Here is a 919,811-nt window from a genome sequence, read left to right as displayed (position 1 = left end):
GAGCTTCTTGATGTCCACATGTACCAACTCGCCCGGCGCGGACCGTTCGTAGCGGCGGATCACCCGTCCGGTGGCCCGGTCGAGATGAGCGAGACGGGACAGCTTGTAGCGGGCCAGGACCCGGTGCACGGTGGACGGGTTCAATCGCAGCAGGTAGGCGATGCGGGCCGGTCCCCAGCGGCGCAGGCCACGGACCTTGATGATCCGCCGCTCGGTGCGGGTCGGGGTCCGGCTCGGGCTGTGATGCGGTCTGGACGAGCGGTCGCTCATGCCCGCCGCGCCGAGTTTCCGGTAGCGGTCCGCCCATCGCTGGGCCGTGGTCGGTGAGACCTGGAAACGTTCGGCGGCCCTGCGCAGGGTCCAGCCGTCCTCGACCACGCAGAGGGCCAGACGCAGACGGCCGGTCTCGGTCAGGGGTGCATTACGGTGGGGCACGAGGGCCTTTCTCTTGGTGTAGACGTCGCAATCCACACCCCACCGGAAGGGCCCTCACCTGTTCAAGATCCCTCAGCCGAGACCTGGCTCACCCGTCCACAACCTCCCAAGACAGAACAACTAGGGCTGGTCTAAGTGGGCGGTTCGTGAGCCTATGAGTGGTTCTGGTGTCACCTGATGGTGTGGGCGAAGCCGGAACGTTCCGGTCCGGTGTCGGTGGCCTGCTGAAATCGGTGGGTGAGTGAACGCAAGCCGTACCGGAGCGACTTGTCCGACGAGCAGTGGGCGTTGATCGAGCCGGTGCTCACGGCCTGGAAGAACCGGCACCGTTCCGTCAGCGGCCACCAGGGCCGCTATCCGATGCGGGAGATCGTGAACTCGATCCTCTACCAGTCCCGGACCGGCTGTCAGTGGGCCCTGTTGCCGAACGACCTGCCGCCGAAGAGCGCGACGTACTACTACTTCGCCGCCTGGCGGGACGACGGCACCGACCAGCAGATCCATGAACTCCTGCGCTGCCAGGTGCGGGAGAGGAACCGGCGATTAGAGGACCCGACCCTGGTGATCCTGGACACCCAGAGTGTCCGGGCGGCCGCCGGGGTCCCTTCGGTCACGACAGGCAAAGACGCCGCGAAACGGGTGCCGGGCCGCAAGCGGGGCCTGGCCGTGGATGTCCTGGGCCTGGTCATCGCCGTCACCGTGCTGGCCGCGAGTGTCCACGACAACGCCGCCGGCGTCGCTCTGCTCGACCAGGTCGCCGTCGCGGCCGGCGGCTCGGTCAGCAAGGCCCTGGTCGACCAGGGCTTCAAGAACCAGGTCGTCACGCACGGGGCCGGACTCGGCATCGACGTCGAGATCGTCCGGCGCAACCCTGAGGAGCGGGGATTCGTTCCGCAGCCCAACCGGTGGCGGGTGGAGCAGACGTTCGGGACCCTGATACTGCACCGGCGCCTGGTCCGCGACTACGAACACCGCCCGGCCTCCTCCACCTCCCGCGTCTACTGGGCCATGACCCACGTCATGGCCCGTCGGCTCACCGACGCGAACACGCTCACCTGGCGCGATCCGCAGGTGGCCGGCGCGTGAACCTCAACCCCCTCCTCCAGGCACTCGACCTTCAGGAGGACGCCGCCCGGGCTCTCGCCGACGATCTCCGCACCCAGACGACACCCTGCAGACCCAACTCCGTGAGGCCGAACTGCGTCTGGAACACCTCGCCATCACCCGCACCACCGTCACCAGCCTTGCCGACCGAATCCCGGCCCAGACGGTCGACCCGGCAGGAGGTCTGGAGCTGCCCGAGCATCCGGACTACCCGCGCATCCTCGCCGTCTTCAACGACACCACAGCAACAGCAGCTTGAACACCACAACGGTGAACGCTTGGTAGAAGTCTTGGCCGTAGCCGGATGCTCTCAGTTACAGCCACCGGTCCACCAGCACGCGGACTCCGAATCCACCTCGCCCCGATCCGTGCAGGCCATACGGCTCGCAAGTCGCTCGGCTCATAGTCCGCGTGGCTCACTCCTTCTCCTCCGTCGCACCCCCGTGCAGGCGATCCCAAGTGGTGGCGGCTCCGCGAAGATCTTCTACATCCGGCTTGACGTATCACCGCTTGGTCGCCTTTACGTTCGTATGTCCGGCCCATCGCGCGAGGATGTGGTCCGGGACACCGTTGTCGGCCAGGAAGGTGAAGCACGACGAGCGTGCGTCGTAGAGCCTGACGCGACGGAGCCCGAGAAGCTCCATAAGCCTGTACGCGCGTCGGCGAAGTTGCTTGATCGTGAAGGCGTCGCCCGCCTCGTGCGCCAGCACGTAGCCCGACACTGTTGCGGCGGGCCGACGATGGCCTGTCAACTGGTCGGGCGCAAAGAGAGGTTGTAGTAGCGGATCTCCTCGTACTCCTCGAGCCCCTCGCTGCTGCCCTCGCGTCCGAGGCCGGACTGCTTGATGCCGCCGAACGGTGCGGCCGCGTTCGAGGGGACGCCCTGGTTGATGCCGACCAGGCCGGTGGCCAGTTGGTCGGCCACGTTGAAGGCGCGGTCGAGGTTCTCGGTGAAGACGTAGCCCGCCAGGCCGTGTTCGGTGTCATTGGCGCGGGCGATGGCCTCGTCCTGGTGGGAGAAGCGCTGGATGGCTGCGACGGGCCCGAAGATCTCGGTGCGGGCGAGGTCGGCGTCGGCCGGTACGTGGTCCAGGAGTGTCGGCTCGAAGAACGTGCCGGGGTGGCTGGGAGCGGAGCCGCCGGTGAGCAGGTGTGCGCCGCGGCGGGTGGCGTCCTCGACCAGGCCGGTGAGTCTGGTCACGGCGTTGTGGTCGATCACCGGGCCGAGCCCCACGCCGGGGGCGAGTCCGTTGCCGATTTGCAAGGCGGCCAGCCGGTCGGTGAGGGCGTCGACGAAGGCGTCGGCGATTCCGTCCTGGACGAGGATGCGGTTGGCGGCGATGCAGGACTGGCCGCCGTTGCGCATCTTGGCGGCGAACGCCCCGTCGACTGCCCGTTCCAGATCGGCGTCGTCGAAGACCAGCAGCGGGGCGTTTCCGCCCAGTTCCATGGAGCTCTTCAGCACGTTGTCGGCCGCGACGCGCAGGAGGACCTTGCCGACCCTGGTGGAACCGGTGAAGGACACCTTGCGCACCCGTGGATCGGCCAGCACGGCGGTGCTGAAGGCGGGGGCCTCGGTGGTGGTGACGACCTGCACCAGGTCTGCGGGGACACCGGCTGCGATGGCGAGTTGGACCGCGAAGATCGTGGTCAGGGGGGTGTTGGGCGCGGGTTTGATGACGACGGGGCAGCCGGCGGCCAGCGCCGGGGCGATTTTGCGGGTGGCCATGGCGAGCGGGAAGTTCCACGGGGTGATCAGGACCGACAGCCCCACCGGTGCGCGCCGGGTGAACAGACGGGCCCCGCCGGCCGGAGCGTCGCGGAAGTTTCCGGCCGGGCGTACTGCTTCCTCGGCGTACCAGCGGACGAAGTCCGCGCCGTAGGTGACTTCGCCGCGGGCCTCGGCGAGCGGCTTGCCCATCTCGCGGGTGATGAGCAGGGCGATCATCTCGGCGTTGCTGAGAATCAGGTCGTACCAGGTGCGCAGGATGTCGGCGCGGTGCCGGGTGGTGGTGGCGGCCCAGGAGCGGCCGGCCTCGTCGGCGCGGGCTACGGCGACGAGGGCCTGCTGGACGTCGAAGTCGGGGACCTGGGCGATCGTCTGGCCGGTGGCCGGATCGTGGACGTCGAAGGTGCGGTTCACACCCGGCACGGCGAGATCGAGGTTGGCCAGGACCTTCTCGGAGTCGGCCAGGGCGGTGAGATCGACGTCGGGGAAAGTGCGCATGGTGGTCACTTGGCTTCCTGGGCGGAGAGGACGGTGTCGATGGCGGCCACGAGCTGCCGGATCTCGTCGTCGGTGGTGATGAACGGCGGGCTGATCTGAACGGTGTTGCCGCGCAGCGGTCGGGTGATGAAACCGTGTTCGACCAGTTCGTCGGTGACCGCTTCGGCGCTGATGTCGTCCGTGAGCGTGATGCCGCCCAGGAAACCCGCCACCCGCGTCTCCACCACCGCTGTTCGGGCCGTGAGGCCGTTCAGTTCGCGGGCCAGCAGCTGCTCCAGTTCGGTCACTCGGGGCAGCAGCTTGTCCTCGTCGAGGAGGTCGAGGTTGCGCAGGGCGACGGCGCAGGCGGTCGCGTGCCCGGCGTAGGTGGCGCCGTGGCGGAAGACGGGGGTGTCGGAGGAGTCACGGTAGAACGGCTGCCAGATGTGGGGCGCGACGAGGACGCCGCCCAGCGGGGCGTATCCGGACGTGACGCCCTTGGCGAAGGTGATCAGGTCGGGCCGCATGCAGTACCGCTCGGAGGCGAACATGTGGCCCGTGCGTCCGAACCCGGTGATGACCTCGTCGACGATCAGGAGAATGTCGTTCTCCCGGCAGATGCGCTGCACCCCCTCCAGATAGCCGGGGGCGGGCGGGTTGACCCCGCCGGTGCCCTGGATGGGCTCGGCCACGATCGCCGCGATGTTCTCCGGGCCGATGGCGCGCACCGTGCGCTCGACCGCCTCGATGTCGTGGGTCGAGACGCGCGCGGTCTCGGGCACCAGGGACTCGGTGCCGTAGTCGGCGCGGTTGAAGTCGAGGCCGGCGATGCTGGTGCCGTAAGCGTGCAAGCCGTGGTAGGCGAACTCGCGGCTGAGTATCGCCGTCTTGCCGGTGCGTCCCTCGCGCTGCCAGTGGCGGCGGGCGAGCTTGCAGGCGACGTCGATGGCATCGGAGCCGCCGCTGTTGAGGATGACCTTGGGGTCGTCGATGGGCGAGAGCCGGGCCAGGCGCTCAGCGAGTTCGACGGCTCGGTCGTTCAGGTAGCGGCCGAAGATGTGGTACGTCTCCAGGCGCCGCATCTGCTCGTAGGCGGCCTCCGCGAGTTCAGGGCGGGCGTGGCCGACGTTCGCGTGCCACAGACCGGCGGTGCCGTCGAACAGACGGCGGCCGTCCGTGGTGAAGACGTGGCTTCCTTCGGCTCGGTCGACGGTCAGCTGGCGTCCCAGGACGGACGGGAGGTGGGCCTGGGCGCTCCAGAGGGCGGGACCGGTCAGGACGGGCGGGTTCTCGTGGGACATGACTTTCCCCTGGGGTGTGCGGGTTATTGGGCGGTGTAGCCACCGTCGACGGGAAGGGTGATGCCGGTGATGTAGCCGGCGTTGGGCGAGGCCAGGAACGCGATGGCGTGTGCGACGTCCTGCGGGGTGGCCGGCCGGCCGAGCGGAATACTGTCCGCCACTCGGCGGGCCGCGGCTTCCGGGTTCTTGTGGGAGCTGAGCCAGGCCTCGTAGAGCGGGGTGCGGGTCATGCCGGGCGCTACGGCGTTGACGCGGATGCCGTACGGCGCGAGTTCCACCGCGGCCGCTGCCGTCAGGGCCTTCATCGCGCCTTTGCTGGCGCTGTAGACGCCCATCGTGGGGACGCCGACCGTGGCCAGCCGGGAGGTGACATTGACGATGCTGCCGCCCGACTGCCGCATGGCGCGCCCTGCCGCCTGCAGGACGGCGATCGCGGCGAAGGTGTTGATCTCGAAGGTGTCGCGAATCTCGGCGGCCGGGACGTTCAGCAGTTCCCCGGTGTGGTCGGCTGCCGCGTTGTTCACCACCACGTCCACCCTGCCGAACCGGTCGACGGCGTGTTCCAGGAGGCGGTCGGGTTCGCCGTCCCTGGTGAGATCGGCCGGGACGAAGCAGGCGTTGCCCCGGCCGAGTTCACGCGCCAGGGCCTCACCTCGTTCGCCGCAACGACCGCTGAGGAGCACGGCGTGTCCGTCATGGTGGAGGCGCCGGGCGGCTTCGGCGCCTATGCCGGAGGTGCCGCCCGTGACGAGAGCCACCCGGGACGGCGTCGGTACCTGGCTCGTCATCGACGTGCGGCGGCCCTCTGCACGTACCGCACCACCACGTACGTGGCGAGTATGACGGCCAGGCTGAGGACGCTGAGGTAGAGCTGCGAGCGGGCATCCGGAACCAGCAGCATGGAGCCCACCACGACCAGGATGCCCGCCAGGGTGATCCAGCTCAGATACGGATAGCCCCACATACGGAGCTTGAGCCGCTCGGGAGCCTCGCGCTCCAGCCGACGCCGCATGCGCAGCTGTGATCCGGCGATGATCGCGTAGACGAACAGCCCCACGGCCCCAGCGGAGTTGATGATGAAATCGAAGACGGTGTCCGGGGCGACGTAGCTCATGACGACGGTGACATAACCGGCGGACGTGCAGGCCAGAATCGCCTTCCAGGGCGTTCCCTTCCTGTTGCGGTCGGCGACCCATCTCGGCGCCCAGTTGTGGCGCTGGAGTGCGAACAACATCCTCGAGGCCGTGTACAGGCCGGAGTTGAGGACCGACAGCACGGAGGTGAGGACGACGACGCTGATGACCGTGCTCGCCGCGGGAATGCCCATCTTGCCGAAGGCGGCCGCATACGGACTGGTCTGGGTCGGGATCTGCTCCCACGGGGTGATCATCACCAGCAGGGTCACCGAACCGACGTAGAAGATGATCACACGCCAGACCGTCGAGGAGGTCGCCTTGACCACCGACTTCACCGGGTCAGCGGATTCCGCCGCGGCGATGGTCACGATCTCCGTGCCGACGTAGGCGAAGATCACCATCACGATGCCGTGCAGGATCGCCGACAGGCCGTGGGGGGCGAAGCCGCCGTGGGTGACGTTGCCGACCGACAGCGTCGACCCCGGCCAGACTCCCAGGGCGAAGAGGGTGCCGGCGAGGAGGAAGACGACGATCGTGACGATCTTGACCGAAGCCAGCCAGAACTCGGTCTCGCCGAACGAGCGGGTGGACACGAGGTTCGAGGCGGTGAGCAGGGTCATCAGGACCAGGGAGAAGACCCACTGGGGTACGTCCGGGATCCACAGCATGAGCAGTTTGGCGCCGGCCACCGCCTCGAACGCCACGACGCCCACCCAGAAGTACCAGTACAGCCAGCCGATGGTGTAGCCGGCCCAGCCGCCGAGCGAGGCGCGGGCGTATTCCATGAACGACCCGAGGGTGGGGGAGGCGGTGGCCATCTCCCCCAGCATCCGCATCACGAGGATGACCAGGAGGCCGCCGAGGGCGTAGGAGAGGATGCTCGCCGGACCCGCGGTGTGGATGACCGCTCCACTGCCGACGAAGAGGCTCGCGCCGACGATGCCGCCGAGGGCGATCATTCGGACGTGCCGTTGTCTGAGCGGTCCTGGCGCGTCCGTCTGGAGGCGCTCTGTGGTGACTTCGGGGGTTGTCTGCACTGGTGTGAGCCTTTCTGCGGCGTCGTTGCCGGGGTCGCGCATGCGACAACGGGGGCCGTGTGCGCGCCAGGCGGTCTGCAGGTCGGAAGGGGACGTGGAGCGCCTGGCATCGCGGTGGCTGGGCGGAGGGGCAGGACCTGCGGCGTCGGGCGACAGAGCGGAGACGCTGCCCCAGGGGAAAGTCGAGCTGCGCGACCGTCGGTGTGGAACTGTAGAACAGTTCTACTGTTGAGCGCTAGGGGTCCAACTCGGTACGCTGACGCCATGACGGCACTCGACGGGTTGGTGGCCCGCAGGACGACGACCGCACAACAGATCGCGGACGGCCTTTCGCAGCGGATTCTCGCGGGGGCCTTCCGCCCCGGTGAACGCCTGCGCGAGAGTGCGATCGCGACCGAACTCGGCATCGCGCGCAACACGGTTCGCGAGGCGGTCCGTCTGCTCGAGCACGGCGGCCTGGTCCGGTTCGAGGTGAACCGCGGGGCCGTGATCATCTCTCCGACACACGAGACGGTCGCAGAGCTCTACACCGCCCGTCGGCACTTGGAGACGGCCGCACTGACGGCGCCCCTCTCCGCCGAGCAACTCGCGGTCGTGGAGGAGGCCTACTCCCGCCTCGAGACGGTGACCGCCTCACACGAGCGTGCTGACATCGTGGCCGCGGACCTGGCCTTTCACGCGGCAATCGTGGCAGCCCTCGGCAGTAGCCGCATCGACGCGTTCCATGCGGGACTGACCCGGGAACTGCGCTTCTACCTCATGGCCTTGTCCGCCCACGAGCGGGAGTACGAGAACCCGCGCAAGGTGGTCAGCGAGCACGAGCCGCTCATGGAAGCGATCCGGGCAGGCGACGCCAGGCGCGCACAGCGCGAGGCAAGCCATCACATCGAGACGAACGCCGAAAGGGTGCAGCGCATCCTGGCTGCCCACAACGACGGTTGACGCTCGCACCCGGCGCACGACGAAGACCGAACCGTCCTGCAGGGAAACGCTTCCGCATCGCGAACGCGTCGGTGAAATGGAAACGGTTTTCATATACGCTTCCGTCGAAGCCCCGTGATCACCACCGTCGGAAGACAAGAACGCGAACCATGAGAAAGCCCCGCCGCCGGCTGATAGCCGGCCTGCTCCTCGCTCCCCTTCTCACCGGCTGTTTCGCCTCCAACCAAGACGACTCGTCGTCCTCCGGCTCATCGGGCTCCGGGGAGGGAGCCCGGCTGCGCATGGCGCTGGCCTTCGCACCGACCGAGCACTACTCCCCTTACGGCCAGGACGCGTTCATCATGTCCCGGCTGGACGTCTCGGAAGGGCTGACCAAGCTGGACGCCAACGGCACCGCGATCCCCTCGCTCGCCGAGTCGTGGAGCAGCGACAAGGGCGACAGGAGCTGGGTTTTCACGCTGCGGCACGCCACGTTCCAGGACGGCACGGAGGTCACCGCCGAGGCCGTCGCCTCCGCCCTCGCTCACGCTGCCCGGGCCGAGCCGGCGCCCACCGCTCTGACCGGCGTGAAACTGACCGCCCGGGCCGAGGGCGAGAACCGGGTGCGGGTCGGCACCGGCGCGGCCGACCCGGTGCTGCCGCTGCGGCTGTCGAACCCGAGCCTGGCGATCTTCTCCCCGAAGGCGTACGAGAAGAACGGCACCGTGAACCCGGTCGGTACCGCAACCGGCCCCTTCGAGATCACGAAGATCACCGGCGACACGGCAGCAACCCTGAGCCGCTTCGACGACTACTGGGACGGCCGCGCCCAGGCCCCGGGCATCGATGTCCAGTTCATCGCCGACGGCGCCGCCCGCGCCAACGCCCTGCGCACCGGCCAGATGGACATCGCCCAGGCGATCCCCGTCTCGCAGATCGCCTCCCTGGACAAGGACACCGTCCACGACACGGACACGGCACGCGACACCAGCCTGTATCTGAACACCAAGTCCGGCCCCTTCACCGAACCGGGACTGCGGGCCGCGGCGCGCGAAGCCATCGGCACCGCCGTCATCGCCAAGCAGGTGTACGAGGGATACGCCGAACCCGCCCAGGGCCTGTTCGGCCCTGCCCTGCCCTGGACGTCCGGCAAGCGCGTCGCGCCCACCGGACGGACGAAGGCCACCAACCCCGACGGCAAGAGCATCACCATCGCCACCTACTCCACCCGGCCCGAGCTGCCCGAGGTCGCACAGGTGCTGCAACAGGACCTGGAAAAGGCCGGGTTCAAGGTGAAGCTGGTGGTGCGCAGTGACTCGCAGGTCGAAAGCGACATGCTGGCCGGGAAGTACGACGCCGCCGTGACCTCCCGCAACATGATGCTCGACACCGGCGACCCCGTCTCCGTCCTGGCCAGCGACTTCACCTGCCGCGGCACGTACAACCTGTCGCAGCTGTGCGACAGGAACGTCGACCGGCTCGTCGCCGCCGCCCAGGCAGAGCCCGACACCGGCAGACGACAGGACGCCGCCATGAAGGCCGAGGCGGCGATCCTCGGCACCGACGCGGTGATCCCCCTCGTCCACGTCAAGGCCGTCCTGGGCATCGCCAAGTCGGTGCAGGGCGCGCTGTTCGGCTGGGACGAGCGCCAGTACGTGGGAACAGGAACCCGGCGCTGAACCGCCCCTCCGGCCGCCCCGGTGGCCCCTCCGTTCTGCCTGCCGCCCTGCGCGCTCTCGCGCGGGGCGGCGGCCCCACGCTGCTGTGGCGGGCCGCGCTCACTGCCGCGCTGCTCTGCGGCATCGGCCTGCTGCCATGGCTGTCGCGAACCGACCCCGCGCTGACCGTACTCAAGGCCCGCTCCGCCGACCGCGATCCCACCCCAGAGGCACTGCGGGCCGTTCGGGACCAACTCGGCCTGAACGATGGTCCGTTGCCGCTGCTCGGGCACTGGCTGGGCGGGCTGCTGCATGGCGATGGGGGCCGCTCCTGGGTCTCCGGCAGCCAGGTGCTGCCCTCCGTCACGCAGGCCCTCGGCGTTTCCCTGATGCTGATGGCCGGGGCGGTCGCGGTCGCCATGTGCACGGCCGCCGCGGTGTCCGGCCGCACTCTGTGGCCGGGCTCCATGCGCCGTCTTGGCACCAGGCGTCCGGCCGGCACCGGATCGGCGGTGCTGGCCGCGCTGCCGGAGTTCCTCGTCGCCTCCGTACTCGCCTCGGTCATCGGCGTACAGCTGGGCTGGCTGCCCGCCCTCGGCTGGTACGGCCCGCAGTGGATGGTCCTGCCCTCCCTCGCCCTCGGTCTGCCGGCCGGGGCGGTCCTCGGGCGGCTCCTGGACGACCTGTTGCCCGGCGCGTTCGCCGAGCCGTGGGCGCTGGCCGCCGCTGCCCGCGGCCTCCCGCCCTCGTCCGTGGCCCGCAAGGCGCTGCGTCGCTGCGTGCCCGGGCTGCTGCCCAACCTGGGACTGTTCGTGGTGAGCCTGACCGGCGGAGCCGTCGCCGTGGAGCAGATCTTCGACATCCCCGGTCTGGGTCAACTCACCCTGCGCGCCGCCCTCGCCCAGGACCTGCCTGTTCTGCAGACCGGAACGCTCGCTCTGGTCCTGCTCGCCGCAGTCGTCAGTGCCCTGGCGCGGCTCGCCGCCCGGCTGCTCATCGGGCCCGGGCTGCGCGACGGCGCACTGCATTCCCTGCATCCGCCCGCACCGCCGGCGCGCAGCATCCTTCCCCTGCTGTACGGGGCACTGCTGGCCGCCGTCATCGGCCTCGGCCTGCCACGCGACCCGCTCGCGCTGAACCCGGCCGCCCGGCTCCAACCCCCCTCACGCGCACATGCGTTCGGCACGGACGCGCTCGGCCGGGACATCCTGGCCCGCGTCGCCCACGGTGCGCTCACCACTCTCGGCATCGCCCTGGCCGTCAGCGCCGCCGCCCTCGTCACCGGCGTCCTGCTGGGCCTGCTCCCCCGCCTTTCCGGACCCGTGTCAGACACCATCAACGCCATTCCACCCGTCCTGGCCGGACTCCTCGTCACCGGTCTCGCGGGCAGCGGCCCATGGACCCCGGCCATCGCCGTTGCCATCGGCGCCTGGACCCCCCTGGCCACCCACACCTCCGCCCTCCTCCAGCAGGAACGCGCCACCACTCACCTCACCGCCACCCGCGCCCTCGGCGCCACGGAGTGGCACCTGCTCACCCGGGAGTTGCTCCCACCCGTCCTGCCGCCCGTCGTCCGCCACGCCCTGCTCCGACTGCCCGGCATCGCCCTGCACCTGACCGCGCTCAGCTTCCTCGGCCTCGGTGCCCAGCCTCCCTCCCCCGAATGGGGCCTGCTGCTCGCCGAGAACCAGCCGTATGCCGAACGCGCCCCCTGGGCCGTCCTCGCCCCGGCCGCCGTCCTGGCCCTGCTCGGCGCGCTCGCGGTCACCGCGGCCGGTGGAGTACGCATCCCCCGGCCGAGGCGGCGGGCATCGTCCCACCCGAAAGCGCCCACGGACCGTCCCCGAGGGACGGCGCAAACGGTGCCGGAGCCACTTCGTACGCCCGTACTCACACCACCCAGCAAGTGATGGACACCTCCATGACCGATCTCATCTCCCGCATCTTCCTGACCCGCCGAACCGTCCGGCCCGCGAAGCCTTCCCGCGAGCGGATCTGGAAGCACCTGTCACCGCTCCTGCGGCTGTTTTCCTCACCCTCGGCCAGATGCTGGTCGTCCCCGCCGCCCGCGCCTGGGTGCCCGACCTCGCCGAGGACGGCCGCATCGGCCTCTACACCGGCGCGTTGTCCTCCGTGTCCGGCCTGATCGTCCTCATCGGCAGCTCGGCCACCGGCTCCCTGCTCGACCTGGGCCTCCCGGCCGCCATGCCGTGGCTTCTCCTCGCCGCCGTACCGGCACTTGCGGTGGGCCTGCTGCCGCGCCGCGGTCCTGCTTCGCCCTGAGGGCCCCGATGGGCTTGTCGGCGGTGAGGTGGACGATTCGACATGGGCCACAGCAGATCGGCATGCATCGTGGCCGTTGTGACATGGAGCAGGTGACAGGCGGAGAAGCGAGGCTCTGAGCAGCCGCACCGTGAAGGCGGCGGACTGTGAAGGAGCGATCTCATGGGCCGATACGATCTCGCCCTCATCGGCTTCGGCGGCGTCAATCGCGCGCTTGCCGAGCTCATATCCCACAGCGGGGAGCGCCTAGCGGAGGAGCTGGGCTTCGCCCTGCGAGTGGTGGCGATCACCGATCTGCGGGCCGGTTCCCTGGTGGACACCGACGGCATCGATCTGACGCCGCTGCTGGCCACCGAGCCAGGGGAGCTGAGCTTCGCGGGCCTGTCGGGCGGCAGCGCTGATCCGAACAACGAATGGGTGATCCGCGAGGTCCCGGCCGACATCGTGGTGGAGGCGACGTTCACCAACCCGACCGACGGCGAGCCCGCCCTCTCGCATGTGCGCTGGGCCCTGGAATCGGGCAAGCACGTGTGCACCACCAACAAGGGACCGGTCGCACTCGCCGGCCGCGCACTGAAGCAGCTGGCCGCCGAGCGTGGTGTCAGCTTCGAGTTCGAGGGCTCGGTGCTCAGCGGCACCCCCGTCCTGCGCACCGCCGAGCGCATGTTCGGCGGCCTTCAGATCACCGGCGTCCAGGGCATCATGAACGGCACCTCGAACTACATCCTGGGCCGCCTCGAAGAGGGCATCGAGCTGTCGGCGGCCATCACGGAAGCCCAGGACCTCGGATACGCCGAAGCCGATCCCACCGCGGACATCGAGGGCCACGACGTCCGGCTCAAGGTCATGATCCTGGCCAACGAGGTCCTGGGCGCCGACCTGCGCCGCGAAGACGTCTTCTGCGAGGGCATCACCGCGATCACCCCCCACGAGGTGCGGGACGCCGCCTCCAAGGGGCTGCGCTGGAAGCTGGTCGGCTCCGCCACCCGCCACGAGGACGGCAGCGTCGATGCCCGCGTCGCCCCCCTCGCCCTGCCCGCCCAGCACCCGCTCGCCGGGATCTCCGGCCCGGCCAACGCGGTCGCCTTCCACACCGACCTCCTAGGCACCGTCACGGTCTCCGGTCCGGGTGCCGGCCGCATCGAGACCGCCTACGCCCTGCTGTCGGACATCATCGCCATCCACCAGCGCCACGCGGACGACGACACCGCCCCCACGCGCCCCGTTCTCCAGGAGACCCACCGTGTCTGACACCGTCGTGCCGCCCGGCGTCGAACTCGGCACCGACACGGCGCCCGTGCACAACCCCTACACCGGCGAGGTCATCGCCTCGGTCCCCACCGTCGACGCAGACGCCGTCGGCGGCATCCTGCAGCAGGCCAGGTGCGGGCGCCGCACCGCGGCCGCGCTGTCCCGCGCCTCCCGGGCTGCGGTCCTGGAACGCGCCGCCCGCCTGATCGAGCGGCGCGCCGAGTCCTTCGCCCAGCTGATCGTCAGCGAGGCCGGCAAGACCATCACCCAGGCCCGCAAGGAAGTCGGCCGCGCGGTCAACACCCTGTCCCTGTCCGCGGCCGAGGCACGGCGCAACGCCGGCGAGGTCATCCCCTTCGACTCCCATGAGGGCTCGGAGAAACGGCAGGGCTGGTTCACCCGCGAGCCGCTGGGCATCATCGCCGCCATCACCCCGTTCAACGACCCCCTCAACCTGGTCGCCCACAAACTCGGCCCGGCCGTCGCCGGCGGCAACGCGGTCATCCTCAAACCGTCCGCCCTGACGCCGCTGTCCGCGCTGCGGCTGGTCGACACCCTCATCGAGGCCGGCCTGCCCGAGGAGATCGTCACTGTCGTCAACGGCAATGCCGACGTCGCCGCCGCGATCGTGGCCGCCCCCGACGTGCGCATGGTGTCCTTCACCGGCGGATTCGCCACCGGCGAGGCCATCTCCCGTACGGCCGGCCTGAAGAAGCTCGCCATGGACCTGGGCGGCAACGCCCCGGTCATCGTCATGGACGACGCCGACCTGGACGAGGCCGTCGCCTCCTGCGTCTCCGGCGCGTTCTGGGCCGCTGGCCAGAACTGCATCGGCACCCAGCGGATCCTCATCGCCCGCGAGGTCTACGAGCGCTTCCGCGACGCCTTCGTCGCCCGCACCAGAATGCTGCGCGTCGGCGACCCGCTCGACGAGCGCACCGACATCGGCCCCATGATCACCCAGCAGGCCGCGGCCGCCACCCGGGCCAAGGTCGACACGGCGGTGGCCGAGGGCGCGGAGCTGCTGTGCGGCAACGACGCCACCGGCGCCCTGTACGCGCCGACCGTCCTGGAAGACGTCCCGGCGATCTGCTCGATCTGGCAGGAGGAGGTGTTCGCCCCGGTCGTCGTGCTGCAGCCGTTCACTTCCTTCGAGGACGCCATCGAGCAGGCCAACGCCATCGACTACAGCCTCCACGCGGGCATCTTCACCTCGCGCCTGGACCGCGCCCTGAACGCGGCCCGGCTGCTGGAAGCCGGCGGAGTCATGATCAACGACTCGTCCGACTACCGCTTCGACGCCATGCCGTTCGGCGGATTCAAGTACGGCAGCATGGGCCGCGAAGGCGTGCGCTTCGCCTTCGAGGAGATGACCCAGCCCAAGGTCGTCTGCGTCAACCACATCACTGACGTGGTCCAATGACCGCCTTCCGTACCGAGCACGAAACCCTGGGCGCTGACGGCAGCACCGGCCGAGACCCCACTGGGACATCCACACCGCCGGGCGCTGGCCGTCCATCGAAGACCGATCCCACCACCACGCGTTCCGGGTGGATTTACGGACGAGGAGGTGTGGCGGCGCACGGCGCCCGCCGTCCACGCTGACCAGGAGCTGGGGCTGCGGGGCCTGCCGGAGAGCGCCGTCGCAAAGATTCTCCACGGTCTACGGGCCCCACACTGCCTCGGGCATCAAGACGTGGGACCACTTCCCACGGCCGTTGTGCGACCGGCGGCGGCAGATGCAGGCGCCGACTTTGGAGATGCTGCACGAGCCGGAGGCTTTCGAGACGCTCGTACGCGGAAGCTCCACACGCGGCGTGGTCCGGAGGATGCTGACGTGGCTGGGCGGGTTCGGCGCGACCTCGGATTCGAACGCGAGGCGGTGAAGCACTGGGCATACGACAACCTGCCGCGCCGGGAGGCAAGCGGCCGGGCGGCGCAGTGCAGCCGTACGTAAGGGCCATGAACCCGCTGTCGGAGAGCCTGCGTCTCCGGGCATGGCCCCCACTTCGGAGACGGTTCGCCCCAAGAGGACGGCTTCCCTCCTCCCTGGCACACCGACAACCAGCACACATCGCCCGTGGGCCGCCCCTGCATCGGGAATCACCCGGTTCGTGGTGGCCACGAAGGCGTGGCAGGCCCCGACCAGGTCGAGGAATTCGGCCGTCTGCTCGAAGTGCCGGATGACCGGGGCGAGTTCGCTGGTCCGCTCGAACTCCTCACGGGCCCGACGGCCCTGCTCGACCTGGGCATGGTTGACCGACTGACGCACCCGGTCGTCATGAGACAGGTCGAGTGCGGCTGAGCTCACTCAGCAATTCCCGTTTCCAGTCCTCCGAATCACCGCAAAACGGCGTCGCTTCACGGGTGGACAGTTCAGCAGCTGACAGACGGTCGTTGCGGGACATCAAGAGATGAGTCCCGCAACGACCGTCAGCCGAATGGTGATGCCGAGGTTACTGCGCCGAGGCGGCGGAAGTGGATGGGCTACCTGGTCTTGAACCGGTCCGGACGCACGAAGTCCAGGCCTTCGACGGTCTGTTTGCCGAGCGCCTCGTGTGCGGCGATGTGGCCGTAGCCGGTCGCCATTTTGAAGCCCTTCCCGGAGAACCCGGTGGCGCAGTAGATCCTGCTGTTTTCATCCAACCACCCGACGAGGGGATGCTTGTCCTCGGTGAAGAGGTCGGGGAAGGCGTCGGAGCGCACGATGGTGGGGGTCAGGCCGGGAAAGAATTCGGTGACGGTCTCGGTGACCTTTTCGGTTTCTTCCCGGGTGAGTTCCCTTGGCACGGAGTCCGGGTCGGGGGTTGTCCTTACGCGCCCGGACATTGGTGCGTCCACCGAAGCCTTGACCGTCACGCCGTCGACAGCGGGGGCGCCGTACAGGGAGCGATCGTCGTAGAGCCGGCTGAAGACAGGGAAGTTCTCCGGCGAGAACTGTGTGCCGTCCTGGGCGATGAACCAGGTCAGGACGATCCGATGGGTTTCCGTGACGGCCTTGAGGTGGTCGGGCATGAGCCTTCGGGACCAGCCGCCCGAGGCGACGATGACCTTCTCGAACGTCCAGCTTCTGTCGCCCGAGGCGACAACCACACCGTGTTCGGTTTCAGTGATGCTGTCGACCGGTGTGTTCCTAAGAACGGTGGCGCCGTTGGCCTGAGCCGCGGCGACGGCGGCGCTGACGGCGCGGTCGGTGCGCAGGACGCCGGCGCGAGGGTCGTAGACGGCGCAGTCGTCGGGGCGGAGGTTGTGCTGGGGGTAGCGTTCCGCCAACTCCTCCCGGCTGAGGACGTAGTGCTCGGCTCCGTTGATGCGCGTTGTCTCGAGGAGGTTGTTGATGAAGCTGCCTTTCGCCGTCCCGATGGACAGGCCCCCGGTACGCATGAGGATTTCCTGCCCGGTTTCCGCTTCGAGTTCGGCCCACAGACCGCGGGAGCGTTCCAGGATGGGGTAGTAGTCGGGCTTCCCGAAGTAGACCATGCGGAACAGTCGGGTGTCCCCGCCCACGGCACTGCGGCCGTGGGCGGGAGTGGCGGCCTCAAAGCCCACTACCGAGTCGGACAGCCGGGAGGCCTGCCACAGGGCCATGCTTCCGATGCTGCCCAAGCCGATGACTGCGAGTTTTGCGTCCATGAAAGCAGTTTCCTTCGTTTACTCGTGAAGTCCGGCGAGTCTGCTGCCGAATGTGGCCAGGAGTGAGGTCTTACTGGAATTCCTCCGCTCCTCCCACTGGTCGGCAATACCGAAGAGCCGGTACATGGCGTGCACGCCCAGCCAACGGATCGGCTCCGGTTCCCATTTCCGTGCCCGGTAGCCGACCCAGGGAAGGCTGGTCCGTTCGGTGTCCTTCTCGAAGGCGAGCTCCACGAGAGTTCTGCCGCCGACGTAGGCCGACGTGACGCCGTGTCCTGCGTAGCCGGTGGACGATCCGATCCCGGAGGCCGGGTCCCAGTGCACGCTGCCGTTCCAGTCACGCGTGACGCCCAGAACTCCCGACCAGGCGTGGTCCACCTCGAAGGGGATGTTCGGGAAGAAGGTACTGAGCTTGTGCGAGATCAGGTCGATGGTGGACTGGGCGGTCGCACCGGCTCCCCCGGTGCCGGACCCGAAGCGGTAGGGGACACCGCGGCCCCCCATGGCGATACGGCCGTCCGACGTCCGCTGGGCGTAGATGAACGTGTGCGCGGAGTCGTTGAGGCACTGGGGACCGTCCCAGCCGATCTCCTGCCACGCCTCCTCCGACAGGGGCTTGGTCACGATCATCGAGGAATTGACCGGGATCAGGGACCGGCTGCCCAGCAGCTGTCCCGAATAGCCTTCGGTGCAGACGAACGTCTTGGCCGCGGTGACGCGTCCGTTGGTCAGGGTGAGGGTTTTGCCCTCGACACTGTCCACTCGGCTGCCCTCGTAGATCCTGACCCCCATGGATGTCAGGGTGGCGGCGAGGCCGTAGACGAGTTTCGCGGGGTGGATCCGCGCGCAGTGCTTGTAGAAGAGCCCGCCGTGGACGGTGGAGATGTTGATCCGGCTTTGGAACTCCTCCCGGTCGAGCATCTGGATATCGTCTTCGGTCAGCCCGTACTTCAGGTCGGCATCACGTCTGGTGACAAGCCGTCCCAGCCCCGCCCGAGTGTGGGCGGCGACGAGCGCGCCGCCCTTGTGCTGATCGGCGTTGATGCCTTCGGCCTGGAGGATGTCCAGGACGGAGTCGACGCCGGCGACGAATTCCTGCTGCAGTGCCCGGCTCGCTTCCAGCCCTCCCCCGGCGCGGGCGAAGGTGGCACGGTTTCCCGGGGGCATGGCCGAGAGCCAGCCACCGTTGCGTCCTGAAGCGCCGTAGCCAACCTGCTCGGCCTCGAAGACGGCTACGGAGAGCGACGGTTCGAGCTTCTTGGCGAAGTACGCCGCCCAAAGGCCGGTGTAGCCGCCGCCGACAATGGCCACGTCGACGGAGTCCTGGCCGGTGAAGCGAGGGAACGACGGCCTCTCGTCAGCCAGTTGGGCCATCCAGAAGCCGAGCTCTCCGTTTCGGGTTGGTGCGGGAAGGGCGTTCATGTGTGTCCTTCTTCTGTGCCTGGGAACCGTGTGGGCCGGTGCTGGGAGGCGGTGTAGGCGCCGTCGACGGGGAGAGTTGCCCCGGTGGTGTACGAGGACTCAGACGATCCGAGGAAGAGGACGGGGTCGGCGATCTCCTCGGGGGTGGCGAAGCGTTCGAGCGGGATGTGCCCCTCACGCCGGCGGCGTGTGGCCTCGGGGTCGGACCTGCGCTGGAGCGGAGTCGCGGTGAGGCCCGGGGCGACCACGTGGACCCGGATGCTCCGGGGAGCCCATTCGATCGCCGCGCCCCTGGCGAGCATGATGAGGCCGCCGTCCGCGGCGGAGCACAGGACTTCCTTCGGGCTTGCCGACCATGCTGCCCATGATTGTTTCGCCGCTACACAGCGGTGCAGATCATCTGGATCTCGACCGGACTGTTGAGGGGTAGCCCGGCGACACCGATCGCGGTGCGGGCGTGCCGTCCGTTCTCGCCCAGCACCTCGATGAGCAGTTCACTGGCCGCGTTGGCGACCTGCGACTGCTCACCGAAGTCCGGCGTACTGGCCACGAAGACCAGCATCTGCACGATCCGCACCCGGTCCAGATCGCCCACCGCCTGCACGGCGGCGGCGAGGCAGTTGAGCGCGGCATGACGCGCGAGCTCCCGCGCCGTCTCCAGCTCCACGTCCCGGCCGACGACACCCTGACCCAGCAGCTCGCCGTCCTTGAAAGGAAGTTGGCCGGAGATGTGGATGCTGGAGCCCACCGTCCGGTGGTGCACGAAGTACGCGTTGCCGGCGAGGACGGGTAGCTTCAGTCCGAGGGTTCGGAGCCTTTCTGAAGCCGAGTCGCCCTTGACGCTTTGAGGCAGGGGCAGGCTCATGCCGCTAACGCCTTGCTGCGGATCATTTTCTCAGTTCTCCGCTCGGGCGTCAGGGGCGCGGCAGCCCGAAGAGGACCGGGAGGTCGGCGATGTCGGTGATCCGCTCGTAGCCGAGCCAGTGCTCGTCGTGCTCCCAGCCGCGGTCCATGTACACCTTGTTCTTGATGCCCATGATGGCCGCGGGGCGGTGGTCGTACATCGGGCTCGCGGAGACGTGGACGATCTCGTCGGGTGTCACGCCGAGCTTGTCGAACATGTACTCGAACGCGCGGAGTCGCGGCTTGTAGACGCCCATCTCCTCGGCGCTGATGACGTCTGCGAACGGGGCCTTGAGGTTCTCCGCGAGGCGCACGGCGTGCGCGGTGTCACTGTTGGTGATGATGACCAGCGGGACGTGTTCGGCCAGGCGGTTCAGCGCCTCGGTGACACCGGGGTACGGGCCCCAGGTGGGGATGCGCTCGTACACCGCCTGCGCCTCGTCCTCGCGGTACTCCAAACCGACCTTGCGCAATGCGCGTTCCATGGAACGCGCGACGACCTGGCGGAACGGCTGGTACGCGCCCGTGCACTCGTCGATCCGGTACGCCTTGCAGATCCGCAGGTACTCGTCGGCGACCTCGGCCGGCAGCCGGTCGCCCAGGACCTCGCGCATCGCGTCGTTGATGCTGAACTTGATCAGCGTGCCGTTCATGTCGAACGTCACGAACTTGGGCTTGACATCGAATCCCATGAGTCCTCCTAGTTCTTCAGCGGAGCAGCCTGAGGTGCTCTGGTCGATTGTCGACCATCTTAGGTCGATTGTCGACCAGCTGGCATCGACTGTCAACCAACTTCATGGCCGGCCTGCGCTCCCTCGGACAGTTCTCCACCCCTGCTCCTCGGTGCTCCTCTCGTCGTGGCCATGAGCGAGGAGACTCGCTGGTGATCGTGACAAACTCCAACGAGCCCATGTCAAACACCTCGTGGAGAACCTCCAGGCCCCGTTCGAGGTCGTGATCACCGCTGAGGAGATGGGCGTCCACAAGCCCCGGCTGCGCGCCTTCGAACAGTCGATGTCGAGCAGGCGGCGAGGATCGGAAACATCACCGATCTGCCAGGTGCTCGGCGTCCCACGCAAGACCTGGTGCGACCGGATGAAGAAGGCCGAACAGTCGGCGGCCGGAGGCGCGGAGGCGCTGCGTCGCACATCCTCTGCACCGCCGAGCCAGGGACCGCCGCGCTCCCCTCGCTCATCGCCGCGCAGACCGGGCAGGTCACCGAATCGCGGCCGGTCGGCTCTGCTGGACACGTCACAGCAGGCCGCTTGGTCCGGTTCCGCCCCCACCACGGCGCCTGCACCCCACTCAGGTCCCCAAGTGCCCGCGCCGCCGGACTGGCATTCGGCCTGACAACCAAACGGCACCACCCAAGACAGCCTGTCACCACGACCCTGAGCCGGCAGGGGCACGGCTGTGAATTCAGGGGGCTCCGTGCGCAGATGGCCAACTTGACGTGTAGAGGCAAAACCGGCGGAGGTATAGTCGACAAACGACCAAGTGGTCGACAATGAGCAAGGGAGGGCGACGGGGTGGACCACAAGTTCGAGTGGCAGGAGCAGCGGACGACGACGCCGGACGGCGTCTACCGCACACTGCGTGCCGCCATTCTCGATGGGACCGTACCTCCCGGTGGACAGCTGCGCGAGGCGCACATCGCCAAGGATCTCGGGATCAGCCGGTCCCCGCTCCGCGAGGCGCTGACCAAGCTGGAGGAGGAAGGACTCGTCGTAAAGATCCCCTACCGCGGGGCGTTCGTCGTAGAGGTGAGCGCTCGCGAGGTCGCCGAGATCGACTCGGTCCGGCTACGTGTCGAACCGTACGCCGCCGAGCTCTCGGCCGAAGCGCTGCGCGGTCCTGAGCGGCAGCGATTGCTGCAAACCGTCGAGGATCTCCGCCGGGCTATGGAGGAGAACGACATCCCGGCCAGCATCGACGCGCACCTTCGCTTCCACGGGCTCTTCTACGACCTGTCGGAGCACGGCGTCCTGCAGAGTCTTTGGAACGGCTGGGAGACCAAGCTGCGCCTCCACCTCAGCGTCGATCACCGCACCTACAGCGACAACCCGCATCAATTGGTCGTCGAGCACGAGAGGTTGGCGGCGGTTGCCCTGGAAGGCGACACCGACGCGTTCCGCCAGGAACTGGCTGCCCATTTCCCCATGGGGCTGCGAGCCCAGACGGGAGATTCAGGGGACGGAAAGCCCGGCGTGTATGAGGCCATGCCGCCTGCGTAAAGCGTCCAAGCCCGCTCGCCACGGTGACGTCGTAGGCCGATGCCGGGAAGTCAAAAATCGCTGGTTCAGGTGAAGCCGCGGCGGCCGAGCTGCTGGCGCGTGCCTGAGCCGGGTTCGGTCGGCCGGAGGCGGTGGTCGGCGATGCCCGGTGCGCCACCCACGCTATGGAGGACCAGCTCGGCGCGCTCGGCCTGGTCCTCAACGCCCTCCTGCTGCGGACCACGAAGTACATCGACGCCGCCGTTGCCCAGCTGAAGGGCGAGGGCCATGAGCTGCGCGAGGAGGACATCGCGCGACTGTCCCCCGCCCAAGCACCGCAAGCTGAACCTGCTTGGCCGCTGCAGCTTCACCGCCTGCGTCCCGGCCGCCGACGCCCTGCGGCCACTGCGGGACCCGGACGCGGGCGAACTCGACGACGGTAACGACGGCTATGCCGCATGAGCCACGGGCGGCACCACCGATCCAACCGGGCGGCGGAGGCCGTGTGATAGCTGTCTTCTGTTCCTCGACGTGTGCCAACGGACACGGTCGCGGTTGGCGCAACTCAGCGGTCGCGGCCCTGGATCCGTGCGGCGGCACGGTGCAACTCGGCAAGGACGGTGCGGACAGCCTTTCGGGCGGTGCGCTCGGGCCGGTGGAGGACGTCGATGTCGCGTCGAGCATGTACTCCGCCGAGCGGCTTGAGGACGACGTCGGGGTGCGGCCGAGCGGTCCAACGGGGCAGCAGCGCGAGCCCGCCGCCGGCGGCGACGGCCTCGGCGACCACCGCGAATTCGTTGATGCGGTGGACGATGTCGAGCCGACTGTTCGCGACGCTCGCGATGGCTTCGATGATGGACATCAGCGGGAAGCCGTCGTGCACCGTGATCCACGGCTGATCCGCCACGTCCCGCGGCGTAAGCAGCGGCTTGGACGCCAGCACATGGCCAGGCGGCAGGGCGACGTCGATGGGCTCGCTCAGCAACGTGGTGGAGGTCACTGTGCGTGGCCACGGAGGACCGTGATCGAAACGGTGGGCGAGCACGAGATCGTAGTGACAGGTAAGGGCCGGGACGCGGTCCTGGGCGACGTCCTCGTCCGTGAGCGCCAGGCGGGGTTGTCCGGGGTCGGCGTGGCTGCGCAGCAGGATCGGGAAGAACGCGGACGCCGCGCTGTGGAATGCGGCCAGCGAGACGGTGCCGTCAGGCTTCTCGGCGAAGTCGGTGACGGTGTGCCGGGCTTGGGCCAGGGCTGTCTCGACCTTGATGGCAGCGGCCGCCAGAGCCTGCCCGGCGTCGGTCAGTACCAATCGGCGTCCAGCGCGTTCGGTGAGCGGTAGGGGAATTGCGCGCTGCAGCAGCCGCAGCTGCTGCGAGATCGCGGAAGGCGTCACGTGTAGCGCTTCGGCGACCGCGCTGACGCTGCCGAGGTCTCCCAGTTCGCGCAGGATCCGCAGCTGCCGTTCATCCATATGGAAAGTGTAGCGCTGCTACATCTTGGATTTAGACGTTGCTTGTGGCCTTCAATATGCCTGCGAGGCAGTGTGGGCGCATGCATGTCGCCCGCCGCACCGACGCGGTGCTCCCTCCGGGTCGCGCCGGTCTGGGGTTCCAGCTGTCAGTGGACATCACCGTCGTCTTCGCCTCCCCCGTCAGCATCTGAGCCAAGGAGCCTCACCCATGAGCACCAGCACCGACGTCATCCCCTCCAATCGGTCCTTCATCAGCGACAACATTGCGGGCGCCTCGCCCGAAATAGCGCAGGCCGTCGCCGCGGCGGCGGCCGGGTATGCCCTGTCCTACGGCGACGACCTCTTCACCGGCAGCGTCCGCCACAGGTTGAGCGAGATCTTCGAACGTGACGTCGAGGTCTTCCCGGTCTCCACCGGAACCGCCGCGAACTGCCTGGGCCTGGCCGCCCTGACCCCACCCTGGGGCAGCGTGCTGTGCCACCCGAACAGTCACATCAACATCGACGAGTGCGGTGCGCCGGAGTTCTTCACAGGCGGCGCCAAACTCGTCACGGTTCCCGGCGACGACAGCAAGGTCGACCCCGACGCGCTCCGCGAGGCGGTGCGCCACAAGGCCGGTGACGTTCACAGTGTGCAGCCGTCCGTGGTGAGCATCAGCCAGGCCACGGAGAGCGGCAGCGTCTACACCCTCGACGAGATCCGCCGTCTGGCCGTCATCGCCAAGGACGCAGGACTGCGCGTCCACATGGACGGCGCCCGCTTCGCCAACGCCCTGGATCACCTCGGCGTCACCCCGGCCGAGATGACCTGGGAGGCCGGCATCGACGTGCTGTCCTTCGGGGCTACCAAGAACGGCGCGATGACCGCGGACGCCATCGTCTCTTTCGATCCGGCATTGGCCACCGAACTCACCTTCCGTGCCAAGCGTGCCGGCCAGCTCGCCTCCAAGATGCGCTTTCACACAGTCCAGCTCGACGCCTACCTCACCGACGGTCTGTGGCTGCGTAACGCCCGCCAGGCCAACACGATGGCCGCCCGGCTCGGCGACGGTCTCAAGGCCATCCCCGGCACCGAACTCCTCAGCAGCCCGCAGGCCAACATCCTCTTCTGCCGCCTGCCCCAGCAGACAACCAAAGGGCTTCTCGCGGAGGGCTACACCTTCTACCACGACCGCTGGGCGCCGGGCATCGTCCGCCTCGTCACCTCCTTCTCTCACAACCCCGAAGACATCGACCAGCTCCTGAACGCGGTCCGCCGCCACACCCGCTGACCACCAGCCGGAGCCGGCCAGGCGGCTTGCTCAGCGCGCGACGGCCGCGGCTCCGGCCCGCGTCCGCGGGAACCTTTGCCGTGTTGGACGTTGAGCTTGCCGAAGCGGCGCAGCGCCCACCTGACGTCGTCCAGGTCGAGCATCCGTGCCTCGTTGATCCGCGGGCCCACATCCGCCGACAGCCGGGCCACCGCATGATTGCGGGCGGCCGGGCCGAATTTGCGGCAGGTCACCAGCTCCTCACGCCACCCGGCGAACAGCGCCTCGATCTCCGCTTCACGGGGCGGGATCCGCAGCTGCGGTTCCACCGGGGCCCGCGGCCGGTTCATCTCGTCCAGCGGGCATTCGACCACACGGCCGGTGAGGCTGTGCAGCTCGACCTTGTGCCGCAGCTCAAGGAACTGGAAGAACACCGCCAGCGCACCCGTCCGACCGGTCGCCGCCCGCGCGGCGCCCAGGCCCACGCCGACTTCGCCGCCCTCACGGCACGGCGTCGACCCGTCGCTTCCCGCGGCGTCGGGTCCAGCCGCACATGGTGTTCCGAGGCCGGATTCGAGGTTGAAGTTTCGTATTGACAGTCCTCGACGGGCAGCCATATGGTCGACAAACGACAATAGGCTGGCGATTTTAGGCCACCATACGGCGCTATGTCGCCGCTGTTACTCGCGAGGAGAACCGAGTACAGATGATCAGGATTCATGCGATGCAGGTTCTCGTAACCAACCGCGTTGGTACGTGCCCAGCTCCGTCCGAGGAGGTGGCTTGATGAGCCAGTCCATGGCTTCGGCAGCGAACACCGACTCGGCTCCCGATCGGCTCCGGGCCCTGGGTCTGGCCCTTCCCGAGCTCCGTGACAACCCGTACTACGTGCACCACCGGACGGTGGACTCCAGTATCCACATCTCGGGCCAACTGCCTTACAGGGAGGGTTGGTTGCTGGGTCAAGGTGTTGTCGGCCGCGACGTGGAGCTGGAGACGGCGCGGGAGCTCGCGCGTCATGCCGCGCTCAACTGCCTCGCCGCCGCCGTGCAGGCGGTGGGCGATCTGGACCGGGTCCGGGTCGTGCAGATGCTGGTCTTCGTGGCCAGCACGCCGGACTTCGGTCAGCAGTCGAACGTCGCCAACGCGGCCAGTGAACTGCTCATCGAGGTACTGGGCGAGAACGGACGGCACGCCCGCACCGCGATCGGTGTCGCCGGGCTACCCCTCAACAGTCCGGTCGAGATCCAGATGGTCTGCACCGCTGTGTAGGGCGGGCCCGACGGCGGTGTACCCAAGTGCGCGAGATATCGCGCGCCGCGCGCGTTCGGCATCCAGGGGCGTCAGCACCCGCGCCCCCGATCATTCCAGGCAGAACCACAAGGAGAGCAGTGTGAACCGGTTGCAACGAGCGCTCGACGCTCTGGTCGAGCGGATCGACACCCCCGCGCCGATCGTGCTGGTCGACGTCATGCAGGGCAACATCGATCGCATCCAGGGCTTCGCCGACCAGCACAACCTCAAGGTCAGGCCACACGTCAAGACGCACAAGTGCGTGGAGATCGGGCGACGCCAGATCGAGGCCGGCGCGGTCGGGATCACTGCGGGAAACGTCGGTGAGGCCGAGGTCTTCGCCGCGGCCGGGTTCGACGACATCTTCCTCGCCTACCCGATCTGGGCCGCGGGATCGAAGAAGCCCCGGATCCGCAAGCTCGCCGAGTCGGCCCGGCTGCGGGTCGGCGTCGACAACGTCGCGGCGATCGAGGCCCTCGCCGACGCGATGGGAGATGAACCGGACCGCCTGCAGGTCGTGATCGAAATCGACTGCGGCGCCCGTCGTTCCGGGGCACCGCCCGAGTTCGCGGGCGACCTCGCGCTCGCCGCCCGCAAGCGCGGTCTGGTGCCGGTGGGCGTCTTCACCTATCCCGGTCACGGCTGCACCGGTCGGGACGCCCGCCGGAGCGCCGCGCAGGACCAGGAGGCCGCGCTCACCACCGCGGTACGCAGCCTCGAAGGTGTCGGGATCGCCGCAGAGGTGGTCAGCGCCGGCTCCACTCCCACCCTCGAGTTCTCCACGAGCGGCATGATCACCGAGATCCGTCCCGGCGAGTACGTCTTCGGCGATCTGAACAACGCCCGGCTGGGCTCCTGCACGGAGGACCAGATCGCGCTGTTCGTCGCCGGCACCGTGGTCAGCGACTGGGTCCCCGACCAGGTCATCGTCGATGTGGGCAACAAGGCCCTCAGCAAAGAAGGAAGCCCCGAGATCGGCTACGGCGGCATCGCCGGCACGAAGGCGGTCCTGTCCAAGGTCAACGAGTACCACGGGTTCCTCCCGTTGCCGGACGGCGACTTCCGTCCCGGCGTCGGCACCGTCGTCCCCGTGGTGCCGAACCACGTGTGCCCGGTCGTCCTCGGTTTCGAGGAACTGATCGTCACCGACAGTACGGGCACGTCGCTGGAGCGGTGGCCGGTCGACGCCCGCGGATTCCTCAACTGACCGGCGCCGGCGACGGGACCCTCGTACCCGACCCGCGACCCCACCGACATCCCCCGTAAAGGAGTGCCTGACATGAGACTCGACAACGTCACGGCCCTGGTGACAGGCGCCAGCAGTGGCATAGGGCAGGCGGTGAGTTCCCACTTCCGCCGGGAGGGCGGGCGGCTGCTGCTCACCGGCCGCAGGGAGCGGCTCGACAGCGCCGAGCCCGACGACCTGTACGTTCCCGGAGACCTCAACGACGAGGCGTTCGTCGAGAGCCTGGCCAAGCAGGCCGCCGAGTCCTTCGGCACCGTCGACGTCGTTGTCCTCAACCACGGTTTGCAGGCTGTCAGTCCGCTCACCGAGATGGCCTGCGACGACGCGAAGAATGTGCTCGAGAGCAACCTGCTCAGCGCGTTCCTGGTGATGAAGCACTTCGCGCCGCTGATGCCCGAGACAGGGGGATCGTTCGTCTGCGTCAGTTCACGGCTGGGCATGGTCGGCATGGCCGGGCAGGTCTTGTATTCCGCTGCCAAGGGAGGCCTCATCATGCTGGCCAAGGGCGCGGCGATCGAATGGGCCCCGCGCAACATCCGTGTCAACGTCGTCGCTCCGGGTCTGACCGCCACCCCGATCATCGAAGCGGCGTTCCAGCGCAGGCCCGACCCCGAGGCCTACCGCCGCGAGCGCGAGAGCTCGATCCCGCTCCAACGCCTCGCCACCCCCGAAGAGGTCGCCGACGCGGTGCTTTTCTTCGCATCATCGGAGTCGTCGTACGTGACCGGATCGGTGCTGACCGTCGACGGCGGGTACACCGCTTTCTGAACACCCTGCTGGGCATCACCACCAGCATTGGACTGAACGGCCTGTTCTCCGTCCCGCCTTCTACCTCCGGCGACCGCCGATTGCGGCATGACCGAACGACCACGAGTCGAGCGGATGCCCCGATCGCCGCACTCGAACTGCACCACCCACAGTGCGTCCGTGCCGAGCACCGCACCCTCGCCGCCCCAGCCACCTGGACGCCACCGCAACGCGTCGTGCTGAAGACCTTCGCCACCCTGATGGTCACCGCCTGCGACGGCTCCAGCTTCCCCACCGCCGCTCACCTGACCTTCCAGTCGGCGTCGCCCCGACAACAAGGACGTCGGGGACTTCGGTCCGCCGCCCTGCACGATCCCGCCTCCGGCACCTGCGAGGCAAAGTCCCCGCACAGAGCGTCCCACATGTCCCTGGATATCCGTCAGCGCGCTTTCCTCTCGATAAGGAGCACATCCATGCGTGTCAGCAGATTCTTGAGCGTTCCGATTGTCACGACGGCTTTGGCCCTCTCGCTTGCTGCGTGTGGGGCGGGTGGCACCGCGCAGAGTGTGGGGGCGAGGAGTACGGCGCAGGGCGGGGGTTCGGGCTCGTCGGGTGAGCACACCGATGACATCTCGGTGGGTGTGAAGCCGGATGCGGCGGCGGTGAAGCTGCTGCCCGCGGCGGTGAAGGCCAGGGGCACGCTCTCGGTGCCCATGGACCTGACCAGCCCGCCCACCACGTTCATGGCGTCGGACAACAAGACCCCGATCGGGTTCAACCCGGACTTCTCCCGGCTGATCGCCGCCAAGCTCGGCCTGAAGCTGCAGATCAACAACGTCAAGTTCGACACCATCATCACCGGCCTGCAGGCCGACCGGTACGACTTCACCGCCTCCACCATGGGCGCCACCAGGGAGCGGCTGAAGGTGCTCGACATGGTCGACTACTTCAAGGCCGGCACCGGGGTGTCCGTCCCCTACGGGAATCCGCAGAAGCTGACCACCCACACGCTGTGCGGGCACCGTGTCGCTGTGCAGTCCGGCAGTACCGCGGAGCTGCAGTGGCTGCCCCTGCTGTCCAAGCAGGACTGTACGGGCAAGGGCAAGCCGGCCATCAAGGCGGTGACCCTGCCCAGCCTGAACGACGCTCTCACCCAGCTGGTGTCCAAGCGGATCGACGCGGTGATGAACGACTTCACCGGGCTGCAGTGGGCCGCCACACAGCAGCCCAAGACGTTCGAGGTCCTCAAGCCCCTGGTGGCGACCAAGACCGTGGCCGTCGCGCTGAAGAAGGACTCGGCGCTGACTCCCGCGGTGAAGGCCGCCATCCAGTCGATCATCGACAGCCCCCAGTACGCGAAGGCGCTGGGCCGCTGGGGTTTCAACGACCTCGGGATCAAGACCGCGGCCATGGCCGTCCCGCAGGACTGACATGTCGACGGAAATGATCGATACGAAGACCAGGAGCCGACCGGTGTCACAACTACTGGCCGAGGAAAAGAGGCGGATCACGCCGAAACGTCCGCGCGACTACGTCGCCTGGGCCGTCGCGATCGCGATCGTCGCCGGCCTGGTGTGGACCGCGGTGACGAACGAGAACTATCGCTGGCCGGTGGTGTTCAGCTACTTCACCACCCAGACCATCCTCAACGGCCTGCTGATCACACTCCTCCTCACCGTGGTCAGCATGGCGCTGGCCACCGTGCTCGGGCTGCTGCTGGCCGTGATGCGCATGTCGCACCAGCGGCCCATTTCGGGGCTGGCCCAGCTCTACATCACCTTCTTCCGCGGCACCCCGGTCCTCGTGCAGTTGATCTTCTGGTTCAACATCGCGGCGCTCTACCCGCACCTGTCCATCGGTATCCCGTTCACGCACATCTCCACGCCGGTGAACGTGAACGCGATCATGACCCCGCTGACCGCGGCCGTCGTGGGCCTCACCCTGAACCAGGCCGCCTACATGTCCGAGATCATCCGCGGCGGGTTCGCCTCGGTCAGCCGCGGACAGCACGAGGCCGCGGAGTCCCTGGGCATGTCGGGCTTCACCAAGCTCCGGCATGTGATCATCCCGCAGACCATGCCCGCGATCATCCCGGCCACCGGCAACCAGGTGATCGGGATGCTCAAGGAGACCTCCCTGGTCAGCGTGCTCGGCGTCGCCGACCTGCTGCAGAGCGCACAGGCCATCTACGCCCGCACCTACCAGACCATCCCGCTGCTGATCGTGGCCAGCTGCTGGTACCTGATCATGACGCTGGTACTGAGCGTGCCGCAGTCCATGATCGAGCGCCGATTCTCCCGCTCGACCAGGACGCGGCTGATCCCGGCCGCCACCGCGGCCGAGCCCGGGACCGGCCAGCCGGCGCCCGTTGCCACCACGAGGGAGTCCCTGCTGTGAACCCGGACGGAACGATCGTCGCACGCAAACTGTGCAAGAGCTTCGGACGTCACCAGGTCCTGCATGACATCGACCTGACCGTCGCGGCCGGGGAGATCTCCTGCATCATCGGCCCCAGCGGATCCGGTAAATCGACCCTGCTGCGGTGTGTGAACGGCCTGGAGACCGTCGACCGCGGTGTCCTGAAGGTCAACGGGGAGGACTTCGGCTACGTCGAGAAGGGCGACGCCTACCACGCCGTCCGCCCCAAGCACCTGGCCGAACAGCGCGCCCGCATCGGCATGGTGTTCCAGCAGTTCAACCTGTTCCCCAACATGACCGCCGAGAGCAACGTCATGGCCGGACCGGTCCTGGTGCAGAAGAAGAACCGCACCGCCTGCCGGGAACGGGCGCAAGAACTGCTGGCCAGGGTCGGCCTCAAGGGATGCGGCCACAAGTACCCCGCCCAGCTCTCCGGCGGCCAGCAGCAACGCGTGGCCATCGCCCGCGCGCTGGCCATGGAACCCACCATCATGCTGTTCGACGAACCCACCAGCGCCCTGGACCCCGAACGCGTCGGCGAAGTACTCGAAGTCATGCGCGACCTCGCCGGCAACGGCATGACCATGCTCCTCGTCACCCACGAGATGGGCTTCGCCCGCGAGGTCGCCGACGAAGTGCTGTTCATGGACGACGGCATCGCCGTCGAACGCGGCGACGCCCGCGAACTACTGGCCAACCCACGCGAGAAACGCACCCAGGCCTTCCTCGAAAGAGTGCTCTAGACGCCCACACAGACACACGGCAACGATTCATCGGCCATGGCCTGGCGGAGCGGCGGAGGGCCACCCGCAGCCCAGCAGCCCGGCACGGAGTGGATCGGCGAGAACAACACGCTCGTCAAGCTCCTGACCTCGCTCGGCAACGGACGCCAAGACGCCCTGTTCTCCGTCGAAAACACCGTCGGGGTCGCCCCCGGAGGCGACCCCATATCACCACCCGACACCCAGTTCTCCCGTGGCAAACCTTTGATCAGCGAAAGGGTCATGCGCATGACTGACATGCTCACCGCTCCTTCATGGCAGTCGGCCGTCCTGGAGTCCGTCCCCCGTGGCTTCCTCGCCCACGACTGGCAACCCGCCACCGGCGGCCGCACCTTCGAGGTGCGCAACCCCTCTACCGAAGAAGTCATAGCCACCGTCGCCGACTGCGGCCCACAGGACGCGTTGAGTGCACTGGACGCGGCGGCCGCGGCCGCCGACCAGTGGGCTCTCACCAGCCCGCGGGACCGCGCGAGTGTCCTGCACCGGCTCACCGACTCCATGATCGAACACCGTGAACGTCTGGCCCGGACCATCACACTGGAGATCGGCAAGACGATCACAGAGGCCCGGGGCGAGGTCGATTACGCCGCAGCCTATTTCCGCTGGTACGCCGAGGAGGCGGTCCGCCCGCACGCGCGCAGCACCCCCTCCCCCGACGGAAGGAGTCACATCGTCACCGTCGCCGAACCGGTCGGGCCCTGCCTGTTGATCACTCCGTGGAACGTGCCGCTGGCCATGGCCGCCCGCAAGGTCGCCGCCGCCCTGGCCGCCGGTTGCACCGCCGTGCTCAAACCGGCCGCGCTCACCCCGTTGTCGTCCCTGGCTCTGGGCGAGGTGGCTCGTGAGGCCGGCACACCGGAAGGCGTCCTGACCGTGATCACCAGCAGCGACGCGGCAGCGGTCACCACCGCACTACTGTCCGACCCTCGGCTGCGCAAGCTGTCGTTCACCGGGTCCACCCCGGTCGGCAGGCTGCTGCTTCAGCAGAGCGGTGCGCGGGTGCTGCGCACCTCGATGGAGCTGGGCGGCAACGCGCCGTTCCTGGTCTTCGACGACGCCGACCTCGACCTCGCGGTTCACGAAGCGATGATCGCGAAGATGCGGCTGGGCGGCCAGTCCTGTGTGGGCGCCAACCGGTTCCTGGTCCAGGGGGGAATCGCCGACGCGTTCGCCGCGGCGATGGCCGAACGGATGGCCGCTGTCCGAGTGGGCCCCCCGGACCGGGAGGACACCGGGCTTGGTCCACTGGCCGACCGCCGGGCGGTGGACAAGGTCCGCCACCTCGTCGAGGACGCCGTGGCCCGTGGTGCCGTTGTCATCGCCGAGGCGGACATCCCGAGCGGGCCGGGCTACTACACCGCCCCGACCGTGCTGGACCACGTCCCCGCCGACGCCGCGATCATGCACGAGGAAGTCTTCGGACCCGTCGCCGCCATCCACCGGTTCTCCACCGAGGCCGAGGCCATAGCGGCGGCCAACAACACCGAGCACGGCCTCGCGGCGTACCTGATGACCTCCCACATCGACCGCGCCCGCAGGGTCGCCGCCCGTCTGCAGGCCGGAATGGTCGGCATCAACCGCGGTCTGGTCTCCGACGTCGCGGCACCCTTCGGCGGGATCAAGCAGTCCGGCCTGGGCCGCGAGGGCGGGCCCGAAGGCCTCCACGAGTACCAGCAGCTCAAGTACCTGTCCATGCCCGGCTTCCACACCTGAGCAAGCCGGACCCAAGCGCAGAGCTCGCCCGCGTCCTGGCCTGGCAGCGCGGGCAAGGGCATCGAAGCTGGGCACCGTCTCGGGTGTGATGCAGCCACGACAGCCCGGTGGGGAGCCTCGGTTCTTCCCCACCGAGCTGACACCCCTTGTCGGCGTACACGCGAACGTGCACAGCCACGCCCGGCGTCCAGAGGCTCGACACAGGCTTGCGCTGCCGCCTCTGGTCCCGGGCCGGGCAGATCCTGAGCCTGATCAGCAACCACCACGGACCATGCTCCGCAGGAATCCATGGCACCCGCGATCCGCGTGCCGTGGGGGCTGCCATCTCCACCGACTTTATGAAGGAGACGGTCGACCATGGACGCCATCGACGAGGAGATCATCGCCGAGCTGACTCGCAACGGCCGCATCTCGCACTCCGACCTGGCCGGCAAGGTGCTGCTGTCCCGCAATGCGGTGCGTCAGCGCATCGAACGGCTGGAGCGCCAGGGCCACATCGCCGGGTACACCATCGTGCGCGCCGGCGACGACACCGGCAATGTCGTCTCGGCGCTGGTCCTCGTCCACCGCCGTGACCGCATGCGCGGCGGCGACGTCCTGGCCGCGCTCAAACGCATCCCCGAGGTCGTCATCTGCGAGATCCTCAGCGGCGACTTCGACATCATGGTGCGCCTGGAGGCGGCCTCGCTGGAACGCGTGCGAGTCATCTGGGAGGACATCGCCCAGATGCCCGGCGTACGGGACACGGTCACCGCGCTCGCCCTGTCCAGTGTCGTCAACCGCCCGCGAGGAGTGCGGAGTTCAACGGCACCGAGGTGAGCGCCAAGGCCCTTGCCCCGTCCGGCAGCCCGCGCTGTGCCATCAGGTCCACCACGTCCGCCCCGGTGGCCAGTGCCGCCTCTGTCACGGTCCAGGCCGTCGCCGCACAGCCGGTGTGGGAGGTCAGGGCGGTCACCGAGCCCACCGGCTGTGAGGCCGCCGCCGATGACCACCAGGTCCGCCTGCTCGGGCAGGGGCTTGCCGGTCCGGTCGGGGAAGGCAGGACCTGTGTCGAGTCAGTAGGGGATCTGCTTCACGACGTACGTCCTCGGATCTTCCTGGTCGTCCAGGGGTGTGTTGTCCGGGTCCCGGCTTCAGCAGCCGAGCAGGGCCGGAAGGCCGGACAGGTCGGGCAGCTCGTCGAAGGGCTGGTAGTCGGCGCTGCCGCGGGCGCCGATGGAGCCGTTGTGACCGTAGCGGTTGATCCATACGCGGCGAGCGAGGCCGAGGTCGCGGGTGGGGATGAGGTCGTACTCCCAGCCCTGGGCGACGTGGATGACCTGGGCGGGGTCGATGCCCATGGCCTGGAAGGCGTACTCGAAGGTCTGCCGGGACGGCTTGTACGCCTTGGCCTGCTGGGCGGTGATGACATGGTCGAACTCGACGCCGATGTTGGCCAGGTTCTGGGCGATGAGGTCGTCGTCCGTGTTGGAGATGATGGCGATCTCGTACCGGGACTTCAGCGCCTGCAGGGCGGCCGGGACCTCGGGGTGGGGGCCGAAGGTGGGCACGGCCGCGACCAGGGCCTCGCCGTCGGAGTGCCGGTACTCCAGGCCGTGCAGACGCATGGCTATCTCCAGGCTGGAGGGCAGCACCTCGTGGAAGGGGCGGTATGCCTCCAGGACGGCGTGGAACCGCATGATGCGGAAGTCGTCGAGGAACTCGTCGACGTTCAGTCGGTCCAGGTCCAGCCGGTCGGCCAGGACCTTCAGGGTGGTGGGGCCGAGCTGGAAGTCGACCAGGGTGCCGTAGGCATCGAAGGTGACGATCTGACGCATAGTGTTCAACCTTTTTCCGGACATATGGGACACCCTGTTCACCGGGAGTCACGATCTCGTCGAGTGCGGCCAGGTCGCCGCATCGGGGGTTCAGGAGGCTGCCGAGGCGTTGGGGCGGCGACCTGTTTAGGGGGCATGGGAGCTGAGGGGGTGCCCGAGGGGCCGCCGCTGGAGGACGAGCCCCCGGACAGGCCGGGGACGGCGAATGCTGATCAGGTAGTCGGCGGCAGCGTCACCACCGCTCCGATGCGGTGAGCCTCTCTCCGGCTCGAGGTGATGCGTCAGTGAAGCACCGCGGAGAATCCGGCAACAAGGGACGTGAGGCCGCGAGATCGACCGCGTATTTTGTGCCTGTGCACAATGTCCTGTCAGGGATCCGATGCAGTTCCGCCCGAACCGGATGGGCCTCTGAGAGGCACCCCGAGCGGCTCCGGCGCGAACTGCGGCCGCTTGGCGCTGCTGCCCGGCGGCGTGACCGGGCTGTCGGCCGCCCAGGCTGCCGTCCTCATGAAGGGCATGTGGCCTCTGACCGCCACGCTTTGGCTCCAGCTCTCTCGGTCGCGGCCCCGGCCGGTTGCCTCGACCCGTCCAGCGATCGGTGGATCAGGACATCGTCGCCCGGAAGCGGGCGCCCGCGTCCGTCTCCAGCCAAGCCAGGGCGAGGACCAGCCGGGCGGCGTCGTTCGGTCGGGACAGCTTCAGCCCGGTCGCCTCTTCCGCAGCCTGCAGGCGATTGCCCACCGTGTTCCGGTGACGGTAGGTGCGTGCGGCCACCTCGGCGACCGAGCCCAGGTCGAGGTACCAACGCAGGGTCTCGACGATGCTGTCGCGGTCGCGCAGCTCGAGCAGTGGGCGCAGCACGCCGGTGGCCATCGCGCCGGTGAGCTCCTCCTGCGCCGACATGATCGCCCCGATCCAGTGGCCCTCCACGTGCCGCACTCCGGGCTGCGCGGAGCTGCGGATCGCGGCACGTGCGAACCGGATGCCCCGCGCCGTCAGCGCCAGCCCGGGGACTTCCGCGACGCCGCAGCGCCACGGGGCGAACGGCCGGAGCATGGCAAGCATGGCCTCTTCGTCGCACCGTCCGTGACCGATGATGCCGAGGAGCTCGTCGCCCATCCATCCGAAGTGACGTACCAGGCCGCCCCGACGCAGCGCATCGTCGACCTGGGACACAGCCGGGTCCCCGGTAGGAACGGATTCGACCACGACCACGGTCAGGGCGACGTTCTCGGAGAAGCCCAGCAACGTCGAGGCCTCGGCGACGGTGGAGGGATCCTGCTCCCCTTCCAGGACCAGGCGGCTGAAGGCGCGGTTGCGCACCTCCGTACGACGGCTCGCCAGGTCGCGCTCGGTGCGGCGGTAGGCGTCGACGACCTCGACGCTGTTGGCGTCCGTCGCCTCCCAGACGCGGATCAACCCGTCGAGGAAGTCGGGATCGGCGCTGATGCCACGCGCTCGCCCCTCTGCGAGCACGGCCTCCCACAGGGTCCTGAGGTCCAGCTGGAAGGAGTGCATCAGAGCGGTCAGGGGAAACGCCTGCTCCGCTCGCTCGCGTCCCACGTCCTCGGTGGCGCGCGAGACCGTCCGGGGCACGGGACCGCCGGCCAGCCGGGTCAGGGCGAGCTCGAGGGTTCGTCGCATCCCCTCCCGTTTCTGGACCGGGTCCCAGTCCCCCGACGCATAGGCGGGCTCCTCGGCTTCCAGTTGTTCGAGAGCACGAGAGGTCAGTTCGTCCAGCCGTTCCTCGAGGAGCCGGCGCGCGATCGCCTGCACGGCGTCGTGGCGGGCCCCGCCCTGACGGCGTCCCGGGCCGCTCATGAGGACCGCCTCTCCCGACGACAGCCGTCACCGGACGGATCCTGGGCCGTCTGCGGGTAATGCCGCTGGCATGCCGGTGGGGCTCCCTGGCAGTAATTGTGCACAGGCACAAAATACGGGGTCGATGTCGCGGCCTCGCGTCCCTTGTTGCCGGATTCTCCGCGGTGTTTCACTGACGCATCACCTCGGGCTGGAGAGAACTCGCGACATGACCACGCACTTGGAGCAGCTATGGCACTTCCGTAAGCACCTGATCCCCGGTCCGTCACCTTGACCAGGCGCTGCTGAGGGGCGCCGCGTTCCTCAGCTCAGTGTCAGCCTTCCGCTACGGAGCCCACCAGGAGGCGATGGCCAAGGCGGCCGAGCCAACCGGTTCGCCAGGCAGAGCGGGATCGAGATCACCCAGGACTCCCCCGGAGACGTCGCCGAGCTCAAGGCGCGAGGGTCGAGGACCATGAGGACACCGATGGAGCCCACCGAGGCGCTGCGCGGGGTGCTCGCCTCCAACGTCACCTGGGACGCCATGACCACCGCCGCGTGATCTGATGACCGGTCTCGATGAGCGCTCCGCCTGTGACGGACGGCCCGCCTCGGACCTGATCGCCGACCCGGTGTGGGAGAGCGTCCTGGCCCGGGCCCCCGCGGCCGTCGGAGTGGGGCATCGAGGGGAAGTACCAGACGGGGAGTCCGCCCTGGACCTGTTGGTCGTCGACTTGGCCGAGGTCTGCGCAGCCCGTGAAGCGATCGAGACACAGCCGCGGCAGCCCTGCCCGCCTCCTCCCAGGAACCGCATCGATCGGACCGTCCGGGAGCCGGCTATCAGCGTCGGGCAAGGGTCCGACACGGGTGGCGGCGGGGGGCCGGCCACGACCTGAGCGTCGTGGCGCAGGCCCGCGGTGAGTGATGAGCGACCTGACGACGAGAGAGAGAACGCACCGATGACCTCAGCGACCACCACCGGCCAGGACGGAACGACCATCCCCGGTCACACCGGCCAACTGCCGGGCTCGCTCCTCGATCACGTGCTGCGGCAGTCCTACGGACTCGAGGGATACGTCCAGCACCCACTGGGAGGAGAGATCGACCAGAACGTCCGGATCACCGGCGATGACGGCATGCGTTACTTCGTACGGGTCACCCGCGCGGAGCCGCACTCGGCCGACGTCCTCTGGCAGAACTCGCTCCTCCAGCATCTCGCCGCCACCGTTCCCGACCTTCCGGTGCCACGACTGGTCCCGACACGCGAGGGGAAGTGCCTCGCCGACGTCGTCCACGAGGGCCGAACGCACGTGGTCCGCGTGATGAGCTGGATCGGGGGCCGGGTCCTGGCGGAACTCGACGACCACCCCGCGGCGCTTCTGCGTCAGTTGGGAGAAGCAGCCGGGCGGCTGAGCCTCGGACTCTCCAGCATGGAGCCACCGGTGGGCTTGGAACCGCATGACTGGGACATGCGCCGGGCCGCTGAGATCGTCGAGGCGTCGCTGCACGCTGTACAGGACGCGGACCGGCGGGAGTCGGTGCGCACGATCATGGGCTGGTACGACGAGCTCCTGCCGACATTGGACCGACTGCCGCGGAGCGTCGTACACCAGGATCTCAATGACGCCAACGTTCTGGCCGACGCCGACGAGGACGGGGTGCTGCGGATCTCAGGCATCGTCGACCTGGGCGACTCGCTCTACAGTGTGCGCGCGGCAGAGGTGGCGATCGCGGCGGGCTACGCCATGGTCCGCAAGGCCGACCCGCTCGCTGCGGCGGCCGAAGTCGTGGCCGGCTTCCACTCGGTGCTCCCCCTCACGGCAGAGGAACTGGCGGCTGTCTATCCGTTGGCAACCGCCCGGCTGTGCATGAACGCCGTGACGTGGACGCGCCGGGTCGCCGAGAGCGACACGCCATACGGGCAGACCCGCATGCAACACACCTGGCCGGCCATCGCGCAGGTGGCCGAGATCTGCCCCGACGTCGCCGAGGCGATGTTCCGGGCCGCGTGTGGGCTCCCCCGGACGCGGGAGCAGCGGAGTTTGGAAGAGGTCCTGGCAGAGGCGGCCCGAGACGGTTCCCCGTACGCACCGGCCCCGCAACTGCTCGACCTGCGACCGGCAAGTGACCTCTACGACGAAGTCGACTGGCGCGACGCGAGGGCGGTGCGCGCGAGCATCGACAACGTCCTCGACGGACGACGGCGACGGGGCTACGTGCCCCACCTCAGCGCATCGCTGCTTCTGGGGGGCCGGCGCCGCCCGGGAGCCGACGAGCCGGCGACGGTTCAGGTCGGCGGCTTGCTGATCGTGGCCGATGCCGAGGAGGTTTCCAGCCCGCTGTCCGGTGTCGTCGAAGCCCGCGGTGGCGCCGGGATGCCGTTGGTGCTGCGACATGCGGTCGAGGGGCTGGAGTTCTGGACGTGCTGGTGGGGACTCGACGACTCGCCGCCCGTTGCGGCGACAGTCCCGGCCGGGGCGCCGTTGGGACGCGCCGGCGCGAGCGAGGAGACGGACCCACTCGGGCCCTGCGTCCAGGTGCAGGTCCACCGCACCGCGCGGATGGCCACGTGGCCGCCGCCTCGTGTCGTGCCGCCTTCGGAACGGCAGGTGTGGAGCCACCTGTCACCCGACCCCGCCCGGCTCCTCGGGTTCACCGAGTCCTCGTCCGCGGTCCCCACCATTGACGACGTCGTCTCGGTGCGCCGTCGCCACATCGCTCGCTCCCAGCGCAACTACTACCGCAACCCGATGAACCTTGTGCGTGGGCGGGACGTGTGGTTCCACGACGAGGACGGCCTGGCCTATCTGGACTCGCTGAACAACGTCACCCACGTCGGCCATGCCGAGCCACGCGTGACGGCCGCCGCCACCCGACAGATGCGCAAGCTCAACACCAACAGCCGTTTCGTCTACCCGCAGATCGCCAGTTACGTACAGAAGCTGGTAGCCACCCTGCCCGACCCGCTCGAGGTCGTCTTCCTCGTGTGCACCGGCAGCGAGGCAAACGACCTGGCGCTGCGGATCGCCCGCCAGGTGACAGGTCGTCAGCACATCGTCAACATCGACGGCGCGTACCACGGGAACACCGGCGTGGTGACCGGGATCAGCCCGAACCGTTACAAGGGTCCCGGCGGCGCCGGTGCACCCCCGACCACCCACGAGGTCGTCATCCCGGACCGCTACCGCGGCACCTACGGGTACGACGACACGGACGCCGGAGTCAAGTACGCGCGCGACGCCGCGGCTGTCATCGAGCGGATCGCGGCCGACGGCCGACCCCCGGCCGCCTTCATCGCCGAGTCCCTGATGGGATCGGGCGGGAACATCGTGTTCCCCGAGGGCTACCTCGATGGCGTGTTCACCGCTGCCAGGCGGGCGGGCGCCCTGTGCATCTCCGACGAGGTCCAGGTCGGCGTCGGACGACTCGGGCCCTGGTGGGGGTTCGAGCTCCAGGGGGTGGTCCCGGACATCGTCACGATGGGCAAGCCGCTCGGGAACGGGCATCCCCTCGCGGCGGTGGTCACGACTCGGGAGATCGCCGACGCGTTCGACACGGGCATGAAGTACTTCAACACCTTCGGCGGCAACCCGGTCTCCTGCGCGATCGGCGAGGCCGTGCTCGACATCGTCGAGCAGGATGGGCTGAGGGAGAACGCCGTGAGCGTGGGCGGGTACTTCGCCCAGTCCCTGCGCGAGCTCCAGCAGCGCCAACCGCTCATCGGTGACGTGCGGGCGGAAGGGCTCTACCTCGGCGTCGAACTGGTCCGCAACCGCACCACCAAGGCGCCGGCCACTGAGCAGGCCTTCATGGTCACCGAGCTCATGAAGGAGCGAGGCGTCATCGTGTTCCCCAACGGCGTGCACGACAACGTACTGAAGATCAAACCGCCCATGACCTTCCGCCGCGAGCACGTGGATCTCTACGTCGACGCGCTGGACGAGGTCCTGACCCTGCCCGAACTGCGCTCGGCCCTTCAGCCCTGAGACGGGCAACCGTCTATTGAGGCAGTGAACGAGAGTGGCTCGCGAAAGCGAGAAGTGCCCCGCGGGCCGGCCTCTCCGGCCAGGACTTCAAGGTCTCACCTGCCATGGGCGGTGTCGCCGCGGGCCTCGCCCTTCAGGGCGGCAGGTGGTGGCGCCCATGTTCTTGATGCGGGTGTGAAGCTTGGCGAGGGTCTCGGGGTCGACACCGATGTCTTTGAATCCGATGTGGGTGATGCCGAGGTCCTCGATGGTGTCGAGGACCTCGAAGCAGTCGGTGACGGTGCGGTCGTCGCACAGGCGCTCGCATCAGCCGGAGCCGACGCCTTCACCATCAAATCCGCCGCTTTCGACGGCTCCCTGCAACCCCACGCCGGCACCCTCCGATCCCAACTGGCCCCCGTATTGGGTCTGTAGCAAGAGCCGCCCCCGCGAACCCAGAAGGAAGCGGCGCGAAACGCCCCGTAAGTGCGGGAGTGGTCACCGCTTCGCCGTCCGGGATGAAGCGGCATCCTCCGGTGCATGAGGACCGAGCAAGGTCGCGGGCGGGAAGAGGTCGAGTCACACGGCCGTCCGCTGGACCTCTTGACTCCCCCCTAAGCCACTGCCATCCTCTGTGCCAGATACCAGCACGATATTCCACACTGTGGCACGACGACGTAAGGATCCGAGAGGTCATGGATCCCCGACCTCGGGGCGAATGAGAGCGTCAGGCCCAAAGGGTGCATCTCCTCCCAGTCACCATCAAGCCTCCTCCCGTCGAAGGCCCAGCATGCGCCTCGGCGATACGAAGGGAAAGTTCCGTGTCAGCTGCCAGGAAGCGCGTCGCGGTGGTCGGCGTCGGAACGATGGGCAGTCAGGCCGCCTGGCGGCTGGCGGCCCGCGGCGCCGAGGTCGTCGGCTACGACCGCTTCGCCCCCGGCCACGACCGCAGCGCCGCAGGCGGCGAGACCCGGGTCTTCCGCAGCGTGCAGACCCACGACAGCCGCTATGTGCCACTCGTCCGGCATGCCGACGCCCTCTGGAAGCAGTTGCAGGAGGAGACCGGGCGGGAACTGCGCCGGCTGACCGGAGCCCTGGTCATGGGGCCGGCCGACGACCCCGAGATGCGTACCGTCATGGACGGCATCGCCGAGCACGGCCTCGACCACGAGGTGATCGACGCCGAGGCGATGACGAAGCGTTTCCCGCAGTTCCGCGTCGACGACGGCGACCTGGTGATCCTCGATTCCCACGCGGGCTTCATCCGCCCCGAGCTGACGGTCCAGACCGCGGCCCGGCGCGCCGAGGAGCTGGGGGCCCACATCCGCCGCTACACCCCCGTGCGGGAAGTAATTCCCGTCGCCGGCGGAGGTGTGGAGATCCGCACTGACACCGAGACGGAGCACTTCGACGCCGCGGTCGTCACCCCCGGCCCGTGGGTGGGCGACCTGCTGCCTGACCTGCCGTGGGACGTGAGCGTCTACCGCGCGATCAGCGCCTGGTTCCTGCCCCACGAGGACCACCCGGCAGACGCCGAGCGTCCCGCCTTCATCCGCTGCGGCGACACCCCCTTCTACGGCATCCCCTCCCCGGACGGCCTGTCCGTCAAGCTCGGCCTGCCCCAGCCCCACCACAAGCCCGTGGACGACCCGAACCGCCTGGACCGGACCGTCGCACCGGAGGAACTGGAGGCCTTCACCACGGTGGTGCGGCGCCACCTGCCCGGCCTGAACCCCGACCCGGTGCGCCTGTCCGTCTTCATGGAGGGCTACACCAGCAGTACCCGGCCGCTGGTCGGCCACCTGCCGGGCTGCGACGACATCGTCCTGCTGGCCGGTTTCTCCGGTCAGGGCTTCAAGCTCTCGCCCGCGATGGGTGACATCGCCGCGGACCTCGCCCTCCAGGGCCGCACCTCCCAGCCGATCGACTTCATCACCACCAACGGCCGCACCGCGGCCTGAGCCCGAACGAGGAAAGACATGACCCTGGCCATCGGCCCGCTGCGCTGATCGCCATGCCCCACTTCCATGAGGCAGGAACTCGACCTGATGGTCATCTGGGTGACTCACCATCAGGTAGACGCGCACTGGTCATGTCCGACCGCGTCGCGGTCATGCACAATGGGCTGATCGAGCGGTTCGACACCCCCGGGAGCTGTTCGAGCGGCCGAAGACTCCCATCGTGGCGGACTTCCTGGGCGCGGCCACCTTCCTGCTGGCCGCATCGAACAGCACACCGACAAGCACACCGGCATCTGCCTCGACAACAGCCTGCTGAAGGCGCGCCGCCACGACCTCGCTTCCGGCGCCCAGGTCAAGTTCGCCGTCCAGCCGGGTCGACTCCGCGCCTGTGCCGCCGGCGGCGGCTTCGATACCAGCACGGTCCAGACCGTCACCGACGTCTGTGCCCTGGCCTGCGCGGCGCACGCAGCTTCGGGTGATCTCGCCGAAGTGAGCCAGACACCGAAAGCCGGGAAGACAGCCTTCCAAAGCGTCGGCCCGGGCCGAGCCGGAACGCGCCGGAGACTCTTCCCTTGCGGAATAGCAGGGGGCTGGGCGGTTGACGTGGCCGTGCTGCCTCATGATCTGCGGCCCCCGCTTGCCGTGAGGGTTGCAACCTCGGCTGATTCACGAAGGGGACGGTTTGCTGTGGACACCATTGACGTGAAGATCATCGCCGAGCTGACCAGCAACGGCCGCATCTCGCACTCCGAGCTGGCCGGCAAGGTGCTGCTGTCCCGCAATGCGGTGCGCCAGCGCATCGAACGGCTGGAGCGCCAGGGCCATATCGCCGGGTACACCATCGTCCGCGCCGGCGACGACACCGGCGATGTCGTCTCGGCGCTGGTCCTCGTCCACCGCCAGGACCGCATGCGCGGCGGCGACGTCCTGGCCGCGCTCAAACGCATCCCCGAGGTCGTCATCTGCGAGGTCCTCAGCGGCGACTTCGACATCATGGTGCGCCTGGAGGCGGCCTCGCTGGAACGCGTGCGAGTCATCTGGGAGGACATCGCCCAGATGCCCGGCGTACGGGACACGGTCACCGCGCTCACCCTGTCCAGCATCGTCAACCGCCCGCGACGAGGTCAGGGGCCGGCGGCAGCGGGGTGAGCTGATCGGTGGGGTCTTCCCCGTTCGAACAATCCGTCCTGGGCCACTGCGTCCGCCACGTTCGTCCCGTCGCGAGGGCCTCCTTCGCAATCCGGGCGGCGGCCGTTCCCCTGGCCAGCTGCATCGGGCACTCCCTGCCGTCACAGGGTTGCCACACCCGTCCGCGATGAGTAAGTTTCAGGCTGGAACTGAAACAAAAAGATAGCTGCCGCTGAAGCAGCCGCGACGAGATGCAAGCTACGAAAGGAAGGGGACCTGCTGATGACTTCCACGCCGAGTCGAGCATTGGCCAACTACCCCAATAGGTTCGACCCCGCAGCGCTCGGTGAACTGCCTGAGCGGTTGCAGTCCACCGTCAAGCGGCGAAACGACGTGCTGGGCCCTGGATACGCGCTGAACTACCGGGAGCCGGTCGAGTTCGTCTCCGGTCGAGGCGCTCACCTGTTCGACCGGGACGGCAACGACTACCTTGACGCCTACAACAACGTGCCATGCGTCGGCCACGCACACCCGCACGTTGTCGAGGCTGTCTCCCGCCAAATGGCGGCGGTCAACACCAACACGCGCTATGTGCAGGAATCACTCGTCGACTACGCCGAGCGCCTTCTTGCGACCATGCCCGAAGCGCTCTCGAGGGTGAGCTTCGCGTGCAGCGGCTCGGAGGCGAACGACCTGGCCATGCGCGTGGCTCGCTTCCACACGGGTGGCGAGGGAATCGTAGTGACTCGCTGGGCTTACCACGGTCTCACTCGCGAAGTTGCGAGCTTCTCGCCGACGCTCGGCGCGGGGTCACCGCTGGGGCCGAATGTGCGGCTCATCGATGCTCCTGATCCGCGGCTCGTCCCGCCGGGCTCATCGCTTCCCGAGTACATGCGAAGCCAGGTGCGAGGCGCGATCAACGACCTCGAACGCCACGGCTACAGGCTTGCGGCGCTGATCACCGACTGTGCGCACTCCAGCGATGGCCTCTTCACCGATCCTGTCGGTTACCTGCGCGACATGGTCGAGGAGGTGCACGCCGCGGGCGGCGTGTACATCGCCGACGAGGTCCAGTCGGGATTCGCTCGGCTCGGAGAGTCGATGTGGGGGTTCAGCCGCCATGGGGTGCTTCCGGACATCGTCACGATGGGCAAGCCCATGGGCAACGGCATGCCGATCTCCGGCGTGGTGTTCAGGCCCGAGGTGTGCGACGAGTTCGGACAGAACGTCCGTTACTTCAACACCTTTGCGGGCAGTTCGATGGCGGTTGCCGCCGGTGCCGCGGTTCTGGACGTCTTCGAAGCGGAGAACGTGCAGCAGCGAGCTCTCGACAGCGGCCGGGCCCTTCGAGCCGGCCTTGAGGAGATCACTCGCGAGTCTCCCCACGTCGCGGAGGTCCGCGGCAGTGGTCTGTACGTGGGCATCGAACTCGTGAAGGACCGGGAGTCGCTGGAGCCCGATCGTGTCCGCGCTGACCACTTCATCAACGACATGCGCGAGCGCCGCGTCCTCATCAGCGGCAGCGGGGAAGCGGTCAACGTGCTCAAGATCCGACCGCCGCTGGCCTTCGACTCGGCCGACGTGACGCGATTCCTCGAAACCTTCGCGGAGATCGCCGAGATGCGCCTGTAGCAGGCCGAAAGCCGAAGGGACCGAATGGTGAACACCTCGCCCCCCGCACGTATCGCCCAGCAGTTGTTCGAGGAGAGCGGCCTGGCATCGTCCCACGAGCCCATCGAGACGAATGTGGTGGACGCCCTCCTCGCCCGGCACTACCGGCTGAGCGGACATCTCGAGCGCCTGGCAACCGAGAAGGACGACACGTTCCGGCTGCGGACCGGCACGGCCGACCATCTCGTCAAGGTTTCCCCGCCCGACGAGGCGGTAGCCGTCGTAGCTTTGCAAACGGCCGTGATGCGACACCTCGAAACCGAGGCTCCCCATCTCCCCGTACAGCGGGTCACGAAGACCACCGAGGCCAGCGACAACATACCGATCGAGACGAAGGACGGCCGGGTGCGGGTCCTGCGCGTCTTCGACTTCGTCGAAGGTGCCGTCCTGGCACGGACGAACCCCGATCCCCACCAGCTTGCCAAGGCCGGGCAGATGCTCGGCCGAGTGGATCTGGCTCTGCGGTCATTCACGCATCCAGCGGACGAGCGGCGCCTTGTCTGGGACCTTCGACACTTCGACCAGCTGCGGGAGCTCATCGAGTACACGCCCAGCGCCGCGCACCGGCGGCTGGCACAAGAGGTGTTCCGCCGTTTCCACGAGGCCATCGTCCCGAGGCTGGGTGATCTCGAGACGCAAGTGATCCATGGTGACTACAGCCCCTACAACGTCCTGGTGGATCCGCGGACAGACAGCTTCGTCACCGGAGTAATCGACTTCGGCGACACCATGCGCAGTGCTTTGATCTTCGATCCTGCTGTGTCTCTCGCGAACCTTCTCGGCCGGACACCGCAGGACCCCTGGCGTGAGGCATGCAGCTTCGTCGCGGGATACGAGCAGGCCCGGCCGATCAAGGACACCGAACTCCCGCTCCTGCCTGTCGCCGCGCTGGCACGCCTCACACTTCGCGCGCTGGTCACCCATTGGCGCGCGGAACGAGTGCCGGAGCGTCGCGACTACCTGCTTGAGCACGCCGGAGACGACTGGGTCAACGTGGAACGGGCCATGGCCGTCGCCCTGGAGGAGGTCGTGGCCCGCTTGCTCGGCGCCCGCGATGACACGCCCTGAGCGGTCGCCCCGGCAGCACCGACTACCAGCCCTACGACGAGCTGCCCGACCTGTCGGGCCTGCCGAAGCTCCTCGGCTGCTGACCCAGGCCGACACAGGACGGAGAACACAGAGCCGAGCGCTGCCAACCCGCCTCCAGCAGGAGACGGCCACGAGGTTCTCGCCTGAGAGGAGCAGGCGGATTTCAACAGAAGCGCAGGCGAGTAAAGGATCAGCGTCTTCGCCGACACCCCCGGGGAGTCGGCAAGTCCGGTAGAGACCGCAGGTTCGAGCTGCGTGTGGTCTCGCTAGGGTCATGAGGTGAGCAGCATCAACCCCACACCACGCGACTACAACAAGGCAAGTGTCCTTGACGTGGCTCTCTCCCATGCGCCGTTGACCCGGAACAAGCTCATCGAGCTCACGGGGTTGAGCAAGGCGACGGTGTCGCGGGCCGTCGAGGAACTGCGCATCGACGGGTTCGTCGTGGACCGGGGAGTCGACGCCGTCGCCGGGCGTGGCCGTCCGTCGACGTACCTTGATGTGCCCGAGGCGGCCGGACACGTCGTGGGCGTCGGCTTCGGCGCCGTGACCACCGGCGTGCTGGTCACCGACCTACGCGGCCGTGAGGTCGGACACGTGACCGTTCCGACGGTCGAGCACCACGACGTCCCCGCTGCCGGCCGATGGCTGGTCGACCTGATCGCGCAGACCAGCGCATCCGCGCGAGGGCCACTGCGCCAGGTCGTCGTGGCACTGCCCGCCCATGTCCGCGACGGAGCCGAGGTCTTCCGGCCTGCCGATCCGATGAAGCTCTTCTCCGGCAGAGACCTCCACCGAACCGTTGAAAAGCTCGTCGATGCTCCAGTGACCTTCGACAGTGACGCGAACGCGTCCTTGCTCCAGGTACTCACGGACGACGCGAGCATCCGTAACGCTGCCCTGTTCAGCGTCAGCAGCACCCTGAGTTTCGCCACCTGCAGGGACCAGGAACTGGCTCGGGGACGTACTCCTGCGTTCGGCGACATCGGTTCCCTCTCCTCGCGCATCAACGACCGCACCCTCAACGGGCTGCTGAGCACCGCAGGGCTTGTGAAGCTCGCTCGTGAACACGGACTGGACATCGAACGCGTCGAGGACCTGTGGCTGACACCGCAGGACCATCGAGGCCGTGCGGAGATACTCAAGGCGTTCACGACGGCGGTCACGACCGCAGTGAGCATCGTCGCCGTGACACTCGATCCCGAGTCCGTCTACTTCGTCGGCCGGTTGCGCCCGTTGGTGGAGGAGGTGCTCCCCGAGGTACGCAAGCGACTCGCACAGAACTTGCCGGCCGTCCCCCGGATCACGACCGTCTCCCAGGTTCTGGGACTCTCGGTGGCACGCGGCGCGGTGCACGCCTGCCTGGCCATGACCCACAACCGCCTACGGCACGCGCTGCTCAAGGCACGCAGTCAGGGACCGCGGCAGGAGCAAGCTGCGCCGGCATTCTGATCCGGACCGAGAGAATGAGGAACGAGAGCGCCGTCGCAACAAGTGGACCGGTCGGCCGGACGGGCCCCCACGCCGGTTGGCGACCTTCAGCCATGCCTGCTGCTGGGTGTCGAAGGCGTCCGGTCCACTGAAGTGCCGTCCGGGCAGGAACGACGTCTCCAGGTAGCCGTTCGCCAGACAGGGAACTGTATGCCACACCCCGGGCGATCTGCAGCGGCGGGTGTGGCAGGTGGGTGGCAGCAGATAGGCGCGGCAAAGCTCTGCGGGATTACGCTACTTCTTCCATATGGCGTCTATAGTGCGATGTTATTTCCTGGTAGACGCGCATAAGGGCCCAGAGGGAAGATCCCCCACGGTGGTGCCGCACCGCGAGTGTGACCGGAGTGACACATGGAAGCACTTTCCGTCACCGATCATCACGCCCGCAGTCGAAGTTTCGGCTACCTCAGATCAGGCTCGAACATGTCAACCGCCCTCTCGTCACGCGGCCTCGGCAGGCCGGAAGCGCGGGGGACGCCGGCTTGGTCAACGATGACGGAGACATTCGCCGCATTCCCGCGAACGAGCACCACGCCACCCCCGCACGCAGCCGCACAGGAGGCAGACGGTGACAGACGTCCGAGTCGACCGCAGGGCGTTCCTGCGTGGAGTCGGCGGAATTGCGGCAGGCGTCGCCGCGACCTCGCTCACCGCGTGCGAGACCCGCGCCGACCGGAATGCCTCCAGGACCAAGAACCCCAAGCTGCTCGTCGTCCGCGACAGCGGCGGCTCTTACGGCGAGGCGAACCGGAAGGCCATCTACGACCCGTTCACGAAAGAGACCGGCATCCAGATCAATGTGGTGAACATCCTGCACGCGCAGATGCTCACCCAGATGAAGGAGGGTCGCCCGCAGTTCGACGCCATGGACATCGACATGGTTCTGTTGAGGTACTTCCAACAGGAGGGCGCTTCCGAGGAGCTGGACTACGACCGGCTGAAGAACGCCGGGAATGCGGGTATCGCCAAGTCCCTGCTCGCCTCCCACGGTGTCGGCAAGAACTACTGGGCCAGCGTCTTGGCGTATCGCACTGACGCCTTCGGGGGGAAGACGCCCGAGACCTGGGCGGATTTCTGGGACACCAGGGCATTCCCGGGCAGCCGCGCGCTGCAGAGTTCGATGGATTATCCGGAGCTGGAGTTCGCCCTCATCGCCGACGGCGTACCACTCGACAAGCTGTACCCCCTCGACGTGGACCGTGCCTTCAAAGCCCTGAACCAGATCAAGGGCTCTGTGCGAACGTTCTGGGACAGCGGCGCTGTGCCGGGTGAACTGCTGGAGCGCAAGGAGGTCGTTGCCTCCAGCGTCTGGAACGGCCGCCTCGGTGATCTGATCAAGCGCGGCGTCCCCCTCGCGTACGTGTGGAACGGCGCCCGCAGGCAGACCAGCGGCTACGGAATACCCAAAGACGCCGCCAATCCCGACGCGGCCTACCGGCTCATCGATTTCGCCCTGCGGCCCCAGGTGCAGGCCGACTTCGCCCGGATCTACCCCTCGGGCCCTGTTGTGCCGGCCGCCTACGGACATCTCTCCGAAGCCACCGCCAGGAACCTGCCGAGCACCCCCGGGCACCTGCTGTCCAGCTTCGACCTCGACATCGAGTGGTGGCTCAAGAACCGAGGCTCCGTGACGAAGCGCTGGCAGGAGTGGGTGCGCGCCTGAACTCGACGCGCGTTCAGAGCTCTGAGCCATGGGGCCTGGCGGCGTCTTCGCCGGCCACGGGAACTGGCTGATGTCGGCGGTCAGCGGGCCCAGGAGCAGCACCGCGCGGGGCACCCCGAGCGGACACATGGCAGGAGCCGGGCGGTCAAGATCGACCGCTCCTTGTCCCAAAATCTTATGCCCGGATGTGGCTGTGTGAGATAAAGAGGTATGACCAGGCGTTTTGGTCGTTTCCCGGCTTCCCGGTCCCACAGACGCAGCGGCTTGCGTCGCCGTTCGGCGGATGCCCCTCAGCAGCACGAGGGGTCCAGAGGCCGACGTTCGGGGCCGCGCTTCAGCTCGCCCAAGGTACGCAGCGTCGCGGGTCAGGTCTTCCTGCTACAGCTGGTCATCATGGTGCTCTTCGCCGCAGCCGCCGGAGTGGCACTCGTGGTGCAGGCCCGCGACTCGACCATGCAGGAGGCCCGGCGTCTGACGTTCGGAGTCGCCGAGGGCTTCGCCCACGCCCCGGGAACACTGGCCGCCATGAAGTCCAAGAACCCCAGTGCGCTGCTGCAGCCACGGGCGGAGGAAGCCCGGAAGAAGGCTGGTGTCGACTATGTCGTCGCCTTCGATCCCCAGGGCTTCCGCTGGACCCATCCCGACCCGAAGCTGATCGGGAAGCAGATCTTCGCCCTCCGCGAGGGCCAGACCGTCGACAGACCCTTCACCCAGACCTTCGAGGGCAGTCTCGGCCTCTCCGTGGACTCGACGATCCCCGTCTACGACACCGGCGGGAAGACCGTCGTGGGGTTCGTGTCGGTCGGGATCACGGTGGACACCGTGAACCATGTGGTGCGGGAGCAGTTTCCGAAGCTGCTCGGATTCGCCGGTGGCGCGCTGGCGGTCGCCGCGGGTGGGACGGCCTTGGTCTCCTGGCGGTTGCGGCGGCAGACCCGCGGCCTGGATCCGTCCGAGATGACCCGTATGTACGAGCACCATGACGCGGTGCTGCACGCGGTGCGGGAAGGAGTCCTGATCATCGGAGGTGATGGGCGCCTGCTGCTGGCCAACGACGAGGCGCGGCGACTGCTGGATCTGCCCGCGGATGCCGAGCAACGCCGCGTCACCGATCTTGGCCTGGAGGCCGGCACCGCCGAACTGCTGGTTTCGGGCCGGACAGCCACCGACGAGGTCCACCTGACCGGCGACCATCTGTTGGCGGTCAACATACGGCCGGTCGACCACCACGGCAGCGGGCAGGGCAGCGTGGCCACGCTGCGCGACACCACGGAGCTGCGGGCATTGGCGGGCCGGGCAGAGGTGGCCAGGGAGCGGCTGCGCCTGTTGTACGAGGCAGGAGTGCGGATCGGCACCACGCTGGATGTGGTGCGCACCGCCCAGGAACTGGCCGAGGTGGCGGTCCCCCGATTCGCCGACGTCGTCACCGTCGACCTGCAGAGTCCGGTCCTGGAGGGTGATGAGCCAACCGGTCCGAACCTCGAGATGCGCCGCACGGCGGTTCACAGCGTCAAGGGGGCCTGGCCCCTGTTCCCGGTGGGCGAGCTGATCCACTTCGTGCCCAGCAACCCCCTGGCCCTGAGCGTCCAGCGCGGCCACCCAATCCTCGATGCCGACCTGACTGCCTCCCACGGCTGGCGAGCCCAGGACCCCGAACGCGCCCGGCGCATCCTGGATTCCGGCCTCCACTCCTTGATCACCGTGCCGCTCCAGGCACGCGGCGTGGTGCTGGGCATGGTCAACTTCTGGCGGGCGGAGCAGGACGCCTTCGAGGAGGAGGACCGGGCCTTCGCCGAGGAGCTCGCCGCCCGGGCCGCCGTGGCCATCGACAACGCCCGCCGCTACACCCGCGAGCACGCCCTGGCCGTAACCCTGCAGCGCAGCCTGTTGCCTCGCTCCGTGCCCGAGCAGTCCGCCGTCGAGGTCGCCCACCGCTATCTGCCCGCCCGGGCCGGCGTGGGCGGTGACTGGTTCGACGTCATCCCGCTGCCCGGTGCCCGGGTCGCGCTCGTGGTCGGCGACGTGGTCGGCCACGGCCTGCACGCCGCGGCCACCATGGGCCGGCTGCGCACCGCGGTGCGCACCTTCTCCTCCCTCGATCTGTCTCCCGACGAGCTGATCAGGCACCTGGACGAGCTGGTCGCCCGGGACGACAGCGAGGGGAACGACAGCGAAGGAATCACGGGGGCGACCTGTCTGTACGCCGTCTACGACCCGGTGGCAGGGCTGTGCTCGCTGGCCAGGTCCGGGCACCCGGGACCGGCCCTGGTCCACCCGGACGGCACGGTTGACCAGTTGCAGGTGCCGGTCTCCCCGCCGCTGGGGCTGGGCGGCGGCCTGCCCTTCGAGAGCGCCGAGTTCACGCTGCCCGAGGGCTCCCAGCTGGTTCTTTACACCGACGGTCTCATCGAGGACCGGAACCGGGACATCGACACCGGCCTCGACATGCTGCGCGACGCCCTGCAGGGCCCCGGCCGGACCCCGGAGGAGACCTGTCAGGCCGTCCTCGACGCCCTGCTGCCTGCCCGCCCGAGCGACGACATCGCCCTGCTCGTCGCTCGGTCCCGCCTGCTGGATCCTTCCCAGGTCGCCGACTGGGACGTCCCGGGTGAACCCGCCGCCGTCGCCGGGATCCGAGCCCAGGTCGCCCGCCGGTTGGGAGAGTGGGGACTGGAGGAGCTCGCCTTCGCCACCGAACTCGTGATCAGCGAGCTGGTGACCAATGCCATCCGCTACGGTACCGAGCCGAGGCGGCTGCGGATTCTGCGGGACGGCCCCAGCCTGATCTGTGAGGTCGCCGACGGAAGCAGCACCTCACCGCACCTGCGCCGGGCGGCCGACACCGACGAGGGCGGGCGGGGTTTGTTCCTCGTGGCCCAGTTCACGCAGCGATGGGGCACCCGTTACGTGCCTCGCGGCAAAGTGATCTGGACCGAGCAGTCACTCGACAGCTCGGCGACCGAGCCTGCCGCGGACATGGCCGACGCTCTGCTGGACCAATGGAACGACGCGGACTGGTGACGGCTGTGGCCATCGGGCGGTCCGCACCTCAGGCCAGGGCCCGGCCGCTGCCGGCGAAGGCCTCCGGACGGAGCAGGTCGGCGAGGGTCTCGGCGGGCAACAGGCCCTTCTCCAGGACGAGTTCGGCAACGCCCCGGCCGGTGGCGAGGGCCTCCTTGGCGATGTCGGTGGCGGCCGTGTACCCGATGTGCGGGTTGAGGGCGGTGACCAGGCCGATGGAGTTCTCCACGCTCGCGCGCAGCGCCTCGGTGTTGGCGGTGATGCCGTCCACGCACCGCTCGGCGAGCGTCAGGCAGGCGCTGCGCAGATGCGTGACGGACTCCGACAGGGAGTGCAGGATGATCGGCTCGAAGGCGTTGAGCTGGAGCTGTCCTGCCTCGGCGGCCATGGTGATGGTGACGTCGTTGCCGATCACCTCGAAGGCGACCTGGTTGACGACCTCGGGGATCACCGGGTTGACCTTGCCGGGCATGATGCTCGAACCGGCCTGTACCGGCGGCAGGTTGATCTCGCCCAGACCCGCACGCGGCCCGGAAGACAGCAGCCGCAGGTCGTTGCAGCTCTTGGAGAGCTTGACGGCGATCCGCTTGAGCACCCCGGACATCTGCACGAACGCGCCGCAGTCCTGGGTGGCTTCGACCAGGTTGGCGGCGGTGACCAGCGGCAGCCCGGTGATGTCGGCGAGGTGGCGGCGGGCCGACTCGGCGTATCCGGCGGGGGCGTTGAGCCCGGTGCCGATGGCCGTGGCACCCAGGTTGATCTCATGGATCAACTCCACCGCCTCGGCAAGACGGCAGCGGTCCTCGTCAATCATGACGGCGAATGCGGAGAACTCCTGACCGAGCGTCATGGGCACCGCGTCCTGGAGCTGTGTGCGGCCCATCTTGAGCACGGCGCGGAACTCGACGGCCTTTGCGGCGAAGGCGTCCTGCAGGACGGCCATCGCCTTGAGCAGCCCGCGCACCGCGAAGACGGTCGCGACCTTCACGGCGGTCGGATACACGTCGTTCGTCGACTGACCGAGGTTCACGTCCTCGTTGGGGTGCAGGTACTGGTACTGACCCTTGCTGTGGCCCAGCAGCTCCAACGCCCGGTTCGCCACGACTTCGTTGGCGTTCATGTTGGTCGACGTCCCGGCACCGCCCTGAATGACATCGACGACGAACTGCTCGTGCAGCTTGCCAGAGCGAATCTCACGACACGCGGCGACAATCGCGGCGGCCTTGTTCGCCTCAAGCCGGGCGAGCTCCTCGTTGGCAAGGGCAGCGGCCTCCTTGACGGCGGCCAGAGCGTCGATCAGGTGCGGATAGGCGGAGATCGGCTTCCCTGTGATCGGGAAGTTCTCCGTGGCACGCAGGGTGTGGACACCCCAGTACGCATCGGCGGGGACGTCCCGATCGCCCAGAAGATCATGCTCAATGCGGGTGGCGGCGGTCATGGGGCTGGGGCCCTCTCTCGGGAGGCATGGTGGAGGGCCTTCCGCGCCGCTGCGCGGAAGGCCCCCGCGGTGTCACCGGTGTCGGTACCTGCTCAGAGCAGGCGATCCTTCGCCTTGTAGTAGGCGCCGCCGAACGGCAGGAACCAAGGCGTGCCGTTGTAGAACGGAACGGGCACCTTCGGGAAACCGAAGCCGCGCATCGGGTTCGCCTCGGGCTTGCCGTCCATCATCTCGGCGACCGCGCGGCCCATGTACGTGGCCATCTGGACGCCGTGACCGCAGTAACCCATGGAGTAGTACAGGCCGTTGACGTCACCCGCGTGCGGGATGCGGTCCCAGGAGAAGCCGACCATGCCGCCCCACACGTAGTCGATCCGTGTCCCGGCCAGCTGCGGGAAGATCTCCGTCATCTCCCGCTTGAGGATGTCGCCGCTCTTGACATCGGAGGCCGGGTTGGAGGGGGCGAAGCGGGCCCGGCCGCCGAAGGCGAGACGGTTGTCCGGGGTGAGACGGATGTAGTTGCCGACGTTCTTGTGGGCGACCAGCAGGCGGCCGTTCGGGATGAGCTCCTTGGCGCGTGCCTCCCCCAGCGGCTCGGTGACGATGATGAAGCTGCCGACGTTGATCAGCCGCTTGCGGAACCACGGCATCGACTTGTCGGTGTAGGCGTCCGTCGCCGCCATGACCTGCTTGGCACGGATGGTGCCGTGCATGGTCTCCACCGAGAAGCCGCCGCCAGGGAGGCGGGTGAGGCCGGTGGCGGCGTTGCGCTCGTGGATCTCGGCACCGGCACGCTCGGCGGCGTCCGCCAGGCCGACGACGAACTTGCCCACGTGCAGGGCTGCGCCGAGCGGGTCGAGCAGGGCGCCGTGGTAATGGTCCGAGCCCAGCTCGGCGCGCAGCTCGCTCTTGCTCAGGACGACCGTCTCGTGGCCGAAGTTCTCGGCCAGGTCGCGCTGCTTGGCCTGCAGGCCCTCGAAGTGCTGGGGCTTGCAGGCCAAGCCGAGGCGCCCGGCACGGTGGAAGTCGCAGTCGATCTTCTCCTTGACCGCAATCTCCTCGACGACGTCCACAGCGTCGCGGAACGCGTCGTAGAGCTCGCGGGCCCGCTCCTGCCCGTAGCGCTGGCGGGCCTGGGCCGGGCTGATGGTGATGCCGGGGTTGCAGTGGCTGCCGTTGCGCCCGGAGGCGCCCGAACCGACCTGGTCCTTCTCGACGAGGACGACCCGGGCACCCTTGCGGGCGGCGTGGTAAGCGGTGGACAGGCCGGTGAGGCCGCCGCCGATCACCACCACATCCGCCTCGTCGGGCAGGTCCTTCCCGGAACGGTCGGGCAGGGCGGGGGCTGTGTCCATCCAGTAGGGGATCTGCTTCATGGCGTGCGTCCTCTGTCTTCTCGGTCTGTTTTGCCGGTGTGCCGTTGGTCAGCAGCCGAGGAGCTTCGGCAGGCCCGACAGGTCGGTCAGCTCGTCGTACGGCTGGTAGTCGGAGCTGCCCAGGCGGCCGTAGCGGTTGATCCACACGCGGCGCTTCAGGCCGAGGTCGCGGGTCGGGATGTGGTCGTACTCCCAGCCCTGGGCGACGTGGATGACCTGCGCGGGTTCGACGCCCATGGTCTGGAAGGCGTACTCGAAGGTCTGGCGGTCCGGCTTGTAGGCGCCGGCCTGCTGGGCGGTGATGACGTAGTCGAACTCGACGCCGATGTTCTCCACGTTCCGCGCGATCAGGTTGTCGTCCGTGTTGGAGATGATCGCAATCTCGTACTTGGTCTTCAGAGCGCGCAGCGCGTCCGGGACCTCCGGCCAGGGACCGAAGGTGGGGACGGCCTCGACGAGGGCGTCACCGTCGGACTCGCGGTACTCCAGGCCGTGCAGGCGCATGGCGTTGCGCAGGCTGGAGTGCAGGATCTCGTGGTAAGGGCGGTAGGCCTCCAGTACGGCCTGGAAACGCATGACACGGAAGTCGTCGAGGAACTCGTCGACGTTCAGGTTGTCCAGGTCGAGCCGGTCTTCGAGGACCTTCAGGGTCGTCGGGGCCAGCTCGAAGTTGATCAGGGTCGCGTAGGCGTCGAAGGTGACGATCTCTCGCATGGTGTCCAGCCTTGGTCTCTCGCGGTTTGCAGAAGGGGGTGGCTTCAGACGACGCGTTCGCCGGGGGCGACGATCGCGTCCAGCTCGGCCAGGTCGGCCGGGCTCGGTAGCCAGTCGGCCGCCGCCGCGTTGGCGGCGACCTGTTCGGGGGTCATGGCTCCGCAGATGACGGAGCCGACGGCGGGCAGGGCCGCCAGTGCGCCGACCGCGACCCAGAGGAGGGTCAGGCCGCGGTCGGCGCCGTATCGGGTGAGCGCCTCGACCTTGTCGAGGGCCGCGTCGGTGAGCCAGCCCTGCCGCCAGGACAGTCGGCTGCCGGGCGGGGGCTCCTCGCCGCGCCGGTACTTTCCGCTGAGCAGGCCGTTGGCCAGCGGGTAGTACGGCAGCAGACCTACGCCGTGGCGCAGGCAGGACGGGATCAGGTCCTGCTCCACGCCGCGGTCGAGCAGGTGGTAGCGGTTCTGGGTGGACACGAACGCGTCCGTGAGCTGCTCGGCCGGGAGGTTGGAGCAGCCGATGTACCGGATCTTGCCCTCGTCGACCAGCTCCTGGAGCGCGGCGAGCGTCTCCTCCAGCGGCGTGACGCCGTCCGGCTCGTGGTACTGGTACAGGTCGATCCGGTCGGTGCCGAGCCGGCTGAGCGACGCCTCCACCGCGTACCGGATGTAGGCGCGGGATCCGCGCGGGCCGTACAGGTCGGCGTCCCGGCTCATCTCCATGCCGAACTTGGTGGCCAGCACCACGTGGTCACGGCTGCCTTTGAGCGCGGCACCGAGGAGCCGTTCGCCGTCGCCGCGGGAGCCGCCCCGTTCGCCGGACCCGCCGTACATGTCGGCGGTGTCGAACAGGGTGATCCCCTCGTCGAGCGCGGCGTGGACGACGGCCTTCGTGCCGTCCTCGTCGAGGCGGGCGCCGAAGTTGTTGCCGCCCACGCCGACCACCGAGACGGTCGGGCCGCGCTCTCCGAGCGAGCGGTATCTCATGACCGGTTCCCGAATCCGATGCAGACGTTCTTGGTCTGCAGGTAGCTGGCCAGGCCCTCGAGACCCTTCTCCCGGCCCCAGCCGCTGTGCTTGTAGCCGCCGAAGGGGAGCTCGACGCCGGTGCCGACGCCGGTGGCGTTGACGTAGACCTGGCCGGCCCGGATGCCCTCGGCCATCCGCATCGCCTTGTCGATGTCACGGGTCCACACGTACGAGGCCAGGCCGTACGGGCTGTCGTTGGCGATCTCCAGTGCCTCGTCCGCGTCGTCGAACTCGATGACCGTGACGACGGGGCCGAAGATCTCCTCGCGGGCGCAACGGGCTTGGTTGTCCAGTCCGGTGAGAACGGTGGGCTGGACGTAGTAGCCGTCGGCCAGTTCGGGATCGGCGGGCGCGCCTCCGCCGGCCCGTGCCACGGCGCCTTCCTCGCGGGCCAGTTCCAGGTAGCCGAGGACCCGGTCCCGTTGCCGTGCGGCGACGAGGGGGCCGACGTCCGGGTCGCTGAGACCGGGGCCGATGCTGAGGGAGGCGGCGTGTGCGACGAGCTTGTCCAGGAACTCCTCGGCGCCGCGCTGGAGCAGCAGCCGGGTGCCGGCGGAGCAGGTCTGCCCGGCGTTGCCGAACGCGGAGCCGGCGACGGCTCCGAGCGCCGCGTCGAAGTCCGCGTCGGCGAAGACGACGACCGGGGACTTGCCGCCCAGTTCCGTGACCGAGGGGACCACGTTGGCGGCGGCCGCCTGGGCGACCTTGATGCCGGTCGGCACCGAGCCGGTGAAGGTGACCTGGTCGATGTCCGGGTGGCCGGCGAGGGCCGCGCCGGTCTCGCCGTCGCCGGGTACGACGTTCAGCACGCCCGGCGGGAGACCGCACTCCAGGGCGATCCTGCCGATCTCCAGCGGGGTGAGCGGCGCCTCGGGGGACGGCTTGAGGACCACCGTGCAGCCGGCGGCCAGCGCCGGGGCGGAGCCCCTCGCGGTGTTCTGGAGGGGGTAGTTGAACGGGATGATGTGGCCGGAGACGCCGATCGGCTCGCGGACGGTGTAGTCGAGCAGGCCGGGGCCGAGGGGGATCGTCGAGCCGCCGAGCTTGTCGGCGACGCCCGCGTAGAACTCGAAGTAGCGGGCGGCCGCTTCGACGTCCGCCTTCGCCTGGCGCAGCGGCTTGCCGACGTCCTGGCTCTCCAGGCGGGCCAGCCGTTCGCCCTGGTAGCGGATGGCCTCAGCGATCCGGTACAGGATGCGCCCCCGGTCCGCGGCGCGCATCCCGGCCCACTCGGGAGCGGTGAAGGCCGCGCGCGCGGCGGCCACCGCCCGGTCCACGTCCGCCTTGCCGGCCAGCGCCACCTGGGCGATGGCCGTGTCGTTCGACGGATCGAGGACGGTGAAGGAGCGTCCGTCGGCGGCGGGGACCTGCTTGCCGTCGATCAGCAGCTCGGTCAGCTGCACTTCGTCGCTCACGGCTGGATCTCCCCCAGCACCTCGCCGAAGATGACGACCTCGTCGCCCGGGCGGACCGTGCGGATCCGGCGGACCCAGAGCACGATGCCGTCCTGCGGCGCGGTGACCTCTTCGAGTGTGGTGCCGTAGTGGTCGGTGATGGTGGCGATCAGGTCGCCTTCCTTGCAGGTCTCCCCCGGCTCGGCGCGGGCCACGAAGAAGCCGCCGGAGGCGGAGCGGGCGAAGGTGCCGGAGACCGTCGTGTAATTGTCCCGCAGCTCCGCCGTGCCGTCGGTGATGCCGAGGCTGCGCAGGATGTTGCGGATCGAGTTCATGTGGTGCTCGACGTTGGCCTCGCGGTAGGTGGCGCCGCCGCACTCGATGGTGATGGCGGGCTTGCCGGCCTCGAGGACGGGGTGGCGGACCGTGCCGCCCCACTTGCCGCCCTTCCACACCAGCTCGTGCCCGGCGGCCAGGGCCAGGTCCGTCGCCAGGTCCTCGTAACCACCCTGGAGGATGACGAGGGGGGCGATCTCACCGTAGGCGCCGCCGGTGTGCAGGTCGACCACGGCGTCGACGGCCGGCACGACCTGCTCGACGAAGGTGGCGGCCAGGCGCTGCGAGTACGAGCCCTCGGCATCGCCGGGGAAGATCCGGTTGAGGTTGAGGTGGTCGATGCCGCTGGCGCGGGCGGCCGCCTCGAAGGCGGGGGTGTTCAGGCAGGGGATGCCGACGACGGTGCCGCGCAGCGTGGCCGGGTCGAGCTCGGCCAGAGCGCGCCGGATGGCCTCCTGGCCGTCGTACTCGTCGCCGTGCACGCCCGCGTCCACACACAGGACGGGGCCGTCCTGGACGCCATTGACGACGATGAGCGGAATGCCGAGCGCCACACCGTAGCTGCTGGTGCCGACGGGGATGAGGCCGTGGGCACGCTCGCCGGGGGCGACGGTCAGCGGACCGATGGAATACATGGGGATCCTTTCAAACGTGGATCGAATGCGGGCCAGGACGCCCGCGATGATCGCGGCGATACGCTCGAGGACAGCGCGGTCGCTGATCGGCGGCGGCGCGATCTGGACCGGCAGTGAGGTCAGGAGCTTGACCAGCGTGTTGTTCTCGCCGATCCACTCCGTGCCGGGCTGCTGGGCTGCGGGTGGCCCTCCGCCGCTCCGCCAGGCCATGGCCGATGAATCGTTGCCGTGTGTCTGTGTGGGCGTCTAGAGCACTCTTTCGAGGAAGGCCTGGGTGCGTTTCTCGCGTGGGTTGGCCAGTAGTTCGCGTGCGTCGCCGCGTTCGACGGCGATGCCGTCGTCCATGAACAGCACTTCGTCGGCGACCTCGCGGGCGAAGCCCATCTCGTGGGTGACGAGGAGCATGGTCATGCCGTTGCCGGCGAGGTCGCGCATGACTTCGAGTACTTCGCCGACGCGTTCGGGGTCCAGGGCGCTGGTGGGTTCGTCGAACAGCATGATGGTGGGTTCCATGGCCAGCGCGCGGGCGATGGCCACGCGTTGCTGCTGGCCGCCGGAGAGCTGGGCGGGGTACTTGTGGCCGCATCCCTTGAGGCCGACCCTGGCCAGCAGTTCTTGCGCCCGTTCCCGGCAGGCGGTGCGGTTCTTCTTCTGCACCAGGACCGGTCCGGCCATGACGTTGCTCTCGGCGGTCATGTTGGGGAACAGGTTGAACTGCTGGAACACCATGCCGATGCGGGCGCGCTGTTCGGCCAGGTGCTTGGGGCGGACGGCGTGGTAGGCGTCGCCCTTCTCGATGTAGCCGAAGTCCTCCCCGTTGACCTTCAGGACACCGCGGTCGACGGTCTCCAGGCCGTTCACACACCGCAGCAGGGTCGATTTACCGGATCCGCTGGGGCCGATGATGCAGGAGATCTCCCCGGCCGCGACGGTCAGGTCGATGTCATGCAGGACCTGGTGACGTCCGAAGCTCTTGCACAGTTTGCGTGCGACGATCGTTCCGTCCGGGTTCACAGCAGGGACTCCCTCGTGGTGGCAACGGGCGCCGGCTGGCCGGTCCCGGGCTCGCCCGCGGTGGCGGCGCCGGTCAGGCGTGCCCGGGTGGAGCGGGAGAACCGGCGCTCGATCATGGACTGCGGCACGCTCAGTACCAGCGTCATGATCAGGTACCAGCAGCTGGCCACGATCAGCAGCGGGATGGTCTGGTAGGTGCGGGCGTAGATGGCCTGTGCGCTCTGCAGCAGGTCGGCGACGCCGAGCACGCTGACCAGGGAGGTCTCCTTGAGCATGCCGATCACCTGGTTGCCGGTGGCCGGGATGATCGCGGGCATGGTCTGCGGGATGATCACATGCCGGAGCTTGGTGAAGCCCGACATGCCCAGGGACTCCGCGGCCTCGTGCTGTCCGCGGCTGACCGAGGCGAACCCGCCGCGGATGATCTCGGACATGTAGGCGGCCTGGTTCAGGGTGAGGCCCACGATGGCCGCGGTCAGCGGGGTCATGATCGCGTTCACGTTCACCGGCGTGGAGATGTGCGTGAACGGGATACCGATGGACAGGTGCGGGTAGAGCGCCGCGATGTTGAACCAGAAGATCAACTGCACGAGGACCGGGGTGCCGCGGAAGAAGGTGATGTAGAGCTGGGCCAGCCCGGCCACGGGCCTTTGGTGCGACATGCGCATCACGGCCAGCAGCAGCCCGAGCACGGTGGCCAGCGCCATGCTGACCACGGTGAGAAGGAGTGTGACCAGCAGGCCGTTGAGGATGGTCTGGGTGGTGAAGTAGCTGAACACCACCGGCCAGCGATAGTTCTCGTTCGTCACCGCGGTCCACACCAGGCCGGCGACGATCGCGATCGCGACGGCCCAGGCGACGTAGTCGCGCGGACGTTTCGGCGTGATCCGCCTCTTTTCCTCGGCCAGTAGTTGTGACACCGATGGGCTCCTGGTCGTCGTCTCGATCATTTCCGTCGACATGTCAGTCCTGCGGGACGGCCATGGCCGCGGTCTTGATCCCGAGGTCGTGGAAACCCCAGCGGCCCAGCGCCTTCGCGTACTGGGGGCTGTCGATGATCGACTGGATGGCGGCCTTCACCGCGGGAGTCAGCGCCGAGTCCTTCTTCAGCGCGACGGCCACGGTCTTGGTCGCCACCAGGGGCTTGAGGACCTCGAACGTCTTGGGCTGCTGTGTGGCGGCCCACTGCAGCCCGGTGAAGTCGTTCATCACCGCGTCGATCCGCTTGGACACCAGCTGGGTGAGAGCGTCGTTCAGGCTGGGCAGGGTCACCGCCTTGATGGCCGGCTTGCCCTTGCCCGTACAGTCCTGCTTGGACAGCAGGGGCAGCCACTGCAGCTCCGCGGTACTGCCGGACTGCACAGCGACACGGTGCCCGCACAGCGTGTGGGTGGTCAGCTTCTGCGGATTCCCGTAGGGGACGGACACCCCGGTGCCGGCCTTGAAGTAGTCGACCATGTCGAGCACCTTCAGCCGCTCCCTGGTGGCGCCCATGGTGGAGGCGGTGAAGTCGTACCGGTCGGCCTGCAGGCCGGTGATGATGGTGTCGAACTTGACGTTGTTGATCTGCAGCTTCAGGCCGAGCTTGGCGGCGATCAGCCGGGAGAAGTCCGGGTTGAACCCGATCGGGGTCTTGTTGTCCGACGCCATGAACGTGGTGGGCGGGCTGGTCAGGTCCATGGGCACCGAGAGCGTGCCCCTGGCCTTCACCGCCGCGGGCAGCAGCTTCACCGCCGCCGCATCCGGCTTCACACCCACCGAGATGTCATCGGTGTGCTCACCCGACGAGCCCGAACCCCCGCCCTGCGCCGTGCTCTTCGCCCCCACACTCTGCGCGGTGCCACCCGCCCCACACGCAGCAAGCGAGAGGGCCAAAGCCGTCGTGACAATCGGAACGCTCAAGAATCTGCTGACACGCATGGATGTGCTCCTTATCGAGAGGAAAGCGCGCTGGGAGCCGCTCAAATCGGGGACCAGCTCAGTGGGATGGGGGGTGGTCTGTGGGCGGGCTTGAGGCCCGTCAGTGGTGGGGGGTGGCGATGGCGGCGAGGTGCGTGCCGGGGCGGACGGTGAGTCCGTTCATGTGGTAGATGATCGTTCCGGTGGAGACGGAGGCGATCTTGTGCTCGGTGCCGTCGATCGGGTCGATGATGCGGCCGATGGTCTGTCCCTCGGTCACCTCGTCGCCGGTGACCGCGTCCGGATACCACAGACCGGTGACCTGGGACTCGACGTCGCCCGTCCAGATCCAGTCGCGTGGCTGCTCGGTCACCGCTGCGAGGTGCTGCGGCGCCTCGATGACGCCGAGGTGGTGCAGGAGCCGGTGCAGGGCGTCGAGGAGTCTGCGCACGGTGGCGGGGTCCCGGTCGCCGAGCTTTCCGGTCTCGACGAGGATCGCGGGGACACCCTGCCGGTTCGCCGCGGCGTGACTGTTGCCGCCGTCCGGGCTGGTGCCGAAGATGACCCGCTCGTATCCGACCGCGTGGGCCATTGCCCTGTTCTTCGCGTCCAGTTCGTCGTCGCCGGTCAGGCGGTAGCCGACGAAGTCGAGCAGGTGCTGGTCGATGCCGCCGCTGTGCAGGTCCACGTAGGCGTCGGCACCGTCGATCAGGTGCTCGAACAGCCAGGCCGCCATCCGGTCGGTGGGGCCGCCGTCCTTGTCGCCGGGGAAGACGCGGTTGATGTTGACGCCGTCCAGCGGGGAGATGTTGAGCCTGCCCCCGTAGACGGCCGGGGGGTTGGCCACGGGGCAGATCACCAGCTGGCCGGCGACATCGTGCGGTTCCAGCAGCCCGGCCAGGCGGGTGGCGGCGTCGACGGGGATGAACTCGCCGCCGTGGACGCCACCGGTGATCACGACCCTGGGGCCCGGGCGGGAGCCGTTGACGAGGATCAGGGGAACCTCCGCCGTCGTGGTGCCGAGATCGGCGGACAGGCTCCCGCGGGTCTTCTGGCCGGGCTCAGCCCTCAGCGGGCCGATGGTCAGGCTCATGGCTTTCCTCGTTCGCGCTCAGGCCGCGGTGCGGCCGTTGGTGGTGATGAAGTCGATCGGCTGGGAGGTGCGGCCCTGAAGGCCGAGGTCCGCGGCGATGCCGCCCACGGCGGGAAGGAGCCGACGGAGAGGGTGGCGTCCTGCATGGTCATGCCTCCGTACGGCCGACGGTGGAGAGGAAGTCGATGGGCTGGGGCGAGGCGCCGTCCAGCGCGAGGTCCGCGGCGATGTCGCCGAAGGCGGGCGAAAGCTTGAAGCCGTGACCGGAGAAACCGGCGAGCAGGATGACGTTCTCGGCGCCGGGCAGCGGGCCGACCAGTGGGCGGCTGCTCTCGGTGTAGCCCTCCATGTAGACGGAGAGGCGGGTGGGGTCCGGGTGCAGGTCGGGCAGGTAACGCCCGATCAGCTCGGAGAAGACCTCCAGCTCGTCCGGCCGCACGGTGCGGTCCAGCTGGTTGGGGTCGTCGGCGAGCCGGTGCAGTGCGCGGGACAGTCCGAGCTTGACGGAGATGCCGTCCGGGGAGGGCAGGCCGTAGCAGTGGGTGGGTGCCGTGCGGATGAACGCCGGGCGCTCCTCGCCGAACCAGGCGTCGGGGGCGGTGGGCACGTACCAGGCGCTGACGAGGCGGCGGACTTCCACCTCCCACGGCAGGTCGGGCAGCAGGTCGTTGACCCAGGGGCCGGGCGTGACGACGGCGGTGTCGAAGCGCTCGCTGCCGGAGTCGGTGCGGATCTCCACGCCGCCCGCGACGGGGACGATCTCGCGGACCGTGGTGTAGCGGTGGATCACGGCGCCCAGCTGCTCGGCGCGGCGGGCGGCGGTCTGGATGGTCAGTTCCGGGCGGATGAACCCGGCGCGGCGGTCGAGTACGGCCGCGTCGCCGTCCTCGATGCGGTACTGCGGGAAGCGCTTGGCGAGCGTCTCGGCGTCGAGCACCTCGTGGTCGAGGTCGTGCTCGGCGATGGACTCGAGGACGGTGGCCATCTGCTGGTGGTCGGCCGGCCCCATGAGCAGGCACCCGGTCAGGCGCCGCAGCTCGCGGCCGGTCTCCTGCTGGAGCTGCTCCCAGAGGGCGTCGGCGTGCTTGAGGAGTGGAACGTAGCGGGAGTCCTCGAAGTGGGCGCTGCGGAAGATCCGGGTCTCGCCGCCGGCGGCGCTGCGGTCGTGGCCGGGGGCGTAGCGGTCGTATCCGACGACCTCGGCGCCGCGGGCCGCCAGCCGCCAGGCGGCCTGGCTGCCCATCGTTCCGACGCCGACCACGGCGACGCGCTTCCTGGCAGCTGACACAGAACTTTCCTTTCGTATCGCCGAGGCGCATGCTGGGCCTTCGACGTGACGCTGTTCGATTCGAGATGGTTTGGGCGGGAGCCAGGCCCTCTTCGTGGACCTGCGGCTCGCAACCGCCGCGTCTCGCAGTCCGGCTCACTTCGGGGGGATCCCTTGGCGAGCCGTGCCACATTGTGGAATGCTGTGCTAGAATCTGGCACGAGAATGGCAGTGGCTCAGAGGGGAGTCAAGAGGGTGTCCAGCAGAAATTTCGAGGATTAACGGGGGGAAACCGTATGGAAATGAAGAGCGTCACCAGGTCGCTGCGCGTCCTGGAGGCGGTCGCCCGGCATCAGCCCGTGACCGTAGGGGAGTTGACGAAGATCTTCGGGCTGCCGAAGTCCACCGTGCAGCGCACCCTGGTCACGCTGGCGGAGGCCGGCTGGCTGCGCGCCAACCGCAAGGACACCACCCGCTGGGAGATCGGCGCCCGCGTCCTGGCCGTACGACCCGCCGCGCTTCAGGGCTCCAGCCTGTTCGCCGCCGCACGTGAACCCATGGTTCGCCTTCGGGACGCGGTGAACGAGACCATCCACCTGTCGGTGCCGGACGCGCTGCAGTGCATGGTCGTGGTGGACCGCGTCGACTGCGACCACGCCGTACGCACCTTCCACACGATCGGCGACACCTCGCCCCTGCACGCCACCGCCGTCGGACGTGCCATCCTCGCCCACCTTCCCAAGCGGGACGTCGACGACCTCATCGCGGCAGGCCTGGAGCGATTCAGCGACACGACCCCCGCCGATCCCGACGAGCTGCGAGCCGAGCTGGACCGGATCCGCACCGACGGCTACGCGATCAACCGCAACCAGTACCGGCCGGGCGTCTGCGCCGTCGCCGCTGCCGTGCTCGACGAGGACGGCACGCCGCTGGCCGCCGTGGCCGTCTCCATGCCCGAGGCACGGTACGACAGCGAACGTGCGCCCAAGTGGGGCCGCCTCATCGCCGACACAGCCGTGGAGATCTCCCAGCGCCGCCTGGGCGCCTGAACGGCAGACGGCGGCCCGCAAGCCGTCGGCCGAGGGCCGGCTCGCACGCTGACGCGTATGAGCCGGCCCTCAGTCTTGTGTCACCGCAGCCACCGCCCTGCACCCGGCCGGGGGAAGGCCGGGCACAGGGCGGCCGCACCACGCGGCACGGCAGGGGCGGTCAGAGCCCTACCGCTGTCCATCGCCGCGGGGAATCGGGACCCCCGGCACACCTCAAGACCGGTCCGTTTGATCGAGCGGCGTGCCGTATTGTGGAACGCTATGCTAGAATCTGGCACGATCATGACGGTGGCTCCATGCTGGAGTCAAGAGGTGAGAACCAGGAATCCACAGGTCTGAGGGGGCATCGAATGGAAATGAAGAGCGTCACCAGGTCGCTGCGGGTTCTGGAGGCGGTCGCCCGGCATCAGCCCGTGACCGTCGGTGAGTTGACGAAGCTCTTCGGGCTGCCGAAGTCCACCGTGCAGCGCACCCTGATCACCCTCAACGAGGCCGGCTGGCTGCGCGCGAACCGCAAGGACACCACACGCTGGGAGATCGGCGCCCGCGTCCTGGCCGTACGACCCGCCGCCCTTCAGGGCTCCAGCCTGTTCGCCGCCGCACGTGAACCCATGATCCGGCTCCGCGACGCGCTGAACGAGACCATCCACCTGTCGGTGCCGGACGCCCTGCAAGGCATGGTCGTCGTCGACCGCGTCGACTGCGACCACGCCGTACGCACCTTCCACGCCATCGGCGACACCTCGCCCCTGCACGCCACCGCCGCCGGGAACGCCGTCCTCGCCCATCTGGGGAAGTCCGAGATAGAAGAGGTCGCCGCGGGGACGCTGGAGGGTTACGGCGAAGAGACCATCACCGACCCGGGGCAACTGCGCGCGGAGCTCCATCGCGTCAGAGAGCGTGGCTACGCCGTCAACCACAACCAGTACCTGCAGGGTGTCTGCGCGATCGCGGCACCCGTGCTCGACGGTGAGGGCACACCGCTGGCCGCCGTGGCCGTCTCCCTGCCCGACTCCCGCTTCGAGCCCGACCGGCTGCCCGAGCTGGGTCGGCTGGTCGCCGAGACGGCGGCGGAGATCACCGCCCGGGCACCTGGCCTGACGCCTGTCCCGGCTCCGGGTCCTCACCCGGGCTGACGGCCGCGTTCCCACCCGGACCGAACCGGCCCCCTCCCTGCGGGGGGCGGGTGTCGCGTCGGGATCACTTCACGATCACGTAGATCTTGCGCACGGTTTCGACGGTCTTCCAGACCCCGACGAAGCCCGGCTTCATGACGAAGCTGTCGCCTGTCTTGTAGACCACCGGCTCGCCACCTTCCGGCGTGAGTTCGACGATGCCGGCGAGGATGTGGCAGAACTCGAAGGTCTCGCCCTTGATCGAGCGCGTCTCGCCGGGCGTCGCTTCCCAGACTCCCGTATGGATCATCTCCCCGCGGGCGACGTCCTGGGGCCAGGTCATGAACGCCGGGTCGCCGGACATCAGGCGTTCCGGGAGCGGGCCGGACTGTTGCGGTGCGAAGGAGGGATTGCTGTCGATGGTCTTCAGGAACGGCATGTTTTCCTTTTTTCCTTTCCTAAGCTCGAGGAATTGGCAGCCGCGGCCCCGGGTTCGTCCAGGGTCACGGGCCGTCTCCCGTGCCCGGCGGCGTGGAGGACCGGGCACGGGTGAGGCCCGTCACGGTGCGTGCTGCGGCGCGGTCAGGGCATGACCGCCGTCAGCTCACGGGCACCGCGAGGTACTGGTACTCCAGGAACTCGTCGAGGCCCACCCGGCCGCCCTCGCGGCCCAGCCCGGACTGCTTGACCCCGCCGAAGGGTGCGGCCGGGTTGGACACGAGACCCGTGTTCAACCCCACCATGCCCACCTCCAGCCGCTCGCTCACCCGCAGCGCACGGTCGAGTCCCTCGGTGAAGACGTAGCCGACCAGGCCCCAGGGGGTGTCGTTGGCCCGGCGGACCACCTCGTCCTCGTCGTCGAAGGTGAGGATCGCGGCGACCGGGCCGAAGATCTCCGTGTCCATCAGGCGACTGGTGGGGTTCACACCCGCCAGCACGGTCGGAGGGTAGAAGCAGCCGGGGCCTTCGGGCGCACGGCCGCCGACGAGCACCCGGGCGCCGCGCTCGACCGCGTCGGCCACCAGTTCCTCCACCTTGCCGCGCCCCCTCCTGTCGATCAGCGGGCCGACGTCGACGCCGTCCCGGGTGCCCGGACCGACGACCAGCGCGCCCATGCGCTCGGCTAGGCGCCGCCCGAACTCCTCGGCCACCGAGCTGTGCACGAAGAAGCGGTTGGCGGCCGTGCACGCCTCTCCCATGTTGCGCATCTTGGCGACCATCGCGCCGTCCACGGCCTTGTTCAGGTCGGCGTCCTCGAAGACGATGAACGGCGCGTTGCCGCCCAGTTCCATCGACGTCCGGACCACGGCCTCCGCGCTCTGGGCGAGAAGCAGCTGCCCGACGGCCGTGGAGCCGGTGAAGGACAGCTTGCGGATCCGCCCGCCGCGCAGGAGCGGTTCGCACACCTCCCCCGCACGAGAGGTGGTGACGACGTTCAGTACGCCGTCCGGCAGCCCGGCCTCCTTGAGGATCGCGGCGAGCGCCAGGCTGGACAGCGGGGTCTGCGGGGCCGGCTTGAGCACCATCGTGCAGCCGGCCGCGATGGCCGGGCCGATCTTGCGGGTGCCCATGGCCAGGGGGAAGTTCCACGGGGTGATCAGCAGGCAGGGGCCGACCGGGCGGCGGGAGAGCAGCATGCGGTTGCGGCCGTCCGGCAATGTGGCGAGGCCGCCGTCGATGCGGACGGCCTCCTCGGAGAACCAGCGGAAGAACTCGGCCGCGTACGCCACCTCTCCCCTGGCCTCGGCCAACGGCTTGCCCATCTCGGACGTCATCACGTGGGCGAGCTCGTCGGTGCGCTCGATGATGATCTCGTAGGCGCGGCGCAGGATCTCGCTGCGCGCCCGGGGTGCCGTACGGGCCCACTCCGTCTGCGCCTGCGCGGCCGCTTCCTCGGCAAGTTTGGCGTCCTTGGAGCCGGCGTCGGCGACATGGCAGAGGATCTCGCCGGTCGCCGGGTCGTCGACGGGCATGGTGGCGCCGTCCGCGGCGTCCACCCAGGCGCCGCCGATGAACAACTGCGTGGGTGTGTCGGTCATGAGGTCTCTCCTGGTTGTCCGGGTCGGTCGGCGGCGGGGTCGAGCAGTTCCGCGAGGTGCAGGGCGCGGATGCCCCGGTCCCCGGCGAGGTGGTCGATCTGGGTGGCGCAGCTGAAGCCGTCGGCGACGACGACTGCCGGTGTATGCGGGTCGACGTCGTCGAGACGCCGCCTCAGGGCGAGGTCGGCTACGGCCATCGAGGTGTCGTAGTGCTGTTCCTCGAAGCCGAAGTTGCCGGCGAGTCCGCAGCAGCCCTCGGCCTCGTCGACCTTCCGTACGCCGAGGCGGCCGAGCAGGTCGCGGGGGTGGCGGCCCTTGAAGGTGGCGTACTCGTGGCAGTGGGTCTGCAGGACGACGGTGTCCGGCAGCTCCGGAGGCGCCCAGCCGGGTGTGGCGAGGTCGGTCAGGGCGCCGGTGAGGGTGTGGACGCGGGCCGCTACGCGGCGGGCGGCGTCGGTGCCGAGGAGTTCGGGCACGTCACGCTTGAGGGCCGCGGCGCAGCTGGGTTCGGCCACGACGATGGGCCGGTCGTCGCCGCTGTCCAGGCGGTCGACCGTGCGGGCCATGATGCGGCGCGCGAGCGACAGTTGGCCGGTGCTCACCCAGGTCAGGCCGCAGCACAGGTCGTCCTGTGCCGTGCAGGGGATGCCGGCGTCGGCGAGTACGCGGCTCGCGGCCCCGGCCACCTCGGGGCGGAAGGCGCGGGTGAAGCTGTCGACGAACAGCAGGGCCTTCGCCGGTTCGCCGGTCCTCGCCGTGCGCAGGGCCCGGCGCAGCGCGCGCCGGGAGGCGAAGGCCGGGATCCGGCGCTTCGTGGTCACGCCACCGAGGCGGGCGAGCAGCTTCCCGACGGGTCCGCGCAGCAGCGCGTTCACCGGGCGGGCCGCGTATCCGACGAGCCTGGACGTCAGGGGCAGCCAGCCCAGGGAGTAGTGGGAGCGGGGTCTGACTCTGCCCTTGTAGTGCTGGTGCAGGAACTCCGCCTTGTACGTGGCCATGTCGACGCCGACCGGGCAGTCGCTGGAGCAGGCCTTGCAGGACAGGCACAGGTCGAGGGCGTCACGGACCTCCGTGGAGCGCCAGCCGTCCTGGACGGTTCCGCCGCGCACCATCTCCTGGAGCAGACGGGCCCGGCCTCGCGTCGAGTCGTTCTCCTCCCCCGTGGCCCGGTAGCTGGGACACATCACGCCGCCGGCGTCGCTGCGGCAGCGGCCGACTCCGACGCAGCGGCGTACCGCTCCCGCGAAGCCGTCCTCGTCGTGCGGGAAGGAGAACAGGGTCTCGACGGGCACCACGTCCGCAGGTGTGTGCAGCGCGAGGTTGGCGTCGAGGCGGGCCGGGGCCACGATGACGCCCGGGTTGAGCAGCCCCTCGGGGTCGAAGATCTTCTTGAAGGCGGCGAACGCCCGGATCAGCCGGTGGCTGTACATCACCTCCAGCAGCTCCCCGCGCGCCCGCCCGTCGCCGTGCTCGCCCGACAGGCTTCCACCGTGCTCGACGACGAGGGCGGCCGCCTCCGTCAGGAATCGGCGGGTGGCGGCCCGACCCGTGTCCGTGGCGAGGTCGAAGTCGATGCGTACGTGGACGCAGCCCGCGCCGAAGTGCCCGTACAGCACGCCGGTCAGGCCGTGCGCGGCCAGCAGCTTGCGGAAGTCGCGCAGGTAGGTGGCCAGGTCCTCGGGCGCGACCGCCGCGTCCTCCCAGCCCGGCCAGGACTCCGAGCCGTCGACGAGCCGGGCGGCGAGCCCTGCCCCGTCCTCGCGGACCCGCCACAGCGAGCGCCGCTCGGCCGGACTGTGCACGACCCGGCCGCCGGTCATCCGGCCCCGGGCCTTGAGCACGTCCAGCAGTTCGGCGGCGCGGGCGTCGACGGCCGCCTGGTCGTCGCCGTCCACCTCGACGTACAGCCAGGCACGGCCCTCGGGGAGACCGGTGACGGAGTCCGGACCGCGCCGGGCCCGCATGGTGGCGACGATCGCCTCGTCCATGCCCTCCACTGCGGTGGGATTCCAGCGCAGGATCTCCGGCACGTCCTCGGCGGCGTCGACCACGTCGTCGTAGCCGAGGGTGAGGAGGGTGGAAGCCTGTGCGGTCGCCACCAGGCGGACCGTCGCCGCGGTGACGACCGCACAGGAGCCCTCGGTGCCCACCAGTGCGCGGGCCATGTCGAAGCCGTGCTCGGGCAGCAGGTGGTGCAGCTGGTAGCCGGAGACCTGGCGCGGTACACGGCCCAGCTCGGTGCGGATCGCCGCCAGGTTCCCGTCGACGAGGCGTCGTACGTCCGCTTCGAGGCGGGCGACGCGCTCGACCGCGTCCGTGTCGTCCGGGTCGGCCGCGCGCAGGCCGGTCCGGTCGGCGACGGCCCGCACGCCGTCGGCCGTCACGATCTCCAGCGCCTCGATGTGGCCGCTCGTGCGCCCGTGCCGCACCGACCGGTTCCCGCACGCGTCGTTGCCGATCATGCCGCCGAGGGTGCAGCGGCTGTGCGAGGAGGGGTCGGGGCCGAAGGTGAGCCCGTGCAGGGCGGTCGCACCGCGCAGCGCGTCCAGGATCACTCCGGCCTCGACGCGCGCGGTGAGGGCCACCGGGTCGATGTCCAGGATCCGGTTCAGGTACCGGGAGAAGTCCAGGACGACGCCGGGCCCGACCGCGTTGCCGGCCATGCTGGTGCCGCCGCCGCGCGCAGTGACCGGAACCTGTGCCTCGCGGCAGGCCCGCAGCACCGCGACCACGTCATCGGCGCTGCGGGGGAAGACCACGGCCCGCGGCGGGACCCGGTAGTTGGAGGCGTCGTACGCGTAGAGGCCGGTGGGGCCCGCGCCGGTCTCCACTCGCAGGCCGGGAGCGGTCGCGGCGAGCCGCGCGACCAGTGGCTCCAGGGCCGTGGTGGTGTCCGTCATCGCCCTGCCGCTCCCGATGTGCCGGCCTCGACCGCGGTCGCCCACGCCTGCAGACCCTCGTCCACCGCCGTCTCGTCGATCACGAGCGCGGGGATCATCCGTACGACCTGGTTCCAGGCCCCGCACAGCAGCAGGAGCAGGCCCTCGTCGACGGCGGCACGCTGCACGCGGGCGGCGGTCTCCGGGTCGGGGCTGCCGTCCTCGGTGACGAACTCGCTGGCCAGCATGAGCCCGAGGCCGCGCACGTCCCCGATGCCCGGCGTCCGGTCGGCCACCGCCTCAAGGCCCTGGCGCAGCCGCTTGCCCATCGCCTCGGCGTTCTCCACGAGCTTCTCGTCGCGTACGACGTCGAGGGTGGCGCAGGCCGCGGCGCAGGCGACGGCGTTGGCGCCGTAGGTGCCGCCCTGCGAGCCGGGCCACGCCTTGGTCATCAGTTCCTCGGAGGCCGCGATGCCGGACAGCGGGAAGCCGCTGGCCAGGCCCTTGGCGGTGACGAGGATGTCGGGAGTGACGCCGAAGTGGTCGTGGCCCCAGAAGCGGCCGGTGCGGCCGACGCCCGTCTGCACCTCGTCGAGGATCAGCAGGAACCCGTGCCGGTCGGCCCGCTCCCGAAGCCCCTCCAGGAAGGCGCGGGTCGCGGGTATGTAGCCGCCCTCGCCGAGGACCGGTTCGACGATGACCGCCGCCGTGTCGGCGGGCGAGGAGACCGTCTGGAGCGTGTAGTCGAGTTCCTGGAGGGCGAAACGGGTCGCGGTCTCCTCGTCCCAGCCATACCGGTATGCCGACGGGAACGGAGTGACGACGACTCCGCTCATCAGCGGGGAGAACCCGGAGCGGAAGCGGGTGCCGGAGGTGGTCATGGAGGCGGCGGCTACGGTGCGGCCGTGGAAGCCGCCGTGGCAGACGATCACGTTCGGGCGGCCGGTGGCCTGCCGGGCCAGCCGCAGCGCGGACTCGACGGCCTCGCTCCCGGAGTTGGTGAAGAACAGACTGTCGAGCCCTTCCGGCAGGACCTCGCCGAGCTTCTCGACCAGTCGACGCAGCGGCTGGTGCATGACCGTCGTGTACTGGCCGTGGATCAGCGAGCCCACCTGCTCCTGCGCCGCCGCCACGACCCTGGGGTGGCAGTGGCCGGTGCTGGTGACACCGATGCCGGCGGTGAAGTCGAGATAGCGGCGGCCGTCCTGGTCGAAGAGGTGGACGCCCTCGCCCCTGGCCGCCACGACGGGCGTGGCCTGGCGAAGGTGCGGCGACAGTGCGGTCATGGTCGTCTCCCGGCCTCGGTGTTCGCTCTGCTGCGGTCTCCCGAGCATCTCGGTGGACCAGGGCCACGCCAACGCGCGATCTGTCCGGCCGGGACGCGACATCCGGACGTTGTGTCAGCCTCATCGGGGGCACGCTGGGTACCGCTCACTCACGGTCCGCTCCTGCGCAGGTCAGAGACGCTTGTCACAGTGGCCGGGCGCTCCCCCCGGGCTCCGGGCCGAGTGCGAACTGGAACCCCTGGAGAGACCGTGAGCGACAACCAGCCGGCCGGCCAGGGGCCCACCCGTCCGCTCACCGTGGCCGACGTCCTCGCACTTCCCTCAACCATCTGGTCGACGACCCCGTGGAAACGGTCCGCACCTCCCTGCCGTATGCCTGTCCACGACCTGCCGGAGCAGAACGCAGCCGGTCGGCCGCGCCCTCGGGCAGGAGGGTGCGGCCGACCGGGGTCGTGCAGCGCGCGGGTGCTGCCGGCCGGACCGGGCCGGAGTCCGCGGCCGGTCACCTCCCCGCCCGGCGTTCGCGGACGCAGTGGCGGGGAGGCGCCGTCGTACTCATTTCAGGGGGGTCTCAGCCCACGGTGTACGTGTACGGGATGCCGATCAGTTCGGACCCCAGGACGTTCGAGAAGGCCGTGTCCGCGTCGACGTAGACCGTTCCGTGGACGACCGTGCCGACGGGCGCGGTCGGGGTCAGGGTCAGATTCATCGTCGCGGTCTTCCCCGCGGCGACGGTGACGGGGTTCCAGTCCGCGTCGGGGTCCCAGAACGCGCCGGTGGAGGCCTTCGCCGCCGGGTCGAACGACTGGGTCGTGGCGGTGAGGGTGACCTTCGCGGTGCCGGTGCCGGCGGGCTTGTCCGTGAAGGGCCCCGGATCGGCCACGTCGGTGCTCCACTGCCCCGAGGCCAGCTGGCCGGCGACGGCGGTGGCGGCCGTGGTGTCACCGGTACCGGCCTGCCCGACGACCATGGGAGAGCCGGCCCAGGGATACATCATCAGGTCGACCGGGCGGTCGGCGGCGGCCGTGGCGACCAGCCCGGTGGTGTGGGTGGGCACGGACCAGGTCGGGCCGTTCTGGTTGATCTGCGCGGTCCCCGACTTGTCCTTGCCGAACTGCCAGACGGCGATGTCGCTCGTGGTGTCGAGCCTCGGGTCGAGGAAGTACCGCCGCTCGGCGGGGCCGGAGTTGGGCACCCGCACCGGGACGGTGAGCGTGCTGCCGCGCTTGAGGACGCGGGACTGTTCGACGAGGCGACCAAGGCCGCATTCGAGTCCCTCATCCCGCGCGGAGAGATGGGGCGCCCCGAAGAAATCGCCACCGTCGCCCTCTTCCTCGCCTCCGACGACTCCAGCTACGTCAACGGCCTGGAACTGGTCACCGACGGCGGCACCACCGCCATCTGAACCACACACCAGGAATGCCGCGGGCACACCCCGCAACAACCCAGTCGCCACAACGAACTGATCTCGAACGCGGACATCCGCAACACGCCGAAGTGTTGCGTGGGCGCAAATGCGCGTGCTGACGAGCCGCAGGCGCCGGGAAAGGCGCGGCAGCTGGCCCAGCAACGTCGCGGCCGACGCCCTGCGCCTGACCCGGCACGAACGAAACAGAGCGACACCTCGAGAACAGGAAGAGACCCGCCGGACCCTCGGCTGGGAACCCGCTCAGCCCGGCCTGCTCGCCGATTTGGACAACGGCCATTACTTCTCCGCCGGCTGACGGCAGGGACCCGAATCGCAACGGGTCCGGCAAATGACAAGGGTTCGGCTCTTCTTTCCGTCGAGCCCTCAATCACACCGTCGGCGCGCCGGTGCGAGCCGCGACTCTTGCCCCGGTCGGCATCGGGGACAAGATCGCGAGACGACGCACCCTGTCCCCGACCGAGACGGTGTGAGGACGCCCAGGTCACTGATTCGGAATAGCACATTCCGAATTGAAACCTACACGCGGGCCAGGCAGACGCCGCGAGGGAGGGCCGTGCTCCGAACGCACGTCAGGCGGGTGAACATCAGACGATGGTCTGTCCCACCACCGCAGGGCCGGGAATAACGCCAAAAGTGGACGGCGGTCGGCAAGGGCTGCCTCCGTGAGCGTCGAGGGCAGGAAGTGGCGATCATCGGCACCTGGAATCTGGGGAACCTCTACCGGCCGGGCTGCCCCTTCGGCCACGAGGACGCGTACGCGGCGAAGTTCAAGGCCCTGGCCGGCACGATCGCCCCACTCGACCCCGGCACCCCGCGTTCACTGGGCAGGCATGCCCGGCACAGGGAGCCGGGACCCGGCCCTTCCACGACAAGCAGCCCGTGCGGCCGAACCTTGCCGGCCCCTGACCAGGACGGGCCCGAAACCGGTCAGCCGAGGCGCGACTGCTGCTCCGCCACCGCCGCGGGCAACTTCCCGCATCCGATCTTTCCGGCGGACACGACCACCCCCGGCCGTGCCGCTCCCACCGCGTTCGGAGGATGAACCGTGCCGTTGAACAAATACGGTGTGCTGGCCGCCCGCGCTGTCGACCGGCGCCGGGAGGGGTCCAGTGACACCCCGCACTACCAGATCCACCTCACCGACGACGCCGGTACCCACTACCGTGCCGCGGTCAACGTCGAGTCCCAGCAGGCCCCCTCGGAGCTGCTGTACCTGTCCGACGACAACTTCCGCCACCCTCTGACGGAGCTGCTCCCACCGGCCGGCAGCGGATGGACCGCCCTGCCGTCGCAGCCGGGCACCGCAAGCGTCGACTTCATCCGCGGCAACCTCTTCGATCCCGCCTCGATGCGGACGCTCCCGCCCGATCTTGAGGGCGCCGACAACGATCTGGCCGACCTGCTCGACCACTACGTGCAGCGGGTCATCGCCGATTCCACCGCCGCCGTCTACGCCTTCGGGCAGCGATGGGGCCCCGAGAAGGCCGGGGCCGACAAGGTGTTCGGGTTCCGGCCCGGCAACGGCGTTCACGACATCCACATGAACCAGGGCAACAGCGGGCGCTTCAGCTCCGACAACGGGGCCTGGCAGGACGGCGCTCTGCTCCTGCACCTGCCCGCCGAAAACCGCTGGGTCGCCGTCTTCCTGGCCTTCCAGTCCCAGGCCTGGCACACCGACGACACCACCGGTCAGCCCATCGACTCTGCACCGCCACGCCCCAGCAGCCGTGAGGAACCGCTGCGGATCATGGCCGCGCTGGTCAATCCCGTTGGCCCGACGCCCAAGGCCGAGACCGTCACCGTACTCAACGCCTCCCCCGCCCCGGTCAACCTCCAGGGATGGCACCTCGCCGACCAGAACCAGCAGACCCTCCCTCTCCCCGTCGGCCCACTCGCGCCCGGCACCACCCTCACCATCCCAGCCGAGAACGGATTCCACCTCGGCAACCGAGGTGGCACCATCACCCTCATCGACCCCGACGGCCTCAAGGTCCACGGCGTCTCCTACACCGCACAACAAGCCCAACGCGAGGGCCGAACCGTCACCTTCTGACACCAGCAACCCGCACACCACCTGCGCCATGTGGTACCCAGTGAGGGGCCGAGGATCAGGACCGGGGCGTCTTCTGGCCCGTCATAGCGGTATCGGATGGCGTTCATCGGTGTCTCACTCACCCGCCCGACCCTCTGTCACGACAGCCCCTATGAGCGGGGAGCGGGCCGTGGCTGTTTGACCAGGTGGAAGACCTCGCGGGCCGCACAGCGTTTGAGGCAACGGATGATTCCTCGTCGGGTCTTGCCCTCCTTGATGCGGCGCTCGTAGTAGTCCTGAGTGCGTGGGTAGACCCGCAGGCGGGTGAACACGATGCGGTGGAGCACGGCGTTGGCCTGCCGGTCGCCGCTGCGGTCGAGGCGACGGAACTGCCGGCGTCCCGAGGAACGCTCCACGGGACCGACCCCGCACAAAAGCGGCGAAGGACGCGCTGTACGCGCTTCCTGACAGTGTGGCCCGGGCTGGGCACGGGGAACACGCTGGCGGCGATGCTGCTGGTGCAGCTCGGGTGGTGGCGGTGACGGGGCTGCTGAATCTGCGGCCGCCCCGAGTGGTCGGCTGAGACGCGGGTGCTCGGCCGAGAGCTGAGCGGGGCAGGCCGCGCCCGGTACGGCAGCAGGGCCCGGACCACGTGTCGCGGTCCGGGCCCTGCTCCGTGCGGTGCCGCCCTGCGGCGGCGGTGCGTCAGCTCTGTGCGGTGTCGTCGCCCGTCTGCCCGGCGCCCTCGGCCGTGCCTGCCTTCTCGCGCATCTTGCGCACCAGCTCCGCCTTCTGGTCGGCGGCACCCTGGCGGTCGAGGTTGCGGTGCGGACCGTTGTTCTGCCGTTCGGCGCGGGACAGCTTCTTGCGCTGGCCGCCGCCCATGCCCACGGGGTTGTTGATGTTCTTGCTCACGGTCACGGGTTCTCCCGGTAATGATGTGAAGTGATCTACGGATTAATCGGTGGGGGGACGGGCACGGCGCCGTCGAAGGACGTCAGCAGGGGCCCATCACGCTCTCACTCGTAAATCGGCGTCTGGAAGAACATGACAAAGACGTTACCCGGTTCCGTCGGCCCCGCACACCAATCGTTTCGCCGCCCCGGCGTCGGCCGGGGTGTCGGCGAGCGCCCGGGGCCAGCCGTTTCCTTGCGGGAATCTCAGCACCGCCAGCACCCGCCGGAGGTCGCCGCCCGCCCGGGGCAGCTCCAGATGGGCGTTACTGGGCCGCCGCGGGTGTTGTCAGTGGTCGCGAGCACACCGACGGCATGAGAGATCATCTCACCTGCGCCCGCCGTTACGGCCGGCCTCGCTGCGGAACGTCTGCGCAGCGAGGCGTCGTTCGCGCGCTGTGCGCGGTCGGCCCACCCGAGTGCGACCGACGATTTCCGTGACACAGCTGGGAAGATCGGCTCCCGGTGGCGGGCCCGCCCCGCCGGAAGGATCGCCGTCATCGTGCTGGCGGTGCTGCGCTGCGACCAGCGGCCCGGCGATCCGGCCGGCGGGAACAGGGTGCACCGCACCACCGTGAGCCGGTGGGTGCGCGAGGTCGTCGGCCTGCTGGCTGCCCGCGCCCCGCGCCTGGACCGCGCGTTGAAGGACATCGCCCGAAAGGGCGGCGGCGTGGTTCTGCTGGACGGCTCCCTCATTCGCACCCGCCGACGCACCGGAGCGGACAACCGGCCGAACCACTCGGGCAAACACAAATGCCATGGCCTGCTCGTGATCGCGCTCACCGACGACCGCGGCCGACCGGTACGGATCTCTGCGGTGCGGCCCGGACGCACGTCGGAGATCACAAGCCCCGAGCACATCCGCGCCACCTGGAGTGGGACGGCGAGCGTCGAGGACGCCGCTGCTGACACGGTTTTCCCTAAAGGGAGTCGGCTCACGCGGACCTCGAGTTCCCGGCCGCAGCCGAAATTCCGAAGCATGGGAAGCACTACCGGCGCACTGCACCATGCATGTCATCGCTGTGCCCCCATACCGGCCACGCCGTGTACTTCCCCGGGGACAGGATGGGTACGCCCTGGGTACCCTCCACACGGTATGCAGGGACCGTGAAGCTAGAAATCCTGGAGATTTTATGACCCCGGAGATAGACGACGCCTTCGCCGCCATCAGGAGTGAGCACGGGCCGGATTCGATCGTCCGGGTCGAGCAGATGCTGGCAGCGGGAAAGGGGGATCGCCATCCGTTGCAGAAGGGGGCCAAGTGGATCTTACCGGGGATTTCTCAGCAGCCCTGGCACGATCCGTACGGCCACTCCGAGTTGGCACCGGTGGTGCACGCCTTCGAAGCGAACCACGGCACGATCAAGAAGGAGTTGGAGACCGCCTGGGCCGCCCGGCGGAACGCATTCTCCGATTACGAGCACTACCTCACGCGCCAGTCGGACTGGCAAGCGCTTTATCTCTTCCGCCAGGGCGGCCTGGTGAACGAGTCGGCCGACACGGTACCGACCGCATTCCAGGTACTGAAGGAGGAGGCGGTCGACACCGGGAAGCTCTGCCCCCTGCTGGAGTGCCACTTCTCGACCCTGCTTCCCGGCGCGGCGATCGCTCCCCACTGCGACCTGTGGAACTTCAGCATCAACCTGCACCTGGCAGTCGACATCCCCGAGGAGTGCGGCATCACGGTCGCCGACGAGACGCGCTCGTGGGAGGAGGGCAAGTGCCTGCTCTTCGACTACTCCTTCGAGCACGAGGCGTGGAACCGCGGGACGCGTCCGCGCACATGCCTGCTCGTCGACCTGTGGCACCCGGAGACCACGGCCCCCGAACGGAAAGCGCTCGTCGCGGCCATCACCGAGATCCGGAAGCTGATGGGCGAAGGGTGACACGAGGAGGGGCGCGGTGGCCGCTCTTGCTCGTCACGACTGCGGAGGCGCCGTCACCGCGTCCACTGTCACCTGGCCGGACCTGCGGAACCACAGATCGAAGCGAACCTTGTCCCCGACCTTCAGCTTCGGTGGGTCCAGGACCATCACGTCGACACCGTACGGGGTCATGTTCACGCGGCTTCGGGCCGGGATCTTGAGGGAGCCGAGCGGCTCCATCCGTCCCGCTCTGTCCTCGGTGACCCGCTGGCCCAGCATGGTGACCCCGAGTTCCGGCGAGGAGACAGACGTCAACACGTCGCCGGCGGCGCCGGTGTTGCTGATGTCGAAGAAGGCGGCCGTGTTTTCGGAGTTGGGTGGCACGAAGATGCGAGCGTTGCTGACGCTTATCCTTGCCGGCGGTTCACCGGCCGCACCCGTTGTCGTGTAGGCCGTCAGGAGCATCAAGGCCGTGACACACGTGACCACGGGCACCAGAGCGGCGCTCAGCGCGCCGCCGGCCCGGGGGCGCCAGGATGGCGAGGAGCGTTCAGCCGAATTGGTGGACGACGCGGAGCTCATCGGATCTCCTCCAGGGACGAGGCGGTGTTGCTGTCTGCCGTGGACGGTGTCGGACCGCCCCTGTCAGGGGAGGCAGAGGCAGAGCGGTAGTCGTGCCCGGTGGGCGAATAGGCCCGCAGTCGAAGGCTGTTGGCCACCACAAGAACGGAGCTCGCGGACATCGCCACGGCGGCGAACATCGGGTTGAGCCAGCCGGTGGCGGCCAGGGGAACGGTGACGACGTTGTAGCCGAAGGCCCAGGCAAGGTTGGCGCGGATGGTGCTCAGGGTCCGACGCGTGAGCAGCACAGCCGCGACCACCGCCTGCATGTCCTCGCGTACGAGGGTGATGTCGGCGGCGCCGATCGCCGCGTCGGTGCCGCCGCCCATGGCGATGCCCAGGTCGGCGGAGGCCAGGGCGGCGGCGTCGTTGACTCCGTCGCCGATGACCGCCACACGGCACCCCTCATCCTGCAGCTTCACGACGATGTCGGTCTTGCCCTCCGGGGTGACCCCGGCGTGCACCTCGTCGATGCCGACCTGCTCGGCCACGGCCTGCGCGGCGGCCGGGCCGTCGCCGGTCACCAGGATGGGCTCGATGCCCAGCTTGCGCAGGTGTCGTACGGCGGAGTAGCTGGAGGGCCGCAGTGTGTCGCCGACCGCGAGGACGCCGACCGGGTGACCGTCCCGCTCGACGACCACGCCTGTGCGAGCGGCGGCGTGGGAGTCGTCCAGAGCCTGCTGAAGCGCGCCCGGGAGCGGGATATCAGGGCGCGGGCGGCCTACGACGACCTCATGGCCGTCGACCCGGCCGTGGACGCCTAGTCCGGGAACGGCACGGAAGTCGGCCACCTGCGGCAGCCGGCCGCCGTCCGCGGCCTGGCGGGCAGCGGCGGCGATGGCTCGGCCGATGGGGTGCTCGGAGCCGTATTCGACCGCCCCGGCCAGTCGGAGGATTGCGCTCGCGTCTTCCCCGGCCACCACCGTCGTCGCGGTGAGGGTCATGCGTCCGGTGGTAAGGGTGCCGGTCTTGTCGAAGACCACGGTGTCGATGTGCCGCAGCCGCTCGAGCGCTTCCGGCCCCCGGAGCAGGACGCCGAGTTGGGCGCCTCGGCCGGTGGCTGCCATGAAGGCGGTCGGGGTGGCCAGGCCGAGGGCGCAGGGGCACGCGACGACGAGGACGGCGACCGCCGCGGTCACGGCGGCCGAGGCATCTGCCCCGGCGCCGAGCCAGAACCCCAGGACAGTGCACGCCACGGTCACGATCGCGGGTACGAAGACCCCAGCGACGGCGTCGGCCAGCCGCTGGATGCGTGCCTTGCCTGCCTGTGCGTCGGTCACCAGCCTGGTGATCCGGGCGAGTTGTGTGTCGGCGCCGACCGCCGTGGCACGAACCATCAGCAGTCCACCGGCGTTGACGGCACCGCCCACCACGTCCGTTTCCGGCCCGACCTCCACCGGGACGCTCTCGCCGGTCACCAGTGACAGGTCCAGGGCGGAGCTGCCGTCGGTGACCACGCCGTCCGTGGCGACCTTCTCACCCGGTCGTACCAGGAACTCCTGGCCGACCCGGAGTTCGGAGACCGGAACCCGCCGCCCCTGGTCGCCCTCGCGCAACTCGACGTCCTTGGCGCCGAGTTCGGCGAGCGCGCGCAGAGCCGATCCTGTGCCCTGCTTGGCGCGTTCCTCCAGGTAGCGGCCGGCCAGCACGAACAGCGGGACGCTCACGGCCGCTTCCAGGTACAGGTGCGCGCTTCCGCTGCCCGCCTCGGGCACCAGGCTGAACGGCATGCGCATGCCCGGCTGGCCCGCACCTCCGAAGTACAGGGCGTAGGTGGACCAGGCGAACGAGGCGAGCACGCCGAGGGAGACCAGGGTGTCCATGGTCGCCGTGGCGTGCCGTAGCCCCTTCAGGGCCCGCTCGTGGAACGGCCACGCGCTCCAGCCCACCACCGGAACGGCCAGGTTGAGGCACAGCCACTGCCAGTAGGTGAACTGCAGGGACGGCACCATGGAGAGCAGGAGCACGGGCAGCGACAGCAACGCCGTGATCAGCAGCCGGGCCCTGTCACTGATGCCCGCACCGGCCTTCCGTTGCTCGCGGGTCGCGTCCGCGCGCTGCTCTTCGGCGGGTGGCGGCGGGAGTTCAGCCGTGTAGCCGGCACTCTCCACCACGGAGATCAGCTGCTGGGCGGTCACCGAGGCGGGATGGGAGACGCGGGCCCGCCCGGTGGCCAGGTTGACGGTTGCCGTCACGCCCTCGACGCGGCCCAGTTTCTTCTCGACCCGGCCCACGCACGCGGCGCACGTCATGCCACCGACCAGCAGATCGGTGGTCGCCGCGGACTCGTTGGCCCTCTCACGGTGGTCGGCGGTGGTCATCGACTCACCCGCACCTGGCGGTCGACCGGACCGAGACCATGCATCCCGGGCATGCCCGGCTCCTGCGACTCCTCGGAGGCCGGCACCGTGCGGTGCATGCCCGGGGCCACCGGGCCTGCCATGCGTCCCACGGCGTGGGAAACCGCCGTCAATGAGACGAGCAGGACGACGAACCCCAACAAGGCCGGCGGAACGAAAAGGCCGCGCTTCGACTTCTCCATGCGTACATACGGTAGGGGGGTACCCGATTAATGGCCCGACTCTGGCGTGTGACAAAAAACCTTGCCGCCGCCGGGAACTAGACGCCTCCCCCATCCGACCCCCTATTAATGGGGGTTTCTCCGCCCTTTCGAAATATCGCACCCGGATCGGCCAAGAACGATACCGAAGGCCGAGTCAAGTCAATTATGAAGGTGCTGAAATCAGCCATCCCTGGCGCGCCCGGATTCGACCGAGAAGGCTGGAACTAGCGGACACCGCCAGCCGACTTGCCGAATAGGGAACCCACCCCTCCGCCATCAACGCACACGCCGGCCGCACGCCTCGTCCTCTAAATCTGCAAGCTCACCTGGCATGTTCCATCGCGACCCCAGGAGCGACCGTCTCAGATGTTCGACCTTCAACGAAGAAGTGAACGATTCTCACAACCGACTCGCAAGCCAGTCCGAAATTGGGAGGAGAGTGCTTGTGGCTGGCGGAGGAAGTGAGCCACGATCCGAGGGTGAGCCGCCGTCCTGTTTCAGGGGACGGATTCTTAGGGGGAATCGTTCCGCAATGCCTGCAGTGAATTCGCCATCTGCTCCGTCGCACCAGCGCCTCGGGTTGCCGCTACTTGTCCTGGCCGCCGCGCAACTGGTCATCTCGCTCGACTACAACATCGTGTACGTCGCCCTCCCCAGCATCGGCAGCGCGCTCGGCTTCTCGGGACAGGACCTGCAGTGGGTGGTCAGCGCCTACGTCGTGACGACCGGTGGGTTCCTGCTCCTCGGCGGCCGGGCCACGGATCTGCTGGGACGGCGCAGGGTCTTCGTCGTCGCCGCCCTGCTGTACGCGGTCTCCTCGCTGGTGGGCGGTCTGTCGGAAGCGGGGGGCGTGCTGGTCGCGGTGCGCGCGGTGCAGGGCATCGGTGGTTCGCTGCTGTTCCCCGCCGCCCTCTCACTCATCAACACCCTTTACGAGGAAGGCCCCAGCCGTAACCGGGCGCTGGCCACGTGGGGCGCCGCCGGGGCGGGCGGGCTGTGCTTCGGATCGCTGCTGGGCGGGGTGCTCGTCGACGCCTTCGGCTGGCCGGCGGTGTTTCTCGTCAACGTGCCGCTGGCCGGGGCCATCGCGCTAGCCGGAACGATCCTCTTCCCCGCGGACGGTCCACCGCCGCGGCAGCGGGACTTCGACCTCCCGGGCGCGCTGACCGCCACCGCGGGCATCACGCTGCTCGTCTTCGTCCTCATCCATGCACCGGAGGCCGGCTGGAGCAGCCGCGGCGTCCTCATATGCACGGCCCTCTCGGTGATCTCGCTGTCCCTGTTCGTCCTCGTCGAGACCCGCAGCCACGCCCCACTGACGCCAGGGCACCTGTTCCGCCACCGCAGCCTGCTGGGCGCCATGGTGCTGACCGCACTGTTCAGCGCCACGTTCAGCTCGCTGCCGTACTTCCTGACCCTGTACTTCCAGACGGTGCACGGCTACAGCGCCATGGCCACGGGAGCCGCCTTCCTCGTACCGGCCGTCGTCGTCGCCGTCGGAACGAAGGTCGGCGAGAGGGCCGTTGCCGCGCTGGGCGTGCACTCCATGCTGCTGGGCGGCATGGCGGCCGGCGCCGTCGGCGCCCTGCTCCTCGCCCTCGCATTCAGTGCCGACGGCTCCTATGCCCGCCTGCTGCCCGGGATCGTGCTGCTCAGCCTGGGACAAGGTGCCACCTGGACGGGCATGTGGATCGCGGCCTCCACCGGCATCCCAGCCCAGGACCAGGGCATCGCGTCGGGCCTGGCCTCCACCACCCTGCAGGTCGGCAGCGCCGTGGGCCTGGCCGTCCTGGTGGCTGTCGCCGGCACCGGCAGCCACGAACTGACGGCCGCCGGCCTGCTCGACGGAGTCCGTGCTGCCGCATACGTCATCGCAGCCGGAATCTGTCTCGGCGCCGTGGCCCTGCTGCCCTTTCGAAGGCGCGCGGACGTCTGAGCACGCCCGTCCTCCTACGACCGTTCCGTACCCGCCACCCCAGACATCCCCTCACTCATGCCAGGAGACCTAGGAGCCCTTGTGTCCAGCACCCTTGACCGACCGCTCAGCATGTCTGCACCTCCAACCCCACTGCACGATCGTGCTGCCGTCCTGTGCGGGCTGGCAGGCTGGCTCCCGCCGCGTGTCGTGACCAACGAGGAACTCGCCGGGCGGCTCGACACCAGCGACACCTGGATCCGCGCTCGCACCGGAATCGGCCGACGCCACTTCGCCGAACCCGGCCAGGCCACCTCCGACCTGGCCGTGGAGGCAGGCCGGCGGGCCCTGCGATCCGCGGGCATGGAAGACGTGGATGCCGTCGTCGTCGCCACGACGACTCCGGACCGCTCGTGCCCCGCCACGGCCCCTCTCGTGGCCGACCGTCTCGGTCTGACCGGGAAAGCGGCCTTCGACGTCAGCGCCGTCTGCACCGGGTTCGTCTACGGACTGGCCTCGGCCGCAGGTCTCATCGCGGCTGGAGTGGCCGAACGCGTACTGCTGATCGGCTCGGACACCTACTCCACGATCGTCGATCCGGACGACCGGACCAACGCGATCATCTTCGGCGACGGTGCCGGAGCCGTCGTCCTGCGCGCCGGCCACGCCGACGAACCCGGCGCCGTCGGCCACTTCGACCTCGGCAGCGACGGCGCCGGCGAGGAACTGATCATGGTTGCCGCCGGCGGTTCACGGCAGCGCTCGGCCTCCGGTCCAATCGCCCCGCAGGACCACCACTTCGCCATGCGCGGCAAGGAGGTCTACCGTCACGCGGTCACCCGCATGACGGCCTCCGCCCGGGCCACGCTCACGCTGGCCGACCGCAAGGTCGACGACATCGACCGCGTCGTCCCCCACCAGGCCAACCTGCGCATCCTTCGCTCGGTGGCGGAGGACCTCGGACTGCCCCCGGAACGGCTGGTTACCAACGTCGAGTCCGTGGGCAACACCGGCGCCGCATCGATCCCGCTCGCCCTGGCCGATGCGGCTGCCCAGCACACCATCCACGCGGGCGAACGCGTGCTGCTCACCGCGTTCGGCGGTGGGCTCACCTGGGGGTCCTGCCTCCTGACGTGGCCCGCTCTCGCCCGGACCGATCACCCGCACGACACAGGAGGAACGCAGGAGCCATGAGCACCACCTACGACCAACTGGTCGAGATCGTCACGAAACTGCACGACGCGCCGCGCGACCGGATCAGTCCGGACGTCACCTTCGCCCAGCTGGACGTCGACTCTCTGACGATGGTCGAGATCAGCATGCGCATCGAGCGCGAACTCGGAATCCACATCGACGACAACGAACTCGAGGAAGACCTCACCCTCGGCGCGACCACCAAGCTCATCGACTCGAAGCTCGCCCAGTAGCCACCGTCGCCGCCACTACCACAACCTCTACCGAGAGCGGGGATCATGCAGATCAAGGACGTCACGGGCAAGGAAATCGGCGCCACGGTCGAAGGGTTCGACCACGCCGCTGCTTCCGCGGAGGACATCGACGCCATCAAGGCGGCCGTCTACACGAAGAAGATCGTCGTCCTGAAGAACCAGAACCTGGCGCCCCGTCAGTTCCTGGAGCTTGGCAAGCTGTTCGGCCGTCCCGAGACCTACTACGAGCCGATGTACAAGCACCCCGAGGTCGAGGAGATATTCGTCTCCTCCAACGTGCCCGAGGACGGCAAGCAGATAGGCGTGCCGAAGACGGGGAAGTTCTGGCACGCCGACTACCAGTTCATGCCGGATCCGTTCGGCCTGACGTTCATCTACCCGCAGGTCATCCCGGAGAAGAACCGGGGGACCTACTTCATCGACATGGGCAAGGCGTACGAGCAGCTTCCCGAGGATCTCAAGAAGGAAGTGGCGGGCACCTTCTCCCAGCACTCGGTGCGCAAGTACTTCAAGATCCGGCCCTCGGACGTCTACCGGCCGATCTCGGAGATCATCGAGGAGGTCGACACCAAGACCCCGCCGGTGGTCAAGCCCAGTGTCTTCGTCCACCCCATGACCGGCGAGACCGTCCTCTACATCAGCGAGGGCTTCACCATCGGCATGGAGGACGAGGACGGCAAGCCGCTGGAGACCGACCTGCTCCACCGCCTCTTCGAGGCCACCGGCCAGCTCGACGACTCCTTCGACCACCCCAACATCCACCTGCAGACCTTCGAGAAGGACGACCTCCTGGTCTGGGACAACCGCAGCCTGATCCACCGCGCCCGGCACACCACCACCCCGGAGCCGACCGTCTCCTTCCGGGTGACCGTGCACGACGCGCGCAAGCTCTACGACGAGGTCGCGTGAGATGCGAACGTCCGTACAGCACAAGCCGCCCGCGCAGGACTACGGCAACGACGACGAACTGCTGCCCCAGGTCCTGAGGCCGTACAAGGCGCACTGCAAGTACCTGCGGTCCGCGGTGGTGAGCACCCGGTCCAGCCTCGTGTCCGCGCGCTGCGATCTGGCCATCCCGGAGTCCTGCTACATCGACGACACCGGCCATCTCAACGCCGTCGAAGTCAACATCAGCTACAACCAGATGATGTATTACACCGTCGCCAAGGCGGTGAAAGAGGGACTGCTGGAGGAGTTCGCCGGCTGGACGCTGGACGACTACTGGCGCCATCAGCTGCCGGACATCCTGATCGCCCGCTTCAGCGGCAGCTTCCGGCGTCCCATCAACGCGCGTTCCTTCTCCGGAGAGATCGAGTTCCTGTCCGTGGAGCGGCGCTCGCCGGGCGGCGAACCGCTGCTTGTCGCCGAGACCGCCTACCGGTACTGGGACGACACCGGCGGCCGGTGCGACGGCAACGTGAAACTCGCCTTCGTCAACGCCCCGTAGACACGCGGCAGCCGCACCTCGGCGTGCCGCCGCCGCGTTCGGTGGCGGCGGCACGCCCTCCGGCAGACCGAGAGCAGAACGAGAGGCAGGCCCGCCCATGGCCGAACCGTCCGCGCCCGGGACACCCGGCGAAATGCTGCACCACCCTGAGCTCAAGACCCTCGTCGACACGGCACGCTTCCACGCCGCACACAGCCCGCAGGTCACCGCCGTCACCTGCGAGAACCGCGACCTCACCTACGCACAGCTGCACGGTGAGAGCAACCGCATCGCCCACGCCATCCGCGAGGCCGGTGCCGCTCCCGGCGCCCGTGTCGCCTACCTGGGCAAGGAATCCGAGCACTACTACGAGATCCTCTTCGGATGCGCCAAGAGCGAGACCGTTCTGGTGCCCATCAACTGGCGGCTGACCGCCCCGGAGGTCAGCCACATCCTCCAGGACTCCGGCAGCGAACTGCTCTTCCTGGAGGACGAGTTCGCGCCCGTCCTCGACCGGCTGCCGACCGCCCCGCCGAAGACGGTCGTCCGGCTGGGCACGGGAGACGGCTTCGCCGCCTGGAAGGCGGACCACCCGGACACCGAACCGGCCTCCTCCCCCACCCCCGACACACCGGTCGCCCAGCTCTACACCAGCGGAACCACCGGCCTGCCCAAGGGAGTTGTCCTCGCCCACCGGAGCTTCTTCGCCATCCGCAACGCCCTGGCGAGCGAGCAACTCGACTGGATCGACTGGCGAGTCGGCGACGTCGCCCTGGTCGGCATCCCCGGCTTCCACGTCGGCGGCCTGTGGTGGGCCACCCAGAACTTCAACGCCGGCGTCACCGTGGTCGCGATGCGCGCATTCGCCCCCCGGGATGCGATCGACCTCATCCGCGACAGGGGCATCACCACCGCCTGCGTGGTCCCCGCCATGCTGCGCATGATGCTGGCCGAACCCGGCGTGAAGCCGGACGACTTCACCACCCTCCGCAAGATCGTCTACGGCGGCTCGCCGATCTCCGAGGCCCTCCTCGAAGAGAGCCTGGCCATGTTCGGCAGCGAGTTCGCCCAGATCTACGGCCTGACCGAGACCGGCAACACCGCCGTATGCCTGCCGCCCGCCGACCACGTCCCCGGCCACCCCCGGATGAAGGCCGCGGGGCACCCGTATCCGGGGGTCGGCAGCAAGGTCATCGACGGGGACGGCAAGGAACTGCCGACGGGTGCCGTCGGTGAGATCTGTCTGGCCACGCCGGCCCACATGGTCGAGTACTGGGCTCTGCCCGACAAGAGCGCCGAGACCCTCGTCGACGGCTGGATCCACACCGGCGACGCCGGATACGTCGACGAGGACGGCTACCTCTTCATCCAGGACCGCATCAAGGACGCGATCCTCGTCGCAGGCGAGAACGTCTACCCCGCCGAGATCGAGAACGTCCTGGAGCGTCACCCAGGGGTGGTCGAGGCGGTGATCGTGGGCGCCCCCGACGAGCGGTGGGGCGAGAAGGTCCACGCCTTCGTCGTGCCCGTGGCCGGGCAGGAACCCTCCCCACGGGACCTGCACCGGTTCCTCGTCGACCGCCTGGCCGCGTTCAAGCTGCCCGCGGCCTACGAGTTCATCGAGCACGTCCCGCGCAACCCCAGCGGCAAGATCCTCCGCCGTGAACTGCGCGACCGCTTCTGGAGCGACGCCGACCGCAAGGTCAACTGACCGGCACCCGCCACCCCGTGCGGCTATCAAGAGAGAACACCATGCCTGAGCCCCTGACGCCGGCCGCCTTCCGCGCGGATCTGGCGGAGTTCCTGCACCAGCAACCGGACGAAGTCGACCTGGACGAAAACCCCCTGGACGCCGGCCTGGACTCGCTGCGCATCACCACCCTCGCCGAGCGCTGGCGGGGCGCCGGTGCGGAGGTGAGCTTCGTCGAGCTCGCCGAGCGCACCTCTTTCGGCGAGTGGTGGCAGCTGCTGTCCGAACGCCAGGCGGGAGCGTCCCATGCCGACGCCTGACCCGCGCGCCGAGCGCCACCCGCTCCTTGCCGCCCAGGAGGGCATCTGGACCGGTCACCACCTCGATCCCGACAGCCCTGCCTACAACACCGCCGAATACGTGCACATCCACGGCTCGGTGGACCCGACGGCATTCGAGAAGGCGCTGCGCCACGCCGTGGCGGAGGCCGAGGCTCTGAACGTCCGCTTCGTCACCGACGAGACGGGCCGGCCCTGGCAGGTGAGCGTCCCCGGCATCGAGTGGGAACCGCACCTCGCCGACCTGACCAGCGCAGCCGACCCGCAGCAGGCCGCCCTCGCATGGATGGCCCAGGACCTGGCCCGCCCCCTCGACCTGGAACGCGACCCGGTGTTCGGCCATGCCCTGCTGCGTACGGCTCCCGACGAGTTCCTCTGGTATCACCGCGTCCACCACATCGCGCTCGACGGATTCGGCCTGTCCCTGGTCGCGCGCCGCGTGGCGCAGGTGTACACGGCCCTGGTGGAGGACGCCCCGTTGGGCGAGAGCGGCTTCGGCACCCTGGAGTCGGTCCGGCAGGAGGAGGCCGCCTACCGCGCCTCGGAGCGTTTCACCAAGAACCGCTCCTACTGGACGGAGCGTTTCGCGGACCGCCCGGCGGTCCCCAGTCTCGCCGCCGAACTGGCGCTTCCCGCCCGCACCTTCCTGCGCCGCGTCGTCGACCTGGATCCCGACGAGACAAAGCGGCTGCGCGCCGTCGCCGACGACTTGTCGGTGACGTGGTCCGATCTCCTGCTCGCCGTCACCGCCGCCTACATCCACCGGGTCAGCGGCGCCCCCGAGGTCGTGCTGAGCCTTCCGGCCATGGGCCGCCTCGGATCGGTGTCCCTGCGTGTGCCCTGCATGGTGCGCAACATCCTTCCCCTCCGCCTCGCGGTGGACGAGCAGGACGGCCTGCGGGACCTGGCCACCAGGGTGGCCGCGGAGCTCCGGGCCGGCCGGCCGCACCAGAGGTACCGCTACGAAGAGCTGCGGCGGGACCTGAAGTTGGTCGGCGGCAAGCGACGGCTGTCAGGGCCGGGCGTGAACATCATGCCCTTCGAGTACGACCTCCGGTTCGCAGGCCATCGCAGCACGGTCCACAACGTCTCCGCGGGGCCCGTCGACGACCTCGCGGTCAACGTGTACGACCGGGCCGAGGGCTCGGGGCTGCGAATCGCCGTCGACGCCAATCCGGAGCTGTACGACGAGACGGACCTGGCCACGCACCAGCAGGGGCTATGGGCACTGCTGCGCGAGGCCCTCGCGGCACCGGACCGTGCGATCGGCCGACGCCCGTGCACCGTCCTGGACGGCGGACCGCTGCCCGGCCCGGCCCGGCCGGTGCTGAGCCTCATCGCCGACCATGCCGCCCGGCGCGGTGGCGCCACCGCGGTCGAGTACGACGGACGGAGCATCACCTACGCGGAGTTGTTCGGCTCCGCGCGACAGCTGGCGCGACGCCTCGCCGCCCGGGGCGTCGGTCCCGGCGCGGTCGTTGCCGTCGCCCTGCCGCGCGGCATCGACGCCGTCACCGCCATCCTCGGCGTCCTGCTCTCGGGCGCTGCCTACTGCCCGCTCGACCCCGACGCCCCCGGAACGAGGACGCAAGCGCTCCTGGACAGCGCCCGGCCCTCGCTCATCCTCACCCACAGCGCATACGCCGCCCGCTTCGAAGCTCGGCCCGCCCTCCTGCTCGACGGCCCCGGCGAGGGCGCCGAGGCATCGCTCGCCCCGTCGGGAACGGCGGCCGATCCGGCCTACCTCATCCACACCTCGGGCTCCACCGGCCGGCCCAAGGGCGTGGAGATCAGCCACGGCGCGCTGGCCACCTTCGTCGCAGGTGCCGCACACCGCTACGACGTGCGCCGCGAGGACCGCGTCCTGCAGTTCGCGCCCCTGCACTTCGACGCCAGCGTCGAGGAGGTTTTCCTCACCCTGTGCGCGGGCGCCACCCTCGTCATACGCACCCGCGAGATGACCGAGTCGGTGCCCCAGTTCCTGCGCGCGGTCGGCCGGCTGCGGATCAGCGTGCTGGATCTGCCCACGGCCTACTGGCACGAACTGGCGTACACGGTCTCCACCGGTACGACTCCGCTGCCCGACGGGGTGCGGACCGTCATCATCGGAGGAGAGGCAGCCCTGCCTGAACGGGTCGACCGCTGGCGGAGCGCTGTCGGCACATCAGTACGGCTGTTCAACACGTACGGCCCGACCGAGGCGACGGTCGTGGCCACGGTCGCCGCACTCCACAAAGCCTCTGCGGATCCGGGCGACGTACCGATCGGGGTCCCGCTGCCCGGCATGCGAGCGGCGATCGTCGGCGGCGAGCTATACCTCCTCGGCGACGCCCTGGCCCTGGGCTATCGCGGTGCGGACGAGCCAGACGACGCCCGGTTCGCAGCGCTCCCCCAACTACCCGGCAGTCCAAGGGCCTTCCGCACGGGCGACTTGGTGCGCCTCGGCGACGACGGACAACTGCGGTTCCTCGGACGGGCGGACGACGAATTCAAGATCAGCGGACATCGCGTCCATCCCTCCGAGGTCGAAGCCGCCCTCCTCGCCCAGCCGAGCGTCCGGGAAGCCGCTGTCGTCGGGCAGGTGTCGCCGGACGGGACAAGGCGGTTGGCCGCCTACGTCGTCGCGGAGGATCCCCAGCCCACCGCCGCTGAGGTGCGTGAGGGGCTGCGGAAGGTCCTGCCGGCGGCGATGGTTCCGTCAGCCGTGGAGTTCACCGACCGGCTGCCCCGCACGAGCACGGGGAAGATCGACAGGAACGCCCTCAGCACGGTCGTGGAAGAGCAGGCTGTCCCGGTGGAGGAAGTGGGCGGCCTGGAAGCGACCATCGTCCGTATCTGGGCCCAGATCCTGGGCGTTGAGCGAATGACCCCGGAGGACGACTTCTTCGACCTCGGCGCCCAGTCGCTCCAGGCGATCCAGGTTGCCAACCGGCTCGGCGTGGAGCTGGAGCGGGAGGTCCGTGTCGCCTGGCTCTTCGAGCATCCGACGGCCGCCGACCTCGCACACCGCCTGGAGCGCCGCGAGGGCGCCCCGGCTGCCGCGTCCGCGTTGCCCGAGGCCGTCCTGGCCGACTCTGTCCTGGACGACGACATCCGGCCCGGCGCCTCGCCCCGCGTGACCGGAACACCACGCACCATTCTGCTCACGGGTGCGACCGGCTTCGTCGGCCCGCATCTGCTCGCCGAGCTGCTCAGTGCCACCGACGCCGAGATCGTCTGCCCGGTCCGGGCCGCGACCCCCGCCGAGGCCGCCGACCGCATCCGTCAGGCCCTGGCCGCTCAGGAGATCCCGCTGCCGGCGGGCGCCGAACGGATCACCGCCGTCCCCGCCGACCTCAGCCGCCCGGACCTGGGGCTCGGTGCCGCCCGGCTCGCCGAACTGGCCGAGACCTGCGACGCCGTCCTCCACAACGCGGCGACGGTCAGCATCATGCGCGACTACGGCAGCCTGCGCGCCGCCAACACCGAATCCACCCGCCGGCTGCTGCGGATGGCCTCCGCACGCTCGATCCCGGTCCACCTGGTGTCGACGCTGTCCGTCGCCCCGCCCCGCAGCCGGAGTCCGGAGGTGCCCGAGACGTTCTTCCCGCCGCACCTGGGGCTGGGCAGCGGCTACCAGCAGTCCAAGTGGGCGTCCGAACGCCTCCTGGAACAGGCCGCCGAACGCGGTCTCCCCGTCACCCTGCACCGCCTGGGCCGCGTGACGGGAGCCCCGGACACCGGCCAGGTGAACCGGCGGGACTTCCTGTGGAGCGTCCTGGCCTCCGGCATCCCGGCCGGCATCGTGCCCGACCTGTTCGACGCCGAGGTGTGGACCCCGGCGGACTACGTCGCCCGCGCCGTAGTCCGGCTGTCCCTGACCGCCGCACCCGGCACGGTCTTCAACCACGCCCCCGTCGCCCCCGTACGGCTGGCCGACGTGTACGACTGGGTGCAGGAGTACGGGTACGCCGTCAAGCAGATCCCGCTGACGCAGTGGCGCCGGGAACTGCCCCGCTCCGCCGACGTGGCGGCGACGACCGGAGCATTCTTCGACTCACTCGCCGCCGACGAAGATGCCGAGCCGAAGCTCGCGCTGGGCCGCGTCCGAGCGGACCACGTTCTGCGCGGGCTCGAAGGCACCGGGATCTCCTGCCCGCAGGCCGATCGAGCACTGGTGTTCCGATATCTGGACCACTGTGTCAAAAACGGGATCCTGCCACCCCCCGCAGGGCGGAACGTCTGACTTCTTGGGAACTCAGGCCCACCCCGCACCGACTACTTGAGCGGAGTCCTTTCCCGTCCCAAGGAGATCGTGTGCAGACGAAACGGCCCGCTGCCGTGGCCCTGGCCGGCGCCCTGTGTCTGGCCGCCACGGCATGCGGGGCCTCGTCGTCCCCGACGGCCAAGGCCGCCGCGGACGCGAGCGCCCCCGGATATCCGGTCACCCTCAAGAACTGCGGACAGACCACCACGTTCACCAAGGCCCCCAGCCGGGTGGTCGCCATGAACGGTGCCTCCGTCGCCGAGGTCTCCTCGCTACTGGCGCTGGGGCTCGGTGACCGCATCGTGGCGAACGAGCAGTCCTACGGCCGCTCCGAGGTCCCGGGCCGGGCCGCGGCCATCAAGAAGCTGCCCACCGGCAACATCGAGCTCAACGACGCCTACGACATCCCCCGCGAGGCGATGCTGGGCCTGAGCCCGGACCTCGTGCTGTCCACCACGTCGTACGGCTTCGACGCCAAGAACGGCTTCGCGACCCGTGACGACCTCAAGGCGGTCGGCGCCAACTCCTATGTGTCCCCGCAGGGTTGTGACCAGGACACCTCCCACATGACCATCGGCGACAGCTATCAACTGCTGCGCGATCTGGGGAAGATCTTCAACGTCAGCGGTCGCGCCGAGAAGCTCATCACCGAGTCACGCAAGCGGATCGGCGACGTGTCGGCCAAGGTGAAGGGCGAGAAGAAGCCCAACGTCATGGTGGTCTTCTCCAACATGAGCATGGGCGGCAACGACTTCAGCTCCATCGCGGCCCACGGCATCTGGAACGACATCCTCACCAAAGCCGGAGGCAGCAACGCCTTCTCCTCCACTTCCAAGACCGCCTTCGCCGACCTGAGCAAGGAGAAGGTCGCCGCCGAGCAGGTGGATGCCCTCGTGGTGATCAGCTACAACGACCCGAACCCCGAGGCGTACGCCCGCAAACTGCTCAAGGAGTTCCCCCAGTGGCCGGCCGCGAAGAACAAGCGCTCCCTCGTGCTGTCCGACTCGATCTACCTCGGGCCCAGCAACGACCTGGCCGTGGAGAAGATCGCCAAGGTACTGCACCCGGGCGCCTTCTGACTCCATCGGGCCGACGCAAGCGGCTCAACCCCGTCCTGGCCCTGGTGGTGCTGCTGGCCGTGCTCGTGGGCGCCATGATCGTGGCGATCAGCATCGGGGCGGTGACCGTACCGGTGGGTGAGGTGTGGCGGATCATCTGGCGCCATCTGACCGGCGGCGGGACCGTCACGGACCCGGCCATGGACCAGATCGTCTGGAACTTCCGCACCCCGCGGGTCGTGCTGGCCGCGCTGGTCGGCGCCGGCCTGGCCGTCGCCGGTGTGGTCCTGCAAGCGGTCGTCGCCAACCCGCTCGCCGACCCATACGTGCTGGGCGTCTCGTCCGGTGCATCGCTCGGGGCCGTGCTCGTCATCACGCTCACCAGCGGCGCGCTCGGCGGGCTCGGCGTGTCCTCGGCCGCCTTCCTCGGAGCCGCCGCAGCGGCCGCTCTGGTCTTCCTCCTCGGTCAGAAACAAGGACGCCTCGCACCCACCCGCCTGGTCCTCTCCGGAGTGGCCGTGGGCTACTTGTTCCTCGCGGCCACCAGCTACCTGCAACTGCGGGCCACCCCGACCGAACTGCGCACGGTGATGTTCTGGATGCTGGGCAGCGTCGCCGGCGCGCAGTGGGGGCAACTTCCCGTCGTGACCACCGTCGTCCTCACCACCACGGTGGTCCTGACCCTCTTCGGCCGTCGGCTCAACGCGCTGCTCGTCGGCGACGAGTCGGCCACCGCTCTCGGCGTCGACGTACACCGGCTGCGCGCCGTCCTGCTGGCGCTGTCCTCCCTGGTGACCGGCACGGTCATAGCCGTGGCCGGCGGGATCGGCTTCGTCGGCCTGATGATCCCCCACCTGGTGCGTCTCACGACCGGCGCCGACCATCGCAGGCTGCTGCCCCAGGCCGCCCTGGTCGGCGCCGTCTACCTGGTCGTCGTCGACCTGCTCTCCCGCACCGTCAACCGCCCCAACGAACTGCCCCTGGGCATCCTCACCGCCCTGTTCGGGGCACCCTTCTTCCTGTGGCTGCTGCGCCGCAACAAGAGCCTGGACACCGTATGAAGCTCACCGTCGAACAGATCCACGTCGAACTCGGCCACCGCCCGATCCTCCACGACGTGCACCTGGAGGCCCAGCCCGGCGACGTAGTCGGCCTCATCGGCCCCAACGGCAGCGGCAAGTCCACACTGCTGCGGACCGTCTACCGCTCCCTGCGCCCCCACCGCGGCGTGGTGCGGGTGGACGGCGACGACGTATGGGGACTGACCGCACGCAGCGCCGCCCGCCGCACCGCCGCCGTCCTCCAGGACGCCAGCAGCAGCCCGACCGGCATGTGCGTCACCGAGGTCGTCGCCCTCGGCCGCACCCCGCACCACGGACTCATCGGCCGCGACAGCACCGAGGACCACGAGGCCGTGGACGAGGCTCTCGACCTGTGCGGAATCCGGCACATGGCCGAACGCGATGTCACCAGCCTGTCCGGCGGCGAACGCCAACGCGTGCTGCTCGCGCGCGCACTCGCTCAGCAACCCCGGCTCCTCGTCCTCGACGAACTCACCAACCACCTCGACATCCGCGCCCGCTTCGAAGTCCTCGACCTCATCCGGGCGACCGGCATCACGACCCTCGCCGTCCTGCACGACCTCGACCTGGCCGCCCGCCTGTGCGACCACCTGGTAGCACTCCACTCGGGCCACGTGGTGGCCGCGGGCCCGGTCCTGGACGTGCTGACGCCCGATCTCCTGCGCGAGGTGTTCGGCGTCGCCGCCACGGCCGACCGCCACGCCGACGGCGTCGTACGCATCACCTACGGAGCCCAGCCCCTCGCCCTGGAGCGGCTGTCGGAGGCAAAAGTCAGCTGACGGGCCGGTCGTACTGCGTCCCCCGGCGGACCTCGGTCGCCGCCTCGGCGCTGTCGAGCCGCTCCACCAGGTGGAAGGCCATGTCGAGGCCGGCGGACACGCCCGCGCTGGTGACGATGTCGCCGTCGTCCACATACCGGTCGGAGGCACGGACGTCGATCGTGCCGTCGATGCCCGCCAGTTTCCCGGCGAAGTCACGGTGCGTGGTCGCGGGGCGGCCCTTCAGCAGCCCGGCCGCCGCCAGCACGAGCGAACCGGTGCACACGCTCGCCAGCAGCACCTCTTGATCGTGCAGTTCCCTGAGCCAGTCATGGTGTGCGCTGTCGTTCGTGAGTACACGCGTGCCGTCACCGCCCGGGTGGATCAGCACGTCCAGCGCGGGAGCCGTGGCAAGGTCGTGGTCCACGCCCAGGCGAAGGCCCTTGGCGCAGCGCACCCACCCTGCCTCCCGGCCGACCGTGACCAGGCGGACGGGAGCCGTGGCGACGTGCGCGGCCCAGAAACCGAGAACCTCCCACGGGCCGACGACATCGAGTTCCTCGGCGTCCTCGAACACGAAGACACCGACGGTCAGCGAAGACCCCATGCCGACGAACTCACCAACTCTCCCTGCGGGCTGACTGGTTCGCGGCCCACCTTGTCACGAGAACCGGCGCCGGTACTCGAGAGGCGCGACCTGAAGCACCCGAAGGAATGACGTGCGCATCGTGGCCTCGGTGCCGAATCCGGTCTCGCGCGCGATCAGTTCGGCGCTCTGCGAGGTCTCGATCAGCAGGCGGGAGGCGACGGCCACCCGGGCGCGCTCCACGTACTCCCGTGCCGTCATGCCGGTCTCGGCGCGGAACCGGCGGCTGAGATGGCGCTCGGACAGGCCGGCGTGAAGGGACAGCGATCGCAGGGTCCAGTCCGCCCCGGGATCGGCGTGAACCTGCCGCTGCAACTGGCGCAGGGCGAGGCTCCGCGCCTGGCGGACCGGCGAGTCAGCGAACTGGGCCTGTCCGCCGGGCTTCCTGAGATGGGTCACGAGGAACTGGGCTATCTCCTGTGCGGCATCACGCCCAAGGTCCTCCTCGACCAAGGACAGCGCCATCTCAATGGCGGAAGTGCCGCCTCCCGCGGTTGTCACATGGCCGTCCTTCACCACCGTGTCGCGGGAGTCCACCGTGATGTCCGGGAAACGGCGGGCGAGTTCATCGGACATGGCCCAGTCCGTGGTGATCCTGCGGCCGTCAAGAACGCCCGCCTCCGTGATCAGGAAGGCACCTGTGCCCACCGACACGATCCGCTGAGCCCGGTCGGCCAGAGCGCCGAGAGCCCGGGCGGCCTCCGCTTCGAGCGCCGGAATCGCGTCCGCATTCGGCACGATCAATGTGCCGACATCACCGATACCCGCGACTCCGCAGTGCGGCATCACCGTCAGGCCACTCGACGTGCGGACCGCGGCACCGTCGTACGAGGCCGTCCGGACGTCGTACCGGAGGCTCGTCGAGATCATCTCGTTGGCGCATGAGAAGACGTCTGCCGGGCCTGAGAACCCAAGGCTCTGGACCTCATCGAAGAGAAAGATCACTACGGAGTGACGCTCTTTCAAGAGCCTGTCCTCTCGGTGAATTGGGGGTCCGAGGGGAGGCTCGGTGCCTCCCCTCCAGGGCACGCACCGAGCCTCCCGATCAGGCCGCAGCGGCTGCCAGGACGGCTACCGCCGAGTGGGACGGCCGGATGGCCGGCAGCGGGTCACCGTTTTCTGTACAGGGCTGTTCCGGCTCGGCGAGCAGTTCCAGAAGCGTCGCGCGGGCCCGGGCCACACGGGAACGGATCGTCCCGACCGGGCAGTCGGCGACTTCAGCCGCTTCCGCGTACGACAGGCCGACCAACTGGGTGAGGATGAACGCCTCACGACGCTCGTCCGGCAGCGTGGCCAGCAGGTCGAGGAGGGCGATGCCCTCCTCGAACCCCGGCACGTCGACCGACTGGGTCTGTTCGACAGCCTGCCGCCAGTCATGACGATCGGCCAGACGGGGCCGTGCGGCGGCACGCCGGAAATCATCGATCACAGCCCGACGCGCGATCGACAGCAGCCAGGCCCGAGCTGAGGAACGTCCCTCGAACCGGTGCAGGCTGCCCAGCGCCCGTATGAACGTCTCCTGGGTCAGGTCGTCCGCCGACTGCGGGTCCGCGCTCAAGTGGGCGACGTAGCGCAGCACGTCGCAGTGCAGGGCCCGGATGAACCGCTCGACGGCATCCGCATCGCCGCCTCGGGCCTCCAACGCCCATCCGGTGATCAGTTGGTCGACTTCTTCGGTCTTGTCGTGCTTCTTACGTTTCTTGAGGGACCCACGTAATGCGGGCAGGGCAGGAGCAAGCACCTTGTGTCCTTCGCGAATCACGCATGGAAGGGCGGCACGAGAACACGCCGGTTCCAGCAACAAGGGGACGGCGACCGTGCGCGGGCACGACCGTGAACCGAGGCGAGGTGTCGACGACACCGAACGCGGCCTCGGGAAACTGCTGTTCTAGATGACAGCGGTTCTCGTGGGAGGTCCCCGAGTAGTGATCGCGTGAACGACATGAAGACGGTACGGCGCCCAGCGCGAACGCCTCCGTCGCACCAGACGGCGCGGGCGACGCGGCAGCGCGGGCAGGGTGAGCACCAGCCGCAAGGGTGCGGCCAGCCACCCGCCCACGGCGCGCAGCAGACGGTACGCGACACGCTCGCCATACCCCAGCCACAGGCCGCACAGCACGGCGGCCACCAGGTGAGCCCCGGACATGCCGAGCGACGGTACGCCGCTCACCAGCCAGTGCCACAGGCCGCCCTCACCTGCGCCCGTGTGAACCAAGTGGCTCAAACCCATGGGCATCTCCATGGACATGGAGTGCGCGTGCATGCCACTCATGTCCATGGAGCCCATGTCCATGGAACTCATGTCGTGCCCCATGGAGCCCATCGGCATCGCGCCCATTCCACCGCCGGCCGAGCCTGAGGCGGTCGGCGCCACCGCGGACTGCGCGAGCGAGAATCCCCAGTGGAGCGCTGTCTGGGCCCCGACCACGAGCGTCACGATCAGCGTCAGCCCGCGTTCCCGGCCGGCACATACGCAGCCGGCACCGCCCGTTGACACGAACCCGGCCAGCAGTGCCCACCAGGGCACAGCGCAGCCCGACATCATGATGTGCCCCACGGCAGCGAGCAGCACGCACACGGCCGCGAACACTGCGGCCCGTACCGTACGCGCACACCACCCGGCATCCATGACAGGCTCATCCTTGCACCCGAACCGCGGTCGTTACGGATCAGTACGCAAATTCACCGGGTGCCCCACTCAAAGAGACCGGTGTGATTCAGCACTTGGCCAAGCCGGGGAACTCAACGCGCCTTCGAGCCGACCCCCTGAGAGGGATTGCATCTCCTGGGTGCTTCCGCCATGGCCACGGCACGTGCGAATGGCCGAGGTCCCGAGGCGCTGCTCGTCCAGATACACGGCAACCGAAGAGCCTACGGAAAACCACCGCTACGGAGTCAGCACGACGAGACTCCGGTGACGAAGCCCCGAACGGGCTTTCACAGTGCAAAGGACGGGAGCGGCCTTGGCCGGAATGCGGTGCGCCGCCGTATAGGCCGGAACTGGCTCGCGACCTGCGAACGTGACCCCCCAAGGGGCAGCCAAGGCTGCTTCGATGTAGTCAACCGCGCCGTGACCTGATCCTGGTGGCGGGCATGCTCTCTGGGATGGTCGGCCCGGAGATCCAGCCCGCTGCCTGGTCGCGAAAGCGAGGGTCGGGCCCGCCGGAGTCGATGGCGAGGATTCCGCTTGCACCGCCGAAGGACGCTGGTCACCGCACACCTGACAGCGGAGGCGAGACACCAGGACATCTACGACGAACTGCGGTCCTGTTACGCCGCCGAGCTGGCCGGGACCGAGGCGAACCTGCCCGAGGTCGGCTCCTACGTCGACTTCTGTCGCCTGGACCGCGAGCACGTCGCCAGGATTGACGCCGGGTCGCCCGAGGTCGCCCGCTGGGCCGACTTCCTGCACAAGGGCCCGCCCGCCGATCCGGTGGATCTGGGCACGGAGCCGCTGGCCCTGTGCCAACACCGGTTCGGCGCGCAGGACACCTACCGGGCGCCGACCGTCGGGCACACCCGGGACGCCAGGGCGTCCACCACCCGATGTGCCCTCCCGCTGCCTGCGCACGGCGACCAGCTCGGCGGTCTCCCGCTCGCGCCGGGTCAACGTGTCGGCCCGTGGGCCGGTTCTGCCGGTGTGTAAACCGCGGGGCGGCGGTCCCGCAGCGGCACGAAGCGGACGGGAAGGCCCGGCGGGGCCTGGGCGGCGGCGGACAGGCTGGGCTCGGGGACGACGCCGATGACAGGGTATCCGCCGGTGGTGGGGGAGTCGGCGAGGAAGAGCACGGGCCTGCCGTCGGGCGGTACCTGGACGGCGCCGAGCACCATGCCCTCGCTGGGGAGTTCGCCGTCCACCGCTCGTTCCAGGGCGGGTCCGTTCATCCGCAGGGCGATGCGGTTGCTGTTGGGGGACACGGAGAAGCGGCTCGCCGCGAGGGTGCGCACGGCGGCGGCGGTGAACCAGTCGTCGCGCGGGCCGAACAGCACCGGGAGCACCAGTTCACGCGGGGGCCCGTCCCACAGGGCCAGGTGGTGGTGGGGTGGGCCGACGCCCGCCGGTTCGCCCAGGGGCAGGACGTCGCCGTCCTTGAGGGGGGCGGGGCCCAGCCCGGACAGCAGGTCGGTGGAGCGGCTGCCGAGGACCGGGGTTACGGCGATGCCTCCGCTCAGGGCGAGATAGCCGCGCAGCCCGAAGGTGGCGGTGCCCACGTCGAGCACCGCACCGGCCGGCAGGTGGACGGGGCTGCCCCATGCCGCCGGCCGGCCGTCGACGCGTACCGGGGCGGGTGCCCCGGTGACGGCCACGGTCACCGGCCGGGTGGCGCGTACGGCCACGCCGGTCAAGGTGGTCTCCAGGGTGGCGGCGTCGGCGGGGTTGCCCACCAGCCGGTTCGCCAGCCGGTGGGCCGGCTGGTCCAGGGCGCCCGAGCGGGGTACGCCGAGCGCCGCGTGCCCGAACCGTCCCTGGTCCTGGACGGTGGTCAGCGCCCCGGCTCGCACCACGTCCACCTTGCCGTCACTCATGCGGTCACCTCCTCTGAGACAGGCACGTAACGCACCCGGGTGCCCGGCACGAGCAGGGCCGCCGGCTGCCGGTCCAGGTCCCACAGCGTCACCGACGTCCTGCCGATCAACTGCCACCCGCCCGGCGAGCTCCGGGGGTAGATGCCGGTGTAATGGCCGGCCAGGGCCACCGACCCGGCCGGCACCGAGGTGCGCGGCTCTGCCCGGCGGGGCACGCCGTAGGGCTCGCCCAGTCCCGTCATGTACGCGAATCCCGGGGCGAAACCGGAGAACGCCACCCGGTGTTCGGTGCCGCTGTGCACACGTACCACCTCGTCCTCGCTCATGCCCCAGAGCTCGGCCACCGCGCCCAGGTCGGCCCCGTCGTACCGCACGGGAATCTCCACCAGCTCGCCGCTGTCCGTCGCCGACGGGGGTGCGGACCAGCGGAGCAACTCCGCCTGGAAGCGGGGGACATCGCGCACGCCGTACAGCAGCACGGTCTTCTCCCCCGGCACGATCTCCCGCACCGGCGCGAGGGCGCCCGCACCGATGCGGCGCAGCAGTTCGGCATGCCATGCCTGCGCCTCGTCCGGTCCGTCCAGATCGACGAGCAGCGAGTCCTGCCCGACCGGCAGCAGCCTCATACGAACGCCTCCAGCCTGACTCCCGCGTCCCGCAGTGCCGTGCGCACCTGGAGCGCGAGGTCGACCGCCCCTGGGGTGTCACCATGCAGGCACAGGGACCTCGCTCGGATCCGTACCGGCTCACCGGTGAGCGCGGTGGTGTGGCCGTCGCGGGCCAGCGCGACCGCCTGCCGGACGACCTGAACGAAGTCACTGATCACGGCGCCGGGTGTGCCGCGCGGCACCAGGGTTCCCGTTGCGGTGTAGGCGCGGTCCGCGAAGGCTTCGCAGACCACGGCCAGCCCTTCTTCGGCGGCCGCTCGGTGCATGGCCGAGTCGGGCAGGCACAGCACGGTCAGTCGGGAGTCGGCGTGCCTGGTGCCCTTCGCGACGGCGGCGGCCTGTTCGGGGTCGGAGACCACCCGGTTGTAGAGCGCTCCGTGCGGCTTGACGTAGGCGACGTCTCCCCCGGCGGCGCGGGCGAACACCTGGAGGGCACCGATCTGGTAGGTGACCTCGTCGGCCAGTTCGTCGGCGGGAACGTCCATGGCACGGCGCCCGAATCCGGCCAGATCCCGGTAGGAGACCTGGGCCCCGATCCGCACCCCCCGCTCGACGGCCGCGTCACAGACCCGGCGCATGATGCCGGGATCGCCCGCGTGGAAGCCGCAGGCGACATTCGCGCTGGTCACCAGCTCCAACATGGCCTCGTCGTCGGTGAGGGCCCACCGGCCGTAGCCCTCCGCGAGATCCGCGTTGAGATCGATCACGACGTCTGTCATACCTGGTGCCTGTTCTCCTTGCGGCCGCACATGTTCCGTGCTCATCACCTGAGTTCGCTCTGTCCGCTTCATCCGACGCGGTAGTCGGTGTCCCGCGCATCCGTGATCAGCATGTATCCGGGAGCGTGGGTGATGGCGAAGGGAGGCCGCGATGCCATCAGGGCGGCCTGCGGGGTGACGCCGCACGCCCAGAAGACCGGAACGTCGCCGGGTTCGGCCTCCACCGGATCTCCGAAGTCGGGGCGGTTGAGGTCGTCGATGCCCAGGGCCGCGGGGTCTCCGGTGTGTACCGGACCGCCGTGAACCGCGGGCATCCGCTCACTGACGCGGATCGCCGTGTCCACCAGGTCGGCCGGGACCTGCCGCATCGACACGACCATGGGGCCGTGCAGCCGCCCCGCGGGCCGGCATGCGCGGGCGCTCCGGTACATCGCGACGTTGCGTCCCTGGTCGACGTGACGCAGTGGTACGCCCGCCTCGTGCAGGGCGGTCTCGAAGGTGAAGCTGCATCCGATCAGGAAGGTGACCAGGTCCTCGCGCCAGTGACCGACGACGTCCGCCGGCTCGTCGATCAGCCGGCCGTGCTCCCAGACGCGGTAGCGCGGCACGTCGGTCCGCAGATCGGCGTCCGGGGCGAGTGTGGTGGACCAGGAGCCGGGGTCCGTGACGTCGAGTACCGGACATGGCTTGGGGTTGCGCTGGCAGAACAGCAGCACGTCGTAGGCCCAGTCGGCGGGCACCGTGATCAGGTTGGCCTGGGTGAAGCCCCCGCACCACCCGGTGGTGGGCCGACTCATGCCGTTTCGGAACAGCTCCCGGGCCTGGGCGGGGCTCAGGGTTGCGGGATGAGCGACGGTTGCCACCGGCGGATCCTTTCGACGAGGGGAAGCGGAGGACGGGTCAGGCGACCCCCACTGCAGACTAGAGTATTGTTGAACAATCCGACAAGAGTCGTGTTGTTTCATCCCTGAGTTTTCGGTTGACTGGCCCCGGAGCACCATGACGGGGAGGACCGAGAATATGGCTGCCGAACTGGACCCGGCCGTGCTTGTGGGGGATCGCGTACTGCTGGGGCGCTCCAGTACCGCCGAGCGGGTCGCCGACATCCTGCGCACCCGCATCTCGGAGGGCCACCTCGCGCCGGGCAGCAAGCTCTCCGAAGACACCATCGGCAAAGCGCTCGGGATCTCGCGAAACACCCTTCGAGAGGCGTTCCGCCTGCTCACGCACGAAAAGCTGCTGGTCCACGAGCTCAACCGCGGGGTCTTCGTCCGGATGCTCACCGTCCAGGACGTCGTCGACATCTACCAGGTGCGTCGGCTCATCGAATGTGCGGTGGTCCGCCACCTGGGCGCCCCGCCCTACGATCTGGCGGGTGCCGAGGCCGCGATCGCCGAGGCGGAACAAGCCGCCGAGGAAGGCGACTGGCTCCGGGTCGGAACCGCCAACACCCACTTCCATGAGGCGGTGGTGGCCCTCGGCAAGAGCGTCCGCCTGAACGAACTGATGCGTGGCGTGCTGGCGGAACTGCGCCTCGCCTTCCACGCGATGGGCGGTCTGCACGGGTTCCACGGGCCCTACCTGGCGCGCAACCGGGACATCCTCGCCGCTCTCAGGGCCGGCGCCACCGTGAAGGCGGAGCTCCTGCTCGCCGACTACCTCAACGACGCCGAGCAGGAACTCGTCCGGACACACTCCGGACTGGGCACGGCCGAAGGGGACCGGGACCAGGCCGGGTAACGCTGCAGCAGGCACCTACGACATGGGCCACCGCAGCCGCGCGCGGGCCACGTCGAACGGGTAGACCAGGCGGTAGCTCCCCTTCTGGACCTGCTCCACGACGCCTCGGGCACCGATGTTCTGATGGTTGTCGTCGAACCTCACCCCATCCCACGGCATGATCGTGTCCCGCCCCGGGACGTCGAGGTTCACCAAGGCGGAACGGATGTCCGCGGGGGTGAGGGATGCCGCCTCGTCGACCGCCTGGGCCAGGGTCATCACCGCGGTGAACGCGCGCGCGGCGTCGTCGTTCATGGGGCGGTGGTACGTCGTCCGGTAGAGGTCGGCGACGGCCCGGGCCGCGGGATTGTGCGCGGCCAGGTCCGCGGACCAGGCGAACCGACTGCACACCCCTTCCGCGTCGCCTCCCTCCTTCTTGACGAAGTCCGCGTCGGCATAGCCCGCTCCGAAGGCCATGAGAGCCGGCGGCTCATACGACGCGGCGTGGAAGTCGTCGCTCAGTGCGAGCGCCTGCGGCGTGTACAGGAGGGTCAGCACGACATCGGGAGCCGAGGCCTTCACCTCTTCCACCGCCCCCGAAAGGCCGGTGGACTCGGCGTCGACCCCGACATCGGCCACGACATCGCCGTCGATCTGGGAGGCGAAGCGCTTGATCATGGACAGTCCGTCGTTGCCGTACTGGTCGTCCATGTGGACGACAGCGATGCGCCGTACGGCCGTGCCTTCGCTCTGGCGCTCCTTGAGCAGCGAGAACACCACCCGGCCATAGCTCAGGTCGGAGGGGCCCGTGCGGAAGAACCAGTCCAGGCCCCGCTCGGTCAGCGACGCCGCCGAGGATCCGCCGTTGACAAAGGGGACCTTCAACTCCTCGGCCCGCGCACTGGCCGCTTGGGTGACCGCCGATTCGTACCCGCCGGCCACGGCCACCGCGCCCTGGTCGCTCACCAGTCGCTGCACCTGTCCGGCGCCGGTCGTTCCGGAGGCGGCGGTGTCGGCGGTCAGCAGCCTGATCCTCGGGTGGTCAGCCCGAGGAAGCCCCTCTCCCGGGCCGAGTGGCAGCGGGACGGATGTCAGGTCCTCGTTGACGATCTTCACCGCCAGTTCGGCGCCTCGCCGGGTGTCGGCGCCCACGGTGGCCGAGGGGCCGGACAGCGGGGCCAGGAACCCGATGGGCACGGTGGCCGGGGTTCTTGCCACGGGGTCCCCTGTGCAGGCGGAGGTGAGCAGCAGAGCCGAACAGAGGACGGCGACCGTGCTGACAGCGGGTCTCGGCATCACGCTTGTCCTTCTGCAGTGAACGGTACGGATGGCGGTGTGTGGTGGGCGTCGGTGTGCAGTCCGTCGGAGAAGCGGCGGTGGACCAGCCAGTCCTGTGCCGAGCCGAACGCGGGCTCCCCAGGTGAGGACTGCGACGGGAGGGCTTGCCCAGGGGCCTTGGCCGCTGTCTGCCGGAACTCGTCGGCTGCAGGATGCTCAAGCCTGGCCAGCAGGTGACCGGGCACCCGCACCAGAGCCGTGGTCCCCTGCCGGGGTGAGGGGACGAGGGCGACCGAGACGCCGTGTTTGGACGCGAGGCGGCTGACCACGAACAGGCCCATGCTCTGGCCTGCCTCGGGATCGAAGGCGCGTACCGAGGCCAGCCGATGGTTGGTGGCCGCCCTGTCCCGAGCGGTCATCCCCACCCCCTCGTCCACGATGGAGATCACCAGGTCGGCGGCACGGTCGTGAGGCACGCCGCACGCCACGGTGACGGCGGAGTGGGGGCCGGAGAAGTGCGTGGCGTTCTCCATCAGCTCCGCGAGGAGGTGCACCAGGTCGGTCACGGCGTCACCCGCGATGTCCGCCTCGACAGCGGGGCGGCAGACGACCCGGGTGTACTGCTCCACCTCGGCGCTGGCGGCGAGCAGGACCTCCGACAGCGGCATGGGGCGGTCCCATCCGCGTCCGGCGTCCGAACCCGCGAGCACCAGCAGGCTCTCGTCGGTACGCAGCATCTGCGTGGCCAGGTGGTCCAGCCGGAACAGCCGCCCCAGGCGCTCGGGGTCCCGCTCGTCCTGTTCGAGGTCCCCGATCTCGGTGAGGAGCTTGCCCACCAGACGCTGATTGCGTCGGGAGAGGTGCACGAACATCCCGTTGATGTGGGAGCGGAGCGCGGCCTGGTCGGTGGCCAGCCGTACGGCCGCGTTCTGCACGGCGTCGAACGCCTCGGCCACCTCGCCGATCTCGTCCTCGGACACCACCGGGGTGGGTGTGGCCCGGAAGTCGCCCAGGTCGTCGGCGTCCGCCTGCCGCAGCCGTTCGAGCGCCTCGGGCAGACGGTGGTGGGCGACGTCGAGTGCGGAGGCCCGCAGTGTCCTCAGAGGACGGGTCATCGACCGGACCACCGCGGTGACCAGACATCCGGTCGCCAGGAACATGGCCAGCATGCCTGCCGCACCCCACCACGCGACCCACCGCCGTGAGGTGCGCGACGCGTCGCTGACGGTGATCAGTTCGTCCAGGATCCGGGACTCGACCGTGCGCATGAGTTCGATCTTGTGCCCGGAGGCCTTCTCCCACCGGGCCGGCTCGATGCTGATCCGGCGGGCCTGGGCCTGCTCGGTGGCCCGCTCCTGGATGGCCTGGGCGGCACTGACCGAGGTCCCCTTGACGGAGTCGGCGTACAGGGTGCGCTGCGACTGGCTCGTCGTGGCAAGGAAGTCGTCCACGGATTCCTGCTGACGAGCGACCGCGCCGGCGTAGTCCGGGAACTGGCCGACGAGGAATGTCCCGTTGGTCAGCACGGCGTTCAGCTCCGCCCGGACCCGGCTGGTGTTCTCCACGGCGACGGACAGGGCGTTGAGGGCCCGCGCCCGTTGCGCGGACGCGCCACCACCGTTGTGCTCGCCGAGGACCGGGCCGAGGTCCATCAGTCTGCTGAGCATGACCGTGTAGCCGGAAACGATCGCGCCCTGGGTCAGCCCGGCCCGGTCCACCGCAGTACGCAGCTCGCCCAGGGTGCGCAACTCCTCCGACGCCCTGCGCAACGCCGTCCGCAGTCGCGGATCACCGGAGGTGTCGAGGGCGCCCGCCGCCCCGCGGTAGGCGACGGCGGCGGTGTCGGCCGCGGCGCGCCGCTCGCCGAGGCCGCCGTGCGAGCCCTCGCGCCGTCCGGCGACGAACGCGGCCGTGGCGTCACGCTCGTCCTGAAGAGCGTGGACGAGACCGAGGGCCGGGCGCTGGAGACGGGCCAGTGCGGCGAACCGCCCGTAGTCGCCGGCATCGCCGATGGTCCGGGAAAGGCTCACGGTCGCGAGGAAGCAGGCGAGGAGACCGGGGACCAGGACGACGGCTGTGAGTTTGTTGCGTACTCGCCAGTTCTTGGGCCGGGCGAGGTGGCGCACTGCTTGTGGATCGGGCCGGCGCCGGGGACGAGGTCTCGTGCGGCGGGTCCCGCCGGCTCTCGGGGACAAGGGATGAAGCCTCTCCTGTGCGCGGCGGCGCCCCGGGGCACGGGTCATCGGACCTGTGGCCCCGGGGCGCCGCGCAAGACGATGCGCACCTGTGGCGGGGCGCCTCAGGTGAGTTCGGTGCCGCGGGTCTCCGGCAGTCCCAGGAGGGCGACCAGAGCGATGGCGTAGCCGATGACGCCGTAGATCAGGGCGCCGCCGACGCCCGCGCTGCCCGCGGTGAAGCCGACCGCGGTGGGGAAGAAGGCGCCGAGGGCGCGGCCGACGTTGTACGTGAAGCTCTGGCCGGTGCCACGGACCGCGCCCGGGTACAACTCGGCCAGGAAGGCACCGAACCCGGAGAAGATGGCGGAGGCGCAGAAGCCCAGGGGGAAGCCGAGGAACAGCAGCGTGGTGTTGGCACCCTGCGGGATGTTGATGTAGGCCAGCAGCAGGCCGGCGCTGAGTACCGCGAAGAGGGCGAAGGTCTTCTTGCGTCCGAGCGCGTCGGTGATGTAGCCGGCGGCGAGGTAGCCCAGGAAGGCGCCGGTGATGAGCATGAAGAGGTAGCTGCCGGTGCCGACCACGGTGAGGCCGCGCTCGACCTTGAGGTACGTGGGCAGCCAGGTGGCGATGGTGTAGTAGCCGCCCTGCACCCCGGTGGCGAGAATCGTCGCGAAGAGCGTCTTGCGGGCGAGGTTGCCCTTGAAGATCGACGACAGCGGAACCCGCGCCTCCTTGCTCGCCAGCCGCTCGGTCACCTCGGGGGCGTCCTTGATGTTGCGGCGCACGTACACCAGCAGCAGCGCGGGCAGGGCGCCCGTCCAGAACATCACCCGCCAGCTGATGGAGGGGTCGAGGTTGTCCATCACGATCGTCGACACGATCACGGCGAGGCCCCAGCCGACCGCCCAGGAACTCTGGATGAACGCCAGCACCTTGCCTCGGTAGCGGGACTTGGCGTACTCGGCCACCAGCACGGCCCCGGCCGCCCACTCACCGCCGAACCCGAGGCCCTGGAAAGCCCGGGACACCAGCAGCATCGGGTAGTTGACGGCGAAGCCGCACAGCACGGTGAAGAAGGCGTAGGTGCCCACCGTGATCATGAGCGTCTTCACTCGGCCGACCCGGTCCATCAGCAGGCCCGCCAGAATGCCGCCGAGCGCGGACACCAGCAGCGTGACCGTGGTCAGCAGGCCCGTCTGCGCCGTGGTGAGGCTGAAGTAGGCCGCCATCGCCACCATGCTGAGCGGGAGCACCTGGAAGTCGTAGGCGTCGAGGGCGTACCCGCCGAACGCTCCCTTGAAGGCGCGGCGCCCCTGCGGGGAGAACGACCGGTACCAGGCGAATCGGCCGGTCGCGTCCTCCGCGACGGCTGGGGAACTGGTGGGCGTGGTTGTCATGGAGACCTCACGGGAGGAGGGAAGGGGAGTGGAGGCGGCTGGTGATGGGTCGGTCCATCCCCTGTCTCCAGCCTCTACGGGAAACCGGGCCATGCAGCGGGCCGGTGTCGGCGTGGGGAACAACCTAGAGATTGTTCAACGATCCCTCAAGGGGAAAGTGGTCGTTTTCTGCGTGCAGTTTTAATTCGGGCGTGTCGACCGAGTCGACCAGGGCGCGACCGGACATGTCGACCCACACCACGAAGCCGTGCGGCAGGCGCCAGGCGCCCCACCGCGAGGCCAGCGCCTCGACCAGTGGCAGACCGCGGCCCCCGCAGCTCAGGTCGCCTTCGTGTGCGGGCGCGATGGGAGTGCCACCCCAGCCGTGCCCGTGGTCGCCGACCTCGAGGCGCACCACATCGGTGGCGCCGTCGCCCGTTACGTACCGCAGCGCGTGCCAGACGGGGCCCACCCCATGGCAGACCGCGTTCGTGACGAGCTCGGAGACGATCAGGGTCGCGTCATCGACCACCTGGGGCAAGCCCCAGGTGGTCAGCTGCGCCGCGACCTGCCGACGGGCCGATCGGGTGGATTCGGCGACCGCCGGAAGGAGCCATCTCGCACGATCCGTGGCGACCAATGTCGTCCGGGATGCAGGGGAGGGAGTCATCTTTACCCCACGAGGAGTAGGTGCGACCCAGCCGCCCGGAAACGGTGGGTGGCCGAGCGGTGATCCGCCCGCGAGGAGCTCCGGAGCGGAGGAGTGGAACCGGAGGAAATCGGCCGGACCGGGCCGGGGAGGTAACCCAAGCCGCGTCGTGGCCTCCGGCGACCCGCTCCACGAAGAGGATTGTTCAACAATCCTCATAAATTGATACCCTCACCTGTGAATCCCGTCAATCCCCTGGCCGAAAGAAGTCGGCCGCGACACCGCCGGGGGCAGTGGGGGAGCGGGCGCGTGATCGATGCCCAGCTATTGAAGGATTGTTCAACAATCTCTAGGCTCTCAGGGCACTCTCAAGGAGAGGAACATCCGAATGACCGTTGAGGACACCGAAGTCAGCAGTGCCCGCGAGCGGGTCGAGCTGCTGCTCGACGAAGGCTCCTTCGCCGAGTTGGACGCCGTGGCACGCCGCCGCCCCGACGGCGTCGTCACCGGCTATGGCACGGTCGACGGCCGTCCGGTCGCCGTCTTCTCGCAGGACGCCGCCGCTTTCGGTGCCGTCCTCGACGAGTTCTCCGGCGCGAAGATCACCAAGGTGATGGACCTCGCCCTGAAGACCGGATGCCCGCTCATCTCGATCCATGGCTCCGAAGCGGGCGCAGGCGCAGTGGGCGTCCGGGGAGAGATCTTCCGCCGCACCGTACTCGCCTCCGGAGTCGTCCCCCAGATCGCCCTGGTCGTGGGGCGCGCGGGCGGCGCGGTGCACTCCGCGGCCGCCAGCGACTTCATGGTGACGAACGACCAGGCGTCGTACATGTTCGTGACCGGGCCCGACGCCGTCGAGGCCGCCACCGGCGAGCGTGTCGGCCCGGAAGAGCTCGGCGGTGCCAGGACCCTCAGCACCGTGTCCGGCATCGCACACCACCTGGCGCACGACCAGACGGACGCCTTCGGGTACGTCAGGGCGCTGCTGTCCTACCTCCCCTCCAACAACCTGGAGGATCCACCGGCCGATCTCGAGAGCCGTACGGACGACATCGAGGCGGAACTACGGCCGAAGCTGAACTCGATCGTTCCCGACACGGTCAACGAGCCGTACGACATGCTCCAGGTCGTCGAAAGCGCCCTGGACGACGACGAGTTCCTGGAGACGCAGCCCCTCTTCGCCCCCAACATCGTCACCGGCTTCGGCCGCGTCGAAGGGCACCCCGTCGGCATCGTGGCCAACCAGCCCCTGCGTCACGGCGGTTGCCTCGACATCGACGCCTGCGAGAAGGCCGCCCGCTTCATCCGCACCTGCGACGCCTTCAACCTGCCGGTCCTGACCTTCGTCGATGTCCCCGGCTTCCGGCCGGGCGCCGACCAGGAGTTGAACGGAATCGTTCGGCGCAGCGCCAAGCTGGCCTACGCCTATGCCGAAGCCACCGTGCCGCTGATCACCGTCATCACCCGCAAGGCCTACGGCGGCGCCTACGACGTCATGGGCTCCAGACATCTCGGTGCCGACCTCAACCTCGCCTGGCCCACGGCCCGCATCGCGGTGCCCGGACCACCGCTCGCGCCCGGAGACACCGTCCTCGACCCCGACTCGGCGTGCGAGCAGGGCTGCGTGGACGCCTTGATCATCCCGTCCGAGACCAGGCAGCACATCATCCGAGGTCTGCGCGCCCTGGGTACCAAGCGCGAGACGCAGCCCGGCAGGAAGCACGGCAACGTCCCCCTCTAGGGCCCTCTGGAAGGTCCCCGGGTCGGTGCGTCCGGTCCCGGCGCCACTTCTGTCTCCGCCCACCGCGAGGCGACCTCCATCTCCGCTCATACACCCCCATATCCCCTGCAAGGAGCCCACCATGTCCCAGCCCCTCGTCACGGTTCTGCGCGGACGACCCACCGTCGAAGAACTGGCCGCCGTCATCGCGGTGTTCCAGGCCCGGGCCGCAGCCGCACCACTCCCCGTCGAACCGCTCGCCAGGCCCAGGCCGTCCGCCTGGAATGACCGAGCCTCAGCCATCGAGAAGCAGCGCCTGCCCAGAATGTTCCGGTACGCGTGACGCGGCGCATGCCGGCCGTGAGACGGCTCTCGACCGTGCGCCGGCTGAGGTGGTGGGCCGGTGAGCCGGTGAGCCGGTGAGCGTGGGGAACAGGGCTTCGGCGTAGTCGCGTTACGTCCGGTTTGTGATCACCCGAGGCCGATGCGGGCCGTAGCCGCCCTTCCTGGGAAGGGCGGCCGTGCTGCAGCGCGACGCGGGGCACGACTGGGATCGCAGGACGCACCGCCTGTCCGTACCGGCGGCCGGCCTGCCGACCGCGGTCTCCGAACGGTGGGCCGCCGACCGCCCCCGCGGCCGCACGGATCCGGAACGGCGCACCAGCCCGGGTACACCGTGCCCTGCGGCTACTGCGGCGATGCGTCGTCCCACTCGTCCCACTCGTCCCACTCGTCCAGGAGGCTGGACCCCGACGCGTCACCGGCCATGGCGGCCTCACCGCCGTCGAGGGCCTGCTCGGTCCAGATCACCTTGCCGTTCTGGGTGTAGCGGGTGCCCCAGCGCTGTGCGAACTGGGTGACGAGGAACAGGCCGCGTCCACCCTCGTCGGTGGCCTTTGCCCGGCGCAGATGAGGGGAGGTGCTGGAGCCGTCGGCGACCTCGCAGACCACGGTGCGGTCCTTGAGGAGACGTACGGTGATGGGCTCTTTTCCGTAGCGGATGGCGTTGGTGACGAGTTCGCTGAGGATCAGCTCGGTGGTGAAGGAGATCTCCTCCAGCCCCCAGTCGGCCAGCTGCCGGGAGGCCCCGCTGCGGACGGGGGCCACGGCGGCGGGGTCGGCGGGAATGTCCCACGTGGCGACCTGCCCGGGGGCGAGGACGCGGGTACGGGCCATCAGCAGGGCGATGTCGTCGCCCGGGTCGGCGGGCACCAGCGCGTCCAGTACCGCCTGGCAGGTGTCCTCCATGGTCCGGTCGGACGGGCTGGTGAGGGCTCTGCCCAGCAGTTCGAGGCCCTCACCGACGTCGCGGTGGCGGTCTATGACGAGTCCGTCGGTGTAGAGGGCGAGCCGGCTGCCCTCGGGGAGTTCGAGTTCGACGGTCTCGATGGGCAGTCCCCCGAGTCCCAGCGGCAGGCCCGCGGGCATTTCGGGGAACTCCACGGGGCTGCCGGGGCGGACCAGGGCGGGCCCCGGATGTCCGGCTCGGGCCATGGTGCAACGACCGGAGACCGGGTCGTAGACGGCGTACAGGCAGGTGGCACCCGTGGCTCCCTCGCCACCGTCCCGGGCCGCCTGGTCCTGGTCCATTCTGCCGACCAGCTCGTCCAGACGCGTCAGGAGTTCGTCGGGGGCCAGGTCGAGGGCGGAGAAGTTGTGCACCGCCGTACGCAGTCGGCCCATGGTGGCCGCGGCGTGCAGCCCGTGCCCGACCACGTCGCCGACCACGAGGGCGACCCGGGTGCCGGGCAGCGGGATGACGTCGAACCAGTCGCCGCCCACTCCGGCCTGGGCCGGCAGGTACCGGTAGGCCACCTCCACGGCGCTCTGCTCGGGCAGGTCGCCGGGCAGCAGGCTGCGCTGCAGGGTGACGGCCATGGCGTGTTCCCTTGTGTAGCGGCGGGCGTTGTCGACGCACACCGCGGAACGGACGGCCAGTTCCTCGGCGAAGGACAGGTCCTCCTCCCCGAAGAGCTCGGACGGGTCCATGCGCCAGAAGTCGATCGCTCCCAGCACCACGCCGCGGGCCCGCAACGGCACCGCGATCAGGGAGCGGATGCCGTAGTCGAGGATCCTTCGGGTGTGTTCCGGGTCCTGGGCCCTCCATCCGGGCGCGGTGCGCAGGTCGGCTTCCAGGACCGCCCGGCCGCTGTGCATTCCCACGGCCATCGGCGTCGAGGGGGCGAACCTGACCAGCTTGCCCACGGGGTAGAGCGGCGGGTCCTCCCGGATGCCGCGGATGGCCGTGCGGCGCATCTCGCTGCTCGGCCCGGCCGGCTCCTCACCGTGCAGAACGGGATCCAGCAGCTCGACGGTGACGAAGTCCGCGAACCGAGGGACCGCCACCTCGGCCAGTTCCTCGGCGGTGCGCACCACGTCCAATGTGGTGCCGATCCGCACCCCGGCGCTGTACAGCAGCTCCAGCCGCGCCCGGGCTTTCTCGGCCCGGCCGGCCAGCGCGTGCAGCTCGGTGGTGTCCCGCAGTGTCGCCACGTTCCCCACCGGGCCGCCGTCACGGTCCGTGGGCCGGACGTTGACCGCCAGGAGCCGGTCGCCGGTCAGGTGCACCTCGTCGGTGGCCACCCGGGCCGAGGCCAGCAGCTTCACGGTGCTCGGTGCGAGGCCCAGGTCGGCCACGGGGCGTCCCTCCGCGTCGTCGGGGAGCCCCAGGAGCCGCCGCGCCTCGTCATTGGCGAGCAGCAGCCGTCCGTCACCCCCGACGATCACCACGCCCTCGCGCACGGAGTGCAGCACCGCGTCGTGGTGCTCGTACATGCGGGTCATCTCGGCGGCGCCCAGGCCGTGCGTCTGCCGTCGCAGTCGTCGGCTCACCAGGACGGCGCTTCCCGACGCGAGGACGAGTGCACCGGCCGCGGAGCCCAGCAGCAGCGGCAGCTGGGCTCCGGCGGTGTTGTTCACGCTGCGCACCGTGATGCCGGCCGACGATATGCCGGCGAGTGAACCGTCCGGCCTGGTGATGGGGACGGAGGCGTTCACCGTGCGGCCGGTGACCGTGTCGATGGTCCTGATGAGGGGCCGCCCTGCACGTGCCAGGTCGATGGTGTCCTGGTAGGGGCCGACGATGTGTTTCCCGATCATGTCGGGGTCGGGATGGGTGTACCGGATCCCGGCCGTGTTCCACAGCACGACGTAGTCGAGGCCGGTGCGCTTGCGGACCGCCTCGGCGCGCGGCTGCAGTGCCGCCGTCGGATCCCGGCTGTCCATGGCCTCGATGATGTCCGGCGACTGTGCGACAGACTCGGCCACGGCGAGGGTTCGGGCGCGAGCCTCCCTCGTGCTGTCGCTCCGGGCCTGCAGGACGAGAGCCGCCACCGCGGCGGCGACGAGAAGGACCGCGAGCACGAGTTGCAGGAGGAAGACCTGGCCCGCGACGCTGCGTATGCCCAGCAGAGAGCGGTGCCTTCGGCCGTTCGACGAAGGCGTGGCGTAAGGCGTGGCGTCCGTCGTTCGATGGCGGCCTTCACGTGGGGTACGCGCCCTGCCGGAAAATACACCCATACCACAATTTCTACTCCTGTTGCCACGATCAGCGATCCGCCGAACGCGCGGTCCCTCCCCACGCCCTTCCCCAGGCGCAGGGCTTCGGCGTAGTCGCGTGACGCCCGGTTCGTGGTGAACCGCCGGCTCAGCAGTGTTTCCGGAGCTTCGACGCCTCACCGTTCGAAACCGCCGCGGCCCCGGTCCGGAGCAGAGTCGCCAAACGCGTGAGCCGGGGGCGATCTCGGAGGCCACCTCGCCACCTGGGGATGCCCACCTTGAGCACCCCATCCGTCCGACCGGCCCGGGTCGGCCGGATACAGTGCGCGCGACGGCAGCCTGGTTGCTCAAGGAGGGGAAGCGTGACCGACACCAGCGAAACCCGATCCGCCGACAGCGCAGCGCACGCGACTCAGCAGAGCCGACTGCACCGCCTGATGCGCTACCTCCCCTTGATCGCCCCCGTCCTGCTGTGGACCGTGCCCTGCTGGCTGCTGCTGCACACCGGCCAGCACTGGCCGCTCCCCGTCACGCTTGCCGGCACCGCCCTGTTCGCCCTCGGCCTGATCGGCATGCCGCTCGCGATGGTGCGAGGCCACGGCCGACGCCAGCAGGACTGGGCGGCGATCATCGGGGACACCCTGCTGGGCACCATCTGGGTCCTGTTCACCTGGTCCGTCGTGCTCGGCGTCCTGCTGCGGCTGGCTCTGACCGTGACCGGCGTGGGCGACGGCCAGGACCGGGCCCGGATCGTCACCTGGGCGGTCCTCGGCACGGCCGCCGTGCTGCTCGCCTGGGGGTACGCCGAGGCCCGCCGGGTACCACGGGTACGCCGCCTGGACGTGCAACTGCCGCGCCTGGGGGCCGGGTTGGACGGCACGCGCGTCGTCCTCATCACCGACACCCACTACGGCCCGCTCGACCGCGCCCGCTGGTCGGCACGGGTCTGCGAGACGGTCAACACACTGAAGGCCGACCTGGTCTGCCACACCGGAGACATCGCGGACGGCACGGCAGAACGCCGCCGCGCCCAGGCCGCCCCACTCGCTACCGTGCAGGCCACCCGGGCCCGGGTCTACGTCACCGGCAACCACGAGTACTACAGCGAGGCCCAGGGCTGGGTCGACCTGATGGACGAACTGGGCTGGGAGCCGCTGCGCAACCGCCATCTGCTGCTCGAACGCGGTGGCGACACCCTCGTGGTCGCCGGCGTGGACGACGTCACCGCCGAGTCCTCCGGCCTCGCGGGCCACGGCGCCCACCTCGCCGGAGCCCTGCACGGCGCCGACCCCGACCACCCCGTCCTGCTCCTGGCCCACCAGCCCAAGTTCGTCGACCGGGCGGCAGCCGGCGGCGTCGACCTCCAGCTCTCCGGCCACACCCACGGCGGCCAGATCTGGCCCTTCCACCACCTGGTCCGCATCGACCAGCCCGCCCTCGCCGGCCTCAGCCACCACGGCACCCGCACCCTCCTCTACACCAGCCGTGGCACCGGCTTCTGGGGTCCGCCCTTCCGCGTCTTCGCCCCCAGCGAGATCACCCTGCTCGTACTCCGCTCCCCACATCGGCCCCCACGCCGTAGCGCCGGGCGGGCCGGAGGTTCCGCCTGGCGATGTCGCAGTGCGCCGGTACCCCGAAGAAGGGCTGAGCATCCTGCAACGCCCTGCGCGTCACCAGCGGCACCACCGCCCTCCAGGAAGAGCAGGCGCCGAAGAGGGACATCGCCCCATACCGTCCGGCCCAACGCCGCCGCGGACTCCCCCACCCGCTACGCCCCAGCGACCTGCAGTCGGCCCACGATCTGACCTCCGCCGCCTCCACCGGCGGCTCCGCCAGGACCATCGCCGTCTTCGACGCCTACGACGCCCCGAACGCCCAGTCGGACCATGCCTCCATCGTGTGTGGCGCGAGGCGAGGCGTACGCGATTTCGATGGCCCTGGGAGTGCCGGAGGCGAGGAAGTCGCCAGGAGAGGCCCGCCGGCGCAGACGATCTCACTCCCCCCGCAGGGCAAAGACGACGGCACACACGGAGCGCGCGGCGTCCAGCGGCTCCTGCATGCCGGCCACCATGCAGGCGCAGCCGAGCCGGTGCCCCGCCAACCGGCACACCGCGTCATTCCGAAGGAATGCGAAACTCGAATTCGGGACGGTCCCACGGCACGGCGGGCGGGTTCGCGAGCGCGGTCCCGGTCCGCACCGCACCGACGCGGTGGTAGAAGTCCTCGGCGGGAAGATGCGACACGACCTTGACGCGGTCGAGCCCGGCGGCACGGGCCTCGGACTGCATGTGCGCGACGAGCAGCCGTCCGATACCACGTCCTTGCGCTTCGTCGGCGACGAACAGCAGGTCGAGTTCCGGTGGAGCGAGGACCAGCGAGTAGAACCCGAGGACCCGGCCTCCATGCTCGTAGTCGCCGACGGCTACGAAGGCGCGGTGGGCCTCGATGTAATCAGGACCGACCCGGTAGCCCGCCACTGCGGATGCGTACTTACCCTCGTAGGCGCCTGAGCCACGCACGAGCCGCGTGAGCCGTTTGGCATCCCGCGCGGCTGCCCTCCGTATCGTGATCGGCTGGCTGATCGTGGAAGTGCGTGAACTCATCGGGAGAGTATTTCGCACGGGGAAGTGCCTTCCTGCGGCGGGTCGGCTGCTCGAGCAGGCGTTCCCGCACCGCTCCCGGGAAAAGCAGAAACGGCCGTGCGGACGGCGGGCCGAAGAGAGGCCCGACACCGCCTCGCCGGGTCGGGCAGTCGGGCGGTTCGGCCTCGACGGAGACCCTTTGGCCCGGATCACCCGTACCCTTCATGGTGTCCACGGCGTCACATAGCGGGCGCCGAATCTCTGGAGGCAACACCTCGTGCTCATTGCTCAGCGTCCGTCCCTGACCGAAGAGGTCGTCGACGAGTTCCGCTCCCGGTTCGTGATCGAGCCGCTGGAGCCGGGCTTCGGCTACACCCTCGGCAACTCCCTGCGTCGCACGCTCCTCTCCTCGATCCCGGGTGCGGCGGTCACGTCCGTCCGTATCGACGGTGTCCTGCACGAGTTCACCACCGTGCCGGGCGTCAAGGAGGACGTCACCGACCTGATCCTCAACATCAAGCAGCTCGTCGTCAGCAGTGAGCAGGACGAGCCGGTCGTGATGTACCTGCGCAAGCAGGGCCCGGGTCTGGTCACCGCCGCCGACATCGCGCCCCCGGCCGGTGTCGAGGTGCACAACCCCGATCTGGTCCTCGCCACGCTCAACGGCAAGGGCAAGCTGGAGATGGAGCTGACGGTCGAGCGTGGCCGCGGTTATGTCTCCGCCGTGCAGAACAAGCAGGTGGGCCAGGAGATCGGCCGTATCCCGGTCGACTCCATCTACAGCCCCGTGCTGAAGGTCACGTACAAGGTCGAGGCGACCCGTGTCGAGCAGCGCACCGACTTCGACAAGCTGATCGTCGACGTCGAGACCAAGCAGGCGATGCGTCCGCGTGACGCCATGGCGTCGGCCGGTAAGACCCTGGTCGAGCTGTTCGGTCTCGCCCGCGAGCTGAACATCGACGCCGAGGGCATCGACATGGGCCCGTCCCCCACGGACGCCGCCCTCGCCGCCGACCTGGTACTGCCGATCGAGGAGCTGGAGCTCACCGTTCGGTCGTACAACTGCCTCAAGCGTGAGGGCGTCCACTCGGTGGGTGAGCTCGTGGCTCGTTCCGAGGCCGACCTCATGGACATCCGCAACTTCGGTGCGAAGTCCATCGACGAGGTCAAGGCGAAGCTGGCCGGCATGGGCCTGGGCCTCAAGGACAGTCCGCCCGGATTCGACCCGACCGCCGCCGCCGACGCCTTCGGCGCGGACAACGACGCGGACTCGGGTTTCGTGGAGACCGAGCAATACTGATCGCTGCGCTGCGCCGGCCATAGAGCCGCTTCGCGTGCGGGGACACGAGAACCTCCACGCGGTTCCCTGCCCTGGGCGACCTCGGCCGGGCCGGCGCCAACGCACACCCAGGTGGGTCGTCACTCTTCCCCCCAGAGACGCCGGCCCTGATGTGGTTATTCCGAGGGTTGGGGCGCACCCCGAGATGCCTGGGCGGACTTGGCCGTCGCCCGGACGCCGAAGTGGACGTACCGGCTGCCGTCGGTGAGGGCGTTGAACACGACGGGCATCCAGGCGTCCTGCTCGTTGCGGCGGCCGGCGAACACCTCTTCGCCGGCGTGTGCGAGACGGGGGTCAGGTGCCGGACCAGCGGGTCGAGGGTGCCCGCCGGGCCGTCCGCGCCCTCGACTGCGGCCGTGAAGCTGACCGCAGACCGGATCATCGACGCGGGGATGGCGGTGTTCGCGCAGACCGGCTACCACGGGTTCTCCGTGCGTCAGGTCGCGGACCGGCTCGACGTGCACGCCGGCAGCCTCTACTACCACGTGCCCAGCAAGGCCGCGCTGCTCCAGCTGATGGCCGACCGGGTGGTCCGGCAGGCGTACGAGGCCGGCACCGCCGCCCTGGCCGGCCTGCCCGCGCGGGCAGGCCGGCCGCCGCGGGTCACAGCCCAGGCGGTCGCCCTGCGGCAGAGCATCCGGCAGGACCCCGGCGGGCGATCATGCTCGCCCCGCAGCCCGAAGCCCCTCAGCCCCGGCGCGCTCTCGCTGATGGATCGGCTGCTCGCCACGCTCGCCGAGGCGTCGGGCTTTGCCGGGGTCTGGTGACGTCCGGTCCGGGTCAGGCGCGGAGGGTGACCCCGAACCGGGTTCGCATCCGCCGCATCTCCCACAGCGACACGGCGGTCACCGACAGCGGTCCGCCGAGCATGGAGCAGTACTGGACGACCGGCGGGCCCTCCGGCAGACCGTCGCCGATCACGTTGAAGATCGCGAACACCCACACCAGCGCCATGGTGATCACGGGCGGCAGCATCGGATGGACCTGGGCGGTGTTGAAGGCGCTGCGGGCCGAGTACAGCGACGCCAGGATGAAGAAGGGGATGCCCCACACGATCACAGCCGCCGCCGCGATGAGGAGCACATACTCGATCACGGTCGGTCGCTCGTCGGTCCCGATCCGAGACGCCGGGAACAGGATCACGCCCATGGCGACGATCGAAAGCACGTACCATCCGACCGCCTTGAGCGGAGCGCGCAGTCGGGAGCGCATGTACGGCCGCAGGTGCGAGGGCGCGTAGTAGATGAATCCGAGGATGACCAGAGGCCCGGCGACCAGCAGCAGGACCGGGGCGACGATCATCTGGGCGGCGCTGCCGTACGCCGCGTCCGACCAGCGGTCCGGCTTCACGTTGTAGACGAAGACCAGGGCCACCGTGGCGGCGGCGCCGAGGACCGTGCGAGCCAGCTGGACGCGGTCCACGGTACGGTCCTCGATCCGGCCGTCGCCCTCCTGCACGAACAGCTTGGTGGCGACGCGGTGCGCCGAGCGCAGGATGGCGGCGACGAGCCAGAACGGCGAGACGTAGCGCAGGCAGCCGCCGCTGCGCCGGGCGGGAACGCGGGGCGTGGGCTGCGGGCCGTAGGGGTACGGATGCGGGTTCGGGTAGGGCGGCTGGTTGGGGTTCGGGTACGGCGGCTGGTTCGGGTACGGTCCCGGCTGCGGTGGCGGAGGGCCGTAGGGGCCGCCCTGCGGTGGTCCGTACGGTCCGCCGCCCCAGCCCTGACCTCCCGGTCCGTTGCCGCCAGGCTGCCCGGGGCCGGAACCCGGACCCCATCCCCCCGTAGCCATGCCTCTCCCACCGTTCATTTTCGGCCGGTTGCTGTGTCGTGCGGTGACCTCGCGGCATTGTAGTGGCTCATCGGGCGGCCTACGCCACAGTGAATATCAGCCGTGCCGCGGAACGTGAGCCCCCGTCAGCCGCCGTCCGGCGAGGCGCCGAGGCCGGTGAGCGCGCCGACCGGGTCGAGGTCGGGGGTGCCGCGGGGCCACCAGTCGTCGTGGCCCGGTTCCGACTCGTAGGCGTACCACAGGCCGTCGCGGCCCAGACGGAGTTGGACGTGGCCGCGGGGGTGGGTGAGGTGGTTGCGCCAGGGGCGGAAGGCGGGGAGGTCGGCGGCGAGGAGGAGGGGGCGGGCGCGGTCGAAACGTCCGGCCGGCGGGTCCCAGGCGTCCTCCAGGACGGCGAGACCTTCCGGACCGCCCTGCCGCCAGGCGGCGACCGCGCGGGCCAGCTCGGCGGGAGTGCGGTCGGCGGCGGACGCGAGCGAGGCGTAGAGGGCGCGGGTACCGGCGGTGAGTCCGGAGCCGGGGCGGGCGGCGGCCAGTCGGACCGCGTCCTGCCACAGCGTCAGTTCCGCCACCGGGTCGTGGCCCGTGCTGAGCAGGGCATGGGCGCGGGCTGCGGCGTCGGTCGCCAGCTGGTCCAACGCGAACGGGTCGGGCCCGCCCGGGGCCGCCGGGTAGACCGGGGGCTGCTCGGGGTGCGCCGGGGCGGGCAACGGCAGTGGGAGCGGCGGGAGTTGGCGGGGCGCGAGAGCTTCGGTGGCGCGCACTCCGGGGAGCGGGGCGGGTTCCTGCTCCTGTGCGGCACGGGCCGCGCGGGCGGCGCTCAGCCGGGAGAGGGCGTCGAGCAGGTCGCGCTCACCGCGGCCGCGCAACAGAAGGAGTACGAAGGGGTCGGCGTCGAGCAGGCGTGCCGTCTGGTAGCAGAGGGCGGCGGCGTGTTTGCAGGGGTGGCCGCGGTCGGGGCAGCTGCAGTGGGGGTCGAGGTCGCGCGGGCCCGGCAGCAACGGCACTCCGCAGTCGGCCAGGGACTGCGGCAGCTCCTTGTCGAGCAACGCGGCGATGTGCCCCGGGCGCTCAACGGCGGCGTCCAGGAACAGTGCCCAGTCCGCGTCGTCCAGGGTGGGCAGCCGCACCTGTACGCGGTACGGACGCGGGCGACTGCCCTGCACATACGCGAGCACGAGTCCGGGTGTCACCGTGATGGCGTCCACATTGCCCTGCTCGGCGTAACTCCGCCCACGCGCAAGCCTCTTGGCGTCCAGCGCGCCTTCCTCCAACGCCGTGACCCACGCATTGCCCCACCACGTCTCCGCGAAGCGGGCGTCGGCCGGGGAGAGCGAGGCGCGGGACGGGAACGCGGGGAACGTACGACGCAACTCGCCATCACGGGAAGGGGCGGCCATGGAGAGGGCGCGGCGGGCGGCAGGGTCGGACTCTGCGGGTGTCTGTGCCACTGCCTGTGCCATTGCTTGTGCTGTGCGTGCTGCGCCGGGCCGATGGGCTTCGGCAGGGGGTTCGGTGGGCCCTGCCGACCCTGGACGGTCACCGGGCGCGGATGACACCTCGGAGTCCGAACTCGCCCTCCCCGCACCCTCGTTGTCGTCGTACGCAGCTCCCGGCCCGGTCGCCGACGCAGGCATACGGAAGGCGTCGGCGAGCAACTCCCGCAGCTCACGCGCCTGTACGCCGGCAGCGCGGCGGGACTCATCGCCGTGAGCCCTGTCTCCCGCCGGACGCCGCTGCCGCCGCCCCGCCTCGGCCGCGGCACGTTCGGCGTCCCGAGCCTGACGCGACCGCGCCCGCGCGGCGCGCAACGCCTCACGCGCGACATCACCGGGCCGCCCACCCTGAGCGTCGACTTCCCCACCCCGAGTCCCCACCCCGGCCCCCGACCCCGTGTCCGTCACCTCCGGCCCCGCGACGGGCAGGGCGGAACTCGGCGCTTCGGTGGGCGCGTTCGGCGGGGTAGAGCTTTGCGCATCGGCAGGCGAATTCGACGGGTCAGAACCAGACGCATCAGCGAGCGAGTTCGGCGGCAGCATGGCCGCAGGCTCCTCGCCGGGCCGGGCCTGCGGCGCGGGCGACGAAGCCTCAGCGGGCCGGTCCGGCAAAGCGGACGTCGGCGCCTCATGCGGCAAGGCCGGCGGAGCGGGCGTAGAAGCACCAGCCGGCCGGTTCGACGGAGCAGACGTCTGCGCCTCATTCCGCAAGCCCGACGGAGCAGGCGTCTCCGCAAGACCAGGACGGTTCGGCGGAACAGAACGCGACGCCTCACCCGACGCGGCGAGCAGGTCAGGCCTCGACGGCTGACCGGAGCGGTGCTGCACGGCAGAACTCGGCGCGGTGCGAGGCAAGTTCGGCCGAGTAGGTGTCGATGCCTCATCAGGCGACTCCGGCGAGGCGGAACGCGCTGCATCACCGGTCGTGTCGATCAGGGAAGACCCCGGCCGAGCGCCCGGGCGGTCCATGTCCGCTGCCACGTCGGCGACGCCGCCCGACGCGTCCCTCGGCACTGTGTCATCAGAGTCCGCGGCACCCACGCCCCGCCTTTCGGCGATCGCCCGGCGCAGCGCCGCCCGTGCGGCATCAGCGGGGCGCGCCCCACCACCCTCGCGCGTCTCGGGCGCTTCGGGGGCGTGCTCCAACGCGGGAGTCCTCTCCGCCTGCGGCCACCGCTCCGGCGTCTGCGGCCACCGCTCCGGATCTCGCATCGGCACCGCCCCACGTCGCGCGCTCCGCTCCTCCGCAGACCCCTGCCCTTGACTCCTGCCCGTCACCGATTCCTGCCGTGCACTCCTCGTCGGCTCCCCCTCCGCACCACTCCCGACCGTCGACACCTCCCCTGCACCACTCCCGACCGTCGACACCTCCCCTGCACCACTCCCGACCGTCGGCTCCCCCTCCGCACCGCTCCCGACCGTCGGCTCCCCCCGTGCACCACTCCCCGCCACCAACCCTCGACCGGCGTCCGACTCCCGCCCGGACTCCAGCGTGGGACCCCGCCCCGGATCCCGCCCCGCCCCGCGACCTCCGCGCCTCTCGACCCCGCCCCCTTCCCCCCGCTCCCTCGCCTCCCGCTCCCGTGCCTCCCTCAGGGCTCGGCGGGCTTCGTCGGCGGGGCCCGGCGTCATGTCGGCCTCCGGAGGGATACGAGGTCGGAGAGCTCGCGGTCGGTCAGTTCCGTGAGGGCCGACTCGCCGGAGCCGAGGATGGCGTCGGCCAGGGCGCGCTTGGCCTCCAGCATTTCGGCGATGCGGTCCTCGACCGTCCCCTCGGTGATCAGGCGGTGGACCTGGACGGGCTGGGTCTGGCCGATGCGGTAGGCACGGTCGGTGGCCTGTTCCTCGACGGCCGGGTTCCACCAGCGGTCGAAGTGGATGACGTGGCCTGCGCGGGTGAGGTTCAGACCGGTGCCGGCGGCCTTCAGGGACAGCACCAGGACCGGGGTCGAGCCGCTCTGGAAGCGGTCCACCATGCGTTCGCGCTCCAGGACCGGCGTGCCGCCGTGCAGCAGCTCCACCGGGACGGCGCGGGAGGCCAGGTGCGCGGTGATCAGGCGGGCCATCCCGACGTACTGAGTGAACACGAGTGCCGAGCCGTCCTCCGCCAGCAGCGTGTCCAGCAGCTCGTCGAGAAGGGCGAGTTTGCCGGAGCGGGTGAGGAGCCTCTCACCCTGGGGCGCCTCTTCCTTGAGGTACAGCGCGGGGTGGTCGCAGATCTGCTTCAGCGCGCCCAGGAGCTTGAGCACCAGGCCCCGGCGCGCGATGCCCTCCGAGGTCTCGATGGCCAGCAGGGACTCCCGTACCACCGCCTCGTACAGCGCGGCCTGTTCACGGGTGAGCGGTACCGGGTGGTCCGTCTCCGTCTTGGGCGGCAGCTCGGGGACGATACCGGGGTCGGACTTCTTGCGGCGCAGGAGGAAGGGACGGACCAGGCGGGCCAGGCGGGTGACCGCCTCCTCGTCCTCACCGTTCTCCACGGCACGCGCGTGGCGGGCGCGGAAGGACTTCAGTGGGCCGAGGAGTCCCGGTGTCGTCCAGTCGAGCAGGGCCCAGAGTTCGGAGAGGTTGTTCTCCACCGGAGTGCCGGTGAGGGCCACGCGTGCCGGGGACGGGATCGTGCGCAGGGCCTTCGCCGTTGCCGAGTACGGGTTCTTCACGTGCTGTGCCTCGTCCGCGACGACCATGCCCCACGGCTGCTCGGCCAGTCGCGGTGCAGTGGTCCGCATCGTGCCGTAGGTGGTGAGGACGAAGCCGTCGGTCACCTCCTCCAGGGTGCGGTCCGGGCCGTGGAAGCGACGGACGGGGACGCCGGGTGCGAACCGGGTGATCTCCCGCTGCCAGTTGCCGAGCAGGGAGGCCGGGCAGACGACCAGGGTGGGCTCGCTGCGGGCCCTTTTCAGGTGCAGCGCGATGACCGTGATCGTCTTGCCGAGACCCATGTCGTCCGCGAGGCAACCGCCCAGGCCGAGGGAGGTCATGAGGTCCAGCCAGGCGAGGCCCCGGAGTTGGTAGTCGCGGAGGGTGGCGCGAAGGCCGGCCGGGGGCTCGGCTGGGCGGACCCCGGTCGTGAGGCGGTCGCGCAGGGCGGCCAGCGCGCCGACCGGTACCGCCTCGACCGTTTCGCCGTCGACCTCCGCGCTGCCGCTGAGAGCCACCGAGAGTGCGTCGACCGGGTCGAGAAGGCCCAGTTCGCGCTTGCGTGCCTTGCGGACCAGGGCCGGGTCGACCAGGATCCAACGGTCCCTCAGGCGCACCACCGGACGATGGGCCTCGGCCAGCGCGTCCATCTCGGCTTCACTGAGCGGGTCGCCGCCGAGCGCCAACTGCCAGCGGAACTGGAGGAGTTCCTCGCCCTCGAAGAAGCCGGTGCCGTCGGTCGCGGAGCCCGGCGCGGGGCGTACCACCGCGGCCGCGCTCAGGTCCTGGGCCAGGTCACGGGGCCAGTGCACGGCGACCCCGGCCGCCGCGAGCCGTGTCGCCGCGACGCCGAGCAGGTCGCCCAACTCCTCGTCGTACAACGCCAGGACGTCTGGTACGTCCTGCTCGGAGAGCCGGTCCAGGGGCGGCCAGATGCGTGCGGCGCGCCGCACCGCGAGGGCCGCGTCCACGCGCGCGCGTGGGCCGAACGCGGCGTCGGCCTCGCCCGCCCACAGGGCCGCCGCGTCGGCGATGAGGGTGGGGTCGGCGAGGCTGTGCACCTGGACGATCGCGGCGCCCGCGGTGCGCACGCCCTCGTCCCGGTCGAACAGCTCGTGGGCCGACAGGTCGAGGCGGAGCGAGATGCGCACGCCCGCGTCCATGCCGGCGGCGACCTCGGCGGCCCAGTCGTGCGCGTCGGGCAGGAGCTGCGGGCGGCGGTCGGCGAAGGGCCTGCCGGAGGCGTGCGGTGCGGCAGGGGTGCGGGGGAGGGTGTCCGCGACCGCGTCGAGGAAGGAGCGCATCAGCGCTTCCGGCTCGGGCAGCCGCAGCGGGCCCGGTCCGGGCAGCGGGACCGCATGGCCCTCGTACGGCAGGGCCGCGGCGACGGCCCGGATGTGCGCGATGTCGTCCGGGTCCAGGGGGCCGGCCCGCCAGGCGTCGTGGCCGGTGGCCGTCAGACCGGGCAGCAGGCGCCCCCTCGCGGTGAGGCGCAACGCGTGCAGGGCGGCAGCGCCCCAGCAGGCGGTGGCGGGGTGGGCCGCCGGGTCGCGCCGGGCGCGGACGAGGTGGGGCAGTGCCGCGCCGACGGGGACGGAGAGCGCGGGGGCGGTCCTGCGCCGTACTCCCGCGCCATGCGGTCGTACGACCGTGAGCTCGGTGTCCCCGGCGGTCAGTGGGCCGCCCTCCGGGTCCCAGAAGGCGATCCGCCCCTCCCGCGGCAGCGGGGCGGGCAGGAAGACAGCCGCGAGCCGGACGGGCACGGACTCCCCCGCGACCGGCTCCCGCTCCCCCGCTCGCCCGGCCACCGCAGCCGTGTCACTCATACGACCTGTCACCTCCCGCCCCGTGTGTCGGATCAGACGTCTTCGACTCTACGGGCGGGGTCTGACAATCGGCTCCGGCGGACGCCGAAGCCCGCCGCGTCACGGAACCGTACGGGAGACGACGTAGAAGAACGGGTTGTTCCTGTTACCCAGGCTCATCATGACGTACTGAGTGGGCTTGGGTGCCTTCTGCTTGTGGACCAGGCCGTACCAGGGGCCCGGGCTGGTGAAGTCCCAGCCGGTGATCTTCTGGTCGCGCGCGCTGATGGTGATGTCGTCCCGCTTCAGATCGGCGCGGGTGACGCCCATGTCGTGGAGGAAGACGTCGAGGTTCCACAGGGGGGTCTGGAACTGGACGTAGAGACGGCTGGTCTTCCAGTTGTTCGTCTCGTAGCTGGCGACCTTGCCCGACGGGTGCGGCATCGGCACCTGGTAGAGGCGGCGCTGCACCTTCGACGGCCAGCCCTTGGTCAGACCGGTCGCCGCGTACTTGGCCTCCTTGTCCTTGCCGCTGTCCCGGCTCTGGTTGGCGGAGATCACCAGATAGCCGGCCGGGACCCCGATGAGCAGCACGATGATGATCAGGGTGAGGGCCCTGCGGCGGATCTTGTGACGGCGGTCCTCCGGCGGCCGGGGCGGCTGGCCCGGGGAGGAGGCCTGGCGCGGCAGCGAGGGAGGAGTCATGCAGTGTCCTGGGTGGAACGACGGGTTTCCGCGTACCGCTCGTAGCGCTCGTACCGCTCGACCCGGCGGCGCTTGGCGCGGCGGAAGCGGCGGGCGACCAGGCGGGCGAGGTCGGCGGCGCCGACCATACCGGCCTCGGGGCCGAGCTGGGCGCGGGCGATACGGGCCTCGGGGCGGTAGCCGCGGCCGGTGAGCTGGCGCTTGAAGGCGTCGCGTGCGGGGCCGATCAGCAGGTCGTCGGCGGCCGAGACACCGCCTCCGATGACGAAGCAGGACGGGTCCAGGGCGGCCGCGAGGTTGGCGATGCCGACGCCGAGCCACTGGCCGATGTCCTGCAGCAGCTCGATGCACATCGCGTCGCCCTCGCGGGCCAGCTCGGTGATCATCGGGCCGGTGATGTCGGCGATGTTCCCCTTGACGTGCTCGATGATCCCGTACGCCACCGGGGAGTCGGCGGCGGCCAGCTCCTTGGCCTCCCGCACCAGCGCGTTCCCGGAGCTGTACTGCTCCCAGCAGCCGCGGTTGCCGCACGGGCAGCGGTGGCCGCCGGGCACGACCTGCATATGACCGAACTCGCCCGCGACGCCGTACTTGCCCCGCTTGACCTGGCCGTCCTCCAGGATCGCGCCGCCGATGCCGGTTCCCAGCGTGATCATGACCAGGTGGTCCTCGCCACGGCCGGCACCGAAGCGCCACTCGGCCCAGGCAGCGGAGTTGGCGTCGTTGTCGACCAGGACGGGCACGGCGAGCCGGCCGGCGAGGCGGTCGCGGAGCGGCTCGTTGCGCCAGGACAGGTGGGGCGCGAACAGGATGCGGTTGCGGTCGGCGTCGACCCAGCCGGCCGCGCCGATGCCGACCGCGTGCACGTCGTGCCGGTCGGAGAGGTCCAGGACCAGTTCGACGATGGTGTCCTCGACGACCTTGGGACTCTTGGACTTGTCCGGGGTCTCCGCGCGCAGCTTCTCCAGGATGTTGCCGTCGGCGTCGACGACGCCCGCCATCACCTTGGTGCCGCCGATGTCGATGCCGACCGTCGGCACGCGCGGCGCGGTCAGGTGCGAGCGCCGCTCCCGGGTGCCGACGGTACGGAGCGCGGGGGCGCGCCTGGAGCCTATGGGGGCGCTGAAGTTGCCGTAGGTGCTCATCAAGGCCCGATTCTGCCGCACGCTCACGCTGTGTGCCGAGCCGGGGAGCAAAGGGGGTGCGCGAAGCGTGCCGGATGCGGGGTGTCCCGGGCTGGTCGCGCCCGCGCGGCGGAGGCGCTTGTCGATGCGGCCGCGCGCCCCTCGGGGTGCGTCCGGTACCTGCCGATCTCAATGTCCTGACATTGCGACCAACCGAGCCTCGTGAAGCCCGCTCTCCGAGCGTGGCCTCATGGCTGTTCCCTCATGGCCGTGCTCTCACGACCGTACGAGCAGCTGGAACTCGAAGGAGTAGCGCGACGGCCGGTAGGTGTGGGTGCCGTACTCGACCGCGCGGCCGGTGTCGTCGAAGGTGACGCGCTGCATGGTGAGCAGCGGGGCGCCCTCGGATTCGGCCAGTCGCTCGGCCTCGGCGGCGGTCGCCGCACGGGCGCCGATGGTCTGCCGGGCGCTGTGCAGCGTGATCCCGACAGCGCGCATCATGCGGTACAGGCCGGTGGCCTCCAGCTGCCCGGTGTCCAGGTCGAGCAGGCCGGGCGGAATGAAGTTGCACAGGTGGGCCATCGGCTCACCGTGCGCGAGCCGCAGCCGCTCCACCCGGTGCACGTCGCTGCCCTCGGCCAGGTTGAGAGCGGCCGCGACCTCGGCGGTCGCCGGGACGACCGTGTTGACGAGCACCCTGGTCGCGGGGCGCTGGCCGGCCGCCTCCAGGTCGTCGTAGAGGCTGCTGAGTTCCAGCGGACGCTTGACCTGGCTGTGCACGACCTGCGTGCCGACGCCCCGGCGGCGCACCAGGAGGCCCTTGTCGACGAGGGACTGGATGGCCTGGCGGACGGTGGGGCGGGACAGGCCGAGCCGCGCGGCCAGCTCGATCTCGTTGCCCAGCAGGCTGCCGGGTGTGAGCGCTCCGTGCTCGATCGCCGCCTCCAGCTGCTGGGACAGCTGGAAGTACAGCGGCACGGGAGAGCTCCGGTCCACGCTGAGCTCGAGCGACACGGTCGGGTCCACTTCTGGTTTCGGCACGGGCCGAGCGTAGCTCCACGAGTTGTTGACGGGAAGTCGTGTAGTTCGATTGTCCGGACATATGCATTGACAGCGTGCACACTGAACCCTCACTTTGATTCCATGCGCATCGGGGTCATCGGTACGGGGCGGATCGGCACCATTCATGCGAACACGCTCAGCCGCAATCGCGAGGTGGGGTCCCTGATCCTCACCGACGTGGATCCGGCGCGGGCCCAGGGCCTCGCCCACCGTCTCGGGGAGACGGCGGCTCCGGGGGTGGACGAGATCTTCAAGTGGGGCGTGGACGCCGTGGTGATCACCACGGCCACATCGGCCCACGCCGAACTGATCGGTCGGGCAGCGCGCTCGGGCCTCCCGGTGTTCTGCGAGAAGCCCATCGCCCTCGACCTGCCCGGCACGCTGCACGCCATCGGCGAGGTCGAGGCGGCAGGGACGATTCTGCAGATGGGGTTCCAGCGCCGCTTCGACACGGGCTACACCGGCGCGCGGGACGCGGTGCTCTCGGGCCGGCTCGGTCGGCTGCACACCGTACGGGCGCTCTCGTCCGACCAGGCCCCTCCCCCGCCCGGGTGGCTCCGGCTGTCCGGCGGGCTGTACCGGGACACACTGATCCACGACTTCGACATCCTGCGCTGGGTGACGGGGCACGAGATCGTCGACGTGTACGCGGCCGGATCCGACGCCGGGCCGCCGATGTTCCGGGAGGCCGGCGACGTGGACACGGGCGCCGCGGTGCTCACGCTCGACGACGGCACCCTCGCCACGGCCACGGCGACGCGGTTGAACGGCGCCGGCTACGACGTGCGCATGGAGCTGGCCGGGGAGCTCGACCAGATCGTCGTCGGCCTGGACGACCGTACGCCGATCGCGTCGACGGAGCCGACCGGACCGCCGGCCGCCGACAAGCCGTGGTCGGGTTTCCTGGAGCGCTTCGGGCCCGCCTACGAGGCCGAACTGGCCGCGTTCGTCGAGGTCGTGCTCGGGCAGCGGGCCAACCCCTGCGACGGGCGCGAGGCCTTGCAGGCACTGCGGATCGCCGAGGCCTGCGAACTCTCCAGACGGGACCGCAGAATGGTGGCCCTCGCCGAGATCCCGGGCCGGGTGGAGTCGGCGTTCAGGTGAGCAGGCGTGTCGGGGGCGCGGCGGTGTCCGTGGTCCTGGACGACGGACACTGGATGCATCTCAGCTTGTGACGACGCGTCGGTGCCGGGCCGCGCCTGCCGGCGTCCTTGGTCTGCCGCTGGTCGGCGAGCGCCGTGCGCGTCTCCTCGCAGCCGACGACGTGCCAGGTCCCGTGGTGCTGGTCGGGCACGGGCAGTGGCACCCGGTGCACCGGGCCGCGCTCACGCAGTCGCGGGTACACGGGATGCGGGTCCGTGCGGACAGCGGAACCTGTCGCCGAACTCCCTCAGGTCGATCGCTTCCGCCCTGCTCGCCCCGTCGTGCCCCGTCGTGCCCCGTCCTGCTACGCCCCCCGTAAGGATCTTCTCCCCGTGCACCGACAACGCACGGCGGGCGCCGCTAGTGTCCGTCGCCGTCCGGTTCCTCCAGCAGTCCCGCGTCGTACGCCAACAAGGCGATCTGGACACGGTTGTTGAGGTCGAGCTTGGCCAGGATCCGGGACACATGGGTCTTGACGGTGGCGACGCTCATGAACAGCACTGCGGCGATCTCCGCGTTGGACAGACCGCGGCCGACCGCCACGGCGACCTCCCGTTCGCGGTCGTTGAGGGCGCCGATGCGCACGCGCGCGTGCGTGCGCCGGGTGTCGGCGCCGCTGCCGACGGCGTGCTCCATCAACTGCCGTGTGACGGTGGGCGACAGCACGGGGTCGCCGACCGCGACCCGGCGCACCGCGTCGACGATCTCGGCGGGCGGGGTGTCCTTGAGGACGAATCCGGCGGCACCCGCGCGCAGGGCGCGCAGCACCTGTTCGTCGGCGTGGAAGGTGGTGAGGACGACGACCTGCGGGGCGTCCTTGCGGCCGCGCAGCCGTTCGGTGGCCGTGAGGCCGTCCACCGACGGCATCCGGATGTCCATGAGGACCACGTCCGGGCGGGTGCGATCGACGAGCGCCTCGACCTCGGAGCCGTCGGCGGCCTCGCCGACGATCTCGATGTCGTCGGCGCCGCCCATCATCAGGGACAGGCCGGCCCGTACCAGGGGGTCGTCGTCGACGAGGAGCAGTCTGATCGCAGTCATGGGCCATACGTAATCATGGTGAGCGCGTCCCTCGCGCCCGGGTCCCGTCATCCCCAGGGCAGCCGGGCCCGGACCCGGAACCCTCCGTCGTGCTCCGCCCCGTGCACCAGCCGGCCGCCGGCCAGCGTGGCCCGTTCCGTCAGGCCGATCAGGCCCTGCCCGGAGCCTGGCACGGAGGGGACCTCGCCCTCCGGGGCGGGATTGCGGACCTCGACGACGAGGTCGTCGCCCGGGGCACCTGTGACGCTGACCGTGACCTCCGTGCCGGGGGCGTGTTTGCGGGCGTTGGTCAGGGCTTCCTGGGCGATGCGGTAGGCGGTGCGGCCGACGGAGGCGGGGACGGCCGCGGGGTCGGTGACGCGGCTGGCGAGGGTGACCTTCATGCCGGCCTCCCGGCACTCGGCGACCAGTGCGTCCAGTGCGGCGAGCGTGGGCTGGGGGCGGCCCGCGTCGTCGGGCTCACCCGCGCGCAGGACGCCGATGATCTCCCGCAGGTCCTGGAGGGCCTCGTGCGCGCTCTCCCGGATGACGCCGGCCGCCCGCGCGATCTCCTCCTGCGGCGCGTCGGGCCGGAACTCCAGGGCGCCCGCGTGCACGCTCAGCAGCGTCAGCCGGTGTGCGAGCACGTCGTGCATCTCCCGGGCGATGGCCTCACGGGCCAGCCGCTGCGCCTGCTCGGCACGCAGCTGCGCCTCCGTCTCGGCACGGCGGGCGCGGTCGCGCAGGCTCAGCATGAGCTGGCGCTTGGACCGTACGAACATGCCCCAGCCGATGACCGTGAGGGTCAGCAGCTCCGTGAACGCGACGGCTCCGGCGTACGGCAGATCGGGGTCCGGGCGCACCCAGAACATCAGCGGGACCAGAGCGAGGGACGCACCGCCGACGCAGGCGACGTAGCGGAAGGGCCGGTGCACGGCGAGGGTGAAGAGGGCGAGGATGCCGGCGCCGCCCGCCGTGTTCGACACCAGGCCCACGAGGAGCATCGCGACGGCCAGCCCGAGCGGCCAGCGACGGCGCAGCCACACCGCCGCGCAGGACAGCGCACCTAGCAACTGGTCGATGACGGCGAGGGCGTGCGGCGTGTTGCCGTCGTGGCTGAGGGTGTCCGCGACCGTCAGACCGAGGGCGACGGCGAACAGGAAGCAGGTGAAGTCGACCACCCAGTCACGCGCGGTGCGCCGGGGACGCCCGGACCGACCGGACCGACCGGCGTAGGGGTCGAGTTCGTGGAGCACGGCCGACGGGAACAGCCATCTGCGCCCGATGATCCCCACTGCGGCCGAGGCCGGCCTGTCGTCACTCACGGTTGACAAATCTACGCAGTGCGGACCGCCGGCACCCCGTCGCCGGGAGGATCCCCGACCAAAGTCGCACCACCGGAGACTTTTGGCGCACCCGGCCCGCGGCGCGGGGAACTTCGGTCGGGCAGGGCTCGCCCCGCGGCCGATGTGTGTGGGGGGTCCGCGGGGCGAGGCTCGTGCCATGAAGCAGTTGCTGGAGGTCATCGGATTCATCGCCCTGCTGCAGGGCGTGCTGGGCCTGCTGCACGAGTTCACCCACTGGCATGTGGGCCTCGTGCAACGGCTCGGCATCCTCGACGGCTACGGGGTCTACGCAAGCGTCGCCCTGGTGGTGCTGGCGTTCGCGCTGTTCGCCGCCGCGGAGAGCCGGAAGTCCGGATGAGGTCGGACCGGACCTCCGGCTGGTCGCACCGTTCCTCGTGCCGAGCGGGGGAAGTCGCTCAGCAGTCGACATCGATCAGCAGTCGACGTCGATCAACGGTTGACGTCGATCAACGGTTGACGTCGATCAGCAGCCGAAGTCGACCAGGTCGAACGTGGCGTAGTGGTCGGAGGTGTAGTAGTCCTCCTGGGTCTCCTCGCCGGTGACGATGCGGCGGGCTCCGCGCGTGGGCGAGCCGGGCGTCTTGACCGTGTACTCGTGGTAGTACCCGGAGGACTGGCTGGGCAGGACGCCTTCACGGTTCGTGAAGACGACACCGTCCTGCGAGTACGGGTAGGGCCCGCCCTGCGCGATCAGGTCGAGGGTGTCGTGCGCCTGGGAGGGCAGGGCGCCGTAGCAGATGCTGCCGACGGACGCGGCGGCGGCGTCCGCCGTGGTGGCGGAGACGGTGCCGCCCACGAGGAGGGCGGACAGGAGTGCGGCTGCGGCACTGATGCGAGTGGTACGTGGGGGGAAGTTCATGACTTCATGATGACGCGCGTAGACAGTGGCATGTCAATGACAACAACGGAGATTTTCCCGTCACGTCGGATGAGTTTTCCGCGAGTTAACGTGGGGGCGCGTGACCACACACGGCCCCCACAACGGGCGCGGTCAGGCGTTCTCCGGTTCCGCGTACGAGCCGTAGTCCGGGCGCCCCGCCCAGTCGTACGACTGGATGGAGACACCCGCGGCGGTGACGCGTCCGCCGGCGTGACGGAACTTGGTCGGTACGGCGCCCTCGGCGAAGAGGCGAAGGCCGGAGCCGAGCACCACCGGGAACGTGAGCAGGTGGAGGGTGTCGACCAGGTCGAGCGCCAGCAGGGACTGGACGAGGGCGCCGCTGCCGTGCACCTGGAGCTCGCCGTCGGTGCGCTCCTTGAGGGCGGTGACCTCCTTGCCCAGATCGCCGCTGATCACGGTGGTGCCGGCCCACTGCGGGTCGGAGAGGGTGGACGAGGGGACGTACTTCGGCAGCGTGTTCAGCTGGGAGGCGATCCGGTCGGCGGGGTCGGTCGCCTTCGGCCAGAACGAGGCGAAGATGTCGTACGTACGGCGGCCGAGGAGGAACGCGCCGGGACGGTCGAAGACCTCGGTGACGAACCGGCCGAAGTCGTCGTCGCCGAACGGGAAACTCCAGCCGCCGTGCTCGAAGCCGTCGCGGGTGTCCTCCTCGGGTCCGCCGGGTGCCTGGTATACGCCGTCGAGGGTGACGAAGATGGTGGAGACGAGCTTGCCCATGGCGGGTGCCTGCTTCCTGGAGTGGGGTCTGTTGTCATCACCTCAGACCCCACCGGCACCCGCAACTCATCGGTCGGTCATGCGGTGCCTCACCCGGCGTTGGTGGAGAAGAGGCCGCCCGTCGGTCCTTGCTTGTCGCCGCCCTGGGCCTTCTTCAGGGCGTTCGCGAGGCTCTCGATGGTGAGGGACTGCAGAATCACCCGGCCGTTGCCCTCCAGCGTGGCCAGGGAGAGGCCCTCGCCGCCGAAGACGGCGTTCATGAGCCCCTGGCGGTTGAGGCCGCCGACGCGCTGGACGCCGTACTGGATGCCCTCCTCGAAGGCGACGACGCAGCCCGTGTCGACCTCGATGCGGCCGCCGAAGTCGGCCGGGTTGAGATCGATGAAGTTGCCCGCGCCCGCGATGATCACCGTGCCGTGCCCGGTGAACTTCTCCAGGACGAAGCCCTCGCCGCCGCTCATGCCGGTGCGGCCGCCCTGGAAGGCGATGCCGAAGTCGACGGTGGACTCGGCGGCCACGAAGGCGTCCTTCTCGGCGAACCACGCGCGCGTGCCGTCGAGTTCGAGAGCGCGCATCTCGCCGGGGAGAACGCCCGCGAAACCGACCGTGCCCTCGCCGCCCTGGGCGCTGAAGTACTGGAACGCCATCGACTCGCCGGCGAGCATGCGCTGGCCGGCCTGCATGGCGGTGCCCATGGCCTGGCGCAGCATGCCGCCCATGCCGCCGCCTCCGCCCTGGGCCTGGCCACCGCCGCCCGACGGACCGGACAGGCGGGTGTCCATGGTCACGTTCGTCGTCTTGAACAGGAACTTGCCCGCCTCGCAGTACACGGTCTGCCCGGGGCGCAGGCTGACGACCGCCATCTGCATGGCGTTGCCGACGATCTCTTGCTGAAGTGTCACGTGGGGAGAACGCAGGAGGCGGAGAAAAGAGTTCCGGCCACGCGATCCGGTCACTGGTGCCCCGGCAGGCAACGCTTGCCCGTCAAGGAGCGGCGTCCGGTGCGTGCTCTGGGGGCCCCCGGCCGGAGGCTGAGGGAGTGCCGGGTGCGGGCCCTCGTATGGGATGGAGGTACTTGGGTCCGTGCTCGGTGCGGCGAGTGGGACACCTCCCACGCACGTGAGGCAGCGGGGCGCGTGCCGGGCGTCGCGACGGGGCGAACGTTGTCCGGGCACCAGCTGGACCTCGGCGTCCGTTCGCCGCCAGCGGCGCGCCGGGTTCGGCGCTGGGATGGACCCATGACAACGCATCGCACAACCCTGCACGGCAGGACGGCCCTGGTCACCGGTGGCAGCCGTGGTATCGGCGCGGCCACCGCGCTGCGGCTCGCCCGGGAGGGCGCGGACGTGGCCCTCACCTACGTGAACGGCAAGGAGGCGGCCGAGGAGGTCGTACGACGGATCGAGGCGCTGGGACGGCGGGCGGTGGCCCTGCGCGCGGACTCCGCGGACGCGGAGGAGGCCGGGGGCGCGGTGGAGCGTACGGCGCAGGCGCTGGGCGGGCTCGACGTGCTGGTGAACAACGCGGGGGTGGGAGTGCTGGGGCCGGTGGAGGGCCTCTCGCTCGCCGACGTCGACCGGGTGCTGGCGGTGAACGTGCGCGGTGTGTTCCTGACCTCGCAGGCGGCGGCGACGCGGATGCCGCCCGGCGGGCGGATCGTGACCATCGGCACGTGTATGACGCAGCGGGTGCCGGGGCCGGGCGGGACGCTGTACGCGACGAGCAAGGCGGCGCTGATCGGGCTGACGAAGGCGCTCGCGCGGGAGTTGGGCGGGCGGGGGATCACGGCGAACATCGTGCATCCCGGGCCGATCGACACGGACATGAACCCGGCGGGTGGGCCGTATGCGGCGGATCAGGCTGCGATGACCGCGCTGGGGCGGTTCGGGACGGCGGAGGAGGTTGCGGCGATGGTGGTGCATCTGGCGGGGGCCGAGTACGTCACGGGGCGGAGTTCGCCGTGGACGGTGGGTTCGCGGCGTGACGCCGGCGGGGGTTCCCGCCCCCGCCGCTCCCGCCTCCTCTACCCGTCCGTCCCGTCCCTGGGGGCTGCCGCCCTCTGACCCCCTCTTCGGCCTGAACGGCCTCGTCCTCGAACGCCGGACGGGCTGAGATGTCAGCCGCCCAGCTCCTGGTGCCGGGCCGCCAGCCCCGTCGCGCCCTGCGTCGTCAAGGAACCGAACAGCCGCAGTCGGGAGATGCCGCCGTCGGGGTAGATGTCCACGTGCGCGTGGGTGCCGACGGCCGGGGCCGGGAGGACGAAGCGGTGGTTGGTGTCGGGCTGGAGGCGGGTACGGGGGAGGATCTCCGTCCACTCGCCGCTCTCGCCGTCCCGCAGCGACACGGACGCCCAGCCCGCGCTGTTGCCCTTCAGGTACGCCGTGTCGATCTCGATGGCGCGGATCAGCGACTGGGCGGTGAGGCGGTAGCGGATCCAGTCGTTGCCCTGGTCGCGGCGGCGGCGGGTCTCCCAGCCGTCGTCCATCTTGCGCGAGCGGCCCGGCTGGATGGTGTTCGTGGCCGGGGAGTAGAAGAGGTTGGAGGCGTCCTCGACCTGGCCGCCGTTCTCCAGGGCCACGACGTCGAACGTACCCAGCGTCTCCAGCCAGTCGGGGTCCGGGACGACCTCGCCGTGCACGCGCAGGCGCGCGATGCCGCCGTCGGGGTGCTGGCAGACGCGCAGGTGGGTGAAGCGCTGCTCGACCGATACGGCGAAGCCGTTGGCCGCATGGCCGCCGACCGGGGTGCGCGGGACCAGGGTCGTCCACTTCACGTCGTCCCCGAGGAGATCCTCCGGCGACGGGGAACCCGGCACCGACGTGCCCTCGACCGACACGGCCTGCGGGTAGTTGCCGCGGAAGTGGGCCGTGTCGACCACGATCCCGCGGACCACGCCGGGGGCACCGAGGCGGACCAGCGCCCAGTCGTGGTCCTCGGCCGTCGGCCACGGGTGGTCGGCCGAGGCGCCACGGCGGCGCCGCGTCTCCCAGCCGTCCATGATCTTGCCCTTGTGCCCGAAGTGCTCGGGGTCGAAGTGGGCCGGCTCGGGCACCAGCAGGTTCTCGCGCTGGGCGAAGAACTCGTCGTTGGCGGCGATGACACCGGCGCCGAGCTGTCGGTCGGCGAGGTTGGCGTACTGGGTGAAGGGGAAGTCGGCGGTGCGGTAGTCCGCGTACGGGTCACCGCCTCCGAAGGGGTTCGCGTCTCCGGTGAAACGAGTCAGTCCTGATTGCTGCTGCGCCGTCACGAGGTATGTGCCTTTCGGGAGTTGACCGCTGCGGTACGGGAGGGAGTCAGGGGGTGCGGGTGAGGAGCCGGCCCCTGGGTTCGGTGAACTCTCCGCCCGCCACGATGCGTTCGCCGCGCAGCCAGGTCGACTTCACCACGCCGTACAGGGTCTTGCCTGCGTAGGCCGTGACGCGGTTTCTGTGCTGGAGGGCCGCCGGGTCCACGGTGAACGTCTCGTCGGGCGCGAGGACCGCGAAGTCGGCGTCACGGCCCGCCTCGATGGCACCCTTGCGAGTGTCCAGGCCGACGAGTTCCGCCGTGCGCGAGGACATCCAGCGGACCACGTCCTCCAGGCCGTGGCCGCGCCTGCGGGCCTCGGTCCACACCGCGGCAAGGCTCAGCTGGAGGCCCGAGATACCGCCCCAGGCGGTGGCGAAGTCGTCCGTCTTGAGGTCCGCCGTGGAGGGCGAGTGGTCGGTGACCACGCAGTCGATGGTGCCGTCCGCCAGCGCCCGCCACAGCAGGTCCTGGTTCGCTGCCTCCCGGATGGGCGGGCAGCACTTGAACTCGCTTGCGCCGTCCGGGACTTCCTCGGCGGTGAGAGTGAGGTAGTGCGGGCAGGTCTCGACGGTGACGCGGACACCCTCCGCCTTGGCTCCCGCGATCAGCGGGAGCGCGTCGGAGGAGGACAGGTGCAGGACGTGCACGCGGGCGTCGAGTCGCTTCGCCCGGGCGATCAGCTGGGCGATCGCCGAGTCCTCGGCGTCACGCGGACGGGAGGCCAGGAAGTCGGCGTACTTCGGGCCGCCGTGCTGCGGGGCCGCGTCCAGGTGGTGCGGGTCCTCGGCGTGCACGATCAGCAGGCCGCCGAAGGAGGCGATCTCGGCCAGGGACTGGGCGAGCCGGTCCTGGTCCAGGTGCGGGAACTCGTCCACGCCCGACGGCGACAGGAACGCCTTGAAGCCGAAGACACCGGACTCGTGCAGCGGGCGGAGGTCCTTGACGTTGTCGGGCAGCGCGCCGCCCCAGAAGCCGACGTCGATGTGCGCCTTCCCGGCGGCGACCTCCTGCTTGGTGCGGAGGTTGTCGACCGTCGTCGTGGGCGGGAGGGAGTTGAGGGGCATGTCGACGAGGGTGGTGATACCGCCGGCGGCGGCGGCGCGCGTGGCGGTCCAGAAGCCCTCCCACTCGGTGCGGCCGGGGTCGTTGACGTGCACGTGCGTGTCGACCAGGCCGGGCAGCAGGACGTCGTCGCCGAAGTCCTCCAGGCGGGCACCGGCGGGCATCGCGGCGTCGTACGGAAGTACGGCCGTGATCCTGCCGGCCGCGACCGCGACCGCGGCGGGACGCGTCCCCTCGGGCGTGATGACGCGCGTGGAGCGCAGCACCAGTTCTACGTCGGACACCCGGACCCCTCTCAGCCGCCGCGGAGCACTGCCGTCGCGTTTACTTCCGCGTAACGGAATTCAACTTTCTGTTGAAGGAGTCTTCACTCCCGCTTCCATGCCGTCAAGGGCACACTTCTCCACAGTGCACCGCCTGCGCCCACCCTGGACGTTTCCACAAGACGGAATTAGAATTCCATCAAGCAGAATGTAGTGACGCACAAGCAGGGAGTCAACCGACTGCCGGGTAGGCTTCAGCCCTTCCCGCCAGCCCCGAAAGGAACGCGCCGTGCCGACGTCCAGCGCCAGCACCACCGACTCCGCCAAATCCAACGGCGGCGGGGTCCAGTCCCTCGAGCGCGCCTTCGATCTGCTCGAGCGGATGGCCGATGCGAGTGGCGAGGTCGGGCTGAGCGAACTCTCCGCGAGCAGCGGCCTGCCGCTGCCCACCATCCACCGCCTGATGCGCACCCTCGTGGCCTGCGGATACGTCCGCCAGCAGGCCAACCGCCGGTATGCGCTCGGCCCGCGGCTGATCCGCCTCGGCGAGTCCGCCGCCCGACTGCTGGGCACCTGGGCGCGCCCCTATCTGGCCCGCCTGGTCGAGGAGACCGGGGAGACGGCCAACATGGCGCTGCTCGACGGCGACGAGATCGTGTACGTCGCCCAGGTGCCGTCCAAGCACTCGATGCGCATGTTCACCGAGGTCGGCCGCCGCGTCCTGCCGCACTCCACGGGCGTCGGCAAGGCGCTGCTCGCCAACACCCCGGACGACGAGGTGCGCGCCCTGCTCTCCCGCACCGGCATGCCCGCCGCGACGGAGAAGACGATCACCACTCCGGAGGGCTTCCTGGCAGCCCTCGCGGACGTACGCCGGGCCGGCTACGCGATCGACGACAACGAGCAGGAGATCGGCGTCCGCTGCCTGGCGGTCTCGGTGCCCGACTCCCCCACCGCCGCCGCCATTTCGATCTCCGGACCCGCGGGCCGGGTCACAGAGGCAGCGACGGACAAGATCGTGCCCGTGCTGCAGCAGGTGGCGTCGGAGCTGTCGGAGGCACTGGCGAGCTCGGGACCGGCGACCTAGCCGGACCGCCCGGACCGCCTACTCCTTCCGGGGCGCGGTGCGCACCGGAAGGTGGGAGCGATTCGACGCCGCCTGCGCCCCGTGCGAGGACATGCACAGCGGCCGCCACCGACTGGCCGTCGAGGTCGGAGCACGTCCGGTCCGGTCACCCTTCAGCGGCGCGGCGGCTGCGCGAACAGGTCCACCGCGTCGCGTACGTCCGACAGCCCCCGGGCCAAGGCGCTCACGGAGCCGATCGCACCGGCGACCAGCAGCAACGACCGGCGCAGACGCGGGATTTCGGGGGCGCCGTATATCGTCATCGCGGCGAGCGCGGCGAGTTCGTCCTCGGCGATGCCACGGTCGGGGAACTCGGCCGGGTACGCGGCGAGTTCGCGGCGCAACCGGGACACCGCGGTCCGCAGTTCCGCCACCCTCGGGTCCTCGTCGCTGCCGGTCACTGGCCTCTGCCCCAAGCTCCGCAACACAGCTCTCCCCCAGGCACGTCCTTGTGCGCTGTCACTCCGCGATCGCGCAAAGCGCCCCCGTGGCGGTGGTCGGGCGCCGGGGGACGCGGGTCAGTAAACGCCACCCGATACCGCGCGCGCCACCGTGCGGACCGAAATTCAGCCCCCGGAAACCGGGCACTCGCCCAGGCGTCAGGTAAGCAGGACGCATGACGGATGACGAACAGCAGGTGGCCGGGCTGGTTCTCGCCGCGGGAGGCGGACGGCGGCTCGGCGGGCGGCCCAAGGCGCTGCTTCAGCACCGCGGACGGCCGCTCGTCGAGCATGCCGTCGGCGTGCTGCGCGCGGCCGGCCGCACCCGCGTCCACGTGGTGCTGGGGGCGGGGGCCGAAGCCGTACGGGAGCGGGCGGAACTGGAGGGGTGTGTGCTCGTGGACAACCCGGAGTGGGAGCGGGGCATGGGGACCTCGTTGCGGGCCGGGCTGGACTCGCTCGCCGGGACGGGGGCCGCGGCCGCCGTGGTCTGCCTCGTCGACCAGCCGGGTATCGGGCCGGAGGCGGTCGGTCGGGTGCTGGCCGCACACCGGGACGAGACCTCACTGGTGTCGGCCGCCTACGACGGCGTACGGGGCCATCCCGTCCTCTTCGGCCGCGCCCACTGGGCGGGTATCGCCGAGACCGCGACCGGGGACCGCGGGGCCCGCGCCTACCTCAAGGCGCACGGGTCCGCGATCACGCTCGTCGAGTGCGGGGACGTGGCGCAGCCGTACGACATCGACACGGCGGCCGACCTCCTCCACCTTGAGTGAACGGGGTGGCACCGAGCGCCACCTTCCCTCGACCCGGAGAATCTCGATATCAACAAACCATTGAAGTTCCACGATGAGGAAACTAGTATCCACTGTTCAGAAGCGCCCTACCGCTCTACGGGCTCTTCTCGCCGTACCCGGTTCGACTGGCACCCGATGCCACCGCTGAAGGAAGTGACCGCTCATGTCCGCACCAGCGCCGTCCCCGCTGGCCATCGTCGACGCCGAGCCCCTGCCGCGGCAGGAGGAGGTCCTCACCGAGCCGGCCCTCGCCTTCGTGGCCGAGCTGCACCGGCGGTTCACGCCCCGGCGTGACGAGCTCCTCGCCCGCCGAGCGGAGCGCCGCGCCGAGATCGCCCGCACCTCCACGCTCGACTTCCTCCCCGAGACGGCCGCGATCCGCGCGGACGACTCCTGGAAGGTGGCCCCCTCCCCCGCGGCCCTGAACGACCGCCGGGTCGAGATCACCGGCCCCACCGACCGCAAGATGACCATCAACGCCCTCAACTCGGGCGCCAAGGTGTGGCTCGCGGACTTCGAGGACGCCTCGGCGCCGACCTGGGAGAACGTCGTCCTCGGTCAGGTCAACCTGGCCGACGCCTATACCCGGAACATCGACTTCACGGACGAGAGGTCCGGCAAGTCGTACGCCCTGCGCCTCGACGGCGAACTCGCCACCGTCGTCATGCGCCCGCGCGGCTGGCACCTGGGCGAGCGGCATCTGGTCGACGAGAACGGCACCCAGGTCCCGGGCGCCCTCGTCGACTTCGGCCTGTACTTCTTCCACAACGCCCAGCGCCTGCTCGACCTGGGCAAGGGCCCGTACTTCTATCTGCCGAAGACGGAGTCCCACCTCGAAGCGCGCCTGTGGAACGACGTGTTCGTCTTCGCCCAGGAGTACGTCGGCATCCCGCAGGGCACCATCCGCGCGACCGTCCTGATCGAGACGATCACGGCCGCGTACGAGATGGAGGAGATCCTCTACGAACTCCGCGACCACGCCTCGGGGTTGAACGCGGGCCGCTGGGACTACCTGTTCTCCATCGTCAAGAACTTCCGTGACGGCGGCGCCAGGTTCGTCCTGCCGGACCGCAATCTGGTCACGATGACGGCCCCGTTCATGCGGGCGTACACCGAGCTCCTCGTCCGCACCTGCCACAAGCGCGGCGCGCACGCGATCGGCGGCATGGCGGCGTTCATCCCCTCGCGCCGGGACGCCGAGGTGAACAAGGTGGCCTTCGAGAAGGTCCGCGCCGACAAGGACCGCGAGGCCGGCGACGGCTTCGACGGCTCCTGGGTCGCCCACCCCGACCTGGTCCCGATCGCCATGGAGTCCTTCGACAAGGTCCTCGGTGACCGGCCGAACCAGAAGGACCGCCTGCGCGAGGACGTCCACGTCGAGGCCGCCGACCTGATCGCGATCGACTCCCTGGACGCCAAGCCGACGTACAACGGCCTGGTCAACGCCGTCCAGGTGGGCATCCGTTACATCGAGGCCTGGCTGCGCGGCCTGGGCGCGGTCGCCATCTTCAACCTCATGGAGGACGCGGCCACCGCCGAGATCTCCCGCTCGCAGATCTGGCAGTGGATCAACGCGGGCGTCGAGTTCGAGCACGCGGGAAGCACAGTGACGGCCACCCCGGAGCTGGCCCGCGAGATCGCCGCCGAGGAGCTCGACACGATCCGCAAGGAAATCGGCGAGGAGGCCTTCGCGGCCGGCCACTGGCAGCAGGCCCACGACCTGCTGCTGACGGTCTCCCTCGACGACGACTACGCGGACTTCCTGACGCTGCCCGCGTACCAGCAGCTCAGGGGCTGACCCTTCAGGAAGCAGGCTTGTCCGAGTGGCCCAGGGGTTTGTCCGGGGCCACTCGGTCGCGTACGGCCCGCTTCACGGCCGTCGGCTCGGGGAAGCCCTGTTCGCGGCGGTCCCAGACCACCTCGTCGTCGACCCGGACGACGAAGACGCCACCCGTGCCGGGCTTGAGCGACAGCTCGGTCAGCTCCGTCTCGAAGGTGGTGAGCAGCTCCTGCGCCAGCCAGGCCGCGCGGGGCAGCCAGCGGCACTGGGTGCAGTACTCGATCTGTACCACCTGTCCAACGCGGTTCATCCGAGGTGCACCGACCAATCCTGTTCAGCCGCCGGTTCGCCGTGCAGGTCGGGGACCCGCTTCAGCCACTTCGGGCGGCCCTGCTCCGTCCTCGCCGCGCGCACGGCCTCCTCGGCGGCGAGTTCCTCCCGGGTGGGGAAGTCGGTGGGAAGCCAGGCCGCGGAGGCCTCCACGCGCGCGTGGAGATAGTCCACGTACGCGGAGCGGACGTCGTCCGGGGTCGCGAAGCCCTCCTCGCCGGCCAGCCAGGTGTCGGGCACCTCCGCCGCGATGTCCCGCAGCAGCTCGCGCGTCACCTTCGGCGCCAGCTCGGCGTCGGCCGCTCTCACGTCGGGGGCGTAGTGGCCGAGGGCGTGACGCCGGAAGTCGTACCGCTTGGCGGGATCCGCGCCGTCCCAGCGGTGGTGGAAGACGAGCGCGGCCCCGTGGTCGATCAGCCACAGGCGTGGCGGCACGGTGCCGAGTGTGGGCCAGACCATGAGGTTCGAGCTGTGGACGGTGCGGTCCACGTTCACCGTCAGCGCGTCGAGCCAGACGATCCGGCCCGCCTCCAGCGCATCGACCGGGAAGCTCTTCGCCAGTTCCGGGGTGAAGTCCTTCGCGCCCGGCAGGAAGTCCATGCCGAGGTTGACTCCCGCGCTGGCGCTGTGGAGTTCCCGCACCTCCTGGTGGGGCTCGCTGTCGGCGATCGCCGGGTCGAAGTGGACGAGGACCAGCTCGGGGAAGCGCAGTCCGAGGGCGCGGGCCAGCTCGCCGACGACCACCTCGGCGACCAGCGCCTTGCGGCCCTGGGCGGAGCCGGTGAACTTCACGACGTAGGTCCCCAGGTCGTCGGCCTCTACGATGCCGGGGACGGAACCACCTGACCTCAAGGGTGCGATGTAGCTGGTGGCGGTAACCTCTCTCAACATCTTCCAAGGCCCCGCAGCTCATTTGCCTTACATTCCACGACACGCTCCAACGCGGTCCAACTCAGGGAAATCTCCCCGATCAGCCCTGGGGAGAATCTGGGGAGTTTCGGCCGGCATCCTCATCTCCCTGTCTCCCCAGCAGTCCGTCAATGGCGGTGTGGCCCTTGCTTCCGGCCTCCGGCATGAAGTGAGCATAGTAACCAAGCGGGATAGCCGGGGAGGCGTGCCCGAGCCATCGCGCCAGGGTCACCACGGACTCCCCCGCCTCCAGCATGATCGAGACGTAGGTGTGTCGCAGCACGTGGAAGCCGTCCTTCGGCGCCGCCTCCCACTGCCAGTCCTTCGCACCCTTGGCGCGTGGCGGAATGATGCCGGCCTTGGCCAGCGCCGGTTTCCAGGTGTAGGCATTCCACGTGTTCACCGCCACGGCATTGCCGAACCGGGTGGTGAGCAGGAGGGAGAACTTCCTGCGCTGCTTGTCCGCCTCCGGCTTCCCCCACGGAAGCTCCACCTCCACCGGCGGGAACTCTTCGACGTGACGCTTCAGCTCCTCGGCCACCGAGGAGGGCATGTCGACGCTGCGTGTCTTCGCCCCCTTCGGTAGCGCGAAGTACAACCTCCCCTTGATCGCCTGAACCTGGCGACGAACGTGGAGGACGCTGCGGGCGTAGTCGATGTCTTCCGGGCTCAGTCCGAAGACCTCACCCTGACGAAGTCCGCACCCGAGTCCGACTACGACGGATATCCGGTGCCGAGGGCTGATCACATCCCGGACTCGGAGTGCCCTCTCCAGCGGCCACGCTTCGTGTCGCTCCTTCGGCGCCTTCAGCCACCGGACGGACTTCGCGTGCATGGGGTTGCTGGGGAGCCGCTTGTCGTCGACGGCCGCCTCCAGAATGCTGGACAGCTCGGACAGGATGCCGCGCCGGTAGTCGACGGAGGAGACTGTCGCCTCCAACGTGGAGATGTACGTGCGGAGTTCTGCCGCCGTGATGTTCCTGAGCGGGAGTTCACCCAGATGCGGAACGATGTGAAGGCGCGCTCGCCGCTCCTGGTTGTCCTGGGTCTTGGGAACGGGGCCGATGGTGTGTCGTGGGCCAAGGGAAGGGCACCTTGAAACCGGCTAGTTCACCGCTGATCGCCGGCTCCTCCTCTGGCGCAGTCGATCAGATCTCGTGCACTGGGTGCATATCCAAGGAGGCTTATTGCACACGGGGTGGGCCCTCCCATGGTTCTGGGCATCGAGTGCTGCTACAGCGAGGCCCGTGCAGGGTTCGTCCGGGATTGGCCGCCAAGGGCGGCTCACGGCACAGGCACCCCAGCCATGGTCCGGAAGTATTTCCAACTCCCGGGTACGGAACCGGCCGAAGCGTCGTGTCGCACGATGAGCATGACGTTGCGCATGACCGCCCCCAGGATGCGCCCAGACCACCGCACAATGATCACGACTCACGGCGACCTTCTCGCACGTCACGAGGCCGGGCCCGATCTCCAGGACGCGTCGATGGACCCGTCGGCACCCCTGGAAGGCAGCGCCCTACGTCGGGTGGCTACCGCGCCGGCAGGTACCGCCCGATGACCACGGATATCCGCGTCTTCCGCGGCAAGGACCTGCCGGAGCACACCGAGGCCCTGCACTCCGTCTACGTGGAAGCGTTCTGCTCTCCGCCCTGGGACGAGGGCGAGGAGAAGGGCTGTCGAGTTCGTGGGCCGTCTGCCGGTGAACGTACGCAGACCCGGCTTCACCGCCGCCCTCGCCTTCGAGGGCTCGGAGGTCATGAGGTTCGCGACCGCGTGGACCCCCCTCTCTCCCTTCCCCACGGACCGCTGCTATCCGCAGGCGGCTGCCGGACTGGGCACCGAACGCGCCGTGGAGTGGCTGACGGGGCCCGGGAGATCGACGAACTGGCCGTGCGCCCCGACGCCAGGGGAACGGGCCTCGCCGGCGATCTGCTCGCGGCGGTCACGGAGGAGCCCCCGAGGGCCGTTGCTGGCTGCTGACCTCCGTCCGGTCTCCCCGGGCGATGTCCTTCTACCGCCGCCAGGGCTGGGCGCAGGTGACCCACCCCTCCCCCGACGGCAAGGGCATCGCCGTCTTCCCGGGCCCGCGCCACCCGGCCCGCACGCTGGCTGCGCTCCCCGTCTGAGCACGCGCGAGCCTCCGCATCGGCCGAGGCGGAGACACTCAGCCCTGCGGCCGACTTGGCGCTACGGCAGGCAGCCCGTCCGCAGTCGCCGTGAGCACGGACAGCAGCCGGGCGAGTTCTCCCTGGTCGTCCACGGCATCGAGGAGCCGGGCCTGGTCGGCCTGGACGCGGCGGGCGGCGCGGTCGTGGAGGATGCGACCCCGGGCGGTCAGGTACAGCAGAACGCGGCGACGGTCATCAGGATCGGGGCGACGGTAGACCAGGTTGCCGGCGACCATGCGGTCCACGAGCTTGGTCAGACTGGGCGCCGGCATGAGGACATGCCCGGCAATCCCGGTCATCGGATGGCCCCGACCGTCGACGACGGCCGACAGGACACGCCACTCCTCCACCGAGCAACCCTCCTCCGCCAGCACCCCCACCAAACGCTGCACCAGGCGTCGCTCGGCATGGCTGAGCAGGTGGGCGAGGTCCGGCGAGGAGGGTTCGGACGGCATTGCCGGTGTCCTTCCACTAGGTCTACTGTTCGGGCAGATTACGAGCCTCCGCGAGGGCGCCGGGGCCCGGACCGGGATCCGCGCGCCCGATGCCCTCACGGAGGTGGTCTGTGCAGCCGGTGCCGCCCAGAGGGAACGGTGAAGCGAGCACCGCGCTGGTCGTGGCCCTGGTCGTGCCGTTGCAAGGGCCGGCGGGAGTCTTCGGCCCTTCGTGCGAGCTGGCTGCGCAACTGGCCATGGAAGAGCTCAACGCCGCGGGCGGTGTGCTGGACCGGGAGGTCCGGCTCGTCACGGTGGACGGCGGGGGACCGCCCGAGCAGGTGGCCGCCGAGGTCGAGGCCCTGGTGTCGCTGCGCGCCGTCGACGGAGTGCTGGGCTGGCACACCTCGGCGGTGCGCCAGGCACTGCTGCCGCGGATCGCCGGCCGTGTGCCCTACGTCTACACCGCCCAGTACGAGGGCGGCGAGCGCACCCCCGGAATCTTCCTGACCGGCGAGACCGACGCCGCTCAACTGCTCCCGGCGATGCGGCTGCTGGCCGAGGCCACCGGCGCGCGGCGCTGGTGCACGGTGGGCAACGACTATGTGTGGCCGCGCGTGACCGCCCGTACCGCGCGCCGGTATGCCCGGGCCTGTGGCGGCCTGGTGCGGGACGAGGTCTTCGTGCCGCTGGGGACGCACGACTTCGCGCCGGTGCTGCGCCGGATCGAGCGGAGCGAGGCCGACGCGGTGCTGATGCTGCTGATCGGGGACGACGCTGCCCGCTTCAACCGGGCTTTCGCCGCATACGGCCTGCACCAGCGGTGTCTGCGCCTGAGCACCCACATGGACGAGAACATCCTGCTGGCCACCGGCGCCGAGGCCACCGACGGGCTGTGGGCGACGGCCGGGTACTTCGAGACCCTCGCGACCGCCGAGAGCCTGGACTTCAGCGCCCGTTACGCGGCCCGGTTCGGGGTGCACGCACCCGTCGTGGGGAGTCTGGGCGAGTCGTGCTTCGAAGGGGTACGGCTGCTGGCGGCACTGGCCGAGCGCGCACGGTCGCTGGAGGTGCGGGCGATGTGCGCGGTGGGAGACGCGGTGTCCTACGAGGGGCCGCGGGGCGTGCTGCGGCTGGACGGCAACCATCTCGCCCAACGGCTGTATCTGGCCCGGGCGGACGCCTTCGACTTCCACATCGTCGCCCAACTCTGACCCCCCGCCCTTCAGTTGGCGCCGGTCAGCACACCCAGCAAGTTGCTGTTCTGCGAGGCCGTTGACAATACCCTGCCACGGAAATACTTTCTATGGGAAGTATCAAGCGAGGCAGGTGCAGGCATGTCGCCATCCACGACCGCGCCGCACTGGGCACCCGCTATCCCGCATCCCCACCGGGAGGCGCGAGACGGGCACCGACGAAGCCGTCGTCAGAACGTACGCAATCACGGAATTCCCCTGTCTGCCTAAACAGCCCCCGCTCGCCCGACCCTTCGGCAGGGAATTACTGCCGGAGTCCGCGTGGCCCACTCAACCGCAGCCCCGGACTGCAACAAAGCGACCAGCTCAGGGGCATACCAGGACACCCGGAACGGCCTTCTTCAATTCTCGCCGTCCTATTTTCTACGCGCGTCACATAAAGGCCCGTTAAAGACCTTGCTTTTAAAGGACGCGAAACGCTCAAGAAACACTGGGACCTGACTCTTCCGTGAAAACACCCGGGGTCATCCGGGTTGTGGCCCTGCGTGCGGAAGAGGGAAGCGTCGTGACGGAGATCGTCGACAAGGAAGCGCCACCGGCGAGTGCGGGCGGCCGGACGTACAACAACTGGGCGCAGAACGACACGTTGGAGGACTACTCGCTGCGCTACGCGCCGAAGTCCTTCCGCCGCTGGACGCCCTATGTGGTGGCCACGACGGCGCTGGGCGGCATCGCGTATCTCGCGGACTTCGCCATCGGCGGCTCCATCGCCATCTCCAACGGTTTCTCCAGCGCGATGGTGGCCATCCTCGCGGCGGCGGTGGTCATCTTCCTGACCGGCATCCCGATCTCGTACTACTCGGCGAAGTACTCCATCGACATGGACCTGCTGACCCGGGGTGCCGGCTTCGGCTATCTCGGCTCGACCCTCACCTCGGTGATCTACGCCAGCTTCACCTTCATCTTCTTCGCCCTCGAGGGCTCGATCATGGCGCAGGCCCTGGAGCTGGGGCTGCACATCCCGCTCGCCGTCGGGTACTTGATCTGTTCGCTGATCATCCTGCCGCTGGTGATCTACGGCATGACGGCGCTGTCCAAGATGCAGGTGTGGACGCAGCCGGTCTGGCTGGTGCTGATGGTCGCGCCGTTCGTGTCCATCGCCATCCAGGAGCCGCGCAAGTTCTCGCAGTTCACGCACTTCGCCGGCAACTCTCCCACCGGCTCCAGCATCAGCATGCTCGGCATCGGCGCGGGCGCGGGCGTGGCGCTGTCACTGATCGCGCAGATCGGTGAGCAGGTCGACTACCTGCGCTTCATGCCCGACAAGACGCCGGAGAACTCGAAGAAGTGGTGGGGCGCCGTGCTCAGCGCGGGACCGGGCTGGGTGGTGCTCGGTGCGGCCAAGCAGATCGGCGGGGCCTTCCTCGCCTTCTACATCGCCGGCAGCGTCGGGCTGAGCAAGGCCAACGAGCCCATCCAGCAGTACGTGCACGGCTTCAAGACCTTCGCCGCGCCCGTCGCACTGGGCCTGGCCACGTTCTTCGTGATCCTCTCCCAGATAAAGATCAACTCGACGAACGCGTACTCGGGTTCACTGTCCTGGTCGAACTTCTTCTCCCGGCTGACCCACCGGCACCCCGGCCGCGTGGTCTACATCTTCCTCAACGTCGGCATCGCCCTGGCCCTGATGGAGGGCGGCGTCTTCGGCTTCCTCAACACGGTGCTGGGCTTCTACTCCAACGTGGCCATCGCCTGGATCGGCGCGGTCGTCGCCGACCTCGTCATCAACAAGCCGCTGAAGCTCAGCCCCTCGTACATCGAGTTCAAGCGGGCCCACCTGTACAACTTCAACCCGGTCGGCTTCGGCTCGATGCTCATCGCCTCGGCCGTCTCCATCGCCGCGTACTTCAACGCCTTCGGCGACTACGGCAAGGCGTACTCCCCGTTCATCGCCCTGTTCCTGGCCATGGTGCTCTCGCCGCTCTTCGCGGTGCTGACCAAGGGCAAGTACTACATCGCCCGCGTCGACGACCTGGCGGAACCGCTGCTCGGCAGCGACGGCCTGCCGTCGGCGGTCACCCTCACCTGCACCGTGTGCACCACCGACTTCGAGCGGCCCGACGTGGCCAACTGCTCCTTCCACTCCGGGGCGATCTGCTCCCTGTGCTGCAGCCTGGAGAAGGACTGCCACGACTCCTGCAAGAGCGGTGCCGGCGCCGGGCCGGTCGCCCTCGCCATGCCCACCGTCCGATCCGTGGACTGACCACCCACCCTCATGCGTGTTCGTACGCGGCTCCGGCCCGCGCCCTTCGGCACGGGCCGGAGCCGATATCGTCAGGCGTCACTGCCAGTTCTACTCCTACTGGGATGTGGACAACGGGCAGGGAAGCTGCGCCCGTTGTCCGGACCCCAGGGCTCGCTCTGCTGCTGTCGAGCCTGAACTGTCAGGAAAGGGCCGTCTGGCCGTTATCGCCCGCGCGCTGATGCTGTAGGTGTCCCAAGCGGGCGTCACCGCCGCAGCTCTACACCAGGTCACGGCCGTGCCCCTGTGCCACCCGAGGTGCACCTCCGCTCAGCTCGCGCGCACCGCCCGGTGTGATCGCTTCCATACCCAGGCTCATGGAACTCATACAGGTGCTGCCCCGACTCCTGTTGTGGCCGTACGCCAGGTCGGTTTCTCACCTGGTGCGCACGGCCCTGCATCTGTTCGTCGGCGCCCTGCGGCGCCCTGGAGTTGGGTGGTCCGGTGATTGCCGCGAGCGGGCTTCGTTGGGTACTGAGTCTGATGTTCGCCGTGTCTGTCGTGTACGGGGTGTGGAGGACGGTGTCGCCCCGGACCGGCATCGCGGAACGGGTGGATCACGCCCTGCACGCGGCCATGGCGGTGCTGATGATCGCGATGGCCTGGCCGCGGGGTATGGACCTGCCGGCCGTTCCGCAGGTCGTGCTGTTCTGCGTCGGCGCCGTGTGGTTCGTCGCCGCCGCTCCGTTCCGTGCGCAAGACGGAACCCGTGGTCGGGCCGTGTTCGCCTCCCTCCCGCACGTGGTGATGATGGCCGCCATGGCGTGGATGGTGGCGGCGATGGCCTCCTCCGGGAGGACGTCCGGCGGCACCGGCTCGGACGGGGCGCATGACATGGCCGGAATGGACATGTCGGGTGGTTCGGGGCTCGCCTCCACGAGGCTGACCGGGGCGGGCCCCGTCGCCACGGCGATCCTGCTCGCGATCGTCCTCGGCGGGCTCGGGCTCGTCTGGTTGACCCGTGCGCTGGACCGGGCACGGAACAGGCACGCAGAGGAGCGGCGGCCGGAGGACGGCTGCGTGGCTCAGGCGGCACCCTCCGGTGCCCTGGCCCCCGCGTGTCATGCCGCGATGGCGCTGGGGATGGCGGTCATGCTCGCCCTGTTCGCCTAAAGGTGACCGGCTCGCGGGTGACGCGGTTCCGCCCGAACCGGGGCTCGCCCCGCCCCGCTCTCAGACACCGTGCCGCAGAAGCCTGTCGGTCCGCTGTTGTCCGGGGCCCGGCATGGGGAGGTAACCGTCGGGCCATCCATGGCCGGACGCGGCGGGCGGGACAGCGGCAGGGAAACAGGGGTGGGATTCCGTGGCCGAAGCACTCGGCAGGCAGGGGACCGTCACGGACGGGGCGTGGCCCTGGGAGCGGCCGGTCGTTCATGCACGCAGATGGACAGCTGTAGGCCAACGCCTGATCAAGGTGTGGTCTCTGTCCGTGCTGACCACGGTGGTGCTCGGCGCGGGATACGCCTGGTTGGGCTCCTTCGTCGGAGGCATGCCGGGGGCTCTGGTCGGTGCCGTCGCGGGGTTGGTGACTAGCGGGGGGCTGCACATCGCGGCGAACCGGGCAGTCTCGGGCCCGCGCGGACACCGTCCCGTTCCCGGGCCCAGGGGTCCTGGCGCGTACTGACACAAGCCCGTTGCGAAGCCCTCACGCTCGGCCGTCGAGGCCGGGGACCGTCTGACGGCCGAGCGCGGAACACGTGTTTCAGGCCGCGGCGGTCTCGGCGACCTCGTACCCCGCCTCCACGATCGCCGCCCGCAGTCGTGCGTCGCCCAGGTCCGCGCCACTGACGGCGACCGATCCCGCCGTGACGTCGACGTTCACGTCGGTGACGCCGGGGACCTGGGAGACCTCTTCGGTGATGCTCGCGGCGCAGTGCTCACAGGTCATGCCGGTGACGAGGTACTGCTTCTGTGCCATGGCCCAACTCCTGGGTGCTGGTGAGGCTTTCATGTGCCTCTTGATACGAATGCACCAGTTCACGCGTTCATCCGGTGCCGTCCACCACTGAGTCGGGGTGCCGACTCGGCGAGTTCCCGGCTGTGGCGACTGCCACTCTCCCGGAGCAATACATATAGGGAGCGGGACGCGGAGGTCCCCGCCCCGGCCCGTGCGCTGTCAGCCCGCTGTCGTGCCGCGATGACGGCACCCGGGCCACGATGGAATTCGCCTTCCCGAGCGTGGCCCGGTCTGTGCCTGCCGACCGCCACGTCGCCATGCCCCGCCCGGTGCGGGCGGCGGCCGGCGGGCTCAGAGAGTCCGTCGCCGAGGCCCGGACTCCCGCCCGGAGTACGGGAGTCCGGACGCAAGGTCACTCGCCGATGCCCCCTTCCAGGGTTCTGCGGCGTCTCAGCGCGCGGGCGGCGAGGAATCCCCCGCCCGCCACCGCGGCGAACGCCCCCGCGAGAGCGGCGGTCGCGGTGGTACGGCTCATGCCCGCAACGGTGTCCGAGCCTCTCGTCTCTGGGGCCGGCAGGCTCAGGTCCGCGCAGGCCGCCGGGGTGCTGGCGGGTTTGGCGCCGTCGGCGGCCTCGAACTGGTAGGCGTTGGACTGGGCGTCCCCGTCTCCCGCGGTGAGGGGGTAGATGAGGGTGATGACGCCCTTGGGCAGCGGGGACACTGCGGCACAGGCCGTGGTGGTGTCGGTGACGACCGGCCGTCCGACCGGGATGTCGTTGCCGTCCGGCCCGACCACCCTGATCTCCGGTGCGATTCCGGTGGTCAGGTTGTCGAACGTCAGCCTGACTACCTTGGTCCCGGCTGCGACCGTGGCTCCGGGTGCCGGTGCGGCGTTCTTGAGAGCGGTGTGGGCCTGTGCGGGTGCGCCGCCGAGGAGCAGCAGCGCACCCGCGCACGCGACGGGTGCGGCCGACGCCGTCAGAAGTCGAAGTCGGCGCATGCGATCCGGTTGTCCTGTGCCTCGTGGGGGTGGACGACGATGGCGACCGCGTCCTTGCCGGTCTTGCGGGAGTTGGTCACCGTGGTCATGCCCATACCGGACTTGTCGGCGGTGAACATCAGGTGGATCTCGTTCGGGGGCATGGTCGGGCCGCCCTTGTCGAACTGGAAGTGGCTCCCGCCGTTGTCCGCTGAGCAGTGCTGGGCGTGCAGATGGGCCATGTAGACGTGCCCCGCTTTTGAGGCCGGTCAGGGAGACGGTGACGGTGGTGCCCTTGGTGCCCTGGGCGAGCCAGGCCGTGCCCTTGACGTCGTTCATGCCAGGCGGGCGGGTGTCGAGCATCTTGAAGGTGCCCTTCACCACCTTCGCTCCGGGCAACTTGTAGGCGGGGGTGGCTGAGGGGTCCCCCATCGCCTTGTCGGACATGCCCTGCATGCCGTGGGCGGAGGACGAGGCGGAGGCTCCGCTGTGGGCGGATGCATGGCCGGCCGAGTCTCCTCCGCAGCCGGTGAGCAGGACCGTCAGGGTGGTCGTGAGGAGGGCGCCGAAGGCCAACCGGGATGTTCGGCGCGCAGGTTGAGGCGCCCGGGACCTGCTCGCTCTTCGGCAGTAGCACGACTTGCCCTATATTAGTCGGTCGCACCGGTCGCGTAGTTCCCGCCCCAGCCACGGCTCATCGCCCGCTACGAACGCGACCCCGGGCCGCAGAACTCTGCATGGCCACGAGCGACCGCTCCCGGACGCCCAGCAAGGACCCGGCAGCGAGCCCGGCTCGAACCCGGCGGCCTGCGTACCGCCGGGGACCCACTCCTCACCTGGGCACGAGCGCTACCACCGCGCCCTGCCCGGGGAAGCCACTCCTCCGCAGGGTGTTCCCGCTCCTCGCCGACGCGGACACGCGGCCCGACAGTGGAACACGCGTCGAGTGTCAGCCGCCCTCGGCGAGACGGGCGGCCCACTTCTGCTCCACCTTGGCCAGGCGCCAGTACGCCAGCGCCGCCGCCCACACGACCAGGAACAGGCCGACGATGATGTAACCGACGTTGTCCAGGTCCAGGCCGGCGATCCAGCCGGTCACCGCGTCGCGCAGATCGAGCTTCTCGTGCAGCACCCCGACCAGTTCGATCGTGCCGACGAAGAAGGCCACCGCGATGGACAGGCCGGTGATGGTGAGGTTGTAGAACACCTTGCGCACCGGGTTGGAGAACGCCCACTGGTAGGCGAAGTTCATGAAGGTGCCGTCGAGCGTGTCGAACAGGCTCATGCCCGCCGCGAAGAGGAGGGGCAGGCACAGGATCGCGTACCACGGCAGCCCGGCGGCTGCGCCGTTGCCGGCCAGGGCGAGAAGCAGGACCTCGGTCGTGGTGTCGAAACCGATCCCGAACAGGAAGCCGAGAGGGAACATCTGGCCGGGTCGACGGATGGACTTGGTGAGACGGCCCAGGAGGCGGTTCATGAAGCCGCGCGAGTCCAGGTGCGCCTCCAGCTCCGTCTCGTCGTAGCGTCCGGCCCGCATCGCCCTGAAGACGCGCACGATGCCGAACAGCGCGGCGAGGTTGAGGGCGGCGATGAGGTACAGGAAGCTGCCGGAGACCGTGGTGCCCACGGTGCCGAGCACCTGGTGGGTCCGGGAGTTGTCGTTCATCAGGGTGCCGGCGAGCTGCGTGCCTCCGGCGACCAGCGCGGCCATGACGACCACCACGCTGGAATGCCCGAGCGCGAACCAGAAGCCGACCGACACCGGCCGCTTGCCGTCGGCCATCAGCTTGCGCGTGGTGTTGTCGATCGCGGCGATGTGATCGGCGTCGAACGCGTGCCGCATGCCCAGCGTGTACGCGGTCACCCCGAGGCCGATCCCGAACGCCTTGGAACCGACCTCGTAGTGCCCCGGCACGACGAGAAGGAACAGGATGCCGAACGCCACGACGTGCAGCGCGGCGATCACCGCCAGCAGTCCGGCGGTACGGACGGTGTCCTCGCGCCGCCAGCGAAATTGGGCAGGCCCGGTGGGCAGGGTCATACGGTCACGCTCCAGCACCTCGTGGATCATTTCGTGAAGTGCCGTGGCCGGTCTCCTGGCTTACGGGTGCGCGCGTGTCCGTCCCGGCCTTCCCGTTCGCCGGGCGGCGAACAGTGACCATGCACGACTGGGACGGAAACTCCCCGATCACAGTGGCGAGGGCCGCGCCGGCCTGAATCCCCCGATTGGCGAAGGACTGTCACCGGTCTTCCCGAACACCACGGCCCGCCCACCGTACTGGCGACCACTCACGCCTGCATAGCTGCGCATTAACGCAGGTATTCAAGATCACATCGGCTACCTGCGAGGATGCCCTCATGCATCTCGTCCCCGCCGAACGCGCCGACCGTCGCACCATCGACGGGCACCGTGTCTGCGACGCCATTGCCGCCATCGGTGAGCCCGACCACGTCCGCGCCTGGGCTGAGCGGTTCTCCCTGCTCGCCGACCCCGGACGCCTCGCTCTCCTGATAGCTCTGCGTCAGACGGGCCCTCTCGCCGTCTCGGACCTCGCGATCGCGACCGGCATGAACGACCCCGCCGTCTCCCAGGCCCTGCGGCTCCTGCGCGCCGCCGGCATCGTCGCTGGCGAGAAAAACGGGCGGGTGGTCCGCTACCGGATCGTCGACCCGATCGCCGCCGACCTGCTGAAACACTGCATGGCCGAGGGCGGCTAAGCCTCGACGGCCTTCCGGCTGGCCCGCTGTCATCGGATCCCGCCCAGGCCATGCGCCCGGAACGGGGCCACCTCAGAGGGCTCGCGGGCCGCCTGCGGAGGTGCCTGAACGGCCCGGGCCGGGGTTGCCAGGCCACTCCAGGTGGACCCTTTCGACGTCGTATCGGCGGGTCGCCATTCCGGCCGCCTCCTCCTCCACCTGTCTTCGAGCTCCGTCTCTCCGACTCATGTAGCGACGAGGCCCCACGTAACACCGCCCCTGCGCATCGGTAAGCCTCCCCAAAGCCTCACCGGCATCCAGGAGTTGTGCCATGGCCCAGAAGCAGTACAGCGTCATCGGAATGAGCTGCGAGCACTGCGCTGCAACCATCAGGGAAGAGGTCTCCGAGGTGCTGGGGGTGAGCGAGGTCGTGGTCGAAGTCGGCCGCAAACCGGGCACCGTGCACGGCGTGGATCTCGACCACGGGCGGCTGCGGGAGGCGATCGTTTAGACGGGCGTCGGCGACTCGGTCGCCGCCCGAGTACTCGAAGAGGCCGGGCTGGACACCGTGATCCGTCACCGACTGCATGGGCGCCAAGACCCCCTTCTCCACCGCCCCGAATGAGGTGCTGCCGAGAGTGTCGGGACGGACCGCCCCAACACCCCGGTAGGAAGCGGCTTAGACCACCGCCAGCTCGGCGGGCTCCTCCGCTTCCTCCAGCAGGTCCATCAGGCTGGCCCTGGCACGGGCCACGCGGGAGCGGACCGTGCCGATCGGGCAGTCGCTGACCTCGGCGGCCTCCGCGTAGGGCAGGCCGACCATCTGCGTGAGGATGAACGCCTCGCGGCGCTCCTCGGGGAGTGCCGCCAGGAGGTCCAGCAGCGCGACGCCGTCGTCGAAGCCGGGCAGGTCGCACGGCTGGGACAGCTCGACGGCCAACTGCCAGTCCGGCACGTCGGACAGGCGCGGGCGAGCGGCGACGTACCGGTAGCTGTCGATGACGGCCCGGCGGGCGATGGACAGCAGCCACGTGCGCGCCGAGGAGCGGCCCTCGAAGCGGTGCAGGCTGCCGAGCGCGCGCAGGAACGTGTCCTGGGCGAGGTCGTCCACAGCCTGTGGGTCGGCGCACAGATGGGCGACGTAGCGCTGGACGTCCCGCTGCAGGGCGCGCACGAACTGCTCGACCGCGTCGGCGTCGCCGCTCCGGGCGGCGAGTGCGCAGGCCGTGATCGACTCGTCGAGGGCTGCCGTTTTGTCACCTTTACCGCTTTGGGTGCGCGAGGTGGGCAGTGCGGAGGTAATCACCTGGTGTCCTTCTCGGGATCCTTGATCCGGGCCGGGGCGCACGAGGGCGCGGGCGGTCCGGTGAGTGGGGAGACGGCCTACGGCACGAGCGCTACGGCGCTGGTGCGGTCGTACGGCCGTGGCCCGAGGCGCGCATGGGCAGCCTCGGGAAGCCGGCTGTCGTCAGGCGACAGCCGTCCCCACGGGAGGGCCCCGAGAGGTGATCGCGTGGACGAGCAGGAGGAGACGCGGCGCCGGGCCCGAGGGGCGGCGCCGCAGGTGCGGGCGCGGGCGCTCCGGGGTGGCTGGCAGGGCCAGCAGCAGCCGTAGCGGTACGGCCAGCCATCCGGCAACGGCCCGCAGGATGCGGAAGGCGGCCTTCTCGCCGTACGCCAGCCACAGCCCGCACAGCAGCGCGGCGAGCAGGTGGGCGGCGAGCATGCCCGACGACGAACCGCCGGACGCCGCGTGACCCATGTGATCCATGTGGGCCATGTCCATCGAGTCCATGGAGCCCATGTGCATCGACCCCATATCCATGGAGCCCATGCCGCTCATGTCCATGGAGGCCGACGCCCCGGACGCCTCGGTGGTCCACTGCGCGAAAGAGAACGCCTCGTGCAGTGCAGCCTGGGCGGCGACCACGGCCGCCACGATCAACGGCAGCCCACGCTCCCGCCCCGCCAGACACCAGCCCACGCCACCGGTGACAGCCGCCCCGGCGGCCAGCGCCCAGGCGGGCACGTCGCTCCCGGACATCAGGATGTGGCCCAGGGCGGCGAGCAGCACACAGACGGCCGCGAACACCGCGGCCCTTAGCGTGCGAGAACACCACCCTGCTGTCATGGCGCCTCATCCTTGCATCCGGGCGTCGCTCGTCAGGTGGGGGTACGGATATCCACAGGTACCCCCACTCAATCCGCAGCGTGTGATCCAGGCCACTGAAATGGGCGGGAACTCAGCGGGACTTCGGCCCGACGTTTCCTTGACCGTGGGCGTGTGCGGGAGTCGGTGGGTGCTCCGTGTGGAGGGTCGCGCGCGGCCACAGCGTCAGAGCGAACAGCACCAGTGGAGGACCGGTGCCGGGGTCGGTGGCGTGGCCGGTGAGGAGTCCGCCGAGGTCCCGGCCGAGGAGGCCGGTGGCGACCGCCAGCGCAATGCCGGCCGTCGTACTCCACCGTCGCCGCGGGTCCGGGCAGGCCCATGTTTGCCATGCCCAGCGTGTCCACCAAGAAGCCCCGGGTGAACATGGAGGCTGGAACTGCAGCGCCCCGTCCACCAGCCACAGCGCTCCCAGCGCGATCTCCACTCCGCGCCGTGTCACCCCCAGCGTGCTGCTCGGATGCCGGAGGGCAAAGTCCTGGATCTGCCGGTGGTCGACGGTCATGAGCCGGTACCTCCGATCGCTCATCCCACCCATGTATACGAGCGGGAAGCGCCGGATATTCACTTTTGTGGGGTTTGTATGGACCCGCTGATCACGAGGCCCGACCGCTCGGGCGGATCACCACCGCAATCGTCCTGATCGGCTTGTTGTGCTCGAAGTGCAGCGTGAACGACACGAGGTCACCCGCCCGCCACCCCGCCTTGGGCTGCAGAGTCACGTCCAGGCCCTGCGGCGACATGGACAGCTCACCGCCCGCCCGGATGGCAACCGAAGTCACGCTCTCCCGGGTGGCAGCCGCGCTCCCGGCCATGCGATGACGGGTGAGTTCGGCCCCGCCCGGGGCCGCGGGCGTCGTCACGCCGACCAGCCGATCGTCCGCGCCGCCCAGATTCATCACGTCGAAGAAGGCCGCGGTCTCCGTGCTGTTCCCATACGGCAGGAACACCCGCCCGTTCGACACGGCGATCCGGGCCGGGCTGCCCGCCTTCCCGGCCGTCACCCATGTCGTCAGGCCCCCGAGAGCGAGGCTGAACGCGGCGACGGGCGCGATGGCGGCGAGCAGGCTGTCGGTGAGACGGCGTCGAGTCGGCCGCCAGAGGTTCTGAGGGTTCATCGGGTACGCCTCCGGGCGGGCGAGGGCTGCCAGCCGCGCAGCCGCAGGCTGTTGCAGACCACCAGCACCGAACTGGCCGACATCGCAGCCGCGGCCACCATCGGATTCATCAGGCCGACCATGGCCAGCGGCACGGTGACGACGTTGTAGCCGAACGCCCACACGAGGTTGGCGCGGATCGTGCCCAACGTGCGCCGGGCTAGGCGGACCGCGTCCGCGAGCGCCTCGATGTCCCCGCGTACGAGGGTGACGTCGGCTGCCCCGATGCCCACGTCCGTGCCGGTGCCCATGGCGATCCCGAGGTCGGCGCCGGCCAGGGCGGCGGCGTCGTTCACGCCGTCGCCGATGACCGCGACCCGGTACCCCTCCACCTGCAGATCCCGTACGAGGTCGGCCTTGTCCTCGGGGGTGCAGCGGGCGTGCATCTCTTCGATGCCCAGGGCCTTCGCGACAGCCTGGGCGGGCGCCTCCCTGTCACCGGTGGCGAGTATCGGACGTACACCGAGTCGCCGCAGCCGGTCCACGGCCCGGTAACTGCCCGGTCGTACGACATCCCCGACCTCGATGAGGGCCTCGGCATTGCCGTCCACGTACACCAGCACCGGGGTATGGGCCGCGGCTTCTGCCACCGACAGTCCGGCAGGCAACTCGTCTTCCGGAGCGAGTACTTCGACGAGGTGCTCGTCGACCCGGCCCTGCACACCCCGCCCCGGCAGCGCGCTGAACTCGCCCACCCCGGGAAGCTGTTGATCCAGCTCCCGCCGGGCGTACGCGGTGATGGCCCGCCCCAACGGATGCTCCGAGCCCTGCTCCACGGCTCCCGCCAGCCGCAGTACGGCCTCCCGGCCGAGACCGTCCGGTACAACGGTGACCCGGGCGACACTCATATGCCCGGAGGTGAGCGTGCCGGTCTTGTCCAGCACCACGGCGTCGAGGTCCTGGAGCCCCTCCAACGCCTGCGGACCCGTGACGAGCACGCCCAGTTGGGCGCCGCGCCCGGTCGCGGCCATCAGCGCGGTCGGCGTCGCGAGCCCGAGGGCGCACGGGCAGGCCACTACCAGCACGGCCACGCACGCCGTGATCGCCGCCTGCGGATCGGCACCCGCGCCGAGCCAGAACCCGAGCGCCGTGACGGCCAGCGCCAGCACGACGGGCACGAAGACTCCGGCCACCGTGTCCGCCAGCCGCTGCGCCCGCGCCTTTCCCGCCTGAGCCTCGGTCACCAGTCGGGTGATCCGCGCGAGCTGGGTGTCGGCGCCGACCGCGGTGGCCCGCACCAGCAGCAGTCCACCGGCGTTGACGGCCCCGCCGACCACGGCAGAGCCGGGGCCGACCTCGACGGGTTCGCTCTCTCCGGTGACAAGAGCCAGATCGACCGCCGAACTCCCCTCCATCACCTCACCGTCGGTGGCGACCCGCTCCCCCGGGCGCACAACGAAGACCTGCCTGACCCCCAACTCCTCAATAGGTACGAGCCGTTCGATGCCGCCCTCCCGTACGGCGACTTCCTTGGCGGCGAGTTGGGCGAGCGACCGCAGCGCCGCCCCGGTCCCACGCCGGGCCCGCGCCTCCAGGAACCGGCCGGCCAGCACGAACAGCGGTACGCCGACGGCCGCTTCGAGGTAGATGTGCGCGACACCGTCGGAGGCGGAGGGCACCAGACTGAACGGCATCCGCATGCCGGGATCCCCTGCGCCACCGAGGACCAGCGCGTACGCGGACCAGGAGAAGGAGGCGACCACCCCGAGGGAGACCAGGGTGTCCATGGTGGCCGCCGAGTGCCGCAACCCCCGTACCGCCCGCGCATGGAAGGGCCAGGCGCCCCACACGGCGACAGGCGCGGTGAGCACGAAGCAGAGCCACTGCCAGTTGCGGAACTGCAAGGCGGGCACCATCGACAGCACGAGCACCGGCAGCGCGAGCAAGGCGGTGATCAGCAGCCGGTCGCGTTCCTGCCGAGCGCCCTCGGCCTCGCCGCCGTCCTCCGGTGGCCGTTTCTTGGGTGGCTCGGGCAGCGCGGCGGTGTAGCCGGCCTTCTCCACGGTCTCGGCGAGTTCCTGCGGGCTGATCTCCGCCGGATGGCTCACCCGGGCCCGCCCGGTGGCGAGATTGACGGTCGCCGTGACGCCGTCCAGCTTGCCGAGCTTCTTCTCGACACGTCTCACACAGGCCGCGCAGGTCATTCCGCCGACGGTCAGGTCGGTGGTCACCAAGGCGGTCACGGATTCCGCGCCCATCAGCGGCCTCCCTCGTGCGACCCGCCCATGTCCATGTCGCCCATGTCGGTGCCGCCGCCCCCACCGCCGCCGACGGTGCCCGTTCTGCTGCCGTGCATGCCGGGCGCCACCGGACCGGCGGCGGCACCGACGGCGTACGACGTCCTGACGCATGTCGTCGCGGACCGTGACGCCGGTGGTCGGGGCCTGGTCGCGCCACCAGTCCTGCACGATGTCCCGGACCGAGGCGGCCTGCGGCGCTCTACTCAGGGCTTGCCGTACGGCGTCCGCCGCGTTTCGCCGGACCACGCTCGCGGCGTCGGGTCCAGGGTCGGCGGCCATGCGGCGCAGGAGCGAGCCGGGCCCGATGCGCGTGTCGTCGAGAACGTATCGACTTCGGCTCCGTGTCGGCTTTCGTGCTGGAGTGCGGCAACTCCGACGGTCTGTCCGTGAAACTCACCGGCAGCCTCAGCCTGAAGCTGGAGAACGTCCAGGCGCACGTCGAGGTCCGCAATGCTGAAGGGGCCGCCGTCGGGGGCGGACCGACGGAACGCCAGCCTGTCTGGACCGAGTCTCTCTCAGCGCGACCCGGCCGAGATGAAGGTGACCCCGTCCTCGGTGAACAGAGCAACCCCTTCGCCCGGGCAGGGCAGCACATGGCGGATGCGTGCGCCGGCGTCATAGCTCTCGTGGTCCTTGTACAGGACGGGAGCGAGTTCCTGCGGCTCCGGGCGCGTGATCCGGCCGCTGAGCTCGTCGGGCCGTTCCTGCGTGGTCTCTTCCTCCCACTCCAGGGAGAATCCCGTCAGCAGGCTGCCACTGACGGCGTAGAAGCGTCCGGGCTCGGAGTCCTCCGCGGCGACCACCTGGTCCACCCGGCGGTCCAGCTGGAACACGCTTCCCGCGATACGGGGCGATCGTGGTCGGCGCCACCAGCGGCGCCGTACAGGCTCGGGGTCGGTCGCGGCGGTCGGCAGGAGGTGGACTTCCAGCGCGGTGCCGGGTGTGGGATAGGTCCGTTCTCGCGCGCGAAGGGCCGTCATGTGGCCGTCGGCGTTGATAACGGCGTCCGAGTCACGTAGCGCATTGGGGATCGCGTACCAACTGCCGTCCGCCTCTGGTGGGAGCAGGTGGATCGGCGTGGCCTCCGACCGGTCCGTCGAGACCATCCGCCATGCCCGGCCACTGCCCAGCCTGCGGCTGTCCGCGGGCGGGATACAGAGGTAGGGGCCGCGGCCGGCGAAGGCGTACAGGGATTCCGGCTCTGCCCCTTCGGGACAACTCACCGGGGTGAACGTGTCGGAGGCTGTGTCCCACAGCAGGTCGGGTCCCTCGTCGACCGTGAGGTACAGCAGGTCCGCTGCCCCCAGGGCGTGCACGCCGGCGACTTGTCCGGGATGCCCGATCGACATGCGGCGTACGGTTGTGGGCTGTTCGGGGTCCCAGAGCAGCACGGACGGGCTGCCCTGATACAGGTCCATGGCCAGCTTGTTGTGGAAGGCGAGGACCACGAGACGTCTTTGGATCACGGCCCAGTCGATGGCCGTCACCTCGTCGGGCGAGACGGGGATGTTCCAGGGCCGGGCAAGTCGGGCGCCGGAGCGCGCGTCGATCAGGGTCGCCGTCCGCTTGTGGTTCAGGTGCCCCTTGTACGGGGTGGTCACGAGGAGGACGGGCCGTCCTCGGTGTGTTCCCGACCGGCCTGGGACGCCCATCAGCGGCTCGGGGATTTCGGGTTCTTTGGGGTACGCCCTCCGCGTGCCCAGCACACGGTTGATGTCGTCTGTAGTCATTTGGAAGGGAAACAGGTCTGGAGCGTAGGGGGCCGCTTTGCGCAGGCGTAGTCGCTTTTTCTCAATGCCCAGCGTGTGGGGTTCGCCGTGCACGGTGAGTTCCACGGCGCCGGGGCGCAGTTGGCAGGGCGGGCCGAGCCGGGTGCCGGTGTGCGGGTCCCGCTCGTAACGTTCCCGCCCGGAGGAAAGGAAGAGCCGTCGGCGGCCGTCGAACTCTTCCGTCCATGCGGACTCGTAAATCGGGTATCTCTCCCAGCGGTTGCGACGCGTCTTTCGGTAGTCCGGGTTCGTGTCCAGGACCTCGCCCGTGAGGGGGTCCCACAGGTCAATCGCGAATTCGTCGTCGGTCATGGTGTCCCGCAACCGGAAGCCCGCCATGGCCTGCTCCTGCGGGCGGTCCTCGCGGTCGAGCAGGACGAGGGAGGCGAGTCCGCCGGCCACCTCCCAGGCAGAGAGGGTGGTCCCGTCGCCCAGTGCCCTGCACTGGACGCGCCCGTACGACAGACATACCACTGCGGGCTCTCCCCGCACCGTGGTGAGGGCCAGGCCGTTCAGCGGCAGTGCGTCGATGTGTTCGGGTGTGTGCAGGGGCTGTGGTGAGTCGGCGTCGAGGTCGAAGCAGTACAGGCGATCGGTCCATGTCGCGACCACTGCGACGGTGCTGTCGCCGATACGGCCGAGGGCGCAGTGCCGTGCAGACTTCTGTGCGCCGTGATCCTCCTCCTGGTCGAAGAGGAGATCGGGAGACAGGTGCTCGCCGTCATCCATCGACCAGCGCCTCAATCGGTCACCGGTGCGGTAGACGAGGAGTGCTTTCCCGCTGGTGTTGGTCACCGAGCCGAGGAGGTGGCCGGCCTCTGCCCGGCCCGCCGGCACAAGGTCGCCGATGGGGGACCGTGATTCCAGATCGAACACCTGGAGGAAGTCCTGGTGGTGCCGGCTGCCGAGCACGACGCAGACGGGCTGCCCGAGCCACGAGAGTGCGATCACATCACGGGGGCCGCCTTCGAAACCGGTGGGCAGTTCGTCGTCGAGGATGAGTCTGCGACGGCTCCAGCGGGTGGCGCGGCGCGGTGGGCAGCAGCAATCGTTAAGCCGGTCCGCGAGCGTATCGGCGCCGCTGCGGCGGGCCGCGGCCTGAAGGATCTGTGCCCGGACCGTGGCCGGGGTGTTGCGGGGCAGTGCCGTCGTGGCCCGCAGCGCCTGCGCGGTGCGCGGGACGTCCGTGTGGTTGACCGCGGCCAGCAGGGCAGTCTGGTCGCTGTGCAGGAGGAGCCCGGGGTCATCCAGCAGCGTGTGCAGGGTCTGCGTCGACCGCGCGTGGGTGGTGAGGTGGTCGAGGGCGTAGCGGGGCGCTGCGTGCCAGTCGCGTGTCGCGCCGTTCCAGGGCACCGCACCGATCAGCGCTTGGGCGATCGCCTCGTGGGCGGCCTCCGCGTCGTGCCCCTTCGCCAGCCAGTCGGCTAGGGCGGTGTGGGAGAGACGGAAGGTCGTGTCCCCCGCCGCGTCGTTCACCGTGGTGGGCACGAGGTAGTCGCCCACGAGACGGAGCAACTCCGTTATGTCGTGGGCCGTGTAGCGGCGTCCGCTCAGAGCGGACGCCGCCTGCGGCCACACGTGGGCGGACGACAGACCGGCGCCACGGGCGAAGGCGAGCGGCCGCAGAAGACCCTCCACCCAGGACAGCCGGTCGCCAAGCCGCTCGGCCGCCTCCGCCCTCAGCGCACCGTGGATGCCGTCCTCGGCCAGCCGGCGCCATTCCTCGGTGCCGGGAAGAGCGGTGGAGGGCCGCCGTGCCAGCGCCCTGGCGAGCAGACCGGCCAGCAGGAAGGAAGGCTCGCCCCGATCGGCCACCTGTCCGACGGCCGCGGCGAGCAGGTGCGGCGGAGCGTCGCGCCACACGCTGTCCGGGACGGTATCGGTCAGGTCCTGGCGGACGACGTGCTCCAGTGCCTTCCGGTCCGCGTAGCCCGGGCTGTCCAGGTCGATCGTCGTGAGGTCGGGACGTTCCAGCAGCGGCAGACGGTGCGATCGTGTGCCGATGAGCAGCCGCACCCGGGGCACGTCGGTCTCGATCAGGGGCACGAGTAACGTCCGGCACAACTGCTCGGGCCGGTCCGCCTCGTCCAGTGCGTCGAGCAGTACGACCGGCGCGGCTGCCTCGGCCGGTGCGGGTGCGGGTGCCGTCAGGATGTCGGCGACAGTCTCGGCGTCCACTCCGCAGACGGCGCCCAGTACGCGCGTGACCCTGGCCCGGTCCATCGCGGCCAGGGACAGGTGTGCCGTCAGGACGGGCCCGCCACCCCGTGATGGCGTCGTGCACGTGTGTGGAACGGTCTGCCGTCCGTACTCGTCGTGGGCGAGTGCCGTCTGCCGCAGCAGGGCGGACTTCCCCGAGCCCATTCCGCCCGTGACCACCAAGGCCGTTGCCGTGGCCGTGCCCGGAGCCGGGTGGAGCCATTCCTCGATGCCGCGGATGGCCTCTTCCCGCCCGAAGAAGGCCCCGTGCGGGCCCCCCTGCCGCAGGGTGGTGGCAGCCGGCTGCAGGTATTCCTCGGACAGTTGCCGCAGTTCGTCGGCCGGGGCCGGAGCCTGCGGAGCGGGCGACGCCTCGCTCTGGCCATGTGACCGCCCGTGGTCCGTCAGCGTGCTGAGGCTCGGCGCTCGCCCGCCGTCCGCCTCCAAGTGGCGCACGAACTCGGCGTCCTGGGTGAAGGCGTGCGCCGGTACCGCATGCAGGCGCCGGTCGTCGAAGTGCGCGTCGTCCGTGACGACGACCCCGACCAGGCAGTTCTCGCAGAAGACGGCGGCACCCGACACGCCGGCCCAGTTGCGTCGCTTCTGACGCGGACGCGGAGCGGCGCTCTGGTCCAGGACGAGACCGCTAGCGAGCCCCTGGCCGAAGGCGGGGAGTCGACCGGTGAGGTGCTCGACGCGCGCTACCTCGTCGTCGTAGCGGGCGAAGCTCGGAAAGCCCAGGGCCTGGTAGTCGAGGACTCCCGCGACGGGACGCCCCCAGAGCACCTCGCCCGGCACGTCGACCGGCCAGTCGAGTCGGATCAGCGCGACATCGTGTGCGGTTCCGGACCAGCACAGCTGGCCGGACCGGTGCTGCCGGTCTCCGTAGCCGGGGTGTCCGATGACAACGTCGATGCGCTGGCGTGGCTGCCGGCCTTCAGTGGCGGTGACGACATGCAGAGCGGTGAGCACAAGCCGCGGAGTGAGGACGTAGCCGGAGCCGCTGGCCTGGACGCACTCGGCATCCCCTGCCCGCACGGCGGCCAGGCGGCCCGGATCCACGGCTAGTCCGCCCGTCCCTGCCGGTCCTGCTCCCCATGTGCGGCGGCGCCTGGTTCCCACCGCTCCTTCCTGGTCTCCCGCACCTGTGCGTTGCGACCGCCGAATGCTTCGTCGCGGACCTTCAGCTTGAGCGTGAGTTTGTGGGTGCGGCTGCTGCCGCGTTCCGCGCCGAGATCCGCGCTCAACACGCCGAACGCCAGCTTCACCCCTGGCCTGATGTCCGAACGCAGCTCCAGCAGGAGTTCGAGGGTGGCCTCCTCGATCTCGAACCGCAGCCGTCGCCGCGCACCGGCCTCCTGCGCCGCGTCCAACTCGGCCCGCAGCGTCTCGAGCGCCTCCGCCAGACCACCCGGCTCTCCCTCAGGAGGCTGCCAGATCCCGTCGTCCGAGACCTCTGTGTCGCCCCGGTCGTCTCCGTACGCTTGTCGACGTTCGGCCTCGTACACGGGTCCCCCCTCACACCGCGCGGCAGCAGCCGTCAGCGGGCTCCTTGGCCAGTGTGCGCCAGCCGGACCCGTTCGTGCAGCGGAACGCATCCGTCCTGTTCAGCCCGCCCACGAGAGACGTGGCGCCGCGTGGATACGAGCAGCATTGGCACGCGATCAGGTCCATGCATTCCACGCGGATTCCACGTCGGCGTGCAGGACGAAGCAGGGCTCGGCCGATAACAGGAGTCGGAGACCGGCAGCAGCGCCGACGACGTGGAGGCGGACGTGCGGAGCAAAGTCAATCAGGGAACGGAGGTTCTCCGCCGTGATCCCTTCCTCGCAGCGCAGCCCCTTCACGTTGGGGAAGATCTGTTCAAGATCCTCTCCGGCCCACGTCGCGAGCTGCCGACGCAGCCGGAGCCCGGTCGAGAGTGCTGCGGTCTTGTCCGCTCCAGTCATGTGGTCCGCGCTGCGCATGATGTCGTCGAGCTTCTGGCAGGCACGCGCGGCTGCCCCATGGGAGGGCACTTGAGGCCGGCCCGCGCTTGTGTCGACTATCAGCCCGGTGAGGACCACCGTCAGGGCCAGTGCGCCGGCTGCGGCGAGGACGGCCCGCTGTCCGCGGGAGACCGGCGCGAAACCGGTGAAGATCCGGGTCGGCGTTCTCGCTGCCGTGTCCAACAGGAGCGGACCGCGGCGGCGGTTCCGGCTCCGACGACCGCGACCGCGGCGCCTGCCACCACCGTCCGCAGCAGGCTGTCGCGTATGGCGAAGGGGCGAGGTTGAATCGACAAGGCCCGGGGGCGAGTGCGAGCGCGTCCCAACATCCGCCCGCGACGGCCAACCCGAGGAACACCGCCGTCAAGAGGCACCCGGTCACGAACGCAGCCATCAGTCCGAAGAGGACCGCGGGACGGCCGTGCGCGTGGTGCAGTCGTGCGGTGACGAACGTTGCCACTACCCCTTGCAGCAGCACGGCCGCGATGACCAGCCAAAGCTCGAACACTCCGGCGTAGCCGGGGCTGCCGCGGAGCTCTTCGGGTACACGGAAGTGGATCGACAGGCGGGTACGAGCGTGAAACAGCTGAAAGGCCATTCGTCGTACTGCTCAGCGCCCCGCAAGGGCCCATCGCGGCAGGTCAGGGAGCCACCAAGTCTCTTTGACAACTGACCCGGTGGGAGCTGGATCCGTGCATCGCCCCGCCTCAACGGCAGTTACTCAGTGTGCCCAGGGCAGCGGCGGTTCCGCTATCACCGCTGCCCGCGACGACGACACTCCTTGGGGAGAATCTGGGGAGTATTCGCGCTGCTGGGGAGCGCATGGGGAGGATCGAGCGCATAACACCGCCCGCCCGTGAAAGACGCTGAAAGATTCATCACCGCAGGTCAGTTACGGGAGTAACCGTAACACCGCAGGTCAGCACCCCTGGGTGGACAACTTCACGACGTACGTCCCCAGGTCGTCGGCCTCGACGACTCCGGGGACGGAGCCGCCGGAGCGCAGGGGTTCGATGTAGCGGGTTGCGAGGACCTCTCTCAGCATTTCTTCAGGTCACCCACTCCCCAGCGGTCCGTCAAGGACCGTCCGCCCTTTGCTTCCGGCCTCCGACATGAAGTGAGCATAGTAACCGAGGGTGATCGCGGGCGAAGGCCTGCGGCATGAACAGCAGCAGCGCGAGCGCGGTACTGATCACGACCGCGCTGCCCGAGGAACCCCATCTGCTACTGCCGGTGCTCGCCTACGGGTGTTGCAGAGGACGGCCGCCAACCGGGTCTTCGCCGGACTCGTCCCGCGTCCCCCACAGTGTTCCAGCGGGTCACACTGAGCGGTGGCGGCCGCACGTCACCTGCGCCTGGTGGCGGTCTCGGAGGGTTCGGCGCCCGAGGCCCGCACCGAGGTGTGGCCCGGCTTGTGGTGGTGCCGGGGCACGACGTCCTGAGGGAAGGTCAGCTGCTGGTTCATCCACTTCAGGGTGGCCGGCATCTCCCGTACCCAGGTCGGGAAGTTGTGACTGCCTTGGTCCGGCAGGATCGACACGACGCGCATCGGTGCCTTGACGGCCTTGATGAAGGCCAGTGTCTGCGGGTACCCCTTCTCGCCGTGCTTGCTGTCGGCGACCAGGACGGAGACCTGGGGAACGGGAAGGTGCTTGAGCCGCCACATCAGGTCGTGCCCGTTGACCCTGTTGACCCGGCCCAGCCCGCTGCCGAACAGGTTGCCGGTCGTGGCGTCGTCCTTGATCTTGTAGTCGGGCGAGAGGGCGCCGGCCGTTGTGTACACGTGCGGGTTGCGCATCGTCAGCTGCAGGGCGCAGGTGGCGCCGGAGGAGTAGCCCATGACGCCCCAGGAGCTGGCGTCGTGGCCCACCCGGTAGGTGGACTTCAGGGCGTCCGGGAGGTCCTTGGCCAGGAAGGTCTCGGTCTGCGGTCCACCCGGGACGTCCACGCACTCGGTGTCGCGCGGCGGGGCGATCGTCGGCCGGATCATCACCATGATGGTCGGCTGCATCTGGCCGCTCTTCTGCAGCTCCCCGGCGGTCTGTGACACCCGCAGGTGCTGCGCGAGGTTGAAGATGCTGCCGGGGTAGCCGCTGAGCGCGACGATCACCGGGAAACGCTGCCTGTGGTACGCCTTCTGGAAGTACTGCGGCGGCAGGTAGACGAAGGCCGGGTCGACGACGCCCGTTCGGCGGCCGACGACCTTCACGGACTCGACCCGCCCGTTCACCGCTGCGGGGCCGGAGGGCAGTCCGCTGACCCGGCTCAACTGCTGATCGCCGCCAGGCTGCACCAACGCCCCTTTGGCGGAGACGTCGGTCACCGCCCCGTCCCCGTCGTGGGCGGACGCCTGCGTCACACCGACGGGAGCGGTGTCGACGTTGCCGAAGAGCTCGCTCCACGATCCGAAGAACTGGTACGACGAGTTCATCCAGCACCCCAGGGCCGCGATGATCGTCACCTGGGTCATTCCAACGGCCACCAGCCGTCCGAGCACCTGCCACAGACCCTGTCTGGCGAGCCGCGGCCACAGCCAGACCAACAGCGCCACACAGACGGCGGCCAGGGCCGCCATCACGTCCACGGTCGTCTCGCTGGTCAAACCCATGCCACTCAGTCCCCGGTTTCCTTGCCCGTGGTGTTTCTGTCACCCAGGAGGAGGGCTATATACCCTTCCGCGTTCCCCAAAGGGCGCTAAAGGGATAAAGACCCGGGTCCGGTCCCCGGGCCCTTCCGTGTTTCCACGAAAGGGCCCCGCCACAAACCCCAGGCCTGTGCGGCTGTCAGTCGCCGCGGAGAGTCCTGCGGTAGGCGACGCAGTCCTCATACGCCGGGAGCAGGCCCTGGGCCTCCGCGTCGGCGAGCGTCGGCGCCTGCTCGTCCTTCGGGGACAGCAGGGGCTCGATGCCGGCCGGCCACTCGATGGCGAGGTCCGGGTCCAGCGGGTGGATGCCGTGCTCGCGTTCAGGGGCGTAGCCCTCGGAGCAGAGGTAGACCACCGTCGCGTCGTCCGTCAGGGCGAGGAAGGCGTGGCCGAGGCCCTCGGACAGGTAGACGGCATGGTGGGTCCGGTCGTCGAGCCGGACCGCCTCCCACTGCTTGTACGTCGGTGAGCCGACACGGATGTCGACAACGACGTCGAGGACCGCCCCGCGCACACACTTGACGTACTTGGCCTGGCTCGGCGGAACGTCGGCGAAGTGGATGCCGCGCAGGGTCCCCCGCTTGGAAACGGAGCAGTTGGCCTGTGCCAGGTTGAGGTCCTGGCCGGTCGCCTCGCGGAACCCGGGGCCGCGGAACCACTCGTGGAAGCTGCCGCGGTCGTCTGGGAAGACCTTGGGCTCCAGCACCCAAGCGCCCTCAATGCCAAGTGGTCGCACGTGTTGATCCTTGATCGCGTGGTGGGGTTACTTCTTCAGGGCCCGACGGAGCCTGCGCGCCGCCCGGCGCAAGAACGTCGACTCTACGAGGCGGGAGACGCGGCTCCGCCACCCAGGACCCTTCGCCGGGGCAGCGAGGCGTTTGACCACGGCACCACCACGTGCGGAGACATCGAGCGCCCAAGGCAGGGCAACCGGCTTGCCGGCCCCGGTCGAGGGCAGGATCAGCCCCGGCCGCCACTGGCCGTCCCCCAGATCACCGAGCGGAAGGCCGGCGCTCAGCTCGGCCTGGCCGGTCCCGCGGGCGGTCAGCGTGGCGGGGAGGTCGACCGAACGGCTGGTCGCGACGTTCGTGAGTCTCAGACCTGCCTTGCACTCGCCCTGGACGTGGAACGGCAGGGCAACGGTGAGGGAGTCAGGGTCCGTTGTCACACCGACGTCGGCCGGGGTGAGACCGGCGAACTCGTACGAGATCTTGTTGGTCTTCTGGTCGACGTCGAGCGAGAGGTTGCCGTGCGGGTCGGTCCAGTACGGCAGGACCAAGTGAGCCGGGGAGCCGACGACGGCGGCGCCGGGCCCGCGCCCGGCCCCCTCGCCGCGCACGGAACCGAGACGGAGCCCCTTGCTCCAACCGCATGAGCTGATGCGGATGTGGACGTCCCAGATGCCCGCTTCCAATCCGGCGCCGTTCGCCGCCGACAGCGGGTCGAAGTGCGAGGTGGCGCGCAGCACCTGCCGGAAGTGTCCCTCCCGGCCCTCCACGGCGACTCTCTCCCGCGTGAACTCGACAGGCTGGAAGAACTCCGCGGCCGTCGCGCGTTCACGCACGACGAGGTCCACCCTGGACTTGGCCAGCGGGGCGGAGATGTTCACGTCCAGCAGCGCGATGGCGTCCAGGCTGGTCTCGGGCAACGACGGAACGAGCAGGTCCTTCTCGCCGTCGGCACGGAAGGTGATGGGCACACCGGCCGACGTGTACTCGGCGGTGAAACCGATCGTCAGCCTGCCGTTCTCCCAGCCGAGGTTCTCCAGGACGCCGGAGGGCTTGATCCCCGACTCCCACTTGGCGAACTCCTCGACGTCGGCGAGCCGGTCGGCCGCGATCAGGCCGGCGACGATCTGGTGGGCGGGCTGCAGACCGGCCGCGACACCGGGTCCGAAGCGTTCGACGACCACCTTGTGCATCTCGTCGAACAGCTCCCGGCGGTAGTCGGCGGGCAGCTTGAGCAGACGCTGCCCGCGCATGCGCTCGACCATCTCGTTGCGCAGCCAGCGGCGGAAGAGCTGGTCGCGCAGCGGGCCGGGCTCGGTGAGCTTCTCGACGACGTCGAGGGCCTCGCGGAGGTTCTTGAAGTATCCGACCGGGTCGAAGCGTTGGAAGCCGGCGTTGGAGGCGTCCTCGCGCTTGACGTGGTAATAGCACAGGTAGTCGCTGAGAACGGCGACGTTCTCGGCCCGCAGGTACGCCTCGGTGACGAAGACGTGGTCCTCCAGGCGGCGGCGCCCCTCCATGTAGCGGAGGTTGTGCTCGTCCAGGAACGCCTTGCGGAACATCTTGTGCGGGGTGAGGCTGTCGATCAGCGGGGCGTTCTCGACGTTCGCGTGCGGGCGGTTCCTGCGGAACAGCTCCCGCGGGACCGGGCGGCCCTTTCCGGCCATCTTGCCCACGATCACGTCGGCGTTGTTCTCCACGCCGTAGTTGTACATACGTTCGAGGGCTTCGTCGCCCAGCCAGTCGTCGTTGTCCACGAACTGGATGAACTCACCCTTGGCGGCGGCAACGCCGACGTTGCGCGGCTTGCCCGACCACCCGGACCCCTCCTGGTGAATGACACGCATGTGGGGGTGCTCGGCAGCGAGCCGGTCCAGACGCTCGGGCGTCCCGTCGGTGGAGCCGTCGTTGACGAAGATCGCTTCGTACTCGTCGTCCGGCACGCTCTGACGCAGAAGAGAGGCGATGCAGTCCTCGATGTATGTGCCCGGGTTGTAGACCGGGATCACCACGCTCACCTTGATCGGCACGAGTCTTCTTCCACCTCCGCTGCTTTCCGTTACCGAGTGACGTCGTGGCGGCCGCCTCGGACGTCTCGACCTGCACGGGCTCACGGGCATGGCCGCAACCCGCCGTGGGCCATGCCAATGCGCCCGTGCCGTTCCGGCGGGACGCGATCGCCAGCACTGCCGTACAGGCAACTCAACCTACTACATCTTGTAGAGTGACCTTGCCCACTCCGCCCGCCGAGGAATGAACCCCCCGGGCGGCGGACCCCTCTATACCGGCAAGCCGGTTGGTCGCGATCCGACCGGCGACGACCCGCCGATCACGCAGCGGGGGTCAGGCTCGGCGAGCGTCTCGCCGACGTCGAGGGCCCCATGCGGTCGGCCAACCATCCTCACAGTACATGTCATATCAAATCAGAATCTTACATACAAAAGATCACAAAGCATCCGCAATAATTCGGCGAACTATGACAGAGCGAACGGAGTGGTTCCTTGACGGGGCCTAACATGCCGCGAATGAAGGCTCTTGTTCTCTCCGGTGGCTCGGGCACTCGCCTGCGTCCGATAACCCATACATCGGCCAAGCAGCTGGTGCCCGTTGCCAACAAGCCCGTGCTGTTCTACGGACTGGAGGCCATCGCCGATGCCGGCATCACGGAGGTCGGGATCATCGTCGGTGACACCGCCGAAGAGATCCGGGAAGCCGTGGGTGACGGCTCGAAGCTCGGCATCAACGTCACCTACATCCCCCAGGACCAGCCGCTCGGCCTGGCCCACGCCGTGCTCATCGCCCGCGAGTTCCTCGGCGACGACGACTTCGTGATGTACCTCGGCGACAACTTCATCGTCGGCGGCATCACCGGCCTCGTCGACGAATTCCGTGCCGAACGCCCCGACGCTCAGATCCTGTTGACCCGGGTCCCCAACCCGACGTCCTTCGGTGTCGCCGAGCTCGACGAGAGCGGCCGCGTCAAGAGCCTGGAGGAGAAGCCGAAACAGCCCAGGAGCGACCTCGCGCTGGTGGGTGTGTATCTCTTCACCCCCGCGATCCACGAGGCCGTCCGCAGCATCGAGCCCTCGTGGCGCGGCGAGCTGGAGATCACCCACGCCATCCAGTGGCTGATCGACCAGCGCAAGGACGTCCGCTCGACGACGATCTCCGGCTACTGGAAGGACACCGGGAACGTCGCCGACATGCTGGAGGTCAACCGCTCCGTCCTGGAAACGCTCGAGCCCGCCATCGAGGGCACCGTCGACGATTCGAGCGAGATCGTCGGCCGCGTGCGGATCGACGTCGGCGCCGAGGTCCGCGGATCGCGCATCGTCGGTCCCGCCGTCATCGGCCCCGGCTCGGTGATCAGCGACTCGTACATCGGCCCCTTCACCTCCATATCCGAGGACTGCCGGATCGACGACAGCGAGGTCGAGTACTCCATCGTCCTGCGCGACTCCTCCATCACCGGTGTACGGCGTGTCGAGACCTCGCTCATCGGCCGCAACGTCGAGGTCACCCCCTCGCCCCGCAATCCCGCAGCCCACCGGCTGGTCCTCGGCGACCACAGCAAGGTACAGATCTCCTCATGACAACCAGAATCCTGGTGACCGGCGGTGCCGGTTTCATCGGCTCCCACTACGTCCGCACGCTGCTCGGCCCGCACGGCCCGGGTGATGTGGCGATCACCGTCCTGGACAAGCTCACCTACGCCGGCAACCCGGCCAACCTCGACCAGGTACGCGACCACCCCGGATTCGCGTTCGTCCAGGGCGACATCTGCGACCCCGAGCTGGTCGGGAAGCTGATGGCCGAACACGACCAGGTGGTGCACTTCGCCGCCGAGTCGCATGTGGACCGCTCCATCGACGGCGGCGCCGAGTTCGTCCGTACGAATGTGGTCGGCACTCACACCCTGATCGACGCCGCGCACCGGACCGGGATCAAGACCTTCGTGCACATCTCCACCGACGAGGTCTACGGCTCCATCGACGAGGGTTCCTGGCCGGAGACCCACCCGCTGCAGCCCAACTCGCCCTATTCCTCGGCCAAGGCGTCCAGTGACCTGATCGCCCTGTCCTACCACCGCACCCACGGCCTCGACGTGCGGGTGACCCGCTGCTCCAACAACTACGGGCACCACCACTTCCCCGAGAAGGTCATCCCGCTGTTCATCACCAACCTGCTGGACGGCAGGAAGGTCCCGCTCTACGGCGACGGCGGCAACATCCGCGACTGGCTGCACATCGACGACCACGTCCAGGGCATCGACCTGGTGCGCACCCAGGGCCGTCCCGGCGAGGTCTACAACATCGGCGGCGGCACCGAGCTGTCCAACAGGGAACTCACCGGGCTGTTGTTGGAGGCCTGCGGCGCGGACTGGGACACCAGCGTCGAATACGTCGCCGACCGCAAGGGCCACGACCGCCGCTACTCCGTGGACTGCACCAAGATCCGCACGGAACTGGGCTACGAACCCCGCAAGGACTTCGCCACCGGCCTCGCGGAGACCGTCACCTGGTACCGCGAGAACCGCGACTGGTGGGAGCCCCTGAAGGAGCGTGCCGCACTGTGACATCCACCTGGCTGATCACCGGTGCGGGCGGAATGCTCGGCAAGGACCTCCTGGCCCGTCTTGCGGCCGACGGCGAACACGGCGTCGGCCTGACCCGAGGAGACCTCGACATCACGGACCCGGAGGCGGTGTCCGGGGCCGTCGCGGAGCACCAGCCCGATGTGGTGGTCAACTGCGCCGCCTGGACGGCCGTCGACGACGCGGAGACCCAGGAGACCGAGGCTCTGCGGATCAATGGCGACGGCGCCCGGAACCTGGCGGCAGCCTGCGCCAGGACCGGCACCAAGCTGCTCCAGGTCTCCACGGACTACGTCTTCGCGGGCGACGGCACCGCTCCGTACGCCGAGGACGCACCGACGGCTCCACGGAGCGCCTACGGCCGCACCAAACGGGCGGGTGAACAGGCGGTGCTCACCGCACTCCCCGAGTCGGGCTACGTGGTGCGCACGGCATGGCTGTACGGCGCGGGCGGCGGCAACTTCGTCCGTACGATGATCAAGCTGGAGAGCGTCAAGGACACCCTCGACGTGGTCGACGACCAGCGCGGCCAGCCCACCTGGACCGTCGACCTCGCCGACCGGCTCGTCCGCCTCGGGCAGTCCGCGCTGAACGGTGCCGCCCCGGCCGGGATCTACCACGGCACCAGCGGCGGCGAGACCACCTGGTTCGGCCTCACCCGGGAAATCTTCCGGCTGCTCGGCGCGGACCCCGAGCGGGTCCGCCCGACCACCAGCGCCGCCTACGTCCGTCCGGCCCCCCGACCGGCCTACAGCGTCCTCGGCCACGACCGCTGGGCAGCCGCCGGGGTCGAGCCGATCCGCGACTGGCGCGAGGCCCTGCAGGAAGCGTTTCCGGCACTGCTGGCGGCCGAGCGGCCGTAACCCCGCGCACGAAGTCCCCCGTAACCCCCGAAACGAGCGAGGTCGGCCGGCCCCGTCGCCGGTTTCAGCGGCGGGTGCACCGGCCGTCGCTGCCGCCGCGCGGTCGTACTCGGCTGCCGGCGGTGACCAGGAGGGGGATGCGGACGCTGGTCGCGACGGCTCACGGCCCGTCGTCGTCGCGCCCGGCGTTCTGCTCGCCCAGCAGGCGGTGCAGCAACTGCTCGTCCTCCTCCGACAGTTCGGACACGAAGCGGGACAGCACGGCCTCCCGGTCCGAGCCGCGCTCCAGCAGGCTGTGCATCCGTACGGCGGTCTCGGTCGCCTCGTCCCGGACGGGTGCGAAGGCGTTTCCGCGGCCGACGGGGTGGCGCAGGAGCATGCCCTTGTCGTGCAGACGGGACAGAATCGTCAGCACCGTCGTGTAGGCGAGGTCTCCGGACAGCCGTTCCTGGACCTGCCGTGCGGTCAGCGGCTCGTCCGCGGCCCACAGGGCGGCCAGGACGGCGCTCTCCAGCTCCCCGCGGGCCCTCCTGCCGGTCGCCCCGCCGCTTTCGTCGCTCTTCCGGTCGCGCACCCTTCAAATCCTTCCCACTCGATCTCTCAGCCTACCGGCCGGCTACTACGACCTGTAGAAGACGGCTTGCCCGGGGCCGGGGCCGGCCAGAGGGTTGGGCAGGGGCAGGTAGCGGGCGTCGGCGCCGTCCGCGCCGGTCCAGCGCAGCAGCAGGTTCGTCTTGCCGGGGAGGGTCGGTGAGGTGAGCAGGCCGGTGATCTCGGGGAGGCCGTGGCGGGCGAGTTCCCGGCGGGCCGCCGGCCAGGGGTCCAGGCCGGGGTGGCGTTCGGCCAGGGCACCGGCGATCTCGGTGAGGTGGTTGACGACCAGGCAGTAGACGAGCCGCTCCCAGCCGGCGGCCCGGGACACCTCCGGCACCAGCTTCACGCCCTCGGCGTCCCGGAACAGCGCCTGCACGGGCATGCCGCCGGCGTCGACGGCGACCAGCGTGTTCTGCAGATGCGCTTCGAGTACGACGCCACGGCGGTCGAAGACGCTCAGCGCGGGCGGTACGACCGCCCTGAGGTACGCCTCCCACCAGGCGGCCGGGTCTGCGGTGCTCTCCAGCGGGCTGCCCTCGAACCCCTCCACCAGACCGGCGGCGAGCAGCGGGGTCGCGCCGGGCAGCAGCCGGCCGCGCAGTCCGTCGCGGACGAGGACGGCGAGCTCCTCGAACGCGAAGTCGGCCGTGCGGTAGCCGCGGTCGCTCAGCCAGGCGGCCCGGCCGCTCGACGCCGCGAACGCCGCGGCCACCTCCCTATCCGTCCTGCCGAGTTTCAGCAGGTCGTGGCGCCACAGTCGGCGGATGTCGTTGGTGATGCGGACATCGAGGCTGAACTTCAGGAACAGGTCGCGCTCGGGGGCGTACAGCGTGCGGATCGCGGCCGTGGGCCAGGTGTCGAAGGCGGTCGTGCCGAGCCGGACGAGACGGCCGTCGGCGAAGGCCTCCGTGAGGTCGAGCAGGTCGAGCTGCCAGGGGTGCGCGGGCAGCACGCGATAGCCGGGCGGGACCTCGCCCAGGGTGTCAAGGGCCGAGGTGTCACCCTCCTCGACGACCGTGTCCGCGCGCACTCCGAGCAGCACCAGCGGGAAGCGGGCGTGTGCCTCGGGGGCGTACGGCAGCCAGCCGGCCACCGGACCGCCGCCGCGTGCCTTGGGGGCGGGGTGGTAGGGGTGGCCGGTGATGAGGGACTGCTCGGAGCGCCGGTACGGGTCCTCGGGGACCGCCGCCCGGGCGCGGGCGGCGAGGAGCGCGGCCACCGCGTCGCGGCTGTCGATCATCTCGGCGGGCAGCTCGTGGTTGGACAGGCCCGTGTGGCGGCGCAGCTCCTCGGCGACGAGCTTGACGAGTTCGGTGTGGCCGATGGGGTGCCAGTGACCCGCCGTGTACACCTCGGGCGCTCCCGGCCGCCGTTCGCCGCGCACCCGCAGCAGGCGGTCGACGCCGGGCAGCCGGTAGGTACGGTGGGTGCCGGGCTGCGCGACGGGCTCCGCGACCTCGCGCAGCAGGCAGTTGAGGAGCGGCGCGGCCGCGTACGCGTCGGCGTCGCCGCCTGCGGGCGGGGGCATGAGGTCCACGCGATCCACTCGTTCCCTGAGGTCCGTTCGGGCGGAGGCGATCAGTATGTATGCCGTCACCCCGGTTCGTGACGCCCCACTCGTACCCGAGGAGTCCGCCCGTGCACCGTCCCCACCCCGCAGAGGCCGAGGTCGCCGAGGAGCTGGCCGCCGTGCGTCCGGCCCTGCTGACACGGTACGCGGCCGAGCTGCCGGGCGCCCGCGCCGCGGTGCTGACCCGGCTGTGGCGGGCGCTCGCCCATGAGCCGCTGCCGTGGATCACGGACCGGGACCAAGGCCGTGAGGGGCTGACGCTGCGCCTGGGGGACGGCCGCAGACTGCACGGGCCGGCCCCGGATCCGTACGCCACCGCCGCGTACGTGACCGTCGTACGCCTCGACGGTGTGGCGTACGAGCATCCGGCGCGGCTGATGACGGACCTCGCCGTGCCGCACTGCGTGGACTTCGCGGCCGAACTGGGGCACAGCGTGGCCTCGTTGGCGCTGTCCCGGGCCGGGCAGGAGGATCGCACGGACGAATGGCCCGCGTGCGACCGGGAGTGGGAGCAGCGGGTGGTCGACGGGCATCCGTACCACCCGGGCTGCCGTTCCCGGCCCGGGTTCTCGGTGGCCGAGCAGTTCGCCTACGCGCCCGAGCACCGGCCGCTGGTCGCGTTGGGGATGCTGCCGGTCCGGGCGGAGGAGTGCCTGGTGACCGGGGTGTGGCCGGACGACATGCGGGACGGGGGGCGGCTGTTGCTGCCGGTGCATCCGTGGCAGGCGGTGCACGTGCTCAAGCGGACCTGCGACGAGGTGCTCACCGCGCACCCGTTGATGTCCCTGCGCACGCTCGCGGTGCCCGGCGGGCCGCACGTCAAGACCGCGCTGAGCGCCCGGCTGACGTCCTCGGTGCGGGACATCTCGGTCTACTCGATCTCGCTGTCGGCGACGTTGTCGGCTTTCGCGGATTCACTGGCGGCCCGTGCGGACGGACTGCTGCACGTCACACGGACGTTGGCGGCGGCCGCGGCCGACTCGCCCGATCTCGCCGCCGTGTTGCGGGAGTCGCCGCAGACGTACGCCTCGACGGATCGTGGCGAGCGGGTGGTGCCGGTGGCCGCGCTCGCCACCACCGCGCTGCCCGAGTCCCCTGCCTGGCTCGCCGACTTCACCCGCCTCACCCTCACCGTCGGCCTGCGCATGCTGGAGCTGGGCGTGGCCCTGGAGGCGCACGGCCAGAACCTCCTGGTCGTGCTCTCGGCGACGGGTGCCCCCCTGCGCCTGGTCTACCGCGACCTCGCCGACATCCGCGTGAGCCCGGCGAGGCTGGCCCGGCACGGCGTCCCGGTCCCGGATCTGTCCGGCCGGATCGTCACGGACGACGTGCCGGCGCTGCGGCGCAAGCTGTTCGGCTCGCTGGTGGCGGGCGCCCTCGCGGGGACGGCGGGTTCGGCGCGGGCCCTGCGCGGGGCGCTGGAGCAGGCCGTACGGGATCTGCCGCGTACCCCCGACCTGGTCGCGCTGCTGGAGGAGCCGCTGCCCGCGAAGGCGCTGACGCTGATGCGGATGTCGCCGGGGGCGCCCGGCGACCAGTGGGCCGGGCTGCCCAACCCCCTGCGGTGGAAGGGCCGCTGACGCTCGTTTTGGAGCCTGGCGCATCTGATCAATAGGATCCGCCGATGATCAGAACACAACGGCTGGCGGCGGGAGTGTGCGCCCTGCTCGCCGCCCTGGCGGCCGGGGTCGCCCTCCCGGCCGCGGCGAGTGCCGGTGAACCCACGGGCGAGGCCGCGTCGAAGGTGGACCTCGTCCTCGATGTCAGTGGTTCCATGCGGACCCGGGACATCGACGGCGGCACCCGGATGGCCGCCGCGAAGCAGGCCTTCAACGAGGTTCTCGACGCGACACCCGAGGAGGTCCGGCTCGGCATCCGCACGCTGGGCGCCGACTACGCGGGCAACGACCAGAAGACGGGCTGCAAGGACACCGCGCAGCTCTATCCGGTCAGTACGCTGGACCGCACCGAGGCGAAGACGGCGGTGGCGACCCTCTCGCCCACCGGCTGGACCCCGATCGGCCCGGCCCTGCTGAAGGCGGCCGACGACCTGGCCGGCGGTGCCGGCTCCAAGCGGATCGTGCTGATCAGCGACGGCGAGGACACCTGCGCCCCGCTCGACCCGTGCGAGGTGGCCCGCGAGATCGCCGCCAAGGGCATCGGGATGACGATCGACACGCTCGGCCTGGTCCCGAACACGAAGATGCGCAAGCAGCTCAGCTGCATCGCGGAGGCGACCGGCGGCACGTACACCTCGGTCGAGCACGCCGACGAACTCACCGACAAGGTCAACCAGTTGGTGGACCGGGCGGCCGACCCGGTGGTGACGCCGGTCGCCACCGAGGGTGCCGCGCAGTGCGCGGACGCGCCGACGCTGAAGTCCGGTCTGTACACCGACCGCGAGGAGTTCGGGCAGCAGCGCTTCTACCGCGTGGATGTGAACCCCGGCCAGGAGCTGCGGGCCTCGGTGAGCGTGGCGGCGGACCGGGCGGTGAACCCGGACTACGGCGTGCTGCTCAGGGCGGTCACCGTGCACGGCCGTGAGATCGTCCGCGGCGAGGCGGCGGGCAACGGCCGTACGGATGTGGTCTCCACGGGTCTGCGCTACCCGAGGGCGGAGAGCGACGACGACGAGGCGCCGGCCGAGACGGTCTGCCTCCAGGTCACCCACTCCTTCTCGGCGGCCTCCGGTGTGAAGACCACGCCGGGCCTGCCGCTCGAGCTGACCGTCGACGTCGTGGACGGCCCCTCGCACTCGGGCGACGTGGCCTCCTTCGGCCTCGGTCGCGGCTGGTGGCTGCTCGGCGTGCTGGTGCTGGTCGGCTTCCTCGCGGGTCTGGTCTGGGGCTGGGTGTCGCGCTGGCGGGTCGCGGTCTGGAGGACCAACTGATGCGGATCACACGTGTGTTGAGCGCCACGGCGCTGCTGTTCGGGCTGGCCGTCTCGCCGGCCGTCGCCGACTCCTCCCCGTCGCCGAGCGCGTCGGGCGACAGCTCGGCGCCGGCCACCGCGGGCACGTCGTTCCGCACGGCGGCCGAGATCGACCAGGGACAGCGGGCGACGACGAGCGCGTCCACGGGCGACTACCTGTACTGGTCGTTCCCGGCGGACGCCGGACAGCGCCCGACCGTCAAGGCGACGGTGAAGCTGCCGGGTTCGCACGCGGCCCAGACCTGGCAGGTCGACGTGTACGACGGCCTGCGCCGCCGCCAGGCCTGCCAGTACGGGGCGCAGACACGCACCTCGGCCGAGGGCTCCACCTCGGTCGAGCTGGCCTGCACCCTGCGCACGGTGCGCGCCTGGTCGGAGTCATGGGCCAACGACCCGCTGCCGGGCACGTACTACCTCCGGCTGACGGCGGTGAACCTGGCGACGGCCGACCTCGGTCAGCCGATCGGCGCCTCGGTCCGGGTCGACTCCCGGGACATCGGCGGCTCGGCGGCCGTGGACGGCTCACTGGCGAAGCCGCTGGTGCCGGGGATCGCGGTGACGTCCGGCTCCGGGGACAGCGACGGGGGTTCGGCGAAGGCCGCCGTGCTGTCCGGCATCGAGCCCGAGGACGGCTGGGCGTCCGGCTGGTGGTCCGACCGGTGGGTGTGGACGGCGATCGGCGGTGTGCTGGCCGCGCTCGCCGGTGTCGGAGGGTATGCGCTGACGCGGGGCTCGGGTCGTCCTTCGCGGGTGACTCCGGGAGCCTGACGGCATGCCGAAGGCCCGCCGCTCCTCGGTGCGGCGGGCCTTTGCTCTGCCCTGTCATGCCTCCCGGAGCGCCTTGGCGAGCGTGCCGTCGCCGGTCACCGTGACCCGCCCGTCCCGCACCGCGTCGGTCAGGCTCAACTCCCCGCGGCTGACGGCCGAGCACGTCCCGGCATCCAGGACAAGTCGCGCGTCGGGCTCCGCGGGAGCGGGACCGTCCCCGTACACGGGGCCGTCCGCGGCACCGGCGTACAGATGGAAGTCCCCCTCCTCCAGCCGCACTTCGACGAGCCCCTCGCTGTCCGGGACTTCCTCCAGCGAGCGCAGCAGCGGCAGCGCGAACCAGTGGGCCCGCAGGGCGTCCGTGGCTCGCCGCTCACCCAGCTCGACCTCGCCCCACCGGCTCAGCGCCTGCAGCACGGGCAGCAACTCGCGTCCCCGTGCGGTCAGTTCGTAGACGTACGCCGCGCCGGGCGGCGGCAGCCGGCGCCTGCTCGTGAGGCCGTCCCGCTCCATGTCCTTCAGCCGTGAGGCGAGTACGTCCGTGCTCACGCCGGGCAGGTCCGCGTGCAGGTCCGTGTAGCGGCGGGGACCGGCCAGCAGCTCCCGGACGATCAGCAGGGTCCAGCGGTCGCCGACGAGGTCGAGGGCGCGGGCGGCGGAGCAGTACTGGTCGTAGCTTCGGCGTCGTGACATGCGACGCAGTCTAGACAAGTTGTTGGACTTTCCAAGCAGCTACTTGGTAAAACCAAGCAACACACGAAACCGGAGGGGCGAGCGCGCATGGAGTTCCGGCAGTCGAACAAGCTCAGCGAGGTCTGTTACGAGATCCGCGGCCCGGTGATCGAGCACGCCAACGCGCTGGAGGAGGCGGGCCACAGCGTGCTGCGCCTCAACACCGGCAACCCCGCGCTGTTCGGCTTCGAGGCGCCGGAGGAGATCCTCCAGGACATGATCCGGATGCTCCCGCAGGCGCACGGCTACACGGACTCGCGCGGCATCCTCTCGGCCCGCCGGGCCGTCGCCCAGCGCTACCAGACCCTCGGCCTGGAGGTGGACGTCGACGACGTCTTCCTCGGCAACGGCATCTCCGAGCTGATCTCGATGGCCGTACAGGCCTTGGTGGAGGACGGCGACGAGATCCTGATCCCGGCCCCCGACTTCCCGCTCTGGACGGCGGTGACAACACTCGCCGGGGGCAAGGCGGTTCACTACCTGTGCGACGAACAGGCCGAGTGGTACCCGGACCTGGACGACATGGCGTCGAAGATCACGGACCGCACGAAGGCCGTGGTCATCATCAACCCGAACAACCCCACCGGCGCGGTCTACCCGAAGGAGATCATCGAGGGCATCCTCGACCTCGCCCGCCGGCACGGCCTGATGGTCTTCGCCGACGAGATCTACGACCAGATCCTGTACGACGACGCCGTGCACCACTCGGCCGCAGCACTCGCCCCCGACCTGGTCGTCCTCACCTTCTGCGGCCTGTCGAAGACGTACCGGGTGGCCGGCTTCCGCTCCGGCTGGCTGGTCGTCACCGGCCCGAAGCAGCACGCGCGCAACTACCTGGAGGGCCTGACCATGCTGGCCTCCATGCGACTGTGCGCCAACGCGCCCGCCCAGTACGCCATCCAGGCCGCGCTCGGTGGCCGCCAGTCGATCCACGAACTGACCGCCCCGGGCGGGCGGCTGCACGAACAGCGCAACGTGGCCTGGGAGAAGCTCAACGAGATCCCCGGGGTGTCGTGCGTGAAGCCGAAGGGCTCGCTGTACGCGTTCCCGCGCATCGACCCCAAGGTGCACCGGATCCACGACGACGAGAAGTTCGTCCTGGACCTGCTGCTGCGGGAGAAGATCCAGGTGGTCCAGGGCACGGGCTTCAACTGGCCCGCTCCCGACCACTTCCGCATCCTCACCCTCCCCCACGCGGACGACCTGGAGGCGGCGATCGGGCGGATCGGGCGGTTCCTGGGCGGATACCGGCAGTAGCGCGGCCGACTGACCGGGCCTCCAGTGCGCCTGGAGCGGGGCCGGGCAGCGTGGGCGGCAGTCGCGCCGCCCGAGTCGGGCGGCCGTTGTCACTGAGGGGAGACGCCGTGTCCCAGGCGGTCCAGAAAACGTACGCGCAGGTCTCCGGGGAGGTCTACGCCGAGGTCCGGACGTTCTACGCATGGCAGATGCGCCGGGTCGACGCGCTGGACATCGAGGGGTTCGCCGCGACCTTCACCGAGGACGGGGAGGTCGTGCACGCGGGAGGCGCCGTGCAGCGCGGGCGGGCGGAGATGCTCGCCGGGATGCGGGCGGCGCTGCCCCGCTACCGCGACATCGCCGTACGCCACTGGTTCGACCACGTGCTCATCGAGGCCGACCCGGCCGACGAGAACACCCTGCACGTCTCGTACTACTCGCTGGTCACCCAGACCGACCGCGAGGGCAAGGTCGTCTTCGAGCCCACCTTCACGGTGGAGGACGAGCTGGTGCGCCGTGAGGGCGTGCTGTTCACCAGGCGGCGGGTGATCCACCGCGATCAGCCGGTACCGGCGTAGAGACGGAAGACGCGGGGACAGAGGGCAAAGGAGCCGCGCCGGACGGGGGCTGTGATGGCCTCCGTCCGGCGCGTCAGCTCTGCACGCGACCGGCGTGGATCGTCAAGCGTGGCACTGCGGCAGGCCGCCCTGGTACGCCACCATCTCCTTGAACGACTCCACCACGTCGAGCCGGTCCCCCGGTGGCAGTCCCCGCTGTTCCGCGTAGGCCCTGTGCAGATTGCCCACGAGGCGTTCCGCGTCGACGAGCGTCGCGAACCCGCCCAGGTCAGCGCGTTCGGCCGCCTGGAGGGGGGTCAGGCCGTCGCGGAGACCGTGCACCGCCAGACGGTGGACCAGACGCAGGTACGCCTCCGTGAAGTCCAGCAGCTCCGGGCCGCCGACCGGGCCGTGGCCGGGGACCACCGTGCGGGGGTGCAGCGCGCGCAGCCACTTCAGGGCCTTCAGGGAGCCCGTGATCGAGCCCATCAGGACGTACGGTGTCACGCCGGACCACACCACGTCGCCCGCGAACAGGACCGACCGGTCCGGGAGCCAGACGACCACGTCGTTCGCGGTGTGCGCGGGGCCGATGTGGTGCAGTTCGGCCCGTACCCCGCTGCCCGGGTGCAGCGTCAGCGTGTCCTGGAAGGTGACCGTCGGCAGGGTCAGCGGGGTCTCTCCCCACTGCACCTGCGGCCACAGGCCCCGCAGATGCAGGCCCGCCTCCGCGCTGTCCGCCCGGGTGCCCTCATGGGCGACGATCTGCGCGCGGGGCGCGAACTGCCCGTTGCCGAAGGTGTGGTCGCCGTGGAAGTGCGTGTTGACCACCAGGTCCACCCCGCCGGGAGCGGCCCTTACGACCTCCTCGCGCAGGCGCCTCGTCCGGGCCTCCGTCGCCGCCGTGTCGACCAGGACCGCTGCCTGCCCGCCGACGATCAGTCCGGCGTTGTTCACGCACCATCCGCCTCCGGGCTGTACGTAGGCGTACACCCCGTCCGCCACCTCGTCGAGCGTCGGCGCCGTGAGGGCGGGCGCGCTCATGCCGCCCTGCCCGCGCCCACCTGCGCGTAGGCGCCGCGGTGGAAGAGGAGGGGCTGTGCCTCGCCGGGCCGGTCGTGCAGGGCCACGACCCGGCCCACGAGCAGGACGTGGTCGCCGGCCTCGTGCTGGTCGTGCAGCTCGCACTCGAAGTACGCCTCGGCCGAGGGGATCACGGCATGGCCGAGTGTCCCCTGGACCGCGCCGACCCGCAGCATCGCGGCCCGGCCGGCCGGGCGGTCGGGGCGGCAGAACTCCTGGGCCAGGTCGCGCTGTTGCTCGCTGAGCACGTTCACGGCGAAGCCCCCTCCGCGCACGATCCTCGGGCGCATCCGGCCGTCCGACTTGACCGAGACGAGCAGCAGCATGGGGTCGAGGGACACCGAGGTCAGGCTGTTGAGCGTCATGACGATGGTGTCGTCGCCGCTGCCCTGCGTGAGCAGGGTGACCCCGGTGGGGAAGCGGCCCATCGCGGCCCGGAAGGCGGCGAGTTCGGTTGCGGGTTCGGCGAGCAGCGTGCCACCGGTGTCGGCCATCGTGGGGCTCCGTCTCTCGTAACGGGATCAGCGGCGTGGATCAGGCATGGATCACGCTTGTGGCGGCGACGGATTCAGCCGGGGAACCAGCCGGAGGGTCGCCGGGAGGGTCAGTAGTTGCCCAGACCCCCGCAGACGTTGAGTGCCTGGGCCGTTATGGAGGCCGCCGTGTCCGAGGCCAGGTAGCCGACCAGGCCGGCCACCTCCTCGGGGGTGGAGTAACGGCCCAGCGGGATCTTCGCGTTGAACTTCTCCTGGATGTCCTGCTCGCTGACGCCGTAGTGGCCGGCGTAGCCCTCGCGGACCCGCTGCGCCATCGGGGTCTCGACGTATCCGGGGCACACCGCGTTGACGGTGATGCCGGTCCTCGCCAGTTCCTTGCCGACGGCCTTCGTGAAGCCGACGACGCCGTGCTTGGACGCCGAGTAGGGAGCGGCCAGTTCGACGCCCTGCTTGCCGCCGGTGGAGGCGATGTTGATGACGCGGCCCCAGTCGCCGTCCCGCATCCGCCCGGTGCTCAGCACCTCGCGGGTGACCCGGAACGTGCCGTTCAGATTGGTGTCGATCACATCGAGCCACAGGTCGTCCGACAGTTCGGCGGTGACTCCGCCACCGCCCCGGCCCGCGTTGTTGACGAGGATGTCGATCCGCCCGTACACGGCCACCGCCGCCTCGACGGCGGTCCTCACCTGCTCCGGCGAGGTGACGTCGCATACCGCGCCGGAGACCTCCAGGCCCTCCTCGCGCAGCCGCTTCACCACCGTGCGGACGCTCTCCTCACCACGCGCCACACCGAACACCGCCGCGCCCTGCCTGGCCAGCAGTTCGGTCACGGCGAGACCGATCCCGCTGGTCGCGCCCGTGACGAAGGCAACCCGTCGTCCCGCTTCTGTCATCGTGCTCTCCCAAGAGGTCGTGGGGCCCGGTCGGGACGACGGTGGACGCGGGGCCTAGGACGCCGCTCGCCTCTGGCCGGAGCGCCCCGAAGGAGGCGCGGGGCCGGATCGGTCTGCGGGCCGGATCGGTGTGCGGCTCCGCCGTGTGGGCGCGGTCGGCCACCGCGGCGCCCATGGCCGCAGCCCCGAGACGACGCGGCGCGGCACCCCCTATCGCGGCCCTACCGGCGGTCCGGCGCATATCGAGCCCCGCACGTCAGCGTGAGCGGACCTGTGCAGACGCCTGACGAGGAGGGCCCGTGCCCGAGCAGACGCAGAGCATCCCCGACGTACGGAAGTCGGTGACCGTCGCGGCGAGTCCCGAGGACTGCTTCCGGGTGTTCACCGAGCAGCCCGGCCAGTGGTGGCCGCCGTCGCATGTGCTGGTGAAGAAGGAGCGGGCCGGGCTCGCCTTCGAACCCGGTGTGGGCGGCCGCTACTACGAGTGGGACGTGGAGGGCACCGAGATCGCCTGGGGGCGCGTCCTGGAGTGGGAGCCGGGCCGAAGGCTCGTCATGACCTGGCGGATCGACGGCCACTGGCAGTCCATACCGGACGACGAGCGGGCCAGCGAGATCGAGCTCGACATCGAACCGGTCGACGCCAGGACGACCAGGGTGTCGCTCGCGCACGTCAAGCTCCACCGGCACGGTGAGGGCGCCGAGGGGATCTTCCGCGCCCTGGACGGCCCCAGCCCCGGGGAGACCCTGGAGCGGTTCGCCCAGGCCGTCGCGCGCGGCGTCTGACACGCACCTCGACCGATCACCCACCGACCCACCGCAGGAGGTCACAGGCATGGGCAACGATCCCGACAACGCAACAGGGCTGCTTCCCGCCGCCGAGAAGCTGCGCCTGCTCGCGGCCGAGCACGCCCCCGAGGCGGACCGGCAGCGCGCGCTCGCCCCGGCGGTGGTCGAGGCACTGGCCGAGGCCGGCTTCGCCCGGCACTTCGTGGCTGCCCGATGGGGCGGCGGCGAGGGCTCGTTCGGCGAGCTGACCCGCGCCGTCCTCACCGTCGGCGAGGGCTGCGCGGCCACCGCGTGGTGCGCCTCGCTGGCCGCGTACTCGGCGCGGTTCGCGGCGCATCTACCCGCGGAGGGTCACCGGGCGCTGTGGGGCGAGAGCCCGGACACGGTCATCGCCACGGGGCTGATGCCGGCCGGGCGGGCGCGGGCGGCCGACGGTGGCTGGCGGGTGACGGGCCGCTGGAGCTACGTCAGCGGCATCGACTTCGCCGGCTGGGCGCTGGTCTGCGCCGCGGTGCCGGCGCCCGGCGGTGCGGGGCCGGGCGAGCTGCGGTTCTTCGCGCTGCCGCGGGACACGTTCGCCGTCGAGCGGTCCTGGGACAGCGTCGGCATGCGGGCCACCGGCAGCCACACCGTCGTCGTGGAGGACGCCCTCGTACCGCGGCATCTGTCGTTCGCCCGCAGCGACATGCTCAGCGGGCGCAACGCGACGTCCGAACTGCCCGCCCACAACGTGCCGTTCCAGGCCGTCGGCGGGCTGACCTTCATCGCGCCCGTGGTGGGCGCGGCCGCCGGCGCCCTGGAGGCGGCGGCCGGGCTGCTGACGGGCCGCAAGCGCACCGTCACGTCGGAGACGAAGCTGGTCCGGGCGTCCGGGCGGGTCGACGCGGCCCGGCACTTCGTCGAGCAGAACGCGGCCGTCCTGGACACGAGGTCATTCACGCCCGAGCTGATGGCACGCAGCGAGCGCAACGCCACCTTCTCGGCCGAACTCCTCCAGGAGGCACTGGAGTTGCTCGTCCGCGCCACGGGCACCGGCGGCCTCGGGGAGGCGCACGCCCTGCAGCGGACCTGGCGGGACGTCACCTCGGCCACCAGCCATGTCGCCCTGCAGTACGACACCGCCGCGCGCAAGAACTACTCCACGGTGCTGCTCGGCGCGCCCGACGCCTGACGCCTGACGTCATGGCTCCTGACGGCACGGTGCCGGAGGCGGGCCGCCCCTCCCCCGGCTCACCGACCGGCTCCTGTGTTCCCCAACTGGCTCCAGTTGCATCCGACTTGATCTCCATCACCGGTTCGTACGGTGTTGGAGACCTTGGCGGCTACAGCGGAGGAGTCATGGTGACTGCCCTTCAGGAAACCGATGTGTACCCCCTGCCCGGTTCGTCGTACCGGGCCCCGGCACCGCGCTACACGGAGTTGCGCAGGACCCGGCCGGTGGTCAAGGTGCGCACCACGGGCGGGGTGGATGCCTGGCTGGTGACCCGCTACCAGGACGTGCGGGAGCTGTCCGCCGATCCCCGGCTGAGCCGGGCCATGGCCTGCGGTGAGGGCGCGCCCCGGATCGGCGGCACCATGCACACCACCCCGGAGATGATCATCTCGCTCGACTCGCCCGAGCACTCCAGGCTGCGCAAGCTGGTTGCGGGGGCCTTCACGATGCGCCGGATCGAGCGGATGCGGGACAACGTGCAGAAGGTCTGCGACGAACTGCTGGACGGCATCAAGCCCCGTGGCGGCACGGCGGATCTGGTGCAGGAGTTCGCCGTGCCGCTGCCGCTGACCGTCATCGGCGAACTGCTCGGCGTGCCGTCCGAGGATCTGCGTACCTTCGAGAAGTGGGCGCGCGCCTTCGCCACCGTCGACGAGCGGGCCGGCGGCAAGGAGTCGCTCGACGGGCTCGCCAAGCTCAGCGAGTACATCGTCGGCCTGATCGCCGAGAAGCGGGCCAACCCCGCCGACGACATGCTCTCCGAGCTGATCGCCGCCCGCGACAACGACGACCGGCTGAGCGAGCAGGAGCTGGTCACCTTCGGCTTCACCCTCATCGGCGCGGGCTTCGACACCACCGCCAACCAGCTCGCCAACTCCGTGCTCGCGCTCCTCGTGGACGCCCGCGACCAGTGGCAGTGGCTGCGCGAGGACCACTCCCGGATCCCCGTGGCGGTCGAGGAACTCCTGCGGCACGTCAACCTGTTCGCCACCGACACCTCCGGCTTCCCACGGATCGCCGCCGAGGACATCGAGGTCGGCGGCGTGACCATCCGCAAGGGCGACGCGGTGCTGCTGGCGCTGGCCTCCGCCAACCGGGACGAGAACGTCTTCACCGATCCGGACCGGCTCGACCTCGCCCGCGAGCACAACCCGCACATCTCCTTCGGGCACGGTCTGCACTACTGCCTGGGCAAGCACCTGGGCCGCATGGAGCTGGTGATCGCCATCGAGGGACTGCTGACCCGCTTCCCCGACCTGCGCCTGGCCGTACCGGAGTCCGAACTGCCGTGGCACGTCGGCGAGATCAACCACACGCTGACCAGCCTTCCGGTGGTCTGGGGCGACTGAGCCCCCGCCCGGCCTCCTGGCCACGGGCCTGAACACGAGAGCCGGTCCCGGACCCCCTGGGGGTGCCGGGACCGGCTCTTTGCGGTACGTGGCTCAACTCGCGGCGGCGTCCTGGTCCTTGACCGGTCCCATCACCGCGAACCGCGCGCCCTGGTCGTCGGCGACGAGGGCGGAGCGCCCGAACGGGCTGTCCGCGGGCTCCCGGCCCACGCTGCCGCCGAGTTCGAGCACCTTCGCCACCGTCTCGTCGGTGTCGGCCACCGAGAAGTAGACGAGCGCGTGCGCCGGGACCTCGGGGGGCATGAACTCGCCCATCTGCAGCCGCCCCGCGACGGGCTGCGGGTTGTCCGGCTGGAACCACAGCTTGAAGTCGAAGGGGCCCTCCGAGATCTGCTGGCCGGTGAAGCCGAACACGCTCTCGTAGAACGGGTCGACGTCGGCCTTGTCGCGGGTGTAGATCTCCGGCCAGAAGAACGTGCCGGGCGCCCCCTGCAGTTCGAAACCGGCGCGCGTGCCCGGCTGCCAGGCGCCGAAGTGGGCCCCGCCCGGGTCGGCGGCCACCAGCATGGTGCCGGCGTCGCCGATCGCGGTCGGCTCCAGTACGACCTTGCCGCCGGCCTCTCCGATGCGGCGGGCCAGCGCCTGCGCGTCGGGCGTGGCGAAGTACAGGTTCCAGGCGGCCGGGGCACCGCCCTGCGTCGGGGCGACGGCCGCCACGTTCCTGCCGTCCTTGAGCGCCGGCGCGTAGAAGCCGAAGCGCTCCTCGCCGGTCTCGAAGTCCCAGCCCAGGAGCGCACCGTAGAAGCGCTTCGCGGCGTCGGGGTCAGGGACGCTGACATCGGCCCAGCAAGGGGATCCTGCGGTGAATGCGGTCATTTCTGCCTCACTTCGTTGCTCCGTGATACTCAGCGGGGGGAGGGCATGGTCGTGACGGAACGCTAGGGGCGGCGACTTGAGCGCCGGACGAGGCAGGCCCGCGTCCGACTCGCGCGGGAGCGGGACGCGGGCCTGGTGTGCCGGCCTCGGCGGCACGGGGTCACCCGGTGGCGTCGGACACCCGGACGGCCGTGCTGCTGACCGCTATCGGGCCCTGTGTGGTGCCGTCCTCCCGGGTGGTGAAGGCGTAGGCGTGGGAGCTGAAGCGGGTGCCGTGCCGGGTGAGGTGCCCCATGTGCTCGGCCTGTACCGCGCCGAGGTAGGCGCCGTCCGCGCGGCCGGCGTGGTTGATGTAGAACGCGATGTCGCCGTCGGGCTCCTCGTTCCAGAACCCGTGGGCCGTATAGGCGGGCACGCCGTCGCCGTCCTTCGGGCCCTCGGCCGACAGCCGGTGGTCCGGGGTGAAGACGAAGCGCGGGGTGGTGACCGCGGCACCGCCGTCGGGTGTGGTGACGGAGACCGTGAGGTCCCAGGTGCCCGCCAGCGTGGCGTTGTTGCGGGCGACCGCCCCGCTGGGCGCCGCCGACAGGGTCAGCGTCCCGGCGATCGCGGCCGACAGGACGAGCGAGACCGCGAGGGTACGGGGACGGAAGCGGCGGATACGGCGGTCACGCGTGGGTGCGACCGTGGTGGTGTCGGGCATGCGGGGAGGTCCTCTCTGGGGCCGGTGGTGGCTCTGGTGCGGATGCTGGTGCTGGTGCCTGTATTGGTGTCCTGCTTGCGGTCACGCCGGGGTCGGGACGGGTGAACTCGGCTTCGTGGCATAGGACTTGAAGTCGAAGCCGGCGGCGCGTGCCTCGGCCGGAGAGGGGCCGGTGTCCGACGACAGGAGGCGTCGTGCGATGCCGTGGTCGGCGGGCCTGCCCACCGACTCGACGCCGGTCAGCCGGCCCTCGCGGAAACAGAGCACGGAGAAACGGGCCCCGTCGGGATCGCCGACGGTGACCGTCTCGTCGTGCCCCGCGGTCAGTCCGGCCATCTGCAGCCGCAACGCGTACTGCTCGGACCAGAACCAGGGGACCGCGGTGTACGGGGCGGACTCGCCGCAGATCGCGGCGGCCACGCACCGGGCCTGGTCGGACGCGTTCTGCACCGATTCCAGGCGGATGTGGCGCCCCAGGCGGGTGCTGGGGAATCGGGCGCAGTCGCCGATCGCGTACACGGACCGGTCATCGGTCCGCAGCCACCGGTCGACGACGACGCCGTCACCGACGAGGAGCCCTGCCTCGGCGGCGAGCTGGGTGTTGGGCAGGGCGCCGACGCCCACGACCACGAGGTCCGCGGGCAGCCGCCGCCCGTCGCGCAGCCGCACCACGGCGACCTCGCCCGCGGCCGTCCCGTGCAGGGCGGTGACCTCCTGGCCGAGCAGCAGCCGGACGCCCTGCTGCGCATGCCGTTCCGCGAGCCACTGCGACATCTGCGGGGTGAGGGCACGGGCGAGGACGCGCCGCTGCGCCTCGACCACGGTGACGTCGTGGCCCAGGACGCGGGCGGTGGAGGCGAGTTCGAGTCCGACGAAGCCGGCGCCGAGCACGACGATCTGGCGGGGCGGTCCGTCCAGGGCGGTGCGCAGGGCCTCGGCGTCGGCGAGCGTGCGCAGCGTCAGCACACCTGAGAGGTCCATACCGGGCACCGGAAGGGTTCGGGGCCGGGAGCCGGTGGCGAGGACCAGCTTGTCGTATCCGAGCGTGCTGCCCGAGGCCAGCCGGACGCGCTGCCGCTCCACCTCGATGTGCTGCGCGCGGTCGCCGGACACGAGGGCGATGTCGTGTGCCTCGAAGAACGACTCGGTGCGCAGGGTCAGTTCGCCGCGGGCGACGGCGCCGGTCAGAAAGCCCTTGGACAGCGGTGGCCGCTGGTACGGGAGCACCGGCTCCTCGCCGACCAGAGTGACCGGTCCGCCGTACCCCTTGGCGCGCAGTGCCGCCACCGTGTCCAGACCGCCCTGTCCGGCGCCGATGACGACGACTCCCCGGGCGGCCATCAGCTCTGCGCCTCGGGCAGCCGCACCACGAGCCCGTCGATCTCCTCGGTGACCGGCAACTGGCAGCTGAGCCGGCTGCTCTCCCGGCGGGGGCAGGCCGTGCCGTACAGGACGTCGTCCTCCACGGAGTCCATCGGCGGCAGCGGCACGGTGCTGTCCTCGTCGACGTAGACATGGCAGGTGCCGCACTGGGCGGAGCCGCCGCACTGCGCCTCGATGCCGTCGATGTTGTGGAGCTTCGCGCCGCGCATGACCGTGTTGGGTGCCTGGACGTCGACGACGGCGGCGGTGCCGTTGGGATGCAGGTAGGTGATCTTGGCCATGGCGCTCTCCTCGGGGAATGTCGTCCGGCCCTGCAGCGGTTCGGAAGGCGACTGTGGGCATCCGCTCTCGAAGCGCCCTTGAGCGCTCCTCAGGCCGGCAGCCGCGGCCGCCCGGCTCGACCGGGTCGCGATCGGGGGGCGATCGGGGGTCGACCGTGCCGGAGCAGCGTGCCCGCATGACCGCTTCGACCGTGCAGACCGCCGCCGCGCCCGCCGGGGCCGGGCAGCGGCTCGGAATCGTCCTCGCCGCCTGCTGCCTGGGCCAGTTCATGAACGTGCTCGACGCCTCGGTGGTCAATGTGGCGCTGCCCGTGATCGCCGAGGAACTGCGTCTGGACCGGCACCATCTGCAACTGGTCAACAACGCGTACACCGTCGTCGTCTGCGGCTTCCTGCTGCTCGGCGGCCGGCTGGCCGACCTGTTCGGGCAGCGCCGCGTCTTCCTGGCCGGGGTCGGTCTGTTCACGCTCGCCAGTGCCGTCGGCGGGGCGGCCCACAGCCCCGCGACGCTGATCCTGGCCCGCGCCTTCCAGGGGCTCGGCGCCGCCGTCATGGCACCGGCCACGCTGACCGTGCTCGGCACCACGTTCACCCGGCCCGAGGCGCGGGCGAGGGCCTTCGGCTGGTGGAGCGGGGTGTCGGGGGCGGCGGGAGCGGTCGGTGTGCTGGCCGGCGGGGCGATCACCGAGTGGCTGTCGTGGCGCTGGACGCTGCTGGTCAACGTGCCCATCGGGATGGCGCTGTTCGTGACCGTCTGCTGTGCGGTGCCTCGCGGACCGCACCGCGGCGGGCCGCGCCCCGGTCTGGATCTGCCCGGCGCCGTCGCGGTCACACTCGGTCTGATGGCGGTGGTCTGCGCGGTCGCCGAGGCGCACACCTACGGCTGGGTGTCACCGGTGGTGCTCGTCCCCCTCGTCGGCGGGGTGGCGCTGCTCGCGCTGTTCGTACTGATCCAGGCAAGGTTCGCGGCACATCCTCTGGTGCCGCTCGGTGTCTTCCGCATCCGCTCGGTGGCCGCCGCCAACCTGGTCGCCTTCTTCGGTGTCGCCGCCCTGTTCAGCACCTTCTACTTCTTCACGCTGCTGCTGCAGAACGTGCTCGGCTACAGCCCCGTACGCACCGGCCTGAGTTATCTGCCGCTGTCGGCGGGCATCGCGCTCGGCGGCTGGGGCGTCTCCTCGCTCGTCCCGCGCATCGGACCGCGGCCGGTGCTGATGACCGGTCTGTCGCTGTCCTGCCTGGGCCTGCTGTGGCTGGCCCGGGCGGACGCACACGCCACCTACGCCGCGGATCTGCTCGGCCCGGCACTGCTGCTCGGCTTCGGCATGGGCGCGGTGCTCAACGCGACGACGAACGCCGCCACCGCCGCCCTGCCCGTCCACCAGGCGGGCCTCGGCTCCGGGCTGCTCAACGCCACGCGCCAACTCGGCAGCGCCCTGGGCCTGGTGACGCTGGCGGCTCTCTCGGCGCACCGCATCGACGAGGCGTCCGGCCCCGGCCCGTCGGACTCCGTCCAGGCGCTCGCCTCCGGCTACGGCCTCGCCCTGACCGGGGCGGCCGCGTTCACGGCCGCGGGGCTGCTGGCGGCGCTCGCGGTGCCCAAAGCGTCCGGTCAGGGCAGGGTCCAGGTCTCCTCAAGGCGATGAGGGGACGCTGAACCTCCTGACCAGAACGGAGGTTCGCGGTGCTCACCGACTTCTACGACCAGCGACCGCAGTGGTCGCCGGACCCCGACGACGAGCTGCTCGAACACGCCACGATCCAGGTGCCGCGGGACTACGCAGAGCCGGGCGGTGAACGGATCGAGATCGCCCTCAGCCGCCGCCGCGCGACAGCGACCAGGCGGCGCCGCGGCATCCTCCTCGGCGTCAACGGAGGCCCCGGCGGCGACTGGGGCGCCGGCCGGGGGCTGCCGGACAGGTTCGCCGGCACGCCCCTGCACGAGGTGTACGACCTGATCGGGTTCGATCCGCGCGGCACCGGCGCGTCCACCAACCTCCTCGCCGAAGTGACCGTGCCCAGGGCGCCGTTCGACTCACGCCCGCCCGACGAGCTGTTCCCGCAGTTCGCCGAGGACATGCGGCTGCGCGAGGAGGCCTGTGCGCGCGCCGGCGGCGAGCTGCGCCGCCACATCAGCACCGCCAACACGGCCCGCGACATGGACGTGATCCGCGGCGTGCTCGGCGAGCAGCGGCTGACCTTCGTCGGATACGCGTACGGGGCGTACGTCGGGGCCGTGTACGGCACCCTGTTTCCCGCCCACCTCGATCGCAGCGTCCTGGACTCGTGCGTCCACCCCGACTGGAGCTGGCGCGAGCAGTTCCTGTGGCAGGGCGACGCCGTGCGGCACAACGTCGAGCGGTGGGCCGAGTGGACGGCCGCCCGCCGGCTGCACTTCGGGCTGGGGGACACACCGGAGCTGGTGTTCGCCGCGGTGGAGGACGTCGTCGTACGCCTCGACGGCCTCGGGCAGGGGCCGTTCCTGCGCACCCTGTTCGACGGCGCCGTCGGAAACCGGGCGGCCGACCGCGGCCAGTGGGCCGAACTGGGCTCACTCGTCGGCGAGTTGGGCAAGGCCGCCGGTGCGGGCGACGCCGAGGCCTGCCGGCGGCTGCTGCAGGAGCAGGGCACCTGGCGCCCCGACGACAGCGAGGGCGGCCTGCGCGTGGGCGTCCTGGAGGCCATCACGCTGGAGCACGAGTGGCCCGCCGAACCCGAGGTCTACTACCAGGACATGCGTGAGTTCCGGGAGCGCTTCCCGTACGGCTACGGGGTGCTGCGCGCGCAGCCCTGGGTGGGCGCCTTCCGGGCCTTCGAGCCCGCCGAGCCGCCGGTCGTGCCGGTGCGCGCCGGCTACCCGGTGGGACTGGTGGTGCAGGCCGACGGCGACCCGATGGACCACTACGACGGCGGGGTGGCGATGGCGGAGCGCCTCGGTCACCATCTGCTCACCGTCGAGGACTCCGGTGAGCACGAGGTGTACGTGCTCGGCGGCAACCCGCACGTCGACGCCGTCGTCCACCGCTACCTGGTGGACGGCGAGCTCCCGGCCCCACGCGCCACCTGCCCCGGCCGCACCCCGCGCCCGGACGTCGCGGCCGACCCGAACTGACGCTGCCGGGAGCGGAGTTCACGGACGAGGGGCCCGGTACCGAATACGGTACCGGGCCCCTTCCTCGTCGTACGGGAGAACCGCACGGACGCCGCTCACGTCACCATGTGACGGGCAGCTCCCACAGGCCGTAGATGACGGCGCCCTCCTTGCGCGGGATCTCCAGGAACGGCTTGGCCAGCCGGAGCGTCGGGATGCGCTGGAACAGCTTGCTCCACACGATCTCCAGCTCCAGCCTGGCCAGGTCCGCGCCGATGCAGTGGTGCACGCCGTGCCCGAAGCCCAGGTGCTTGCGGCTGCCGCGGGTGATGTCGAGCTTCTGCGGTTCGGGGAAGACCTCCGGGTCGCGGTTGGCGGCGAGCCCCAGGCACAGGATGCCGTCGCCCTTGCGGATGACCTGGCCGCCGATCTCGATGTCCGCCAGGGCGACGCGTGGCACGGCCGTGTCGCCGATGGTCGCGTAGCGCACCAGCTCCTCGACGGCCGGCTTCACCAACGACGGGTCGTCCAGGAGGAGCCGGAGCTGGTCGGGGTTCTCCAGGAGGCAGGCCGTGCCGAGCGAGATCTGGCTGGCGGTGGTCTCGTGGCCGCCGTTCATCAGCAGCCGCACCATGTTGAACAGGTCGCGGTCGGTGTACTCCTCGCCGGACGCCTCGTAGTCGGCCATGGCCCGGCTCAGCAGGTCCTCGCCCGGCTCGCGCCGCTTGAGCTGGATCAGGTCGCTGACATACGCGTTGACCTCGACGATCGCGGCCTGCCGCTCCTCGGTGGAGCTGTGCCCGCCGAGCAGCGCCGTGCCGTGCTTGATGAAGAAGTCGTGCTGGTCCTGCGGGATGCCCAGCAGTTCGCAGATCACCGTCATGGGGACGGCGAGGGAGAACACCCGGTGGAAGTCCGCCGGCGGCTGCAGGGCGAGAAGCTTGTCGATGTGTTCGTCGACGATCTCCTCGATACGCGGCCGCAGCCGCTGCACCTGACGGTTGGTGAACGTCAGCGCCGCCCTGCGCCGCGTGGAGCTGTGCTCCTTGCCGTCGTAGCCGATGAACGACGTCTCCGTGCGGTACTCGGGCGGGGCGATGAAGTAGAACGGGAAGTTGTCGTGCTTGCGGGAGGCGCTGACCCGCGGGTCGGTGAGCAGCTCACGGATGGTCTGATAGCCCGTCACCGTCCATATGCGCAGACCCGATCCCGTCAGGGTGACCTGTGAGACGTCCTTGTCGGCCATCTCCGTGTATGCGGCGGGCGGGCTGAACGGGCAGCTGCGCGGGTACGGGAAGGTCCTGGCCTCGGCCGGCGCGTCCGCCTCGGTGGCACTGGTGGTCACGGTGGGTCCTTTCGTGAGCAGGAGTGGAGAGGTGCTGACATGCCCGTGCCTAGCGGGCGGTGATGTCCAGACCGCCGTCGACCGTGATGATCTGGCCGGTGACCAGCGCGTTCGCGGGGTCCGCGAGACGGGTGATCCACTGCGCGACGTCCTCGGGCTCACCGATCCGGCCCAGCGGGACGGTGGCGGCGACGCCCGCGAAGAGGCCCTCGACCTGCTCCGGGCCGAGGCCGTTGGCCGCGTAGGCCTCGGTGCGTACGAAGCCGGGGGCGACGGCGTTGACACGGATACCGCGCGGGGCCAGTTCGGCCGCCCAGCTCCGGGTGAAGCTGTGCACGGCCGCCTTGCTCGCCGAGTAGACGGAGCTGTCCGGTCCGGGGGTGTGCCCGCCGCGGCTGGAGACCAGGACGATGCTGCCGGACGAGCGCAGCAGGGGCAGCAGATGTGCGGTGAGCAGCAGCGGGCCGAGGACGTTGGTGTCGACGACGTCCCGGGCGACGGTCGTGTCGAGCGCCGTCAGCGGGCTGAAGCGGAAGATCCCCGCGTTGTGCACGAGGACGTCCAGGGCTCCACCCCGCTCCCCCACCGCGTCGGCGACGGCCTGGGCGCCCGACTCGGTGGTCACGTCGGCGCCCACCGGCACGATCGCGCCGTGCAGGGCGGCGACCTCGGCGAGCCGCTCCTTGCGGCGGCCGGTGACGATCACGGTGCGTGCGCCGAGCTCCGCGAACGACAGGGCGGCGGCCCGGCCGATGCCGGTGCCGCCTCCCGTGACGACGACGGTGTGCTCCGCAAAGGGCTTCTCCGGCATGGCGGTTCCCTCTCTGGTTCGGTCCGAGGGCGCCAGTACAGCGGGTGCGTCTTGGGCGATGGTCGAGTCCGGGGCGAGCAGGGGCCCGGCCGTTGGCCGCAGGACGCGGACTCCGAACGCGGGCTCCGGACGCGAAGTCCAGGCGCGAAGACCGGGCGCGGACCCCGGACAGGACCCCGGGCGCGGACCCGAACGCGAAGTCCGGACGCGGACCCGCACGCAGACCTCGGACGGGAAAGCCCGGACGCGGACTCCAGATACGAAGCCCGGAGGCAGACCTCGGACGCGAAGCCCGGACGCAGACCTCGGGCAGGGACCCCGGGCAGGAAGTCCGGACGCGGACCCCGCACGCAGACCCCGGACGCGGACTCCGGATGCGAAGCCCGAAGGCAGAGCCCGGGCGCGGACTCCGAACGCGAACCCCGGACGCAGAGCCCGGACGGAGACCTCGGACGCGAAGCGCGAACGCCGACACCGGACGCGAAGCCGGACGCAGGCCCCGGGTGCGAACCCGGGCGCGGAGCCACCGGACGCGAAGCCCGGACGCAGAGCCCGGACGCACAGCCCGGACGCGAAGCGCGACGCGGACACCGGACGCGAAGCCGGACGCGAAGCCCGGACGCAGGCCCCGGGTGCGAACCCGGGCGCGGAGCCACCGGACGCGGTCGTCGGTGGGGGTGGGGCTCAGGTCCAGTGGATGTGTGGAGCGTCCGAGTTCGGGGCTGCGAAGGCGAGGAGGGCGCGGCCTTCGCGTTCCACCGCCGTGCGCTGTCGGGCCGGCAGTGGGGGTCCCAGTGGCTCGACGACCAGGTCGCCGTCCTCGATCCGCCACACGGCCCGTACGAAGCCGTCCACCAGCACCGTCGACTTGATCAGCCCGTTGCGGGTGAAGACCTGGCGCCGCTGTTCCTCGGTGAGGATGCGGGTCCGGTCGGCGTGTGCGAGCAGGATGTTGTCGAACTCCGGCAGGAACCGCACGGGCGCCGGCGTCCTGGGATCGGGCAGCGGGGCGCCCGGGACGTCGTAGAGTTCCACCCCGTTCTCGTCGTGGAACATCCTCAGGCCGGGCCGCAGCCGCTTGACGACCGCGCCGATCCGGGTGAGTCCGGACCACGCCTGGATGTCCTTGACGGTGGCCGGTCCGAAGGCCGCCAGATAGCGCTCGACCAGGGCGTCCGGTGCGGTCTCCGGGGCCGGTGGGCGGCCCAGCCATGACTCGGCCGTACCGTGCACGGCCTGACCGCCGACGCCCCACAGCCCGCGCGGCGGCAGTTGCACCAGCGGCACGCGGTTGCGCACCACGTTGGCCAGCGCGAACGGCTCGTGCTGCGGCCAGCGTTCGCCGAGCAGCGCGCCGAGGCCGCCCACGGTGAGCGGCTCGGCCTCGCACAGCTTGCGTCCGTAGGCGCTGACCTCGTCCAGGTCGAGACCGCCGAGCCGGCGGCCGAAGGCGCCGGTCAGCTGCCGGTCCAGCGCGCCCTGCAGCACGGGCCGCAGGGTCAGGCAGTCGGGTGCGGTGACCAGGTGCAGGGTGCCGCGCATCAGGACGAGCCGCACGGCCTCGCGCCCCCGGATCAGACCCGCGAGGTCCTCGGCGGCGAAACCGGCCAGCCGGGTCCACAGGCCGATGTAGGGCGGGTCGGGCGCCTGCGCCTGCATGCCGACCAGGTGTTCCAGGGCGGCGGAGGCGGACACGGGCTGCCGCTCCAGGAGCAACTGCCGTGCCAGCAAAGCCCTGTTGAGCGCACGTCGGTCCAGTACGGTCGTCATCCCGCCTCCGCCTTTCCCCCTGTGCCCGGCACACCCGGTTCAGTGCGTCTCACAGGCTCTCGACTCAGGACAGCTTCACCACGACCGTGCCGCTGTACTTGCGTTCCAGCAGCGCCACGAAGGTCTCCGGCAGGGCGGCCACTCCGCCCTCGACGACCGTGTGCGGGAAGACGATCCTCCCCTCGCGCAGCCAGGCGCCGAACCGGTCGTTCCACTCGTCGATCTGGTCGGGCGTGTGGAGCGTCGCGAAGCCGCGCAGGGTCAGCGACTTGGTGATGGCCGACATCAGAGCGAGCCGGGGGCGGCCGCCGTCGTCCGAGCCGTGCTGCCCGGACAGCGCGCCGCACAGTGCGAACCTCGCGCCCGGGGCCGCGACCTGGACCGCCGCCTCGAACTGCTCGCCGCCGACGTTGTCGAAGACCACGTTCACCCCGTCGGGGGCAAGCTCGGCCAACTGCTCGGCCACCGGGCCCTCGTGGTGGTCGAAGGCGGCGTCGAAGCCCAGTTCGTCCACCAGGAAGTCGATCTTCTCCTTGGAGCCGGTGCTGCCGATGACCCGTGCGGCGCCCTTCAACCTGGCGATCTGTCCGGCCAGGGCGCCGACGCCGTTGGTGGCCCCGGACACGAACACCACGTCGCCCTCGGCGATCCGCGCGGTGCCGACCATGCCGTGCCAGGCGGTCGGGCCCTGGGACAGGAAGTACTCGGGCCCCGGCAGCAGTGAGCGGTCCCGCGGGAAGAACTCGTGGGCGGTGCCGACGGCGTACTCGCGCCATCCGTTGAAGTGCTCGACGAGGTCACCGACCGCGTGCAGCGGGCTGGCCGACCTGACCACCGTGCCCACGGTGCGGCCCCACATGGCCACACCCGGCTGGAACACCGGGATCGGCAGTTCGGTGTCCGGGTTCATCTGGTCGCGGGCGACGGAGCCCAGTGTCATCCAGTCGTTGCGGACCACGACGTAGCCCTCGGCCGGCTCGCCGAGCGGCGTCTCGCCGGGCTCGAAGTGGTCCAGGGTGACGGGACCCTGCGGGTACGAGGCGAGCCGGATCTCGCGGCTGGTCGTGGGGAGTTGCTCGGTGGTCATGAGTGCTCCTGGGGGTGCAGGTGGACGGGAAGGGCCAGCAGGTTGTGGTTCACGTCGCCCAGCCGCCAGCACAGCTCCTGCTCCGGTACGGCGAGCCGGGCGCCGGGAAAGCGGCGGGTCAACTCCTCGACGGCCACGGCGAGTTCGAGCCTGGCCAACGGCGCCCCGAGGCAACGGTGGATGCCGTGCCCGAACGCCAGATGCCCGGGCCCCGTGCGCCGCAGGTCGACCTGGTCGGGGCGCTCGAAGACGGCCGCGTCCCGGTTGCCCGAGGGGAAGGCGAGAAAGACCGCGTCCCCGGCGGGGACGGTGACGCCGCCGATGACGACGTCCGCGGTGGCGATCCTCGGCAGGCCCGACGTGTCGTCCCCGTTCAGATTGACCGTACGCAGCAGTTCCTCGACGGCCGCCGGGATCTCCTGCGGACATTCGCCCAGGCGCCGCCAGGCCTCGGGGTGGTCGGCCAGCAGCGCGAGCGTGAAGTTGGCGAGCTGTCCGGCGGAGGAGTCGAACCCGGCGCCGAGGAGGGTGAAGCCGAGGCCCACGAGCTCGTCGAAGGTGATGCGGTCCGCGGGTCCGTCGTGGCCGGCCGCGCCCCCTGTGGCCGTGATGAGTGCGGAGAGGACGTCGTCGCCGGGCGACTGCTGTTTGGCGGCCACCAGGCCCGCGATGTACGCGCCCAGCATCTCCCCGCCCTCGGCGCTGTGTTCGGCGGGTGCCGAGACGTCGGCGAACTGCCGTACCCAGTCGTGGAATTGGGGCCGGTCCTGTTCGGGGATGCCGAGCAGTTCGCCGATCACGGCCATCGCGAGCGGCGCCGCGAAGGAGGCGACCAGGTCCACGGGGCCGCCGGTCGAGGCGGCCTCCTTCTCCGTCGAGTCGAGCAGGCCGCCGGCCAGCTCGCGCACCCGCGGCCGCATCGCCTCGATCCGCTCCCCCGAGAACGCCTGCTCGGCCAGGGCCCGCAGCCGGGTGTGGTCCGGCGGGTCGAGCGAGATGATCATTCCGGGTGGCGCCTGGAAAAGCCCGCTGAACCGGGGCGCCTCGGGGGCATGGGCGGCGGCCCTGCTGAGCCCGGGGTCGTCGAGCGCGGCCTTGATGTCCGCGTACCGGGTGACCAGCCAGGCGTGGCCCCCGCCCCGCCACGCCACCCGGACGACCGGCCGCTCCCCCCGCAGGCGGGCGAACAGCGGCGCGGGACCGCGGTAGCTCGACCCGGGGAAGGGGAAGGGCGGCAGGTCCTCTACGCGGTGTGTGTCAGGCACGATGGTGGCTCCTCGGTCGGGCGGCCTGTCGCCGCGCTGCGGCACTGCGGGCGCTGCCGCGCTTCCAGCGGGATGTCAGCGCAACGCACGGAAAAAGGACCGCAGTTCGTCCACGAGCAGCCCGGGCTGCTCCAACGCCGGAAAGTGCCCCCCACTGGTGTGGTCGGTCCAGCGCCGCAGATCCGTGAAGCGCGCCTCGCACCAGGCGCGCGGCATCCGGGCGTCCTTCGGGAACACGGCGAGCGCGGCCGGCACGGACACGGGCGCGAGGGCCATCTTGTTGTGGCTCTCCCAGTAGATGCGCGCCGAGGAGGCACCGGTGCCGCACAGCCATGCCAGCGTCACACAGTCCAGCAGCCGCTCGCGCGGGATCACCTTCTCCAGGTCGCCGTCGTGGTCGGTCCAGGCCCAGTACTTCTCGGCCATCCAGGCCAGTTGGGCGACGGGCGAGTCGGTGAGCCCGTACCCGAGGGTCTGCGGCCGGGTCGCCTGGATCACCGAGTAGCCGCCCTCGTTCTGCTGGAACTCCTTGAGCGCGGCGAGACCCGCCACGTCCCGTTCGTCCAGGGGGACTTGTTCCTGCGGGGGCCTGGCGAACGGCATGGCCAGATGGATGCCCACCAGATGCGCGCCGTCCGTCTCGCCGAGCACGCCGGTGAGGAACGAGCCCCAGTCGACGCCGTGGGCCGCGTAGCGGTCGTAGCCGAGGCGGGCCATCAGCTCCGCCCAGGCCGCGGCCGTCCGCTCCACCGTCCAGCCGGTGGTGGCGGGCTTGTCGCTGAAGGCGAAGCCGGGCAGTGACGGGCAGACCACGTGGAAGGCGTCGGCCGGGTTCTCGGGGTGCGTCAACGGACGTACCAGATCGAGGAACTCGACGACCGAGCCGGGCCAGCCGTGGCTGACGAGCAGCGGCAGGGCGTTGGAGTGGGGGGAGGACGCATGCAGGAAGTGCACGCCCAGGCCGTCGATCTCGGTGCGGAACTGCGGAAGCTCGTTGAGCCGCGCCTCGGTGGCCCGCCAGTCGTAGCCGGTCCGCCAGTGCTCGGCCAGCTCCTTCAGATACGCCAGCGGCACCCCCTGGGACCAGTCGTCAACGGTCTGGGCCTCGGGCCAGCGGGTCCGGGCCAGGCGGTCCTTGAGATCGGCGAGATCCGCCTCGTCGAATGCCACACGGAACGGCGTGACGCCCCTGCTCATCGCTGGTCCTCCCGGATCGCGTACGTCCTAGGTGTCCCGCGGAGATTAGGAGCGCGGCCTCGAACACGACTGGAGGATGCACCGACCGTTGGGTTCGAGTGCGGCGCGAGTGTGCCTGTGCCCGGGTTCCAGGACCGGCTTGCAGCGTGCCGCCGACGACGAAGGAGCCGCAGATGGCGACAGGCACAGGACCGCTGCACGGCCTGCGGGTCGTGGAGCTGGCGGCGATCGGGCCCGCCCCGTTCGCCTGCATGATCTTCGCTGACCTGGGGGCCGATGTGGTGCGGATCGACCGGGCCGACGGCGCCCGCTCGTTCGCGGACTGGCACGGCGAACTCGACCGTGGGCGGCGCTCCATGGAACTGGACCTCAAGGACCCGGGTGACGTGGACTGGCTGCTGCGGCAGCTGGAGCAGTCGGACGTTCTGGTGGAGGGGTTCAGACCGGGCGTGGCGGAGCGGCTCGGCATCGGCCCGGACGTCTGCCTCGGACGCAACCCCCGCCTGGTGTACGGCCGGATGACCGGCTGGGGCCAGGAGGGGCCGCTGGCCATGACCCCGGGCCATGACATCAACTACCTCGCGCTCACAGGGGCGTTGCACGCCATCGGTGAGGCCGGCGGCCCCCCGGTGCCGCCGGTCAACCTGCTCGGCGACTTCGCGGGCGGCGCGATGTTCCTGGTGGCCGGGGTGCTGGCGGCGCTGTTCGAGCGGCAGGCCTCCGGCCGGGGTCAGATCGTGGACGCCGCGATCGTGGACGGGGCCGGCGCGATGCTCGGCATGCTGACCTCGATGGCCCGAAGCGGCCAGTGGCGGCACGAGCGCGGGGTCAACCTCCTGGACGGGGGCGCGCCCTTCTACACCTGCTACGCCTGCGCGGACGGCGGTCATGTCGCCGTCGGCGCACTGGAGGAGCGTTTCTACCGGGCTCTGCTCGACGGCCTGGAGCTCGATCCCGAGCGGTTGCCCGACCGCAGCGATCCCGTCAACTGGCCTTCCCTGCGCCGGGTGTTCGCCCATCGCATCCGCACCCGGAGCCGGGACGAATGGGCCCGTCGCTTCGAGGAAACGGAGGCGTGTGTGACGCCGGTCCTCAGTGTCGCGGAAGCGGCGGCGCACCCCCACCACCAGGCCAGAGGAAGCGGGCCCGCGGCGCCGGCGCCGCGCTTCAGCAGGACTCAAGCGGAACTCCACTGACTGCCGTCATCCTGCGGGGTGGGCGACGGGTTTACCCACCAACACCCGGCCCCTCCCCACGAGTTCATCCCCCGCACAGCCCCAGTGAGGCTCTCGCAGGCCCCGCAAGGCCCCGGCAATTCCAACCCCCCAAGTATTGAAAGAGGCCACATCATGGCTATTTCCTCCGAACAGGCTCCGTCCGTCGAGACGGAGGTGGACAGCAGGAAGACGGGCGCGGATCCGACGGCGGGGGACAGGCCGCTGGATCCCAAGCGCTGGGCGGCGCTGCTGGTGCTGCTCGTCTCCGCCTTCCTGGATCTGCTGGACGGCACCATCGCCAACGTGTCGGCACCCTCCATGCAGCGGGATCTCGGCGCCGGGTACTCGGCCATCCAGTGGGTTCTGGTGGGCTACCAGCTCGCCTTCGCCCTGACCCTGATCCTCGGGGGGCGGCTCGGTGACATCCACGGCCGCAAGAAGGTGTTCCTCGTCGGCGTGGCCGGGTTCACCCTCTCCTCGCTCGCGGCCGGTCTCTCCCAGGAGCCCTGGCAGCTGGTGCTCGCGCGGGTGATCCAGGGCGCCTCGTCCGGCGTCATGGTGCCGCAGGTGCTGTCGATCATCCATGTCACCTTCTCCGACAAGGAACGCGGCACCGCCTTCGCCCTGCACGGCCTGGTCGGCGGCCTCGCCGCGACGCTCGGCCTGGCACTGGGCGGTCTGCTGGTCCAGTGGAACCTGTTCGGCCTCGACTGGCGCCTGGTGTTCCTGGTCAACGTGCCGTTCGGGCTGGTCGGGCTGGTGTACGGCGCCAAGGTCATCACCGAGTCGAAGGCGCCGCAGGCGCTCAAGCTGGACATCCGCGGCGCGGTGCTGCTGACCATCGGCTTCGTGATGCTGGTCTTCCCGCTGCTGCAGGGCCGCGAGCTGGGCTGGCCTGCATGGGGCTACGTCTCCATGGCCGCGTCGTTGCTCGTGCTGGCCGGCTTCGTCGCCTGGCAGCGCGCAAGGACCCGCCGTGACGGGTCGCCCCTGGTCGAGCTGGGTCTCTTCCGCACCCGCAGCTACTCGGCCGGCCTCGCCGTGAACCTGATCTTCTACGCGGGGATGGGCATGTTCACCATCGGGTGGACGCTCTACATGCAGGTCGGCCAGGGCTGGTCCCCGATGCGGGCCGGTCTCACCAGCCTCCCGTTCTGCGTCGGCGCGTTCCTCACCGCCACCTCGTCCGTGATGATCCTGGTGCCCAAGTTCGGCCGCAAGGCGATGCAGATCGGTGCCCTGGTGCTGATGGCCGGTCTGGGCTCGTACGTCTACGTGGCGGGCAAGTACGGCAGCGACGTCACCTCCTGGAAGATCGCGATCCCGCTGTTCCTGGTCGGCCTGGGCTTCGGCACCGTGGCCACCCCGCTGCCGCTGATCGTCACCTCCGACGTGCCGCACGAGCACGCCGGTTCGGCCTCCGGCGTGGTCAACACCAACACCCAGCTCGGCTTCGCCATCGGCGGCGCCCTGGTCAGCGTGGTCTTCTTCGGCGGCATGGTCGGCAACACCACCGCCAATGTCGACGCCCAACTGCCGCAGCTTCGCCAGGAGTTGGTGGCCAGCGCCCAGGTGACCCCGGGCGCGGCGGACCGGATCGCCACGGCCTACCGCACCTGCGCCGTGGACCGGGCGAAGGAGAAGGACGCCTCCGTCGTGCCGGCGAGCTGCACCGCCGAGCCGCTGCAGGACCCGAAGACCGCCGCGGTCCTCGCCACGTACGGCAAGGACCAGGTCGGTGACTCCTTCGCCGACAGCTTCCAGACCCTGCTCACCACGTTCATCGGGATCGCCGCCGCGGTGTTCCTCCTGATGTTCGCCCTTCCCAAGCGCCTCCGCCAGGAGGACCCGGCGCAGGAGCCGGAACCCACCCCGTCCTCCTGAATCCCGCACCCCTGTAGGGCCGGACGGCACACCAGCCGCCCGGCCCTACAGGCATGCCAGACGGCAGCGCCTTCAGGGTCACGGGGAACCGCGCGTCTCTTGGGGGCACGGGGAACTGCGCGACCAGCCCCCCACGAGCCCGCACCCGCCGGACAACCCGTCGGGGCACCCCGCAACGCGTTCAAGCCCCACTCCGGCCCCCATCAAGCCAACGCCCCGACCCTTGGCACAAGCCGCGCAGCGAACTGCGCAGGCCGACAGGAAGGAGGGGCGATGGCGGACCAGAGCTTCCAGCTCTACGACACGACCCTGCGCGACGGAACCCAGATGGAGGGCCTCGCGCTCACCGTCGACGACAAGCTCGCCCTTGCGCGCAGCCTGGACGCCCTCGGCGTGGGATTCATCGAGGGAGGCTGGCCCGGCGCGATTCCGAAGGACACCGAGTTCTTCCGCAGGGCACGCACCGAACTCGACCTCAGGGCCGCCCTTCTGACGGCCTTCGGCGCCACCCGCAGGCCCGACGTCCCCGTGTCGCAGGACCCGCAGGTGCGGGCGCTGCTCGCGGCGGAGACACCCGTGGTGACGCTCGTCGCCAAGAGCCACACCGCGCACGTGGACCGGGCCCTGCGCACCACGCTCGCCGAGAACCTCGCCATGATCCGGTCCACCGTGCGGCATCTGGTGCTGGCCGGACGCCGCGTCTTCCTGGATGCCGAGCACTATTTCGACGGCCACGTCGCCAACCGCGAGTACGCCCTTGAGGTGGTGCGCACCGCCGCGGAGGCCGGCGCCGAGACGGTGGTGCTGTGCGACACCAACGGCGGTTCGCTGCCCGAGGAGGTGAAGGCCGTCGTCGCCGACACCATCGCCATGACGGGCGCGACCATCGGCATCCACTGCCACGACGACACCGGCTGCGCGGTCGCCAACACCATGGCGGCCGTCGACGCGGGCGCCGTGCACGCCCAGGGCACCGCGCACGGCTACGGCGAACGCTGCGGCAACGCCAACCTGTTCACCGTCATGGCGAACCTCGTCCTCAAGCGAGGCCGCGAGGTGATCCCCCTGGAGCGCCTGGCGGACCTGGCGTCCACCGGGCGGGCCGTGGCCGAGGTGACCGGCATCCCCGAGACCCCGGCGGCGCCGTACGTCGGCGCGGCGGCCTTCACTCACAAGGCGGGGCTGCACGCCTCGGCCCTGCGCGTGGACCCGGGCCTGTACCAGCACATCGACCCGGGCCGGGTCGGCAACGCCATGCGCGTCCTGGTCTCCGACATGGGCGGCCGCTCCTCGGTCGAGCTGAAGGCGCGCGAACTGGGCTACGACGTCAGCGCCGGCTCCGAGGCGGTGGGCCGGGTCGCGGCCCGGGTCAAGGAACTGGAGAGCCGCGGCTACAGCTTCGAGTCCGCCGACGCCTCCTTCGCCCTGCTGCTGCGTGCGGAACTGCTGGAGCAGGACGCGCGGCCGCCGTTCGGCGTCGAGGGGTGGCAGGTGGCCCTGGACGGGGAGAGCGGCGGCGCGCGGGCCTCGCTGCGGCTGCGTGTCGAGGGAACCTCGCGCACCGCCACCGGCCTGGGCAGGGAGCCCGTGCACGCCCTGGACGCCGCCGTGCACCAGGCACTCGACCCGGTCTTCCCCGAGCTGACCGGGCTGCGCCTTGTGGAGCACCGGGTCAGGGAACTCGGCGCCGACGAGCCGGACGGACCGCCGTCCACACGGGTCCTGTTGTCGTTCGGGTGCGGGGAACGGCACTGGGGCACCGTCGCCGTGGACCGGCACGCGACGGCGGCCGCCCTGGGGGCGCTGCTCGACGCCGTCCACTACGTCCTGTCCGACCGTCCGGGCCGGCGGCACGGCGCCGAGGCCCTGGTGGCCGCACCGGCCGGCTGACCCTCTCGAACCCTCTGGAGCGGCTGTGCGCGTGGAAGACATCCACCTGCGGGCGACGTCCGTACGTCTCCCCTCCCGCCTACGCATCGACAACGCCGTGGCCGCGGGCGACTGCCCGTCGGGCCTCGCCACCGCCACCGGCGCCGTGTCGGTGTCGTACTCGCCGGACGAGTCCGCCGCCGAGATGGCGGCGCACGCCGCCAGGACCGCGCTGACCCGCGCGGGCAGTGTCCCCGCCGACGTGGATCTGCTGTTGCACGCCGACACCTACCACCAGGGCCAGGACCTGTGGCCCGTGGGCTCGTTCATCCAGCGAGAAGCCCTCGGCAACAACTGCCCGGCGCTGGAGATCCGGCAGATGTCCAACGGGGGCCTCGCCGCCCTGGACCTCGCCACCGCCTATCTCACGGCCGGCCACGGACACGGCGACGCGCTGCTCACCTGCGCCGACCGCTTCTGCCCGCCGGGCATCGACCGCTGGCAGACCGATCCCGGCACGCCCTACGCCGACGGCGCCTCCGCCCTCGTGCTCTCCCGGCGGGGCGGCTTCGCCCGGCTGGTCTCCCTCGCGCTGCACGCCGATCCGTCGCTGGAGCCCCTGCACCGCGGCGACGAGCCCTTCACGCCGGCGCCGTTCGGCAGCCGGATGCCGGTGGACTTCGAGGAGGCCAAGCGGGCCTTCGTCGGCCGGGTGGGCATGTCGTACGCCATCACCCGGGCGCACAACGGGCAGCAGACCGTGCTCAAGCAGGCCCTCGCCGACGCCGGGATGGAGCTCGGCGACGCACGCTGGGTGGTACTCCCGCACTTCGGGCGCCGTCGGTTGCAGTCCATCTACTACAAGCCATTCGGCATCGAACCGGCCCGTACCACCTGGGAGTTCAGCCGGACCGTCGGCCATCTCGGCGCGGGCGACCAGTTCGCGAGCCTCGATCACCTGGTGGTGTCCGGCAAGGCGGAACCCGGCGACCGCTGCGTACTGATCAGTGTCGGAGCGGGCTACAGCTGGGGCTGCGCCGTCGTCGAGATCACCGAACGGCCCGGCTGGGCCTGACCCCGGCCCCGGCCCGGCCCGGCCCCCGATGTGATCCAGCCGCTCTCCACCCGCCGTCGAGGTGGGCTCAAGGCACCTGTGCCAATCTGCTGATCGCCGTCCTGGACGGCACGACCGAAGGAAGGACCGCCGTGGCGACGACCGTTACGAGCGACATACCGGACTCCGCCCCCGTCACCGGCACTCACGTCACCGAGCACTCCGTGACCGTGGCGGCCCCGCCGGACGCCGTCTACGCGCTGGTGGCCGATGTCACGGCCTGGCCCCAGGTGTTCGGGCCCACCGTGCATGTCGAGGTGCTCGAAGAGAGCCGGGCCGCACGGGAAGGGACCGGCACCGGCGAGCAGCTGCTGCGCATCTGGGCGATCGCCAACGAGCAGGTGCGCACCTGGACTTCGCGCCGCACGCTCGATCCGCGGGCCCGGGTCGTCACCTTCCGCCAGGTGGTGTCGGCGGCCCCCGTGGCCTCGATGGGCGGCACCTGGCGCATCGAGGCCCTGGAGGACGGCACGACGCGGGTGGTGCTCCTGCACGACTACCGTGCGGTCGGCGACGATCCGGAGGCCGCGAAACTGATCGAGCGCGCCGTCGACCGCAACAGCGTCGCCGAACTCGCCGCCCTGAAGAACGCGGCGGAACTCGGCGAAGCGGCCGCGGAACTCCGCTTCACCTTCAGCGACTCGGTGACGGTCGCCGGGGCGGCCGGCGACGTGTACGCCTTCCTGGACCGTGCCGATCTCTGGCCGGAGCGGCTCCCGCACGTGGCGCGGCTCGCCCTGACCGAGGACGAACCCGGTATCCAGCACATGGACATGGACACCCGCAGCCCGGACGGCTCCCTGCACAACACCACCTCGGTCCGGGTGTGCTTCGAGGACCGTGGGGAGATCGTGTACAAGCAGCTGCGAGTTCCGGTGGCGATGCGGGTGCACACGGGACGCTGGACCATCGAACCGTCCGGTGACGGCGAGACCCTCACCGTCACCTCCTGGCACACTGTGGTGCTCGACCCGGAGGGGGTGCGCAGCGCGCTGGGTCCCGAGGCCACGCTCGCCGAGGCCAGGGCCCTGGTCCGCAAGGCCCTGGGCACCAACAGCTCCACCACGTTGCGCCACGCCAAGCAATTCGCGGAGGAAGTGCATGCCCGGACGTGAACTCTCGGGCCCCGTCACGGTCATCAACCGCTTCGAGGTCAAGGGTGACACCGACAGGTTCGAGCGGCTGTTTCGTGAACACTCCCAGTTCCTGCGCCGCCGCAGCGACTTCGACTTCCTGGTGACCCTGCGCCTGGCCGAACGGCCGCACGTGTACGTCCATCTGGGGCACTGGCGCACCCTGCGCGCCTTCCTCGACACCGTGCACGACGACACCTTCCTGGTGCACGTCGAGCGTCTGGAACCCCTCGTGGAAACGGAGGTCGACCAGGCCGTGAGCGTGTCCCGGGTGCTGAGGGACAACGCTGTCGTCGGCACGGAGAGCGTGGCCCTGCTGCACGCCCGGGTCGGCGGGGACTGGCGCGCCTTCGAGCGGCGGTTCGCCGGTCTCACCGACGCCCTCGCCGAGGGGGGCGGCTTCGGCGGCAGCGACCTGCTGCGCTCACTGCTGCGCCCCACCCACTACACGGGCGTGCTGTGGTGGCGGGACCCCGAGTCCCTGGACCGGGCGCTGGGCAGCGCACCGGCCCTGGCGGCCCGGCACGAACTGGGCCTGGGCGCCGAGGTCGTCGTCGAGCGGACCCGGCATGTGGCCTACGAGCGCGTGATCGACTGAGACGACCGCTCCGGGCCCTGCCCGAGCGAGAACCGAGCCGAGGACCTCTGGTCCTCGGCTCGGTCGCGTTCGGGGCGCGAGGGCCGCTCAAGGTGTGGCATGCACGCTGTTTCCATGACCGACGAGACGCACATCACCGTGGTGCGCGGCCGGCCGGACGCTGCCGAACTGGCCGCCGTCACCGCCGTGTTGCTCGCCCTCGCGCACCGCGGTCCGGAACCGGAGACGGAAACGAAGGCAGCGTACGCGGACTGGACCGTCAAGAACGCGAGCCATCGCTCGCCGCCCTGGCCGGGGAGATGACCGCGGGACCAGGACCACATGTCACCGACACACGACACCGGAATCCGACAGCAGAACCCGACAGCGGAATCCGACAGCGAAAGGGGAGGGCGTTGACCGGCCATCGGACATTCACCGACATCGTGCGCGGCAGGGTCGCCGAGTCACCCGACCGTGAGGCGCTGATCCTCCTCACCGAGTGGGACGGAGCACTGCGGCCCGAGACTCTCTCCTACGCCGAGCTCGACCGGGCGGCGCGCATCGTGGCCGTCCGGATCGGGCGTCACGCGGCACCCGGCGAGCGCGTACTGATCCTGCACACCTCGCGCAAGCTGTTCGGCATCGCCTTCCTGGCCTGCCTGTACGCGGGCGTGATCGCGGTGCCCGCCGCGCCGCCCGGGGACCTTGGCCGGCACGACGAGCGCATCGCGGGCATCGTCAAGGACGCCGCCGCCGGCTGTGTGCTGACCTCGCTCGCCGAGGCCCCCGACGTCACCCAGCTCATGGCACGCACCGGACACGGGTACATCACCTGCGTCCCCACCGACGCCGACGTCATGGACGTCACCGTCGCGGACGACGGCGAACCGTGGCAGCCGCCGCGGCAGGAGCCCGACGACGTGGCGTTCCTGCAGTACACCTCGGGCTCGACGCGCGAGCCGCGCGGGGTGATCGTGACGCACCGCGCCCTGCTCGCCAACCACCGCGCGATCCACGAGGCGCTCGGCACCGTACCGGGCGCCAGGATCGGCGGCTGGCTGCCGCTGCACCACGACATGGGCCTGGTCGGGCAGTTGCTGCACGCCCTGTGGCTCGGCGGCACCGCCGTCCTGCTCTCCCCCATCGCCTTCGTCAAGCGCCCGGCCCACTGGCTGGAGACCATCTCGCGCTACGGCCTCACCGTCAGCGGCGCCCCCGACTTCGCGTACGACCTGTGCGTGCGCCGTGTCAACGACAGCCAGCTCGCCGGCCTCGACCTGTCCGGCTGGCAGGTCGCCGTCAGCGGCGGCGAACCCGTGAACGCCGCCACCCTGCGGGCCTTTCGTGAACGCTTCGCCCCGGCGGGACTGCGCCCCGAGGCGCTCGTGCCCTGCTACGGCCTGGCCGAGGCGACACTGCTGGTCTCCGGCGACCGCGCCGCCCGGGGGTTCGACACCCTCAAGCTGCCCGCCCCGCCGGATGCCGTGGGGGCGGTGGCCGAGGTCGTGTCCTGCGGCCGGGCCACCGGTGCCGAGGTGCGGATCGTCGATCCGGACACCCAGGTACCGCTCGACGACGGCCTGGTCGGGGAGATCTGGGTGCGCGGCGAGACGGTCTCCCGCGGCTACTGGGCGAGGCCCAGGGAGAGCGCCGACACCTTCGGCGGACGGATCAAGGACGGCGAGGGCGGCTATCTGCGCACCGGGGACCTCGGCACCCTCGTCGACGGGCGGCTCTGTGTGACCGGCCGGATCAAGGACATGATCGTGGTGGCGGGCCGCAACCTCTACCCGCAGGACCTGGAGCGCACGGTGCGTGAGGTCAGCGCCCTGTTCGGCTCCGGCACGGCGTTCGGGGTGCCCGGCGAGCGCGAACGCGTCGTCGTCGTACAGGAGTTGCGGGCGCGCAGCCGCTACGGCGTCGATCTGGCCGAACTCACCACCAGCGTCCAGCGACGGCTCCACGACCAGTACGACGTGGCCGCCGGCGGAGTGCTGCTGGTACGCCCCGGCACGGTCCGCCGCACCACCAGCGGCAAGCTCGAACGCGCCGCCATGCGCCGCATGTTCCTCAACGGCGAACTCACCCCCCTGCACCAGTGGGTCGACCCGGAGGTCGCACAACTCGTACAGCGCACCACGCCCCGAAGGGAACGCCGATGAGCGCCTTGTCCGATGGGGCGACGGTGCCTGCAGCGCCCCAAGGAGGCGCGGGGCTGTCTCGATACGCGGCTCCGCCGCGGGGCGCGACCGGCCACGGCGAACCCGCAGACGCCCGGCGACCCATCGCGGCACCCCCCGCGGAGCGCACCCGCATCGACGCCCTGGAATCCGCCTTCGGCCCCCTCGACGACCCCGAAAACCCCCTGGGCGGCGCGGCTCTCCTCGCCGCCGACGCCGCAGGCGAACAGGTTCCCGGCGCCGAACGGGTCCTGGACGCGTTCGCCCTCAACTCCGAGTTCGTACCGGAGGAACTCGGCGGCCGACTACGGCGCATGGACGTCCTCGGCCGCCTGCTGCGCCCGCTGTTCCGCCGGGACGCCTCCGTCGCCTTCGGCCACGGCCTCAGCTGCTTCTTCGCCGCCGTACCGGTATGGACCGCGGGCACCGCTGAGCAGCAGCGCTTCGTCGCCGGGCTGCTGCTGGGCGGCGACCGGGTCGCCGTCGCACGGCACGAGGTGGCGCACGGCAACGACTTCGTCCGCGACGAGCTGACCGCCCGTCCCGTCGCCGGGGGCCTGTGCGTGAACGGCAGCAAGACGGCGATCGCCAACGCGGCGCGCTCCCGGGGCCTGGTGGTCTTCGCCCGTACGTCGGACGCCCCGGGCGGGGGCCGCAGCCACTCGGTGCTGGTGCTCGACCGCGCCGCCCTGCCCGCCGACCGGATCACCGACCTCGAACGGCACTCCACCACCGGTATGCGCAGCGCCGAGTTCGGCGGGCTGGCGTTCACCGACTGCACGGTGCCCGGCAGCGCCGTGGTCGGCGGGGTCGGCGACGGCTACGAACTGTCGCTGCGGTCCTCCCTGATGATCCGCGGCCTCATCCCGTCGATCGTGCTGGCGGGCGTGGACACCGCGCTGCGGACCGTGGCCGTCTTCGCCACCCGGCCCCGGGACGACGGCCGTTCGTCTCTCGACGTACGGCATGTGCGCGACGTGCTGACGGGGGCCTTCCTCGATCTGCTGCTCATCGACTGCCTCGCCCTGGTCGCCACCCGGTCGCTGCATCTGCTGCCGCGGCAGATGAGCGTGTACGCGGCGTCGGCCGCCTATCTGGCGCCGCGGCTGGCCGCCGAGACGATGGACGAGATGTCGGCGGTGCTCGGCGAGGAGAGCTTCGCGGTGAGCGGGGCGTACGGCATGTTCCAGAAGCAGCTGCGGGACCTTCCCGTCACCTCGCTGGGCCACGCCGGCAGCGCGGGCCGGCAGGTCAGCATCCTGCCGCAGCTGCCGCACTTCGCCCGGCACAGCTGGTTCGCCGAACAGGAGGCGCCCGCCGCGCTGTTCAGGCCCCATGAGGATCTGCCGCCGCTCGATCTGCCGCGTCTGTCCCTGCTCGGCGACAGCGACCCGCTGGCCGCGACGCTGATCGCGTGCACCGAGTGGCTGGAGTCGGCCGACGTCTCCGTCCCGGGACGCGAGGACTGGCCCCTGCTGCGCTCGCTGGCGCGGGCCGTCACCGGTGAACTGGCGGATCTGGCCAGGGCGTTCGCCGAGGTCGACCCCGGCGACCGCGGGGCGCTGGGCAGCCCGCGCAACTTCGCGCTGGCCGACCGCTACACCATGGTCCTGGCGGCGGCCTGCTGTCTGGGGGTCTGGCGTGAACAGGCGCTGGCCGGCACCGACACGTTCCTGGCCGATCCGGCCTGGCCGTCCGCGGTGCTCCACCGCCTGGGCCGCCGCCTCGGCCTGTCCCTGCCCGACTCGGTCGCCACCTGCGAACAGCGGGTGCTCGCTGAGGCCCTGGACCGCCTGCACGACCGCCGAAGCTACGACCTGTACGGCTCCGCACTCGCCCGAGCGACCCCGGGGAAGTCCGGGCACGCCCCCACGCCGCCCGGCACGCTGTCCCACCGCACCGGCCAAGTGCCCGAGTAGCGCCGCCACGAGGACCCGCTTCCCGCCGGCGGAGGTATCCACCCGCGCCCGAGATGGAGCACCGACCATGCCCGAACCACAGCACGACGACGCGCACGACGACTCGTTCGACGTGGCCCACCGCGAATGGCTCACGGAGCGGCTCACCCACTATCTCGGTGTGCCGGTGGACGAGAGCGTGCCCTTCCACGAGTACGGACTCGACTCGGTGGCCACCCTCAGCCTGTACGGCGACATCGAGGAGGAGTTCGGTCCGCTGATCGATCCCACCGACATCGCGGCCTACCCCACGGTGCGCGAGCTGGCCCGGCACATGGCGCACCGCGACCCGCGTCCGGCGGGCGGCGGCCTGGTCAGGGCGGCTTTCGCGTTCACCGGTCAGGGTTCCCAGCACCCGGGTATGACCTCCGGGCTCTACCGGGACTGCACCGGCTACCGTGCCCATCTCGCCGAGGCCGCCGCCGAGTTGCTGCCCTACACCGGGACCTCCGTGGTGGAGCTGATCCTCGGCAACGACCCGCGCATCCACCAGACCGCGTTCACCCAGCCCGCGCTGTTCGCCGTCGAGTACGCCCTCGCGCAGACCCTGCGGGACGAGGGCGTGACCCCGGTCGCCGTACTCGGCCATGGCATCGGGGAGTTCGCGGCGGCCGCCGTCGCGGGCGCCCTGTCGCTGCCCGACGCCGCCCGACTGGTCGCGCTGCGCGGCGCCTTCATGCAGTACCTCCCCTCCGGCGGCGGCATGATGGCCACCTGCGCCGCCCCGTTCGAGGCGGCCGAACTGGTCGCCGCCGAGCCGGGCGTCGGCATCGGCGCCATCAACGCCGCCAAGGCCACCGTGCTCTCCGGGGACCGCGCGGGACTCGAACGCATCCAGGAGCAGCTGGAGGGCCGGGGCATCGCCTGCCGCCATCTGACGGTGACCCACCCCTTCCACTCGCCTCTGATGGCGCCCATGGTGCCGAGGTTCGACGCGGTCGCCCACCGGGTGGCCGGCGGTCCGGCCCGGGTGCCGTTCTACTCCACCGTGTACGGCAGGCTGACCACCGAGCCGCTGTACGGGCCGTACTGGAGCGAGCAGATCACCTCCCCCGTCCGCTTCGCCGACGCCGCCCGGGCGATGCTCGCGCAGCAGACCCCGACCCATGTGGTGGAGATCGGCCCCCGGGTGGTCCTCACCCCGTTCCTGCGCCGGATGGGCGGCAATGACGGGCCGACCTGCCTGGCGGTGTGCCGGGGTCCGGAGAGCGACGCGGTGGACCTGGCCGGGGTGATCTCCGCGCTCGACGCCGGACCGCTGGCGGCGGCGCTGGCCGGGGCGTGAACCCGGTGACACCGATCAGCCGTCCGATCGAGGCGCCGGGACCTGACGGTCCCTGGGGGCGGGTGCGCGACGAACTCGTGCGCAGCGGCAGCGTCCTGGTGTACGGCAGGATGCCCGGCTGGCAGCCGGACGCCGACGCGGAACAGCTGCGCGCCCTCCTCGGCCGTGACTGGATCCGCTACGAGAAACTCGGCAGGGCCGGGATGCGGGAGCGCTTCCTCGCCTCCCGGCTCTTCGTGCGCTACACCGCCGCGGCGGCCCTGCGCACCCAGCCGCAGCTGGTGGACCTGGCGTATCAGCCGGGTGGGCGCCCCTATGTGCGCGGCCTGGACCAGATCGACCTCAGTCTGAGCCACACGGACGAGACGATGGTCGTCGGCGTCACCCGCAGGGGCCGGATCGGGGTCGACGTGGAGCGCGCCGACCGCCGTCTGGCACACACCGGCTCCGAGGCACAGGCCTGCACCCCGTTCGAGAAGAGGCACCTCGACCGGTGCGGCGAGGGCTCCCGCAACGAGACGATGGTGCGGCTGTGGACGCTCAAGGAGGCCTACAGCAAGGCACTCGGGCAGGGCCTCAGGTTCCGTTTCACCGAGTTCGGCTTCGCGCTGCACGGGTCGTCGGGCGCCCGTCTGGTCCGTCCCGACGGCACGGCCACCGAGGACGACGGATGGACGTTCGGCACCTTCGACGTGGGCGGCCGCCATGTGGTGAGCGTTGCGGTGCACGACACCGGGTTCGGGGAGCTGGCGGACGTCTCGGTGGGTACGACGCTGGACGAGGGCCTGCTGGACGCACTGCTGGGGGCCGGACCCGGCCGGGCCGGCTCAGGGAATCCAGCCGGCCTCCTCGGCGATGCGGATGGCGTCGACGCGGTTGCGGGCGCCGAGCTTGCCGACGATCGAGGTGAGGTAGTTGCGGACGGTTCCCTTGGTCAGATACAGGCATCCGGCGATCTCGGCGGCGTCGGCTCCCCGGGCCGCGAGCCGTAGCACCTCCATCTCCCGGCGGGAGAGCGGATTGTCGGGGTAGTCCCAGGCCGTCAGGGCGAGCTGGGGGTCCACGACACGTCCGCCCATCGCCACCGAGCGTACGGCGGAGGCGAGTTGGTCGGGCGGGGAGTCCTTCAGGAGGAAGCCCGACACATGGGCCGACATGGCGCGGCGCAGGGTGCCGGGCTTGCCCAGGCTGGTGAGGATGAGGGAGCGGCAACTGGGGAGCTGTTCGTGCAGTTCGGCGGCGGCCGTCAGACCGTCCATCCCCGGCAGGTCGACGTCGATCACCGCGACGTCGGGCCGGACCTTGAGTGCCGTGCTGACGATCGTGTCGCCCCGTTCCACGGAGGCGATGACCCGCAGATCGGGCTCCAGTTGCAGCAGCGCGACCAGCGCGCCGCGAATCATGTGCACATCCTCGGCGAGAAGGATGTTGATGGACAGCACCTGTTACCTCCCCCAGGTAGCGGTGTCTCGTCTGATCAGGGCCTGATCAGGCCGCGGCTCTCTCGGTGCCGGGCGCGGCGGCGACCGTGGTGGTGCCGGCCTCCCCCTGATGCGGTTGGAGCGGTGCCCGTGCGTCGAGGCGGAACAGACCGTCCTCGTCGACGCCGGCCGTCAGTTCTCCGCCGATCTCGGTGAGCCGGGTCCGGAGGTTGCCCAGACCGCTCCCACCACAGGAACGCGCGTCGGGCTTCCCCCCGTCGGTGACCCCGTCGTTGACCAACGTGAGCAGAACCGTTTCCGTCCCGCTGGTGGCCCTGATCGTACATACCTCGGCCTTGCTGTGGCGGAGGATGTTGGTGACTCCTTCCCGCAGGGCTGTCGCGAGCACCGTGTCGACCACCGGGTGCAGCCGCTCGACGCGCATGTCGACCTCGACGCGGACCTCGGCCGACACCAGGACCTTCGCCGCCGACTCCGCCTCGTCGCACAGCGACATGTCCCGGTAGCCGCGGGAGACGAGCCGGACGTCGGCGAGTGCCTGGCGGGCGACGAGGAGCAGGGACGTGGTCTCCTCGGCGGCCTGCTCCGGGCGGACGGGGATCAGCCGGCTGACGAGCTCGCCCTTGAGCGTGACGGTGGACAGGCTGTACCCGAGCAGGTCGTGCAGATCCCGTGCGAAGCGCAGCCGTTCCTGGGTCACGGCCATGCGAGCCAACCGCTCGCGGGTGTCGTGCAGTTCGCGGACGAGGTCGGTCAGCCGGGTCAGGCCGTAGATGACGAGGCCCGCCAGCGTGACGGAGATGAGCACATAGCCGCTGTAGAGGACGCCCGAGCCCTTCAGCAACGGATAGAGCGGAGCGGCCGCCACGACGGCCCCGAACACCGGCCAGGCCACGGGGTTGGGCAGGGTGAGCAGGATGGTCGCGGCGAGCGGCCCCTGCATGCTGCCCCAGTCGAGTCCGAACCAGGCAGCGGGCAGATACGTCAGGACGGCCTGCACACCCAGGGTGACGAGCCGCCGCCGCAGTGGCCATGCGCGTGCGGCGGGCAGAGCGAGGGCGAACTGCACCCCAAACTCGAGCAGGACGACGCCGATGCAGACCGTCATCCTGGCGGCGTTCACCCCGCCCGTGTGGAGCACGTTGAGGATGACGATGAAGCAGTAACAGGTCAGCACGAGCAGGACGATGGTGCGGGCGAGGCGGGGGGCCATGGCCAGGTGGATCGCTGCCGGCGGGGAACTCTCGGCGCCCTCGGTACTTTCCGTTCCACGGAAAGCGTCCGGCATCGTGACCTCCTACCCCCGGGGACATGGCGAAACGCATGGTAGGGCTCACCGCGGGATCGGGCCACCGATGGCTGTAATCAGCCGGATTCACACGAACAAAGGAATGGGGTTGAGGTCGCGGTGACCCGTCGCGTGCGGTTTGCGACCGAGGGTCACGGGAACCTCGTAGAGCCGTCCGGGGGCGAACCTGGCCCAGAAGTGACGCATCCCGGGGACGATCACCTTGACCACGGGAAGCCGCACGTCAGGCCGAGTCTGATCGAGGACGAGCAGTTCCATGCCATGGCCGCGTACCAGGTCCTGGGCCACCGTGAGGTCGCTGAGCAGGTCGTTTCGCGGTTCGCACACGTAACGTGCCGGTGTACGGGGCGACTCGGCAGGGTCCGGGACGAGATATGGCTGATTCCGGGTGGTCGCCAGGGACCACCAGGTGGCCAGCTCCGGGTGGAGGGAGGCGAATTCACCGTCCGCCCGTGTGTCCACGTCCGGTGGCGGGAGCAGCTGGGCCATCTCGGTCACCGCGCGACGCAGTGCCGTACGCGGGTCGAAGTGGGCGCCGAAGCCGAAGCAGATCTGCTGCGCCGTCCCGTCGTTGCGGCAGGAGACGGCCGCCATGGCGGGGATGCCGAAGTCCGCGGTCAGGTCCAGCACCCACAGGTCACGGCGCAGCCTGCCGTACGCGGCGCGTACCTGACCGAGCCAGGGTTCGTCGAAGGCGTCCAGGTCGACGCCGGGCAGCCGGCTGCGGTTGTACCACCACAGGGCGACCGCGTCGCGCTCGACCACCTCCAGGAACCCCTGGAGCGCCGCGTCCTCCAGGCTGCTGCCGGCCGCGTTGCCGTTGGAGTCCGCCCACGGGGCGGACGGCCGTCGGCCCGGGGCGGGGCCGAAGTAGAGCATCGAGGTGGGCAGTAGCCGGTGGGTGCCGGCGGTCATCGACCACACGGGGGTCCACTCCGTGGGCGCGTGCGGATCGAAAGGCGGCGGAACCTGCTGGAAGGCGGCGGCCGAGCGGTTCCAGCGCTCCCGCTCCGCGAACTGCCGGTCGGCGTACAGCTGGCAGGAGTTGGGGTGCAGCGCGCTGTCGCCGAGCCCTGCGAGTGTGTCGACCACGACGGGCTCGTCCCCGTGCCGGGTCGCGCTGTAGCGCTCGACCGCCTCGCACAGCGCGCCGGCCTCGGCCTCGGCCGGCGTGGTGCCCTTGCCGCCGCTGTGGCTGCGCAGCCCGTGCCGCAGCCCGGCGAGCGAGTCGGCGCGCAGGGCGTGATTGCGCCCGGACACATAGCGGTTGAGGCCGTCGGGGGTGCCGGAGGCCGGCCGTACCTCGGGCACCACACCGGTGAGCGGATCGACGAGATGCCGGTAGCGGGAGAGCACGGCGTCGGGCGACAGGGCCCTGTGGCCGCCGCCGGCCGTGGCCGTTTTCGGACGGGAGGCGAAGGTCACCGGGCGCCGCACGCTCGCCGCCACCAGACCGGGATCGCCGCACTCGGGGCACTGGGGGCGCCGGATCACCGGGTGGTGGTGGGTGCGCAGGGTGCGGGTGTCCAGAGTGCACAGGGCGCTCTGCTCGGCATGGCGCATCCCGGCGACCCACTTCATCGCCTCCAGGACGGCGCTCTGCAGTCCCAGCGCCCGTACGGACGCCAGGTAGGCGCGCGGCAGCGGCACCGGGCCCGGCAGTCCGAGCACCCGCTGCACCGGCGCCTGCGTGGCGCGGTGTCCGCGCAGCCGGTGTGCCAGGCAGGACCAGCAGGCCCGCTCGGGGGTGCCGAACACCGGGCCCACCCAGGCCTCGACGCCACACGGCCTGGCGAGCAGCCAGGGCCGGCCCGCGGCCCGGTGCCGTGCGTCCACGTCGGCCAGTGCCGGGTCGAGGTAGTCGTCGCACACGACCAGCGTGAACGCCGCGGACGTCTCCTCGTCGGCCAGGGTCAGGCCGGAGGCGCGGCACTCCTGGTGGACGGGGCCGGGGTCCGTCCGGCCCAGCACGAGGATGTGCACCGGAGTGCTGCCCAGCGCCGCCTGGGCGCCCGCACCGCTCAGGCCCGCGAGTTCCCAGTAGGCCTCCGCGGCGGCATCCGTCGACGGGGCGCGGTAGCCGATGAGTTCGGCCGCCGCGAGCGCGGCGATCGTCCGGCCCGCCGCCGGCGCGTCGACCACGCCGGCGGCCGCCAGGAAGACGGCCTCCAGGGTCCGGGTCCCGTCGAGCAGCGGGGCGAGGGCCTCGACGTGCGGGCCGTGCAGCGCGGTCGTACCGCGCTCCGACAGCAGATACACGGCCTCTCCACCGACGACCTCGACGCGCAGGTGGGGCTTGAACCCCACCTGCCGTGCCGCGGAGGGCATGGAGGATCCGCTCATGCGGCGGGAGTCCCCGAGCCGGCGACGGCGTGCTCCTGCCCGGTGAACCAGCTGTCGTAGCTGATGGACGTGTCCGGCCGGTCCAGGTCCTCCAGCACGAACGTTTCCCCTACGGCTGCCGCCAGGTACACCGGCTCCGCCGCCGCGACCCCGAACTCCGCGAGGACCGACACCGGGTCGGCGAGGTAGCGCGCGGCCAGTTCCGGTTCGAGTCCCGCACGGGCCGTGAGGAGTGCGATGCGGTGGTCCTGCGAGGTCGCATGGGCCCGACGGGCCGGGGCGGGCATGATCAACGTGCTCATGGAACCCTCCAGAGTCCTGAGTGTGTTGAGAGGCGCTGCGAATCGGGAATTCGTTCGGCGTATCCCGCGACACCGAATTCTGGAGGGCGCTCTTCGAAGGCGCACAGTGCCGGGCTCACCATCGCGCCATGACATTTTCATAGGCCTCTTCATGAGTCGCGCACTGTGGCTGGAACGCGGCTCCTGCCAGGCTCTTGGCATGCTCGGGAGGCAACGACCGCGGCCCGCGGCCGACGGCACCGCCCAGGCGACACGGGGGCGGGCACCGCCCGTGCGAGACGGGAGAGTGATCACATGGACATCAGGATACTGGGGCGACTCACGGCCGAACTGAACGGAGTGTCGGTCGTACCGACCGCCGCGAAACCGCGGCAGATTCTCGCCCTGCTCGCCCTGCAGACCGGACGCGTCGTCACCGTGCCGACGCTGATGGAGGAGATCTGGGGCGAGGACATACCGCGCAGCGCCGCCACCACCCTGCAGACGTACATCCTGCAGCTGCGGCGCAAGATCGCGGCCGCCCTGGAGGGCGACGCGACCCGCCGGCCCAAGGACATCCTCGTCACCCAGCACGGGGGCTACCTCCTTGAGGTGCAGCCGGGACAGATCGACGTACAGGAATTCGAGCAGCTGTGTGCCTCCGGGCGCGACGCTCACGAGGCGGGCGACCACCGCACCGCCGCCGAACTCCTGCGCAGGGCCCTGGCGTTGTGGCAGGGGCCCGCCCTGGTGGACGTACGCCTGGGCAGTGTGCTCGAACTGGAGTCCCTGCGGCTCGAGGAGGACCGGATGGCGGCCCTGGAGCGGCGCATCGAGGCCGACCTGTATCTCGGCCGGCACGCGGAGATCGTGCCCGAACTGCGCGTGCTGGTGGCCAGGCACCCCATGCACGAGAACTTCTGTGCCCATCTGATGACCGCGCTGCACCGCTCCAACAACGCGTGGCGGGCCCTGGAGGCCTACCAGCGGCTGCGTGGTTCGCTCGTCGAGGAGCTCGGCATCGAACCGTCGTCCCGGCTGCGGCGGCTGCACCAGTCGATCCTCGCCGCGGACCCCGAGCTGGACCTGGAGGTGCACCGCCAGGTGCCCTCCTCCGCCGCCGGCTGACCCGGAACCCGGTCGGGCCCGGCGGTGTCTCGACCCACGTTCGAGCCGCCGGCCCTACGTTCGGCCGATGACGATCCTCGACGACCTCACGGTCTCCTCAGCCGCCCCTGACCTGCGACGAGCCGCCGCGGAACTGCGCCGTACCAAAGAGGAGGCGGGCCGCGGCCCCGATCCCGAGGCCACCCGGCGACAGCACGCGAAGAACAAGCTCACCGCTCACGAACGGCTGGCGGTCCTCTTCGACGAGGGCACCTTCACCGAGATCGAACCGCTGCGCAGGCACCGCGCCACCGGATTCGGCCTGGAGGACAGGAAGCCGCACGGCGACGGCGTGGTCATCGGCTGGGGCCTGGTCCACGGCCGCACCGTGTTCGCCTACGCCCACGACTTCAGGGTGTTCGCGGGAGCGCTCGGTGAGGCCCACGCCGCCAAGGTGCACAAGGTGATGGACCTCGCGCAGGCGGCCGGAGCGCCGCTGGTGTCGCTCAACGACGGCGCCGGTGCCCGCATCCAGGAAGGCGTCACCGCGCTCGCCGGCTACGGCGGGATCTTCTGCCGCAACGTGGCGGCCTCCGGGGTCATCCCGCAGATCAGCGTGATGCTCGGCCCGTGTGCCGGGGGCGCCGCCTACTCGCCCGCGCTCACCGACTTCGTGTTCATGGTGCGCGAGACCGCCCAGATGTTCATCACCGGGCCCGACGTGGTCCAGGCGGTCACCGGCGAGAGGATCACGCACAACGGCCTGGGCGGCGCCGAGCCGCACTCGACGGTCTCCGGTGTCTGCCACTTCGCGTACGACGACGAGACCGAGTGCCTTGAGGACGTACGGTTCCTGGTCTCCCTGCTGCCGTCCAACAACCGGGAGTTGCCGCCCGCGGCGCCGTCCGGCGACCCCGCCGACCGGCGCACGGAGGCCCTGTGCGACCTCGTGCCGGCCGAGCCGGGGCGCTCGTACGACATCCGCGCCGTCATCGGGGAAGTCGTCGACGACGGCGAGTACTTCGAGGTCCACGAGGCGTGGGCACGCAACGTGGTGTGCGCGCTCGCCCGGCTCGACGGGCACCCCGTGGGCATCGTCGCCAACCAGCCCGCCGTGCTCGCCGGCGTGCTCGACATCCACGCCAGCGAGAAGGCCGCCCGCTTCGTCTCCACCTGCGACGCGTTCAACATCCCGCTGGTCACCCTGGTCGACGTACCGGGCTTCCTGCCGGGCGTCGACCAGGAGCACAACGGGATCATCCGGCACGGGGCGAAGCTGCTGTACGCCTACTGCAACGCCACCGTGCCCCGGATCTCCGTGGTGCTGCGCAAGGCGTACGGCGGCGCCTACATCGTCATGGACTCCCGCTCCATCGGCTGCGACCTGTCCTTCGCCTGGCCGACCAACGAGATCGCCGTGATGGGCGCAGAGGGCGCCGCGAACGTCATCTTCCGCCGCGAGATCAACGCGGCCGACGACCCCGAAGCGGTGCGGGCGCAGCGCATCAAGGAGTACCGCACCGAGCTGATGCACCCCTACTACGCCGCCGAACGCGGCCTGGTGGACGACGTCATCGAGCCGGCCGAGACCCGCTCCGTGCTGATCCGCTCACTGGCGATGCTGCGCGGAAAAAAGGCCGAAATACCTGCTCGCAAGCATGGCAACGTCCCCACCTGAGCGGCCATCGCCGCAGGTCCACGCGGACCCGAGCGGCCGTCGAGGACCTGCACGTTCCATGGGCTCACCGGCTTACCGGATACGGCGGCCTGTCACAAGCGGGCGGCCGTCCGGGCCGGTCGGCCGGGGCGAGAACTCAACCCAGCGCGCCCCGGCCACCGAAACACCCCAGTGCTCCGGACGAAGGGATCGACAGTGGCCCGCACAGTTCCATCCGGCAGGGAGTGCGCGAAGCACTCCGCCCCGTCGAAGGCGAGGTAGATGATGCGTCGAGTTGCCATCACCGGACTGGGCGCCGTGGCCCCTGGCGGGATCGGCGTCAAGGAGTACTGGGACCTGCTCACCGCGGGCCGTACCGCCACGCGCACCATCTCCTTCTACGACCCCTCCCAGTTCCGCTCCCGGGTCGCCGCCGAGTGCGACTTCGACCCGCTGGCCGCCGGGCTCTCGCAGCAGGAGACCCGACGCCTCGACCGGGCCGCCCAGTTCGCGGTGGTCTCCACCCGTGAGGCGCTCGCCGACAGCGGCCTGGACGCCTCGGCCCTCGACCCGGGCCGGATCGGCACCTCCCTGGGCAGCGCGGTCGGCTGCACCACCAGCCTGGAACGCGAGTACGCGGTGGTCAGCGACGGCGGCCGCAAGTGGCTCGTCGACCACGAGTACGCGGTCCCCGAGCTGTACCGGCACTTCGTACCCAGCTCGATGGCCGCCGAAGTGGGCCGGGCGGCGGGGGCGGAGGGACCCGCGGCCGTCGTCTCCACCGGCTGCACCTCGGGCCTGGACTCGCTCGGCCACGCGGTGGAGCTGATCCGCGAGGGCACCTGCGACGTGATGATCGCCGGCGCGACCGAGGCCCCGATCTCCCCGATCACCTCCGCCTGCTTCGACGCCATCCACGCCACCACCCCGCGCAACGACACCCCGGAGAGCGCCTGCCGGCCCTTCGACCGGACCCGCAGCGGTCTGGTGCTCGGTGAGGGTGCGGCCGTGCTGGTCCTGGAGGAGCTGGAGAGCGCGCGGCGCCGGGGCGCGCACATCTACGCCGAGATCGCGGGCTTCGCCCAGCGCTGCAACGCGTTCCACATGACCGGGCTGAAGCCGGACGGCCGGGAGATGTCGGAGGCCATCGACGCCGCCCTCACCGAGGCCCGGCTGGATCCGACCACGATCGGCTACATCAACGCGCACGGCTCGGGCACCAAGATGAACGACCGCCACGAGACGGGTGCGTTCAAGCGCAGCCTCGGGGAGCACGCGTACCGGACCCCGGTCAGCTCCATCAAGTCGATGATCGGGCACTCGCTCGGCGCGATCGGCTCCCTGGAGATCGCCGCCTGTGCCCTCGCCATGGAACACGGAGTGCTGCCGCCCACCGCGAACCTGCACGAACCGGATCCCGAACTCGACCTCGACTACATCCCGTTGACCGCCCGGGAGAAGAAGCCGGACGTCGTTCTCAGCGTGGGCAGCGGCTTCGGCGGCTTCCAGAGCGCGATGGTCCTCGCGCGACCGGAGAGGAGCATCGCATGACCACGTCCACCGTGGTGACCGGACTCGGCGTCGTCGCGCCCAACGGCCTGGGCACCGAGGACTACTGGAAGGCGACACTGGCCGGCGAGTCGGGCATCGGCCCGGTCACCCGCTTCGACGCCTCGCGATATCCGGCCCGGCTGGCCGGCGAGGTGCCGGGGTTCGTCGCCGAGGAGCACATCCCCAGCCGGCTCATGCCGCAGACCGACCACATGACCCGGCTGGCCCTGGCCGCCGCGGAATGGGCCCTGGAGGACGCCGGCCTCGACACCGGCGAACTGCCCGAGTACGGCATGGGCGTGGTCACCTCGGCGTCCGGCGGCGCCGTCGAGTTCGGCCAGCGCGAGCTGCAGAACCTGTGGAGCAAGGGCAAGGAGCACGTCAGCGCGTACCAGTCCTTCGCCTGGTTCTACGCCGTCAACACCGGCCAGATCTCCATCCGGCACAAGCTGCGCGGCCCGAGCGGCGTGCTGCTCACGGAACAGGCAGGCGGCATCGACGCGATCGGGCAGGCCCGCCGCCATGTCCGCCGTGGATTCCAGGCGGTGGTCTCCGGAGGCGTCGACGCGGGCATCTGCCCCTGGGGCTGGGTGCCGCAGCTCGCCTCCGGCCTGATGAGCACCGTGCCGGACCCGGCCCGCGCCTTCCTGCCCTTCTCGACCGAGGCGAGCGGATACGTGCCGGGCGAGGGCGGGGCGATCCTGGTCGCCGAGGACCTGGCGGCCGCCCGCGAGCGCGGCGCCGCCCATGTCTACGGTGAGATCGCCGGGTACGCCGCCACCCTCGACCCGGCTCCCGGTTCGGGCCGCCCGCCGGGCCTGGCCAGGGCCGCCCGCACCGCCGTCGCCGACGCGGGGCTCACCCCCGCCGACATCGACGTCGTCTTCGCCGACGCGGCCGGCGTCCCGGAGCTGGACCGGGCCGAGGCCGAGGCCCTGGTGACCGTGTTCGGTCCGCGCGCCGTGCCGGTGACCGCCCCCAAGTCGATGACCGGGCGGCTGCTCGCCGGCGGCGCCGCCCTCGACGCGGCCACCGCCCTGCTCGCCCTGCGCGACGGGGTGATCCCGCCCACCGCCCACGTCGTCGAGGCCGCCGCGGACTACGCGATCGACCTGGTCACCGGGGCTCCCCGGGAGGCGGACCTGCGCAGCGCCCTGGTGCTCGCGCGGGGCCACGGCGGCTTCAACGCGGCGCTCGTCGTACGCCGCACCGCGTGACCACCACCGTGTCACCACCACCGTGTGACCACCCCTGTGTGGCCACCACTCCCGCCACCTGAGTCAGGCACCACTCACATCACCCAACGGAGGACCCACCGTGACCACCACCACGACCACCACCGTCACCCTGGCCGACCTGACCCGGATGCTGCGCGAGAGTGCCGGCGAGGAGGAGGGCATCGACCTGGACGGCGACGTCCTCGACACCCCCTTCCTTGAGCTGGGCTACGACTCGCTCGCTCTGCTGCAGGTCATCGGCGAGATACAGCGCACGTACGGCATCAGCGTCCCCGACGACGCGATCGTCGACGCCGAGACGCCGCGCGCGCTGCTCGAGCTCATCAACTCCGGCCAGGGCACCGCGGCCTGAGCCGGCCGGCGGGCCGCCCCGACTTCCGGATCCCCCGCCGCGGGGGCGGCCCGCCCTCTCCTCCCGGCCCACCGGCCCCCTTCCCTGCCCCACTGGTCCCCCCACTCCCCCTGGTTCCTACGGGACCTGGCCCCACCGGCCGCGGCTCGCGGCCCACGAGGAGGTATCCATGCCGCTGACAGCTGACAGCGCGGTGATCCGGAGGCTGATGGTCTGTCCGGGGCCCGCCGGAGAGGACAGGGCGCCCGTGCCGGCGTCGGCCGCCGCGGTCTCCGCGGTGCTGCGCGCCTTCGGCCGCGCTCCGCGTGACCTGCCCGTACGGACGGTCGTGTACGTCGGTGCGCACGCCCCGGACCCGGGGCTCGCCCCTCAGCACGAAGGATTCGCGGTGCGGACGGCCTCGGCACCGGGCCGCGCCCTGCGCCTCGCGCACGAGGAACTCCAGAGCGGCGTCGCGGACTTCGCGCTCGTTGCCGGATTCGACGAGCCCGAGCCCGGGACCATCACCGTGTACGCGCTCAGGCGGGCCGCGGAGGCCGTGGCCGACGGCGACACCGTCATCGGCGTCCTCGATCTCGCCGCCCCGGCGGGCCCCGACGCGTCACCGCCGCTGAAGGCCCTGCGGCACGGTCACCGCGCCACCGACCCGGCACACCACCGGCTGCTGCTGTGGTCGGGACGGGACGAGCGGGACGAACAGCGGGTGCGCGGCGAGCTGCTGCCGCTGCTCTCGGGCCTGCACCACGAGGGGTTCCCGGCGCTGCCCACCATGGTGCCGTGCGGCTCCGCACCCGGACCGGTGCGCGGCGCCGTCGTCACGGTCGCCGCGCTGTCAGCCTCCGCGGTGCACAAGGCAAAGCCCGTCACCGTACGCACACCCAGGTCCGTCGCCCTGCTCTTCCCGGGACAGGGCTCGCAGCACCACGCCATGGCAGCCGGCCTGTACGGGCGGGAGCCGGTGTTCACCGCCGCCTTCGACGCGGCCCTGTCCCACATGGGCGACGAAGGCCCGCGGATCCGCGCGGACTGGCTCACCCGGGGCCGCCCCCTGATCCCCGTCGACGACGTACGCCGGGCCCAGCCGCTGCTCTTCGCGGTCGACTACGCCCTCGGCCGCATGGTGATCGGCTGGGGGGTGCGTCCCACCGCGGTGCTGGGCCACAGCGCGGGTGAACTCGTCGCCGCGACCATCGCCGGTGCCGTCGCCCTGCCCGATGCCGTTGCGATGGTCCTCGAACGTGTCCGCCAGGCCGTGAAGATCCCGGCGGGCGGCATGCTCGCGGTCGCCGCGGACGAACGGCGGCTGCGCCCCTACCTCCGCGACGACGTGTCGATCGCCGCGGTGAACGCCAACCAGCAGACGATGCTGGCGGGTTCCGCCGAGCCGCTCGCCGAGATCGCCGAGCGGCTGCGGGCCGACGGTCTGACCGTCGTCACCGTGCCGGCCACCAGCCCCTTCCACTCCCCCGCCATGGCCCCCGCGTCCGAGGCCGTGGAAGCCGCGTACCGCGACATTCCGCTGCGGCAGCCGACGCTGCCGCTCTACTCCGGATACACGGGGGAACTGCTGGGCCCCGACGAGGCGCTCAGCCCGCGCTTCTGGGCCCGCCAGATCACGGACACGGTGTATTTCAAGCAGGCTCTGGAGTCGCTGCTCGCCGCCGACGACATGCTGCTGATCGAGGCGGGCCCGCGGCAGACGCTCACCGCCTTCGCCCGCCGGCACCGAGCGGTCCGGCTGGGCGCCAGCGCCGCGATACCGCTGCTCCCGGGCCGCCCGGGCACGGCGGAGGCCGACCGTCAGTCGGTGCTCACCGCGGCGGCCAGGCTGTGGACCGAGGGACACGTCCCCGACCTGGTCGCGCTGTCCGGCCTGTGGACGTGGACCGGCTCCGCGGACGCCGGCCGGGAGGAGACACCCGCCGTCTCCACCCCGCGTCTGGCGGCCGCGGGGACCTCATGAAAGGCCGCCAGCGATGAGGAGGACGAGGACGGTGCGCGTGCTGAGGGCGATCTACGGTGCGCTGGTCGCGGCGGGACGCATGTATGTGTGCATACCGGCGGCCGACCTGATTGCCCCGCCCGCGGACGTGCCACCCTGGCACCCGGAACGCCTGCGCCCCGACGTGCCGCTGACGGAGTGCGAACGCGCGCTGGAGCAACAGCTCGCGCCGGGGCGGCAGGTGGCCTGAGCGGGCGATGCGTCGTGGCCGGGGCGCGTGAGTGCGCCGGATCGGAGCCGTGTCCTCGTAGCCTCTGACGCATGAGTGACCTGTTTCTCGTGCGGCACGGTGAGACCGAGTGGTCGCGGTCCGGTCGGCACACGGGCTGGAGCGACATCCCGCTGACCGACCGCGGCCGCCAGGAGGCGCGGCAGCTGGTGCCGATGATCCGCTCGCACCGGATCGGGGCCGCGTTCGTCAGTCCGTTGCAGCGGGCCCGCGAGACGGCGGAACTGATCGGGCTGCGCGAGGTGCGGCTCGACCCGGATCTGCGGGAGTGGGACTACGGCGGCTACGAGGGCATCACGACCCCGGAGATCCAGCGCACCCGCCCTGACTGGTTCCTGTTCCGGGACGGGGTCGAGCCCGGGCCGCCGGACCACCCCGGGGAGACGCCCGAGCAGGTCGGGGAACGTGCGGACCGCATGCTCGCCAAGGTCGACGCGGCGTTCGCCGACACCGAGGGCAGCGTGGTGCTCGTGGCGCACGGTCATTTCCTGCGGGTGCTGACGGCCCGGTGGCTGGGGCTGCCGCCGTCGGGCGGGGCGCTGTTCCAGCTGGCGACGGGGACGGTGTGCCGGCTGGGCACCGAGCACGGCAGGCCGGTCATCGCGGGCTGGAACCTGCGGCCCGGCGCCTGAGGCCGGGGCACGGCTCGCCGGCACCGGCGGCGTTGGGCTTCTTGACCAAGCTCCTATCAGGTCCTGTTCCGCCCGGCCGGAGCCATGAGAACAGGTCCCGGCAGCCGGACAGCTCAGCACGAAGACAGCCCAGCAGGGCGTCAGTCAGACCCCGAGCCACGGCCACCGTCACCTGAGTATCAGCATCGATGTCAGACCCGCGTCGTAGCCTTTCCAGCAGGTGGGACCACGGGCACGAGGGCGGAAGGAGCATGCCGTGACACGACCGCCGACCGCCGCCCAACGGCGTGTGATCGATGCCGCCGATCCTGTCAGCGGGCGGCTGAGGGGTACGCGGACGCAGCTGGCGGCGCTGGTGAAGTGGGGGTTCGCCTTCCGGCATCCGCGGCCGCCGCACGACCACTTCCTGACGCCGGCCGGGCACCGGATACGGGAGGCAGCCGAGCCGGGGCCGCCGCCCGAGCCCGAACCGCCGGCCGGCGGCGGTGTGTTCGCCGCGCGCGTCGGTGGTGAACAGGCGCCGCCGGACACCGGTCCCGCCCGCGTGCGCGAGGTGCGCAGCGCCTGGCAGGGGCTGTTGGAGCTGCGCCGTATGACCAATCCTGACGGCGCCACGGACCGGCCGTGCGGCTGGGAGCGCACTCATCTGGTGCAGGCCGCGGCGCTTGCCCTGGAGGCGGCCGGCCACCGTCCGGCCGGCCCGGATCCGGCGGGCTACCGGGTGCGCGGGACACCGCAGCCCGAGGCGGTCGCCGTGCACGAGCCCGACCCCGATGCGCTGCGGGCCTGCGCGGCCACGCTGCGGGACGCGGGATGGCAGGTCGGCGAGCACACCGAGCCGAGGACGAGAGCGCGCTTTCTGCTGGCATCTCCACGGCGGGCATGACAACCATGCCAAGATCGACGGACCAGGCATCGAATGCGAGTCCGAACGATCGAGTACGAGAAGGGGACGCAGTGAGCGAACCGTTTTCCGTTCCGGTGACCGTCCGCGGGTACGAGACGGACGTCCAGGGCCACCTCAACCAGAGCGTGTACCTCAACTACGCGGAGCACGCCCGCTGGTCGTTCCTGCGGGCCGCCGGGATCAGCCAGGCGGGGCTCATCGGCAGGGGCATCGGCCCGGTGGCCCTGGAGACCACCATCCGCTACCGGCGCGAGCTGATCGCGGGCGACGAGGTCGAGGTGACGTGCGGTTTCATCTGGGGCCAGGGCAAGACGTTCCGCATGGAGCAGACGATCCGCAAGACGGACGGCACGGTGGCGGCCGAGATCACGGCAGTCGGCGGCCTGCTGGACCTCAAGGAGCGGCGGCTGGTCCCCGAACCGCACAAGTACTTCGCGGAGTTGGCGACGGAGCCGAGCCTGTTCGGTTTCTGACCGCTCGCCCGTTCACGGCGCTGCGGGCTCGGCCGCCCCGCCGTCATGCCCCGCCGTCATGCCCCGGCGAACACACCCTTGTGGTCCTCGGCCCATGCCCGATAGGTCCGCGGCGGCCGCCCCAGCACCGTCCGGGCGTCCTCGGTGACGACGTCGTTGCCGCCCTCGTGGATGAACCGGGCCGTGACCATGAGGCCGTCCGCGTAGGCCTCGCTCAGGCCGGCGGCGAGCAGCTGGACGCGGCGCTCCTGAGGTGACAGGTCGCGCAGCGGTACCGGTCGGCCGAGGATCTCGCCGAGGACGGCGGCCTGTTCGCGGGCGCTGAGGGTCTCGGGCCCGGTCAGGGTGTACGTGTGTCCCGCGTGCCGTCGGTCGAGCAGCGCGGCCACGGCCACCTCGGACACGTCCCGCGGGTCGACGACGCCTTGTCGTCCGTCACCCATCATGTTGGGCGCGGGGGTGTGCTCCCGGACGGCCTGCGCCCAGGTCAGCGTGTTGGAGGCGAAGGCGGAGGGACGCAGGACCGTCCAGTCGAGGCCGCTCGCGCGGACCGCCTCCTCGCCGTGCAGGTGCCAGGTTCCGAAGACGCCGAGCCGGGGGTCGCCGGTGCCGATCGCGGACAGCTTCACGATGCGCCGTACGCCCGCCGCCCGCGCCGCCTCGACCAGGCCGCGGTCGTACTCGCCGTCGTCCGGCCCGAACACGCCCACGAGGAAAGCGGCGTCCGCTCCGGCCATCGCCGCCTCGACCGACGCCCGGTCGCGGTGGTGGCCACGCACGCTCTCCACGCCCGACGGCACCTGGGCGCCCGCCGGGTCCCGGCTCAGGGCGCGGACCTTCTCGCCGTTCGCCGCGAGCTGTCGTACGACGTCACTGCCGATGGTGCCCGTGGCACCCATCACGAGGATCATGTGCACCACGGTGGGCGTCTCGGGCGCGGATCTCTTGGAAATTCCGGCACGGTCGGCATGCCCGCGGACCCCGGTGGAGTGCTTACCGTGGAGGGGTGACGAACCCCGTGTCCCGCGAGATCCTGCCGACGCCCGAGGTACTGCGCCCGTGGATCGCGGGTGTCGCGTCCGTGTCCGTCGGCGATGTGCCGACGGAGCCGTTCGTGCATCTTCCGGAGGCCGCCGCCAAGGTGGTCGTCCGCACGGGGGAGGACGGCAGCCGCAGCACCCTGGTCGTCGGCCCGCGGGCCCGTGCCTCCTATCACCGCGGCAAACGCCGGGCGTCCTGCGTGGAGTTGCGGCTCGCGCCGGGCACCGTCCGGCCGCTGCTCGGCATCCCGGCCGTCGACCTCCTCGGCCGGGCGGTGCGCCTGGCCGACCTGCCCGGCCCGGGCGCCCGTCGACTCGCCGCCGAGCTGCGGCGGCTGGAGCCCGAGGAGGCCCTGGCCCATCTCGCGGACGTGCTGCCCGAGCGCCTCGCCGCCGCCACCGACCGTTCGCGCACCGAGTTGCTGCGTGCCGGTGTCGACGCGATGTCGGTGCGGAGGGGACACATGCCCGGTGCGGTGGGCGCGGTGGCCCGCGAACTGGCCGTCAGCGAGCGGCAGTTGCGCAACCTGTTCGCCGAGGGGGTCGGCCTGTCCCCCAAGCACTACGCCCGGATCGACCGGGTGCGCTCGGTACTCGACCACGCCGCCACGCAGCCCTGGGCCGAACTCGCCGCCACCACCGGCTACTACGACCAGTCCCACATGACGACCGACTTCCGCACCCTGATGGGCGTGCCGCCCCGGTCGTACTTCACCGGCCGCCTCCCGCAGGCCACGCCCTGCCAGGCGATCCGCCGGAGCTGAAACCGGATGCGGTCGACCCGGCCGACCTGCGATGCTCCGTCCTCATGGCCGCACGACGCATCAGACCCAGCCGCTACGTCTCCGTCGACATCGAGGCGGACGGGCCCATCCCGGGGCCGTACTCGATGCTGAGCCTCGGCGCCGCGGTCGCCGGCACCCAGACCGTCGACGGATTCACCGCGGCCGACCCCGAGCGGCACACCTTCTACCGTGAACTCCGCCCGATCAGTGAGGAGTTCGTTGCCGAAGCGCTCGCGGTCAGCGGGCTCGACCGGGAGCGGCTGCGGGCCGAGGGCGCGGAACCGGCCGTGGCGCTGGGCGAGTTCACCGACTGGATCGGCGAGGTGTGCGCCGGGGCGCAGCCGGTGATGTGCGGCTACCCGGCCTCGTACGACTGGACGTTCCTGTACTGGTACCTGATCCGTTTCACCGGGGCGAGTCCGTTCGGGCACTCGGGCTGCCTGGACATGAAGACGCTCTACGCGACGAAGGCGGGGCTGCCGCTCAGGGCGGTCGCCAAGGGCACGATGCCGCGCCATCTGCTGTCGCGGCGGCGGCACACGCACCACGCCCTGGACGACGCGGTCGAGCAGGCCGAGCTGCTCGCCAACCTCATGAACTGGCCGGGTCCTCACGGGTCGGCACCGGTACCTGGTTGAAGCCGTAGTACAGGGCGAGGAGGCCGTGGGCGGCCAGGGTGAGCGGTGCGGAGACGAAGGCGAGGCCGACCGTGAGGGGGTAGGCCAGGGAGCCCAGGGCGAAACGGGCGCGGGTGGCCCTCGCCGCCAGGACGTCGACGCGGGCGTCGAAGAGATGGCCGGTGCGGGTCAGATGCCACCACAGGGCCTGGAAGGTGAGCGCCATCAGGACCATGACCAGGCTGTAGACGGCCGCCGCCACATGCGAGGCCGCGTCCTCGCGCAGATACTCCGCGAGCATCGCGGTCGGCCAGGGCACCGCGGCCACCACCATCAGGACCAGCAGGTTCAGGAACATCAGCGTGCGGTCGACACGGGCGACGTAGCTGAAGAGCTGGTGGTGGTTGATCCACATGATGCCGATGACCAGAAAGCTCACCACATAGGCGGCGTACGAGGGCCACTGCGCGCCGAGCGCGTGCCACAGGCCGCCGTGCTCGCCCACCTCCGGAACCTTGATCTCCAGGATGAGCAGCGTGATGGCGATGGCGAACACGCCGTCGCTGAAGGCCTCGACCCGCCCCGACTCGTTCATGACACTCTCCCCCGTGTTCCCCGTCGGCTCACAGTATCCGCCGGCCCCCGCCCCCTCACGGGCGATGACACCCGGCCCACGGTGACGTGAGCCGGGTCGAGGTGGACGGGGACGGTGAGGAAGGTGAGGTCGGTGGCGGACAGGCCGATGGCGGCCCCGACGATCAGCGGCGGGGCGACGACTCCCGCGTACATGGCGGCCACGTGCTGCAGCCCGGTGGTCGCCATATTGAGGGCGGGGAGTTTCTCGTCGACGGGATGGGTCTCGTCGAGCGGGTGGGTAACGGACACGGCGGCTCCTCCGGGCGGGTGACACGTCGGCTCTGACGCGGGTTTCATGGAGGTGGTGCGTGTGGTCGTGCGGGACCCGGACGGGCCGTTCCCGGGGAGGAGAACGGTGACCGTTCCGGGGTGCGCACATCCGTGCGCGCCCCGGAGACGGCCGCCATGGACCCTGCTCGGGTCCACGGCTACCGACCGGGAGCCGTCCCTCCCGGCCGGAGACCAAGTGCCGCTGCGGCGAAGGGCGTTACCGCGCGGCGAGCTGCGCCAGACGTCGCGCCTCGTGCCGTGTGGAGCGGGCGACGGCGTCCTCGTCGACGTGCAGCAGACGGCTCGTCTCGACGATCTGGCGTCCGTTCACGAAGGACGCGGTGACCGGGGCGGCCGCGCCGAAGACCAGCGCGGTGACCGGGTCGGCGATGGAGGCGTGGGCGAGGGTGTCCAGCTTCCACAGCACCAGGTCGGCCAGCTTGCCCGGCTCCAGGGAGCCGATCTCGGCGGAGCGGCCCAGGACCTGGGCACCGCCGTAGGTGCCGAGGCGCAGCGCCTGGCGGGCGTTGAGGGCCGCTTCCCGGTGCGCGCCGAGGCGGTTGATGAGCAGGGCGTTGCGCAGTTCGGTGTGCAGTTCGCCGGACTCGTTGGAGGCGGTGCCGTCGACACCGAGGCCGACCGGGACGCCGGCGGCCAGCATGTCGGGGACCCGTGCGATCCCCGCCGCCAGCCGGGCGTTGGAGGACGGGCAGTGGGCGACCCCCGTCCTCGTACGGGCGAAGGCGGCGATGTCGGAGTCGTTCATGTGGACGCAGTGCGCCATCCACACGTCCTCGCCGAGCCAGCCGGTGGACTCGAAGTAGTCGGTCGGGCCCATGCCGAACAGTTCCTTGCAGAACTGCTCCTCCTCGACGGTCTCCGAGCCGTGGGTGTGCAGGCGCACACCGAGGCGGCGGGCCAACTCGGCGCCTTCACGCATGAGTTCGGTGGAGACGGAGAACGGCGAGCAGGGGGCCACGGCCACCCGGGTCATCGCGTCGAAGGAGGGGTCGTGGTGCTCGTCGACGGTGGCCTCGGTAGCGGCGAGGGCGCCTTCGAGGGTCTCGACGGCGAAGTCCGGGGGCAGGCCGCCGTCCTTCTCGCTGCGGTCCATGGACCCGCGGGCGAGGGTGAAGCGGACGCCCATCTCGCGGGCGGCGCGGATGATCGCGCCGGACAGGTCGCCGGAGTCCTTCGGGAAGACGTAGTGGTGGTCCATCGCGGTCGTGACCCCACCGCGGGCCATCATGCCCAGCGAGCCCTGTGCCGCCGCGTAGACCATCGGCTCGTCGATGCGCGCCCAGGTCGGGTACAGCGCGACGAGCCAGTCGAAGAGGTTGTGGTCGGTGGCCAGGCCCCGGGTGATCCACTGGTAGAAGTGGTGGTGGGTGTTGACCAGGCCGGGGGTCACCAGATGGCCGGAGGCGTCGATGCGGCGTACGACGTTGTCCAGGCCCTCGGGGGCCGTGCCCGCGCCGAGCGACTCGATGCGGTTGCCGGCGATGACGACGTACCCGCTCGCGTACTCGGTGTCGTCGGCGTCGACCGTCGCGATCGAACAGTTCTCGATGACGATGCGCTGGGCTGCTGCCATGATGTCGTCCTTTTCGCTCAATGGACTTTGTGGGGAGGGCACGGCAGGACCCCGGGAGTTTTGAGTGCCTCGGCCGGGGAGGCGGGCTCCCCGGCCGAGGGTGCCGCGGAAGGGATGGTCAGAGGTTGGTGAGGTCCACCGGGATCTTCGGCTCGCAACCGTCCCGCAGGACGGTCCCCTCGATCAGGCCGTAGGGGCGGTCGGCGGCGAAGTACACCTCGTTCTCGTTCTTCAGCCCGAAGGGCTGCAGGTCGACGAGGAAGTGGTGCTTGTTCGGCAGCGAGAAGCGGACCTCGTCGATCTCGCTGCGGTTGTCGATGATCCGCGAACCCATCTGGTACAGCGTCTGCTGCAGCGAGAGGGAGTACGTCTCGGCGAAGGCCTGGAGCATGTGCTTCCTGGTCTGCTCGTAGGACTTCTCCCAGTGGGGCATCTTCTGCTCGTCGTCGGTCCAGTTGAACCGCCAGCGGGCCGAGACCGACGTGGCCAGGATGCGGTCGTACGCCTCCTGCAGCGTCGTGTACTTGTCCTTGACGTAGCCCCAGAACTCGGAGTTGGTCGAGTTCATCACCGTCAGGTCCTTGAGTCCGGAGACGACCTCCCACGACGTGCCGTCGTAGGTGATCTGCGTCAGCCGGGTCTCCTGGCCCTTCTTGACGAACGAGTGCTTGACCTCGTCCGCGCCGATGAACCGGGAGTTGGCGTCGGAGGCCTCGATCCGCTCCCAGGTGTACTCCTCGATGCGGATCCGGGCCGTCCTGATCGGCTCCTGCGAGGTGACGAAGTGGCGGGCGAGGTGGATGCCGAACTGCTCGGCCGACTCGATGCCGTGCTCCTTGGCGAACGCGAACACCGTGTTCTTGGTGGTGTCGGTCGGCAGCACGTGGGCGTTGGAGCCGGAGTAGTGGACGTCGTCCATGTCGCCGGAGAGCGCGACCGAGACGTTGAGGTCCTTGATGTGGTGGGTGGCGCCGTCCCGCGTGATCTTCACGACTCGGTTCTCGGCCTTGCCGTACTGGTTCTGTCCCAGGATCACAGGGCGGGCCGGGCGGGGGTTGTCTGCCATGTCTGCTAGCTCCCTCGGTAAACGGAGTAGCCGAACGGGTTGAGCAGCAGCGGTACGTGGTAGTGCTCGCCGGGCTTGACGGCGAAGGTGATCGCTACCTCTGGGAAAAACGCACCGCTGTCCCGGTTCGCGGGGGCGTCCTGCTGCGCATCGGCTTGCTTGTTCTCGAACTTCAGGAAATACGCCTCGACCGCGAAGTCGAGCCGTACGTGTGTGGTCCCCTCCGGCAGGCCCGGAAGGTCCTTGCACCGGCCGTCGGCATCCGTGGCGGAGCCGCCCAGCGCCTGCCAGTCCGCCTCGCGCCCCGCACGGGCCGCGAGCCGGACGGCGACGCCCCCGGCGGGGCGGCCGATGCTGGTGTCCAGGATGTGCGTGGACACCGAGGCGGTGGTGCTGGTGCTCATGGTGCGTCAGTCCTCTTCAGTCGTCTTCGACGAGCAGGGCGAGCCGGATACGGTTGATCTTGCCCAGCTCGGTGCGGACGATCTCCCGCTCCTGCTCCGGCGAGTTCCCGATCCGCTCCTTGACCGCGTCCCGCATCTGCTCGCCGGTCCGGCCGGTGGCGCAGATGAGGAAGACATGGCCGAACCTGTCCTGGTACGCCAGGTTCAGTTCGAGCATCTCCGACCTGAGTTCCTCGGACGCGCCGGCCATGCCGCGCTGCTCCCGCGCCGAGGTGGGATCCCCCGGCTTGGGGCGGCCGATCGGCGGATGCCCGGCCATCGCCTCCGCCAGGTCCGCACCGGTCAGCTCGGCCATGGCGGCGTCACTGGCGGTGAAGAGGTCCTCGGCGGTGGCGTACGGACGGGCGGCGAGCAGCCGCCGCGCCCAGGTGGTGGAGGCACACGCCTCGTGGAGGGCGGCGATGGCCGCATGATCCTCCAGTGCGTTGAACCGGGCCAGGCCCGGGGGCGTGGAAGTCGAAGTCACGGAAGCCTCCGTGGCCGCGAAGGGCGGCCTTCGTGCTGAACGGGCTGCGGACAGCTAACGCCTTCCGGCAACGCGCCGTCAACACTTTGTTGAAAATTCGGGGTGCCAAGCCCTGAGCGGAGGACCTGGAGGCGGGCCCCGGAGGCGCTCAGCCTTCCTTGTCGCGGTTCAGGTAGTTGTAGACCGTGAAACGGCTGACGCCGAGCGCGCCCGCGACGGTCTCCACGCCATGCCGTACGGAGAAGGCGCCGCGCGCCTCGAGTATCCGTACGACCTCCTGCTTGGCCTTGCGGTCCAGCTCGGCCAGGGGCTTGCCCTGCTTGCGCTCCATCGCGGCCAGGATGTGATCCAGGGAGTCCGCGAGCTGGGGCAGGCGTACGGCGACCGCGTCGGCGCCCTCCCAGGTGAGCACGACGTCGTCGGGGCCGGCCTCGTCGGGCGGGAGCATCTCGCCGCCCATGGCGTCGACCAGTGGCTTCACGGCCGTGATGAACGGCTCGTCCCCGGTGCCGGTCACTCGTCGCCCTCCCCGTCAGCGTCGACGACGTTCACCTGCAGCGAGACCCGGGTGGCACCGGCCTCCAGCGTCTTGCGGAGCAGGGCGTCCACGGCGGTGAGAACGGCGTCGGCGCCACCCTCCGCCGTGTTGCCGAACGGGCCGACGTCCACCGCGTCGAGCTCGGCCGCCTCGATGACCTGGCGGGCGACCACCGCATGCGCGGGCGCCTCGTCCAGGTCGAAGGGCTCGGTCGTGAACTCCACTCGCAATCGCACTGTGCCCCCAGGGTATCGGCTCTGACCTGCGCGTTCTCTCAGTCCTACGGCTGAGAGGGCACATCCGGGTCACATGCGCCCGTCAGAGCACCGAACGGTCGGTCCACCGCCGCCCTGGTCCGTTCCTCCGGCTCAGGAGAGAGATGGCTGTAGATGTTCGGGGCTTCGCAGCGTTGGTGTGCCCCAGTCGCTTCGTCATGACCTTAACCGACTCTCCTGCGGCGATCAGTAGAGATGCGCAGGCATACCGCAGGGCGGTTCGACACCCGCACGAGCTGTCCGCGCCGCGAAGGCGCACACCTCGGCGAGCCACCGGCCGCGAGTGACGGACGTCCCTGGTCGGCGGACCTCACCGTGCCCGGTATCCGTCATTCATTCGGCGTCGGCGACGACTGACCCGACCCGCTCGGCCAGCGTCGGATCACGGCGCACCAGCACCGTCGCGTAGCCGACGGAACCGAGCAGGGCCGCCAGGGCGACGTACGGGAACCAGTTGTACGGGGCGGGTTGTCCGGGCTTCGCGAGGTAGTAGAGCGGGACCAGGATCGCCAGGGCGCCGATCGCGGGCAGCAGCAGGTGCCGTACGGTCCGGAACTCCTGTGGGCGGTATCGGCGGTAGTACAGGGGCAGGGCGATGTTGGAGGCGAGGTAGACCAGCAGGATCAGGATGGCGCCGAGACTGGAGGACTCGGTGAAGAAGACCACGGGGTTCATCGGGCCGCCGTCGGCGCCGAGGAGGTGCCCGAGGCCCCAGCCTCCGATGATCAGCAGCGCGGTGACGGTGAAGGTGACGATCGCGTTGTTGGGCGTGCGTCGGGTGGGGTGGACGTAGCCGAAGAAGGACGGGAGGAGGCCCTCGCGTCCGGCGTTGAAGATCAGCCGGGCCTGGGAGTTGATGCCCGCGATCAGTACACCGAGGGTGGAGGTGAGGCCGCCCACGTAGGCGAGGAACGCCAGCGCTCCGAGGGTGTCGTGGGCGACGTCGATGAAGGGGATGGGGGAGTCGCCGAGCCGCTGCAGGTCGTAGTCGAAGCCGGTCACGGTGGCGTAGGAGAAGAGGATGTAGCTCACGGTCATGATCGCCACGGAGGAGAACACGGCGCGGCCGACGTTGCGTCGCGGATTCTCCGTCTCCTCGGCCAGTGCCGCCGAGTTCTCCCAGCCGACGAACAGGTACACCGCGAGCGGGAAGCCGGCCGCGAGGCCGCTGAGTCCGTGGGTGATGTGGCCGGGCAGGAACGGGGCCGCGGAGAGGCTGCCGCGGTGTTCGACGATCGCAGCGACGGAGACCACGACGAGGACCAGCATCTCCACGCCGAAGAAGTAGCCGGCCCACTTGGTGGAGACCACGACCCCGCGCAGCATCAGCACCACGGCCAGGCCGGTGAGCAGCAGCGTCCAGATGATCCACGGCAGGTCGACGCCGGTGTAGTGGTGCAGGGTGATCTGCACGAAGCCGCCCGAGATCGCGATGACGGAGGCCATCGCGATGATGTAGCCCAGGCCCGCCAGCAGTGCGGTGGTCACGGCGCTGACCGGCCCGAAGGTCTTGCCGACGAAGGTGATGAAGCTGCCCGCCGACGGGTGTGCCCGGGAGAACTCGGCGAGGGTGTTGCCCAGCAGGGCGACGGCGACGCCCGCGGCGGCGATGGTCAGCGGGGACGCGATGCCCGCGGTGGTGGCGAGGAAGGCGAAGCCGAAGAAGAAGCTCATCGCAGGGCCGACGTTGGCCATGGTGGCGGCGGCGATGTCCGCCATGCCGAGCACACCGCCCCGCAGACGCTGGGGTGCGCCGGTGGCGAGGCCCGGCGTCGGCGGCGGGCCGACGGCTCCGGGATCGGACATGGCAGCTCCTTCGGGGACAGTGACGGTGCGAGAGTCGCGACGAGAGATGCCGGGCGTCAGATCGGGCGGGCTTGGTGATGTTCCTTCACAGCCTGTACGGCCGGGCCCATCGCGCCGCGGCCGAGTTCGGTGAGCAGGTCGGCGTGGCAGCGGTTCCGGGCGCGCAGGGCCGCGGGTGCCGGAGTGGGCAGCAGCAGACACAGCCGACCGATCAGGTCGGCGGCGAGTTCGCGGATGCCGGGACCACCGAGCGCCTCGGCGAGGTCGAGGTGGAAGCGGGTCTCCAGCTCGGCCAGCCGGGCCGGGTCCTCGGCCCGGTCCATCTCGTCGACGAGCTCCTGCAGCCCTTCGTACCGACCGGCAGCTGCCTCGTCCGCGCTCTGCGCCACGAGACCGCACTCCAACAGCAGGTGGAAGGCGTCCAGCGAAGCGGCTTCGTCGGCGTCGTGCATCGTCAGGGCGACCGTGTCCCAGTCCAGTGCGACGAAGGTTCCGCCCGTCCTGCCTCGTCGGCGGTCGAGCAAGCCGTCCTGGCACATGCCCTCCAGCGCGCGGCGCACGGTGATCTCACCAAGTCCCAGCTCTTCGGCGAGGACGCCGGCGTCCGCCAGCCGGTCTCCCGGCGACACGGACTTCAGACGCACATGCAGCGCGATCCGTGAGCGGACGAGTTCCGATCCCGTCTGGCCTCTGCCGGGCAGGACACGGGCGTCCTGTACTCCGGCGACCGACACCGGCCGCGTCGTGCCCGGCTGACTGTAGGGTCCGAACTTGCCTGCTGCGTTTACCACGACGCCACCCTAACGGCCTGCCGAGTGGGGTCACTCGCGCCCGCGGCAGAGTCGATGGGGGTTCTGGCAACGACGTCGGGGTGTTGCGCACGAGGGGCTCCCACAGGCACCGGGACACAGGGGACGAAGTGCGGTAGCCGCAGCACAGGAGGCGGTTCCGCGATGCCCGAAAAAATAGAGCATGATGAACGGTTAAACAAGCCCGGAGCCCTGGACGGTCCCGGGCGGCCGCCCGCCCTGCAGGATGCGTGGGCACACAACGAGAAGGCGCGGGGCCCCGCGGACATCACGGAAAAGATGACCGGCGGACACCTCTTGTTTTTTCTGATCGTGGGGATCTATTTTTCTGTTCGTCACCCGTGGCTGCTCCTGCAGTCACAGGTCACGAGGCCACGGCCCACCATGCCCACACGGCAACAGTGATCGCATCCCGCGACGCGTCCAGATTTCCGCACCCGTCCCCTCTCGGTGGAATCGGCGCGCTCAACCCCCGCCCAGCCCACCGACGCATGCCCTCGTCCGCACTCCCTCAATGGATGTCGAGATGACCATACGCCCCCCTCTTTCCGCCACAACTCCGCAGACCAGCCCCGAAAGCACCACCGAGCCCGGCCTGACGGCCGGGCTCAAGAACCGCCATCTGTCGATGATCGCCATCGGCGGGGTCATCGGCGCCGGCCTGTTCGTCGGCTCCGGCTCCGGCATCGCCGCCGCAGGCCCCGGCATCCTCGTCTCGTACGCCCTCGTCGGCATCCTCGTCGTCCTGGTGATGCGGATGCTGGGCGAGATGGCCGCGGCCAACCCCACCTCGGGCTCGTTCTCCGCGTACGCCGACCGGGCGCTGGGCCGCTGGGCCGGGTTCACGATCGGCTGGCTGTACTGGTTCTTCTGGGTCGTGGTGCTCGCGGTCGAGGCGACCGCGGGTGGCAGGATCCTGGCCGGCTGGATACCGGCGGTCCCGCAGTGGGGCTGGGCACTGATCGTCATGGTCGTCCTCACCGCCACCAACCTGGCCTCGGTCAGCTCCTACGGCGAGTTCGAGTTCTGGTTCGCCGGCATCAAGGTCGTCGCCATCGCCGCGTTCATCGTGGTGGGCGGCCTCGCGATCTTCGGTCTGCTGCCCGGCTCCGACCACCCCGCGTCCGGCTTCTCCAACCTGACCGGCCACGGCGGCTTCCTGCCGCACGGGCCGGGAGCGATCCTCACCGGCGTGCTGATGGTGGTCTTCTCCTTCATGGGCAGCGAGATCGTCACCCTCGCCGCCGGCGAGACCGCCGACCCGCGGGGCGCCGTCACCAAGGCCACCAACAGCGTGATCTGGCGTATCGCCGTGTTCTACCTGGGCTCGATCCTGATCGTTGTCTCGCTGCTGCGCTGGGACGACCCGGCCATCCTCAAGGACGGCTCCTACGTCGCCGCCCTGAGCTCCATCGGCATCCCGCACGCGAGCCAGATCATGAACGCCATCGTGCTGACGTCCGTGCTGTCGTGCCTCAACTCCGGCCTCTACACCGCGTCCCGCATGGCCTTCTCCCTCGGCCGCCGCAACGACGCTCCGTCTGCCTTCGGACACACCACGAACCGCGGTGTGCCGCGGCCGGCCATCCTGGCCTCGGTGGTCTTCGGCTTCGTCGCGGTCGCCTTCAACTACCTCTGGCCCGACACCATCTTCCAGTTCCTCCTCAACGCCTCCGGCGCCATCGCCCTGTTCGTCTGGCTGGTGATCTGCTTCTCCCAGCTGCGGATGCGCAAGATCATCCAGCGCGAGGCGCCCGAGAAGCTCGTCGTCAGGATGTGGCTCTACCCCTACCTCACCTGGGCCACCATCGCCCTGATCACCTTCGTCCTCGGCTACATGCTGACCGACACCGCCGACGGCGGCGGCCGCGACCAGGTGGTCCTGTCCACCCTGTTGGCCCTCGGCGTGGTGGCCGTCGCACTCGTCCGCCAACGACTCCGCCGCAGGAGCGACGCCCTCACCTCGTCGTAGTCACCGGACCTCGCCGGGCGGCGGCCTCCCCCTCAGGCCGGCGGCAGTGGCGCCTCTCCCCTCGCGCCACCGGCGCCCTGCCACCTCCGGCCCAGGGCGCCGGTGTCACCACGACCGGTTGAATCCGGGACTGCCACCGCGATCGCCGCGATCAGGCAGGCCCGGTCCCTTCTCGTTGCTCCAGCCCATCCCCGCGCCTGAGCCGGTCGACGGTGGCGGGCGGCGACGGCTCCCTCGCTTCGCAGCCGTCGACGACGTTCCCGATCCGGCTCGTTGACCGGCGGCGCTCGCGGAGGAGCCGCCAGGACTCCCCCGGCGGCCGTCGACGATGCCGTGCTCGCGAGCGGCCCGTGTTCGCACAAGTCAGTGCCGTGGAGCGGGACTTCACTCTCCATCGCGCGCGCTCGGCCCCACGCGCTGCTCGGCTCTTCGGGCAGGCCTCGCGGTCACGGCCCGGCCTGCCTGCCGTTGCGCAGGAAGCCGCGCAGCCGACGCTCCGGCCACGTGTTGATCACGTCGTCCGCGGTGAGCCAGCCGCGCTGCGCGGTGCCGATGCCGTACCGCATGTTGGCCAGGTGGGGTACGGCGTGGGCGTCGCTGTCGACGGCGAACTTCACGCCGTACCGCCGGGCCCGCAGGATGTCCTCGTCGCGCAGGTCGAGGCGGTCCGGGTGAGCGTTGATCTCCAGGGCCGTGCCGGTGCGGGCGCAGGCGGCGAAGATCGCGTCCAGGTCGGCGTCGATGCCCGGCCGCTTGCCGATGACTCGGGTGGTGGGGTGGCCGATGAGGTCGACGTACGGGTTCTCGCAGGCCCGGACGATCCGGCGGGTCAGCTCCTCGCGCCCCTGGTGGAAGTGCGAGTGCACGGAGGCCACGCACAGGTCGAAGCCGGCGAGGAACGCGGCGGGCCAGTCCACCTCGCCGTCCGGGCCGATGTTCAGCTCGGCCCCGTGCAGCAACCGCAGACCGCCGCGGCGGCCCCGGGTGGGGTACGTGCCGTCGAGTTCGCGCACCCGCTCGCGCTGGGCCAGCATCCGCTCGTCGGTCATGCGCTGCATGGCCATGTCCGGACCGTGGTCGGTGATCGCGTAGTAGGCGTAGCCGCGCGCGGCGGCGGCCTCCGCCATCTCCTCCAGCGGGGCGAGCCCGTCGGTGAGGTCGGTGTGGGTGTGCAGATCGCCGCGGAGGTCCGCCTCCGTCACCAGGTCGGGCAGTTCGCCCCGCAGCCCGGCCTCGATCTCGCCGCGGTCCTCACGGAGTGGGGGCGGGATCCAGGGCAGGCCGAGCCGGGCGTACACCTCCTCCTCGGTCTCGGAGACGATCTTCTTGCCGCTCTCCACGTCGAAGAGTCCGTACTCGGAGAGCTTGAGCTTGTGGTGCACGGCCAGCTCGCGGGTGCGGATGTTGTGGCCTTTGGAGCCGGTGAAATACTGCAGTGCCGCGCCCCAGGAGTCCGGCGGCACCACACGCAGGTCGACGTTGAGGCCCCTGCTGGTGCGCACGGACGTCTTCTTCTCGCCGGTCCCGATCACCTCGGTGACGTAGGGCAGCTCGGTGAACGCCCGCATGATCGGCGCCGACTTCTTCGCGGCGGCGAGGATGTCGATGTCGCCGATCGTCTCGCGGACCCGGCGCAGCGACCCGGCGTACGCACACCGCAGGCAGCCCTTGACCTCGGACAGCGCGCTCACGATGTCGTCGGCGAGTTCCCTCGCGACGTCGAGCTGGACGCGCCCGCCCGCGGACTGCAGGAGTTCGATGCCGTGGAGGATGTTCTCCTCGGTCTTCGGTCCGAAGCCCCTGAGGTCGCGCAGCCGCTCCTCGTGGATGGCGTCGGCGAGTTCGTCGACCGAGGAGACGCCGAGCTCCTCGTACACCACCATCGCCTTCTTCGGGCCGAGCGTGGGGATGGCCGTGAGGCGCCGGACTCCGGCGGGGATCTTCGCGCGCAGTTCCTCGACGGCCGGGACGCTGCCGTCGTCGAAGTACTCGAGGACCTTCTGGGCGATCGACTTCCCGACGTTCGGGATCTGCTGGAGGCCCTTGAGGTCGAGCGTGGAGACGTCGGCATGGTGGCCGCCGACCGACCGGGCAGCCTTCTCGTAGACGCGTGCCTTGAACGCGTCCCCTCCGGTGATCGAGATCAGGTCCGCGTACTCCTGCAACAGCGCGGCGACCTCGTCGTTGGACCGGGCCACACCTTCAGGGTAGGGCCTGCCCGGCGGCTCGGGCCGACTACGGGGAACGCCTGACGGCCGCCCCGAGCGGGGTCTGGTGCGTGCAGTTGCGGGGCGGAGGAGGGAGTCGACGCAATGGGGGTCCACTCACGCCCTTGAGGCAGTGGGGGAGCGCGTGCCAGGGCCCGCAACGTCGGCCTGATCCGCCGGACAGGCCCTGAGCGCAGCGACGGACGTGCCGCCCGGCCCCGTAGAGCAGTCGAGAGCAGCTCACAGTCACAGGGAGGGGAACAAGACATGGCAGGGCAGAGGGGCAGACGCGTCAGGGGTACGGCGGTCGCGGCGGCGGCGATGGCCGCGCTCACGGCGTCGCAGGCACCGGGGGCGGCCGAGGCGCAGGCATCCGTGCCGGCCCGGGAGACCGCGGAGCACGGGACGAGCGTGTCCGGTGGCACTCCGTACCGCACCGATCTCCCGCCGCTCACGCGCAGGCACAAGGGTGCGGACGCGGGACCGGGCACGGCATCGGTGGCCGGCGGCGCGGTGCCCGCCACCGTCTTCGCCGCCTACCGGGACGCCGAGGCGGAACTCGCCCGCACCGCACCCGGCTGCGGACTGCGCTGGCAACTGCTGGCCGCGATCGGCCAGGTGGAGTCGGGACAGGCGGGCGGCGGCCGGGTGACCTCGGACGGTACGACGCCGACGCCGATCCTGGGTCCGCGGCTGGACGGCGGCGCCTTCGCCGTCGTAGGGGACACGGACGGTGGTGCGTACGACGGGGACGGGGTGTACGACCGGGCGGTGGGGCCGATGCAGTTCATCCCGTCGACGTGGGCGCGGTGGGGTGCGGACGGGAACGGCGACGGGCGGGCCGACCCCGACAACGTGTTCGACGCGGCGCTCGCCGCGGGGCGGTACCTGTGTGCGGGCGGGCGTGACCTGTCCGAGGCCTCCGGGCTGGACGCGGCGATCCTCGGCTACAACCACTCGGCGGCGTATCTGCGGACGGTGCGGGCCTGGTACGCGTACCTCCTGGAGGGGCACCGGGTGGTGCCGGACGGTCACGGCTCCGGCTCCGGCACTGCGGAGGCGACCGCGCGGCCCTCGAAGCGCCCGAAGTCCGCTCATCCGAAATCCGCGCCGAAGCCGACGCCGAAGCCTCGTCCCAGCGCCTCCCCGTCCCCCGCGCCGGCCTCTGCGACGCCCTCCAACTCCCCTTCGGCGTCCGGGACATCGTCGGAACCCGTCGCGCCCGTACCCACCCCGAGCATCGACCTTCCCGTCGGTGACGTCCTCCCCAGCACCGGCCTCTGACCAGTAACGGCGCGGACTCGATGGCTTCCTCCCTCTCCACAACCGCGGCTACCCGGCGGTAATGTCGCCACCCGCCGGTCCGGGACCAGGGCCTGTCCGGCGGGTGAGCGCGAAGGGGCCCTCATGGCGACGGAGATGCCTGCGGATATGGAAGCCGCCGACGAGCGCTGGCAGCGCATGTGGAGCCACCGCGAGCAGCTGCTCAAGGTGGCCCGGCGCAGGTCGATGAGCCAGGAGGACGCCGAGGACGCCGTGCACGAGGCGATGCTGCGTGCGGCGGAACGGCCCGATCTGGACGACGCGCGGCTCGGTGCGTGGCTGACGACGGTGACCATGCGGCTGTGTGTCGACCGGTACCGCCAGGTCAACCGCGAGACCGAGGTCCGCGTCAGCCCGACGCTGATCGCGCCCGGTCCGGTGCCGGTGGAGGAGGCGGTGTGCGACCGGGCGGAGGCGAAGTGGCTGGCGGTGCGCAGCGGTGAGCTGCCCGCCCGGCAGGCTGAGGCACTGTGGCTGAAGTCCGAGGACCTGGACGTCGGCCAGGTCGCCGTGAAGATGGGGCTCAGCTACCGCACGGTCGAGTCGCTGCTGGCCCGGGCCCGGCGGACCCTGCGCAACTCACTGGCCGCGACGCTCGGCTTCGCCCTGTTCCTGCTGGGCCGGGGGCGCCTCAAGGCCGGCGGCAAGGCACAGGCCGTGGCGGTCGCGTCGACGGCGGCGACACTGGCGGTGGCGGGCCTGGTGCTGCCGTACGCGCTGGACGGGGGCGGCGGCGCGACGGCGCCGCGTCCGTCGGTGGCTCCCGGCCCGGGAGCCCTGCGGACCGACGCCACCGGCACGGCCCGCACCGGGCGGTCACCCGGCCCCTCCGCCACGACGGCCACTCACCGGACGGCCGGCCCGTCCGGCGACGGATCGCGGGCCGTACCGCTGTCCGTGCCGCCCCTGCCGGAGGTGTCGGCGCCTGCGGTGCCGCAGGTGCCCGGGGTACCCAAGGTCTCCGGGGTTCCCGCGCTGCCGAAGGTGACGGACCTGCCCGACGTGCCTTCGGCGCCGGCCGACTCGGCTGTCCCCTCCCCGCCATCCGCCTCCCTCCCGACTCCGACCCTGAGCGTGCTCCCGTCGGTCCCGTAGACCGGGCCCGAGCCGGTCCTGGACCGGCACGAACCGATCCGGCGGCCCCCCGAGCCGATCCCGCGGGCCTTCCCGAGCCGACTCGCGTGGACCCGCCCGAAAGCAATTCGCCTCGCGGGCGCTCCCACAGGCCGCCCCGGCCCTCCCACGAATGCCGAGAAGCTCCCCCGAGCCACCAGCGGGGACAGACGGCTCCTGAGGCCGCCGGGACGGGTGACCCGAGCGCTCCCCCTCCCACCCCCGAAAAAATTTCCCTTTTCCCGCGACGGACGCCCCGTCCCTCCCCGTAGAGCAGATGTCGGAGCTGTTTCACGGGCCGAAGGGTGCAACGGATGGGTGTCGAGATCTGTGTGGAAGGGCTGACCAAGTCCTTCGGACACCAGGTCATCTGGCAGGACGTCTCGCTGACGCTGCCCGCCGGGGAGGTCTCGGTCCTGCTCGGCCCCTCCGGCACGGGCAAGTCGGTGTTCCTCAAGACGCTCGTGGGGCTGCTGAAGCCGGACCGCGGAAGCGTGAGGATCGCGGGGCGGGACATCACACGGCTGCGCGAGCACGAGCTGTACGAGGTGCGAAAGCTCTTCGGTGTGCTGTTCCAGGACGGCGCGCTGTTCGGCTCGATGAATCTCTACGACAACATCGCGTTCCCGCTGCGCGAGCACACCCGTAAGTCCGAGAGCGAGATCCGGCGCATCGTGCTGGACAAGATGGACATGGTCGGGTTGATCGGCTCGGAGCCGAAACTCCCCGGTGAGATCTCCGGCGGGATGCGGAAGCGGGCCGGGCTGGCCCGGGCCCTCGTCCTCGATCCCGAGATCATCCTCTTCGACGAGCCCGACTCCGGGCTCGATCCCGTCCGCGTCGCCTATCTCAACCAGCTCATCGTCGACCTCAACGCCCAGATCGACGCGACCTTCCTGATCGTCACCCACGACATCGCCTCGGCGCGCCAGGTGCCGGACAACATCGGGCTGTTGTTCCGGCGCGAACTGGTGATGTTCGGACCGCGCGAGGAGCTGCTGACCAGTGACGAGCCGGTCGTGCGGCAGTTCCTGAACGGGCGCATGCAGGGCCCGATCGGCATGGCGGAGGAGAAGGACGCCGCCCAGGTCGAGCAGGAGCTGGCCGCGCTCGGCGGCACCGGCACCCGGCAGACTCCCGGCAATCAGGCTCTGACTCCCCGCCTGCTGCCGGGCCCAGGCATCCTCCGGCCGCCCCGCTGGGACGCGATCGCCGAGCGCGAGGCGGAGCTGCGTCGCCGGAAGGCGGTGGCGGACGTATGAGAGTGTCGCCGACCGGAGCGCTGCGGCAGTCCGGGAACCTGTTCGCGATGGCGCTGGACGTCGTCCGGACGATGCCCCGACGGCCGTTCCAGGCACGGGAGTTCATCCAGCAGGCCTGGTTCATCGCGAGCGTCACCATCCTGCCGACCGCACTGGTCTCCATCCCCTTCGGGGCGGTCATCGCGCTGCAGATCGGCAGCCTCACCCGGCAGCTCGGCGCCCAGTCCTTCTCCGGGGCAGCGTCCGTGCTGGCGGTGCTGCGCGAGGCCTCGCCGATCGTCACCGCACTGCTGATCGCGGGCGCGGGCGGCACGGCGATCTGCGCGGACCTGGGGGCACGGAAGATCCGCGAGGAGATCGACGCGATGCAGGTGCTGGGCATCGATCCGATCCACCGGCTCGTCGTGCCGCGCGTACTCGCGTCCATGGTCGTGGCGGTGCTGCTCAACGGCCTGGTGTCGGTGGTGGGCGTGGCCGGCGGCTACTTCTTCAACGTCGTTCTGCAGAACGGCACTCCGGGCGCCTATCTCGCCTCCTTCACCACCCTCGCCCAGCTCTCCGACCTGTGGGCGGCCGAGATCAAGGCACTCGTCTTCGGGGCGATCGCGGCGATCGTCGCCTCGTACAAGGGACTTACGGCGAAGGGCGGTCCCAAGGGCGTGGGCGACGCCGTGAACCAGTCGGTGGTGATCACCTTCATGTTGCTGTTCGTGACGAACTTCGTGATGACCGCGGTGTACTTCCAGGTCGTCCCGCAGAGGGGCTGAGGCATGGCACTCCTGAAGAGTCTGGAGGGGCTGGGCAGCCAACTCTCCTTCTACGGCCGCTCGTTGGCCTGGACCGGCCGCACCGTGCGCCGCTACAAGAAGGAGATCCTGCGGCTGCTCGCCGAGGTGAGCTTCGGCCGCGGCGCCCTCGCGGTGGTGGGCGGCACGGTCGGCGTGATCGCCTTCCTGTCCTTCTTCACCGGCACGGAGGTGGGACTGCAGGGCTACGCCGCCCTCAACCAGCTCGGCACCTCCAACTTCGTGGCCTTCCTGTCGGCGTACTTCAACACCCGCGAGATCGCACCCCTGGTGGCCGGACTCGCGCTCTCCGCGACCGTCGGCGCAGGCTTCACCGCCCAGCTCGGCGCCATGCGGATCAGCGAGGAGACCGATGCCCTGGAGGTCATGGGCGTGCCCTCGCTGCCGTTCCTGGTGACCACCCGGATGATCGCCGGGTTCGTCGCCGTGATCCCGCTGTACGTCATCGGGCTACTGTCCTCGTACCTCGCCGCCCGGACCATCACCACCGGCTACTACGGGCAGTCGGCCGGCACCTACGACCACTACTTCCAGCAGTACCTGCCACCGGTCGACGTGCTGTGGTCCTTCGGGAAGGTGCTCGTCTTCGCCGTCCTGATCATCCTCGTGCACTGCTTCTACGGCTACTACGCGAGCGGCGGCCCGGCGGGCGTCGGCGTCGCGGTGGGCCGCGCCGTGCGCACCTCGATCGTGGCGATCAACGTCCTCGACTTCTTCCTGTCGCTCGCGATCTGGGGCGCCAACACGACCGTACGGATTGCGGGGTGAACCGTATGAGGGTGCTGAGACTGCGGTTGTACGGGCTGGTGTTCATCGCCGTGCTCGCGGTGCTGCTGTCGTTGTCCGTCGCCGTGTACCGGCAGGTGTTCACCCCGGCCGTGCGGATCACGCTGGAGGCCGACCGCCTCGGCAACCAGCTCGACCCGCGCGCCGACGTCAAGCTGCGCGGACTGCTGGTCGGCGAGGTGCGCTCGGTGCACGCCGACGGGACGAAGGCGACCCTCGACATCGCGCTCAAGCCCCAGTACGTCGCCGGCATCCCCTCCGACGTGCGGGCACGCCTGCTGCCCAAGACGCTGTTCGGCGAGAGGTACGTCGACCTGGTCGCGCCCGCCCACTCCACCGCCCGGCCCCTCCGCGCCGGCGACGTCATCCCCCAGGACCGCACCCGCGTGGGCATCGAGATGCAGCAGCTGATGAACGACCTGCTGCCGCTGCTGCGGACCGTGCAGCCCGGCAAGCTCAACGCCACGCTCTCCGCCTTCGCCAACGCCCTCGAAGGGCGCGGCGACCGGATCGGCGACAACCTCACCCGCGTGGAGGACTACCTGCACCGCCTCAATCCCCATCTGCCGTCCCTCACCGAGGACTTCGCCCGTCTGGCCGATGTCGCGGAGGTGTACGGCGACGCGGCGCCGGACCTGATGGAGGTCCTGCGCAACACCGTCACCACCAGCCGCACCCTGGTCGAGCAGCGGGACCGGCTCGCGTCCGCGCTCACCACGACGGCGACGGCCGCGGACACCGCCGACGACTTCCTCGGCGCGAACGGCGACCGGCTGATCACCCTCGGCCGGGTCTCCCGCCCGACGCTGGAGCTCTTCGCCCGCTACTCCCCCGAGTACCCCTGCCTCCTGTCCGGCCTGGTCCACGAGGAACAGGCCTCCGACCAGGCCTTCCGGGGCGGCAGGATGCACATCACGCTCGAGGTCGTACGGCAGCGGGGGGCGTACCGACCCGGCGAGGAGCCGCGTTACGGCGACCGTTCGGGCCCCGACTGCCGTGATCTGCCGAACCCTTCGGTCCCGGCTCCCGGCGTCCATCTCAACGACGGCTCCCAGAAGGGCGGTTCGTCCGGACCGCTCGGCGTGTCCGCCACCCGGTCCGAGCAGCGGGCCGTGGGCTCGCTGGTGTCGCCGGTGCTGGGCGTGCCGGCCGACGAGGTGCCGCCGGTCGTGACGCTGCTGTTCGGGCCGATGGCACGCGGGACGGCGGTGAGCGTCGCATGAAGACGTCGGCAGCCCGGCAGACCGCGGCCCCCCTCGTCAAGTTCAGCCTCTTCGCCCTGGTGACGGTGGTGGCGACGGCCCTGCTCGCCGCCACCATCGTCAACCTCTCCTCCACCCCCGAGCACACGTACCGTGCCGTCTTCAGCGATGTCACCGGCCTGGAGAAGGGCGACGACATCCGGGTCGCCGGAGTGCGGGTCGGCGAGGTCGAGGGCATCCGGATCAAGGACCGGACGCTGGCGGAGGTCAGCTTCAGCGCGAGCGCGGACCGGCCGCTGCTCACCAGCACGCACGCCGTCATCCGCTACCGGAACCTGGTCGGGCAGCGCTACGTCGCCCTCACCGAGGGCGCGGGCGACGGCACCCGGCTGAGGCCCGGCGCCACCATCCCGCTGCGGCGCACCCAGCCCGCCCTCGACCTCAACGCCCTGCTGAACGGCTTCAAACCGCTGTTCGCCGCGCTCAGCCCGCAGGACGTCAACCAGCTCGCCACCGAGATCATCAGGACGCTGCAGGGCGAGGGCGGCACGGTCAACAGCCTGCTGGCGCACACGGCTTCGCTCACCACGACGCTGGCGGGCCGCGACAAGCTGATCGGGTCGGTGATCGACAACCTCAACACCGTGCTGGCGACGCTCGACAAGCGCGGCGCCCGCTTCTCCGGGCTGCTCAAGCAGCTGCGCAGGGTGATCTCCGGTCTGTCCGCCGACCGCAAGCCCATCGGCGAGTCGCTGACGAACATCGGCGACCTGACGGACGCCACCTCGGGGCTGCTGACGGATGCGCGGCCGCCGCTGAAGGACGACATCGCCCGGCTGACCGACCTCACCGGGACGCTGAACGACAACGAGAAGACCGTGGAGGGCGTCCTGAAGCGGCTGCCGAACAAGCTCAACGCACTGACGGGGACCGCGTCCTACGGCTCGTGGTTCAACTTCTACCTCTGCGACTTCGACGGCCGGATCGTGCTGCCGAAGACGAAGCAGGTGCTGAGCCCCGACATGCACGTGGCGAGGGCGAGGTGCGGCTCATGACCCGCGTCTCCCGGAAGAACCGCCCGGAACCCCTGGTCAAGGTCCGTATCGACCCACCGAGGCTGCCGCGGATACGGCTGCCGAAGATACGGCTGCTCCCCCACCGGCCACCGCGCCCGCGAAAGCCGCAGCCGCTGGTGAAGGTCCGCATCGACCCACCGAAGCTGCCGCGGATACGGCTGCCGAAGATACGGCTGCTCCCCCACCGGCCACCGCGCCCGCGAAAGCCGCAGCCGCTCGTGAAGGTCCGCATCGACCCGCCCCGCATCAGGCTCCCGCGGATCGGGCGCCCGCGTCTCGCCCCGTTCCGCGAGCGCAACCCCGTCGTCATCGGCGCCGTGGGCCTCACCGTCCTCGCGCTGCTGACGGTGGCCGCGTTCAACGCCGACAGCCTGCCCTTCATCGGGGGCGGAAAGACGTACAGTGCGGCCTTCTCCGAGGCGGGCGGTCTCAAGCCGGGCGACGAGGTGCGGATCGCCGGGGTGAAGGTGGGCAAGGTCGAGGACGTCGACCTGGACGGCGACCATGTCAAGGTCACCTTCAAGGTCAAGGGCGATCCGGCGTTCGGCACCGGGACCGGCGCGTCGATCCGGGTGAAGACGATCCTCGGCGCGAAGTATCTGGCGCTGCAGCCAAAGGGGACGGGCCAGTTGAAGCCGGGCAGCGAGATCCCGCTGCGGCGCACGGTGGCGGCGTACGACGTCGTGCAGGCCTTCAGCGACCTCACCACCACCTCGGAGAAGGTCGACACCGAGCGGCTGGCAAAGGCCCTGGACACCATCTCCACCACCTTCCAGGACTCGCCCGCCGACGTGCGCGCGTCCATCAGGGGCCTGTCGCGGATCTCCCGCACGGTGGCCTCGCGCGACAAGGCCCTCGGCGAACTCCTCGACCACGCCAACGGCACGACCGGCGTACTCGCCGACCGCTCCGAGGACTTCACCGCCCTGATCAAGGACGGCGACAAGCTGTTCAAGGAGATCGGCAAACGCCGGACGGCGATCCACAGACTGCTGAAGACCTCCGCCGCGCTCGGCATCGAGCTGTCCGGTCTGGTCGACGACAACAACAAGGAGATCGGGCCCGCGCTGAAGGGCCTGGAGCGTGTGGTGCAGATGCTCGAACGCAACCAGTCCAGTCTCGACCGGAGCGTGCGGCTGCTCGCGCCCTACGTCCGGCTCTTCACCAACACCCTCGGCGACGGCCGCTGGTTCGACTCCTACGTCCAGAACCTCGTCGCCGCTCCGGTGACACCGCGGACGGGAGGCGACCGGTGAAGCGCCCAAAGAGCCGCCTGACCAGGCGGGTGGCCATGCTCACCGCACTGGCCCTGGTGGCCGCCCTCACCTACGTGCTGTGGCCGCGCCCAGGGAAGGTCCACGTCACCGCGTACTTCCCGCGCACCGTCGGCATCTACCCCGGCTCGGACGTCCGCGTGCTCGGCGTACGGATCGGCGAGGTCGGGAGGATCACGCCCGAGGGCGACCGGGTGCGCGTCGAGTTCGAGTACGACGCGGGGCGCAAGGTGCCCGCCGAGGCCAAGGCCGCGATCATCAACTCCTCGGTGGTCAGCGACCGTTACCTGCAACTGCTGCCGGTGTACCGAAAGGGCCCGGTCATGCGCAGCGGTGCCGTCATCCCCGAGAAGCGCACCGCCGTGCCCGTCGAGCTGGACCGCATCTTCGACAGCCTGCACACCACGGCGGACGCGCTCGGCCCCAAGGGCGCCAACAAGGACGGCTCCCTGTCGCGGCTGCTCGGGGTGAGCGCCGACAACCTGGGCGGCCAGGGCGAGAACCTCAACCGGACGGTCCAGGACCTCTCGCAGGCGGTCACCACGCTGTCCGGCGGCCGTACGGACCTGTTCGGCACGGTGCGCAACCTGCAGGTGTTCACGGCGGCGCTCGCGGCCGACGACAAGAGCGTGCGGTCGTTCGACACCAGCCTCGCCAAGGTCGCGCAGCAGCTGTCGGGCGAGCGGAAGGACCTCGCGGCGGCACTCGCGAACCTCGCCACGGCCCTCGGCGACGTGTCCTCCTTCGTGAAGCACAACAAGAAGGCGCTGACCTCGGACGTGCGGGGCCTGAGCAAGGTGACCAAGGTGCTCGTCACCCAACGGGCCGCGCTGGACGAGCTGTTGGCGGTGGCCCCCACGGGTCTGTCGAACCTCAACAACGCCTACAACCCGTCCTCCGGCACCCTCGACACCCGCAACAACGCCCGGCAGGCGCAGGATCCGGCCTCTCTCCTGTGCTCCCTGCTCAGAACGGCGGGCGACGAAGGCGGCAAGAACCCCGACTGCAAGGAGCTGAAGAAACTGTTCGACTCCCTGCCCGAAGTGCCCACGCAGGGCACCGCGGTGACGGGCACGACCGACAGAACGCTCGGCGGGATCCTGGGGGCGAGCGCATGAGCGTGCGGAGAAAGGCCGGGACGGTGGCCTGGGCGGCGGTCGGTTCGCTGCTGATGTCCGGCTGCGAGTTCAACGGCTGGTACGACGTCCCACTGCCCGGTGGCGCGGCCGCGGACGGTCACGCGTACCACGTCACCGTCGAGTTCCGCGACGTCCTCGATCTCGTGCCGCAGTCGGCGGTGAAGGTCGACGACGTCACCGTGGGCGCGGTCGAGAAGGTGCGGCTGGACGGCTGGCACGCACGCGTACGGCTGCGGGTCGCCGACTCGGTGAAGCTGCCCGGCAACGCGGTCGCCGAGCTGCGGCAGACCAGCCTGCTCGGCGAGAAGTACGTGGCGCTCGCCGCCCCGGCCGGCACCACCCCCGTGGGCCGGCTGCGCGACGGCGACCGCATCCCGCTGTCCCGCAGCGGCCGCAACCCGGAGGTCGAGGAGGTGCTGTCCGCACTGTCCGCCCTGCTCAACGGCGGCGGCGTGGCCCAGCTCAAGACGATCACCGTGGAGCTGAACAAGGCCCTGGACGGCCGGGAGAACCGTGTCCGGTCGCTGCTGAAGGAGCTGAACACGTTCGTCGGTGGGCTGGACGAGCAGAAGGCGGACATCGTCCGCGCCATCAAGGCCGTCGACCGGCTCGCGGGGCGGCTCGGCAAGGAGAAGAAGACCATCGCCGACGCCGTCGACACGATGCCGCCCGCGCTGAAGGTGCTGGCGGGCCAGCGGCGCAATCTGACGAAGATGCTCACCTCCCTGTCGAAGCTCGGCAGGACGGGCACGAAGGTGGTCGAGGCCTCGCACGACGACACGGTCGCCAACCTCGTAAAGCTCCGGCCGATCCTGCAGCAGCTGAACAAGGCGGGCAGCGATCTGCCCAACTCCCTCGAAATGCTGACCACTTACCCGTTCCCGCGCAATGCCACGGAGGCCGTCAAGGGCGACTACGTCAACCTGCACCTCACCGCGGACCTCGATCTGGCGGACCTCTACGGCAACGTGGCGGGCGGCAACTCCGGCGGGGGCAAGGGCGGTTCGCCGACACCGAGCACCCCCGGCGTACCGGATCTGCCGGATCCACCGGACCTGCCGAGCGTGCCGACGCCTACTCCGCTGCCGAGCACACCGGGGCTGCCGTCGTCGCCGTCGGCCCCCTCGGGCGGCGGGCCGCTCTGCCCGCCGGTGTGCACGAGCAGCTACACCACGAACGCGAAGCCGCCCGAGGGGATCGACCTCGCGCTCGCCGAGCTGATGCTGAAGGGGGTCCAGCCGTGATCACCCGTACCGTCAAGGCGCAGTTGCTCGCCTTCGCCACCGTCACCGCCGTCGGGGTGTCGTACGTCGGCGCCGAGTACACGGGCCTGGTGGACGACGTCCTGGACCGCGGCTACACGGTGCGGGCCGACTTCGCCGACTCCGGGGGTGTCTTCCCGGGCGCCGAGGTCACCTACCGCGGGGTGCCGGTGGGGCGCGTCGGCAAGCTGGGGCTGACCGGCGACGGCGGAGTGTCGGTCGCCCTCGACATCGAGGACGGCGCGCCGCGCATCCCCGCGGACACCCTTGCCGTGGTCGCGAACCGTTCGGCGGTGGGCGAGCAGTACGTCGATCTGCAGCCGCGGACCTCCCACGGCCCGTACCTCCTCGACGGCAGCGCGATCCCGCGCGGCAGCACGCGCGTGCCGCTGCCCACGACCGAGCTCGTCCTCAGTCTCGACCGGCTGGTGAACTCCGTCGGCAAGGACGATCTGCGGATTACGGTCGACGAGTTGGGCAAGGCCTTCGACGGCACGGGACCGGACCTGAGCCGGCTGGTGGACTCCGGCAACGCGCTCGTCGAGTCGGCGTCCGACTCGCTGCCCCAGACGATCTCGCTGATCGAGGACTCCCGGAAGGTCCTCAAGACACAGGCCGACCAGGGCTCGTCCATCAAGTCGTTCGCACACGATCTGGCCTTGCTCACCAAGCAGTTGAAGTCGAGCGACGGCGACCTGCGCAAGCTGATCGGCAACTCCACGCCGGCCGCGCAGGAGGTCAACTCCCTGCTGAAGTCGACCGGTCCGCAGCTTTCGGTCCTCCTCGCCAACCTGATCAGCGGAGGCCAGGTCACCCTGGCCCACCTGCCCGGCGTGGAGCAGGCGCTCGTCACCTTCCCGGCGCTGGTCTCGGGCAGCTACACGGTCGTCCCGGGCGACGGGACGTTCCACTTCGGCCTGGTGGTGAACGCCGACGACCCGCCTGCCTGCACCCAGGGGTACGGCACGACCTGGCGCGATCCCTCGGACACCGGCAGGCGCGCGGCGAACACCGACGCGCGCTGCACCGCCCCGCGCGGCGGCAAGACCTCGGTACGGGGTGCGCAGAACGCCCCCGGCGCACGCTCCGCTTCGGGCGGCGCGAACCAGGCGGCGTATGTCACGCCGTACGACCCGGAGACCGGCACCGCGACCGGCCCGGACGGAAGGCCCGTCGAGATCGGCTCGACAGGCGGCCAGCAGACGGTGTTCGGAAAGGAGTCGTGGCAATGGCTGCTCGTTGGACCGATGGCCTGAACGGGAGGGCGCTCACGGTCGGACTCGTCGTGGCGACCGTCCTCACCACCGCGGCAGCGCTCTGGCTGAGCCTCCGCGTCTACGACGACCACGAGAGGGAGACGAGGCGCCAGGACGTCCTGTCCGCCGCCCGCCAGTCCGCGCTGAACTTCACCTCGCTCGACTACCGGCACTACGACCGGGACAGCACGAACGTCCTCAAGGGCGCCACCGGCGACTTCAAGAAGCAGTTCAGTGCGCAGACGCAAGACCTGACCAAGCTGGTCGCCGAGAACAGGTCCGTGTCCGAGGGGCAGGTCCTCGACGCCGGCATCGTCCGGTCAACCACTCGCTCAGCCCGCGTCCTGGTGGTCGCCGACAGCAAGGTGACCAACTCCGCCGTGCCCAAGGGGGAGGCGCGCACCTATCGGCTGCAGCTCGACCTGGTGTACCGGGGCGGGCGCTGGCTCACCTCCGACGTCGAGTTCGTGGGCTGACCCGCCCCACCAGTGAGGAGTACGACCATGGCGAACCCGACCGTACGCAGCCGCGCGATGAACGCGGCCGCCCGAGCGGCGGCCAGGCGCACCCAACGGGTGGAGCCCCTGACTCCGGAGCCGTCGCCCCGGGGCCCCGAGGAAGAGAGCCTTGAAGAAGCGGGCCTTGAGGAAGAGGCGCTCGAGGAAGAGCCCCGTGAGGAAGAGGCCCCAGCACCTGCGTCCCGACGGTGGCTGCCCATCGCTGTGGTCGGCGCTCTGCTGGCCGTGGGCCTGGTCGCGGCGTCGGTGCTCGGGTGGCAGTACGCGCAGGAGCGGCGCACGGAGAGCGCCCGGGCGCAGGCGCTCACGGCCGCGCGGACTGCGGCGCCGGTCGTGCTGTCGTACGACTACCGGCATCTGGACCGCGACTTCGCGCGGGCGCGTACGCACCTGACCGGGCACTTCCGCGACGAGTACGGGAAGACGACGGCGAGTGTGGTCGGGCCGACGGCGGAGAAGTACCACGGGGTGGTGAAGGCGACGGTCGCCGCTGCCTCCGTCGCGTCGGCGTCACCGGAGAAGGTCACGGTCCTGCTCTTCGTCAACCAGGTCACGCAGAGCACCCAGGTCTCGGGCTCCCGGCTGGACCTGAACCGGGTGCGGATGACGATGAACCACACGTCCGACGGCTGGCAGGTGAGCGCCGTGGACGCACTCTGATCAGCCTCTTCGACACGCCCCCGCGCATCCGGCGCGGGGGCGTTTTTTTGTGCCGACGGCCTTGACAGCTCTCCCCCGCCCCAGGCAGTCTTCCATTAAGCAGAAACGACTTTCCGGATTATGGAATATACGGAAGCACTGAGACGCCACAGAAGGGAGCGCCGACCCAGATGCCGGGTTTTGATTCGGGCACAGCCGCAGACCAGCGCTTCAACGTCAACCTGTCGATCCTCTTCACGGAACTCCCGCTCCTGGAGCGCCCCGCGGCCGCCGCCGCGGCGGGCTTCACCGCGGTCGAGCTGTGGTGGCCCTGGGTCGACTCCCCCACCCCCGAGCAGTCCGAGCTCGACGCCCTGAAGAAGGCGATCGAGGACGCGGGCGTCCAGCTCACGGGCCTGAACTTCTACGCGGGGCAGCTGCCCGGCCCGGACCGCGGCGCCCTGTCGATCCCCGGCGAGGAGTCGGACAGGTTCCGCGCCAACATCGACGTGGCCGCCGACTTCGCCCAGGCCCTGGGCTGCACGGCGCTCAACGCGCTGTACGGCAACCGCGTCGAGGGCGTGGACCCGGCCGACCAGGAAGCACTGGCCCTGGAGAACCTCACCCTCGCGGCCCGGGCCGCGGACCGGATCGGCGCGATTCTCCTCGTCGAGGCGCTGAACAAGCCCGAGTCGCCGCTGTACCCGCTGGTGTCGGCACCGGCCGCGGTCGGAATCGTCGACAAGGTGAACGACGCGACGGGGCTGGGCAACGCGCGCTTCCTGATGGACCTCTACCACCTGTCCATGAACGGTGAGGACCTGCCGTCGGTGATCGAGCGGTACGCGGCGAAGACCGGCCACGTGCAGATCGCCGACAACCCGGGACGCGGAACGCCGGGCACGGGGACGCTGCCGCTGGAGGACCTGTTGGACCAGCTGAGGAAGGCGGGTTACGACGGCTGGGTCGGCCTGGAGTACAAGCCGGGCGACCGTCCGAGCGCCGAGGCCTTCGAGTGGCTGCCGTTCGCGGCCCGCGCCGCGCGCTGACGTTGCCGTCCCCGAGGGCCGCCGCCCCCGGACTCCGCTTCGGCCTGAACGGCCCCGCCCTCAAACGCCGGACGGGCCGGATCGCACCGACCGGCACCAATTCGCAGACGCAGCACAGCAGTCAGAGAGGCACCCCCATCATGAGCATCCACCCCAAGATCGCCTGGATCGGCCTCGGCATCATGGGCTCCCCCATGTCCGAGAACCTGATCAAGGCGGGTCACGACGTCACCGGCTTCACCCTGGAGCAGGACAAGCTGGACCGCCTCGCCGCCGCCGGCGGCACCGTGGCCGGGTCCATCGCCGAGGCCGTGAGGAACGCCGACGTGATCGTGACGATGGTGCCGGCATCGCCTCAGGTCGAGGCGATCGCGTACGGCCCCGACGGCATCCTGGAGAACGCGCGCTCCGGCGCGCTGCTGATCGACATGTCCTCGATCACCCCGCAGACCTCCGTCGACCTGGCGAAGGCGGCCGAGGGCAAGGGCATCCGCGTCCTGGACGCCCCCGTGTCCGGCGGTGAGGCCGGCGCCGTCGAGGCCGTACTGTCGATCATGGTCGGCGGCGAGCAGGCCGACTTCGACCTCGCGAAGCCGATCCTCGAGGCTCTCGGCAAGACCATCGTGCTGTGCGGTCCGCACGGCTCGGGCCAGACCGTGAAGGCCGCCAACCAGCTGATCGTCGCCGTGAACATCCAGGCGTGCGCCGAGGCCGTGGTCTTCCTGGAGAAGTCGGGCGTGGACCTGAAGGCCGCCCTGGACGTACTCAACGGCGGCCTCGCGGGCTCGACCGTGCTGACGCGCAAGAAGGACAACTTCCTCGGCCGCGACTTCAAGCCGGGCTTCCGGATCGACCTGCACCACAAGGACATGGGCATCGTCACGGACGCCGCCCGCAATGTCGGCGCCGCCCTGCCGGTCGGTGCCGTGGTCGCCCAGCTGGTCGCCGGCCTGCGAGCGCAGGGCGACGGCGGCCTGGACCACTCGGCGCTGCTGCGGGCCGTCGAGCGCCTCTCCGGCGCCCAGGTCTGATCCAGGCGCCACAAAGCTTCCGGGCGGCGCCGCCGCTGACATCTGTCCTGTCGCGCCCAGGCGGTGGCGTCGCCCGGAAACCACTTCAACAAACTGTTGACGCTCGGCACGTTCCGAATCTAGGCTCCACAAAGCGGAAATAGTTTTCCGCTGACACCCGCACGGAAGGTCCACGATGTCGAAGCGCGTGCTCACGGCGAGAACTCTCACCACGGAGTCCGGCGCCCCGGTCGCCGACAACCAGAACTCAGCCTCCGCCGGCATCGGCGGCCCGCTCCTCCTCCAGGACCAGCACCTCCTGGAGAAGCTGGCGCGCTTCAACCGCGAGCGCATCCCGGAGCGTGTGGTGCACGCCCGTGGTTCCGGCGCCTACGGCTACTTCGAGGTGACGGACGACGTCGCCGGGTTCACCCACGCCGACTTCCTGAGCGCCGTGGGCAAGCGCACCGAGGTATTCCTGCGCTTCTCGACCGTGGCCGACTCGCTCGGCGGCGCGGACGCCGTCCGTGACCCGCGCGGCTTCGCGGTCAAGTTCTATACGGAAGAGGGCAATTACGACCTCGTCGGGAACAACACCCCGGTGTTCTTCATCAAGGACCCGCTCAAGTTCCCGGACTTCATCCACTCGCAGAAGCGCGACCCCTTCACGGGCCGCCAGGAGCCGGACAACGTCTGGGACTTCTGGGCGCACGCCCCCGAGGCCACGCACCAGGTGACCTGGCTGATGGGCGACCGCGGCATCCCGGCGTCGTACCGCCACATGAACGGCTACGGCTCGCACACCTACCAGTGGACGAACGCCGACGGCGAGGCCTTCTTCGTCAAGTACCACTTCAAGACGAACCAGGGCGTCCGCAGCCTGTCCTCGGAGCAGGCCGCCGAGATCGTGGGCAAGGACGCGAACTCCCACCAGACGGACCTGCTGCAGGCGATCGAGCGGGGCGTGAACCCGTCCTGGACGCTCTACGTGCAGGTCATGCCCGCGGCGGAGGCGGCCGACTACCGCTTCAACCCCTTCGACCTCACCAAGGTGTGGCCGCACCGGGACTTCCCGCTCCAGCGCGTCGGCCGGCTGGTCCTCGACCGCAACCCGGACAACGTCTTCGCCGAGGTCGAGCAGGCCGCGTTCTCCCCGAACAACTTCGTCCCGGGCATCGGCCCGTCGCCGGACAAGATGCTCCAGGGCCGCCTCTTCGCCTACGCGGACGCCCACCGCTACCGCCTGGGCGTCAACCACACACAGCTGGCCGTGAACGCGCCCAGGGCGACCGTCGCGAACAACTACGGCCGCGACGGCCTGATGGCGACCAACTCCCAGGGACGCGCGGCGAAGAACTACGAGCCGAACTCGTACGACGGCCCGGTGGAGACCGGCCGCCCCCTGGCGGCCCCGCTGGCGCTGACCGGCCACTCGGGCACCCACGAGGCGCCCCTGCACACCAAGGACGACGACTTCTTCCAGGCGGGCGAGCTGTACCGCCTGATGTCCGCCGAGGAGAGGTCCCGTCTGATCGCCAACATCGCCGGCGGCCTCTCCCAGGTCTCCCGCGACGACGTGATCGAGAAGAACCTGGCCCACTTCCACGCCGCCGACCCGGAGTACGGCAGGCGTGTGGAGGAGGCGGTCCGCGCCCTGCGCGAGGACTGAGCCTCGACTCAAGCCGCCCGTAACGGCGTTGGACCCGGATGAGGGGTGGTCCGGCGGCGTTCGGGCAGGACCGGGACCGCGGCGGCGTGCGAGCCAGTGCGGTGGTGAAGGTTCCGAGGCGCCCTTCTCGACCTGAGGGAAGGACGCCACCGGTTCCCCTCGCATCCGCCGCGGTCCCAGCCGCACAGACTCCGTCCGGCGGCGCGAACGTCCTGTCGCGCCCAGCCTCGCGCCGCCGGACGGCCACAACCCACCGGGGCGTCAGGCGCCGGATGCGGACGGTCCCGCATCCGGCGCCTTTCGTGTTCTCGGAGTACGGAGCTTCCGGGGTGCGGAGCGGCACCTTCCGCAGGAGCCTGAAGACATGGCACATCCAACCGAGCATCCGCACATCGTGGTGCACTCGCCGGCCCTGGACGGGTCCCGGCGGGTCACGGAGGGCGCCGAGACGCTGGGGATCGCCACGCACGTGGACGACGTGGGCGAGATCCTGCGGCTGGCCGATCTCTACGTCACCGACGTCGAGGACAGCGACCTCATCGAGTGGCAGGGCGGCGGCCCTGACGACTGGCCGGGCCTGTCGGAACATCACGCGGAGCAGAACGAGGAGCAGCACGAGGAGGCGTGAGAACACGCGTACTGCCCGGGACGTAGGACGCCTGCGCACACCTCAAATCCACCTCTGAACATGGTTCAGGAGGCTTCAACCGCTCCCGCGCGCGGGCACATTCATCTCACGCGGGGCCCGCCGACACGGGGGCGGCGGGCCTCGCCCGAGGACGGCGGTCCGAAGACGGCACAAGGGCGGCCCGACCTTCCGGTCGGGCCGCCCTCGTGGTGTGTGCCGGGTCAGACCTTCAGCGGCCTGATCGAGGTCGGGGCGTGCCCCGGCTCGGTGGCGATCTCCTCGAACTCGACGACGTTGCCGATGTCGTTCGTCTTCGACATCGCGATGTTCGTGACCCGTTCCAGGATCGCCTCGACGACGACCGGGACCTGGTGCTCTGCGGCGAGCTTCTTGGCCTGTTCGAGGGCCGCGCCGAGCTCGGCGGGATCGGTCACGCGGATCGCCTTGCAGCCGAGGCCCTCGACGACCTTGACGTGGTCGACGCCGTAGACGCCCAGCTCCGGGGAGTTGATGTTCTCGAACTCCAGGTTGACCTGGAAGTTGATGTCCAGGCCGATCTGCGCCTGGCGGATCAGGCCCAGGTAGGCGTTGTTCACCAGGACGTGCACGTACGGGATCCTGTGCTGCGCCCCGACCGCCAGCTCCTCGATCATGAACTGGAAGTCGTAGTCGCCGGAGAGGGCGACGACCTGCGCCTCGGGGTCGGCCTTGGCGACGCCCAGGGCGGCCGGGATGGTCCAGCCGAGGGGGCCGGCCTGGCCGCAGTTGATCCAGTGGCGCGGCTTGAAGACGTGCAGCATCTGGGCGCCGGCGATCTGCGAGAGGCCGATCGTCGAGACGTACCGGGTCTCGGGGCCGAAGGCCTTGTTCATCTCCTCGTAGACGCGCTGCGGCTTGATCGGGATGTCGTCGAAGTGCGTACGGCGCTGGAGAGTCGCCTTCCTCTCCTGTGCCGAGGCGGCCCACGCGGAGCGGTCGGGCAGCTTGCCCGCCGCCTTCAACTCCCGCGCCACCTCGACGAACAGCTCCAGCGCCGCCCTGGCGTCCGACGCGATGCCGTAGTCGGGGGCGAAGATCTTGCCGATCTGGGTGGGCTCGATGTCGACGTGGACGAACGTGCGGCCGGCCGTGTAGACGTCCAGCTTGCCGGTGTGGCGGTTGGCCCAGCGGTTGCCGATGCCGAGGACGAAGTCGGACTCCAGGAAGGTCGCGTTGCCGTAGCGGTGCGAGGTCTGCAGGCCGACCATGCCGGCGTTCAGCTCGTGGTCGTCGGGCAGGACGCCCCAGCCCATGAGGGTCGGGACGACCGGGGTTCCGGTCAACTCGGCGAATGCGACGAGGAGTTCGGCCGCGTCGGCGTTGATGACACCGCCACCGGCGACGATCAGCGGCCGCTCGGACTGGTTGAGCAGGCCGATCGCCTTCTCGATCTGCGCGCGGGTCGCGGCCGGCTTGTAGACCGGGAGGGGCTCGTACGTCTCCGGGTCGAACTCGATCTCGGTGAGCTGGACGTCGATCGGCAGGTCGATCAGGACCGGGCCGGGGCGGCCGGAGCGCATGAGATGGAAGGCCTGCTGGAAGGCGCCGGGGACCTGGGCGGCCTCCAGCACCGTGAGCGCCATCTTCGTGACCGGCTTGGCGATCGAGGCGATGTCCACGGCCTGGAAGTCCTCTTTGTGGATCACGGCGGTCGGGGCCTGGCCCGTGATGCACAGGATCGGGATGGAGTCGCCGATGGCGGAGTACAGCCCGGTGATCATGTCGGTGCCGGCCGGCCCGGAGGTGCCGATGCACACACCGATGTTGCCCGGGTGGGTCCTCGTGTACCCCTCGGCCATGTGCGAGGCACCCTCGACATGGCGGGCGAGGGTGTGGTGGACGCCGCCGGACGCCTTGAGCGCCGCGTAGAAGGGGTTGATCGCCGCGCCGGGCACACCGAACGCGTTGGTGACGCCCTCGCGCTTGAGGATCTCAACTGCCGCGCGGGCAGCGGTCATACGTGCCATCGAGTTCTCCTGCTTCGGCTGTCGGATTCGCACTCCCGTCGCGCCCCGCGGTGAGCTCTTCCGTGTCGACTTCCTGTAACCTCTAATTTCCGCATAGCGGAAATACTTTTCTACTATCTGGAAGCAATGTAAGTGCGCGGGGGAAGGCCGTCAAGGGACGGGCAAGCCGGGGGCCGCCTGGCGGACGAGGTGAGTCATGACCAGGACCGTCTCGGTGCGCTGTCCGGCCTGCGGGCGCGAGCACCTCTGCGCGGCGCCGTCGTGTCCCTGCGGTGCGGGGCGCCGGTCACGCCACCATCCCCCCGGCACGGGACGTCGACGGCCGTCACCCCTCAGGCATGGGCGGAGGGCTGGGTCACCCCGCGGTGCCGCTCTTACGGCCGCGGCAACCAGTGGCCGCGGCCGGAGCTGGGCTGCTCGTGCGGAAGGGTGCTGCGGATCGCCGTCGCCGGGCCGACCTCCGCGGACGGGGCGGGCACGGAGGTCGCCGCCCCCACCCGCGCCATCCGTCGCCGTCCCTTCCAGCCGGTCACCATCCGCACCGCCCGGGACGCGGTGACGGCGGCCGCCGTATGTCTGCGCCGGCTCGGCTACCCGGACATCCGCCGGGCCGACCGGCGACCCCCGTCCGGCGTCGGCACCGCCGCCCGCGTCCCGCTCGCACAGGTCGACCCGACCGAGCGCCCGGGCCTCCCGGCGGGACGTCGATACAGCCTCGCGCCCCCAAGGAGGCGGACTACTGGTGTCCGGCGTATTTCTCTCGCAGCTCGATCTTCCGTACCTTCCCGGACACCGTCATCGGGAAGGAGTCGAGGATCTGGAGTCTGCTCGGCACCTTGTAGTGGGCCAGTCGCCCCTCGCAGAAGGCGCGCACGTCCTCCAGGGTCGGCGGGTCGGACGGGTCGTGCGGGATGACGCAGGCGAGGACCTCCTCGCCGTAGCGTTCGTGCGGTACGCCCACGACCTGGACGTCCCTGATCCCCGGGTGGCCGTAGAGGAACTCCTCGATCTCGCGCGGGTAGATGTTCTCGCCACCTCGGATGATCATGTCCTTGATGCGGCCGACGATCTCGACGTACCCGTCCTCGCGCATCACCGCCAGGTCCCCGGTGTGCATCCAGCGGCCGGGGTCGACGGACTCGGCGGTCTTCTCGGGCTCGTTCCAGTAGCCGAGCATCACGCTGTAGCCGCGGGTGCACAGCTCGCCCGCGGTGCCGCGAGGTTGGGTCACTCCGGTGGCGGGGTCGACGATCTTGACCTCGATGTGCGGCAGGACGCGTCCCACCGTGCCGGTGCGGTGCTCCAGGTCGTCGTCCCTGCGGGTCTGGAGCGAGACAGGGGACGTCTCGGTCATGCCATAGCAGATGGAGACCTCCTCCATGTGCATCTCGGCGACCACCCGTTTCATCACCTCGACCGGGCAGGGCGAGCCCGCCATGATGCCGGTGCGCAGGGAGGTGAGGTCGTAGCTCGCGAAGCCGGCGAGGTTCAGCTCCGCGATGAACATCGTCGGGACGCCGTACAGGGAGGTGCAGCGCTCCCGCTGGACGGCCTCCAGGGTGGCCTTCGGCTCGAAGGAGGGGGCCGGGATGACCATGCAGGCCCCGTGCGAGGTGGCCGCCAGGTTGCCCATCACCATGCCGAAGCAGTGGTAGAAGGGCACCGGGATGCAGATCCGGTCCTGCTCGGTGTAGGCGACCGCCTCACCCACGAAATACCCGTTGTTGAGGATGTTGTGGTGGGAGAGGGTGGCCCCCTTGGGGAAGCCCGTCGTGCCCGACGTGTACTGGATGTTGATGGGGTCGTCGCAGGAGAGTTCCTCGTACGGGGCGTCGGGGCCCGCTCGCCCGAGCAGCGCCTCCCAGCTCGGGTCCCCGATGTGGACCGTCTCCCGCAACTGCGGGCACCTGCCCCGCACCTGCTCGACCATCGCCCGGTAGTCGCTCGCCTTGTGGCGGAGCGAGGCGAACAGCAGGGAGACCCCCGCCTGTCTGAGGACGTACTCGACCTCGTGAGTGCGGTACGCCGGGTTGATGTTCACCATGATCGCGCCGATCCGGGCGGTGGCGTACTGGACGAGCACCCACTCCGGGCAGTTGACCGCCCAGATACCCACCCGGTCGCCCTTCGCGACCCCGCTCGCGACCAGCGCCCGCGCCAACTCCCCGACGTCCGCTGCGAATTGGGCGTAGGTCCAGCGGCGTCCGGACGGTACGTCGACGAGCGCCTCGCGGTCCGGCCAGGCCGCGACCGCCCGGTCCAGGTTGGCGCCGATCGTGTCACCGAGCAGGCTCGTGCCGCTCGTACCGTGTGCGTACGACGAGGGAGACGATTCCGAGGTCACCGGAAGTCCTCCTCGCGGTACTCGTCCGCCGAACCCGCAGCCGTGGCCTCGCGCAGCTCGATCCGGCGGATCTTGCCCGAGACGGTCTTCGGCAGCGGCGCGAACTCCAGACGACGGATGCGCTTGTACGGGGCGAGGACCTCTCGGGAGTGCTCGAACAGCACCTTCGCGGTGTCGGGACCCGGCTGCCAGCCCTCGACGAGGACGACGTACGCCTTGGGCACGGCCAGGCGCAGCTCGTCCGGGGCCGGCACCACGGCGGCCTCGGCGACCGCCTCGTGCTCCAGCAGCGCGCTCTCCAGCTCGAAGGGACTGATCTTGTAGTCGGAGGCCTTGAACACGTCGTCGGAGCGGCCGACGTAGGTGATGTAGCCGTCGGCGTCCCGCGAACCGATGTCGCCGGTGCGGTAGTAGCCGCCGGCCATCGCCTCCGCCGTACGGTCCGGGTCGCCGTGGTAGCCGGTCATCAGGCCGACGGGCTGCCCCGACAGGTCGAGGGCGATCTCCCCCTCGGCGGCACCCGGCGCGCCCGTCACCGGGTCCAGCAGCTCGACCCGGTACCCGGGGCTCGGCCGCCCCATCGAGCCGGTCTTGAGCCGCTGCCCCGGGCTGTTGGCGACCTGCACGGCCGTCTCGGTCTGCCCGAAGCCGTCCCGGATGGTGACGCCCCAGGCGCGCCGGACCTGCTCGATGACCTCGGGGTTCAGGGGCTCGCCGGCGGCCACGACCTCGCGCGGCGGGGTGCGCAGTTCGGTCAGGTCGGCCTGGATGAGCATGCGCCAGACGGTCGGCGGGGCGCAGAAGGTGGTGACACCGGCGCGCTCCATCTCCGCCATCAGGCGGCTCGCGTCGAAGCGCGTGTAGTTGTGGATGAAGACGGTCGCCTCGGCGTTCCACGGCGCGAACAGGTTGGACCAGGCGTGCTTGGCCCAGCCGGGCGAGGAGATGTTCAAGTGCACGTCGCCGGGGGTCAGGCCGATCCAGTACAGGGTCGACAGATGGCCGATCGGGTACGAGGTGTGGGTGTGCTCGACCAGCTTGGGGCGGGCGGTGGTGCCCGAGGTGAAGTACAGCATCAGCGGGTCGTCGGCGAGGGTGGGACCGTCCGGGAGGAACTCGGCCGGGGCGACGTACGCGTCCTCGTACGGCTCCCAGCCCTCCTCGGGCAGTCCGCCGACGGCGATGCGGGTGAAGGCGCCGGGGACGTCGTCGAACTTGGCGGTGTCCTCGGCGCGCACGATCACGTGCCTGACCCGGCCCCGCTCGACGCGGTCGCGCAGGTCGGCGGGGCCGAGCAGCGGGGTGGCCGGGATGACGACGGCGCGCAGCTTCATCGCCGCGAGGGCCGTCTCCCACAGCTCGGTCTGGTTGCCGAGCATGACGAGGATCCGGTCCTCGGCGGCGACGCCCCGCTCGCGCAGCCAGGTGGCCACCCGGTCCGAACGCTCGGACATCTCGGCGAAGGAGACACGGGCCTCGGTGCCGTCCTCCTCGACGATGTGCAGGGCGGTCCGGTCGTTGCCGTCGGCGATGACGTCGAACCAGTCGAGCGCCCAGTTGAAGTGCTCGGGCCGGGGCCAGCTGAAGCCCTCGTACGCCCTCGCGTAGTCCTCGCGGTGCTCCAGCAGGAAGTCCCGCGCGCTCCGGAAAGCCTCCGTCGCCGTCGTCATCTGTGTCCTCCTCATCACCGGACCATTGCCGGGCGGCTCTCTGCCATCGTGTAATCCGTGATGCAGGTCTCACTACCCCCGAACGGGGGTGTGCGCCGCAGGAAAGGGCAAGCAGGTGACAGCAGACGCGGCCGGGGCGGTCGAGATACGCAACGCGCTGGTACGGCTGCGGCGCACGACCGGGCTGCCGGTCGCCTTCGGCGGGCTGGTGGAGCCGGGACGGCAGCATGTGCGTATCAGCGAGCTGAGCGGCAACGCGACCTCCGCGCTGAGCGGCCTCCCGGTGACGTCCGGCAACGGCCTGGGCGGCCGGGCGGTCGCGCGCGCCCGGCCGTGCTCCGTGACGGACTACTCCTCGTCCCGGCAGATCAGCCACGAGTACGACATCCCGGTCGCCCTGGAGGGGCTGCGTTCGATACTGGCGGTTCCGGTGGTCGTACGACGCCGGGTGCGGGGTGTGCTGTACGGCGCGCTGCGCACCGCCCAGCCGCTCGGCGACCGCACGCTGGACGCGGCGATGGAGGCGGCGCGGGACGTGGAGCAGGCGCTGGCCGTCGGGGACGAGGCGCGGAGCCTGGCGGCGGCCGTGCGTGCCGAGCCCGGCGGGGATCCCTCGACGGGCGCCGACTGGGAGCAGGTACGGGAGGCGCATGCGGCGCTTCGGGCGCTGGCCCCGCGGATCGCCGACCCCGCGCTGCGGGCGCAGCTGCTCGGCGTGTGCGGGCTGCTGACCCCGAAGGCGCAGGCCGACGGGGTCGGCTTGGCCCCCCGTGAGCTGGATGTACTGGCCTGTGTGGCCGCGGGAGCGACGAACGCGGTGGCCGCTCAGCGGCTCGGGGTCCGGGCCGAGACGGTCAAGGGCTATCTGCGGTCGGCGATGCGGAAGCTCGGGGCCCACACGCGCGGGGAGGCGGTGGTCGCGGCTCGCCGGGCGGGACTGTTGCCATAGCACCGAGGTGTCCGCTTCGGTGGGGGCCCGCGCTGTCGGCGTTGTATTCATACGTAGGCGGCTTGAATTTCCCCGTGCCGTACCGTTGTTATATCCCTCACGACGCGTCCGCCCGAAATTCAAAGAGAGCTTGCCTAGAATTTGGCCCGGACACGACACTCGGAGGGGAGCGGTGACCGTGCGACGGGACTTCAAGGAGCCTGCCAGACGCCGCCCCGACCTGCTCATCGGCCGGGCGGAGCTGCTGAGCGCGGCGCGTGAGCAACTCGCCCGCGGCGGCAGTGTGCTGCTCCACGGCCCCGCCGGAATAGGAAAGTCGACCGCTCTGCGGGCATTGGCATCCGAATACGGGACAGCTGCGCACACGGTGTTGCGCTGCTCGGCGACCGAGTCCGAATCCCATCTTCCGTTCCTGGCCCTCGCCGACCTGCTGGGCCTGGTCGTGGACGAGGTGTCCGACAAGCTGCCCGCCGCCCAGCGCACGGCACTGGAGTCGGCACTCACCGGGCGCGGCGAGTCCACGCTCCAGCGCGACGGACTCGCCCTGCGGCTCGCCGTCCTGTCGGCGCTGCGCGCACTCGCCGCCGAGGCGCCCGTCCTCGTCGTGGCGGACGACCTGCAGTGGCTGGACCCGGCGAGCGCGGAACTCCTCGGCTTCGCCGCCCGCCGCCTCGGCGACACCCGGGTGCAACTGCTGTGCGCGGTGCGCACGGAGGGTCAGGAGTACGACCGTCACCTGAGCGCGTCACCGCCCGACACCCTCGCCGTGCGGCTCGGCGCGCTCTCCCGCACCCAGGTGTCCACGCTGCTCGACCACCGCGGATTCACCGGTCTGCCGCGTTCCACGGTCCGGGAGATCCACCGCACCAGCGGCGGCAACCCGCTCTTCGCGCTCGAACTGGGCCGCGCGCTGGCCGAGAACCCGACCCCGCCGAGGCCGGGCGAGCCGCTGCCGGTACCCACCTCGTTGCGCGCCCTCGTCCTGAACCGCCTCGGGATGCTCTCCGACGAGGCCCGCCGCACCCTCCTGGTGGCCAGCGCGGGTGCCCGCCCCACGCTGGCCCTGCTGCGCGAGGCCGGCCGGGACAACGCCGAGGCGGAGACCGCCCAGGCGGCCGAGCTCGGGCTGCTGGCCACCGAGCCGGAGGGTCCCGCCGTACGGTTCGCCCATCCGCTGATCTCGGCCGCGCTGTACGCGGAGGCGCCCGCGCAGGAGCGGCGGGCCGCGCACGCCGCGCTGTCCACGGCGGCCTCCGACCCGATCGAGCGCGCCCGCCACCTCGCCCTCGCGACCACCGGCACCGACCCGGAGGCCGCGGCCCGCCTCGCCGAGGCCGCCGCCCTGGCCCGGGACCGCGGGGCCCCGTCGGTGGCCGCGTCGCTCGGGCTGCTGGCCTCCCGGCACACCCCCGCCGACGGCGAACCGGGCCCGGACGAGCGCCGGCTGCAGGCGGCCGAGGACGCGATCACCGCCGGCGAGGTGGACCTCGCCCGGGACATCGCCCGCGAGGTACTGACCTGGGCCACCACGCCCGCGGACCGGGTGCGGGCCTGGATGGTGGTGATCGAGGCGGCCGGGCAGGCCCTCGGCGACGTCGACACCGTCTACCCGCAGGCGCTGGCCGACGCCGGCGACGATCCGCGGCTGCTCGCCCTGGTCCACTACCAGCTGGCCTGGCGCAGCCTCGTCGTGGACGGCGACTTCGCGGAGGGCCGGCAGGAGGCCGCGCACGCGGCGGAGCTGGCCGCCCGCGGCGGTGACCGCCGCACCGAACTCCTCTCCCTGGCGTTCCAGGCGCAGACCGAGACCCTGATGGGCCATCCGGACGCCCCCGCGACCATCAAACGTGCCCTGAGGGAGCCTCAGGACCCACAGGTGGCGTGCCACCACAACGGCCCGGGCGCGACCCGCTACCGCTGGCTGATCATGAGCGACCAGCTGCCCGAGGCCCGCAGCACCGTCAACGCGCTGCTGCGCGAGGTGCGCCGGCGCGGCATGGTCGAGAGCGAGGTGCACTTCGTGCGTCTGCTCGCCGAGACCGAACTGCGCTCCGGGCACTGCGGCCGCGCCCTCGACCTGGCCCGCGAGAGCATGCGGCTGGCCCGCGACTCCGGGATCGGCGAGATGCCCTCCGCCGTGCTCGCCTCGATCGCGGAGGCCTCCGGCGGGGACGTGGAACGGGCCCTCACGCTGGGGCGGGAGGCGGTGGAACTGGCCGAGCAGGCAGGCGACCAGATGTACATCTCCCGCGGACTGACCGCACTCGGGCACGCCCAGCTGGTCGCCGGGGACGCCGAGGGGGCGGTCCACTCGCTGCGCCGGGTGCGGGAGCTGGAGCACGGGCTCGGCATCACCGACCCGGCGCGCGGCCGCTGGCACGGCGACCTCGCCGAGGCCCTCGTCCGGATCGGTGCGCTGGACGAGGCACGGCAACTCCTCGACGTGGCCCGCGAACAGGCGCTGCGCCTGGGCCGCGAGAGCGTGCTGGCGGTCCTGGACCGGGCCGAGGCGCTGATGCGGGCCGCGCGCGGGGAGCACGAGGCCGCCCTCGCCCAGCTGACGTCGGTACAGGACCGGCTGGCCAAGCTGGGGTACGCGCTGGAGGAGGCACGCGCCGCGTTCGCGCTGGCGTCGCTGCGCACCGGCCGGCCGGGACCGGCGTCGTACGACGAGGCGGCCCGGCTGTTCAGGCGCTGCCGGGCGATGCCCTGGGTGCATCAGGTGGAGGCGGCCGCCGTGGCGAGGCCGGTGGAACCGATCACCCCCCCTGCCCCGTCAGAGGCCCTGGAAGGGCTCGCCGCGATGGAACGTCAGGTCGCCGCACTCGTCATGGAGGGCGCGACCAACCGGGAGATCGCCGGGCGTCTGTTCATCAGTGTGAAGACGGTCGAGGCGACCCTGACCCGGGTCTACCGCAAGTTGGGGATCCGCTCGCGCGTGGATATCGTCCGTTTGGCGGCGCAGCGGCGCGCGAAGTGACGGCGTGCCAGGTTAACTGAACCCGACCGAGGGTTTTCCCTCACCCAACCCCCTAGGGGGTTCCCTCATTGGGAGCCGGGGGTTCCGGGTCCTAGCGTGAGGGGCGTGCCGCTCGCCCGGGCATACGGGGGTCGGTCCCGCGACCCCCGTGCACACCCCCCACACCCGCGCGACCCCCCACCGGCAACCCCCACTGAGGAGACTCATGTTCGGGCTAACCCGTGTCAGAAAGACCGCCGCAGTAGTCACGTCGGCCGCCGCAACGGCCGCCACCGCACTGCTCGGCGCGCCTTTCGCGGCTGCCGCGCCCCAACCCATCGTGGGCGGCACGACCACCACCACGACGACCTACCCCTTCGTCATGCAGATCACGGACGCCTCGCAGAACCAGTTCTGCGGCGGCACCCTCGTCTCGGCCACCAAGGTGGTCACGGCCGCCCACTGCATGGCCGGCGAGAGCACCGGCAGCGTCCTGGTCGTCGGCGGCCGCACCTATCTGAACGGCACGAACGGCACCGTCAGCAAGGTCAGCAAGATCTGGGTCAACCCGGACTACACGGATGCCACCAACGGCGACGACGTGGCCGTCCTGACGCTGTCGACGGCGATGCCGTACACGAAGGCGTCGTACGTCTCGTCCGCGGACACCTCGGTGTACGCGGCCGGCGCCACCGCCCGCATCCTCGGATGGGGCACCACCTCGGAGAACGGCAGCTCCTCCAACCAGCTGCGGACCGCGAGCGTACCGATCGTGGCCGACTCCAGCTGCAAGAGCTCCTACGGTTCGGACTTCATCCAGACCGACATGGTTTGCGCCGGATACTCATCCGGCGGCACAGACACCTGCCAGGGCGACAGCGGCGGTCCCCTGCTCATCGGGGGCGTCCTGGCAGGGATCACTTCTTGGGGCGAGGGCTGCGCGGAGGCGGGTTACCCGGGTGTGTACACCCGGCTGACCGCCTTCTCCGACCTGGTGACCGCGCAGATCACCTCGTGACCCGGAAGACCTCCTGAGTACCCCTCAGGTGAGAGACAAGGGGGCGTTGCGGGCTACCACGAGCAGCCCGCAGCGCCCCCTTTCCATGCGCGCTACTTGTCGGCCGTGAGCTTCCCGGCCGCTCCCCAGCTGTCCGTCGGCACCTCGTGGATCCACACCTGCACGGTCTCGGCCGGGATCCTGTACGCGTCGACGAAGGCGTCCGTGACCCGCTTGACGAGGTCCCGCTTGAGTTCGGTGTCGCGGGGGCCCTGCTGGATGGTGACGATCGGCATGACTGAACTCCCTTGATTACGTTGCCTCTTCGGCTCCGATTCGGTGGGTCCAGTCCATCGCGTCGGCCAGTCCCGACCAAGAGGCAGACCGCGACCGAAGCGATCAGTTCTCGTGATCGCCGCAGGCCAGCAGGAGGGTGTCCAGGTGTGGTGGCGGTCGCGATCGGCATCGGCTCGCTGGTCGAGCGGTCGGTGACGGTCTACCTGGTGGTCAAGCTGGCCGGCGCCGCCTATCTGGTCCATCTGGGCGTACAGGCCTTCCGGCACCGCAGGGAACTGAAGGCGGCGATCCGGACGGGGCCGACGGGACCGGCCCGCGGCGATCTGCGCACGGTGCTCGACGGCGCGCTCGTCGGGGTGACCAACCCCAAGGGCGTGGTCTTCTTCGCCGCCGTGCTCCCCCAGTTCGTGGACCACACGGCGGGCCGCGTCCCCCTGCAGATGCTGGTGCTCGGCCTGATACCCATCTCGATCGGCCTGGTCACGGACACCCTGTGGGGCCTCACGGCCTCGGCCGCCCGCACCTGGTTCGCGAGCTCCGACCGCCGGCTGTCGATGATCGGCGGCACGGGCGGCTTCGCGATGATCGGGCTGGGCCTGACGGTGGCGGTGACGGGCCGGACCGACTGAGTGCCACGGGACCACGGTCCCGAACGCGCTAGGCGATCACGGTGCCGAAGCGGATGTCGTACGACGTCTGCGGGTGCATGACGGCGAGCATCCGCTGTCCCTCTTCCACGACGTCCGCCCGCTGGGCCTGGGTGAGCCCGCCGAAGGGCTCGACGACGAGCGCGCTCTCCTCCAGCCTCCACACCCCCGCGAGGAAGCCGTCGACCAGGAGCGTGCAGTGGACCATGTTGCCCACCCAGCTGCGGCCCCGGTACTCGGGCGGTACGACCCGGGTGCGGTCGGAGTGGGAGAGGAGCAGGTTGTCGAACTCGGGGAGGAAGCGGGGCGGGGCCGGGGTGTCCGCGTCGGGACGCGGTGCGTCCGGCAGGTCGAAGAGTTCGACGCCGCTCTCGTCCCGGAAGGTGACCAGCTGCGGGCGGAGCCGCTCGAAGGCGTCACGCAGACGGGTCAGACCGGCCCAGGTCTGCATGTCCTTGACGGAGGCGGGACCGAAGGCGGCGAGGTAACGCAGGACGGTCTCATCGGGAGCGGGCGCCGGTTCGGCGGGGCGGCCCAGCCAGTGCTCGGCGGTCGTGAGGGCGACCTGGCCGCTCTTTCCCCACAGCCCGCGCGGGGTGATCTGGACGAGCGGGAGCTTGCAACGGGCGGCGATACCGAGGGACTGGGGATCGGCATCGGGCCACTCGGCGAGGAGGGCCTCACGCAGCTGCTTCATGGTGCGCGGCTCGGCGTCGACCAGTTCCCGTGCCAGCGCGGCGAGCCGGTCGAGGTCCACACCGGCAAGTCCCGCGCGGAAGTTGGTCAGTTCACGGTCGCGGGCCGCCTGGACGAGCGGGCGCAGGGTGAGGCAGTCGTCGGCGGTGTGGGTGTGGATGGTCGAGCGCATGGTGACGATCCGGACGACCTCGCGATCCGCCATCAGCCCGGACAACTCCTCGGGCGCGAAGCCGTCGAGGCGGGCGGCGAGCGCGTAGTACGGAGGTTTGACGTTCTGCGCCTGCAGACCCAGCAGATGCCCTACGGCGGCCTCGGCGGACAGCGGCGAGCGGCGCAGCAGGAGCTGCCGGTCGAGGGTCGCCCGGTTGAGGGCGCGGGTGCCGAGCACGGGAGCCGTCGCTGTCGTCTTCGTCATGTCCCGCACGCTATCCGGGCTTGCGGACAACGCCTGTCCGCAACTCTCACCGAATCCCGGTCGCGCGGACCACCCCGGCGTCGTTTGCCCCGTATATCCTGCCCGGGATCACGCCGAAAACGCCGGTCACGCCGGTCACGCCGGTCACGCCGGTCACGCCGGTCACGCCGGTCACAGGTTCGACCCCGGGAGGCAGCCGCATGTCCGAGCGACGTGCCCGTCCGGACTCCAAGAACGCGCGGAAATCCGCCTGGCGCCGCGCGCTGACCCCAGCGCAGCCTCCGGCACCGGAAACCCTGCCGTCCGCCGGCCCGCCACCCCTGGAGCCGGCGGAGGTCGCCAGTGTCGTCCAGGCGGCGCTGTACCGGGACGGCGTCCGCGTCTCCGCCCCGCACACCCTCGCCGAGACCTTCCGTGAACTGCGCGACCAGCCGTCCGGCATGGCATGGATCGGCCTGGCCCGTCCCACCGAGGCCGAACTGCTGTCCCTGGCCGCCGAGTTCGACCTGCACCCACTGGCGGTCGAGGACGCGATGGAGGCCCACCAGCGTCCGAAACTGGAGCGCTACGGCGACACGCTGTTCGTCGTCCTGCGAGCGGCCCGCTACCTGGACGCCCCGGAGGAGGTCGACTTCGGCGAGCTGCACGTGTTCGTGGGGCCGGACTTCGTCATCACGGTCCGCCACGGCGCCGCCCCCGACCTCTCCGCGGTCCGCCACCGCATGGAGGAGACGCCCGAGCTGCTGAAGCTGGGCCCGGAGGCGGTCCTCTACGCCATTCTCGACGCGGTCGTCGACGGTTACGCGCCGGTCGTCTCCGGCGTCCAGAACGACATCGACGAGATCGAGACCGAGGTGTTCCGCGGCGACCCGGAGGTCTCCCGACGCATCTACGAACTCTCCCGCGAAATGGTCGAGTTCCAGCGCGCCACCCGCCCCCTCGTCGGCATGCTGCACGGCCTGATCGCCGGCTTCTCCAAGTACGGCACGGACGAGGAACTCCAGCGCTACCTGCGGGACGTCGCCGACCACGTCACCCACACCAGCGAACGCGTCGACGGCTTCCGCCAGGCCCTGACCGACATCCTCACGGTGAACGCGACCCTCGTCACCCAGCAGCAGAACGCCGAGATGCGCGCACTGGCGGAGGCGGGGTTCGAGCAGAACGAGGAGATCAAGCGCATCTCGTCCTGGGCGGCCATCCTGTTCGCCCCCACGCTGGTCGGAACGATCTACGGCATGAACTTCACGCACATGCCGGAGTTGCACTGGGTATTCGGATACCCCTTCGCGATCTTGCTGATGGCGGCTGTATGTACCAGTTTGTACGCCATCTTCAAGCGGCGGGACTGGCTCTGAGGTCCTGCCTGCGCGACCCCCGAAAGAGCCAGGCCAGAGCCCTTCCGGGGGTTTGTGAAAGCCAGCACCCGTAGGCCCGGAGAGGCGAAGCCTCTCTGCACGGCTGCGGCTCACCCAGGACCTGCTGAATAGCGGACCGTACGCGTCCTGAGCTCGTTCCAGCATGCGTCCTCGATGCTCGGCTCCCCTGTGTCCATCTGACCGAGGGAGCCGGCACCGGGATGGCGGGGGTGGTTGCTCAGTGGTCGGAGTAGCTGAAGTCGCCCATGGTCCAGGCGCTGACGTCGGCGATGGCCACGCGGTACATTCCGCCTGTCTCGGGGATCCCGATGGCGCCCTGCAGGATCCGGGCGACATGGAAGTGCAGATGGGTGGGCGGTTCGTCGTTCTTCGTGGGGGTGTTGAAGACGCCGGAGAACTCGCCCAGGCGGGCGGAGTCTGTCAGCACGTCCGACACCCTCTGCCTCCACACTGCTTCGGGAGCCAGTCGACCGGTGATGACGGCACCACCGGTGACAACGGTCAGGGACATCTGGTTGCTCTGCCCCGACTCGACCAGGGCGGCGACGGAAACGAGCAGCTCGTCAGGCTTGGACATGAGGCAGATTATATTGACCGGCCGCCCAGTCGAGTCCGGGCGAGTAGGAGAGGTGTCTCGCGCGACACCGCTGAGGCTGAATCCATACCTGTCACCCCGGGCGTGGCGAGTACCGCGAGAGCGAGTCGCTCAGCGGATCGCAGGATGACGATGTACGGGAGAGTGCCAACCCGGTTGCCGCTCTCGTGAAGCGTGCGTCCGACCTCGCCGAACCGATCAAGCCGAGGCTGCGAGGCCGGCTGCACGCCGGCATGGTCCCCGCCTCACCTGCTGTGGATCGTGTGAGCAGGTGCCCTGGCCGGAATCGCGTTCCGCGTCCTGCGGGTCGGAGCTCCGCGCCGGCTGTACACCCCGTGCTACCTGGCCCTGGGACGGGGCACCGGTGCGCTACCTGCCCGGCTTCCTGCACAACGGCGGAGCGGCGGTGCTCGTCCCGCTGGTGGCCGGCGGTCTCCTCTACAGCGCGGGCGGAGTCGTCCACGCCCTCAAGTGCCCCGACCCCTCCCCGCGGTGGTTCGGCTTTCACGAGGTGTTCCACGCCCTGACCGTGGCTGCCTCCACGGCGCACTACCGTGCCGTCTCCCTGGCCGTCTACTGACCCCGGCGCTTCACAAAACCTATCCCCGCCGGAGTAGACATTGGCTGGCCGCCTGGTTATGGTTTCTCTCGTAGCCGAGATCAGAAGGGCCCGGCAGACACGAACTGCCGGGCAGCAGTACACGTAAGAGCAGTCGGCAGGACGGTGCGGTGGTGGAGCTCCGAAGCCAGAGTTGTCGCAGGTCGGCGACGGGGCTGACGGCCGGACCGGGTGGCCCGCAGTGATCAGGGGCCGCCACGGCAGGACAGCAGTTGCAGTACCTGTAAATGCAGTTCGCAGGACTCAGCAGTGCAGGCATGTGAGTGACACCTCGGTGAAGGCGTCGGCTGCGGACGCGCGCACCGGGAAGTTCGGCAGTGGGGTTCCAAGCCAGAGCAGTGGTCGCAGGACGGGCGACGGGGCTGGCTGCCGAAGAGTGACGCTTGCACAGGTCACCGCAGCAGTACCAGCAGTTGGTTGATCCAAGAGGGAAGAACGGAGGAGCGAGGCGCCATCAGGATCGCCCGGGCGGAATGACGGAGCCCGGGTACCGCAGGACATCGATAGTGAGGTGGTCTCCGGTCGAGCAACCGCGATCCCCGCGAAACCTCCGCCAATCTGGCCGGGTTCACGGAAACAGAAGGCCGGCGCAGTATCAGGGCCGGCAGATGGTGTAGCAGTTCCTTCGGGGCCCTGGCGCCAACAGCGCCAGGGCCCCTCCACGCGTTCCATGAAAGAGGTGCAATGACAGCAGACGATTCCTTCAGCCGCCTGGAAGACGACGACTACCCCGCCTACACGATGGGCCGGGCCGCCGAACTCCTCGGCACCACACAGAATTTCCTCCGCGCGATCGGCGAAGCCCGCCTGATCACCCCGCTGCGCTCCCCGGGCGGCCACCGCCGCTACTCCCGCTACCAACTGCGCATCGCCGCCCGCGCCCGCGAGCTCGTCGACCAGGGCACACCGATCGACGCGGCATGCCGCATCATCATCCTCGAGGACCAGCTCGAAGAAGCCCAGCGGCTGAACGCCGCATACCGCCGAGAGGCCGGGGCGACAGACCCGACAGCCGCAGCCTGAAACGGTTCGGACAGGCAATTTCGGGCTCCCGGCCCGGCCTTGTCCCTGCACTGGTCCTGGCGCACGAGCGGGCGCTGGGACCGAGGCCCGTGGGCCGTCATGAGAGAAGACGGCCCTTGCCAAGGTGATCGGCGATCTCGAGGAAATCCGGACCGGCGGTTCCGGACTCGACGCTGTCACCCACCACGTCCCCGACTTCGCCTCCATGATCTGCGACCTGCGGGGCGATCACAGGAAGAAGCCGCCCTGCCCGGCTGTTGATGAGGGCATCGCCAAGCGGTGGCATTCCCTGAGGGAGAGCTCTGATGTCGTCTTCGAAGCCGGTCGTGCCCGTCACCGGCACACGGTTGCCGATCTGCAGTACCTGCGGTGTTCAATACGCCGCGCCGCGCGATGATTGCCCGATTTGCATGGACGAACGGCAGTACGTCGGCTGGGAGGGCCAGCAGTGGACCTCGTTGGGCGAGTTGCGCGCCAGTGGGCGGCGCGGCCGATTCGACGAAGAAGGCCCCCGCGTGATCGGCGTCGGCACACAGCCGTCGGTGGCCGTCGGGCAGCGTGCGCTACTGATCCGCTCACCGTCCGGCAACGTGCTGTGGGACTGCGTGGGCTACCTCGACGACGATCTGGCCGCCGAGATCGAGAAGCTGGGCGGGATCAGCGCGATCGCCGTCAGCCACCCGCACTTCTACGGCGCGATGACCGAGTGGGGCCGGGCCTTCGATGCCCCGGTGTACATCCACGCCGCGGACCGCGACTGGGTCGGGCGGCCCGACCCGGTGATCGAGTACTGGACCGGCGACACCCACCGGATCGCGCCTGGCATGACGCTGATCAACGCGGGGACGCACTTCGCAGGCGGCACCGTGCTGCACTGGGCCGACGACCCCGAGGGAGGCGGCGCGCTGTTCAGCGGCGACATCTTCATGGTGGTGATGGACCGCCGCTGGGTCAGCTTCATGTACAGCATCCCCAACTTCATCCCGGAGCGTCCGAGCACCATCCGCCGCGCCCTTGAACTGGTCGAACCGTTCGCCTTCGAACGCATCTACGGCGCGTTCTGGGGACGCGTGGTCACCGCCGACGGGGCCGCTGCGGTGCGCCGTTCCGCAGACCGGTACCTGCGCTTCGCACTGGACGACGGCTTGTAAGGGGCCCCCATCCCGGCCTTCGCCCACTGCGCGTCTGCTCAGGTTCGCTGCGGAGCGTGCCGCTGACGAAGCAGCCGCGGCCGCAGTCGTTGACCGCCGCCTGCTCGCCCGAGCCGTCGCACGGGCCGCTCTCGCCGCCCATGACACGAATCCCGCCCGACCTGGCCTCGCGCCGGCGGCACAACGGCCCCCTGCCACGGCGCGTCACCTCCTGCTGACGCCGCCCGGCCGGACCTCACGCGCCGGCCCCGGCCTTGCCCTCCTCCTGGCCGCCTGCGTGATTCTCTCCGCCGATACCACGGCTGCCGGACCCAGGGTCTGGCACCACGAGATCGAGGTTGCTCAGGGTGAAGAGGCCCGCTGACCGGTTCGGCACATCCCGTACCGGGGTCCACCGCCACAACCCGGCGTCCTGGGGACCGCGTCTCGCTCAGCGAGCAGGAGCTGATGTTCGGCCGTCGCAAGGACAAGGCCGAGCAGCTGCGCGGACGGTATCGACCACGCCTTCGGCTGGGTCGACGACATGCCCAGCTTGATGCACGCCGCCGACGTCCTCGTGCAGAACGCCGGCGGGCTCACCTCGCTGGAGGCGTTCGCCTCGGGCCTGCCTGTCGCCAAGCCCTACCGCTGTACGTCCCGGCGGGAGACGGCCAGGTAACCCACGAAGCAGACGATGGCCGCCGTCCAGGCGAGGGTGACCGGTCCGAGTCCGAGACCCAGCCCGCCCCGGGCGTGTCCGAGCGCCATCCAGTCGGCGAGTGAGGCGCCGAGGGGGCGGGTGATGACGTAGGCGGTCCAGAAGGCGGTCACGGCGTTCAGGGCGGCGAATCGGTGGGCGCACGCGGGCACGCAGATCGCGACGGCGAAGAGGACGACCGATCCGAAGTAGCCGAAGCCGACGGTGGCGGTGAGGTCGCCGGCGGCGGTGCCGAGGGCGAAGGTGGCGAGGACGGCCGCCCAGTAGAAGGTCTCGCGGCGACGGGTGCGGATGCCGTGGATGGAGAGGGTGCGCTCGACGGCGTACCACAGGGCGAAGACGGCGATCAGTACGGCGAGAAAGAGCGGCGTGGAGACCAGGTAGGGCACGCCGAGTCCGACGTGCAGGACGTCGGCTGCCATGGTGCCGAAGACGCTGACCATGACGACGGCCGTCCAGTACACCCAGGCGATGTACCGGCGGACGGTGAACTGCACGGCCAGGGACGCCGCCAGGGCGAGGCCGCCGAGCGCCACCGCCGGCACCGGGCCGAGCAGCCGGGCCAGGAAGTCCGAGGCGGTCTCGCCCATCCCGGTGGTGAGCACCTTGATGATCCAGAAGTAGGCGGTCACTTCCGGCACCTTGTTCGCCAGGGTGCGAAGGGGCGCGAGGGGACGGTCGTCGAGGAGGTGCTCGGTGGTCATGGACCGCACGATGGCACGGTGAACTCCCGTTGCCACAGATGCCTTTGCCATTGTTTTGGGCGTTCTGGTGCATGACTTTCAACATCGCGCGACGAACCTGACCGCAACCTGAACACCGCGACGAATTTCCTGGTCAGGGCTGGTGCGTTGGTGATAGTCGGGTGCGTTCCTCAAGAGGGAACCGCCGGGATGTGGGCGCTGGTGATCGTCATCGGGGTGCCGGTGACAGCGATGAGGTAGATCCCGGGACCGTGGCCGCCGGGAAGGGCGCGGAAGCCGCTTGCGGGTTCCACCCGGTAGTCGGCGGAGGCGTGCGGGGCCAGGACAGCGGGGCCGGAGGCGATGGTCCACCAGTTGGAGGCGCCCTGGCCGGTACGGCTGGCGAAGTGCGGGGTGAGCGCCGTACCGGTGGTGTTGACGGCCCGCACGTCGATGGCGGTGACACCCACGCGCGCGTGCTGCGTGGCGAAGTGCGGCGAGAGGCTCAGGCGCAGGGGCGGCGGGCTCGCCGCGGCGATCGCGACGCACACCAGGGCAGGAGCGAGCAGTGCGGCGGCCAGCGCCCTCTTCGTACGGTCGCCGGTGACGTGGGGAAGGCGCGGCTGCCAGGCGGTGGCGAACGCGGTGGCCGGGACGGTGGCGGCGGCCGCGAGCCACAGCGGGGTCATCATCAGGAAGTAGCCGTCCTGGGAGCGGGTGGCGAGGTAGAACGCGGTCCACGGCAGGACGGTGAGGGCGGGGCCGAGCCGCCGGACGAACAGCAGGGTGGCGGCGAGCAGGCCGAGCAGGCCGAGCAGGAGCAGTTGACTGCCGTAGGCGTAGTAGTCGAGGCGGCTGCTGCCGTCGGTGAAGTAGTAGGAGATGCCCATCAGGCCCTGGCCGTGCAGGATCGCCTTCTGGTCGAGCGGCAGCAGCACGCCTTGCAGCCAGGTGGAGAAGCCCTCGACCATGAAGTACGCGTTGGCCGCGGCCCAGGTGAGAGCCGCGGTGGTGGCATAGCGGGCGGTCACCGTCAGAGCCCGCCGCGGGCCGAGTTCCCCGCGCCTGACGGCGTACAGGCCGATCAGCAGGAACGGAGCAAGGAACCAGGCGAGTTGCTGGGCCGCGCAGGCGGCGCCCAGGCACGCCGCCCGCAGCACTCCCCCGGAGCCGAGTCGGCCGCCTTCACCCGTGGCGGGCCAGCGGACGACCACAGGGACGAGCAGGGCGAGAGCCGTGATCGCCGGGTAGCCGGCGTAGGCGTAGTGCGGCAGGAAACCGAAGCCGAGACAGACCGCGGTGGCAGCTGACCTCCAGGGTGCCGGCAGCAGGAACCACAGCAGGACCGAGGAGGCGAGGAGCGCGACCGTGGTGACCAGGGTGGCGGCCGCCGTCGAGTGGACGACGGCGTGCACCGGGGCCGCGAGCAGCGCGGTCAGCGGCGGGTAGCCGTAGGTGTAGTCGGCACCGCCGGACATGGTCTTGGTGATCCCGACGCGCGAAGTGTCGAACAGCCACGGCCACGCGAGGACCGGCCGTGCCAGAGCCTTCGCGTGAAGACCCTGGAGACGTGTCCGGCGCCCGGCGACTGGTCCTTCCCCAGCAACCACGCGGCGATCGCGGCCGCCGCTGCCGTGGCACTGCTGTTCGTCTCGCGTCGGCTGGGGGCGGTCGCGGCCGTGGCGGCACTGGCGATGGCGGTCTCCCGGGTGTGGGTCGGCGTGCACTATCCGCACGACGTCGTGGCCGGCGTGCTGGTGGGTGGACTCGTCGCGCTGGTGTCGATGCTGACGCTGAGGCGGTGGTCGCGATCGGTGGGCCGGTGGATCGGCTCCAGCCGCCTGCGCCCGCTGCTGACCGCCTCATGAACGGCGCGACGCAGCCGGCCTGGCGGGCACCATGGGTCTGGGCGCCTACGTGGCATTCGGCACCCTCACCATGGTGGTGATCGGCCGGGATGGCGCTCCGCTGTGGGCGGACGACGGATTCCTGGCCTGGTCGCTCGGCCATCGTCCGGACGTCGCCGAGGTGCTGGCCCGAGGGGTGACCGATACCGGCAGCGGCGCCGTCCCTTATGCCCTCGCGGCGTTGGCCGGCATGGTGGCAGGGCGAACCATGCGACAACGGCACGACGGCGCGGGCCTGGGGCTGCCGCTCGCGCGGCGCCTGGCCCGCACCGTCGGCGGCGAGGTCTCCCACGACCCCGGATACACCTCAGGAGGGCGCTTCCTGGTCGACCTGCCGACGGGCTGACCGGACTCAGTCAGCCCGCTGGGCGACTGCCTCCCGCTCCGATGTGACCGGGGCGGCGGTCCGGCGCTGCTGGAGCTGCGCGTAGGCCATCAGGCCGACCAGAACGGCCAGCAGCACGGCCGAGGAACCCGCGGTTCCGAGGTTCAGACCGCCCTTGGCGACCGGCTTGGTCAGGAAGTCACCCGTCGTGGCACCCAGGGGGCGGGTGAGGACGAAGGCGATCCAGAACAGCAGCACGTTCGGCACCACCGGCACCTTCATCAGGGCGACGAGGACGGCGAGCGCGGCCGTGACGAGCAGCGCGCCGCCGGCGTAACCGAGGCCGGAGCTGTCGGAGAGGAAGTCACCCATGGAGGTGCCGAGGGTGTTGGAGACGAGGATCGCCGACCAGAACAGGGCCTCACCGCGGAAGGTGACGATGTCGCGGATCTGGAAGGTCATCCCGGCCGCCTTCCAGACGGCGAAGATGACCAGCAGGATCGAGATGAGGATCGCAGCGCCGGTCGGATAGCCCATACCGAGGCCCTGCGGGCCCCAGCCCAGCGAAGTGGCGCCGCCCGAGAGGTACTTGGCGCTCGCGTCACGGTTCATGAAGTCGGACATCGTGGTGCCGGCCATGCTGGTCGACAGGATGACCGTCCAGTAGAAGAACGGGTTGTAGTGGCTGGACCTGAGCTGGACGACCAGGGTCACCACGAAGAGGAGGAACAGGACGACCGTGGTGAGGAAGTAGCCGAGCTTGAGAGTCTGCGCGAAGAGGTCGCCGGCTGTCTCGCCGAGGGTGGTGGCGGCGATCTTCATGATCCAGAATGCCAGCGTCACTTCTGGGAGTTTCTTCATCACCGACTTGGTCGTGCTCGCGACGTCCACGTCGGTGAGGAGTTCCGGTTGCTCCAAGGTGGGGGGCTCCTGTTCGGGAGTACGGCAGGGCGCCCGCCCCGTGAGGGGGACGAGCGCCCTGTGAGAAGAGGCGACCGTGAGGGCAGTCACCGGAGTCGACCTTGACAGCGTCAGCCTGAACGCATCCTGAACGCCCGCAACTTGCCTGCTCAGACCGCGTGCCGGGGGGTGCGCTGCGGCTGCGCCACGTCCTTGCGGGTCACCGACAGATACACGACCAGGCCAAGGATGACCGTGAGGAACAGGGCGCTGGTGACGACGGTGCCCAGGCCCAGGCCGCCGTCTCCGCTGGGCTGGGAGAGGTAGTCGCCGATGGACGCGCCGAGCGGACGGGTGAGGACGTAGGCGATCCAGAAGCTCCACACCGCGTCCAGGCCGAGCTTGAAGTGGGCGAGGGCGACCGCCGCGATGGCCAGGCCGAACAGGACCGCGGAGAGCCAGTAACCGAGGGCCATGCGCTCGGAGACCAGGTCACCGGCCGCGGTGCCGAGGGCGAAGGTGAACAGGACGGCGAGCCAGTAGTAGGACTCGCGGCTGGTGGTGTCGATGTGATGGATGGACAGGGTCCGCTCGCGCCGGTACCAGACCACGAAGACGACCGCGAGGATGACCGCGAAGACGGTGGTGCTGGTCTCCAGCGGTACGCCCATGTTGTCGGTGAGGTTGTCGCTGATCAGCGTGCCCACGACGCTGATCAGGGCGACCGCGAGCCAGTACACACCCGCGCGGTAGGCGGTGGTGCGGAACTGCACGACCAGGACGACCGCCAGCAGGGCGCTCATCAGGACCGACACACCGGTCAGGCCGAGACCGGCCTTCTCGTTGAGCAGGTCTGCCGCGGTCTCGCCGACCGTCGTGCACAGCACCTTGATGATCCAGAAGTAGGCGGTGACTTCGGGCACCTTGTTCCAGCCGAGTCGGCGACCGGACGGTGCCACCTGGGTGTCGCCCTCCGAGGGAGCGGGGCTCTGTGAGGTCTCGTATGTCATGAGGCCCGACCGTGCCACGGGAAACCTGAACGCATCCTGACTGCCGTGCGGCATCGGCTGCCCCATCCGCCTCACTCGCGCACCATGAGTGCCATGACGACTCATGATCACGGCTCCTGCATAGCGGCGTTCCACCCCGTCCCGTCCGCCGCCATGGAAGAAGGCCGCCTTGAGCCGTCCCACTGTCTCCCAACCGCCCTCTGACCGGGTGACGGCCTGGCTGCGCCCTCGGCTCGGCCGGGCCGTCGTGCTGTCCTACGCCGCCGCTCTCCTCCTGCCCGGCCCCGGTCTGTGGCTGCGCCGCGACCACACCGTGCCGCTGGGCACCGCCACCGGCCTGCCCCTGAGCACCGCCCCGCTGCTGCTGTCCCTGGTGCTCTTCTCCGCCGGGCTTCAGGTACCCGTCCGCGAACTGGGCCGACTGCTCCGCAAGCCGACCGCCCTGCTGGCCGGGCTGGTCCTGCACCTCGTGATCCCGCTCCTGGTCATCCCCGTCGTCGCGTTCGGACTGCACCGCACCCCCGACAGCGACGGTGGCAGCGGGCTGATCACCGCGATGATCCTGATCGTGGCGATGCCCGTCGCCGCCGGAGCCACCGTCTGGACCGGCAAGGGCGACGGCGACCAACCCACCATGGTGGGACTCGTCCTGGCCTCCACACTCCTCAGCCCGCTCACCATCCCGCTGGTCATCACCACCTTGGTGCCGCTCCTCGACGGCGGCTACGCGGACACACTCGCAACGACCGGCCATACAGCCCACGGCGGCTTCGCTCTCGTCACCGTGGTCCTCCCCTGTGCAGTCGGCATCCTTTTCCGACTCGCGCTGCCGACGGCGTGGCTCAGGTGGGCCCTGTGCATGATCGTGCCCGTCGCGCTGCTCGGATCGCTCGTCCTGACCTACATCAACGCCAGTGGCGCCCTGGGCTCCTTCCTCGCGCATCCGCGCCCGCTGCTGTTCGGCGCGGCACTCGTCGTGGCGGCGCTCGTCTGCCTGCTGTCCTTCGTGCTGGGCCGGACCGCCGCTCGGCTCCTGCGCCTGGATGCCCCCGCCTCCTCCTCGCTGACGCTCGCCTGCGGGATGAACAACAGCAGCGCGAGCGCAGTTCTGATCACCACCACGCTGCCCGACAAACCGCACCTGCTCCTGCCGGTGCTCGCCTACGGGCTGCTGCAGAAGACAGCCGCGAGCCGGGTCGTGCGGACAGCGGGTCGTCGGCGCCCGCCCTGCCCCGCATCACCGTGAACACCGCTCCCGGCGACGGCAGCAGCATGAACGCGGTGGAAGGACACGCGCCAAGGCGTAGAGCCCGCCCAGGAGTACGGCGAAGCCACAACCGTGGCGATGGCCGAGGTCGAAACGGCGTCCTACCGCCACGTGCCGTCGGCTCGACCGGCTTGGGAAACGAAAGTGCCCGCTCAGTGCGCGACGCGGTAGAGGTGCTCGGGACGGCCGGTGGCCCCGTAGCGAAGTTCGAGACGGACCATGCCCTCCTTGACCAGGTAGGACAGATAACGCTGAGCCGTGGCGCGGGAGACCCCGGTGCGTTCGGCGGCCTCCGTGGCCGACAGAGCGTTGTGCGCGGTGCGCAGGGTCTGGTGCAGCAAGGCAAGCGTCGGCGCGGAGTGGCCCTTCGCGGGGACGCGGGGGACGGCCGGCGGCCGCGCGGCGCTGAACAGCGCGTCCACGTCAGCCTGGTCGGTGTCGAGGGCTGTGCCCAGGGCGTCCATGCGGTGCTGGAGCTCCCGGTAAGCGGTGAGCCGCTCGGCGAGGTCGGGCGCGCCGAAGGGCTTGACCAGGTACCCGACGGCGCCGAGCTTCATCGCGATCCGCACCGAGGTGATGTCCCGGTCAGCGGTGATCATGATGGCGTCGGGGCGGTCGCCGCCCTCGTCGCCGCTGAGCCGGCGTAGCACGTCCAGTCCGCTGCCGTCCGGCAGGAAGATGTCGAGCAGCAGCAGGTCGGGGTGGAGGGCGCGCACCGCGGCCAGCGCCTCGGCCACGGTGCGCGCCTGGCCGACCACCTCGAAGCCCCGGACGCGGGACATCCAACATCTGGACCACGATCCAGGAGGCGCTCGCCGGCTTCGCTCTCGGGGCCGTCACCGGAGTGGTCTTCGGCGTCGCGCTCGGCCAGAGCCGCTTCCTCGCCGACGTGCTCGGCCCCTACATCAAGATGGTCAACGCGATCCCGCGCATCGTCCTCGGCTCGATCTTCATCGTCGCGTTCGGCATCGGTGTGCTGCCGAAGATCCTGCTCGCCGCCGTGCTGGTGTTCTTCATCGTCTTCTTCAACGCCTTCCAGGGCGTCCGCGAGGTCGACCGCAACATCCTCGCCAACACCAAGGTCCTCGGCGCCTCGCAGCTGCAGATCATCCGGCATGTCACCGTGCCCTCCGCACTCACCTGGATCATCGCCAGCCTGCACAGCGCCTTCGGCTTCGCCATCGTCGGCGCGCTGGTGGGCGAGGTGCTCGGCGCGCAGAGCGGCCTCGGCCTGGTCATCAAGACCGCGCAGAACAACTTCGACCCCAACGGCGTGTTCGCCACGATGCTCGTCATCTCGGTCATCGTGCTCGGCGCCGAGTGGCTGATCGGCAAGCTCGAGCACCGGCTGCTGTCCTGGCGCCCGCCGGCTCCGTCCGAGGCCGCCAACACCATCTGACACCCCCGCACTCCCCCTTCCTCATCCCAACACCCTCTGCAAAGGACTGTGATCAGCCATGTCCAGACGACCCGCCGCCGCCGTCGCCGCGTCCGTCCTCACCGTTCTCGCCCTCGGCGCCACCAGCGCCTGTTCCGGCAACTCCTCCGCCTCGACCGGCGGTTCGGGCTCCACGCCGACGGTCAAGCTCATGGCCGGCGGCCTCGACAAGCAGATCTACCTGCCGTACCAACTCGCCCAGCAGCTCGGCTACTACAAGAAGTACGGCGTCGACATCCAGCTGAGCACCGAGCAGGACGGTGGCGTCGGCGCTGAGGAAGCCATGGCCTCGGGCCAGGTGGACATGGCGGGCGCCTGGTACAACCACACGATCGAGTTCCAGGCGAAGGGCAAGGCGGTCGAGGACGTCGTCCAGCTCTCCGGCGCGCCGGGCGAGCGCGAGATGTGCACCAAGAAGTCGGGCGTCCACTCGGCCGCCGACTTCAAGGGAAAGACCCTCGGCGTCACCGACCTCGGTTCCGGCACCGACACCCTCACCCAGTTCCTGGCCGCCAAGAAGGGCATAAAGACCGGCGACTACCACCGGATCGGGGTCGGCGCGGGCTCCACCGCCATCGCCGCGCTGCAGAACGGCAAGGTCGACTGCGTGATGACGACGCAGCCGACGGTGGCCGCGATCCAGAAGAAGGGCGTCGGTACCTCCGCGGTCGATCTGGCCACCACGGACGGCGCCACGGCGGCGATGGGCGGCGCCTATCCCGCCGCCGGTGTGCTCGCCCGCACCGACTGGGTGAACTCGCACAAGGACACGGTCCAGAAGGTCGTCGACGCGCTGGTCGCCACCATGCACTGGATCAACACCCACAGCGCGGCCGACATCGCGAACAAGCTGCCGGCGTCGTACGTCTCGAACCAGCTGGTGACCAAGGCCGACTACATCTCGGCCCTGACCGAGGACAAGGGTCAGTTCCTCCCGGACGGCCTCATGCCGTCCGGCGGTCCGAAGACCTCCTTGGCGACGGAGAAGCTGGTCGGCAACGTGAAGTCGTCGGTGGACCTCAGCAAGACGTTCACCAATGACTTCGCCATCCAGGCCAACAAGACCGAAGGCTTCAAGACCACCACGACCCCGGCGGGACCGACCGGCTGAACCCCCGCCCGGCACGGGGCCGCCCAGGTGACCTTCACCGGGGCGGCCCCGCACACCCGCTGGACTCGCAATCCTCGTAAGCCGGAAGCCGACCCAGCGCCTCGGCACCGCCACCGGCGACCTGACCGGCTTCTGCTTCGACGTCGGATTCGTGGGCTCCGGGCTGCTCTTCGGCGCAGCGATCCTCGTACCGTGCGTGCTACACCGCTTCGCCTGGCTCAACGCCGTCGCCGCGTTCCGGGCCTCGTACCTGCGCACCCGCCCTCTCGGCGCCTCGCCGACCGACCGGCTCGGCATGGACATGCCCTTCAGCGTCGGCGTCGGTCTCACCACCACCGCACCCCTCGCCGCCGCGGTGTGCGCCACGCTCCTCGGCTGCCTCGGCCGGTCCAATCCGCGAGCCGACCGCTGCACTCCGGCGCTGGGCACCGCCGGACCGCGCTGACGCGGTGGGCAGACTTACGGTGATGAGGGCCCCGCCCGACGGGTGGTTGGCGAGGCTCACCTGGCCGCCGTGGGCCGCGGCGATCGTCCCGACGATGGCGAGGCCGAGCCCGCCGGAACCCCCGTCGGGGCGCGGGTTCGGCGGCGGCCCGGCGAGCACGTCGGGCGGGAAGCCGCGGCCTTGGTCGTGCACGCACAAGTGCACCACGCCGTCCGCGTGTTCGGCGCCGAGGGTGATGCGGCCCGGTCCGGAGGGGCCGCAGTGGCGCAGGGCGTTGTCGAGGAGGTTGTACAGGACTTGGCGCAGCCGTACCGGATCGAGGTTGGCGGTCGCCTGTCGGCTGCCGGCACATTCCACGGTGACCGTCGAGCCGTCGGCACTCGCGCGGGCGCGGAACGCCTCGGCCGCGTCGGTGAGCAGCCGCGGCAGGGACACCGGTTCGCGGCGCAGCGGGAGCCGGCCCTGTCGAGTGCGGGCGAGGACAAGGAGATCCTCGGCGAGCCCGACGAGGCGGTCGGTCTCGGCGGCGGCGGAGCGTATGGCGGCTTCGAGTTCGGTGCGGTCGCGCGGGCGCGCCGTGGCCAGTTCGAGCTGGGCCCGCAGGAGGGCCAGCGGGGTGCGCAGTTCGTGTCCGGCGGTGTCGATGAAGCGGTGCTCGCGTTCCAGCGCCTCCTGGAGGCGCGCGAGCATGGCGTTGAGGGTGTGCGCGAGACGCGCCAGTTCGTCCCCGGTCGGCGGGACGGTAAGGCGCCGTTCGGGCTCGGCCTCGGAGATGGCGGCGGCCTCCCGGCGGATGCGCTCCACCGGTCGCAGGGCCGCGCCGGCGAGCAGCCAGCCCGCGTACGAGGACGCCGCCAGGGCGAGCGGGCCGCCGATGAGCAGCAGGAGCAGCAGCCGGTCCAGCGCCTCCGCGCGGTCGCCGAGCGGTGCGCCGACGACGAGGACTGCGGGCTGTGCGACCGTCCCCGGCAGGCGAACGGGCAGGGCGAGCAGCCGGGCGGGGTCCTCGATGCCCACGACATGACGGCTGAGGAAGACCGGCTTGGTGACGGTGCGTGTGGTGCCCGGCGGCAGCATGGGCGCGGCCGCGACGGCCGGGGTCGTCTCGACGACGTCACCGTACGGCGTGAGGATCTGGCCGAACGACTCGTCGGGGTCGATGAGTCCACGGCCCGCGTCCAGCGGGGCCCGTTCGCTCTGGGCCGGCGAGCTGACGGTGGCCGCGGCCCGTGCGCGCAGGTCGAGGTCGACGGCGCGGGTCAGCTCGGTACCCATCCGGGTGTAGAGGAAGGCGCCCAGCGCGGTCAGCACCACCGCCATCGCCAGACAGAAGGCGAGCGTGAGGCGGAGCCGGACGGGGAGCCTAGCCAACGGGCCGCGCATGATCCGCGTGCTCCCTGCGGTCGTCTCTCAGCCAGTAGCCGGCGCCCCGGGAGGTGCGCAGTGACTGTCGTCCGAAAGGACGGTCGATCTTCTGTCGGAGGTAGCCGACGTACACCTCCACGACGTTCGAGTCCGCGTCGAAGGTGAAGTCCCATACGTGCTCGATGAGTTCGGCCTTGGACAGCACCTGGCCGGGCCGCCGCATCAGGCACTCCAGCAGCGCGAACTCCTTGGCCGTCAACGTGACCGGAGTTCCGCCGCGGGCCACGGAGCGGGTCGCCGGATCGAGGGTGAGGTCGCCGACGCTGAGCACGGCGGGCCGTTCACGGGCGCCCCGGCGCATCAGCGCACGCAACCGGGACTGCAGTTCGGCCAGCGCGAAGGGCTTGACGAGGTAGTCGTCCGCGCCCAGGTCCAGTCCGCGCACCCGATCCTCGACGGCGTCCCGCGCGGTCAGCAGCAGGACGGGCGCCCACCGGCCGGCGGCACGGATCTCACGTAGCACGCCGAAACCGTCGGTGCCCGGCAGCATCACATCCAGGACGATCACGTCGTATTCGGTCTCCCCGGCGTACCAGAGGCCGTCCTCGCCGGTGGCGGCCACGTCGACCGCGAAGCCGTTCTCCGCCAGACAGCGCCGCAGCAGCTCCGCCATGGGCGCTTCGTCCTCGACCACGAGAATCCGCATGGCGCCTCCTCGCCCGGGCCCTGCTTGTGTCCAGCGTAGTGGGGGTGGCTAAGGGGACGCTGAGTCCATCCGAGCGGGCCCCTCGGGAACTCGTGGGGACCGTTTCAGGGTCCCCTCAGGAACTCGTGGGGACCGTTTCAGGGTCCCCTCAGCCACTCGCGAGCAGGCTCGAAGCCACAGTTCGACGAGGGAGTCCCGATGATCGGCAAAGGCACGGCACGCAGAGCACTGGTCCTCACCGTCGCCGCCGGCTGCACGGCCACGGTCGTACTGACGGCCTGTTCGTCGAGTTCGGGGAGTTCGAACCACCGGTCCGCGGCGCCCGCGACGACCGGCCCGGTTCCCCGCAGCTTCTCGGCGACCGTCGACAACCCGTGGTTCCCGCTGCCGCCCGGCCGGACGCTGGTCTACAGCGGCATCAAGGACGGCGCCGAGTCCACGGAGTACCTCACCGCCACCCGCGAGACCGAGAAGATCACCGGCATCCCCTGCCGTGTCGTCGAGGACCGCCTCTACACCGGCCGCACCCTCCACGAGGCCACCCGCGACTACTACGCCCAGGACGGCGCCGGAAACGTCTGGTACTTCGGCGAGGACACCGCCGAACTCGATGCCCACGGCAACATGCTCTCCACCGAGGGCACCTGGCGCGCCGGCCGTGACGGCGCCCGCCCGGGCATCTTCCTGCCCGCCCACCCCGTACCCGGCGCCGCCGGACAGCAGGAGTACCACCCCGGCCAGGCCGAGGACCGCTTCCGGGTCCTGGACCTGACCTCCCGTGTGTCCGTCCCGTACAAGACCTTCACCGGAGCCCTGCGCACGAAGGAATGGACGCCGCTGGAGCCCGGGGTCGTGGACAACAAGTACTACGTCAAGGGCATCGGCACGGTGAAGGAGGTCACGGTCAAGGGCGGACCCTTCGAGGAGAACGTGTTGACCGCTGTCAGGGGCTAGTGCCGGACCGGGCCGGGCACGGGCGGGTCGTTGAGGTCTACGGCTGGTTCTGGCGGCACGACGTGCGCGGATCTGCGTGACCACTCCGGCCACGACCGCCGGCGGCCACCGCACCGGCCGGCTGCCGGCCGCCCTGGCGGGCATCGCGCTCGCCGTCGCGCTCGGGCGAGTCGACGACATCTCGAGGCGATTCACAGCGCGGAGCGACGGGCCAGCAGACCCAGCACCAGGAGGCCGGGGGCCATGGGCAGAAAGCCGGTCAGCAGGCGGTAGCCGATGACCGCCGACATCGCCGACTGCCCCGGTGCTCCGGCGGCCGTGAGCGCCAGAGCGAGCGCGGCGTCCAGCGACCCCAGTCCACCGGGCGTGGGAAGCAGCACCGCCGCCCCGCTGGCGACGAGATACGCCATCACCACCTGGCTCGTGGGCAGCGCGAGACCGAGCGCGTGGACCACGGCGACGACCACGCCCGCGTGCAGCAACGCGAACGCGACCGAGCCGCCCCACAGCGCGCAAGCCCGCGCTCCGGACCGATGTACCTCCCGTACGTCGGTCATGGCCCGCCCCGCCGCCCGCCTGAGTCGGCCGCTGGCCACGACCGCCAGCACGAGCGCTGCCACCGCCACCGGCGCCAGGACCAGCGCATGCGGGACCCGCGCCGACAGCGGGACAGCGCCCGGCGAGGCCACCAGCAGAGCCACGCCCAGCGCGCATCGGACGATTCCGCCGACGGCCGCCTTCACGGCCAGCGCGGTCGCCGAGCGCCTGGTGGACAAGCCACAGCGCGTCAGGAACCGCAGATTGACCAAGCTCGCCCCGGCCCCCGCGGGCAGGAGGTGGTTGGCGGCGGACGCCGCGAACTGCGCGGCCACCAGCCGTCCCCGCGGCAGCCGCTCGATGACCGCCCCCTGCTGGGCCACAGCCGCGCACACCCACGTGGCGACCGTTGCGCAGCAGGCGAGCAGCAGCCATTCCCCGTCGGCGGCGGCCAGTTGGTGGGTCCCGCTGTCGAGCGTGGCCCGGTGCACGGCGAGCATGCCGCCCGCGGCGATCAGCACCGCCAGAGTGATCCCCAACCGGAGACAGGGGCGCCTGGCCGCGGTCACGGGCGCGCAGTCGGACACGGCCACCAGAGTCACCGCCCCTGCCGGACGAAGGGAGCGACATGGGCGTGGAGAACGCCGGCCCTCTCCACGGGCCAGGTGCGCGCGTAGGCGGGCGGACTGTCTCCCGGAAGGACGAGGACCGCGACGGCTGTCCGGTGGGCGGCCCGGATCAGTGCGGGCGCCGTGGTGCTGGTGTCGTGGCCCGCGGTCTGTGCCGAGCCGCAACCGGTGTAGAAGGCGATCGGCACGGCCTCGTAGCCGCTGAGCAGGCACGGCGGCCGTACGCCGAGCGCGTGGAGGGCGGACGCGGTGCGGGACCAGTCGTCACGGTTGGCGACGGAACTGTGCACGGTGCGTTCCAGGACGACGTACTGCACGGCCAGATGGCATGCCAGGCCGGCCGCCACCAGGCTCACGGCGAGGGTCCGCGCGGTCCCCCGAGCCTGGGCACCGACCAGGTGAGCGAGGCCGTGGGCGACGGGGAGGGCGAGCAGGGCGTAGGCGGGCAGCAGGAAGCGGGGGGCCGCGTAGCCGATGAGGAACAGGTAGGGGACGGCGGCCGTGACCGCGCAGGCCGACGGGAGCAGGACGGGCAGGGCGCGCCGGGCGCGGACGGCGGCGACCGCGCCGAGCGCGGCGAGGACCGGCAGCGCGAACCACCACAGGGTCACCACCGGGTTGGCGGCCGGTCCGGTGCAGGGGCGGCAGAGGGTGCGCCCGCCGAGACTGCGCAGCTGGTCGACCACCGCCAGGTGCCAGCCGAGGCCGCCCTGGACGCGGGAGGCGTCGGAGAGACGTTGCGCGAGGCCGCCGTAGCTCAGGTACGCCTCGATCACCCACTCACCGGCGCCGGCCAGGAGTCCGGCGACCAGCACGGCGAGGAGGCGGGGTCGGCGCAGGGCGAGGGCGAGCAGGGGCAGCACCACGTACACGGCGTCCATCGGGCGCATCCACGCCATCAGCACCGCGCCCGCGAACACGCCCCACCAGGCTGCCCGGTCACCCGCGTTCGCCCGGACACGAACGAAACAGCCCACGCAGGCCAGCGCTCCTACGGCGACCCAGTAGTTGGGCATGGCCTGCGGGCCGTAGAACACCGTCACCCACAAGGAGGCGAACAGGGCACCCGCGAGGGCCAGGACGCGCGGCATGACGTGAGCTCGCCAGACGCGCAGGGCCAAGTAGAGGGCCAGACCGGAGAGGACCGCCAGGTAGACCCGCAGAAGAGCGGTGGAGTCGGACCACGACGCGATCGGCGCGACGAGGAGAGAGATGCCGCTGGCACGGGGCGCGCTGAAGAAGGCGGCGGGAACGTGGCCGCTGACCTGGCTGACGTAGACCGTCTCGTCCCAGCCGAGGCCGAGATCCGGTCGTACGAGGACGAGCTGGGCAAGCGTGAAAGCCCCTGCGACGGCCGCGAGCCAAGGTTCGCCCCACCGGCCCCGAGGCCAGGCGGTCCGCGGTGGGAAGCCGGCGCGAGGGGTACTGGTCATCGTGACGTTCGAGCCGTCGGCCATCGTGCACCTCTCGTCGTCACGCGCCCCGGGATCACCTTCTCCTACATCTCGTAGGAGGGCATCTCACCGTACGGTTCGTCGGTTAGAGGCGGGTGAGAAGACGCCTCCCTCACCTCTCCAAGGTGAGGGATTGCCAGGCAGCGGCCCACACGAGAGGCCCGAACGGCGCAGCGCCGACGAGCCGGAGCGGCCTCCGGCGTCCGCTCACCTCGCACCGGGATGGGCGAGTTCGAGGTCGCAGGCGAAGATCACGGCCTGGATGCGGTCACGGGCGCCGATCTTTACGCGGTGCCACGCGGCGCCACGCGGTGCCACGCGGTGCCACGCGGTGCCATTCCATGCCCTCCAAAGCAGGCCCACCCACTTGGCACCACAATGACCCAGGCGAACCACAGTCCATTCCTGCAGTTCAGAGCTGTCGTCCATAAGCCCACCCCACACGGCACGCCACCCGGACTTGCCTTGGTGCCATGATGGTGCCACTATGGCGTCATGGATCTCACCCCGTATGTCGACACCCTCCGCCGTGAACTCGCGGTGGCCGCCGAAGCCGGCGGGGACGATGCCCGCGAGCTGGCCGAGCGGCTCACCGCTCCCCTCGAGTCGGCGACCCGACTGACCATGCTCAACGTCCTCTCGGCCGCGATGGACGAGATCACCCGTGAACTCGCCCCCGGCTCGGTCGACGTACGGCTTCGCGGGCTCGACCCCGAGTTCGTGGTGACACGGCCGCCCACCTACGGCGGCGCCACGGAGCCTGCCGCCCCCATCGAACCGCTCAGGGCGCAGATGCCCGCCGACGGCGACGAAGGCGGCACCGCCCGTATCAATCTGCGGCTGCCGGCCCACCTCAAGGCGCGCGCCGAGGAGGCCGCGAACCGTGAGGGCCTGTCGGTCAACGCGTGGCTGGTGCGGGCCCTGTCGGCCGCGGTCGACGGTGGCGCGCGGCCGCGTACGGCAGACAAGACCCACACGGTCGGACAGAGCTTCACCGGCTGGGTGCGCTGACAGCGCCCGCACCACTCCACTTCACTTCACCCACACCACGTCCCACCAGCGGGGACGGCCTGAAGACCCAAGAGGACGGGACAGCCATGCCTTCTTTCGACACCCCCGAACCGATCTCGGTCACCGCCCAGGTGCCCGCCGGTTCCATCCGGTTCACCGCGAGCGACCGCCTCGACACGGTCGTAGAGGTACGGCCCCGCGACCCGAAGCGGGACAAGGACGTGCGGACCGCCGAACAGGCCGAGGTCACGTACGCGAGCGGCGTCCTGACCGTCAGGACGCTGCCCAGGCGCCGCAGTCTCGTCGGACCCAACGGCCTCGTCGACGTGACGGTCGACCTGCCCACGGGCTCACGCGTCGACGTGGTCGGCTCCCTCGGCTCCTGGACCCAGGTACTCGGCGAGGGCCGCCTCGGCGAGGTCCAGGCGAAGATCTCGACCGGCGACGTCCGCCTCGACACCACCGGCTCGCTGAAGCTGACCCTGTCGCACGGCCCGATCACCGTGGGCCGGGTCGAGGGCCCGGCCGAGATCACCAGCAGCACCGGCAACATCCGCGTCGGCCTCGTGGACGGCCCCGCCGTCCTGAAGAACTCGCACGGCACCACGACCGTCGGCGCCGTGACCGGCGAACTGCGCGTGAGCGGCGCCAACGGCGGCATCGACATCGCGCGCGCCGAGGCGTCGGTCACCGGCACGACGACCAACGGCTCCCTTCGCATCGCCGAAGTCGCCCGTGGCGAGGTCCAGTTGGAGACCTCCAACGGCCCCATCGAGATCGGCATCCGCGAGGGCACCGCCGCCTGGCTCGACGTCAGCTCGAACCGCGGGCAGGTACGCAACACGCTCGCCGCGTCCGAGGCCCCGGAGCAGACCGAGGACACCGTCAAGGTCCGCGCGCGGTCCAACTGGGGCACCATCGACGTCCTCCGCGCCAAGGCCTGAGCGCGACATCACCAACTCGCCCCGCCTCCCGCCCACTTCAGCCTTCTTCACTCTTCTTCGCTCTCCTTCAGCCTCTTCCACCTCTTCCGCCTCGCCGCCTTCTAACGGAGGGCCCCATGCCTTCATCTGTCATGCCCACATCCAGCCGGGGCGACGGTCGTCCGGCACCGGCCGCCGTCTCCGCCGTCGGTCTGCGCAAGTCGTACGGCGACAAGGTCGTGCTCGACGGCATCGACCTGCGCGTCCCGGCCGGGTCGGTGTTCGCGCTGCTCGGACCGAACGGCGCCGGCAAGACCACCGCCGTGAACATCCTGTCCACGCTCATCGCCGCCGACGGGGGGCAGGCCCAGGTCGCGGGCCACGACGTCGCCACGGCACCGGACGGGGTGCGTGCCGCGATCGGTGTCACCGGCCAGTTCTCCGCCGTCGACGGTCTGATCACCGGTGAGGAGAACATGCTCCTCATGGCGGACCTGCACCACCTCTCCCGCGGTGAGAGGCGGCGCACCGCCGCCGAACTGCTGGAGCGCTTCGACCTGGTCGACGCGGCGAAGAAGCCCGCCGCCACCTACTCCGGCGGCATGAAGCGCCGCCTGGACATCGCCATGACGCTGGTCGGCAACCCGCGGATCATCTTCCTCGACGAGCCCACCACCGGCCTCGACCCGCGCGCCCGGCACACCATGTGGCAGATCATCCGCGAACTGGTCTCCGACGGCGTCACCGTCTTCCTCACCACCCAGTACCTGGACGAGGCCGACGAACTCGCCGACCGCATCGCCGTACTCAACGACGGCCGGATCGCCGCCGAGGGCAGCGCCGAGGAACTCAAGCGCCTCATCCCCGGCGGCCACGTCCGGCTCCGCTTCACCGACCCGGCCGCATACCAGCGCGCCGCCTCCGCGCTGGGCGAGACCGCCCTCCCCCACTCCCGGCTTCGCGCGAGCGGGGGGACCCCCACCGACGAATCCCTCGCCCTGCAGATCCCGAGCGACGGCAGCCAGCGCGAACTGCGCGCCATCCTCGACCGGCTGGACGCCGCCGGCATCGAGGCCGACGAGCTGACCGTCCACACACCCGACCTCGACGACGTCTTCTTCGCCCTGACCGGCGGCGCCGCCGTCCCCGACCAGCCCAAGGAGAACGCCCGATGAGCTCCCTCCCCCTCGCCCTGCGCGACTCCACCACCATGCTGCGCCGCAACCTCCTGCACGCCCGGCGCTATCCGTCCCTCACCCTGAACCTGCTCCTCACCCCGGTCATGCTGCTGCTCCTCTTCGTCTACATCTTCGGCGACACGATGAGCGCCGGCATCGGGCACGGTGGTGCGGGCCGTTCCGAGTACCTCGCGTATCTCGTCCCGGGCATCCTGATGCTGACCATCGGCAGCACCACGATCGGCAGCGCGGTGTCCGTCTCCACCGACATGACCGAGGGCATCATCGCCCGCTTCCGCACGATGGCGATCCACCGCGGTTCGGTGCTCATCGGGCACGTCGTCGGCAGTGTGCTGCAGTGCGTGATGAGCGTGGTCCTCGTCGGGGCCGTGGCGGTGGCGATCGGGTTCCGGTCCACGAATGCCACCGTCCTGGACTGGATCCTGGCGCTCGGGCTGCTGGCGCTCGTCTCCCTGGCGCTCACCTGGCTCGCGGTCGGCATGGGCCTGGTCAGCCCGAACGCCGAGGCCGCCAGCAACAACGCGATGCCGCTGATCCTGCTGCCACTCCTGTCCAGCGCCTTCGTGCCGGTCGACGCGATGCCGGGCTGGTTCCGGCCGATCGCCGAGTACCAGCCGTTCACCCCGGCCATCGAGACGCTGCGCGGGCTCCTGCTCGGCACCGAGATCGGCCACAACGGATGGCTGGCCGTGCTCTGGTGCGTGGGACTGGCCGTACTCGGCTACCTCTGGTCCCAGTCACTGTTCCACCGCGACCCGAAGTAGGGGCCGCAGCGCGCCGCGGTGCACACGGTCCGATCGAGGGACATTGCGTGTGTCACCGGGGCGCGTGGGGACGTGGGACGCCAGGGTGGCCGCCATGAAGAAGATGATGCGCCTGTTCGCGATGTCCACCGTCCTGACCTGCCTGCTCGGCGCCGCCTCCGCCGGACCGAAGGAGGGGGAGCAGTACTTCCGGCTCAAGCACCCGGTCACCGGTGTGGCCGCCCGCCAGATGGCGGAGGTGTTCTGGTACGACTGCCCGGACTCCTACGAGTTCGAGAAGCCGCTGGAGGACTGGGCGGCGCGGCAGAGCCCCCCGGTGAAGGTGGTGCGGATCCCCGCGGCCTGGACGGACCAGCCGGACCAGCTCTCGTACGCCCGCCTCTTCTACACACTGGACAGGCTCGGCCTCGCGGAGCGGGAGGCGCTTGCGGTCTTCCGCGCCGTTCGGGACCAGCACAAGGACCTCACCACCGAGGAGAACGTCCTGGCATGGGCGGCCAGGGAGGGGCTCAACGTGAGGTCGGTACGGAACGCCTACAGGTCCGAGCAGGTCGACGCCGCCGTCCAGGCGGCACCTGCGCTCCGTGAGCGCTACCAGGTGGTCGAGGAGCCCACCGTGGTCGTGGGCGGGCGTTTCCGCACGTCGCCGATCCAGGTCGGCAGCGCCGCCGACACGGTCGCGGTGATGGACCACCTGTACCGCACCGCGGCGCGCCGCTGAGCCGTCGGCGGCGGTGGCGGACGGCGTCGGGGTGGGCGCCAGGGCGGGCCGCGGTAGCGGCCACGTCAGCCGGTGAGGGAGGCCGGCAAGTGCTCAGCGGTAGCTGAGCAGTCGGCGTCGGTCGCCGGTGAAGTGGGCGTGGTCGTTGAAGGTGAGCAGGCTGGTCCCGGAGCCGCCCACGACGAGGGTGGTGACGGAGGCGTTGACGACGACGCGGTTGAGGGCGACCACCGAGGCGGGCGGCAGGGCGAGCAGGGAGCCGCAGAGCGCGGCCAGGACGCCGCCCGAGGTGGTGACGACCGCGTCGCGGCCCTTGCCGAGGGCTCCGGACAATGCGCCGAGCGCCGCGGTCGCGCCGCTCGCGAACGCCGGCCAGCCGACAGGGCCCGTCTCGGCGGTGTCCTCGATCCACGTCCCGAGGGCGCGGTCGAGGACTCCCTGCACGGCGCGGGAGTCCGCTCGGCCGTCCGGGCGGGGGTGCGGGTAGCGGGACATCAGGGCGATGTGGTCGTACTCGTTCCAGCGCGGGTCCTCGATCGAGGGCTTCTCGAAACCGCCTGATTCGGCCAGGAGTCGGGCGGTGTCGCGTTGGCGGGTGAGGGTGCCGGAGGCGAGCAGCGGGTCACGCAGGCCGCGGCGGGCCAGCTCCGCGCCGACGGCGCCGGCCTGTTCGCGGCCGAGGTCCGACAGGGCGTCGTAGTCCTCCGCACCGAAGGAGGCCTGGCCGTGGCGGACGAGGCAGATGAGCGGCATACGGTGGTTCCTGCTTCCCGGCTTCTCGGCGATCGATGCGGCGGGTCGCCGTACGGCGACCCGCCGATCAAGGTATGCGAGGTCTGGCCGGAGAAGTACGCCGGGACGCAAGGCACCGTACGGGTGGGCGAGTGCGGCAGATGCCGCAGGTGCGGCAGGTGGCTTTCGGTTGCGGTCGGAACACCACCGACCCGCCTTCGCGGGCCGCCTGCTCGGCGGTGTACGAGACGCCGTGCACCTTGAGCCCGTCCGCGTTCCTCAGAGGGATCTCCCCGCCGTGGTCGCCGAGTTGTGCAGCACCGGTGAGGGGGACGAGCAGGCAGGCGCCGCCGACGAGAGGGCCGGGCGGGACCGCGGAGGCCTGTCCCGGCCGGTCCATGACAGAGCGGCTCGGCGGGCCGCTCCTGGGAGAGGACGTTGCGGGCGGCGCGGTAGTTCGTGCCGCCGTCGTCCGCGAGGTGGACATGGTGGTGCGGCGTTCCCGCGGCGCCCTCACGCCGGATGTCCACCGCGCGTGCGATCAGTACGCCGTGGGCCTTGAGCGGCATGGCGACCAACTTCCCCCCGGGGCAGGCGGATTACCCACCCTTGGGGGGAGTGTTGGAGGACAGTGGTAAATGTCTCTCCCTGTCCTGCGCAATCCGCGGCCGCCGTCCTGTCTACGCCTTCTGGCGCGCGTACCGCTGGGCCAAGTGCGTGACGCGCGGGCGAACAGCCCTCTGAGCAGCCCGGATTGCTTACGATCCGTTACGTGGTCAACTTCCTCCTCGAACGCACGGCACCGCTTCCCCTCCACGAGGCGTGGCGCCGCCTCACGGAGTGGCCCCGCCATGGGGAGGTCGTCCCGCTGACCCGCGTCACGGTGGTCACGCCACCGCCGACGCAGGTGGGCACGGTCGTCGTGGCACGCTCGGGGCTGGGGCCGTTCGCCTTCGACGACCGTATGGAGGTCACGGTGTGGCGGCCGCCGACGGACACCGAGGCGGGCCTGTGCCGGCTGGAGAAGCGGGGGCGGGTGGTGCGGGGCTGGGCCGAGATCGAGGTGGGGCCCGGGCCCGGCGGACGAAGCCGGGTGGTCTGGCGGGAGGAGTTGGGGGTGCGGCTGCTGCCGGGAGCCTTCGACCCGGTCCTCGCGGGCGCTGCGCGGTCCGTGTTCGGGCGGGCGGCGAACCGCCTCCTCAGGATGCCGTGACGGCCGCCGGACGCGACCGGTGGGAGGAGCACTGGGCGGCGGGCAACGCCTTTCACCGCGCCGACACCCACGAGATACGGCTGCCCGCCGAGGCGGTACGCCTGCGCCCCGGAGCCGAGGCCCTGGACGACGGCTGCGATCCGGGCCCCTGCGCCGCCGCACCGGCCGGCCCGGGTGACCGCACGTTCGCCGTCGACCGGGCCGATGCGGCGGTGACGGCGACGCGGGACCGCCGCGCCGACCTCGAACCGCGGTTGCGGACCCGCCTCCTGACCATGGATCGCCGCCGAGCGCTCCACCGAAGCACGCGACCGGATGGCCGGATGGCCGATCCGCGTCGGGAGGGGCGGAGTGACGGCCTAGGCTGATGGGCTGATGGGCCGAACAGTCCGTAACGGTCCGTCCGGGCAAGGAAATCGGGAAACGGGACGGGGAAGGTGCCGGCGCATGTCGCTGAGCCAGGGGGAAGCCGGGTCCATAGGTGGCTACACGCTGATCGACCGGCTCGGCAGCGGCGGAATGGGCGTCGTCCATCTGGCGCTCTCGGCGTCGGGGCGGCAGGTCGCCATCAAGGTCGTCCATGCGCAGTACGCGCTGGACGAGGAGTTCCGGGCCCGTTTCCGGCAGGAGGTCGCGGCGGCACGGCGGGTGAGCGGTGCGTTCACCGCCCCGGTGGTGGACGCCGATCCGGACGCCGAACAGCCGTGGATGGCGACGCTGTACGTGCCCGGCCGCACGCTCTCCGACATCGTTGCCAAGGAAGGCCCGTTGACCGGGCGCGCGCTGCGCACGCTGGCGCTGGGCCTGGTGGAGGCGCTGCGGGACATCCACCGGGCCGGAGTGGTGCACCGGGACCTGAAGCCGAGCAACGTCCTGATGGCCGAGGACGGCCCGCGCGTCATCGACTTCGGCATCTCGCGCGCCGCCGACAACGAGGACCTCACGGTGACCGGCCGGCTGATCGGAACGCCGCCCTTCATGTCGCCGGAGCAGTTCGCCGCGCCGCGTGACGTCACCGCCGCGTCGGATGTGTTCTCGCTGGGCTCGGTGCTGGTGTACGCGGCCACCGGGAACCGTCCTTTCGACGGCGGCAGCCCGTACTTGACGGGCTATCAGGTCATGCACGAGCAGCCGCATCTGGACGGCGTCGCGGACCCGCTGCGTTCCATCGCCGAGCGGTGCCTGGCCAAGGATCCGGCCGACCGGCCCCAACTGGCCGAACTGCACGGCGTGTTGCAGCAGTTGCCGACGGGAGGCGCGCCCACCCTGTCGGACTTGGGGAGCACGGGCCCCACCGTGCCGGACTTCGCGCACTCCCCCTCGGCGCGGGGAACCGCCGGACCGCGCGACGGCACGATCGGGGCCGGGGCAACGGCCGCCGGTGGCGCGCGTAGCCTGCGGCGGGTCCTCGTGGCCCTCGGCACGGCGGTGGCCGTCACCGCGATCGGCCTGACGACGGCACACATCGTGTCGAACGGCAGGGCGACCGACGGCCGGGCAGCGGCCGACGGCGCGGCGAGCGGGGCCGCCGCTCCCGCCGCGGGACTGCCGGCCGGCTGGAAGCCCTGGCGGGCGAGCCTGGTCACCGGGAAGAAGGGCAATCCCCTCGACTACGAGGAGTCCGGTTGCGTGCCGGGCGACTCCACCGCCGTGTACTGCGCCGGCACCGGCTTCAGCGTGACCAGATTCGACGCCGCGTCGGGTCGGGTCGACTGGCGCCGGGGCACCAGCCCGGAGACCTCGCTCCCCGTCGGCGTCCGGGGCGGGCGCGTCTACACCTACCGCAAGCCGGACTCGACGGCGACGTACATCACCCGGCGCCTGGTCGCCCTGGATGCGAAGACCGGCACCGAGCTGTGGGCCCGCCCGGTCAGCGAGGACGAACCGGCCGCCCTGTTCAGCCGGGGCATCGTCGCGATGGACGAGAACAAGACCGCTTTCGTCGCCTACGACAGTGCGGGCCGCCAACTGTGGAAGGCACCGGCGAAGTCGTCAGCCGGGGACGCCTGCGCGGTGACCGTGCTGAACGGCGCCGTACGGACTGTGCACGCCCGTGGACGATCCCGGCAAGGGCGGCGTCGGCCTGCTGCGGCTCGGCCCGGCCGACGGCACGACCCACGAGGTCGCCACGCTGCCCACGGGCGCCCGGCCGATGGGCGTCGTCGACGGCCAACTGGTGTTCCTGACCCCCAAGTTGGACAAGAGCCAGTTCGCCGCCAACGGTGAGGACCAGCCGTACACGGCCCTGGACCTGGTGGATCCGCGCACCGGAGCCGTCAAGCGCGTCCCGCTGCCTGGCACACCGCGCGGCACGGTCACGCTGCTGGCCGGCGTCCTGTACTTCGACCGTCCTGGCGGTACGGTCACCGCGGTACGTGGTTCGGACGGCAAGCGGCTGTGGCAGCGGGCGACCGAGATCGAGAACCTGTCGGCGCCGGTCCGGTCGAAGACGTTCGACTCGCTGTACTTCGCCAACCGGTACGGCCGCCTGCTGGCCCTGAACCCCGCCACCGGCGCGGTCCGCTGGCGCACGGCCGCGATCAGGGATCCCGGGGAGTCGGCGGAGCAGACCACGCCGTACGTGCTGCAGGTCAAGGACGCGATCGTGGCCGTCGCGGGCGGCACGGTGTTCTCCGTACGACCGGACCGGCCGACCGTGACGGCGAAGTGACCGGCGGGCTCAGGCCCGTGCTGTCAGGCCACCGACCCGATCCGTGCGGCCGGCATTGACGTCGCGTCGTGGTGGATCGGCGTGTGCGCACCGGTGAGGGCGATTCCGCTGCCGCCGCGGCGGTCGGCGACGATCTCCGAGGCGATCGACAGGGCCGTCTCCTCCGGCGTACGAGCGCCGAGGTCCAGCCCGATCGGGGAGCGCAGGCGCGCCAACTCCAGTTCGGTGACGCCGACTTCGCGCAGGCGTTCGTTGCGGTCCAGGTGGGTGCGGCGGGAGCCCATCGCGCCGACGTAGGCGACGGGCAGGCGCAGGGCCAGCTGCAGAAGCGGCACGTCGAACTTGGCGTCGTGGGTGAGCACGCACAGGACGGTGCGGGCGTCCACGGACGTCCGCTCCAGGTACGTGTGGGGCCACTCGACGACGATCTCGTCGGCCTCCGGGAAGCGCGTGCGGGTCGCGAAGACGGGACGGGCGTCGCACACCGTCACGTGGTAGTTGAGGAACTTGCCGATGCGCACCAGTGCCGACGCGAAGTCGATCGCGCCGAACACGATCATGCGGGGCGGGGGCACGGACGATTCCACCAGCACCGTGAGCGGGGCACCGCAGCGTGAGCCCTGTTCGCCGATCTCGACGGTGCCGGTGCGTCCGGCGTCCAGGAAGGCGCCCGCCTCCCCCGCCACCGTGCGGTCCAGTTCCGGGTGGGCGCCGAAGCCGCCCTCGCGGGAGCCGTCGGGGCGGACCACGAGTGCCCGGCCCAGGAGTGCGGCCGGGCCCGACACGATCCGCGCCACCGCCGCCGCCTCCCCGCGGGCGGCGGCGGCCAGAGCGGACGCGACGGCCGGACGGGCGGGGTCGGCGGCCCGTACCGGCGTGACGAGGATGTCGATGACGCCGCCGCAGGTCAGGCCGACGGCGAAGGCGTCCTCGTCGCTGTACCCGAAGCGCTCAAGGACGGTTTCGCCGTCATCGAGCGCCTGCCGGCACAGGTCGTACACGGCGCCCTCCACACAGCCCCCGGAGACCGAGCCGATCGCCGTGCCGTCGGCGTCCACCGCGAGGGCGGCGCCGGGCCGGCGAGGGGCGCTGCCGCCGACGGCCACCACGGTGGCCACGGCGAAGTCACGTCCCTGCCCGACCCACCGGTTCAGCTCCTCGGCGATGTCCAGCATCTCTCGGTCTCCTTAACAGCGTGTGTGCGCGGGGCGGTTGTGCGCGCGGTCAGTGCACGCCCATCCAACTCTCGATCGGGTTGAGGGCGAAGTAGATCAGGAAGACCAGCGTCAGGCCCCACATGAAGGCGCCGATCTCCCGCGCCTTGCTCTGTGCGATCTTGATGGCGACGTAGGAGATGACTCCGGCCGCGACGCCCGCCGTGATGGAGTACGTGAACGGCATGATCACGACGGTCAGGAAGACCGGGATCGCGGTGGCGCGGTCGGCCCAGTCCACATGGCGGGCGTTCATCATCATCATGGCGCCGATCACCACCAGGGCCGCGGCCGCGACCTCGCCGGGGACGATCGCCGTCAGCGGGGTGAAGAACAGACAGGCCGCGAAGAACAGGCCGGTGATGACGGAGGAGAGGCCCGTGCGGGCTCCCTCACCGACGCCCGTCGCGGACTCGACGAACACGGTCTGCCCGGAGGCGCCCGCGACGCCGCCGATCGCGCCGCCCGCGCCGTCGATGAACAGCGCCTTGGACAGGCCAGGCATCCGGCCCTGCCCGTCGGCCAGCCCCGCCTCGGTACCGACGCCGATGATGGTGGCCATGGCGTCGAAGAATCCGGCGAGCACGAGCGTGAACACGATCATGCCGACCGTCATCGCGCCGACGCCGCCCCAGCCACCGAACTCCACTTTTCCGAAGATCGAGAAGTCCGGCATGGAGACCGCGCTGCCGTGCAGCTCGGGGGCGCCGCTCGCCCACTGCCTGGGGTCGATGACGTCAAGTGCGTTGAGGACCACGGCGAGTACGGTGCCGCCGACGATGCCGATCAGGATCGCGCCGGGGACGCCGCGCGCCTGGAGCATGAAGATCGCGAGGAGGGTGGCCGCGAAGAGCAGCACCGGCCAGCCGGACAGCTCACCGGTCGCGCCGAGGGTGACCGGGGTCGCCTTGCCCTGGTGCACGAAGCCCGCCTTCACCAGGCCGATCAGGGCGATGAACAGGCCGATGCCCATGGTGATCGCGTGCTTGAGCGCGAGCGGGATCGCGTTCATGATCATCTCCCGCAGGCCGGTAACGACCAGCAGCATGATGACGACGCCGTACATGACGCACATGCCCATGGCCTGCGGCCAGGTCATCTGCGGGGCGACCTGCGAGGACAGGACGCCTGAGACGGAGAGGCCGGCGGCGAGCGCCAGCGGCACCTTGCCGACGAACCCCATCAGCAGCGTGGTGAAGGCCGCCGCGAACGCGGTCGCGGTGATGAGGGCCTTCTGGCTGAGCATGTCCCCGGCCGCGTCCTTGCCGGACAGGATCAGGGGGTTGAGCAGGAGGATGTACGCCATCGCCATGAAGGTGGTGACGCCGCCGCGCACCTCGCGCGCGACGGAGGATCCTCGCTGGGATATGTGAAAGTACCGGTCGAGCCAGGACCTGGCGGCCGGGATACGGGTTCCTTCACCCGCATCGTCGGCGGTGGTGCTCGGCTCGAGTGACTGCTGGGTCATGTGGGCCTACTCCCAAGGTTCACAGGGGCACCCGCGCCTGCATTCGGCGATATGCGGGATGTGGGAAGGTGCTGTGGCCGCACGACCCGGGGGACGGCCCGAGGCGAACGATCTGAAGTACTCCGGGCGGCGCGGAGTGTGTGACGTTCCGTGCGCCGCCCGGAGGTCTGTCACACGGTGCCGGTGAGGTGTTCCGGACGTACCGGTGTGCGGTTGAGCTCCAGCCCGGTCGCGTTCCGGATCGCCGCGAGGACGGCCGGTGTCGAGGACAGGGTGGGTGCCTCGCCGATGCCGCGCAGCCCATACGGGGCGTGGTCGTCGGCGAGTTCGAGCACATCGACGGGGATGGTCGGCGTGTCGAGAATCGTGGGGATCAGGTAGTCCGTGAAGGAGGGGTTCCTGACCTTCGCCGTCTTCGGGTCGACGATGATCTCCTCCATCACCGCGACGCCCAGGCCCTGGGTCGTACCGCCCTGGATCTGGCCGACGACGGACAGCGGGTTGAGCGCCTTGCCGACGTCCTGGGCGCAGGCCAGCTCGACGACCTTCACCAGGCCGAGCTCGGTGTCGACCTCGACGACGGCGCGGTGCGCGGCGAAGGAGTACTGCACATGGCCGTTGCCCTGGCCGGTGCGCAGGTCGAAGGCCTCGGTCGGGCGGTGGCGCCACTCGGCCTCGACCTCGACCGCCTCGCCTTCGAGCACGTCCACCAGGTCCGCGAGGACCTCGCCGCCGTCGGTGACGACCTTGCCGCCCTCCAGGAGCAGCTCGGCGGTGGCCCAGGCGGGGTGGTAGGTGCCGAACTTGCGGCGCCCGAGCTCCAGGACCTTCTCCCGGACCAACTCGCAGGAGTTCTTGACGGCGCCACCGGTGACGTATGTCTGGCGGGAGGCCGAGGTGGAGCCGGCGGAGCCGACCTGCGTGTCCGCCGGCTGGATCGTCACTTGTGCGACGCCCAGCTCGGTGCGGGCGATCTGCGCGTGGACGGTGACGCCGCCCTGGCCGACCTCCGCCATGGCCGTGTGGACGGTCGCGACGGGCTCGCCGCCCACGACCTCCATCCGGACCTTGGCGGTGGAGTAGTCGTCGAAGCCCTCGGAGAAGCCGACGTTCTTGATGCCGACCGCGTAGCCGATGCCCCGGACGACGCCTTCGCCGTGCGTGGTGTTGGACAGGCCGCCGGGCAGCTGCCGTACGTCCGCGCCCTCGCTGCTCTCCCACTGGCGCTCCGGCGGCAGCGGCATCGCCTGGACGCGGCGCAGGAGTTCGGCGACCGGGGCCGGGGAGTCGACGCTCTGGCCGGTCGGCAGGAGCGTGCCCTGCTCCATCGCGTTGAGCTGCCGGAACGCGACCCGGTCCATGCCCACCTCGTCGGCGAGCTTGTCCATCTGGGCCTCGTAGGCGAAGCACGCCTGGACCGCGCCGAAGCCGCGCATGGCGCCGCAGGGCGGGTTGTTGGTGTAGAGCGCGATGGCCTCGATGTCGACGTCGTCGACCACGTAGGGGCCGACACTCAGCGAGGAGGCGTTGCCGACGACCGCCGGGGAGGCCGACGCGTAGGCGCCGCCGTCCAGGACGATCCGCGCCTTCAGGTGCGTGAGCTTGCCGTCCTTGGTGGCGCCGTGCTCGTAGTAGAGCTTCGCGGGGTGGCGGTGGACGTGCCCGAAGAAGGACTCGAAGCGGTTGTAGACGATCTTCACGGGCTTGCCGGTGCGCAGGGCGAGCAGGCAGGCGTGGATCTGCATCGACAGGTCCTCGCGGCCGCCGAACGCGCCGCCGACGCCGGACAGCGTCATCCGCACCTTGTCCTCGGGCAGGCCCAGGACGGGGGCGATCTGGCGCAGGTCGGAATGCAGCCACTGGGTGGCGATGTAGAGGTCGACGCCGCCGTCCTCGGCGGGCACCGCGAGACCGGACTCGGGGCCGAGGAAGGCCTGGTCCTGCATGCCGAAGGTGTACTCGCCCCTGACCACGAAGTCGGCCCTCTTGGCGGCCTCTTCGGCGTTGCCGCGCACGATCGGCTGGCGGTGGACGATGTTCGGGTGCGGGACGTGTCCGCTGTGGTGGTCGTCGCGGCCCTCGTGGATGAGGATCGCGTCCGGCGCGGTCGCGGATGCCTCGTCGGTGACGACCGGGAGTTCGCGGTAGTCGACCTTGATCTTGGCGGCGGCGCGGCGCGCGGTCTCCGGGTGGTCGGCGGCGACGATGGCGACCGGCTCACCATGGTGGCGTACCTTGCCGTGCGCGAGAACGGGTGTGTCCTGGATCTCCAGGCCGTAGTTCTTCACCTCGGTCGGCAGGTCGTCGTACGTCATGACGGCGTAGACGCCCGGGGTCTTCAGTGCCTCGCTGGTGTCGATGGACACGATCTCCGCGTGGGCGACGGTCGACCTGAGGATCTGGCCCCAGAGCATGTCCTCGTGCCACATGTCCGACGAGTACGCGAACTCGCCGGTGACCTTGAGGGTGCCGTCCGGGCGGAGCGTGGACTCGCCGATGCCGCCCTTTGTCTTCGAACCCTGGGTGACCTTGGTGGGAGTGCCGAGGGGAGCGCCGTTGGTGGGCATCGTCAGACCGCCTCTCCCTGCCGGGCGGCCGCCAGGCGGACCGCGTCCATGATCTTCTCGTAGCCCGTGCAGCGGCACAGGTTGCCCGACAGGGCCTCGCGGATGTCCCCGTCGGTCGGGTTCGGGTTGCGTTCGAGCATCTCGTCGGCGGCGACCAGCAGACCCGGCGTGCAGAAGCCGCACTGGACGGCGCCGGCGTCGATGAACGCCTGCTGGATCGGGGACAGTTCGGTTCCCTCACCGGTCTGCGAGTCCTGGCCCTCGGCCGCCCACTGCCGGGCGTCCTGAAGGGACGTGCCGCACGCGCCGGAGGCGCAACCGCCGTGCTCCTCGCGCTGCTTGGCGAACTCCGCGAGCCCCTCGACGGTGACGACCTCACGGCCCTCGGCCTGACCGGCCGCGACCAGGCACGAACACACCGGCACGCCGTCCAGGCGGACCGTGCAGGAACCGCACTCGCCCTGCTCGCAGGCGTTCTTGGAACCGGGCAGCCCGAGGCGCTCACGCAGCACGTACAGCAGGGACTCGCCCTCCCACACGTCGTCGGCTTCCTGCGGGCGTCCGTTGACAGTGAAGTTGACGCGCATCAGGCGACACTCCCCTTCTGATGGGTGGGGCCGTCAGCGCCGCGATATGACTCCCAGGTCCAGGTCAGCGTGCGGCGGGCCATGACGCCGACCGCGTGGCGCCGGTAGCTCGCGGTGCCCCGGACGTCGTCGATCGGATTGCAGGCGCCGGAGCACAGCTGGGCGAACTGCTTGGCGACCGACGGGGTGATGATCTTTCGGTTGTCCCAGAAGCCGCCCTCTTCGAGCGCCGCGTCAAGGAACTCCTCCGCCGCCTTCGCCCGGACCGGGGTGGGCGCCGCGGAGCCGATGCCGGTGCGGACCGTGCGGGTCTCGGGGTGCAGGGCGAGACCGAAGGCGCACACGGCGATGACCATGGCGTTGCGGGTGCCGACCTTCGAGTACTGCTGCGGGCCGTCGGCCTTCTTGATGAGCACGCCCCTGATGAGTTCGTCGGCGGCGAGCGCGTTGCGCTTCACGCCGGTGTAGAACTCGTCGATGGGGATACGGCGGCTGCCGCGCACCGACCCGACCTCGACCTCGGCGCCGGCCGCGAGAAGCGCGGGGTGGGCGTCGCCGGCCGGGGAGGCGGTGCCGAGGTTGCCGCCGACGCCGCCGCGGTTGCGGATCTGCGGGGAGGCGACCGTGTGCGAGGCGAGAGCGAGACCCGGCAGCTCGGCGCGCAGGTTCTCCATGATCTTCGAGTACGGGACGGAGGCACCCAGCCACACGCTGTCCTCGCCGACCTCCCACTCGTAGAGGTCGCCGATGCGGTTCAGGTCGAGCAGGTACTCGGGCCGACGGTGGTCGAAGTTGATCTCGACCATCACATCGGTGCCGCCCGCAATGGGCACAGCGGTGGGGTGCTCAGCCTTGGCGGCGAGCGCCTCCTCCCAGCTGGCGGGGCGAAGGAAGTCCATGACCGGCTCTCTTCTTCGTCTCGTGGGTCGTACGGATCGAGCCAGATCCGGTGCGGTGAGCCCGGCTCGTTCATGTGCTGTTTACGCGGGGTGGAGCCAGTACACAGCGCCGTACTCCACCGGGGTCAGTCACGGAAACCATGAAGGAGTTGGCTGGCCAGGGCGGGCATCTTGTAGATTCGTATGAACGGAGGTCATCAGCAACCTCCCTGTCTTCCTGTAGAAACGCAGGAAACAGCCCGGCAGTCGAAGAATGCGGCTCCCGCACCCTGCGCCGGGCACCTCCCGGCGTCCACCCTCACGATTCATCGTAGATTTCGAGACAAAGATCGGCGGCGACGAGATGCGGCTGCGCGCACTGCTGGACACCGACGCGCTGGGCCTGCGGCTGCTCGGCGGCGAGGACGAGCTGGACCGCACCGTGCGCGGTGTGATGACCACCGACCTCCGCGATCCCAGCCGCTACCTGTCGGGCGGGGAACTGGTCCTCACGGGCCTCGCCTGGCGCCGTGACGCCGCCGACTCGGAGCCGTTCGTACGGATCCTGGCGCAGGCCGGAGTGGCCGCGCTGGCCGCCGGTGAGGCGGAGCTCGGGGACATCCCGGACGACCTGGTGACGGCCTGCGTCCGGCACCGGCTGCCACTGTTCGCGGTGCACGAGTCGGTGGCGTTCGCGACGATCACCGAGCATGTCGTCCGGCAGGTCAGCGGCGAGCGCGCGGGCGACCTCGCGGCGGTCGTCGACCGGCACCGCCGGATGATGACCTCGGGCCCGGCGGGCGGCGGCCCGGACGTGGTCCTCGACCTGCTCGGCTCCGATCTGGACCTGCGGGCCTGGGTGCTCTCCCCCACCGGGCGGATGATCGCGGGCACGAAGGTCGCCGGGCCCGGCCTGCCCGCCGACGCCTGCGCCGAGCTGGCCGCCGAGCACCTCGCCGCCACCCGCACGGGCCGCCGCGGACCGCACCGGGTGACGCTCGGCCCGAGCACGTACAGCCTCTTCCCGATCCGCAGCAGCGGCCGCGCCGCGCAGGCTTCCCGGGACGTGCGCGAGACGGTGCTGTCCGACTGGCTGCTCGCCGTCGAGGCGGACGCCGGGGACTGGCCCGCGGAGCGGCTCGACCTGCTCCAGGGCGTCACCCAGCTGATCTCTGTCGAGCGGGACCGCCGGGACGCGGCGCGCACGGTGCGCAGGCGGCTGGCGCAGGAGGTACTGGAACTGGTGCAGACGGGCGCGGCGCCCGCCGAGATCGCCGCCCGGCTGCGGGTGGCCGCGCCGGTGCTGCTGCCCGGCCTGGGGGCCGCCCCGCACTGGCAGGTGGTCGTCGCCCGCGTGGCCTGGGAGGGCGCCGGGATCGAGAGCGGTCCGGTGGCCCAGTCGCTCCTGGAGGAGATCCTCGTCGACCCGCTCGCCACGGGTCCCGAGCCCTCCGACCGTATCGCCGTGGCCCACACGGGCGACGAGGCCATCGCGCTCGTACCGCTGCCGGCCGTCTCCGCCGAGCACGACGGCTCGGAGTCCGGGATCCTCGCCGACGCGCTCCTGGAGTCCGTACGGGACCCGCTGTCCGCCGGACTCGACGACGACGGGCAGCTCACGCTCGGCGTCAGCGCTGCCGTGCACTCGGCGGAGGGGCTGCGCGGGGCGCTGGAGGAGGCCCGGCACGCGCGGCGGGTGGCGGCGGCCCGGCCCGGGCGGGTGTGTGCGGCGGGCCACCAGGAACTGGCCTCGCACGTCCTCCTGCTGCCGTTCGTGCCGGACGACGTGCGGCGGGCGTTCACGGCGAGGCTGCTCGACCCGCTGCGCGACTACGACCTCCGCCACCGCGCCGAGCTGATCCCGACCCTGGAGGCGTTCCTCGACTGCGACGGCTCCTGGACGCGCTGCGCGACCCGGCTGCACCTGCATGTCAACACGCTGCGCTATCGGGTCGGGCGGATCGAGCAGTTGACGAGCCGTGACCTCTCGCGCCTGGAGGACAAGCTGGATTTCTTCCTGGCATTGCGCATGAGCTGAGGTCATCCGGGGACGGAACAGGAGTGGCACCAAGTGCCGTCGCTGTCCCACGACTTTGTGAAATCCTTCACCCACCCCCTTGGCCGGGCGCCGCGATTCGTGCTGAGATGCCGCCACCACTCAACAGCTCGATGGCGTGCTGGGCCTGTTCCTCGGACCGGGTCGGCGGCAGGGCGCGGTGCCTTGCGACGCCGGGCTGATCCGAAGGACAGGACCTTGGGGAGGGCAACGTGGCGCATACCGCCATGTCTGGTACCGGAACGACCGCAGGTGACGATCCCCTCCAGACCGCGGTATGGCGGCTGCGCTCGCGCGCCTGCTGGGCCGACGCGGCGGCGCTGCTGGAACCGGTCTCCGCCGATTACGCGCTGCAGCGGGCAGCGCTGCTGGTGGAGCGCTGCCTGTACACCGAGCAGGGGTGGGAGGAGGCCGAGGACGCGCTGCGTACGGCGGAGGCCCTCGCGCACACCGACGACGAGCGGGGGGCGGCCGCTTGTGAACGGGGGCAACTTGCGTACGCGGCGACGCTGCACTCGGTGCGCGACCGGGCCGACGAGGCGCGGGCCGCGCTGGGGCGGGCGGCGGCGCTGATCGCGCCGGGGGCGGCGGGGCGGGCGGTGCTGGACTTCCGGCGGGGGCTGATCGCGGAGAACCTCGCGCGTTCGCCGCAGGCCGCCCGGGCGGCGTACCGCAGGGCGCACGCCGGGGCCACGGCGCACTCCGATCCGCTGCTGTTGTCGTTCACCTGGCGGCATCTCGCCGGACTCGCCCTGCGCGAGGGGGAGCTGGCGGAGGCGCGGCACGGATTCGCCGAATCACTGCGGATCCGGGAGGAGTTGGGCTACCTGGTGGGGACGGCGCCTGCGCTCGCTTCGCTGGCCGACGCGGAGGCCGAGCCGGAGGCGTCGCGGCTGCGGGAGGAGGCCCGGCGGCTGTTCCGGCTGCTGGGGGGTGTGCCCACCTGGCTGGCACGGCAGTTGACCCCACCTGCAGCCGGCGCGGCCACCGCCTGAGCCGTCAGTGCCTCGGCAGGCACCGTTTGCCCGTCAGGGAGCGGCATCCGGTGCGCGCTCTCGCCCGGGCCGGGTGCGGGCCCTTGTACCGGGCGGACTCGGGCCTGTGCCCGGTGCGGCGACTGGGGGCACCGGACTCCGCTCCTGGTGGCAGTGGGGGCGCGTGCGGGCGTCGCGACGGGCGACGGCTGCCTGTCCGGGCACGGGCGACTAACCCCTCTGTATCTGCGCCAGCAGGTGCTGGATCGAGCCCAGTACGGACTCGCGGAGTGCGGTGTCACGGGCGAGGACGACGACCACGACGACCACGAACAGGAACGAGACGAGGCCGCCGCCCCGGCTCCGCCGGTACGCGGTGGGGGCCGGCGGGGGCGGCGGGCGGTGGCCGTGCCGCGAGGCGTGCTGTACGGCCCGCTGATGGTCGCGCATGGCGTGCTGATGAGCCTGCTGCTGGGCTTGCTGCTGGGCCTGTTGTGCCGCCTGCTGTGCGGAGAAGGACGGGTCGGGCATCGCTGTCACCTCCGTGGCCGGCACTCTCCGTGCCGTACGGGGGGCCACGCGGGCCGGACGGGCCGGGGTTCCCGACATCCCGAACCGTCACCGGGAGCCGACGCTTCCGTGACCGCCCTCACGCGCTCAGGACGCCCCCGCGAAGTGCTCCCCCACCAGCCGTCGTACGACGTCCAGGTCCCGTTCCGTCAACGCGTCCAGCAGGGCCGCGTGTTCGGCCGCGTCGGCCAGGAGGTCGGCGCGGGCCCGGGAGGGCGGGCCGCCGACGAGGGGCCACTGGGCGCGGCGGTGGAGGTCGTCGGCGATCTTGACGAGCTGTTGGTTGCCGGACAGGGCGAAGACCGCGCGGTGGAAGGCACGGTCGGACTCCGCGTACGTCGCGGCGCAGCCGGAGGTGGCGGCGCGGAGGGTCGCCTCGGCCAGGGGGCGCAGCCCGGCCCAGCGTTCGGCGGGGACCGTGCGGGCCAGTCGCAGCATCACGGGGATCTCGATCAGCGCGCGGATCTCGGCCAGCTCGGCCAGCTCCCGGGTCCCCCGCTCGATCACCCGGAACCCGCGATTGGGCACGACCTCGACGGCGCCCTCCAGGGCGAGCTGCTGCATCGCCTCCCGGACCGGTGTCGCGGAGACCCCGAACCGCTCGCCCAGCGCCGGCGCCGAGTACACCTCGCCAGGCGTCAGCTGGCTCGTGACCAGGGCGGTGCGCAGCGCGTCGAGGATCTGCCCGCGCACCGAGGCCCGCTGGACCGGGCGAGGGCGCGGGATCGGCTGTTCGCTGTGGGTGTGCTCGCCACGGGTGGCTCCTGAGGCGAGGGCCCGCTCGCGGTCCACGTCCTGCGCACCGGGCTGCGGCGGCACCCGCGGCGTCCCTGTGAGAACCTCCGGAATCCCCGTGCCGGCGGAGCCCTGGGCGCTCTGCTTCACAGGTCCTCCTGAGGACGTGTCGGTACTTGGGGTCATTACGGCTGGTTGTTACTCGTCCGTCAAGAACCTTAGGCGCAGTTCTCGACAGTTCAAATCCCACCGATCACAAATAAGGTTAGGCTTGCCTATAAAGTTGCCATGCACCCGTCGAGGATCGGCGGTCCCCACGCGCCCGTGCCCCGCGCGGCACTCACGGACACCTCCGCCCGTCCTACCGGGACCTTCCCAGGGCCGGCCATCACGGAGACGGACGCTCACGAGCAGGCGCCGACCGGCGGCGAAGGGGGCGGCGCCGCCCCGTCGACGGAGGGTGGGGCCGACCTGGAGGCGTTCCTCACCTGGGGCGACGCACAGGTACAGCGCGACTACGGACTGCGCGCACGGCCGGACGTCGTGGTGAGCTTCGTCCGCACCGGTACGCCTGACCCGTCCGCCCGCCGATCACCGCGCCCCGGTTCCTGCTCCGCCGGGCGCCCCGCCTCCCCGTGACGCACATCTCGTACGACCGCTCCCCCCGGGCTCTCCATAGGCCGCATGCCCGTGCGAGCAGAGGTGCGGGCCACGGTGGCCGAACACCTCGAACCCGTCTCGCCGGATTCGGGCCGCGCATGCGGCGGCGCGGGCGCGCCCCGTGGGGCGAGGTGCGGCGGGCGACACACGAACCGGAGGCGCTGCCGCCGGACGCCACCAAGCCGTACGCCGGGTCCGCGGCCCTCCGGGAGCCGACCGGACCGGACGGGGAGTCGCTGCCCGCCCGCGACCGGGTGGACTGCTGCATGTTCTACTCGGTGCACCTCGCGGACACCTGCGCCACCCGCCCGCGCACCGACTCGGACCGGCCACCAAGCCGCCGGCCGCCGCAGCGAGTTGAGGGACCCTCAGGCGCACCGTCCGTCGGCCGTCCCGTAAGATCCCCCCGAAGAGATCACCCGCTCGGTTACAGGCGTTTCACAACTTCCTCACTTGCCGCAGGAACTTTCCGTGGAACCACCCGTACGGGTAGTCTTATTCGAACTCAACTCCCGCCCCTCACGCGGCAGTTCGAGCAGAACGCCGCCCTGGGCATTCCCTTGCACTTCCTTGGCGGCCTCTTGCCCCGAAACCCCCTGAGGGCCGGTGGGATTGGGCCACTATGGCGGGCGTTACGCCCTATCCCAATGCAAGGGACCCCAGATGAGACTGACCGACATATCGCTGAACTGGTTGCTTCCGGGCGCCGTACTGCTCCTGGGCATGCTGGCGGCGGTGGCGGTGCTCGCGCGCAGCAAGCGGTCCAGCGGGGAGCACGCGAAGGACGACACGTGGGAGCGCAGCGAGGAGCGCCGTAGGCGCAAGGAGGCTGTTTACGGCACCGCCTCCTATGTTCTGCTGTTCTGCTGTGCGGCGGTCGCCGCCGCCCTCTCCTTCCACGGCCTGGTCGGCTTCGGTGAGCAGAACCTCGGCCTCACCAACGGCTGGGAATACCTGGTGCCCTTCGGCCTCGACGGCGCGGCCATGTTCTGCTCCGTGCTCGCGGTGCGCGAGGCCAGCCACGGTGACGCGGCCCTCGGCTCCCGGATACTGGTGTGGACGTTCGCGGGCGCCGCGGCCTGGTTCAACTGGGTGCACGCGCCCAGGGGCCTCGGCCACGACGGCGCGCCGCAGTTCTTCTCCGGCATGTCCCTGTCTGCGGCCGTCCTCTTCGACCGCGCGCTGAAGCAGACCCGCCGGGCCGCGCTGCGCGAGCAGGGTCTCGTGCCGCGTCCGCTGCCGCAGATCCGTATCGTCCGCTGGCTCCGCGCTCCTCGCGAGACCTACAGGGCCTGGTCGCTGATGCTGCTGGAGAACGTACGCAGCCTGGACGAGGCGGTCGACGAGGTCCGCGAGGACAAGCGGCAGAAGGACGCGAACCGGCTGCGTCGGCGCGAGCACGACCGCCTGGAACGCGCTCAGCTCAAGGCCATCAGCCGGGGCCACCGCGGATTCACCGGCCGAGGCGGCGGACGCCAGGTGGAGCCCCAGGCCCTGGAGCGGGCTTCCGCCGCGGTCTCAGCGGAGCCTGCCATATCGACCCCGGAACCGCTGCCCGTACGCTCTCGCCCGTCCTTGCAGCCCGTCCGCAAGGGCGGTTCTGACCCGGTCACCGTGGACCTCACCGCGGAGGACGACACCATGGCCCTGCCGCGCCTCGACTCCCTGGAGCGCAAGCTCAAGGACCTCGAGCAGCAGTTCGGCTAGATACGGCCGTCATGGGAAGGGGGCGTGGTCCACGGACCACGCCCCCTTCCCGTTGCCCGCTCATGCCGCTCCGGCGTCGAGTTCGAACCAGACGACCTTTCCCACCCCGTGCGCCCGTACCCCCCACGCGTCCGCGAGGGACTGCACCAGGACCAGGCCCCTTCCGTGCGTGCCGTCGTCGGTGTTCGACGCCCTCAGCCTGGGTCTGCGCGCCACGAAGTCCCTTACCTCCACCCTGAGTCCGCGGGGCCCGACGGTGGCCGTCAGCACCGCGTCGTGGTCGGTGTGAATGATTGCGTTGGTGACGAGTTCGCTGGTGAGCAGCTCCGCTGTCTCCGACCGACCTGGCCTGCCCCACTGCCTGAGCAGCTCGCGCAGTGCCCTGCGTGCCTCGGGCACCGCCTTCAGGTCCGCCCGGCCCAGTCTCCGCCGTATCTGCCGTATCTGGGACGGCTGCGCGTGGTCCCTGCCGCCGTCGGCCCTGTCCTGCGCCGCTTTCGCCGAGTAGGTCCCCATCGCCATGGGACCGCCCCCTTGCGCCTGCCTCTTCATGACCCCCGCCCGCGTGCCGATGTCGGCCCCCTCCTTGTCGAACACGTTCACGGGATCCATGCCCCACGGGACACGTGCCAGTCATGTCTCCTCGTCAACGACCATGTGTTCGGCCACGGATGCAGGGGTTTTGGCCGGGTAGAGAGACCCTTTGGACAGAGGTGCCAGAGCCGTCCTAGCGCCGAGGGAGCCGCCGTGCACGACGACCGAACCCTGGTGGAGGCGCGCCTGGAGCGCGCCATGGGACAGTTCGTACGGCCCGCCCAGTACGCGGAGCGTGTGCCACTGGTCGTGTCCGTGTGGCATGTTCCCGGCGAACCGGTGCCGGTGGACCAGGCGCTGCAGGCCGTATACGAGGACTTCGCCACCGGAACGGCGTGGGGAAAGCCCTGGTCGACGAGTTGGTTCCGCCTGACGGGCCGGGTGCCCGAGGAGTGGGCCGGCCGCCGGGTCGAGGCGGTGATCGACCCCGGGTTCACCGGCGACGGGCCCGGATTCCAGGCCGAGGGACTGCTCTACGACGCCGCGGGCGTGCCCCTGAAGGGCGTTCACCCGCGCAACCGCCACCTGCCCGTCGCCTCCCCGGCAAGCGGAGGCGAACCGGTGCATCTGCTTCTGGAGGCGGCCGCCAATCCGGCCGTACTGCACGGCTTCGAACCCACGCACCTGGGCGACGTCCTGACCGCCGGGGATCGGACCGTCTACCGATTCCGCTCTGCCGACCTCGCCGTACTCGACGAAGCCGTGTGGCAGTTGGTCCTCGACGTCGAGGTGCTCTCGGAGCTGATGCACGAGCTGCCCATGGACCGGCCCCGGCGGCACGAGATCCTGCGGGCGCTGGAGGACATGCTCGACACCCTCGACCTGCACGACGTGTCCGGGACGGCACCGGCGGCCCGCGCCACGCTGGCGGACGTCCTGTCCAGGCCCGCCTCGGCGAGCGCCCACCGGATCTCCGCGACCGGGCACGCGCACATCGACTCGGCCTGGCTGTGGCCGCTGCGCGAGACGGTCCGCAAGGCCTCGCGCACCTTCGCCAACGTCACGGCGCTCGCCGCCGACTACCCCGAGCTGGTGTTCTCCTGCTCGCAGGCCCAGCAGTACGCCTGGGTGAAGGAGCATCAGCCGCACATCTGGGAGCGGATCAAGAAGGCGGTGCGGGAAGGCAATTGGGCGCCCGTCGGCTCGATGTGGGTGGAGTCCGACGCCAACATGCCCGGCGGTGAGGCGCTGGCCCGGCAGATCGTGCACGGAAAGCGGTTCTTCGCCGAAGAACTCGGCGTGGAGACGGAGGAGATCTGGCTGCCGGACTCCTTCGGCTACACCGCCGCCTTCCCGCAGCTCGCGAAACTGGCCGGAATCCGCTGGTTCCTCACCCAGAAACTCAGCTGGAACCAGTCCAACAGGATGCCCCACCACACCTTCTGGTGGGAGGGCATCGACGGCACCCGCGTCTTCACCCACTTCCCGCCCGTCGACACCTACAACTCCCAGCTCCACGGCCGTGAACTCGCCCACGCGGAACGCAACTTCGCCGACAAGGGGCGGGCGACGCGATCGCTGGTGCCGTTCGGGTGGGGTGACGGCGGTGGCGGCCCGACCCGCGAAATGGACGTCGAGTCCGTGGAGTTGGTGGAGTCCGGACCGCTGCGGGCGGTGGTGCGGGTGACGCGGTCGTTCGGGACGTCACGGATCACGCAGGAGATCCGCCTCGCGGCCGGGGCCCGGCGCCTCGACGTCGTCACGGACGTCGACTGGCAGGAGTCCGAGAAGGTGCTGAAGGCCGCCTTCCCGATCGATGTGCACGCCGAACGCTCCACGGCGGAGATCCAGTTCGGGCACGTCCACCGCCCGACGCACGCCAACACGTCCTGGGACGCGGCCCGTTTCGAGATCTGCGCGCACCGCTGGCTGAGGGTCGCGGAGGAGGGCTACGGCGTGGCGGTCCTCGGCGACTCGACGTACGGCCACGACGTGACCCGTACCCCGCACGAGGACGGCCTCGGCACGACCGTACGTCTGACGCTGCTGCGCGCCCCGCACAGCCCTGACCCGGAGACGGACCTGGGCACGCACCGCTTCACCTACGCGCTGCTGCCGGGCGCGGATGTCGGGGGCGCGGTCGCCGAGGGGCTCGCGCTGAACCTGCCGCTGCGGGTGGCCGGAGCGCCGGTCGTCCAGCCTCTGGTCCAGGTCGACGACCCCGCCGTGACCGTCGAGTCGGTCAAGCTTGCGGAGGACCGCGGCGGGGACGTGGTGGTACGGCTCTACGAGTCCCGGGGCGGGCGGGCGCGGGCCACGCTGGCTCCCGCGTTCCCGGTGGGCCGCGTCGAGGTGACGGACCTGCTGGAACGGCCGCAGCACGAAAGCGACTTGCACTTCGAGCTGCGGCCGTTCCAGATCCTCACGGTGCGGCTGCGGCCGGCGTAGCGGCCGCAGCCCGCCCTACTTCCCGCCGATGCCCTTCTCCCCGATGTGGAAGATCTTGCGGGTGTCTCGGGTGATGTCGACGACGACCTTGGTGGTGCTGTTCTTGCTCCAGGTGAGGGTGACCACGGCCTCCGTGTACTTCTTCGTGCTGCCGTCGTCGGTGACCTTCCAGGAGAGCGGGACGTTCTGCGCGCGCAGGACGCCGTCCGCGTGCTCCCTCTCCTCCCAGGCCTTCAGCTCCTTCTGGAAGCCGGTGGTGAGGTAGTGGCTGCGCAGGGCCTCGCCGAGGTTGCCGCTGTCCTCGTCGGTCACCGCGTCGATGTAGGCGCCGTAGAAGTCGGCGATGCGGGTGACGTTGTCGGACGGCGTGCCGCTGACGCTGCGCGGTGCGCCGGCGGAGGCCTGGGCGGTGGCGCCGAGGCCGAGGGCGACGGCGAGGACGCCGGCGGTCAGGACGGTGCGGGTCTTGCTGTTCATGGTGTTTCCCCGTTTTCGTGTAGTGCCGAGTTCGGTCGATGCAGGGCCGCCCGCCCGACCCCCGTGCGGGAGGGCGGCCCCGGTGGTGCTGTTTGGTGGTGCGGTCAGTGGAGTTTGTTCACGGCCGTGGTGGTCGTCTTCTTGAAGGCCTTCACCGGGGCGTCGGCGAAGTCGCCCATCTGGCCCCAGTCGACGACGGTGACCGTGCGCCCGTCGCGGCCGGCCGAGAGCAGGCGGATGTCGGTCGCGCCCCAGGAGGTCCCGGTGTGCAGGCCGTAGACGTGGGCGCCCTCCTCGACGGAGAGCTTTCCGTAGTCCTTCACCGTGGCCTCGGTCTCCGGGTCGGCTCCCTCGATCCGCTCCGGGCAGGACCTGATGTCCTTGTCCAGCGCCGAGACCAGCCGGGCGGCGGCACGGGTGTCGGGCAGCACGACGGTGATCTGGCGGGCGCCCGTGTCGAGGTCGGTCCGGAAGTCGCGGTGCCAGGCCCACTCGTGTCCCGGCAGCGCTCGCAGGCAGGTGTCCTGGTCCGTGGCCTCCGGTACGCCCACGGTGACCTTGTCCGCCGTCCAGGACGAGGAGGGGTGCGGCGGCAGGTCGGCCGCCGCGAGGAAGCCGGGCGCCTTCGGTGCCGCGGCCGCCGGTCCGGCGAGTCCTACGGCCAGACCCGTGACGGCGAGTGCGACGAGCGCGCCTGCTCTGGTGCGCTTGGGCATGGATGTCCCCCGTGGATGAGTGCATGGGTGTCGGATGTCGCAGCGACGGCGGATGGTCGGTCCGGCCCTGGTCGGTGCGACACCAAGAGCATCGGCCGTCACGGGAGCCCGGCGCAACGCCCGACGCCCTTTCGGCGACGGTGGAACCATCCCAGCCCATCTGACGTGCAGGTATAGGGAGTGCCTGGGATGCGGAAACTTACGTGAGGACGGGAGAACGGTGTCGACTCAGGACGACGTCGAACAGTTCGCGGCGCTGCTGCGCCGGCTGAAGGACCGCACGGACCGGAGCTACGGCTCCCTGGCCCGGCGCGTCAACATGAACACCTCGACCCTCCACCGCTACTGCGCGGGCGAAGCCGTACCGCAGGACTTCGCGCCCGTGGAGCGGCTCGCGGCCTTCTGCGAGGCGACGCCGGAGGAACGGCTCGAACTGCACCGGCTGTGGCTGCTCGCTGTGGCGGCACGACAGCGGGTGCGTACGGCGGCCGCGGCGGGCGAGGAGCCGGTGGACCAGGCACCGGCTGTCGTCGAGGAGAGGGCGGACCGGACGTCCGTTCCCGTCGAGGGGCCGGTGGACCAGGCACCGGCTCCCGTCGAGGAGGCCGTCGTGCCGGAGGTCGTGGAAGGGCCCCGGCCCTCCCCCGCCGTCCGCCCCTGGTACCGCCGCCGACGGGTCCTGGCGTCCACCGCCGCCACCTGTGCGCTGCTCGCGACCCTCGGCACTCTGTCCGCGCTGTCGACGGACCGCTCCTCGGACACGGCCGCCCCGCGCTCCTCCTCCGGCCCAGGGACGACCGCTCTCCCATCGCCCCACAGCTCGTCGAAGACGAAGACGTCCGCGAGTTCCTCCCCCAGCGCGTCGGGCGGCTCGTCCGCACCCGGCACGAAAAACAGGGCCGCCGGCTCGTCCGCCCCGAACGCCGACCCCACCGGCGCCGGAAAGCCGGCCGCCGGCCTGCCCCTCACATGGAGCACCGACTCGCAGATCTGGGACGGGGGCTGCGCACACGACTACGTCATCGGCAAGGAGCCGGACCAGGTGCCCCCGCCGCCGGTGCCGCAGGACGCCGCGGGCTGGGCGGCGACGCAGGGGGCGGTGCACGGGCGGCAGACGATGGTGCAGATCTCGGTGCAGGGGAAGTCGTCCACGGCCGTGGTCCTGGAGGCCCTCCGGGTCCGCGTCGTCAGCCGCGGCACCTCGCTCAAGGGCACCACGTACGACATGGCGCAGGGCTGCGGCGGCGGCCTCGGCCCGCGCTACTTCGACGTGAACCTCGACATCAACCGCCCCATCGCCCGCGCGGTCTCCGGCGCCGACGACAGGGGAAACCCCGCCCCCGCCGTGAAGTTCCCCTACCGCGTCTCCGCCCAGGACCCGGAGGTCCTGCTCACCACCGCGACGACCGAGATGTACGACTGTGCGTGGTACCTGGAACTCGACTGGTCCTCCCAGGGCCGCACCGGCACGGTCCGCATCGACGACCACGGTCGTCCGTTCCGCACGAGCAGCATCAAGGGCCTGCCACGCTACTGGTACGGCACGAACGGCCACGGCGTGCGCCAGTGGGTGCCCGCCGAGGTACCGGACGGCGCCTAGGTGTATTGATCACGACCGTTAACAACGCTCGTGATCAATACACCTAGGGCCGAGGCACGTTACGGATGTTGGAACGGGCCATCTGCACCATGCGACCGACGCCTCCGTCCAGGACGATCTTCGAGGCGGACAGGGCGAAGCCGGTCACCATCTCGGCGCTGATCTTCGGCGGGATGGACAGGGCGTTGGGGTCGGTGACGATGTCGACGAGGGCCGGGCCCTTGTGCTTGAAGGCGGTCTTCAGGGCACCGGCGAGGTCCTTGGGCTTCTCGACGCGCACGCCGTGGGCGCCGCAGGCACGGGCGACCGCGGCGAAGTCGGGGTTCTTGTTCGTGGTGCCGTACGAGGGAAGGCCCGCCACCAGCATCTCCAACTCCACCATTCCCAGCGAGGAGTTGTTGAAGAGGACGACCTTCACGGGGAGGTCGTACTGCACCAGGGTCAGGAAGTCGCCCATCAGCATGGAGAACCCGCCGTCCCCGGACATCGACACGACCTGCCGCCCGCGGTCGGTGAACTGGGCGCCGATCGCCATGGGCAGCGCGTTCGCCATCGAGCCGTGGGAGAAGGAACCGATGACGCGGCGGCGGCCGTTGGGTGAGATGTAGCGGGCGGCCCAGACATTGCACATCCCGGTGTCGACGGTGAACACCGTGTCGTCGTCGGCGAGTTCGTCGAGCACGGAGGCCACGTACTCGGGGTGGATGGGCACGTGCTTGTCCACCTTGCGCGTGTAGGCCTTGACCACCCCCTCCAGCGCGTCGGCGTGCTTCTTCAGCATCTTGTCGAGGAAGTGCCGGTTCTGCTTCTCCCGCACCCGCGGGATCAGACAGCGCAGCGTCTCCCGTACGTCGCCCCACACGGCCAGATCCAGCTTGGAGCGGCGGCCCAGACGCTCGGGCCTGACATCGACCTGCGCGATCTTGACGTCGTCCGGGAGGAAGGCGTTGTACGGGAAGTCGGTGCCGAGCAGGATCAGCAGGTCGCACTCGTGGGTGGCTTCGTAGGCGGCGCCGTAGCCGAGCAGGCCGCTCATGCCGACGTCGTACGGGTTGTCGTACTGGATCCATTCCTTGCCCCGCAGCGCGTGGCCGATCGGCGACTTGATCTTCCCGGCGAACTCCATGACCTCGGCGTGCGCGCCCGCCGTGCCGCTGCCGCAGAACAGGGTGATCCTGCCGGCCTTGTCGATCATCTCGACGAGGCGGTCGATCTCGGCGTCGCCGGGACGGACGGTGGGCCGGGAGGTGACGAGGGCGGTCTCGGCGGCCTTGTCCGGGGCGGGCTGGTCGGCGATGTCGCCCGGGAGCGAGACCACGCTCACCCCGCTCTGCCCGACGGCGTGCTGGATGGCCGTCTGGAGCAGCCTCGGCATCTGCTTCGGGTTGGAGATCAGTTCGCTGTAATGACTGCACTCGCGGAACAGCTGGTCGGGGTGGGTCTCCTGGAAGTAGCCGAGGCCGATCTCGCTGGAGGGGATGTGCGAGGCGAGGGCGAGGACGGGCGCCATGGAGCGGTGGGCGTCGTACAGGCCGTTGATGAGGTGCAGGTTGCCGGGCCCGCAGGAACCGGCGCAGGCGGTCAGCTTCCCGGTGATCTGGGCCTCGGCGCCGGCTGCGAAGGCGGCGGTCTCCTCGTGGCGTACGTGCACCCAGTCGATCGCGGCGTTGCGGCGGACGGCGTCCACGACCGGGTTGAGACTGTCGCCGACGACGCCGTAGAGGCGTTTCACTCCGGCGCGCACAAGGATGTCGACGAACTGCTCGGCGATGTTCTGCTTGGCCATGGCGGTCTCATGCCCTTCGGTCTCCGTGGATCCCTCTGGGTCCATGCATTCACAGCGGGGGCCCTCACGCCTCCCAAACGGCGGCAGCCGTACGGTCGTCCGCGTACCCCTTGACCCGGACCTGGGTGTCCGCGAGGAACGCGGCCAGGCCCGGTGGGGTGGGTCCGGTCCACCGGGTCGTGAGATACCGGCACAGGTCGGGTTCGCCGCGCAACGGCTCGGCGAGGCCGCCGCTGCACATCAGGAGCGTGTCGCCCGTGTGGGCTACGGAGGCCCGGAACCGGAAGGGTTCGCGGGGCGGCTCGGGGGCGGGGTCGTACGGGCTGGGAGGTGTCGTTATGCCCAGGTCCATGGTGAGGCGGTCGCCCTCGGGCGTCTCGGCAGGTAGCGAGCCGAAGCCGACGACCGCGTCACCGACGGCGTCGGTGACGCGCGGCTCGATGTCCTGCCAGTCGCCATCGCGCAGCCGGAACAGCCCGCCGGTGCCGACGCCGAAGAAGACGCGGGTACGGCACTCCGGGTCGGCGGGCAGGAGCAGGCAGCGCAGGGTGGCGGAGTACTCCTCCGGGTCGATGCCCTGCTCGGCGGCGCTGGCGCGGAGCTTGCCGAGGCTGCGGTCGGTGAGGCGGTGCAGGCCTGACTTGAGGTCGCCGCGCCTGGCCGCCCTTATGTCCTCGGCGAGCCGGGCATGACTGCGGCCGATGGCCCGGCCGATCCAGTGACAGGCCTCGGCCGCGGCGCGGTGCGCTCCGGGCGTGGCCCGGGCGCCGGTGGCCATCGCGACCAGGATCAACGCCTGTTCACCGGTGCCGAAGCGGGCGGTGAGGAGGGAGTCGCGGCGCGGTTCACCCCGGTACCGGGCGGAGTCCCCTCGCACGGAGACGGCACGCAGGGTGCAGGCACCGTAGCGGGCCCCGTCGAGCACGGTGTCCGCCACGAGGTCGTCGAGGTCGTCCGGATCGGCGGGCGGCAGCGCGGTGGGTTCGGCGTCATAGGTCGGCGGCCCCGAACCGACGTAGTCGACCGACGCAGGGGGCAAGGTGGGGATATCGACGTGGGTGGCGGTGCGACGGTCTTGGGGGGCCGGGAGGTCATGGGGAACGGGTGGCGGGGCGTCGAGCAGGTCGGAGGCGAAAGCCTCGCCGGGAGCCGAGGTCCGGAGCCCGTCGGGTGCGAGGGCCTGCGTGATCGGATCCGCCACGGCCGGTGTCGGGGGGTGGGGTTCGTTCATCCGCGTGTCGCGGGCGCCGTCCGCCAGGGCCGGGGCTTGCCCGGGGCCGCGATCGGCCGACGCGGTCTGGGGCGTGTCGGGGGGCGTCCGGGAGGCGGGCACCGTCGTCGCGGGGGTCTCCGTGGAGCCGCGGTCCGCAGGCGTCTGCTCGCTGCCGTCCTCGTATGGCCACGCCTCAGGTCCCGCCGGGAATGTCTCCGGTCCGCCCGGGCTGTCGGGCGGCGGCTCCCAAGGCGCGCGTCGCCGGGTGAGTCCGGAACCGAGCGAGGACTCTGCCGGTTCGGCACCACCGGGGCGCTGCGCGGGGACTCCCGATCCCGCGGCGGTCACCCCCTCGTCCACGGCCTCCGCCCCGGAATCGGCCCCGCCGCCCACCGCTCCCGCCACCGACGCGAACCGGTCGTCCAGGCTGTCGGGCGCGGGCGCGGGGCCCGTGTCCTCGGTGGAGTCGTCGTACAGCTGTCCCCACCAGTCGTCCTCGTGACCGGTGGAACTTCCCCCCTGCTGGCTCATGCCCCTAATTGTCCACCGCATGGGCCGTATGAAAACGGGGCATCAGGAAAAACCGCCACGGCATCCCCGCCCAGGACGGCGCGTCGGGTGAGTCCTCGAACTGCGGTGCGCAGCAAAGTCGCCGGGCGGATCCACCCCCACGGGAGAGCCGCCCGGCGACACCGGAGTGCCCCGGGCCCGAATCCCCTTCGCGCCGGCGGTGCATCGACGGCACGTTTCGGGCCCGGATCACGTTCTCGGTGACCGGATCACGCCAAGGAGCCGGTCGGACCGGAGCCGAGTGTGACCCATGTCCCTGGAGATCAGCTGTGCGTCGCCGTCGTACCCTGCGCCGCACACAGTCGCTGATCAACACGGTCGTGGCGACATGGCGACACCTTGGCAGAGTGCCGGGTGCCACGGCGATGATGTTGCGAGGCGGGTTTGCGCCGTGGCTGTTTTCCGCCACCGTACGCAGGCATCGCGGGGTTGGTTCTTCGGAGAAGGGCGGCGGCTGATGCTGTCAGTGCTGGGGCTGGACGAGACGCACGAGTCGGCGTACCGGGCGCTGGTGCCCGTGGGCGCGGCCGACGTGCCGGATCTCGCGCGGCGGCCCGCGCTCGGCGAGCACGACACGGAACGTGCGCCGCGGCGACTGGAGCGGCGCGGGCTCGCCGCCCAGTCCTCGGCCCGGCCGGGACGCTGGGTGGCCGCGCCGCCCGGGGTGGCGCTGGGCGCGCTGCTCACCCAGCAGCGGCACGAACTGGAGAAGGCGGAGCCGGCGGCCGCGCTGCTCGCGGAGGAGTACCGGGCGGTGGCGGCCGAACCCGCCGTGCGCGACCTGGGCCTGCGGACCGTGCAGCGGCGGGTGAAGCGACTGGCGGAGCTGACCGGGGTGACGACCCGGCTGCGGCTGGGCTGGCACGCGTACGAACGGGGCTGGGTGGCCCGGGAACGGGACCGGATGAGCACTGACTGACCTGCGGCTTCTCCGCCCGTCCGGCACTCTGGTCAGATGGGAGTGTCGGACCTCCTGCTGGTCGCGCTGGTCCTCCTGTTCGGCCTGTGCGGAGTGCTGGTGCCCGGGGTGCCGGGATCGTGGCTCGTGTGGGCCGCGGTCCTGTGGTGGGCGCTGAAGGATCCGCAGGCGGTGTCCTGGTGGGTCCTGGTGGGTGCGACGGTCGCGCTGTTCCTCTCCCAGGTGGTGCGCTGGGCGCTGCCGCCGAGACGGCTGCGCGAGAGCGGCGCGACCCCCCGCATGGGGGTGTACGCGGGGGCGGGGGCGTTCCTGGGCTTCTTCCTGATACCCGTGCTCGGCGCGATCCCCGGCTTCATGGGCGGCATCTACCTCAGCGAACGCCTCCGCCTGGGCCGGCACGGCGAGGCGATGGCCGCACTGCGCACCGCGATGCGCTCGGGCGGCTCCAGCGTGCTGGCGGAGCTGTTCACCTGTCTGCTGATCGCGGGGGCGTGGCTGGGCGCGGTGATCTGGGGCTGAGTGCCGGGGCCCGCCGGCCGATACCCGGAGCCGTGCCGGCCGGTATCCAGAGTCCCGCCGGCCTGTCTCCGCAGTCCCTCCAGCCTGTGTCCGGTGTCCCGACGCGACGGGCGTGGGCCCGCGGCATTAGGGCGAGGAACCGATGTGCCGGGTGGGCGGGCGTGTTTGGGTGACTGCCATGACCGAATTCAGCGAGGCCGAGCGTGCGTATCTGACGTCGCAGCGGCTGGGGCGGCTGGCCACCGTCGACCCGCACGGGCAGCCGCAGGCCAACCCGGTCGGCTTCTTTCCCCAGGAGGACGGCACGATCCTGGTCGGCGGGTACGACCTGGGCGCCACCAAGAAGTGGCGCAACCTCCGGCAGAACCCCAAGGTCGCCCTGGTCGTCGACGACATCGCGAGCCTTCACCCGTGGAAGGTGCGCGGTGTCGACATCCGCGGCGAGGCCGAACTCCTCACCGGCCCGCACGAGTTGGGCGCACACTTCAGCGAGGAGCTGATCCGCATCCATCCGAGGCGGATCCACAGCTGGGGCCTGGAGGACTAGCTGCAGAACTAAAGGGATCCCTCCAGCGTCAGCAGCCGCACCTTTCGCTCAAGGCCGCCCGCGTACCCCGTGAGGGCCCCGTCCGCGCCGATCACGCGATGGCACGGCCGGACGATGAGCAACGGGTTGGCTCCGATCGCGCCGCCGACGGCCCGCACGGCGGCACGGGAAGCGCCGATACGGGCGGCGATCTCGCCGTACGTCGTGGTCGCCCCGTAGGGAACCGAGTCCAGGGCCGCCCACACCTTCTCCCGGAACTCACTGCCCGCCGTGCTGAACTCCAGCCGGAAGTCCTTGAGTTCACCGGCGAAGTAGGCGCAGAGCTGTTCCTCGGCCGTCCGGAACGGGCCGGGGTCGTGCCGCCAGTCCTCCTGCACCGTGCGGCCGTTCTTCTGCCCGGGCACGGAGAGGGAGGTCAGGGCGCCGGTGGGGTCGGCGGTGAGGAGCAGAGGTCCGACCGGGCTGTCGACGTGGGTCCAGAGGATGTTCATGAGTCAGTCCAACTCTCCTGCGGCACGCAGGTGTTGCAGGGCGTACGAGCGCCAGGGGCGCCAGCTGTCGGGAACCTCCGGGCCGGGCGGGGCGACGTCGGGGTCGCCGAGAGCCCGGGTGCGGATGACGGCGACCATGTCGGCGTCCAGGCCGGGCAGGGCGAGCAGTGCGGCCGCGGCGTCGTCGCGGTCGGCGCCCGGGTCGAGACGTACGGCGCCGTCGGCGAGGGCGGCGGTGAGCGCGCCGAGGGTGCCGTCCGGTTCGGCCTCCGCGAGGACGGCGGGCTCGGGGAAGAGGTGGGTGAGGCTGCCGCAGGGGGCGTCGAGCGCCTTGCCGTACCGCCGCACGAGCCTCTCGGCCTCCGCCGGGCCTGTCAGTGCCCGCACCGCCAGTTCGTCGGGATCGGCGGCTCCCGGGGAGCGCAGCCCCGGCCGGGCGGCGACCAGCGGAGCGAGCCGTTCGTCGCCGCCGAGCCGCTCGTCGACGGCGTACGGATCGGCGTCGAGGTCGAAGAGCCGCCTCAGCCGCCCCACGCCGGTGGTCAGGTCGCGGGGGTCGGTGAGGTGCAGCCGGGCTTCGAGCCAGCCGCCCGGGTGGGCACCGGAGGCGGACTTCGCCGTGCCGGTGCGCTCGTCGACGGCGACGATGCCGGTGCCGTGCGGAAGGCGGAGGGTGCGGCGGTACGTGCGCCGCCCGCGTTCCCCGCTCACCTCCTCCACACCGGACACGGCCTCGTCCGCCAGCAGGTCGAAGACGGCGTCGGCCTGGTACGGGCCCCGGTGGGCGAGCCGCAGGGGGATCCCCGCGGTGGGGGTGGCCGCACGCCGGCCAGCCCTGCCGCTCTTGGGCGCGGTGGCCCGCAGCTCGCTCGGTGTGGACGCGTACACGTCCCGGATGGTGTCGTTGAACTGCCGCACGCTGGCGAAACCGGACGCGAACGCGATCTCCGTGATCGGCAGCTCCGTCGTCTGCACCAGCACGCGCGCGGTGTGCGCGCGCTGGGCCCGGGCGAGCGCGACCGGTCCTGCGCCTAGTTCGGTGGTGAGCTGCCGCTGCACCTGCCGGGCGCTGTACCCGAGCCGCGCGGCGAGTCCCGCCACGCCTTCCCGGTCGACGACCCCGTCCCCGATCAGCCGCATGGCGCGCCCCACGGCGTCGGCACGCACGTTCCAGTCGGCCGACCCCGGCACGGCGTCCGGCCGGCACCGCCGACAGGCCCGGAATCCCGAGCCCTGCGCGGCGGCGGCCGTCGCGAAGAACCGCACATTGCGCCGCTTCGGCGTCACCGCCGGGCAACTGGGGCGACAGTAGATCCCCGTGGTCTCGACAGCGAAGAAGAACTCCCCGTCGAACCGGGCATCCCGGCTCCGCACGGCTTCATACCTGCTGTCTTCGTCCCTCACGCCTCCCAGTCTCCACCCCGCCACCACACCGAGCTGGCGGAATTCGGACACGAAGCTCCCCAGCCCGGGCCGATTCGTTTCAGCCCAGGCTGATTCATTTCAGCCCGTCCGGCGTTTGAGGACACACCACCGCCACCCGAAGACACAGCACCGGCCGGCGCATTTCAGCCCGTCCGGCGTTTGAGGACGAGGCCGTTCAGGCCGAAGGGGGGCTGGGGGCGCGGCCCCCAGAGGACGGCGCCCCCAAACACCGGCTCAGCGCCAAGACACCGGCTCAGTGCCAACGCCGCCGCTTCAGATCCATCGCCGCCCGCCCCTCGGCCCCCTTCCGCTTCCACTCCCGCCGAACCTCCGCCCGAAGGCGCGCGTCGGTCTTGGCCACGATCCACTGGTTCTCCCGCATGAGCTTGCGGTAGCTCTCCAGTCGCCGGTGCGGCAGCTCCCCGCACTCGACGGCCCCCAGCACCGCGCACCCCGGCTCCGCTTCGTGCGCGCAGTCGTGGAAGCGGCACTTCCCGGCCAGTTCCTCGATCTCGGAGAAGACCTGTCCGACGCCGACCTCGGCGTCCCACAGGCCCACGCCCCTCAGCCCCGGCGTGTCGATGAGGACACCCCCGCCGGGCAGGGCGAGCAGGTTGCGCGTGGTCGTCGTATGGCGTCCCTTGCCGTCGATGTCGCGCGTGGCCTGCACGTCCATCACCTCGGCGCCGAGGAGCGCGTTCGCGAGGGTGGACTTGCCCGCGCCGGACTGCCCGAGCAGCACGGCGGTGCCGCCGGAGACGAGGGACACGAGGGCGTCGAGCCCGTCGCCGTCCTGGGCACTGACCGTCAGCACGGTCACGCCCGGCGCCGACAGCTCGACGTCCTGGACGAGATGCGAGCGCGTCGCCGCGTCCGGCACCAGGTCGGCCTTGGTCAGCACGACCAGCGGCTGTGCGCCCGACTCCCAGGCCAGCGCCAGGAATCGTTCGATGCGGCCGAGGTCGAGTTCGGCGGCGAGGGACACGGCGACGATCGCGTGGTCGACGTTCGCGGCGAGGATCTGCCCCTCGGACCGCTTGGAGGAGGTGGAGCGTACGAAGGCGGTACGGCGCGGCAGTAGGGAACGCACGTACAGCGGGTCGCTGCCTTCGGGGTCGACAGCGACCCAGTCGCCCGTGCACACGACCTTCATCGGGTCACGCGGGACGACAAACTCGGTGTCGGCACGGACGGTGCCGACCGAGGTGATGACGTCGCACAGACCACGGTCGACCCGGACGACGCGGCCGGGCAGGAGACCGTGCTCGGCGTAGGGAGCGAACTCGGCTTCCCATCCCTCGTCCCAGCCGTACGGGGTGAGAGGGTGCGAGGAAGCCGAAGAAGCCGAAAGAGAAGAGAGATTCAAGGGAAGCCCTTCACAGGGGCAGCCCCGGCCGCACGCGCTCGCCAGCGCAGACGATGCAGGAAGGCTCAGCCGGAGGCCACAGGGGTGGGGTGGATGAACTTCTGGATCTGGGCAGCACCCAGCGCAACGACAGTCATCACGGTCCTCACCTCCTGTTCTTGCGAGCACTCACGCGCACTCAACGGCTTGCACACAAGCTACGGGACAGGGGTGCCGCGATGCCAACCCTTTTTCCTGCGGCACCCACCTGATCAACGGCTCTGCAGCCACCGGATGAACCACCCGGCCAACCCGGTGCCCAACGCGGTGCCGGCGCCACGCAACACGAACCTGCCAAAGGACAGCCGGACTCGACGGGCCAGTCGACGCACCCGATCGGAAACCCGGTGGGAGATCGTCAACTTCCTCGCACACCTTCGCAGACCGCTGGACCTGGCTCGTCATCGCCGCCCACACCCAACTCCGGCTCCTCCGCGCTGCTGCTGCGGACCTCCGGCGTCCCTGGGAGAAGCCCGCCGAGCCCGGCCGCCTCACCCCGGCCCGAGTCCGGCGAGGGTTTCGGAACCTCCGCCCGCACTTGGCATGCCCGGCCCGTGCCCCGGGGCGTCAACGTATCGGGCAGAGGCGTTGGATCGTCCGGCGGCGTCCTGCTTCTCGGAGTGCGCGAGGACGAGGACGCCGTCGATGTCCACGATCACCTGCCCGCCCGCGTGCGGCGCCGCGTCACCGGCCAACCGCCATACATGTTCACGTACTTCAGCCCGGGCAGGGCGCAACGCGGCCAAGACCCGCTGCCCACCCGACGCCGGCTTGCTGACCAGCCGCGAGACCGTCGGGTCGGAGGCCGCCGGCCCGAACCCGGTCGGCACGGCCCGCAACATGCCCACATCGGCCAGGCAGTCCCCACCCGGCGCGCCACCGCGAGCGCGGCGTCCAGCAGGATCTTGCCCAGGTCGTCACCTGGACAGTGCCTCCGGCTGGTGCGGGAACAAAGACCTCGACAATCCTCATTCCCGCTGGTCAGAGGAGCCTTCTGCTTACGCGATCACCAGTCGGACAACCCCCTTCGTGAAAGCATGAGGCTAGAAGCGAGCGTGCGCTGCGGGAGAGGGACCGCATGACTGCTCGTTCCTTCGTTGCGCTTCATGGAAGGTCAGCCGAGCCGGGCTGCGACGTCGGCCCCTTGCCGTACGAAGACGGGGATGCGTTCCAGTGGGGCCTGCGCGTCGAGCGTCGTTCCGCCCTCCACGACGTCTCCGGTGACCGGGTCGAGCCAGCGGGCGCCGGACGGCAGATACACCCGGCGGACCCGGGCGCCCGCCTCATAGACGGGTGCCACCAACACGTCGGGGCCGAGCAAGAACTGGTCGTCCACCTCCCAGGCGCGCTCGTCCTCGGGGAAGTCGAAGAACAGAGGGCGCATCGGCGGGGCGCCGGTGCGGTGGGCGTCCTCGGACAGCCGCCGCAGGTAGGGGCGCAGGCGCTCGCGCAGCAACAGGTGGTCGCGGAGGATGCCGTACGCCTCCTCCCCGTACGACCAGACCTCGTTCGGCCCCCCGGTCATGTCCGTGGAGAAGGTGGGGTGGTTGGGCTTCCTGTCCCCGTGCAGCCGCATGACGGGGCTGAAGGTGCCGTACTGGAACCACCGGATCAGCAGTTCGCGGTACGCGGGGTCGTCCGGGTTGCCGCCGAAGAAGCCGCCGATGTCGGTGTTCCACCAGGGAATGCCGCTCATCGCGACGTTCAGGCCGGCCCTGATCTGGCGTGCGAGGGAGTCGAAGGTGGTGGGGATGTCGCCGGACCACAGCAGGGCCCCGTACCGCTGGCTGCCCGCCCAGGCGGAGCGGATCAGCGACAGCGGCCGGTCCTCGCCCGCCGCGCGCAGGCCGTCGGCGACCGCGCGGGCGTGCAGCAGGGGGTAGAGGTTCGCGGCCGCGGCGGCCGGCCCGGCGGCGTAGACGGCGCGGTCGGAGTGATCGCGCGGCAGGTCGGGCTCGCAGGCGTCCAGCCAGAAGCACGCCACACCCCTCGAACGGTAGTTGTCGTTCAGCCGCTGCCACAGCGCGGCGCGTGCTCCGGGGTGGGTGGCGTCGTAGTACGCCATCGGGCGTATCAGCGCATCTCCGCCGTACCGGGACGGCCACGGGAAGGTGAGCAGGCGGCCGTCGGTGTCCCGTACGAGGTGTCCGGCCGAGCGCAGTTCGTCGTACGTGTCACTGCCGGGCTCGACGGTGGGCCACACCGAGACGGCGAGTTTCACCCCGAGGTCCGTCAGCTCGTTGACCATGGCGGCGGGGTCGGGCCACTCGCTCTCCTCGAATCGCCAGTCGCCCATCCTGGACCAGTGGAAGAAGTCGCAGACGATGACGGACAGCGGCAGTCCCCGCTGCTTGTACTCCCGTGCCACCGCCAGGAGTTCGTCCTGGGTGCGGTAGCGCAACTTCGACTGCCAGAATCCGGACGCCCACTCGGGCAGGAGGGGCGGGCGTCCGGTGGCCTGCGTGTAGGCGTCCAGGATCTGGGCCGGGGTGTCGCCGGCGGTGATCCAGTAGTCGACGCGCCCGGCGTCGGCGGACCACCGGGTGGTGTCGGCACCCAGTTCGACACGGCCCGTGGCGGGGTTGTTCCACAGCAGTCCGTAGCCGCGCGAGGAGTGCAGAAAGGGGATGGCCGCCACGGTGTTGGCCTGGACGAGGTCGATCACACAGCCTTTCTGGTCCAGACGCCCGTGCAGATGCTGCCCCAGACCGTGCAGCCGTTCACCGTCGTAGGCTTCGAAGGACTGTTCCGTCCGGCCGCCCGCTGCATGGACGCGAGAGCCGGCGTGATGCGCGTACGGGCTCCTCTCGGCGAGGAGTTCGCGGCCCGAGACGGCGTGACAGAACCTCAACCGGCCGTCCGCCGAGGCCTCGACAGCCAGGCGGCCGTTGACCAGGCGGGCACAGCCGTCCTCCGATACGGACAGTTCGGCGTGCGGGCAGGGCGCGGGGTTCTCCAGCGCACCGGGGGCGGCGGGGTCGATGGTCCCGGACGAGGCCCGCACCCGGACGGCGTCCGGTCCCCAGGGCTCGATGCGGAGGATCTCTGCGGCGGTGTGCCGCTCCAGACCGCCCGCGACAATGCTGTAGGACAAGGTGTTTCCTCTGTTCTTCTCAAGTGGCGGGTGAGTACGGCCGGTCGCCGATCACCGACGCCGTCTGCGCTTTTCACAGCAAGAGCAACGACCCGGATCCAAGGCCGGCTATCCCAGCGCCCGGAGCCGGGCGACGGAGTCGGCGAGCATTCGGCGGCAGAATGGAGATCGCCCGCTTGCCGCTGGGCACGTAGCTGACCGTGCTGGGCGAGACGCCCGCGGCCTTGGCCACCTCGGCCGGTGTCACCCTGCCGGTGGTTCCCTCTTTCGTTCTGTCGCTGACGTGCCGTCAGCCCTTGATGGCGCCGGTGAGCACACCGGTCTTGAAGTGCTTCTGCATGAACGGGTAGACGAGCAGGATGGGGACCAGCGTCAGCACCACCACGGCCATCTGCAGGGACAACGGTGCGCTCTGCTGGTGCAGCGACCCGAACCCGGAGTTGGTGGTGCCGGGGATGGACTGGCCGTAGCTGACGTACTGGAGCAGCACGTACTGCAGCGGCCACTTGGCGCTCTCCGTCGGCATGTAGAGCATGACGTTGAAGAAGGAGTTCCAGTAGCCGACCGCGTAGAACAGGGCGATCACCGCGGTGACCGCGCGCGAGGTGGGCAGTACCACCGACCACAGGGTGCGCCACTGGCTGCACCCGTCCATGCGGGCCGCGTCGATGAGGTCGGCCGCCGTGCCGGAGTAGAAGGCGCGCAGCACCAGGATGTTGAAGACGGAGACCGCGCCGGGCAGGATCAGCGCCCAGTACTGGCCGTAGCCGCCGAGGCCGGTGACGAGCAGGTAGGTGGGGATCAGTCCGCCGCTGACGAACATGGTGACGATCAGCACCATGAGGATGGTGCGGTGTCCGAACGAGCGCGAGCGGGAGAGGCCGTAGGCGCAGAGCACCGAGACGACCATCGACAGGAGGGTGCCGACCGCGGTGATCACCAGGCTCACCAGCACGGCCCTGGTGACCGGGCCGTCCCCGAGCACCGCACGGTAGGCGTCCAGAGTGAGGCCGTCGGGGACCAGTACCAGGCCACCCGCGCGGTTGATCGCCCCGCTGGTGGAGAAGCTGGTCAGCACCACGATCCAGAGCGGCACCAGTACGACGGCGAGGACCAGGAGCAGCACGCCGCCCTTGAGGGTCTGTCCGGCGGCGCCGGGCTTCTCGTCCCACGCAGGGCGGCCCTTGTTGCGGTCGGGCCGAAGGGCGGGCCGGTTCTGAGTGTGCGTCAGCGTCTGGCTCATTTCCGGTACAACCCGTCCTCACCGAAGGCGTGCGCGATCCTGTTGGCGCCCCAGATCAGCAGCAGCGAGATCACGCTCTTGAACAGCCCGGCGGCGGCGCCGTAGCTGTAGTTGTTGGTGGTGATGCCGTAGTAGAAGGAGAAGGTGTCCAGCACGTCCGCCGTGTCGTGGCCGACGGCGTTGCGCTGGATCAGGAACTGCTCGAAGCCGACGGTGAGCGCGTTGCCCAGCCGCAGCACCAGCATCAGCACGATGACGCCGCGCATGCCGGGCAGGGTGATGTGCCACATCCGGCGCCACCGGCCCGCGCCGTCGACCGCGGCGGCCTCGTAGAGGTTCTGGTCGATGGCGGCCAGCGCCGCGAGGAACACGATGATGCCCCAGCCGGCCTCCTTCCACACCGCCTGCGAGGTGACCAGCAGCGCGAAGGTGTTCGGGTCGGTCATCACGTCCCAGGTCACCAGGTTGTGCTGGGCGAGGAAGTGGTTGAGCACCCCAGCGCCCCCGAGCATCTGCTGGAAGATGGTGATGGCCAGCACCCAGGAGAAGAAGTGCGGCAGGTAGACGACCGACTGGATGAAGTTCCGCAGCCGCTCGCTCATCACCGAGTTGAGCACCAGGGCCAGCGCGATCGGGATCGGGAAGAACAGCACCAGTTGCACGAAGCTCAGCCAGAGGGTGTTGCGCAGCGCTCCCCAGAACAGCGGGTCGTTGAACAGCGTCCGGAACTGGTCGAGCCCGGCCCAGTCGCTGTGGAGCACGCCGACCAGCGGGTCGTAGTACTCGAACGCGGTGATCAGGCCGAACAGCGGCGCGTAGTTGAAGACCAGCAGCAGCGCGACAGCCGGCAGGGTCATCAGGATCAACGACCTGTCCCGGCGCAGGTGCAGCCGCCAGGTCAGTCCGCCCTCCTGGGCCCGCCCGGGCCGCGTCCTCGGCCGGGCGCGGCCGTTGGCGTCCGGCTCCGTGTCGGCCGCCGGTTCGGTGCCGCCGGAGCTGCCTCCGCCGGCCTTCTTCGTCTTGGTGGTGAACGTGCCGGCCACCGTTCCTCCTCGCTCCGCGGCGGGCCGAGCGGCCCGCCGCCTGACGTCGTCTGCTACTGGCCGGTGCCGTACTTGTCCAGGACTTCGGTCTGGTACCAGTTCTTCAACTGGTTGCCGCCGCTGGACTTCCAGGAGGACACGGCGGCCTGGACGTCGGAGACCTTCTTCAGGCCGTGGGTGACCTCGGTGATGGTGTCCACGACCGACTTCGCGGCAGCCGCGGTGGCGTACCGCTGCGGCACGGTGATGTTCATGCCGTAGAACACCGGCTTGTAGACGTGCGGGGCGGTGCGGGCGAACCAGGACGTGTAGTCCTTGGTCACCTGGTCGGCGCCGGGGTTGCTGATCACCTGCGGGGGCGAGGCGAGGAAGTTGTAGGTGGTGGGCTGGGCGTACTTCTTGCCCTCGTCCGTGTAGCTGGGCATCCCGTTCACCATCGTGTGGTGGACGCCCTCGGCGCCGTACGTGATCATCGTGTACTCGGTCGAACCGTAGGGCGCCGCAAGGTAGTTGGCGACGGCCAGCAGCTCCTCGATCTGGTCCGGGGAGAGCCTGGCGTTGAGGTAGCTGATGACGCTGGAGGCGGCGCCGAGGAAGATCTGCGGGTTGGACTTCCCGTCGGCGGCGATGACGTTGAACGCCCCGCGCCGGTAGTTCTTGTTCGCGGCGGTGCCGGACTGGCGGTCCGACAGGGTCCAGGCGCCGGTGCCGCCGCCCTGGATCAGTTCCTTGCCCGCGTAGAAGCGGGTGGCACTGGCGTCGGCGTTGCCGGCCAAGGCGTCGGGGTGCACATAGCCGGACTTGGCGAGCTTGTAGTGCCAGTCGAGTGCCTCCAGGAACTCGGGCAACTCGTAAGCGTGGACCAGCTTCCCGCCCTTGACCGTCCACCCGGGCGGGAGCCCCCAGGAGAGGGACAGGTAGGTCCACACGTCGCCGAACGCCCACACGCCGGCCTTGGCGCTGGTCAGTTCCTTGCCCAGGCTCATGTAGTCGTCGGCGGACTTGACCTGGTCGGCGGTGATGCCCTTCGACTCCAGGATGTCGGCCCGGTAGAAGACGTGGCCGGCCAGCGGCATACCGCTGGCGCTGCACGGGATGCCGTAGAGCTTGTCCTCCCAGGCTCCGACCTGCCAGGCGAAGGTGGGGAGGGCGGCCAGGTTCGGATACTTCTTGATCTTGTCCCCCGCCAGGTACGGCGTAAGGTCCGCCAGCTGGGTACCAGCCAGCCCCCCCATGTTGAACGCCGCGTTCCACCAGGTGGGCAGCTGGATCCAGTCCGGCAGCTTCTTCGACGCGGTCATCGTCGGGACGATGGTGTCGTAGCTGACGCCGTTGGCCGGCTTGATGGTGAGGTTCACGCCCAGCGCCTTGTTGACGGCCTGGTAGAACGAGTTGTTGGCCGGCGGGATGGTCCCCCAGAGCGGGGTGACGGCGGTGTAGCTGCCGCCCTTGCCCGGGGTGCCGGACACCGTCGAGATCTGCTTGGCCGGGTAGGTGAGGAAGGCCGGGTCGGTGAACGCGCCTGCCGCGCCCCGCACCGAGGGGATGTCGGGCTTGACGGCCTGTCCCGGCACGTAGTCCGGCAGCGCGGCCCTCAGGCCGCTCTTCGAGTTGGTCCCGCCCTTGCTGCGGGAGGAGCCGCCGCCGCAGGCGGACAGTAGGGGTGACAGGGCAGTAGCCCCGGCGACGGCGACTGCGCCGTTCACGAAGGCTCTGCGGTTCATTGCGATGCTCATGGTGGGCGGCCCTTCGCCGGTGACGATCCGTATCGAGCGACGTGCGGGTGTGCGGCGGTGTGGAGGGGACGGTGCGAACGGCACCATCGACATGCAGGCAACCGGCAGGTTGTCGTCGCGTCCCTGCGGAGCGTCGAAGCGCTTGAATGATGCCGAGAGGTTAGGAGTGGCTTCACGCACGATGCAAGAGGTGCGGCGGAAAATCTCACCCGCAACATGAACAGGGTTTTCTTGGAAACTTTCTCTTGACAGTCCTTTGGGCGCATGCCAGCGTCGAAGCGCTTCAACACGCCATCCTCACCACCGCCCTCGGACCACCGGAGCCGGCCATCTGGCCCTTCCGTCCTGGGCGTTCCACCCTGCCTCACACACACCTGCAAGGGACTTCCACCTGTGAGCACCGCTGCCGTCACGCTGCCCTTCCGCGATCCGGGGCTCCCACTCGCCGAGCGCGTCGAGGACCTGCTCTCCCGGCTGACCCTCGAGGAGCGGATCGCGATGCTGCACCAGTACTCGCCCGCGATCCCGCGTCTCGGGGTCGCCGAGTTCCGCACCGGCACCGAGACCCTGCACGGCGTGTCCTGGCTGGGCGAGGCCACCACCTTCCCGCAGGCCGTGGGCCTGGGCGCGACCTGGGACGAGAACCTGGTCCGCGAGGTGGCGGCGGCGATCTCCGTCGAGCAGCGGGCCTTCCACCACCACCGGCCGCCCGTCAGCGGCACCGGCCGCAACAGCCTGCAGGGCTGGGCGCCGGTGGTGAACCTGCTGCGCGACCCGCGCTGGGGCCGCAACGAGGAGGGCTACTCCGAGGACCCGCTGCTGTCCGCCCGGCTGGGGACGGCGTTCTGCCGGGGCATGACCGGCGACCACCCGACGTACCTGCGCACGGCCCCGGTGCTCAAGCACTTCCTCGCCTACAACAACGAGGACGACCGCTGCACCACCTCCTCGGCGATTCGGCCCCGGGTGCTGCACGAGTACGACCTGGCCGCCTTCCGCTTGGCCATCGCCACCGGCGCGGCGACCGGCGTCATGGCCGCCTACAACCTCGTCAACGGCCGCCCCTGCCACGTCAGCCCCCTGCTCGAGCAGGAGCTGCGCCGCTGGGCCGAGCCCACCGGTCACGAGCTGTTCGTCGTCAGCGACGCCGAAGCCCCTTCCAACCTGGTCGACCCGGAGCACTACTTCGACGACCACGCCGCCTCCCACGCCGCCGCGCTCAAGGCCGGCATCGACTCCTTCACCGACCACGGCGAGGACAGCCCCGTCACCATCGGCCGGATCACCGCCGCCCTCGAGCGCGGCCTGCTGACCCAGGACGACATCGACCGGGCGGTGCGCCGCCAGCTGTCGATCCGCTTCCGCCTCGGCGAGTTCGACCCCGACCTCGACCCCTACGCCGGGATCGGCTGGGACGTCGTCAACTCCCCCGCACACCAGGCCCTGGCGCTGCGCGCCGCCACCGAACAGGTGGTACTGCTCAAGAACACCGGGCTACTGCCGCTGGCCCCGGAGCGGCGGATCGCGGTGGTCGGGCCGCTGGCCTGCACCCTGTTCGAGGACTGGTACAGCGGCACCCACCCCTACCGCGTCACCGTCTCCGACGGCCTCGGCATCGAAGGGGTAGAGGGCGTGGACCGGATCGTGCTGCGCACCACCGACGGGCAAGCGGTCACCGCCGTGGGCGAGGACGGCCTGCTGGTGCTCGGCCAGGCCCAGGACACGGACGCCGCCGCCCAGTTCGACCTGTTCGACTGGGACCTGGGCGTGCTCACCCTCCGCTCCGCCGCCACCGGCCGGTACGCCTCCCTGCGCGCGGCCGACCAGCGCGTCACCGCCCACCGCGACCAGCCCGGCGACTGGTTCGTCCACGAGACCTTCCACCTCGAACCCGCCACCGACGGCACCGAGGTGCTGCGCAACCAGCTCACCGGCCGCTACGCCCAGGCCGACCCCGCCACCGGCGAGCTGACCATGACCGCCGACACCCCCGAGCAGGCCCTGCGGTTCACCCGCACCACCGTCCGCGACGGCATCATCTCAGCCGTCGCCGCCGCCCAAGCCGCGGACGTGACCATCGTCGTGCTCGGCAACGACCCTCACATCAACGGCCGCGAGACCCAGGACCGCGCCGGGCTGCGGCTTCCCCCGCAGCAGGACCGGCTGCTGCGCGAAGTCGCCGCCGTCCAACCCGACACCGTTCTCGTCGTCATGTCCAGCTATCCCTACGCGGTGAACTGGGCCGACCGGCACCTGCCCGCCATCGTCTGGACCTCCCACGCCGGCCAGGAGACCGGCCGCGCGCTCGCCGCCGTCCTGCGCGGCGACACCGACGCCACCGGCCGCCTCCCCCAGACCTGGTACCGCAGCGACGACGAACTCCCCGCACCCCTCGACTACGACATCATCAAGGCCGGCTGGACCTACCAGTACCACCAGCCCGTACCCCTCTACCCCTTCGGCCACGGCCTGTCCTACACCACCTTCGACTACGGCGAACCCAAGCTCGGCCACACCGAGTTGGACGCGGACGGGGAGGTCACCGCCACCCTCACCGTGACCAACACCGGCACCCGCCCCGGCACCGATACCGTCCAGCTCTACACCCGCCACCTCGACGCCCGTTACCACGCGCCCCAGCTCCGCCTCGCCGCCTACCGCAAAGTCCGCCTCGCGGCAGGCGAGACCACCGAGCTCGAGTTCACCCTGCCCGCCGCCGACGCCCTCGCCCACTGGGACGTGGCCACCAGCGCCTTCACCGTCCACCCCGGCCGCTACGAACTGATCACCGCCCGCTCGGCAAGCCGGCCGGTCCGCAGTGCCACCCTCACCGTCACCGGCCCCGCACCGGAGCCTCGCCGCGTCCTCGAAGTCCCGCTCCACGCAGCCGACTTCGACGACTACGAGAACATCACCCTCGTCGACGCCACCCCCACCCACGGCGACGCCGTCACCCCCACCGCCGAGCACGGCGAACTCCTCTTCCGCGACGTCGACCTCACCGGCGCCGGCTCCGTCGCCCTCCGGGTCTCCCGCACCGCCGCCGGCACCGCCCAGCTCCAACTCCGGACCGGCGACCGCCTGCTGACCACCGTCACGGTCCCCTCCACCGGCGACCGCCACACCTGGACCACCGTCCTCGCCGACCTCACCGGACACCAACCCACCGGTGTCCACGACCTCCGCGTCATCCTCACCGGCGAACAACGCCTCACCACCCTCACCTTCACCCCCTGAGAGCCAACGGCGGCCGTACCTCCGTGAGGGGAGGCACGGCCGTCGTCCCCAACGCCCTCCCTTCCGTTTCCCTACCGAGGACCTGCCCTATGCCGACGCCCCAGCCGTCCACCGTCGCGACGAACCCGGTGATCCCGGGCTTCCATCCCGACCCGAGCATCTGCCGGGTCGGCGAGGACTACTACCTCGCCTGCTCCAGCTTCGAGTACTTCCCCGGCGTGCCGATCTTCCACAGCCGCGACCTGGTGAACTGGACGCAGATCGGTAACGTCCTCGACCGGCCGAGCCAGCTGCGGCTGCCCGTGGAGACGTCCTCGTCCGGAGGCATCTACGCGCCGACCCTGCGCCATCACGACGGGCGCTTCTGGCTCATAGTCACCAACGTCTCCGGCGGCGGGAACCTGGTGGTCACCGCGACCGATCCGGCCGGCCCCTGGTCCGAGCCCGTTCACGCGCCCGGCGTGCCCGGCATCGACCCCGACCTGGCCTGGGACGAGGAGGGCAACTGCTGGTGCACCGTCGCGGGCGTCGGGCAGGTGCCGTTCAACCCGTACACCGGCGAGACCCTGGGCGAGCCGTACCGCGTGTGGTCCGGTACGCCCGGCGCCGCCGCGCCCGAGGCGCCGCACCTGTACCGGATCGGCGAGTACTGGTACCTGATGATCGCCGAGGGCGGCACAGAGCGCGGCCACGCCGTCTCCATCGCCCGTGGCCCCTCTCCTCGGGGGCCCTTCGAGCCGTGCCCCGCGAATCCGATCCTGACCCACCGCAGCACGACCAAGCCCGTGCAGAACACCGGGCACGCCGACCTGGTCCAGGCGCCGGACGGGAGTTGGTGGATGGTGCTGCTGGGCGTCAGGCCTCAGGGCGGCACCCCGGGCTGGCACGTGCTGGGACGTGAGACCTTCCTTGCGTCGGTCACCTGGGAGGACGGCTGGCCCGTGATCGGCGAGATCGGCCTCGAACTCGCGGAACTTCCCTGGCAGGTGTCGCCGCCTCAGCCGCTGCCCGAGCGGGACGACTTCGATGCCGCCGAGCTCCGGCCCTGCTGGATCTCGCTGCGGGACCGCCCGGCGGAACTGGTCGGCACCAAGGAGCGCGACGGCTGGCTGACCCTGCGCGCCCGCGGCAGCTCCCTCGACGAGCCGGACGTCGTCTTCGTCGGCCGCCGCCAGCAGCACCTCGCCTTCGAGGCGCGCACGCTGATCGACCCCGGTACGGGCACCGGCGGCCTGGCCATGCGGCTGGACGAGCGCCACCACTACGCGATCGAGGCCGACGCCGACGGGCGGGTCCGGGTGATCGCCCGGATCGGCCCGGTCCGGTCCGTCGTCGCCGAACGCGCGCTCCCCGCAGGCCCGTTGGTCCTGTCCGTGCGTACCGGCCCGGCCCCCGAGCCGCACGACGCGCGCAGGGGCCCGGACTCGCTCGTCTTCGCGGTCGGAACGGCGGACGGCACGACGAGCGACCTGGCGTCCGTGGACGGCCGCTACCTGTCGACCGAGGTCGCCGGCGGCTTCACCGGCCGCGTGATCGGCCTGTACGCCACCGCGGGCACGGTCTGCTTCGACTGGTTCGACTACGAGCCTCTCCCGCTCCCCTGAGTACGCGTCAGGGGCCTCCTCGCCCCACCACCCATTTCATCCGAAGGGACGAACCGTGAACGACGCACAGCAGAAGGGCACACCGCGCGCCGCCCGCCCACACAACCGCCGCCTGCACCGGACGGCCGGGCTCCTGGCGGCCGTGGTCACCGCCGGCAGTCTCACCTGCGGCACCGCCGTCGCCTCACCGGCCGGCCAGGCGCCGGCAGCAGCGCACCACACCCCCCGTAGCGCGATGGCCGCCGTGGCCCAGATGCAGCCCAGCTGGAACCTCGGCAACACCTTCGACGCGATCCCCGACGAGACCTCGTGGGGCAACCCGCTCACCACCAAGGCCACGTTCGACGGTCTCCGCGCCCAGGGCTTCCGCAGCGTCCGGATTCCCGTCACCTGGTACCCCCACCAGTCCGACACCGCCCCGTACACCATCGACCCCGTGTGGATGAAGCGGGTCAAGCAGGTGGTCGACTGGGCGTTGGAGGACGGCCTCTACGTCGAGATCAACGTCCACCACGACTCGTGGAAGTGGATCGCCAACATGTCCACCGACCACGACAACGTGATGGCGCGGTTCAAATCGACCTGGCAGCAGATCGCCACCACCTTCAAGGACGAGCCGCGCAAGCTGCTCATGGAGAGCATCAACGAGCCGCAGTTCTCCAACGCGACCGACGCCCAGAAGACCCAGTACCTGCGGGAACTCAACACCTCTTTCCACGACGTCGTGCGCAACTCCGGGGGCGGGAACAAGGACCGCCTGCTCGTCCTGCCCTCGGAGGAGACCAACAACGCCCAGCACTGGCTCGACGACCTGTCCACGACGATGAGCTCGCTGCACGACCCCAACCTGGTCGCCACCGTGCACTACTACAGCTGGTACCCGTTCAGCGTGAACATCGCCAACGGGACCGCCTACGACGCAACGGCCCAGAAGGACCTGACCGACGGCTTCGCCCGGGTGCACGACACCTTCGTGGCCAAGGGCATCCCCGTCTATCTCGGCGAGTACGGCCTGCTCACCTCGCCGTACTCCGGCGTGGTCGAACGCGGCGAGATGCTGAAGTACTTCGAGCACGTCAACTACGAGGCGCGCATCAACGGCATGACCTCCGCCGTCTGGGACGCCGCCAACGACTTCCTGAACCGCTCCACCATGAAGTGGCAGGTCCCCGAGATGAAGGCCCTGATCCAGAGCTCCTGGCGGACCCGCTCGGGCACCGCCTCCACCGACAACATCTTCCTGCCGAAGTCCGGTCCCATCGCGGCGCAGACCATCACGCTCAACCGCAACGGCCTCTCGTTCACCGGCCTCTGGCAGGGCGACCGCCCGCTGATCCCGTTCGTCGACTACACCCTCAACGGCGACCGGCTGACGCTGACCGCCGACGCCCTCACCCGGCTCGCCGGCGACCGTGCTGCCGGCGTCGACGCCACCCTCGAGGCCCGGTACTCCGACGGCGTCCCGTGGAAACTCTTCGTGCGCTCGTACGACAAGCCGGTGATGACCGACGCCACCGGAACCGAGGACGGACTCACCATACCCACCCAGTTCAACGGTGACCTGATGGCCAACGTCGAGTCCACCTACGCCGACGGCACCGCCGCCGGCCCGGCTTCCTGGACCACCTTCCAGTCGTTCGACAACTACCGCCCCGACTACGGCAACAACACCACCACCGTCAAGGCCGACTTCCTCAAGACGGTCAAGGACGGCGCCCCGGTGACGCTCACCTTCCACTTCTGGAGCGGCGCCACCGTCACCTACCACGTCACCCGTTCCGGCTCGACCGTGACCGGCACCGCCACCTGAGCCAGGACCAGCCGGCACCGCGAACCGCCCCGGTGCGGAGCCTCCTCCCCGGACCTCCGCACCGGAGCACCCAGGTCAACCCCCGTGCGACCGGCCGGTGTTCGGCCGGCCGCACCGCCCCGGCCGGAGGACCGCCGTGACCACGCTTCCGCCCCGCGTGCTGTTCGCGGCCGCCTACTACCCCGAGTACCACCGGATGGACCGCATCGAAGCCGACCTCGACCTGATGGCCGAGGCCGGCTTCACGGTGGTCCGCGTCGGCGAGTCGGTCTGGTCCACCTGGGAGCCTACGAGCGGCCGCTTCGACCTGGAGTGGCTGCAGCCGGTCCTCGACTCCGCACACGCCCGCGGCATCGCGGTGGTGCTGGGCACCCCGACCTATGCCGTCCCCCGTGGCCGGCCCGGCTCCACCCCGAGATCGCCGCGGAGGACGCCATCGGCCGCCGTGCCCCGCGGGGCGCCCGCCAGGAGATGGACATCACCCACCCCGCCTTCCGCTTCCACGCGGAGCGCGTGGTCCGCCGCATCCTCGCCCGCCACGCCGACCACCCGGCCGTGATCGGCTTCCAGGCCGACAACGAACCCGGCTGCCGGCTGCCGCACAACCACGGCGTCTTCCAGCGCTTCGTCGACGACCTGCGGGCCCGCTACGGGGACGTGGAGACGCTCAACCGGGAGTGGGGCCTGGTCCACTGGTGGCACCGGCTGACCACCTGGGCCGACCTGTGGACCCCGGAGGGCAACGCGCAGCCGCAGTACGACGTGGCCTGGCGCGCTTTCCAGGCCCGGCAGACCACCGAGTTCATCACCTGGCAGGCCGAACTGCCGCTCCGGGCCGTGCCGGAGAGCCCGTTGCAGCTTCCGGCGGGGGCCCGGGCGGCCCGCTGGGTGGATGCCCTGGTCACCGACGGCGCCGAGGTGCTGGGCAGGAAAATTTCTTGGTTGTTTCCAAGTAATTTCTGCGGCAACGAACCGTTTGGCCATGAGCACGTCAATTCTTTCCTCTGACTCCGAGCCTCCCCGGCGGCTGGCTGCGCACCGGGCGCTCCCGCCCCTTCAGGAAATTTTCGTTCATACGTCTGCGAGGAGTGACCCCCGCCGGGCCGCCGACGGACGCGCCTGGCAGTTCCTGCTCAACCACCGGCGCGACGCGGTGCCGCTGCCCGACCCCGGCCACGACCTGCTGACCGGCACCGGCGTCAGCGAACTGCCGCCCGGCGGCTGCGCCGTACTCCGAAGGTTCTGAACTCCCCTGCCTCCCTTGACCGTTCCTCCGGAAAGGAATCCCCATGACCGAGGAATCCCCCACCATCCGCTGGGGCCACGACGCCCTCCACCTGGAGATCGGCACCGACCCGGACGGCCCGCCACGGCTGCGCCGGTTCGGCGTCCCCGGGCAACTGCCGGCGGAACCGCCCGCGGCGGCGCCCCTGCCGCTCGTCGAAGCCACCACCACCAACCACGGCCACCACTGGTCCGGACACCGGGTGATCGACACCGTCATCGGCGCCGACCTGCGCTACCGCGGGCACACCGCAGCCCGGGACGGCGCCTGGCACCGGCTGACCGTCCAGCTCCATGACCCGGCCGGCGGACTGGCCGCGGAGGTGGTCCTCAGCTCCCCCGACGGCGTCCCGGCGCTGCGCAGCCAGGTTGTGATCCGCAACGAGAGCACCCAGAGCCTGCGCCTGGAGTCCGTCACCTCCCTCGTGCTGGGCGGCCTCACCGCGGATGCGGACCTCGAGGCGGCCGACCTGCTGTGGGCGGAGAACGACTGGCTCGCCGAGTACCGCTGGCAGCGCCGGCCGATGCGGCTCAGCTCACCGGTCCTCAGCGGCCGCGTCCACTACCGGTACGGCAAGGGCGGCTTCGCCGTCGCCGGGCAGGGCACGTGGTCCAGCTGCGACCGGCTGCCGATGGGCGGGCTGACCGACCGCCGGACCGGCCGGACGTGGGTGTGGCAGATCGAGCACAACGGCGGGGGCTGGCACTGGGAGTGCGGCGAGCACGACGACTCCGCATACCTGGCCCTGTCCGGACCGAGTGCCGGACGGCACGGCTGGTCCCGGCTGCTGGAGCCCGGCGCCTCGTTCGAGACCGTCCCGGTCGCGATCGCCTTCGGCGTCGAAGGACCCGACGAGGCCTTCGCGGCGCTCACCCGGTACCGGCGCGCCGTCCGCCGACCGCACCCCGACCACCGGCGCCTGCCCGTCATCTTCAACGACTACATGAACTGCCTGATGGGCGACCCGACCACGGCCAAACTACTCCCCCACATCGACGCGGCCGCCGCGGCGGGTGCCGAGTACTTCGTCATCGACGCCGGCTGGTACGACGACAACGAGGGCGACTGGTGGACCGGCGTCGGCGCCTGGGAGCCCTCGTCCTCCCGCTTCCCCGGGGAGCGCGGCATCCACGAGGTGCTGGACCGCATCCGGCAGCTCGGGATGGTCCCCGGCCTCTGGCTCGAACCCGAAGTCGTCGGCGTGACCAGCCCGTTGGCCCACTCGCTGCCGGCGGAGGCGTTCTTCCGCCGCGACGGCGTCCGGGTCGTCGAGAGCGGCCGCTACCACCTGGACCTGCGCCACCCGGCCGCACGCGACCACCTCGACCGGGTGGTGGACCGCCTGGTCGGCGAACTCGGCATCGGCTACGTCAAGTTGGACCACAACATCGACCCCGGGCCGGGCACCAGCGGGAACCCGGGCGAGGCTGCCGCCGACGGCCTGCTCGGCCACAACCGCGCCCACCTGGACTGGCTGGACGGCGTCCTGGACCGCCACCCCGACCTGGTCCTGGAGAACTGCGCCTCCGGCGGCATGCGCACCGACTACGCGCTGCTGTCCCGGCTCCAGCTCCAGTCCACCAGCGACCAGCAGAACCTCACGCTCTACGCGCCGATCGCGGCCTCCGCGCCCACCGCGGTCACCCCCGAACAGGGCGCCGTCTGGGCCTACCCGCAGCCGGAGGACACCCTCGACGAGGTCGCCTTCACCATGGCCAACGCCCTGCTCGGGCGGATCCACCTCTCCGGGCGGCTCCCGGAACTGTCGCCCGCCGCACAGGACTTGGTCGCCGAGGCGGTGGCCGCGCACAAGGCCCTGCGCGCCGACCTGGCCACCGCGCTGCCCACCTGGCCGCTCGGACTCCCTGCCTGGGACGACCCGTGGATCGCCCTCGCCCTGCACACCCCGGCCACCACCTACCTCACTGTCTGGCGCCGCCCGGGCGGGAAGGACACGACCGTGCTCCCGCTGCCGCAGTTCCGTGACGCCGCCGTACGCGCGGAGGTGCTGTACCCCTCCACCAGTCAGGCACGCTCCCACTGGAACCAGGAGAGCGCCGCCCTGAAGCTGACCCTCCCCGCCGCACCGTCCGCCGTCGTGCTCCGGCTCGTCCCGGAAACCGGCGGGCAGGAGGCCGCGGGACCGGCGACGCCGATCGGGTGAAGCCTGATGAGGGGCTCCGCCCCGGGCCGGGGATGCCAGAATGACCCCAGCAAGGCACGCTCGCACGTCGCAGCCGTCCCTCCCGTACCAGGAGGCGGGTCCCGGGTGGAGCCATGGTCGAGGAAGGGCGAACGTGACGGACAACGGATCGGGCGAGCCGACGGCGGACGAGCAGAGCTCTCCTGACGACAAGCCGGGTTCCGTCACCATCGCCTACATCGCGGAGTCCGCCGGCGTCTCGATCCCCACCGTCTCCAAGGTGCTCAACGGTCGCTCGGGAGTCTCCGACCAGACCCGGACCCGCGTCGAAGAACTGATCAACCGTTACGGCTACCGGAAGTCGGTGGCCACCCGCGCCAAGGTGGTGGAGCTGGTCTTCCGGGAGCTGGAGAGCCTGTGGGCGGTGGAGATCATCCGCGGCGTGGAGCGGGTGGCGCGCAGGAACCGCGTCGGCGTCATGGTCTCCGAGCTCGCGCTCCACGACAGCCAGCCCATGTCCATCGACGACACTGTCAGGCGCCGTCCCAACTGCGTGCTGTCCGTGTCCCAGCTCTCGCAGAAGGAACGCGAGCAACTGGAGGCGAAGGGCATCCCGTTCGTCGTCATCCACCCGATCGACGACCTGCCGGACGACGTGCCCTTCGTCGGCGCCACCAACTTCCGCGGCGGCCACACCGCCGTCCGGCACCTGCTCGGCCTGGGACACCGGCGCATCGCCATGATGAGCGGCCCGGACCACCCGTACTGCCTGGCCCGCAAGGCCGGATACCTCGCCGCACTGGCCGAGGCCGGCGTCCCCGCCGAGCCCGACCTGCTGGTGCAGACCCGGCCCACCCGGGAGGAGGGGCACGCGGCCGCCCGCGACCTGCTGTCCCGCGACGACCGGCCCACCGCCGTGTTCACCGCGAACGACCTCCAGGCCGTGGGCGTCTACCAGGCCGCCCGCGAGCTGGGCCTGTCCATCCCGGCGGACCTGAGCGTCGTCGGCTTCGACGACCTGCCCATCGCGGCCTGGGTGGAACCGCCGCTGACGACCGTGCATCAGCCGCTGACCGAAATGGCCGTGGCCGCGACCGAGTTGGCTCTCGCGCTCGGCCGCGGCGAGGAGGTGGGCCAGGTCGGCCTCGAGATCGCCACCACCCTCACTGTCCGGGCCAGCACCGCCCCGCCGAAGGCTCGCCCGGCGCGGGCAGCCCGCAAGGAGCCCAAGTAGCACGGGGGAACCGCTGTTCACGGTGCGCCGCCGAGCAGTGCCGCCGACGGCGGCGGCAGTCGCTCAGGACGCCGGCGGGGCGGTGCTGTCCCGGACCACCAGTGACGTGGCGATGTCGAGCCTGGTCTGCGGCACGTCCTCGCCGCTGCCGAGACCGAGGGCGAGTTCCGCGGCCGCCCTGGCCATGGCCGTCAGCGGCTGGCGCACGGTCGTCAACGGCGGGTCCATCCACGCTGCGACGGGAAGGTCGTCGAAACTCGCCACACTCAGGTCCCGGGGGATCGACAGGCCGAGTTCCCGGGCGGCCTGATAGAGCCCGATGGCCTGCATGTCGCTGGCGGTGAACACGGCAGTGGGCCGGTCCGGACGGGACAGCAGCTCACGTGCCGCCGCGTATCCCTTCTCACGGGTCAGCTCGGTGCGAAGGAACAGATCCGGCTCCCGCCCGAGGCCCGCCTCCTGAAGCGCGGAGGTGTACCCGGCCACCCGGGCGACGCAGAACGAGTGGTCGGGCCCGCTGATCATGCCGATGCGCCGATGTCCCAGGTCTGCCAGATGCCCGACCGCGGCCCGTGCCCCCTTCCAATGCGTCGCGCTCACGAACGGCACGTCCTCGGCAAGCTCCTCGGCCGGGTCGAACACGACGAAGGGGATTCCCTGGGCCCGCAGTTGCTCCCGCTGGCCCTCCCGCAGGAACGTGATCGACAGCACATCCTGCCCGCGCTGCCCCCCGCTGTCATCGAGGTACACCGCGGTCGCCCGGTCGAAACCGAGCTCCGAGAACACCACCCCGACGCGGTTCTCCCTGGCGACGCGTTCCACACCGCGGAGGATCTCCGCCCCCCACATGTGCACCAGCTCCGGGAACAGGATCTCCACGATGTCGCCCTGGTCGCCCCCAGCCGAAGGCTCGCGGTGAGCGTGCTGTCTGATCAGCTCCCCGAACCGTCTCCGGCTGCGGTCCCAGGTCCGGGAACCGTCCTCGAGCACCGAGAGCGCGAGCACCGGCACGCCGTCCATGGGCTCGGGTATGTAGGCGATGGTCGGCCACGGCGGATCCACGAGGCGCGAGCGCTCGTGACCGACCCGGGCACCTGCGGATTGAATATACGTCACAGCAGCAATTCCTCTTCGCCGTGGCCTGGCCGCCCCCGTCCAGCCAAGAAGCCTGTGCAGGAGCACTGGGACACAGGCTATTCACCAAGTCCTCCGTGCAACAGCTCCCCAGCCAAAGCGCTCCGCCCGGACACACGCAGGGGGCGGGCCCGGCTCTGCCTCGGCGGTTCCGCGGGCGGGGGGACGAAAGTCGTCGTCCCCGCCGCCGGCGCCATTCGTCCCCAGGACCGGGCGGTGTCCGCGCGACTCTTCCGCTCGGTCGACCCGGATCACGCGCCCGGGCAGCAATCCTTCGGTGTCGTACGGTCCATGCGCTCTTGGCACACGGCGGCCGTCTGCCGCCGTGCGAACCGATGCCGCAGCGGCCCACCGCGGCGGCAGCGCGTCAACCGGCTTTCGTGCAGGCGTGCCCGTTCAGCGTGAAGTCGTACGGCGGCGCGTTCTTGCCGCTCCAGGAGGCGAGGAAGCCGAAGGAGAGGGTGCCGTCGGCGGGGACGGACCTGTTGTAGTCGGCGGCGGTGGCGGTGACGCGGAAGCCGTTCTGGGCGAAGCTCGCGTCCCACATCTGGTTGACCTGCTGGCCGTCCCGGAAGGACCAGGCGACCCGCCAGGAGTCGAGGGCGTCGGTGGTGGTGACGGAGACGGTGGCCTGGAAGCCGTCGGGCCACTGGTTGACCAGGTCGTAGGCGACCTTGCAGGTGGCGGGTTCGCTCTTGTCGGGTGCAGGGCGGCCGGTGGCCGAGGCCGAGGAGGTGCCCTGGGGTTCGGGGTCGGGGTTCTTGCGGTCGCCGGACTTGGTCGCGGTGGCGGACGGCGTCGGGGAGCCGGTCGGCGACGGGGTGACGGAGGGCAGGGACGGGCGGGGTGCCGCCACGGGTGAGCTGTCGGTGGGGATGTCGCCGGTCGCGGCGTCGCCGGTGCTGCCGAACGGCATCATCGACACGGCCAGCGCGAGCAGCGACACGAGCACGGCGGCGACCAGGAGGCCGTTGCGCACGGCGCGCGCACGGTTCGCGGCAGGCTTCGGCTCGCTCTGCCCGTCGGTGAGCTCGGGGCGTCCCGCGCCGAGGCGCACCTCGGCCGCGCGCCGCCGGCGTTCCAGGTAGGCGAGGCCGCCCCAGCCGATCACCCCGCCGGACAGGGCTGCGGGCAGTCCGCCGCCCTGCGGACGCAGACAGGTGGCGGCCTCCGCGCAGTCCACGCAGGTGGCGAGGTGCCGCGAGAGGTCCTGGGGGATGTCGGCGGCGGGCGACCTGGTGATCGCGTCGAGGAGGCGCGCATAGCTGCGGCACTGCGCGTCCATCGGGGTGTCGAGGTGGTTGCGGTGGCAGCGGTCCCTGAACAGGCCCCGCACCTGGGCGAGTTCCTCGCCCACGAGAGCCGGGTCGAGGCCGAGGCGTCGGGCCACCACGGGCCGCGGCAGCGCCTCCACCTCGGCCAGCCACAGCAGTTCCGCGTCCGGTTCCTGCAGATCGCGCAGGCCGCGCAGGGCGAGCGGGCGACGCAGCGGAAGTCCGGTGTAGCGCGCGGCCTTGTCCGAGTTGAGCCACAGGCGCAGGTCGGGGTCGAGGTCGTGGCCCTGTCCGCAGGCCTCCCACGCCGCCGCCGTGGTGCGTACGGCGGTCAACAGCAGCGGGATGACGGGGAGTCGGGGCGAGCGGCGGCCGTTGTTCCGGTCGCCCGCGGTCTCGGCGGCGCGGACCTCACGCACACCGAGCGTGAACGCCTCCGTGGCGAGCTGTGTGGCCGCGGCGGCGCCGGCGGTGCACAGGTCGGCGTAGGAAAGCACCGCGTCCCAGCACTCGGAGAACAGCACTGCCTCGGCGGCGTTCTTCGGGGTCGGCAGGTCGGGCATGAGTCTCCTGCATCCACAAACGAGGTCAACTCGGCTTATTGGCAACGGAGTTGCGGGGAACCTCGCGCAGGGCCCGACCCTTTCACGTGTTTCACACAACTGACAAGCGCCCTTTTCAAATCCGGTGACCGGCGGTCGCCGGACGGCGACCGCCGGTGGGCGCCGTCCTACCGGTCGGAGTGCACGACACCCTCGACCCGCCCATGCCCGTCGAGAGCCTCGGCCCTGCGCTGCTGCACCCACTCCTCGTTGCTACGAGAGTTATACGGAAGGAACGCCACGACGTATCGATTCCCGCCGAGATTTAACAGACATTCATCGGCTCGCGGCGGCACCTCGTCGGGCGCGGCGGCGGGAGTCACACCTTCGTCGGCTCCTCGGCGGAGGGCTCCTGCGCGGGAAGGCTGTCCATGAAGGAGCTGACGGAGAACACCGCGCGGCCGGGTCCGGGGGGACCGTAGCCGGGCGGGGAGGAGAGGCCGAAGTCGTCCATCGTCCGGCGATAGGCCTGGAGCAGACGGATGTGGTACTCCAGCGGAGCGCCCGCCGGGTTGGCCTTGCCGAGCGGGGTCGTGGGCTCGGGGCACCAGGTGGTGAAGCGGGGCGTGATGCCGTGCGACATGAAGAAGCGCAGGCCCTCGGTGGTCGACTCGATGGCCTCGTCGACCGTCGTGAAGCCGAAGGGCTCGGCCATCTCCACGCCCGCCACGAAGTTGGGGATGACGTTGCGGGCGCCGAAGATCTCCGCCGAGTCGAGGATCCGCTTGTGCCACTCGTCGCGGCCGACGTAGCGCTCCTTGCCCGGGCAGTACATCTTGAAGAGGTACTCGTCCCACACCTCGTAGTTGGGGTGGTAGATCTGCACGCCGTAGTCCTTGAACCGCTGCACGTCGTCGCGCGGCAGCGCCTGGGCGACGACCTTGCCGATCCAGCGGCCCGGGAAGCGCTCCTCGATGGCCTTGGCGTAGTGGCCGTAGAAGTCGGCCTCGTCCCGCCCGGAGACGGTCTTGGTGATCGCGCCGCCGGTCAGCGTGTAGGCGGTGGACGTCTTCGCCGTGTCGTAGCGGTTGATGATCTCCAGCGCCTCCAGGACCTCCTCCACGTCCTTGACACCCGTGTACGGCCGCCCGGCCGCCTTGTGCTGGCGCCAGTTGTGGTTGATGTCGCAGTACTGGCACTCCTCCTTGGCGCCGAAGTACTGGCAGACCCGGAAGACGGTGAGGTAGATGAGGTAGCCCCACTGGATGGTCGGGGCGACCTCCATGACGGACTTCCCGTTGGAGAGGGTGTGCCGGTAGTACTCGGGCATGGGCGGCACGCCGACGTCCGAGATGCGCTTCCCGTCGAGGTAGAGGCCGAGCACGCCGTGCTCGTCCGCGGCGACGCGGTAGGGCGACGTCGGGTTCACGCGCACGGAGACGACGGTCCGGCGCAGGTCGTACGGGCCGCCGGTGAGGATGATCTCCTCCGGGGGCCGCCTGAGCGCGGCCTCACCGAGCTCCGGCAGGGTGCCGTGGTCGAAGGAGAAGATGAAGTACGACTTCGGCTTGACCTCGCCGGACTCGTTGTCGCTGAGCGCGGACGGGTCGAAGGCCACCCCGCCGCGCAGCAGGTCCTCCTTGAAAACGGCTTCCCGCGGTACGTGCGGGAACCGCTCCATCAGATCCTCGACCAGTGCGGTACGGCTGCCCATCCGATCTCTCCTCCCGGCTCAGGCGTTCGACTCCTCACGGTATGCCTTCGCCCGGGTGTCAGCCGTGCCGGGTCCCCCCGCGGCGCGCGATGTGTCCCGGTACGGGAATGCCGGGCGGGAGCAGCGGGTCGGGTACGGGGGCACCCCAGGCCGAGGTCAGGGGCAGGCTGCCGGCCCAGACGCCGAGCGCCGCGTCGTCGCTGTCGCCGTCGTCGGGTGGACCGGTGCGGATCTTGACCGATGCTTCTTCGAGGGAGAGGGCGAGGAGGGTGGTGGCGGCGAGTTCCTTGCGGTTCGGCCGGCGCGCGTACTGCCACTGGCCCGGTGCCGCCTGCTCGGTGAGGCACCGCAGGCCTTCCCGCTTCCCCTCGGGGTCGGTGACCTTGCGGGCCTCGCCATGGATCATCGCGCTGCGGTAGTTCACGCCGTGCTCGAAGACCGAGCGGGCCAGAACCAGGCCGTCGACGTGCGTGACGGTGACGCACACCGGGGTACCGCCCGCGAGGCTGCGGCTGGCCACGGAGCCGTGCAGATAAAGCTGTCGCTGGCCGCGCCCGTAGACCGTCGGCACGACCAGGGGCCGCCCCTCGACCACCACTCCCAGAGGCAGACGAACCCCGCATCGAGGATCGCGTCCAGATCCGCCCGCTCCAGGCGCCCCTGCTCGCGCAGACGGCGGTGCCGGGTCAGCTCGGTCCGGGGAAGGGCGGCGGGCAGCGGTTCAGGGAGCATGGGCCCGCAGACTACTGATATCGCAGCGAAGTAGCCAGAGAGTTACGTGATCAGCATCGCCTGCACTCCATGACAACGAAATCCGCAGACAAGTAACCGCGTTCGGCGCTGGACAATTGCGCATGAGGTTCGCAGAAACCGTGTGGAAAACGCTCTCTGCCGTGGTGGCGCCAAATGAGAGGGTCGACGTACACGCACTCCAAGACGAGGGACGGCAGGAATGACGGAGACGGTCACCAACTGGGCCGGCAACATCACCTACGCGGCCAAGGAACTGCAGCGCCCGCACTCGATCGACGCGCTCAGGACTCTGGTGGGCGCGAACGCGAAGGTGCGCGTGCTGGGCAGCGGGCATTCCTTCAACGAGATCGCCGAGCCGGGCAGCGAGGGCGTCCTGCTCTCGGTCGCCGGGCTGACACCGGTGATCGACGTGGACACGACGGCCCGTACGGTACGGGTCTCGGGCGGGGTCCGGTACGCGGAGCTGGCCCGCGTGGTGGACGCCCACGGGCTCGCGCTGCCCAACATGGCGTCCCTGCCGCACATTTCCGTCGCGGGGTCGGTCGCGACCGGCACCCATGGCTCCGGGGTCGCCAACGGCTCGCTCGCGTCGGCGGTGCGGGAGGTGGAGCTGGTCACGGCGGACGGGGCGATGGTGACGATCGGGCGCGACGACGAGCGCTTCGAAGGAGCCGTGACCTCGCTGGGCGCCCTGGGTGTCGTCACCGCCCTCACCCTCGACGTTGAGCCCGCCTATCAGGTCGAGCAGCATCTGTTCACCGAACTCCCGCTCGCCGGCCTGGACTTCGGAACGCTGGAGACGATCATGGCGTCGGCGTACAGCGTGAGCCTGTTCACCGACTGGCGGGCGCCCGGCTTCCGGCAGGTGTGGCTCAAGCGGCGCTCCGACCAGTCACTGCCCGACTTCCCGTGGGCCGCGCCGGCGGCGGAGAAACTGCATCCGGTGCCGGGCATGCCGGCGGTCAACTGCACCGAGCAGTTCGGGGCGCCGGGGCCCTGGCACGAGCGACTGCCGCACTTCCGCGCCGAGTTCGTCCCGAGCAGCGGTGCCGAGCTGCAGTCCGAGTACCTGCTGCCCAGACCGCACGCCCTCGACGCGCTGCAGGCGCTCGACGCGATCCGTACGACGGTCGCGCCCGTGCTGCAGATCTGCGAGGTACGGACCGTGGCCGCCGACGCACAGTGGCTGAGCCCGGCGTACGGGCGGGACACCGTGGCACTGCACTTCACCTGGATCGAGGACACGGAGGCGGTGCTGCCGGTGGTGCGGCGGGTGGAGGAGGCACTCGACGCCTTCGACGCGCGGCCCCACTGGGGGAAGGTGTTCACCACGCCGGCGCCGGTGCTGCGGGGCCGGTATCCGCGGCTGGGCGACTTCCGGGCGCTGGTGCGGGAGCTGGACCCGGCGGGAAAGTTCACCAACGCGTTCGTGCGGGACGTACTGGACGGCTGATCGCCCACTGACCGCCCACCGGCCACCAGCCATCGCCGATTGATCTCCGCCAACGCCTTCGTGCAGGCCGCGCGGCGCGGTCCACCGGACCCGGACTTTATAAAACCCCTTTCCTAACCCCTTGTAGAAAGGCAGCGGAGCCCATAGATTTGCGCCGCGCCGGAGCCGACGTGCCCCGGTCCGCACGTTCGGCAGCGAGGGGAGCTCGATGAAGCGCGGCACATCATCACGTGACATCCGCACCGCGAACCGCTACGAGGTGCTGCGCCAGATCATCGCCCAGTCTCCCACCTCTCGGCAGGAGCTGGCGGCCGCAACCGGGCTGAGCCTCGCCACGGTCGCCACGCTGGTCGGCGAGCTCCTCGATCTGCGGATGATCACGGAAGTCGGGTTCGAGGACTCGGCGGGCGGCCGCCCCCGGGGCCTCGTGGCCGTCAACGCGTCGGGGGGCGCGTTGATCGGCGTGGACATCGCGGAGACGTACGTCCATGTCGAGCTGTTCGACCTCGCGCTGAACGTGCTCGCCCGCGCCGACGAGGACATGCGCCCCGGCGAGAGCCTCCCCGAACAGGTGGTCAGCCATGTCGCCGCCGCCGTCGGCTCGGTGGTCGCGCAGGCCGGGATCGAGGGCGCGCGGGTGCTCGGCGTCGGCGTGAGCGTGCCCGGGCAGGTGGACCGCGCGACCGGCGTCTCGGAGTACGCGCCGAACTGGGACTGGCACGACGTGCCGCTGCTCGACCTGCTCACCGAGTACATCGCCTACCCCCTGTACCTGGACAACCCGCTGCGCGCCTCCGCGGTGGCCGAGCTGTGGTTCGGGGCCGCGCGCGGGCGCGGGGACGCGGTGGTGGTCAACCTCGGAACCGGTGTGGGCGCCGGACTGGTACTGGGCGGCGGGCTGCACCGGGGCGTGAGCAACAGCGCCGGCGAGTGGGGCCACACCACGATCGTCCTGGACGGAAGGCTGTGCCACTGCGGCAAGCACGGATGTGTGGAGGCCTACGTCGGCGCGTCCGGAATCATGCTGAACCTGCGGGAGCTCAGCCCCGACAGCCCGCTGCTGCACCCGGAGGACCAGACGGCCACCGTCGCCGCGCTGGCCCAGGGGCTGCGCGACAACGACCCGGTGGCGCTGAAGGTGGTCCGGGACACCGTCAAGTACCTCGGCGCCGGCATCGCCGACCTGGTCAACCTGTTCAACCCCGAGGTGGTCGTGCTCAGCAGCTGGGTCGCGTCCGCCCTCGGCGAGCCCCTGGTCACGGAGGTGCGCGAGGCCGTCGCCCGGCACGCGCTGCCGCGGCCCATGGCCGCCACCGAGATCGTCCTCTCCCCCATCCCCACCGACCCGGTGTGCCTGGGCGCGGCCACGTTCGCGCTCGAAGGGGCACTGCAGTCCGTGGGGCAGAGGGCCGGCAAGCGCACCACCCCCGCCAGGAGCCGTACCGCACCACCTTCATGACGACGGAAGGGATGCTCGTGACTCACCCCCACCGCAGTAGATCGGTCCTGCTGACAGCCGCAGCCGCACTGGCCGTCACCGGACCCCTCATATCCGCCCCGCCCTCCGCGGCCGCCACCCCCACGGCGGCCGAGGTCTCCCCGCACGCCGCCCAGACCATCGACGACATCGGTGCGTCGGGCGCCTGGTGGGTCAACGACCTGCAGCACTTCAAGCCCGCGGTCCAGGCCCGCGTGGCGCAGCTGCTGTTCTCGAAGCAGGGCCTGGACCTCAGCTCCTACCGCTACAACATCGGCGGGGGCGGCACCGCGGTCACCACCCCCGCCCGCGCCGCCCAGGACTTCCTGAACTCCGACGGCACCTACGACTGGAGCAAGGACAAGGGCGGCCGGACGTTCCTCAAGTACGCCGCGAAGTCCGGCGTCGAGGACCTCATCGGCTTCGTCAACAGCGCGCCCGCCCGGTGGACGACCAACGGCCAGAGCTGCGGCGGCCAGTTGAAGGCGGCGAACGAGTCGGACTACGCCACGTACGTGGCGGACGTGACCGACCACCTCGCCCGGCAGGGCGCGAGTTTCGACTACATCAGCCCGTTCAACGAGCCGGACAACGACTTCGGCGACTGCGGCCAGGAGGGCATGAAGGTCGCGCCCGACCAGCGCGACGACATCGTGCGGGCGCTCGGCGCCGAGCAGCGGTCCCGGCACCAGAAGACGTCGATCATCGCCGACGAGTCCAGCCAGACGACGCAGTTCGTGTCCGAGGTCCCGCAGTGGGTCTCGCAGCCGGGCACGGCGCAGTACGTGTCCGCGCTCGCCCACCACACGTACAACAACCCGAACGACGGGCAGCTGGGCAACGTCTACGAGACGGCACGGACGGTCGGCAAGCGGTCCTGGGCCAGCGAGATCTGCTGCTTCGGCAAGGGCTCGACGGGCTGGAACCAGGAGTACGACCCGAGCATCGACAACGCCCTGCTGACGTCGCGGATCATCTACAAGGACTTCGCGAGCTCGCACGACTCGGCGTTCCAGTGGTGGGTGGCCCTGGCCAGCGGCTACGGCACCTCCCCCACCGAGAAGAACGACGTGGGCTGGAACGACGGCCTGATCTACTACGACCCCGACTACGCGACGAACGGCAACCAGAAGCTGTACTTCACCAAGCGGTACTACGCGCTCGGGCAGTACAGCAAGTTCGTCCGGCCGGGCTCGGTCGCGCACAACGTGACCGGGGCACCGGACGGGGTCGAGGTGTCGTCGTACGACCGGGACGGCAAGTGGGTGGTGGTGGTCAACAACCACAACTCCACTGATACGCCGCTGAGTCTGCACTTCAACAGCAGGTCGCCGGTACGGGCCTCGCAGGCCGTGCGGACGTCGGCCACCGAGGACTGGGCCAGGGTGGACAGCCCGTCGGTACGCGCGGGAACGGCCACGACGACCCTCGCGGCCCGCTCCATCACGACGTACGTCTTCGACCAGAAAGGCCACGGGAGTTCGGCGGTCACGGGCGCACTGCAGGGCAAGCAGTCCGGGAAGTGCCTGACCGCCAACGCCTCGGGGGCCGCGATCGGCACCTGCACGAACGGCGACGGGCAGTCCTGGTCGTACGACGCCAAGGGCGCTCTGAAGGGCGCGAACGGCTATCTGACGGCGGGGAGTTCGGGGCTGACGACGGCCGCGAAGTACACCGGCGAGGCCGGCCAGCGCTGGCTGCTCAACGCCAACGGCCAGATCCTCAGCGAGGCGTCCGGCAAGTGCCTGGACGTCAGCGGACAGGCGACCACCGACGGCAGCAGGGTGATCCTCTACAGCTGCACCGGCGGGACCAACGAGGTCTGGAGCAGGCAGTGACACCGTAGCCGCAGAGGACTCCCGGGAATCCCGCTGTCCGAGGGCCGCCGGCCACCCCTGACCCGGCGGCCCTCCAAACCCCTTGCACATCCCCCTGTTCGGCATCCCGAACCGGGCGCAACGCTTCGAGCAGACTTCGTCCAACCCCTTGCCGAAGGCTTAGCCGAAGGTTAACGTCCCCGCACCGCAACGCATTTTGAGCCACCCCGGCGCTGAAGCCGTGGAGCCGCAGCCTCAGTCGCAGCCGGAATCGAGACAAGGACGTCAGCATGTCGGCAATGAGCAACAACAACTGGTCCCGCCGGTCAATCTTCCGGGCTGCCGCAGGCATGGCCGCCGCCGGCAGCCTTGCCGCGTGCGGGAGCAACAACGGTCGTGGCGGGAGCGGGGGTTCGGGCCCGCAGCTCACCCAGTACTTCCACGCCTACGGCGAGGCCGGGACGGAGCAGGCCCTCAAGCGGTACGCGGCCGCGTACAAGAAGGCCAACGTCAACACCAACTGGATCACCGGCAACAACTTCGAGTCCGCGCTCTTCGCGGCCCTGCTCACCAGCAAGGCACCCGACGTCTTCGAGTTCCACCCGCAGCTTCAGCTCGTCAAGAGCGGCCAGGTGGCGGACCTGACCGACCTCATCGACCCGGTCAAGGACGACTTCAACCCGAACGACATCACGTCCCACACGGTCGACGGGAAGATCTACGGGATACGGATGATCGACGACCCGCAGTTCTTCTACTACCGCAAGTCAATGCTGGAGAAGGCCAAGGTCGACGTCCCGACCACGCTCGACGAACTGGTCGAGGCCGCCGCCAAGCTCACGACCAGCAAGGTCAAGGGCGTCTTCCTCGGCAACGACTTCAGCGCGATCCAGAACCCCATCATCTGGTCCGCCGGCGCCGACACCATCAACGAGAAGAACGAGATCGCCTATCACACGGACGGCGTCGTCGAAGGCCTCAAGAAGCTTCGCACGCTGTTCACCAGCGGCAACGTGCTCCTGGACGCGCCGACCGACTTCTGGGACCCGTCCTCGCTCAACCAGGGCCTGTGCGCCATGCAGTGGGGCGGCATGTGGTCCATGCCGGTTATGCAGAAGGCGCTCGGCGACGACCTCGGCATCTTCCCGTTCCCGAAGATCGGCAGCGCGGGCAAGCTGTCCGTCTACAACGGCGGCTGGTCGGTCTTCGTCAACGCCAAGAGCAAGAACGTCGACGCGGCCAAGGAATATGTCAAGTGGCTGTGGATCGACCAGAAGAAGTACCAGGAGGACTGGGCCACCTCGTACGGATTCCACATCCCGCCGCGCACCTCGATCGCCAACTCGGCCACCAAGCTCAAGTCGGGCCTGCCGGCCGAGGGCGTGAAGCTCTTCACCGACTACGGCCACTTCGACAACATCGCCTACGACCAGACCATGCAGAACGCGTTCGCCGAGGTGATCGCGTCCTCCGTCCGTAAGAACGGCAACCCCGAGGCGGCACTCGACACCTGCGACAAGAAGGTCAACGTCGAACTCAAGAAGCTGTTCGGATAGGCCGCCGGGAAGACCACGACATGTCGACCACCACCACGCGCGGGGTCGCCCAGCCCGCCCCGGCCAAGGTCTCCAAGACCCGGCCGCGGCGGGGCCTGCGGGGCAACCCGACCGTCAACTTCTGGCTCTTCACCGGGCCCTTCCTCATCGGCCTGGCGATCTTCGTCTTCGTGCCGATCGTCTGGAGCGTCTGGCTCAGCTTCTTCGACGCCCGCTACACCGTCACGCCGAGCCACTTCATTGGTTTCGACAACTACAAGCAGATCCTGACCAACAGCCAATTCCCCGGCTCGCTGGTGACGTTCACCGTGTTCGCCGCGTTCATCGTGCCGACCACCTGGGCCCTGTCACTGGGGTTGGCGCTGCTGGTCAACCGGCTGCGGTTCATGCGGGCGTTCTTCCGCTCGGTGTTCTTCCTGCCGACCGCCGTCTCGTACGTGGCCGCTGCCCTGATCTGGAAGATGTCCATCTTCAGCGGCGTCCGCTTCGGCCTCGCGAACACGGTCATCGGTTGGTTCGGCGCCGACACCGTCGCATGGATGTCCAACCCCACTCCGCCCTGGTACTGGCTGGTCATCGTGACCCTGCGCCTGTGGATCCAGTCGGGCTTCTACATGATCCTGTTCCTGGCGGCGCTCCAGAACATCCCGGCCGAGCTGTACGAGGCCGCTGCCATCGACGGTGCGAAGAAGGGCTGGCAGACCTTCCGGTACATCACACTGCCGCAGCTGCGCGCCACCTCGACCGCGGTCATCCTGCTGCTCCTCATCGCCGCGTACCAGGCGTTCGACGAGTTCTTCAACATCATCGGGCAGAAGGCGACCTGGGCTCAGACACCGCTCATGGTGCTGTACAAATCGGCCCTCGGCACCAGCCAGGACTACGGCGCCGGCAGCGCGGGCGCGGTCATCCTGTCGCTGCTCATCTGCGCCGTCACCCTGATCCAGGGCAAGTTCATGGGCTTCGGCAGGGGAGATGAGGCCAAGTGACCACCACCGCACCTCAGGTCGGCAAGCAGCGTAAGAAGGACCGGGGCGCCTTCGGCAACACGGGGCTGTACATCGCCGTCGGCGTCGCCGCGCTGCTGTTCCTGATCCCGTTCTACCTGATCCTCCGCAACTCCCTCTCCACGGACCTGGAGATCACGGGCGAGAACTGGAAGCTGCTGCCCTCCTTCCAATGGGGCAACATCTCCGAGCTGTTCGACGACCCCACGGTCGACTTCGGCCGCTCCATGATCAACTCGCTGGTCGTCGCCGTCCTGACCACGTTCGGCACCCTCCTGGTCTGCTCCCTGGCCGGCTACGGCCTGGCCCGCATCCCGTACAAGCACGCCGACAAGGTCTTCTACGGCGTCCTGGCGACCCTGATGGTCCCGACCGCCGTCACCTTCGTGCCGAGCTTCGTGCTGGTCTCGTCCCTCGGCTGGGTGGACACCTACCGCGGTCTGATCATTCCGGGCCTGTTCAGTGGTTTCACCTGCTTCCTGTTCCGGCAGTACTTCCTGGGGTTCCCGAAGGAGCTGGAGGAGGCTGCGCGCGTGGACGGGCTGGGCTACTGGGGCGCGTACTGGCGGATCGTCGTACCCAACTCGCTGAACTTCTTCGCGGCGATCGCCACGATCACGTTCATCAGCGCCTGGAACTCCTTCCTGTGGCCGCTGGTCATCGGCCAGGACCCGAGCTCCTGGACCGTCCAGATCGCGCTCTCCTCCTTCATGACCAACCAGACCGTCAACTTCCATCTGATCTTCATGGCCACCGCCATTTCCATCCTGCCCCTGGTGTTCGTGTTCCTCTTCCTCCAGCGCTGGCTGGTCCAGGGGATCGCGCAGACCGGTATCAAGGGCTGACCCTGCTCATCACGACCTGGAGACCGATGTCTTTCCGCGCGACCACGGCCACCGACTACGTCGAGGACGTCTCACCGGGCAGCGGAGCCCTCCCGCCCCGCGCCTGGTACGCGTCCTCCGACGCCACGTCACTCTCACTGAACGGCAGTTGGCGCCTGCGCGTCTCACCGACCGCCGACGCCGAGGACGACTCGTTCGCCGAGCCGGGATTCGACGCAGGGGACTGGGCCGAGGTCGCGGTCCCCGGCCACTGGGTCCTGCAGGGCGACGGCGCGTTCGGTCTGCCCGCCTACACCAACCACCTCTACCCCTTCCCGGTGGACCCGCCGCACGTCCCGACGGAGAACCCGACCGGCGACCACCTGCACGTCTTCGACCTGCCCACGGACTGGCCCGCCGACGGTGGCTCCGTCCTGCGCTTCGACGGTGTCGAGTCCTGCGCCCGCCTCTGGCTGAACGGCACGGACATCGGCGAGTTCAAGGGCTCCCGGCTGCCGCACGAGTTCGCGGTCGGCCATCTGCTGAAGCCGAGCGGGAACGTGCTCGCCGTCCGCGTGCACCAGTGGTCGGCCGGCTCCTACCTGGAGGACCAGGACCAGTGGTGGCTGCCCGGCATCTTCCGTGATGTGGCACTGCTGCACCGCCCGGCCGGCAGCGTCCTCGACTTCTTCGTGCACGCCGCCTACGACCACGTCACGGGCGAGGGCACCCTGCGCGTCGACTCCGACGTCGACGGCCGGGTGTCCGTGCCCGCCCTGGACATCGATGTCGCAACGGGCGAGCCGGTGACGGTGCCCGTCCAGGCGTGGACCGCCGAGACGCCGAAGCTGTACGACGGCGAGCTGGTCACCGAGGGCGAGCGCGTGCCGCTGCGCATCGGTTTCCGCACCGTCGTCCTCGAGGACGGCCTCATCAAGGTCAACGGCAGGCCGCTCCTCTTCAAGGGCGTCAACCGCCATGAGTGGCACCCCGACAAGGGCCGCGCCCTCGACCTGGAGACCATGCGCGAGGACGTGCTGCTGATGAAGCGGCACAACCTCAACGCCGTGCGCACCTCGCACTACCCGCCGCACCCGGCCTTCCTCGACCTGTGCGACGAGTACGGCCTGTGGGTCATCGACGAGTGCGACCTGGAGACCCACGGCTTCACCGAGCAGGCCTGGCGCGACAACCCCGTCGACGACGACCGCTGGACCCCGGCCCTGATCGACCGCGCCGCGCGCATGGTGGAGCGGGACAAGAACCACCCGTCGGTGGTCATCTGGTCGCTGGGCAACGAGGCCGGCACCGGCCGCGGTCTGACCGCGATGGCCGAGTGGATCCACGGCCGCGACGGCTCGCGCCTCGTGCACTACGAGGGCGACATCGACTGCCGTGACACGGACATGTACTCGCGGATGTACGCCTCGCACGCCGAGGTCGAGGCGATCGGCCGCGAGCTGGACGGCGGCACCCACAAGCGGCGCCAACTGCCCTTCATCCTCTGCGAGTACGCGCACGCCATGGGCAACGGCCCTGGTGGACTCAGTGACTACCAGCGGCTGTTCGAGACGTACGACCGTCTCCAGGGTGCCTTCGTCTGGGAGTGGATCGACCACGGCGTCACCCATCCCGAGCTGGGCTTCGCCTACGGCGGCGACTTCGGCGAGGAACTGCACGACGGCAACTTCGTCTGCGACGGGCTGGTCTTCCCCGACCGGCGGCCCTCCCCCGGCCTGGTCGAGTACAAGAAGGTCATCGAGCCGGTCCGTATCGAGGGCGACGGTTCGGACAGCACCGTACGCGTGACCAACAAGTACGACTTCGCCGACCTGTCGGCCCTCGCCTTCGAGTGGTCGTACCAGGTGGACGGCGAGACGGTCGAGGCGGGCACGCTGTCGGTGCCGGAGCTCGCACCCGGCGAGTCGGCCGACGTGAAGCTGCCGGAGCCGCCCTCCCAGACACCGGCCGGCGCCGAGACGCAGTGGACGGTGCGGGCGCTGCTGGCCGCGGACACCGCCTGGGGTCCGAAGGGCCATGAGGTGGCGTGGGGTCAGGTCCCGGTCCTGACACGGCTGTTGGCCTCCGTCGCCGCGACCGACGGGCCTGTGGCGGGCAACGGCGTGATCACGCTCGGCCCCGCTTCCTTCGACGCCCGCACCGGCGCGCTGAAGACCATCGGCGATGTCGAGGTGAGCGGTCTGCGCCTGGACGTGTGGCGGGCGACCACGGACAACGACGAGGGCGCGGACTGGCAGACGGACGTCCGCTTCTCGATGCTGTGGCGCAAATACGGCCTGCACCGCATGCGGCACCGGCTGGACTCCGTCGAGGTCGGCGACGACGCGTTGACCGTACGGACGCGGGTGGCGCCGGCCGCCTGGGAGTTCGGGCTCGCCACGGTGTACCGGTGGACGTCCGACGGCAGCCGGCTGCGGCTGACCGTGTCCGTGGGGCCCGAGGGCGAGTGGACCGTGCCGCTGCCGCGGCTCGGCGTCCGCTTCGGGCTCTCCCGGGCCGACGCCGTGAAGTGGTTCGGCGGCGGCCCCGGTGAGGGGTACCCGGACACCAAGGCGGCCTCCAGGGTGGGCCGTTGGGAGTCCAGGGTGGACGGGCTGCAGACGCCGTACGTGCGTCCGCAGGAGAACGGCGCGCGTGCCGACGTCCGCTGGGCGGAGATCGGCGGGCTGCGTGTCGAGGGCGACCCGGAGTTCTTCTTCAGCGCCCGCCGCTGGACGACCGAGCAACTGGACGCGGCCACCCACCTGACCGACCTCACACCGGGTGACACCGTCTGGGTCAACCTCGACCACGGCCTGCACGGCATCGGCACGGGCTCCTGCGGCCCGGGCGTGCTGCCGCAGTACCACCTGCGGGCCGAGCCGGCCGAGTTCTCCTTCGTCTTCTCGGAGATCAATTGACCGACACGGACACGCGGTCCGTCGCGGCCGGCCGGCTCTTCAGCCGGCCGGCCGCGGTCGCGTCCTGCGTCGGCTTCGTCCTCATCGGCATGCTCCAGGCGCTCTACGGCCCTGCGGTCCCGGGCCTGCGCGTGGAATTCGGCCTGTCCCCGCCGGGCGCCGGTCTCGGCCTGAGCCTGCACTTCACAGGTGGCGTCGTAGGCGTCCTCGCCTTCAACGCGATCCACTCCCGGATCAGCAACAGGGCCCTGCTGGCGGCGAGTTACGGGCTGATGGCAGCCGGCGCCGCGGGCTTTGCGCTCGCCCCCGACTGGCCCCTCGCGCTCTGCGCCGCGTTCCTCGGCGGCCTCGGCTTCGGCGGCATCGACTACGGCCTCAACCAGCTGTTCGCCGTCGGCTTCGGTGACCGCTCCACCGCCATGCTGAACGTGCTGAACGCCCACTTCGGCATAGGCGCGGTGCTCGGACCGGCGATCGTGGCGTGGCTGGGCCCTGACGGGTACGGGTACGCCTTCGGCGCGTGTGCGCTGCTGGCCGCGCTCCTGGTCGGCTTCGGCTCAAGTGGCGTACACACGAAGGTGGTTGCAGCGGCTGCAACCACCACCGAACGCCCGCTGGGCCTCCCCCGCATCCTCGTCGGCTTCCTCGCCCTGTACATCCTCAACGTCGGCGTCGAGGCGGGTGTCGGCGGCTGGGAGCCCACCCATCTGGAGACCGTCGGCTACAGCGCGGCCGTGGCCGCCTCGGCGACCTCCGTGTACTGGCTGATGATGACGGCAGGCCGTTTCCTCGTCGTACCGATCACCCTCAGGTACTCCCCCGAGCGGATCCTGACGATCTGCGCGGCCGGCATGACCGTCTGCCTGCTGGTGGCACGTGTAAAAGAAGTGGCGCCGGTGGCCTACGCGGGTGTTGGCTTGTTCATCGCGCCGGTCTTTCCGACCGGACTGCCCTGGCTGAACAGGGCACTTCCCCAGGCGAAGCGCGCCGGTGCCTGGGTCATCGCCGCGTCGATGATCGGCGGAGTGGCGGCTCCCCCGCTGCTGGGGGCGGGCATCGAGGCCTCGGGCATCCACGCCGTCCCCTGGCTGCTGACCGCGCTCTCCGCCGCGTCGCTCGCGGCGACCGTCTGGCTGATCCAACTCACCCGGAGGTTCATCGAGTGATCGGCAGTATCGAGGTCCGCTCCCTCTCCCGCTCCTTCCACACCACCGTGCGCCGCCCGGGTTTCGCCGGCGCGCTCAGATCACTCGTCAACCCGGAGCGGGCCGTCAAGCACGCCGTCTCCGACATCAGTTTCGATGTGGCACCGGGCGAGCTCCTCGCCCTGCTGGGCCCGAACGGTGCCGGCAAGTCCACCACCATCAAGGTGCTCACCGGCATCCTCACTCCCACCTCCGGCGAGGCCCGGGTCGCGGGCGTGGTGCCGTACGAGGAGCGGGAGCGCAACGCCCGCAACATCGGCGCCGTGTTCGGACAGCGCACCCAGCTGTGGTGGGACCTGCCGGTGAAGGAGTCGTTCGCGATCCTGCGGGACATCTACGAGGTGCCGAAGGCCGAACACGCGGCCCGGCTACGGGAGTTCGACGACATCCTCGAACTGTCCGCCTTCTGGGACACCCGGGTGCGCCATCTCTCCCTCGGCCAGCGGGTGCGCTGCGACATGGCCGCCGCGCTGCTGCACGACCCGCCGGTGGTCTTCCTCGACGAGCCGACCATCGGCATGGACGTGGTGGTCAAGGAACAGGTCCGTGAGTTCCTGCGGCACCAGGTGGAGGAGCGCGGCAGGACGGTGCTGCTGACCACGCACGACATGACGGAGGTCGAGCGGCTCGCCGAGCGGGTCGTGCTGATCAACCACGGTCGGCTGGTCCTGGACGGCACGCTCGACGAGATCCGCCGCAGGTTCGGCTCGACCTGGCAGGTGCGGGCGACGCTCGCCGACGGGCACACCGACGTCGTACCGCCGCCGGGCATCGCGGTGCTGCGACAGGAAGGCCCGCAGGTCGTGTTCGGGCCGGACGGGCCCGACGCTCCGACCGTCCACCAGGCGCTCAAGGCCGTCATCGAGCGGTTCGAGGTGACGGGCATCTCCATCGACGAGGCGGACCTGGAGGACGTGATGCGGGCGGCGTACGTCCACGCCGGTCCCGCCGTGGAAGAGGTCTGAGGTGGCCGTCCTGCACGCCTGGCGCGCCGCCCGCGTCACCCCCCTCGGCGAGCTGCACGCCCCGCCCCGGATGACGGCCGTGCTGGTCCGGCTGACCGTCCAGGTGGTGCTGGTCGCGTCGCTGTGGAGCGGCCTGTACGAGCACACCACCGTCACGGCCGGGATGAGCCGCGAGCAGGCCATCACGTACGCCGTGCTGGCCGTACTCGCCTCCCGGCTGCGGGAGTTGGACCAGTACGCGGGCAGGGACACGGTCATCCAGCACATGCACTTCGGCACCATCGTCTACTGGTACCTGCGCCCGCTGCCGCCTGCCCGCTACCACGCCCTGCGCGCCCTCGGCGAGCAGGTCTACGGGGCCGCGTGGGCGCTCGCCGGTTACGCGGTGTGTCTCGCGGCCGGGGTCGTGGAGCCGCCCGGATCGGCAGCCTTGGCAGGAGTGTTCTTGCTCAGCCTGCTGCTCGGGCAACTGGTCCTGTACCACGTCATGCTCCTGCTGGACCAGATGTGTTTCTGGACGGTGCGCAACACCGCGGCGATGCTCATCCTGATCTTCGCGCAGAACCTGATGTCCGGGGTCTACGCCCCGCTGTGGTTCTTCCCCGGGTGGTTCCGGACCCTGAGCACCTTCCTGCCCTTCCAGGCGACGCTCAACGTGCCGCTGTCGCTGTACGTGGGCCGCATCCACCTGTCCGACGCCGGGCTGCAGTTGGCGATCCAGGCCGGCTGGGTCGTGCTGCTCCACCTGTTCACCCGGTTCCTGTGGCGGCGGGCCGCCCGCCGTGTCATCTCCCAGGGAGGCTGAGACCCATGAACGCCGTCCGGATCGCCTGGCGCGTCACGCGTCTCAACTTCCGTTCCCAGCTGGAGTACCGCACCGAGTTCCTGCTGATGGTCGCGATCGGCGCGATCTGGCAGGTGTCGGTGATCGTGTTCGCGACCGTGCTGCTGTCCCGGTTCGCCGGGATGGGCGGCTGGGACAGCTCCGACGTGCTGCTCATCCCCGCGACGCGGATGCTCGCGCACGGACTGTTCGTCCTGGTCCTGGGACGGATGCACGGCACCGGCCGGTTCATCCAGGAGGGACGGATCGACATCTACCTGCTGCGTCCCATGCCGGTCCACCGCCAGGTGCAGCTGCAGTACTTCCCCACCAACGCGATCGGCGACCTGACGGTGGCCGTGGGCCTGATGGTCGGCGCCCTGTCCCGCAGCCACCTCGACTGGAGCGCGGGGCGGGTCACGTATCTGGTCGTCTGCCTCATCGGCGGCATGCTCCTGGAGGCCGCCCTGTTCACGGCGGTGGCCTGCGCGTCCCTGCGCTTCCCGGCCGCCGACTACTGGGGCCGCTGGCTGGAGGAACTGCTCGGCACCTTCGGCAGCTACCCGCTCAACGTCCTGCCCAGGGCGGTCGGCGGCCTCCTCACCTTCGGCCTCCCGCTCGCGTTCGTCGCCTACTTCCCTGCCGCGGTACTCACCGGTCACGGTCACAGCACCGGGGTTCCCTACTGGTTGGCGGCGGCCTCCCCGCTGCTCGGGGTGATCGCGTATCTGGGAGCTCGGCTGCTGTGGCGCTGGAGCCTGAACCACTACACGGGGGTGAACGGATGACGGTCACGGCGGTCACGTCCACCGACTTACGCGCACGTCTCGCGGTAGGCCTGGTGTTCATCGTCCTCGGTGGCACGCAGGGCGGTTGGATGGCCCGGATCCCGGCGATCCGGGACCAGGTGGGCGTGGACACGGCCCGGTGGGGGCTGCTGAGCAGCTCGTCGGCGGCGGGTGATGTCGTCGCGATCGTCCTGATCACGCTGTTGATCGGCCGGGTGAGTACGCGTCTGCTGGCCCTCGCCAGCGCCACGGTCGTCCTGCTCAACGCACCGGTGCTGGCCGGGGCTTCGTCCGTGCCGGCCCTGGTGCTGGGCCTGACCACCTGGGGCGTGGGGGCGACCTTCCTGGCCACGCCCGTGAACGCACTCGCCGTCGCGGTCGAGCGCGCCCACGGCCGCCCACTGATGTCCGGCTTCCACGCCTGCTACAGCGTGGGCGTGCTGGCGGGCGGTGTCATGGGCACCCTCGCCGCGGCCACGGACGTCACTCCGGGCATCCAGATGGCGATCAGCAGCGGCGTCCTGGGGACGCTGCTGCTGATCCTGGGCGCCCGGCTCCCCCGCGACGCACCGACCCACAAGGAGCGACACCGCCCGCTCAAGCACCGGTTCACTCCCCAGCTCGTCCTGCTGGCCGGCATCGCGTTCCTGGGATCCTTCGCCGAAGGAGCGGCCTCCCAGTGGAGTTCGGTCTACACGGCCGACTACCTGGACGAGGGCTCGGCATTGGGTGCGGCGACGTACACCTCCTTTACGGTGGCGATCCTCGCCGGTCGCCTGGTCGGCGACCGGTTCGTGGCCCGCCTGGGCCGGCGAGCCTTCCTGCGTCTCTCGCTGCTGACGTCGGCGCTGGGGGTGGCGGTCGTCGTCGTTCGCCCCGCCGTGTGGCTTGCGCTCGCCGGTTTCGTCGTCGTGGGCCTGGGCGTCGCCTGCGTCCTGCCCTCGGTGATCGCCCTGGCCGGCCGCCAACCGGGCGTCCCGGCCGGCGAGGGGGTCTCGGTCATCACCATCGGCCAGTGGCCGGGATTCCTGCTGGCGAGCCCGGCGGTGGGCCTGCTGGCCGGGGCGACGAGCCTGCGGGTGGCGCTGGCGGCTCTGATCGTGGCGGGGCTGGTGGCCGCGGTGCTGGCCGGGCGGGTGGTGGTCCCCGGAACGGGCTGACCTGCCGTCGGCGCCAGGGACTTTGTGTGGGGGCGGCTCCGAACGGCACACAGCGGGCCGCCCGTACATGCCGGTGAGCGGGTCGGCCGGTCAGTCTGTAGGCCGGTCAGCCTGCCGGCCGAGGCGCCCCGACCCCCGTATCGGCGTGAACAGCGCCGCCATCGCGATCAGTACGCAGCAGCCACCCGCCGCAAGCGCCACCGGGGCCGTGCCGCTGTGTTCCGCCGCCCAGGTGAGGACGGCCGCGCCGACGGGGGCCGCGGAGTAGTGGAGGGTCCAGAAGGCCGAGGTCACGCGGCCCAGCAGGGGTTCCGGAGTCACCTCCTGGCGCAGTGACATGGAACAGGTGCCCGCGATGCCGCCGCAGGCCAGGAAGGCCGCGCTCAGAACGGCGACCACCGGCACGTCCCGCGCCCATCCCAGCCCGGCGAACGCCACCCCGCACAGCGCGACCCCACTCATCCAGGTCCACCCGAAGCCGAGCCGGCGGCGGATCCGCGCGACCAGCAGTGAGCCGGCGATGGTGCCGAGCGCGCCGCACGCCATGACCGTGCCGACCGTGCCGTCGTCGTGGCCGAGGTCGTGCTTGAGGTGGTAGATGACCAGGTCGGTCAGGCCCAGGGTGAGAAAGCTGTAGACGAAGAGAAGGGCGGTGAGGGAGCGGAGGACCCGGTGGCCGTAGAGGAAGGAGATCCCGGTGCGCAGGTCCCGCCACAGGCCGGTCCGCTGCGGTGAGCGCTCGTCCGCGGGGCGGGCGCGGAAGCGTACGAGGAGGAGGCAGGCCGCCGAGACGCCGAAGCTCCCCGCGTCGACGCCGACGGCGGCGGCCGGGCCCGCCCATGCCGCCGTCAACCCCGCGCACATCGGACCGAGTACGCCCGCCGCGGCAGCGGTCGCGCCCAGGCGCCCGTTGGCCTCCGTCAGTTGCTCCGTGCCGACCAGACTTCGCACGACGGTCACATAGGCGACGGCGAAGAGCATGCCGACGGCCTCGCACAGCGGGAGCACGACGTACAGCAGCCAGATCCTCGGGCCGAAGAGCCACACCAGCGGAATCAGCCCGTACAGCACCATCCGTACGAGGTCGCAGGTGATCAGCAGCCTGCGTCGGTCGACCCGGTCGACCAGCACTCCGGCGAAGACCCCCGCCGCCACCGCCGCGGCGCCGCCCACCGCGGTCAGCAGACCCATGCGCGCCACCGAGCCCGTGGCCTGGAGGACCAGCAGGGGCAGCGCGATCAGGGCGAAGGAGTCACCGAGGACGGAGAGGGTCTGGGCAGCCCAGAAGATGCCGAAGTCCCTTTGTCTCCAAAGGACTTGGCTCACGGTGGGGGTGGCGGTGTCGTGTGTGCGGCTGCCGTCCTTCTTCGCTTCGTACGACGACACCGGCCCCCCTGGAATCCCCAATCCCGGCAACCCTATGCCCCACGCCGACGGCTGGCGATCGAGATACCGACGCACCCGCACCGGCACCCGCGTCCACACCTCCGTCGCCGATCTCGCCCTTCACTGTTCCCCCGAAAGCCCTTTCCGGTCACACTGGTCGACACCGAACCTGAGCATCATTCAGGTTCTCGTCGCTCGACCTCCTCCACTCCCTACCGGAGACACCCCCACCATGAGACGACTGATCGGCACCTTCGCGGCCGCCACACTGGCCCTCTCGGGCCTGGCCGCCACCGGCGCGACGCCCGCCTCCGCGGCGGCGGCTGCGACCACAGGCTCCTTCAACGTGCTCACGTACAACGTCGCCGGCCTCCCCGAAGGCCTCAGCTCCAGCCACCCGGCGACCAACACCCCGCTGATCTCACCGCGGTTGGCGCCCTACGACATCGTGAACGTCCAGGAGGACTTCAACTACCACGCGGCGCTGTACGCGGGCGACAACCACCCGTACCGCACGGCGACGAGCGGCGGCGCGGCCGTGGGCGACGGCCTCAACACCCTTTCGAACTTCCCGCTCGACGACTTCGAGCGGGTCAAGTGGAACAAGTGCACGGGCACCAACTGCCTGACCCCGAAGGGCTTCACGCTCGCCCGGGTGCGGCTGGCCGAGGGCGTCTTCCTCGACCTCTACAACGCGCACCCCAACGCGGACGACTCCGACGACGCGCTCGCCGCCCGCCGCGCCAACATCCAGCAGCTCTCGGACTTCATCCGGGCGAACTCGGCGGGCAACGCGGTGCTCGTCATGAGTGACACGAACACCCGCTACACCCGCAGCGCCGACAACATCCGCACCCTGGTGAACGACAACGGTCTGACGGACGCCTGGGTGAAGCTGGTCAAGGGCGGCACGGCACCGACGCAGGGCGCTGACCCCCTGCTCTGCCCCACGTCGGCCCCGTCGAACGACTGCGAGGTCGTCGACAAGGTCCTCTACCGCAGCAGCAGGCTGCTCTCCCTGGACGCGACCCACTACAACGACGAGTGGGCCAAGTTCCTGGACTCCAAGGGCGGCAACCTCTCCGACCACTTCCCGCACACGGTCGACTTCTCGTACACCGTGAACTCCTCCCTGAGGGCGAGCGACTTCTACGGCGGCCCGCACGGCACGGCCTTCAACGACGCGGACGACCTGCCGGCCACCGTCGCCCCGCGCACCCTCACCCTGCGCGGCGACGCCCGCCTGGACTCGCTGTCCCTGACCCACGACGGCGGCACGGCCCTGACCCACGGCGGCACGGGCGGCACGGCGACCTCCCTTACGCTGGCCTCGGGCGAGCACCTCACCTCGGTGAAACTGACGGAGGGTCAGAAGGGCGGCCGGACGCGGATCTTCTCGGCGGCGTTCGCCACGGACAAGGGGCGGACCCTGACGTCCGGTACGGCGACCTCGGACACCGTGACCTTCACCGCACCGTCGGGTTGGCAGATCGTGGGCTTCACCGGGCGAGCCGGCGACGAGATCGACAAACTCGGAGTGCTGTACGCCCCGATCAGCTGAGGCACCCGCACAAGCCATCCGCACAGAGGCACCAGCACAGACGCACCTGAACAGACGGACCGGAACAGAGGGACCTCCGCCCAAGGGTCTTGTACGTCGAGGCCGGCCGGAGGTCCCTTCCCCGTCAGTCGACTGCGGGCAGACCGACCAGCCCCGCGGTCCGCATGACGCGGTCGACGGTCTCGGCCAGGGCGCTGTCGGCATCGATCACGGTCTCGACGCCGCCCGGCAGCAGATCGAGCGGCCGATACCAGGAGCGCAGTTCCGCCTCCCCGACTTCACTCGTCGGCGGCTTGGTGGCATGGCGGGCGAAGGTCTCCTCCAGCGGGACGTCCAGGTAGTAGCCGGACGTCACCCCACGATGGTCGGCACGCAGGCGCGCGAGCATGTCGCCGTAGTGGTCGGCGTAGAGAATGCCCTCGACCACGACGTGGTAGCCGGCGTCGAGGGCGTACCGCGCGACGGTGTCGATCAGACCGATGTTCGCCGCTCCGGGCCGGTCTCGTTCCCGCAGGACGAGGCGGCGCAGGTTGTCCTGGCCGACCAGCGCCAGCCCTCTCCCGAACCGGTCACGGATGCCGGCCGCGACCGACGACTTTCCCGAGGCGCTGTTTCCGCGCAGGACGACCAGCCTGGTCTCTTCGGTGCCCACCATCACCCGGTCACGTTATCGGCCGTCCACGACTTCCTGCATGAGCTAGGGTTATACCTAGATCCCCTAGGTTTGTGGTCTGTCGTCGGAAGGTCGCCCTCATGGTCAGAGCCGGTCTCACCCCAGACCTCATCACCGCGGCGGCCGCCGACCTCGCGGACGAGGTGGGCTTCGAGAACGTCACGCTCTCCGCCCTGGCCCGCGGCTTCGGGGTCAAGGACGCGAGTCTGTACTCGCATGTCAAGAACCTGCAGGATCTGCGCACCCGCATGGCGCTCCTCGCCGGTGCCGAGATGATCGACCGGATCGCCGCCGCGGTGGCGGGGCGGGCGGGCAAGCAGGCGCTCGCCGCGTTCGCCGGCGCCTACCGGGAGTTCGCGCTGGCGCGGCCGGGGCGGTATGCCGCGACCCAGATCCGCATCGACCAGTCCCTGGTCGTCGACTCCCCCGTTTTTCGGCGCACCGCGGAGATCACCTACGGCATGCTCCGCGCCTACGGCCTCGAAGAACCCGACCTCACCGACGCCGTACGCCTGCTGCGCAGCACCTTCCACGGCTACTGCGCCCTGGAGGCCACCGGCGGCTTCGGCGCCCCGCGGGACGTGCGCACGTCCTGGGACAAGGCCGTCGACGCCCTGCACGTGACACTCGAACACTGGCCCCGCGAGGAGAGGAACAGCGATGACTGAACCGCACTACGACGTCAGCGGCAAGGGGCCCGTACTCCTCGTCGTCCCCGGTGGTGCCGGTCATCCCATGGGGTTCGACAGGATGACCGAGGCGCTCGTCGACCGGTTCACCGTCGTGACCTACGACCCCCTCGGGCTCGCACACGGGCGGCTCGGCGAACCCGTCGGCGACCAGCGGGTGGAGGAGTGGAGCGACGGGGCCCGTCTGGTGCTGGACGAGGTCCTCCCCCAGGGCGAGTCCGCGTACGCCCTCGGGACCAGTTCCGGCGGTATCGCCGTCCTCGATCTGCTCACCCGGCACCCGGGGCGGCTGCTGCACGTCGTCGCGCACGAGCCGCCGTGCGTGGGCGTGCTGCCGGACGGGACTCGTCAGCAGGCCATGTTCCGCGAGGTGTACGACACTTATCGCGCCGCCGGTCTGCGGGCCGGCGGGGCACGGCTGGGCGCCGGGCTGGCCGGGCGGGAGCCGGAGCAGTGCACCGAGCCCCAACCCCTCTCCCGTGAGCAGGAGTTGGCGAGCCCCATGGCCCTGTTCCTCGCCCACGTCCTGCGCCAGTTCACCTCGTACGCGCCCGACCTCACCTCACTGACGGGCTCCTCCGCCCGTCTCACCCTGGCCGCCGGCTCCGACTCCCGCGGCCAACTCCTCGACCGCACCGCGCGGTTCCTCGCCGAGCGGACCGGCGGCCGCTTCGTCGAGTTCCCCGGCGGGCACGTCGGCGTGGCCGAGCATCCCGTGGCATTCGCCGAGCTGCTTGCTCGGACACTGCTTCCGGCCGACGGCTCACATGCCCCGTTGACCACTTAGACTGGAATCTTCGCGGAAGTCACGTGCCGCCTCGGGGGAGGGAGCGCCGCCTTGTCTCAACAGCAGCTGGGCCGCGGTCCCTTGAGGTCCGACGGCGAGCCGCCGGTGCCGCCCGGCGGGGCGAGCGAGACCGCACGGTTCGTCGGCTGGCTGGGCAGCCTCGGCTGTGCGGCAGCCGGGTACGCGGTGTTCCAGTTCCTGTTCGGGGTACTGCCCGGCTCGATCGGCTCAGAGGCCGCCAAATATCTGGTCGCCGGGGTCAGCGGGGTCGGCACGGGCGTGGCCACCTGGCTGGCGGCGGCACTGGTCCGGGCCCGGGCGGGGGCGGCCGTTCCCGCCACCCGAACGGCCGTCGTCGTGGCGCGGACCGAAGCCGGTCCGCTCCCGCGGATCTTCGCCGCCGCGTACGCCACGCTCACCGAGAAGGTGACCGTGGTCGACGACCCCGCCGGCGGCCGCCTCACCGGCTGGTCGCACTCCCTCGGTGAGAGCGGCCCGTCCCGGCCCACGTCCGTCGGTACCGCGTACGGCCTGCACATCATGCTCGACCTCGGTGCACCCGAGGGGCGGCTGCGCACCGGGGATCTCGTGGAGACACTCTGGCGGCTGCGGCTGCCCGGCGGGGGCTGGTCCGCCCGGTCCCAGGCCGCGGAGGCGCGGCCCGAGGTCACGGCTCTGGTGCTGGGCGCGCTGGCCCGGGCCGGGGCGTCCGGCGAGCGGCTGGCGGAGGAGGTGGGCCGGTGCACGGCCGGCTTCACCCACGAACTCGACCGCGCCGGGCGGGAGTCCACCCACGTCGTGACGACGGTGCTGCGCGGGCTGCTGCGCGCCGCGCCCGACTCCGCCGTACTGCCCGTGCTGCGCGAGGCCCTGGCCGACGGTGCGATCAGCGACCCCCGCCGTGAGCATCTGCGCTGCTGGGGTTACCGGCTCGGCCGGCCGTACGGGCTGCCCTCCCCCCTGCACACGGCACAGGCGGTGGTGGCCCTGGACCGGGCCGCCCTGGTGCTGGGCGAGGACGAGGACGAGGCGGTGCGCGCCGCCCGGGAGGACGGTGTCCGCTGGCTGCTGGCCTGCGCGGATGCACCCCACCACCGATGCCAGGACCTGCGGAACCTCCGCGAGGAGGTGCGCCGCCCGCGCACCGACGACCCCTCGCGCCATGAGGTGCTGAACGTACGGCACTTCACCGCGTCCTGGATGATCCGCGCCCTGATGACCCCCGGTGCCAGGGAGGTCGCGGTGCAGGACGGGCTGGAGGAGGCGTGGCGGGAGCGGCTGGACGGGGCCGCCGCCGCGGTGTGGGCCGGGCAGACCGACGGGATCTGGTCCTGGGGGCGGCCCGACAGCAGTGAGCTGCGGCAACCCATGTGGATGACCTATCAAGGGCTTTCGGCGCTGCGGGCGCATGCCGTATGGATGTATCGACCGGAGGAATGAACCGGGTGGCACGAACCGCGAAGCGCGAACCGGGAGGACTGATCCGGGCAAGACGTACGGGGTAGGACGCGGTAGGTCGACTCGGATGGCGGAGCCCGGACTTGGAGGACGTGTGCATGGGCGGTCGGCAGGTTCTGGCGGCGCGGCGGCTGCTGACCGGGACGCTCGACGGTGATCTGCCCGAGCACGAACTGGTCGCCGCGGCCCTTTTCGTCGTCGCCGAACTCGGCGCCCCGGAACGGCTGTTGGAGCTGGTCTCCGAACTGGCCTCCGGTGAGGGCGATCCGGAGGGGTGCGCCCGGCTCTCGTACCGGCACGTCCTCGGCTTCGACAAGCTGCTGCTGATCGACGGCGGCCCGCGGCACATGCTGCGTGCCCACCTGTGGCACCCGGGCGCGGGCGCGGTCGGCAAGGAGGACATCCACAACCACCGTTCCCCACTGGCCTCCCATGTCGTGCGCGGGCGGCTCGCCATGGAGTTGTACGACGTCGACGGTGGTGGTGGTGTCTCGGCCGCCCGGTACGAGGAGTCGTTGAAGGAGGGCTCTGCGGACTGGCTGCTGGAGCCGACCGGTCCGGCGCGGCTGCGGCTGACGCATGTGGGGCAGTACGCGGCGGGAAGCGCGTACGCCCTGCCGGCGCACACCCTGCACCGCGCCTGGTGCGACACGGACGTGCCCGCGGTGACCTTGTTCCTGGAGACGGGGAGCGGACGCCGGGCCCACACCGACGTGTTCACGCCCGCGGGCCCGCATCCCGGGGCGGTGGCGAAGGTGCCGCTGGACGTGGACGACTACCTGGGAGCGCTGGGCGGGCTCGCCGAGCTGCTCAGGAGTTCGTGAAGGCCTGGTCCACGATGTCGAGGTTGTAGTCGTCGATGTCGACCGTGGTCAGCTCGGTGCGGGGCAGCCAGATGTGGGCCTGGTCGGCCTTCGGCAGGGTGATCGCCCGGCTCAGCGGACGGACCAGGAAGTTCTCCTGCCAGTTCTTGACCTCGTGGCCGCGGTACTCGCTGACGAAGGAGGACTCGCCGATCTTGCGGACGACTTCGCCGAGGAGCCCGGTCTCCTCCTTCAGCTCACGCAGCGCGCCGTCCCGGGCGCTCTCGTCCGGTTCGAGCTTGCCGCAGGGAACGCCCCACACCCGGGGCAGGAACTTCTCCGTCTCACTGCGCCGGACCAGCAGCACCCGGCCCTCGTCGTCCATCACGACGGCAGCCGCCAGTCGCTTGTCGCCGGGGATGTCCATGTCCATGGTTCCTCGGTCCCTCGCCGGAGATGAGTCCAAAGGGTCTGATACCCACGAAAGCCTCCACCGTACCAAGCGCTCACCACCGGGCGCTGTGAGCCGGATCGCTCCCGTGACCCAACGTCTGGACGTCCGCATACGACGGCGCCGTGCCCTGCGGTGCCCGACCGGCCCGGATGTCCGCCACCGTCTCCAGTGCCGCCCCCAGAGCCCTCCGGTACAGCAGTGACCCGAGACTCACCCGTCGTACGCCGAGATCGGTGAGGTGCGGCACGGTGGGGCCGGTGGGCGAGTAGAGGATGTTGAGGGGGAAGTCGCCCAAGTGCCGTACCAGGGCGTCGATTTCACCGGGGTCGGTCAGCCCGGGCACGAACACGCCGTCGGCGCCCGCCTGCCGGTAGGCGTCGAGGCGGCTCCGTGTGCCCTCGCCGTCGCCCAGCCAGTACGTGTCGGTACGGGCGTTCACGAAGAGGTCGGGTGCCGCGGTCTTCACGGCGGCGATCTTCGCGGCATGGCGCTCGACAGGTCCGAGGGCGTCCTCCAGGTTGATGCCGACGGCGCCGACGGCCGCCAGCTCACGGGCGAACTCCCCCACTTCGCCGGGGTCTTCGCTGAATCCGCCCTCCGCGTCGACGGAGAGGAAGAAGGGTTCCGTGCCCAGGGTGAGGGCGAGCCGGAGGGTGTCGTCGCGGGTCGCCGACGTACCGTCGCGCAGGCCGGCTGCCGCGGCGACGCCCAGGCTCGTCGTCCCGACGGCACCAAAGCCCTGAGCGGCCAGAGCCATGGCCGAGGCGTGGTCCCAGGCGTTGGGCAGGAACAACGGCTCTGCGGCGTGGTGAAGGTCGGCGAACCCGCTCATGAGAGGTCACCGACCGAGTCGGCGTAGTACGTCGCCCCTTTGAGGTGCAGGGCCAGTCCACGGAAGCTCCGGCCCTGCCCGGGCGAGCGGTCGAACTGTTCGTCGGTGAGGGCGTCGAGACGGTTCGCCCAGATGCGGGCGAGCCGCACGAGGCGGCTGCGGGCCTCGTCCAGGTCCTCCCGGGTGAACGGGGCGAGGTCCGCCCCGGTCGTCACCGTGGACGCGTGCCACCGATCCGGCTGCGGCTTCTCGCCGGCCAGCCGGGCCTCCAGCTCGGCGAGGTGATCGGCGAGATGGTCGGCGACACGGCGGATCGCCTTGTGCGGGGTGTGGACGCGGTCGTCGGCATGGGCGGGTTCGCCGTCCCAGTTCGTCCCGGTGGCGGCCAGTGCGAGGACGTGGTCGACCATGCCGGCGACGGCCTGGGCGGGTGTCTCCTGCGAGCTTTCGGTCATACCGGAACGCTAGAGCCGCATTGCTTCGGCGCCGGCCGAAGCATGCACACCCCTCCCGGGAGTCACGGGTGACCTCGCCGTCTCCACGAACGGCGCTCCGGCCTGGGCGTACTCCGTGACGGACAGCGCGTCATCCCCGGTCCGTCGGGACGATCTCCACTCCGGAGCCGCCCCACCGGACCCGCACCCCGGTTCCGTCGCTCCAGCGCACGGACAACTCCCTTTCCCCGTCGGCCCGTACGCTCACCGTCTCCGCCAGCGGCACCGGCTCCGGCTCCCCGGTCAGCCGCGCCAGCGCGACGAAGAACGTGTCCCCCTCACCGGTGACACCCGTGAGCGCCTCGGAAAGGCCTACGGCCGGCAGGAGTTCGGCCCGCACGCCGTCCCTCCCCCGCCCTCGGATCCGCTCGCGCAGGGGGACCCCCGTCGCCCACCCCGTCACCCGTACCGGCGTCCCGGGCTCCGCGCCCGCCACCAGATGGGCCCGCACCTCCACGGCCCCGCGTGCGAGCACGACACTGGTCACCCGCGCTCCCCCGCCCGCCGTGTGCCGGGACGCCACCCAGCCCTCGCCGACGCCCAGCGGTTCGATGTCCGTACGGCTCGGATCGTCGCCGACGATCACGCTGTTGTCGTACGACGAGGAGGGCTCCGTCACCGTCGAGTAGGCGAGGCGCGTGTAGTACGGGTCGTAGCGGACGTCCTCGCTGCCGTGGTTGTGGAGGCGGACGACGCCGTCCGAACTCGTGGACTGCAGAAGCCAGTTGGGGGCCGAGATCGCCGTGAGCGCGTCCGAGCGCTCCGCCGGGCCCGGCTCCTCGGCGGCCGTCCACACCGGGTGGTCCGGCGGCAGGAGCAGGCCGAGGAAGCCCTTGCTCGCCCAGTACGGGGAGGCGGGGCCCGAATAACCTTGCAGCACCGCGGAGTCGGGGCCGTGCCAGCCGAGCGTCAGCAGGCCGCGGGAGTCCACCGCGCCTCGCTCCAGGAAGTACTTCAGCGCCCCGGAGGCCAGCCTGCGGGTCTCCCCCGGCGGCAGCGGCGTGCGTCCGGTCAGCGCACCCAGCCACAGCGGGACGGTCGTCGCGAACCGGTAGGTGAGGCTGCGGCCCTGGTGCATGGGGGCTCCGTCGCCGCCGAACAGGCGGGCGTAGTCCTCCAGGTGCCGGGAGAGCCGGCCGCCGTAGAGGTCCAGCAGCCGGGAGTCGTCCGCCAGCCACGCGTGCAGCACCGGATAGAGGTGCATGGCCCAGCCGTTGTAGTAGTCGAACTTGCGGCCGTCGCCGTCGGTGTACCAGCCCTCGCCGACGTACCACTCCTCGATACGCTCCAGGCCGCGGTCGACCGCCTTACGGGACGCCTCGGGCTCGTGGCCGATCTCCTGGAGGAAGCCGCCCACGGTGACCGGGAACAACTCCCAGTTGCAGGGCCAGGCTTCGGCGGTCAGCGCGCCGTCGAGCCAGGCGACCGCCCGCTGTTGTACGCCGTCGTCCAGCCGGTCCCACAGCAGCGGGCGCGTCAGCCGCAGCGCGAGGGCGATCGAGGCCGCCTCGACGAGCGGCTGGCTGCGGTCCTCGATCCGCGGCCAGACGCCCGCGACCCCGGCCGCGAGCCCCTCGGCGTACCGCTGCAGCACGGTCTCGTCCCGGCGGAAGGCCGCGGCGAGCAGCGTACGGGCGTAGCCCTCCAGACCGTCGGAGAGCCGGCCCGACCAGCTCGTGCGGTCGCCGGGCAGGTGGTACAGCGCGCCGCCCTCGGCCGCATACGGCTCGACCGCGGCGAGCAGGGCGTCGGCGGCGGCCTCCCAGTGGGCCCGGGTGCAACCGGTGCGCGGGCTGAGGGCGCGGTCGTCGGGGGGCAGGTGCATCGGCTCTCTTTCACGACGTGCGACTTCAGGACGTACGCCTTCACGCTGTGCGACTTCACGACGTACGGGTTCACGACGTACGTGTCACGACGTGCGGCGACGGACGTGACGAAGGGTGGGACCTGGGGCGCCCCGGTTCCGGTCGGGACGCCCCAGGGGTTCATCCCACCCGCACCAGGCCCTTCGGCACCAGATGCTGGGCGACGAGTGCGTCGCGGACAAGTCCCGCGTACACCGTGGCACCGTGGACGGAGGTGTGGGTGTTGTCCTTTTTCTCGTTGTAGAGATAGATCGCCTTGGAGCCCTCCACGCCCAGGGACTCCACGAGCGCCTTCGTCTTCGCCGTCAGGTCGATCAACGGCACGTGCCGCGCCGCCGCGACCGAGCGGATGACAGCAGGATGGTCCACACCGAGGCTGTTGACCAGCAGTGCGGTGCCGTTGTTCAGGGTTCCGTCGGGGTTGAACCAGCGCCGCACGACGGGAGTCACCAGCACCGGCCGACCACCCTTCTCCCGTATACCCGCCACCAGTGTCTCCACATTGGCGCGATACGTCGCCTCGTCGGTGGTCTTGTCATTGTGCGCGAGCTGGACCAGGACCAGATCGCCGGGGCGGATCAACGGCTGGACCGTGGCCCAGAGCTGCGGGTTCTGCAGATAGGTCACCGTACTCTCCCCCGAGTCCCCATAGTTGGCGACGGAAACACCCCTGCGGAGGTATTGCGGCAACTGCTGGCCCCAGCCGGAGTACGGGTCGCCGGGTTGGTCGCAGACCGTGGAGTCGCCGACCAGGAAGATCCGGCGGGCGGGACGGGCGGGCGTGACGCGGATGTCCGCGAGCGCCGGGGCCAAGCCGCCGACCACGAGATCCAGGCCGGGAGTTCCGGCCGGGCCCGTCGGCTCACCCTCCGGCGTGCGGACGTTCACGGTGAAGCCGCGGGCGACCCGGGTGCCGGCCGCTGCGGGGGTTGCCAACTGCTGGCAGCGGAAGGTTGTTGAGTGTGCGTAACCATGAGGGAGTGGTGGCGTTATCAGCATATGAACCTGACGGAGTGGGCGCGGGCGCAGGGGGTGAACCCGCATACGGCATATCGCTGGTTTCATGAGGGCGCCTTGCCGGTGCCCGCGCGCCGGGTGGGGCCGCGCACGATCCTGGTGAACATCGAAGCGAACACCTCACCCTCGGTGACCGGTGGTGTAGGTCTGTATGCCCGCGTCTCCTCGCACGATCGGAAGCCGGACCTGGAGCGGCAGACCGCTCGCCTGTCGGCATGGGCGGCGGAGGCGGGACAGAAGGTTGTGCGGATCGAGTCCGAGATCGCCTCGGGTATGAACGGCTGCCGCGCGAAGGTGAAGCGGCTGCCGGCCGATCCGGCGGTGACCACGGTCGTGGTCGAGCACAAGGACCGCCTCGGGCGGATGAACGTGGAGCTGATCGAGGCCGCCCTGTCCGCGACCGGCCGCCGACTCGTCGTCCTCGATGACGGCGAAGTCGAAGACGACCTGGTCCGGGACATGGTGGAGGTACTGACGTCGTTCTGCGCCCGCCTGTACGGCCGTCGGTCGGCGAAGAACCGGGCGAGGAAGGCTCTCGAAGCGGCGGCCGGCGATGAGTGAGGCGAAGAAGCAGCTCCGCACCATCGACGCACCGTTCGTCGCGCCCGGGCCGTCCGGGGTGGCGATACGCGACCGCCTCAAGCACCTCACCGACGTGGACGACAAGGTGTTGCGGCTGGTCGGTGAACACCTCGGACGCCTCGCCTCGCTGGACCTCAAGAACCGCTGCGCCGACGGCCTGGACCACGACAGCGACACGTGGGCCGCCCGCAAGCAGGGCCTGACGGCCGACTCCTCGTCCCGGTGGGCCGGTTCGATCACGAAGGCCACTCACGATCAGTGGGCGCTGTCCCGCCGCTGTCAGCTCGCCCACATCCAAGGGCTTGAGGCCGGTGTGCGGACGCTGATGCACCGACTGGCGCAGCCGGTCGGGGAGAAAGGCACCAAGCGGGCACCCGGCGGATACCGCAGTCGGGGCGAGTGGTGCCACAAGTCCCGCCGTCTGGCGACCCTGGAACACCGCCTCGATGTCGCCCGCGTGGAGCGTGAGGCCGGTGTCGTGCACGTCGTGCGCGGCGGCCGGCGCCTGCTGGGCAACCGCAACAACCTCCAGGATGCGCAGCTCAGCGAGGCCCAGTGGCGCCGGCGCTGGGAAGCCGAACGCTGGTTCCTCGCTGCTGACGGCGAGTCCGGCAAGCGGTACGGGAACGAGACGATCCGCGTCACCCCCGATGGCGAGGTCTCCATCAAGCTGCCCGCACCACTGGCCCATCTGGCCAACGGCAAGTTCGGCCGGTACGTCCTCTCCTGCAGGGTCCAGTTCCAGCACCGGGGCGCGCAGTGGCGCGACCGCGTCGAAGCCAACCGTGCTGTCGCCTACCGCATCCACCTCGATGTGGAGCGCGGGCGCTGGTACATCACCGCCTCGTGGACGAAGCCCGTGGTGAAGACGGTCCCGTTGGAGACAGCCCGCGCCCAGGGCATGGTCGGCGTCGATACGAACGCTGACCACTTCGCCGCCTACCGGCTCGACCGCAACGGCAACCCGGTCGGCGACCCGAAGCGGTTCTTCTACGACCTGTCCGGCACCGCCGACCACCGCGACGCGCAGATCCGGCACGCCATCAGCCGGCTGCTGCACTGGGCCAACCGGTGCGGCGTCAAGGCGATCGGTATCGAGAACCTGGACTTCACCGCCGAGAAGACCCGCGAGAAGCACGGCCGCAAGAAGCGGTTCCGGCAGCTCATCTCCGGCATCCCGACAGGCAAGCTCAAGGCCCGTCTGGTGTCCATGGCCGCCGAGCACGGCCTGTCGATCGTCGCGGTCGACCCGGCGTACACGTCGATGTGGGGCGACCAGCATTGGCGTAAGCCCCTGGCCGGCAAGACTCGCAAGATGTCCCGGCACGACGCCGCGAGCGTCGCGATCGGGCGACGCGCCCTCGGGCACCCGATCCGGCGACGGACGGCACCGCCCCCGCAGCACCAGAGCGATGCTGTGGGGCATCGGACCGCCCAGGCCGGACCAGGCGCACGAGGGCATGAGGGAACCCGCCCACCCGTCACGGAGCGTGCACACGATGCACGCAGCCGGACGGGGACACAGCGAACGCGGGAGACCAGCGCATCCAACACCGTTCGGGATGCGCGCAGTTCCAGGAGCTGGCAGCAAATGTCACTCCTGAACACTGTTTAGGAACGGTTTCGGGGAGCAGGGAGCGCCGGGTCTCGCCGCTGACGGCGGTGCTCGATGCCTCTTCGCCGCCGAGCAGGACCCGCACGTCGTACGTGCCGGGCGGGACGTGGAAGTGGCAGGCGGTGGCGGTGCAGTTCTCCAGGCCGAGGGGTCGTCGTCCCTCGTGCGCCTGGGCCGGCACCGCGGTCAGGCCGGCGCTCAGTGTGAGCGCCGCCAGCACGGCGAGGTTGAAACGTCTCATTCGCGAATCCCTCCGAGGCGGCGACCGGACGACAAGGCCTGGCGGCAGGGACCGTACCGGCTGATGGAAGCGCTTTCTAGACCTTGGGCCGATTTCACAAGATTGCCAATCCCGGGCGCGCGAAAGCCCTTTCGCGAAATCGATTCAACTGTCACTCTCTCAACCACTCGCACCACCCCCGCACGGTTTTCGAAGGAGGCACCCCCATGTCCGAACCCGCGAACAGACCGGTCGGCCGCCGCACCTTCGTCCTCGGTTCCGCTGCCGCCGCAGGGACGGCCGCGACGGCCCTGGCCGGGCCGCTCGCCGGCTACGCGGCCGCCGCGGGCTTCGGCTGGCGCGACGACGGCTCGAACTACGTCGTCGACACCGGCGCCGGCCTGCTCTTCAAGGTCAGCAAGACCAACGGCGACCTGACCTCGCTGGTCTACAAAGGCACGGAGTACCAGGGCTACGGCGGCAAGAACTCGCACATCGAATCCGGCCTCGGCGCCTCCACGGTGACCGTCAGGCAGTCCGGTTCGACGATCCTGGTCTCCGTCGCCCACGGCACGCTCAAGCACTACTACGCGGCCCGCAGCGGCGAGAACAACGTCTACCTGTGGACCAACAAGGCCGACACCTCGGTCAGCGCGACCCGCTACATCGTGCGCGTCAGGGCGGGCCGGTTCCTCAACGACCAGCCCGACTCGTACACGTACGCGCCCACCACCATCGAAGCCTCGGACGTGTTCCGGAAGTCCGACGGGCAGACCCGCTCGAAGCACTACTCGAAGCTGCGGGTCGGCGACTACGACTACATCGGCTGGAGCACGGGGAGCGTCGGGCTCTACATGGTCCGCTCCAACCACGAGAAGGCCTCCGGCGGCCCCTTCTACCGCTCCCTGCTGCGCCACCAGAGCGCCGACGGCGGCGGCCTGTACGAGATCCTGTACTACGGCGAGAACCAGACGGAGGCCCAGCGCTTCGGCCTCCAGGGCCCCTACGTCATCGCCTTCACGGACGGCGGCGCGCCCTCCTCGTCCCTGTTCCACGCGAACCTCACGACCTCCTGGGCGGACTCGCTCGGCATCTCCGGGTATGTCGCGGCGAGCGGTCGCGGCAAGGTCGCGGGGGTCGGGATCACCGGGCGCAACACGGCGTTCCCGTACACCGTCGGCCTCGCCAACGCGGCCGCGCAGTACTGGGGTTCGGCCCGTTCCTCGGACGGCTACTTCTCCATTCCGGGCGTCCTGCCGGGGACGTACACCCTCACCGTCTTCAAGGGTGAACTCGCCGTCCACACAAGCTCGGTGACAGTCACCGCGGGCGCCACGACCGCGCTCAACACCCTCGCGATCCCCTCCTCCAACGACCCCGGCAACGCGAGCGCGATCTGGCGGATCGGTGACTGGAACGGCTCGCCGAGCGGGTTCAAGAACGCGGACCTGATGACGTACGCGCATCCGTCCGACAGCCGGGCCGCGTCCTGGACCGGCAACGTCGTGATCGGCAGCGGCTCCGAGACCTCGGCCTTCCCCTGCTATCTGTGGAAGGACGTCAACAGCGGCATCATCGTCTACTTCAGGCTGACGGCCGCCCAGGCCGCCGCCGCGCACACCCTGCGCATCGGTGTGACGACGGCCTACGCGAACGGCCGCCCGCAGGTCGTCGTCAACGACAACTGGACCTCCGCCGTCCCCTCGCCGCCCTCCCAGCCGAGCACCCGGTCGCTGACCGTGGGCTCGTACCGGGGCAACAACCACACGTTCACCTACAGCGTGCCGGCGTCCGCCTGGCTGACGGACACCGGCGCCTACAACACGTTGAAGATCCATGTGGCGAGCGGTTCGGGGTCGACGTCCTTCCTCAGCGCGGGCACGTCGATCGACGCGATCGACCTACTGACCTGAGCCCGTCTCCTGACGCAACATCATGTTCCGCGCGTCCACTGCTGGTTGGTGCCTCCGTTGCAGGTGTACGGGATGATCGCGGCGGAGTTGGCGGTGGACGCGCCGGACACGTCCAGGCACTCGCCGCTCGCGCGGGACTCGCTGTGGTCGGTGCCGTCCTCCCCGTGCGTCCACATCACGAACTTGCCGGTGGACGCGTTGTGCATGATCACGCACGTCTCATCTACGCACTCTCCTTCGCGGGCTCGGCGACCGTGTCGGCCACGGGGATGCCGAAGTCGGGGGTGCCGTCCCGGTTCCACCCCAGCTTCTGGACACGGGTGTGGCGGTTGGGGTCGTTCAGGGGGTCGCCGGTGATCTCCTTGTACTGGCGGGCGTGGTAGACGAGGACGTCACTGCGGCCGTCCTCGGCGACCGTGAAGCAGTTGTGGCCGGGGCCGTACTGCTTGGTGGTGTCGTTGCCGGTGAAGACGGGGTTCGGCGACTTGGACCAGTTCGCCGGGTTCAGCAGGTCGGCGTTCGCGTCGGCGGTCAGCAGGCCCATGCAGTAGTGGTAGTCGGTGGCGCTGGCCGAGTAGGAGAGGAACAGGCGGCCGTTGCGGGCGAGGACCGCGGGGCCCTCGTTGACCTTGTAGCCGACGCACTCCCAGTCGAACTCCGGGGTGGAGAGCCGGACCTGAGGGCCCGTCAGGGTCCACGGGTTCAGCATCTTCGACAGGAAGAGGCCCGTGTTGTTGTCCTGGCCCGGCTCGTGCTGAGCCCAGACCAGATAGCGGGTGCCCCGGTGGGTGAAGGTGGTGGCGTCGAGGGAGAAGGTCTCCCAGGCCGTCTTGACCTGCCCCCTCTCCACCCAGGTCCCCTCGAAGGGATTCCGGTTGGCGTTCTCCAGGACCCAGATGCGGATGTCCCACACGCTCTCGGCAGGCGCGGAGGCGAAGTAGATGTACCACTTGCCGCCGATGCGGTGGATCTCCGGCGCCCAGATGTGCGCGCCCATGACACCGGTGGCGTGCTTGGTCCAGATGACGGACTCGGCGGCCGTCGCGAGGCCGTTCAGGGTGGCGGCGCGGCGCAGGATGATGCGGTCGTACTCGGGGGCCGTGGCCGTGAAGTAGTAGTGGCCGTCGGAGTGACGGTGGATGTAGGGGTCGGCGCGCTGCCGTACGAGCGGGTTCACGAACGGGGCCGCCTTCCGGTACGGCGCGGCCGCGGCCGCGGTGGGCGTGGTCGCCAGGGCGCCCGCGGCCACGGCGGCTCCCTTCAGCACCAGGCGACGGCTGGGGACGGGGAGACCTGGGGGCAGGGGAGCCTGGGGCAGGTCGTCGGTGCGGCTCATAGGGCTGCCTCCCGGGGGACGTTCGAGATAGCGAACACCATCTGTTATTACGAACGTCGAAAAGGTAAGTGTGTGGAACGAGTAGGTCAACGGGTCTGACGCGACTTGGCACCACTTGAACGCGACTCGCAGAGAGCGCTTTCGACAATTCTCGTTCGATCGCCGACTTTCTGTTATCGGCGCCCCTCCGGCTCCGTCTCCTGTGACGTGCGCAGCCATACCCACAAGACAGCAGCCGCCGCCGGAGCCTTCACGGCGGTCGCCGCCCTGCTGACCACCGCTCCCCCCGCGGCGGCGGCCGGTGCCCGAGATGTCACCGCCGCCGTACTCGCCGACCAGGACGTGACGCTCACCGGCGACACCGTGGTCACCGTGCCGTCCGGGACGACGACGTACGACGGGGTGTTCCGCGGCGAGGGCACGCTCACCGTGCGCGGCGGCGGAACGCTGGTCCTCACCAAGGACAGCGACTTCACCCTGCCGAGGTCCCGTCAGCGGCAGTCCGTGAAGATCCAGGGCGGCAACCACCCTTACGTCACCACGGCCGACGCCGACCCACCCGCGATCACCGTCGAGCGGGGCGCGACCCTGCAGTACGGCCACGGCGGGACGACCGGGCTGATCGGGCACTTCCCGTACAACACCCCGGGGTTCCGGCTCAACCAGGACAACATCCGGGTCGACGGCACGCTGCGGCTGTCGCTGACGAGCGCCTACAACCTGGGCACGATCAGCGGCTCGGGCCTGATCACACAGCCCCGCTTCCTCTGGGGCAGCTGGGCCCTGTCGGGCACCCACTCCTTCTCGGGGGTGATCGACAACGGCACGCAGCTCAACGCCGGCGCGCCGGAGTTCGCCACATCTCTGCCGAACATGCGCAAGGTCCTCAACCAGGGCACCTGGACCGTGGACACGCCTCTCGGTCAGACCGTCACCATGGGCATGGACTTCTACCAGCGCGAGTACGGCAGTGACATCAACATCCAGTCCCGGCCCGGCAGCAAGGTGGTCCTGACCGGCCAGTACAGCTGGTCGAACCAGGGCGGCGACACCAATCCCTCACTCAGCGACCCGTCCCTGAACTGGACTCCCGCGCGCAAGAACGTCAACAAGCGCGGCACCAACATCAAGGGCGCGAACGTCCAGTGGGGCGACGGCACGACCAACAAGATCTTCATGCCGGGCACGGCACAGACCGTTTACATCAACTTGCTCGCGGCGCGCTCCCGTTCGCTGCTCACGTTCGACTACGGCGGGCCGGTGACGCTGGGCGCTCCCATCGGCGGCGGCAGGTTCCACGACACGCTGTCCGCGCCCGGCGCCGGGGACATCGTCATCAAGGGGACGCGGGGCAACGACGTGACCTTCGCCGCCGTCCAGTACTACAACGGATCGACGACGGTCGAGAAGGGCGCGGTACTACGGCTGGGCAGCGGCAGGTCGGGCGGGGACGGCGGGCTCTACACCAAGGGTGACCTGTACAAGGTGGTCGACAACGGCTCGCTGGTGCTGAACAACACGGGCAAGGCCCTGGCCCTGTCCCGCATCGGCGGCAGCGGATCGCTGACGCAGACCGGGACCGCCACGGCGACCCTGACGGGAAGCGGGGTGACGTACACCGGCACGACGACGGTCAAGAAGGGCACCCTGGCGCTGCGCTCCGGCGCGACCCTCGCCCGCAGCAAGGCGATCAGACTCAGCTCGACGGGCTCGCGGCTCGACGCCGGGCCGTCCGGACTGCGCGTGGCCACCACGCTGAGCGGCAAGGGCACCGTGAAGGGGGCGGTGACCAACGACGGCGTGGTCGCGGGCGGGCTCACCGTCTCCGGCGCCTACACGCAGAGCGCCAAGGGTGCGCTGGTCCTGGCAGACCGGCCGTTGAAGGTGGGCGGAGCGGTCCGGCTGGCCGGAGACCTCGACTTCTCGGCCGCCGGGAGCAAGCCCGCGCGCCGTATCACCGTCCTGGAGCACGGCGGCAGGTCGAAGACCACCGGCACGTTCAAGGGGCTGAAGGAGGGCGCACGTCTGAAGCTCGCCGACACGGTCTACCGCATCAGCTACAAGGGCGGCGACGGAAACGACGTGGTCCTCAAGGCGACGACCGCCAGCCCCTCCCCGGACGCCCGCCCGGACACGGCCGGCTCAGGCGCGGCGGCGGCCGCCGGCCCCCGTACCGCCAACACCGCCGGCAGCGGCATGGGTTGGTGGCCGTACGTGCTGGCGGTGGGACTGCTCATCGGGCTCGTGATCCCGGCGGCCAAGCGCAGGCGCGGCGGTCGACCCAGGGGCGGACGGCACGCGGCGAACGGCTGAGCCCGCGCCCCCGGCCCTCAGACGGCGGGCCCGGACGCCTCCTCGGCCGCCTCGCGGCGCCGGCCCTGCAGCCACACGTACACCGGAATGCCCGCGAAGAGGAACAGCACTCCCTGGTAGACGGCCGCGTAACCGGCGCCCGCGATCAGCCAGAAGGAGAAGGCGAAGGAGAGCGCGGCGACGGTCAGGTCGCGGGCCAGGCCCGCGGGGCGGACGCGCTCGCGGGTGCCCCGGGCGAGCCAGTACAGCTGGGCGGCGGCCGACAGGAGGTAGGGGACGCAGCCGGTGAACGTCGTGATCAGCACGAGGACGCGGAAGGTGGTGTCGGGGCCCGCCGTGTAGTTCAGGGCGATGAGGAGCGTGCCGAGGACCACGACGGCCCAGACCCCGAATCCGGGCACCCCGCCCTTGCCGACCTTGGCGAACGGCTTCGGGAAGAGGCCGTCTCGGGCGGCGGCGTACGGCATCTGCGCGGCCATCAGGATCCAGCCGTTGAGGCAGCCGGTGATCGAGGCGACGGCGACCAGGGCGATCGCGATGCCGCCCCAGGAGCCGCCCGTGATCGCGTTGACCGCGTCGGCGAAGGGCGCGCCGGAGTGCACCAGCTTGTCGTGCGGGACGAGGCCGAAGACGGCGACGATGCCGAGGATGTAGACGAGGGCGGACGCGACGGTCCCGAGGACGCTCGCGCGGCCCACGTTGCGTTCCGGATCCTCGACCTCGCCCGCGCTGACCGCGGCCGACTCGACGCCGAGGAAGCTGTAGAGGAGGAGCGCGGCCGCGGCGGCGACCGCGCCGGGCGTGCTCTGGCCGGAGGCGTTGAACGGCCCGAAGTTGTCCGCGTCGACGAAGAAGAGCCCGATCGTGGCGACGAGCAGCAGCGGCACGAACTTCAGGACCGTGGAGACGACCTGGACCGTACCGACCCAGCGCGTCCCGGCGAAGTTCGCGGCGGCCGGCAGCCACAGCGCGGCCAGGGCGACGAGGCCTTCGAGGGCGTGGTTGCCGTGCAGCGGGATCAGGACGTCGACATAGCCGACGACCGCGACGGCGAGCGCGGCGATGCTGACCCAGCACATCGTCCAGTACGACCAGGCCGACAGGAAGCCGGCGAAGGGTCCGAACGCGTCGCGCGGGTAGACGTACAGACCGCCGGTGACGGGGCTGCGCCGGGCGAGCTTGCCGAAGAGCAGGGCGAGCAGCACGGCGGCGACCGACAGCACGACGAAGGCGAGCAGGCTGACCGTGCCGTACGGGGCGACGGCGGCCGGCAGCGCGAAGATGCCGCCGCCGATGATGTTGCCCATGACGAGGGCGGTGGCGGCGGCCAGGCCGAAGGAGCGGCGGCGCGGGGCGGCGGCGGCCGGATCGGCTTCGCCCACCGGGGATCGGGAGGGCTCGGTGGGCTCCGTGGGTCCGGTGGCTTCGGCGGGGCTGGGGGCGGTCATGACGGTTCCCGGGAGACGAGGAGGCGGGGAGGCGGGGAAGGGGAGGGGCGTGATCGTAACCCGGCATTCCACATGGTGGGCAATCTGTTCATGAAGTGGACACATGCGATGTGGCGTCCGGCGCCGGCTCGACTACCGTCGATCGCATGACCAGCGACACCGCCCTTGCCGAAGCCCTCGCCGCCCAGGCCGTCGTCCTCGACGGCGGCATGTCCAACCAACTCGAGTCCGCCGGGCACGACCTGAGCGACGAGCTGTGGTCGGCACGCCTGCTCGCCGAGCGGCCCGAGGCGATCATCGAGGCGCACCTCGCCTACTTCGAGGCCGGCGCGGACGTGGCGATCACCTCCAGTTACCAGGCCACGTTCGAAGGATTCGCCAAGAGGGGGATCGGGCAGGAGAGGACGGCCGAACTCCTCGGCCTGAGCGTGGAGTTGGCGCGGGAGGCGGCGCGACAGGCGCACGCGAAGGGGGTCGCCCGGCCGCTGTGGGTGGCGGCCTCCGTCGGCCCGTACGGGGCGATGCTCGCCGACGGTTCCGAGTACCGGGGGCGGTACGGCCTGACCGTCGACGAGCTGGAGCACTTCCACCGGCCCCGACTGGAGGTGCTGGCCGCGGCCGGGCCCGACGTGCTGGCACTGGAGACCATCCCCGACGCCGACGAGGCACGGGCGCTGCTGCGGGCGGTGCGCGGGCTCGGGGTGGCCGCGTGGCTCTCGTACTCGGTCGACGGTGGCCGGACGCGTGCCGGCCAGCCCCTGGAGGAGGCCTTCGCCCTCGCCGCCGACGCGGACGAGGTGATCGCGGTCGGCGTCAACTGCTGTGCGCCCGAGGACGTGGACGGCGCTGTCGAGACGGCCGCGCGCGTCACCGGCAAGCCGGTGGTCGTCTATCCCAACAGTGGCGAGACCTGGGATGCCGCGGCGCGCGCCTGGACGGGGAGCTCGTCCTTCACCGCGGAACAGGTCTCGGGCTGGCGGGAGTCGGGGGCCCGGCTCATCGGGGGGTGCTGCCGGGTGGGACCGGTGGCCGTCACGGGGATCGCCGGGGTGCTGAACGGCAACGGCTGAACGGCATCGACTGAGCGGCATCGGCTGAACCGCGTCGGTCGAGCGGCTCACCCTCTCGTCGCAAGGCTTCCGACGGCCCGTTTCCGAACGTTGGCGACCGGCATTCCCGGGCCCCTCACCTGCACTGTCGCACACCCGCCACGACCTGCCGACTCGGTGTATACACGCCGCGTATACACAACGTGTAGAGTGCGGGTCATGTCCATCGGTCACACCCTTCTGGGGCTTCTGGAGTCCGGCCCGCGACACGGTTACGACCTGAAGCGGGCCTTCGACGAGACGTTCGGTCACGACCGGCCGCTGCACTACGGCCAGGTCTACGCGACGATGTCCCGACTGCTGAAGAACGGTCTCGTCGAGGTCGACGGGATCGAGGCGGGCGGCGGTCCCGAGCGCAAGCGCTACGCGATCACCGACGCCGGCATCACCGACATGCAGCGGTGGCTGGCGACCCCGGAGAAGCCGGAGGAATACCTCCAGTCGACCCTCTACACCAAGGTCGTCCTCGCCCTGCTCACCCGGCGCGACGCCGCCGGGATCCTCGACACCCAGCGCTCCGAGCATCTGCGCAGCATGCGGATCCTCACCGACCGCAAGCGCAAGGGCGACCTGGCGGATCAACTGATCTGCGACCACGCCCTGTTCCACCTGGAAGCCGACGTGCGCTGGCTTGAGCTGACCGCCGCACGACTCGACAGACTCCGTGAGGCCGTGACCCGATGACGACTTCTCCCCCGGTTCCCTGCTCATCGCGCACGACCTGCGCAAGGCGTACGGCCCGACCCACGCGCTGGACGGCGCCGAGTTCTCCGTCCACCCCGGCGAGGTCGTCGCCATCATGGGCCCCTCCGGGTCCGGCAAGTCCACGCTGCTGCACTGCCTCGCGGGGATCGTGCCGCCCGACTCCGGGTCGATCCCGCCTCGACGGTGTCGCGGGCGCTCGGCGGCGTGTACCAGGTGAGCGCGGAGACCCGTGCGCGGGTGATGCGGGCGGTGCGCGAGATGCACTACGTCGCCGACGCGCGCGCCCAGGCGGTCGCCGCTGTCGGCACGCCCACTCTCGCCTCTGTCCTGAAGGACATCACGGGGCCGTCGTTCGCGCTCATGGCGTACGGCGTGGAGCGCGAGGCGACCCGGCTCGGCCATCTGTGCCTGGTGTGCGGCACGGAGGGGGACGTGCGGCGCGAACCGGCCGGGTCACTGCCGGCGGACGGAGCCGGGCAGGCGGAGCCGTCGTACGACCGACCGCAGTTCCGCGGTTCGCGCGGGTGAGCCGTCGGCAGGATCCGACGCGGGTGCGGGTTCCGGAGTCCTGAGGGCGTCGGCCGCCCACAGGGCCAGCTCGGCATCGCGCGGGCCGTGGGCGGTGCGCGGCTCGCCCGCATCGAAGATCCGCACCGGGTGCGTCTCGTCCCAGCGCTCCCAGCCGGGGTCGCCGTCGGATGCGAACCGCACCCAGGCCCGGTGCATCGTGTCGGCCAGATCGTGCGGGGCCCCCTCGCCCGCCAGCTTGCGGGACTCGGGCACATCTTCCGAGTCGAAGACGAAACCCAGCTCCAGGGCGTGGCAGGCGCCGAGGTCGGGGAGTCCGGAGGGCCAGGCGAACTCGTAGACGTAGGAGGAGCCGGGGCGGGCGTCCGCCAGCCGGTGCAGCGGGACGCGCAGCAGGTGGTCGGTGACCATCTGGCCGACGATCTCGGCGGTGTGGGCCCGCGGGTGCAGGGTGCGGTAGCCGCGGGGCACCTCGGTGCCGCAGTGGCAGCGGGCCATGGCGCCGGCGAGGGCGACCGCGCCCAGCCGGTCGACGCGTTCCAGGAGGCCGCCGGGTACGAGCCAGAGGCGGTACTCCTCGCTGGTCCAGCCCATCATCAGGTCGACGCCCCGCGCCATGTCCCCGTCGACGAGTGCCTCGAGCGGGTCGCGCGGCACGAGGTCGTTGTCGACGACGATGCCGAAGGAGGGGCCGCCGAGCACCGGGCTGCTGAGCTTGCCGACCTCGGACTGGGTGTGCAGCAGCAGATCGCGGTCGACCTCGGCGAAGGCCGCGGCCGTGGCGGGGATCTTCAGCCGCGTCGCCATGCGGCGCACCATCCGCCGCACCTTGTCACGCTCGGACGCCTCGGGCGGCCCGCTCTGCAGGACCGCCCGCCGTACCAGCCCCTGTGCCTGCGGGGCGGCCAGCAGGGCGCCGGTGCTGATCGCCCCCGCGGACTGGCCGGCCAGGGTGATCCGGTCCGGGTCGCCGCCGAAGGCCGCGATCGACTCGTGGACCCACTGCACGGCGGCGAGCTGGTCGCGCAGGCCGGCGTTGGCGGGGGCGTCCGGGAACAGTCCGTAGCCCTCCACTCCCAGCCGGTAGTTCACCGAGACGAGGACGACTCCGTCCCGGGCGAAGGTCCGCCCGTCGTACACCGGCACAGCGGAGGATCCCCTGGTCAGGGCGCCGCCATGCAGCCACACCAGCACCGGGAGCCGGGCACCGGGGCCCGGCTCGGGAGTCCATACGTTCAGATTCAGGCAGTCGTCACCGGGGACGACGGGGTCGGACAGGTACTTCTCGAAGGCCTCCGAGTACGGGGGCTTCGGCGGCGTCGGCCCGAACGCGCCCGCGTCGCGCACGCCGTCCCAGGGCTGGGGAGGCACCGGAGGCCGGAACCGGCGCGGGCCGAAGGGGGGCGCGGCGTACGGGATGCCCCGGAACACCGCGATCCCGTGCTCGTACCGGCCGCGTACGGCTCCGTACGGCGTGCTCACCACGGGGTCTGCCCGGATTGCTGCCGTCATACGACCACCAGCCTCCTCACCGCGCTACTGCACCATGAACAACAGAGCACCACAGGTCGTCCCGGTATTCCGGTGCAGAGCGCGATTTGGCGGCTACTTGGGGTACGTGGCTACGTTGCGTACACGGTTACGTGCACGGTTACTTCGCGTACATCAGGGTGCCGAAGCCGAGCTGGTCGAAGCCGCCGCTGGTGGAGCCGTAGTCACCTCCTCCGCCTTCGGGGGCGACGTGGTCGTACATGGCCGAGATGTACTTGTCGTCGAGGTACAGGCGCCGGTTGTAGTGGAAGTGGAGCATGGCCCACACCGGGCGTACCTGGCCGCGGGAGCCGGAACTGATCACCGTCTGGGACGACCGGGCGCAGTTCTGCCCGGTGCCCCAGGTGTAGGTGGTGTAGGGCACGCTTTGGCCCAGGTTGTACTTGGCGACGTACTGGGCGCCCTTCATGAAGCGACGGCTGTCGTACGAGTACAGGTCGTCGCCCTGGTTCCAGGCCATCTCGCAGATCGCGCCCATCTGGCCCATGCCCATGATGGTGTGCCCCTGGTCGCGGCCGGACTCCTGCCACTGGCCGAGACCGTAGCGGCCGGAGTCGGTGTAGAGGAACGGCACCGCGTGCGCGATGGAGCCGTTGCCGGCGCCGGACTTGAAGTAGGTGACGGCCTGGTTGTACTTGGCCGCGTTGTCGGTGAGGATCCCGATGGCCATGATCGAGGCCATGTTGCACAGGTCCCAGTTGGCCCAGTAGTTGGTGATGCAGGCGCCGTTGTGGTTGGTCAGGAAGCTGTTGTTGAGCGGGTAGAAGACGTTGACCATCATCTTCTGGAAGGCGGCGAGGTCGAACCCGGCGTGGCCACGCATGAGTTCGGCGGCCTGGCAGAACTCCCAGCCGTAGATGCCGGCGGCGAGGAACCGGTCGGCGTTGCCGGTGAGGGTGGTCAGCTTGGACGACCAGGCGTTGAGGATCCTGACTGCGGTGTCGCCGTTGGCGGCCGTACCGCCCACGGCCCAGCGCAGGGCGTTCTGGTAGGCGGCGGCGATGTCGTTGTAGAGGATGCCGTAGTTCTGGCCCGTGCCGCCGCGGATGATGGTGGCCTGCGGGTTGGGCGTCCAGGTGGACTGCGAGTGGGAGTTGGCGGTCAGCTTCTTCCAGCCGGACAGCCAGGGGTCGGTTCCCGCCGCGACCCTGACCTTGGCTCGGTTGATGTCGCCGGCGTTGTGGATCATGCCGGGGTGGGTGAAGGCCGCCGGGGCCGCACCGGCGGTGGTTGCCGCAAGCACGGCTGCGGAGCCCCCGAGAGCGAGCGCGGCGGTGAGCCCGCCGGCGGTCTTGAGCAGACCGCGGCGGCTCAACTCGTCCGGCTCAGGGGCATGTTGCTGAGAAACGCGGTGGGGGGACGTGTGGCTCATGATGTGCGACTCCAACCCGTGGGGGGGATCAGTCGAGGGTGATGCTCACCCCCGCGAACTGCGCAGTGCCGAGGGCCAGGGGGTTGCGGGAGCAGACCACCAGACCCACGTGGTAGGGGGCGTCACCGAAGCCGGGGATCTCGCCCGAGGCGAGAGCCGTCCAGGTGGCGCCGTCATCGGTGGAGACGGCCGCGGTGAAGGCAGTCCCGTTGCGCTTCAGCCGCAGCAGCAGGGGCAGTTGGACGGTCGCGGTGCCGGAGAAGGCGGAGGCACCCGCGACGGTCTTGCGCAGCATCAGCTGCGCGCTGGTCCCGCCGGTCACGATCGCACCGGCGGCCTGGTCGAACGGTGACAGCGACTTGGCCATCAGCAGGCCCACCCGGTCCGCCGTGGCTCCGTCCCGGGAGACAAGGCGGGCGGTGACCTCGCAGTCACCGGTGACGGGCCGGCGTACGAACTGCCCTGTCATTGCCTGGTTGTTGACCGTCAGGTCGACGCCCGCCCCGCGGACGGTGAAGGTCCCGTCGCCGTACGAGGTGCTGCCGGGCGTACGGATCGCGACCACGCCGAGCGTCCCGTAGGCGCGGTCGTCGAGGATCACGTCGCCGAGGTCGCCATGGGTCCAGGGGGTGGGCGGGGGTGTGCCGACGGTGAGGGTGAGGGTGCCGGTCGCGTCGCCCGCCGCGTTGCCCGCGCCGGTCGTGACGGTGAACTCACCGGCCTTGTGGGGTGTTCCGGAGATCAGGCCGGTGCGCCTGTCGACGCGCAGGCCGTCGGGGAGCCCTTCTGCGGCGAACCTCACGGGCTCGTGCGAGGCACGCAGGAGGTGGCGGAACGGAACGCCCTCGTTCGCGAACGCCGTTGCGGACGACGTGAGGTGGGGCGCCGAGGGGGTGGGCATCCGTGCGGTCGCGGACTCCGAGAGGGGGCCGCGGCCGCCGGAGCCGGTCGCCGCGACGACGTAGTGGTACGTCGTGCCGGGGGTGCCGGTGGCGTCCGCGTACCGGATGCGGGTGCCGAAGCCCACGGCGCCTATGCAGGTCGCGAGGGTGTGGTACGGGCCGTCGGCGTCCGTGGCGCGCAGCACCTTGAAGCGGGCCGAGGGGTCCGGGTCGGTCCAGGCCAGCTCGACGGCGTCGGCGCCGCTGGTCGCGGTGAGGCCGCCGGCCTTGCCGGCCGGGCGCGGCGTCGACCAGATGTCCCGTGAGGCCGAGGTCACGGTGACGTTGTCGAAGGCGCCGGTGCCGGTCTCGGCGTACTCCTCGTCGACGCCGAGGCAGGAGGTGAGGACGAGACCGGCATAGGCGGTGCGCCCCAACCCGACGTCCGTGGAGCCGACTTCGGTCCAGCGGATGCCGTCCGGGGAGATGGCGCCGATGCAGCGGCGGCCCGTGCGCGTCACCCGCACCCAGTACGGCGCCCGCAGCCGGTAGCCGTCGCCCGCGCCCTCGACGTACGGGGCCTCCAGCGGGGTCGCGGACTCCGGGAGGGTGCCGAGGCTGGAGATCGGGAAGGCGGCGTTGGTGGTGATGGCGTCCTGCTGCGAGGGCGGTACGGGTGTGCTGCCGGTGCCGGAGACGTCCGCCCCGTCCGAGGGCCGCACGCTCCACACACCGCTCCAGGTGTGCAGCGGCAGCCCCTGGATCAGCATGGCGGCGTGCGCGGCCTCGGCGTCGAGGGAGGCTCGGAGGGTGACGCCGATCCTGGAGTACTGGGAGCTGAGCGGCCACACGATCCGCGCGGTGACCGTGCCGTCGCCGCTCAGCGGCACATGCACCAGTCGGCAGGTGTCCGAGGTGCCGCTCGCCTCCAGGACGAAGCGCTCGCCGTCGAAGGCGGCCGAACCGGGGATCTTCACATCGCCGAGGTCGCGGGTGGACCAGGGCTCCGGGAGGCCGGCCGTGGCCGCGACGACACTTGAATCCCCGCTGCTGCCTTGGGAGTTGGCGGCGACGACCATGTAGTAGTACGTCCGCCCCCGATGCGCGCCGCCGTCGCTGTAGGCCGGCTTGTCGACTCCCCTGGCGATCTCCTCGTACGGCCCCTCGGGGTGCGCGGCCCGGCGGACGGTGTAGCTGCTCGCCCAGGTGGACGGCAGCCAGCTCACGGTGACGGCCCTGTCGGTGCCGACGGCGGTGACGCCCGCCGGAGCGGCCGGCACGGTCGACGCCGGGGCTGTCGCGCCGGCGTAGGTGAAGGTGCCCCAGCCGGGCAGGTCGTCGTTGCTGCCCTCGACGAGGCGGGCGCCGCCGGTGCCGCGGAAGACGGCGGCCTTCGTGTTCGGGGCGTCGAGGCCGCGGACGCCGGCGTAGTGGGCGTAGGCCATCTCGTAGACCGGCGGCAGGGCACCGCGAGCGACGGCGGAGACGTGGGTCTTGATGTACTTGCCGGTGCGGTCGAGGGCGGGGGTGAAGGGGACGTCGCCGCCGAGGTTGTAGCGGGCGGTGTACTCGAAGTTGGCGAGGATGCGGTTCTCGTCGTGGCCCCACAGGTCGATGCCCTGGTTCCAGGCGACCTGGGCGATGTCACCGGTCAGGCCGACGGCGAGCTGTTCGTGGCCCTGGTCGCGGCCTGCCTCCTGGCCCTGACCGGCGGCGGTGACGATGCGGTGCGGGATGCTGCCGTTGCCCGCGCCGGCCGCGGCGAAGCGCAGGGCGTCCTCGAAGAGCACGGGTTCCTCGCAGAACACGCCGATGGCCAGAATGGCCTGAATGGCCGTCAGATCCCAGTTCCCGTTGGCGTAGAGCATGTAGCCGGACACGGCCGGATACCAGACGTCGAGAAGGGACCGCTCGCAGCGGGCGATGTCCGAGTCCGTCCAGCCGTCGTAGTCGCTGTGGCGCAGCAGTTCGGCCGCGTTGACGAACTTGAAGGCCTGCAGCCCCGCGCCGAGAGGGCCGTCCGCACCGGTGATCGCCGTCAGCGAGTGCGACCAGGCGTTGAGGATGTCGCGGGCCTTGTCCGCGTGGGCCCTCTCGCCCGTGACCGACCACATGAGGGCGTTCTGGTAGGCGGCGGCCGAGTCCGCGACGGCCTGGTTCTGGAAGTTGCTCGGGCCACGGCCCCAACTGGTGATCTGGCCGGTGTTCTGCACGGCGTACGAGGACGAGGAGCGGGCGTGGGCCGCGAATGCCAGGTACCCGTCGTGGACAGGGGACTGCTTGGCGGCGACCGCTGCCTTCATACGGGCGAGGTCGGCCGCTGTGTGCAGGAGCCCGGGGTGGGCGAAGGCCCGGTGACCGGTGTGGTTCTGTTCGGCGGCCTGCGCGGCGCCGGGCACGAGCAGACCGCTCGCACCGGAGGCCATCAGCAGGGCGGCCGTGCCGCCGAGGAAGCACCGGCGGCTGGGTGCGGGGATCGTCATGACGCTGCGGCCGCCTCTGCCTCGGCGGACGTGAGGAACTTCAGGTTCGTGACGTGCTCGTTGTAGAACCACTGGACCGCGTCGGTGGTGTAGTACCAGGCCGGCTTCTTCATCGAGTCGGCGACGACCACACCGTTGATCACCAGGTTCTCGAAGGTGACTCTGTCGATGGGGCGGTCGGCGTCGTAACCGAGGAACAGCGCCGGCTCGGCGTGGGTGCCCGTGTAGCTGAGGTTCTTGACGTAGACGTCCTGGATGCCGCGCCCGACGGAGGTGTTGTACTTCGGGTTGAACATCACCTTCATGTAGATGACCTGGCCCCAGCGGAAGTCCTCGATACGGACGTCCTCGATACGGACGTTCCTGATGAGGTTGGAGTCGCCGGGGTTGAGGGCGATGCAGCCCTGGTAGTTCATCTGGGGCTCGCGGTGGTCGAGGACGTCGATGTTCTTGATGAGCAGGTTCTCGAGCGTCTCGGGTGCGTCGGTGTTGCCATGCGTGCCGATGTTGACCGGGTGGGCGACATCCGCCCAGAGCAAGCAGTTCTGGATGGTGATGTTCCTGGTGTCGCCGTAGTAGTCCCAGCGGTGGCAGTAGATGGCGAAGCAGTCGTCGGAGGTGCGCATGAAGCAGCCGTCGAAGGTGATCCCGGTCGAGGAGAAGACGTCGAAACCGTCTCCGTTGCCCTTCGAGCTGAACGCACGCGCCTTCCTGACGTGCACGTTCTCGCTCATGCCGAACGTGCCGGCGTAGCCGTTCGGGTTCATGATGATGACGTTCTCGACGCGGATGTTCTTGCTGCCCTCGCAGAGGATCGCGCCGGGGCCCCCGTGGATCACGCCGTGCCCCTTCAGCGCGGCCTTCTCCACGTTCTTGAAGAACACCTGCGCCTGGAGGACCGCGCCGCCCGCGAGATAGACGGTCTTGCCGCTGGGGACGGTGAGGACGTTGCCGGTGACGGTGTGCACGCCGGGGCCGAAGTAGATGACGTCCGGGTCGTCGGCGGTGCACGGGTGGTGGTCGACATGGTTGGTGATGACGTGCAGACAGTCGAAGATCTCGTCATTGATCTGGACGACCACGTCCTTCGGCTCGTCCAGCGTGAACACCAGGGTGTCACCGCCGAGTTCGGGCTTGATGCCCAACGCGTCCGGTCTCACCCGGGCCTTGGTGGTACCGCCCTTGAGGTACGTCACCTCGACTTCGGCGGAGCCCTGGAAGTCGAAGTACACCATCGAGGAGTTGTAGATCCTGGCGGAGCCGGTGTCGGCGTTGATCTCCGCCAGCTGCGGCCGGTAGATGTCGAGGGTCTGCCAGTCGCCGCCGGGCGCGGGGCGCACCCGGACCTTGAAGCTGGTGGTGGTCGGCATGGCGGACGGGCGGGGATAGGTGACCAGCATCGGCGCGGATCCGGCCGTGTCCGCGTGAGCCGCGGTGGCCGTCGGACCGCCCGCCAGGCCGGTGGTGGCCACGGTGGCACCGGCCGCCTGCAGAGCGGCACGGCGTGACAGGGGCGTGTTCATGAACTACCCACTCTCTTCGTCGAGATGGATGACGGGAACCGGGCACACGACGGGCGTATACGGCATGCGAATGTTTCGGGAAACGGTTGCTACGCGGCGCAGGGAGCGTCCGCCGGAGAGCGCGGCACGTCAAGAGGAATGGCGAGTTTTCGAAAACTGGTCGCACTGGACCCAGGAGGCCCAAGTGGCTCCGGTGCTGGTCAGGAGGGCAACCGGTTGTCAAGGTCGGATTCAGGGCGCGACCCCCACCGGGAAACCGCAGTAACCGATTTCGGCTCGGAACGGAACCACGGTCCGCCACCCTCATCGCGGGCCGTCCTCACGCCTCTCACTCCACGGATTGACCGCCGCTTCTCAACAGATCTACGGTAGAAGGCGCTTTCTGAAAATGTTTCCTGGCAGGTGCGTCACCCCTGTGCCACACCTGCGCCACACCCGTGTCGTCCACCAGCTGTCCACCAGTCATCCATCTGTCGTCCAGCGTGTCAGGAGAGCCATGCCCCACCCCCAGCCGCCGAGGGCCGTGTTCGCGATGGATCCGGTACACCTTCCGCTGCTCTTCCCTCCGCCGCTCATGGCCCGGCTGAGGCAGGCGTCCGACCTCGACCCCTCCTTCGTCGTACGGGACTTCGCCGATCCGGCGGCCGCTCAGACGCTCGCCCGGGCCGAGGTACTGATCACCGGGTGGGGCTGCCCCGCCCTCGACACCGGCGTCCTGGCGGCCGCACCCCGCCTGCGCACCGTCCTGCACGCCGCGGGCTCGGTCCGTTCACTGGTGGGCGAGGCCCTGTGGGAGCGTGGGATCACGGTCTCCAGCGCGGTGACGGGCAACGCCCTGCCGGTCGCGGAGTACACCCTCGCCATGATCCTGCTCGCCGGAAAGGACACCTTCGCCCACCGCGAGCGCTTCCGCGTCACCCACACCTACCCGACCGACGCCGAGACCGCGCACACGGGCAACGTCGGCCGCCGGATCGGTGTCATCGGTGCCTCACGTGTGGGCCGTCGGCTGCTCGAACTGCTCCGGCCGTTCGACTTCACGGTCCTGCTCCACGACCCCTACGTCGGCACCACCGAGGCGGCCGCCCTCGGAGCCGAACTCCTGCCGCTGGACGACCTGTTGCGGCACAGCGACATCGTGTCGCTACACGCGCCCGACATCCCCGAGACCTACCGCATGCTCGACGCCGGCCGACTCGCGCTGATCCGGGACGGCGGCGTTCTGATCAACACCTCGCGCGGCGCCCTGATCGACCCGGACGCGCTCACCGACGAGCTGGTGGCCGGCCGGCTGCACGCGATTCTCGACGTCACCGAACCCGAGCCGCTGCCCGCCGGTTCCCCGCTCTACCGCCTGCCGAACGTCATCCTCACCCCGCACATCGCGGGCTCACTCGGCAACGAGCTGGAACGCCTCGGCCGTATCGTCGTGGAGGAACTGGAACGCCTCGTCGCGGGCCTGCCTCCGGCCCACGAGGTACGGCACTCGGACCTGGCGCGTGTGGCATGAGGGCCGGCACCCGCAGCCCGGCCGCGACGCGGACACCGACGCCGGGCCCCCCGTCGACGGCCACCGGACGTCCCTGGACGTCGACGACAGCCGCCTGTCCCTCACCGGTCAAGGGCACCGCCCATCTCCCGCCGACGACGAGCGCCATCCATCCCTCGCCGTCGACAAGTGCCACTCGACCCCTCGCCGACGGGCGTCGTCCGGCCCGCGCTCAGGCATGCCCCCGTTCCCGGCCCCGCCGGACGGCCCCTGCCGTGCTCAGCCACCCCACCTCTCCCCCGCCCGGCCACACCACCCCCCACAGACGCAGCCCCTCCCCCCGGAGAAACAATGGGATACGGTTTCCGCACCGGCTGGGGGCGTGGCTTCTGGCCGACCGGCAAGGGGGCCGGTTCCGGTTCCCGGGTTGTTCGGCGAGAGGCATCGTCTCCGGCCGTAGGGCAAGCGACCGCACCCCCATTCGGCCGGTGGGGAATTCGTGAGGGTGAAGGAGCCGCGGTGAGTCAGCGCAAGGCGTCCGGGGACGCCGGACGGGCCACCATCCGCGACGTGGCGGAGCGTGCAGGGGTCTCCGTCGCGAGCGTGTCGCGCGTGCTGTCCGGCAACTACCCGGTGTCGGAGGACCTGCGCCGCCGGGTGATGAAGGTCGTGGGGGACCTGGACTACGTCACCAACGCCCACGCCCGCTCCCTCGCGGGCGGTGGTACACCGACGGTCGCCATCCTCATCAACAACATCACCGGCTCCGCGTTCGCCCACGTGGCCAAAGGAGTCGAAGGCGCGGCGACACTGCGCGGCTGGCTCTCCCTGGTCGGCACCACCGGCGACGACCCGGAACGGGAACTCGCGCTGGTCAACCTCATGCGCCAGCAGGGCGTGGCCGCGGTGGTACTGCTCGGCGGTGCCTACGACTACGACGAGTACCAGCTGCGGATGGCCCGCTTCGCCCGTTCCCTCGACGCGGCCGGCTCCCATCTCGTCCTGGTGGGCCGACCGCCCCTGGAGGGCGACGTCCCGGCCACGACGGTCGACTACGACAACGAGGGCGGCGCCTACGCGATGGCCAGCCATCTGCTGTCGGCCGGCCACCGCAGGGTCCTGGTGCTGCCGGGCCATGCCGAACTCACCACTGCGCAGGGCCGGTTGAGAGGCGCCGAGCGGGCCTTCGAGGCCTATGGCGTGCCCTTCGACTCGGGCATGGTGCGGCACGGTCCCTACGACGACGAGCACGGGTACAGCGCCGTCGAGGCGGCCCTGCACGAGACGCCGGACTTCACAGCGGTACTCGCGGGCACGGACGTGGTCGCCGCCGGCGCCATGCAGGCCCTGCGCGCGGCCGGACTGCGGGTGCCGGAGGACGTGTCGATCGTCGGCTACGACGACATCCCGCTCGCCTCCCAGCTCACACCCCAGCTGACCACCGTGCACGTGCCGTACGAGGAGATGGGCCGGGTGGCCCTGCGCGCGGTGGCCGACCGGCGCGAGGGCGGCTCGGGCCGCCGCAAGGGCAGCGACGGCGACCACCTCGTCCTGGGCACCCATGTCGTCGTCCGCAACTCCGTGCAGCCGCCGTCCAGACACTGAGGCACCGTCCAGACTCTGACGCACCGTCCGGACTCTGACGCACCATCCAGGCAACCGACGCACCTTCCAGTCACGCACGCACCTTCCAGGCAAGGCGCTCACGCACCGTCCAGGCGCCGCACGCACCGCAGAACATCACCGGGGAATGCGATCGTTTCGTAACCGGTTACCGTCTCCTACCAGCGGTTTTCCCCACCTGGCGCAATAAACTCCCGCACGCCTCTTGCTAGGTCGGGACCTGTCGGCCTACCTTCACGGCAACCGCTTTCTACAGCTTCCGCCTGGCTGACGCTCCCTCAACCGCGAGTGACTGGATTCCCGGCCGCCGTTCCCGGCCCGCACCGAGCCGCCGTCCACTCGTTCCCAGCCGCCCAACTTCCGAAGGAACACGGTCAGATGAACTTCACCAGCCCCCGGAGAAGGTTCGCCCACGCCGCTGTCGCGGGACTCGCGCTCACTGGTCTGCTCTCCGCCTGCGGCGGATCGGACTCCGGGGACGGCGCCAAGTCGTCGGGCCCGGTCACCCTCCCCTTCTGGGGCTGGGCCAACGGCCAGGATGCCGTCGTCAAGGCGTTCAACGCCTCGCACAAGGACGTCAAGCTCAAGTACACCAAGGTCACCGACCAGCTGACCATGCAGAAGCAGTTGACCAACGCGGTCAAGGCGGGCAACGCGCCCTGCCTGGTGCAGAACACAGCCGAGTACGTGACGAGCTGGGTCTCGCAGGGCGCGCTCGCCGACATCACGCAGTACGTGGGATCGAACAAGGACAAGTTCAACGCGGGCGCCTGGGCGAGCGCGCAGGTGCAGGGCAAGCTCTACGGTGTCCCGACCAGCTCCGCGCCCAACTTCACGATCTACCGCACCGACATCTTCGACAAGTACGGCATCAAACCCCCCAGCACCTGGGACGACGTCATCGCCGCGGGCAAGGTCCTGAAGAAGCACGGCATCAAGATCACCAACTACGCCGGCGAGGACCCGAGCACCCTGGAGGTGCTCGCCATGCAGGCCGGGGCGCACTGGTACGCGATCGACGGCAACTCCTGGAAGGTGGACTTCCAGGACGCGGGCACGCTGAAGGCCGCGAAGGTGATCCAGGAGATCATCGACAACGACCTGAACTCCAAGCTGTCCTTCGCCGACTACGCGGCCGTGCAGCGCAACTACGACGACGGCGGCACGGCGACCCGGCAGATCTCCACCTGGCAGATGGCCAGCATGGTGCAGAACTTCACCAAGTCCTTCGGCCAGTGGGCACTTTCGCCGTGGCCGATGTTCCAGGGCGAGGCGGCCAGGACGCCGGCCGGTACCAACCTGACCGGCAGCGTGACGCTGGTGACCAAGCAGTGCGAGAACCAGAAGCAGGCCGCCGAGGCAGCCCTGTGGATGTCCACCGACACCGGTGCGGTCAAGACGATGGCGAGCCCGACGACCGGCAACGGCGTGATGCCGGCGCTGGCCGACAGCAACGCGTACGTCGGTGCGGCGACCTCCGAAAAGCTGCTCGGCAAGAACTACGGGCCCGGCCAGAAGGTGGTCACCGACAGCCTGGACACCATCACCACGGACTGGACCTTCGGGCCGAACTGGACCGCGATGTTCACCGAGATGCAGGCGGGCTGGGCCAAGGTCGTCGACAAGCAGGAGAAGGTCACCGATCTGCTGGCGCACATGCAGGCGTGGACGGTCAAGGACCTGAAGTCCCGCGGCATCAGCGTCAAGGGCTAGAGGCTGAGGGCACCCACTGATGACTCGCTCACTGCGCTGGAAGGGTGCCGCCTTCACGGTGCCCTTCCAGCTCGGCTTCGTCTTCCTCTATCTGCTCCCCATCGGCTACGCGGTCTACCAGTCGCTGTACCGGGAGCAGCAGTCCGGCCTCGGGCTCGGCGGCTCGACGCAGACCTTCGCCGGGCTGGACAACTACCAACAGGGCCTGACCGACTCGGCATTCATGGGTTCCGTGCTGCGGGTGGTGCTGTTCGCCTGCGTGCAGATCCCCGTGATGCTGCTCGTCAGCCTCGTGCTGGCGCTGTTCCTGGACACGTTGACCTCGAAGGTCGCCGGCCGGTTCCGGCTCCTCCTGCTGGTGCCGTACATGATCCCCGGCGTGGTCGCCGCGATCGTGTGGATCAACCTGTACAGCCCGGACGTCGGTCCGCTGACCTCACTGGGCAGGGACCTCGGCCTCGGCTGGAACTTCTTCGCGCCGTCGATGGTGTGGCCGTCCATCGGCAACCTGCTCACCTGGCACGGCGTCGGCTACAACATGGTGATCATCTACTCGGCGCTGCAGGGCGTTCCGCGCGAGCTGTTCGAGGCCGCGCGGCTGGACGGCGCCTCCGAGCGCCGGATCGCGCTCAGCATCAAGGTCCCTTATGTGCGGGGGGCGTTGGTGCTCACCGGGATGCTCTCCATCATCCAGATGCTGCAGATCTTCAACGAGCCCGCGCTGTTCAGGAACATCACCCCGCAGACGGTCAGCGACAACTTCGCCCCTATCATGATCATCTACAACCAGGCGTTCAACGCCGGCAACTACCACTACGCCGCGACCCTTTCGGTCCTCCTCGCCCTCATCCTCGGCGTCGCCTCCTTCGTCTTCTACCGGCTGACTTCAAAGGAGGCGGACTGATGCTGACCAAGGACAACGGCACCAGGCAGGCACCCGCCACGGTGCGCCGTGTCAACCGCCCTGATCCCGCGGCCCGTTCGCGCGGCGGCCAGCGCTTCCTGCTCGTCGGCCTGACGCTGGCCTGCGTCTACAGCCTGTTCCCCGTGTGGTGGCTGATCACGGCCGCCACCAAGGACCGCGTCGGCCTGTACCAGAGCAACGGCCTGTGGTTCTCCGGCTGGCACCTGTGGCACAACATGCACCAGGTGTTCACCTACGAGCACGGCATCTTCCTGCGCTGGACGGCCAACTCGTTCCTGTACGCCGGTGTCGGCTCCCTCGGTGGCACGCTGCTCGCCCTCGCGACGGGCTACGGCCTCGCGCGCTTCGAGTTCCCGGGCCGCAACCTGGTGTTCGCGTGCGTGGTCGGCTCGTTCCTGGTCCCGATCGCCCTGCTCACCTTGCCGCTGTATCTGCTGTTCTCGAAGATCGGGATCGTCGACACCCCCTGGGCGATGCTGATCCCCTGTCTGATCAACCCGTTCAGCGTCTACCTCGCCAAGGTCTACACCGAGGCCACGATCCCGTACGAGCTGCTGGAGGCGGCCCGGATCGACGGCGCCGGTGAACTGCGCATCTTCTTCAGCATCGTGCTGCGGATGATGACGACGGGCGGTGCCACGGTGTTCCTGCTCGCCTTCGTCAACACCTGGAACGCCTTCTTCCTCCCCCTGACGGTGCTGCGAGGCGAGGAGAACTGGACCCTCAACCTGGGTCTGTACAACTGGTCCGGCAAACGCCTCGAATCCGGCGTCGACCTCACCGGCCTGGTGCTGACCGGCGCGCTGCTTTCCATCGTGCCGATGGCGATCATGATGGTGGCGATGCGGCGCTACTGGCGCACCGGCGTCACGCTGGGAGCCCTCAAGTGACCTTGCTGCACAACCCTGTTGTCCGTGGCTTCGCCCCCGACCCCTCGCTGGTCCTGGTCGGCGACTGGTACTACGTGGCGACCAGTTCCTTCGAGTGGTTCCCGACCGTCCCGATCCACCGTTCGCGGGATCTGGCCCACTGGGAGTACGCGGGCCATGTGCGCGGCGCCGTCCCCGGGGACTCGCTGGCCGGGGTGCCGGACTCGGGCGGCGTCTGGGCGCCGTCGCTGAGCTGGGACGGTGCACGGTTCTGGGTGGTGTACTCGGTCGTACGGTCGGTCGGGACACCGTATTTCGACACGGACACGTACATCAGTACGTCCGATGAGGTGAGCGGGACGTGGACGCCGCCGCGCCGGGTGGCGAGCCACGGCTTCGATCCCGCGCTCTTCCACCACGAGGGGCGGCTGTGGCTGCTCAATCTCCAGAACGACCACCGACCGGGCGGACGCCGGTTCGCCGGAATCGTCATGACCGAGCTGGACCGGGAGACGCTGAGCCCGGTCGGTGGCACCCACTTGCTGCTGCAGCACGAACGGCTCATCGAGGGGCCGAAGTTGCTGTGGCGGGAGGGCTGGTACCACCTGGTGCTGGCCGAGGGCGGCACCGGCTTCGAGCACGGGGTACGGGTCGCGCGCAGTCGTGAACTCACCGGCCCCTACGAGCTCGACGACCGGCCCCTGCTGACGTCGCGGGACGACCCGTCGCTGCCGTTGCAGAAGGCCGGGCACGGGGAGCTGGTGCAGACTCCGGGCGGGGACTGGGTGTTGAGCCACCTGACAGCCCGGCCGGTGCGGACGCCGGACGGCCCGCGCTGCACGTTGGGCCGGGAGACGGCGATCCAGGCGGTGGTGTGGGACGAGGGGGGCCGGCCGAGGTTGCGGCACGGGGGTGCGCATCCGGCGGTCGAGGTCGACGTACCCACTCGCCCCGAGCCGCTGCCTCTCCAACGCGCCGCGGCCGACGACCCGTTGGGCTGGCCGTGGAGCACCCTGCGCGCGGCCCCGGATCCGTCCTGGGCCGACGTCACGAGCCGTCCGGGCCGGATCCGGCTGCGCGGCCGGCACGGGCCCGAGTCGCGATGGGCGCACAGTCTGCTGGCCCAGCGGATCACCGAGCACCGGGCGGAGGCGGAGGTCACCGTCGAGGCACGACCCGGCACCTTCACCCAGGCCGCGGGTCTGGTGCTCCGGTACAACGCGGAGGCCTATCTGAGCCTGGACCTGACCTGGGCGGAGCCCGGGAGCGAAGGGCAGCACGGACAGCAGTGGCGGGGCGGCGGCCGTACGGTGCTCCGGCTCGTGGAGCGCGACGAGACGGACACGCGCACGGTGGCCGTCGTGGACGTCGACGCCCAGGTCCCGGTGACGCTGGGCGTAAGGGTCGACGGCGCCGAGGCGCGGTTCTGGTACGTGCGGGACGGGGTGCGTACGCCGGTCGGGGAGCCGTTGGACTTCGGCAAGCTCTCCGACGACCACGGGTCCAAGCTGCGTTTCACCGGGTCGATGGCCGGCATCCACGCGGTGGACCTGGTGGACGCGGCGTTCACGGCCGACTTCAGCGGCTTCCGCCTCGTGTGCTGGTAGCCGTCGCCTCCGGCACGGTCCGGTGCCCGCGTCCGCCGTAAGCCATTCGCCGTTCGCCCAACGCCCAGGGCCCACGTTCGAAGTTTCGAAAGCCTGAAACCGTGCAGACCTGCGAAGCCCGGCCTCTTCCCGAGGTGATCCGGTGAACCTAATCTAGGAAGCGATCTAGGAAGCGCTTACTGTTTCCGCCGCTGCTCGAAACTTTCATGGCCCTCGGGCGGGCCGGAGAGGTGGTTCCCGATGGTCCGCACGGGGAGTGCGAGCGTGCCCGCCGGGCCGACGCTGGCGGTCGTGGCCCGCGAGGCGGGAGTGTCCGTGCCGACCGCCTCCAAAGTGGTCAACGGCCGGGAGGACGTGGCACCGGAGACGCGCCGCCGCGTCACCGAGGCCCTGGACCGGCTCGGCTACGTGCGCAGGCCCCGGTTCGACGCGGCGAAGGTGCCGGGGCTGGTCGACCTGGTGGTGCACTCGCTGGAGAGTTCCTGGTCGGGGGCGGTGCTGCAGGGAGTGGAGGCGGCGGCGCACGACGTGGGTCTTGAGGTGGTCGTCTCGGCCGGGCTCACCCGCACCCGTGGCGGGCGCCCGGAGCGCGGCTGGCTGGACAAGCTCATCGCGCGCGGCTCGTCCGGGGTGCTGTTCAACCTGGCCGAGCTGTCGGTGTCGCAGTACGCCTGGCTGGACCAGCACCGCATCCCGTACGTCCTGATCGACCCGATCCTCGAACCGCCGCCGGGTGTGGTGTCGGTCGGCGCGGCGAACTGGCAGGGCGGGGTCACCGCGACCGAGCACCTGCTCTCCCTCGGTCACGAACGCATCGCCGTCATCGCCGGCCACCAGCGCAAGATGTGCAGCAGCGCCCGGGTCGCCGGGTACCGCTCGGCGCTGGCGTCGGCGGGAGTCCGCCACCGCCCGGAGTACGTCCGGCACGCCGGTTTCGACGAGACCCTCGCGCACCGCCGCACGCTCGACCTGCTCGATCTGAGCGAGCCGCCGACCGCTGTCTTCGTCTGCTCGGACCACATGGCGCTGGGCGTGTACCGGGCGCTGGCCGAGCGGGGCCTGCGGGTGCCGGACGACATCAGCGTGGTCGGCTTCGACGATCTGCCCGAGTCCCGCTGGATCTCCCCCGCCCTCACCACGATCCGCCAGCCGCTCGCGGAGATGGCGGCGTCGGCCCTGCATCTGCTGGTCCGCATGATGCAGGGGGACCGCCCGGAGAGCACGCGTACGGAGCTGTCGACGCGGCTGGTGGAACGGGCGAGCACGGGGCGCCGCGCGGGATGAACCGTCTGTCGTCCGCGGCACGGCTCGCCCGCCCATGCCGCGTGACGACTGCCGCACGGACGTTCCATGACGGTCCCGGGGGTGCGTAGCCTCGGCTGAGATGAACGCCATTCCCGCACACCTGGACCATCTCGTCCTCGCGACCCCCGAACTGGCCGCGACGGTCGCCGACTTCGCACGGCGTACCGGTGTGACGCCCGTGCCCGGCGGTGCGCATGTCGGATTCGGCACCCGCAACCACCTGGTGGCGCTGGGCGGTGCCGGCTATCTGGAGATCATCGGCCCCGACCCGGAGCAGTCCGAGCCGGACGGTCCGCGCCCCTTCGACGTCGACGGTCTGGTCTCTGCGCGGACCGTCACCTGGGCGATCAGCCCGCCCGACCTGGACGCGGCGGTCGCGGCCGCACGGGCCCGGGGGTACGACCCGGGCCCCGTACGCCCGATGAGCCGCCGCAGGCCGGACGGCACCCTGCTGGAGTGGCGGCTGACCGACGGGGACACCGCCCACCCCTCCGGTCTGGTCCCGTTCCTCATCGACTGGGGTTCCTCGGCCCATCCGACGGCGACGGACCTGCCCGTCACTCCCCTGCTCCGTCTCTCCGCCACCGCCCCGGACCCCGACGCGATACGCCCGCTGCTGTCCGCCGTCGGCGCCGAACTCGCCGTGGCGGAGGGGCCGGTGGGTCTGTCGTTCACGGTGGACACTCCTCGCGGGCCGGTGACCTTCGAGTGAGCAGGTGACCTTCGAGTTCGCCGTACCCGAAGGCCCTGAGCCGCGCCCGACTTCCCTGAGCCGTGTCCGATTCCTTCAAGACCGGCCGCCGGGGTGCCGCCTACGGTGACGGCATGACTCCGCAATTCGCCGTGATCGGCCTGGTCGCCTCCGACCTGGCCGCGTCTGTCGCCTTCTACCGCCGCCTCGGGCTCGTCTTCCCCGAGGGCTCCGAGGACCAGCCTCATGTCGAGGCCGAACTGCCCGGCGGGCTGACCCTGGCCCTGGACACCGAGGCCACCGTCCGCTCCTTCCACCCCGCATGGCAGCCGCCGGCCGGGGGCGGCCGGACCGCGCTCGCCTTCAGGTGCGAGACGCCCGCCGCGGTCGACGCCGTCTACGAGGACCTCGTGGGCGCCGGATACCACGGCGAGCTCAAGCCGTGGGACGCCTTCTGGGGCATGCGGTACGCCGTCGTGCACGACCCGGACGGCAACGGCGTCGACCTCTTCGCGCAGCTACCCTCGGCCGAGTAGCTGCCCGAGCGGTATGCCCGCCAACTGCCGGACGTCCCGCGCCAGATGGGCCTGGTCGGCGAACCCGGCCCGGGCCGCCGTCTCGGCGTACGGCACGCCCTGCCTGACCAGCCCCAGCGCCCGCTGCAGCCGCAGCACTCGGGCCAGCGTCTTGGGGCCGTAGCCGAAGGCGGTCAGGGAGCGGCGGTGCAACTGCCGGGCGCCGAGGCCGAGTTCGTCGGCGGTGGCCGCGACCGGGCGGCCCTCGTCGAGGGCTGTCACGAGGTGCCGTAGTCGCGGGTCGGGGGGCGCTGTGTCCGCGGCCAGCCGCAGCGCCAGCTCCTCCAGTCCGCTCGCCGGTTCGGCGGCCGAGTCGACCCGCGCGGCGAACCGGCGGACCTCAGCGGCCGGCCGGAGTTCGGCCAGCTCGACCCGCCGGTCGCGCAGTTCGTGCGCGGGCACTCCGAGGAGGGCGGGCGCGGTGCCGGGATACAAACGAACGCCCGCCCACACGCCCGGGGCGCCCTCGGTGACGAACGCACGCGTGTCGGGCCCGGCGACGAGCAGCCGGCCGTCGTGCCAGAGCAGGTCCATGCACCCGTCGGGCAGCACCCGCCCGGCACCGGCCTGGGACGGGGTGTTGGTCCACACGACGGCCCCGGCCAGCCGGGACGCCCGCTCCCTGTACACGTACGAAAGGCTACGCCGCGCGCGTGCGGTGCTCCTGCGGGCTGACCCCGTACACCCTTTTGAAGGCGCTGGACAGGGCGAACGCGCTGCCGTGGCCGACCTGGCGGGCGATCGCCTCCAGGGTGTCGCCGGTGTCGCGCAGACGGTCGGCGGCCAGGGCGAGACGCCAGCCCGTCAGGTACGTCATCGGCGGCTCCCCCACCAGTTCGGTGAAGCGGCGGGCGAGGGCCGCACGGGACACCCCGGCCTTGGTGGCGGGGGAGGCCACCGTCCAGGGATGCGCGGGGTCGTCCTGGAGCAGGCGCAGCACGCGGCCCACGACCGGGTCCGCCGGCGCCCGGTACCACGCGGGTGCCTCTGCCTCGGGGCGGGAGAACCAGGCCCGCAGCGCGGCGATGACCAGCAGGTCGAGGAGTCGGTCGAGGACCACCTCCTGGCCCGGTTCGTCCCGCACCATCTCGTCCATGGGGAACGGGGTGAGCGGGCTGTCCCACACCTCGGAGGTCAGGGTCAGCAGCGGCGGCAGCGCGTCCAGCAGGCGACCCGGAGCCGGGTGGCGCGGGCGGCGGGGCTCACGGTGCGGGCCGCGTCCCGTGCCCGGGGCTTCGGCACTCCGGCCGGGGCAACCCCCAGAGCACGCACCGGACCCCGCTCCTTGACGGGCAGACGTCGCCTGCCGGGGCACCGGCCAGGTGTATTGCCCGCTTCAGGAGTCCTCGGGCTTGTGCGGGGGGTGGGTGCTCTTCACATGGGTGCGCAGCCGGGACGTCACGTCCTCCGGCGGCAGGAAGCGGGACCAGCGCTCCGGGAACTCGGAGGGCATGTCGGGGTCGTCGGGGTCGTCGGGCTCGTGGCCGGCGGCGGCGCGGGCCACGTGCTCGGCCAGCTGCACCTCGCGCAGCCGCTCGTTCGCGGCGCGGGCCGCGGCGGTCGCGGCGGCCGGCCAGACCCGGTCGATCGCGGCGTTGACCGCGGCCCCGACGAGGACGGCGAACGCGGACACACCGATCCACAGCAGCACGGCGACGGGCGCGGCCAGTGAGCCGTAGATGGTCGGGCCCTCGACCGTGCTGGTCAGGTAGATGCGCAGCAGGAAGCTTCCGAGCACCCACATCCCCAGAGCGACCAGGGCGCCGGGCACGTCCTCGATCCACGGGGAGCGGACGGGGACGGAGACGTGGTACAGCGTGGTCAGGAAGACGATCGACAGGACGATGACGACCGGCCAGTAGAGGACCTGTACGACGGTCGTCGACCACGGCACCACGTTCACCACGGCGTCCGGCCCGGCCACCATCAGCGGCAGCGCGATCGAGCCGATCAGCAGCGCCACGATGAACAGCACGAAGGACACCAGGCGGGTCTTCACGATGCCCCGGACGCCGTCGAGGCCGTACATCACCGTGATGGTGTCGATGAAGACGTTCACGGCGCGGGAGCCCGACCACAGGGCGAACAGGAAGCCGATGGAGATGACGTCGGGCCGGCCGCCCTTCATCACGTCGTGCAGGATCGGCTGGGCGATCTCCGAGACTCCCTTGTCGGACAGGACGGTCCGGGACGCCTCCAGGAGGTTGTTCTCCAGGCTGGCGATGGTGTCGGCGCCGGTCCAGTCGTCGACGTAGCCGAGCAGGCCGATCATGCTGAGCAGCAGCGGCGGCACGGACAGCAGGGTGAAGAACGCCGCCTCGGCCGCGAGGCCCAGGATGCGGTACTCCATGCACGAGTTGACGGTGTCCTTGAGCAGCAGCCAGGCGGTCCTGCGCTTGGAGACGTTCCGGTAGAGGGCACGCGCCCGGTGGAGACGCCCGGACGGGCTCTGCGAGGGTTCACTTGCTGGCTGCACGACCTAAAGGTATCCGCCGGGACCGGGTGCACTCATCCCCCCGCTCCCTAGCCCCTCGAAGCTCCGGAGCGGAAACCGAGCGGCAACAGACCAGTAACCATCGATGATTCCCACCCATTTTCCTGTCATGTCCGCGTTGGTCGGAATGTTCTGCAGCACGACCGGAGCCGGCGCCTGCGCCGGCACCACCGGTTCGGCGATTTCCCCGGTCATGCACATGAACGCCCTTTCAGCAGGCGTGATCAATGAAATCCGGAGCGGCTGGAACGCGCCAATGGCCGAAACGCCCTTGAACCGTTCATGAAGTCTCCGAAAGAATTCGCATTGCATTCGTTGTGCATGCTGAGAACGACTCGGAAGCACACGGCACGGGGGACATCGAGGGCCCGGGGGAAGGCCCGATCCAGCCGCGTTACCCGTGATCCGCAGGGGATCCATGCGGATCGCGCCGTGCTGCTCTGCGCCAATTCCACGCGGCCACTTCACCCACTTCAGCCACTTCAGCCACATTCCCAACTCGCGCTGACTCGCGTACCAATTCCATGGGATTCCGCCCCGCCATGAACAGCCGACTTACTTCCAGCGTATTTCTCTCGAGGGATTTTTCATGCCAGCTCCGCACCCGTTGACGCACACGCCGTCACAGGCCCACCGAGGCGGCGCGGGCCGGTCTGCGCCGCGCATCGCGGGGGTGGACGCGGCCCGCGGGCTGGCGCTGATCGGGATGTTCTCCGTGCATGTGTACGGCGCCTTCGCGGCGGACGGCTCGCCGACCCCGGCGTGGATGTTCGCGGGAGGCCGGTCGGCGGCGACCTTCGCACTGATGGCGGGGGTGGGGCTGGCGTTCACGACGGGTGGGCGGCGCCCGGCCGTCGGGCGCGGCGCCTACGTGGCGGTCGCCACCCGGGCGCTGCTCATCGGGCTCGCGGGGCTGCTGCTCGGCTACGCCTCGCGCGCCGCCGACCTGGACGTGGACGTGATCCTGACGTTCTACGCCCTGCTGTTCCTGTGCGCCCTCCCCCTGCTGCGCCTGCACCCGCGCACCCTCACAGGCCTCTCGCTGACGCTCGCCGTCGTGGGTCCCGTCGTCCTGCACCTGGTGCGCGGCGCGCTGCCCGCGCCGGCCTTCGACGGCGACCCGACGCTCACCGACATGGTCACCGACCCGCTCGGACTGCTCGGCGACCTGCTCGTGCACGGCAACTACCCGGTGCTGGCGTGGACGGCCTACCTGTGTGCCGGTCTCGCCGTCGGACGCCTGGACCTGACGTCGAAGCGGGTCGCGACCCGGCTGCTGACGGGCGGGCTCGCGCTGGCGGCGGGCGCCTGGCTCGCCGCCACGCTCGTGCTGCAGTGGTTCGGCGGGCTGTGGCACCTGTGGCGGGCCGAGTTCTCGGACACGCCCTGGCGCGAGGCCCGCAGCGAGGTCCTGTGGGACACCTCCGACGGTTCGACCTGGTGGTCTCTGATCTCCCGCGCACCCCACTCCACCTCGCCCTTCGACATGCTGCAGACCCTGGGCTCGGCGGCCGCCCTGCTCGGCGCGGCCCTGCTGCTGACCAGGCTCCCGCTCGCCCGGAAGACGCTCGCACCCCTCTCGGCCGCGGGCAGCATGCCGCTCACCCTCTACTGCGCGCACGTCCTGTTCCTCGCGACGGGCGCCCTGAGCGATGCCCCCGACCTGCTCTACGCCCTGCAGGTGGCCGGCGCGCTGCTCTTCGCCGTCGTCTGGCGCCGGGCGGTGGGCCGGGGACCGCTGGAGACCGTGGTCGCGGCCGGGGCCCGGCACGCGCGCCGGGCGGCCGAATGCCACGAGCCCGTAACTGCCCGGCCGCCGACGGAACCGGGCGACACGAAAAACCCGTAAACGTGTAAAACCTGCAAAAACCGTAAGGAGTGGCCGTGGTGGGAAAAATCGACACCGTCACCGAAAACGTCCTCGCCGAGGTGCTGGCCGGTGTCGTACGCAAGGAGCACATACCCGTCGACAGCCACTTCTTCGACGATCTCGGCGCCAACTCCCTGGTCATGGCGCACTTCTGCGCCCGGGTCAGGAAGCACTCGGACCTGCCGTCGGTGTCGATGAAGGACGTCTACGGCAACCCGACGATCCGCAGCCTGGCGGCGGCCCTCGACACGGCCCCGGCCCCGGCCCCCGCGCCGGTGCGGGTCGAACCGCCCGCCCCGCCCGGCAGCACCCCGCGCCATCTCCTGTGCGGAACGCTCCAGTTCCTGGCCTTCGCCGTCTACTGCGTGCTCGCCGGGATCGTCATGGGCCGTGGCTACGAGTGGATCTCCGCCGTGAACGGGGTCGTCGACATCTATCTGCGGTCGCTGGTCTTCGGCGCCGCGGTGTTCGCGGGCGCCTGCGTTGTCCCGGTCGTCGCCAAGTGGCTGCTGGTCGGCCGCTGGAAGGAGACCGAGTTCCCGGTCTGGAGCCTTGCCTACGTCCGCTTCTGGACCGTCAAGGCGCTGCTGCACGCCAGCCCGCTGATCCTGTTCACCGGCAGCCCGCTGTACGTGCTGTACCTGCGGGCTCTCGGCGCACGGATCGGCAAGGGCGTCACGATCCTGTCCCACTCGGTGCCGGCCTGCCCGGACCTGCTGACGGTCGGTGCGGGCACGGTGATCCGCAAGGACTCCTTCGTCCTGTGCTACCAGGCGCGGGCAGGCCGCATCCGGACGGGCCGTGTGACGCTCGGCCGGGACGCGTACGTCGGTGAGAAGTCCGTCGTCGACATCGGTACGACGATGGGTGACGGCGCCCAGCTCGGCCACTCCTCCGCCCTGTACGACGGCGCGTCGGTCCCGGCGGGCGAGCGCTGGCACGGCTCCCCCGCCCAGCGCACGGACGTCGACTACGTCCGCGTGCCCCCGGCCCGCACCTCCACCCTGCGCCGGGCCCTGTACGGTCTCGGCGGACTGCTGCAGATGCTGGTCGTCTACGTCCCCGTCACGGTCGGCGGAACCTACCTGCTGCTGACGGTGGTTCCCGCCCTCGACGTCCTGCTCGACCCGACCTCCCAGGACCTGGACTCGGCCGCGTTCTACGGCGAGGCGCTGGGCTTCTCCCTGGCCGCCTACGTCGGCTTCCTGATCCTCGGCTTCGCCGCCGTGTCCCTGCTGCCGCGCCTGCTGAGCCCGCTGCTGCGCCCGGACCGGGTGTACCCGCTGCACGGCTTCCACTACTCGGTGCAGCGCGCGATCGCCCGCATGACCAACATCAAGTTCTTCAAGTGGCTGTGCGGCGACAGCTCGTACATCGTCCACTACCTGAAGTCCATCGGCTACGACCTCTCACACGTCGAGCAGACCGGCTCCAACTTCGGCACGGAGGTCCAGCACGAGACGCCGTACCTGGTCACCGTGGGCGGCGGCACGATGGTCGCCGACGGGCTGTCGATCGTGAACGCCGACTTCTCCGGTACGTCCTTCCGCGTCTCGCGCGCGACGATCGGCCCGCACAACTTCCTCGGCAACAACATCGCCTACCCCAGCGGCGGCCGCACCGGCGACAACTGCCTGCTGGCGACCAAGGTGATGGTCCCGCTGGACGGCGAAATCCGCGAGGGCGTAGGCCTGCTGGGCTCGCCCGCCTTCGAGATCCCGCGCTCGGTGGAGCGCGACAGCCGCTTCGACCACCTTCGCGAGGGCGACGAACTGCACCGCCGCCTGGCCGCGAAGAACCGCTACAACCTCCGCTCGATGGGGCTGTTCCTGTTCCTGCGCTGGCTGCACTGGTTCGCGCTCAGCGTGATCGGCTTCGCCGCCTTCGACCTGTACGGCGCCCACGGCACCGTCGGCGGTCTCCTGATCGGCGCGTCCCTGATCGTGGGCCTCGTGTTCAGCACCGGCTACTACGTGCTGGTGGAGCGGCTGATCACCCGCTTCCGGCCGCTGCAGCCGCGGCTGGTCTCGATCTACGACCCGCACTTCTGGTGGGTGGAGCGCCTGTGGAAGGTGCCCGACAACCACCTCGTGGTGTTCAACGGGACGCCGTTCAAGAGCTTCGTATGGCGTCTCCTGGGCGTCCGGATGGGCCGTCGGGTCTTCGACGACGGCTGCTACATCACCGACCGCACGCTGGCCTCGATCGGCGACGACTGCACGCTCGCCGCGCACACCAAGGTGCAGGCCCACTCGCAGGAGGACGGCACCTTCAAGTCCGACCACATCACGATCGGCGCCGGCTGCACGCTCGGCACCGGAGCACTCGTGCACTACGGCGTGTCGATGGGCGACGGCGCCGTCCTCGCGCCCGACTCCTTCCTGATGAAGGGCGAGGAGATGCCACCGCGTTCCCACTGGGGCGGGAACCCGGCGGTCGCGCCGCGGCACGGATGACACGAACAGACAGGAAAACAGGGGGAACGAACGATGGAAACAATCCCGCGATGGACTCTCGACCCGCATCCGGGCGTCGCGGAGTACGAAGTCCCGCTGCCGGAGGGCCTGTCGGGCACGCCGTCCGCGCTGGCGGCCGCACATCTCAGGGTGCTCGCCGCGCTGTCCGGGGAACAGGTGACCGAGGGGCCCGACGACGGCGCCCTGCACGTCGCCCTCACGGACCGCACGCTGCGGCTGCGCTACCGCACCGACGTCCTGGACGCCGCGGCCGCCGCCCGCATCGCCGGCTACCACCTCGCCGCGCTCGCCGACCCCGAGCGGCCGAGCCTGCTGTCCGAGGAGGAACTCCGGTTCCAGCTGGACGAGTTGGCGGGCCCTGAGCGGGAACTGCCGGACCGGCGGGTGCACGAGCTGTTCGAGCAACGGGTGAGCCTCCACCCGGACGCGGTGGCCGCCGTCCAGGACGACCGGCAGTGGACGTACCGGGAGCTCAACTCCCGCGCCAACCGCATCGGCCGGGCACTGCTCGCCCGCGGGCTGCGACGCGAGGACGTCGTCGCGGTGGTCATGGAGCGGAACCTGGACTGGCTGGCGTCCGTGCTCGCCGTCCTCAAGGCGGGCGGCGTGTATCTGCCGGTCGAGCCGCACTTCCCGGCGGACCGCATCGCGACCACCCTCGCCCGCGCCGGCTGCGGCCTCGTCCTCACCGAGCACGGCAGTGCCGGCCACCTCGACGAGAGCGCCCGCACCCTGTTCGTGGACGCCGCCTACGCCGAGGACCACTTGGACGACGACCTCGACGTGCCCGTCACCGCGGACCAACTCGCCTACATCTACTTCACCTCCGGCTCCACCGGCGAGCCCAAGGGCGCGATGTGCGAGCACGCGGGCTTCGTCAACCACGTCCTCGCCAAGATCGGCGACCTGGGCATCGGCGCCGGGCGGACGGTCGCGCAGACCGCTCCGCAGTGCTTCGACATCTCCCTGTGGCAGCTGGTCTGCGCGCTCCTCGTCGGCGGACGGACGCTGCTGGTCGGGCAGGAGACGATCCTGGACGTGCCGCGGTTCGTCGACACGATCGTGCGGGGCCGGGTGAACGTGCTGCAGATCGTGCCGTCGTATCTGGAGGCCGTGCTCGCCGAGTTGGAGCAGCGCCCGCGCGAACTGCCCGACCTGCGCTGTGTGTCGGTCACCGGGGAGGCGGTCAGGAAGGAGCTGGTGCAGCGCTGGTTCGACGCCATGCCCGGCATCCGGCTCGTCAACGCGTACGGCCTGACGGAGACGTCCGACGACACCAACCACGAGGTCATGGTGCGGGTGCCGGACCAGGAGCGGGTGCCGCTCGGGCCGCCCATCGCGAATGTGCGGGTGTACGTCGTCGACGAGGCCCTGACGCCCGTACCCCTGGGGGCGCCCGGCGAGATCGTCTTCTCCGGGGTGTGTGTCGGACGGGGGTACGTCAACGACCCCGAGCGCACGGAGGCGGCCTTCGTCGCCGACCCGCACCGGCCCGGCGAGCGCCTGTACCGCAGCGGTGACCACGGGCGCTGGCTGCCCGACGGGAAGCTGGAGTTCCTCGGCCGCCGGGACAGCCAGGTGAAGATCCGCGGCTTCCGCGTGGAGATCGGCGAGATCGAGAACGCGCTGCTGCGGGTGCCCGGCGTGCGGGACGGCGCCGTGGTCGTCGTACGGGGTGCGCAGCTGGTGGCGTTCTGCACCGGTGCCGAGCCGGTGGGCGCCGACGAGGTGCGCAACAAGCTGGCCGCCTCGCTGCCGCCGTACATGGTTCCCGCGCTCGTGCTCTGGCGGGAGCGGCTGCCGCTGACCGCCAACGGCAAGACCGACCGCAAGACGCTGACCGCGCTCGCGGAGGAGCTCGACTCCGACGGCTCCGGTGCGCCGGACACGCCCGCCGAGCGGCGGATGGCCGCCGCCTGGGCCGAGGTGCTCGGCATCCCGGCCGGCCGGATCGGCCGCCTGGACCACTTCTTCGACCGCGGCGGCACCTCGCTGTCCGCCGTGCGGCTCGCGATCGCCCTGAACCGGGCGATCACCCTCAAGGACGTCACCCGCCACCCTGTTCTCGCCGATCTGGCGGGGCTGCTCGACCAGCGCCACTGAAAGGAACCTGTGCAATGACGCACGCGTCCCCGACCTTCCTGCCCGACATCGAACAGTCTCCGGGCCGCCCGCCGCTGCTGCAGGCCACGTCCGAAGGTGACCCGGCGAGTTGGGTCGCCGAGCACCGAGGCGAGCTGCGTGCCGCGGTCGCCGAGCACGGCAGCCTCCTGGTCCGTGGACTGGGACTCGACGAGCCCACCGCCGCGGAGGCCGTGTTCCGCCACCTCGCGGGCGGCCGCCTGATGGCCGACCGGGAGCCCTTCGCACCCCGCCGCTCCTACGCCGAGGGCGTGTACTCCTCCTCCAAGTGGCCGAACAACCAGCAGATGTGCATGCACCACGAGCTGAGCTACGCCCTTCAGTTCCCGGGCCTGCTGCTCTTCGCCTGCCTGGTGGCACCGGAGGCGGGCGGCGCGACCGCGGTCGCCGACGGGCCGACGGTCCTCGACGCGCTGCCCGCGGAGCTGGTCGAGCGGTTCGAGCGGGAGGGCTGGCTGCTGACCCGGACGTACAACGACGAGATCGGGGCGTCGGTCGCCGAGGCCTTCGGCACCGACGACCGGACCGCCGTGGAGCGCTACTGCCGGGCGAACGCCATCGAGTTCGCCTGGCAGGACGACGGCTCGCTGCGCACCCTGCAGCACCGCAGCGCCGTCCTGCGCCACCCGGAAAGCGGCCGGCGCTGCTGGTTCAACCAGATCGCCTTCCTCAACGAGTGGACGATGGACCCGGAGGTGCGCGAGTACCTGGTGGACGTCTACGGATCCGACGGCCTGCCCTTCAACACCCGCTTCGGGGGCGGCGATCCGCTCGACGAGGACGTCGTACGGGCGATCAACGAGGTCTACGAGGCCCACACCCTGCGCGAGCCGTGGCACTCGGGTGACCTGCTGCTCGTCGACAACCTCCGCACCTCGCACAGCAGGGAGCCCTTCGACGGGCCGCGCGAGGTGCTGGCCGCGCTCGGCGACCCGGTCCGGCTGACGGACTGCGCGCCGACCATCGAAGTGAGGACCGCATGACCACCACCGACAGTGCCGCCGCCCAGAGCGCCCTGGGCGCACCGCCGTTCGCCGTGATCTCCGGCGAGCAGGTGCAGCAGGTGCTGCACGGCCGGGAGCCGGAGATCGCCGAGCTGGTGGAGGCCGTGTACCGGCTGCACGGGGCGGGCGACTCGGTGAATCCGCCGTCGTACTTCCTGCGCTTCCCGGACCGTCCTTCATCGAGGATCATCGCGCTGCCCGCCTCGCTCGGCGGGGCGCTGCGGGTGGACGGACTGAAGTGGATCTCCAGTTTCCCGGAGAACACCAGGTCCGGACTCCCGCGAGCATCGGCGGTCCTGATCCTCAACGACCCGGACACGGGCTATCCGTTCGCGTGCCTGGAGAGCTCGGTCATCAGCGCCGCGCGCACGGCGTCCTCGGCGGCACTGGCCGCCGACCGGCTGAGCCGGACCCGCGGGCGCCCGGCGCGGGTCGGCTTCATCGGCACCGGCCTGATCGCCCGCTACATCCACACCCATCTCGCCGCCACGGGCTGGGAGTTCGAGGAGACGGGGGTGCACGACCTGTCGCCCGACAGCGCGGCCGGGTTCCGCGGCTACCTGGAACGCTCCGGCGCCAAGGGACACGTCACGCTGCACGGCGACACCGAATCCCTGATCCGCTCCAGCGACCTGCTGGTCTTCGCCACGGTCGCCTCCGCACCGCACGTCCACGACCCGTCGTGGTTCGCGCACCACCCACTCGTACTGCATGTGTCGCTGCGCGACCTGGACCCGGGGATCCTGCTCGCGTCGGCCAACTACGTCGACGACGTCGAGCACTGCCTGAAGGCGGAGACCTCGCCGCACCTGGCCGAACAGCTCACGGGGAGCCGGGAGTTCCTCGACGGCACACTGAACGACGTACTGACCGGGCGGGCGACCGTTCCGGGTGACCGGACGGTGGTGTTCTCGCCGTTCGGACTGGGGGTGCTCGACCTCGCGGTCGGCAAGTTCGTCCACGACGAAGTGGCCCGCAGGGGCGGGCTGCACGTCGTCGACGGGTTCTTCCACGAGCTGCGCCGGCACGGCTGACCGGCCCGTGGCGCATGAGAAGGGGGCATCATGCCCGTCATTTCTGATCCGGTTCAGTTCAACGAGCAGGAGCTCTACGTCGACCTTCGGGCGGCACTGGGGCTACCTCTGTACCTGAAGTGCGAGGGCTTCAACTTCGCCGGCTCGATCAAGCTCAAGGCGGCGACCGAGATGGTCAACGCGGCCGAGCGCGAGGGTCTGCTGCGGCCGGGCTCGGTCCTGGTCGAGTCCTCGTCCGGGAACCTGGGCGTGGCACTGAGCGTGATCGCGGCGAGCCGCGGCTACCGGTTCCTGTGCGTGACCGACGCACGCTGCAACCGGCCGACGATCCGCCTGATGGAGTCGCTCGGCACCCACGTCCACGTCATCGAGGAACCGGACCCGCGCGGCGGCTTCCTCGGCGCGCGGATGGCGTACGTGAACGCGCTGTGCGCGTCGGACGACCGATACGTGTGGCTCAACCAATACCAGAACCAGGGCAACTGGAGGGCACACTTCCGGACCACCGCCCCGGAGATCGCCCGCCGCTTCCCGAACCTGGACGTCCTGTTCGTCGGGGCCGGCACGACCGGGACCCTGATGGGCTGCGCCCGCTGGTTCTGGCAGTGGCGGCGCCGGGTGCTCATCGTCGCCATCGACACCGTCGGCTCGGTGAGCTTCGGCGGGGCGCCGGGGCGCCGGATGGTCCCGGGGCTCGGCATGAGCGTGCCGCCGGCGCTCCTGGACGAGTCGTACGTGGACCACCTGGTCCGCGTCGAGGAGACCGACGCCATCCTCGCCTGCCGCCGGCTGGCCGCCCGGGGCTTCATGTTCGGCGGCTCGACGGGGACGGTGATCAGCGGCGCCGGGCAGTGGCTGGCCGAACACGGCCGGCAGGGCCTCACCTCGGTGGCCATCGCCCCGGACCTCGGCGAACGCTATCTGGACACCGTCTACCGCGAGGGCTGGCCGGCCGACGCGATCGAGGCGGAGGTGGCGCCGGCTGCCGTGGCCCGCCTGGCCTGACACCCGCCAGGGGGCTCGGCCCCCTGGACCGTCCCGGCAGGTGTGCCGTGTCCAAGGTGTGACCGGCGCCCCGCCCCGGGGTACTTTCGCGACATGGCGCGAAGCACGCACACCGTGACCAACCAACCCCCACCTCTGGTCGGCTACGACGTCTTCACCTCCGACCACGTCCTGACCTCCGCCGTGGAACGGCACCTCGCCCCGGCCCTGCACGACGAGGTGCTCGGCGATCTGTCCGCGCTCGGCCGGGCCTCCGGGTCGGCCCAGGTGCAGGAGTGGGGGATTCAGGCCAACGAGAACCCGCCCCGGCTGCGCACGCACGACCGCCATGGCCATCGTGTCGACGAGGTCGAGTTCCATCCCGCCTGGCACCGGCTGCTCGGCAAGGGCGTCGCGGCCGGGCTGACCTCGGCCTGGGGCCGGCCCGGCGGGCATGTCCGCAGAGCCGCCGCCTTCCTGGTGTGGACCCAGGTCGACGCCGGAAACCTCTGTCCCCAGTCGATGACCCACGCGGCCGTCCCCGCGCTCCGCACGGACCCGGAGCTGGCCGCCGAGTGGGAGCCACGGCTGACGTCCACGGTCTACGACCGCGAGCTGCGGCCCGCCCACCTCAAGGCCGGGGCCCTGTTCGGGATGGGCATGACGGAGAAGCAGGGCGGCAGCGACGTACGCGCCAACACGACGGCTGCCCGGCCGCTCGCCCAGGACGGGACATACGAACTCACCGGGCACAAGTGGTTCTGCTCGGCTCCGATGTCCGACGGGTTCCTGGTGCTCGCGCAGGCTCCGGACGGGCTCACCTGCTTCCTCGTACCGCGCGTTCTGGAGGACGGTGCCCGCAACGACTTCCGGCTCCAGCGTCTCAAGGACAAGCTGGGCAACCGCTCCAACGCCTCCGCCGAGGTCGAGTTCGACGGCACCTGGGCGCGCCGGGTCGGCGAGGAGGGCCGCGGGGTGCGGACCATCATCGACATGGTGGCGGCGACCCGGCTGGACTGCGTGCTGGGCTCCGCGGGCCTCATGCGACAGGCGGTCGCGCAGGCCGTGCACCACTGCACCCACCGGGAGGCCTTCGGCGCGAAGCTGGTCGAGAAGCCGCTGATGCGCAATGTCCTGGCCGACCTGGCAGTGGAGTCCGAGGCGGCGACCACCCTCGCGCTGCGGCTCGCCGCCGCCTACGACGACGGCGGCGAGCAGGAGCGGGCGCTGCTGCGGATCGCGGTGCCGGCCGCCAAGTACTGGGTGACCAAGCGGTGCGCCGCGGTGACGGTCGAGGCGGCCGAGTGCCTGGGCGGAAACGGGTACGTGGAGGAGTCGGGGCTGCCCCGGCTGGTGCGCGAGGCTCCGCTGAACTCGATCTGGGAGGGCGCCGGGAACATCCAGGCGCTCGACGTGCTGCGCGTGCTGCAGCGGGAGCCGGAGGCTCTCCATGCCTACCTCCAGGAGGTCGGCAGGGCGCGCGGCGCCGACCACCGGCTGGACGGTGCGATCAAGAACCTGCTGACGGAGCTGGCCGATCTGGAGGGTGTCGAGGGGCGGGCCCGGCGGCTGACGGAGCGGCTGGCACTGGTGCTCCAGGGATCGCTGCTCGTCCGGTTCGCACCCCCGGAGGTCGCCGACGCCTTCTGCGCCTCCCGCCTGGCCGGCGACACCGGCGCAACCTTCGGCACGCTCCCCCACACCCTCGCCCACCCCGCAATCGTGACCCGAGCCCGCCCGGCCTAGGCTCGAGACCTCCCGGCCCAGGACGCGCTGAACTGTGCCCCTCAGGGGCGCGAGGAACTGCGCGACAAGCCCCCACCCACCCGCAGCCGCCACCACACAACACGCGGCACCCCCACCGCGAACACAACCAACCCGCAGAAGGCGACCCCGCCCCGCCCTACCAGGGGCGCGAGGAACTGCGCGACACACCACAACCCACCCGCAGCCGCCGCCCCACAACACGCGGCACCCCCACCGCGAACACGACCAACCCGCCGAAGGCGACCCCAGCCACCCCAGGGGCGCGAGGAACTGCGCGACAAGCCCCCACCCACCCGCAGCCGCCGACGCACGTCAAGCCGCACCCCCACCGCGAACCCGGCCGAACCACCGGAGGTAGCCGCGGGGGTGGTGCTGCGCCGACACGGCACCACCCCCGCCGCACTGGCCCGTTCGAGGCCGCGAACGCCGCTCGGGACGGCGCTGCTCAATATTCAAACAACCTGGGACCGTTCACCAGGGTTGCAAGGGGTTGCAACTTGCTGCTGTCTGTGGCCGGAGTATGCCCGTCCGTCAGCAACGAACGGCAGTATGAGACGGACAGTACGGACGACTCCGAACTCCGTGGCCGCGAGGCGACGGGAAACCGGTTCCCGAGCCCTTCTCCCGGGAGGACCAGTGGCGCACCCGCCGACGGACGTGAGGCAGCTCGTCGTGGGCGACTCGGCGCGCGCGGCGCGGGTGCTCAGCGAGGTCCGTGCCGCCAGGCTCTCCGGGCAGCGCACGCCCGTGGCGCCGCGCCCGGTGATCGAGCAGTCCTGGGGCCGCATGCTGCGCAGCGGTATCGACCCCGACCGCGACCGGCGGTCCGGCCTGCTCTCCGCCGACGAGGTGCGCCGGCGCCGGCAGACCACGGTGCTGCGGCACGTCCTGCCGGTGCTGCGGGAGGGACTGCTGTCGGTCGCGGACGTCGCCCACCACATCATGGTGGTCACGGACGAGGACGCCCGGGTGCTCTGGCGCGAGGGCAGCACGGCCGTGCTGCGCAAGGCGGACGGGCTCGGCTTCGAACTCGGCGCGGACTGGCGGGAGGACGTCGTCGGCACCAACGGCATCGGCACCCCGGCCGTCGTCCGCCGGCCCGTGCAGGTCTTCGCCTCCGAGCACTTCGTGCGCTCACAGACCTCCTGGACCTGTACCGGCGCGCCCATCACCGACCCGCGTGACGGCCGGCTGATCGGAGTCGTAGACGTGAGCGGGCCGCTGGAGACGATGCATCCGGCCACGCTGTCCTGGGTCGACTCGGTGGCCAAGCTCGCCGAGGCCCGGCTGCGCGAGCTGCACCTGGGCTCGCTGGAGCGGCTGCGCGCGGTGGCCGCACCGGTGCTGGCCCAGGTGGGCGGCCGGGCCCTGGCGGTGGACCGGGACGGCTGGACCGCGGCGGTCACCGGGATCCCGTACACGAACCGGATCGCCCTGCCCAAGTCCCTGTCGGCGGGCCGCCGGTGGCTGCCGACGCTCGGTCTGTGCTCGGTGGATCCGCTGGCCGAGGGCTGGCTGATCCGGGCCTCCGACGAGCCGGTTCCGCGCAGTGCCACCCGTGTGGTGCTGGATCTGACGCAGCCGCGCCGCTGGTCGGTGACGGTGTCCGGGTGCGCGGGCTCCTGGAGCCACGAACTGAGCCCCCGGCACGCCGAGTTGCTCTATCTCCTCGCCCTGCACCGCGGCGGGCGCAGTGCGGCGGGCCTGGCCGAGGAGGTGTTCGGCGACCCGGCCCGCAGGGTGACGGTGCGCGCCGAGATGTCCCGAGTACGCCGCTATCTCGGGGGGTTGCTGGAGCACCGGCCGTACCGCTTCGCCGAGGACGCGGAGGTGGAGCTGCTGCTGCCGGCCGACCCGTGCGATCTGCTGCCGCAGTCGACGGCGCCTACGGTGATCAACGTTCGGGAACCCGTCGAACTGCCCTGAGCGCCTCCCGTACGCATCGGTGCGTGTCCGGAATATGGCGCCGAGTGACGCCGCGGCCGCATCTTCCGCATATTTGCGGGGTCTTCGTCCCGGGCCGCGCCCTACTGCCGTAGCATCCCTCTACGGGCCACCCCACCTGCTCCTTTGGTCAACGCACGGACCAATAACCGCAGTTGGCCCGCCTCGGGAGGACGTATGAAGCAACGTGGCCGACACCGCAGGCAGAAGCGAGGCCGCGCGCTGCGCGCCTTCCTGGCCGGCACCGCCCTCGCACTCACCGCCGCCGCCACCATGATCAGCGCCTCGCAGGCCACGGTCGGTGACAAGCCGGGGGGCCTGAAGACGCTCACCTCGTCCGACCGGGCTGCCGCGGGGCTGCGCCTGAAGGAGCGTGCGGTGCCGCAGAGCACGCTCGACAGGCTCTCCTCCTCGATGGGCCGGCCCGTCGGCGTGAGCACCGTCCTCGACGATGCCGACCACTCCCTGCGCACCGGCGCCGACTGCCCGTCCACCGAGCGTGCGGCGCTGCCCGTCGCACCGGCGGCCACGCGCGCGTACTGCTGGGACACCGCCGACACCCGCGGCTGGCGGGCCGGCGCGGTCACCACTTCCGGGGACGCGGACGACGACGGCCTCTGGGGCGAGCACCGGGTGATCCTCTCCGGGTGGACGCACCGTACCGGCCGTACGGCCCGACCCGGCGCCGCCCGGGTCGCCGTCGTCGACGCGAGCGATCCGGGCCGCCTCACCTACACCTGGGCGGCACTCGTCGTCCCGGTCGACGGCGGCCGCGACTACCGCGGCCTGGCCTCCGCCGTCTCCGGCATGGTCTGGTACCAGGGCAAGCTGCTGGTCACCGCCGCCGACGGCCTGTACGTGTACGACATGCACCGCATCCAGCGGGCCACCGTCGACAGCGGCCGGGTCGGCAGGGTGCGGGGCGGCTGGGCGGCGTACGACTCGAAGTACGTCCTGCCGGCCGTCGGCTCGTACCGGCTCGCAGGCGGGGGCGCGCGTCCGGCGGCGATCTCCCTGGACCGCAGCACCGCGCCCGACAGCCTGGTCGCGAGCGCGCGCGTGGCCTCGGACGGCGGACGGCACACGCGCCTGTGGCGCTACGCGTTCAGCGGCGACCCGGCCCGGGCCGGCCTGCTGGACACCGACATCGCGGGCCGGGCGGTCGCCACCGAGGCGTACGAGACGAAGACGGCCCAGGTCGCCGGCGTCCTGTCGTACCGCTCGCAGTGGTACCTGGCCCGCGCGGCGGACACCCCGGACGGCCACGGCACGCTCTGGCGGCAGAACGCGCGCGCCGCGAAGGCCACCGAGTGCGGCTCGGACGAGTCGAACCACTGCTGGACCGGACAGGCCGGATCCCTGTCCTACTCGGAGGAGACCGGCGAGGTCTGGTCCCAGTCGGGGCGGATGCTGTACGCGCTGCCGCTGAGCTCGATCGACAGGTCCCTGCGATAGTCGAGCCCCTGGGCCGGGACGGTAGACACGCCTCTGGGACAGTCGAGAGGCCTGGGGGACTGTGGGTCAGGTCTCTGGGGCTGTGGGTCGGCCGCCGGGGACTGTGGGACAGATCGCAATCGACAGACCTCGGGGACGGATGATTCCCTGACGGCATGACCAACATCCCCGTGACCACCTGGTCCCTGGAGCAGACCGCCCCGACCGACCTGCTTCCGGCCGCCGCGCCGGAGGGCGACGTACGGGTCGTCCGCTCCGAGGTCCCCTCCCCCGAGTTCAGCCGCTTCCTGTACGCGTCCGTGGGCGGCGACCTCCGCTGGATCGACCGGCTGGGCTGGACGCACGCGCGGTGGCGGGAGCACCTGGACCGGCCCGGGGTGGAGACGTGGGTCGCCTACGAGCGGGGCACGCCCGCGGGATACGTGGAGCTGGAGCCGCAGGACGACGGGGCCGTGGAGATCGTCTACTTCGGGCTGATCCCGGCCTTCCGGGGCCGGGGGATCGGCGGGCATCTGCTGTCGTACGGCGCCGCCCGCGCCTGGGACCTCGCCGAGCGCCGGCCGGAACTGGCGCAGACGAAGCGGGTCTGGCTGCATACGTGCAGCCTGGACGCGGAGCACGCCATGGACAACTATCTGCGCCGGGGGTTCAAGCTGTTCGACACCGAGGTCGAGGAGCGGCCCCAGGTGGCCGCGCCCGGCCCGTGGCCCGGGGCATACCGCGACTGACCTGCACCGACAAGACCGTCCGTGGCCGATGTGATCGACGACACTCTTGTCTCACCTTTCGAGACTAAGGTGTCCGGATCGTGGACGAAGCTGGACTGTGTCCAGATTGCCATGACACGCTTTCGTCATGTCTGGAACTGGAATTGCCTTGGTGAGTCGGCGGCACGTCGACCTCGGCCGCATGTCCAGCGCCATCTGTCCGGCGAGCTGAGAGCACAGCACGCCCGATATCTCCTGACACTCCGTCTCATCCCGCGCAACGACGCGCACGCACACCCATGCGCCCGTACGCGCAGGTCAGAGCCGCTTTCCCGCCTGTCCCGAAGGACGTAGAACCATGGCCGCCACCCCACAGAAGCCTGCCGCCGCGCCTGTCCGCCGCAAGGTGAGCCGTCACCGTGGTGAGGGTCAGTGGGCGATGGGGCACCACACCCCGCTCAACGGGAACGAGCAGTTCAAGAAGGATGACGACGGTCTCAACGTGCGGACACGCATTGAGACGATCTACTCCAAGCGGGGCTTCGACTCGATCGACCCCAACGACCTGCGCGGCCGGATGCGCTGGTGGGGCCTGTACACCCAGCGCAAGCCCGGGATCGACGGCGGCAAGACCGCGATCCTGGAGCCGGAGGAGCTGGACGACAAGTACTTCATGCTGCGGGTGCGCATCGACGGCGGCCGGCTCACCACCCAGCAGCTGCGGGTGATCGGCGAGATCTCGCAGGAGTTCGCGCGCGGCAGCGCGGACATCACCGACCGGCAGAACATCCAGCTGCACTGGATCCGCATCGAGGACGTGCCGGAGATCTGGAACCGGCTGGAGGCCGTCGGGCTGTCCACCACCGAGGCCTGCGGCGACTGCCCGCGCGTCGTCATCGGCTCGCCGGTCGCCGGGATCGCCGAGGACGAGATCATCGACGGCACCTGGGCGATCGACGAGATCCACGAGCGCTACATCGGCAGCAAGGAATTCTCCAACCTGCCCCGCAAGTTCAAGACGGCGATCTCCGGCTCCCCGCTGCTGGACGTGGTCCACGAGATCAACGACGTCGCGTTCGTCGGCGTCGAGCACCCCGAGCACGGCCCCGGCTTCGACCTGTGGGTCGGCGGCGGCCTGTCCACCAACCCCAAGATCGGCGTCCGGCTCGGCGCCTGGGTGCCGCTGGCGGAGGTCCCGGAGGCCTGGGCGGGTGTGGTCGGCATCTTCCGCGACTACGGCTACCGGCGCCTTCGTACGAGGGCCCGTCTGAAGTTCCTCGTCGCCGACTGGGGTGTGGAGAAGTTCCGCCAGGTCCTGGAGGACGAGTACCTCAAGCGGAAGCTGGTCGACGGTCCCGCGCCCGCCGAGCCCACGCACCGCTGGCGCGACCACGTCGGCGTGCACCGGCAGCAGGACGGCCGCTTCTACGTCGGTTTCGCCCCGCGCGTCGGCCGCGTGGACGGCGCCACGCTGACGAAGATCGCCGAGCTGGCCGAGGCGCACGGCTCGGGCCGGGTCCGGACCACCGTCGAGCAGAAGATGATCGTGCTCGACGTCGAGGAGGCCCAGGTCGAGCCGCTGGTCGAGGCGTTGGAGGCGCTGGACCTGACCGCCAAGCCGTCCCCGTTCCGGCGCGGCACCATGGCCTGCACCGGCATCGAGTACTGCAAGCTCGCCATCGTCGAGACCAAGCAGCGCGGTTCCGCCCTGATCGACGAACTCGAGCGCCGCATCCCGGACTTCGACGAGCCGATCACCATCAACCTCAACGGCTGCCCGAACGCCTGCGCCCGTATCCAGGTCGCGGACATCGGTCTCAAGGGCCAGTTGCTCCTCAACGACCAGGGCGAGCAGGTCGAGGGCTACCAGGTGCACCTGGGCGGCGCGCTCGGCCTCCAGGCCGGGTTCGGCCGCAAGGTCCGTGGTCTGAAGGTCACTTCGGACGAGCTGCCCGACTACATCGAGCGCGTCCTCAAGCGCTTCGAGACCGAGCGCGAGGAGGGCGAGCGGTTCGCCGCCTGGGCCTCGCGCGCCTCCGAGGAGGCCCTCTCATGAGCGAGCGGGCCGCCCCCTTCTACTGCCCCTACTGCGGCGACGAGGACCTCCGACCCAGCGAAGCCCTTGAGGGCAGCCATGGCGCGTGGGAATGCGCGGCCTGCAACCGGGCCTTCCAGCTGAAGTTCCTCGGGCTGCTCGCCCGGGGCCTTCAGCACTCCGAAGCAGGGGGAGAAGAGATATGACCGCGGTGCAGGAAGAACGCGCGACGGGGGATCTCAAGGCGCTCGCCGAGCAGGCGGGCCGCGACCTGGAGGACGCCTCCGCGCTGGAGATCCTCCAGTGGGCCGCCGAGAACTTCGGCAAGCGCTTCTGCGTGACCTCGTCCATGGAGGACGCGGTGGTCGCCCACCTCGCCTCCCGCGCGTTGCCCGGCGTTGACGTGGTGTTCCTCGACACCGGTTATCACTTTCCCGAGACGATCGGCACGCGGGACGCGGTGGAGGCGGTGATGGACGTCAACGTCATCACGCTCACCCCGCGTCAGTCGGTCGCCGAGCAGGACGCGGAGTACGGCCCCAGGCTGCACGACCGCGACCCCGACCTGTGCTGCAAGCTGCGCAAGGTCCAGCCGTTGGAGCAGGGCCTGAAGAACTACGTGGCCTGGGCGACCGGTCTGCGCCGCGACGAGTCCCCCACCCGGGCGAACACCCCGGTCGTCGGCTGGGACGAGAAGCGGCAGAAGGTCAAGATCTCCCCGATCGCCCGCTGGACCCAGGACGACGTGGACGCCTACGTCGCCGAACACGGCGTACTGACCAACCCGTTGCTGATGGACGGCTACGCCTCCGTCGGCTGTGCCCCCTGCACCCGCCGCGTCCTGGAGGGCGAGGACGCACGCGCCGGCCGCTGGGCGGGCAACGCCAAGACCGAGTGCGGGCTGCACGGATGACGACCATCGCCGAGAACACCGAGGAGTTGCACGTGACGACCGGAGCCACCGTCTGGCTCACGGGTCTGCCGAGCGCCGGCAAGACCACCATCGCGTACGAGCTGGCCGGCCGGCTGCGCGAGGAGGGCCACCTCGTCGAGGTGCTCGACGGCGACGAGATCCGCGAGTTCATCTCGGCGGGCCTCGGCTTCAGCCGCGAGGACCGGCACACGAACGTGCAGCGCATCGGCTTCCTCGCCGAACTGCTCGCCCGCAACGGCGTCAAGGCGCTCGTCCCGGTGATCGCGCCCTACACGGACAGCCGCGAGGCCGTCCGCAAGCGCCACCAGGAGGGCGGGGCGGCGTACATCGAGGTGCACGTGGCGACTCCGGTCGAGGTGTGCTCCGTACGGGATGTGAAGGGTCTGTACGCCAAGCAGGCGGCGGGCGAGCTGAGCGGGCTCACCGGGGTCGACGACCCCTACGAGGAGCCCGAGACGCCCGATCTGCGCATCGAGTCGCAGCACCAGAGCGTCCAGGAGTCCGCGGCAGCGGTCCACGCGCTGCTCACCGAGAGGGGACTGGCATGACGACGACCGTCGCCGAGGCCGAGGAGGGTACGGGCGCCCCGTACGCCCTCTCGCACCTGGACGCGCTGGAGTCCGAGGCGGTGCACATCTTCCGTGAGGTGGCGGGCGAGTTCGAGCGGCCGGTGATCCTGTTCTCCGGTGGCAAGGACTCCATCGTCATGCTTCACCTGGCGCTGAAGGCCTTCGCCCCCGCGGCGGTCCCCTTCACGCTGCTGCACGTGGACACCGGGCACAACTTCCCCGAGGTCCTGGAGTACCGGGACCGTGCGGTCGCCCAGCACGGTCTGCGCCTCCATGTGGCCTCCGTACAGGACTACATCGACCGGGGTGTACTCAAGGAGCGTCCGGACGGCACCCGCAACCCGCTGCAGACGCTGCCGCTGACCGAGAAGATCCAGGCCGAGAAGTTCGACGCGGTCTTCGGCGGCGGGCGACGCGACGAGGAGAAGGCCCGGGCCAAGGAGCGGGTGTTCTCCCTGCGCGACGAGTTCTCGCAGTGGGACCCGCGCCGTCAGCGCCCCGAGCTGTGGAACCTGTACAACGGCCGGCACGCCCCCGGCGAGCACGTCCGCGTGTTCCCGCTCAGCAACTGGACCGAGCTGGACGTCTGGCAGTACATCGCCCGCGAGGGCATCGAACTGCCGCAGATCTACTTCGCGCACGAGCGTGAGGTGTTCGCCCGCAACGGCATGTGGCTGACGGCCGGGGAGTGGGGCGGGCCGAAGGACACGGAGACCGTCGAGAAGCGGCAGGTGCGTTACCGCACGGTCGGCGACATGTCCTGCACCGGCGCCGTCGACTCCGAGGCCGTGACGCTGGAGCAGGTCATCACCGAGATCGCCGCGTCCCGGCTGACCGAGCGCGGCGCCACCCGCGCCGACGACAAGATGTCCGAGGCCGCGATGGAAGACCGCAAGCGCGAGGGGTACTTCTAAGCATGACCACGATCACGACCGAGGAACTCTCGGCCACGACCCTGCTGCGGTTCGCGACGGCGGGCTCCGTCGACGACGGCAAGTCCACCCTGGTGGGCCGGCTGCTGCACGACTCCAAGTCGGTCCTCACCGACCAGCTGGAAGCCGTCGAGCACGCCTCCCGCAACCGCGGCCAGGAGGCCCCCGACCTCGCGCTGCTCACCGACGGCCTGCGCGCCGAGCGCGAGCAGGGCATCACGATCGACGTGGCGTACCGCTACTTCGCCACGGCCAAGCGCCGGTTCATCCTCGCGGACACCCCCGGCCACGTGCAGTACACCCGCAACATGGTGACGGGTGCCTCCACGGCCGAGCTGACGGTGATCCTGGTCGACGCCCGCAACGGCGTCGTCGAGCAGACGCGTCGCCACGCCGCGATCGCGGCCCTGCTGCGAGTGCCCCACGTGGTGCTGGCGGTCAACAAGATGGACCTGGTCGACTACCAGGAGCCCGTGTTCGCCGCGATCGCCGAGGAGTTCACGGCGTACGCGCTGGAGCTGGGCGTCCCGGAGATCACGGCCATCCCGATCTCCGCGCTGGCCGGCGACAACGTGGTGGAGCCGTCCGCCACCATGGACTGGTACGGCGGCCCGACCTTCCTGGAGCACCTGGAGACGGTCCCGGTCACGCACGACCTGAGCCACTGCCACGCCCGGCTTCCCGTGCAGTACGTGATCCGCCCGCAGACCGCCGAGCACCCGGACTACCGGGGTTACGCCGGCCAGATCGCGGCAGGTTCCTTCCACGTGGGCGAGGCGGTGACCGTGCTCCCGTCGGGCCGCGCCTCCCGTGTCCTGGGCATCGACCTGCTCGGCGAGCCGGTCGACGTCGCCTGGACCACCCAGTCGGTGACCCTCCTGCTGGAGGACGACATCGACATCTCGCGCGGCGACCTGATCGTGCCCAGCAAGGACGCCCCGGCGACCACGCAGGACATCGAGGCGACCGTCTGCCACGTCGCCGACCAGGCGCTCACCGTCGGCCACCGGGTGCTGCTCAAGCACGGCACCCGCACGGTCAAGGCGATCGTCAAGGACATCCCGTCCCGGCTCACCCTCGACGACCTGTCCCTGCACCCGCACCCGGGACAGCTCGTCGCCAACGACATCGGCCGCGTGAAGATCCGCACCGCGGAGCCGCTGCCCGTCGACTCCTACTCCGACTCCCGCCGCACGGGCTCGTTCATCCTGATCGACCCGAACGACGGCACCACGCTCACCGCGGGCATGGTCGGCGAGTCGTTCGCGTCCCCCGAGCCGGTCAAGGACGAGTCCGACGACGACGGTTGGGACTTCTGACATGAACTCCCCGGACATCTACTCCACGTTCGCGAAGGAGGGCGGCCGCGTCGGCAGCGGTGCGCTCGGCAGCGGGCAGGGCGGAGTGGCGCGATGTGTGCGCTGACGTACGCGCACTGCCTGCGCGCCCTCACCCCCCACCGCCGTAGACGAAAACCTGCCGACCTCCCGGCCACGACCTGAGAGACCGTGACCGCCGGGCCAACGAGGGGAAAACCTCCCGTGCCTGTCAACCGCTCAGTCTTCCTTCGCCGCGGCATCGCCGTGGTTGCCGCACTCCCGCTTCTCACGCTCGCCGCTTGCAGTTACGGCTCCAAGTCCACGGCCGACAACGCCAAGGAGAAGGTCGCCGCCGGATCGTCGAAGATCGACGGGCTCGGCTCCGTCAAGATCGGCTACTTCGGCAACCTGACCCACGGCACCGCGCTCGTCGCCCGTCAGCAGGGCTTGTTCCAGAAGGAACTGGGTGCCACCAAGGCGGACTACCAGATCTTCAACGCCGGCCCCTCGGAGATCGAGGCCCTCAACTCGAAGTCCATCGACATCGGTTGGATCGGCCCGTCCCCGGCGATCAACGGCTACGTCAAGTCGGGCGGCAAGGGCCTGAAGATCATCGGTGGTTCGGCGTCCGGCGGCGTGAAGCTGGTCGTCAACCCGAAGAAGATCAAGTCCCTGAAGGACGTCAAGGGCAAGAAGATCGCGACCCCGCAGCTCGGCAACACCCAGGACGTCGCGTTCCTCAACTGGATCGCCGACCAGGGCTGGAAGGTCGACGCGAACACCGGCAAGGGCGACGTGTCGGTGGTCCGCACCGACAACAAGATCACCCCGGACGCCTACAAGTCCGGTGCCATCGATGGTGCCTGGGTGCCGGAGCCGACCGCGTCCAAGCTGGTCGCGGCGGGCGGCAAGGTGCTGCTCGACGAAGCTTCGCTGTGGCCGGACAAGAAGTTCGTGATCACCAACATCGTCGTGCGGCAGGACTTCCTCAAGGAGCACCCGAAGGCGGTCGAGGCCGTACTGAAGGCCTCCGTCGAGGCCAACAAGTGGATCAACGCCAACCCTGACGAGGCGAAGGCCACGGCGAACAAGCGGCTGGAGGCCGACTCCGGCAAGGCGCTGCCGGCGAACGTCCTCGACCCTGCGTGGAAGTCGATCCAGTTCACCGACGACCCGCTGGCCTCCACCCTCAACACCGAGGCGGCGCACGCGGTCAAGGCCGGTCTGCTGGAGAAGCCGAGCCTGAAGGGCATCTACGACCTCACGCTCCTCAACACGGTCCTCAAGGCCGAGGGCGCGAGCACGGTCGACGACGCAGGCCTCGGCACCAGCTGATTTCCGACCCGAGTTCCCAGGAGGTGACGACCATGGCCACGACCACGACGCTCGCCAAGGCCGAGGAATCGGTGGAGTACGCCGCTCGCCTTGAGCACGTCTCGAAGTCCTTCGCAGGACCGGGCGGGCAGCAGCTCGTCCTGGACGACATCAGCCTCGATGTCGCGCCCGGCGAGTTCGTCACTCTCCTGGGGGCCTCGGGCTGCGGCAAGTCCACATTGCTGAACCTGGTGGCGGGACTGGACAAGCCGACCGCGGGCTCCATCGCGACGGACGGCCGCCCGGCCCTGATGTTCCAGGAGCACGCGCTCTTCCCGTGGCTGACCGCGGGCAAGAACATCGAACTCGCCCTCAAATTCAGCGGAGTTCCGAAGAACGACCGGCGCGCCAAGGCCGAGGAGCTGCTCGCACTCGTCCGGCTGAAGGGCGCGCACGGCAAGCGCGTCCACGAGCTGTCGGGCGGTATGCGCCAGCGCGTGGCGCTGGCCCGCGCGCTCGCTCAGGAGAGCAACCTGCTGCTGATGGACGAGCCGTTCGCGGCCCTCGACGCCATCACGCGGGACGTGCTGCATGACGAGCTGACGCGAATCTGGGCGGAGACGGGCGTGTCCGTCCTCTTCGTCACCCACAACGTGCGCGAGGCCGTCCGGCTCGCGCAGCGGGTGATCCTGCTGTCGTCCCGTCCGGGGCGGATCGCGCGCGAATGGACGGTCGACATCCCGCAGCCGCGTCGCATCGAGGATGCGCCCGTGGCCGAACTGTCCCTTGAGATCACCGATGTACTGCGTGGGGAGATCCGCCGTCATGGCCAGCACTGAGACAACGCCGGCGCAGGACGCCGGGAGCGTCGAGGCCGGCCTCGACGCTCTGGAGACCAGGGCCACCGGCCGTACGCCCTTCAGCCAGACCTTCAAGACCAAGATCCTGCCGCCCATCATCGCCATCGCCGTGGTGCTGGTGGCTTGGTTCCTCCTCTACCCGGTCGTCGACAACCCGTCGAAGCTGCCCTCCCCCGCCGATGTGTGGGGCGAGGTCGAGGACCAGTGGCTCAAGGGAACCTTGCTCGACTACATCTGGGGCAGCGTCTCCCGCGGTCTGCTCGGCTTCCTGCTCGCGCTGGCCATCGGTACGCCGCTGGGCCTTGTGGTGGCGCGGGTGAAGTTCGTGCGGGCGGCGATCGGCCCGATCCTCTCCGGTCTGCAGTCGCTTCCTTCGGTCGCCTGGGTCGCGCCCGCAGTGATATGGCTGGGCCTGGACAACTCGGTGATGTTCACGGTGATCCTGCTCGGCGCCGTTCCTTCGATCGCCAACGGCCTGGTGTCGGGCGTCGACCAGGTACCCCCGCTGTTCCTGCGCGCGGGCCGCACCCTGGGCGCGACGGGACTGCGCGGCACGTGGCACATCGTGATGCCGGCGGCGCTGCCCGGCTATGTGGCCGGTCTGAAGCAGGGGTGGGCGTTCTCCTGGCGTTCGCTGATGGCCGCCGAGATCATCGCCCAGTCACCGGACATGGGTATGGGTCTGGGCCAGCTGCTGGAAGTGGGCCGTACGAACAGCAGCATGGCGACGGTCTTCCTCGCCATCCTGCTCATCCTCTTCGTCGGCATAGCGATCGACCTGCTGATCTTCAGCCCGCTGGAGCGGTGGGTGCTGCGCAGCCGCGGTCTGCTGGTGAAGAGCTGAGTCCCATGCGCCATTCGAAGCCGGTCCGCCCCGTCCTTGTCGTGATCGCCCACGGCAGCCGCGACCCGCGGCACGCCGCGACGGTGCACGCCCTCGTACGCCGGGTGCGCTCGCTGCGCCCGGACGTACGGGTGGAGACCGGCTTCCTGGACTTCAACATCCCGTCCGTGCACGGGGTGTTGGAGTCCCTGGCGGCAGAGGGCGTACGGGATGTCGTAGCCCTGCCTCTCCTCCTCACCCGCGCGTTCCACGCGAAGGCGGACATCCCGGCGGTCCTGCGGGACGCACCGCCGCAGCTCCGTATCAGCCAGGCGGAGGTGCTCGGCCCCTCTCCCCTGCTTCTCTCCGCCCTCGAACGGCGTTTGTACGAGGCGGGGTTGACGCCCGCCGACAAGTCCTCGACCGGGGTCGTCCTGGCCTCGGCGGGGTCCACCGACCCGGAGGCGATCGCAGTGCTCGCAGAAATCGCGCGGGAGTGGCGGCACACCGGTTGGTGCGCCGTGCGACCTGCGTTCGCCTCCGCATCCCTTCCCCGGACCGAGGACGCGGTACGGGAACTCCGGGCGCTCGGCTGCGAGCGGGTGGCCGTCGCCCCGTACGTCCTTGCCCCCGGCTTCCTGCCGGACCGCATTGCGCGGGGCGCTGCGGAGGCGGACGTACTCGCCGATGTGCTCGGCCCGGCGCCGGAGGTGGCGCGGGTGCTCCTGGAGCGGTACGAGGCGGCACGTGTGCCGCGACTGGCGGCTGTCGGCGCCTGACCGAGCAGGACCGGTCTGCACCGTCCGGCCCGTCCGGTCTATCTGGTTCGCCCGGTCCGTCCGTTGTTCGAGGACCAGGGCGTGCCGTCCCGCCGTGCGCTGGGCACGGCGGGACGGGGAGTGGCGGGAGCAGGTCGCTCTCAGGACCTGGTCGTCGCGTTGACCGTCGCCGTCGGTCCGGTGCCGGCCGCCGTCACCGCCGCGACGGAAACCGTGTACGAGGTTCCGGGCTTCAGCCCTCCGATCACCCGGAACATGCCCTTGGCCGAGGGCTGGGTGACCAGGACGTCCCTGCCGGTGACGTCGATCGGGTCACGGCCGTCGGAGACGGTCACCCGGTAGCCGGTGACCCTCGCGTCCCCGGTCGCGGTGGGCGGGGTCCAGGACAGGGTGGCGGCCGTCGACGCCGTGCGCAGCTTGGGGGCGGTGGGTGCGCCCGGCAGGGTGCTCGTCGTCGTCGGTGTCAGTGGCAGCGAGGCGAGGGACGGGGCGCTGCTGCCGTGGGCGTTGTTCGCGCTCACCGTTACGGTGAACGGCCGGTCACCCGAAGGCAGTTGGCCGATCCGCACCAGCGCCGTCCGCTTGAAGTCGGCAGCGGACACGCTCTGTTGGCCGGCCTGCTTGCCCGTGGCGGCGTCGTACGCCCGTGCCGTGTACGAGGTCACCGGCGAACCCCCGTCCGCGAAGGTCGGGTTGAAGGTGACGTACAGCGCGTCCGTGCCCGCCGTGCTGGTGCCGACGCGGGAGGGCGCCTCGGGGACGGAGGGCGCTTGGACGCGGCGGTCGAGCAACCCCCGGTAGGCGGGCTCCAGTCCGGCGTCGTCGAGGATCTCCGACGGTACGTCGGACGGAGCGGCCATGATCTTGTTACCGGTTGTCACCAGCCCCCTGTTGTCGCCGTCGGCCGTACCCTCCTCCCACCAGTTGTCCTTGACGAGGGTGGGGTCGTTGTTGCCGAGGGCGTCGCGGTAGTCGGTGTGGCGGGAGGCGACGTTGGCGTAGGAAGCGTTGTAGAGGACGTTTCCCTCGATGGTCTCGTAGGTGCAGCCGTTGTCGGTGTAGACGCTCTTGCCGAGGCCCCACTGGTCGTGGATGACGTTTCCGGCGACTTTCTCGCCGTCGGTCATGGACGTCCCCGTCAACCCCTGGGTGTAGATGCCGCCGCCGTCGTCGAGCATCTGCATGTAGTCGACGATCAGGTTGTCGCGGACGGTGTTGTCGTGGCTCGGGTTCGGGGTCGCCGAGTCGCCGATCTTGTCCGGCCAGCCGCCCCAGCCCATCGAGATCGCGGAGTAGCCGACGTGGTCGATCTGGTTGTGGGCGATGGTGTTGTGCTGGGTGTAGCCGTTGAGGACGGCGACTCCGCCGTGGTACTCGCGGGGCAGGGCATAGAGGTGGTTGTTCGTCACCTGGACCCCGGAGGCGGCGGGTTGGCCGTCCACTCCCCCGATCTCCAGGCCGTTGCCGGAGATGTCGGTGAAGATGGTGCCGCTCACCGACGAGTCCTTGCTCCCTGCGCCCAACTCCAGCCCGGAGGCGCCGAGGTGGGCGAAGACGTCGTCGGCGAACTCGATGCGCTGCCCGTACGCGAAGGAGACGTTGCCGGGCATCTTCGTCCAGGACGCGAAGGGGCAGGTGCCGCCGTCGACGTAATGGCACAGGCCCTGCGTGGCCCAGCCCTTGTCGCCGGTGATGGTGTAGCCGGCCTGGATCTCGGAGAAGCCCTCGGGCCGGGAGGGCGTCAGCCAGGTCGCGTAGCTGAACCGGATGCCGCGGAAGGCGATGTCATGCAGGGGCGCGGACGCCGTGCCCCTGCCGTCCACCAGCTTCTCTGCCGCGGCGGCCTCGACGTCGGCGCGGTCGAGGTCCTCGCCCTTGCGGGGCAGGTAGTAGACCTTGTGGGCGGCCTTGTCGAGGTACCACTCGCCGGGCTGGTCGAGGAGTTCGTAGGCGTTCTCGATGTACGAGGCCTTGCCGTTGTTGGTCAGATGCCCCGGGCCGACCATGCTCACCGTGCGCCCGGGGATGTCGGGGAACTCCACCCGCTTGTTGGAGTTGTCCCAGCACGGCTGGACCATCGTGATCGTGGCGCCCTCGGCGGAGGCGATACGACAGCGCGGCTCGGTCCACTGGCCGAGGCCGTTGCGCTCGATGTTCCACAGGGCCTCGCCGCTGGTATAGACGAACTCGGCGTCCGAGGGGTGCTTCCAGTGGGCGACGGTGTCCGAGGAAGCGGTGTAGCCGGTCGCCGTCTGCGTCAGCTGGACGGGCACGGCTCCGCGGGCGCGCTGGGCGCGACTTCCGTCGACGTACAACTGCCGTGTGTCGGTGAGGCCTTGGGGTGCGGGTGCGGACCACAGCCCCTTGCGGCCGGGGACCTGGCGCCAGCCGACGACCTGGCGGCCGCCGCTGACGACCGTGCCATCGGCACCCTGCCAGATCACCCGGTGGCCGTTCGTGCCGGAGTCGCGGGCGTCGAGGGCGAGCGGGCCCGACTGGCGGTAGGTGCCGGCGGCGAGGTGGACCGTGAGGTCGGACTTCAGGCCGGCGGCGCGGGCGCGGACCAGGTCGCGGGCGCGCTGCAGGGTGCGGACGGGATGTCGTGCGCTGCCGTCGGCGTGGTCGTTGCCGGCCGGTGAGACGTAGAGGTCGGAGGTCGCGGCCTCGGCGGGGGCCGCGAGGCCCGGGACCCCGAGGGCCAGTACGGCGGTGACAAGGGTGACGAGGGCGGCTCTTCGGTGCGTGGGCATATACCCCTCCCGTGGGATCAGCCGGATCAGCCTGTACCCAACGTCGGGAAAGGTAGGAGCATTTAGATGCCCCAGTCAATGAACGGGACAGGATTGGACGCACCGGTCTCGCGATCTGACTAGATTCATCGGATCAGTCGAAGCGGAGCGACCCCGTACGCGTGCGCTTCAGCTCGAAGAGGTCCGGGTCCGTGGCCAACACCCGGAAGCTGTCGAAGAGTTCGGCCGCACGGCCGCCTCGCGGGATCGCCCGCAGCACCGGCCCGAACCACACCGTTCCGTCGATGTGAAGGGTCGGCGTCCCCACATAGCCGCCCGACTCCGGCTCGACGCCGGCCTCGTGGCTGCGACGGACGGCCTCGTCGTACGCCGGGTCGTGGGCGGCGGCCGCGAGGTCGGCGTCAAGGCCCAGCTCGGCGAGGGAGTCGGCGATCACGGCATCGAAGTCGTCGGTCTTGCGCTCGTGGATGCGCGTGCCGAACGCGGTGTACAGGTCACGCAGGACCTTCTCCCCGTGCCGTTCGGCGGCGGCCACCGCGACCCGTACCGGACCGATCGACTTGTCGACCAACTCCCGGTACCAGACGGGGAGTTCGTTGCCGAGGTTGTGCAGATAAAGGCTCATGGCATGGAAGCGGAGGTCGAGCGGACGCTCGCGCTCGACCTCCAGCAGCCAACGCGAGGTGATCCAGGCGAAGGGACAGGCGGCGTCGAACCAGAAGTCGACGCGGGTGGGAGAGGCGGGAGAGGCGGGAGAGGTGGGAGAGGTGCTCGTCGTCATGTCTCGACGGTAGTCACCGATTGGTTCAGTTTCCTGAACCAATCGGGAAGTGTTTCTATGGCCCAATCAGGCACATCGGGCACATCAGGCCGGTGCGAGCTTCGGGTCCCGTCCGCTCGAAGCCAGTGCGCGGTCGAAGAGGGACGCGTGGTCCGGCACGGGCACCTGGTCGGCGAAGCCGTCGTACTGGCGGTAGAGGTCGCCGTGCTTCTCCACCACGTCGAGGAGGAAGCGGGCCGTTTCGTCGGAGACGCGGAACCGCTGGCCGGTGGCGGTGGCGACGTCCCAGCCGTGCACCGCCATCTCCTTGATGACCATCGAGGCGATCTCGGCGGCGGGCATCTTCGCCATGCCGAGGTCGACCTCGCCCTCCCACACCACCGGGTCGGACCAGGCCGCCACGGCGCGGTCCAGCTGGGCGGCGTAGGCGGCGGGCCAGTCGGGATCGGCGGTGAAGTCGTGGGAGGTCAGCTCGTCGGGGAGCTGCTTGCGCAGGGCGCGGTGCTCCAGGCCGTGGGAGGTGTAGAGCACCCAGTGGTTGACCAGGGCGCGGACGTCCCAGTCGGGGCAGTGGGTGGCGTCGCCGAGCCGGTCCGCCGGGACGCCGCGAGCGACACGCGCCGCCTCGGCGGCACACTCGGTCATGTACGTGTGCAGGTGCTTGGGGTCGTCGTACGTCATGCACCCCACGCTAGGGAGCGGCGGCTCAGGACTCTTGAACAAACGCGACAGCCTCGTCGGCCCGGCGGACCAGTTCCTCGATCGGCATCGACCCCGCCGCGCGGCGTTCGCGCGCGAAGGTGTTGGCGAGCTTCTGGAGCAGGTCACTGAGCGGGGTCGGAGCGCCGTGCAACCGGCCCAGCAGGGCGATCTCACCGTTGAGGTAGTCGGCCTCGACGGTGCCCGTGCCCCGGCTCAGGGACTGCCAGGTGGAGCCGCCGCCGCGCGGGGCACCCTCCAGAGGGACCAGGTCGACCTTGTGGCCGCGCAGCGCCTGCTGCTCCTCGATGCTCGCGTACGGGATCCCGGCGGCGTCGAGCACGGCCTCGCCCTCGGCCCGTACCCGCGCGCGCAGGGAGACCCGGCTCTCCTGGCCCTCGTCCTCCCCCGCCAGCGCCTGGACGGTGTTGGTCAGATTGGTCAGCAGCTTGGCGTACTGCCAGCGCAACACGTCCGGCACGACCGGCGCCTCGAAGAACCTCGTCTTCTCCAGGTCGGCGGCGACCGACCGCGCGGTCCCGTCGGTACCGTGCGGATACCGCCCCAGGTGCAGGATGCCGCTGAGCGGGGCACCGCCCGCGGAGACGACGCCCGGTTCGAGGAACGTCGCCGGCAGCCAGACGCAGACGCCGTACACATGCCGGAAGACACGCAGAGCGAGCCGCTGGCCCTCCACGCCGTTCTGCGCGCAGAACAGGGGCAACCGCTCGGCCGCGGTGCCGCCACCCTCGACCGGCGCCACGCCCCAGGTCTGCAGCGCGCTGACGGTGTCCTGTGTCTTCACGGCGAGGACGAGCACGTCATCGGCCCTCAACTCGCCCAGCTCGTCCGGTCCTTCGACGGCCGGGAGCCGGTATGTGTACTCGCCGTCCGGCACCCGCAGCCGCAGCCCGTCCGCCCGCAGCGCCGCGTGATGTGCGCCTCGCGCGACCAGCACGACCTCCTGCCCCGCCCCTGCCAGACGGCCGCCGATCACACCGCCGACGGCACCTGCTCCCATGATGATGTAGCGCATGGGAGGAGCCTCGCACAGTCGTGTGTACCTGCCATGAAGGGCCCTGTCGCAGGGTCACTCGCGGGTGAGCTCGACCAGCTTCACGACGGTGTTCCAGTTGCGGGTGGTCGCGATCACGCCCTTGTTGATACGGGGCTTCGCGAGGTGCTCGGCGAGCTTGGAGCGGCCGAGGCCCTCGGGGGCGTAGAGGTACAGCTCCCGGTCGCCGAGCCGGAACTCCTCGGGGAGGTAGGCCTCCCGGTCGATCTCCGCGAAGCGCTGCGCGTCGACGGGCGCGGAGAAGTAGGTGACGTGGAGCTGCTTGGCCTCCAGCCCGGCGGCCGGGAAGGGGCAGGCGTCCGCCACCGCCTTCAGGTAGGCGTGGTCGCGGACGATCACGTCGACGGGGAAGCCGAAGTGCTTCTCGATCGCCTGCGCGAGCTCCGCGGCCAGGGACTCCTCGTCGCCGTGGCCGGTGGCGAAGACGGCCTGGCCGCTCTGCAGGTGGGTGCGCACGCCGTCGTGGCCGAGGCCTTCCATCAGCTGTCGCAGCTCGGCCATCGGGAGCTTTTTCCTGCCGCCCACGTTGATCCCGCGCAGCAGCGCCGCATACGTCGTCGTCATCCGCACACCATAAGGCGGCACACCATAAGGCGGCCGTCGTGCCCCGTGGGGGTGGGCACGAGGGCCGCCGTCCGCGCGGGGCGGACTGCGCGAAACTCTCGCCCAACGACGGGGCCCGGAGCAACAGCTTCACGTACCTGTGACATGTTCATCAAGGTTTCGTAATGACAAAGAGGAGCGATGCCGACGGACCGGACACCGGACCGCCACCCTGATCACTACCTTCGAGTAGCCCGAATAGATGTAAGGGGCCTTAGTCCTCCCCAGCGGTGAGACGTCCGAGTCCGAGGGGATGAGTCCGGGCCGCGGCACCTCACCGGACAGCACGACGAGATGGGCTTATGCCGGCCATACCTTCGAAAGGAAAGGTGGCGGCAGGGGGCTGTCACCGTGCTCAAGGGGGCAAGCCCATCATGGGGAACGGAGATTCGCGGGTGCGGGGCATAGCCGCCCGGGCCGGCGGCTGGAGCGCCCGGCACCGATGGGCTGCCGTCGGTATCTGGGTGTTGTTCGTCGTCCTGGCGATGGGGCTCGGTTCGGCCGCCGGCCGCGTCGAGCTCAAGGACAGCGACCAGCTCAAGGGCGAGACACGCACCGCCGCAAAGATCGTCGACGACGCCGGGATCAACGAGCCGGCCAGTGAGTCGGTCCTGATCCAGGCGAAGGGCGGCGGGCTGAAGGCCACGGACGCCGAGTTCAAGGCCGCCGTCGGCGCGGTCGTCAAGGCCGTCGACGGGACCGGCAAGGTCACGGACGTGCGTTCGCCGTACACCGCGCAGACGATCTCCAAGGACGGGCGCAGCGCGCTGGTGCAGTTCGACATGCGCGGCGACGCCGAGACCGCGGGCGACCGTGTGGAGCCCGTGCAGAAGGCCGTCGAGGGGGTGCAGAAGAGTCACACGACGCTGCGGATCGAGGAGATCGGCGGCGCCAGCATGCAGAAGACGGTCGACGACGCGTTCGGGGACGACTTCCAGCAGGCCGAACTCTCCGCGGTACCGGTGGCCCTCGGCATTCTGCTCATCGCCTTCGGGGCGCTCGTGGCCGCGCTGCTGCCGGTGGCGCTGGCGCTCACCGCGATCATGGCGACGATGGGCCTGATGGGCATCGTCAGCCACATCCAGCCGATGACCGACACCGCCAACTCCGTGATGCTGCTGGTCGGTCTGGCCGTCGGCGTCGACTACTGCCTGTTCTATCTGCGCCGTGAGCGCGAGGAGCGGGCGGCCGGTCGCGACGCGCAGACGGCTCTCAAGGTCGCCGCCGCGACCAGTGGCCGCGCGATCATCGTCTCGGGTATCACGGTGTGCGTGGCGATGGCGGGCATGCTGTTCACCGGTCTCGCCACGTTCGAGGGGATGGGCCTGGCCTCGCTGATGGTCGTCGCGGTCGCCATGGTCGGGTCGGTGACGGTGCTGCCCGCCCTGCTGTCGCTGCTGGGCGAGCGGGTCGAGAAGGGGCGGATCCCGTTCCTGCGCAAGGCCATGGAGCGCCGGGCCGCCCGCACGGGCGGGGAGAGCCGGTTCTGGACCGCGGTCCTGCGCGGCGTGCTCGCCAAGCCCCTCGTCTCGGTCGTTGTCGCGGCGGGTGTGCTGCTGGCGATCGCGGCTCCCGCGGTCGGCATGAAGACCCAGAACCTCACGCTGGACCAGGAGTTCGGCGACCGGCTGCCGATCGTGCAGACGTACAACCGCGTCAACGACGCCTTCCCGGGCGGTTCCGAGCCGGCCGAGGTGGTCGTCAAGGCCAAGGACATCAACGCCCCCGAGGTGAAGAGCGCCCTCGCCGACTTCAAGGAGCGGGCGATCAGTTCGGGCGCCTCGCGTGGTCCGGTCGAGATCAAACTGCACGACGCCCAGAACATCGCCTACGTGTACGTCCCCCTGGTCGGCGGCTCCGACCTGGACAAGGCGGGCGCCAGCCTGGAGAAACTGCGCGACGACGTACGGCCCGCGACGCTCGGCAAGGTCGACGGCGTCCAGGCACCGATCACCGGTCAGGTCGCCGGCTCGCACGACTTCAACGCACAGCTCGGCGGTGCTGTCGTGCCGGTCTTCGCGTTCGTGGTGCTCTTCGCCTTCCTGCTGATGCTGCTGTCGTTCCGCTCGCTGACGGTCGCGATCACCTCGATCGTGCTCAACCTGCTGTCGGTGGGCGCCGCCTACGGCATCCTCGTCGCCGTCTTCCAGCACGGCTGGGGCGCCTCGCTGGTGGGCGCGGAGGGCGTCGGCGCGATCATCACCTGGCTGCCGCTGTTCCTGTTCGTGATCCTGTTCGGACTGTCGATGGACTACCACGTGTTCGTGGTCTCGCGGATCCGTGAGGCGCGGCTGCGCGGCCGTACGACGAGGGACGCGATCCAGCACGGCGTGGTCACCACGGCCGGTGTCGTCACCAGCGCCGCGGTCATCATGGTCGCCGTGTTCGCGATCTTCGGCACGCTGTCCATGCAGTCCATGAAGCAGATGGGTGTGGGCCTGGCGGCCGCGGTGCTCATCGACGCGACGATCATCCGGGGCGTGCTGCTCCCGGCGGTCATGGCGCTGCTGGGCGAGCGCAACTGGTACCTGCCGAAGTGGCTGCACCGGCTGCCGGACCTGACGCACGACGAGTCGCCGGAGGCCGTCGCGCCCTCGGTGCCGGACGAGGGTGAGCGCGTGAGGGTCTGATCCCTCCTCAAGGCTGAGGGCCCGTTGGTCTCCGGGGGAGTCAACGGGCCCTCACTCGTCCTCACTCGTCCTCAGTCGTCCTCAGTCGCTCTCACTCGCCCTCACCGCGCGGGCAGTTCGGCCTCGATCAGGTCGACCGCCCTGCAGGTGCCGCCCTCCTGGGCCATCTCGGCCCGGATCTCCTTGAGCCGGAGGGTCACTTCGGGGTCGTCGACCAGGGCGAGGGCGGCGGCACGCAGGGTCTCGGCGTCCGCCTCCGCCGTGGGGACGTGGCGGGCCACTCCGAGTGCCTGCAGCATGTCCGCGTTGCCGAACTGGTCGACGGCCTGTGGTACGGCGATCATCGGCGTCGAGGTCGCCAGCCCCTCCTGGCTGCCGCCCGCCCCGGCGTGCGTGACGAACAGGTCGGCCTCCTTGAGGATCGCCAACTGCGGTACCCAGGAACGCACTTCGACGTTCGCCGGTACGTCACCGAGCTCGGCGGGGTCCCGCTGCCCGCCGATCTGCAGCACGAGATGCCAGCCCGGGAGATCGCCGAGGGCCCGCACGCACTCCCGGTAGAAGCCCGGCTGGTTGGTGAAGGTCGACCCGAGCGACACCAGCACCACCTTCGCCGCACCCTCCGGCCGCCGCCACTCCCCCTCCACCGACCGGTCGCCCTGGCAGGCGCCGACGAAGGTGTACACGCTCTCGTCGACCCGGTCGGCGTTGGGCTGCAACGCCCTGGGGATCAGGACGAGCGAACGGTCGGGCCGGCCCATGAAGGAATCGGGGTGCAGGGTGATCCCGTTCTCCTCCAGCCAGGCCCGGAAGCGGGAGTAGTACGCCTGACCGCGCTCGGTGCTCTTCGGCTCGGCCCACATGGGCTCGGCGACCTCCTCCTCGTAGCCCTCCCAGGCGACGAGGTTCGGCGACAGTGAGATCGCGGGCACGCCCCAGCGGTGGGCGAGGACACGGCCGGGGTACGCCGTGATGTCGTGCAGGACGAGATCCGGCACGTCGCCCTCGTACGCCCGGCTCAGCTGGGGCAGGGCCTGGATGGCGTCGCCGAGGAAGAGCTCGACGTGGTCGAGCAGCTCACTGCCCCAGGCCGCCGGGTCGGCGCCCGGCCCCGGCAGGGTGGAGTTCCAGAGCTTCGGCTCGGCACCGGTCTCGGCGACCTTCTCCGCGAAGACCGGCGGGATCGCGTACGTGACCCGGTGCCCGCGGGCGACGAGCTCGCGGACCACCTCCAGACTGGGGTTCACATGGCCGTGGGCGGCCACGGAGAACATGGCGATGTGGGCGGGGCGGGTCTTGGGGGCTCGGCTCGTCATGTGATCGACGGTAGGCGAGACGAACCGTCTCGTACAACTTGTATTTTGTGCCACCTTCCGACTCGTCCGGCCGGCGCCTCGTGCGCGACGAGGCCGGGACGAGGGCGGCGGTTCACCGCTGGTACCGCGCCAGCACCAGGTTGCCGTCCTTCACGAGGCGTCTGCGCAGTTCGCCCAGGCGGATGGCCCCGCTGTAGTACTCCTGGAGGGCGGGGGTCGCCACCTTGTCCTTCCACTCGGGGTAGCCGCGCACGGACTGCGCGGGTGCCGAGCGGAGATGGCCGGCGAGGGCGGTACCGGTGGCCCAGCCGTCCTTGGCCGTGTACAGGGCAGGGTCCTTGAGGGCCTGGGTGCCGGTCGGCAGCATCCAGTCGCCCAGCGCCAGCCGCACCATGTTCCTCGGCCGCAGCAGGAAGTCGACGAACTCGGCGGCCTCCTTCTTGTGCGGGCTGTCCTCGGCGATGGACAGGGTCTGCGGGCTGACACCCTGGGTGAGCCCGTCGGCGCCGGCCGGGGCGGGCAGCACCTGCCAGTCGAAGCCCTTGGGTGCCTGCTGCACGATCTGCTGGCGGTAGGAGAAGCCGAGCGGGACCATCGCATACCTGCCGCCGAAGAAGCCGGGCAGGGTGTCCGAGCCGCCGCTGCCCAGAGTGGTGGGCGAGGCACTGTGATCGGTGTCCGCCTGGTCGTGGATCGTGCGGGGCACCACCCGGTCGGCCGCTTCGAAGCGGATGGTCACCCTGCCGTCGGCGCCCCGGTGGAACAGCTCGCCGCCCGCCGACAGCGAGAGGTTGAGCGTGGCGGAGACGGGCTCCTTGAGCGGCCAGGCCACGCCGTACTTCCCCTTGCCGCTGAGCTGCCGGGTGACGCTCCTGAACTCCGCCCAGCTCCAGGGGTGTTCGGGAGCGGGGATCCGTACGCCTGACCCCTTCAGCCATTTCCTGTTGGCGACGATCACCCGCGGCTCCTGAAGGAAGGGCACGCCGTAGACTCCGTCCCCGAAGGTCCCCGTCTCCCAACTCCGTTGCGGAATGTCGGACTTGAGTCGGGTGGACAGTAGTCCTCGCAGGTCGGCGAGGTAGCCGCCGTAGGCGAAGTCCGCGAGGTCGTCGGAGGCGTCGTGGATGATGTCGGGTGCCTCACCGCCCTCGAAGGAGGTGAGGAGCTGGTCGTGGACGCTGTCCCAACTCCCCTGGACGTACGCGACCCTGACGTCCGGATGGCTCGCGTTCCACTCCTTCACCAGCTCCTTGTTGGCCTCGACCGACTCCTGCTGCCAGGCCAGTGACTGGAAGCGGAGGGTGACCCGGCCGTCCGCGGTGTCGCTGCCGTCGCCCGTGCATCCCGCCAACAGGGCCAGCACGAGGGCGAGGAGGCCGGTCATTCTGCCGCGCATCAGTTCTTCACCGCCCCGGTGAGCATGCCGCCCGTGATCCGCCGCTGGATGAGGGCGAACACGACGAGGGAGGGCAGCGTCGCGAGGAACGCGGCCGCCGCGAGCGGGCCGAGGTCGGCGACGCCCTCCGCGCCGATGAAGTGGGTGAGCACCACCGGAAGGGTCTGTTTCTCGGGGGTCTTCAGCAGGACGAGTGCGAAGAAGAACTCGTTCCACGCGGTGACGAAGGCGAACAGTCCCGTCGCCGCGATCCCCGGCGCGAGCAGCGGCGCCACCACCGACACCAGTGTCCGCAGCCGCCCGGCCCCGTCGACGGCGGCCGCCTCCTCGATCTCGGTCGGCACCGCGCGGACGTATCCGGCCAGCATCCACAGCGCGAAGGGCAGTGCCCACACCACGTACACCAGCGTCAGACCCGCCAGCGAGTTGATCAGCCGCAGGTTCTTCAGTACGAGGAACAGCGGGATGATCACCAGGACCAGCGGGAACGCCTGGCTGACCACCACCCAGCCGGTGGCGGCCCGGGTGAGCGCGGAGCGCCGGCGGGCCATGACATAGGCGAGCGGGGTCGCGATCGCCACCGCGATGGCTGCCGCCCCGACCGCGGCGAGCAGGGAGTTGAGCGCGGCGTGCAGCAGGGGCTGCTCGTCGAAGGCCTGGCGGAAGTTGCCGAGGGTGGGGTGCCGGGGGATCCAGGTGGGGTGCAGAGCGCCCAGTTCGCGGGGCGACTTGAAGGCGGTGGAGAGCAGCCAGAGGAGAGGGAAGGCGAGGAAGACGAGATACGCGAGCAGGGCCGCGTACTGGCCGGCCCTCAGGCCGGTGCGGATGCCGGTCCGGGCCCTCATCCCTCGTCACCTCCCCTGAGCCGGCCCACGAGGAAGAGGGCGAGCAGCACCGAGATGACCGCGACCATCACACATCCCATCGCCACCGCGTACCCGAACTGCCCGTAGCGGAAGGCCTCTTCGTAGGCGAACAGCATGGGCAGGCGGGTGCGGCCGCCGGGGCCGCCACTGGTCAGTACATAGACCAGGGCGAAGGAGTTGAGGTTCCAGATCAGGTTGAGCGCGGTGATGGCGAGGGCGACCGGCCTGAGGGCGGGCCAGGTGACCGTGCGGAAGCGGCGCCAGGCACCCGCCCCGTCGACGGCGGCCGCCTCGTGGAGTTCGCGCGGGGTGTTCTGCAGTCCGGCGAGCAGCGCGACCGTGGTCTGCGGCATGCCCGCCCAGACGCCGACGACGATCACCGCGGGCAGGGCGGTCCCGAGACCGCTGAGCCAGTCGCGGCCGTCGCCGAGGCCGAGGTCGTGCAGGGTTTCGTTGAGAACGCCCGCATCCGGGTTGTAGACCAGCCGCCACATGATGCCCACGACGATTTCGGGCATCGCCCACGGGACAATCGCGAGGGCGCGGGCCGGCCCTCTCAGCCGCAGGTCCTCGTTGAGCAGCAGCGCGAGACCAAGTGCCAGCAGGAACTGCGGGACGGTCACACCGACCGCCCACACCAGCCCGATCCGGAACGACTCCCAGAACAGCGTGTCGTGCAGCAGGTCCTGGAAGTTGAGGCCGCCGACCCACTGCGTGGGCCGGGTCCGGCCGGACTGGGAGTCGGTGAAGGCCAGCAGGATGCCGTAGAGCAGGGGGCCGACGCTCAGTACGAGGATGGGGATCAGGGCGGGAAGGACGAGGAACCAGGCGCCGTGCCCGTCGGCGGGCCGACGTCCTCCGCTGCTCGGGGTGCGTCGCACCGCCCGCCCCTGCGCAGTCACCAGTGTCACGGACTCAGCCCCTTCGCGCTGCTCGGGTGGGCCCCGTCATGCTCGTGAAGGCGCTGTACGCCGTCAAGGCACCGCACACAGGGCCGGACCTGTGCGGATGCGAGACTGACCCACGGATGGCGCGATTCCGACGCCGTCCGCGACAGACCTGGGACGACACAGCAGGCGTACGACGACACGGCAGCCGTACGACGACAGGGGAGGCGGACGATGGACGAGGCGACGGCGCGGGACGCACTGGCCGCGGCGGGAGTGCTGCCCGTCCCGGCACGCGACGCGCGGCTCCTCGCGCTGGGTGAGAACGCGGTGTTCGCCGCCGGTGACCTGGTGGTCAAGGTGGGCCGCGACGCCGAACTCCTCGGCCGGGCGCGCCGGGAACTGGACATCGCCGAGTGGCTCGCCGAGGCGGGCGTGCCGGCGGTGCGGGCGGCCGAGCCGAAGCCGCTGCTGGTCGAGGGGCACCCCGTGACCGTGTGGCACCGGCTGCCCGATGCCGTACGGGCCGCGGAACCGCGGGATTTGGCCGAACTGCTGCGGGTGGTCCACGCTCTGCCGTCACCCTCCTTCGATGTGCCGCCCCGTGAGCTGCTGGGCGGTGTGGAACGCTGGCTGCGCCTCGCGGGCGACGCGATCGACCCCGCGGACGCGGCGTATCTGCGGGACCGGCGGGACGGCTTCGCTTCGGCCGCCGCCGCGCTCACCCCGCATCTTCCGCCCGGCCCCATCCACGGGGACGCGCTGCCCCGCAATGTGCACGTCGGCCCGGACGGTCCGGTCCTGGTCGATCTGGAGACCTTCTCCGCCGACCTGCGTGAGCATGACCTGGTCGTCATGGCCCTCTCCCGCGACCGCTACGGCCTGCCGGCCGACGCCTACGACTCCTTCACCGAGTCCTACGGCTGGGACGTGCGCGAGTGGGAGGGCTGCTCGGTGCTGCGCGGCGCCCGCGAGACGGCCAGCTGCGCCTGGGTCTCCCAGCACGCACCGACCAACCCCAAGGCCCTGGTCGAGTTCGAACGCCGGGTGGCGTCACTGCGGGACGGGGACGAGTCGGTGCGCTGGTATCCGTTCTGAACGAACCTCGTGGAGAGGGGGTTCAGACCGTCTCGTCCGCCGGCTCCCGCAGGGGCCAGGTGCCGTCGACCACCGCTGTCGCGTCCCCCTTGCCGCGCAGGAAGCTCTGGAAGTCCGCCGCCCACTCGGCATACCACGCAATCTGGCGGCGGTGCAGTTCCGCCGGACCGAGGGCTGCGATCTTGGGGTGGCGGGCGGCTATCGCGCCGGCCAGACAGGCCGCGGCGAGGGCGTCGGCCGAGGCGTTGTGCGCGGCGTCGAGCGGTACGCCGTACTCCGTGCAGACCGCTTCGAGGTTGCGCTTGCCGCGGCGGTAGCGGTCGACCCAGCGGTCGATGGTGTACGGGTCGATGACCGGGGCGGGGTCGAGGCCGCCCAGCCGCTCGCGGAGGGACGGCAGGCCGTGCCTGCGCAGTTCCGCGGAGAGCAGGCTCAGGTCGAAGGCGGCGTTGTAGGCGACCACCGGGACGCCCGTCTTCCAGTAGCCGGCCAGGACGTCCGCGATGGCGTCCGCCACCTGGTCGGCGGGGCGGCCGTCCGCCGCCGCCCGCTCGTTACTGATCCCGTGGACCGCGACCGCGTCGGCCGGGATCTCCACGCCCGGATCCGCCAGCCACTCACGGCGCCCCAGGGGCTGCCCGCCCCTGACCTCGATCACGGCCCCCGTGACGATGCGCGCCTCGCGCGGATCGGTCCCGGTCGTCTCCAGGTCGAAGCCGATCAGCAGCTCCTGGTGCCAGCCCATGGGCTGCCCCCCTTCTTGGTGGTGCTTTCCCCCAGTGGTCTCCACCTTCCCATGTGCCACTGACAATCCGAGGACCGCATTCCGCTTGCGGCCACGGGCGGTTCAGGACACGGGCCGCGAATCCACCCAAGTCGTTTCGAACTCCTCGCGATAGGTCGGGAAGAGCCCGCTGTCATCCACATCGTCCGATTTGACCACTCGGTTGCCGTTGCGCAGCACCAGCACCGGCGCCTCCATGCCGCGCGAACGCCGCAGATAGGACTGCACGACGGCGATGCCGTCCGAGCCGTCGCCGTCGACGAGGTAGGCCGTGCAGCGCGGGGTCTCGTCGTAGACCTGGATCTCGAAGGCACCCGGGTCGCGCAGCCGGGACCGCACCCGGCGCATGTGCAGGATGTTCATCTCGACGGCCCGGCTCAACTCCCCGCGCTTCATGCCGAGTTCGCGCTCGCGCCGCTTGACGGCGCTGGAGGCCGGGTTGAGGAACAGGAGCCGGACCCGGCAGCCGGCCTCGGCGAGGCGCAGCAGCCGTCGCCCGGAGAAGTTCTGCACGAGCAGGTTGAGGCCGATGCCGACGGCGTCGAGGCGGCGGGCGCCGCCGAACATGTCCTCGGCCGGGAACTGGCGCAACAGCCGCACCCGGTCGGGATGCACGGCGACCACGTCCGCGTACCGGTCGCCGACCAGGTCCTCCACCGCGTCCACGGGCAGCCGGCGTGCCGACGGCACGTCCCCGGCCGCGCCGAGGATGTCCAGCAGCTTCGCCGAGGCCCGCTCGGCCTGGTTCAGGACCGCCTCGGACAGGGCGCGGTTGCGGGAGACGACGTTGCGGGTGACCTCGAGCTCGTCCAGGGCGAGTTCGACGTCGCGGCGGTCGTCGATGTACGGCTCGAAGCACGGCCAGTGCTGCACCATCAGCTCGCGCAGCTGCGGCAGGGTGAGGAAGCTGAGGACGTTGTCGTCGGCCGGGTCGAGCAAGTAGCCCTTGCGGCGGCTGACTTCGCGTACCGCGACCGCGCGCTGCACCCATTCCTGGCCGGCCGGCCCGGCTGCGGCGACCACCCAGTCGTCGCCGTGGACGGGTTCGTAGACGGGCCGCAGAACGGCGGCCACGACCGCGCGCAGCCGCTGTTCGACGAGGTTCAGCCAGATGTAGGCCCGGCCGGCTCGCTGAGCGCGCGTACGCACCTCGCGCCAGGCGTCGGTGTCCCAGTCCAGCTCCGGCCCGATGGAACTCGTCGCCATGGGCCTGGCCAGGGACACCGTGCCGGGCGGGACGTCTGCGGAGTCCCCCTCGTGACCCTCGTCACCAGGGGGCAACTCCAGCCCTCCCGACCCCACCCGCGCACCGCCTTCCGCTCCCCCGAGCACTACCCCGTGTCAACGATCAAGGAAGGGTACTCCGGGAGCGGTCGACGGTGCAGCCGGATGGACAGTGTCGTTTCTCAACTACGCGGCTCCCAGTGGCCGTTCTGGGACGCGAGGGCGTCGGGAGTGAGCGGATTCATAGCGGTGACGTCCCTCGGGGCGATGGAGAAGCCCTGCCAGTGGATCGGCATGGGCTGCTGGTCCTCGTCCCGCGCTATGTGGTGGAAGCCCACGTTCATCCAGACGATCGGGTGGGTGAGTGTCTGGCCGTTCACCCACTTGTCGACGGATTTGCCCGCCGCGGCAGGGCAGTTGCCGGTGTTGTTGGTGGCGAACTGCTCGCACTTGTTGTACTCGGTGAAGTACAGGTCGTGCCTGGTGAAGCTGCGGCCCGGGTACTTGGTGGTGGTGCCGGGGACGATCTCGTACGAGCGCGCGTGCCCGTCCTTGTTCTTGCCGGTCGCGCTGACCATCCGCCACCAGCGGTAGGCCTTGTAGTCGCCGCCGAGTTCCTTGGCGACCTTGGTGCGGGTGGTCTTGGCGGACGGGGCCTCCTGGCCGCGGGCCGGCGCGCTGACCTTCGAGTCGTACTGCTCGACCTTCGTCTTGGAGGAGCCGTCGAGGCCGAAGTCCAGCCGCCAGAAGACGTTGTGGGTGTGGCTGGTGGCGGAGGCGGTGGCGCCCTTGCCGATGGGCCAGCCGCGGCCGTCGCCCGCGTCGTAGTCCTCGAAGGAGAGGCTGCCGGTGGCGCCGACGTTCATGTTGATCGTGCCGTCGTCCTGGAAACGCCACTCGGTCATGTACTCGTACCAGCCGACCTGGTTGACCGTGTAGACGAGCAGGTCCTTGCCCTGCTGCTGGTAGACCTTGTTCGCGCTGTCGCCCTGCATGCGGTAGGCGTGGCCGCGGGCGCGGGTGGTGGTGCACAGGCCCTTGACGTCGGCCTGCGACGGGTCCCAGGAGTCCGGCACCTTGACGGTCTTGATGGTGCCGCCGGGGCACTCGCCGGGCGCCAGGTTCATCAGGCCCTGGGCGAAGCCGAAGCCGGTGAGGTCGTCGTACTCGACGCTGCCGTCGTCGTAGGGCACGTCGATCTGGGCGAGCCGGGCACTGTTGAGCACCTTGATCGGCGTGGTCTCGCCCTTGGGCTGGTAGGACACGTTGTCGAGGACGAGTCCGGCCTTGCTGTCGTAGCGCCAGCACATCCGCCAGGTCGTGCCGCTGGACAGCTTCTGCTCGATCTTGTAGGCGGCGCTGCAGTCGGCGGCGGGGGCTGCGGCGGCCTTCGGCTGGGCGGCGGCCGGCCCGGCACCGGTGACCGCGCCGGCGGCCAGCGCGGCCACGGACAGGCCGACGGCCGTCCGGGTGCGGGCACGGCTCATTCTGATCACGCGCATGAAGAAGTGACTCCCTTACAGGAGGAGCAGGTGGGAAAAGTGAGCGGAGGCGGGCTCAGCGTCGGGCGAGCTTGGCGACCTTGCCCGCACTGAGGTCGACGATCAGCGACCTGGCATCGATCCACGGCCCGTTGACGACCTTCGGAAACAGCCGCACGCACCGGTGCTCACCGCACTTGTCCAGGACGGCGGGCTGGGCGCCCGGCGTGGCCCGGTACACGGCGCCGTTGAGCAGCAGCTGGTCCGGCGTGGTGAGCTCCTTGCCGGTGGCGTCCTTGTAGTCCGCCTTGAGTCCGGCGCCGAGCGGGTCGGCGATCAGGAGCTTGGCGGCCTCGGCGTTCTCGGCGCGGCTCAGCGGCGGCTGGACGCCGTGCTGCGTGCCGCTCTCCTCGACCTTTCCGGTGTCCAGGTTGACCGTCTTGGTGACGAGGGTGTCGTTCTTGTAGTCGTAGAACGTCACGTCGGCGCGACGGGGCGCGCTCGGGTCGTCCACCTCGTCGTTCTCCGGGTCGGCGATGTCGACCGTGAGCCGCTGCGGCCCGCGCTCGCCCTCGACGTTCTCGGCGGAGTTGAGCAGCTGACGGCTGGCGGCGATCTGCTCGGCCCGCTTGGTCTCGTCGGCGGTGAGCGGGTCGTTGCCCTTGCCCTTGTCGCCCTCGGCGGGCGCCTGCTCGACCACACCTGCCGGGACCGCGCCGTCCTGCCCCTGTCCCGCTTCCTGCGCCGCCCGAGTGCCTGCGCTGCCGCCCCCCGACTCGTCGGCCCCCGCCGTCCCCGGCAGGGTGATGCCGACCATCACGGCGGTCCCGGCCACCGCGATGGCCGCTCCGGCCACCACCTTGCCCAGATGGCGGTGCACTATCTTGCGCACATTTCCCCCCACTCCCCCTTCATCCGGGAGTACGTGTCTGCCCCACTGGTTCGGCATACCGCGTATGCCTGGTCGATCGGTAAGAGGGACGTAAGTCATAGGTGGTTCCATCACTTTCGGGGACACTCGACGCGAAGGCGCCTCCGACGGCGCGCCCCACCTGAAAGAGTCGTGTCCATGCAGGTCTGGCCTGGCGAGGCGTATCCGCTCGGTGCCACGTACGACGGCGCCGGCACCAATTTCGCGGTCTTCTCGGAGACCGCGGACCGAGTAGAGCTGTGTCTGCTGCACGACGACGGCTCGGAGACGGCGGTGGAACTGCGCGAGAGCGACGCTTTCGTGCGGCACGCGTACGTGCCCGGCATCATGCCGGGACAGCGTTACGGCTTCCGCGTGCACGGCCCGTACGCCCCCGAGCGTGGCATGCGCTGCAACTCGGCGAAGCTGCTGCTCGACCCCTACGCGCGCGCGATCAGCGGTTCCATCCGCTGGGGCGAGGAGGTGTACGGCTACCACTTCGACGCGCCCGACGAGCGCAACGACCTGGACTCGGCCCCGCACACGATGACATCGGTCGTGGTCAACCCCTACTTCGACTGGGGCGACGACCGGCGGCCCCGGCGCGGCTACCACGAGACGGTGATCTACGAGGCCCATGTGAAAGGCCTCACCATGCAGCACCCGGGGCTGCCGGAGGAGCTGCGCGGCACCTACGCGGCGCTGGCGCACCCGGTGATCATCGAGCATCTGGTGGAGCTGGGCGTGACCACGCTGGAGCTGATGCCGGTCCACCAGTTCGTGAACGACCACCGGCTGGTCGACATGGGCCTGAACAACTACTGGGGCTACAACACGATCGGTTTCTTCGCCCCGCACAACGCGTACGCGTCCTGGGGCGACCGCGGCCAGCAGGTCCTGGAGTTCAAGTCGGCGATCAAGGCGCTGCACGAGGCCGGTATCGAGGTCATCCTGGACGTGGTCTACAACCACACGGCCGAGGGCAACCACCTGGGCCCGACGCTCTCCTTCAAGGGCATCGACAACCCGCAGTACTACCGGCTCACCGACGACCCTCGCTACTACATGGACACCACGGGCACCGGGAACTCCCTGCTGATGCGGTCCCCGCACGTCCTGCAGCTGATCATGGACTCGCTGCGCTACTGGGTCACCGAGATGCATGTCGACGGTTTCCGCTTCGACCTGGCGGCCACGCTGGCCAGGCAGTTCCACGAGGTGGACCGGCTGTCGTCGTTCTTCGACCTGGTGCAGCAGGACCCGGTGGTCTCCCAGGTGAAGCTGATCGCCGAGCCGTGGGACGTCGGCGAGGGCGGCTACCAGGTGGGCAATTTCCCGCCGCTGTGGACCGAGTGGAACGGCAAGTACCGCGACACCGTGCGGGACATGTGGCGGGGTGAGCAGCGCGCGCTCGCCGAGTTCGCGTCCCGGCTGACGGGCTCGTCGGACCTCTACCAGGACGACGGCCGCCGCCCGCTGGCCTCGATCAACTTCGTGACCTGCCACGACGGTTTCACCCTGCACGACCTGGTTGCCTACAACAACAAGCGCAACCGCGCCAACGGCGAGGACAACCGGGACGGCGAGAGCCACAACCGGTCCTGGAACTGCGGGGCGGAGGGCGAGACCGACGATCCCGAGGTGCTGGGGCTGCGGGCACGCCAGATGCGGAACTTCATCGCCACGCTGATGCTGTCCCAGGGCGTGCCGATGATCAGCCACGGCGACGAGTTCGCCCGCACCCAGAACGGCAACAACAACGCCTACTGCCAGGACAACGAGCTGGCCTGGGTGAAGTGGCCGGCCTCCGACGCGGAGAAGGACGCGGCCGGCAGCGAGCTGCTGGAGTTCGCGCGCGCGATGGTGTGGCTGCGCAAGGACCATCCGGTCTTCCGCAGGCGCCGCTTCTTCCACGGGCGCCCCGTGGAGGGCACCCACGACGAGCTGTCGGACATCGCCTGGTTCACCCCGGAGGGCAAGGAGATGACCCAGCGTGACTGGGACACGGCACCGGCCTCTGCCCTGACGGTGTTCCTGAACGGGAACGCGATCTCCGAGCCGGGCACGCGCGGCGAGCGGATCGGCGACGACTCGTTCCTGCTGATGTTCAACGCCTCGCCCGAGACGCTGGACTTCGTGGTGCCGGTCAACCACGGCCGCCAGTGGCAGGTCGTCGTCGACACCGCCCGCACGGACGGAGCACAGCCGGACACGGGCCCGAAGGTACGCGCCGGTGACCGGCTGACCCTGGTGGACCGTAGCCTGACGGTGCTGCAGCGGCCGACGTAGTGCCTGCCCGGCGCCGGTCCACGCCGCTGTGACGGGCCGCCGATCGGGCACGCGCGCGTGGAGGGCCGTTTCGGTGGGCCCGGGGTACGAGGCCGGGCACGCCGTCGCCGCGATCCCGGAGGCGAGTGGGTGGCCGGGCCGACCAGCGCCGGTCCCAGGGCGAAGGAGATCTCGCCGAGGGGGCTGTCGAAGGAGATGGCCGCGCCGACCGTGGGCTCGGGGGCTCCTGGCCGGCGGGCCGGCGCCACCGGACGGGCACGGCCCAAGGGGCCGATCAGCGGTACGGTCGCGCCTGCCGACGGCCCCAGGAGCGCGAGCGGCGCGGTGGGCAGTTCGGCGAGCGCGCCGGCGACCAGCGCGGCGATCGCGATGCCGTCGGCGAGGGAGAAGAGGAGCACGACCGTCCGCCGGCCGTGCCGGTCGGCGGGCCGCAGCTCACCTGTCCGAGGGCGGGCACCCCGCCGGTGAGCCCCCGCGGCCGTCGGCGAGACGCTGGTGCGGGCGACGGGCGGCACAGTCCCGAACCGGATCGTGGCGGTCGCCGGCAGCGGCCCGGTCGGTGCGATGACGTCCTCGTCCGTGCGCCCCATGCCCCGGGCGGCCGCTGATCCCCATCGCTCGACGCCTGCCACGCGCGCGTGCACTCGTGGAGGGGTCGATGTCACGAAGGGCGGCAGGACGGGTACGTAGGTTTGCATGACACCTGAGCGAGTCGACCCCGTGGTGCCCACGGCCACCTACCGGCTGCAGCTGCAGCCCGCGTTCCCGTTCGCAGCCGCGGCCGCGGCCGTGCCGTACCTTGCCTCGCTCGGCGTCTCGCATCTGCATCTGTCGCCGGTGCTGGAGGCCGTGCCCGGCTCCCTGCACGGCTACGACGTCGTGGACCACGCGCGCGTACGCGAGGAACTGGGCGGCGAGGAGGAACTGCGCGCGCTGGCGCACACCGCGCGGGAGCACGGTCTGGGCCTGGTGGTGGACATCGTGCCGAACCACATGGCGATGGCGCCGCGCCACAACCACGCCCTGTGGGAGGTGCTGCGGGAGGGCCCGAAGTCGCCGTACGCACGCTGGTTCGACGTCGACTGGGAGGCGCAGGGCGGCCAGGTGCTGCTGCCGGTGCTCGGGGGCCCGCTCGGCTCGGTGATCGACGAGCTCAGCGTCGACGGTGACGTGCTGCGCTACTACGACCATGTGTTCCCGTTGCGCGAGGGCACCAGGGAGCTGCCGCTGCCGCAGCTCCTTGACGCGCAGTGGTACCGCCCGGTGTGGTGGCGGCTGGCCCGCACGGAGCTCAACTACCGGCGTTTCTTCAGCATCTCGGAGCTGATCGGGGTGCGGGTCGAGGACCCGGAGGTGTTCGAGGCGACACACGCGACGGTGCTTCGGCTGCTGCACGAGGGCGTGGTCGACGGGCTGCGCGTCGACCATCCCGACGGGCTCGCCGACCCGGACGCGTACCTGAGGCGGCTGCACGAGGCGACGGGCGGCCGCTGGACGGTCGTGGAGAAGATCCTGTCGGACGGCGAGCCCCTGCCGGCCTCGTGGCCCGTCGCGGGCACCACCGGCTACGACGCCCTGCGGCACATCGACGGGCTCTTCACCGATCCGGCGGGATTCGGTGAACTCCTCGGCCAGTACCGGAGGTTCGCGGCCCCGCAGACCGACCGGGGCGGCGACTGGGCGGCGACGGTACGGCGGGCAGCGTACAAGGTGCTCACGCACGAGCTGGCCACCGAGGTCGACCGGCTGACCCGGGTGGCGAGCAGACTGTGCGCCGCCTCGCCGGACCCCGCGCTGCGCGACCGTGCTCCCTGGGCACTGCGCACGGCGCTGCAGGAGCTGCTGGTCCGCCTGGACGTCTACCGGCCCTACGCCTCCGCGGACGCCGCCTCCGTGGTCACCGAGGAGGCCGCGGCCGAGGCCCGGCTCGCCTTCGTCGTAACGGAGGAGGCCGGTGCGGTGGACGTGGTGCGCGACCTGGTGCTGGGGCGGGCCGGTGACGGGCCCGACCTCGAGGAGTTCCGCGCCCGGTTCGCGCAGACCGCGTCGGCCCTGCGCGCCAAGTCCGTGGAGGACACGGCGTTCTACCGTCATGTGCCGCTGCTGTCGGCGACCGAGGTGGGCGGCAACCCGGGGAGCCCGGCGGTGTCGCCGGAGGACTTTCACGCCTACTGCGCGCGCGTGCAGCGCGACTGGCCGGCGACCGGGACCGTGGTGTCGACGCACGACACCAAGCGCAGCGCCGACGTACGGGCGGCGCTGGCCGTGCTCACCGAGTGCCCGCAGCGCTGGGCGGACGTACTGGCGGAAGTGACGCGCGCGGGAGAGGGCGTGCCGGACGCACAGCTGGCGTGGGCGGCCTGGCAGACGGTGTTCGGTCTCGGTGCCGGAGCCGAGGAACGCGTGCAGCAGGCCCTGTTGAAGCATGTCCGCGAGGCGGGTCTGTTCACGAGCTGGACGGAGCAGGAGCCCGCCTACGAGAAGGCGGTGGCGGCGTTCGTCGCGGCGGGTCCGTGCGGGGCGCCGGGCGAGCACATGGTCGCCATGAGGAGTGCGCTGGAGGCGCACATCCGGGCGAACGTGCTGGGCACCGCCCTGGTCCACCTGACGATGCCGGGGGTGCCGGACGTCTACCAGGGCACCGAGGGCGAGTACCTGGCGCTGGTGGACCCGGACAACCGGCGGCCGGTGCGGTTCCCGCCCGAGGACCCCGGCGACAAGGACGCGGTGACCGCGGCGGCGCTCCGGCTTCGCGCGCGGCGGCCCGGCGCCTTCGGGGACGCGGCGACGTACGCGCCGCTGACCCCCGAGGGACCGGCGGCCGCCCACTGTGCGGCGTTCGTACGGTCCGGGGAGGTCGTCACGGCGGTGACACGGCTGTCGCTGCGGCTGGCGGAGGCGGGCGGCTGGCGGGACACGCGCCTTCCGCTGCCGCCCGGGCGCTGGTCCGATGTGCTGTCTCCGGAGCGGGAGTTCACGGGGCACGCGCGCGTGGAGGACCTTTTCGAACCACTGCCGGTGGTGCTGCTGGAGCGGGTGGACGCGGACTAGTGCCGCGTCAGTCAAGGTCTGCCCGTAAAGGGGCGGCGTCCGGTGCATGCTCTCGGCGTGCGGGCCGGGAGTCCTCGTACTGGACGTACTTGGGCTTTCGGCCGGTGCGGCGAAGGGGGTCCCCGCGTGTGCCGGGCGGAGCCGGTTCGAGGGCGGGGGCGCGTGCCGGGCGTCGCGACGGGGCGAACCTTGGCTGAGGCGGCACCAGCCCTGGACCGGCCCGCCCTGAAGGCGGTGACCGGGGTCATCGACGAGCTGCGCCCCTACCTCCAGGTGTCCCTGCACGGCACGGATCTGGGCGGCAGCTGGGTCCAGTTGACGAAGGACGTACCCGGTCTCGCGGAGCCGTTCGCCAAGTCCGCGGCGCAGCTGCACATCCCGGTGGAGACGGGTGCCTCGGACGCCGCAGGCTGGGCCGCGTCCGGGCCCGGAGTGCATGTGATGCCCTCCCCCGGCGCGGGCGCCGCGTACCCGAGCCTGCCCGACGACGCCCGTCACAGCACCTGGTACGCCACTCACCACTACGGCGGTCTGACGGCGGTGGTCGAGGTGCCGATGTGGGCGAGCGACCTGGTGGACGACCCTGCTCCGCATCCCGCGCCGGCCGCGGCGATACGACGGCTGGCCCGCCGGCTGCTGCGGGACGCGCTGGAGGTGGAGCGGGTGCTCGCCGAGGCGCTGCCGCGTCTGGAGGGCGTCGACGGGCCGCTGCTGCGGGCCGCCAGGTGGGCGCTGGAACTGGTACCGGGCCTGGCCTCGGACTGGATCCACACGCCTCCCGCCGACGACACGATGGCGTACGTCGGCAGTGTGGACGCGTTCGGCCGCCGCCTGCCGCTGCGGGCGGCGGCCATGCTGCTACGGGTATTGCGGGAGAGCGACGACCGCGCGGCACCGGGTCTGGAGCGGCTCGTGGCCACCTGGAGCGACTCCTTCGCGCAGCGGTTCCGCGCACGCTGGGTGCCTCTGGAGCACCAGGTCGAGCACCAGTCCCGTACGGTCGTCACGGCCGCACTGTGTGCGCGCGACCGGACGGCGTGACGACGTGACGACGTGATCCCGGCGATCAGCCGTCCAGTGCGAAGACCGATCCCGTCCGCGCGCCCATGAAGCACGTGCTGGAGTAGGTCTGGGTGTAGTCGATCTGCCGGCCGCTCCATTCCCCGCGCGCGTGGACGGTCACCGGCGCGTAGATCATCGAGCAGTAGCGGTCCTTCGCCGGGATCCGGGAGATGTCGCCGTCGGCCGCCGCCAGTTCACTGCACGCCTCGGCGGCTCGTGTGTGGCCCTCGGGCGGGTCGCACATCAGCAGGGTGCCGTGGCTGGGGCCGGAGCGGGCGTCGCCCTTGGTGACCGTGAGGTAGAGCCAGTCGCCCGGCGGGAAGTGCCGGGCCGCCGCCTGGACGGGGGCCGCTCCGGCGACGAGGAGGGCGGCTGCCAGCAGACCGCCTCGTACCGTTTTCGCTGTGGTGCTGATCGTCATTCCTGATGCATCGGCACGACGGCCTGGGTACCCCAGTCCGGCTCACCCGAACGGGAGAGCGCGGGCGCGTACCGCCCGGCCAGCTCGAACGCGGCGAGCACCACGCGCGACTGGTACTCCACCTGGCGCGCGACCGGTATCCAGCGCGCCCCGATGCCGTCGCGGTAGTCGGCGCACCACTCCTCGATGCGGCGATCCAGATCCGGCAGTACTCCCGCCGGGTCGCGGCCGGCGCCGGTCACGAGCTGGTGCAGCAGCCCCGCGGTCCGCAGCGCAAGCCGCCGCCCGGCGATGCGCAGGGCGGCCAGATGGGCGGTGCTGAGCGGCGGGAGCGGGCGCGCCCCGTCGGCGACGTCGGGGTCCCACGCGTCGGCGAGCCCGGGGCAGACCAGTAAATAGTCGTCCACCGGGGCGAGCAGTGCGGCCGTGTCCGGCGTACGCGCGAGGTGGGGCCTGAGTCGCGCGAGGAGTACCTCGAGGAGCCGGGAGTCGTGGCGCAGCGTGTGGCTGACCGTGCGCAGCACCGCGGTGGCGTCGGCGGGCGGGGAGCCGTCCTCCACGGCCGCCACACCCCACATGGGTGCCTCGACGACCGCCGTCACCGTGCCGTGCCGGTGCGGGTGGAACCAGGTCGACTCGACGGCGGCCTCCGTGATGGCCGCTGCCAGATCGCCGATGCGGGGCGGCGGGATGCGGTAGACGGCGGGGCCCAGGTTCGGCCAGTACAGGGTGTCGTACGGGCCGAGTTCGCGCGGGATGCCCAGGCGGGCGGCGGTGTGGGTGACTCGTCCCGCGAGGCCCGGCAGGTCGCGGGTGAGTTCGACGAAGCCGCCGCCGACGTCGACGCCGTGCAGCGAGCACTGCAGGAAGGGCCGCAGCTCGTCCTGGAGGTCGAGCAGGGTGCGGGTCTCCGGCAGCGCGGCGCCCGCCGCGCCGTCGGGCAGCCATTCGGGCTGTTCCAGGAAGCCGGGCCGGAAGAAGTTCCGGAAGTAGCGGCCGAGGGTGTACGGGCCCTGCAGCCAGCCCTCGTTGCGGCGCAGGCCGTCCGGGTCGAGGGAGAGCAGCAGGTTCCAGGTGGCGTCGGCGCCCTCGGTGAACCGCGGGTCGGCGAGGGCGCGTTCGGCGAGGCGCAGCACGGTGGCGCCGCCGACGGGTTCGTTGGCGTGCGGTCCGGCGACGACGAGAGCCTGGCGGCTGCCGTGACCGACGGAAAGCAGCCACATCGGGGTGCCCGCGCGGGAGGTGCCGACGCGGCGCAGACGAGCGTCCGCGGGACGGCGGGCGACGAGCGCTGCCGCCCGCGCGCCGAGCTCGTCGACAGTCGGGTAGCGAAGGAGTGGCGGCAGGACGCACCTCCACAATGTGGCGCCGTCGCTTCACCTGATGTACATGGCGTACGCACAGTCAGTCACGACTTGAGGGGTACGTCAACACCACGGAAGGGAAAGCGATTTGGGCCATCACAGCACGTCAACGCCGTGTCATGCTCAGGCCAAAGCTAAGGCGTGACTGAGTCGGCCTTCAGTCGACGGCGAGCCGGAACGACATCCGGCCGAAGCCGACCTGATCGCCCTCGCGCACGACGGCGGCGCCGATGACCCGCCGCCCGTTCACCGTGGTGCCGTTGGTCGAGCCGAGGTCGCGCAGCACCCACATGCCGCCCTGGCGGCTGAGTTCGGCGTGCACGCGGGACACGGTTTCATGGGTGAGGCGCAGTCCGTTGGCCGGATCACGTCCGATGCGCAGCGGGTAGCCGCCCGCGGGGTGCGGCAGCAGCAGCTTGGGCAGGCGCTCGGCCTGCCAGGCCCTGCGCAGCCGTACCGTGAAGCCGGAGACCGCCTCCACGGTGCCGAACACCAGGCGCGAGAAGCGGCTCTCCTGGGGGAGGTCGGCGGTGAGGACGGCGAGTTCGTCCGAGCGGCGGGCGGCGAGGGCCAGCTCCATACGGCGGATGAACGTGTCGTGCGACAGCCTTCCCATGGCGACGCCGTCACGCAGCACCTGCAGCGCCTTGTCGCGCTCCGCGTCGGAAAGCCGCGCGGGGTACGTGTTGAACTCGAAAGACGACGTCACGTTCGTGATTGTCGGTCAGCCGACTGCGGGTGTCCAGAAAACGAGAAAACGCCCGCCACGCGCGCGTACCTGACGACACCAGCCGCAAAAGGGAGGATTCAAAAGCGGATTGATCTCGTTTGAAGCACCATGGTCGGGCTACATCACGGTGAGCAGACGAAGGGGACCGTCCGTGCAGTTCGAGGTGTGGGCACCGCAGGCCGGCCGTGTGACGCTACGGTGCGACGGCGCCACGCGCGCGTTGGAGCACCATCCGGAACGGAAGGGCTGGTGGCGAGGAGAGGCCGAGGCGCGGGACGGCTCGCGGTACGGGTTCGCGGTGGACGACGGTCCCGTGCTGCCCGACCCGCGTTCGCGCAGACAGCCGGACGGACCGGACGGGCTGAGCGCCGTCGTCGACCACGGGCGGTACGCCTGGCGCACCGAGTGGGCCGGACGCCCGCTGCCCGGCGCGGTCCTCTACGAGCTCCACGTGGGCACGTACACCCAGGAGGGCACCCTGGACGCGGCCGCGGAGCGGCTGGGGCACCTGGTCGAACTGGGCGTCACGCACGTCGAGTTGATGCCGCTGTGCCCCTTCCCCGGGCGGCACGGCTGGGGCTACGAGGGGGTCTCGCTGTGGGCGGTGCACGAACCCTACGGCGGCCCCGAGGCGCTGAAACGCTTCGTCGACCGGGCGCACGAACTGGGCCTGGGCGTCGTCCTGGACGTCGTACACAACCACCTCGGTCCCTCGGGCAACTACCTGCCGGCGTTCGGCCCCTATTTCACGGACACGCACCACACACCGTGGGGGTCCGCGGTCAATCTCGACGCTCCCGGTTCGGACGAGGTCCGGGCCTATCTGGTGGGCAGCACTCTGGCCTGGCTGCGTGACTACCGGTTCGACGGGCTGCGCCTGGACGCGGTGCACGCGCTGGCGGACACGCGCGCGTGCCACTTCCTGGAGGAGCTGTCCACGGCCGTGGACGCCCTCGCCGCCGAGCTGGGCCGGCCGCTGTTCCTGATCGCCGAGTCCGACCTGAACGACCCGCGCCTGATCACCGCCCGCGCGGAGGGCGGCCTCGGTCTGCACGCACAGTGGAACGACGACTTCCACCACGCCCTGCACACCGCGCTGACCGGCGAGTCCCAGGGCTACTACGGCGACTTCGCGCGCGCTCCTTTCGCCGCGCTCGCCAAGACACTCGGCGGCGGCTACTTCCACGACGACACGTACTCCAGCTTCCGCGGCCGCCACCACGGGCGCCCCCTGGACCGTACCCGGGTGGCCGCTCACCGGCTCCTCGGGTACAGCCAGACGCACGACCAGGTGGGCAATCGCGCGCAGGGAGACCGGCTTGCGGCGATCCTCTCCCCCGGCCTGCTCGCCTGCGCGGCCACGCTCACCCTCACCGCGCCCTTCACACCGATGCTGTTCATGGGCGAGGAGTGGGCGGCCGGCACCCCCTGGCAGTTCTTCACCGACCACACCGATCCGGAGCTCGCCGAGGCCGTACGGCGGGGCAGGCGGCGGGAGTTCGCGGAGCACGGCTGGGCGGAGGAGGACGTACCGGATCCGCAGGACCCCGCGACCCGCGACCGCTCCTGCCTCGACTGGACGGAGCCCGGCAACGAGCCTCACGCGCGCGTGCTGGACTGGTACCGCAGGCTCATCGCGCTCCGTCACGAGCAGGCCGACCTGACCGATCCCGACCTCGCCGACACCAAGGTGGCGTACGACGAGCGGGAACGCTGGCTCGCCTTTCGCCGCGGGGACGTCCGGGTGGTGGTGAACCTCGCCAAGGCACCGGCGGCCATCCCGCTGGGCACCCGTCCCGCGCGCGTGCTGGCCGCCTGGGAACCGACGGACGCGCCGGACGCGGACGGCGTGCTGCACGTGCCCGGGGAGTCGTGCGCGGTGCTGCTGCAGGCCTGAACGGACAGCCTCTAGAGCTCCCCGTCCGCGTCCCCGTCCTCGTCCCGGAACTCCGTCACCCGCTCCAGCAGGATCGCCTCCCAGGCGCGTCGCAGCTGGGTCCGCAGCAGCGGCAGGGTGCTGTCGCCGCCGCTCAGGCGCTCGGCGAGGCGGATCACCGTGTCGCACCGGGCCAGCCACAGGCCACGCAGACAGGGGCGGGCGCCGTAGCCGGCCAGTGTGGCGGCGCGGACGGCGGCCGGGGAGCCGACGGCGATCGCCAGGCCCGCGATGTCCTCGGCCGGGTCGCCGACGGCCGCGCCGGTCCAGTCGAGAATGCCCCGTACCCGGCCCTCGGCACTGACCACGAGGTGCTCGCCCCTGAGGTCGTGGTGGACGAGGACGGCGGTGCCGGGCTGGGCGGCGAGCTGGACGGCGGCCGAGGCGCTGAGCTGGTGGAGGCGGCCGGGGTCGAACTCGTCGGCCGCGGCGAGGCGCACGGCGGACTTCTCGGCGGCCCTGCGCAGGGCCTCCAGGGAGCGCGGGGCGGTGCGCGGGACGCCCAGGGTCTCGGCCTGCCGGGCGGGCACCTCGCGCAGCCCGGTGAGCAGCCCCGCGAGGTCGGCCTCCCCGACGGCGGACACGTCGTACTCCTCGCCCGAGCCACCGGGCACCACCGTGTCGAGCGTGTACGTCAGCCCGGGCGCCCACTCCCCGTGCGCCACGCTCACCGGCACCGCCACCGGCAGATGCGGGCGCACGACATCGCGCAGGCGCAGTTCGCGGCGCTGGCGGAGGGCGGTCTCGCGGTCGGGGGCGAGGCGCAGCACATGGCGGGTGCCGACCCACCAGGTGGAGTGCTCACCGCCCTCGGCGACGGGCCGCACCTCGGGTCCGGCGGCGCCGCCCGCGCCGCCCTTGAGCAGGGAGCTGACCAGCCGGCGGACGGTGTCCGCGGTGGGTGTCGGTGCCTGGGTCATGGTCGCGCCGTTGTCACTCGAGGGTGGACGGGGGCTCCTGAGGTGGCTCAGTCCACTATGACCATCTCGCGGTCGGTGTTGTTGAGGCGGCGGCCGCCGTCCTCGGTGACCGTCACGATGTCCTCGATGCGCACCCCGAAACGGCCGGGCAGATACACGCCGGGCTCCACGGAGAAGCACATGCCGGGCACAAGGGGCTGCCGTTCGCCCTCGATCATGTACGGCGGCTCGTGCGTGGTGACGCCGATGCCGTGCCCGGTGCGGTGGATGAAGTACTCGCCATACCCGGCGTCGGCGATGACCGCACGGGCCGCACGGTCGACGTCCTGGCAGGCGGCACCGGGCCGCACCGCCCGGAAGCCCGCCTCCTGGGCCTCGCGCACCAGGTCGTGGATCCGCCGTTCCTCGTCGGTGGGTTCGCCGACGTGGACCGTGCGGGAGGTGTCGGAGCCGTAGCCGTCCTTGAGGCCGCCGAAGTCGAGGACGACCATGTCGCCGTGCTCGATGACCCGCTCGCCCACCTCGTGGTGCGGATTGGCGCCGTTCGGACCGGAGGCGACGATGGTGAAGTCGACCTGCGAGTGACCGAACTGCCGCAGCAGCTCGGCGAGGTCGGCGCCGACCTCGGACTCCAGGCGGCCGGCGAAGGGAACCTTCCTGATCTCCTCGAACGTCGCGTCCGCGGCCGCGCCCGCCGCCGCCATCAGATCCAGTTCCGCCGCGTCCTTGACGGCGCGCAGCATCGGCAGGGCCTCGGAGAGGGCCGCGTAGGCGGTGCCGGGCAGCGCGCGCTGCAGGCCGAGCAGGTGCATCGCCCAGGCGTTGTCACTGACGCCGAAGCGGCCAGTGCTGTCGAGCAGGGCGGCGGTCGCGGCGTAGGGGTCCTTGCCGTCCGTCCAGTCGCGCAGGTTCAGGGCGGACGCGCCGACCGCCTTCGCGGCGTCCGGGGCCTCCAGTGTGGGGACGACCAGGACGGGGGCCCGTCCCTGTGCGAGAACCAGCAGGGTGAGCCGTTCGGTGGCCGCGGTGGGGGCGTATCCGGTGAGCCACACCAGGTCCGGCCCCGGTGCCACCAGGAGCCCGGCGAGACCGGCGTCGGCGGCGGCATCCGCGGCGCGGTCCATGCGGGCCCGGTAGTCGTCGGCGGTGAAGGGCGCGCTCGTGCTGCCGGTCATCCGGGCCTCCCGGGACGAGTGTAGGAACCACAAGGGACTACGGGCAGCATCCTGCCCGCACACAGAGGGCCGCGCGACCGGTCTGCGGATCTTTCGGGCGCTTCCCCGGCCACGACGTCAGCTTTCCAGGGCGAGACGGACACCGAGGAGCAGCAGCACGCCCCCGGAGACCTGCTCCAGGCGGCGGCGCACCCCGGCGCGGGACAGGACGGCTTTCATCCGGCCGACGAACCACACGTACAGGCCGTAGTAGCCGACCTCGTAGACCGCCCAGAGCGCGGCGAGCCCCACCATCGTCGGCAGGTGGGGGGCGCCCTCGGGGACGAACTGCGGCAGGAAGGACATGGCGAAGATCGCCGCCTTGGGGTTGGCGAGGTTGAGCAGCAGCCCGCCGCGGTAGGCGGCCCAAGCGCTCTTCTCCTCGCCCTCCCAGCCTCCCGCGGCCTCGCCGGTGCGCCGCGCCTGCCGCAGCGCCTGAATGCCGAAGCCCACCAGGACGACCGCGCCGACGATCCGCATCGCGTCGTACGCCGCTTCGGAGGCCGCCAGCAGCGCGGTCAGGCCGAACGCTGCGACGACGCCCCAGATGAAGACGCCCGTCTCGTTGCCGAGCACGGTGAGAAAGCCTGAGCGTCTGCTGCGCAGCGACTGCTTGATGATCAGCACGGTGCTGGGGCCGGGCGAGGCGGCGATCAGGGTGCAGGCGCCGAGAAAGGCGGGGAGGGTGCTCAGCATGAGGGTCATCGTGGTCGGTGCCGCGGCGCCGGGCCACTGTTTTTCCCGGCCCGATCAGCCCTTCTCCCACCCGGCTCTCCCGCCCCCGGTCGACGGAGGCCTCCGGCTGGTCATGTGACGATTCCCGGTACGGCGGTCAACTGCTGGTAGCCGCCGCTTCGATGACGCACGGTCAGGGCGAGCGCGGAACCGGGGCGGGCGTGTGCGACGGCGTGGGCGAGGTCTGCGGCCGAGTCGACACGGGTCCTGCCGAACGCGAGGATCACGTCACCGCGGACCAGGCCCGCCGTGTAGCCCGGGCCGGGGACGTGGACGCCGACGACCAGCGCTCCCGCCTTCTCCGCGTCGACGGCTTCCAGGCCCAGGGTCGCGGCGGCCGGGGCCTGCGGCGGGGACGCGGGTGAGGCCGGGGCCGATGCGCTGAGGTGGGACGGAACAGAGGACTGCGGCGGTGCCTGGCGCTGCAGGTCGGCGAGTTTGCTCAGGCCGATGACCGTGGCGCCGACCGTGCCGAGGCCGACCCCGGACAGCACCAGGACCGCCCCGACGAACAGGCCGAACACCAGGGCCCTGAGCCGTCGGCCGCGCCGCCGCGCGGCGTGCGGGCGCCGGGCGGCGGTGCCGGGCTTGCCGCCACCGCCGGGTTCCCGGCCGGGCATCGGCTTGGGACGCAACGCAGTCTGTTCCATGGATCGCCTCCGACTGGAGTGCTACCCGGGGCTTCGGCGCGCGACGAGCCACGAACGAGTGAGACTGACCCGTGGTCAGGGGTGGTCGGGAACGGAGGGTCTCAGGACGCACCCGGGCCTGCCTCGCCCTTCCGGCCGGAGCGCTGTACGGCGACGGCTCGCGCCCGCACCCGATGGTCCGGGCACCGGCGCGAGCCGCGGTGGCACACATGGCATACGCGGATAGTCAGACCATGTGGCCTGTGGGCACCGACGGTGGCTGGTCCGGCAGGAAGGTGTGGGTGCGGCGAGCCAGGTAGTCGGGCTTGTAACGGTCCACCTTCCGGTGCCAGTTGAGGATGCCCGCCATCCAGTTCTGCAGGTCCTTCACATAGCCTGCCATGACCTCGCGGGCCTCGTCCGAGAGGCCGAAGTCGTCGTAGACGATGGGCAGTTCGTGCGCGGCGACGTGCTCGAACTGCTGCATGCGCCGGGTCATCAGGTCATGGATGACGGAGAGTGCGGTCGGGTAGTCGATGCCGAAGAAGTTCTGTACGACGAGGACGGCGTTGTGGATCTCGCCCTCGTACTCGATCTCCTTCTGGTACGAGAAGACGTCGTTGACCAGGCATGCGTAGTCCGCGGCCGCGTTCTCCAGGGAGCGCAGGGGGCCGCTGCGGTAGACCTCGGGCGGTACGGCGGGGCCGTGGCCCATCCGGCACATGCTCATGGTGAGGTCGGAGCCGAACGTGGCGCGGCGCATCTCCAGGTAGTCGACCGGGTCGGGGATGCGGTTCTGCAGCTGGTTGGAGAGCTCCCACACCCAGCTCTCGGTCATCACGTCCACCGTGGCCTTGAGCGTGCGCCGTTGGTCCGGGGTCATCTCCGCGGTCGTGCGTACCCACAGGTCGATCAGGCCGCGTTCCATGCCGTTGACCGGGACGAGGGCCTCCTGACCGTCGACCGGCATGCAGTCGGACAGGCGCTGTGTGGTCAGCCGGGCGGCGGCCAGGTCACGGCGGTGGCCGAAGACGAGCGGGTAGTAGTCGTCCCCGTACGTGCCCCAGGCGAGCCACTGCGAGCTGAGGTCCAGGGCTTTTGGCGTCGCGTCGGGATCGAGGCCCGCCGCGCAGAGCGGGAGGTCGCAGGAGGCCAGCTTGTCCTCGTCCCAGACGCCCTCCTGGAGGATGCCCGTCGCGTGCGCCCAGTCGGTGAGCCGGTGCCGGGCGCCCTCCAAATGCGGGCTCAGTTCCACCTCGTAGGGCATGTGGAAGTCGGGCAGCAGGGACGGGCCGACCTTCTGGAACGGCACGTGCGTGTGCGCGCGCAGGCGCTCGGCGCCGGCCGCCGCGAGCAGGGCGCCGACGTCCGCGGCGGAGGTGCCGGGGCCGGTCAGGCCGTGCCACGGATTCGTGGACCGCGCGCGGGCGTTCATGTAGCGGCTGGAGCGCATGTGCCACTCGTGGCCGCCGGACTGCCAGTCCTGCAGGCCCTGTGTGTACTTGGCGACGGCGGTGACCTCGGGCGGGGCGAGGCCCGTCTCCAGTGCCACTGCGGGCACTTCGGTGAGCGCGGTGTGCTCGAACTGGTGGAGCCGGGAGGTGAGGACGTCGTTGACGGTTTCGGCGGCCTCCTGCGTGGTGCAGCCGAAGAACGTCTCCAGAACCAGCACGCCGTTGCTGAGCTCGCCCTCGTCCTCCACCTCGCGCTGGTAGGAGAACAGGTCGTTGCGCAGATGGACCGCGTCGGAGAACGTCTCCATCAGCACGCGCAGAGGCCTCGACCGGGCGACGGATGCCGGTACTTCGGCCGTCGCGTACTCCACCAGCCCGGCCGACCAGGGTGCACCGCCCACCTTGCGGCGCATCTCGATGTACTCGACGGGGTTGGCGATCCGCCCCTCGTTGATGTTGGACAGCTCCCACAGCGACTCGTTGAGGAGGTGCTCGGTGGCGACGGCGAAGCGGTGGCGCCAGTCCGCGGACATCGACGGCACCGTGCGCGTCCACAGGTCGGCGAGGCCGGCCTCCACCGGGTTCTGCGGCTCGGGCATCGGAGTCGACAGGTCCATGGGCATGAACAACGGGAGCCGGTCGAGGTAGGCCTTGCCGCCGACGCGGTCCTGGGTGCGCTTGAAGGTCTCCAGGAAGTGGTCGTCGAAGAAGAAGACCCACACGTACCAGTCGGTGATCAGGGAGAGGGCGGGGCCGTCGCACTCGGGGTGGGTGTAGGCGCAGAGCAGTCCGTAGTCGTGCGCTTCGAGGTCTGCCTGCTCCCAGATCCCGGAGCCCTCCAGCATGCCCAACCCGCGTGCCCACTCGGTCGAATGGGCACGCGCCTCGTCCACATGTGGGTTCAGCCGCGCGGGGTACGGCATGTAGAAGTGCGGGAGTTCGAAGGGCTGCTGCGTCATGGCCGGGCCCTACCCGTGGCTCTCCGGGCCCATCCGCGGGGCCGGACATGATCACACCATCGCGTGAATCAGGAGTGATTCCGGGAGTTCCGACGGACTCTGGTGACGTCCACCTCTACCACCTCCGGGTGCGCGGGTGCCCTGACCGGAGGCTGTGGCAGTACTGGCAAGTAGGGGTGAAGGCAGGACCGTTCAGGTGGCGGACGGCGATCCGTCGGGCCTAGGCTCGGGCGCCACATGGAAGCCGACCGGCCGTAGCGGCCCGGGGGAGGCAGGCCGTCATGACTGAGACACCGCTGCGCGCGGAACTGCTGCTCACCCACGACGTGTCCGCGGAGCTGGAGCGGGAACTGACCGCGGGATTCGCCGAGTTGGGGGCGCCCGCGCTCCGCGTCCGGCGGACGATCGGTCATCGCGGCCCGGCCGAACTCCAGTGGCTGGTCCTGGCGTCGCTGCCCCTGCAGGCCTTCCTCAGCGGGCTGGGCGGCGAGGCGGTGAAAGACGGCTACCGGGCACTGAAAGGCCTCGTGGGGCGCCTGGCCGGGCGCGATGATGCCGCGCCGGTCCAGGCGCCGCGTCCGCTGGTGCTGCACGACGAGCGGACCAGGCTGCGGATCGTCCTGGAGGCGGATCTACCGCAGGGCGCGTACGAGCAGTTGGCGGCACTCGATCTGAGCCGATTCACCGTCGGGCCCCTCCACTACGACCGTGGGCTCAGCAGGTGGCGGTCCGAGCTGGACGAGGCGGCGGGCTGAGCCGCGGCGACGACTCAACGAGGAGGTGACGCATGCCGTGATCACGGTCCCGGCGCACTTCGGTGACGCACAGCGGGCCGCGACCCGGGAGGCGGCGCAGATCGCCGGGGTCACCGTCAAGAAGGTCATCGACGAGCCGACGGCCGCCGCGATCGCCTTCGGCATGGACAAGCGGGACGGCGAGCGCAGCCGCATCCTCGTCTACGACCTGGGCGGGGGCACCTTCGACATCTCGGTCCTGGACTCGACCAAGGGGCGTGACGGGACAGCCCAGTTCGCCGTGCGGAAGTTCTCGGGCGACGACTGGCTCGGCGGCGACGACTTCGACCTGGCGGTCGTGGAGCGGATCGCGGAATGGGTCAAGCAGGACCGGCAACTTGGCACGGGGCGCACAGAAGCGGACGGCGCCCCTCATCCCCCGGCGCCCGGTGTGCCGTCCCGCTCGGCGCTCCCCGCGGAACCGAGCCGACCTGCCGCGCTCCCCCTGCACGCCCCTCCACTCCACAGGGATGCTCTCAGCCCCCAAGAGCGCGCTCCCTTGCCGGAGTCCCGGCCGCCACGTCACGGTGGCTTCATGAACGTGCGCGAGGCATGTCATCAACGGACTCAAGTCGCTGCCGATACGGCTGACGTGAGGCTCGGGGGCGGACGCGGGCGCTCACCCGCGGACCTGGATGAGGGCGTGTGTGCCGCCCGTCCGCCACCGCTGCTCCTCGGCCGCCACGAGCGCGGCCTCCGTGCCGGGGTCCAGGCCGGTGATGACGTCGGACTTCAGGGTGCGCAGGGCGGCGACCGGCCCGGGGAAGCGGGCGGTCACCTCGCCGAAGGGTGTCGCCGGAGGCCAGAGCCGGTCGCCCACCAGACGGCGGTAGTTGAGGTCGCCCTTCACGATGGTCACGGTGGCCGTCGCGAGTTCCGCGCGAAGGTCGTCGGGCATGTCCGCGAACGGCAGCGGTGCGGCGGAGAAAGGGTGGGCGCGGACCATGAGGCGGCCGTCGGTCATCGCCGACCACAGGATGCGGCCGTACTCGACGGCGGCACCCTGGGCGCCGGTCAGCCTGCGCAGCGCGTCGAGGACGTCGGCCGTCGTCGCGTCGGAGACGTAGTACGGGTACGGCTTGACGTGCAGCACCGCACGCCCGACGCGCCCGCGTTCCAGGAGGTGGGCGACGAGGAGCAGATCGGGGATGAGCTCGCGGCCCGCGTTGTCGGCGATCAGGCACAGCGTGCCCGCGCCGGAGGGCGGGAGCAGCGACCAGAGTGTCTCGCTGTCGTCGGCGACCAGGCCCGGGGCGGTGTCCACGGCGCCGGTTTCGGTGCCGGCGGCCGCGGAGAGACGGAAGCCGAGGTCGGCCCGGTTGCCCCACAGGGAGCCGTGCAGCAGGGCCCGGTCCTGGTCCTCGGCGGACAGGGCGTCGAGCGCGGCCAGCTCCTCGTCCGTCTCCTGGGAGTCGAGCTCGGCCAGCTTGAAGGGGCGGAACGGATCGATGCCCTGCCAGGGGCCGGTGCCGAAGTAGCCGACAGCGCCGAGGAGTTGGCGGTAGAAGTAGCTCTCCGACCAGAGCCAGGGAATGTCGTACCAGGAGCGGCCGACGTACTCCGCGCTGCCCCACGACTCCCAGCGGGCCCGGTCGTGCGCCCCGGCGGGGAGCGGTTCGACGACGCCCTCTGTACAGCTCGCGAGGAGCGCGTCGAGTGCGCGGTGCTGTGCGGGGCCGTACGGGAAGGCCTCCCGTACCTGCCGGATGATCGCGGGATGCCGCTCGGCGAGCACGCTGTGCGGGAACGAACCCGGCTCGTTGCCGAGGATCAGGGGCGCGGGCGGGGTGTCGGGCATGCGCCTCACCCTAGGGCCTGCACCCGCACGGGCTCCGGCGCCACCTCAGATCGCCCTGATCTCCTGCTCCAGCCGGGCGGCGAGGCTCAGATAGCGGGCGCGGCGGGGCACCGGGACCAGGCCGCGGATCATGACGTGCCACATCTCGGCCAGCCTGCGGGGCTGGCGGGCGACGGGTTCGAGGGAGCGGCCCACGACGCGGGTGCCGACGAAGAAGCTGACGAGGGAGTGCGCGACGGCTTCGACGTCGACGTCCGGGTGGACGTCGGCCTCCTTGATGGCGCCGAGGAGTCTGCGGGTGGCCATGTCCCGCCACTCGGTGAACGGGTGCTTCAGCGGCGGCCGCACCGCGACGCCCCCGGTGGCGAGCCGGAGCCCGGCCCGCGGGATCGGGCCCTCGACGGACAGCCGGGCGATGCCGAAGGTGATGCGTATCAGGCTTTCGAGCGAGGAGTAGCCCCGGCCGTCCAGGTCCTTCGTCACCTCGTGCCAGGCCCTGGACTGCAACTCCATGATCGCGTGGGCCAGGTCCTCCTTCGCCGCGAAGTGGAAGTACAGGGCGCCCTTGGTGACTTGGGCGTGTTCGACGATGTCGCTGAGGCTGGTCGACTCGTAGCCGTGACGGTCGAACAGGTCGGCTGCGGCTGTGATGATCGTCGCGCGGGTCTGCTCGGCGCGTAACTGCCTCGCCATCGACTGAACACTCCTGGGGCTGGAAAGAACGGGTCGTGCTGTTTGTTTTTTACTCCCCGTGAACGATATCTCACCGTGCGGCGGCGTCGACGACGCACTCGAAGACCGTCGACTCGCCCTGTCTTCCCCGGACCTCCAGGCCCGTCCCGTGCCCCTCGGTCACCTCGATCCAGGTGGGTCTGTCCAGCTCGGCGTACTGATGGAAGGTCGCGTGGAAGGACGCGGACCCGGTCGGGTCGGCCGTGCGGGCGCGGGCGGCCTGGCGGGCCGCCTCCAGGAGGAGCATGCCGGGCACGTGGTCGAGTGGATGGTCGAAGAAAACGGGATGGGCGGTATCTACCCGCAGCTGCCGGCGGCCGTGGCGGTCGGGCGGGGCGAGCACGACGTCCGCGGGCAGGGCGCGGCCCACGGCGCCGGCGGGCAGGGCCGACGGAAGCGGCAGTGCCCAGACGGTCGCCGCGGTGCGGCCGCCGCGGATTCTGCGGTAGACGGACTCGCTGGTCCAGCTGACGGCGATGTGCGCGCTCGCGACGCGCTCGCCGCCCAGGCGTACGACGGTGTCGTAGCGGAGCGCGGTGGGGCGCCCCGCGCGGTGGCGGACGTCGAAGACCGTGACGTCGAGGACGGGTTCGGCGGGTGCGGCACCGACGGCGAGATGCTCGGGACAGGTGCTGAGGCGCAGTTCCTTGAGGACGAAGCAGTGGTCGAGCGGGGCGTCGTAGGCGGCGTGCGCGAGGAGTGCCCCGCACTGTCGGACGGTCTCCGCGACGAGCAGCGGCTCGTACGCGGACCGGTCCGGCGACACGTGTAACTGGTGTGCCCGGGGCCACTGCGCGAGAAGCCTGAACCGGTCGGCTCCGGTCCGCTTCCAGTCGGTGAGAAACGTTTCCGCGAGGGCCGCCCGGTGAACAAGCTGACAGGGCACGGTGGCCGTCAGGATCGGTTGAGGCATGTTGCTCCCTCGGTCCCCCGAAAGCGGATGACAGACCAGCCGGAGAGGTGCCGTGGCCGGTGACCGTCAGAGTACGAGGCGACCGGTTGGTTTTCAATGAGACGTCGGTGGCCTCGTGGGGCGTCCGGCGCAGGTGAACGGACGGCGGGCCGCCCCGCACCTCGTCCGCACGGTCCGCACCTTCCGGGACGGGGCGGCGGTCGAGTGGGAGCAGGGACGGTGGTGAACAGGCCGGACCGTTTTTCCGTACTCCCCGGAAGCCCACCGTTCCGCGCCGGCCGAGGAGACGTTCCGGATGCCCCGGATGACCGCACACCGCACCGCCCTGACGGCCGCCCTCGTGACCCCGTTCCTGCTGCCCCTGTGGGCGGCCGGCCCCGCGCAGGCGCACGGCGCACCCACCGATCCCGTCAGCCGGGTCTACGCCTGCTCACCCGACGGCGGCGGCAACGCGCGGTCGGCGGCCTGCAGGGCGGCCGTCGCGGCGAACGGCGCCCCCTTCACCCTGTGGGACAACCTACGGGTGCCGGACGTGGCCGGCCGGGACCGGCAGGTCATCCCGGACGGAAAGCTGTGCAGCGGCGGGCTGAGCGCCTACAAGGGGCTCGACCTGGCCCGCGCCGACTGGCCGTCGACGACGCTGAAGCCGGGCGCGACTCTGACGATGAAATACGCGTCGACGATCCCGCACACCGGCACGTTCAAGCTCTACCTCACCAAGCCCGGCTACGACCCCAGGAAGTCGCTGACCTGGTCCGAACTGCCGGAGCAGCCGTTCGCGGCAGTCAAGGACCCGGCGCTGACGAACGGCGCGTACCGCATCACCGCGAAGCTGCCCTCCGACCGGACCGGGCGCCACGTGCTCTACACGATCTGGCAGAACAGCAGCACGACGGACACCTATTACTCGTGCTCGGACGTGGTGTTCAAGGCGGCCGGGAGCGGCACGGGCGGCGGCTCCGAGGCGGCGGCCTCCACGGGCGGCGGGAGGAAGAGCGCGGGCGGCAGCCCTTCGGCGACGCCCGAGCCCCGAACGACTCCGTCCTGGAGCACCGAGGCCGCGGCGAGCCCGCAGAGGAACACCTCCGCCCCCGACAGCACCCCGGTGGCCTCGGTCTCCACCGACGACTCGGGGCCCTCCGCGCCCATGCTGGCGGGCGGCGCCGCTGCGGTGTTGGTGCTCACCGGCGGCGCCGCCCTGGCGCTGCGTCTACGTCGACGCTGAACTGCCTTTGCGCTGACGTCAGTTGACGTAGACAGCCGCGCCGTTGTCCATCACCGGGGCGTACTTGGCGGTGAAGTAGCCGTTGCTGAAGCAGAGCGACGAGCCGGACGTCTTGGTGAAGTGCTGGCTGGTGAAGTTGATGCTGTTGTCGTCGTTGTTCGCCGTGCCGGTCAGGCCGGGGGCCTGGTAGACGCAGGTGATGCTGCCCAGCAGGGTGGTCAGCTTGACCGTGGTCTGGATGGTGGAGCCGCTGGCCGGCGCCACGGTGATGGCACCGTCTGAGGCCACGGTGGTGGTGTACGGCAGGTTGTCGACCGAGATGCTCTTGACGCCGAGCACGCCGACGACGTTGCTGGTGCAGCTGCTGCTGTCGAAGGTCTGCCCGCTGACCGTCTCGGTGGCCGTGCCCGGCGCGGCGGGGTTGTCGGCGACGGTCGCGGTGAACGTCGACGAGGTGCACTTGACGCCGCTGGTGCCGGTCGCGCTGGAGTAGAGGGTGGCGCTGGTGCCGCCGGCCAGCGGCGCGGTGAGGACGTCGCCGACCGCGGCGGCGGTGCCGCCGGCCGAACCGGTGGTGAGGACCGCGGTGTCGGCGGCCGAGGCGGGCAGGGCCGCGGGGATGGAGAGGGCGGCGACAGCGCCGACGAGGGTGATGAGGGTGCGAGTACGCATGGGGGGTCTCTCTTTTCTGGGATGCGGGGGCCGAAAGTGGCATGGAAGGACGCGAGTCCGCGTCCGCCGTTGCCGGTCCGTGGCGCCTTCTCCGTACGCGACGGGCCGGCAACGGCAACCGGCCGGTGAGCGGCCGAAGACCCGTGGGGAGGGCCGTCGGCCGAGACCGGGCGGGGAGAGGCGGTCCGCACGGACCAGGGGGGAAGTGCCCGTGCGAGACCGTCGGGGGCGTGAGGGCGTGGGGGCGTGGGGGATTCCGGGAACGCGGGCCAATGCCGCGCGGCCGGATCCGGCGCCACGGATCCTGGGGGAAGCCAGGGCAAGTTGTAGACCTGAGGGTCAGTCAACGTCAAGGCGCGATAAGGGAGTTGACGAACATTCAAGGGTGAGACGGGTACCCCTACCGCCCACGAAGGCACAGGTGGGGCACAACCGACACTCTTTTTCCACAACTCTCTTGACCCTTAAATGTAACCACGGGTAACTTCCTCGTCGGCTACTGCGGAGTACGAGAAAGCCCTTGCGTCCGCCGGGAGTTGCGAGGGGTCGTGCGCCGTAGTCCGCTGTCCGCGCCAGGACAACGTGCCGCTGACGCCCAACCCCGCAATGACTATGCATGGGAGCAGAAATGGCCTCGTCCTCGGACGTCACCTCGTCCGCCGACCACACCCCGGGGAATCCCGAAAGCGGTTCCGCACCCGAGCCCGCGAGACGCGGGCGGGTCCGGCTGCGGCGCGCCGCCGTGATGGCCGTGCCGGCCGTCACGGTCGCCGCCGGCCTCGCGATCATGACCGCCGAGGGCGCGCTGGGCGTGCAGTTCTCGATCTCCGGCATGCCGTTCACGGTCACCGCCAAGTCGCTCGACGGCACCGGATTCGAGCAGTTCGGCGACCTCGACAGCATGATCCCGGACAGCCCGAACGCGGGCGACACCGGTGGGCAGGTGCTGATCGTCACCTCCGCCATCAAGAACGCGACGCTGGACAGCCTGTGCCAGAGCGTCGACCTGGGCGGCACGAACCTGCTCATCAAGGCGGGCAGCGGCTCTTCGAAGGTCAAGGCGAGCAACCTGACCACCGACTCGACCGAGCTGTCGGGCGACGCGTCCTTCAACAACATCGAGATCGGCAACGACGCCAGCACGCTCACCAAGGCCGGGGTCAAGGGCAAGGCGGGTGTCTTCAGCCAGCAGGCCGACACCGTGCACATCGACAACCTGCGGCAGACCAACTACGCGACCACAGCCGCCGTGTTCAAGCTTCCGGGCCTGAAACTCAGCTTCAGCGACTCGGGTTGCTGATGTCGGGCTCCCCGAAACAAGGCGTGCGGCCCGCTTTCCGTCAGTGGCGGGCCCGCCGTCCGTTCCTGGGCGGGCTGCTGCTCGCCCTGGGCGGGGCGGAGATCCTGCTCACCGAGAAGGCCTCGCTGAAGGTCATCATGCACATCGGCATGCAGGGCCTGGCCGGCTATCTGCTGCCCACCGTCATGCTGCTGTGCGGCCTGCTGATCCTCTTCAGCCCGGCCCAACGCCTGTTCTACTCGATCATCGGTGTCCTGTGCTCCCTGGGCAGCTGGCTCACCTCGAACCTCGGCGGCTTCTTCATCGGCCTGCTCCTGGGAGTCGTCGGCAGCTGCCTCGCGTTCGGCTGGCTGCCGGACCAGGAGCCGCGCCGCGGCCGACGGCAACGGCGCAAGGAAGCGCGGACGGCGAAGAACGTACCGGAAGCGGTACAGCTGTAGCGGCGCCGGTCCGGGCCACACCGAGGAACTGAAGAACGTGTCCGTGCCGGACGACCTGGACCGCGCGCTGATCCACGCGCTGCACATCGACGGCCGCGCCCTTCAGCAGGATCGCCGCCAACCGGTCCGCAGACCGCCGCGAGACCCATGACGGGCCCGATGCTGCCGAGCGCCCTGGACATCTCGGGTCCGGCGAACATCGCCTTGATCAGACCGATGGTCTGGGGAATGATCACGGTCGCCGCCGCGCCCCGCACCACCCGGAAGGCGATCAGCACTCCCACCGACGGCGCGGCGGCACACGCGGCGGACGCGAGCATGAATCCCGTGACGCCGAGGACGAACAGTCTCTTGCGGCCGGCGATGTCCAGGAGCTGGCAGCAAATGTCACTCCTGGACACTGTTTAGGAACGGTTCCTCTCCACCGTCGTCGACACACATCGGCCGGCCCCCGGAGCGGGGCGCCGGCCGCATCGTTTCCACGGCTCAGCGTGGAAGCGGCGGGCGAGGGCCCTCCAGCCACGGCTCCGAGAGGGCGGATTCCTTCCGTCGACGCCGCTCTCGATGGCGATTTCCCACGCGCCGGCCAACGCCTGGCGGTGACGGCTGCTGCTCAGGTGGTTTGCGTGGCCCCCGAGCTGACGAGGCTGGATGCATCATCACGATGCGGCACCGACAACTCACTCAAGGTTGCTGATCACTTGACTACCGGCGGTCACACGCGATTGGCTCCGGCCAGCGAGATTTTCCCGGACGCTGTACGACGTACCGGACGTCGTTCGGGACCGCTCTCTCGCCGTTCCTCTTGCTCGGCCGCACAGCGAGGTACCGCACCCTCATGAACACTTCTCCCCCACCTCCCCTCCCCCGCAGATGCGCGCGCGTCTGCGCCCTGGCCGCGCTCGTCTGCCTGCTCGCGGCCGGCTGCTCCGGATCCGGTGTCGGCGACTCCACCGCGGACACCGTCGGCAAGGCGGGCGGCGGCCGTCTCAAGGTCGCCCTGGTCACGCACGCCTCGGACGGCGACACCTTCTGGAACCTGGTGCGCAAGGGCGCCGAGGCGGCCGCCGCGAAGGACGGCATCGACCTGACGTATGCCAACGACCCCGACTCGGCTGGGCAGGCCGAGCTGGTGCGGGACGCGGTCCGGCAGAAGGTCGACGGCATCGCGCTGACCCTCGCCAAGCCGCAGGCGATGAAGGGCCCGGTGGCCGCGGCCAAGGCGGCGGACATACCCGTGGCCGGCCTCAACTCGGGCATCGACTCCTGGCAGTCCGAGGGGGTCCTGGAGTTCTTCGGCGAGGACGAGAGCCTGGCAGGACGGGCGGTCGGCGACAAGCTGGACGGCCTCGAGGCCCGGCACGCGCTGTGCGTCATCCACGAACGCGGCAACGTTGCCCTGGAGGCCCGCTGCGCCGGTGTGAAGAAGACCTTCGACGGCACCACCGAGAACCTCTACGTCGAGGGCACCGACGCGAACGCGACCGGGGCCGCGATCACCGCCAGACTGCGGCAGGACCCGACGATCGACGAAGTGGTCACGCTGGGCGCCCCGTTCGCGCTGACCGCGGTGAAGTCGGTGAAGCAGTCCGGCAGCAGGGCCCGGGTCGCCACCTTCGACCTGAACCAGGACCTGGTGAAAGCGGTCGAGAGCGGCGACGTGCAGTTCGCGGTCGACCAGCAGCCGTATCTGCAGGGCTATCTCGCGGTGGACGGGCTGTGGCTGTACCGGACCAACGGCAACGTCAGCGGCGGCGGTGTGTCCCCCGTGCTCACCGGCCCGGCGTTCGTGACCAGGACGAACGTGGCCTCCGTGGCCCGGTTCGCGGCAGGCGGCACGCGCTGATCCGCACACCGCACGACAGTTCGTACACCAACGTCTCGAAAGATTCGGAGACCTGCGGCTTGTGCGGCCACTTGCACGGATAGCATCCTGTGCACCCCTTCTCTCCCCCGCTCCCGGCCACCCCCGGTGTTCTCCCCTTTCCCCCGCTGATCGCCTAGGACCACGATGCCTGAACGGACAGGTGCCCGGCGCCGTCTCGGCTCCATACGTCTCTCCCTGATCCTGCTGGCGCTGGTGCCCAGCGTCACCCTCGCCGCCATGTGGGGCATCACGACCAAGCAGATGTTCGACGAGGGGCTACGGCTGCGCGCGCAGACCCAGCTGAGCCGGTCGACCGGCGCCATGGGCACCGAAGCGACGCTCGCGCTGCAGCGGGAGCGCACCCTGTCGGCGGCCTGGCTGGCCGACCCGCACGGCTCCCGGGCCGCGCTGGAGGCACAGCGCAACGAGACCGACAAGGCGGTCGCGAAGCTGGTCGGACAGTCCGACGCGATCAACAAGGCACCCGAGCGCGTCTCGGACCGGATGTACTCGGTCCTCGGTTCGGTGGGCAGCCTGGAGTACTACCGGGGCCAGGTGGACGACCCCACCGGCATCACCGCCGCGCAGGCGCTGGAACAGTACAGCTCGATCATCGACGACCAGATCCACGCCTTCCAGGAGCTCTCCCAGGTCGATGACGGGGACCTCACCTCGCAGGCCGGGCCGCTGGTCGCCCTGGAGTACGCGGCGGAGCTGGTCTCCCAGGAGGACGCGCAGCTCACCATGGCCTGGCCGTCCGGGCATCTGAGCGAGACGGAGTGGAGCACGTTCGCGGAGCTGGTCGCCTCCCGGCGCTGGCTCGTCCAGGACCAGATCGTCCCGGCGCTGAGCGGCGGTGCCAAGACACAGACCGAGCGGATTCTGCAGAGCCCCGAGTGGCAGACCCTGCAGGACATCGAGGACCAGGTGCGCGCGGCCCGGCCCTCCGCCACCGACGGGAAGGTCGCGCTGCCCGACGCGCGGCGGCGCACGGCGTGGGCCACCGCGTTCGACAAGGTCGGCGACCAGTACGCGCGGCTGATCGACAACCAGACGTCCGGCCTGCTCGACCACAGCGCCGACAAGGCCGGCAACCTGCTGCTCACCGCCGCCTCGCTCAGCGCGGGCGGGCTGATCGCCCTGCTGCTGTGCGTGGGCATGTCCTGGCGGATCACCCGCTCCCTGTCCCGGCGGCTGCGCGGCCTGAGGGAGGCCACCCTGAGCCTGGCCGAGGAACGGCTGCCGGACGTCGTGGCCCGCCTCGACCGGGGCGAGACGGTCGACGCGGACCTCGCGGCCCCGCCGCTGGACTACGGCAGTGACGAACTCGGCCAGGTGGCACGGGCGTTCAACAAGGCGCAGCGCACGGCGGTGCACACCGCGGTCGAACTCGCCGACACGCGGCGCGGTTTCCAGAAGGTCATTCTCGGCATCGCCCGGCAGAGCCAGAACCTGATCAACCTGCAGCTCACCAAGCTCGACGCGCTGGAGCGCCGGCACTCCGACCCGGACGTCCTCAGCGGCCTGTACGAACTGGACTCCACGGCCAGCCAGTTGCGCCGCTACGAGGAGAACCTGGTCATCATCAGCGGCGAGCAGCCCAGGCGCAGCTGGCGGGAGCCGGTCGCGCTGGTCGACATCCTGCGCAGCGCCGTCGGCGAGGTCGCCGAGTACCAGCGGGTCGAGGTGCACACCGACGAGGACGTGTGTCTGGCCCCGCCCGCGGTGGCCGACGTGATCCACCTGCTCGCCGAGCTGATCGACAACGCGACCGTGTTCTCGCCCGTGCCGGCCCCCGTCGCGGTGCGCGCCGCACTGGTGGCCAAGGGCCTGGCCGTGGAGGTCGAGGACCGCGGTCTCGGCATGTTGGAGGAGGACTACGCCTCCTTCAACGCCCAGTTGGCGGTGGAGCCGCAGTTCGACGTGGTGGCGCTGGCCGACGACCTCAGGCTCGGCATGTTCGTGATCGCCCGCCTCGCCACCCGGCACGGCATCGCGGTCACCCTGCGCCCGTCGCCGTACGGCGGAACGACGGCGATCGTACTGCTCCCGCACGAGATCGTCGTACGGGAGTCGCCGGCAACCGGCGGCTCCTCCGCTCCGGCGGAGCCGGCCACCGGGGAGAAGCCCGCGGAGCCCGTGCGGGAGCCGGACCCAGCAGCGCCCGCCCGCACCGTCCCCACACCCACACCCACACCCACACCCACACCCACACCCACCCTCCCGTCCTCCGCCCGGCGCGAAGGTGTCACCCCGCTCCCGCGCCGCGTGCCCCAGACCAGTCTGGCCGCCGAGCTGCGCGAGGAACCCGCCGGTGACGAACACGACGGCCACGCCGAGGAGTTCACCGCGGAGCGGGCCGCTGCCTCGCTCGCCGGTTTCCAGCGGGGCACGCTCCGGGCGCGCGACGACGACGCAGACAAGCACTACGACGAGTGCGACCAGTACGACCAGTACGACCAGGAGGACGCATCCGTGTCTCGGGAACCGGATGCGCGCCTCCCCACCGAAGGCACCACCTCCGCCGCTCTGAACTGCGCCAGAGCAGGGGGACCCCCGTCCTCGACACCGCCCGCCGACCGCTGACGAAGGAACACCGCCATGACACGCCCCATCCCCGCCACCCATACCCAGCTCGACCAGTTGCTGACCGGACTCGTGGAGCGGGTCGCCGAGGTGAACCACGCCGTCGTGCTCTCGGAGGACGGGCTGGTCGTCAGCAGGTCCACCGGGTTCCTGCGCGACGACGCCGAGCGGCTGGCGGCCACCGCGTCGGGGCTGATGAGCCTGAGCAAGGGCGCCAGCATGGACTTCCGCGGCGGCCCGGTGCGCCAGGCGCTGATCGAGATGGCGCACGGCTATCTGATACTGACCTCGGCCGGCCCGGGCGCCCACCTTGTCGTCCTCACCAGCCAGGGCGCGGACGTGGGCGTGGTGGCGTACCAGATGAACATGCTGGTGAAGAAGATCGGCGAGCACCTCAGCGCGGCGCCGCGGGCGGGCCTCGGCCCGACCGCCGAATCCGGCGCGTGAGGTGAGCTCGGGCGACACGGCAGGCCGCCTTGTACGACTGTTCGCGCTGACCGGCGGACGGACCCGGCCCAGCCGTGCCGACTTCACACTCATCACGACGGTGACCGCGGTGGACCCGCCGCCGACCTTGGCCACCCGGCCGCAGCCCGAGCACCAGCGCATCCTGCGCCGCTGCGCCGAGCCGATCGCCGTCGCGGAACTCGCCGCGCTGCTGGACCTGCCGGTGAGCGTGGTGGTGATCATGCTCTGCGATCTCCTGGAGACGGGTCGCATCACCGCCCGCGCTCCGCACCCCGTCTCCTGCCATCCGGATCCGGACCTGCTGCAGAAAGTGAGGGACGGCCTTGGCCGGCTCTGACGCCATCACCCGGGCGGCGCCCGACACGGTGAAGATACTGATCGCCGGGGGCTTCGGCGTCGGCAAGACCACCATGGTCGGCTCGGTCAGCGAGATCGCCCCGCTGCGCACGGAGGAACGCCTGACCGCGGCCGGCCTGGGTGTCGACGACCTCGACGGCATCGAGGAGAAGCAGGCCACCACCGTGGCCCTGGACTTCGGCCGCATCACCATCAGCCGCGACCTGATCCTCTATCTCTTCGGCACCCCCGGCCAGCAGCGCTTCTGGTTCATGTGGAACGACCTCGCCCTGGGCGCGCTGGGCGCGGTCGTCCTCGTCGACGTACGCCGCCCGGACACCAGCTTCGCCGCCATCGACTTCTTCGAACGCCGGGGCATCCCCTTCGTCGTCGGCGTCAACGGCTTCCACGGCGAGCATCCCTACCCGCCCGACGAGATCCGCGAGGCCCTCGCCCTCCCGGACCACGTCCAGGTCCTGCTGTGCGACGCCCGCAAGCGGGAGTCGTCGCGGGACGTACTGATCGCGCTGATCGACCAGTTGATCGCAGCCCAACAGGGCTGAACCAGTTCCGCATACCGGGCAGGACCACGACGGGGCGGGTGCCCCCTCGTGTGGAGGGGGCACCCGCGCCGGTGTGCCGGAGATCGTCCCGGGGACGTCGGATCAGCCGAGGCCCGCCGTCTTCAGCCAGGCCTTGGCGACGTCCAGCGGGTCCTTGTTCTCGAGCTGCACCTGGGAGTCCAGGTCGAGCAGGGACTTGGTGTCGAGCTTGGCCGCGACCGCGTTCAGTGCGGCGACGCCGTCCGAGGACAGGCCGCTCTTGTAGACCAGCGGCTGCACGTTCTCGAAGCCGAAGAGGTTCTTCGGGTCCTGGAGGACGACGTGCTTCTCCTTGACGATGGTCGGGTCGGTGGTGAAGAGGTCCGCGGCCTGCACCGTGTTCTTCTTCAGCGCCGCCTGGGTCAGCGGACCGCCCGCGTCCAGCGGTTTGAAGCTCTCGAAGTCCAGGCCGTACACCGACTTCAGGCCCACCAGGCCCTGCTGCCGGGTCTGGAACTCCGGCGAGGCACCTATGGTCAGGTCCTTCGCGATGTCCTTGAGGTCCGCGATGCTGGACTGGGACGTCAGCTTGTACTTGTCGGCGGTGGCCTTGTTGACCGTGACCGAGTCCTTGTCCTGCGCGGACGCGGGGTCGAGGAGCGTCAGCTTGGAGTCCAGCTTGGCCTCGATCGCGGCCGTCGTGGCCTCGACCGTCTTCGGCGTCGCCTTGGGGTCGAGGTAGGCCAGCAGCGCGCCGTTGTACTCGGGCAGCACGGTGATGGAGCCGTTCTTCAGCAGCCCGTACGTCGTCTCGCGGCTGCCGATGTTCGGCTTGTAAGTGACCTTGACTCCCTTGGCCTTCAGGGCCTCGCCGTAGATGTCGGCGATCAGGATGCTCTCGGCGAAGTTGTTCGAGCCGACGACCACGGTCTTGCCGTCGGACTTGCCTCCCTGGAGCGGGTCGGAGGACTTGTTGCCGTCGGAGGAGCCACATCCCGCCAGCAGGGCCGTGGTTGCGACGAGCGCGACGGCCGCCGCGGAATAGCTCCTGATGGACCTGGGGCGTGGGGCTTTGGAAGTCACGATTCCCGTTCCGGACTCTGGGGACAGATGAGAAGCAATCTCTGGCACTGATCCAATCCAGCGCGTTCTTATTCAGTCAAGAGCAGCCGGGTCACCAATTGGCCTCAATGCGTGATCAGTTATGAATGCAGTGTGAACAGAAGGGAATGGATCCGGAGTCGCTTTGTAACGGATTCTTGACGCAGGGCGACGTGCTTGATCGTTCAATGAGGCGGTAGTCTCACCGCAGTTGGCGTCGGCCACGGCGGTATACGGGGACCGCTCGGTGCCATCCTGCACCAATTTCAGCGATCAGAATCGGTCATCCGCGTGGTCACGCGCGATGAGACCCCCCATGGAGGAGGCCCGGTGTCCACGACCGAGGTGGACGCGCCGGCCCGGCCGGCCCCGTCGCCACTCAGGGGTGGCATACGAGGCTTCGCCGACCGGTGGCCCTTCCGGCGCAAGTTGAACCTCCTGGTCGGCATACCCCTGGCCGTCGTCGCCACGCTGCTCTCCTATCTCATCGCCGACCAGGTGGGCCAGGCGCGGGACGCGGCGTCCGCGGCGGACACGGTGCGCAACAGCGAGCAAGTGGTGTCGCTGGTCAACGAGGTGGAGCGCGAGCACCAACTGGCGGTCCTGCTCTCCGTGCGCTACGAGGCCGGAGGCCGCGGCGCCAGGTCCACCCTGTCCGCCTACCGCAAGGCGCAGAACGCGGTCGACGCGCGGATCGTGAAGGTGCGCGACTCCTTCGGCGACGCGCTGCCGGACGGCGAGGCGCAGGCGCTGAAGGAGGTCGAGGGCCTCACCAGCCTGCGCGAGACGGTCGAGCAGGGCTATCTGCCCGCGAGCAACATCGACCCCGCCTACGACAACGCCACCAGGACCGTGATCGACGGTCTCGGCCTGGACCGCGACGCCGAGCTGGCCGCCACCTTCACCGGCAACCTGCTGGACTCACTGCTGCGGGCCGACGCCGCGCACGGCTCCTTCGAGACCGGCGTGTTCTCCGCGACGACCGGCGACACCAACGCGCTGATCGAGTTCACCACCGCCGTGGGCGCGCACCAGCTCTACATCAGCCAGGCCGAGCGCTTCGCCCGCTTCGGCACCGCGCAGCAGGCCGACGAGCTCGCCGACATCGAGCACACCAGCTCCCAGCGGGCCATCACCGAGGCCTACGCCGAGCTCCAGGTCGCTCCCAGCACCCTCCAGGCGAGCACGCCGGCGGAGATCAAGGCCGCGTTCGAGAAGGCCCTGAACGACTACCCCGCCTATCCGCAGCAGGCGGAGAGCCGGCTGAAGATCACCTCGACGCTCATCGACCAGATCGCCGACGATGCCGACAGCGCGTCGACGAGCGCCTGGTGGCGCGCGGGCCTGCTGCTGGCCGCCGCCCTGCTCGGGTTCGTCCTCTGGCTCGCCTTCTCGGTACTGGTGCGCCGCTCGGTGGTGCGGCCGGTGCAGGCGCTCACCGGCGCCGCCCGGGAGGTCGCCGACGTGGCGGGGCGCGAGCTGGCGCGGGTGGCCGACGACGACGCCGAGGACGACAGCGCGCCGATGCTGCGCGAGATGCCGGTCACCGCGCGCGACGAGATCGGCGAGCTGGCCGAGGTGATCAACCGGGTGCAGACCACCGCGGTCGCCCTGCTGGAGCGGCAGGTGCTCAGCCGCCGCAACGTCGCCGAGATGTTCGGCAACGTCGGCCGCCGCGTCAGCAACCTGACGACCCGTCAACTCGCGTTGATCGACGCGGTGGAGCGCGGCGAGACCGACCCCGCCCTGCTGGAGCGCCTCTACTCCATCGACCACATCGCCGTCCGTCTGCGCCGCAACGCCGACAGTCTGATGCTGCTCGCCGGCATCCGCGAGACGGTCCTCGACTCGGGCCCGACGGCGCTCACCAACGTCGTACGCGCCGCGCTCGGCCAGATCGAGGGCTTCCAGCGGGTACGGCTGCACGCCCGCACCGAGGTCATGGTGGAGCCCGACATCATCGGCGACCTGACGCTGATGATGGCCGAACTCCTGGAGAACGCCGTGTCGTTCTCGCCCGAGGACAGCCCGGTCGAGGTGTACGTGCGCGACACCTCGGGCGCGGACACGACGCATGCCGGGGGCGCGTCCATCGTGATCTCCGACCACGGCCTGGGCATGAGCCCCGATCGGCTCGCCCAGGAGAACGCGCGGCTGATCCGCCGCGAGCGGCTGGACGTGGTGCCGACGAAGGTGCTCGGCCTGTTCGTGGTCGGCAGCCTCGCGCGCCGCTGGGACGTCGCCGTCGAACTGTCCCGCACGCCGGGCGGCGGGATGACGGCGGAGGTGACGGTGCCGTCGTCGCTGCTGCTGGCGATGAGCCCGATGGTCGTCTCCGCCGGTCCTGCGGTCGGGAAGCGCCCCGAACTGTCCGGCCCGGCGGGTCCCGCGGGAGGTGCGGACGGTTCGGCCGGCTTCGCGCTCTCGGCGGGCGCGTACGGCAACCCCGCCGATGCCGCCGGTTCCACCTGGCGCAAGGCCGCGAGTTGGGGTGCCGGCGCCGACCGGTCCGGTGCTGCACCGATGACCGGCGCCGTCTCCGGGCCCCGGCCGTCCGCCACCGGCGAGGAGGACACCGGGTTGCCGCACGACACCGGCCTCGACGGCCGACCCGGCCCGCTCCCGCGCCGGGTGCCCCGCCGGGAGACCGCCACGGACACACCACCCGCGAGCCCGTCCACGACCACGGACGCGACAGCCCCCGTCGCGACGACGGGCCCGGCGCCGACACCCGCCGTTGGCACCGCGGGCCAGGCCCCGGAAACCCGCGGTGCCGTCGCGGGCCCGACGCCGACCATCCCCGGCAGCACGGCGGGCCCGACCCCGACAACCCCCGGCACCGTCACAGGCCAGCCCCCGGGAACCCCCGGTTCCATCGCGCGCCACACCCCGACAACAGCCGATGCCGCCGCGGGCCCGACCCCGAGAACCTCCGGCACCGTCACAGGCCAGGCCCCGGAAACTCCCGGTTCTTTCGCGCGCCCGACCCCGACGCCCCCCGGCACAATCACCCACTCGACCCCGGAAACCGGCGCTGTCGTAGGTGCCGGCTTCGGTGGGGTGTCCGGGGCCGGGGCGGCGAGTCCCTTCGTGCCGCAGGCCCGTGCCGAAGCGGCCGAGGGGGTGAGTCACCGTCGGTCCGACGATTCAACCCCCGCCGGGCAGGGCGGGCTTGCCGAACCGGTATCGTCTTCCCAGGTCCGGCCAGGTGTGACAACGCCGTCCGCCCAGGCCGGGACCGGCCTGACGCCCCCCGGCGACGGCTCCTCCCGCCCCCTGCGCCGCCGCGTGCGCGGTGCCACGCTCCGTACGACCGTCGACACCGGCCAGCAGGCGGCACGGCAGGCCCCGCGGCTCGCCGACGCGGCTGCCGTGCGGGACGCGCTGGACGAGTTCGAAGCGGCCGTGGAGCGGGCGCACCGGGACAGCGGCGCCCGCCACCGGCCCGCGGCCAACGACCCGCATGACCAGAACCACCTCCCGGAAGGAGCCGAGCAGTGAGCACGTCGACAGATGCCACTCCCCCCAGGGGAGCCACCACGCCGGCCGAACTGCAGGCCGCAGCAGCCGACTTCAACTGGCTGCTCAACCGTTTCGCCACCGAGACCGCCGGCGTCGTAGACGCCATCGCGGTCTCCTCGGACGGGCTGCTCATCGCCGTGGCGGAACTGCACGAGCGCGCCCACTCGGAGCGCCTCGCCGCGATCGTCTCCGGCATCACCAGCCTCGCCGCCGGAGCATCCGGCAACTACGGCCTCGGCGGGCTCAACAAGGTCATCATCGACCTTGAGGGCGGTCATGTCATCGTCTCCGCGATCGGCAGCGGCGCCGTCCTCGGCGTGGTCGCCGACAAGGAGGCGAAGCTGGGCAACATCGCCTACGAGATGACGCTGTTCGCCAACCGGGCCGGCAGCGCGCTCAACCCCCAGCTCGTGCTCCAGCTCAAGAACAGCGTCGGCGCGGCGTCGGCACGCTGACCGGTCGCTGCTGTCAGGGCCCGGTCGAGGAGGAAGACGTAACCCATGGCGGACGGCACCCCACCTCCGGTCCCGGTCCCGGACCCGGTCGGCCCCGCCCCCGCCGTACGGCCCTTCCTGGTCACCGCCGGCCGGGTGGCACCGACGGCGTCCGGCCGGCCGGTGCCGGTCGAGACCCAGGTGGTGGCCACCGCCGAGGGTCTCGCCGTGCTCGACGGGCTCGCCTTCGAGCAGCACGACATCGTCGCCGCCTGCCGGCAGCCGCAGTCCATCGCGGAACTCGCGGCCCGGCTGCGGCTCCACCTCAACGTCGTACGGGTCCTCGCCGAGGACCTGCGGGCCACCGGACATCTGGCGGTGCACGTGCCCGATGCCGGCGTCACGCACGACGCCTCCGTCCTGCGCAGGGTGATCGAGGCCCTGCGCGCCATCCCCGACTCCCAAGGGGTACCGCGTGACTCCGACTGAACCGGCCGGCGCCTCGCCCACGCGCGAACTGACGCGCGCGGGAGGGACCCCCACGGCCGCCCCGGTGGCCGTCGTACCACCGCCGCTGCCGGTGAAAATGGTGATCGCGGGCGGTTTCGGCGTGGGCAAGACCACCACCGTCGGCTCGATCTCCGAGATCGAGCCGCTGACCACCGAAGCCGCCATCACGGAGGTCGCGGCGGGCGTGGACGACCTCAGCCACACCCCGCGGAAGATCACGACGACCGTGGCGATGGACTTCGGCTGCATCACCATCGACCCGACGCTGAAGCTGTACCTGTTCGGCACGCCCGGCCAGGAGCGGTTCGGGTTCATGTGGGACGACATCGTGGAGGGCGCGGTCGGCGGCCTCGTCATCGTGGACACACGCCGCCTCGACGACTGCTATGCCGCCGTCGACTACTTCGAGCACCGGCAGATCCCGTTCGCCGTCGCCGTCAACGCCTTCGACGGGAAGGTCGAGCACGCCCTCGACGAGGTCCGCTGGGCGCTCGACGTCGCCGAGCGCGTCCCGCTGATCGTGTTCGACGCCCGGGAGCGCGGCTCGGTGCGGGACGCCCTGCTCGTCGTGCTGGAACTGGCTCTGGCCCGCACGGAGAGCTGAGGCCGGCCGGTGTGCGAGCGGGCCCGGGGCGGATGGAGGATCCGCCCCGGGCCCGCGGCCTTTGGAGGGGTCAGTTGCCCCGGCGTACCCCCGGCGACACGGTGAACCGCGCCACCGCCCAGAAGAAGCCGAGCGTCACCAGGGCGAGGACGGCCACCAGGGTCGCACCGCCCACCACCTTCTCGTAGTTGCGCTGGTAGAGGCCGTCGACGATGTACCGGCCGAGCCCGCCGAGCGAGACGTACGCGGCGATGGTGGCCGTCGAGACGATCTGGATGGCCGCCGAGCGCAGGCCGCTGAGGATCAGCGGGAGCGCGACCGGCAGTTCGACCTGGAACAGGACCCTCGACTCGGCCATGCCCATGCCCCGGGCCGCGTCCACCGGGGACGGGTCGACGGTGCGCACCGCCTCGTAGGTGGTGACGAGGATCGGCGGGACGGCGAGGACGACCAGCGGGATCATCACCGGGGTCAGGCCGAGCCCGAGCAGCACGAACATCAGCACCAGCAGGCCGAAACTGGGCAGGGCGCGCCCCGCGGTGGCGACGAAGGCCACGGTGTTGCCGCCACGTCCGGTGTGGCCCGTGAGCAGGCCGACCGGCAGGCCGATGGCGGCGGCGATGGCGAGTGCGATCAGCGAGTACTGGACGTGCTCGCGCAGCCGGGTGGGGATGCCGTCGTAGCCGTGCCAGTGGGCGTTCTCGCTGAAGAAGGCGTTGATGAAGTGGAGTACGTTCATCGGACTGCGTCCTCCAGTGCGGCGGCGGCCGGTGCGGGCCGGGCCTCGGGCTCGTCGACAGGGCGGGCCTTGCGGCTGCCGCGCGGCATCCAGGGCGTCACCAGCACCCGGACGAGGACCAGCAGGGCGTCCGCGAGGATCGCGAGGACGGCCGAGCCGATCACCGAGAGCCAGACCAGGCGTGGCTGGTGGTAGATCATGCCGTCGTTGAGGAGGTTGCCGAGTCCGCCCTGGTTGCCGATCAGCATGCCGACGCTGACGAGGGAGATGCTGGAGACGGTCGCGACCCGGAGACCGGCGATGATCGCGGGTGCCGCGATCGGCAACTGGACCTGGAAGTACCGGCGTACGGGGCCGAGGCCCATGGCGGTCGCGGCGTCGAGCGTCTCCTGCGGCACGGACCGGACACCGTCGACGATCGCCGGGACGAACACCACGAGGCTGTAGACGCCCAGCGGGATCATCACGGTCAGCTCGCTCTGGCCGGTGTAGTCGATGAGGACGACGAAGAAGGCCAGCGAGGGGACGGCGTACAGGATCGTCGTCACCCACAGCACCGGCGGGTACAGCCAGCGCAGCCGTACGCACAACTGGGCGATGGGCAGCGCCACCAGAAGCCCGCACACGACCGGGACCAGGGCCAGGCGCAGATGCAGCGCGACCAGGCCCCAGTACGTGTTCTGCAGGTCGCTCGGAATGTGGAAGAAGCCGCCGTTCATCCGGCGACCCTCTCGTCGCTGCGGCCCTGGGCGTGGGCGGTGCGGATCGCCTCGCCGATGGTCTGCTGCGAGACGACGCCGGCGACCCGGCCGTCGTCGCCCACCGCGACGGCCCACCCGGTGGGCGAGAGCACGGCGCAGTCGAGGGCGGCGCGCAGCGACTCCTTGCCGTGCCGGAAGGGCCGTCCGAAGGGCAGGAGCCGCGCGGGGTCGACGGCGCCCGAGGTCAGCGCCGCCGGTTCGCTCCAGCCGAGCGGCTTGCCGGCCACGTCGGTGACGAGCAGGTAGGGCACGTCGTTCGCGCTGCGTTCGGCGATCTGCTCGGCGGTGGCGTCGACGGCCACGATCGGGGTGGTGAGCAGGCCGAGGCCCGCGGAGGAGAAGAAGGAGAGCCGCCGGATGCCGCGGTCCGCGCCGAGGAAGTCCTCCACGAAGTCGTCTGCGGGGTCGGACAGCAGCTCGGCGGGCGGCGCGAACTGGGCGAGGTGACCGCCGGTGCGCATCACGGCGACCATCGTGCCGATCTTCACCGCCTCGTCGATGTCATGCGTGACGAAGACGATGGTCTTGCCCAACTCGTCCTGTATTCGCAGGAGTTCGTCCTGCAGCCCCTTGCGCACCACGGGGTCGACGGCGGAGAACGGCTCGTCCATCAACAGGACCGGCGGATCCGCGGCGAGCGCCCGGGCCACGCCGACGCGCTGCTGTTGACCGCCGGAGAGCTGGTACGGGTACCGCTTGGCGAGCGCGCCGTCGAGCCCGACCCGCTCCATCAGCTCCCGCGCCCTCGACCGCGCCTTGTCCTTGTTCCAGCCGAGCAGCCGGGGCACGGTCGCGATGTTGTCGATGATCGTGCGGTGCTGGAAGAGACCGGCGTTCTGGATGACGTAACCCATCGACCGGCGCAGCGTGTTGACCGGCTGCTGGGTGATGTCCTTGCCGTCGATGGTGATCGTGCCCTCGCTCGGCTCGATCATCCTGTTGATCATGCGCAGCGTCGTCGTCTTGCCGCAGCCCGACGGACCGACGAAGACGGTGATCGAGCGGTCGGGTATCTCCAACGAGAGGTTGTCGACCGCGACCGTACCGTCGGGGTACCGCTTGGTGACTGAATCTATCCGTATCAAAACGCCGAATACCCTTCGGGTGGCAGAGGCCGACCGCACTGTGGCCTCGGTCGCGGGCCGTAGGAGGCAGAGTCTAAACCGCCGAAGTTTCAGGGCCACGAACGGAGCCCGGCTGAATTCGTTCGTCTCCGGACCGTGGCCGGCCTGTGAGTTCCCCCCACCGGGGCATGCGCGGGTTCCACCCGTCGCGCCCGCTGAAACCGCCGTGAAGCCGCCCTGAATCCGGCCCCCGGCACGCTCTGCGACATGAACCCGACGACACCGGCCATCGAAGCCACCGGCCTGACCAAGGCGTACGGCGACAAGGTCGTCCTCGACGGCATCGACCTCAAGGTCCCGCGAGGCACGGTCTTCTCGCTGCTCGGCCCGAACGGCGCCGGCAAGACCACCACCGTCCGGATCCTCTCCACCCTGATCCGCGCCGACGGCGGCACCGCCCGTGTCACCGGGCACGACGTGGCCGCCGAGCCGCAGTCCGTGCGCGCCGCGATCGGGGTCACCGGCCAGTTCTCCGCCGTCGACAACCTGATCACCGGCGAGGAGAACATGGCGCTGATGGCGGACCTGCACCATCTGGACCGGCGTGAGGGCCGGCGCGTCACCGGCGAACTCCTGGAACGCTTCGACCTCGTGGACGCGGCGAAGAAGCCCGCCTCCGCCTACTCCGGCGGCATGCGCCGGCGCCTGGACCTCGCGATGACCCTGGTCGGCTCCCCCGAGGTGATCTTCCTCGACGAGCCGACGACCGGCCTCGACGATGGCGATCTCCCGGGCGTCGATCCTGGTCGGCCATGTGGTCGGCAGCGTCATCCGGACGGCCATCACCCTGGCCCTGGTGACCGCCGTGGCCCTCGCCATCGGCTTCCGCCCCGACGCGAGCCCCGTGGAGTGGCTGGCGGCCTGCGCGCTGCTCGCTCTCTTCGTCCTCGCGCTGACCTGGCTGTCGGTCGCCCTGGGGCTGATCAGCAAGACGCCCGAGGGTGCCAGCAACGCCCCGCTGCCGATCTCGTTCCTGCTGCCCTTCGTCAGCAGCACCTTCGTGCCGGTCGACTCGATGCCGTCCTGGATCCGCTGGTTCGCCGCGTACCAGCCGTTCACCACGGTCATCGAGACCGTGCGCGGGCTGCTGACCGGCACGGGGATCGGGCACAACGGCTGGATGGCGGTGGCGTGGTGCGTGGTGATCGCGGTCCTCGGATTCGTCTGGTCACTGCGCCTGTTCGACCGCGACACCCACTGAACACCCCCACCTGAACACCCCTGCCTGACCTGCCTGACCTGCCTGACCTGCCTGAACATCCCGACCGGAAAAGGGAAGTCGCCATGACAGTCATCCGCCTCACCCCCGAACTCGTCGAGAACCCCACCGGCGCCTACGCCGACCTTCGCTCCCGCCCCGGCCTCGGCCACGTCGTCCTGCCCGGCCTGGACACCCCCGTACGCCTGGTCACCCGGCACGAGGAGGTGAAGGCAGCGCTCACCGAACCGCGCCTGATCCGGGACCGTTCGACCATCGCGGACTCCGAAATGCCGGACCCCCAGGCGGAGTTGCTGACCTCGGGCCTGGAGGGCATCCCCGAGGAGTACGTCCGGTACCTCTCCGGCCACCTGGCCCTCTTCGACGGCGACGAGCACACCCGCCGCCGCTCCCCGCTCACCCGTGTCTTCACCGCCCGCCGGGTGGCCGCGCTCCGCCCCTTCGTGGAGAAGACCGCGCGAGAGCTGATCGAGGCCCTCGCCGAACGCGAACAGGCCGATCTGCTCGGCGAGTTCGCCTATCCGCTGTCCACAGCGGTCATCTGCGCCCTCGTCGGCGTGGACGCGGGGGACCAGGACAAGGTGTGCGGGTGGATCCGGGACTTCGCGTACGGCGACGGCAGCGGTGTCCTCGAAGGGCTCGGCGGTGTCGTCGGGTACACGAAGGACCTGGTCGCCCGGCGCCGTGCCGAGCCCGCGGACGACCTGGTGTCTGCGCTCCTGGCGGACGGCGGCATGACCGACGACGAGATCGTCTCCGTCTTCTTCCTGCTGATCAACACCGGCATCACCCCGCCCGCCCTGTTCCTGGCCCACGCCGTGCTCGCCCTGCTGGACCGCCCCGACCAGCTGGAGAAGCTGCGCGCCGAGCCCGAGCTGCTCGGCCGGGCGGTCCCCGAACTCCTCCGCCACGTCACGCTGGTGCGCATGGGCGCCACGCTGTACGCCACCGAGGACTTCGTGTTCGCCGGCACCCGGCTGAAGACGGGCGAGGCGGTGACGGTGGCGCTGTTCGGCGCGGACCACGACCCGGACACCTACGTAGCCCCAGAACACCTCGACGTGACAAGGGAGTTCGGGCGGGGCGACGGCCACCTGGCCTTCGGGCACGGCCCGCACTACTGCATCGGCGCCGCGCTCGGCCGACTGGTGACGGGCGTCGTCCTCGAGGAGCTTCTCGTACGTCCGTCAGTGGCACCGGAGTTGGCGGTGGACCGCGCCGACGTGCCGTTCGGGCACTGGCCCGGCGACGGCTTCCACCTGCTGAGCCTGCCCGTCAGGCTGTGACCCGCAGCAGGCGGAGGGCAGCCTCCCGCAGCCCCACCGCGTCCAGGGCGGCGTACGTGGACACCGCGTCCTCGTAGGCCGCCCTGTCGGCGTTCCCGGCGTCCTCGCGGGCGCGGGCCGAGGACATCGTGGGCTGGAAGTTGCGCAGGGCACGGAAGCGTTCGGCGAGGGCGGTGAGATGGGCCCCGCGAGCGCCGTCGCCGTCGGCCAGGGCGACCGTGCCCAGGGCCAGCAGCAGCGCGCCGCACACCGGGAAGTCGACGGTCACGTAGTGCGGTGGGCGGGTGAGCAGGGCGGTGAGCCGGGCGGGCAGCGCGGCGGCGAGCGGCGCGACGAGGTCGGTGCGGCCGTGCCGGGCGTGCGCGGTCAGGGCGACCGACTGCAGCTCCAGCACCCAGCCCTCCATGACGAGTTCGTCGCCGAAGACCGGACGCGCGGTGCACTCGAGCCGGTCCAGGGCCCGGCGCCACAGCCCGAGCCCCGTCTCGACGTCGCCGCGCGCGAGGGCGATCTCGGCGCGGGCGCCCAGGTCGGGGGTGAAGGCGTCGGAGGCGCTGCCCTCCGGCTGGTTCCGCAGGGCCTGGGCCAGCCAGTGCTCGGCGGCGTCGAGGTCTCCGATCTGCAGGTTGGCGAGCATCAGACCCCACCGCATGCCGATCGTGTCGCTCCACTCACCGAGACTCTCCAAGGCGTCCAGTGCGCGCTCCATGTGCGTCAGGGCCTCGCCCCCGCGCTCGGTCTGCAGGCACAGTTCGGCGAGGCGGGAGGCGGGCCAGATCCGCAGCAGCGGAATGTCCTCGTCGCCGAGCGCCTCGACCATGCGGCGGGCGGCGCCGAGGGCGAGGTCCGGCCGGTGCCCGCTCTCCCCCACATAGCCGGCGACGCAGTTGGCGACGCCCGCGAGCAACTGCTGTTCGCTGTCGCACAGTTCGGCCAGCGCGTCGTGGTCCGCGAGCACGCGCGGGAAGGCGCACAGCACCGCCGCCATGGCCCGCACCAGCGTGTCCGGCTGCGCGGGAGGCAGCCGGCGCAGGGTGACCAGGGTGCGATCGGCGCCCGGCCCCGCGCCCAGGAACAGGTGGGCGCTCAGCAGGGCGGCGGCGGTGCGGGTCGGCTCGACGTACTCGGGGCCGGGCCGGTAGTGCGACAGGGGCCGGGCGGTGTCCTCGGTGAGGGCGATCATGCGCGGGTAGTTGGTCTCCGTGGTCCACAGGGCGCCGAGTACGGCGGTGACCGTGGCGACGGTGTCGAGGTCCTCGCGGGCGAGCGCCGGCCGCAGCGCGTGGAGGAGGTTGTCCTGCTCGGCGCGGATCAGCTGCCAGGACGCGAAGGGGTCGGTGCCGAAGGGTGCGTCGTGGTGAGTGGCGCCGAACTCCCTTGCCCAGCCCAGGAACCGTTCGGTGACGTCCGCTTCCTCACCGGCCCGTTCCCGGTGGGCGGCGGCGAATTCGCGCACCGTCTCCAGCATGCGGAAGCGGGTGCCGTACGGAGTGTCGGTCACCTTCAGCAGGGACTGGTCGACGAGATCCTCAAGGACCTGCAACGCGTCGAAGCCGCCGACGAGTTGCTCGGCCGCGTCGGCGGTGAAGCCGTCCGGGAAGACGGACAGGGCACGCAAGGCGGACTGCCCCTCCTCGTCGAGGAGGTTCCAGCTCCAGTCGACCACGGCGTGCAGGGTGCGGTGGCGCCGGGGCGCGTCCCGGGGGCCGCCGCGCAGCACCGCGAACCGGTCCTCCAGACGGCGGGCTATCTCGGCGACCGACATCACCCGTACCCGGGCGGCGGCGAGTTCGGTGGCGAGCGGCAGACCGTCGAGGCGGCGGCACAGGGCGGCCACGGTGTCGGCGGGCAGGGCGGCGTCGGGGCGGGCGGCGCGGGCGCGGTGCTCGAACAGCTCGACGGTGGTGGCGAGATCGAGTTCGGGCAGCGGGTAGACGGTCTCCGAGGAGAGGCCCAGCGGGGCGCGGCTGGTGGTGAGGACACGCAGGTCCCTCGTCCGCGACACGAGTGCCTGTACGAGGTCGGCGACGCCCTGGACGACCTGCTCGCAGTTGTCGAGGACCAGCAGCGCGGGCCCGGCGCCGAGCGCGCCCACGATGCCGGCGACCGCGTCGCCGCCTCCCGCGCCGGGTCGCAGGGTCTCGCCGGCGCCCAGCGCCGAGGCGACCTCGGCGGCGACGTCGGCGTCCTGGCGGACGCCCGCGAGCGGCACCAGGTGCACGACGCGCTGCTCGGCGTCGCGGGCGACGGCGCTCGCGAGGCGGGTCTTGCCGAGTCCGCCGGGGCCGACGACCGAGGTGACGCGGGCGCTGTGCAGCAGCCGGGTCACGGCGTCGACGTCGGCGTCCCGGCCGAGCAGGGGGTTGGGCTCGTGCGGGACCCCGCGCCGGACGACCGGTGCCTCGCCGCGGAGCAGTTCCTGGTGGAGTTCCTGGAGGGCGGGGCCGGGGTCGGTGCCGAGTGCGTCGCGCAGGCGGCGGCGATGGGTGTCGTACGTGGTGAGTGCGGCGGACGGGCCGGCGGTGGCCGCCTGGCAGCGCATCAGCTCCAGGAGGAGTTCCTCGTCGTGGGGCTGTACGTCGGCCAGTTCGAGGAGGGGGCCCGCGGCCTCCTCGCGGCGGCCGGTGCGGGCGAGGGCGAGGGCACGGGAGCGGGACAGCACATGGCGGGTGACGGCTCGCTCGGCGCGCAGCCCGGCGACGGGATCGCCGAAGGGGGCAGCTTCGCCGGCGGTGGCGCCGTCCCACAGCGCGAGTCCCTCCTCGGCCTCGGCGAGGGCGCCCGCGTGGTCCCCGGTGCGGGTCTTCTCGGCGGCCGCGGCGGCGAACAGCAGGACGGCACCGGCGTCGACCTGGTCCTCACGCAGGGCGAGCCGGTAACCGGTCGGGGTGCTGGCGATGATCTCGGCGCCCAGCTGCTTACGGGCCCGCGACACCAGGATCTGCAGGGCCTTGGCGGGGTTGGCCGGCTGCTCGTCCGGCCACAGCCCGTCGACCAGCCGCCCGGCAGCGCGCCCTGCCCGCAACTCCCCCGCCAGCAGGGCGAGCAGGCCGCGCAGCCGGGGCGCGGTGATCTCCTGCCCCCGGTGGGAGACGGACGTCAGCAGGGTCAACTCGATGGTCACCGCGCCAGGTTAGGCGAGATCGGCTGCGGTTCGGCAGCGCCCCACAGGGAGCGCGGGGGCCCGCCGCGACGGGGGTTGTCCCCCCGCTCGAACGAAGTCGAGCGGGGGGAGTCAGGCAGCCCTCGCAGACCCCCCGGCCACCGGAAACCCCTCCGTGCGCAGCACTTGCCCTCCGCCGTCCACCGCGAACACCTCGCAGCCCGGCAGTGTGGCGGCCCACTCGATGCCCTTCACGCCCATCGCGAAGGCCGCCGTCGCGACCGAGTCCGCCTCCGTCAGGGTGGCGGCCACGACGGTCAGGCTGAGCAGCGCGGTCGCCGGGAGGCCGGTGCGGCCGTCGATGATGTGGTCGCCGCGTTCGTAGCAGGCGGAGGTCGCCACCGCCCCGTCGGTGAGTTCGAGGACGGTGCACAGCTTGTCGGCGTGTTCGGGGTGCCGTACGCCGACCCGCCAGGGTCCGCCGGCGGCGACCACGTCACCGCCGGCGTTCAGTACGAACCTCTTCGCGCCTGCCGCCTTCAGCAGCTCCGCCGCCCGCTGCACCGACCAGCCCTTGACCACCGCGCAGGGGTCGAGGCGGCGGCCGGGCAGCCGTACGTCGAAGGCGCCGCCCGTCGCGATCCGGTAGTGCTCGCACAGGTCGAGGACCTCGACGAGGTCGTCGCTGAGCTCGTGCGACCCCAGCTCGCCCCGGTCGTAGCGGGACACCTCGCTGTCCGGCTTGAACGGGCTGAAGCGGGCGTCGACCTCGCGCAGCCACGCGAAGACCGCGTCGCCGGCCGACTCCGGAACGTGCTCGTCGTCGACCCTGAGCGAGACAGGGAAGCTCATGACGTGTTCGACGCGGTGCATCGGATCACTCCTCCGAGTCGATCGCCGCCTGGAGGGACTTCTTGTAGGCGTCGCTGATGACGGTCGCGCCGGGCACCGTGTCGATGTCCGCGCTCTGCGCCTCCAGCGTCTCCGCGACCAGCTTCGCCACCACGGCCGTCGCCTGCGGATGGTTCGGCTGCTGCAGCATCTTCACGGCGGTGATCTCGTAGTCGTCGAAGGTCACCTGGACCTGCACAGGGCCCTCGGAGGTGTGCACCGTCGGGCCGGACACGGACTGCCCCGAGTCGTCGGAGGAGGCGGACCCCGAAGAGGACGCGGACCCCGAAGAGGACGCGGAGCCCGAAGAGGACGCGGAGCCCGAAGAGGACGGCGACTTCGAGCTCGCACGGTGCGAGTCGATCACCGCCTGGAGGGACTTCTTGTAGGCGTTGCTGGTGATCGTCGCACCGGACACCGTGTCGATGTCCGCGCTCTGCGCCTTCAGCGTCTCCGCGACCAGCTTCGGCACCGCGGCCGTCGTCTGCGGATGGTTCGGCTGCTGCAGCATCCTCACGGCGGTGATCCTGTCGCCGTCGAAGGTGACCTGGACCTGCACGGGGCCCTTTTCCGTCTTGAGCGTCGGGCCCTTGACGCCGGTGCCTGAGGAGGAACCCGAGGACGAGGAGGCGGAGGGCGTGGTTACGGGAGTCGACGGCACGTAGCGCCAGACGGGGACGAGGCCCGCGATGCTCAGGACGACGACAGGTATGGCTCGCTTCACGATGTCTCTCTCATCCCGCCAGGCTGAAACGCTCGAAGTGGATCTGCTGCTTGGGCACGCCCAGTTCACCGAGGGTCCGCAGCACCGCGTTCATCATCGGCGGCGGCCCGCACAGGAAGACGTCCCGGTCGCCGATGTCCGGCACGAGCCGGCTCAGCTCGCTCGGCGCCAGCTTGTCGGGGACCGACGGGCCGGTGACCAGGTGCAGCTCGGCGCCCTTGGCGAGGGCGAGGTCGCGCAGTTCGTCGTGGAGGACGGCGTCGCGGTCGGAGGAGACCCGGTAGATGACGACCGCGTGGCCCTCCAGGTCCTCCAGCAGGGCGCGGATGGGGGTCACGCCCACGCCGCCCGCGATGAGCACCGACTCTGACTTCGTCCGGTGCAGCGCGGTGAAGGCGCCGTAGGGACCCTCGGCGAACACGCGGGTGCCGACCTTCATGTGCCGCAGGGCGGCGCTGCCCTCGCCGGCCGCCTTGGCGGTGAGGCGCAGGGTGCGTCCGTCGGGGGCGGCGGAGAGGGAGAAGGGGTTCGCCTGCCACCAGCGGTCCCGGGTGAGGAACCGCCACAGGAAGAACTGGCCGGCCTGCGCGGGCAGCCTGTCGAGGTCGCGGCCCGTGATGTGGACCGAGACGACGTTGTCGGACTCGGGGACGATGGCCGAGACCCGGAACTGGTGGCGGGTGTTGCGCCACAGCGGCAGCACGAACCGGCCCACGACGACCGCTCCGAGGGCCACGCCCCACACCCCGTACCAGTACGCCTTCGCGGTGGCCGACGAGGTGAAGGTCGTACCGACCGCGACCTGGTGCGTGAAGGCGAGCAGCACGGCGACGTAGGTGTAGAGGTGGATGAAGTGCCAGGTCTCGTAGGCGAGGCGGCGGCGAGCGTAGCGGGCCGAGACGGCGCCGACGACGAGGATGATGCCGAACGCGACGATCGCGCGGAGCACGCCCTCGGTGGTCTCGGCCAGGTCGACCAGCTCGGTGACCGGGCCGACGCCGGCCCCGTCCGCGTACCCGAAGGTGATGAAGACGACGTGCGCGAGCAGCGTCCACAGCAGGGCGAAACCGGTCCAGCGGTGCCAGGAGGTCAGCCGGTCCATGCCGATGCGGCGGTCGAGCCAGGGCAGCCGGGCGACCAGCACCAGCTGGAAGGCCATGACGAGGGCGCCGTACAGGCCGGCGAGGCGGCCCATGACGATCAGCGCGTTGGAGGCGAAGCCCGCCTGGGCGAAGAAGTAGGCGACCACGGCCGCGTTGGCGGCGAGCACGGCGTAAAGGCCGGTGCGGGCCACCACCCTGGGGCGTATCGCCGTGGGGGGCGCAGGGGGTGATTGGACGGTCGTCACGGACGGCAGCTCCTTGATCGGGTCCTGGGTAACCTGAGCTTGGCGGGCGGGAGCTGTCGAGAACCTGTCGGACTACTTACAAGTCCTTATCGATGTGGCCCGCTGTGAGCCCCCGGCCCGGCCGCGCCGGCCGCGTGACGCACTATGAGCGGGTGGAAAAAGTACGACTCCTCGTCGTGGACGACGACCCGCCCATCGCCGATCTCGTCGCGACCGTCGCCCGCTACGAGGGCTGGCACGCGGCCACCGCGAACTCCGGTGAGGAGGCGCTCAGGCTGGCCGGTGAGTTCAACCCGGACATCGTGGTGCTCGACCTGATGCTGCCCGACCTGGACGGCTTCGGCGTGCTCGACCGGCTGCGGCGCTCCGGGACGATGGTGCCGGTGGTGTTCCTGACCGCGCGGGACGGCGTCGCCGACCGGGTGGCGGGGCTGACCCGGGGCGGCGACGACTACCTCGTCAAGCCGTTCGCGGTGGAGGAGCTGATGGCGCGGCTGCGGACGGTGCTGCGGCGCAGCGCCGGGCCGTCCTTCCAGCGGTCGGTGCTGCGGGTGGCGGACCTGACGATGGACGAGGACACCCGCGAGGTGCGGCGCGGCGACAAGCTGCTCACGCTCACCCCCACCGAGTACGAGGTGCTGCGCTTCCTGATGCGCAAGTCGCCGACCGTGATGACCAAGGCGCAGATCCTCGACCATGTGTGGGAGTACGGCTTCGGGGGCCGCTCGAACGTCGTCGAGCTGGTCGTCAGCCGGCTGCGCCGCAAGCTCGACGACACGGGCGAGCCGCTGATCCAGACGGTACGGGGCTTCGGGTACGTCGTCCGGCAGGCCGCCGAGTGACCGGCCGGCTCCTGCGGTCGTACCGGCGGCTGCGCCTCGGCACCCGGCTGGCGCTGGGTCTCGGAGTGCTCGCCCTGGGGGTGTTCGCGGTCGTCGGCACGGCTCTGACGACCTATATGCGCGACTATCTGTCGCACCAGCTCGACGACCAGCTGGGGCTCGCCCAGGTCGCCCAGTCCAAGAACGTCGCGGAGACCGGCACTCTCCAGGGCAAGAAGTACTGGGGCTGGTACTACGCCGTGTACGACGTGTCGGGCGGCGCCGCCGTGCTCCGCAAGCCCGAGGACAGCAGCGACCTCCCGAAGGACATCGCTCCCCTGACGTCCCTGGCCAGGGCGCAGGCGTCCGCGGACACCGAGATCGTGCGTACCGCGAACCTCACCGGCGACGGCAACTACCGGCTGCGCGCCTGCGAGGTCAAGCCCGGTGTGGTGCTGGTCAGCGGGGCGCCGATGATCGACATCGACGACACGGTACGCCGGCTGATCACGGTGCAGGTGATCGCCTTCGGGCTCGCGCTGCTGGCGCTGGTGGTGTTCGGCCGGCGGCTGCTGCGCCGGGGCCTGAACCCGCTGAGCGACATGGCGTCCACCGCCCACGGCATCACCTCGCACAACCTGACCGAGTCGGCGGCCCGGCTGCCGCTGCGCGCCGACAAGCGGGGCGGCGGCCCGGAGATCGAGGAGCTGCGCATGGCGTTCAACACGATGCTGGAGCACATCGACGACTCCCTCGCCGTGCGCGCGCAGGCCGAGCAGCGGCTGCGGCGGTTCGTGGCGGACGCCTCGCACGAACTCCGTACACCCCTGATGTCCGTACGGGGCTACGCGGACCTCTTCCAGTACGCCGCCGCCAACGCCCCCGAGGAACGCGACAGGCACCTGGCCCGGTTGCGCGCCGAGGCCGCCCGGATGGGCGTGCTCCTGGACGACCTGCTGCTGCTCGCCCGGCTGGACGCGGCGGAGGTGGAGGCCCCGCTGCGGGTGCAGGACGCGGATCTGGTGGAGCTGGTCGGCGAAGCGGCCGCCGCGTTCCGGGCGAGCCATCCGGACCGCCCGCTGACGGTGACGTCCGCCCCGGCCGCGCTGGAACTCCGCGTGGACCCGCATCGCGTCCGGCAGGTCCTGGACAACCTGCTCACCAACGCGGCCGTGCACACTCCGGCCGGAACGCGGGTGTCGATGACGGTCGCGCTGGAGCGGGACACGGCCGTGGTGCGCGTCGAGGACGCCGGGCCCGGCATCCCGCCCGCCGACCGGGAACGGGTCTTCGACCGCTTCTACCGCGTCGACAAGACCCGCAGCCGCGACCGCGGCGGCAGCGGCCTCGGCCTCGCGGTCGCCGGCTCCCTGATCGGCGCCCACGGCGGCACGATCGAGCTGAGCAGTGAGCCGGGATCGACGGTGTTCACGGTGACGCTGCCGCTGCGGGGCGGGGCCCGGGAGAGCTGACGACGCCTGCGGGCTGCCGGGAAGGTCTTACGGACCGGTGACGTGCCGGGCGCGCTGTCTCGTTCCGCCGGTTCCCGGCCCTAGCGTGAACGCATGCGTGTACTGGTCACCGGCGGTGCCGGGTTCATCGGGTCCCAGATCGTGACGGCACTGGCGGCCCGCGGGCACGAGCCCGTCGTCTACGACGTCCGCGCCGATCCGGCATCGGACGTACGCGACCCCGTCTCCGTCCGCGGCGCGCTGTCCGGTGTGGACGCCGTGTGCCACCAGGCGGCGATGGTCGGCCTGGGCGCGGGCTTCGCGGACGCGGCGGAGTACGTGTCGCGCAACGACCTCGGCACCGCCGTGCTGCTCACCGCCATGGCCGGGGCCGGCGTGAGGCGGCTCGTGCTGGCCGGGTCCATGGTGGTGTACGGGGAGGGCCGCTACAGCTGCGCCCGGCACGGGGTCGTACGGCCGGGGCCGCGGGCCGTGGCCGACCTTGACGCGGGCCGGTTCGAACCGCTGTGCCCCGTGTGCGGCGCGGACCTGTCCCCCGGCCTGGTCGCGGAGGACGCCCCGGTCGACCCGCGCAACGTGTACGCGTCGACCAAGCTCGCCCAGGAGCACCTGGCGGCGGCGTGGGCCCGCGCCACGGACGGCTTCGCCGTCTCGCTGCGCTATCACAACGTGTACGGGCCGGGCATGCCCCGCGACACCCCGTACGCCGGCGTCGCCTCCTTCTTCCGCTCGGCGCTGGCCCGCGGCGAGTCCCCGCGGGTTTTCGAGGACGGGCGCCAGCGGCGGGACTTCGTGCATGTACGGGACGTGGCGGCGGCCAACGTGGCGGCGCTGGAGGCGAGTTCGCGCGAGGGCGAGCTCACCACGTACAACACCGGCAGCGGCGAGCCGCACACGGTCGGCGAGATGGCCCACGCGCTGGCGGCGGCGTACGGCGGTCCGGAACCGGTCGTCACCGGCGAGTACCGCCTGGGCGACGTGCGGCACATCACGGCGGACTCGGCGCGGCTGCGGGCGGAGCTCGGGTGGAAGCCGGAGGTGGGCTTCGACGCGGGCATGCGGGAGTTCGCGCAGGCCGGCATGCGAGGGGCGTAGGCCCCCACCTGACCGGTGGTGCTGCCCGCATTCACGAAGCGGCAGCGGGCAGCACCACCTCGAAACGACACCCCCCGGGAACGTTGCGCACCGTGGCCGTGCCCTGGTGGGCCTCCACGATGCCGCGGACGATGGCGAGGCCAAGTCCCGCCCCAGCAGGCGGAGTTCGGGCATGTGTACCCCGCCAACCGGTATCGAAGACGCGAGGCAGATCCTCCTCCGGAATGCCTCCGCAGCCGTCCGTGACGGACACCACGACACCTTCGGGCGAGCGCTCGGCGGCCACCGCGACCGTGCCGTCCGCCGGGGTCCGCCGGATCGCGTTGACCAGCAGATTGCCCAGCACCCGGCTCATCTCCTTGCCGTCCACCTCCACCGGCAACGGCTCGACCCGGTAGCCGACCAGCCGTACGCCGTTCTCGCGCGCCAGCGGGTCGGCGCCCGCCAGCGCGTCGCCGACGAGGTCGTACAGGGAGATCCGGCTCGGGCTCAGCGCCAGCGTTCCCGCGTGGATACGGGAGAGCTCGAAGAGGTCGCCGACCATGCCGTTGAGGCGCTCCACCTCCGTGCGGATCTGCCTGAGGTAGCGGTCGGGGTCGGCGGCGACGCCGTCCTCCAGGGCCTCCGACATCGCGCGCAGGCCGGCCAGCGGAGTGCGCAGGTCGTGGGAGATCCAGGCGACGAGCTCACGGCGGGAGGCCTCCAGGGCGCGTTCGCGCTGCCTGGACTCGGCGAGTTTGGCACTGGTGGCCTCCAACTCGCGGCTCAGGGCGGAGAGTTCGGCGGTCGCGGGGCCGTCGGGTGAGGTGAAGTCGCCGCCCTCGCCGAAGGAGCGGGCGGCGAGGGTGAGGGCACGGCTGCGGGCGGTGACCCAGCGGCCCAGGAGCAGCGCGGTGGCCAGGGAGACCACGGCGGCCATCGCGACGACGGTCGTGACGACCTTCAGGTCGTGCCCGGACAGGAACATGGCCTGCGCGACCGCGAGGGTGCCCGCGAGCATCGCGCAGACGGCGACGGCGGCGACCACGCCGAGGTGCAGGGCGAGCGAGCGGCGCCGGATCAGCAGCAGCACACCGGCGCCGAGCAGCCCGGCCGCGGCGGCGCCGAGGAAGGCGAACAGGGCGATGAGGACGTTGTCGCGCATGGCCGTCACGCCTCCGCTCGGGAGCCGTGTTCGGAGCCGCCTTCGAAGCCGTGTTCCGAGCCGCCGCCGGAGCCGCCTTCGGAGCCGTCGAAGCGGTAGCCGACGCCCCACACGGTCTGGATGAGACGGGGTCTGCCCGGGTCGTCCTCGACCTTGCCCCGCAGCCGGCGCACATGGACGGTGACGGTCGACAGGTCGCCGAAGTCCCAGCCCCACACCTCGCGCATCAGGTCCTCGCGGCTGAAGACACGGCCGGGATGGCGCAGGAAGAAGGCGAGGAGGTCGAACTCCCGGATGGTGAGCGCGAGTTCGGATCCCCCTTTGAGGGCGCGGCGGGCCGTCGGATCCACCGAGAGGCCGGCGACGCCGAGGACCTTCGCCGGCTGGGCCGGGCGGGTGCGGCGTAGTACGGACTCGACGCGCAGGACCAGTTCGCGCGGGCTGAACGGCTTGGTGACGTAGTCGTCGGCGCCGACCTCCAGGCCGAGGATGCGGTCGTCCTCGTCGCCGCGCGCGGTGAGCATGATGACCGGCACGGGCCCGCGTCCCCGTATCCGCCGGCACACCTCCAGGCCGTCCATGCCGGGCAGCATCAGGTCCAGGACGACGAGGTCCGGCCAGTGCGCCGCGGCCCGGGCGAGCGCCTCGGGCCCGTCACCCGCCCGGTCGACGACGTATCCGGCCCGGTCGAGGTATCCGGTGACGACCTCGGCGACGGTGGGGTCGTCGTCGACGACGAGCACCCGGGCCCCGGTCTGTCCGTACTGCTGATGGTCCATGGAGCAAGCCTCGCACCGCGCACGCGCGAGCGCCGCCGTCGGCCCCTGACGTCCGTGTTTCGTAAGAAGCCAGTGTCCGGTTTGCCCATTTCGCGCTCGTAGGGTGAGAGCCGTGACGACCCCTTCCGACGAATCTGACGAAGACGTATCCGAGGTGCGGGAACCGGTCGCGGCGTCCGTGGACGTCGTGCTCCCCTGTCTCGACGAGGCCGAGGCCCTCCCCCGGGTGCTGGCACGCATCCCGGCCGGCTGGCGCGCGCTCGTCGTGGACAACGGCTCCACCGACGGCTCGGCGGACATCGCCCGCGCCCTCGGCGCGAGCGTGGTGCACGAGGAGCGGCGCGGCTTCGGTGCCGCCTGCCATGCCGGCCTGACCGCGGCCACGGCGGACATCGTCTGCTTCTGCGACTGCGACGCCTCGCTCGACCCGGCCGACCTGGTGCCCTTCGTGCGCCGGATCGCCGCCGGTGAGGCGGACCTGGTGCTCGGCCGCCGCCGCCCGCGGTCCCGCGGTGCCTGGCCGCCGCACGCCCGCGCCGGCAACCTCGCCGTGACCCGCCTCCTGCGCCGCCGCTCCGGCCTGCGCCTGCGCGACCTCGGCCCCCTGCGCGCCGCCCGCCGCGAGCCCCTGCTCGCCCTCGGCCTCTCGGACCGGCGCAGCGGCTATCCCCTGCAAATGGTCGTCCGCGCGGCCGACGCGGGCTGGCGCATCGCCGAGTACGACGTGCCGTACCGGCCGCGCGCGGGCGCCTCCAAGGTGACCGGCACCTGGCGCGGGACGTGGCAGGCGGTGCGGGACATGAGCCGGGTGCTGGCCGAGCCGCCCGTGGATCTGCCGGTGCGGGAAGGAGCCCGCCCATGACCACGCTCCTGGTCATCGCGAAGGAGCCCGTGCCCGGGAGGGTGAAGACCCGGCTGACACCGCCGTTCAGCCCGCGAGAGGCGGCCGCGCTCGCCGAGGCGGCTCTCGCGGACACCCTGGACGTCGTGGCGCGGACCCCCGCACACCGCCGTGTGCTGGTCCTTGAGGGCGCTCCGGGCCCCTGGCTGCCGTCCGGCTTCGAGGTCGTACGGCAGTGCCCGGGCGGGCTCGACGAACGGCTGGCCGCCGCCTTCGCGAGCTGCGTCGGCCCGTCCCTCCTCATCGGCATGGACACCCCGCAGGTGACTCCCGACCTCCTCACCGTCGACTTCGCCGACTGCGACGCCTGGTTCGGCCCCGCGCAGGACGGCGGCTTCTGGGCTCTCGGGCTGGCCGAGCCCGACCCTTCGCTCCTGCTCGGCGTCCCGATGTCCACGCCCCACACGGGCGCCGTCCAACGGGCCCGCCTCGCGGGCCTGCGGGTACGGGACCTGCCCTGCCTGCGCGACGTGGACACCGCACAGGACGCCGAACTCGTCGCCGGTGCCGCACCGTCAGGACGCTTCGCAGCGACCCTGGCACAGCTCACGACGGCGGCCCGGTGAGCGGCGCGAGGCGTGGTGCGTCGGAGGTGACGACGTTGATCGGCCGGCAGCCGGGCGCCGGCACCTTCACATCCGTCGGCGCCGACACCCTCACCGACGACGGCACCTGGTCCGCGGACCCCTACGCCCATGCCCTGCGCACCGGCCGGGGCCCGCTGTTCCTGCGGCGCGCCGACGGGTGGTTGCTGCTCCTGGAGGTCGAGCGTTGGTGCTCCGAGGCCGACGCGGTGGACCTGGAAGTGGTACGGCGCTGCGAGGGCGCGGTGCTGGACGTCGGCTGCGGGCCGGGCCGCCTGGTCGCGGCACTCGGCGCGCGCGGTTGGCCGGTGCTCGGCATCGACGTGAGTGAGGAGGCCGTCGCGCGCACGATCGGGCTGGGCGGGCAGGCACTGCGGCGCTCCGTCTTCGAGGCGCTGCCCGCCGAGGGCCGCTGGGGCACCGCGCTCCTGCTCGACGGCAACCTCGGCATCGGCGGCGACCCGCGCGCCCTGCTCGCCAGGATGGCCCAACTCCTGTCCTCCGGCGGCCTGTTGATCGTGGAGACGGTTCCCGGGCCGGACATCGACGAGCGGGTCCGGGTGCGTGTCACCGATGCGCGAGGGGCCGTCGGCAGCCCCTTCCCCTGGGCCAGGCTCGGCACGCCCGCCCTGTTGCGGCACGCGCGCCGTGCGGGCTGGCGCGCCGTCGATCAGTGGACCACCGGCGGCCGCTGCTTCGTCGCCCTACGCAACCGCACCACCAACAACAGCGCCGAACCACCGAAAAGCACAGCCGACACCAACAGCCAACGGGCGAGGAAACCATCGGCGGGCAGACCCGCCACGGACACCTAGCACGCCGTCACCCGGACCAGGCCCAGCACGCCCGCCCCGCCGCGGCACACACACCGCGCGGGCCGGCGCGCCGTCGATCAGTGGACCACCGGCGGCCGCTGCTTCGTCGCCCTACGCAACCGCACCACCAACAACAGCGCCGAACCACCGAAAAGCACAGCCGACACCAACAGCCAACGGGCGAGGAAACCATCGGCGGGCAGACCCGTCACGGACACCTAGCACGCCGTCACCCGGACCAGGCCCAGCACGCCCGCCCCGCCGCGGCACACACACCGCGCGGGCCGGCGCGCCGTCGATCAGTGGACCACCGGCGGCCGCTGCTTCGTCGCCCTACGCAACCGCACCACCAACAACAGCGCCGAACCACCGAAAAGCACAGCCGACACCAACAGCCAACGGGCGAGGAAACCATCGGCGGGCAGACCCGTCACGGACACCTAGCACGCCGTCACCCGGACCAGGCCCAGCACGCCCGCCCCGCCGCGGCACACACACCGCGCGGGCCGGCGCGCCGTCGATCAGTGGACCACCGGCGGCCGCTGCTTCGTCGCCCTACGCAACCGCACCACCAACAACAGCGCCGAACCACCGAAAAGCACAGCCGACACCAACAGCCAACGGGCGAGGAACCCGTCGGCGGGCAGGCCCGTCGCGGACACGTAGCGCGTCGTCACCTGCCCGCTGATCAGCGGGAACCAGACCAGGAGGAGCAGCAGCGACAGCGCGGCCGGCACGCGGACGTACCCCACCCACCTGCGCCGCGGGCCGGCCGCCTTCACCAGTGCGCGGTCCGCCGCCGCGTACAGCGGCAGCAGCACCAGGTCGTGGATCAGCGCCGCCCCCACGAACCACAGGGCCACCTCGAACCAGTCCCCCGCGAGCAGTCGCACTCCCGCGTATCCGGCGAGCGCGAACGAGCAGGCGAGCAGCAGTAGTTGGAGCGGGCTGCCGACAGGTGGCAGGAAGCCGGGGCGCCTCATCACAGGTCTCCGAAGGTCAGTGCGGCCACCCACTTGGTGTTGAGCACGCCGGGTGCCGCGGGCACGATGATCCGCGCGGGGTGACCGTGGTCGGGCGTCAGGTCCTCGCCGTTGACGAACAGGGCGAGCAGGGAGAGCGGGTCGGCGACCTGGTTGGCGCGCAGGGCGGCCCGGCGGAAGGCGCCGTGCCGTTGCAGCGACTCCACGAACACGTCGGGCGGGTCCCCGTCGTGGCCGACGAGGGCCGCGAGGTCCCGCAGCCGTACGCCGCGCCACCACTGGTCGGAGGTCGACCACCCCTCGACGCAGGCGATGGGCAACGCCGAGCTGTGCAAGGGGAGTCGGAGAAGTTCGGCGCGGCTGAGCCGGACGGTTCCGGAGCGTCCCGTCACCACCAGGCGCCAGGCCTCCTCGCTCCTGTCGGCGGCGGTGATGCCGGCGTATGCGGCGGTCTTGTTGATCTGGAAGCCGCCGGGGCCGCTGCCGGGATCGGCGCCGCCGTGCGGGGCCAGCACGGCGGTCCGGCGCAGCCCGTCGAAGTCCTGCCCGGCCGTCGTGGCCAACAGCAGCAGCGAGCCGCCCCCGACCAGCCCGAGGGCGCCCCGCCGGGAGACGGTGGGCGGGTCGGGGTCCGGGGAGACCAACTCGCTCCGTTCCTCGTGCAGTTGACGCACGTTGCGCCAAGCCGTCGGCATCTTCAGCACGGCGTGCGCGAGGAACGCGGCGAAGAAGACCCAGGCGCCGTAGAAGTGCAGCGGGTAGAAGGAGCCGGGGAAGACGTAGTCGAGCTGGACGTTCAGCACGCCGGTGACGAACTCGAACAGGCCGCCGCCGACCAGCAGCAGCAGTGAGATCCGCTCCAGGGCGTGGGCGAGGGAACGGGCGGGCGGCAACGTGAACAGCTTGGGCACGACCGACCACAGCTTGGCCAGCAGGACGGGGATCAACGTGATCCCGAGGGTGACATGGGTGCCCTGGGTGAGCCGGTACAGCCAGTGCGGGTCGGTCGGCCAGGAGAACAGGTAGAAGCCGAGGACGCCCTTGTCCGGGGTCTTGTCGTTCACCGGCGACAGGTCCGGGTTGTAGGCGGCGTACGACAGCAGTCCCGTCACGAACAGCACGGTGATCCCACCGAGCAGGACGATGCCGAGCACCGACGTGAACCAGGGGCCACGCAGCGGGCTGCGCCAGAAGGAGGGCGAGAAGGGGGACGAGAAAGGGGGCCGTCGCATGCTCCGACGGTAAGTCCGGACCGCCCCGCGAACGGGTCTGCGAACCATGACGAAACTCTGACGTCCGCGCATGTCAGCCGTCCGGGGCAGCCTGCCCCGCCTAGCGTTTCGGCGTGACCAGTGAGCCCCTCCGCGAGCCCCTTTGCGAGCCCCAATGCACGCCTCTGCGCGAGACCCTTCGTGACCTGTACGCGGCCGTCGCCGCCGCCCTGCTCGTCGCGACGGCCGTAGTCGTCGGCTCCGGCATCGAGCACCGCGACGGCACACTGCGGGTCGCCTGGCCCCCGCTGCTGGCGACCTGGGAGCCGCACGTCGGTCCCGGCACCCCGGCCGCGCTCGCCGTCGCGGCCGCCGTGGTCGCGTACGGCCCCGCCGTCGCGGCCCGTCTGTCCTGGCGCCCGCTGCTCCTCGCCACCTGGGGGGCGGCGGCGGCCTGGACGTGGTCCCTCGCCCTGGTCGACGGCTGGTACCGGGGCATCGCCGAGCAGCTGACGACCAGGAGCGAGTACCTCCCCGTCGTCGACCGCTTCCACGACATCGCCGCCGCCCTGCGGGACTTCAACCAGCACATCCTGATCGACTCCCCCGCCAACTGGCCCGCGCACGTAGCCGGCCATCCCCCGGGTGCCACCCTCACCTTCGTCCTCCTCGACAGGGCCGGGCTGGGCGGCGGTGGCTGGGCGGGCGCCTTCGTCATCACGGTCGGCACGACCGCGACGGCCGCGGTCCTCATCGCCGTACGGGCACTCGCCGACGAGAGGCTCGCCCGGCGCGCGGCCCCCTTCCTCGTCCTGGCCCCGGCGGCGGTGTGGGTGGGGACCTCCGCCGACGGCTACTTCGCGGCGGTCGCCGCCTGGTCGGTCGCTTTCCTCGCCCTGGCGGTGACGGGCCGCCGGCCCCGCCGCACGGCGCTCGCCTCGGGCCTCCTCCTCGGCCTGACCGCCTACCTCTCCTACGGCCTCACCCTCTTCGCCCTGATCGCCGCCGCGGTCCTCCTCCTGGGTTCCCGGCGCGCCCGCCCGCTCCCCTTCCTGCTCGCCGGGCTCGCCGTCGTGCCGGTCGTGTTCACCACGCTGGGCTTCGACTGGTGGGAGGCGTACCGGCTGCTCGTCACCCGCTACCGCCAGGGGGCGGGCGGGGTGCGGCCGTACGGCTACTGGGTGTGGGCGAACCTTGCCTGCACGGTGTTCATCGTCGGCCCGGCGACGGCCGCGGGACTGCGCCGCACGGGGGTGGCTCTCACGCGTCGCGCCCCGGCGCCCGCCCTCCGCCTCGCCGTCCTCGTGGCCGCCGCGCTGCTCGCCCTTCTCGTCGCCGACGTGTCCGGCATGAGCAAGGCGGAGACGGAGCGCATCTGGCTGCCGTTCGCGATGTGGCTGCTGCCCAGCTGCGCCTTTCTGACGGGGGCGCGCGGCTGGCTGGCAGCACAGGCAGCCCTTGCCCTCCTCGTCAACCACCTGCTGCTGACGGGCTGGTGACCGAGCGGCGCCCCAAAGGGGCGCGGGGCCGTAGCGACATGCGGCTCCGCCGCGTGGGCGCGACCAGCCCCCACCGGCCCGCGGATTCATCACCCTGCTTTGGGCGGAGCGTCACGGCAGCGGCTGTTCCGCCCAGATGACCTTGCCGTAGGGCGTGTACCGCGTGCCCCAGCGCTCCGTGAGCTGGGCGACCAGGAACAGGCCACGACCGCCCTCGTCCTCCGTGCGGGCGCGGCGCAGGCGGGGCGAGGTGCTGCTGCCGTCGGAGACCTCGCAGATGAGGGCGCGGTCCCGCATCAGGCGCAGTTGCACGGGTCCGGTGGCGTGGCGGATGGCGTTGGTGACGAGTTCGCTGGCGACCAGTTCGGTGGTGAAGGCGAGGTCGTCGAGCTTCCAGGCGTGCAGCTGCCCGGTGACCGCGGTGCGGGCGCGGGAGACGACCGCCGGATCGCTGGGCAGGTCCCACTGGGCGACCCGGTCCGGGCCGAGGACATGGGTGCGGGCGACGAGCAGGGCCACGTCGTCGCTCGGCCGGGACGGCAGCAGCGCGTCGAGCACCGCCTCGCAGGTGTCCTCAGGGGCCCGGCCGGCGACGGCCAGGACGGTACGGAGCCGGTCCAGGCCGGAGTCGATGTCGCGCAGCCGGTCCTCGACCAACCCGTCGGTGTAGAGCACCAGTTGGCTGCCCTCGGCCAGTTCCAGCTCGACGGTCTCGAAGGGCATGCCGCCCAGGCCCAGGGGCTGACCGGCGGGCAGGTCGACGAACTCGACGGTGCCGTCCGGCGCGACGACCGCGGGCAGGGGGTGCCCGGCGCGGGTGAGGGAGCAGCGCCGGGACACCGGATCGTAGACGGCGTAGAGGCAGGTCGCTCCGACTATGCCGGAGTCGGCCTGGGCGCTCTCCACCTCCCAGCCCTCACCCCGGTCGAGGCGCCCGACCAGGTCGTCGAGGTGGGCGAGGAGGTCGTCCGGGGGCAGGTCGAGGGCACAGAAGTTGTGTACGGCGGTGCGCAGCCGGCCCATGGTCGCGGCGGCGTGCAGGCCGTGCCCGACGACGTCGCCGACGACCAGCGCCACCCGGGCGCCGGACAGCGGGATGACGTCGAACCAGTCGCCGCCGACGCCGGCCTGCGCGGGCAGATAGCGGTAGGCGACCTCGACGGCGCTCTGCTCGGGACGGCCCTTCGGCAGCAGGCTGCGCTGCAGGGCGAGTGCGGTGTTGTGCTCGCGGGTGTAGCGGCGGGCGTTGTCGATGCAGGTCGCCGCGCGAAGGACGAGTTCCTGGGCGAGGGAGAGGTCGTCGTCCTCGAAGGGGGCGGGATTCTCGGAGCGGTAGAAGCTGACCACGCCGAGCGTGGTGCCGCGCGCCCGCAGCGGCACGGTGATCAGGGAGTGGACGCCCGCCGCGAGCACCCGTGTCAGTCGCGGGTCCTGTGCGAGCCAGCCGTCCGCCTCGCTCAGGGCGGGTTCCATGATGGACTGCCCGGTCTCCAGGCAGCGGGCCTGCGGCGTGGAGGGGACGTACTCGACGGTGTCGCCGACGTCGTACAGATGGTGGGGCTGCTTGCGTACGGCGTGGATGGCGACCCGGCGCAGCGCACTCCGCCCGCCGAGTGCCTCCGGCTCCTCGCCGCGCAGCACCGCGTCGGGCAGGTCGACGGCGGCGAAGTCCGCGAACCGCGGAACGGTCACCTCGGCCAGCTCCTCCGCCGTGCGTGCCACGTCGAGGGTGGTGCCGATCCGGATGCCCGCCTCGTGCAGCAACTCCAGTCGCCTGCGCGCGAGTACGACCAGCCGCCCGACACCGGGCTCACCGACGAGCAGCAGCCGGCTCTCGGCCCCGTCGAGGACGTCCCCGACGGTTTCGGCGTGCGATGCCAGTGGAGGGGGAGGCATGGGGACCATGGTTCGTACGACGATGGGGGGCGGAGTCGGCGGGGCGGGCGCCGTCGGCGCGTCCCGGACCGATCCGGTCGGCACGGGTGCGGCGGCCCTCGGCCCGGTCCCGGTACTGGAGCCCACCGCCGAGGGCGCACCCGCTGCGGCGACCGGCCCTGTGCCCGGCGGCGAAGTCGGCAGTCCGAGGCCGCTCAGCCGCGGTCCGCCCAGGATGCGCGCCTCCACCGCGACGCCGGCCTCCCCCGCCGCGCCCATGACCTGACGCCGCAGCAGCGTGGCGACTCGGCCGCCGGACAGCGGCACCTCGTCGAGGGTGCGGTCCGGCGAGGCGATGAGTTCCTCGGCCCGTTCCCGCAGCAGGGCCAGGTCGATCCGGCCGAGGCCGTCGCCGTCGTGCCCGCTGCCGTGGCCCTGCGCCGGCCGGCCCGGCGACCGTGGCGTACCGCCCGCGTCGGGGCCGGCCCGACGGTAGGCGGCCAGGAGTGCCCGTTCCCGTTCCGTGGCCTGGTCGAGGAGCCTGCCCTCGATGTCCCGGGCGGCCGTGCGGACCAGTCGCAGCATCGCGGGGTCGCCGTGATCGCGCAGGCAGGTGAGGTCGAGGACGGCCTCGATGCACCCGCTCAGCGGGTCCCGCACGGGCGAGCCCGCGCAGGCGAACGGTTGCAGGCAGTCGGCGAAGTGCTCACGGCCGACGACGTAGACGGGGACGCGTGCGGCGAGCGCGGTGCCCACGCCGTTGGTGCCGGCCACCGGTTCGGAGGCGTCGAATCCCGGGGCGAAGTTGACCTGGTCGAGTCGGTTCTGCAGCGCCGGGTCGCCGCCGAGACGCTGGATCATGCGGCCCCGCGCGTCGCACAGCGCGATCGCCGTGCCCATGTCGGCCAGGGAGGCGGCGAGTTTGTCCAGGACCGGGTCGGCGGCTCGCTGGAACCGTTCGTCCAGGGTCAGGCCCGCTTCGTAGGGGAGCAGCAGATGGTGCGGCTGGAGCCCGACGGAACGGCAGCGCTTCCAGGACTCGAGCACCGGGCCACGGACGTCCGCCTCGACTCGCGCACCGGCCAGAAACCGTTCGTGGGCATCGACCAATCCGCCGATGTCGTCCCAGGCGACGGACAACGAGATCACTTCCCTCACCTGGAGCAGGCCCGGTCGCGGGCCGCCGTTCGGCCCGCCCGGGCGGTGTTCTCCAGGCTTTTTCACCCTAGACCCGCTGTGACCCACACCACAACATCGAACACATGTCGGGCGGCGTCGGGTCCGCCACGGCACTGAGCCGCGTCCGCCACGGCACTCAGCTGGCGGTGCGGCGAATCCTTCCGGCGTACCGCTTCTCCAGCTCCAGGTTGCCCTCGAACCCACCGGGGACGTTCGCCGAGACATAGACGGGCGGGCGGTCACCGGAGTCGAGGAGCAGTCTCGACGCCTCGGCGACCGCCATCTGGACCAGCATCACCCCGGTGAGCGTGGACAGGGCGCACACGGAGCCGCCGCCGGGAAGCTCCAGCAGCGCGTCCCCGCGCGGCGCCCGGTTGTCGAGGACGACGTCGGCGAGGTCGGCGAGTTTCCTGCCGCTCGGGTGCCCGGCGGGGACGGCCCGGGTGTGGGTGAGGGAGGTGATGGCGAGGACGCGGTGGCCGTGTTCCTTGGCGTGCAGCGCCATCTCGACGATCACGTTGTTCACGCCGGAGTTGGAGATGATCACGAACAGGTCCTGCGGGCTCGGGCCCGCGAGGTGGTAGAGCCGCTCGGCCACGCCTTCGCTGCGCTCCAGGAGCGGGTCGTCGAGGACGCCCGGGTCGTCGCCGCCGTAGAGGACGAGGTCGGCCATGCTGAGGCGGTTGGTGGGGACCAGGCCGCCCGCGCGACCGGCGAGTTCGAGGACGATGGCCTGGGAGTGGCCGGTTCCGAAGGCCTGGATCACGCCGTCCGCGCGGATGCAGTCGGCGATCAGCCCTGCGGCGCCCGCCACCTCCTCGCGCGCGGACTTGGCGATGTGCTGGAGGACGGTCAGGCTCTCCCGCGCGAAGCCCTCGGCGCTCACAGACTCGACGGACACGCGACACTCCCCACTGGTGGATTGAACCACCCCATCCGGCATCACAGCTGAATCAATAAATCACATGGTTCATGCGGCGAGCAATGCGCGAACGTGGCCCGCTTTGTGGTCCTGGTATTCAATCCGCACCCCTAAGGGTGGCTGATACCTTCTCTTCATGCCCTCGACGGACGTCACCACACTGATCCGCACCGAGCTCCCCCGGCTGGCCGGATCCCTCCGGAAGGTCGGCGAGCTGATCCTGGAGGATCCGGCCGCCGTCACCCATTGCTCGGCCGCCGAGCTCGGCCGCCGCACCGGCACCTCACAGGCGACGGTGACCCGTTTCTGCCGCGCCATCGGGCTCGACTCCTACCAGCATCTGCTGATCGAGCTGGCGCAGGAGCGCGGCCGCGGCGAGGTCTCCGAGTGGGGCTCCACCGAGATCGACACCGACATCTCGCCCGACGACAGCCTGGAGCGGGTCGTGCAGGTCGTCGGCGTCGCCGACCTGCGGGCGATCCAGCAGACCATCGACCGCATCGACCTGGACGCGGTCGAGCGCGCGGCCCAGGCCCTGGCCCGCGCGCGGCGCATCGACGTGTACGGCGTCGGGGGCAGCGGCGCGGTGGCCCAGGAGACCGAGACCCGGCTGTTCCGCATCGGCTGCTCGGTCCGCGGCTGGACCGAGGTGCACGGCGCGGCCACCTCCGCGGCCCTGCTCACCCCGGCGGACGTGGCCATCGGCATCTCGCACTCCGGCGCGACCCGCGAGACGCTCGAACCGTTCGAAATGGCCAAGGAGCGGGGCGCCACGACGATCGCCCTCACCACGGACCCGCGTTCGCCGCTCGCCCGGGCCGCCGACATCCGGCTGATCTCGGCCACTTCGGAGACCAGCTTCCGCACCGGCAGCATCGGCGGCCGGCACTCGGTCCTGATGCTCGTCGACTGCCTCTACGTCCGGGTCGCCCAGCTCTCCTACCAGCGCGCGAGCGCCTCCCTGGCCCTGACCGACCACATCACCCCGCAGCATGCGGTGAAGTCGCGCCGGGCCAGGTGAAAGCAGCTCCGAACAAGACGTCGCTGCATGGATGAACCACCGAGAAAACGTGAAGGTGGTTGTTTGAACCATCCCGGCGATGCCAGGATGGGGCTCCGCCGAGCATCCTCGTAGGAGACCCATGCGCGTCACCTCTGCCGAGTCGACCGAGCTCTTCGTGGGGACGACCGAGCATCCGCGCCAGGTGATGGCCGTCGAACTGAGCCACACCCCGGGCCGCACGGTCCGCCTCACCGTCGACGGCCCGGGCGTCTTGGGCACGGCGGTCGCGACCACGGGCGACGACGGCACGCTCCGCGCCGAGATACCCGCGGCCGGCGACCTCGCCCCCGGCGAGGGCACCCACGTCACGATCACCGCCGAGGACGCCGAGGACCCCGCGCACACCGCGCGGCTCACGGCCCCCTTCACCGCCGCCGAGCCCGGCTGGACCATGTTCATGGTCAGCCACTTCCACTACGACCCCGTCTGGTGGAACACGCAGGCCGCCTACACCGAGACCTGGGACGTCGCCGACGACCCGGCCACCACCGGTCTGCCGGCCCGCACCTTCGACTCGCGCGGCCAGTCCGGGATGAGCCTGGTGCGCGCCCACTGCGACCTGGCCCGGCGCGACCCGGCCTACACCTTCGTGCTGGCCGAGGTCGACTACCTCAAGCCGTACTGGGACTCCTTCCCGGAGGAACGCGCCTTCCTGCGCGAGCTGATCCGCACCGGCCGCGTCGAGATCATGGGCGGCACCTACAACGAGCCCAACACCAACCTCACCGGCGCCGAGGCGACCGTACGCAACGCGCTGTACGGCGACGGTTTCCAGCGCGGGATCATGGGCTCGTCGCCGGAGACGGCCTGGCAGCTGGACGCGTTCGGGCACGATCCGCAGTTCCCGGGGCTGATGGCGGACGCCGGGGTCACCTCCAGCTCGTGGGCGCGCGGCCCGTTCCACCAGTGGGGGCCCACGCTGTCGGTGTTCGGGGAGCAGCCGCGCGACCCCGGGCGGATACAGTTCCCGGCGGAGTTCAGCTGGATCGCCCCGTCGGGACGCGGGCTGCTGACGGCCTACATGGTCAACCACTACGGCGCGGGGTGGGCCATCGACAACGCGCCCACCCTCCCCGAGGCGGAGGCGGCCGCGCTCAAGCTGTTCCGGGGTCTGAAGAACGTCGCGCTCACGCGCAACGTGCTGCTGCCGGTCGGCGGGGATTACGCGCCGCCGTGCCGCTGGGTGATGGGCATCCACCGGGACTGGAACGAGCGGTACGTCTGGCCACGGTTCGTCAGCGGCATCCCGCGCGACTTCTTCGCCGCCGTCCGCGCCCAGCTCGACGCCGAGGGCCGCAAGGCCTCCCCGCAGACACGGGACATGAACCCGGTCTACACGGGCAAGGACGTCTCCTACGTCGACACCAAGCAGGCCCAGCGGTACGGCGAGACGCTGCTCGCCGACGCGGAGGCCTGGGCCACGCTCGCCTCCCTCGTCACCGGGCACCCCTATCCGGACGCGGCACTCGACAAGGCCTGGCGGCAGCTGATCTACGGCGCCCATCACGACGCCATCACGGGCTCCGAGTCCGACCAGGTCTACATCGACCTGATGACCGGCTGGCGCGAGCTGCACGACCTCGCCCAGGCCGTGCACGCCGACGCGACGCAGGCCCTCGCCGACCGTGTCACGCCCGGCACCGGCACCGACCTGGTGGTCTTCAACTCCGCGACCTGGCAGCGGCGGGACGTGCTGACGATCGACGACCCGGGACTCGTGCCCCCCGGTCTCCCCGCCGTTCGTGAGGACGGCCAACTCCATGTCGTCGTACCGGAGTTGCCCGGCATGGGATACACGACGCTCCCCCTCTCCGAGGGCTCCGCACCCGAGTGGGCACCCGGCGGGGGCGCGACCGTCCGCAACGAGTTCTACGAGGTGACGGTCGACCCCGCGCGCGGCGGCGGCGTCAGCAGCCTGCGCGCGCTCGCCGAGGGCGGCCGGGAGCTGCTGCGCGCCGGGGACATCGGCAACGAACTGGTCGTGCAGGAGGAGTACGCGCGGCACCCGCGGTTCGGCGAGGGCCCCTGGCACCTCACCCCGACCGGCACCACCGCCGCCCGGAGCCGTGATGTGCGGGCGGACGTCGAGGTCGAGCACTCCCCCGCCGGCTCGCGCATCACCGTCCGGGCCGATCTCGGGCTGTTCCGGTACACCCAGCGTCTGACCCTCTGGACCGGTGTGCCGCGCCTCGACGTGACCACCACCATCGACGGCTTCGACGGCGCGGACCGGCTGATCCGGGTCCGCTGGCCCTCCGATGTGCAGGGCGGACTGCCGGTGCACGAGGTGGCGGACGCGGTGATCGGCCGCGGGTTCGGGTTCGTCGACGTGGACAGCGAGCAGTTCCCCTGGACGCTGGACAACCCGGCCAACACCTGGTTCGGGCTCGGGTCGACGGCACGGGTCGAACTGCGGGACGACACAGGCACGTTGCTCGGCCACCGCTCGATCGGTGTCGCCGAGCTCGTGTACGCCTCCTGGGACGAGGCCGGTGAGCTGGGCACCCCCCTCGCGGCGGCCCTCGTACGCGCCGGAGTCACGGCGACCTCGACGATCGCCGGCGGTCCGCGCTACGGCGACCTGGAGGTCGACTCCAACCTGCCCGACATCCGGATCGCCGTCGGCGGCCCGGACCGCAACTCCGTGGTCGCCGAGGCACTCGGCTGGGACCCGGCAGCCGGACGTGAACTGCGGCGCCGGCTCGCCGAGGGCGGCGTGGCGGCCGTCTGGGTCGCTCCGCGTGCCGGGCTGCGCGAGGAGTGGGTGCCCGGGGCCGACCTGCGCGACCTCGAACGGCTGCCGCTGCTGGTGGTGGCGGGCACCGACGCCGAGGGTGACGCAAAGGCGGTCGACGCGCTGATCGCCGACCTGGACGACGCGACCGTCACGGCCACGGCGGCGGGCGGCGGAGAGGCGCTGCCGCCGGGCGATGCCTGGGACGGGCGCGGCTTCGCCGTCCTCAACCGTGGCACGCCCGGCTGTGTCGTCACCTCCTCGGGTGACCTCTACATGTCGCTGATGCGCTCCTGCACGGGCTGGCCGTCCGGTATCTGGGTCGACCCGCCCCGCCGCACGGCCCCCGACGGTTCGGCGTTCCAGCTCCAACGCTGGTCCCACACCTTCGAGTACGCGGTGGTCGGCGGCGAGGGCGACTGGCGTCAGCAGCAACTGCCGCGCGTGGGCCATGAGTTCAACCATCCCCTGACCGCGCGGATACGGGGCGCCGCGCATCCGCTGACCGCGCGGATACGGGGCGCCGCGCGCACGGGCGATCTGCCGAGGGAGCTGGCCCTGCTGAGCGTCGAACCCGCGGGTGACGTCCTGCTCGACGCCCTCAAGCCGGCCGGTTCGCCGCTCGCGCGGGCAAGCGTGGCGCCCGCCGATCCCGGGCGCGGGGTCGTCGTACGGATGCACGAGGTGAACGGGCGTCCGGTGCGGGCGCGGGTGCGCGGCCCGAAGGAGTGGGTGCGGGGCGCCCGGGCGGACGTCCTGGAGACACCCGGGGAAGCACTGGCACCCGACGGGCAGGGAGCACTCGGCGTGGGTCTGACGGGCTTCGAGGTGGCGACCGTGCTGGCCACGCCACCCGAGGGCGCCAGACTCCCGTACGGCCCCGAAGTCGCCGCCCACGAGCCCGCCCAGCCGATCCACACCCGCTACTGGCTGCACAACTCCGGCCCGGCGCCGCGCGGCAACATGCCGGTCGCGGTGTATGTCTCGCCGACCACGCTGACCGCTTCCGGCGGTCCTGTCACCGCGACGGTCCGGATCGCCTCGGAGCTGACCGACGCCCCCGTCTCCGGCACCGTGAGCGTCGACGTCCCGCCCGGCTGGTCCGCCGAGCCCGCCGAACTGCCGTACGCACTCGGCCCGAACGGGTTCACGCTCACCGAGGTCACGGTGACGCCTTTGCCCGACGCCCCGCCCGGCCGGCACTGGCTGGCGGCGCGGCTGTCGTACGAGGGGCAGACGTACGAGGATGTGGTGGCGTTGGAGGTGCCGGGCACCGCTCCTGGTCCGACTCTGGTCGTCGATCTGGGTGTTGAGCAGGTCACCGTTGGCCGGGGCGAGCGGGCCCAGGTCCCGGTGACCCTGCACAACCGCACCCGCGGCCCGGTCAACGGCACCCTGTGGGCCGTGTCCTCCTGGGGCACGTGGGCAGGTGTCGGCCCCGGCTGCCAGGGGTTCACGGTGGCTGCCGGGGAGCAACTGGACCGCTGGATCGACGTGGACGGCGGCGCGATGCCGCCGGGCTCGTACTGGCTGATGGCAAAGGTCGCCTGCCATGGCCGGGTCGCCTACACGAAGGCGATCGCACTGGAGGTGACGCCATGACGGAACACGCGGCCGTCGTACGGGGTGAAGCGGTCCCGAAAGAGCGCGTGGACGCCTTCCTGGAGACCGTCACGCCCTCAAGGGGCGCGGGGCCGTATCGAGATGCGGCTCCGCCGCGGAGCGCGAGCAGCCACAACGGCGCGGCGGACGCCCGACGGCACAACGCGGCACCACCGCCGGCGCTCTCGGTCCAGGCCGAGCGGCAGCGCAGGCGCTGGGCCACCCAGGTGGTGGTCGCCGACGAACTCGCCCGACGAGCCTGCCAGGAACGGGGGTTGGAGCCACCGGCGGAAGTGTCACCGACCCGCGTGCTCGCCATCGCCGGCACCGACGTCGCCGACCTCGGCAGCATCGTCGCCGCGACCCTCGCCCACTCGGCGGCCGCCCGCCTGCTGCTGGCCGAGCTGGAGCGGCAACAGGACGTCCCCGAGGCCGCCCTACGGGACTACTACGAGCGCAACCGGGACCGGTACCTGACCCCGGACGCGCTACGGCGCGGCGTGGACCCGTTCGGAAGGACGGCACCCGCGGACTTCCTGCCGTACCAACAGGCCCGCGAGGGCATCGCACACGAGCTCGGCCGGGCGGCCGGCCACCGCGCCTTCTTCGACTGGTTCGACCAGGCACGCGCCGATGTGGTGTACGCCGCCGGACATGAGCACCCCGGCGATCCGTCGCACCCTGACCACGAACACCGCCACTGATCACGGGCGGAACCTAAACGCAACACGGCAACCCATTGACCTCCGATGAATTCTGGTCCACATTTTCATCAATCGGAGTCGAAGTTGGTTGATTGAACCAGCCTCTCGGCTGGTCCCAGGAGGGTGGACATGCGCGCTGGAAGACTGACCGCATCCGTGGCGGGAATCATCACACTGACGCTGACGGCGGCCGGCTGCGGCCTGTCCGGCGCATCCGGTGGCGGGGACTCCACCGCCGGAGGCTGCAAGGTCGACAAGGGCAACGTAGGCTCCGGCAGGCTGACGGGTGACATCAAGGGCCAGATCACTTTCCAGACGACCAATCTGAAGAAGGACTTCGGTGATTTCTTCAACGGAGTGATCGACGACTTCGAGAAGGCCCACCCCGGCGCCAAGGTCAAGTGGATCGACGATCCCGGCGACAACACGTTCACCCAGCGCACCGTCGCCGACGCCCAGGCCTGCACGCTGCCGGACGTCATCAACGTGAACGCCGAGACGGCCACCGCCCTCACCAAGGCGGGCTACCTGCTCAACGTGGGCGCCAAGGACCCCGACGTGGCCAAGCCGTTCGTCCCGGCCTTCTGGAAGTCCAGCACCTTCAAGGACGCCTCGGGCTCGGCGATCCACACCACGCTCCCCTGGTACACCGGCGGCGTCCTGCTGACGTACAACACCGAGCTGCTGAAGAAGGCCGGGGTCGACCCCGCGAAGCCGCCGACGACCCTGTTCGGGCTCTTCGCGGACTACGAGAAGATCGCCAAGGCGGCCAAGGGCAAGTACTACGCGACGATGGCCAACCCGGTCTGGCGGATCCCGGCCGACTTCGACCAGATGAACATCAGGACGCTGTCCGCCGACGGCAGGTCCGCGGTCTTCGCCGACGATCCGCGGACCACGCAGTGGGTCGCGTGGATGGCGAAGCTGTACAAGGAAGGGGCCATGCCGAAGGACTCGCTGTCCTCCAGCAACGACCCCTCCACGCTGTACAGCCAGGGCAAGGTCGCCTACGGCTCGACGAACCCGAGCTTCGTGCGCTTCGTGAAGCAGAACAGCCCGTCCGTCTACGCCAGGACGGGCGTCGGCCAGCAGCCCTTCGACGCGCTCGGCCACACCACGGCCGCCCCGCAGTACATATCGGTCGCCGCGACCAGCAAGCACGCCCCGGTGGCCCTGTCGTTCGCGGAGTTCCTCACCAACGCCGAGAACCAGACGGCCTGGTGCAAGGACCCGAACGTGGTGATCTTCCCGACGACCACGTCCTCGCTGAACGACCCGTTCTTCCAGAAGACCACCGGCAGCGACCCCTTCTCCCAGGCCCGCAAGCTCGTCGCCGAGCAACTGAAGACCACCACCGCCTACCAGACCAACCTCTCCCCGGCCGTGCAGAACGCGATCGTGGCCCAGGTGCAGCTGGCCATGCAGGGCAAGAAGAGCCCCGAACAGGCCGTCAAGGATGCCCAGTCCAAGGCCGACGAGCTGCTGAAGCAGGCGGGCTGACCGTGGCGACACAGACCGTGAAGCCGGTGTCCGTGCCCGGTGCGGAGCGCACAGCCGCCGCGCCGGGCACGGCCCCGTCCCGCGCCCGCCGCGTGGTCCGGGCGCTGCTGCCGGGCCCCGCGCCGGGCGCCAACGGCGCGGCGCTGTACCGCCGTTGGTGGCTGCCCTGGCTGTGGACCGCGCCCGCGATCGTCTGCGCGGTGGTCTTCGGCGTCTTCCCGTTCCTCAACACCGTCCTGCTGTCGTTCACCAACGCCAAGCCGCTCGGCGGCGCCGCGAGCTTCGTCGGGCTGGACAACTACAGCCGGATGCTGGGCGACTCCGACTTCTGGCTGGCGACCCGCAACAGCGTTCTGTACGCGGTGATCGTCGTACCGCTGATGGTGCTGCTGCCGCTGATGCTGGCCGTCCTGGTGGAGAAGAACCTGCCCGGCATCGGCTTCTTCCGCTCGGCCTTCTACACGCCCGTCCTCGCCTCCAGCGTGGTCGTCGGCCTGAGCTGGCAGTGGCTGCTCGCCGACGACGGACTCGTCAACACCTGGTTGCAGAGAGCCCACTTGATCAGGTCCGCCGTCCCGTTCCTCTCCGACTCCTGGCTCATCCTCTTCTCCGCGATGGGCCTGACGCTGTGGAAGGGGCTCGGCTGGTACATGATCTTCTATCTGGCCGCGCTGGGGAACGTGCCCAGGGAGCTGCACGAGGCGGCCTCCATGGACGGCGCGGGTAGCGTCCGCCGCTTCTGGCACATCACCATGCCGGGCGTACGGCAGGCCATGATGCTCGTCGGCACGCTCACCGGCATCGGCTCCCTCAGGGTGTTCACGGAGATCTACATGCTGGGCAGCTCGACCGGAGGCCCCGGCGGCGCCGACCGCACCCTGCCCTTCTACATCCGGGACGTCGGCCTGGACCCGCTGACCGGCAACGCGGGTTACGGCTCGGCGGTCAGCGTGGCGCTGTTCGTGCTGACCCTCGGACTGACCCTGCTGGCGCAGCGCCTGACCAAGGAGGACGAGGCATGACGACCGCAGTGGACAAGCCCCGGCGCCTGGTGCCGCGCTGGCGGGACCACGGCCGTCCCCGCGAACTCGTCGTCCGCTACCTGCTGTTGCTCTTCGTGCTCGGGATCACGGTCGGCCCGCTGGTCTGGCAGCTCCTGGCCTCGCTGAAGAGCACGAGCGAGGACGTCTTCGGCGCGAACGCCTCGCTGCTTCCCCACCATCCGACCCTGCGGGCCTACCGGCAGGTCTTCGACCAGGTGCCGGTGGCCACGTACATCAGGAACAGCGCGCTCGTGGTCGTGCTGTCGATCGCCAGTCAGCTGGTGTTCTCCACCACGGCCGGCTACATGCTCTCCAAGCCCGGCTGGAAGGGCCGCAAGGCGGTCTGGGTCGTGCTGGTCGCCTCGATGATGTTCCCCTTCGAGTCGATCATGGTGTCGCTGTTCCTGAGCATCCGCGACCTGGGCCTTGTGGACAACCTGGTGGGCGTGTGGCTGCCCGGGTTCGTGGGCGCCATCAACGTCCTGCTGATGCGCGGCGCGTTCCTCGCGGTGCCGCGCGAGATCGAGGACTCGGCGATGCTCGACGGGGCGGGCGAGTGGCAGCGCTTCCGCCACCTCTACCTGCCGTCGGCGTGGGGCGCGATCCTGGTCGTCACGATCAACACCTTCATCAGCGCCTGGGACGACTTCCTCTGGCCGCTGATCGTGCTGCGCTCCGAGGACCACATGACGCTGACGCTGGGTCTCTCCCGGCTGCAGAGCTCGTCGTTCGGCTACGACCAGCGGGTGGTCATGGCCGGCTCGGTGATCTCCGTCATCCCGGTCCTGGTGCTGTTCGTGATCACCCAGCGGTGGTTCTACAAGGGTGTCTCCTCGGGAGCCGTCAAGCTCTGACGTGCAGCACCGCGGGTACGGCGGTGAGCGCCGCCCGCGAGGACTCGGCCACCCGGATCTCCGCGGTCCTGGTCCCGGCGAGCCGGTCCCTGTCCAGGGGCAGGGTGACCGTACGGCACTCGCCGGGTGCCAGGTCGACACCCTCGAACGCGCACAGTTCGAGAGTGCGCGGCCAGGTGGACGTGATCAGACGCCGCAGATAGACCTGCACGACCGAACGCCCGTGCCGCCGACCGGTGTTGGTGACGTCGACCGTCACGGTGTGCCCGTCCGTGCCGGGCGGGCCGTAGGCGAAGGTCGTGTACGACAGCCCGTGCCCGAAGGAGTGCTGCGGCTCGGCGTCCTCGTCCGCATAGCCGCCGTACTCGATGTCCTTGTGGTTGTAGTGGACGGGGAGTTGGGCCGCAGAGCGGGGCACGGACAGCGGCAGCCGGCCGCGCGGATCCGCGTGCCCGAGCAGTACCCCGGCGATCGCGTCGCCGCCCCACGGGCCCGGATACCAGGCGGTGAGCAGGGCGGCCGCGGTCTCGGGCACGACATGCGGGCGGCCCTGGACCAGGACGACCACCGTCGGCGTGCCCGTCGCGACGACGGCGTCCAGCAGGACGTACTGGGCCCTGCCCAGCCGCAGCCCGGCGAGGTCGACGCCTTCCCCGCAGGTCATCTCGGAAACGGCGGTGAGCGCGGCCCCGTTGGCGGCGAAGTCCGTCTCGGGGCTGCGGGCGCTGCTGCCGCCCAGCACCAGCACGGCGACGTCGGAGGCGGCGGCAGTGGCGACCGCCTCCGGGATGCCGGAGAGATCGCCGCCGGTGAGGGCGCAGCCACGGGCGTGCCGGATGTCGGTGCCGGGCGGGGCGAGCGTGCGCAGCCCGTCGAGGACGCTGCTGCCGGTGCGTTGAGGAGCCGTGTAGTCGCCCGACTGGTGGGCGGGCGTGGCGGCTTGCGGACCCAGGACGGCGATACGGGAGACGGTCGCCGGGATCGGCAGGGCGCCGCCGTTGTTGTGCAGGAGGGTGACCGAGGCGCGGGCCAGGGCGGTGCTCAACGCCCGGCCCTGCTCGGGAGAGGGAAACGCGCCGTCCCCGTAGGGCCGTTCGAAGAGTCCGAGGCGGAACTTCAGGCGCAGGACGCGGGCGACGGCGGCGTCCAGGACGGACTCCTCGACGAGCCCGCGCTCGACCGCCTCCGCAAGGTGCGTGAAGCCCTCGTCCCACAGGCTCAGGTCCACGCCCGCGTCGAGGGCGAGGGCGCCCGCGGAGACCTTGTCCCCGGTGATGCGGGCCAGTCGGTCCACGGCCAGCCCGTCCGCCATCACCAGGCCCTCGAAGCCCCAGCTCTCGCGCAGGAGTCCGGTGAGCAGGGCGCGGTTGCCGGAACACGGCGTCCCGTCGACCTCGTTGTACGCGGCCATGACACCGGCCGCTCCGGCCCGGATGCCCGCGCGGGCGGCCGGGAGATGGATCTCGTGCAGTTCCCTCCGGCCCAGCTCGGACTCGGCGGAGTTGCGGCCGCCGACGGTGGCGCCCTGCCCGGCGAAGTGCTTGAGGACGACGGGGGCCTTGTCGGCGGCGAAGTACTCGGTGGGCTCTCCCTGCATGCCGCGCACGAGGGCCTCTGTCAGGCGGGCGGCCAGGTGGGGGTCCTCGCCGAAGCACTCCTCGGTACGGCCCCAGCGGGGGTCGCGGGCGATGTCGAGGGCCGAGGTGAGGGCCACATGGCCGCCGCGGGCCCGGAGTTCGGCGGCGGCGTGGGCGGCGGCGCGCTGGTACAGCTCGGGGTCCCAGGTGGCGCCGACGGCCAGGTTGACGGGCAGCACCGTGCCGTCCAGGGCCATGTGGCCGTGCGGCACCTCCTCGACGAACAGCGCGGGAACACCGAGCCGGCTGCGCCCGACGACATGCCGCTGCACCAGTTCGGCCAGGCCCGCGCTGTCGTGCGCCCCCGGACCTTCGCCGTGCCCGACACCCGACCAGGCATCGGCACGCATCAGCCCGTAGAGCGCACCGAGTCCCTCGAATCGCTCCGTCTCGGTGTACAGGGCGTCGGTGAGTTCATAACCCCCGCCCGGGGCCCGCCGGTAGGCGTCCCAGCCATACATCCGCTGATTGACCTGCCCGGCCTTCTCCCGCAGGGTCATACGGGAGAGGAGGTCGCGGACGCGGGTTTCGACGGGGGCGGTGGGGTCCAGGTACGCGGGACCGCCGTCGCGGACGCGGTCGTTCAAGACCGCCGACTCTCCATGGACGGCACCGCCTTGGGGGGTGGGTCCGGCGCGGTCGGCCGCGGGTTGTGGAGTCGGCATGCGGCCGGTCCTTTCTGGTGTGCCGGTTCATTCGTGTGTGCCGGTCATTCGTGTGTGCCGGTCAGATGAGGAGGCGGGCGAAGGCGACGGCTCCGGGGCAGCCGTCGGCCACCCAGTCGAGGGTGAGGCCGAGGGTTTCGAGGCGGGCGGTGAGGGGGGCGCTCAGGGGGCCTTCGGGGCCGAGCAGGCCGCCGGTCGCGACGACGCGTTCGCCGCCTCGTGGCTCCAGCGCCCGGATGCTGTCGGTCAGCCGGTCCACCGCCCCGTCGAGGATCTCCGCCGCCACACGGTCCTTCTCCCGGGCCGCCTCGGCCACGAGCGGGGCGAGGCGGGCCAGCCGGGTCGGGGGCCCGGCCATGACGACGGGGAGCAGATGCATGCGGTAGGCCTCGCGGCGGGGGCGGGGCCAGCCAGGAGGCACGGGAGTGTCGTAGGAGGGGTCGCCCGCCCCGGAACCGGCGAGCGACCCCTCGGTCTCGGGGTCGGCGGAGCCGGCGTCCGGCAGGACCTCCGGCGGCAGCCCCAGCGCCCTGCCCACCGCTGCCGCAAGGACGGTCGCCCCACCCCTCCCGTCCGCCATCCGCAGCGCGGCACGGACCGCCTCACGGCCGATCCAGAAGCCGCTGCCGTCGTCGCCGAGGAGCCAGCCGTCCCCGTCGACGGTGGCCGTGCAGCGGCGGTCGGTGATGCGCATCGCGACGGCGCCCGTACCGGCGACCAGCGCGAGGCCGTCGGCCGGGGTGCCCGGAGCGGAGGCGAAGGCGGCCTCGATGTCGCTGCTGATGCCGATCCGGCCCGTCGTGATGCCGAGCGGCCCCAGCGCCGCGGCCAGGGCGGCCAGTGCGTTGAGACGACCGGGTTCGTCCTCCGATGCCCCCGTGGCGCCCGCGAAGCCACCGGCCACCGCCACGACACGGCCCCGCGCGGACGCCGGCACCGCGCGGGCCACGGCCTCGGCGAGGTTCTCGGCGAGCCGGGGCAGCGGGACGGTGAGGGCGTTGCCCGGACCTGCGGCGCCCTCGCCGAGGACACGGCCGTCCGCCGCCGCGGCGAGGACGGCCCGGGTGCGGGTACCGCCCGCGTCGAGGCCGACCACCAGCGCCGGCCCCGCAGCCGGTTCCGCAGCCGGTTCCGATCCGCCGGAAGCTTGGTTCAAATCGCTATTCATTACCGACCATGGTGGTTGATACATTCAGCAGAGACAAGCCCCGTCCCACGGACAGGTCCCGCCTTCGGGGCCCCGCCCCGACCCGAGGAGGATCCCATCCATCCACTCCGCTTCGGCGTCAACTACACGCCCCGCCGCGGCTGGTTCCACTCCTGGCACGACTTCGACCCGCTGCACGCCCGCGAGGACCTGGCCCAGATAGCCGGCCTCGGCCTCGACCACGTCCGGGTCTTCCACCTCTGGCCGCTGCTCCAGCCCAACCGCACCCTCATCCGCACCGCGGCCGTCGACCAGCTGGTGCGACTGGTCGACCTGGCGGCCGAGGCCGGCCTCGACGTGATGGTGGACGGCGTGCAGGGCCACCTCTCCAGCTTCGACTTCTATCCGGAGTGGACCCGCAGCTGGCACCACCGCAACGTCTTCACCGACCCCGAGGCCGTCGACGCGCAGGCGCAGCTGCTGCGCACGCTCGGCCGCGCCCTCGCCGGCCGCCCCAACCTCATCGGCCTGCAGCTGGGCAACGAGCTCAACAACCTGGTCGAGCACAACCCGGTGACGGTGGACGAGGTCGACCACTACCTCGACACCCTGCTGACGGCCGCCCGGGAGGGACTGCGCCCGGGACAGCTGGCCACGCACTCCGCCTACGACGCCGCCTGGTACGGCGACGACCACCCGTTCACCCCCGAGGCCTCGGCCCGCAAGGGCGACGTGACGACCGTCCACCCCTGGGTGTTCTCCGCCAACTGCGCCGGCCGGTACGGTCCCGGCTCCTTCGAGGTGCTGCACCTCGCCGAGTACGGCACGGAACTGGCGAAGGCGTACGCCGACGATCCCGCCCGCCCCGTGTGGGTCCAGGAGACCGGCGCGCCCGAGCCGCACATCCCGGCGGCGGACGCCCCGCGCTTCGCCCGCGACACGGTCCTCAACGCGGCCGACTGCCAAGGGCTTTGGGGCGTGACCTGGTGGTGCTCCCACGACGTGGACCGCGCGCTGGCCGACTACCCGGAACTGGAGTACACCCTGGGCCTGTTCGACCCCGCGGGCCGTGCCAAGCCGATCGCCGAGGCCCTGTCGGAGACGGTCGCCGAGCTGCGCGCGAAGCCCGCCTCCCCCCAACTCCGCTACACGGCACTGGTGTTGGACTGCACGCCCGCCACCCGCTCCGTGTCCGGTCCGGGCGGTGCGTACTTCGAGGAGTGGATGCGACTGCGCAAGCAGGGCGGACGCCCGGCGGTGGTGCTCGCCGAACGGGCGGACGACGCCGAGTACTTGGCGGCGCGCGGAATCGAGAAGACCGTACGACTGCGGTGACGACCGCACGACTGCCGTGACGGCCGTCAGACGCCGGCGAGTACCTCGGCCACGGCCCGCAGATTGACGCGCCCACGCCCGTAGGAGAACAGGTCGCCGCCCTCCGGGAGCCCGGTGTCCACGCGTATCGCGTCCGGACGCCGGGCCAGCAGGGCGTCCCGGAAGCGCGCCTGCCAGGGATGCAGTCCGGCGTCGCACGTGGCCACGACCAGGGGCGTGGCGGCGGACATGCGCAGGATGCAGTCGATCAGGGCTCCCGGGTCGGCCGGCTCCCCGCCCACCGCCGTGCCGCCCGCGGTGGGGTCGAAGGGGCGCAGCTCGGTCAGGAGGTCCTCGCCGCCCCAGTTGAGGGCGGGGTGCGGAGGCGGGAAGAGGTCGACGACATGGGCGCCGCGCACGGGCGGCGGCACGGCCCGGCTGCGCACGGCGCGCCGCGCCGCCTCCAGCCCGGCCCCGGCGTCCCAGCCGGCCACCGGCCCGGCAGGGGTGGCGTACCGCTCGGCGAGCCGTTGCACCCGCCCCGCCGCCTCCCACACCCGCTCGTCGGACAGCAGACCTGATTCCACGGCGTCGAGCAGCGCGTCCCGGCAGCCCAGCGTGACCTCCAGGTCCGGTACGGCGACGATCACCTGGTCCGCGCCCGCCGCGAGGGCGATACGCGCACCGGCCGCCTCGCCGTAACCGTCGGAGATCGCCTTCATCTCCAGGGCGTCGCTGACCAGCACGCCGTCGAAGCCGATCTCGTGACGGAGCAGGTCGCCCAGGATGCGGCGGCTGAGGGTGGCGGGCCGGTTGGCGTCCAGGGCCGGGTAGACGACGTGCGCGCTCATCAACATCGGCACCCCGGCGGCGACGGCCGCACGGAAGGGTTCGATGTCGGCGAGGAGTTCGTCCTGCGGCCGCGGGTCCACCGCGAGGTCGTAGTGGCTGTCCGTCTCGGTGCCGCCGTGGCCGGGGAAGTGCTTGGCGCAGGAGGCTATGCCACGGGCTTCGGTGGCGGTGATCCAGGCATGCAGGTGACGGGCGGCGAGCCGCGGGTCGGCGCCGAAGGAGCGGGTGCGCACGATCGGGTTGCGCGGCTGGTGCTGGAGGTCGGCGACGGGAGCGTACGAGGCGGTGATCCCGAGCGTGGCCAGGTGGCCGGCGAGCGCGTCGGCGCAGCGGGCGGTCAGCGCCGGGTCGTCGGCGACGCCGAGGGCGTAGGAGCCGGGGACCTCGGGGGCACCCGCGCCGACCAGGTGACCGATGCCGCCGCCCTCGTTGTCGACGGCCACCATCAGATCGGGCCGGAGCGCGCGCAGTGCGTCGGTGAGCTGCCGGACCTGCTCCGCGTCACGTACGTTGCGCGTGAACAGGATGACGCCGCCCAGGCCCCGGTCGACGAGCCGCTTGAGGGTGTCGGGGAAGGCCGTCGTGCCCTCGAAGCCTGCGACGAGACAGCGGTGCACCGCCTCGTCCAGGTCGGAGGAGACGGAGGACGGGGCCGGGGCCACACACACCTGCTCGGAGGTCACTCCAGGATGGTGGTGGCTTATCAAGCCAAAAGTCAACACTTCATTGGTTGAACGATTCATCCGCAGGGTACTTTGAGGGGTACCAGGAGGGCTCCGCAGCGGCGTGCCACAGCCTCCTGGGCCCCTGCGGACACCCTGCCGCCCGCCGTGGGCGGCGTAAGTCCGCCGCGTCGTCCACCCGCCCGCGCCCATTGGGTTCACGGACACCGCACCGTCACACCGAACGGGAACGGTTCCGCCGTCCCCTCCTGTCCCGCACCCGCACCCCGTCGCCCGGCCGACGCGAAAGGACGACGTGCGCCGTGTCCCTGCTCCCGCTCGAAAACGTCCCAGGACCGCTCCCCGCCACGGTCCCCTGCACTGCCTCCCCGCTCGCCGCTCCCGCCCCCTCCCCCCTTCGCCTCGCCTCCCCCGCCCCCCTGCTGCGCCGGTCACTGGTGATCCTGCCCGTGCTGCTGATCGGCATCTGGGCCGTGGCCGACTGGCGCACCGTCCACGACGGCACCGCGCGGCTCGCCTCCGCCGACCCCTGGTGGCTGCTGGTCGCGTTCTTCTTCACCTGCCTGGGCTGGCTGTCCTCCGCCTGCGTCCGGCAGGGCGCCCTGCCGGAGCGGCTTCCGACGGGTCTGCTGATCGCCTCGCAGTTCGCCGCCGGCGCCGCCAACCACGTGCTGCCGGCCAGCATCGGCGCCCATGCCGTCACCCTGCGTTTTCTGCGCGGCCAGGGCATCCCGCTGACCCGCGCCACCGCCTCGCTCGCCCTGTACTCGGTGGTCCGGCCGATCGCGAAGACGCTGGTGCTCCTCGTCTTCCTGGTGGCCTACCCCGACCTGCTGCTGACCGGCGAACTGGTGCCGGACAAGCACACGTTGCTCCTGATCGCCGCCGGCGCCACGCTCGGCCTCACCATCGGCGTCCTGCTCGTGGCGACCGTACGACCGCTGCGCCGCCCCCTCCTCGACGCCCTGCGCTGCGCCCTCACCGACGTACAGGTCCTGCACACCCGGCCCGCGCGGATCCTCGCCCTGTGGGGAGGGGCGGCCGCCGCCCCGCTGCTGCAGGCGAGCGTGATCTTCGCGGTCGGGTCGGCGCTCGGTCTGTCCCTGACGTGGGCACAGGTCGCCTTCGCGTTCCTGGCCGCGAGCACGGCCGTCGGAGCCGTGCCCGCGCCCGGTGGCATCGGCCCCGTGGACGCGGCCGTCGTGTTCGCCATGGTCGCCCTCGGCGCCCCCGTGGACATCTCGGCGACGGCCGTCATCGGCTACCGCGTCCTGACGGTCTGGCTCCCCCTGCTGCCGGGCGCCCTGGTGCTCTCGGCACTGGTGCAGCGGAAGGTGCTCTGATCACGGCACCGCCAGGACCGTTGCAGAAACGTTCATGAAAGTCGCGCACACGGCCCTTGCGCCCCAGTCGCACCCGCTAGCCTCGTAAGTCACCCAAGGTGAACGGGGGTTGGCCATGGTGAGGGGTGACCGCAGGGGCCCGTCGAACTGTCCCGGAGGCCATGACGGCATGCCGGAGACCGGCGCCGGCGTCGATCTGCAGGACCAGCTCGAAATCCTCATCCAGGAGTTCCGCACGAGCGAGCCGCCGATGCCGGTGTTCGTCGTGCACGCGCAGGGCGGCTCGGACGACGAGGCGGTGTCCGGGCTGGTCCAGCAGCTGTACGAGGGACAGGAGGCGCACGGCACGCGCTGCGCGGTGGCCCAGGACGCGTACGAGGGCGACTCGGAGGTCCGCCGGGCCGCGGCGATGGTGCGGGCACTGAGCGACCCCAAGAAGTGGGGCGGCCGGGCGTCCGTCTACCGGCGGTACGCGTTTCCCCGGCTGCGCCTGGTCCACGCCATCGACGACGCGGTCAGGACGCTGGGAGACAGCTGGGCCGCTCCCGGCCGCCCGGCGTCCGACCAGGGCCGGCGGCAGCTGCTGCTCGACCAGTTGGCCGCCCAGCGCTGGCGGCCGGAGGGCACCGCCCGCTGGCGCTCGGGCCTGCCCCTGTTCGACATGGCGCACATCCTGCCGGCGAGTCTGGTGACCGTGCTCGCCGCGCTGCTCGCCCGCAGTGCCTGGTACATGGCGGCGGCCTCGGGCCTCGGCTTCCTCGCCCTGCTCACGGTCCTCAACTACGCGCTGCCGGGCCGGGCGCCGATCTTCCTGTGGCTGCGCCGGGAGAGCCGCTGGTTCATGACCACGACCTTCCTCAGGGCCGCGGACCAGGAGAACCCGACCGAGGTCTCGCTGCTGCGTCCGGTGCGTTCCTGGCGGGCGATCGCGGCCCGGGCGTACGACGTGGCCGAGGCGCTCACGACGGGCGGCGACTTCCACCTCCAGCTGTGCGTGCTGGCCCTGCGGGAGGACCTGCGGGACAACCATCGCCGTCAGAGCTGGGACCTGCGCGGCTTCAAACGCCCGCGCCCTCCGGTGCTGTTCCTGCCCCGTGCCGACGCGGCGAACGGCGGCATCGAACTCATCCGCGCCGTCAGCGACGTACGCAGCCGACGCAGCGAGCTCGATCCGCTGCTGGTCTTCGCCGCGGTGCGCGAGCAGGACGTGCCGCGACTGGATCACGGGGGCCCTCCTCCGGTACCGGCCCCGGGCACCCAGCACCGCAGACTCAGCGACCGGCTGCGCACCTGGCACCGGGAATGGGGGCAGCGGCTGCGCGCCGAGCAGTCGCCGAGCCGCGACCGGTCCGTACTGCCCTGGGTGATGAAGATCCCGCTGCCGCACGACCAGCTGGACCCGATAGAGGAACGGCGGGTGCATCTGCGGGCGTCCACCCGGCCGACGTTCGCCCGTATGGTGTGGGCCCTGCATTCGCTGGTGCTGGTGGTCGCGCTGCTGGCCGCGGCCACGATCATGCGGGCCGAGACCCTCGACGACCGGTACTGTTCGGCGTCGCTGCTGACCGCCAACCGCGACACCCGGCGCGAGCATGCTCCCGGCGGCGGCACGGAGTGCATCGGCATCGCGACGAACGGCGTGCGCTTCTCCGACTGGCTGCCCAAGCCCGCCGTGGGCGGCGACGCCAAGCCGCTGTCCACCGGTGACGAACCGCCCTGGACCGTGGCCGAGTTGGAGCAGGGCATCGCCGGGCAGAACGAGGACGTCCTCACCCACCACGCCGACGACTACGTCACGGTGGTCTACGCCGGCCCGCTCAGCGCCGGTCGCTCCCAGGGAACCTCACTCGTGAAGGGCGCCGAGGAACTGGCGGGCGTCTACCTGGCCCAGGCCGTCATCAACAAGAACTACACCGTGAAACTGCGCGTCCTGCTCGCGAACGGCGGCGTGGACCTGGGCCACCAGACCGACATGGCCGAGGCGATCGCCGCGTACGCCGCCCACGACCCCAGTGTGGTGGGGGTCGTCGGCACCGGCCGCGACCTCGAGTCGAGCGGGAAGACCACCGACATCCTCATGAAGGCGGGGCTGCCGATCGTCTCCGGCACGAACTCGGCCACCTATCTGCCCCGCCAGTACGCGAACTGGTTCAGCCTGGCCGCCACCGACGAATGGCAGACCCGGCAGATGGGCCTGATCGCCGCCCAGTTGCGCACGCCGGGCAAGCGGCAGTACGCGCTGGTGCTCGCCCGGGACACGGCCCGGACCGACGACCGGTACACCGAGGAACAGGCGCGCTACGGACAGCGGATGCTCGCCGACCGCGGCTTCACACTCCTTGGGCAGCGTCGCTACACGCTGAAGGGCGGCAACCCCGAACTCCGCGAGCACGCCGCGGAGATCTGCCGCGGCGACCGGATCCCGTCCGTGGTCTACTTCGCCGGGCGCGCGGAGGACGTGGAACCCCTGATGACCCAGCTGTCCGCCGAGACGGGCTGCTCCGAGAAGCCCCTGGCCATCCTCACGGGTGACGACCTCTCCAAGGTCTCCTTCACCGGCGGGAAGGATGCCGTGGCGCCCGCGCCCGACGTCACGCTGTACCACGCGGCCCTCGCCGAGCTGAAGAAGGCCGCCACCCGGACGAGCTTCTACGTGGACGCGGCCGACCACCTGCCGGGCCTGGCAGGACGCACCCTGAGCTATGACAGCCCGATTCTGGCCAGCGGCCAGACCGCCCTCGCGCACGACGCGACCCGTGCCCTGTACTACGCGGCCACCCCGCACGACACGCCGCAGAGCCGGGCCTCGACCTGGGTGAACCTGCGCACGGTCAGGATCGAGGGCATGGCCACCGGCACCATCGACTTCACCGGCGCTCCGCTGTACGGCGACCGCACCGGCCAGAGCATCGTCCTCAAGGAGGTGCACCGCACCGCGGGCGGCACATCCGAGACCCACGTCGTGTGCAGCCGCATCGCGGGCGACACCCGACCCCTCACCCTGAAGGAGTGCGCGATTCGGCGGCCGAAGTGAGCAACCCACAGCGCCGAGCCCCCCTCTATAGGGCAGAGGGGAAGGACGGAGCGTGCAAAACCGGGAGAAGGCGGCGTCCGGGCCGAGGGACGGGGTGTGGGTCGGCCGGATCGGCCGCTACCCGCTGCGGTGGCACCATGCGCTGCTGACCCTGTGGACGGTCGTCTGGTTCGTGGTGGCCGAACGTCACACGGCCGTGTCCTGGCACTATCTGAGGACCGGTCAGCAGCTGCTCTTCAATCAGATACCGGGCGGCGGCCTCGCCCTCTACGCCAACCACCCCGAGCTGCAGATCGGCCCGGTCAGCTTCCTGGTCGCCGGGCTGTTCGCCCCGTTCCACGCTGCGCTGGGCGAGAAGCTCGCCGACGCCTTCATGTCCGGCCTGGGCCTCTACATGCTGGTGCTGGTCGGCCGCGCCGCCGCCGACCACTACCGGGGAACAGGCCTGAACCACAGACGCCTCCAGCAGCGCGTGCTGATCGCCGGGGCGGCCTTCATCCCCATGTGGGTGGAGGTCTCGGTGCGTTTCGCCCACCTCGACGACGTCCTGGCGCTGTTCTTCACCACCCTCGCCGTCCGCGCGCTGGTCCGCGGCAACGCCACCGCTGTGGGTGTTCTCCTGGCCCTGGCGGTGGACTCGAAACCCTGGGCGGTCGGCTTCCTGCCGCTCCTGCTGGCACTGCCGCGCCCCGCACTCCTGCGCTCCGCCGCCTGGGCCGTCGGCCTGGTGGCCGTCGCGTGGCTCCCCTTCTACCTCACGCACCTGGACACCCTGGCCGCGGCGCACTTCACGATCCCCAACCAGCCCGCGTCGTCCCTGCGCTGGTTCGGGGTGCAGGACCCGGCCACCCCCTGGTGGGACCGCCCCGCCCAGATGGCCCTCGGCATCGCCCTCGGCGCGCTGGCCGTCCACCGGCGCCGGTGGCCGGCGGTCGTGCTGCTGGCCGCCGACGCCCGTATCGTCCTGGACCCGAGCGTGTACACGTACTACAACGCCTCGGTCCTCCTGGGCACCCTGCTCTGGGACTCGATCGGCCAGCGCCGCCTGGTCCCATGGGTCAGCTGGCTCGCCCTGATCTCCCTCTACGGCAGCGCCATCCTGGTCCCCTCCGCGTCCGCTCAGGGCTTCATCCGCCTGGCCTTCGCGGCCGGATCCGCCGGCTACGTCCTCCTGTGGCCGCGGCGCACTCCACGCAACGAGCGCCACGGCCGACGGGCGCTCAGCCCTCTACCGGCGTCAGACTCAGCGAAATACTGTTGATGCAGTACCGCTGGTCCGTCGGCGTCGCGTACCCCTCGCCCTCGAACACGTGACCGAGGTGCGACCCGCATCGCGCGCAGCGCACCTCGGTCCGCACCATCCCGTGCGAGCGGTCCTCGACGATCTCCACGGCGTCGGTGTCCTTCGGGTCGAAGAAGGACGGCCAGCCGCAGTGGGAGTCGAACTTCGTGTCCGAGGTGAACAGTTCGGCGCCGCAGGCCCGGCAGGAGTAGACGCCCGTCGTCTTGGTGTTGGTGTACTCACCGGTGAAGGCGGGCTCGGTGGCGGCCTGCCGCAGCACCGCGTACTCGGAGGGGGTCAGCTCCGCGCGCCACTGCTCGTCCGGCTTTTCGACGTCGTACGACATGAAGCTCAGCCCCTTACTGCTGTGCGAGACGGTCCAGAATCCGCGGGCCGAGGTCCGTCACGTCACCCGCGCCCATGGTGAGAACGAGATCACCGGCCTTCGCCATTCCCGCGACGACCGACGGCACGTCCGCCTTGTCGTGGACGGGCGTCACGTCCGCGCCCGCGGCCCGCGCCGCCTCGATGATCAGCTCGCTGGTCACGCCGGGGATCGGGTCCTCGCGGGCCGGGTAGATGTCGAGGACGACGGAGGCGTCCGCCAGGGCCAGGGACTGGCCCATCTCCTTGCCGAGCTCCTGCGTGCGGGAGAAGAGGTGCGGCTGGAAGACGACCAGGATCCGGGCGTCGCCCGCGGCAGCGCGCATCGCCTCCAGGTCGGCCGTCATCTCGGTCGGGTGGTGGGCGTAGGAGTCGATGACCTGGACGCCGGCCGCCTCGCCCTTCAACTGCAGGCGGCGCTTCACGCCGGTGTAGGCGGCCAGGGCCGTCGCCAGCTCGGCGGCCGGGACACCCAGCGCGACGCCCGCCGCGAGCGCGGCCACCGCGTTGTGCGCGTAGTGACGGCCGGGGACGGAGACCGTGAAGGTGAGTTCCTCGCCGCCCAGCAGGACCGTGACCTCGCTCTTCAGCCCCTGCGGGACGACGGACAGCACACGGACGTCGGCGTCCGCCGCGTCGCCGTAGGTGACCGTCCGCACCGCACCGGCCAGTCGCCGGGTCAGCTCCCGCGCGCCCTCGTGGTCCGCGTTGATCACCAGCGTGCCGCCGGGCACGATCCGTCCGGCGAACGTCTCGAAGGACTCGTAGATCTCGTCGATGGACGCGTAGTTGGCGTGGTGGTCGAGCTCCACGTTGAGGACGATCGCGACCTCGGGCGCGTACTTGTGGAAACTGCGGTCCGATTCGTCCGCCTCGGCCACGAAGATGTCGCCCTCGCCGTGCAGGGCGTTGGAGCCGGGGGCGTCGAGATCGCCGCCGATCGCGTACGACGGGTTCAGCGCCAGCTCGCTCAGCGAGACGGCCAGCATCGACGTCGTGGTGGTCTTGCCGTGGGTGCCGGCGACCGCGATGGGCCGCAGACCGTCCATGAGCGCGGCGAGCGCGTCGGAGCGGTGCACCACCGGAATGCCCAGTTCGGCCGCGCGCGCCAGCTCCGGGTTGTCCTTCCGGATCGCCGACGACACGACGACGCAGCTGGCGTCGTCGGCGAGGTGCTCGGCCGCGTGCCCGATGTGCACCGTCGCACCCAGCGCACGCAGGGCCTCGGCGGTAGCGGACTCCTTCGCGTCACTGCCCGCGACCTTGGCCCCGCGCTGCGCGAGGATCTTCGCGATCCCCGACATTCCGGCGCCGCCGATGCCGATGAAGTGCGGTCGGTCCATGGCGGTGGGAAGGCCGGGTGCCATGCGTTTCTCCTGTGCGTGATGCGTACGGCGGACGTTCGACCGCCCAGCCTATGCGCTCCGGCGGCTTGCAACCCTCCGGGGCCACACCCCTCAAGGAACGTCCAGGCCAACGCCCCCGAGGGGCGCGGGGAACTGCGCGACCGGCCACAACGCACCCGCAGCCGAACCACGCACCGCAAACCCGACGGCGCCCCCGGCCAAGCCCGAGCGCCGGCGTCACGCCTTGCTGTGCGAGAACAGCTTCAGTACCGGCACCCCCACCTTGTGCCGGGCCCGTGACGCCCAGTCCCGGTGGAAGAACTCCTCCACGTAGTGGGGATCGGTCAGCACGATCACCTCGTCCGCGCCGACCTCGTCGACGAGCGCCTTCAACGCATCCAGCGGATGATCCTCGATCAGTCTGCCCCCGGCCTCGCTGCCGGAGGCGTGCAGCGCCTGCAGGGACACCTCGAGCGCCCGCTCCCCGAAGTCCTTGGCGGCCGCCCCCTCGGGGACCTCGCGCTCGCGCGCCGCCTCGTCCAGTTCGCCGAGCGCGACGTCGTCGATGGCCCGCAGCAGGCGGTCCGCCTGGTCGCCGCGGGGCTGGAGCAGCACGTGGAAGGAGACCTCCTCGTCTCCGTGCAGGCCGGTGACGAACTCCACGTCTGCGGACGTCAGTGCCTTCTCGATCATCAATACGCTTGTGAACACCGGGCGCCCCTTCTGCGGAAACCATCCTGCCCCGTGGTGTCACGGGGACTGCGAGTTCAGTGTGCCCGCCCTTAAGTAAGCGGAACGGTTGATTCCGCCGGTTTCGGGACCGGCGGTAGCGCTGATCGATTCTCAGGACCGCCGGTAGCGGGTGAAGAGAAAACCCTCCTCCTCCAGTACCGACGCGAGCACGAAGCGTTGCGGAACCGCGACCGACGGCCCGCCCGCGATGCGCTGCGCATGACCGGCGGTGAGCATCGGGGCCACGGCGAGACAGAGCTCGTCGAGCACCCCGGCGGCCACCAGCTGGCCGAGCAGCCGAGGGCCGCCCTCGGTCAGCAGCCGGGTGTACCCGATGGCACCCAGTGCCTGTACGGCGCGGGCGGGCTCCACTCCCATGCCGTCACCGGCGATCACCACCCGGGCACCGGCCTTTTCGGCCACCGCGATGCGGTCGGGGGGCGCCGCGGCGCCGGTGAGCACCAGGGTGGGCACCAGCGGCGAGGTGAACAGAGGGAGGGAGAAGTCGAGGTCCAGGCTTGCGGTGACCACCGCGATCGCGGGCGCCGGCCCCTGTCCGGCCGCCTCCCGCATCTCCGCGAAATCCGCCCGCGCGCGTGCGGGCCGGTACCCCTCCTGCCGTACCGTTTCCGCACCGACGACCACCACGTCCGCCAGGGCCCGCAGGGTGCCGAAGATCCGCATGTCGGTCGCGCTGGAGATCGGCTGCGACCGCCCGTCGTGCTGGGCGGCCCCGTCGAGCGTGGACACCATGTTCGCCCGCAGCCAGGGGACGGGCTGCCCGGCGGCGGTCGGCTCGGGATAGGCGTAGGCGGCTGCGAGCTCGGCGAGGCTCCACTCGCGCTCGGTCAGGGTGTCGAGAACACCGGCACCACCGGCCCCGCCCTCCTCACCGGGAGTTGTCGGCACTGTCTCGTCGGTCACAGGGAACAGGCGTCGCATGTCGTGCAGTCTGGCACGCGGCTTAGCATGGTGAACCGTGTCGTCCTCCCCTTCCGCACCCGGCCTCAGCCCGATAGCCGACGCGGCTCCGTCGTCCCTGTGCGCCCGTGCGCCGCATGTCCCCGCGGACCGGCTGGTCGCCGAGATGGTGCCGCCGCCGCGCTTCGACTCGGTCCGCTTCAGCACGTACGTTCCGGACCCGAACCAGCCCAGCCAGACCGAGGCCGTCCAGGTGCTGGACAGCTTCGCGGGCGGGCTCGGCGGGGCGCACGCCGTCGGCGGCGGGAAGCGCGGGTTCTTCGGGTTCGGGAAGGCCAGGGCGCCGAAGACCCCGGCAGGCCCCCGCGGTGTCTACCTCGACGGCGGCTACGGCGTCGGCAAGACCCACCTGCTCGCCTCCCTGTGGCACGCCACCCCGGCAGAGCCCGCGCTCAAGGCGTTCGGCACCTTCGTCGAGCTGACGAACCTCGTCGGCGCCCTGGGCTTCCAGCAGACCGTCCAGACCCTCTCCGGCCACCGGCTGCTGTGCATCGACGAGTTCGAGCTCGACGACCCCGGCGACACCGTTCTCGTGTCGACCCTGCTCGGCAGGCTCGTCGACGCCGGCGTGGCCCTGGCCGCCACCTCCAACACCCTCCCGGGCAAGCTCGGCGAGGGCCGTTTCGCGGCGGTCGACTTCCTGCGCGAGATCCAGGGCCTGTCCGCCCACTTCCGCGCCCTGCGCATCGACGGCGAGGACTACCGTCACCGCGGTCTGCCCGAGGCGCCGGCACCCTTCTCCGAGGAGCAGGTGACGAAGGCCGCGTACGCCACCGCGGGTGCCTCGCTCGACGACTTCCCGCACCTCCTCGACCACCTCGCCAAGGTCCACCCCAGCAGGTACGGCGCCCTGACGGACGGCTTGAAAGCGGTCTGCCTCACCGGTGTCCGGCCCGTCCCCGACCAGTCGACGGCCCTCAGGCTCGTGGTGCTCGCGGACCGCCTCTACGACCGCGAGGTGCCGGTCCTGGCCTCCGGGCTGCCGTTCGACCGGCTGTTCAGCGAGGAGATGCTCAACGGCGGCTACCGCAAGAAGTACTTCAGGGCGATATCACGGCTCACCGCGTTGGCCCGGGACGGCGGGACACTCGTCGCCAGGGACTAGATCAGGCCACCCCACCAGCGCGTTTCGGGCTCTCTTCAACGTGAAACGTTGAGTTAACCCTGCAAACAACTTTGCAGGGTTAAGGTGTTTCTTGACCGGACATTGACCTTCCTTTGGTCGATCCAAGAAGCGCGAACGGCGGGGAGGGGACGAATGTTTCGAGGTACGACGGCTCGGACCGCACTGGCACTCGTCGCCGGCGTCCTGCTCGCCCTCCAGTTCTTCACGCCGACCGCATCCTTCGCGGCCGCGCACACGGCCCGCCATGTCGTGGCCAAAGCCCTGCCCGGAACCAAGCTGTCCGGCAAGGCGCTGCGTGACGAGTCCGGCACGTTTCGTGGCTGCGGCCACACCGGGGACCCGACCGGCCCCCTCCGCACCCGCGACCGTCACCTGAACACCGGCTGCACGTCCGAGGAGCCCGAGCGCCAAGTGCTGGCGCAGGACCCGGCGTCCGTCCATGAACCGGCCGCGCTGCGCGACCATCATCTGTCGAGACCCTCGACATCCCACTCTCCGGCGGCACTTCAGGTCTTCCGCTGCTGAGAGCGAAGCAGAACAGCGCAGTTCCCCCACCCTGTCCTGCCCACACCGACGCGCCCCCAGCGCGCCAGGAGGAGTCACCACATCATGCAGCCCCTCATCGACAACGCCCGTACGTTCGGACAACGCCCTGAGGAGTTCGCCAAACTCGCCGAAGGCCAGTCCCCGCAGGTGCTGTTCATCACCTGCTCCGACTCCAGGGTCGTACCGGCCCTGATCACCGGCGCCCGCCCGGGCGAGCTCTTCGAGCTGCGCACCGCGGGCAACATCGTCCCGCCGTACGCCTCCGAGCACGCGACCAGCGAGGCGTGCACCATCGAGTACGCCGTGGAGGTGCTCGGCGTCTCCGACATCGTCGTCTGCGGACACTCGCACTGCGGCGCCGTCGGCGCCCTGGTGCGCGGCGACGACCTGAACGCCGTACCGGCCGTGCGCGACTGGCTCTCGCACGCCACCCCGCGCCCGGCAGGCGCGGTCGAGGACCCGACCGTCTCCGAGGGCGTGCAGAGCCACGTCCTGACGCAGCTGTTGCGGCTGCGCTCGTACCCGTACATCGAGCAGAAGCTGAAAGACAGTCAACTGTCCTTGCACGCCTGGTTCTACGAGGTCCACACCGGCGCCGTGCAGGCGCACGACCCGCAGACCGACACGTTCACGGCGCTGTGATCGCCATGATGACCAAATACCCTCACCTGCGGCAGGACTTCGCCGCCTCGCTGGTCGTCTTCCTGGTCGCGCTCCCGCTGTGCGTGGGTGTGGCCGTCGCCTCCGGTGTCCCGGCCGAACTGGGCCTGGTCACCGGCATAGTGGGCGGCCTCGTCACCGGATTCCTGCGCGGCAGCAGTCTGCAGGTCTCCGGACCCGCGGCGGGGCTGACCGTGCTGGTCTTCGAGGCCGTGCGGGAGTTCGGGCTGCCGGCCCTGGGCGTGATCGTCCTCGTCTCCGGTGCCCTCCAGATCCTCATGGGCACCCTGAAGCTGGGGCGCTACTTCCGGGCCATCTCGGTCTCGGTCGTCGAGGGCATGCTGGCCGGAATCGGTCTGGTACTGATCGCCGGACAGCTCTACTCGATGGCGGGCACCAAGGCGCCCGCCTCCGGCCTGGCGAAGATAGCCCGGCTCCCGGGCGCGGTCTTCGACGCCATCGGGAACAGCGCGGCGCTCACCTCGATCCTCGTCGGCGCCGGCACGATCGCCGTCCTGGTGCTGTGGAAGCGGATGCCGAAGCAGGTGCGCACGGTCCCCGGTCCGCTCGCCGCCGTCGGTCTCGCGACCGTCGCCGTGCTGGTGTTCTCGCTGCCGGTGGCCACCGTCGAGGTGAAGGGACTGCTCGGCTCCATCCAGCCGCCCCCGCTGGGCGCCTTCGGTGACCTCGCCGACATCGGTCTGCTCGGCACGATCGTCGCCTTCACCCTGATCGCGTCCGCCGAGTCACTGTTCAGCGCGGCGGCCGTGGACCGGCTGCACGACGGTCCGCGCACCGAGTACGACAGGGAACTGGTCGCGCAGGGCGCGGGCAATGCCCTGTGCGGTCTCCTCGGCGCACTGCCGATGACCGCGGTGATCGTGCGCAGCGCGGCGAACGTCCAGGCGGGCGCGCGGACAAAGGCGTCCCGCGTGATGCACGGCGTATGGCTGCTGCTGTTCGCGGCCCTGCTGCCGGACGTCCTCGCCTACATCCCGATCCCGGCCCTCGCGGGCATCCTCGTCTACTCCGGCGCCAAGCTGATCCCCCTACGGGAGATCAAGTCGCTGTGGCACGGCCACCGCGGCGAGGCGCTGATCCTGGTCGTCACGGCCGTGTCGATCGTCGCGGTCAGCATGTTCGAGGGCGTCCTCATCGGTCTGGCCCTCGCGGTCGCCAAGACCGCCTGGGAGGCCTCCCACATCAAGCTGGAGGTCGTCGACAAGGGCGCGGGTCCCGTCCAGGCGCACCTGTCGGGCAACGCGACCTTCCTGCGGCTGCCGAAGATCCTCGACAGTCTGGAGGCGCTGCCCCAGGACCGCCCGGTGGAGCTGGACCTGTCCGGCCTGCACCACCTGGACCACGCCTGCCGTACGGCGCTGGAGAACTGGGCCGAGCGGCACAGCGCGGTCGGCACCGAACCGGTGCGGGTGACCGCGGAGCCGGTCCGCGTCACGGCTGACTGATCTCGCTTCCGATCTCGCTCCCCCCTGGTTCAGGGCCCCTCGTGGCCCCGGACCAGGGGTCGGGCATATCGTTGCAGGAACGGACATACCAGGCCTCTGGACAGAGGGGGTCGTCATGCTCGCTGAGCTGTTGACGGCGGCCGTCGCGGTCGGTGCCGCCGGGATGGTCTACGTCTCCGCGGCGGCGCGGGTCGTCAAACAGTACGAGCGCGGGGTGGTCTTCCGGCTCGGGCGGCTGGCCGGTGAGCCGCGCGGACCGGGATTCACGGCGATCGTGCCGTTCGTGGACCGGCTGAACAAGGTCAACATGCAGATCGTCACGCTGCCGATCCCGGCCCAGGAGGGCATCACCCGCGACAACGTGACGGTGCGCGTGGACGCCGTCGTCTACTTCAAGGTCGTCGACGCGGCGGCCGCGCTGATCAATGTCGAGGACTACAAGTTCGCGGTCTCGCAGATGGCGCAGACGTCCCTGCGCTCCATCATCGGCAAGAGCGACCTCGACGACCTGCTGTCCAACCGCGAGAAGCTCAACCAGGGCCTGGAGCTGATGATCGACAGTCCGGCCATCGGCTGGGGCGTGCAGATCGACCGCGTGGAGATCAAGGACGTCTCACTGCCGGACACGATGAAGCGCTCCATGGCCCGCCAGGCCGAGGCCGACCGCGAGCGCCGCGCCCGCATCATCAACGCGGACGCCGAGCTGCAGGCTTCCAAGAAGCTGGCCGAGGCCGCCAAGCAGATGTCCGAGCAGCCGGCCGCACTCCAGCTGCGGCTGCTGCAAACGGTGGTGGCGGTGGCCGCCGAGAAGAACTCGACCCTCGTGCTCCCGTTCCCGGTGGAGCTGCTGCGGTTCCTGGAGAGGGCACAGGAACACCAGCCGGAACACCCGCACGAACAGCAGCACCAACAGCAGCCCGGCCAACGGCACGAACAGCAGCCCGAGCCACCCCAGGACCGCCAGATCGAGAAGTGACACGTGCTCTGCGCGTGGTTCCCGAGGCGCATGCCGGGTGATAGACACAGCGGGGTCACAGCTCCTGTCCGCCAGCAGGAAGGTTGTACCCGCATGTCCGCGACACGACGTCAGATCCTCGCCCGCTCCGGTGCTCTGGGAGCGGGTATCGCCTTCACCGGAGCCCTCTGCGAACTCTTCGCCGGAACGGCCGCCGCCCAGGATCTCGGCCACACCGGCTACGGCCCGCTGATCCCCGACCCGGACGGACTGCTCGACCTCCCGAAGGGCTTTCGCTACAAGGTCCTCTCCCGCGAGGGCGACCCGCTCCGCTCCGGCGAGGGCATCGTCCCCTCCCACCACGACGGCATGACCGCCCTGCCCGGCAGACAGGGCAGCGCCCGTCTCGTACACCTCGTCCGCAACCACGAGAACCGCCCCACCGCGAAGTTCGCCGTCCCCACCGTCCCCGGGCTCACCTACGACCCGGAGGGCAAGGGCGGCTGCACGGCCCTGACCCTGGACCGACACAACAACGTCCTCTCGGAGCGGGTCGCCATCGCCGGTACGGCCGTCAACTGCGCGGGCGGGCCCAGCCCTTGGGGCACCTGGCTGACCTGCGAGGAGACCGAGGACAAGGCCGGCACCAGCGGCTACACCGAGGACCACGGCTTCATCTTCGAAGTCGACCCCGCCGACCCGCACCGCACCGGCGCCGTACCGCTGACCGCGATGGGCCGCTTCCAGCACGAGGCAATCGCGATCGATCCGAAGCGCGGCATCGTCTACGAGACCGAGGACGCGTTCCTGAAGCCCTTCGGTCTCTTCTACCGCTTCCTGCCCGACAAGCCGCTGGGCGGCGTCGGTTCACTGCGCGCGGGCGGCCGGCTGCAGGCGATGCGCGTGCCCGGCGTACCCGATCTCTCCCCGGTCCAGGAGCCCGGCACCACCTTCGAGGGCATCGAGTGGGTGGACGTACCGGACCCGCTGGCGGCCCGGACCCCGGTCCGTCTCCAGGACTTCGGCCCGAAGGGCATCACGCACGCGCAGAAGCTGGAGGGCTGTTACTGGGGCGGGAGGTGCGTGTACTTCGTGTCGTCGTTCGCGCACAGCGCCGAGGGCTCGGCGGCCGACCACTTCGGCCAGATCTGGCGCTACGACCCCTCCTCGCGCCGTCTGACCCTGGTGATCGTCTTCGGCCCGGACACCGACGTCCAGCTCCCCGGCGAGTCCCCCGACAACATCTGCCTCGCCCCGAGCGGCGGCCTCATGGTCTGCGAGGACGGCAACGGCGCCCAGCACGTCTTCGGCGTGACGCGGCACGGCGAGGTGTACGCGATGGCGAGGGGAAGGCAGGCGATCGGCGGCACCCCGCAGGCGCCCGAGTGGGGCGAGTTCGCCGGGGTCACCTTCTCGCCGGACGGGCAAACGATGTTCGTCAACTGCTACACGCCCGGCACCACGTTCGCGGTGACGGGACCGTGGCGCCGGTAGCGGGACCCAGGCCCCACGGCTAGCGTTTCGCCCATGCACCGCAGGCTCGTGTTCGTGGCCGCCGCCGCGGCGGTGGGGCTCGCCTCGGGGTGCGGGGACGACGACGGTGGTACGTCCGTCCCCGCCCCCAGCACCTCGCAGCGGATCACCGTGTCCAGTACGGCCTTCGCCGACGGCGCCACGATCCCGCGCCGTTACACCTGCGACGGCGAGAACGTGTCACCCCCGCTGGACTTCGGCGGCGTCCCCTCCGCCGCCACCACCCTGGCCGTCCTGGTCGAGGACCCCGACGCCCCGCACGGCACCTTCACCCACTGGCTGGTGTGGAACGCGGACGCGTCGCGGACGCGGTGGACGGCCGGGCAGGTGCCGCAGGGGGCTGTGCAGGGCCACAACGGCTTCAAGCACACCGGCTACGGCGGACCCTGCCCACCCAAGGGCAGCGCCCCCCACCGCTACGTCTACACGGTCTACGCAGCCGACCGCGCCCTCGCCCTCTCCCCCGACGCCACACCCGAAGACCTGAAGCGCGCACTCACCGGTCACGCCCTGGCCTCGGGCACCCTGACCGGCCGCTACGGCCGCTGAGGCGCGTGGACGTAACGTCGAGAGCACACGACCGTAAGGGGTGACCGGTGGCGAAGGACGGCAGGAAGCAGCAAGCCGCGGCGGATCTCCGGTTCCGGGAGGTGCTGCGCGTTCCCCGGGGCGAGCAGATCGACCTGGGCGCGTATGACACCCGGACCGCGTACGACACCCGCACCGGTCCCGCCGGGCCCAAGGACAAGTCCGCGGGCCTGAAGGACACCGCCCGCATGGGCAAACGCCTCGCCGGACTCCAGGAGCGCCTCTGGGCGTCGGGCACCAAGGGCGACGTCCGCCGCGTCCTGCTGGTACTCCAGGGCATGGACACCAGTGGCAAGGGCGGCACCATCAAGCATGTCGTCGGGGTGTTCAACCCGGCCGGCTGCCGGACCAAGGGGTTCAAGGTGCCCACGCCCGAGGAACGGGAGCACGACTTCCTCTGGCGTATCGAGAGGGAGCTTCCACGGCCGGGCGAGATCGGCGTCTTCGACCGCTCGCACTACGAGGACGTCCTCGTCCCGCGCGTCCGCGCCCTGGTCCCGCGCGAGGAGATCGAGCGCCGCTACGACGAGATCAACCGCTTCGAGCAGCGCCTGGCCGACGACCGGGTGACCGTGATCAAGTGCTTTCTGCACATCTCCCCCGATCAGCAGCGCCATCGCCTCCTCAGGCGCCTCGACCGGCCCGACAAGCGCTGGAAGTTCAGCCCCAACGACATCGACGACCGCGCGCTGTGGCCGGCCTACCAGGAGGCGTACGAGATCGCCCTGCACCGCTGCTCGACCCCGCACGCCCCCTGGTACCTGATCCCGGCCGACCGCAAGTGGTTCCGCAACTGGGCGGTCGCGCGCCTGCTCCTGGAGCACCTGGAGGCCCTGGACCCGCGGTACCCGGAGCCGGACTACGACCTGGAGGAGTGCAGGAAAAGGCTGCTCGCCCACTGAGCGGGTGACTGCGCGGCGAGCCGTTGTCGCATAATCCTATTAATAAGAGACATCGCCTTAAATTCGTGCGGTGATCACTCTTGTACGACTGCGCCGCGTCACCGCCGGCTGTGCCCTGAGCGCGGCCCTCGCCGCCTGCGGCACCGCCCGGGCCCCGCACGCCGTCCAGCTCCCGGCCCCTTCCGCCACCTCCGCCGCCTCCGCCACTCCCTCCCGGCCGCCGACCCTCGCGCCGGGACCCGCCGGTCTCACCCCCGTGTTCAAGAACGGTCCCCGCACGGAGGGCAGGACTGTCGCGCTCACCTTCGACGCCGACATGACCGCCGACGAGGGGGCGCGGGCGGCGGCGGGCGAGCGGTTCGACAATCCGCAGCTCATCGCGACGCTGCGGGCGTTGAAAGTGCCGGCCACCTTGTTCATGACGGGACGGTGGGCCGACCAGTACCCGGTCCAGGCCCGCTCCATCGGGCGGGACCCGCTCTTCGAGGTGGCCAACCACTCCTACAGCCACTACGCGTTCACCGGTGACTGCTACGGCCTGCCGACCGTCTCCGAGGAGCGGATGCGCTCGGACGTGGAGCGGGCGTACACGGCGTTCCGCAAGGCGGGGGTCCCGGACGCGATGCCGTACTTCCGCTTCCCGGGCGGGTGTTACGACCGGCAGGCCCTGAAGGCGCTGGCCTCGACCGGCGTCACCGCCGTGCAGTGGGACGTGGTGAGCGGGGACGCGTTCGCGACGGACTCCGACGCGGTGGCACGGCAGGTGCTGGACGGGGTGCGGCCGGGTTCGGTCGTCGTCATGCACTGCACGCGCAGCGCCGCCCCGGCCACCGAACGGGCCGTCCGCACGATCGTGCCCGAGCTGCGCAGGAAGGGCTTCCGGTTCGTGAAGGTGTCGCAGCTGATCGGGGCCGCGAGCGGCCGTCGGTGACCGGACCGGGCTGGAGGCATGAGCGACGACAGCGACCAGGCGTACTGCCTGATCGACGCCACCAGGCCACCCCGGGCCGAGGGGCCCCGGAAGCCGACCGAGCATCCGGAGGCGTACGGGATCACGCTCTGCCCGGTCTGCATGGGGTCCCCCGCTTGAGCGAAGCCGAGAGTGGGGAGGCACGAGGCACAGCGCACCGCCTGTTCGGGGTGAGCGGCCCGTTCAGGATGATCGGCCTGTTCAGGGTGAGCGCCGGGAGGTGAGTGCGCAGGCCACGGCGGTCGCCGCTGCGGCGAGGACGGCGGCCGCGACCAGCGGGAGCAGGGGCACGGGGACGGTGCCCGACTGCGAGCCGGTGACCAGACCGCTGACCGCCGCCTGCGCCGGGGAGCCCGTCGCCACCACCGACAGCAGCGCCGCGAGCAGCATCGCCGGGACCGCACGCCCGGGCGAGCGCAGCACCGGCCAGTTGGTGAGCGCGCCGACGGCCGTACCGAGCAGCGCGCAGGCCAGCGTGGCGAGCAGCCCGGCCACGGCGGACGGAAGCAGCGGGACCCGGGTCTGATGGTCGCTGGTCACCGGGTCGCTGATCAGTGTCACCACGAGGGTCGCTGCCGTGCCGAGTGCGGCCGCGGCGAGCAGCGCCACCAGCAGCCGGGCCAGATGCGCCCGCCCCGGCCCGACGGCCGCGGCCGCACACGCGCGTGCCGCGGGCGGTTCGACCGTGACGCAGATCCGCACCAGCCAGGCCGCGACGGGCAGCAGGGCCGCGGCGGTGTAGCCGAGCGAGTCGAGCACGGGCTGCCCGCTCTGCACACCGACGCCGAGGAAGACCGCGTACAGGATGATCGGCGGCAGCCAGCGCTGTGAGCGCAGGAGAAGGTCGGCCTGGTAGCGCATGAGGGCGTTCATCGGTGGCTGTCCTTGTCGAGCTGGTCGAGGGGCTGCACGCTGACCACGTGCCACGGCGGACGGGCCGTCAGCAGGGTGCGCAGCACGACGTCCGAATGGGAGGCGGGGACGGTGAGGCGGTACACACCCGGCGCGGTCTCCTCGGCCGAGACGAGCGTGCCCAGCGCGTCGGTGGGCGGCTGCCCGCCCTGTGGACCCTGTGCCTCGACCACGGCCCGCGGGCCGTCGGCCGGCGCGGTGGTCTCCCGGGTGCGGGTCTTGAGGGCCCCGTCGCGCACGGTGTACGTCGTGTCGGGCACCCCCGCCAGACGGCGTGGGTCGTGGTCCACGAACACCACGGCTCCGCCGGCGGCGGTGCGCTCGGCGACGGCCCGCTCCAACTCGGCGCGGGCGCCCGAGTCGAGGCCGGTCCAGGCCTCGTCGAGGACGAGCAACTCCGGTTCGGCGAGCAGGGCCTGCGCCACGGCGACCTTCTGGCTGCTGCCCTTGGACAACTGGGCCATGGGGGTGCGCGCGTAGGCGCCGGCGCCGAAGCGGTCCAGCCAGTCGGCCGCGGCGCGGGTCGCCGTGCTGCGGGACAGTCCGTGGATCGTGCCGAGGTGGGTGAGGTAGCCGTGAGGGGTGAAGGGGAGGGCCGACGGGAAGCGCTCGGGCACGAAGGCCGTGCGGGGGCGGCCGGTGATGCGGCCCTCGGTGGGTGCGTCGATGCCGGCGAGGAGGCGGAGCAGGGTCGATTTGCCCGTGCCGTTCGGGCCTTCGACACGAGTCAGCGTGCCCGGCGTCACGGCGAGGTGGACGCCGCGTAAGACCCAGGGGCCGCGGATGCCGTAGCGGCGGCCGACGTTGTCCAGCCGAAGATCACGTTGCATGGTGGCATCTTCGCAAAGGGGGCACCGGACCGCGCCCCCTTAAGCCGGACCGCGCCCCCTTAAAGTTGGCTGGTGTGAGCCATGATGTGACGCCTTCCGGCGACAGCCCCTTCCGTTCCGAACCCGGCGAACGCGACCAGGCGCCGCAGTTCGTGCTGCCTCTCGTCGTGCGCATCGAGAAGGCGGCGCCGCCCGCCCGCACCGATGCACTGGAGACCGCCGCCCGGGCCGTGCTGGTGATCCTGAGCGACGAGCGGTCGCTCGGGGACGGGGAGTGGGCACAGGTGATGCGGGACTGGCAGGACGCCCGGATCCGGAAGGTGGTGCGGCGCGCCCGCGGCGCCGAGTGGCGGCGGGCCGAGGCCCTGCCCGGGATCACGGTGACCGGGAATGCGGCCGAGGTACGGGTGTTCCCGCCCGTGCCGCTCGACGGCTGGCCCAAGGACCTGGCCAGGCTGCAGGTCTCCGGCACCGACCTGGACGACCCCGAGCCGCCGCCGCAGGCGGACCCCGCGACCCCCGTCCTGTGGCTCAACCCCGCCCTCGACATGTCCGCCGGCAAGGCGATGGCCCAGGCCGGGCACGGTGCCCAACTGGCCTGGTGGGAACTGTCGGAGGAGGAGCGCCACGCCTGGCGCGACGCGGACTTCGCCCTCGCCGTACGGAGCGCGGACCCGGGACGCTGGAACGAACTGACGTCGAGCGGGCTGCCGTTGGTGCGGGACGCGGGCTTCACGGAGATCGCGCCCGGGCTGACCGTTGCCGTCGAGGGACACCACCGTGTCGGTTCGCTGCCCCGGCCGTCACGGACGTGATCACGATGTCCGAGCGCATGATCCGCACTGATGGCGTCACCCTGTGCACCGAGTCGTTCGGCGACCGGTCGGACCCACCGATCCTGCTCGTCATGGGCACGGGAGCTTCGATGCTCTGGTGGGAGGAGGGCTTCTGCCGGAAGCTCGCCGGGGGCGGACGGTTCGTGGTCCGTTACGACCACCGCGACACCGGTCGATCCACCACCTACGAGCCGGGCCACCCCGGATACACCGGCGCGGATCTGGTCGGCGACGCGGTCGCCGTGCTCGACGCCTACGGGATTCCGGCCGCCCACCTGGTGGGTGTGTCGGCCGGAGGGGCGCTCGCGCAGTTGGTCGCCCTCGACCATGCCGAGCGGGTCCTCTCCCTGGTTCTGGTCAGCACCTCCCCCGCCGTGCCCGGCGACCGTGAACTGCCCGAGCCGAACGGGGAGTTCATGCGGTTCGTGGCATCCGCCCAGGTCGACTGGTCGCAGACCGCCTCGGTGATCGATTACCTGGTCGCATACTCGCGGGTGCTCGCGGGAGAGCGGCGCCCCTTCGACGAGACGACCGTCCGCGATCTTGCCCGTCGTGACGTCGAGCGTGCGCACGACTTCGCCGCCGTACAGAACCACGACTCGCTCCCGGACGGCGAGCAGTCGCGACAGCCGCTGTCGTCGATCGCCGTGCCCACCCTGGTGATCCATGGAACCGCGGATCCCGTGTTCCCGCTCGGGCACGGCGAGGCGCTCACCGAAGAAATCCCCGCCGCGAGGCTGTTGCCCCTGGAAGGCGCAGGCCACGGCGTCGACCGAGCCGACTGGGAGACGATCGTCCACGCGGTCCTCGCCCATACCGCTGCCGATGAACAGGGTTAGGGCGGCCACCGTGACGGCCCGTGGGGCATCCGATGGACCTGCGCCGGGCAAGCGCACGAGCAGCGGCCTCGGCAAGGGAGCCCGCTCGGACGGTGCTCGCTGAGACGGTGCTGGCTCAGACGCTGCCGCCGCTGCCGCCCGTACCGATCAGGCGGCCGACGAAGTCGATGGTGGCACCGCCGAATTCCAGGAGGCCGCCGCCCGTCCCACCGCCCGCAGCACCGGCGCCGCCCGGGCCCGGGGTGCTCTCCCGGACGACCGACGGCACCAACGGCCGGGAAGCGGCCGCGACGGCCGGGCCGACAGCGGTGACGACGGCGGTGCCGGCGACGATGGCAGCGATCGCCACCCGAGCGAGAGGCTTGACACGCATGGCAAATCTCCTGAAAGCAAGGGAATGGAAGGCTCGGCCAGGATAGGTACCGTTTCCTCCGGATTCCCGGCAACGCGCTCGCCGGAGCCCGCCGACGGGGACAACCCCTGGGCCGCATCGGCCGGAGAAGGAACGCAAGATCTTCCCGGCCATCGGCACCGTACGGAACTCCACCCGGAACACACTGGTGCGGCAGCCGGCCTCGGACACCCGACCAGACCGTCCTCGACCACATCACGGTGCTGGAGAAGACAGGCCGGGTCGACTTCGACGCCCTCGCCGACGACTCGGTGTCCGGCACCACCGCCGGCCCGACCGGCCCGCCGGCTCCGGTCCCGGCCAGGTGGCGCCCTCGGCACCGGCTGCCGAGGCCTCCGGCGGCATCGGTACGACCTCGCGGCCGTCGCCGGGGGCGCCGGGCACGGTCGACACGAACGGGCCGGATCCCGCGGACCCGGCGGGTGTGACGGAGTGAGCGGGCCAACCTCAAATGTTGCTCTGAACGTGGGCCGGGCGGGGTTCGGTTCCCGGCGGCGGGGCCATACCCCCGTCACGTCCGAGGAGACGTGACAGGGGAGCCGGACGGAGCCGGACGGAGTCGAGGAGGGGGACGGACCATGGAGCGACTGGGGACGGGCATCGGGTGGCGGCCGGAGATCGCCGACGCCGTGGAGCGCATGCCGGGCGTCGACTGGGTCGAGGCCGTGGCCGAGAACGTGTGTCCCGGGCACCTCCCCGAGTCGCTGCGGCGGCTGCGCGCCCGCGGGGTGACCGTGATCCCGCACGGCGTCTCGCTGGGCCTCGGCGGCGCCGACCGGCCCGAGGAGAGCCGGCTCACGGCTCTCGCCGAGCGGGCCGAGGCGTTGGGCGCGCCGCTGGTCACCGAGCACATCGCGTTCGTACGGGCGGGTGGGCCGCTGACGGCGTCCCCGCTGCTGGAGGCCGGGCACCTGCTGCCGGTGCCGCGTACCCGGGACGCCCTCGACGTGCTGTGCGAGAACGTGCGGATCGCCCAGGACGCGCTGCCGGTGCCGCTCGCCGTCGAGAACATCGCCGCGCTGATCTCCTGGCCCGGCGAGGAGATGACCGAGGGGCAGTTCCTCTACGACCTCGCCGACCGCACCGGCGTACGGCTCCTGATCGACGTGGCCAACCTGCACACCAACCATGTCAACCGCGCCGAGGACCCGGCCAAGGCGCTCGCCGAGCTACCGCTGGAGGCCATCGCGTACGTCCATGTCGCGGGCGGCTTCGAGCGCGACGGCGTCTGGCACGACAGCCACGCCCACCCGGTGCCGGAGCCGGTCCTCGACATCCTGACCGACCTCGCCTCGCGGGTCTCACCGCCGGGCGTACTTCTGGAACGGGACGAGAACTTTCCCGGACCGGGTGTCCTGGAGGGGGAGCTGGAGGCGGTTCGAGGGGCCGTCCGGAAGGGACGCGTGATGCGGGAGGAGGCGGAGCAGGCAGCCGCGGCGGCCGAGGCGGCGGGTGCCTCGTCCGCCCTGCCCGCCCCTCCTTCGACGTCGCCCGCCCCTGCCCCTGCCGTCGATGCCGACGTCGACGCGGCCCGTCAGCGGCTCGGGCTCGCCGAGGCCGCCCTGCTGTCCGCGCTCGTTGCCGGGACGCCCGTTCCGGAGGGGTTCGACCGGGTGCGGCTGGGGGTGCAGGCACGGGCGCTCGCCGGGAAGCGGGCGGACGTCGTGGCCAAGGTCGCGCCCGAGCTGCCGGAGATCCTCGGCAACGCCTACCGGCCCGCCTTCCTCGCCTACGCCCACGGTCACCCGATGACCGGCGGATATCGCAGGGACGCCCTGGACTTCGCCGGGTATCTGCTGCTCGCCGGGCTCATCGGGGAGGAGCGGGCACGGCGGGAGCTCGGGGAGTGGTGGCTGGAGCGGTCGGGGCCCGTGCCACGGTCGCGGCGGCCGGGGTGCGGATGATGGCCAGGGCGGCCCGGCGGGTGCTGCTGCACCGCTGAGTGTGCCGCGGGCAACAGCCCGCGAGGCCCGGTTCACCTCGAACCCCTGAGTAATATGCGGTGCCGTACAGGAGGCACCATGCGACCGCGACCACCCGTCAAGGGCCGAGGGATATTCAGCGGCACCGGAATCATCGTCATCGGCCTGATGGCCACCGTGATGGCACTCGTCTTCCCGATCTGGTCGTACGCCGACCGGTCGGGGACCGGCCTCAGCACGCTGAACGCGCAGACCGTGTCGACGCAGTACGGGCCGCTGTCCGCCCTCGACCGTGACTTCATCACGAAGGTCCGGCTGGCCGGTCTGTGGGAACTCCCGGCCGGGCAGGAGGCCCAGCAGAAGGGCACCACCGCGGCCGTACGCACGGCGGGGCAGCACCTCGTCGAGGGGCACACCTTCCTCGACCAGCGGGTGCGCGCCGTCGCCGCCAGGCTCGGGCTCCAGCTGCCCAACGAACCGAGCGACCAGCAGAAGCAGTGGCTCGCGACGCTGAACACGGCCCAGGGCATCGACTACGACCGCGAGTTCGTCAACATCACGCGGCTGGCGCACGGCAGGGTGTTCTCCGTCGTCGCCCAGGTCCGCGCGACCACCCGCAACTCGCTGGTGCGCGCGCTCGCCGACGACGCGAACACGACCGTCCTGGACCACATCAAGGTCCTGGAGGCCACGGGCTACGTCGACTGGGACGCCCTCGCCCGGGACATGGCCTCCGCGAGCACTCCCCCGCTGACCGGCTCCCCGGCCCCGCCCGGTCCCGCGACGGACCCGAGCCCCGCGACACCCCTGACGGCGTCGTCGTCCCCGACCTATGCGCTGCCGCCGGCCGCCTCCAGCCCGCCGCGGCAACAGCCGTGAGCGCGGTGCACCGGCCAAACGGAACGTCACGTGCAGGCAACGCTCCGTCCGGATTGTGAACAGGGCATGGCGTTTCACAGAGCATCTGGCATAGAAACGCGGCATGTTCTGGGTCCTTCTCCTGCTGCTGGCCTGGGCCGCCGCGGGCACCGCCTGCACGCGGCTGTGCCTGGCCGCCGTCCGCACGGCGGCTGACGACGCAGACGGCGCAGCGGATGTCCGGCGTCATGATCTGACGCTCTACGAGGCCGCGTTCCTGTCCGGCGGGCCCGGCCGGGTCGCCGATCTGACCATGGTCTCCATGGCCCGGCAACGGCGGCTGCTGCTCGCCCACACCGGCTGGGCGACCGTGGTCGACCCGCGCGGGCGGGACGACATGGAGCGGTCGGTCATAGGGGCCATCGGGCCCGAGGGGCAGAGCAGGATCGCCCCGGTGCGGGCCGCCGCGGCCTCCGCGGACGCCGTCGCCGGCCTCGCCGACCGGCTGGTCGACGCCGGCCTGGCCGTGCCGGCCGCTGCCCGGACCACCGTCTCGGCCGGAGTGCGCCAGGTGCAGCTCGCGGCGATGGCCGTGCTCGCGCTGGGCGCCATCGCGCTGCTGGTGCCCGCCCAGCCGGACATGCCGCGCGGCCTGGTCGCCCTGTGGTTCGCCCTGCCGCTGGCGCTGACGCTGAGCTGCCTGGCCATCGCCCGGGTCGAGGTCCACCCCTATTCACGCTGGGCGTCCCCGGCCGGACAACGCCTGCTGGGAGCCCTCACCCGGCGCCCCGGCAGCGGTGACGACCGTACGTACCTCACCACCGTCGCCGTACGAGGAGTCCGCGCGATCGGCGAACCGGACCTGCGCGCGGCCTTCGCGCACCGCGACCAGCCGTGGCGTGAACCGCACATCGGGGGCGCATAGGGGGCATTGAGGCCGACACCGCCGGGTCGGTGCTTGCCTTCTTCATACACCGAACGAAACATCCCTTTTGTCGCTGCCATGCACCGAAGGGATACGTCATGAGAGCTGCCGCCCTCTACTCGGCCGCCGGATCCTTGCTCCTGACCGCCCTCACCGCCGCGCCGGCCGCCAGTACGCCCGTCGCACCCGACGCGGCCGAGCAGCAGGGCACCGCGGTGGCCGCCGCACGGGCCAAGGCCTCCGGCATCGACTTCGGCACGTGTGCCGACGCGAAGGACATGCCCGGCAGCCTGGAGTGCGGCACGGTGTCCGTTCCGCTCGACTACGCACAGCCCGGTGGCCGGCAGATCAAACTGACCGTCACCCGGGTGAAGGCCACGCACAAGGACCCCCACAACAGCAAGCGCCATGTGCCCCGGCAGGGCGCGCTGGTCTACAACCCCGGTGGGCCGGGCGGCGACGGCCAGTACTTCCCGCTCGTCGGCCTGATCCCTCAGTGGAAGCGCATCGCGGCGGCCTACGACCTGATCGGCTATTCCCCGCGCGGCGTCGGCCGGTCCGCGCCCCTGTCCTGCGAGGACCCCAAACGCTTCTTCAAGGCGCCCTCGCAGGCTCCCACGTATCCCTCGGAGTCGTACAAGCAGGAGCGCATCGCCCAGGCGAAGGCCTACGCGCAGGGCTGCGCCAAGCGGTCGGGCAGCGGGCTCCAGTACTACAACTCGCTCAACAACGCCCGTGACCTGGACGTCCTGCGGGCGGCGCTCGGCGAGGAGCGGATCACGTTCATGGGCGCGTCGTACGGCACCTACTTCGGCGCGGTGTACGCGACGATGTTCCCCTCGCACGTCCGGCGGATGGTGTTCGACTCGGCGGTGGACCCGGCTCCCGACCAGATCTGGTACCGCAACAACCTCATCCAGTCGGCCGCGTTCGAGAGCCGCTGGGCGGACTTCCGGAACTGGATCGCCCGGCACCACGACGTGTACGGGCTGGGCAAGACGGCCGCCGCGGTCCAGCACAGCTACACCAGGGCGAGCGCGCAGCTGGCCGCCGAGCCGGCCGGCGGCAAGGTGGGGCCGGCCGAGCTGCAGGCCTCGTTCCTGCAGGCCGGGTACTACGACGACTACTGGCCGACGCGCGCGAAGGCACTGTCCGCGTATCTGAACGGCGATCCGAAGCCGCTGATCGACCAGGCGGGGCCCGCCACGGAGGCGGCGGCCGAGTCGGAGAACTCCAACGCGGTCTACACGGCCGTCGAGTGCAACGACGCGCCCTGGCCGACGGACTGGAAGGTCTGGGACCGGGACAACACGCGTCTGTCGCGCGTCGCGCCGTTCGAGACCTGGGACAACGCGTGGATGAACCTGCCGTGCGCCTTCTGGCCCGCGCCCCAGCAGCAGCCCCTGGACGTGCGGACCGGGCCGGGTGAGCTGCCGCCGACGCTGATCCTGGCCGCCGAGCGGGACGCGGCGACGCCGTACGCCGGTGCCGAGGAGATGCACCGGCGGCTGTCCGGCTCGACCCTGGTGACCGAGCGGGACTCGGGCACGCACGGTGTCGCGGGCGGCCCGAACCGCTGCATCAACGGCTACCTGGACGCGTACCTGCTGGAGGGCCGCCTGCCGGAGCAGAGCGCGTCCTGCGCCCCGCACCCGGAGCCGAAGCCGGCCGCGCCGGGCGACCGCTCCCACCCGACGCCCGCCAAGGAGTCGCTGAAGGGGAAGGCCGCCCGCCGCTGACGCGGGCTGACGGGGGCTGCCTACGACCACCGGCCGGGCACGGAGCACCGTGTCCGGTCAGGCCAGGCCCTCGACCAGTTCGGCCACCGACTTACGGCGCCCGGTGTAGAAGGGGACCTCCTCGCGGACGTGCATCCGGGCCTCGGAGGCGCGCAGGTGGCGCATGAGGTCGACGATGCGGTACAGCTCGTCGGCCTCGAAGGCCAGGAGCCACTCGTAGTCGCCCAGCGAGAACGACGCGACCGTGTTGGCGCGCACGTCCGGGTAGCCGCGGGCCATCTTGCCGTGGTCGGCGAGCATGCGGCGGCGGTCCTCGTCGGGCAGCAGGTACCAGTCGTAGCTGCGCACGAAGGGGTACACGCTGATGTAGTTGCGCGGCGTCTCGTCGGCGAGGAACGCGGGGATGTGCGAGCGGTTGAACTCGGCGGGGCGGTGCAGCGCCATGTTCGACCAGACCGGCTCCAGGGCACGGCCGAGCCTGGTGCGCCGGAAGAGGTTGTACGCCTCCTGCAGCTGGTCGCTGGTCTCCGCGTGCCACCAGATCATGACGTCGGCGTCGGCGCGCAGGCCCGACACGTCGTACGTGCCACGGATCGTCACGTCCTTGGCGGCGAGCTGGTCGAAGAGGTCCTGGACCTCTTCGGCGTAGCCCGCACGGTCCTCAGGCAGCACGTCCTTCAGCTTGAAGACGGACCACAGGGTGTAGCGGATGACCTCGTTGAGGTCCTTGGCCAGCTTGCCCTTGTTCGCGATCCGGTCAGGGGCAGTGGTGGGGGCGTCGTCACTCATGCGGCTATTCTCCCGCTCCGCCGTGCAGGCTCTGCACCGGGTTGGCGGTGAGCTCCTGCACACGGCTGAGATCGCCGTCGATCTGGTCCACCGCCGCGTACGCGCTCGCGATGCAGGCCGGGATGCCGACGCCGTCGTACGGCGCGCCGCACACGGCGAGGCCCGGCAGCTTGGCGACGTGCTCGCGGATGCGGGCCACGCGCGCGTGGTGGCCGACGGGGTACTGGGGCAGGCCGTCGGTCCAGCGGGTGACACGGGTTTCGAGGGGGGTGGCATCGAGGCCGGTCGCCGCCCGGAGGTCCTCGCGCGAGACGTCCACGAGGCCGGCGTCGTCGCGCTGGAGGATCTCGGCCTCGCCGTACCGGCCGACGGACGTGCGCAGGACGACCACGTCCGGGTTCTCCTCGGCGATCCAGCCCCACTTCTGCGAGGCGAACGTCGACGCCTTGATGGTGCGTCCGTCGACCGGCGGCACGAGGAAGCCACTGCCCTGAGGGAGCGTGGCGTCGGCGCGGCGGTAGGCGAGGGAGACCAGGGCCATGGACGCGTACTCGACGGTGGCGAGTTCGGTCGCGGCGGCCGGGGCCTCGGCGTGCAGGAGCGACGCGGCGGCCTGTGCGGGGACGGCGACGACGACCGCGTCGGCGTGCAGCACACGGTCCCCGGCGACCACGCGCCAGCCGTCGCCGTCCGCCCGGCGCAGCTCGGTCACGGGCGCCCGTGTGACGATCTCGCCGCCGCGCGCCCGCACCGACTCCGCCACCGCGAGCGGCAGGCTGCCCACGCCGCCCCGGATGCCCATGAAGACCGGGCCGGTCTGCTGGGCCGCGGCCGCCCTGGCCTGGATCTCGCGGACGGCCCGGGTGAGCGAGTCGTGCGTCTTCGCGGCCTGGTACAGCTGCGGGACCGCCGAGCGCATGGAGATGCGGTACGCGTCGCCGGCGTACACCCCGCCGAGCAGGGGTTCCACCAGGCGGTCGACGACCTCGCGGCCCAGCCGTGCCGCCACGTACTCCCCGACCGCCACGTCGTCGCCGACCTCGGTGCGGGGCAGGTCGGCGTCGCGCTCGATGCGGGCGAGGCCCTCGTCGGACAGGACGCCGGTCAGGGCGGCTGCGGTACCGGGGACACCCATGACGTGGCCCTTGGGCATGGGGCGCAGGGCGCCGCGGGTCCAGATCGAGGCCGTCGCGGTGGCCGGCGGCTGGAGGCGCTCGTCGAGGCCCACCTCGCGTGCGAGGGCCACGGCTTCCGGTCTGCGGGCCAGCATCGACTCGGCGCCGAAGTCCACCCGCGCGCCCGCGATCTCGCCGGGCAGCAGCTTGCCGCCGACCCGGTCCGACGCCTCCAGTACGGTCACCCGGGCGCCGCCCTGCAACAGCCGGTGGGCCGCGGCCAGTCCGGCGATCCCGGCTCCGATGACGACGACCTGGCCCGCACCCGTACGAGTCTCCGATTCGCGCATGTCCCCAGCCTCTCAGACCCCACTGACAGGCCCGCCCGCGCCCCGGTGTCCTTCACGAGTCCCGACCGTGACCGCATCGGGACCGTACGGGTCCAACGTTCCGGCCCGTGCCGGCGTCGAAAGAGCGTCAGTCGTCACGACTCCCGGGGGTACGCCCACATGCGCGCACGAAGCTCCGTACGACCTGTTCCTGCCCTGGCCGGGCTGCTGCTGGCCACGGCCCTCGCGCTGACCGGATGCAGCGGCGCGAACGACTCCTCCTCCAGCGACGCCGGCGCCGGCGCGGCCGACAAGGCCGCCGTACCGGGCGTCCAGCAGGAGGGCGCGTCGGGCAGCGGCAAGGCGAACGGCAGCAGGAAGGCGCCCAAGCTCTCCGCGAGCCGCATCATCCGCACCGCCTCGCTGACCGTGCAGGTCAAGGACGTGCCGAAGGCCCTCGACGACGCCCGTACGACCACCGAGAACGCGGGTGGCTACATCGGCAACGAGACCACCAGCCGGGACGAGAAGGGCCGCGAGCGCACCCGGGTGGTGCTGCGCGTGCCGGTCGGCAGGTACGACGAGGTCCTCGCCGGCCTCCAGGGTGCGGGCAAGCTCCTCGACCGCACCGCGAAGGCCGAGGACGTCACGGACCAGGTCGTCGACGTGGACAGCCGCATCACCTCGCAGCGGGCCAGCGTGGCCCGGGTGCGCGAACTGATGGACCGGGCCACCAAGTTGAGCGATGTGGTGGAGCTGGAGGGCGAGTTGAGCAACCGGGAGGCCGACCTGGAGGCGCTGCTCGCCCAGCAGGCGTCCCTGAAGGACCGCACGAGCCTCGCCACGATCACCCTGTCCCTTTCCCAGACACCCGTGAAGACGGCGGCCGAGGACGACGACCCCGGGTTCGTGGACGCGCTGGCAGGCGGCTGGGACGCGTTCGTGACGATGCTGCGCTGGCTCGCGGTGGCGCTCGGGGCGGTGCTGCCCTTCGCCGCGGCGGCGGCCCTGATCGTGCTGGCGTGGCTGCGGCTCGTCCGGCCCCGGCTGTCGCGCCGCCCGGCCCCCGCGCCCGCGGCGAGCACCCTGGGCCCGCTGCCGACGGCCCGCCCGGTTCCCGGAACCCCGGGCACGCGGGAGCGCGACGAGGACTGAGCGCGGGACCGGGAGCGGGACGGAGAGAGCGGCACCGAAATGCACTGCCCACGTAGCGTGTTCACATGAACATGAGCGCTGGGCGGGAACGACTGGTCGTGATCGGCGGCGATGCCGCGGGGATGTCCGCGGCATCGCAGGCTCGCCGTATGAAGGATCCGGACGAGCTGGAGATCGTGGCGTTCGAGCGCGGCCACTTCACTTCCTTCTCGGCGTGCGGCATCCCGTACTGGGTGGGCGGGGACGTCGACGAGCGGGACCGGTTGATCGCCCGTACGCCCGAGGAGCACCGCGCGCGGGACATCGATCTGCGCATGCGGACGGAGGTCACGGAGATCGACGTGGCGGGCGGCCGGGTACGCGCGCGTGACCTCGATTCGGGTGCCGAGTCGTGGACGTCGTACGACAAGCTCGTGATCGCCACCGGGGCCCACCCGATCCGCCCGGACATGCCGGGCGACGACGCGCCCGGTGTGCACGGAGTGCAGACACTGGACGACGGGCAGGCGCTCATAGACTCGCTCACGCGCACGCGTGGCCGTCGCGCGGTGGTCGTGGGCGCGGGCTACATCGGCGTGGAGATGGCCGAGGCGCTCATCAACCGCGGTTACGAGGTCACGGTCGTCAACCGCGGGAGCGAACCGATGGCCACGCTCGATCCGGACATGGGCCGTCTGGTGCGCGTGGCCATGGAGGGCATGGGCATCACCATGGTCAACGACGCCGAGGTGACCAAGGTGCACACCGGCGAGGACGGCCGGGTGCGGGCGGTGTCCACCGAGGACGCCGAGTACCCCGCGGACGTGGTGGTCCTGGGCATCGGAGTACGCCCCGGGACCGCTCTCGCCGAGGCGGCCGGGCTGCCCCTCGGCAACCACCGCGGTCTCCTCACCGACCTCGCCATGCGGGTGCGCGGGCACGAGAACATCTGGGCCGGCGGCGACTGCGTCGAGGTCCTCGACCTGGTCTCCGGGCAGCAGCGCCACATCGCGCTCGGCACCCACGCCAACAAGCACGGCCAGGTCATCGGCACCAATGCGGGAGGCGGTTACGCCACCTTCCCCGGTGTCGTCGGGACCGCGGTGTCCAAGGTCTGCGACCTGGAGATCGCCCGCACGGGCCTGCGCGAGAAGGACGCGCGCAGGGCCGGATTGCAGTTCGAGACGGTCACCGTCGAGTCGACGAGCCGGGCGGGCTACTACCCGAACTCCTCCCCCATGACGGTGAAGATGCTGGCCGAACGGCGGACGGGCCGCCTGCTCGGCGTGCAGATCGTCGGCAGGGAGGGCGCGGGCAAGCGCGTCGACATCGCGGCGGTGGCCCTCACCGCCCGTATGACGGTGGAACAGATGACGGCCCTGGACCTGGGCTACGCCCCGCCCTTCAGCCCCGTCTGGGACCCGGTACTGGTAGCGGCCCGCAAGGCGTCAAAGGCGGTGGCACAAGGCGCTTAGCGGTGGTGCAGGGCTTTGAGGGGCGCGGGGAACTGCGCGAGCAACCCCCACGGCCCGCACCTGACAGCAATCCCTAAGCCGACCCGTTGATCCGCTCGATCGCCTGCCGCGCCTGCTCCGCCGGAGGCCGCGGCGGCAGCGACGACACGGAGGCCGTGGACGTCACCGCCGCCGGCTGCTCCCCCGCCGGTTTCGCATGCGCGGCACTGCGCACGGACCGCAGCCGGTGGCTCACCGCCTCGTCGAGGGTCACCGGCCGCTGCATCTGCGAAGCCAGCCGCCCCGCCTCCTGGCCGAGCCGGGCGACGTCCTCCCACGGCAGCCTCACCACCAGGGAGAGCTCCGCCTCACCGTCGGGCGTGGCCTGCATCGCAGGAGTCACTCGGTCGTTCATCGCCTGTTCCTCACGTCGTCCCCGCGACCCGCCTTCCCCGTGCCGCGGGCGGTTGAGGAGTCATACGCACGCGCGCGTGCCCGTGTTCACCGGTTCACCGGTTCACCAGGCTCCCTGGGGGCACACATTCCTTGTGGTCATCCCCGTCCATGACGTGAACCCGGTGCGCCGCACCCCCTGGGTGACGTACGCGCTGATCGCCGCGAACGTCCTCGTCTTCCTGTACACGCCCGGCCTGTCCGGTTCCGAGGCGGGCGACAGCAGCCTGTCGCAGATGTGCCATCTGCAGGCGTTCCTCGACCACTACGCGGCGGTACCACAGGAGTTGATCCACCATCAGATGCCGCGTGTGGTTCCCACGGGCGAGATCGGCAGGGCGGCGAACGGCGCACTGGGCTGTGTGGTGGCCCCACCGGGCTACGACAAGTCCCCCGCGCTGTCCGTCATCACCGCCATGTTCCTGCACGGCGGTTGGCTGCACCTGCTCGGCAACATGCTCTTCCTGCTGATCTTCGGCAACAACGTCGAGGACCGCATGGGGCACATCAGGTACGCGCTGTTCTACGTCGTCTGCGGCTATGCGGCGTCGTACGGCTTCGCGCTTTTCAACGCCGACTCCACTGACCCGCTGATCGGCGCGTCCGGAGCGATCGCCGGTGTCCTGGGCGCCTATCTGGTGCTGTATCCCAAGGCCAGGGTCTGGGTTCTCGTGCCGTTCCTGGTCTTCCTGCCGCTGAGACTGCCGGCCTGGCTGGTGCTGGGCTTCTGGTTCGTGCTCCAGGCGGTCTACTCGTCGGGAGAGGGCGTCTCCACCGCCGGGACGGTGGCGTACGCGGCGCACGTCGTCGGCTTCCTGGTCGGCATGCTCCTCGCCTGGCCGCTCAAGCCGGGCACACCCCCGCCGCCGGAACCGCGCGGCCTGCTGTTCGGCAGGAGGGCACGGCCCCGGCACACGTGGTGAGTCGCGCAGCGAGTCAGCGGGCGGTCTGCGCGTGGACGTACTCCACGAGCCGGGTCAGCGCGTCCGGGTCGGTGGTCGGCATGACGCCGTGGCCGAGGTTGAAGACGTGGCCCTCCAGGCCGGCGGCGGAGTCGAGGACCTCGCGGGTCTTGGCCTCGACGGCCTCCTTGGAGGCGAACAGGACCGTCGGGTCGAGGTTGCCCTGGAACGCCTTGCCGGGGCCGACCCGGCGGGCGGCCTCGTCGAGCGGGACACGCCAGTCGACGCCCACGACGTCCGCACCGGCCTCGCCCATGAGGCCGAGCAGTTCACCCGTGCCGACGCCGAAGTGGATGCGCGGGACGCCGTAGCCGGCCACGGCGTCGAAGACCTTGGCGGAGGCGGGCAGCACGGAGCGGCGGTAGTCGGCCGGGGAGAGGGCGCCGGCCCACGAGTCGAACAGCTGGACCGCGGAGGCACCCGCCTCGATCTGCACCTTCAGGAACGCGGCCGTGATCTCCGCGAGGCGGTCGAGCAGGTCGGCCCAGAGCTCGGGGTCGCCGTACATCATCGCCTTGGCGTTCTCGTACGTGCGCGAGGGGCCGCCCTCGACGAGGTAGCTCGCGAGGGTGAACGGCGCGCCCGCGAAACCGATGAGCGGGGTCGAGCCGAGCTCGCGCGTCAGCAGGCCGATCGCCTCGCTGACGTACGAGACGTCTTCGGGGGTGAGGTCGCGCAGCTGGGCCAGGTCGGCGCGGGTGCGGATGGGGTGCTCGACGACCGGGCCGACGCCGGGCTTGATGTCGAGGTCGATGCCGATGGCCTTGAGCGGGACGACGATGTCGCTGTAGTAGATCGCCGCGTCCACGCCGTGCCGGCGCACCGGCTGGAGGGTGATCTCGGTGACGAGTTCGGGGCGCGTGCAGGACTCGAGCATCGGGATGCCCTCGCGCACCTTGAGGTACTCGGGCAGCGAGCGCCCGGCCTGCCGCATGAACCACACCGGCGTGTGCGGCACGGGCTCGCGCCTGCACGCCTTCAGGAAGGCGGATTCCCTGACCGCGTCCGGCGTTGCTGTCGTCGGCGTCGTGGCCTGGCCCGCGGGGCTCTCGTTCGCACTCACGACGGCAAGTCTCGCACGGCGTCACAACGGCGACGGCCCGGGTTCGCGGGGCACTATCCGGACAGGCGGCGCCCGCACGGGTGTCCCTCCCCGCGCGAAGCCCCCGTTCCCCTTAATCTTCCCCGCATGGCTGCGGCTCAGGGACGACTGTCGGACGGCGCTGACGGAATGGACGACACCAAGGAGGGGGACCGGGATGGGAGCAGTGCACCCCCGGGGCCCTTCCGGGCTGCCGTCGACGCGCTGAGGACCGCGCGGCTGCGGCCGCAGATCGAGGTCGAGGCGACCCGCGCACCGCAGCGGCTCGCCCCCTTCGCGTACGCGCTGGAGGCCACCGTCGTCGACGGCGACCAGGACCTGGCCGACGGCCGGCTGGTGCTGCTGCACGATCCGGACGGGCACGACGCCTGGCAAGGTACCTTCCGGCTGGTCACGCTGGTGCGCGCGGAGCTGGAGCCGGAGATGGCCGCCGACCCGCTGCTGCCCGACGTGTGCTGGTCGTGGCTGACCGGCGCGCTCTCCGCGCGCGGGCTGTCGTACGGCGAAGCGAGCGGCACCGTCACCCGGGCGAGCTCGCACTACTTCGGCGGGCTGTCGGAACGCCCGGCCGCCTCACAGATCGAGATCCGCGCCTCCTGGACGCCCCGTGAGGGCCTGGGCGGCGTCCCCGACACGGCCGCTCACCTTGCCTCCTGGTGCGATCTGCTGGCCCAGGTCGCCGGGCTGCCGCCGGCCGGGCCGGGCGACGCGTCGGTCGTGACGCTTCCGCAGCGACGGGACCCGCAGTCGCGTTGACCGCCTTCCTGCTTCCTGGCCGTCTTCTCGGCCACCTTCTTGACCGTCACTTTGTCGACTCGACCACTTTCAGTCATCAACGACCCTCGAACGGACCGATTCATTCATCGAGTGATCGATCGCTTGTCCGAATTGCACGGATTGTTACTCACTAAATCGTGATCTTTCCCTAAAGTGCTCCAGGTTTGGTGCCGAAGACGTCTGTGACCTTGAAAGCCGTCCCGCACCCCCAGGAGGCCTGGTGTCCGTTCTCCTTGAGCAGCCCGCAAGCCTGGTCGCCTACCGCCCGAACAAGCCGACCGCAATGGTGGTCGTGGCCGACCCGCGCGTCCGCTCCACCGTCACCCGCCATCTGTGGGCGCTCGGTGTGCGCGACGTCATCGAGGCCTCGTCCATCGCGGAGGCTCGTCCCCGCATCGGCAACCCCCGCGACATCTGCGTCGCCGACGTCCATCTCCCCGACGGATCCGGCCTCACCATCCTCTCCGAGACCCGCGCGGCGGGCTGGCCCAACGGCCTGGCCCTGTCCGCCGCCGACGACATCGGCGCCGTACGCAACGCCCTCGCGGGCGGCGTCAAGGGCTACGTCGTCACCGGCACCCGTACGAACGTCGGGCTCCCCACCCGGCCGGGCGCCGCGCCCATCGGATCCGCCGCCGCCCGCATGCACCGCCGCCCCCCGGGTGCCCCGAGTCACCCGGGTGGCTACCGCGAGCTCTCCGGCCGCGAGGTCGAGGTGCTGCGACTGGTCGCGGAGGGCCAGTCGAACAAGGCGATCGGCGTCTCCATGGGCCTCTCCGCGCTGACCGTCAAGAGCCACCTCGCCCGCATCGCCCGCAAGCTCGGCACGGGCGACCGCGCCGGGATGGTCGCGGTGGCCCTCCGGACCGGCATCATCCACTGACCCGTAGACAATCCACCGACCCGTACGTCTCTTTCATTCACGGACATGAACAGAATCGGCCGCTGATTCCCCGCCCGTGTCCCACCCGCCGTGAACCTGATCTTTCACCGACCTGACTGGTTTACGACCCCCAGGCGCCCGCCGACGGAACGTTACGTCGGCGGGCGCCGTCCATACACGGATACCCTTGACACGTGACCGACGCCCAAGAGACCGCAGCAGACAGCTCACTGCGAACCACCGGAGGCGCCCCTCCGGAAGACGGCGGAACATCTGTTACGGGGGCGCCGAATCCAGAGCCGGGCCAGGAACCGGGCCAGGAACCGATTCCTTTGCTCGAACCGCGCGAGGGCGTTCCGCCCGTGATCGCCGACGCGGACGCGCTCGCCGAGGCGGTCGCCGCCTTCGCGGCCGGTTCCGGCCCTGTCGCCGTCGACGCCGAGCGCGCCTCCGGCTACCGCTACGGCCAGCGTGCCTATCTCGTCCAGCTGCGCCGCGAGGGCGCGGGGACCGCGCTGATCGATCCCGTGGCCTGCCCCGACCTGTCGTCGCTCGGCGAGGCGCTCTCGGGCGTCGAATGGGTGCTGCACGCGGCCACCCAGGACCTGCCCTGTCTGCGCGAGATAGGCATGGTGCCGACGCGGCTGTTCGACACCGAGCTGGCCGGCCGTCTCGCCGGGTTCCCCAGGGTCGGCCTCGGCGCCATGGTCGAGGGCGTCCTCGGCTTCGTACTCGAAAAGGGGCACTCCGCCGTCGACTGGTCGACCCGTCCGCTGCCCGATCCGTGGCTGCGGTACGCGGCACTGGACGTCGAGCTGCTCGTCGATCTGCGCGACGCGCTGGAGAAGGAGCTGGACCGGCAGGGCAAGCTCGAGTGGGCCCGCCAGGAGTTCGACGCGATCGCCTCGGCTCCGCCGCCGGAGCCCCGCAAGGATCCGTGGCGGCGCACGTCCGGGATGCACAAGGTGCGGCGGCGTCGGCAGCTCGCCGTGGTGCGGGAGCTGTGGCAGACGCGGGACCGGATCGCCCAGCGGCGGGACGTGTCGCCGGGCAAGGTGCTCAGTGACGCCGCCATCGTGGAGGCGGCCCTCTCGCTGCCGGCCGACGTGCAGGCGCTGGCCGCCTCGAACGGGTTCGGGCATCGCATGGGACGGCGGCAGCTGGAGCAGTGGCAGGCCGCCGTCGATCGCGCGAAGGCCCTGACTGAGGTGCAATTGCCGGCGCCGGGGCAGCCGGTGACGGGGCCTCCGCCGCCGCGCGCCTGGGCCGACAAGGACCCTGCGGCAGCGGCCCGCCTCTCGGCGGCGCGGGCGGCCGTGTCCGCGTTGGCCGAGCAGCTGAACATGCCTCAGGAGAACCTGATCACGCCGGACACCGTGCGGCGCGTGTGCTGGGAACCGCCGAAGGTCGTCGACGCGGAGACGGTCGGGGCGGCACTGGCGGGCTACGGGGCCCGGCCGTGGCAGGTCGAGCAGGTGACGCCCGCACTGGTGGCGGCGCTGTCCGCGTAGCCGCCCCCTCCCCGGCGGCACCTCGCCCGGTCGCCCCTCGGGTGAAGCCGTTGCGGATGTACCGCTGCAGGCACAGGAAGACGATCACTGTCGGCAGGATGACGAGACTCGCTCCTGCCGAGATCGCTTCTCGGCGGGCGCCGAAGGGGCCCTTGGACCGGGACAGGGACGTCGAGATCACGCCAAGATCCTGGGACTGCACGTAGAGGAAGGGGGACGCAGAAGTCGTTGCGGACGGTGACGCCTTTCACGATCACCACTGTGGCGATGGCCGGTTTCAGGAGCGGGAAGATGATCTTGCGATAGACGGTGAAGGCGTTGGCCCCGTCGATGCGGGCCGCCTCGAAGGGGCGCTCCATCGCCGCCCACTTTCGTGTGACGTTCGCCGCTCCACCCTCCAGGGGTGTGCAGCCACGTTACCCGTAAGTAGCATGGGACCTGAGCGCGCGCTCAGCGCATGCGTGCCGCAGCAGTGCCATCCCGCATCTGGAGGAGAGCCATCGTGCCTCGTACCGTCAGGGACGTCGTCTTCGTCGACGGCGTCCGCACCCCGTTCGGCAAGGCGGGCCCGAAGGGCATCTACCACGAGACCCGTGCCGACGACCTCGTCGTGAAGGCGATCCGGGAGCTGCTGCGTCGCAACCCCGGTCTCGACCCGAAGAAGATCGACGAGGTCGCCATCGCCGCGACCACGCAGATCGGTGACCAGGGTCTGACGCTGGGCCGCACGGCCGGCATCCTGGCCGGGCTGCCGCAGTCCGTCCCGGGCTACTCCATCGACCGCATGTGCGCCGGCGCCCTGACGGCCGTGACGACCACCGCCGGTTCGATCGCCTTCGGCGCGTACGACGCCGTCATCGCCGGTGGTGTCGAGCACATGGGCCGCCACCCGATGGGCGAGGGCGTGGACCCGAACCCGCGGTTCGTGAGCGAGAAGCTGGTCGACGAGGCCGCCCTGTTCATGGGCATGACGGCCGAGAACCTGCACGACCGCTACCCCACGATCACCAAGCAGCGCGCCGACGAGTACGCCGTGCGCTCGCAGGAGAAGGCCGCGAAGGCGTACGCCAACGGCAAGATCCAGCAGGACCTGGTGCCGATCTCCGTGCGCCGGACCAACCCCGAGGCCGGCGAGACGGGCTGGGGCCTGGTGACCGCCGACGAGCCGATGCGCCCGGGCACGACCGTGGAGAACCTCTCCGGTCTCAAGACGCCGTTCCGCGTCCACGGCCGCGTCACGGCCGGTAACGCGGCCGGTCTGAACGACGGCGCCACCGCCTCGATCATCGCGAGCGAGGACTTCGCCCGCGAGAACAACCTGCCGGTCAGGATGCGCCTGGTCTCGTACGCCTTCGCGGGCGTCGAGCCCGAGGTGATGGGCTACGGCCCGATCCCGGCCACCGAGAAGGCCCTCGCGCAGGCCGGTCTGTCGATCGAGGACATCAACCTCTTCGAGATCAACGAGGCCTTCGCCGTCCAGGTGCTCGCCTTCCTGGAGCACTACGGCATCGCCGACGACGACGCGCGTGTGAACCAGTACGGCGGCGCCATCGCGTACGGCCACCCGCTCGCTTCCTCGGGCGTGCGCCTGATGACGCAGCTGGCCCGCCAGTTCGAGGAGCAGCCGAACGTCCGCTACGGCCTGACCACCATGTGCGTCGGCTTCGGCATGGGCGCGACGGTCATCTGGGAGAACCCGCACCACAAGGACGCCGGAGGCAACAAGTGAGCACCACCGAACTCCTGAAGGGCGCGGCCGAGCTGTTCCCCGACGAGGTCGTGACGTCCGCGCACGTACGCCACCTCGACCTGCCGTTCGGCGCCGGGCGCTTCGCGCTCATCACGCTGGACAACGGCTTCGACCACACCAAGCCGACCACCTTCGGCCCGGCCTCGCTCGCGAACCTCAACACCGCGATCGACCAGGTCGACAAGGAGGCCGCGGCCGGCGAGATCGTCGGTGTCGGCATCACCGGCAAGCCGTTCATCTTCGCGGTCGGCGCCGACCTCAAGGGCGTCGACCTCCTCAAGGAGCACAAGGACGCGCTCGCCATCGGCAAGGGCGGCCACGAGGTCTTCAAGCGCCTCGCGGGCATCGCGGTGCCGACCTTCGCGTACTACAACGGCGCGGCGATGGGCGGTGGCGTCGAGGTCGGTCTGCACTGCGAGTACCGGACCGTCTCCAAGGCCCTCCCGGCGTTCTCCCTGCCCGAGGTCTTCCTCGGTCTGGTCCCCGGCTGGGGCGGCTGCACGCTGCTGCCGAACCTGATCGGCGCCGACAAGGCCGTCTCGGTGATCATCGAGAACAGCCTCAACCAGAACAAGCAGCTCAAGGGCCAGCAGGTCTTCGACCTGGGGATCGCGGACGCGATCTTCGAGGGCGCGGACTTCCTGGAGCAGTCGCTGATCTGGACGGCCGATGTCCTCAAGGGTGACGTCGAGGTCGAGCGTCCCGTGATCGACCGCGGTGAGGCCTGGGACCAGGCTGTCGCCAAGGGCCGTTTCATCGCGGACAGCAAGGTGCACGGCGCCGCCCCGGCCGCCTACCGCGCACTGGACATCATCGCCGCCGCCAAGAACGGCGACCTCCAGCAGGGCTACGACGCCGAGGACCAGGCCCTCGCCGACCTGATCATGGGTGGCGAACTGCGCTCCGGCATCTACGCGTTCAACCTGGTGCAGAAGCGCGGCAAGCGTCCGGCCGGTGCGCCGGACAAGAACCTGGCGCGTCCGGTCTCCAAGGTCGGCGTCGTCGGCGCGGGCCTCATGGCCTCGCAGCTCGCCCTCCTCTTCCTGCGTCGCCTGGAGGTGCCGGTCGTCCTGACCGACATCGACCAGGAGCGCGTCGACAAGGGTGTGGGCTACGTCCACGCCGAGATCGAGAAGCTGCTCGGCAAGGGCCGTATCAACCAGGACAAGGCCAACCGCCTCAAGGCCCTGGTCACCGGCGTGCTGGACAAGGCCGAGGGATTCTCCGACGCCGACTTCATCATCGAGGCCGTCTTCGAGGAGATCGGCGTCAAGCAGCAGGTGTTCGCGGAGGTCGAGGCGGTCGCCCCGGCGCACGCGATCCTCGCCACCAACACCTCCTCGCTGTCGGTCTCCGAGATGGCGTCGAAGCTGAAGAACCCCGAGCGGGTCGTCGGCTTCCACTTCTTCAACCCGGTCGCGATCCTCCCGCTGCTGGAGATCGTGCGCGGCGAGCAGACGGACGACGCGTCGCTGGCCACGGCCTTCGCCGTCGCCAAGAAGCTGAAGAAGACCGCGGTGCTGGTCAAGGACGCCCCGGCGTTCGTCGTGAACCGCATCCTCACCCGCTTCATGGGCGAGATCCAGAACGTCATCGACGAGGGCACCCCGGTCGCGGTCGCCGAGAAGGCCGTCGAGCCGCTCGGTCTGCCGATGTCCCCGCTCGTGCTCCTGGAGCTGGTCGGTCCCGCGATCGGCCTGCACGTCTCGGAGACCCTCAACCGGGCCTTCCCGGACCGCTTCACGGTCTCTCCGAACCTCGCGGCCGTCGTCAAGGCGGGCAAGCGCGGCTTCTACGTGTACGACAGCGGGAAGCCGGAGCTGGACCCGGAGGTCGCCGCGCTGCTGAAGCAGGGCGACTCGGTGCTGGCCGAGGAGCAGGTCCGCGAGCGCGTGCTCGACGCGGTGGCGCAGGAGATCGGGCTCATGCTCGACGAGGGCGTCGTCGCCGAGGCCCAGGACATCGACCTCTGCCTGATCACGGGCGCCGGCTGGCCCTTCCACCTGGGCGGCATCACGCCGTACCTGGACCGCGAGGGTGTCTCCGAGCGCGTGAACGGCAAGAAGTTCCTGGCTCCGGGTGTGGCGTCGGTTCCGGCGTAACCGTCGTACACATGTGAAGAGGGCCTCCGCCGGTCGGCGGAGGCCCTCTGTCGTCTTGGGATCGGCGGTGCAAGCCACCCGGCCGACGTGTGTGTGATGTCAGGAGGCGAGCAGGTCGGCGAGTTCTGTTCGTGAGCTGATGCCGAGTTTGGGAAACGCGCGGTAGAGGTGGTGTCCGACGGTGCGTGGGCTCAGGAACAGCTGGGTGGCGATTTCGCGGTTGGTGGCCCCTGCGGCCGCGAGTCGGACGACTTCGCGTTCCTGCGAGCTCAGGCGGCCGATGGGTGAGTCGACGGCCTCGGTTGCGTCACAAGTCCCGCCGGCTGCCTGCAGTTCCGTGCATGCCCGGCGGGCCCACGGCTGTGCGTCCAGCTTGGTGAAGAGCTTCATTGCGGTGCGCAGGTGGTCGCGGGCGTCGAGCTTGCGGCGCGAGCGGCGCAGCCACTCGCCGTAGAGCAGTTCGGTGCGAGCCCGGTCGAAGTCGCCACCGCCGGCATGCAGGGTCAGGGCCCTGACGTAGTGCTTCTCGGCCCGCGCGTCCGGTCCGGCCAGGGCCGCACAGCGGTGGGCTTGTGCGGTGAAGTGGGACTGCCGGAGGTCGGCTGCCCATGTCGTGAGCTGTTGTGCGGGTTCCTTCGCCCGCTCCGGGTGGCCGGCGCGAACGGCGGCCTCGATCAAGTCGGGCAGCAGGTGTCGCGCCAGGAGAGGGTGGCCCGCTGCCTGCCGGGCGGCTTCCAGGTGTTCCAGCGCGGCCTGAGCGCGGCCGAGGCCGAGGTCGAGCAGTCCCAGCGCCCACAGCGCCTCCGCCGTGCCTCGTCCGACTTCACGGGGGCGCGTGTACTCCAGCGCCAAGTCTGCCAGTTCCCGGGCCGGTTCCTCCTCGCCCCGGACGGCGGCGAGCACCGCCGACAGGGCACGCAGGTGGGCAGCCCTGTGGTCCAGCTCGTAGAAGCCGGCCAGCCGGAGCGCTTCGGTGGCGTGTGCTTGTGCATCGTCATGTCGGCCGAGTGCCAGCTCGGCCTGGGCGCGCAAGTGCAGCGCGGTGGGCAGCCAGCCGCCGATGCCCTGCTCACGGCAGTGGGCGACCGCCGCGGCGGCCAGCTCGTGCGCGGCTTCGTGGTGGGCGATCAGCTGGCAGTAGATGCCCGTCAGCAGCTGGTCCATGAGCCCGCTGCCGGTGAGCCGGCCGGCCGGTACGAGATCGCCCAGCGTCCGGCGTGCGCCGGCGACGTCACCGGCGAACAGCCGGCCAGGCACGGACAGGATGGGCAGGTGGGGAGTGCGGGCGCCGATCTCGGTCATGAGGGCTGCGTCGCCCGCGGAGAAGGCCGCGTGGATCGCGTCGGTCAGCAGCGGGGCGAGCTTGTCGGGGCGATCGGCACAGACCTGGTCCGCGCATTCGGCCAGGATGCGGGCGGCCTGGCCGGGACTGCCGTAGCCAAGTTCGACCACGGAGCGCACGCGGGCGAAGTCCGCTGCCATGCCCGCGTCCCGCAACGGCAGCGGAACCTGATCGGTGAGCGCGCGGCATCGTTCGTCCTGACCGGCCTCGCTCGCCTTCTGCGCGGCGTTGATCAGACGGCGGGCACGTCCCTGTGTGTCGGCGGTGAGGTTGGCGGCTCGCTCGTACGCGGCGGACGCGGACGCCATCGCCTGCCTGCTGCCCGCCCATTCGGCGACTCGCTCCAACTCCGCGGCCACCTGCTCGTCCGGTCCGGTCGCCGCAGCGGCCAGGTGCCAGGCGCGTCGGTGCGCGTGCCGGGGACCGTCCAGCACCGCTGCCAGTGCTTGATGCAGTGCCAGCCGCCAGGCGAGCGGGGCCTGCTGGTAGGCAGCCAACCGGATGAGGGGGTGACGGAATCGCAGTCTCTGCGCGGAGACGACGATCAGCCCGGCGCGCTCGGCGGGCTCCAGGTCCCTGATGTCCCCACCGACGCGGGCTGCGGCCTCCAGCACCGTGGGGAGGACCCCGGTGTCGTCGGCGGCGGCTGCCGCGAGTATGCGCTGGGTGCCTTCGGGGAGGCGGCGGACCTGCTGCGCGAACGCGTCCTGCAGCCGGCTCGGTGACGTCGGCTGCGCCTCGGGCAGCGCCAGTGGTCCCAGCTGCCCGGCCCGCTGCACCGGGGTCAGCGCGGCGGCCAGTTCCCGCAGCGCCAGCGGGTTGCCCTGTGCCTGGTCGATGATCCGCTCAGCGACCGGGGGCGCAAGGCCGGGCAGCAGTGATGAGGCCGACTGCCGGTCGATACCGCTGACGTGTCGTCGCGGCAGCGTCCCTGCGCCGCTGTCCGGAGAGAGGTCACGGGTGGTGAAGAGCATGGCGATGCCCTCGGCCCGCAGGCGGCGGGCGGCGAAGGTCAGCGCGTCCGCGGACGGCTGGTCGATCCATTGCAGGTCGTCGATCAGGCACAACAAGGGCCTGTCCGCGGCCGCCTCGGAGAGCAGCGACAGCGTGGCAAGCCCGATGGTGAGACGGTCCCGCACGGTCTCGTCGCTCAAGCCGAAGACCGCCCGCAGGGCCCCGGCCTGCGGTGCGGGGAGCCGGTCGATGAGATCCGGCACCGGCAGGAAGAGCTGATGGAGCCCGCCGAAGGCGAGCTCCATCTCCGACTCGATGCCCTCAACCCTCAGCACCCGCATGCCTTCCGCGCGTGCGACCGCATGCTCGAGGAGGGTGGTTTTGCCGATGCCGGCCTCACCGTGCAGGAGTTGGGCACTGCTTTCACCGCGGTGGGCGTCGGCGAGCATCCGTTCAATGTGCTGCCGCTCTTCTGCACGTCCCTGCACCGCGTGCTCCCCCCGGTCCGCGTCCCGGCCGGCAACCGGGCGTCGTGATCACCACTGTATGTCTGGTGTATGCCTGGGGAGAGGTCTCCGAGGGTGGTGATCGTGGCGCGGAACGCGGCTCAGGCGGTTTCGAGCGGCGGCCGGATCTCGACGATTTCGGGGGTGCCGAGCCCCTTGGCCAGTAGTACGGCTTCCTCGCGGTCGGCCACGTCGACGACGAACCAGCCGCCGAGGGTCTCTTCACCGGCGTGCACGGGCCCCTCGGTCACCGTGGGCGCTCCACGGAAGGACTTGCGGACTGGGACTCGCTGTCCCGTCCTTCCCGGCCGGTGCGAGTGGTGGCGCGTGGCGTACAGCCCGGCCGGGCAGGCCCTGCTGCGATACCCACGGGCGCGGCGGACCTGGTCGGGAGGGCGTGGACAGTGACGGCTCCTTCCATGCCGATCCGCCCGATCGGGTCGGCTTGGTTCAGGGTGAACCACATACCGTCATCGGCCCCGGCGGTGGCGGAGTGCCGGCTGCCCGGGGCGCTGGGGCTGCTGTTGTTCGGGCCTTCATGCCACCGGAGCCGAACAGATCAGGCGGATCTCCGAAGTCCGGTAGCCGGCCCTGGCGAAAGCCGCGGCCATCGGAGCGTTGCCGGTGTCCGTGGTGGCGGTGATCAGCTCGGCACCCGAGCCCGCGTGGATGCGGGTGATCTCGCCCAGAAGGTCGTCCACGTACCCGCGGCCGCGGAACTCGGGTACGACGCCCAGGTAGCCGACATTGCGGGCGTACGGTGTCGCGGACGGGACAGTGAGTCCCACGGCCTGCCCGGCCGGGCCGTACGCCACGCGCCACCACTCGCGCCGGCCGGGACAGCCGAGGTAGAAGTCCATCTCGTCCCGGGCAGTGGCTTCGGCGCCTTTGGCCGCGATGTTTCTGCTGGTCTCGTCGTCCAGGCTCCCGACGGCTGTCTGCCGGAACAGCTGAAGGAACTCCTCGTCCGACGCCGGAGCGAAGGTCAGCCGGCCGCCGGCCGCGGGGAGTCCGGCCTCGGGTGTCCACTCCAGGCGCAGCCGTTCCACTTCGTGGGTGAGCCCGGCCGTCACCGCGGCCTGGCGCCGCCAGCCCACAGCTGCCGCTGCGGCCGGGTTGTCACGCCAGCCGACGGGGAGCGTCAGGTTGTACAGCGGAGGTCTGGGCGCGCCCTGAGAGGCGAACGCCCGCAGCCCGGCTGCGAGTAGCCCGGCCGCCACTTCCGCACGGTCGCCCAGTGCGGGGTCGACATGCAAACAGTCCAGGGCGACGGGGTGAGCGCTGTCCGTCCTTCCCCACCACAGGGCTCGGGCCCGTACCCGCCCGCCGTCCTCGGCGATCCAGGTCCACTCCGGCCGGTACATTCCCTGTTGCTTCTCGGCCAGGTAGCGGTCTGCACCTATCCAGCCGACGGGCTCATCCACCATCACGTCCATGACGCGCTCCAGATCGGCCTCGGTCGTGGGGCGAAACAACACGTGTTCTCCTACTGCTTGTTGTATGTGGCGACGGTCACGCGGCTGGTGAAGACCCGGGAACCGGTCAGCCTGAAGACGGCGGGGTCGAATGAGGCGTGGAACGGTGGAATGCCGTCCCCGAACACCACTGGACAACGGTTGACGATCAGCTCGTCGATTTCCCCCAGCAACTGCCCGGCCAGCACCGCGCCGCCGCACAACCGGATGCCCTTGCCCGGCTGCCGCTTCAGCCCGCGGACGAACTCCACGGGGTCGCCGGCAACGACATCGATCTCGGGGTGGGGCCGTTCCAGGACCGAGGAGAACACGTACTGCCGCAGACACGCATACGGGTCGGCGAAGCCGGGTGCCAGAGCGGACTCGTAGGCCCCGCGCCCCATGAGGACCGTGTCGAACTGCCGGTTCGCCGCGGAGACCAGGCCCAGAGACCTGCGGACGGGGCCCGGGACGGTCTCGGGGTACTCGGCGAGAATCGCGGCCTTGTGATCGCCGTCGAGGCCGGCGGAGTCGTATTGCCCGTCCGGTCCGGCGATGAAGCCGTCGATGCTGCAGCCGATGAAGTACGTGAGCCGACGCATGCGGGTCCGCTTTCGATCCGTCGCTGCCAGGGACGACACGACATTAGGCACCCTGTTTCAGGAGCGCATCGGTCATCGCGACGTAATGCGACCCGCCATGAGGACGACTCGTGCGGGGCGGCATCAGTAGCGACGTCAGCGGCCCGGCCCGCGGTGCATGACGGCGCACGCACGCTTGCCCGGAGCGGACCGTCGCCGGTACCCACGGGCAACACCCGCCCGGTCAGGCCCGGTTCGGCGCCCCGGGCGCGCAGCCTGTAGGTCTCGCCGCCGTCGCCGTGGATGCGCGGCTACCAGTCGGGGCTCCTGGGCCGGCTCGGCGAAGGCGCGGATCAGGAGGTCGCAGCAGGCGGAGCACTTGGTGCGGTGCATGGGACCGACACTCACGACGGCAGCCGTGTGCACATCCGTCGCCCGCACTCACACCTCCCGCCACGCCTCCAGCGCCAGGCCCGGCTCGTCCTTGCGGCGGGTGAGCAGGAGCTGTCCGGTCGACGGGGACAACGTTGCCGCCACCACGCGGCCTTCCTCGTCCACCGCGAGGGACACCGCGGCGTCCGCGGGCAGTGCCGGGCCCGACTCGGTCCACCAGGCGCCGGCCGACTCCTGCTCGGTCGGGTACGCGGCGAAGGCGACCCGGCCGCTCGCCGAGCGCTGGGCGAGCAACGTGCAGTCGTGGCCGTCGAGTTCGCAGCGCACGGCGCAGACGGGTCCCGGTCCGGCGGACGGCAGGAGCGCGACCGGCTTGCCGCCGGGGCGCCAGGCGCACAGATCGCCCGAGTCGTCGGTGTAGAAGAGGGTGGTGGCGTCGGCGGAGGTGGCGAGGGCGCGCAGCGTGCCCGCGCGGACCGGCGCCTCCATCGCCTCCTCCAGGGCGGGCTGCGCTCCCGGCTCCTCCTGCCGCCAGTGCAGGATGCCGCCGGGGACGGCCGCGTACAGCTCGACGCGTCCCGACTCGCCCGTCACGGCCGCCAACTCGTCCTGTACGTCACGCCCCTTGAGGTCGCGCCAGGGGTCCCAGCCGCCCTTCTCCTTCTGCGCGAGCATGCTCACCCCGCCGCCCTTGTTGCGGACGAAGACATGGGCGCGGCCCTCGGCGTCGACGGCGACGGCGGGAGTGCCGGTGCCGGGGCCCTTCCTGTCGGGGTGTCCGACGGGACTCCAGTCGAGGGCGGCGAGCCGGGGGCGGTAGTGCGTGGAGTGGACGAGGCCGGACTCGCCGGGGACGGTGGGCCGCCAGCAGACCAGATGGGCGTAGGAGTCGCTGCCCCGGCCGACGGCGGGTGAGGAGTGCAGCTTCTGGTCGCCGCCGATCCTGCGCGGGGGCGTCCAGGGGCCGCCGGGTCCGCGTTCCGCGCGGCACAGGACGGCGTCGTCCGTCGGCAGGTAGACACTGAGCCGGCCGTCGCGGCCGCGTATGAGCCAGTCGCCGTTCACCGGTTCACTCTAAGCGGGGCCTTGCGCGGACCGTGTCCCGGCCCCTGGGTGACACGCATCTCCACGTGGGTCACGTGCGCGCGGCGGGTACTCCAGCGGGCAGGCTGTTCCCAGCAACCGCAGCACGAGTGCCTCCACCGCACAAGTAAGGAAGCCGACCTCATGACCGATCAGCTCACCGTGAGTGTCCTCGGAACGGGCATCATGGGCGCCGCGATGGCCCGTAACCTCGCCCGCGCCGGACACTCCGTCCGCGCCTGGAACCGCACCCGGGCCAAGGCCGAGCCGCTCGCGGCCGACGGCGCCCATGTCGCCGACTCCCCCGCCGAGGCGGTCGAGGGCACCGACGTCGTCCTGACCATCCTGTACGACGGTCCGGCCGCCCTGGACGTCATGCGCGAGGCGGCGCCCGCCCTGCGGCCCGGCGCCGCCTGGGTGCAGTCGACCACCGCCGGCATCGAGGCGGTCGGCGAGCTGGCCGCCTTCGCCCGCGAGCACGGGCTGGTCTTCTACGACGCCCCCGTGCTCGGTACGCGCCAGCCCGCGGAGGCCGGCCTGCTGACCGTGCTGGCCGCCGGGCCCGTCGAGGGCCGCGGGGCGGTGGAGCCGGTGTTCGACGCGGTCGGCGCCCGCACGCTGTGGACCGGCGAGGACGGGGCGCAGGGCAGCGCGACCCGGCTGAAGCTGGTGGCCAACAGCTGGGTGATCGCCGCGACCGCGGCCACCGGCGAGGTCCTCGCCCTGGCGCAGGCGCTCGGCGTCGACCCGCACGACTTCTTCGACCTCATCGCCGACGGCCCGCTCGACATGGGCTATCTCAGGGCCAAGGCGGAACTGGTCCTGGGCGACCGGCTCACGCCTGCCCAGTTCGCAGTGGCCACGGCGGCGAAGGACGCCCGGCTCATCGTCGAGGCGGGCCAAAGCAACGGGGTCCGCCTGGACGTCGCCGCGGCGAGCGCGGAGCGCATGGAGCGGGCCGCCGCACAGGGCCATGCCGACGAGGACATGGTCGCGGCGTACTTCGCGAGCTTCGACGAGAAGCGGGCCGTCTGACCGGCGCCCTCCCCCGGCCGTGCGAACCTTGCCGCATGGACGACGGCTCCCCCCTGCTCGTGATCGTCGACGCCGCGAACGTCGTCGGGTCGGTCCCCGACGGCTGGTGGCGCGACCGACGGGGCGCCGCGGAACGCCTCCGCGACCGGCTGGCCGCCGACGGCCTCCCGGGTCACTCGGGCCCCGTGGAGATCGTGCTGGTGGTGGAGGGGGCGGCGCGCGTGGTGGAGACGGTCCCCGGTGTGCAGGTCGAGTCGGCACCGGGCAGTGGGGACGACCACATGGTCGGCCTGGTGGCGGACGCGGGCGAGCGCCCCGTCCTGGTGGTGACTGCGGACCGGGAACTGCGACGGCGCGTGCGGGAACTGGGCGCGGACGTGACGGGCCCACGGACCGTCAGGCCGGCCTAGGGCGCTCGCACACCGGGGGAAGACGCCGTACGGCCCCGCAGCCTCCGCCGAAGCGGGGCGGGCGGGGCCGTGGCCGTTACCGTCGGCGCTATCGCTCCTGCGGTCGGGGCGCTTCCTCGGACCGTGCGAGGCGGCTGTGGGTGCGGCCGTAGAAGAAGTACACGACGAAGCCGACGACCATCCAGATGCCGAACCGCAGCCAGGTCTCGGCGGGCAGGTTCAGGATCAGCCACAGTGAGGCCAGCACCGACACGATCGGCAGGGCGGGGACCAGCGGCGTGCGGAAGGCACGGGGCAGGTCCGGTCGGGTTTTGCGGAGGATGATCACGCCGATCGCGACGACGATGAACGCGAAGAGCGTGCCGATGTTCACCAGTTCCGCGAGTTCGCTCAGGCTGGTGAAGCCGGCGAGGATCGCGATGGTCACGCCGAGCAGGATGGTCGGCCGGTACGGGGTCTTGAACCGCGGGTGGACGTGGGAGAAGAAGCGCGGCAGCAGTCCGTCGCGGCTCATCGCGAAGAAGACCCGGGTCTGGCCGAGGAGCAGGATCATGCAGACCGTGGTCAGGCCGACGGCGGCGCCGAAGCTGATGAAGCCCGCGAACCAGGGGTGCCCGGTGGACTTGAAGGCGTCGGCGAGCGGGGCGTCCACGGACAGCTTGGTGTAGTGCTGCATGCCGGTGACGACGATCGAGACGGCGACGTAGAGCGTGGTGCAGATGACGAGCGAGCCGATGATGCCGCGCGGCATGTCCCGCTGCGGGTTCCTCGTCTCCTCGGCTGCGGTGGCCACGACGTCGAAGCCGATGAAGGCGAAGAAGACGACGGAGGCGGCGGTGAAGATGCCCATCACGCCGAAGTTGGACGGCGCCCAGCCGAACATCAGCTGGATGAGGGGGGCTTGCAGGCTCCCGCCCGCCTCGACCGTCTGCGCCTTCGGGACGAACGGGTCGTAGTTGTCGCCCTTGATCAGGAAGGCGCCCGCGATGATCACGGTCAGGACGACGGTCACCTTGATGGCAACCACGACGGCGGTGACCCGCGCCGAGAGCTTCGTGCCGAGAACGAGGATGGCGGTCAGCACCAGGACGAGGCCGGCGGCAAGGATGTCGAAGCCGAATCCGTGCGCCCCCTCTCTGCCGCTCAGCGCGTCCGGCAGGTGCCAGCCCGCGTTGTCCAGCAGGGAGGCGATGTACCCGGACCAGCCGACGGCGACCACCGCCGTGCCGAGCGCGAACTCCAGCACCAGGTCCCAGCCGATGATCCAGGCGGGCAGTTCGCCCAGGGAGGCGTACGAGAAGGTGTATGCGGAGCCGGCCACCGGGACCGTGGAGGCGAACTCGGCGTAGCAGATGGCGGCCAGCGCGCAGACGACGCCGGCCACGACGAAGGCCAGGGCCACGGCGGGACCGGCGTTGTTCTTGGCCACCGTGCCGGTGAGGACGAAGATGCCGGTGCCGATGATGACGCCGACGCCGAAGACGGTCAGATCCAGGGCGGAGAGGGATTTCTTCAGCGCATGCTCTGGCTCCTCGGTATCGAGGATGGACTGCTCGACCTTCTTCGTCCGGAAGAGGGTGCTGCTCATGGGGCATACCTCCCACGCTGTCTCGTCCTCGACATGATCGAGAAGGGGCATACTGCGTATGCCCCGGCGCGGGCGGATTCACGCAGATGGGCCGCTTCCACCAATCTTGTCGGTGGTGGAAGCGGCCCATCCGGCGATATCAGTCGCGCGCGGGCTCCACCGAATCGACGCCGGTCGCCGTACGGTCGAACCTGCCGTCCAGCTTGGAGACGAGGCCGGTGACCTGGCGGGCGATGTCCGGGGCCGTGAGGCCGATCTCCGCCATGACCTCGGCGCGGGCGGCGTGGTCGAGGAAGCGCGGCGGGATGCCGAAGTCGCGCAGCGGTACGTCGACGCCCCCGTCGCGCAGGGCCTGCGCGATCGCCGAACCGACGCCGCCGACGCGGGAGTTGTCCTCGACGGTGACGACCACGCGGTGCCGCTCCGCGAGAGGGGCCATGGCCTCGTCGACGGGCTTGACCCAGCGCGGGTCGACGACGGTGGTGGAGATGCCCTGCTTGTCGAGCAGGGAGGCGATCTCCAGGCACATGGGAGCCAGAGCGCCCACGGAGACGAGGAGCACGTCGGGCGTGTCCGTCCCCGGCTCGCGCAGGACGTCCATGCCGCCCACGCGTCCCACGGCGGGTACGGCGGGGCCGACGGCGCCCTTGGAGAAGCGGACCACGGTCGGCGCGTCCTTGACCTCGACGGCCTCGCGCAGCTGGGCGCGGACCTGGTCGGCGTCGCGCGGGGCGGCGAGCCTGAGGCCGGGCACGACCTGCAGGATCGACATGTCCCACATGCCGTTGTGGGAGGCGCCGTCGGTGCCGGTGACGCCGGCCCGGTCCAGGACGAAGGTGACCCCGCACTTGTGCAGCGCAACGTCCATCAGGACCTGGTCGAAGGCACGGTTGAGGAAGGTGGCGTAGACGGCGAAGACCGGGTGCAGTCCGCCGGTGGCGAGGCCCGCCGCCGACACCGCGGCGTGCTGCTCCGCGATGCCGACGTCGTAGATCCGCTCCGGGAAGGAGTCGGCGAACTTCTTCAGTCCGACCGGCTGCAGCATCGCCGCCGTGATGGCCACGACATCCCCGCGCTCCTTGCCGAGCTTGACCATCTCGTCGCCGAAGACCGACGTCCAGTCGGCGCCCGAGGCCTTGATCGGCAGGCCCGTGTCGGGGTGGATGGGGCCGATGCCGTGGAAGCGGTCGGCCTCGTCCTGGAGGGCGGGCTGGTAGCCGCGGCCCTTCTCGGTGAGGCAGTGCACGATGACCGGGCCGCCGAACCGCTTGGCGCGCGCCAGCGCCGACTCCAGGGCCTCGATGTCGTGGCCGTCGATCGGGCCGACGTACTTCAGACCCAGGTCCTCGAACATGCCCTGCGGCGCGATGAAGTCCTTGAGACCCTTCTTCGCCCCGTGCAGGGTCTCGTAGAGGGGCCTGCCGACCACCGGAGTGCGCTCCAGGAGGTCCTTGCCGCGGGCCAGGAAGCGCTCGTAGCCGTCGGTCGTACGAAGCGTCGCGAGGTGGTTGGCGAGCCCGCCGATGGTCGGTGCGTACGACCGCTCGTTGTCGTTGACGACGATGACGAGGGGCCGGTCCTTGGCGGCGGCGATGTTGTTGAGGGCCTCCCAGGCCATGCCGCCGGTCAGCGCACCGTCACCGATCACGGCGACCACGTGGTCGTCGCGGTCGAGGATCTCGTTCGCCTTCGCCAGGCCGTCGGCCCAGCCGAGCACCGTGGAGGCGTGGCTGTTCTCGATGACGTCGTGCTCGGACTCGGCCTGCGAGGGGTAGCCGGACAGGCCGCCCTTCATCTTCAGCTTCGAGAAGTCCTGACGGCCGGTGAGCAGCTTGTGCACATAGGACTGGTGGCCGGTGTCCCACAGCACCCTGTCCTTCGGGGACTCGAAGACACGGTGCAGGGCGATGGTCAGCTCGACCACACCGAGATTGGGGCCGAGGTGGCCGCCGGTCTTGGAGACCGCGTCGACGAGGAAGGTCCGGATCTCCTCCGCCAGCTGGTCCAGCTGCTCCAGGCTGAGCCGGTCCAGATCGCGCGGTCCCCTGATGCGGGTCAGCAGCGGCACCCGTGCCTCCTTGCAGTAGAGCTGATCGAGCTGTTGCCGGGCTTGTCGAGTCTAATGTTCCGCCTTTGCGGCCGACGCCCGGGCGGTGCGTGATACGTCACGCGATCGGCTGTACCCATGATCGGGCCGTCCTACGAGTCGTACGAGTCCCACGACATGACTGTGCCCGGCACCGCCACGGGTGCCGGGCACAGATTCGCGAGGCCGTGCTAGGCGCGGCCGGCCGCCTTCTGGCTCCTGCGGGACACGGAGTCGATGACCACGGCGCCCAGCAGGACCGCGCCGGTGATCATGTACTGGATGGACGTGTTCATGTTGAGCAGGTCCAGGCCGGTCTGGATCGACTGGATGACCAGCATGCCCAGCAGGGCGGACCAGACCGAGCCCCGGCCGCCGAACAGCGACGTACCGCCGATGACCGCCGCGGCGATGGCGAGCATCAGGGTGTTGCCGCCACCGGCGCTCAGCGTCGCGCTCGCGGTCTGGCCGGCGAAGAACATACCGCCGATCGCCGCGAAGCCACCGGAGATGGCGAACACGGTGATGCGGATCAGCGGCACGTTGATACCGGCACGGCGGGCCGCCTCGATGCCACCGCCGACCGCGAACACCTTGCGGCCGTACGTCGTACGACGCAGCACGAAGTCCACGACCACCAGTGCCGCCAGGAAGATCACCAGCGCATTGGAGACACCGGCCGCGTTGTTCAGCACGGCCGCGGCGACGAAGGACGCGATCGCCAGCGCGCCGACGCGCACCAGGATCTCGGCGGTCGGCCGGAACGGCACACCCGCGGCCTTGCGGCGGCGCTGCTCGCTGAAGTTGCCGACGAGCATCAGCACCACGCCGAGGCCGGCCAGCAGGTAGGCGCCGATGATGGCCTGGTCCATGAAGAACGAGCTCTGGCCGAGCAGGTGGACCGGACCGGAGTCGGACGGGATGTTGATGGTGCCGCTGGAGCCCAGCAGCCACAGCATCAGGCCGTTCCAGCCGAGGAAGCCGGCCAGGGTGACCACGAAGGCGGGTACGCCGATCTTCGCGAAGAACCAGCCCTGCAGCGCGCCGATACCGATACCGGTGAGGACCGCCAGGACCAGCGACAGCCACGGGTTCATGCCGTGTGACACCACGAACACCGCGAACAGGGTGGAGCCCAGACCGCTGACCGAACCGACCGACAGGTCGATCTCGCCGAGCAGCAGGACGAACACCAGGCCGATGGCGAGCATGCCGGTGGCCGACATGTAGTAGCTGATGTTCGAGACGTTGTCGGCGCTGAGGAAGCGGTCGTTCTGCAGCTGGAAGATCGTCCAGATGACGATCAGGCCGACCACCACCGGCAGCGAGCCCAGCTCACCGCCCTTGACCTTGCGCGTGAACTCCGTCCAGTAGCCCTTGAAGCCCTCTTCGCGGACCAGCAGACGGGGGTCCACCGTGGCGATCGACGCGGCCGTGGGGTCGTCGGTGGCCGCGGCCACCGTCCGCGCCTCGGCGTCCGCCTTGGAAACCTTCGATGTGTCGCTCACTGTGCCGCCTCCGTGCTGCGACGCCCCGCACGACGGGTCACGGCGTTGTCCGTGGCGCCGGTGATCGCGGAGATGATCTCTTCCTGACTGGTGTTCTTCACCGAGAAGGAACCGTTGTTCCTGCCCAGCCGCAGCACGGCGACGGTGTCGGCGACGGCCTTCACGTCGGCCATGTTGTGGCTGATGAGGATGACGGCGAGGTTCTGCTCGCGCAGCCGCTCGACGAGGTCGAGGACCTGCGCGGTCTGCTCGACGCCGAGTGCCGCGGTGGGCTCGTCGAGGATGACGACCTTGGGGTCGCCGATCAGGGCGCGCGCGATGGCGACGACCTGACGCTGACCGCCGGAGAGGCTGGCGATCGGGATGCGCACGCTCGGGATGCGGATGGAGAGCGTGCTCAGCAGTTCGCGCGCCTTCTTCTCCATCGTGACCTCGTCGATGACGCCGCGGTGCAGCAGCTCGCGTCCGAGGTAGAGGTTGCCGACCACGTCGAGGTTGTCGCAGAGCGCGAGGTCCTGGTAGACCGTCGCGACACCGAGTCCCTGTGCGTCGTGCGGCCGGGTGATGCTGACCGGCTTGCCGTCCCACTCGATGACGCCCTCATCGATGGGATGCACACCGGCGATCGTCTTGACCAGCGTGGACTTTCCGGCGCCGTTGTCGCCGACCAGGGCGACCACTTCTCCGGCGTGGACCTCCAGTTCGACCTCGGTGAGTGCCTGCACCGCACCGAATCGCTTGGAGACTCCGCGCAACGCCAACACAGGCGTAGCGGACACGTGAACCATCTCCTTCGCCGCCTGACCGGCGGGGTACCGCGCTTGGGGTAGGGCGCGGAGGGATGTGCTGTGAGCACTGTCGTATAGGACGAAATTGCACGTCGCCGGTGCCTCTTGGCAACGGGTGTGTGCGCGGTGTTTCTGTCCGGCGCCCGCCCCGCAGCGGGGTTGGTAGGCGCGGCGAGCGCCGGACAGGCTCTGTGCCCGCCGCCGTCGGGGCGTGTCCGCGAGGGACCCCGCCCCGGGGCGCGGGCGCCTCTTACTGCAGGCCGGCCTTCTTGCACGCGGCGGCGTAGGTCGGGGTGCAGATCTGGGCGACGGTGTAGAGACCGTCCTTGACGACCGTGTCCTTGATGTTCTTCACGGTCACCGAGACCGGCACCAGCAGCTTGGCCTGGACCTTGTCACCGGAGCCGCTGGTGACCGTGGTGTCGGCCAGGGACTTGATGTCCTTGCCCTGGAGCAGGTCGACCGCGAGCTCGGCGGCGTTGTCGGCCTCGGGCTTGTAGGCCTTGTAGACCGTGGCGGACTGGCTGCCGGCGACGATCCGCTGGATGGCGGCGAGCTCGGCGTCCTGACCCGTCAGCGGGATGCCGCTGATGCCGGCGCCCTTGAGGGTGTTGGAGATACCACCGGCCATGCCGTCGTTGGCGGCGTAGACACCGGCGATCTTCTTGGCGCCGAGCTGGGTGATGGCCGCGGACATCTTCTGCGCGGCGACCGTGTCCTTCCACAGGCCCGACTGCTCGTAGGCGATCTTGACCTTGCCGTCGAGGATCTTGTGCGCGCCCTGCTTGAACTGGGCGGCGTTCGGGTCGGCGTCGTCACCGTTGATCATGACGACGTTCGAGCTGGTGGTCGCCTTGGAGCCGAGCGCGTCGAGCAGCGCCTGGCCCTGGAGCTCGCCGACCTTGACGTTGTCGAAGGAGACGTACGCGGAGACCGGGCCCTGGGCCAGACGGTCGTACGCGACGACCTTGACGCCCTTGTCCACCGCGGACTGGATGGAGGACTTGATGGCGGCGGCGTCCTGGGCGGAAACCACGATGACCTTGACGCCCTTGGTGACCATGCTGCTCATCTGCTGAGCCTGCTTGGCCGGGTCGGCGTTGGCGTTGGCATAGGAGACGGTGCAGTCGCTGCACAGCTCCTTGACCTTTGCCTGGAAGTACGGCTTGTCGAACTTCTCGTACCGCGTGGTGACGCTGTCGGGCAGGAGCAGGCCGATCGACTTGCTGCCGCTGCCGGAGCTGGCGCTGGAACCGCTGTCCTTCTTGTCTCCGGCCTTGCCACAGGCGGCGGCCGAGACAGCGAGCGCCGAGACCACGACGGTCACGGCTGCGCGGCGCATGAGCGTGTTCACTTGAGAAACCTCCCTGACGAGGCCGCGACGGTGCGGCCGAGGTGGCTGGAAGTCAACTCGGCCACACGTGCGACGTCAAGAAGTAAATCCTTAACGAGATGGCAACGGTGCCATCCGTTCTCTAAGTGAAGGCAGGTGTCGCCGAAGCGAGTGTGCCGTCCAAAAGGGTCGAATCGCCCATCTCGCTGAGTGCGAGAGCAAGCGCTCCAAGCACCTCCGCACGGCCCCCAAGTGCCCCCGGGAGAACGGAGAGATGACGCGCCGCGCTGGGGATCGCGTAGCGGCCGACAGACTCCCTTATCGGCCCGAGCACCAGCTCACCGGCCTCGGCGAGATCACCGCCCAGGACCACCCTGCTCGGGTTCAACAAATTGCAGAGATTGGCGACTCCACTGCCGATATGTCGGCCGACGTCGGCGATCACCCGACGACAACCCGGGTCTCCGTCCCTGGCCAGCCGCACGACGCCTTCCATCGTCAGGTCGGTCCCGTGACTGGACTGGAGGAGCGGCAGCACATAGCGCGCGGCCGCGAAGGTCTCCAGGCAGCCCCGATTTCCACAGCGGCAGACAGGGCCGGACTCGTCAAGAGTAATATGACCGATTTCTCCCGCTGTACCACCCGGGCCGCGGTAGATCTTTCCGTCGATCACGAGGCCGGCACCGACACCGCTCGCGACCTTGATGTAGGCGAGGTCGCGGACGCCCCTGCCGCTGCCCCAGACCAGCTCACCGAGGGCGCCCAGGTTGGCGTCGTTGTCCACGTGCACGGGCACGCCGAGCCGATCGCGCAGTTCCTCGGCCGGCTTCGTGCCGGTCCAGCCCGGCAGGATGGCGGTCGAACCGAGGCTGCCGGACTCCACGTCGATCGGGCCGGGCACGCCGACACCCACACCGGCGACCTTGGACCGGTCGACGCCCGTTGCTGCAATCAGGCGATTGACCAGCTCTTCCGCCCGGTCGAAGCCCTGCGTCGAGGAGGCGTCGACGTCCAGCGGCTCGGACTCCTCGGCCAGCACCTGGTGGGCGAGGTTGCCGACCGCCACGCGCAGATGCGTATGCCCGAAGTCCACGCCGATGACAATGCCGGCGTCCCCGCTCAGGGAGACGCTGCGGGCCCTGCGTCCACCCGCCGAAGTGGGCGTGACCTCGACTGTTCCGCCGTCCTTGAGCTCGCGGACGATGTTGGAGACGGTCGCGGCGGACAGCCCTGTGGTCCTGGCGATCTCCGCCTGCGTGAGCGACCCGGCCAGCCGTACGGCCCGTACGACCCGTTCGAGGTTGGCTCGGTGCAGTGACGACTGCGACCCCGGAGTCTCCACGACGACCTCCTGCGCGCGGGACCGCTTTCGATGGGGCCCCCTCTATGTCCAACTAGTGAACTCTAAGCTGAGCCGTTCGGGTCACCTCCCGTCAAGAGGTTGAACCGTATCGAGGTCTCTGTACACATACGTGAGCGCCGCCCCCGGGAACCGGGGGCGGCGCGGCCACAAGCGGCCCGGCTGCTACTTGAGCGCCCCCGCGGTCAGCCCCTGCACCACCTGGCGCTGGAAGACGATGTACGCCACCAGCACCGGCAGCATCGCCATCACCAGGCCTGCGAAGAGGCCGGACCAGTCGCCCTTGTAGCCCTGGCTGGCCGCGAGCTGCACCAGCCCCTGGGTCAGCACCCGCTTGTCCGGGTCGGTGTTGAGCACCGTCGGCAGCATGTACTGGTTCCACTGGCCGAGGAAGTTGAAGATCCCCACGCTGATCAGGCCGGGCTTGGCCATCGGCAGCATGATCTGGAAGAACGTCCGGCTGTGCGAGGCCCCGTCGACGAAGGCCGCCTCCGCCACCGAGGTCGGCAGGGTGCGGAAGAACGCGGTCAGGAAGAAGACCGTGAAGGGCAGCGAGTAGGCGATGTAGACGAGGATCAGACCGTGGATGGTGTTCAGGAGGCCCATGTTGTTCACGACGTAGAACAGCGGGACCAGCGCCAGCATGATCGGGAAGCTCATGCCGCCGATGAACAGGTAGTAGATGAAGCGGTTGCCCGGGAAGTCGAACCTGGCGAGCACGTACGCCGCCATCGAGCCCAGCACCAGGGTGCCGATGAGCGAGCCCGCCACCACCAGGATGGTGTTGAGGAAGTAGTCGCTCATGTTGGCGTCGGTCCAGGCCCGCGCCCAGTTGTCGAAGTGCAGCTTGTCGGGCAGCGACCAGGGCGAGCTGAAGATGGAGTTGTCGTCCTTGAAGGACGTCATCACGGCCCACAGCAGCGGCATGACGACCATGAACGCCCAGAGGATGAGCATCCCGTGGGAGAAGACGTTGAGGACGTTGCCCTCCTTCTTCTCCTTCGCGGAGGTGGTGGCCGCCGTCTCGGCCTTGCTGACACCGGCGCCGGACTCGGCCGGTACGGGGGCGGAGGTCTCGGTCGTCTTCATCGGGGTTCCTCCGTGGACACCTTGGCCTTCAGGCCGTTGGGAAACGGGCTCCTGCGGAGCGGAGCGGGAGCAGCCGGATCACCGCCAGGACGAGCCGACGTCCTCCGACCCCATGCGACAACCGCGGCACGACCCACGACCGGGACGTGAACGCGGCGAACAACCTCCTGGCCGCCGGACTGGCGGCGTCGGCCTGTGGAGCCGGTGTAAGACCTCAACGGAGCACTCCGGGCGGGCAATCGGCGACGTAGCAGGAAACCCCACGGCGTGAGCCGTAGGAATCCCCTCCTTCACAGGAGGGGGAGGAAGGCAACTGGTCAGTACTCCAGCCGCTCGCGCCGACCCAGCCGCATCACGAGGGCCGCGAAGGCCAGCGTGACGACGAGCAGGGCGACGCCGATGGTGGTGGCGTAGGCGGCCTGACCGTCACGGAACGCCTTCTGGTACACGTACAGGACCATGACGGTGGTCGAGTAGTCGGGACCGCCCGGCCCGGTCGTCATGATCTGTACGACCGCGAACGACTCGGCGCCCAGCGCGAGGATGCCCATGTAGACCCAGCCGGACTGCACGGTGTCCCACAGCAGCGGCAGGGTGATCCGGAAGAACGTGCTGACGCGGTTCGCGCCGTCCAGCAGCGCGGCCTCGTACAGGTCCGCCGGGATGGAGGCCATACCGGCGGAGAAGAGGACCACGAAGAAGCCGACGGTGGACCAGACGAGCACGGCCATCACGCACCACAGGGCAAGGCTCGGATCACCCAGCCAGAGCGGCTGGATGCTGTCGAGCCCGATCCCGCGCAGCAGGGAGTTGATCGCGCCGCTGTCCGGGTTGTACGCGAAGGCGAACAACAGGGCGACGATCGCGATCGAGAGCACCTGCGGGAAGAAATAGACGATCTTGTAGAAGGAAGAGCCCCGGACTCCGGAGATCACCGGGCCGCCCTTCCTTCTCCGTCCGCCCACATTGATCATGAAAGCGAAGAACAAGGCCAGGCTGATCGTCACCACCGGCAGCACCAACGCGAACAGCAGACTGTGCTGCAACGACTTCCAGAAGATGTCGTCGTCGAGCATCCGTCTGTAGTTGTCGAAGCCGACCATCTTGAATTCGGGACTCAGGCCGGTCCAGTCCGTGAACGAGTAGTAGATGGACTGGACGAACGGCCAGACGACGAAAAGCGCGTACAACCCCAGGGGTGCCGCAAGGAACCCCACGATGAACCGGTACTTGCCGTGCTGCATTACTACCTACCGTTCCTGGGCAGTGAGCGGGAGTGAGCCCGTGCACTGGCACGCCCCGAGCGGTCTTGGGCGCACTGGTCGTCCGCTTTCACTTCCGGGCGGCGACACGGATCGTGTCCGTGGTCCGATCCCGGAAGGACGGAGTCCCTCACGACCTAGCCATGTGGATGCGGCCAGAGGCGACGGGGAGGCCCTGAACCATCTCGCTGGTGGCAAAGGGGCCCCGCACGCTGGCACCGCACCCGGCGTCCCAGATCGCACAGCGACCCTAGCCCGCCCCGCCCAGGCCACCACAAGCCCGCGAGCCGACCATCACGCGATCGAGTTAAAACATCCTCATACACGCTCCCCACTGAGCAATTGCCAACCCCCCGGATCTCTGGGCGGTTAGTGCCGCTGGTGACGGACCTCACTGGTGCTTGTAGTGCTTGATCGACGTGTCCTTGGCGGCCGCGTCGGCGAAGCCCTGGATCTTCTTGATGGTCTCGGCCGGAGTCGCCCGCCCGGCCATCATCTCGCCGAGGCCCGCGACACCGATCTGCTCCTTCTGCAACTGCACGTACCAGTCCTGCAGCCGCGGATTCAGCACGTTCTGGCCGGCGAGCTTGAGCGCCGCGACACCGGAGGTGAGGCCCGGGGTCAGGGAGATCCCGGAGGTGCCGCCGTTGTACGCCGTCAGCGACTTCACCTTGCTGGTGAAGTTCTTCGAGGACGCCTCGCTGAGCATGATGCGCAGCTGCTCCATGCCGCCCTCGGGGTTCTTCGCCTTGGCCGGCACGATGAACGGCTCACCGCCGGACGCCCAGATCGTGCCGAAGGGCAGCTTGTCGGAGCTGTCGATGCCGGTGGGCGCGGAGACGGCGAGGTTGAAGTCCTTGGGGATGACGTTCGCCGACTCGTTCTCCACCCAGGAGCCGTTCGGGATGAACAGCGCCTTGCCCTTGGCCCACGCGGTCTGCGACTGGATGTGGTCCAGGCCGGGGGTGCCCTTGAGGATGTAGCCCTTCTTGTACAGCTCGTAGTAGGCGTCGAAACACGCCTTGACGGCCGGGTGCTTCCAGGCGTTCGGCTCAAGGTTGTCGATGGCGTCGAGGACCTCGCGGCCGCCGACCTTGCCGATCATGGGGTAGAGCGAGAAGGGGATGTAGTACGGGTACTTGCCCGCGTACGTCCAGCCCGCCATGCCCTTCTTCTTGGCCTTCTCGCACACGGCGAGCATCTCGTCCCAGGTCTTGGGATACTCCGCGTCGAGCGAGTCCAGGGCCTTCTGCGAGTACCAGACGCCGTACACCGTGTAGGCGTAGTACATGATCCAGACCGGGTCGCCGTCGAACTGGCCCATCTCCACGATGCCGGGGCGCAGCGTGTCGCGGACCTTCTTGTTCGGGTCGTCGAAGGACGGGGCGTCCAGCAGCGGGGTGAGGTCGGCGAGCTGCTTCTTGCCGACCAGGACGCCCATGTCCATCTGCTCGGCGCCGGAGTTGTCGATCAGGTCCGGCGGGGTGCCCTGGTTGAAGCGGGGCTGCAGGGTGGACTGGATCTTCTGGGTCGCGGAGAACTTCACCTTCACCTTCGGGAAGTTCTTCTCGTAGATCTTCACGGCGTCCTGGGCGTACTCCTTGCCGAAGCCGCCGTCGAAGAGGACGAACTCCATGCCGGCGGTGTCGTTGACGCCCAGCGGGTTCTTGGCGGTCTTCTTGCCCGCCTTGGCCTTGTCGCCGCCGTCGCCGCCGCCGCTGCTGGCACACGCCGACAGGAAGCTCATCGTGGGTACGGAGATCAGTCCGAGCGCGGCCGACCGCTTGATCAGATCGCGGCGGCCGACACCTCGTGCGCCGTTGTTTTCCGCGCCGGTGTTCTCGGCGGAAGTGGATCCCATGCTCAAGTCCTCGCCTTCTCCAGGACTCAGGCGGTGAACCGGATCCTCCCCGGCACCGCGGTCAGGTCAAGCAGGGTCGTGCAGGAAGTGCGGATCGTGAAGAACGGATCGGGTGAATCGCCGACAGGTATAGTCCACTTCCCGCCAACGGAGCAAGATCGAATGCAAGGTTGGCCAATGGTCTTATCCGAGTTGAGACCTCCAGGAAATATGAGGCGCCTGTGGCCACCTTGCCGGAAAAATCCGCGACATAGGCCCCGAATGCCACAGGCAACACCCTTGACACCATTGGCCACTTGGCCCGCTACTGGTCTCTGCGCGTCGAAGTTGACAACGTTGTCCGAATGAGCGCAGGGAGGGTGCTGGCGTATGCGGCACAGAGCTCGGCACAGATGGGGGCACAGCTGGGGTCCGGCGGTCGTGTTCGCGGCCGCCTTTGCCCTGGCGATCGGATCGCAGGGGGCGGCTACCGCGCTGCCGGCGAAGGCGAAGGCCGCCGAGAAGGGGTTCGCGTCCTCGTTCGAGGCGGGTGACCCGGCGCCGGACTGGCTGAACACGGTCGACACGGCGCCGGACGGAGGCAAGCGTGCCTCCGGCGTAGACGGCGGCTACAGCAGCGGCATCCCGGGCAACGTCACCGACCAGGTGACGGGCGTGCGGGCCAGTGCCGAGAACACGGGCGGCGGCGAGGTGAAGGAGAACCTCGTCGACGGCGAGTCCGGCACCAAGTGGCTGACGTTCGCGCCCACCGGCTGGGCCGAGTTCGACCTGGACAAGCCGGTCAGGCTCGTGACGTACGCGCTCACCTCGGCGAACGACGCCGCCGAGCGCGACCCGAAGGACTGGACCCTGCAGGGCTCCACCGACGGCAAGGACTGGAAGACCCTCGACAGCCGCTCCGGCGAGTCCTTCTCCGAGCGCTTCCGGACGAAGTCCTACGACCTGGCCGAGCCCGCCGAGTACCAGCACTTCCGGCTCGACATCACGAAGAACAACGGCGCCGACGACATCCTGCAACTCGCCGACGTGCAGTTCTCCACGGGCGGCAGCGGCGGCCCGGTGCCGCAGGACATGCTCTCGCTGGTCGACCGCGGCCCGAGCGGGTCGCCCACCGCGAAGGCGGGCGCCGGATTCACCGGAAAGAGAGCCCTGCGCTACGCCGGTCGGCACACCGCCGACGGGCGGGCGTACTCGTACAACAAGATCTTCGACGTGAACGTGGCCGTCGGCCGGGACACCCGGCTGTCGTACCGGATCTTCCCGTCCATGGCGGACGGCGACCGGGACTACGACGCCACGAACGTCTCCGTCGACCTGGCCTTCACGGACGGCACCTACCTGAGCGGCCTGGGCGCGAGTGACGAGCACGGCTTCGGGCTCTCGCCGCAGGCGCAGGGCGCGGCCAAGACCCTCTACGTCAACCAGTGGAACAACGTCGCCTCACGGATCGGGTCCGTCGCGGCCGGCAGGACCGTCGACCGGATCCTGGTGGCGTACGACTCCCTCAGGGGCCCGGCGGAGTTCCGCGGCTGGCTGGACGACGTCTCGATCAGGAGCGTGGCGCCCGGAAAGCCGAGAGCCCATCTGTCCGACCACGCCCTCACCACCCGCGGCACCAACTCCAGCGGCGGCTTCTCGCGCGGCAACAACTTCCCCGCGACCGCCGTGCCGCACGGCTTCAACTTCTGGACGCCGGTGACCAACGCCTCCTCGCTGAGCTGGCTGTACGACTACGCACGCGCGAACAACGACGACAACCTGCCGACGATCCAGGCCTTCAGCGCGAGCCACGAGCCGAGCCCCTGGATGGGCGACCGGCAGACCTTCCAGGTGATGCCGTCCGCCGCGTCCGGCACCCCGGACACCGGCCGTCAGGCGCGGGAGCTGGCCTTCCGGCACGAGAACGAGACCGCGCGGCCGTACTACTACGGGGTGCGCTTCGAGAACGGTCTCAAGGCCGAGATGGCCCCGACCGACCACGCGGCGGCACTCCGCTTCACCTACCCGGGCGACGACGCGAGTGTCGTCTTCGACAACGTGACGGAGCAGGCGGGGCTCACCCTCGACAAGGACAACGGGGTCGTCACCGGCTACTCGGACGTGAAGTCCGGGCTGTCGACGGGCGCGACCCGGCTGTTCGTGTACGGCGTGTTCGACAGGAAGGTGACGGACGGGTCGTCCAGCGGGGTCAAGGGGTATCTGCGCTTCGACTCGGGCGACGACCACACCGTCACCCTCCGCCTGGCCACCTCGCTCATCAGCGTCGACCAGGCCAGGGACAACCTCCGCCGGGAGATCCCGGACGGCACGTCCTTCGACACCGTCAGGCATCGCGCCCAGCGGATCTGGGACCGGCTGCTCGGCAAGGTCGAGGTCGAGGGCGCCACGCCGGACCAGCTGACGACGCTGTACTCCAGCATGTACCGGCTGTACCTGTACCCCAACTCCGGCTTCGAGAAGGTCGGTTCGAAGGACCAGTACGCCTCGCCGTTCTCCCCGATGCCGGGTCCTGACACCCCGACCCACACCGGCGCGAAGATCGTGGACGGCAAGGTGTACGTCAACAACGGCTTCTGGGACACCTATCGGACCACCTGGCCCGCGTACTCCTTCCTGACGCCCTCTCAGGCGGGCGAGATGGTCGACGGGTTCGTGCAGCAGTACAAGGACGGCGGCTGGACCTCGCGCTGGTCCTCCCCCGGCTACGCGGACCTGATGACCGGCACCTCCTCGGACGTGGCCTTCGCGGACGCGTACGTCAAGGGCGTGAACTTCGACGCGAAGGCGGCGTACGACGCGGCGCTGAAGAACGCCACGGTCGTGCCCCCGGAGTCGGGCGTGGGCCGCAAGGGCATGGCGACCTCGCCCTTCCTCGGCTACACGAGCACGGACACGGGCGAGGGCCTGTCATGGGCGATGGAGGGCTACGTCAACGACTACGGCATCGCACGGATGGGCCGGGCCCTCTACAAGAGGACGGGCGAGCGGCACTACAAGGAGGAGTCGGAGTACTTCCTCAACCGGGCCCAGGACTATGTGAACCTCTTCGACTCCAAGGCGGGCTTCTTCCAGGGCAAGGACGCGGGGGGCGACTGGCGCGTGGACTCCGCCCAGTACGACCCGCGCGTCTGGGGCTACGACTACACGGAGACCGACGGCTGGGGCTACGCCTTCACCGCCCCGCAGGACAGCCGGGGCCTGGCCAACCTGTACGGAGGCCGCAAGGGGCTCGCGGACAAGCTCGACGAGTACTTCGCCACCCCGGAGACGGCGTCCCCGGACTTCGTCGGCTCCTACGGCGGTGTCATCCACGAGATGACCGAGGCGCGGGACGTCCGGATGGGCCAGTACGGGCACTCCAACCAGGTCGCCCACCACGTCACCTACATGTACGACGCGGCGGGCGAGCCGTACAAGGCGCAGAAGAACGTCCGTGAGGTGCTCTCCCGCCTGTACACCGGCAGCGAGATCGGGCAGGGCTACCACGGCGACGAGGACAACGGCGAGCAGTCGGCCTGGTACCTGTTCTCCTCGCTCGGCTTCTATCCGCTGGTGATGGGCAGCGGCGAGTACGCGATCGGCTCCCCGCTGTTCAAGAAGGCGACGGTGCATCTGGAGAACGGCGAGGACCTGGTCGTCAAGGCACCGAGGAACAGCGCGAGGAACGTGTACGTGCGTGGTCTGCGGGTCAACGGCCGTACGTGGACGTCGACTTCCCTTCCGCACTCGCTGCTGTCGCAGGGCGGGGTCCTTGAGTTCGACATGGGATCGAAGCCCTCGTCCTGGGGCACCGGCAGGAACGCGGCGCCGGTGTCGATCACCCAGGACGACAGGGTGCCGACGCCGCGAACGGACGTGCTGAAGGGTGACGGGCCGCTGTTCGACAACACCTCGGCGACGGAAGCGACCGTGACCTCCGTGGACCTGCCGGTCGCCGGGCCGGTCAAAGGGCTCCAGTACACGGTGACTTCGGCCGCCGACCGTACGAAGGCGCCGACGGGATGGACGCTCCAGGGCTCGGACGGCGACGGCACCACCTGGCAGACCCTCGACGAGCGGTCCGGCGAGTCCTTCCCATGGGACCGGCAGACGCGCGCGTTCACCGTGGGGTCCCCGGGTACGTACGGGAAGTACCGTCTGGTCCTCGACGGCGAGGCGGTGGTGTCGGAGGTCGAACTGCTCGCCTGAGCAGTCGAGTTGGGGGTCTGATGTCGTTTCCCGTGCCCGTCCTGCCCAAGGGCGTCGATCCGGCCTGGCTGCCGGACGAGGCGTTCCGGCCGATCGGCACCCGGCGGACGCTCATCCGCGGATCGGGTCCGCTGGTGGACACGGTGCACGGGGAAGCGGCAAGGGCCTGTGAACGGTTCGGGGGCCGCGTCGAGCGTGACGCGGCCGCCGGGCCGTTCGACCTCGTACTGGAGCTGACCGGCGAGGACTTCTCGGAGGCTTTCACCCACGAGCGCGGTGACGGCCGTGCGAGGGTCACCGCGTCCGGCGGCCGGGGGCTGCTGTACGGCCTGTTCCATGTCGTACGGCTCGGCGAGGACGCGTTCCGCGGTGGGAGGCGGCGCGAGACCCACCGCCCGGCTCTGCCGGTGCGGATGCTGGACCACTGGGACAACGTGGCCGTGCACCCGGTCATGGGCCAGGTCGAGCGCGGCTATGCCGGCGGGTCGCTGTTCTGGGCGGACGGGCGCGCCCGCGGGGACCTGGACCGGGTGTCGGCCTACGGCAGGCTGCTGGCGGCCTGCGGGATCAACGCCGTGGCCGTGAACAACGTCAACGTGCACGAGACCGAAGCGCATCTGCTGACCGACCGGATCGACGAAATCACCGTCCTGGCAGGGGTGTTGAGGCCGTACGGTATCCGCACCCACCTGTCGGTCACCTTCGCCGCGCCGGTGGTGCTCGGCGGGCTGGAAACGGCCGACCCGCTCGACGAAGGCGTACGGGAGTGGTGGGCCGAGGCGACCGCGCGGGTGTACGAGGCGATCCCCGACTTCGGCGGATACGTCGTGAAGGCGGACTCGGAGGCGCAGCCCGGGCCCTTCGCGTACGGCCGCAGTCACGCGGACGGCGCGAACATGCTGGCCGCCGCGCTCGCCCCGCACGGCGGCACCGTGCACTGGCGGGCGTTCGTCTACGACCACTGCCAGGACTGGCGGGACCGCAGGACGGACCGGGCGCGTGCCGCCTACGACCATTTCGTGCCGCTGGACGGGGAGCTCGCCCCGAACGCGGTGCTCCAGGTGAAGCACGGGCCGATGGACTTCCAGGTACGGGAGCCGGTGTCGCCGCTGATCAGTGCTATGTCACATACCGCTCTCGCGGTGGAGCTGCAGGCCACGCAGGAGGTGCGCGTAGTCGCTGACCGGGAGGATCGCGCCGGAGGAGACGAAGGCGACCTCGGAGGGGTGGTAGGTCTTGGGGATCAGGAAGGGGGCGTCGCCCGCGCCGATGAGGACGCTGCGCTTCTTCTCGTAGTCGGCGAGGGGCACGTCGAGCGGCTTGATGGTGATGCCGGTGCGCTTGGTGACCTCCTTCCAGAACAGCCAGCTGCTCTTGAGCGGGTAGACCGGGTTGTCGTTGTGCAGCATCGAGAAGGACAACGGCTTGGCGGCCTTGAACCGCCGGCCGGCGCGGAAGTCCTTCATAGCGCCGTTCTGCTTCTTCGACAGGTCCTTGGAGTCCCCTCCCCCGTCGCCGCTGCCACAGCCGGTGAGGGTGGCGAGACCGACGAAACCGGCGGCGGCGAGGATCTGACGCCGTGACAGCTCTCCTGCGTTCTGCACGGGAACTCCCTTGTTACATAAGTGAGTTGAGGTGAGTTGAAATGAGTTGCGGGATCAGCCCTTGACCGCGCCGAGCATCACGCCCGAGACGAAGTAGCGCTGGACGAAGGGGTACACGCAGACGATCGGCAGCGCGGTGAGGACGATGCCCACCGCCTGGATGGTGGCTCCGACCTGGCTGAGCTGCTCGGTGGTGGCGCCGGCGTTGCTGCCGGTGGTGGCGCCCGCGATGAGGTTGCGCAGATAGACGGTGACCGGCATCAGGTCCGAGCTGTCCATGTAGAGGAAGGCGCTGAACCAGGAGTTCCAGAAGGACACCGAGTAGAAGAGCACCATCGTCGCGACGACCGCCTTCGACAGCGGCAGCACGATCCTGAGCAGAATGCCGTAGGTGCTCAGGCCGTCGATCTGCGCGGCCTCCTCCAGTTCGGTCGGCATACTCTCGAAGAAGGCCTTCATCACCAGGAGGTTGAACACGCTGATGGCGTTCGGGAGCGCGATCGCCCACACGCTGTTCTTCAGGCCGAGGCTGGTGACCAGGACGTAGTTCGGGATCAGGCCGCCGGTGAAGAACATGGTGAACACGGCGGCGCCGATGAGCGCGGTGCGCCCCTTGAGGTGCTTCTTCGACAGGACGTAGGCGTAACACGTCGTCAGGACCATGGCCACGGCGGTGGACACGGCGGTGTAGAACACGGTGTTGCCGTAGTTCCGCCAGAACATCGAGTCGTGGAAGAGGATCCTGTACGTGGTGAGGTTGAAGCCCTTGGGCCACAGCGTGACGTCGCCGGCCCGGACCTGTCGCTCCCCGCTGAAGGACCTCGCGAGGATGTTGACGAAGGGGTAGAGGGTCACGACCACGACGAGGGTGAGGACGACGCCGTTGACGCCCTGGAAGACCCGGTACTGACGGCTCGGTCTCACCACAGGCTGGTCCCCACTGTCCGGCGCGAGAGCTGGTTGGCGGAGGTGATGAGGACCAGGCCGATGACCGCCTCGAACAGACCGATGGCGGCGGCGTAGCTGAAGCTGCTGGACTCGACGCCGGCCCGGTAGACGTACGTCGAGATCACGTCGGCGCTCGGATAGGTCAACGGGTTGTACAGCAGCAGGACCTTCTCGAAGCCGACCGCCATGAACGTGCCGACGTTGAGGATCAGCAGCGTGATCATGGTGGGGCGGATACCGGGCAGCGTGACGTGCCAGGTCTGCCGCCAGCGGCTCGCGCCGTCGATGCGGGCGGCCTCGTACAGGTCCTCGTCGATGGTGGTGAGCGCGGCGAGGTAGAGGATCGTGCCCCAGCCGGCGGTCTGCCAGATCTCGGAGCCGACGTAGATGGTGCGGAACCACGCCGGTTCCTGGATGAAGCGGATCGGATCGTGGCCGAACCAGCCCAGGATGTGGTTGACCGGGCCGTCCGTGGCGAGCATCTGCGTCGTGATACCCGCGACGATCACGATCGACAGGAAGTGCGGCAGATACGACACCGACTGCACGAACCGTTTCAGGGAGTGCCGCCGCACCTCGTTGAGCAGCAGCGCCAGCACGATCGGGATCGGGAAGCAGAAGACCAGCGTGAGCCCGCCGAGCCACAACGTGTTGCGGAACACCTGCCAGAAGGTCGGGTCGGTGAGGAACATGCGCACATAGCGCAGCCCCACCCACTCCTCGCCGAAGATCGAGCCGCCCGGCTCGAACCGGCGGAAGGCGATCACGTTGCCGATCATCGGCAGATAGCGGAAGACCAGGAAGAACAGCAGCGGCAGCACGGCCAGCGAGTACAGCTGCCAGTCGCGACGCAGCGCCCGCCGCCGGCCGGTGCGCGCAGGCGACCGCCCGCGGCGGGGTGGGACCTTCGCCGGCGGTGGCTCCTGTGTACCGGGCGGTGGAGTCGATGTGGCGGGGGTGCTCATACGGTGACCCTCCCCTTGGAACCGAAAGTTTCGGAGTCGAACCGGCAACTTTGCGGCGAGGTTAGGGGCGGGTGTAATGGCTGTCAATGGGACTGACGGGGAAGGCCTGTTGAGGAGGTTGCCACTGGAAGGAGCCAGGGGGACCGAAACATTCTGCCCTGTAGGCGCAACAATCGGAGGCCACGTTGCCCGCGTTCGACCTGCCGCTCAGAGACCTGGAGAGCCACCGCCCGGAACTCCAGGAGCCCGCCGACTTCGACGAGTTCTGGCGCGACACCCTCAAGGAGGCAGGCCAGTGGGACCCGTTGATGTCCGTACGTCCGGTGGAGACCGGGCTACGGCTCACCGAGACCTGGGACGTGACCTTCCGGGGGTTCGCGGGGGATCCGGTGCGCGCCTGGTTCAGCCGCCCGGCAGGAACCTCCGAACCGTTCCTAAACAGTGTTCAGGAGTGACATTTGCTGCCAGCTCCTGGAACTGCGCGGATCCCGAACGGTGTTGGATGCGCTGGTCTCCCGCGTTCGCTGTGTCCCCGTCCGGCTGCGTGCATCGTGTGCACGCTCCGTGACGGGTGGGCGGGTTCCCTCATGCCCTCGTGCGCCTGGTCCGGCCTGGGCGGTCCGATGCCCCACAGCATCGCTCTGGTGCTGCGGGGGCGGTGCCGTCCGTCGCCGGATCGGGTGCCCGAGGGCGCGTCGCCCGATCGCGACGCTCGCGGCGTCGTGCCGGGACATCTTGCGAGTCTTGCCGGCCAGGGGCTTACGCCAATGCTGGTCGCCCCACATCGACGTGTACGCCGGGTCGACCGCGACGATCGACAGGCCGTGCTCGGCGGCCATGGACACCAGACGGGCCTTGAGCTTGCCTGTCGGGATGCCGGAGATGAGCTGCCGGAACCGCTTCTTGCGGCCGTGCTTCTCGCGGGTCTTCTCGGCGGTGAAGTCCAGGTTCTCGATACCGATCGCCTTGACGCCGCACCGGTTGGCCCAGTGCAGCAGCCGGCTGATGGCGTGCCGGATCTGCGCGTCGCGGTGGTCGGCGGTGCCGGACAGGTCGTAGAAGAACCGCTTCGGGTCGCCGACCGGGTTGCCGTTGCGGTCGAGCCGGTAGGCGGCGAAGTGGTCAGCGTTCGTATCGACGCCGACCATGCCCTGGGCGCGGGCTGTCTCCAACGGGACCGTCTTCACCACGGGCTTCGTCCACGAGGCGGTGATGTACCAGCGCCCGCGCTCCACATCGAGGTGGATGCGGTAGGCGACAGCACGGTTGGCTTCGACGCGGTCGCGCCACTGCGCGCCCCGGTGCTGGAACTGGACCCTGCAGGAGAGGACGTACCGGCCGAACTTGCCGTTGGCCAGATGGGCCAGTGGTGCGGGCAGCTTGATGGAGACCTCGCCATCGGGGGTGACGCGGATCGTCTCGTTCCCGTACCGCTTGCCGGACTCGCCGTCAGCAGCGAGGAACCAGCGTTCGGCTTCCCAGCGCCGGCGCCACTGGGCCTCGCTGAGCTGCGCATCCTGGAGGTTGTTGCGGTTGCCCAGCAGGCGCCGGCCGCCGCGCACGACGTGCACGACACCGGCCTCACGCTCCACGCGGGCGACATCGAGGCGGTGTTCCAGGGTCGCCAGACGGCGGGACTTGTGGCACCACTCGCCCCGACTGCGGTATCCGCCGGGTGCCCGCTTGGTGCCTTTCTCCCCGATCGGCTGCGCCAGTCGGTGCATCAGCGTCCGCACACCGGCCTCAAGCCCTTGGATGTGGGCGAGCTGACAGCGGCGGGACAGCGCCCACTGATCGTGAGTGGCCTTCGTGATCGAACCGGCCCACCGGGACGAGGAGCCGGCCGTCAGGCCCTGCTTGCGGGCGGCCCACGTGTCGCTGTCGTGGTCCAGGCCGTCGGCGCAGCGGTTCTTGAGGTCCAGCGAGGCGAGGCGTCCGAGGTGTTCACCGACCAGCCGCAACACCTTGTCGTCCACGTCGGTGAGGTGCTTGAGGCGGTCGCGTATCGCCACCCCGGACGGCCCGGGCGCGACGAACGGTGCGTCGATGGTGCGGAGCTGCTTCTTCTTCTTCTTCGGCTCACTCATCGCCGGCCGCCGCTTCGAGAGCCTTCCTCGCCCGGTTCTTCGCCGACCGACGGCCGTACAGGCGGGCGCAGAACGACGTCAGTACCTCCACCATGTCCCGGACCAGGTCGTCTTCGTCGTCTTCGACTTCGCCGTCATCGAGGACGACCAGTCGGCGGCCGGTCGCGGACAGGGCGGCCTCGATCAGCTCCACGTTCATCCGCCCGAGGCGGTCCTTGTGCTCGACCACGACCGTGGTCACCGCCGGATCGGCCAGCAGCCGCTTCACCTTCGCGCGGCAGCCGTTCACACCCGAGGCGATCTCGGACTCGATCCGCACAACCTTCTGTCCCGCCTCCGCCGCCCATGCCGACAGGCGAGCGGTCTGCCGCTCCAGGTCCGGCTTCCGATCGTGCGAGGAGACGCGGGCATACAGACCTACACCACCGGTCACCGAGGGTGAGGCGTTCGCTTCGATGTTCACCAGGATCGTGCGCGGCCCCACCCGGCGCGCGGGCACCGGCAAGGCGCCCTCACGAAACCAGCGATACGCCGTATGCGGGTTCACCCCCTGCGCCCGCGCCCACTCCGTCAGGTTCATATGCTGATAACGCCACCACTCCCTCATGGTTACGCACACTCAACAACCTTCCGCGGCCAGCAGTTGGCCACCCCTCCCCGCGGTCGTCGAGTTCGCGGGGTACGGCCGCGGCCGGGGTCTCCCGCATGAGCGGCTGACCTGGGTGAACGCCGGATACGCGCATCTGCTCATGGACAACCGCGGCCAGGGCGACCAGTACGGCTGCGGTGGCGACACCCTCGACCCGCAGTCCTGTGCCACGGCGGGCGGCCCGGGCCCGGCGGTACGCGGCCTGCTCGCCCCGCGGGACCACCACCACCGCCGACTGATCACGGACGCGGTCCGCGCGGTGGCCGCGATACGCGCGCTCCCGGGTGTGGACGCGGCTCGGACCGCCGCCGTCGGCAACAGCCAGGGCGGCGGGCTCGCCCTCGCCGTCGCGGGACTGGTCCCGGATCTGGCGGCGGTGCTGGTCACCGCCCCCTTCCTGTGCGGCATCCGGCGCGCGCTGGACCTCACCGACGCGAGTCCCTACGGGGAGATCGCGGCCTACCTCGCCGTCCACCGGGGCGCCGAGGCGGCCGCGTACCGCACGCTCTCCTACCTGGAGGGGATCTCCTTCGCCCGGCGCGCCCACGCCCCGGCCCACTTCGGGGTCGGCCTGCGCGACACCGTATGCCCGCCGAGCGGTGCGTACGCCGCCTTCAACCGCTACGCGGAGCGGACGGACGCCGACCCGCGCAGGGAGATCCACTCCTATCCGTACAACGGCCACGAGGGCGGCGACGCGGTGCACGTACGCCGCCAACTCACCTGGTTGCATGAGGTGTTGGACGCCTAGTTCCCATGGTCGGCCGGCCTTGAAGGCGAGCACGTGCAGGTCCGTGTTCGCCGGCAGTCCCGCGCTCGCGACAGCCGTGCCCTCCGGTGCCGCGAACGGCCCGGTGGCGTAGACGTGAACGGGCACCCGAACCGGCCACTGCATCCCCTGTGAACGCGCCAACCCACGTCAACTGGTTTGACAGCGTTGTCGGTTGAGGCGGTAGAGTCTTGCGCAGACTATTCGACAACGTTGTTGTCGTATCGGCGTTCGCCACAAGCCAGCACCATCCGGGGCAGGTACTCCCCTGGCCTGCTCCGGCTCGCGGACCCGGTGGACCGACCCACCACCACCGGGTCCGCCCTGAGTGGCGATTCAGCCGACCTGGCAGGGCAGGCTCGTCGCCGTGTCGCCGCCGTCGCCCGCGACGACGTATCCGAAGGTCGTGCTCTTGCCCGGATCCAGCGAACCGTTCCAGTCCGCGTTGTGGACCATCACGTCCTGGCCGTTGTAGGTCGCGTTGCCGTTCCACAGGCTGTCGGCCTTCCGGCCGCCCGGCAGCGTCAAGTCGACCATCCAGCCCAGCATCGGGACGTCGCCGGTGTTGGTGACGGTCACCTCTGACTGGTAGCCGCCGCTCCAGCTGCCGGTGGTCCTGCGGACGGCCTCGCACTTGCCCGGTACGGGGTCGGTCGGGTTGCCGGGGTCGTGGATGCCCGTGACCTCGCCGTTGCCGCCGTCGAAGACGACGTCGGAGCAGGAGTAGAAGGTCTCCGTGCTGTCCGAACGCTGCCAGACCATGTAGATGATGTGGCGGCCCGACTTGTTGGCGGGAAGCTGCCCCGTCCAGGAGTAGTTGGCCTCGACCGTGCCCGGGGTGCCGTTGAGCGGCGGGTGGTCGACCGTGAGGAACGGGGCGTCCTCCATGTCGTTCCAGGTGAGCGGCTTGGTCGGGTCGAAGCCGTCCTTGGTGATGTAGACGTGGAACCAACCCGGGTGCGCCGCCCAGGCGTTGTACGAGAAGTCGACGGTCGCGCCCGAGGTGAGATGGGTGAGCGGCCAGTCGTTGCGCGGCGCGTTGAAGCCCGTGAAGTTGGTGTTCCCGCCGCTGCACAGCTGGCCGTCCGGGACGAAGCCGCGGGTGCGGCCGGCGCCGTCGGAGCGCAGCACGGAGAACCAGTTGTAGAACGGCGCGGTACCGCTGACCTGTTGAGCCGCCCTGCAGGCCGGGTTGACCGGTTTGATCTCACCGGTGCCGGTGAGGCCGTCCTGCCAGCACAGGAAGGTGCGGCTGCCGGGCTTCATGGGGGTGCCGTGGGCTTCCGCCCTGCCGCCTGCCGTGACGACGAGGGCGAAGGCGGGGACGGCGGCGAGGAGCGAGACGAGGACGAAGAGGAGTGCTCTGGTCGTTGATCGGTGCGCCGGTCGGTGCGTTTTGATTCTTGTCAGGATCATGACATGTCATTCCTTCAAGTACGCCCCTGGATGCGGGTGTGCGGGTGAGAGCGGGGTGGGGGCGCCCTGCGGGCGGCGGGTTCCGGTCCGCCGTCCTGAATGGGAGCGCTCCCACCCCGTCTGTTGCGGAAAGGTAGCGCCATGGGGCGCGGTTGTAAACGCCTACCGCACCCGTCAATGGCGTCCGCTTCATCACCGGCTCGGGTGGCGGTACCTTCGCGCGCCCCGCCGCAGAGCCTGACCGCCGCCCAGAGCACCGCTCTGAAGGGCATCGCGGCCGACGGCTCCGAGCGAACCTCTCCTTCCTCACGAGGACGGTCACACCGTCGGCACGCTCACCGCCCGGTTCGACAAGCGCGGGCCCTGTGTTCCACCTGAGCGTGGGTGATGGCCCGGGATCTCCCGGGCCCGGACGCGGCGAGGGCCGCATCCTCGGCGTACCGGGGATGCGGCCCTCAACTGCCTTGCCGTGCCGCTTACTTGCGGATCAGGCTGCGCAGCACGTACTGCATGATGCCGCCGTTGCGGTAGTAGTCGGCCTCACCGGGGGTGTCGATGCGGACGACCGCATCGAACTCGACGCCCGTGTCGGTGGTGACCTTGACGGTGCGCGGCGTGGTGCCGTTGTTGAGCTCCTCGACGCCGGTGAAGGAGAAGGTCTCCTCGCCGGTCAGGCCGAGGGAGGAGGCCGAGGCGCCCTCCGGGAACTGCAGCGGCAGGACGCCCATGCCGATGAGGTTCGAGCGGTGGATGCGCTCGTACGACTCGGCGATGACGGCCTTGACGCCGAGGAGGGCCGTGCCCTTGGCCGCCCAGTCGCGGGACGAACCGGAGCCGTACTCCTTGCCGGCCAGGATGGCCAGCGGGATGCCCTGCTCGATGTAGTTGCGCGAGGCGTCGTAGATGAACGACACGGGCCCGTCGGGCTGCGTGAAGTCGCGGGTGTAGCCGCCTTCCGTCCCCGGCGCGATCTGGTTGCGCAGGCGGATGTTGGCGAACGTGCCGCGGATCATGACCTCGTGGTTGCCGCGGCGCGAGCCGTAGCTGTTGAAGTCGCGGCGCTCGACGCCGTGCTCCGTGAGGTACTTGCCGGCCGGGGTGTCCGCCTTGATCGCACCGGCGGGCGAGATGTGGTCCGTCGTCACCGAGTCGCCCAGCTTGGCCAGGACGCGGGCGCCGGAGATGTCGGAGACCGGGGACGGCTCGTGCTGCATGCCCTCGAAGTACGGGGGCTTGCGGACGTAGGTGGACTGCGGGTCCCACTCGAAGGTGTTGCCGGTCGGGATCGGCAGCGCCTGCCACTGGGCGTCGCCCGCGAAGACGTCCTGGTAGGACTTGTTGAACATGTCCTCGCCGATGGCGTTGGCCACGACGTCGTTGACCTCGGCCTCGGAGGGCCAGATGTCCTTCAGGAAGACCGGGTTGCCGTCCTGGTCGATGCCCAGGGCGTCCTTGGTGATGTCCACCTTCATGGAGCCCGCGAGCGCGTACGCGACGACCAGCGGCGGGGAGGCCAGGTAGTTCATCTTGACGTCGGGGTTGATCCGGCCCTCGAAGTTCCGGTTGCCGGAGAGGACCGAGGTGACCGCGAGGTCGTGGTCGTTGACGGCCTTGGAGACCTCCTCCGGCAGCGGGCCGGAGTTGCCGATGCAGGTGGTGCAGCCGTAGCCGACGAGGTTGAAGCCGACCTTGTCGAGGTAGGGGGTGAGCCCCGCCTTGTCGAAGTAGTCGGTGACGACCTTGGAGCCCGGGGCGAGGGTGGTCTTGACCCACGGCTTGCGGGTCAGGCCCTTCTCCACGGCCTTCTTCGCGACGAGCGCGGCGGCGACCATGACGTACGGGTTCGAGGTGTTGGTGCAGGAGGTGATGGCCGCGACCGTCACCGCACCGTGGTCGATCTCGTACGTGGAGCCGTCGGGGGCGGTCACGGTGACCGGGTTGGACGGGGCGCCGTTCGGGGCGACGGCCGGGGCGTCGGAGGCCGGGAAGGACTCCTGACCCGCCTCGTCCACGGCGTCGACGTAGTTGCGTACGTCCGTCTTGAACTGCTCGGCCGCGTTCGCGAGGACGATGCGGTCCTGCGGGCGCTTCGGGCCGGCGATGGAGGGGACGACCGTGGAGAGGTCCAGCTCCAGCTTCTCGGAGAAGTCCGGCTCGGCCTTCGGGTCCAGCCAGAGGCCCTGCTCCTTGGCGTACGACTCGACGAGCGCGACCTGCTGGTCGCTGCGGCCGGTCAGGCGCAGGTACTTCAGGGTCTCGTCGTCGATCGGGAAGATCGCGGCGGTGGAGCCGAACTCCGGCGACATGTTGCCGATGGTGGCGCGGTTCGCGAGGGAGGTGGCGGCGACGCCCTCACCGTAGAACTCGACGAACTTGCCGACGACGCCGTGCTTGCGCAGCATCTCGGTGATGGTGAGCACGAGGTCGGTGGCGGTGGTGCCGGGCTTGAGCTCGCCGGTGAGCTTGAAGCCGACGACGCGCGGGATGAGCATCGAGACGGGCTGGCCGAGCATCGCGGCCTCCGCCTCGATGCCGCCGACGCCCCAGCCCAGCACACCGAGGCCGTTGACCATGGTGGTGTGCGAGTCGGTGCCGACGAGGGTGTCGGGGTACGCCTGGCCGTTACGGACCATGACCGTGCGCGCCAGGTGCTCGATGTTGACCTGGTGGACGATGCCGGTGCCGGGCGGGACGACCTTGAACTCGTCGAAGGCGGTCTGGCCCCAGCGCAGGAACTGGTAGCGCTCCTTGTTGCGGCCGTACTCCAGCTCGACGTTCTGGGCGAAGGCGTCGTTGGTGCCGAACTTGTCGGCGATCACGGAGTGGTCGATGACCAGCTCGGCCGGGGCCAGCGGGTTGATCTTCGCCGGGTCGCCGCCGAGTTCCTTGACGGCCTCACGCATGGTGGCGAGGTCGACGACACAGGGCACGCCGGTGAAGTCCTGCATGATCACACGGGCGGGCGTGAACTGGATCTCCTGGCTGGGCTGCGCCTGGGAGTCCCAGCCGCCGAGGGCGCGGATGTGGTCGGCGGTGATGTTCGCGCCGTCCTCCGTGCGGAGCAGGTTCTCCAGCAGGACCTTGAGGCTGTACGGCAGTCGGGCCGAGCCCTCCACCTTGTCCAGCCGGAAGATCTCGTACGACTCGTCGCCCACCTGCAGCGTGCTGCGGGCGTCGAAGCTGTTCGCCGACACGACAGTCTCCTTCATTGATGTGCGCGTACTCACCACGATCCTGCCGCCACGGCATCCTGCCCGATCCGCTAAGGTAAAGCTAAGTTAGGTAACCCTTACTACCGGACTCGATGGTGGCGTGCGACTGCGGTGCTCCTCGGCAGATATCTCGATGTCGAGATAACTCTAGTACATGGGGCCGGGATGGTCATGCCCGGCCTCCGCGTTGTGACGTCCGGCACGACTTGGCTCACCCGGTGATTATCTGGCCGTACGGGAGCTTCGGCACGGGGAGGGAGCCGACCTTCACGGACTCCGCCGGGAGAGTGGGGTGGGCGACCGGCGACGCGCGGGCCGCACTTCGCCCATCACGTCGCCAAGTCGGGGTAACCGAGGAGTGAGTCCGCTCTCCCGAAGGAGGCACGATGCCCCTCACGTTTCGCAAGAGTTTCCGGATCCTGCCGGGCGTGCGCCTGAACATCAACCGGCGGTCCTGGTCCCTCACCACCGGCGGCAGGAACGGCCCGCGGCACACGCACAGCAGTACAGGACGTCGTACGACATCGATGGATTTGCCCGGACCTTTCGGGTGGCGGCGCACCCGTAGCGCACGGCGGCATTGACGGGCCGTCACCCGAACGGCCCTCCTGGCGGGCCCCATCTCATATCTGAGATAGCCTCAACCTCATGGCAGACGACTACCTCGTACGCATCGGCAAGCTCATCCGTGACGCCCGGCAACACCGAGGCTGGACACAGGCGCAGCTAGCGGAGGCGCTCGGCACCAGCCAGAGCGCCGTCAACCGCATCGAGCGGGGCAACCAAAACATCAGCCTTGAGATGATCGCTCGAATCGGTGAAGCCCTGGAGAGCGAAATCGTCTCACTGGGCTACGCGGGACCGATGCATCTGCGGGTGGTCGGCGGCCGTCGGCTGTCGGGGGCCATCGACGTCAAGACGAGCAAGAACGCGTGCGTGGCGCTGTTGTGTGCGTCCCTCCTCAACAAGGGGCGCACGGTGCTGCGCCGGGTGGCGCGGATCGAGGAGGTCTACCGGCTTCTGGAGGTGCTGAGTTCCATCGGTGTGCGGGCGCGGTGGATCAACGACGGCGTCGACCTGGAGATCGTGCCGCCGGCCGAGCTGAACATGGCGGCGATCGACGCCGACGCCGCCGTACGCACGCGGTCCATCATCATGTTCTTCGGCCCGCTGCTGCACCGCATGGACCGCTTCAAGCTGCCGTACGCCGGCGGTTGCGACCTCGGCACGCGGACCATCGAGCCGCACATGATCGCGCTGCGCCGGTTCGGGCTGGACATCACCGCCACCGAGGGGCAGTACCACGCCCTGGTGGACCGGGCGGTGCGGCCCGACCGGCCGATCGTGCTGACCGAGCGCGGGGACACCGTCACCGAGAACGCGCTGCTGGCCGCCGCCCGGTCCGACGGGGTCAGCGTCATCCGCAACGCGTCCTCCAACTACATGGTCCAGGATCTGTGTTTCTTCCTGGAGACGCTCGGCGTGCGGGTCGAGGGCATCGGCACCACGACGCTCACCGTGCACGGCGTGCCGGACATCGACGTGGACGTGGACTACTCCCCCTCCGAGGACCCGGTCGAGGCGATGAGCCTGCTGGCCGCCGCCGTGGTGACGGAGTCGGAGCTGACGGTGCGTCGCGTGCCCATCGAGTTCCTGGAGATCGAGCTGGCGGTCCTGGAGGAGATGGGGCTCGACCACGACCGTACGCCGGAGTACTTCGCGGACAACGGCCGTACGCGCCTGGTGGACCTCACCGTCCGGCCCTCCAAGCTGGAGGCACCGATCGACAAGATCCACCCGATGCCGTTCCCCGGCCTGAACATCGACAACGTCCCGTTCTTCGCGGCCATCGCCGCCGTCGCGCAGGGCAAGACGCTGATCCACGACTGGGTCTACGACAACCGTGCGATCTACCTGACGGACCTGAACCGCCTCGGCGGGCGCCTCCAGCTCCTCGACCCGCACCGGGTGCTGGTCGAGGGCCCGACCCGCTGGCGTGCCGCCGAGATGATGTGCCCGCCCGCGCTGCGGCCCGCCGTGGTCGTCCTGCTGGCGATGATGGCGGCCGACGGCACGTCCGTGCTGCGCAACGTCTACGTCATCAACCGCGGCTACGAGGACCTCGCCGAGCGACTGAACTCGGTTGGGGCGCAGATCGAGATCTTCCGGGACATTTGATACGCGAATGCCGCCGCACCCCGTCAGACCCGCTACTTAGCGGCCCAGGGAGGGGTGCGGCGGCATCTCTGGGACTTCTCTGGGACTTTGGGCCCACGCTGGGCTACGAGCCGTGCTCCACAGGCTCTGCCGACCCGCCGCGGCTACGCGAAGATCGCGTCGACAGCGGCGCTGCCTCGTGCGCCTGCGCGGGGCAGGAAGTGGGAGTACTTCCTCAGCGTGAACCCGGGGTCGGAACCGAGCAGCCGGACATCATGATGCCCCAGTGCAGCGAGCAGCACGCACACTGCCGCGAACACTGCGGCACGTACCGTACGCGCACACGATCAAGCATCCATGGCTGGCCTCATCCTTGCACCCGAAGTGCGGTCGTTACGGATCAGACGCAAATTGACCAGGTGTCACACTCAAAGGGAACGGTGTGAACTGATACTTGCCGAAGACGGGGAACTCACCGGATGTCCTGGCCGACTCTCTGGAGAGAGATGTCACGGCATTGAGTGAGTTCGACGAAGACGGTCTCTTCACGCTGTCGGTCCGTAACGGAAGCCGCCCGAGGCGGGGGTTCCTCGGGCGGCGGTCTCTGTTCTGACGTCGCATGGTGGACCCACCTCAGTGGGTGAGCGCGTCCTGCGCCTCACCGTCCCTTGCGAGTGCGGCCAGTGCGTCATGCAGGATGCGTACGCCGTCCTGCGTGAGGACTGACTCCGCATGGAACTGCAGAGACTGGAACCACGGTCCGCGCAGAGCGTGGACCTCGCCGCTGTCCGCATCGCGGCACACTTCGACCGTTCCGCCGATGTGTGAGCTATGCACCCGGTCCTCGTCGCTCACCGCGGCAAAGGTGTTGTAGAACCCGACGCGCTCGATGCTGCCGAACAGATCGATCTTCTTCTGGACGCCCTGATTGGGGCTTTCGCGCCGCACGAGAGGCAGGTCGAGCAAGGTGCTCAGGATCTGGTGACTGAGACAGACGGCGAGGAAGGGCCGCCTCTCGTCGAGGAGTTGTCGCAGCACGGCCCTGAGCCGGCCGATCTTGGGCTCGGAGCCGAGTGGGTCGCCCGGACCAGGTCCCATGACGACCAAGTCGTGGTCCTCGATCCGGAAGTCCTCATCGAAGCGACGCACCGTCACCTTCATGCCGGACGCCTGCAGTTGAAGCGCGATCATCGACGTGAAGTTGTCCTCCGCGTCGACGATCAGGACGTCGCGGCCCTGCAGCCGCGGTTCCGGCGCGACGGGTCCCGTCTCCCCACCGAACCAGAACGGCGCAATGGTGGAGTCACGGCGCCCCAGTGCCTCCCGGACTTCCGTCATGTCGGCGAGCCGTGTCCGAGCAGAAGCGCCCAGGGCATTGAGCATGCCGGCAGCCTTTGCCCGGGTCTCGGCCGCCTCGGAGTCCGGGTCGGAGTGGCGGACGACGGTTGCGCCGACGCGCACCTGGACGTGCCCGTCGCTGTCGATATCGGCGGTGCGGATGAGAATGGCCGAGTCCAGGCTCCGTCGCCCTTGGGTGTCTCGCCCGATCAGGGCCGCCACACCGCTGTAGTACTTGCGGCCGGCCGGCTCGTAGCGGTTGATGATGCGGCAGGCGCTCTCCAGCGGGCTGCCGACGACGGTCGGCGCGAACATCGTCTCCCGCAGCAAGTCCCGCACATCCCATGTGGTGCGCCCCTCGATGAGGTATTCGGTGTGCGCCAGGTGTGCCATCTCCTTGAGGAAGGGACCGATGACCCGGCCGCCGTCCTCACAGACCCGGGCCATCATCTTGAGCTCCTCGTCGACCACCATGTAGAGCTCGTCGGTCTCCTTGCGGTCGCCCAGGAATTCGAGAACGCCGTCCAGGGTCGGCCCGGTCGGCGGGTAGCGATAGGTCCCACTGATGGGGTTCATGGTGAGGACGCCGTCGTCCAAGGTGAGGTGACGTTCCGGCGAGGCGCCCAGGAAGGTGCGTTCGCCGGTGTGCACCAGGAACGTCCAGTGCGAGCCCTTCTCGCGTTCGAGCAGGCGGCGGAAGAAGATGAGCGCTTTGTCCGGCGAGTAATCAGGGAGCTCGGCGCAGAAGGTCCTGCTGAGCACGAAGTTGGCGCCCTCGCCTCGTCCGATCTCCTCGCGGACGACCTGCCGGACCAGGTCGGCATACACGGCGTCCTCGACGTCGAAGTGCCCGCCCCGGAGCGCGGCCTGCGTATCGGGGATACGCGCCCGCACCTCGGAGACTGTCAGCCGGGCCTGCTCGGTCACCCGCAGCACCTGCAACGGCTCGCCGTCGTCGACGCAGGCGAAGCCGCGTTCCGCGAGACTGCGATAGGGAACCAGGACCAGCGCCTCATGGTGGGCTTCGCCGACGACGGTTGGCCCGCCGGGCAGCGGGATGTCGGCGAGGGTGGCCGCCTCGGTGACCTCACCGATGAGGACATCGATACGGTCCGCATCAGTGCCCGGCCGGTAAAGCAGCGCAAACGCCGGTGGCCGAGGTCCGAGAACGGCGGCCAGTATGTCGTCCGTCATGCGTGCACCTCCCGCCCGGCGGACGGTGTGCTCCCCGGCGCGGGGAGACCGGCAAGGAGTTGTTTGGTGGTCGTCACCATCGCGCAGCGCTCGGCCGCGTACTGGATCGCCATCCGGTGGTAGGGCCACGAGAAGTCGGCCACGGCATCGGCGACCATGAACGGCTGAATGTCGAAGGAGAAGGCGTCGCAGGCGGTCATCAGCACGCCGATATGAGCGTAGATGCCGCAGACGATCAACTGGTCGCGCTTCTCCTCACGGAGGCGGTGCAAGATGGGCGAGCGATAGAACGCGCTGTACCGCCACTTGAGGAAGACCCAGTCCCCTTCGTCCGGTGCGATGGTGTCGACGACCTCACGTTCCTCGGGGGCCACCGTCATCCCGGGGCCCCAGAAGTCCTTGAGGAGGCCCCGCTGGTCGTCAGTCATCGCGCCCGGCTGCGTGGTGTAGGCCACAGGGATGCCCAGGTCGCGACAGCGCCGGCGAAGCAGGCCGATGTTGCGGACCAGATCGACGGCTGGGGCCTCGCCGCCAGGGAACGCCCCGAGGAAGTATTTCTGCATGTCGTGGATCAACAGCACCGCCCGGTCGGGGTCCACCCCCCATTGCGCGGTGTTCGCCGGCAGATCGCTTGCCTCGGGCATGGGGTAGGGCCGGATCTCCGGCAGCCCCGGGGCAGCGGATGAAGCGTGTGCGCTAGACACCGAGTGTCGCACCCCCGTCCACGGTCAGATCGTGCATGGTGATGTGCCCGGCCTCCTCGGAGAGCAGGAAGAGCGCAGCCCGGGCGATGTCCTCCGGCTGGGCGATCTTGCCCAGCGGAATGCCTACACGGAACTCCTCGGGCACGCCGTCGATCGACGCGCGAGCACTGTCCGCGTCGGTCCACAGTGCCCTCAGCATTTGAGTGTCCGTGGAGCCCGGGGAGAGGATGTTGCAGCGGATGCCGTGCCGCGCGACCTCCAGCGCCAGGCACTTGGTGTACATCGCGGCGGCGGCCTTGGATGCTCCGTAGGCGGCCATGCCGGTACGTGCAGCGCTCGCGGCGTTGGAGGCCAGGGTGACCATGGCGCCTCGGCCCCGGGGAACCATGCGGCCGACAACGGCCCGCGAGACCAGGAAGACTCCGGTGGTGTTGACGGCGAAGGTCCCCGCCCAGTCCTGTTCAGTCAGTTCCTGAGCGGCGGCCGGAATCAGAATGCCGGCCGAGTTCACCAGGAAATCGATGGGCCCGAGTTCGCCCTCCACACGGCTCACGGTCTCCTCCACCTGTGCGGCAGAGCTGACGTCGGCGGCGTAGGCGCGGGCGGACAGTCCGTCGGCTTCCAGTTTGCCGACGCTCTCCGCCAGTTGGTCGCTGCTGCGGTCGACCGCAGCGACACTGGCACCGTGTTCGGCCAGAGCCCGGACAACGGCGCTGCCAATGCCGCCTGCGGCGCCGGTGACCAGGGCGACTCGTCCGTGCCACTGGTTGCTGTTCATGGGTTTCTCCCCCGTCCGGTGTCGATCCGTGCCACAGCGGTCACTTGGCGGCTGCGGCGGCCAAAGCGGGCTCGCCCAGCGTGCGGTCGAGACCTTCCAGAACGCGGCGCAGCCGCTCCATCAAGTCGTGGAACTGTGTGGCGGTCAGTGCCTGGTCCCCGTCGCACAGGGCGCGTGCCGCGTTCGTGTGTACGTCGATCAGCAGCCCGTCGGCGCCCGCGCCGGCGGCGGCGAGGGCCATCGGCAGCACGAGGGCGCGGTGGCCGGTTCCGTGACTGGGGTCGACCACGACGGGCAGGTGGGTGAGCCTCTTGGCCACCGACACGGCGGCGAGATCGAGAGTGAAGCGCGTGCTGGGCTCGAAGGTCCGGACACCGCGCTCGCACAGCACGACGTTGGTATTGCCCTCGCGCAGGATGTACTCCGCCGCGCCCAGCCACTCCTCCACGGTGCAGCCGAAGCCCCGCTTGAGCAGAACCGGCTTGTGGCTCCTGCCGACCTCGGTGAGGAGGGCGTAGTTCTGTGCGTTGCGCGCGCCGATCTGGAACATGTCGACGTACTCGGACATGTGCTCCACGTCGCGCGGGTCGACGACCTCGGACACGACCGGAAGTCCGGTGCCCCGAGAGACCTCGGCCAGCAGCATCAGACCCTCTCGCCCTGTGCCCTGGAAGGAGTGGGGCGAGGTCCGCGGCTTATAGGCCCCGCCGCGCAGTACCTCGGCACCTGCGCCCCCGACCACGTCGGCCACGGACGCAAGCTGTTCGCGGCTCTCGACAGCGCACGGCCCGGCCATGACGGTGAACCGGGTGCCGCCGAAGGAGGCGTCCCCGACCCGGACCACGGTGTCGTCCGGGAAGTTCGTGCGCTGAGTCAGCGGACTCCCCTTCAGGGGAAAAACGACCCCGCTGACGGGGGGCAGTTCCCGCACCCTCTCCACCAGCTCCGCGTCGCTCGTGTCCACCAGCAGGATGCTCTTGCTTCCGATGCGGGCACTGAGGATCTCCTGGACGCCCCAGTCGGCGAGAGACTTGCGGACCGCGTCGCAGCCCCGGGTTCCCTCTTCCTCGATGGTGACGATCACGTGCATTTCCTCCCCGGAATCAGCAAACAGGGGCCAGGCGGCAGGTTCACGAGATGCTGGCCGAATCCCCCTGGTAATGGCTCCAGTGTTCAGGCGCGGTTCGCAGGCGGGGCGTCCGGCGCTGAACACGTCGACTCCCGTACTGGTGAACGGATTTGTACTGGTGGCCCGCTCCGGCGGCGTCGGTACGGACGGCGCCACCTGCGCCGGTACGGGAAGCAGTCCCGCAGCGCAACGCGTCATGACACGGCTTTGCGGATCTGGAAGCGCTCGTGCCGGTACTCGCCCGAGTCCACCACCGCACGCAGCGTGGACACTGCATGGTGGATGTCCCTGTAGGACGTGTAGAGGCTGTTGAATCCGAAGCGCAGCAGCCCGGGTGGCCGCACGTCTCCCACGATGCCGTGCTCGGTCAGGCATGCCATCAGCGCGTGTGCGTCCGGATGGCTCAGGGAGACATGGCTGCCGCGACGCTCCGCCTGCCGCGGGCTCGCGACGCCGAAACCCCGTCCTTCGAGGAGATCGTCGGCGCAGCTGATGAAGAAGTCTCCCAGTGCGGCGTTCTTGGCGCGTATGTCGCCGAGGTTCACGCCGTCGAAGACATCAAGTGCCGCATCGAGCGCGAGCATGGAAAGCACAGGAGGCGTGCCCACCCGCGCCCGGGAGATGCCGGACGCCGGCGCGAAGGTGTCCTCCATGGCGAACGGGCGGGCGTGCCCATGCCAGCCGGTGACCGGATGGTCGAAGGCGTCCTGGTGGCGCGCGGCGACGTAGATGAAGGCGGGGGCACCCGGACCGCCGCTGAGGTACTTGTAGGTGCATCCGACCGCCAGGTCGACCCCGTCCCGGTCCAGATGTACCGGAATTGCTCCGACCGCATGGCACAGGTCCCACACCGCCACCGCACCGGCCTGGTGGGCCCGCCGGGTGATGCCTGGGATGTCCCACAACTCCCCGGTGCGATAGTCGACCGCGCCATAGGCGACCGCGGCCACCTGTTCCCCGTGCTCCTGGAGCACGTGTTCCAGGTCCTTGACCGGGGCTTCGATCACGTCGACGTCGAGGAGCCGTCCGACCGAGGCGGCGAGATACCGGTCGGTCGGAAAGTGCGCGGAGTCGGTGACCAGAATCCGGCGGTCCGGACGCAGACGCACCGCTGCCGCCAAGGCATTGAAGATCTGAACCGAGGTGGACTCCCCCACGACCGTCTGCCCCGGCACCGCTCCGACCAGATGGCCGATCCGGTCACCCAGGCGCAGCGGCGCCTCCCACCACCCGTCGTCGTTCCATGCGCGAATCAGACGCTCTCCCCACTCCTGCGTGACGCCCCGGGCCACTCGTTCCGGAACGGCTGCGTGCAAAGCGCCCAATGAATTACCGTCGAGATATACGATCCCCTCGGGCAGCAGAAAATGTTTGCGCAGCGCCGCCAAGGAATCGCCGCTGTCCATCAGCTCTGCCTTCTCGTGCAGATGCTCCACGAAATTACCTCCAGTTCGAATGATCAAGGAGAAGAGATGTCCGGATTTGCCGGAATGAGCCAGGAGGAGCTGGACCGGGAGTATTCCCCCAGTTCCTGCGCGCCGGAATACGGAGCCATACTCGCCCGGTACCGCGAGGAGAGCACCCGGGCTCTGGAGACTCTCCAGTGCCGAACCGATCTTCGCTACGGGCCGGGTCCCGCCGAGACGCTGCATTTCTTTCCCGCGGACCGCGGATCTGCGCCGCTGCTGGTATTCGTCCATGGCGGGCACTGGCAGGAGTCGAGCAAGGAGGACTCATGCTTCGCCGCCCCGCAGCTCGTGGCGGCGGGTGCCGCCTTCGCCGCCATCGGCTATGGCCTGGCTCCCGGCCACAGCCTGCCGTCCATGGTCGCCTCGGTGCGCCGGGGCTTGGAATGGCTGCGCGAACAGGCACCGGACCTGCGCATCGATCCCGACCGGATCTTCGTCAGCGGCAGCTCGGCAGGGGCCCACCTCACCGCGGCGGCCCTGTCCTCGATCGCCGGCCGCTCCTCGGAAGCCGCGGGAGCTTTCCTGCTCAGCGGGGTCTACGACCTGGAACCGGTGCGCCACAGTTACGTGAACAAGGCGGTCGGCCTGGATGCGGCGACCGCCGCGGCATTCAGCCCTCTGCACGGTCTCCCCCTTGCTGCTCGGTCGGTGATCGTGGCCCGTGGCGGCGCCGAGACTCGCGAGTACGCCCGTCAGCACGACGGCTTGGTGGCCGCTCTGCACCGGACCGGGCAAACGCCCCTCGACCTCGTGGAACACGCGCGCAACCACTTCGACCTGCCCTTCGATCTGGGCCGGCGAGGTACCACGCTGGGCGACGCCGTGCTGTCCCGGATGGGCCTCGGCTGATTCTGCAACTCCGTTCGCCACGGGTGCGGGAGTACCTCCCGTAGCCGTTCCGGAATTACCGGGCAAACCCCGCACTGAAGCTGCGCCACCAGCGGATATCCATTAGCGACTACGGGAAATAGCTCGTCTCTCCCCCTGCCGAGAACGGCCGTGTGGGCTAGCGATACTGGCGTTGCCGACCGCACGTCCACGCATGCCCATCAGGGGGAATAAGGTCGTGAATTACTTCGAGCTCTCGGCGCCCGGCGAAGACATACAGAAGGCGCTGAGCGAATGGCTGGACGAATATGTCGATGCGCCACATCCCGATCTCGGCCGCGACGGCCCTGTATGCCCCTTTGTGGGACCTTCGCTTCGATCCAACTCGCTGAAGATTCTCAGCTACTCCTGGTCGGGTGAATACGAACTTCCGACCATGGTCGACCTGATCCACTCGGCCGCAGAAACATTCCGCTGGACTCAGTGGGAGTCCTCGAACACCAACCTGCACTCGCTGGTGGTGGTCATCGAAGGGCTCCCGGAAGACGCCTGGTGGCTGATCGACGAGGGACACAAAGTCGCCAAGGACGACATCGTCTCCAAAGGCATGATGCTCGGTCAGTTCCACCCGCTGTGCAACGAACCCGCGGCGCGCAACCCGCTGTTCCCGGTCAACCGATCGCCGTACCCGCTGTACGCCATACGCAACATGGCCCTGCACGACGTGCTCTTCCTGCACGACAACCCGGCCTGGTTCCGCGACTACCGAGAGCGCTTCGGGCACCGCTACGAGGGCGGTGCACGCATGGACCCGCACTTCAGCACCCTGTACTCCGCAGCCTCCGCGCGCTGGGACCGTACGGCCGCCGACCGTTGGGAGGCGGGCCGATGATGACCTCTCCTCAGGCCGACGCCGCGCGATGCCCCTATGCAGCGGACGCACAGGATCACGCCCCGTACGTGTCCTACGCCCATATGGACAAGCTGCACGCCCTGGCGGAGCCACGCACCGATTCTCCGCTGGAACTGTCGTTCATCCTGCTCAGCCATGTGAAAGAACTGCTCTTCCGCATGGTCTACGTTGAGCTCGACCAGGCCCGCTCGCACCTTCGGGCCGACCGGACGGACGCCGCCGGCCGTGCTCTGCAGCGTGCCGTTCGCAGCCAGCGGGTGCTCGTCGCCTCGTGGGAGGCCATGAACGGGATGTCGGTGGACGAGTTCCTCGACTTCCGCGACATCCTGGGAGAAGCCTCCGGCACGCAGTCCTACATGTACCGGACGCTCGAGTTCGCCATGGGAAACAAGGATCCTCAGGCGGTACGCCAAGCCGAGGCGCATCTGCATCTCTACCCGGGTCTCAAGGACGAGTTGCACGGGCCGAGCCTGTACGACGAGGCGCTGGCCTTCCTGGCCCGGCGCGGCCTGCCTGTCCCGGCGTCGGTCCTGGACAGGGACGTGACCAAGCAGTACCAGCCGGACCCAGCGGTGGAGGATGCCTGGAAACAGGTCTACCGCAGCCCGACCGACCATCCGGAGGAGCTTCGCCTCGCTGAGCTGCTCATCGAGGTCGCCTACCAGTTCTCACACTGGCGCTCCACACACCTACTGGTGGTCGAGCGGATGCTCGGCAGCAAGGTGGGTACCGCCGGCACCGACGGTGTCGCCTGGCTGCGCACCGTGAACGAGCACCGCTTCTTCTCCGAGCTCTGGTCTGTGCGCACCTCCCTGTGACGCTCCGGCCGATACGAACCTCCACTCACCCCTTTATCGATGGGAGACCGATCGTGTCCGTTCCCGCCCCCCTGTCCATGGATGGGATGGTGCCCATCCTGTTCGGGCACGCAGCCTTCCAACAGCTCCACGCTGCCTCGGAGTTGGGACTCCTGGAACTCCTGCACGAACAGGGCCCCCTGGGCAAGCAGCGCATCGCGAAGGAGCTGCGCCTCAGCAATCGCTCGGTCGACCTGCTGCTTCTGGGCACCACCTCGCTCGGAGTCACCACGAAGACGGCTGACGAGTACCGCAACGCCGAGGTGATCGAGGGGCTCTTCACCGAGGGGGCCTGGGAGATCATCCGGGACATCATCGAGTTCCAGGCCCGCGTGTCCTATGTGCCGGCTTCGGACTACGTCGAGTCCCTGCGCAGCGGGGAGAACGTCGGGATCCGGCACTTCCCCGGTGAAACCCGCGACCTGTACACGAGGCTCGGCAACGTACCCGGACTGGAAGAGCTCTTCTACCGGTGCATGAACTCCTGGTCACGGCTGTCCAACCCGGTGTTGGTGGACAAGGCCGACTACTCGGGTGTCCGCCACCTGCTGGATGTGGGCGGCGGCGACGCCGTCAACGCCATCGCCCTGGCGACGGCGCACCCGCATCTGTCCATCACCGTCCTGGACCGGCCTGGTGCCCTCGCCGTGGCGCGCGAGCGCATCCGCGAACACGGCCTGGAGAACCGCGTCTTCCTGCACGCGGCGGACATCTTCGACGACGACTACCCGACGGGCCACGACTGCGTTCTGTTCGCCCACCAGCTGGTGATCTGGTCACCCGACCAGAACCGCGCCCTGCTGCGCAAGGCGCATCAGGCGCTGGAGCCGGGCGGATCGGTACTGATCTTCAACGCCTTCTCCGACGACGACGGCCGCGGCCCCCTGTACGCGGGTCTGGACAACGTCTACTTCGCCACGCTGCCCTTCAAGGGCAGCACGCTGTACCCATGGTGCGACTACGAGGCGTGGTTGGTGGAGGTCGGGTTCACCAGCGTCAGCCGGATCACGAGCGGTACGTGGACACCGCACGGCGTGGTCAGGGCCCTGCGAGGCTGAGCGGGAAAGAAGGCCCCGGTGGGGAGCAGTTACGCTCCCCACCGGGGCCTTCGTCTGTTTCTCGTGCCTCAGTAGTAGAGGACCGCGTTGTCCCAGTCCTCCTCGGGGCCGAACAGGCCGCGGGGCTTGAGGACGTCACCGTTGGAGGTCAGGACGGAGGGCGGTACGAGGCTGCCGGGCGGCAGCCCTTCGACCACGCAGGGGACGTGCAACTGGCGGTCGATGGCCTGGCTGAGCTCGCCGACGGCATCGTGCCGCCAGTCCGGAGGCACCTCGATCTGCACATGGAGCTGGTCCGGCTTCGCCTTGGCCCGCCAGAAGAGGACCTCGTGCTTCTGCGGAAGTCCGAAGACGAGTTCCTCGAGCGCGTTCTGCGTCACCACACCGTCGCGCACCGGATATCCGAAGGCGGAGCGCCCCAGGACGCGGACCGTGGGCAGCCGCCATCCGCAGGGGCATTCCTGGTGGGAGATCTCCACATCGTCGGCGAGGTTGTAGCGCAGCAGCGGCATGGCCTCCCGATACAGCGGGGTCACGACGAGCTGACCCGCCCCTTCGTCCCGGACCTCGCCGGTCTCGGGGACGTACACCTCGAAGACGGCGCGGTCGGCCCAGAGATGGAGCCGGCCCTCCGGGCACTGGCCCGCCAGGCTGCCGGTCTCGGTGGAGCCGTATTCCTCCACCACGGGGACGTTCCAGATGCTGCTGATCCGTCGCCTGCGTGCCGGGCTGAGCGGCTCGCCGCCGACGAACATGGCGCGCAGAGCGGGAAAGTCCTTCTCGGGGTGGTGGCCGGCGGCGCGTGCTGCCGCCGCCCACAGCAGGGTCTCGGTCGGGTTCGACCAGGTGAGCGTCACGTCCAGGTCGTGCAGTACGCGCACGACCCGGGCATGCGGCATGGCGGCTGAGCGGCTGTCCCCCGGTACCACGGTGGCGCCCTTGAGGCGTCCGGCAGCGTGCGCCAGATGTCCCGTGATCATCAGTGCGTAGGGAGTGCGGACCAGGAAGGTGTCGTCCGGGGAGATGTCCACCCACTTGCGCGCGTACCGTTCGGCCAGGTCCTCCCAGTCGGCAGCCGTGTAATAGGAGGCCGTGGGGTGCCCGGAGGTGCCGCTCGACTCGTGGTACGTGGCAAGCTCCGCGCGGGGGACGGCCAGAAGTCCGAAGGGGTACTGGTCACGCAGGTCCTGCTTGGTGGTCAGGTCGATTTCCCGCAGTCCCGTGAGTGTTCCGGGAACGGTTCGACCGGCGAGCCGGTCACGGTAGAAGGGTGACCGGGCTGCTGCGGCGAAAAGAGCGGGTAGGCGCTGCTCCTGAAGCCGGCGCAGTTCCTCGAAGCTGCGCCACCCGCCTATGTCCGGGCGCTCGTCGGGCATGTTCACTCTCCTTTCAACAAGGTGGTGACCGTGCGTCGTGGTGCACGGTCGGAGACCAGGTATTCCCCGACGAGTACGGCGTCCGCGCCGGCGTCCGCGTAGGCGACCACGTCGTCGGGGCCTCGGACGCCGGACTCGGCGACCAACACGCTCCCCTTCGGGGCAAGCGGGGCGAGACGTGCGAAGGCCGTCCGGTCGACCTGCAAGGTCCCCAGGTCCCGGGCGTTGATGCCGATCACAGACGCCCCGACGTCGATGGCGCGACGAAGCTCCTCTTCGTTGTGCGTCTCGACCAGAGGGGTCATGCCGAGTTCCTGCACGAGATCCAGCAGGCGAGCCAGGTCGGGTTGGTCGAGAGCCGCCACGATCAGGAGCACCATGTCTGCGCCGTGGGCACGCGATTCCCACACCTGGTACGACGAGACGACGAAGTCCTTCCTGAGTACAGGAATGCGGACACGGGAGCGCACGGCGTCGAGGTCGGCCAGACTGCCGCTGAAATGCCGGCGCTCGGTCAGCACGCTGACGGCTGCGGCGCCTCCCGCCTCGTAGTCGGCTGCGAGGGCTCCTGGATCCGGGATGGCGGCAAGGGGGCCTGCGGCCGGGCTGGAGCGCTTCACTTCGGCGAGGAGCCGAATCCCGTCGGTCCTGCGCAGCGCCGTGACTCCGTCGAGGGGATCAGGTGCCTTGGCGGCCAAATCCTGGAGGCGGGTGAGCGGTTGGCGGCGGACCTGTTCTCGCAGGTCCGTCCGGGTCTGATCAACAATGCGATCAAGTACGTTCATGGGCGGCCCTCCGGGCGAGCGGGGTGTCGAGGCCGAACGGCACGGACTACTTGGCGACCTTGTCCACGAGCTCGGTGGCCCAGTTGGGGTCGTAGTTCTCCAGCACCGGGAAGCCGTTGCCGCCCACGATGGGCGGGCGCCCCGTCCAGTGGTACGTCACACCGGGGTTGTGCCGGTCGTATCCGGTGGCGGTGAACACGTGGGGGCTTCCTTGGACATCGGTTCGTTCCGCGCGCTGCCACTGTTCGTACACGGTCTGCCGTCCCCCTCCGCGAGCCATCGCGTCCGCGAGAGCGGTTTCGTCCACATGAACGCACGAGGCGGCGACCTCCAGGATTACCGAGTGGATGCTGATGCACCGGTTGTCGACGTAGAAGGCCCGTCGCAGCGCGAAGTCCAGTTCGCTGCTGGCGCGGAGGCCACCGACTTCGGGGTCCTTGGCCGCCTGGACGGCTTCCAGCGCAGGCAGAGTGGTGACCGGGAAGGTGTGTTCGGGCGCGTCCCACAGCCGCCACCCGAGTTCGGGTACACGTCCGGCGATGATCACCATCTCGGCGTCGATGATGCTCTTGGGTGTCGGCATCTGGTTGAACAGTTCCAGAGGGAAGGCCCGGTGGTCGATGTGAAGCTCCACGCCCTGCTCCAGTGCCTGTGTTCGCAGGGTGTGAAGTGCCAGGGTGGCCCATGGGCAGCCGATGTCGGACCAGACAGTGACCGTCCCTGGCTGCGGGTTGACCAGGTCGTCGTCCGCAGTGGTCATGATTGAGATTCCTTCAGGCGGGGCACGGGGACGCCTGCTGTGCGGCGTCCCCGTGCCGTGGTGTGGTCAGAGCGTGGTGAAGACCTGCTCGAACTCCAGGCGGGGAAAGCGGGGGTAGAAGGCGTCGGGGCCGGGCTTGCCGATGTTCACGACGACCAGCGCCTTCTGTGTGCCGTCGGGGAAGAACTCCTTGTTCAACCGCTCGGTGTCGAAGCCGCTCATGGGACCGGCGGCCAGCCCGAGGGCGCGGATTCCGAGGACGAAGTAGGCGATCTGCAGGCTGGCGTTCAGCCTCGCGGACTCCTCACGCACGTGAGGGTCGGCGAAGAAGATGTCGCCTGCCTGCGGGAAGACCGGAAACTGCGTCGGCAGGTGCTCGGTGAACTCCGTGTCGGCGGCCAGAATGGCAACCAGAGGGGCTTTGCCGGTCTTCTCCTGGTTGCTCTCGATCATCAGCGGCACCAGGCGGGCCCGGGCCTCCTCCGAACGCACCAGGACAACCCGCAGCGGCTGCTGGTTGAAGGATGTGGGCGCCCACTTGACCAGGTCGTACAGCGCCCTGATCTGGTCCTCGCCCACCGGCTCGTCGGTGAAGGTGTTGGCGGTGTGGGCCTCACGGAAGAGCAGGTCCTGCGCGGCCTTGTCGAGGACTATGTGCTCGGAAGTCATCAAGGAACTCCTGTCCTGATGGAACGGATTCGGTCGCGGGCCGCCGTGTCGGGCGGCCGCCTACTGCCCGCTGACGAGAGCGAGCAGAGCTGTGGTGTCGGCCGGGAGCTGATTGCCACGCCAGGCGACGTGCTGGTCGGGGCGGACGAGTACTAGGTCGCGCTCCCAGACGGCGCGGACATTCGCGTCGTCGATCCGCAGATGACGTAGCGGTATGCCGCGGTCCGCGGCTTCGGTGACCAAAGGCTCGCCGGCCCCGGCCCCGGACATGTCGACCAGCGTCATCTCCGGGCCCAGTAGGTCGAAGATCTCGGTGTCCATGTCTGCCAGTCGCACACTGGGGGCTCGGCCGCCCGGCCACGTGGTGGGGATGATCCTGTGGGTGTCCCAAGCGGGCTCGCCCGTGCTGGTGTCCCGCGCCACGATGGGCGAATTGTTGTATCGGTAGCCGAAATGGATCCCGAGGGCCTGGGTCTGGTACGCCTGGTGGTCCAGGTAGCCGGCGAGCTGAGCCGGAGAGGCATGTGCCTTGTCCAGCATGATGAAGCGCCGCCAGACCTCCATGAGGTTGAAGCACATCTCGCGGTTGAAGACGGCGACGGGACGGCGCTCGGCTTCGTAGCTGTCCAGGAAGCGCGAGCCGGCCCACCCGTTGATCACGGCGGCCAGCTTCCACCCGAGGTCCACGGCGTCACCGATGCCGGTGTTGGCGCCGTGCCCGCCGGACGGGAAGTACTGGTGGGCGGCGTCCCCGGCGAGGAAGACCGCGCCCTTGCGGTAGGAGGCCGCGATGGCCAGCCGGTTCTCCCAGTTGGCCACGGAGATCAGCTCGTCGATCCGCAGGTCGATGCCGAGGAGCCGGCGCAGCTCGGGTGCCGGGTCGCCTTCGAAGGGCTTGCCGTCGAACCGGGGGAAGACCGCGGTCCAGGTGTCCCGGCCGTCGCGCGAGACCAGGGTGAGTCCCGCTGCCCCGATGGCCAGGAAGAAGCGGCCGTGCTGCAGCAGCTGGGGATCGGCACTGCGGAAGTAGACATTGGCGTTCTGCGAGACCGGGCCGACCTCCTCGGTCTCGATGCCCACGGCACGGCGCACCGCGCTGTTGGCACCGTCGCAGGCGACGAGGTAGCGGGCCCGGAGCTGCTCGCTCTTGTCGCCGTCGACCTGGACTACCTCTGCGGTGGCCCCGTCGTCGTCCGCCGTGAGGCTCTTGAAGGACCAGCCTTCGCGCAGCTCGATGAGGGGGTTCTCGCGGCAGCGCTGCCTGGACAGCTCCTCCAGCCGGGAGCCGATGACCCGCTGGTACGCCTCGCAGGGCAGAGTGCCGTCGTTGGTCTTCGCCATCATCCGCCGGAACTCGTCGACCGAGGGGTAGTGCCACTCCGTGATCGGGGGTTCGGCGAAGGTCTTGGTCCACAGGAAGTTGAGCTCATGGTCACCGGGCACGCCCATCGTGCGGAGCTCGTCCGCGAGTCCCAGCCGGCGCAGCAACTCCATGCTGCGGGCGTTGAGGTAGTCCATCTTGGGGTGCTTGGGGATCTCGGAGCGCTCGATGACGGTGGACGCCACTCCGTGGTGGGCGAGTTCCAGCGCGAGTGTGGCGCCCACAGGGCCGGCGCCGATGATCAGTACGGGGGTCTCGGGCACGGTCAGTTCCCCTTTCCGGCCAGTACGGCGTCCAGTTGCTGCGGATCGACGCCCGGGATGCGGGCGGAGAAGGAGCGCAGAGCCTTCAGGTACTCGGCCTCCAGCTCGTGCGCGTCGAAGCGGGTGGAGCGGCCGTCCTCGAGTACGACATGGCCGCCGACGACGGCGGTGTGGATGTCCGACGAGCCGCCCAGCATGAGGAATGCCTCGAGCGGGCGGGAGTTGAGCAGGTAGCGCCAGTCGCGGACGGGGACGAGGACGGCGTCGCCCTGCTTCCCGACTTCCAGGCTGCCCACCTGGTCGTCCCAGCGCAGGCCGCGGGCGGCGGTGCGGGTGGCCATGGCGAGGGCCTGGGTCGGCGGCAAGGCGGTCTGGTCGGCCTGGATTTCGTTGTGCATCTGCCAGGCGGCCCGCATGTTCTCCGGCATCCCGCCCACCGGGAAGGTGGTTCCGTCGGTGGAGAGCGACACCTCGGCCCCGGCGTGCAGGAGATCGGTGATCAGTCGGGTGTGGCTGATGGTCGCCTCGCCGGAGGGCCCGTACTTGGCGGGTGAGTGGTTGATGTGGACGCCGCGGTCGAGGAGCAACTGGCGTTCCTCGTCGTCGGCATACGCGCAGTGCACCGCCATCAGCCGGTCGTTGAGCAGTCCCAGCTTGTCGAGCCGGCGGATCGGTGTGAGGCCGAAGTAGTCCTGGACGAACGCGCTTTCCCTGCTCTGCGCACCGACGTGCGTGGCGAACGTCGAGTCGTGGCGGGCCACGATCTCGGCGAGACCGACGCCGAGTTCGTCGGACAGGTTGGTGATGTAGACGGCGGAGGGCCGGGCGCGGGTCAGACCGGTCGGGTCGGCCGCGCAGCTGCGGAACAGCTCCTCCAGGTCGGCGAGCAGCGTGTCGGTGTCTCGGGTGCGTTTGGGGGTGTTCTGCCCGGGTTCGCAGACAAGGTCGCCGGCCCATGTGCTGACCGCGCAGCGGATGCCCAGGTCCCTGGCAGCTGTCGCGAGCGCATCCGGGCGGTTGAGGGAACCGACATCCCCGAGGGTGGTGGTGCCGCAGACGAGTTGGGTCCACAGGGAGTAGCGGGCGATCGCTTCCGCTTCGTCCGGGGTGAGCTCGTCGATCAGGCCGCAGAAGCGGTCGAAGAGCGAGGAGATGAGGGGCATGTCGCCGCCGCGGGCAAGGAAGCCCGGAGCGTCGTGGCGGTCGTCGTGCGGGCGCAGGGCTCCGCGGAAGGCGGCGCGCATGGCGAACATGTCGTGCCAGTGCGCGTTGACCAGGCCGGGCAGAACCATCATTCCGTCGGCCTCGACGGTGCGCAGCCGACCGCGGATCTCGGGGGCCATGCGGCCGAGTGCCGTCTCGACGTCTGCCTGTGGCCCGACGGCTGCGACGGTCCCGTCCACGATGAGAACCGAACCATCGGGGTGGATCCGGTCGTCGGCGTCGGCGGTGTAGACGAAGCCACCGCGGATCAGGATCGGCTCGGGGGCGCTCGTGGCTGCTTGTGCGGAAGTGCTGCTCATGGCCGTGGCTCCTGGCGCGGTCTCAGGACTCGGGGAAGACAATGGCCTGCTCCCAGTTCTCTCCAGGGCCGTACAGCCCGCGGGGCTTGAGTGACTGCCGGGGGTTGACGATCACGCTGTCCGGAACGAGGCCTCCCGGACGCAGCACCTCCACCGAAGCGGGAACGCCCAACGTGTCGCGCACGGCCTTCTCGAGCAGGGTCTTGGCCTGCTCGGCGTGCGTGTCCTCGGCCTCGATCTGCATGTGGAGCAGGTCGGATTCCGCGCGGGCACGCCAGAACAGGACGTCCAGTTCGTCGGGCAGCGAGAAGACGACGTCCTCCAGCTGGAACTGGGTGATGCGGATGCCGGTGACGGGGTACCCCTGGATGGTGCGTCCCAGGACCTCGATCAGCGGCAGTTTGAGGCCGCAGGCGCAGTCCTCGTAGGTGATCCTGGCGCGGTCGTGGATGTTGTAGCGGACCAGCGGCATGCCTTCGAGATAGAGCGAGGTCAGCACCAGCTCGCCCTCGCCCTCGGACCGCAGCTCTCCCGTTTCGGTGTCGTAGAGCTCGGGCTTGATCCGGTCTGCCCAGAAGTGCAGGTTGTCCTCGGTGCAGTAGCCGGCGAGGCTGCCGATCTCCGTACATCCGTACTCATCGAGTACGGGGATGCCGCCCCACATGCGGCTGATGCGTGCGCGACGAGCCGGCGACAGCGGCTCACCGCCGACGAACAGCGCTCGCAGGGCGGGGAAGTCGGTGGCAGGGTCCAGCCCTGCCCGTCGCGCGGTGGCGGCCCACAGCAGGCAGTCGGTCGGATTCGACCAGGCGATCGTCACACCGAGGTCGTGCAGAACGCGGACGACGCGCGGATAGGGAATGACCGAGGAGCGGTTGTCCCCGGGCACCACGGTCGCCCCGTAGTGCCGGGCCACGAGGTGGGTGAGGTTGGCGGCGAGGCCGAGCGCGTAGGGGCTGCGGACCAGGAAGATGTCCGAGGGACGTATCTGAACGGTCTTGCGCGCGTACCGCTCGATGAGGTCCTGGAAGTCCTCTTCCGTGTAAAAGGCGGGCGTGACCCTGCCGCCGGATCCGCTGGACTCGAAGTAGGCCGCGAGCTCCTCCTGCGGGACGGCGAGGAGGCCGAACGGATAGCTGTTGGCGAGGTCCTCTTTCGTGGTGATCCCGACGTCGGCGAAATCGATCGCACCGGTGGCGGCGTCCTCGCCGAAGCGCTCCCGGTAGAGCGGCGACCGCGCCGCCTGGCTCAGAACGTCCGGCAGCCGCTTGTCCTGAAGCGCCCTCAGTTCTTCGAAACTCTCCCAATCACCGGGCTGGGGCAGTGCACGGGCCATCACAACTCCCTTGTGAAGATGGGCGGTTCCTGCTGTATGGGGCAGTGGGCCCAGTATTTGCGCCGTGCTCTGCACGGAGCCGTCGGTGCGCAGGGGCCGGGAGTCCCGTAGTCAGCACCGTGTGGCGCTGCCTTGACCTGTGGGTTTACGTCCCGTTGAGGACCTCCCCGGAATGGGGCTACGGGAAGTGGTCCGGTGCCGGATCGGATGGGCGTGCGGAGAGTCAGCCTGCTGCTGTCTCGCTGGGTGGGTCTGCTTCCGCGGTCTTCTTGAGCATGCCGAGTCGCAGCTCCCAAGAAGTGGCGAGGTCGCTCATCCAGCGAGCCGTGATGTTCAGGGGCCGTGACCGTATTTGGTAGACGACCTCGCGGCCGACGCGTTCCCCGATCACCAGTCCGGCTCGTTCGAGAACTGCCAGGTGCTTCACCACAGCCTGGCGGGTGACCGGAAGGCCACCCGCCAGGGATGTGGCGGTTCCGCTTCCTCGGGTGGCGAGGGTGTCGAGTATCCGACGGCGTGTGGGATCAGCCAGGGCCAGCAGGATGTCCTCGACGTCTCTGCCGCCGGGGCTGATCACCGCTGTTCGATGTGCTCTCGGAACTGTGCCAGCTTGCCGGGCCAGTTCTGGCTGTTCGCCTGGTACCGGGTCGCGAGTTCCTCGGCCGGCAGAGCGAGGGCGGAGAAGCCGCTCTCGACGAGCCGTACCCGCGTGCCCCCGAGTTGCTCGTCCTTCTCCAGGAAGAACTCGACAAGAGTGGCATTCTCAGCCGTGGGCTCCTCCCCCGCGTCGCCCTGCGACCAGCGCCACGAGAGCAGACGGGGCTGCTCGACCTTCTCGATCCGGGCCGGGATGGCCCCGTGGACGCCGTGGTCGAAGAGGAGCAGGCCGCCGGGGCGGAGCTCGAGCTTGACGGGGTTGCCATTGCCGAACCAGCTGCCCAGGAACTCGGCCTCGGTCAGTACCGACCACACCTTCTCCAGGGGAGCCTGGACGAGGATTTCGCGCTCGATGGTGTTGTCGACCATGAGGATCCACCTTCCGTGAACGTGCCACGCAGGGGCGGCACTTGTTGAGACCCGCAACCACTTGGTTGCGTGTCTTGGCAGGGAAATGCTGTGTGCAGCGGCCCGTACCGGTGTCAGCCTGCGGCGGCCGGCGTTTCACTGCCTCGCGGTCGAGGGCCCGAAGGCTGCTGCTCGGGGCGGCTTGCCGACTTGACCCCCAGGCACAGCACCGCTCCGATCACCATCGCCACGACCACCGCTGACAGGGTGGGGATGAGCGAGGCGACATAGGCGTGGGAGAAGACCTGCCCGCCCGTGGCCTGGAGGTGCTTGGCGATCGAGGCTGGTGTGTCCGCCGGGAGGGAGAGGGACGAACGGCCGCCTCCCGCGTCTGCGCCGGCGGAGGCCGCCCGGTGCATGGCAGTCAGGAACCCGTCCCGGGACTGGGCCGGAAGCCCGGCCGCCGCCGCGCGGGCTCGAGAGTCGGCCTCGGAGACCAGGCGGTTCTCCAGGACGGTCACCACGATCAGGCCGCCGAGGACAGAGCCGAGTTGGCGGACACTGTTGAGCACGCCGGATGCTGCCCCGGCCAGCCGCGGCGGGACGCTGTAGGTGGCGAGGGTCTGCATGGGGCCGAAGGTGCAGCCGAGACCAAGGCCGCCGATCACGAAGCCGGGCTGGAAGACGTACCAGTCGGAGTCCACACGCGCCACCAACAGCACGTAGAGGATGCCGATCCCGAACAGCACGAAGCCCGCCAGCAGAATGTACTTGCCGCCGATCTTGTCGACCAGACGGCCGGAGACCGGGGCGACGCACATGGACAACACCGCGAAGGGCGCCATGACCAGTCCGGTCTTGAGAGCGCTGTAGCCGAGGACCGACTGCATGTAGATGGACAGCGGCAGGAAGGTCCCCACCATGGCGACGGAGACCATGATGTTGGCGCCGTTCATCAAGGCATAGTTGCGGTCTTGGAACAGGGAGAACGGCACGAGCGGCTGCCGCTGCTGTTTGCGGGCCTGCTGGGACACGAAGAGGCCCAGGAAGACCATGCTCGCTGCGATGATCAGCGGAATCGAGACCCAGCCCCAGACGGATCCCCATTGGTAACGGTGTCCCTCCACCAGACCGAAGGTCAGCAGCACCAGGCCGACGCTGGCCAGGAGCACGCCGGGGAGATCGAGAGGCGCCTTGCGTCCGGGCCCGGTATCGGGAAGCAGGGCCAGGCCCATCACGATCACGGCCACACCGATGGGGACATTGATGAAGAAGACCCAGCGCCAGCTCGCCGCCGTGACCAGAAGCCCGCCCAGAGTGGGCCCGACGACAGTGGCTACTCCCGCGACCGCACCCCAGATACCCAACGCGGTACCGCGTTTCGCAGGCGGAAAGGTCGAGATGATGATGGTCATCGTCTGCGGGAGCAGAAGAGCCGCCCCCAGCCCCTGCACGGCCCGGGCAGCGATCAGTTGCCCTGGGGACTGCGCGAAGCCGCAGGCCATGGACGACAGAACGAAGAAGGCGACGCCCGCCAGGAAGAGATTCCGCGGACCGCGAAGGTCGCCCAGGCGCCCTGCGGTGATGAGGAGCACCGCCAAGACGATCACATAGCCGTTGATCACCCAGCCGATGTCGTCGAGCGAGGCGTGAAGACTGGAAATGATGCTCGGGATCGCCACATTGACGATCGTCAGATCGAGCATGGTCATGAAGAAGCCAAGGGACAGCGTTAACAGCATGGCCCAGGGGTTTCCGCGCCATCTGCTCATAGAAATACTCCCTCTCTCTGCCGGAGAGTCAGATCGAAAGGCGTTCGGGAGAGCTCGCCGACGGGGGGCGTGAGGCGGCGGGCAGCGCAACGGCCCCCGTGAAGGGGCATGAGCCGGTCAACGCACTCAGTCGAAGCGCGCGACCCACTGCCCGACGACGCTGTTGAGTCGTTCCTTGTTGAGGCGGTAGACCCGCACACGGCCCTGCAGGACCACCTCCACCAGACCCGCCTCTTCCAACACGCGGAGGTGACGGCTGGTGGTGGGCCAGGCGCAGTCGAAGCGGGACGCGATGGCGCCGGAGGTCATCTCACCGCCACGGGCTCGCAGCACCGACAGGATCGTCCGGCGTGATCGATGCGCCAGAGCGGAGAACACAGCGTCCATCGCCTCGAGCTCGGCGAGGCCGCGCGGCTGAGGAGCTGTCACGCCTCGGACTGTACCTGCTCAAAGAGCGGGTACTCCTGCTTGGGGAGCCCGTCGCGCTCTTCCAGGAGCGGCTCGATCGCTTCCCAGATGTCGATCACATCCGGATGATCGTGCGCCGGCCCGGGACTCCCTTCCGTCCAGGTGAAGATCTCGACATACGTCGGTGACCCCTCGACGCTGCGACAGATCATCGCAGGCGTGTCCGTCGCGAAGCCGAGATCACGCAGCGTCGGCCACTGCCGGACGAGCACCTTGAGGAACTCCTCCTCGGCATCCGGCCGCACCCGGTACGTCCAGACCACGGTTTGATTAGCCATGACGCTCACTCTAAGCAGGATTGCTAAGTATGGTCAACCGCCGCCAGGCGACCAGAACGATCACTTCCGGAACCTCTCGTTCCGAGAATCGACGTGGCAGGACCCACCCGGGAACCGACTTGACACAGCCTCGTGGCTGGTTTGTTATTGGGCCTGACAGTGCAAGCTGAAGGTTGCTCTAGACCAATACCGGATGACCAACCAGAAGCATTCGTTTGAAAAGGTTTGGCAAAGACTGCAAAGACCTGCAAAAGAGCAAGCACTTGTACGGGGGATTTGATTTGCAAGCCGTCAGCTCGTTACGGGCCATTGAACGCGCAGCCCGCCTCCGAAGCCGCCACGCGGAGGTCGACTCCTGCCTTGATTGCAGAGTCAGGGAATCTATTTCTGTGGCGTGAGCACACCAAATGCGCCCCGGGGATCAATGCTGCTTCCCGGGATTCAGCTGCCGACCTGGTCAGAGCGCTTCCCGTCACCCCGACCACATGGGGGGGAGCTGCGGCCAAACAAAGACCTGACCGTCGGCAACTACCAGGTCGAAAGCGCTTCACCGCACCGCTGGACGGCGCGGACAGTTGCTTCCCTGGCTCACCGACACGCCCTTCACGATGTTCACTCGTGAAGGACCTTCGCTGCCCGCAGCACGGCTGCCATCGCTCCAGCCCGGGTTCTTCCTCTCCTGCGGGCAGTGCACGAAAAAAGTAGATCCACGACAGGGGGTTAACGTGGGAAGGCACGAAGCTAAACACGAGACATTTGGCTCAGCGGTCCAAAAGTATCGCCGGAAGGCGGGGATCACTCAGCAGGACTTTGCAGAGCGAGCCAAGGTCAGCGTGGGAATGATTCGCGATCTGGAGCAAGGGAGAACAGCACGCCCACATCGCGGATCGATAGATAAGATAGCCGACGTACTTTCCTCTGCGGGAATTGATGTATCGGCTGCACGCAACGCGAATATGCTTCCTTCAGCGAATGCCGCGACCGCTAGTTCCATGTCACCGACTGCGGACTTCAACGGGAGCAGCGAGCTCAGCATCCAAGTCCTCGGCCCTCTCACCGTCCACCGCGGCAGCCGTTTGCTCACGCCGGGAGGCCTTCGTCAGCGCGTCCTCCTGGGGTTCCTTGCGGTTAGGGCTAATCATTGGATCCATCGTGATGCGCTGAGCGACGTACTGTGGCCGGAGGAACCGCCGGAGAGCGCCCCGAGCCTGGTCCAGACGTATGTCACCCGTCTGGGGCGGCTCCTTCGCGTCCCCGGGCGGGGAAACCGGAGCACGGGGATAGAACTGGTCCGGCGAGGCAACAGTTACAGCCTGCAGAGCGGCGACACCGACATCGATCTACTCGCCTTCGAATGGATGTACCGGGAAGCACGCCTGGCTCGGGAATCGTCGGACAACGACCTGGCTGCCGAGTGGTACGAGCGAGCTCTCGCCCTGTGGCAGGCGGAACCGCTCTGCGACCTGGACGTCCTGCGGGAGAGCCCGCTGCTCGAGTTCCTGCTCCGCCGATGGGCGGCCGCAGTCGTCGAGTTCGCCGAGACCTGCTTCTCCCAGCGGGAGTATGCCCGGGCACTCGGCCACATCGAGGGCCTGGTGCAGCGCGACCCGCTCAACGAGCAGGCCCAGGCATGTCTCATGGTCGCCCTCGCCGGCATCGGTCATCAGGCCGCGGCGCTGAACGTCTTCCACACCGTGCGCACCGAGCTCATGGAGCAGCTCGGCGTCACACCAAGCCGTGTGCTGCTCGACACCTACGAACAGATCCTGCACAACCAGATCGTCCCCGCAAACGCCCAGTTGGTGCCCAGCCGGGGGTGACGGCGGCTCTCGATGATCTGGCTGGAAACAAGGATGTGTCGAACCCGCAGAGGAGTTCCGTTGGGTACCTTGCGCTGGCTGACAGCAGGAGAGTCGCACGGCGCCGCCCTGGTCGCGACGTTGGAGGGACTGCCCGCGGGCGTACCGGTCACCACTGAGGCGGTGACAACAGCACTGGCGCGGCGGCGTCTGGGTCATGGCCGCGGTACGCGTATGAAGTTCGAACGCGACGAGGTAACCCTCGTGGGCGGAGTACGGCACGGCCTGACCCTCGGCTCCCCGGTCGCGATCATGGTGGGTAACACCGAATGGCCCAAGTGGCAGCAGGTGATGGCGGCCGACCCGATCGGGCCGGAGGTGCTGGCCGGCCTGGCCCGAAATGAACCGTTGACCCGTCCCCGCCCCGGCCATGCCGACCTGGCGGGGATGCAGAAGTACGGATTCTCCGAGGCTCGTCCCGTGCTGGAGCGAGCGTCGGCGCGGGAGACCGCTGCCCGAGTCGCGCTCGGCGCGGTCGCCCGTTCGTACCTGAAGGAGTCGGTTGGTGTCGACATCGTCTCGCACGTGGTCGAGCTGGGCGCGGCCAAGGCGCCGCGCGGAGTCGTCCCGGTTCCGGGGGACACGGCGAGGCTCGACGAGGATCCGGTGCGCTGTCTCGACGCGGACGCTTCGGCGGCGATGGTCGAGGAGATCGACCGGGCGCACAAGGACGGCGACACGCTCGGTGGGGTTGTCGAGGTGCTGGCGTTCGGGATGATTCCCGGCCTCGGCTCCCACGTGCACTGGGACAGACGGCTGGACGCACGGCTGGCCGGGGCGCTGATGGGGATTCAGGCCATCAAGGGGGTGGAGATCGGCGACGGTTTCGATCTGGCCCGCGTCGTGGGTTCGCAGGCGCACGACGAGATCGAGCCCAGCCCCGAGGGCGTACGGCGCAAGTCGCATCGTTCCGGCGGCACCGAGGGCGGATTGTCCACCGGTGACGTGCTGCGGGTGCGCGCCGCCATGAAACCGATCGCCACTGTGCCGCGTGCGCTGGCCACGGTGGACGTATCGACGGGTGAATCCGCGCAGGCCCACCACCAGCGTTCGGACGTGTGCGCCGTTCCGGCAGCCGGGATCGTCGCCGAGGCGATGGCCGCACTCGTGCTCGCGGATGTGGTCGCGGAGAAGTTCGGCGGCGACAGCATCGCGGAGACACGCCGCAACGTCCGCGGCTACTTGGACCACCTGGTGGTGCGCTGATGGCCAGCCCGCGAGTAGTGCTCGTAGGCCCGATGGGGGTCGGAAAGTCCACTGTCGGTCGGCTGCTTGCCGAGCGGCTGGACGTGGCGTATCGAGACACCGACGATGACGTCATCGCCCGGCAGGGCCGATCGATCGCCGACATATTTCTCCACGACGGCGAGGATTACTTCCGCCTGCTGGAGGCGAAGGCCGTGCGGGTGGCACTGGCCGAGCACCAGGGCGTGCTGGCGGTGGGAGGCGGCTCCGTCCTCGCGCCTTCCCTTCGCGCCCGGTTCTACGGTCTGCCCGTGGCCTTCCTCGACGTCAGCGCGGAGGAAGCAGCCAAGCGTCTGCATCTGGACACGTCGCGTCCGCTCCTCGTCGGCAACCCTCAGCAGCGCTGGCGAGAACTGATGCAGGTCCGCCGTCCCCTGTACGCCGAGGTCGCCCGCTCCGTGGTGCCCACCGATCATCTGGCCCCCGAGCAGGTCGCCGACGCGGTGCTCAACGCTCTCGGACTTGCGGAGAAGCGTGCGAACCAGTCCGCCGGCCCCGACCACCGGTAGGGACGACCCGGCGTCGACGCACCGGGATGAGCCGGCGTGCTTGCCCACAGCCTCGACACGCCCCTGCGGCATCCATGCGAGTTGGGCGGGGTGACTGTTCAATTCCCAGCCTTCCGGACCAACTCGAGGCACCAGAGGCGCCGTCCGAGCAGGGGCGCACACCAACCGTCAGACACATCCCGCACACGAAGGAGGTGCGCGTCCACCTCGTCCGTGGCGGGTTTCTGTCGGTCAGTCACCTTGTGGGCGCGGGTCGAAATGCCAAGCGGTAGACCGCGGGCAGTGGGAGTTCCCTGGGACTTTCCCGGGACTTCCGGCTGCATCAGTGGGTACGAGCGTGAAACAGCCGAAAGGCCATTCATGCGGGTCAGCGGCCAGCGGCCGCCCATCGCAGCAGGTCACGGCACTCGCTGGTCTCTTCCGCGACATCCGAGTCGCCGATCATCGTGGGCCGCCTCGAAGGCAGGTGCCGTGCCTCCAAGGCGGCTCCCGGAGCGGGACCCCTACGGAAAGTACGGGGTGTACGTGATCGAGGAGACCTTCAGGTACCTCGCGCCGTCCGACGTGGCCCATGTCGAGTCGTTGGGGTCGCCCGGCCAGTCGCCGCCGACCGCGGTGTTGACGATGAAGTGCATCCCGACACCCGGGGCGGTGGTGTACCACTTGGTGCCGGTGATGGTGCCGTCCACCGCGAAGTCGATGTGATCGGGCCACCAGGTGAACGAGTACTTGTGGTACGCGTTGGTCCAGCCCGCGGAATTGTTCTTCGAGAACTGGTTCTGGGTGTTGTTGGCGTCGTGCGAGGTCTGGAAGACGGTGTTCGGGTTCTGGCCGACGATTTCGGCGGCGTCGAACTCGGGCAGCCACGGATTCAGGTAGGCCGCCCATACCGCCGGCAGGAGGCCCTGGCCGTTGGGCATGTTGGCGGTGAAGCTGTAAGTGCCGTAGCCGTAGAGGGCCTTGGACTCCACGCGGCCGGAGTAGTACGTGCCGCCCGACTTGTAGGTCTTGATGACGAGGGTGCTGCCCTCGTACCAGACGCAGCCGGGGGTGTAGGTCTCCAGCTCGTGGTTGGCGGTCCAACGTCCGTTGATGGTGTTCCACGAGTTGACGGTCTGGGGGCTTCCCCAGGACGCCGCGTGGGCTTGCGGCTGTCCCAGCAGAAGCAGTGACAGCGCCGCCAGCGCGGCGACTATCAGGCGTCCCGGCCTGAGGATGGCAGATGACATCGCGATTCCATTGCTCGGATGACGTGGGGGCGCGGGAGCGGTCCCACGCTCCCTGTATCGCCGGACTGTAGAAGTCCGTTCAACGTTTGACAAGATGCGCGGCGCTGGATCGTTTCCTGGTTTCCGGAGTTGAAGACATCCGTGGCGCGGGCGGTGTGCCCGCCACATGCCGCGCGCCGCCGACCGGTGCGGTACGGCGGCGCGACGGGACGGCGGTCAGTCCTTGGTCAGGGCGACGTCGTGCCGCTCATCGGCGTGGAACTGGGGCAGCGGCAGGATGCCGTGGAAGCGGAGCTCGGTGACCGTGGCCTCGACCCCGACCGTGCCCGGGCCGATGGCCGGCGAGGGCTTGCTGGTGTTCTCCCACCGGTGTGTCACGCCGTCGCACACGGCCATGGTGCCGCCGATCCCCTGGATCACGGTCGAGGAGCTCGGGCTGACGGAGGAGTCCGAGGCGGTCTGGAGCACGGAGGAGCTGACGAAGGCCGGGCCCGTGCTGCCGACGCAGCGGTAGGTGCCGGTGAGGGTGATGGTGCCGTCCTCCGCGATGCGGCCCTTCGGGTCGACGGTCACCGACTCCTGCAGATCGGCGGCCGTGGGGTGCGGGGCCGCGGCCGCCGGGACGGCGGGAGCGGCGAGCAGGAACAGCGCGGCACCGGCGGCGAGGGCCAGGGCGGGACGCTTGGACATCGGAAACCTCCTGTGGGTGGGGCTTCCACTGGTACCCGCCGGGCGGACCTCCGGCCGTGACCGTCACCCACTCGGTGGCGAGTCCGCATCGACGGTCGTGGAACCGTCCGGGTGTTGTCCGCGTGTTGTCACGCTTCACGTCCGGCCGTTCCGGTGAGTTCGCGGCGGGAGCATGGTCTGTCCATAGGGGCCCGACGGAGGGTCCCGACCGACGTGGAGGTGCGCCATGTGTTCCCACCAGTCCTCGTGCCCTTCCCTCGACGCCAACGTCGTGCACATCGTCGCCGCCCACCCCGAGCAGGGCTGGAGCCTCCTGTGCGACGGCGCGATCGTGTTCGACGACACGGGCGAGCTGACGCCCGACGGCCGGGCCGTCGGGCCGCACCGGCTGCCCGCCGAGCGGCTGGCCATCGCCGCCTGAGCGCCCTGCCGGGCCACTACTGTAGGGCCTGTTGCGAAAGTGGCGTCGTCGCCCGAAGGGCGGCCGCGCGGCGTCCGGTGCGTGCTCTCGGCGTGCCGTCCGGAAGCCCTCGTACTGGGCGTACTCGGGCTTTCGGGCGGTGCGGCGAGAGTGCGTGCCAGGCGTCGCGCGGCAGACGCCACATTCGCAACAGGCCCTAGGGCAGCACGGCGAACCCGTCGAGTTCCACCATCGCCTTGTCGTCCCACAGGCGTACGACCTCCACGACTGCCATCGCCGGATAGTCACGGCCCGCCAACTCCCGCCAGAGGCGGCCCAGTTCGGGGGCATGGATGCGGTACGCGGCGACGTCGGTGGCGTAGACGGTGACGCGGGCGAGGTCGGCGGGGGTGCCGCCCGCCGCGCGCAGGGCGGTGAGCAGGTTGGTGAGGGCGCGCTCGAACTGGTCGGGGAGGGTGTCGCCGGTCACCTTGCCGTCGGCGTCGAGGGCGGTCTGGCCGGCCAGGAAGACGAGGCGGGTGCCGGTTGCGACGACCGCGTGGGAGAAGCCCGTCGGCGGGGAGAGGTCGGGCGGGTTGACGCGCTCGGTGCTCACTCGGATGCCTCCAGGTCGGCGTACAACTCCTTGGCGATGATGCCTCGTTGGACCTCGCTCGCACCCTCGTAGATGCGCGGGGCCCGCACCTCGCGGTAGAGGTGTTCGAGCAGGTGGCCGCGGCGTAGGGCGCGGGCGCCGTGCAGCTGGACGGCCCTGTCGACGACGTACTGCGCGGTCTCGGTGGCGATCAGCTTCGCCATGGCCGCGCGCCGGGGGACACCGGGGGCGCCTTCGTCGTACGCCGTCGCCGCCGCGTACACCATGAGCCGGGCCGCCTCGGTGCGCAGCGCCATCTCGGCGACCTGGTGGGCGACGGTCTGCAGGTCCTTCAACTTGCCGCCGAACGCGTCTCGTTGGGAGGTGTGCGCGAGGGTCGCGTCGAGCGCCGCCTGTGCCATGCCGACCGCGAAGGCGCCGACGCTGGGGCGGAACAGGTTGAGGGTCCCCATGGCGACCCGGAACCCGCCGTCGACGTCCCCGAGCACATCGTCCGCGGTGACGGGCACGGCATCGAAGTCGAGGGCGCCGATGGGGTGCGGCGAGAGCATGTCGAGGGGCGCGCCGGTGAGCCCGGGACGATCGGCCGGCACGAGGAACGCGGTCACGCCGCGGGCACCGGCGCCGGGGGTGGTGCGGGCGAAGACGGTGTAGAAGTCGGCCTCGGGCGCGTTGGAGATCCAGCACTTCTCGCCGGTGAGGCGCCAGGCGGCGCGACCGTCGGGTTCGGCGGCGAGGGAATCGGCCGGGATCGGATCGCGGTTTCCGGCACCGGAGGACGCGCCGGGGCCGACGGGCCCGTAGCCGGACCGCGCACCGCCGGACGGCGCATCACCGGATACGGCCGTGCGGACGTCACCCGACCGCCGGCCATCCGGCCCCGCGTTCCCCTCGGGAGCGGGCGCGCCCGTCTCGCCGGTCGCCACCCGCGGGGCAGCGGCGGCCCGCCCCGTGCCGCCCGACCACGAGGACTCCGGCTGGGCGCGCAGTCCCAGCGCGCCGGCATCCGACCCCGCCCCCGGCTCCGTCAGGGCGAAGGCGGCCACCGCTGAGCCCTCGATGACCTTCGGCAGCCAGCGGTCGCGCTGGGCCGGGGTGCCGCAGGCATGCACCGGATGGGCGCCGAGCCCCTGCAGGGCCAGCGCCGTCTCCGCCTCCGTACAGGCGTATGCCAGGGATTCCCGCATCAGGCACAGGTCCAGGGCACCCGAGCCGAACAGCCGCTCCAGAAGCCCGAGCGCGCCCAGCTCCGCGACGAGCGCACGATTGACGTGCCCCGGTTCCCCCTTCTCGGCGAGCGGGCGCAGCCGCTCCGCGGCCGTGGTGCGCAGTGCTCCACACCGGGCGATCTGTTCCGGTTCGAGCGAGAATGCGGGCATTGCCGGTCCCCTCTCCTCCGCGCCTCCCCCGACGGTATCGCGTACCGTTGACTGTCGTCACCAACACGATACGCTCAAGGCGCGAGCCCACCACGACGGCCAGAACGGCAAGGGGGCGCACCGCCATGAACGTCTCGGCCCATGTCGACACCTTCGCGCGCGACCACCTCCCGCCGCCCGAGGAGTGGCCCGAACTGCGCTTCGATCTGCCGGAGCTGCGTTACCCCGATCGGCTGAACTGCGCCGCCGAACTCCTGGACCACGCCGACCCCCGCCGGCCGGTGTTCCACACCCCCGCCGGCCCTTCCTGGACGTACGCCGACCTCCGCGCCCGCGTCGACCGTGTCGCGCACATCCTCACCCGCGACCTCGGTGTGCTTCCCGGCAACCGCGTCCTGCTGCGCGGCCCGACCACGCCCTGGCTCGCGGCCTGCTGGCTGGCCGTGCTGAAGGCGGGCGCGGTCGCGGTCACCGTGCTGGCCCAGCAGCGCCCCCACGAGCTGACCGCGATCTGCGAGATCGCCGGGGTACGGCACGCCCTGTGCGACATACGGGCCGTCGACGACCTGGCGAAGGCCGAGATACCGGGGCTGCGGACCACGACGTACGGCGGCGACGCCCCCGACGACCTCCTGCGCCGCGCGGCGCCCGACACCCCCTATCCCACCGTCGCCACCGCGGCCGACGACGTCGCACTGATCGCGTTCACCTCGGGCACGACCGGCCGCCCCAAAGGGTGCATGCACTTCCACCGGGATGTGCTCGCGATAGCGGACACCTTCTCCAGACATGTGCTGCAACCACATGCGGACGATGTCTTCACGGGCAGCCCTCCGCTCGGCTTCACCTTCGGGCTCGGCGGGCTGGTGATCTTCCCGATGCGGGCCGGCGCCAGTGCGCTCCTGCTCGAACAGGCCCATCCCACGCAGCTGTTGCCCGCGATCACCGGGCACCGGGTCTCCGTGCTGTTCACCGCGCCGACGGCCTACCGCGCGATGCTCGACGAGCTCGACGCGTACGACATCTCGTCCCTGCGCCGCTGCGTCTCGGCCGGCGAGAACCTGCCCGCGGCCACCTGGCAGGCCTGGTACGAGCGGACCGGGCTGCGCATCATCAACGGCATCGGCGCCACCGAGCTGCTGCACATCTTCATCTCCGCGGCCGACGAGCGGATCAGGCCCGGCACGACGGGCGTGCCCGTACCGGGCTGGCACGCGCGCGTGCAGGACGAGAACGGGGAGCCCGTGCCCGACGGACAGCCGGGGCTGCTGGCCGTACGCGGGCCCGTCGGCTGCCGCTACCTCACCGATCCCCGCCAGCGCGTCTATGTGCGGGGCGGCTGGAACGTCACCGGTGACACGTATGTCCGCGACGGCGACGGCTACTTCCGCTACGTCGCACGCGCCGACGACATGATCATCTCGGCCGGGTACAACATCGCCGGGCCGGAGGTCGAGGACGCTCTGCTGCGTCATCCGGATGTGGTGGAGGCGGCCGTCGTGGGGCGCCCCGACGAGGCGCGCGGGCAGGTGGTCGTGGCGTACGCCGTCCTCAGGGAGGGCGCCGAGCGGGACGCCGACTCGCTGCGCACCTTCGTCAAGTCCGAGCTGGCGCCCTACAAATGCCCCCGCGAGGTCGTCTTCCTGGACGCACTGCCGCGCACGGCGACGGGCAAGCTGCAGCGGTTCAGACTGCGCACCGAACGTGACGCCGGGCAGGGGGCCCGAGGTGCCGTCGAACGCGACACCGAAGGTGACCAGCACTGATGCCGACGACCTAAGATGATCAACGTGTCCGACCAGCATGCACCACGGTCTCTCATCGTCACGCTCTACGGCGCGTACGGCCGCTTCGCGCCGGGCCCCGTGCCCGTCGCCGAACTGATCCGGCTGCTGGCCGCGGTCGGCGTGGACGCGCCCTCCGTGCGCTCGTCGGTGTCCCGTCTCAAACGGCGCGGGCTGCTGTCGCCGGCCCGCACGGACCAGGGCGCGGCCGGATACCAACTGTCGCCGGACGCCCGCCAGTTGCTCGACGACGGCGACCGGCGCATCTACGTCACGAGACCGCCCGAGGACGAGGGCTGGGTGCTCGCCGTGTTCTCCGTGCCGGAGTCGGAGCGGCAGAAGCGGCACGTGCTGCGCTCCCGCCTGGCGGGGCTCGGCTTCGGCACGGCGGCACCCGGGGTGTGGATCGCCCCCGCGGGCCTGTACGAGGAGACCCGGCACACCCTGCAGCGGCTGCGCCTGGACCCGTACGTCGATCTGTTCCGCGGCGAGCACCTGGGGTTCGCGCCGACCGCTCAGGCGGTTGCCCGCTGGTGGGACCTGGCCTCGATCGCCAAGGAGCACGAGGCGTTCCTGGACCGGCACGCGCCGGTGCTGCACGAGTGGGAGCACCGGACCGGCACCTCGCCCGAGGCGGCCTACCGCGACTACCTCCTCGCCCTCGACTCCTGGCGCCACCTGCCCTACGCCGACCCCGGACTGCCCGCCTCTCTCCTCCCCGAGGACTGGCCCGGCGTCCGCTCGGCCGCCGTCTTCCGGGGTCTGCATGCGCGGCTCAGGGACGCGGGGGCCGAGTTCGCGGGCGTCTGACGTCCGCGAACCACATGCGCCATTCACGCGACCCGAGATCAGATCCCGAGCGTGAGCCGGGGCTTGGGGGCGTCCGTCCGACCGGTCTGCGGGCGGCGGCTGCCCGCGCGGTAGGGGGCCGGCCAGGAGACGCCCGGGCCGTCGTAACCCTGCTCGGCCGCCGCGTGCAGGGTCCAGTGGGGGTCGTAGAGATGGGGGCGGGCGAGGGCGCACAGGTCCGCCCGCCCGGCCAGGATCAGCGAGTTGACGTCGTCCCAGGAGGAGATCGCGCCGACCGCGATCACCGGGACACCGACGCTGTGGCGGATGCGGTCCGCGTACGGCGTCTGGTACGACCGCCCGAACTCCGGCCGCTCGTCGGCCACGACCTGTCCCGTCGACACGTCGACCGCGTCGACGCCGTGGGCGGTGAAGGCGCGGGCGATCTCGACGGCGTCCTCGGCCGTCGTGCCGCCCTCGGCCCAGTCGGTCGCGGAGATACGGACGGTCATCGGCTTCTCCGCGGGCCAGACCCCGCGTACGGCGTCGAAGACCTCCAGCGGGAAGCGCAGGCGTTCGCCGAGCGAGCCGCCGTAGGCGTCGGTGCGGCGGTTGGTCAGCGGGGAGAGAAAGCCGGAGAGCAGGTAGCCGTGAGCGCAGTGGAGTTCAAGGAGGTCGAAGCCGGCACGGGCCGCACGCCGGGCGGCCGACGTGAACTGCTCGCGGATGTCGGTGAGTTGAGCACGGGTCAGCTCCCGCGGGGTCTGACTGTCCGGCTTGTACGGGAGCGGGGAGGCGGCCGTCAGCGGCCAGTTGCCCTCCTCCAGCGGCTCGTCCATGCCCTCCCACATCAGCCTGGTCGAGCCCTTGCGGCCGGAGTGACCGAGCTGCACGCCGATCGCGGTGCCCGGGGACCGGGTGTGCACGAAGTCGAGGATCCGTTTCCACGACTCGCCCTGCCGGCCGGTGTAGAGGCCGGTGCAGCCCGGGGTGATCCGGCCCTCGTCGCTGACGCACACCATCTCGGTCATCACCAGCCCGGCGCCGCCGAGCGCCCGCGCGCCCAGGTGGACGAGGTGGAAGTCGCCGGGGACGCCGTCGGTGGCCGAGTACATGTCCATGGGTGAGACCACGACCCGGTTGCGCAGGGTCAGACCGCGCAGCCGGAAGGGCGTGAACATCGGGGGCGTACCGGGCGGGCAGCCGAACTCGTGCTCCACGGCGCCGGTGAAGCGGGAGTCGCGCAGGCGGAGGTTGTCGTGGGTGACGCGGCGGCTGCGGGTGAGCAGGTTGAAGGCGAACTGGCGGGGCGGCTGGTCGAGATGGAGACGCAGGTTCTCGAACCACTCCAGGCTGGCGCGGGCGGCCCGCTGGGTGGAGGCGACGACGGGCCTGCGCTCCTCCTCGTAGGCGGCCAACGCCTTGTCCAGGGACGGCTGTTCCTCCAGGCAGGCGGTCAGCGCGAGGGCGTCCTCCACGGCGAGCTTGGTGCCGGAGCCGATGGAGAAGTGGGCGGTGTGGGCGGCGTCGCCGAGCAGCACGACGTTGCCGTGCGACCAGTGCTCGTTGGTCACCGTGCGGAAGGTCGTCCAGGCCGACTTGTTGGAGCGCAGGGGCCAGCCGCCGAGCGCGTCCGCGAAGATCTTGGCGCAGCGCTCGACGGACTCGGTCTCGTCGAGGGCGGCGAATCCGGCCGCCTGCCACACCTCTTCGCGCATCTCGACGATCACGGTGGAGGCGGGGGATCGAGTCTGCGACCCGGAGGGCCCGGTCGCGGGGCCGTGGTCGGGCGACGGGCGGGAATAGGGGTAGCCGTGGAGTTGCATCACGCCGTGTTCGGTCTCGGCGATCTCGAAGCGGAAGGCGTCGAAGGCGAAGTCGGCGGCGAGCCAGATGTAGCGGCAGTGGTGGGTGGTCACCTGGGGGCCGAAGACGTGGGCGTGGGCCTCGCGGGTGGCGCTGTTGACCCCGTCGGCAGCGATGACCAGGTCGTATGTCTCGGCCAGCCAGTCGGGGTAGGGCGCTTCGGAGCCGAAACGCAGGTCGACGCCGAGGGCGCGGCAGCGGTCGTGCAGGATCTCCAGGAGCCGTCGCCTGCCGAGCGCCGCGAATCCGTGGCCGCCGGAGGTGTGCCGTACTCCTCGGTGCACGACGTCGATGTCGTCCCACCGTACGAAGTCCTTCTGCAGGGCCTCGTACACCACGGGGTCGGCGTGTTCGATACCGCCGAGGGTCTCGTCGGAGAGGACGACTCCGAAGCCGAAGGTGTCGTCGGGGGCGTTGCGTTCCCAGAGGGTGACCTGCCGGTCGGGGGCGAGTTGTTTCAGCAGGGCGGCGGCGTACAGGCCTCCGGGGCCGCCGCCGATGATCGCCACTCGCAGGGGGGCGGCGGGCTTGTCCGGCGACTGGAGGTTCGTAGTGGCCGGTCGCGCAGTTGCCCGCGCCCCCTGGGGGGATGTCGCTGGGGTTGGCATCATCGGCCCTGCCATTTCGGCGGGCGCTTCTCCGTGAACGCCGCGTGGAACTCCGCGTAGTCCTCGCCGTTCATCAGGAGGGCCTGCGTGGAGGCGTCGAGTTCGACGGAGGCGGCGAGGGGCATGTCCAGCTCGGCCGTCAGGAGCGCCTTCGTCTGGGCGTACGCCAGTGCCGGGCCGTCGGCCAGGCGGCGGGCCAGAGCGATCGCGGCCTCGTCCGCCCGACCCTCGTCCGTCAGCTCGCTCACCAGGCCGATGCGCTCGGCCTCCGGCGCGCGGACCGGTTCGCCCAGCATCAGCAGACGGGTCGCGTGGCCCAGGCCGACGATCCTCGGCAGCAGGTACGCGGCGCCCATGTCGCCGCCGGAGAGGCCCACGCGGGTGAAGAGGAACGCGAAGCGGGCCGTGGGGTCGGCCACGCGGAAGTCCGCGGCCAGGGCCAGGACCGCGCCCGCGCCCGCCGCCACTCCGTGCACCGCGGCGATCACGGGGAACGGGCACTCCCGTACGGCACGTACGACCTGGCCGGTCATGCGGTTGAAGTCGAGGAGCTGCGCGGTGTCCATGGACAGGGTCGCGCCGATGATCTCGTCGACGTCGCCCCCGGAGCAGAAACCGCGGCCCTCGCCGACCAGCACCAGGGCCCGTACCGCTCGCTCGCGGGACAGCTCGGCGAGCAGGTCGCGCAGGTCGGCGTAGGCGCCGAAGGTGAGCGCGTTGAGCTTGTCGGGGCGGGCCAGCGTCACCTGGGCGACACCGTCGGTGAGCTCGACGCGCAGGTGCTCCCAGCGGGCGGTGCGGGCTGCGGAGCCGGTGAAGGGACTCATGACGTGCGGCCTCCTCGGGGGCGGGCACCCTCCTCGCGGGGCGGGCACTGCCGTACTGAGAGCTCTGCCCTTCGAAGCTATCACTCATCTTTGACTGTCGTCACGAGTCCGCGATAGGGCTGGCCGGATCTGACCCGGCCCGGTCACATCCGTCACGGCTCGTCGACAGAGCGGCAACGGTGGGAGCGGCCGCGCGAGGCAAGCCGTTGTTACGGGTAAGCCGCTCGTCAACGGGGCCGAAGGCCCCGCACGGTGCCCGATGAACGCCTTCACCGGCAGCGCCGTACCATTTCATAAGGTTGAAAGCAGGACAGCCTGCTCATGAACGGACCCGCCTTGTACGCACGCCCCTCCGCCGACCCGTCGCCCGGCGACCACCCCTCACGGAGGCGCTTCGTGCCGTCCATCCCGTCGGCCTCCTGGCGCATCGCGCTGCCGCATTCCGCCGCGGCCGTGCCCGTGGCCCGCGCACTGGTGCGCACGGCGCTGGCCGAGCTGGATCACGGGGCCGACCGCGACACCGCGGAACTGCTCACGGCGGAGCTGGTCGCGAACGCCGTGGAGCACACCGTCGGGGACTCCCCCATAGAGCTGGTGCTGGAGCTGGCGCCGAGCGGCTGCCAGGTCGAGGTGCACGACCCGGACCCGGCGCCGCCCCACAACCTCACCCGGCCGGGCGAGCAGGAGCCCGATCCCTGGCAGGAGCACGGGCGCGGACTGCTGCTGATCCGCGCACTCAGCTCGTCCTGCGGGCATCGGCCGACCACGTCCGGCAAGGCCGTCTGGTTCCGGCTGCCGGTGGTGCCCGCGCAGCGGCGGTCCGCCTGACCGCCGCCCGAGCGGTCAGGCCAGCGTCGCGACCAGGATGGCCTTGATGGTGTGCATCCGGTTCTCCGCCTCGTCGAAGACCACGGAGTGCTCGGACTCGAACACCTCGTCGGTGACCTCCAGCGAGGTGAGCCCGTGGCGCTGGTGGATCTCGCGGCCGACGTCGGTGCCCAGGTCGTGGAAGGCCGGCAGGCAGTGCAGGAACTTCACGTCGGGGTTGCCGGTGGCGCGCAGGACGTCCATGGTCACCGCGTAGGGGCCGAGGAGCGCTATGCGCTCGTCCCAGACCTCCTTGGGCTCGCCCATCGACACCCATACGTCGGTGGCGATGAAGTCGGCGTCGCGCACACCCTCCTTCACGTCCTCGGTGAGCGTGATCCGGGCGCCCGAGGCCACGGCGAGCTGCTGGGCCACCTCGACGATCGTGTCATCCGGCCACAGCAGCCGGGGGGCGACGATACGGACGTCCATGCCGAGCAGGGCGCCGGTGACCAGGTAGGAATTGCCCATGTTGTAGCGGGCGTCGCCGAGGTAGGCGAAGGCCGTCGCGGTCAGCGGCTTGTCGGTGTGCTCGGTCATCGTGAGCACGTCCGCCAGCATCTGGGTGGGGTGCCATTCGTCGGTGAGCCCGTTGTAGACGGGGACCCCGGCGTACGCGGCCAGCTCCTCCACGACGCCCTGGCCGTGTCCGCGGTACTCGATCCCGTCGTACATCCGGCCCAGTACGCGCGCCGTGTCCTTCACGGACTCCTTGTGCCCGATCTGCGAGCCCGACGGGTCCAGGTACGTCGTCGAGGCACCCTGGTCCGCGGCGGCGACCTCGAACGCGCAGCGCGTGCGCGTCGAGGTCTTCTCGAAGACGAGCGCGATGTTCTTCCCGCTCAGGTACCGCGTCTCCGCCCCGGCCTTCTTTGCCGCCTTCAGCTCGGCGGCCAGCTCGATCAGCCCGAGAAACTCCTGGTCGGAGAAGTCGAGCTCCTTGAGGAAGTGACGGCCGGCGAGGGCGGTCGGGACTGTCGCCATGGGGGCACTCCAGGAATGCGGGAACGTATGACCTGGAACTCTATACGATGTTTTGCATTTCTATACAGCCTCCCGTTCGACCGGGCAGCTCATGCAGCGCGGACCGCCGCGACCCCGGCCCAGCTCGCTGCCCGGGATCTCGATGACCTCGATGCCCTGCTTGCGCAGGTGGGTGTTGGTGGTGGCGTTGCGCTCGTAGGCGACGACGACGCCCGGTTCGACGGCCAGGACGTTGCAGCCGTCGTCCCACTGCTCGCGCTCGGCCGCGTGCACGTCCTGGGTCGCGGTCAGGACCCGGATCTCGCTCAGCCCGAGGGCGGCGGCGATCGCGCGGTGCATGTGCTCCGGCGGATGGTCGGTGACCTTGAGCTCCTTGTCGCCGACGCCCGGTTCGATGGTGTACGAGCGGAGCATGCCCAGGCCCGCGTACTGGGTGAAGGTGTCGCCGTCGACCATCGTCATCACGGTGTCGAGGTGCATGAAGGCGCGCCGCTTGGGCATGTCGAGGGCCACGATCGTCCGGGCCGAGCCGGCGTCGAACAGCTTGTGCGCGAGCAGCTCGACGGCCTGGGGCGTGGTGCGCTCGCTCATGCCGATCAGGACGGCGCCGTTGCCGATGACGAGGACGTCGCCGCCCTCGATGGTGGAGGGGTAGTCGGCCTGCCCCTCGGACCAGACGCGGAACGCCTCGTCACGGAAGAGCGGGTGGTGGCGGTAGATCGCCTCGAAGTGGACCGTCTCGCGCTGCCGGGCGGGCCAGCGCATGGCGTTGATGGAGACACCGTCGTAGATCCAGGCGGAGGTGTCCCGGGTGAAGAGGTGGTTGGGGAGGGGGCCGAGGAGGAAGTCGTCGAGGTCCATGACATGGAAGCGCACGGAGGTCGGCTCCGCGTGTGCCTGGAGGAACTCGCGCTTGGTCATGCCGCCGACCAGGGCCTCGGCCAGCTCCGGCGCGGCGAGGGTCTCGTAGGCGGCTCTGAGGTGATCGGTGGCGAGGACGCCGTACTCCTTCTCGTCGAAGACCCGGTCCAGGACGAGCGTTCTGGCGGCCGGGACCTCCAGGGCCTCGGTGAGCAGGTCGCCGAAGAGGTGGACGGCGACCCCGCGGTCACGCAGGACGTCGGCGAATCCGTCGTGCTCGGCGCGCGCCCGGCGCACCCACAGCACGTCGTCGAAGAGGAGGGCGTCCTTGTTGCTGGGGGTGAGCCTCTTGAGTTCGAGATCCGGCCGGTGAAGGATGACGCGGCGCAGCCGCCCGGTCTCGGAGTCGACATGGAATCCCATGTCTCCATCCTGACCATCAGGGGCCGTCTTGACCCGCAGCTCGGCGCTTTCTCCGCTTTCTTGTTCTGGTTGTTTTCCACTCCCCTTTTCTCGTCCTCTTGACGATAAAGAGGTGCCTCGCTTATCGTCGCTACGACGAGAAAGAGGGGTCCGATGGCCGACATCACCCGGCGCCTGGGCTGGCGCCACCTGCGCGGGGCGCCCACGGCACACATCCGCCACCATCGCGCCGGGAAGCTGCTGCACGACGGCCCGGGGCTCAGCTTCTGGTTCCGCGCACTGACCGCGACTCTGTCCGAAATACCGGTCGACGACCGGGAGTTGGCGATGACCTTCCATGGCCGTACGTCCGACTTCCAGGACGTGACGGTGCAGGCGACCGTGACGTACCGGATCAGCGACCCGGCCCTGGCCGCCGCCCGGCTGGACTTCTCCGTCGACCCGGACACAGGAGTGTGGCGCGGCGCGCCGTTGGAGCAGCTGGGGACGCTGCTGACGGAGACGGCCCAGCAGCACGCGCTGGACGTCCTGGCCCGCACGTCGCTGGCGTCGGCGCTGGTCGACGGCGTGGCGGCGGTGCGGGAGCGGGTCGCGGCCGGGCTCGGCGCGGAGCCGCGGCTGCCGTCGACGGGGATCGATGTGGTCGCCGTGCGCGTGGTGGCGCTGCGCCCCGAACCGGAGGTGGAGCGGGCCCTGCGCACGCCGGCCCGCGAGCAGATCCAGCAGGAGGCGGACCGGGCGACGTACGAGCGGCGGGCGGTGGCCGTCGAGCGGGAGCGGGCGATCGCGGAGAACGAGCTGGCCAGCCAGATCGAACTGGCCCGCCGCGAGGAGCAGTTGGTCGAGCAGCGCGGCACGAACAGCCGCCGCGAGGCCGAGGAGCACGCGGCGGCGGACGCGGTACGGGCGGGGGCGGAGGCGGCACGGACGGTACGGCTCGCCGACGCGGAGGCGGCGCGGTCCGTGCGGCTGGCACGGGCCGAGGCCGAGGGCGCACGCGAGGTCGGCGAGGCGCGGGCGCAGGCACAGGCGGCTTGGCTGCGGGTGCACGACGACGTCGACGTGGCGACCCTGCACGCCCTCACCGGCACCAGGCTGGCGGAGAACCTGCCGAACATCGACAGCGTGACCATCTCGCCGGACGTACTGACGGGGCTGCTGGCCAGGCTGGGCGGTCAAGGGCCCGGGCAGGGGCAGGGGCAGGGGCAGGGATGAGCCTCGCGCCGCGCGCCGTTCTCGTCCATCGCACCACCGAGTACGAGGAGTTGGTGGCCCACCACGGTACGCACGGGCAGGCCGCCTTCTTCCTCTCCTCCCGGGGACGGGACATCGAGGAGGTCGCGGAACGGGACCGGCGCACCCGGCGAGCGCTGGCCGACGTCGCCTCCGCGATTCCACTGACCTGGCGTCAGAGCCGGGTGGAGCGCGCCGACTTGGACCGGTTCCTGTTCGCGCCCGAGGACGTGGTGGTCGTGGTCGGGCAGGACGGGCTGGTGGCGAACGCCGCCAAGTACCTGGCCGGGCAGCCGGTGGTGGGCATCGACACCGACCCCGGCCGCAACCCCGGCGTCCTGGTGCGCCACCGCCCCGGCGACGCGGCGGCGCTGCTCCCGGCGGCCCTCACGAGCGCGGTGGACGAACTCACCATGGTCGAGGCGGTCTCCGACGACACCCAGCGGATCGTCGCGCTCAACGAGATCTATCTGGGCGCCGCCGGACATCAGACGGCCAGATACCGCCTGGGCCTTGAGGACGACGGGGGTGTCGTCGAGGCCCAGGCTTCGTCCGGAGTGCTGGTGGGGACGGGGACCGGGGCGACGGGGTGGATCCGCTCCGTGTGGCAGGAGCGGGGTGCCGCCCTGGCCTCCCTGTCCCTGCCCCGCCCCACCGACGACCGGCTGCTGTGGTTCGTACGGGAGGCCTGGCCGTCGCCGGCCACCGGGACGTCGCTGGTGGCCGGCGAGCTCTCCGCCTCCGCAGGCCTTCACCTCACCGTCGAGTCCGAGCGGCTGATCGCCTTCGGGGACGGCATCGAGGCGGACGCGCTGCAGCTGACGTGGGGGCAGTCGGTGCGGGTGGGCGTGGCGGGGACGTCACTGCGCCTCGTGGGCTAGCGGGACTTCGGCATACGGTGCGCGCCGCCCGGGGGCTGGAGACGGACGAGTGCGGGGAGTTGGTCGACGACGGACACGTAGTCGTCGGCGCTCTCCCCCGGGAAGCAGTTCAAAGCCGTGGGTCCACCGGCTCCGACTCCAGCGCCAGCACCCCGAACACCGCCTCGTGCACCCGCCACAGCGGCTCGCCCTCCGCCAGCCGGTCCAGGGCCTCCAGACCCAGGGCGTACTCGCGGGTCGCCAGCGACCGCTTGTGGTTGAGGAAGCGGCCGCGCAGACGGACGAGGTTGTCGGGGCGCGTGTACTCCGGACCGTAGATGATCCGCAGGTACTCGCGGCCGCGGCACTTGATGCCGGGCTGGACCAGCCGGCCCTCGCCGCTGCGCACCAGCGCGCCCAGCGGCTTCACGACCATGCCCTCGCCGCCACGACCGGTCATCTCCAGCCACCAGTCGACGCCCGCCCGCACCGACTCCGGGTCCGCGGTGTCGACGTAGAGCCGTCGGGTGGTCTGCAGCAGACCGCTGCCGTCGTGCTCCACCAGCCGGTCCAGCAGGGCGAGCTGCTCGTCGTGCGGCACGGCGGCGAGGCTGCGGCCCTGGACGGCGAGGATCTGGAACGGTGCGAGACGTACGCCCTCCAGTCCCTCGGTCGTCCAGCAGTAGTGGCGGTAGGCGTCCGTGAACGCTGCCGCGTTCGAGGCGCGCTCACGCTGGCGGGCCAGCAGGTCGGTGACCTCGACGCCCCGCGCGGCGGCGCCCTCCAGGGCGGCGAGCGCACCCGGGAACACCGCGCCGGAGGCGGCACCGACGGCCGCGTACTGCGACCGCAGCAGACCGGACGCCTTCAGCGACCACGGCATCAGCTCGGCGTCCAGCAGGAGCCAGTCCGTCTCCAGTTCGTCCCACAGGCCGGCCTCGGTGACCGCCCCGCGGACGCGGCCGAGGATCTCCTCCGTCACCGACTCGTCGTCGAAGAACGGGCGTCCGGTACGGGTGTACAGCGAGCCCGTCGGGCCTCCCCCACTCTCGGCTTCGCTCGAGCGGGAGGTGCCCCCAGCGCCGAACCGCCTGCGCGCGGCCTCGGCGTCCCGGCACACCAGCGCCACCGCACGCGAGCCCATGTGCTTCTCCTCGCACACGACCCGCGCCACCCCGTCCGCCGCGTACTGCGCGAAGGCCTCGACGGGGTGCTCCAGGTAGCCCTCGACGTGCGAGGTCGCCGTCGGCGCCATGGTCGGCGGGAGGTACGGCAGCAGGCGCGGGTCCACGGCGAAACGGCTCATGACCTCCAGGGCCGCGGCCGCGTTCTCCTCGCGGACCGAGACACGGCCCTGGTGCCGGGTCTCGACGACCCGGCGGCCGTGCACGTCGTTCAGGTCGAGCGGCCGGCCGTCCTGTCCGCCGGGCGCCTCCGTCCGCAGCGGCCTCGACGGCTCGTACCAGACCTGCTCGGCCGGTACGTCGACCAGTTCCCGCTCCGGCCAGCGCAGCGCGGTGAGCTTGCCGCCGAAGACGGCACCGGTGTCGAGGCAGATGGTGTTGTTGAGCCAGGTCGCGTCCGGGACGGGGGTGTGGCCGTAGACCACGGCCGCCCGGCCCCGGTAGTCCTCCGCCCACGGGTAGCGCACCGGCAGCCCGAACTCGTCGGTCTCACCGGTCGTGTCGCCGTACAGCGCGTGCGAGCGGACCCGGCCGGAGGTGCGGCCGTGGTACTTCTCCGGCAGACCGGCGTGGCAGACCACCAGCTTGCCGCCGTCGAGGACGTAGTGACTGACCAGCCCGTCGATGAACGCCCGCACCTGGGCGCGGAACTCGTCGCTCTCGCCCTCCATCTGCTCGATGGTCTCGGCGAGGCCGTGGGTGTGCTGGACGTTGCGGCCCTTGAGGTGACGACCGTACTTGTTCTCGTGGTTGCCCGGCACGCACAGGGCGTTGCCCGAGCCGACCATCGACATGACCCGGCGCAGCACGCCCGGGCTGTCCGGGCCGCGGTCGACGAGGTCACCGACGAACACGGCCGTACGGCCGTCCGGGTGGACGCCGTCCGTGTAGCCCAACTTGCCCAGCAGCGACTCCAGTTCGAAGGCGCAGCCGTGGATGTCGCCGATGATGTCGAACGGGCCGGTGAGATGGGTCAGGTCGTTGAAGCGCTTCTCGGTGACGACGGTGGCGTTCTCGACGTCCTCCACGCCGCGCAGGATGTGCACCTTGCGGAAGCCCTCGCGCTCCAGGTGGCGTACGGAACGTCGCAGTTCGCGGACGTGGCGCTGGATGACGCGGCGCGGCATGTCGGCCCGGTCGGAGCGGCCCGCGTTGCGTTCGGCGCACACCTCCTCCGGGACGTCCAGCACGATGGCGATGGGCAGCACGTCGTGCTGCCTGGCCAGGTCGACCAGCTGGCGTCGGCTGTCCTGCTGCACGCTGGTCGCGTCGACGACCGTGCGGCGGCCGGCGGCCAGGCGCTTGCCGGCGATGTAGTGCAGGACGTCGAAGGCGTCCCGGGTGGCGCTCTGGTCGTTCTCGTCGTCGCAGACCAGGCCGCGGCAGAAGTCGGAGGAGATCACCTCGGTCGGCTTGAAGTGCCGGCGGGCGAAGGTCGACTTGCCGGAGCCGGAGGCGCCGACGAGGACGACGAGGGAGAGGTCGGTGACGGGAAGGACCCGTCCCGTCTTCTCAGTTGCCTCGGTCATGCTGCCTTCGCCTCCTTGTCGGCCTCGGTCTTCACGTTGGCTGTGCTCATTTCGAAGACGGCCATCTGGGTGGGCGGACCCACCTCCGGGTCGTCGGGCCCGACGGGCACGAACTCCACCGTGTAGCCGTGCCGTTCGGCGACCGTGCGCGCCCAGGCCCGGAACTCCTCCCGCGTCCACTCGAAGCGGTGGTCGCCGTGCCGGACGTGGCCGGCCGGGAGGGACTCCGCGCGCGGGCAGCGCCGGCACCTCGACACGCAGCGGGCGCGGCTGCGCGGGCAGCTCGGGGCGGGCGTGACAGGTGCCCTTGATCGCGCTGGAGAACACGCTGCTCAGGGCCACGGCGAGCAGCGAGGACGCCGCATACGGGCGGTCGTTGACGTACTGCGCGAGCGCCGCGTCGGGCGCCCCGCCGCGTCCCTTGCCCTTGCCCCGCCGCACCAGCGCCACCGCGTCGACCTCCAGCAGCAGCGCGGCCGTGCAGCGCCGGGCGTCCGCCTCGGGGTAGAGGACGTGCGCCGTGCCGTAGGACAGTTTGGTTGAGAACGGGTTGTCAGGGTGCTTATGGAGGAGAAACCCCAGGTCAGTAGCCGGGTTCTGCTCATCGCCGGTAGTTGAGATCGTCAGGAACACATGACCGAGTATGGGGTTCCACGGGCCAGGTCCGGTACTGGATTACGTGGGCTCAGAGACGAAGTAGCCACGTCCACTGACCACGTACACAACTCCCTCAGTGCGGAGCCTGGCCAGTGCTCGGGATGCCGTCGACTGGGACACGTCGAACTCTGCTGCGAGCGCCACGGTGCCAGGCACACGCGCACCAGGTGCGTACGTACCCGCGCTGATACGTCGCCGGATCTCCTCTGCCACCTGTGGCCAGTGAGGCTGGTTTCGGTTGTGCTCTCTCTATTATCCCAATGAATGCGGGATCGGTTTTCTGAAATAAATAGGCTGAAAAATGAAGAAAACCCCTACCGGAAATGGCAGAGGTTTTCGGATCGGATATTTCATCAATCGCTCTTGGCTTCACCCTTGATCCGGAAGACCGTTGCCCGACCAATCCCGTGCTTCGCTGCCACCTTCATGACGCTCATGCCGTCGTTGAGGTCTGCCAGCACCGCAGCACGGTCAATCTCCCTGGGGCGCCCCCAGCTCTTACCGCTCGCTTCCCTGGAAGCACGGGCAGACGCACGGCGCTCCCTCTGGAAGATCAGTTCCATCTCAGAGAACGTACCGAGCATCAAGAGAGCCATCTCTACGGCCGGACCACCTACGCGAGTGTCAATGGTCATCGCTCCGCCGATCACCAGGTGAACCCCCTTCTCCCTCAACTCAGCAATGAGAGCCAGCACCTTGTGCATGGTCCGGCCGAGTCGGTCAAGGGAAGCAACGTACAGAACGTCACCAGAGCGGAGCTGTGCCAGCACAGAGGCCAGTCCCTCACGCTCAAAGTCCGTGCCAGTCCGCTTGTCGGCATAGGTGCGCTCTACGGGGACTCCCTGGGACTCCAGCCAGTCAAGCTGACGCTTCAAGTCCTGTGCCGTCGTGCCGACTCGGGCGTAGCCGTAGTCGTAGGTGGTCACTGTCTCTCTCCCCTGTCTCAATCCGTCCCAACAAGACTTAGGATACCAGTCTCATAAGTCACTTTGGGACAGTCTCAGAGATGAGACCCGGCAACTCCCCAAGAATATGAGACCCCCTGAAACCAGGGTTCCCCCTCACCCTTGCCGACAGGAGAACGGCGCACAGGGAAAGTTCTGACAGCCCGTCAGACAGTCGGCGCAGCGCATACACCAGGGTGCAGCATCTGACACGCAGTCAGGTGACGGTGCAAATACTGATACAAACCCCCCCACCCTTAAAAGTTGGCAAATGATCTTTGCCCGACCTAGTCATTCGCGAGTGAGGTCAGTCAACGGCCGGAGCAGTATCCGGAAGACGTCTCCGGAGACACAGAAGAGCCCCTGGAACCTTTTCGAGTTGGGAAGGTATCGCAGGGGCTCTCCGTCGTTCAGACGCCCTCAGGAGCTCTCAAGAGCTTTCGCTGTAGCTGGTCGATGACCTCAGGAACGACAGACGTGTCCTCAACCCTGCTGGGGAAGTTCCTGAGGCTCGGATCAGTCCAGTGCGCCGGTACGTTCCAGCCGTTCAACTGCCAGTCCGAAAGAGAGTCCGATTCCAGACTTGCGGCTGCTGCAAGCTGTTTGAGATCTCCCAGTGAGGTCACAGTGCCGTGCGCCGTGCCGCGAATGGCTTGCTTCCAGACGTAGACCTGAACGTCCTTGTCCGTCAGGTAGTCCCTGCGAGCATCGGTATTCATCCCGCCCCACTTCTGAGCCCATGTCAGACCCGTTGGGACGTACTGAGTTACCGCAGGGCGCACAGGCTTGGCTCTCAACTCCTTTTGCTTCTTAGTCAGATTCCCATGCATGCGCCAGTAGGAATCTTCCTTCTCCGGCTCGTCGTACCGGCCATTCTCATAGTCCTTCTCCAGGCGCAGCAGACGTGCTGTGACCTGGTCTAGCTTTGCTCTGTGGTCCTCCCCCGGCTCGGTCACCTTCACCACTTCCGGAAGCTCACCGAGTCGACTCAAGAGAGCATCCTCAAAGATCTCATTGAGCAAGTCCTCTGGAATCCGTGCCGGATTACTACAGGGCATTCCCTTGGAGCGCGCCGTACAGGAGTAGTGCCGGTACGTCTTGACTTCCCCTGTGGCAAGAGTTTTGTTCAGTCGGTGGCAGAACATCCGTGAGCCGCAGTTGCCGCAACGGGCAATGCCAGTCAGCAGAGATGCTTGGTTGCTGCGCCGGATGTTGGACTGCCCACGGGACACAATGGCTGCGACGGTGGCTTGCCATTCGGCATGGGTGAGAATCGGGTACTCGGTAGCCATGACCAAGTTCCCCTGATCATCCTCGTATGGCTCACCCTTGTATGCGAGGAAGCCAGCACAGGAAGGGTTCTTGAGGATGCGCTGTACAACCTGGGGACTCCAGTTGGTTCCCTTGGGCTCTGTGAGAGCCGTTCCGTGCCTGCGCTTGGCGTCTTTCCCTCGTAGCTCTCTGAGGTAGTCACGCCATGTCAGTACACCCTCGGCGTTCAGCTCTCGGGCAATCTGATTGGTAGAGACTCCAGAACGGACCCGCTCTGAGATCTCCTTAAGGAGCTTCGCGTATTTGGCTTCCGGCACCAGGACGTAGTGTTTCCCGTCCGGTGAATCCTCGTAGAGGTAGCCGAAGGGGGTATGCCCTCCAGCGAACAGACCGTTCCGGCGTAGGTAGTCCCGTGCATCCGCTACCCGTTGCCTGATCTTCCTCAGCTCTGCTGCTGCCTGAGTCGCCTTGGCGTAGGCAATGAGCCGTCCCGTCTCTGTGGAGATATCGAACGACGGATCATCGAGAACAATGAGGGTCTTCCCCCAGTCCAGAACGTTCTTGACGAACGCCATGAAGTGGAGATCGTCTCGGCTCAGACGGTCCTGTGTGGTGACTGCGAGGACGTCCCACTTCTCCCGCCCTTCCTCGGTGAGCCATGGGCCCATAGAGGGGCGCTCAGGGAGGTCTACAGAGCCGGACACGGACCGGTCCTCAACTACCCCCGCTGTCTCGTGTCCGAGCCCCTGAGCCCAGGTCTGGAGGTGCTCCAACTGCCTTGGGATGGACGTTGATTCGTCGGTGTCCACGCTGATCCGTGCGGCGAGTAGCGCCCTCTGTGTCTCTGCCATGGGACAGAGCGTATGGCAGTTTCAACCTACGTATCTACGGAGTGCCGTAGGACGTCGAGAACGCCTGCGATTTGTCGGGGTGCTTGTGCAGCAGGAAGCCGAGATCGGTGGCGGGGCTGTCCGGGGTGCCGGTGGTGGTGATGGTCAGGAACATCGTGGGCACACCTCGAAATGGCTTCTGGACTACAGGGGTCAACCGTGTCCGGTGCACAGCGAGCGCACTGCGGGCACGCGGGCGAAGCGAAGCAGGGCGCAGTGGGATCGCGCCGGCTCCCGGCCCCTTCTCGTCGCAGTAGCGGCACCGCACGAAGCTCGGCCGGCCACGGAAGCGCCACCGGTGCGGCGCTTCCGCTCAACGTACAGCGAATGCCGGTGAGACACTCAAGATTTTTCAGCGCACCTCCGAGCCGGCCGCCACGGACTCCCACAGGTTCACGGTCACCTCGTCCAGCTGGTCGAACCGCTGCGTGATCCGCTTCAGCACTGACGGAGCGGACGTCGCTTCGTAGCGCAGGGCGAGCACTCCCATGGCCTCCCAGTGCCGGGTGGCCTCCTCGTGCAGGGCGAGGCTGCGCTCCGAGGCGCCGGCGGCCCGCAGGGAGCGGGCCGACGACGAGACTGTCGTGCACATCGACGTGGACATGGTCCGCGGAGATCTTCCGGACGACGACGGCATGCAGGTATGGGTTGTTGTCGCGGTAGACGTCGGCGTAGTTCGACGCGCATGCCTACGCGATGCGTCTCGCCGTCGGACCCACCCGGGCCCACGCGGCCACCAAGGACGTCGTACGCCGCTACCTCGACGGCGGCGTGCGCGCGGCTGACTCCGCCCTCCCGGTCCTTGCCGCGGCGGTGACCGCGACCACCGACCACCGCCGCGCCGTCACCGCGTTCCTGGCGGACGGCCCGGAACACACGACTGACTACCAAGGACGCTGATCGGTCCCCGGCCGGGGATGCGCCAGGACACCGTTACCAGCGCCACACCCCCTACCACCGCTACGACAGCTGCGACTGGACCTGGGACGAGATCAGCTCCAGGTGGTCCAGGTCGGCGAGGTCGAGGACCTGGAGGTAGAGGCGGCGGGAGCCGATCTCCGCGTAGCGGCCGATCTTGTCGACGACCTCGGAGGGGGTACCCGCGAGGCCGTTGGCCTTCAGCTCGTCGGCCTCGCGGCCGATCGCGGCGGCTCGGCGGGCCACCTCCTGGTCGTCCTTGCCGACGCAGACGACGAGGGCGTTGGAGTAGGTGAGGGCGTCGGGCCGCCGGCCGGCTTCCTCGGCGGCGGCGCGGACCCGGGCGAACTGGCACTCAGTGTCCTCGATCGAGGCGAACGGCATGTTGAACTCGTCGGCGTGGCGGGCCGCGAGGCGCGGGGTGCGGGTCGCCCCGTGGCCGCCGATCAGAACCGGGATCCGGTCCTGGGCGGGCTTGGGCAGCGCGGGCGAGTCGGTGAGGTCGTAGTACTTGCCGTGGAAGTCGAAGGTGTCGCCGGCCTTCGTGCGCCACAGGCCCGTGACGATCTCCAGCTGCTCCTCGAGGCGGCCGACCTTCTCCTTCGGGAACGGGATGCCGTACGCCTTGTGCTCCTCCTCGAACCAGCCGGCGCCCAGGCCCAGTTCGATCCGGCCGCCCGACATCTGGTCGACCTGCGCGACCTGGATGGCGAGCACGCCAGGCAGCCGGAAGGTGCCGGCCGTCATCAGCGTGCCGAGGCGGATGCGCTTGGTCTCCCTGGCCAGACCGGCGAGCGTGATCCAGGCGTCGGTGGGGCCGGGGAGACCGTCGCCCGAGCCCATGCGGAGATAGTGGTCGGAACGGAAGAATGCGTCGAAACCGAGGTCCTCGGTGGCTTTCGCCACGGCGAGCAACGTGTCGTAGGAGGCGCCCTGCTGGGGCTCGGTGAAGATGCGAAGATCCATGCGTCCATCCTGCACGCACCGGTGCCTGTCGATGCCACCGGTCCCTCCGTGCACTCCCCTCCACGGTGGGTGAAAATCCGTCAACGCCGCGCTCGGGGCACGCCCACGCCAGTGACCCGGTCTGACGGTGATCGTTGGCTCGTGCGGAGCCGGACCGCCCGGCGCCCGCGTCGGCGGTCGTCGCCGGGGTGCCACCCGATCCCGATCGGCCTGCCCGAGGGGCCCGGGGCCGAGGAGGCCGTGATGTCCGAAGAGTCCGTGCCGCAGCAGGGCGGGGGCGGCCGGCCGAAGGGGTCGCTGCAGCAGATGGAGGAGCTGATGGCGGCACTGAACGCGGACCTGTCCGACCTCGAAAAGGAAGCGGGTTTTTCTCCCAAGGAATCTAAGGCGGATCAGCCCAGGTAGAAGACCGTATCCTTATACATCGATCTTGGAACCGGGCGCCCGACCCATCCGCGATTCCAAGACGAACGGGCCGTCGCGCCCACGATTCACAGGATCCCAGCTCAGGGCCGTGCACCCCGACGCCGGAGGTCGTTCTTCACTCCCCAGTTGTCGGGGTCGCTCACGGAGGACGCCCGGTCGACCACCCGGCTGAAGACCGACGCGTTCAGCCGGGCGCGCAACTCCGGCGGCCACGTCTCGATCGCCTCCGCGTCGGCCTCGGTCAGGCCGTCGGGTACAGGCTCGGGCTCACGCTGCACCCGGGGAGCCGAGGCGGTCGACTGCGTTCGGGACAGCCTGCGCAGCGCCCCCTTGAGCCGCTGCACCTCGGCCGCTGCGCCCGGCTGGCCGGGGTCGGCTGCGAGTTCACGCAGCTTCGCCTTGATCGTCTTGCGGTCCATCGTCGTCCTCCTCGTTGAGCAGATCTCCGAACTCGTCCTGTATCGCGGCCAGTTGCGCCAGCACGTTGTCCACGCTGTCCCGTTCGCGGTGGAACGGCGGAGGCGTCGGCCGCCCGGCGGACGGGCCAGGCGGCAGGGCGAGCTGTGGCCGGGGCGCCTCGGGGCGCGGGGCGCCGGGGTCGGCCCCGTCGGCGGAGCGCAGGTGCCACCCGGCCAGCTCCAGGGCGTAGGTGGTGAGCCGGGCACGGAAGGCGCCGTCCAGGTCGACGGCTTCCAGCACCTCGGGGATCACCTTGAGCAGCACCTCGGCCATGTCGGCGGACTCCTCGTCAGTGTCCTCCGCGACTTGCGGTGTCTCCGTGCCCCTCACGGCTGCGCGACGGGGTTCCTCGGCCGTCGCTCCCCTCCCCGCATGCGCTCCGGGGACATATTCAAAGTAGCCGCTTTTCTAAGCGGCTAAACCTGACCCTTTCCGGGTTCGGGAGGATTTGGATTTAAATAAAGCGGCTCGATTAAGCGAAATAGGGCCCCGCCCCTGAACAGTGATCAGCCGGTGCCTTGCGGCGCTAGGGGCGGAGCCATTCCCACTGTACCTTTTCCTTAACAAACCAGAGCCCGCAGATGAGGGGCGAAAAGCAATGGAACACATTCCCGTAGCCGAGGCGGCGCAGCGCCTGAGCATTTCCGACGTCGCCGCATATGAGGCCCTGCGCGCCGGGCGTCTCGTCCGTGCACCCGGCTCCGGCCCGGCCCGCGTCTCGCTGGCGTCGGTGCAGCGGATGGCGGCCGACCGGCGGGCCGAGGCGCAGCGGCGCCACAGCGACCTCTGTGCGCTGGCCCGGCACGCCGACTCCCTCCTCCACGCCCCGCCGGGCAGCGAGTACCTGCCCCCGCCCGGCCGGGAAGCGCTCCGGGTGCCGCCCGCCGACACGTTCGCCGTCTTCGGCCGGGACGTGCTGGAGGCGGCGGCCAGCCGGGACCGCATCCGCAGGGAGGGCGGCTGCCCGACCTGCTGGGCGCACATGAGCGCGCAGGTGCACCAGACCCACCCGCCGCGCGACTCGGCCCCGTACAAGATCCTGCTGGGGCAGCCGTGCCCGGCCGACACCCGGCGCTGGCGGGCCGAGGCCGACGCGAACCGGGCCGCCATGTCCCGGCTGCGGATCACCGAGGAGCGCAGCCGCCGCGCGGCCGAACAGGACCGCGCCCGCCGAGAGTTCCAGGCCGCACAGGACGCGGCCCGTACTGCCGCCTCCCGGCTCCAGAGCGCGACCCAGGCGTACGCCCCGTTCGACCGCTCGATAGGCCGTCAGGCGGCAGCTCAGGCCCGTCAGCGGGGTGCGTTCTCCAACCGGCCGAAGCGTGAGTGGCCGTCGTGGTGCGACTGCGACGTGCAGCACCAGTGCGCCCGGCACGCGGAGGGCGACCGTCAGGCGGCCCTCCGGCCGCAGGTCCGGCGGCCGGTGTGAGCGCCCCGGCGGTGTGCGCCTGCGTCGGTGAGGGCTCCCACTGGAGGCCCTGTCTGTACCACTTCAGCTTCCTGTCGGCGGCCGAGCAGGGCCGCGTACTGACCCGGCTCGGCATCACCTGGATGCGGAGGGCGAACGATGGCCGGTGAACTGGACCACGAGCGTGAGCGGTTCGTGCAGGCGGGGCGGGAGGCGCTGGCCGACATCCAGCGCGTGTCGGCCGAGGCGTCGGCCGCTGTGGTGCGGGTGATCGAGCAGCAGACCGGCATCACCCTCGGGCCCCCGGTCGGCCCGAGCATCATGGACGCGACGCCGGAGCAGATAGCCGACGCGGAGCGCCGCGCCCGGCATGCCCTGGCCGCCGTGGAGCTGATCCGGCAGTGGCACTGGGGTGAGGCTCGCACCCTCGGGGAGCTGATGCCCCTTCTGCCCGAGGACGTACGGGAGCAGATCGCGCACAACTTCGTCCGGGCGGGACTCAGTTGAGCACCCGCGAGGAACTGGTCCTGGAAGCGCTGCGGGCGGCTGAGGGGCCGGTGTCGGCCGCCGCGCTGGCCCGCCGGACACGTACCTCCGTGCGGACGGTGAAGGCCACGCTGCACGTCCTGGAGCGCGAAGGCGCCGCACGGCGCAACGGCGTCGGCGCCTGGAGCCCGACCACAACTGCGTGAAAGCGGGACTGAGTTGAGCACTTCGCCCTCACTGATCAACCCCGGGCAGCGGACCAAGCTGCGGAACTTCGTCGCCGAGCACCCGGGCCTTACGCGCCCCGAACTGATGGCGGCGGCCGACCGCGTCCAGATGCGGATGCTCATCACCGACGGCCTGACCGAGGTCCACAACCGGTCCATGGTCCGGCAGGACGACGACGGCCGGTACTGGCCCGCCTGAGCTGAGGGAACGCCTTGCCGGCCTTTAGCTAAATCGGTCCGCGGAGCTGGGTCGTCGTGGCGGACAATCTTCGGCATGACTGCTGCTGACTGGATCAAGTTCACACCTGGGTGGCTCGCCTTCGTCATCTCTGTCGGGACCCTGGTCCACAAGTGGTGGCGTGGACGTCACGCCCGCGCCCTCGGGCCCGACAGCGACGACCTGCGTGCGCTGCTGGCCGACTTCCGCACATGGTTCCGTCTGACCCTCCTCAACCCCGTGACGAGGACGCAGTTGGAGCACATCGAGGGGACCGACAGCGCGTACCAGCGTCTCAACGATCTCGCCGCCCGCCGATCGGACAAGCAGTTGGTCCGGCACCTCGGAAACGTCGCCGAACAGTGGGGGGAGTTCTCGGGGTATCTGCTGCGGGACCGCCCGTACACACAGCCCAACAGCTCGGACCAGGCGGAGTGGGAAGCCGAGCAGGAACGGGTCTGGCGTGAGCAGCAGCTCATATCGGCGCAGGGGCGCGACGAGGTCGACGCTTCTCTCAGGCGTCTGAACGAGCTGGAGCGAAAGAACCTCAACGCGTCTTGATCAAGTCCCTACCGCCGCGTGGGCCCGGCGGTGGACACCTAGGACAGACGGCAGGGACACGACGGACAGGGACTCGGCACACGAGGACAGGCGGCAGGGACACGGGGACAGAATCTCGGGACAGAGCAGGGACACGGTGACAGGCCGCCGGGACAGAGCAGGGACACGGGGACAACCGACAGAGACAAGGACAAGGGCCGTGACACCAGGCGGGACATGTCCCTGTCGGCTGTCCTGCCTGATGTCCCCGTGTCCGGCCCGAGCGGGATCAGAGGACCCGCCTCGGGTGCTCCGATGGCAAGAGAGCGGGACAGCTACAGGCCAAGCCGTCAGAGTCTGACGGCGATCATCGTCAAGGTCTGATCAGGATGGCCGTCAGGTGCTGATCAGCACGTTGACCAGATACCTGACGGCCGTTCTGGCCTGGGTATGTTCTCTGGCCTCGCAGCCCTGACGCATCAGGGAGTATTCAGACGTTAAGGGACTGGCGTGCGGCACTGATGAGCCGGTGCGCGTCGGAGCCGTAGACCGCCGACTCCCGCAGGGTGTTCCACGTCCGCAGGTAGGTGTTCACGCTGGGCTCGTCCTCGATCCACAGCTCCGAGTGCCACGTCTCGACGATCACACGGCTGTCGTCGTAGACCCAGAAGGCCGTGGCGGGCGGGATCTTGAGCGACGCGCTGAACGGGATGATTCCCAGCTCCACGGTGTCCAGGCCGACGGCGCCGGACAGCCGGTCGAGCTGGGCCGCCAGTACCGAAGGCGGACACACCAGGGCGCGGAGCGCGGCCTCCCACAGGATCAGGTGGAAGCGCTTGGTGGGGTCGTACAGGGCTTCCTGGCGCTTCACGCGGGAGCGGACGGCGCCCTCGGTGTCCCGGGGCGACTGCTGGAGTTCGGCATACCGGGCGAAGATCGACCGGGCGTAGTCGGGGGTCTGGAGGATGCCGAAGATCATGGAGGACTCCCAGCCCCGGAACACCGAGGCGTCGGCGTGCGCACTCAAATGGGTGTCCTGGACGGGCTTGTGTCCCGAGGCGAGCTGCCGCCGCCATGAGCGGATGTGGGACTCGAACCCCCGTAGCCGGGCGAGCAGTTCGTCGTAGGCGTCAGGCTGGCCGGTGCCCTCGGCCCAGGCGCGGAGGTCGTCGGGCGTGGCGGTCTGACGGCCGTTCTCCAGCTTGGAGACCTTGGGCTGCGGCCAGCCGAGCTGCCGGGCGAGCGCGGAACCGGTAAGCCGACCGTCCGGCGCGGTGAGCCTCAGCTCACGCAGCCGCACCCCGAGCGCTTCGCGCGCCTGCTGGTAGTCGGTGGTCACCGGTTCCGCTCCCTGCTACTCGCTGGCGGCGAGCCTCGCCGCGAACTCCTCGTACGGCACGGCGTAGTGCGTGGCGGCGTCGTGCCTGCGCGTACCGGTTGACCTCCACCGGTTCCGTGATCAGCTCCACGTTCACCAGGTTGTCGGCGTCGTCGAAGTTGAGCCGGGCCACCAGCCGGGAGTCGAACAGCCAGAAGTCTTCTTCGGGGAGCTGGAGTCGTTCGGCGTCGGCCCGCCAGAGCTGCCGGATGTCCTCACCGACGGAGCTGTTCCGCCGGGCGTTGTCGAGCAGGTAGAGCTGACCCGGGGCGGGCGGGTTGTCGACGACGCGAACGCGCTCGAACCGCTTGCCGAGCGCCACCTGTTCGCGGCGCTCGGCGCACCACTCGGCGTCCCTGCCCTCCCAGTCGACGGGCTCGCCCCGGAGGAACTGCGCGTAGGTGTCGGTGCCCTCGTCGGAGGCGTACCGGCGGCGGGTCTCCAGCCGCCAGGCCGTGTGCTTGAAAGCGGTGAACAGCCGGTCGAACTCATCCAGGCCGATGATGTTCGGCACTCGGGTGACCTCCTTGGGGCCGAAGTCGACGAGCAGTTCGCGCGGGACGACGATGGGCACCTCACCGTCTCCGAGGTGCCGCAGGCGGGCGATGTCGTCGGGGTCGGTGAGCGCCGGTCCGTGGATGATCACTTCGCCGGTGTCGAGGTCTTCGTGCATGGCGGGGCAGCCGTTCACGCCACTGCCCGTGCCGTTGAAGCGCAGCCGTCGCGCGATGGTCGGTTCCTTTCGCCGGGTACGGATGCCCTCATGATCACCGTGCTCGGGGGTGGACGGTATGGGTTCGCCGGGCCCCCGGGGATATAAACGGCTATAGACAGCCCCTACCCGAGAATAATCGGGTATAGGCGCTAGCCCTCTCAACTGGCGCACCAGAACGCTGAGTTCATGGTCACAGCGGCAAGAGCCCGGCACCTCGGATGTCACAGCGGCGGTCGAAACTCTGCGGGGGAGGCACTGACGGCAGCGGGGATCGTGCTGCCGTCCCTGGGGGCGGACACCGCGTCGCCCGCTCTGAACCTGATCAACCTCGGCCGGGTGCGGGCTGATGTCGCACTGCGGCTGGCCGACGTGATCCAGCGGGGGTGCGCATGAACGGGTACGAGCCGGAGACCGGCGAGCTGGTATGGGACGAAGCAACGCGCAAGGTCGGCCGGGTGATGGGGCACGAGGGGCCGTTCTGGCAGCTCCGGCCGATCGGCGGCGGGCGCGAGTGGGACGCACACGGCCCTCTGCGGCCCGCTACGGCGGCGGAGAAGCTGTCGGCGGGCGTGGCCCTGGCGAACGCCCGGAGCCGGGGTGAGACGCCGTGAGCGCGCCTGCTGTGGACACGTCGGCCATGTCCGCTGATTGTGCCCTCGCCCAGCAGCCCGAGTACGCCAATCTGCACGCCGACTGCCGCCAGACCAAGGACGTGCCGCTGATCCACGGCGGCGGCATCCTGCTCGTGCACCGGTGCAGGTGCACGTGCCACCGAGGCGCATAGCCCCTACACAGCGCGGAGCCCGCCCCGGATCGGCATCGGGGCGGGCTCCGTGGTGTTCGGCTCGGGCCTCAACCCCATTGCCGGCTGACCACGTTGACGGTAGACCTGTCGGCCCTGGACGAAGACCTGCAGTCCGCGGGACGGGCCACGAAGGAGACCGAGGCCGGCTGAAGACCGACCCGACGGGGCGGGTCGTTCGGACCGGGTGGGCTGCAGGTCTTGGATCGGGCGAGCCCTGGAAGGCCCTCACCCATTTCAAGGTCGGTCAGCCGTGAGCCCTGTCGCCGTCCACAACCTCTCGGGACAGAACACCTGGCCCCAGCACCTAGCCCGCCTCCCGCTCCGGCAGTACCCGCTTCCGGCTCGTCTCGGGTAATGCCTCGTCCCGGTCGGCGAGTCTGCGCAGCATCTGCTGTACCCGGTCCCTGGACTCGTCCGCCGCGTCGATGGCCTCCATGCACTGCCAGTAGGTGCCCTCGTCGTCCGCGGAGCAGGCGAGGCCCACCAGGGCGATGCCCACCTCGCCGAGGAGGCCGCCGAGGCAGAGGAGGGCCTGCCGGGCGTCACCCAGGTCGGTGAGCTGGGCCGCGCGCAGGTCCTCGGTGGCGAGGTGCGGCGTGTCGAGGACGCCGCAGCCGCGGCCCGCCAGTTCTGTCAACCCCAGTGCCTCGCCCCGCAGTTCGGGCGGACCGGAGACCGCGAGGCGGCTGCCTATCGCCTGTGCCAGTGCCTGCGCCTGCCACACCTCCGTCAAGGTCTCCGGCGCACCATCGCTCCCCGCCAGGGCACGTCTGCTCGTCACGATGAGCCACACAGCGTCCATGGCCGCTGCCCCCGTCTGTCACGACGCGCTGCCCGCACGTCCGCCCGAACTCCGCTGTCCACTACCCAGAGTGAGTGCGTGCGGGTCGAAAAGCCAGAGGAAGGCGGAAATTCTCGGACAACAAATCGGTTTCGGGCGGGTTTTTGACTCCGGAGAGTGAAAGTGGACTGGAGAACTCCCGCACGCGACAAGCGCCTAAGGCGCAGGGAACCTACGCTCGTTGCGGTCGATCTTCGCGTTCAGCGCGACCAACGGGTCGATACCCAGCACCTCGCACAGCTGCAGCAAGTAGGCGAGTACGTCCGCGACTTCGTCCCTCACCCGGTGCGCCGTGTCCGGGTCGTCCATGACGCCGGCCGACTGCTCCGGCGTCAACCACTGGAAAATCTCAACCAGTTCGGAGGCCTCGACGCTGAGTGCGGCGACCAGGTTCTTGGGGGTGTGGTACGGCTGCCAGTTGCGTGCGGCCGCGAAGTCGGCCAGCCTGCGCTGCAGTGTGGCCACGTCGAGCGGCTCGTGCGGGGATTCGTGCGGAGGTCCGCCCTGGTGATCGGTCACGGTCCCAGGTGTACCACCGTGACTCCGTCCGTCCCGGCGGCCCAGGACGCGTCGCTGACCGCGGCCACGACACGGATGTGGCCGCGCGCGCCCATCCGCACGGCCAGCCGCAGCAGTTCCAGCCGCTGCCGTGGGTCCAGCGAGCGGTCGAAGCCGTCGGCGAGAACGGTGAGGGTCTGCATCGCGGCGGGCACCTCGCCGGCGGCGTCCATCTCCAGCACGCCCGGCCCGGTCAGCAGGACCAGGGCGAGGGCCGCGTATCTCAACTCGCCGTCGCCCAGCCGCCGTAGAGCAGTCATGAAGCCGTCGCCGCGGTCGAGCAGAGCCCGGACGGTTCCGTCTCCGAGCGGCTCGGCGAGCATGTCGGTGACCGCTCCCGCGCATCCGGCGCGCACCGCGTCGACGAGCTGGGCGTGCCGTCGTCCGCACTCGGCGCGGGTACGCCAAAGGACGTCGGCGAGGTTGTCGCAGCCACCGAGGAGCCGGCCGGCGCCCATCGGTACGGGCGCCCGCATCCGGCCGGGGCGGGGATCACAGGCGAAGGCGGACCGCAGGGCGACGACCATCTGTTCGGCGGCGGCGAGCACCCGGCGCTGTCCGTCGGTCTTGCCGGCCACGCGCAGCGGCAGCAGCGCGGTGCCGAGCCGGTCGTCGGGCAGCGGGGCCCGGGTCACGGGTGCCGAACCGGCGGTGTGCCAGGCGGCCTGGACGGTACGGCGGGAGGGATCGCGCAGCGCGGTCTCCAGCAGTACCAGCCCTCCCGCGGTCAACCGCTCGCCCACGATGCGCAGTTCGGGCTCGGCCTGCACGGCGACATCGAGCCGGACCGCACCCTCGGGCCCGTCGACCGTGCAGCCGATACGGAATCCACGCCGCCGCTGGGCGTCGGGCCGTGCCCGATCGGGCACGCACGCGCTCGCGTCGGGAAACACCTCCCCGACCTCGGCCCCGCCGCCGAGCCGGGCCAGCGCCTCGTACGCCCGCAGGGCACTCGTCTTCCCGCACCCACTGCCCCCGGCGAAGAGGGTGACGGGCCCGAGCGCGAACCCGGCCCGCCGATGCCCGGCAAACGCCGACAACCGCAACTCGGTGGCACAGGGCCGACTCGGCCGCACGCGGTCCAAGACGGGCGGAGACGGCGCAGAGGACAGAGAGGACGCAGAGGGCGCGGACGGCAGGGTCATGTCCGGACCGTAGGGCTCCGCTCGTGCGGTGAACCGTTACGGCGCAGGGAGCTTCCTACGATCGGGGGACGACACTTCAGGTGCCCGACGCCCCCGCGCTCTCCATGAGGTCGGTCACCTCGGTGTCCGCCGGGGTCAGCAGGAAGACGTTGCGGTCGACGCGATGCATGCCGCTGGCCAGACCGAAGACGACTCCGGTGCTGAAGTCCAGGACGCGCTTGGCGACTTCGGTCTCGGCGCTGCTCAGGTCGAGCAGGACGGGGATGCCGGCCATCAGCGTCTCGGCGACCTCGCGGGCGTCGGCGAAGACATTGACCCTGAGGACCACGAAACGGCGCCGCAGCTCCGTCTCCGCGTCCGGCATCGAGCGGTGGTCCACCGATGACGGCCAGGCATCGCGCCCACGCAGCGGCACCACCTGGGCGAGCCCCTCCCACTGTTCATCGGTGATGTCGTGGCCGTTCACCGGCTCCCCCCGAACTGACTCGCACTCATTGCCTGCACCAGCCAATTCTTACGCCAAGTCACCCGTTCGGCCCAACAGCGACACGGTCCGCGACCGTCACAACCGCTCCCGCGGCGACAGATGGCGCCAGACAGCGACGGAACAGCACCGCAACAACGCCAGATATGACCGGTTCCTTCCCGATCGAGGCTTCTTACCGGGCTCACACCGGACTCTTCACCTCCGGCGGCGCCCCGCTCACCGGGCGCGACTAGCGTCCCGTGACGTGCACTTGGCAGAAACCCAGCTGGCGGCACCAGGTCGGCGGACGCAGCCGGCGGTGTCCTCCCCCGTCCCGGAACCACCGGCGCAGTGGCACCGCGTCCTGACGCTGCTCGCAGCCGTCAGCCTCTTCATCGGCACTCGCACGGTGTGGACGCAGGCGGCCAGTCACCGCCTGCCCGTGGCCGCGGTGATCTCGCTCTGCTATGCCTCGATCCTGGTGTGCGGCGTGCTGACGCTGGTCGTGCGCCGGGCCCGCTCGCTGGCGCGCCTGGACCTGTGCGTCCTGGTGACCGCCGTGGCCCTCGCCCTGTGCGCCTGGGCTATGGACCACGGCGGCTCCGACGAAGCGGTCCTGACCACCCAGGCCGCCCAGGAACTCGTCAAGGGGCATGCCGTCTACGGGCAGCCGTGGCCCTGGCTGTTCGGCCACGGCATCGCCCTCACCCCGACGATCACCGGCGGCTACGACTTCACGTACGGCTATCCGCCGCTGGCCCCCCTCCTCACCGCGCCCCTGCTGTGGCTGCACCACGGCGGCGCCCCGGCGACGGCGGTGAGCACCGGCGCGCTCGTCGTCGGCACGGTCGTGCTGTGGCGGATGCTCCCCGCTCCGTGGCGGTCGGCGGCGACCATGGCCTGTCTCGGCTTCGGTTTCCTGCCGACGTACGCCCGGCTCGGCTATCCCGCGATCACGGCGCTGGCCCTGCTGATCCCGGTGGTGGTGCGCTGGCCGCGGATCGGGCGGGGCGGGCGTCTGGGGGCGGCCGGTGTCGCCCGGGCCATGTGCCTGGGCGCCGCGTGCGCGACACAGCAACTGCCGTGGTTCCTGGTGCCGTTCCTGCTGGCCGGGATCTACGCGATGCGCCGGGGCGAGCTGGGCGGGCGGGCGGCGACTGTGGTGGTGCTGCGGTTCGTCGGCATCGCCGCCACCGTGTGGCTGCTGATCAACACCTACTTCGTCGTGAGCGAACCGGGCACCTGGATCACGGGCATCGCGCTGCCGCTGACGCAGGGGGCGACGCTGCACGGGCAGGGCCTCGGGGACGTCTCCCTGTACTTCACCGACGGCAGCGACCGGCTCGACTGGTACGGGCACGCGAGTCTGCTGCTGGCCGCGGCCCTGCTCGCGCTGCTGGTGCTGTTCATGCGCCGTCTGGGCCCCGCGGCGACCGTGCTGCCCTGGTGCGCCTTCTACCTGGCGACCCGGTCCCAGGACGGCTACTACCTGATGATGACGCCGCTGTGGCTGGCGGCGGCGGTCACCGCTCCCCCGTCGGAGTTCGTCCGCGCCTGGCAGCCGCGGCCGCGTCCGCTGAGCGGCCCGCACCGCCGTACGGCGCTGATCGCGACGTCCGCGCTCCTGGTCTCCCCGGCGCTGGTGAGCGCTGCCGTGGCGGTCACCGGTTCGCCGCCGCTGCAGATGCGGGTCACCGCGGTGCGCCGGGTCTCGGCCGACTTCGTCTCGCGGCTGACGCTGCGGGTCACCAATGTGGACGACACCGCCCTGACGCCCCACTTCATGCTCACCACGAACCAGGGCTCGGGCAAGTACTGGTCGCTGGTGCGGGGCCCGGCGACGGTTCCCGCGCACAGCACCGTACGGATGGAGATCAAACCGGCCGACGGGAAGTACGCGCTGCCCGTCAAACCGGGCACCCGTATCCGCCTGCGCGCCTTCACCGCGACGCCGCAGACCCTGTCGAGCACCGACGTCCAGCTGATGGACCAGGCCGACTCCCGGGCCCACCGAGCTGCTTGACGGCTCGTCAGACGAGTTGACGGGGACTCAGGTCGGTTGACGGCGCGTCAGGCCGCCGTGCGCACGAAGCGGAGCGTGGCGGCGACGGTGGTGAGGCCGCGGATCATGCCCATCTGGTTCCAGCCCAGGCCGAACTCGGCACGGTCCACGGTGAACTCCGCGTCCAGGGTGAGCGCGTCGGCGTCCGCGCCGGCCAGGCGCGCGGTGAGGGACTGCGGGCGGCTGATGCCGCGCACGGTCAGCTGACCGGACACCTCCACGGTGTCGCCGGCCCGGGCCTGCGCACTGCGGACGGCGAAGGTGATCTCGGGGTGGTTCTCGACGTCGAAGAAGTCGGCGGAGCGCAGGTGCTCGTCGCGCTTCTTGTTCTTGGTGTCGAGGGTGGCGGCGTCCAGGGTCAAGGTGCCGGCGGCGGAGCCGTCGGGCCGCACCTCGCCCTGTCCCCCGACGGCGGTGAACTCGCCCTTGACGGTGACGAGGCCCCACATCGTCTTGTGGCGCAGGGCGACGGTGGAGGCGGCGGCGTCGAGCTGCCAGACACCGGTTTCGACGGCGACGGTCATGATCTTCTCCAGTGAGCGGGGATGCCACGAGCGGGTGATTCAAATTTGGATGAACTCACGCTAACCCATCATCCAAATCTGAACAACCCTCTCATCCAAAATTGGATAACAGGTAGACTCGACAGCATGGCCGACCCCGAGGAGCACCCCACCGACCTGCCCGAATGCCCGTCGGCGCAGGGTGGCGGACTGCTGCCCGGAGAACTGCGGGCCTGGATGGTGATGCTGGCGGCCATGGGGGCGGTGGAGCAGGAGCTGCGCTCCGTGGTGAAGGAGCGGCTGGACGTCTCGCACGACGAGTTCCTGATCCTGTGCCTGCTCGCCGAGTCACCCAGGGAGGGCCTGCGCATGACGCGGATCGCGGAGCTCCTCGGCCGCCCCAAGACCCGGCTCACCTACCAGATCGCGTGCCTTCAGCACGCCGGGCTCGTCACCCGCAAGTCGGTCTGCGGCGACAAGCGGGGCATCGAGGTCGCCCTCACCGACAAGGCCCGCCGCCTCCTGAAGGAGGCCTCCGGCACCCTCGCGGCGACGGTGACCCGGGCCCTGACCCACGTCATGGGCCCGGAGCAGCACGAGGCGATGTGCGGGCTGCTGCCCGACCTCGCCGAGGAGCCCGGGCAGTCCGAGGCTCCGTAGGGCGGGTGTCCGCCCACCGCCCGGGTATGTGAGCACCGCCTGCCCGGTCCGGTCGCAGCGGTCCGGGCAGGCGGTGCACCGCTGTACTACTCGGCCCTGTTGGAGCGGTTGCGTACGAGGGCGAATGCCGCCGCCGCGAGGCCGAGCACACCCACGACCAGCCCGGCGACCCCGAGCCCGCGGGCGGTGGAGTCGTTGCCGTCGGCGGAGGCCGACGCGGAGCTGCCGGAACCGCCTGAGCTGCCGGAGCTGTTCGACGCCTGCGCCGAGGCGGCCGGGGTGCTGCCCGCCTCGGCGCCCTTGGCGGTGAGCTTGAGGACCGGTGCCGGGTTCTCCGGCTCGTCCTCGCCCGACTGTGCCTCCTCGATCCAGCGGACGGTCTTGCCGTCGGAGTAGGTCTGCAGGGTCTTGAAGGTCAACTGGTCGGTGTTCTCGGGCAGCTGCCCGAAGGCGACGTTGAAGTCCTGGTACTGGCCGGCGCCGATCTTCCCGCCGGTCCAGGTGACCTCGGAGACCGCGTCGGTGATGGTGCCGTCGTCGGTCTTGACCGGCGTCTTCAGCTTCGTGTTCGTGACCTTCGCCGTCCAGCCGTTCTGCGGCGGCGAGACGAGCACTCCGAGGACGGGGTGATCGGTGGGCAGGAAGACCTGCACCTTGGTGGTGCTCGCCGTGTCCTCCTCGTTGGGGACACGGAAGGTCAGGACGCCGTCCGTGGCGCCCTTCGCGTAGCTGTCGGGGTGGACGGTGACGTGCGCGGAGGCGACGCCGGCCGCGGTCAGGAGGCCGGCGGCGGCCAGGGCGGTGACGGCACCGGCGCGGCGCAGGGCGGTACGTGCGGTGGACATGAGTGGGTGGATCTCCGTACTGGGGAAGGGACGTCGAGGTCAGGTGGCGTACGACAGCCCCGCCGGCGGGCCGCGCCGCTGCACCGCGTGCCGCAGCAGCAACCGCCGCAGCGGCCACGCACCGTCGGCACGCAGCCGTACGGCGTCCCGCGCGACCGGCGCCCGCCACGCCCCGCCGCGCGCCGCCCACCAGGCCGCGAGGCCCGGTACGAACGTGACGGCCCGACGCAGCAGCGACCACACCGCGGCCTCGCCGCGCCGCAGCCACCAGGTCAGCACCACGGCCGCGCCGACATGGGCGGCGGTGGCGTGCGGCGTCAGGGCCTGGGAGTGGGCCATGCGCATGCCCTGCATGGCATGCATCCCATGCGTCCCATACAACCCGTGCATTCCCTGCATGAGCGTCATGGAGTGCGGCCGCATGGCGTCGAAGGCAAGATGCAGCCCGCCCTGGGCGGCAAGCGTTCCCGCGCCGATGGCGGGCAGCGACCGCTCCCGGCCGCCCAGCAGACACCCGGCCGCGAACACCGGCAGGAACCCGACGGCCTGCACCCACACGGGCGGTGCCGCCCCGGTCGCCAGCACGTGTCCTCCGGCGGCGAGCAGCACGCACAGCGCGGCGAACACCGCCGCGCGCAGCACGCGTACCGAAGCCGACGCCGTCATGGCGCCCGATACTGCCACGCCCGGCCGCGGCCCCGCCCGGCGGATGCCCAAGCGCACGGGTGCAGACTGGAGACCCCCACAGCGAAGAGCCGAGGCGGTGGCGGGATGGCGGCCGGACTGCGCATCCGTATCGACGGAGTGGACCTGCCCGGCCGCGCGTGCGGACCCGACGACGGCATCCCTTCGTACACGAACATCCATGTGGCCGTGCAGCGCAGGGAGCGGCCCGCCGAGTTGCTCGACCCGCAGCCCGGCGACGCCGCGTCCGCCACCTGGACCCTGGAGTGCACGGTCACCGGTACGGACGTGAAGGGCCCTTATGTTCAAGGGCGTCCGGGAAACCGCTTCGTCTGTCTCTCGTGGGGGTCGATCGACGGCTCCGGTGCCTTCGGCATGTTCCGGCGCGCCAAGCTGATGCTCGACGCCGTGCCCGCCGACGTGCTCGACGCCGCCGTACGCGAGGGCCTGCTGGTGGGACGGCTCGGGCTGACCGACGGGCGTGGTCACCCCCTGTGCGCGCGGATCGTGCCGCCTCGTATCACCTGGAACGCCCGCCCTGCCGGCCAGGGGTGAGCGTCGCCGCGCGCTCGGCGGTCTGCGTACCATGACCGCTGTGACAGCCCGTGCACAGCTCTGCGCCGCGCCGCCGCCCTCCGTGCGGTGGCGGGCGCTGCTCGTGCTCGCGCTGCTGGCCGGACTGCTCGGCATGCACGGCCTGGCTCCCGGCGGCGCCGTCCACGCGCATTCCGCTCCCCGGCACATGACGGTGACGGTCGGCGTGCACAACGACTGCTCGGGCGACGACTGCGGCGGGGGCCATCTCCGGCACGCCGACCAGACCTGTGCGTCAGGGGCGTTGAGCGGCGGGCCGACGCTGCCCGCCCTGGTCGCCGACCCGGTGACCGCGCCCGTGCCCCCCGACGCCCCGTGCCCGTACGCGGGTTCGGCCCCGGACGGTGCACGCGCGCCGCCCTCCCTGGCGGAACTCCAGCTCCTGCGGATCTAGACACCACGCCGCACCGCGCCCACAGGCACGCGCGCGGTGCGCCTCGGCACACCCGGATCCCTTTCACGCAGCGACGCGACGCCACGACAACGCGCCGTGCCGCACGCACAACAGCAGGAGTTCCAGCATGCGCAACACCCCTACGTTCATGGCCCGTCGTGTCACCGCGGCCGCGGCGGCCGTCACCGCAGCGCTCGTCCTCGCCGCCTGCGGCAACGGTGACAGCAACAGCGGCGGCCAGGACACCACCCCGCCCGCATCCGCTTCTTCGTCGGCGTCCTCGTCCGCGTCCTCGTCGAGCACCGGCGCCCACAACGCGCAGGACGTGGCCTTCGCGCAGGGCATGATCCCGCACCACCGGCAGGCCCTGGAGATGGCGCGGCTCGCCGCCGGCCGGGCCTCGTCCGCCAAGGTCCAGGACCTCGCCTCGCGCATCGAGAAGGCGCAGGACCCGGAGATCCGGACCATGAGCGGATGGCTGAAGGGCTGGGGCGAGAAGGTGCCCCCGGCCATGCCCGGCATGGACCACTCGGCGCACTCGGGCAAGAGCGGGACGAGTGGGATGACAGGCATGAGCGGCATGATGGACAGCAAGGACATGGACAAGCTGGGGAAGGCGTCCGGCAAGGCCTTCGACACCATGTTCCTGACCATGATGACCGAGCACCACGAGGGTGCCGTCGAGATGGCCGGCACCGAGAAGGACAAGGGCGCGTACGGCCCTGCCATGGCGATGGCCGATGACATCGTCACCGGACAGACCGCCGAGATCACGGAGATGAACAAGCTCCTCGGCAGGAGCTGACGGCCCTTGAGGGGCGGGGCCGGTGCCCTCGGGCGCCGGCCTCTCCCCACCCCCGGACGCACGAACCGGCGGGGTCACGGTGCCAAGTCGAGGGCCGAGACCCCCTTCAGGCGCATACCTCTGACCCGGGACCGGGTGTGGCTCACGAAAGCAAGCATGGGGCCCGGCTTGTGCGAGGTGAAAATGGATCTTTGGCCGGCATCCGCGACCAGGGATCCGCGGCTAACGCCCGAGTGCCGTGAGGACCTCCGCGCAGATGGCCATCGCGGTCTCCGCGGGGGTGCGGGCGCCGATGTCCAGGCCGATCGGGCCGTGGATGCGGTCCAAGCGCTCGACGTCGAGGCCCGCCTCGACCAGACCGGCGGCACGACGATCCTGCGTGTGCCGTGAGCCCAGTGCGCCCACGTACGGGATGCCCGAGGTCAGGGCGGTGCGCAGGGTGGGGACGTCCACGTCGGGTTCATGGCTGAGCATGATCAGGCAGGCGGCCGCGGGGCGCTCGGCGAGCAGCTCGGCGGCGTCCTGCTCGGTCGCGGTGACCGTGGCCTGCCAGCCGAGCAACCCCGCCTGGGCGACGAGGAGTTCGGCGAGCTCACCGCCGCCGACGATCACCAGACGGGGTACGGCGGGGCAGGTCTCGATGAGGACGAGTCCGGCGTCGGTGGCCTGCACCTCGCGCCCGGCGCGGTGGCGGGCGAGCAGCTCACGGGCGCGTGCGGTGGCCTGCGGCGGCAGATCCGCCTCGTCCGGTCCCGGGCCCGGGGTGACCACGGTGCTGACGGCATGGACACGGCGTTCGTCGAGCCAGGTGATCAGCGCGGCGTCGGCACCCGCGGCGTGCAGCTCCCACCAGCGGGGCGGGACGGCGGGCAGGGGCTGCAGCAGGATCTCGGCCTGCCCGCCGCAGGTCAGGCCCGCCTCCTTCACCCCGTCGTCATGCACGGCCACCGCGCAGACGCGGGCGGTGTGCCCGGGAGCGAGCGAGGCGGCCTCCTCGGCCAGCTGTCGGTCGAAGGCGCCCAGGTAGAGGGTGCCGTGGCAGGCCCCGTCCGCGTCGATCAGGATCGCGTCGCCCGGGTGCCGGGGCCCGAAGCCCCGCTCGGTGACGGGCCGCGCGAGAACCGCCTCCGCCGTACGCCGCTGGGCCGCCCACCGCTGCGCCGTCTTCGAGAGCTCTCTCATGCACCGAGCCTAAGCGCCCCGAAGGGGCGCGGGACAGTGTCGACATGCGGCTCCGCCGCGACGGCGCGACCGGCCACGACGCGTCCGCGGCCGGCCGACGGCGACTACCGCTCAGTACACGTCCCGCACATACCGCTTGTCCGTTGCGAGCTGCTTCACATACGCCGCCGCCCCCGCCTCGTCCAGCCCCCCGTGCACGACGGCGATGTCCCTGAGCGCCTGGTCGACGTCCTTGGCCATGCGGGACGCATCCCCGCAGACGTAGAAGTGCGCACCGTCCTGCAGCCAGGACCACAGCAGCGGCCCGTGCTCGCGCATACGGTCCTGGACGTACACCTTGGCGCGCTGGTCACGGGAGAAGGCGGTGTCCAGCCGGTCGAGCGTGCCGTCGGCGACGAAGCCGGTCAGCTCGTCCTCGTAGTAGAAGTCGGTGGCCCGGTGCTGCTCGCCGAAGAACAGCCAGTTGGGGCCGCGGTGGCCGAGGGCGCGGCGCTGTTCCAGGAAGCCGATGAACGGGGCGACGCCGGTGCCCGGTCCGATCATGATCATCGGGGTGGCGGGGTCGGCGGGCGGGCGGAAGTGCGTGGAGGGCTGCACATGGACCGGCACGGGAGTGTCCGGTTCGGCGTCGGCCAGGAAGGGGGAGCAGACGCCGTGGCGGGGGCGGCCGGCCAGGTTCTCGTACCGGACCACGGAGACGGTCAGTGAGACGAGGTGGGGGTCGGTCAGCGGGCTGGACGATATGGAGTACAGGCGGGGCTGCAGGCGTCCGAGCACGTCGGCCCAGTCCTGGGCGCCGGCTCGGACCCCGTGCTCGGCGACCACGTCGACGGCCTGCCGGCCCCAGGACCACTTCGCCAGCTCCCCCTTGTTGTCCGGGCGTAGCAGCTTCTTCAACTCCCGTGGGTCGTGGGCCCGTTCGGCGACGAATCGCAGCAGGTCGGGAGCGATGCGGGTGATGTCGAGGTGACGCAACAGGGCCTCACCGAGCGGGACTTCCCCTGTGCCGTTCACATCGACGACGCTGTCCGCGTCCAGGCCGGTCACAGACAGCCATTCCCCCACCAGTGCACGGGAGTTGAGCGGCCGGACGCCGAGCGCGTCGCCCGCGTCGTAGAGGAGCGGCGTCTCGCTGTCGCGGGTGTCGAAGGTGAAGCGGCGTACCTCCTTGCCGGCGCCGGGGAGGCTCAGCAGACGGTTGCCGGTGAGACGGGCGGTGACGGGGGCGGGTTTCCTCGTCCGGCTCGTGCGTGGGAGGGCCGGTGGGGGCGCCGGTGTGGGTACGGGCGCGGGTGTCCCGGACAGGGCGGTGAGCACCTGGGCGAGCCAGGCGTGCGCCGCGTCCTCGTAGTCGGGCTCGCAGTCCGTGCGTGGGGCGAGGCGCAGCCCGCCGAGTTCGTCCAGCCGGTGGTCGAGCCGCCTGCCGTGGCCGCAGAAGTCGTCGTAGGAGGAGTCGCCGAGGGCGAGCACGGCGAAGCGCCGGCCGTCCATGCGCGGGGTGTCGGTCGCGGCCAGCGTCTCCCAGAAGCCGGTGCCGTTGTCGGGGGCGTCACCGTCGCCGAAGGTGCTGGTGATGAGGAGGAGGTCGGCGCCGGCCGGCAGTGCCGCCGGGTCGGCCTCGTCCATGCCGAGCAGGGACGCGGCGTGGCCGTCCGTCTTGAGCCGCTCGGCGGTGGCGGCCGCGAAGTCCTCGGCGTTGCCGGTCTGGGATGCCCAGAGGATCACCACCTCACGGCCGGGAGCCGACAGCGCCGGGGCGGGTTCGGTGCTCCGGGAGTACATCCCCGCGAGGACCCCGTTCACCCACAGGGCGTGCTCGGGGCTGAAGGGTGCCGAGGGCGGCAGCACGGGCACGCCCGGGGCGCCGGAGGGGATGCCGGCGAGGAACCCGACGAGGTACTGCCGTTCCTGCGCGGTGAGCACGGGCGGCGGGGCGGGGGCGAGTCCGAAGGGATCGGCGACGGGCACGGGAAGGGGAAGGGGAAGGGAAGTCGGCACCGGCATCGGCAGCACTTCAACTGCCGCTTCCACACCCGGTGTTCGCACCGTCACCGGAGTCGACACCTTGGTCAGCGACACCGCGCACACCTTCAACTCGGGCTGGAACGACAGCGGATCGACGGCGTCGCTGGTCACGGCGTTGACGCTCAGGTACTCCCCGAAGAGGTCGTTCCAGTGGAACGGTGCGAAGCAACTCCCGGGCCGGACGCGGTCGGTGACCACCGCGGGCAGCACGGCCCGCCCGCGCCGCGAGGCCACCTCCACCGAGTCACCTTCGACGATGTCCAGCCCGTCGGCGTCCTGCGGGTGGAGTTCCACGAACGGCCCGGGGTCGAGCTTGTTCAGCTTGGCCACCTTCGCCGTCTTGGTCAGCGTGTGCCACTGGTGCTGCAAGCGCCCGGTGTTCAGTACGAACGGGTAGTCGTCGTCGGGCATTTCGGCGGCCGGGACGTGCGGCCTCGCGAAGAAGGCGGCGCGGCCGCTCGCGGTGGGGAAGGTGAGGGCGCCGTCCTCGCCGACGTACCGGACGGGATTGCGGTCGGGCCCGTCCTCGCTCGCCGCGGGCCACTGCACGGGCGTCTCACGCAGCCGCTCGTACGTCACCCCGCGCAGGTCCCACCCCGTCTTCGGGTTCCAGGCCCGCTTGATCTCCTCGAAGACGTCCTCGGCGCTGTCGTACGAGAACCCCTGCTCGTATCCCATCTCGCGGGCGACGGCCGCGATGATCCGCCAGTCGGCCATGGCCTCGCCGGGCGGGTCGGCGGCGGGCCGGGCCAGGGTGAGGTTGCGCTCGCTGTTGATGAGCACGCCCTCGGTCTCGGTCCACAGGGCGGCGGGCAGGACGATGTCGGCGTACGCGTTGGTCTCGGTGTCGTGGAAGACGTCCTGGGTGACGACGAACTCGGCGGACTCCAGGCCCTCGATGACCGTCTTGCGGTTGCCGACGGAGGCGACCGGGTTGGTGCAGATGATCCAGCAGGCCTTGATGTCGCCGTCGGCCATCTTCCGGAACATCTCGACGGTGCCCTTGCCGACGCCGTCGGCGCGGATGCTGCCGGGCTCCAGCTGCCACAACTCCTCGACGAACGCGCGCTCTTCGGCGACGAGCACCGACCGCTGCCCGGGCAGCCCGGGCCCCATGTAGCCCATCTCCCTTCCCCCCATGGCGTTCGGCTGCCCGGTGAGGGAGAAGGGACCGCTGCCCGGACGGCAGATCGCACCGGTCGCCAGATGCAGATTGACCAGGGCGTTGGTGTTCCAGGTGCCGTGCGTGGACTGGTTGAGGCCCATGGTCCAGCAGCTGGTCCACTCCCCGGCCTCGCCGATCAGCCGGGCGGCCTCCCGGATGTCGTCCTCGGGGATGCCGGTGATCTCGGCGACGGCGGCGGGCGGGTAGCCGGCGAGGAAGGCGGGCATCTCCTCCCAGCCGTCGGTGTGGCGCGCGATGAAGTCGGCGTCCGTGTGCCCGCTCTCGTGCAGCAGGTGCAACAGCCCGTTCAGCAGGGCCAGATCGGTGCCCGGCTTGATCTGCAGGAACAGGTCGGCCTTCGCCGCGGTGGCGGTGCGGCGCGGGTCGACGACGATCAGCTTGGCGCCGGCCGACTTCACCCGGTCCATCATGCGCAGGAAGAGGATGGGGTGGCAGTCGGCCATGTTGGAGCCGATGACGAGGAAGAGATCGGCGCGGTCGAGGTCCTGATACGACCCCGGAGGCCCGTCGGCACCGAGCGACAGCTTGTATCCGGTGCCCGCGCTGGCCATGCACAGCCGCGAGTTCGACTCGATCTGGTTCGTCCTGACGAACCCCTTGGCCAGTTTGTTCGCCAGATACTGGGCCTCCAGGCTCATCTGCCCGGAGACGTAGAAGGCGATGGCGTCCGGCCCGTGCTCGTCGACGACGGCCCGCAGCCGCCGGGCCGTCTCCCTGACGGCCGCCCCGACGGCGTCCGGTACGGGCTCGTCGCCCCGCTCGTGCCGTACCAGGGCGGTGGTCAGCCGTCCGGGAGCGGCGAGCAGGTCGGCGGTGGTCGCGCCCTTGGTGCACAGCCGGCCGAAGTTGGCCGGGTGCTCCTTGTCGCCGGACGCCTTCAGGACCGTACGGCGTCCGTCCGGTCCGAGCCCGACATCCAGCACGATGCCGCAGCCCACACCGCAGTACGAGCAGACCGTCCGCACCTTCGGCGCCGTCGTCGTGTTGGCGTTCCGCGAGTCCGGCGCGGCCACGGGCACCCCCTGCCTCTCATGATCGTCCCGTGCGGGTCGAGCTTCCGTGACCGTACGAAATGGCCATTACACGGGTGTCTCCTGAGCCGGACATCAGGGGTTACGCCGGACGCACAGGGGTGGGGCGGCCGGTGTGAGAGGCGGGGTCGGGATGGGTGCGGGGGCGCCCGCGGGGCATCGGGACTCTCCGTGCCCGAGGCCGGGAGCCGTCGTCGAGGGCGGCCGTGACGAGACTGGTGCGGCCCGCCCGCTACGGGCCGTGACGGGAACTGATGCGAACCGCCCGCCACGGGGCGGGGCAACCGACAGCCCCGCGCGCGCGACCCGGCCGCGCACCTACCGGCGTGCCACCCGGCACTCGCCCCCCATCAGCTGCCACCGACCCCCGCCGCCGCCAGCAGCACCAGGACCAAGGTCGTCGCGCCGAGGAGCCCATGCGCGGCGACCACGGGCAGCGGCAGGTGGCGTTCCGCGGGGATCGTCTCCCCCTCGGTGGTGGGCTCCGTGCGGTACACGGGGATCCAGCGCGCGAACATCGTGAAGCCCAGCAGCGCCACGGCGACGAGAATGCCGAAGGACGTCCAGGCCAGGCCCTCCCGGTCGGCGGCGAGGTAGACGATCCAGACGACCAGCCCGGCCGCCGCCGGCAGGAAGTGGCCGAAGACGAGCGGCGCCGGGAAGCGGGTGACCCCGGTCTGCTGCTGACGCAGGCCGCCGCGGCCGATCCACCGGGCGAGCAGGACGAATCCACCGAGGGCGGTGACGACCCAGGCGACGAGAGCGGCGATGTCCATGTGCGTGCTCCAGTGGTTGCGGTCAGGACGTCGTGCGGGTACTGCGGAAGCCCTCCGCCTGGACGGACTCGGCGGCCACCCGCACGCCGTAGCGGTAGGCGAGCCTGCCGCCGAGGTAGCCGGAGAAGCCCAGGAGGGCCAGGGCGGCGGCGGAGAGCGTCAGTTGCCCGTTGCCGGCGCTCTGCCCTCCCGCGTAGCCGCCGCCCTGACGCCATGCGAAACCGGCCGCGTACGCGGCGGTCACGGTGAGGTTCAGTGCCATGTGCACCAGGCCCGTACGGAACGCGGGCGTCCCGCTGGGGATGGCGAACAGGTCGAGGAAACCGACGCACGCCGCCGCCAGCGCACCGAGCACACCGATCGCGATCAGCCAGGCTGACCCGTGGGTCAGGAACCCCGGCCGGTCGACGATCTTCGAGGCGATGTCGAAGACCAGGCTGCACACCCAGGCTCCGATCGGCACGGTGACCAGGATCGGGTGGAACGGATGCCCGTACGGCCCGGCCAGCGCACCGCTGACCGGCTGCTTCGCCTGCAGAAGGTCACGGTCGGCCGTCATGGCCCCACCTCGTCCGGGAGGTACACCGGGTATTTCACCAACAAGTTTTAGCCTTATTCGGGCGGAGGTCAAGCAAGGATGCTCGACGGAGTTACCGTGATTGCGTGACGCCCGATTCGACTGCCGCCACCGCTGCCGCGCTCGCCGTCCTCGGCGACGAGTCACGGCGGCGGCTGCTCGACTTCGTACGGCGGGCCAGGCGCCCGGTGACCCGGGAGGAGGCGTCCGCGGCGGTCGGGATCTCCCGCAAGCTCGCCGCCTTCCACCTGGACAAGCTGGTGGCGTCGGGACTGCTGGAGGCACGCCACGGGGGCCACGGGCCGCGACGGGTGGGCCGCGCCCCGAAGGTGTACGAGCCCAGCCCGCACACGATCTCGCTCAGCCTCCCCCCGCGCCGCCACGAACTGCTGGCCTCACTGCTGACCGAGGCACTCACGGAGCAGCGGCCCGGCGAGAGCGCACAGGAAACGGCGTTCCGGGTCGCGCGGGCACGGGGCGAGGCTTTGGGTGCCGAGTTCCCCCACGGGAACGTCACGGCCCTTCTGGAATCACTCGGATTCGATCCCGCCGACGCGGACGCCGGGGCCGGGGCCGGCCGCACGGTGCTGCACAACTGCCCCTTCCACCCCGTCGCCGCCCAGGCCCCCGACCTGATCTGCGGCATGAACCACGCCTTCCTCTCCGGCTGCCTGGCCGCCTCCGGCAACACCGGAACCACCGCCGTGCTGGAGCCCCGGCCGGACACGTGCTGCGTCGAGCTGCACTCCGACACCTGAGGCATATGCATTCAGGGTGGTTCGGTGAAGAAGAATTACCCTGCGCGTTCGAATTCACATTCCCTTCGTTTCCTTCACGGAACGCAATAGGCGCATTGATGCGGTGAGGTCCGTTCTCACAACCCACCCCAGGTCGAATATGAGGTATCGAAACGGCCGATTAACTGACGCGTAGCGGACGGGAATCGTCCCGCCGGTCCACTCCTGGTCACCGTCGTCCACGCACAGCGTCAGGAGGGACCATGTCCTTCTTCGCCAGGGCATCCTGGCCAGGAGACCATCGCGACGAGATCGTCGCGGGCACGCTCGTCGCGGCCGTCGTCGTCGTCCTCGGATACGCCTCGGGCATCGGAGCCCCGGGTACGACGACCGTCGACACCGCGTCGCCGCCGGCCTCCGGTGCCTCATCGACACCCCGTCAGCCCACGTCCCGTTCGGAGACAGGTCCGCCCGACACATCGGCCGGGAATTACGGGTCCGGCTCGGTGGGCGGTTACGGAGCGGGAGAAAACGGCGCCGGAATTCCCCTTACCGACGGCGGCTCGTCGACGGGCGGGGAAAGCGGCGGCCACGATCACGGTACCGGCGGAATGGGCGGAACGGCCGGCGGAACGGCGGGAACCTCTCCCCCGCCCTCGTCCACGCCGGCTCCCTCCCCCTCCGCCTCGGACAGCTGCGACGAGGGTGAAGTCCGCCTCGTGAAGCCGCTGTTGAACGGCGTGGTCACTCCGGTGACCGGGCTGCTGAACGGCCTGCTCGGCGGAGCCTCCGCGAGCCCGTCATCCTCCCCCTCACCGTCCGCCGACACCCCCCTGCGGCCCCTCTCGTCGATCTGCGTCGGCGTGGCCGCCGCACCCTCGGTGATACCGGAGGTGCTGCCGTGAGACGCCGCACACCGTCCCTGCTCGTCGCGGTCCTGGCAGCCCTCGCGACCCTGCTGCTCACCGCGCCGCCCGCGTCGGCGCACACGGAGTTGGAGTCCTCGGCCCCGAAGGACGGCGCCCGGCTCACGCACACGCCGGCGACCGTGAACCTGGCCTTCAGTGAGCCGGTGGAGCCGGCCGACGTCCACATCGAGGCGGCGGGCAAACCGCTGACCGTGACCCGCGGTGCCGACGCCAAGGCCGTCCACGTCATCGTCCCCAAGACCTCCGGCCAGGACCGCCTCACCTTGAATTGGCAGGTCCTTGACATGGAGGACGGGCACACCACGTCAGGAGTGCTCTCCTTCCGCCTCACCGCGAAGGCCTCGGCCACCGGCACCGCCGCGGTGCCGGTGCCGCAGCCGTCCGGGACGGTGCACACGGCCTGGATCAGCGCCCGTTGGGCCGGCTACCTCGCCCTCGCCCTGTACGTCGGCGGTCTGGCCTTCGTCGCGCTGCTGTGGCCGCAGGGCGCCGGGGACCGCCGAACCCGCCGCATCCTCACGCTCTCCTGGGCCGCCGGTCTCGCGGCGAGCCTGGTGACGCCGGGACTGCAGAGCGCGTACGGCGCGACGGGCACCCTCGACGACGTGTTCCGACGGGCCACCTACAGCGGCCTGTCGGGCACCGAGGTCGGCGTCGTGGCCGCCTGCCGGGTGCTGATGTGGGTGCTCGCCGCCATCGTGCTGGCCGCCGTCCTGCAGGGCGGGAACCGCACGGCACGCTCGCCCGGCTGGCGGGTCGGTGCACTGGCGGTGACGGTCGGCCTGCTGCGTACGACGAGCATGACCGGCCACAACGCCGAGGGCTCACACCCTGGTTGGGGCGCGGTGGCCGACCTGGTCCATCTGCTCGGCGTCTCACTGTGGCTCGGCGGGCTGACGCTGCTGCTGTTCGGGGTGCTGCCCCGGCGCCGGCCCGAGGAGCTGTCGGCCGTAGTGTCCGGCTACTCCACGCTGGCCGGGGTGTCGGTGGCCGCGATCGTGGCGGCCGGGTCGGTGCTGACCTGGCAGGTCGTCGGCTCCTTCGACGCCCTGGTCGACACCGGGTACGGGCGGCTGCTGCTGCTCAAACTCGCCGTGCTGGCCCTGGTGCTGGCGATCGCTCAGCGCAGCCGCGGCTGGGTGAGGACGCGGCTCGACATCGCCGTACTGCTGCGCGGCGACCGCGCCACCGTACGGCCCTTCGTCCACTCGGTCGCGGCGGAGACGGGGCTCGTCCTCGTCGTGCTGGCCGCGACGAGTCTGCTGGTCACCTCGGCCCCAGGCCGCTGACCGGCACCTGTCCCACCCCTGTCGCCCGACAGGGAACCTCACAAGGGAGACGCATCTCCATGCAGATTGAAGAAACCACCGCACCTCCGCAGCACCGGCGCTCCCGGGTGGGCAACCGGGTGCTGCTGGCCACCGGTATGGGTGCGGGCCTCGCGGCCGCCGTCGGTCTCGGCCTGCTGCAGGCGTCCGCCGGGGCCGCGACCACGCGGACCGCCCAGCCCGCGGCCGAGGCGCACTCGATGGCGGACATGGGCCAGACGTCCGCCAAGGCCGCCGCGGCGGACCACACCATCGAGATCAAGGACTACAAGTTCGCCCAGCCGAAGCTGACCGTGAAGGTCGGCGAGACCGTGAAGTGGGTCAACGAGGACACCGCTCCGCACACGGTCACCACCACCAGCGGCCCCGCCAAGTTCGACTCCGGCTCGCTGCAGAAGGGCGACAGCTGGTCGTACACGTTCACCAAGGCCGGTACGTACGAGTACTACTGCGCGGTCCACCCGGACATGACGGCCTCGATCACCGTGGTCGCCGACAGCGGCGGCGGCACCTCCGGTGGCTCCGGCGGCGGCTCGACCGGGGGCTCCACCGGCGGCGGCACCGGCGGCGGAAGCGGCGGTTCGACGGGCGGCTCCGGCGGTGGTTCGACGGGCGGCTCGACCGGGGGCGGCACGGGCGGTTCGACGTCCGGGGGCAGCGGCTCCGGCGGCAGCAGCGGCGGAGGCGACGGTGGCGAGCAGTGCGCCGGAGTCCAGCAGGTGCTGCTGCCGATCCTGCAGCACATCGACAAGGCGCACCTGGAGGAGTCTCCGGGCCAGCAGGTCCAGGACGCGCTCCGGCTCGACAGCTACATCAAGATGCACACCGTATGGCTGGAGTCGATCCTCACGCCCGCGGTGAACGGCGCCGGCGGCGTCTCGGACGACACGCTCAGTGTGCTGCTCCAGCACATCAAATCCGCCCACCTGGAGGAGCCGCTGAGCCAGCAGATCACGGACATCCTCAACCCGGACGCCTACGTGAAGATGCACACCGTCTGGGCCGAGCACCTGCTCGCCCCCACGGAGAACTACGTCACCAACTCCTGCTGACCCCCCTTCAGCAGGATGCGGCGGGCCGGCCGAGTCGCAGTCGGCCGGCCCGCCGCCCCTCCATTCTCCCCATCCGTCACTCCGCTCGCCCACAGAGGTGCCGAGATGACCACCGAGACACTTCCCACCGCCACTCTCCCACCACCCCGCCCGGGCCCCGACTGGCTGCCCGGCACCGGCACCTACTCCGCCGCCCCGGACCGCTGCATCGTCGAACTGAGCGCGCGCCTGGGCCCGTTGACCACCCTGCGGCGCCGGCTCACCGCCCTGGACGCGACGCTCACCGTGGCGCCGGACCCCGACGACTGCGTGCTGAGCCTGGAGCTGGCCGGGCGGCCGCTGAACGGCAGAACGCTCACGTTCGTCAGCACGAGCCTCACGCCCACGGACGCGGCCACCCGGCTGCACGTCCCCGGCGAACTCGCCCTGGCCGGCGACCCGGCGACGGCCGTCCTCGGCTTCCGCGTCGTCGAGCGAACCGCCGACCGGCTCCTGCTCCTCGGCACCCTCCGACTGCCGTACCGCGGCCTGCGTCGCACGACCGGCCTCACCCTGCCCCGCACCCGCCCCGCATCCGGCATCCGGCTGCTCGTCGCCGCGGAGTTCACATGTCCCGCCTGACCGTTCCGCGCATCCTGCTGGCCGCCCTCTTCGTGGCCGGCCCCGGCATGGTGCTGCCCGCCCCGTCGGCGCAGGCGGCCACCACGCACCAGGTCGTCATGTCGGGCTACGCGTTCGCGCCCCGCTCGCTGACCATCACCGCCGGGGACACCGTCACCTGGACCAACCAGGACCAGGCGCCCCATGACGTGAAGACCACGTCCGGCCCCGCCTCGATCCACTCACCGATGCTGAACAAGGGCGGCAGCTGGAGCCACACCTTCACGGCCACGGGCACGTACGGCTACCTCTGTACGGTGCACCCGGGCATGACAGCCCAGCTCGTCGTCGAGCCGGCCGCCGCCCCGACCACGCACGCGCCCGCCCACCACCACCCGGCCCCCGAGACCGCACCGACGAGGCGGTCCCCCGCATCGGCGATGCCGCCGATGACCATGGACCCGTCCAAGCCCGCGACCAGGGAGGCCGCCGCCCCCGCGGAATCGGAGGGAGCGTCCTCCTCGGCCCCGTCCGCGGCTGCGCAGCCCGCGCCGGACACCCGGGCCGCCGAGGCCTCCACCGCCCGCCCTCTCGATCCACTGCTGCTCCTGACGGGCGTGGTCGCCGGCGTCGCCGTGCTGTGCCTCCTGCTCGTCGGCTCCCGCTCGGCCGCGACCCGGAGCGAAGACCCCGGAACCGGCTGACTCCTCGCTCCGGAGCGAGGATCCCGGATGATCAGCTCACTCACGGCCCCGGAACCATGACCGCAGGACCCGCCGACTCGCGGCCCCGGGTCAATGACCGCGGGCCCCGCCGATTCACACCTGTCCCATGACCACCAGAACAACCAGAAGCACGGTGGCGCCCGCGCTCATCCCGTGGGCGACGACCGCGGTGAGCGGAAAGTGACGCTCGGCGGTTCTGCCGCCGCGGGAGTGCCGACCTGAGCTGGGCAGCCAGCGCAGCAGCATCATGAACCCGAACGCGGCGACCACCAGCACCACCGCGCAGGCCGCCCAGGCCGTGCCCCGCACGGCGCCCGCGAGATAGGCCGTCCAGCAGGCCAGGCCGGTGACGGCCAGCACGACATGCCCGACGACGAGCCACAGCGGCAGCCGCGTCACTCCCGGCGTGCGCTGCCGCAGGCCGCCGTGCCGGATCCACACCAGGGCGAGATAGCCGCCCAGGCCCGCGGTCAGCAGCCAGGCACACAGCACGAGGACATCCACGGATCCGCTCCCCCTTCGTCCCGTCCCGTCACGGCACGTCGTGACCAGCACACCGCACCACACCGCCGCAGACCGGACATCCATTCCCTGATTCACCCGTAGGCGTGAACAGTGGTGCGAACCCCTTGATCTGTTGTGCGAACCCGTTGATCTGCGGGGATTCCCCGAGGCCATCACGCGGTCACCAAACCTGTACCGTTCGTTTTCTTGAATCATTCGTGTTTGTGCGGGTAGGTTGGGCGCCATGACTTCACCCCAGGCCCCGACCACCGCCGACGAGCTGCGCGGTGTCGGTCTGCGGGTGACGGCCGCCCGCGTCGCACTGCTCGAGACCGTCCGCGAGGGTGACCACCTCGGTGTCGAGGCGATCGCCTCGGGCGTACGCGACCGGGTGGGCCACATATCCCTTCAAGCCGTGTACGAGGCGCTCCACGCGCTGACCACGGCAGGCCTCGTACGCCGCATCGAGCCGCCCGGCAGCCCGGCACGCTTCGAGGGAAGGGTCGGCGACAACCACCACCACCTCGTGTGCCGGTCGTGCGGTGCCGTCTTCGACGTCGACTGCGCGGTCGGCCACGCCCCCTGTCTCACCGCGTCGGATGACCGCGGCTTCGCGATCGACGAGGCCGAGGTCATCTACTGGGGCCTGTGCCCCGACTGTTCCACCGCTCGCACGGCCTGAGCACCAACCCCCGGAAGGATTCCCATGTCCGAGAAGAACGACGTCGCCGAAGCGAAGTGCCCGGTGGCGCACGACCGTGCCCTTCACCCCACCCAGGGCGGCGGCAACCGCCAGTGGTGGCCGGAGAAGCTCAACCTGAAGATCCTTGCCAAGAACCCGGCCGTGGCCAACCCGCTCGGTGAGGACTTCGACTACGCCGCGGCGTTCCAGAGTCTCGACCTGGCAGCGGTCAAACAGGACATCGCCGAGGTGCTGACGGACTCCAAGGACTGGTGGCCGGCCGACTTCGGTCACTACGGCCCCTTCATGATCCGTATGGCCTGGCACAGCGCGGGCACCTACCGCATCAGCGACGGCCGCGGCGGCGCCGGCGCCGGTCAGCAGCGCTTCGCCCCCCTGAACAGCTGGCCGGACAACGGCAACCTCGACAAGGCCCGCCGTCTGCTGTGGCCCGTCAAGAAGAAGTACGGCAAGAGCCTGTCCTGGGCCGACCTCATGATCCTCACCGGCAACGTCGCCCTGGAGTCGATGGGCTTCGACACCTTCGGCTTCGCCGGCGGCCGCGCGGACGTGTGGGAGTCCGAGGAGGACGTGTACTGGGGTCCCGAGAAGGTCTGGCTGGACGACCAGCGCTACACCGGCGACCGTGAGCTGGAGAGCCCGCTCGGCGCGGTCCAGATGGGCCTCATCTACGTCAACCCGGAGGGCCCGAACGGCAACCCGGACCCGATCGCCGCGGCCCGCGACATCCGTGAGACCTTCCGCCGGATGGCGATGAACGACGAGGAGACCGTCGCCCTCATCGCCGGTGGCCACACCTTCGGCAAGACCCACGGCGCCGGCCCGGCCGAGAGCGTCGGCGCGGACCCCGAGGCCGCCCCGATCGAGGCGCAGGGCCTGGGCTGGGCGAGCACGTACGGCACCGGCAAGGGCGGCGACGCGATCACCAGTGGCCTCGAGGTCACCTGGACCGCCACCCCGACCCAGTGGGGCAACGGCTTCTTCAAGAACCTCTTCGAGTACGAGTACGAGCTCACGCAGAGCCCTGCCGGGGCCAACCAGTGGGTGGCGAAGAACGCCGAGGCGATCATCCCCGACGCGCACGACGCGTCGAAGAAGAAGCTCCCGACGATGCTCACGACCGACCTGTCGCTGCGGTTCGACCCGGTCTACGAGCCGATCTCGCGTCGCTTCTACGAGAACCCCCAGGAATTCGCGGACGCCTTCGCCCGCGCCTGGTACAAGCTGACCCACCGTGACATGGGTCCGAAGTCGCTGTACCTCGGCCCCGAGGTCCCGGCGGAGACCCTGCTGTGGCAGGACCCGCTGCCCGAGGCCCAGGGCCGGCCGATCGACGCCGCCGAGGTGGCGTCCCTCAAGGCCAAGCTGCTCGACTCGGGTCTGACCGTCTCCCAGCTGGTCTCCACGGCGTGGGCGTCGGCCTCGACGTTCCGGGGCAGCGACAAGCGCGGCGGTGCCAACGGCGCCCGTATCCGTCTGCAGCCGCAGGCCGGCTGGGACGTCAACGAGCCCAACCAGCTGGCGCAGGTCCTGCGGGTCCTGGAGGGTGTCCAGGCGGAGTTCAACTCCGGCGCCAAGAAGGTCTCCCTGGCCGACCTGATCGTCCTCGGTGGCGCCGCCGCCGTGGAGAAGGCCGCCAAGGACGCCGGTCACGACATCGAGGTGCCCTTCACCCCGGGTCGTGTGGACGCCACGGAGGAGCACACCGACGCCGAGTCCTTCGCGGCGCTGGAGCCCACCGCGGACGGCTTCCGCAACTACCTGGGCAAGGGCAACCGCCTGCCGGCCGAGTACCTGCTGCTCGACCGGGCGAACCTGCTGGGCCTGAGCGCCCCCGAGCTGACCGTCCTCGTCGGCGGCCTGCGCGTCCTGGGCGCCAACCACCAGCAGACCTCGTACGGCGTCTTCACCGACACCCCGGGCAAGCTGACGAACGACTTCTTCGTCAACCTGCTCGACCTGGGCACGACGTGGAAGCCCACCTCCGAGGACCAGAACACCTTCGAGGGCCGCGACGACGCGACCGGCGAGGTCAAGTGGACCGGCACCCGCGCCGACCTCGTCTTCGGCTCGAACTCCGAGCTGCGCGCGGTCGCCGAGGTCTACGCGGCCGACGACGCGAAGGAGAAGTTCGTGAAGGACTTCGTCGACGCGTGGGTCAAGGTCTCGAACGCGGACCGCTTCGACCTCGTCTGAGGTTCGACCTCGTCCGACGGTCCGAGCCGTCCGACCGCCAGACCTGCCTGACCACGACGTCCGGGCCGGCCCACAGGGGCCGGCCCGGACGTCGTTCGCCTGCGGGCCGTCGTTCGCCTACGAGCTCGGGCCCGGCTTGACGGTCTTCATCGTGAAGTGCGAGATGACGTTCCTGATCCGGGGAATGGTCATGACCCGCCGGCTCAGAAACGTCTCTCAGGCGGGCAGATCGGCGACGGCCACGCGTGCGGACTGGTCGGGGCTGCCGAACAGCCTCCGCAACTCCCGTACTTCCTCCGCCTGCGCCAGGGCCTCCTAGAAGCGCTCGACCATCTCCGCGTCCTGCGCCTCAAGACCGAGGTCGATCAGCACGTCGAAGGAACGGCCCACGGAAGCCGGATCGATCACCGCCCGGTAGCCCCGGATGGCGTTGCTCGCCTTCGCGTTCGGATGTCCGAAGAACGTGAGAGGGCCCCCGGATGGTTCCGTGGGCCCTCTCACCTGTTCGATGCGTGGTCAGCTGGGAGCGGCGACCGTCGCCTTCGCGGCCGCCGACACGGGCTTCGGGTTCAGCAACCGCTCGGCCAGCTCGCCGAAGACGAGTGCGAAGCTGCCCCAGAGGGTGGCCTGGATGGCCAGGGCGGCGAGTCGGAACCGCCACAGCACGGTGGCCGGGAAGTCCTTCGGCACCTCGTTGACGACGGGCAGGAACTCGTACGCCAGGCCGATCACGACGGCGAACGCGGCAACCGCGACCATCGTCGCCCACCAGGTGCCCAGGTTCGGCTGGAGCCGCTTGCCGAGGATGGTGGCTGCGATCGCAAGGAGCACGCTGAGCAGCATCATCAGGAAGTACAGGGTGGTCCGCTTGCCGATGGTGTCGGGCTCGCCGACCGACGGCGGATTGGCCGGGTACTTCAGGAACGGCACCACGTACACCGCCAGCAGCGCGCAGCCGGACAGCAGCAGCGCGGTCGCCCGCGGCGAGAAGCGGCCGACGCGGCCGAGGGCGAAGCAGTAGGCGAGCGCGGCGATGCCGCCGAACGCGACCCCGTAGAGCAGAACGCCGGTGGCGAGACCGGCGGTTGACTGCAGGGAGCGGGAGACGACTTCCATCTCGTGCTCGTGGGAGTGCGCCTCCTCGAAGCCGATCGCCTTGTCTACATACGGTTCACCGAGCAGATAGGCGGCGACCAGGGCGAGGACTCCGGCGGCGAGGCCGGCGAGCATGCCCCGCACCAGGAGGTTTCTTACCGTCGTGGAGTTCATGGGTGTGCGGCGTCCCTCGTATCAGTGGCAGGGGAAGCCGAGCAGGTGGCGGGCATCGTGTACCCACTCATGGACGTCCGTGCCGCTGAACACGGAGGTGGCGCCCTGTTCGGCGCCGACGAAGTAGAGCAGGACCAGCATCAGGACGCCGACGAAGACGGCCCAGGGGGCTATGTCCTTCAGCGGCAGCTTGGCGGGTACGACGGGGGTGGTGACTGTCGGCTGGGCGACATGCTGCGCCATGGCAGGGCCTCCTCGGGAGCTCGCGTCCCATCTCGGTGGTGCACATGACGACGGCTACGGGTCTGACTCGCCACCACCCCCCTCGGGGCGGCGGCACACAGTGGCGCGACCGTGCCGGACTCTCACCGGCTTCCGTCTTGCCGTCGTCGATATCAGACCGACGGTACCGTGTGTCGCGAACCTGGCCAATACCGCACCACCTGGAGTGATCTCCCTCTCTCCCGTCAAGTGGCCCCTCTCATCCGGGGGGTGGGGGCGTCGGCGGGCTTGGGGCCGTGTGACCTCCAGCCGGCATCCCCACCTTTGCGTGCCCTCGGTCAGGCGCCGGCCACACCGTCCGGCTTGGCCGCCTTCGCGGGCGTTGCCAGTTGCGGCCGGGGTGCAGGCGGGCAGGCGGGCAGCCCATGACTCCCATTCAGGTGATGGTCGGCGCCCCCGGCAGGCGCCGACCATCACATCAAGCCGCTCTGGCGGCCTGACTCTCGGCTTCCGGCAGCAGGCTCTCCATGGTTGCCCGGGCGCGGGCCACCCCGGAGCCTCACCCGCCCGGGCGCCGGCCGAGCCGTCCGGTCCCACTGACCGCGAGCACGACCAGCGCCAGCACCTGTACGGTCACGACCACCCCGATCAGGGCCGGGATCGACGCGCCGTACAGGGCTCCGGTGATCGTGCCGCCCGCCAGACTCGCTGCGCCGACCACCCCCGCGAAGACTCCGTACGCGGTCGCGCGCCGCCCTGACGGCACGAGGTCGGCGACCGTGGCGCGCAGCGTGGACTCCTGGATGCCCATGGCCGCGCCCCACACCAGGGAGCCGATCACGGCCACCGCCACCGTGTTCGTGAACGCCAGCATCGGGACGGCGGCGGTCAGCACCGGCAGGGCGACCAGCACCCGCGGCCCGACACGGTCGTACAGCCAGCCGGTCGCCAGTGCGGCGAGAGCGTCGACGACCATGGCGGCGGCGTACAGGACCGGCACCCATGCCGTCGTCATGAGGTGGCGTTGGACGAGGTGGTAGGAGAGCACGCCGAAGGTGGTGAAGCCCGCGGTGGTGGCGGCGGTGAACGTCGCGTACGTCCAGAACGCGCGCGGCAGGCGGCCGTCCGGCGCGGGTGCGTTCGCGGGAGGGGTTGCCTCCCGCTCGTACGCCTCCGGATCGGGCACGCGCGCCCGCAGCCAGACCAGCAGCCCGAGTACCGCGACGCCCGGGGCGGCGAGCACCCCGAGGGCCGGTCCGTAGTCGCCGCCGGTCAGCGCGAGCATGCCGGCCACGACGAGCGGGCCGATGAGTGCGCCGACCTGGTCCATCGCCTCGTGCACGGCGAAGCCGCGCCCCCGCCCGGTCGCTGCTGTGGCATGCGACAGCAGGGTGTCCTTCGCGGGTGAGCGGACCGCCTTGCCGACCCGTTCGGCGATCACCAGCACGCAGGCCACCCACAGGGTTCCCACGACGCCCAGCAGCGGTACGGAGAACACTGTCAGCGCGTATCCGGCGATCGCCAGCCCCCAGAAGCGTCGGGTGCGGTCCGCCAACGGCCCCGAGACCAGCCGCAGTCCGAGCGCCGCCGCCTCTCCGGCGCCCGTGACCACACCCACCACCAGGGCCGACGCGCCCAGCGAGGCGAGCAGTGGTCCGGTGATCGAGCGGGCGCCCTCGTACACGAAGTCCGCGAGCAGGCTGACCGTGCCGAACCACACCACGAACCGCCAGGGCCGCATCCGGGCCGGTGACGCCGGGACTGCCTGGGACTGCGGAGCTGTCATGGACGTGGATTCCCTCCTCGATCCCCTCCTCGGTGACGCCGCCGGTCCTCGGCGTCCGTGCCGCCCATCATCCACCGACGCGATTGCCGACGGCAGTCATGCGCCTGCCCGATCGGCGAGCGGGGCTCAGGCGGAGGCGGGGCACCGAGGCCGGAATCGACAGCAGCAGGCCGGCAAGCCGCCGATCTCTCGCCCGATCCACACCCCGTACACGAAGTGACAGGTTCTGGTCAAAGACTGTCCAAGTTTCGGACACGCCGTCCCGCCCGTGATCAGGTCCCAGCGACGGCCGTACGCATGCCCGTTTGGGAGGATCTGGTGTCAGCACCAACCCGCAAGAGACGATGGCTCACGAGCTGCGCCATCACTGCAACCGCCGCACTTGTCGCGATACCCGCAAGCGCCGCCTCCGGCCAGAACAACAGCCCCTTCGGCGCCCGCAGCCTCGCCCGGCTCGCCGCCCAGCGCGAGCAGTCGGTGGGCTCCATGAGCCCCAGCCTGAAGGGCGGAGACGGAGACGGCGACGACGGCAACGAGGCCGACGAGATAGCCGAGGGCGCGGACCAGTACGCCGAGGCGCGTACCTCGCCGGGCGTCGTCGCGCCGGGCGCGTACGGTGCCGCCTGGGACGACCTGACCAACCTGCGGAGCACCGGCGGCAGTTGGCGCGAAGTCACCGACCAGCCGTACAACTCCGACGACCCGCGCTACCGGGACATCGACTCCAACTCCAGCGGCGGCTCGGGCAACGTCACCGGCCGGATGGCCGCGATGGCCGCCGACGACGACGGGTACGTGTACGCGGGCAGTGCGGGCGGCGGCGTGTGGCGCTCCCGCTCCGGCGGCGGGCACTGGCACCCCATCAGCGACCGGCTGCCGGCACAGTCCACCGGCGCGCTCGCACTCGACGGTGGCGGACGGCTGTGGCTGGGCACCGGCGAGGCGACCACCAATGCGGACGCCTACCTCGGCAGCGGCGTCTACGTCCTGCCCCACCCGCACCACGGCGCCTTCTCCACCCGTAGCCGGGTCGGCGGCGACGAACTGGAGTCCACCACCATCCACGAGCTGCGCTTCGGCGGCGGCAAGGTGTGGGCGGCGACCAGCGAAGGCGTGTGGAGCCACTCCACCAAGACACTGAAGGGCCACTGGAAGCTCGAGTTCGCGCCCAACCCCGACTATCTGCTGGGCGGTTCGAAGGCAAGCGACCCGTCGGCCCCGTACAAGAACATCGCCAACGACATCGCGATCGACCCGAAGGATTCGAGCAAGGTCGTCCTCGCGGTCGGCTGGCGCAGCGGCGACGACTACAACGGCTTCTACACCAAGAACTCCAGCGGCGCCTGGACGCGGATCACCAGTGGTCTGGGCGACCTGCCGGTCGACCCGGATGACGTCGGCAACGTCACCTTCGCCCGCTCGGCCGACGGCTCCCGCTACTACGCCATCGACCAGTCGCCCGAGCAGCTGAACACCAACCCGGACAGCGGCCTGGAGGGCATCTACGTCTCCAAGTCCGGCTCCCCCACCGGCTCCTGGACGAAGATCGCCGACTACAAGGGCCTGGCCGCCGACGGCTCGGCACTGACCACCAGCGGCTACATGCCGGGCGTACAAGCCTGGTACAACCAGTTCCTGGCCGTCGACCCGGCGCACGCCGACCACGTGTACGCGGGTCTTGAGGAGGTCTACGAGACCAAGGACGGCGGCAGCACCTGGTCCACCGTCGGCCCGTACTGGAACTTCACCTTCCCCTGCTGGTCCATCGACCCGGCCAAGCAGACCGGCGACTGCAACCAGACCACCCACTCCGACCAGCACGGCGTCGCGATCGGCAGCTACCACGGCAAGAGCTTCGTCTACGCCGGCAACGACGGTGGCGTCTACAAGCGCCCGGTCGACGGCTCGCAGGACACCTCCGGACACGCCACCGACTGGACCTCACTCAACGACGGCACCATCGACACCCTCCAGTACTACTCGGTGGGCGTCGGCAAGGACCTGGACCACGGCGGCGTCTCCGTGACCGGCGGCCTGCAGGACAACGGCCAGTCCATCCTGCGCAGCAACGACCGTGTGATGGGCTCCGACTTCGGCGGCGACGGCGGCGACACCCTCACCGACCCGGCCAACGGGTGCAACATCGCCGAGGAGTACGTCTACCTCTCCATCCAGGTCACCCAGAACTGCGCCGTGAACGACGGCAGTTGGGTCACCGACCCCAACAAGGCCACCTCGTACAACGTCGCCCCGGCCGACAACGCGACCAGCGAGGCCCGCTTCATCGCCCCGCTCGCGGCCGACGCGAAGAACTCCTCGACGTGGATCGCGGGCGGCCGGCACATCTGGGCGCAGACCAAGGGATACGCCATCCGCAGCGGCTCGGAGTGGAAGAGCCTGTACGACCTCGGCGCCGGCCGCACCGCGACCGCCGTCGCGGCCTCGGGCGGCACGGTGTACGCGGCCTGGTGCGGCCCCTGCAACAACCAGGGCTTCACCCGCGGCATCTCCGTCGGCAACGCGGACGGAACGGGCTGGCACGACATCACCCTGCCCGTCGACGGGACGGTGCCCAACCGCTACCTCAGCGGCTTCGCCATCGACCCGAAGAGCGCAGGCCACGTCTACCTCACGGTCAACGGCTTCTCCCGGCAGTGGACCGAGGGTCCGGGCGCCGGCGTCGGCCACGTCTTCGAGTCCAAGGACGGCGGCACCACCTGGAAGGACATCTCCAAGAACCTCCCCGACGTGCCGACCGACTCCGCCGTCGTCACTCCGAACGGGGGCCTCGCCGTGGGCACCGACCTCGGTGTCGTCTACCGGGCGCCCGGCCGCACGACGTGGCAGCGCGTCGGCAGCCTCCCGGCCGTCGCCGTACTCCAACTGAAGCTGAGCCCCGACGGTCGGTCGCTGTACGCGGCCACCCACGGCCGCGGCATCTACACGATCAGGGTGCGCGACTGCGACTGACTCAGCGATGCCGAAAGGGTGTCGCAGGGGTGATCCCGTCCTCCGGGGTCACCCCTGCGTCAGCGAGGTTTGCGGGTACACAGCCACGCGACCACGACCGGCCGAAGAACGCGCGGAAGGCCGGCGTCGCGGGGTCCCTGCTCACCACACGGCGTCGGCAAGAACTACTGGCGCGGATCGAGCAGGAGGACCGCCGTCATCCCACGGGCACCGCGAGGTACTGGTACTCCAGGAACTCGTCGAGGCCCACCCGGCCGCCCTCGCGACCGAGGCCGGACTGCTTGACCCCGCCGAAGGGTGCGGCCGGGTTGGACACGAGACCCGTGTTCAGCCCCACCATGCCCACCTCCAGCCGCTCGCTCACCCGCAGCGCACGGTCGAGTCCCTCGGTGAAGACGTAGCCGACGAGTCCCCGGAGGGTGTCGTTGGCGCGGCTCACCACCTCGTCCTCGTCGTCGAAGCTGGGGATCGCCGCGACGGGACCGAAGATCTCCGTGCCCATCAGGCGGCTGTCAGGGGTGACGTCCGTGAGTACGGTCGGCGGGTAGAAGCAGCCCTGCCCCTCGGGGGTACGGCCGCCGACCAGGACCCGGGCGCCGCGCTCCACCGCGTCGGCGACGAGGTCCGGCCTGGGCACTGCGTCCGGACGTTGTGTCCACCTCGCGGCACCGCAGCCGTCGCTCTTCGCCACGGCAGCCACTGTGGGCTGCCTCTTGCGCAGGTCAGCGGCGCTTGTCAGAGTGACAGGGCATTCCCCGAACTCGCGGCTCCGCGCGAGCAGGGCCCCTGGAGACACCGTGAACGACCACCGCACCAGGGCTCGTCCGCCGACAACGGACGACCTCACCGCGGCCACCGCAGGCCATACGCCGACCGTCGCCGATGTGCTCGCCCTTCCCGTCCTGGCCGCCGGACAGCCCCACGTCGTCACCGGTGTCATCCACCTCGACCGGCCGGTGCGCTGGGTCCACATCACCGAGCTGACGGACCCCGCCTCCTTCCTCAAGGGCGGCGAACTCGTCCTGACCACCGGCATGCCCCTGCCCGACGACGCCGCGGGCGTGCGCCGGTACGTCGACGAACTCGCCGACGTCCATGCGGCGGCTCTGGTGATCGAACTCGTACGGCGCTACCACCGCCCGCCCGACGCGCTCGTGCACGCCTGCCACGCCCGCGGCCTCCCGCTGATCACCCTGGCCAAGGACGTCAACTTCCTTGAGGTCACTCAGGTCGTCCACAGCCTCATCCTCGGCAACCAGGCCGAGGCGATGCGCCGGACCCAGCGGATCCACGAGGCGTTCACCGCCCTGACCTTGCGCGGGGCCGGCCCGGAGGAGGTGGTGCGCGCGGCGGCCGAGATGAGCGGCCACACGGTCGTCCTGGAAAACCTGATGCACCAGGCACTGATGTGTGAGCCCTCCGGCAACACGGCGGAAGAGGCACTCTGCAACTGGGAGGAGCGCTCCCGAGAGATCCCGTTCGGAGCCGACGGCAGCGGCACGGCCGGCTGGCTCGTCGCTCCCGTGGAGTACCAGGGTGAGCGCTGGGGCCGGGTGGTCATGCTCCCGGCCGGAGCCGCCGGGCCGGCCTCTGCGCCGGAGCCCGTCACCGTGCTGGAGAGGACAGCGATGGCCCTGACCGTCGCCCGCCTCATTCACCCCACGCCCTGGGAACGCACGGCACACCGAAATGCTTTGCAGGACCTGGCGGGTCAGCGCCACCGCTCACCCGAGGACGCCCGGGCCCGCATCGCCGCACTGGGCCTGCCCACCGAAGACAGGCGGTACCGCGCCATCCTCGTCGACCTCCCCACGGCGGACGGCAGCGCGGTGCTGGAGGGCCGTCTTCCCCAGGAGCTCCAGGCGGCGGGGGCACCGGCGCTCGTCGGCGAGCTGGCTCCGGGCCGTCTCGGCATCCTGTTGGCCCTGCGTCCCACCCAGCCGTGGCGGCCCGCCGTCGAACACGTGGGCAGCTCCACGCGTGCCTTGGTGTCGCAGGCGATCGTGACCGTCGGCTCGGAGGTCACGGACCTCCGGGACAGCGCCCGCTCCTTCCACGAGGCGGCCCGCGTCGCCGAGGCCACCCCACCCGGCCAGCCCCTCCCGTCGGACCGCTCCTTCCACGAGCTGTCCGACATCGGCCTGCGGCGCCTGCTGTACGCACTGCGTGAGGACACCCGCATCCAGGACTACGCCGAGCGACGGCTCGGCCGCCTCATCGACCACGACTCCCGGCACGGCAGCGAGCTGCTGACGACCCTGCGCCTCTATCTGGACGCGGCAGGCAACAAGACCACGGCCGCACGCCGAGGCGGGCTGTCGCGGGAGACCGTCTACCAACGCCTGCGCACCATCGAGCGCCTTCTGGACTGCGACCTCGAATCCGGCGAGAACTGCACGGAACTGCATGTGGCCCTCACCGCATTCGACGTCCTCAGATTCCGCGCGGACGGCGGACAAGGTACGTAGAACCGGTCAGGCACGTGGAGCCGGTCAAGAGGACCAGCGCGGCGGCGGAAGGCAACGGATGCCCGCTGAAGTCATGGGCGTCGGTCCCTCCCGGTCGGATCCGCCAGGCCGAGGAGACGAAGGCGTCCTCGCCCATCATGCTGCGCAGCCCGAGCGGGGTCACCGCGATGAGGACCTGCCCAGCCGACGAGCCCATGTTCGCCACGGCCCCGTACAGCGCGCGACGGCCCGGCGGCGCGTACGCCATCGCCATGATGTGCGCCGCCGTGGACTCCGCGCTCAGGCTGAAGCCCTGTACGCGGGGCAGCAGGATCAGCAGAAGCCGAGCCGGTCACCCACGCCGGCGAAGACGAGTCGAGGACATCGCGCCGTACGAGCCGAAGTCGAACCACTCCCACGTGGTGCCGAGGTCGGGGCACCCGTCACGGCGGCCATGGGGAGCCTCCCGCGAAGCGGCACGCGCCGGGCGCGCCGACGGCACCTCCGGCGACAGAGGCCGCGGCCCACAAGGTGCACCGTGCCCACCGACGCCCGGGCGGGCAGCAACCGTGGTCCCTGCCCGCCCGACGCGTCCATGGTTCACGACTTCCGGATCAGAGGTGCGTCGGTGCGGGCGGCGATGTCCTCGGCGGTGACATCCGGCGCGCATTCCACGAGAGCGAGGCCCTCGGGTGTGACGTCGAGGACGCCGAGGTCGGTGATGATGCGGTGGACGCACTGTTCGCCGGTGAGCGGCAGGGTGCATTCGGTGAGGATTTTCGGGCTGCCGTCCTTGGCGGTGTGTTCCATCAGGACGATGACGCGGCGGGCGCCGTGGACGAGGTCCATCGCGCCGCCCATGCCCTTGACCATCTTGCCCGGGATCATCCAGTTGGCCAGGTCGCCTGCGGCGGAGACCTGCATCGCGCCGAGCACGGCAGTGTCGATGTGGCCGCCCCGGATCATGCCGAAGGACAGGGCCGAGTCGAAGAAGGAGGCCCCGGGCAGCACCGTGACGGTCTCCTTGCCCGCGTTGATCAGGTCGGGGTCGACCTCGGCCTCGGTCGGGTACGGGCCTGTGCCCAGGATGCCGTTCTCGGAGTGCAGGACCACATGGACGTCCGGGGGCAGGTGGCCGGGGATGAGGGTGGGCAGGCCGATGCCGAGGTTGACGTAGGCGCCGTGGGTGAGTTCGGCGGCGGCGCGGGCGGCCATCTGGTCCCGGGTCCAGCCCAGCTGCGTTCCGAGGGTGGTGCTCATGCGCGTACGGCCCCTCGTGTCGAAGACGCGGAAAGGGAAAGGTGCTCGATCTGCTTGTCGGCGGCCTCGGTCGGGGTGAGGACCACGATCCGCTGGACGAAGATGCCCGGCAGGTGGATTTCGTCCGGGCTCAGCGCGCCCGGCTCGACGAGCTCTTCCACCTCGGCGACGGTGATGCTGCCCGCCATCGCGGCCGGCGGGTTGAAGTTGGCGGCGGACTTACGGAAGACCAGGTTCCCGTGGCGGTCGCCGCGCCAGGCCCGTACGAGGGCGAAGTCGGTGGTGATGCCGTGCTCCAGGACGTACGCGCGGCCCGCGAAGTCGCGGGTCTCCTTGGGCGGGGAGGCCACCGCGACCGTGCCGTCGGGCCGGTAACGCCAGGGCAGCCCTCCCCTGGCCACCTGGGTGCCCACCCCTGCCGGGGTGTAGAAGGCGGGGATGCCCACTCCCCCGGCGCGCAGCCGTTCGGCCAGCGTGCCCTGCGGCACCAGCTCCACCTCCAGCTCGCCCGACAGGTACTGACGGGCGAACTCCTTGTTCTCGCCCACGTAACTGCCCGTGACACGGGCGATCCGGCCGTCGGCCAGCAGGACTCCCAGTCCGCGCCCGTCCACACCGCAGTTGTTCGACACGACCTCCAGGCCGGTGGTGCCCTGGACGTGGAGTGCCTGGATGAGCACGCCGGGGATGCCGCTGAGGCCGAAGCCGCCGACGGCCAGCGACGCGCCGTCGGGGATGTCGACGACCGCCTCGGCGGCGCTCGCGCGGACCTTGTCCATGAGAGAGGGCCTTTCTGTCGTGGCTGTCCTGCGTGGTCGCCGGTTCAGGCGTCCGCGCGCAGGGCGTCAGAGATCGACTTGGCGCCGCCGTGCACGGTGAGTCCGCCGTCGACCGGTATCTCGGCCCCCGTGATGAAGGACGCCTCGTCGGAGAGAAGGAAGACGACGAGCGGGGTGATCTCGTCGACGGTTCCGGTGCGGCCGAGCGGTGTCTCGCGGACGTTCGCCTCTCGGAAAGCGGGCGCCGCGGAGGCGGTCATGTCCGTTTCGATGAAGCCGGGGTGGACGATGTTCACGCGGATGCCGACGGGCCCCAGTTCCATGGCGGCGGTCCGCGACAGGCCGCGCAGCGCCCACTTGCTGGCCGTGTAGGCGACCGGGTAGTGGCCGGTGAGCGCCGCGGACGAGCCGACGTTCACGATCGAGGAGCCGGGTGGCATCAGCGGGGCAAGATGCTGGATGCCCAGCAGCGGGCCGGTGACGTTGACCGCGTGGACCCGGGCCATGTCCTCGGGGCGTACGTCGTCGATCCGGGCCCGCCAGGTGACGCCCGCGTTGTTGACCAGGCCGTGCACCTGTCCGTACGCCTCACGCAGGTCGGCGGCGAGTTCCGCCCAGTCCTTCTCGTTCGTGACGTCGAGACGGCGGCAGCCGGGTGACTCCGAGACGTCGGTGGCGATCACCCGGGCGCCCTCGCGGGTGAGCGCCTCGGCCTCCGCGGCGCCCTGGCCACCGGCCGCGCCCGTGACCACGACGACCCGGCCGAGAAGCCTCCCCCAGCCTTCGGCCGGGAGGTGCCCCCAGGGATGGAGATCGGTCACGGCCGTTGCCTCGTGCGGCGTCGGGCGACGGGAACGGTCACGGGGTCCGGGCCGGCCACCACGGTGTTGGAGACGGAGCCGATGCCCTCGACGGTGAGGGTGACCGTGTCGCCGGGCTTCAGGGGAGGCGGGGACTTCTCGCCCCGTACACCCCACAGCTCGGCGAGGCAGCCGCCGTTTCCGCAGGTCCCGGAACCGAGGACGTCGCCGGGGCGGACGACGGTGCCGCGTGAGGCGTAGGCGGCCATCTCCTCGAAGGTCCAGCTCATGTTGGACAGCAGATCCTTGCCCACGACCTCGCCGTTGATCTCGGCGGTGAGCGCCAGGCGCAGGAAGCCGTCCGCGTCGCGGTACTTCCCCAGCTCGTCGGCGGTGACCAGGTAAGGACCCAGCGTGGTGGCGGTGTCCTTGCCCTTGCAGGGGCCGAGGCCGACCTTCATCTCGGCGGACTGCAGGTCCCGTGCCGACCAGTCGTTGAAGACGGTGTAGCCGACGATGTGGTCGCGGGCCTGCTCGGGCGTGAGGTCGCGGCCCTCCTTTCCGATCACGGCGGCGACCTCCAGCTCGAAGTCGAGCACGCTCGACCCCGGCGGCATGGGGATGTCGTCGTGCGGCCCGTACATCGCGTGGGGGTTGCCGAAGTAGAACGTCGGGGCCGCGTACCACCGCTCCGGTACCCCGGCAGCCCCGTCCACGGACCGCCGTACGCCCTCGACGTGTTCCTCGAAGGTGACGAAGTCCCGCACGGTGGGCGGCTGGAGCGGCGCCAGCAGTCGTACGTCGGAGATGTGGGGGCCGGCCGGGACGTCGAGGGTCGCGGAGCCCGCGTCGAGCAGTTCGGGCAGGCCGCCGCCCTCGGCGAGCAGGCCGGTCAGTGAGCTGACGCCGGGCAGGGGGTGGAGCGTGCCGTCCTCTGAGACGACGGCCACGTGGCGTCGGTTGCGGTACTCGTACGCGGCGAAACGCATGGCGGTTTCCTGTCGGCTGTCGGCGTGAGGGGTGGCCCGAAGGCCGGGGGCGCGGCATGGGAGTCAGGGCAGTTGACAGGGCAACCGCGCCCCCGGGGACTGAAGGCTCCGCCGATCAGACCGGCGGAGCGACGAAGACGCCGCGGTCGACGTCGTTGAAGGACTCCTTGGTAACCAGTTCGTTCATGGGGTTGGCGGTGCCCCACTGGTCGGTGACCTCGGGCTTCGAGAAGTCGTAGACGTGGGGGTGCCAGGTGTCCTCGTCCAGCAGCTCCAACTCCGTCGTGTACTCCACCGTGTTGCCGTGCGGGTCGAGGAAGTAGGTGAAGGTGTTGTCGCCCGCCATGTGCCGGCCCGGCCCCCAGATCTTGCGGGCGCCGGAGCGCATCACCCGGCCGGAGCCGCGCATGTACTCGTCGATCCCGCGCATCTCGAAGGAGATGTGGTGCAGCGAGGTGTGCGGGCCCTTGGCGATGGCCATGGAGTGGTGCTGGTTGCTGATCCGCATGAAGTGCATGACGTCGCCGATGTGCGGATGACCGAGCGTGTCGGACAGCCGGAAGCCGAGGTGCTCCTCGTACCACGCCTTGGTCTTGTCCAGATCCGGCGAGTTGAGGACGACGTGCGACAGCTTGACCGGGATCGACTCCTTCTCCTCGATCCTGCGGTGCTGCCGCACCTCGACGTCGGCCAAGACCTCGATGGTGCGCCCGTCGACGTCGAAGAAGCGGAAGCCATAGCCACCGCCGGGTGTTTCCACCTTGCCCGGCTGGGAGATCAACTGCACGCCCCCGGCGAGGAGTTGCTCGGCGAGGGTGTCCACGTCGGCCGGGCTCGCGGCACCGTAGGACACGAGGTCGAGACGCTTCTCCTCGGCCTTGCGCAGCCGGACGACGTACTGCTCCGGGCTGCCCTCGGCGGCGAGGAAGGAGATGCCGGAGTCCTCGGCGACCTTGGTCAGGCCCCAGACTCCGGCGTAGAAGTCGAGTTGCTTGTCGTAGTCCGGCACGGCGAGGTCGACGTGGCGGAGGTGGGTGAGCAGGCGGTTATTCATGGGGGGGGTCCTCCTCAGACGAGGTTGAGCAGAGCGGCGGCGTTTGTGCCGCGGACGGAGTGGAAGTCGGTGTCGGGCAGGTCCGCGGCGCGCAGCGCGCCGAGCGGGTCGTCGGTGCCCATGTCGAAGGGGAAGTCGGAGCCGAGCAGGACCCGTTCCGGGCCGACCGCTCGCAGCAGCTCCCGCAGCACCTGGGGGTCGTGGACGAGGGAGTCGAAGTACAGCTGCTTCAGATAGCTGCTCGGTTCCCGCTCACAGCCCCGGGCGTCGGGACGGGCCCGCCAGGCGTGGTCCGAGCGGCCGATGTGGGTGGGCAGGTAGCCGCCGCCGTGCGCCGCGATCAGCTTCAGGCCCGGATGACGGTCCAGGACACCGGAGAAGATCAGGTGGGAGAGGGCGACCGCGTTCTCGGTGGGCTGGCCGACGGTGTTGGACAGGTACCACTGGTCCAGGCGCTCGTCGAGGGAGCAGCCGAACGGGTGCAGGAAGACCAGGGCGCCTGTCTCCTCCGCACGGGACCAGAAGGCTTCGTACGCCGGGTCCGACAGTTCGTGGCCGGGCGCGTGCGAGGAGATCTCCACTCCACTCAGCCCTTGGTCCAGGGCCTGGTCGAGCAGGCCGACCGCGAGGTCGGGATGCTGGAGCGGGACCAGGCCCAGGCCGTGCAGGCGGTCGGGAGCCTTCGCACAGTGTGCGGCGGTGCCCTCGTTGGCCAGTCGGCAGACCTTCTCGGCCAGTTGGGCCTCGGCCCAGTAGTGGTAGTGGGAGGGCGAGGGGCTGACCAGCTGGATGTCCACGCCCTGCGCGTCCATGGCCGTCAGGCGCACCGCGGCGTCCGTCAGCTTCGGCACGCGCGCGCCGACCATCGGACCGTTCACTGCCAGGGCCGCCGGGCCGTTGCGGCGCGCGTCGAGGGCGCGGGCCTCGGCGAGACCGGGGTGACCGGCGACGGCCTCCTCGACCTCCGGGAGCAGGAGGTGGGCGTGGACGTCGATGGTCGGCGCGGAGGATGCGGTGGTGGTCACGGGCGCTCCTTGAGGAGGTTCATGGTGCGGCCGACCAGCCCCGCCATGTCGGCGTCGCGCACACCGTCCAGCTGCCACTGGCCGATCTGCATGGACGCCTCGACGACGGTGCGCACCCGGGGAATGCGGCGGTCGTGGTAGGCGCGGAGCAGCTCGTCGTCCCAGTCCCGGCCGTCGGCCAAGGCCCCGCTGAGCAGCTCGGCGAGGACGAGGGCGTCCTCCAGGGACATGGCCGCGCCCTGGGCCAGGGTGGGCGGGCAGCAGTGGGCGGCGTCGCCGATGAGCACGACCCGGCCCCGGTGCCAGGAGTCCTCGACCAGCAGGCGGTCGAACCAGGTGTAGTTGACCTTCTTCGGGTCGGTGATGTGCTCGGTGATCTCCGGCCAGACCCCGCCGTAGCTCCGCGCCAGGCGGCGCATCTCGTCGGCGTAGGTGGCCGGGTCGATGGAGGCGCGGTCGCGGCACCCTTCGACGACGTACGCGTAGATGGTGTGCTCGCTGGTGGGGCAGTAGCCGGCGATGTAGGCGGGGCCGCCGTAGGCGAGGTCGGTGCGCGTCACGCTCTCGGGCCGCGGGGCGGCGATGCGCCAGATGGCCATGCCGGTCGGCTCGGGTTTGTCCGTGATGCCGATCGCGGCGCGGGTGGCGGAGTTGACTCCGTCGGCGCCGATCACCAGGTCGTAGCGGCCCTCGCTGCCGTCGCTGAAGCGCACCGACACGCCGTCGGCGTCCTGCTCCAGCGCTTCGGCGGTGATGCCGAGGCGAACGCCGGCGCCGGAGGCGCGGACCGTGTCGATGAGGATCTGCTGCAGCTGGGGGCGCTGCATGCCGAGGGTGGCGGGCAGGTCCTCGCCGCCGGTCTGGATGTCCTCGGCGACGAACAGGACGGTGCCGTCGGGGGTGGTCACGCCCAGCGAGCCGAAGGCGTATCCGGAGGCTTTCACCTGTTCCCACACGCCCAGTTCGCGCAGGACCCGCAGGGCGTTGCCCTGGAGGGTGATGCCGGAGCCGGTGGTGGCGTTCCAGTCCGGCCTGGCCTCGATCAGGTCGACGGCGATGCCGGCGCGGCGCAGCAGGATGGTGACGGCGTTGCCTGAGGCGCCCCCGCCGATGACCAGGACGGTGGGTGTGCCCCCGGCCGGAGGCTGGGAGAGAGTGCGGCTGTCAGCCATGTCGGGGATTCCTCCCGGGGTTGGGCCGCGCGACTTCGGGCGGCGGGGGCTGCGGCTCGCCCGCTGCGAGTGCGGGCCAGAGGTGGGGACGGGGGCGCGGGGCCGGATGCGCCGCTGCTGTCCGGGGAAGGGCGCGTCCGGCAGTGGTGCGGGTTACTTGACGGCGATCGGGTTGACCGGGGAGCCGACGGCTCCGGTGATGGGGAGGGGAGCGGCGGTGAGCCAGAACTCGTACACGCCGTCGTCGGCGCAGTCGGCGGCGAGTGCGTCGAGGTCCCACATCTCGCCGATCAGCAGGCCCATGTTGGGGATGACGACCTGGTGCAGCGGCTGGAAGGCGTTGTCGAACTCGTTGGGGCGGACCTCGAAACCCCAGGTGTCGGTGGCGATGGCGGCGATCTCGGTGCCGTGCAGCCAGCCGGCGGTGGTGAACGACAGGCCGGGCGCGGGGCCGCCCGCGTAGTCGCCCCAGCCTCCCCGCCGGGCGCGGGCGAGACGTCCGGTACGGACGAGGACGATGTCGCCGCGGCCGACGGTCACCCCATGGGCCTCAGCGGTCTGCTCGAGGTGCTCCTCGGTGATGGCGAACCCGTCGGGCAGCTCTCCCCCACTCTCGGCTCCGCTCGAGCGGGAGGTGCCCCCACCCGTGCCGACGACCAGGCCCACGTCGAGCAGCACGCCGCGTCCCGCGACGTACGGCGCCATGTGCTCGATGCCGGTGACAAGGTCTCCGTCGGAGGTGACCACCTGCTCGGCGGCCCGTCCGTTCCACGCCTTGCCGTGGTCGAAGATGTGCCCGAGGCCGTCCCACTGGGTGGAGCACTGCAGCGGCATCGCGATCACGTCGTCCGCGCCGCCGATGCCGTGCGGGAAACCCTGGTTGCCCAGTGCCGCGTCGGTCCCCGTGTCGAGCATGGTGTGCACCGGGTTGGTCCGCCGGCGCCAGCCCTTCTGCGGGCCGTTCATGTCGAACCGCTGCGACAGCGAGAAACTCACGCCCCGGCGCACGAGCGCCGCACCCTCGCGCCGCTTGGCCTCGTCGAGGAAGTTCAGCGTGCCGAGCACGTCGTCCTCACCCCAACGCCCCCAGTTGGAGTACGCCTTGGCGGCCCCGGCTATCGCGCCCTCCGGGTCGCGGCGGTCCAGGCTCATGCCGTTCCCTCCGCGACACAGCGGGTGCGCTGCACGCCCAGACCGGTGATGGAACCCTCCATGACGTCGCCGTCGCGCAGCAGGCGTCCCCAGTGGATGCCGTTGCCGGCCGGGCTGCCGGTCAACACCAGGTCACCGGGCAGGAGTTGAGCCGTCTGCGAGGCGTACGACACCAACCGGGCGACTCCGAAGAGCATGTCCTTGGTGGACTCGTCCTGCATGGTCTCGCCGTTCAGCTTGAGCGTGACCCGCAGGTCACCGGTGTCCGCGATCGACTCCGCGGGTACGAGCCACGGGCCGAGCGGCGTGAAACCGGGAGCGTTCTTGCAGCGCAGCCAGTCGGTGCCGATGGCCTTCATGTCCCGGCGGAACACGGTGGCGCGGTCGGTGAGGTCGTTGGCGATGGTGTACCCGGCGACGTACTCCAGGGCCTCCTCGACCGTCACCCGGTAGGCGGGCTTGGCGACGACGGCCGCCAACTCCAGCTCCCAGTCCGGCTTTTCGGCCCAGGCGGGCAGGACCACGTCGTCGTAGGGGCCCGTGATCGCGCTGGGCAGGCCGATGAACACGTAGGGCAGGTCCTCGGCGGCCCGGCGGTCCATGACCGCGGCGATCTCCGCGCGCGCCTCCTCGACGGTGCGGGGGTCGTCGGGGGAACGGTGGGCGACCTCCAGATCGATCACGTGCTGCCGGTAGTTGGCGCCGGACTGGAAGATCTGCCGCGGCTCGATGGGGGCGTGCACGCGCAGGCCCTCCAGTGGCAGCCGGCCGAGGGAGTCGTCGTCCGCCAGGGTGCGCAGGACGGGGAGGGTCTCCTCCCACCGCTCCAGGACTGCGCGCAGATCCGACGGCGCCCAGTCCAGGGCGCTGCGCAGATCGAGTACCCGGTCATGGGCCAGGAGGCCGGGAAACGACTCCCCGTCCTGGGCGGAGAAGGTGCCGAGCGCGAACGGGCCGGCAGGTTGCACGAGCATTGCCATCAGATTTCCTCCTGCGGGGATGGGGTCTACTCTGACCCCGATCGACCAATCACGGAAATTAATCCTGTGGATGTGTCGAATCCACGTCATGGATGACTCTCGTTGCTAGGTGGTTGCCGGTGAACCTGTCCCGACTCGACCTCAATCTGGTCCTCGCCCTTCGCGCGCTGCTGGAGGAGCGCAATGTCACCCGGGCCGGCGAGCGCATCGGACTCAGCCAGCCGGCCATGAGCGCCGCGCTGTCCCGGCTGCGCCGCCATTTCGACGACGAATTGCTCGCCCGCACCGGCAACGCCTACGAGCTGACTCCGCTCGGCGCCGCGCTGCGCGACCGCAGCGCCACCGCGTGCGACCTGCTGGAGCGGGTCTTCGCCAGCCAGGCCGACTTCGACCCGGCGGCGGAGTCACGTGAGTTCACCCTGCTCGCCTCCGACTACGGGGCGGCCGTGTTCGGTGCCGCACTCGCGCGCACCCTGCACGAGGAGGCGCCCGGCATCCGGCTCACCTTCCAGCACCCGGCACCGTCCGTCGTGGAGAACACCGCCGCGGTGCTGAGCACCGTCGACGGACTGCTGATGCCGCACGGCATCATCGACGGCTTGCCCGCCGTCGACCTCCACCAGGACCGCTGGCTGTTCCTGGTCGCCGACGATCACCCCGAGATCGGTGACGAACTCTCCCTGGACCAGCTGGGGCGTCTGCCCTGGGCCGTCTACCAGCGTCCCTACGACGCCCCGGCCGCCCGCCAGCTCAGCATGATAGGGATCAGTCCCCAGGTGGAGGTGTCCGTGCAGACCTTCCAGCTACTGCCCCTCATGGTCGAGGGCACCCGCCGGATCGCGATGATCCAGGAGCGCCTGGCGCGCAAGGCGGTCCGATCGGCCGCGGTGCGCGTCCTGCCCTGCCCCTTCGAGGCGGTACCGGTGCGGGAGGCGATGTGGTGGCACCCGGTGCACGCTCAGGACGCGGGCCACATCTGGCTGCGGCAGAAGGCCGCGGAAGTGGGCGCGACGCTGGCGGGCAACGGCTACAGCCATGGCAAGGACCCAGGGAAGGCCGTGCCCGTCGACCAGAGCGCGGGGTTGCCGCCGGGCCGGCTCTGACCGGGCCCGGCGGCAGCCCGTGATCGACGCGCTCTCGGCGGTCTTCCCGCACGCCCTCGGGGCTGTCCGGCGGATCAAGTCGCAGGAAAGCAGCGGTGACTCATCGGCCCAGGTGAGCGGGGTCTGGTGCGTCCAACTGCAAGGCGGAGGAGGGCGTCGACGCGGAGCGTCGGCAACCGACGACAACGCCGCAGGTGGGCGTGCCTGACCCCGCGTCTGCGGCATGATCCGCCGGACAGCCCCTCAGGCCAACTGCTCCGGCAACGGCCGGGGATCGACGGCGCCCACCCGGCGGCGGGCCGCCCACAGCCCCGCCGCGACGACGGCGGCGGCCAGCCCCAGCACGCCCACCGCACCGGCGAGACTGCCGACCGCGGACTCCCCGGCGAGCAGCACCAGCGGGCAGATGAACTCACCGCCGAAGAACGCCGTCATCCACAACCCCGTCCCACGGCCGCGGTCCTCGAACGCCAGGCGGGACATGGCACTGGTGAGAAGGGCGGGCAGCAGCATGCCGGTGCCCAGACAGTTGACGACCGCCCCGATGACCAGCAGCGGGGCATTGCCCGCGAGGAACATCACCCCGAAGCCGACCGCGCAGACCGCGAAGACGGCGGGCAGCATCGGGTCGGGAGAACGCCCCAGCCGGGCGAAGGTGACCGCTCCGCCCACGGTCGCGGCACTGGCGATCGCGGTGGCCAGTCCGATCACGCCGGTGTTCTCCACCCCGAGGTCGTCGAGCAGGTACGACATCTCCACCGGGACGGTGTAGAAGACCATCGCCCCGAAGAAGGTGAGGGCACAGATGCCGCCCAACTGCCGCCAGGGGAACGAGCGGCGGGCCTCCGTCTCGGCCGGAGTCTCCTCGCCGTCCGCACGGGCCGCCGGGTTGGGCAGGGCGGTCGCCATCAGCGGGGCGAGCGCCAGGCTCACGGCGTAGACCCAGAAGGGCACGCGCCAGCCCACCGATCCGGCGGCGCCGCCGAGCACGAAGAAGACGGTGGCCGACGCGGAGGCGCACATGGTCTGCAGGGCGAGGTACTTCACCCGCCGGTGACCGCTGTAATAGTCGCCGATCAGAGTCGTGCAGCAGGTCATGATCGCGGCCTCGGCGACCCCGACCAGGGCCCGGCTGGCGATGATGCCGCCCAGCGAGTCCAGCCACAGCGGTGCCGTGCCGAACAGCGCGTACAGGACGGTCGCCACGACCAGCAGGCGCTTGCGGCCCACCCGGTCCACGATCACCCCGGCGAACGGGGCCAGCAGCGCCAGCGCCAGCGCCGGGACGGTCAGCGCGAGGGGCACCAGCGCCTTGGCCCCCGGGACCGACGCGAAGTGGTCCTGCATCTTCGGCAGTACCGGGGCGATCAGCACCGCCCCCAGGATCGGCAGACAGCTGCCCGCCATCAGAAGGGTCACCCGCAGCAGATGGGCCGGGCCCGAGACGGCGGCGGCTGACGGAGTGGTGTCATCGACCGCCGCGTGAGGCGGCGGGGGCACGGAACCGGGCATGGCGACTCCAGGGGGCGGTGTAAGGGAGTGGGCATGCCTCACGGGCGCCGGCGGCGCACGGCATGCTGGGGAAGCTCGCACGCCGGCGGCATCCGGACAGCGGTGTGCGGTAGCGACGACTATGGGGGCGCCAAAGCGCCGGTGCCATCCCCTGCGCGATCCGAATCCCGTATCCGGGTTATCCACGCTGTGGATGGGATGGGCAACCGTCACGCGGACGGAACACGTGCACGACCGTACCTGCGCGCGAACAGCGGTGTCCCGGAGCTCGGTCGTCCAGGCCTCCGGGACACCGCCGACAGCCGACACGTGGCGCACGCCGGGCAGCGTCAGCGGACGGGCAGCGGCAGGATGCGCCGATAGGCGGCGACGGCGACGACCGCGACCACCACATGCATCACCATCAGCGCGGCGACGGCCAGCGGCCCACTGCCGGGCGTACCGCCACCGAGGAGGGACAGGTCGGGCCCGAACGACACGACCACGAGCACGGGCACCAGCCACCGCAGCAGCCCCGCCGGGTTCTTGGCCACACGACGGACGACCGCCCAGCCTATGGCGCCGAGGACGACGCCGAACACCGTCAGCGGCCCGTACGCGGAGAGGTGCAGCGGAGCGAAATCGCCCGACGCCCCCGCCGCGCGGGCGAGCAACGCGACCACCACGTTTCCGAGCACGGCCACGACAGCCGCCGCGAGAAGCCCCGCGACCACGGTCAGGCCGCGGGAGCGCGGCGCGGGCGGGGCGGACGGGGCGGCTTCGGGGACGGAACCGGACATGGGGACCTCCTGCGGAGAGCTCAAGAACGACAGGTGCAGCGCCGGAAAGGCGGACGTTTGATTCCTCAAACATGCGGGACGCTACTCCGAAGTGTTTGATCAGGCAAACACCTCGGTTAAAGTGGCCACCATGACATCCCCCCGGTGGCTCACTCCCGAAGAGCTGCGAGCCTGGATCAACTACCTCGACTGCTCGACGCTGCTGAACGACTACCTCGATCAGCAGTTGCGGCGCGACGCGGCCATGACGCACGCGGACTACAGCCTCCTTGGCCGCCTGTCCGTGGCACCCGACCGCGCCCTGGGGATGTCCTTGCTCGCCGAGCAGTTGAAGTTCACCCGCAGCCGCCTCACGCGCGCGGTGATCCGCCTGGAGGAGTCGGGCTACGTGCGGCGCCGGGAGGATCCGGCCGACGGACGCGGCCAGCTGGCCGAACTCACCGATGCCGGCATGGAGTTGATGACCAAGGCCGCCCCCGGCCATGTTGCTGCCGTACGCCGCGTGGTGTTCGACGCCCTCAGCCCCGAACAGGTGGAGCAACTCGCCACCATCACCGCCACCGTGGTTACCTCCCTCAAGCAGGCCGGCGAGGAGGACGCCTACCCGGCGGCCCTGCCGTGGCATCGCCGCTGACGCCGAGAACCTGCGCCGTTCACCGGGCTGAGCCTGCGTCAGTTCGGCAAGGTGATCACCGCGTTGCGGCGCGAGGATGCGGATCCGGTGCGCAAGGGCCAGCCGTGGAGCCTGCCGCTCGAGGGCCGCGTGCTGTTGGTCGCCGCGTACTGGCGGACTGACCTGACCCTGCGCCAGCCGGCGCCGCTGTGCGGGGTGTCCAAGTCCGCAGCGGACCGCATCATCGACCACCTCGGACCTGCGCTCGCCGTCCAGCGACGCAAGCCGTTCCGCAAGGACACCGTGCTGGTCGTGGACGGCACCCTGGTCCCCACGGTCGATCACGGCGTTGCCCAGCAGCCGGAGAATTACCGGTACTCGACCAACCACCAGGTCGTGATCGATGCCGACACCCGGCTCGCCTGGGCGGCCGGACGCCGCGGCTGAAGTCGGGCGTCCCCAAGGGGGCCCGGTGGGGCATCGCCCGACCTTCGGCATGCCGAAGCACAAGCACCGCCTGGCCACCGCGCCTGACCGGGCCGGTGCAAGGGCCGCTGCGTAAGCCGCTTCGCAGGGACAGCCCGGACACTGATCGGTTCAAGGCCGGCCGGGGCCGGCTGGCCTCACTCGCGTACCGTCTGCTCGGCTCGGCCGCCGACCCCGAGGACGCCGTGCAGGACACGGGCGTTGCACCTGCCCCCGGGGCCGCCTTCGGCCCTTGCCTTCGCCGTGGCGGCCGCGGCGCCGACGACCGCCCGCTGACGGCGGACGTGTCGACGGCGGCCGAACTGCCGGCGGACCTCGCTCGGTTGTAGCCGTCCGGCCGGCGCGGCTCAGTAGCCGACGTGGAACGTGGCGTCCTTCTTCTCCGTCGTGGTCGAGATCGGGTCAATGCGCAGAGCGTAGTTCGAGTGCCGGATGTAGCGCGTCGGGTAGTTGTACGAGCGGAACGACGACCAGGAGGAGTCGGCCAGCCCCGCCGTCCGGTAGAAGGTGGCGTCCTGGGCGAACGTCGACGTCCCGTTGTTCACGTCCAGCTGGAGCGCGTAGTTGTAGTGCCTGAGGTACCGGGTCGGGAAGCTGACCGACTGGAAGGAGACCCCGGAGCTGTCGGCCAGGCCGGGCACCAGCTTCCACTGGGAGTCGGAGGGCGGGTCGATGGGGTACGGGTCGATGCGTCCCAGGTAGTTGCTGTGCCGGACGTAGCGGTCGGGGAAGTTGTACGACTTCAGCCGGTTCCAGGTAGGGGTGCCCCACTTGGCGACGAGGTTGTCGTATTCGGTCGTGGTGATCGTGGTGATGCCGCAGTGCTTGGAGTTGAGCGGCTGGGTGTACGTCCGCTGGTCGAGCGGGGTCCAGGTGCCGGCCGCCAGGTCGGTGGTCTGCCAGGCGTAGAAGACGCCGTTGGGTGTGTAGGTGTCTCCCCACATCCAGTAGGTGCTGGAGGTGAGGGACTTGACGACGGCCGGAGCCTCGGTGCCGCCGTGTGAGACGGCCGGAGTGAAGGGCGTGAAGCTGCCCGGGGCGAGCGAGGTGGAGCGGGCGCCCAGCAGCGTCCCGTTCCTGTTGTTCTTGAAGTAGAGATAGTTGACGCCGTTCACGCCCACCGTCATGTCGCCGTCGATCGCGTCGTACCCGGGGTCGAAGAAGACCTGCGGCGCCGAGACCGTGACGAAGTCGGTCGTGTAGTTGACCATGATCACGTTGTGGCCGCTGGAGTTGACCGACGAGTAGATGATCGCGTACTGGCCGCGGCCCGCGTCCCAGAACGCCTCCGGCGCCCAGCTGTGGGTGACCATGTCATGCAGCTTCAGCCGGTGGTAGCCGGTGAAGGTGCGCAGGTCGGTCGAGTACCAGACGTGGATGTACTGGCTGTTGTACGTCCAGTCGGTGCCCTTGAGGTCGGTGGCGAGCACCACGAACGTACCGTCCTGCTTGCGCAGGATGAACGGGTCGCGCAGGCCCACGGCACCCTCGGTGGGGGTGACGACGGGGTTGTTCTGGTTGAGCGGCATCCACTCCAGTCCGTCGGTGCTGACGGCGAGGTGCAGGCCGTAGTCAGTGCCCTCGCCCAGGGTGGTCGACTCGGTGAAGTAGCACATGACGTACGCCGAGTCGGCCGCGTGGGCGGTCCCGGCGCCCAGGGCCAGCGCGCCTGTCGCGGCCATGGGCACTGTCGCGGCCATACCGAGGAAGCGGCGGCGGGAGGGGTGGGCGGCAGCGGTCATGCGTGCTCCATCGGGGGGCGGGGAGGCAGACGGTGTCGATATATCGAACGAGGTTCGGTGAATCGATCAGACAGTAAGGACGAGACGCTTACCGGTCAATCTTTCTGTCGAAATTGCTGGGATTCCGGCCATCAACCCGCGCGTCCCATGGATGTCGCGCTTGTCTTCGCCGCCGCGATCAACTGGTCGCTCAACGCGATCAGCACATCCCGGCACGACTCCCGCTCCCGCGCGTCGCACAGCAGCACCTGGACGTGGTCCGGCAGCGCGAGAGTGTCCCTGATCTCCTCGGCGGGATATCTTCTTCAAGTCTCCGGACGGCACCGAGGACTGGATCGTCCACTGTAACCACGCCAACTCCTCGTCCACCCAGGGCTGCGGCGCCACCCGCACCACCCGGATCCAGAAGATCACCTGGAACGCGGACGGATCGCCGAACCTCGGCGTGCCGGTGGCCACGGATACGGCGCTCACCGTGCCCTCCGGTGAACCGGCGGTGACCTACTACCGGTTGGCCAACCGCAACAGCGGCAAGGTCATGGACGTCCAGGCACCCAACACCGACGACGGCGCGAAGATCGGCCAGTACACCTGGAACGGCAAGCCCTGGCAGCAGTGGCGCTTCGTCGATGCGGGCAGCGGTCACTTCCAGATCGAGAGCCTCAAACAGCGGCAAGTGCCTGGACGTGAACGCCGCGTCCACCGCCGACGGTGCCGGCATCATCCAGTTCCGCTGCCACGCCGGCACGAACCAGCAGTTCTCCTGGGTCGCCACCGACGGGTACCTTCCGCGAGCACTACGGCCTCACGGCCCGCGAGGTGCAGGCCGCGGCCGCAGCCCGAGCGGCCGTCTGATCACTTGGCTGCCGGGCCTCAGCTTCAAGTACTACCCGGTGAGCCGCCCGTCGTCGCCGAGTTCGTGGAGTCGTCCTTCGACGTCGTGCGCGCCAAGCGACGGGTCGGCACCGGCAGCTTCCACCTGACCGGCCTCTCCGACCGCGACCCGCAGCACAAACTGCCGGTCGTCGAGCAGCTGGAGGCCGCGCTCTACACCGACGCCCTGGTCACCGTCGCCGCCACGCGCACCTTCCCGGTGAAGTAGCCGCCCTCGGGGACGCTGATGAGCGCCATGCATCACGGCGTCCCCAACCGGCATTGGACCGCCCGGGAGCCGGTCACCAATAGTGCTGGGCATGGGCGCAGACGCCGTGACGGAGGTTCGCCGATGACCATCTCTCCACCACCCGGAACCGCCGAGCCGGCCCGTGCCGCCTCGCCGTTGACGATCAGCGAGCAAGGCGCGTTCTGGGTCGGTGTCGGGCGCAAGCCGACCGAGGCCGGGACCGCCGCCGAGGCCGCGATGTACGTCCAGTACCAGATCCCGGCCGATCTCCGGTATCCGCTGCCCGTGGTGATGGTCCACGGGGGCGGCGGCCAGGGCACGGACTACCTGTCGACGCCTGACGGCCGCCCCGGCTGGGCCACCCGGTTCGTCCAGGCCGGTTTCGCCGTGTACGTGGTCGACCGTCCGGGGCACGGGCGCTCCCCCTACCACCCCGATGTCCTCGGGCCCATCGAGGGCGCGGCGCCGACGTACGAGTTCATCCGCTGGCTGTTTTGCGACGGGGCCGAACGACCTGGCAGCCAGTGGCCCGGCAGCGGCGAGGTCGGCGACGACTCCGCGCTGGACCAGTTGATGGCGGGCCAGGGCCCGACGCTGCCCACCTTCGCCGAGAACGAGGAGCAGATGCGGCGCTGCGGGGCCGAGTTGCTGGACCGTATCGGACCGGCCGTGCTGATCACCCACTCCATGGGGGCGCCGTTCGGCTGGCTGGTCGCCGATGCCCGGCCCGGGCGGGTAAAGGCCATTGTCTCCATCGAGCCGATGGGGCCGCCGTTCATCGAACTGCCCGGCCTCGGAAAGCTGGAGTGGGGGCTCACCGCGGCCCCGATCACTTACGAGCCGCCGGCGCGGACCCCGGAGGAACTGCGCCTCCGGCTGCGCGAGGCCGGGGGCGACGGGCTGCAGGACTGCCTCGTCCAGGACGAAAAGGCCGGCCCCGTGCGGTCCCTGCCAGGGCTCCAGGGCTTCCCGATCGCCGTGGTCGCGGCCGACACCTCGCCGTTCGCGCCGTTCCAGCACGGTGTCGCCGACTACCTCGCCCAGGCCGGTGCCGACGTCGAGTTGCTGCGCCTGGCGGACCTGGGGCTCACGGGCAACGGTCACCTGCCCATGGGCGAGAAGAACTCCGACGACGTGGCCGAGGTACTGATGACCTGGCTGAACAAGCGACTGGCGGCAGTGGAGGAAACGTCCCGATGACAACCGTGCCGACCGTCGAGACCGAGGTGCTCATCGTGGGAAGCGGGCCCGCGGGAGCGAGCGCCGCACTGGCGCTGAGCACCTATGGCGTGCCGAACGTCATGGCCACCCGCTACTCACGCCTCGCGGACACGCCCCGGGCGCACATCACCAACCAGCGCACCATGGAAGTGCTGCGTGACCTGGGTGTCGAAGAGGATGTGATCGCCCAGGCCACCCCGCAGCATCTGATGGGCAACACCGTCTTCTGCACCGCCATCGCGGGCGAGGAGCTCGGCCGGCTGAGGTCCTGGGGCAACGAACCGCTCGTGCAGGCCGCGCACGAGCTGGCGAGCCCCACCCGCATGTGCGACATGCCGCAACACCTCATGGAGCCGGTGCTCGTGAACGCGGCCGTCGCACGCGGAAGCCAACTGCGGTTCGGCACCGAGTACCTGTCGCACGAGCAGGACGCCGACGGCGTGACCGCCATGGTCCGCGACCGGCTGCGCGGCGACACGTACACCATCCGCGCCAAGTACCTGATCGGCGCGGACGGCGGCCGCAGCAAGGTGGCCGAGGACGCCGGGCTGCCGATGGGCGGCCAGATGGGCGTGGCCGGCAGCATCAACATCGTCTTCGACGCGGACCTCACCAAGTACGTGGCGCACCGACCCGCCACCCTCTACTGGGTGCTGGCCCCCGGCGCGACCGTGGGCGGCATCGGCGCCGGCCTGGTGCGCTGCGTACGGACGTGGAACGAGTGGCTGATCGTGTGGGGCTACGACGTCGACGCCGGGCCGCCGGACCTCACCGAGGAGTACGCCCTGTCCGTCGTCCGCAAGCTGATCGGCGACGACGAGATCCCGGTGACCATCAAGTCGTCCTCCGCGTGGACGGTCAACGAGATGTACGCCGAGACGTACTCCAGCGGCCGGGTGTTCTGCGCGGGCGACGCCTGCCACCGGCACCCACCGTCCAACGGGCTGGGCTCCAACACCTCCATCCAGGACTCCTACAACCTGGCGTGGAAGCTGAAGCTCGTCCTGGACGGCACCGCGTCCCCGTCCCTGCTGGACACCTACAGTGACGAGCGCGCACCGGTCGGCAAGCAGGTCGTCACCCGGGCCAACCAGTCCATCGGTGAGACGGCACCCGTCTTCGAGGCGCTCGGCGGCTTGGCGCCGCAGACCCCCGAGCAGCTGTGGCGGACCATCGCCGCCCGCAAGGACGCCACTACGGAGGCCGAGGAGCAGCGGGCGCGGCTGCGGGAGGCGATCGCCTTCAAGGCATACGAGTTCAACGCCCACGGCGTGGACCTCAACCAGCGCTACACCTCCGCCGCGATCGTCCCGGACGGCACCGAGGACCCCGGCTTCGCACGCGACCCCGAGCTGCACTTCCAGCCGAGCACCCGCCCCGGCGCCAAGCTCCCGCACGCCTGGCTCTCCGCGGGCACCCGCAATCTGTCCACCCTGGACCTGGGCGGGAACGGCCGGTTCACCCTGATCACCGGCATCGGCGGCGAGCCCTGGACGGAGGCCGCCCGCATCCTCGGCAAGGAGTTCGGCCTGGGAATCGCCACAGCGGTCATCGGCCCCGGCCAGGAGTACGAGGACCCGTACGGGGACTGGGCCCGACTGCGGGAGATCGGCGACTCGGGCGCGCTGCTGGTGCGGCCGGACAACCACGTGGCCTTCCGCCGCCAGGACGCCGCCGATGACGTCACGGCCGCACTGAGGGACGCACTGCGGCAGATCCTCGGACGGGGCTGAGCGGCCATGGACCTCACCGCGAAGACCGCGAAGACCGCGACGACGACGGCGGTGCTGGAAAGCTTCGCCCACACCTCCGATCCCCGACTGCGCGAGGTGCTGGCCTCCCTGACGCGTCACCTGCACGATTTCGTACGGGACATCGAGCCGACCCAGGCCGAGTGGGAGCGGGCGATCGACTTCCTCACAGCAACCGGCCACATGTGCGACGACACCCGGCAGGAGTTCATCCTGCTGTCGGACGTCCTGGGAGTGTCGATGCTCGTCGAGACGATCAACGACCACAAGGCGGCCGCCGCGACCGACTCGACGGTGCTCGGCCCCTTCCACATGACCGAGTCCCCGGTCCGTGAACTCGGGGCGAACATCGATCTGGTCGGCGGCGGCGAGCCGTGTGTGATCAGCGGACGGGTCGTCTCCGTCGACGGCACCCCGCTGCCCGCCGCGACGCTGGACGTGTGGCAGGCCGACGACCAGGGCTTCTACGACGTCCAGCAGCCGAAGAAGCAACCGCCGGGCAATGGGCGCGGGCTGTTCACAGCGGACGCGGAGGGGCGGTTCTGGTTCCGCTCGTGCGTTCCGAGCCCGTATCCCATTCCGACGGACGGGCCGGTCGGCTCGCTGCTGGAGGCGACCGGCCGTCACCCCTACCGTCCGGCCCATGTCCACTTCATCGTGGGCGCCGAGGGGTACAGCACAGTGACGACGCACATCTTCGTGGCGGGCAGCGACTATCTGGAGTCGGACGCGGTCTTCGCCGTGAGGGAGAGCCTGGTCGAGGAGTTCGTCGAGGTGGACTCCCCCGAGGAGGCCGCGGAGTTGGGCCTGGCCAACCCCTTCCGCCGGGCGCGCTTCGACATCGTGCTGCAACCGGTGATCGCGTGAGGGAACGCGCCCTGGACTTCACCTATCAGGCCCAGCCGATGCGCGTCCTCTTCCGGTCGGGTGCCGTCCCGGACGCGGTGCCCGACGAGGTCGCGCTGCTCGCCCTGCGCCGCGTCCTCGTGCTGTGCGACGACCACGGCCTGGACACGGCCCGTGCCGTCGCCGCGTCTCTCGGCGACGCCTGCGCCGGGCTGCACGCGGGGGCGGTGACGCACGTCCCGGTGGAGGTCGCCGACCTGGCCGTCGAAGCGGCTCGCGAAGCCCGGGCCGACGGCTGCGTGGCGGTCGGCGGCGGTTCCGTGACCGGCCTGGCCAAGGCCGTCGCGCTCAGCACCGGCCTGCCGATCGTCGCCGTCCCGACGACGTACGCCGGATCGGAGATGACACCCGTCTGGGGCCTGACCGCGGGCGCGGTCAAACGCACCGGGCGCGACCCGAAGGTGTTGCCGCGCAGCGTCGTGTACGACCCGCTGCTCACGCTCACCATGCCGCCCGTGGGGTCCGCGACGAGCGGCATGAACGCGATCGCGCACGCCGTCGAGGCTCTGTACGCCCCGGACTCCACTCCGATCGTCTCCCTCATGGCGGAGGAGGGTGTGCGGGCGCTGGCCGCGGCCCTTCCCGAGATCGTCGCCGACCCCTCGGGGCATGACGCGCGCAGCCGCGCGCTGTACGGGGCGTGGCTGTGCGGTGCCTGTCTCGGCGCGACCACCATGGGGCTGCACCACAAGCTCTGCCATGTGCTCGGCGGCACCTTCGGCCTGCCGCACGCCGAGACACACGCCGTCGTCCTGCCCCATGTGCTGGCGTTCAACGCGCCGGCGGTTCCCGAGGCACTGGCGGCGCTGCGCCGGGCGCTCGATGTCCCGGATCCGGTACGGGAGTTGCACGAGCTGGGCGAGCGGCTGGGCATCCCGCGATCGCTCGCCGACCTGGGCCTGACCGCCGCCGACGTGGACCGTGCGGTCGATGTCGCTCTCGGGGCGCCGTACGCGAATCCCCGCCCGGCCTCCGCCGACGATCTGCGCGCCGTCCTGCACGCGGCCTGGGCGGGCGAGCCGCCGTACGGCGGCTGACCCCTCCTACTGGGAGATCTCGGCGTACGGAACGCCGGTCGCACGTCGGGCCACCCGGCGTGCGACCTCGGCGAACGCCGGGGCGGCGGGCGAGTGGCCCGTCTTCGGATAGGCGACCGCGGCCACCGAGTCGAGGGGCTCTTTCGGAGCGACGGCCTCCACTCCCGGGTGCGGGAACATCCGGGCGCCCGACAGTGGCATCAGTCCCACCATGTGCTGGTAGGCGATCTTCGAGGACATGTCCAGGATCGAGCGGGCGTGGGAGCCGACTGTCGGGGCGTCGTCGTCCCCGTGGCGTCCCCCCACCCACAAGTCGTCGCCCGGGTGGGGGGTGACCCAGGGCCGGTCGTAGACCTCGGTCATGTCCACCGCGGCGGCCGAGGCCAGCGGATGCCCCTTCCACAGCCCGACGGAAAGGGGCTCGGTGAAGATCGGTACGCGTGTCAGGCCCGGCATGTCGACGCTCAGACACAACAGCGCCACGTCGCACTCGCCGGCCTGCAGCGGGGCGAGCCCCTGGTGGAAGTCCGCTTCGTGCACCCGGATCGTGACTCTGGGATACCGCTCGCAGAACGCCTCGATGACCGGATGCGTCAGCTCCGCGAGAGCCACCCCGTAGAGCGCGACCCGCACCTCGTCCCGTCGCCTGGCCCTGATGGCGTCTGCGGCGGCGGCGAGCCGCTCGGCATCGGCCAGCACCTCGCCCGCCCGTTCGAGCAGTTCCGCGCCGTCGGCGGTGAGCGCCACATGCCGTTTGTCGCGGTCGAACAGTTGGACGCCCAGCTCACGCTCGAGGGCGGCGATCGATCGCGTCAGCGCGGGCTGGGTGAGGTGCAGACGCTCGGCGGCGACCCGGAAATTCAAGGTCTCCGCGAGCGCCGAGAAATGGCGCAGGCTCCGGAGTTCCACTCCGCCCTCCAGAAAGGCGAGGTCCACGGCATTGTGGTCCGCGCCAGGTTACAGCGCGCTTCCCCGCACGTCACCAGGCAGAAATGTGCGGCATTCCCGTCACCCCCTCCGACCTGCTGTGATGCACGAAACTCATCAAGCCCACAGTGACCGGCATTGGACGGTCCTTCGCCGCGCTGCCAACACTCCCTTCAGGCCGACCCAGAACAGCAGCGGATGGGGTGCGAATTGTCCGAGACAACCGAGGCAGCCGAGAAAATCATCGAGATTCCGCAGCCGGAGCCGGACCTGACACCGGAGGAACTGGTGCGCCGGGCCGCCGGCATGAGGTCCTGGCTTCGTGATCATCAGGACGAGACCGAACAGCGGACCGGTATCTCCGAGGACACGCACAAGGCGTTCCTGGAGGCGGGTTTCTACCGGTCCCTCCAGCCACGCCGATTCGGCGGCTACGAGTTCGACCTGCGGACCTACTCCCGGATGGTCACCGAGGTGGCCCGCGGCTGCCCGTCCAGCGGCTGGAACCTGTGTCTGGCCGCCTCCCACAGCCTGGTGGTGGCCGGCCGCTTCCCCGAGAGCACCCAGCGCGAGGTGTTCGGGCCGGACGGTGACTTCCGGGCCCCGCTGCCGATCGCCCCGAGCGCCACCGCGACGAGGACCCCCGACGGGTACCTGGTCAACGGCCGCTGGGACTACTCCTCCGGAGTCAACGTCTCCACGCACTTCCTGGGTGGCGTGCTCATCATCGACGAAGAGGGCGGCATGCCCACGCCGGGCCTGGTGCTCGTGCCCTCCGGCTGGCGGATGCTCGACAACTGGGGCGAGATCCTGGGCTTCCGCGGCAGCGGCTCCAACAGCGTCGTGGCCGAGGACGTCCTCGTACCGTACGAGTACGTGTCCAGGAGCCACCTCGCGGCGAACGACGCCACCGACGGGCCGGGTGTGGAACTGCACGGCAACCCGATGTACGCGGGCCGGCTGATGTCGTTCTTCAACATCCAGCTGTGTTCGATCGTGGCGGGCACCGCCTGGGCCGCGGTCGACGAGTACCAGCGGATCATCACCACCAAGAACAGTCCGCTGCCGCCCTTCAAGCCGCGCAGCCACGATCCGGAACACCAGCGCAACCTCGGCCTGGCCACGGCTCTGGCCGACAGCGCGCAGCGGATCATCCTGTCGGTCACCGACGACTACACCGCCTACGCGGCCCGGGGCCTGGCAGGGGGCGAGCCCTTCTCCGAACTGGACGACCAGGCCCTCTCCCTCACGGCCCGGCAGTCCGGCCAACTCGCCTGCCAGGCCGTCGAGATGCTGGCCTCGGCCAGTGGCTCCAGCGCGCTGGCGAACGGCGAGCGCATGCAGCGGTACCTGCGCGACGTCGCCACGTACAAGACGCACATCAACGCCCAGCACAGCTGGTGGGCCACGGGATACGCCCGCTCTCTGCTCGGCGTGGAGCACCCGGCGTGAACCGGTCGACGTCCGCCGCGACGACGCCCGGCGGCGGCCCGGCGGACGACCCCGGCCGGTTCCGGCACGTGCTCGGCCACTACCCGACGGGTGTCACGGTGGTCACCGCGAAGGAACCCGACGGCACCCCGGTCGGCATGGTCATCGGCTCGTTCACCTCGGTGTCCCTCGACCCCCCGCTCGTCGCGTTCTTCCCCGGCCGCTCCTCCACCACCTGGCCAAGGATCATGGCCGGCGGCGCTTTCTGCGTGAACGTGCTGGCCGCCGGCCAGGAGTGCCTCTGCCGGGATGTCAGCGCCAAGGCCCCCGACGTCTTCGACCGCCACCCGTGGCGCGGCGCGCCCTCGGGCAGCCCCGTCCTGGCGGGCGTCGCCGCCTGGATCGACTGCGACATCGCCGACGTGTGGACCCTCGGCGACCACTACTTCGTCCTCGGCCGCGTACGGGAACTCGGGGTGGAGAAGACCGGCGTCCCACCGCTGGTCTTCTCCCGGGGGCGGCTCGCCACGTTGCCGCCCCGCCGGGACCACGACGACTCGGCCGACTACACATGGCCCGACTGGCTCTGAGAGATCTGAGAGAAGAGAGACGCACCATGCGCAATCAAGGGCTCGGTTCGTGGCCCGCGCGGCGCGCCCGCATGGCGCCGGAGGCCACCGCCGTCGTGCACGACGGTGGATCCCTGTCTTACGGAGAGCTGGCCGCGCGCGTGACGCGACTCGCTCACGCCCTGCGTGCCCTGGGGGTCGGCCACGGCGACCGGGTGGCCTACCTGGGCGCGAACCATCCCGCCCTGGCGGAGACCCTGTTCGCCGCGAACGCGCTGGGCGCCGTCCTCGTCCCGCTCAACACCCGCCTCGCGGCACCCGAGTTGGCCTTCATCCTGGGCGACTCGGGAGCGCCGGTGCTGGTGTTCGGGGCCGAACTCACCGACATCGTCGACGCGTTCAGGAACGACGTCGAGGTGAAGCACTACGTCGAGGTGGGGAAGGCGTACGAGGAGCTACTCGCGAGCGCGCCGGACAACCCCCTGGACGAGACTGTCGGCCTCGATGAGGTGTGCATGATCCAGTACACCTCCGGCACCAGCGGCCGTCCCAAGGGCGTCATGCTGACCCACGCCAACATCGCCTGGAACTGCTTCAACATCCTGCTGGACGTGGACATCGCCTCCGACGACGTCGCTCTGGTGGTGGCACCGATGTTCCACACCGCCGCCCTCAACACCGTCTTCCTGCCGGGCTTCCTCAAAGGGGGGACGTCGGTGCTGATGCGCGGCTTCGACCCGGACCGGGTGCTCGACGTCATCGCCGAGCACCGGGTGACGAGGATGTTCGGCGTGCCCGCGATGTACCAGGCCATGGCCCGCTCGTCGCGGTGGGCGAAGGCCGACCTGTCGTCGATCCGGATCCTGATGTGCGCGGCGGCACCCGTACCCAAGGCCCTCATCCACACGTACCAGGACCGTGGCCTGACCTTCCTCCAGGCGTACGGCCTGACCGAGACCGCTCCCGCCGCGCTGGGCCTGCGCGCACGGGACAGCATCCGCAAGGCCGGCTCTGCCGGCACGCCCTGCTTCTTCACCGACGTACGCGTGGTGCGGCCCGACCTCACCGATGTCGCACCGGGCGAGGTCGGCGAGGTGATCATCGAGGGCCTCAACGTGATGAAGGGCTACTGGCAGTGGCCCGAAGCGACCAAGGACGCCTTCGTGGAAGGAAGTTGGTTCCGCTCCGGAGACGCGGCCACTGTCGACGAGGAGGGGTACGTCACGATCGTCGACCGGATCAAGGACATGTACATCTCCGGCGGGGAGAACGTCTATCCGGCCGAGGTCGAGCAACTCCTCTACCAGAATCCCGCGGTCACCGAATGCGCGGTGATCGGCGTACCCGACGAACGATGGGGCGAGGTCGGCAGAGCGCTGGTCGTGCCCCGCGCGGGCGCCGACGTGTCGCCCGACGACATCATGGACTCCCTGTCCGGCCGACTCGCCAAGTACAAGCTCCCCAAGTCGGTCGTCCTCGTCGACACCCTGCCCCGCAACGCCACCGGCAAGATCCTCAAGGCCCGCCTGCGCAGCCAGTACGGCTCAACGCCGGCCCGCGGCGCCGAGGAGTCATGAGGCCAGGGGACCCGAAAACGCCGGGTGGCGGCTGATCCACTTCGACCTCACGGTCGCGAAAGGGGTGCGGAGGCCGTTCGCCGACGCGGAGAAGACCGACATCGAAGTGTGGCTCACGTTCGCAGACGAGCATCTCCAGCGCCTCACCGAGACCAGCGCGGCCCCGAAACTCCCCGCGCGCCCAAGCCCAGACCCGCAGACCTGGAGCCATTCCTCCACGGCTGGAGCCCGTATGGCCCCCGCCCCTACTGAACCGCGCCCTCATCAAGATACGGCCAAGGAGGGCTTCCCACAGGGAGCGGATGACCGTCCGTCACCTGCAAAACAGGTGCCTGACGGCCCATCAGAACGTGCGCCAAACGTGCGTCAAACATGGGCCGCATGCGTCAAACATGCGTCAAGATGTCGCCCGTAACGCCCACGGCGCACATCATGCACATCACCCGAACCTGCAGGTCAGGAGCCCTTTCCGGCCGGTTCAAGGATCGCGACACACTCCACATGGTGCGTCATCGAAAAGATGTCGGCCTGAAGGAGTCTCGGAAAGGGCCAGGTCAGGACCTATTTCTCGGCTCACGACCCCGCGTGCAGGCGCCCAGAGCGTCAAACGAGCGTCACGGCCAACAGTCCATCCTTCCTCTTCGGGCGGAACAGGCTGCCGCGACCAGCTCCCCTTCTCGAGCCCGCTCCCGCTCACTCCGGACGCCGAAGACCTCGCCCTGTACCGGGAGAGGTTCCGGCGACGTCTGCCGGAGTCGCTGGACGAGTTGCACGGGCCGACCCAGGGTGTCGTGGAGCTACCGTTGCACATGGCTTGGTCCGGCATGACGCCGTACGACCTGGGCAAGCCTCGCCAGCGCATGGGCCTGTACCGCATCGTCCTGCACGAGGGCCTGCGCGACGACCTGCCCCGCTACCTCAACCGGGACCTACTCCTCCAGCTGTGCGAGCGCGAGGATCTGCAGTCGAACCTCACGGGCGCCGAGTGGAGGCGATCCATCGTGTCCCTTTTCCAGCAGGAACGAGTGGCTGAGATCGCACCTTAAGGGCAGGAGTTAACAGGTCCGGGCCCGGAGTGCTCGCCATCTCTCGATGCTCTTTAGCGCTCGTTGAGATCATGACGGTGTCCCTGATCCTCTCGGTCTGCCTCGACCGCAGAACCGGTTTCTGAGCCGGGTGTACAGCAGGCGGCTGGCGCGTCGCGTGCTCTTGGCGGCCAGGTGCTCGCCTAACTTCTCGTACAGCGTGGTAGCCAGCTGAGCCTCCTGCTCTTGACCCGCCTCCCGGTAAGCGGCGGCGGACCGAAGCCATGCGTCACGCGCCTCCTCATCCCGCCCGGACTCGTAGAGGGCGGTAGCCAGGCATCCCCGGGCCCAGCCCTCCCCCCCGGGGTCACCGACGTCCTGGTACAGCAGGCCCGCCCGCTCGTGCGCCGCCGCAGCATCGGCGAAGTCGCGAAGTTGTGCCAGCTCCAGGCCGAGAAGAACCCGAGCACGCGCCTCGTCTTCCCTGGCGCGGCCGGAGCGGTAGCCGCCGGCGGCCATCCTGCGCGCGTCGGCGGCGTCCCGGATACGGCTGGCAGCGTTAAGGGAGTCGGCGAGCTCGTTGAAGGACTCGGCGACCTCGAGGGTGTCATGGAACTCCTCGAACATGGCCAGGGCCTGCCGGTGGACGTCGATCGCTTCATCGTGGCGGCCCAGCGCACGAAGTGCAGTGCCCCGGTTGCGTCTCACCTTCGCCGCCGCATGCGGATCTCCTCCTTCCGCGAGCAGGACCTCAGCTCGCTCGTGGGCGGTGACTGCCTCCTGGAAGCGCTCCTGTGCCTGCCGGATGGTGCCGAGGGTGTTCCAGGCCAGCCCCTCAGACTGCCGATCGCCAAGTTCACGCCAGAGACCGATGCCCTCTTCCGCAGCAGCGGCCGCATCGTCCAGCCGCCCGGCCAGCAGCCGTGCCGCGGCCAGTCTCACCAGGCCACGGGCCTTGTCTACAGGGTCAGCAGCAGGGTGGGATTCCAGCACCTTTTCCTGTAGCGCGGCGCCTTCCTCGGCATTCCCGGACTCCGCCAGGGCCAGAGACAGATCGCTCAGCGCACGGTTCTCTGCCTGGACGTCACCGACCCGGCGGAACTCGTCGGCAGCCAGCCGACTGAGATCAGCCGCCTCCTGAAAGAGTCCGCGCCGATACAGGTATGCCTGCACGAAGGTGGTAAAGCCGTCCATAGTGTCCAACTGGCCCTGATGTGCGGCCAGGCGGCCCAGAGCCATGACGCCGTCGCGCTCCTCGTCGAGCCAGTCCAACGCCGTGTCCGCATCGGGAACGATCGCGTGATAAGGGTCGTCGGGCTGGCCCTGAAGATGGCTGTCACATGCGCGCAGCATCGCCCCGTAGAAGAAGAACAGCTTCTCGACGGCTTGGTGGTATCCGTCCTCTTCGGCATGGCGGTCGGCCAGCTCGGCCGCGTACAGCCGCACCAGATCATGCATGCGCCATCGGCCCGAGCCCGTCGGCTGCTCAGCAATCAACCCGGTGCGGGCCAACCCGGCCAGCAGGGCCCGCATCGCGGCCGGCCCGGCATACGCCTCCGCGACCCCGCCGATCTCTCCGTACAGCAGTGCCACGAACGAGATGTGGCAGTCCAGCCCCGGATGGGCGGTGAACAGCCGGAGCAGCCGTGCCAGTTCTGCGGGCAGCCGGGCGTAGGACAACTCGAACGCGGCCCGCACCCCCACCGGCATCCCGTGGCCGTCGTCGAAGGTCAGTTTCTCCAACCGGGTTCGCTCATCTGCCAGTTGCTCGGCGAAGGAGGCCAGCGGCAGCCCCGGGTCGTCCGCCAGCAATGCACCCACCACGGTCAGAGCCAGAGGAAGGCACCCGCAGTGCCGGGCGATCTCACCCAGTGCATCCGGCTCCCGCCCAGGCCGCGGGTCGGTCGGCCGGATCCGCAGGAGCATCGCGGACACCAGGTTCGCGGCAGCGGCGACGGACAGCTCTTCCAGCTTCACCAGCCGCGCCGGGAAGCCCGGCGCCACCAGGCTGTTCCGCGAGGTGACCAGCAGCCGGTGCGCGTCGTCGGGCGGGATCAGAGGCTGTACCTGGGCGACCTCTCCCGCGTCATCGGCCACGATCAGTACTCGCTGGCCCCTTTCCGCCCGGGTAGCCAGCTCAGAGCGGTACAGCGTCAGCCGCCCGTCCAGTGTGGGTGGCATGTCCTCGTCCCGGATGCCGAGCTCGCCCATCAGCACTGTTACCGCCTGCTCAAGGCCGACTGTGCCGTTCGGGTCGTAACCGCGCAGATCGATGAACAGTACCCCGCCGTCGAACCACCCTCTCTTCGCGGCCTGGTGGGCAACCGTCAACGTCAGTGCACTCTTGCCGACTCCCGGGAGGCCAGCCACCACAGTGACCCCTGGGCCGTTCGGTGACAGTACCGACAGCAGCTCGTCGACGAGCGTCTCGCGTCCGACGAGCGCGGCGGGCGCTTCCGGCAGGGCGCGTAGTGCCGTCGGTGCGGGAGTGTCCGGGGCCGGGTAGACATGCTTGTCCCCGTGCACATAGTCGCCTTCTGCGGCCACAAGGTCGCCGCCCACTTGTATGGCTCGGGCGTTTCCTTCTGCTGCGGCCCGTTGCTCCGACCGCTTCGGGCCCCCTATGGCGTATTCCTTCCACCGATCTGCCGGACGACTGCGTCTCCCCCAGCGTCGATGTCCTGGTTGACCTCATGCGGGTTGACGACCCCGCTCTCCTGGACCACGTTGCTGCGGTCTCGGGCCCGGACCTGCTGCCGTACGGACCTCCTCTGCCCGTCGCCGACTGCCCACCAGGTCCCGAAGGCCAACTCCGCTGTCGCCATCACCGCCGCGAAACCCGCGGCCACCGCCACGGCGTCACTGTCCTTCTGGGGTAGCCAGTCAAATGGGTCCAGTCGCGCCACTCCGAAGCACAGCCCGAACACAACTGCCGCTCCGAGAGCGACAACTACCCACCGTACCGATTGAGACACGATCCCACTATCTCATCAAATGCTCTGCGACAAGCACCAATTCAGTAGACGGACTTTGTATAGGATAGCGGTACAAGGGACAACGGCCTGCTGCGATGGCCGTCGGCCGCGTGTTGGCGAGGTTCCGAGCTGTGGTGCGGACCTCGTCCACCTTGGGGCGCGGGTGGGACATGCTCAGGCTGTGGCCTGCTTCGGTGGCGCTGGATCTACTCGTGCTGGGCGGCCAGCCGCGCGGGCCAGGGCCATGAAGGCAGGGGGTTCGGCTACGGTCTCGTCCCCATTACCTTCGTCGTGGCCCCCGCAATGGAGCTCCCAGGACGTCACGGCCAGCTGACCTAACTTTCCTCCTCGAGTTGGTACACCCGGCTGTGCGTGGCCCTGATGCCCGTGACCGTCACGCTGCTGCTCGGACGGCAGGTCAGTTGTTGGAGCGGCTGCGGGATGATGCGTACGGAGACGGGGCCGGTTCCGGCCTCCAGTCCGGAGACGATGACGAGGAAGAAGTCGTCGTTCTCCGTTGCTCGCTGGAACTCCGCGGGTGTCAGCAGCACCGTGTCGGGCTCGGCATCTTTGTATGCCTTGAGTTCGTAGAACCGCGACAGTGCGTCCACCGCGTCGGCGCCGAGGCCGCGTTGGGCCCGTAGGTCACGCAGCCAGTCGTCGTCGGTGGCGAGTGCCTTGCGCACCACGTCCAGAGCCACCTTTTCCTGCTCCGTGCCCGTGTAGGGGCGCGGTGGCGTGTGCTGTTGGGGGATCGCCGATCCGGCGCGGGGCTGCGGCAGGCCGGACATACCCGAGGTGTACCCGCTCGGCCGTGCGCTGGGCGCGCCCGCAGCCGAGGGCTTTGGCGGCGTGATGATGCCGCTCGGATCGACGAGCCGGAGCCTGCCGGGGTCGACGAGCCTCCGCGGTGGAGCGGCGGGGGGCACAGGCGGGGCTGACGGCCCGGCGGGCGGTGGTGTGCTGGGGGCAGGCAGCAGGATCACTGCCGTCGGTGGAGTACCGGGCACTGTGCCGGCCTGCGCTTTGAACGCGGTACGGCGTTGGTCCACCTCGTTTCCGAGTTCCCGAAGCCGTCGATCGCGTTCGGCCTCCGCCGCTTCCCGGTCGCGCCGCACCTGGTCGTCGGCAAGGCTCAGTTGTACGGCCGTACGGCCCTTCTCGGCCTGGTCACACGCTGCTCCCCAGGCGAGGGCCACCTCGCGGCGGCTGCCCGGAAACCGGGCGGCGATCGCCCGGCCCACCCCGGATGTGCGTGTCAGGGCGGCAGTGTCACGTACGTACAACGTGCCCGAGGACCAGTCGATCCCGGCGTCCACGGGCACGTGCACCGTCTCGCCCGTGTCCGGAAGATCGAGGCGGCAGGCCAGGTGAGGGGCGATGCATACAGTCAGGTCAGCCAGCTGGTCCCACGAGCAGTCCAGGGACTGGGCAACGCTCGCGGCGTTGCGCTGCAGGTCCTCACGGAGGTGGGTGACGGCTGACCGGACCAGCGCTGTGGCGTCCGGGTCCGCCAGGGCCGGCCCAGGGCTGTACACGGTGACATGCTCTGCGGCGAGCTCGCTCACGCGCAGGGCTCCGATCAACGGTCGGAACTGCTCCAATTCGGCTCCCGGGCACCACACCGCACGTTCCCGGCCCAGCGCCTCGGCTACCACTGGGTCCTCGACGGCGTACACGGGCCGCTTGCTTCGCCAGCCTTGACTCGTCCAAAGAGGGAGGCGCCCCAGGCGCTTGGCCGTCAACGCGCCGGGATGGGTACGGCCCGGAGCGGCGAGCATCTTCAGGGTCTCTAGGACGATGGACTGGGTCGTCCCGTCCGGCTCGTCCCGACCCTGTTTCCGGTCCCGCTGGGCCAGCTCCTTGATCACGGCCGTGGCGTCGTCCACAGTCGGCAGGCGCACTGCGAGCCGCTGCCAGAACTCCTCGCTGCCTGGAAACGTGGGAGCGAACGCACGGAGCGGGCCAAAGAGCGGCGCTCCGCGCAGGCACTGGCTCGGCCGGCACCAGCCAGAGTCCGTGAGGACGAGGCCGCTCCCCTCGCCGAACGCCCGGAGGACCGAGCCCAAGGACATCTCCCCCGGGGCGGCCGTGCCATGGACGAAGGCGCGCTCAGCCAGGGCTTGGTAGAGGATCAGTGCCGCGGGCACATCCCTGTCGCCGCCCTCTTCCTCCCGTCGGCGCAGGCGCTGCAGACATTCCACGAGGTCCTCGGTGCGGGCCTCTGCAGAAATGCCCAGGGCGCGCAGCACATCACTGCGTCTGCCGACCAGTTGCTGGATCTCGGGATGGAGGAATCGCTCGTTGTCCGCCCCGTACACCGCGACCGTGCCGGTGGTCCGCATGCGGAGTCGAGCCGGGGCAGACAGTGCGCCGTTACCGGCGTCCAGCCATGGTGTGTCGCGCAACTGCCAGAGCCAGAAGGCTGCGGTCCTGCCCCGGTTCTGCCATGCGTAGTAGTCGAAGACGGCGTCCACCTCGTCGTGGTCGGAAAAGCGGCTCCATGCCCGCCCGAGGACGTGGAACAGCGCTGCCGCCCTGCGCCTGCGGAGCTGCGGGTCCTGCTCCGCCGCTATGCCAGAGGCGACGGCACGTAGGTCGGGGCTTTCGTAGTCGTCGAGCGTGAAGGTCGCTTCCAGAACGCGCAGGGCATCAGTGCGTGCTCGAGGTCCCGAAATGACTTCCGCCGGCAGCCCCTTCGGGCTCTGCGTGAAGCGTTCCCGCGCCCCCGGGTGCCTGCGCAACCTGGGCGCGGTCTCCGCGCCCAGGAGCCTCAGGAACTTACGGGCGCCCATCCCGGCGCCGCCGCGCTGCAGGACCTCGGCGTACCGAGGCCGCAGCCACACCAGCCCGGCCGTGCGACCGGCGGCAAAGGCGAAGCTCTCCTCGCGTTCCGAACTGTCCAGTCGGGCGGGTAGGTACGCCCGGGCGGGAGCGACGTCGATGTCTTCACGTTTTCCGGCCCGGTCGTAGCGATGCCCCTGCAGCCGGATTGCCTGGCCCACGTCGCGCCCCAAGGTCTCTCGTTCGTGGTCCGGCACACGTGCGAAGCCGTCGCGTAGTTCGATGAGCTGGTCATCTGTCAGCCGAAGTGCATTCAGGCCGCTGCTCCCCGCCGCGCCGATGGCCGCGAGGCGCCGGATCACGGCCACCGCGTCCGCGTCGGTCAGCAGCGCCTCCCGCTTACGGAGCCACGCCCTCACCGACCGCGCTTCATCGGTGTCGGCGAGGAATGCCGGATGGATTTCCCGGGAGAATCCGAGACTGGCGCCGAGGCCCCGCGGGGCGTCGGTGAACACCGCAGGTTCCGCAGGCCGGGGCACACGGTGGCGGCCCCCTGAGCTGTCCACGAGCCAGCGGCTCGACAGCAAGGAGGAGTAGATATTCGAGGCAAGTCCCACGGCGGCGAGGCGGATGTTCGCCTGCGGCGACCGGGTTTCGTCGTCGAGGAGGCGTAGCGCGTCGTAGAGGTCCACCGTCACGGGAACCGCACTGTCGTGGTTCTCCCAGTCCGCCAGCACCTCGCGCCATCGACCGTCCTCGTCCCGCGCCACCTTGGGTAGCACGGCGGTCCGCTCGGCGACGCGGGAGATCTCTTCTTCGGTGACCACGCCCACCAGCGTCTCGTCCTCCACGGCGAGATCATCCAGGCCGAGCGGCCCGTAGCCCGGGACGTCCAGGACGAGACCGTGGGACACGCCCGCCCTGGCACGGTCGAGGAGTAGTCGCTCCAGCGCGGCGGCCGGGTCGCGGGAGTCGCGCATGTCGTCGGGGAGCGGCACGGCGCGCCAGGCCCGTGCCGGATCCCGCCGGAACTGCCACAGGGCGGCGGCCTTCCACAGGTCGCCCACCAGTTCATTCAGTGCGCGGTTCCACGGGGTGTCGTCGAGCGCCTGACGGCTGGCGATCGGATCGAACTGGGCACTGATACAGAGGGACAAAGCGGTGTCCGCGACCGGGAGACCGGCGTAGATCCGCCCGGCGTCATCGGGTCCGAGAGGAAGAGCCACAGCGATTGCGGTGGTGGACCCCACCGCCTTGTGAGACCGGGTGATCCCGGAGGGGCTGGGAACGGTCGTACGGCAGATCAGCCACCGGGACTCGTCGCCGGCGCGTGCCTCGCCGGTCTCCACGTCGGCGCTCTGCCCGCCCACCACGGCCTCGAACGGCTCGCCGATCTCTCGGTCGAGCGCCAGCCGGTGCCGGACACGACCTTGCTCGTCCAGGTGCGTGACACTGCCGACACTGCCGAGGAAGAGCAGCGCGCTGTCCCCCCACTCGGCAAGCCACGCGTCCACCTCGTCCGCACCGAGCACACCCGGCTCCAGCGGAACCCGTAGAACCGTCCAAGTGTCGCTGGCGAACCAGTCGGGCGCCGGGAACGGCTCGGCCACGGAGATGTCCGGATCCCCGACGCGGAACCGGTAATGCCCGCAGTGAACTTCCAGATGCGGGGAGAGGGACTGGAGGGTCATCAGGCCAATCCCGAACCTGCCGGTGGATTCCGCCTGCTCTGCCTTGCTTGTCAGCCAGGGCATCGCCAGGGCCACAACGTCCGGCAACCGTACGGGGCTGCCGTTGTGGGCGACGAGGAGTTCCCGTCCCCTCGTCAGAATGCGTACGTCCGTGGCGCTGAGGTCCTCGGCGTTCTGCACGATCTCCGAGAGTCCCTGGAGACGGTCGCTCGACAGATTGCCTGCGTGATCTCGGGTACGTCTCAGCGCGTGCCGTACTTGACCGTCCAGTCCGGCGAACCGGCTACCGAGTCGGTCGACCGCCGCCTCAGTCGCCGCCTCACCCTCCGGCTCCGGTACGACGGCTCCTTCTGGGATGCCCTCCAGAGAGAAGAGCGCATCGGCGGACGCAATCCCCCGCTCCACCGCGGCCGTTCGACGCACCGCATCCCCCGTGCTCATCCCTGCCCCCGCATACCTCGGCACTCCCTACGACACAGGGTAACGAGGCCAGCGCAATCAGCACACGGCAACCCGAGACCTGTCGCCGTATAGCCCGAGCCCAAAGAACAGCCCTAACGCGCTGCTCGACGGGTTAAGCCCGACAAGTCGATTGACCCGCGCTATCTGATCCAGGACGACCACCTCACGCTCCGTCAGAAACAGCGTCGAACGAGCGTCAAGAGTGCACCAGAGGATCGCGGTGATCGACGAGCGGACGGTGATGATCGGCAGCCTCAACACCCTGTCCCAGGCGTGAACCCGCGAGGTCATGGTGACGATGCGCGGCGGCTACTTCGCCCGCAAGCTCCTGGAGCACGAGCACGCCGAGCTGTTCACCCGCCCGCCGAAGTACGCCCACTGCGGCGGCACGAGCATCGAGCTGCGCCGCCGCTCTGGCGCTGCTACGAAGACGGCCTGCAAGACGGGGCCGAACGGCCGGAGCAACGCCAGGAACCAGGACATCAGGGTGGGGGGCAGGAGTTGAGGGATCGAACAATGTTCACCCCCGATCAGGATTCGTGAACTCACTGGCATTCCCGGCACCATCTGTGGCAGGCTTCCGCGTGCCAGCAACGGGGTCTCGCTCGTAGCCAGATCACCAGCTGCGCTTCAGCCAAGGAGTCTGCGGACGCACCCGGACCACCGGCTTGTCTCTCACCTCATCTTTCACGTAGTAGGCACGAGCCTGCGGCGGTGTTCCCTGCCGTGCCCGCGCTCGATGCCCGCGCGCACCACTCGGAGGCTCAGCCATGCCGGCACGTTCCGCACCGTCGCATCTCTTCTTCCTGACCCAGCCCAAGGGCAACGGCGCCATCCTGTTCAGCATGCGGGGGACACCCCGCGGACCGGAGCTCTCGAAGATCGGGACGTTCGAGGATCGCGACGAATCCCAGCTGCTCACCCTCACACTCAATACGGCTCTCCAGGGAGGAACAGGCGCCCTCGCGAAGGTTCACCGGTGTTCGGCATCCCTGCCTGGCCCCCTCAGGAGGGCAATCACTGACATCGCGGAGGAGATCGAGGACACAAATGGTGACGCCCCACGGGCCCAGGCTGCGCGCAGAACCGCGCGGGCCGTTACGGAGAGCCTGGGACAGCGCAACGCGGCCGTGTTCTCGCTTTTCAGCGCTACCGACTGCGGGAGCTGCCAGAACTGCGGCTGCACTGTGGACGAGGACTGCGCAAAGTGCGCTGTCTGCGACTCGTCCCCCCGGGGGCGCGGCTGCGGGGACTGCGGCGGTGTTGGTGTAACGCCCAGGACCGCATTCGTTCTCCATCGGCAGCTGAAGGACCTTGCGGACAAGACGTACCTCGCCGCTTATGACCCCGACTTTTGGGAAGACAGCGTTCCGGTCAGTGCGGAGGCCCAGTCGAACTGGTTCCTGCTTCACTGCGCTCGCGCGTACGACGACCTCGCGGCCGATCTGCTCGCCGGTGGCATCCCGGAACCGCGCTGCCTGGCCGAGAGCGTGCTATTCGGCCATGCCGTGAGCAGCATCGGCGGGTTCAGTATCGAATCCGCCTGCGCGGACGAGGTCTACCAAACCCTTCCGGCCTCTCGGTTCGACTACGACTGGGAGTTCCTCGCTAATGAGAGCGGGCTCCTCGACGTCAGCGACAGGGCGCACCACTTCCTGGAAGCAGACGTGGCCGAAGACGACCTTTGGGACGAGTGGTTCAAGCCTTACACCGACGTCGAGCCCCGGAGCACGACCCACGGGTTCCGCTGCTGACGTTCGCCCGGACCCAAGCCATGGCCGGGACGGGCGTCCAGTCCGCTCGACTGAACGCCCGTCCACGGGGCCCGGCTCGACTGCTCCCTGGTGCCCTTGCCCGCCGGGAACGGGCAGGTCGGTCGCGACTCCAGCTGCATAACGAATCGAACAGGTGACCCGACGCACGGGATCACGGTAATTTCCCCGGCCACAGGACGGTTCCGCCTGGCCTCGATGGTGCCACCGCAGGATCTTGGCTAGCTGGTGGGAGGAGAAGACCGGAGACGAGGTCCGCGAACTCGGCCACGCATCACCCACGAGCAGATCAGCCTGCTGTAACCGCACCTACAACGGCCAGGACCGCTGGGTGGCTACGGGGCCTTCGACCTATGCCGCCAAACGGCATGCTCCAGTGCACCTTTGTCGTGCCCGAGAAGTGCGGCGGCTTCCTCATACACTGCGCGCAACTGGTCGTATGGCAGGTCCGGAACACCAGCATCCACGGCGAAGGCGCGCAGATGTACGTCAACGGCGACATGCGAACGGCCGACGAGATTGCCTATGTAGTCGATGCTCTTCGGCCCCACTCCCTTCACCGTGCGCAGAGCGGCGCGATTGGCCTGATGATCGAGCCAGGTGTGAAGGTCCTCGCGGGTATCGACCCCGTCGGCAGCGAGGAGGTCGGTGATGGCGTGAGCCGTCGCGACCTTCTGTGCGTGGTTGAACTTCATGGCCACGGCAAGGTCTTCCGTGACGAGCCGGCGCTGGAAGCCGCGGACTGTTCTTGCATCAGCCCAGCTCAGTTGCAAATGGAGGAGCCGCGGTCGGAGAGTCCTCTCGTAGTTGCACCGGGGCTGGAAGCTGACGTCGCAGATGACGGCACCCATGTGGGTCCATCCGCCGGGCTGGAGAAACGGTCCGCTGCCAAGGAGGTGTCGAACGTGGTCGGCTAGCCGCTGGGCAGGGCTGGATGCGAGCATGGGTCAAGGATGGCGCTGCCGTCTGGCAAGCTGGTGGGAACGTCCAAAACTCTCGAATGTGATGGAGCAGGGGGCCGTTCCATCGGGCAGCTCCCTTCATGATGGGAGGCTGCCCACTTCGGCTACCGGGTCTCCGTCGAGACCGGGGCGAGGCGGAATAGGCACTGGACCGTGTTGAACTCGATCACCTCGGCGATGAAGCGGAACTTGTCGCCAACTGCAATGGTGGCAGGGACCTCCTTGCCGGTCAGGTGGAGGTTGCCGGTGTTGACGTCCTCGTACTTGAAGTTCGGGCCGTCCGTCGTCTGCGGCCCCTTGTCGCCCGGGCCGAGAAGGAAGTCGTAGCGGGTCCGGTCATCCGCGTGGGCCGCCATGTGCCTGATTGACCCGTCGAAGGCGACCGTCTGCCCCTCGTGCTTGGTTGCGAAGTTCACGTTCTCTTCGCCACACGGATCCGCCTTCAACAACGTCGCGAACTCGGGACTGTTCTGCGCCGTGATCACCTCAGCGGTAGTCGGCTCGTCTGCGGGCGGCGTAGCAGAAGGCTTCTCACTGGCGGCCGTCGAACTGGCCGACGCGCCCTTCTCCTCGTCGCCGTCGCCGAGCGCAACGCCCGTGCCGATGATGGCGGCCAAGACCACAAGGGCGGCAGCCCCCGCCCCAATCAGACGCCAAGGCAGTGGCCTCTTCGGCCGACGGAAGTTGAGGGTGGTGCGAAGTCTGCCTGGGAGCTGTTCCACGAGCTCCCATCCGTCCTTCTGCATCTTCGAGATCACCAAACCGTCGGTGCCCCGAACCGTCTTCACTGCCTTGTACTCGTACTTGATCTCATCGGCCATGCGGCTCCCCGCCCCCTGAAGCGAACTGGTCATACCAACTGGGCGCGAGCATAGATGACTCCGCGAGGAGCCCGGCGTCACGAACTGGCGGCTCATCAAGGGGATCCGCAGCACGCTGAACGCGTGTAACGGGAGACCGTAGTCGGCACGCACTGCCGAGGGCACACCTCGAGTTGATCACCGTTGGTAGCCTCACGAGCGGCGCAAGTGTTCGCCCGGCTCCATGGCCTGCTGATGCAGCTGGAGGGGCAGATGGAGGGCCGTATAGTTCCAGCCCGTCGGCCTGTGTCATCGACATAAGGAGCGTGAAGACTTCCACCAGCCTCCCCACCCGGAGCCAGGGAAGCGACGCCGGCAAGACGGTCGTGGGTCCTTCGTCGGCCCGCCCCCGCTCTCCCGCCCGAGATGATCGTTGAGCTCACCCTTAGGGCCCCTCGACCACCAGCTTCGTCAACTGCGCCAGCAGACCGCCCTCAACTGCCGACTCGCTCGCACGCGTGTTCTGCTTCATGCCGCTCTTCCGCGGGAGACTCACCAGTTTTAACTGATGCTCTCTGTTGAGGAGTTACACGAGGACTCACCACACAAACCCTGCCTCGAACTTGGGTGAGCGCACGACCGTGCTGCGGTCCCCTGCGGGATGCTCACGCCGAACGGGCCCGGCCTCCTGCCGCATTTTCCGTGCTCTCCGCCGCCGCGACAGCATGCCTTAGCGTGTGCGGCATGAGGATGCTGATCATTGGTGGCAGCGGGTTCTTAGGGACGGAGCTGCTGCGCCAAGCGCAAGTACGGGGCTGGGAGGCGGATGCTACGTTCCACTCCCGCCCCAGTGCCGCGCAGGCCGGCGCCTGGCACCAGCTTGACGTCCGTGATCCCGCACAGGTGGAAGCGCTCCTGGTTACGGTGGCACCTCGCGCGGTGATCAACGTGACAAGCGGCGGTGCGGACTGGGCGATCACTGCGGACGGCTCCATCCACATCGCCATGGCCACCGCGAAGCTCGGAATCCGCCTGGTACATGTCTCCTCTGATGCCGTGTTCTCCGGCATCGGCAAGGCCCGTTACGACGAGACCTGCGCCCCAGACCCGATCACCCCGTACGGGGCCGCGAAGGCCGCCGCTGAGACCGCTGTGCGACTGCTGTGCCCGGACGGCATTGTCGTCCGCACCTCTCTGATCATCGGCGACGGAGGATCCCACCACGAACGGGTGGTGCACGAGCTGGCTGCCAACGAGCGGGAGGGAGCCCTGTTCACGGACGACATTCGCTGCCCCGTCCACGTCGCCGATCTTGCGGCCGGTTTGTGGAAGCTCGCGGCCTCGAACGAGGCAGGCGTCTTCCACCTCGCCGGCACCGACGCCCTCAGCCGCTACTCGCTGGGCGTGCTCATCGCCCGCCGCGATGGCATCGCAGCCTCTTTGCTGCCCGCGGGCCGTCGGGCGGACACTCGGCTACCGGGGGCACTGGACGTACGCCTCGACAGCCGTGCCGCGCGATACCGGCTGGGCATCAGGCTCCGAGGCGCCAGGGAGTTCCTCCATACGAGGTAACACCCGCTGGCCGACCCCAGCCAGTCCGGGCGTCACCTGCTGTCAAACGCCTTCACCCCCGTCCGGCGCGGACAGGGGTGAAGGAACGTTCATGCTGCGACGGTGAGCGGGGCTTCCATCCGCTCCCATGCTCCGAGGACGGCCTTGTGCGCGTCCGGCTGCAGGTGAGCGTAGCGCTGGGTGGTCTGGAAGCTTTCGTGGCCGAGGAGGTGCTGGACTTCGTAGAGCGAGACTCCCTTCTGGACCAGCCACGAGGCGCAGGTGTGCCGCATGGAGTGGGGCGGGTAGTGCGGGACGAGCTGTTGCTCGCCATCGGTGTCGAAGTAGTAGGAGGCTTCGACGGTGGGCCACCAGGTCTGCCGGCGCCAGTTACTGTCGGCGAGGAGGCGCCCGGTACGGCCCTTGGTGATGGTGGTGAAGACCACGGCGTCCCGGTCGAGCCGGTGGATGTGGCGTTCAAGGGCATCCAGGACGTGGGGCGGGAGCGGGACTTCCCGGCGGCTCTTGGAGCTCTTGGGGTACTCCTTGATGCCGCTCTTGCTGTTGACCTCCACCACGAACAGGCGCGCGCGACGCGTGTCGATGCGGTGGCGGTGCAAGCCGGTCAGTTCTCCCCAGCGCAGACCGGTGTAGAAGCCGAGCAGGCACATCGTCCGCCACGGGGCGGGGAGTTCGTCCAGGATGCTCTGCGCCTGGTCGAGCGTGAACCACTGCGGCGGTTTCACCGCGATGGTGGGCAGGTCGATGCTGCGGCAGGGGCTTACCGCGATCACGTCATCGTCGACGGCCGCGCGCATCATGGAGGACGTCAGGTTGTAGGCCCGCTTGATCGCAGCGGCCCCCGCGCCCTTCTCGACCAGGGTCCGGATCCAACTCTGAACGTCCATGCGGGTGATGGCCCGCATCTCCCAGTCGGCCCAGTAGGGCATGACGTGGTTCTTGATGTTGGAGGCGTCGCCGCGCAGCGTGTGGGGCTCAACGATGCGAGCGTTCCACCACCGGTCGTGCCACTCACAGAACGACACTTCACCGGCCCGCGGGTCGCGCATACCTCCGCGCGCGAACTGGGTCTCCATCTCGATGCCCCAGGCCCGCGCCTGAGCTTTGAGGGGAAACGACTCGCTGAACCGGTCTCCTATCCGGTTGCGGACGGTCGCCTGCCACTTTCCAGACTTCAACTTGCGCAGGTACGCGGTACTACTCCTTTGTTCGAGGGTGGAGCGGGACAAGCCGACGGCAAGAGATCAGCGGCGGGACCTCGGGGCAGCGACCGACCTGCTGGTGATGAACTCCTCGAGCCCGGCAAGGGGAACACGGACACGGGAACGCCCCGCTCCGGTCCGCAGATCGACGACCGGCAACTCACCAGCAGCGATGAAGCGGTAGACCGTACGGCGGTCGACATCCAGGGCGGCGGCGACAGCGGGAATGGACAGCAAGCGGGCAGGCATGGGTAGATCCTTGACGATGGGGGCGAGATGGGTGCCCGGCGAAGCGGCAGCCGGTCCAGGGCGAAGGTCAACCAGCTCCCTCAGGGCAGTGAGACCTCACCTCGAAGTGGAACCTCGCAAACCAGGATTTCGTGACGTGACGGTGTCGCTGGGCGTGAGGACTGACGAGGGGCAGAGGGATGAAATCGGTAGGGTGCCCGCGCTCCGCGGATCGGCCGGAGCGCGGGCGGAATTTCATCGCTTGAGCTCTGGAAGGGCCATGGCCTTGGCCAGGCGATCCCAGTCGATGTCGGCATCCTCCCGACGGAAGCAGTACGGGTAGCGAAGTGCCAGCCAATCCGGCGTCACACCGGCCAGCTCGGCAACCGCGAAGGACGAGATGCCCATCCTCAGCCACTCCACGAGGCACGACTCCCGCAGGATGGAGATGGGCTCCCCCAGACGCCACGAGTACCGCTCGTCCCGGGGCAGGACAGCCTCTTGGGCCTGCTCCCACACTTGCTGGTAGACGGAAGCCGAGAGCGGCCCACCGCGCCTGCCGGGAAACAGCAGATCGCCCTCCCTCAGACCAGCCTCATCGATCCAGAGACGCAGAAACTCAACGAAACGGGGCTGGAGGGGAATCTCCCTAGCTACTCCTCGGTGACGAGCCGTCAACTGACCCCCCTCGCCCTCCGGGAGCATCACGTCGCGAACTCGCAGGGCGCGAGCCTCCCCCGGACGCAGTGCCTGCTCGGCCACGGTGAGCATGAAGGGGTACACCGAGCGATCGGCACCCGCGTGCCCACGTATCCACTCGAGCAGCGATCGAACTTGCTCCACGGAAAGCAGCCATTCTTCGTCCATTACGTCGACGGACACAGCGATTAACTCCTCAGGGAAAGGGACAGAATGCGCCACTCGGGGATCCGCGTGACAGATTCAATGGTCGGCACGATCCCCGGTTTCGGTAACCGGGGATCCCGTGCTATAACGCCACGGGATCTCAACGATGCTGACGTCAGATCCACGTCAGGGATGGCGACGGCAAGTCATCACGATCTTCAGGAAGCGCTCTAGATTGACTTGCACAGGGCCCTCTATTCCAGTCCGTTCCGGCCCCAACTTGTCTGCCGTCGGCGAACCGCCCCGATGCCGCCGCCTCGCAAGGGAGCATCGACAGCGCCCGTTTCGTGGCCCGAAGCAGCCGAACAGAGCAGGCGCCTTCTAAGCGCCTGCTCTGAATTCTTGCGCCCGTAGCCCGACTTCGACACCGCCGACATCGCGAGTCCGGCACGCAGGACAAGGTCGTCCAAGCTAAGGGCGGGATCGCCGAAGCCCTACCCATCAAGGGGCTCCCCGTCCTCAACGCCCCCCATTTCACGGCCGTGACCGAACGCGCCAACGCCCGCGTCATCACCTACGGCTTGGACGCACCGTCGGCATCCGTGCCACCGAGACCGCCCTCAAGGGCCAGGGCTGGCCCTCCTACGCAGGTGTCTCTCCCGAGGAAGCGGTCTCTTCCTGATCGCCGTCATCTGGTGAGGTGGCAGCCTTTACAACCGCCCCCAGGAGGTCGGTGATGGTGTTTCGATATGCCTCCGCAAGTTCGGCAAGCATTTCGATAACAGCGGCCGTGCCGGGTTCGTCGACATCGGCGTCCGCGGAGGTCTCCACCTCGTCTCTCCGCTGGAGGGCTGCTGCTCTTCTTGGCGAGTGGGCCGCATACCGCAAGACAGCCGACTCCTGCTCGGTGAGATCGCGGCCGAATCTGTTCAGCCACTCTGCCTCGTCTTCCGGGCCTTCGTCGATCGTCAGGTCGACCAGGATGGCCAAGACGTTGTGGTGAATCTCGTGCAGCCGCGCCCGCACGGTAGGCCGCGACCAACTGTCGTTTCCCGGTTCAGGTAGCGCATCGAGGGTCGAAGCCAGTTTCGCCGCGTATGGGGGCGGCCATCCGGAAGGCCACGAGGACCGGGCCTGCCAGATTCGCAGGATCGCGTCCCGTGCCTCAGCAGCGCGGGCTGCGGCGTCCGGCGCGTTCCGCTCACGCGCCTGATCGGCTTCCGTCACGAGGCGAGCTGTGTGGTGTGCGAGCCACCGGACCAGAGTGTTGTTGGTGTGCTCGTCGCCGAACTCGGCCAGGATGCGTTCGCCCAGCTCAGCGACGGAGTCCACTGGCGGTGAGGTCTCCGGTGGCGTCGAGGAGATAGATGCGGCTGACGGGGATCCGGTACCCGTCTCGTCGTTGTCCAGTTCGGCGCCGTGCAATCTGAACCTCCGTGATCAGGCTTTTTCCTGTGGCGGCGAGATACCGCAACAATGTGTCCCGCCTGATGTGGACACGGTAGCCAGATGAGACGAGCGTAGATTCTAGGTCACGTCCCGGGTCAGGGTCGGCCCATTGCTGAGCCTGCGCCACGATGCCTCCGTCGTTCGCTGTCAGCGTTAGATGGGCGGCGTCGACTGCCGTGCGGCTCTGAATCCTGAATGCCTTCCCTGGCAGGGGAAGTTCACGACGCAGCTCGTAGGCGTATGCATCGTGCCGGTCGAGGTATTCCGCGGGATCGTAAGGACGAAGAATCCATCCGCTGAGGTGAAAGGCACCTTGGTCGACTTCGAATTCTTCCTCTTCTTCGTCGGGAAGCTTCCAGTCTGTCGGGCTGGAGGCCGAGGCGAGGGCGCGCTGCAGGTCGGCGGCATGACGAGGATCCACGAGGGCCGAAGCCACACTCACCGTCTCGAGGGTGCCGGAATCCTGGAGTCGTACACTCGCCGCCACACGGATCATGTCCGATACACCGCCTGCCCCGTCGTCGATCGTTAGCCCGAGGGCACGATCGAAGTCAGCGAGCGATGCAGTATCCCAAGTGGCGGAACGCGCCCGGGGCAGAAGGAACTCCGGATCGGCCGGGACCGGTGTCCCGAGGTCTGCGAGCCAGCCGGTCGGGGCCGGGAGGTGTGGTAGCAGCCAGTCCTCCCAGGAGTCATCTTGTTCATGTGCCAGGGTTCCGGCACGGACCGGACGGCCTTCGTCAGCGAGGTGCCCGGCTGTGGCCATCATGGCGTGATACTCGATGTAGAGCCGGAGACTCTCCTCGCGAGGAATGCTTCCGTGCCTGTGACCGGTGCGTTCGTAGGAGCGCTCGTCGCGCAGCTCTCGGACATCGGTCCACCAATCGTCCGTGCTCAAACCCCATCGGTCGATGATGAATTCCTCGGCGGTCTCGACGATGGCGTCCACCTCGACGTCGAAGACCTCGGCCAGCGGCCCGTACCAATAGGGGATGGTGTCCATGGAATCAAAGTCGTAGCGACCGTGGCGGGAGGTTCTGTCGCGTCGCGCGTAACTGCGTCCGTAGTCCACGAGCCAACTGGAGGGCTGGTTGGCCAGGCAAAGCATCTCAACCTGCGTGGGATCGGCGTTGGCTGCTGCCGCCACCGCCAGGCCAATGCGACGCGCCAGTTCACGGATCTGTGCATGAGGGAACACTCGATCAGTAGCGACGCGCATGAACTCACGGAAGTGCGCCGCAAGAATATTAGGACGCTCCACTGCCACCCGCTCAAGTGCCGCAAAAAGTGCGGCGATCGCCGAGAAGCTGTAGAACTGGTTCGCATCCCGGAAGGTTCCCGGCTCATTGTCGTCCAAGCGTCGCATCAGGTCCGCTACAAGCGACTCGGCGTCAGCAGCGGAGGAGGCGCTCAGTAGTTCGCGAGTGGAATGCGCCGCACGCCAGCGTAGTTCCCGCTGAGGGTGCCCGAAGGTGCTCCAGAGCAGCAGGGAAACGGCCGTCGCCGCGCTCTTCCGTTCGGCGGCTACGGTGTCGTGCGGAACACGGTCGTCGAGGAGCCCCAGAAGGGCCGAGCCGGCATCGGCGGTGGGGCACAGATGCCCAAGGAGGACTGCGACGCTCCGCCATCCGTAGGCCCGCAGCCCCTGCCGTGCCTCCGGCAGGGCGGCCAGAGCGGCGTGCCGGATGGCCAAGTCGTCTCCGAAGACCCTTAGTTGTTCGATCGTGCTTTGAGTGTCATGCCCCCAGAGCACCTCGGTGAAGAGTCGACTAACCAGGTCGGGAAGCCTTGCAGCCGCCCATGTCGCTACCGCTGGTGTAGAACTCCAGCGGCGGACGTGGTCGGACAGGACCGCTAGCGCGTCGTTCGTGTCCAAGTTCGGCAGCGACGCGACAGTTGTCAGAGCGTCCAGGCGCTGTCCGTAGGGGGTGTATTGGAGAACCGCCGTAATGAATCCACGCAGTTCTTCGCCGTAGACACGAGCGTCGGTCAGAGTTCGTACGTCCTCTGCCATCGACACCCAGCTGCGAGACGTGGCCCCGGACAGCAAGGCTTGAACCTCGGGAGCGTGGCGCTCACTACCGCCCCAGTCTCTGCTGGAAGCCTGGCCAATGACCGAACCTTCCCGTACGTCTCCGAGCCGAATTACGGCTTCGAGCGCCTGCCGGATGCTGCTCCCGTGCCCCATCTGCTCGGCAGCGTCGACAAGGTGCCGCGCCCTTGCCGGCTGATCGCGTGCGGGAACACGACGCCGCACCCATTCCGCCGCTCTCAACAGGACACGGCGGCACTCCTGCCTCTCCGTAGCACCGCTCGCCGCCAGCCTTTTGGCGACGTTGAGCTGCAGAAGCCAACGACCTCCGTCGTCGGCAATCAAGTGGTCCAGGAAGAGAAGCTGCTGCGAGGGGATCTCTCCGTTGTGAACTGCACCGGTCAATGCGGCAGGCAAGGTGGACGAGAACCCGATGCGGTCCTGGTCATCCCATCTGCTGGCAGCCGCAAGGCCGGTGAAGGGGTCCAGGCGAGCCGCCGCGCCGGCGATCTCCGCATAGGGAATCTCGGCGGCGTCACTCACGTGCGGGGCCATCAGTTCCGCGGCTCGAACGAGACGCGCGGCGGTATGAGCCGGATCAAGACCGGAGTTGTTGGCGCGGTGGGCGAGGTCTACGTGGACCTGCAGGAGACGGGCCGCGTCGTCGTTAACTCCGGTCGCTGCTTCCACAGCCTGGTCGAAGAGATGTCCTCCTAGATCCACATCCACCTTCGCTCCCAGCTCCGCCAAACGAGCAAGGAGGTCAAGGCGTTCCTGTGCTGGATAGTCGTTGCTGTTGACGTAGTCGGCCGCCCTCGTGCACAGGTCGGCTGCCATGCCCTTGAGATGCGAGTGTGGCAGGAGTAGGGCCGCCAGTTCCATCCAGAGTTCAGGCGCACCGTCACGACGGATGGCCTCCGCGGCCCCGGCCAGACGATCGACGGCCTCCTGTGCCACTTGGGTGTCCAGGGCGGCGGAGGCCACTAGGCTTGCCCAGGCCGGATAGGACCTGTCGTACGTGAACCACCGGTGCGTGGCGCGCTCCATACGTGCGGCGATTCCTCGATCACAAAACGTGAGGACCTCTTCGGCGTCCGCTTGCCCCAAGGAGGCGCGTGCAGCCAGCACGGCGGCTGCGGCGATGGCCTTCACGAGTTGGAGCCATTCATCGCGTTCGCGCGCCCGGGGGTCAGTGGTGCGACCCGTTTCGTCGGTGCGTGACTGCAGTGTGGCGGGAACGAGCGCGGCGACGTCCATGTCGTTGCCGCTGAGCACTGCGTCTGCGGCATGGCAGCGCAGAAGCACAGTGCCTGGCTCCGTGGATCCCGCATAGTTCGAAATACCGCTGGGCAGCGCCGTGGACCAGCGTTTGGCCAGGTCGGCAGTCAGCTGACGGTCGCCGTGCCGCAGCGCCTCGTCGAGCACTCGTGACTGCACTGGCAGAGGCTCGGCAGGCAGGTCCAACAGCAACGCAGCAAGTACTTCGTCGACCCACTCCGCGTCCGGCTCATCGGAAGGCGATACGACAGCGGCGAAGACGCGTGCCTGCGCCTCCGCCGGAACCCGGTACCTCTTCAACAACCGTCGTACGACGGCAGGATCGACATCATCCGCCAGGCGTTCTGCCAGTGCCACGGCGGCCTCCAGCACGAGGTCACCGGGGCGCCATCGCCGCAGTTCTCTCAGCGCGGCCCTGACCCCGTCAAATCGATAGCACGCCTCCGCTGCCGCGGCAACGTCGTCCGGCGTGACATCCCAGTGCTTGCCCTCCCCGTTCCGCTGAGCCATCCAGCGACGCAGCCAGCCCCCGGCGCTCTCCAGGTCAGCCCGGGCCACGTCGTGCCGTTCCGGAGTACGGGACAGCACCGCAGCCGTCTGGAGGAACACCGGGGCGAGCCAAGACCCGCTCGGTGTGCGCAGTACGTGGGCTCGCAGGAGGTCCGGGTCCGTATAGCGGGCGACCAGCTCCAGATGTGACTCGGTCAGGCGCGACAGCGTGTCGAAACGGGACGCCGTGTCGCAGCCCCGAACGGCCAGTCGTACGGCGGCTGCCGCGTCGGCCGTTTGTGCTGCGGCTCGCACAGCCAGGTCCAGGCGTCGGCCCTGGACCTCCTCTCGGCGAAAACCGTCCGTAATGCCGACAGGAGTGGCTTCTTCCAGGACCAGTTGCAGCAGCTCCTCCAGGCGGCCCGACGCTGCCAGATGGTCGGCCACGTGCGCTGCAGCGTCCGCGTCGGTCGCCCGCGCGGCGAGACACAGATCCGCCAGTCGGCTGTGTGCCGCGATCACTTCGGAGGGATCCACGCAGTCCCTGACATGCGTTTCGAAGTCTTCGTCCCGGAACTGGATCGAGTCGTCGACGACCTGGACTCCGGGGGTGAGCCCCGCTGCGAAGTTCCTGACGGCCGGCAGGTCGACGTCGAGAGCGGTGGCAAGTGTCTGAAGCGGCACCGGGCGGGAAAGCGCCAACATCAACGCGAGCCACCGTAGACCACCGGCGTCCGCTCCGCCCACATGCAGAGCCGAGTCGATGAGATCCTCGAATACCGCCTTGGGAGTCCGCTCCGATTTCGCCAGTAGCGTGGACATGTCCCAGGCATGCTCGGCGGCTTGCTGAAGGACGTAGAACTGGGCTCTGGGATTCCCTTGAGTCCTGTCGTGGAAAGCGTGGGCGTCCTCCTCGGAGGCGTCCGGCCGGTGCCGACGCAAGTGCGCCGCAGACGTGGGAGCGTCGAACGCTGCGAGCGGAACCTCCTCGGCCGCCGTCGTAGCCCCCAGCGAACCGACCCGGTGGCTGCGGGCGGTGAGCACCACGGCGACTCGCTGGGGCAGTGCCAGGCGGACCAGCTCCGACAGAAAGGAGCGATTTCCGCATTCCCGAGCCGCTGTCGCGGCGTTGTCAGCAGCGTCGACGGCCAAGACCACCACGGCGTTCCGCGGAAGGCCGGCGACGGCTCCGTCGAGCGTGCGGCGGAGCCGCCGCCAAAGGTCCTCATGCCGCTGCGAGACCGGAATGAGCAGCGGAGTTCCGCACAACTGCGCCAGTTCGTTGACCACTTGGGTGACGAATCGCTCCGGCGTGTGCCGCTCTTCACCTGCACTCAAATAGTCTCCGCCGCCGTAGCAGTCGAAGTGGACGACCTGGGATCCCACCGGCAGGTGGTCGTTCATCTGGCGGATCGCCGTGGTCTTCCCAGCCCCGGCATCTCCGTGAGCCACCACGAGTCGTCCCGGATGCCTCATGACGGCGTCTGCGATGGAACGGGCACCGGGCGCGGGGAGCGGATCGGCAACTTCCGTGAACCGAGCAGGTGCCGGGTACAGATCCAGCAGTTCGGGAGCCCCTAGTTCCGCAAGGACGTCGCTTGCCGCCACTCCCTTGCGGTTGCTGTCTGGCAGTGCCTGCGCACGGACGAGGTGGAACAGCTTCAGGGCCGAGTCGTGGCCCTTGCCCGGTGTCAGCTCAGCCGCTCCGGACTGAACCGCGCGGGCCAGTGCAGCCCTGTCCATGGCGCCCGTCTGTGACAGATCAAGGGCGCCCATGAACGCGCAGAACTGCTGGCTGCTCAGCCGGGCGCCTACCGCCTCAGACAGAGACCGGACAGTCGCAGCCTGCTCGGCAGGGAGCGCAGCGAGAAGAGCCCGGGTCTGGACCGCCTGCCCTTGGTCTGCAACCCACGCCGTCGCAGCTGCTACAGAGGAGACCAGCTCGGGCGCGGCCGACTGGTTGCTGACCAACGCGATACGGGCCTTGGACGCGACATCAACCCCATGTTCGTCCACAAGCCGTCGATAGGCAGCCGCCAGATCCGCGATGACGGATCGTGCTGGCGTCGTAGTGCCGTTGGCGCGGTACCGCACGCTCTTCTTGCAGAGCCTTGCCGTTGTCCATTCGGTGTCCGGGTGACGCGAGCTGTACTTCAGCTGCGACAGGACAAGAGCTTCTGCCGAAGCGGCATCGTCGCCCCCCAGGTACTCGGCAACGTCCACCGTCTCGTACTCGTCGTCTGGATCATCGACGTGGGCAAGACCTTCGAGTGTGACACGCCGGAGAATGGTGCCCGGCTCGACCAGCTTCAGCGCCCGGCTCGCCGCCCACCAGAAGTGGAAATCGTCTCCGGCATTCGACTCCGGCGCACCCACCCTGCTCCCCCTTAACACTGCACCGGTCGAGACGACCGACGCGAGGGGCACAGAATATCCCCGAGATTACGGGCAGATCCCCAACTGTTGGACCACCGATGCGCGCCCCGCAGCCCCTCGCCCTGGATAAAGCAGAAACAGCGGGCATCGGCAGTGGGAGTTCCCTGGGACTCTTCTGGGCCTTCAACTCCACTGACGAGGACGAGCACGGATCAGACAAGAAGCCATCTGCACAAGTCAACGAGGCGTGATTGATCACATCCGATCAGCAGCAAGCAACCGCTTTTCACTCAGCGTCGCCCACACTCGGCACCCCATCGGCACTCGCCACTTGGCAGGGTCCGACCTGCTCAGCATGCCACCTGACACCCCATCAGAACGAGCGTCAAATGAGCGTCACGAGCGTCATTTCAGCGTCAAGATATCGCCCGTAACGCCCACACCGCACATAATGCGCACGCACAAAACCGCAGGTCAGGAGCCCTTCGCGGCCGGTTCGAGGACGGCAACGCACTCCACGTGATGCGTCATCGGAAACAGATCGAACGCCCGCAACGTCCGCACCCGGTACCCCCCGTCCCGGAAGTACCCCAGGTCCCGGGCCAGCGCGGCCGGGTCGCAGGCGACGTACGCGATGCGTCGCGCACCCAGCGACGACAGGTGCTTCACGGTGTTGCGGCCCGCGCCGGCCCTCGGCGGGTCCAGGACGATCAGGTCGACCTCGGTGATGCCGGTGCGCGGCAGGACGGACTCCACCTTGCCCTGCTCGATCCGCACCCGCTCGAAGTCGGCGAGGTTGTGCCGGGCGTCCTCGACGGCACGCTTGCCGGACTCGATGCCGAGGACCGCGCCCTTGTCGCCGAGCCGGTCGGCGAGCGCGCCGGCGAACAGGCCCACACCGCAGTACAGGTCGAGCGCCATGTCGCCCTTGCGGGGCAGCAGGCCCTGCATGACGGCTTTGACGAGGGTGTCGGCGGCCATCGGGTGGACCTGCCAGAAGCCGCCGCTGCCGACCCGGTGGGTACGGCCGTCGGCCCGCTCGCGGACGAAGGCGCGGCCGTGGACGCGGTGGATGCCGCCGTCCTTCTCCTCGACGCGCATCACGGAGACCGGCTTGTCGAGTTCGACCAGCGGGAGCCGGGCGTCCGGCCGCGGCTCCAGGATCACCATGCGGTCCTGGGAGCCGGTCGCCGCGATCGCCTCCACCGACGCCATGCCGGACCAGTCGCGGTCCTCGATGCCCAGCTCGCTCACGCCCGGCGCCGCGATCATGCAGTGCTCGATCGGCTCGACCTCGTGTGAACGGTGGCGGCGCAGACCGGCGTTGCCGTCGGCGTCCACCGCGTACTGCACGCGCGTCCGCCACTGCGGTACCTCGCCTGCCGGCAGCTTGTCGCCCTCGGCCGGCATGACCGTGCCGTCCCAGCCGACGTCCTCGGGGGTGAGACCCGCGAGCCGCTGCAACTGCTCGGCGATGACCTCGCCCTTCAACCGGCGCTGCGCCCCCGGCTTGGCGTGCTGCCAGTCGCAGCCGCCGCAGCGGCCGGGGCCGGCATACGGGCAGGGCGCCTCGATACGGTCCTTGGAGGCCGAGAGCACGGACACCGCGTCCGCGCGCAGGAAACGGGCCCCCTCCTCGCCCTCGGTCACCCGCGCCACGACCCGCTCACCGGGCAGCGCATGCCGGACGAACAGCACCTGGCCCTCGGACGTACGGGCGATGCAGTGCCCGCCGTGGGCGACGGGGCCGATCTCGACCTCGTACTCCTCCCCCACCAGCGACTTCTTCGGTTCTGCCTGCATGGCGGGGTGACTCCACAACATCGAATGGGAAACGGCCGGACAACAGCCCACCAGTCTACGTGGGCGCCGTCCGGCCGTTGACCAGCGAGCGTCAGCTCTTGCCGTCGGACGAGCCGGACGGCCCCGGCGAACCCGACGAGCCCGAGGGCTCCTTCGGCCGGCCATGCTGGGCCGGACCGCGCCGCACCGAACCCGGCGCGTTCCAGTCCTGCCGCCTGCGGGCCCGCAGCTTCGCCGCCTCGGAGGACTCCAGCTGGTAGGGCACCGAGGTGACCATGACACCCGGCGTGAACAGCAGTCGGCCCTTCAGCCTGAGCGCGCTCTGGTTGTGCAGCAGATGCTCGTACCAGCGGCCCACCACGTACTCGGGGATGATCACGGAGACCGCGTCCCGCGGGGACTGGTTGCGCAAACCCTTCACGTACTCGATGACCGGCCGCGTGACCTCGCGGTACGGCGAGTCCAGCACCTTCAGCGGTACGTCGATGCCGCGCCGCTCCCACTCCTCCTTCAGCGCCTTCGTCTCCGCCGGGTCGACGTTGACGGTCAGCGCCTCCAGGGTGTCCGAGCGCATGAGCTTGGCGTAGGCGAGGGCCCGCAGCGTGGGGCGGTGGATCTTCGAGATCAGAACGACCGAGTGCACCCGGGACGGCCGTACGCTGTCGTCGCTCGGGCCCTCGGGCGCCGCGATCTCCGCGGCCACGCCGTCGTAGTGCTTACGGATGGCCGTCATCGTCGCGTAGAAGATGCACATGCCCAGCAGCGCGACCCAGGCGCCGTGCGTGAACTTGGTGACGAGGACCACGACCAGGACCAGGCCGGTGAAGAAGGCGCCGAAGGTGTTGATCGCGCGGGAGCGGATCATGTGGCTGCGCTTGGCCGGGTCCTTCTCGGTGGCCAGGTGGCGGTTCCAGTGGCGGACCATGCCGGTCTGGCTGAGCGTGAAGGACACGAACACGCCGACGATGTACAGCTGGATCAGCCGGGTCGAGTCGGCGCCGTAGATCACGACCAGCAGGGTCGCCGCGCCGGCCAGCAGCACGATGCCGTTGGAGAAGGCGAGGCGGTCGCCGCGGGTGTGCAGCTGGCGGGGCAGATAGCGGTCCTGGGCGAGGATGGAGCCGAGGACCGGGAAGCCGTTGTAGGCGGTGTTGGCGGCGAGGAACAGCACCAGCGCGGTGGCCGTGGCGAGCACCACGAACAGGAAGCTGCCCTTGCCGAAGACGGCCTCGGCGACCTGCGTGATCACCGGGTTCTGGACGTAGCCGGAGCCGACCCCGACGCCGTTCTTCAGCAGGTCGGTGGCCGGGTTCTCGGCCATGCGGACCTTGGTCGTCAGGGCGAGGACGATGATCCCGCAGAACATGGTGACGGCGAGCAGGCCCATCGCGGCGAGCGTGGTCGCCGCGTTCTTCGACTTGGGCTTGCGGAAGGCGGGCACGCCGTTGGAGATCGCCTCGACACCGGTGAGCGCGGCGCAGCCGGAGGAGAAGGCGCGCAGCATCAGGAAGACCAGGGCGAATCCGGCCAGGCCCTGGTGCTCGGCCTTGATCGTGTAATGCGCCGTGGGCGCCTGCATGGTGTCGTCGAGCACCAGCCCGCGGAACGCGCCCCAGGCGATCATGATGAACACGCCGCCCACGAAGACGTAGGTCGGGATCGCGAAGAGCTTGCCGGACTCCTTGACGCCCCGCAGGTTCATCAGCGTGAGCAGCACGATCACGGCGACCGCACAGAGCACCTTGTGCTCAACGACGAAGGGGACCGCCGAGCCCAGGTTCTCGATGCCGGAGGCGATCGAGACGGCGACGGTGAGGACGTAGTCGACGAGCAGGGCGCTGGCGACCGTGAGTCCCGCCCTGGGGCCCAGGTTGGTGGTCGCGACCTCGTAGTCGCCACCGCCGCTGGGGTAGGCGTGCACGTTCTGCCGGTAGGAGGCGACCACGGTGAACATCAGCACGACGACCGCGAGCGCGATCCAGGGGCTGAAGTGGTACGCCGACACACCCGCGATGGACAGGACCAGCAGCACCTCACCAGGGGCGTACGCCACGGAGGACAGCGGGTCGGAGGCGAAGACGGGGAGGGCGATGCGCTTCGGCAGGAGCGTTTCGCCCAGCCGGTCACTGCGCAGTGCGCGCCCGATCAGAATCCGTTTGGGCACGTCGGTCAGTTTGGACACAACAGGTAATCGTAGGCGTTCGAACGCGTGCCCAACCACCTGCCACCCCACATCTGCCCTCCGGGTGAAAAGAGAAGGGGGTCCGGCTGCGGATTCCGCAGGTCGCCGGGGCGTCATGTCTATATGACAAGCACCGCATTTCCCCCGGCTGTCACGCCATGCCGCCGTCCCCCGGAGGTTCCCATGCATGCCACCGCAGAGTTGATCGGCGCCGCGGCGGCCCTCGTCGGCCTCGGAATCCTGACACTTGCCAGTGTCCGCAGCATCAGCCGCCGCTGACATCACGCTCCGCACGGCAACCGTGCACAGGGGTGCCGACGTCCTACCGCGCGTGTGTAGCTTTGGCGTCGGTCTGAGACCCTTTGCTGAGCAGTAGTTTTAGGACACCGGAAGGACGGTCGTGCACATCGTCATCATGGGCTGCGGAAGAGTGGGTTCCGCTCTGGCCCAGACCCTGGAGCAACAGGGGCACACGGTCGCAGTGATCGACCAGGACCCCACGGCCTTCCGCCGCCTCGGCCCCGGATTCGGCGGCCGCCGGGTCACCGGGATCGGCTTCGACCAGGACACCCTGCGCGAGGCCGGCATCGAGGAGGCAGGCGCCTTCGCCGCCGTGTCCAGCGGCGACAACTCGAACATCATCTCCGCACGCGTGGCCCGCGAGATGTTCGGTGTGGAGAACGTCGCTGCCCGTATCTACGACCCGCGTCGTGCCGAGGTCTACCAGCGCCTGGGCATCCCCACCGTCGCGACGGTCCGCTGGACGGCCGACCAGATGCTGCGCCGGCTGCTCCCCTCGGGAGCGGAGCCCCTGTGGCGCGATCCGACCGGTGGTGTCCAGCTCGCCGAGGTACACGCCTCGGCCGCCTGGGTCGGCCACAAGATCAGCAGGCTGCAGGAGGAGACGGGTGTCCGCGTGGCGTTCCTGACCCGGCTCGGCGAGACGATGCTGCCCACCTCGCAGACGGTGCTGCAGGAGGGCGACCTGGTGCACGTGATGATGCGCACCGACGAGGTCGACAAGGTCGAGGCGTCCTTCGCCAAGGGTCCCGAAGAGGAGGGCGGTCACTGATGAGGGTCGCCATTGCCGGTGCCGGTGCGGTGGGCCGCTCGATCGCGGGCGAACTGCTGGAGAACGGCCACGAGGTCCTGCTCATCGACAAGGCGCCGACCGCCATCTCGGTCGAGCGCGTCCCGCGGGCGGAGTGGCTGCTCGCCGACGCCTGCGAGATCACGGCGCTGGACGAGGCGGCGCTCCAGCGCTGCAACGTCGTGATCGCCGCGACGGGCGACGACAAGGTCAACCTGGTCGTCTCGCTGCTGGCGAAGACGGAGTACGGCGTCCCGCGCGTCGTGGCCCGCGTCAACAACCCCAAGAACGAGTGGCTCTTCAACGAGTCCTGGGGCGTCGACGTCGCCGTCTCCACCCCGCGTCTGATGTCCGCCCTGGTCGAGGAGGCGGTGAGCGTCGGCGACCTGGTCCGTCTGCTCCGCTTCAGCCACGGCGACGCCAACCTGGTGGAGCTGACGCTGCCCGAGGAGTCGGCCCTGGCCGGCACCCAGGTCGGCGACGTCGAGTGGCCCGAGGACACGTCCCTGGTCACCATCATCCGCGGCACCCGAGTCCTCACCCCGTCCCGCGAGGACTCCCTGGAGGCGGGCGACGAGCTGCTGTTCGTCGCCGCGCAGGCCAGGGAGGAACAGCTGGAGGACCTGCTGTCGGTGCGACGGGAGGACGCGGCGGGCTGATCGTTTCGGCTGCTACGACGACAAAGGGCGCCCCCGGGCCGGGGGCGCCCTTGTTCTTTGTTCTCTCAGCCCGTCCGGCTGTTCCTTGTTCTTTCAGCCCGTCCGGCGTCTGAGGACGAGGCCGTCCAAGCCGAAGCGGGGGTCTGGGAGCGGCAGCCCCCAGGGACGGCCGCCCGGACGCCGAGCACTACGCCTCCCGACGATGCCGCCCGGCGCTCGCCTCACGCCCCGCAGCGGCGGCCCGCTCCTTCTCGGCCTGCTCCTCGGCCTCCATCTCCGCGAAGACGTCGATGGGAGCAGGGGCTTTCGCCAGGAAGACCCAGGTCAGCCATACGGCGAGCAGGAACGGCGGGATCTTCAGCGCAACCAGCACCCAGCCCAGCTGAGCCGTGTTCGCCCACCAGTACAGCGGGAAGAGGATCGCGCACTTGCCGAGCAGGATCAGGCCCCAGGCCCAACTGGCCTTGGAGTACGCCTTCTTGCGGCCCGGGTTACGGGTGCGCCAGGAGAGGTTCTCCTTGAAGACGGGCCCGAGGATCAGGCCGAGCAGCGGTACTCCGCACAGGGTCGTGACGATGTACGCCAGCGCCAGGCCCAGCGTGTAGAGCATGCCGGGCAGGTAGAAGTCCTTGGCATTGCCCGTCATCATCGCGAAGACGACACCGAAGGCGACGCCGAAGACACCGCTGAACGCGTGCTTGACGGTGTCCCGCATGACCAGGCGGACCACGACGAGCAGCAGGGACACGGCGAGGGCGGCGATGGCCGACCAGTGCAGGTCCTTGTTGATCGTGAAGATGGTGACGAAGAGGAGGCCGGGCAGCACCGTCTCGACCATGCCCCGCACTCCGCCGAACGCCTCGAACAGGGCGGCCTCGGTCACCGCCCGGGCATCATCGGCTTGAGTGTCTTCGGTCGGCTTGTCGAGCGACGTCACCGGCTACTCCCGTCCGAGGGGTCTCAGTTCGTATTTCGGATTGAACAGCACCCGGCGGCCCCGGCTCAGGGAGATCCGGCCCGATGCGATCAGTCTGCGTCCCGGCTCTATGCCCACGATGGAGCGCCGGCCGAGCCACACCACGTCCAGGGCGGCGGAGCCGTCGAACAGCTCGGCCTCCAGGGCGGGGACGCCCGCGCGCGGCCGCAGGGTGACCGTGCGCAAGGTACCAGTAACCGTAACGATCTGTCGGTCGTGACAGTCACCGATACGGGTACAGCCTGCGGTCTCCGTGTCCTCCCGCAGCTCCTCGGACTCCAGGTCCTCCTGCGACGAGGAGAGCCGGTCAAGCATGCGCCGGAACCGGCCCACCGGCTTTTCGGAACGAGGAACAGCACTCATATCTGAAGCGTACCGGGGTGCCCTGACAGCCACGTACCCGCGGGCCCGGCGCTCGAACCGGTGCCCCGCCCGGCGGTTCACTTCTCGAAGCGATACCCCATCCCGGGCTCCGTGATGAAGTGCTTGGGGTGTGACGGGTCCGCCTCCAGCTTCCTGCGCAGCTGGGCCATGTACACCCGCAGATAGTTGGTCTCGGTGCCGTATGACGGACCCCACACTTCCTGGAGCAGCTGCCGCTGGCTGACCAGCCGGCCCGTGCTGCGCACCAGCACCTCCAGCAGATGCCACTCCGTGGGCGTCAGTCGCACGTCCCGCCCGCCCCGGTTGACCTTCTTCGCGGCCAGGTCGACGGTGAACTCGTCGGTCTCCACGGCGGTCACGTCGTCCTCGCCGGCGCCGACCGGCTCGGCACGGCGGACGGCCGCCCGCAGCCGGGCGAGCAGTTCGTCCATGCCGAAGGGCTTGGTGACGTAGTCGTCGGCGCCCGCGTCCAGCGCCTCGACCTTCTCGTCGGAGGTGTGACGTGCCGAGAGCACCAGGATCGGCACGCGGGTCCAGCCGCGCAGTCCCCTGATCACCTCGACGCCGTCCATGTCGGGCAGGCCCAGGTCGAGGACGACCACGTCGGGGTGGCGGGCGGCGGCGAGCTGAAGGGCGGTGGTGCCGTCGTGGGCCGCGTCGACCTCGTACTTGCGTGCCTTGAGGTTGATCACGAGGGCCCGCACGATCTGCGGCTCGTCGTCGATCACGAGCACCCGGGTCATGTGACCTGCCTTTCGGGTTCCGCTTCCGCTGGGTGGAGAGGGTCCTGCGCGGGCGGTCCTGCCGCGCGCAGGGTGAGGACCATGGTGAGGCCGCCGCCGGGTGTGTCCTCGGCGTCGAGGGTGCCGCCCATGGCCTCGGCGAAGCCCCGCGCCACGGCGAGCCCCAGGCCCACGCCGGCCCCGCGCGGGGCGTCGCCGTAGCGCTGGAAGGGCTCGAAGATGCGCTCCTTGGCCTCGTCGGGGACGCCGGTGCCGCGGTCGACCACCCGCACCTCGACCCGGTCGGCGATGGCGCTCGCGGCGACCAGCACCGCCTCGTCCCGCGGGCTGTACTTGACGGCGTTCTCGACCAGGTTGGCCACCGACCGCTCCAGCAGTCCCGGGTCGACGGCGACCATCGGCAGGGTCTCCGGCACGTCCAGGACGACGCCGTCCTCGGGCACCCCGACCAGTGCCATCGGTACGACCTCGTCCAGATCGACCTCCCGGATCAGCGGGGTGACCGTGCCGGTCTGCAGGCGGGACATGTCGAGGAGGTTGCCGACGAGGTGGTCGAGCCGGTCGGCGCCCTCCTCGATGCCCTTCAGCAGCTCCGCCTGGTCCTCCTCGGACCAGGCCACGTCGTCCGAGCGCAGTGACGACACCGCCGCCTTGATGCCGGCCAGCGGCGTCCGCAGGTCATGGCTCACGGCGGCCAGCAGCGCCGTACGGATGCGGTTGCCCTCGGCCAGTGCCCGGGCCCGGTCGGCCTCCTCCTGCAGCCGCCGTCGGTCCAGGACGACGGCCGCCTGGGCGGCGAAGGCGGCCAGCACCCGGCGGTCCTCGGCCGGCAGCACCCGGCCGGTCAGTGCGAGTGCCATGTGGTCGCCGACCGGGACGTCCACGTCCGCCTCGTCAGGGCGCTGCACCGACGGCCCGAGCCCGGCGCGGCCCGCGCAGGTCCACGGGTCCCGGTCGCCGGCCCGCTCCAGCAGGGCCGCCGACTCCATGCCGAAGGTCTCGCGGACCCGCTCCAGCAGCTCCTCCAGGCCGGTCTCGCCCCGCAGTACGTTGCCCGCGAGGAAGGAGAGGATCTCCGACTCGGCGCGCAGCCGGGCCGCCTGGTGGGTGCGTCGGGCGGCGAGGTCGACCACCGAGGCCACGGAGATGCCGACGCCGACGAAGATCACGATGGCGACGATGTTCTTCGGGTCGGCGATGGTCCAGCGGTGCAGGGGCGGTGTGTAGAAGTAGTTCAGCAGCAGCGAGCCCACCGCGGCCGAGGCCAGCGCGGGCAGCAGGCCGCCGAGCAGCGCCGCAGCGACCGTGAGGGCCAGGAACAGCAGCATGTCGTTGGCGAGGCCGAGCTGGACGGTGTTGAGCAGCACGGCCAGGACGACCGGTCCGGCCACGCCGACCAGCCAGCCCCAGATGATCCTCGACCGGCCGAGCCGGGCCCCCCTGGCCACCGGCAGCCCGCGGCCCTTGCCCGCCTCGTCGTGCGTGATCAGGTGGACGTCGAGGTCGGATCCCGAGTTGCGGGCCACGGTCGCGCCGACGCCCGGCCCGAAGACGTACTGCCAGCTCTTGCGCCGTGAGACGCCGAGCACGATCTGGGTGGCGTTGACCCCGCGCGCGAAGGCGAGCAGGGCCGCCGGTATGTCGTCGCCGACCACGTGGTGGAAGGTGCCGCCGAGGTCCTCGACCAGGGTGCGCTGCACGGCCAGTTCCTTCGGCGAGGCGGCCGTCAGCCCGTCGGTGCTCGCTATGTAGACGGCCAGCACCTCACCGCCGGCGCCCTTCTCGGCGAGACGCGCGGCCCGCCGGATCAGGGTCCGGCCCTCGGGTCCGCCGGTCAGGCCGACCACGATCCGCTCGCGCGAGCCCCAGATCTTCGACACCCGGTGCTCGCTTCGGTACTGCTTCAGATACTCGTCGACCCGGTCCGCCACCCACAGCAGCGCCAGCTCCCGCAGCGCGGTCAGATTGCCCGGCCGGAAGTAGTTGGACAGGGCCGCGTCCACCTTGTCCGGCTGGTAGATGTTGCCGTGCGCCATCCGCCGGCGCAGTGCCTGTGGCGACATGTCGACCAGTTCGATCTGGTCCGTCCGGCGTACCACCTCGTCCGGCACGGTCTCCCGCTGCCGTACGCCGGTGATCGACTCGACCACGTCCCCCAGGGACTCCAGGTGCTGGATGTTGACGGTCGATATCACGTCGATGCCGGCCGCGAGCAGCTCCTCCACGTCCTGCCAGCGCTTGGCGTTGCGGGAGCCGGGGATGTTGGTGTGGGCCAGCTCGTCGACGAGGGCCACCTGGGGGCTGCGGGCGAGCACGGCGTCGACGTCCATCTCGGTGAAGACGGCCCCCCGGTACTCCAGCTCCTTGCGCGCCGTCTGTTCCAGGCCGTGCAGCATCACCTCGGTGCGCGGCCGGCCGTGGTGCTCCACGAAGGCCACCACGCAGTCCGTGCCCCGCTCCACACGCCGGTGCGCCTCGGAGAGCATGGCGTAGGTCTTGCCGACGCCCGGTGCCGCACCGAGGTAGATCCGAAGCTTGCCGCGTCCCATGGCCCCATTGTCTTCCGGTCACTGCTGCCTACGCAGCGTCGACCCTACGGCCAGCAATCCCGGCAAATGGTGCCAGGACCGGCGAGCGGGCCGTCTTTGACGCAACTCTGACGCGGGACGTGTTCAGTGCTCGACGATCTCCCCGTCGCCCAGCTCCAGCACCCGGTCGGCCAGGTCCAGCAGGGTCGCGTCGTGGGTGGCGACCAGCGCCGTGACCTGCTCACTGTGGACGACGGCCCGCAGCAGCTCCATGACGGCGTGACCGGTCTCCGCGTCCAGCTGCCCGGTCGGCTCGTCGGCGACGAGGAGCGCGGGACTGTTCGCCAGGGCGCGGGCGATGGCGACGCGCTGTTGCTGGCCGCCGGAGAGTTCGCCGGGCCGCTGCGCCGCGTGGTCGGCGAGCCCGACCAGGGCGAGCAGCAGCTCGACGCGCTCCTCACGCGCGCGAACATCGGTCCGGCGCAGCCGCATCGGCACGCCGACGTTCTCGGCGGCCGTGAGGATCGGGATCAGCCCGAAGGACTGGAACACGAAGCCGACGCGGTCGCGGCGCAGGGCGAGCAGCCCGTCCTCGTCGAGTTCCGACAGGTCGAGGCCGTCGACGGTGACACGTCCCTCGTCGGGTACGTCGAGTCCGCCGACGACGTTGAGGAGCGTGGTCTTGCCCGACCCCGAGCGCCCCTTGAGGGCCACGAGTTCGCCGCGCGGCACCTCGAAGGAGACACCGCGCAGCGCGTGCACGGCGGCTGCTCCATGGCCGTAGGACCTGTGGACGTTCTCGACCCGCACCATGGTCTCGGTGACCACCTGGCTCATGTACCCCGCCCCCGTGAAGTCGTCGGCCGGGCGCCACTATCGTCACCCGGCGCCCGGTCCTTCAACGTTCGGTCAGCTCGGATTGTCCCCGTGGGTGAGCGTCTCCCAGGCGACGAAGAGGTTGTTGCTGCCCGCCGGGCGGTTGCGTTCGGTCAGTGTCTGGGTGTTGGCCATCGCGATGCCGAGGCGGTTGTGCAGGGCGTTGTACCCGACCTCGGTGACCGGACCGAGCCCGAGCTTGAGCGTCCCGCCGCACAGCCAGCTCGGGGCGGCCGTGCCCAGCTGGTACTTGGCCTGGAACCCGAGGGCCTGCCGCAGCCGCTCGCCGACGTCGGTGCCGTAGAGGTCCTGGCCCTGGATCCGGCTGGTCTCGGCGACGTGGGAGATCGCGGAGATTCCGTAGCCCGTGTGGGTGAAGTCGCGGCAGGTCTCCTGGGTGAGCCCGGTGACGAAGGTGGACTGCCCCTGCCAGTAGCCGACGATCTTCGCCTTGGTGTCGAGATGCTGGCCGGGCACGGTCCTGGGCAGGTCGCCGTCCGAGGACAGATAGACGTAGGCGGCCGTACGGGTGCGGAACCTCGCCATGGCCTTGTCGTACGACGTCCTGTCGTCGAGGAAGACGGAGATGCCCACGGCGGCCTCCATCATCGACAGCTCCCAATTGCCGTTGGAGTTCGAGCCGTTGATGATCTCGGGCAGGTAGACGGTGCGGAGCATGGTCGCGAAGCGGCCGGAGTTCGCCCAGCTTCCCGTGTACGTGTGCTTGATGATCTCGGCGGCCTTGGGCCAGGAGGAGCCCGCCCAGCCGGTCTGCAGGGGCGCGTTGCTGTTGGTGTGGTCCTTGATCACGGCCGACCAGGCGTCCATCAGCTGGATCGACTTCTTGGCGTACCGGTCGTCGCGGGTGATGTACCAGGCGAGCGCGTCGGTGTACGCGGCGATGGCGTCCCCGCGCTCGTCCGTGCACCCGTGGTCGGGGTTCGAGTAGGGGCCGCACTCGACGGTCGCCCGCGGCTCGGGCGTGCGGTTCAGGTCGGCGTACTTGCTCGCCTTCATCTGGTCGAAGGCGCCCTTCCAGGGCTGGGCGCCGGCGTCGACCTTGTTCCGGGTGAAGTCCAACTGCGCCTGGGAGACGGTGACTCCGGGGTGGACGAAGGCGGTGGGGGCGGCGTCGGCATGGCGGACCGAGGGCCAGGCGAGCATGCCCACGACAAGCGCAGAGGTGGTCGCGAGGAGTGCGGTACGGCGCATAGTGGGGGGCCATCCGTTCTCGTACGTGAACGATGAGTGCCTTTGTGAACAGGCGTTGAGCGGAGACCGTAGGTACAGACCAATACGCCGTCAAGGGGTCGCGCACGCAAAAGAGCCGCACCCCGAAGGGTGCGGCTCTTGAACGATTCTCCCAGTGGAGTACCTGAGTACCTAGCGGACCTCGGTGATCTCCGGTCCGCGCTGCAGCTGCCCCATGCCGCCGGAGAAGCGCGAGCCCTCCTCCTGCTGGACGCCCTCGGGGACCATCTGGGCGTCATTGGGCAGCTTGAGGACGATCGGGTCGCGGGGGGCCATCGGGCCCTCGCCGCGGACCACGACCGTGTCCCGGAAGATCTGCTCGAGCAGACCGGCCGCCTGCGGCTGCACCGCGCCCTGCCCCGAGATCACACCGCGCAGGAACCAGCGCGGACCGTCCACGCCGACGAACCGCACGACCTGGAAACCGCCCGTGCCGTCCGGCAGTTGCACCGGCACCTGAGCGCGCAGCTCCCAGCCCAGCGGGCCCTCGACCTCGTCGATGATCCCACCCTGCTGGGTGATGCCCGAGCCGATCTCCTCGCGCACCTCGCCCCAGATGCCCTCGCGCTTGGGAGCGGCGAAGGCCTGCAGCTGGATGGCGCTGTCGCGCAGCACGACGGTCGCCGCGACGATCGCGTCGCCCGCGACCTCGACCCGCAGCTCCATGCCGTCGACTCCGGGCACGAAGATCCCGCCCAGGTCCACCCGGCCCTCGGCCGGATCGTGCACCTCCGAGTCGTCCCAGGGCCCGTCGGGCCGCGGCTCGGGCTCGAGCCTCACGCGCTCGCGCTCTTCGTCGTCCGCCTCAGTGCCGACACTGTCGACGACCTGCTCGGCCTCGCCGGCCGCGTCCTCGGCGGCACCCTTCTTGTTGCGACGTCCGAACACGTCACTGTCCTTCCCGGTCGGATACGACCGAAGCGTATCGATTCCCACCCGCCCGGCCGCCTACGGCGGCCTGACCGCTTGTGCTGCTTGTACCGGTCACCGAGGCATGACCTCCGGTGGACCCGAAGCCCCCTTCGGCCCGCACCGAGTCGGGAAGCTCCGCGACCTCCTGGAAGCGGACCCTCTCGACCTGCTGGACGACCAGTTGGGCGATCCGGTCGAAGCGCTCGAACCGCACTGCCTCGCGCGGGTCGAGATTCACCACGATCACCTTGATCTCCCCACGGTACCCGGCATCAACCGTCCCTGGGGCATTCACCAGAGCGACACCGCAGCGGGCGGCGAGACCGGATCGCGGGTGCACGAAGGCCGCGTACCCCTCCGGGAGGGCGATTGACACCCCGGTGGGCAGAACAACCCGCTCGCCCGGCTTCAGTTCGCACGCCTCGACGGTACGCAGATCGGCTCCCGCGTCACCGGGGTGCGCGTACGAAGGAAGCGGTACGTCGGGGTCGACGCGCCGGATCATTACGTTCACGGGATCACGGCTCACGGGTTCACCTCGAAGGCGCGGGTGCGCCGGCTCTGGTCCGTGTCGTTCATGGCGGCCCGGATCTCCTCCGGGCGGCCGTTGTCGATGAAGTGGTCGACCTTCACCTCGATGAAGAGCGCGTCCGCGCGGAGGGCCACGGGCCCGTCCGGGCCGCCGATGCGTCCGGTGGCGGACGAGTAGATCTTGCGGCCCGCCACCGCCGTCACCTCGGCCTCCAGATACAGCACCGTGCCGACCGGTACGGGGCGCACGAAGTCGGTCTCCAGCCGCCCGGTCACCGCGATCGTCCGCAGCAGCCAGTTCAGCGAGCCGAGGCTCTCGTCGAGTGCGGTGGCCAGCACGCCGCCGTGGGCGAGGCCGGGCGCCCCCTGGTGGGCGGGCTGCACCGTGAACTCGGCGGTGATGGTGACGCCCTCGCCGGCTCGCGCCGCCAGGTGCAGCCCGTGGGGCTGCCCGCCGCCGCACCCGAAACACTGTTCGTAGTGGGCGCCGAGCAGCTCACCGGGCGCGGGAGCATCAGGGTGCCGCACCGGTGTCACCGCGTCGGCGGGAGGCCTAAGAGCTGGGGAAGTACCACTCACAGCCGCAGACCTTACCCGCGCGTCGGCACTGTCCTGACACCGTGCCAAGCTTGGTTCCATGCAGCTCTCCGCCACACCGTACGAAGAACGCCTCACCGCCCCTCGCTCGTGGTGGTTGATCTCGTTCCTGGTCGGCCTCGCGATGGCCCTGGTACTGCTGCCCTTCGGGACGCTGCCGCTGCTCGGCGGTCTGGTCGGCGGCACGGCGGCGACGGCGGTCGTGGCGAGTTCGTACGGCTCGGTCCGTATTCGTGTGGTGGGCGGCTCGCTGATCGCGGGCGAGGCGAAGATCCCGGTCACGGCCCTGGGCGAGGCGGAGGTGCTGGACCAGGAGGAGGCCCGCGCCTGGCGCACCTACAAGGCGGACACGCGCGCGTTCCTGCTGCTGCGCGCCTACATCCCCACCGCCCTGCGCGTGATGGTCACCGACCCCGAGGACCCGACGCCGTACCTGTATCTGTCGACGCGCGAGCCGGAGCGTCTGGCCCAGGCTCTGAAGGCCGCCAGGGAGGCCGTGGCGTAGGGGCGCACCTTCGTGGCGCAACGGGGCGCCTTCCGGGCCCTGAGGGCCCTCAGGGCCCGATTTCCCTGCGGATCTCGGCCATCGTCACAGGATCCGACACGGGCTCCAGCGGCGGGAGTTCGGGAAGCGCGTCCCAGGGGACCTGGATCTTTCTCAGGTCCTTACGGATCCGCGTCGCGAGTTTCCTGGTGTCCCGGCGGTTCATGACCGCGCCCACGGCGGCTCCCACCATGAAGGGCATGAGGTTCGGCAGGTCGCGAACCATGCGCTTCATGATCTGCTGGCGCAGTTCGCGCTTCATGTGGCCGTTCAGCGCGGAACTCACGGTCGACGGCTTGGTCACATCGATCCCGCGCTCCCCCGACCAGGAGTTCAGATACGCCGTGCTGCGCTCTTTGAGGTTGCCGGACGGGCGTACGCCGTAGACCTCGTGGAGTTCGGCGATGAGTTTCAGCTCGATCGCCGCGACCCCGGTGATCTCGGCGGCGAGTTCCGTCGGCATCGCGGGCGGTACGGGCAGCATGGCTGCCGCTCCGACCCCCGCTCCGACCGTCGACGTGGCGGCTGCCGCGCCCGCCACGAGCTTGTCCGCGAGCTGCTCGGGTCCCAGGCCCGGGAATTGCTTGCGGAGGGCCGCGAGGTCCCGTACGGGGACCCTCGGGGCGATATCGATGATGCGGTCGGCGAGGTACCCCAAACCGGCCCTGGCGGCGCTGCCGCCCTTACGGACGCCTTCCACGGCCTTGTCGCGGATCACCGCGACCCGTCGCCTGGCGACGGGCGCGGGGGTCTGCGACGCAGCCGGGAGGTCAGCCCGGCCGGCCGTCGGATCGAGCGAGGCCGATCCCGTGGACCCCGTGATACCCGGTGTCGTACCGGAGGGGCCCCGCTCGTCGTCACGCGCGCCGGGAGGGCCGTCGGACGGCCCTTCGTCCGCCCCCTGCAGGGAGCGGCGCTTCCAAGGTGGGGTCGAGCCAGTCACGGCCGACCCGGCCTCAGTCGCAGTCGCGGCAGATCGGCTGGCCGTTCTTCTCCCGGGCCAGCTGGCTGCGGTGGTGCACCAGGAAGCAGCTCATGCAGGTGAACTCGTCCTGCTGCTTGGGCAGCACCCGGACGGCCAACTCCTCATTCGAGAGGTCCGCGCCGGGCAGCTCCAGGCCTTCGGCAGCCTCGAACTCGTCGACGTCCACTGCGGACGTCGACTTGTCGTTCCGCCTGGCCTTGAGCTCTTCAAGACTGTCCGAGTCAACGTCGTCGTCGGTCTTGCGTGGGGTGTCATAATCCGTTGCCATGTCGCTCTCCCCCTCTGGGTGTCTGCGGTGTCTCCAGCGCACGTAACGCGTGAGAGGCCGGACTTGTGCCCGACCCGAGGCGGAGATTTTGCCTCACATCAAGGTCTGTTACTCAATCGACACCCAACCGGACCCCTCAAGAGTGATCGGCTTGGATGGCGAACGGGACCGTACACGGTCCCCATGCCGCTCTTCAAAGGCGTCTCACCCTGTACTTCCCGTGATCAGGACACCTGAAAACCCGGATTATCCCGGCTTTCCGGCATCCTCCATGATCACGGAGAGTAGATGGCTGGAAAATCGCCCCTGTGATCGATCACACATGCGATGCGCCATTCGGCGGCCAGAAAATTCCGCGCAAAGCGAACATCCCCGTGTGTCGGCGACATGATCTCAGATCGGAAGCGCAACCCGCATCACGAGTCCACCCCCTTCGCGCGGCTGTGCCGAGATGTGCCCGCCGTGGGCCCGGGCCACGGACCGGACGATGGACAGACCGAGACCGACGCCCTTGTCACTGCCCGTGCGCTCGGTGCGCAACCGTCGGAACGGCTCGAAGAGATTGTCGATTTCGTACGCAGGTACGACGGGTCCGGTGTTCGTCACGACCAGGACCGCCTGGCCATGCTGGACCTCCGTGTTGACCTCGACCCAGCCGTCGTCCGGCACGTTGTACCGCACGGCGTTCTGGACGAGGTTCAGGGCGATCCGCTCCAGCAGCACGCCATTGCCCTGGACGACCGCGGGCTTCTGCTCCCCGCGGATCACCACGCCCTTCGCGTCCGCCTCCGAGAGCACCTGGTCGACGGCCTGCTCGGCGACCTCGGCGAGGTCCACCGGCTTCCGCTCGACGATCTGGTTGTCGCTGCGGGCGAGCAGCAGCAGTCCCTCGACGAGCTGCTCGCTGCGCTCGTTGGTGGCCAGCAGGGTCTTGCCGAGCTGCTGGAGCTCCACCGGTGCGTTCGGGTCGGACAGATGGACTTCGAGGAGCGTGCGGTTGATCGCGAGCGGGGTGCGCAGCTCGTGCGAGGCGTTGCCGACGAAGCGCTGCTGGGCGGTGAAGGCACGCTGCAGGCGCTCCAGCATGTCGTCGAAGGTGTCGGCCAGTTCCTTGATCTCGTCGTCCGGGCCGTCCAGCTCGATCCGGCGGGACAGGTCCGAGCCCGCCACCGCGCGCGCCGTGCGCAGAATGCGGCCGAGCGGCGACAGGACGCGGCCTGCCATCGCGTAGCCGAAGGCGAAGGCGATGACGGCGAGGCCGAGGAGGGCGAGCAGCGAGCGGCTGAGCAGGTCGTCCAGGGCGCGCTGACGCTGGGCGGCATTGCAGGCCTTCCACACCGAGCTGACCTCGTCATAGCTCGCCGAGTTGAGCTGCGGGCAGGTGGAGCTGCTGATCGCGATGTTGCTGCCGGTCACCTGGAAGTTCTGGCTGTTGCCCTCGTGCAGGGCCTGGGCGGCCAGCAGGTAGATGATCGACAGCAGCAGGATGCCGGCGATCAGGAACATGCCGCCGTACAGCAGTGTGAGCCGTATGCGGATGGTCGGGCGCAGCCAGGGGAACGGCGGCTCGGGCTTCCTCGGGTCCCAGGTGGGCTTGGGGGGTGCCGTGGGGAGGGTGGGTGTTGCGGCCATCGGGCATCAGATCCGGTAGCCGGAGCCGGGCACGGTGACGATGACCGGCGGTTCGCCCAGCTTGCGTCGCAGGGTCATGACGGTGACGCGCACGACGTTGGTGAACGGGTCGGTGTTCTCGTCCCAGGCCTTCTCCAGGAGCTGCTCCGCGGAGACGACCGCGCCCTCGGAGCGCATCAGCACTTCCAGGACGGCGAACTCCTTGGGCGCGAGCTGGACCTCCTTGCCGTCGCGGAAGACCTCGCGGCGGTTGGGGTCGAGCTTGATGCCCGCGCGCTCCAGGACCGGTGGCAGCGGCACGCTGGTGCGCCGGCCGAGGGCACGCACGCGTGCGATGAGCTCACTGAACGCGAAGGGCTTGGGCAGATAGTCGTCGGCGCCGATCTCCAGGCCCTCGACGCGGTCGCTGACGTCGCCGGAGGCCGTGAGCATCAGCACGCGCGTGGGCATGCCCAGCTCGACGATCTTGCGGCAGACGTCGTCGCCGTGCACGAGCGGGAGGTCGCGGTCGAGGACGACCACGTCGTAGTCGTTGACGCCGATGCGCTCCAGGGCGGCCGCACCGTCGTACACGACGTCGACGGCCATGGCCTCCCGGCGCAGTCCGGTGGCCACCGCATCGGCGAGCAGTTGCTCGTCCTCGACGACGAGTACGCGCACGTCGCACGTCCTTCCTGTGTCCACCCGCGTAGCGCCTGAAGGGCACACGCGAGCAGGGGGCTTCATGAGTGTGTGCCTCCATCCTGCCCTTTTCGGCCATAAGTCGGCTGTAAGGCGGGGAACCGAGGATGAGGGCCGGATGAAGGACAGGTGTGAGACCCGGGAATGAACGATTTTCTCTCCGGGTTGAGGTTTCCGTGGAAGGGAGCGGGGGGAGGACGGTTCATACCCCGCGATCACGCTCTGCTAGTGCCGCAGCACCATGCGGCACGGCGCAATCCGCTTTCCGCAGAGTGGGCGTGGGTGTCCGGCACCGTCGCCGCCCGGCCGCGGCAGCGCTGGGCACCTGCAGGAGACGTGATCGCCCCTTCCGAACGGCACACCCCCGTGCCATCGACCCACGACCCAGGACGAGGGGGCCGCAGCATGGACGCATTCACCGCAGGACTTCTGCAGCGCATAAGGACGACCGAGTCCGACCTGACGCGGGCTCGCGACGAGGGCGACGACTTCCTCGTCGAGGTGGAGCAGGGCGAGCTCGACGACCTGCGCCGCCTCGCCGCCGAGCACGGTGTGGAGGTCGGCGTCTAGCGTCTGATCAGCGCGTACGCACGACAACGGGCCCCCGGCGAATCCAGCGCCGGGGGCCCGCTGTGTTGTCGTACGACGGCGTTCACCTGCCGCCTGCCGTGCCGTGCCGCGCCCGTCGGCCGGGGGCTCAGTCGTGCCAGGCGCCGAAGTCCTCCAGGAGGCGCTGGAGCGGCTCGAAGACACCCGGGGAGGCGGCGATCGTCAGGTCGCGTGCGGGGCGCTCTCCCGGGCGTCCACCGGTCAGCGCGCCCGCTTCCCGGGCGATGAGGTCGCCCGCCGCGAGGTCCCAAGCGTGCAGCCCGCGCTCGTAGTAGCCGTCGAGGCGGCCGGACGCGACGTCGCACAGGTCGACTGCGGCCGAACCGCTGCGCCGGACGTCACGCAGCAGCGGGATCAGTTGCCGGGCGATCTCGGCCTGGTGGGTGCGGACCTCGGTGACGTAGTTGAAGCCCGTCGAGACCAGGGCCTGGTCGAGGGGCGGCGCCGGGCGGCAGGCCAGTTCGCGCTCGCCCTCCCAGGCCCCCGTGGCACGGGCTCCGCCGCCGCGGACCGCGTGGTAGGTCTCGCCGCGCATGGGGGCCGCGACAACCCCGACGACGGCCTCGCCGTCCTGCTCGGCCGCGATGGAGACGGCCCAGGTGGGCAGCCCGTAAAGGTAGTTGACCGTCCCGTCGAGCGGGTCGATCACCCAGCGGATCCCGCTCGTGCCCTCGGTGGAGGCACCCTCCTCGCCGAGGAGGCCGTCGTCCGGGCGGTGCGCGGCGATCAGCTCGGTGATCAGCTTCTCCGCTGCGATGTCCATCTCGGTGACCACGTCGATCGGGCTGGACTTGGTCGCGGCGACCGCGAGGTCGGCGGGGCGGCCGTCGCGCAGCAGCTCCCCGGCGCGGCGGGCGGCCTCCTGGGCCAGCGCGAGCAGTTCCTGGTGCAGGGGGTCGGTCACGGGGTTCCTCACGCGTAGGGGCTGTCGGCGCCCGCGGCGGCCGGGCGGGGGGCGCGGGCCGGGCAGCAGCCGACGGGGCAGAGGTTGTGGCTCGCGCCGAGCGCACCGAGGGCGCAGGGCGTGACCTCCTCGCCGCGCTCCGCCGAGGCCCGCTCCAGGACGAGGTCGCGGACCGCGGCGGCGAAGCGCGGGTCGGCACCGACGGTGGCCGAGCGGCGCATCGGCAGCCCCAGCTCCTCGGCCTTGGCCCTGGCCTCCGTGTCGAGGTCGTAGAGGACCTCCATGTGGTCGGAGACGAAGCCGATGGGGGCGATCACGACGGCCGGGACCTCGGCGCCGTGCAGCTCCTCAATGTGGTCGCAGATGTCCGGCTCGAGCCACGGGATGTGCGGGGCTCCGGAGCGCGACTGGTAGACGAGCTTCCAGGGGTGGTCGATGCCCGTGCGCTCGCGGACCGCGGCGGCGATCAGCTGCGCCACTTCCAGGTGCTGCTCGACGTACGCCCCGCCGTCACCGTGGTCCTCGACCGGGCCGGAGGTGTCCGCGGACGCGGTCGGGATCGAGTGGGTCGAGAACGCGATGTGCGCCCCGTCCCGGACGTCCTCGGGGAGGTCGGCCAGGGACTGCAGCACGCCTTCGGTCATGGGCTCGACGAAGCCCTCGTGATTGAAGTAGTGCCGGATCTTGTCGATCTTCGGCAGCTCCAGGCCCTCGGCCTGCAGAGCGGCGAGCGAGTCGGCGAGGTTCTCGCGGTACTGGCGGCAGCCCGAGTACGAGGCGTAGGCGCTGGTGGCGAGGACCAGGATGCGGCGGCGGCCGTCGGCGACCATCTCGCGCAGGGTGTCTGTCAGGTAGGGCGCCCAGTTGCGGTTGCCCCAGTAGACCGGCAGATCCAAGCCGTGACCGGCGAAGTCCTTGCGCAGGGCGTCCAGCAGGGCGCGGTTCTGGTCGTTGATGGGGCTGACCCCGCCGAAGAGGAAGTAGTGCTGCCCGACTTCCTTCAGGCGTTCCTTGGGGATGCCGCGCCCACGTGTCACGTTCTCCAGGAACGGGACCACGTCGTCGGGGCCTTCGGGGCCGCCGAACGAGAGCAGGAGCAGGGCGTCATAGGGGGTGGCATCGAGCGCGTCTGACATGGGTCGATCCTGCCACCCGGCACTGACGGCCGGGAAACGGCGGGGTGACGAGCGGGGGCGGACCGCTGTCCGGACGCGTTCACCCGCTGATTCCCGGGTGCATTGCGGTGTCCTCACTCGTAAGCTGTATCAGCCGCATTCGCACCTTACTGAGCCATCGTCAGCACCTTACTGAGCCGTAGCCACCGGAGACCCCGTGCCCAGCCCCTACCGCGCCCTGTTCGCCGCCCCCGGTTCCAGGAGCTTCTCCGCCGCGGGCCTCCTCGGCCGGATGCCGCTGTCGATGATGGGCATCGGCGTGGTGACGATGATCTCCCAGCTGACCGGGCGCTACGGGCTCGCGGGCGCCCTGTCGGCCACCATCGCGCTCGCCGCAGCGGCGATCGGGCCGCAGATCTCCCGGCTGGTGGACCAGCACGGGCAGCGCAGGGTGCTGCGCCCCGCGACGCTCGTCGCGCTCGCCTCCGCGGCCTGGCTGCTGCTCGCCGCGCACTTCGGGTGGCCGGACTGGGTGCTGTTCGTGTGCGCCGCCGGCATCGGCTCCGTGCCGAGCCTCGGCGCGATGATCCGCGCCCGCTGGGCGGCCCTGTACCGGGGCACTCCGAGGCTGCACACCGCGTACTCCTTCGAGTCCGTGGTCGACGAGGTGTGCTTCATCTTCGGGCCGATCATCTCCATCGGGCTGTCCACGGCCTGGTTCCCGGAGGCGGGGCCGCTGCTCGCCGCATGCTTCCTGGCGGCCGGCGTCTTCTGGCTGACCGCGCAGCGCGCCACGGAGCCCGAGCCGCACCCGCGCGAGAAGCAGGGCGGCGGTACGGCGATGCGCTCTCCCGGCCTGCAGGTCCTGGTGGCCACCTTCGTGGCGACCGGGGCGATCTTCGGGGCGGTGGACGTGGTCACCGTGGCCTTCGCCGACGAGCGGGGCCACAAGGCCGCCGCGAGCATCGTGCTCGCGGTGTACGCGGCGGGTTCCTGCCTGGCCGGAGTCGTGTTCGGACTGCGGCACTTCGAGGGGGCGCCCGGGCGCCGCTGGCTGCTGGGCATATGCGCGATGGCCGTGAGTATGATCCCCCTCCTACTGGTCGGAAACTTGCCGTTTCTGGCCGTGGCGCTGTTCGTTGCGGGCCTGTCCATCGCTCCCACGATGATCACGACGATGTCCCTCATCGAAGAGCACGTACCACGCGCGCAGTTGACCGAGGGCATGACCTGGGTGAGCACCGGGCTCGCGGTCGGCGTCGCGCTCGGCTCCTCCGTGGCCGGCTGGGTCATCGACGCGGCCGGCGCGCGGGCCGGGTACGGGGTTCCGGCGGTGTCCGGGGCCGTCGCGGTCGCGGTCGGTTTCCTGGGGTATCGCCGGCTCAGCAGGCCGGCTCCGCGTCGGGGAGGCATCGTTGAGCAGCACAGCGAGCGGGAAGAACGGCACGTGGCGTAACTGGGGTGGCAACATCGCGGCCCGTCCCGCGCGGGAGGTCGCTCCGGCCTCGGTGGAGGAACTGTCCGCGGCCGTACGGAAGGCCGCGGAGGACGGTCTGACGGTGAAGGCCGTCGGCACCGGGCACTCCTTCACGTCCATCGCCGCCACCGACGGCGTGTTGATCCGCCCTCAACTGTTGACCGGTATACGCAAGATTGATCGCGACGCCATGACGGTCACGGTCGAGGCGGGCACCCCGCTCAAGAGGCTCAACATGGCCCTGGCCCGCGAGGGTCTGTCGCTGACCAACATGGGCGACATCATGGATCAGACGGTGTCCGGCGCCACCAGCACCGGCACACACGGCACCGGCCGCGAATCGGCGTCGATCGCCGCCCAGATCACGGGACTTGAACTGGTCACCGCCGACGGCTCGGTGCTCAGTTGCTCCGAGAAGGAGAACCCGGAGGTCTTCGCGGCCGCCCGGATCGGCCTGGGCGCACTCGGCATCGTCACCGCGATCACCTTCGCCGTGGAGCCGGTCTTCCTGCTCACGGCGCGCGAGGAACCGATGCCCTTCGACAGGGTGCTCGCCGAGTTCGACGAACTCTGGGCCGAGAACGAGCACTTCGAGTTCTACTGGTTCCCGCACACGGGCAGCACCAACACCAAGCGCAACAACCGCAGCGCGGGCCCGGAGAAACCGGTGAGCCCGGTGGCCGGCTGGTTCGAGGACGAGTTCCTCTCCAACGGCGTCTTCCAGGTGGCCCAGTGGGTCGGCCGTACGGCACCCACGACCGTCCCGACGATCGCCCGGATCTCCAGCAAGGCCCTGTCCGCACGCACGTACACCGACATTCCGTACAAGGTCTTCACTTCGCCGCGGCGGGTGCGCTTCATGGAGATGGAGTACGCCGTCCCGCGCGAGGCCCTGGCCGAGACGCTGCGCGAGCTGAAGGCGACGATCGAACGCTCCCGGCTGCGGATCAGCTTCCCGGTCGAGGTGCGCACCGCCCCCGCCGACGACATCACGCTGTCGACGGCGTCGGGCCGCGACAGCGCGTACGTCGCCGTCCACATGTTCAAGGGAACGCCCTATCAGGCGTACTTCACCGCCGCCGAGCGCATCCTCACCGCGCACGAGGGCCGGCCGCACTGGGGCAAGGTGCACACGCGGGACGCCGAGTACTTCTCCGGGGTCTACCCGCGCTTCGGCGAGTTCACCGCGCTGCGGGACCGGCTCGACCCCGATCGGCGCTTCCAGAACGACTACCTGCGCAGGGTGTTGGGGTCGTAGGCATTGGTTCCGTTTCTGGCGATTCCGTGAACTACGCCACGTCCAAGATCCCGAAAACCGCTCAACGGGCGCCCCGAGACCACCCCTTGCCAGAAGTTGGGCGGCGCGCCAATCCACGCACGTGGCCCGAATGGAGTACTGTGGCGAGCCCTGGGTCCGGTCTCCCGCCAGGGCGTCCACGGCTACCAAGGACCGCCAGGAGGGGGCCAGTTGCACAGGGTGACGGAGTTGGTCACTTAGCGTTGCGAATAGGTAACCGTGCCATAACGGCGTGCCCGGGCCCGTGCCCGACACGCCGGGCAACTCGGCAAGGTTGTGGCAGGCTGCACCCGGGCAGGCCACACTCGACTAGCGGAAGCAGCGACGCACGTGACGTCGGCAGGCACCACCCGGGAGGTTCCCATGCCCGAACTGCGTGTCGTGGCCGTCTCGAATGACGGCACACGGCTGGTGCTGAAGGCTGCCGACTCTACGGAGTACACCCTTCCGATCGACGAACGGCTGCGCGCGGCGGTCCGCGGTGACCGCCCCCGCCTCGGCCAGATCGAGATCGAAGTGGAGAGCCATCTCCGCCCCCGCGACATCCAGGCACGTATACGTGCCGGAGCGACCGCGGAAGAAGTGGCCCAGCTGGCAGGCATCCCCGTCGACCGCGTACGCCGTTTCGAGGGCCCCGTGCTCGCGGAGCGTGCGTTCATGGCCGAGCGGGCGCGCAAGACACCCGTCCGTCGGCCCGGCGAGAACGCCGGCCCCCAGCTCGGCGAGGCCGTCCAGGAGCGGCTGCTGCTGCGCGGTGCCGAGAAGGACACCGTGCAGTGGGACTCGTGGCGCCGCGACGACGGCACCTGGGAGGTCCTGCTGGTCTACCTGGTCGCGGGCGAACCCCACTCGGCGAGCTGGACGTACGACCCGCCCCGGCGGCTCGTCCAGGCCGTCGACGAGGAGGCGCGCTCGCTGATCGGCGAGTCCGAGGACCTTGCCACGTCGCCGGAGCCCAGCTTTCCGTTCGTACCGCGCATCGCACGGCTGCCGCGCGACCGCCCGCTGGACCGAGCCCTGGAGCGGCCGAGCCTGCCGGCACAGGCGTCCGAGCCCGCGGAGGAGAGCACGAGCGAACGGGACTCGCTGACCAGCCTGTTGGAGGCGGTACCGAGCTTCCGCGGCGACCTGGTGGTCCCGGAGCGTCCGTCGGAGGCCGCTCCGCCGCCGCCACCGCCGGAGGAGCCCCCCGCCGAACCCGCGGCGGAGGAACCCCCGGCCCCCGCGGCCTCGGCCGGTTCCGCCTACGCGGACGTCCTGATGCCCCGCTCCGTCACCAGCCACCGCGACCGTCTCGTCGGCGCCACCGACCGCCAGGCCGAGGCCGACGGCGTCCGCCCGGGCCGCCGCGCCGCGGTCCCGAGTTGGGACGAGATCGTGTTCGGGACACGGCGCAAGAAACAGGAGTGACCGGTCGTCGGCAGACGCGGTCGGTCGACAGCAGGAGTGATCGGTCGTCAGCACAAGTAGTCGCTCGTACGGGGAAGGGGCCGCGCTGCTCGAGCGCGGCCCCTTCCCCGTCTTCCGGCTACTGCGGATCCGGACCGACCGCCACCGGACGCGACGGATCCGACGACCACTGAGACCACGAGCCCACATACAGCGCGGCCTCGATCCCCGCGACCGCCAGCGCCAGCACCTCGTGCGCCCCGGACACACCTGAGCCGCAGTACACGCCGACCTGCGAACCGTCGGCCGCCCCAAGGGCCTTGAACCGCCCTGCCAGCTCCTCCGCGGGCAGGAACCTTCCGTCGGAGCCCACGTTCTCGTTCGTGGGCGCCGACACCGCTCCCGGAATGTGCCCGCCGACCCGGTCGATCGGCTCCACCTCTCCCCGGTACCGCTCCCCCGCCCGCGCGTCGAACAGCACTCCGGCCCTCGCCAGCGCGGCCGCACCGTCGGCGTCCAGCAGCCCCGCAGCGCCCGAAACCGGCTCGAAGTCGCCCTCCGCCGGTGTCGGCACCGATGTCTCCAGCGGACCCTCCCAGGCCGGCAACCCGCCGTCGAGGACCCGCACGTCCGGGTGACCCGTCCAGCGCAGCAGCCACCACGCACGGGCCGCTGCCCAGCCCTGCCCGCCGTCGTACACGACCACCGGCGTTCCGGCCGAGACGCCCGCCCGTCGCATCGCGGCGCCGAAGACCCCGAGGCCGGGCAGCGGGTGCCGACCGCCTTCGCCGGCCGCGGAGGCGAGTTCCGAGTCCAGGTCGACGTAGACGGCACCGGGAATGTGCCCGGCCGTGTACGCGGCGCGGCCGTCGAAGGGCGGCTCGCCGGCCGCCTTGGCGACACTGAGCTGCCAGCGCACATCGAGCAGTACGGGCGGGTTCTGCCCCGCCGAGTCGCTCGCGAGTTCCGAAGCGGAGATGATGGCGTTCATGGCCACCATCCTTGCGCACGGGGTGGCCGCATCGTCTGTGTCCGGCTACTCTGCTCCGCCGGACAGGCCCGATCACGAGGCGTACGGGTTCGGGCACATGCTGTACAGCTGATCGGCATCCGTCAGCAATCGCACAGAAACGGACGAGGAACCGTACACCGGGCATCCTCCAGGCAAGCGGCGCGCCCGGAGCGCGCTGCAGCACCGCTGGTGCGAGCATCGGCACGGAGATCCGGAGAGCGGACGCGACACGGCCACCGCGAGGGGTCGAGGAGAGAGTGACGATGACCGAGGCAAGGGAGCCGGCCGGCCCGAACGGCGAGACGCACGCTCGGCACGCGCCCGGCACACCCTGCCGGGTGAGTCTCATGGTGCACGGCTTGACCGCGACCCAGGACTTCTACGGGTCGCTGTTCGGCTGGGAGTTCCAGCCGGGCCCCCAGCAGCTCGGCCCGTACTCGCGGGCCCTGCTCGACGGTTACGAGGTGGCCGGCATCGGCCAGTTGCCGCCGGACCGTCATCTGCCCATCGCCTGGACGCCCTACCTCGCCTCGGACGACGTGGACGTGACCGCCGAGACGGTACGCCTGTGCGGCGGCACGATCGGAGTGGGCCCCCTGGACGCCGCCGAGGCCGGCCGCCTCGCGATCGGCTCGGACCCCTCCGGCGCCGTCTTCGGCATCTGGCAGGCGGCCGGGCACCACGGCACCGCCATCACGGGCGTGCCCGGCACCCCCGCCTGGAACGAGCTGCTGACCTACGAGTCGGTGAGCGTGGCCAAGTTCTACGAGACCGTCTTCGGCTACGCGGAGGAGCCGGTCGTCTCCGCCGACTTCGACTACGTGACGCTGCACATCGAGGGCCGCCCGGTCGCCGGCATCCACGGTGTGGGCCACGCCCTCCCCCGCGACCGGGGCCCGCACTGGATCACATACTTCGACGTCGCGGACACGGACGACGCGGTCGCCCGCCTGGTGGACCTCGGGGGCCACGTCCTCAACCCGCCGAGGGACAGCGCACACGGCCGCGTGGCCACGGTGGCCGACCCCGAGGGCGCCCGCTTCTCCCTGATCGAGAGCCCTCGCTGAGCCACGGGCAGACGCCCGGCGGGAAGGCAGTTCAGAGCTGCGCCACCGGCAGCACGTCCGGGGACAGTGCCGCCGACCCGGACGTCGTCGCCGTCATCCGGCGGCGGTGGTGGCGGCGGCACAGGACCTCGTAACCGATCGCCTCCGACCGGTCGACGTCGCCGACGACGACCTGTGCGCCCTCGACGACCATGGCGCCGCCTATCGTGCGGGCGTTGTGCGTGGCGCGGGCGCCGCACCAGCACAGGGCCTCCACCTGGAGGACCTCGACGCGGTCGGCCAGCTCCACCAGGCGCTGGGAGCCGGGGAACAGCCTGGTGCGGAAGTCGGTCGTGATGCCGAAGGCGTAGACGTCGAGGCCCAGGTCGTCGACCACGCGCGCGAGTTGGTCGACCTGCCCCGGTGCCAGGAACTGCGCCTCGTCGGCGATGACGTAGTCCGCACGGCCGCCGTGCGAGAGGTGGTCGACGAGATAGGCGTACAGGTCCTGCCCGTCCTCGACCTCCACCGCGTCCGTGACCAGGCCGAGGCGGGAGGAGAGCTTCCCCTCGCCCGCGCGGTCGTCACGCGTGAAGATCATCCCGGCCAGGCCTCGTGCGGAGCGGTTGTGCTCGATCTGCAGAGCCAGCGTCGACTTCCCGCAGTCCATCGTTCCGGAGAAGAACACCAGCTCGGGCATGGCGAGTTGAGCACCTTTCGGCAAAGAGGAGAGGACGACGGAATCAGGAGCGTACTTCGAGCAGGGGGACCAGCTGCTCGGCAGGGGTCATCGAACCGTGGTTGCCGACCATCGCCGACTCCTTCGGCTCCCGCTCGGAGGCGATGATCAGGACGTCGTCGCGCGCGGCAGCGATCACGTCGCCGAGGCGTGCGTGGACCCGCTCGTCGATGTGCGGCCCGAACCAGCCCGCGGCGATCGCCTCGTCCCGCGAGGCCACCCAGAACTGCTCGCCGAGCACCTCGCGCCAGCAGGTCAGCACGTCACTCTGGGCGCCCGGCACCGCGTACACGTGCCGGGCCCGGCCCTCGCCGCCCAGCAGGGCGACGCCGGCCCGCAGCTCCCAGTCCTCGTCGAAGTCGATGCGGTGCTGCTCGTCGAAGGGGATGTCGACCATGCCGTGGTCCGCCGTGACGTACAGCGCGGTGCGCGGCGGCAGTTGCTCGGCCAGGCGCTGGACCAGCCGGTCGACATGCATGAGCTGGCCGCGCCAGGTGTCCGACTCGACGCCGTAACGGTGGCCGGCGCCGTCGAGCTCCGCGTAGTACGTGTAGACCAAGGAGCGGTCTCCGGCGGCCAGTTGCTGGGCCGCGAGGTCCATGCGGTCCTCGCCGGACAGCCGCCCGTGGAACGTTCCGCCACTGAGCGCGACCTTGGTCAGGGGCGTGTTCTGGAAGGTGGGCGACGACACCTGGGCCGCGTGCACCCCGGCCGCCTCGGCCAGCTGGAAGACCGTGGGATACGGCTGCCACGCGTGCGGCGACGTCCACGGCTGCCAGCGCAGCTGGTTCATCAGCTCGCCGGTCTCCGGGTTGCGCACGGTGTAGCCGGGCAGGCCGTGCGCGCCCGGCGGCAGGCCGGTGCCGACGGAGGCGAGGGAGGTGGCGGTGGTCGCCGGGTAGCCGGTGGTCAGGGGGCGGCCGGTGCCGCCGCGCGAACTGGCGAGGAGCGAGGTCATGAACGGCGCCTCGTCCGGATGCGCCCTCAGCTGCTCCCAGCCGAGCCCGTCGATCAGGAACACGCAGTTCCGGTCGGCGGGGGCCAGCTCGGTGATCGAGGCCGTCATGCCCGGTACGGCCATGCCCGCGGCCAGCGTGGGCAGGAGGTCGGCGAGGGAGCCGCTGCCGTACTCGGGCAGCGGCGCGGAGTCGACGGCGAGGGGTTCCGGGTCGGTGTCCCAGGGTGCGGACTGCGACATCAGCGGGTGGTGTCCGCGGTCGCTTCGGAGAGCGACTGGGCGAAGGCGAGCGCCTGGCGGACCGTCTCCGGTCCGTCCCCGGCCTCGCTCACCCGCAGGCTGAGGTCGTCCGCGGTCGAGCTGCCGGTGTACCCGTGGTCGGCCTCGCAGTTGGGGTCGCCGCAGGCGGCGGGTTCGAGGTCGATGCGGGAGACGGCGCCCCAGCCGATGGTGAGGACGACCTCGCGGGGCAGCGTGCCCACCGTGTACTTCTCCGGGTTGGCGACCACCCGGCTGACCACGACCGACGAGATCCGGCCGAGCTTCACCGACTCCGTCGACGTCGTCGCGTACGGCGTGGGGGAGGTGGTGTCCGCCGCCTGCTCGTCGGTGTGGCTGACGATGAAGCGGTTGCCGGTGAGGACGAGCACGGTCACGTGCCGCCGCACCTCGTTCTGGTCGAACGTCGTCTCCTGGTGGACCAGGAACGACCGGATGGAGTCGCCGCCCAGGGCGGCCTCCACCGCCTCGGCCACGAGGGCCGGGTAGTAGCCGCTGCGCTCGATCGCCGCTCGCAGCCCCTGGGTCGTCGTACTGGTCTTGGCCATGACGTCCATCCTAAGGGGGTGCACTGGCTGCGAGGCACCGGTCATGGCCGTCTCCGTGACACGCCTCAGTAGACGGGGAGCGTGCGCGGGCCGAGGTCGTCGCGGACGGGGGGCGGGGCCAGGCGGACGGAGACGCCGAGAACACTCAGACCCTGGGGTGCGACGACGACCGGCTCCAGGGTCACCGCCACGACCTCCGGGTGGTCGTCGACCAGCCGTGACACACGCAGCAGCAGCTCTTCCAGCGCAGGTGTGTCCACGGGCGTCGAGCCCCGCCAGCCGAACAGGAGCGGTGCCGTCCGGATCGACCGGACCAGCGAGGCCGCGTCCCGGTCGGTGACCGGAACCAGCCGGTGTGCCATGTCGCCGAGGAGCTGGGAGGCGGCTCCGGCGAGCCCGAAGGACAGGACGGCGCCGGCCGCCGGGTCGATGACGGCCCGTACGACCGTGTCCACGCCGCGTGGTGCCATCCCCTGCACCACCGGTCGCAGCTCCTCCGGCTTCCCGAACAGTTCGGTCAACTCCGCGTACGCCCGCCGCAGTTGCTCCTCGTCCGCGAGATCCAGCCGTACGCCGCCCAGGTCGGCGCGGTGCCGCAGGTGCGGGGCGGTGGCCTTGAGGGCGACGGGGTAGCCGATGCCGGCGGCGGCCCGCGCGGCGTCGTCCGGCGTGAAGGCGGGAACCGCCTCGCGCACGGGGATGCCGTACCGGCCGAGCAGGTCGCGCGTCTCCGCGGTGCCGAGCGTGAGGCCCTGCCCGCGCGCGAGCATGCCGCCGATGAGCCGGGCGGCGCCCTTCTCGTCGATGTCCTCGTACTCGGGCACCTTGCCGGGCTCGGCCGCTTCCCGCCGCCACTGGGCGTAGTGCACGGCCTCGGCGAGGGCGCGGACGGCGCGCTCGGCGGCGGGATAGGCGGGGATGAGGCGGGGGCCGGTGTCGGGGGCGGTGGGTTTTGGTGCCCGTACCGGGGCGGGCAGTTGTTGCGAGGGGCGGAGCCGACGGGTGCCGGACGCCGCGGTGTCGGGCTGCGGTGCGGTGCTCGTCGCGGCCGACAACGCCTCCGCGAGCCCGCCGAGCTCCACGTGCACCACCAGCACGGGCTTTCCGGGGACCGCCTCCGCGGCCGATCGCAGCGCCTCCGCCAGTTCGGCGTCCCCGGGCGATCCCTCGCCGATCGCCGGAATGGCCGTCACCACCACGGCGTCGCACGAGTCGTCCGCGAGGGCGCGCGACAGGGCGGCGCGGAAGTCGCCCGCCGAGGCCCCCGTCGTCAGGTCCAGCGGCCGCGCGGGCCTGAGTCCCTCGGAGAGACACGCGTCGTACGTCAGCAGCCCCAGCGACTCGGAGTTTCCCAGGATCGCCACCCGCGGCCCCGCCGGCAGCGGCTGCCGGGCGAGCAGCAGCCCCGCGTCGACCAGCTCGGTGATGGTGTCCACCCGGATCACGCCGGCCTGTCTGAGCAGCGCGGACACGGTCGTGTGCGGCAGCCGTGTCGCCCGTACGGCATGTCCCTGGGGGGCGCTGCCGGCGCCCTGGACCACGACCAGCGGCTTCGCCGCCGCGGTGCGCCGGGCGAGGCGGGTGAACTTGCGGGGGTTACCGATGGACTCCAGGTACATGAGGACGACATCGGTGTCCGGGTCGTCGTACCAGTACTGGATCACGTCGTTGCCGGACACGTCCGCGCGGTTTCCGGAGGACACGAAGGTGGACACGCCCGTGACGCCCGTGACTCCCCCGCCGCGGCGCTGCAGCCGGGACAGCAGGGCGATGCCGATGGCGCCGGACTGTGCGAACAGGCCGATGCGGCCGGGGCGGGGCATCTCGGGGGCGAGCGAGGCGTTCAGCCGTACGTCGGAGGAGGTGTTGATGACCCCGAAGGCGTTCGGCCCGATGATCCGCATGCCGTACGTGCGCGCGTGCCGCACGAGTTCGCGCTGGCGCTCGCGTCCTTCGGGCCCGCTCTCGGCGTACCCGGCGGAGATGACGACGAGCCCCTGCACGCCGTGCTCGCCGCACTCGGTGACCACCTCGGGGACCTGCTCGGCCGGCACGGCGACGACCGCGAGGTCGACGGGCCCGTCGATGTCCCGCACCGAGCGGTGCGCCGGGACGCCGTCGAGCTCCTTGAGGTCTTCGGGAAGCGCCTTGTTCACGGCGTGGAGCGACCCGGTGAAGCCGGCGTCGCGGATGTTGTCGAGGATGCCGCGGCCCACACCTCCCGGCGTGCGCCCGGTGCCGACGACGGCGACCGAGCCCGGTACGAGCAGTCGTCGTACGGACCGCGCCTCGGCGCGCTGCTCCCGCGCGCGCTGTACCGCGAGGGAGCGGTCGGTGGGTTCGAGGTCGAACTCCAGGCGTACGACGCCGTCCTCGAAGCTGCGCTTCTGGGTGTAGCCCGCGTCCGTGAACACCTTGATCATCTTGACGTTGGCGGGCAGCACCTCGGCGGCGAAGCGGCGGATGGCGCGCTCGCGGGCGACCGCGCCGATGTGTTCGAGGAGGGCGGAGGCGACTCCGCGCCCCTGGTGGGCGTCCTGGACGAGGAAGGCGACCTCGGCCTCGTCGGCGGGTGCGGACGCGGGCGTTCCGTCGGCGCCGATGCGGTCGTAGCGTACGGTGGCGATGAACTCGCCGCCGACCGTGGCCGCGAGTCCCACCCGGTCCACAAAGTCGTGGTGCGTGAAGCGGTGGACGTCCTTGGCGGACAGGCGAGGGTAGGGCGCGAAGAAGCGGTAGTACTTCGACTCGTCCGACACCTGCTCGTAGAAGCTGACCAGGCGCTCGGCGTCATCAACGGTGATGGGGCGGATGCGCGCGGTGCCGCCGTCGCGCAGCACCACGTCGGCCTCCCAGTGCGCGGGGTACTCGTGCCGGTCCGGCGAGGTCTGCATGGGCCCCAGAGTACGGCTCGCGTCCGACAACGGCGCGAGGCAGTCTGTGGAGAACACGGCAGTCCGCGGAGAACTGAACAAGGACGCAAGTCGGGCCGAGGCCGCGGTCCGACGACCCGCCCCGGACGGGACGAAGGACCGCTCCGGACATGCTTCACGTTGTGGGAAACTGGTCTAGACAACCCTGAGACTCTGAAGGGCAGCATCACATGGCTGAGCGCCGCGTCAACGTCGGCTGGGCCGAGGGCCTCCACGCCCGCCCCGCTTCCATCTTCGTCCGGGCCACCACGGCCGCAGGTATCCCCGTGACGATCGCCAAGGCCGACGGCAACCCCGTCAACGCGGCCTCCATGCTGGCCGTCCTGGGCCTGGGCGCCCAGGGTGGCGAGGAGATCGTCCTCGCCTCCGACGCCGAGGGCGCGGACGCGGCCCTCGACCGTCTGGCCAAGCTGGTCTCCGAAGGTCTCGAGGAGCTCCCCGAGACCGTCTGACCACGGCACCGCAGAAGGGCTCGTCCGAATTACCGGGCGAGCCCTTCGCATTTCTTGTTCCGAGACCGTGGAATTCTCGATCGGGGGCAGCATGGATAAACCCCCGCGAATTCTCTTGTCTTTGTATACGGCGCCCGTGTTAATGACGCAGGCTCGACATGTTTACGGCATGTTGCGAGTTCCTCACACGGTCGGCGCGATCGGCGCCGGGGGCGAATCGCAGCCGGTGCACCCCACTGGAACGCTCCGTGTGCAGCGTCGTGATCGCCCGCGCGCGCTCGCCGTCACCGCGGGCCACGGCGTCAACGATCGCGCCGTGCTCCGCCCAGGACTCCACGGGGTCGGCGGGCGCCTCCACGGCGTACATCCAGGCGATCTTGTGGCGCAGCTGGGTCAGCATCGAGGTCAGCGCGGGGCTGCCGGAGGCCTGGGCGAGCGTCTCGTGGAACCAGTTCCCCAGGGAGCGCAGATCCTCGCTGTTGCCCCTCCTGGCCCGCTCCTGGCCCAGTCTCACCAGGCCGCGCAGGACCTTGAGATGGGCCTCGGTGCGCCGTTGGGCGGCCCGTGAGGCACCGAGCGGCTCCAGGAGCATGCGCATCTCCAGCAGGTCGGCGGCCTCCTGCTCGGTCGGTTCCGCCACGCACGCGCCCGCGTGCCGGCGGGTCACCACGAAGCCCTCGGCCTCCAGCGTGCGCAGGGCCTCGCGGACGGGAACGCGCGAGACGCCGTAGCGGCGGGCCAGAACTTCCTCGGTGAGGCGGCCGCCACGCTCATGGACACCGGCGACGATGTCGTCCCGGATCGCCGTGCACACCGAGTGCGCCGGAATACGCATGACCGACCTCCGACTTAATCCCCGTGAAACGTCGATGATTGACGTGTGTTCCGTGACTCTATTGCACAGAGCCGGAATTTCCGACGGGAGGCCGGAATCCATGGATATTTTTTGGACAGCAGGGCGACGGAAAACAGCGAAACCCCGGCTCGCGGAGCCGGGGTTTCGCCGTTGTCCTGCGATCCGTCGTCAGACGTTCACGCCGTGCGAGCGAAGGTAGGCGACGGGGTCGATGTCCGAGCCGTACTCGGCGGTCGTACGGGCCTCGAAGTGCAGGTGCGGTCCGGTGGTGTTGCCGGTCGCGCCGGAGACGCCTATCTGCTGCCCCGGGGTGACCGTCTGGCCCGCCGAGACACCGATGGACGACAGGTGGCCGTACTGGGTGTACGTGCCGTCGTGCATCCTGATCACTATCTGGTTGCCGTAGGCGCCGCCCCAGCCGGTCTCGACGACGGTGCCGGCACCGACCGCGTGAACCGGCGTGCCGCTCGCGGCGTGGAAGTCGATGCCCGTGTGGCTGCCGGAGGACCACAGGGAGCCACCGGTCTTGTAGCCGGTCGAGACGTACGAGTTCGAGATCGGCGCGACGAAGGTGTTGAGGCGCTTGCGCTCGGCCTCACGCGCGGCGCGCTCCTTGGCCTCGCGCTCCGCCTCGGCCTTCGCGGCGGCCTGCTTGCGCGCCGCCTCCAGGGCCGCCTTCTTGCGGGCGGCCTCCTCGGCGGCCTGCTTCTGGGCATCGGCCTGGGCGTCGATCTTGTCGGCGATCGTGTCGCCGATGGTGATGACAGGGTTGAGGCCGGTCTGCTCGACGGAGCTCTCGGCGGCGAGGGCCGGAGCGGCCTGGGCGCCGACGACGCCGGTGGCGGCGAGAGCCGCGACCCCTGCGGCGCGGGTGGTGGTGCGGTGCATCCGCGTGGGACGACGGTGCTTCCCGGTGGCGCGCGTGAACGCCATGTGGTGGCTGTTCCTTTCCTTCCCTCTCGCCTACCGGGTTAGCTGACGGGTTCGGAGCAGGAAGGTCTCCTACGGACCCCCTCGCTGGGCGCGGGCGTCCGATTCACCCCAGGGACTGCGGTGGGTCCCCGGCTCCCCTGGCTCGCGCCATAGGGGGACTCGGCGATGACTGTCCGGTGCCGCGGATGCGGCGCTGTGCCTGACGGACAGACCGGATGACGCTAAGCGGGGCGACTTTCAATTCCCAAACGGATCACGCCTTTTGTAGTGCATGCCACAGGTCAGACAGGCAACCTCTCCCCTAATTCGGACATTAGGGGGCCCTGGTGACTCATCAGTCACCAGGGCCCCTACGCGCGCGGCGCCGACCGGTCCTCTACTCGGCTGCCACGACGGTGACTTCGCCGATCCCCAGGGCCTCGACTGGCTCCTTGATCTCGGCCGCGTCACCGACGAGGACGGTCACCAGACGGTCCACCGGGAAGGCACTGACGGCCGCGGCGGTGGCCTCCACCGTGCCGGTGGCGGCGAGCTGCTGGTACAGCGTCGCCTGATAGTCGTCCGGCAGGTGCTGCTCGACCTGGTCGGCCAGCGTGCTCGCCACGGCCGCCGCGGTCTCGTACTTCAGCGGCGCCACCCCGACCAGGTTCTGTACGGCGACATCGCGCTCGGCGTCGGTGAGGCCGCCCTCGGCGAGCGTGCGCAGCACCTTCCAGAGGTCGTCGAGCGCCGGGCCGGTGTTCGGGGTGTCGACGGAGCCGCTGATCGCGAGCATCGCGGCACCGGAGCCGTCCGGGGCGGACCTGAGGACCTGGCCGAACGCGCGCACACCGTAGGTGTAGCCCTTCTCCTCGCGCAGGACGCGGTCCAGACGGGAGGTGAGGGTGCCTCCGAGGCAGTACGTACCGAGCACCTGCGCGGGCCACACACGGTCGTGCCGGTCGCGGCCGACGCGGCCGATGAGCAGCTGCGTCTGGACGGAGCCGGGGCGGTCCACGATGATCACGCGTCCGGTGTCGTCGGCGGTGATCGGCGGCACCGGACGGGACTCGCCCCCGGTGCCCGTCCAGGCGCCCAGGGTCTCGCCGAGCAGCGCGTCCAGGTCGATACCGGTGAGGTCACCGACGACGACGGCGGTGGCCGTGGCGGGCCTGACGTGCCGGTCGTAGAAGGCGCGTACGGCCGCCGAGTCGATCTTCTCGACGGTCTCCTCGGTGCCCTGGCGCGGGCGCGACATGCGCGAGGTCGCCGGGAACAGCTCCTTGGAGAGCTCCTTGGCGGCGCGGCGGGAGGGGTTGGCCAGCTCGTGCGGGATCTCGTCCAGGCGGTTGCGGACCAGCCGCTCGATCTCGCTGTCGGCGAAGGCGGGTGCCCTGAGGGCGTCGGCGAGCAGACCGAGCGCCTTGGCGAGGCGGGAGGCCGGCACTTCGAGGCTCAGACGCAGACCCGGGTGGTCGGCGTGCGCGTCGAGCGTGGCGCCGCAGCGCTCCAGCTCGGCGGCGAAGTCCTCGGCGGAGTGCTTGTCGGTGCCCTCGGAGAAGGCCCGCGCCATGATCGTGGCGACGCCTTCGAAAGCGGCCGGCTCGGCTTCCAGGGGGGCGGCCAGGAGCACCTCCACGGCGACGACCTGCTGGCCGGGGCGGTGGCAGCGCAGGACGGTCAGGCCGTTGCCGAGCGCGCCGCGCTCCGGGGCGGGGAAGGCCCAGGGCCTCGCCTCGCCGGCCTGGGGCTGCGGGTGGAACTCCATCGTGGTGAGCTCGGTCACTTGGCCGCCTCCGTGGTGTCGTCGCCGGCCTCGACCGTGGCTTCGGCCTCGGGGTCCTGCGGGGGATCCGCGTCCTCGGCGGTCTCTCCCGCGACGGGCTCGTAGACGAGCACCGCGCGGTTGTCGGGCCGCAGGCGGGCCTTGGCGACCTCCTGGACCTCCTGGGGTGTCACTTCCAGGACGCGCTGGACGGCGGTGAGAGCGAGCTGCGGGTCGCCGAACAGGACGGCGTAACGGCACAGTTCGTCGGCGCGGCCCGCGACCGTGCCGAGCCGGTCGAGCCACTCACGCTCCAACTGGGCCTGCGCGCGCTCCATTTCCTCGGCGGTGGGGCCCTCCTCGGCGAACCGGGCGAGCTCCTCGTCGATGGCGGTCTCGATGACCGGCACCTCGTAGTCACCGGAGGTCTTCACGTCCAGCCAGCCCAGGGAGGGCGCTCCGGCCAGCCGCAGCAGGCCGAAGTTGGCCGCGACGGCCGTACGGTCTCGCCGTACGAGACGGTTGTAGAGGCGGGAGGACTCGCCGCCGCCGAGGACGGTGAGCGCCAGGTCGGCGGCGTCCGCCTCGCGCGTGCCGTCGTGCGGCAGCCGGTAGGCCGCCATCAGGGCGCGCGCGGGCACCTCCTCCTTCACGACCTCGCGCAGCTGGCTACCGATGATCTCGGGCAGCGAACCGTCCCGGGGCGCGGGCTTGCCGTCGTGCGAGGCGATGGACCCGAAGTACCTCTCGACCCAGGCGAGCGTCTGCTCCGGGTCGATGTCGCCGACGACCGACAGCACGGCGTTGCCCGGCGCGTAGTACGTGCGGAAGAACGCGCGCGCGTCCTCCAGGGTCGCCGCGTCCAGGTCGGCCATCGAGCCGATCGGGGTGTGGTGGTAGGGGTGGCCCTCCGGGTAGGCGAGGGCGGTGAGCTTCTCGAACGCCGTGCCGTAGGGCACGTTGTCGTAGCGCTGACGGCGCTCGTTCTTGACGACGTCCCGCTGGTTCTCCATGGACTCGTCGTCGAGGGCGGCGAGCAGGGAGCCCATGCGGTCGGCCTCCAGCCAGAGGGCGAGCTCCAGCTGGTGGGTGGGCATGGTCTCGAAGTAGTTGGTGCGCTCGAAGCTGGTGGTGCCGTTGAGCGAGCCGCCCGCCCCCTGCACCAGCTCGAAGTGCCCGTTCCCCTTGACCTGCCCCGAGCCCTGGAACATAAGGTGCTCGAAAAGGTGAGCCAGGCCGGTGCGTCCCTTGACTTCGTGGCGCGAGCCGACGTCGTACCAGAGGCAGACCGCCGCGACCGGGGTCAGGTGGTCCTCGGAGAGCACCACGCGCAGGCCGTTGGCCAGGCGGTGCTCGGTCGCAGTCAGGCCCCCGGTGCCTGCCTGGTCTGTGGCCGTGTGACCCATGGGCATGTACGTCCCTTCGATCGCGGATGCGGTACTTCGAACCGCGGTTTTCCTGCCGGTCCTGCCACTGTATGCAAGCGTGCGGATCGTCGGCGAAGTTCCCGGACGACATACGCCCACAGCGGATCGCGTAACCTGCGGGCAGCCGCAGCGAGGTTGATCCCCCGCGCGCCGGTCGGACCGCCGACACCGGGTCCTGGCAGGCGTTGTCAGTGCCGCGGTCCACAATGGTCGCGTCAGATCCTGTTCACGCTTCAGCAAGAGTGAGCCGAAGGGGACGTGAGCGACCCGTAGGCGAGCGCCCAGAAAAGAGGAGCCGGCAGCGATGGCCCGCCGCAGCACGAAGACCCCGCCGCCCGACGATTCGTACGAGGAGAAGATCCTCGACATCGACGTCGTCGACGAGATGCAGGGCTCCTTCCTCGAGTACGCGTACTCGGTCATCTACTCCCGAGCCCTGCCCGACGCCCGCGACGGTCTCAAGCCGGTGCACCGCCGCATCGTCTACCAGATGAACGAGATGGGGCTGCGCCCCGACCGCGGCTACGTGAAGTGCGCGCGCGTGGTCGGCGAGGTCATGGGCAAGCTGCACCCCCACGGCGACGCGTCGATCTACGACGCCCTGGTGCGCATGGCCCAGCCCTTCTCCATGCGCGTGCCGCTGGTGGACGGCCACGGCAACTTCGGCTCGCTGGGCAACGACGACCCGCCGGCCGCCATGCGCTACACCGAGTGCCGTCAGGCCCAGGCGACGAGCCTGATGACGGAGTCGATCGACGAGGACACGGTCGACTTCACGCCCAACTACGACGGCCAGGAGCAGGAGCCGGTCGCCCTGCCCGCCGCCTTCCCGAACCTGCTGGTGAACGGCTCCTCGGGCATCGCGGTCGGCATGGCGACGAACATGCCCCCGCACAACCTCGCCGAGGTCATCGCGGCCGCCCGGCACCTGATCCGCTTCCCGAACGCGGATCTGGACACCTTGATGAAGTTCGTCCCGGGCCCCGACCTGCCCACCGGCGGCCGCATCGTCGGCCTCGCCGGCATCCGGGACGCCTACGAGTCGGGCCGCGGCACCTTCAAGATCCGCGCCACGGTGGAGGTCGAGACCGTCACGGCGCGCCGCAAGGGCCTGGTCATCACCGAACTGCCCTTCGCGGTCGGCCCCGAGAAGGTCATCGCCAAGATCAAGGACCTGGTCGGCTCCAAGAAGATCCAGGGCATCGCCGACGTCAAGGACCTCACCGACCGCGCGCACGGCCTGCGCCTGGTCATCGAGATCAAGAACGGCTTCGTGCCGGAGGCCGTCCTGGAGCAGCTGTACAAGCTGACGCCGATGGAGGAGTCCTTCGGCATCAACAACGTCGCCCTGGTGGACGGCCAGCCGCTGACGCTGGGGCTCAAGGAGCTCCTGGAGGTCTACCTCGACCACCGCTTCGAGGTCGTACGGCGGCGCAGCGAGTTCCGCCGCACCAAGCGGCGCGACCGTCTGCACCTGGTGGAGGGCCTGCTGACCGCCCTCGTCGACATCGACGAGGTCATCCGGCTGATCCGCTCCAGCGAGAACTCCGCGCAGGCCAAGGAGCGCCTGATGGAGCGCTTCTCCCTGTCGGAGATCCAGACCCAGTACATTCTGGACACCCCGCTGCGCCGCCTCACCAAGTTCGACCGGATCGAGCTGGAGTCGGAGAAGGAGCGGCTGAACGCGGAGATCGCGGAGCTGACCCGGATCCTCGAGTCGGACGCGGAGCTGCGCAAGCTGGTCTCCACCGAACTGGCCGCGGTGGCCAAGAAGTTCGGCACCGATCGGCGCACTGTCCTGCTGGAGGCGTCGGGCGCCCCGGCGGCCGCCGTACCGCTGCAGGTCGCGGACGACCCGTGCAGGATCCTGCTCTCCTCGACGGGACTGCTGGCCCGCACGTCGAACGGCGAGCCCTTCCCGGAGGACGCCGACGCCCGGCGCGTGAAGCACGACGTGATCGTCTCCGCGGTCCCGGCCACGGCACGCGGCGAGATCGGCGCGGTGACCTCCTCCGGCCGCCTGCTGCGGATCAACGTCGTCGACCTCCCGCAGCTCCCGGACACGGCGTCGGCGCCGAACCTCGCGGGCGGAGCACCCCTGTCGGAGTTCATCTCCCTGGAGGACGGCGAGACGGTGGTCTGCCTGATCACGCTCGACGAGTCCTCCCCCGGCCTCGCCCTCGGCACGGAACAGGGCATCGTCAAGCGTGTGGTCCCCGACTACCCGTCCAACAAGGAGGAGTTGGAGGTCATCACGCTCAAGGACGGCGACCGGATCGTCGGCGCGATCGAGCTGCGCACCGGCGAGGAGGACCTGGTGTTCATCACGGACGACGCGCAGCTGCTGCGCTACCAGGCCTCCCAGGTCCGTCCCCAGGGCCGTCCGGCGGGCGGCATGGCGGGCGTGAAGCTCACCGAGGGCGCGAAGGTCATCTCCTTCACGGCCGTCGACCCGGCGGCGGACGCGGTCGTGTTCACGGTCGCGGGCTCGCGCGGCACGCTCGACGACTCGGTCCAGACGACGGCCAAGCTCACCCCGTTCGACCAGTACCCGCGCAAGGGCCGCGCCACCGGCGGCGTCCGCTGCCAGCGGTTCCTGAAGGGCGAGGACTGCCTGTCCCTGGCCTGGGCGGGAACCGTCCCTGCCAAGGCGGCGCAGAAGAACGGCACCCCGGCCGACCTCCCGGAGATCGACCCGCGCCGTGACGGCTCGGGGGTGTCCCTGGCGAAGACGGTGGCGGTGGTGGCGGGGCCGGTCTAGGCCTCGGGATCCAGCTCCGCCGGGCCCTCCTCCGGACCCTGTACGTAGCGCAGGACGCCCCACATGCCGTGCTCGTCGGCGGCGTGCGGGGCGTCGCGCGCGCACTCCTCCAACTCCTTGCGGAGGGCGGGCGCGTCGATGCCGGATCCGATGAGGACGAGCTGGGTCCGACGCTTCTCGTCGGGCGCCCAGGGCTCCGGGTAGAACCGCAGGAACGGCCCCACCGCGTGGACGGCGTACCGGTTCTGGACGTCGTACGCCCCGAAGTCGACGTACCCCTTGATCCGGTACAGGCCTTCGGGCCTGCTGTCGAGGAACTGCATCAACCGGCGCGGGTCCATGGGCACTTCGGAGCTGACGGACACACTGTCGTAGGCGGCGTGCAGATGGCCGCAATGGTCGCGCTCGGCGTGAGCGTCACGGTCCTCGAGGTCGTCGAAGGACAACTGCCCGACGCGTTCCTGGCTCGGCCGGCAGTCGAAGAGGAACTCGGGGTCGATTCGCGCGTATGTCGCGGGCACGACGGCGGCACGGTCGGCAAGGGACCGCACGAGTGCGAGAACCCTTTCCCCGTCGGCGGCCCGGTCGAGCTTGTTGACCACGACGAGGTCGGCGAGAGCGAGATGCCGGTCGACCTCGGGATGCTTCGTGCGGGTGTCGTCGAACTCGGCGGCGTCGACGACCTCGACAAGGCCGCCGTACACGATCCCCGGATGCTCACTGGCCAGCACCATGCGCACGAGTTCCTGCGGCTCGGCGAGGCCGCTCGCCTCGATGACGACGACGTCGATGCCGGCGGCTGGCCGGGCGAGCCGCTCCAGGTACAGATCCAGCTCACCGGTATCGACGGCACAGCACAGACAGCCGTTGCCGAGGGACACGGTGGAGTCCCCGAGCGCACCGGCGACGGCCATGGCGTCGATCTCGATGGCCCCGAAGTCGTTCACGATGGCCCCGATGCGGCTGCCGCCGCTGCGGTGCAGGAGGTGATTGAGGAGGGTGGTCTTACCGGAGCCCAGGAATCCGGCGAGTACGACGACCGGGATCTGCCGGACGCTGTGGCTCGGCTGACTCAATTGTGCGACCTCTCTGACACCGACGCGTGCACCGGATCGCGCTCCCGGCGCACGCACGAGGATTGAATGCCGGACCAGGATACGAGCCGGAACAATCACTGCGAAGTGAACGATTGTTAGCAGCACTTGCGGGGCAGACGTTGGGGAAGGCGCCGGAGTGTGCGACCCTCGCTTCCCTCCGTGCGCCGCCTCTCCGCCTCCCTGCCGATCAGAGCCGCTCGGCATCCTGGGAGACGGCAAGCGCCGCCCACCGCTCGCCGGTCCCCCACAGTCGACCCGCACCCCGACGACCGGCGGACGGCCGCCTGATTCGGGGGTTGACATGACCACACAGAACTTTCGGACGCGGGGACTGAGGTCCGCCGCCGCAGTCGGCATCGGCGTAGCGGCGGGCGTCCTCGCCACTCTGGCGGCGCGGCGCCATGCACTTGAGTCGCTGCGCATACGCCTGGACCATCTGGAGCGGAGCGCACACACGCAGCAGGACGCCAACCTCGCCACCCAGCAACGCCAGCACTGGGAGTTGCTGAGCAAAGCAATCGACGATCCCGAACTCGCCGAGGTGCTGGACCTCTACGAGGCCTCCGTCTCCCCCAAGCAGCGCCGGCAGTATCTCTTCGCCAACGCGCTCTACACCAACCTGCTCTTCTACTACCGCATCGGGAACCTGAGCAAGGACGAGTTCTTCAAGCACGTACGGGGGATGTTCCAGAACCCGATCGTGAGGGAGTACTGGTACACCACTCAGCAGCAGCGGGCGAGCCTCGCGGACACCGACGAAGCGGAACTCGGTCTGCTCGTCGACGCTCTGCTGCAGCAACTCGAAGAGGCCGACACCGAGGAGTGGTGGGTGGTGGGCGAGTCGCCGGGCGAACCGGGTGGGCCATGATGTCCAGGACCGGCCCGGAGCGGTACCGCTCGGGCCGACCCTCCCTGCCCCAGGGCTAGGCGTCCGGAATATCCGCCTTCGCCTTGACCAGGGTCTCGCGGGAAATCACGACAATGCGCTCATAGTCAGCACGTGCCGCATCAGGCGGAAGCATGGATTCCAGGGAATCGGTCACATCCGTGCCGATTATGGCGAAATTCCCATCTGCCAATTCGAAGATATCGGGGCATGTCGCCCCGTTGGTGCTACCTCGATGGCGTGGAGCGACGCCAAGGCGGCGGACGATCTGACTCACTGTCGAATTCCCTTTGATCTCAGGCACACACAAGGCACGCAAGCGCCTGCGCACGCTGAGGCACGTGCGCGGTGGCATCCTTGCAGTCCTGAGCGCAATCTCGATCTCCGACCCCACCGCATGGCACGAGCAGACCACCCGGGCAGACCACCGACGGTGCGCACCGTAGTCAACTCTCCTCAACCTCTGCGGGGTGCGCCCATTTATGGGTTTGTTATCACCGATGGGTGTGAGCGCCCCTCACGGATCGAATGAACGCTCCCAAGAGTGATGGAAGTCGTCGAAGTCCGCATCACAGCCCCATAGCGAGACAAGGATGTCCATCAAGCAGCCGGCACCGCCACCGGCGCCCCCGGCCCCACATACCGCGCCACCGGCCTGATGATCTTCGAGTCCTCCGCCTGCTCCAGGATGTTCGCGCTCCAGCCGACGACCCGTCCCGCCGCGAACGTCGGGGTGAACATCTCCCGCGGCAGACCGCACAGTTCCATGACGACGCCCGCGTAGAACTCGACGTTCGTGTGCAGCTCCCGCCCCGGTTTCAGCTCGGCCAGGATCGCCTCGACATGACGCTCGACAACGACGGCGAACTCCACGCGCGGACCTCCGAAACTCCGGGCCACCTCGCGCAGCATGCGGGAACGCGGGTCCTCGGTCCGGTAGATCGCGTGGCCGAAGCCCATGATGCGGTCGCCGGCCAGGACCCGTTCGCGGATCCAGGGCTCGATACGGTCGGGGGTGCCGATCGCATCGAGGGTGTCCAGCGCACGGCTCGGTGCACCACCGTGCAACGGACCGGACAGCGCCCCCACGGCCCCGACGAGACACGCGGCCACGTCCGCTCCCGTCGACGTGATGACACGCGCCGTGAAGGTTGATGCATTGAAGCCGTGGTCAATGGTTGAAATCAAGTACTGTTCGACCGCTCTGGCCCGCCTCGCGTCCGGCACCGAACCCGTCAGCATATAGAGGTAGTTGGCCGCGTGGGACAGGTCGCTTCGGGGCTCCACCGGATCCAGACCCCGGCCCAGCCGGTGCAGCGCCGCGAGCAGCGTCGGTACGGCCGCGGCCGCCGCGAGAGTGTCCCGGCGGCGGTCGGCCGCGTCGAGGTCGTACACCGGCCGGAAGCCTTTCGCCGCGCCGAGCAGCGACAGTGCCGTGCGCATGCCGGCCAGCGGGCCGGACCGTCCGCTCGCGGCGGCGATGGCGGGCAGGGCCGCGCACACCTCGTCGGGCAGCTTCCGCAGGGCCGCCGTCTCGGCGGTGAAGGCCGCGCGCCGCGTGCCGTCCGGCAACTCACCGTGGACCAGGAGATACCAGACGTCCTCGAAGCCGCGGCTTTGCGCGAGCTCGACGGCCGAGTACTGGCGGTAGTGATAGAAGCCCTCGATCCCGCGGACGTCCCCGATCTCGGTGTCGGTGACGACGACCCCGGTGAGCCCCCGCGGCACATCGATGGTGGCGGTTGCTGACCTGTTGACGGACATGGTTCCTCCCTGGACTTGATCCCTCCCTGGGCTTGATTCGACTGTCCATGCTTGACTGCATTACTGTCAACATTGATCAGATCAATACATACCAATCTCCTGAATCCATATATCGTTATGCCGATACGGTGATGCCATGCGCGATCAAGAGCCCTCCGCCGGCCGCTCCGAGCAGCGGCTGACCACAAAGGAAGCCGCCGAACTGCTGGGCGTGAAGCCCGAGACCGTGTACGCGTACGTGAGCCGCGGCCAGCTCAGCAGCAGACGCGTGCCCGGCGGCCGGGGCAGCACCTTCGACGTCAAGGAGGTGGAGACGCTCGCCCGGCGCAACAGGCGGGAGAGCAGCGGGACCTCGGCATCGGGCGGTGAGTTCTCGGTCCGGACCCGCATCACGCTCATCGAGCCCGACCGGTACTACTTCCGGGGCGTCGACGCCGCCGAACTGGCCACCCGCCACTCCTACGAGGAGGTCGCCGAGTGGCTGTGGACCAGCCGCATGCGCCCAGGCATCGAGTTCACGGCACCCGAATCCTCCGTCGCCGTCGCCCGCCGTGCCGTGGGTGCGCTGCCCGAACACACCGGGCCGACCGACCGGTTGCGGGTCGCGGCGATCGCGGCCGCGGCCGCGGACCCGCTGCGCTTCGACCTCTCCGAGGACACTGTTCTCGGCACAGCGCGCACTCTCATCCCCACCCTCGTCGCCGCCCTGCCTCCGGTGCGGCGCGGCCACCGCGACGAGGGCCCACTGGCCCGGCGGCTGTGGGCCCGGCTGAGCGGACGGGAGGCGGACGAGGCCTCGCTGCGCGTGCTGGACACCGCGCTCGCCCTCCTCGTCGACCACGACCTCGCCGCCTCGACCCTCGCGGTGCGTGTTGCCGCCTCGGCCCGCGCTCACGCATACGCGGCCGTCTCCGCCGGGCTCGGCGTGCTCGAAGGCCCCCTGCACGGAGCGGCCAGCGGGCTCGCCCACCGGCTGCTGCTCGACGTGCTCGAAGAGGGCGACGCGGCCCCCGTGATCGCGGAGGAGCTGCGGGCAGGCCGCCGCATTCCGGGACTCGGCCACCGGCTCTACCCTCGCGAGGATCCACGCGCGCGTGTCCTGTTCGGCCTCCTGGAGGAGATCCCCGGCGCCGCGCCCGCCCTCGCCGCGGCGCGCGACGTCGTGGCCACCACCGCCCGCCACACGTCACTGCACGCCAACGTCGACCTGGCCCTGGCCGTCCTCACCGCCTCCTCGGGCATGCCCTCCACGGCGGGTGAGACGATCTTCGCGGTGGCCCGGACGGCGGGCTGGATCGCCCACACGCTGGAGGAGTACGGGGAACGCCCGCTGCGCATGCGCCCGAGCGGCCACTACGTCGGTCCGAGGCCGCCTCAGCCGCTGCCGTCACCGGAATAGGACAAGGCCGCGCAGGACACCTGTGGTCGGTCGCACAGGACACGACCGCGACTGGAAGTCACCGCGAGCCAAGTCAGGTTAGGCTCACCTCTGTGAGTACGTGCTCGACCGTGTCCCGGGAGCTCGACGAGCCGATCTCGGGAACCGCGGCCACCGCGAGGACCTGGCTGCTACTGGAGCAGCCGGGCCCCTGGGGCGCCGACGCGCTCACGTCGAGCCATCTCGATCCGACGGTCGGCCGCGCTCTGGAAAACGCCGTGAAGGACACCGGCGTACGCATCGCGCTCATCCGGCGCCCGGGGCGGCACGCCGACTACGGCACGCCCGCCGCACGGCAGGTGTATGCGGCCCACACGGCGCCCGGCAAGGCCTGGCTGCACTCCGCCACGGCCCGCGATCCACGGGTCCTCCTCGACCTCGACTTCGCCGCGCTGGGCCGGGGCGATCACACCACCTTCGACTCGGTGCTCGAGGCCCGGCCCCACACCGGTGACCCGCTCGCCCTCGTCTGCACCAACGGCAAGCGCGACCGCTGCTGCGCGCTGCTCGGCCGACCGCTCGCGGCCGAGCTCACCTCCTCCGGGGTGGAGGGGGTCTGGGAGGTCACTCATCTGGGTGGCCATCGCTTCTCGCCCACGCTGCTCGTCCTGCCGTACGGATACGCCTACGGCCGCGCCGAGGCCCACGCCGTGAAGGAGATCCTGAGCGGTGTCCAGGAGGGGCGCATCGTCGTGGAAGGGTGCCGCGGGGGATCCGCCTGGGAGCGGCCGGGCCAGGCGGCCGAGCTGGCTGTGCGCACGGCCGCATGCGAGTACGCGGCCGGCGCCCTGAGTGTCGTGCGGACGGACGGGACCGCGCCGCGCTGGCAGGTGACCGTCGCCCACACGGACGGACGCCGGTGGCGCGTCGAGGTGGCCCAGGGAGCGTCCCTGCCGCCCCGCCCGGAGAGCTGCGGGACGTCGGTTCTGGGCTCACCCGCGCGTATGGAGGTCCTGACGGTGCATGAGTCGAGGACGGCCGCACTCGTGAGTTGACCCGGCCGGTCAACGCTTCGACCTGCTTGTCCATCCATTGATCAAGAGATCCATGCCACACCCCTTCGGTCGTTCCGGCAGGTCCACGTACCGTCGTGGGTATGAGCCGCACTCCCCCCGCACGCCGCCTGCGCCTTGGCCTGCCGAAGCGGGTGTTCTCGCAGGTACTCCTGATGCAGGTGGTGATCGCCGCGGGGGTCGCGGTGCTCGCGACCGGGCTGTTCCTGGCCCCGCTGAGCAAGCAGCTGGACAATGAGGCGATGCGCCGCGCCCTGGCCATCGCCAAGACGACGGCCCAGGATCCGCACATCGCCGAGGGGGTGCTGACCACCCCGCCGACCAGAACCGGTCCGGTGGAGAAGGAGGCCGAGCGGATCCGGCGCGCCACCCACGCCGAGTACGTCGTGGTCCTGGACCGGGACGGGGTTCGCTGGTCGCACCCCACGGAGTCGGAGATCGGCCACATCGTCTCCACCGACCCCAGGGATGCCCTGGCCGGCAAGGACGTCATGGAAATCGACAAGGGCACCCTGGGCCGCTCGGCCCGCGGCAAAGTGCCTCTGCGGGACTCCGAAGGCGAGATCATCGGGGCGGTCTCGGTCGGGATCAAGTACGACAGCGTGCGGGCCGAGCTCATCGGCGCGATCCCCGAACTGCTCGCGTACGCCGGCGGCGCCCTGGCCGTCGGTGCGCTGGCCGCCTGGGTGATCTCCCGGAGGGTCCAGCGGCAGACTCGGGACCTGGCTTTCTCGGACATCTCGGCGCTGCTCGCGGAGCGCGAGGCGATGCTGCACGGCATCCGGGAGGGCGTCGTCGCCCTGGACCGCGCCGGCCGCATCCGCCTGCTCAACGACGAGGCGCATCGCCTGCTCAGCATCGACGACGAGGCCGTCGGCCGCTCCCCCGACGAGGCGCTCGGTGAGGGACGTACGGCCGACATCCTGGGCGGGCGGGTGACGGGCACCGACCTGCTCACCGTCCGCGGGCAGCGCGTCCTGGTCGCCAACCGCATGCCCACCGACGACGGCGGCGCCGTGGCCACCCTGCGCGACCGCACCGAGCTGGAGCAACTCGGCCGGGAACTCGACTCGACGCGCGGCCTGATCGACGCCCTTCGGGCCCAGGACCACGAGCACGCCAACCGCATGCACACGCTGCTGGGTTTGCTCGAACTGGAAATGTACGACGACGCCGTGGACTTCGTCGGAGAGGTGGTCGGCGACCATCGGGCCACCGCCGAGCAGGTCACGGAGAAGGTCCGGGATCCGCTGCTCGCCGCGCTGCTGGTCGGCAAGGCCACGGTCGCGGCCGAGCGCGGCGTGGCCCTGTGGGTCTCCGACCGGACGCGGCTCCCGGATCGGCTGATCGATCCCAGGGGGCTCGTCACGATCGTCGGGAACCTGGTGGACAACGCGCTCGACGCGGTCGCGGGCACCCTCCACGCGCGCGTGGAGATCGAGTTGCACGCCGAGGGACGTACCGCCGTCCTCAGGGTGCGCGACACGGGCCCCGGAATCCCTGCGGAGCAACGCGAGTTGGTCTTCACCGACGGATGGTCCACGAAGGAGCCGCCCGCGCACCGGAAGCGCGGCATCGGGCTCTCCATGGTCCGCAGGCTCGCCGAGCGGCAGGGTGGCAGCGCTTCGGTCGACGAGTCGCACGGCGGCGGCGCGGAGTTCACCGTCGTCCTGCCGGAGGCACTGGCCGAGACGGAGTCGGCGCTGGAGCCGGCCCTCACCGCAACCGCGGACATGCCCGCCGAGGAGGAGTCCTGATGATCGAGGTCCTGGTCGTGGACGACGACACCAGGGTCGCGCATGTCAACGCCGCCTACGTCGAGAAGGTGCCGGGCTTCCACGTCGCCGGCGAGGCGCACAACGCGGCCGAGGCACTGCGTCAGGTGGAGTCGCTGCCCCGTCTTGATCTGGTCCTCATGGACCACTATCTGCCCGACGACACGGGCCTCGCGGTCGTCCAGGAGATGCGCCGCCGCGGCCACCAGACCGACGTGATCATGGTGACCGCGGCCCGCGACGTGGCGACGGTGCAGGCGGCGATGCGGCACGGAGCGCTGCAGTACCTGGTCAAGCCGTTCGCCTTCGCGGGCCTGCGCGCCAAGCTGGAGGCGTACGCGCAGTTGCGCCGCACGCTCGACGGCGGCGGCGAGGCGGAGCAGGCGGAGGTGGACCGCATCTTCGGCGCCCTGTCGGCCTCTTCGGAGCCGGGGCTGCCCAAGGGTCACTCCCCCACCACCGCGGAGCTGGTGCGTCAGTCCCTGATGGGAGCCGAAGGCCCGCTGTCCGCCCAGGAGATCGCCGAACGGACCGGTGTGAGCCGCCAGACCGCACAGCGCTATCTGAAGCTCCTGGAACGCACGGGACGGGCCCGGCTCACCCTGAGATACGGCGACGCGGGCCGCCCTGAACACCGTTACGTGTGGGCGACCCGCGCCTGAGGGCACGGCCGGTGGGGCGGGGAAGGGCCGCACCCTCCTGGTGGATGCGGATTCAGCCGGCGGCCTTCTCCACGAACTCGGTGGTGAACGTCTTGCTCAGATCCACCGTCTTGATGTTGGGCTTGAACGCCTTGAGCACCTTCTCGACGGTCTCCGGGCCGTCCTTGGGCATGACGCCGTCGTCGGTGAACATCGGCAGCGTGCTCTCGATGGCCGCGGCGTAGAGGCGCTTGTTGCCCTGCGAGTAGTCGGCGGGCATCTTCGCCGCGATCTGGCTGGAGCTGTGGGTGGACATCCACTTGAGCGTCTTGACGAATGCATTGGCCAACTTCTGGACGGTGTCCCGGTGACTGTTGACCCAGTCCGTCTGCATGTACAGGCTTGACGACGGGTACGGCCCGCCGAGCGCCTGCTGGGACCCCTCCGGAGTCCGCATGTCGAGGAGGACCTTGCCCGCCTTCTTGTCCAGGATCGTGGCGACGGTCGGGTCGGTCGTCATTCCGCCGTCGATGGCACCCCTCTGGAGCGCCGAGATGAAGGTCGGCCCCGCTCCGACGGCGACCGGCGTGAAGTCGCTGACCTTCACCCCGTTCTTGACGGCGAGGTACTTGGTGAGGAAGTCGGTCGACGAACCGAGACCGGTGATGCCGAGCTTCTTGCCCTTGAAGTCCTTGGGCGACGTGATGTCGCCAGCCGCCTTGGTGGAGACGATCTCCACCTCGCCGGGCGCCTGCGAGAACTGCACGACGGACTCGATGGCCTTGCCGTTCGTCTGCAGGTCGATGGTGTGGTCGTAGAAGCCGACGGCTCCCTGGACCTGCCCGGAGACGAGCGCGGTCTCGGCCTGGACGCCGGCGGGTTCGCTCAGCAGTTCCACGTCGAGGCCCTCGGCGTCGAAGTAGCCGAGCCGCTGGCTGAGCATCGCCGGCATGTAGATCACCTTGTCCAGGCCGCCGACCATGATCTTGACCTTCGTACCCTTGCCGTCCCCCTTGCTGCCGGAGCCGCTGGACGCGGTGCCGGCCGCGTCGTTGGCACAGGCGGTGAGGCAGGAGAGGGCGAGCAGGCCTGCGGCGGCCAGGGTGGTGTATCTGACGGGCTTGCGCATGACGGGTTCACGTCCTTGTGAGAGGGCGGTGCGGGGAGAGGAGAGGCGGCTCGGCCGGGTTCAGCTGTCGGAACCCACCGGCTTCCACCGGAAGATGCGGCGCTCGGCGAAGGTCAGCAGTCCCTCGGCGGCGAGTGCCACGACGGCGAGGATGACCATCGCCGCGTACACACCGGCCGTGTTGAAGGTTCCCTGCGACTGCGAGATGAGCAGGCCGACGCCCTTGGTCGCGCCGATGTACTCGCCGACGATGGCGCCGATGAGGGCGAAGCCGAAGCTGACGTGGAGGCTGGTGAAGATCCACGAGGTCGCGGAGGGTACGACCACCTGAAGCGTCACCCTGCGGTCGCTCGCGCCGAGGATCCGGGCGTTGGCGACGAGGTTGCGGTCGACCTCGCGGGCGCCCTGGAAGGCGTTGAAGAAGACCGGGAAGAAGACCAGGACGACAGCCGACGCGACCTTGGAGGCGGGGCCCAGGCCGAACCAGATCATGAAGATCGGGGCAAGGACGATCCTGGGTATCGAGTTGAGCACCTTGATGTATGGACCAAGGACATCGGCGAGGAAGGTGATCCGCCCCAGCGTGATGCCGAACACGACACCGGCGATCACACCCAAGACCCAGCCGAGCAGCGCCTCGTACAGCGTGTACCAGATCTGCTCGCCGAGGGACCCGATGGCGGTCCCGTGCATCACCCAGGTGTGGATCTGGTCCCAGATCTTCGAGGGCATCGAGAAGTTGAACGGATCGATGACCTTGGTCCTGGCGAACACCTCCCACAGACCGAGGACGGCGACCAGAAGCAGTACCCGGGCGGCATTGACGACGATCTTGCGTCTACGGGCCGCACGCGCGCGTGAGTGTGCACGGTTCGTCTTGTTGCCGGGCTCAGTCACCGCCGGCGCGACCTGGGCCTCGGGCATGACGTCAGGCGACATGGGCGGCACCCCTCTCACGGGTGATCCGGACCTCTTCGCCGAGGGACTCCCAGATCTCGCGGTAGATCTCGATGAACCGCGCCTCCAGGCGCACGGACTCGACCTTGCGCGGCCTCGGCAGGTCGATGTCGAAGACCTGCTTGACGGTGGCGGGACCGGCCGTCATCACGACGACCTTGTCGGCCAGCGCGATCGACTCCTCCAGGTCGTGCGTGACGAACACGACGGAGGCGCCCGTGCCGGCCCACAGCTCCAGCAGCTCGTCCGACATCAACGCCCTGGTCTGCACGTCGAGCGCCGAGAAGGGCTCGTCCATGAGCAGAATCTCGGGGTCGTTGACGAAGGTCGCGGCGAGCGCGACGCGCTTGCGCTGACCGCCGGAGAGCTGGTGCGGGTAGCGGTCCTCGAAGGCCGAGAGGCCGACCCGGGCCAGCCATTCGCGTGCCTTCTGCTTCGCCTCCGTCTTGGGCACGCCACGAAAGCGCGGGCCCGCCATGACGTTGGACAGGACGGTTCGCCAGGGGAAGGTGGCGTCCTGCTGGAAGACGAAACCGACCTTGTCGCCGACGCCGTTCACCGGCTCACCAGCGACCAGGACCTCACCCTCGGTGGGCTCCTCCAACCCGCTGACCAGCGTCAACGTGGTCGACTTACCGCAGCCCGTAGGGCCGACGACCGCGACGAACTCGCCGCGCCCGACCGTGAGGTCCAGCTCCCTCACGGCCGTGTGCAGACCCCCTGACGGGGTCCTGAAGATCTTGCTCGCGCCCCGGAGCTGAATGGCGGGGCTGGTGTCTGCGCTCATGGCCGGGGACGGTAGGTGTGGCAAGGGCCACAGCAGCAGCCTTGTGAGCGCATGCCGTTCTTTTGCTTGCAACAGCCTGTTGTGCTCGTTTTGCTCGCGCTACAACTGCGGAGCCGAACACGGGCCTGAGGCCCGCCTGGCCTTGACAGAAAGAGGCCCGATGATTGACGTCCTGGTCGTGGACGACGACTTCCGCGTCGCCGAGATAAACGCCAAGTACGTGGGAAAGGTTCCCGGGTTCCGGGTCACCGCCCGCGCACACAGTGCTGCCCAGGCGCTGGCCAGCGTGCAGCGCGGGTCCATCGACCTGGTCCTGCTCGACCACTACCTGCCCGACCAGACGGGCCTGGATCTCGTCCACCGCATGCGGGAGCAGGGACACGGCACGGACGTCATCATGATCACTGCGGCCAGTGACATGACAACCGTGCAGGCCGCGATGCGCCTCGGAGCGCTGCACTATCTGGTCAAGCCGTTCACCTTCGCCGCCCTGCGCAGCCGCCTCGACTCGTACGCCGCTCTGCGCCGCACCGTCGATCGGGTCGGCGGCCGCGGCATTGCCGGCCAGGACCAGGTGGACCGGATCTTCGGCGCGCTGCGCACCACCCCGGCCACGTCGTCACCGGGCCTGCCCAGCGGCCACTCGGAGCCGACGAGCGACCTCATCTGCCGCGTGCTGCACCACGCCGACCACCCGCTCTCCGCCCACGAGGTCGCCACCGAGACCGGCCTGAGCCGCTCCACCGCCCAGCGCTACCTCCGCAACCTCGAACAGACCGGCCGCCTTCGCCTCACGCTGAAATACGGCGACACAGGACGCCCGGAACACCTCTACGCGTGGGTGGCCCCTTAGCCCGAAGCTCCTTGGGCCGCCCCACCGCTCGACCAGCAGCCCGCTGTGCCGTACGACGACGAGGGTGGCACTCCCTACGCTGCTCCCGCCCCCGTCAGCGCCCGCACCTCGGTCTCCGCGTGCTTGGCCTCGTCCGGCATCTCGGCGGAGGTGACCGTACCGAGCCAGCCGGCGAGGAAGCCCATCGGGATCGACACGAGACCGGGGTTCTGAAGCGGGAAGTACTGGAAGTCGACGCCCGGGAACAACGATTCCGGACCACCCGAGACCACCGGCGACAGCACGACAAGGCTGAGGGCGGGGATCAGGCCGCCGTAAACCGCCCACACGGCGCCGCGGGTGGTGAATCCGCGCCAGAACAGCGAGTACAGCAGGACCGGGAGATTCGCGGACGCGGCGACTGCAAAGGCGAGGCCCACCAGGAAGGCGACGTTCAGGTCACGGGCCAGCAGACCGAGGGCGATCGCGACGACGCCGATCCCGACCGATGCGATCCGCGCCACGGCCACCTCGCTGCGCGGCTTGGCGTGACGGCGCCGCAGCGACGCGTACAGGTCGTGGGCCACGGATGCCGAGGAGGCAAGCGTGATTCCGGCGACCACCGCGAGGATGGTGGCGAAGGCCACGGCGGCGACGATCGCAAAGAGAACCGTTCCTCCTTTGGAACCGGCTCCGCCGCCCAAGTTGAGCGCCAGGAGCGGAACGGCCGTGTTCCCGGCCGCGCTCGACCCTCGTACAGCCTCCGGCCCCACGATTGCGGCCGCGCCGAAGCCGAGGACGATCGTCATCAGGTAGAAGCCGCCGATGAGCCCGATCGACCAGAGCACCGAGCGGCGGGCGGCCCGGGCCGTGGGCACCGTGTAGAAACGGGACAGGATGTGCGGCAGCCCCGCCGTGCCCAGCACCAGGGCGAGCCCGAGGCTGATGAAGTCGAAGCGGGCGGTCCAGCCTCCGCCGTACTTGAGTCCCGGTGCCAGGAACGCGTCGCCGTGACCACTGCGCTCCGCCGCCGTCAGCAGGAGCCGGTCGAAGTCGCCGTGGAACCGGAGCAGGACGAGCGCGGTCAGCGCCACCGTACCGGCGAGCAGGAGAACCGCCTTGACGATCTGGATCCAGGTGGTGGCCCGCATCCCTCCCAACGACACATAGATCACCATGAGCGCGCCGACGCCGATGACGGTCCAGGCTCGCGCGGCCTCGCTCGTCCCCCCGAGCAACAGTGCGACCAGGCTCCCTGCGCCCACCATCTGCGCCACCAGATACAGAACGGACACGGTGACCGAGGAAGTTCCCGCCGCGATCCGAACGGGTCTCTCGCTCATCCGCGCCGCCACCACGTCGGCCAGCGTGAACCGCCCGCAGTTGCGCACCAGTTCGGCGACGAGGAAGAGCACCAGCAGCCAGGCGACGAGGAAGCCGACCACATACAGCAGCCCGTCGTATCCGAAGAGCGCGATGAGCCCCGTGACGCCCAGGAAGGAAGCGGCCGACATGTAGTCGCCCGCGATGGCAAAACCATTCTCCATGGGCGAGAAGAGGCGCCCGCCCGCATAGAACTCCTCCGCCGAGCCATGCCGGTTGCGGCTCACCCATGTCGTGATCGCCAGGGTGACGGCGACGAACGCGCTGAACAGAAACAGCGCCAGCGTCTGGTGGTTGCCCGTCACAACGCACCACCTCGCACACCACGCGTCAGTTCCTGGGTGTCCCAGCGCAGTTCGAGCGCGGCCCGGTCCCTGCGCAGCCGCGCATGCCGGGCGTATGCCCACGCGAACAGGAACGTCGTGAGGAACTGCCCGAGCCCCGCGAGCATCGCCACGTTCACGGCGCCCGCCACGGGATGCGCCATCAACCCGGGAGCGCTGGTGGCGGTCACCACGTACCCCAGGTACCAGACGAAGAAGACGATGACTCCCGGCACCACGAACCTGCGGTAGCGGCTGCGCACTTCCTGGAACGCCGCGCTGCGCTGCACCTCGAGATAGACCTCGGCCGCAACCGCTGCCCCGTCCTCGCCCGGCCTCCGCCCGGAACCCGCCTCGGGCACCGGCACCTGTCCGCCGAGGCCGTCCAACTCGCCCCATCCGGAGGCGAGGGCGTCGTACCACGGGTCGTCGTATCTCACACCCCCGGGCACCTCGGCGAAGGACGTTTCGTGGTCCTCGCGGTGCTCGGCCGAACCATCGCCGCCACCCCCGCCTCCGCGAGGACGGCCATTGCTTGACTGCATGCCCAAGGATGGACAGAACGGAAGATCCCCGACTCTTCTTTCCCCGCGCTCTTCACCCCATCAGGTGACTCATCCCACCGGCGGCCGCACAAGCCCCTTCGCATACGCGTAACGCACCGCCTGGGCACGATCCTTGAGCCCCGTCTTGGCGAAGAGGTTGTTGATGTGGGTCTTCACGGTCGCGGTGGAGACATGCAGCTTCCGGGCGATCTCCTGGTTACTGAGGCCTTCGGCGATCAGCAGCAGCACTTCCGTCTCCCGTGCTGTGAGCCCGTCCGGCGCCTCGGTCATGGTGACCGGCGGCGGCTCCGGATCGGACAGCCGCTCCAGCAACCGCCGTTGGATGCTGGGTGACAGCCCCGCGTCCCCGGACAGCACACTCTGCACGGCCCGTACGATCTCGTCACCTCCCGCGTCCTTGGTGAGATAACCCCGTGCCCCCGCCCGCAACGCCGGGAACAAGGATTCGTCGTCCGCGTACGTCGTGAGGACCACGACCTGCGTCCCAGGGTGCTCGGCACGAATGCGCCGGGTCGCCTCCACACCGTCGCAGCGGGGCATGCGCAGGTCCATCAGCACCACGTCCGGGGCGAGTTCGGCGACGAGCTGCACCGCCTCGTCCCCGTCGCCCGCGGCGCCGACCACCTCGATCCCAGGCAGCAGGCCCAGCAGCATCACGATGCCCTCACGCACGACGGTCTGGTCGTCCGCGACGACCACGCGCGCAGGTCGCGTCTCCGCCCCTTCCGTCATACGGGCACCTTCAGCATCACCACGAACCCCTCCTCGTCCGGCCCGGCCTCCAACGAGCCGCCCAGCAGCTCGGCGCGCTCGCGCATGCCCAGCAGACCGTACCCGCCACCCGCCCCGGCGAGTTCGCCCGGTGAGCCTCCGGAGTCCCGTACGTCCAGCGTCACTTGCTGGTCGCCGTAGTCCAGCCGCAGCTGCACCTTGGACCCAGGAGCATGCTTGCGGACGTTCGTCAGGGCTTCCTGAGCAACCCTGCGTACGGCCTGCGACGCCTCGGCCGGCAGCTGCGTGCGCTCACCCGTAATGGTGACCTCGGCTCCGGCCGTCGCACCCACTAGCTGCGCGAGGAAGTCCTCCAGCGGAGTGAGCTCGCCACGCAGCGCGGACAGGGCGTGCCGCGTCTCGTCGAGACCGTCGCGTGCCATGCCCCGAGCCGCCACCACGCGCTCCAGGATCTGCTCCCGGTCGGCGCCCCGCTCGATCAGCAGACGGGCCGCCTCCAGGTGCACGAGCTGCGCGGAGAGGCTGTGCGCCAGCACGTCGTGGATCTCCCGCGCGATCCGCGCCCGCTCCGCGAGCCCCGCCGACTCCGCTTCGGCGGCCCGGGCGGCCCTCTCCTGGGTGAGCAACCGGTGAGCGTTGCCCCGCGCCTCGGCGTCGAGTCGCAGGGTGTAGCCCGCGAGGGCCAGCCCGACACCGGTGACGGCTGTCGTCAGCAGGTTGTCGTTGTTGACAACCCCGTACAGGCCGAGTGCCACCCCGGCAGCGGGCAGACCGGCCACCAAGGGAAGCCGCTCCAGCGAGGCGACCGCGCACCCGCACCACATGACCAATGCAGGAACCCGGAAGTCCGAGGACTGAGCCAGCATTGCGATGCCCTGCAACAGTGCGAGCGACCCCAGAGAGGGCCACAGCCGGTGCCGAAAGGTGCAGCGGAAGAAGGCCCAGGCAAGGAATGCCGCCAGGAGCACCACTCCGCCGCCCACGACCGCCTTCCAGCCGTGCATATGATCGCTGCTGAAGACTCCCCAGAGCAGCACGCCGAGGACCAGCAGCCGCCCGGCCCGGGCGAGCAGGCGCCGGGGCCGGGTGAGTCCCTCCCGAGCGAGCGCCTCCCGCGAGGGCCAGCGCATCCACGCGTTCCGCGTCACACGTGCTCCTTCCGCGCAGGGCGGGCCATGTGGTCACCGTGCGCCGTGGTCGCACCCACCGCCGGAGCGCTCGGCCGGGCCCGCCAGACCAGGATGCCGGAGCGGACCAGGAGGGTGGCCGCGAGGGCGATGAGCAGAGCAGAGCTGTCCTGGTGGACACCGAGGGCGGCGCCCAGAGCGAAGAGGCCGACGCGCAGGGCGATGCCGACGATCCAGACGGTCACGCTCGCCTTGGTGCTCTTGCTCCACACGGTACCGTCCGGCTCGGCCCATATTCGGGTCGTCCAGGCCCAAGCGGCCCCTGTGGCAAGACCGATGAGCAGTTCGGTGCCGAGCAGGGCGATCGACCCCGTGCGGTGGTGGACGTCGACGATGCCGGGCTCGCGCAGCGCCACGACCGCAAGGATCGCGGGCAGGAGCCACCAGCGCCGGCCGGTGCCGATCTGCTGGGCGCGGAACTGCCGTACGACCACCAGGACGACGACGGCCGCGATCGCAAGCCCGTTGACAAGCCCGGACATCAGAGCCTCCGTGAGCGAAGAGAGGGACCGGCAGCGAGTGCTGTCGACGCCTTCGACGCTACGGAGATTCGCAGGTCAGCAGATCGGAGCTGGGGTGGATCGTGGGTGGATCCGCACCCCGCCGAGGCATCCACCCACGGGTGGAGCCCACCCTCAGGCCCGGCCCCAGCCCCAGCGTGCCCCTCACCCGGCGCACGCCACCTGGCAATCCCTCTGCCGGGCCCAGCTCTCAGCTCAGGCCACCCCAGGCCGCCGGCTCCTTCACCCCAAGCCCGGGCCCGGCATGAGACCTCAAGGCCCTGGCCGGACACCTGACCCAACCAACGCCGACCGCCCGAGCCAGGGCCCATCGAGCGGGCGCTACATCTCGCGGCCGAGCCAGCCGAGCTCCACCTCAAGCCCAGCCCGCCATCCCCGCCCGCTGCGCCCGGCCCCCGCCCGGCCGAGTGCAGCGGCTACGCGTCGATGCGCGACCGGTCCAGCGTCGCCGCCGAGCTGGAGATGAACTCCTTGCGCGGCGCCACGTCGTTGCCCATCAGCAGATCGAACACCTGCTCGGCGGAGTCCAGGTCGGACAGGTTGATCCGGCGCAGGGTGCGGTGGCGCGGGTCCATCGTCGTCTCGGCCAGCTGGTCGGCGTCCATCTCACCGAGACCCTTGTAGCGCTGGATGGAGTCCTTGTACCGGACGCCCTTGCTCTGGAACTCCAGCAGCTTGTCGCGCAGTTCACGGTCCGAGTACGTGTAGACGTACTTGTCCTGCCCCTTCTTCGGCTGGACGATCTCGATGCGGTGCAACGGCGGCACCGCGGCGAACACCCGGCCCGCCTCGACCATGGGCCGCATGTAGCGGTGGAACAGGGTCAGCAGCAGGGTCCGGATGTGTGAGCCGTCCACGTCGGCGTCGGTCATCATGATGATCTTGCCGTAGCGGGCCGCGTCGATGTCGAACGTCCGCCCGGAACCCGCTCCTATGACCTGGATGATCGCGCCGCACTCGACGTTCTTGAGCATGTCGGTCACTGACGACTTCTGGACGTTGAGGATCTTGCCGCGGATCGGCAGCAACGCCTGGAACTCGGAGTTCCGAGCCAGCTTGGCCGTGCCGAGCGCGGAGTCTCCCTCGACGATGAACAGCTCGCTGCGGTCCACGTCGTCGCTGCGGCAGTCCGCGAGCTTGGCCGGCAGTGACGAGGACTCCAGAGCCGTCTTCCGGCGCTGCGCGTCCTTGTGCTGACGCGCCGCGATACGCGTACGGGCCGCGGCGACCGCCTTCTCCATGACCACACGCGCCTGGGCGGCAGCGTCCCGCTTCGTGGAGGTCAGGAACGCCTTGAGCTCCTTGGAGATCACTGTGTTCACGATGCGGCGGGCCGCCGAGGTGCCGAGGACCTCCTTGGTCTGGCCCTCGAACTGCGGCTCGGCGAGACGGACGGTGACAACCGCCGTGAGGCCTTCCAGCGCGTCGTCCTTGACGATGTCGTCCTCGGCGACACGCAGCAGCTTCTTCGCGCGCAGCACCTCGTTCATCGTCTTGGCGACCGCCTGCTCGAAGCCGGCGACGTGAGTGCCCCCCTTGGGGGTGGCGATGATGTTGACGAACGACTTCAGGTTCGTGTCGTAGCCGGTGCCCCAGCGCATCGCGACGTCGACCGCGAGTTCGCGGGTGACCTCGGTGGGCGTCATCTGGCCGTGGTCGTCCAGGACCGGGACGGTCTCCTTGAAGCTGCCCTGACCGGAGAAGCGGAGGACGTCGTTCACCGGTTTGTCGGTGGCCAGGTACTCGCAGAACTCGCTGATGCCGCCGTCGAAGCGGAAGGACTCCTCACCCTTGCTGCCGCCCTCACCGAGCCCCAGCTCGTCGCGGACGACGATGGTCAGGCCGGGCACCAGGAACGCCGTCTGGCGGGCGCGCTGGTGGAGGTTCTCCAGGGAGAGCTTGGCGTCCTTGAGGAAGATCTGGCGGTCGGCCCAGTAACGCACGCGCGTGCCGCTGCGGGTCTTGGGGATCCTCTTGGTCTTGCGCAGCCCGCCGGCTTCGAACTTGGCATCGGGGCCGCCGGCTGCGAAGGCACCTGGCACACCGCGCCGGAAGCTGATGGCGTGGGTGTGGCCACCGCGGTCCACCTCGACGTCCAGACGGGCCGACAGGGCGTTCACCACCGAGGCGCCGACACCGTGCAGACCGCCCGAGGCGGCGTACGAGCCGCCGCCGAACTTGCCGCCGGCGTGCAGCTTGGTCATGACGACCTCGACGCCGGACAGACCCGTCTTGGGTTCTACGTCGACCGGGATGCCCCGGCCGTTGTCCCGGACCTCCACCGAGCCGTCGTCGTGGAGGATCACCTCGATGTGGTCGCAGTAACTCCCGAGGGCTTCGTCCACGGAGTTGTCGATGATCTCCCACAGGCAGTGCATCAGACCACGGCTGTCGGTCGACCCGATGTACATGCCCGGGCGCTTGCGCACGGCCTCAAGCCCCTCGAGGACGAGCAGATGCCGCGCGGTGTAGTTGGAACCGTCCCGGTCTGCTCCTGCCAGCAGCGCTGTGGACGGCACGGACGTCTCGGCGGTCACGCGGTTCGCTCCTCGCTGAATTTCAGGTGTGGCCCTTGTGGGTAAGGGCTCGGCTTCAGTTGCCGTCAAGAGGGTACCGAGGCCTGGTAGAGCGGTTGTAACGCCACCCTCGTGTGAAGTTAAGAGTAGACCAGGGTCGCATATTTGTTCGATCCCTCGATGGAGTGAAGTACATATCACGTTCCCTTCCAGGCATGAACCATTTAGGCTCCGGGCACGTCCTCATGAACAACCGGCAAGCCAGCCGGGAGGACCTGACGTTGACAAACTGCGCGAACCCGTAAGACACAAAGACACGCAATACGGCACATTCGCCGCCAACCGGCAGCAGACAGCCGGCCTCGAGAGATTTTTTCGAGGAAAAGCCCCGGGCGGGAACGTTTTGGGGCTGGTTGGATGTTGACCCTGGTACGACAGCTCGTCGAGCTAGAGAAGAGGCGACGTGACTACTGTTCTGACCCCCGCGAGCCCACTGACGGCCGCCGATCGCTGCGACCGCTGCGGTGCACAGGCCTACGTGCGCGTTGTGCTGCTCAGCGGCGGAGAACTGCTCTTCTGCGCCCACCACGGCCGCAAGTTCGAGCCGGAACTCAAGAAGATCGCCGCTGAGATACAGGACGAGACGGAGCGGCTGACGACCGTTCCCGAATCCGCGTCCGAAGAAGAGCGCTGATACCTCGCACACCCGACGAGCCAGCTCCGGCACAGGCCGGTATACGGGCGGTGCGGCCCCTGTATTCAGGGGCCGCACCGCCCGTACTCGTACCCGAGAGGCCGCTCAGCCCCCGTCAGCACCCCTGCGGGTCGTACTTCCACCACCGCTCCGTCCCAGGGCCCGTACAGCCTCAGACACGCGCGTATAGACGCCGGGGCTGCCGGCACGACCACAGCCGCTACCCCAGGACACGAGCCCGATCAGTTTCCCCTGGGCGACGAGGGGGCCGCCGCTGTCCCCCTGGCAGGCGTCATGGCCGCCTCCCGTCTCGCCGGCGCACAGCATGCTCTTCGGGAGATACGTGCCGTCGATACCGCCCGGATACGCCTCTGCGCACCTGGCGTCAGGCAGTACGTGCAAGCGGGTCGCCCGCAGACTGCGCGCATAGTCGCCGCCGCCCGTGAGGTCTCCCCACCCGGTGACCATGGCGCTCGTACCGGGTTTGTAGGCAGGATCGTCGGAGGGCGCCGCCCCGATGACCGAACCCGGCGGCAGTGGTTCGGCGAGGGTGAGCATGGCGAAGTCCTCGGCGTTGTTGACGCTGTCGTAGTCCGGATTCACCCGGATGTCGCGTACCGGGATCTCCTGGCCGTGCTTCGACAGCAGGTCCGTACGGTTGGCGATGACCTTGAGATCGGTGACGCGCTTCGACGGCGTGCCCAGGACCTCCTCGCTCATGCAGTGGGCCGCGGTGAGCACGGTCGTGGGGTCGATGGCCACACCGCCGCAGAACTGCCCCGCACGCGTACCCCCGAACCGGTCACGACTGGACAGCGCCACCGTCCACGGGCTCGCTGACACGTCGATCGGGAAACTCCCTATGACCACGCTGTCGGTGGCCTCAGAGGCGGTGGAGAGCAACGGTATTGCGGTCGCTGCGGCCGCAAGGACCAGCGGCCGGGCCAGCGCACGGACAAAGGGACGACGCATACAGGCTCCTCACTCTGAGTGGATCGTGGGAGACCCAGGGTCATCCAGTCCGCCGCAGCCCGCACCCGCGACAGCACGAAAAGGCCCGGTCCCCCACCTAGGGAACCGGGCCTTCGATGTCGTCCGAGGGCGACCTAGTCGAGGTAGTCGCGCAGCACCTGCGAACGCGACGGGTGACGCAGCTTCGACATGGTCTTCGACTCGATCTGGCGGATGCGCTCGCGCGTCACGCCGTACACCTTGCCGATCTCGTCGAGGGTCTTCGGCTGACCGTCGGTGAGACCGAAGCGCATCGAGACGACGCCCGCCTCGCGCTCGGACAGGGTGTCCAGCACGGAGTGCAGCTGCTCCTGCAGCAGCGTGAAGCTGACCGCGTCGGCCGGGACGACGGCCTCGGAGTCCTCGATGAGGTCACCGAACTCGCTGTCACCGTCCTCGCCGAGCGGAGTGTGCAGGGAGATGGGTTCACGGCCGTACTTCTGGACCTCGATGACCTTCTCCGGGGTCATGTCGAGTTCCTTGGCCAGCTCCTCCGGGGTGGGCTCACGGCCCAGGTCCTGGAGCATCTGGCGCTGCACGCGCGCGAGCTTGTTGATGACCTCGACCATGTGCACCGGGATACGAATGGTGCGGGCCTGGTCGGCCATGGCCCGGGTGATCGCCTGACGGATCCACCAGGTCGCATACGTGGAGAACTTGTAGCCCTTGGTGTAGTCGAACTTCTCGACCGCGCGGATCAGACCGAGGTTGCCCTCCTGGATGAGGTCCAGGAAGAGCATGCCGCGACCGGTGTAGCGCTTGGCCAGGGAGACCACGAGTCGGAGGTTGGCCTCCAAGAGGTGGTTCTTGGCGCGGCGGCCGTCCTCGGCGATGATCTCCAGCTCGCGCTTGAGCTTCGGCGCGAGCTTGTCGGCGTTGGCCAGCTTGTCCTCGGCGAACAGACCGGCCTCGATGCGCTTGGCGAGTTCGACCTCCTGCTCGGCGTTGAGCAGCGGGACCTTGCCGATCTGCTTGAGGTAGTCCTTGACCGGGTCGGCGGTGGCACCCGCCGCGGCGACCTGCTGGGCCGGCGCGTCGTCCTCGTCCTCGTCGGAGAGCACGAAGCCCGCGCTCTCGGCGCCCTCGGGCTCGTCGGCGCCCTTGGGGGTGTCCTCGGTCGCCTCCTCCTCGACGACTTCGCCGTCATCCTTCTTGGAGGAGCTGGTCTTCTTGGCCGCCGTCTTCTTGGCGACGGTCTTCTTCGTGGCCGCCGCCTTCTTGGCGACCGTCTTCTTCGCGGCGACCGTCTGGGCGTCGTCCTCGACGGGCGCCTCCGGGGCGGCGGTGGCGGTGGCCTTCTTGGCGGTCACCGTCTTGGCCGCGACCGTCTTGGTGGCGGTGCGCTTGGCCGGACTCTTCGCTGCGACGCTCTTTCGGGTGCGCTTGGGCTCCGCGGCACTGACCATCAGCGTCACACCCTCTTCCTCGAGGATCTGGTTGAGGCTGCGCAGTACGTTCTTCCACTGAGTGGCCGGAATCTGGTCAGCTTCGAAGGCCCGACGCACATCGTCGCCGGCGATCTGCCCCTCAGCCTTTCCCCGCTCAATGAGAGCCATGACAGAGACGGACTCGGCGATCTCCGGCGGGAGCGTACGGGATGTGCTGGCCGACACGAACAACCTCTCGGAACGTTGGAAAACGGCTTCCGGCCCCATCCAGGCGGACAGGAGCCGACCACCGGCTTGGGGATTGGGCCGACGGCGCGGGCGAGGGCCGGGAAGATGCACAGCGCCGCAAACGGCGTCCGTATTCCCTCCTCGGCTGTCACCTCTTAGGTCATCGCGCTGCCTCCGCGAGTGTTACGCCCATTCTGCGTGGCCCGAGTCACACCCCGTAAGCGCTCAAAAATTATCAAACGTAGACATATGAGGTCATCCATGGGTCGGACCGGGGCTGCCCAAAGGGCCTCGCGGCCCGTTGCGCCGTCGGACCCCGCAGGATCTCGCGGATCCTGCGGGGTCCGACGGAGGCGGCTCGACGACCGAGCTATGCCTCAGGAGGGGGAGACATCTCCCGGCCGCGCCGCCCGCGGTGTGCGGTCAGTGTTCGCGCGGCGCGGGTACCACGCGCTCCACCTCGGGGTGGACCGTGAGCAGTTGGCGCATGGCCGATTCGGCCGCCGCGCCGTCCCCGGTGGCGAGGGCGTCGACGATCCTGCCGTGGTGCCCCAGCGAGGTCTCGTTCGGCCGGTCACAGCCGGTGACCGGACCACCGGAGACATGGAGGGCCGCCGAAACGATCCCGGACAGGTGCTCCAGCATCCGGTTGCCCGCGACCTGGATGAGCAGGGAGTGGAACTCGGCATCGGCGCGGGAGAAGGTGATGGGGTCACCCTGCCCCATCGCGTGCCCCATGATCTCGACCATGTCAGCGAGCCGCTGCTGGACGTCCTCGCGCCCGTGCCCCGCGGCGAGACGCGCGGCGAGCGGCTCCATCGTCCAGCGCAGCTCGCTCAGCTCGCGGCGCTGGTCGTCACGCTGCGGCCCGAAGGCGCGCCATTCGATGATGTCCGGGTCGAGAAGGTTCCAGTCACTGACGGGGCGCACGCGCGTGCCGACGTTCGGGCGGGCACTTACCAGGCCCTTGGCCTCCAGCACGCGGAGCGACTCACGGACGACGGTGCGGGAGACCTCGAAGCGCTGGCCGATCTCCTCCGGCACCAGCGGACGGTCGGCGCCCAGGTCACCGGAGACGATCATCTGGCCAAGCTGCTGGACGAGTTGGCCATGCAGCCCGCGCCCCCGGCTGCCTGCGGCACGCCGCCCGACGCGGCTCAGCTCCGGGTCCGCGCTCTCCCAGGCGGGGGCTCCGACGCGGTCGACCACGGGGGTCTCGGCGTAGGGGTAGCGGTCGAGTTCGCCCGGGCCGACGAGACCTGAGTCTGCGGAGCGGGCGGCGGTCATCATGGTGTGCGCAAGGGTACTCACGGATCTTTTGTCGGCGTCGTTCTCAACTGCCTTGAGGTCTTTGGTGAAAAGCACACGAAAGGGTGATCGCTCACCCCGTCGCAATTGACGCCTTATCGGAAAGAAATGGGCTTACCCCAGGGAGTTGCGCACAGGGTGCGCCGAAAGCGTGCGAACGGTGGTCATCGGACCCTGCTGCGCAGGGTGGTGAGCAGATACGCGCAGAGCAGAGCGCTGAGCGACAACGTCAGGGCGCCGCCCACGGGTTGGGCGATCACGCGCGCGACGGCGGACAGATAGCGCTCTCCCCCGAAAGGCCACTGCATGAAGAACACCTCTCGCAGCCGCAACGGAAGCCCGGCCGCCGTACGCACGGACGATCCCGCCAAGGCCTTTTGTACGAGGGGAACGACGAGGACCGGTACGGCGAGTACGGCCGCAAGTCCCGCGGTGGTGGACCGGAAGACGCCGGCGGCCAGCACTCCGGCCCACGCGCAGCCGACAACCAGTCCGAGCCAACTCGCACTCAGCGAAAGCCAGTCCCCGGGAACCTGCGTGAGCTCCCGTCCGTATACGAGGTAGAGCATTTCGGCGTCGCAGCCGACCGTGAGGAAGGCCAGCATCAGCGCGGTGGCGGTGGCGACGAGGAGTTTCGCGGCGAGCAGCCCCAGCCGACGGGGCACGGTGCCGCGGTCCGCCGCCAGCGCGGGGTGGCGGAACTCGTCGCCGAATGCCAGCGCGCCGAGCAGTCCCGCACCGAGCGCAGCAGGGGGAAGCGGCAGTTCCCGCGGCCACGCGACGAGCAGGCGCGACTGCGGGGTGTGCCCGATCCGTGCCAGGACGACGGCGGCGAGAGCTGACACGACGAGCACAGCGGCCGCGGTGAGAAACCCCGTGCCGATGCCCGCGGCACGACGGATCTCGTAGCGAAGGGGGCGGAGGGGGCTGGGGGCGGTGCGGACGGAGATGGGGGGTGGGAGGGGAGACACGTCGTCGAGGCCGGCTCCAGCGGGGCGCGAGGCCGGCATCGCGGCACGACTGGACGGTACGCGCGACGGGGGTTCGGTGACGGGCGACTTCAGTGGGTCGGCGTCATGCAGCCCGTAGCCCTGAGTCCGGGAAGCGGAATGAGGGCGCGTTTCATGAGCCGCACCCGCCGGCGTCGCAGCATGCGCTTCGGTGGCTGCCCGCTGAAGTGCCGCACCGGGGTTCTGAGCCGGGTCCGCGGTGCGCGACCTGTCCGGTGTCGGCGACTCGTCGGCGGCTTCCGCTTCCCTGATGGGGGCTTCCGTCGTTCCGGGCCCCATGTCCCCGGTTTCGTCGGCGAGTTGATGTACGAGGATGCCGTGGCGGAACGCGGTCTCGCCGATGTCGGCGCAGGTACTGCCGTACACGGAGAGCCGGTTGCCGCGCTCGCGCACGACCTCGACGGATCGCCGCGCGCCGCGGGCTTCCTTGGTGAGCTGGGCGGCCAGGCGCGCGGCGTGCGGACTGCGGACTGCGACGCGGGGGCGCAGCCGGGTGCGGGCGAAGTCGCCGGAGCTCTGGTCGGCGACGAGTCTCCCTTGCTCCAGTGTGACGACCCGGTCGGCACTGCCGGCGGCCTCCTTGGGGTCGGCCGTGGTCAGCAGGACTGTGCCGCCCTGGGCCGCGTGCGCGCGCAGCATGCCGTACAACCAGCGGGTCTCGCGGGAGGAGAGTCCGTCGGCGGGCTCGTCGAGTACGAGGGTGTGCGGATCGGGGAGCAGGGCGCAGGCCATGCCGAGACGGCGGTCCATGCCGCGGGACAGGGTGCCGAGGCGCTCGTCGCGCAGGCTGACGAGGCCGACGACTTCGAGGACCTCGTCGGCGCGGCGGACGGGGACTCCGGCGGCGGCACACAGCATGCGGAGATGGCCTCGGACCGTGCGGGCCGGGTGTCCCGGTACGTCACCCAGGAGCACGCCGACCTCGCGCGAGGGATGGGCGATGCGATGCAGGGGGCGGCCCCTGAAATAGGTGATGCCACGGCCCTGTTGGAGTTCGAGCATGAGTCTGAGTGCGGTCGTCTTACCCGCCCCCGTCGGGCCGAGCAGCGCGGTGAGGTGGCCTGCGCGTGCATCGAAGGAGACGTCATCGACGGCAGGCGCAAGCTCCTTGCGGGGATTGCTGGTCAATCCGAAGACCTGGATCACCCGCAGCAAGATAGCGCGCTATGTCCGTTTTTTCTGGATCGCGCGCCCACTTCGTAGGCTGGTCCGCTCCGGCCGTGTTGGCCGCCATCCGCTGAGCCGGCCGCGCCGAGTCCGGGCTCCCGCGTCACACTTCGGGGCGCAACATCGGGGGGTTGAGCAACGTGGCACCCCCGGCCCGGAACAACTGGGCGGGGCGACCGCCCTGGCGTGTGGTGGTCCCCCCGGTGGGGACGAGGAAGCCCGGTGTGCCCGTCACCTTGCGATGGAAGTTGCGCGGATCGAGTGCCACCCCCCACACCGCCTCGTAGACCCGGCGCAGCTCTCCGACGGTGAACTCAGTGGGGCAGAACGCCGTGGCGAGAGACGAATACTCGATCTTGGAACGGGCTCGCTCCACACCGTCGGACAGGATCTGTGCGTGGTCGAAGGCGAGCGGCGCCATCGGTTCGCCGTCGCGGCCGTAGCCGCCCTGCTGCAGCAGCTCCTCGACCGGTGCCCAGCGCGCGTTACTGGCGTCGCCGCCCGCCCGGGGTGCGGGCAGGTCGGGGGCCAGCGCCAGGTGGGCGACGCTGACGACGCGCATACGGGGGTCCCGCTTGGGGTCACCGTAGGTGGCGAGCTGCTCCAGGTGAGCGCCGTTGTCCTGCGCGGGAACGGACGGGTCGTGGGCGCGCAGCGCGGTCTCCTCGGCCAGCTCGCGTGCGGCGGCCTGCGCCAGATCCTCGTCGGCCCGTACAAAGCCCCCGGGCAGCGCCCAGCGCCCCTGGAACGGTGATTCCCCCCTGCGTACCGCCAGCGCGCACAGCGCATGACGGCGCACGGTCAGCACGACCAGGTCCACGGTGACGGCGAAGGGCGGAAATGCTGACGGGTCGTAGGGCATGCGGCGATCATAGTCGTCTGCTTGACGATAAACACTCCCCTTCGTCGGCCGCTTCGATGGCTGATCCACTTCGGTCCGATCTGACCCTCCCATCTCGTCCGCGCCATTGCGCAATGCTGCGTCGTCCGAGGTCACACACCCAGTTGCAGCCCGTCGGCCGCCTCCTCGACCATGGCGAGGCCGAGCCGACTGACCCGCACGGAGAAGGAGGCCCCGGCGACGCGGAGTCCCGTCAGGACGACCTCGCCCAGGGGGGCGCTGCGCATGGGGCTGAGCGTGACGGTCCGGGCGGGGGCGTCGGGGCGGATGCCCGCGAGCGTGGTCGGCAGCAGCACGCCGGCGGCCGCCGCGGTGGCAGCGGGGCGACAGGCCGCCGGGTGCGGGAGGGGAGCGCTCCCTTCGGTGCGTTGCTCGCCTCCGTACATCTCTGGCAGCCGGTGCCCGAAGGTCTCTGCCGACGCGAGTGCGCCTCTCAGGAGCGAACTCGCCTCTTTCTCGTGTCCGGCGGCGGCCAGGCCTGCGACGGCGATCGCCGTCTCGTGGATTCGCACGGCACCGCTGCGGTGGCCGAACGGGTTGTATCCGGGTTCTTTCGCGCCCAGTCCACGCAGACCCCAGCCCGAGTCCATGGCCGGGCTGCCGAGCAGTCGCGCGAGTTGTTCGGTCTGCACCTTGTCGAGCAGTCCGGGGGCCAGTTCGCCCCCGCCGAGCAGGCCGGTGTCCAGGAGATGAGCGGCGGCCGCACCCAGGTACGGCACCAGCGTGCCGTCGGGCGCGCGGGCGGCCGCCGGTCGGCCACCCGCCAGGTCGTCGATCCAGAAGTCCTCCCGGAACGCCGTCCGCAGCGTCTGCGCCCAGTACCGCAGCTCGGCGCCACCCGGTCTCCCGTACGCATCGAGCAGATCGGCGCCCAGCAGGGCCGCGCGGTGGGCGTGGGCCTGCATCTCGCAACGGACGGGACCACCCGGATGCGGGTCGCGCACGTAAGTGCCGTCGCCGACGGTTGCCCGCAGCCAGGCCAGACAGCGCTCGGCCGCCGGGAGCAGCGCTTCCGTCTCGGGTTCGGGAAGCCCCCAGCGGCGGGCCTCCGCCAGAAGTACCGGGAAGAGCAGGGTGGCTTCGGTGCCGGTGCAACCCGGCGGCAGATGGGTGCCCGCGTCCCGTCGCGGACCGGGGAGCATGCCGGACTGGGGTCCTGTGCCCTGGAATTGGCTGCGTGCGAGGGTACGCAGCGTGCCTGCGGCGAGGCGGGTGCCGAGGGGCAGCGCCATCCGCGCCGCGGCGAGCGCGTCGGCCGGTGCGAGACCGGTGCGCCAGGGGGCACCTGCCGCGAGATGCAGGTCGCCGGGGTGACTGCGGTCGCGCAGCATCAAGGCCTGGAGGTCTTCGACGCTTGTCCTCAGCAACGGCTGGATCCTCGAGTCGTCACTGGACGCCCCGGCGGCGGCGAGAGGGCTCGTTGCCGCGCGGCCCACGTCCCGCGCGGACCGCGCTCCGTCCGGCCTCACCCGCAGCTCGACGCTTCTGCTGCCGCCAGGCGGCAGCTCGAGCTCCCAACGCAGGAGGCCCGCGGAGGCCAGCGCGTCCGCGGGCGGCGGATCGGCCGTGACCGACGAGTTCCCGGTGGGGCAGGACCAGCGCAGGCCCGAGTCGTGGACGCTGGCGGGCAATTCAGGCTGCGCCGTGCCCGACGCGATGGCGCCCAGCTCGGCCAGGTCCGTGCCCAGGGCGACCTCGACCGGAACGCGCAGGGGGCGCAGGGCTGCACTGTGCAACGTGATGCGCTCCGTCCCGTCCGCGTGGCGCAAGCGCTCGACAACGACGTCCGGGTCCGGGCCGGAGTGCGGGGAGGCACGCAGTGTGCCCACGAAGCGGGCTCGGTCGGCCGCGGTCATCCGAGCCTGCACCGCCAGCGGTTCCCGCCCGGCCACGCGGACCTGGCACCGCGAGAGCAGGCGCCGACCCGCACGGTAGAACCCCTCCAACCCCTGACCGGTCATCTGCCCCTGCGCCGTCGAGATGGCGAGCCCCGGGAGCGAGACGCAGATCATCGCGTTGTGCGTGGACGGCAACTCGGCCGACCGGCGGAGTGCCGGAAGCGGGCCCGGGGACGGGATCGGGGACGGGGCAGCCACTCTCGGCGATCGCGCCCAGGATTGGTCACGGCCCGCGGGCCGAACCGAGAGCTGGTCAGGATCGGCTGCCCGAACCGGAGACCGGTCCGAGCGCGTGGGCCGGAGCGCAAGGCGACTCGTGTCGGGCGGATCCAGTGCAGGCCACCCCGGGGCGGGCGGTCGAGCGGCGTTGCCGCTCTGGTCCCAGGGACGGACGGTGATCGGGCGCTGGTCCGCCGGTCGGGCCGCGATGGGGCTCTGGTCGATCGATCGGGGGGTGAGGCTCTCGATGGTCGGTCGAGCGGCGGTGTGTCCCTGGACCGTCGGCTTGGCATGGGCCCGATCCTGATCGTCTGCCCCGGGCGCAGACCCGGGATGGTCGGGCCCAGACCCGGGACGGTTCGTCGGTGCAGGCGGGCGCCGGTCCCGGCCGTCGGATGGAGAGACACACGGGGCGTCGGTCGCGATCCGGGGCTCGTGCCGACCGATGCCGGCCGAGTGCGTCGGCAGTTCCGCACCCGCCCGCGGAGACAGCCCGGATCGGCCGACGCCGGAGCGGTCGTCGTCAACGGCGGAGGACGGATTCGGCTGATTCATGGGGTGGCTTCTTCCGCGCTCGGTGTACCTCGGCTGTGTGCGGCGCCGGGTGAAAGGATCCGGACGGACGGGGTCTGTGGGGCGGCACGGCCATCCGGGCGTACCGCCGCTCAGGTGAACGGAAGGAGAGTGCTCCGGGTCACGCCTCTTCGGGCCTACCTGACCGAATGGCGGCGGCCCCGATCGCCTCCGTCGACCACTTGGTGCCGCAAGCAGATCGTTCTGCAACCGTCGTCGACCGAACCGACCCCGCCGGCGTTCTCGAGGCATCGCTCACGCCTCCCGCTCGACACTGTCGCTTCCGGGCCGGAAGCTTCCGGGGCCGTCGTTGCGACAGCGAGCGGCGTCCTTCCCCGAGGCACTGGGGCGCGAGCGGTCCGTGCGGGCGGAGCCCGGACGTGTGCCGCCTACGACCCGAGTCCGCGGGCGAGGAACGCTCGCACCACTCCCCCGGCCTCCTGCCTTCGCCGAGCGTGGCTGGTTGCCGACAGTGCTGCCCGGGCGGGCACGGCGCCGCGCGCGGGAAGCCCCCTTCGGCACCGGCACCGGCTCAACGGCCTCGCCTGCCACCGGCCCTGCGATCTCCTCTTCGCCGTGCACCCGCTGGACTGTCGTCCGCTCGCGGTCTTTCCGCTCCGCACGCAGGCAGCGACGGATCGACTCCGGGTCCAGGCCTTCGTTGCAGGCCTGGTGCAGCAGGCGGGCGAAGAGGTAAGAAGGGTCCGCGCCGAGGGCCATGGCAAGGGCCTCCCTGGCCTCCAGCCCGTCGCCCGTCGACCAAGCGACCCAACCCGCCAGGGTCAAGGGCGCCGCCGCGTGTTCGCCGTACGACCCGACGCATCGGCGTGCGAGGGCCCGCCAGAGCCGGAGTGCGACAGCGGCCGCCTCACCCTCCATCCATTCGGCCGCGCGGTCTCGAGTCGCGCGGTCCTGCAGGCCGAGAATCAGAGTCGCGGCCTCGTCGTGTGCAAGCAGTTCGTCATCGCGGAGATCGGCTGTGAGCGCGCCGGACACGGGCGGGGCTTCTGCCAGTCGACGCATGACCAGCACGGCCAGCTCCAGTGTCTCCTCGGCCACGCCTGCACGACTGGCGTCATCCAGAATCCTGGGGACCAGCGCCATGCTCGCCGCGTCCAGGGCGCCCTCCTGCTCCAGGGCCACTGCGGTCTCCCAGGGCAGCAGCCTGGCCCGCAGTTCGCGCAGCGTGCCGCGCACCTGGAGGCCGGCATAGGTGGCAGCGGCGGCCAGCACTGACGTGCCGGGCAGCCCCATGGGCAAGCCGGCGGGCGGGCAGCATGCCTCGTTCACGCAGCAGTACGACCAGAAGCGGCCGTCCGAGATGCACAGTGCCTCGATCACCGGCACGTCGAGCTGACCGCACTCGACGCGCAGCTTCTGGGCCAGTGGCCGCAACCGCTCCATGACCTGGCGTCCCGTCTCACCCTTCGCCGGTTCCTGGCAGAGGTAGGCGACCATCTGCTCGGGCCGGGCTCCTCTGCGCTCGCTGCCCGTCACGAGCCCGTGTGCCAACTGCTCGGCCACGGACGCCCAGTCGTCGGCGTTCGCGGGAATGCCGAGCCGGGCACGGCCGCCGAACCGGCCGCGGCTGTCCCTGTCGTGCAGGGCGACCAGGACGATGCTGTCCTCGGGGCGGTATCCGAGCAGGTAAGGCAGTGCGTCGGCCAGTTCGGCCGGCGTGCGCAGCGTGACCTGGTGCTCGGCGCCGTGGCTGTCGTAGGCAGTGCAGTCGACCTGGTCCGGGCGGCGGCCCGGGCGCTCGGCGTACGCGTCCTGTCCCCCACCCTTCCCTTGTTCGTAGCGGCCGCCATGACTATCGGGAGAGCTCGGACCGGCGGGCATGTCTCGTCGCCCGTGCGACTCGTCGTGTCCACCGTTGGACTCGCGATCCTCACGTCCGCCGGCCTTGCCGTTATCGGGGGATCCAGTGGTTTCGCCGTGATTCGTCATGCGCAGACGATCTCGCGGATCGCGATATTCCGCTTTGCCCTGTGGATAACTCGGACCAGGGACACGTCAAGCCGATCACTCCAGTGAGGTTTGTCGACCCCGCGTGCCAAGGCATCTCGGGGTCTCACTCCCTCCTCTCCACAGGCCCGATCCGGATTGTCAGTGCCGTCCTGTTTGATGGGACGCATGGAGCACACGAGCAACGCGGAACTCCGGGCGGCCGCCGACGCAGTCCTCGCCCGCCTCGTCGGAGACGCCACGGGCGTGGCCCGGCTGCGTGAGGACCAGTGGCGGGCGATCGAAGCGCTCGTTGCCGACGGACGCCGGGCGCTCGTCGTGCAGCGCACGGGGTGGGGCAAGTCCGCGGTCTACTTCGTGGCGACCTCGCTGCTGCGCGCCCGTGGCAGCGGCCCCACTGTGATCGTCTCCCCGCTGCTCGCGCTGATGCGCAACCAGGTCGAGGCCGCCGCTCGGGCCGGCATCCGCGCGCGGACCATCAATTCCTCCAACACCGAGCAGTGGGACACGGTCCAGGACGAGATCGCCGCGGGTGAGGTCGACGTCCTGCTGGTCAGCCCGGAGCGGCTCAACAATCCGGACTTCCGGGACCAGGTGCTGCCCAGGCTCGCCGCCGCCACCGGACTCCTGGTGGTGGACGAGGCGCACTGCATCTCCGACTGGGGACACGATTTCCGCCCGGATTACCGACGGTTGCGCACCATGCTCGGCGATCTGCCCCCGGGGGTGCCCGTACTCGCGACCACCGCCACGGCCAACGCGCGCGTGACCGCCGACGTCGCGGAACAGCTAGGTACCGGGGGCGCGTCGGACGCCCTGGTGCTGCGCGGCCCACTGGACCGGGAGAGCCTGAGCCTGAACGTCATTCGGCTGCCGGACGCCGCGCACCGGATGGCCTGGCTCGCCGAGCACCTGGGCGAGCTACCGGGATCCGGCATCATCTACACGCTCACCGTGGCCGCCGCGGAAGAAGTCACCACTTTCCTGCGACACCGCGGGCACAATGTCGCCTCCTACACGGGCAAGACGGAGAACGCCGACCGGCAGCAGGCCGAGGACGACCTCCTGGCCAACGAGGTGAAGGCCCTGGTCGCGACCTCAGCGCTGGGCATGGGCTTCGACAAACCGGACCTCGGGTTCGTGGTGCACCTCGGCTCACCATCCTCCCCGATCGCCTATTACCAGCAGGTGGGCCGCGCCGGGCGCGGCGTCGAGCACGCCGAGGTACTTCTCCTCCCGGGCAAGGAGGACCAGGCGATCTGGGAGTACTTCGCGTCGCTCGCCTTCCCACCGGAAGATCTGGTGCGCCGCACTCTCGACGTCATGGCACGCGCGGACAGGCCCTTGTCGCTGCCCGCCCTGGAGCCCTTGGTGGAGCTGCGCCGCTCCCGTCTGGAGACGATGCTCAAGGTTCTCGACGTGGACGGGGCGGTCAAGCGGGTCAAGGGCGGCTGGATCGCGACCGGGCAGCCGTGGGCCTACGAGACCGAGCGATACGAGTGGGTCGCGCGGCAGCGCAAGTCCGAGCAGCAGGCGATGAGCGAGTACGCCTCGACGACGGTCTGCCGTATGGAATTCCTGCAGCGCCAACTCGACGACGAGGGCGCCAAGCCCTGCGGTCGCTGCGACAACTGCGTAGGCGCGCGGTTCACCACGGACGCCTCCCTGACCGCCGTGGACGCGGCACGCGTCGATCTCGGCCGGGCGGGCGTCGAGGTGGAGCCGCGCCGCATGTGGCCGACCGGCCTTCCGGCGATCGGCGTCGATCTCAAGGGGCGTATCCCGGCCGGCGAACAGGCCGCCTCGGGGCGGGCGTTGGGCCGCCTGTCGGACATCGGCTGGGGCAACCGGCTGCGCCCCATGCTCGCCCCGCAGGCCCCGGACGGACCCGTGCCGGACGATGTGGCGAAGGCCGTCGTGGGCGTGCTCACCGACTGGGCCAAGGGCCCCGACGGCTGGGCCTCGGGAGCGGCGGACGCCCAACCGCGTCCAGTGGGAGTGGTCACCATCGCCTCCCGCACCCGACCGCAGCTGATCAACTCCCTGGGTGCGCGCATCGCGGAGGTCGGCAGGCTGCCGCTGCTGGGCTCGGTGGAATACACGGGCGAGCCCCACGTGTCCCGCAGCAACAGCGCTCAGCGCCTGAAGGCCCTGGACGGCACGCTCACCGTGCCGACCGCCCTGGCTTCCGCGCTCGCCGAGGCCACGGGCCCCGTCCTCCTCGTGGACGACTTCACCGAAACCGGCTGGACACTCGCAGTCGCGGCCCGCATGCTCCGACGTGCCGGTGCGCAGGGGGTGCTGCCCCTGGTTCTGGCCGTTCAGGGCTGACCGCCGCGCAGCACCGCACATCTGCCGGCCGCCGCCCTGGACCACTTCCATGCCAACGGTGTACGAACGTGAGGTGAACGGTCGCCTCACGCGTCGCGACGCGACACCCTGGGTAGGGATATAAACCACACTCCGTCAGATTCCGGTCAGTGGCCCCAATTGCTCGTTGCCGCATCCCAGTTCGACAGCAAGAATTGGAGTCCGCTCCCCGCACGGCTCGCCCGTGGTCCGGTAGGGCTCTGCTGCGGCGTGCGCTCCCCTGAACAAAACCCCGCCCGCAGTGTGGGCGCGTAGCCGAAGGGAGGAACGTGACCTTCGGATTCGCTCCGTCCTCGGCGGCATCCACGTCGACGTCTGCCGACCTGTCCGCCGCATCCACCAACCCTCTCGCCCGCATGCTCGAACCCGCGGAGTGGGCCGCAGCCGGAATCCCCCTGCTGCGCAACCCCCGGGAAGTCGTCAGCGGCCTCCATTCCCGGCACCACCCCAGGCCGGCGACTGCGATCCTAGCTGTCCTCGACCCGGACGAACGCCTTTGCGCGAGCGCCTCGTTCACGCGCCGCCCGGCTCCGGCCGACGGCTGGATGTTCCGCAACACGCTTCTCGCTCAGCTGCGCCGGGTGATCCCGCACGACCTGCGGCGCCGCACACCGGTGCGCACCGCCGTGCTGCTCTACTGCCGTGAGGGCGACGCGCGTTGGACCGAAGAGGACGGCGCCTGGATGTGGGGCCTGCGCGACGCGTGCACACTGCACGGGCTGCGCTGCGGGGCGTACATCACTCTGACCCGGGACGGCTGGCAGGTCCTCGGCGAGGGCCGCGGCGGCCGCCGCCCCAGCGCGGACTCATCACCAGAGCCCTTCGGCATGTCGGAGGCACCGCCACTGCTGCCACGGACCGGCGGTGCCGCTTCGGAGGTACTGCGCCGCGCGGCAGCCCGCTGAGGACACGGCCGGGCCCCGTCTCCTCGCCGGCAAGGCTCCCCCGGTCCGCCACTTTCACGGCAGGCCAGTCGGGGGAGTTGCAGGGGGCCAGGGGGCGTTGCAGAGGGAGTCGTGTCCGAGAGTCAGGGCCGAGGCATTCGAGCAGCCCCCGCTCAGCACGGGGGCATCGCCGTCATGGTCACGAGCGAGGGACCACGGACTCGCGCGCCGAATCTCTCTCGGCTCGTCGCCCGGCCCCGGCGGACTAACGCATGCACCCGTCACCCGGTGTGCTCCGCGCACGCCAAAAGACCCGCTGTGCCGACGCCGCCGGAGCGGCGCCCACGTCGCTCCGGTACGTCCGCGCGGACGTACCGGAAAGGACTCAGACGCTTGCGCCCAGCACCGAGTTGATCTGCTGCGGGTCTCCGCAGACGATCAGCAAGGCTCCGGCCCGAGTGAGGGCCAGCGGCAGGACGGTGACAGCGGCCGTGTCGGAACCGCCGTTGACGGCGACCACGACCACGGGGCGCGAGGCTGCGCGACCGGCTGCAGACGCGTCCGCATAGAAGACGTCGTCGCCTGCGTCGTGCTGCGCCCAGTAGGAGGTTTCACCGAAGGACAGCTCGTGGGTGGCCCACGGGTGCTGTTCGCCGGTGGTGATCACCAGCACGTCGCCGGGGGCGCGCCCCGAGTCCAGAAGGAGGTCCACGGCTTCTTCGGCGGCGTCGAGCGCACCGTCCGCCGAAGCCGGGATCAGCTGGATCTGTGGGGTGGCCGGAGCCGTGACGGCGGTGGCAGGAGCAGCCGGGACCGAGGGTCCGGGCTTCAACGTGGCCACGTCACCCGACGTGCGTTGCACCGGCGGCGTGGGCCGGAGCGGACCAGGACGGCCAGGACGCGGCGGAGCCGCGGGGCGGGGGCCGGGTACAGGACGGGGGGTCGGCGCGGTGCGGCCACTGGCCGAAGTGGCGCGGGGACCCTGGGCACTCTCGTGAATCTGAGGCTCCTCGGGAATGAGAGGCATGAGCTGATTTTTATCAAACACTGGTACGACTCGCGTCGGCGGGTGGTACGTGAGTGCGAGCGGAATCGTCAGAAATCGAAGCCCAGCTGACCCTCGATTTCCGGAACGCCTCCGTCCGCCCAACTGCGGACCTTCTTGAGATGCCGCCACTGGGGCAGCGCATCAAGATACGCCCACGACAACCGGTGGTACGGGGTGGGGCCCCGCTCCGCCAGTGCGGCCTTGTGCACGGGCGACGGATACCCGGCGTTGGCCGCAAAACCGAAGTCTGCATGGTCGATACCCAGTTCGGCCATCATTTTGTCGCGCTGAACCTTGGCGATCACCGAGGCCGCCGCGACCGCCACGCACGACTGATCACCCTTGATCACCGTACGGACCTGCCAGGGATTGCCGAGATAGTTGTGCTTCCCGTCGAGGATCACCGCGTCGGGACGGACCGGCAGAGCCTCGAGGGCGCGCACCGCCGCCAGACGCAGCGCGGCGGTCATGCCGAGATCGTCGATCTCCTCCGGGGAAGCGTGCCCCAGGGCGTACGAGGTCACCCACTTCCGCAGTTCCACGGCAAGCACGGTGCGCCGCTTGACGGTGAGCAGCTTGGAGTCGGTGAGACCTTCGGGGGGCCGGCGCAGTCCGGTGACCGCCGCGCAGACCGTGACGGGACCGGCCCACGCACCGCGCCCCACCTCGTCTACGCCGGCAATGATCTTCGCTCCGGTCGTGGCGCGAAGGGAGCGCTCGACGGTGTGAGTAGGTGCTTCGTACGGCATGGCGCCCTTAGCCTACGCCCCGCAGATCATCCGGCGACACCCCGGCTTCCCTCAGCTGCGCCACGACCGCCACGGCCCCTGCTCGGCCACCACTCAGCCACCGCTCGGCCGCAGCAACGGAAGCATCAACTGGTCGACCATTTCCTCGAGATCACGATCACCCCATTCGCTGCCGCGCATCTTGGAGCGGTACATCATGGTGGCCGGGATGACATCGAGGACGTAGCTGTTCGCGGCATCGGGGCGGACCTCGTTCCGCTCCATGCCACGGGTGATGACTTCTCGGAGCAGTTTTACGGTGGGCTCCACGATCCCGTCGAAGATCACGGCATGGAAGCGCTCCGCCTGGATTGGGTCGCATTCGTGAATCACCGAGCGAAACGCGAAACCCGGGCGGGAGAACATCGCGTCCCTGGCGTCCCGGCACAGCGCGAGCAGATCCTCACGCACGCTGCCGAGATCGGGCGCCTGATCAAGGCGTGGCAGTCCGGCCTGCAGGGCGTCCGCCACGAGATCCTCCTTGGACGGCCAGCGGCGATAGACCGCGGCCTTGCCGGTTTGGGCACCGGCGGCGACGCCCTCCATGGTGAGGCCGCTCCAGCCGACCGTGCTGAGTTGTTCCAGGGCGGCATCGAGGATCGCGCGTTCGAGCACGGCGCCGCGCCGACGGAGGGAGGCCGCCTGAGCGGGGGCGGCCGTCCAGCGCGAGGTAACCATCTGAGTGTCTCCAGCGAGCAGGGGGAGCGGGGAGTTCGGGAGCGGGTGTGCGCCACGCGGCAGCATCGGGGGATTCGCCACGCAACACCAATTTAAGTGAACGCTTGCGTTCACTATCGGGGACTCACTACCGTTGACGCGACAGTGAACGCGAGCGTTCACTAACACATCCGTGGGGGACCCATAGTGACAACCTCTCAGTTGATCAAGGACCAGAAGCCAGGTGCGGCTCGCCGGAACGGGCATCCCGGCATCGCGCTCGCAGTCATCGCGGCCTGCCAACTCATGGTGGTACTCGACGCGACGATTGTGAACATCGCGCTCCCGCACATTCAAGACGCACTGAATTTCAGCACCACCGACCTCACCTGGGTGGTCAGCGCCTACACACTCACCTTCGGCGGTCTGCTGCTTCTGGGCGGCCGGGCCGGTGACATCCTCGGCCGCCGCCGGGTCTTCATGACGGGCATCCTGCTGTTCACGTTTGCCTCTCTGCTCGGCGGATTCGCCCAGGAACCCTGGCAGTTGCTGGCCGCACGAGTCCTGCAGGGCATGGGGGGCGCAATCGCGTCGCCCACCTCGCTGGCACTCATCACCACGACGTTCCCCGAGGGTCCGGAGCGCAACCGGGCCTTCGGCGTCTTCGCCGCGGTCTCCGCGGGCGGTGGCGCGATCGGTCTGCTCGCGGGCGGCATGCTCACCGAGTGGCTCGACTGGCGCTGGGTGCTCTTCGTCAACGTGCCGATCGGCGTACTGATCGCCGTGCTCGCACCCATGTACATCAACGAGTCGGAGCGTCACACCGGCCGCTTCGACATCGCTGGCGCCGCGACCTCGACGGCCGGCATGGCAACCCTCGTCTACGGCTTCATCCGCGCGGCGGACGAGGGCTGGCGAGACAGTCTGACCATCGGCTCCTTTGCCGCCGCCGTAGTCCTGCTGGGTTCCTTCGCGCTCGTCGAGTCCCGGGCCAAGGAGCCCATCACCCCACTGCGGATGTTCGCCGACCGCAACCGCTCGGGCACGTACGTGATCATGCTCAGCCTGGCCGCGGCGATGTTCGGCATGTTCTTCTACATCGTGCTGTTCGTGCAGAACGTGCTGGGATACAGCCCGATCCAGGCCGGTCTCGCCTTCCTGCCGGTGACGGTCGTGATCGCGCTCGGCGCGGGGCTGTCGCAGCGATTCCTGCCCGTGCTCGGGCCCAAGCCGTTCATGCTCACCGGCTCGACTCTCGCGGTGATCGGACTGGCCTGGCAGACCCTCATCAGCTCCGACAGCTCCTACGTCGGCGGGGTGCTCGGCCCGATGCTGGTGTTCGGCTTCGGCATGGGCCTGAACTTCGTGACGCTGACCGTGACGGCCGTCTCCGGTGTCGCCCAGCACGAGGCGGGTGCGGCCTCCGGACTGCTCAACGCGATGCAGCAGGTGGGCGGTTCGCTCGGCCTGTCCATCCTGACGACGGTTTTCGGCTCTGCCAGCAGGGACGAGGCCGAGAAGCAGCTGCCGAAGTTCCTCGCGAACGGATCGGCGGAGCAGAAGGCGGAGTTCGCCAAGACACATCAGCTGCCCAGCACGTGGGGGCACGAGGTGCTCGCCCAGGGCATCTCGATGGGCTTCGTGGCGGCCGCGGCCATGGCCGTACTGGCTCTCGGCACGGCCTGGTTCGTGATCCGGGTCCGAAAGAGCGATCTGGAGGCACTCGCCGGAACGGCGGGGGTACCGGCCGGCTGACCCGGCCACGCCTGCATCAGGCGACGGACGGCCGGACCGGGTCCAGGGGACCGACGGCGAGGACGCCGGTCCGGCCATCCGCGCTCTCCCTGCAGAGCGCAGCGACATGAGGGCCAGGAACGCCACCAGCACCACCACGAACCGCATGACCACCCCCAGGAACCCTCGTGTGTCCTCCGCACATGGCGTCGCGTGTGCCACACGCCGGATGCCGGAACAACGGCCGGGCGATTACGCAGAGTTCCCGATATCCACAGAGAGTTCCCACCGGAGCCTCTGCCCCGCACGCTTCCCGCGCGGAAAAGCTCAGGCAGGCGTCACCCAGCCGTTCGGACCCAGTCCGGCAGCTCCTCGGTCAGGTCCGCCCACTCGGTCGGCGGCATCCCCGTCTTCCCCGCGGCGATCACGCCGCCCACGATGGCGCATGTCGTGTCCACGTCGCCGCCGACCTGCGCGGTCGTCCAGAACGCGTGCTCGTAGTCGCCGAGGGCCCGAGCGGCCGACCAGAGGGCGAAGGGCACGGTGTCATGGGCAGACGTACGCCGTCCGCAGCCCAGGACGGCTGCGACGGTGCCGGCGTCGCCGTAGTCGAGCATGTCCCGCGCGCGTCGCAGGCCCGCGCCGACCGCGCTCTTCGGGATGAGCGCGACGACGCCGTCGAGGAGTGCCTCGGGGCTCGGCGGGCCACCGGGAGCGGCAACCAGTGAGGCGGCCGCCGCAACCGCCATGGAGCCCACGACAGCCTCGCGGTGCTGGTGCGTCGGGTAGGCGGAGATCTCCGCCTGGTGGGTCGCCTGCTCCGGATCGTCCGCGTACCAGGCGCCCAGCGGGGCGATCCGCATCGCCGCCCCGTTGCCCCACGATCCCTGTCCCTTGAACAGCTCAGCGGCGAGTTCACGCCAGTCGCCGCCCTCCCGGACCAGCCGCAGCAGGCGGTTGACGGCGGGGCCGTACCCCCGGTCGAAGTCGTGGTGCTCGGCGAAGGAGCGCGCCAGCTCGTCCTGGTCGATGCGGTGGTGGGTGGCGAGCACGGCGACCACGGAGCAGGCCATTTCCGTGTCGTCGGTCCACTGCCAGGGCCCGGGCGGCAGCTCTCGACTCTTGAGCAGAGGGTAGTTCGCCGGGACGAAGAACTGGGAGCCCAGCGCATCCCCGACCGCGAGTCCACGCAAGCTGGCCAGGGCGCGGTCCAGGCGCCCGTCGGGAGAGGAATCGGGGGTCATGGCTCTGCCACTCTATCCGGTGATCCCGTACGGTTCCGGATCTCGCCAGCGTTCGAAAGGCCGGTCAAGCACGTACTTGCCGTCGTCCCCCAGAACGAGCATCCGCATCTCCGCGTTCCCGGGATTCGACAGTGACTCGAATTCCGCGACCGTCCAGTGGAACCAGCGCATGCAGAACAGCCGCATGGCCAGGCCATGGGTCACCAGCAGCACGTTGGACGGGTGATCGGGTGCTTCGAAGCTGCGGTACAGGCTCTCCAGGAAGCCGCCGACCCGGTCGTACACGTCGGCGCCGGACTCCCCCTGGGCGAAGCGGTAGAAGAAGTGGCCGTAGGCGTCCCGGTAGGCCTTCTGGAGGCGTACGTCGTCGCCGTCCTGCCAGTTTCCCCAGTCCTGTTCGCGCAGCCGGGGTTCCTCGCGCACCCGTATGAGGTCGGGGTCGAGATGGAACGCGCGCAGGGTCTCGTGCGTGCGGCGGTACGGGGACACGTACACGCTGACGCGCTCGCGGCCGAAGACATCGCGCAGCCGTTTGCCGGTCTCCTCGGCCTGCTGCCAACCGCGCTCGGTCAGCGCCAGCGAATGGTCGGGCTCACGCTCGTAAACGGTGTCATCAACATTGCCCGTTGACTCTCCGTGCCGGACAAGGACGATGCGCCGTGGTCGTGCCATGCCAAAACCCTAGATCGGATGACGGCCGATGGAGCACTCGTACGGGCTCTATACGGCGCAGGTCACATATTTCCTGCACCACAGGTCACACCTGGGCGCACGACTAGCGGGTCCGGATTTCAAACCCAGCGTGTCAAACCGTCCAGGTCGACTCCAGCTCGACGATGTCGCCCGTGAGTGACGCGACGTCCGCCTCCGTCTGGGCCCGCAGGGCGAGCCGCTCCACGCGCTCCGTGCGGTACTTGCCGTGTTCGGCGGCCGACCGCCACATCGACAGCACCAGGAACTCGTGTCCCGGTGCCTCGCCGAACAGGCCTCTGATCATGCCCGGAGAGCCTGCCATGGCCGGGTTCCAGACCTTTTCCTGCATCAGCATGAAGTGCTCGGCACGGTCCTCATGGACTCGGCAGAGGGCGACCCGCAGCAGGTCGGCGTCCGTGAAACGCGGTTCGAAGCCGGTCTTCACGTCGAAGCGGTAGTCGAAGAGCTTGACCTGGGCATCCTTGAAGGTGCCCGACTGGGCCGCCGCCAGGCGGTCGTGGGAACGCGCCATGAAGGAGTCGTAGAACGCACGGCTCTCCCAGAAGGCGAAGATGTGCGCCACCCCTGTCCGTCCCCTGCTCCAGCCACCACCTTGTCCCCGAAACCCCGGCTCCCCCAGAAGCCCCGCCCATTTTCGCTGCCCCCGCTCGAAGCCGCGGCGGTCCACCACGGTGCAGCGAATCCACTTGACCAGCACCGCGCCATGGTAAGGCCACGGAGCGTGGCGTCGGTCACGCTCAGCCGGACAGCTCGGCCGCACACGTGCACGCGCACGTGGCAGGATGGACAACCGGCCTTGTCCGTCCGGCAGTTAGGGGCGGAGACAACGCACGGGCAACGGGGAAGGGGAAGACTGGTGAACGGCCTCAACAAGGGGATCCGTAAGGCCGAAGTCGCGCTGAAGTGGGATCCGAGTCCGACGGGACAGCCGCCCACGGATCTGGACATCGTCGCCGCCACCTACCTGGCGGGCGATCCGTACGGCGACCCCACCTACGTGGTGCACTTCGACAGCCGCTCCCCCGACGGCACCATCTACCTCAACCGGGACAGCAAGGACGGCAAGGGCTTCGGCTGGGACGAGGTCATGACACTGGAGCTGGACCGGCTGGACGGCCGCTACGCGCGCGTGGTGATCGGTGTCGTCATTCAGCAGCGTTCGGTACACCGCACCTTCGTCGGCGTGATCAACCCTGGCCTGCGGATCCGCGAGGGTTACACCGTCCTGGCCGAGGACGACTTCGGCGACGTCCTCGGAGCGACGGCGGCGACCATCGGGGAGTTCCTGCGCGACGGGTCCGGCGACTGGAACTTCCACCCCGGCATCCACGGTTACGACGACGACCCGGCGACGTTCACGAGGACCATGGGACGAGCCCGTCGGCCCTGACGGCGTCGACGGCGGCATACGGCGAGGAGGGGGCACCGACGCGTGGTCGGTGCCCCCTCCTCGTCAGGGATTACCTGTCAGGCGGGCGTGGCCCGCCGGCCGGTGTCAGCTGCAGCCGCTGGTAGACCCGCAGCCCTCGCAGATGTAGCAGGAGCCGGCCCGCTGCATCTTCGTACCGCAGGAGAAGCACAGCGGGGCGTCGGCCTGGATGCCCAGCTGCATCTCCACCAGCTCGGCGCTGGTGTGGGCCTGCATCGGGGCGGGCTTCGCCGCCTCGACCTCGGCACGCGGCATGGCGACGGCCTTCAGCTCCTGGGTGCGCGGGGCCGACTGGGCCAGGCCCTCGACGTCCATCTCGTCGTCGGACGGCTCGTACGAACCGGTCTCCAGGTGACGCTGACGCTCATCGGCGGAGTGGATGCCGAGCGCGGAGCGGGTCTCGAAGGGCAGGAAGTCCAGCGCCAGGCGGCGGAAGATGTAGTCGACGATCGACTGGGCCATCCGCACGTCCGGGTCGTCCGTCATGCCGGCCGGCTCGAAGCGCATGTTGGTGAACTTCGAAACGTACGTCTCCAGCGGCACGCCGTACTGGAGGCCGACGGAGACCGCGATCGAGAAGGCGTCCATCATGCCCGCGAGGGTCGAGCCCTGCTTGGACATCTTCAGGAAGACCTCCCCCAGGCCGTCGTCCGGGTAGGAATTGGCCGTCATGTAGCCCTCGGCGCCGCCGACGGTGAAGGACGTGGTGATGCCGGGACGGCCCTTCGGGAGGCGCTTGCGGACCGGGCGGTACTCGATGACCTTCTCGACCGTCTCGCGGATGGTCGCCTCGGCCTTCTCCGTGACAGCGTCGGCCGCGGACTTCTCCTTCTCCTTGGTCTTGGCGGAGAGCGGCTGGCCGACCTTGCAGTTGTCGCGGTAGATGGCGAGCGCCTTGACGCCCAGCTTCCAGGCCTCGAAGTAGATCTCTTCGACCTCCTCGACGGTCGCCGACTCCGGCATGTTGACCGTCTTGGACAGGGCGCCGGAGATCCATGGCTGGATCGCGGCCATCATGCGAACGTGGCCCATGGCGGAGATGGAGCGCTCGCCCATGGCGCAGTCGAACACCTCGTAGTGCTCGTGCTTGAGGCCCGGGGCGTCGACGACATTGCCGTGGTCGGCGATGTGGGCGACGATCGCCTCGATCTGCTCCTCCTGGTAGCCCAGACGGCGCAGGGCCTGCGGGACGGTGCCGTTGACGATCTGCATCGAGCCGCCGCCGACCAGCTTCTTGAACTTGACCAGGGCAAGGTCGGGCTCAAGACCGGTGGTGTCACAGGACATCGCGAGACCGATGGTGCCGGTCGGCGCGATGACCGACGCCTGGGCGTTACGGAAACCGTTCTTCTCGCCGAGGCGCACCACGTCCTGCCAGGCCTCCGTGGCGGCGGCCCAGATCGGAGTGTCGAGGTCGTCCATGCGAACGGCCACGGCGTTGGCGTCGGCGTGCTGCTTCATGACGCGGTTGTGGGCGCTCGCGTTGCGCGCGTAGCCGTCGTACGGGCCGACGACCGCGGCGAGTTCGGCGGAGCGCCTGTACGACGTGCCGGTCATCAGGGAGGTGATGGCCCCGGCGAGGGCGCGGCCGCCGTCGGAGTCGTAGGCGTGGCCGGTTGCCATCAGCAGGGCGCCGAGGTTGGCGTAGCCGATGCCGAGCTGGCGGAACGCGCGCGTGTTCTCGCCGATCTTCTGGGTCGGGAAGTCCGCGAAGCAGATGGAGATGTCCATCGCGGTGATGACGAGCTCGACGACCTTCGCGAAGCGCTCACCGTCGAAGGACTGGTTGCCCTTGCTGTCGTCCTTCAGGAACTTCATCAGGTTCAGCGAGGCGAGGTTGCAGGACGTGTTGTCCAGGTGCATGTACTCGCTGCAGGGGTTCGAGCCGTTGATACGGCCGGACTCCGGGCACGTGTGCCAGTGGTTGATGGTGTCGTCGTACTGGATGCCCGGGTCGGCGCAGGCCCAGGCGGCCTCGGCCATCTTGCGGAACAGGGACTTGGCCTCGACCTCTTCGATGACCTCGCCGGTCATCCTGGCCCGCAGACCGAACTTGCCGCCCTGCTCGACCGCCTTCATGAACTCGTCGTTCACACGGACCGAGTTGTTGGCGTTCTGGTACTGCACGGAGGTGATGTCGTCACCGCCGAGGTCCATGTCGAAGCCCGCGTCGCGCAGCGCGCGGATCTTCTCCTCCTCCTTCACCTTGGTCTCGATGAAGTCCTCGATGTCGGGGTGGTCGACGTCGAGGATGACCATCTTGGCGGCACGGCGGGTGGCGCCACCGGACTTGATGGTGCCGGCGGAGGCGTCGGCGCCGCGCATGAAGGAGACGGGGCCGGAGGCGTTGCCACCGGAGGAGAGCAGCTCCTTGGAGGAGCGGATACGGGAGAGGTTCAGGCCGGCGCCGGAGCCGCCCTTGAAGATCATGCCCTCTTCCTTGTACCAGTCGAGGATCGACTCCATGGAGTCGTCGACGGCCAGGATGAAGCAGGCGGAGACCTGCTGGGGCTGCGGGGTACCGACGTTGAACCAGACGGGGCTGTTGAAGCTGAAGATCTGGTGCAGGAGGGCATACGCCAGCTCGTGCTCGAAGATCTCGGCATCCGCAGGCGAGGCGAAGTACTTGTAGTCCTCGCCTGCCTTCCGATACGTCTTCACGATGCGGTCGATCAGCTGCCTGAGGCTGGTCTCACGCTGCGGGGTGCCGACGGCACCGCGGAAGTACTTGCTGGTGACGATGTTGACCGCGTTCACCGACCAGAAGTCGGGGAACTCGACGCCACGCTGCTCGAAGTTGACTGAGCCGTCGCGCCAGTTGGTCATGACGACGTCACGGCGCTCCCAGGACACCTCGTCGTACGGATGCACGCCGGGGGTCGTGTGGATGCGCTCGATACGCAGTCCCTTGGTCGCCTTGGTGCCCTTGGCGCGGGAACTCCGTGCCGGACCGCTCGCCGTCTCTGTCATGCCGCCTCCCTGTACGGGCTAAAACGCCCTGAAGTGCCCCGATGTTCCCGTGGCACGTTGTGGTGTCTGATGCTGCGGGCTTCTCGCGCTGCCGCCCGCAACAGGTCTTCGATCGCCGCCTCGCGGCCGGTTCCGGCGCCTTGGCGCGGTTCCGGCCCGCCGGTCAGTCGGCGGCGTGGGCGGGCTCGGGGACTTCAGCAGTCCCTCCGCGCCCGCGGTCGTCTTCCTGGCTCCCCGCAGCGGTGTCCTCGCGGTCGTCGTTGTCCGCGGCGGCGGGTCGCGTCCCCTCCCTGAGTTCCGCGATGGCGGCCTCGAAGTCATCGAGCGAGTCGAACGCCCGGTAGACGGAGGCGAATCGCAGATACGCGACGAGGTCGAGCTCCTGCAACGGGCCGAGTATGGCCAGTCCCACGTCGTGGGTGGTCAGTTCGGCGCTTCCGGTGGCCCGCACCGCCTCCTCGACCCGCTGGCCGAGCTGGGCGAGTGCGTCCTCGGTGACAGGTCGCCCCTGGCATGCCTTGCGCACTCCGTTGATGACCTTGGTGCGGCTGAAAGGCTCGGTGACTCCGGACCGCTTGACCACCATGAGCGAACACGTCTCCACGGTCGTGAAACGACGGGAGCAGTCCGGACACTGGCGGCGCCTGCGGATGGACGTGCCGTCGTCGGTCGTACGACTGTCGACGACACGGCTGTCGGGGTGCCTGCAGAAGGGGCAGTGCATGAACTCCCAACCCTCCTCACAGCAGACTCAATAGCCTCGTTGGGCCTCACGGGCCCCTCGAAGCAGCCCCAAGCATAGGCGATCGCCAGGAGCCTGAAGACCCGGGGGACCACAACTTCTGGGCCGCTACCGAAATCCAACCACTAGATGTAGGGATTGGCCCATACATACACGCCACGCGCGCGTGTCGCGTGGCCACGAGAATGTGCCACGCGGCCGTGGCGCCGCACGGGATCCGCAGGTGCGCAGCCGTACCCTTGCGACACATGCGGAGATACCGTGGGCGCCAGAGGGAGGGCTCGTGGGACTCCCGCAGAGATGACCACCGGTTCCCGGTTGACGGAATGCCGGATGGCAGACTGGGGCAAGAAATCACGAGGTCAGCACCTCGGCGGTGAAGAGTACAACAATGGGTACTTTTGCCCGCCGGGCGCAGCGTCAGCCATACACCCAGACACATGATCAAGTCAGGCGATTCGCGGTTTTTCACTCGAACGTGTGTTTGGCGCAACCTTTCGAAAGCAACTACCGTTGTCCAGCAGGGAGACCATCGAGAGGGGCCGACGTGACCACGACCGCAGACAGTGCCACCATCACTGCCCAGGACCGCTCCCAGGGCCGACTCGAGCCGGTGCATGCGATGAATGAACCCGTGAGCCCCGAGGGGCACAAGCGCTCCTTGCCGGGCCGACCTCCAGGCATCCGGGCGGACAGCTCCGGGCTCACCGACCGGCAGCGTCGGGTGATCGAGGTCATCAGGGATTCCGTACAGCGGCGCGGCTACCCGCCGTCGATGCGGGAGATCGGCCAGGCGGTCGGACTGTCCAGCACCTCCTCGGTCGCACACCAGCTGATGGCACTGGAGCGCAAGGGCTTCCTGCGCCGCGACCCACACCGCCCACGCGCGTACGAGGTCCGCGGTTCCGACCAGGGCGCCTCCGCGCAGCCCACCGACACGGCGGGCAAGCCGGCCGCGTCGTACGTCCCGCTGGTGGGCCGTATCGCCGCCGGCGGCCCGATCCTCGCCGAGGAATCGGTCGAGGACGTCTTCCCACTCCCCCGCCAGTTGGTCGGTGACGGAGAGCTGTTCGTGCTGAAGGTCGTCGGTGACTCGATGATCGAGGCCGCGATCTGCGACGGCGACTGGGTGACGGTGCGCCGCCAGCCCGTCGCCGAGAACGGCGACATCGTCGCGGCCATGCTCGAGGGCGAGGCCACCGTCAAGCGCTTCAAGCGCGAGGACGGCCACGTCTGGCTCCTCCCGCACAACGCGGCGTACGAGCCGATCCCCGGCGACGACGCGACCATCCTCGGCAAGGTGGTGGCTGTGCTGCGGCGCGTATGACGGCTGCGGCGGGCGGTTCGTGCGGAACCGCCTCCTGACCGGGCCCCGGGACCCCTGCGCCGGTTCCGGGGCCCTGTGCTGTCCGGGCCCTGTCGGTAGTCCCCATCGGCCGGCGGCTCTCCATCGGCGTTGGCCTGTCACGGCTCGCGACAGGCCGACCCGATCATTCAGCCTCGGTCATTGGGCCGCGTTCGTCAGACCTCGTTCGTTCGACTCGGGAATTCGGTCTCTGTCATTCCGCCTCTGTCTTCTTCGCCGTCGCGTCGATCGCCGCCAGCGACCTACGGACCTGGTTGCGGTCAGTCGTGTACCAGAACTCCGGTAGCGACGCCTTCAGATAGCTTCCGTAGCGGGCGGTGGCCAGTCGCTGGTCCAGTACGGCGACCACGCCGCGGTCGCCCATCGCCCGTACGAGGCGGCCGGCGCCCTGGGCCATGAGGAGCGCCGCGTGCGTGGCGGCGACCGCCATGAAGCCGTTGCCTCCCGCGTCCTCCACCGCCTTCTGGCGGGCGCTCATCAGAGGGTCGTCCGGGCGCGGGAACGGAATCTTGTCCATGACCACCAGCTGACAGCTGGAGCCCGGGACATCGACGCCCTGCCAGAGCGACAGCGTGCCGAACAGGCAGGTCTTCGGGTCGGCGGCGAAGTTCTTGATCAGTTCGCCGAGCGTCTCCTCGCCCTGGAGGAGGATCGGGAACTCCGGGATCCTGGAACGCAGTTCCTCGGCGGCGAGCTGCGCGGCCCGCATGGAGGAGAAGAGGCCGAGGGTGCGGCCGCCCGCTGCCTGGATCAATTCCGTCAGCTCGTCCAGCATGTCCGCGCGGTCGCCGTCCCGCGCGGGGCGCGACAGATGCTTGGCGACGTAGAGGATGCCCTGCTTGGGGTAGTCGAAGGGCGAGCCGACGTCGGCACTCTTCCACTGCGGCAGGTCCTCGCCCTCCGTGCCTTCCGGAGCGAGTCCGAGGGAGGCGCCGACGCCGTTGAAGTCTCCGCCCAGCTTCAGAGTTGCCGAGGTCAGGACCACGGAGCGGTCCGCGAAGAGCTTCTCCCGGAGCAGGCCCGACACGGACATGGGGGCGACGCGCAGCGAGGCACCGAAGCGGTCGTGGCGTTCGTACCAGACGACGTCCCACTCGGAGCCGTTGGTGATCCGTTCCGCCACGTCGTGCACCGACTCCACGGACGCCAGCGCCTGCTTGCGGACCGCGTCCTCGTCCTGGACGGACTTGTCGCGAGTCGCGCCGATCCCGGAGATCACCGTTCGGCAGGCGTCGCGCAGTGCCATGAGCGCGTACCCGAGGTCCTCCGGGATCTCCTCCAGGCGGCCCGGCAGAGCCAGCTCCATCAGCCGCTCGAAGCCCTCGGCGGCGGTCTGGAGCTGGTCGGCGGCCTTCTCGTTGACGAGTTTCGCCGCACGGCGCACCGCTCGGTTGACCTGGCCGGGCGTGAGCTCGCCCGTGGCCACTCCGGTGACACGGGAGACCAGCTCGTGTGCCTCGTCGACGATCAGTACCTCGTGCTGCGGCAGGACCGGGGCGCCCTCGATGGCGTCGATCGCGAGCAGCGCGTGGTTGGTGACGACGACCTCTGCGAGCTTGGCACGCTCACGGGCCATCTCGGCGAAGCACTCGGCACCGTATGCGCATTTCGTGGCGCCCAGACACTCCCGGGAGGAGACCGACACCTGCGCCCAGGCGCGGTCGGACACTCCGGGCGTGAGGTTGTCTCGGTCCCCGGTCTCGGTCTCGTCGGACCACTCGCGCAGCCGCAGCAGGTCCTGACCCAGCTTGCTGGTGGGCGCGGCTGCCTCGAACTGGTCGAAGAGTCCCTCCTCCTCGTCCTGCGGGACGCCCTCGTGGAGACGGTGCAGGCAGAGGTAGTTCGATCTGCCCTTCAGCATCGCGAACTCCGGGCGGCGGCGCAGCAAGGGGTGCAATGCCTCGACGGTGCGCGGCAGGTCCCGCTCGACGAGCTGACGCTGCAGGGCGAGGGTGGCCGTCGCCACGACGACACGCTCCCCGTGCGCGAGCGCGGGCACGAGGTAGCCCAGCGACTTTCCGGTGCCGGTGCCGGCCTGGACCAGCAGATGGGAGCCGTCGTCGATCGCCTCCGCGACGGCTACGGCCATGGTCACCTGGCCGGGGCGCTCCGTACCGCCAACGGCAGTGACGGCAGCATGCAGGAGTTCGGGGAGTGAGGGCTTCGTCATAGCGCGACCACCCTACGACCCGGCACTGACAAACGGGTGATCAAAGCGGGGGTGAGGGGCGGGATCAAGACCGGGTGCTCCTCGGGTGAGGTCGGGAGGGTTGCCTGGGTAGGTGGGGCGGACCGCCGGGGGCGGTCGGGGTGGACGGCGGAATGTGGGGCGGTCCGGGGGGGGCGGGCCGGGCCAGGTCGGGCGGGCCGGGCGAGTGCGAGAGAGCGCGGCTTGGGCGCGCGGGAAAGCTGCCCGGATGCCTGAGGAATCCGCTCGGGAGAGACCGACGCGGTCGAAGATCGGCTACGGGAGAGACCGACGCGGTCGAAGATCGGCTACGGGAGAGACCGGCGCGGTCGGAGATCGGTTCGGTGGTGATGGGAACCGGATCGAGCCGAGCGGTGTACCAAGAGTGATGATGCCGCGGCATGGCGTCACAGCAGATTACGCAGGGACCGGTCTCGGACCATGAAGGCGGCCCGCTTGGCCGGCAGGTCGACCTCGGCGGAGAACCGGAAGCCGGCGCTCAGAAAGGCAGCGATGGAGGGGGTGTTGCGAAGGTCGGGTTCCGCGATGACGCGTGCGCAGGCAGGCCGCTTGTCGAGCGCGAGGTCGGCCACGGCTCTGAGCAGGGTGCTGCCGAGCTTGCGGCCACGGTCGGCGACGCCGCCGATGAGGAGGTGGATTCCGGTGTCATGAGGTCGAGCAGGATAGTGGCGGGCCAGTGGGTCGAGATCTGCCCGGTAGATCTCCCAGTAGCTCATCGGTGTGCCTTCCAGCACTCCGAGACAGGGCACGCTCCGTCCGTCACCGGACAGCTGGGCCTGCAGGTGGCCCTCGGTCACGGTCTGTGGGCCGGACAGGTCCCAGAACTCCGCTACGGCAGGGTCGTTCATCCAGCGGCTGATCAGCGGCAGGTCCCGCTCTACGCGCACGGGGACAAGGTGGAACATGCCCACGGGCGTGACGACCGGCCCCCAGCCGGCGACACGGTCGAGGAGGTCGTCGACGGCCACGGTGACCGAAGGGGTGGGCAAAGCCATGGCCTCGCGCCGACTCGGTGCCTCACCTGAGTCAGCCTCCGCGGCGAAGAGCGCAACCAGCTCGTCCGGCAGACGCAGGTCCAGCGTGTCCTCGCTGTCCGTGCCCAGGCCGGTACCGCAGTCAGCCGTACGGGGACTCGTATCCGCGCCCGTGTCGGTGCTGGGGGCGGTGGCTGCGTGTGTGCTGGCGTCGGTGGGAGGCACGGCGACGCTCCTCTCAGAAGGCGGGGTGGGGCATGTTCCTCAGGTACGGAAGGGAGTTAGTGATGACCGGCGGTGTCGGCATCGGCTGTCAGCAGTGGAGGGGGTTGGCGATGGTGACGTAGACCGACTGGGTGTCGACCGGGCCGACGAGTTCGTCCAGGCCGTGCAGCCGGGTCAGCAGATTGGCCTTGCAACGCAGGACCGGTGAGTCCAACAGGTGCGCCGGGAGTGAGGTGCGCAGCCGGGCGGGTCCGGAAGCGATGTCGCTGAGGAAACGGCGGAAGGCGGCGAGCAGCAGCGGTTCGCCAGCGAGACGCTGGGAACCGAAGGCACCGATGAGGCCGAGCACGTTGTTGATCGCCAGGTAGTAGGCGAAACGCTCGTCGGTGACCTCGTCGGACACGAAGGTGTCGCTCCGCTCACCGATACCGGGCAGTCGCTCGGAGAGTTCCGCGCGCCTGGACTCGCGGAAGTAGTAGCCCTGGTTGTCGCGGTAGCGGCCGCCCGCAGGCCAGCCGTCCGCGTCCAGCAGGACCAGCGTGTTCTGCTGGTGGGCTTCCAGGGCGATCCCCGCCTCCGCATCCAGCCAAAGCACGGGCCGGACGACCTGCTGCAGATAGCGCAGGAACCACTCGGCGGCAACGGCTTCACGAGGGCGACCGGTTCGGCCGGCAAGGCGCGTGACGACCGTGGCCAGTCGTGAGCACAGGGGCTGCGACTCTGTCTTCGGATGGTGGCGCGCCATGCCTGCTGGGGTGCTGTTGCCTGTTTGTGCCTGTGGTCCTGCCTGTGCCTGCGGCCGGGGCGAGACGAGCCCCGCCACGCAGGAGACGTCGTCCGACGGGCTGAACGGGTTGTGCCGGATCATCACGTCGAGTCCGGGTACGGAGTTGCCCTCGGGTGTGTCGACCGCCAGCCAGGCCGGGTCGCGGACGATGTCGAACGCCGGGTGGGCGGCCCGCCACTGCTCGGACAGTCCGCTGCGCAGGAGGCGGTGGACTTCGACGCCGCGATGCAGTTCCTTGCGGAGGTTCTCACGGCGGGAGTTGGTGATCCGCAGGCCCAACGACAGCTTGAGCATGGCTGGGGAGCCGGACCGATAGACGGTGCGTACGGAGGAGGTGGGGTGCCATGGGCAGCCATGCGTGCCGAGGTCGCGGAGGAGCCCGGCGTCGAACAGAGCAGTGATCTCGGGGCGTTGGCAGGCATCGCGTAGCTGCCAAGGGTGCACGGGCAAGAGGGCGTAGCCGTCGGGCCGGGCCGGCTCGGTTTCGGCGAGCCGTGCCATGAGCTGTGGCGCGGGGACACGGCGACCGCGCTCGGTCCAGGAGGAGTCCGTGGCGAGCAAGGAGGGAGCGACCGCGAGCCAGTTCAGGGAGAAGGAGCCGCGCAACTCCGGTGAGTACAGGCATGCTTCGGCCTCCGAGAGACCTTCGCGACTCTTCGGAGTGGGGTGCAGTGGATGCCCGAGCACGAGTGCCTGCTCGGCCGCGAGAAAGAGGTCGGGGCTGTCGGCGGGGCACTGGCGGCGCTCGTGGATGAAGGTGACGGTGCGATGCAGAGAGTCGGCGACGCCGACGACGAGGTCGCGGGTGGAGGTGGGGGTGAATGCCGAGGTGGCAGCAGTCGACGGGGGACCAGCCGGCGGGGCGGGCATGGAGGCAGCAGGAAATGGAGCACCTGCCGTCGCCGCAGGTCCCGGGGCGAGCCTCCATGGCATGCCAGTTGTCATCGCGGGCTCCGCACCCGGAGCCGACAGCGTGCCGGTCATAGGCGCGGGTACTGGGGCAGAAGCCGTTGATGCGGCGCCCGTGACAGAACCTGAGGAGGGGAGGCGCAGGCCGCCGCCAAGCCCAGTTGCGGCGCCGGGAGCCTCCGGTAGGGCCACAGTGCCGTGCTCGCGTTCGGGGGTCTCCCTTGCGAGTAGTACGGCGACTGTGACCGCGTCGACCGGCGGGGATTGTTCGGGGGCGTTGGCGAGGGAAGGGAGGCCGAAGCGGTGCCATCCCGTCGGGGACCAGTAGTGGACCGGGGCGAGGAGGGCAGTGCCACTTGCTGGCAGGGGGATGCGAAGTGTGCCGTCATCGGGAGCCTGGATGCCGGCTTCGCGCACCCAGCAGCGCAGCAGGTTCTCGACGGCCGCTACCTCGGCTGCGATGCCCGGGTCGGAGTGCTCCAGGAGGTCAGCGGGAAGCCGACGACCGAAGTCGGCGACAGAGGCTTTCCGTTGCTCCGGGACCCTCTCCTGCTCCAGCTCCAGCACCCTCTCCTGTTCCCGCCCCTGCTCCAGCTCCAGCACCCTCTCCTGCGCCCGTCCCGTGTCCCGTCCCTCCCGACAAGGCACCGATGGGATCGTCGGGGCGGATCGGATCGGATGGGAGGGAGATGCGTCGTCGGGACCTCGCTCGGGGATGGGAAAGCCGGCGCCGGATGCGGGGGTGGGGGTGGGAATCAAGGTGATCCTCGTGGGTGGTTCTGGCTTGTGCGGTGACGGGCAGGCCTTGGTCCTCTTGGCTATGGGCCCAAGTGAAGGTGAGGACGCAGATGTTGCTGCTGAGAAGGCCTATAAGTGCGCGCCTACGTCAGTTGTCGCGCCGGGCTTCGCCCGACCGCTCCCGAACTCGCGGGCCGCCGTCTCCACCGCGTCGGCAAGTCGGTCGAGTACGGCTGCCGCCTGTTCGTCGCTGATCGTCAGCGGTGGGAGGAGCCGCACGACGCTCGCATGTCGGCCACCCAGCTCGACGATCAGGCCACGTCGCAGGCACTCCCGTTGGACGGCGGCGGCGAGCTCGGGAGCAGCGGGGCGCGGGCCGTCCGCGCCGGAACCCCGCATCGCTGCCGGAGTCATCCCGCCGTCAAAAGCCCCGACTGGCTCAGGTGACGAGGCATCGGCCTCACCGCCCCCCTCCCCGTCCACGAACTCCACCCCGATCATCAGCCCCCGCCCTCGCACTTCCCCGACGCACGAGAACTCCGCCGCCAGAGCCGCGAGTTGATTGAGCATGTGAGAGCCGAGGGTTGCCGCTCGTTCGGCCAGGCGGTATTCGCGGACGTAGGTCAGGGTGGCCGTACCTGCGGCCATGGCGAGTTGGTTGCCACGGAAGATGCCTGCGTGGGTGCCGGGTTCCCAGACGTCGAGGTCCTCGTGGTAGACCACCACGGCAAGGGGAAGGCTGCCGCCGATGGCCTTGGAGAGCACCATCACGTCGGGGGTGATGCCGCTGTGCTCCACCGCCCAGAAGGCGCCCGTACGTCCGACTCCCGTCTGGACTTCGTCGGCGATCAGCGGGACGGAGCGGGTCGCAGTGATCTCCCGCATGCGCCGCATCCATGCGTCCGGCGCGGGAATCACCCCGCCCTCCCCCTGGACGGGTTCGAGGATCATGCCGGCGGGGTGCGGCACACCCGACTTGGGGTCGTCGAGGACGGACTCGGTCCATCGGGCGGCGAGTTCGGCACCCTGTGGGCCGCCGATGCCGAACGGGCAGCGGTAGTCCTGCGGATAGGGCAGGCGCGCGACCCGCGTGTGTGAGGCGTCCCCGGATGCTTCGAGCGCTCCGGCGGTCATGCCGTGGTGGGCGCCGGTGAAGGCCATGATTCCGGCGCGGCCGGTCGCTGTGCGGACCAGCTTGAGCGCGGCCTCCACGGCGTCGGTTCCCGCCGGTCCGCAGAACTGCACGCGCGCGTGGTCTGCGAGTCCGGGCGGCAGGGTGTGGAACAGCTCGGTGACGAAGGCGTCCTTGACGGGTGTCGCCAGGTCGAGGACGTGCAGCGGGGCACCCGAGTCGAGGACCTTGCGGATGGCCTCCAGCACGACGGGGTGGTTGTGACCGAGGGCGAGCGTTCCGGCGCCGGAGAGGCAGTCGAGGTAGCGGCGGCCGTCGGCACCCTCGATGGTCAGTCCCCGGGCCCGCACGGGCACGATCGGCAGGGCGCGCGCATAGGTGCGCGCCGCCGATTCGCGCGCCGCCTGGCGCCGGAGGATCCCTTCGTGCACGGCCCGCGCCGTCGCGGACACCGCTCGGACACCACCCCGTCCAGGAGATCCCTCGGGCACACTCCCGCCGCATGCAGACTCGGCCACGACTCCCTGTCCTCCCACCAGGGGACCGCACACGGACAGCAGAACCCCCACCGCTACCAACCGCCTGCGGCTCACGGGGTTACGGGTTGCTTCAAGATCCTTGCCGTGACGGAACCGTTGCCGTTCCGTGGGAAGTCCCCCACGGCGAGCGCATAGTGTGTGATGCCGTTCCAAGGAGCCGTGAAGTCGCGTGAGTCGCGTGACATCAGCATTCGCGTGAGATCACCTGCGCCGAGCGCGGGATCACGGCGGCAGCGCCCAGTTCGTTCAGTTCACCTCAGGGGGAGTCAGAGCATGCGATCCATACGGCCGTTGAACACCGTTCGCCGAGGAAGGGGTGCCCGCAGCAGAACCTCCCCCGTTCTTGCCGCCGTTGCCCTCGCGTCGGCGCTGGCGCTCACCGCCACCGCCTGCAACTCGGGCGACACCAAGGCCGACGGCCAGGCGTCCGCCTCCGCCACCGACGGGGCGAGCTCCGGCGACGGAAAGATCAAGATCCCGGACGACATCAGGAACAAGCTCAAAGAGCACGGGATCGACATCGACAAGTGGAAGAACGGGGCCTGGAAGAACTGGGACAAGGACGACTGGCTGCGCGAGGCCGACGACTTCGTCAACCCGATCATCAAGGGCCTGTGGAACCCGGACCGGATGCGGAAGGCCAACGACCCGGACAAGGGCGTCGACGACAACGACCTCTCCGGTGACCAGGGCGTGACCGACCCGACGCCGGCGCCGGTGGACGCGAAGGCCGTGGCGCCTACGTACCACGCCAACGCGGCGACCGCCGGCAAGGTCTTCTTCGACTCCCCCGAAGGCACGATGGTCTGCTCGGCGACGGTCGTGGAGGACCCGGCCCACCCCGGCAAGTCGAACCTCGTCTGGACGGCGGGCCACTGTGTGCACGCCGGCAAGAAGGGCGGCTGGTACCGCAACATCGCGTTCGTGCCGTCGTACAACGACTCGGGCAAGACGGCCGCCCAGTTGCAGAACGCCACCAAGGAGGAGGCCGCTCCGTACGGCGTCTGGTGGGGCGACTGGGCGCAGACCTCGGCCCGGTGGATCGAGCAGGGTGGTGAAACGGGCGGCAACGGGGCCTCGTACGACTACGCCGTCATCCATGTGACGCCGGAGAAGGGCGGCAACGGCAAGTCGCTGGAGGAGACAGTCGGTTCGGCGCTGCCCGTCGACTTCGACGCGCCGGCCGTGCCGAAGGTTGCCGGCATCACCGCGACCGGCTATCCGGCAGCCGCGCCGTTCGACGGCCAGAAGCTGTACCAGTGCACCGACAAGCCTGGGCGGCTGTCGATCAACGCCTCGGATCCGACGATGTACCGCATCGGCTGCACCATGACCGGTGGTTCGTCCGGCGGCGGCTGGGTGGCGGCCGGAACGGACGGCAAGCCGGCCCTCGTGTCCAACACCTCGATCGGTCCGGTGAGTTCGGGCTGGCTGGCAGGCCCGCGCCTGGGCGATGTGGCCAAGGGCGTGTACGACTCGGTGAGCAAGAAGTTCGCGGGCCAGTGACGGGCCGATAGGTACGGGCGGGGCTGGGGTGCCTCACGGAAACCTTCACCACCCCATCCCCGTTCGCCCTCAACTCCGCAGGCATAGTGGGGTGTCGCTACCGGGCCGACTTCGCCCGGAAGCAACGCAGGACTGACAAGAACACGACATGCACGCTCCAACGGGGGTTACCGCACCATGCGTTCCACACGTACGCCCGCCGCGTCACGGCGCGGGCGGCGCACCGCGCTCGTCGCCACCGGCCTCGCCGCCGCCCTGGCACTGACCGCCACCGCCTGCAACTCGGGTGACGACAAGGCGAGCGACAAGCCCGACGCCGCCTCGTCCCAGGCGTCCGCCTCCGGCGACGGCAAGATCAAGGTCCCGGCCGACATCGCGAGCAAGCTCAAGGACCACGGCATCGACGTCGACCAGTGGGCCAGCGGCGGCTGGAAGAACTGGGACAAGGACAAGTGGCTCCGTGAAGCCAAGGACTTCGCCAACCCGGTGATCAAGGGCCTGTGGAAGCCGGAGCGGATGAAGTCCGCGAAGGAGGCCAACAAGACGGTCTCGACGAAGGACGCGGCCGCCGACCAGGGAGTGAGCGACCCGGATCCGGCCCGCGTCGAGGCAACGGCGGAGAAGACGCCGTACCACCAGCACGCTGCCCCGGTCGGCAAGGTCTTCTTCGACTCCCCCGAGGGCTCGATGGTGTGCTCGGGCACGGTCGTCAAGGACGTGAACCACCCGGGCAGGTCGAACCTCGTGTGGACGGCCGGCCACTGCGTGCACGCCGGCGAGAACGGCGGCTGGTACCGCAACATCACCTTCGTGCCGGCCTACAACGACCTCGGCAAGTCGGAGTCCGAGCTGAGCAGCGCCGACAGCTCGCAGATCGCTCCGTACGGCCAGTGGTGGGCGGACTGGGTCTCGACCTCCAACCAGTGGATCAAGGGCGGCTCGGAGACGGGCGGCGCGGGTGCCGCGTACGACTACTCGATCCTGCACGTGAAGCCGGAGCAGGGCTCCAAGTCCCTGGAGGAGACGGTCGGTGCGGCGCTCGACGTCGACTTCTCCGCGCCGTCCGCGACCGAGGTGAGCCAGATGGGCGCCTGGGGGTACCCGCAGGCCCCGCCGTACAGCGGTCTGAAGATGTTCAAGTGCATCGACAGGCCGGGCCGGCTCTCGCTGAGCACGTCGCTGCCGACGATGTACCGCATCGGCTGCAGCATGACCGGCGGCTCGTCCGGTGGCGGCTGGTTCCGTGTGGTGAACGGCAAGACCGAACTGGTGTCGAACACCTCCATCGGCCCGTCCGACAACACCTGGCTCGCAGGCCCGCAGCTCGGCAGGAACGCCGAAGCGCTCTACGAGAACATGAGCAGGACCTACGGCGGTCAGTGACCCGTCCAGAAGCCGAAGGCCCGCTCCCCGCGACAGGGGGCGGGCCTTCGAGCCGTCCTACGACGGTTCGGGAGACGTAGTTCCACGAAGGCTCTCGAACCGGTTTCCCACGAGCGTTCAGGCGAGCGGCGCCGGAACGTACGGCGCGAGATCGGCCGCCAGTTCCTCGTGCACCCGGACCTTGAGCAGGGTGCCCTCCGGGGTGTGTTCCTCGGACAGCACCTCGCCCTCGTCGTGGGCGCGAGCGACCAGCTTGCCGTGGGTGTACGGCACGAGCGCCTCGATCTCGACCGACGGCCTGGGCAGCTCGTTGTCGATGAGCGCGAGCAGTTGCGCCATGCCCTGGCCGGTGCGGGCCGAGACCGCGATGGAACGCTTCTCGATCCGCATGAGCCGCTGGAGCGTCAACGGGTCGGCCGCGTCCGCCTTGTTGATCACGACGATCTCGGGTACGCCGGTGGCGCCGACGTCCCTGATCACCTCGCGCACGGCGGCCAGCTGCTCCTCCGGGGCCGGGTGCGAGCCGTCCACCACGTGCAGGATCAGGTCGGACTCGCCGACCTCCTCCATGGTGGAGCGGAACGCCTCGACCAGGTGGTGCGGCAGGTGCCGTACAAAGCCGACGGTGTCCGCCAGCGTGTACAGGCGGCCGCTCGGGGTCTCCGCGCGGCGGACGGTCGGGTCAAGGGTCGCGAACAGGGCGTTCTCGACCAGGACGCCGGCGCCCGTGAGGCGGTTGAGCAGGGAGGACTTGCCGGCGTTGGTGTAGCCCGCGATGGCGACGGACGGCACCCTGTTGCGCTTGCGCTCCTGGCGCTTGATCTCGCGGCCGGTCTTCATCTCCGCGATCTCCCGGCGCATCTTCGCCATCTTCTCGCGGATCCGTCGCCGGTCCGTCTCGATCTTGGTCTCACCGGGACCACGGGTGGCGAGGCCGCCGCCCTTGCCGCCGCCCATCTGACGGGACAGCGACTGACCCCAGCCGCGCAGCCTGGGCAGCATGTACTGCATCTGCGCGAGCGCCACCTGCGCCTTGCCCTCTCGGGACTTGGCATGCTGGGCGAAGATGTCGAGGATCAGGGCCGTACGGTCGATGACCTTGACCTTGACGACGTCTTCGAGGTGGATGAGCTGACCGGGGCTGAGCTCACCGTCGCAGATGACGGTGTCCGCGCCGGTTTCGATGACGATGTCCCGCAGCTCGGTGGCCTTGCCGGAACCGATGTAGGTGGCCGCGTCGGGCTTGTCCCGGCGCTGGATCACGCCGTCGAGCACCAGCGCGCCCGCGGTCTCCGCGAGGGCGGCGAGCTCCGCGAGGGAGTTCTCCGAGTCCTGTGCGGTCCCCGTGGTCCAGACGCCGACGAGCACGACCCGCTCCAGACGGAGCTGGCGGTACTCGACCTCGGTGACGTCCTCGAGTTCGGTGGAGAGGCCCGCCACGCGGCGCAGGGCCGCGCGCTCGGAGCGGTCGAACTGGTCGCCGTCCCGCTCTCCGTCGATCTCGTGGCTCCAGGCGACGTCCTCTTCCATCAGGGCATCGGCCCGAAGACCTTCGGGGTAGGTGTGCGCGAAGCGCTCAGTGTCCTGGTCCTGGGAAGGGGATGAAGAGGAGGTCATTGGATCCTTACGTCGATGGGGATTCCTTCAATGGTCGCAACGTTCGGGTGCCTCGGGAGATTCCCGGCATCCGAGTCGCGGACCTGATGATGGTCCCACGGCACGCCTCGTCTCGTCATCGCCTTATTTCGCGGCCTTGGCCGCCTTGCCGTCCTTGGGGGCCTTGGCGTCGGGTGCCGTCGAGTTCCAGTCCGGGTGACCGGGCATCGGCGGGGTCTTCTTGCCGTACAGCCATGCCTTGAAGAAGCCGCTCAGGTCGCGCCCGGAGATCTGGGAGGCGAGCCTTTCGTAGTCGGCTGTCGTGGCCGTGCCGTCGCGGTGGAGGCTCACCCAGTCGCGTTCCAGGCGCTCGAAGGCGGGGCCGCCGATCTCCTGGCGCAGGGCGTAGAGCGCCAGGGCGGCGCCGTCGTAGACGTTCGGCCGGAAGATGCTGATCTTCTGTCCGGCGTCGGGCGCCTTGGGCGCGGCCGGTGGGCCCCCGGCGTCCCGCCAGCCGTCGGAGGCGGCGTAGGCGGCCTTCATGCGCTTCTCCATGGGCTTGCCGGCCTTCTCCTCCGCGTACAGGGCCTCGTACCAGGTGGCGTGCCCCTCGTTGAGCCACAGGTCGGACCAGTTGCGCGGGCTGACGCTGTCGCCGAACCACTGGTGGGACAGCTCGTGCACCATGATCGACTCGACGTACCACTTCGGATAGGTGTGCCCGGCGAAGAGCTCTCTCTCGAAGAGAGAGAGCGTCTGCGTCTCGAGTTCGAAGCCGGTGGACGCCTCCGCCATGAGAATGCCGTACGTCTCGAAGGGGTAGCGGCCGACCTTGCTCTCCATCCAGGCGATCTGGTCGGGGGTCTCGGCGAGCCACGGTTCGAGCTCTTTGCGATCCGCGGTGGGCACGACGTCGCGTACGGGCAGGCCGTGCGGTCCGGTGCGGCGCAGCACGCTGGAGCGGCCGATGGACACCTGGGCGAGTTCGGTGGCCATGGGGTGCCGGGTCCGGAACGTCCAGGTGGTCGCCTTGCCGACGCGCTCCTTGTCGGTCTCCACACCGTTGGCCACGGCTGTGTAACCGTCCGGGGCGGTGATCCGGATGGTGAACATCGCCTTGTCGGAGGGGTGGTCGTTGCACGGGAACACCAGGTGCGCGGCGTCGGCCTGGTTGGCCATCGCCAGCCCGTCGGCGGTCTGCACCCAGCCGCCGTCCTGGCCCTCGGCGGGCACGGGGTCGCTGGTGTGCCGCACGGTGATCCGCGTCCAGCTGCCCTCGCGCAGCGGCGCGTCGGGCGTGACGACGAGATCCTCACCCGCGCCGGCGAACCTGGCCGGCTCACCGTCCACCGCGACCGACTCGACCTTTCCGTGCGCGAAGTCGAGGTTGAGGTGATCGAGGTCCTGGGTCACCTGGGCGTTGATGGTGGTGACTGCTTGGAGGGGCTTGCTGTTGGCGCCGGCATAGGTGAACGAGAGGTCGTACGACGCCACGTCGTATCCGGGGTTGCCGAGGTTCGGGAAGAGGCGGTCGCCGACGCCCAGGGCGGCGGGGGGCGCACTCGCGGCGAGGAGGCAGACGGACACGGCGGAGGCGAGCAGTGCGGTGGCCCTCAGGCGTCGGGAGCTCCGGGGCTGACGGCGGGGGCGAGCCGGAGTGTCGGGCCGGGTGTCGTCGTTGCCGGTGTGTGCGGCCTGGGAACGGAGGGTGAGCGGCATGGATCACCGCTATCAGCGCGCGGCCCCTGGACAGCGACGACTCGCGTCCGACCCACCCGAACGGGTACATCGGGTGCAGGTGTGCGGCTCTGGCCGGCGCGGGCCCGCTCCGCACGGCGTGACGCCTGCCCGGGCGCCCCTCACACCCCTGGCGTCTGAGCCCTGCTCACGTCGTACACGCCCGGCACGTTCCGCATCGCCCGCATCAGTGCGGGCAACTGGGCCGCGTCGGGGAGTTGGACCGTGTAGGTGTGGCGGACGCGCTGCTGGGTCGGGGGTTCGACCGTCGCGGAGACGATCTCGGCGCCTTCGAGGGCCATGGCCTCCGTCAGATCCGCCAGCAGGTGGGGGCGGTTGAACGATTCGGCCAGCAAGGTGACCCGGCACTCGGTCGTGTCCCCCCAGCGCACGTCGACCTCCGCACGCCCCCCGCTCTTCATGTGCTCCACTGCGGCGCACTCGACGCGGTGGACGGTGACCACACCGCCGCGTACGGCGAAGCCGGTCACCTCGTCGGGCGGTACCGGCGTGCAGCAGCCGGCGAGCCGTACGGTCGCACCAGGCTGGTCGACGGTGATGTCGGCGGTGGTGGGGCGGCTGGTCCCCTCGATGGCGGGCGCCCCCCCGACGGCGGGCCCGGCGGGCCGGGAAGCGCCCGAGGGCCCTTCCTCGGTCTCCTGCGGCCTCTCCGGCTCCTCGGCCCGCTCCCCCTCCGGCACGTCGTCGTGTGCCGGGTGGGTCGCGAGCCAGCGCTGGATCGCGATCCGGGCAGCGGGTGTGTGCGCGTGCTCCAGCCACTCCCTGGAGGGCTCGGAGGCCGGGTCCTGCCCCATCAGAAGCTGGACGGTGTCGCCGTCCCGCAGCACCGTACTCAGCGTCGCCAGCCGGCCGTTGACGCGGGCGCCGATGCACGCGTGCGCGTCCTCGCCGTACTGGGCGTACGCGGCGTCGACACAGCTGGCGCCCTCGGGCAGGCCCAGCGTGCCGCCGTCGGGACGGAAGACGGTGATCTCACGGTCCTGGGCGAGATCCTCGCGGAGGGTGGACCAGAAGGTGTCGGGGTCGGGCGCGGCCTCCTGCCAGTCGAGGAGGCGGGAGAGCCAGCCGGGGCGGGTGGGGTCGACGCGCTCGCCGTCGGCCGGCGACTGCTCCTCCGAAGGAGGAGCGTAGGGATTGCCCAGCGCGACGACGCCGGCTTCGGCGACCTTGTGCATCTGGTGGGTACGGATGAGGACTTCGACGACCTGGCCGTCCGCGTGGGCGACCGCCGTGTGCAGGGACTGGTACAGGTTGAACTTGGGAACGGCGATGAAGTCCTTGAACTCCGAGACGACGGGCGTCATACAGGTGTGGAGTTCACCGAGTACGCCGTAACAGTCCGCGTCCTCGTTCACCAGCACCAGCAGGCGGCCGAAGTCGGCGCCGCGCAGCTGGCCGCGCTTGCGGGCGACACGGTGGACGGAGACGAAGTGCCGCGGCCGGATGAGGACTTCGGCCGGGATGTCGGCATCGCGCAGGACACCTCGCACCTCGTCGGCGATCTCGGCGAGCGGGTCGTCGGCGCGGGAGGCGTTGTCGACGATCAACTCCCGCGTGTGCTCGTACTCCTCGGGGTGCAGGATCGCGAAGACGAGGTCTTCCAGTTCGGTCTTGAGCGCCTGGACGCCGAGCCGTTCGGCGAGAGGGATGAGGACGTCGCGGGTGACCTTGGCGATACGCGCCTGTTTCTCGGGGCGCATCACACCGAGGGTGCGCATGTTGTGCAGCCGGTCGGCGAGTTTGATCGACATCACACGGACGTCGCTGCCGGTGGCGACGAGCATCTTGCGGAAGGTCTCGGGCTCGGCGGCGGCGCCGTAGTCGACCTTCTCCAACTTGGTGACGCCGTCGACGAGGTAGCGGACCTCCGCCCCGAACTCCTGGCCGACCTGATCGAGCGTCACATCCGTGTCCTCGACGGTGTCGTGGAGCAGGGAGGCCGTCAAAGTCGTGGTCTCGGCGCCCAGTTCGGCGAGGATCAGGGTCACCGCGAGCGGGTGTGTGATGTACGGCTCACCGCTCTTGCGCATCTGGCCGCGGTGCGAGGACTCGGCCAGCACATAGGCGCGGCGCAGGGGGTCGAGGTCGGCACCGGGGTAGTGGGCCCGGTGAGCTTCGACGACATGGCCGATGGCGCTGGGCAGCCGGTCACGCGTGGCGGGACCGAGCAGGGCGGCACGGCCCAGGCGGCGCAGGTCGATCCGCGCCCGCCAGCGCGCCGCCGAGCCTGTTACCGGACCTGGGGTCGCGGGATTCGTGGCCTCCGCACTCATGGGCACCTCCGGCTGCGTGGACCGGCGGACGGGGTGCCCCATGGCGGACACGGCTCAGGGGATGGCAACGGTCCCCCGTCCGGGCCGGTGCTTGATGCTACCGAGCCCATCACGTGCGACTGACCGCCTCTCGCCGAGCGTGAAACGGATCACCCATTCGAGCGAGGGTCCGCAGGTTTACGATTTTGCGCCACATGACAGGCGGACGACCGTGGTTTCGAACGCCCGGTCGCCGCATCGGTAGTTGACACGTGCACCACCTGGCGCACACGCCTGCGATCCCAAGCCGCGGCAGCAGTCAACGGGCGAGCTTTTCCAGCCACTCGGCATCGATCTCGCCCTCGGCCACGATCACCGCGGGGCCTGTCATCTCGATCTCGCCGTCGGGCTGCTCGGTGATCACCAGGGTCCCGCCGGGCACCTCGACGGTGTACGTCGCCGGGCTTCCGGTGGCGGCCGGGTCGGCGCCGTCCCGGCGGGCGGCGGCCACGGCAACGGCGCACGCGCCCGTGCCGCACGAGCGGGTCTCGCCGGCGCCGCGCTCGTGCACGCGCAGGGCGACGTGCCGGGGGCCGCGGTCGACCACGAACTCGACGTTCACCCCGTCCGGGTACGCGGAGGCCGGGCTGAACGGCGGTGCCGTGAACAGGTCGCCGGCATGCGCGAGATCGTCGACGAACGCGACCGCGTGCGGGTTGCCCATGTTCACGTTCCGTGCGGGCCAGCTGCGCTCCCCGACGCTCACCGTGACATCCCCTTCGGGGAGGCGTGCCTTGCCCATGCCGACGGTGATGTCACCGTCCTTCGCGATGTGCACGCTCTTCACGCCCCCGCGCGTGGCCACGGCGAGATCGCCCTCGCCGACGTGACCGGCGCGCTGGAGGTAGTGCGCGAACACCCGGACGCCGTTGCCGCACATCTCGGCGATCGAGCCGTCGCCGTTGCGGTAGTCCATGAACCACTCGGCCTCGGCCGCCATCTCCTGCGCCTCGGGGTGCGCGGCGGACCGCACCACGTGCAGCAGGCCGTCACCGCCGATGCCGGCCCGGCGGTCGCACAGGGCGGCGACGGCGGCCGGGGGCAGGTCGATGGCGTTCTCGGGGTCCGGGACGATCACGAAGTCGTTCTCCGTGCCGTGCCCCTTGAGGAAGGCGATCCGCGTGCTCATTCCTCGATCGTACGGGAGCGCGCGCGGGGAGAGCCGGGCCGGGGTCGCGGGTATGCGCGGGTCCGTTGTGGCTGGTCGCGCCCATGCGGCCGAGCCGCAAATCGGCACAGCCCCGGGCCCCTTACAGGGCGTTTTAGCGGAGCCTTGCCACGCGCCACACCGCCAGCACGACCACCGCGGCCACCACGACGACGTACGCCAGCACCACTCGCCAGTCCGGTCTGCGGCCGGAGCCGCGTTGCGGCAGGCCCGGGCCGGTGTAACCGACCCGGCGGGCGGCCATCATTCCCCAGCCGGCCGCGCAGGAGCAGATCAGCAGCCCCAGCATGGCGATCACGGCCCCGCTGTCGCCGAAGTCGAAGGCGAGCGGGAAGGCGAACATCAGGGAGCCGACCGCGGCCAGGGCGACGATGGGGGCGAGCTGCCAGATACGCAGCCGGCGCTGCGGGCGCAGCTCGACCTCGACCTCGGGGCCACCGGCGAACATCTCGTCGGGCTCGGGGCCGTCGGCGGTCACTCCGCCCTGCGTCTCGTCCGGCCCGTCGGGGCTCAGACGATCCTCGTCCTGCTCCGGTTCACCGCTTACGACGGTGAGGGGCTCGGTGCCTTGTGCGGTGTCGCGAGGGCTGGCCTCCATCGCCACGCGCCCTCCCAACTAGGACTCCACTTGGTCGATCGAAGCTCGATGATGGCACGGCGCCGGAGGCCCGGACGGCGGCCGGAGCGTCCCGATGCCATGACGTGATCAGGCTGTGACCGGTCGTTCGACCAACGCCAGTGCGAGGTGCGGAAGTTCTGTGAGATCCACCGCAGCCCCACTGAGCCAGTGCACCCGAGGATCGCGCCTGAACCACGAATCCTGGCGGCGCGCGAAGCGCTTGGTGGCACGCACGGTCTCGGCCCGCGCCTCGTCCTCGGTGCACTCCCCGGCAAGCGCCGCGAGCACCTGCTGGTAGCCGAGCGCGCGGGCGGCCGTACGCCCCTCGCGCAGGCCCAGCGCCTCCAGCGCGCGCACCTCGTCCACGAGCCCCGCGTCCCACATCCGGTCGACCCGGCGGGCGATGCGCTCGTCGAGCTCGGGGCGGGCCACGTCGACGCCGATCTGGACCGTGTCATAGACCGAGTCGTGTCCGGGGAGGTTGGCGGTGAAGGGCTGCCCGGTGATCTCGATCACTTCGAGGGCCCGGACGATACGGCGGCCGTTGCTGGGCAGGATCGCCTGCGCCGCCCCGGGGTCGGCGGCGGCGAGACGGGCATGCAGCGCCCCGGAGCCGCGGAGCGTGAGCTCCTCCTCCAGGCGGGCCCTGACCTCGGGATCGGTGCCGGGGAACTCGAGGTTGTCGACGGCCCCGCGGACGTACAGTCCGGAGCCGCCGACCAGGATCGGCCAGCGGCCCTCGGCGAGCAGGGCGTCGATCCGCGCGCGGGCCAGCCTCTGGTACTCGGCGACGGACGCCGTGACCGTCACGTCCCAGATGTCCAGGAGGTGGTGCGGAACGCCGCCGCGCTCCTCGGGCGTCAGCTTGGCGGTTCCGATATCCATCCCCCGGTAGAGCTGCATGGAGTCGGCGTTGACGACCTCGCCTCCGAGCTGCCGGGCGAGGAAAACGCCCAGATCGGACTTTCCTGCCGCGGTCGGTCCGACGACGGCGATGACTCGGGGGGCGGGGGGTGCGGTGCTCACTGCACCAGTCTCGCAAACCCCCGGGGCTCTCCTCGAACGAGTTACGTGACGACGCGAGGCCGGGGTCGTTGCCCGTTGGAAGGTTCTCGCCGTCGGTTTTCAGGAGACGGCGACCCGGGCGACGCAAACGGGCGCACCGGACGACGCGGGATTTCGCCCGCACGAGTAACGTATGGAGTGGATATGGGCGTTTTCGCACGACTTCTCCGGAGGTCGAAGACCACGGAGGAGGCGTCAACCGCCGAGGCGCAGGCCGACACACCGACGGCCGAACCCGCGGCGGAGGAGGCGGTGGCAGAGGCGAAGGGGTCGGCCGAGGCCGAGAAGCGGACCGAGGTCGAGCCGGCGGAGCCGGAGACCGACGAGGCCGCCTCCGGTGAGGGTGTCGAGATCCCCAAGCAGCAGTCCGCCGAGAAGGCGGCCGACAGCGAGGCCGGTGAGGACGCCCACACGTAACAGGCCCGCGCGCGAGTGAGCCGAAGGGCCGCGCCGGTGACGAAAGGCCGGCCGTGCTCAGCCTTCGGGTCCGCGCGCTCGGCTTCTCGCCATCGGCCGCGGTGCCCCGGGGCGCACGGTGCCCGGGAACGACGGAAGGTGGACCATGGGTCTCCTGCACAATTTGAAGGCCAGGCTCAACCCGGCCAAGGACAAGGTCTCCGGCCTCGCGCAGCAGCACGGGGGCAAGATCACGCATGGTCTCGACAAGGCCGCGAAGGTGGTCGACGAGAAGACCAAGGGCAAGTACAGCGACAGGATCCACACCGGGACCGGCAAGGCCAAGGGCGCCATGGACCGACTCGCGCACAAGGACGGCACGGGGGCGGGCGGCGGCACGAGCGCGCCGCCGGACTCCCCACCGCCGGCTTCCTGAGCGGCACAGCGACGGACGGCCGCGGGGCCCGAGGGCTCCCGGCCGTCCGCCGTTTGCCCCGGACTCCGTCGGCCGTATGCCCTGGCCATCGTCCTTCGTTTCCCCGGCCTGCCGCGTCTACGACGCCGGACCGTGCGTCGCCGCTACGACCATGTGGCGACCACGTATCCCACCCCGTACGGCGCGTCCTCGTACAGCAGTGCGCCGGCGAGGTCCGCGCCCTCGGCGGCGCCCGCGAGGACCTGCCAGGGAGCCCGCCCCGATGCCTTCAGTTCGTACGCCAGCTCGGCGTCGAGTGACCTGATGGCCGCCACGTCCGCAGCCCCCAGCGCATGCGCGACCTCCGCGTCGAACGGTGCCGCGCGCTCGTCGAGGTAACCGGGCGCCTTGAGCGTGCGGCAGGCGCTGGCGTCGCCCATCACCAGCAGCGCCACCCGCCCCGCCCTGGCCGCGATTCCTCTTCCGACGTCGATACACCGCTCAGCCGCGAGAGGTTCCCCCACACCGAGTCCCTCGATCGGGGCGTCGGACCACCCCGTGCGCTGCAGAAGCCACGCGGCCACGGCGAGGGACGGCGGCAGCTCGCGCACGGACTCTGCACCCGTCTCTTCCCCGAGCCGCACGCCGAGATCCACGCCGAAGCCGCGGAAGGAACCCTGCGTGCCCTGCGGATGCGTGCCACGTCCGCTCTCTTCGGCGGGCCCGACGACCACGAGGAGGTCGGGCCGCGCGGCGGCGAGCACGCCGAGCGCGTCCGTGCACGCGGCACGCGCGACCTCCAGCTCGGATGCGGCGCGCGCGGCGACCTCGGGCACGAGAAGCGGCGGGCAGGGGCAGACGGCGGCAGCGACAAGCATGATCGGCAGGGTACGCCTCAGTACGTGATCGGTCCCGAGTCCCATTCCAGCTCGGTGAGCAGGAAGTGGTAGGTGAACACACCGCCGGAAGAGCCATCCCCGACCAGCATCCAGCCGTCGCCGGTGCGGAACCGCCGCATCCGCAGCGGGTACATCGGATGCCGCGGCTGGTAGAGCCGTACCAGCTCCCCGAACCGTGTCTCGGCCTCCTCGCGCGTCCCGTCGATCGTCGCCATCAGCTCGAACTGTCTGCGGTACGGCCCCTCACCAGGCGGTTTGTCCAGCAGCAGCGCCCATCGAGGCATCAGCACGTCCCCCGTGTCCACATCATCAGCAAGTCGTTCGGCTCGGCTCAGATCAGTCGCAGCCGCAACCGCTCCCCGTCGCGACCGGCAGCGGCTCGGGGGCGCCGATCTTCGGCAGGCCCAGCATGACACCCACCGGCTTCGCCGCCTCGGCCGCGTTGCGCTTCTCCCAGGCATCCCCCGCGCGCGTGCGGCGCACGTCGAGGACGGCGCCTTCCGCGAGGAGGTGGTGCGGGGCCGCGTACGTTATCCCGACCGTGACCACGTCCCCGGGGCGCACCTCCTGCGCGGGCTTGGTGAAGTGGACCAGGCGGTTGTCGGGGGCACGGCCGGAGAGGCGATGGGTGGCGCCGTCCTTGCGGCCCTCACCCTCGGCGACCATCAGCTCCAGGGTGCGGCCGACCTGCTTCTTGTTCTCGTCCCAGGAGATCTCCTCCTGGACGGCGACGAGACGCTCGTAACGCGCCTGGACGACTTCCTTGGGGATCTGGTTGTCCATGGTCGCGGCCGGGGTGCCGGGGCGCTTGGAGTACTGGAAGGTGAAGGCCTGGGCGAACCGGGCCTCGCGGACGGCGTGCAGGGTCTGCTCGAAGTCCTCCTCGGTCTCGCCGGGGAAGCCCACGATGATGTCGGTGGTGATGGCGGCGTGCGGGATGGCCGCCCGCACCTTCCCGATGATCCCGAGGTAGCGCTCCTGCCGGTACGAGCGGCGCATCGCCTTCAGGACCGTGTCCGAGCCGGACTGCATGGGCATGTGCAGCTGCGGCATCACGTTCGGGGTCTCGGCCATCGCGGCGATCACGTCGTCCGTGAAGTCGCGCGGATGCGGGGACGTGAAGCGGACCCGCTCCAGGCCCTCGATCGTGCCGCACGCGCGCAGCAGCTTGCTGAAGGCCTCACGGTCGCCGATGTCGGAGCCGTACGCGTTGACGTTCTGACCGAGCAGCGTGATCTCGGAGACGCCCTCGCCGACCAGGGCCTCGATCTCGGCGAGGATGTCGCCGGTGCGGCGGTCCTTCTCCTTGCCGCGCAGGGCCGGGACGATACAGAAGGTGCAGGTGTTGTTGCAGCCGACGGAGATCGACACCCACGCCGCGTACGCGCTCTCGCGCCGCGTCGGCAGGGTGGACGGGAACGCCTCCAGGGACTCGGCGATCTCGACCTGGGCCTCTTCCTGTACACGCGCCCGCTCCAGCAGGACCGGCAGCTTGCCGATGTTGTGCGTGCCGAAGACGACATCCACCCAGGGCGCCCTCTTCACGATGGTGTCCTGGTCCTTCTGCGCGAGACAGCCGCCGACCGCGATCTGCATGCCGGGCCGCTTCGTCTTCATCGGGGCGAGGCGGCCGAGGTTGCCGTACAGGCGGTTGTCGGCGTTCTCCCGGACCGCGCAGGTGTTGAAGACGACAACGTCCGCGTCACCGTCGGAGCCCTCGGGTGCGCGTACGTATCCGGCCTGCTCCAGCAGTCCGGACAATCGCTCGGAGTCGTGGACGTTCATCTGGCACCCGTAGGTACGGACTTCGTAGGTCTTCACGCCCACTGCCTGGCTCCGGTCGATGCTGCTCATGTGACAAGGGTAGGCGGTGCCGGGAGTGCCTCCGGTCGCCCTGTGGACAACCAGGGGCTCATGGCTCGATGAGGCCCGCGCGGATCGCGTAACGGGTGAGCTCCGGACGGTCGCGCATGCCGAGTTTGTGCAGCAGGTTCGCGCGGTGGCGTTCGACCGTCTTCGCACTGATGAAGAGCAGCTCGCCGATCTCCTTCGAGGTGTGCCCCTGGGCGACCAGTTCGAGGATCTCCTCCTCGCGTTCGGTGACCGCGCGCTCGCGCTGGCCCTCTCACGGCGGCGACGAAGATCGCCACCGGTACTGGGCGGCTGGGATCTCGGTCAAGGACCGCCGGCGTGCGGGCGCGCTGGTGGCACGCGGCGAGTTCTCGATCGTCATCGCCGGGCTTGCGGTGAGTGCCGGCATCGAGCCGTCCCTGGGCCCGCTGGCCACGGCGTACGTCCTCATCCTGGTCGTCCTCGGCCCGCTTACCGCGCGCTGCACGGAACCGTTGACCCGGCGCCTGAGCGAGCGCCGGACGGCCCGTACGGACGCCTCCCGGGCGGCGGAGGCGAGCGTGTCGGTGGGACGGGACTGACGGCGCCGCCGGGCGCGCCGCGGGACTCAGGCGCCGTCGGGCACCCACCCCTGGCGGCGCAGCACCGCCGACACGTCCGGGGCCTCGTAGTGCTCGCCCTTGAGGACCTTGCCGTCGGCTCTGCGGGCGACCAGGCCGTCGGGGCCCAGCTTGGTCATGTTGGCACGGTGGACCTCGGCGATCACCGCGTCGAGGTCGATGCCGTGGACCAGGGCCGTGCCGTAGGCGACGTAGACGACATCGGCCAGTTCGTGTGCCAGCTTGTCGAGTGGTCCCGTGACCGAGACCTCGGCGACCTCCGCGGCCTCCTCCGCGAGCAGTTGTCCGCGGTGTGCCGCCAGCGCGGGCGAGACCTCGGCGGGCGTGCTGCGGGCGGCCAGCCCGACGGCGAGGTGGAATCGGCGGACCAGGTCGGCGGGGGATGAGCTCATGCGGCGACCTTATCGACCACCACTGACAACACCCCTTCGTGATCGGGTTGTTACCCCTGCCCTGGTCAGCATCGCGTACCGGCTGGCAGGATCCCTCGCATGTCCAAGTTGTTCCCCCGGTTCGGCCGGCGCCGGGCTCTGCAGGGCGCGGCCGCCGGCTTCGTCGCCTTCGGGCTGCTGCTGTGGTGGCTGCTGCCCCTGGGCGAGGCGGCTCCGAGCGGGACGATCACGATCAGCACGGGCACGCAGGCCGGGGTGTACCAGCAGTACGCCAAGCTCCTGCGCACCGCGCTCGACCGGGACATGCCGAACCTGAAGGTGAAGCTGCAGACCAGCCACGGTTCGCAGGAGAACGTGCGGCGCGTGGCGGCCGGCCGCGCCGACTTCACCATCGCCGCGGCCGACGCCGTGGAGACCTACGAACTCGCCGGCAGCCCCGGTGCCGACCAGCTGCGCGGGGTCGCCCGGCTGTACGACGACTACGTGCAGCTCGTCGTGCCGCGCGACTCGCACATCAAGTCCGTCGCGGACCTGAAGGGCAAGCGGGTGGCCATTGGGCCGCCCAGCTCAGGTGTGCGGCTGATCGCCAACCGGGTGCTCAAGGCAGCAGGCATCGACGCGACCAAGGACATCAGGCCGTTCGCCGACGGCATCGACACCGGGCCGGACCAGCTGAAAAAGGGCAAGATCGACGCCTTCTTCTGGTCGGGCGGGCTGCCGACGCAGGGGCTGCAGCAGCTCGCCCACCGTTTCGCCTTCCGCTTCGTGCCGATCCGTCCCGGCCTTGTCGCCGACCTGCACGAGCAGGGCGGCGCCACCCGCTACTACCGCGCCACCAACATGCCGGAGTCGGCCTACCCCCGCGTTCAGAACGGGGTCGCCGTGCCGACACTGGCGGTGTCCAACCTGCTGATGACGCGCAAGGACATGGACCCCCGGCTCACCGAGTGGGTGACCCGCACGGTGATCAGGAGCCGCGACGGCATCGGCACGCGCGTGCACTCGGCCCAGCTCGTCGACCTGCGCACGGCGATCTACACCGACCCGCTGGAACTGCACGAGGGCGCCCGGCGCTACTACGAGTCCGTCAAGCCCTAGCTGGGAAGGCCGTCGGGCCCCGGGGCAGGTCGTCGAGCCCTGGAGAAGGGGCCATCAGCCCTGGGCACCGTCAAGGCCCTGGAGCAGCACGCCGTCGCGCCCGCCCCGGAGCTGCTCGTCAGGCCGTAGGGCTGTTCCTCGGCACCGACACCGTCACCGTCAGTCCGTGCGGCTCGTGGCGGCCGTACGAGATGGATCCGCCGCCCGCCGCGAGCAGCGTGCGCGAGATGGACAGGCCGAGGCCGGAGCCCTTGACGTTCTGGTGGCGGCCGCTGCGCCAGAAGCGGTCGCCGACGCGGGCGAGCTCCTCGTCGGTCAGACCCGGACCGTTGTCGGTGACCACGATGGTCGAGATGTCGCCGTCGGCCACGACCGTCACCTCGACGCACTCGTCCTCGGGCGTGAACTTGACCGCGTTGTCGATCACCGCGTCCAGGGCGCTGGAGAGAGTGACCGGGTCGGCCCAGGCGGTGGTCGGCGGGCAACTGCCCACGAGGCGCACGCCCTTGGCCTCGGCGGTCGGCGTCCACGCCGCGACGCGCTCGGCGGTCAGCGCGCCGAGGTCGGTGACCCGCAGGTCGGCCTCGTTGTGCTCGGCCAGGGCCAGGTCGAGCAGGTCGTCGAGGACCTCCGCGAGGCGCTTTCCCTCGGTGCGGACCGACGCGATCTCCTCGTTGTCCTCCGGCAGTTCGAGTGCGAGCAGTTCGATGCGCAGCAGTAGCGCGGCAAGGGGGTTGCGCAGCTGGTGCGAGGCGTCGGCGACGAAGGCGCGCTGCTGCTCCAGGACGTCCTCGACGTTGTCCGCCATCTCGTTGAACGACCGGGCCAGGCGTCTGAGTTCCGGCGGTCCGCCCGCGGCCGCGACCCGCGACTTCAGCCGGCCGCTCGCGATCGAGTGGGTGGTGGCGTCCAGTACGCGTACGGGCCTGAGGACCCAGCCGGTCAGCCTGAGCGCGGCGCCGACGGCCAGCAGCATCGCGGCGATCTCGCCCACGCCGATGACCAGCCAGCCGTGCAGGATCCGCGAACGCAGCGCTCCGGTGGGCGAGTCGGTGACGACGACCGCGACGACGTCGCCGTCCCGGATCACCGGCGAGGCGACGACGAGACGGCTGCGCTGCCAGGGCCACACCTGCTTCGGGTCATGGCTGCGGCGGCTGAGCTTCGCCTCGTTGAACGCATCGCGCACGACGCCTGTCCCGGGCAGGACGAAGGTCTCCGGCGCCCGGGCCATGGGAGTGTTGGTCCGGCAGAACACGCCGGCACGGATTCCGTAGACGCCGTAGTAGCTGCCGAGTTCACTCTCCAGGGTCTCCAGGCGCTCGTCCGTCGACGTACGCGTGGAGCTGCAGGCGTCGGTGACGAACTGGGCGAGGGCGGCGAACCGCGCGGTGTCGTCGATCCGGTCGACGACGACCTTCTGCTGCTGAGCGGCGGCCACGCTCACCGCGAGCGGGATGCCGAGAGCGAGCAGCACGGCCGCCATCAGGACGATGAGCAGCGGAAGAAGACGTGTACGCACCCGTGCACGCTACGAGGCCGGGGCGACGAGCCGGTAGCCGACGCCTCGCACGGTCTCGATCAGGGCCGGCATGCGCAGTTTGGCGCGCAGGGACGCGACGTGCACCTCCAGGGTGCGCCCAGTCCCCTCCCAACTGGTGCGCCAGACCTCGCTGATGATCTGCTCCCGGCGGAAGACGACTCCGGGGCGCTGCGCCAGGAGGGCGAGAAGGTCGAACTCCTTGCGGGTCAGTTGGACAACCGAACCGTCCACACTGACCTGACGTGTCGGCAGCTCGATCAGCACGGAACCGAGACGCAGTCCGCTCTCGGCTCCCGCGGCGGCGTCCTCGTGGGCGGTGCGCCGGCTGACGGCGTGGATCCGGGCGAGCAGCTCCCCGGTGTCGTAGGGCTTCACCACGTAGTCGTCGGCGCCGAGGTTGAGGCCGTGGATGCGGGAGCGGACGTCGGAGCGGGCGGTGACCATGATCACCGGGGTGCTGGTGCGCTTGCGGATCTTGCCGCAGACCTCGTAGCCGTCCTGGTCCGGCAGCCCCAGGTCGAGCAGTACGACCCCGAAGCCGTCACTCTCGGGGACCAGCGCCTGGAGAGCTTCCTCGCCGCTACGCGCGTGCGTGACGTCGAAACCGTGCCGTGCCAGAACCGCAGAGAGAGCGGCGGCGACATGGTTGTCGTCCTCGACGAGGAGCAGTCTCATCCGGGCCTCCTTCGGTTCATCGGCCGTACGATCAGAATGGATACAAAAAACCGGGCACGCGCGCGCGTGCACCAAGGCAGTCACGCTGATGGACGGCAACGGCGTCAAGCGGGTTCCGGTTGCACGCCGCTTTAGTTACCCGGCCGATACGCGAGCGCGCGCCAACTGCTACGACACGTGTCCGATCGCTATCGGATCGTGATGCTCAGATTCCCCTCAGATGTAATGACGCTGGTCGTCGGGCGTCACTACTGTCCTCCGCAACCGAGGAGGACGGAGCCAGAGAGCCATGACCGAACTATCGCTGGCCAAGGAAGACGCGGCCGCAACCGGCGAGCTGGTCGTCCTGAAGAGCGTCAACAAGCATTTCGGCGCATTGCATGTACTGCAGGACATCGATCTGACGATCGCCCGCGGCGAGGTCGTCGTGGTCATCGGGCCCTCCGGGTCCGGCAAGTCCACCCTGTGCCGCACCATCAACCGCTTGGAGACCGTCGACTCGGGCTCGATCGCGATCGACGGCAAGCCGCTGCCCCACGAGGGCAAGGCGTTGGCCCGGCTGCGCGCCGACGTCGGGATGGTCTTCCAGTCCTTCAATCTCTTCGCGCACAAGACCGTGCTCGAGAACGTGATGCTGGGGCAGATCAAGGTCCGCAAGGCCGACAAGAGGGGGGCCGAGGAGAAGGCCCGGGCCCTGCTGGACCGCGTCGGCGTGGCCACGCAGGCGGACAAGTACCCCGCGCAGCTCTCCGGCGGCCAGCAGCAGCGCGTCGCCATCGCACGGGCCCTGGCCATGGATCCCAAGGTCATGCTCTTCGACGAGCCGACGTCGGCCCTCGACCCGGAGATGATCAACGAGGTCCTCGAGGTCATGCAGCAGCTCGCCCGGGACGGCATGACCATGATCGTCGTCACCCATGAGATGGGCTTCGCACGATCGGCTGCAAATCGCGTGGTGTTCATGGCGGACGGCCGGATCGTCGAGGAGGCTGCGCCAGACCAGTTCTTCAGCAATCCGCGCAGCGACCGCGCCAAGGACTTCCTGTCGAAGATCCTTCACCACTGACGGTTCGCCCCGCCCGGCCACCGCCGGCTCGCACCGCTTCGCCGGCCGTCTCACTTCACCAGCCAAAGGATGTTCATCATGAAGCTCCGCAAGGTCACCGCCGCCTCGGCAGCCGTCCTCGCCCTTGCCGTGGCCGCCACAGCTTGTGGGTCGAGCGACAGCAAGGACAGCGGCTCCTCCAGCAGCGGCGGCGGCAAGATCAAGATCGGCATCAAGTACGACCAGCCCGGCCTCGGCCTGAAGGAGCCGAACGGCACCTTCTCCGGCTTCGACGTGGACGTGGCGACATATGTGGCGGGCAAGCTCGGCTACAAGCCCAGCCAGATCGAGTTCGTCGAGACCAAGAGTGCCGACCGTGAGAACGCGCTCGCCCGCGGCGACGTGAAGTTCATCGCGGCGACGTACTCGATCACCGACGAGCGCAAGCAGAAGGTCGACTTCGCCGGCCCCTACTTCCTGGCCCACCAGGACCTGCTGGTCAAGAAGGACTCGAAGATCACCAAGGGCACCGACCTCAACGGCCAGAACCTGTGCTCCGTGACCGGCTCCACCTCGGCACAGAACGTCCAGAAGACGATCGCCCCCAAGGCCAACCTCAAGGAGAACAGCGGCTACTCGGAGTGCGTCTCCAGCCTCCAGAGCGGCGCCGTGGACGCGCTGACCACCGACGACTCGATCCTCGCGGGCTACGCCGCGCAGGCCCAGTACAAGGGCCAGTTCAAGCTCCTCGGGCTCAAGCTCAGCAACGAGAACTACGGCATCGGTGTGAAGAAGGGTGACACCGCGACCGTCAACAAGATCAACGACGCCCTGAAGAGCATGGTCAGCGACGGCACCTGGAAGAAGGACGTCGAGAAGAACTTCGGCCCGAACTACAAGTACGAGCCCGCCCCGAAGATCGGCGTCATCGTCAAGTAGTCCAGGAACCCGCAGCCACCGCAGGGTTCCACAGGGCGCGCCGCCGCCGCGATCACAGCGGCGGCGCGCCACGCCCTTCTCGTACGCCACACACCCGGAAGCGCGGGAGATCGTGTTCGACTTTCTTCAAGGTTATGACGTCCTAGGGGCGTTCTGGATGACGGTGAAACTCACCGCCCTCTCCGCGGTCGGCTCCCTGGTCTGGGGCACCCTGCTGGCCGGGATGCGGGTCAGCCCGGTCCCGCTGATGCGTGGGTTCGGCACCGCCTATGTCAACATCGTCCGGAACATCCCCCTGACGGTCATCATCGTCTTCAACTCGCTCGGCCTCGCCGACATCTTCGGCGTGACGCTGGGCGCTTCCGACTTCAAGGTCCAGGGCTTCAGGCTGGCGGTGCTCGGGTTCATCGCCTACACCTCGGCCTTCGTCTGCGAGGCGCTGCGCTCCGGCATCAACACGGTGCCGCTCGGGCAGGCCGAGGCGGCCCGCGCCATCGGGCTGAGCTTCGGACAGACCCTCCGGCTGATCGTGCTGCCGCAGGCGTTCCGTTCGGTCATCGGTCCACTGGCCAACGTGTTGATCGCCTTGACCAAGAACACCACCGTGGCGGCCGCGATCGGCGTGGCCGAGGCCGCGTATCTGATGAAGACGATGATCGAGAACGAGGCCCAGACGCTGCTCATCGGCGCGGTCTTCGCCTTCGGCTTCGTGGTTCTCACCCTTCCCACCGGCCTCATCCTCGGCTGGCTGGGCAAGCGACTGGCGGTGAAGCGATGACCTCGGTCCTCTACGATGCTCCCGGCCCCCGGGCCAAGCGGCGCAACGTCCTCTTCTCGGTGGTCTTCGTCGCCCTGCTCGCCCTGCTGGGGTGGTGGATCTGGCGGACGATGGACGACAAGGGCCAGCTGAAGTGGTCCCTGTGGCAGCCGTACACCACCTCCGAGGCCTGGACGACGTATCTCCTGCCGGGCCTCGGCAACACTCTGAAGGCCGCTGCGCTCTCCATGGTCATCGCCCTCCCGTTGGGCGCCTTCTTCGGCATCTCGCGTATGTCCGACCACCGGTGGGTGCGGGTGCCCGCCGGTGTTGTGGTCGAGTTCTTCCGCTCGATCCCGGTGCTCCTGCTGATGCTGTTCGCGAACGAGTTCTTCGCACGCTCCACCAACGTCACCACCGCGGACCGGCCCCTGTACGCGGTCGTCACCGGCCTGGTGCTCTACAACGCCTCGGTCCTCGCCGAGATCGTCCGGGCCGGCATCCTGGCGCTCCCCAGGGGGCAGACGGAAGCCGCGCACGCGATCGGCCTGCGCAAGGGCCAGACGATGACCAGCATCCTGCTCCCGCAGGCGGTGACGGCCATGCTGCCGGCCATCGTCAGCCAGCTGGTGGTCATCGTGAAGGACACCGCGCTGGGCGGCGTGATGATCGGCTACACGGAGCTGCTCAGCGCGCGCAGCACCTTCGCGGCCAACTACGCCGACGTCATCCAGAGCTTCGTCGGCGTGGCGATCATCTACATCATCGTCAACTTCCTCCTCACCAGCTTCGCGAGCTGGCTGGAGCGCAGGCTGCGGCGCAGCAAGAAGAGCACGGGCGCGGTCCTCGGTGAGGACACGGTCGAGGTCAACCCCGCCGCGATCGGCGGCACCTACGGGACCGGCGCCGGCAGCGGCAGCGGCATCTGATGACCAGTCAACTCATCTGACCCGCACGGAGGCAGTGGCGTGATCGCCACTGCCTCCGTCACTTGACGCAAACCCCGCCAATGGGTTGCATACGTTCTGTGATCGTGCACCCTGCTCCACCTTCCTGTTCACATCGGTCCGTCAGGACACCTCCGCGGGCAGGGGGCGCCGCGCCGTGGACCCGGTGATCATCGTCGGAGCGGGGCCCGTCGGGCTCACGCTCGCCCTGGCGCTGGCCCGTCAGGAAGTGCCCTCCGTAGTGCTGGACGAGGGTCCCGGCAAGGATGATCCGCGCCCCGCGCGCACGGTGGTCCTGCGCGAGGACACCGCCGCCCTGCTGGAGCGGCTGACGGGAGTGCCGCTCGCGCGGGAGGGCGCGCACTGGGCCGCATGGCGGTCTCTGCGGCGCAAGCAGGTGATGCGCGAGGTCACGTTCGGCGACGACACCGAGCCCTCGCCGTTGCACATCGCCCAGCATGTCCTGACCGGCGCCCTGCGCACCGCCCTGGCCGCCGAACGGCTGGTCGACCTCGCCGTGGACAGCCGCCTCGACAGCGTCGAGCAGGAACCCTCGGGGGTCACGGCGCACACTCGCGGCCCACAGGGCACCTGGTGGCGCGGCAGTTACCTGGTCGGCTGCGACGGCCCGCGCTCCACCGTGCGCAAACTCCAGGACATCCGGTTCCCGGGCCGTACCGCGGTGGAGCGACACGCCGTGGCCGCACTGCGCACGGAACTTCCGTGGGCGGACGAAGCGTTGCTCCATCGGATGCCGCCGTGGCGGACGTCCACGCCCTCGGCCGGTGAGGTGGCCGCCCGCCCTCTTCCGGACGGCGTGTGGCGCCTGGACTGGCTGCTGCCGCCGGGGAAGGACCTGGTCACTCCCGAGCTGCTGCTGGCGCGTGTCCGGGAGACGCTCGCAGGCTGGAAGGGCGGCTCGGCACCGGCGTACGAACTCCTCGACACCGGAGTCCACACCGTCCACCACCGGCTGGCCCGCCGGTGGCGCGTCGGCCGGGTCTTTCTCGCCGGGGACGCGGCGCACCTGCTCGGTGCGCTGGGCACGCAGGGACTGGACGAGGGGCTCAGGGACGCCGACAACCTGGCCTGGAAGCTGGCGCTCGCCTGGCACCACGGACCGCACGAGCCGCTGCTCGACAGCTACCAGGCGGAGCGGCGCGGGATCGTCGCCGGCCGGCTGCGCGCCGCCGACCAGGTGCTGCCGCTGCTGCGCGGCGGCGGCGGGCTGCGCGCGTACGTGCCCGGCTCGACCCGCGGCCACGACGCGCTGCTCGCGGACGGTCATCTGGGGCGCGGTGCGCTCGGTGCGCCGGGGGCGTACGACAGCTCGCCGCTCGCGCCCCGGCACCTCGAAGCGGAGGTCCCCGTGGCCACCGCGCCCGGTGCGGCGATCACCGATGTACGGGTCACCGCCGAGGACGGTTCCTTCGTACGGCTCCGCGACCGGCTAGGGCGCGGTGCACTGCTGGTGGTTCTGATCGCGCCGGGCACAGGAGTGTGGGAGCGCAAGCACTGGGTGACGGCGGGGGTCATGCCCCGGCTGGCGGCCGCGGTGTCCGCGCTGCCGCACCCCGCCGAGCTGCTGGTCGCCGAGAGTTATCCCGGCGCGGCCGCCCACACCGTGTTGCTGGTCCGGCCCGACGGCCATCTGGTCGCGGCGCTGGGCGGCGTGCGTCCGGCCGACCTCTACTCGGCGGCAGAGGCGACGCTGGGAGGACCGGCGAAGGCAGAAGCCGAAGCCACGGCGGGATCGCGCTGATGAGCCCCCGCATCGCCATTCGGCCCGCGGCGCCGGCGAGATGCAGCCTGCCATCCCTGAGCCGGAAACCGCGCTTCGTGTAGTTCAGCGTCGGCAGAGCGTATTCCTGAAGATCTGCATGCCCGGCTGACTGCACGGGCAGCTGCCGGCCGACGCTCCACCGATTCGGAGTCCTGCACCTGTTGGACGCCGCTCTCAGCCCTCCTGCCGAGACCTCCGATGCGCCCTACGGCAGGCCGACAAGTGCTCCGCGGCACGAGAACCCGGTTCTTCACCTGCCTGAACGCCGGAGGCGTCCGATGACGGTGAGTTGACCGATTGCCCCGCCAATGGTGTACTCCGGATCGTGACCGACACCTTTGTGCGCCTGTGGCGGAGGGTCCATATGGACCTCGTCCGCTACGCGGGCTGCGTGTGTCGCCCGTCCTGCTGAATTCGCATCCCTCTCCTCCTGCGCGCCCCCAGTGCTGCCGCGCGCTCCCACGCGAATGCTCTTCAGGACGGTGTCACGTGTCTGTCTCTCCCTCTCCGGCTCCTTCTGCCTCCGCACTCTCCGCGCCCTCCGCGCCCTCCCAGGCTCCGACGCAGGCGGACCTCCTCGACTTCGTACGGCGTATGGCCGCAGATCCTGAGCTGATCGCCTCGCTCCCGCTCGACCCCGAGGGCCGCACCTGGGTGCGTCTGGAGGGGCCCGGCGGCAGCGAGGCCTGGCTGATCGGCTGGCCGCCCGGTACCGGCACCGGCTGGCACGACCACGCCGACTCCGTCGGCGCCTTCCTGACGGCGGCCGGTGAGCTCAAGGAGAACTCGCTCACCGCCCGGCTGCCTGCCGACGGCTGGAAGACCCTGGAACTCACCGACGGCGTGGACCGGGAGCGGCGGCTGGCGGCCGGCCAGGGCCGGGCCTTCGGCCGCCATCACGTCCACGAGGTACTCAACGAGTCCACCGAACGGCACGCGATCTCCGTCCACGCCTACTACCCGCCGCTGCCGCAGATCCGCCGCTACAGCCGCGTAGGCCCCGTCCTGCGTCTGGAGCAGGTCGAGCGCCCGGAGGACTGGCAGTGAGCGGCGGCGGTTCGGCCCACGGGCAAGTGAGCGGCGAGAGGCAACAGCCCGTCGGCATCGACGAACTGCTGGAGCGGGTGCGCGAGGGCTACGAGCGGATCGAGCCGAAGGAGGCGTACGACGCCGCCCGGGCGGGCGCGGCCCTACTGGTGGACATCCGTTACGCCGCCCTTCGCGAGCAGGACGGCGTGATTCCGGGCGCCCTCGTCGTCGAGCGCAACGAACTCGAGTGGCGCCTCGACCCGCAGGGCAGTCATCGCCTGCCCGAAGCCACGAGCCACGAAGTGAGGGTCGTGGTGATCTGCAACGAGGGGTACGCGTCGAGCCTCGCTGCGGCGTCTCTGCACCAGTTGGGGCTGGCACGGGCCACCGATCTGGTCGGCGGCTTCCAGGCGTGGAGGGCGGCGGGGCTGCCGGTGACGTCGTAGGCGGTTCACGGTCGTTCGTCGTGAACGCCGGTGCTCAGTGCCGTCCGCCATGGCTTCGTGGCGGGCAAGGGCGGCAGCGGCAAGGAGCGACCGCAGCGCCGGGCCCGGTGGTCGCGCTTCGCTGAGTACGGCACCGCACGCATGCGTGTGCTCAGGTCCTGAAGGCCCCTGTCTCGCTCAGAACCCCTCGTCCCCCAGGAACTCCGTGTCCTCGCCCTCTTCCTCCAGCGCCTGCCGGACCACCCGCAGGGCCATGCCCTCGGGGTAGCCCTTGCGGGCGAGCATGCCCGCGAGGCGGCGCAGCCGTTTGTCGCGGTCGAGGCCGCGTGTGGAACGCAGCTTGCGCGCTACGAGTTCGCGCGCGGTCGTCTCTTCCTGCTCGGAGTCGAGCTGGGAGACGGCCTCGTCGATCAGCGTGGAGTCGACGCCCTTGGTGCGCAGCTCCTGGGCCAGCGCCCGCCGGGCCAGTCCTCGGCCGTGGTGGCGGGACTCCACCCAGGCATCCGCGAACGCGCTGTCGTTGATCAGCCCAACCTCCTCGAACCGCGACAGCACCTCGTCCGCCGCGTCGTCGGGAATCTCGCGCTTGCGGAGGGCGTCGGCGAGCTGCTTGCGCGTCCGCGGGGTCCCGGTGAGCAGGCGCAGGCAGATCGCCCGTGCCCGCTCGACCGGGTCCCCTGAGCACTCCTCCTGCTCGGCCCTCGACGAGGAGAAGGAGCCCCCGTCCCCACCGGACGGCTCACCGCGACGTCGCTGCCGACGCCCTCTGGAGCCACCCGCAGCACGAGCCCCGGTACCGCCGCGAGCCCCACTGCCGCGACGGCGCGAGCCGCCGCCGGACGCGTCGGAGCCGGATGAGTCCGAGCCGTACGCGTCGGAGCCGAACGCAGAGCCGTCGTCGTCCGGCCACTCTCCGCCGCCCGGTTCATCGCCGTGGGACGCGCCGGAGTACGACGCCTCGGAGTTGTACGGCTCCACGCGGCCCCGGCCCCCGTCCGTGCCGTGCGCCGGGTCTCGCGCGTACGCCTCGTCGCCCGGCCCGTCGTAACCCCCGTCGCCTCCCCGCCCTCGCTCACGCGGGGCATCCAAGTGGGCGTACTCGGCCCAGTCGCTTCGCCGTGTCACGTCAGCTCTTTGCAACCGGTGCCTTGGTCTTGGCGGCCTTGGCCGCCGGTGCGGGCGCCGTCTTCGCGACGTCGTCCGCGGTGGCGGAGACGGCGGCGGCGTCCGCACCCGGCTCGGCGGTGGGCTCTTCGGGCCGCACGCCGACGCCCAGCTTCTCCTTGATCTTCTTCTCGATCTCGTTGGCCAGGTCGGGGTTGTCCTTCAGGAAGTTGCGCGCGTTCTCCTTGCCCTGGCCGAGCTGGTCGCCCTCGTACGTGTACCAGGCGCCGGCCTTGCGGACGAAGCCGTGCTCCACGCCCATGTCGATCAGACCGCCCTCGCGGCTGATGCCCTGGCCGTAGAGGATGTCGAACTCGGCCTGCTTGAAGGGCGGCGCGACCTTGTTCTTGACGACCTTGACGCGGGTGCGGTTGCCCACCGCGTCCGTGCCGTCCTTCAAGGTCTCGATGCGGCGGATGTCCATGCGTACCGAGGCGTAGAACTTCAGCGCCCGGCCACCCGTCGTGGTCTCCGGGGAGCCGAACATCACGCCGATCTTCTCGCGGAGCTGGTTGATGAAGATCGCGGTCGTCTTGGACTGGTTGAGCGCGCTGGTGATCTTCCGGAGCGCCTGGCTCATCAGACGGGCCTGCAGACCGACATGGCTGTCGCCCATCTCGCCCTCGATCTCCGCACGCGGGACGAGCGCGGCGACGGAGTCGATGACGATCAGGTCGAGTGCGCCGGAGCGGACCAGCATGTCCACGATTTCCAGGGCCTGCTCGCCGTTGTCCGGCTGGGACAGGATCAGGTTGTCGATGTCGACGCCGAGCTTCTTCGCGTACTCGGGGTCGAGGGCGTGCTCCGCGTCGATGAAGGCGACCTGGCCGCCGGCCTTCTGCGCGTTCGCCACCGCGTGCAGGGTCAGGGTCGTCTTGCCGGAGGACTCCGGTCCGTACACCTCCACCACGCGGCCGCGCGGGATGCCACCGACGCCGAGCGCGACGTCGAGTGCGGTCGACCCGGTGGGGATGACCTCGATGGGCTCGTTCGGCCGCTCGCCCATGCGCATGACCGCGCCCTTGCCGAATTGCCGTTCAATCTGTGCGAGCGCGGCGTCGAGCGCCTTCTCGCGGTCGGTTCCTGCCATGGGTTCCACCCGGTTTGCTTGAGTCGATCGCTTCACGTCAAAGACGCTAACGCCTGCCACTGACAATGCGCCCCGACGCCCGTCCAGCCTGTGGATAACTCGGGCACTTCTCCGTCAAAACCATGTCGAATTGCCCGCAGAGAGCCTCGCCGGAATCTCCATAAGAATGGATGTTCGATTTTTGTGTCAAGCGCACCACGCGGCACCTCCGGGACTGCGACCGCGCCGAGTTGGGGCCCTGGCCCGAGGTGAGATCGGGATACTCCCCGTGACGTACGACGGGTGTCTTCTGCCGGACGACGACCGGACCGCGCGGTCACGCGAGCCTGAAGGCATGCAGGTGGAGACCGAGAAGAACACCCGGCGGACAGGAGCGCAGGCCCGATGACAGCGGAAACGGTGCCTGCGCGGCCGTCGGCCCCTACGACGTGGTGGGCCGGACTACGGCCGGCGGAACGCCTCTGTCACACCGTCGGCCTCGCCCTGGTCCTCTCCGGCCTCGTGCACCTGGCGGTGTTCGCCGTCGACGGCGGCCCATGGGACGGGCCCGTCTCCTGGCGCAAGCCAGTCACCTTCGGGCTGTCCTTCGGGACGACCCTGATCGCGGTCACCTGGGTCACTTCGTATCTGCGCGTCGGTCCGCGGCTGCGCGCCCTGCTGCTCACCGTCTTAGTCGCCGACTGCGTCGTGGAGGTCGGCGGCATCACCCTTCAGGCCTGGCGCAGGGTGCCCTCACACCTCGACATGGAGACGCCGTTCGACACCGCGGTGTCGATGACGCTCGCGGTGGGCGGTGGCGTCCTCGTGGTGCTGCTCACCGTGTTCGCCCTCGCCTCGTTCCGGCACCGCCCCTCGGGCCCCGCGGGGATGGCGCCGGCGGTACGTTCCGGCTTCGCGATCCTGCTCGTCGCGCTCGCTACGGGCGCCGCGATGATCGCGCGCGGTGTGGTGCTCACCCGCACCGGGCACCAGGAGGCGGCGTACCACTCGACAGCGCCGCTCAAGCCGCTGCACGGGGTCGGCCTGCACGCGGTCCTGGTCCTGCCGTCGCTGGCCTGGCTGCTGTCCCGCACGTCCTGGAGCGAGCCGATCCGGCGGCGGATCGTGGCCGCGGCGATCGGCTGCTACGTCGTCGCCGTCATCGGCGCCGGAGTGTGGGCCGTCCTCACGTACTGAGCCGCTTGCGCCTGCCCGTCCGTCCGACCACGCCTCGGGCTGACGCCGACCCTCCCCGGACTCCGCCGGCCCTCGGGAAGAGCCCTCTACGAAGCCGTCGTCCCCCGGGAGGAGCCCTCCCTGGACTCCGGCTGCTCGTCCTGTCCGCCCTGTTCGGTCTCGTCGGCCGCCGGCCACCGCGCCCACAGCTGTCCCGCGCGCGTGAACAGGCCGCGTCCCGGTCCCCCTCTGCGGTGTCCGTGGACACGCGGGTCGTCCGTGACGGCGTACCGCTTCACGTACGCCCCCAGGAACGCCTGCAGTGTGGCGACCGCCGGGATGGCTATCAGCGCGCCGACGGCGCCGAGGAGTGCCGTGCCGGCGATGACCGAACCGAAGGCGACGGCGGGGTGGATGTCGACGGTCTTCGACGTCAGCTTGGGCTGCAGCATGTAGTTCTCGAACTGCTGGTAGACCACGACGAAGATGAGCACCCACAGTGCGTACCAGGGATCGACGGTGAAGGCGATCAGCATGGGCAGGGCGCCCGCGAGATACGTGCCGATGGTCGGGATGAACTGGGAGACCAGGCCCACCCAGACACCGAGCACGGGCGCGTAGGGCACACCCAGGATCTGCAGCAGGATGTAGTGCGCCACGCCGGAGATGAGCGCCATCAGGCCGCGCGAGTAGATGTAGCCGCCGGTCTTGTTGACGGCGATCTCCCACGCGCGCAGCACCTCGGCCTGCCGTGCGGGCGGCAGTACGGAGCAGATCGCGCGCCGCAGCCGGGGGCCGTCGGCCGCGAAGTAGAACGAGAACAGTGTGATCGTCAGCAGTTGGAAGAGGCCGCCGAGGACCTGGGCCGACACGTCCAGAACGCCGGTGGCGCTGTGCTGCACGTAGTTGCGCAGCCAGTCGGAGCGGAGCAGGCCCTCCTGGACGTCCACCCGCTTCAGGTCGGTGTGGAAGTGCGTGTTGATCCAGTTGATGACGGAGTCGAGGTAGTTCGGGAAATCCTCGACGATCTTGATGATCTGGCCCGCGAGCATGGAGCCGAGCAGGGTGACGAAGCCCGCCGCCATGATCATCACGGCGAGGAAGACGAGGCCGGTGGCCAGTCCCCTGCGCAGGCCGCGCGAGGCCATCCAACTCACCGCGGGCTCGATGGCGAGGGCCAGGAAGAACGCGATGAGGATGTTGATCAGCAGGCCGGTGAGCTGGTGGAAGGCCCAAGTGCCCAGTTGGAAAGCCGCGTAGAGGGCGAGCACGAGCACCACGGCGCGCGGCAGCCAGCGCGGCATGCGCCCGCCCGGACCGGCGTCGTCGGCCGGGGGCGGGCCGGGCGGCGTCGTGCCGAACGGGGATGCGTGCCGGGCCGTCTGCCCAGGCTCGTCAGTGGGTGCCACGGACCAAGTCTCACCCACTCGTCTGACAATCAACTACCGTCCAGCGATCTTCGTGACCGATCAGCGCTTCTCACTCGGAACGTCCATGACCGTGCAGACCACGCGCCACACGTCCTTTGCGTCCCACCCGGAGTCCAGCGCCCCGTGCACCGTTCGACCGCCGAGCTCCGCCATCACGTGGTCGTGTGCGAAGGTGTCGGCGTATCCCGGACCGAAGTGCTCCGCCATCCGCTGCCAGAAGACCGTCAACCGCATGACTCCAGTATCCCGCCCCTGGGGGTGGGCCTGAGCCGGGACCGCTTGCCGAGACCGCTTTCCGCCCTACGGTCTGACGCATGTCCGAAACAGGAGTTTCCCCGCTCCCTGCCACGCCCCCGGCACGCTCCCCGCTCTTCCGCGCCGAGCACTTCGTCTGGCTCACCGCGCGCGTGCTGGAACAGCGCCTCTTCGCCCACCACTTCCTGAACGGGGGCGCCGACCCGGTGGAAACGGCGCTCGACGCCTACCGCAACGAGGACGGCGGCTACGGCCACGCCCTGGAGCCCGATCTGCGCGGCCCGGTCAGCCAGCCGCTGCACACCGCGCACGCGCTGCGTGTCCTGGACTCCATCGGGCGCTGCGGCGGACAGCGTGTGGAGCGCGTGTGCCGCTATCTGACGTCCGTCTCCACGGCGGACGGCGCCCTGCCGGCGGTCCACCCCGGCCAGCGCGGCTATCCGGCCGCCCCGTTCATCCCGATCGTGGACGATCCGCCGAGCGAACTCCTCGCCACGGGGCCGGTGGTGGGCCTGCTGCACCGCAACGAGGTGTGGCACGCCTGGCTGTTCAGGGCAACGGACTTCTGCTGGCACACCGTCGAGTCGCTGGAGAAGTCCCACCCCTACGAGATCGAGGCCGCCGTGGCCTTCCTGGACGCCACTCCCGACCGCCCGCGCGCGGAGGCGGCCGCCGACCGCCTCGGCCGCCTGGTGCGCGACCACCGCCTCGTGGCGCTGGACCCGGACGACCTCGCCGCGTACCCGGTCGCGCCCGGATACGCCCCGGGCGAGCGCCACTTCCCGCACGACTACGCGAAGACGCCTGGCTCCCTCGCGCGCGCGTGGTTCACGGATGCCGAGATGGCACGCTCCCTCGACTTCCTCGCGGACGCGCAGGAGGCGGACGGCGGCTGGCCGGTCAACTGGCGACAGTGGGCGCCGGGCACAGCTCTGGAGGCACGCCCCATGGTGACCATCGAGGCGCTGCGCACCCTGAGGGCTCACGGACGCCCCGTCGGCTGACCACAGAGGCCGTCAACCCCCCACGGCCCGCACCCCGGCGGTCACCACCACGGCCGCCGCCACGACGAGCAGGAACGGAGCGCGCAGGACCGGCCGCCTTCCTCGGCCCTCACTGCGGACGGCTCTCGACCCTCACGGCGGCCGGCTCGGTACTCTCGGCAGGCGGCTTTCGAGCCCACGGCGGGAGGCCGTGCCCCGGATCCGACTCGATCCGTCGTCTTCCCAGGTCAGAGCAGTTGTCAGTGGTCGGGTGCAGGATGGACGCATGGTCAGCTCCGCACACCGAGCCCTCGACGGCTTCTCTCCCGCGACCCGCGGCTGGTTCACGGGGGCCTTCTCCGCGCCCACCGCGGCCCAGGCGGGCGCGTGGCAGGCCATCGGTGCGGGGTCGGACGTGCTGGTGGTCGCCCCCACCGGTTCCGGCAAGACGCTGGCCGCGTTCCTCGCCGCCCTGGACCAGCTGGCCTCGACACCGCCGCCGGCCGATCCCCGCAAGCGCTGCCGCGTCCTGTACGTGTCACCGCTCAAGGCCCTCGCGGTCGACGTCGAGCGCAACCTCCGCAGCCCGCTGACCGGCATCCACCAGGAATCCGTGCGCCTTGGGCTGCCCGAGCCCGAGGTGAAGGTGGGCATCCGCTCCGGCGACACCCCGCCCGCCGAGCGCCGCGCCCTGTCCACGCGGCCCCCGGACATTCTGATCACCACCCCGGAGTCCCTTTTCCTGATGCTGACGTCGGCCACGCGCGACGCGCTGACCGGCATCGAGACGGTGATCCTCGACGAGGTGCACGCGGTGGCGGGCACCAAGCGCGGCGCCCATCTCGCGCTCTCCCTGGAGCGGCTGGACGAGATCCTGCCGAAGCCGGCCCGCCGCATCGGCCTTTCCGCGACGGTCCGCCCGGTCGACGAGATCGCCCGCTATCTCTCGCCGCGCCGCAAGGTGGAGATCGTCCAGCCGAAGTCGGGCAAGGAGTTCGACCTCTCGGTCGTCGTCCCGGTCGAGGACCTGGGCGAGCTGGGCGGCTCCCCGGTGGCCGAGGGATCGGAAGGCGCGGAGCGCCCGTCGATCTGGCCGCACGTCGAGGAGCGGATCACCGATCTCGTCCAGGCCCACCGCTCCACGATCGTGTTCGCCAACTCCCGCCGCCTCGCGGAGCGCCTGTGCAACAGGCTCAACGAGATCGCGTACGAGCGGGCCACCGGCGAACCCCTGGACGAGCACCACGCCCCGGCCGAACTCATGGGCGGCTCCGGAGCGGCGCAGGGCGCGCCGCCCGTCATCGCGCGTGCCCACCACGGCTCGGTCTCGAAGGAGCAGCGCGCCCTCGTCGAGGAGGACCTCAAGGCGGGCCGCCTGCCCGCCGTGGTCGCGACCTCGAGCCTCGAACTGGGCATCGACATGGGGGCGGTCGACCTCGTCGTCCAGGTCGAGTCCCCGCCATCCGTCGCCTCCGGCCTGCAGCGCGTCGGCCGCGCGGGACACCAGGTGGGCGCGGTCTCCACCGGAGTGGTCTTCCCGAAGTACCGCGGTGACCTCGTCCAGGCAGCCGTGGTCACCGAGCGCATGCGCACCGGTTCCATCGAGTCCCTGAAGGTCCCCACCAACCCCCTGGACGTGCTGGCACAGCAGATCGTGGCGATGACGGCGCTGGACACCTGGCAGGTCGACGACCTTCTCGCCACGGTCCGCCGCGCCGCCCCCTTCGCCTCGCTCCCCGAGTCGGCGTTCACGGCGGTCCTCGACATGCTCGCGGGCCGCTACCCGTCCGACGCGTTCGCCGAGCTGCGCCCGCGCGTGGTGTGGGACCGCGTCGCCGGCACGATCACGGGCCGCCCCGGCGCCCAGCGCCTCGCCGTCACCTCCGGGGGCACCATCCCCGACCGCGGGCTCTTCGGGGTCTTCCTCGCCGGAGCCGACCCCAAGAAGGGCGGCGGCCGGGTCGGCGAGCTGGACGAGGAGATGGTCTACGAGTCCCGGGTCGGCGATGTGTTCACGCTCGGCACCAGTTCCTGGCGCATCGAGGACATCACGCGCGACCGCGTCCTGGTCTCCCCCGCGCCCGGCGTGCCCGGCCGACTCCCCTTCTGGAAGGGCGACCAGCTGGGCCGGCCGCTGGAACTGGGCCGCGCGGTGGGCCAGTTCCTGCGCGAGGTGGGCTCGCTGCCCAAGGAGGACGCCCGACTGCGCCTCCTCGCGGCGGGCCTGGACGCCTGGGCCGCGGACAATGTCCTGTCGTACCTGGACGAGCAGCGCGAGGCCTGCGGCCACGTCCCGGACGACCGCACAATCGTCGTCGAGCGCTTCCGTGACGAGCTCGGCGACTGGCGGGTCGTCGTGCACTCCCCCTTCGGCGCCCAGGTGCACGCCCCCTGGGCCCTCGCCCTCGGCGCCAAGCTCTCCGAGCGGTACGGCATGGACGCCCAGGTCATGCACGCCGACGACGGCATCGTCCTGCGCCTGTCCGACGCCGACCTCATGGGCCTGGACCTGCTCGACCAGAAACCGATGAAGGCGGGCACGGAATACGACGCCGACCAGGCGCCCGTGGGCGCTGCGGACGTCGTCTTCGACAAGGGCGAGGTGAACCAGGTCGTCACCGACCAGGTCGGCAGTTCCGCTCTGTTCGCGTCCCGCTTCCGCGAGTGCGCCGCCCGCGCGCTGCTGCTGCCCCGCCGCAACCCGGGCAAGCGCACCCCGCTGTGGCAGCAGCGCCAGCGCGCGTCCCAACTGCTCCAGGTGGCCAGCGAGTTCGGCTCGTTCCCGATCGTCCTGGAGGCGGTCCGCGAGTGCCTGCAGGACGTCTTCGACGTACCCGGACTGGTCGAGCTGATGGGCGACCTGGAGTCCCGCAAGGTCCGCCTGGTCGAGGTCACCACCCCTGAGCCCTCCCCCTTCGCCCGCTCCCTCCTCTTCGGATACGTCGCCCAGTTCCTGTACGAGGGGGACTCGCCGCTCGCCGAGCGCCGCGCTGCCGCGCTCTCGCTGGACTCGCGGCTGCTGGCCGAGCTGCTGGGCCAGGCGGAGCTGCGCGAGCTGCTCGACGCCGAGGTGCTGACCGAGCTGGAGCGTGAGCTCCAGTGGCGCACCGAGGACCGGCGCGTCAAGGACGCCGAGGGAGTCGCCGACCTCCTGCGCCTGCTCGGCCCTCTGACTGAAGCCGAGCTGGTCGAGCGAGGCGCCGAGCCCCCGTGGGCGCAGGAGCTGGCCCGCGCCCGCCGCGCGATCAAGGTCCGCGTCGCCGGCGCCGACCACTGGGCGGCGATCGAGGATGCGGGCCGCCTGCGCGACGCCCTCGGCACGGCCCTGCCGGTCGGCGTACCGGAGGCCTTCACGGAACCGGTGAAGGACCCGCTCGGCGACCTCCTCGCCCGTTACGCACGCACCCACGGCCCCTTCACGTCGACCACCGCGGCAGCCCGCTTCGGCCTGGGCGTGGCGGTCACCGAGGGCGCGCTGCAGCGCCTCGCCGCGAACGGCCGCGTCGTACAAGGGGAGTTCCACCCGGCGGGCATCGGCCAGGAGTGGTGCGACGCGGCCGTGCTGCGCCGTCTGCGTCGCCGCTCCCTGGCCGCGCTGCGGCACGAGTTGGAGCCGGTGGCGCCGGCCGCGCTCGCCCAGTTCCTCCCGCAGTGGCAGCACATCGGCAAGGGGCACGGGCTGCGCGGCATCGACGGACTGGTGCGTGCCGTAGAGCAGTTGCAGGGAGCGTCCGTGCCCGCGTCGGCCCTGGAGAAGCTGGTCCTGCCGTCCCGCGTCGCCAGCTACACGCCCGCGATGCTCGACGAACTCACCGCCGCCGGAGAAATCGTCTGGGCGGGCGCCGGGGCCCTCCCCGGCAAGGACGGCTGGGTCTCCCTGTACCTGGCGGACGCGGCTCCCCTGCTCCTGCCCCCACCGCACCCCCTGGAGCTGACGGCGCTCCACCAGTCCGTCCTGGACGCCCTCTCCGGGGGCTACGGCCTGTTCTTCCGCCAGATCACCGACCAGGTCCGCGCGACCACCCACCCCGACGTCACCGATCCCCAACTGGCCGACACCGTCTGGGACCTGGCCTGGTCCGGACACCTCACGAACGACACGCTGACCCCCATGCGCTCTCTGCTGGGCTCGGGCCGCACCGCCGGCTCCACGGCCCACCGCGCCAAGCGCAGCGTCCCGCGCGGGCGTTACGGCTCCCTCACCTCCGCCGCACGCCCCGCCTCCCGCAGCGGGCCACCGACCGTCGCCGGCCGCTGGTCCCTGCTCCCCCCACGCGAAGCGGACCCGACAGTGCGCGCACACGCCGTCGCCCGCACCCTCCTCGACCGGCACGGCGTGGTCACCCGGGGAGCCGTCTCCGCGGAGGGCATCGAGGGCGGCTTCTCGGCGACGTACCGCATCCTGTCCGCGTTCGAGGAGAGCGGCCAGGCGCGGCGTGGCTATGTGGTGGAGGGGCTCGGCGCGGCACAGTTCGCGATGGACGGCGCGGTGGACCGACTGCGCGCGGTGTCGAACGCCCGTGACCGCGGCGAAGCCCTGCCACAGCCGTCCGCCGACGGCGCCCCGGGCGGCTTTCCGGGTGGCTTCCCTCCCGCCCCCTTCGGCTCGCCCCACGCCTTCTCCGCTCCCGGCGACCACACCGCCGATACCGACCCGCCCCACGGCCACACACGCCACACGCCACACGACCCGGACGATCCCGGCACCTTCGACTGGACCGCCGCCTTCGAATCGGCGGACGGCTCCACCCCGACCGGCGACACCCCGACCGGCGAAGCTGCCCGCCGCAGCGGGTCCGGGTTCGAGCTCACCGGCTTCACCGACGACTCCGGCTTCCCCCCGGCCGCCGGCTCGCGCGACGAGTACATCCCACCTCGCGACTACGCCGCTCCGGGCGCAGGCGGCCCCCGCGGCGGCCCGGGCTCCGCCCCCGGCGCCTACGGCTCCGCCTTTCCCGGCCACCGCCCCCGCCCCTCCCCCGAGTCCCGGGCCGTCGTCCTGGCCGCCGCCGACCCGGCGAACGCCTACGGCGCGGCGCTGCCCTGGCCAGAACCCCCGACCGGCGCGGGGCACAAGCCGGGCCGTAAGGCGGGCTCCCTGGTGGTGCTGGTCGACGGCGAGCTGACGCTCTACATGGAGCGCGGCGGCAAGACGCTGCTCGCCTGGCCCACCGACCCGGACAGCGCAGCGGCGGACGATCCGCGCCTGCAAGCAGCCGCTCAGGCCCTGTCCACAGCGGCCCGAGCCGGTTCCCTCGGCACGGTCACGGTGGAGCGGATCAACGGCGTCTCGGCCCTGACGTCCCCCATCGGCGCCCTCCTGGAAGGAGCAGGCTTCATCGCGACCCCCCGCGGCCTGCGGCTGCGCGCATGAGCCCGCTTCGCACGCGGCTACGCGGACACCACGCCGTGGCAGGCCTACCCCTGCCGGTAGCCGACCCCGGCAGTCGACCTCGGCGGTACGCCTCCCCCGCGTGCCACCCTTGACTCATGCCCGAAGGAGACACGGTCTGGCAGACGGCGGGACGCCTGCACGATGCCCTCGCCGGCAAGGTGCTGACCCGTAGCGACCTCCGGGTGCCCAAGTACGCCACGGCCGACCTGACCGGCCGTATCGTCCTCGACGTCACCCCGCGCGGCAAGCACCTCCTGACCCGCATCGAGGGCGGCCTGACGCTCCACTCGCACCTGAGGATGGACGGCTCCTGGAAGGTGTTCCCGAACGGCCGGCGCTGGACCGGCGGCCCCTCCCACCAGATCCGCGTGATCCTGGGCAACGCGGACCGCACGGCCGTCGGCTACCGCCTCCCCGTCCTCGAAATCCTCCGCACCTCCGACGAACAGCGCGCCGTCGGCCACCTCGGACCCGACCTCCTCGGCCCGGGCTGGAACTCTGAACAGGCGCTCGCCAACCTCCTCGCCGACCCCGCCCGCCCCCTCGGTGAGGCCCTGCTGGACCAGCGCAACCTCGCCGGCATCGGCAATGTCTACAAGAGCGAGCTCTGCTTCCTGCTCGGCGCCACCCCCTGGCTCCCCGTCGGCGCACTGCCCGCCGACCGCGCCGCGAAGCTCCCGGAACTCGCCAAAAGGCTCCTGGAGGCCAACCGCGACCGCCCGGTCCGCACGACGACGGGCCGCCGCGGCCAGGACCTCTTCGTGTACGGCCGGGCTCCCCGCCCCTGCCTGCGCTGCCACGCCTCCGTCCGCGTGGCCGACCAGGGCGACGGCTCCCGCGAACGCCCCACCTACTGGTGCCCGAACTGCCAGACGGGCCCGACGCCGAGCCCCACCCGACCCCGCGGAACTCCACGCCGTACAACTAATTGACGACCCGTCAGAAATCCTCGTACCGTCCCCTCATGCCCGTCAAGGCGTACGAACTCACCGGACGCACCGCATTCGTCACCGGGGCCGCCGGCGGTATCGGCCGCGCCTCGGCCGTGCTGCTCGCCGAAGCGGGCGCCACCGTCCACTGCGCCGACCGCGACGCGCACGGCCTGCACGAGACGGCGACCCTGATCAAGGACGGCGGCGGCACCGCCCACACCCACCGGCTCGACGTGACCGACCGGGCGCAGCTCAGCCGGGCCGTGGAGTCCTGCGAGCGCCTGGACGTGATGGCCGCGATCGCCGGGATCATGCACAGCAGCCCGGTCCTGGAGACCCGGGACGAGGACCTCGACCAGGTCCTGAGCGTCAATTTCAAGGGGGTGCTGTACGCCTGCCAGGAGGCCGCCCGGCTCATGCTGGTCCGGCAGACCGGCGGCAGCATCATCACCATGGCCTCGAGCGCCGTCGACACCGGCCGTCCCGGCCTGCTCTGCTACGGCGCGGCCAAGGCGGCGGTGGTCCAGCTGACCAAGACGCTGGCGAACGAGGTGGGCCGGCACGGGATCCGGGTCAACTCGGTCGCGCCGGGCTGGATCCGCACGCCCATGACCGACCGCCACGAGGCCGAGGCACAGGCCCGGACCGAGGCACTGATGGCCCGCATGTCACCGCTGGGCCGGGTCGGCGAACCGGAGGACGTCGCCCACACCGTGCTGTACCTGGCCTCGGACGCGTCGGCCTTCACAACGGGCCAGATTCTGCGTCCCAACGGCGGGGTGGCGATGCCGTGGTAGCCCTGGCCGCCCGCCAGGCACCCCGCCATCGCCCTGCCCCGACGGCTCCTGCCGCCCGCGCCTTAGGCACACAGTGCACCGGCAGAAGGCTCAGCCCCCACCCGCCGGCCGCGACCGCGCCCTCCACCGCCCCGGCGCCGGGCGCGAAGGCCAGTCGCAGCACCGCCCACCACCACAGCATCCCGAGCCCGAGAGCCGCCCCCCGGCGTACTGTCGGCCGTGCCATGGACGCCACCTCCAGCCCCGACGCTAAACCGCGGCCGTCACCCACGGGGAGGGCGCACCGACGGCACACGGGCGCAACGCACCGCAGGCATCCACCATGACCGCCGCGGCCCACACGGGCAAACGGACCCGGTCGGCCGTGGCAGGTACAGACACCCCGGGAACACGAAAGCCCCGACCGCACCTCTCCAGTTCTCCCTGGAGAAGCCCCGGCCGGGGCCTTGCACGTGCACGTCGGTTCACGCGGTCACGCGCGTGAACGTCACGCGGCGACCACGTCCACCGCCTCGGCGGGCGCCTTGATGGTCACCCGTTCCGGTGGCACACCGGTCACCGATACGGAACCCAGCATCGGACGAACCGGCGCGGGCACAGACTCGGTGGCCGCAGCAGACCGGGCCAGCTCGGCGAGAGCGAGCTCGTCGCTCACTTCCCGCATGAGCTCGGACATCCGTACGTCCAGCGCGTCGCAGATGGCGGAGAGCAGCTCGGAGGAAGCCTCCTTCTGCCCCCGCTCCACCTCGGAGAGATAGCCGAGTGAGACTCGGGCGGACGAGGAGACTTCGCGCAGAGTACGGCCCTGGCGCTGGCGCTGCCGACGCAGCACGTCACCCAGCAGGCGACGGAGCAGAATCATCGGTGGCTCCCTCCTCGGACCGCGTAGCCGCATCCTTCACGCCCCACCGTACCGCCTCGCGCTGCGGCCGTGCGGGGAGCGATGTCGTGTTCACTCAGGGCTGCAAACATCAAAACCCCCCGTTCTGTTCCGTATCCTGTGCCAGCTCATTTCCGGTCTGTTCGCTCGCGAACTCCTCGAGGAGCAGTGCGAGTACGCTCCGTACACTCTCCATACGAATTTCCGCACGGTCGCCGTTCAACCGCAGCGCCGCCACTTTTCCGCCACCGGCAGAACCGGAATCCGCGGCGAAGGGGCCGTCCACGGCCACGAAGACCGTCCCCACCGGCTTGCCGTCCTGCGGTTCCGGGCCGGCGACGCCGGTGGTCGCGAGACCCCAGTCGGCGCCGAGCGCCTTGCGGACACCGACCGCCATCTGGGCCGCGACCTGCGCATCCACCGCTCCGCGCTGTTCCAGCAGGGTGGCATCGACACCCAGCAGCTGGTGCTTCAGCTCGGTGGCGTAGGCGGTCACCGAGCCGCGGAAGACCTTGGACGCCCCGGAGACGGCTGTGATCTCCGCCGCAACCAGTCCACCGGTGAGCGACTCGGCGACGGCCAGGGTCTCGCCCCTCACCGTCAGTAGTCGCACCAGTTCGGCGGCTGCGGAATTCACGCTTCCGTCTCCTCCAGAGCGGCCTTGCGCTCGGCGATGCCCTGCCTGCGCAGCACAATGGCCTGTCTTACATAGTCGAGTCCGGTCACCACGGTCAGAACGACGGCCGCTGCCATCACCCACCACCTCAGGGTGGCCAGCCAGCCCGTCAGCGCCAGCACGTACATCCCGACCGCCACGCCCTGTATGAGCGTCTTGATCTTGCCGCCGCGGCTCGCCGGGATGACGCCGTACCGGATGACCAGGAAACGCAGCAGCGTGATGCCGAGTTCCCGGCCGAGGATGACGATGGTCACCCACCACGGCAGGTCGCCCAGCGAGGAGAGACAGATCAGCGCCGCCCCCATGATCGCCTTGTCGGCGATGGGGTCGGCGATCTTCCCGAAGTCGGTGACGAGGTCGTAGGTGCGCGCCAGATGTCCGTCGAACAGGTCGGTGATCATGGCGATGGCGAAGGCGGCCCAGGCGAGCGAGCGCCATGCCGGGTCGTACCCGCCGTCGGCCAGCATCAGCGCGACGAAGCCGGGCACGAGGAGCAGCCGGAGCATGGTGAGCAGGTTGGCGATGTTCCAGACGCTGGCCTGGTTGACGGCCGCGGCCACGACCTTCCCGCCTCGCGCCGACTTCCCACCGCCGGGCGTCACGTCTGACGCGTCCGACGCCTCGGCGGAAACGGCACCCGGCACAGCGCCGGAGACGACACCGGGGGCTCCGCCCGAAGCCGCGCCCGCGGGTGCGCCCTGTGCGCCGGAGGAGCCGTTCGCCGCCGATGCCGGTACTCCGGTCATCTGCCCGCCTCCTCACTACACCCGAGCGAGCCCGCCAGCGGCTCGGCCACCAGGTCGACACCTTCCGTGCCGACCACCTTCGCCTCGACCATACGGCCGACGCTCAGACCTTCGCCGCTCGTGAGCAGCACCTGGCCGTCCGTCTCCGGTGCCTGATGCGCGCCGCGGCCGTACACACCCTCGTCGTCCACGGACTCCACGAGGACGTGCAGGGTCTCGCCGACGCGTTCCTCGGCACGCTGCGAGACGAGCTCCTCCGCCAGCCGGGAGACACGTGCCAGCCGCTCGGCCACGACGTCCTCGTCCAGTTTGTTCTCGTACGTCGCCGCCTCCGTGCCCTCCTCGTCGGAGTAGCCGAAGACGCCGATGGCGTCCAGCCGCGCGCCGTTCAGGAACCGCTCCAGCTCCGCCAGGTCGTCCCCGCTCTCGCCCGGGAAGCCCACGATGAAGTTGGAGCGCACGCCCGCCTGGGGGGCTTTGCTCCGGATGGTGTCGAGCAGTTCCAGGAAGCGGTCGGTGTCACCGAAGCGGCGCATGGCGCGCAGTACACCGGGGGCGGAGTGCTGGAAGGACAGGTCGAAGTACGGGGCGATCTTCGGCGTCGAGGTCAGGACGTCGATCAGCCCGGGGCGCATCTCGGCCGGCTGGAGGTAGCTGACGCGTACGCGCTCGAGGCCGTCGACCTCCGCGAGCTCCGGCAGGAGCGACTCCAGCAGTCGGATGTCGCCCAGGTCCTTGCCGTACGAGGTGTTGTTCTCGGAGACCAGCATGATCTCCTTGACGCCCTGCTCGGCCAGCCACCGCGTCTCGTTCAGCACGTCGCTGGGGCGGCGGGAGATGAAGGAGCCTCGGAAGGACGGGATGGCGCAGAAGGAGCAGCGCCGGTCGCAGCCGGAGGCGAGCTTCACCGAGGCGACCGGGGCGCCGTCCAGCCGGCGGCGCAGGGGCGCGCGGGGACCGGAGGCCGGAGCGAGGCCTTCGGGAAGATCGGCGGGAGCCACCGGTGCGGCCGGCCCGTGTCCCGGCAGGGCGACGTCGGCCGCGGACCCCTGCCGCTCGGCGGGGCTGATGGGCAGCAGCTTGCGCCGGTCGCGCGGGGTGTGCGAGGCGTGGACGCCGCCGCTCAGGATGGTCTGCAGACGGTCGGAGATGTCCGAGTAGTCGTCGAAGCCGAGCACGCCGTCCGCCTCGGGGAGGGCCTCGGCGAGTTCCTTGCCGTACCGCTCGGCCATGCAGCCCACCGCCACGACGGCCTGGGTTCTGCCATGACCCTTGAGGTCGTTGGCCTCCAGGAGGGCGTCGACGGAGTCCTTCTTGGCGGCTTCCACGAAGCCACAGGTGTTGACGACGGCGACATCCGCTTGTGCGGCGTCCTCCACGAGGTCCCAGCCGTCCGCCTCCAAGCGGCCTGCGAGCTCCTCCGAGTCCACCTCGTTACGGGCGCAGCCAAGGGTGACGAGTGCGACGGTACGGCGTTCAGGCATGCGCTCAAGACTACTTTGTCTCACTGACAGCCCATGTCGACGGGGTTGGCCTGGCCGGCCGCCCCCGTCCCAGCTCACATCCGGTCAGCCGACCTGAGGGTCGCCCTTCGTATACGTCAGGCGCTCCACAGCGCCCTGCTGGAAGTCGTCCTCGATCTTCTTGCCGTTGACGTAGAGCTGGATCGCGCCTGCATCACCGAGGACGAGGTTGATCTTCTCGCTGTCCTGGAAGGTCTTGGAGTCGCCCTGCTTGAGGAGTCCGTCGAACAGGAGCCGGCCGTTGTGGTCCTTGGCCGAGATCCAGCTGCGTCCGTCGGCGGCGCTGACCTGGACGGTCACCTTGTCCTGGGGAGCGGCCGCGATGGCGCTGTCCGAGGGGTCGGACTTGGGGTTGTCGGTCTTGCTGCTCTTGGGAGTGGGCGAGGCGGCCTTGCTGGTCGTGGGCGTGGATCCCTCGGCGACCTGCGTCTTCGCTCCACCGTCGTCGCCGCCCTTGAAGGCGGTGAACCCGACGAAGCCGACCACGGCGACGATCGCGGCGACCATGGCCGCGGTCCAGTTGGGTCCGCGCCGCTCGGGGCGGATGCGTTCCGCCTCGAAGAGGGGGGCTGCCGGCGTCGGGGCCGGGCGGCCGCCGTGCTCAGCGTCGTACTGCGCGATCAGCGGGGCCGGATCGAGGTGGACAGCCTTGGCCAGGGTCCTGATGTGGCCGCGGGCATAGACGTCGCCGCCGCAGGGGGCGAAGTCGTCCGCCTCGATGGCGTGCACGATGGCGATGCGGACCCGGGTGGCGTTGGTGACGTCGTCGACGGTCAGCCCGGCCGCGATCCGCGCCTGCCGGAGGGCATGGCCGACGGAGAAGCGGGCTTCCTCGCGATCGTCTTCGAACGGACGCTCGTCTTCAGGGGAGTTGCCGATGGACACGGGGGCGCCTTTCGAGCGTTAAGCCACCTGTGCTGGAGGTTCAGTCTATGGGGGGTACAAATGGGTGGGGCAACCGGGCGGCGGGACTTTGTAGCCCATCGGAATGGCCGGACACGCCGATGATGGGGTATGCGCTTGTCGCTTCCCTCAACTTGACGTACGCCGAAGGGAAACGGTTGCTCAATGATCCCTTACGGGTGAGTCACGATCGGGCATCGCTCGCCGCACCCGTACGGGCTCTCCCTCAAGCCTCCCCGCGGATCACCGCGAGCACGCCGTCCAGCTCGTCAGCCTTCACAAGAACGTCACGAGCCTTCGACCCCTCGCTCGGCCCGACGATGCCCCTGGACTCCATGAGGTCCATGAGCCGGCCGGCCTTGGCGAAGCCGACGCGCAGCTTGCGCTGGAGCATGGACGTCGACCCGAACTGCGTGGAGACCACCAGCTCCGCCGCCTGGCACAGCAGGTCGAGGTCGTCGCCGATCTCCTCGTCGATCTCCTTCTTCTGCTTGGTGCCCACGGTGACGTCGTCCCGGAAGACGGGCGCCATCTGGTCCTTGCAGTGCTGGACGACGGAGGCGACCTCGTCCTCGGTCACGAAAGCGCCCTGCATACGGGTGGGCTTGTTCTGACCCATCGGCAGATACAGCCCGTCACCCTTGCCGATCAGCTTCTCGGCACCGGGCTGGTCCAGGATGACGCGGCTGTCGGCGAGCGAGGAGGTGGCGAAGGCGAGCCGCGAGGGCACGTTCGCCTTGATCAGACCGGTCACCACGTCGACCGACGGCCGCTGCGTCGCGAGCACGAGGTGGATGCCAGCCGCGCGCGCGAGCTGTGTGATGCGCACGATCGAGTCCTCGACGTCGCGCGGGGCGACCATCATCAGGTCGGCGAGCTCGTCGACGATCACCAGCAGATACGGGTACGGCTGCAGCTCCCGCTCACTGCCCTCCGGCGACTTCACCTTGCCGTTGCGCACGGCCTCGTTGAAGTCGTCGATGTGCCGGTAGCCGTACGCCGCCAGGTCGTCGTACCGGAGGTCCATCTCCCGTACGACCCACTGGAGCGCCTCGGCGGCCCGCTTCGGGTTGGTGATGATCGGCGTGATCAGGTGCGGGATGCCCTCGTACGCGGTCAGCTCGACCCGCTTGGGGTCGACCAGGACCATGCGCACGTCCTCGGGAGTCGCGCGGACCATGATCGACGTGATCAGGCAGTTGATGCACGACGACTTGCCGGAGCCGGTGGCACCGGCCACCAGGACGTGCGGCATCTTCGCGAGGTTGGCCATCACATAGCCGCCCTCGACGTCCTTGCCGAGCGCGACCAGCATCGGGTGCTCGTCCTCGGCGGCCGCCGCAAGGCGCAGCACGTCGCCGAGGTTGACCATCTCGCGGTCGGTGTTGGGGATTTCGATGCCGACCGCGGACTTGCCGGGGATCGGGCTGATGATCCGCACGTCCGGGCTGGCGACGGCGTACGCGATGTTCTTCGTCAGCGCGGTGATCCGCTCGACCTTCACCGCGGGGCCGAGCTCGACCTCGTAGCGCGTGACCGTCGGCCCACGCGTGAAGCCGGTGACGGCGGCGTCGACCTTGAACTCGGAGAAGACGTTCGTGAGTGAGGCGACCACCGCGTCGTTGGCGGCGCTGCGCGCCTTGCCCGGGCCCCCGCGCGTGAGGAGGTCGAGCGAAGGCAGGGAGTAGGTGATGTCTCCGGACAGCTGGAGCTGCTCGGCACGCGGCGGCAGGTCGTTGACCTGCTCGGGCGCGGCCTTGGTGAGGTCCATGACCTCACCCTTCAGCTTCTCCTGCTTGGGGCGCGCCGCCGGGACGGACCGCGGAACGGGTGTCGGAACGGGTGTCGGTGTGGTGTCCTCCCGATCCCCGACCCGCACCCCCTGGGTGAGGTCGGCGACGACCGGCGAGGGCGGCATCCCGTGCATGACCGCGCCGTCGAGCGCGGCAGCGGCCGCCGCGGCGACGTCCACGGCATCCATCTGACGCGCCATGTCCGGCTGCGGCACCGCGGAGCGCCTGGGGCGGCCGCGACGCTTGGAGAGCGCCTCCTGCTCGGCGCCGTCGGGGTCGTACGCCTCCGGGGCCGGTCCACGCCTGCGCGGGCGCGCGGGCAGCGCCTCGCGCCACTGGTCGTCGTAGCGCTGCTCGTCGTCCGAGAGCTCGTCGTCCTCCGGGTCGTGAAGGATGCCGAGCTTCATGCCGAGCAGCCGCAGCCGCTGCGGGATGGCGTTGACCGGAGTCGCCGTGACGACGAGCAGGCCGAAGATCGTCAGCAGCACGAGCAGCGGTACGGCGAGCATCTCGCCCATCGTGTACGTCAGCGGGGTGGCCGCGGCCCAACCGATGAGACCGCCGGCGTCCCTTATGGCCTGCATGCCGTCACCGCGGGCGGGCGCGCCGCACGCGATGTGGACCTGGCCGAGCACGCCGATGACGAGCGCGGACAGACCGATCACGATGCGGCCGTTGGCCTCGGGCTGCTCGGGGTGGCGGATGAAGCGGACGGCGATGACCGCGAGCAGTATCGGCACGAGCAGGTCGAGGCGGCCGAAGGCACCGGTCACCAGGATCTCGACGAGGTCACCGACGGGACCGCGCAGATCGGCCCACGTGCCCGCGGCGACAATCAGTGCGATGCCGAACAGCAACAGGGCGACGCCGTCCTTGCGATGCGCCGGGTCGAGGTTCTTGGCGCCGTTCCCTATGCCGCGGAACACGGCGCCCACGGCGTGCGCGACGCCCAACCAGAGGGCGCGCACAAGCTTGTAGATGCCGCCGGTCGGGTTCGGTGCCGGCTTCGGCGGCGGCGCCGACTTCCTCGCCGCGGCTTTCCTTGCGGGCGCCTTCTTCGCCGGGGCCTTCTTCGCAGCAGCCTTCTTCGCCGGAGCCGCCGCCTTCTTCGCGGGCTGCTTCTTGGCAGCGGGGGGACGTGAGGCCATAGATGTGAGGTTACCGGTGGAGACGGCAACGGACACGTGTGCCCACTGCTTCACCCGTTCGTGTCGCTCTGGAACGGGCGCGGAACTGACGCGTGCTCATAGGCAACTGGTCCGCGCCTGAACGTCAGTTCTGCGACGGCACCGACGACGGGCTGCCGGCACCCGGCTCCAGGGCGTCCAGCGCCCGCCGCAGTCCCGTGAGTTTGCGTTCGAGATGAGCCGCGGTCGCCACGGCCGCCGCGTCCGCCGACTCGTCGTCGAGCTGCTTGGACAGCGCCTCCGCCTGCTCCTCGACCGCCGCGAGCCGCGCCGACAGCTCCGCGAGCAGTCCGGCAGGTTCCTTGGAGTCGCCGGCCACGGTCTTGCCGCCACCGCCCTCCAACTGGAGCCGCAGCAGCGCCGCCTGCTCCCGGAGCTGGCAGTTCTTCATGTACAGCTCGACGAACACCGAGACCTTCGCCCGCAGCACCCACGGGTCGAACGGCTTGGAGATGTAGTCGACCGCACCGGCCGCATACCCCCGGAAGGTGTGGTGGGGGCCGTGGTTGATCGCGGTGAGGAAGATGATCGGGATGTCCCGGGTCCGTTCTCGCCGCTTGATGTGGGCGGCTGTTTCGAAACCGTCCATTCCCGGCATCTGGACGTCCAACAAAATGACCGCGAAGTCGTCCGTGAGCAGTGCTTTGAGCGCTTCCTCCCCGGACGATGCCCGCACCAGCGTCTGATCGAGCGCAGAGAGGATGGCCTCCAGCGCCAGCAGATTCTCCGGCCGGTCATCGACCAGGAGGATCTTGGCCTTCTGCACCATGGCCCGCCCTCCTCGCCCCGGCTGTGCACCGGGTGCCGCCCCTGGGGACGACTCCCTTTCGCCGCCCGTCCTTGTGCCGGTCATCGTAGCCGCACCCCGCCCGTCGCCACACCCTGTCACCGTGATGTCACTGTGCACATAGCAGAAACGTAGGGGGAGACCAGAAGGTTCCCCGAATCCCGTACTTCTACACGGCTTCGGCCACACTGAGTCAGCAACTCCGCGTGAACATCGATGGTTCCCGTCACTCCCCCCGCATCCACTGGTCCATCACCGACAGCAGATGATCGGGATCGACCGGTTTGGTCACGTAGTCGGAGGCCCCCGACTCGATCGCCTTCTCCCGATCGCCCTTCATCGCCTTCGCGGTCAGCGCGATGATCGGCAGACCCGCGAACTGCGGCATCCTGCGGATCGCCGTGGTCGTCGCGTAGCCGTCCATCTCCGGCATCATGATGTCCATCAGGACGACCGCGACGTCGTCGTGCTGTTCCAGGACCTCGATGCCCTCGCGGCCGTTCTCGGCGTACAGCACCGACAGCCCGTGCTGCTCCAGCACGCTGGTCAGCGCGAACACGTTACGGATGTCGTCGTCGACGATCAGCACCTTCTGGCCGCCGAAGCGGATCCCGCGGTGCGGAACCGGCGCCGTGCTCTGCTCCGCGGCCGACCACTGCTCCTGGGGCGCCAGACGGTGCTCGACATCGAGTCCGGGCCTGCGGCGGCGCCTGAACAGCGCCGCGGCGCCGTTCTGCGTCTCGCGGTACGACTTCACCTCGGCCGGCGTCTCGATCGCCACCTCGGCGCGCTGCGCAAGATCCGCGGAGGCCACCAGGTCGCCGGCCGCCAGCGCGGGCAGCGCCTGCTGGTAGCCCTGCGGCGGCAGTTCGCTCGGATGCAGCGGCAAATACAGCGTGAATGTCGATCCGCGCCCCGGCTCGCTCTGTGCGTAGATCTCACCGCCGAGCAGCTGCGCGATCTCCCGCGAGATCGACAGGCCGAGCCCGGTACCCCCGTACTTGCGACTGGTCGTGCCGTCCGCCTGCTTGAACGCCTCGAAGATCACTCGCATCTTGCTGGCGGCGATACCGATACCGGTGTCGGTCACGGAGAACGCGATCAGATCCGCGTCCGGATCGGTCATCGACCCGGCTTCGAGCAGTTGCTCCCGGATCGCCATGGGCACGTCCCGGCCGGCGGGCCGGATGACCAGCTCGACGGCACCGGAGTCGGTGAACTTCACCGCGTTGGACAACAGGTTCCGCAGCACCTGCAGCAGCCGTTGTTCGTCGGTGTGCAGTGTGGCGGGCAGCTCCGGCGACACCCGTACGGACAGGTCCAGGCCCTTCTCCGCGGTCAGCGGCCGGAAAGTGGCCTCCACGTAGTCGACGAGCTGGACGAGCGCGATGCGCGTCGGGGAGACGTCCATCTTGCCCGCCTCGACCTTCGACAGGTCGAGGATGTCGTTGATCAGCTGGAGCAGGTCGGAGCCGGCACCGTGAATGGTCTCGGCGAACTCGACCTGCTTCGGGGTGAGGTTGGAGTCCGCGTTGTCGGCGAGCAGCTTGGCGAGGATCAGCAGCGAGTTGAGCGGCGTACGCAGCTCGTGCGACATGTTGGCGAGAAACTCGCTCTTGTAGCGCATCGACACGGCGAGCTGCTCGGCGCGCTCCTCCAGGACCTGCCGCGCCTCCTCGATCTCGGTGTTCTTCACCTCGATGTCGCGGTTCTGCTGGGCCAGCAGCTCGGCCTTCTCCTCCAGCTCCGCGTTGGACGCCTGGAGGGCCTTCTGCCGGTTCTCCAACTCGGCCGACCGCTCACGGAGTTGCTCGGTCAGCTCCTGCGACTGCTTCAGCAACTGCTCCGTCTTGGTGTTGACGGAGATGGTGTTGACGCTGGTCGCGATCATCTCGGCGATCTGGTTGAGGAAGTCCTTCTGGATCTGCGTGAAGGGAGTGAAGGAGGCCAGCTCGATGATGCCGAGCACCTTGCCCTCGAACAGCACGGGAAGGACGATCACCTGCGCGGGTGGCGCCTCGCCGAGGCCGGAGGAGATCTTCAGGTAGCCACTGGGCGCGTTCTCCACCAGGATCGTGCGCTTCTCCTCGGCGGCCGTCCCGATCAGCGCCTCGCCGGGCCGGAACGACGTCGGCATGGAGCCCATCGAGTAGCCGTACGACCCGAGCATGCGCAGCTCGTACGCGTCCTCGCCCCCGGGGCTGAGCTCCTTGCCGTCGACGGGCGTCATCGCCACGAAGAAGGCGCCGTGCTGCGCGGAGACCACCGGCGTCAGCTCGCTCATGATCAGCGACGCCACGTCCTGCAGGTCGCGGCGGCCCTGCATCAGTGCGGAGATACGGGCCAGGTTGCCCTTCAGCCAGTCCTGTTCCTTGTTGGCGATCGTGGTGTCGCGCAGGTTGGCGATCATCTTGTTGATGTAGTCCTGCAGTTCCTGGATCTCGCCGGACGCGTCGACGTCGATCTTCAGGTTCAGGTCACCGCGGGTCACCGCGGTCGCCACGCGCGCGATGGCGCGCACCTGCCGGGTCAGGTTCCCGGCCATCTCGTTCACGGACTCCGTGAGGTCGCGCCAGGTCCCATCCACGTCACGCACGCGTGCCTGACCGCCGAGCTGACCCTCCGTACCCACCTCACGGGCGACTCGGGTGACCTCTTCGGCAAAGCTGGACAGCTGGTCGACCATCGTGTTGATCGTCGTCTTGAGCTCAAGAATCTCGCCACGGGCGTCAATGTCGATCTTCTTGGTCAAGTCACCCTTGGCGATGGCCGTGGTGACCATGGCGATGTTGCGCACCTGACCGGTCAGATTGGACGCCATGCCGTTCACGGAGTCGGTGAGGTCCTTCCACGTACCCGCCACACCCGGTACATGCGCCTGGCCGCCGAGGATGCCGTCCGTGCCCACCTCACGGGCCACCTTGGTGACCTGGTCGGCGAACGAACTCAGCGTCTTCACCATGGTGTTGAAGGTGTCGGCGAGCTGCTGGACCTCGCCGCGCGCCTCGATCGTCACCGTCCGCGTCAGGTCGCCGTTGGCGACGGCCGCCGCGACCTGGGAGATGTTGCGCACCTGCATGGTCAGGTTCTTGGCCATCAGGTTGACGTTGCCGCTGAGGTCCTTCCAGATGCCCGTGACACCCGGTACGTGCGCCTGGCCGCCCAGGATGCCCTCGGTGCCCACCTCACGGGCCACCCGCGTCACCTGCTCGGCGAAACTGGACAGCTGGTCGACCATCGTGTTGACCGTCGTGACGAGCTCAAGAATCTCGCCCTTCGCGTCAACAGTGATCTTCTTGGACAGGTCCCCCTTGGCGACGGCGGTCGTGACCTCGGCGATGTTGCGCACCTGGATGGTCAGGTTGTTCGCCATGAAGTTCACGGACTGCGTGAGGTCCTTCCAGGTGCCGGAGACACCCTGCACCTCGGCCTGACCGCCCAGCTGGCCCTCGGTGCCCACCTCGCGGGCGACCCTGGTGACCTCCTCCGCGAACGACGACAGCTGGTCGACCATCGTGTTCAGGGTGTTCTTCAGCTCCAGGATCTCCCCGCGCGCGTCCACGGTGATCTTCTGGGACAGGTCACCCCGGGCCACCGCCGTCGCGACCTGCGCGATGTTGCGCACCTGGGCCGTCAGGTTCCCGGCCATGCCGTTCACGGAATCGGTCAGGTCCCGCCACACACCGGCCACACCGGGCACCTGCGCCTGCCCGCCCAGACGCCCCTCCGTGCCCACCTCACGGGCCACGCGGGTCACCTGGTCGGCGAACCCGGAGAGCTGGTCGACCATCGTGTTGATGGTGTTCTTCAGCTCCAGGATCTCCCCGCGCGCGTCGACGTCGATCTTCTGGGAGAGATCACCCCGGGCGACCGCGGTGGTCACCTGCGCGATGTTGCGCACCTGGGCCGTCAGGTTCCCGGCCATGCCGTTGACGGAGTCGGTGAGCTCCTTCCACGTACCGGCCACACCCGGTACGACCGCCTGCCCGCCCAGCCGGCCCTCCGTGCCCACGTCCCGGGCCATCCGCGTGACCTGGTCGGCGAAGGACGACAGCTGGTCCACCATCGTGTTCACGGTGTTCTTCAGCTGGAGCATCTCGCCGGAGACGTCCACGGTGACCTTCTGCGACAGATCACCGTTGGCCACCGCCGTCGTCACCTGGGCGATGTTGCGCACCTGCCCGGTGAGGTTGCGGAACGCCGTGTTGACCGAGTCGGTCAGGTCCTTCCAGGTTCCGGCCGCGCCCGGCACCTGCGCCTGCCCGCCCAGCTCACCCTCGACGCCGACCTCACGGGCCACACGCGTCACCTCGGAGCCGAACGACGACAGCTGGTCGACCATGCCGTTGACGGTGTTCTTCAGCTCGAGCATCTCGCCGGCCACGTCGACCGTGACCTTCTGGGAGAGATCACCGTTGGCCACCGCCGTCGTGACGGCCGCGATGTCCCTCACCTGAATGGTCAGATTCCGGAACACCGTGTTGACGGAGTCCGTCAGGTCCTTCCACGTGCCCGCCGCGCCCGGCACGTTCGCCTGACCGCCCAGCTGCCCCGCGGCACCGACCTCGTTGGCCACGCGCGTGACCTCGTCCGCGAAGATCCGCAGCGTCTCGGTCATCTGGTTGATCGTGTCCGCGAGCTGCGCGACCTCACCGCGTGCCGACACGGTGACCTTCTGCGACAGGTCACCGTTGGCGACCGCGGTGGTGACCTGCGCGATACCGCGCACCTGGGCCGTCAGGTTGCCGGCCATGAGGTTCACCGAATCGGTGAGGTCCTTCCACACACCGGCCACACCCGGCACCTGCGCCTGACCACCGAGCTCGCCCTCCGTGCCCACCTCGCGCGCGACTCGCGTCACCTCGGAGGAGAAGGACGACAGCTGGTCCACCATCGTGTTGACGGTGTTCTTCAGCTCCAGCATCTCGCCGGCGACGTGAACCGTGACCTTCCGGGACAGGTCCCCCTTGGCCACCGCGGTCGTCACCAGGGCGATGTCCCGCACCTGGGCCGTCAGCCGGTACGCCATCGTGTTGACGGAGTCCGTGAGGTCCTTCCACGAACCCGACATGCCACGCACGCGTGCCTGACCGCCCAGCTTGCCCTCGGTGCCCACCTCGCTGGCCACGCGCGTGACCTCGTCGGTGAACGTCGACAGCTGGTCGACAAGGTTGTTCACGGTCCGGCCGACCTTGAGGAACTCCCCCCGCAGCGGATGCCCGGTCCCGTCCTGGGCCTGCGTCCGCAGCTCCATGCGCGGCGACAGATCGCCCTCCGCCACCGCCGACAGCACCCGGCCGACCTCGGAGACGGGCCGTACGAGGTCGTCCACGAGCGCGTTGGACGCCTCGATGGCGGCCACCCAGGAACCCTCGTAGGCGCCCGTCTCCAGCCGCTCGGTGAGCTTGCCCTCACGGCCCACCATGCGCCGCACCCGCGACAGCTCACCCGTCAGATGCAGATTACGGTCGGCCACCTCGTTGAAAACCGCTGCAATCTCGGACATCACGCCGTCCCCGGACACCGTGAGCCGTTTACGGAAGTTCCCGTCGCGCATCGCCACGAGAGCCGCCAGCAGCCGGTTCATGGCAGCCGTGTCCACCGCGGTGGTCCCACCACGCGGTTTACGCTGGTTACTCAGGGACTGTCCGCCTTTCGCGCGCGTCTTAGTGCCCCGCGTCGCTGCGCCAGACTCCACTGTGTCCCTCCCGCAGGGGTCGACCGTTACTGCTGTGCTCCGGTACTACCGTTCGCCGTACCAGTTACTACTGCGTAGTTCTGCCGGATGTAACCAGGCCACACCACGGGCTGCTGCCCGCTGTGCGCGGAAGTCACTCAGCCTGCCCGGACCTTCACAAGAAGCTTGCCCAGTGTTTCACCCTGCCTGAACCCGGCCATAACAGTTCGGCAGCTTCGCACATCGTCCGCACACCCTCTGGGCGGAAACACTGCAGACCGGCATCCGCATGGACGGCGAAGGTAAGTAACCTTGCATGCGGCTGTCCAGCCGCGCCGGTCCGTCCGGCCTGGGCGGTGGCACGAGCACGAGCGGGCATCGGAGGGGCGGCCGCACAACATGACCACCGGACTGATCCCGGGGGGACAGCCCCCGGACCCCCGGCCGACGGGCGGCCTGCCGCATCAGCGGCAGGAGCCGGTCGGCCAGGCAGCCCTGCCCGTCGACAACCGGACGAGGAGTTCTGTGATCACCGCGCGCGCGGCCGCCAGCTTCGAGCCCGTCGGACGATCGGTGGCGACGGCCCGCTCCTTCGTCCGCGACACCCTTCAGGGCTGGGGCTTCGCCGACATCGTCGACGACGCCGTGGTCCTCACCAGCGAGCTGGTGACCAACGCCGTGGTGCATGCCGGCACGTCCGCGGACGTCCTGTGCCTGCGCAGCGACGAGGGTGTACGGATCGAGGTGGCCGACCGCTACCCGGAGCGCGAGATCCCCCTCCAGGGCCACCCCGTCACCATGGGCAGCCCCGACCGCGAGGGCGGCCGCGGGCTTCAGCTGTGCGCGGCGCTCGCCAGCCGCTGGGGCGTCGACTACACGCCGACGCAGAAGCAGGTCTGGTTCCACCTGGACCTCCCCCAGCGCTCTGTCGGTACGCGCGCGGCGGGCCCCTCGCTCCCCTCCGACCTCCTCCCCCTCGCCGACGGCCGGGTCCGCGTGGCGGTCATCCAGATCGACCGCACCGGCTCCATCACGTCGTGGAACGAGGACGCGGAGGAACTCTTCGGCTACCCGGCCGAACAGGTCACCGGCAAGCCCCTCACCGACTTCGCCGCCTGGCCGCACACCCCCGGCACCAGCACGGGCATCGTGGAGGCGCTCCAGCTCTCCCGCTGGGAGGGCAGCTACGGCATCAGAGGCGCCAACGGCCGCGTCGCTCCGGTGTACGCCTCCCACCTCCGTGTCCGCGACACGGGCGGCGAGCCCTCCACGGTCTGCCTCCTCGTGCGGGAACACGAGCGGGCCGTCCTGCAGACCCCACTGCGCATCCCGTCCTCCGACTCGGCGACCACCTCCGACGGTCAGAGCTCCGACCCGTTCGAGGTGTTCATCGGCTCGCCGGCCCCGGACGACCTCGACGGCCTCCTCCAGCGGACGGTGGAGCGCGCCCGCGACATGCTCGACGCCGACTCCGCCTTCCTGCTCCTCGCGACCGACGACGAAACGGAGTTGGAGGTCCGCGCCTCCACCGGCCTGCCCTCCGCCCGCCAGCGCTTCGCCCGCGTGCCCGTCGAAGCGGGCCCCGGCCGCTACGGCTCCGCCCGCATGCCGGCGGTCCACGACGACCTGGCGGCCGTACCGGGCGCGGTCCCGCTCCTCAGCGGCACGTGCATGCGCTCGGTCGTCACGGTCCCCCTCAAGGTCGAGGGACGCCTCACCGGCTCCCTCGGCGTGGCGGCGGAGGGACCAGGCAGATACTCGAACGAAGAGGCCCTGCGCCTCCAATTCGCCGCGGACCGCATCGCGTTGGCGGTCGAGTCGGCCCGCCTCGGCGAACTGGAACGCCTGCGCCGAGGCTCCCTGAGCTTCCTCGTCGAGGCCTCCGACCTGCTGGCCGGCACCCTGGACCGCGACCAGACCCTGGCCCTGATGGCCCAGATGACGGTCCCCACACTCGCCACCTGGTGCGCCGTCTACACGATCGCCGACCAGGCCTCCGAGCCCTACCTCTCGTATGTCCTGCACGAGGACGAGGAACTCATCGACGGCATCAAGTCGTTGCTCTCGAAGGTGTCCCCGCCCGATCCGGTCCCCACCCCCGGCGCCCGTGTCTGGTCGGCTCCCGGCGAGGTGGCCCACCAGGCAGCCCTGCGCAGTTCCATGCGCAGCCTCGGCCTCAGTGGCGGTCCGACCCGTCAGATCGCCTCGGGCATCGGTCCCACGCTCGCCACGGCCTCCGCGGTGGGCGGCGAGACAGTCGTGCTCCCCTTGGTTGCCCGCAACCGCGTCATCGGCATGCTGACGCTGGGCAAGCCCACCGACGAACACTTCCGCCAGGAAATCCTGGAACTGGCCGAGGACTTGAGCCGCAGGGCCGCCCTCGCCCTCGACAACGCCCGCCTGTACTCCGAGCGCACGGCCATCAGCCAGGCCCTCCAGCGCAGCCTCCTGCCGCCCGAACTCCCGGAGATCGACGGCGTCGAGGTCGAGGTCATCTACCGCGCGGCCGGCGAGGGCAACGAGGTCGGCGGTGACTTCTACGATCTCTTCCCGATCAGCGACGGCGCCTACGGCTTCGCCATCGGCGACGTCTGCGGTACGGGCCCGAACGCGGCCGCGGTCACGGGCCTGGCCCGGCACGCCCTGCGTCTGCTGGCCCGCGAGGGCCTCAGCGGCCCGGCCGTGCTGGAACGACTGAACTCGGCCATTCTCGACGAAGGCGCCCGCAGCCGCTTCCTGACCCTTCTCTACGGCGAGATGCGACCGCAGGAGGACGGCAGCGCGGAACTGAAGGTGGTCTGCGCCGGACACCCCCTCCCACTCCGCCTGCGGCAGGACGGCACGGTGGAGCCGGCCGCCGAACCGCAACCGCTCCTGGGCGTCATGGAGGATCTGGAGCTCTACGAGCAGACGGTCACCCTCGACCCGGGCGATGTCCTGCTGTGCGTCACGGACGGCGTCACGGAGCGCCGCGAGGGCACCCGCATGCTGGGCGACGACGGCCTCAGCGACGTCCTCACCACCTGCACGGGCCTGACCGCGGGCGCGGTCGCCGCCCGCATCATGCGCGCGGTGGAACGCTTCGCATCCGACGCCCCGTCCGACGACATGGCGATCCTGGCCATGCGAGTCCCGGGCCTCCACAAGGACTGACAGACGTCGGAACACGAAGAAGGCCCCGCCCAGTTGGGCGGGGCCTTCTGCCTGGAGCCCCCAAACGGAATCGAACCGTTGACCTTCTCCTTACCATGGAGACGCTCTACCGACTGAGCTATAGGGGCCTGTTGCCTTACGAGGTTTCCCTCGCGGCAACGGAATAGATCATACCCCGAACAGACACCTGCTCCCAACCGCTCAGAAAGCAGGCTGGAGCAGTCCGCCCAGTGCATTGCACGCGCCGACGATCCGCTGCATGTCCCGCTTCGTCAACGCGGCGTCCACAGGCAGCGCGAGGGTCTCATCGGCCGCGCGCTCGGTCTCCGGCAAGGACACGCAGCGACGGAATTCCGGCAGCCGATGCACGGGCGTCTTCACCGGCACCCGGCACTCAACGCCCCTGGACCGCACGGCCCGGGCAAAGGCATCCCGGTCCGGCCGCCCATTCCCGGGCACCCGGACGACGTACTGCTGATACGTGTGCCCGTCACCGCCGTCGGGCGTCCGTACGCCCCTCAACTTGGCGTCGAGATAAGCGGCACGCTCCCGTCGCTGTGCGATCTCGTCATACGGCACCTCTGACTCGCCCTGCTCCAGCACCAGAAGCTGGTGCCGCTGTCCCACCCCATGCAGCCGCGCGATGTCAGCCGGCCGACCGAAGCGGTGCACGACAATAATCGCTGCCGTCCGCGGAGTTACGGCTGCCTCGACAGCGGAGGCGTCCAGGCAGTAGGTCAACGGATCTATGTCGGCGAACACCGGCAGCGCACCCGCGAGGGCGACCGCTCCGGCGACTTCGGCGTTCCCGAAGGCCGGCACGACAACCTCGTCACCGACACCGACGCCGGCGGCCCTGAGCATTGCAGCAGTACCCATGACTCGGATGGTTGTTGCGCAACGTGAACTCCAAGTGACGCAGAACAAAAAAGGGTTGGACCCTGAACCGAAGTTCAGGGTCCAACCCTTTGAATGATTGTTCGGCGGCGTCCTACTCTCCCACAGGGTCCCCCCTGCAGTACCATCGGCGCTGTAAGGCTTAGCTTCCGGGTTCGGAATGTAACCGGGCGTTTCCCTCACGCTATAACCACCGAAACACTATGAAACTGTTGAACCTGCCGCACCGTTGTCGTGGCCCGACAACGGGGCTGTTCGTGGTTTCAGAACCAACACAGTGGACGCGAGCAACTGAGGACAAGCCCTCGGCCTATTAGTACCGGTCACCTCCACCCATTACTGGGCTTCCAGATCCGGCCTATCAACCCAGTCGTCTACTGGGAGCCTTACCCCATCAAGTGGGTGGGAATACTCATCTCGAAGCAGGCTTCCCGCTTAGATGCTTTCAGCGGTTATCCCTCCCGAACGTAGCCAACCAGCCATGCCCTTGGCAGAACAACTGGCACACCAGAGGTTCGTCCGTCCCGGTCCTCTCGTACTAGGGACAGCCCTTCTCAATATTCCTGCGCGCGCAGCGGATAGGGACCGAACTGTCTCACGACGTTCTAAACCCAGCTCGCGTACCGCTTTAATGGGCGAACAGCCCAACCCTTGGGACCGACTCCAGCCCCAGGATGCGACGAGCCGACATCGAGGTGCCAAACCATCCCGTCGATATGGACTCTTGGGGAAGATCAGCCTGTTATCCCCGGGGTACCTTTTATCCGTTGAGCGACGGCGCTTCCACAAGCCACCGCCGGATCACTAGTCCCGACTTTCGTCCCTGCTCGACCCGTCGGTCTCACAGTCAAGCTCCCTTGTGCACTTACACTCAACACCTGATTGCCAACCAGGCTGAGGGAACCTTTGGGCGCCTCCGTTACTCTTTAGGAGGCAACCGCCCCAGTTAAACTACCCATCAGACACTGTCCCTGATCCGGATCACGGACCCAGGTTAGACATCCAGCACGACCAGACTGGTATTTCAACGACGACTCCCCCTGAACTGGCGTCCAGAGTTCACAGTCTCCCAGCTATCCTACACAAGCCGAACCGAACACCAATATCAAACTGTAGTAAAGGTCCCGGGGTCTTTCCGTCCTGCTGCGCGAAACGAGCATCTTTACTCGTAGTGCAATTTCACCGGGCCTATGGTTGAGACAGTCGAGAAGTCGTTACGCCATTCGTGCAGGTCGGAACTTACCCGACAAGGAATTTCGCTACCTTAGGATGGTTATAGTTACCACCGCCGTTTACTGGCGCTTAAGTTCTCAGCTTCGCACGCCCGAAAGCGCACTAACCGGTCCCCTTAACGTTCCAGCACCGGGCAGGCGTCAGTCCGTATACATCGCCTTACGGCTTCGCACGGACCTGTGTTTTTAGTAAACAGTCGCTTCTCGCTGGTCTCTGCGGCCACCCCCAGCTCAGACAGAAAATGTCATCACCAGTGATGGCCCCCCTTCTCCCGAAGTTACGGGGGCATTTTGCCGAGTTCCTTAACCATAGTTCACCCGAACGCCTCGGTATTCTCTACCTGACCACCTGAGTCGGTTTAGGGTACGGGCCGCCATGAAACTCGCTAGAGGCTTTTCTCGACAGCATAGGATCATCCACTTCACCACAATCGGCTCGGCATCAGGTCTCACCCACATGCCATCCGGATTTACCTGGATGACGGGCTACACCCTTACCCCGGGACAACCACCGCCCGGGCTGGACTACCTTCCTGCGTCACCCCATCACTCACCTACTACAAGTCTGGTCCGTCGGCTCCACCACTTTCCATTCCCCGAAGGGTCCGGAACGGCTTCACGGACTTAGCATCGCCTGATTCAATGTTTGACGCTTCACAGCGGGTACCGGAATATCAACCGGTTATCCATCGACTACGCCTGTCGGCCTCGCCTTAGGTCCCGACTTACCCTGGGCAGATCAGCTTGACCCAGGAACCCTTAGTCAATCGGCGCACACGTTTCTCACGTGTGTATCGCTACTCATGCCTGCATTCTCACTCGTGAACCGTCCACCACTGCCTTCCGGCGCGGCTTCACCCGGCACACGACGCTCCCCTACCCATCACAGCGGGCGTTGGCCCTCATGCTGCAATGACACGACTTCGGCGGTACGCTTGAGCCCCGCTACATTGTCGGCGCGGAATCACTAGACCAGTGAGCTATTACGCACTCTTTCAAGGGTGGCTGCTTCTAAGCCAACCTCCTGGTTGTCTGTGCGACTCCACATCCTTTCCCACTTAGCGTACGCTTAGGGGCCTTAGT

Annotated in this window: 761 protein-coding genes, 1 tRNA gene, 2 rRNA genes, 49 pseudogenes and 3 riboswitches (2 of these 816 only partly in view); of the genes and pseudogenes, 386 read left to right on the top strand and 427 right to left on the bottom strand. The window is 70.3% G+C overall.

Annotation, left to right across the window (positions count from 1 at the left end; genetic code table 11):
* A protein-coding gene (locus ACYUED_RS36310; RefSeq protein ID WP_491288824.1) for an IS481 family transposase crosses the window boundary here: on the bottom strand, positions 1 to 435 show its 5' end (the start). The gene continues 519 nt to the left of window position 1, outside the view; the window shows 435 of its 954 coding nt (coding positions 1–435); it begins with the start codon at positions 433 to 435; its stop codon lies beyond the left edge, outside the window.
* A 237-nt stretch (positions 436 to 672) separates the two neighbouring features.
* Between ACYUED_RS36310 and ACYUED_RS36305 the strand changes: the two genes are divergently transcribed.
* Positions 673 to 1,521: an IS5 family transposase gene (locus tag ACYUED_RS36305; protein ID WP_491288823.1), complete on the top strand. Its 849-nt coding sequence runs from the start codon at positions 673 to 675 to the stop codon at positions 1,519 to 1,521.
* Between the two features lie 521 nt (positions 1,522 to 2,042).
* Here the strand turns inward: ACYUED_RS36305 and ACYUED_RS36300 are convergent.
* From ACYUED_RS36300 to ACYUED_RS36280, 5 genes are read right to left on the bottom strand one after another with little or no spacing between them, the layout of a single operon-like run.
* Entirely contained in the window at positions 2,043 to 2,249 is a 207-nt protein-coding gene (locus ACYUED_RS36300; protein ID WP_491288822.1) for a site-specific integrase, read from the bottom strand.
* A gap of 38 nt (positions 2,250 to 2,287) precedes the next feature.
* On the bottom strand, positions 2,288 to 3,766 hold the full coding sequence (locus ACYUED_RS36295; RefSeq protein ID WP_491294596.1) for an NAD-dependent succinate-semialdehyde dehydrogenase: 1,479 nt from the start codon (positions 3,764 to 3,766) through the stop codon (positions 2,288 to 2,290).
* Positions 3,767 to 3,771: 5 nt separating this feature from the next.
* Positions 3,772 to 5,046, bottom strand: a complete 1,275-nt coding sequence (locus tag ACYUED_RS36290; protein ID WP_491288821.1) for an aminotransferase family protein — start codon at positions 5,044 to 5,046, stop codon at positions 3,772 to 3,774.
* Between the two features lie 23 nt (positions 5,047 to 5,069).
* Positions 5,070 to 5,834, bottom strand: a complete 765-nt coding sequence (locus ACYUED_RS36285; RefSeq protein ID WP_491288820.1) for an SDR family NAD(P)-dependent oxidoreductase — start codon at positions 5,832 to 5,834, stop codon at positions 5,070 to 5,072.
* Complete coding sequence (locus ACYUED_RS36280; protein WP_491288819.1) at positions 5,831 to 7,219, bottom strand: amino acid permease; 1,389 nt, start codon at positions 7,217 to 7,219, stop codon at positions 5,831 to 5,833. The genes ACYUED_RS36285 and ACYUED_RS36280 overlap by 4 nt, the downstream gene beginning before the upstream one ends.
* 264 nt (positions 7,220 to 7,483) lie before the next feature.
* Between ACYUED_RS36280 and ACYUED_RS36275 the strand changes: the two genes are divergently transcribed.
* From ACYUED_RS36275 to ACYUED_RS36250, 6 genes and pseudogenes are all read left to right on the top strand, one after another.
* Complete coding sequence (locus tag ACYUED_RS36275) at positions 7,484 to 8,161, top strand: GntR family transcriptional regulator (RefSeq protein ID WP_491288818.1); 678 nt, start codon at positions 7,484 to 7,486, stop codon at positions 8,159 to 8,161.
* 149 nt (positions 8,162 to 8,310) lie between these two features.
* Complete coding sequence (locus tag ACYUED_RS36270) at positions 8,311 to 9,819, top strand: ABC transporter substrate-binding protein (protein ID WP_491288817.1); 1,509 nt, start codon at positions 8,311 to 8,313, stop codon at positions 9,817 to 9,819.
* A 47-nt stretch (positions 9,820 to 9,866) separates the two neighbouring features.
* On the top strand, positions 9,867 to 11,708 hold the full coding sequence (locus ACYUED_RS36265) for an ABC transporter permease subunit (RefSeq protein WP_491294595.1): 1,842 nt from the start codon (positions 9,867 to 9,869) through the stop codon (positions 11,706 to 11,708).
* A 106-nt stretch (positions 11,709 to 11,814) separates the two neighbouring features.
* Positions 11,815 to 12,081, top strand: a pseudogene (locus tag ACYUED_RS36260) (MFS transporter); the annotation flags it as partial.
* A 162-nt stretch (positions 12,082 to 12,243) separates the two neighbouring features.
* Positions 12,244 to 13,332, top strand: coding sequence for a homoserine dehydrogenase (locus ACYUED_RS36255; protein ID WP_491288816.1), 1,089 nt, complete (start codon positions 12,244 to 12,246; stop codon positions 13,330 to 13,332).
* Positions 13,325 to 14,755 (top strand): aldehyde dehydrogenase family protein, encoded by a 1,431-nt coding sequence (locus ACYUED_RS36250; protein WP_491288815.1) that lies wholly within the window; start codon positions 13,325 to 13,327, stop codon positions 14,753 to 14,755. The genes ACYUED_RS36255 and ACYUED_RS36250 overlap by 8 nt, the downstream gene beginning before the upstream one ends.
* A gap of 240 nt (positions 14,756 to 14,995) precedes the next feature.
* Here the strand turns inward: ACYUED_RS36250 and ACYUED_RS36245 are convergent, their stop codons facing one another.
* From ACYUED_RS36245 to ACYUED_RS36220, 6 genes are all read right to left on the bottom strand, one after another.
* Positions 14,996 to 15,604, bottom strand: coding sequence for a DUF6192 family protein (locus ACYUED_RS36245; RefSeq protein WP_491288814.1), 609 nt, complete (start codon positions 15,602 to 15,604; stop codon positions 14,996 to 14,998).
* A gap of 215 nt (positions 15,605 to 15,819) precedes the next feature.
* Positions 15,820 to 16,965, bottom strand: coding sequence for an N-methyl-L-tryptophan oxidase (gene solA, locus ACYUED_RS36240; RefSeq protein WP_491288813.1), 1,146 nt, complete (start codon positions 16,963 to 16,965; stop codon positions 15,820 to 15,822).
* A gap of 18 nt (positions 16,966 to 16,983) precedes the next feature.
* A complete protein-coding gene (locus ACYUED_RS36235) occupies positions 16,984 to 18,387 on the bottom strand; it encodes an NAD(P)/FAD-dependent oxidoreductase (protein ID WP_491288812.1) in 1,404 nt (467 codons plus the stop codon).
* Positions 18,384 to 18,782: an SDR family NAD(P)-dependent oxidoreductase gene (locus ACYUED_RS36230; RefSeq protein WP_491294594.1), complete on the bottom strand. Its 399-nt coding sequence runs from the start codon at positions 18,780 to 18,782 to the stop codon at positions 18,384 to 18,386. The genes ACYUED_RS36235 and ACYUED_RS36230 overlap by 4 nt, the downstream gene beginning before the upstream one ends.
* On the bottom strand, positions 18,767 to 19,252 hold the full coding sequence (locus ACYUED_RS36225; protein WP_491288811.1) for a RidA family protein: 486 nt from the start codon (positions 19,250 to 19,252) through the stop codon (positions 18,767 to 18,769). Before ACYUED_RS36225 ends, ACYUED_RS36230 begins: the two co-directional genes overlap by 16 nt.
* Before the next feature lie 49 nt (positions 19,253 to 19,301).
* Complete coding sequence (locus tag ACYUED_RS36220) at positions 19,302 to 19,982, bottom strand: haloacid dehalogenase type II (RefSeq protein ID WP_491288810.1); 681 nt, start codon at positions 19,980 to 19,982, stop codon at positions 19,302 to 19,304.
* Between the two features lie 837 nt (positions 19,983 to 20,819).
* Between ACYUED_RS36220 and ACYUED_RS36215 the strand changes: the two genes are divergently transcribed.
* Both ACYUED_RS36215 and ACYUED_RS36210 read left to right on the top strand, forming a co-directional pair.
* Entirely contained in the window at positions 20,820 to 21,524 is a 705-nt protein-coding gene (locus ACYUED_RS36215) for a GntR family transcriptional regulator (RefSeq protein ID WP_491288809.1), read from the top strand.
* A gap of 164 nt (positions 21,525 to 21,688) precedes the next feature.
* A pseudogene (locus ACYUED_RS36210) lies at positions 21,689 to 21,965 on the top strand (Tn3 family transposase); the annotation flags it as partial.
* A gap of 103 nt (positions 21,966 to 22,068) precedes the next feature.
* Here ACYUED_RS36210 and ACYUED_RS36205 read toward each other — a convergent pair.
* Complete coding sequence (locus ACYUED_RS36205; RefSeq protein WP_491288808.1) at positions 22,069 to 22,974, bottom strand: LysR substrate-binding domain-containing protein; 906 nt, start codon at positions 22,972 to 22,974, stop codon at positions 22,069 to 22,071.
* Positions 22,975 to 23,182: 208 nt separating this feature from the next.
* Between ACYUED_RS36205 and ACYUED_RS36200 the strand changes: the two genes are divergently transcribed.
* Positions 23,183 to 24,244, top strand: a complete 1,062-nt coding sequence (locus ACYUED_RS36200) for a threonine aldolase family protein (RefSeq protein ID WP_491288807.1) — start codon at positions 23,183 to 23,185, stop codon at positions 24,242 to 24,244.
* On the opposite strand, the gene ACYUED_RS36195 is transcribed toward ACYUED_RS36200, so the two are convergent.
* Positions 24,187 to 24,858 (bottom strand): site-specific integrase, encoded by a 672-nt coding sequence (locus tag ACYUED_RS36195; RefSeq protein ID WP_491288806.1) that lies wholly within the window; start codon positions 24,856 to 24,858, stop codon positions 24,187 to 24,189. The genes ACYUED_RS36200 and ACYUED_RS36195 overlap by 58 nt on opposite strands.
* 151 nt (positions 24,859 to 25,009) lie before the next feature.
* Here ACYUED_RS36195 and ACYUED_RS36190 point away from each other — a divergent pair, with 151 nt between their 5' ends.
* The 9 genes and pseudogenes from ACYUED_RS36190 (at position 25,010) to ACYUED_RS36150 (ending at position 33,241) form a co-directional block, all read left to right on the top strand.
* On the top strand, positions 25,010 to 25,495 hold the full coding sequence (locus tag ACYUED_RS36190) for a RidA family protein (protein ID WP_491288805.1): 486 nt from the start codon (positions 25,010 to 25,012) through the stop codon (positions 25,493 to 25,495).
* Positions 25,496 to 25,616: 121 nt separating this feature from the next.
* Positions 25,617 to 26,723, top strand: coding sequence for an alanine racemase (locus tag ACYUED_RS36185; protein ID WP_491288804.1), 1,107 nt, complete (start codon positions 25,617 to 25,619; stop codon positions 26,721 to 26,723).
* Positions 26,724 to 26,795: 72 nt separating this feature from the next.
* Positions 26,796 to 27,530, top strand: a complete 735-nt coding sequence (locus ACYUED_RS36180; RefSeq protein WP_491288803.1) for an SDR family NAD(P)-dependent oxidoreductase — start codon at positions 26,796 to 26,798, stop codon at positions 27,528 to 27,530.
* Between the two features lie 212 nt (positions 27,531 to 27,742).
* Positions 27,743 to 27,867: pseudogene (locus tag ACYUED_RS36175) on the top strand (transposase); the annotation flags it as partial.
* A 208-nt stretch (positions 27,868 to 28,075) separates the two neighbouring features.
* Complete coding sequence (locus ACYUED_RS36170; RefSeq protein ID WP_491288802.1) at positions 28,076 to 28,939, top strand: ABC transporter substrate-binding protein; 864 nt, start codon at positions 28,076 to 28,078, stop codon at positions 28,937 to 28,939.
* 43 nt (positions 28,940 to 28,982) lie between these two features.
* On the top strand, positions 28,983 to 29,906 hold the full coding sequence (locus ACYUED_RS36165) for an amino acid ABC transporter permease (RefSeq protein ID WP_491288801.1): 924 nt from the start codon (positions 28,983 to 28,985) through the stop codon (positions 29,904 to 29,906).
* Positions 29,903 to 30,670, top strand: coding sequence for an amino acid ABC transporter ATP-binding protein (locus ACYUED_RS36160; protein WP_491288800.1), 768 nt, complete (start codon positions 29,903 to 29,905; stop codon positions 30,668 to 30,670). The genes ACYUED_RS36165 and ACYUED_RS36160 overlap by 4 nt, the downstream gene beginning before the upstream one ends.
* A 36-nt stretch (positions 30,671 to 30,706) precedes the next feature.
* Positions 30,707 to 32,422 (top strand): NAD-dependent succinate-semialdehyde dehydrogenase, encoded by a 1,716-nt coding sequence (locus ACYUED_RS36155; RefSeq protein WP_491288799.1) that lies wholly within the window; start codon positions 30,707 to 30,709, stop codon positions 32,420 to 32,422.
* A 357-nt stretch (positions 32,423 to 32,779) separates the two neighbouring features.
* Positions 32,780 to 33,241 carry an Lrp/AsnC family transcriptional regulator gene (locus ACYUED_RS36150; protein WP_491288798.1) on the top strand — a complete coding sequence of 154 codons (462 nt, stop codon included), beginning with the start codon at positions 32,780 to 32,782 and terminating at the stop codon, positions 33,239 to 33,241.
* Here ACYUED_RS36150 and ACYUED_RS36145 read toward each other — a convergent pair.
* The 3 genes from ACYUED_RS36145 to ACYUED_RS36135 all read right to left on the bottom strand — a co-directional run bounded on the left by ACYUED_RS36145 (position 33,198) and on the right by ACYUED_RS36135 (position 36,060).
* On the bottom strand, positions 33,198 to 33,377 hold the full coding sequence (locus ACYUED_RS36145; RefSeq protein ID WP_491288797.1) for a hypothetical protein: 180 nt from the start codon (positions 33,375 to 33,377) through the stop codon (positions 33,198 to 33,200). The two genes, ACYUED_RS36150 and ACYUED_RS36145, sit on opposite strands and share 44 nt — an antisense overlap.
* Before the next feature lie 178 nt (positions 33,378 to 33,555).
* Positions 33,556 to 34,239 carry a haloacid dehalogenase type II gene (locus ACYUED_RS36140; protein ID WP_491288796.1) on the bottom strand — a complete coding sequence of 228 codons (684 nt, stop codon included), beginning with the start codon at positions 34,237 to 34,239 and terminating at the stop codon, positions 33,556 to 33,558.
* A gap of 603 nt (positions 34,240 to 34,842) precedes the next feature.
* A complete protein-coding gene (locus ACYUED_RS36135) occupies positions 34,843 to 36,060 on the bottom strand; it encodes a PucR family transcriptional regulator (RefSeq protein WP_491288795.1) in 1,218 nt (405 codons plus the stop codon).
* 938 nt (positions 36,061 to 36,998) lie between these two features.
* On the opposite strand from ACYUED_RS36135, the gene ACYUED_RS36130 reads away from it, so the two are divergent.
* The 9 genes from ACYUED_RS36130 to ACYUED_RS36090 all read left to right on the top strand — a co-directional run bounded on the left by ACYUED_RS36130 (position 36,999) and on the right by ACYUED_RS36090 (position 52,028).
* Positions 36,999 to 40,025, top strand: coding sequence for an aminotransferase class III-fold pyridoxal phosphate-dependent enzyme (locus ACYUED_RS36130; RefSeq protein WP_491288794.1), 3,027 nt, complete (start codon positions 36,999 to 37,001; stop codon positions 40,023 to 40,025).
* 174 nt (positions 40,026 to 40,199) lie between these two features.
* Positions 40,200 to 40,439, top strand: a complete 240-nt coding sequence (locus tag ACYUED_RS36125; protein WP_491288793.1) for a hypothetical protein — start codon at positions 40,200 to 40,202, stop codon at positions 40,437 to 40,439.
* A gap of 386 nt (positions 40,440 to 40,825) precedes the next feature.
* Entirely contained in the window at positions 40,826 to 41,965 is a 1,140-nt protein-coding gene (solA, locus tag ACYUED_RS36120) for an N-methyl-L-tryptophan oxidase (RefSeq protein ID WP_491288792.1), read from the top strand.
* Positions 41,966 to 42,652: 687 nt separating this feature from the next.
* A complete protein-coding gene (locus tag ACYUED_RS36115; protein WP_491288791.1) occupies positions 42,653 to 43,114 on the top strand; it encodes an Lrp/AsnC family transcriptional regulator in 462 nt (153 codons plus the stop codon).
* A gap of 261 nt (positions 43,115 to 43,375) precedes the next feature.
* Positions 43,376 to 44,725 (top strand): aspartate aminotransferase family protein, encoded by a 1,350-nt coding sequence (locus tag ACYUED_RS36110; protein ID WP_491288790.1) that lies wholly within the window; start codon positions 43,376 to 43,378, stop codon positions 44,723 to 44,725.
* Between the two features lie 27 nt (positions 44,726 to 44,752).
* On the top strand, positions 44,753 to 45,832 hold the full coding sequence (locus ACYUED_RS36105) for a phosphotransferase (protein WP_491288789.1): 1,080 nt from the start codon (positions 44,753 to 44,755) through the stop codon (positions 45,830 to 45,832).
* A gap of 300 nt (positions 45,833 to 46,132) precedes the next feature.
* Entirely contained in the window at positions 46,133 to 47,305 is a 1,173-nt protein-coding gene (locus ACYUED_RS36100; protein ID WP_491288788.1) for an ROK family transcriptional regulator, read from the top strand.
* A 607-nt stretch (positions 47,306 to 47,912) separates the two neighbouring features.
* Positions 47,913 to 49,007, top strand: a complete 1,095-nt coding sequence (locus ACYUED_RS36095; RefSeq protein WP_491288787.1) for an ABC transporter substrate-binding protein — start codon at positions 47,913 to 47,915, stop codon at positions 49,005 to 49,007.
* Between the two features lie 393 nt (positions 49,008 to 49,400).
* Entirely contained in the window at positions 49,401 to 52,028 is a 2,628-nt protein-coding gene (locus ACYUED_RS36090; RefSeq protein WP_491288786.1) for a SpoIIE family protein phosphatase, read from the top strand.
* A 28-nt stretch (positions 52,029 to 52,056) separates the two neighbouring features.
* Here the strand turns inward: ACYUED_RS36090 and aspA are convergent, their stop codons facing one another.
* The 11 genes from aspA to solA (ACYUED_RS36035) form a co-directional block, all read right to left on the bottom strand.
* On the bottom strand, positions 52,057 to 53,466 hold the full coding sequence (gene aspA, locus ACYUED_RS36085) for an aspartate ammonia-lyase (protein ID WP_491288785.1): 1,410 nt from the start codon (positions 53,464 to 53,466) through the stop codon (positions 52,057 to 52,059).
* A gap of 92 nt (positions 53,467 to 53,558) precedes the next feature.
* Positions 53,559 to 54,842: an NAD(P)/FAD-dependent oxidoreductase gene (locus ACYUED_RS36080; RefSeq protein ID WP_491288784.1), complete on the bottom strand. Its 1,284-nt coding sequence runs from the start codon at positions 54,840 to 54,842 to the stop codon at positions 53,559 to 53,561.
* Positions 54,843 to 54,890: 48 nt separating this feature from the next.
* The gene (locus ACYUED_RS36075) at positions 54,891 to 55,556 is read right to left on the bottom strand and encodes a haloacid dehalogenase type II (protein ID WP_491288783.1); all 666 of its coding nucleotides are present in this window, start codon (positions 55,554 to 55,556) and stop codon (positions 54,891 to 54,893) included.
* Between the two features lie 44 nt (positions 55,557 to 55,600).
* Positions 55,601 to 56,539 carry an aldo/keto reductase gene (locus tag ACYUED_RS36070; protein ID WP_491288782.1) on the bottom strand — a complete coding sequence of 313 codons (939 nt, stop codon included), beginning with the start codon at positions 56,537 to 56,539 and terminating at the stop codon, positions 55,601 to 55,603.
* Positions 56,536 to 57,996, bottom strand: a complete 1,461-nt coding sequence (locus tag ACYUED_RS36065) for an aldehyde dehydrogenase family protein (protein ID WP_491288781.1) — start codon at positions 57,994 to 57,996, stop codon at positions 56,536 to 56,538. Before ACYUED_RS36065 ends, ACYUED_RS36070 begins: the two co-directional genes overlap by 4 nt.
* Positions 57,993 to 59,156 (bottom strand): succinylglutamate desuccinylase/aspartoacylase family protein, encoded by a 1,164-nt coding sequence (locus tag ACYUED_RS36060; RefSeq protein ID WP_491288780.1) that lies wholly within the window; start codon positions 59,154 to 59,156, stop codon positions 57,993 to 57,995. Before ACYUED_RS36060 ends, ACYUED_RS36065 begins: the two co-directional genes overlap by 4 nt.
* A gap of 36 nt (positions 59,157 to 59,192) precedes the next feature.
* Positions 59,193 to 59,960 (bottom strand): amino acid ABC transporter ATP-binding protein, encoded by a 768-nt coding sequence (locus ACYUED_RS36055; RefSeq protein WP_491288779.1) that lies wholly within the window; start codon positions 59,958 to 59,960, stop codon positions 59,193 to 59,195.
* Positions 59,957 to 60,880 (bottom strand): amino acid ABC transporter permease, encoded by a 924-nt coding sequence (locus tag ACYUED_RS36050; protein ID WP_491288778.1) that lies wholly within the window; start codon positions 60,878 to 60,880, stop codon positions 59,957 to 59,959. The genes ACYUED_RS36055 and ACYUED_RS36050 overlap by 4 nt, the downstream gene beginning before the upstream one ends.
* A 43-nt stretch (positions 60,881 to 60,923) precedes the next feature.
* On the bottom strand, positions 60,924 to 61,787 hold the full coding sequence (locus tag ACYUED_RS36045; protein ID WP_491288777.1) for an ABC transporter substrate-binding protein: 864 nt from the start codon (positions 61,785 to 61,787) through the stop codon (positions 60,924 to 60,926).
* Between the two features lie 193 nt (positions 61,788 to 61,980).
* A complete protein-coding gene (locus ACYUED_RS36040; RefSeq protein WP_491288776.1) occupies positions 61,981 to 62,952 on the bottom strand; it encodes a succinylglutamate desuccinylase/aspartoacylase family protein in 972 nt (323 codons plus the stop codon).
* A 148-nt stretch (positions 62,953 to 63,100) separates the two neighbouring features.
* The gene (gene solA, locus ACYUED_RS36035) at positions 63,101 to 64,240 is read right to left on the bottom strand and encodes an N-methyl-L-tryptophan oxidase (protein ID WP_491288775.1); all 1,140 of its coding nucleotides are present in this window, start codon (positions 64,238 to 64,240) and stop codon (positions 63,101 to 63,103) included.
* Between the two features lie 281 nt (positions 64,241 to 64,521).
* Between solA (ACYUED_RS36035) and ACYUED_RS36030 the strand changes: the two genes are divergently transcribed.
* Positions 64,522 to 65,268, top strand: a complete 747-nt coding sequence (locus ACYUED_RS36030) for an IclR family transcriptional regulator (RefSeq protein WP_491294593.1) — start codon at positions 64,522 to 64,524, stop codon at positions 65,266 to 65,268.
* Between the two features lie 356 nt (positions 65,269 to 65,624).
* Positions 65,625 to 66,404, top strand: a complete 780-nt coding sequence (locus ACYUED_RS36025) for an IclR family transcriptional regulator (RefSeq protein ID WP_491294591.1) — start codon at positions 65,625 to 65,627, stop codon at positions 66,402 to 66,404.
* A gap of 64 nt (positions 66,405 to 66,468) precedes the next feature.
* On the opposite strand, the gene ACYUED_RS36020 is transcribed toward ACYUED_RS36025, so the two are convergent.
* The 5 genes from ACYUED_RS36020 to ACYUED_RS36000 all read right to left on the bottom strand — a co-directional run bounded on the left by ACYUED_RS36020 (position 66,469) and on the right by ACYUED_RS36000 (position 73,782).
* Complete coding sequence (locus ACYUED_RS36020) at positions 66,469 to 66,822, bottom strand: cupin domain-containing protein (protein ID WP_491288774.1); 354 nt, start codon at positions 66,820 to 66,822, stop codon at positions 66,469 to 66,471.
* Positions 66,823 to 66,982: 160 nt separating this feature from the next.
* Positions 66,983 to 68,422 (bottom strand): NAD-dependent succinate-semialdehyde dehydrogenase, encoded by a 1,440-nt coding sequence (locus ACYUED_RS36015; protein WP_491288773.1) that lies wholly within the window; start codon positions 68,420 to 68,422, stop codon positions 66,983 to 66,985.
* Positions 68,419 to 71,322 carry an FAD-binding and (Fe-S)-binding domain-containing protein gene (locus ACYUED_RS36010; RefSeq protein ID WP_491288772.1) on the bottom strand — a complete coding sequence of 968 codons (2,904 nt, stop codon included), beginning with the start codon at positions 71,320 to 71,322 and terminating at the stop codon, positions 68,419 to 68,421. The genes ACYUED_RS36015 and ACYUED_RS36010 overlap by 4 nt, the downstream gene beginning before the upstream one ends.
* Positions 71,319 to 72,587 carry an aspartate aminotransferase family protein gene (locus ACYUED_RS36005; protein ID WP_491288771.1) on the bottom strand — a complete coding sequence of 423 codons (1,269 nt, stop codon included), beginning with the start codon at positions 72,585 to 72,587 and terminating at the stop codon, positions 71,319 to 71,321. The genes ACYUED_RS36010 and ACYUED_RS36005 overlap by 4 nt, the downstream gene beginning before the upstream one ends.
* Before the next feature lie 571 nt (positions 72,588 to 73,158).
* Complete coding sequence (locus tag ACYUED_RS36000; protein ID WP_491294845.1) at positions 73,159 to 73,782, bottom strand: hypothetical protein; 624 nt, start codon at positions 73,780 to 73,782, stop codon at positions 73,159 to 73,161.
* Positions 73,783 to 73,827: 45 nt separating this feature from the next.
* Here ACYUED_RS36000 and ACYUED_RS35995 point away from each other — a divergent pair.
* The 4 genes and pseudogenes from ACYUED_RS35995 to ACYUED_RS35980 all read left to right on the top strand — a co-directional run.
* A pseudogene (locus ACYUED_RS35995) lies at positions 73,828 to 73,992 on the top strand (SDR family oxidoreductase); the annotation flags it as partial.
* A gap of 109 nt (positions 73,993 to 74,101) precedes the next feature.
* Entirely contained in the window at positions 74,102 to 74,311 is a 210-nt protein-coding gene (locus tag ACYUED_RS35990) for a hypothetical protein (protein WP_491288770.1), read from the top strand.
* 387 nt (positions 74,312 to 74,698) lie between these two features.
* Positions 74,699 to 75,058: a hypothetical protein gene (locus ACYUED_RS35985; protein ID WP_491288769.1), complete on the top strand. Its 360-nt coding sequence runs from the start codon at positions 74,699 to 74,701 to the stop codon at positions 75,056 to 75,058.
* Positions 75,059 to 75,061: 3 nt separating this feature from the next.
* The gene (locus ACYUED_RS35980; RefSeq protein ID WP_491288768.1) at positions 75,062 to 76,069 is read left to right on the top strand and encodes a DUF2278 family protein; all 1,008 of its coding nucleotides are present in this window, start codon (positions 75,062 to 75,064) and stop codon (positions 76,067 to 76,069) included.
* Between the two features lie 149 nt (positions 76,070 to 76,218).
* Here the strand turns inward: ACYUED_RS35980 and ACYUED_RS35975 are convergent, their stop codons facing one another.
* Entirely contained in the window at positions 76,219 to 76,854 is a 636-nt protein-coding gene (locus tag ACYUED_RS35975) for a transposase (RefSeq protein ID WP_491288767.1), read from the bottom strand.
* Positions 76,754 to 76,969 carry a DUF6243 family protein gene (locus tag ACYUED_RS35970; protein ID WP_491288766.1) on the bottom strand — a complete coding sequence of 72 codons (216 nt, stop codon included), beginning with the start codon at positions 76,967 to 76,969 and terminating at the stop codon, positions 76,754 to 76,756. Before ACYUED_RS35970 ends, ACYUED_RS35975 begins: the two co-directional genes overlap by 101 nt.
* Before the next feature lie 1,165 nt (positions 76,970 to 78,134).
* Between ACYUED_RS35970 and ACYUED_RS35965 the strand changes: the two genes are divergently transcribed.
* Positions 78,135 to 78,887: an aspartyl/asparaginyl beta-hydroxylase domain-containing protein gene (locus tag ACYUED_RS35965; RefSeq protein WP_491288765.1), complete on the top strand. Its 753-nt coding sequence runs from the start codon at positions 78,135 to 78,137 to the stop codon at positions 78,885 to 78,887.
* Between the two features lie 33 nt (positions 78,888 to 78,920).
* On the opposite strand, the gene ACYUED_RS35960 is transcribed toward ACYUED_RS35965, so the two are convergent.
* The 3 genes from ACYUED_RS35960 to ACYUED_RS35950 all read right to left on the bottom strand — a co-directional run bounded on the left by ACYUED_RS35960 (position 78,921) and on the right by ACYUED_RS35950 (position 82,029).
* Complete coding sequence (locus tag ACYUED_RS35960) at positions 78,921 to 79,331, bottom strand: copper chaperone PCu(A)C (protein WP_491294590.1); 411 nt, start codon at positions 79,329 to 79,331, stop codon at positions 78,921 to 78,923.
* A 113-nt stretch (positions 79,332 to 79,444) separates the two neighbouring features.
* Entirely contained in the window at positions 79,445 to 81,808 is a 2,364-nt protein-coding gene (locus tag ACYUED_RS35955; RefSeq protein ID WP_491288764.1) for a heavy metal translocating P-type ATPase, read from the bottom strand.
* Positions 81,805 to 82,029 (bottom strand): hypothetical protein, encoded by a 225-nt coding sequence (locus ACYUED_RS35950; RefSeq protein ID WP_491288763.1) that lies wholly within the window; start codon positions 82,027 to 82,029, stop codon positions 81,805 to 81,807. The genes ACYUED_RS35955 and ACYUED_RS35950 overlap by 4 nt, the downstream gene beginning before the upstream one ends.
* Positions 82,030 to 82,630: 601 nt before the next feature.
* Between ACYUED_RS35950 and ACYUED_RS35945 the strand changes: the two genes are divergently transcribed.
* From ACYUED_RS35945 to ACYUED_RS35895, 11 genes are all read left to right on the top strand, one after another.
* Complete coding sequence (locus ACYUED_RS35945) at positions 82,631 to 83,986, top strand: MFS transporter (RefSeq protein WP_491288762.1); 1,356 nt, start codon at positions 82,631 to 82,633, stop codon at positions 83,984 to 83,986.
* Positions 83,987 to 84,097: 111 nt separating this feature from the next.
* Positions 84,098 to 85,159 carry a beta-ketoacyl-ACP synthase III gene (locus ACYUED_RS35940; protein ID WP_491288761.1) on the top strand — a complete coding sequence of 354 codons (1,062 nt, stop codon included), beginning with the start codon at positions 84,098 to 84,100 and terminating at the stop codon, positions 85,157 to 85,159.
* Positions 85,156 to 85,392 (top strand): acyl carrier protein, encoded by a 237-nt coding sequence (locus ACYUED_RS35935; protein WP_491288760.1) that lies wholly within the window; start codon positions 85,156 to 85,158, stop codon positions 85,390 to 85,392. The genes ACYUED_RS35940 and ACYUED_RS35935 overlap by 4 nt, the downstream gene beginning before the upstream one ends.
* A gap of 45 nt (positions 85,393 to 85,437) precedes the next feature.
* Entirely contained in the window at positions 85,438 to 86,322 is an 885-nt protein-coding gene (gene scoE / locus ACYUED_RS35930; protein ID WP_491288759.1) for a (3R)-3-[(carboxymethyl)amino]fatty acid oxygenase/decarboxylase, read from the top strand.
* 1 nt (position 86,323) lies between these two features.
* On the top strand, positions 86,324 to 86,860 hold the full coding sequence (gene scoD / locus ACYUED_RS35925) for a (2E)-enoyl-ACP glycyltransferase (protein ID WP_491288758.1): 537 nt from the start codon (positions 86,324 to 86,326) through the stop codon (positions 86,858 to 86,860).
* Positions 86,861 to 86,957: 97 nt separating this feature from the next.
* Complete coding sequence (locus tag ACYUED_RS35920) at positions 86,958 to 88,550, top strand: long-chain-fatty-acid--CoA ligase (RefSeq protein WP_491288757.1); 1,593 nt, start codon at positions 86,958 to 86,960, stop codon at positions 88,548 to 88,550.
* A 41-nt stretch (positions 88,551 to 88,591) separates the two neighbouring features.
* A complete protein-coding gene (locus ACYUED_RS35915; RefSeq protein ID WP_491288756.1) occupies positions 88,592 to 88,849 on the top strand; it encodes a phosphopantetheine-binding protein in 258 nt (85 codons plus the stop codon).
* On the top strand, positions 88,836 to 93,092 hold the full coding sequence (locus ACYUED_RS35910) for an amino acid adenylation domain-containing protein (protein WP_491288755.1): 4,257 nt from the start codon (positions 88,836 to 88,838) through the stop codon (positions 93,090 to 93,092). The genes ACYUED_RS35915 and ACYUED_RS35910 overlap by 14 nt, the downstream gene beginning before the upstream one ends.
* 71 nt (positions 93,093 to 93,163) lie before the next feature.
* Positions 93,164 to 94,192 (top strand): ABC transporter substrate-binding protein, encoded by a 1,029-nt coding sequence (locus ACYUED_RS35905; protein ID WP_491288754.1) that lies wholly within the window; start codon positions 93,164 to 93,166, stop codon positions 94,190 to 94,192.
* A 44-nt stretch (positions 94,193 to 94,236) separates the two neighbouring features.
* Complete coding sequence (locus ACYUED_RS35900) at positions 94,237 to 95,232, top strand: FecCD family ABC transporter permease (protein ID WP_491288753.1); 996 nt, start codon at positions 94,237 to 94,239, stop codon at positions 95,230 to 95,232.
* Entirely contained in the window at positions 95,229 to 96,032 is an 804-nt protein-coding gene (locus ACYUED_RS35895; RefSeq protein WP_491288752.1) for an ABC transporter ATP-binding protein, read from the top strand. Before ACYUED_RS35900 ends, ACYUED_RS35895 begins: the two co-directional genes overlap by 4 nt.
* Here ACYUED_RS35895 and ACYUED_RS35890 read toward each other — a convergent pair.
* The 4 genes from ACYUED_RS35890 to ACYUED_RS35875 all read right to left on the bottom strand — a co-directional run bounded on the left by ACYUED_RS35890 (position 96,025) and on the right by ACYUED_RS35875 (position 99,247).
* Positions 96,025 to 96,618, bottom strand: a complete 594-nt coding sequence (locus ACYUED_RS35890; protein WP_491288751.1) for a DJ-1/PfpI family protein — start codon at positions 96,616 to 96,618, stop codon at positions 96,025 to 96,027. The two genes, ACYUED_RS35895 and ACYUED_RS35890, sit on opposite strands and share 8 nt — an antisense overlap.
* 54 nt (positions 96,619 to 96,672) lie before the next feature.
* Positions 96,673 to 97,602, bottom strand: coding sequence for a GlxA family transcriptional regulator (locus ACYUED_RS35885; RefSeq protein ID WP_491294588.1), 930 nt, complete (start codon positions 97,600 to 97,602; stop codon positions 96,673 to 96,675).
* A gap of 100 nt (positions 97,603 to 97,702) precedes the next feature.
* On the bottom strand, positions 97,703 to 98,398 hold the full coding sequence (locus tag ACYUED_RS35880; protein WP_491294587.1) for a sigma-70 family RNA polymerase sigma factor: 696 nt from the start codon (positions 98,396 to 98,398) through the stop codon (positions 97,703 to 97,705).
* 147 nt (positions 98,399 to 98,545) lie between these two features.
* Positions 98,546 to 99,247: a hypothetical protein gene (locus ACYUED_RS35875; RefSeq protein ID WP_491288750.1), complete on the bottom strand. Its 702-nt coding sequence runs from the start codon at positions 99,245 to 99,247 to the stop codon at positions 98,546 to 98,548.
* 597 nt (positions 99,248 to 99,844) lie between these two features.
* Between ACYUED_RS35875 and ACYUED_RS35870 the strand changes: the two genes are divergently transcribed.
* A complete protein-coding gene (locus ACYUED_RS35870) occupies positions 99,845 to 100,303 on the top strand; it encodes a hypothetical protein (protein ID WP_491288749.1) in 459 nt (152 codons plus the stop codon).
* Here the strand turns inward: ACYUED_RS35870 and ACYUED_RS35865 are convergent.
* The 4 genes from ACYUED_RS35865 to ACYUED_RS35850 all read right to left on the bottom strand — a co-directional run bounded on the left by ACYUED_RS35865 (position 100,264) and on the right by ACYUED_RS35850 (position 103,434).
* Complete coding sequence (locus tag ACYUED_RS35865; RefSeq protein WP_491288748.1) at positions 100,264 to 101,184, bottom strand: 5-oxoprolinase subunit C family protein; 921 nt, start codon at positions 101,182 to 101,184, stop codon at positions 100,264 to 100,266. The genes ACYUED_RS35870 and ACYUED_RS35865 overlap by 40 nt on opposite strands.
* The gene (locus tag ACYUED_RS35860; RefSeq protein WP_491288747.1) at positions 101,181 to 101,810 is read right to left on the bottom strand and encodes a 5-oxoprolinase subunit B family protein; all 630 of its coding nucleotides are present in this window, start codon (positions 101,808 to 101,810) and stop codon (positions 101,181 to 101,183) included. The genes ACYUED_RS35865 and ACYUED_RS35860 overlap by 4 nt, the downstream gene beginning before the upstream one ends.
* A complete protein-coding gene (locus ACYUED_RS35855) occupies positions 101,807 to 102,571 on the bottom strand; it encodes a LamB/YcsF family protein (protein WP_491288746.1) in 765 nt (254 codons plus the stop codon). The genes ACYUED_RS35860 and ACYUED_RS35855 overlap by 4 nt, the downstream gene beginning before the upstream one ends.
* Positions 102,572 to 102,639: 68 nt before the next feature.
* Complete coding sequence (locus ACYUED_RS35850) at positions 102,640 to 103,434, bottom strand: putative hydro-lyase (protein ID WP_491288745.1); 795 nt, start codon at positions 103,432 to 103,434, stop codon at positions 102,640 to 102,642.
* 157 nt (positions 103,435 to 103,591) lie between these two features.
* Between ACYUED_RS35850 and ACYUED_RS35845 the strand changes: the two genes are divergently transcribed.
* Positions 103,592 to 104,311 (top strand): GntR family transcriptional regulator, encoded by a 720-nt coding sequence (locus tag ACYUED_RS35845; protein WP_491288744.1) that lies wholly within the window; start codon positions 103,592 to 103,594, stop codon positions 104,309 to 104,311.
* 15 nt (positions 104,312 to 104,326) lie between these two features.
* Here the strand turns inward: ACYUED_RS35845 and ACYUED_RS35840 are convergent, their stop codons facing one another.
* The 4 genes from ACYUED_RS35840 to ACYUED_RS35825 form a co-directional block, all read right to left on the bottom strand.
* Entirely contained in the window at positions 104,327 to 105,586 is a 1,260-nt protein-coding gene (locus ACYUED_RS35840) for an ABC transporter substrate-binding protein (protein ID WP_491288743.1), read from the bottom strand.
* Positions 105,586 to 107,694 (bottom strand): sensor histidine kinase, encoded by a 2,109-nt coding sequence (locus tag ACYUED_RS35835; protein ID WP_491288742.1) that lies wholly within the window; start codon positions 107,692 to 107,694, stop codon positions 105,586 to 105,588. The genes ACYUED_RS35840 and ACYUED_RS35835 overlap by 1 nt, the downstream gene beginning before the upstream one ends.
* Before the next feature lie 173 nt (positions 107,695 to 107,867).
* On the bottom strand, positions 107,868 to 109,142 hold the full coding sequence (locus tag ACYUED_RS35830; protein ID WP_491288741.1) for an MFS transporter: 1,275 nt from the start codon (positions 109,140 to 109,142) through the stop codon (positions 107,868 to 107,870).
* A gap of 124 nt (positions 109,143 to 109,266) precedes the next feature.
* A complete protein-coding gene (locus tag ACYUED_RS35825; RefSeq protein ID WP_491288740.1) occupies positions 109,267 to 109,791 on the bottom strand; it encodes an ATP-binding protein in 525 nt (174 codons plus the stop codon).
* Between the two features lie 367 nt (positions 109,792 to 110,158).
* On the opposite strand from ACYUED_RS35825, the gene ACYUED_RS35820 reads away from it, so the two are divergent.
* The gene (locus tag ACYUED_RS35820) at positions 110,159 to 111,511 is read left to right on the top strand and encodes an acyl-CoA carboxylase subunit beta (RefSeq protein WP_491288739.1); all 1,353 of its coding nucleotides are present in this window, start codon (positions 110,159 to 110,161) and stop codon (positions 111,509 to 111,511) included.
* Positions 111,512 to 111,632: 121 nt separating this feature from the next.
* Positions 111,633 to 111,833: an acyl-CoA carboxylase subunit epsilon gene (locus ACYUED_RS35815; protein WP_491288738.1), complete on the top strand. Its 201-nt coding sequence runs from the start codon at positions 111,633 to 111,635 to the stop codon at positions 111,831 to 111,833.
* Positions 111,834 to 112,177: 344 nt separating this feature from the next.
* On the opposite strand, the gene ACYUED_RS35810 is transcribed toward ACYUED_RS35815, so the two are convergent.
* The gene (locus ACYUED_RS35810) at positions 112,178 to 115,009 is read right to left on the bottom strand and encodes a SpoIIE family protein phosphatase (RefSeq protein ID WP_491288737.1); all 2,832 of its coding nucleotides are present in this window, start codon (positions 115,007 to 115,009) and stop codon (positions 112,178 to 112,180) included.
* Positions 115,010 to 115,350: 341 nt separating this feature from the next.
* On the opposite strand from ACYUED_RS35810, the pseudogene ACYUED_RS35805 reads away from it, so the two are divergent.
* Positions 115,351 to 116,559 (top strand): annotated as a pseudogene (locus ACYUED_RS35805) (metallophosphoesterase); the annotation flags it as partial.
* Between the two features lie 543 nt (positions 116,560 to 117,102).
* On the opposite strand, the gene ACYUED_RS35800 reads toward ACYUED_RS35805, so the two are convergent.
* The gene (locus ACYUED_RS35800) at positions 117,103 to 117,591 is read right to left on the bottom strand and encodes a GNAT family N-acetyltransferase (RefSeq protein WP_491288736.1); all 489 of its coding nucleotides are present in this window, start codon (positions 117,589 to 117,591) and stop codon (positions 117,103 to 117,105) included.
* A 256-nt stretch (positions 117,592 to 117,847) separates the two neighbouring features.
* On the opposite strand from ACYUED_RS35800, the gene ACYUED_RS35795 reads away from it, so the two are divergent.
* The gene (locus tag ACYUED_RS35795; protein ID WP_491288735.1) at positions 117,848 to 118,870 is read left to right on the top strand and encodes a DNA-directed RNA polymerase subunit alpha; all 1,023 of its coding nucleotides are present in this window, start codon (positions 117,848 to 117,850) and stop codon (positions 118,868 to 118,870) included.
* 395 nt (positions 118,871 to 119,265) lie between these two features.
* Positions 119,266 to 119,676: a TetR/AcrR family transcriptional regulator gene (locus ACYUED_RS35790; protein WP_491288734.1), complete on the top strand. Its 411-nt coding sequence runs from the start codon at positions 119,266 to 119,268 to the stop codon at positions 119,674 to 119,676.
* 13 nt (positions 119,677 to 119,689) lie between these two features.
* Here the strand turns inward: ACYUED_RS35790 and ACYUED_RS35785 are convergent, their stop codons facing one another.
* The 6 genes from ACYUED_RS35785 to ACYUED_RS35760 all read right to left on the bottom strand — a co-directional run bounded on the left by ACYUED_RS35785 (position 119,690) and on the right by ACYUED_RS35760 (position 129,484).
* On the bottom strand, positions 119,690 to 120,700 hold the full coding sequence (locus ACYUED_RS35785; RefSeq protein WP_491288733.1) for a hypothetical protein: 1,011 nt from the start codon (positions 120,698 to 120,700) through the stop codon (positions 119,690 to 119,692).
* Between the two features lie 125 nt (positions 120,701 to 120,825).
* A complete protein-coding gene (locus ACYUED_RS35780) occupies positions 120,826 to 122,739 on the bottom strand; it encodes an SWIM zinc finger family protein (RefSeq protein WP_491288732.1) in 1,914 nt (637 codons plus the stop codon).
* Positions 122,740 to 123,824: 1,085 nt separating this feature from the next.
* Entirely contained in the window at positions 123,825 to 126,662 is a 2,838-nt protein-coding gene (locus ACYUED_RS35775) for an SCO1167/SCO6262 family helicase (protein WP_491288731.1), read from the bottom strand.
* A 99-nt stretch (positions 126,663 to 126,761) separates the two neighbouring features.
* Positions 126,762 to 127,346 carry a sugar kinase gene (locus tag ACYUED_RS35770; RefSeq protein ID WP_491288730.1) on the bottom strand — a complete coding sequence of 195 codons (585 nt, stop codon included), beginning with the start codon at positions 127,344 to 127,346 and terminating at the stop codon, positions 126,762 to 126,764.
* Positions 127,343 to 128,491, bottom strand: coding sequence for an ROK family glucokinase (locus tag ACYUED_RS35765; protein ID WP_491294585.1), 1,149 nt, complete (start codon positions 128,489 to 128,491; stop codon positions 127,343 to 127,345). Before ACYUED_RS35765 ends, ACYUED_RS35770 begins: the two co-directional genes overlap by 4 nt.
* Positions 128,492 to 128,746: 255 nt before the next feature.
* A complete protein-coding gene (locus ACYUED_RS35760) occupies positions 128,747 to 129,484 on the bottom strand; it encodes a GntR family transcriptional regulator (protein ID WP_491294584.1) in 738 nt (245 codons plus the stop codon).
* A 129-nt stretch (positions 129,485 to 129,613) separates the two neighbouring features.
* Here ACYUED_RS35760 and ACYUED_RS35755 point away from each other — a divergent pair, with 129 nt between their 5' ends.
* Positions 129,614 to 130,636: a Gfo/Idh/MocA family protein gene (locus ACYUED_RS35755; RefSeq protein ID WP_491288729.1), complete on the top strand. Its 1,023-nt coding sequence runs from the start codon at positions 129,614 to 129,616 to the stop codon at positions 130,634 to 130,636.
* Here the strand turns inward: ACYUED_RS35755 and ACYUED_RS35750 are convergent.
* From ACYUED_RS35750 to ACYUED_RS35740, 3 genes are all read right to left on the bottom strand, one after another.
* Positions 130,629 to 130,877, bottom strand: a complete 249-nt coding sequence (locus tag ACYUED_RS35750) for a hypothetical protein (protein ID WP_491288728.1) — start codon at positions 130,875 to 130,877, stop codon at positions 130,629 to 130,631. The two genes, ACYUED_RS35755 and ACYUED_RS35750, sit on opposite strands and share 8 nt — an antisense overlap.
* 158 nt (positions 130,878 to 131,035) lie before the next feature.
* The gene (locus tag ACYUED_RS35745) at positions 131,036 to 131,716 is read right to left on the bottom strand and encodes a response regulator transcription factor (RefSeq protein WP_491288727.1); all 681 of its coding nucleotides are present in this window, start codon (positions 131,714 to 131,716) and stop codon (positions 131,036 to 131,038) included.
* 47 nt (positions 131,717 to 131,763) lie between these two features.
* Positions 131,764 to 133,020, bottom strand: coding sequence for a sensor histidine kinase (locus tag ACYUED_RS35740; protein WP_491288726.1), 1,257 nt, complete (start codon positions 133,018 to 133,020; stop codon positions 131,764 to 131,766).
* A gap of 178 nt (positions 133,021 to 133,198) precedes the next feature.
* On the opposite strand from ACYUED_RS35740, the gene ACYUED_RS35735 reads away from it, so the two are divergent.
* Positions 133,199 to 133,399 carry a hypothetical protein gene (locus ACYUED_RS35735; protein WP_491288725.1) on the top strand — a complete coding sequence of 67 codons (201 nt, stop codon included), beginning with the start codon at positions 133,199 to 133,201 and terminating at the stop codon, positions 133,397 to 133,399.
* Positions 133,400 to 133,525: 126 nt separating this feature from the next.
* On the opposite strand, the gene ACYUED_RS35730 is transcribed toward ACYUED_RS35735, so the two are convergent.
* The 3 genes from ACYUED_RS35730 to ACYUED_RS35720 form a co-directional block, all read right to left on the bottom strand.
* Positions 133,526 to 133,921: a ribonuclease domain-containing protein gene (locus tag ACYUED_RS35730; protein ID WP_266524956.1), complete on the bottom strand. Its 396-nt coding sequence runs from the start codon at positions 133,919 to 133,921 to the stop codon at positions 133,526 to 133,528.
* A gap of 132 nt (positions 133,922 to 134,053) precedes the next feature.
* Positions 134,054 to 134,680 (bottom strand): dihydrofolate reductase family protein, encoded by a 627-nt coding sequence (locus ACYUED_RS35725; protein WP_491288724.1) that lies wholly within the window; start codon positions 134,678 to 134,680, stop codon positions 134,054 to 134,056.
* 89 nt (positions 134,681 to 134,769) lie between these two features.
* Positions 134,770 to 135,582 (bottom strand): AIM24 family protein, encoded by an 813-nt coding sequence (locus ACYUED_RS35720; protein ID WP_491288723.1) that lies wholly within the window; start codon positions 135,580 to 135,582, stop codon positions 134,770 to 134,772.
* 336 nt (positions 135,583 to 135,918) lie between these two features.
* Between ACYUED_RS35720 and ACYUED_RS35715 the strand changes: the two are divergent.
* Positions 135,919 to 136,664 (top strand): annotated as a pseudogene (locus tag ACYUED_RS35715) (3-oxoacyl-ACP reductase family protein).
* Positions 136,665 to 136,796: 132 nt separating this feature from the next.
* On the opposite strand, the gene alc reads toward ACYUED_RS35715, so the two are convergent.
* Both alc and allB read right to left on the bottom strand, forming a co-directional pair.
* The gene (gene alc, locus ACYUED_RS35710) at positions 136,797 to 137,927 is read right to left on the bottom strand and encodes an allantoicase (protein ID WP_491288722.1); all 1,131 of its coding nucleotides are present in this window, start codon (positions 137,925 to 137,927) and stop codon (positions 136,797 to 136,799) included.
* Between the two features lie 46 nt (positions 137,928 to 137,973).
* Positions 137,974 to 139,314 (bottom strand): allantoinase AllB, encoded by a 1,341-nt coding sequence (gene allB / locus ACYUED_RS35705; RefSeq protein WP_491288721.1) that lies wholly within the window; start codon positions 139,312 to 139,314, stop codon positions 137,974 to 137,976.
* Positions 139,315 to 139,582: 268 nt separating this feature from the next.
* On the opposite strand from allB, the gene ACYUED_RS35700 reads away from it, so the two are divergent.
* Positions 139,583 to 140,380: an IclR family transcriptional regulator gene (locus tag ACYUED_RS35700; protein ID WP_491288720.1), complete on the top strand. Its 798-nt coding sequence runs from the start codon at positions 139,583 to 139,585 to the stop codon at positions 140,378 to 140,380.
* 152 nt (positions 140,381 to 140,532) lie between these two features.
* Here the strand turns inward: ACYUED_RS35700 and ACYUED_RS35695 are convergent, their stop codons facing one another.
* Complete coding sequence (locus tag ACYUED_RS35695; protein ID WP_491288719.1) at positions 140,533 to 140,820, bottom strand: DUF5955 family protein; 288 nt, start codon at positions 140,818 to 140,820, stop codon at positions 140,533 to 140,535.
* A 215-nt stretch (positions 140,821 to 141,035) separates the two neighbouring features.
* Here ACYUED_RS35695 and ACYUED_RS35690 point away from each other — a divergent pair, with 215 nt between their 5' ends.
* A complete protein-coding gene (locus ACYUED_RS35690; RefSeq protein ID WP_491288718.1) occupies positions 141,036 to 141,635 on the top strand; it encodes a nucleotidyltransferase family protein in 600 nt (199 codons plus the stop codon).
* A 184-nt stretch (positions 141,636 to 141,819) separates the two neighbouring features.
* Positions 141,820 to 143,454: a malate synthase A gene (gene aceB, locus ACYUED_RS35685; protein ID WP_491288717.1), complete on the top strand. Its 1,635-nt coding sequence runs from the start codon at positions 141,820 to 141,822 to the stop codon at positions 143,452 to 143,454.
* A 4-nt stretch (positions 143,455 to 143,458) separates the two neighbouring features.
* On the opposite strand, the gene ACYUED_RS35680 is transcribed toward aceB, so the two are convergent.
* From ACYUED_RS35680 to ACYUED_RS35665, 4 genes and pseudogenes are all read right to left on the bottom strand, one after another.
* Complete coding sequence (locus tag ACYUED_RS35680; RefSeq protein ID WP_491288716.1) at positions 143,459 to 143,746, bottom strand: Rdx family protein; 288 nt, start codon at positions 143,744 to 143,746, stop codon at positions 143,459 to 143,461.
* Positions 143,743 to 144,657: a HipA family kinase gene (locus tag ACYUED_RS35675; RefSeq protein WP_491288715.1), complete on the bottom strand. Its 915-nt coding sequence runs from the start codon at positions 144,655 to 144,657 to the stop codon at positions 143,743 to 143,745. Before ACYUED_RS35675 ends, ACYUED_RS35680 begins: the two co-directional genes overlap by 4 nt.
* A gap of 79 nt (positions 144,658 to 144,736) precedes the next feature.
* On the bottom strand, positions 144,737 to 145,615 hold the full coding sequence (locus ACYUED_RS35670) for a tyrosine-type recombinase/integrase (protein ID WP_491288714.1): 879 nt from the start codon (positions 145,613 to 145,615) through the stop codon (positions 144,737 to 144,739).
* 9 nt (positions 145,616 to 145,624) lie between these two features.
* Positions 145,625 to 145,741 (bottom strand): annotated as a pseudogene (locus ACYUED_RS35665) (tyrosine-type recombinase/integrase); the annotation flags it as partial.
* 491 nt (positions 145,742 to 146,232) lie between these two features.
* Here ACYUED_RS35665 and ACYUED_RS35660 point away from each other — a divergent pair.
* Positions 146,233 to 146,804, top strand: a pseudogene (locus ACYUED_RS35660) (GNAT family N-acetyltransferase).
* 38 nt (positions 146,805 to 146,842) lie between these two features.
* Here the strand turns inward: ACYUED_RS35660 and ACYUED_RS35655 are convergent.
* Positions 146,843 to 147,301 (bottom strand): MarR family winged helix-turn-helix transcriptional regulator, encoded by a 459-nt coding sequence (locus ACYUED_RS35655; RefSeq protein WP_491288713.1) that lies wholly within the window; start codon positions 147,299 to 147,301, stop codon positions 146,843 to 146,845.
* A gap of 110 nt (positions 147,302 to 147,411) precedes the next feature.
* Here ACYUED_RS35655 and ACYUED_RS35650 point away from each other — a divergent pair, with 110 nt between their 5' ends.
* The 3 genes from ACYUED_RS35650 (at position 147,412) to ACYUED_RS35640 (ending at position 151,891) form a co-directional block, all read left to right on the top strand.
* Positions 147,412 to 148,494, top strand: a complete 1,083-nt coding sequence (locus ACYUED_RS35650) for a substrate-binding domain-containing protein (RefSeq protein WP_491288712.1) — start codon at positions 147,412 to 147,414, stop codon at positions 148,492 to 148,494.
* 547 nt (positions 148,495 to 149,041) lie between these two features.
* A complete protein-coding gene (locus ACYUED_RS35645; protein WP_491288711.1) occupies positions 149,042 to 150,739 on the top strand; it encodes a purine-cytosine permease family protein in 1,698 nt (565 codons plus the stop codon).
* A gap of 522 nt (positions 150,740 to 151,261) precedes the next feature.
* Complete coding sequence (locus ACYUED_RS35640; protein WP_491288710.1) at positions 151,262 to 151,891, top strand: DUF5134 domain-containing protein; 630 nt, start codon at positions 151,262 to 151,264, stop codon at positions 151,889 to 151,891.
* Between the two features lie 589 nt (positions 151,892 to 152,480).
* Here ACYUED_RS35640 and ACYUED_RS35635 read toward each other — a convergent pair.
* The 4 genes from ACYUED_RS35635 to nicT all read right to left on the bottom strand — a co-directional run bounded on the left by ACYUED_RS35635 (position 152,481) and on the right by nicT (position 155,725).
* Positions 152,481 to 152,696 (bottom strand): heavy-metal-associated domain-containing protein, encoded by a 216-nt coding sequence (locus ACYUED_RS35635; RefSeq protein WP_491288709.1) that lies wholly within the window; start codon positions 152,694 to 152,696, stop codon positions 152,481 to 152,483.
* A gap of 391 nt (positions 152,697 to 153,087) precedes the next feature.
* On the bottom strand, positions 153,088 to 153,675 hold the full coding sequence (locus ACYUED_RS35630) for a copper resistance CopC family protein (protein WP_491288708.1): 588 nt from the start codon (positions 153,673 to 153,675) through the stop codon (positions 153,088 to 153,090).
* Positions 153,654 to 153,896, bottom strand: coding sequence for a hypothetical protein (locus ACYUED_RS35625; RefSeq protein ID WP_491288707.1), 243 nt, complete (start codon positions 153,894 to 153,896; stop codon positions 153,654 to 153,656). The genes ACYUED_RS35630 and ACYUED_RS35625 overlap by 22 nt, the downstream gene beginning before the upstream one ends.
* 707 nt (positions 153,897 to 154,603) lie before the next feature.
* The gene (nicT, locus tag ACYUED_RS35620) at positions 154,604 to 155,725 is read right to left on the bottom strand and encodes a Nickel transporter NicT (protein ID WP_491288706.1); all 1,122 of its coding nucleotides are present in this window, start codon (positions 155,723 to 155,725) and stop codon (positions 154,604 to 154,606) included.
* Positions 155,724 to 155,933: riboswitch (cobalamin riboswitch) on the bottom strand. (Overlaps the previous gene by 2 nt.)
* Before the next feature lie 79 nt (positions 155,934 to 156,012).
* Here nicT and ACYUED_RS35615 point away from each other — a divergent pair.
* Together ACYUED_RS35615 and ACYUED_RS35610 are read left to right on the top strand one after the other, a co-directional pair.
* A complete protein-coding gene (locus tag ACYUED_RS35615; RefSeq protein WP_491288705.1) occupies positions 156,013 to 156,372 on the top strand; it encodes an ArsR/SmtB family transcription factor in 360 nt (119 codons plus the stop codon).
* Between the two features lie 310 nt (positions 156,373 to 156,682).
* Positions 156,683 to 156,862, top strand: coding sequence for a cation transporter (locus ACYUED_RS35610; protein WP_491288704.1), 180 nt, complete (start codon positions 156,683 to 156,685; stop codon positions 156,860 to 156,862).
* A gap of 168 nt (positions 156,863 to 157,030) precedes the next feature.
* Here ACYUED_RS35610 and ACYUED_RS35605 read toward each other — a convergent pair whose 3' ends face one another.
* The 9 genes and pseudogenes from ACYUED_RS35605 to ACYUED_RS35565 form a co-directional block, all read right to left on the bottom strand.
* A complete protein-coding gene (locus ACYUED_RS35605) occupies positions 157,031 to 157,657 on the bottom strand; it encodes a sigma-70 family RNA polymerase sigma factor (protein WP_491288703.1) in 627 nt (208 codons plus the stop codon).
* A 162-nt stretch (positions 157,658 to 157,819) separates the two neighbouring features.
* Positions 157,820 to 158,482, bottom strand: a complete 663-nt coding sequence (locus ACYUED_RS35600) for a hypothetical protein (protein ID WP_491288702.1) — start codon at positions 158,480 to 158,482, stop codon at positions 157,820 to 157,822.
* 112 nt (positions 158,483 to 158,594) lie between these two features.
* Positions 158,595 to 159,047: a hypothetical protein gene (locus ACYUED_RS35595; protein ID WP_491288701.1), complete on the bottom strand. Its 453-nt coding sequence runs from the start codon at positions 159,045 to 159,047 to the stop codon at positions 158,595 to 158,597.
* Positions 159,048 to 159,114: 67 nt separating this feature from the next.
* Positions 159,115 to 159,636, bottom strand: a complete 522-nt coding sequence (locus tag ACYUED_RS35590; protein ID WP_491288700.1) for a copper chaperone PCu(A)C — start codon at positions 159,634 to 159,636, stop codon at positions 159,115 to 159,117.
* A complete protein-coding gene (locus ACYUED_RS35585) occupies positions 159,633 to 161,873 on the bottom strand; it encodes a heavy metal translocating P-type ATPase (RefSeq protein ID WP_491288699.1) in 2,241 nt (746 codons plus the stop codon). The genes ACYUED_RS35590 and ACYUED_RS35585 overlap by 4 nt, the downstream gene beginning before the upstream one ends.
* Positions 161,874 to 162,430: 557 nt before the next feature.
* Positions 162,431 to 166,945, bottom strand: coding sequence for a hypothetical protein (locus tag ACYUED_RS35580; RefSeq protein WP_491288698.1), 4,515 nt, complete (start codon positions 166,943 to 166,945; stop codon positions 162,431 to 162,433).
* 2 nt (positions 166,946 to 166,947) lie between these two features.
* Positions 166,948 to 167,391 carry a trypco2 family protein gene (locus tag ACYUED_RS35575; RefSeq protein ID WP_491288697.1) on the bottom strand — a complete coding sequence of 148 codons (444 nt, stop codon included), beginning with the start codon at positions 167,389 to 167,391 and terminating at the stop codon, positions 166,948 to 166,950.
* Between the two features lie 156 nt (positions 167,392 to 167,547).
* Positions 167,548 to 167,850 carry a hypothetical protein gene (locus ACYUED_RS35570; protein WP_491288696.1) on the bottom strand — a complete coding sequence of 101 codons (303 nt, stop codon included), beginning with the start codon at positions 167,848 to 167,850 and terminating at the stop codon, positions 167,548 to 167,550.
* Between the two features lie 946 nt (positions 167,851 to 168,796).
* Positions 168,797 to 168,916 (bottom strand): annotated as a pseudogene (locus ACYUED_RS35565) (HipA family kinase); the annotation flags it as partial.
* A 107-nt stretch (positions 168,917 to 169,023) separates the two neighbouring features.
* On the opposite strand from ACYUED_RS35565, the pseudogene ACYUED_RS35560 reads away from it, so the two are divergent.
* Positions 169,024 to 169,199, top strand: a pseudogene (locus tag ACYUED_RS35560) (bile acid:sodium symporter family protein); the annotation flags it as partial.
* Between the two features lie 17 nt (positions 169,200 to 169,216).
* Here ACYUED_RS35560 and ACYUED_RS35555 read toward each other — a convergent pair.
* From ACYUED_RS35555 to ACYUED_RS35545, 3 genes are all read right to left on the bottom strand, one after another.
* The gene (locus ACYUED_RS35555) at positions 169,217 to 170,479 is read right to left on the bottom strand and encodes an alpha/beta hydrolase (protein WP_491288695.1); all 1,263 of its coding nucleotides are present in this window, start codon (positions 170,477 to 170,479) and stop codon (positions 169,217 to 169,219) included.
* 175 nt (positions 170,480 to 170,654) lie between these two features.
* Positions 170,655 to 171,251, bottom strand: a complete 597-nt coding sequence (gene rfbC, locus ACYUED_RS35550; RefSeq protein ID WP_491288694.1) for a dTDP-4-dehydrorhamnose 3,5-epimerase — start codon at positions 171,249 to 171,251, stop codon at positions 170,655 to 170,657.
* A gap of 27 nt (positions 171,252 to 171,278) precedes the next feature.
* A complete protein-coding gene (locus ACYUED_RS35545; protein WP_491288693.1) occupies positions 171,279 to 173,273 on the bottom strand; it encodes a glycosyltransferase family 2 protein in 1,995 nt (664 codons plus the stop codon).
* Positions 173,274 to 173,768: 495 nt separating this feature from the next.
* Here ACYUED_RS35545 and ACYUED_RS35540 point away from each other — a divergent pair, with 495 nt between their 5' ends.
* The 3 genes from ACYUED_RS35540 to rfbD are packed head-to-tail and all read left to right on the top strand — an operon-like array spanning position 173,769 to position 176,700.
* Complete coding sequence (locus ACYUED_RS35540) at positions 173,769 to 174,836, top strand: glucose-1-phosphate thymidylyltransferase (protein ID WP_491288692.1); 1,068 nt, start codon at positions 173,769 to 173,771, stop codon at positions 174,834 to 174,836.
* The gene (gene rfbB / locus ACYUED_RS35535) at positions 174,833 to 175,819 is read left to right on the top strand and encodes a dTDP-glucose 4,6-dehydratase (protein WP_491288691.1); all 987 of its coding nucleotides are present in this window, start codon (positions 174,833 to 174,835) and stop codon (positions 175,817 to 175,819) included. The genes ACYUED_RS35540 and rfbB overlap by 4 nt, the downstream gene beginning before the upstream one ends.
* 32 nt (positions 175,820 to 175,851) lie before the next feature.
* Entirely contained in the window at positions 175,852 to 176,700 is an 849-nt protein-coding gene (gene rfbD, locus ACYUED_RS35530) for a dTDP-4-dehydrorhamnose reductase (RefSeq protein WP_491294582.1), read from the top strand.
* Positions 176,701 to 176,860: 160 nt separating this feature from the next.
* On the opposite strand, the gene ACYUED_RS35525 is transcribed toward rfbD, so the two are convergent.
* On the bottom strand, positions 176,861 to 177,274 hold the full coding sequence (locus tag ACYUED_RS35525) for a BlaI/MecI/CopY family transcriptional regulator (RefSeq protein ID WP_491288690.1): 414 nt from the start codon (positions 177,272 to 177,274) through the stop codon (positions 176,861 to 176,863).
* A 45-nt stretch (positions 177,275 to 177,319) separates the two neighbouring features.
* Positions 177,320 to 178,822 (bottom strand): IucA/IucC family protein, encoded by a 1,503-nt coding sequence (locus tag ACYUED_RS35520; RefSeq protein WP_491294580.1) that lies wholly within the window; start codon positions 178,820 to 178,822, stop codon positions 177,320 to 177,322.
* Positions 178,823 to 178,932: 110 nt separating this feature from the next.
* On the opposite strand from ACYUED_RS35520, the gene ACYUED_RS35515 reads away from it, so the two are divergent.
* The 3 genes from ACYUED_RS35515 to ACYUED_RS35505 are packed head-to-tail and all read left to right on the top strand — an operon-like array spanning position 178,933 to position 182,563.
* On the top strand, positions 178,933 to 180,444 hold the full coding sequence (locus ACYUED_RS35515) for an IucA/IucC family protein (RefSeq protein WP_491288689.1): 1,512 nt from the start codon (positions 178,933 to 178,935) through the stop codon (positions 180,442 to 180,444).
* Between the two features lie 44 nt (positions 180,445 to 180,488).
* Positions 180,489 to 181,754 (top strand): VWA domain-containing protein, encoded by a 1,266-nt coding sequence (locus ACYUED_RS35510; protein ID WP_491288688.1) that lies wholly within the window; start codon positions 180,489 to 180,491, stop codon positions 181,752 to 181,754.
* Positions 181,754 to 182,563 carry a hypothetical protein gene (locus ACYUED_RS35505; RefSeq protein WP_491288687.1) on the top strand — a complete coding sequence of 270 codons (810 nt, stop codon included), beginning with the start codon at positions 181,754 to 181,756 and terminating at the stop codon, positions 182,561 to 182,563. The genes ACYUED_RS35510 and ACYUED_RS35505 overlap by 1 nt, the downstream gene beginning before the upstream one ends.
* A 54-nt stretch (positions 182,564 to 182,617) precedes the next feature.
* On the opposite strand, the gene ACYUED_RS35500 is transcribed toward ACYUED_RS35505, so the two are convergent.
* Complete coding sequence (locus tag ACYUED_RS35500) at positions 182,618 to 183,256, bottom strand: winged helix-turn-helix transcriptional regulator (RefSeq protein ID WP_491288686.1); 639 nt, start codon at positions 183,254 to 183,256, stop codon at positions 182,618 to 182,620.
* An 87-nt stretch (positions 183,257 to 183,343) separates the two neighbouring features.
* Between ACYUED_RS35500 and ACYUED_RS35495 the strand changes: the two genes are divergently transcribed.
* Together ACYUED_RS35495 and ACYUED_RS35490 are read left to right on the top strand one after the other, a co-directional pair.
* Positions 183,344 to 184,552 (top strand): pyridoxal phosphate-dependent aminotransferase, encoded by a 1,209-nt coding sequence (locus tag ACYUED_RS35495; RefSeq protein WP_491288685.1) that lies wholly within the window; start codon positions 183,344 to 183,346, stop codon positions 184,550 to 184,552.
* Between the two features lie 107 nt (positions 184,553 to 184,659).
* Positions 184,660 to 185,109 carry a nuclear transport factor 2 family protein gene (locus ACYUED_RS35490; protein WP_491288684.1) on the top strand — a complete coding sequence of 150 codons (450 nt, stop codon included), beginning with the start codon at positions 184,660 to 184,662 and terminating at the stop codon, positions 185,107 to 185,109.
* A gap of 102 nt (positions 185,110 to 185,211) precedes the next feature.
* On the opposite strand, the gene ACYUED_RS35485 is transcribed toward ACYUED_RS35490, so the two are convergent.
* From ACYUED_RS35485 to ACYUED_RS35475, 3 genes are all read right to left on the bottom strand, one after another.
* On the bottom strand, positions 185,212 to 186,132 hold the full coding sequence (locus tag ACYUED_RS35485; protein ID WP_491288683.1) for an MBL fold metallo-hydrolase: 921 nt from the start codon (positions 186,130 to 186,132) through the stop codon (positions 185,212 to 185,214).
* Positions 186,129 to 186,665, bottom strand: a complete 537-nt coding sequence (locus tag ACYUED_RS35480; RefSeq protein ID WP_491288682.1) for a flavin reductase family protein — start codon at positions 186,663 to 186,665, stop codon at positions 186,129 to 186,131. The genes ACYUED_RS35485 and ACYUED_RS35480 overlap by 4 nt, the downstream gene beginning before the upstream one ends.
* Before the next feature lie 110 nt (positions 186,666 to 186,775).
* A complete protein-coding gene (locus ACYUED_RS35475) occupies positions 186,776 to 187,561 on the bottom strand; it encodes an SDR family NAD(P)-dependent oxidoreductase (RefSeq protein ID WP_491288681.1) in 786 nt (261 codons plus the stop codon).
* A gap of 299 nt (positions 187,562 to 187,860) precedes the next feature.
* Between ACYUED_RS35475 and ACYUED_RS35470 the strand changes: the two genes are divergently transcribed.
* The 3 genes from ACYUED_RS35470 to ACYUED_RS35460 all read left to right on the top strand — a co-directional run bounded on the left by ACYUED_RS35470 (position 187,861) and on the right by ACYUED_RS35460 (position 190,911).
* Entirely contained in the window at positions 187,861 to 188,346 is a 486-nt protein-coding gene (locus ACYUED_RS35470) for an SRPBCC family protein (protein ID WP_491288680.1), read from the top strand.
* A 49-nt stretch (positions 188,347 to 188,395) separates the two neighbouring features.
* Positions 188,396 to 189,520, top strand: coding sequence for an acyl-CoA dehydrogenase family protein (locus ACYUED_RS35465; protein WP_491288679.1), 1,125 nt, complete (start codon positions 188,396 to 188,398; stop codon positions 189,518 to 189,520).
* A 167-nt stretch (positions 189,521 to 189,687) separates the two neighbouring features.
* Entirely contained in the window at positions 189,688 to 190,911 is a 1,224-nt protein-coding gene (locus ACYUED_RS35460; protein ID WP_491288678.1) for a cytochrome P450, read from the top strand.
* A gap of 93 nt (positions 190,912 to 191,004) precedes the next feature.
* Here the strand turns inward: ACYUED_RS35460 and ACYUED_RS35455 are convergent, their stop codons facing one another.
* From ACYUED_RS35455 to ACYUED_RS35440, 4 genes are all read right to left on the bottom strand, one after another.
* Entirely contained in the window at positions 191,005 to 191,787 is a 783-nt protein-coding gene (locus tag ACYUED_RS35455) for a VOC family protein (RefSeq protein ID WP_491288677.1), read from the bottom strand.
* A 160-nt stretch (positions 191,788 to 191,947) separates the two neighbouring features.
* Entirely contained in the window at positions 191,948 to 192,490 is a 543-nt protein-coding gene (locus ACYUED_RS35450) for a hypothetical protein (RefSeq protein WP_491288676.1), read from the bottom strand.
* Between the two features lie 81 nt (positions 192,491 to 192,571).
* Positions 192,572 to 193,831, bottom strand: coding sequence for an NAD(P)/FAD-dependent oxidoreductase (locus ACYUED_RS35445; protein WP_491288675.1), 1,260 nt, complete (start codon positions 193,829 to 193,831; stop codon positions 192,572 to 192,574).
* Positions 193,831 to 194,154, bottom strand: coding sequence for a 2Fe-2S iron-sulfur cluster-binding protein (locus tag ACYUED_RS35440; protein ID WP_491288674.1), 324 nt, complete (start codon positions 194,152 to 194,154; stop codon positions 193,831 to 193,833). The genes ACYUED_RS35445 and ACYUED_RS35440 overlap by 1 nt, the downstream gene beginning before the upstream one ends.
* Before the next feature lie 176 nt (positions 194,155 to 194,330).
* Between ACYUED_RS35440 and ACYUED_RS35435 the strand changes: the two genes are divergently transcribed.
* Complete coding sequence (locus tag ACYUED_RS35435; protein ID WP_491288673.1) at positions 194,331 to 195,800, top strand: MFS transporter; 1,470 nt, start codon at positions 194,331 to 194,333, stop codon at positions 195,798 to 195,800.
* 38 nt (positions 195,801 to 195,838) lie between these two features.
* The gene (locus tag ACYUED_RS35430; RefSeq protein ID WP_491288672.1) at positions 195,839 to 197,266 is read left to right on the top strand and encodes an alpha/beta fold hydrolase; all 1,428 of its coding nucleotides are present in this window, start codon (positions 195,839 to 195,841) and stop codon (positions 197,264 to 197,266) included.
* A 100-nt stretch (positions 197,267 to 197,366) separates the two neighbouring features.
* On the opposite strand, the gene ACYUED_RS35425 is transcribed toward ACYUED_RS35430, so the two are convergent.
* The 6 genes from ACYUED_RS35425 to ACYUED_RS35400 form a co-directional block, all read right to left on the bottom strand.
* Positions 197,367 to 198,590 (bottom strand): cytochrome P450, encoded by a 1,224-nt coding sequence (locus ACYUED_RS35425; RefSeq protein WP_491288671.1) that lies wholly within the window; start codon positions 198,588 to 198,590, stop codon positions 197,367 to 197,369.
* A gap of 49 nt (positions 198,591 to 198,639) precedes the next feature.
* Entirely contained in the window at positions 198,640 to 199,401 is a 762-nt protein-coding gene (locus ACYUED_RS35420; protein WP_491288670.1) for an SDR family NAD(P)-dependent oxidoreductase, read from the bottom strand.
* 684 nt (positions 199,402 to 200,085) lie between these two features.
* Positions 200,086 to 201,171, bottom strand: a complete 1,086-nt coding sequence (locus ACYUED_RS35415; protein ID WP_491288669.1) for a winged helix DNA-binding domain-containing protein — start codon at positions 201,169 to 201,171, stop codon at positions 200,086 to 200,088.
* Between the two features lie 64 nt (positions 201,172 to 201,235).
* A complete protein-coding gene (locus tag ACYUED_RS35410) occupies positions 201,236 to 202,258 on the bottom strand; it encodes a zinc-binding dehydrogenase (RefSeq protein WP_491288668.1) in 1,023 nt (340 codons plus the stop codon).
* Positions 202,255 to 203,523, bottom strand: coding sequence for a cytochrome P450 (locus tag ACYUED_RS35405; protein WP_491288667.1), 1,269 nt, complete (start codon positions 203,521 to 203,523; stop codon positions 202,255 to 202,257). The genes ACYUED_RS35410 and ACYUED_RS35405 overlap by 4 nt, the downstream gene beginning before the upstream one ends.
* Positions 203,524 to 203,598: 75 nt before the next feature.
* Positions 203,599 to 204,720 (bottom strand): epoxide hydrolase family protein, encoded by a 1,122-nt coding sequence (locus ACYUED_RS35400; protein ID WP_491288666.1) that lies wholly within the window; start codon positions 204,718 to 204,720, stop codon positions 203,599 to 203,601.
* A 173-nt stretch (positions 204,721 to 204,893) separates the two neighbouring features.
* Between ACYUED_RS35400 and ACYUED_RS35395 the strand changes: the two genes are divergently transcribed.
* From ACYUED_RS35395 to ACYUED_RS35345, 11 genes and pseudogenes are all read left to right on the top strand, one after another.
* Positions 204,894 to 205,916, top strand: coding sequence for a CaiB/BaiF CoA transferase family protein (locus ACYUED_RS35395; RefSeq protein ID WP_266531630.1), 1,023 nt, complete (start codon positions 204,894 to 204,896; stop codon positions 205,914 to 205,916).
* 153 nt (positions 205,917 to 206,069) lie between these two features.
* Positions 206,070 to 207,821, top strand: a complete 1,752-nt coding sequence (locus ACYUED_RS35390) for an MFS transporter (protein ID WP_491288665.1) — start codon at positions 206,070 to 206,072, stop codon at positions 207,819 to 207,821.
* Between the two features lie 273 nt (positions 207,822 to 208,094).
* Positions 208,095 to 209,711, top strand: coding sequence for a citramalate synthase (cimA, locus tag ACYUED_RS35385; protein WP_491288664.1), 1,617 nt, complete (start codon positions 208,095 to 208,097; stop codon positions 209,709 to 209,711).
* Positions 209,712 to 209,742: 31 nt separating this feature from the next.
* A complete protein-coding gene (locus tag ACYUED_RS35380) occupies positions 209,743 to 210,765 on the top strand; it encodes a ketoacyl-ACP synthase III family protein (RefSeq protein WP_491288663.1) in 1,023 nt (340 codons plus the stop codon).
* Positions 210,766 to 210,896: 131 nt separating this feature from the next.
* The gene (locus ACYUED_RS35375; protein ID WP_491288662.1) at positions 210,897 to 211,919 is read left to right on the top strand and encodes an aromatase/cyclase; all 1,023 of its coding nucleotides are present in this window, start codon (positions 210,897 to 210,899) and stop codon (positions 211,917 to 211,919) included.
* Complete coding sequence (locus tag ACYUED_RS35370) at positions 211,906 to 212,535, top strand: antibiotic biosynthesis monooxygenase family protein (RefSeq protein WP_491288661.1); 630 nt, start codon at positions 211,906 to 211,908, stop codon at positions 212,533 to 212,535. The genes ACYUED_RS35375 and ACYUED_RS35370 overlap by 14 nt, the downstream gene beginning before the upstream one ends.
* A 114-nt stretch (positions 212,536 to 212,649) precedes the next feature.
* Complete coding sequence (locus ACYUED_RS35365) at positions 212,650 to 212,838, top strand: acyl-CoA carboxylase subunit epsilon (protein ID WP_491288660.1); 189 nt, start codon at positions 212,650 to 212,652, stop codon at positions 212,836 to 212,838.
* Between the two features lie 92 nt (positions 212,839 to 212,930).
* Positions 212,931 to 214,679, top strand: coding sequence for a fatty acyl-AMP ligase (locus tag ACYUED_RS35360; RefSeq protein WP_491288659.1), 1,749 nt, complete (start codon positions 212,931 to 212,933; stop codon positions 214,677 to 214,679).
* Positions 214,676 to 216,616, top strand: a complete 1,941-nt coding sequence (locus ACYUED_RS35355) for an acyl-CoA dehydrogenase family protein (protein ID WP_491288658.1) — start codon at positions 214,676 to 214,678, stop codon at positions 216,614 to 216,616. The genes ACYUED_RS35360 and ACYUED_RS35355 overlap by 4 nt, the downstream gene beginning before the upstream one ends.
* Positions 216,617 to 216,683: 67 nt before the next feature.
* The gene (locus ACYUED_RS35350) at positions 216,684 to 217,940 is read left to right on the top strand and encodes an acyltransferase domain-containing protein (RefSeq protein ID WP_491288657.1); all 1,257 of its coding nucleotides are present in this window, start codon (positions 216,684 to 216,686) and stop codon (positions 217,938 to 217,940) included.
* Positions 217,941 to 218,050: 110 nt separating this feature from the next.
* Positions 218,051 to 218,608 (top strand): annotated as a pseudogene (locus tag ACYUED_RS35345) (4'-phosphopantetheinyl transferase family protein); the annotation flags it as partial.
* 159 nt (positions 218,609 to 218,767) lie between these two features.
* Here ACYUED_RS35345 and ACYUED_RS35340 read toward each other — a convergent pair.
* From ACYUED_RS35340 to ACYUED_RS35325, 4 genes are all read right to left on the bottom strand, one after another.
* Positions 218,768 to 219,379, bottom strand: coding sequence for a response regulator transcription factor (locus ACYUED_RS35340; protein WP_491294578.1), 612 nt, complete (start codon positions 219,377 to 219,379; stop codon positions 218,768 to 218,770).
* A gap of 49 nt (positions 219,380 to 219,428) precedes the next feature.
* The gene (locus ACYUED_RS35335; RefSeq protein ID WP_491288656.1) at positions 219,429 to 220,670 is read right to left on the bottom strand and encodes a sensor histidine kinase; all 1,242 of its coding nucleotides are present in this window, start codon (positions 220,668 to 220,670) and stop codon (positions 219,429 to 219,431) included.
* 87 nt (positions 220,671 to 220,757) lie between these two features.
* Complete coding sequence (locus ACYUED_RS35330) at positions 220,758 to 223,034, bottom strand: TOMM precursor leader peptide-binding protein (RefSeq protein WP_491288655.1); 2,277 nt, start codon at positions 223,032 to 223,034, stop codon at positions 220,758 to 220,760.
* Complete coding sequence (locus tag ACYUED_RS35325; protein ID WP_491288654.1) at positions 223,031 to 223,336, bottom strand: hypothetical protein; 306 nt, start codon at positions 223,334 to 223,336, stop codon at positions 223,031 to 223,033. The genes ACYUED_RS35330 and ACYUED_RS35325 overlap by 4 nt, the downstream gene beginning before the upstream one ends.
* A 294-nt stretch (positions 223,337 to 223,630) precedes the next feature.
* Between ACYUED_RS35325 and ACYUED_RS35320 the strand changes: the two genes are divergently transcribed.
* The 10 genes from ACYUED_RS35320 (at position 223,631) to ACYUED_RS35275 (ending at position 233,463) form a co-directional block, all read left to right on the top strand.
* Positions 223,631 to 224,443: an AfsR/SARP family transcriptional regulator gene (locus tag ACYUED_RS35320; protein ID WP_491288653.1), complete on the top strand. Its 813-nt coding sequence runs from the start codon at positions 223,631 to 223,633 to the stop codon at positions 224,441 to 224,443.
* 67 nt (positions 224,444 to 224,510) lie between these two features.
* Positions 224,511 to 226,100, top strand: a complete 1,590-nt coding sequence (locus ACYUED_RS35315) for an acyl-CoA carboxylase subunit beta (protein WP_491288652.1) — start codon at positions 224,511 to 224,513, stop codon at positions 226,098 to 226,100.
* Between the two features lie 264 nt (positions 226,101 to 226,364).
* Complete coding sequence (locus ACYUED_RS35310; RefSeq protein ID WP_491294576.1) at positions 226,365 to 227,630, top strand: beta-ketoacyl-[acyl-carrier-protein] synthase family protein; 1,266 nt, start codon at positions 226,365 to 226,367, stop codon at positions 227,628 to 227,630.
* Complete coding sequence (locus tag ACYUED_RS35305) at positions 227,627 to 228,847, top strand: ketosynthase chain-length factor (protein WP_491288651.1); 1,221 nt, start codon at positions 227,627 to 227,629, stop codon at positions 228,845 to 228,847. Before ACYUED_RS35310 ends, ACYUED_RS35305 begins: the two co-directional genes overlap by 4 nt.
* 148 nt (positions 228,848 to 228,995) lie before the next feature.
* Positions 228,996 to 229,220, top strand: coding sequence for an acyl carrier protein (locus ACYUED_RS35300; protein ID WP_266531677.1), 225 nt, complete (start codon positions 228,996 to 228,998; stop codon positions 229,218 to 229,220).
* A gap of 169 nt (positions 229,221 to 229,389) precedes the next feature.
* On the top strand, positions 229,390 to 231,183 hold the full coding sequence (locus tag ACYUED_RS35295; RefSeq protein WP_491288650.1) for an acyltransferase domain-containing protein: 1,794 nt from the start codon (positions 229,390 to 229,392) through the stop codon (positions 231,181 to 231,183).
* A 31-nt stretch (positions 231,184 to 231,214) separates the two neighbouring features.
* Complete coding sequence (locus ACYUED_RS35290) at positions 231,215 to 231,412, top strand: DUF6059 family protein (protein ID WP_491288649.1); 198 nt, start codon at positions 231,215 to 231,217, stop codon at positions 231,410 to 231,412.
* Between the two features lie 71 nt (positions 231,413 to 231,483).
* Positions 231,484 to 232,083, top strand: a complete 600-nt coding sequence (locus ACYUED_RS35285) for a histidine phosphatase family protein (protein WP_491288648.1) — start codon at positions 231,484 to 231,486, stop codon at positions 232,081 to 232,083.
* Between the two features lie 256 nt (positions 232,084 to 232,339).
* Positions 232,340 to 232,969, top strand: coding sequence for a hypothetical protein (locus ACYUED_RS35280; protein ID WP_491288647.1), 630 nt, complete (start codon positions 232,340 to 232,342; stop codon positions 232,967 to 232,969).
* A gap of 71 nt (positions 232,970 to 233,040) precedes the next feature.
* Positions 233,041 to 233,463, top strand: coding sequence for an acyl-CoA thioesterase (locus ACYUED_RS35275; RefSeq protein WP_491288646.1), 423 nt, complete (start codon positions 233,041 to 233,043; stop codon positions 233,461 to 233,463).
* 56 nt (positions 233,464 to 233,519) lie between these two features.
* Here ACYUED_RS35275 and ACYUED_RS35270 read toward each other — a convergent pair whose 3' ends face one another.
* Positions 233,520 to 234,374: an NAD(P)H-binding protein gene (locus tag ACYUED_RS35270; RefSeq protein WP_491288645.1), complete on the bottom strand. Its 855-nt coding sequence runs from the start codon at positions 234,372 to 234,374 to the stop codon at positions 233,520 to 233,522.
* Positions 234,375 to 234,469: 95 nt separating this feature from the next.
* Between ACYUED_RS35270 and ACYUED_RS35265 the strand changes: the two genes are divergently transcribed.
* Positions 234,470 to 235,267 carry an AraC family transcriptional regulator gene (locus tag ACYUED_RS35265; RefSeq protein ID WP_491288644.1) on the top strand — a complete coding sequence of 266 codons (798 nt, stop codon included), beginning with the start codon at positions 234,470 to 234,472 and terminating at the stop codon, positions 235,265 to 235,267.
* Positions 235,268 to 235,311: 44 nt separating this feature from the next.
* Positions 235,312 to 235,926: a 3'-5' exonuclease gene (locus tag ACYUED_RS35260; RefSeq protein WP_491288643.1), complete on the top strand. Its 615-nt coding sequence runs from the start codon at positions 235,312 to 235,314 to the stop codon at positions 235,924 to 235,926.
* Here the strand turns inward: ACYUED_RS35260 and ACYUED_RS35255 are convergent.
* The 10 genes and pseudogenes from ACYUED_RS35255 to ACYUED_RS35210 all read right to left on the bottom strand — a co-directional run bounded on the left by ACYUED_RS35255 (position 235,880) and on the right by ACYUED_RS35210 (position 243,811).
* Complete coding sequence (locus ACYUED_RS35255) at positions 235,880 to 236,500, bottom strand: TMEM175 family protein (protein ID WP_491288642.1); 621 nt, start codon at positions 236,498 to 236,500, stop codon at positions 235,880 to 235,882. The two genes, ACYUED_RS35260 and ACYUED_RS35255, sit on opposite strands and share 47 nt — an antisense overlap.
* A gap of 113 nt (positions 236,501 to 236,613) precedes the next feature.
* Positions 236,614 to 236,838, bottom strand: a pseudogene (locus ACYUED_RS35250) (hypothetical protein); the annotation flags it as partial.
* A gap of 190 nt (positions 236,839 to 237,028) precedes the next feature.
* On the bottom strand, positions 237,029 to 238,405 hold the full coding sequence (locus ACYUED_RS35245) for an 8-oxoguanine deaminase (protein ID WP_491288641.1): 1,377 nt from the start codon (positions 238,403 to 238,405) through the stop codon (positions 237,029 to 237,031).
* 118 nt (positions 238,406 to 238,523) lie between these two features.
* Positions 238,524 to 239,471, bottom strand: coding sequence for a factor-independent urate hydroxylase (pucL, locus tag ACYUED_RS35240; protein ID WP_491288640.1), 948 nt, complete (start codon positions 239,469 to 239,471; stop codon positions 238,524 to 238,526).
* A gap of 5 nt (positions 239,472 to 239,476) precedes the next feature.
* Positions 239,477 to 239,875: a hydroxyisourate hydrolase gene (uraH, locus tag ACYUED_RS35235; protein WP_491288639.1), complete on the bottom strand. Its 399-nt coding sequence runs from the start codon at positions 239,873 to 239,875 to the stop codon at positions 239,477 to 239,479.
* Between the two features lie 16 nt (positions 239,876 to 239,891).
* Positions 239,892 to 240,401, bottom strand: a complete 510-nt coding sequence (gene uraD / locus ACYUED_RS35230; RefSeq protein ID WP_491288638.1) for a 2-oxo-4-hydroxy-4-carboxy-5-ureidoimidazoline decarboxylase — start codon at positions 240,399 to 240,401, stop codon at positions 239,892 to 239,894.
* Between the two features lie 148 nt (positions 240,402 to 240,549).
* Entirely contained in the window at positions 240,550 to 240,918 is a 369-nt protein-coding gene (locus tag ACYUED_RS35225) for a helix-turn-helix domain-containing protein (RefSeq protein ID WP_491288637.1), read from the bottom strand.
* Positions 240,915 to 241,175 (bottom strand): thiamine-binding protein, encoded by a 261-nt coding sequence (locus tag ACYUED_RS35220; protein ID WP_491288636.1) that lies wholly within the window; start codon positions 241,173 to 241,175, stop codon positions 240,915 to 240,917. The genes ACYUED_RS35225 and ACYUED_RS35220 overlap by 4 nt, the downstream gene beginning before the upstream one ends.
* A gap of 372 nt (positions 241,176 to 241,547) precedes the next feature.
* Positions 241,548 to 243,020 (bottom strand): APC family permease, encoded by a 1,473-nt coding sequence (locus tag ACYUED_RS35215; RefSeq protein WP_491288635.1) that lies wholly within the window; start codon positions 243,018 to 243,020, stop codon positions 241,548 to 241,550.
* A 56-nt stretch (positions 243,021 to 243,076) separates the two neighbouring features.
* Complete coding sequence (locus ACYUED_RS35210) at positions 243,077 to 243,811, bottom strand: FadR/GntR family transcriptional regulator (RefSeq protein WP_491288634.1); 735 nt, start codon at positions 243,809 to 243,811, stop codon at positions 243,077 to 243,079.
* A 544-nt stretch (positions 243,812 to 244,355) separates the two neighbouring features.
* On the opposite strand from ACYUED_RS35210, the gene ACYUED_RS35205 reads away from it, so the two are divergent.
* Positions 244,356 to 245,801, top strand: a complete 1,446-nt coding sequence (locus ACYUED_RS35205; protein WP_491288633.1) for an amino acid permease — start codon at positions 244,356 to 244,358, stop codon at positions 245,799 to 245,801.
* A 446-nt stretch (positions 245,802 to 246,247) separates the two neighbouring features.
* On the opposite strand, the gene polX is transcribed toward ACYUED_RS35205, so the two are convergent.
* Positions 246,248 to 247,999: a DNA polymerase/3'-5' exonuclease PolX gene (polX, locus tag ACYUED_RS35200; protein ID WP_491288632.1), complete on the bottom strand. Its 1,752-nt coding sequence runs from the start codon at positions 247,997 to 247,999 to the stop codon at positions 246,248 to 246,250.
* A 276-nt stretch (positions 248,000 to 248,275) separates the two neighbouring features.
* Between polX and ACYUED_RS35195 the strand changes: the two genes are divergently transcribed.
* From ACYUED_RS35195 to ACYUED_RS35115, 17 genes are all read left to right on the top strand, one after another.
* Positions 248,276 to 249,292, top strand: coding sequence for a lytic transglycosylase domain-containing protein (locus ACYUED_RS35195; RefSeq protein WP_491288631.1), 1,017 nt, complete (start codon positions 248,276 to 248,278; stop codon positions 249,290 to 249,292).
* Positions 249,293 to 249,415: 123 nt separating this feature from the next.
* Positions 249,416 to 250,426 (top strand): RNA polymerase sigma factor, encoded by a 1,011-nt coding sequence (locus ACYUED_RS35190; protein WP_491288630.1) that lies wholly within the window; start codon positions 249,416 to 249,418, stop codon positions 250,424 to 250,426.
* Positions 250,427 to 250,758: 332 nt separating this feature from the next.
* Positions 250,759 to 251,706 (top strand): ABC transporter ATP-binding protein, encoded by a 948-nt coding sequence (locus ACYUED_RS35185; RefSeq protein ID WP_491288629.1) that lies wholly within the window; start codon positions 250,759 to 250,761, stop codon positions 251,704 to 251,706.
* Positions 251,703 to 252,473, top strand: coding sequence for an MlaE family ABC transporter permease (locus ACYUED_RS35180; protein ID WP_491288628.1), 771 nt, complete (start codon positions 251,703 to 251,705; stop codon positions 252,471 to 252,473). The genes ACYUED_RS35185 and ACYUED_RS35180 overlap by 4 nt, the downstream gene beginning before the upstream one ends.
* A gap of 3 nt (positions 252,474 to 252,476) precedes the next feature.
* Positions 252,477 to 253,280: an MlaE family ABC transporter permease gene (locus ACYUED_RS35175; protein ID WP_491288627.1), complete on the top strand. Its 804-nt coding sequence runs from the start codon at positions 252,477 to 252,479 to the stop codon at positions 253,278 to 253,280.
* 5 nt (positions 253,281 to 253,285) lie between these two features.
* The gene (locus ACYUED_RS35170; RefSeq protein WP_491288626.1) at positions 253,286 to 254,521 is read left to right on the top strand and encodes an MCE family protein; all 1,236 of its coding nucleotides are present in this window, start codon (positions 253,286 to 253,288) and stop codon (positions 254,519 to 254,521) included.
* The gene (locus ACYUED_RS35165; protein ID WP_491288625.1) at positions 254,518 to 255,555 is read left to right on the top strand and encodes an MCE family protein; all 1,038 of its coding nucleotides are present in this window, start codon (positions 254,518 to 254,520) and stop codon (positions 255,553 to 255,555) included. Before ACYUED_RS35170 ends, ACYUED_RS35165 begins: the two co-directional genes overlap by 4 nt.
* A gap of 251 nt (positions 255,556 to 255,806) precedes the next feature.
* Positions 255,807 to 256,832: an MCE family protein gene (locus ACYUED_RS35160; RefSeq protein ID WP_491294574.1), complete on the top strand. Its 1,026-nt coding sequence runs from the start codon at positions 255,807 to 255,809 to the stop codon at positions 256,830 to 256,832.
* Positions 256,833 to 256,867: 35 nt separating this feature from the next.
* A complete protein-coding gene (locus ACYUED_RS35155) occupies positions 256,868 to 257,968 on the top strand; it encodes an MCE family protein (protein ID WP_491294573.1) in 1,101 nt (366 codons plus the stop codon).
* Positions 257,965 to 259,233 carry an MCE family protein gene (locus tag ACYUED_RS35150; RefSeq protein WP_491288624.1) on the top strand — a complete coding sequence of 423 codons (1,269 nt, stop codon included), beginning with the start codon at positions 257,965 to 257,967 and terminating at the stop codon, positions 259,231 to 259,233. The genes ACYUED_RS35155 and ACYUED_RS35150 overlap by 4 nt, the downstream gene beginning before the upstream one ends.
* Complete coding sequence (locus ACYUED_RS35145; protein WP_491288623.1) at positions 259,230 to 260,507, top strand: MCE family protein; 1,278 nt, start codon at positions 259,230 to 259,232, stop codon at positions 260,505 to 260,507. The genes ACYUED_RS35150 and ACYUED_RS35145 overlap by 4 nt, the downstream gene beginning before the upstream one ends.
* Positions 260,480 to 260,983, top strand: a complete 504-nt coding sequence (locus ACYUED_RS35140) for an Rv1363c family protein (protein ID WP_491288622.1) — start codon at positions 260,480 to 260,482, stop codon at positions 260,981 to 260,983. Before ACYUED_RS35145 ends, ACYUED_RS35140 begins: the two co-directional genes overlap by 28 nt.
* A 27-nt stretch (positions 260,984 to 261,010) precedes the next feature.
* Positions 261,011 to 261,685: an Rv1363c family protein gene (locus ACYUED_RS35135; RefSeq protein WP_491288621.1), complete on the top strand. Its 675-nt coding sequence runs from the start codon at positions 261,011 to 261,013 to the stop codon at positions 261,683 to 261,685.
* 170 nt (positions 261,686 to 261,855) lie between these two features.
* Positions 261,856 to 262,713: a TIM barrel protein gene (locus tag ACYUED_RS35130; protein ID WP_491288620.1), complete on the top strand. Its 858-nt coding sequence runs from the start codon at positions 261,856 to 261,858 to the stop codon at positions 262,711 to 262,713.
* 140 nt (positions 262,714 to 262,853) lie between these two features.
* Positions 262,854 to 263,744 carry a 2-hydroxy-3-oxopropionate reductase gene (locus tag ACYUED_RS35125; RefSeq protein ID WP_491288619.1) on the top strand — a complete coding sequence of 297 codons (891 nt, stop codon included), beginning with the start codon at positions 262,854 to 262,856 and terminating at the stop codon, positions 263,742 to 263,744.
* A 175-nt stretch (positions 263,745 to 263,919) separates the two neighbouring features.
* Complete coding sequence (locus tag ACYUED_RS35120; RefSeq protein ID WP_491288618.1) at positions 263,920 to 265,392, top strand: catalase; 1,473 nt, start codon at positions 263,920 to 263,922, stop codon at positions 265,390 to 265,392.
* Positions 265,393 to 265,756: 364 nt separating this feature from the next.
* Entirely contained in the window at positions 265,757 to 266,020 is a 264-nt protein-coding gene (locus tag ACYUED_RS35115; protein ID WP_491288617.1) for a hypothetical protein, read from the top strand.
* A gap of 221 nt (positions 266,021 to 266,241) precedes the next feature.
* Here the strand turns inward: ACYUED_RS35115 and gcl are convergent, their stop codons facing one another.
* The 3 genes from gcl to ACYUED_RS35100 form a co-directional block, all read right to left on the bottom strand.
* Positions 266,242 to 268,026, bottom strand: coding sequence for a glyoxylate carboligase (gcl, locus tag ACYUED_RS35110; protein WP_491288616.1), 1,785 nt, complete (start codon positions 268,024 to 268,026; stop codon positions 266,242 to 266,244).
* Positions 268,027 to 268,762: 736 nt separating this feature from the next.
* Positions 268,763 to 270,370 carry an AMP-binding protein gene (locus ACYUED_RS35105; RefSeq protein WP_491288615.1) on the bottom strand — a complete coding sequence of 536 codons (1,608 nt, stop codon included), beginning with the start codon at positions 270,368 to 270,370 and terminating at the stop codon, positions 268,763 to 268,765.
* The gene (locus tag ACYUED_RS35100) at positions 270,367 to 272,040 is read right to left on the bottom strand and encodes an AMP-binding protein (protein WP_491288614.1); all 1,674 of its coding nucleotides are present in this window, start codon (positions 272,038 to 272,040) and stop codon (positions 270,367 to 270,369) included. Before ACYUED_RS35100 ends, ACYUED_RS35105 begins: the two co-directional genes overlap by 4 nt.
* Before the next feature lie 115 nt (positions 272,041 to 272,155).
* On the opposite strand from ACYUED_RS35100, the gene ACYUED_RS35095 reads away from it, so the two are divergent.
* The 3 genes from ACYUED_RS35095 (at position 272,156) to ACYUED_RS35085 (ending at position 276,966) form a co-directional block, all read left to right on the top strand.
* Positions 272,156 to 272,989: a helix-turn-helix transcriptional regulator gene (locus ACYUED_RS35095; RefSeq protein ID WP_491288613.1), complete on the top strand. Its 834-nt coding sequence runs from the start codon at positions 272,156 to 272,158 to the stop codon at positions 272,987 to 272,989.
* 172 nt (positions 272,990 to 273,161) lie between these two features.
* Positions 273,162 to 275,969 carry a helix-turn-helix transcriptional regulator gene (locus ACYUED_RS35090; protein WP_491288612.1) on the top strand — a complete coding sequence of 936 codons (2,808 nt, stop codon included), beginning with the start codon at positions 273,162 to 273,164 and terminating at the stop codon, positions 275,967 to 275,969.
* A gap of 205 nt (positions 275,970 to 276,174) precedes the next feature.
* Entirely contained in the window at positions 276,175 to 276,966 is a 792-nt protein-coding gene (locus ACYUED_RS35085; RefSeq protein ID WP_491288611.1) for a S1 family peptidase, read from the top strand.
* A gap of 92 nt (positions 276,967 to 277,058) precedes the next feature.
* Here the strand turns inward: ACYUED_RS35085 and dmpI are convergent, their stop codons facing one another.
* Complete coding sequence (dmpI, locus tag ACYUED_RS35080) at positions 277,059 to 277,241, bottom strand: 4-oxalocrotonate tautomerase DmpI (protein ID WP_491288610.1); 183 nt, start codon at positions 277,239 to 277,241, stop codon at positions 277,059 to 277,061.
* Positions 277,242 to 277,388: 147 nt separating this feature from the next.
* Between dmpI and ACYUED_RS35075 the strand changes: the two are divergent.
* A pseudogene (locus ACYUED_RS35075) lies at positions 277,389 to 277,871 on the top strand (LysE family translocator); the annotation flags it as partial.
* A gap of 28 nt (positions 277,872 to 277,899) precedes the next feature.
* Here ACYUED_RS35075 and ACYUED_RS35070 read toward each other — a convergent pair.
* Positions 277,900 to 279,003, bottom strand: a complete 1,104-nt coding sequence (locus ACYUED_RS35070) for a winged helix DNA-binding domain-containing protein (protein ID WP_491288609.1) — start codon at positions 279,001 to 279,003, stop codon at positions 277,900 to 277,902.
* Between the two features lie 46 nt (positions 279,004 to 279,049).
* Entirely contained in the window at positions 279,050 to 279,178 is a 129-nt protein-coding gene (locus ACYUED_RS35065; protein WP_491288608.1) for a hypothetical protein, read from the bottom strand.
* Between the two features lie 25 nt (positions 279,179 to 279,203).
* On the opposite strand from ACYUED_RS35065, the gene ACYUED_RS35060 reads away from it, so the two are divergent.
* Positions 279,204 to 280,361, top strand: coding sequence for a magnesium and cobalt transport protein CorA (locus ACYUED_RS35060; protein WP_491288607.1), 1,158 nt, complete (start codon positions 279,204 to 279,206; stop codon positions 280,359 to 280,361).
* A 238-nt stretch (positions 280,362 to 280,599) separates the two neighbouring features.
* Here the strand turns inward: ACYUED_RS35060 and ACYUED_RS35055 are convergent, their stop codons facing one another.
* On the bottom strand, positions 280,600 to 280,959 hold the full coding sequence (locus tag ACYUED_RS35055; RefSeq protein WP_491288606.1) for a hypothetical protein: 360 nt from the start codon (positions 280,957 to 280,959) through the stop codon (positions 280,600 to 280,602).
* A 267-nt stretch (positions 280,960 to 281,226) separates the two neighbouring features.
* Between ACYUED_RS35055 and ACYUED_RS35050 the strand changes: the two are divergent.
* Both ACYUED_RS35050 and ACYUED_RS35045 read left to right on the top strand, forming a co-directional pair.
* A pseudogene (locus ACYUED_RS35050) lies at positions 281,227 to 281,557 on the top strand (hemolysin III family protein); the annotation flags it as partial.
* Between the two features lie 723 nt (positions 281,558 to 282,280).
* Positions 282,281 to 282,619 (top strand): MerR family transcriptional regulator, encoded by a 339-nt coding sequence (locus ACYUED_RS35045; RefSeq protein ID WP_491288605.1) that lies wholly within the window; start codon positions 282,281 to 282,283, stop codon positions 282,617 to 282,619.
* Positions 282,620 to 282,716: 97 nt separating this feature from the next.
* Here ACYUED_RS35045 and ACYUED_RS35040 read toward each other — a convergent pair whose 3' ends face one another.
* Positions 282,717 to 282,956, bottom strand: coding sequence for a hypothetical protein (locus ACYUED_RS35040; protein ID WP_491288604.1), 240 nt, complete (start codon positions 282,954 to 282,956; stop codon positions 282,717 to 282,719).
* A 73-nt stretch (positions 282,957 to 283,029) separates the two neighbouring features.
* Here ACYUED_RS35040 and ACYUED_RS35035 point away from each other — a divergent pair, with 73 nt between their 5' ends.
* Both ACYUED_RS35035 and ACYUED_RS35030 read left to right on the top strand, forming a co-directional pair.
* Positions 283,030 to 283,770 (top strand): MBL fold metallo-hydrolase, encoded by a 741-nt coding sequence (locus ACYUED_RS35035; RefSeq protein WP_491288603.1) that lies wholly within the window; start codon positions 283,030 to 283,032, stop codon positions 283,768 to 283,770.
* 523 nt (positions 283,771 to 284,293) lie between these two features.
* Positions 284,294 to 284,428: a hypothetical protein gene (locus ACYUED_RS35030; protein ID WP_491288602.1), complete on the top strand. Its 135-nt coding sequence runs from the start codon at positions 284,294 to 284,296 to the stop codon at positions 284,426 to 284,428.
* Here the strand turns inward: ACYUED_RS35030 and ACYUED_RS35025 are convergent.
* Complete coding sequence (locus ACYUED_RS35025) at positions 284,392 to 285,171, bottom strand: COG4705 family protein (protein ID WP_491288601.1); 780 nt, start codon at positions 285,169 to 285,171, stop codon at positions 284,392 to 284,394. The genes ACYUED_RS35030 and ACYUED_RS35025 overlap by 37 nt on opposite strands.
* A 170-nt stretch (positions 285,172 to 285,341) precedes the next feature.
* Entirely contained in the window at positions 285,342 to 286,628 is a 1,287-nt protein-coding gene (locus ACYUED_RS35020) for a hypothetical protein (protein WP_491288600.1), read from the bottom strand.
* Positions 286,629 to 286,673: 45 nt separating this feature from the next.
* Here ACYUED_RS35020 and ACYUED_RS35015 point away from each other — a divergent pair.
* Positions 286,674 to 287,018, top strand: a pseudogene (locus tag ACYUED_RS35015) (phosphatase PAP2 family protein); the annotation flags it as partial.
* 31 nt (positions 287,019 to 287,049) lie between these two features.
* On the top strand, positions 287,050 to 287,403 hold the full coding sequence (locus tag ACYUED_RS35010; RefSeq protein WP_491288599.1) for an ATP-binding protein: 354 nt from the start codon (positions 287,050 to 287,052) through the stop codon (positions 287,401 to 287,403).
* Positions 287,404 to 287,409: 6 nt separating this feature from the next.
* Here the strand turns inward: ACYUED_RS35010 and ACYUED_RS35005 are convergent, their stop codons facing one another.
* Together ACYUED_RS35005 and ACYUED_RS35000 are read right to left on the bottom strand one after the other, a co-directional pair.
* Entirely contained in the window at positions 287,410 to 288,300 is an 891-nt protein-coding gene (locus ACYUED_RS35005; RefSeq protein ID WP_491288598.1) for a COG4705 family protein, read from the bottom strand.
* A 152-nt stretch (positions 288,301 to 288,452) separates the two neighbouring features.
* Positions 288,453 to 289,292, bottom strand: coding sequence for a COG4705 family protein (locus ACYUED_RS35000; protein ID WP_491288597.1), 840 nt, complete (start codon positions 289,290 to 289,292; stop codon positions 288,453 to 288,455).
* 169 nt (positions 289,293 to 289,461) lie between these two features.
* On the opposite strand from ACYUED_RS35000, the gene ACYUED_RS34995 reads away from it, so the two are divergent.
* A complete protein-coding gene (locus tag ACYUED_RS34995) occupies positions 289,462 to 290,538 on the top strand; it encodes a bile acid:sodium symporter family protein (protein WP_491288596.1) in 1,077 nt (358 codons plus the stop codon).
* A 173-nt stretch (positions 290,539 to 290,711) separates the two neighbouring features.
* Here the strand turns inward: ACYUED_RS34995 and ACYUED_RS34990 are convergent, their stop codons facing one another.
* A complete protein-coding gene (locus tag ACYUED_RS34990; protein ID WP_491288595.1) occupies positions 290,712 to 291,341 on the bottom strand; it encodes a response regulator in 630 nt (209 codons plus the stop codon).
* Between the two features lie 62 nt (positions 291,342 to 291,403).
* On the opposite strand from ACYUED_RS34990, the gene ACYUED_RS34985 reads away from it, so the two are divergent.
* Together ACYUED_RS34985 and ACYUED_RS34980 are read left to right on the top strand one after the other, a co-directional pair.
* Positions 291,404 to 291,958 carry an ABC transporter permease gene (locus ACYUED_RS34985; protein WP_491288594.1) on the top strand — a complete coding sequence of 185 codons (555 nt, stop codon included), beginning with the start codon at positions 291,404 to 291,406 and terminating at the stop codon, positions 291,956 to 291,958.
* 58 nt (positions 291,959 to 292,016) lie between these two features.
* Positions 292,017 to 293,108: an ABC transporter substrate-binding protein gene (locus ACYUED_RS34980; protein WP_491288593.1), complete on the top strand. Its 1,092-nt coding sequence runs from the start codon at positions 292,017 to 292,019 to the stop codon at positions 293,106 to 293,108.
* Between the two features lie 199 nt (positions 293,109 to 293,307).
* On the opposite strand, the gene ACYUED_RS34975 is transcribed toward ACYUED_RS34980, so the two are convergent.
* Together ACYUED_RS34975 and ACYUED_RS34970 are read right to left on the bottom strand one after the other, a co-directional pair.
* The gene (locus ACYUED_RS34975) at positions 293,308 to 294,924 is read right to left on the bottom strand and encodes a sensor histidine kinase (RefSeq protein ID WP_491288592.1); all 1,617 of its coding nucleotides are present in this window, start codon (positions 294,922 to 294,924) and stop codon (positions 293,308 to 293,310) included.
* On the bottom strand, positions 294,917 to 295,624 hold the full coding sequence (locus ACYUED_RS34970) for a response regulator transcription factor (protein WP_491288591.1): 708 nt from the start codon (positions 295,622 to 295,624) through the stop codon (positions 294,917 to 294,919). The genes ACYUED_RS34975 and ACYUED_RS34970 overlap by 8 nt, the downstream gene beginning before the upstream one ends.
* A 198-nt stretch (positions 295,625 to 295,822) precedes the next feature.
* On the opposite strand from ACYUED_RS34970, the gene ACYUED_RS34965 reads away from it, so the two are divergent.
* Positions 295,823 to 296,578, top strand: a complete 756-nt coding sequence (locus ACYUED_RS34965) for a hypothetical protein (protein ID WP_491288590.1) — start codon at positions 295,823 to 295,825, stop codon at positions 296,576 to 296,578.
* Between the two features lie 191 nt (positions 296,579 to 296,769).
* Here ACYUED_RS34965 and ACYUED_RS34960 read toward each other — a convergent pair whose 3' ends face one another.
* Together ACYUED_RS34960 and ACYUED_RS34955 are read right to left on the bottom strand one after the other, a co-directional pair.
* Positions 296,770 to 297,654: a lysylphosphatidylglycerol synthase domain-containing protein gene (locus ACYUED_RS34960; RefSeq protein WP_491288589.1), complete on the bottom strand. Its 885-nt coding sequence runs from the start codon at positions 297,652 to 297,654 to the stop codon at positions 296,770 to 296,772.
* A 59-nt stretch (positions 297,655 to 297,713) separates the two neighbouring features.
* Entirely contained in the window at positions 297,714 to 299,201 is a 1,488-nt protein-coding gene (locus ACYUED_RS34955) for a hypothetical protein (RefSeq protein ID WP_491288588.1), read from the bottom strand.
* A 492-nt stretch (positions 299,202 to 299,693) separates the two neighbouring features.
* Between ACYUED_RS34955 and ACYUED_RS34950 the strand changes: the two genes are divergently transcribed.
* The 5 genes from ACYUED_RS34950 to ACYUED_RS34930 all read left to right on the top strand — a co-directional run bounded on the left by ACYUED_RS34950 (position 299,694) and on the right by ACYUED_RS34930 (position 303,816).
* A complete protein-coding gene (locus tag ACYUED_RS34950) occupies positions 299,694 to 300,209 on the top strand; it encodes a toxin-antitoxin system HicB family antitoxin (protein WP_491288587.1) in 516 nt (171 codons plus the stop codon).
* Positions 300,210 to 300,295: 86 nt separating this feature from the next.
* Positions 300,296 to 301,153, top strand: coding sequence for a DUF4097 family beta strand repeat-containing protein (locus ACYUED_RS34945; protein WP_491288586.1), 858 nt, complete (start codon positions 300,296 to 300,298; stop codon positions 301,151 to 301,153).
* Positions 301,154 to 301,269: 116 nt separating this feature from the next.
* Positions 301,270 to 302,307 (top strand): ATP-binding cassette domain-containing protein, encoded by a 1,038-nt coding sequence (locus ACYUED_RS34940; protein ID WP_491288585.1) that lies wholly within the window; start codon positions 301,270 to 301,272, stop codon positions 302,305 to 302,307.
* Positions 302,304 to 303,095 carry an ABC transporter permease gene (locus ACYUED_RS34935; protein WP_491288584.1) on the top strand — a complete coding sequence of 264 codons (792 nt, stop codon included), beginning with the start codon at positions 302,304 to 302,306 and terminating at the stop codon, positions 303,093 to 303,095. Before ACYUED_RS34940 ends, ACYUED_RS34935 begins: the two co-directional genes overlap by 4 nt.
* Before the next feature lie 94 nt (positions 303,096 to 303,189).
* On the top strand, positions 303,190 to 303,816 hold the full coding sequence (locus tag ACYUED_RS34930; protein ID WP_491288583.1) for a thiol:disulfide interchange protein DsbA/DsbL: 627 nt from the start codon (positions 303,190 to 303,192) through the stop codon (positions 303,814 to 303,816).
* A gap of 93 nt (positions 303,817 to 303,909) precedes the next feature.
* Here ACYUED_RS34930 and ACYUED_RS34925 read toward each other — a convergent pair whose 3' ends face one another.
* Together ACYUED_RS34925 and ACYUED_RS34920 are read right to left on the bottom strand one after the other, a co-directional pair.
* Complete coding sequence (locus tag ACYUED_RS34925; protein WP_491288582.1) at positions 303,910 to 304,569, bottom strand: histidine phosphatase family protein; 660 nt, start codon at positions 304,567 to 304,569, stop codon at positions 303,910 to 303,912.
* Between the two features lie 401 nt (positions 304,570 to 304,970).
* Positions 304,971 to 305,117, bottom strand: a pseudogene (locus tag ACYUED_RS34920) (DUF2278 family protein); the annotation flags it as partial.
* Positions 305,118 to 305,320: 203 nt separating this feature from the next.
* Here ACYUED_RS34920 and ACYUED_RS34915 point away from each other — a divergent pair.
* The 4 genes from ACYUED_RS34915 (at position 305,321) to ACYUED_RS34900 (ending at position 308,432) form a co-directional block, all read left to right on the top strand.
* Positions 305,321 to 305,761 carry an SRPBCC family protein gene (locus tag ACYUED_RS34915; protein WP_491288581.1) on the top strand — a complete coding sequence of 147 codons (441 nt, stop codon included), beginning with the start codon at positions 305,321 to 305,323 and terminating at the stop codon, positions 305,759 to 305,761.
* Positions 305,758 to 306,129: a hypothetical protein gene (locus tag ACYUED_RS34910; RefSeq protein ID WP_491288580.1), complete on the top strand. Its 372-nt coding sequence runs from the start codon at positions 305,758 to 305,760 to the stop codon at positions 306,127 to 306,129. The genes ACYUED_RS34915 and ACYUED_RS34910 overlap by 4 nt, the downstream gene beginning before the upstream one ends.
* Positions 306,130 to 306,208: 79 nt before the next feature.
* On the top strand, positions 306,209 to 307,987 hold the full coding sequence (locus ACYUED_RS34905) for a protein kinase domain-containing protein (RefSeq protein ID WP_491288579.1): 1,779 nt from the start codon (positions 306,209 to 306,211) through the stop codon (positions 307,985 to 307,987).
* Positions 307,914 to 308,432 carry an outer membrane protein assembly factor BamB family protein gene (locus ACYUED_RS34900; RefSeq protein WP_491288578.1) on the top strand — a complete coding sequence of 173 codons (519 nt, stop codon included), beginning with the start codon at positions 307,914 to 307,916 and terminating at the stop codon, positions 308,430 to 308,432. The genes ACYUED_RS34905 and ACYUED_RS34900 overlap by 74 nt, the downstream gene beginning before the upstream one ends.
* A 23-nt stretch (positions 308,433 to 308,455) precedes the next feature.
* Here the strand turns inward: ACYUED_RS34900 and ACYUED_RS34895 are convergent, their stop codons facing one another.
* The 5 genes from ACYUED_RS34895 to ACYUED_RS34875 all read right to left on the bottom strand — a co-directional run bounded on the left by ACYUED_RS34895 (position 308,456) and on the right by ACYUED_RS34875 (position 315,167).
* On the bottom strand, positions 308,456 to 309,607 hold the full coding sequence (locus ACYUED_RS34895; RefSeq protein WP_491288577.1) for an XdhC family protein: 1,152 nt from the start codon (positions 309,605 to 309,607) through the stop codon (positions 308,456 to 308,458).
* A gap of 49 nt (positions 309,608 to 309,656) precedes the next feature.
* Positions 309,657 to 311,114, bottom strand: a complete 1,458-nt coding sequence (locus ACYUED_RS34890; RefSeq protein WP_491288576.1) for an NCS2 family permease — start codon at positions 311,112 to 311,114, stop codon at positions 309,657 to 309,659.
* A gap of 170 nt (positions 311,115 to 311,284) precedes the next feature.
* Entirely contained in the window at positions 311,285 to 313,681 is a 2,397-nt protein-coding gene (locus ACYUED_RS34885; RefSeq protein WP_491288575.1) for a xanthine dehydrogenase family protein molybdopterin-binding subunit, read from the bottom strand.
* Between the two features lie 2 nt (positions 313,682 to 313,683).
* Positions 313,684 to 314,268 (bottom strand): (2Fe-2S)-binding protein, encoded by a 585-nt coding sequence (locus ACYUED_RS34880; protein ID WP_491288574.1) that lies wholly within the window; start codon positions 314,266 to 314,268, stop codon positions 313,684 to 313,686.
* Positions 314,268 to 315,167, bottom strand: coding sequence for an FAD binding domain-containing protein (locus ACYUED_RS34875; RefSeq protein WP_491288573.1), 900 nt, complete (start codon positions 315,165 to 315,167; stop codon positions 314,268 to 314,270). The genes ACYUED_RS34880 and ACYUED_RS34875 overlap by 1 nt, the downstream gene beginning before the upstream one ends.
* A 343-nt stretch (positions 315,168 to 315,510) precedes the next feature.
* On the opposite strand from ACYUED_RS34875, the gene ACYUED_RS34870 reads away from it, so the two are divergent.
* Positions 315,511 to 317,184 carry a PucR family transcriptional regulator gene (locus ACYUED_RS34870; protein ID WP_491288572.1) on the top strand — a complete coding sequence of 558 codons (1,674 nt, stop codon included), beginning with the start codon at positions 315,511 to 315,513 and terminating at the stop codon, positions 317,182 to 317,184.
* 230 nt (positions 317,185 to 317,414) lie between these two features.
* Positions 317,415 to 318,197 carry a hypothetical protein gene (locus ACYUED_RS34865; protein WP_266523402.1) on the top strand — a complete coding sequence of 261 codons (783 nt, stop codon included), beginning with the start codon at positions 317,415 to 317,417 and terminating at the stop codon, positions 318,195 to 318,197.
* 210 nt (positions 318,198 to 318,407) lie between these two features.
* Here the strand turns inward: ACYUED_RS34865 and ACYUED_RS34860 are convergent, their stop codons facing one another.
* Positions 318,408 to 318,707 carry a hypothetical protein gene (locus ACYUED_RS34860; protein ID WP_491288571.1) on the bottom strand — a complete coding sequence of 100 codons (300 nt, stop codon included), beginning with the start codon at positions 318,705 to 318,707 and terminating at the stop codon, positions 318,408 to 318,410.
* A gap of 126 nt (positions 318,708 to 318,833) precedes the next feature.
* On the bottom strand, positions 318,834 to 319,631 hold the full coding sequence (locus ACYUED_RS34855) for a GntR family transcriptional regulator (protein WP_491288570.1): 798 nt from the start codon (positions 319,629 to 319,631) through the stop codon (positions 318,834 to 318,836).
* Between the two features lie 138 nt (positions 319,632 to 319,769).
* Here ACYUED_RS34855 and ACYUED_RS34850 point away from each other — a divergent pair.
* Both ACYUED_RS34850 and ACYUED_RS34845 read left to right on the top strand, forming a co-directional pair.
* Positions 319,770 to 320,502, top strand: a pseudogene (locus ACYUED_RS34850) (iron-sulfur protein).
* Between the two features lie 302 nt (positions 320,503 to 320,804).
* Entirely contained in the window at positions 320,805 to 321,848 is a 1,044-nt protein-coding gene (locus ACYUED_RS34845; protein WP_491288569.1) for a DUF2637 domain-containing protein, read from the top strand.
* Between the two features lie 60 nt (positions 321,849 to 321,908).
* Here the strand turns inward: ACYUED_RS34845 and ACYUED_RS34840 are convergent, their stop codons facing one another.
* Positions 321,909 to 322,370, bottom strand: coding sequence for an ATP-binding protein (locus ACYUED_RS34840; protein ID WP_491294571.1), 462 nt, complete (start codon positions 322,368 to 322,370; stop codon positions 321,909 to 321,911).
* A 225-nt stretch (positions 322,371 to 322,595) separates the two neighbouring features.
* On the opposite strand from ACYUED_RS34840, the gene ACYUED_RS34835 reads away from it, so the two are divergent.
* Positions 322,596 to 324,830 (top strand): glycoside hydrolase family 38 N-terminal domain-containing protein, encoded by a 2,235-nt coding sequence (locus ACYUED_RS34835; RefSeq protein ID WP_491288568.1) that lies wholly within the window; start codon positions 322,596 to 322,598, stop codon positions 324,828 to 324,830.
* A gap of 15 nt (positions 324,831 to 324,845) precedes the next feature.
* Here the strand turns inward: ACYUED_RS34835 and ACYUED_RS34830 are convergent, their stop codons facing one another.
* Both ACYUED_RS34830 and ACYUED_RS34825 read right to left on the bottom strand, forming a co-directional pair.
* A complete protein-coding gene (locus ACYUED_RS34830) occupies positions 324,846 to 325,307 on the bottom strand; it encodes a hypothetical protein (RefSeq protein WP_491288567.1) in 462 nt (153 codons plus the stop codon).
* 104 nt (positions 325,308 to 325,411) lie between these two features.
* On the bottom strand, positions 325,412 to 326,023 hold the full coding sequence (locus ACYUED_RS34825) for a hypothetical protein (RefSeq protein WP_491288566.1): 612 nt from the start codon (positions 326,021 to 326,023) through the stop codon (positions 325,412 to 325,414).
* 220 nt (positions 326,024 to 326,243) lie between these two features.
* Here ACYUED_RS34825 and ACYUED_RS34820 point away from each other — a divergent pair, with 220 nt between their 5' ends.
* Positions 326,244 to 327,623 (top strand): helix-turn-helix domain-containing protein, encoded by a 1,380-nt coding sequence (locus tag ACYUED_RS34820; protein WP_491288565.1) that lies wholly within the window; start codon positions 326,244 to 326,246, stop codon positions 327,621 to 327,623.
* A gap of 43 nt (positions 327,624 to 327,666) precedes the next feature.
* Here ACYUED_RS34820 and ACYUED_RS34815 read toward each other — a convergent pair whose 3' ends face one another.
* Both ACYUED_RS34815 and ACYUED_RS34810 read right to left on the bottom strand, forming a co-directional pair.
* Complete coding sequence (locus ACYUED_RS34815) at positions 327,667 to 329,409, bottom strand: pyruvate dehydrogenase (RefSeq protein WP_491288564.1); 1,743 nt, start codon at positions 329,407 to 329,409, stop codon at positions 327,667 to 327,669.
* Between the two features lie 64 nt (positions 329,410 to 329,473).
* Positions 329,474 to 331,153, bottom strand: coding sequence for a protein phosphatase 2C domain-containing protein (locus tag ACYUED_RS34810; protein WP_491288563.1), 1,680 nt, complete (start codon positions 331,151 to 331,153; stop codon positions 329,474 to 329,476).
* A 496-nt stretch (positions 331,154 to 331,649) separates the two neighbouring features.
* Between ACYUED_RS34810 and ACYUED_RS34805 the strand changes: the two are divergent.
* From ACYUED_RS34805 to ACYUED_RS34795, 3 genes and pseudogenes are all read left to right on the top strand, one after another.
* Positions 331,650 to 331,976 (top strand): annotated as a pseudogene (locus ACYUED_RS34805) (helix-turn-helix transcriptional regulator); the annotation flags it as partial.
* A 171-nt stretch (positions 331,977 to 332,147) separates the two neighbouring features.
* Entirely contained in the window at positions 332,148 to 332,630 is a 483-nt protein-coding gene (locus ACYUED_RS34800) for a DUF456 domain-containing protein (RefSeq protein WP_491288562.1), read from the top strand.
* A gap of 178 nt (positions 332,631 to 332,808) precedes the next feature.
* Complete coding sequence (locus ACYUED_RS34795) at positions 332,809 to 333,177, top strand: PPOX class F420-dependent oxidoreductase (RefSeq protein ID WP_491288561.1); 369 nt, start codon at positions 332,809 to 332,811, stop codon at positions 333,175 to 333,177.
* 8 nt (positions 333,178 to 333,185) lie between these two features.
* On the opposite strand, the gene ACYUED_RS34790 is transcribed toward ACYUED_RS34795, so the two are convergent.
* The 3 genes from ACYUED_RS34790 to rsgA form a co-directional block, all read right to left on the bottom strand.
* Complete coding sequence (locus ACYUED_RS34790; protein WP_491288560.1) at positions 333,186 to 333,668, bottom strand: methylated-DNA--[protein]-cysteine S-methyltransferase; 483 nt, start codon at positions 333,666 to 333,668, stop codon at positions 333,186 to 333,188.
* A gap of 3 nt (positions 333,669 to 333,671) precedes the next feature.
* Positions 333,672 to 335,072 (bottom strand): AlkA N-terminal domain-containing protein, encoded by a 1,401-nt coding sequence (locus ACYUED_RS34785; RefSeq protein WP_491288559.1) that lies wholly within the window; start codon positions 335,070 to 335,072, stop codon positions 333,672 to 333,674.
* 274 nt (positions 335,073 to 335,346) lie between these two features.
* Positions 335,347 to 336,459, bottom strand: coding sequence for a ribosome small subunit-dependent GTPase A (gene rsgA, locus ACYUED_RS34780; protein WP_491288558.1), 1,113 nt, complete (start codon positions 336,457 to 336,459; stop codon positions 335,347 to 335,349).
* 421 nt (positions 336,460 to 336,880) lie between these two features.
* Here rsgA and ACYUED_RS34775 point away from each other — a divergent pair.
* Positions 336,881 to 337,064, top strand: a pseudogene (locus tag ACYUED_RS34775) (NF041680 family putative transposase); the annotation flags it as partial.
* Here the strand turns inward: ACYUED_RS34775 and ACYUED_RS34770 are convergent.
* The 5 genes and pseudogenes from ACYUED_RS34770 to ACYUED_RS34750 all read right to left on the bottom strand — a co-directional run.
* Positions 336,993 to 337,414: pseudogene (locus ACYUED_RS34770) on the bottom strand (IS1380 family transposase); the annotation flags it as partial. The pseudogenes ACYUED_RS34775 and ACYUED_RS34770 sit on opposite strands and share 72 nt — an antisense overlap.
* Positions 337,415 to 337,612: 198 nt before the next feature.
* Entirely contained in the window at positions 337,613 to 339,592 is a 1,980-nt protein-coding gene (locus tag ACYUED_RS34765; RefSeq protein WP_491288557.1) for a glycoside hydrolase family 31 protein, read from the bottom strand.
* A 289-nt stretch (positions 339,593 to 339,881) separates the two neighbouring features.
* Positions 339,882 to 340,835, bottom strand: coding sequence for a carbohydrate ABC transporter permease (locus ACYUED_RS34760; protein WP_491288556.1), 954 nt, complete (start codon positions 340,833 to 340,835; stop codon positions 339,882 to 339,884).
* The gene (locus ACYUED_RS34755; RefSeq protein WP_491288555.1) at positions 340,832 to 341,878 is read right to left on the bottom strand and encodes an ABC transporter permease; all 1,047 of its coding nucleotides are present in this window, start codon (positions 341,876 to 341,878) and stop codon (positions 340,832 to 340,834) included. The genes ACYUED_RS34760 and ACYUED_RS34755 overlap by 4 nt, the downstream gene beginning before the upstream one ends.
* A gap of 53 nt (positions 341,879 to 341,931) precedes the next feature.
* Positions 341,932 to 343,614 carry an ABC transporter substrate-binding protein gene (locus ACYUED_RS34750; protein WP_491288554.1) on the bottom strand — a complete coding sequence of 561 codons (1,683 nt, stop codon included), beginning with the start codon at positions 343,612 to 343,614 and terminating at the stop codon, positions 341,932 to 341,934.
* A 393-nt stretch (positions 343,615 to 344,007) separates the two neighbouring features.
* Between ACYUED_RS34750 and ACYUED_RS34745 the strand changes: the two genes are divergently transcribed.
* From ACYUED_RS34745 to ACYUED_RS34715, 7 genes and pseudogenes are all read left to right on the top strand, one after another.
* The gene (locus tag ACYUED_RS34745) at positions 344,008 to 346,851 is read left to right on the top strand and encodes a glycoside hydrolase family 3 C-terminal domain-containing protein (RefSeq protein ID WP_491288553.1); all 2,844 of its coding nucleotides are present in this window, start codon (positions 344,008 to 344,010) and stop codon (positions 346,849 to 346,851) included.
* A gap of 89 nt (positions 346,852 to 346,940) precedes the next feature.
* A complete protein-coding gene (locus ACYUED_RS34740) occupies positions 346,941 to 348,455 on the top strand; it encodes a glycoside hydrolase family 43 protein (RefSeq protein ID WP_491288552.1) in 1,515 nt (504 codons plus the stop codon).
* A 55-nt stretch (positions 348,456 to 348,510) separates the two neighbouring features.
* Entirely contained in the window at positions 348,511 to 350,265 is a 1,755-nt protein-coding gene (locus ACYUED_RS34735; RefSeq protein WP_491288551.1) for a cellulase family glycosylhydrolase, read from the top strand.
* 136 nt (positions 350,266 to 350,401) lie between these two features.
* Positions 350,402 to 351,090, top strand: a pseudogene (locus tag ACYUED_RS34730) (beta-galactosidase); the annotation flags it as partial.
* Positions 351,091 to 351,247: 157 nt separating this feature from the next.
* The gene (locus ACYUED_RS34725) at positions 351,248 to 351,511 is read left to right on the top strand and encodes a Beta-galactosidase C-terminal domain (protein WP_491288550.1); all 264 of its coding nucleotides are present in this window, start codon (positions 351,248 to 351,250) and stop codon (positions 351,509 to 351,511) included.
* Between the two features lie 43 nt (positions 351,512 to 351,554).
* Entirely contained in the window at positions 351,555 to 353,714 is a 2,160-nt protein-coding gene (locus ACYUED_RS34720) for an alpha-galactosidase (RefSeq protein ID WP_491288549.1), read from the top strand.
* Positions 353,715 to 353,847: 133 nt separating this feature from the next.
* A complete protein-coding gene (locus ACYUED_RS34715) occupies positions 353,848 to 354,927 on the top strand; it encodes a LacI family DNA-binding transcriptional regulator (protein ID WP_491288548.1) in 1,080 nt (359 codons plus the stop codon).
* Between the two features lie 63 nt (positions 354,928 to 354,990).
* On the opposite strand, the gene ACYUED_RS34710 is transcribed toward ACYUED_RS34715, so the two are convergent.
* The 4 genes and pseudogenes from ACYUED_RS34710 to ACYUED_RS34695 form a co-directional block, all read right to left on the bottom strand.
* On the bottom strand, positions 354,991 to 356,043 hold the full coding sequence (locus ACYUED_RS34710) for a substrate-binding domain-containing protein (RefSeq protein WP_491288547.1): 1,053 nt from the start codon (positions 356,041 to 356,043) through the stop codon (positions 354,991 to 354,993).
* A gap of 385 nt (positions 356,044 to 356,428) precedes the next feature.
* On the bottom strand, positions 356,429 to 357,898 hold the full coding sequence (locus tag ACYUED_RS34705) for a cellulose binding domain-containing protein (RefSeq protein WP_491288546.1): 1,470 nt from the start codon (positions 357,896 to 357,898) through the stop codon (positions 356,429 to 356,431).
* A gap of 358 nt (positions 357,899 to 358,256) precedes the next feature.
* Positions 358,257 to 359,591 (bottom strand): radical SAM protein, encoded by a 1,335-nt coding sequence (locus ACYUED_RS34700; RefSeq protein ID WP_491288545.1) that lies wholly within the window; start codon positions 359,589 to 359,591, stop codon positions 358,257 to 358,259.
* Positions 359,592 to 359,649: 58 nt separating this feature from the next.
* Positions 359,650 to 360,323: pseudogene (locus tag ACYUED_RS34695) on the bottom strand (pyridoxamine 5'-phosphate oxidase family protein).
* A gap of 220 nt (positions 360,324 to 360,543) precedes the next feature.
* Between ACYUED_RS34695 and ACYUED_RS34690 the strand changes: the two are divergent.
* The 12 genes from ACYUED_RS34690 to ACYUED_RS34635 all read left to right on the top strand — a co-directional run bounded on the left by ACYUED_RS34690 (position 360,544) and on the right by ACYUED_RS34635 (position 376,340).
* The gene (locus tag ACYUED_RS34690; RefSeq protein ID WP_491288544.1) at positions 360,544 to 361,797 is read left to right on the top strand and encodes an FAD-binding protein; all 1,254 of its coding nucleotides are present in this window, start codon (positions 360,544 to 360,546) and stop codon (positions 361,795 to 361,797) included.
* A 208-nt stretch (positions 361,798 to 362,005) separates the two neighbouring features.
* On the top strand, positions 362,006 to 363,256 hold the full coding sequence (locus ACYUED_RS34685; RefSeq protein WP_491288543.1) for an ROK family protein: 1,251 nt from the start codon (positions 362,006 to 362,008) through the stop codon (positions 363,254 to 363,256).
* Between the two features lie 11 nt (positions 363,257 to 363,267).
* Complete coding sequence (locus ACYUED_RS34680; protein ID WP_491288542.1) at positions 363,268 to 365,112, top strand: glycoside hydrolase; 1,845 nt, start codon at positions 363,268 to 363,270, stop codon at positions 365,110 to 365,112.
* A 269-nt stretch (positions 365,113 to 365,381) separates the two neighbouring features.
* Positions 365,382 to 366,647, top strand: coding sequence for an ABC transporter substrate-binding protein (locus ACYUED_RS34675; RefSeq protein WP_491288541.1), 1,266 nt, complete (start codon positions 365,382 to 365,384; stop codon positions 366,645 to 366,647).
* Positions 366,648 to 366,667: 20 nt separating this feature from the next.
* Positions 366,668 to 367,636, top strand: a complete 969-nt coding sequence (locus tag ACYUED_RS34670; protein WP_491288540.1) for a carbohydrate ABC transporter permease — start codon at positions 366,668 to 366,670, stop codon at positions 367,634 to 367,636.
* Positions 367,633 to 368,499, top strand: coding sequence for a carbohydrate ABC transporter permease (locus ACYUED_RS34665; RefSeq protein ID WP_491288539.1), 867 nt, complete (start codon positions 367,633 to 367,635; stop codon positions 368,497 to 368,499). The genes ACYUED_RS34670 and ACYUED_RS34665 overlap by 4 nt, the downstream gene beginning before the upstream one ends.
* Before the next feature lie 26 nt (positions 368,500 to 368,525).
* A complete protein-coding gene (locus ACYUED_RS34660) occupies positions 368,526 to 371,399 on the top strand; it encodes a glycoside hydrolase family 2 TIM barrel-domain containing protein (RefSeq protein ID WP_491288538.1) in 2,874 nt (957 codons plus the stop codon).
* An 89-nt stretch (positions 371,400 to 371,488) separates the two neighbouring features.
* Entirely contained in the window at positions 371,489 to 372,565 is a 1,077-nt protein-coding gene (locus tag ACYUED_RS34655) for an MFS transporter (protein ID WP_491294570.1), read from the top strand.
* Positions 372,562 to 373,569 carry an ABC transporter ATP-binding protein gene (locus ACYUED_RS34650; RefSeq protein WP_491288537.1) on the top strand — a complete coding sequence of 336 codons (1,008 nt, stop codon included), beginning with the start codon at positions 372,562 to 372,564 and terminating at the stop codon, positions 373,567 to 373,569. Before ACYUED_RS34655 ends, ACYUED_RS34650 begins: the two co-directional genes overlap by 4 nt.
* Position 373,570: 1 nt before the next feature.
* Entirely contained in the window at positions 373,571 to 374,374 is an 804-nt protein-coding gene (locus tag ACYUED_RS34645) for an ABC transporter permease (RefSeq protein WP_491288536.1), read from the top strand.
* A gap of 5 nt (positions 374,375 to 374,379) precedes the next feature.
* A complete protein-coding gene (locus ACYUED_RS34640) occupies positions 374,380 to 375,180 on the top strand; it encodes an ABC transporter permease (protein WP_491288535.1) in 801 nt (266 codons plus the stop codon).
* Complete coding sequence (locus tag ACYUED_RS34635) at positions 375,177 to 376,340, top strand: MFS transporter (protein ID WP_491288534.1); 1,164 nt, start codon at positions 375,177 to 375,179, stop codon at positions 376,338 to 376,340. The genes ACYUED_RS34640 and ACYUED_RS34635 overlap by 4 nt, the downstream gene beginning before the upstream one ends.
* Before the next feature lie 90 nt (positions 376,341 to 376,430).
* On the opposite strand, the gene ACYUED_RS34630 is transcribed toward ACYUED_RS34635, so the two are convergent.
* On the bottom strand, positions 376,431 to 377,666 hold the full coding sequence (locus ACYUED_RS34630) for an MFS transporter (RefSeq protein ID WP_491294568.1): 1,236 nt from the start codon (positions 377,664 to 377,666) through the stop codon (positions 376,431 to 376,433).
* A gap of 292 nt (positions 377,667 to 377,958) precedes the next feature.
* Between ACYUED_RS34630 and ACYUED_RS34625 the strand changes: the two genes are divergently transcribed.
* Positions 377,959 to 379,287, top strand: a complete 1,329-nt coding sequence (locus ACYUED_RS34625) for a jacalin-like lectin (RefSeq protein ID WP_491288533.1) — start codon at positions 377,959 to 377,961, stop codon at positions 379,285 to 379,287.
* 124 nt (positions 379,288 to 379,411) lie between these two features.
* Here ACYUED_RS34625 and ACYUED_RS34620 read toward each other — a convergent pair whose 3' ends face one another.
* Positions 379,412 to 379,942 carry an AAA family ATPase gene (locus tag ACYUED_RS34620; RefSeq protein WP_491288532.1) on the bottom strand — a complete coding sequence of 177 codons (531 nt, stop codon included), beginning with the start codon at positions 379,940 to 379,942 and terminating at the stop codon, positions 379,412 to 379,414.
* A 98-nt stretch (positions 379,943 to 380,040) separates the two neighbouring features.
* Here ACYUED_RS34620 and ACYUED_RS34615 point away from each other — a divergent pair, with 98 nt between their 5' ends.
* From ACYUED_RS34615 to ACYUED_RS34600, 4 genes are all read left to right on the top strand, one after another.
* Positions 380,041 to 380,628, top strand: coding sequence for a TetR/AcrR family transcriptional regulator (locus tag ACYUED_RS34615; protein WP_491288531.1), 588 nt, complete (start codon positions 380,041 to 380,043; stop codon positions 380,626 to 380,628).
* Positions 380,621 to 381,436 carry an alpha/beta fold hydrolase gene (locus tag ACYUED_RS34610; protein WP_491288530.1) on the top strand — a complete coding sequence of 272 codons (816 nt, stop codon included), beginning with the start codon at positions 380,621 to 380,623 and terminating at the stop codon, positions 381,434 to 381,436. Before ACYUED_RS34615 ends, ACYUED_RS34610 begins: the two co-directional genes overlap by 8 nt.
* A 51-nt stretch (positions 381,437 to 381,487) precedes the next feature.
* Entirely contained in the window at positions 381,488 to 382,876 is a 1,389-nt protein-coding gene (locus tag ACYUED_RS34605) for a prenyltransferase/squalene oxidase repeat-containing protein (RefSeq protein ID WP_491288529.1), read from the top strand.
* 116 nt (positions 382,877 to 382,992) lie between these two features.
* Positions 382,993 to 383,718, top strand: coding sequence for a hypothetical protein (locus ACYUED_RS34600; protein WP_491288528.1), 726 nt, complete (start codon positions 382,993 to 382,995; stop codon positions 383,716 to 383,718).
* Here the strand turns inward: ACYUED_RS34600 and ACYUED_RS34595 are convergent.
* From ACYUED_RS34595 to ACYUED_RS34575, 5 genes are all read right to left on the bottom strand, one after another.
* On the bottom strand, positions 383,705 to 384,124 hold the full coding sequence (locus tag ACYUED_RS34595; protein WP_491294565.1) for an NUDIX hydrolase: 420 nt from the start codon (positions 384,122 to 384,124) through the stop codon (positions 383,705 to 383,707). The genes ACYUED_RS34600 and ACYUED_RS34595 overlap by 14 nt on opposite strands.
* Before the next feature lie 79 nt (positions 384,125 to 384,203).
* Positions 384,204 to 384,983, bottom strand: a complete 780-nt coding sequence (locus tag ACYUED_RS34590) for an isocitrate lyase/PEP mutase family protein (protein ID WP_491288527.1) — start codon at positions 384,981 to 384,983, stop codon at positions 384,204 to 384,206.
* Positions 384,980 to 385,438 carry a hypothetical protein gene (locus ACYUED_RS34585; protein ID WP_491288526.1) on the bottom strand — a complete coding sequence of 153 codons (459 nt, stop codon included), beginning with the start codon at positions 385,436 to 385,438 and terminating at the stop codon, positions 384,980 to 384,982. The genes ACYUED_RS34590 and ACYUED_RS34585 overlap by 4 nt, the downstream gene beginning before the upstream one ends.
* 130 nt (positions 385,439 to 385,568) lie before the next feature.
* Entirely contained in the window at positions 385,569 to 387,302 is a 1,734-nt protein-coding gene (locus ACYUED_RS34580) for a DUF2264 domain-containing protein (protein WP_491288525.1), read from the bottom strand.
* A 160-nt stretch (positions 387,303 to 387,462) separates the two neighbouring features.
* Entirely contained in the window at positions 387,463 to 388,278 is an 816-nt protein-coding gene (locus tag ACYUED_RS34575) for a rhamnogalacturonan acetylesterase (protein ID WP_491288524.1), read from the bottom strand.
* Positions 388,279 to 388,341: 63 nt separating this feature from the next.
* Between ACYUED_RS34575 and ACYUED_RS34570 the strand changes: the two genes are divergently transcribed.
* Positions 388,342 to 388,920 (top strand): IS607 family transposase, encoded by a 579-nt coding sequence (locus ACYUED_RS34570; protein WP_491288523.1) that lies wholly within the window; start codon positions 388,342 to 388,344, stop codon positions 388,918 to 388,920.
* Positions 388,913 to 390,556, top strand: coding sequence for a nuclease/transposase family protein (locus ACYUED_RS34565; RefSeq protein WP_491288522.1), 1,644 nt, complete (start codon positions 388,913 to 388,915; stop codon positions 390,554 to 390,556). Before ACYUED_RS34570 ends, ACYUED_RS34565 begins: the two co-directional genes overlap by 8 nt.
* Positions 390,557 to 390,560: 4 nt before the next feature.
* Here ACYUED_RS34565 and ACYUED_RS34560 read toward each other — a convergent pair.
* Positions 390,561 to 390,797 (bottom strand): annotated as a pseudogene (locus tag ACYUED_RS34560) (carbohydrate esterase); the annotation flags it as partial.
* A 206-nt stretch (positions 390,798 to 391,003) separates the two neighbouring features.
* Here ACYUED_RS34560 and ACYUED_RS34555 point away from each other — a divergent pair.
* Positions 391,004 to 392,689 (top strand): rhamnogalacturonan lyase B N-terminal domain-containing protein, encoded by a 1,686-nt coding sequence (locus tag ACYUED_RS34555; RefSeq protein WP_491288521.1) that lies wholly within the window; start codon positions 391,004 to 391,006, stop codon positions 392,687 to 392,689.
* Positions 392,690 to 392,709: 20 nt separating this feature from the next.
* Here the strand turns inward: ACYUED_RS34555 and ACYUED_RS34550 are convergent, their stop codons facing one another.
* Together ACYUED_RS34550 and ACYUED_RS34545 are read right to left on the bottom strand one after the other, a co-directional pair.
* On the bottom strand, positions 392,710 to 392,895 hold the full coding sequence (locus tag ACYUED_RS34550; RefSeq protein ID WP_491294563.1) for an RICIN domain-containing protein: 186 nt from the start codon (positions 392,893 to 392,895) through the stop codon (positions 392,710 to 392,712).
* Positions 392,896 to 392,912: 17 nt separating this feature from the next.
* Positions 392,913 to 394,025, bottom strand: a complete 1,113-nt coding sequence (locus ACYUED_RS34545; RefSeq protein ID WP_491288520.1) for a glycoside hydrolase family 43 protein — start codon at positions 394,023 to 394,025, stop codon at positions 392,913 to 392,915.
* Between the two features lie 207 nt (positions 394,026 to 394,232).
* Between ACYUED_RS34545 and ACYUED_RS34540 the strand changes: the two genes are divergently transcribed.
* Entirely contained in the window at positions 394,233 to 396,338 is a 2,106-nt protein-coding gene (locus tag ACYUED_RS34540) for an autotransporter (RefSeq protein WP_491288519.1), read from the top strand.
* Positions 396,339 to 396,355: 17 nt separating this feature from the next.
* On the opposite strand, the gene ACYUED_RS34535 is transcribed toward ACYUED_RS34540, so the two are convergent.
* Positions 396,356 to 397,786 carry an amino acid permease gene (locus ACYUED_RS34535; RefSeq protein ID WP_491288518.1) on the bottom strand — a complete coding sequence of 477 codons (1,431 nt, stop codon included), beginning with the start codon at positions 397,784 to 397,786 and terminating at the stop codon, positions 396,356 to 396,358.
* Positions 397,787 to 397,932: 146 nt separating this feature from the next.
* On the opposite strand from ACYUED_RS34535, the gene mmuM reads away from it, so the two are divergent.
* From mmuM to ACYUED_RS34515, 4 genes and pseudogenes are all read left to right on the top strand, one after another.
* Complete coding sequence (gene mmuM, locus ACYUED_RS34530) at positions 397,933 to 398,856, top strand: homocysteine S-methyltransferase (protein WP_491288517.1); 924 nt, start codon at positions 397,933 to 397,935, stop codon at positions 398,854 to 398,856.
* A gap of 198 nt (positions 398,857 to 399,054) precedes the next feature.
* Positions 399,055 to 399,579: a PadR family transcriptional regulator gene (locus ACYUED_RS34525; RefSeq protein WP_491288516.1), complete on the top strand. Its 525-nt coding sequence runs from the start codon at positions 399,055 to 399,057 to the stop codon at positions 399,577 to 399,579.
* A 19-nt stretch (positions 399,580 to 399,598) separates the two neighbouring features.
* A pseudogene (locus ACYUED_RS34520) lies at positions 399,599 to 399,772 on the top strand (ATP-binding cassette domain-containing protein); the annotation flags it as partial.
* An 11-nt stretch (positions 399,773 to 399,783) separates the two neighbouring features.
* A complete protein-coding gene (locus tag ACYUED_RS34515) occupies positions 399,784 to 400,128 on the top strand; it encodes a hypothetical protein (RefSeq protein WP_491288515.1) in 345 nt (114 codons plus the stop codon).
* Here the strand turns inward: ACYUED_RS34515 and ACYUED_RS34510 are convergent.
* From ACYUED_RS34510 to ACYUED_RS34495, 4 genes are all read right to left on the bottom strand, one after another.
* Complete coding sequence (locus tag ACYUED_RS34510) at positions 400,054 to 401,640, bottom strand: carboxylesterase/lipase family protein (RefSeq protein WP_491288514.1); 1,587 nt, start codon at positions 401,638 to 401,640, stop codon at positions 400,054 to 400,056. The two genes, ACYUED_RS34515 and ACYUED_RS34510, sit on opposite strands and share 75 nt — an antisense overlap.
* 139 nt (positions 401,641 to 401,779) lie before the next feature.
* Complete coding sequence (locus tag ACYUED_RS34505; RefSeq protein WP_491288513.1) at positions 401,780 to 403,051, bottom strand: alginate lyase family protein; 1,272 nt, start codon at positions 403,049 to 403,051, stop codon at positions 401,780 to 401,782.
* A gap of 28 nt (positions 403,052 to 403,079) precedes the next feature.
* Positions 403,080 to 406,415: an alginate lyase family protein gene (locus ACYUED_RS34500; RefSeq protein ID WP_491288512.1), complete on the bottom strand. Its 3,336-nt coding sequence runs from the start codon at positions 406,413 to 406,415 to the stop codon at positions 403,080 to 403,082.
* The gene (locus tag ACYUED_RS34495; RefSeq protein ID WP_491288511.1) at positions 406,412 to 407,938 is read right to left on the bottom strand and encodes a glycosyl hydrolase family 28 protein; all 1,527 of its coding nucleotides are present in this window, start codon (positions 407,936 to 407,938) and stop codon (positions 406,412 to 406,414) included. The genes ACYUED_RS34500 and ACYUED_RS34495 overlap by 4 nt, the downstream gene beginning before the upstream one ends.
* A gap of 496 nt (positions 407,939 to 408,434) precedes the next feature.
* Between ACYUED_RS34495 and ACYUED_RS34490 the strand changes: the two genes are divergently transcribed.
* The 9 genes from ACYUED_RS34490 to ACYUED_RS34450 all read left to right on the top strand — a co-directional run bounded on the left by ACYUED_RS34490 (position 408,435) and on the right by ACYUED_RS34450 (position 418,696).
* Positions 408,435 to 409,448, top strand: a complete 1,014-nt coding sequence (locus ACYUED_RS34490) for a hydroxyacid dehydrogenase (RefSeq protein WP_491288510.1) — start codon at positions 408,435 to 408,437, stop codon at positions 409,446 to 409,448.
* 498 nt (positions 409,449 to 409,946) lie between these two features.
* The gene (locus ACYUED_RS34485; protein WP_491288509.1) at positions 409,947 to 411,032 is read left to right on the top strand and encodes a LacI family DNA-binding transcriptional regulator; all 1,086 of its coding nucleotides are present in this window, start codon (positions 409,947 to 409,949) and stop codon (positions 411,030 to 411,032) included.
* A 396-nt stretch (positions 411,033 to 411,428) separates the two neighbouring features.
* Positions 411,429 to 412,763, top strand: coding sequence for an ABC transporter substrate-binding protein (locus tag ACYUED_RS34480; RefSeq protein WP_491288508.1), 1,335 nt, complete (start codon positions 411,429 to 411,431; stop codon positions 412,761 to 412,763).
* 19 nt (positions 412,764 to 412,782) lie between these two features.
* The gene (locus ACYUED_RS34475; RefSeq protein WP_491288507.1) at positions 412,783 to 413,667 is read left to right on the top strand and encodes a carbohydrate ABC transporter permease; all 885 of its coding nucleotides are present in this window, start codon (positions 412,783 to 412,785) and stop codon (positions 413,665 to 413,667) included.
* Positions 413,664 to 414,578, top strand: coding sequence for a carbohydrate ABC transporter permease (locus ACYUED_RS34470; RefSeq protein ID WP_491294562.1), 915 nt, complete (start codon positions 413,664 to 413,666; stop codon positions 414,576 to 414,578). Before ACYUED_RS34475 ends, ACYUED_RS34470 begins: the two co-directional genes overlap by 4 nt.
* The gene (locus ACYUED_RS34465; RefSeq protein ID WP_491288506.1) at positions 414,575 to 416,164 is read left to right on the top strand and encodes a glycoside hydrolase family 43 protein; all 1,590 of its coding nucleotides are present in this window, start codon (positions 414,575 to 414,577) and stop codon (positions 416,162 to 416,164) included. Before ACYUED_RS34470 ends, ACYUED_RS34465 begins: the two co-directional genes overlap by 4 nt.
* Positions 416,165 to 416,404: 240 nt before the next feature.
* Positions 416,405 to 417,448, top strand: coding sequence for a LacI family DNA-binding transcriptional regulator (locus ACYUED_RS34460; protein WP_491288505.1), 1,044 nt, complete (start codon positions 416,405 to 416,407; stop codon positions 417,446 to 417,448).
* Positions 417,449 to 417,548: 100 nt separating this feature from the next.
* A complete protein-coding gene (locus tag ACYUED_RS34455) occupies positions 417,549 to 418,181 on the top strand; it encodes a VOC family protein (RefSeq protein WP_491288504.1) in 633 nt (210 codons plus the stop codon).
* Positions 418,182 to 418,294: 113 nt separating this feature from the next.
* On the top strand, positions 418,295 to 418,696 hold the full coding sequence (locus ACYUED_RS34450) for a VOC family protein (RefSeq protein ID WP_491288503.1): 402 nt from the start codon (positions 418,295 to 418,297) through the stop codon (positions 418,694 to 418,696).
* On the opposite strand, the gene ACYUED_RS34445 is transcribed toward ACYUED_RS34450, so the two are convergent.
* The 3 genes and pseudogenes from ACYUED_RS34445 to ACYUED_RS34435 form a co-directional block, all read right to left on the bottom strand.
* A complete protein-coding gene (locus tag ACYUED_RS34445; protein ID WP_491288502.1) occupies positions 418,679 to 419,365 on the bottom strand; it encodes a helix-turn-helix domain-containing protein in 687 nt (228 codons plus the stop codon). The genes ACYUED_RS34450 and ACYUED_RS34445 overlap by 18 nt on opposite strands.
* Positions 419,366 to 419,375: 10 nt before the next feature.
* Positions 419,376 to 419,909 (bottom strand): annotated as a pseudogene (locus ACYUED_RS34440) (helix-turn-helix domain-containing protein); the annotation flags it as partial.
* 162 nt (positions 419,910 to 420,071) lie between these two features.
* Positions 420,072 to 421,211 (bottom strand): YihY/virulence factor BrkB family protein, encoded by a 1,140-nt coding sequence (locus tag ACYUED_RS34435; protein WP_491288501.1) that lies wholly within the window; start codon positions 421,209 to 421,211, stop codon positions 420,072 to 420,074.
* Between the two features lie 127 nt (positions 421,212 to 421,338).
* Here ACYUED_RS34435 and ACYUED_RS34430 point away from each other — a divergent pair, with 127 nt between their 5' ends.
* From ACYUED_RS34430 to ACYUED_RS34325, 22 genes are all read left to right on the top strand, one after another.
* Entirely contained in the window at positions 421,339 to 421,515 is a 177-nt protein-coding gene (locus ACYUED_RS34430) for a hypothetical protein (RefSeq protein WP_491288500.1), read from the top strand.
* Positions 421,516 to 421,818: 303 nt separating this feature from the next.
* Complete coding sequence (locus tag ACYUED_RS34425; RefSeq protein ID WP_491288499.1) at positions 421,819 to 423,078, top strand: heparan-alpha-glucosaminide N-acetyltransferase domain-containing protein; 1,260 nt, start codon at positions 421,819 to 421,821, stop codon at positions 423,076 to 423,078.
* Positions 423,079 to 423,116: 38 nt separating this feature from the next.
* A complete protein-coding gene (locus ACYUED_RS34420; protein ID WP_491288498.1) occupies positions 423,117 to 425,555 on the top strand; it encodes a Pls/PosA family non-ribosomal peptide synthetase in 2,439 nt (812 codons plus the stop codon).
* A 33-nt stretch (positions 425,556 to 425,588) separates the two neighbouring features.
* Positions 425,589 to 427,679, top strand: a complete 2,091-nt coding sequence (locus ACYUED_RS34415) for a non-ribosomal peptide synthetase (protein WP_491288497.1) — start codon at positions 425,589 to 425,591, stop codon at positions 427,677 to 427,679.
* 14 nt (positions 427,680 to 427,693) lie between these two features.
* Positions 427,694 to 428,701 carry a TauD/TfdA family dioxygenase gene (locus ACYUED_RS34410; RefSeq protein ID WP_491288496.1) on the top strand — a complete coding sequence of 336 codons (1,008 nt, stop codon included), beginning with the start codon at positions 427,694 to 427,696 and terminating at the stop codon, positions 428,699 to 428,701.
* The gene (gene sbnB, locus ACYUED_RS34405) at positions 428,698 to 429,756 is read left to right on the top strand and encodes a 2,3-diaminopropionate biosynthesis protein SbnB (RefSeq protein WP_491288495.1); all 1,059 of its coding nucleotides are present in this window, start codon (positions 428,698 to 428,700) and stop codon (positions 429,754 to 429,756) included. Before ACYUED_RS34410 ends, sbnB begins: the two co-directional genes overlap by 4 nt.
* A gap of 30 nt (positions 429,757 to 429,786) precedes the next feature.
* Positions 429,787 to 430,761, top strand: coding sequence for a 2,3-diaminopropionate biosynthesis protein SbnA (gene sbnA, locus ACYUED_RS34400; protein ID WP_491288494.1), 975 nt, complete (start codon positions 429,787 to 429,789; stop codon positions 430,759 to 430,761).
* A 93-nt stretch (positions 430,762 to 430,854) separates the two neighbouring features.
* The gene (locus tag ACYUED_RS34395) at positions 430,855 to 432,486 is read left to right on the top strand and encodes an acyl-CoA dehydrogenase family protein (RefSeq protein WP_491288493.1); all 1,632 of its coding nucleotides are present in this window, start codon (positions 430,855 to 430,857) and stop codon (positions 432,484 to 432,486) included.
* A gap of 657 nt (positions 432,487 to 433,143) precedes the next feature.
* The gene (locus tag ACYUED_RS34390) at positions 433,144 to 434,433 is read left to right on the top strand and encodes a helix-turn-helix domain-containing protein (RefSeq protein ID WP_491288492.1); all 1,290 of its coding nucleotides are present in this window, start codon (positions 433,144 to 433,146) and stop codon (positions 434,431 to 434,433) included.
* Between the two features lie 195 nt (positions 434,434 to 434,628).
* Entirely contained in the window at positions 434,629 to 435,906 is a 1,278-nt protein-coding gene (locus ACYUED_RS34385) for a hypothetical protein (RefSeq protein WP_491288491.1), read from the top strand.
* Positions 435,907 to 436,061: 155 nt separating this feature from the next.
* Entirely contained in the window at positions 436,062 to 436,634 is a 573-nt protein-coding gene (locus ACYUED_RS34380) for a GNAT family N-acetyltransferase (protein ID WP_491288490.1), read from the top strand.
* 127 nt (positions 436,635 to 436,761) lie between these two features.
* Positions 436,762 to 436,845, top strand: a complete 84-nt coding sequence (locus ACYUED_RS34375; RefSeq protein WP_309486338.1) for a putative leader peptide — start codon at positions 436,762 to 436,764, stop codon at positions 436,843 to 436,845.
* A 126-nt stretch (positions 436,846 to 436,971) separates the two neighbouring features.
* Positions 436,972 to 438,669 carry a nitrite/sulfite reductase gene (locus ACYUED_RS34370; RefSeq protein ID WP_491288489.1) on the top strand — a complete coding sequence of 566 codons (1,698 nt, stop codon included), beginning with the start codon at positions 436,972 to 436,974 and terminating at the stop codon, positions 438,667 to 438,669.
* On the top strand, positions 438,666 to 438,854 hold the full coding sequence (locus tag ACYUED_RS34365; protein ID WP_266523230.1) for a hypothetical protein: 189 nt from the start codon (positions 438,666 to 438,668) through the stop codon (positions 438,852 to 438,854). Before ACYUED_RS34370 ends, ACYUED_RS34365 begins: the two co-directional genes overlap by 4 nt.
* The gene (locus ACYUED_RS34360; RefSeq protein WP_491288488.1) at positions 438,851 to 439,561 is read left to right on the top strand and encodes a phosphoadenylyl-sulfate reductase; all 711 of its coding nucleotides are present in this window, start codon (positions 438,851 to 438,853) and stop codon (positions 439,559 to 439,561) included. Before ACYUED_RS34365 ends, ACYUED_RS34360 begins: the two co-directional genes overlap by 4 nt.
* On the top strand, positions 439,558 to 440,130 hold the full coding sequence (gene cysC, locus ACYUED_RS34355; protein ID WP_491288487.1) for an adenylyl-sulfate kinase: 573 nt from the start codon (positions 439,558 to 439,560) through the stop codon (positions 440,128 to 440,130). Before ACYUED_RS34360 ends, cysC begins: the two co-directional genes overlap by 4 nt.
* Positions 440,127 to 441,065 carry a sulfate adenylyltransferase subunit CysD gene (gene cysD, locus ACYUED_RS34350; RefSeq protein ID WP_491288486.1) on the top strand — a complete coding sequence of 313 codons (939 nt, stop codon included), beginning with the start codon at positions 440,127 to 440,129 and terminating at the stop codon, positions 441,063 to 441,065. Before cysC ends, cysD begins: the two co-directional genes overlap by 4 nt.
* Before the next feature lie 2 nt (positions 441,066 to 441,067).
* Entirely contained in the window at positions 441,068 to 442,402 is a 1,335-nt protein-coding gene (locus ACYUED_RS34345) for a sulfate adenylyltransferase subunit 1 (RefSeq protein WP_491288485.1), read from the top strand.
* Positions 442,403 to 442,624: 222 nt separating this feature from the next.
* A complete protein-coding gene (locus ACYUED_RS34340) occupies positions 442,625 to 443,737 on the top strand; it encodes an aliphatic sulfonate ABC transporter substrate-binding protein (RefSeq protein ID WP_491288484.1) in 1,113 nt (370 codons plus the stop codon).
* Positions 443,738 to 443,769: 32 nt separating this feature from the next.
* The gene (locus ACYUED_RS34335) at positions 443,770 to 444,555 is read left to right on the top strand and encodes an ABC transporter ATP-binding protein (protein ID WP_491288483.1); all 786 of its coding nucleotides are present in this window, start codon (positions 443,770 to 443,772) and stop codon (positions 444,553 to 444,555) included.
* The gene (locus tag ACYUED_RS34330) at positions 444,542 to 445,420 is read left to right on the top strand and encodes an ABC transporter permease (RefSeq protein WP_491288482.1); all 879 of its coding nucleotides are present in this window, start codon (positions 444,542 to 444,544) and stop codon (positions 445,418 to 445,420) included. Before ACYUED_RS34335 ends, ACYUED_RS34330 begins: the two co-directional genes overlap by 14 nt.
* Before the next feature lie 5 nt (positions 445,421 to 445,425).
* Complete coding sequence (locus ACYUED_RS34325) at positions 445,426 to 446,178, top strand: sirohydrochlorin chelatase (RefSeq protein WP_491288481.1); 753 nt, start codon at positions 445,426 to 445,428, stop codon at positions 446,176 to 446,178.
* A gap of 140 nt (positions 446,179 to 446,318) precedes the next feature.
* On the opposite strand, the gene ACYUED_RS34320 is transcribed toward ACYUED_RS34325, so the two are convergent.
* From ACYUED_RS34320 to ACYUED_RS34300, 5 genes are all read right to left on the bottom strand, one after another.
* A complete protein-coding gene (locus ACYUED_RS34320; protein WP_491288480.1) occupies positions 446,319 to 448,928 on the bottom strand; it encodes a fibronectin type III domain-containing protein in 2,610 nt (869 codons plus the stop codon).
* 133 nt (positions 448,929 to 449,061) lie between these two features.
* The gene (locus ACYUED_RS34315) at positions 449,062 to 449,709 is read right to left on the bottom strand and encodes a mycothiol-dependent nitroreductase Rv2466c family protein (RefSeq protein ID WP_491288479.1); all 648 of its coding nucleotides are present in this window, start codon (positions 449,707 to 449,709) and stop codon (positions 449,062 to 449,064) included.
* Positions 449,710 to 449,793: 84 nt separating this feature from the next.
* Positions 449,794 to 450,390, bottom strand: coding sequence for a TIGR03086 family metal-binding protein (locus ACYUED_RS34310; RefSeq protein ID WP_491288478.1), 597 nt, complete (start codon positions 450,388 to 450,390; stop codon positions 449,794 to 449,796).
* 25 nt (positions 450,391 to 450,415) lie between these two features.
* Positions 450,416 to 451,444 carry a ketopantoate reductase family protein gene (locus ACYUED_RS34305; RefSeq protein ID WP_491288477.1) on the bottom strand — a complete coding sequence of 343 codons (1,029 nt, stop codon included), beginning with the start codon at positions 451,442 to 451,444 and terminating at the stop codon, positions 450,416 to 450,418.
* A 54-nt stretch (positions 451,445 to 451,498) separates the two neighbouring features.
* A complete protein-coding gene (locus ACYUED_RS34300; RefSeq protein ID WP_491288476.1) occupies positions 451,499 to 452,047 on the bottom strand; it encodes a DUF1697 domain-containing protein in 549 nt (182 codons plus the stop codon).
* A gap of 413 nt (positions 452,048 to 452,460) precedes the next feature.
* Between ACYUED_RS34300 and ACYUED_RS34295 the strand changes: the two genes are divergently transcribed.
* Complete coding sequence (locus ACYUED_RS34295) at positions 452,461 to 454,716, top strand: MMPL family transporter (protein ID WP_491288475.1); 2,256 nt, start codon at positions 452,461 to 452,463, stop codon at positions 454,714 to 454,716.
* 101 nt (positions 454,717 to 454,817) lie between these two features.
* Here the strand turns inward: ACYUED_RS34295 and mgt are convergent.
* The 4 genes and pseudogenes from mgt to ACYUED_RS34275 all read right to left on the bottom strand — a co-directional run bounded on the left by mgt (position 454,818) and on the right by ACYUED_RS34275 (position 459,205).
* Positions 454,818 to 456,069: pseudogene (mgt, locus tag ACYUED_RS34290) on the bottom strand (macrolide-inactivating glycosyltransferase).
* 75 nt (positions 456,070 to 456,144) lie between these two features.
* Positions 456,145 to 457,428 carry an ABC transporter substrate-binding protein gene (locus ACYUED_RS34285; protein WP_491288474.1) on the bottom strand — a complete coding sequence of 428 codons (1,284 nt, stop codon included), beginning with the start codon at positions 457,426 to 457,428 and terminating at the stop codon, positions 456,145 to 456,147.
* Complete coding sequence (locus tag ACYUED_RS34280; protein ID WP_491288473.1) at positions 457,428 to 458,273, bottom strand: carbohydrate ABC transporter permease; 846 nt, start codon at positions 458,271 to 458,273, stop codon at positions 457,428 to 457,430. The genes ACYUED_RS34285 and ACYUED_RS34280 overlap by 1 nt, the downstream gene beginning before the upstream one ends.
* A complete protein-coding gene (locus ACYUED_RS34275; protein WP_491288472.1) occupies positions 458,270 to 459,205 on the bottom strand; it encodes a carbohydrate ABC transporter permease in 936 nt (311 codons plus the stop codon). The genes ACYUED_RS34280 and ACYUED_RS34275 overlap by 4 nt, the downstream gene beginning before the upstream one ends.
* A gap of 210 nt (positions 459,206 to 459,415) precedes the next feature.
* On the opposite strand from ACYUED_RS34275, the gene ACYUED_RS34270 reads away from it, so the two are divergent.
* Entirely contained in the window at positions 459,416 to 460,279 is an 864-nt protein-coding gene (locus ACYUED_RS34270; protein WP_491288471.1) for a phosphotransferase enzyme family protein, read from the top strand.
* A 22-nt stretch (positions 460,280 to 460,301) separates the two neighbouring features.
* Here ACYUED_RS34270 and ACYUED_RS34265 read toward each other — a convergent pair whose 3' ends face one another.
* The 4 genes from ACYUED_RS34265 to ACYUED_RS34250 all read right to left on the bottom strand — a co-directional run bounded on the left by ACYUED_RS34265 (position 460,302) and on the right by ACYUED_RS34250 (position 464,660).
* Positions 460,302 to 461,024, bottom strand: a complete 723-nt coding sequence (locus tag ACYUED_RS34265) for a 3'-5' exonuclease (protein WP_491288470.1) — start codon at positions 461,022 to 461,024, stop codon at positions 460,302 to 460,304.
* Positions 461,025 to 461,126: 102 nt separating this feature from the next.
* Positions 461,127 to 462,395: a DUF5919 domain-containing protein gene (locus ACYUED_RS34260; RefSeq protein ID WP_491288469.1), complete on the bottom strand. Its 1,269-nt coding sequence runs from the start codon at positions 462,393 to 462,395 to the stop codon at positions 461,127 to 461,129.
* Positions 462,396 to 462,469: 74 nt separating this feature from the next.
* Positions 462,470 to 463,789: a copper amine oxidase gene (locus ACYUED_RS34255; protein ID WP_491288468.1), complete on the bottom strand. Its 1,320-nt coding sequence runs from the start codon at positions 463,787 to 463,789 to the stop codon at positions 462,470 to 462,472.
* Positions 463,790 to 463,844: 55 nt separating this feature from the next.
* The gene (locus ACYUED_RS34250) at positions 463,845 to 464,660 is read right to left on the bottom strand and encodes a Tat pathway signal sequence domain protein (protein WP_491288467.1); all 816 of its coding nucleotides are present in this window, start codon (positions 464,658 to 464,660) and stop codon (positions 463,845 to 463,847) included.
* A gap of 177 nt (positions 464,661 to 464,837) precedes the next feature.
* On the opposite strand from ACYUED_RS34250, the gene glgX reads away from it, so the two are divergent.
* From glgX to ACYUED_RS34235, 3 genes and pseudogenes are all read left to right on the top strand, one after another.
* A complete protein-coding gene (glgX, locus tag ACYUED_RS34245; protein WP_491288466.1) occupies positions 464,838 to 466,967 on the top strand; it encodes a glycogen debranching protein GlgX in 2,130 nt (709 codons plus the stop codon).
* Between the two features lie 696 nt (positions 466,968 to 467,663).
* Positions 467,664 to 470,018: a malto-oligosyltrehalose synthase gene (treY, locus tag ACYUED_RS34240; RefSeq protein ID WP_491288465.1), complete on the top strand. Its 2,355-nt coding sequence runs from the start codon at positions 467,664 to 467,666 to the stop codon at positions 470,016 to 470,018.
* A gap of 231 nt (positions 470,019 to 470,249) precedes the next feature.
* A pseudogene (locus ACYUED_RS34235) lies at positions 470,250 to 471,059 on the top strand (M14 family zinc carboxypeptidase); the annotation flags it as partial.
* 25 nt (positions 471,060 to 471,084) lie between these two features.
* Here ACYUED_RS34235 and ACYUED_RS34230 read toward each other — a convergent pair.
* From ACYUED_RS34230 to ACYUED_RS34220, 3 genes are all read right to left on the bottom strand, one after another.
* Positions 471,085 to 471,501 (bottom strand): SSI family serine proteinase inhibitor, encoded by a 417-nt coding sequence (locus tag ACYUED_RS34230; RefSeq protein WP_491288464.1) that lies wholly within the window; start codon positions 471,499 to 471,501, stop codon positions 471,085 to 471,087.
* Positions 471,498 to 472,862, bottom strand: coding sequence for a M14 family zinc carboxypeptidase (locus tag ACYUED_RS34225; RefSeq protein ID WP_491288463.1), 1,365 nt, complete (start codon positions 472,860 to 472,862; stop codon positions 471,498 to 471,500). The genes ACYUED_RS34230 and ACYUED_RS34225 overlap by 4 nt, the downstream gene beginning before the upstream one ends.
* Positions 472,863 to 473,022: 160 nt before the next feature.
* Positions 473,023 to 473,574, bottom strand: a complete 552-nt coding sequence (locus ACYUED_RS34220; protein WP_491288462.1) for an FHA domain-containing protein — start codon at positions 473,572 to 473,574, stop codon at positions 473,023 to 473,025.
* Positions 473,575 to 473,746: 172 nt separating this feature from the next.
* On the opposite strand from ACYUED_RS34220, the gene treZ reads away from it, so the two are divergent.
* The gene (treZ, locus tag ACYUED_RS34215) at positions 473,747 to 475,492 is read left to right on the top strand and encodes a malto-oligosyltrehalose trehalohydrolase (protein WP_491288461.1); all 1,746 of its coding nucleotides are present in this window, start codon (positions 473,747 to 473,749) and stop codon (positions 475,490 to 475,492) included.
* Between the two features lie 11 nt (positions 475,493 to 475,503).
* Here the strand turns inward: treZ and ACYUED_RS34210 are convergent, their stop codons facing one another.
* The 5 genes from ACYUED_RS34210 to cyc2 form a co-directional block, all read right to left on the bottom strand.
* Complete coding sequence (locus ACYUED_RS34210) at positions 475,504 to 476,451, bottom strand: aminoglycoside phosphotransferase family protein (protein ID WP_491288460.1); 948 nt, start codon at positions 476,449 to 476,451, stop codon at positions 475,504 to 475,506.
* Positions 476,452 to 476,498: 47 nt separating this feature from the next.
* Entirely contained in the window at positions 476,499 to 477,626 is a 1,128-nt protein-coding gene (locus ACYUED_RS34205) for a M24 family metallopeptidase (RefSeq protein WP_491288459.1), read from the bottom strand.
* Between the two features lie 117 nt (positions 477,627 to 477,743).
* On the bottom strand, positions 477,744 to 478,361 hold the full coding sequence (locus ACYUED_RS34200) for a LysE family translocator (protein ID WP_491288458.1): 618 nt from the start codon (positions 478,359 to 478,361) through the stop codon (positions 477,744 to 477,746).
* 110 nt (positions 478,362 to 478,471) lie between these two features.
* Complete coding sequence (locus ACYUED_RS34195) at positions 478,472 to 479,050, bottom strand: PDZ domain-containing protein (RefSeq protein ID WP_491288457.1); 579 nt, start codon at positions 479,048 to 479,050, stop codon at positions 478,472 to 478,474.
* A 226-nt stretch (positions 479,051 to 479,276) separates the two neighbouring features.
* On the bottom strand, positions 479,277 to 481,442 hold the full coding sequence (cyc2, locus tag ACYUED_RS34190; RefSeq protein ID WP_491288456.1) for a germacradienol/geosmin synthase Cyc2: 2,166 nt from the start codon (positions 481,440 to 481,442) through the stop codon (positions 479,277 to 479,279).
* 281 nt (positions 481,443 to 481,723) lie between these two features.
* Between cyc2 and ACYUED_RS34185 the strand changes: the two genes are divergently transcribed.
* Positions 481,724 to 482,197: a hypothetical protein gene (locus ACYUED_RS34185; protein WP_491288455.1), complete on the top strand. Its 474-nt coding sequence runs from the start codon at positions 481,724 to 481,726 to the stop codon at positions 482,195 to 482,197.
* A pseudogene (locus ACYUED_RS34180) lies at positions 482,151 to 482,564 on the top strand (Hsp70 family protein); the annotation flags it as partial. The gene ACYUED_RS34185 and the pseudogene ACYUED_RS34180, both read left to right, overlap by 47 nt.
* 291 nt (positions 482,565 to 482,855) lie before the next feature.
* On the opposite strand, the gene ACYUED_RS34175 reads toward ACYUED_RS34180, so the two are convergent.
* From ACYUED_RS34175 to ACYUED_RS34165, 3 genes are all read right to left on the bottom strand, one after another.
* Positions 482,856 to 484,034, bottom strand: a complete 1,179-nt coding sequence (locus ACYUED_RS34175; RefSeq protein WP_491288454.1) for a damage-control phosphatase ARMT1 family protein — start codon at positions 484,032 to 484,034, stop codon at positions 482,856 to 482,858.
* 45 nt (positions 484,035 to 484,079) lie between these two features.
* Positions 484,080 to 484,727 carry a ScbR family autoregulator-binding transcription factor gene (locus ACYUED_RS34170; RefSeq protein ID WP_491288453.1) on the bottom strand — a complete coding sequence of 216 codons (648 nt, stop codon included), beginning with the start codon at positions 484,725 to 484,727 and terminating at the stop codon, positions 484,080 to 484,082.
* A 70-nt stretch (positions 484,728 to 484,797) separates the two neighbouring features.
* Positions 484,798 to 485,679, bottom strand: coding sequence for a ScbA/BarX family gamma-butyrolactone biosynthesis protein (locus ACYUED_RS34165; protein ID WP_491288452.1), 882 nt, complete (start codon positions 485,677 to 485,679; stop codon positions 484,798 to 484,800).
* A 295-nt stretch (positions 485,680 to 485,974) separates the two neighbouring features.
* On the opposite strand from ACYUED_RS34165, the gene ACYUED_RS34160 reads away from it, so the two are divergent.
* Positions 485,975 to 486,904, top strand: coding sequence for a lytic polysaccharide monooxygenase auxiliary activity family 9 protein (locus tag ACYUED_RS34160; protein ID WP_491288451.1), 930 nt, complete (start codon positions 485,975 to 485,977; stop codon positions 486,902 to 486,904).
* Positions 486,905 to 486,922: 18 nt separating this feature from the next.
* On the opposite strand, the gene ACYUED_RS34155 is transcribed toward ACYUED_RS34160, so the two are convergent.
* Positions 486,923 to 487,576 (bottom strand): Tat pathway signal sequence domain protein, encoded by a 654-nt coding sequence (locus ACYUED_RS34155; RefSeq protein WP_491288450.1) that lies wholly within the window; start codon positions 487,574 to 487,576, stop codon positions 486,923 to 486,925.
* A 628-nt stretch (positions 487,577 to 488,204) separates the two neighbouring features.
* Here ACYUED_RS34155 and ACYUED_RS34150 point away from each other — a divergent pair.
* Entirely contained in the window at positions 488,205 to 488,876 is a 672-nt protein-coding gene (locus tag ACYUED_RS34150; RefSeq protein WP_491294560.1) for a DUF6230 family protein, read from the top strand.
* Positions 488,876 to 489,316 carry a DUF6114 domain-containing protein gene (locus ACYUED_RS34145; RefSeq protein ID WP_491288449.1) on the top strand — a complete coding sequence of 147 codons (441 nt, stop codon included), beginning with the start codon at positions 488,876 to 488,878 and terminating at the stop codon, positions 489,314 to 489,316. The genes ACYUED_RS34150 and ACYUED_RS34145 overlap by 1 nt, the downstream gene beginning before the upstream one ends.
* A 179-nt stretch (positions 489,317 to 489,495) precedes the next feature.
* Here ACYUED_RS34145 and ACYUED_RS34140 read toward each other — a convergent pair.
* Positions 489,496 to 489,636, bottom strand: a pseudogene (locus ACYUED_RS34140) (MFS transporter); the annotation flags it as partial.
* Positions 489,637 to 490,154: 518 nt separating this feature from the next.
* Here ACYUED_RS34140 and ACYUED_RS34135 point away from each other — a divergent pair.
* The 5 genes from ACYUED_RS34135 to ACYUED_RS34115 all read left to right on the top strand — a co-directional run bounded on the left by ACYUED_RS34135 (position 490,155) and on the right by ACYUED_RS34115 (position 495,136).
* On the top strand, positions 490,155 to 491,162 hold the full coding sequence (locus ACYUED_RS34135) for a substrate-binding domain-containing protein (RefSeq protein WP_491288448.1): 1,008 nt from the start codon (positions 490,155 to 490,157) through the stop codon (positions 491,160 to 491,162).
* A 165-nt stretch (positions 491,163 to 491,327) separates the two neighbouring features.
* A complete protein-coding gene (locus ACYUED_RS34130; protein WP_491288447.1) occupies positions 491,328 to 493,769 on the top strand; it encodes a sensor histidine kinase in 2,442 nt (813 codons plus the stop codon).
* Positions 493,770 to 493,784: 15 nt separating this feature from the next.
* A complete protein-coding gene (locus tag ACYUED_RS34125) occupies positions 493,785 to 494,216 on the top strand; it encodes a roadblock/LC7 domain-containing protein (RefSeq protein ID WP_491288446.1) in 432 nt (143 codons plus the stop codon).
* A 1-nt stretch (position 494,217) separates the two neighbouring features.
* A complete protein-coding gene (locus tag ACYUED_RS34120) occupies positions 494,218 to 494,574 on the top strand; it encodes a DUF742 domain-containing protein (protein ID WP_491288445.1) in 357 nt (118 codons plus the stop codon).
* A complete protein-coding gene (locus ACYUED_RS34115; RefSeq protein WP_491288444.1) occupies positions 494,561 to 495,136 on the top strand; it encodes a GTP-binding protein in 576 nt (191 codons plus the stop codon). The genes ACYUED_RS34120 and ACYUED_RS34115 overlap by 14 nt, the downstream gene beginning before the upstream one ends.
* A 102-nt stretch (positions 495,137 to 495,238) precedes the next feature.
* On the opposite strand, the gene ACYUED_RS34110 is transcribed toward ACYUED_RS34115, so the two are convergent.
* Positions 495,239 to 496,198, bottom strand: coding sequence for an ABC transporter substrate-binding protein (locus tag ACYUED_RS34110; protein WP_491288443.1), 960 nt, complete (start codon positions 496,196 to 496,198; stop codon positions 495,239 to 495,241).
* A gap of 348 nt (positions 496,199 to 496,546) precedes the next feature.
* On the opposite strand from ACYUED_RS34110, the gene ACYUED_RS34105 reads away from it, so the two are divergent.
* From ACYUED_RS34105 to ACYUED_RS34090, 4 genes are read left to right on the top strand one after another with little or no spacing between them, the layout of a single operon-like run.
* Positions 496,547 to 499,717: a sensor histidine kinase gene (locus ACYUED_RS34105; RefSeq protein ID WP_491288442.1), complete on the top strand. Its 3,171-nt coding sequence runs from the start codon at positions 496,547 to 496,549 to the stop codon at positions 499,715 to 499,717.
* The gene (locus ACYUED_RS34100) at positions 499,714 to 500,193 is read left to right on the top strand and encodes a roadblock/LC7 domain-containing protein (RefSeq protein ID WP_491288441.1); all 480 of its coding nucleotides are present in this window, start codon (positions 499,714 to 499,716) and stop codon (positions 500,191 to 500,193) included. Before ACYUED_RS34105 ends, ACYUED_RS34100 begins: the two co-directional genes overlap by 4 nt.
* A gap of 45 nt (positions 500,194 to 500,238) precedes the next feature.
* Positions 500,239 to 500,661: a DUF742 domain-containing protein gene (locus ACYUED_RS34095; RefSeq protein ID WP_491288440.1), complete on the top strand. Its 423-nt coding sequence runs from the start codon at positions 500,239 to 500,241 to the stop codon at positions 500,659 to 500,661.
* Positions 500,648 to 501,286: a GTP-binding protein gene (locus ACYUED_RS34090; RefSeq protein WP_491288439.1), complete on the top strand. Its 639-nt coding sequence runs from the start codon at positions 500,648 to 500,650 to the stop codon at positions 501,284 to 501,286. Before ACYUED_RS34095 ends, ACYUED_RS34090 begins: the two co-directional genes overlap by 14 nt.
* Positions 501,287 to 501,356: 70 nt before the next feature.
* Here ACYUED_RS34090 and ACYUED_RS34085 read toward each other — a convergent pair whose 3' ends face one another.
* Genes ACYUED_RS34085 through ACYUED_RS34075 form a run of 3 tightly spaced genes read right to left on the bottom strand, consistent with a single transcriptional unit; the run spans position 501,357 to position 503,871 of the window.
* Positions 501,357 to 502,025: an ABC transporter permease gene (locus ACYUED_RS34085; protein ID WP_266523097.1), complete on the bottom strand. Its 669-nt coding sequence runs from the start codon at positions 502,023 to 502,025 to the stop codon at positions 501,357 to 501,359.
* A complete protein-coding gene (locus ACYUED_RS34080; RefSeq protein ID WP_491288438.1) occupies positions 502,022 to 502,744 on the bottom strand; it encodes an ABC transporter permease in 723 nt (240 codons plus the stop codon). Before ACYUED_RS34080 ends, ACYUED_RS34085 begins: the two co-directional genes overlap by 4 nt.
* On the bottom strand, positions 502,741 to 503,871 hold the full coding sequence (locus ACYUED_RS34075) for an ABC transporter ATP-binding protein (protein WP_491294558.1): 1,131 nt from the start codon (positions 503,869 to 503,871) through the stop codon (positions 502,741 to 502,743). The genes ACYUED_RS34080 and ACYUED_RS34075 overlap by 4 nt, the downstream gene beginning before the upstream one ends.
* 246 nt (positions 503,872 to 504,117) lie before the next feature.
* Between ACYUED_RS34075 and ACYUED_RS34070 the strand changes: the two are divergent.
* The 3 genes and pseudogenes from ACYUED_RS34070 to ACYUED_RS34060 form a co-directional block, all read left to right on the top strand.
* Positions 504,118 to 504,627, top strand: a pseudogene (locus ACYUED_RS34070) (ABC transporter ATP-binding protein); the annotation flags it as partial.
* A 1-nt stretch (position 504,628) separates the two neighbouring features.
* Positions 504,629 to 505,111 carry an ABC transporter permease gene (locus ACYUED_RS34065; RefSeq protein ID WP_491288437.1) on the top strand — a complete coding sequence of 161 codons (483 nt, stop codon included), beginning with the start codon at positions 504,629 to 504,631 and terminating at the stop codon, positions 505,109 to 505,111.
* A gap of 83 nt (positions 505,112 to 505,194) precedes the next feature.
* Complete coding sequence (locus ACYUED_RS34060) at positions 505,195 to 506,415, top strand: cytochrome P450 (protein ID WP_491288436.1); 1,221 nt, start codon at positions 505,195 to 505,197, stop codon at positions 506,413 to 506,415.
* Here ACYUED_RS34060 and ACYUED_RS34055 read toward each other — a convergent pair.
* The 4 genes from ACYUED_RS34055 to ACYUED_RS34040 all read right to left on the bottom strand — a co-directional run bounded on the left by ACYUED_RS34055 (position 506,405) and on the right by ACYUED_RS34040 (position 512,481).
* Positions 506,405 to 509,539 carry an ATP-binding protein gene (locus ACYUED_RS34055; RefSeq protein ID WP_491288435.1) on the bottom strand — a complete coding sequence of 1,045 codons (3,135 nt, stop codon included), beginning with the start codon at positions 509,537 to 509,539 and terminating at the stop codon, positions 506,405 to 506,407. The two genes, ACYUED_RS34060 and ACYUED_RS34055, sit on opposite strands and share 11 nt — an antisense overlap.
* A 111-nt stretch (positions 509,540 to 509,650) precedes the next feature.
* Complete coding sequence (locus ACYUED_RS34050) at positions 509,651 to 510,391, bottom strand: FAD:protein FMN transferase (RefSeq protein ID WP_491288434.1); 741 nt, start codon at positions 510,389 to 510,391, stop codon at positions 509,651 to 509,653.
* Between the two features lie 4 nt (positions 510,392 to 510,395).
* The gene (locus tag ACYUED_RS34045) at positions 510,396 to 511,133 is read right to left on the bottom strand and encodes an FMN-binding protein (RefSeq protein WP_491288433.1); all 738 of its coding nucleotides are present in this window, start codon (positions 511,131 to 511,133) and stop codon (positions 510,396 to 510,398) included.
* A 10-nt stretch (positions 511,134 to 511,143) separates the two neighbouring features.
* Entirely contained in the window at positions 511,144 to 512,481 is a 1,338-nt protein-coding gene (locus ACYUED_RS34040) for a ferredoxin reductase family protein (RefSeq protein WP_491288432.1), read from the bottom strand.
* A 152-nt stretch (positions 512,482 to 512,633) separates the two neighbouring features.
* Between ACYUED_RS34040 and ACYUED_RS34035 the strand changes: the two genes are divergently transcribed.
* The 3 genes from ACYUED_RS34035 to ACYUED_RS34025 all read left to right on the top strand — a co-directional run bounded on the left by ACYUED_RS34035 (position 512,634) and on the right by ACYUED_RS34025 (position 515,869).
* Positions 512,634 to 513,323, top strand: coding sequence for a response regulator transcription factor (locus ACYUED_RS34035; protein ID WP_491288431.1), 690 nt, complete (start codon positions 512,634 to 512,636; stop codon positions 513,321 to 513,323).
* Positions 513,320 to 514,774 carry a sensor histidine kinase gene (locus ACYUED_RS34030; protein WP_491288430.1) on the top strand — a complete coding sequence of 485 codons (1,455 nt, stop codon included), beginning with the start codon at positions 513,320 to 513,322 and terminating at the stop codon, positions 514,772 to 514,774. Before ACYUED_RS34035 ends, ACYUED_RS34030 begins: the two co-directional genes overlap by 4 nt.
* A gap of 93 nt (positions 514,775 to 514,867) precedes the next feature.
* Positions 514,868 to 515,869, top strand: a complete 1,002-nt coding sequence (locus tag ACYUED_RS34025) for an NAD-dependent epimerase/dehydratase family protein (RefSeq protein ID WP_491288429.1) — start codon at positions 514,868 to 514,870, stop codon at positions 515,867 to 515,869.
* Between the two features lie 31 nt (positions 515,870 to 515,900).
* On the opposite strand, the gene ACYUED_RS34020 is transcribed toward ACYUED_RS34025, so the two are convergent.
* Positions 515,901 to 517,013 (bottom strand): sensor histidine kinase, encoded by a 1,113-nt coding sequence (locus ACYUED_RS34020; protein ID WP_491288428.1) that lies wholly within the window; start codon positions 517,011 to 517,013, stop codon positions 515,901 to 515,903.
* Between the two features lie 5 nt (positions 517,014 to 517,018).
* Positions 517,019 to 517,792: a response regulator gene (locus tag ACYUED_RS34015; RefSeq protein ID WP_491288427.1), complete on the bottom strand. Its 774-nt coding sequence runs from the start codon at positions 517,790 to 517,792 to the stop codon at positions 517,019 to 517,021.
* Positions 517,793 to 517,970: 178 nt separating this feature from the next.
* Here ACYUED_RS34015 and ACYUED_RS34010 point away from each other — a divergent pair, with 178 nt between their 5' ends.
* The 3 genes from ACYUED_RS34010 to ACYUED_RS34000 all read left to right on the top strand — a co-directional run bounded on the left by ACYUED_RS34010 (position 517,971) and on the right by ACYUED_RS34000 (position 520,092).
* On the top strand, positions 517,971 to 518,654 hold the full coding sequence (locus ACYUED_RS34010; RefSeq protein WP_491294556.1) for a glycosyltransferase family 2 protein: 684 nt from the start codon (positions 517,971 to 517,973) through the stop codon (positions 518,652 to 518,654).
* The gene (locus tag ACYUED_RS34005) at positions 518,651 to 519,259 is read left to right on the top strand and encodes a TIGR04282 family arsenosugar biosynthesis glycosyltransferase (RefSeq protein ID WP_491288426.1); all 609 of its coding nucleotides are present in this window, start codon (positions 518,651 to 518,653) and stop codon (positions 519,257 to 519,259) included. The genes ACYUED_RS34010 and ACYUED_RS34005 overlap by 4 nt, the downstream gene beginning before the upstream one ends.
* A gap of 134 nt (positions 519,260 to 519,393) precedes the next feature.
* Positions 519,394 to 520,092: a class I SAM-dependent methyltransferase gene (locus tag ACYUED_RS34000; protein ID WP_491294554.1), complete on the top strand. Its 699-nt coding sequence runs from the start codon at positions 519,394 to 519,396 to the stop codon at positions 520,090 to 520,092.
* A 521-nt stretch (positions 520,093 to 520,613) separates the two neighbouring features.
* On the opposite strand, the gene ACYUED_RS33995 is transcribed toward ACYUED_RS34000, so the two are convergent.
* Positions 520,614 to 521,075, bottom strand: coding sequence for a hypothetical protein (locus tag ACYUED_RS33995; protein WP_491288425.1), 462 nt, complete (start codon positions 521,073 to 521,075; stop codon positions 520,614 to 520,616).
* Positions 521,075 to 522,307: a molybdopterin-dependent oxidoreductase gene (locus tag ACYUED_RS33990; protein ID WP_491288424.1), complete on the bottom strand. Its 1,233-nt coding sequence runs from the start codon at positions 522,305 to 522,307 to the stop codon at positions 521,075 to 521,077. Before ACYUED_RS33990 ends, ACYUED_RS33995 begins: the two co-directional genes overlap by 1 nt.
* 164 nt (positions 522,308 to 522,471) lie before the next feature.
* On the opposite strand from ACYUED_RS33990, the gene ACYUED_RS33985 reads away from it, so the two are divergent.
* A complete protein-coding gene (locus ACYUED_RS33985; protein WP_491294552.1) occupies positions 522,472 to 523,785 on the top strand; it encodes a hypothetical protein in 1,314 nt (437 codons plus the stop codon).
* A 111-nt stretch (positions 523,786 to 523,896) separates the two neighbouring features.
* On the opposite strand, the gene ACYUED_RS33980 is transcribed toward ACYUED_RS33985, so the two are convergent.
* Together ACYUED_RS33980 and ACYUED_RS33975 are read right to left on the bottom strand one after the other, a co-directional pair.
* Positions 523,897 to 526,809 carry a SpoIIE family protein phosphatase gene (locus ACYUED_RS33980; RefSeq protein WP_491288423.1) on the bottom strand — a complete coding sequence of 971 codons (2,913 nt, stop codon included), beginning with the start codon at positions 526,807 to 526,809 and terminating at the stop codon, positions 523,897 to 523,899.
* A gap of 166 nt (positions 526,810 to 526,975) precedes the next feature.
* Positions 526,976 to 527,740, bottom strand: a complete 765-nt coding sequence (locus ACYUED_RS33975; protein WP_491288422.1) for a sugar isomerase domain-containing protein — start codon at positions 527,738 to 527,740, stop codon at positions 526,976 to 526,978.
* 157 nt (positions 527,741 to 527,897) lie between these two features.
* Between ACYUED_RS33975 and ACYUED_RS33970 the strand changes: the two genes are divergently transcribed.
* From ACYUED_RS33970 to ACYUED_RS33945, 6 genes are all read left to right on the top strand, one after another.
* Positions 527,898 to 528,782: a MurR/RpiR family transcriptional regulator gene (locus ACYUED_RS33970; protein ID WP_491288421.1), complete on the top strand. Its 885-nt coding sequence runs from the start codon at positions 527,898 to 527,900 to the stop codon at positions 528,780 to 528,782.
* Positions 528,783 to 528,903: 121 nt separating this feature from the next.
* On the top strand, positions 528,904 to 533,160 hold the full coding sequence (locus tag ACYUED_RS33965) for a glycoside hydrolase family 38 N-terminal domain-containing protein (RefSeq protein ID WP_491288420.1): 4,257 nt from the start codon (positions 528,904 to 528,906) through the stop codon (positions 533,158 to 533,160).
* Positions 533,157 to 533,864: a peptidyl-prolyl cis-trans isomerase gene (locus ACYUED_RS33960; RefSeq protein WP_491288419.1), complete on the top strand. Its 708-nt coding sequence runs from the start codon at positions 533,157 to 533,159 to the stop codon at positions 533,862 to 533,864. The genes ACYUED_RS33965 and ACYUED_RS33960 overlap by 4 nt, the downstream gene beginning before the upstream one ends.
* 129 nt (positions 533,865 to 533,993) lie before the next feature.
* Positions 533,994 to 535,364: an extracellular solute-binding protein gene (locus ACYUED_RS33955; protein ID WP_491288418.1), complete on the top strand. Its 1,371-nt coding sequence runs from the start codon at positions 533,994 to 533,996 to the stop codon at positions 535,362 to 535,364.
* 2 nt (positions 535,365 to 535,366) lie between these two features.
* Positions 535,367 to 536,386, top strand: coding sequence for a carbohydrate ABC transporter permease (locus ACYUED_RS33950; RefSeq protein ID WP_491288417.1), 1,020 nt, complete (start codon positions 535,367 to 535,369; stop codon positions 536,384 to 536,386).
* The gene (locus ACYUED_RS33945) at positions 536,383 to 537,261 is read left to right on the top strand and encodes a carbohydrate ABC transporter permease (protein WP_491288416.1); all 879 of its coding nucleotides are present in this window, start codon (positions 536,383 to 536,385) and stop codon (positions 537,259 to 537,261) included. The genes ACYUED_RS33950 and ACYUED_RS33945 overlap by 4 nt, the downstream gene beginning before the upstream one ends.
* Here ACYUED_RS33945 and ACYUED_RS33940 read toward each other — a convergent pair.
* Positions 537,251 to 539,485 carry a glycoside hydrolase family 3 N-terminal domain-containing protein gene (locus ACYUED_RS33940; protein WP_491288415.1) on the bottom strand — a complete coding sequence of 745 codons (2,235 nt, stop codon included), beginning with the start codon at positions 539,483 to 539,485 and terminating at the stop codon, positions 537,251 to 537,253. The two genes, ACYUED_RS33945 and ACYUED_RS33940, sit on opposite strands and share 11 nt — an antisense overlap.
* A 139-nt stretch (positions 539,486 to 539,624) precedes the next feature.
* Positions 539,625 to 540,719, bottom strand: coding sequence for an N-acetylglucosamine kinase (locus tag ACYUED_RS33935; protein ID WP_491288414.1), 1,095 nt, complete (start codon positions 540,717 to 540,719; stop codon positions 539,625 to 539,627).
* Between the two features lie 108 nt (positions 540,720 to 540,827).
* On the opposite strand from ACYUED_RS33935, the gene ACYUED_RS33930 reads away from it, so the two are divergent.
* Positions 540,828 to 542,045, top strand: coding sequence for a glycoside hydrolase 5 family protein (locus tag ACYUED_RS33930; RefSeq protein WP_491294550.1), 1,218 nt, complete (start codon positions 540,828 to 540,830; stop codon positions 542,043 to 542,045).
* 26 nt (positions 542,046 to 542,071) lie between these two features.
* Here ACYUED_RS33930 and ACYUED_RS33925 read toward each other — a convergent pair whose 3' ends face one another.
* On the bottom strand, positions 542,072 to 543,559 hold the full coding sequence (locus tag ACYUED_RS33925; protein ID WP_491288413.1) for a glycoside hydrolase family 3 N-terminal domain-containing protein: 1,488 nt from the start codon (positions 543,557 to 543,559) through the stop codon (positions 542,072 to 542,074).
* Between the two features lie 302 nt (positions 543,560 to 543,861).
* Between ACYUED_RS33925 and ACYUED_RS33920 the strand changes: the two genes are divergently transcribed.
* The 3 genes from ACYUED_RS33920 to ACYUED_RS33910 all read left to right on the top strand — a co-directional run bounded on the left by ACYUED_RS33920 (position 543,862) and on the right by ACYUED_RS33910 (position 549,197).
* Complete coding sequence (locus tag ACYUED_RS33920; RefSeq protein WP_491288412.1) at positions 543,862 to 544,902, top strand: lysylphosphatidylglycerol synthase transmembrane domain-containing protein; 1,041 nt, start codon at positions 543,862 to 543,864, stop codon at positions 544,900 to 544,902.
* A gap of 169 nt (positions 544,903 to 545,071) precedes the next feature.
* Positions 545,072 to 547,936, top strand: coding sequence for a type 1 periplasmic-binding domain-containing protein (locus tag ACYUED_RS33915; RefSeq protein ID WP_491288411.1), 2,865 nt, complete (start codon positions 545,072 to 545,074; stop codon positions 547,934 to 547,936).
* A 52-nt stretch (positions 547,937 to 547,988) separates the two neighbouring features.
* The gene (locus ACYUED_RS33910) at positions 547,989 to 549,197 is read left to right on the top strand and encodes a hypothetical protein (protein WP_491288410.1); all 1,209 of its coding nucleotides are present in this window, start codon (positions 547,989 to 547,991) and stop codon (positions 549,195 to 549,197) included.
* On the opposite strand, the gene msrB is transcribed toward ACYUED_RS33910, so the two are convergent.
* The 4 genes from msrB to ACYUED_RS33890 all read right to left on the bottom strand — a co-directional run bounded on the left by msrB (position 549,157) and on the right by ACYUED_RS33890 (position 552,622).
* Positions 549,157 to 549,564, bottom strand: a complete 408-nt coding sequence (gene msrB / locus ACYUED_RS33905; protein ID WP_491288409.1) for a peptide-methionine (R)-S-oxide reductase MsrB — start codon at positions 549,562 to 549,564, stop codon at positions 549,157 to 549,159. The genes ACYUED_RS33910 and msrB overlap by 41 nt on opposite strands.
* Before the next feature lie 13 nt (positions 549,565 to 549,577).
* Positions 549,578 to 550,969, bottom strand: a complete 1,392-nt coding sequence (murC, locus tag ACYUED_RS33900) for a UDP-N-acetylmuramate--L-alanine ligase (RefSeq protein ID WP_491288408.1) — start codon at positions 550,967 to 550,969, stop codon at positions 549,578 to 549,580.
* A 216-nt stretch (positions 550,970 to 551,185) separates the two neighbouring features.
* The gene (locus tag ACYUED_RS33895; RefSeq protein WP_491288407.1) at positions 551,186 to 551,659 is read right to left on the bottom strand and encodes an indole-3-glycerol phosphate synthase; all 474 of its coding nucleotides are present in this window, start codon (positions 551,657 to 551,659) and stop codon (positions 551,186 to 551,188) included.
* A 132-nt stretch (positions 551,660 to 551,791) separates the two neighbouring features.
* A complete protein-coding gene (locus tag ACYUED_RS33890; RefSeq protein WP_491288406.1) occupies positions 551,792 to 552,622 on the bottom strand; it encodes a pyrimidine reductase family protein in 831 nt (276 codons plus the stop codon).
* A 37-nt stretch (positions 552,623 to 552,659) separates the two neighbouring features.
* Between ACYUED_RS33890 and zapE the strand changes: the two genes are divergently transcribed.
* The 10 genes from zapE (at position 552,660) to ACYUED_RS33840 (ending at position 561,527) form a co-directional block, all read left to right on the top strand.
* Entirely contained in the window at positions 552,660 to 553,766 is a 1,107-nt protein-coding gene (gene zapE, locus ACYUED_RS33885) for a cell division protein ZapE (protein WP_491288405.1), read from the top strand.
* 153 nt (positions 553,767 to 553,919) lie between these two features.
* The gene (locus ACYUED_RS33880; RefSeq protein WP_491288404.1) at positions 553,920 to 554,312 is read left to right on the top strand and encodes a hypothetical protein; all 393 of its coding nucleotides are present in this window, start codon (positions 553,920 to 553,922) and stop codon (positions 554,310 to 554,312) included.
* An 84-nt stretch (positions 554,313 to 554,396) separates the two neighbouring features.
* The gene (locus ACYUED_RS33875) at positions 554,397 to 554,975 is read left to right on the top strand and encodes a carbonic anhydrase (RefSeq protein WP_491288403.1); all 579 of its coding nucleotides are present in this window, start codon (positions 554,397 to 554,399) and stop codon (positions 554,973 to 554,975) included.
* Between the two features lie 5 nt (positions 554,976 to 554,980).
* Positions 554,981 to 556,459, top strand: coding sequence for a SulP family inorganic anion transporter (locus ACYUED_RS33870; RefSeq protein WP_491288402.1), 1,479 nt, complete (start codon positions 554,981 to 554,983; stop codon positions 556,457 to 556,459).
* Between the two features lie 115 nt (positions 556,460 to 556,574).
* Positions 556,575 to 557,435: a slipin family protein gene (locus ACYUED_RS33865; RefSeq protein ID WP_491288401.1), complete on the top strand. Its 861-nt coding sequence runs from the start codon at positions 556,575 to 556,577 to the stop codon at positions 557,433 to 557,435.
* 93 nt (positions 557,436 to 557,528) lie between these two features.
* Entirely contained in the window at positions 557,529 to 558,908 is a 1,380-nt protein-coding gene (locus tag ACYUED_RS33860) for an alkaline phosphatase PhoX (protein WP_491288400.1), read from the top strand.
* A 33-nt stretch (positions 558,909 to 558,941) separates the two neighbouring features.
* Positions 558,942 to 559,496 carry a YbhB/YbcL family Raf kinase inhibitor-like protein gene (locus tag ACYUED_RS33855; RefSeq protein ID WP_491288399.1) on the top strand — a complete coding sequence of 185 codons (555 nt, stop codon included), beginning with the start codon at positions 558,942 to 558,944 and terminating at the stop codon, positions 559,494 to 559,496.
* Between the two features lie 47 nt (positions 559,497 to 559,543).
* Positions 559,544 to 560,437, top strand: a complete 894-nt coding sequence (locus ACYUED_RS33850; protein WP_491288398.1) for a PPK2 family polyphosphate kinase — start codon at positions 559,544 to 559,546, stop codon at positions 560,435 to 560,437.
* 70 nt (positions 560,438 to 560,507) lie between these two features.
* Positions 560,508 to 561,368 carry a polysaccharide deacetylase family protein gene (locus ACYUED_RS33845; protein WP_491288396.1) on the top strand — a complete coding sequence of 287 codons (861 nt, stop codon included), beginning with the start codon at positions 560,508 to 560,510 and terminating at the stop codon, positions 561,366 to 561,368.
* Between the two features lie 18 nt (positions 561,369 to 561,386).
* The gene (locus ACYUED_RS33840; protein ID WP_491288395.1) at positions 561,387 to 561,527 is read left to right on the top strand and encodes a hypothetical protein; all 141 of its coding nucleotides are present in this window, start codon (positions 561,387 to 561,389) and stop codon (positions 561,525 to 561,527) included.
* Positions 561,528 to 561,608: 81 nt separating this feature from the next.
* Here the strand turns inward: ACYUED_RS33840 and ACYUED_RS33835 are convergent, their stop codons facing one another.
* On the bottom strand, positions 561,609 to 562,280 hold the full coding sequence (locus tag ACYUED_RS33835; protein ID WP_491288393.1) for an ABC transporter: 672 nt from the start codon (positions 562,278 to 562,280) through the stop codon (positions 561,609 to 561,611).
* A complete protein-coding gene (locus ACYUED_RS33830; RefSeq protein ID WP_491288390.1) occupies positions 562,277 to 563,149 on the bottom strand; it encodes an ABC transporter ATP-binding protein in 873 nt (290 codons plus the stop codon). Before ACYUED_RS33830 ends, ACYUED_RS33835 begins: the two co-directional genes overlap by 4 nt.
* A gap of 74 nt (positions 563,150 to 563,223) precedes the next feature.
* Here ACYUED_RS33830 and ACYUED_RS33825 point away from each other — a divergent pair, with 74 nt between their 5' ends.
* Entirely contained in the window at positions 563,224 to 563,964 is a 741-nt protein-coding gene (locus ACYUED_RS33825; protein WP_491288387.1) for a peptidyl-tRNA hydrolase, read from the top strand.
* 17 nt (positions 563,965 to 563,981) lie between these two features.
* Complete coding sequence (locus ACYUED_RS33820; RefSeq protein WP_491288385.1) at positions 563,982 to 564,824, top strand: alpha/beta fold hydrolase; 843 nt, start codon at positions 563,982 to 563,984, stop codon at positions 564,822 to 564,824.
* A 115-nt stretch (positions 564,825 to 564,939) separates the two neighbouring features.
* Here ACYUED_RS33820 and ACYUED_RS33815 read toward each other — a convergent pair whose 3' ends face one another.
* Entirely contained in the window at positions 564,940 to 565,197 is a 258-nt protein-coding gene (locus ACYUED_RS33815) for a hypothetical protein (RefSeq protein WP_491288382.1), read from the bottom strand.
* 617 nt (positions 565,198 to 565,814) lie between these two features.
* Between ACYUED_RS33815 and ACYUED_RS33810 the strand changes: the two are divergent.
* From ACYUED_RS33810 to ACYUED_RS33795, 4 genes and pseudogenes are all read left to right on the top strand, one after another.
* Positions 565,815 to 567,178, top strand: a pseudogene (locus ACYUED_RS33810) (MbnB/TglH/ChrH family RiPP precursor modification enzyme).
* A gap of 79 nt (positions 567,179 to 567,257) precedes the next feature.
* Positions 567,258 to 568,037, top strand: a complete 780-nt coding sequence (locus tag ACYUED_RS33805) for a DUF4142 domain-containing protein (protein WP_491288380.1) — start codon at positions 567,258 to 567,260, stop codon at positions 568,035 to 568,037.
* 103 nt (positions 568,038 to 568,140) lie between these two features.
* Complete coding sequence (locus ACYUED_RS33800; protein WP_491288378.1) at positions 568,141 to 568,941, top strand: TIGR04222 domain-containing membrane protein; 801 nt, start codon at positions 568,141 to 568,143, stop codon at positions 568,939 to 568,941.
* 98 nt (positions 568,942 to 569,039) lie between these two features.
* Positions 569,040 to 570,680 carry an alpha/beta hydrolase gene (locus tag ACYUED_RS33795; protein WP_491288376.1) on the top strand — a complete coding sequence of 547 codons (1,641 nt, stop codon included), beginning with the start codon at positions 569,040 to 569,042 and terminating at the stop codon, positions 570,678 to 570,680.
* A gap of 57 nt (positions 570,681 to 570,737) precedes the next feature.
* Here ACYUED_RS33795 and hemQ read toward each other — a convergent pair whose 3' ends face one another.
* Both hemQ and hemG read right to left on the bottom strand, forming a co-directional pair.
* Entirely contained in the window at positions 570,738 to 571,469 is a 732-nt protein-coding gene (gene hemQ / locus ACYUED_RS33790) for a hydrogen peroxide-dependent heme synthase (RefSeq protein WP_491288374.1), read from the bottom strand.
* 4 nt (positions 571,470 to 571,473) lie between these two features.
* Entirely contained in the window at positions 571,474 to 572,934 is a 1,461-nt protein-coding gene (gene hemG, locus ACYUED_RS33785) for a protoporphyrinogen oxidase (RefSeq protein ID WP_491288372.1), read from the bottom strand.
* Positions 572,935 to 573,093: 159 nt separating this feature from the next.
* Here hemG and ACYUED_RS33780 point away from each other — a divergent pair, with 159 nt between their 5' ends.
* Entirely contained in the window at positions 573,094 to 574,068 is a 975-nt protein-coding gene (locus ACYUED_RS33780; protein ID WP_491288370.1) for a DUF4349 domain-containing protein, read from the top strand.
* A 65-nt stretch (positions 574,069 to 574,133) separates the two neighbouring features.
* On the top strand, positions 574,134 to 575,522 hold the full coding sequence (locus tag ACYUED_RS33775; protein ID WP_491288368.1) for an FAD-dependent oxidoreductase: 1,389 nt from the start codon (positions 574,134 to 574,136) through the stop codon (positions 575,520 to 575,522).
* 73 nt (positions 575,523 to 575,595) lie between these two features.
* On the opposite strand, the gene ACYUED_RS33770 is transcribed toward ACYUED_RS33775, so the two are convergent.
* Positions 575,596 to 575,916 carry a hypothetical protein gene (locus tag ACYUED_RS33770; RefSeq protein ID WP_266522950.1) on the bottom strand — a complete coding sequence of 107 codons (321 nt, stop codon included), beginning with the start codon at positions 575,914 to 575,916 and terminating at the stop codon, positions 575,596 to 575,598.
* Between the two features lie 133 nt (positions 575,917 to 576,049).
* Here ACYUED_RS33770 and ACYUED_RS33765 point away from each other — a divergent pair, with 133 nt between their 5' ends.
* A complete protein-coding gene (locus ACYUED_RS33765) occupies positions 576,050 to 576,877 on the top strand; it encodes a rhomboid family intramembrane serine protease (RefSeq protein WP_491288366.1) in 828 nt (275 codons plus the stop codon).
* 13 nt (positions 576,878 to 576,890) lie between these two features.
* Here the strand turns inward: ACYUED_RS33765 and hemE are convergent, their stop codons facing one another.
* Complete coding sequence (hemE, locus tag ACYUED_RS33760; protein WP_491288364.1) at positions 576,891 to 577,979, bottom strand: uroporphyrinogen decarboxylase; 1,089 nt, start codon at positions 577,977 to 577,979, stop codon at positions 576,891 to 576,893.
* 168 nt (positions 577,980 to 578,147) lie between these two features.
* Between hemE and ACYUED_RS33755 the strand changes: the two genes are divergently transcribed.
* The 3 genes from ACYUED_RS33755 (at position 578,148) to ACYUED_RS33745 (ending at position 581,189) form a co-directional block, all read left to right on the top strand.
* Complete coding sequence (locus tag ACYUED_RS33755; protein ID WP_491294548.1) at positions 578,148 to 578,774, top strand: DUF3000 domain-containing protein; 627 nt, start codon at positions 578,148 to 578,150, stop codon at positions 578,772 to 578,774.
* 241 nt (positions 578,775 to 579,015) lie between these two features.
* A complete protein-coding gene (locus tag ACYUED_RS33750; protein ID WP_030939825.1) occupies positions 579,016 to 579,678 on the top strand; it encodes a response regulator transcription factor in 663 nt (220 codons plus the stop codon).
* Positions 579,679 to 579,872: 194 nt separating this feature from the next.
* Positions 579,873 to 581,189: an HRDC domain-containing protein gene (locus ACYUED_RS33745; protein ID WP_491288361.1), complete on the top strand. Its 1,317-nt coding sequence runs from the start codon at positions 579,873 to 579,875 to the stop codon at positions 581,187 to 581,189.
* Between the two features lie 28 nt (positions 581,190 to 581,217).
* Here ACYUED_RS33745 and ACYUED_RS33740 read toward each other — a convergent pair.
* Positions 581,218 to 581,533 (bottom strand): annotated as a pseudogene (locus ACYUED_RS33740) (ABC transporter permease subunit); the annotation flags it as partial.
* Between the two features lie 158 nt (positions 581,534 to 581,691).
* Between ACYUED_RS33740 and ACYUED_RS33735 the strand changes: the two are divergent.
* Complete coding sequence (locus ACYUED_RS33735; protein WP_491288359.1) at positions 581,692 to 582,918, top strand: thiolase family protein; 1,227 nt, start codon at positions 581,692 to 581,694, stop codon at positions 582,916 to 582,918.
* Entirely contained in the window at positions 582,915 to 585,041 is a 2,127-nt protein-coding gene (locus tag ACYUED_RS33730) for a 3-hydroxyacyl-CoA dehydrogenase NAD-binding domain-containing protein (protein WP_491288357.1), read from the top strand. Before ACYUED_RS33735 ends, ACYUED_RS33730 begins: the two co-directional genes overlap by 4 nt.
* 99 nt (positions 585,042 to 585,140) lie before the next feature.
* Here the strand turns inward: ACYUED_RS33730 and ACYUED_RS33725 are convergent, their stop codons facing one another.
* From ACYUED_RS33725 to ACYUED_RS33700, 6 genes and pseudogenes are all read right to left on the bottom strand, one after another.
* Positions 585,141 to 587,825, bottom strand: a complete 2,685-nt coding sequence (locus ACYUED_RS33725) for a helix-turn-helix transcriptional regulator (protein ID WP_491288355.1) — start codon at positions 587,823 to 587,825, stop codon at positions 585,141 to 585,143.
* Between the two features lie 119 nt (positions 587,826 to 587,944).
* Positions 587,945 to 588,094: a YciI family protein gene (locus tag ACYUED_RS33720; RefSeq protein ID WP_491288353.1), complete on the bottom strand. Its 150-nt coding sequence runs from the start codon at positions 588,092 to 588,094 to the stop codon at positions 587,945 to 587,947.
* A pseudogene (locus tag ACYUED_RS33715) lies at positions 588,091 to 588,327 on the bottom strand (virginiamycin B lyase family protein); the annotation flags it as partial. The pseudogene ACYUED_RS33715 and the gene ACYUED_RS33720, both read right to left, overlap by 4 nt.
* 52 nt (positions 588,328 to 588,379) lie before the next feature.
* Positions 588,380 to 589,321, bottom strand: a complete 942-nt coding sequence (locus tag ACYUED_RS33710) for a GNAT family N-acetyltransferase (RefSeq protein ID WP_491288349.1) — start codon at positions 589,319 to 589,321, stop codon at positions 588,380 to 588,382.
* Positions 589,322 to 589,329: 8 nt separating this feature from the next.
* Positions 589,330 to 589,899: a dihydrofolate reductase family protein gene (locus tag ACYUED_RS33705; RefSeq protein WP_491288347.1), complete on the bottom strand. Its 570-nt coding sequence runs from the start codon at positions 589,897 to 589,899 to the stop codon at positions 589,330 to 589,332.
* Between the two features lie 420 nt (positions 589,900 to 590,319).
* Positions 590,320 to 591,336, bottom strand: a complete 1,017-nt coding sequence (locus ACYUED_RS33700; protein ID WP_491288345.1) for a PLL family lectin — start codon at positions 591,334 to 591,336, stop codon at positions 590,320 to 590,322.
* Positions 591,337 to 591,384: 48 nt separating this feature from the next.
* Between ACYUED_RS33700 and ACYUED_RS33695 the strand changes: the two genes are divergently transcribed.
* Both ACYUED_RS33695 and ACYUED_RS33690 read left to right on the top strand, forming a co-directional pair.
* The gene (locus ACYUED_RS33695; RefSeq protein ID WP_491288343.1) at positions 591,385 to 592,389 is read left to right on the top strand and encodes an NAD(P)-dependent oxidoreductase; all 1,005 of its coding nucleotides are present in this window, start codon (positions 591,385 to 591,387) and stop codon (positions 592,387 to 592,389) included.
* Positions 592,390 to 592,424: 35 nt separating this feature from the next.
* Positions 592,425 to 592,799: a PIN domain-containing protein gene (locus ACYUED_RS33690; RefSeq protein ID WP_491288341.1), complete on the top strand. Its 375-nt coding sequence runs from the start codon at positions 592,425 to 592,427 to the stop codon at positions 592,797 to 592,799.
* An 88-nt stretch (positions 592,800 to 592,887) separates the two neighbouring features.
* On the opposite strand, the gene ACYUED_RS33685 is transcribed toward ACYUED_RS33690, so the two are convergent.
* From ACYUED_RS33685 to ACYUED_RS33655, 7 genes are all read right to left on the bottom strand, one after another.
* Entirely contained in the window at positions 592,888 to 594,387 is a 1,500-nt protein-coding gene (locus ACYUED_RS33685) for an amino acid permease (RefSeq protein WP_491288338.1), read from the bottom strand.
* A 139-nt stretch (positions 594,388 to 594,526) separates the two neighbouring features.
* On the bottom strand, positions 594,527 to 596,455 hold the full coding sequence (gene dxs, locus ACYUED_RS33680; RefSeq protein WP_491288336.1) for a 1-deoxy-D-xylulose-5-phosphate synthase: 1,929 nt from the start codon (positions 596,453 to 596,455) through the stop codon (positions 594,527 to 594,529).
* A gap of 209 nt (positions 596,456 to 596,664) precedes the next feature.
* Positions 596,665 to 597,981: a sugar ABC transporter permease gene (locus ACYUED_RS33675; protein ID WP_491288332.1), complete on the bottom strand. Its 1,317-nt coding sequence runs from the start codon at positions 597,979 to 597,981 to the stop codon at positions 596,665 to 596,667.
* Positions 597,978 to 598,769 (bottom strand): ATP-binding cassette domain-containing protein, encoded by a 792-nt coding sequence (locus ACYUED_RS33670; protein ID WP_491288331.1) that lies wholly within the window; start codon positions 598,767 to 598,769, stop codon positions 597,978 to 597,980. The genes ACYUED_RS33675 and ACYUED_RS33670 overlap by 4 nt, the downstream gene beginning before the upstream one ends.
* 250 nt (positions 598,770 to 599,019) lie before the next feature.
* Positions 599,020 to 600,111 carry a sugar ABC transporter substrate-binding protein gene (locus ACYUED_RS33665; RefSeq protein WP_491294546.1) on the bottom strand — a complete coding sequence of 364 codons (1,092 nt, stop codon included), beginning with the start codon at positions 600,109 to 600,111 and terminating at the stop codon, positions 599,020 to 599,022.
* A 133-nt stretch (positions 600,112 to 600,244) separates the two neighbouring features.
* Positions 600,245 to 601,444, bottom strand: coding sequence for an ROK family transcriptional regulator (locus ACYUED_RS33660; RefSeq protein ID WP_491288328.1), 1,200 nt, complete (start codon positions 601,442 to 601,444; stop codon positions 600,245 to 600,247).
* A gap of 183 nt (positions 601,445 to 601,627) precedes the next feature.
* Entirely contained in the window at positions 601,628 to 602,551 is a 924-nt protein-coding gene (locus tag ACYUED_RS33655) for a carbohydrate ABC transporter permease (protein ID WP_491288326.1), read from the bottom strand.
* 125 nt (positions 602,552 to 602,676) lie between these two features.
* Here ACYUED_RS33655 and ACYUED_RS33650 point away from each other — a divergent pair.
* Positions 602,677 to 602,802: pseudogene (locus ACYUED_RS33650) on the top strand (RNA-guided endonuclease TnpB family protein); the annotation flags it as partial.
* Between the two features lie 66 nt (positions 602,803 to 602,868).
* Here the strand turns inward: ACYUED_RS33650 and ACYUED_RS33645 are convergent.
* Both ACYUED_RS33645 and ngcE read right to left on the bottom strand, forming a co-directional pair.
* On the bottom strand, positions 602,869 to 603,795 hold the full coding sequence (locus ACYUED_RS33645; protein ID WP_491288324.1) for a carbohydrate ABC transporter permease: 927 nt from the start codon (positions 603,793 to 603,795) through the stop codon (positions 602,869 to 602,871).
* A 409-nt stretch (positions 603,796 to 604,204) separates the two neighbouring features.
* Complete coding sequence (gene ngcE / locus ACYUED_RS33640) at positions 604,205 to 605,674, bottom strand: N-acetylglucosamine/diacetylchitobiose ABC transporter substrate-binding protein (protein ID WP_491288322.1); 1,470 nt, start codon at positions 605,672 to 605,674, stop codon at positions 604,205 to 604,207.
* Between the two features lie 369 nt (positions 605,675 to 606,043).
* Between ngcE and ACYUED_RS33635 the strand changes: the two genes are divergently transcribed.
* Both ACYUED_RS33635 and ACYUED_RS33630 read left to right on the top strand, forming a co-directional pair.
* Entirely contained in the window at positions 606,044 to 609,862 is a 3,819-nt protein-coding gene (locus ACYUED_RS33635; RefSeq protein WP_491288320.1) for a GH92 family glycosyl hydrolase, read from the top strand.
* A gap of 20 nt (positions 609,863 to 609,882) precedes the next feature.
* Positions 609,883 to 611,028, top strand: a pseudogene (locus tag ACYUED_RS33630) (alpha-glucuronidase); the annotation flags it as partial.
* On the opposite strand, the pseudogene ACYUED_RS33625 reads toward ACYUED_RS33630, so the two are convergent.
* The 3 genes and pseudogenes from ACYUED_RS33625 to ACYUED_RS33615 all read right to left on the bottom strand — a co-directional run.
* Positions 611,011 to 611,466: pseudogene (locus ACYUED_RS33625) on the bottom strand (extracellular solute-binding protein); the annotation flags it as partial. The pseudogenes ACYUED_RS33630 and ACYUED_RS33625 overlap by 18 nt on opposite strands.
* Positions 611,467 to 611,520: 54 nt before the next feature.
* Positions 611,521 to 612,393 (bottom strand): carbohydrate ABC transporter permease, encoded by an 873-nt coding sequence (locus ACYUED_RS33620; RefSeq protein ID WP_491288317.1) that lies wholly within the window; start codon positions 612,391 to 612,393, stop codon positions 611,521 to 611,523.
* The gene (locus ACYUED_RS33615; RefSeq protein WP_491288315.1) at positions 612,387 to 613,379 is read right to left on the bottom strand and encodes an ABC transporter permease; all 993 of its coding nucleotides are present in this window, start codon (positions 613,377 to 613,379) and stop codon (positions 612,387 to 612,389) included. Before ACYUED_RS33615 ends, ACYUED_RS33620 begins: the two co-directional genes overlap by 7 nt.
* 185 nt (positions 613,380 to 613,564) lie before the next feature.
* Between ACYUED_RS33615 and ACYUED_RS33610 the strand changes: the two are divergent.
* Positions 613,565 to 613,810: pseudogene (locus ACYUED_RS33610) on the top strand (acetylxylan esterase); the annotation flags it as partial.
* A 3-nt stretch (positions 613,811 to 613,813) separates the two neighbouring features.
* Here ACYUED_RS33610 and ACYUED_RS33605 read toward each other — a convergent pair.
* The gene (locus tag ACYUED_RS33605; RefSeq protein WP_491288313.1) at positions 613,814 to 615,466 is read right to left on the bottom strand and encodes a nuclease/transposase family protein; all 1,653 of its coding nucleotides are present in this window, start codon (positions 615,464 to 615,466) and stop codon (positions 613,814 to 613,816) included.
* Positions 615,459 to 616,046, bottom strand: a complete 588-nt coding sequence (locus tag ACYUED_RS33600; protein WP_491284886.1) for an IS607 family transposase — start codon at positions 616,044 to 616,046, stop codon at positions 615,459 to 615,461. Before ACYUED_RS33600 ends, ACYUED_RS33605 begins: the two co-directional genes overlap by 8 nt.
* A 25-nt stretch (positions 616,047 to 616,071) precedes the next feature.
* On the opposite strand from ACYUED_RS33600, the gene ACYUED_RS33595 reads away from it, so the two are divergent.
* Positions 616,072 to 616,866, top strand: coding sequence for an acetylxylan esterase (locus ACYUED_RS33595; RefSeq protein ID WP_491288311.1), 795 nt, complete (start codon positions 616,072 to 616,074; stop codon positions 616,864 to 616,866).
* A 354-nt stretch (positions 616,867 to 617,220) separates the two neighbouring features.
* Here the strand turns inward: ACYUED_RS33595 and ACYUED_RS33590 are convergent, their stop codons facing one another.
* Together ACYUED_RS33590 and acnA are read right to left on the bottom strand one after the other, a co-directional pair.
* Positions 617,221 to 618,300 carry a lytic polysaccharide monooxygenase gene (locus ACYUED_RS33590; protein WP_491288309.1) on the bottom strand — a complete coding sequence of 360 codons (1,080 nt, stop codon included), beginning with the start codon at positions 618,298 to 618,300 and terminating at the stop codon, positions 617,221 to 617,223.
* A 476-nt stretch (positions 618,301 to 618,776) separates the two neighbouring features.
* The gene (gene acnA, locus ACYUED_RS33585; RefSeq protein ID WP_491288307.1) at positions 618,777 to 621,494 is read right to left on the bottom strand and encodes an aconitate hydratase AcnA; all 2,718 of its coding nucleotides are present in this window, start codon (positions 621,492 to 621,494) and stop codon (positions 618,777 to 618,779) included.
* 404 nt (positions 621,495 to 621,898) lie between these two features.
* On the opposite strand from acnA, the gene ACYUED_RS33580 reads away from it, so the two are divergent.
* Positions 621,899 to 622,096 carry a DUF4236 domain-containing protein gene (locus tag ACYUED_RS33580; protein ID WP_266685519.1) on the top strand — a complete coding sequence of 66 codons (198 nt, stop codon included), beginning with the start codon at positions 621,899 to 621,901 and terminating at the stop codon, positions 622,094 to 622,096.
* Positions 622,097 to 622,160: 64 nt separating this feature from the next.
* Complete coding sequence (locus tag ACYUED_RS33575; protein ID WP_491288303.1) at positions 622,161 to 623,690, top strand: helix-turn-helix domain-containing protein; 1,530 nt, start codon at positions 622,161 to 622,163, stop codon at positions 623,688 to 623,690.
* A 143-nt stretch (positions 623,691 to 623,833) separates the two neighbouring features.
* Here the strand turns inward: ACYUED_RS33575 and ACYUED_RS33570 are convergent, their stop codons facing one another.
* The 6 genes from ACYUED_RS33570 to kynU all read right to left on the bottom strand — a co-directional run bounded on the left by ACYUED_RS33570 (position 623,834) and on the right by kynU (position 630,218).
* Positions 623,834 to 623,989 (bottom strand): hypothetical protein, encoded by a 156-nt coding sequence (locus ACYUED_RS33570; protein ID WP_491288301.1) that lies wholly within the window; start codon positions 623,987 to 623,989, stop codon positions 623,834 to 623,836.
* Between the two features lie 313 nt (positions 623,990 to 624,302).
* Positions 624,303 to 626,201 (bottom strand): anthranilate synthase family protein, encoded by a 1,899-nt coding sequence (locus tag ACYUED_RS33565; RefSeq protein WP_491288299.1) that lies wholly within the window; start codon positions 626,199 to 626,201, stop codon positions 624,303 to 624,305.
* On the bottom strand, positions 626,198 to 626,845 hold the full coding sequence (locus tag ACYUED_RS33560) for an isochorismatase family protein (RefSeq protein WP_491288297.1): 648 nt from the start codon (positions 626,843 to 626,845) through the stop codon (positions 626,198 to 626,200). The genes ACYUED_RS33565 and ACYUED_RS33560 overlap by 4 nt, the downstream gene beginning before the upstream one ends.
* A 52-nt stretch (positions 626,846 to 626,897) precedes the next feature.
* Positions 626,898 to 627,683: a 2,3-dihydro-2,3-dihydroxybenzoate dehydrogenase gene (locus ACYUED_RS33555; RefSeq protein ID WP_491288295.1), complete on the bottom strand. Its 786-nt coding sequence runs from the start codon at positions 627,681 to 627,683 to the stop codon at positions 626,898 to 626,900.
* A 40-nt stretch (positions 627,684 to 627,723) separates the two neighbouring features.
* The gene (aroF, locus tag ACYUED_RS33550; RefSeq protein ID WP_491288293.1) at positions 627,724 to 628,767 is read right to left on the bottom strand and encodes a 3-deoxy-7-phosphoheptulonate synthase; all 1,044 of its coding nucleotides are present in this window, start codon (positions 628,765 to 628,767) and stop codon (positions 627,724 to 627,726) included.
* A 239-nt stretch (positions 628,768 to 629,006) separates the two neighbouring features.
* Positions 629,007 to 630,218 (bottom strand): kynureninase, encoded by a 1,212-nt coding sequence (gene kynU / locus ACYUED_RS33545; protein ID WP_491294544.1) that lies wholly within the window; start codon positions 630,216 to 630,218, stop codon positions 629,007 to 629,009.
* Between the two features lie 66 nt (positions 630,219 to 630,284).
* Between kynU and ACYUED_RS33540 the strand changes: the two genes are divergently transcribed.
* The 4 genes from ACYUED_RS33540 to ACYUED_RS33525 all read left to right on the top strand — a co-directional run bounded on the left by ACYUED_RS33540 (position 630,285) and on the right by ACYUED_RS33525 (position 633,937).
* Positions 630,285 to 631,130: an alpha/beta hydrolase gene (locus tag ACYUED_RS33540; protein ID WP_491288291.1), complete on the top strand. Its 846-nt coding sequence runs from the start codon at positions 630,285 to 630,287 to the stop codon at positions 631,128 to 631,130.
* Between the two features lie 217 nt (positions 631,131 to 631,347).
* Positions 631,348 to 632,001, top strand: a complete 654-nt coding sequence (locus ACYUED_RS33535) for a DUF6875 domain-containing protein (protein ID WP_491288289.1) — start codon at positions 631,348 to 631,350, stop codon at positions 631,999 to 632,001.
* Positions 631,998 to 632,840: a tryptophan 2,3-dioxygenase gene (locus ACYUED_RS33530; RefSeq protein ID WP_491288287.1), complete on the top strand. Its 843-nt coding sequence runs from the start codon at positions 631,998 to 632,000 to the stop codon at positions 632,838 to 632,840. The genes ACYUED_RS33535 and ACYUED_RS33530 overlap by 4 nt, the downstream gene beginning before the upstream one ends.
* Before the next feature lie 53 nt (positions 632,841 to 632,893).
* Positions 632,894 to 633,937: a methyltransferase gene (locus tag ACYUED_RS33525; RefSeq protein WP_491288285.1), complete on the top strand. Its 1,044-nt coding sequence runs from the start codon at positions 632,894 to 632,896 to the stop codon at positions 633,935 to 633,937.
* 68 nt (positions 633,938 to 634,005) lie between these two features.
* Here the strand turns inward: ACYUED_RS33525 and ACYUED_RS33520 are convergent, their stop codons facing one another.
* The 12 genes from ACYUED_RS33520 to ACYUED_RS33465 form a co-directional block, all read right to left on the bottom strand.
* Positions 634,006 to 635,313 (bottom strand): phenylacetate--CoA ligase family protein, encoded by a 1,308-nt coding sequence (locus ACYUED_RS33520; protein ID WP_491288284.1) that lies wholly within the window; start codon positions 635,311 to 635,313, stop codon positions 634,006 to 634,008.
* A 2-nt stretch (positions 635,314 to 635,315) separates the two neighbouring features.
* Positions 635,316 to 636,098 carry an indole-3-glycerol phosphate synthase TrpC gene (gene trpC / locus ACYUED_RS33515; protein ID WP_491288281.1) on the bottom strand — a complete coding sequence of 261 codons (783 nt, stop codon included), beginning with the start codon at positions 636,096 to 636,098 and terminating at the stop codon, positions 635,316 to 635,318.
* A gap of 46 nt (positions 636,099 to 636,144) precedes the next feature.
* Positions 636,145 to 636,858 carry a DsbA family oxidoreductase gene (locus ACYUED_RS33510; protein ID WP_491288279.1) on the bottom strand — a complete coding sequence of 238 codons (714 nt, stop codon included), beginning with the start codon at positions 636,856 to 636,858 and terminating at the stop codon, positions 636,145 to 636,147.
* 66 nt (positions 636,859 to 636,924) lie between these two features.
* Entirely contained in the window at positions 636,925 to 637,527 is a 603-nt protein-coding gene (locus ACYUED_RS33505) for a malonic semialdehyde reductase (protein ID WP_491288277.1), read from the bottom strand.
* Positions 637,528 to 637,587: 60 nt separating this feature from the next.
* Complete coding sequence (locus tag ACYUED_RS33500; protein ID WP_491288274.1) at positions 637,588 to 639,171, bottom strand: FAD-dependent monooxygenase; 1,584 nt, start codon at positions 639,169 to 639,171, stop codon at positions 637,588 to 637,590.
* A gap of 2 nt (positions 639,172 to 639,173) precedes the next feature.
* Entirely contained in the window at positions 639,174 to 640,694 is a 1,521-nt protein-coding gene (locus ACYUED_RS33495; RefSeq protein ID WP_491288271.1) for an amidohydrolase family protein, read from the bottom strand.
* A gap of 22 nt (positions 640,695 to 640,716) precedes the next feature.
* The gene (locus tag ACYUED_RS33490) at positions 640,717 to 642,030 is read right to left on the bottom strand and encodes an AMP-binding protein (protein ID WP_491288269.1); all 1,314 of its coding nucleotides are present in this window, start codon (positions 642,028 to 642,030) and stop codon (positions 640,717 to 640,719) included.
* Between the two features lie 223 nt (positions 642,031 to 642,253).
* On the bottom strand, positions 642,254 to 642,607 hold the full coding sequence (locus tag ACYUED_RS33485; protein ID WP_491288266.1) for an ArsR/SmtB family transcription factor: 354 nt from the start codon (positions 642,605 to 642,607) through the stop codon (positions 642,254 to 642,256).
* Positions 642,604 to 643,056: an SRPBCC domain-containing protein gene (locus tag ACYUED_RS33480; protein ID WP_491288263.1), complete on the bottom strand. Its 453-nt coding sequence runs from the start codon at positions 643,054 to 643,056 to the stop codon at positions 642,604 to 642,606. The genes ACYUED_RS33485 and ACYUED_RS33480 overlap by 4 nt, the downstream gene beginning before the upstream one ends.
* 113 nt (positions 643,057 to 643,169) lie before the next feature.
* The gene (locus ACYUED_RS33475; RefSeq protein ID WP_491288259.1) at positions 643,170 to 644,807 is read right to left on the bottom strand and encodes a DHA2 family efflux MFS transporter permease subunit; all 1,638 of its coding nucleotides are present in this window, start codon (positions 644,805 to 644,807) and stop codon (positions 643,170 to 643,172) included.
* 126 nt (positions 644,808 to 644,933) lie between these two features.
* A complete protein-coding gene (locus ACYUED_RS33470; protein ID WP_491288258.1) occupies positions 644,934 to 645,236 on the bottom strand; it encodes an ArsR/SmtB family transcription factor in 303 nt (100 codons plus the stop codon).
* Positions 645,233 to 645,562 carry a hypothetical protein gene (locus ACYUED_RS33465; protein ID WP_491288256.1) on the bottom strand — a complete coding sequence of 110 codons (330 nt, stop codon included), beginning with the start codon at positions 645,560 to 645,562 and terminating at the stop codon, positions 645,233 to 645,235. The genes ACYUED_RS33470 and ACYUED_RS33465 overlap by 4 nt, the downstream gene beginning before the upstream one ends.
* Positions 645,563 to 646,161: 599 nt before the next feature.
* Between ACYUED_RS33465 and ACYUED_RS33460 the strand changes: the two are divergent.
* The 4 genes and pseudogenes from ACYUED_RS33460 to ACYUED_RS33445 all read left to right on the top strand — a co-directional run.
* Positions 646,162 to 646,455, top strand: a pseudogene (locus tag ACYUED_RS33460) (helix-turn-helix domain-containing protein); the annotation flags it as partial.
* Between the two features lie 90 nt (positions 646,456 to 646,545).
* Positions 646,546 to 647,373, top strand: coding sequence for an AfsR/SARP family transcriptional regulator (locus ACYUED_RS33455; RefSeq protein ID WP_491294542.1), 828 nt, complete (start codon positions 646,546 to 646,548; stop codon positions 647,371 to 647,373).
* A 60-nt stretch (positions 647,374 to 647,433) separates the two neighbouring features.
* Complete coding sequence (aroC, locus tag ACYUED_RS33450; RefSeq protein WP_491288252.1) at positions 647,434 to 648,618, top strand: chorismate synthase; 1,185 nt, start codon at positions 647,434 to 647,436, stop codon at positions 648,616 to 648,618.
* Positions 648,618 to 649,166 carry a shikimate kinase gene (locus ACYUED_RS33445; protein ID WP_491288250.1) on the top strand — a complete coding sequence of 183 codons (549 nt, stop codon included), beginning with the start codon at positions 648,618 to 648,620 and terminating at the stop codon, positions 649,164 to 649,166. Before aroC ends, ACYUED_RS33445 begins: the two co-directional genes overlap by 1 nt.
* Positions 649,167 to 649,669: 503 nt before the next feature.
* On the opposite strand, the gene ACYUED_RS33440 is transcribed toward ACYUED_RS33445, so the two are convergent.
* Positions 649,670 to 650,395, bottom strand: coding sequence for a glycoside hydrolase family 16 protein (locus tag ACYUED_RS33440; RefSeq protein WP_491288247.1), 726 nt, complete (start codon positions 650,393 to 650,395; stop codon positions 649,670 to 649,672).
* A gap of 216 nt (positions 650,396 to 650,611) precedes the next feature.
* Positions 650,612 to 651,085 (bottom strand): DUF6299 family protein, encoded by a 474-nt coding sequence (locus ACYUED_RS33435; RefSeq protein WP_491288245.1) that lies wholly within the window; start codon positions 651,083 to 651,085, stop codon positions 650,612 to 650,614.
* A gap of 226 nt (positions 651,086 to 651,311) precedes the next feature.
* On the opposite strand from ACYUED_RS33435, the gene ACYUED_RS33430 reads away from it, so the two are divergent.
* Positions 651,312 to 651,506 carry a DUF5999 family protein gene (locus tag ACYUED_RS33430; RefSeq protein WP_491288243.1) on the top strand — a complete coding sequence of 65 codons (195 nt, stop codon included), beginning with the start codon at positions 651,312 to 651,314 and terminating at the stop codon, positions 651,504 to 651,506.
* Between the two features lie 196 nt (positions 651,507 to 651,702).
* Here ACYUED_RS33430 and ACYUED_RS33425 read toward each other — a convergent pair whose 3' ends face one another.
* Together ACYUED_RS33425 and ACYUED_RS33420 are read right to left on the bottom strand one after the other, a co-directional pair.
* Positions 651,703 to 652,101, bottom strand: coding sequence for a RidA family protein (locus ACYUED_RS33425; protein WP_491288241.1), 399 nt, complete (start codon positions 652,099 to 652,101; stop codon positions 651,703 to 651,705).
* Positions 652,098 to 653,480, bottom strand: coding sequence for an acyl-CoA dehydrogenase family protein (locus ACYUED_RS33420; RefSeq protein ID WP_491288239.1), 1,383 nt, complete (start codon positions 653,478 to 653,480; stop codon positions 652,098 to 652,100). Before ACYUED_RS33420 ends, ACYUED_RS33425 begins: the two co-directional genes overlap by 4 nt.
* Positions 653,481 to 653,605: 125 nt before the next feature.
* Here ACYUED_RS33420 and ACYUED_RS33415 point away from each other — a divergent pair, with 125 nt between their 5' ends.
* Positions 653,606 to 655,246, top strand: coding sequence for an AMP-binding protein (locus ACYUED_RS33415; protein WP_491288237.1), 1,641 nt, complete (start codon positions 653,606 to 653,608; stop codon positions 655,244 to 655,246).
* Between the two features lie 15 nt (positions 655,247 to 655,261).
* The gene (locus tag ACYUED_RS33410) at positions 655,262 to 656,074 is read left to right on the top strand and encodes a PaaX family transcriptional regulator (protein ID WP_491288235.1); all 813 of its coding nucleotides are present in this window, start codon (positions 655,262 to 655,264) and stop codon (positions 656,072 to 656,074) included.
* 38 nt (positions 656,075 to 656,112) lie between these two features.
* Here the strand turns inward: ACYUED_RS33410 and ACYUED_RS33405 are convergent, their stop codons facing one another.
* Positions 656,113 to 658,542, bottom strand: a complete 2,430-nt coding sequence (locus ACYUED_RS33405; RefSeq protein ID WP_491288233.1) for a bifunctional salicylyl-CoA 5-hydroxylase/oxidoreductase — start codon at positions 658,540 to 658,542, stop codon at positions 656,113 to 656,115.
* Positions 658,527 to 659,354, bottom strand: coding sequence for an enoyl-CoA hydratase family protein (locus tag ACYUED_RS33400; protein WP_491288231.1), 828 nt, complete (start codon positions 659,352 to 659,354; stop codon positions 658,527 to 658,529). Before ACYUED_RS33400 ends, ACYUED_RS33405 begins: the two co-directional genes overlap by 16 nt.
* Positions 659,355 to 659,675: 321 nt before the next feature.
* On the opposite strand from ACYUED_RS33400, the gene ACYUED_RS33395 reads away from it, so the two are divergent.
* A complete protein-coding gene (locus ACYUED_RS33395) occupies positions 659,676 to 660,182 on the top strand; it encodes an ATP-binding protein (protein ID WP_491288229.1) in 507 nt (168 codons plus the stop codon).
* A gap of 15 nt (positions 660,183 to 660,197) precedes the next feature.
* Here the strand turns inward: ACYUED_RS33395 and argF are convergent, their stop codons facing one another.
* Together argF and ACYUED_RS33385 are read right to left on the bottom strand one after the other, a co-directional pair.
* Complete coding sequence (gene argF, locus ACYUED_RS33390) at positions 660,198 to 661,205, bottom strand: ornithine carbamoyltransferase (protein ID WP_491288227.1); 1,008 nt, start codon at positions 661,203 to 661,205, stop codon at positions 660,198 to 660,200.
* A gap of 60 nt (positions 661,206 to 661,265) precedes the next feature.
* Positions 661,266 to 662,489 (bottom strand): arginine deiminase, encoded by a 1,224-nt coding sequence (locus ACYUED_RS33385; protein ID WP_491288225.1) that lies wholly within the window; start codon positions 662,487 to 662,489, stop codon positions 661,266 to 661,268.
* Positions 662,490 to 662,642: 153 nt separating this feature from the next.
* On the opposite strand from ACYUED_RS33385, the gene ACYUED_RS33380 reads away from it, so the two are divergent.
* Together ACYUED_RS33380 and ACYUED_RS33375 are read left to right on the top strand one after the other, a co-directional pair.
* On the top strand, positions 662,643 to 663,704 hold the full coding sequence (locus ACYUED_RS33380; protein WP_491288223.1) for an SPFH domain-containing protein: 1,062 nt from the start codon (positions 662,643 to 662,645) through the stop codon (positions 663,702 to 663,704).
* Positions 663,701 to 664,603: a hypothetical protein gene (locus ACYUED_RS33375; protein WP_491288221.1), complete on the top strand. Its 903-nt coding sequence runs from the start codon at positions 663,701 to 663,703 to the stop codon at positions 664,601 to 664,603. The genes ACYUED_RS33380 and ACYUED_RS33375 overlap by 4 nt, the downstream gene beginning before the upstream one ends.
* A 109-nt stretch (positions 664,604 to 664,712) precedes the next feature.
* On the opposite strand, the gene ACYUED_RS33370 is transcribed toward ACYUED_RS33375, so the two are convergent.
* The 8 genes and pseudogenes from ACYUED_RS33370 to ACYUED_RS33335 form a co-directional block, all read right to left on the bottom strand.
* Positions 664,713 to 667,295: a polynucleotide kinase-phosphatase gene (locus ACYUED_RS33370; RefSeq protein WP_491294539.1), complete on the bottom strand. Its 2,583-nt coding sequence runs from the start codon at positions 667,293 to 667,295 to the stop codon at positions 664,713 to 664,715.
* Positions 667,292 to 667,552: a hypothetical protein gene (locus ACYUED_RS33365; RefSeq protein ID WP_491294844.1), complete on the bottom strand. Its 261-nt coding sequence runs from the start codon at positions 667,550 to 667,552 to the stop codon at positions 667,292 to 667,294. The genes ACYUED_RS33370 and ACYUED_RS33365 overlap by 4 nt, the downstream gene beginning before the upstream one ends.
* Before the next feature lie 25 nt (positions 667,553 to 667,577).
* Positions 667,578 to 667,928: pseudogene (locus ACYUED_RS33360) on the bottom strand (3' terminal RNA ribose 2'-O-methyltransferase Hen1); the annotation flags it as partial.
* Positions 667,929 to 667,970: 42 nt separating this feature from the next.
* Complete coding sequence (locus ACYUED_RS33355; RefSeq protein WP_491288219.1) at positions 667,971 to 668,165, bottom strand: winged helix-turn-helix domain-containing protein; 195 nt, start codon at positions 668,163 to 668,165, stop codon at positions 667,971 to 667,973.
* Positions 668,166 to 668,305: 140 nt separating this feature from the next.
* Positions 668,306 to 668,878: a recombinase family protein gene (locus ACYUED_RS33350; protein WP_491288217.1), complete on the bottom strand. Its 573-nt coding sequence runs from the start codon at positions 668,876 to 668,878 to the stop codon at positions 668,306 to 668,308.
* Positions 668,879 to 669,306: 428 nt separating this feature from the next.
* Positions 669,307 to 671,019 carry a recombinase family protein gene (locus ACYUED_RS33345; protein WP_491288215.1) on the bottom strand — a complete coding sequence of 571 codons (1,713 nt, stop codon included), beginning with the start codon at positions 671,017 to 671,019 and terminating at the stop codon, positions 669,307 to 669,309.
* A 40-nt stretch (positions 671,020 to 671,059) separates the two neighbouring features.
* Positions 671,060 to 671,173 (bottom strand): annotated as a pseudogene (locus tag ACYUED_RS33340) (hypothetical protein); the annotation flags it as partial.
* A gap of 237 nt (positions 671,174 to 671,410) precedes the next feature.
* Positions 671,411 to 671,650 carry a hypothetical protein gene (locus tag ACYUED_RS33335; RefSeq protein WP_491288213.1) on the bottom strand — a complete coding sequence of 80 codons (240 nt, stop codon included), beginning with the start codon at positions 671,648 to 671,650 and terminating at the stop codon, positions 671,411 to 671,413.
* Positions 671,651 to 671,754: 104 nt separating this feature from the next.
* Here ACYUED_RS33335 and ACYUED_RS33330 point away from each other — a divergent pair, with 104 nt between their 5' ends.
* Positions 671,755 to 671,958, top strand: coding sequence for a hypothetical protein (locus ACYUED_RS33330; RefSeq protein WP_491288211.1), 204 nt, complete (start codon positions 671,755 to 671,757; stop codon positions 671,956 to 671,958).
* Between the two features lie 60 nt (positions 671,959 to 672,018).
* Here the strand turns inward: ACYUED_RS33330 and ACYUED_RS33325 are convergent, their stop codons facing one another.
* On the bottom strand, positions 672,019 to 672,942 hold the full coding sequence (locus tag ACYUED_RS33325) for an LLM class F420-dependent oxidoreductase (protein ID WP_491288208.1): 924 nt from the start codon (positions 672,940 to 672,942) through the stop codon (positions 672,019 to 672,021).
* A gap of 243 nt (positions 672,943 to 673,185) precedes the next feature.
* Between ACYUED_RS33325 and ACYUED_RS33320 the strand changes: the two genes are divergently transcribed.
* A complete protein-coding gene (locus ACYUED_RS33320; protein ID WP_491288206.1) occupies positions 673,186 to 673,347 on the top strand; it encodes a hypothetical protein in 162 nt (53 codons plus the stop codon).
* A 101-nt stretch (positions 673,348 to 673,448) separates the two neighbouring features.
* Here ACYUED_RS33320 and ACYUED_RS33315 read toward each other — a convergent pair whose 3' ends face one another.
* Both ACYUED_RS33315 and ACYUED_RS33310 read right to left on the bottom strand, forming a co-directional pair.
* Positions 673,449 to 673,787 carry a hypothetical protein gene (locus ACYUED_RS33315; protein WP_491288205.1) on the bottom strand — a complete coding sequence of 113 codons (339 nt, stop codon included), beginning with the start codon at positions 673,785 to 673,787 and terminating at the stop codon, positions 673,449 to 673,451.
* A complete protein-coding gene (locus ACYUED_RS33310; protein WP_491288203.1) occupies positions 673,753 to 674,100 on the bottom strand; it encodes a hypothetical protein in 348 nt (115 codons plus the stop codon). The genes ACYUED_RS33315 and ACYUED_RS33310 overlap by 35 nt, the downstream gene beginning before the upstream one ends.
* A 325-nt stretch (positions 674,101 to 674,425) precedes the next feature.
* Here ACYUED_RS33310 and ACYUED_RS33305 point away from each other — a divergent pair, with 325 nt between their 5' ends.
* The 5 genes from ACYUED_RS33305 to ACYUED_RS33285 all read left to right on the top strand — a co-directional run bounded on the left by ACYUED_RS33305 (position 674,426) and on the right by ACYUED_RS33285 (position 676,726).
* On the top strand, positions 674,426 to 675,256 hold the full coding sequence (locus ACYUED_RS33305) for a hypothetical protein (RefSeq protein ID WP_491288201.1): 831 nt from the start codon (positions 674,426 to 674,428) through the stop codon (positions 675,254 to 675,256).
* Between the two features lie 138 nt (positions 675,257 to 675,394).
* Positions 675,395 to 675,742, top strand: a complete 348-nt coding sequence (locus tag ACYUED_RS33300) for a hypothetical protein (RefSeq protein ID WP_491288197.1) — start codon at positions 675,395 to 675,397, stop codon at positions 675,740 to 675,742.
* Positions 675,739 to 675,927: an HTH domain-containing protein gene (locus ACYUED_RS33295; RefSeq protein ID WP_491288195.1), complete on the top strand. Its 189-nt coding sequence runs from the start codon at positions 675,739 to 675,741 to the stop codon at positions 675,925 to 675,927. Before ACYUED_RS33300 ends, ACYUED_RS33295 begins: the two co-directional genes overlap by 4 nt.
* Positions 675,928 to 675,940: 13 nt before the next feature.
* Positions 675,941 to 676,147 carry a hypothetical protein gene (locus ACYUED_RS33290; RefSeq protein WP_491288193.1) on the top strand — a complete coding sequence of 69 codons (207 nt, stop codon included), beginning with the start codon at positions 675,941 to 675,943 and terminating at the stop codon, positions 676,145 to 676,147.
* A 75-nt stretch (positions 676,148 to 676,222) separates the two neighbouring features.
* Positions 676,223 to 676,726: a hypothetical protein gene (locus ACYUED_RS33285; RefSeq protein WP_491288191.1), complete on the top strand. Its 504-nt coding sequence runs from the start codon at positions 676,223 to 676,225 to the stop codon at positions 676,724 to 676,726.
* Positions 676,727 to 677,195: 469 nt separating this feature from the next.
* Here the strand turns inward: ACYUED_RS33285 and ACYUED_RS33280 are convergent, their stop codons facing one another.
* On the bottom strand, positions 677,196 to 678,044 hold the full coding sequence (locus ACYUED_RS33280; RefSeq protein WP_491288190.1) for a helix-turn-helix domain-containing protein: 849 nt from the start codon (positions 678,042 to 678,044) through the stop codon (positions 677,196 to 677,198).
* Between the two features lie 15 nt (positions 678,045 to 678,059).
* Positions 678,060 to 678,813 (bottom strand): annotated as a pseudogene (locus ACYUED_RS33275) (DUF6879 family protein).
* Between the two features lie 374 nt (positions 678,814 to 679,187).
* Between ACYUED_RS33275 and ACYUED_RS33270 the strand changes: the two are divergent.
* Positions 679,188 to 679,409, top strand: coding sequence for a hypothetical protein (locus tag ACYUED_RS33270; RefSeq protein ID WP_491288188.1), 222 nt, complete (start codon positions 679,188 to 679,190; stop codon positions 679,407 to 679,409).
* 26 nt (positions 679,410 to 679,435) lie between these two features.
* Entirely contained in the window at positions 679,436 to 679,582 is a 147-nt protein-coding gene (locus ACYUED_RS33265; protein WP_491288186.1) for a hypothetical protein, read from the top strand.
* A gap of 325 nt (positions 679,583 to 679,907) precedes the next feature.
* On the opposite strand, the gene ACYUED_RS33260 is transcribed toward ACYUED_RS33265, so the two are convergent.
* The 4 genes from ACYUED_RS33260 to ACYUED_RS33245 all read right to left on the bottom strand — a co-directional run bounded on the left by ACYUED_RS33260 (position 679,908) and on the right by ACYUED_RS33245 (position 682,613).
* On the bottom strand, positions 679,908 to 680,405 hold the full coding sequence (locus ACYUED_RS33260) for a DUF6099 family protein (RefSeq protein ID WP_491288184.1): 498 nt from the start codon (positions 680,403 to 680,405) through the stop codon (positions 679,908 to 679,910).
* A gap of 195 nt (positions 680,406 to 680,600) precedes the next feature.
* Positions 680,601 to 680,963, bottom strand: coding sequence for a nucleotide pyrophosphohydrolase (locus ACYUED_RS33255; RefSeq protein WP_491288181.1), 363 nt, complete (start codon positions 680,961 to 680,963; stop codon positions 680,601 to 680,603).
* A complete protein-coding gene (locus ACYUED_RS33250) occupies positions 680,960 to 682,147 on the bottom strand; it encodes an AAA family ATPase (RefSeq protein ID WP_491288179.1) in 1,188 nt (395 codons plus the stop codon). Before ACYUED_RS33250 ends, ACYUED_RS33255 begins: the two co-directional genes overlap by 4 nt.
* Before the next feature lie 76 nt (positions 682,148 to 682,223).
* Positions 682,224 to 682,613: a cell division protein SepF gene (locus ACYUED_RS33245; RefSeq protein WP_266522765.1), complete on the bottom strand. Its 390-nt coding sequence runs from the start codon at positions 682,611 to 682,613 to the stop codon at positions 682,224 to 682,226.
* A 265-nt stretch (positions 682,614 to 682,878) separates the two neighbouring features.
* On the opposite strand from ACYUED_RS33245, the gene ACYUED_RS33240 reads away from it, so the two are divergent.
* Positions 682,879 to 684,636 carry a hypothetical protein gene (locus ACYUED_RS33240; RefSeq protein ID WP_491288176.1) on the top strand — a complete coding sequence of 586 codons (1,758 nt, stop codon included), beginning with the start codon at positions 682,879 to 682,881 and terminating at the stop codon, positions 684,634 to 684,636.
* 47 nt (positions 684,637 to 684,683) lie between these two features.
* Here the strand turns inward: ACYUED_RS33240 and ACYUED_RS33235 are convergent, their stop codons facing one another.
* Complete coding sequence (locus ACYUED_RS33235; RefSeq protein WP_491288174.1) at positions 684,684 to 685,199, bottom strand: YceI family protein; 516 nt, start codon at positions 685,197 to 685,199, stop codon at positions 684,684 to 684,686.
* Positions 685,200 to 685,325: 126 nt separating this feature from the next.
* Between ACYUED_RS33235 and ACYUED_RS33230 the strand changes: the two genes are divergently transcribed.
* Entirely contained in the window at positions 685,326 to 685,838 is a 513-nt protein-coding gene (locus ACYUED_RS33230) for a MarR family winged helix-turn-helix transcriptional regulator (RefSeq protein WP_491288172.1), read from the top strand.
* 86 nt (positions 685,839 to 685,924) lie between these two features.
* Here ACYUED_RS33230 and ACYUED_RS33225 read toward each other — a convergent pair whose 3' ends face one another.
* On the bottom strand, positions 685,925 to 686,683 hold the full coding sequence (locus ACYUED_RS33225) for a YcnI family copper-binding membrane protein (RefSeq protein ID WP_491288170.1): 759 nt from the start codon (positions 686,681 to 686,683) through the stop codon (positions 685,925 to 685,927).
* 39 nt (positions 686,684 to 686,722) lie between these two features.
* Positions 686,723 to 687,349 carry a hypothetical protein gene (locus ACYUED_RS33220; RefSeq protein WP_491288169.1) on the bottom strand — a complete coding sequence of 209 codons (627 nt, stop codon included), beginning with the start codon at positions 687,347 to 687,349 and terminating at the stop codon, positions 686,723 to 686,725.
* Positions 687,350 to 687,454: 105 nt separating this feature from the next.
* Here ACYUED_RS33220 and ACYUED_RS33215 point away from each other — a divergent pair, with 105 nt between their 5' ends.
* From ACYUED_RS33215 to ACYUED_RS33205, 3 genes are all read left to right on the top strand, one after another.
* A complete protein-coding gene (locus ACYUED_RS33215) occupies positions 687,455 to 687,922 on the top strand; it encodes a DUF5990 family protein (protein ID WP_491288167.1) in 468 nt (155 codons plus the stop codon).
* Positions 687,923 to 687,962: 40 nt separating this feature from the next.
* Entirely contained in the window at positions 687,963 to 688,355 is a 393-nt protein-coding gene (locus ACYUED_RS33210; protein WP_491288165.1) for a DUF6153 family protein, read from the top strand.
* 127 nt (positions 688,356 to 688,482) lie between these two features.
* The gene (locus ACYUED_RS33205; protein WP_491288163.1) at positions 688,483 to 689,160 is read left to right on the top strand and encodes a DUF305 domain-containing protein; all 678 of its coding nucleotides are present in this window, start codon (positions 688,483 to 688,485) and stop codon (positions 689,158 to 689,160) included.
* A 222-nt stretch (positions 689,161 to 689,382) separates the two neighbouring features.
* Here the strand turns inward: ACYUED_RS33205 and ACYUED_RS33200 are convergent, their stop codons facing one another.
* From ACYUED_RS33200 to ACYUED_RS33185, 4 genes are all read right to left on the bottom strand, one after another.
* The gene (locus ACYUED_RS33200) at positions 689,383 to 690,342 is read right to left on the bottom strand and encodes an XdhC family protein (protein ID WP_491288161.1); all 960 of its coding nucleotides are present in this window, start codon (positions 690,340 to 690,342) and stop codon (positions 689,383 to 689,385) included.
* Positions 690,343 to 690,453: 111 nt separating this feature from the next.
* The gene (locus ACYUED_RS33195; RefSeq protein ID WP_491288159.1) at positions 690,454 to 694,566 is read right to left on the bottom strand and encodes a bifunctional nitrate reductase/sulfite reductase flavoprotein subunit alpha; all 4,113 of its coding nucleotides are present in this window, start codon (positions 694,564 to 694,566) and stop codon (positions 690,454 to 690,456) included.
* A 368-nt stretch (positions 694,567 to 694,934) separates the two neighbouring features.
* Positions 694,935 to 695,360, bottom strand: coding sequence for a hypothetical protein (locus tag ACYUED_RS33190; protein WP_491288157.1), 426 nt, complete (start codon positions 695,358 to 695,360; stop codon positions 694,935 to 694,937).
* Positions 695,361 to 695,382: 22 nt separating this feature from the next.
* Positions 695,383 to 695,919: a DUF2231 domain-containing protein gene (locus ACYUED_RS33185; RefSeq protein WP_491288155.1), complete on the bottom strand. Its 537-nt coding sequence runs from the start codon at positions 695,917 to 695,919 to the stop codon at positions 695,383 to 695,385.
* 104 nt (positions 695,920 to 696,023) lie between these two features.
* Here ACYUED_RS33185 and ACYUED_RS33180 point away from each other — a divergent pair, with 104 nt between their 5' ends.
* The 6 genes from ACYUED_RS33180 (at position 696,024) to ACYUED_RS33155 (ending at position 701,287) form a co-directional block, all read left to right on the top strand.
* A complete protein-coding gene (locus ACYUED_RS33180) occupies positions 696,024 to 696,695 on the top strand; it encodes a helix-turn-helix transcriptional regulator (RefSeq protein WP_491288154.1) in 672 nt (223 codons plus the stop codon).
* A 242-nt stretch (positions 696,696 to 696,937) separates the two neighbouring features.
* Positions 696,938 to 697,579, top strand: a complete 642-nt coding sequence (locus ACYUED_RS33175; protein ID WP_491288150.1) for a hypothetical protein — start codon at positions 696,938 to 696,940, stop codon at positions 697,577 to 697,579.
* Entirely contained in the window at positions 697,576 to 698,892 is a 1,317-nt protein-coding gene (locus tag ACYUED_RS33170) for a copper resistance CopC/CopD family protein (protein WP_491288146.1), read from the top strand. Before ACYUED_RS33175 ends, ACYUED_RS33170 begins: the two co-directional genes overlap by 4 nt.
* A gap of 59 nt (positions 698,893 to 698,951) precedes the next feature.
* Positions 698,952 to 699,983, top strand: coding sequence for a cupredoxin domain-containing protein (locus tag ACYUED_RS33165; protein WP_491288144.1), 1,032 nt, complete (start codon positions 698,952 to 698,954; stop codon positions 699,981 to 699,983).
* A gap of 105 nt (positions 699,984 to 700,088) precedes the next feature.
* A complete protein-coding gene (locus ACYUED_RS33160) occupies positions 700,089 to 700,604 on the top strand; it encodes a hypothetical protein (protein ID WP_491288142.1) in 516 nt (171 codons plus the stop codon).
* Positions 700,592 to 701,287 carry a cupredoxin domain-containing protein gene (locus ACYUED_RS33155; RefSeq protein ID WP_491288140.1) on the top strand — a complete coding sequence of 232 codons (696 nt, stop codon included), beginning with the start codon at positions 700,592 to 700,594 and terminating at the stop codon, positions 701,285 to 701,287. Before ACYUED_RS33160 ends, ACYUED_RS33155 begins: the two co-directional genes overlap by 13 nt.
* Before the next feature lie 114 nt (positions 701,288 to 701,401).
* Here the strand turns inward: ACYUED_RS33155 and ACYUED_RS33150 are convergent, their stop codons facing one another.
* Complete coding sequence (locus ACYUED_RS33150) at positions 701,402 to 701,812, bottom strand: hypothetical protein (RefSeq protein ID WP_266522733.1); 411 nt, start codon at positions 701,810 to 701,812, stop codon at positions 701,402 to 701,404.
* Between the two features lie 244 nt (positions 701,813 to 702,056).
* Here ACYUED_RS33150 and ACYUED_RS33145 point away from each other — a divergent pair, with 244 nt between their 5' ends.
* Positions 702,057 to 702,494 carry a Fur family transcriptional regulator gene (locus ACYUED_RS33145; RefSeq protein WP_491288137.1) on the top strand — a complete coding sequence of 146 codons (438 nt, stop codon included), beginning with the start codon at positions 702,057 to 702,059 and terminating at the stop codon, positions 702,492 to 702,494.
* Positions 702,495 to 702,518: 24 nt separating this feature from the next.
* Positions 702,519 to 704,711, top strand: coding sequence for a catalase/peroxidase HPI (gene katG / locus ACYUED_RS33140; protein WP_491288136.1), 2,193 nt, complete (start codon positions 702,519 to 702,521; stop codon positions 704,709 to 704,711).
* A 315-nt stretch (positions 704,712 to 705,026) separates the two neighbouring features.
* Here the strand turns inward: katG and ACYUED_RS33135 are convergent, their stop codons facing one another.
* The 4 genes from ACYUED_RS33135 to ACYUED_RS33120 form a co-directional block, all read right to left on the bottom strand.
* The gene (locus tag ACYUED_RS33135) at positions 705,027 to 705,212 is read right to left on the bottom strand and encodes a hypothetical protein (RefSeq protein WP_491288134.1); all 186 of its coding nucleotides are present in this window, start codon (positions 705,210 to 705,212) and stop codon (positions 705,027 to 705,029) included.
* Between the two features lie 15 nt (positions 705,213 to 705,227).
* On the bottom strand, positions 705,228 to 705,980 hold the full coding sequence (locus ACYUED_RS33130) for a CbtA family protein (RefSeq protein WP_491288131.1): 753 nt from the start codon (positions 705,978 to 705,980) through the stop codon (positions 705,228 to 705,230).
* A gap of 21 nt (positions 705,981 to 706,001) precedes the next feature.
* Positions 706,002 to 706,223 carry a CbtB domain-containing protein gene (locus ACYUED_RS33125; protein WP_266522724.1) on the bottom strand — a complete coding sequence of 74 codons (222 nt, stop codon included), beginning with the start codon at positions 706,221 to 706,223 and terminating at the stop codon, positions 706,002 to 706,004.
* Between the two features lie 34 nt (positions 706,224 to 706,257).
* A riboswitch (cobalamin riboswitch) is annotated at positions 706,258 to 706,409 on the bottom strand.
* Positions 706,410 to 706,761: 352 nt separating this feature from the next.
* Positions 706,762 to 707,988 (bottom strand): MFS transporter, encoded by a 1,227-nt coding sequence (locus ACYUED_RS33120; RefSeq protein ID WP_491288129.1) that lies wholly within the window; start codon positions 707,986 to 707,988, stop codon positions 706,762 to 706,764.
* 318 nt (positions 707,989 to 708,306) lie between these two features.
* Between ACYUED_RS33120 and ACYUED_RS33115 the strand changes: the two genes are divergently transcribed.
* Positions 708,307 to 710,958, top strand: a complete 2,652-nt coding sequence (locus tag ACYUED_RS33115) for a WD40/YVTN/BNR-like repeat-containing protein (RefSeq protein WP_491288127.1) — start codon at positions 708,307 to 708,309, stop codon at positions 710,956 to 710,958.
* Between the two features lie 196 nt (positions 710,959 to 711,154).
* On the opposite strand, the pseudogene ACYUED_RS33110 reads toward ACYUED_RS33115, so the two are convergent.
* Positions 711,155 to 711,583, bottom strand: a pseudogene (locus tag ACYUED_RS33110) (aldehyde dehydrogenase family protein); the annotation flags it as partial.
* A 172-nt stretch (positions 711,584 to 711,755) separates the two neighbouring features.
* On the opposite strand from ACYUED_RS33110, the gene ACYUED_RS33105 reads away from it, so the two are divergent.
* Positions 711,756 to 713,426, top strand: coding sequence for a PucR family transcriptional regulator (locus tag ACYUED_RS33105; protein ID WP_491288125.1), 1,671 nt, complete (start codon positions 711,756 to 711,758; stop codon positions 713,424 to 713,426).
* On the opposite strand, the gene ACYUED_RS33100 is transcribed toward ACYUED_RS33105, so the two are convergent.
* From ACYUED_RS33100 to ACYUED_RS33055, 10 genes are all read right to left on the bottom strand, one after another.
* Positions 713,392 to 713,673 carry a hypothetical protein gene (locus ACYUED_RS33100; RefSeq protein WP_491288123.1) on the bottom strand — a complete coding sequence of 94 codons (282 nt, stop codon included), beginning with the start codon at positions 713,671 to 713,673 and terminating at the stop codon, positions 713,392 to 713,394. The genes ACYUED_RS33105 and ACYUED_RS33100 overlap by 35 nt on opposite strands.
* A 332-nt stretch (positions 713,674 to 714,005) precedes the next feature.
* Positions 714,006 to 714,641: a CoA transferase subunit B gene (locus tag ACYUED_RS33095; RefSeq protein WP_491294538.1), complete on the bottom strand. Its 636-nt coding sequence runs from the start codon at positions 714,639 to 714,641 to the stop codon at positions 714,006 to 714,008.
* 20 nt (positions 714,642 to 714,661) lie between these two features.
* Positions 714,662 to 715,444: a CoA transferase subunit A gene (locus tag ACYUED_RS33090; RefSeq protein ID WP_491288121.1), complete on the bottom strand. Its 783-nt coding sequence runs from the start codon at positions 715,442 to 715,444 to the stop codon at positions 714,662 to 714,664.
* 44 nt (positions 715,445 to 715,488) lie between these two features.
* Positions 715,489 to 716,265 (bottom strand): SDR family NAD(P)-dependent oxidoreductase, encoded by a 777-nt coding sequence (locus ACYUED_RS33085; RefSeq protein WP_491288119.1) that lies wholly within the window; start codon positions 716,263 to 716,265, stop codon positions 715,489 to 715,491.
* Positions 716,262 to 717,233, bottom strand: coding sequence for a fumarylacetoacetate hydrolase family protein (locus ACYUED_RS33080; RefSeq protein ID WP_491288118.1), 972 nt, complete (start codon positions 717,231 to 717,233; stop codon positions 716,262 to 716,264). Before ACYUED_RS33080 ends, ACYUED_RS33085 begins: the two co-directional genes overlap by 4 nt.
* A 115-nt stretch (positions 717,234 to 717,348) precedes the next feature.
* A complete protein-coding gene (locus tag ACYUED_RS33075; protein WP_491288116.1) occupies positions 717,349 to 718,287 on the bottom strand; it encodes a VOC family protein in 939 nt (312 codons plus the stop codon).
* 14 nt (positions 718,288 to 718,301) lie between these two features.
* Positions 718,302 to 719,312 carry an amidohydrolase family protein gene (locus ACYUED_RS33070; protein ID WP_491288114.1) on the bottom strand — a complete coding sequence of 337 codons (1,011 nt, stop codon included), beginning with the start codon at positions 719,310 to 719,312 and terminating at the stop codon, positions 718,302 to 718,304.
* Entirely contained in the window at positions 719,309 to 720,484 is a 1,176-nt protein-coding gene (locus ACYUED_RS33065) for an FAD-dependent oxidoreductase (RefSeq protein ID WP_491288112.1), read from the bottom strand. Before ACYUED_RS33065 ends, ACYUED_RS33070 begins: the two co-directional genes overlap by 4 nt.
* A gap of 153 nt (positions 720,485 to 720,637) precedes the next feature.
* Entirely contained in the window at positions 720,638 to 721,636 is a 999-nt protein-coding gene (locus ACYUED_RS33060; protein ID WP_491288110.1) for a cyclase family protein, read from the bottom strand.
* Complete coding sequence (locus ACYUED_RS33055) at positions 721,633 to 722,616, bottom strand: fumarylacetoacetate hydrolase family protein (protein WP_491288108.1); 984 nt, start codon at positions 722,614 to 722,616, stop codon at positions 721,633 to 721,635. The genes ACYUED_RS33060 and ACYUED_RS33055 overlap by 4 nt, the downstream gene beginning before the upstream one ends.
* A 119-nt stretch (positions 722,617 to 722,735) precedes the next feature.
* Between ACYUED_RS33055 and ACYUED_RS33050 the strand changes: the two genes are divergently transcribed.
* The gene (locus ACYUED_RS33050) at positions 722,736 to 723,719 is read left to right on the top strand and encodes a LysR family transcriptional regulator (protein ID WP_491288106.1); all 984 of its coding nucleotides are present in this window, start codon (positions 722,736 to 722,738) and stop codon (positions 723,717 to 723,719) included.
* 243 nt (positions 723,720 to 723,962) lie between these two features.
* Here ACYUED_RS33050 and ACYUED_RS33045 read toward each other — a convergent pair whose 3' ends face one another.
* A complete protein-coding gene (locus tag ACYUED_RS33045) occupies positions 723,963 to 725,231 on the bottom strand; it encodes an MFS transporter (protein WP_491288104.1) in 1,269 nt (422 codons plus the stop codon).
* Positions 725,232 to 725,560: 329 nt separating this feature from the next.
* Complete coding sequence (locus ACYUED_RS33040; RefSeq protein ID WP_491288102.1) at positions 725,561 to 726,010, bottom strand: DUF6069 family protein; 450 nt, start codon at positions 726,008 to 726,010, stop codon at positions 725,561 to 725,563.
* Positions 726,011 to 726,140: 130 nt separating this feature from the next.
* Between ACYUED_RS33040 and ACYUED_RS33035 the strand changes: the two genes are divergently transcribed.
* The gene (locus ACYUED_RS33035; protein WP_491288100.1) at positions 726,141 to 726,644 is read left to right on the top strand and encodes a MarR family winged helix-turn-helix transcriptional regulator; all 504 of its coding nucleotides are present in this window, start codon (positions 726,141 to 726,143) and stop codon (positions 726,642 to 726,644) included.
* Positions 726,645 to 726,671: 27 nt separating this feature from the next.
* Positions 726,672 to 727,061, top strand: a pseudogene (locus tag ACYUED_RS33030) (transposase family protein); the annotation flags it as partial.
* A gap of 395 nt (positions 727,062 to 727,456) precedes the next feature.
* Here the strand turns inward: ACYUED_RS33030 and ACYUED_RS33025 are convergent.
* Positions 727,457 to 728,851, bottom strand: coding sequence for a glycoside hydrolase family 43 protein (locus ACYUED_RS33025; RefSeq protein ID WP_491288098.1), 1,395 nt, complete (start codon positions 728,849 to 728,851; stop codon positions 727,457 to 727,459).
* Positions 728,852 to 728,982: 131 nt separating this feature from the next.
* Positions 728,983 to 729,150 (bottom strand): annotated as a pseudogene (locus tag ACYUED_RS33020) (ATP-binding protein); the annotation flags it as partial.
* 146 nt (positions 729,151 to 729,296) lie between these two features.
* On the opposite strand from ACYUED_RS33020, the pseudogene ACYUED_RS33015 reads away from it, so the two are divergent.
* From ACYUED_RS33015 to ACYUED_RS32990, 6 genes and pseudogenes are all read left to right on the top strand, one after another.
* Positions 729,297 to 729,509, top strand: a pseudogene (locus ACYUED_RS33015) (RICIN domain-containing protein); the annotation flags it as partial.
* Positions 729,481 to 729,834 (top strand): RICIN domain-containing protein, encoded by a 354-nt coding sequence (locus tag ACYUED_RS33010; RefSeq protein ID WP_491294537.1) that lies wholly within the window; start codon positions 729,481 to 729,483, stop codon positions 729,832 to 729,834. The pseudogene ACYUED_RS33015 and the gene ACYUED_RS33010, both read left to right, overlap by 29 nt.
* A gap of 242 nt (positions 729,835 to 730,076) precedes the next feature.
* Positions 730,077 to 731,174, top strand: coding sequence for an alpha/beta hydrolase (locus ACYUED_RS33005; RefSeq protein ID WP_491288096.1), 1,098 nt, complete (start codon positions 730,077 to 730,079; stop codon positions 731,172 to 731,174).
* A complete protein-coding gene (locus ACYUED_RS33000; RefSeq protein WP_491288095.1) occupies positions 731,171 to 732,928 on the top strand; it encodes an FAD-dependent oxidoreductase in 1,758 nt (585 codons plus the stop codon). Before ACYUED_RS33005 ends, ACYUED_RS33000 begins: the two co-directional genes overlap by 4 nt.
* 6 nt (positions 732,929 to 732,934) lie before the next feature.
* Complete coding sequence (locus ACYUED_RS32995; protein WP_491288092.1) at positions 732,935 to 733,813, top strand: intradiol ring-cleavage dioxygenase; 879 nt, start codon at positions 732,935 to 732,937, stop codon at positions 733,811 to 733,813.
* 38 nt (positions 733,814 to 733,851) lie between these two features.
* The gene (locus tag ACYUED_RS32990) at positions 733,852 to 734,889 is read left to right on the top strand and encodes a maleylacetate reductase (protein ID WP_491294536.1); all 1,038 of its coding nucleotides are present in this window, start codon (positions 733,852 to 733,854) and stop codon (positions 734,887 to 734,889) included.
* 6 nt (positions 734,890 to 734,895) lie between these two features.
* On the opposite strand, the gene ACYUED_RS32985 is transcribed toward ACYUED_RS32990, so the two are convergent.
* Complete coding sequence (locus ACYUED_RS32985; RefSeq protein WP_491288090.1) at positions 734,896 to 735,825, bottom strand: LysR family transcriptional regulator; 930 nt, start codon at positions 735,823 to 735,825, stop codon at positions 734,896 to 734,898.
* Positions 735,826 to 736,026: 201 nt separating this feature from the next.
* Between ACYUED_RS32985 and ACYUED_RS32980 the strand changes: the two genes are divergently transcribed.
* From ACYUED_RS32980 to ACYUED_RS32965, 4 genes and pseudogenes are all read left to right on the top strand, one after another.
* On the top strand, positions 736,027 to 737,268 hold the full coding sequence (locus ACYUED_RS32980; protein WP_491288088.1) for an acyl-CoA dehydrogenase family protein: 1,242 nt from the start codon (positions 736,027 to 736,029) through the stop codon (positions 737,266 to 737,268).
* Entirely contained in the window at positions 737,265 to 737,837 is a 573-nt protein-coding gene (locus ACYUED_RS32975) for a flavin reductase family protein (RefSeq protein ID WP_491288085.1), read from the top strand. Before ACYUED_RS32980 ends, ACYUED_RS32975 begins: the two co-directional genes overlap by 4 nt.
* A 26-nt stretch (positions 737,838 to 737,863) precedes the next feature.
* Positions 737,864 to 739,393, top strand: coding sequence for an acyl-CoA synthetase (locus tag ACYUED_RS32970; RefSeq protein ID WP_491288083.1), 1,530 nt, complete (start codon positions 737,864 to 737,866; stop codon positions 739,391 to 739,393).
* A 719-nt stretch (positions 739,394 to 740,112) separates the two neighbouring features.
* Positions 740,113 to 740,337, top strand: a pseudogene (locus ACYUED_RS32965) (hypothetical protein); the annotation flags it as partial.
* Positions 740,338 to 740,508: 171 nt separating this feature from the next.
* On the opposite strand, the gene ACYUED_RS32960 reads toward ACYUED_RS32965, so the two are convergent.
* From ACYUED_RS32960 to ACYUED_RS32950, 3 genes are all read right to left on the bottom strand, one after another.
* Positions 740,509 to 742,980 (bottom strand): tetratricopeptide repeat protein, encoded by a 2,472-nt coding sequence (locus ACYUED_RS32960; RefSeq protein WP_491288081.1) that lies wholly within the window; start codon positions 742,978 to 742,980, stop codon positions 740,509 to 740,511.
* 59 nt (positions 742,981 to 743,039) lie between these two features.
* Positions 743,040 to 743,273, bottom strand: coding sequence for a hypothetical protein (locus tag ACYUED_RS32955; protein ID WP_491288078.1), 234 nt, complete (start codon positions 743,271 to 743,273; stop codon positions 743,040 to 743,042).
* Between the two features lie 455 nt (positions 743,274 to 743,728).
* A complete protein-coding gene (locus tag ACYUED_RS32950) occupies positions 743,729 to 748,309 on the bottom strand; it encodes a sacsin N-terminal ATP-binding-like domain-containing protein (protein ID WP_491288076.1) in 4,581 nt (1,526 codons plus the stop codon).
* A 310-nt stretch (positions 748,310 to 748,619) separates the two neighbouring features.
* Between ACYUED_RS32950 and ACYUED_RS32945 the strand changes: the two genes are divergently transcribed.
* Together ACYUED_RS32945 and ACYUED_RS32940 are read left to right on the top strand one after the other, a co-directional pair.
* Positions 748,620 to 748,835 (top strand): hypothetical protein, encoded by a 216-nt coding sequence (locus tag ACYUED_RS32945; protein ID WP_491288074.1) that lies wholly within the window; start codon positions 748,620 to 748,622, stop codon positions 748,833 to 748,835.
* Positions 748,836 to 749,100: 265 nt separating this feature from the next.
* Positions 749,101 to 750,084, top strand: coding sequence for a hypothetical protein (locus tag ACYUED_RS32940; RefSeq protein ID WP_491288072.1), 984 nt, complete (start codon positions 749,101 to 749,103; stop codon positions 750,082 to 750,084).
* Between the two features lie 353 nt (positions 750,085 to 750,437).
* Here the strand turns inward: ACYUED_RS32940 and ACYUED_RS32935 are convergent, their stop codons facing one another.
* Positions 750,438 to 750,797: a DUF8548 family protein gene (locus ACYUED_RS32935; RefSeq protein ID WP_491294535.1), complete on the bottom strand. Its 360-nt coding sequence runs from the start codon at positions 750,795 to 750,797 to the stop codon at positions 750,438 to 750,440.
* Between the two features lie 371 nt (positions 750,798 to 751,168).
* A complete protein-coding gene (locus ACYUED_RS32930) occupies positions 751,169 to 751,885 on the bottom strand; it encodes a DUF4839 domain-containing protein (protein WP_491288070.1) in 717 nt (238 codons plus the stop codon).
* 723 nt (positions 751,886 to 752,608) lie between these two features.
* Here ACYUED_RS32930 and ACYUED_RS32925 point away from each other — a divergent pair.
* Positions 752,609 to 753,436, top strand: a complete 828-nt coding sequence (locus ACYUED_RS32925; RefSeq protein ID WP_491288068.1) for an SDR family oxidoreductase — start codon at positions 752,609 to 752,611, stop codon at positions 753,434 to 753,436.
* Positions 753,437 to 753,525: 89 nt separating this feature from the next.
* Here the strand turns inward: ACYUED_RS32925 and ACYUED_RS32920 are convergent, their stop codons facing one another.
* From ACYUED_RS32920 to ACYUED_RS32890, 7 genes are all read right to left on the bottom strand, one after another.
* Positions 753,526 to 754,614: a site-specific integrase gene (locus ACYUED_RS32920; protein WP_054243455.1), complete on the bottom strand. Its 1,089-nt coding sequence runs from the start codon at positions 754,612 to 754,614 to the stop codon at positions 753,526 to 753,528.
* Positions 754,615 to 754,680: 66 nt separating this feature from the next.
* Positions 754,681 to 754,887: a helix-turn-helix domain-containing protein gene (locus tag ACYUED_RS32915; protein WP_054243456.1), complete on the bottom strand. Its 207-nt coding sequence runs from the start codon at positions 754,885 to 754,887 to the stop codon at positions 754,681 to 754,683.
* A gap of 234 nt (positions 754,888 to 755,121) precedes the next feature.
* The gene (locus ACYUED_RS32910) at positions 755,122 to 755,748 is read right to left on the bottom strand and encodes a tyrosine-type recombinase/integrase (RefSeq protein ID WP_491288066.1); all 627 of its coding nucleotides are present in this window, start codon (positions 755,746 to 755,748) and stop codon (positions 755,122 to 755,124) included.
* 606 nt (positions 755,749 to 756,354) lie between these two features.
* Positions 756,355 to 757,044 carry a hypothetical protein gene (locus ACYUED_RS32905; RefSeq protein WP_491288064.1) on the bottom strand — a complete coding sequence of 230 codons (690 nt, stop codon included), beginning with the start codon at positions 757,042 to 757,044 and terminating at the stop codon, positions 756,355 to 756,357.
* On the bottom strand, positions 757,028 to 763,336 hold the full coding sequence (locus ACYUED_RS32900; protein ID WP_491288061.1) for an AAA family ATPase: 6,309 nt from the start codon (positions 763,334 to 763,336) through the stop codon (positions 757,028 to 757,030). The genes ACYUED_RS32905 and ACYUED_RS32900 overlap by 17 nt, the downstream gene beginning before the upstream one ends.
* 474 nt (positions 763,337 to 763,810) lie before the next feature.
* Positions 763,811 to 765,139 carry a class I SAM-dependent RNA methyltransferase gene (locus ACYUED_RS32895; protein ID WP_491288059.1) on the bottom strand — a complete coding sequence of 443 codons (1,329 nt, stop codon included), beginning with the start codon at positions 765,137 to 765,139 and terminating at the stop codon, positions 763,811 to 763,813.
* A gap of 91 nt (positions 765,140 to 765,230) precedes the next feature.
* A complete protein-coding gene (locus ACYUED_RS32890) occupies positions 765,231 to 767,321 on the bottom strand; it encodes an APC family permease (RefSeq protein ID WP_491288057.1) in 2,091 nt (696 codons plus the stop codon).
* A gap of 400 nt (positions 767,322 to 767,721) precedes the next feature.
* Between ACYUED_RS32890 and ACYUED_RS32885 the strand changes: the two genes are divergently transcribed.
* Both ACYUED_RS32885 and ACYUED_RS32880 read left to right on the top strand, forming a co-directional pair.
* Positions 767,722 to 768,393: a potassium channel family protein gene (locus ACYUED_RS32885; protein ID WP_491288055.1), complete on the top strand. Its 672-nt coding sequence runs from the start codon at positions 767,722 to 767,724 to the stop codon at positions 768,391 to 768,393.
* Positions 768,393 to 769,070: a potassium channel family protein gene (locus tag ACYUED_RS32880; RefSeq protein WP_266522616.1), complete on the top strand. Its 678-nt coding sequence runs from the start codon at positions 768,393 to 768,395 to the stop codon at positions 769,068 to 769,070. Before ACYUED_RS32885 ends, ACYUED_RS32880 begins: the two co-directional genes overlap by 1 nt.
* A 187-nt stretch (positions 769,071 to 769,257) precedes the next feature.
* Here ACYUED_RS32880 and ACYUED_RS32875 read toward each other — a convergent pair whose 3' ends face one another.
* The 9 genes from ACYUED_RS32875 to ACYUED_RS32835 form a co-directional block, all read right to left on the bottom strand.
* Positions 769,258 to 770,007, bottom strand: coding sequence for a DUF3159 domain-containing protein (locus ACYUED_RS32875; RefSeq protein WP_491288051.1), 750 nt, complete (start codon positions 770,005 to 770,007; stop codon positions 769,258 to 769,260).
* Between the two features lie 3 nt (positions 770,008 to 770,010).
* On the bottom strand, positions 770,011 to 770,409 hold the full coding sequence (locus ACYUED_RS32870) for an OB-fold nucleic acid binding domain-containing protein (protein ID WP_393864010.1): 399 nt from the start codon (positions 770,407 to 770,409) through the stop codon (positions 770,011 to 770,013).
* Between the two features lie 77 nt (positions 770,410 to 770,486).
* On the bottom strand, positions 770,487 to 771,173 hold the full coding sequence (locus tag ACYUED_RS32865) for a response regulator (protein WP_491288046.1): 687 nt from the start codon (positions 771,171 to 771,173) through the stop codon (positions 770,487 to 770,489).
* Positions 771,170 to 773,722: a sensor histidine kinase gene (locus tag ACYUED_RS32860; RefSeq protein ID WP_491288042.1), complete on the bottom strand. Its 2,553-nt coding sequence runs from the start codon at positions 773,720 to 773,722 to the stop codon at positions 771,170 to 771,172. The genes ACYUED_RS32865 and ACYUED_RS32860 overlap by 4 nt, the downstream gene beginning before the upstream one ends.
* Positions 773,723 to 773,845: 123 nt before the next feature.
* Positions 773,846 to 774,538, bottom strand: coding sequence for an ABC transporter ATP-binding protein (locus ACYUED_RS32855; RefSeq protein ID WP_491288040.1), 693 nt, complete (start codon positions 774,536 to 774,538; stop codon positions 773,846 to 773,848).
* A 72-nt stretch (positions 774,539 to 774,610) separates the two neighbouring features.
* Positions 774,611 to 775,789 (bottom strand): alginate lyase family protein, encoded by a 1,179-nt coding sequence (locus tag ACYUED_RS32850; RefSeq protein ID WP_491288038.1) that lies wholly within the window; start codon positions 775,787 to 775,789, stop codon positions 774,611 to 774,613.
* Positions 775,790 to 775,960: 171 nt separating this feature from the next.
* Positions 775,961 to 776,716, bottom strand: coding sequence for a DUF3710 domain-containing protein (locus ACYUED_RS32845; protein ID WP_491288036.1), 756 nt, complete (start codon positions 776,714 to 776,716; stop codon positions 775,961 to 775,963).
* A gap of 1 nt (position 776,717) precedes the next feature.
* Complete coding sequence (dut, locus tag ACYUED_RS32840) at positions 776,718 to 777,269, bottom strand: dUTP diphosphatase (RefSeq protein WP_491288034.1); 552 nt, start codon at positions 777,267 to 777,269, stop codon at positions 776,718 to 776,720.
* On the bottom strand, positions 777,266 to 777,850 hold the full coding sequence (locus tag ACYUED_RS32835; protein WP_491288032.1) for a PaaI family thioesterase: 585 nt from the start codon (positions 777,848 to 777,850) through the stop codon (positions 777,266 to 777,268). The genes dut and ACYUED_RS32835 overlap by 4 nt, the downstream gene beginning before the upstream one ends.
* A 58-nt stretch (positions 777,851 to 777,908) precedes the next feature.
* Between ACYUED_RS32835 and ACYUED_RS32830 the strand changes: the two genes are divergently transcribed.
* Positions 777,909 to 778,373, top strand: coding sequence for a DUF3093 domain-containing protein (locus ACYUED_RS32830; RefSeq protein ID WP_491288029.1), 465 nt, complete (start codon positions 777,909 to 777,911; stop codon positions 778,371 to 778,373).
* A 49-nt stretch (positions 778,374 to 778,422) separates the two neighbouring features.
* Here the strand turns inward: ACYUED_RS32830 and ACYUED_RS32825 are convergent, their stop codons facing one another.
* From ACYUED_RS32825 to ACYUED_RS32810, 4 genes are all read right to left on the bottom strand, one after another.
* Positions 778,423 to 779,355, bottom strand: coding sequence for a hypothetical protein (locus tag ACYUED_RS32825; protein ID WP_491288027.1), 933 nt, complete (start codon positions 779,353 to 779,355; stop codon positions 778,423 to 778,425).
* Between the two features lie 13 nt (positions 779,356 to 779,368).
* Entirely contained in the window at positions 779,369 to 779,665 is a 297-nt protein-coding gene (locus tag ACYUED_RS32820) for a DUF4193 domain-containing protein (RefSeq protein WP_005481602.1), read from the bottom strand.
* A 393-nt stretch (positions 779,666 to 780,058) separates the two neighbouring features.
* On the bottom strand, positions 780,059 to 781,297 hold the full coding sequence (locus tag ACYUED_RS32815; protein ID WP_491288016.1) for a sensor histidine kinase: 1,239 nt from the start codon (positions 781,295 to 781,297) through the stop codon (positions 780,059 to 780,061).
* 6 nt (positions 781,298 to 781,303) lie between these two features.
* A complete protein-coding gene (locus ACYUED_RS32810) occupies positions 781,304 to 781,957 on the bottom strand; it encodes a response regulator transcription factor (RefSeq protein ID WP_003993508.1) in 654 nt (217 codons plus the stop codon).
* A gap of 426 nt (positions 781,958 to 782,383) precedes the next feature.
* Here ACYUED_RS32810 and ACYUED_RS32805 point away from each other — a divergent pair, with 426 nt between their 5' ends.
* Complete coding sequence (locus tag ACYUED_RS32805; protein ID WP_266522587.1) at positions 782,384 to 782,548, top strand: hypothetical protein; 165 nt, start codon at positions 782,384 to 782,386, stop codon at positions 782,546 to 782,548.
* 127 nt (positions 782,549 to 782,675) lie between these two features.
* Here ACYUED_RS32805 and ACYUED_RS32800 read toward each other — a convergent pair whose 3' ends face one another.
* Both ACYUED_RS32800 and ACYUED_RS32795 read right to left on the bottom strand, forming a co-directional pair.
* Positions 782,676 to 783,491, bottom strand: a complete 816-nt coding sequence (locus tag ACYUED_RS32800) for an inositol monophosphatase family protein (protein WP_491288007.1) — start codon at positions 783,489 to 783,491, stop codon at positions 782,676 to 782,678.
* A gap of 8 nt (positions 783,492 to 783,499) precedes the next feature.
* A complete protein-coding gene (locus ACYUED_RS32795; protein WP_491288005.1) occupies positions 783,500 to 784,627 on the bottom strand; it encodes a ferrochelatase in 1,128 nt (375 codons plus the stop codon).
* 196 nt (positions 784,628 to 784,823) lie between these two features.
* Here ACYUED_RS32795 and ACYUED_RS32790 point away from each other — a divergent pair, with 196 nt between their 5' ends.
* The 3 genes from ACYUED_RS32790 to sepH all read left to right on the top strand — a co-directional run bounded on the left by ACYUED_RS32790 (position 784,824) and on the right by sepH (position 788,790).
* The gene (locus ACYUED_RS32790) at positions 784,824 to 786,062 is read left to right on the top strand and encodes an MFS transporter (protein WP_491288002.1); all 1,239 of its coding nucleotides are present in this window, start codon (positions 784,824 to 784,826) and stop codon (positions 786,060 to 786,062) included.
* Positions 786,022 to 787,341, top strand: coding sequence for a D-arabinono-1,4-lactone oxidase (locus ACYUED_RS32785; protein ID WP_491288000.1), 1,320 nt, complete (start codon positions 786,022 to 786,024; stop codon positions 787,339 to 787,341). The genes ACYUED_RS32790 and ACYUED_RS32785 overlap by 41 nt, the downstream gene beginning before the upstream one ends.
* Before the next feature lie 402 nt (positions 787,342 to 787,743).
* The gene (sepH, locus tag ACYUED_RS32780; RefSeq protein WP_491287998.1) at positions 787,744 to 788,790 is read left to right on the top strand and encodes a septation protein SepH; all 1,047 of its coding nucleotides are present in this window, start codon (positions 787,744 to 787,746) and stop codon (positions 788,788 to 788,790) included.
* 118 nt (positions 788,791 to 788,908) lie between these two features.
* On the opposite strand, the gene ACYUED_RS32775 is transcribed toward sepH, so the two are convergent.
* Positions 788,909 to 789,760: a sulfurtransferase gene (locus tag ACYUED_RS32775; RefSeq protein ID WP_491287996.1), complete on the bottom strand. Its 852-nt coding sequence runs from the start codon at positions 789,758 to 789,760 to the stop codon at positions 788,909 to 788,911.
* 284 nt (positions 789,761 to 790,044) lie between these two features.
* On the opposite strand from ACYUED_RS32775, the gene ACYUED_RS32770 reads away from it, so the two are divergent.
* Positions 790,045 to 790,848: a VOC family protein gene (locus ACYUED_RS32770; protein WP_491287994.1), complete on the top strand. Its 804-nt coding sequence runs from the start codon at positions 790,045 to 790,047 to the stop codon at positions 790,846 to 790,848.
* Positions 790,849 to 790,879: 31 nt separating this feature from the next.
* Here ACYUED_RS32770 and ACYUED_RS32765 read toward each other — a convergent pair whose 3' ends face one another.
* From ACYUED_RS32765 to ACYUED_RS32750, 4 genes are all read right to left on the bottom strand, one after another.
* Positions 790,880 to 791,527: a thymidine kinase gene (locus ACYUED_RS32765; RefSeq protein ID WP_491287992.1), complete on the bottom strand. Its 648-nt coding sequence runs from the start codon at positions 791,525 to 791,527 to the stop codon at positions 790,880 to 790,882.
* A gap of 43 nt (positions 791,528 to 791,570) precedes the next feature.
* Positions 791,571 to 792,764, bottom strand: a complete 1,194-nt coding sequence (locus ACYUED_RS32760) for an alkaline phosphatase family protein (protein ID WP_491287990.1) — start codon at positions 792,762 to 792,764, stop codon at positions 791,571 to 791,573.
* Positions 792,764 to 793,351: a DUF5998 family protein gene (locus ACYUED_RS32755; RefSeq protein ID WP_491287988.1), complete on the bottom strand. Its 588-nt coding sequence runs from the start codon at positions 793,349 to 793,351 to the stop codon at positions 792,764 to 792,766. The genes ACYUED_RS32760 and ACYUED_RS32755 overlap by 1 nt, the downstream gene beginning before the upstream one ends.
* A 65-nt stretch (positions 793,352 to 793,416) precedes the next feature.
* Entirely contained in the window at positions 793,417 to 796,245 is a 2,829-nt protein-coding gene (locus ACYUED_RS32750; protein ID WP_491287986.1) for a bifunctional acetate--CoA ligase family protein/GNAT family N-acetyltransferase, read from the bottom strand.
* Positions 796,246 to 796,454: 209 nt separating this feature from the next.
* Here ACYUED_RS32750 and ACYUED_RS32745 point away from each other — a divergent pair, with 209 nt between their 5' ends.
* Positions 796,455 to 796,736 (top strand): HPr family phosphocarrier protein, encoded by a 282-nt coding sequence (locus ACYUED_RS32745; RefSeq protein WP_107907491.1) that lies wholly within the window; start codon positions 796,455 to 796,457, stop codon positions 796,734 to 796,736.
* A 139-nt stretch (positions 796,737 to 796,875) separates the two neighbouring features.
* On the opposite strand, the gene ACYUED_RS32740 is transcribed toward ACYUED_RS32745, so the two are convergent.
* From ACYUED_RS32740 to ACYUED_RS32725, 4 genes are all read right to left on the bottom strand, one after another.
* Positions 796,876 to 797,571, bottom strand: a complete 696-nt coding sequence (locus tag ACYUED_RS32740; RefSeq protein ID WP_491287983.1) for a GntR family transcriptional regulator — start codon at positions 797,569 to 797,571, stop codon at positions 796,876 to 796,878.
* Positions 797,572 to 797,760: 189 nt separating this feature from the next.
* Complete coding sequence (locus tag ACYUED_RS32735; RefSeq protein ID WP_491287981.1) at positions 797,761 to 798,525, bottom strand: M23 family metallopeptidase; 765 nt, start codon at positions 798,523 to 798,525, stop codon at positions 797,761 to 797,763.
* A 12-nt stretch (positions 798,526 to 798,537) separates the two neighbouring features.
* Positions 798,538 to 798,700, bottom strand: a riboswitch (cyclic di-AMP (ydaO/yuaA leader).
* A gap of 201 nt (positions 798,701 to 798,901) precedes the next feature.
* Positions 798,902 to 800,290 (bottom strand): M16 family metallopeptidase, encoded by a 1,389-nt coding sequence (locus tag ACYUED_RS32730; RefSeq protein ID WP_491287979.1) that lies wholly within the window; start codon positions 800,288 to 800,290, stop codon positions 798,902 to 798,904.
* On the bottom strand, positions 800,287 to 801,681 hold the full coding sequence (locus ACYUED_RS32725) for a M16 family metallopeptidase (RefSeq protein ID WP_491287976.1): 1,395 nt from the start codon (positions 801,679 to 801,681) through the stop codon (positions 800,287 to 800,289). The genes ACYUED_RS32730 and ACYUED_RS32725 overlap by 4 nt, the downstream gene beginning before the upstream one ends.
* A gap of 319 nt (positions 801,682 to 802,000) precedes the next feature.
* On the opposite strand from ACYUED_RS32725, the gene ACYUED_RS32720 reads away from it, so the two are divergent.
* A complete protein-coding gene (locus tag ACYUED_RS32720; protein ID WP_491287974.1) occupies positions 802,001 to 804,457 on the top strand; it encodes a DNA gyrase/topoisomerase IV subunit A in 2,457 nt (818 codons plus the stop codon).
* Here the strand turns inward: ACYUED_RS32720 and ACYUED_RS32715 are convergent.
* The gene (locus tag ACYUED_RS32715) at positions 804,454 to 805,533 is read right to left on the bottom strand and encodes a CobW family GTP-binding protein (protein WP_491287971.1); all 1,080 of its coding nucleotides are present in this window, start codon (positions 805,531 to 805,533) and stop codon (positions 804,454 to 804,456) included. The genes ACYUED_RS32720 and ACYUED_RS32715 overlap by 4 nt on opposite strands.
* A 322-nt stretch (positions 805,534 to 805,855) precedes the next feature.
* Between ACYUED_RS32715 and ACYUED_RS32710 the strand changes: the two genes are divergently transcribed.
* Positions 805,856 to 806,422, top strand: a complete 567-nt coding sequence (locus ACYUED_RS32710; protein WP_266522540.1) for a DUF6082 family protein — start codon at positions 805,856 to 805,858, stop codon at positions 806,420 to 806,422.
* Between the two features lie 55 nt (positions 806,423 to 806,477).
* Here the strand turns inward: ACYUED_RS32710 and ACYUED_RS32705 are convergent, their stop codons facing one another.
* Both ACYUED_RS32705 and ACYUED_RS32700 read right to left on the bottom strand, forming a co-directional pair.
* Complete coding sequence (locus tag ACYUED_RS32705; protein WP_266685318.1) at positions 806,478 to 806,717, bottom strand: hypothetical protein; 240 nt, start codon at positions 806,715 to 806,717, stop codon at positions 806,478 to 806,480.
* A 323-nt stretch (positions 806,718 to 807,040) separates the two neighbouring features.
* Entirely contained in the window at positions 807,041 to 808,204 is a 1,164-nt protein-coding gene (locus ACYUED_RS32700) for a citrate synthase/methylcitrate synthase (protein ID WP_491287967.1), read from the bottom strand.
* A gap of 136 nt (positions 808,205 to 808,340) precedes the next feature.
* On the opposite strand from ACYUED_RS32700, the gene ACYUED_RS32695 reads away from it, so the two are divergent.
* From ACYUED_RS32695 to ACYUED_RS32680, 4 genes are all read left to right on the top strand, one after another.
* The gene (locus ACYUED_RS32695; RefSeq protein WP_491287965.1) at positions 808,341 to 809,603 is read left to right on the top strand and encodes a citrate synthase; all 1,263 of its coding nucleotides are present in this window, start codon (positions 808,341 to 808,343) and stop codon (positions 809,601 to 809,603) included.
* Positions 809,604 to 809,695: 92 nt separating this feature from the next.
* The gene (locus tag ACYUED_RS32690; protein WP_491287963.1) at positions 809,696 to 810,637 is read left to right on the top strand and encodes a ferredoxin family protein; all 942 of its coding nucleotides are present in this window, start codon (positions 809,696 to 809,698) and stop codon (positions 810,635 to 810,637) included.
* 101 nt (positions 810,638 to 810,738) lie between these two features.
* Entirely contained in the window at positions 810,739 to 812,412 is a 1,674-nt protein-coding gene (locus tag ACYUED_RS32685) for an ATP-binding protein (RefSeq protein ID WP_491287960.1), read from the top strand.
* The gene (locus ACYUED_RS32680; protein WP_491287957.1) at positions 812,412 to 813,092 is read left to right on the top strand and encodes a response regulator; all 681 of its coding nucleotides are present in this window, start codon (positions 812,412 to 812,414) and stop codon (positions 813,090 to 813,092) included. The genes ACYUED_RS32685 and ACYUED_RS32680 overlap by 1 nt, the downstream gene beginning before the upstream one ends.
* A 52-nt stretch (positions 813,093 to 813,144) precedes the next feature.
* On the opposite strand, the gene ACYUED_RS32675 is transcribed toward ACYUED_RS32680, so the two are convergent.
* From ACYUED_RS32675 to ACYUED_RS32665, 3 genes are read right to left on the bottom strand one after another with little or no spacing between them, the layout of a single operon-like run.
* Positions 813,145 to 814,200 carry an ABC transporter substrate-binding protein gene (locus ACYUED_RS32675; RefSeq protein ID WP_491287955.1) on the bottom strand — a complete coding sequence of 352 codons (1,056 nt, stop codon included), beginning with the start codon at positions 814,198 to 814,200 and terminating at the stop codon, positions 813,145 to 813,147.
* Positions 814,201 to 814,260: 60 nt separating this feature from the next.
* On the bottom strand, positions 814,261 to 815,139 hold the full coding sequence (locus tag ACYUED_RS32670; RefSeq protein ID WP_491287953.1) for an ABC transporter permease: 879 nt from the start codon (positions 815,137 to 815,139) through the stop codon (positions 814,261 to 814,263).
* Complete coding sequence (locus ACYUED_RS32665; protein WP_491287951.1) at positions 815,129 to 815,944, bottom strand: ABC transporter ATP-binding protein; 816 nt, start codon at positions 815,942 to 815,944, stop codon at positions 815,129 to 815,131. Before ACYUED_RS32665 ends, ACYUED_RS32670 begins: the two co-directional genes overlap by 11 nt.
* 160 nt (positions 815,945 to 816,104) lie before the next feature.
* Between ACYUED_RS32665 and ACYUED_RS32660 the strand changes: the two genes are divergently transcribed.
* The gene (locus ACYUED_RS32660; protein WP_491287950.1) at positions 816,105 to 816,797 is read left to right on the top strand and encodes a response regulator; all 693 of its coding nucleotides are present in this window, start codon (positions 816,105 to 816,107) and stop codon (positions 816,795 to 816,797) included.
* Between the two features lie 74 nt (positions 816,798 to 816,871).
* Here ACYUED_RS32660 and ACYUED_RS32655 read toward each other — a convergent pair whose 3' ends face one another.
* The 6 genes from ACYUED_RS32655 to ACYUED_RS32630 all read right to left on the bottom strand — a co-directional run bounded on the left by ACYUED_RS32655 (position 816,872) and on the right by ACYUED_RS32630 (position 824,025).
* Positions 816,872 to 818,464: a monocarboxylic acid transporter gene (locus tag ACYUED_RS32655; protein ID WP_491287948.1), complete on the bottom strand. Its 1,593-nt coding sequence runs from the start codon at positions 818,462 to 818,464 to the stop codon at positions 816,872 to 816,874.
* On the bottom strand, positions 818,461 to 819,027 hold the full coding sequence (locus tag ACYUED_RS32650) for a DUF485 domain-containing protein (protein ID WP_491287946.1): 567 nt from the start codon (positions 819,025 to 819,027) through the stop codon (positions 818,461 to 818,463). Before ACYUED_RS32650 ends, ACYUED_RS32655 begins: the two co-directional genes overlap by 4 nt.
* Before the next feature lie 69 nt (positions 819,028 to 819,096).
* The gene (locus ACYUED_RS32645; RefSeq protein WP_491287944.1) at positions 819,097 to 819,780 is read right to left on the bottom strand and encodes a response regulator transcription factor; all 684 of its coding nucleotides are present in this window, start codon (positions 819,778 to 819,780) and stop codon (positions 819,097 to 819,099) included.
* On the bottom strand, positions 819,777 to 820,928 hold the full coding sequence (locus ACYUED_RS32640) for a sensor histidine kinase (protein WP_491287942.1): 1,152 nt from the start codon (positions 820,926 to 820,928) through the stop codon (positions 819,777 to 819,779). Before ACYUED_RS32640 ends, ACYUED_RS32645 begins: the two co-directional genes overlap by 4 nt.
* Positions 820,925 to 821,449 (bottom strand): DUF1453 domain-containing protein, encoded by a 525-nt coding sequence (locus tag ACYUED_RS32635; protein ID WP_491287940.1) that lies wholly within the window; start codon positions 821,447 to 821,449, stop codon positions 820,925 to 820,927. Before ACYUED_RS32635 ends, ACYUED_RS32640 begins: the two co-directional genes overlap by 4 nt.
* Before the next feature lie 455 nt (positions 821,450 to 821,904).
* Positions 821,905 to 824,025, bottom strand: a complete 2,121-nt coding sequence (locus tag ACYUED_RS32630) for a DNA gyrase/topoisomerase IV subunit B (RefSeq protein ID WP_491287938.1) — start codon at positions 824,023 to 824,025, stop codon at positions 821,905 to 821,907.
* A gap of 442 nt (positions 824,026 to 824,467) precedes the next feature.
* Between ACYUED_RS32630 and ACYUED_RS32625 the strand changes: the two genes are divergently transcribed.
* Positions 824,468 to 824,698, top strand: coding sequence for a DUF7455 domain-containing protein (locus ACYUED_RS32625; RefSeq protein ID WP_266522504.1), 231 nt, complete (start codon positions 824,468 to 824,470; stop codon positions 824,696 to 824,698).
* A 105-nt stretch (positions 824,699 to 824,803) separates the two neighbouring features.
* On the opposite strand, the gene ACYUED_RS32620 is transcribed toward ACYUED_RS32625, so the two are convergent.
* The 7 genes from ACYUED_RS32620 to ACYUED_RS32590 form a co-directional block, all read right to left on the bottom strand.
* Entirely contained in the window at positions 824,804 to 825,670 is an 867-nt protein-coding gene (locus ACYUED_RS32620) for a serine protease (protein WP_491287935.1), read from the bottom strand.
* A 134-nt stretch (positions 825,671 to 825,804) separates the two neighbouring features.
* Positions 825,805 to 827,322: an RNA polymerase sigma factor gene (locus ACYUED_RS32615; protein WP_491287933.1), complete on the bottom strand. Its 1,518-nt coding sequence runs from the start codon at positions 827,320 to 827,322 to the stop codon at positions 825,805 to 825,807.
* Between the two features lie 426 nt (positions 827,323 to 827,748).
* The gene (locus ACYUED_RS32610; protein WP_491287931.1) at positions 827,749 to 828,636 is read right to left on the bottom strand and encodes a FadR/GntR family transcriptional regulator; all 888 of its coding nucleotides are present in this window, start codon (positions 828,634 to 828,636) and stop codon (positions 827,749 to 827,751) included.
* Between the two features lie 161 nt (positions 828,637 to 828,797).
* The gene (locus ACYUED_RS32605; RefSeq protein WP_491287929.1) at positions 828,798 to 830,789 is read right to left on the bottom strand and encodes an ABC transporter ATP-binding protein; all 1,992 of its coding nucleotides are present in this window, start codon (positions 830,787 to 830,789) and stop codon (positions 828,798 to 828,800) included.
* Between the two features lie 124 nt (positions 830,790 to 830,913).
* Positions 830,914 to 831,672 (bottom strand): NUDIX hydrolase, encoded by a 759-nt coding sequence (locus tag ACYUED_RS32600; RefSeq protein WP_491287927.1) that lies wholly within the window; start codon positions 831,670 to 831,672, stop codon positions 830,914 to 830,916.
* Between the two features lie 131 nt (positions 831,673 to 831,803).
* Positions 831,804 to 833,723 (bottom strand): glycogen debranching N-terminal domain-containing protein, encoded by a 1,920-nt coding sequence (locus ACYUED_RS32595; RefSeq protein ID WP_491287925.1) that lies wholly within the window; start codon positions 833,721 to 833,723, stop codon positions 831,804 to 831,806.
* A 933-nt stretch (positions 833,724 to 834,656) separates the two neighbouring features.
* Complete coding sequence (locus ACYUED_RS32590) at positions 834,657 to 836,351, bottom strand: DUF4192 domain-containing protein (RefSeq protein WP_491287923.1); 1,695 nt, start codon at positions 836,349 to 836,351, stop codon at positions 834,657 to 834,659.
* A 186-nt stretch (positions 836,352 to 836,537) separates the two neighbouring features.
* On the opposite strand from ACYUED_RS32590, the gene ACYUED_RS32585 reads away from it, so the two are divergent.
* Together ACYUED_RS32585 and ACYUED_RS32580 are read left to right on the top strand one after the other, a co-directional pair.
* The gene (locus tag ACYUED_RS32585) at positions 836,538 to 838,700 is read left to right on the top strand and encodes a RecQ family ATP-dependent DNA helicase (RefSeq protein WP_491287921.1); all 2,163 of its coding nucleotides are present in this window, start codon (positions 836,538 to 836,540) and stop codon (positions 838,698 to 838,700) included.
* 308 nt (positions 838,701 to 839,008) lie between these two features.
* Positions 839,009 to 839,644 carry a hypothetical protein gene (locus ACYUED_RS32580; RefSeq protein WP_491287919.1) on the top strand — a complete coding sequence of 212 codons (636 nt, stop codon included), beginning with the start codon at positions 839,009 to 839,011 and terminating at the stop codon, positions 839,642 to 839,644.
* A gap of 364 nt (positions 839,645 to 840,008) precedes the next feature.
* Here the strand turns inward: ACYUED_RS32580 and ACYUED_RS32575 are convergent, their stop codons facing one another.
* The 3 genes from ACYUED_RS32575 to ACYUED_RS32565 all read right to left on the bottom strand — a co-directional run bounded on the left by ACYUED_RS32575 (position 840,009) and on the right by ACYUED_RS32565 (position 842,137).
* Positions 840,009 to 840,650, bottom strand: coding sequence for a hypothetical protein (locus ACYUED_RS32575; protein ID WP_491287917.1), 642 nt, complete (start codon positions 840,648 to 840,650; stop codon positions 840,009 to 840,011).
* A 68-nt stretch (positions 840,651 to 840,718) separates the two neighbouring features.
* Positions 840,719 to 841,420: a ribonuclease HII gene (rnhB, locus tag ACYUED_RS32570; RefSeq protein WP_491287915.1), complete on the bottom strand. Its 702-nt coding sequence runs from the start codon at positions 841,418 to 841,420 to the stop codon at positions 840,719 to 840,721.
* A gap of 93 nt (positions 841,421 to 841,513) precedes the next feature.
* On the bottom strand, positions 841,514 to 842,137 hold the full coding sequence (locus tag ACYUED_RS32565) for a TetR/AcrR family transcriptional regulator (RefSeq protein WP_491287912.1): 624 nt from the start codon (positions 842,135 to 842,137) through the stop codon (positions 841,514 to 841,516).
* A 186-nt stretch (positions 842,138 to 842,323) separates the two neighbouring features.
* Between ACYUED_RS32565 and ACYUED_RS32560 the strand changes: the two genes are divergently transcribed.
* Positions 842,324 to 843,871 carry an MFS transporter gene (locus ACYUED_RS32560; RefSeq protein WP_491287910.1) on the top strand — a complete coding sequence of 516 codons (1,548 nt, stop codon included), beginning with the start codon at positions 842,324 to 842,326 and terminating at the stop codon, positions 843,869 to 843,871.
* A gap of 317 nt (positions 843,872 to 844,188) precedes the next feature.
* Here the strand turns inward: ACYUED_RS32560 and ACYUED_RS32555 are convergent, their stop codons facing one another.
* From ACYUED_RS32555 to ACYUED_RS32545, 3 genes are all read right to left on the bottom strand, one after another.
* Positions 844,189 to 845,094, bottom strand: coding sequence for an ADP-ribosylglycohydrolase family protein (locus ACYUED_RS32555; protein WP_491287908.1), 906 nt, complete (start codon positions 845,092 to 845,094; stop codon positions 844,189 to 844,191).
* A 12-nt stretch (positions 845,095 to 845,106) separates the two neighbouring features.
* Positions 845,107 to 845,766, bottom strand: coding sequence for a histidine phosphatase family protein (locus ACYUED_RS32550; RefSeq protein WP_491287905.1), 660 nt, complete (start codon positions 845,764 to 845,766; stop codon positions 845,107 to 845,109).
* A 133-nt stretch (positions 845,767 to 845,899) separates the two neighbouring features.
* Positions 845,900 to 846,505 (bottom strand): YdbC family protein, encoded by a 606-nt coding sequence (locus ACYUED_RS32545; RefSeq protein WP_491287903.1) that lies wholly within the window; start codon positions 846,503 to 846,505, stop codon positions 845,900 to 845,902.
* Positions 846,506 to 846,664: 159 nt separating this feature from the next.
* Between ACYUED_RS32545 and ACYUED_RS32540 the strand changes: the two genes are divergently transcribed.
* Entirely contained in the window at positions 846,665 to 847,198 is a 534-nt protein-coding gene (locus ACYUED_RS32540) for a TerD family protein (RefSeq protein WP_491287901.1), read from the top strand.
* A 105-nt stretch (positions 847,199 to 847,303) separates the two neighbouring features.
* On the opposite strand, the gene ACYUED_RS32535 is transcribed toward ACYUED_RS32540, so the two are convergent.
* Together ACYUED_RS32535 and nrdR are read right to left on the bottom strand one after the other, a co-directional pair.
* Positions 847,304 to 850,207 (bottom strand): vitamin B12-dependent ribonucleotide reductase, encoded by a 2,904-nt coding sequence (locus tag ACYUED_RS32535; RefSeq protein ID WP_491287899.1) that lies wholly within the window; start codon positions 850,205 to 850,207, stop codon positions 847,304 to 847,306.
* 163 nt (positions 850,208 to 850,370) lie between these two features.
* Positions 850,371 to 850,931 (bottom strand): transcriptional regulator NrdR, encoded by a 561-nt coding sequence (gene nrdR, locus ACYUED_RS32530; protein WP_491287897.1) that lies wholly within the window; start codon positions 850,929 to 850,931, stop codon positions 850,371 to 850,373.
* A gap of 565 nt (positions 850,932 to 851,496) precedes the next feature.
* Between nrdR and lexA the strand changes: the two genes are divergently transcribed.
* Positions 851,497 to 852,276, top strand: coding sequence for a transcriptional repressor LexA (gene lexA / locus ACYUED_RS32525; RefSeq protein ID WP_266522463.1), 780 nt, complete (start codon positions 851,497 to 851,499; stop codon positions 852,274 to 852,276).
* Between the two features lie 232 nt (positions 852,277 to 852,508).
* Here the strand turns inward: lexA and ACYUED_RS32520 are convergent, their stop codons facing one another.
* From ACYUED_RS32520 to ACYUED_RS32505, 4 genes are all read right to left on the bottom strand, one after another.
* Positions 852,509 to 854,485 (bottom strand): ATP-dependent DNA helicase, encoded by a 1,977-nt coding sequence (locus tag ACYUED_RS32520; protein WP_491287894.1) that lies wholly within the window; start codon positions 854,483 to 854,485, stop codon positions 852,509 to 852,511.
* Between the two features lie 425 nt (positions 854,486 to 854,910).
* Positions 854,911 to 855,723: a GNAT family N-acetyltransferase gene (locus ACYUED_RS32515; protein WP_491287892.1), complete on the bottom strand. Its 813-nt coding sequence runs from the start codon at positions 855,721 to 855,723 to the stop codon at positions 854,911 to 854,913.
* 88 nt (positions 855,724 to 855,811) lie between these two features.
* Positions 855,812 to 857,785: an IucA/IucC family protein gene (locus ACYUED_RS32510; protein ID WP_491294534.1), complete on the bottom strand. Its 1,974-nt coding sequence runs from the start codon at positions 857,783 to 857,785 to the stop codon at positions 855,812 to 855,814.
* Positions 857,786 to 858,286: 501 nt separating this feature from the next.
* Positions 858,287 to 859,780 (bottom strand): diaminobutyrate--2-oxoglutarate transaminase family protein, encoded by a 1,494-nt coding sequence (locus ACYUED_RS32505; protein ID WP_491294532.1) that lies wholly within the window; start codon positions 859,778 to 859,780, stop codon positions 858,287 to 858,289.
* Positions 859,781 to 860,101: 321 nt separating this feature from the next.
* On the opposite strand from ACYUED_RS32505, the gene ACYUED_RS32500 reads away from it, so the two are divergent.
* Together ACYUED_RS32500 and ACYUED_RS32495 are read left to right on the top strand one after the other, a co-directional pair.
* Positions 860,102 to 861,334 carry a trypsin-like serine peptidase gene (locus ACYUED_RS32500; protein ID WP_491287891.1) on the top strand — a complete coding sequence of 411 codons (1,233 nt, stop codon included), beginning with the start codon at positions 860,102 to 860,104 and terminating at the stop codon, positions 861,332 to 861,334.
* 177 nt (positions 861,335 to 861,511) lie between these two features.
* Positions 861,512 to 862,717, top strand: a complete 1,206-nt coding sequence (locus ACYUED_RS32495) for a trypsin-like serine peptidase (protein ID WP_491287889.1) — start codon at positions 861,512 to 861,514, stop codon at positions 862,715 to 862,717.
* A gap of 117 nt (positions 862,718 to 862,834) precedes the next feature.
* Here the strand turns inward: ACYUED_RS32495 and hflX are convergent, their stop codons facing one another.
* The 6 genes from hflX to miaA all read right to left on the bottom strand — a co-directional run bounded on the left by hflX (position 862,835) and on the right by miaA (position 871,196).
* On the bottom strand, positions 862,835 to 864,334 hold the full coding sequence (hflX, locus tag ACYUED_RS32490; protein ID WP_491287887.1) for a GTPase HflX: 1,500 nt from the start codon (positions 864,332 to 864,334) through the stop codon (positions 862,835 to 862,837).
* Between the two features lie 123 nt (positions 864,335 to 864,457).
* Positions 864,458 to 866,032 (bottom strand): M1 family metallopeptidase, encoded by a 1,575-nt coding sequence (locus ACYUED_RS32485; RefSeq protein WP_491287885.1) that lies wholly within the window; start codon positions 866,030 to 866,032, stop codon positions 864,458 to 864,460.
* Between the two features lie 140 nt (positions 866,033 to 866,172).
* Positions 866,173 to 868,344 carry a RelA/SpoT family protein gene (locus ACYUED_RS32480; RefSeq protein ID WP_491287884.1) on the bottom strand — a complete coding sequence of 724 codons (2,172 nt, stop codon included), beginning with the start codon at positions 868,342 to 868,344 and terminating at the stop codon, positions 866,173 to 866,175.
* A 298-nt stretch (positions 868,345 to 868,642) separates the two neighbouring features.
* A complete protein-coding gene (dapF, locus tag ACYUED_RS32475; protein ID WP_491287882.1) occupies positions 868,643 to 869,512 on the bottom strand; it encodes a diaminopimelate epimerase in 870 nt (289 codons plus the stop codon).
* A 133-nt stretch (positions 869,513 to 869,645) separates the two neighbouring features.
* On the bottom strand, positions 869,646 to 870,149 hold the full coding sequence (locus ACYUED_RS32470; RefSeq protein ID WP_491287880.1) for a hypothetical protein: 504 nt from the start codon (positions 870,147 to 870,149) through the stop codon (positions 869,646 to 869,648).
* A 108-nt stretch (positions 870,150 to 870,257) separates the two neighbouring features.
* Positions 870,258 to 871,196 carry a tRNA (adenosine(37)-N6)-dimethylallyltransferase MiaA gene (miaA, locus tag ACYUED_RS32465; RefSeq protein WP_491287878.1) on the bottom strand — a complete coding sequence of 313 codons (939 nt, stop codon included), beginning with the start codon at positions 871,194 to 871,196 and terminating at the stop codon, positions 870,258 to 870,260.
* A gap of 183 nt (positions 871,197 to 871,379) precedes the next feature.
* On the opposite strand from miaA, the gene ACYUED_RS32460 reads away from it, so the two are divergent.
* Entirely contained in the window at positions 871,380 to 871,652 is a 273-nt protein-coding gene (locus ACYUED_RS32460; RefSeq protein ID WP_491287876.1) for a hypothetical protein, read from the top strand.
* 145 nt (positions 871,653 to 871,797) lie between these two features.
* On the top strand, positions 871,798 to 872,067 hold the full coding sequence (locus ACYUED_RS32455) for an antitoxin (protein ID WP_491287874.1): 270 nt from the start codon (positions 871,798 to 871,800) through the stop codon (positions 872,065 to 872,067).
* A 143-nt stretch (positions 872,068 to 872,210) separates the two neighbouring features.
* Here ACYUED_RS32455 and ACYUED_RS32450 read toward each other — a convergent pair whose 3' ends face one another.
* From ACYUED_RS32450 to ACYUED_RS32435, 4 genes and pseudogenes are all read right to left on the bottom strand, one after another.
* Positions 872,211 to 872,924: a class III extradiol dioxygenase subunit B-like domain-containing protein gene (locus tag ACYUED_RS32450; protein ID WP_491287872.1), complete on the bottom strand. Its 714-nt coding sequence runs from the start codon at positions 872,922 to 872,924 to the stop codon at positions 872,211 to 872,213.
* Positions 872,925 to 872,941: 17 nt separating this feature from the next.
* Positions 872,942 to 873,229: a hypothetical protein gene (locus ACYUED_RS32445; RefSeq protein ID WP_266522435.1), complete on the bottom strand. Its 288-nt coding sequence runs from the start codon at positions 873,227 to 873,229 to the stop codon at positions 872,942 to 872,944.
* A gap of 52 nt (positions 873,230 to 873,281) precedes the next feature.
* Positions 873,282 to 874,799 carry a tRNA (N6-isopentenyl adenosine(37)-C2)-methylthiotransferase MiaB gene (gene miaB / locus ACYUED_RS32440; RefSeq protein WP_491287870.1) on the bottom strand — a complete coding sequence of 506 codons (1,518 nt, stop codon included), beginning with the start codon at positions 874,797 to 874,799 and terminating at the stop codon, positions 873,282 to 873,284.
* 58 nt (positions 874,800 to 874,857) lie between these two features.
* A pseudogene (locus ACYUED_RS32435) lies at positions 874,858 to 875,067 on the bottom strand (response regulator transcription factor); the annotation flags it as partial.
* Positions 875,068 to 875,069: 2 nt separating this feature from the next.
* On the opposite strand from ACYUED_RS32435, the pseudogene ACYUED_RS32430 reads away from it, so the two are divergent.
* Positions 875,070 to 875,377: pseudogene (locus ACYUED_RS32430) on the top strand (cation:proton antiporter); the annotation flags it as partial.
* Between the two features lie 26 nt (positions 875,378 to 875,403).
* Here the strand turns inward: ACYUED_RS32430 and ACYUED_RS32425 are convergent.
* Complete coding sequence (locus ACYUED_RS32425) at positions 875,404 to 875,808, bottom strand: pyrophosphohydrolase domain-containing protein (protein WP_491287868.1); 405 nt, start codon at positions 875,806 to 875,808, stop codon at positions 875,404 to 875,406.
* Between the two features lie 99 nt (positions 875,809 to 875,907).
* Here ACYUED_RS32425 and ACYUED_RS32420 point away from each other — a divergent pair, with 99 nt between their 5' ends.
* A complete protein-coding gene (locus ACYUED_RS32420; protein WP_491287866.1) occupies positions 875,908 to 876,906 on the top strand; it encodes a TAXI family TRAP transporter solute-binding subunit in 999 nt (332 codons plus the stop codon).
* Positions 876,907 to 877,024: 118 nt separating this feature from the next.
* On the opposite strand, the gene ACYUED_RS32415 is transcribed toward ACYUED_RS32420, so the two are convergent.
* Both ACYUED_RS32415 and ACYUED_RS32410 read right to left on the bottom strand, forming a co-directional pair.
* Positions 877,025 to 878,428 carry a sensor histidine kinase gene (locus tag ACYUED_RS32415; RefSeq protein WP_491287863.1) on the bottom strand — a complete coding sequence of 468 codons (1,404 nt, stop codon included), beginning with the start codon at positions 878,426 to 878,428 and terminating at the stop codon, positions 877,025 to 877,027.
* Positions 878,429 to 878,437: 9 nt separating this feature from the next.
* Positions 878,438 to 879,124 (bottom strand): response regulator transcription factor, encoded by a 687-nt coding sequence (locus ACYUED_RS32410; protein WP_491287861.1) that lies wholly within the window; start codon positions 879,122 to 879,124, stop codon positions 878,438 to 878,440.
* 289 nt (positions 879,125 to 879,413) lie between these two features.
* Here ACYUED_RS32410 and ACYUED_RS32405 point away from each other — a divergent pair, with 289 nt between their 5' ends.
* From ACYUED_RS32405 to ACYUED_RS32370, 8 genes are all read left to right on the top strand, one after another.
* Positions 879,414 to 880,190 carry an amino acid ABC transporter ATP-binding protein gene (locus ACYUED_RS32405; protein ID WP_491287859.1) on the top strand — a complete coding sequence of 259 codons (777 nt, stop codon included), beginning with the start codon at positions 879,414 to 879,416 and terminating at the stop codon, positions 880,188 to 880,190.
* Between the two features lie 78 nt (positions 880,191 to 880,268).
* Positions 880,269 to 881,108: a glutamate ABC transporter substrate-binding protein gene (locus ACYUED_RS32400; RefSeq protein WP_491287857.1), complete on the top strand. Its 840-nt coding sequence runs from the start codon at positions 880,269 to 880,271 to the stop codon at positions 881,106 to 881,108.
* Between the two features lie 112 nt (positions 881,109 to 881,220).
* Positions 881,221 to 881,886: an amino acid ABC transporter permease gene (locus ACYUED_RS32395; protein WP_491287855.1), complete on the top strand. Its 666-nt coding sequence runs from the start codon at positions 881,221 to 881,223 to the stop codon at positions 881,884 to 881,886.
* Positions 881,883 to 882,794: an amino acid ABC transporter permease gene (locus tag ACYUED_RS32390; RefSeq protein ID WP_491287853.1), complete on the top strand. Its 912-nt coding sequence runs from the start codon at positions 881,883 to 881,885 to the stop codon at positions 882,792 to 882,794. The genes ACYUED_RS32395 and ACYUED_RS32390 overlap by 4 nt, the downstream gene beginning before the upstream one ends.
* Before the next feature lie 175 nt (positions 882,795 to 882,969).
* Complete coding sequence (locus tag ACYUED_RS32385) at positions 882,970 to 884,574, top strand: FAD-dependent monooxygenase (protein ID WP_491287851.1); 1,605 nt, start codon at positions 882,970 to 882,972, stop codon at positions 884,572 to 884,574.
* Positions 884,575 to 884,920: 346 nt separating this feature from the next.
* Complete coding sequence (locus ACYUED_RS32380; RefSeq protein ID WP_342452749.1) at positions 884,921 to 885,007, top strand: putative leader peptide; 87 nt, start codon at positions 884,921 to 884,923, stop codon at positions 885,005 to 885,007.
* 77 nt (positions 885,008 to 885,084) lie between these two features.
* Positions 885,085 to 885,642: a cupin domain-containing protein gene (locus ACYUED_RS32375; protein WP_491287847.1), complete on the top strand. Its 558-nt coding sequence runs from the start codon at positions 885,085 to 885,087 to the stop codon at positions 885,640 to 885,642.
* A gap of 26 nt (positions 885,643 to 885,668) precedes the next feature.
* Positions 885,669 to 886,070 (top strand): rhodanese-like domain-containing protein, encoded by a 402-nt coding sequence (locus tag ACYUED_RS32370; protein ID WP_491287846.1) that lies wholly within the window; start codon positions 885,669 to 885,671, stop codon positions 886,068 to 886,070.
* Between the two features lie 177 nt (positions 886,071 to 886,247).
* Here the strand turns inward: ACYUED_RS32370 and recX are convergent, their stop codons facing one another.
* Positions 886,248 to 887,195 (bottom strand): recombination regulator RecX, encoded by a 948-nt coding sequence (gene recX, locus ACYUED_RS32365; protein WP_491287845.1) that lies wholly within the window; start codon positions 887,193 to 887,195, stop codon positions 886,248 to 886,250.
* A gap of 1 nt (position 887,196) precedes the next feature.
* Complete coding sequence (gene recA / locus ACYUED_RS32360) at positions 887,197 to 888,324, bottom strand: recombinase RecA (protein WP_491287844.1); 1,128 nt, start codon at positions 888,322 to 888,324, stop codon at positions 887,197 to 887,199.
* 384 nt (positions 888,325 to 888,708) lie between these two features.
* On the opposite strand from recA, the gene ACYUED_RS32355 reads away from it, so the two are divergent.
* Positions 888,709 to 889,500 (top strand): hypothetical protein, encoded by a 792-nt coding sequence (locus ACYUED_RS32355; RefSeq protein WP_491287843.1) that lies wholly within the window; start codon positions 888,709 to 888,711, stop codon positions 889,498 to 889,500.
* Positions 889,501 to 889,586: 86 nt separating this feature from the next.
* Here the strand turns inward: ACYUED_RS32355 and ACYUED_RS32350 are convergent, their stop codons facing one another.
* Entirely contained in the window at positions 889,587 to 890,888 is a 1,302-nt protein-coding gene (locus tag ACYUED_RS32350) for an AI-2E family transporter (protein ID WP_491287842.1), read from the bottom strand.
* A 60-nt stretch (positions 890,889 to 890,948) separates the two neighbouring features.
* Positions 890,949 to 891,143, bottom strand: a complete 195-nt coding sequence (locus ACYUED_RS32345; RefSeq protein WP_491287841.1) for a DUF3046 domain-containing protein — start codon at positions 891,141 to 891,143, stop codon at positions 890,949 to 890,951.
* Positions 891,144 to 891,223: 80 nt separating this feature from the next.
* Here ACYUED_RS32345 and ACYUED_RS32340 point away from each other — a divergent pair, with 80 nt between their 5' ends.
* A complete protein-coding gene (locus tag ACYUED_RS32340) occupies positions 891,224 to 892,168 on the top strand; it encodes a hypothetical protein (protein ID WP_491287840.1) in 945 nt (314 codons plus the stop codon).
* A gap of 12 nt (positions 892,169 to 892,180) precedes the next feature.
* Here ACYUED_RS32340 and ACYUED_RS32335 read toward each other — a convergent pair.
* A pseudogene (locus ACYUED_RS32335) lies at positions 892,181 to 892,258 on the bottom strand (AzlD domain-containing protein); the annotation flags it as partial.
* A 175-nt stretch (positions 892,259 to 892,433) separates the two neighbouring features.
* Here ACYUED_RS32335 and ACYUED_RS32330 point away from each other — a divergent pair.
* The 3 genes from ACYUED_RS32330 (at position 892,434) to ACYUED_RS32320 (ending at position 899,271) form a co-directional block, all read left to right on the top strand.
* Positions 892,434 to 897,521: an ATP-dependent helicase gene (locus tag ACYUED_RS32330; protein WP_491287839.1), complete on the top strand. Its 5,088-nt coding sequence runs from the start codon at positions 892,434 to 892,436 to the stop codon at positions 897,519 to 897,521.
* A 116-nt stretch (positions 897,522 to 897,637) separates the two neighbouring features.
* Positions 897,638 to 898,474, top strand: a complete 837-nt coding sequence (locus ACYUED_RS32325; protein WP_491287838.1) for a DNA-formamidopyrimidine glycosylase family protein — start codon at positions 897,638 to 897,640, stop codon at positions 898,472 to 898,474.
* Positions 898,475 to 898,506: 32 nt separating this feature from the next.
* Positions 898,507 to 899,271 carry an SDR family NAD(P)-dependent oxidoreductase gene (locus tag ACYUED_RS32320; protein WP_491287837.1) on the top strand — a complete coding sequence of 255 codons (765 nt, stop codon included), beginning with the start codon at positions 898,507 to 898,509 and terminating at the stop codon, positions 899,269 to 899,271.
* Here ACYUED_RS32320 and ACYUED_RS32315 read toward each other — a convergent pair.
* From ACYUED_RS32315 to ACYUED_RS32275, 9 genes are all read right to left on the bottom strand, one after another.
* A complete protein-coding gene (locus tag ACYUED_RS32315; RefSeq protein ID WP_491287836.1) occupies positions 899,219 to 899,497 on the bottom strand; it encodes a hypothetical protein in 279 nt (92 codons plus the stop codon). The two genes, ACYUED_RS32320 and ACYUED_RS32315, sit on opposite strands and share 53 nt — an antisense overlap.
* Before the next feature lie 261 nt (positions 899,498 to 899,758).
* Positions 899,759 to 900,133 carry a helix-turn-helix domain-containing protein gene (locus tag ACYUED_RS32310; protein WP_351359580.1) on the bottom strand — a complete coding sequence of 125 codons (375 nt, stop codon included), beginning with the start codon at positions 900,131 to 900,133 and terminating at the stop codon, positions 899,759 to 899,761.
* 109 nt (positions 900,134 to 900,242) lie between these two features.
* The gene (locus ACYUED_RS32305) at positions 900,243 to 900,788 is read right to left on the bottom strand and encodes a CinA family protein (protein ID WP_491287835.1); all 546 of its coding nucleotides are present in this window, start codon (positions 900,786 to 900,788) and stop codon (positions 900,243 to 900,245) included.
* Positions 900,785 to 901,576: a CDP-diacylglycerol--glycerol-3-phosphate 3-phosphatidyltransferase gene (pgsA, locus tag ACYUED_RS32300; protein WP_491287834.1), complete on the bottom strand. Its 792-nt coding sequence runs from the start codon at positions 901,574 to 901,576 to the stop codon at positions 900,785 to 900,787. The genes ACYUED_RS32305 and pgsA overlap by 4 nt, the downstream gene beginning before the upstream one ends.
* Positions 901,573 to 903,060, bottom strand: coding sequence for a 30S ribosomal protein S12 methylthiotransferase RimO (rimO, locus tag ACYUED_RS32295; protein WP_491287833.1), 1,488 nt, complete (start codon positions 903,058 to 903,060; stop codon positions 901,573 to 901,575). Before rimO ends, pgsA begins: the two co-directional genes overlap by 4 nt.
* Before the next feature lie 84 nt (positions 903,061 to 903,144).
* Positions 903,145 to 903,984, bottom strand: a complete 840-nt coding sequence (locus ACYUED_RS32290) for a helix-turn-helix domain-containing protein (protein ID WP_491287831.1) — start codon at positions 903,982 to 903,984, stop codon at positions 903,145 to 903,147.
* Positions 903,985 to 904,228: 244 nt separating this feature from the next.
* Positions 904,229 to 906,943: a DNA translocase FtsK gene (locus ACYUED_RS32285; protein ID WP_491287828.1), complete on the bottom strand. Its 2,715-nt coding sequence runs from the start codon at positions 906,941 to 906,943 to the stop codon at positions 904,229 to 904,231.
* Between the two features lie 124 nt (positions 906,944 to 907,067).
* Entirely contained in the window at positions 907,068 to 907,751 is a 684-nt protein-coding gene (locus ACYUED_RS32280) for a response regulator (protein WP_491287826.1), read from the bottom strand.
* A gap of 244 nt (positions 907,752 to 907,995) precedes the next feature.
* Positions 907,996 to 913,467: a HAMP domain-containing protein gene (locus ACYUED_RS32275; RefSeq protein WP_491287825.1), complete on the bottom strand. Its 5,472-nt coding sequence runs from the start codon at positions 913,465 to 913,467 to the stop codon at positions 907,996 to 907,998.
* Between the two features lie 378 nt (positions 913,468 to 913,845).
* On the opposite strand from ACYUED_RS32275, the gene ACYUED_RS32270 reads away from it, so the two are divergent.
* Positions 913,846 to 916,599, top strand: a complete 2,754-nt coding sequence (locus ACYUED_RS32270) for a SpoIIE family protein phosphatase (protein WP_491287822.1) — start codon at positions 913,846 to 913,848, stop codon at positions 916,597 to 916,599.
* Positions 916,600 to 916,651: 52 nt separating this feature from the next.
* Here the strand turns inward: ACYUED_RS32270 and ACYUED_RS32265 are convergent.
* The 4 genes from ACYUED_RS32265 to ACYUED_RS32250 form a co-directional block, all read right to left on the bottom strand.
* Positions 916,652 to 916,727 (bottom strand) — tRNA-Thr (locus tag ACYUED_RS32265).
* Between the two features lie 73 nt (positions 916,728 to 916,800).
* Entirely contained in the window at positions 916,801 to 917,463 is a 663-nt protein-coding gene (locus tag ACYUED_RS32260; protein ID WP_491287820.1) for a DegT/DnrJ/EryC1/StrS family aminotransferase, read from the bottom strand.
* A 114-nt stretch (positions 917,464 to 917,577) separates the two neighbouring features.
* A 5S ribosomal RNA gene (gene rrf / locus ACYUED_RS32255) occupies positions 917,578 to 917,694 on the bottom strand.
* 95 nt (positions 917,695 to 917,789) lie between these two features.
* Positions 917,790 to 919,811, bottom strand: a 23S ribosomal RNA gene (locus ACYUED_RS32250); it runs 1,096 nt beyond the window's last position.

The organism is Streptomyces sp. DF42, from assembly GCF_058267695.1.
Note: the sequence above shows the minus strand (reverse complement) of the source record. Positions and strands in the feature narration are given on the sequence as shown.

Excerpts from the sequence above, each read along its gene's own strand:
- ACYUED_RS34970 (WP_491288591.1), bottom strand. The coding sequence starts at position 295,624 with ATGCGGATTCTCGTGGTCGAGGACGAAGCGCCCATGGCGGAGCTGCTG.
- ACYUED_RS34185 (WP_491288455.1), top strand. The coding sequence starts at position 481,724 with ATGACTGAGACACCGCTGCGCGCGGAACTGCTGCTCACCCACGACGTG.
- ACYUED_RS34705 (WP_491288546.1), bottom strand. The coding sequence starts at position 357,898 with ATGCCCGACCTGCCGACCCCGAAGAACGCCGCCGAGGCAGTGCTGTTC.
- ACYUED_RS34450 (WP_491288503.1), top strand. The coding sequence starts at position 418,295 with ATGACTCCGCAATTCGCCGTGATCGGCCTGGTCGCCTCCGACCTGGCC.
- ACYUED_RS34060 (WP_491288436.1), top strand. The coding sequence starts at position 505,195 with ATGACAGTCATCCGCCTCACCCCCGAACTCGTCGAGAACCCCACCGGC.
- ACYUED_RS32620 (WP_491287935.1), bottom strand. The coding sequence starts at position 825,670 with ATGCGTCGTCCCTTTGTCCGTGCGCTGGCCCGGCCGCTGGTCCTTGCG.
- ACYUED_RS32450 (WP_491287872.1), bottom strand. The coding sequence starts at position 872,924 with ATGCTTGTCGCTGCCGCCGTCTGCCCCTGCCCGCCGCTTCTCGTGCCC.
- ACYUED_RS34800 (WP_491288562.1), top strand. The coding sequence starts at position 332,148 with ATGGGAGTGTCGGACCTCCTGCTGGTCGCGCTGGTCCTCCTGTTCGGC.
- ACYUED_RS35310 (WP_491294576.1), top strand. The coding sequence starts at position 226,365 with ATGCGTCGAGTTGCCATCACCGGACTGGGCGCCGTGGCCCCTGGCGGG.
- ACYUED_RS35600 (WP_491288702.1), bottom strand. The coding sequence starts at position 158,482 with ATGACAGCAGGGTGGTGTTCTCGCACGCTAAGGGCCGCGGTGTTCGCG.
- ACYUED_RS33330 (WP_491288211.1), top strand. The coding sequence starts at position 671,755 with ATGCGTCTCGCCGTCGGACCCACCCGGGCCCACGCGGCCACCAAGGAC.
- ACYUED_RS33780 (WP_491288370.1), top strand. The coding sequence starts at position 573,094 with ATGCGCGCACGAAGCTCCGTACGACCTGTTCCTGCCCTGGCCGGGCTG.
- ACYUED_RS35060 (WP_491288607.1), top strand. The coding sequence starts at position 279,204 with ATGTCCGAGCGACGTGCCCGTCCGGACTCCAAGAACGCGCGGAAATCC.
- ACYUED_RS34145 (WP_491288449.1), top strand. The coding sequence starts at position 488,876 with ATGTCGGGCTCCCCGAAACAAGGCGTGCGGCCCGCTTTCCGTCAGTGG.
- ACYUED_RS32340 (WP_491287840.1), top strand. The coding sequence starts at position 891,224 with ATGTCCGAAACAGGAGTTTCCCCGCTCCCTGCCACGCCCCCGGCACGC.
- pucL (WP_491288640.1), bottom strand. The coding sequence starts at position 239,471 with ATGGCAGACAACCCCCGCCCGGCCCGCCCTGTGATCCTGGGACAGAAC.
- ACYUED_RS34285 (WP_491288474.1), bottom strand. The coding sequence starts at position 457,428 with ATGCGCGGCAGAATGACCGGCCTCCTCGCCCTCGTGCTGGCCCTGTTG.
- ACYUED_RS34475 (WP_491288507.1), top strand. The coding sequence starts at position 412,783 with ATGACTCGCTCACTGCGCTGGAAGGGTGCCGCCTTCACGGTGCCCTTC.
- ACYUED_RS35330 (WP_491288655.1), bottom strand. The coding sequence starts at position 223,034 with ATGAGCGGATCCTCCATGCCCTCCGCGGCACGGCAGGTGGGGTTCAAG.
- ACYUED_RS34585 (WP_491288526.1), bottom strand. The coding sequence starts at position 385,438 with ATGACCGAAAGCTCGCAGGAGACACCCGCCCAGGCCGTCGCCGGCATG.
- ACYUED_RS35130 (WP_491288620.1), top strand. The coding sequence starts at position 261,856 with ATGCCGGGTTTTGATTCGGGCACAGCCGCAGACCAGCGCTTCAACGTC.
- ACYUED_RS35610 (WP_491288704.1), top strand. The coding sequence starts at position 156,683 with ATGGCCCAGAAGCAGTACAGCGTCATCGGAATGAGCTGCGAGCACTGC.
- ACYUED_RS35810 (WP_491288737.1), bottom strand. The coding sequence starts at position 115,009 with ATGGGTGTATTTTCCGGCAGGGCGCGTACCCCACGTGAAGGCCGCCAT.
- ACYUED_RS34940 (WP_491288585.1), top strand. The coding sequence starts at position 301,270 with ATGCCTTCATCTGTCATGCCCACATCCAGCCGGGGCGACGGTCGTCCG.
- ACYUED_RS35170 (WP_491288626.1), top strand. The coding sequence starts at position 253,286 with ATGAGGGTGCTGAGACTGCGGTTGTACGGGCTGGTGTTCATCGCCGTG.
- ACYUED_RS33430 (WP_491288243.1), top strand. The coding sequence starts at position 651,312 with ATGTGTTCCCACCAGTCCTCGTGCCCTTCCCTCGACGCCAACGTCGTG.
- ACYUED_RS34505 (WP_491288513.1), bottom strand. The coding sequence starts at position 403,051 with ATGAGCCACACGTCCCCCCACCGCGTTTCTCAGCAACATGCCCCTGAG.
- ACYUED_RS32720 (WP_491287974.1), top strand. The coding sequence starts at position 802,001 with ATGGCCCGCCGCAGCACGAAGACCCCGCCGCCCGACGATTCGTACGAG.
- ACYUED_RS33705 (WP_491288347.1), bottom strand. The coding sequence starts at position 589,899 with ATGCGTCGGCTCACGTACTTCATCGGCTGCAGCATCGACGGCTTCATC.
- ACYUED_RS34170 (WP_491288453.1), bottom strand. The coding sequence starts at position 484,727 with ATGGCGAGGCAGTTACGCGCCGAGCAGACCCGCGCGACGATCATCACA.
- ACYUED_RS34955 (WP_491288588.1), bottom strand. The coding sequence starts at position 299,201 with ATGGCCGACGGCTCGAACGTCACGATGACCAGTACCCCTCGCGCCGGC.
- ACYUED_RS33405 (WP_491288233.1), bottom strand. The coding sequence starts at position 658,542 with ATGGCAGGGCCGATGATGCCAACCCCAGCGACATCCCCCCAGGGGGCG.
- ACYUED_RS32680 (WP_491287957.1), top strand. The coding sequence starts at position 812,412 with ATGATCGAGGTCCTGGTCGTGGACGACGACACCAGGGTCGCGCATGTC.
- ACYUED_RS34525 (WP_491288516.1), top strand. The coding sequence starts at position 399,055 with ATGTCCATCGGTCACACCCTTCTGGGGCTTCTGGAGTCCGGCCCGCGA.
- ACYUED_RS35435 (WP_491288673.1), top strand. The coding sequence starts at position 194,331 with ATGACCGCTTCGACCGTGCAGACCGCCGCCGCGCCCGCCGGGGCCGGG.
- ACYUED_RS33505 (WP_491288277.1), bottom strand. The coding sequence starts at position 637,527 with ATGACTTCCGAGCACATAGTCCTCGACAAGGCCGCGCAGGACCTGCTC.
- ACYUED_RS32455 (WP_491287874.1), top strand. The coding sequence starts at position 871,798 with ATGGGTCTCCTGCACAATTTGAAGGCCAGGCTCAACCCGGCCAAGGAC.
- ACYUED_RS32310 (WP_351359580.1), bottom strand. The coding sequence starts at position 900,133 with ATGATTCTGCTCCGTCGCCTGCTGGGTGACGTGCTGCGTCGGCAGCGC.
- ACYUED_RS35100 (WP_491288614.1), bottom strand. The coding sequence starts at position 272,040 with ATGACGACGGCGACGGAGGCTTTCCGGAGCGCGCGGGACTTCCTGCTG.
- ACYUED_RS34925 (WP_491288582.1), bottom strand. The coding sequence starts at position 304,569 with ATGCCGCTCATCTGCCTCGTCCGCCACGGCCAGGCCTCCTTCGGTGCG.
- hflX (WP_491287887.1), bottom strand. The coding sequence starts at position 864,334 with ATGACCTCCTCTTCATCCCCTTCCCAGGACCAGGACACTGAGCGCTTC.
- ACYUED_RS34740 (WP_491288552.1), top strand. The coding sequence starts at position 346,941 with ATGCCGACGCCCCAGCCGTCCACCGTCGCGACGAACCCGGTGATCCCG.
- ACYUED_RS33915 (WP_491288411.1), top strand. The coding sequence starts at position 545,072 with ATGCCGGAGACCGGCGCCGGCGTCGATCTGCAGGACCAGCTCGAAATC.
- ACYUED_RS34375 (WP_309486338.1), top strand. The coding sequence starts at position 436,762 with ATGTCTGGAACTGGAATTGCCTTGGTGAGTCGGCGGCACGTCGACCTC.
- ACYUED_RS33965 (WP_491288420.1), top strand. The coding sequence starts at position 528,904 with ATGCGCGTCACCTCTGCCGAGTCGACCGAGCTCTTCGTGGGGACGACC.
- ACYUED_RS35785 (WP_491288733.1), bottom strand. The coding sequence starts at position 120,700 with ATGGCTACGGGGGGATGGGGTCCGGGTTCCGGCCCCGGGCAGCCTGGC.
- ACYUED_RS33185 (WP_491288155.1), bottom strand. The coding sequence starts at position 695,919 with ATGACGGCCGACCGTGACCTTCTGCAGGCGAAGCAGCCGGTCAGCGGT.
- ACYUED_RS34295 (WP_491288475.1), top strand. The coding sequence starts at position 452,461 with ATGGGGAACGGAGATTCGCGGGTGCGGGGCATAGCCGCCCGGGCCGGC.
- ACYUED_RS35770 (WP_491288730.1), bottom strand. The coding sequence starts at position 127,346 with ATGACTCCTCCCTCGCTGCCGCGCCAGGCCTCCTCCCCGGGCCAGCCG.
- ACYUED_RS33990 (WP_491288424.1), bottom strand. The coding sequence starts at position 522,307 with ATGCGACGGCCCCCTTTCTCGTCCCCCTTCTCGCCCTCCTTCTGGCGC.
- ACYUED_RS34625 (WP_491288533.1), top strand. The coding sequence starts at position 377,959 with ATGAGACGACTGATCGGCACCTTCGCGGCCGCCACACTGGCCCTCTCG.
- ACYUED_RS33265 (WP_491288186.1), top strand. The coding sequence starts at position 679,436 with ATGTCCGCTGATTGTGCCCTCGCCCAGCAGCCCGAGTACGCCAATCTG.
- ACYUED_RS35830 (WP_491288741.1), bottom strand. The coding sequence starts at position 109,142 with ATGACAACCACGCCCACCAGTTCCCCAGCCGTCGCGGAGGACGCGACC.
- ACYUED_RS35335 (WP_491288656.1), bottom strand. The coding sequence starts at position 220,670 with ATGCCGGACGCTTTCCGTGGAACGGAAAGTACCGAGGGCGCCGAGAGT.
- ACYUED_RS33435 (WP_491288245.1), bottom strand. The coding sequence starts at position 651,085 with ATGTCCAAGCGTCCCGCCCTGGCCCTCGCCGCCGGTGCCGCGCTGTTC.
- nicT (WP_491288706.1), bottom strand. The coding sequence starts at position 155,725 with ATGATCCACGAGGTGCTGGAGCGTGACCGTATGACCCTGCCCACCGGG.
- ACYUED_RS35485 (WP_491288683.1), bottom strand. The coding sequence starts at position 186,132 with ATGAGCGCGCCCGCCCTCACGGCGCCGACGCTCGACGAGGTGGCGGAC.
- ACYUED_RS33775 (WP_491288368.1), top strand. The coding sequence starts at position 574,134 with ATGAACATGAGCGCTGGGCGGGAACGACTGGTCGTGATCGGCGGCGAT.
- ACYUED_RS32915 (WP_054243456.1), bottom strand. The coding sequence starts at position 754,887 with ATGCCTGCCCGCTTGCTGTCCATTCCCGCTGTCGCCGCCGCCCTGGAT.
- ACYUED_RS34900 (WP_491288578.1), top strand. The coding sequence starts at position 307,914 with ATGGGCGTCGTCGACGGCCAACTGGTGTTCCTGACCCCCAAGTTGGAC.
- ACYUED_RS35205 (WP_491288633.1), top strand. The coding sequence starts at position 244,356 with ATGACCATACGCCCCCCTCTTTCCGCCACAACTCCGCAGACCAGCCCC.
- ACYUED_RS34700 (WP_491288545.1), bottom strand. The coding sequence starts at position 359,591 with ATGGGCAGCCGTACCGCACTGGTCGAGGATCTGATGGAGCGGTTCCCG.
- ACYUED_RS33580 (WP_266685519.1), top strand. The coding sequence starts at position 621,899 with ATGCCCCTCACGTTTCGCAAGAGTTTCCGGATCCTGCCGGGCGTGCGC.
- cimA (WP_491288664.1), top strand. The coding sequence starts at position 208,095 with ATGGCGGACCAGAGCTTCCAGCTCTACGACACGACCCTGCGCGACGGA.
- ACYUED_RS35410 (WP_491288668.1), bottom strand. The coding sequence starts at position 202,258 with ATGACCACCGAGCAACTCCCCACGACCAGCCGCGAGATCCGGCTCGCC.
- ACYUED_RS33325 (WP_491288208.1), bottom strand. The coding sequence starts at position 672,942 with ATGGATCTTCGCATCTTCACCGAGCCCCAGCAGGGCGCCTCCTACGAC.
- ACYUED_RS34365 (WP_266523230.1), top strand. The coding sequence starts at position 438,666 with ATGAGCGAGCGGGCCGCCCCCTTCTACTGCCCCTACTGCGGCGACGAG.
- ACYUED_RS34160 (WP_491288451.1), top strand. The coding sequence starts at position 485,975 with ATGCCCCGGATGACCGCACACCGCACCGCCCTGACGGCCGCCCTCGTG.
- ACYUED_RS34305 (WP_491288477.1), bottom strand. The coding sequence starts at position 451,444 with ATGCGCTACATCATCATGGGAGCAGGTGCCGTCGGCGGTGTGATCGGC.
- ACYUED_RS35150 (WP_491288624.1), top strand. The coding sequence starts at position 257,965 with ATGAGCGTGCGGAGAAAGGCCGGGACGGTGGCCTGGGCGGCGGTCGGT.
- ACYUED_RS35635 (WP_491288709.1), bottom strand. The coding sequence starts at position 152,696 with ATGGCACAGAAGCAGTACCTCGTCACCGGCATGACCTGTGAGCACTGC.
- ACYUED_RS34690 (WP_491288544.1), top strand. The coding sequence starts at position 360,544 with ATGACGGAGACGGTCACCAACTGGGCCGGCAACATCACCTACGCGGCC.
- katG (WP_491288136.1), top strand. The coding sequence starts at position 702,519 with ATGTCCGAGAAGAACGACGTCGCCGAAGCGAAGTGCCCGGTGGCGCAC.
- ACYUED_RS32855 (WP_491288040.1), bottom strand. The coding sequence starts at position 774,538 with ATGAGCCAGGTGGTCACCGAGACCATGGTGCGGGTCGAGAACGTCCAC.
- ACYUED_RS33035 (WP_491288100.1), top strand. The coding sequence starts at position 726,141 with ATGACATCCCCCCGGTGGCTCACTCCCGAAGAGCTGCGAGCCTGGATC.
- ACYUED_RS32565 (WP_491287912.1), bottom strand. The coding sequence starts at position 842,137 with ATGGTTACCTCGCGCTGGACGGCCGCCCCCGCTCAGGCGGCCTCCCTC.
- ACYUED_RS32285 (WP_491287828.1), bottom strand. The coding sequence starts at position 906,943 with ATGGCCTCACGTCCCCCCGCTGCCAAGAAGCAGCCCGCGAAGAAGGCG.
- ACYUED_RS34280 (WP_491288473.1), bottom strand. The coding sequence starts at position 458,273 with ATGAGGGCCCGGACCGGCATCCGCACCGGCCTGAGGGCCGGCCAGTAC.
- ACYUED_RS36180 (WP_491288803.1), top strand. The coding sequence starts at position 26,796 with ATGAGACTCGACAACGTCACGGCCCTGGTGACAGGCGCCAGCAGTGGC.
- ACYUED_RS35450 (WP_491288676.1), bottom strand. The coding sequence starts at position 192,490 with ATGCCCGACACCACCACGGTCGCACCCACGCGTGACCGCCGTATCCGC.
- ACYUED_RS35960 (WP_491294590.1), bottom strand. The coding sequence starts at position 79,331 with ATGCTCCTGACGGCCTACACGACAACGGGTGCGGCCGGTGAACCGCCG.
- ACYUED_RS33160 (WP_491288142.1), top strand. The coding sequence starts at position 700,089 with ATGACCACCGAGACACTTCCCACCGCCACTCTCCCACCACCCCGCCCG.
- ACYUED_RS33480 (WP_491288263.1), bottom strand. The coding sequence starts at position 643,056 with ATGGTCGACAACACCATCGAGCGCGAAATCCTCGTCCAGGCTCCCCTG.
- ACYUED_RS35185 (WP_491288629.1), top strand. The coding sequence starts at position 250,759 with ATGGGTGTCGAGATCTGTGTGGAAGGGCTGACCAAGTCCTTCGGACAC.
- ACYUED_RS33385 (WP_491288225.1), bottom strand. The coding sequence starts at position 662,489 with ATGGGATTCCATGTCGACTCCGAGACCGGGCGGCTGCGCCGCGTCATC.
- ACYUED_RS32865 (WP_491288046.1), bottom strand. The coding sequence starts at position 771,173 with ATGACCCGGGTGCTCGTGATCGACGACGAGCCGCAGATCGTGCGGGCC.
- ACYUED_RS33285 (WP_491288191.1), top strand. The coding sequence starts at position 676,223 with ATGACTGCTGCTGACTGGATCAAGTTCACACCTGGGTGGCTCGCCTTC.
- ACYUED_RS33520 (WP_491288284.1), bottom strand. The coding sequence starts at position 635,313 with ATGCCCGACGAGCGCCCGGACATAGGCGGGTGGCGCAGCTTCGAGGAA.
- cyc2 (WP_491288456.1), bottom strand. The coding sequence starts at position 481,442 with ATGACGCAGCAGCCCTTCGAACTCCCGCACTTCTACATGCCGTACCCC.
- ACYUED_RS35950 (WP_491288763.1), bottom strand. The coding sequence starts at position 82,029 with ATGGAGAAGTCGAAGCGCGGCCTTTTCGTTCCGCCGGCCTTGTTGGGG.
- ACYUED_RS35260 (WP_491288643.1), top strand. The coding sequence starts at position 235,312 with ATGGCCGCACGACGCATCAGACCCAGCCGCTACGTCTCCGTCGACATC.
- ACYUED_RS36010 (WP_491288772.1), bottom strand. The coding sequence starts at position 71,322 with ATGACGGACACCACCACGGCCCTGGAGCCACTGGTCGCGCGGCTCGCC.
- ACYUED_RS35070 (WP_491288609.1), bottom strand. The coding sequence starts at position 279,003 with ATGACGAAGACGACAGCGACGGCTCCCGTGCTCGGCACCCGCGCCCTC.
- ACYUED_RS35730 (WP_266524956.1), bottom strand. The coding sequence starts at position 133,921 with ATGAACTTCCCCCCACGTACCACTCGCATCAGTGCCGCAGCCGCACTC.
- trpC (WP_491288281.1), bottom strand. The coding sequence starts at position 636,098 with ATGAACGTACTTGATCGCATTGTTGATCAGACCCGGACGGACCTGCGA.
- ACYUED_RS35940 (WP_491288761.1), top strand. The coding sequence starts at position 84,098 with ATGTCTGCACCTCCAACCCCACTGCACGATCGTGCTGCCGTCCTGTGC.
- ACYUED_RS34790 (WP_491288560.1), bottom strand. The coding sequence starts at position 333,668 with ATGAACATCCTCTGGACCCACGTCGACAGCCCGGTCGGACCTCTGCTC.
- ACYUED_RS33370 (WP_491294539.1), bottom strand. The coding sequence starts at position 667,295 with ATGACCGAGGCAACTGAGAAGACGGGACGGGTCCTTCCCGTCACCGAC.
- ACYUED_RS33655 (WP_491288326.1), bottom strand. The coding sequence starts at position 602,551 with ATGAAGACGACCGAGACCTCCGCCCCCGTACCGGCCGAGTCCGGCGCC.
- ACYUED_RS34675 (WP_491288541.1), top strand. The coding sequence starts at position 365,382 with ATGTCGGCAATGAGCAACAACAACTGGTCCCGCCGGTCAATCTTCCGG.
- ACYUED_RS35840 (WP_491288743.1), bottom strand. The coding sequence starts at position 105,586 with ATGCCGAGACCCGCTGTCAGCACGGTCGCCGTCCTCTGTTCGGCTCTG.
- ACYUED_RS33415 (WP_491288237.1), top strand. The coding sequence starts at position 653,606 with ATGAACGTCTCGGCCCATGTCGACACCTTCGCGCGCGACCACCTCCCG.
- ACYUED_RS34815 (WP_491288564.1), bottom strand. The coding sequence starts at position 329,409 with ATGGCCAAGCAGAACATCGCCGAGCAGTTCGTCGACATCCTTGTGCGC.
- ACYUED_RS34750 (WP_491288554.1), bottom strand. The coding sequence starts at position 343,614 with ATGAGCATCGCAATGAACCGCAGAGCCTTCGTGAACGGCGCAGTCGCC.
- ACYUED_RS32595 (WP_491287925.1), bottom strand. The coding sequence starts at position 833,723 with ATGATCTGCGTCTCGCTCCCGGGGCTCGCCATCTCGACGGCGCAGGGG.
- ACYUED_RS35640 (WP_491288710.1), top strand. The coding sequence starts at position 151,262 with ATGTTCGCCGTGTCTGTCGTGTACGGGGTGTGGAGGACGGTGTCGCCC.
- ACYUED_RS32735 (WP_491287981.1), bottom strand. The coding sequence starts at position 798,525 with ATGGCGTTCACGCGCGCCACCGGGAAGCACCGTCGTCCCACGCGGATG.
- ACYUED_RS35035 (WP_491288603.1), top strand. The coding sequence starts at position 283,030 with ATGGACGAACGGCAGTACGTCGGCTGGGAGGGCCAGCAGTGGACCTCG.
- ACYUED_RS35520 (WP_491294580.1), bottom strand. The coding sequence starts at position 178,822 with ATGCCCCCGCCCGCAGGCGGCGACGCCGACGCGTACGCGGCCGCGCCG.
- ACYUED_RS33880 (WP_491288404.1), top strand. The coding sequence starts at position 553,920 with ATGTTTCGAGGTACGACGGCTCGGACCGCACTGGCACTCGTCGCCGGC.
- ACYUED_RS35055 (WP_491288606.1), bottom strand. The coding sequence starts at position 280,959 with ATGTCCAAGCCTGACGAGCTGCTCGTTTCCGTCGCCGCCCTGGTCGAG.
- ACYUED_RS33795 (WP_491288376.1), top strand. The coding sequence starts at position 569,040 with ATGAGAGCTGCCGCCCTCTACTCGGCCGCCGGATCCTTGCTCCTGACC.
- ACYUED_RS34065 (WP_491288437.1), top strand. The coding sequence starts at position 504,629 with ATGGCGATCTCCCGGGCGTCGATCCTGGTCGGCCATGTGGTCGGCAGC.
- ACYUED_RS35315 (WP_491288652.1), top strand. The coding sequence starts at position 224,511 with ATGACGATCCTCGACGACCTCACGGTCTCCTCAGCCGCCCCTGACCTG.
- ACYUED_RS36285 (WP_491288820.1), bottom strand. The coding sequence starts at position 5,834 with ATGACGAGCCAGGTACCGACGCCGTCCCGGGTGGCTCTCGTCACGGGC.
- rfbB (WP_491288691.1), top strand. The coding sequence starts at position 174,833 with ATGACAACCAGAATCCTGGTGACCGGCGGTGCCGGTTTCATCGGCTCC.
- ACYUED_RS34760 (WP_491288556.1), bottom strand. The coding sequence starts at position 340,835 with ATGAGCCAGACGCTGACGCACACTCAGAACCGGCCCGCCCTTCGGCCC.
- ACYUED_RS32670 (WP_491287953.1), bottom strand. The coding sequence starts at position 815,139 with ATGTCGCCTGACGTCATGCCCGAGGCCCAGGTCGCGCCGGCGGTGACT.
- ACYUED_RS35350 (WP_491288657.1), top strand. The coding sequence starts at position 216,684 with ATGCCCGAACCACAGCACGACGACGCGCACGACGACTCGTTCGACGTG.
- recA (WP_491287844.1), bottom strand. The coding sequence starts at position 888,324 with ATGGCAGGAACCGACCGCGAGAAGGCGCTCGACGCCGCGCTCGCACAG.
- ACYUED_RS34360 (WP_491288488.1), top strand. The coding sequence starts at position 438,851 with ATGACCGCGGTGCAGGAAGAACGCGCGACGGGGGATCTCAAGGCGCTC.
- ACYUED_RS34370 (WP_491288489.1), top strand. The coding sequence starts at position 436,972 with ATGGCCGCCACCCCACAGAAGCCTGCCGCCGCGCCTGTCCGCCGCAAG.
- ACYUED_RS35125 (WP_491288619.1), top strand. The coding sequence starts at position 262,854 with ATGAGCATCCACCCCAAGATCGCCTGGATCGGCCTCGGCATCATGGGC.
- ACYUED_RS34990 (WP_491288595.1), bottom strand. The coding sequence starts at position 291,341 with ATGTCCCGCGTCCGGGGCTTCGAGGTGGTCGGCCAGGCGCGCACCGTG.
- ACYUED_RS35815 (WP_491288738.1), top strand. The coding sequence starts at position 111,633 with ATGTCCCAGCCCCTCGTCACGGTTCTGCGCGGACGACCCACCGTCGAA.
- ACYUED_RS33250 (WP_491288179.1), bottom strand. The coding sequence starts at position 682,147 with ATGACCCTGCCGTCCGCGCCCTCTGCGTCCTCTCTGTCCTCTGCGCCG.
- ACYUED_RS35500 (WP_491288686.1), bottom strand. The coding sequence starts at position 183,256 with ATGTCACGACGCCGAAGCTACGACCAGTACTGCTCCGCCGCCCGCGCC.
- ACYUED_RS32485 (WP_491287885.1), bottom strand. The coding sequence starts at position 866,032 with ATGCCGCTCACCCTCCGTTCCCAGGCCGCACACACCGGCAACGACGAC.
- ACYUED_RS34005 (WP_491288426.1), top strand. The coding sequence starts at position 518,651 with ATGACCACGCTCCTGGTCATCGCGAAGGAGCCCGTGCCCGGGAGGGTG.
- ACYUED_RS34535 (WP_491288518.1), bottom strand. The coding sequence starts at position 397,786 with ATGACCGCCCCCAGCCCCGCCGAAGCCACCGGACCCACGGAGCCCACC.
- ACYUED_RS35085 (WP_491288611.1), top strand. The coding sequence starts at position 276,175 with ATGTTCGGGCTAACCCGTGTCAGAAAGACCGCCGCAGTAGTCACGTCG.
- ACYUED_RS35555 (WP_491288695.1), bottom strand. The coding sequence starts at position 170,479 with ATGGGTTTGACCAGCGAGACGACCGTGGACGTGATGGCGGCCCTGGCC.
- ACYUED_RS36150 (WP_491288798.1), top strand. The coding sequence starts at position 32,780 with ATGGACGCCATCGACGAGGAGATCATCGCCGAGCTGACTCGCAACGGC.
- ACYUED_RS34590 (WP_491288527.1), bottom strand. The coding sequence starts at position 384,983 with ATGAGCGGGTTCGCCGACCTTCACCACGCCGCAGAGCCGTTGTTCCTG.
- ACYUED_RS33155 (WP_491288140.1), top strand. The coding sequence starts at position 700,592 with ATGTCCCGCCTGACCGTTCCGCGCATCCTGCTGGCCGCCCTCTTCGTG.
- ACYUED_RS35630 (WP_491288708.1), bottom strand. The coding sequence starts at position 153,675 with ATGCGCCGACTTCGACTTCTGACGGCGTCGGCCGCACCCGTCGCGTGC.
- ACYUED_RS35000 (WP_491288597.1), bottom strand. The coding sequence starts at position 289,292 with ATGACATACGAGACCTCACAGAGCCCCGCTCCCTCGGAGGGCGACACC.
- ACYUED_RS34460 (WP_491288505.1), top strand. The coding sequence starts at position 416,405 with ATGGTCCGCACGGGGAGTGCGAGCGTGCCCGCCGGGCCGACGCTGGCG.
- ACYUED_RS33560 (WP_491288297.1), bottom strand. The coding sequence starts at position 626,845 with ATGCCCGAGGCAAGCGATCTGCCGGCGAACACCGCGCAATGGGGGGTG.
- ACYUED_RS35895 (WP_491288752.1), top strand. The coding sequence starts at position 95,229 with ATGAAGCTCACCGTCGAACAGATCCACGTCGAACTCGGCCACCGCCCG.
- ACYUED_RS33565 (WP_491288299.1), bottom strand. The coding sequence starts at position 626,201 with ATGACGGACGACATACTGGCCGCCGTTCTCGGACCTCGGCCACCGGCG.
- ACYUED_RS32645 (WP_491287944.1), bottom strand. The coding sequence starts at position 819,780 with ATGACGGAAGGGGCGGAGACGCGACCTGCGCGCGTGGTCGTCGCGGAC.
- ACYUED_RS34600 (WP_491288528.1), top strand. The coding sequence starts at position 382,993 with ATGGGCGGTCGGCAGGTTCTGGCGGCGCGGCGGCTGCTGACCGGGACG.
- cysD (WP_491288486.1), top strand. The coding sequence starts at position 440,127 with ATGACGACGACCGTCGCCGAGGCCGAGGAGGGTACGGGCGCCCCGTAC.
- ACYUED_RS35175 (WP_491288627.1), top strand. The coding sequence starts at position 252,477 with ATGGCACTCCTGAAGAGTCTGGAGGGGCTGGGCAGCCAACTCTCCTTC.
- ACYUED_RS35780 (WP_491288732.1), bottom strand. The coding sequence starts at position 122,739 with ATGCTGCCGCCGAACTCGCTCGCTGATGCGTCTGGTTCTGACCCGTCG.
- ACYUED_RS34680 (WP_491288542.1), top strand. The coding sequence starts at position 363,268 with ATGCTCGTGACTCACCCCCACCGCAGTAGATCGGTCCTGCTGACAGCC.
- ACYUED_RS34880 (WP_491288574.1), bottom strand. The coding sequence starts at position 314,268 with ATGCGCGTCAACTTCACTGTCAACGGACGCCCGCAGGAAGCCGACGAC.
- ACYUED_RS33830 (WP_491288390.1), bottom strand. The coding sequence starts at position 563,149 with ATGCAACGTGATCTTCGGCTGGACAACGTCGGCCGCCGCTACGGCATC.
- ACYUED_RS36130 (WP_491288794.1), top strand. The coding sequence starts at position 36,999 with ATGACCTCAGCGACCACCACCGGCCAGGACGGAACGACCATCCCCGGT.
- gcl (WP_491288616.1), bottom strand. The coding sequence starts at position 268,026 with ATGGCACGTATGACCGCTGCCCGCGCGGCAGTTGAGATCCTCAAGCGC.
- ACYUED_RS33555 (WP_491288295.1), bottom strand. The coding sequence starts at position 627,683 with ATGAACAGCAACCAGTGGCACGGACGAGTCGCCCTGGTCACCGGCGCC.
- ACYUED_RS35800 (WP_491288736.1), bottom strand. The coding sequence starts at position 117,591 with ATGAGTTCACGCACTTCCACGATCAGCCAGCCGATCACGATACGGAGG.
- ACYUED_RS34935 (WP_491288584.1), top strand. The coding sequence starts at position 302,304 with ATGAGCTCCCTCCCCCTCGCCCTGCGCGACTCCACCACCATGCTGCGC.
- ACYUED_RS32950 (WP_491288076.1), bottom strand. The coding sequence starts at position 748,309 with ATGAGCACGGGGGATGCGGTGCGTCGAACGGCCGCGGTGGAGCGGGGG.
- scoE (WP_491288759.1), top strand. The coding sequence starts at position 85,438 with ATGCAGATCAAGGACGTCACGGGCAAGGAAATCGGCGCCACGGTCGAA.
- ACYUED_RS34255 (WP_491288468.1), bottom strand. The coding sequence starts at position 463,789 with ATGCGCGTGATCAGAATGAGCCGTGCCCGCACCCGGACGGCCGTCGGC.
- ACYUED_RS32445 (WP_266522435.1), bottom strand. The coding sequence starts at position 873,229 with ATGCCTCGATGGGCGCTGCTGCTGGACAAACCGCCTGGTGAGGGGCCG.
- ACYUED_RS35595 (WP_491288701.1), bottom strand. The coding sequence starts at position 159,047 with ATGAGCGATCGGAGGTACCGGCTCATGACCGTCGACCACCGGCAGATC.
- ACYUED_RS33315 (WP_491288205.1), bottom strand. The coding sequence starts at position 673,787 with ATGGACCGCAAGACGATCAAGGCGAAGCTGCGTGAACTCGCAGCCGAC.
- ACYUED_RS35615 (WP_491288705.1), top strand. The coding sequence starts at position 156,013 with ATGCATCTCGTCCCCGCCGAACGCGCCGACCGTCGCACCATCGACGGG.
- ACYUED_RS32700 (WP_491287967.1), bottom strand. The coding sequence starts at position 808,204 with ATGTCCGTCAACAGGTCAGCAACCGCCACCATCGATGTGCCGCGGGGG.
- ACYUED_RS34830 (WP_491288567.1), bottom strand. The coding sequence starts at position 325,307 with ATGAACAGCAAGACCCGCACCGTCCTGACCGCCGGCGTCCTCGCCGTC.
- ACYUED_RS32740 (WP_491287983.1), bottom strand. The coding sequence starts at position 797,571 with ATGCGTATTCCGGCGCACTCGGTGTGCACGGCGATCCGGGACGACATC.
- ACYUED_RS32320 (WP_491287837.1), top strand. The coding sequence starts at position 898,507 with ATGCCCGTCAAGGCGTACGAACTCACCGGACGCACCGCATTCGTCACC.
- ACYUED_RS32815 (WP_491288016.1), bottom strand. The coding sequence starts at position 781,297 with ATGGCCGCAACACCCACCCTCCCCACGGCACCCCCCAAGCCCACCTGG.
- ACYUED_RS34930 (WP_491288583.1), top strand. The coding sequence starts at position 303,190 with ATGAAGAAGATGATGCGCCTGTTCGCGATGTCCACCGTCCTGACCTGC.
- ACYUED_RS36080 (WP_491288784.1), bottom strand. The coding sequence starts at position 54,842 with ATGAAGCAGATCCCCTACTGGATGGACACAGCCCCCGCCCTGCCCGAC.
- ACYUED_RS34330 (WP_491288482.1), top strand. The coding sequence starts at position 444,542 with ATGGCCAGCACTGAGACAACGCCGGCGCAGGACGCCGGGAGCGTCGAG.
- ACYUED_RS35415 (WP_491288669.1), bottom strand. The coding sequence starts at position 201,171 with ATGACGACCGTACTGGACCGACGTGCGCTCAACAGGGCTTTGCTGGCA.
- ACYUED_RS33590 (WP_491288309.1), bottom strand. The coding sequence starts at position 618,300 with ATGATCCTGACAAGAATCAAAACGCACCGACCGGCGCACCGATCAACG.
- ACYUED_RS35855 (WP_491288746.1), bottom strand. The coding sequence starts at position 102,571 with ATGACAGACGTCGTGATCGATCTCAACGCGGATCTCGCGGAGGGCTAC.
- ACYUED_RS32945 (WP_491288074.1), top strand. The coding sequence starts at position 748,620 with ATGGTGACGATGCGCGGCGGCTACTTCGCCCGCAAGCTCCTGGAGCAC.
- ACYUED_RS32745 (WP_107907491.1), top strand. The coding sequence starts at position 796,455 with ATGGCTGAGCGCCGCGTCAACGTCGGCTGGGCCGAGGGCCTCCACGCC.
- ACYUED_RS35295 (WP_491288650.1), top strand. The coding sequence starts at position 229,390 with ATGCCGCTGACAGCTGACAGCGCGGTGATCCGGAGGCTGATGGTCTGT.
- ACYUED_RS36205 (WP_491288808.1), bottom strand. The coding sequence starts at position 22,974 with ATGGATGAACGGCAGCTGCGGATCCTGCGCGAACTGGGAGACCTCGGC.
- ACYUED_RS33055 (WP_491288108.1), bottom strand. The coding sequence starts at position 722,616 with ATGGCAATGCTCGTGCAACCTGCCGGCCCGTTCGCGCTCGGCACCTTC.
- ACYUED_RS35305 (WP_491288651.1), top strand. The coding sequence starts at position 227,627 with ATGACCACGTCCACCGTGGTGACCGGACTCGGCGTCGTCGCGCCCAAC.
- ACYUED_RS34080 (WP_491288438.1), bottom strand. The coding sequence starts at position 502,744 with ATGAACGGCGGCTTCTTCCACATTCCGAGCGACCTGCAGAACACGTAC.
- ACYUED_RS35030 (WP_491288602.1), top strand. The coding sequence starts at position 284,294 with ATGCCCAGCTTGATGCACGCCGCCGACGTCCTCGTGCAGAACGCCGGC.
- ACYUED_RS33815 (WP_491288382.1), bottom strand. The coding sequence starts at position 565,197 with ATGCGTGTCAAGCCTCTCGCTCGGGTGGCGATCGCTGCCATCGTCGCC.
- ACYUED_RS35755 (WP_491288729.1), top strand. The coding sequence starts at position 129,614 with ATGCGCATCGGGGTCATCGGTACGGGGCGGATCGGCACCATTCATGCG.
- rfbD (WP_491294582.1), top strand. The coding sequence starts at position 175,852 with ATGCTCGGCAAGGACCTCCTGGCCCGTCTTGCGGCCGACGGCGAACAC.
- ACYUED_RS34890 (WP_491288576.1), bottom strand. The coding sequence starts at position 311,114 with ATGACCCAGCAGTCACTCGAGCCGAGCACCACCGCCGACGATGCGGGT.
- ACYUED_RS35455 (WP_491288677.1), bottom strand. The coding sequence starts at position 191,787 with ATGACCGCATTCACCGCAGGATCCCCTTGCTGGGCCGATGTCAGCGTC.
- ACYUED_RS34210 (WP_491288460.1), bottom strand. The coding sequence starts at position 476,451 with ATGACCCAGGCACCGACACCCACCGCGGACACCGTCCGCCGGCTGGTC.
- ACYUED_RS34335 (WP_491288483.1), top strand. The coding sequence starts at position 443,770 with ATGGCCACGACCACGACGCTCGCCAAGGCCGAGGAATCGGTGGAGTAC.
- ACYUED_RS33510 (WP_491288279.1), bottom strand. The coding sequence starts at position 636,858 with ATGACCACTGCGGACGACGACCTGGTCAACCCGCAGCCAGGGACGGTC.
- ACYUED_RS32750 (WP_491287986.1), bottom strand. The coding sequence starts at position 796,245 with ATGCAGACCTCGCCGGACCGGCACGAGTACCCCGCGCACTGGGAGGCC.
- ACYUED_RS36005 (WP_491288771.1), bottom strand. The coding sequence starts at position 72,587 with ATGACCGCACTGTCGCCGCACCTTCGCCAGGCCACGCCCGTCGTGGCG.
- ACYUED_RS32330 (WP_491287839.1), top strand. The coding sequence starts at position 892,434 with ATGGTCAGCTCCGCACACCGAGCCCTCGACGGCTTCTCTCCCGCGACC.
- ACYUED_RS34205 (WP_491288459.1), bottom strand. The coding sequence starts at position 477,626 with ATGACCGGCAGCACGAGCGCGCCCTTCACCGCCGACGACTACCGGGCC.
- ACYUED_RS35045 (WP_491288605.1), top strand. The coding sequence starts at position 282,281 with ATGACAGCAGACGATTCCTTCAGCCGCCTGGAAGACGACGACTACCCC.
- ACYUED_RS33445 (WP_491288250.1), top strand. The coding sequence starts at position 648,618 with ATGGCCAGCCCGCGAGTAGTGCTCGTAGGCCCGATGGGGGTCGGAAAG.
- ACYUED_RS36015 (WP_491288773.1), bottom strand. The coding sequence starts at position 68,422 with ATGACCGACACACCCACGCAGTTGTTCATCGGCGGCGCCTGGGTGGAC.
- ACYUED_RS32470 (WP_491287880.1), bottom strand. The coding sequence starts at position 870,149 with ATGGAGGCCAGCCCTCGCGACACCGCACAAGGCACCGAGCCCCTCACC.
- ACYUED_RS35915 (WP_491288756.1), top strand. The coding sequence starts at position 88,592 with ATGCCTGAGCCCCTGACGCCGGCCGCCTTCCGCGCGGATCTGGCGGAG.
- ACYUED_RS34510 (WP_491288514.1), bottom strand. The coding sequence starts at position 401,640 with ATGACGGCAGCAATCCGGGCAGACCCCGTGGTGAGCACGCCGTACGGA.
- ACYUED_RS33400 (WP_491288231.1), bottom strand. The coding sequence starts at position 659,354 with ATGAGTCCCTTCACCGGCTCCGCAGCCCGCACCGCCCGCTGGGAGCAC.
- ACYUED_RS36025 (WP_491294591.1), top strand. The coding sequence starts at position 65,625 with ATGAAGAGCGTCACCAGGTCGCTGCGGGTTCTGGAGGCGGTCGCCCGG.
- ACYUED_RS35325 (WP_491288654.1), bottom strand. The coding sequence starts at position 223,336 with ATGAGCACGTTGATCATGCCCGCCCCGGCCCGTCGGGCCCATGCGACC.
- ACYUED_RS32725 (WP_491287976.1), bottom strand. The coding sequence starts at position 801,681 with ATGCCCATGGGTCACACGGCCACAGACCAGGCAGGCACCGGGGGCCTG.
- ACYUED_RS32710 (WP_266522540.1), top strand. The coding sequence starts at position 805,856 with ATGACCACACAGAACTTTCGGACGCGGGGACTGAGGTCCGCCGCCGCA.
- ACYUED_RS33220 (WP_491288169.1), bottom strand. The coding sequence starts at position 687,349 with ATGACGGCGTCGGCTTCGGTACGCGTGCTGCGCGCGGCGGTGTTCGCC.
- ACYUED_RS35625 (WP_491288707.1), bottom strand. The coding sequence starts at position 153,896 with ATGGCCCATCTGCACGCCCAGCACTGCTCAGCGGACAACGGCGGGAGC.
- ACYUED_RS32880 (WP_266522616.1), top strand. The coding sequence starts at position 768,393 with ATGAGGGTCGCCATTGCCGGTGCCGGTGCGGTGGGCCGCTCGATCGCG.
- ACYUED_RS33345 (WP_491288215.1), bottom strand. The coding sequence starts at position 671,019 with ATGGCAGAGACACAGAGGGCGCTACTCGCCGCACGGATCAGCGTGGAC.
- ACYUED_RS33260 (WP_491288184.1), bottom strand. The coding sequence starts at position 680,405 with ATGGACGCTGTGTGGCTCATCGTGACGAGCAGACGTGCCCTGGCGGGG.
- ACYUED_RS35845 (WP_491288744.1), top strand. The coding sequence starts at position 103,592 with ATGGCTGCCGAACTGGACCCGGCCGTGCTTGTGGGGGATCGCGTACTG.
- ACYUED_RS34615 (WP_491288531.1), top strand. The coding sequence starts at position 380,041 with ATGGTCAGAGCCGGTCTCACCCCAGACCTCATCACCGCGGCGGCCGCC.
- ACYUED_RS32575 (WP_491287917.1), bottom strand. The coding sequence starts at position 840,650 with ATGCCTCTCATTCCCGAGGAGCCTCAGATTCACGAGAGTGCCCAGGGT.
- ACYUED_RS35735 (WP_491288725.1), top strand. The coding sequence starts at position 133,199 with ATGAAGCAGTTGCTGGAGGTCATCGGATTCATCGCCCTGCTGCAGGGC.
- ACYUED_RS34965 (WP_491288590.1), top strand. The coding sequence starts at position 295,823 with ATGATCGGCAAAGGCACGGCACGCAGAGCACTGGTCCTCACCGTCGCC.
- sbnA (WP_491288494.1), top strand. The coding sequence starts at position 429,787 with ATGCCCGTCATTTCTGATCCGGTTCAGTTCAACGAGCAGGAGCTCTAC.
- ACYUED_RS34860 (WP_491288571.1), bottom strand. The coding sequence starts at position 318,707 with ATGCCCGACCCGTCCTTCTCCGCACAGCAGGCGGCACAACAGGCCCAG.
- ACYUED_RS35585 (WP_491288699.1), bottom strand. The coding sequence starts at position 161,873 with ATGGGCGCGGAATCCGTGACCGCCTTGGTGACCACCGACCTGACCGTC.
- ACYUED_RS36270 (WP_491288817.1), top strand. The coding sequence starts at position 8,311 with ATGAGAAAGCCCCGCCGCCGGCTGATAGCCGGCCTGCTCCTCGCTCCC.
- ACYUED_RS33380 (WP_491288223.1), top strand. The coding sequence starts at position 662,643 with ATGGCCGACATCACCCGGCGCCTGGGCTGGCGCCACCTGCGCGGGGCG.
- ACYUED_RS33995 (WP_491288425.1), bottom strand. The coding sequence starts at position 521,075 with ATGAGGCGCCCCGGCTTCCTGCCACCTGTCGGCAGCCCGCTCCAACTA.
- ACYUED_RS34320 (WP_491288480.1), bottom strand. The coding sequence starts at position 448,928 with ATGCCCACGCACCGAAGAGCCGCCCTCGTCACCCTTGTCACCGCCGTA.
- ACYUED_RS33615 (WP_491288315.1), bottom strand. The coding sequence starts at position 613,379 with ATGAGCACCCCCGCCACATCGACTCCACCGCCCGGTACACAGGAGCCA.
- ACYUED_RS32970 (WP_491288083.1), top strand. The coding sequence starts at position 737,864 with ATGCGCAATCAAGGGCTCGGTTCGTGGCCCGCGCGGCGCGCCCGCATG.
- ACYUED_RS33970 (WP_491288421.1), top strand. The coding sequence starts at position 527,898 with ATGCCCTCGACGGACGTCACCACACTGATCCGCACCGAGCTCCCCCGG.
- ACYUED_RS35245 (WP_491288641.1), bottom strand. The coding sequence starts at position 238,405 with ATGGCAGCAGCCCAGCGCATCGTCATCGAGAACTGTTCGATCGCGACG.
- ACYUED_RS34300 (WP_491288476.1), bottom strand. The coding sequence starts at position 452,047 with ATGACGACGACGTATGCGGCGCTGCTGCGCGGGATCAACGTGGGCGGC.
- ACYUED_RS34150 (WP_491294560.1), top strand. The coding sequence starts at position 488,205 with ATGGCCTCGTCCTCGGACGTCACCTCGTCCGCCGACCACACCCCGGGG.
- ACYUED_RS32830 (WP_491288029.1), top strand. The coding sequence starts at position 777,909 with ATGCAGCTCTCCGCCACACCGTACGAAGAACGCCTCACCGCCCCTCGC.
- solA (WP_491288813.1), bottom strand. The coding sequence starts at position 16,965 with ATGGACGCAAAACTCGCAGTCATCGGCTTGGGCAGCATCGGAAGCATG.
- ACYUED_RS32770 (WP_491287994.1), top strand. The coding sequence starts at position 790,045 with ATGACCGAGGCAAGGGAGCCGGCCGGCCCGAACGGCGAGACGCACGCT.
- ACYUED_RS34720 (WP_491288549.1), top strand. The coding sequence starts at position 351,555 with ATGACCGAGGAATCCCCCACCATCCGCTGGGGCCACGACGCCCTCCAC.
- ACYUED_RS33190 (WP_491288157.1), bottom strand. The coding sequence starts at position 695,360 with ATGGACATCGCCGCTCTCGTCGCCTGGGTCGTCACCGCCCTCGGTGGA.
- ACYUED_RS32520 (WP_491287894.1), bottom strand. The coding sequence starts at position 854,485 with ATGACGAAGCCCTCACTCCCCGAACTCCTGCATGCTGCCGTCACTGCC.
- ACYUED_RS34415 (WP_491288497.1), top strand. The coding sequence starts at position 425,589 with ATGGAAACAATCCCGCGATGGACTCTCGACCCGCATCCGGGCGTCGCG.
- ACYUED_RS33800 (WP_491288378.1), top strand. The coding sequence starts at position 568,141 with ATGTTCTGGGTCCTTCTCCTGCTGCTGGCCTGGGCCGCCGCGGGCACC.
- ACYUED_RS36030 (WP_491294593.1), top strand. The coding sequence starts at position 64,522 with ATGAAGAGCGTCACCAGGTCGCTGCGCGTCCTGGAGGCGGTCGCCCGG.
- ACYUED_RS34945 (WP_491288586.1), top strand. The coding sequence starts at position 300,296 with ATGCCTTCTTTCGACACCCCCGAACCGATCTCGGTCACCGCCCAGGTG.
- ACYUED_RS32940 (WP_491288072.1), top strand. The coding sequence starts at position 749,101 with ATGCCGGCACGTTCCGCACCGTCGCATCTCTTCTTCCTGACCCAGCCC.
- ACYUED_RS35675 (WP_491288715.1), bottom strand. The coding sequence starts at position 144,657 with ATGTTGAGAGAGGTTACCGCCACCAGCTACATCGCACCCTTGAGGTCA.
- pgsA (WP_491287834.1), bottom strand. The coding sequence starts at position 901,576 with ATGACCGGAGTACCGGCATCGGCGGCGAACGGCTCCTCCGGCGCACAG.
- ACYUED_RS35475 (WP_491288681.1), bottom strand. The coding sequence starts at position 187,561 with ATGACAGAAGCGGGACGACGGGTTGCCTTCGTCACGGGCGCGACCAGC.
- ACYUED_RS33100 (WP_491288123.1), bottom strand. The coding sequence starts at position 713,673 with ATGGCGTACGCGCCGCCGGGCCGTCGCGCGCTGTACGGGGCCGTGGCG.
- ACYUED_RS34550 (WP_491294563.1), bottom strand. The coding sequence starts at position 392,895 with ATGCACAACGCGTCCACCGGCAAGTTCGTGATGTGGACGCACGGGGAG.
- ACYUED_RS34565 (WP_491288522.1), top strand. The coding sequence starts at position 388,913 with ATGAGTGAGGCGAAGAAGCAGCTCCGCACCATCGACGCACCGTTCGTC.
- miaB (WP_491287870.1), bottom strand. The coding sequence starts at position 874,799 with ATGAGCAGCATCGACCGGAGCCAGGCAGTGGGCGTGAAGACCTACGAA.
- ACYUED_RS33045 (WP_491288104.1), bottom strand. The coding sequence starts at position 725,231 with ATGCCCGGTTCCGTGCCCCCGCCGCCTCACGCGGCGGTCGATGACACC.
- ACYUED_RS34980 (WP_491288593.1), top strand. The coding sequence starts at position 292,017 with ATGTCCAGACGACCCGCCGCCGCCGTCGCCGCGTCCGTCCTCACCGTT.
- ACYUED_RS33805 (WP_491288380.1), top strand. The coding sequence starts at position 567,258 with ATGCGACCGCGACCACCCGTCAAGGGCCGAGGGATATTCAGCGGCACC.
- ACYUED_RS32585 (WP_491287921.1), top strand. The coding sequence starts at position 836,538 with ATGGAGCACACGAGCAACGCGGAACTCCGGGCGGCCGCCGACGCAGTC.
- ACYUED_RS32345 (WP_491287841.1), bottom strand. The coding sequence starts at position 891,143 with ATGCGGTTGACGGTCTTCTGGCAGCGGATGGCGGAGCACTTCGGTCCG.
- ACYUED_RS33125 (WP_266522724.1), bottom strand. The coding sequence starts at position 706,223 with ATGGCGCAGCATGTCGCCCAGCCGACAGTCACCACCCCCGTCGTACCC.
- ACYUED_RS32675 (WP_491287955.1), bottom strand. The coding sequence starts at position 814,200 with ATGCGCAAGCCCGTCAGATACACCACCCTGGCCGCCGCAGGCCTGCTC.
- ACYUED_RS33010 (WP_491294537.1), top strand. The coding sequence starts at position 729,481 with ATGCGGGCAGCGGTCACTTCCAGATCGAGAGCCTCAAACAGCGGCAAG.
- ACYUED_RS33955 (WP_491288418.1), top strand. The coding sequence starts at position 533,994 with ATGCGCGCTGGAAGACTGACCGCATCCGTGGCGGGAATCATCACACTG.
- ACYUED_RS34870 (WP_491288572.1), top strand. The coding sequence starts at position 315,511 with ATGCGGCTGCGCGCACTGCTGGACACCGACGCGCTGGGCCTGCGGCTG.
- ACYUED_RS33145 (WP_491288137.1), top strand. The coding sequence starts at position 702,057 with ATGACTTCACCCCAGGCCCCGACCACCGCCGACGAGCTGCGCGGTGTC.
- ACYUED_RS35820 (WP_491288739.1), top strand. The coding sequence starts at position 110,159 with ATGACCGTTGAGGACACCGAAGTCAGCAGTGCCCGCGAGCGGGTCGAG.
- ACYUED_RS35990 (WP_491288770.1), top strand. The coding sequence starts at position 74,102 with ATGCGCGTGCTGACGAGCCGCAGGCGCCGGGAAAGGCGCGGCAGCTGG.
- ACYUED_RS32420 (WP_491287866.1), top strand. The coding sequence starts at position 875,908 with ATGTCCAAGTTGTTCCCCCGGTTCGGCCGGCGCCGGGCTCTGCAGGGC.
- ACYUED_RS32355 (WP_491287843.1), top strand. The coding sequence starts at position 888,709 with ATGACAGCGGAAACGGTGCCTGCGCGGCCGTCGGCCCCTACGACGTGG.
- murC (WP_491288408.1), bottom strand. The coding sequence starts at position 550,969 with ATGGCACCCGGCCTTCCCACCGCCATGGACCGACCGCACTTCATCGGC.
- ACYUED_RS32325 (WP_491287838.1), top strand. The coding sequence starts at position 897,638 with ATGCCCGAAGGAGACACGGTCTGGCAGACGGCGGGACGCCTGCACGAT.
- ACYUED_RS35495 (WP_491288685.1), top strand. The coding sequence starts at position 183,344 with ATGGAGTTCCGGCAGTCGAACAAGCTCAGCGAGGTCTGTTACGAGATC.
- ACYUED_RS33835 (WP_491288393.1), bottom strand. The coding sequence starts at position 562,280 with ATGAACGCCCTCATGCGCTACCAGGCCGACCTTCTCCTGCGCTCACAG.
- ACYUED_RS32895 (WP_491288059.1), bottom strand. The coding sequence starts at position 765,139 with ATGCAGGCAGAACCGAAGAAGTCGCTGGTGGGGGAGGAGTACGAGGTC.
- ACYUED_RS34895 (WP_491288577.1), bottom strand. The coding sequence starts at position 309,607 with ATGCTGGACATCGCCGAGGAGCTGAACCGGTGGGTCGGGCAGGGACGT.
- rimO (WP_491287833.1), bottom strand. The coding sequence starts at position 903,060 with ATGCCTGAACGCCGTACCGTCGCACTCGTCACCCTTGGCTGCGCCCGT.
- ACYUED_RS36070 (WP_491288782.1), bottom strand. The coding sequence starts at position 56,539 with ATGAGATACCGCTCGCTCGGAGAGCGCGGCCCGACCGTCTCGGTGGTC.
- ACYUED_RS33040 (WP_491288102.1), bottom strand. The coding sequence starts at position 726,010 with ATGTCCGGTTCCGTCCCCGAAGCCGCCCCGTCCGCCCCGCCCGCGCCG.
- ACYUED_RS33225 (WP_491288170.1), bottom strand. The coding sequence starts at position 686,683 with ATGTCCACCGCACGTACCGCCCTGCGCCGCGCCGGTGCCGTCACCGCC.
- ACYUED_RS34425 (WP_491288499.1), top strand. The coding sequence starts at position 421,819 with ATGCCAGCTCCGCACCCGTTGACGCACACGCCGTCACAGGCCCACCGA.
- ACYUED_RS35690 (WP_491288718.1), top strand. The coding sequence starts at position 141,036 with ATGACGGATGACGAACAGCAGGTGGCCGGGCTGGTTCTCGCCGCGGGA.
- ACYUED_RS35910 (WP_491288755.1), top strand. The coding sequence starts at position 88,836 with ATGCCGACGCCTGACCCGCGCGCCGAGCGCCACCCGCTCCTTGCCGCC.
- ACYUED_RS34315 (WP_491288479.1), bottom strand. The coding sequence starts at position 449,709 with ATGACGACGAGCACCTCTCCCACCTCTCCCGCCTCTCCCGCCTCTCCC.
- ACYUED_RS32480 (WP_491287884.1), bottom strand. The coding sequence starts at position 868,344 with ATGAGTGCGGAGGCCACGAATCCCGCGACCCCAGGTCCGGTAACAGGC.
- ACYUED_RS32600 (WP_491287927.1), bottom strand. The coding sequence starts at position 831,672 with ATGCCCTACGACCCGTCAGCATTTCCGCCCTTCGCCGTCACCGTGGAC.
- ACYUED_RS35400 (WP_491288666.1), bottom strand. The coding sequence starts at position 204,720 with ATGAGCAGGGGCGTCACGCCGTTCCGTGTGGCATTCGACGAGGCGGAT.
- ACYUED_RS35445 (WP_491288675.1), bottom strand. The coding sequence starts at position 193,831 with ATGGCCGCCCGGGGAGTCGTCGTCATCGGCGCCGGACAGGGCGGTCTG.
- ACYUED_RS33410 (WP_491288235.1), top strand. The coding sequence starts at position 655,262 with ATGATCAACGTGTCCGACCAGCATGCACCACGGTCTCTCATCGTCACG.
- ACYUED_RS34795 (WP_491288561.1), top strand. The coding sequence starts at position 332,809 with ATGACCGAATTCAGCGAGGCCGAGCGTGCGTATCTGACGTCGCAGCGG.
- ACYUED_RS34175 (WP_491288454.1), bottom strand. The coding sequence starts at position 484,034 with ATGCCCGACACCCCGCCCGCGCCCCTGATCCTCGGCAACGAGCCGGGT.
- ACYUED_RS34950 (WP_491288587.1), top strand. The coding sequence starts at position 299,694 with ATGGATCTCACCCCGTATGTCGACACCCTCCGCCGTGAACTCGCGGTG.
- ACYUED_RS36220 (WP_491288810.1), bottom strand. The coding sequence starts at position 19,982 with ATGGGATTCGATGTCAAGCCCAAGTTCGTGACGTTCGACATGAACGGC.
- ACYUED_RS32805 (WP_266522587.1), top strand. The coding sequence starts at position 782,384 with ATGGACGCATTCACCGCAGGACTTCTGCAGCGCATAAGGACGACCGAG.
- ACYUED_RS33645 (WP_491288324.1), bottom strand. The coding sequence starts at position 603,795 with ATGCAGCACGGCAAGTACCGGTTCATCGTGGGGTTCCTTGCGGCACCC.
- ACYUED_RS32665 (WP_491287951.1), bottom strand. The coding sequence starts at position 815,944 with ATGAGCGCAGACACCAGCCCCGCCATTCAGCTCCGGGGCGCGAGCAAG.
- ACYUED_RS32495 (WP_491287889.1), top strand. The coding sequence starts at position 861,512 with ATGCGTTCCACACGTACGCCCGCCGCGTCACGGCGCGGGCGGCGCACC.
- ACYUED_RS32500 (WP_491287891.1), top strand. The coding sequence starts at position 860,102 with ATGCGATCCATACGGCCGTTGAACACCGTTCGCCGAGGAAGGGGTGCC.
- ACYUED_RS33865 (WP_491288401.1), top strand. The coding sequence starts at position 556,575 with ATGCTCGCTGAGCTGTTGACGGCGGCCGTCGCGGTCGGTGCCGCCGGG.
- ACYUED_RS34500 (WP_491288512.1), bottom strand. The coding sequence starts at position 406,415 with ATGACGATCCCCGCACCCAGCCGCCGGTGCTTCCTCGGCGGCACGGCC.
- ACYUED_RS35680 (WP_491288716.1), bottom strand. The coding sequence starts at position 143,746 with ATGAACCGCGTTGGACAGGTGGTACAGATCGAGTACTGCACCCAGTGC.
- ACYUED_RS34595 (WP_491294565.1), bottom strand. The coding sequence starts at position 384,124 with ATGGACATCCCCGGCGACAAGCGACTGGCGGCTGCCGTCGTGATGGAC.
- ACYUED_RS35025 (WP_491288601.1), bottom strand. The coding sequence starts at position 285,171 with ATGACCACCGAGCACCTCCTCGACGACCGTCCCCTCGCGCCCCTTCGC.
- ACYUED_RS35890 (WP_491288751.1), bottom strand. The coding sequence starts at position 96,618 with ATGGGGTCTTCGCTGACCGTCGGTGTCTTCGTGTTCGAGGACGCCGAG.
- ACYUED_RS33635 (WP_491288320.1), top strand. The coding sequence starts at position 606,044 with ATGCGGCACAGAGCTCGGCACAGATGGGGGCACAGCTGGGGTCCGGCG.
- ACYUED_RS33530 (WP_491288287.1), top strand. The coding sequence starts at position 631,998 with ATGATGACCTCTCCTCAGGCCGACGCCGCGCGATGCCCCTATGCAGCG.
- ACYUED_RS35120 (WP_491288618.1), top strand. The coding sequence starts at position 263,920 with ATGTCGAAGCGCGTGCTCACGGCGAGAACTCTCACCACGGAGTCCGGC.
- ACYUED_RS35165 (WP_491288625.1), top strand. The coding sequence starts at position 254,518 with ATGAAGACGTCGGCAGCCCGGCAGACCGCGGCCCCCCTCGTCAAGTTC.
- ACYUED_RS34555 (WP_491288521.1), top strand. The coding sequence starts at position 391,004 with ATGTCCGAACCCGCGAACAGACCGGTCGGCCGCCGCACCTTCGTCCTC.
- ACYUED_RS36090 (WP_491288786.1), top strand. The coding sequence starts at position 49,401 with ATGGTGCTCTTCGCCGCAGCCGCCGGAGTGGCACTCGTGGTGCAGGCC.
- ACYUED_RS34230 (WP_491288464.1), bottom strand. The coding sequence starts at position 471,501 with ATGACGATCAGCACCACAGCGAAAACGGTACGAGGCGGTCTGCTGGCA.
- ACYUED_RS32990 (WP_491294536.1), top strand. The coding sequence starts at position 733,852 with ATGCGCGTCCTCTTCCGGTCGGGTGCCGTCCCGGACGCGGTGCCCGAC.
- ACYUED_RS32870 (WP_393864010.1), bottom strand. The coding sequence starts at position 770,409 with ATGAGTGCTGTTCCTCGTTCCGAAAAGCCGGTGGGCCGGTTCCGGCGC.
- sepH (WP_491287998.1), top strand. The coding sequence starts at position 787,744 with ATGCCCGAACTGCGTGTCGTGGCCGTCTCGAATGACGGCACACGGCTG.
- ACYUED_RS35285 (WP_491288648.1), top strand. The coding sequence starts at position 231,484 with ATGAGTGACCTGTTTCTCGTGCGGCACGGTGAGACCGAGTGGTCGCGG.
- ACYUED_RS33230 (WP_491288172.1), top strand. The coding sequence starts at position 685,326 with ATGGCCGACCCCGAGGAGCACCCCACCGACCTGCCCGAATGCCCGTCG.
- ACYUED_RS32660 (WP_491287950.1), top strand. The coding sequence starts at position 816,105 with ATGATTGACGTCCTGGTCGTGGACGACGACTTCCGCGTCGCCGAGATA.
- ACYUED_RS36235 (WP_491288812.1), bottom strand. The coding sequence starts at position 18,387 with ATGAACGCCCTTCCCGCACCAACCCGAAACGGAGAGCTCGGCTTCTGG.
- ACYUED_RS34825 (WP_491288566.1), bottom strand. The coding sequence starts at position 326,023 with ATGCCCAAGCGCACCAGAGCAGGCGCGCTCGTCGCACTCGCCGTCACG.
- ACYUED_RS33200 (WP_491288161.1), bottom strand. The coding sequence starts at position 690,342 with ATGAGAGAGCTCTCGAAGACGGCGCAGCGGTGGGCGGCCCAGCGGCGT.
- ACYUED_RS34725 (WP_491288550.1), top strand. The coding sequence starts at position 351,248 with ATGAGCACGTCAATTCTTTCCTCTGACTCCGAGCCTCCCCGGCGGCTG.
- ACYUED_RS32775 (WP_491287996.1), bottom strand. The coding sequence starts at position 789,760 with ATGAACGCCATCATCTCCGCTTCGGAACTCGCGAGCGACTCGGCGGGG.
- ACYUED_RS33455 (WP_491294542.1), top strand. The coding sequence starts at position 646,546 with ATGTCACCGACTGCGGACTTCAACGGGAGCAGCGAGCTCAGCATCCAA.
- ACYUED_RS34875 (WP_491288573.1), bottom strand. The coding sequence starts at position 315,167 with ATGGACTTCCTTCGCCCCGCCAGCTGGGAGGAGGCGCTCGCCGCCAAG.
- ACYUED_RS32390 (WP_491287853.1), top strand. The coding sequence starts at position 881,883 with ATGACCTCGGTCCTCTACGATGCTCCCGGCCCCCGGGCCAAGCGGCGC.
- ACYUED_RS34845 (WP_491288569.1), top strand. The coding sequence starts at position 320,805 with ATGAGACTGACCGACATATCGCTGAACTGGTTGCTTCCGGGCGCCGTA.
- ACYUED_RS36075 (WP_491288783.1), bottom strand. The coding sequence starts at position 55,556 with ATGCGAGAGATCGTCACCTTCGACGCCTACGCGACCCTGATCAACTTC.
- ACYUED_RS35270 (WP_491288645.1), bottom strand. The coding sequence starts at position 234,374 with ATGATCCTCGTGATGGGTGCCACGGGCACCATCGGCAGTGACGTCGTA.
- ACYUED_RS33670 (WP_491288331.1), bottom strand. The coding sequence starts at position 598,769 with ATGGTTCACGTGTCCGCTACGCCTGTGTTGGCGTTGCGCGGAGTCTCC.
- scoD (WP_491288758.1), top strand. The coding sequence starts at position 86,324 with ATGCGAACGTCCGTACAGCACAAGCCGCCCGCGCAGGACTACGGCAAC.
- ACYUED_RS32925 (WP_491288068.1), top strand. The coding sequence starts at position 752,609 with ATGAGGATGCTGATCATTGGTGGCAGCGGGTTCTTAGGGACGGAGCTG.
- ACYUED_RS33000 (WP_491288095.1), top strand. The coding sequence starts at position 731,171 with ATGACAACCGTGCCGACCGTCGAGACCGAGGTGCTCATCGTGGGAAGC.
- ACYUED_RS35010 (WP_491288599.1), top strand. The coding sequence starts at position 287,050 with ATGGGTCTGGGCGCCTACGTGGCATTCGGCACCCTCACCATGGTGGTG.
- ACYUED_RS33890 (WP_491288406.1), bottom strand. The coding sequence starts at position 552,622 with ATGCGACGCCTGTTCCCTGTGACCGACGAGACAGTGCCGACAACTCCC.
- ACYUED_RS35965 (WP_491288765.1), top strand. The coding sequence starts at position 78,135 with ATGACCCCGGAGATAGACGACGCCTTCGCCGCCATCAGGAGTGAGCAC.
- ACYUED_RS36140 (WP_491288796.1), bottom strand. The coding sequence starts at position 34,239 with ATGCGTCAGATCGTCACCTTCGATGCCTACGGCACCCTGGTCGACTTC.
- aceB (WP_491288717.1), top strand. The coding sequence starts at position 141,820 with ATGTCCGCACCAGCGCCGTCCCCGCTGGCCATCGTCGACGCCGAGCCC.
- cysC (WP_491288487.1), top strand. The coding sequence starts at position 439,558 with ATGACGACCATCGCCGAGAACACCGAGGAGTTGCACGTGACGACCGGA.
- ACYUED_RS34455 (WP_491288504.1), top strand. The coding sequence starts at position 417,549 with ATGAACGCCATTCCCGCACACCTGGACCATCTCGTCCTCGCGACCCCC.
- ACYUED_RS35465 (WP_491288679.1), top strand. The coding sequence starts at position 188,396 with ATGGGCAACGATCCCGACAACGCAACAGGGCTGCTTCCCGCCGCCGAG.
- dmpI (WP_491288610.1), bottom strand. The coding sequence starts at position 277,241 with ATGCCGATCGTCACCATCCAGCAGGGCCCCCGCGACACCGAACTCAAG.
- ACYUED_RS33235 (WP_491288174.1), bottom strand. The coding sequence starts at position 685,199 with ATGACCGTCGCCGTCGAAACCGGTGTCTGGCAGCTCGACGCCGCCGCC.
- ACYUED_RS32535 (WP_491287899.1), bottom strand. The coding sequence starts at position 850,207 with ATGACAGAGACGGCGAGCGGTCCGGCACGGAGTTCCCGCGCCAAGGGC.
- ACYUED_RS32315 (WP_491287836.1), bottom strand. The coding sequence starts at position 899,497 with ATGGCACGGCCGACAGTACGCCGGGGGGCGGCTCTCGGGCTCGGGATG.
- ACYUED_RS34810 (WP_491288563.1), bottom strand. The coding sequence starts at position 331,153 with ATGAGCCAGCAGGGGGGAAGTTCCACCGGTCACGAGGACGACTGGTGG.
- ACYUED_RS34085 (WP_266523097.1), bottom strand. The coding sequence starts at position 502,025 with ATGAACGTACTCCACTTCATCAACGCCTTCTTCAGCGAGAACGCCCAC.
- ACYUED_RS34905 (WP_491288579.1), top strand. The coding sequence starts at position 306,209 with ATGTCGCTGAGCCAGGGGGAAGCCGGGTCCATAGGTGGCTACACGCTG.
- ACYUED_RS33335 (WP_491288213.1), bottom strand. The coding sequence starts at position 671,650 with ATGTGCACGACAGTCTCGTCGTCGGCCCGCTCCCTGCGGGCCGCCGGC.
- aspA (WP_491288785.1), bottom strand. The coding sequence starts at position 53,466 with ATGACCGCCGCCACCCGCATTGAGCATGATCTTCTGGGCGATCGGGAC.
- ACYUED_RS33540 (WP_491288291.1), top strand. The coding sequence starts at position 630,285 with ATGTCCGGATTTGCCGGAATGAGCCAGGAGGAGCTGGACCGGGAGTAT.
- ACYUED_RS35765 (WP_491294585.1), bottom strand. The coding sequence starts at position 128,491 with ATGAGCACCTACGGCAACTTCAGCGCCCCCATAGGCTCCAGGCGCGCC.
- hemQ (WP_491288374.1), bottom strand. The coding sequence starts at position 571,469 with ATGAGTGACGACGCCCCCACCACTGCCCCTGACCGGATCGCGAACAAG.
- ACYUED_RS32795 (WP_491288005.1), bottom strand. The coding sequence starts at position 784,627 with ATGTCAGACGCGCTCGATGCCACCCCCTATGACGCCCTGCTCCTGCTC.
- ACYUED_RS35505 (WP_491288687.1), top strand. The coding sequence starts at position 181,754 with ATGCGGATCACACGTGTGTTGAGCGCCACGGCGCTGCTGTTCGGGCTG.
- ACYUED_RS34135 (WP_491288448.1), top strand. The coding sequence starts at position 490,155 with ATGAACACTTCTCCCCCACCTCCCCTCCCCCGCAGATGCGCGCGCGTC.
- ACYUED_RS33860 (WP_491288400.1), top strand. The coding sequence starts at position 557,529 with ATGTCCGCGACACGACGTCAGATCCTCGCCCGCTCCGGTGCTCTGGGA.
- ngcE (WP_491288322.1), bottom strand. The coding sequence starts at position 605,674 with ATGGGATCCACTTCCGCCGAGAACACCGGCGCGGAAAACAACGGCGCA.
- ACYUED_RS33490 (WP_491288269.1), bottom strand. The coding sequence starts at position 642,030 with ATGGCCCGTGCACTGCCCCAGCCCGGTGATTGGGAGAGTTTCGAAGAA.
- ACYUED_RS34095 (WP_491288440.1), top strand. The coding sequence starts at position 500,239 with ATGGCGGACGGCACCCCACCTCCGGTCCCGGTCCCGGACCCGGTCGGC.
- ACYUED_RS34490 (WP_491288510.1), top strand. The coding sequence starts at position 408,435 with ATGCCCCACCCCCAGCCGCCGAGGGCCGTGTTCGCGATGGATCCGGTA.
- ACYUED_RS33310 (WP_491288203.1), bottom strand. The coding sequence starts at position 674,100 with ATGGCCGAGGTGCTGCTCAAGGTGATCCCCGAGGTGCTGGAAGCCGTC.
- ACYUED_RS33175 (WP_491288150.1), top strand. The coding sequence starts at position 696,938 with ATGTCCTTCTTCGCCAGGGCATCCTGGCCAGGAGACCATCGCGACGAG.
- ACYUED_RS34195 (WP_491288457.1), bottom strand. The coding sequence starts at position 479,050 with ATGGAACAGACTGCGTTGCGTCCCAAGCCGATGCCCGGCCGGGAACCC.
- ACYUED_RS33420 (WP_491288239.1), bottom strand. The coding sequence starts at position 653,480 with ATGCCCGCATTCTCGCTCGAACCGGAACAGATCGCCCGGTGTGGAGCA.
- ACYUED_RS35370 (WP_491288661.1), top strand. The coding sequence starts at position 211,906 with ATGCCCGGACGTGAACTCTCGGGCCCCGTCACGGTCATCAACCGCTTC.
- ACYUED_RS33395 (WP_491288229.1), top strand. The coding sequence starts at position 659,676 with ATGAACGGACCCGCCTTGTACGCACGCCCCTCCGCCGACCCGTCGCCC.
- ACYUED_RS32400 (WP_491287857.1), top strand. The coding sequence starts at position 880,269 with ATGAAGCTCCGCAAGGTCACCGCCGCCTCGGCAGCCGTCCTCGCCCTT.
- ACYUED_RS35570 (WP_491288696.1), bottom strand. The coding sequence starts at position 167,850 with ATGCGCAGCGCGGACCACATGACTGGAGCGGACAAGACCGCAGCACTC.
- ACYUED_RS33690 (WP_491288341.1), top strand. The coding sequence starts at position 592,425 with ATGGACGACGGCTCCCCCCTGCTCGTGATCGTCGACGCCGCGAACGTC.
- ACYUED_RS33080 (WP_491288118.1), bottom strand. The coding sequence starts at position 717,233 with ATGCGTTTCGCCGCGTACGAGTACCGCAACCGACGCCACGTGGCCGTC.
- ACYUED_RS34165 (WP_491288452.1), bottom strand. The coding sequence starts at position 485,679 with ATGCCTCAACCGATCCTGACGGCCACCGTGCCCTGTCAGCTTGTTCAC.
- kynU (WP_491294544.1), bottom strand. The coding sequence starts at position 630,218 with ATGGACAGCGGCGATTCCTTGGCGGCGCTGCGCAAACATTTTCTGCTG.
- ACYUED_RS36275 (WP_491288818.1), top strand. The coding sequence starts at position 7,484 with ATGACGGCACTCGACGGGTTGGTGGCCCGCAGGACGACGACCGCACAA.
- ACYUED_RS36290 (WP_491288821.1), bottom strand. The coding sequence starts at position 5,046 with ATGTCCCACGAGAACCCGCCCGTCCTGACCGGTCCCGCCCTCTGGAGC.
- ACYUED_RS33665 (WP_491294546.1), bottom strand. The coding sequence starts at position 600,111 with ATGCGCCGCGCAGCCGTGACCGTCGTGGTCTCGGCGCTCGCTGTCTCG.
- ACYUED_RS35725 (WP_491288724.1), bottom strand. The coding sequence starts at position 134,680 with ATGGGCAAGCTCGTCTCCACCATCTTCGTCACCCTCGACGGCGTATAC.
- ACYUED_RS34015 (WP_491288427.1), bottom strand. The coding sequence starts at position 517,792 with ATGGACCATCAGCAGTACGGACAGACCGGGGCCCGGGTGCTCGTCGTC.
- ACYUED_RS32860 (WP_491288042.1), bottom strand. The coding sequence starts at position 773,722 with ATGGGACGCGGCAAGCTTCGGATCTACCTCGGTGCGGCACCGGGCGTC.
- ACYUED_RS32280 (WP_491287826.1), bottom strand. The coding sequence starts at position 907,751 with ATGGTGCAGAAGGCCAAGATCCTCCTGGTCGATGACCGGCCGGAGAAT.
- ACYUED_RS35775 (WP_491288731.1), bottom strand. The coding sequence starts at position 126,662 with ATGAGTGACACGGCTGCGGTGGCCGGGCGAGCGGGGGAGCGGGAGCCG.
- ACYUED_RS32635 (WP_491287940.1), bottom strand. The coding sequence starts at position 821,449 with ATGTCCGGGCTTGTCAACGGGCTTGCGATCGCGGCCGTCGTCGTCCTG.
- ACYUED_RS34840 (WP_491294571.1), bottom strand. The coding sequence starts at position 322,370 with ATGGCGATGGGGACCTACTCGGCGAAAGCGGCGCAGGACAGGGCCGAC.
- ACYUED_RS33130 (WP_491288131.1), bottom strand. The coding sequence starts at position 705,980 with ATGAACTCCACGACGGTAAGAAACCTCCTGGTGCGGGGCATGCTCGCC.
- ACYUED_RS35655 (WP_491288713.1), bottom strand. The coding sequence starts at position 147,301 with ATGCCGTCCGAACCCTCCTCGCCGGACCTCGCCCACCTGCTCAGCCAT.
- ACYUED_RS33870 (WP_491288402.1), top strand. The coding sequence starts at position 554,981 with ATGATGACCAAATACCCTCACCTGCGGCAGGACTTCGCCGCCTCGCTG.
- ACYUED_RS35395 (WP_266531630.1), top strand. The coding sequence starts at position 204,894 with ATGGCGACAGGCACAGGACCGCTGCACGGCCTGCGGGTCGTGGAGCTG.
- ACYUED_RS35355 (WP_491288658.1), top strand. The coding sequence starts at position 214,676 with ATGAGCGCCTTGTCCGATGGGGCGACGGTGCCTGCAGCGCCCCAAGGA.
- ACYUED_RS34545 (WP_491288520.1), bottom strand. The coding sequence starts at position 394,025 with ATGAGCCGCACCGACGACCTGCCCCAGGCTCCCCTGCCCCCAGGTCTC.
- rnhB (WP_491287915.1), bottom strand. The coding sequence starts at position 841,420 with ATGCCGTACGAAGCACCTACTCACACCGTCGAGCGCTCCCTTCGCGCC.
- ACYUED_RS35115 (WP_491288617.1), top strand. The coding sequence starts at position 265,757 with ATGGCACATCCAACCGAGCATCCGCACATCGTGGTGCACTCGCCGGCC.
- ACYUED_RS34025 (WP_491288429.1), top strand. The coding sequence starts at position 514,868 with ATGCGTGTACTGGTCACCGGCGGTGCCGGGTTCATCGGGTCCCAGATC.
- ACYUED_RS33165 (WP_491288144.1), top strand. The coding sequence starts at position 698,952 with ATGCAGATTGAAGAAACCACCGCACCTCCGCAGCACCGGCGCTCCCGG.
- ACYUED_RS32995 (WP_491288092.1), top strand. The coding sequence starts at position 732,935 with ATGGACCTCACCGCGAAGACCGCGAAGACCGCGACGACGACGGCGGTG.
- ACYUED_RS33755 (WP_491294548.1), top strand. The coding sequence starts at position 578,148 with ATGGACGACACCAAGGAGGGGGACCGGGATGGGAGCAGTGCACCCCCG.
- ACYUED_RS33855 (WP_491288399.1), top strand. The coding sequence starts at position 558,942 with ATGCACCGCAGGCTCGTGTTCGTGGCCGCCGCCGCGGCGGTGGGGCTC.
- ACYUED_RS33595 (WP_491288311.1), top strand. The coding sequence starts at position 616,072 with ATGGTTACGCACACTCAACAACCTTCCGCGGCCAGCAGTTGGCCACCC.
- ACYUED_RS36040 (WP_491288776.1), bottom strand. The coding sequence starts at position 62,952 with ATGAGCCTGACCATCGGCCCGCTGAGGGCTGAGCCCGGCCAGAAGACC.
- ACYUED_RS35935 (WP_491288760.1), top strand. The coding sequence starts at position 85,156 with ATGAGCACCACCTACGACCAACTGGTCGAGATCGTCACGAAACTGCAC.
- treY (WP_491288465.1), top strand. The coding sequence starts at position 467,664 with ATGACACCTGAGCGAGTCGACCCCGTGGTGCCCACGGCCACCTACCGG.
- ACYUED_RS35420 (WP_491288670.1), bottom strand. The coding sequence starts at position 199,401 with ATGCCGGAGAAGCCCTTTGCGGAGCACACCGTCGTCGTCACGGGAGGC.
- ACYUED_RS34885 (WP_491288575.1), bottom strand. The coding sequence starts at position 313,681 with ATGCCCACCAACGGCGCTCCCCTCGGCACTCCCACCAAGGTCACCCAG.
- ACYUED_RS32755 (WP_491287988.1), bottom strand. The coding sequence starts at position 793,351 with ATGGCCAAGACCAGTACGACGACCCAGGGGCTGCGAGCGGCGATCGAG.
- ACYUED_RS34570 (WP_491288523.1), top strand. The coding sequence starts at position 388,342 with ATGAACCTGACGGAGTGGGCGCGGGCGCAGGGGGTGAACCCGCATACG.
- ACYUED_RS33025 (WP_491288098.1), bottom strand. The coding sequence starts at position 728,851 with ATGACCGCTGCCGCCCACCCCTCCCGCCGCCGCTTCCTCGGTATGGCC.
- ACYUED_RS35390 (WP_491288665.1), top strand. The coding sequence starts at position 206,070 with ATGGCTATTTCCTCCGAACAGGCTCCGTCCGTCGAGACGGAGGTGGAC.
- msrB (WP_491288409.1), bottom strand. The coding sequence starts at position 549,564 with ATGTCGTACGACGTCGAAAAGCCGGACGAGCAGTGGCGCGCGGAGCTG.
- ACYUED_RS34310 (WP_491288478.1), bottom strand. The coding sequence starts at position 450,390 with ATGACGTACGACGACCCCAAGCACCTGCACACGTACATGACCGAGTGT.
- ACYUED_RS34125 (WP_491288446.1), top strand. The coding sequence starts at position 493,785 with ATGACACGCCCCATCCCCGCCACCCATACCCAGCTCGACCAGTTGCTG.
- ACYUED_RS33575 (WP_491288303.1), top strand. The coding sequence starts at position 622,161 with ATGGCAGACGACTACCTCGTACGCATCGGCAAGCTCATCCGTGACGCC.
- ACYUED_RS34620 (WP_491288532.1), bottom strand. The coding sequence starts at position 379,942 with ATGGTGGGCACCGAAGAGACCAGGCTGGTCGTCCTGCGCGGAAACAGC.
- ACYUED_RS34660 (WP_491288538.1), top strand. The coding sequence starts at position 368,526 with ATGTCTTTCCGCGCGACCACGGCCACCGACTACGTCGAGGACGTCTCA.
- ACYUED_RS32550 (WP_491287905.1), bottom strand. The coding sequence starts at position 845,766 with ATGGCACGACCACGGCGCATCGTCCTTGTCCGGCACGGAGAGTCAACG.
- ACYUED_RS35020 (WP_491288600.1), bottom strand. The coding sequence starts at position 286,628 with ATGTCCGGCGGTGCCGACTACACCTACGGCTACCCGCCGCTGACCGCG.
- ACYUED_RS34635 (WP_491288534.1), top strand. The coding sequence starts at position 375,177 with ATGACGGTCACGGCGGTCACGTCCACCGACTTACGCGCACGTCTCGCG.
- ACYUED_RS35865 (WP_491288748.1), bottom strand. The coding sequence starts at position 101,184 with ATGAGTGACGGCAAGGTGGACGTGGTGCGAGCCGGGGCGCTGACCACC.
- ACYUED_RS34430 (WP_491288500.1), top strand. The coding sequence starts at position 421,339 with ATGTCCGCGTTGGTCGGAATGTTCTGCAGCACGACCGGAGCCGGCGCC.
- ACYUED_RS32850 (WP_491288038.1), bottom strand. The coding sequence starts at position 775,789 with ATGCGCCGTACCGCACTCCTCGCGACCACCTCTGCGCTTGTCGTGGGC.
- ACYUED_RS34265 (WP_491288470.1), bottom strand. The coding sequence starts at position 461,024 with ATGGGCTGGCACCAGGAGCTGCTGATCGGCTTCGACCTGGAGACGACC.
- ACYUED_RS36135 (WP_491288795.1), bottom strand. The coding sequence starts at position 36,060 with ATGAGCGGCCCGGGACGCCGTCAGGGCGGGGCCCGCCACGACGCCGTG.
- ACYUED_RS34495 (WP_491288511.1), bottom strand. The coding sequence starts at position 407,938 with ATGAACACGCCCCTGTCACGCCGTGCCGCTCTGCAGGCGGCCGGTGCC.
- ACYUED_RS35190 (WP_491288630.1), top strand. The coding sequence starts at position 249,416 with ATGGCGACGGAGATGCCTGCGGATATGGAAGCCGCCGACGAGCGCTGG.
- ACYUED_RS33495 (WP_491288271.1), bottom strand. The coding sequence starts at position 640,694 with ATGAGCAGCACTTCCGCACAAGCAGCCACGAGCGCCCCCGAGCCGATC.
- ACYUED_RS34345 (WP_491288485.1), top strand. The coding sequence starts at position 441,068 with ATGACCACGATCACGACCGAGGAACTCTCGGCCACGACCCTGCTGCGG.
- sbnB (WP_491288495.1), top strand. The coding sequence starts at position 428,698 with ATGACCACCACCGACAGTGCCGCCGCCCAGAGCGCCCTGGGCGCACCG.
- ACYUED_RS36295 (WP_491294596.1), bottom strand. The coding sequence starts at position 3,766 with ATGCGCACTTTCCCCGACGTCGATCTCACCGCCCTGGCCGACTCCGAG.
- ACYUED_RS32935 (WP_491294535.1), bottom strand. The coding sequence starts at position 750,797 with ATGAAGTTCAACCACGCACAGAAGGTCGCGACGGCTCACGCCATCACC.
- ACYUED_RS35180 (WP_491288628.1), top strand. The coding sequence starts at position 251,703 with ATGAGAGTGTCGCCGACCGGAGCGCTGCGGCAGTCCGGGAACCTGTTC.
- ACYUED_RS32460 (WP_491287876.1), top strand. The coding sequence starts at position 871,380 with ATGGGCGTTTTCGCACGACTTCTCCGGAGGTCGAAGACCACGGAGGAG.
- ACYUED_RS34020 (WP_491288428.1), bottom strand. The coding sequence starts at position 517,013 with ATGCGCGACAACGTCCTCATCGCCCTGTTCGCCTTCCTCGGCGCCGCC.
- dapF (WP_491287882.1), bottom strand. The coding sequence starts at position 869,512 with ATGAGCACGCGGATCGCCTTCCTCAAGGGGCACGGCACGGAGAACGAC.
- ACYUED_RS32650 (WP_491287946.1), bottom strand. The coding sequence starts at position 819,027 with ATGCAGTCAAGCAATGGCCGTCCTCGCGGAGGCGGGGGTGGCGGCGAT.
- ACYUED_RS34410 (WP_491288496.1), top strand. The coding sequence starts at position 427,694 with ATGACGCACGCGTCCCCGACCTTCCTGCCCGACATCGAACAGTCTCCG.
- ACYUED_RS33320 (WP_491288206.1), top strand. The coding sequence starts at position 673,186 with ATGTCCGAAGAGTCCGTGCCGCAGCAGGGCGGGGGCGGCCGGCCGAAG.
- ACYUED_RS33945 (WP_491288416.1), top strand. The coding sequence starts at position 536,383 with ATGACGACCGCAGTGGACAAGCCCCGGCGCCTGGTGCCGCGCTGGCGG.
- ACYUED_RS36020 (WP_491288774.1), bottom strand. The coding sequence starts at position 66,822 with ATGCCGTTCCTGAAGACCATCGACAGCAATCCCTCCTTCGCACCGCAA.
- ACYUED_RS34640 (WP_491288535.1), top strand. The coding sequence starts at position 374,380 with ATGAACGCCGTCCGGATCGCCTGGCGCGTCACGCGTCTCAACTTCCGT.
- ACYUED_RS33875 (WP_491288403.1), top strand. The coding sequence starts at position 554,397 with ATGCAGCCCCTCATCGACAACGCCCGTACGTTCGGACAACGCCCTGAG.
- ACYUED_RS35440 (WP_491288674.1), bottom strand. The coding sequence starts at position 194,154 with ATGGCCAAGATCACCTACCTGCATCCCAACGGCACCGCCGCCGTCGTC.
- ACYUED_RS36255 (WP_491288816.1), top strand. The coding sequence starts at position 12,244 with ATGGGCCGATACGATCTCGCCCTCATCGGCTTCGGCGGCGTCAATCGC.
- ACYUED_RS32930 (WP_491288070.1), bottom strand. The coding sequence starts at position 751,885 with ATGGCCGATGAGATCAAGTACGAGTACAAGGCAGTGAAGACGGTTCGG.
- argF (WP_491288227.1), bottom strand. The coding sequence starts at position 661,205 with ATGGCGACAGTCCCGACCGCCCTCGCCGGCCGTCACTTCCTCAAGGAG.
- ACYUED_RS34685 (WP_491288543.1), top strand. The coding sequence starts at position 362,006 with ATGAAGCGCGGCACATCATCACGTGACATCCGCACCGCGAACCGCTAC.
- ACYUED_RS33475 (WP_491288259.1), bottom strand. The coding sequence starts at position 644,807 with ATGAGCAGATGGCGCGGAAACCCCTGGGCCATGCTGTTAACGCTGTCC.
- ACYUED_RS35540 (WP_491288692.1), top strand. The coding sequence starts at position 173,769 with ATGAAGGCTCTTGTTCTCTCCGGTGGCTCGGGCACTCGCCTGCGTCCG.
- glgX (WP_491288466.1), top strand. The coding sequence starts at position 464,838 with ATGCAGGTCTGGCCTGGCGAGGCGTATCCGCTCGGTGCCACGTACGAC.
- ACYUED_RS35155 (WP_491294573.1), top strand. The coding sequence starts at position 256,868 with ATGCTCACCGCACTGGCCCTGGTGGCCGCCCTCACCTACGTGCTGTGG.
- ACYUED_RS34270 (WP_491288471.1), top strand. The coding sequence starts at position 459,416 with ATGGACGAGGCGACGGCGCGGGACGCACTGGCCGCGGCGGGAGTGCTG.
- ACYUED_RS33840 (WP_491288395.1), top strand. The coding sequence starts at position 561,387 with ATGAGCGACGACAGCGACCAGGCGTACTGCCTGATCGACGCCACCAGG.
- ACYUED_RS35955 (WP_491288764.1), bottom strand. The coding sequence starts at position 81,808 with ATGACCACCGCCGACCACCGTGAGAGGGCCAACGAGTCCGCGGCGACC.
- ACYUED_RS35195 (WP_491288631.1), top strand. The coding sequence starts at position 248,276 with ATGGCAGGGCAGAGGGGCAGACGCGTCAGGGGTACGGCGGTCGCGGCG.
- ACYUED_RS32555 (WP_491287908.1), bottom strand. The coding sequence starts at position 845,094 with ATGACCCCCGATTCCTCTCCCGACGGGCGCCTGGACCGCGCCCTGGCC.
- ACYUED_RS34155 (WP_491288450.1), bottom strand. The coding sequence starts at position 487,576 with ATGCGTACTCGCACCCTCATCACCCTCGTCGGCGCTGTCGCCGCCCTC.
- ACYUED_RS32685 (WP_491287960.1), top strand. The coding sequence starts at position 810,739 with ATGAGCCGCACTCCCCCCGCACGCCGCCTGCGCCTTGGCCTGCCGAAG.
- ACYUED_RS34380 (WP_491288490.1), top strand. The coding sequence starts at position 436,062 with ATGACCAACATCCCCGTGACCACCTGGTCCCTGGAGCAGACCGCCCCG.
- ACYUED_RS35825 (WP_491288740.1), bottom strand. The coding sequence starts at position 109,791 with ATGACTCCCTCCCCTGCATCCCGGACGACATTGGTCGCCACGGATCGT.
- ACYUED_RS34325 (WP_491288481.1), top strand. The coding sequence starts at position 445,426 with ATGCGCCATTCGAAGCCGGTCCGCCCCGTCCTTGTCGTGATCGCCCAC.
- ACYUED_RS32590 (WP_491287923.1), bottom strand. The coding sequence starts at position 836,351 with ATGACGAATCACGGCGAAACCACTGGATCCCCCGATAACGGCAAGGCC.
- ACYUED_RS32695 (WP_491287965.1), top strand. The coding sequence starts at position 808,341 with ATGCGCGATCAAGAGCCCTCCGCCGGCCGCTCCGAGCAGCGGCTGACC.
- ACYUED_RS33685 (WP_491288338.1), bottom strand. The coding sequence starts at position 594,387 with ATGAGCAGCACCCTCTTCCGGACGAAGAAGGTCGAGCAGTCCATCCTC.
- ACYUED_RS33820 (WP_491288385.1), top strand. The coding sequence starts at position 563,982 with ATGATCCGCACTGATGGCGTCACCCTGTGCACCGAGTCGTTCGGCGAC.
- ACYUED_RS34610 (WP_491288530.1), top strand. The coding sequence starts at position 380,621 with ATGACTGAACCGCACTACGACGTCAGCGGCAAGGGGCCCGTACTCCTC.
- ACYUED_RS32820 (WP_005481602.1), bottom strand. The coding sequence starts at position 779,665 with ATGGCAACGGATTATGACACCCCACGCAAGACCGACGACGACGTTGAC.
- ACYUED_RS34670 (WP_491288540.1), top strand. The coding sequence starts at position 366,668 with ATGTCGACCACCACCACGCGCGGGGTCGCCCAGCCCGCCCCGGCCAAG.
- ACYUED_RS33005 (WP_491288096.1), top strand. The coding sequence starts at position 730,077 with ATGACCATCTCTCCACCACCCGGAACCGCCGAGCCGGCCCGTGCCGCC.
- ACYUED_RS32425 (WP_491287868.1), bottom strand. The coding sequence starts at position 875,808 with ATGAGCTCATCCCCCGCCGACCTGGTCCGCCGATTCCACCTCGCCGTC.
- ACYUED_RS34395 (WP_491288493.1), top strand. The coding sequence starts at position 430,855 with ATGGCGCGAAGCACGCACACCGTGACCAACCAACCCCCACCTCTGGTC.
- ACYUED_RS33305 (WP_491288201.1), top strand. The coding sequence starts at position 674,426 with ATGGAACACATTCCCGTAGCCGAGGCGGCGCAGCGCCTGAGCATTTCC.
- ACYUED_RS34580 (WP_491288525.1), bottom strand. The coding sequence starts at position 387,302 with ATGCACCTGCCCCCCGACGACCGCGCCCTCAGCCCGCGCACCGGTTGC.
- ACYUED_RS34385 (WP_491288491.1), top strand. The coding sequence starts at position 434,629 with ATGAAGCAACGTGGCCGACACCGCAGGCAGAAGCGAGGCCGCGCGCTG.
- ACYUED_RS33375 (WP_491288221.1), top strand. The coding sequence starts at position 663,701 with ATGAGCCTCGCGCCGCGCGCCGTTCTCGTCCATCGCACCACCGAGTAC.
- ACYUED_RS33090 (WP_491288121.1), bottom strand. The coding sequence starts at position 715,444 with ATGGACAAGGTCCGCGCGAGCGCCGCCGAGGCGGTCGTCGACATCCCC.
- ACYUED_RS33770 (WP_266522950.1), bottom strand. The coding sequence starts at position 575,916 with ATGAACGACCGAGTGACTCCTGCGATGCAGGCCACGCCCGACGGTGAG.
- ACYUED_RS32410 (WP_491287861.1), bottom strand. The coding sequence starts at position 879,124 with ATGAGACTGCTCCTCGTCGAGGACGACAACCATGTCGCCGCCGCTCTC.
- ACYUED_RS33605 (WP_491288313.1), bottom strand. The coding sequence starts at position 615,466 with ATGAGTGAGCCGAAGAAGAAGAAGAAGCAGCTCCGCACCATCGACGCA.
- ACYUED_RS36225 (WP_491288811.1), bottom strand. The coding sequence starts at position 19,252 with ATGAGCCTGCCCCTGCCTCAAAGCGTCAAGGGCGACTCGGCTTCAGAA.
- ACYUED_RS32405 (WP_491287859.1), top strand. The coding sequence starts at position 879,414 with ATGACCGAACTATCGCTGGCCAAGGAAGACGCGGCCGCAACCGGCGAG.
- ACYUED_RS35255 (WP_491288642.1), bottom strand. The coding sequence starts at position 236,500 with ATGAACGAGTCGGGGCGGGTCGAGGCCTTCAGCGACGGCGTGTTCGCC.
- ACYUED_RS33215 (WP_491288167.1), top strand. The coding sequence starts at position 687,455 with ATGGCGGCCGGACTGCGCATCCGTATCGACGGAGTGGACCTGCCCGGC.
- ACYUED_RS36110 (WP_491288790.1), top strand. The coding sequence starts at position 43,376 with ATGACTTCCACGCCGAGTCGAGCATTGGCCAACTACCCCAATAGGTTC.
- ACYUED_RS33440 (WP_491288247.1), bottom strand. The coding sequence starts at position 650,395 with ATGTCATCTGCCATCCTCAGGCCGGGACGCCTGATAGTCGCCGCGCTG.
- ACYUED_RS35510 (WP_491288688.1), top strand. The coding sequence starts at position 180,489 with ATGATCAGAACACAACGGCTGGCGGCGGGAGTGTGCGCCCTGCTCGCC.
- ACYUED_RS36190 (WP_491288805.1), top strand. The coding sequence starts at position 25,010 with ATGAGCCAGTCCATGGCTTCGGCAGCGAACACCGACTCGGCTCCCGAT.
- ACYUED_RS33060 (WP_491288110.1), bottom strand. The coding sequence starts at position 721,636 with ATGAGCCTGGACCGCCGCGACCCGGAGGGCGCGATAGCCGGGGCCGCC.
- ACYUED_RS34655 (WP_491294570.1), top strand. The coding sequence starts at position 371,489 with ATGCTCCAGGCGCTCTACGGCCCTGCGGTCCCGGGCCTGCGCGTGGAA.
- ACYUED_RS33205 (WP_491288163.1), top strand. The coding sequence starts at position 688,483 with ATGCGCAACACCCCTACGTTCATGGCCCGTCGTGTCACCGCGGCCGCG.
- ACYUED_RS35140 (WP_491288622.1), top strand. The coding sequence starts at position 260,480 with ATGGCTGCTCGTTGGACCGATGGCCTGAACGGGAGGGCGCTCACGGTC.
- ACYUED_RS36155 (WP_491288799.1), top strand. The coding sequence starts at position 30,707 with ATGGCCTGGCGGAGCGGCGGAGGGCCACCCGCAGCCCAGCAGCCCGGC.
- ACYUED_RS35745 (WP_491288727.1), bottom strand. The coding sequence starts at position 131,716 with ATGACTGCGATCAGACTGCTCCTCGTCGACGACGACCCCCTGGTACGG.
- ACYUED_RS35480 (WP_491288682.1), bottom strand. The coding sequence starts at position 186,665 with ATGGCCGACACCGGTGGCACGCTGCTCGCCGAACCCGCAACCGAACTC.
- ACYUED_RS35460 (WP_491288678.1), top strand. The coding sequence starts at position 189,688 with ATGGTGACTGCCCTTCAGGAAACCGATGTGTACCCCCTGCCCGGTTCG.
- nrdR (WP_491287897.1), bottom strand. The coding sequence starts at position 850,931 with ATGCACTGCCCCTTCTGCAGGCACCCCGACAGCCGTGTCGTCGACAGT.
- ACYUED_RS33300 (WP_491288197.1), top strand. The coding sequence starts at position 675,395 with ATGGCCGGTGAACTGGACCACGAGCGTGAGCGGTTCGTGCAGGCGGGG.
- ACYUED_RS35135 (WP_491288621.1), top strand. The coding sequence starts at position 261,011 with ATGGCGAACCCGACCGTACGCAGCCGCGCGATGAACGCGGCCGCCCGA.
- ACYUED_RS33075 (WP_491288116.1), bottom strand. The coding sequence starts at position 718,287 with ATGAATAACCGCCTGCTCACCCACCTCCGCCACGTCGACCTCGCCGTG.
- ACYUED_RS35920 (WP_491288757.1), top strand. The coding sequence starts at position 86,958 with ATGGCCGAACCGTCCGCGCCCGGGACACCCGGCGAAATGCTGCACCAC.
- ACYUED_RS33960 (WP_491288419.1), top strand. The coding sequence starts at position 533,157 with ATGACGGAACACGCGGCCGTCGTACGGGGTGAAGCGGTCCCGAAAGAG.
- ACYUED_RS34480 (WP_491288508.1), top strand. The coding sequence starts at position 411,429 with ATGAACTTCACCAGCCCCCGGAGAAGGTTCGCCCACGCCGCTGTCGCG.
- ACYUED_RS35320 (WP_491288653.1), top strand. The coding sequence starts at position 223,631 with ATGGACATCAGGATACTGGGGCGACTCACGGCCGAACTGAACGGAGTG.
- ACYUED_RS35860 (WP_491288747.1), bottom strand. The coding sequence starts at position 101,810 with ATGAGGCTGCTGCCGGTCGGGCAGGACTCGCTGCTCGTCGATCTGGAC.
- ACYUED_RS32270 (WP_491287822.1), top strand. The coding sequence starts at position 913,846 with ATGACCACCGGACTGATCCCGGGGGGACAGCCCCCGGACCCCCGGCCG.
- ACYUED_RS35300 (WP_266531677.1), top strand. The coding sequence starts at position 228,996 with ATGCTGCGCGAGAGTGCCGGCGAGGAGGAGGGCATCGACCTGGACGGC.
- ACYUED_RS35590 (WP_491288700.1), bottom strand. The coding sequence starts at position 159,636 with ATGAACCCTCAGAACCTCTGGCGGCCGACTCGACGCCGTCTCACCGAC.
- uraH (WP_491288639.1), bottom strand. The coding sequence starts at position 239,875 with ATGAGCACCAGCACCACCGCCTCGGTGTCCACGCACATCCTGGACACC.
- ACYUED_RS33065 (WP_491288112.1), bottom strand. The coding sequence starts at position 720,484 with ATGGCTGACAGCCGCACTCTCTCCCAGCCTCCGGCCGGGGGCACACCC.
- ACYUED_RS36200 (WP_491288807.1), top strand. The coding sequence starts at position 23,183 with ATGAGCACCAGCACCGACGTCATCCCCTCCAATCGGTCCTTCATCAGC.
- ACYUED_RS34200 (WP_491288458.1), bottom strand. The coding sequence starts at position 478,361 with ATGCTGAGCACCCTCCCCGCCTTTCTCGGCGCCTGCACCCTGATCGCC.
- ACYUED_RS32760 (WP_491287990.1), bottom strand. The coding sequence starts at position 792,764 with ATGTCGCAGTCCGCACCCTGGGACACCGACCCGGAACCCCTCGCCGTC.
- ACYUED_RS33270 (WP_491288188.1), top strand. The coding sequence starts at position 679,188 with ATGAACGGGTACGAGCCGGAGACCGGCGAGCTGGTATGGGACGAAGCA.
- ACYUED_RS32765 (WP_491287992.1), bottom strand. The coding sequence starts at position 791,527 with ATGCCCGAGCTGGTGTTCTTCTCCGGAACGATGGACTGCGGGAAGTCG.
- ACYUED_RS35215 (WP_491288635.1), bottom strand. The coding sequence starts at position 243,020 with ATGTCCGATCCCGGAGCCGTCGGCCCGCCGCCGACGCCGGGCCTCGCC.
- hemG (WP_491288372.1), bottom strand. The coding sequence starts at position 572,934 with ATGCGCGAATCGGAGACTCGTACGGGTGCGGGCCAGGTCGTCGTCATC.
- ACYUED_RS35365 (WP_491288660.1), top strand. The coding sequence starts at position 212,650 with ATGACCGACGAGACGCACATCACCGTGGTGCGCGGCCGGCCGGACGCT.
- ACYUED_RS33600 (WP_491284886.1), bottom strand. The coding sequence starts at position 616,046 with ATGAACCTGACGGAGTGGGCGCGGGCGCAGGGGGTGAACCCGCATACG.
- ACYUED_RS34050 (WP_491288434.1), bottom strand. The coding sequence starts at position 510,391 with ATGCACCGCGTCGAACACGTCATGAGCTTCCCTGTCTCGCTCAGGGTC.
- ACYUED_RS33120 (WP_491288129.1), bottom strand. The coding sequence starts at position 707,988 with ATGACAGCTCCGCAGTCCCAGGCAGTCCCGGCGTCACCGGCCCGGATG.
- mmuM (WP_491288517.1), top strand. The coding sequence starts at position 397,933 with ATGACCAGCGACACCGCCCTTGCCGAAGCCCTCGCCGCCCAGGCCGTC.
- ACYUED_RS32260 (WP_491287820.1), bottom strand. The coding sequence starts at position 917,463 with ATGCTCAGGGCCGCCGGCGTCGGTGTCGGTGACGAGGTTGTCGTGCCG.
- ACYUED_RS36060 (WP_491288780.1), bottom strand. The coding sequence starts at position 59,156 with ATGGCCTGGCGGAGCGGCGGAGGGCCACCCGCAGCCCAGCAGCCCGGC.
- ACYUED_RS34130 (WP_491288447.1), top strand. The coding sequence starts at position 491,328 with ATGCCTGAACGGACAGGTGCCCGGCGCCGTCTCGGCTCCATACGTCTC.